We start from the raw sequence: 912,561 nt of genomic DNA on the forward strand, positions 1-912,561 counted from the left end.
TGGCGGATGCGATCGCGGATCTCGGGACGGCCGTAGCCGTCGCCGTCGATCCTCCGGAGCGTCTCGACGACGCCCCACGCGGCCACCGCGGCGAGGACGAGGATGAGGAGAATGGTCATGGCAGAAAATCTACGCATTGCGATATCACGCCACCAGTGGCAGGATTGACACACATCGGCACATTCCTGCCACGCTCTCGAAGGGCCCAGACACATGCTCCAGACCGTCGCCTGCATCGCGCTCCCCCAGCTCGCGCCGTTCGAGTTCGGCGTCATCTGCGAGGTCTTCGGCATCGACCGCACCGAGCAGGGCGGGCCCACCTTCGACTTCCACGTCGTGGCCGCCGAGCCGGGCACGCTGCCCACGAAGCTCGGGTTCGACCTCGTCGTGAAGGAGGACCTCTCGTTCGCCGAGACGGCCGACCTCGTCGCCGTGCCGGCCACGATCGTCGACTCCCCGACCCACCCCGAGGTGCTCCGCGTCATCCGCGAGGCGGTCGACCGGGGCGCCTGGGTGCTCTCGGTGTGCAGCGGCGCATTCACGCTCGGCCAGGCCGGCGTGCTCGACGGCCGCCGCTGCACCACCCACTGGATGTACACCGAGGCGCTCCAGCGCCGGTTCCCCCGCTCCGAGGTCGACCCCGACGTGCTGTTCGTGCAGGACGAGCGGGTCGTGACCGGCGCGGGCACGGCCGCGGGCATCGACGCCGCGCTGCACATCGTGCGCACCGAGCTCGGCGCCGAGGCCGCCAACGTCGTCGCCCGCCGCATGGTGGTGCCGCCGCAGCGCGACGGCGGCCAGTCGCAGTTCGTGCAGCGCCCCGTGCCCGAGGTGCGCGCGGACTCCCTCGCCGAGGTCACCGACTGGATGCTCGAGCACCTCGACGAGGACCTGACCGTGGACGCGCTCGCCCGGCGCGCCCTCATGTCGCCGCGCACGTTCGCCCGGCGCTTCCGCGCCGCGACCGGCACCACACCCACCGCCTGGCTGAACCGCCAGCGGCTGCTGCGCGCGCAGCAGCTGCTCGAGACCACCGACCTCTCGCTCGAGGAGATCGCGCGCGACACCGGGTTCGGCGCCGCGGCCGTCATGCGCCACCACTTCGTGAAGGTGCTGCAGACCACGCCGACCGCCTACCGGCGCACGTTCAGCCAGCGCGTCGCGTCGTGAGCGCGGCGGGCGGATACCTCAGGCGTAGCCCGCGCCCACCGACGCGACGAACACCAGCCCGTCGCCCGTCACCGTCAGCGGACCCTCGTCGGGCGTGACGTAGACGCTCGCACCGCGGGCGAGGGTCGCGCGCCCGTGCGCGCCGGCGACCGCGGCGTCGCCGCTCACGCAGAGCGCGATCGCGGGCCCCTCCAGCGGGATCGGCGTGCCCGGGGCATCCGCCGCCTCCACACGGTGCAGCACGAAGTCGGGCACGTCGGGACGGAACGTGTCGACGCCCGGGCCCGTGCGCTCCGGGTGGAGGTAGGGCACGGGCAGCGGCGAGAAGTCGAGCACGTCGACGAGCTCGCCGACGTCGATGTGCTTCGGCGTGAGCCCGCCGCGCAGCACGTTGTCGCTCTCGGCCATCAGCTCGATGCCGAGCCCCCGCAGGTAGGCGTGCATGTTGCCCGCCGGCAGGTACAGCGCCTCGCCGCGCCGGAGCGTGACGCGGTTCAGCAGCAGCGAGATGACGATGCCGGGGTCGCCCGGGTAGTGCGCGGCGAGGTCGACGACGGTGGCGTACGCGGGCGCGAAGCGCGAGCGCTGGTCCGCGGCGAGCGCCGGCGCGAGCGCGACCACCCGCTCGACCACCCAGGACGCCTCCCCGGTGTCTCCCCCTCGCCCGTCGCGCAGCAGCCACTCCACCGTCTCGCGCAGCCCGTCGTCCTCCGACAGGCGCGCACGCAGCAGCGCGAGCGCCCCCGGCGCCGCGTCGCGGCTCGCGGCATCGGCCGCGGCCAGCTCGTCGACGAGCTCGAGGCTCTCCTCGAGCGGACGGAAGCCGCAGAGCGCGTCGAACGTCTCGCTCAGCGCCACGATCAGCTCCGGCTTGTGGAACGCGTCCCGGTAGTTGCGGTCGAACGCGTCGACGTCGACGCCCTCGGCCTCCTCGCGCGCGAACCCCAGCCGCGCCCGCTCGAGGTCGGGGTGCGCCTGCAGCGACAGCGGCGCGTCGGCGGCCAGCACCTTGAGCAGGAACGGCAGGCGGGCCCCCAGCCGGGCGATGTCCGGCCCGAGCGCCCGCTCGGGGGCTGCGGCGATGAAGGCGCGCAGGTCCCCTGGGGCCCCCGCCTCCCCCGCCAGCACGCGCGCGGGCGAACCGGCGTGCGCACCGAGCCAGAGCTCGGCCTCGGGGCCGCCCGAGGCCTCGGTGCCGAGCAGTTCGGCGATCGCGGTGTGGGAACCCCACGCGTAGTCGCGGGGGGTGTTGCCGATCGCCACAAACATGGACGCCCTCTCGCTCGCTTCGACTGCATCAACCTACCAATCGTCTTGGGCCCCCCGAGGGCCCGACCTAGGCTTTCGGGCGTCGACGCGCCGGTTCGACGCGTGCGTGGATCCGGCACCGCGCCGCCCCGACCACCACGCACTGGAGCGACCATGACCTTCGAGCCCCTGGCCAGCGACTTCTACGCCTACGAGAGCCTCCTCTCCGAGCGCGAGCGCGAGGCGCTCGCGGAGCTCCGTGCCTGGCTCGAGGCCGACGTGCGCCCGGTCATCGACGACTACTGGGAGCGCGCCGAGTTCCCGATGCAGCTGGTGGAGCCGCTCGCCGGCACCGGCGCCATGTCGTTCGCCTGGGACGAGACGGCGCCGTTCGAGAACTCCGCGGTCTTCCGCGGGTTCGTCGCGCTCGAACTCGCCCGCGTCGACGCCTCGATCAGCACCTTCGTCGGCGTGCAGAGCGGGCTCGCGACCGGATCGCTCGCCGTGGCGGGCTCCCCGGAGCAGCGGCGGGAGTGGATCCCGAAGCTCGCCTCGGGCGAGCTGATCGGCGCGTTCGGGCTGACCGAACCGCTGTCGGGCTCGGACTCCGCCCGGGGGCTGCGCACGACCGCGCGCCGCGAGGGCGACGAGTGGGTGCTGAACGGCGAGAAGCGCTGGATCGGCAACGCCACCTTCTCGGACATCACCATCATCTGGGCCAAGGACGTCGCCGACGGGCAGGTCAAGGGCTTCATCGTGCCGACCGACACCCCCGGCTACAGCGCGTCGAAGATCGAGGGCAAGATCAGCCTCCGCGCCGTGCAGAACGCCGACATCGTGCTCGAGGACGTCCGCGTCCCCGAGCGGCTGCGCCTGCAGCGCGCCGACTCGTTCCGGGCCACCGCATCGGTGCTGCGGCTCACCCGCGCCGAGGTCGCCTGGAGCGCCGTCGGCGTGGCCATCGGCGCCTACGAGGCCGCGCTGGCGTACGCGAAGACCCGCGACCAGTTCGGCAAGCCGATCGCCTCGCACCAGCTCGTGCAGGACCTGCTCGTGAAGTGCCTGGGCAACATCACCGCGTCGCTCGGCATGGTCGTGCGCGTGTCCGAGATGCTGGACCGCGGCGAGCAGCGCGACGAGCACTCGGCGCTCGCGAAGTCGTATGCCACCGCCCGCATGCGCGAGACCGTGGCCTGGGCGCGCGAGGCGATGGGCGGCAACGGGATCGTGCTCGAGCACGGCGCCGCCCGCTTCTTCGCCGACGCGGAGGCTCTGTACTCCTACGAGGGCACCCGCGAGATGAACACACTCATCGTCGGACGCGCCATCACCGGCAGCGCCGCGTTCGTCTGACCGGGACGCCGCCCCCGCGGGCGGTACCCTTGAGCACATGACCGACGCGCGCGCCCGCATCTCCGCGCGCGCAGGCTCACCGCCGTGGCTGGGCGCTGCGATCCGCTGGTACGCCGCGTTCGCGTTCTTCACCGCGTTCGCGGGGCAGTTCTGGCGCAACCTGCTCGGCTGGTGGGGCTTCGGCATCGTCGCGGGCGCCGTGATCGCCGGCGCGGTGGTGCTGCTCGCCATGGTGCGGCCGACCTGGAACTGGCGGAACGTGTCGAAGTCGGCCGTGGGCTTCGTGGGGCTCGCCGCGCTGTCGGTCGCATGGTCCGCCTACCCGTGGACCACCGTGCTGATGGTCGCGATCCTCGCCGGCACCGCGGTCGCCGGCGTCGCCCTGGGGCTCTGCCTCACCTGGGCCGAGTTCCTGCGCGCGCTCGCGTCCGCGCTGGCCTGGATCCTCGCGCTGTCGCTGGTCTTCGAACTGTGGGTCGCGGTCGTCGTGGGCGAGCCGCTGCTGCCGAACTTCGTCGACTACGGGGGCGCCGACGTGCCCGCCGCGTTCTACTGGTCTCGCGACCTGCTGTTCGCGGGCGGCCCCATCGAGGGCATCGTCGCCAACCGGAACCTGCTCGGCATGATCGCGCTGCTCGGGCTCGTCGTCTTCACCATCCAGGCGCGCACCATGGGCTACCGCCGCGACCGCGCGATCGGATGGATCGTCGTGGCCGTGCTCACGCTCGCGCTGACGCGCTCGGCGACGGTGCTGCTCGCGGCCGTGGTCGTCGCCGTGGTGCTCGGCTTCGCGCTCTGGGCCCGGCGCCGCACGTCGCGGGGGCGGCTGCCCGTCTACCTCGCCGCGATGGGATCTCTGGCCGCCGCCGTCCTGACGGTCGTGCTGGCGTGGACCCCGCTGCTCGGCCTCCTCGGGCGCAGCGAGGATGCGACCGGGCGACTCGACATCTGGGCGTCGGTGCTGGGGCTCATCGCCGAGCGGCCAGTCCTCGGCTGGGGCTGGACCGGGTACTGGGCCCCGTGGACCGAGCCCTACGCGGGGCTCGCGGTGCGCAACGGCGTGGAGTACCTGCAGGCGCACGACGCCTGGCTCGACGTCTGGATGCAGCTCGGCGTCGTCGGCCTCGCCGTGTTCGCCGTGCTCGTGCTCGGCACGCTGACCCGGTCCTGGTTCGTCGCCGTCGACCGCCCCGAGGTCGACTTCGGAGCGGGAACCGGGTACCGCGCGAGCGCGTTCATGCCCCTGCTGCTCATGGCGGCGCTCATCGCGCAGTCCATCGGCGAGAGCCGCATCCTGATCGAGGGCGGCTGGATGCTGCTGGTCGCGCTCGCCTTCCTGACCAAGCGGCGCCGGTTCGCCGGCGAGCCGATGCCGTAGCCGATGGCCGACCCGATCGCGCCGGCACTGCGACGCTTCCTCGGCTCGGCCCGGTTCGCCCAGGCGCTCACGCTCGCGATCCTGGGCGTGGGGTTCGCCACGCACGCCCTGCGCAGCCTCATCGGCTGGCCCGGGCTCATCGCCGTCGTCGTCGCGCTCGTGGCGCTCGCGGGCGTCTCGCTCGTCGCACGCTGGCAGGCGGTCGACTGGTACGGCGTGCTCCCGCTCTCGCTGCTCGTGTTCGTCGGCTGGGCCGCGGCATCCGTGCTCTGGAGCGAGTACCCCGCGACCACCGTCGTGCGGGTCGGCTACCTCATCGCGTTCGGGCTGCTCGGCCTCTACGTCGCGCTCGCGCGCGACACGATCCAGGTCGTGCGCGCGGCCGGCGACGTGCTGCGCGTGCTGCTCGGGGCCTCGCTCGCGCTCGAGGTGCTGTCGGGAGTCCTGATCGACCTCCCGATCCCCTTCCTCGGCATCGACGGGAACCTCGTCGCGGGCGGCCCGGTGCAGGGCCTCTTCGGCACCCGCAACCTCCTCGGGTTCGTGGCGCTCGTCGCCGCGCTCACCTTCGTGGTCGAGTGGCGCACCCGGTCGGTCAGGCGCCCGACCGCGATCGCCTCGATGGTGCTCGCGGGGGCGATGGTGCTGCTCTCGGGCTCGCCGACCACGTTCGTCTCGCTCACGGTGCTGCTCGTCGCCACGGTGGCGCTGTACGGGCTGCGCCGGGCCGACCCGCGGGCCAGGTGGCGCTGGCAGATCGGGCTGGTCACGGGCGGGATCGTCGCACTCGCGGCCGGATTCGCGGCACGCGTGCGCATCATCGAGCTGCTCGACGCACGCGGCGAGTTCGACGTGCGGCTGGCGACCTGGCGCGAGATGAGCCGCTACCTCGACATGAACCCGATGCAGGGATGGGGCTGGGCCGGCATCTGGCCGACCTCCCCGCCGTACAGCTGGATCGCGCTCGCCACGGGCAGGCCGCACGCGAGCGGCCTGAGCGCGTACGTGGACGTGTACTTCCAGCTCGGGGTGATCGGCACGGTGCTCTTCGCGGGCATGCTGGGCCTCGCGCTCGTGCGCGCGTGGCTGCTCGCATCCGCCCGCCGTGCCGTCGTCTACGTCTGGCCCGCGCTCGTGCTGGTCGTGATCGCCGTGACCTCGTTCGCCGAGAGCTACGCGCTTGTCGAGGGGGGCTGGATGCTCATCGTGATCTGCGCAGTCAAGGCCGCGCGCGACATGAGCTGGCGCGACGCCTGGAAGCCCGAGCTCGCGCCCGCGCTCTGACGGACGCGGGTCAGGCGACCGACTCGGCCGCGCCCGCGGCGCGCGCGAGGATGCCCTCGATCACGTCGAGCGTGTCCTCCCAGCCCTCGACGGCGATGCAGGAGACGCCCAGTCGCTTCACCGGGTAGTCGTTGCCGTCCTCGTCGAGGCGGTCGCCGACGAAGAGCATCTCGCCCAGCCCGATGCCCGAGACCTCGACCAGCCTGCGCATGCCGAACGCCTTGTCGATGCCGCGCCGCGTGATGTCCACCGAGGTCGAGCCGCCGCTGCGCACCTCGAGGTCGGGCAGCTCCAGCTGCACCGCGTCGCGCAGGGTGTTCTTCTTCTCGTTCGTCGGGTCCCACTCGGCCTTGGCGTGGACCGGAGCTGCCTGCCCGAGCGCCGAGAACGTCACCTGCGAGCCGCGGTCCTCGAGGATCGGCCCCCAGGTCTCGGCCTCCCAGTAGCCGAGCGCGCGTGCGGCGGCCTCGACCGCCGCGAGCGCGCGCCCTCGCTCGTCGTCGGTGAGCTCCTCGGCGTACTGGCGCTGCCACTCGCCGAGCTCGTGCCGGTAGTACTGCGTGCCGCACGTCGGCATGAGGTGCAGCCGCTCGAGCGTGGCGGCGTCCGCCTGCGGCAGCCGCTCGATGACCTGCGCGGTGAACTGCGCGATCTGGCCGCCCGAGATGATGCAGACCTCGGCGACGCCGAGCAGGTCGACCAGCAGGTCCGCCATGCGCGGGTCCATGGGCGACTTCGAGGGCGCGAGGGTGTCGTCGAGGTCGAATGCGACCAGCCGGGGAGTCGTGTGCATGTGGCTCCGATTCGGTCGAGCGCCGCAGGGGCGGCGCGGGCGTGGGGTCCGTCCGACGCACGATCTCGTGCGCCCGATCGAGCGTCGTCGCGCGGGTCGCATGATTCTATCGGATGCCGCTGAATCGGCGCCGTGCCCCGGGGGCCGCTCCCCTGTCGACGTCTCAGCCGACCGGCTGCACCAGGTCGCGCAGGATGTCCTGCGCCCCCAGGCCGAACCGCCCGTACCGTCCCGTGCGCCACTCCCGCACCACAGGCGCGACACGGCGCCACCGGGCCGCGGGCAACGCGGAGCGCACCCGCTCGTGCGCGAGCTTGTCGGCTGCTTCGGCGACCCGCTCGGGGGCGATGCCGGGCACCTCGGGCAGCCGCCCGGCGAGCGCCTCGGCACGGGCGAGCAGACGGGCGTTCCTCGCGTCGCGGGGCTCGCGCAGTCGCCGCATCCGCCCCGCCCAGCCGAGGGACTCGGCACCGATCTGGTTGCCGCCGTGCTGGCGGTAGTCGATCAGCGGCTCCTCGAGCACGTCGACCTCCCCCACGGCCGCGGCGATCGTCGCGAGCCACTCGTCGTGCACCCACGACGACGGGAACGGGCGTGCGAGCTCGAGCAGCTCGCGGCGGAGCAGCATGGTCGCGCCGGTCAGCACGTTGCGGCGCAGCTGCACGACCCAGGTGTCGCCGTCGTGGATGCGTGCGCGATCGGCCGCACCCAGGTAGATCGTGTCGAGCAGCAGCTCGCCGGTGGGCTCCCCCGCACCGTCGACCAGGCGCGCGTCGCTCGCGAGCAGCAGCAGGCCCGGCCTCTTGTCGAACTCGGCGACCATGCGGGCGAGCTTCTCCGGGTGCCACACGTCGTCCTGGTCGCTCAGCGCGATGAGGTCGCCGGTCGTCGCGGCGAGCGCCTGCTCGAAGTTCGCGGTGACGCCGAGCGGCGGGTCGTTGCGGAGGATGCGGACCTCGTGCTCGAGGCCGCGCGCGACCTCCGCCACGATCGCGATCGTGCGATCGCGCGAGTCGTCGTCGGACACCACCCAGTCGACCTGGCCGACGGCCTGCCGGGCGATCGAGTCGAGCTGTTCGGCGACGTGCGCCGCGCCGTCGCGCGTGCAGAGGGCGACGGAGACGCTGGGCACAGGCGGAGTCTAGCAACCGGCCGCCTGTGGGCGAGCGGGCCGGGGTTCGGCGGCCATGTGCCAAGATCGGTGCTGACGACACGGCGACAGGCCGGCGACGATGCCCGACTTCGCCCGCCCCGCCCCGCCCCAGGAAGCATCCGCGTGACCCCGACAGACCTCCCCATCAACCAGAAGCAGTCGGAGCTCTACCGGCGGCTGGCCGCGGGCGACCACGCCGACGGGCCTCGCGGCACCATCGCGTTCTGCGTGTCGACGGACGACCTCGACGAGGGCAAGGGGGACGTCTACGTCGCGCTCGGGCTCGCGAAGTACCTCCAGCGCCTGGGCTGGGGGGTACGGCTCTGGCCGGCGAGCAGCTGGTGCGACCCGATGCCGCGGGTCGACGTCGCGATCGCCATGGTCGAGTCGTTCGTCCCCGGCCTGGTCGACGAGCACACCAGCGTCGTGGCCTGGGTCAGGAACTGGACCGAGCGCTGGATGGAGCTTCCGTACCTCGACGTGTTCGACGGGGTGTGGGCGTCGTCGACGGCATCCGCCGAGGCGCTGCGCGCCCGCACCGGCGGCGACGTGCCGGTGGTGCCGATCGCGGTCGACCTCGAGCTGTTCGCACCCGCGGACGAGGCCCCGGAGACGCGATTCGCGGCAATGACCACGGTGAACTTCTGGGGCGCCGACCGCGAGATCATGGACGCGATCGACGGGCTGCCCGAGACGCGCTCGGTCATGTGGTTCGGGGCGAACGGCGAGCACCTGCGACTCCCGCAGCACGCGGAGCACGGCGGCATCCTTGACTTCTTCGCGTTGCCCTCGGCGTATGCCGCTTCCTCGGTCGTGCTGGACGACGTCATCCCGCCGGCGAAGCGGTACGGCAACCACAACAGCCGCCTGTTCGAGTCGATCGCCGCCGGCGCGCTGCCGGTGACGAACGCGAGGGACGGCCTGGACGAGCTCGGCCTCGACGAGGTGCCGGTCTACTCCGACTCGGCGACGCTGGACGCGGCGCTGGGCGCCGCCGCCGGACCCGAGGGCACGGAGCTCGCCGCGAAGCTGGGAGCGGTCGTGCGCGAGCGCCACTCGTACGAGCGACGGGCCGAGGCGCTCGACCCGCTGCTGATCGGCCTGCGGGACGCCGCCGCGCGCGGCACCGGCCGACCCTCGGCGCTGCTCGCGTGGGCCGCGGGCCTCCAGGCCAACCTGATGCGTGCCGAGTCCGAGCGCGACGCCTTCCTGGCCGATGCCCGGGCGGTCGGCACCGAGCGCAACGCGCTCCAGGCCGAGCTCGGCGCCGTCCGGGGCGAGTCCGCGCTGCTGCGCGCACGGCTCGAGGCGGTCACCTCCGCCCGCTCCTACCCGTACTACCGGGCCGCGCAGCGCGCCTACGGCCTCCTGCTGCGCGTCGGCCGACGTCTCCTGGGGCGCTGACGAGGCGCCGCCGGCACCGTCAGGGAACCGTCTTCGTGCGGCACCCGAGCAGGGTGTTCGAGCCGGGGTCGACCTTGTCGATCGCGTAGACGCAGATGCGGTGGTCGCCCGGCGTCAGCCCGGTCAGCACGGTCTGGAAGCCGTGGAAGTCGCCCATCCCCGGGTAGACCTCCGACAGCCCCGTCTTCTCGAGGCCCGCCTCGATCGATGCGGCACCGCTTCCGTCGACGTACAGGTGCACCCGGATCGGGTCCACGGTGTCGGGGTCCAGCGCCCAGCCGCGCACCATCAGCTCGCCGCTCTCACCGGTCGGGGCCATCTCGTCGATCACGCCCTTGGGCGAGCCCGTCGGCATCTCCACGTCCACGCAGCCGAACTTGCGGTTCCGCCCCTCGCCCACGTCGATCCCGTAGGCGCAGACGCGGTGCACGCCCGGCGCGTACCCCTCCAGCGTCGCGCTGAAGCCGTGCGCCGTGCCGTACCCGGACGGCAGGAGCGAGCCGTCGACCTCCTCGTCCGCGAGGACCGACGCCGCCCCCTTCCCGTCCACGTAGAGGTGGACGCGGATCGGATCGACCGTGTCGGGATCGACGGTCCAGCCTTCCACCTCGATGACGCCGATGCCCGGCGCGCCGCTGGAGGTGATCTCGCCGACGGGCGACCCGGACGGCATGAGAACGTCCCGGCAGGCGAACTTGCGGGTGGAGCCCGGGCCGACGTCGATCGCGTAGAAGCAGACCCGGTGCGTGCCCGGCCCGAGGTCCTCGATCCGTCCGGAGAACGCGTGGTCGTCGCCGTAGCCCGGCTTGGCGTCGTCGAATCCGGGCTTCGTCTCGTTCGCGAGCAGGGACGCGCGGCCCTTGCCGTCGACGTAGACGTGCACCCGGATCGGGTCCGGCGTGTCGGGATCGATGGCCCAGCCCCGGAACTCGATGGCACCCGGGACGCCCGTGATCTCGTCGACGTAGCCGCCCGGCGACCCGGTCTTCACCGTGAGCGTGCGGCAGCCGAGGCGCACGTTCTTGCCCACCCCCACGTCGATGGCCCACACGCAGACGCGATGGTCCCCGGGGTCGAGGTCCCCGACGACCACGGAGAACCCCCTCGAGCGGGTCGAGCCGGGCTCCTCGTCGTCGGCCGCGACGCTCGCACGCCCCTTCCCGTCCACGTAGACGTGCACCCGGATCGGGTCGGGGGTGTCGATGTCGGTCGCCCACCCGGCGACCCTGATGGCGTGGTAGCCGGTGCGGGCGGTCGTGAGCTCGCCGCGCGGCGAGCCGCCGCCCGTCGGCGAGCCGAACCAGTCGGAGAAGATGCGCCAGAAGTTCCGGTTGCCGTAGCTGGAGCACGAGTCGCCGGCGCCGTAGAGGTTCGCCAGCGCGGCGCGGTTCGGCGTGTACGGGGTGTAGAGGTACAGCCCGGCCGTCGCCTGGTTGCGGATGTAGACCGACTTCGTGCCGCACGCGGTGTTCGGGTGGTAGAGGATCGCGTTGTCGCGGCCGGCGACGTACGCGCGGCCCGACGGCGCGGCCGCGTAACGCTTGAACTGCAGCGCGGCCGCGTACACCTGGTTGAAGAAGCCGTAGTACGTGCTGTCGCAGTCGGCGGTGTCCGGGCAGCCGTACCCGGTCGCGCTGCGATACTGCCGCGAGCTCGGGGCCGTCGCCGTGACCAGGCTCTGCTCCTTCTCGAGCAGGACGATGAGCGCCTTGGGACTCACGCCGCAGACGCGACCCACCCGGACGATGATCTGCGCGGCGGTCTCCGAGCTCTTCCCGAGGTACTGGTCGCAGCGCCCCGCCTCGGCAGCGCGCGTGGGGGTCGCGGTGCGGTAGTCCTTGAGGCACGCGGGCCCGGTCGTGGCGCGGCAGGTGGGGACCCGTGCCTCGAGGAACCGCTGCACGGCGGCCGCGTCCATCGAGTAGGCGTCGTAGAAGACCGCGTCGCTCACGATGTACCCGGCGTCGAAGTCGGATGCATCGGCGGCATCCGCCCGCGTCGCGCCGAGAACCGCCGCGGACGCGACCAGCGCCAGCGACAGCACCGCGACGAGCGCGATCCTCGCGCGCGTGAGCGCAACCCGAAGGGCCGGACGCCTGTACTGCACTCGGCCCCCCTCCGAATCCGTTCCGGTCGTCATGCTAGTTGCCGGTCCCCGCGTCCCGTCGCAGGAGCGGACGGTCGGCGTGGCGCGCTCGCGTGCGCGGCGGGCCCGAGGCGACCGGAGCAGCGGCCCGCCCGATCTATACTGTTGACGCCCGACCGGAGGATTGACACAGACAGATGAGCGCGCAGGAACGCTACGCACGCCTCGCGCGCGAACCCATGGTGGAGGTCGCCGGCAACGCGAACCCGGTCCGTTCGCTCCGCGAGATCCTGCATCGTCGCGACCTGCTGGGCCTGCTGGTCCGACGCGACCTGAAGGCCAGGTACAAGGACAGCGCGCTCGGCGTGGTGTGGACGCTGGTGCGCCCGCTGACCCAGCTCCTCATCTACTACATCGTCATCGGCAAGTTCCTCGGCGCCGAGCGGGGCATCCCCGAGTTCGCGATCTACGTCTTCACCGGCCTCACCGCGTACGGCCTGCTGAGCGAGATCGTCTCGGGCGGGACGTCCTCGATCGTGGCGAACTCCGGCCTGGTCAAGAAGGTCTACCTGCCGCGCGAGATCTTCCCGCTGGCGAGCGTGGGCTCGGCCCTGTTCAACTTCGGCATCCAGCTCGTGATCCTGATCGCGGCGACGCTCGTGCTGCAGAGCCCGCCGATCACGCCGGACCTGGTCTACTTCCTGCCCTCGCTGCTGGTGCTGGTCAGCCTCGGCACCGCGCTCGGCCTGCTGCTCGCCGCCACGAACGTCTACCTGCGCGACCTCCAGTACCTCGTCGAGGTGGTGCTCATGGTGCTGCTCTGGGCCTCGCCGATCGTCTACTCGTGGGGCATGGCGCGCGACGCGCTCGGCGAGGGGCTCGCGCTCGACATCTACACCAACAACCCCGTCACGCTCGCGGTGCTGGGCTTCCAGAAGGCCTTCTGGACCGCCGGCGACGGGGTCGTGCCGTACCCCGACGGGCTGATGCTGCGCCTGCTCATCGCCTCGGCGATCGGCATCGTGCTCATCGTCGTCTTCCAGCGGGTGTTCGCGCGCCTGCAGGGCAACTTCGCGCAGGAGCTCTGATCCGACGGTGACGAACCCCGACCTGACGCCGACCCGCGACCGCCCCACGATCGTGCACGTCTCCGACGTGAGCAAGCGATTCGTGATCCGCAAGGACAACTCCCTCAAGGAGCGCCTCGTCACCTTCGGGCGCGCCGGCCGTCGCCACCGGGAGGAGTTCTGGGCCCTGCGCGACGTCTCGATCGACCTCCGCGCCGGCACCACCATCGGCCTCATCGGCCACAACGGCTCGGGCAAGTCGACGCTGCTCAAGGTGATCGGCGGCATCATCGACCCCACCTCCGGCCAGGTCGCCCGGCGCGGTCGCATCGCAGCGCTGCTCGAGCTCGGCGCGGGCTTCCACCCCGACCTCACGGGGCGCGAGAACGTCTTCCTCAACGCCGCCATCCTCGGGCTCAGCCAGGAGGAGACGACCGAGCGGTTCGACGACATCCTGCGGTTCTCCGGCATCGGCGACTTCATCGACACCCAGGTGAAGTTCTACTCGTCGGGCATGTACGTGCGGCTCGCGTTCGCGGTCGCCGTGCACACCGACCCCGACCTGCTGCTGGTCGACGAGGTGCTCGCGGTCGGCGACGAGGCGTTCCAGCGCAAGTGCCTCGACAAGATCCGCCAGTTCCAGACCGAGGGGCGCACGATCGTCCTGGTCACCCACAACCTCAACCAGGTGACCGAGCTCTGCGACCGCGCCGTGCTGCTCGACCACGGCCGCGTCGTCCACGACGGTGCGACCACGACGGCGGTCGAGCGCTTCCGCGACCTCCTCGAGGAGGCGCGCGTCGCCGAGGAGGCCGAGTCCGACGCCGAGCCGGTGCCGACCGGCAGCGTCGTCGAGACCGTGGTGCACGCCGTCGGCCGGGAGCCGGGCGACCCCGTCGCGCCGGGCGACGACCTGCGGATCGCGGTCACCATGGAGCATCCGACCGGCCTCGACGACTGGGTCTGCGCGATCCAGGTGGCGACCCCCCTCGGGCCGGCGATCTGGGGCACGACCTCGGAGCGCCTCTCGGACGACCTCGGGACGCTGCGCGGCGAGCGCACGGTCGAGTTCATCGTCAAGGACAGCCCGTTCGCGGGCGGGCGCTACTTCATCCACGCCTCGCTCATGACGACCGCGGGCGTGCACCTGTTCGACGTGGCGCAGGCCGCGTCGTTCACCGTGCCGTACGACGAGCGGCTCACCGGCGTCGTCCACGCGGAGACGGAGTTCTCGGGCGATGTCGAGCGCTGACGCCGCCGCCCCCGTGGTCGCGGTCGTCACGGTCGCGTACCACTCGGAGGATGCGCTCGAGGGGTTCTTCCGCACGCTCCCCGGCGCGCTCGACGGTGTGCCGGCGGAGGTCGTCGTCGTCGACAACGCCTCGGCCGACCGCGACCGCTCCGCGGAGCGCGCACGTCGTGCCGGCGCGACCTTCGTCGGCCTGGACGAGAACCTCGGGTACGGCGCAGGGGCCGATGCGGGCGTCGCGGCGCTCCGCTCGCGCCCGGACTACCTCGTGGTCGTCAACCCCGACGTGGAGTTCACCGACGGCGCCATCCGCTCCCTGCTGGACGCGGCCGACTCCGTGCTCGAGGGCGCGGCCTTCGGCCCCCGCATCGTCGACGAGCACGGCGCCGTCTACCCCTCCGCGCGTCGCTTCCCGCGCGTGGGCACCGGGGTCGGACACGCCCTGCTCGGACGCATCGCCCCGGGCAACCCGTGGACGCGGGCGTACCGCGCCGAGGACGACCACGGCGCAGCGCGTCGCGAGACCGACTGGCTCTCGGGAGCCTGCCTGCTGCTGCGCCGCTCGGCCTACGACGAGGTCGGCGGGTTCGACCACGACTACTTCATGTACTTCGAGGACGTCGACCTGGGGCAGCGGCTCGCGGATGCGGGCTGGCACAGCATCTACGTGCCGGACGCCACCGTCATGCACTTCGGCGCCCGATCGACCTCCCTCGTGGCGGGCAGGATGGACCGCGCCCACCACGACAGCGCCTACCGGTACCTCTCGCGCGTCTACCCGCGCTGGTACCACGCGCCGCTCCGGCTCGCGCTGCGCGCCGGGCTCGGCGCGCGATCGCTCGCGCGGAGCCGCCAGGACGGGAACGGCTGAGTCGGCGGTCGCTCTCCGCACGGGACACTCGGCGATCGTCCAGTCGCCCATCGACTAGGATTTCCGGGGCGCGATCGCGCCCTTCAACGTTCCCCCACATGATCTCGGAGACCCGGTGCTGAACACACTCAAGCGGATCGCCAAGGACCTGCTCGCCATCACGTGGATCCGGCGCACCTACGAGGTCGTCAACCGCGTCGTGCTCGAGACCTTCGGCGCGTCGCGCGTGCTCGTCTGGCTGTACTACGTGATCAGCTTCGTGACCTTCAACCGCGAGCAGGCCGCGGTGCTCCGCGGGCGGCGCGACTACTACCGCAACAAGCACCGCGACCGGCCCACGCACGTCGAGCTCCGCCGCAACGTCCACCGCATCGAGAAGGGCCTCACGATGCGGCCCCGCCGGCCCGTCTTCGCGCGGGACTACATCACCGAGACGATCGAGTTCTACGAGGACGCGGTGCGCCAGGTCCAGACCTCGCCCGGCACCATGGAGCCGAGCGAGATGGAGTGGGCGCACGACGTGCTCACCGAGTACTTCCGCGTGGTCGACCACGCCGACGAGACGGTCGCCGCCGCGCTCGCGCGCTTCGAGCGGGCCGGCCACGACGCCGAGTTCACGGGCAAGGTCCCGTACCCGAAGAAGACGCTCTCGGAGGTCGGCTACGACCAGCTGCACGAGCTCGCGATGCAGCGCCGCAGCGTGCGCTGGTTCGACCAGCGCCCGGTGCCGCGCGAGCTCATGGACAAGGCGCTGCTCCTCGCCCGGCAGGCGCCGACCGCGTGCAACCGCCTCCCCTACGAGTTCCGCGTCTTCGACGAGCCCGAGATGGTGCGCACCGTCGCCAACATCCCGTTCGGCACGGCGGGCTACGCCGACAACATCCCGTCGATCGTCGTGGTCATCGGCAAGTTGGAGAGCTACTTCAGCCCGCGCGACCGCCACGCGATCTACGTCGACAGCTCGCTGGCCGCCATGTCGTTCCTGCTCGCCCTCGAGACGCTCGGCCTCAGCTCGAGCATCATCAACTGGCCGGACTTCGAGCCGCTCGAGCGCAAGATGCAGAAGACGCTCGGCCTGAAGACGACCGACCGCGTGGTGATGCTGATCGCCGTGGGCTACTCGCACAGCGAGGGCCTCGTGCCCTTCTCGCAGAAGAAGGAGCTCGACACGTTCCGGCGCTTCAACGAACTCGCGTGATGGCCACCGACGGCTCCCGCAGGCTGCTCCGGAAGGCGCTGCGCTGGCTGCTGACCGTTGCGGTCGTGGCGGTGGTCGGCTACTTCTTCGCCGCCACGCTTGCGCGCAACTGGGACGACGTCCAGGCCGCGCAGATCGGCTTCGACTGGACCTGGGTGGTCGCGACGCTCGTGTTCGCGGCCGCGGTGCTCGTGACCGGCCTGCTCTGGGGCCGCCTCCTGCGACGGCTCGACGGGACCCGGATCACGCGGACCGAGGCCATGGCGGTGCAGTCGCTCTCATGGCTGCTGAAGTACATCCCGGGCCAGGTCGGCTCGGTCGTGAACAAGGTCCTCTGGGCGGGCAAGCGCGGCATCAGCCGGACGGTCGTCATCATCTCGTTCGTGTACGAGAACGTGCTGCTGCAGCTCGCGTCGATCATCCCGTCCGTGCTGATCCTGCTGCTCGCGCTGGGCACCGACCTCTTCGGCGAGAACCCGGCCACGCTGCTGCTCCCGCTGCTCGCGCTCATCCCGCTCGGGCTGGTGATGTGGAAGCCGTTCTTCCACCGCGTCGTGAACGTCGCCGCGCGCCGTGCGCTGAAGTCCGAGGTGCCGGTCGAGTACTTCCTCTCCACGCCGCAGACGCTCGCGAGCCTGGCGGAGTTCCTCCTCCCGCGGCTGCTCAACGCGGTCGGCTTCGTGATCCTCGCCGCGACGGTCACCGAGGTGACCCCCGCCGAGTGGCTGCCGTTCGGCGCCGCCTACGTGCTCGCCGGCGCGATCGGCATCCTCGCGTTCTTCGTGCCGAGCGGTCTCGGCGTGCGCGAGGCCATCATCGTCCTGATCCTCAGCCAGTACACGACCACCGCGCAGGCGATCGTCATCTCACTGCTCGCCCGCCTGCTCAGCACGATCGGCGATGCCGTCGTCGCGCTGGCGTACCTCGCGCTTCGCCGCGCAATCCCGAAGGAGAACCGTCCATGACCCACCACGTGACGATCATCGGCTCCGCACTCTCTGGCAACAAGGGTGCGGCGGCCATGCTCGAGAGCGCCGTCCAGACGCTCGGCGAGCGCCTCGGCGACGTCGACTTCACGCTCCTCAGCATGTACCCGTCCGAGGATGCGGCGCAGAACCCGTACCCCAACCTCGAGGTCGTCCCGGCCGCGCCCCGCCAACTCGGCGTGACCATCAACCTCCTCGCGCTCACCTACCGCCTGCTGCCGCCGTTCCGCCCGCTCATCCGCCGGCGCTCGCGCGCGGTCCGTGCGCTGACGCGCTCCTCCGTGCTGCTCGACCAGGGCGGGATCACCTTCACCGACGGACGCGAGAAGTTCCTCCTCTACAACGTCGCGTCGATCCTGCCGGCGCTGAACACCCGCACGCCGGTCTTCAAGTGCGCGCAGGCGGTCGGCCCGTTCCGCAACCCGGTGAACCGCTGGGCGTCGAAGACCTTCCTGCCGAAGGTGCGCACGCTCGTCACGCGCGGCCGCATCACGCACGAGTTCGCCGAGGGCCTCGGCCTGCAGAACCTCGTCGCCGGTGCCGACTACGCCTTCTCGCTCGAGCTCGACGGCACCGAGCCCGCCGCCGTCGCGGAGCACGTCGACCTCGACTTCTTCGAGCACGGCGAGGTGGTGGGCATCTCCCCCAGCGTGGTGCTGCAGAAGAAGGTCGACGCGAAGGGCGGCGACTACGCGGGTCAGCTCGTCGAGTTCATCGAGTGGGTCCGTTCCACCGGTCGACGCGTCGTGCTCGTGCCGCACAGCGTGCGGACCGGCACCGAGAAGACCCACAACAACGACCTCCCGCTGTGCCGGTCGATCGCCGAGCGCCTCGCGCCGGGCGACGACCTGCTGGTGCTCGAGCGGGAGATGACCTCGCAGCAGCTGCGCTACCTGATCGGGCGCTGCGACCTGTTCGTCGCGAGCCGGTTCCACGCCATGGTCTCCTCGCTCGCCATGCAGGTGCCGACGCTCGTCATCGGCTGGAGCCACAAGTACGCCGAGGTGCTCGAGATGTTCGAGCTCGAGGAGTGGGCGTTCGGCCACGACAAGCTCTCCCCCGCCTACCTGCGGGAGCGGTTCGAGGCGCTGGTGGCGCACGAGGACGAGGTGCGCGAGCGCCTCGCCGTGCACCTGCCCGAGGTCAAGGCCCGTTCCCTGCAGCAGGCCGACCTCATCGCCGACCTCGTGCGCGGCGCCGACTCCCCGTCGGCCGCCTGAGCCGCACTACACTGAACGCCGTCCGGTCCCCCGCCGGCGGCACCGAAACGGAAAGACCAACGTGAAGGTATTCGTCCAGATTCCCTGCCTCAACGAGGAGGAGACCCTCCCGCTCGTCCTCGAGAGCATCCCGAAGCAGATCCCCGGCGTCGACGAGCTCGAGATCCTCATCATCGACGACGGCTCGACCGATCGCACCGTCGAGGTCGCCCGCGAGCACGGCGTGCGCCACTTCGTGCACCACAACCGCAACATGGGCCTCGCGCGTTCGTTCCGCGACGGCATCGACTACGCCCTCACGCACGGGGCGGACATCGTCGTGAACACCGACGGCGACAACCAGTACCCGCAGGCCCGGATCGCCGACCTCGTCGCCCCGATCATCGCGGGCGAGGCCGACATCGTCATCGGCGACCGGCAGACGCACAAGATCTCGCACTTCTCCTGGTTCAAGAAGCAGCTGCAGGCGCTCGGCAGCTGGGTCGTCAACCAGGCGGCCGGAACGCGCCTGCCCGACGCCGCGAGCGGCTTCCGCGCGTACTCGAAGGCGTCCCTCCTGCGCCTGAACGTCGTGACCCAGTTCAGCTACTGCATGGAGACGATCATCCAGGCCGGCAACAAGCGCCTGAAGATCGCGAGCGTCGAGGTCGACACGAACCCGAAGACGCGCGAGTCGCGCCTCTTCTCGTCCATGGGCGAGCACGTCATGAAGTCCGCCCAGGCGATCCTGCGCAGCTACCTCATGTTCCAGCCGTTCGTGTTCTTCGCGTGGATCGCGGCGATCATGTTCGTCGCCGCGATGGTGCCGTTCGTGCGCTACCTGGTGCTGATCACCCTCTTCGCCGAGGACGCCGGCCAGCACATCCAGTCGCTGCTCATCGGCGTCGCACTGCTCATCGGAGCGCTGCTCGCCTTCGCGCTCGGCGTGCTCGCCGACCTCCTGCGCACGAACCGCGTGCTCCTCGAGGAGAACCTCGAGTACACGAAGGTGCTCCGGTACGGCGAGCCCGGCATCCCGCTCGTCGGCGCCCAGCCGTCGCCGCCGCGCTTCGACTCGGCCTGATGACGGCGGCGACCGCCGGGAACCATCGTCGCGAGCGCCGGCTGGCGCTCATCGGTGTCGCGCTGGTCGCCGCCGCATTCGTCTGCGCCTCGGCGTTCGCGGCGTTCTCGCTGCGCTGGAGCGGCACCGCCGACGCCTACGAGCATCTCGACTACACGCTCCAGGTCGCGCGGGGAGGGCTCCCCGCCCCCATCGGCCACGTGTTCGACCCGGCCGTCTGGACGATCACCGAGTCGCGCCTCGAACTCGGACGGCAGTACGCCTCCGCGCATCCGCCGCTCTTCTACCTGCTGTCCGCCGGCCTGGTGGGCGGCCTGCTCGAGGCAGCATCCGACGACCAGATGGCGTGGATCCGCGCGGTGGCGGAGCTGCGACTGCTCAACATCGGGCTCGGGGTCGTCGCGCTCCTCGGCATGGCCTGGGGAGGCTGGACGATCGGGGGCCGGCTCCGCGCCCCCCTCGCGATCGCGATCCCCGCCGTCGGCGCGTTCACCTACGCCTACCTGCGGTTCTCGGGCGAGGTGTACGGGGACATGCTGCTCGTCGTCGCATCGACCTGGACCGTCGCGGTCGCCGCCGCGGTCCTGCTCCGCGGGCCGTCCGCCTGGCGCATCGTCGCGCTCTGCGGGCTCGCGATCGTGGGCGCCGGGAGCAAGGCGACCTTCGTCCTGGTGCTGGCCATCGCCTCGGCGGCGATCCTCGGGGGCGTGCTCCTCCACGGTCGTGGCGGCACCGGCCGACGCGTCCTGCTCGGCCTCGGCGCGGCCGCGCTGCCCTGGGTCGCCGCCGTCGCCGCGTTCGGCTGGTTCTACGTGCGCAACGCCCTCCTGAGCGGCTCCTGGTACCGGTCGGTGGAGTCGGGTCCGCTGCAGGGACGGCTGCCCCGCACGCTCTGGGACAACCTCGCCGACTGGAACTTCTACGGGATCTACCCCGGGGGGCTGTTCGGGAAGTGGGCGGTGACGGTCTTCGAGTGGGCGCCCGCCGCGTCCGCGATCGTCTTCTGGGCCGCGTCGCTCGCGACCCTGCTCGCCTGGGGCCTCCGCATCGCCCGGGGCCGCACGCGCCCCTCCGTGGCGCAGTGGGGGGTCGTCGCCATGCTCGTCGCCCTCATGGCGGGCGCCTACCTGATGCAGCTGAGCCACGCGATCGGCTACGGCACGTACAACACGCGCTACTTCCTCCCGGCGACGTTCGCCTTCGCCGCGCTGATGGTCGGAGGCATCGTGCTCGCACCGCGACTGCGCGCGTTCCTGCTGCCGTCGCTCCAGGTCGTGCTCATCGTCGGGTCGGCCGTCTCGCTCACGGCCTACGCGGCCGGGGCGGAACGGCTCCTGTCTGACCCCGTGGGGGCGATGCGCGACCTGGGGCCGATCTTCGTGCCGTCGACGGCGCTGGTCGTGCTGCTGGTGGCGGCGGTCGCCTTCGCAGCATCCACCGCGATACCGCTCTGGATGCTCCGAGACCGGGTGCTCGCGCCGGATGCCGCCGAGCCCTCGGACGCGGTCAGCGCCCGATAGGCCGGTGCCCGCAGGGCGCGTCGCCCCGCCCGCGATCGGTCGGGACGTGCGTCAGACGCCGATCACGTCGAGCGCCGCGATGCGACGCAGGAACGGCACGAGGTCGACGATCGGGCTCTCCGGGGCGATCCACGACGCATCCGACCCGACCAGGTACGTGATCGGGCCTGCGCCCTGCAGCGCCAGGAAGAGCACGAACGCGACGGCCGCGAGCTTCCAGGCGATCGGCGAGCGCTGCGTCCGGTCGACGATCCGGCCGAACATGGCGAGCGCGGCGCCGACGAGCAGCGGCAGGAACATGAGCTGGTAGCGGGCCTGGATCGCCAGCGGCACGTCGAACCGCACGAAGTGGCCGAGGTTCGTCCAGAACAGCGCCGCCGAGTAGGTCGCGAACGCGACCGCGAGCACGCGCGCGGTGCGGCTGCGGAAGGCACGCGTGGAGGCGAGCACGACGAGGAACGCGCCGATGATCGCGACCCAGCCGATCGTCGCCTGCATGATCGGCGACCCGGACGACGTCTGGATGCCGCGGGCGGTCTCGCCGCCCACGACGAGCGCCGTGCGCACCGACTCGGGCAGCCAGCTCGTGATGAGGTAGCTGAGGCTGTTGCCGAGACGCACCGAGTTCCCGGCGGCGGCCTCCTCGAGGGCCTCGTTGCGCCTCCAGACGCCGAAGGTCCGACAGAGCTCCTCGGTCTGCACGCGCGCGCAGTCCGGGTCGGGCGTGCCGTACGCGAGGACGTTGCCGACGACGCGCTCGAAGAAGAGCACCAGCGCGACGACCGTGCCGGCGAGGATCGCCCAGGTCGCCGGGCGGCGCAGCCACGGCCGCTGATCGGCGCTCCAGCGGGCGCCGAAGCCCTCCGCCCGGCCGCGCACGATCTCGTTGATGACGAGCATGACCCCGATGGCGGCGAAGGCCGGCAGGAACGCGGTCTTCGTGAGCGTGGCCACGCAGCCCAGGGCCACGACGCCGACCAGGGCGGGGATGTCGGCGCGCTCCGAGGTGTACGCGCGCACCGCGAGCGCGAAGCATCCCGCCGCCAGCAGCAGGAGCAGGTTGTCGTAGTTCACCGTGGCGCCGACGAACATCACCACGGGCGGGAGGATGAACACCGCCATCGCGGCGTTGGAGAGCGCCGCGGAGAGGCCGACGCGACGCAGGATCGACCGGTAGATCGGCAGCGCGGCCGCGGAGAGCGCGACGCAGATGAGGCGCAGCACGACGACCTGGCCGAACTCGCCGAGTCCCGCCGCCTGGGCCACGCGCAGCGGGAAGCTCATCAGCCAGTGGAAGAGATACGACGAGAGCCGCTCGACGTCGCCCAGGTGCGTGACGTCGCTCCCGTCGGCGATCCAGGGCGACCACTGGCCCGTGTACAGCTCCGCGACCCGGAAGTGGTAGAACTCGTCGTACAGCAGGAACGGCCGGGCCGCGAGGGCGATGAGCGCCGCACCCGCGACGTACGCGGCGACGACGGCGACGAAGAACCAGCGGGAGGCGATGACGCGCGGGGTCCATACGGCGACCGCGGTCGTCGCGCGGCGGATCACGCTCATGCGTCGTGGAGCAGCCGCTCGAGGAACGCGCCGTAGCCGCTCTTCACGAGCGGTGCGGCGAGCGCCGCGAGCTGCGCGTCGTCGATCCAGCCGGCGCGCCAGGCGATCTCCTCGATGCATCCGATCTTGAAGCCCTGGCGGTCCTCGATCACGCGGACGTACTCGGACGCCTGCATCATCGACTCGAACGTGCCGGTGTCGAGCCACGCGGTGCCCCGGTCGAGCACCTGCACCTTGAGGCTGCCCGCCTCGAGGTAGCGCTCGTTCACGGTCGAGATCTCGAGCTCGCCCCGGGCGCTCGGCTCGATCGTCTTCGCGATCTCCACGACGTCGTTGTCGTAGAAGTAGAGCCCGGGCACCGCGTAGCTGCTCTTCGGCTGCGCGGGCTTCTCCTCGATCGAGACGGCGCGGAACTCGTCGTCGAACTCGACCACGCCGTACGCCGTCGGGTCGCTCACCTGGTAGGCGAAGATGACCGCGCCGTCGACCTCGGTGTGCGCCTGCAGCGCGGTGCCGAGGCCCGAGCCGTGGAAGATGTTGTCGCCGAGCACCAGCGCGACGCTGTCGTCGCCGATGAACTCCTCGCCGATGATGAACGCCTGCGCGAGGCCGTCGGGCGAGGGCTGCACGGCGTACTCGAGGGTGATGCCGAGGTCGCTGCCGTCGCCCAGCAGCGCGCGGAACTGGTCGTTGTACTCGGGCGTAGTGATGATCAGGATCTCCCGGATGCCCGCCATCATCAGCGTCGACAGGGGGTAGTAGATCATCGGCTTGTCGTAGATCGGCATCAGCTGCTTGGAGATGCCCTTGGTGATCGGCCAGAGTCGGGTGCCCGAACCTCCGGCCAGGATGATGCCGCGCATGTGCTCAGGCTCCCTTGTTGAGTGCGTCGTAATAGGCCCGTGCAGCCTCCCAGGTCGGCAGGAGGCCCGATGCGGCGGCCTCGGCGAGGCTCGGCGCGGCCGTGTCCTTGGGCGACAGGAGCGGCTCCCCCGCGGCATCCGGGAACACCAGGCCGACATCGGGGTCGAGCGGGTCGATGCCGTGCTCGCGCTCGGCGTTGAACGTCGAGGTGACCAGGTAGCTCACGGTCGCGTCGTCGGTCAGCGCCACGAAGCAGTGGCCCAGCCCCTCGGCGATGTAGATGGCGCGCCGGTCGACGTCGTCGAGTAGCACCGAGTCCCACTTGCCGAAGGTCGGCGAGCCGACCCGGATGTCGATCACGAAGTCGAGCACCGCGCCGTGCGTGGCCGTGACGTACTTGGCCTGGCTCGGCGGCACGTCGGCGAAGTGGATGCCGCGGACCACGCCGCGCTTCGAGACCGATGTGTTGCCCTGGGCGAGGGAGAGCGGATGCCCCACCGCCTCCGCGAGCCGGTCGAACCGGTACCACTCGAGGAACACCCCCCGGTCGTCGCCGAACTGCTTCGGGGTGATCTCGTAGCTGTCGGGGATCTCGAGTTCGCGGATCTGCACCGATGCATCCTACCAACGCGCGCGGAGCACCCCTCAACGCGGCGCCGGCACCGCGATCTCGCGCACCATCTCCGCGAAACGGGCGGCGACGACCTCTGGCGCGACCGCGCGCGCGTCCGCCGCGGCGGCCGCCGCGACGGGTCCGGGCGGAGGCGAGGCCACGGCCCGCAGCGCCGCGGCGAGGCCCGGCGCGGTCGGCGGGAACGTCCGAACCCAGTCCGGACCGGCCAGCGAGCGCAGCGCCGGCACGTCGGGAAGCAGCACCGGCAGCCCGTAGGTCGCGGCGAGCCAGACGAGGCTCGGGTTCAGGGCGGCCCGATACGGCAGCACCATGGCGTCGGCGGCGCGCATCCAGACCTGCACGTCGTCGTCCTCGACCCGCCCGAGTGACGCGACGACTCCCGGCAGGTCGTCCAGCAGTTCGCGCGTCCGCTCGAGGTCCGCGCCGGGACCGGGGGCACCGGCCACGAGCAGCCGCAGGTCCGGGTCCGACTCCCGGGCCCTCCGGTACGCCTCGGCCAGCAGGTCGAGGCCCTTGTAGGGCCGGATCTGGCCCAGGTGCAGCAGCACGCGCTCGGACTCGCCCAGCCCGAGGCGCTCGCGCACCGTCGCCCGATCGACGTCGTCGGCGAAGCGTCCCAGGTAGCTCGGGTGCGGGACCACCGTCGTCCGCTCGGGCGGCAGGCGGTACCAGCGGGAGGCGAGCGCCGCGGTGTCGGGGTTCATGACCATCACGCGGTCGGCGCGCTCGGCGAGCCCCCGGCAGAGCGCGAGCTCCGGCCCGAGGTGGTGCGGCTCGTGCGGCAGGACGTTGTGCACCGTCCAGACGACCGTGCCGCCCCTCGCCCGGAACGCGTCGGTCGCGTCGAGCACGGAGCGGACCTGCCACGCGGCCAGCGCCAGGTCGGGCGTCGACTGGCTGATCGGCGCGGTCCAGTTCAGGTGCAGCACCGTGCTGCCGGGCGTGCGCTCCTCCCGGAGCGCCTCCGTCAGTCCGGCGACGTCCGCGAGCGGGACGACCTCGGCGCCGTGCTCGGGCAGCCGCGCGTACAGCATCGACTGCCACGGGTTGTCGGCGTACCAGGGATACGCGAGCACCCGCTCCGGCCCGCGCACGCTACGCCGTCCGGCGCGTCAGGCGGGCCCGGACCCGAGCCGCGAGCCGGCGCACCCGGGAGGGGGACGGCGACGGATGCCTCAGTGCCTCGATCTCGGCCCGCAGGCGCACGACCTCGGAGCCGAGCCGGACCACCTCGTCGCTCAGGCGGACCAGCTCGGCCGACGGCTCGTCCTCGGGCGCGGTCGGCGGAGTCGGCGCGGTCTCGGTGGCATGCACCCGCAGATGTTCCCATGCCCGGGGGATCGGGACGGGGCTTTCCACATGCGCGCCGCCGACGGGGTGCCCCGGCGGTTCGGCACCGCACAGGACGGGACCGGTAGAATCGCACGGTCCGCGACAGAACGGTTTTCCCACGCACATGAAGATCCTCGTGACCGGCGGTGCCGGCTTCATCGGCTCCAACTTCGTCCACCACCTCATCGAGCACACCGACCACGACGTCACCGTGCTCGACGTCCTGACCTACGCGGGCAACCGCGCGTCGCTCGACGGCCTGCCCGAGGACCGCTTCCGGTTCGTCCGCGGCGACATCGTCGACGCGCAGCTCGTCGACCGCCTCTTCGCCGACCACGACGCGGTCGTGCACTACGCGGCGGAGAGCCACAACGACAACTCGCTCGAGGACCCGCGCCCGTTCCTCGACACGAACATCATCGGCACGTACACGCTGCTCGAGGCCGCGCGCCGCCACGGCACCCGCTACCACCACATCTCCACCGACGAGGTCTACGGCGACCTCGAACTCGACGACCCCGCGCGGTTCACCGAGCAGACGCCCTACAACCCCTCGAGCCCGTACTCGTCGACGAAGGCCGGCAGCGACCTGCTGGTGCGCGCGTGGGTGCGCTCGTTCGGCGTGCAGGCGACCATCTCGAACTGCTCGAACAACTACGGGCCGTACCAGCACGTCGAGAAGTTCATCCCGCGCCAGATCACCAACGTGCTCCGCGGCGAGCGCCCCAAGCTGTACGGCACGGGCGAGAACGTGCGCGACTGGATCCACGCCGACGACCACTCCTCGGCCGTGCTGGCGATCCTCGAGCGCGGCGAGATCGGCGAGACCTACCTCATCGGCGCCGACGGCGAGCGCAACAACAAGGACGTCGTGGAGCTCATCCTGACCCAGCTGGGCCAGCCGTCCGACGCGTACGACCACGTCAAGGACCGCCCGGGCCACGACATGCGATACGCGATCGATTCGACCAAGCTGCGCACCGAGCTCGGCTGGGCGCCGCGATACTCCGACTTCGAGGCCGGCCTCGCCGCGACCATCGACTGGTACCGCGAGAACGAGGCCTGGTGGGCGCCCCAGAAAGATGCCACTGAGGCCCGCTACACCGCCCAGGGGCAGTGACGTGAGCCGCTACCTCGTCACCGGTGCGACCGGGATGCTGGGGACCGACCTGCAGGCCGCGCTCGAGGGGCGCGAGGTGACCGCACTCGGGCGCGGGGACCTCGACATCACCGATGCGGATGCCGTGGCCGACGCCGTCGCCGGGCACGACGTGGTCGTCAACGCCGCCGCCTACACGAAGGTCGACGACGCGGAGTCCCACGAGGACGCCGCATACGCGGTGAACGCCACCGGGGCCGGGAACCTCGCCGCCGCCGCCGCGCTGCACGGCGCCCGGATCGTGCAGTACTCGACCGACTACGTCTTCGACGGCGCCGCGACGGTGCCCTACGCCGAGGACACCCCGCACGCCCCGATCTCCGCCTACGGGCGCACCAAGGCGGCCGGCGAGCGACTCGTGCTCGAGCGCGCCGGCGACGCGGCGTTCGTCATCCGCACGGCCTGGCTCTACGGCGCGCACGGCCCGAACTTCGCCAGGACCATGCTGAGGCTCGCGGAGTCCAAGGACACCTGGAGCGTCGTCGACGACCAGGTGGGCCAGCCGACCTGGACCGCGGACCTCGCGGCGAAGACGGTCGAGCTGCTCGACTCGGATGCACCGGGCGGCGTCTACCACGGCACCAACGGCGGCCGCACCTCGTGGTTCGGCTTCGCCCGTGCGGTGCTCGAGGAGTCGGGGCTCGACCCCGACCGGATCACCCCCACGGACAGCTCCGCGTTCGTGCGCCCGGCGCCGCGGCCCGCGTTCTCCGTGCTCGGCCACGACGGGTGGGCGCGGGCGGGGCTCGCACCCATGCGCCCGTGGCGGGACGCCCTCGCGGCGGCCGTGCGGTCGGGCGTCCTCTCCGACTGAGCCCGGCGCCTCAGAGCATTCGCGAGTACATCTCGACCTGCATCCGCCGCAGCCATCGCGACTGCAGCGTCTCGATGTCCGACGGCAGGATGCGCGGGTCGCGCGACTTGGACTCGAAGTGGTACAGCCGCGCCCACGGCGTGAACACCACCGACCGACCGGTCCCCCGGACCTTCATGTTCAGGTCGACGTCGTTGTAGTTGCCCGGCAGGGAGAGCGTGAACCCCCCGACCTCGGCGTAGACGTCGCTCGCGATCAGCGCGCAGGCGGCAGTGACGCCGGACACCTCGTGGTCGGTCGCGAGCGTGCCGAGCAGGTCGTCGCGCCCACCGGTCCAGCCGAACGCGGCGTGACCCGCGACGCCGCCGGTGTAGATCTGGCCGGCGTGCTGGATGGTGGAGTCCTCGAAGTAGAGCATCGCGCCGACCATGCCCACGCCGCGCTGCCGGGCGAGCCCGAGCATCGACTCGATCCAGTCGTCGGTCACCACCTCGACGTCGTCGTTCAGCAGGAGCAGGTACTCGCCGCTCGCCGCGGCGGCGCCCCGGTTCATCTTCGCGCTGAAGTTGAACGGCGCGTCCCAGAGCACGATGCGCAGGCGGTCCCCGCAGAGCTCGCGCAGCTCGGCGACGACGTCGTCGGGGGTCTCGCGATCGCAGACGACCACGAACTCCAGGTTGCGATAGGTCGAGCGGTCCACGATCCCGCGGATCGCCTCGACCACGAGCACGCGCTCCGCACCCGCCACGTGCGCCGACCCGCCACGGGTCGGGATGACGATGGAGACCAGCGGGTCGCCCTCGATGCGGTAGCGCAGCCGCCGCGTGAACGGGCGCACATGCTCCATCTCGGCGACGACACCGCAGCGGTCGAGGTGGTCCCGCACGACGCGGTCCTGCGCCTCGGCGCTCGAGGCGAAGTCGACGTCGGCAAGGTCCTCGCGCGCGAGCACCGCGGGGACGAGCGCGATGTCGAGCCCGGCCTCATCGGCCCGGAGCACCAGGTCGAGCACCTGTGCCCGGCGCGCCTCGGGACGGAACCCGCCGAGCCGCTCGAGCACGGACCTGCGGACCACCACGATCGGGCCGAGGTAGTCGTTGCTGCGCAGCCGGATCGGCGAGAAGCGCGGGCGCGTCAGCGGGCTCGAGTCCTTCGCGGCGACCGAGTCGCCGTACGCGACCTCGACCTCCGGGAAGCGGTCGAGGAAGCCCGTCACGCGATCGACCGTCTCCGGTTCCGCCCGGCCGCGTCGCACGAGCATGAGGAACTCGGCGCCGGACGCACGCCACTCTCGGTTCAGCACCTCGACGTCCGCCGGGATCACGCGCACCCCGTCCGCGCGGACGGGCGGGTCGTCCTCGGTGGACACCACGCGCACCGCGTGCGACGGGATGCCGGCCGCGATCACCGAGGCGACCATCTCGTCGACGTCCCCGTCGGCGTGTCCGGCCGCGTCGATCCACGCCTCGGTACGAGCAGCGGACGCGTCGCTCAACTCAGGAACCGCCGCTTCGCGTAGCGCAGCGCGCGCACCGGGAACATCACGGCCCTCCCGACCCGCCAGGTGGTCGACTCCTGCATGGCTGCGACGTTGCGCTCCAGCGCCATGGTCTCGGTCGGCGAGAGCAGCGGGGTGCGCTGCAGCTCGGCGACCTGGGCCTCCAGCCCGGCGATCCGGTCCACGAGCTCGAGACGCTCCTCGGCGGCCCGCTCGTCGGGACTCAACTCGACGCCGGCGGCGTCATCCGCCCAGCTCGGGCCAGCGGTTTCGTTCACGTGGTTCGCACCGATCCTCTCGACGACCGACCTAAACTAGCGTAGTGCCAGAGCCGAAGACGACCCGCGGCAGTCGGCCGACCGGGAGCCGCGCAGCGGTCGCCCCCCGCGTCGTGGCCGTCGTGCCCCTGTTCCGCCCCGACCACCGCGTCGTGGACAACATCGCCGCGCTCGCGGCGCAGGTCGACCGGGTCTACGCGGTGGACGACGGGTCGGGCCAGGCCGCGGACGCGGTCGTCGCCGAGCTCGCCGACGCCGGCATCCGCGTCGCCCGGCTCGAGCGCAACTCCGGCATCGCCGCCGCGCTCAACGCCGGGGTGCGCAGCGCGCTCGACGACGGCGCCGACTTCGTGGTGAACACCGATCAGGACACGCTCCTGCCCGACGGCTACGTCGCCGCCTGCATCGGCACGTTCGACCGCGCGAACGCGGTGACGCGGCTCGGCATCGTCTGCGCCGACGCGGTCAACGGCGCCCCGTCGATCCCGACCTGGCGCTCGCCCGAGGGGCTCGGGCTCGTGCCCGAGGCCATCCAGTCGGGGTTCGTGATCTCGCGCGAGTGCCTCGAGCGGTCGGGCCTGTTCGACGAGCGCCTCGTGATCGACTGCGTCGACACGGAGTTCTGCCTGCGGGTGCGCTCGCACGGATTCCGCATCGCGGTCGCCGACGGCACCGACATCGCGCACGAGCTCGGCGAGATGGTCCCGTACCGGCCGTTCGGCGTCAACCGCCGCAACCGCAACGGCACCTTCGAGTACCAGTACCACTCGCCGTTCCGCCAGTACTACATCACGCGGAACAACATCGACCTGATCTTCCGGTACTTCCGCTCGCACCGTCGGTGGACCCTCGCGGTCGTCAAGCGCCAGACCGGTCCCGGCATCGACGCCGTGCTGAGCGGCCCGCACCGGTTCCGGCACGCGGTCGCGATCGCGGCCGGCGGCCTGCACGGGTTCCTGCGCGTGCGCGGCCCGGTCCCCGCCCGCCTCGGCCGCTTCCTCCGGCGCGCATGAGCACGAGGCTGCAGCTCGTCGTCGATCCCATCGCGGCGGCGACGACCGGACCGCTGGTCCGCTACACGACCGACCTCGCGCGCGCCCTGGTCGCCACCGCTCCGCCGCGGTGCAGCGTGGAGGGCATCGTCTCCGCGGTGTCCGGTCGCGACCTCCGGCACGTGCGGACCACCGTTCCCGGACTGGACGAGCTCACGTCGACCACGCTGCAGCGGCGCGAGCTGGCGGCGGCGTGGCAGCTCGGCATCGGCGGCCCCGGCGGCATGCTGCACTCGCCGAACCTGCTCGCCCCGCTGAAGCGGCACGACCGCACGCTCGACGGCACCCAGGTCGTCGTGACGGTGCACGACGTGTTCGCCTGGACCGACCCCCAGCGCCTCGGCTCGGTGCAGGTGGCCTGGCAGCGGGCCGCGCTGCGACGCGCGAGCAAGCACGCGGATGCCGTCGTGGTGCCCTCGCACGCGCTCGCGGAGCGCCTCGCCGAGTTCGCCGACTTCGGCGACCGGGTGCGCGTGATCGGCGACGCGCCGAGGAGCGGCCTCGCCGTGCCGCCGGATCCCGCCCGGGTCCGCGCCGCGCACGGCCTGCACGAGGGCGCGTACGTCGTCGCGGCCGTCCCGCCCGGCGACGAGTCGGTCGCGCTCCTGCAGGCCGCGCTCGACCTCCCGGAGGCCCGCGGGATCGACCTCGTGGTCGTGGCCCCGGCGACCCCCGCCGCCGACGGCGAGGACGACGCCGCGGCCCCGGCCGCGGTGCGCACGCGGATCGTGGCCGAGCCCGGCCCGGCGGACCTGGCGGCGCTCCTCGCCGGCGCGATCGCGTTCGTCGACCTGCGCGCCGACGCGCAGGACGCGACCGCGGCCATCGAGGCGCTGAGCCTCGGCGTGCCCGTCGTCCACGCGGGCGCCCCGGTGCACCACGAGGCGACCGCCGACGCGAGCGTGCCGGTCGACGTCTCGACCCGGTCCGTCGCCGCGGCCGCCGACGCGATCGCCCGCTTGGGGTCGGATCCGGCCCTCCGCCAGTCGCTCGCCATCGCCGGCACCGATCGGGCCCGCATGTTCACCTGGCAGGACGTCGGCGAGCGCGTCTGGCAGCTGCACGCCGACCTCTAGCCGGCGCCGCGGCGCGGCATCCGTCAGCCCTCGCCCTCCTCGGGCTCGGGCGGGAACACCGCCTCGTCGACGAGCTGACGGATGTACTCGTAGTCGGGGTCCTCGGGCTCGATGCCGCTCGCCGGCACCATCTCGAGGTCGACGATCGGGAGCTCCTGGGTCTTGGTCGCGAGGTCGACGAAGTAGCCGAGCATGCTCTGCGGCACGTCGGTCTTCACGACCTGCGATCCGGCGGCCGCGACGTCCTGGAACTTCGTCAGCACGTTCGCCGGCGTGAACTGGCGGAGCACCGCCTCCTGGATCTGCCGCTGCCGGAGCATTCGGTCGTAGTCGCTCGTGCCGTGGCGGGACCGCGCGTACCAGAGCGCGTGGTTGCCGTCGAGGTGCTGCTCCCCCGCCGGGATCCACTCGAGGACGGTCGTGAACGTCTCGTCGGCGTGGATCGGGATGTCCTGCGGCACGTCGATGGTGACGCCGCCGAGCGCGTCGACGAGGTCGGAGAAGCCCTGCATGTCGATCAGCACGTAGTACTGGATCGGGAGCCCGGTGATGCCCTCCGCGACGTCGCGCATCGCCTCGATGCCGGGTTCGCTCCCCTCGGCGACCGCGTTCGGGTACATCTCCGGGCTCTTCAGCTCGACCTCGGTGTAGATCGAGTTGAGCTGGCAGACGTCGACGTCGCAGCCGTTCGCGCCGTACCCGTCGGGGTAGGCCGCCGCCATCGGCGAGCCCTCCGAGAACGGCGCGTACTGCAGGTCGCGCGGCAGGCCGATCGTGACGGCCTGGCCGGTCTCGGCGTCGACGCTCACGACCGAGATGCTGTCGGGGCGGAGGCCGTCGCGGTCGGGTCCGGCGTCGCCGCCCAGCAGCAGGAAGTTGTACTTGCCGTCGATCGGCGGCTCGGGCGGGCCGGCCACGAACACCGACGACAGGAACCCGCTCGCGCTCGTGGCGACGTACGCCCCGTACGCGGCGGTGCCGGAGAGCCCGACCATGACGGCGAGGCCGAGCACGGCGATCGCCGGGCGCGCGAGCGGCGCGGTCTTCACGAGCCGCACGAGGCGCAGCGTGTCGAGCGTCAGCACCACCCAGACGACCGCGTAGAACGCCAGCACCGCGGCGATCCCCCACAGGGCCAGCGAGTTGCTCGCGAGCGTGTAGACCACGGTCGGCCAGAGCCACCACGCGACGACGGCGACGACGGCGAGCGTCCAGAGCGCGAGCGTCGCGCCGAGCCCGAACCGGCCGAGCCGGCGGTTGCCCGCGAGCACCTGCGCGGAGCCCGGGACGAGCACGTTCAGGCCAACCAGCCACCAGCCGCGGCGCGTCATGAGCGGCCGCGACGACGGGTCCGGGAACCGGATCGGGCTGGCGGTGAGGCTCATCGCGCCTGCTTGAGGCGCTCGTTCTTCTCCTCGACCAGCGCGGCGAGCGCCGTCGCGTACGCGGCGAGTCGCTGCGTCAGCTCGGGGTCGGCGGTCGCGAGGATCTTCGCGGCGATCAGCCCGGCGTTCTTCGCGCCGCCGATGGAGACGGTCGCGACCGGCACGCCGGCCGGCATCTGCACGATCGACAGCAGCGAGTCGAGCCCGTCGAGCGTCGACAGCGGCACGGGGACGCCCACGACCGGGAGCGTGGTCACGCTCGCGAGCATGCCGGGGAGATGGGCGGCGCCGCCGGCGCCGGCGATGATGACGCGGATGCCCCTGTCGTACGCCTCCTTGCCGTAGGCGATCATCTTCTCCGGTGTGCGGTGCGCGGAGACGACCTCGACCTCGTGCGCGATCCCGAGCTCGTCGAGCACCTCGGACGCCGCCTGCATGACGCGCCAGTCGGAGTCGGACCCCATCACGACGCCCACGACGGGCGCGTTCGCTGCTTCTGCCACCCGTCGATCGTACGGGCAGAGCCGCCGAACCGGTGCGCGGCTCGCGTCAGTCGGCGAAGACCGCGGCGGCCGCGCGCGCCTGGTACACGACCTCGTCGAGGTCGTCGCCCGAGACGGTCACGTGCCCGATCTTGCGGCCCGGTCGAGGCGACTTGCCGTAGTTGTGCACCTTGGCGGTCGGGTGCGACGCGAGCATCTCCGGGTACCGGTCGACCATCTCGCCCTCGGCCGGGCCGCCGAGCACGTTGACCATGACCGACCACGGCTCGCGGCACCCGGTCGCGCCGAGCGGGAGGTCGAGCACGGCGCGCAGGTGCTGCTCGAACTGCCCGGTGGTCGCGCCGTCCATGCTCCAGTGCCCGCTGTTGTGCGGGCGCATCGCCAGCTCGTTGACGAGCACCCGGCCGTCGACGGTCTCGAACAGCTCGACCGCGAGCATGCCCGTGACCTCGAGCCCCTCGGCCACGCGCACGGCGATGTCCTCGGCGAGGTCGGCGACCCGGCCCGCCGAGTGCGGCGCCGGCGCGATCACCTCGGAGCAGATGCCGTCGACCTGCACGGTCTCCACGACGGGCCACGCCACGATCTCGCCGCTGGGCCGGCGGGCGACCTGCTGGGCGAGCTCGCGGCGGAAGTCGACGAGCTCCTCCACGAGCAGGGCCCCCGCGTTGCCGTCCTCCGCGAGCGTCGCGAACCACTCCGCGACCTCGGCGGCACGGCGCACGACGCGCACGCCCTTGCCGTCGTACCCGCCGCGGGCGGTCTTCACGACCGCGCTGCCGCCGTGCTCGGCGATGAAGTCGTCCAGCTCGGCGGCGGTCTCGACCCGGCCCCAGTCGGGCACCGGGAGCCCGAGCTCCGAGAGACGCTCGCGCATGACGAGCTTGTCCTGCGCGACCGCGAGCGCGCCGGGACCGGGGTGCACGGCCTCGCCCGCGTCGATGAGCGCGTGCAGCACCTCCTGGGGGACGTGCTCGTGGTCGAAGGTCACGACGTCGACGTCGCGCGCGAACGCCAGCACGGTGTCGCGGTCGCGGTAGTCGCCGACGGCCGTCGCGGCGAGCGCCGCGGACATGCCCTCCGCCTCCGCGAGCACCCGGATCTCCACGCCCAGCTCCACCGCCGCGGGGATCATCATCCGGGCCAGCTGGCCGCCACCGATCACTCCGACCCTCACGTCGCTCCCTCCGGTCCGTCGACAAGCACCCCAGTCTATCCGCGTGCCCACGCCGCCTAGGATGTCGCACATGCCCGCATCCGTCCGCTCCGCGCTCGCGCGCGCGTGGCACGGCGTGATCGCGTACGCGCTCAAGTTCGGCGTGGTGGGCCTGCTGGGGCTCGTCGTGGACGTCGGCGTGTTCAACCTGCTCCGCCTCGGCGTGCTCGGCGACGACGGCTGGGCGCAGTCCGCCCTCGGGGCGAAGACCATCTCCACGAGCATCGCGATCGTCTTCAACTGGCTCGGCAACCGCTACTGGACCTTCCGCAGGCACCGCCGCCGGAACTACCTGCGCGAGTTCGCCGAGTACCTGGCCGTCTCGCTCGGCGGCATGGCGATCGCGCTCATCTGCCTCTGGATCAGCCACCACGTGCTCGGCTACACCAGCCTGCTCGCCGACAACATCGCGTCGAACGTGATCGGCCTGGGGCTCGGCACGCTCTTCCGCTTCGCGCTGTACCGCTGGTGGGTCTTCGGCCACCACCGCTCCGACGGGCTCTCCGAGCTCGCGCGGGTCGAGGAGGCCGAGCGCGCGCTCTTCGAGGAGCCCGGCGCCGATCGCGGCGACGCGGAGCCCGCGCGCGGCCGCTGACGCCGAGTCCCCCGCCGCGCGTCCCGGCCGGCGAGATCGGTGGAGAGGCGCGGAAAGCGGACGCCGAGGTCGACTACGCTGTGCGCGTCGCACCGACTTGCGGCGAGCGCCACCACCGAAGCTTCAGCGGAACCTCGATGGGGTCACATGCGAGTCCGGAGCGAACGCCCACGCACCGCCCGATGGGCACGTGCGCTGCGCGGCGAGGCGGGCCCGACCGTCGTCGCGCTGGCGCTGCTGACGCTCGCCTTCGTCGCCACGGCGTCGTTCGGCGCGATCACCCTCCCCGCAACGGGCTCCCAGGACTCGTACGACCACCTCGACTACGTGCTCCAGGTCGCACGGGGCGGCCTCCCCGAGCCGGTGGGGCACGTGTTCGTCCCGGCCGGCTGGGACGTCGGCGTCGAACGGATCGTCGAACGGCGCCAGTTCGCGTCCGCGCACCCGCCCGGGTACTACTGGGTGTCCGGCCTGCTCGTCGGCGGGCTCCTCGAGGCCGGCGATGCGGACCGGGCGTCGTGGGAGCTCGCGGTCGCGCTGCTGCGCGGGCTGAACGTCGCGCTCGGCGTCGGCGGCCTGCTCTGGCTGGCCCACGCGGGGTGGCACCTCGGCGGGCGACTGCGGGCGTACGCCGCCGTCGCGCTCCCCGCGGGAGGGGCCTTCTCCTACGCCTACCTCCGGTTCGGCGCCGAGGTGTACGGCGACATGCTGCTGACGCTCGCGTCGATCGGTGCGGTCGTGCTCGCGGCGACCGTGCTCGTCCGCGGCCTGACGACGGGACGCCTGGTCGGGATCACGGTGGTCTGCGTGATCGGCATGCTGACGAAGTCCACCTTCGTGCTGCCGCTCGCGCTCGCCTGCGGCGCCGTCCTCATCGCCGGGATGGCGAGGCAGGAGGGCGGCCGGCTCGCGCGCGTCCTCCGCGCGACCGCGCTCCCGCTCCTGCCCGCGATCGCGGCGATCGCCGCCTCCGGGTGGTTCTACGCGAGGAACGTCGCGGCCAGCGGCACGTGGTACCGGTCGACGCCGAAGGAGCCGCTCGACGGCCGCCCGTACCGGACCGCCCTCGACGTCCTGACGGACCCGCAGTTCTACGCGATCGTGCCCTCCCGCCTCGTCGGCACGTGGGCGGACCAGGCACTGCCCGCCGGCGCCGCGTCCGCCGCGCTCTTCGCGGCGCTCGCGGTCGTCACGGCCCGGCTGCTGGCGACGCGGTTCCCGATGCCCGGGACGCCGTCGGCGACCGGGTGGTGGGCCACCGCCGTCATGCTCGTCGCCCTCCTCGCGGGAGGCTACGTGATGCAACTCAGCCACGCGACGGGGTACGGGGCGTACAACGCGCGCTACTTCCTGGTCGCGACGCCGGCGATCGCCGCGATCCTCGTCGTCGGGCTGATCGCGGTGCCGGTGCTGCGCACGGCCGCGATCCCGCTCGTCGCGGCCGCGCTCATCGCCGGGTCGTGCCTGTCGATGGGCGTGCACGCCACGAGCCTCGGCGGCACGGTCGGACCGGAGCTGCTCCTGCTGGTCGCCGCCGGCGCCGTCGCGGCGCTCGCGACCGCACTCCCGCTCGCATGGCTCGAGATCCGCCGCGGAGCGGTGCCGCACTCCACACCCGCGGCATCGCCCGGCGGCACGGGGCCGTAGACTCTACGGGCCCCGCCACCACCCGACGAAGACCCCACCCGTGACCAGTCCTCCCCCCGGCGCGCCCTCCGCGCCGCCGCGACCCGCGCGCGCCGAGAACCCCAACTGGGTCTCGGAGATCGACGGCCTCCGGGGCATCGCGCTCACCCTCGTCGTCGTGTTCCACCTCTTCGGCCAGGGTCGCGTCTCCGGCGGCGTCGACGTCTTCCTCTTCGTCTCCGGCTTCCTGCTCACCGCGTCGCTCGCGCGCGCCGCGGCCCGCGGGGAACGGATCGGGCCGGCCCGTCGGTACGGCCGGATGCTCCTGCGCCTCACGCCCGCGGCCCTGCTGGTCCTCGTCGCCACTGGTGGAATCGTGCTGCTCGTGCTCCCGGAGCACACCTGGATCCAGAACGGCACCGAGCTCGTGGCATCCGCCCTGTTCCTCGAGAACCAGGAGCTGATCCGCTCGCAGCTCGCGTACGGGGCGGCGGGGCCGGGGACCAGCCCGTTCCAGCACTTCTGGTCGCTGTCCATCCAGGGCCAGTACTTCCTCCTCTGGCCCCTCGCCGTCGCGCTCGTCGCGCTCCTCGTGCGCCCGCGGAGCGCCCGCCGCGCGCTTGCGCTCGTGACCGGCGCGCTCGCGCTCGCCTCGCTCGCCTGGGCGGTCTGGCTGAACGGCCGCGACGCGGACGTGGCGTACTTCGACAGCGCCGCCAGGTTCTGGGAGTTCGCGGCGGGCGGCCTCCTCGCGATCGCCTACCGCAGGCGACCCGCGCTCCGCGACGGGCTCCGGGTCGTCCTCGGATGGACCGGCCTCGCGCTCGTGCTCGCGTCCGGAATCCTGATCGACGGCGCAGCGAGCTATCCGGGCCTTCCCGCGCTGGTGCCGATCGGCGGCGCCGCGCTCGTCATCCTGGCGTCGGGCGGCCCGACGCGGCTCGGTGCCGACCGCGTGCTCGAGCTCCGGCCGGTACGATTCGTCGCGCGGATCTCGTATCCGCTCTACCTCTGGCACTGGCCGATCCTCATCGCGTACCTCGCGGTCCGCGAACGCGACGCGGTCGGTCCCGTCGGTGCGGCGGGGGTGCTGCTGCTCGCCGTCCTCCTCGCCGTCGCGACCCAGCGCCTGCTCGTGGAGCCGATCCTCGCCCGGCGCGCGGTGCTCGGCCCGCGCCGGTCGCTCCTGCTCCCGGTCGGCGCGGCGACGGTCGTCGTGCTCACCGCGTCGCTCGGGGTCGGCGCGCAGGCCGCGGAGCGCGACCGGGCGATCGCGGCGGCGGAGGCGTTGGCGTCGGGCCGCGCGGCCTGCCTCGGCGCGGCATCCCTCGACCCCGAGCTCGACCCGTGCGTGAACCCCGACCTCGAGGACGTGCTCGTGCCCGCGATCGCCGGGCTCCCGGCAGACGACGACAACCGGATCGACTGCTGGGCGCGCGACGACACGGCCGAGCTGAAGATCTGCACCGTGGGCGCGGACGAGCCCGGCCGACGGCTGCTCGCGATCGGCGACTCGCACAACAACACCCTCCTCGGCGTCTACGAGCGCATCGCGGAGACGTACGGCTGGTCGATCGACGTCGCCGGGCACTCGGGGTGCTACCTGACGACCGCGCCGCAGCGGAAGGCATCGGAGAAGGCGGCCGAGAACTGCGCCGGATGGGTCGATGCGGCAACGGCGCACATCGCAGCCACGGAGTACGACGCGATCATCGTCACGCAGTCGAGGCGGGCGCGGCTCGACGACGCCGTGCCCGAGGACCAGATCGGCGAGGTCCGGGTCGACGGCATGGTGGAGGCCTGGTCGCACCGGCTCGACCCGGCCACCCCCGTGATCGCGATCGAGGACAACCCGATCTTCGCGCGCCAGGTGATCGCGTGCGTCGAGGAGCACGGCCTCGGTGCCGACCGGGAGTGCGCCCTCCCGCGAGCCGAGGCGCTCCCCGACGCGGGCATTGCCGACGCCGCCGACGACGACCCGAACGCCCACGTGATCGACCTCACCGACTACATGTGCGGCCCCGACACGTGCTCCCCGGTCGTCGGGAACGTGATCCTCACCCGTGACGGGCGCCACCTGACGGCGACGTTCGCGCACACGCTCACGCCCTACCTCGGCCCGCGGCTCCGGGAGATCGTCGAGGGCTGACCGCCGGAGCGGTCGTACGTCAGCGCCCGCCCCAGGCGGCGGCGCCGTCGGGCGCGGCCGACTGCTCGAAGCGGCGGCGCTCGGCGACGAGCGTGTTCGTCTGCTCCTGCAGGTCGTGCAGCACGCGCTGCACGAGGTTCGGGTTCGGCACGTCGACCAGCACGACGGGCTTGTCGTGGCCGGTGTTGATGCGCACGTCGCCCGAACCGAACACCGACTGCAGCCAGTTGCGCCGCACGGTCACGTCGTAGCCGCGCGAGTGCAGGAGCTCCTGCCGGACGGCGACGAAGAGCCCTCCGCGGAGGATGAGCCGGCGGGTCGTGATCGTGTACCGCCGGGTGAGCCACGACAGGTACGGCAGCACCGTGAACACGAGCACCACGAGCGCGCCGAGGCCGACGAGCGCGAACTCCATCCACGTCTCGGGCAGGTTGCCCACGGCGAAGCCGGTCGCCGCGCAGACCGCGAGCAGCACCAGCACCGGCACGGTCAGCACGCGCGCGTGACGCCGCACCCGCGCGACCACGCGCTCGGGCGGGGGCTCCGCGGGAGCCCCGGACTGCATCGGGCCCGTCATCGACATACGCCCATTAATACCGCAGGTGGGTCACGTCGCCGGCCGCGACCGCGCGCTCGCGACCCTCGTCCGCCTCGTCCTGCACGATGAGGCGCCCCGCGTCGTCGAGCGACGCGGCGACGCCGACCAGCTCCTCGCCGCCGGGCAGCTCCACCCGCACCCGCGTGCCGAGCGTGCCGCAGAGCCCGGCGACCTCGTCGGCGAGGCCGCTGGCGCGGGCATCCGCACCCGCGTCGAGGAACGCGCGGTAGAGCGCGGTGAACCGGCCGAGGTAGTCGACCAGCACCGCGTCGGCGTCGACGGGCGCGTGGGTCACGAGCGAGAGCGAGGTCGACGTGAGCGTCGGCAGGTCGTGCTCGTCGAGGGAGACGTTGAGCCCCGAGCCCACGAGCACGGCGTGCTGGTCGGCGAGCAGCTCCGACAGGATGCCGCAGACCTTGTAGCCCGAGATCAGCACGTCGTTCGGCCACTTGAGCCAGACGTCGACGCCCCCGGTGCCGTCGCCGTCGATGACCGCCGGCTCCTCCGGCCCGGCGTCGGCGTCCGCCGCCGGCAGCACCGCGGCGCGCACGGCCCGGGTCATCGCCGCGCCCGCCAGCAGCGGCAGCCAGCCGAGCGCGTCCGGCGGCAGCTCGCCGCCGCCGGGCAGGCGCGGCCGCAGCAGGATCGAGATCGCGAGCGACTTGCCGCTCGGGGCGAGCCAGGTGCGCCCGAGCCGTCCGCGACCGCGGGTCTGGTCGTCGGTCACGACCACCGAGAGATCCGGCCAGTCGGATGCCTCGGAGCGCGCCCGCGCCGCCAGCTCGTCGTTCGTCGAGCCGGCCTCGTCGAGCGCGAGGAACCGCGGCACCGCGGCGCGTGAGAGCGGGAATTCCATGCGACCTCCTGACGCATACGGTAGCGTCCGGACGCGCCCGCGACAGGCGGATGCCACCAGCCGCACGCCCCGCTTTTGTGGGATTCCGTCAACGGTTTCGCCCGGAGGCTGGCCGGTAGAGTGAACCGCGTGACCGACGAGACCCCCGCCGCACCCGATCTCTCCACCACCGAGGGCAAGCTCGCCGACCTGAAGGAGCGCTTCCACGAGGCCGTGACGGCCGCGGGCGAGACCGCCCGGCAGAAGCAGCACGCCAAGGGCAAGATGACGGCGCGCGAGCGCATCGAGGAGCTCCTCGACCCGGGCTCGTTCGTCGAGCTCGACGAGTTCGTGCGCCACCGCACGCACGCCTTCGGCATGGACGCGAAGCGTCCCTACGGCGACGCCGTCGTGACCGGCACCGGCACCGTGCACGGCCGGCAGGTCGCGGTCTACTCGCAGGACTTCACGGTGTTCGGCGGCTCGCTCGGCGAGGTCGCCGGCGAGAAGATCATCAAGGTCATGGAGCTGGCCATCAAGACCGGCGTGCCCATCATCGGCATCCTCGACTCGGGCGGGGCGCGCATCCAGGAGGGCGTGGTCGCACTCGGCAAGTACGGCGAGATCTTCCGCCGCAACACCGCCGCGTCGGGCGTCATCCCCCAGATCTCGATCGTGATGGGCCCGGCCGCGGGCGGCGCGGTCTACTCCCCCGCGCTGACCGACTTCGTCGTGATGGTCGACAAGTCGAGCCACATGTTCGTCACCGGCCCCGACGTCATCAAGACGGTCACGGGCGAGGAGGTCGGCTTCGAGGAGCTCGGCGGCGCGCTCACCCACAACAAGGTCTCGGGCGTCGCCCACTACCTCGCGAGCGACGAGTCCGACGCGCTCGACTACGTGCGCACGCTCCTCGGCTACCTGCCCGACAACAACCAGTCGGAGGCGCCCGTCTACGACAGCGAGGCCGAGCTCGAGACCACCGACGGCGACCGCCGCCTCAACACGCTCATCCCCGACTCGCCCAACCAGCCGTACGACATGCACGACGTCATCGCCGGCATCGTCGACGACGGCGAGTTCCTCGAGGTGCAGCCGCTGTTCGCGCCCAACATCCTGATCGGCTTCGCCCGCATCGAGGGCCGCTCGGTGGGCATCATCGCGAATCAGCCGAGCGCGATGGCCGGCACGCTGAACATCGAGGCGGGCGAGAAGGCCAGCCGCTTCGTGCGCTTCTGCGACGCGTTCTCGATCCCGATCCTCACCCTGGTCGACGTGCCCGGGTACCTTCCCGGCACCGACCAGGAGTGGACCGGCGTCATCCGCCGCGGCGCGAAGCTGCTCTACGCCTACGCCGAGGCGACCGTGCCCCTGGTCACGGTCATCACGCGCAAGGCCTACGGCGGCGCGTACATCGTCATGGGCTCCAAGCAGCTCGGCGCCGACCTGAACTTCGCCTGGCCGACCGCCGAGATCGCCGTCATGGGCGGCCAGGGCGCCGTGAACATCCTCTACCGCGGCGAGATCAAGCGCGCCGAGGAGGCCGGCGAGGACGTCGCCGCGGTGCGCACCAAGCTCGCGAACGAGTACACCTACAACGTGGCCTCGCCGTTCCTCGCGGCGGAGCGCGGCGAGCTCGACGGCGTCATCGAGCCGGCGGCGACCCGCGTCACCGTCACCAAGGCGCTGCGCGCGCTGCGCACGAAGCGCGCGAGCCTGCCGCCCAAGAAGCACGGCAACATCCCGCTGTAGGCCGGAGGACCTCGAACATGGCCCAGATCACCCCGCCGCCGGACCAGGAGTTCGACGCGGCAGACGTGCGCATCACGACGCCCGGCATCCCCGCCGAGGAGGCCGCCGCGGCGGCCGCGGTCGTCGCCGCGGCGATCCGCGCCGAGCAGGCCGAGCGCCACGCGCTCCCCGTCGCGGTGCGCGACCTGTGGTCGCATCCCCGGCGCCGGCTGCGCGAGCCCGTCATCGCCGAGCCCGGCGGATGGCGCGCGTTCCGCGGCTGAATCGGGGGCGGATGCCGGTTCCGGACCGGTCGCGGATCGGTGACGATCGGCGTGTCGGCACCCGGTCCCCCTCGGTGTCCCCCTAAATGCTGACTTTCGGCACCGGGCTTCTGCCCTCAGGATGAATATCGACAGGTGATTCCCATCGAGGAACACCGCCACCCATTCGCCGACCAGGGTATCGAGGCGAATGTCAGGGGGCGAGTCCGGGAGATATTCGGGTTGTCTCCCCGACTCGGATTCGGATAGGGGGTCGGCTGGGGGCCGGCCCCCTTCCTACTGCCCGCGAGTCCTCCCGCCCGCGAGGGCATGGACGGCCCGTGCGGTCACGGCGCCGCGCCGCGACTACGCCCCGGGCGTATCGCCGCCGGGCGTCGCGATGCCGGCCGTGCTCGCGCGCACGGGCGCCTCGCGCGGGATCTCCAGCCAGAACTCGACCTCGTCGTCGTCCTCCTCGTCGCCGGCCTCGCCCGACGCGGCGAGCAGGCCGACCACGGTCACGGCGGTCGGCCCGCCCGCCGCCGCCGTGCGCGCGACGATGCGATCCGCCCTGCTCGACGCGATCGCGTCGGCGAGCTGCGAGAGCACCGACGCGCGCGACTCGTCGGACATCTCGTCGATGCCGCCCTCGTCGAGCAGGGAGACGATCGCGCCGCGCTCCCGCGCCTCGCGGACGCGCTCGCGCACGTCGTCGTCGAGCAGCATCCGGCCGCGGATCTCGTCGCGGATCGCCGCCTCCAGCATCCGGCACTCGCGTCGCTGGGCGTCGCTCAGGTCACCACCGCGCTCGATGATGCGGCGCAGCATCGGCGCGGCGATCCTGCTCGTCTGGGCGATGCGCAGCCGGCCCTCGAACAGGTGCGCGTCCTGGGCCGCCTGCCAGTCCGCGGCCTCGCGCTCGGCGCGGGCGAACGCCCGGGTGTCGCGCGCGGCCTTCGCCAGCGCCGAGGTGAGCATGTGCGTGATCGCGACCCAGACGATGCTCCCGATCACGCCGAGCGTGCCGAGCGCCATCGGCCCGGCCCAGACCACCGTCTGCACCGCGAGGACGACGACCCCCGCCCACGCGGCGACGAGGTGCGCCCGTGCCGCAACGATCGTCATCAGCGTGCCGACGGCCGCGACGTACCAGGTGGCGTACCCGCTCGGTTCCGCGGGGTCGAGCTGGCTCGTCACGAGCAGCGGCAGCGCGACCGCCACCGCGAGGTCGAACACGGCCATCCACAGCGGCATCCGCATGTCCTTGGCCGGCCAGAGGCTCATCGTGGTCGCGAAGGCGTACAGGGCGAGCGCGACGAGCGTGGGCACCGGCGACGCCGGCACGTCGAGCGAGGTGATGCCGAGCACGACGTGGTACGCCGAGAACAGGGCGCCGAGGGCCACCAGCAGCCACCGCGGGACGGCGATCACGACGCCGTCTCCGTCTCGTCGAGCTCGGCGGGCCAGCAGATCAGCACGCGCGTGCCCTCGCCCGGCCAGCTCGCCACGCGAGCGGAGCCGCCCGCGCTGGCCATGCGCTCCTCGATCGACATGCGGATCCCGAGCCGGCCCGACGGCACGAGGCTGCGCTCGAAGCCCACGCCGTCGTCCTCGATCTCGACGACGACGCCGTCGCGGCCGACGCCGCGCACCCGGAGCGACCGGCGGATCGGCCGCTCCTCGTCGCCGTCGCCGTGCTGGATGCTGTTGACCATGCCCTGCACGGCCGCCGAGTAGATCGCCTCGACCGCCTCGACCGGCAGGTGCACGCCGCTCGCGTGCACCTGCCGGATCTGGAAGGGGGTCGCGAAGGTCGACAGCGCCGAGCGCAGGCGCCGCACCAGCACCGTCAGCTCGACGCGCTCGACCGCGCTGGGCACGCCGGGAGCGCCGGCCTCGGCGAGGCGCGCGACCGCGTCGCGCGCCATCCGCGCGGCACGTGCCCGCTCCTGGCCGTCCTCGGCTGCAGCGGCGGTCAGCATGGTCGTCAGCACGCTGTCGTGCACGAGGGCGTCGATGCGCACGCGCTCGACCTCGTTCGCGTGCTGGCGCACGGCGATGTCGTAGCGGCGCAGCGCCGCCTCCTGGGCCGAGTCGACCGAGCCCGAGGCCTGCCTGAGCATCGTGATGATGATGAGCACGACGAGCCCGAGGATGATCGAGTAGGTCGCGTCGAGCGTGGCGATGACCACCCCGGCGTCGCCGCCCGGCGGGCCCTGCCGCACCACGCCGTACGCGATCGGGACCAGCACGGTGTACGCGACCGCGCCCCAGAGCGGCAGCGCGATGCACGCCGCGGTCGTCGCGACGGTGCAGAGGTAGTAGATCCACGGGACCTCGCCGGAGAGCGCGGCGGGATCGGCGACGAGCGCGGGCCAGGCGAGCACGGATGCCGCGTAGGCGATCGCGAACAGCAGGCTCACCCGGTGCATCGCGATCTTGGTGATGCTCGCGATCGCGAGGGAGGCGATGCCGCCGTAGAGCCCGGCCATGAGCACCGTGCCCGCGCCCACGTACAGCGCCGGGTTCTGCGCAAGCGCGATCGGGGCGGTCTGCGCGGCGAACACCAGGCCGAACAGGCCGACCGCCCGTGCGGAAACGGTCTCGATCTGCGCACGGGTGACGGCCGTGCGCTGTCGCGGGCTGAGTCGCGCGAGGGGCGACTCAGCCGCGGCCATCTCCGCCCTCGGGATCGAGACCGGGGAGGATGCCGTCCTCCACCGCGCGACGCAGCAGGTCGACCTTGGTCGGCGCCGGGCGCCCCACCTCGACGTACTTCGCGCGGATGCGGTCGAGGTACTCACGCGCCGTGGAGTGCGCGATGCCGAGCTGCAGCGCCACCATCTTCAGCGGCAGGCCCGAGGCGTACAGGTGCAGCACGTCGCGCTCGCGGCGGCCGAGCTGCGCCTTGGCGAACTCGGAGTCGGCCTCGATCGCGCTCGCCCACTCGAGGTTGTTCAGCACGTCGCCGCGCGCGACGACGGCGATCGACCTGATCACGGTCTCCATGGGCGACGACTTCGGGATGACCCCCGCCGCCCCGGCCGCGAGCGACTCGCGCACGCTCGCGACGCGGTCGGCGATCGAGTGCACGAGCACGGCGGCCCCGGTCGCGCGGATGGCGAGCACGTTGTCGGTCACCGCGGTGCCGTCGCCGAGCGACAGGTCGAGGACGACCACGTCGCACGCCTCGCCGCCGAGCCGGTCGACGAGCTGGGGCACCGTCGCCGCGGTCGCGACCACGTCGTACCCCGCGTCGGCGCAGGCCCCGCGCAGCCCGAGCCGCACCGCCTCGTGGTCGTCGACGATCGCCACGCGCGGCGGTCCCGCCACGTCCGTTCCCGCTTCGCCTGCCTCCACGCCCACCCCTCGTTCGCGTCGCACCTAGGCAACGATACTGCCGAGTCGGGCCACCGCCTCCACGTGATGCGTGTTCGGGAACAGATCGAACGCGCGCAGCTCCTCGAGGCCGTATCCGGCCTCGCGCAGGTACCCCACGTCGCGCGCCAGCGCGACCGGATCGCACGCCACGTAGACGAGCTGTCGGGGCCGCAGCTCGCCGAGCGCGGCGATCACGGCGCGCCCCGCGCCCGAGCGCGGCGGGTCGAGCACGACGGTCGCCTCGGCGAGTGCCTGGCGCTCGGCCCGCGACGCGTCGGCGACCAGCCCCTGCACGAAGCGGTCCACCCGGGCGGTGACCGCGGCAGCCCCCACCCAGTCGGCGAGGTTCGCCGCCGCGTGGTCGGTCGCTCGCTCGTCGGCCTCGACCGTGGTGATGCGCACGGTCTCACCGAACCGGTCGCCGACCGCGGCCGCCAGCAGGCCGACCCCGCCGTACAGGTCGAGGTTCGCCGCCCTCGGGTCGAAGGCCGACCCGTCGATCGCGTCCTGTACCGCACGGGAGAGCGTGCGCGCGGCGTTCACGTGCACCTGCCAGAAGCCGCCCTGCTCGAGCGTGAACGCACGCCCGTCGACGACCTCGACGATCTCGCCGCGGGGCGGCTTCCGGGGCTTGCCCCGGCGATCGCGCTCGGCCACCAGCACCCGGGCGCCGCCCTCGCCCGGTGCGACGACGTCGACGTGCGCGGCCCCGGGGAAGCGCTGGCCCAGCGGCGCCGCGGCGGCCACGGCCGGCGCCGCGAGCGGCAGGTCGGCGACCGGCACGACATCGTGCGAGCGCGCGGCGAACGGGCCGAGGGTGCCGTCGGGAGCGACCTGCAGGCGCACGCGGGTGCGCCAGGCGGAGCCGGCATCGGATGCCCCGGGCGGGGCGTCCTCGCCGAGCGGCACGGCCTCGACGACCGGGTCCGCCTCGAGCCCCGCGAACCGCTCGAACGCCTCGCGCAGCACGTCCGCCTTCAGCTCGCGCTGGCGTGCGAGGCGGATGTGCCCGAACTCGGCGCCGCCAGCGCGCTCGGCCGGGTCGCGCTCGAGCGACGCCGCGCTCCAGACGTGGTCGACGCGGTCGTCGGACGCCTCGAGCACCTCGACCGTCTCGGCGCGCCAGTACCGGTCGTGCCGGTCGTCGATCACGCGGGCGCGCACGCGCTCCCCCGGCAGCGCGTCGGAGGTGAACACCACCCGGCCCTCGTGCCGGGCGACGAAGACGCCGCCGTGCGCGACCGGTCCGACGTCGAGCTCGAGGGTGCGTGCCATCCGTCAAGCGTCTCACGGACGGTGCAGGATGGTGCCATGCGCCTGTACCTCGCCTCGACCTCGCCCGCGCGACTGCAGCTGCTGCGCCAGGCCGGCATCGAGCCGGTCGCGATCCCGCCCGGCGTCGACGAGGAGGCGCTCGTCGCGCGCACCGAGGCCGCGGAGGGCCCGCTGCCGGTCGACCGCATGGTGCAGCTGCTCGCGCGCGCGAAGGCCGAGGCGCTGGTCGGCACGGATGCCGCGGGCCCGGACGGCGCGCCGATCGACGGGCTCATCCTCGGCGGCGACTCGGCGTTCCTGGTCGACGGCGTGATCCACGGCAAGCCGCACCGCCCCGAGGTCGCGTCCGCGCGCTGGCGCGCGCAGCGCGGCGGCACCGGCGACCTGTGGTCCGGGCACTGGCTCATCGACCACCGGGGCGGCGCGGCGCGCGCCGCGGCCGGGCGCCCCGACGTGGCATCCGTCACCTTCGCCGACGTCACCGACGACGAGATCGACGCCTACGTGGCCACCGGCGAGCCGCTCGCCGTCGCGGGCGCGTTCACGGTCGACTCCCTCGGCGGGCCGTTCATCACGCGTGTCGACGGCGACCCGAGCACGGTCGTCGGGCTCTCGCTGTCGACGCTGCGCGAGCTCGTGCGCGAGCTGGGCGTGGAGTGGACCTCGCTCTGGAACCGGGGCTGACGAGCGCGCGCATGCCGCACGCGGCATCCGCTCGGCCCTGAGCCGCGCCCAGCGGCGGTTGTGGCTCGCCGCCCACGCTTCGCCGGGTTTCTTGTGCGCCGTCACCAAAGATGCGGCGGCGCGCGCCAATAGGCTGGGGAATCATGCCGCGCATCACCAAGGTCCTCATCGCCAACCGGGGCGAGATCGCCGTCCGTGTCATCCGTGCCGCCCGCGACTCGGGGATCGCCTCCGTCGCGGTCTACGCCGACCAGGACCGCGACGCGCGGCACGTCAAGCTCGCCGACGAGGCGTACGCCCTCGAGGGCAGCACCAGCGCCGAGACCTACCTCGTGATCGACAAGCTGCTGTCGGTCGCGCGCCGCTCGGGTGCCGACGCGGTGCACCCCGGCTACGGCTTCCTCGCCGAGAACTCCGACTTCGCCCGCGCGGTCATCGCCGCGGGCCTCACCTGGATCGGCCCGTCGCCCGAGGCCATCGAGCAGCTCGGCGACAAGGTGTCGGCCCGGCACATCGCCGAGAGGGTCGGCGCGCCGCTCGCGCCGGGCACCCTGAACCCCGTGGCCGACGCCGCGGAGGTGCTCGACTTCGTCGACCAGCACGGCCTGCCCGTCGCGATCAAGGCCGCGTTCGGCGGCGGCGGCCGCGGCCTCAAGGTCGCGCGCACCCGCGAGGAGGTGCCCGAGCTCTTCGACTCGGCCACCCGCGAGGCCGTCGCGGCGTTCGGCCGCGGCGAGTGCTTCGTCGAGAAGTACCTCGACAAGCCGCGCCACGTCGAGACCCAGTGCCTCGCCGACGCCGAGGGCAACGTGGTCGTCGTCTCGACCCGCGACTGCTCGCTGCAGCGGCGCCACCAGAAGCTCGTCGAGGAGGCGCCCGCGCCCTGGCTCACCGACGAGCAGACGCGGCAGCTCTACGACTCCTCCAAGGCGATCCTGCGCGAGGTCGGCTACCTCGGCGCCGGCACCTGCGAGTTCCTGATCGGCGCCGACGGCACCGTGTCGTTCCTCGAGGTGAACACGCGCCTGCAGGTCGAGCACCCGGTCTCCGAGGAGGTCACCGGGCTCGACCTCGTGCGCGAGCAGTTCCGCATCGCCGAAGGCGGCACGCTCGACTACGAGGACCCGGTGGCGCATGGCCACTCGTTCGAGTTCCGCATCAATGGCGAGGACCCGGGCCGCAACTTCCTGCCGGCCCCGGGCCCGGTGCACCAGCTGCGCTTCCCCGGCGGCCCCGGCGTGCGCATCGACTCGGGCGTGACCACCGGCGACGAGATCTCGGGCGCGTTCGACTCGCTGCTCGCGAAGCTCATCGTGACCGGCTCGTCGCGCGAGCACGCGCTCGAGCGGGCCCGGCGCGCGCTCGACGAGTTCGAGGTCGCCGGCCTGCCGACCGTGCTCCCCTTCCACCGCGACATCGTGCGGAACGAGGCGTTCGCGCCGGCCGACGGCGAGCCGTTCTCGGTGTTCACGCGCTGGATCGAGACCGAGTACGACAACCGCCTCGAGCCCTGGTCGGGCGAGCTGGCCGAGCCCACCGGCCCGGCCGCGCGCGAGGAGGTCGTGGTCGAGGCCGACGGGCGCCGCATCGCCGTGTCGATCCCGAAGCGCTTCGCCGCCACGTCGCTGCAGCCGACGGCCGGTCCCGCACCGCGCCGCCGCAACGCGGGCCACGCGGTCGACACCGGCACCGGCGACGCCGTGAAGGCCCCGATGCAGGCGACCGTCGTGAAGGTCGCGGTCGAGCCGGGACAGGCCGTCGTGAAGGGCGACCTCATCCTGGTGCTCGAGGCCATGAAGATGGAGCAGCCGATCGCCGCGCACAAGGACGGCGTGGTCAGCGTCGTCAATGCCGAGGTCGGCGTGACGGTCTCGAGCGGCCACCTGCTGCTCGCCATCGGCGACGCCTGAGCCCGCCCGGCCGCCCACGCACGGTGAGGCACTTTTCAGGAGCTGCCGAGCGGGCGGCGGCGGCAACATGCGCGGACTCCGCTCGCGCGCACGAGGCGTGCGTGTTCGGGCCAGATTCCGGCGGATTGTTGAGCCGGCCGCCCGGCTGCTCCTGAAAAGCGACGAAGGACCGGACGTCTGCGGGGTGGGCGCGTCAGTGGGCGGATCGGCGCAACCGCGCAGCCGCGAGGGCACCGATGACTCGCTGGACGACGCTGTCCGGGTCGGCGAGCACCTCGCGGGCCGGCACCCGGAGCGTCGGATAGCCGCGAGCGAGCAACTCCCCGTCTCGACGACGATCCTCCTCGAACGCAACGAGCGAACTGTGGAACGCGCGCCCGTCGACCTCGACCACGAGCAGGCGGGCGACGAGGAAGTCGACGCGACCGACCCCGTCGATCCGCACCTGCTGCCGGTACTCGAGCCCGACGTCCCGGAGCATCAGGCCGAAGTGCGACTCCGCACCTGACCCGGCGGCATCGGTCAGCAGCTCCGACAGCTCCCGATGCCATCCGCCGTGTCCGGCGAGCAGGCCCCGAGCATCGTCCAGCCCGACCAGCCGCTCGGCGACGGCCGACTCGAACGTCGCAAGGACGTCTGCCCGCGGCTGACAGGTCGCCACCTGGTCGAGCGCGGAACGGATGTCGGTACGCCACGAACTTGCATCCTCCCCTCGCTCGGCCACCGGGCCCTCGCACCAATGCAGCACCAGCAGCTCCTCGTGCCGGTCGGAGTGGATTCCATCCTCACCCGCGAGTCGCAGCGGCGCATCACTGCGGTCGGTCAGCGGATGCCGCGTGCGCAGCCGAGCCGCGTTGGCCGGGAGCGCGATGTGCACGGCGGCGTCCGACCCGGCCCACATGCCGAGGCTCGCCGCCGCGCTGACGCAACCCAGCCGCCCGCCGACGCGGACGGCGACGACGGCCGCCCGCTCGGCCGACGTGCTCGCGTAGTGGCCCCGGCGGACGCGCCGCAGGACCCCGGCGCGCACGGCCATGGTGAGCAGCCCGGGCGAGTGGCCCGCGTCGAGCAGCTGCCGGCGCGTGGCGATGCCACCGAGTCCGTCCACTGTGCTCACGACCCGCTCCATGCCGACAGGTTCGTGCTGCACCCCACTCCGATCGGCACGGACGTCCCTTGCGCGCGCCACCAGAGCCGACAGGCATCCTGTGGAGGATACATTCCGCGGCATCCGCCCCTCGACCCTGCACTTTTCAGGAGGTCGCCAGCGCCCGGCGCAGCCGATCGCCAACGATCGACCTACTGGACAAGGGATCTGCGCGGGCCCGCTGAGGCACGCAAGGTATCGCCATGGCCCTGCCAGGCGCTCCTGAAAAGCGCCGCTCCATACGGGGAACCGCCCCGCCTGCGGGCGGAGCGCGCGGCTACTGCACGATGTGCAGGGCGCGCGCGGCGTCGGTGAGCGAGCCCGACAGCGAGGGGTAGACGGGGAACGCCTCTGCGACCTCGTCGACCGTGAGGCGGTGCTCGACCGCGATCGTGAGCGGCAGGATGAGCTCGGACGCCTTGGGCGCGACGATGACGCCGCCGATCACGGTGCCCGAGCCCGTGCGCGCGAACAGCTTCACGAAGCCGTCGCGGATGCCCATCATCTTCGCGCGCGGGTTCGACGCGAGCGGCAGCTTGTAGATGAGGCCCTGGGCGATTCCGTCGTCGATCTGCTTCTGGTTCCAGCCGACGGTCGCGATCTCGGGCTGCGTGAAGATGTTCGAGGTGATGTTGCGCTCCTCGGGCGGGTTCACGATGTCGCCCATGGCGTGGAAGATCGCGGTGCGCCCCTGCATCGAGGCCACCGAGGCCAGCGGGGGGAAGGTCGTGCAGTCACCGGCCGCGTAGATGTTCGGGATCGACGTGCGCGCGACGCGGTTGACGCGGATGTGCCCGCTCGTGGTCAGCTGCACGCCGGCCTCGGCCAGGCCGATGTCCTTCGTGTTCGGCACCGAGCCGACCGCCATGAGGCAGTGCGACCCCTCGACGGTGCGCCCGTCGGTCAGCGTGGCGACCACGCCGTCGCCGTCCCGTACGACCGACTCGGCACGCGACTTGTTCAGCACGCGCATGCCGTTGCGCTTGAACACCTTCTCGATGACGGCGGCCGCGTCGGCGTCCTCGCCGGGCAGCACCTGGTCGCGGCTCGAGATGAGCGTGACCTCGGCGCCCAGCGCCCGGTACGCCGAGGCGAACTCGGCGCCGGTCACGCCCGAACCCACGACGATGAGGTGCTTCGGGATGGTCTGCAGCTGGTAGAGCTGGGTCCAGGTGAGGATCCGCTCGCCGTCCGGTACCGCCGACGGCAGCACGCGCGGGCTCGCGCCGACCGAGACGACGATGGTGTCGGCCTCGATGCGGTCGAAGTCGGTGCCCTCGTCGCCGGGAGCGGTCGAGACGGTCACGGCGTCCCGCCCGTCGAGCCGGCCCTCGCCCTGCACGATGCGCACGCCCGCGTCGAGCAGGTTCGCGCGCATGTCCTCCGACTGCTGGCGCGCCAGCCCGAGCAGCCGCTTGTTCACGGCCGACAGGTTGATCGCGACCTCGGGCCGGATCGGCTTGCCCGACTCGCCGCGCGCGTAGAACTGCACGCCGAGGTCGGCGGCCTCCTTGACCGCGTTCGACGCCTCGGCGGTCGCGATGAGCGACTTCGACGGCACGACGTCGGTGAGCACGGCCGAGCCGCCGACGCCCACGCGCTCGACGAGCGTGGTCTCCGCCCCGAGCTGTGCTGCCGCGAGCGCGGCCTCGTACCCGCCGGGCCCGCCGCCCAGCACTGCGATCCGCTGGGTGCGCTCGAACTCGTAGGCCATGCCGACCATTCTGTCGCAGCCGCGGAAAGGCGGGCAAACGAGCGGATGCCCCAGGCGGGCGCTCGGGCGCCACGGCGTCGCCCGCGCGGCATCCGTCGCCCCGCCTGCTCATGCGAGCAGATCGACGACACCCGAACGGGGGTGCTCAGTAGCATGGCACCATGCACGCACCGAATCCGCTCGACGACCCGTCCGCCGATCCGTTCGAGGTGGCCCGCACCGCCGCAGCGGAGCTCGCCGAGCGCACCGGGGTCGACCGGCACGACATCGCACTGACCCTCGGCAGCGGCTGGGGCAAGGCGGCGGACCTCATCGGCGAGACCACGCACACGATCCCGGCGACCGAGATCACGGGCTTCGGCAAGCCGGCCCTCGAGGGTCACGTCGGCACGCTCCGCTCCGTGCTGCTGCCGAGCGGCAAGCGCGCCCTCGTGATCGGCGCGCGCACCCACTACTACGAGGGGCACGGCGTGCGACGCGTGGTGCACTCGGTGCGCACGGCGGCCGCCGCGGGGGCATCCGTCATGATCCTCACGAACGGCGCGGGCGGCATCCGCGAGCACTGGACGCCCGGCACGCCCGTGCTGATCCGCGACCACATCAACCTGACGGCCGACTCGCCGCTCGAGGGCGCCACGTTCGTCGACCTCACCGACCTCTACGCGCAGCGCCTGCGCGACATCGCGCACGCCATCGAGCCCGGGCTCGACGAGGGGGTCTACACGCAGTTCCGCGGGCCGCACTACGAGACCCCGGCCGAGGTGCAGATGGCGAAGACGATCGGTGGCGACATCGTGGGCATGTCCACCGCGCTCGAGGCGATCGCCGCCCGTCAGTCGGGCATGGAGATCCTCGGCATGACGCTCATCACCAACCTCGCGGCGGGCATCCAGGCCACGCCGCTCAGCCACCAGGAGGTGATCGACGCCGGCCGCGAGGCCGAGCCGGTCATCTCGTCGCTCCTGGCCCGCATCGTCGCGGAGCTGTGACCATGGCCGACATCGCAGAGGGACTCATCGCCCGCGCCGAGGCCTGGCTCGACCAGGACCCCGACCCCGAGACCCGCGCCGAGCTCGAGGCGCTGCTCGCCGGCGCGCGCGAGGGCGACGCCGACGCCGAGCGCGAGCTGCACGACCGTTTCGACTCCCGGCTCGACTTCGGCACCGCGGGGCTCCGCGGCGAGATCGCGGCAGGCCCCAACCGCATGAACCGCGTGCTCGTGTCGCAGGCGGCCGCGGGCCTGGCGGCCTTCCTCACCGAGCGCGCCGCCGAGGGCGAGACGCCGTCGGTCGTGATCGGCTTCGACGGCCGGCGCAACTCGCGCGTGTTCGCCGAGGACTCGGCCGCGATCCTCGCCGGCGCCGGCGTGCGCGCGATCCTGCTGCCCCGGCTGCTGCCGACGCCGGTGCTCGCGTTCGCCGTGCGGCACCTCGGCACGAGCGCGGGCGTGATGGTCACCGCCTCGCACAACCCGCCGAACGACAACGGATACAAGGTCTACCTCGGCGGCGACGACCACGGCTCGCAGATCGTCTCGCCGACCGACCGCGAGATCGCCGACCACATCCTGCAGGTCGCCGCGGGGGCACAGGTGCCGCTGCTGCCACGGGGCGAGTTCGAGACCGCGGACGAGTCGCTCGTCGACGCGTACGTGTCGGCGACCGCGGCCGTCGCGGTGCCGCCGCGCGCGCAGCCGGTCGCGGTGTATACCGCGATGCACGGCGTCGGCTGGGAGGTCGTGCGCCGCGTGCTCGCCGAGGCCGGGTTCGCCGAGCCCGCGGTGGTCGACGAGCAGATCGACCCCGACCCCGCGTTCCCGACCGTGGCCTTCCCGAACCCCGAGGAACCCGGCGCGATGGACCTCGCGCTCGCCAGGGGCCGCGAGGTCGGCGCGGACCTGGTCATCGCGAACGACCCCGACGCCGACCGCCTGGCGGTCGCGATCCCCGACGGCTCCACGGAGGCCGGCTACCGCCTGCTGACCGGCAACGAGATCGGGCAGCTGCTGGGCTGGCGCCAGGCCGAGCTGGCAGCGGCGGATGCCCCGGGCGACCGCGCCGCCGACGGCACGCTGGCCTGCTCGATCGTCTCCTCCCCCGCGCTCGGCGTCATCGCCGAGGCGTACGGGCTCGAGTTCCGCGAGACGCTCACGGGCTTCAAGTGGATCTCCCGCGCGCCCGACCTCGTGTTCGGCTACGAGGAGGCGCTCGGCTACCTCGTGAACCCGGGCACGGTGCGCGACAAGGACGGCATCTCGGCGGCCGTGGCGTTCCTGTCGATCGCCGCCGAGCTCGCGGCGGAGGGGCGCACGGTCGCCGACCGGATCGACGACCTCGCCGAGCGCTTCGGCGGCTTCGCCTCGGGCCAGGTGTCGCTGCGGTTCACCGACCTCTCGCGCATCGGCGAGATCATGTCGCGCCTGCGCGCCGAGCCGCCGTCGCACATCGGCGACGTGCGGGTCGAGCGGATCGACGACTTCACCGACGGCGTCGGCGACCTCCCGCCGAGCGACGTGCTGCGCATCGTCCTCGAGGACGGCTCGCGCGTGATGGTGCGCCCGAGCGGCACCGAGCCCAAGCTGAAGGCGTACCTCGACGCCTCGTCCGAGTCGGGCGACGCCGCCGAGCGCCGTGCGACCGCGGCCGCACGGGTCGCCGCGCTGGACGCCGGCATGCGCGCCCTGATCGGCTGAGGGGCGAGCGGATGCCCCCGGCCAGCCGCCTCCCCGCCGCCCTGGCGGCGGTCGCGCTCGCCCTCGCGAGCGCGGGCTGGGTCGTGCAGGCGTTCGTGCCGTCGCTGCCCGAGGCGCTCGCCGCCACGCTCACCGTGCTGTTCTGGTGGGTCGTGCCGACGCTCACGGTCTGCGCGTTCGTCGCCGCGGTGGCGGCGGGCGGGATGCTCGGCCGCATCCGCGCGCTCGGGGTGGCGGTCGTCGGTTCCGCCGGCTACGCCTGCGCCACCCTCGCGACGCTCGGCTTCACGCAGGGCGTCGCCGCCCTCGACGAGGACCTGCCCGACCCGCCGCTCACCCGCATCATCGTGCCGCTCGTGGTCATCGGGTGGCTGCTGGGCGCACTCGCGATCGGGATGCTGCTCGACGCCGTGGGGCGTGAGCGGATGCCGCGGACCGGCCCCCGGCTCGGCATCGCCGCACTCGTGGGCATCGTGCTCGCGCCGCTCGCCGGGCTCGCGGGCGCGAACCCCGCCTTCTCACTCATCCCTCCCGCCGCGATCCTGCTGGTCGAGACCCTGCGGAACGCCGAGCACCGCGTGCGCCCCGCACCCGGCGCGATCCCGGAGCGCGCCTGGCTCCCCGTGGCGCTGCTCGCCTGGACCGGGCTCGTCGGCGGCGCCGCCGGCATCCTCCTCGCCATGGCGGGCACCATGGTGCCCGGCGGGCTCGACGGCACCGGCGCGCTCGCGGCCGGGCTCGCCGTCGCGGGCATGGCAGCCGTGCCCATCATCGTGGCGGTGCTGATCGTCGGGGTGCGCCGCTCGGCGACCCCGGTGCGCAGCGCCGTGCTCCCGCTCGCCGCGCTCGCGTTCGTCGAGCTGACCCCCGCGGTGCACCTGCTGGTCGCGGGGCCGGTCGCACGCCCGGGGACACCCCTCGACGTGCTGCCCGGTATGGTCGCCCTCGGTCTCGCGACCGGATGCCTCGCCTGGACGCTCGTGCCCGTCGACGGGGTCGCGCGCCTCACGGTCGGCGCCGTCTCGGGCCTCGCGGTCGCCGCCTTCGGCGCGCTCCTCGCACCGGCGCTGCCCTTCGCGACGCCGTTCGCCGCGCTCGCGGTGCTCGCCTGGGCGCGCCGCGCGCGCCGCGCGCAGGGTCAGCCGATGGACGACTCGAGCACCGACGCGATCTCGTCGACGTCGAAGTAGTTCTGCACGACGACGATCTCGGCGTGGCTGCCCGCGACCGCGGCACGCACCCGGTCGACGAGTTCGGGCGAGGTCAGGATCACCTGCGCGTCGCGCGCGGCGACGGCCACGCCGTCCACGTCGCTCGCGGTGACGTCGGCCTCCAGCATGAGCCGGTCGAGGGCACGCTCGGCGTTGGTCTTCAGGATGGCCGAGGTGCCGATGCCGACGCCGCAGACGGTGACGATCCTCACGCCTCCGCGCCCCCGTGCACCGGGCCGTCGGGCGCGCCGAGGAGCGCGCGGATCTCGCCCGGGGCGGAGGCGCGCGCGATCGATGCGACGACGCCCTCGTCGTTGAACACGTTCGCGAGCTCGGCGACGGAGGCGACGTGCGCCTCGGCGTTGCGCACTGCGAGCCCCACCACGACCTGCACCGGGTCGTTGTGCGCGTGTCCGAACGCGACCGGGTGCGCCAGCGTGACGACGCTGATGCCCTCGGCGTGCACCTCGGGCCCGGGTCGTGCGTGCGCGAGCGCGAGACCGGGAGCCACGACGACGTAGGCGCCGAACTCCTCGATCACGTCGATCATGCGGTCGGAGTAGGCCGCGGTCGTCGCGCCGGAGGCCGCGAGCGCCGAGCCCGCTGCGCGGACGGCGGCGCGCCAGTCGTCGGCGTCGACCGCGATGGCGATCGCGCTGTCGGGCAGTGGCGGGAGGGGCATCCGGGTCTTCCTGGTTCGGTCGGGCGCGCGCAACTCAGCCCGCGAAGCCGGTGACGATGCGCTCGGCGAGCGCCTCGCGCTCGTCGAGCGGCAGGAACGCGGCGGCGGCCGCGTTGAGCTGGAACGCCTCGAGGTCGCCGAGCTCGTAGCCGAACGCGTCGGCGAGCAGCGAGAGCTCGCGGGTCAGCGTGGTCGCGCTCATGAGCCGGTTGTCGGTGTTCACCGTGACCTTGAACCCGAGCTGGTAGAGCAGGTCGAACGGGTGGTCGACGAGTTCCTCGCCCCACGCCGCGATCGCACCGGTCTGGAGGTTCGACGACGGGCTGGTCTCCAGGGCGATCTCCCGGTCGCGCACCCACTGCGCGATCCGGCCGAGCGAGACGTAGGTGTTCTCGTCGTCCTGGCGCTCGATCGTGATGTCCTCGGCGAGTCGCACGCCGTGGCCCAGCCGGAGCGCGCGCCCGTCGACGAGCGCGCCGCGGATCGACTCGAGGCCGTCGGCCTCGCCCGCGTGCACCGTGACCGGGAAGAACTGGCCCGCGAGGTAGTCGAAGGCGGTGCGGTGGCGGCCCGCGGGGAATCCGGCCTCGGCGCCGGCGATGTCGAAGCCGATGGCGCCGCGGTCGCGGTGCCGCACGGCGAGCTCCGCGATCTCGAGGGCGCGGTCGGCGTGGCGCATGGCCGTGACGAGCTGGCCGATGCTGATCTCGGCGCCGCCGCGCGCGACCTCGTCGATGCCCTCCTCGATGCCCTCCTGGACGGCCTCGACCGCGTCGTCGAGGCTGAGGCCCCGAGCGAGGTGCTGCTCGGGCGCCCAGCGGATCTCGCCGTGCACGACGCCGTCGGCGGCGAGGTCCTGCACGAACTCGCGCGCGACCCTGGTGAGCCCCTCGCGCGTCTGCATGACCGCGGTCGTGACGTCGAACGTCTTCAGGTACTCGACCAGCGAGCCCGAGTTCGCCTGCGCGGCGAACCACTCGCCGAGCTCGCCGGCGTCGGTGGTCGGCAGGTCGAGCTCGATGTCGTCGGCGAGCTCGATGATGGTCTGGGGGCGGAGACCGCCGTCCAGGTGGTCGTGCAGCGAGACCTTCGGGAGCGTCCGGATGTCGACGCCGCCGCCTTCGAGGCGGTACTCCGGCGATGTCGTGTTCACGGTCCCAATGTACCGGCGGGTACCGCGGGAAGTCTCGGCAATCTCGCAGCGGGCGCGTCCGCCCGGGCGCGTCGGCTCAGGCCGTGATGCGCTCGAGCACGAGCGGGCCGCCGTCGTCCACGGGCTCGCCGGGGTCCCCGATGCGCCACGCGCCCTCGACCGCGTCGAGCGCACGGGCGAACCGCGCCGGCTCGTCGGCGGACAGCGTGAACAGCGGCTGACCCGCGCGCACGGCGTCGCCGGGCTTCGCGTGCAGCTCGATGCCGGCGGCGTGCTGCACGGGGTCCTCCTTGCGGGCACGGCCCGCGCCGAGGCGCCACGCCGCGATGCCGAACGGCAGCGCCTGCTGCTCGACGAGCACGCCGTCGCGGTCGGCCGTGACGACGTGCTGCTCGCGCGCCTCGGGGAGCGCGGCGTCGGGGTCGCCGCCCTGCGCGCGGATCACCCGTCGCCAGGTGTCCATCGCACGGCCGTCGTCGAGCGCCGCCTCGACGTCGGCGTCGTCCCGGCCCGCCAGCGCGAGCATCTCGCGGGCGAGCGCGACCGTGAGCTCGCGCACGTCGGCGGGGCCGCCGCCGGCCAGCACCTCGACCGACTCGCGCACCTCGTTGGCGTTGCCGATGGTGCGACCGAGCGGCACGTGCATGTTCGTCAGCAGCGCGGAGGTCGCGACCCCCGCATCCGCCCCCAGCTCGACCATGGTCTGCGCGAGCTCCCGCGCACGCTCGGTCTCGCGCATGAAGGCGCCCGAGCCGTACTTCACGTCGAGCACGAGCGCCCCCGTGCCCTCGGCGATCTTCTTCGACATGATCGACGACGCGATCAGCGGGATCGCCTCGACCGTGCCCGTGATGTCGCGCAGTGCGTAGAGCTTGCGGTCCGCCGGCGCGAGTCCGGAGCCGGCCGCGCAGATGACGCCGCCCTCGTCGCGCAGCTGCGCCATGATCTCGTCGTTCGACAGCGTCGCCCGCCAGCCGGGGATCGACTCGAGCTTGTCGAGCGTGCCGCCCGTGTGGCCGAGCCCGCGGCCGGAGAGCTGCGGCACCGCCACCCCGAAGGTCGCGACGAGCGGCATGAGCGGCAGCGTGATCTTGTCCCCGACGCCGCCGGTGGAGTGCTTGTCGGTGGTGGGCTTGCCGAGCCCGGAGAAGTCCATGCGCTCCCCCGAGGCGATCATCGCCATCGTGAGGTCGCGGATCTCGGTGCGCGACATGCCGTTGAGGAAGATCGCCATGGTCATGGCCGACATCTGCTCGTCGGCGACGTAGCCGCGCGTGTACGCGTCGACGAGCCAGGCGACCTGGTCGCCCGACAGCTCGCCGCCGTCGCGCTTGGTGCGGATGAGATCGACGGCGTCGAACGCCTCGACGGATGCCACGGTGGTGCTCCTTCGTGTGGTGCGGGCGTCGTGCGACGCCGGTGTGTCGGTTGCGGGGGCTACGCCTCGCCGCCCGAGCGGTACTCGTCGAGCTGCCTGGGGCCGAACGCGTCGGGCAGCACCTCGTCGATCGTGCGGATGCCGGAGACGGTGTCGAGGAGCATCCCCTCGACCGAGTGCTCGTAGAGCAGCTGCCGGCATCGGCCGCACGGCATGAGCACGTCGCCGTTGCCGTCGACGCAGGCGAACGCGGTGAGGCGGCCGCCGCCGGTCATGACGAGCTCCGAGACGAGCGAGCACTCGGCGCAGAGCGTCACGCCGTAGGAGGCGTTCTCGATGTTGCATCCGCTCACGACGCGGCCGTCCTCGGCGATCGCGGCCGCGCCCACCGGGAACCGCGAGTACGGCACGTAGGCCTTCGCCATGGCGGCGGATGCGGCCTGCCGGAGCGCCGCCCAGTCGACGGCAGAGGCATCGGGGAGCGTCATGGCGTCACTGTTTCTCGTACGGGATGCCGGAGGCGGCGGGCGGGCGCGAGCGGCCGACCAGGCCGGCGACCGCGAAGATCGTGACGAGGTACGGCAGCATCAGCATGAACTGGCTGGGCACGGGCGAGCCGATCACGCCGAGGATGCCCTGCAGGTTCGACGCGAACCCGAACAGCAGCGCCGCGAGGGTCGCCCGGATCGGGTCCCACTTTCCGAAGATGACCGCGGCGAGGGCGATGAAGCCCGCACCCGCCGTCATCTCGCGGTTGAACGCGGGCACCGAGACCAGGGTGAAGAAGCTGCCGCCGATGCCGGCGATCGCGCCCGCGAGCAGCATGTTCCAGTACCGGGTCGCTGCGACCTTGATGCCCACCGTGTCGGCCGCCTGCGGGTGCTCGCCGACCGCGCGGAGGCGCAGGCCCCACTTGGTGCGGAACATGCCCCACCAGACCAGGAACACGGCGATGTACATGATGTACACGACCAGCGTCTGGCGGAAGAGGATCGGACCGATCAGCGGGATCTCGCCGAGGATCGGGATCGGCAGCGTCTGGAACCGGGTCGGCGAGTTGAGCAGCGCGGAGTTCGGCACCAGCACCTGCGAGAACATGAAGCTCGTCACGCCGATGACCAGCACGTTGAGCACCACGCCGACGATGACCTGGTTGACGTAGTACGTGATGGCGAAGACGCTCAGCACGAGCGCGACGAGCATGCCCGCGACCATGGCGGCGATGAGCCCCGCGATCGGCACGCCCGTGATCGAGCCCACGACGGCGGCGGAGAACGCGCCCGCGAGCAGCTGGCCCTCGATGGCGATGTTGACGACGCCGACGCGCTCGCCGATCACGCCGCCGAGTGCGCCGAAGATGATCGGGACGGCGAGCCCGAGGGATCCGGCGAGCAGGCCGACCATCGGGACCGTGCCGCCCGCGGCGGCCCAGGCGAGGAATCCGACGAGCACCGCGACCGTGTAGACGATGACGAGCCAGAGCGGGGTCTTCCGTCGCTGCCGGGACATCCACGCGCTGGCACCGGTCGCGAGCGCCATGATCACGATGGTGACCCACGCGGTGGCCGATGAGGGCACGACGAGGTCGGGCAGTGAGAAGAAGTCGGAGCCGACGGCGAGGCGGAACGTGGTGTCGCCCTCGTGCGGGGTGAGCGCGTAGAGGATCGCGAGCAGCACCGTGAAGATGCCGAACGTGATCGGCACCTTCCAGCTGACGACGGTGACGCGGTGCTGCTCGTCGGGCGTCGCCGCGGCGGGTGCGGGTGCGGTGGCGGTCACTGGTCCACCCCCTTCGTCGTCGAACCGGTATCGGCGGCTGCCGCGGCGGCGCGCTTGGCCTTGCGCTCCCTGCGGGTCGGCTGACCCGGCTGCGGCAGGCGGAAGATCGCACGCACGAGCGGCGGCGCGGCGATGAAGAGCACGATGAGCGACTGCACCACGAGCACGATCTCGATCGGCACGCCCTCGGAGGCCTGCATGGCGAATCCGCCGGCCTTGAACGCGCCGAAGAGGATGCCGGCGGCGAGGATGCCGAGCGGCGTGGAGCGGCCGAGCAGCGCGACGGTGATCGCGTCGAAGCCGATGCCCGCGTCGATGCCGACGCTGAAGCCGCTCGTGGTGGTGCCGAGCACCTGGTCGACGCCCGCGAGTCCGACGAGGGCTCCGGCGATGGCCATGACCGTGATGTAGACGGCGCCCACGTTGATGCCGGCGACCTTCGCCGCGGCGGGGTTCTCACCGACCGCGCGGAACCGGAAGCCCATGCTCGAGCGGTTCAGCAGCCACCAGACGAACGCGACGGCGGCGAGCGACAGGATGAAGCCGAGGTGGAGGTTGAACCGCGGCCCGAGGATCTCGGGGAAGATCGCGCCGGGGTCCATCGGCGGGGTCTTCGGGTTGTTCGAGCCCGGCGCCTGCAGCAGCCCCTGCGTCGACAGCATGTACGACAGCAGGTAGAACGCGACGTAGTTGAGCATGATCGTGACGATCACCTCGTGCGCGCCCGTCTTGGCCTTCAGCACGCCGACGATGCCGCCCCACACGGCGCCGGCCGCGAGGCCCGCGAGCACCGCGATGATCATCTGGATCGGCCACGGCGAGTCGAGGCTGAAGCCCACCCACCCCGCGGCCGCGGCGGCCATGAGCATCTGCCCCTGCCCGCCGATGTTGAACATGCCCGCGCGGAACGCGAGCCCGACGCCGAGGCCCGCGACGATGAGCGGCGTGGCGAAGTTCAGCGACTCGGTGAGCGGACGGATGCCGGCGGCGAAGCTGTCCGCGCGGAAGTTGTAGACCGCGCCCTGGAAGAGCGCGGTGTACGCGCCCCACACGGCTTCCCAGATCGCCTGGAACGTGTCGGACGGGCGCGAGAAGAAGTACCCCGCGGCCTCCTGCACCTGCTCGTCGGTGAACGCGATCATGATCGAGCCGGCGATGATCGCGAGCAGCACCGAGAGCACGGAGATGAGCGCGTTGCCGGTGACGACGTTGCGCCACGCGCTCTGCCAGCGGTCCATCCCCGCGGGCGCGTGCGGGTCGTCGGCCGACGGCTGCGGGAGTTCGGTCTCCGGGCTCTTGGCCGTGCTCATGCGGCTGCTCCTTCGGGGCGTTCGCCGGCCATCATCAGGCCGAGGACGTCGCGTGGCGTGTCGGCGGGCACGATCCCGACGACCTTGCCGCGGTACATGACGAGGACGCGGTCGGCGAGGGCCTCGATCTCGTCGAGTTCCGTGGAGACGAGCACCACGGGCACGCCCGCGTCACGGGTCTCCACGATGCGCTTGTGGATGAACTCGATCGACCCGACGTCGACGCCGCGGGTCGGCTGGGCGGCCACGAACAGGCGCAGGTCGCGCGAGAGCTCGCGTGCGACGACGACCTTCTGCTGGTTGCCGCCGGAGAGCCGGCCCACCGGGGTCTGGATGCCAGGAGCACGCACGTCGAACTCCTCGAGCTTCTCCTGCGCGAAGTCGTCGCGGAACTTCAGCTGCAGCGTACCCGCCTTCACGAACGGCTCGCCGAAGCTGCGGTCGAGCATGAGGTTCTCGGCGATCGTGAACTCGCCGACGAGCCCGTCGACCTTCCGGTCCTCCGGTACGAACCCGATGCCCGCGTCGAGCGTGTCGCGCACCGAGGCGTCGACCAGCTCCTTGCCGTCGAGCATGATCGAACCGGTCACGTGGTCCTGCAGGCCGAGGATCGCCTCGGCGAGCTCGGTCTGGCCGTTGCCCTGCACGCCCGCCACCGCGAGGATCTCGCCAGCGCAGACGTGGAACGAGACGTCGTCGACGATCACGAGTCCCGACGGGTCGCTGACCGTGAGGTCCTTCACGACGAGCGCCTCGTCGCCGAGGTCCGGCGGGTCCTTCTGCACGGTGAGCTCGACCGCGCGACCGACCATCAGGGAGGCGAGCTCGGCGTTCGAGGCGGTGGGCTCGGCCTCGCCGACGACCTTGCCGAGCCGGATGACGGTGATGCGGTCGGCGACCTCGCGCACCTCGCGCAGCTTGTGGGTGATGAAGACGATCGAGGCGCCGCTCTCCTTGAGCTGGCGCATGATGCCCATGAGCTCGTCGGTCTCCTGGGGGGTGAGCACCGCGGTCGGCTCGTCGAACACGAGCACCCTGGCGTCCCGCGAGAGTGCCTTGATGATCTCGACGCGCTGCTGCACGCCCACCGGGAGGTCCTCGACGAGCGCGTCGGGGTCGACGTGGAAGCCGAACCGGTCGGAGATCTCGCGGACCTTCGCGCGGGCCGCCGGCAGGTCGAGCTGCCCGGCGAAGCCCGTCTCCTCGTGGCCGAGCATCACGTTCTCGGCCACCGTGAACACCGGGATGAGCATGAAGTGCTGGTGCACCATGCCGATGCCGGCCGCCATCGCGTCGCCCGGGCCCTCGAAGTGCTGCACCGCGTCGTCGAGGAGGATCTCGCCCTCGTCGGCGCGGTAGAGCCCGTAGAGCACGTTCATGAGCGTGGACTTGCCGGCGCCGTTCTCGCCCAGGAGGCAGTGGATCTCTCCCGGCTCGACGGTGAGCGAGATGTGATCGTTGGCGACGAGCGAGCCGAAGCGCTTGGTGATGCCTCGGAGTTCGAGCTTCATGTTCCGATCCTATTGACGGGGCCGCCGTCGGCGGCAGGGTCTCGGTGCGATTCCCACGGATGCGCGCACATGCGCTCATGGGTGCTCGGATGCGCAACGGCCTCCGTGGGTGGAGAGACACGACGGGGAGGCCGGCCGCATGGCCGTCCTCCCCGTCGCGGTGACCTCAGGTCAGCTCAGGTACGAGGTGACCTCGATCGAGCCGTCGATGATGCCGGCCTTCAGGTCCTCGATCTCCTGCTTGAGCTCGTCGGACACGGCGTCCTCGAAGTCGTGGAACGGCGCGATGCCGACGCCCTCGTTCTCGAGCGTGCCGATGTAGGTCTCCGGGTCCCACTCGTCCATGCCCGCGGCGAGCACGGCCTCGTAGGTCGAGACCTTCATGCCCTTGAGGATCGACGTGAGCACGTAGGGCTGCGTCGTCGGGTCGGTCTCGTAGAAGTCGGCGTCGACGCCGATCAGGGCGATCTCCTCACCGGAGTCGTCGATCGCGGCGATGGCCGACTGGTAGATCGGGCCACCGACGGGCAGCAGCACGTCGACACCCTGGTCGATGATGTTCTGCGCGACGTTCTTGGCGTCCTGGTTGGCCTCGAAGCCACCGGTGAAGGAACCGGTCGAGCCGTCCCAGCCGACGACCTCGACGTCGGCGCCCTTCTCGTCGTTGTAGTAGTCGACGCCCTGCTTGAAGCCGTCCATGAAGATCGTCACGGTCGGGAACTCCATGCCGCCGAAGGTGCCGACCTTGCCGGCCTCCGAGTAGCCCGCGGCCAGGTAGCCGGCGAGGAACGCCGCCTGGGCGGTGTCGTACAGCAGCGGCTTGACGTTGTCGGCGTCCTTGTTGCCGTCGAAGTCGTTGTCGGCCGCGTCGTCGACCAGGACGAACTCGAGGTCGGGGTTCGCGGTCGCGATGTCGACGGTCGGCGCCGAGAGGGCGAAGCCGACGCTCACGATGGTGTCGCAGCCCTGGGCGACCAGGTTCTCGAGGTTGGGCTCGTAGTCCGTCTCGGCGTTGGACTCGACGTCGATGAAGTCGGCACCGAGCTCGCCGGCGGCCTCCTCGACGCCCTCGTAGGAGAGCTGGTTGAACGACTTGTCGTCGAAGCCGCCCGAGTCGGAGACGATGCAGGGCAGGTAGTCGACGGTCTCGGCGGCCTCGCCGCCGGTCTCCTCTTCGGGAGCGGATGCGCAGCCGGCCAGCAGCACGACGGCGCCGAGCGTCGCCAGGCCGCCGGTCGCGGCCTTCCGGATCGAGATGGTCACTGTGTCCTCCAAGTGCGGGGGTATGCCCCGACTGACGCGGGGCCCGATGCAGTCACGTTACTCAATGTTGCGTTACGGCTCTGTGTCGCGCAGGGGTCGCGCGCGAAAGGTTATGAAGCCGCGACATTGTGCTCAGATGAGCAGCCGGTCATGGGCCGATTACGCCCCCCCGTGCGGGGGTCAGAGCACGTCGCCCGAGCCGCCCATGCGCAGCGCGTCGACCACCGACTTCACCCGCTGCGCGTGCTCGCTCGTGGTGACCAGGAGCGCGTCGGGCGTGTCGACCACCACGATGTCCTGCACGCCGATCAGGCTGATCACGCGCTTCGACCGGCTCACGACGATGCCGCTCGACGCGTCGGCCAGCACGCGGGCGTGCTCGCCGAGGATCGCGAGGTCGCTCGCGCGGCCCGCCGTGTTGAGCTTCGCGAGCGAGGCGAAGTCGCCGACGTCGTCCCAGTCGAAGGTGCCGGGGATGACCGCCAGCCTCCCCGCATCCGCCGCCGGCTCCGCGACCGAGTAGTCGATCGCGATCTTGGTCAGGGTCGGCCAGATGCGGTCGACCGCGGGACCGCGGGTGACCGGGTCGTCCCAGGCCGCGGCGAGCTCGACGAGCCCGTCGTGCAGCTCGGGCTGCGAGCGGTGCAGCTCCTCCAGCAGGCGGTCGGCCCGCGCGATGAACATGCCCGCGTTCCAGAGGTGGTCCCCGCCCTCGACGTAGGCCTTCGCGGTGTCGAGGTCGGGCTTCTCGACGAACTCGGTCACCGCCAGCGCGCCCTCGGCGCCGGGAACGTCGAGCGAGCCGCCGGTGTGGATGTAGCCGAACCCGACCGCGGGTTCGGTTGGTCGGATGCCGATCGTGGTGATGTACCCCGCGTCGGCCGCGGCGATCGCCTGGCGCACGGCGGCGCGGAACCCCTCGCGCTGGCCGATCACGTGGTCGGCCGCGAACGAGCCGATGATCACGCCCGGCTCACGGCGCTCGAGGATCGCGGCGGCGAGGCCGATGGCGGCCGAGGAGTCGCGAGGCTCGCTCTCGAGCACGATGTTCTCGTCGGTGAGCGCGGGCAGCTGCGCCTCGACCGCGGCACGGTGGGCGCGGCCGGTCACGACCATGATCCGCTGGTCGCCCGCGATCGGCGCGAGCCGTTCCCAGGTGTCGCGCAGCAGCGTCTGGCCGGAGCCCGTCAGGTCGTGCAGGAACTTGGGGGCGTCGGCCCGTGAGAGCGGCCACAGGCGGGAGCCGATGCCGCCGGCGGGGATCACGCTGTAGAAGCGCTCGTGCGCAGTGGTCTCCGTCATGCGGGTCAGGCTACCCGGTCGCCGTGTCGCGTTCATGACGAGTTCCACGGTCCGCCATCTCGGGTCCGTAGCGTCGCCGACGTGAGAGTCGCGGTGGTCAGCGAGAGCTTCCTTCCCACGGTCAACGGCGTGACGACGAGCGTCTGCCGGGTGCTCGAGTCGCTGCGGGACCGAGGTGACGAGGCGGTGGTGATCGCCCCCACCGACGGCGACGGCTCCTACGCGGGGTTCCCGGTCGTCGGAGTGCCCGCCGTCGCCTACCGGAAGTTCCCGGTCGGCCTTCCCGGGCCGAGCGTGCAGCGCACGCTCGAGGCGTTCGGGCCCGACATCGTGCACGCCGCCTCCCCCTTCCTGCTCGGCGCCGAGGGCATCGCCGCCGCGCGGCGCCTGGGCGTGCCGACCGTGGCCGTGTACCAGACGGATGTCGCCGGCTACGCGCTCCGCCACCGCTGGGGTCGCGGTGCCGCGCGCCTCGCGCGCGCCTGGGTGCGCCGCATGCACGAGCAGGCGGACCTGACGCTCGCCCCCTCGAGCGCCGCGCTCGCCGAGCTGACCGACCTCGGGGTCCCGCGCCTCGCCCGCTGGGGCCGCGGCGTCGACCTCGTCGGGTTCCACCCCAACCTCCGCTCCGACGAGCGGACCCGCGCGCTGCGCAGGGCGCTCACTCCCGACGGCCGGGTGCTGGTCGGCTACGTCGGCCGGCTCGCGCCCGAGAAGCGCGTCGAGCGGCTGCGCGCCCTCCGGGGCATGCGCGGCATCCGCGTGGTCGTCGTCGGCGACGGGCCCGCGGCGGCGGACGTCCGCCGCGCGCTGCGCGGCGTGCCCACGACGTTCCTCGGCCAACTCACGGGCGACGACCTGCGCACGGCCTACGCCGCGCTCGACGTGTTCGTGCACACGGGCACGGAGGAGACCTTCGGGCAGACCATCCAGGAGGCGCAGGCGAGCGGATGCCCCGTGGTCGCGCCCCGCGCCGGCGGCCCGATCGACCTCGTCGAGCACGGCCGCACGGGCCTGCTCTACGCGCCCGAGGACGACGACGCCCTCGCAGCTGCGGTCGCCGGCCTCGTCGCCGACCCCGCGCGCCGTGCGCGCATCGGCGAGGCCGGGCGTCGCGCGGTGCGCGAGCGCTCGTGGGAGAAGGTCTGCGGGCAGCTCTTCGACCACTACGGCGAGGTCCTGGCCCGCCGCGCGGCGGCGCTGCCCTCTGCACAGGGTTAGGGTCACCTAACCGGCATCGGCCTCCCCGGCGGGACTAGACTCGGCGCTGAGCGCTGGAGTCGCTCGTCGCCCGTGTTCCGGGCATCCAACACAGCCAGGGAGGGTCGTTTCATGTCGGATTCCACGACAGGAACCCTGACAGCACCCGAGCAGCCGGCGAAGCGTCCCCGGCCCGGCGGAACGCTGTACCGGGGGAACGAGGGCATGTGGTCGTGGGTGCTGCATCGCATCACCGGCGTCGCGATCTTCTTCTTCCTGCTCGTGCACATCCTCGACACCGCGCTCGTGCGCGTGAGCCCCGAGGCGTACAACGTGGTGATCGGCGCCTACCAGACCCCGATCATGGGGCTGGGCGAGGTCGCGCTCGTCGGAGCGATCGTCTTCCACGCCTACAACGGCCTGCGCATCATCCTCGTCGACTTCTGGGCCTGGGCGACCCGCCACCAGCGGCTGCTGTTCTACATCGTCATCGCACTCTGGGTGATCACGATGCTCGGGTTCACCCCGCGGCACCTGATCAACGTCTTCAGCCACTAGGAGGGGCACGACCATGACCACGATCGAAGCCCCCCGCTCCCCCAGCCGGCCCGCACGACGAGGCGTCAACCTCGAGAAGTGGGGCTGGATCTACATGCGCCTGTCGGGGTTCCTCCTCGTCGTGCTGATCTTCGGCCACCTCTTCGTCAACCTGCTGGTCGGCGAGGGCGTCAAGGCCATCGACTTCGGCTTCGTCGCCGGCAAGTGGGCCAGCCCGTTCTGGCAGTGGTGGGACTGCCTGCTGCTGTGGCTCGCGCTCATCCACGGTGCGAACGGCATGCGCACGCTCGTCAACGACTACACGAACCCCGGGAAGGTGCAGACGACGCTGAAGGTCGCCCTCGGCGCGGCCGTCATCGTGCTGCTCACGCTCGGCACCCTCGTGATCTTCACCTTCGACCCGTGCCCGGCCGGTTCGCCCGCCGAGCTGCTCCCCTCGTTCTGCCCCGCGGCCTAGGAGACCTGTGAACCCCGCGAACGCCACCGCCGACTCGACCGTGGTCGACGGCGTCCACTACCACCAGTACGACATCGTGATCGTCGGCGCCGGCGGCGCGGGCATGCGCGCGGCCATCGAGGCCGGGCCGAACGCGAAGACCGCGGTGATCTCCAAGCTCTACCCGACGCGCTCGCACACGGGCGCCGCGCAGGGCGGCATGGCCGCCGCCCTCGCGAACGTCGAGGAGGACAGCTGGGAGTGGCACACCTTCGACACCGTCAAGGGCGGCGACTACCTCGTCGACCAGGACGCGGCGGAGATCCTCGCGAAGGAGGCCATCGACGCGGTCATCGACCTCGAGAACATGGGCCTGCCCTTCAACCGCACGGCCGAGGGCAAGATCGACCAGCGCCGCTTCGGCGGCCACACCCGCGACCACGGCAAGGCGCCCGTGCGCCGAGCCTGCTACGCCGCGGACCGCACCGGCCACATGATCCTGCAGACGCTGTACCAGAACTGCGTCAAGCACGGCATCGAGTTCTACAACGAGTACTACGCGCTCGACGTCGTCATGACCGAGGTCGACGGCGTGGAGCAGCCCTCGGGCGTCGTGGCCTACGACCTGGCCTCGGGCGAACTGCACGTCTTCCAGGCCAAGGCGATCATCTTCGCCACGGGCGGCTTCGGCAAGATCTACAAGACCACCTCGAACGCGCACACGCTGACCGGCGACGGCGTCGGCATCATCTGGCGCAAGGGCCTGCCGCTCGAGGACATGGAGTTCTTCCAGTTCCACCCGACCGGCCTCGCCGGGCTCGGCATCCTCCTCACCGAGGGCGCCCGCGGCGAGGGCGCGATCCTGCGCAACGCCTCGGGCGAGCGCTTCATGGAGCGCTACGCGCCGACCATCAAGGACCTCGCGCCGCGCGACATCGTCGCCCGCTGCATGGTGCAGGAGGTCGCCGAGGGACGCGGCGCGGGCCCGCACAAGGATTACGTGCTGCTCGACTGCACGCACCTCGGCGCCGAGGTGCTCGAGACGAAGCTGCCCGACATCACCGAGTTCGCGCGCACCTACCTGGGCGTCGACCCGGTCTACGAGCCGGTGCCCGTGATGCCGACCGCGCACTACGCGATGGGCGGCATCCCCACCAACGTCAGCGCCGAGGTGCTGCGCGACAACGAGACCGTGGTACCTGGCCTCTACGCCGCCGGCGAGTGCGCGTGCGTCTCGGTGCACGGCTCGAACCGCCTCGGCACCAACTCGCTGCTCGACATCAACGTCTTCGGCAAGCGCGCCGGCCGCAACGCGGTCGAGTACGTCAAGACCGCCGAGTTCACGCCCCTGCCCGACGACCCGGCGGGCGCCGTGCGCGGCATGCTCGACCAGCTCCGCGCGTCGACCGGCACCGAGCGGATCGCCGCGATCCGCAAGGAGCTGCAGGACGAGATGGACCGCTCGGCGCAGGTGTTCCGCACCGACGAGTCCCTCGAGCACGTCACGGACGTGATCGCCGACCTGCGCGAGCGCTACACGAAGATCGCCGTGCACGACAAGGGCACGCGCTTCAACACCGACCTGCTGGAGGCCGTCGAGCTCGGCTTCCTGCTCGACCTCGCCGAGGTCGTCGTCTACTCCGCACGCAACCGCAAGGAGAGCCGCGGCGGCCACATGCGCGACGACTTCCCCGATCGCGACGACGAGAACTACATGCAGCACACGATGGCCTACCTCACGGGCGACCCGCACTCCTCGAAGGCGGACGACCACATCTCGCTCGACTGGAAGCCCGTGACCATCACCCGGTACCAGCCGATGGAGAGGAAGTACTGATCGTGTCGACCGCCACCACGGACGCGCCCGAGGCGACCGAGACCGCCGTTCCGTCCTTCACCGTTACCTTCATCATCCGCCGGTTCGACCCGGACGCCGACAGCGAGCCCCGCTGGCAGGACTTCGACGTCGAGATGTTCCCGACCGACCGCGTGCTCGACGCGCTGCACAAGATCAAGTGGGAGCAGGACGGCTCGCTGACCTTCCGCCGTTCGTGCGCCCACGGCATCTGCGGCTCGGACGCGATGCGCATCAACGGCCGCAACCGCCTCGCCTGCAAGACCCTGATCAAGGACCTCGACATCTCGAAGCCGATCTACGTCGAGGCGATCAAGGGCCTGCCGCTCGAGAAGGACCTCGTCGTCGACATGGAGCCGTTCTTCGCCTCGTTCCGCGAGGTGCAGCCGTTCCTGCAGGCGAGCACGGCGCCCGAGGCGGGCAAGGAGCGCATCCAGGACGTCGTCGCCCGCGAGCGCTTCGACGACACGACCAAGTGCATCCTCTGCGCCGCCTGCACCACCTCGTGCCCGGTGTTCTGGACCGACGGGCAGTACTTCGGCCCCGCCGCGATCGTGAACGCGCACCGCTTCATCTTCGACTCGCGCGACGACCAGGCCCAGGTGCGCCTCGACATCCTGAACGACAAGGAGGGCGTCTGGCGCTGCCGGACCACCTTCAACTGCTCCGACGCCTGCCCGCGCGGCATCGAGGTCACGAAGGCGATCTCCGAGGTGAAGCAGGCGATCATGCGGGGCAAGCCCTAACCGCTCGGACGCGACCGACAGGGGGCCCGGTACGTGAGCGAGCGCGCGAACCGCGACGGATCACGAGGTTCCGGCGACCCCCGCGATGAGCTCGAGGAGGGCGTCGGCGAGACCCGCGGGCGCCTCGAGGCGGTGACGGTCGCCCTGCGCGACCGATTCGAGGAGCCCGTCAGCGCCGTCACCACGCTGACCCGGCGCACCATGGAGATCTTCCCGGTGCGGGTCTGGCGCAACTTCCTCTGGCGCAACGGCTTCCTCATGTCCGCGGGCATGAGCTACATGGCCCTGTTCGCGGTGTTCGCCGCGGTCTTCGTCGCCTTCTCGGTCGCCGGCCTCTGGCTCACCTCGAACCCCGAGCTGTTCGCCGCGCTGGTCGAGCTCATCAACGCCTACGTGCCCGGGCTCATCGAGTCGGACGACGTCACCGGCGTGATCGACGCCGACGAACTCGCCGGCCTCGCGTCGAGCAGCATCAACCTCTTCACCATCGCGGGCATCATCGCCATCGGCGGCCTGCTCTGGACCGCGGTGAGCTGGATCACCTACTCGCGCATCGCGGTGCGGTCGATGTTCGGGCTCTCGCGCGACTCCCGCGCGTACCTGCTGCTCAAGGCGCGCGACTTCGTGATGGCGATCCTGTTCGGCGCGGTGCTCGTGCTCACGGCGGGCCTCAGCGTCGCGACGACCTCGGCATTCGAGTGGGTGCGCAGCGCGCTCGGACTGGAGCTCGCGTCGAACTGGACCAGCCTCGTCGTCCGGCTCGGCGGTATCGCAGCGGTGCTCGTCCTGAACACCGCGGTGCTCGCCACGATGTTCCGCTTCCTCTCGGGCGCGGCCGTGCCGTGGCGCCGACTGTGGCCGGGCTCCATCCTCGGCGCGATCGCCCTCGGCATCATCCAGTCGCTCGGGAGCACCGTGCTCGGCGCGGCCTCGCGCAACCCGCTGCTCGCGACCTTCACGGTGTTCATCGCGCTGCTGCTGTGGTTCAACCTCACCAGCATCATCACGCTCGTGGCCGCATCGTGGATCTCGGTCTCCGCCGCCGACCGCAACGAGACGCTCCGCCGGGTCACGCCGGAGCAGCTCGAACGTGAGCGCCGCGAGCGCGAGCGGAACGCACGCCTGCTCGCCGCCCGCGTCCAGGTGCGCGAGGCCGAGCAGGCCGTGGCGGATGCCAGCTTCTTCCGCCGTCCGCGCGCCCGGCGCCGGCTCGCGAACGCCGAACAGCGCCTGGTGGACCTGCAGGCCCGCTTCGACGCGGAGGATGTCGCCCGCCTCCCATAGAATTCTCGGCATGCCCACGAAGCCCGTCCGCGTCGCCAGCGTCAACGTCAACGGCATCCGGGCCGCGTTCCGCCGGGGCATGGGCGATTGGCTGGCCGCGCGCGACGTCGACATCCTGGCCCTCCAGGAGGTGCGCGCCTCGACCGACGACCTGACCGGCCTGCTGGGCGAGGAGTGGGACGTACTGCACGACCCCGCGACCGCGAAGGGCCGCGCGGGCGTCGCGCTCGCGAGCCGCCGGCCAGCCCGCATCCACCGCGTCGCCCTCGGCCCCGACGAGTTCGACTCGGCCGGCCGCTGGCTGGAGGCCGACTACGACTTCGACGGCTCCTCGATCACGGTCGTCAGCACCTACGTGCACTCGGGCGAGGCCGACACCCCGAAGCAGGTCGAGAAGTACCGGTTCCTCGACGCCATGGAGGAGCGGCTCCCCCGCCTCGCCGCGCACGCCGAGCACGCCGTCGTCGTGGGCGACCTCAACGTCGGCCACCGCACGCTCGACATCCGCAACTGGAAGGGCAACCGGAAGAAGGCCGGGTTCCTCCCCGAGGAGCGCGCCTACTTCGACCGGTTCGTCGGCTCCGAGGAGGACGCCGACTACAACGCCGGCGCCGGGCTCGGCTGGGTCGACGTCGGCCGCCGCCACCACGGCGAGGTCGAGGGGCCGTACTCCTGGTGGTCGTGGCGCGGGAAGGCGTTCGACAACGACTCGGGGTGGCGCATCGACTACCACCTCGCGACCGGCCCGCTCGCGGCATCCGTCGTCGACTACTCGGTGGACCGCGCCGCAGCCTACGACGAGCGATGGTCCGACCACGCTCCCGTCGTCGTCGACTACGCCATCTGAACCCCAAGGACCCCACCATGACCTCCACCACCCCCGTGCTCTTCTCCGGGATGCAGCCCTCGGGCGACTCGCTGCACCTCGGCAACTACCTCGGCGCCCTCGTGAACTGGGTCGCGCTGCAGGAGCGCTACGACGCCTACTACTGCGTCGTCGACCTGCACGCGATCACCGTGGCGCAGGACCCGGCCGCGCTCCGCGAGAGCGCGCGCCGCACCGCCGCCCAGTACATCGCCGCCGGAATCGACCCCGAGCGGTCCACGCTGTTCGTGCAGTCGCACGTGCCGGCCCACGCCGAGCTGGCCTGGGTGCTCTCCACGATCACGGGCTTCGGCGAGGCGAGCCGCATGACCCAGTTCAAGGACAAGTCCGCGAAGCAGGGCACGGATGCCACGACGGTGGGCCTGTTCACCTACCCGGTGCTCATGGCCGCCGACATCCTGCTCTACGACACCGCGCTCGTGCCGGTGGGCGACGACCAGCGCCAGCACCTCGAGCTCACGCGCGACCTGGCCGGCCGCTTCAACAGCCGGTTCGGCGAGACGTTCCGGGTGCCCGAGGCGTACATCCCCGAGGTCACCGCGCGCATCTACGACCTGCAGGACCCGACGTCGAAGATGTCGAAGTCGGCCGCATCGGATGCGGGCCTCGTGAACCTGCTCGACGAGCCGAAGCGCACGGCGAAGAAGATCCGCTCGGCCGTGACCGACACCGAGCGCGAGATCCGCTTCGACCGCGCCGCGAAGCCCGGCATCTCGAACCTGCTCGACATCCACTCGGCCGTGAGCGGGAAGTCGATCGCAGACCTCGAGGCCGAGTACGCCGGTCGCGGATACGGCGACCTCAAGGTCGAGCTGGCCGAGCTCGTCGTCGAGCGGGTCGAGCCCATCCGCGCGCGCACGCTCGAGCTCATGGCCGACCCGGCCGAGCTCGACCGGCTGCTCGCGGTCGGGGCCGACAAGGCCGACGCCGTGGCGCGCGAGACCCTCGCGAAGGTGTACGACGCCGTCGGTTTCATCCGCCGCCGATGAGCCCCGCCGACCCGGTGGTGCTGCGCACCGAGCGACTGGTGCTCGACCAGCCCACCGCGGACGACGTCGACGACATCGCGCGGTACTGCACCGACCCGGTGTTCGAGCACACGGTGACCACGCCGTGGCCGTACGAGCGCCGGCACGCGGTGGGATTCGTCGAGGAGTTCGTGCCGAACGGGTGGGCGGGTCGCACCGAGCGCACGTGGGCGATCCGCTGGCACGGCCGGCCGCAGCTGCTGGGCGTGGTCGGCCTGCGCACGGCACGCACGAGCGTGGGCTACTGGCTCGGTCGCGAGCACCGCGGGCTCGGGGTCATGTCCGAGGCCGTGCGGCGCGTGGTCGACTACGCGTTCGACCCGGGCGGGCTCGACGCCGACCACGTGGCGTGGGAGGCGGTGGCGGGCAACGTCGCCTCCGCGCGCGTCGCGCGCGCGGCCGGCTTCGCGTTCGACCGCGGGGACCGGAGGCCGGTGCGACTGCGCGACGGACGGCCGTTCCCCGCGTGGCACGCAGTCGCCCGCCGCGGCGGCACGGCGGGCCCGGCCCGCGACTGGCCCGCGGAGGTCGGCGCCCCGTGACGACCGGCGCGATCGGGGTCGAGGTCGTGCTCTTCGACCTCGACGACACCCTGCTCGACCACCGCGGCGCGGTGGAGGCGGGCATCCTCGCCCACGCGCGCTCGCAGCGCTACGACCTGCTCGACGAGGCGGGCGCACAGCACCTCTGGCGCGACCTCGAGGAGGAGCACTACCACCGCTACCTCGCGGGCGAGACCGACTTCCACGGCCAGCGGCGCGACCGGGCGCGCGCGTTCGCGGCCGCGCACGGCCACGCGCTCGACGACGCCCAGGCGGGCGATTGGTTCGCCGCCTACTCCGCGCGCTATCGGGCGGCCTGGGCCCTCCACGCCGACGCCCTCCCGACGCTCGATGCCCTCGCCGACGCGGTGCACGGCATCCGCTTCGGCATCATCACGAACGGCGAGCTCGACCAGCAGGCCGTGAAGCTCGACGCGGTCGGCCTCACCCGGCGCATGGAGCACCTCGTCGCATCGAGCGAGGTCGGCGCGACCAAGCCCGACCCCGCGATCTTCGTCGAGGCGTGCGCGCGCTTCGGGGTGGCGCCGGAGCGCGCCGTGTACGTCGGCGACCGGCTGCGCACCGACGCCATCGGCGCGGCTCGTGCGGGCCTCGACGGCATCTGGATCGACCGGCTCGGCACCGAGCCCGATCCGGCGGATGCCGCCGAGGCGACCGCCCTCGGGGTGCGGCGCATCGGCGGGCTCGACGCGCTGACCGGCCTCGTCGCCGGCGTCTGAGGCGGCCCGTCCGAGGGCGGGCGCCACGGGTGCGCGCAGCGGGAATACCCCGTGCGCGCGAACGTTGATCTACACTCGAGAACTAGAAACGTGCTCCGGGGTCGGTGAAAGTCCGAGCCGGCGGTGACAGTCCGCGAACCGAGCGCTCGATCTCCATTGGGTCGGGCGCGAGGCCGAACCGGTGGAATTCCGGTACCGACGGTGAAAGTCCGGATGGGAGGCAGCACGTGCCGCAGGCGTCCGCGCCGGCGGCCTGATCGGCGTTGCCGAGCCCCGGAGTCCGCGAGGACGAGAACCGGGAACCATGGGCAGCACCAGCGCCGCGCACCCCGCACCGGCGGGAGCCGCATCGACGCGCGCCGCCGAGACGGCCGCGATGCGCCGTGCGCTCGAGCTCGCCGCACGGGGTCCCCGACGCGGCATCAACCCGCGCGTCGGCTGCGTGCTCCTCTCCCCCGGCGGCGAGGTCATCGCCGAGGGCTGGCACCGCGGTGCCGGCACCCCGCACGCCGAGGTCGACGCCCTCGCGCGGCTCGAGCCCGGCGCCGCACGCGGCGCCACCGCGATCGTGACCCTCGAGCCGTGCAACCACACCGGGCGCACCGGGCCGTGCTCCGAGGCGCTCATCGCCGCGGGGGTCGCGCGCGTGGTCTACGCCGTCGATGATCCCGGCGTGCACTCGGCGGGCGGGGGGCGTCGGCTCGCCGACGCCGGCGTCGACGTCGAGCAGGGCCTGCTCGCGGACGAGGCCGAGGCGCTCATCGGCGATTGGCTGTTCGCCGAGCGGCACGGGCGGCCGTTCGTCACGGTCAAGTGGGCGTCGACCCTCGACGGCCGCATCGCGGCCGCCGACGGCACGAGCCGCTGGATCACGGGGCCCGAGGCCCGCGCCGACGTGCACGTGCGCCGCGCCGCCGCCGACGCGATCGCGGTCGGCACCGGCACGGTGCTCGCCGACGACCCCGCGCTGACCGCCCGCGACGCCGACGGCGGGCTGCGCGCCGACCAGCCGGTCCCGGTCGTGTTCGGGCGCCGGGAGCTCCCCGACGACGCGGCGGTGCTGCACGGCCCGCACCCCGCGCTCCGCCACGACGGCACGGACCTCGTCGGCGACCTGCGCGAACTGCAGCGCAGCGGCATCCGCTCGCTCTTCGTCGAGGGCGGCCCGACGCTCGCCACCGCGTTCCTCGCCGCCGGGCTCGCCGACGAGGTGGTCGTCTACCTCGCACCCGCCCTGCTCGGCGGGCCGCGCCTCGCCGTCGGCGACCTCGGCATCGGCACCATCGCCGAGGCGCTCCGCCTCGAGACCACCCACGTCGCACGACTCGGCGACGACCTGCTGGTCGTCGCCCGCCCCGCATCCGCACGGCCCGGCGCCGCGGACGCACCGAACGGAAGGACCTGACATGTTCACGGGCATCATCGAGGAGATCGGCCGCGTCACGCGCATCGAGCGCACCGCCGATGCGGCCAGGCTCACCGTGCAGGGGCCGCTCGCGGTCTCCGACGCGCGCCACGGCGACTCGATCTCGGTGAACGGCGTGTGCCTCACCGTCGTCGACCGCGACGACGAGTCGTTCACGGCCGACGTGATGGCGCAGACGCTCGCGATGTCGACGCTCGCCGACGTGCGCGAGGGCGACCGTGTCGACCTCGAACGGGCGGCGAAGGTGGGCGACCGCATCGGCGGCCACATCGTGCAGGGGCACATCGACGGCACCGCCGAGGTCGTCGAGGTGCGGCCCGGCGAGGCATGGCGCGTGCTGCGGTTCGCGATCGACCCGGCGCACGCGCGGCTCGTGGTCGACAAGGGCTCGGTCGCGCTCGACGGCGTCTCGCTCACCGTCAGCGCGGTCGGCGACGACTGGTTCGAGGTCTCGCTCATCCCCGAGACCCTCACGGCGACCACGCTCGGCGACCGGGTCGTGGGCGATCGCGTGAACCTCGAGACCGACATCCTCGCCAGGCAGGTCGAGCGGATGCTCCGCCTCGGCGGCCACGACGACCTGCCGTCCTCGCTCGCCGCGCCCGCCGCGCCCGCGCCGATGGGAGGCCTCGCATGAGCCTCGCCGAGATGCCCGAGGTGCTGGCCGCGCTGCGCGACGGCAAGCCTGTGCTCGTCGCCGACGACGAGGGCCGCGAGAACGAGGGCGATGCGATCATCTCGGCCGCGCTCGCGAGCCGCGAGTGGATCGCCTGGATGGTGCGCCACACGAGCGGCTACCTCTGCGCGCCGCTGCCGAACGACCTCGCCGACCGGCTCGAGCTCCCGCTCATGACGCTCGAGAGCCAGGACCCGCGGCGCACGGCCTACACGATCACGGTCGACGCCGCCGAGGGCGTGACCACCGGCATCAGCGCGTCCGACCGCGCGCACACGCTGCGCGTGCTGGCCGACCCCGACGCCACCCCGGCCTCGCTCATCCGCCCCGGGCACGTCGTGCCGCTGCGCGCCGTGGACGGCGGCGTGCGACAGCGCCCGGGCCACACCGAGGCCGCGGTCGACCTCATGCGCCTCGCGGGCCTCGCGCCGGTCGCGGCGATCGGCGAGATCGTCGCCGACGACGGCGAGATGATGCGCCTGCCTGGCCTCATCGAGCTCGGCGAGCGGGAGGGGCTGCCGGTCACGACGATCGCGGCGCTGCTGAGGTACCTGCGCGACGCGCCGGCCACGAACGGCGAGGTGCCGGTCGTCGGGCCGGCGATCGGATCGCAGCCGGCCCGGGCGCCCGAGAGCGGCCGCGTGGAGTTCGAGGTCGAGACGACCGTGCCGACCGAGCACGGCCCGTTCCGCATGCGCGCCTACCGCGACCGCACGACCGGCGCCGATCACCTGGCGATCACCGCCGGCGACCCCTCGTCGCCCGGTGCGCTCGTGCGCGTGCACTCCGAGTGCCTGACCGGCGAGGCGTTCGGCTCGCTGAAGTGCGAGTGCGGCCCGCAGCTCGACGCCGCGCTCGCGGCGGTGCAGGAGCACGGCGGGGTCGTCGTCTACCTGCGCGGCCACGAGGGCCGCGGCATCGGCCTGGTCAACAAGCTGCGCGCCTACCGCCTGCAGGAGGACGGCCTCGACACGCTGGACGCGAACCTCGCGCTCGGCCTGCCCGCCGATGCGCGCGACTACGGCGCGGCCACCGCGATCCTGCGCGACCTCGGCCTCGACGCCGTGCGGCTGCTCACGAACAACCCCGAGAAGGTGCGCCAGCTCGAGGCACAGGGCATCACGGTGCTCGAGCGCGTGCCGCTGCTGGTGGGCGTCGGCGCACTCAACGAGGCGTACCTCGAGACCAAGCGCGACCGCATGGGTCACGCGATCGACACCGTCGACCTCACCGAGCCGGCGGCGCACCACCTCCTGGAAGGACGCGCATCATGAGCGGAGCAGGCTCCCCCACCCTCGACGTCGACGGCACCGGCCTGTCGGTCGTGATCGTCGCCGGAAGCTGGCACGACGATATCACCGACGGGCTCATCGCCGGCGCGGTGCGCACGCTCGAGGCATCCGGGGCCGACCACTCGCTCGTGCGGGTGCCCGGCAGCTTCGAGCTGCCCGTGGTCGCCAAGGCCGCCCTCGAGGCCGGGGCCGACGCGGTGGTGGCGCTGGGCGTCATCATCCGCGGCGGCACCCCGCACTTCGAGTACGTCTCGTCGGCCGCGACCGACGGCCTCACCCGGGTCGCGATCGACACCGGCAAGCCGGTCGGGTTCGGGGTGCTCACCCTCGACGACGAGCAGCAGGGACTCGACCGAGCCGGGCTCCCCGGCTCGAAGGAGGACAAGGGCGCGGAGGCCGCCGAGGCGGCAGTCGCCACGGTGCGCGCGCTGCGCGCGGTCGGACGCTGAGGCAGGGCGAGCGGATGCCCCGGGGCATCCGCTCGCCCTGATCAGTCGAGGAACAGCGCGCGCAGCCGCTTCGTGGTGAACACGACGCCGACCACGATCATCACGGCGTAGTAGAGCACGTGCCAGAGCAGCCCCCAGTGCACCGCTCCGGTCGTGAGCCCGCGCACGAGTTCGACGCCGTGCCAGAGCGGCATCGCCTGGATGATCCACTGCACCGCCTGCGGGTAGACCGTGATCGGGAAGAACGTGGCCGACAGCAGGAACATCGGCAGCAGCACGAAGTTGATCCAGTCCATCTGCTGGAACGTCTTCATGTAGCTCGTGATCGCCATGCCGAGGCTCGCGAAGCCGAACGCGATGAGCAGCACCGCGGGCAGCGCGAGCAGCGCCCACCACGACAGGTTCAGCCCGAGCGCCTGCATGACGACGAGGAACCCCGAGGCGTAGAACGCACCGCGGAGCAGGGCGAGCGAGATCTCGCCGAGCGCCACGTCGAGCGGGCCCAGGGACGTCGCGAGCATGCCCTCGTAGAGCTTCGCGAAGTTCATCTTGAAGAAGACGTTCCAGGTCGAGTCGTAGATCGCGCCGTTCATGGCGGCGACCGCGAGCAGCGCCGGGGCGATGAACGCCGCGTACGAGACGTCGCCGCCCGCGGTCGCGACCTCGCCGACGAGGGCGCCGAGGCCGATGCCCATCGACAGCAGGTAGAAGATCGGCTCGAAGAAGCCCGAGACGACGATCATCCAGTTCGAGCTGCGGGTGGCCCGCCAGCCGCGCGCCATGACGGCGCGGGAGTTGCCGGCGTAGAGCGAGGCGACGCCGCGCCCGCCGGTCGGGGCGGTGGGGTCGGTGGTCGTGGCGGGTGCGGTCATCGTCCGAGCCTCCGTGCGGCGATGCGCCGCGATGCGATCCAGCCGAACGCCGCCATCGCGACGAGCACGGCCACGTGCACGACCGTGAGCCACAGCGGCTCGGGGTAGCCGTAGGCGAAGACGCGGCTGAGCTCGGTGGCGTGCCAGAGCGGCGAGACCCAGCCGATCGGCTGCAGGAACCAGGGCAGCTGGCTGAGCGGGAAGAACGTGCCCGAGAACAGCGTCATCGGCAGCACGAGGAAGCGCATGACGAGCGCGATCTGCCCCGTGTCCTGCTCGAGCGTCGACACGTACGCCATGAGCAGGTGGCCGAACGCGAGCCCGCCGAGCGTTGCCGCGAGCACGGCGAGGTACCCCAGCGGCGACGGCACCGCGCCGAACAGCAGCATGAACAGGTAGTACACGGCGCTCGTGGCGAGGATGCGCGCGGTCACCGAGATGACGATGCCGTCGACGATCTGGCCGGGCCGGATCGGCGCCGCGTGCATGCCCGTGAACGTGGGGTTCCACTTGTAGCCGAGCATGATCGGGTACGAGAACTCCTCGGTCGCGACCGTGATGGCGGCCGACGCCAGCAGCGCGGGCGCGACGAACACGAGGTAGGGCACACCCTCGGCGCCCGGCTGCGAGGCGACCGGGGCGTCGATCAGCGACGCGAGCCCGGCCCCGAGCCCGTACAGGTAGATGATCGGGCTGCCGATGCCCGTGGCGAGCATGGTCTGCAGGTAGGACCGCATGACCCGGAACCGGTGCTCGGCGACGTACCAGGCGCCGAGGCGACGCGGACGCGCGCCCGCGGCGAGCGCGCGTGCGGTCTCGGGACGGGTGGCCTCGGGGGCATCCGTCGCCTGCTGCCGGGGTGACTCGGCGCTCATTCGATGAGGCTCCTGCCCGTGAGGCGGAGGAACACGTCCTCGAGCGAGGAGCGGCGCACGAGGCTCGTGATCGGGTGCAGGCCCGCCTCGGTGATGCGCACGAGCTCGGCCTCGCCGTTCGCGCTGTAGACGAGGATGCGGTCGGGCAGCACCTCGATGCGCTCGCCCACCCCCTCGAGCCGCTTCGCGACCTCGGCGTTGCGGTCGGCGCCGAAACGCAGTTCGAGCACCTCGCGCGACGAGTGGGCGCGGATGAGCTCGGCGGGGGTGCCCTCGGCCATGATGCGGCCGTGGTCGACCACGATGAGGCGGTCGCAGAGCTGCTCGGCCTCGTCCATGTAGTGCGTCGTGAGCACGAGCGTCGTGCCCTGCTCCTTCAGGCGGAAGAGGCGATCCCAGAGGATGTGGCGCGCCTGCGGGTCGAGGCCCGTCGTCGGCTCGTCGAGCAGCAGGATGCGCGGGTCGTTGATGAGCGCCCGGGCGATCGTGAGTCGCCGCTTCATGCCGCCGGAGAGTGCATCGACCTTGGCCTTCGACTTCTCCTCGAGCTGGGCGAACGCGAGCAGCTCGTCCGCGCGCTCGGCGATCTGCCGTCGCGGCAGGCCGAAGTAGCGGCCGTACACGAGCAGGTTCTCGCGCACCCGGAGCTCGGTGTCGAGGTTGTCGGCCTGGGGCACCACGCCGAGCTGCGAGCGGATGTCGGGACCGTACGCGTTCGGGTCGAGCCCGAGGATCTCGAGGTCACCGCTCGTGCGGGTGGAGACGGCGCCGACCATGCGCATGGTGGTCGACTTGCCGGCGCCGTTCGGGCCGAGCAGGCCGAACGACTCCCCCGGCGAGACCTCGAACGAGATGCCGTCGACGGCGGCGACCTCGTCGTACTGCTTGCGGAGGTCGCGGGCGGTGATCACTGGTGCGGGCACGGGAGAACTGTAGTCGAGGGCGGCGACATCGGATGCCCCGCCGGCAGCCCTGCGTACGATGACGGGGTGACCCAGACCAGCCCCGCCGTCGTCCTGTCCGACGAGGTGCGCGAGGCCGTGGCATCCGGTGCCCCGGTGCTCGCCCTCGAGACCACGATCCTGACCCACGGCCTGCCGCGGCCGCGGAACCTCGAGGTGGGCATCGCGGCCGAGGAGCAGCTGCGCGCCGCGGGCGTCGTGCCGGCGACGATCGGCGTGGTCGACGGGGTCGCGCACGTCGGCATCGACCGCGCGACCATGGCGCGCCTGTGCGACGACGACGCGGTCGTGAAGCTCAGCGTGCGCGACCTGCCCATCGCCGCGGCGCGCGGGCTGAGCGGCGGCACGACCGTGGCGGCGACCGCGTGGCTCGCGCATTCGGCGGGCATCCGGGTCATGTCGACCGGCGGGCTCGGCGGCGTGCACCGCGGGGCGAGCGAGACCTTCGACGAGTCGGCCGACCTGCCGACGCTCGCCCGCACGCCGATCACGCTCGTGAGCGCGGGCGTGAAGTCGATCCTCGACGTGGCGGCGACGCTCGAGCGGCTCGAGACGCTGAACATCCCGGTCGTGGGGTACCGCACGACCGCGTACCCGGGGTTCTACGTCGCCGACTCGGGGTTCGCGCTCGAGCACCGGGTCGAGACGCCCGAGGAGGTCGCCGCCGTGGCCGCGGCGCGCGACGCCCTCGGGCTCGATGCCGCGGTGCTCGTCGCGAACCCCGTGGCGGAGGCCGACCAGCTCGACCCGGAGCTGCACGACCGCGTGCTCGCCGAGGCGCTGGCGGCGGCGGATGCGGCGGGCATCACGGGCCACGACACCACGCCGTTCCTGCTCGACTTCGTGCAGCGCGCGACGGGCGGGGCGAGCCTCGAGGCGAACCTCGCCGTGTACCGCGGCAACGTCTCGCTGGGCGGGGAGATCGCGCGTGCCGTCGCCGGCTGACCCCGGCGCGCCCGGCGTGCTGGTCGTCGCGGGCGACCTCGTCGAGGACGTCGTGGTCTGGCTCGCCGAGCCGACCCGGCACGCGACCGACACGGCCGCGCGCATCGTGCGCTCGCGCGGCGGCAGCGCGGCCAACGTCGCCGCGTTCGCCGCGGGTGCGGGCGCCGCGGCGCGCTTCGTCGGCTGCGTCGGGGCGGATGCCGCGGGCGACGGGCTCGCCCGCGGCCTCGCGTCCGCCGGCGTCGACGTGCGCCTCCAGCGCGCGGGCACGACCGGCACCGTCGTGCTGCTCGTCGACCCCGACGGCGAGCGCACCATGTACCCCGACCGCGGCGCGGCGGCCGAGCTGCACCGGCCCGTCGACCCGTCGTGGCTCGACGGGGCGGGCTGGCTGCACGTGCCCGCCTACGGGCTCGAGCGCGAGCCCGCGCGCTCGGCGGTCGTCGGGCTCGCGGATGCGGCCCGCGAGGCGGGCGCCGGCGTCTCGCTCGACGCCTCGTCGACCGGGCTGATCGACACGCTGGGCCTGGAGCGCTTCCGTGCGCTCGCCGCGCGGCTGGCACCCGACATCGCGTTCGCGAACGCGGACGAGGCGGCGCTGCTCGGCATCGGCTCGGCGAGCACCGGCGACCACGGCACCGCTCCGCTCGCCCCGCTCACCGTCGTCAAGCGCGGCCCCGACCCGGCCGAGGTGCTGCGCCCGGGCAGGCCCGCCCTGCACGTGCCCGCCGCGCCGGTCGCCGACGTGCGCGACGCGACCGGCGCGGGCGACGCGTTCGCCGCCGGGTTCCTGGTCGCCGCCATGTCGGGCGCCGACCCCCGGGCCGCCTGCGTCGCGGGGCACGCGCTCGCGGCATCCGTGCTCGGCAGCCCAGGGGCATCCGTCGCCTCGGCGTGAGCCTCCCAGCGGCCTCGCGGCAACCGTCCCCTAGAAAGGTAGTCATGGCCTCCACCACCGATGCCCCCGCCCGCCGCACCCGATCGACGGCGTCCGGCCGCGGGCGCGGGCGCGGACGCGACGCCGCAGGCCCGCGCGCCACGTTCGGCCAGCTGCTGCCGTACCTGTTCGAGCACCGCGGCATCCTGAGCTTCATCCTCGTGCTGAGCGTGCTCGGCGCGCTCACCACGCTCGCGCAGCCGCTGCTCGTCGGCCAGGTCATCACGGTCGTCGAGGAGGGCGTGCCGGTCGGCCCGCTCGTCTGGGTGCTCGTCGCGCTCGTCGTCGTGAGCGCGCTGCTCAGCGGCTACCAGCACTACCTGCTGCAGCGCACGGGCGAGGGCGTCGTGCGCTCGAGCCGCATGCACCTCGCGCGGAAGATCCTGCGCCTGCCGATCTCGGAGTTCGACACGCGCCGCACCGGCGACCTGGTCTCGCGCGTCGGCAGCGACACGACGCTGCTGCGGGCAGTGCTCACGCAGGGGCTGGTCGAGGCGGTCGGCGGCGCCGTCACGTTCCTCGGCGCACTCATCGCGATGATCGTGCTCGACGCCGTGCTGCTCGGGCTCACGGTGATCGTCATCGGCATCGCGATCGCGACCGTCTCGCTGCTCTCACTGCGCGTGCGGGACGCCTCGCGTCGCGCGCAGGACAAGATCGGCGACGTCGCCGCGGCGGTCGAGCGGGCGATCGGCGCGGTGCGCACCATCCGTGCGGCGGGCGCCACAGAGCGCGAGACCGCGGCGATCGAGGCCGAGACCGACGGCGCCTACCGCGAGGGCGTGAAGGTCGCGAAGATCTCCGCGCTCATCGTGCCGATCGCGGGCATCGCGATGCAGCTGTCGCTGCTGGTCGTGATCGGCGTCGGCGGCATCCGGGTCGCGTCGGGTGCGACCAGCGTCGCGAACCTCGTGATGTTCATCATCTTCCTGTTCATGCTGATCCTGCCGCTCGGGCAGGCCTTCGGCGCGGTCACCTCGGTCAACCAGGCGCTGGGCGCGCTCGGACGCATCCGCGAGGTGCTCGACCTGCCCGACGAGGACGCGCACGACCGCGACGGCGGCCCTGCGGTGGCGGTCGCGGGCCCGGCGAACGCGGGTGCGGCGCCCGAGGCGCCGGCCATCGCGTTCGACGAGGTGCGGTTCGCGTACGCCTCGCGCGCGGTCGACGGCGGGGCGGATGCCGGCGAGGGCGACACCGCGGTCGAGGGCACGACGTCCGGCCCGGCCGGCGTCTCCGCGGGTTCCGGCGAGGCGCGCGACGTGCTGCGCGGGGTTTCGTTCGAGGTGCCGCGCGGGCAGCGCGTCGCGCTCGTCGGCCCCTCGGGCGCGGGCAAGTCGACGACGTTCGCGCTGATCGAGCGCTTCTACGACCCCACCGCGGGCGTCGTGCGCATGGGCGGGCTCGACCTGCGCACGATCGACCGCGCCGACCTGCGCGCCCAGATCGGCTACGTCGAGCAGGACGCGCCCGTGCTCGCGGGGTCGATCCGCGACAACCTCACGCTGGGCAGCCCCGACGCGACCGACGACGAGTGCGTCGCCGTGCTGCGCGCGGTGAACCTCGGCGCGGTGCTCGATCGCGACCCCGCGGGCCTCGCGGCGCCCGTCGGCGAGGACGGCATCATGCTCTCGGGCGGCGAGCGCCAGCGACTGGCGATCGCGCGGGCGCTGCTCGCGGCGCCGCCCGTGCTCCTGCTCGACGAGTCGACCTCGTCGCTCGACGGCGTGAACGAGCGCATGATGCGCGAGGCGATCGACGCGGTGGCCGAGGGGCGCACGCTCATCGTGATCGCGCACCGGCTCTCGACGGTCGTCGACTCCGACCGCATCGTCGTGCTCGACGACGGCGAGGTCGTCGGCGAGGGCACGCACTCCGAGCTCGTCGAGTCGACGCCGCTGTACCGGGAGCTCGCGAAGCACCAGCTGCTCGTCTGAGGCGTTCGCCCGGGGCATCCGCCGGTCGCGCCATCGGCCGCGTGCACCTGCACACGGCTGTAACGCGCAGCACGTACCCTCGTCTCATGGACTTCACCGTTCCCCAGCAGCGCAGCGTCGTCACCGAGCTGCCCGGGCCGCGTTCGCGCGAGCTCCTCGAGCGCCGCAGGCGCAGCGTCTCCCGCGGCGCGGGCACCCTCGCCGACATCTTCATGGACCACGGATCGGGCGCGATCCTGGTCGACGTCGACGGCAACCGACTGATCGACCTCGGCTGCGGCATCGGCGTGACCACCATCGGGCACGCGCACCCCGACGTCGCCGCGGCCGCCTCCGCGCAGGCGTCGAAGCTCACCCACACGCTGTTCACGGTGACTCCGTACGAGAACTACGTGCTGGTCGCCGAGAAGCTCGCCGAGCTCACGCCGGGCGACTTCGAGAAGCACTCGATCCTCGTGAACTCCGGCGCCGAGGCCGTCGAGAACGCCGTGAAGATCGCCCGCCGCTACACCGGGCGCCGGGCGATCGCGTCCCTCGCGCACGCCTTCCACGGGCGCACCAACCTCACCATGGCGATGACCTACCGCCCGTGGCCCGAGCGCGCGGGCATGGGCCCGTTCCCCGGCGAGGTGTACTCGGTGCCGTCGAGCTACCCGTTCAAGGACGGCCTCAGCGGGCCGGATGCCGCGGCGCGCACCATCGACTACATCAACACGCACATCGGCCCGACCGAGCTGGCCGCGCTCTTCGTCGAGCCGATCCAGGGCGACGGCGGCATCGTCATCCCGGCCGAGGGCTACCTCGAGGCGCTCGCCGCCTACTGCGCCGAGCACGGCATCGTGCTCGTCTCCGACGAGATCCAGGCCGGCATCGCGCGCAGCGGCGCGTGGTACTCGATCGAGCACTTCGGCGTGGTGCCCGACCTGGTCACGACCGCCAAGGGCATCGCGGGCGGCTTCCCGCTCGCTGCCGTCACCGGTCGCGCCGAGATCATGGACGCGGTGCAGCCCGGCGGCATCGGCGGCACCTTCGGCGGCAACCCGGTGTCGACCGCGGCGGCCCTCGCGACGCTCGAGGTCATCGAACGCGACGGGCTGATCGCCGAGGCGCAGCGGGTCGAGCGCGCGTTCGCCGCGCGCATCGGCGACTGGGCGTCGCGGTACAGCGTGGTCGGCGAGGTGCGCGGCAAGGGCGCGATGTGGGGCGTCGAGCTCGTCGTGCCGGGCACGCGCGAGCCGAACGCGGCGGCGCTCACCTCGGTGCTGCGCCACGCCACCTCGAACGGCGTCATCCCGCTCGACGCGGGCTCGTGGGACAGCGTGCTGCGGTTCCTGCCGAGCGTCGTCATCTCGGAGGAGCTCGTCGACGACGCGGCATCCGTCATCGAGCAGGAGCTCGCCCGCCTCTCCGCCTGACCCGCACGGACAGCCGACGAGCCCGTGCCCACGGAGGGCACGGGCTCGATCGCGAGATGCGGGACTACGACTGCTTGAGGTGGTAACGCAGGCTCGCCAGCTCGGAGTTGAGCGCGGCGGGCACGCGGTCGCCGAACTGCGCGTAGTACTCCTCGGTGAGGTCGCACTCGGCCAGCCACGAGTCACGGTCGACCTCGAACAGGTGCTCGAGCACGCCCTCGTCGAGGTCGAGCCCGTCGACGTTCAGCGCGCCCTCGGCCGGGATGCGCCCGATCGGCGTGTCCTCGGAGCCGGCGTCGCCCTCGATGCGGCCGACGATCCACTCGAGCACGCGGGCGTTCTCGCCGAACCCGGGCCAGAGGAACCCGCCGTCGGCATCCTTGCGGAACCAGTTCACCTGGAAGATCTTCGGCGCCTTGTCGCCCAGGATGCGGCCCATCTTCACCCAGTGGCCCCAGTAGTCGGCCATGTTGTAGCCGCAGAACGGCAGCATCGCGAAGGGGTCGCGGCGGAGCTCGCCGACCGTGCCCTCGGCCGCAGCCGTCTTCTCCGACGAGATCGTCGAGCCCATGAACACGCCGTGCTTCCACGACCGGGCCTCGGCCACGAGGGGCACGTTCGTCGCGCGGCGCCCGCCGAAGAGGATCGCATCGACGGGCACGCCGTCGTGCGCCTCCCAGTCGTCCGCGATCGACGGGCACTGCGCGGCGCCCACCGTGAAGCGCGAGTTCGGGTGCGCGGCCGGACGGCCGGAGTCGGGCGTCCAGTCGTTGCCCTGCCAGTCGATGAGGTGGTCGGGCGCCTCGTCGGTCAGGCCCTCCCACCAGACGTCGCCGTCGTCGCGGAGCGCGACGTTCGTGAAGATCGTGTTGCCCCACAGTGTCTGCACCGCGGTCGGGTTCGTGGTCTCGCCCGTGCCCGGCGCGACGCCGAAGAAGCCCGCCTCGGGGTTGATGGCGTAGAGCCGGCCGTCGGGGCCGGGGCGCATCCAGGCGATGTCGTCGCCGACGGTCTCGACCTTCCAGCCGGGGATGGTCGGGCGGAGCATGGCGAGGTTGGTCTTGCCGCAGGCCGACGGGAACGCGGCCGCCACGTGGTACACCCGGCCCTCGGGCGAGGTGATCTTGATGAGCAGCATGTGCTCGGCGAGCCAGTCGTCGTCGCGGGCCATGACGCTCGCGATGCGCAGCGCGAAGCACTTCTTCGCCAGCAGCGCGTTGCCGCCGTACCCCGAGCCGAACGACCAGATCTCACGGGTGTCGGGGAACTGCACGATGTACTTCTCGGGGTTGCTCGGCCAGTCGGCGTCGGCCCGGCGGAAGCCCTGGGCGTCGACCAGCGGGTAGCCGACCGAGTGGACCGTGCGCACCCACGGCGTGCCCTGCTCGATCATCTCGAAGACGCGCTCGCCCATGCGGGTCATGATGCCCATGGACAGCACCACGTAGGGCGAGTCGGTGATCTCCACGCCGAGCTGCGAGATCGGGCCGCCGAGCGGTCCCATCGAGAACGGCACGACGTACATCGTGCGGCCGCGCATCGACCCCTCGAAGACCTCGCTGAGCTCCGCGCGCATGCCGGCCGGGTCGCGCCAGTTGTTCGTCGGCCCCGCGTCCTCCTCGAGCTCGGAGCAGATGAAGGTGCGGTCCTCGACCCGGGCGACGTCGCCGGGGTCGGTGCGCGCGAGGTAGCTGTTGGGGCGCCACTCCGGGTTCAGGCGGATGAGCTTGCCCTCGTGCACGAGCTGTTTGGTGAGGCGGTCCGCCTCCTGCAGCGACCCATCGCACCAGACGATCTCCTCGGGCTGGGTGAGTCGCGCGATCTCCGCCACCCACTCGCGGAGCGCGGGGTCGGTGGTGCCGGTGCGGTGCGAGCGGCCGGCCGCCTCGTTCTCGAGGGAGAGTTCCATGGTCATCGCCGTTCCTCCGATGCTCTGGCGGGTCGTTGCGGTCGTGATTCCAGAATGCGCGAAGATTCCCGCGACGAGTCCGCACCGCATGCGGAAAGAATCACGATTCTTTCCGTATGGTTAACCCATGCAGGCAGCCACCGACCTCACCACCCTCGGCCAGCGCATCCGCCACTTCCGCGGCGAGCGGGGCCTCACCCTCGACCAGCTCGGCGAGCAGGTCGGCATCGCGGGCAGCCAGCTCTCGCTCATCGAGAACGGCAAGCGCGAGCCCAAGCTGTCCGTGCTGCACGCCCTCTCGGCCGCGCTCGGCGTCGACCTCGCCGAGCTGCTCTCCCCCGAGCCGCCCAACCCGCGCGCGGCGCTCGAGATCGAGCTCGCCCGGGCGCAGGCGAGCCCCCTCTACGCGATGCTCGGGCTGCCGGCGGTGCGACCCGGCAAGGGCATCAGCGACGAGGCGCTCGAGTCGATCGTCGGCCTGCACCGCGAACTCCAGCGACGCGCGAGCGAGGCGATCGCGACCCCCGAGGAGGCGCGCCGGGCGAACACCGAGCTGCGCACCCGCATGCGCGAGCGCGACAACTACCTGCCCGACATCGAGGAGCTCGCCGAGCAGCGCGTCGCGGCCTCGGGCCACCGCCAGGGCGCGCTGACCCACCGCGAGGTGAGCGTGATGGCCGAGCAGCTCGGCTTCCGGCTGATCTACGTCGACGACCTGCCGGATGCCACGCGGTCGATCACCGACCTGGCCAACGGGCGCATCTACCTGCCGCCCGCCTCGATCCCCGGCGGCCACGGCCTGCGCTCGATGGCGCTGCAGGCGATGGCGCACCGCCTCCTGGGCCACGAGCGTCCGGGCAGCTACGCCGAGTTCCTCTGGCAGCGCCTGGAGATCAACTACTTCGCCGCGTGCTGCCTGATGCCGCGCGAGGCGTCGGTGAAGTTCCTCACCGAGGCCAAGCGCGAGAAGCGGCTGGCGGTCGAGGACTTCCGCGACGCCTTCGGCGTGACGCACGAGGCGGCGGCGCTGCGCCTGACGAACCTCGGCACGTCGCACCTGGACATGACCCTGCACTTCCTGCGCGTGAACGGCGACGGCGCACTGCAGAAGGGGTACGAGAACGACGGCATCCCGCTGCCCGCCGACGTGACCGGATCGATCGAGGGCCAGTGGGTGTGCAAGAAGTGGAGCGCGCGCAACGCGTTCGACCGCACCAACCGCACCACGGAGAACTACCAGTACACCGACACCCCTGCGGGCACGTACTGGTGCGCGACGCAGACGGGCCGAACGGATGCCGCGGAGTTCTCGATCACGATCGGCGTGCCGTTCCAGGACGCGAAGTGGTTCCGCGGGCGCGAGACGACGGTGCGCGTCGAGTCGCGCTGCCCCGACGTCACGTGCTGCCGGCGCGCACCCGAGGAGCTGTCCGACCGCTGGGACGGCAGGGCCTGGCCGAGCGCGCGGCTGCACGCGCACGTGCTCTCACCGCTGCCCTCGGGGCGATTCCCGGGCGTCGACGACGCCGAGGTCTATGCGTTCCTGGAGGCGCACGCCGAACAGTAGGCGAGACAGGGTATCGCGACCCGTTGCATTAGTGTGTGTCACACAGTATCGTGTGTGGCATGACACCGGATGACGCCACCGCATCGCACCTGCAGGAGCTGCGCCGTGGCACGACCGTGCTCGCGTGCCTGCTGCGGCTGCGCACGCCCGAGTACGGGTACGCACTGCTGGAGTCGCTCGCCGGGCTCGACCTGGCGGTCGACGCGAACACGCTCTACCCCCTGCTCCGGCGGCTCGAGAAGCAGGGCCTGCTCACCAGCGAGTGGAACACCGACGAGGCCCGCCCGCGCAAGTTCTACCGCACCAGTCCCGCCGGCGAGCGCCTCGCCGTCGCGCTCACCGACGACTGGCGACGCATCGACACCGCACTCGCACGACTGACCGAAGGAGACGTACCATGACCACGCTCACCGACCGCTACGTCCAGGCGACGGCGCGGTACCTGCCCGAGCGTCAGCGACCCGAGCTCGCGCGCGAGCTGCGCGAGCGCATCGGCGACCGGCGCGACGCCATGGTCGAGGCGGGGCACGACCCCGACGACGCCGAGCGCGCGACGCTCGTCGAGCTGGGCGACCCGGCCGCGCTCGCGGCGGGCTACGCGGACCGGCCCATGCACCTGATCGGCCCGCGCACCTACCTCGCCTGGCTGCGCGTGCTGAAGCTCGTGCTCCTCATCGCGGTGCCCATCGTCACGGCGATCAGCCTGCTCGCGCAGCTGCTCTCGGGCGCCACCGCGGGCGAGGTCGCCGCGTCCACGTTCGGCGCCGCGCTGAACACGGCGCTGCAGGTCCTGTTCTGGGTGACCCTCGTGTTCGCCGTGATCGACCGGTCGCCGGCCGCCTCGAAGGCGCGCGCCTGGACGCCCGCCCAGTTGCCGGCCGTGCACGACGAGTACAAGGCGAAGCGACTGCCCGACCTCGTCTTCTCGCTGATCGCCCTCACGGTGTTCGCGGTGCTCATCGTCTGGCAGCAGACGGGCATCCCCGTGAACGGCGAGCCGATCCCGTTCCTCGACCCGTCGCTGTGGTCGTTCTGGATCCCGTGGTTCCTGGTGCTCATCGCACTCGAGATGGCGTTCGCCGGCGCCGTGTACGCGTGGGGCTGGAACTGGTGGCTCGCGCTCGTGAACGTGCCGCTGAACATCGCCTTCGCGGTGCCCGCGCTGTGGCTGCTCACGAACGGCATGCTGGTCAACCCCGACTTCCTCGACGCGATCGGCTGGCCGTGGGGCGACGCGGGCGACGTGATCACGACGATCGTCGTCGTGCTGTTCGTGTTCGGCGCGGTCGTCGACATCATCGACGGCGCCGTGAAGGCGTACCGGGCCGGGAAGGCACGGGGCCTCGCCTGACGGGCGCGACCCGAGCGAGACGGATGCCCCGAGGCGCGCGCCGGCCCCGGGGCATCCGCTCGCCTACTTCGGCTGCATGCGGATCGCGCCGTCGAGGCGGATCACCTCGCCGTTGAGCAGCGGGTTCGCCACCACGTGCATGGCGAGCGCCGCGTACTCGGCGGGCGTGCCCAGGCGCGAGGGGTGCGGGATCTGCGCCGCGAGCGAGGCCTGCACGTCGTCGGGCATGCCGGCCATCATCGGCGTCTGCATGATGCCCGGGGCGATGGTGACCACGCGGATGAGCAGCTTCGACAGGTCGCGCGCGAGCGGCAGCGTCATCGCGGCCACGCCGCCCTTCGACGCCGAGTAGGCGGCCTGGCCGATCTGGCCGTCGAACGCGGCGACCGACGCCGTGCTCACGATCACTCCACGCTCCGCGGTCTCGGGCACACCCGGCAGGGGCTGGGCGGTCACGGGCTCGCCGGCGGCCATGGCGGCGGCGGCCAGGCGCGTGACGTTGAACGTGCCGATCAGGTTCACCCGGATGGTGCGCTCGAAGTCGGCGAGCGCGAGCGGCCCGTCGCGGCCGACCGTGCGACCGGCGGTCGCGATGCCGGCGCAGTTGACCGCGACCCGCAGCGGACCGAGCGCCGTCGCCTGCTCGATCGCCGCCGCGACCTGCGCCTCGTCGGCGACGTCGGCCGGGGCGAACCGGGCGCGCTCCCCCAGCTCGGCCGCGGCCTGCTCGCCGCGGCCGCCGGGCAGGTCGACGATGACGACGGATGCCCCGGCGTCGATGAGCGCCTCGGCCGTGGCGCGGCCCAGGCCCGACGCCCCTCCGGTGACGATGGCGGATGCCCCGCTCAGCTCCATGCGCTGTCCTCTCGTGGTTCGTGGGTGCACCGGCGCGGTCGCGTCGGCGTCTGCCGCGGCTCCGATGCCGCGGCGGTACTGGTTCGGTGCCGATCGTACCGTTCAGACGCGCTCGACGACGTACGCGTTCGCCATGCCGCCGCCCTCGCACATGGTCTGCAGGCCGAGCGTCGCATCGCGCCGTTCGAGTTCGCAGACCATGGTCGCGAGCAACCGCGTGCCCGACGACCCGAGCGCGTGGCCGAGCGCGATCGCGCCGCCGTTGGGGTTGAGCTTCGCCGGGTCGGCGCCGGTGTCGGCGAGCCAGGCGAGCGGCACCGACGCGAACGCCTCGTTCACCTCGTAGACGTCGATGTCGTCGTGGGTCAGCCCCGCGCGCTCGAGCACGCGCGCGGTCGCCGGGATCACGCCGGTCAGCATGAGCAGCGGATCGCTGCCGGTCACGCTGAAGGCGCGGAATCGGGCCCGTGGCGTCAGCCCGAGCGCGGCGGCGCGCTCGGCGCTCATGATCAGGGCGGCGGATGCCCCGTCGGTCAGCGGCGACGAGTTGCCGGCCGTGACCCGCCAGTCGAGTTCCGGGAAGCGCTCGGCGAGTGCGTCGGTGCGGAACGCGGGCTGCAGCCCGGCGAGGCCCTCGGCCGTGGTGCCGGGCCGGACGGTCTCGTCGACGAGCGCGTCGACGCCCCGCACGGGCACGATCTCGTGGTCGAAGTCGCCGCGCCCCGCGGCATCCGCCGCCTTGCCATGGCTCTCGGCCGCGAACGCGTCGAGCTCGTCGCGGCCGAACCCCCACTGCTGGGCGATGAGGTCGGCCGAGACGCCCTGGCCCACGAGCCCCTCGGGATAGCGGGCGTGCATGCGGGTGCCGAACGGGTCCTTCCCCGTGCTCGACGAGCCGAGCGGCACGCGGCTCATCGACTCGACGCCGCACGCGATCACGATGTCGGCGGCACCGGCGATCACGGCCTGCGCGGCGAACGTGGCGGCCTGCTGGCTCGACCCGCACTGGCGGTCGACCGTGGTGCCGGGCACGTGCTCGGGGAACCCGGCCGCGAGCAGCGCGTTGCGGGTGATGTTGTACGACTGCTCGCCGACCTGGCTCACGCACCCGCCGATCACGTCGTCGACGAGCGCCGGGTCGAGGTCGTTGCGGGCGACCAGGTGGTCGAGCACGCCCGCGAGCAGGTCGACCGGATGCACCCCCGCGAGCTGTCCGCCCGGCTTGCCCCGCCCGCTGGCGGTGCGGATCACGTCGACGATCACGGCCTCTGCGCCCATGCTCCCACCCTACGCGCGCGGCTCGCGTTGCTTTCCGAGACCCGTCAATAGACTGCGCTTCCCGCGCCCGGAGTGCAGTCTTTCGACGGGTCTGGGAAGCGTCAGGCGGGGAGCATCGTGTACTTGGTCGCGAGGTACTCGTGGATGCCCTCGAAGCCGCCCTCGCGGCCGATCCCTGAGGCCTTCACCCCGCCGAACGGCGCGGCCGCGTTCGAGATGACGCCCGCGTTCAGGCCCATCATGCCGGTGTCCAGCCGGTCGATCATGCGGTGCCCGCGCGCGAGGTCGGTCGTGTAGACGTACGAGACGAGCCCGAACTCGGTGTCGTTCGCGAGCCGCACCGCCTCGTCCTCGTCGGCGAAGGTCGTGATCGAGAGCACCGGCCCGAAGATCTCGTTGCGGAGGATCTCGCTGCCCGCGACCACGCCCGACACGACCGTCGGCTGGAAGTACGTGCCCGGGCCCTCGATGCGGCTGCCGCCGGTGGTGACGGATGCCCCGCGCCCGACCGCGTCCTGCACGAGCGCCTCGGCCTTGCCGACCGCGTCCTCGTCGATCAGCGGGCCGATCTGCACGCCCTCCTCGGTGCCGCGGCCGACGCGCATGGCCGCCACCCGCTCGGTCACCCGGCGCGCGAACTCCTCGGCGACCGCCTCGTGCACGATGAACCGGTTCGCCGCCGTGCAGGCCTGGCCGATGTTGCGGAACTTCGCGAGCATCGCACCGTCGACGGCCGCATCGAGGTCGGCGTCCTCGAACACCACGAACGGGGCGTTGCCGCCGAGCTCCATCGACACGCGCAGCACGCCGTCGGCGGCCTGCGCGATGAGCTTCCGGCCGACCTCGGTCGAGCCCGTGAACGACAGCTTCCGCAGCCGCCGGTCGGCGAGGATGGGCTCGGTCACCGCCGACGAGCTCGACGACGTGATGACGTTCACCACGCCCGCGGGCAGCCCCGCCTCCTCGAGGATCGCGGTGAACGCGAGCGTCGTGAGCGGCGTGAGCTGCGCGGGCTTCACGACCACGGTGCAGCCGGCCGCGAGCGCCGGCGCGATCTTGCGCGTGGCCATCGCGAGGGGGAAGTTCCACGGCGTGATGAAGTACGACGGGCCGACCGGGCGCTGCGAGACGATCATGCGGCCGGTGCCCTCGGGGTTCAGCCCGTAGCGGCCGTGGATGCGCACGGCCTCCTCGGAGAACCAGCGCAGGAACTCACCGCCGTAGGTCACCTCGCCGCGCGACTCGGCCAGCGTCTTGCCCATCTCGAGGGTCATGAGCAGCGCCAGGTCGTCGGCGCGCCGGGTGACGAGCTCCCACGCACGTCGCAGGAGCTCGCCGCGGACGCGCGGCGCCGTGGCGGCCCACGAGTCCTGCGCGGCGACCGCGGCGTCGAGGGCACGCACGGCGTCGGCCGGCGAGGCATCCGCGATCGACCGGATCACCTCGCCCGTGGACGGATCGTGCACGTCGAGCGTGCGACCGCCCTCGGCGCTCACCCACTCCCCCGCGATGAACAGCTTCTCCGGTGCGGCGTCGAGCAGCGCGCGCTCGTCCATGTCGTGACCTCCCCGTCGGACTGACGCGACCAGCGTAGTCCGCGGGGCTCGGGCGCCGGCCGGGCTCAGGCCTCGACGTCGACGAACTCCACGTCGTAGACCGCGACGCGCTGCGGCACGCCCGCGAACACCTCGGCGCGCGCCTCCGACGCCAGGTACTCCTGCTCCAGCGCGAGGAACGCGTCACGGTCGCCCTCGGTGCTCACCGCCCAGACGAACTGGCTGCGCTCGGGCAGGCCGTAGGCGAAGTCGATGCGGAATCCGGCCGGGGGGCGGACCTTGGGCATACTGGCGTGCCACCACGCGACGAAGGCGTCGTACTCGCCCTCGACGAGGGTGTAGCGGCGGAGCTGGACGGTGCGGGTCATGCGTCCATTCTGGCCGGTCGCGCGGGCGAGCCGGCACGGTCAGCCGTCCGAGGCCTCGGATGCCTCCTCGCCGGCGATCTCGGCCCCGGCATGCCCCATCTCGGCGATCGCGGCCTCGCTCGTCTCGGCGGCCACGCCCGCCACCAGCCCCGTCAGCACTCTCGCGTGCTGGCCGTGCTCGAGCGCGTCGAGCGTGCTCGCGCGCACGCAGTAGTCGGTCGCGATGCCGACCACGTCGACCTCGGTCACGCCGTGCCGGGTGAGCAGCTCGGGGAACGGCGTGCCCTCGTCGTCCGTGCCCTCGAAGATCGAGTAGGCGGGCACGCCCTGCCCCTTGCGGATGTGCACGTCGACGCGCGACGTGTCGAGGTCGGGGTGGTACTCCGCGCCGGTCGTGCCCGAGACGCAGTGCACGGGCCACGTGTCGACGAAGTCGGGATCGGCCTCGCCCGCGAAGTGCCCGCCGTTGTCGTTGTCGCCGTCGTGCCAGTCGCGCGACGCGACGACCAGGTCGTAGTCGTCGCCGTGCTCGGCGAGGAAGCGGGTGATGCCGGATGCCACGGCCGCACCGCCGTCCACCCCGAGTGCGCCGCCCTCGGTGAAGTCGTTCTGCACGTCGATGATCAGTAGCGCTCGCGTCATGTCGAACCTCCTGGTTCGATCATCCCACCGTCGCGCGCCGGCGGGCCCGGTCAGCCGCAGACGTCGCGCAGGACGCGCTCGAGCACGCGCACGTGGGTCGCCGCCGACGGCAGGTCGAGCCACTCCGCGTCGGCGTGCGCGCCGCCGCCCGCGGGCCCGTACAGCGCGACGTCGATGCCCGCGTCGGCGAACAGCGCGGCCTCGGTCCACCACGGGTCGCCGCGCCGGTCGGGCAGGGCCCCGAGCTCGGCGACGGCGGCGCGGTCGACCGCGGCCACGACCGCCGAGCCGTCTGGCGCCTCGAACGCGGGGCGCGAGACGAGCTCGGTGAGCTGGAACGAGACGTCGGACCCGGCCGCGCGCGCCAGCGTCGCCTCGAGCGCGGCGCGCACGACCGCGGGCGTCTCGCCGGGCAGCGTGCGCCGCTCGATGGTGGCGCGGCAGTGCGGGGCGACGGTCGCCGCGTCGACCCCGCCCTCGAGGGTGGCCACCCGCAGCGTCGAGGTGCCGAGCAGCGGATGCCCCTGCTCCGGCGCGCACGGCGCGGGATCGGCGTCGAGCGCGGCGACAAGCCGCAGCATCCCGGCGATCGCGTCGACGCCCTGCTCGGGCTGCGAGCCGTGCGCGGCGCGCCCGTGCACCTCGAGCGCGAACCACGCGAACCCGCGGTGCGCGACGCCGAGCTCGAGCCCGGTCGGCTCGAGCACCAGCGCGCCGTCGATCTCCGCCGTGTCGAGCGACGCGAGCACGGCCTCGGTGCCGATCGAGCCGAACTCCTCGTCGGCGGCGAACGCGAGCACGACGTCGCCCGCGAGCTCGTCGCCCGCCGTGGCGCGTTCGGCGGCGAGCACGCCCGCGGCGAGCGCGCCCTTCATGTCGTACGCGCCGCGACCCCAGAGCTGGTCGCCGTCGACGCGGGGCGCGAACGGCCCGTCGGCGTACGTGCGCACGCCGACCGTGTCGAGGTGGCCGCTCAGCAGGAGCGTGCGCCCGCCGCCGGTGCCTCGCCGCCGTGCGACGAGGCTCGGACGCGCCCCCGGGCCGATCAGGGTCGTCGAGAACCCGGATGCGTCGAGCCTGCGCCGGAGCGCGTGCGCGAGCGCGACCTCGCCGGCACCGCTCGGGTCGAGGTCGGGGTTGACCGAGTCGAGCGCGACCAGCTCGCGTGCCAGCGCGACGAGCTCGGCGTCGTGGCCGGGCGGCCGCGCCGGTGGTGCGGACGCCGTGTCGGGCCCGGCGGTGCCGCCCGGGGCATCCGTCATCGCCTCGTCCACGCGCCGCGTCACCCGTTCGAGAGGTTGTCGCCGCAGCGGAAGAAGGCGGTCGTGAGCGTGTCGATGGCCTCGCGCGACGAGGGTGGGATGGCACCGGGGGCGTCGCCGAGCGCGTAGATCGCGAACGTGAGCGGCGTGCCGTCCTGCGCGTGGATGATGCCTGAGAGGGTGTAGCCGGTCTCGATCCAGCCGGTCTTCGCCCAGACCTGTCCGCGCGCGATCGCGTTGTCGCCGAAGAAGCGGTCGCCGTACGCCAGCGACCCCTGCACCCCGGCCACCGGAAGCCCGTCGCGGATGACGCCGAGGCCCTGCTCGCGCGCCTCGATCTTGCGGAACAGCTCGGTGAGGTACGACGGGGGCACCGCGTTGTCGTCGCTGAGGCCGGACCCGTCGGTCACGGTGATGCCATCGGTGTCGATGCCGTACGCCCCGAGGCCCTCGCGCACCGCGGCGTCGATCGACGCGAAGTCGTTGCCCGTGTCAGTGCGGATCGCGACGTGCCGGGCGAGCATCTCGGCGACCGTGTTGTCGGAGACGATGAGCGACTTCTGCACGAGCTGCGCGACGGTCGGCGACGAGACGCTGCCGAGGGTCTGCGCGTCGGCCGGGGCGGTGCCGCGCTCGATCACCGAGATGCCGCCGAGCGCGCCGGCGAACGCGTCGCCCGCACGGCCGACCGGGTCGGGGCTGCGCCAGGACGTCTCGGCGAAGGGGCTGTCGCGGTCGCCGTCGACCTGCAGCGCGGTGATCTGCGACATGTAGCCCTGCTCGCGCTCGAGCGGGTTCCAGGTCGGGTGCCACTCCTCGCCGCCGAAGAACGACGCGTCGAGGACCAGCTTGGTCAGCGGCGGGTTCGCCGGGTCGGCGTCCCACGCGGCGCGCACCTGCGCGGCCAGGTCGTCGAGGTGCGCGGCGCCCGGGTAGACCGTCTGCGAACCGGTGGGGGTGCGCGAGAGGGTGAGGTCGCCGCCGCCGACGAGCACGACCGAGCCCGGCTCGCTGCCGCGCACGACCGTGGTGGTCGCCCGGTAGTCGGGCCCGAGCACGTCGAGCGCGGCCGCGGCGGTGAGCACCTTCATGACGCTCGCCGTGCGGGAGGCGGTCTGTCCGCCGCGATCGTAGAGCACCTCGCCGGTGCTCGCGTTGCGCACGTGCGCCTGCATCGCGCCGAGCCGTGCGTCGGTCGCCGCGGCACCGACCATGCAGGTGCGGATCCTGGCGGTGGTCGCCTCCGCGGTGGGCGCCGGGCGACCGGGGTCGACGGTGGGCGTGGGCGTCGGGGTCGCGGTGGGCGTCGGGGTCGGCGCCGGGCTCCCGCCCGCGACCGCGGATCCCGCGGCGACCGCGCCCCAGCCGGCGAGGGCGAACGCCACGACGCCCGCGGTCACCCAGAGCGCGAGGCGCGTGCGCCTCGCTCGCGTGCCGCCCGGGGCATCCGTCGTCGTGGTCTCGCCCGTGACGGGGTCGGCCCCGTCCGTCGTGCTGCCCGGGGCATCCGTCGACCGCTCCTCGCCGCCCGCGGCGTGCGGGCTCGGCTCGGCCGCGCCGTCTGCGGCGTCGGGGGTCTCGGGGTCGGTCGACACCCCGGCATTGTACGCAGCCGCACCCGGGAGGCGCGTGGACGCGGCCGACGCCTACTCGCCCGGGTAGCGCAGCCCGATCAGCTCGCGCACCCGGTCGAGGGTGCCCATGATCGCGACGGTCTCGTCGATCGGCAGGACGTCGCCGCCGAGCTCGCCCGACGCGACCAGGCGCTCGGCCGCCTCGGCCTGGAAGTGCATGCCCCGGCCGTTCAGCTCCTGCGAGAACTCCTCGAGGACGGTACCGGCCGAGTCGATGAGCCGGAACGACGTGTTCGCGAACCAGACCCCGTCGATCTCGATGCGCGCCTCGGTGCCGACCACCACGGCGGTGTTCGGGCCGGCCGTGTCGCTCGCGGAGACGCTGGTCGCGATCCGCCCGCCCGGGTACCCGAAGACCGTGGCGACCTGCGCGTCGGCACCCGTGGGCTTGAATGTCGCCGTCGCCTGGATCGTCTCCGGCTCGCCGAACAGTTCCCACGCGAACGAGACCGGGTAGACGCCCAGGTCCAGCAGCGCGCCGCCGCCGAGCTCGAGCGAGTTCAGGCGGTGCGACGGGTCGTCGGGCAGCCGCTGCATGTGGTCGGCCATGAGCGTGCGCACCTCGCCCAGCGCTCCCTGCGCGATGAGCTCGCGGATGCGCACCATGTGCGGCAGGTAGCGGGTCCACATCGCCTCCATGGCGAGCAGGCCGCGCGCCTTCGCGAGGCTCGCGATCGCCGTCGCCTCGCGCGCGTTCAGCGCGAACGGCTTCTCGACGATCACGTGCTTGCCCGACTCGAGCATCAGCAGCGCGTTCTCGACGTGCACCGGGTGCGGCGTCGCGACGTAGACGATGTCGACGTCGGGATCGGAGGCGAGCGCCTCGTACCCGACATGCGCGGTCGGGATGCCGAACTCGGCGGCGAACGCCTCGGCGGAATCGAGCCGGCGAGAGGCGACGGCCGTCACGTCGAAGCCGTTGGCCACCAGGTCGGACGTCATGAGGCGGGCGATGCCGCCGGTGGCGAGGATGCCCCATCGCAGTCGTTCGGTCATTCGTCGAGCGTATCGCTGCCGGGGGCGAGCGGCGCAGGTGGCAGGGTGGATGCGTGCCATCCGAGTTCTCCGCCACCGTGACCGACTTCTGGGGCGTGCCGCCTGCTGCGACAGGCGCGACCGACGCCTACCGCGTGATCGTCGACCCCGAGCTGCGCACCGACCTGCTGCTGACGCTGCTCGACGTCGTCGACGGGCCGCTGGTCGCGACCCTCTCGCCGGCGACCGCCGAGCGGCTCCGGGTCGCGGACGGCGAGTCCGTCGGGCGTGCGGAGCTCCGCTCGCGGCTCGACGACGCCGGCCTCGAGCTCAACGGCGCCGATCTCGTCTCCTACCTCACTCTGGAGGCGCGGCGCTCGGTCGCCGCACCGCCCCCGGCGCCCGGCACCCGGGCGTTGACGGCAGCGGATGTCTCCGAGTTCGCGCGTTTCTCGGCCGACGCCCCCGAGGACGACCTCGACGAGGCGTACGTCGAGCTCGACCACTGGGTCGCCCTCGGCACGTTCGTCGACGGTCGCCTCGTCGCGGCGGCGAGCATGTACCCGTGGCGCGACTCGACGGTCGCCGACATCGGCGTCATCACGCTGCCCGAGCACCGCGGCCGCGGCCTCGGACGGCGGCTCGTGCAGGCCATCGCCGCCGAGGCGCTCGCCCGCGGCCACGAGCCGCAGTACCGCCACCAGGCCGGCAATGCCGCCTCCGCCGCGCTCGCGCGCTCGGCCGGGTTCGCGCGCTTCGCCGAGTGGGACGTCGTCACGGCGTGACGGCGTCCCACTCGGGCCGGGGAGCGAGGCGTGCGGGGCCCGATCGACCCCGCACACCCCTGTCCATCAGCGCCAGGTGTCGTTCAGGTCGAGCGTCCCCGAGGACGGCACCGTCGCGACGCGGTTGGCACCGCTCTCCCACGTGACGTTGCCCGCCTCGTCCTTCCGGATGTACTTGTACTCGAAGGTCGTGCCCGGAGGCAGCTCGATCGTCGCGGTCCACGTGGGGTACGCGGCCGCGGACAGCGCCACCGCAGCGGACGGCGACCACTGTCCGAGTTCGTCGATGTTCCCCACGACGAAGATGTTCTGCCCCCACACGGTCGTCGCCTGGACGCCGAAGCCCACCGCGACCGCGGAGGCCGGCTCGTCCGGCTCGTCCGGCTCGCACGGATCCTCGGCGCTCACCCCGGCCGTCGAGACGGCGACGTGGCTGCCGCTCAGCGTGTAGTCATTGGTCGAGTTGTTGTCCCACGTGCCGGAGCCGTCGTTGAACGCGGCGGTGATCGACGCTCCGTCAGCGGAGATCTCGCGTTCGACCCAGCCGTCGCACGCCGTCGTCATCGGCTCCCCCGGCACCGACGTCCAGGATCCGGAGCCGATGCGGTAGTGGATGTTGTACGCCGACCAGCCCTTCTCGGTCGAGTAGTAGACGGTCGTCGTGTCGCCGGTCGGCTCCGGGTCGGGGTCCGGGGTCGTGCCGGCGAGCCTCCCGACGTGCAGCGCGAGCGCACCGTAGGCGGGCACGCTCGCCGTGAAGGTGCCCTGGGCGGAGACCGTCACCGTCGTCGAGCAGTCGTCCGACGCGATCACGTCGCAGTACGACCCTGCCGGGAGCGACGTCTGGTAGGTCCGGGTGATCGCACCCGCCGTGTTGTTCAGGGTGACGAAGCCCGCGTCCCCGCGACCGTACGCGATGTGGTTGTTCCCGTCGTCCCACCAGTTCGTGACCGCGGTGCCCTCGACCGCGTTGTGGAAGCCGACCATGCCCTCCACCTCGGTCTCGCGGTGGGTGCAGGTCCACGCGGACGATGCGCAGGAGGCATCCGGCACGCTCGTGTCGGACGCGCCTGGCGCGCCGGCCTCTTTGTCGGACCACGTGTAGCCGCTGTACACCGTCGGCGAACCGTACGGCCAGGAGAGCAGGAACGTGTTCGCCAGCAGGTACTTGGCGCCCCACTTGTAGTTCATGGTCTCGCCGTTGCGCTCCGTGTCGTGGTTGTCGACGAACACGCCGGCGCTGCTCGACGGCAGCTTGCCGTCGCCGATGAGCCGCAGGTCCGTGATCTGGCCGTCGAAGCGCGACTTCAGCTCACGCGCGTAGAAGAACTCGTGCGAGTCGCCGCTGCCGAGGTACTCGGACGGCTGGACCGGCTCGCCCGACGCCCCGATCACCTCGTGCACCCAGAAGATGTCCGGATCGGTCAGCTTCGACTTGATGGCCTCGAGGTCCGCCGCCGGGATGTGCTTGGCCGCATCGATCCGGAACCCGCTGACACCGAGCGAGATCAGGTCGTTCAGGTAGTCGGCGAGCGTGGTGCGCACGTAGTCGGACCCCGTGCGCAGGTCCTGCAGCGACAGCAGCCGGCAGTTCTGCACCTGGTAGCGGTCACCGTAGTTCGAGATGTTGCTCCGGCAGTCGTTGAAGTCCCACGAGCTGTAGATCCCCGGGAACGAGTCCACGCCGAACTGGGAGCCGGCCACGCCCGTGCCGGACCCGACGTCCGCACCGGTCGTGTGGTTCAGGACCGCGTCCGCGATGACGCCGACACCGGCGCTGCGGCACGTCGCCACCATCGACGCGAACTCCGCCCGGGTGCCGAGCTTCGACTCGATCCGGTAGCTCACCGGCTGGTAGGAGGTCCACCACTCGGATCCCCGGATGTGCTCCTGCGGCGGCGACACCTGGACGTAGCCGTATCCGGCCGGCCCGAGCGAGTCCGTGCACTCCGAGGCGACCGAGTCCCAGGTCCACTGGAACAGGTTCGCGATGACGTTGCCGCGACCGTTGTCGGAGGCGACGACGGTCGACGGCTGGGGCGTCGAGGCCGTCGCGGGGGCGGTCCCGATGGAGGCCCCGGCGAGCAGGAGGCCGGAGACCGCGATCGCGGTCATGACCTGGGGTAGGCGTCGCCGTTTCGGCGAGGCGAGGCGTGCACCGAACATGAGATCTCCCATTCGTCGTTCGTCGTTGAACCACTTCGGTACCCGGACGCTGGTGTCCGGGACCATTGGCCCGACGGTAGCGTCGAGGCGCGCGTTAATGCAAGCGTTTGCATTAACTCGGGGATGAGCACCGTGTCAGACAAGACCGACCGCAGGGATATGCAGATGCAGGAGCGCATGCGCTTCCACTCCGTGAGCGGAAGCCCGACTGCGCACCGACCGGACGACGATGCCCCCGCCCGGACGGACCGGACGGGGGCAGTGGAGCCGCCTGTGGGAATCGAACCCACGACCTATTCATTACGAGTGAATCGCTCTGCCGACTGAGCTAAGGCGGCGTGCGAACCGGCGCGGAACGCGACGGGCACGAGAGACCATGTTAGCGGGTTTCTGCGAGTACTTCGTACACGCGCCGGAACGCCTCCTGCATCCTGGTCTCGAGCGGCTTCGCCGGGCCGAGCTGCTCGGCCCAGCTGCGCCACGCGTAGGTGATCACGCCGACCGTCGTCATGGCCACGAGCATCGTGCGATCGTCGCGTGCAGCGGGGTCGGCCGCGAGTCCGGGATCGGTGACCTCGAGGCGCCGTGCCACGAGCCCGCGGAGGCGGTCCTCGAACGCCATGAGGCCGGCGAACTGGCTCTCCATGAGCTGCGGATGCTCCTGCATGACCTCGCGACGGAGCGTGACCACCTCGAGGTCGTCGGCCTGCTCCTCCACCACCGCGGCGAAGAGCTCGCCGAGGTCGTCGGCCATCCGCCCGGTCGGTCCGGCGTCCGCGAAGAGCTCGGCCGCCGCCTCGGGGAACGACGGCACGTCGCCGGTGAGCGCGGCTGTCTTCGACGGGAAGTAGTTGAAGAAGGTGCGCGGGGAGACGTCGGCTGCCCGGGTGATCTCCTCGACCGTGACGTGGTCGAACCCGCGCTCGCGCGTCAGGCGCAGCGCCGCGAGCTGGATCGCATGGCGGGTGGCCCGCCGCTTCCGCTCGCGGAGACCCGGTTCGATGGTGTCGCGCCCCATCTGGTCAGTATTGCACCTGCTGCAACATTGCAGCGGCGCCGCGCGTCCGCGTCGTCGGCCGGCGGGTCAGCACATCGGGTCGCCGTCGGGCACGATCCCGTCGACGAGGTACCCCTCGACCGCCGCGACGACGCACGGGTCGCGCGACGGATAGGCCGCGTGCCCCTCGCCCTCGTAGGTCACGAGCACCCCGGTTTCGAGCTGCTCGGCGAGCGTCACCGCCCACTCGTAGGGCGTCGCAGGGTCGTTCGTCGTGCCGACGACGAGGATCGGCGGGGCGCCCGCGGCGGTCACGATCTCGTCGGACTCGACCGGCGGCGCCGGCCAGCCGGCGCACGACAGGTCGCCGTACCCGAAGTAGGTGCCGAGCACGGGTGCGGCGGCTTCGAGCTCCGCGACCCGCTCGCGCATGCCGGCCACGTCGTCGGGGTCGCCGGCGTGGTCGACGCAGTTGATGGCGTGGAACGCCTCGCTCGAGTTGTCGAGGTAGTTCCCGTCCTCGTCGCGGCCGTTGTAGGCATCGGCCGAGATGAACGCCGCCTCCGCGCTGCCGAACATCACCTGCTCGAACAGGATGTCGAGGAACGGCCAGGACGCCTCGTCGTAGAGCGGGTAGAGGATCGCCGTGACGAGGGTGTTCGCGCCCAGCATCCGGCCGTCGGCTGCGCGCAACGGGCTGGCCTCGACCGAGTCCAGCAGTGCCCGCACGGTGGCCGCCGCGTCGTCGACGCTGCCGCGGAACGGGCATTCGTCGCCCGCGAGGCACGAGGCGAGGTAGGACCGCAGGGCCCGCTCGAACCCGATCGCCTGCGTCTTCGAGATCTCGAAGTCCGGCGTGCTCGGGTCGAGCACCGCGTCGAGCACCATGCGACCGATGCGCTCGGGGTACAGGCCCGCGTAGGTCACGCCGAGCGTCGACCCGTACGAATAGCCGAGGTAGTGGAGCTCCTCGTCGCCGAGCAGTGCGCGCAGCAGGTCGAGGTCGCGCGCGGCCGAGCCCGTGCCGATGTTGGCGAGCAGCTCGCCGCTGCGTTCGGCGCACGCCGCGGAGTAGTCCTCCTGCTCCGCCCGGGCCTCGGCGAGCCACGCGTCGGTGCCCCGCTCGCTCCGGGCGATGCTGTAGAGGTAGGCGTCCTTGGCCTCGGCGTCGGCGAAGCAGTCGACCGCGGTCGACTGCCCGACCCCGCGCGGGTCGAAGCCCACGACGTCGTACGCGGCCTGCACCGCGTCGCCGACGGCGTAGTCGAGGGAGTCCGCGATGAAGTCCACGCCCGACGCGCCCGGCCCGCCCGGGTTGACGAGCAGCGAGCCGACCTTCTCCCCCGTGGCCGCGTGGCGCACGAGCGCGAGCTCGACGCTCCCCGCTCCCGGCGCGTCCCAGTCGAGCGGCGCCTCGGCCGTCGCGCACCACATGCCGTCGCCGCACCGGCGCCACTCGAGCTCCTGGGCGTAGAACTCGCCCAGGTCGCTCGCCATGGTCGAGGGCACGGGCTCGGGGATGCTCCGCTGCACCCCGAACGGCCACGAGACGCACCCGCTGAGCAGCAGGGCGACGGATGCCGCGAGCGCGGCCGCGACCGTCGCGCGACGCGCCCTCATCGGGCCGACCCCGCGCGACCGCGCACCGCCGACACGAGCATCGACTCGAGCGCGAGCACGGGAGCCACGTTGCCGTCGATGCGCTCGCGGGCCTCGGCGATCGCGTCGAGGGTCGCGAGCGTCTGCGCCGGCGTCGCGGCGCGTGCGGCCGCGTCGAGCTCGGGGCGCAGCTCGACGTTGACCAGGTCGACCTCGGCGCCGACCTGCAGCAGCAGGACGTCGCGGTACAGCGACGACAGGTCGACGAGGATGCGGTCGATGCCGTCGCGCAGGCTCCGCGTGGCGCGGCGCTTCTGGTCGTCCTCGAGGGCCTTGATCTGCGAGCGCAGCGCGGCCGGGACCGCCTGGCCCGGCGCGACGCCCAGCGAGCGCAGGGCGTGCTCGCGCTCCTCGGCGTCGCGCTCGGCCGTGATCGCCTTCGCGTCGTCGCCCGCGATCTCGAGCATGCGCGCCGCGCCCAGCACGGCGTCACGGGTGGAGCGCACGCCGAGCGCGGCCCGCAGCGTCTCCTCACGGCGGGCGCGCGCGTCCTCGCTCGTGGCGAGCCGCAGCGCCATGCCGATGTGGCTCTGCGCCTCGCGCGCGCACCGCTCGGCGAGCGCCTGGTCGACCCCGTCGCGCCGCACGAGCAGCTCGGCGACGTCGGCCACGCTCGGCACCCGCAGGCGCACGGTGCGCACGCGCGAGCGGATGGTCGGGAGCAGGTCGGCCTCGCTCGGCGCGCAGAGGATCCACACCGTGCGCGGCGGGGGCTCCTCGAGCTCCTTCAGGAGCACGTTCGACGACCGCTCGCTCATGCGGTCGGCGTCCTCGATCACGATCACGCGGTACGGCGCGACCGACGGCGAGTAGTGCGACCGCTCGACCACGGTGCGCAGCGTGTCGATGGAGATGATCACGCCCTGGGTGGAGACCACGTGCAGGTCGGGGTGCGAACCCGCCTCGACCTGGGCGATCGTCGTCGGCTCGCCGTCGGCGTCGCCCGAGAGCAGCGCGGTCGCGAAGGCGAGCGCAAGGTTCGAGCGACCGGAGCCGGGCGGCCCGGTGATGAGCCAGGCGTGCGTCATGCCGTCGTCGCCCGCCGGGGCGGCGCCCGCCGCCGCGCGGAAGACGTCGATCGCCGCATCCTGCCCGGTCAGCTCGGTCCACACGCTCACGCCGGACACGCTACCCGTCGCCGCCGACGAGCCGTTCGCCCACGGCCTCACGGATCGCGGTCGCGAGCTCGTCCACCGGCAGGGTCGCATCGAGCACCAGGAACCGCTCGGGCTCGGCCGCGGCCAGCTCGAGGTACGCGGCCCGCACGCGGGCGTGGAAGGACGCACCCTCGGCCTCGAGGCGGTCGTACCGGGTGCGGGCGCCGTCGAGGCGGGCGCGCGCGGCGGCCTCGTCGAGGTCGAGGAGGATCGTGAGGTCGGGCAGCAGGTCGTCGGTCGCCCACAGCGACAGTCGCCGCACCTCGTCGGCGTCGAGCACGCGACCGGCGCCCTGGTAGGCGACCGAGGAGTCGAGGTAGCGGTCCTGTAGCACGACCGCGCCGCGCTCGAGCGCGGGCCGCACGAGCGTCGCGACGTGGTGCGCCCGATCGGCCGCGTACAGCAGCGCCTCGGCGCGCGGCGCGATGTCGCCGCGGTGGTGCAGCACGAGCTCGCGGATCTCGAGCCCGACGTCGGTGCCGCCCGGCTCGCGCGTGCGCACGACCTCGCGGCCCGACGCGCGCAGCCACTCGGCGAGCAGTTCGGCCTGGGTCGACTTGCCCGAGCCGTCACCGCCCTCGAGCGTGACGAACAGGCCGCGCGCGGCCCGGGTCACGACGTGGTCTTCTTGGGCGCGGCCTTCTTCGCCGGCGCCTTCTTCTTCGCCGGGGCCTTCTTCGCGGTGCTCGCGCGCGTGGTGCGCGGCTTCGCCGGGCCCTTGTCGCGCTTGATCTGGAGGAGCTCGGCGGCCCGCTCGAACGTGATCTCCTCCACGGTGTCGCCGCGCGGGATCGTCGCGTTGGTCGTCCCGTCGGTGACGTACGGCCCGAAGCGGCCGTCCTTCACCTTGATCGGCTTGCCGCTGACGGGGTCCGCCTCGAACTCCTTGAGCGAGCTCGACGCACGGCGCGCACCGTACTTCGGCTGCGCGTAGAGCTCGAGCGCACCGGGGAGGTCGATGTCGAAGATCGCGTCCTCGCTCGGCAGCGAGCGCGTGTCGGTGCCCTTCTTGAGGTACGGGCCGTAGCGGCCGTTCTGCGCGGTGATCGCATCGCCCGACTCCGGGTCCTCGCCCACCGTGCGGGGCAGGTCGAGCAGGCGCAGCGCGGTGTCGAGGTCGATCGTCGCGAGGTCCATCGACTTGAACAGCGACGCCGTGCGCGGCTTCGGGGCGGCGGCCTTCTTCGCAGGCTTCTTCTTCGGCGCGTCGGTCACCTCGCCCGTCTTCGGGTCGACGGATGCCTCGGGCTCCAGCTCGGGCTCCAGCTCGGTGACGTACGGGCCGAAGCGGCCGTCCTTCGCCACGACCTGCTTGCCGTTCTCCGGGTTCAGGCCGAGCACGAGGTCGCCCTGCACCGGCGCATCGACGAGCTCGCGCGCCTTCGCCTCGGTGAGCTCGTCAGGCGCGAGCTCGGCCGGGATGTTCACGCGCCGCGGCGTCGCATCCGGCCCGCCCTCGGTGTCGGGCGTCTCGAGGTACGGCCCGTAGCGACCGATGCGCAGCGTGATGTCGTCGGCGATCGGGATCGAGTTGATGCGGCGCGCGTCGATGTCGCCCAGGTTGTCGATGATCTGGCGCAGCCCGAGGTAGTCGTCGGTGCCGAAGTAGAAGCCCTTCAGCCAGTCGACGCGGTCGGCGTCGCCGCCCGCGATGCGGTCGAGGTCCTCCTCCATCTCGGCGGTGAAGTCGTACTGCACGAGGTCGGTGAAGTGCTCCTCGAGCAGCCGCACGACCGAGAAGGCGATCCAGTTCGGCACGAGCGCCTGCCCGCGCGGGGTGACGTAGCCGCGGTCGACGATCGTGGAGATGATCGACGCGAACGTCGACGGGCGGCCGATGCCGAGCTCCTCGAGCCGCTTCACGAGGCTCGCCTCGGTGTAGCGCGGCGGCGGGCTCGTCTCGTGGTCCTTCGACTCGAGGTTCGCCAGCGCGATGACCTGGCCCTCCTCGAGCGGGGGCAGCTTGGCGTTCTTGCCGCCCTCGTCGGCGTTCCGCTCCTCGTCCTTGCCCTCCTCGTAGGCGGCGAGGAACCCGCGGAACGTGATCACCGTGCCGCTCGCGCTGAACTCGGCGGTGGAGTTCGCGATGCCGGGGCGGGGCGACGCCGGCTCCGGGGCATCCGCCGCCACCGCCGTGTCGGCCGCCGTGGGGCCGACCGCGATCGTGAGCGTCGCGGTCTTGCCCTTCGCGTCGGCCATCTGCGAGGCGACCGTGCGCTTCCAGATGAGGTCGTACAGCTTGAAGTCGTTGCCGCGCAGGGTCGACTGGAGCGACGACGGCGTGCGGAACGTGTCGCCCGACGGGCGGATCGCCTCGTGCGCCTCCTGCGCGTTCTTGCTCTTCCCCTTGTACACGCGCGGCGACGACGGGATGGAGTCGGCGCCGTAGAGCGCGACGGCCTGCGCCCGCGCCGCATCCGTCGCCTGCTTCGAGAGCGACGGCGAGTCGGTGCGCATATAGGTGATGTAGCCGTTCTCGTAGAGCGACTGGGCGACCGACATGGTCTGGCGGGCCGAGAACCGCAGCTTGCGCGCGGCCTCCTGCTGCAGCGTCGATGTCGTGAACGGCGCCGCGGGCTTGCGCGAGTACGGCTTCGACTCGACCTTGGCGACGGTCGACGGCACGGTGTCGGCGCGCAGGGCCGAGGCGAGGGCACGGGCGGATGCCTCGTCGAGGACCACGGCGTCGTTCTTCAGCCGGCCGGCGTCGTCGAAGTCGCGCCCGGTCGCGACGCGAGCGCCGTCCAGGCGCACGAGGCGCGCCTCGAACGCGGTCGCGTCGGCGGCATCCGACTCGGCGAAGGTCGCGGTGAGGTCCCAGTACGACGCCGCCACGAACGCGAGGCGCTCGCGCTCGCGCTCGACGACCAGGCGCGTCGCCGCCGACTGCACGCGGCCGGCGGAGAGGCCGGGGCCGACCTTGCGCCAGAGCACGGGCGAGACCTCGTAGCCGTAGAGGCGGTCGAGGATGCGGCGCGTCTCCTGCGCGTCGACGAGCGCGGTGTCGAGTTCGCGGGTGTGGTCCTTCGCGGCGAGGATCGCGTCCTTGGTGATCTCGTGGAAGACCATGCGGCGCACCGGCACCTTGGGCTTCAGCTCCTGCAGGAGGTGCCACGCGATGGCCTCGCCCTCGCGGTCCTCATCAGTGGCGAGCAGGAGTTCGTCGGCGCCCTTCAGCGCGCGCTTGAGCTCGGCGACCGTCTTCTTCTTGGAGTCGGAGACGACGTAGTAGGGCTCGAAGCCGTTCTCCACGTCCACGGAGAACTTGCCCATCGAGCCCTTCTTGAGCTCCGGGGGGAGGTTCTTCGGCTCGACGAGGTCGCGGATGTGACCGACCGAGGACAGCACCTCGTAGCCCTCGCCCAGATAGTTGGCGATGGACTTCATCTTGGTCGGCGACTCGACGATGACCAGCTTCTTGCCCGGCACCGGACTCCTTTCGCGGGAGCACCCCTCCCGTTCATCGCACACCATACACAGTCACACCGAGAGCGACCCCTTGCGGACGCCTGCGAGCGGAGGACAATGACGATATGGACACGTCAACCGCAGGCACGTACACGGCGAAGCTGACCGACGGGCCGCTGGAGGGCAAGACCATCACGGTCGCGTTCCTCGATTCCGGCGATCCGAACCCCCGGCTGGAGATCCCGGCCGAGTCGGGCGGCAAGCACTACGTCTACTCGCGCGGCTCCGGCGTCGAGTTCGACACCGAGCATGCGGGCAGGCCGTCGTCGGTCTCGTACCGCTTCATCGAGACCGTCTTCGACTGACCCGAGGCGCCTCACGGCTCGAGCCCCGCTCCAGGGGGCCCGGCCCGGGCCCGTGCGGCCTGCGCGAGCCCGGCGACGACCACGCGCGCCCGCACCTCGGCGACGAGGCCGTCGATCGCGCACGCCTCGAGCGTGCCGCCGTTGCGCGCCGCGGCGTCGGCGGCGCGCTCGCACGGCTCGCCGGGCACCGCACCCGACACGGCGTCGGCCGCCGCGAGCGCCGCCGCGTCCGCGGCGTTGGCCGCGAGCTGCCCGCCGAGCAGCATCGCCGACGCGGCGAGCACCGGCGCGGTGAGCGCGACGGTCGCCGCGACCACGCCCAGCGCGAGCACCGAACCCGCCCCGCGCTCGGCTGAGATCCCGCCGGCCCTCGCGCCCACGTCACCACCCGCCCTCGAGCGCGCACGCGCGCGCCGCGGCATCGAGCGGCAGGAGCGCCATCGGCGCGGGCTCCCGCACGCGCACGCAGACGAATCCGCCGTCGTGCTCGACGACGACGTGCGCCCCGGGCGCGACCCGGGCGACGATGTCGCGCGCCCGGTCGTCCGCCTCGCCGCGGCCGAGGGCCCTCGCCGCGTCGGCCGCCGAGTCGGCCAGCGCCGCGTGGCGGGCGAGCAGCCCGACCCCGCCGAGGCAGATCGCGAGCACGAGCGCGACCGCGGGGAGCGCGGCGGCCAGCTCCGCCGTCACGCTCCCCCGGTCGCCTCGCACGCCGGGCTCAGCCCAACGTGAGCGCGTTGCGCACGAGGTCGGTGAGGATCTCGCGCACCTCGTCGCCGCGCAGGATGACGACGAGCAGGCCCGCGAAGCCCACGGCCGCCATCGTCGCCACCGCGTACTCCGCGGTGGCGGCACCGCGATCGCCCGCGAGTCGCCGCAGGAGCCGTGCGGCGCGGCTCCTCCGCTCGGGGCGTCGGGCACCCGCGTCGGGCGCACCTCCGTGGTCGTGTTCGGGCATCCGTTCTCCTCTCTCTTCATCGGGCTCGCGCCCGGTCCGGTGGCACGAGCAGATCGGGGTGCGGCCCTCATGCGAGGTCCGCAACGGTCGTCGCGACGACCGACACGAGCATCGGCAGCACGCCGAGCAGCACGAACGCCGGGAGCGTGCACGCCGCGAGCGGCAGCATCAGGCGCACCGCGAGCGCGGCGGACCCGGCGCGCCCGGCTGCTCGCGCGGCCAGACGCTGCGACGAGGCCTCCGCGCGCAGCAGCTCGCCGACCGGCACGCCCGCGCGGCGGCTCAGCGCGACGACCTCGTCGGCTGCTGCATCCGCCCGCGCCGCGGGCAGGCACGCGTCGAGCGCCTCGACCACGGCGGCGCGCGCTCGCGGGACGCTCGCGCCACCGGCGAGCGCGACGGCGAGCAGGTCGAGGGCGAGGCCCGGCGCGGGCTCGGGACGGGCCGCGCGGGCGACGAGCGCGCGGCTCCACACGAGTCCCGCACCCAGCAGCGCGACGCCCGCCACGGCGGAGCCGAGCCCGAGCGGCGAGCCCAGGAGCGCCCCGACCGTGTCGAAGCCGAGCGCGGCGCCGAAGGCGAGTCCGACCGGCGGCAGCAGCGCGACGAGCCGGGCCGTCGCACGCGGGCCCGCGAGCACGGCGTCGAGCTCCCGCTGCAGCTCGGCCACGTCGCGGAGGGCACCAGCGGTGTCGCGGAGCATCTGCGCGAGCGGGCTCCCGGACCGCTCGGCGACCGACCAGCCCGCGGCGAGCGCCTGCCAGCCGAGTCGTGCCGGCGCGGGCAGCGCTCCCGCGGCACCCACGACGGCGCCCGCCACGTCGCCGCCGGTGCGCGCCGCATCGGCGGCGTGCTCCGCCACGCCACCGGCCGTGCTCGCGAGATGCGCCCAGGCGGCGGCGGGCGCCACGCCCGCCGCGAGCAGCACGGCGAGGCGGTGCGCGCCGGTCGCCACCGCGTCGACCTCGGTGCCGGGCGCGGGGCCGCGGCGCCGCAGCGCGATCATGCGCCCGCCTCCGCCTCGGACGGCAGCACGACCAGACGGCCGCCGTCCAGCCGGAGGCGGCCGGTCCCGCTGATCCGGCGCCCGGTGCCGTCCCGCTCGACGTGGACCACGAGGTCGAACGCACTCGCCGCCTGGCGCGCGACCGCGTCCGGGGTCATTCCGGCGGCCGCGCCGAGGGCCTCGAGGCGCGCCGGCACCTCGTCCAGCGCGTTCGCGTGCAGGGTGCCCGCGCCGCCGTCGTGACCGGTGTTCAGCGCCGACAGCAGCTCGCGCAGTTCCGCGCCACGGCACTCGCCCACGACGATGCGGTCGGGCCGCATGCGCAGCGCCTCGCGCAGCAGCGCGTCGAGCCCGAGCCCGCCCGCGCCCTCCAGGTTGGCCTGACGCGCCTGCAGCGCGACGACGTGCGGGTGGCGCACGCGGAGCTCGGCGACGTCCTCGATGAGCACGATGCGCTCGGCCGCCGGCGCCTCGGCCAGCAGCGCTCCCAGGAGCGTCGTCTTGCCCGCCCCCGCCGCGCCCGTCACGAGCAGGTTCTCCCGTGCGGCGACCGCCGCCCGCAGTCGCTGCGCGACCCGCTCGTCGCACAGCCCGCCCCGCACGAGGTCGGCCAGGCTCGGCGCGCCCTGCCGCGGCACGCGCACCGAGATGAGCGTGCCGGCCGTGGCGACCGGCGGCAGCACCGCGTGGACGCGGATGCCGCCGCCGATGCGCGCATCGACCGCGGGCGTCGCCTCGTCGACGTGACGACCGCCGCGCGCGATGAGCGCGACCGCGAGCGCGCGGACCATGCGCTCGTCGGCCTCCCACGACGGCTCCCGCTCCGCGCCCCGGCCCCGGTCCACCCAGAGCCCGCGCTCGCCGTTCACGAAGAGGTCGGTGGCGCCCTCGGCGTGCGGCGCGAGCGGGCCCAGCGCCCCGAGGTCGATCGGCTCGGCCGGCTGCGCCGCCCGGGCGGCATCCGCTGCATCGACCGCCTCGCCGCGCCGTGTCGAACCTGTCGTGCCCGCGCGGTTCGCAGCGCCGGGCGTGCCGGGACGCACCAGCAGCGCCCCGCTCGCGTCGGGCGCGGGCGCGGGCGCGGGCGCGTCGGGCGACGACCACGAGGGCCGTGCGATGTACGGGATTGACCGGGGAACCGCCATGCCGACGACGGTAGGAAGCTCCGGCACCGTTCCGGGCCGATCCTCTGCCTGCTCGGCCGAGCCGACCTGCCGGAAGCCCTGTGGAGGAATGCACGGGTGTCGATCGCAGCCCTGCGATCGACCCCGTTAAAAAGGAGGGGGCGGCACCCATTGGGGGGAACAGGTGCCGCCTCGGCGATGTGCGATTGGGGGGAATCACAACATCGCAGGCCATGAAACTCGTTCAGGCACGCCCCAGTTTAGGGGGTACGGATCCATGCGCAAGTACCTTTTGTCCTCATTTGTGGGGACGCGCAGAAATCTCTGGGCAGAGGCACAGATGGGGTACACGATCCGGGGGTGAGTGGGGGACATGACGCCGGATTCCACGGCGGTGCAGCGTGCGGGATAGGGTCGTACCGGGCAGGCGAAACCCACCGATGATCCCCGTTCGCGAAGGAGCGACCGAAACGACATGAACGTCCAGATCGATCACAGTCTCGAGGAGATCCGCCGATTCCGGCCGAGTCCCGAGTTCGCCGCCCAAGCGGTCGCCGGCCCCGAGCTGGCCGAGGCCGCATCCGCCGACCGCCTCGCCTTCTGGGCCGACCAGGCGCGGTCGCTGCTCACCTGGAGCACGCCCTTCACCCGCACGCTCGACTGGTCGAACCCGCCGTTCGCCAAGTGGTTCGACGACGGGGAGCTCAACGTCGCGGCCAACTGCCTCGACCGCCACGTCGAGGCGGGCAACGGCGACCGCGTCGCCCTGTACTTCGAGGGCGAGCCCGGCGACAGCCGCGCCATCACCTACGCCGAGCTCACCGCGGAGGTGAAGCGCGCCGCAAACGTGCTGATCGGCCTGGGCGTGAAGCCCGGTGACCGCGTCGCCGTCTACCTGCCGCTCATCCCCGAGGCCGTGATCGCGATGCTCGCGATCGCACGTGTCGGCGCCATCCACTCGGTCGTGTTCGGCGGCTTCAGCGCGGACAGCCTCGCCTCGCGAATCGACGACGCCGAGGCATCCGTCGTCATCACCGCCGACGGCGGGTACCGCAAGGGCAAGGTCTTCCCGCTGAAGCCCACCGTCGACGAGGCCGTCGCGAAGTCGGCCGGGTCGGTCGGGCACGTGCTCGTCGTGCGCCGCGGCGAGAACGAGGTCGACTGGGTCGAGGGCCGCGACCACTGGTGGCACGAGCTCGCGGCGGAGGCCTCCGACGAGCACGAGGCGCCCGCGTTCAACGCCGAGCACCCCCTGTTCATCCTCTACACCTCGGGCACGACCGGGAAGCCGAAGGGCATCCTGCACACCTCGGGCGGCTACCTCACCCAGGCGGCGTTCACGCACAGGAACGTGTTCGACCTGCACCCCGAGCGCGACGTCTACTGGTGCACCGCCGACGTCGGCTGGATCACCGGCCACTCGTACGTCGTCTACGGGCCGCTCGCCAACGGCGCGACCCAGGTCATCTACGAGGGCACGCCGGACACGCCGCATCCGGGTCGCTGGTGGGAGATCATCGAGAAGTACGGCGTCACGATCTTCTACACGGCGCCGACCGCGATCCGGTCGTTCATGAAGGCCGGCCGGCAGATCCCGCAGTCGTTCAACCTGCGCACGCTGCGGGTGCTCGGCTCCGTGGGCGAGCCGATCAACCCCGAGGCGTGGATCTGGTACCGGCACGTCATCGGCGGCGGCTCGATCCCGGTCGTCGACACCTGGTGGCAGACCGAGACGGGCGCGATCATGATCTCGGCGCTGCCCGGCATCACCGACCTCAAGCCCGGCAGCGCGCAGGTTCCCGTGCCGGGCATCTCGATCGACGTGCTGACCGACGAGGGCGACCCCGTCGACGGCACCTCGGGCGGGCTACTCACCGTCACCGAGCCGTGGCCGAGCATGCTCCGGGGCATCTGGGGCGACCCCGAGCGGTTCCAGGAGACCTACTGGGCGAAGTTCGGCGACCGGTACTTCGCCGGCGACGGCGCGCGCCGCGATGAGGACGGAGACATCTGGTTGCTCGGCCGGGTCGACGACGTCATGAACGTCTCGGGCCACCGCCTCTCGACCGCCGAGATCGAGTCGTCGCTCGTCGCGCATCCGCTCACCGCGGAGGCGGCGGTCGTCGGCGCGTCCGACGAGACAACCGGCCAGGCGGTCGTCGCGTTCGTGATCCTCAAGGACCGGCAGGTCTCGGCGGCGAGCGACACCGAGGCGACGAGCCAGGAGCTCCGCGCGCACGTCGCCAAGGAGATCGGTGCGATCGCCAGGCCCCGTCAGGTGTTCATCGTGAACGAGCTGCCGAAGACGCGCTCGGGCAAGATCATGCGGCGACTGCTGCGCGATCTCGCCGAGGGCCGCGAGGTCGGCGACACCACGACGCTCGCCGACACGTCGATCATGGAGATCATCAGCGCGCAGGTGCGCTGATCACGGTGCGGGGCGGATGCCGCGAGCCGGCGTCCGCCCTCCCCCACCGGGTGCGGGCGGCGTGCCGCTACGCGAACTCGACGACGAGCTCGACCTCGACCGGCGAGTCGAGCGGCAGCACGGGCACGCCGACGGCCGAGCGCGCGTGACGGCCGGCATCGCCGAAGACCTCGCCGAGCAGCTCGGACGCGCCGTTGATCACGCCGGGCTGCCCGGTGAACGACGGGTCGGATGCCACGAAGCCGGTGACCTTCACGACGCGCGTGACCCGGTCGAGCGACCCGATGACCGACTCGGCGGCGGCGAGCGCGTTGAGGATGCAGGTGCGGGCGTAGCCCTTCGCGGCATCCGCATCGACCTGCCCCTCGCCCGTGCCGACCTTGCCGGTCTCGGGGAGCGCGCCGTCGACGAACGGGAGCTGGCCCGAGGTGAAGGCCAGATTGCCGCTCACGACGGCGGGCACGTACGCGGCGACGGGCGCGGCGACGGCGGGGAGCTCGAGCCCGAGCTCGGCGAGCCGGGCGGCGACCGTGCCGGTCACTGCTCGCCCTCGAACTGCTTCGCGGCCTCGGCCGCCGCGGCGGCGCCGGCCGACGCGGCCTGCGAGTCACCGCCCCCGACGGGTCGCTTCAGGTAGGCCACGAGCCCGCCCTCCGGACCGCTGACGACCTGCACGAGCTCCCAGCCGTCACGCCCCCAGTTGTTCAGGATCGCCGCCGTGTTGTGGATCAGCAGCGGCGTGGTGACGTACTCCCAGGCGGGCATGTGGCTCCTTCGTCGGGTGGTCTGCCGGAGGTGTGTGGCGGTGGAGCGGTTTGCCAGCCTGCGGCGATAGGCTCCACTATATGTCTGCCCAAAACCGTACCCTGCGCGGTGCCGCCGAAGGCGTGCTCGGCCTCATCGGCCTGAGCGCGCTCGCCGGCGTGCTCGTCACCGCCACGGTCACCCCTGCACTTGCCGTGACCGGTATGGCGGCGAACAGCTCCATCAGCATGTTCGAGAACCTCCCCGGATACCTCGAGATCGACGACCTGTCGCAGAAGTCCACCATCTACGCCAAGTACGGCGCGGACTGGCGACCCATCGCCTCGTTCTTCGACCAGAACCGCGAGGAGGTGGCCTGGGACGACATCAGCCAGTACGTCAAGGACGCCGCGATCTCCGGTGAGGACCCGCGCTTCTACGAGCACGGCGGCGTCGACCTGCAGGGCACGATCCGCGGTGCCGTGAGCACGTACGTGCTGAACCGCGACGTGCAGGGCGGCTCGTCCATCACCCAGCAGTACATCAAGAACGTGCTCATCCAGCAGGGCATCGCCGAGGCGACGACCGCGGAGGAGGAGCAGGCCGCATACCTCGAGGCGACCGCGACGACCCCGGAGCGCAAGCTCAAGGAGATCCGGTACGCGATCACCCTCGAGAAGCAGTTCACGAAGGACGAGGTCCTGCTCGGGTACCTCAACATCGCGCACTTCGGCGGGCGCGTGTACGGCATCGAGTCGGCAGCGAAGTACTACTTCGACAAGTCCGCGAGCGAGCTCTCGCTCGCCCAGGCGGCGAGCCTCATCGCGATCGTGAACAACCCCGAGAAGTTCCGGCTCGACTACCCGGACAGCGAGACCAACGGCGCCGAGACGGTGAACGCCGACGGCGAGTCGGTCCCGTACGCGGCGAACATGGACCGCCGCAACTACATCCTCGGCGAGATGCTGGAGTACCAGAAGATCACGCAGGAGGAGTACGACGAGGCCATCGCGACGCCCGTCGAGCCGACGATCACGGAGCCGAGCACCGGCTGCCAGTCGGCCGGCGACCTCGGGTACTTCTGCGACTACGTGACCTGGGAGGTCCGCAACAAGCTCGACGACCCGGAGACCGAGGACGTCAACGAGGGCCTGCAGCTGCTCCAGAAGGGCGGCCTCAACATCTACACCACGATCGACACCAGCCTCCAGAAGGCGGCCGTGGCGACGATGAAGGCGAACGTGCCCTCGGTGGATGCCCGGTTCGACGTCGGCTCGACGGCGGTGAGCGTGCAGCCCGGTACCGGCGACATCCTCGCGATGACGCAGAACAAGACGTTCTCGAACGACCCGGACGTGCTCGCCAAGGGTGCCCAGTACTCGGCGGTGAACTACAACACCGACTACGCGTACGGCGGCTCGAGCGGGTTCCAGCCCGGATCGACGTACAAGGTGTTCACGCTCGCGGAGTGGCTCAACGAGGGTCACTCGCTGCTCGAGTCGTTCAACGGCCAGCGGCGCGAGTTCACCCACTTCACCAACACCTGCGACGGCGACTTCGTGGGCTCGTTCGACCCGAAGAACGACGACGGCCGCGTCGCCACGAACTCGGTGGACGCCACCAAGTGGTCGGTCAACACGAGCTTCGTCGCGATGGCGCAGCAGCTCGACCTGTGCGGCATCAAGGAGACGGCCCAGGCGTTCGGCATCCACCGCGCCGACGGCAACCCGCTGCAGATGAACCCCTCCGACGTGCTCGGCACGCAGGAGATCGCGCCGGTCACGATGGCCGCGGCATACGCGGGCATCGCCAACAACGGCCTGACCTGCGAGCCCAACGCCATCAAGAAGATCCGCGACGCGGAGGGCGAGGCCATCTACTCGCCCGAACCGGTCTGCACGCAGTCGGTGACCACCGACGTGGCAGCGGCGATGCAGTATGCGATGCAGCAGACCTTCGCCGGCGGCGGCACCGCGGTCGCATCGAACACGTACTCGGGCGTGGCGCACATCGGCAAGACCGGTACGACCGACGACTCCAAGGACACCTGGATGAACGGCGCGAGCACCAAGGTCGCCACCGCCGTGTGGGTCGGCCACGTGACCGCGCCCGCCGGGCGCCAGGTCGCGCTGCGCAACATCTACTGGGACTCCGGCCCCGCCGCGACGGCACGTCACCGCATGTGGAAGGACATCATGACGGTCGCTGACGCGAAGTACGGCGGCGAGGCGTTCCCCGAGGCGAACGCCGAGTTCTTCAAGCAGGTGCTGATCGACATCCCCGACGTCGTGGGCCTCACCCCCGAGGCGGCGCAGACGGCACTCGAGGAGGCCGGCTTCGTCTACGAGGAGGGCAAGGAGGAGGACTCGAGCCAGCCTGAGGGCCGGGTCTCGAGCATCAGCCCCGAGGGCCAGGCGGGCCGCGGCACCGTGATCATCGTGAACGTCTCCAACGGCAAGGTCAGCGCCGTGCCCGACGTGGTGGGCATGACCGAGCAGGCCGCACGCGACCAGCTCTCCGGCTACAACGTTCGCGTGCGCGAGGAGGACGTGCTCGATCCGACGAAGGACGGCGTCGTGATCTCGCAGGATCCCGGAGGCGGGCAGGAGGCCCGCCAGGGCTCGCGCGTGACGATCGTCATCGGCCGCTTCGTCGTGGACATCGGCGGCGGCGGCGACGGCGGCGACGGCGGTACCGGGAACGGCACCAACGGCGGCGGCGGCGGGTGACCCGACTCGGACGGAGCGGAGTCGCCGCCGCACTGACCGCGGTCGGTGCGGTGGGACTCGGTGCGTTCGCGTACGGTGCGCTCGTCGAGCGCACCCGGTGGACGCTGCGTGAGGTCACCGTGCCGGTGCTCCCGTCGGGTGCGGACCCGATCCGCGTGCTGCACATCTCCGACCTGCACATGGCGCCCTGGCAGCGCCACAAGCAGGAGTGGGTGCGCAGCCTCGCCGCGCTGCAGCCCGACCTCGTGGTCGACACGGGCGACAATCTCGGCCACGCGCGGGGCCTGGAGGGCGTCCGTCGCGCCCTGGAGCCCTTCGCCGGCGTGCCCGGCGTCTTCGTCAACGGGTCGAACGACTACTTCGGACCGACGCTGAAGAATCCGTTCGGCTACTTCGCGGGCCCCTCGAAGGTCGGCGGGTCGGGCGCGTCGCGCCTCGACATCGAAGCGCTGCACGCCTTCTTCGCCGAGCTGGGCTGGGTCGACCTCGACAACGCCGCGGCCGCGATGGAACTCCGTGGCACGAACCTGGAGTTCTTCGGGGTGGACGACGCCCACAAGGGATTCGACCGGCTGGACCTCATCACGACGGCCATCGACGAGTTGCGCGAGGGCGACCCGTGGGGCGACGACTCGTGGTCCGGCGACGGCGCCGAGGACCGGCCGACGGTGACCATCGGCGTCACCCACGCTCCCTACCGGCGCGTGCTCGGCTCCTTCGTCAACCACGGCGCGCAACTCATCCTCGCGGGACACACGCACGGCGGCCAGGTGCGCGTCCCCGGCTACGGGGCACTCGTCACCAACTGCGACATCCCGCGCTCGCAGGCACGCGGGCTGAGCCTCTGGGGCCACGGACTCCACACCGCCTACCTCAACGTGTCCGCGGGCCTGGGCACGGCGATCACCGCGCCGGTGCGGTTCGCCTGCCCGCCCGAGGCGACGCTGCTCACCCTCGTGGCGGCGCCGTAGGGCCGGGACCGTCCGTGGTCGGGAGCACTCGGATTATCGGCTATCCTTGTTGAGGCCTTACGGCCACCGGGGTGTGGCGCAGCTTGGTAGCGCGCTTCGTTCGGGACGAAGAGGTCGCAGGTTCAAATCCTGTCACCCCGACCATCGAGACCCCCTCCTCGGAGGGGGTCTCGTCGTCTCTCCGGGCCGCGAGCGATGACTGCGCAGCCTGCAGCGGACCACTTCGCGGCACCCGGAGTTGCGCCTAGGCTGTGCGCGTGGGGTGGTTCCGCAGGCGGCCGTGGCTCACGGTCCTGCTGACCGTGGCCTACGTGGCGCTGCTCGCACTCACGCTCGGCTACCCCTACCCGATCGAGGGTGAGCGCGGCACCAGGTTCGTGCTCGTGCTCGACGCGATGGGGAGCATCGGCATCGCATCCCGGTACACGTACATCCTCATCGAGTTCACGTCGAACATGCTGCTGTTCCTGCCGATGGGGATGCTCGGCTGGTGGCTGTCGGGACGGGTGCTCCGCCCTGCATGGGCGCGCGTCGCCGTCACGCTGGTACTGGGGATCGCCGTCAGCGCGACCGCGGAGTTCCTTCAGGGGAGGTACCTCCCGGAGCGCACCTCCGACCTGCGCGACATCGTCTCGAACGGTATCGGCGTGCTGGTGGGCTGCGCGGTGGCGTTCGCGATGGACCGCGCCGAGGCGCGTCGCGCGCGCGCGGAGGCAGATCGCTCCTGAGCGGAGCCGGGGCTCAGCCGCCGGATTTCACCAGATCGGCGAAGTCGGCGACCTCGTCCTCGGCCCACGCCTCCTGCATCTCCGGGATGCGCGACTGGTCGACCAGCACGATGGACTGGCCGTCGGCCGAGACGCCGATGCCGGACGTCGGCATGGTGAAGAAGTTGATGTCGTCCTTGCGGATCGAGGTCATCTCGAGGGCCAGCCCGCCCACGTAGCCGGCGTTCAGCCCCTCGCTGACCGTCACGAACGGCGAGACGGCGCTGACGATGTCGACCACGCGTCCCGGGTTGAGCGCCGTGTCGGCACTGAGCGCCGAGTCCATCACCGAGCTGATGAACAGCTGCTGGTTGCGCACGCGCTGGTAGTCGCCGTCCGCATAGGCCTTCCGCTCGCGCGCGTAGGCCATCGCCAGCTCGCCATCGAGGTGCTGCACGCCCTGTGGGTAGAAGTGGTCGATGTGGGTGCTCTGGAACGCGATCGGGTTGTTGATGTCGACCCCGCCGAGCGCGTCGGTCAGGCCCTTGAAGCTCTCGGCGTCGACGATCGCGACCTGGTCGATGCGCGTGTCGATCAGCCCCTCGATCACCTGCACGGTCAGGGGCACCCCGCCCCACGACAGCGCGGCGTTGATCTTGGCGGTGCCGTGGCCGGGGATCTCGACCCAGCTGTCGCGGAGGATCGACATCACGGTGACGTGCTCGCGGTCGCCCGAGATGTTCACGACCATGATCGTGTCGGAGCGCTGGCCCCCGGGGAGGTCTGAGATGTCATCGCCGACGGCGTCGCGCGTGTCCGAGCCGAGCAGGAGGATGTTCACCGCGTTCGCGGCGTCGCCCTCCTCGATGATCGGCGGACGGAGCGTCTCCTCGGGGAACGTGTCCTCCTCGGCGAGCTTGGCCGTCTCCTCGTCCCAGGTGCGCGCGATGGTACCGATGAAGATCGCGACGACGGCCACGCCGATCGCGATCACGCCCAGGATCGCTCCGAGCGTGATGAGCGTGACGCGCAGTCCCGTGCGCTTGCGCGCGGGAACCTCCGCCTCGTCGAGATTCAGTGACACGAGCGCAATCGTAGCCCCAGACGCCGCGTCGCGGCCGAGTATCCACCGAGTCGTTATCCCCCTGTTCGGGGGTGGTGGCGCGCGGCGCTCAGTACGCGCCGCGGGAGCCCGCGACGGCCCGGACGGTCCGCATCAGCACGATGACGTCGCCCGTGAGCGACCAGTTCTCGACGTAGTAGAGATCGAGGCGCAGGCTGTCCGACCAGGAGAGATCGGAGCGGCCGCTGACCTGCCAGAGCCCGGTGATGCCGGGACGCACGAGCAGCCGTCGTTCTGCCGCGCGTCCGTATCGCTCGACCTCTCGCGGGAGCGGCGGCCGGGGCCCCACCAGCGACATCTCGCCGCGCAGCACGTTGACGAGCTGGGGCAGTTCGTCCAAGCTGTAACGCCGCAGCACGGCACCGATGCGCGTCACGCGCGGGTCGGCGCGCAGCTTGAACAGCACGTCGTTGCCGTCCGACTTGTCGAGGAGGCCCGGCAGCTGCCCCTCGGCGTCGTCGACCATCGAGCGGAACTTCAGCATGCGGAACGTCGAGCCGTTCAGGCCGACCCGCTCCTGCGAGAAGAACGCCGGGCCGGGGCTGTCGCGGCGCACCACCAGCGCGATGACCAGGAAGACGGGGCCGAGCAGCAGCAGGGCGAGCGAGGACACGACGATGTCGAAGACGCGCTTCGTGACGTACTTGCGACCGATGAACCGCGGATAGTCCACGTGGATCAGCGGGAGGCCGGCGACCGGCGTCGCATGGATGCGCGGGCCGGCCACGTCGACGAGCGCCGGGGCCATGACGAGGCCGACCTGCCGCTCCTCGAGATCCCAGCCCAGCTCGCGCAGCTGGTCGGGGTGGACCAGGTCGGAGCCGGCGTAGATCACGGTGTCGGCGTCGGACTCGTCGAGCGCCTCGAGCACCTGCGGGAATCCGCCGAGCACCGGGATGCCCTCGACGAGATCGTGCTCGACCGAGCCGTGGTCGGTGACGGCGCCGACGATGCGGAACCCGCCCGTCGGGGCGCGGCCCATCTGCTCGGCGACGTGCAGCGCCTTGGCGCGCTCGCCCACGAGGAGGACGCGTCGGCTGTATCGTCCGGTCGCGCGACGACGCACGAGCCACTGCCGCCAGCACCAGCGGCTCGCGAGCAGGAGCAGGAGTCCGCCCGGCAGGGCGATCAGGACGTAGCCGCGTCCGATCTGCGACTGGGCGAGGAACGCGACGATCGCCAGGACGCCGAACACGCGGATCGTCGCGTCGACCAGGCGACGATACTCGGTGGAGCCGGCGCCGATGATGGTGTGGTCGCGCGTCGCGAAGAGGTCGAGCGCCACCATCCAGACCGAGACGAGCACGAGCGAGACCAGCGTGTAGCTGATCGACTGCTCGGCGATCCGCTGGCCTGCGGCGTTCTCGCCGAAGCGGAGGAACTGGGAGCCGAAGACCGCGACGACGATCACGACCAGGTCGGTCGCGAAGAGGCGCGCGGCGTAGTCGCGCTGCCAGCGCTCGAGACGGCTCGCCGCCCGGAGTCGCTGGTTGGTCGTCGTCACCCGGCCGGCTCCCTCCCGCTCGCGGCCCGTTCCCGCGCGCGCGACGTCGGGTCAGGACGTCCGGGACCGAGGTCGGGCTCGGCCGCCGGCGTGCGCGGGTGCTGCAATCGTTGCACGCGATGACGCCGCGCACACGAAATTGCCCCCTGTTCTGGGGACATGGTAACCCGGATCGTTACCGGGCGCGCGAGTCGCCCTAGGGCCGACCCATGCCGTGGTAGGTGAAGCCGGCGGCACGCCACGCCTCGGGCGAGAGCACGTTGCGCCCGTCGATCACGGTGGGCGTCGTGACCAGGGCCGCGGCCGCTGCGGGATCGAGGTCCCGGTACTCGCGCCACTCGGTCACCAGCACGACGAGGTCCGCGTCGCGCAGCGCGTCATCGGCCTGCTCGGCGTACTCGAGCTGCGGATGCCTGGCCCGCGCGTTCTCGATGCCCTGCGGGTCGGTCGCGACGACTCGCGCGCCGAGGCCCTTCAGCTGCACCGCCACGTCGAGTGCCGGGGAGTCGCGGACGTCGTCGGAGTCGGGCTTGAAGGTCACGCCGAGCACCGCGATCTTCGAGGTGTGGATCTGGCCGTCGAGGGCCTCGACCGCGAGGTCGACGACCCGCTGGCGGCGGCGGAGGTTGATCGCGTCGACCTCCTTCAGGAAGGCCACGGACTCACCACGACCGAGCTCCTCGGCGCGGGCGCTGAACGCGCGGATGTCCTTCGGGAGGCACCCGCCGCCGAACCCGACGCCGGCGTTGAGGAACCGGCGGCCGATCCGGGCGTCGTGGCCGATCGCATCGGCGAGCGCGGTGACGTCGGCGCCTGTGGACTCCGCGATCTCGGCCATCGCGTTGATGAAGCTGATCTTCGTCGCGAGGAACGCGTTCGCGGACACTTTCACGAGCTCGGCGGTCGCGAAGTCGGTCGTGATGCGGGGCGTGCCCGCCTCGAGCGCCTGCGCGTACACCTCGTCGAGGACATCTGCCGCGCGCTGGTCGGCGACGCCGTAGACCAGACGGTCGGGGCGGATCGTGTCCTCCACGGCGAAGCCCTCGCGCAGGAACTCGGGGTTCCAGGCCAGCGTGGCCTCGCTGCCCGCCGCGACGCGCTCCGCGAGCCGGGCAGCGGTCCCGACCGGGACCGTGCTCTTGCCCACCACCAGGCTGCCCGGCTTCAGGTGCGGGATGAGCCCGTCGACCGCGGCGTCGACGTAGGTCAGGTCGGCGGCGTAGCCGCCCTGGGCCTGCGGCGTGCCGACGGCGATGAAGTGGACGTCGGCGTCGGCGGCATCGGCCGAGTCGGTGCTGAAGCGGAGCCGGCCGCTCGCGGTCGCCGAGGTCAGGATCTCGGGGAGGCCCGGCTCGTAGAAGGGCGGAGCGCCCGCTGCAAGCCGTGCGATCTTCGACTCGTCGACGTCGATGCCGATCACGTCGTGTCCGAGCTCCGCCATCGCGGACGCGTGCACCGCGCCCAGGTAGCCGCAGCCGATCACCGAGATTCTCATGTTCCTCCTTCAGAGCGGCTTCAATTCTCCCCTACGCGGACCCGTCGTGCACACGCGCACCGACGCGGGACCGTCGAGCCCCGACCTCCCGCGGCCCGGCGCTCGCCGATCAGGCCCCGGCGCCGGCTGCCGGAAGCCCGTCGAGATTGCGCTCCGCGTCCGCCACGAGGCGGGGCGCGGCGGCTCGGACGCGCTCACGGACCGCGGCCCCCGACTCGATCGCGTCGAGCGCGGCGTGCACCCGATCGCCGAACCCCGGGCCCGGCGCGATGCACAGGCCGGGAGTACCGGTGCGCTCCATGAGTCCCTCGACCTTGCCCTGCGTGGAGACGGTGACCGCCGGCACTCCGTGCATGATCGACATGATGGCCAGGTGCATCCGACCGGTCACCGTCAGGCGCGCCCGCCGCGCGAGCCCCCGGATCTCCGCGGGCGAGACGAGACGGTCGATGAGCAGGACTCCGGACGGCGGGCGGTCGCCGCCGAGCACCCCGGCGTCCACGCGCGCGGCGAGCTCGCGGCACACCGCGATGTCGTCACCACCCGGTCGGGACACGTGCGGGAGGATCAGCACGCCCCGGCCGCCGGCGCGCAGCCTGTCGACGACACCCTCGAGGTCGTCCAGCTGGTCGTGATCGCCAGCGACGAGTCCGCTCGCGTTCACGATCGCGAAGTCGTCGCCGACACGCTCGACCACGCGGTCCGCCACGCGCGAGTCCGTCGTTCGTGCGGAGAACACGATGTCGGCCGTCTCGTCCGTCGGGACCCCGGCCTCGGCGAGCCGGGACGCGGAGACCGGATCGCGGGCGAGGAGACGGACCCCGGAACGACTCGCCCGGCGGACCGCCGCGAGCGCTCCGGGGTGGGGCGCGTCGTTCCAGCTGAATCCGAGGATGCGCGAGTCGATCCCCGCCCGGCTCGCCCGCGCGGCGAGGTTGGCCCGTGCGATCGAGGCGCGATGCGCGTATGCGCCGTCCATGATGTCGGCGCCGACCACGGAGAACGACGACGCATCGGCGAGCAGGCGCCCGAGGCGCGCCGCATCGCGCGCGTGGCTGCGGGCGCCGCCGTAGAGCAGCCCCGGGAGCACCTCGACCCGGACGCGCGTCGACAGCTGTGCCGGGACCTCGACGTCGCCGGAAGCCCGGACGACGACCACGACGGGTCCGGTGACGTTCTCGCAGAAGGCCTCGACGAGTGCCTGATCGCCGATGTTGCCCCTGCCGGGCGGGCCGAGGAGCACGGCCAGGCGTCCGGGCCGCCGGCGCCGCAGCGCCCTGCGGATCGCCACCCCGGCGATCGCGTCGAGCACGCGGGGATCACCCGACAGCCGGGAGAGGGCTCGGCGCGCCCGTGCGGTCACGGCAGGCATCAGCGAGTCGGCTCCCCGTTCGTCTCGGATCCGTCGGAGTCCTCCCATGTTCGCATCCCGCCCGGCTCGGAGCGCCTCCGAATGCGATCCCGGCCGCTGACCCATCGGAAGAGCGCCTCGAGCGGGCCCCGTCCGACCCATCTGCGCCACGCGAGCGCGAACGCCATCGACCCGAGGATCGTCAGTGCGAGCAGCGTCCAGGAGTCGTCCTCGGGAACGCCGTCCTCGATCCGGATCGCCTGCGAGATGACGACGACGTGCGCCGTGTAGACGGTGAGCGGCATCGATCCCATCGCCGACAGCGGCGACAGCGCGATGGAGGCGGCGCGCCTCGTGGCATCCGTGCCCCACTGCGTGACGGCCAGGAGCGCGGCCGTGAGCGCCAAGCCGGCGCCGACGTTCGCGAACGTCACCAGGGACGTGCCGACGGCGTCGGCGAGCGTGCCCGAACCCATGTCGAGCAACGCGTTGCCGGGGAGGTACGCCACGACCGCCGCGAGCCCGACGAGACCGGCGATTGCCGTCGTCGAAGGACGCCGCAACCCGTATCGGGCGAACGCCAGCCCGACGAGCATCACGGGGACCCAGACCAGCACGGGGTACGAGCCGCTGAGGAACCAGTCCACGAGCAGGAAGGTACGGCCGCTGCGCGCGTCCCGCACCGGCTCGGTCGCGCTGAGCGCCAGCGCGAGGCCCGGCATGATCACGAGCAGCCCGGCGCCCAGCCCGAGCAGGAGCGGTCGCGGCAGGAACACGAGCGGCAGCAGGAGGAGGAAGGCGATGCCGTACTCGTCGAGGATGACCGAGACCAGGGGCTGCAGTATGTACATGAGCAGCAGCCCGAGCAGGAGCAGCAGGACCGCGCGCACGGTGAGCTGGCGGCGCAGCTCGCCCCGGTCCCCCTGCGAGGTGGGCCGCTCGCCACCGGTGAGCAGGCCGAGGCCGATGCCGGCCGCGAGCGCGAAGAGCAGCCGCGGGCGCTCGTCGGCGACGCTCAGCAGGGTCGCCTCGAGCGTTCCGGCTGAGGCATCGGGCGCGAGGTGCGCCACGAACATGCCGACGAGCGCGAGCCCGCGTGCGGCATCGACGCCGTCGACGCGCCGCGCCGCGGCGAACGGCGTCGCGACGGGGTCGCTGCGGGTCTCGGCGTCGCGCATGTGAGCCATGCTGGCACAGGTCCTCGGCGTCTCCGCGGAGCCTGGGGTCCGGGTGGACACGGTTGCCGCGGTGCCGCGACCCGCGCCACACTGAGCCTGACGGCGCCGAGGACGCGCCACCGGGCCAGTGGGGGTGTTCCGGAGATGAGCGAATCGTCCGATCACGTGTCCGCGCCACGCCACGCGGCGGCGCCCGACGAACCGAGCAAGCCGGCATATGTGCTGGAGATCCGGGTGCACGGCATCGCGAACGCACCGCCCGCGGTCATGCTGGAGTCGGAGCCGGACGAGATCACGCGACGCCTCGGCGACGACCTGGGGTCGTTCTGGAGCCGGAAGGACGACGACAACGACACCGTCGACCCGAAGACCGGCATCGCGTCGACGGAGGCGTACTCATGGGGTCGGCTCGCCCGCACCGGGGGGACGGCGATCGCGGCGATCGGCCGTGTGTTCGTGCACCTCGGGTGGCTCTTCGTGCTGCCGTTCGGACTCACGAACATCGCGTACTGGACCCGTCGCATCCCGCTGCCCGACAGCGCGAACGAGGAGAAGTGGAGCGGTGGCCGGGGTGCGAAGACGCTGCGCCTGTTCGCGCTCACGCTCACCCTGATCTACATGGCCGCCTTCATGTCGGTCGCCGTCGACCTGATCGGCGTGCAGTGCTTCCGCGGCGAACAGGTGTGCGCCGCGCTTCCGGCGATCTTCGACGGTCTCCTCGGGCTCGATCGCGCCGCGCGCGCCGCGCTCTTCAGCCTCGGGCCGATCGCCGCGATGGCGCTGATCTACATCGTCTCTCGCCGGGGCCGCGTCAACTACGAGTCGAACGTCGCCCAGTTCAGCGACACGTTCATGGCGGGCGAGGAGCGCCGCCGACCCCTGCTGGCCACGCACGGCTTCTGGTCGATGGCTCGGGTCACCTCGACCAGCGAGCAACTGCACTTCGCGGCATCCATCGGCCTCGTCCTGATGCTGCTGGGCTGGGACGCCGCGTTCGCCGGGGACCGCACCGCGTGCGGAGCGGATTGCGCGACGTCGCTGTTCGCCTCGGGTCCGGTCTTTCCGGTGGTCGTCGGAGCAGGCCTCCTGATCGTTGCGTTCTCGGCGGTGCTCGTGGTCGCCGCGACGAGCCCGAAGAGCCAGATCCATGCTGCACGCGCCAGGCGGAGCGCGACGGCGATGCTGGTGGTCGCCGCGGTGCTGTACATCGCATACGTCGGCGTGATGATCGGCACCACCTGGGTGCGCGAGCCCGAGGCCGCGGACGGCACGCCGTTCCTCGGCCTGATCGCGGCGCCGAACGCGCTCGCGGTGGCCGCCTTGGGCGTCGCCTACGCCGGGGCGGGCTGGACCCGCGGGGTGCCGAAGGGGATCTCGTTCACCCTGCTGCTCGGCGCGCTGGCACTGCTGCTCGCGAGCGAGCTGGCAGACCCGCTGGGGTACGCCGACACCCGGCTCGCCGGCATCACCCTCGACTGGCTGCTGCTCGGCACGGCGGTCGCCTGCGTCGTGGCGTACTTCCTGGTCGTCTGGGCGCGTCGCCGATGGACCGACACGCGGTTCGTCGCCTGGGCCGGCATGGGACCCGCGGTCGGGATGCTGCTCGCCCTGCTCACCTCGATGGTCATCTCGAGCCTGCTCGTGCTCGGCGTGAACTCGTGGCTCGGTACCTCGACCGACGCGGGCGAGACCGAGTTCATCTGGCGTACGCCGCCCGAGCCCGGCTCCACGCCCCTGGATGCCCCGTCCGCGTACGAGCGGTACAGCGTCGTGATCGCCGCGATCGCGTTGCTGGTGCTCATCCTCGGCGGCGCCTCGGCGATCGGCGCCCTGACCCGGCGCACGCAGTTCACCGTGCCGTCGCTCGGCTCCGAACCCGATCAGGACGGCGGCGAGGCGAACCTGCTCGGCATCGCCGATCCCGCCGCCGACTACGCCGAGCAGGAAGCGCAGGACGTACTCGTCGGGCGGGCACGCCGCATCGTCAGTGCCCGGAACCAGGCCACCATCGTGCATCGCGGCGAGGGACTCCTCGGTGTCATCGCGGTGCTCGCGGCGGTCGGCTTCCTACCGCTGACGTCGAGCCTGGCGTTCCAGACGATCCGCGACCTCGTCCCGGACGAGGCGGAGATCGGCATCCGCGATGCCGCCGTCGCGATCCTCGCGGCCGTCGCGATCGCGGCCGTGGCCGCGGTCGCGGCTCGCGCCGCATCGCACACGGAGCGCCCTCTCGCGCTGCTCTGGGACATCATGTGCTTCTTCCCGCGCGCGGGTCACCCGTTCGCCCCGCCGTGCTACGGCGAGCGCGCGGTGCCCGAACTCACCGGACGCACCTGCCGGTGGCTGCGCCGCGACTACCGCGGACGGACCGGCGTGGTGATCGCGGCGCACTCGATGGGCACCGTGATCGCGGCCGCCTCGGTGCTGGCGCTCTCGAACGAACGGGTGAGTCCGGAGCGCGGCCCGCTGCAGACGCTCCCCCATCCCGAGGCCGGCGACGACGACGCCTGCGCGGCGGACCGGGTCGCGCTGCTGTCGTACGGCACCCAGCTGCGCGCCTACTTCAGTCGGTTCTTCCCCTCGGTGCTCGGGCCGAGGGTGCTCGGCGTTCCCGGCTGCCGCGCCCCGTCGCTCTGGTCGCCCGACCCGTGGGCCGCCCAAGTGCGGCACGAGTGGCCGACGCGGTTCCCGGACTCGCGCACGCACGGGACCGACCCGTTCGCGCAGGACGGCACGGACGAGACGCTCGCGAGGGTACTGGGCTACGACGGAGACCCGGCGACTCCGCCCCGCTGGCGCAGCCTGTGGCGCCGCACCGACTACCTCGGCTTCCCGGCCTATGGCTACAACGCGGAGGGGAACCCGGTCGACCGCGGCGCCACCGAGAGCGCACCGGACCGGTACATCTGGGCCGTCGCGAAGCACAACGACTACCTGCCGACCAAGCAGTACCTCCGCGCGCGCGACGAGCTCGTGTCGGCCCTGCAGGCGGCTGCGACACCGCAGGACGCCACCGCCCCGACCGACCCCGCGGGCGGTCCGGCGGAGGCGGGTGCCTGATACGTCAGGAGCCGTCCAGCACGCCGCCCGACTCCTGGAGGTAGCAGACGCCGCAGAGCGACTCGTACGTGACCTCGGCGCCGTCGATGGCGACCTGGTCGCCGTCGAACACGTAGCGGCCGTCGATTCGCCGGCCGTTGAAGATCGCCTTCCGACCGCACCGGCAGATCGTCTTCAGCTCCTCGAGGCTGTGCGCGACCTCGAGGAGCCGCCTGCTGCCCGGGAACGCGACCGTCTGGAAGTCGGTGCGGATGCCGTAGGCGAGCACGGGCACGTCGTCGAGGAGTGCCACGCGGAGCAGGTCGTCGACCTGGCGGGAACTGAGGAACTGCGCCTCGTCGACGAGCAGGCAGCTCACGTCGTGCCCGTCGCGCGCGACCGACGCGGCGCGGTGATGCTCGAAGAGCGCGAACGCGTCGGCGTCCGGGGCGAACACGAAGTCGACCTCTCGCGTGACGCCGAGCCGGGACACGATGTGCTCGGCCCCCTTGGTGTCGACGGCCGGCTTCGCGAGCAGCACGCGGTGACCGCGCTCCTCGTAGTTGAACGCGGCCTGCAGCAGCGCGGTGCTCTTGCCGGAGTTCATCGCGCCGTATCGGAAGTACAGCTTCGCCATCTACTCGAGGAGTCCGTCCTCCGCCACGCGGCGGGTGAGGTCGCTCTTGCGACTCGCGGGGCGGTCGAGGCGCGCGTACTTCTCCCGCACTCGCCGCAGGTACGTCTTCACGGTCTCATAGCTCACGCCCATCGCGTCGGCGACCTCGGTGGTCGTGCGTCCCGCGACGTAGAGTCGCACGGCGGTGAGCTCCGATCCGCTCAGGGCCGGCGCCGGGATCCGCGGCGTCTCCGAGCCGACCTCGTCCGCCGAGTCCGCCACGCCGAGCCATGGTGCGAACGCCACGGCGCCCCAGCCGACCGCCCCGTCGGGGGCACGGCCGGCGGCGCCGTCCCCGCGGACGCGTGAGAGCACCAGCCGCACCACGTCGAGCACGCGGGTGCCCGGCACCGACTTCGGCACGAATGCCGCCGCCCCCGCGTCGAGCGCGCGGCTGCGCGCCTCCCGGGAGTCGAGCGCGCTGACCACGACGACCGCCGCGCCGGCCGCCCTGCAGGTGCGCACCCTGGACTCGATCGACACCGGTTCGGCGAGCTGGAAGTCCATGACCACGAGGTCGACGGGGAATCTCGGCGAACGGACGAGCTCGAGCCAGGTCGTGGCGCGCACGGCCACCTCGAGGTCGGGCGCGTGCCGCTCCACCCACGAGATGATGCCGTCGAGCACCACCGCGTGGTCGTCGAGCACCGCCACGGTCGCCCGCGGCTCGCTCGGCACCGGTTCCGTCCGGCGGCCGCTCTCAGCCCGCATACGCCAGCTCCAGGTGGATGGACGCGTCGCCGAGTCGCAGTTCGGCCCGGTCGAAACTCACGCGCACGACCCCGAGGAAGTTCTGCGCCTCGGTGCGCAGGCCCGGCCGATTCGCCACTCCGGTCGCGGTCACCGCGACGAGGCACCCCGGCGGGTCGTCGTGGACCCGCAGCTCGAGCGCATCGCTGGTCACCTGGCCGCCCGACAGCCACGCGACCACCGCCGCGACGGTGGCGCGCTGCGCCTCGGGGAGCCGGCTCGCGGCGCCGTGCGGGTCGTCGAGCGTGATGCGCGTCGTGCCGCGCCCGAGCTCCACCCCGACGAGATCGTCGAGCCAGGTGGCATCCGCCCCCTCGACCAGTGCCGAGCGGAGCTGGTGCGCGAGCTCCCGCGCGCGATCCGCCTGCGCCGGCGTGACCTGGCCGGTCCTGGTGACCTCCGCGAGCAACGGCAGCACGTCTCGACCGAGCACCGTGACGCGGCCCTCCTGCACGGTCCGGGCGATGCCGGCGCGGACCTCGCGGTCGCGGGAGAGGACCGCGATCGCGGCGCGGCGGTCGAAGGCGAGCACCTCGTCCACCACTGCGCGCGAGTAGCCGGCCGCGGCTGCGCCGAGCACGAGCACGGGCAGCGCGGCCACCACGACGAACGCCGGCAGGGGTGCGTCGATCGTGGAGTACTGCGCGGACTCGAGGGTGAGGATGCCGAGGATGCCCGCCGAAACCCCGCACGCCGTGAGCAGCGACTGCCACGTGCAGTACGGAGCCAGCGAGACCAGCATGAGCCCGACGACCACCGGCCCGGCGTCGTCGGAGACCAGCTGGTTCGCCCCCGCGGTGCTGGCGCTCTCGGCGATCGCGGCCCCCAGCGCGAGCGCCATGACCACCCAGAGCCGCTCGTTCGACATGGGCGCCAGGCGCGGCGAGGTCCACACGATGACGCTCACCGCCGCCGCGACCGTGAAGCCGATCGCCATCGCCGCCAGCACCGGCCCGACGACCTCGTCGGAGTGGGCGGCGACGGCGACCACCATGCCGACGGCGGCGAGGCCGACGTGTCCGATCGCGAGCCCCCAGGTCGCGACCGAGGCGACCGGGTCGACCGACTGCTGCGTGAGACGCAGCCGCTCCCCGGTCACCGGCCCGCCCCCGGCACGGCGAGCAGCACCGTCGTCCCGACGCCGGGCGTGGACCAGAGCTGCACCTGGCCGCCCACCTGCTCGATGCGCCCGCGCACGGACGCGCGGATGCCCAGCCGGTCCTCGGGCACCCCGGCGGGGTCGAACCCGCTCCCGTCGTCGACGACGGCGACGGTCAGCTCGTCGCCGTCGGTCGCCACGGCGACCTCCGCCTCGCGCGCGCCCGAGTGGTCGGCCACGTTCACCAGGCACTGCGCGATCGCATCGCGAAGGGCCTCGGACGTCTCCGGGCGCAGGCGGTCGAGCGCCTCGGGGGTGCCCGACACCCGGACCTCCAGCCCGTGGCGCTGCGCCACCGAGACCGCCGACTGCAGCGCCGACGGCCCGGGATCGCGCGCCTCCTCGCTCCAGTCGCGGCCCACGATCAGCTCGAGGTCGTGCAGGATCGCCGAGCGCAGTGCGGGGTCGAGCGGTCCGGACCCCCGCCCGCCGAGGGCGAGCAGATGGTTGAGCGCGGTGTCGTGCAGCCGCGCGGTCGCGCGCGCCTCGAACTCGCGCCGGATCGCGATCTCGCGCACGACCCGCTGCGCCCGATGCAGCCCCGCCGCCTGCCGCCGGCCCGAGTGCAGGTTGCGGACGTCGTACACGCGCACGGTCAGCACGAGCGCGAATGCGATCGTCGCCGGCAGGTTCACCACCCACGGCAGCCCCGCCACGGCGATGGCCGTGCCGAGCGCGACCATCCCGACGAGGTACGACAGCACCGCCCACCAGACGGCGATCGACGACCGCGTCCTGGGCGTGCCGGCGAGGATGATGACGAGCCAGGGCACCGCGACCAGGATGGTGCTGGCGAAGCCCGGCAGCGGGAACGCCGTGAGCACGAGGGTCGCCACCACGTACGTCGCGACGCCGCCGACGACGAGGTGCAGCGCGCTCCCCCATGCCGACGGGCGGAGCACGACGAGCGCGAGCGTGGCGGCCGAGGCGCTCAGCACGCCGAACGCGGACCAGGCCTCGGGGCCGCCCGCCATCACGGCCGAGACCAGCGCCATCAGCCAGGCCGGCCCGAGCGCGGCGTATGCACCCCACCGCATGCTCGTCGTCAGCGCCCGCCCGAACACCTCTGCGACCTGATCGCGCGAGGTGCCGGTGGACATGGGCCGCCTTCTCCATGTGGTCGCGCGTCACGCGAGTGCGCCGCGCGGCGTCGGATGGTTCGCCGACGGACGCGGCGACTGCGTCCGCCGATTATCGCAGTTCGGGCGCCACGCGCGCCAATGCCGGCGTCAGCGCGGCGAGCGGCTGCGTGATCGGCTCGATGCGCGGCCCGTCCTCGCGGTGCCGGAGCACGACCCGCACGGCCTCCGGGTCGGAGATCAGTGCGGCGCGGTCGAAGGCCCCGCGCAGCGCCTGCACCATCGGGTCGACGATCCGGGACGACGCGACCGGGTCCGCCGGGGGCGGGGCCTGCACGGTGAGCGTCCACTCCCCCGGTTCGGGCGCGACCACGTGCACGCGCACGGTGCCGCGGCGGGAGAGCCGCGCGAGCGACTCGATGAGCGAGGCGAGGCTGTCGCGCTGCGTCTCGCCGAGCCGGTCGGCCAGCCCGCAGTCGTCGTCGACCACGATGCGCGCCGAGTCGCGGGAGGCGAGCCGGGCGAGGTCGTCGAGCCAGGTCGCATCGGAACGGCAGGCGGATGCCACGCGCAGGCGTGCGGCCAGCCGGCGCGCCTGCCCGACCTGCTCCGCCGTCAGCTCGTCCGACGCCGCCACGCGCGCGAGCAGTGGCATCGCCTCGGCCTCGAGGACGTCGATGCGGTCGGCGCACGCGGAGCCGGCCGGCGCCCCTTCGGGCGCATCCGACACCACCTTCCCGCGGCGGCGACGGCGGCGGCCGAACTCGCTCGCGAGGATCTCACGGTCGCGGTGCATCACGTGCCGCGCGAACGACGCGGAGAACGCGACCGCGGCGGCCGTGGCGACCATCACCGGTGCCGCGGCCACGACCGAGAAGGTGGGCACGGGCGCGACGATCGACACGAATGCGGCGGAGCCCGCAGCGATCGCGGCGGCCGCGGCGGTCGCCGCCGCGCCCACGGAGACCGCGGTGCGCCAGGAGGCGAACGGGGCGAGCAGCACGATGAGCAGCCCGGCCAGGGCGGTGCCGAAGTCGTCGTAGAGCAGCGTGTTGGCACCCACCGTGCTCACGTTCTCGGCGAGCGCCGCGGCGATCGCGAGTGCCACCGCGAGCCCGTACCGGTCGCCGGGAATCGGCGAGCGCCTCCGGTCCGCGGCCGCGCGGATGGCGACCGCCCAGGCAGCGGCGAGGAGCACGAAGGCGAGGCCGGCCGCGGCCGGATTGCGGATCTCGTCGCGGTGGCCGACGGTGACGAGCGCCGCGAATGCCAGGGCCAGCACCCCGCCCGCGCACAGCACTGCGCAGGCGAGTCGCCCGCCGGCCGGATCGGCCGCCGCGGCGCTCGGGGCGCTCCTCGGCCCGAGCGGGCCCACGCCCGCCCCGGCGATACGGGCGCGCGTCCGGCGGGAGAGACGGCCCGGCTCCGTGTCGGCGACCGCCGAGAGTTGGTCGCGGCAGCGCTCGAACAGGCGCGTGACGGCCTGCTCGCCGCGTGTCGAACGGGACGCGGGCGTGGCCGGGCGGCGCAGTGCGACGACGAGCTGCAGCACGCGGAGGGCGAGGAGCATCGCGAACACCGCGATCGTGCCGGAGTTGGGCGCGAAGACGTGACCGCCCACGAGGGCGGCCGCGTTGACGGCCGCGCCCGCAGCCACGTACCCGATCGTCGTCCAGACGATCGACGTCACCGCGCGGCGGGTCGCCCCGAGCGCGAGGAACATCGCCGCAGCGGGGAGCGCCGTGCGGAGGGTGTTCGTGTCGGCCATCCGGTCGTCGAGGGTCATGACGGCCTGCGTCGCCGCGAACACGACGGTGGTGCCGACGACCAGCAGCACGATCCGATGCGCGACGCCGGGCCGGAACGCCACCAGCGCGACGGCCACACCGAGTGCGAGGAACCAGCCGAGGGCCACGAGCGCGACCTGCGACCACTCGCCGGTGCGGAACACGACGGAGAGCGCGGCGATGACGATCATGACGCCGACGCACGCGGCGGACGCGGCGAGGGATGCCGAGCTGACGGCGCGCGCGAACACGGGTTCGGCGGCCGGGACGCGATCGATCATTGGTTCCGGTCGGTCTGCGCGGCGGCTGCCCTGGGGGAGCATCCGATCCGCTTTCGGGTGGGTTCAGAACAGCGTAGGCGGTCCCGCAGCACCACGCACATCGGCTTCCCACAGGGTCGGCGCGCTGGTACTGTGCGCCGGGCCGCCCGTGACCGGACTCTCCTCGCCGTGCGCCAGCCCGTGCGCGCGCAGGAGCGGGCGCACACGCGCGGCCAGCCACCTGCGGTACTCCTTCGGCGGCTCGGCGGCTCGGCCGGGGTACATCGCGCGATACTTCGGCAGCAGGTCGGGGTGCTCGCGCGCGAGCCACTGCAGGTACCACTCCTTGACCCCGGGCTTCAGCCGCAGCGCCGTGTGCACCACGCTCGTCGCGCCCGCCTCGCTCGCCCGGCGGAGTGCCTCGTCGAGGTGGGCCCGGGTGTCCGTGAGGTACGGCAGAATCGGCATCAGGAACACGCCGCAGTCGAGCCCCGCCTCGCGCACGGCCCGCACGGTCGCGAGGCGCGCCGGCGCGGTCGGGGTGCCGTGCTCGACGGACTGCTGCAGCTCGTCGTCGTAGATCGCGATCGACATCGCGATGTCGACGCTCACGTGCCGCGAGGCATCCGCCAGCCTGTCGAGGTCGCGCCGCAGGAGGGTGCCCTTGGTGAGGATGCTGAACGGCGTGCGGCTCGCCGTGAGCTCGTCGATGATGCGCGGCATGAGCGCGTAGCGACCTTCCGCGCGCTGGTACGGGTCGGTGTTGGTGCCCAGGGCGACCGGATGCCGCTGCCAGCTCGCCCGCCCGAGCTCCTTGCGCAGCACGTCGCCGACGTTGACCTTCACCACGATCTGCCGGTCGAAGTCGTCGCCGCCGTCGAGGTCGAGGTACTCGTGCGTCGGCCGGGCGAAGCAGTTGTGGGAGACGACCCCGTTGGCGATGAAGTCGCCGGTGCCGGTCGTGATGTCGATCATGTCGACGGTCTCGCCGAGATCATCGATTCCGACGACCCGCAGGTCGGCGTGCGTCTTGACCGCGTCGCCCACGAGATCGCGGGCAGGTCCGGTACCGAAGCCCTGCAGACGGTTGTTCGTCGTGAGATGCGGGCGCTGCCCCGACTCCGACGGGCGGATGTACTTCCAGCCGCGGTCGGTCAGGAAGCGGTGATCCGCGCTGCCGATCACCTCCGTGCCGTCCGCCAGTCGCACGCGGTGGGCGCGCTTCCTGGTCGACCAGACCGCCGAGACGGTGGTCGACACGTAGCGCCGGTAACTGCCGCGGCGCTCGGTGCCGATGACGCGATCGCCGATGCGGATCGACGAGAGCGTCTTGTGGCGACCATCCGCCATCAGGATGAGCGTGTCAGGGTGCAGGCAGTATGAGCAGGCATGGCTGCAGCCACGGTACGGGTTGATCGTCCAGCCGAAGGGCATGCGACTCGGGCCCGGCACCTTGTTCAGCGCGGACTTCGCGAGCACCTCGTGGAAGGTGATGCCCGCGAACTCCGGGGTCTGCACGCTGCGCACGAACCCGTCGAGGCGGCCGAGGCCGGGCAGCGCGGAGGCATCCTCGACCCCGAGCTCCTGACCGTTCCAGCGCATGCACCCATTCGAACACACGTTCGAACGAAAGCGCCAGAGCGACGCGCGGGCGGCTACGCGGGGAGCTTCAGCGCCTTCGCGGTGCGCGCGAGCGAGGCCTTCGCCTTCTTCGGGTCGTCGGAGAGCCGCGAACCGAAGCTCGGCACCATGACGAGGATCATCGGCTCCCAGGCGTCCCACCGGTCGGGGAAGCACTTCTTCAGCACGTCGAACATGATCGGCGCGGCCGTCGAGGCGCCGGGCGAGGCGCCGAGGAGGCCGGCGATCGTGCCGTCGGCGCCCGTGATGACCTCGGTGCCGAACTGCAGCACGCCGCCCTTCTCGGGGTCGTGCTTCATGACCTGGACGCGCTGGCCGGCGGTGATGAGCTCCCAGTCGCGCGACTTCGCGGTCGGCATGAAGGCCCGCAGCGCGTTCATCTTCTGCTCGCGGTTCGCCAGCAGTTCGCCCACGAGGTACTTCATGAGGTCGAAGTTGCGGAACGCGACCTGCAGCATGGTGCCGAGGTTGTGCCAGCGCACCGAGAACGGCAGGTCGAACCAGGTGGAGCGCTTGAGGAACTTGGGCGTGAACCCGGCGAACGGACCGAACATGACGGATGCCTCGCCGTCGACCACGCGCGTGTCGAGATGCGGCACCGACATCGGCGGGGCGCCGACCGCGGCCTTGCCGTACACCTTGGCGTGGTGCTGGGCGACGATCTTGGGGTTGCGCGTGCGGAGGAACTGCCCGGAGATGGGGAAGCCGCCGTAGCCGCGGATCTCGGGGATGCCGGACTGCTGGAGGATCGGCAGGGCGCCGCCGCCCGCGCCGACGAAGACGAACTTCGCGTTCACGACGTGCGGGTAGTTGCCGACGGTGTGCCGCACCTTGAGGCGCCACGAGCCGTCCTTGCGGCGCCGGATGCCCTGCACCTCGTGGTTGAGGCGCACGGTCGCGCCCTGCGACTCGACGTGGGCGAACAGCAGCTTCGTGAGTTCGCCGAAGTCGACGTCGGTGCCCGACTCGATGCGCGTCGCCGCGACCTTCTGGCGGCGGTTGCGCTTCTTCGCCATGAGCGGCGCCCATTCGGCGATCACGTCGATGTCGTCGGTGAACTCGATTCCCGCGAAGAGCGGCTCGTCCTTGAGCACCTCGTAGCGACGACGGAGGTACTCGACGTTCGCCGCGCCGCGCACGAAGGTCATGTGCGGGGTCGGGTTGATGAACTTCGACGGGTCGGGCAGCGCCCCCGCGCCGACCAGGTGGGCCCAGAGCTGCCGGCTCACCTGGAACTGCTCGTTGATGCTGATCGCCTTGGCGGGGTCGACGGAGCCGTCTGCCTGCTCGGGCATGTAGTTCAGCTCGCAGAGCGCCGCGTGCCCCGTGCCCGCGTTGTTCCACGGGTTGGAGCTCTCCTGCGCGACCTCGCCGAGTCGCTCGAGCACGAGGATCGACCAGTCGGGCTGCAGTTCCCGGATGAGGGTGGCGAGGGTGGCGCTCATGATGCCCCCGCCGATCAGCACGACGTCGACGGTCTCCTCGGATTGCACGACGGACAGTCTAGTGAGCGGCGGCTCACGGCCCGAATCGTGGGGTGGATGATACGCAGGCACGGCGAGCCGCCCGGGCTTCGGTAGCATCGGATGCGACGTTGGATACCATCACTCGCCAATGCAGGGAGGCGCATGCGCATCTCGGAGCTCGCCGCCGCGACCGGCGTCGCCGTCGCGACGCTCAAGTACTACCTGCGCGAGGGCCTGCTGCACGCCGGCGAGGCCCGCGGGGCGACCCAGGCCGACTACGACGCGACGCACGTGCGGCGGGTGCGGCTGATCCGCGCGCTCACGGGCTCCGTCGGGCTCAGCCTGCAGCAGGCGCGGGCGATCCTCGACCTGGTCGACGAGCCGGGCGACGACCTCTACGAGACCCTCGGCAGCGCGGTCTCGGCGCTCCCCCCGCCCACGGCCGAGCCGGACCCGTCCGAGCCGGACCCCCTCCCGCATGCGCGGGCCGCGATGGAACGGCTCGGCTGGCGGGTGCACCCGACGTACGCGGGAATGGCGCAGCTCGATCGGGCGCTGGCCGCCGCGTCCGATGCGGGCCTGCCGATGACCGACGAGCGGTTGGACGCGTACGGGCGCGCGATGCACGACATCGCCGGGTTCGACCTCGAGCGGCTGCCCGGCGACGACCCCGCCGCATCCGTCGAGTACACCGTGCTCGGCACCGCGCTCTACGAGCCCGTGGTGCTCGCGCTGCGCAGGCTCGCGCACCACGAGATCGCGGGGCGGATGCTGCACCCCGACGCCGACTGACGGATCGGTCGCGCGCCGGCGAGGCCGTCAGGCGCCGGCGGGCACCGCCCGGCGGGCCGCGATGAGCTCGGCGATCTGCACCGCGTTCAGCGCCGCGCCCTTGCGCAGGTTGTCGTTCGAGATGAACAGCAGCAGGCCCTTGCCGTCGACCGCGGACTGGTCCTGGCGGATGCGTCCCACGTACGACGGGTCGTTGCCGGCGGCCTCGAGCGGCGTCGGCACGTCGGAGAGTGCGACGCCCGGGGCATCCGCCAGCAGTTCACGCGCACGGTCGGGCGTGATCGGGTTGGCGAACTCGGCCGCGATCGAGAGCGAGTGCCCGGTGAAGACCGGCACGCGCACGCAGGTGCCCGCGACGCGCAGGCCCGGCAGCTCGAGGATCTTGCGGCTCTCGTTGCGGAGCTTCTTCTCCTCGTCGGTCTCCTCGTCGCCGTCGTCGACGATCGAGCCGGCGAGCGGCACGACGTCGAACGCGATCGGCTTCGGGAACTTCACCGGCTCGGGCATCGTGACGGCGGCGCCGTCGTGCACGAGGCCGATGGTGTCCTGCTCGATGGCGGCGCGCGACTGCTCGAGCAGCTCCTCGCCGCCCGCGAGGCCCGCACCCGACACGGCCTGGTAGGTCGAGACGACCATGCGCTCGAGGCCCGCGGCCTCGTGCAGCACCTTCATGACCGGCATCGCGGCCATGGTGGTGCAGTTGGGGTTGGCGATGATGCCCTTGCGCGCCTCGTCGATGGCGTGCGGGTTGACCTCGCTCACGACGAGCGGCACGTCGGGGTCCATGCGCCAGCCGGACGAGTTGTCGACGACCGTGACGCCGGCCTCGGCGAACCGGGGCGCCTGCGCCTTCGAGAGGGTCGCGCCGGCGGAGAAGATGGCGATGTCGAGGCCGGTCGGGTCGGCGGTCGCGGCGTCCTCGACCACGATGTCCTCGCCGCGGAACGGCAGGGTCGTGCCGGCCGAGCGCGCCGAGGCGAAGTAGCGGATGGACGCGACCGGGAAGTCGCGCTCCTCGAGCAGGCGTCGCACGACCGCGCCGACCTGGCCGGTCGCGCCGACGACGCCGATGTGGACTGCGTTGCTGTCACCCATGTCTGGCCTTCCTCCGATGCCCCGGATCGGCATCACGACACCCCAGTCTGCACGACGTTGCTGGGCGCCCCGTACGTATTACGGTCTCCGTGCGCGAGCGTGGCGGGATTCCGTCGATCACCGGCAGTCCGCGACGGATGCCGCGTGCCGGTCGCCTCGCCTAGCGGCCCGTGCCGGCGTAGACGACCGCCTCGATCTCGTTGTCGAGGCCGAACGCGGTGTGCACCGCGCGTGCCGCCTCGTTCACCATGTCGGCGCGCGTGACGACCGAGACGCGGATCTCGCTGGTCGAGATCATCTCGATGTTGATGCCCGAGTCGTAGAGCGCCTCGAAGAGCTTCGCCGAGACGCCCGAGTTCGTGCGCATGCCGGCGCCGACGAGGGCGAGCTTGCCGATCTGGTCGTCGTACTGGAGGCTCTCGAAGCCGAGCTCGGACTGCTCGTTGCGCAGCGCGGTGAGCGCGCCCTGGCCCTCGGGCTTGGGCAGCGTGAACGAGATGTCGGTGCGGCCGGTCGCGGCGGCCGACACGTTCTGCACGATCATGTCCACGTTGGCGTTGGTCTTGGCGACGATGCGGAAGATCTTCGCGGCGGCGCCGGGCACGTCGGGCACGCCGACGACGGTGATCTTGGCCTCGCTCAGGTCGGTGGCGACGCCGGAGATGATGGGCTGTTCCATGGTTTCCCCTTCGGGCAGGCTCGTCGGGTCGTAGACGATGGTGCCCTCGTTGTTGCTGAACGACGACCGCACGTGCAGGGTCACGCCGTGGCGGCGCGCGTACTCGACCGCGCGGATGTGCAGGACCTTGGCGCCGGAGGCCGCGAGCTCGAGCATCTCCTCGCTGGTGATGCGGTCGATCTTGCGCGCGAGCGGCACGACGCGGGGGTCGGAGGTGAAGATGCCGTCGACGTCGGTGTAGATCTCGCAGACGTCGGCGCTCAGCGCTGCGGCGAGCGCGACGGCGGTCGTGTCGGAGCCGCCGCGGCCGAGCGTCGTGATGTCCTTGGTGTCGCGGCTGAAGCCCTGGAAGCCGGCGACGATGACGATCGCGCCGTCGTCGAGGGCCTCGCGCAGGCGCACCGGGGTCACGTCGACGATGCGGGCGGCGCCGTGCGTGGCATCCGTGATCATGCCGGCCTGGCTGCCCGTGAACGACCGAGCGTCGTAGCCCATCGCCTTGATCGCCATGGCGAGCAGCGCCATCGAGATGCGCTCGCCCGCGGTCAGCAGCATGTCGAGCTCGCGCGGCGCCTGGATCGGCGTGACCTCGTTCGCGAGGTCGATCAGCTCGTCGGTCGTGTCGCCCATCGCGGACACGGCCACGACGACGTCGTTGCCGGCCTTGCGCGTCTCGACGATGCGCTTCGCCACGCGCTTGATGCTCTGCGCGTCGGCGACGGACGACCCGCCGTACTTCTGCACGATCAGGCTCACGGTGCTGGTACTCCCGGGTGGATTGCGAGGGCGGGATTCGCCGCGACCATCATACGTGCGGCCCGATGCGCCCCCGGCCATGTGACGCCTGCCCCTGCGCGCTCCCAGACCCGTCGAAAGGCTGCGTTCTCAGCCGCGAGAGCGCAGCCGTTCGACGGGTCTCGTGCCGTGCCGTTGCCGACGGGAGTGTTAGTGACTAACATTTGCGGAATGAGCGAGCGGATGCCCCTGAGGGCGACGAATGCGGGCGGGCGACGCGCCCGCACCCGGCAGCGCCTCATGGACGCCGCGCTCGAGCTGTTCGAGCGCCAGGGCTACGACGCGACGACGGCCGCGCAGATCGCCGCGGCGGCGGGCGTGAGCGAGATGACCTTCTTCCGGCACTTCGCGTCGAAGGAGCGCGCGCTCGTCGACGACCCGTACGACCCGGTCATCGCGCGCCAGGTCGCGGAGGCACCCGGCCATCTCCCCCCGCTCGTGCGCGCCACGACCGGGGTGCGCGTCGCATGGAGCGCGCTGCCCGAGCCCGAGACCGACGAGGTGCGGCGGCGCCTGCGCATCGCGGCGCGGACGCCCAGCCTGCAGGCGGCGATGCGCGGCAACGCCGTCGCCACCGAGGACGCGATCGTCGAGGCGCTCTGCACCCCGGCCGACGGGCCCGGAACGGACCCGGCCGTCGCGAGGATCGCGGCCGCCGCGGTGATGGCGGCGCTGCTCGCGTCGCTGCTGGCCTGGGCCGACGCCGACGAGGGCGGGCTCGGCGAGGCGGTGCTCGGTGCGCTCGACGTGCTCGAGCAGCGACCGGAGGCTCGACGATGAGTGCGGCGATCGAGGCCCGGGCCGTGCACCGCGCCTATCGCGGCGGAGCCGGGGTGCACGGGGTAGACCTCGCCGTGCAGCCGGGCGAGATCCACGCGCTGGTCGGGCTGAACGGCGCGGGCAAGACCACGCTCATGCGGCTGCTGCTCGGGATGCTCCGTCCCGATCGTGGCGAGGTGCGGCTGTTCGGCGAGCCGCTGCCCCGGGCCCCGCGAGACGATTGGGCGCGAGTGGGCCACCTCGTCGAGACGCCCCCGACGTATCCCGAACTCACTGCACGGGCGAACCTCGAGGTCGCAGCGCGCCTGCGGGCCGTGCCGCGGTCGCGCGTGGCGGGCGCGGTCGACGCGGCGATCGCGGAGCTGCGGCTGGAGCCCTACGCCGACGTGGCGGCACGGCGCCTGTCGCTCGGAAACCGCCAGCGCGTGGGCCTCGCGGCCGCGCTGCAGCACGACCCGGACGCCATCGTGCTCGACGAGCCGGGCAACGGACTCGACCCGTCGGGCGTGCTGCTGCTGCGCTCGGCGCTGCGGCGGCGGGCGGATTCCGGGGCGGGCATCCTCGTGTCGAGCCACCACCTCGACGAGGTCGCCCGTGTCGCCGACCGCATCTCGGTCATGAATGCGGGGCGCATCATCGGGCGGATGCAGCCGGGCGGCCGCGATCCGGAGCGGGAGTTCTTCGAGCTGGTGCTCGCCGACGACGTGGAGCGTGCGTCGTGATCGCGGTCGCGATCGGTGTCGAGGTGCGCAAGGCCCTCGCGTCGCGCGTGCTGCGGTGGACGACCCTGCTGCTCGTCGCGGGCGTCGCCCTCATCGTGGGCGGCATGACGCTGGCCGTGCGCGCGGGCGATACGCAGGTGGTCGCGAAGCTCGGCGTCGTCGCCGAGCTCGAGGGCTGGGCGGCCGTGTCGGCGATGGCCGCGCAGGTGACGAGCGCCGGGGCGCTGGTCGCGATGGGCGTCGCGCTCAGCTGGCTGTTCGGCCGCGAGTTCGCCGAGGGCACGGTGGCCGCGCTGTTCGCCCTGCCCGTGTCGCGGGCGGCGGTCGCGGTGGCGAAGCTGGTGGTCTTCCTCTCCTGGGTGGCGGCGACCGCGGTCGTGCTCGGGGTGGCGGTCTGGGTGGTCGGCGCGGTCTCGGGTGCCGGCGCGCTCGACGAGGCATCCGCCGCCGCCCTTGGCCGTCAGCTGCTGCTCGGTCTGCTCACCGGGTGCATCGCCACGCCCGCCGCGTGGGCCGCGACGCTCGGGCGCGGGCTGCTGCCGGGCATCGCGACGACGATCGGCATCGTCGTGGTGAGCCAGGTCATGGCCGTCGCGGGGGTCGGTGCGTGGTTCCCGTTCACGGCGCCCGCGCTGTGGGCGATCGAGCCCGGCACCGTGTCGGCGGGCCAGCTCGCCCTCGTCGCGATCGTTCCCCTCGCCGCGGCCGCGCTCACCGCGCTCGCCTGGCACCGCCTGCAGCTCGACCGCTGAGGTCAGCTGACGACGCGGCGGCCCTCGAAGGCACGGCCGAGCGTGACCTCGTCGGCGTACTCGAGGTCGCCGCCGACCGGCAGGCCCGAGGCGAGCCTCGTGATGCGGATGCCGATCGTCGTCAGCATGCGGCTGAGGTAGGTGGCGGTCGCCTCGCCCTCGAGGTTCGGATCGGTCGCGATGATGACCTCCTGCACGACGCCGTCAGCCAGGCGCTCCATGAGCTGGCGGATGCGCAGCTCCTCGGGGCCGATGCCGTCGATCGGGCTGATCGCGCCGCCGAGCACGTGGTAGCGGCCGCGGAACTCGCGCGTGCGCTCGATGGCGACGACGTCCTTCGCCTCCTCGACCACGCAGATCACGGCCGGGTCGCGGCGCGGGTCGCGGCAGATGGCGCAGGTCGACTGCTCGGCGACGTTGCCGCAGATCTCGCAGAAGCGCACCTTGTCGCGCACCTCGGTCAGGATCTCGGCGAGCCGCGACACGTCGAAGCTCTCGGTCTGCACGATGTGGAACGCGATGCGCTGCGCCGACTTCGGCCCGATGCCCGGCAGGCGGCCGAGCTCGTCGATGAGGTCCTGGACGATGCCCTCGTACACGGTCAGCTCCCCCCGGCGGCGCCGGAGCGCGGGTCGCCCAGCTGCTGCTCCTCGATGAAGGTGGCGCCGAGCACCTCGCGCACGACGGCCTCGCCGTAGCGCTGCGCACCGCCGCGGGTGGCGGGGGCGGATGCCTCGGGGCGGGCGGGCTTCGTGCGCCGGGGCGCGGGAACCGACTTCGCCGCAGGAGCGGACGCCTGCGCGGGAGACGGTTCGGGCGCAGGGGCCGATTCGCGCGCCGGCACGGCGTCCTCGAGCGGGGGTGCCGGCTCCTCGTCGTCGGGGGGCGGGGCGTCGTCGTCGGACGGGATCGACACGACGTCCCAGGAGTCGACCGGGGCCGCGGGCGCCGGTGCGGACGTTCGCTGCGCAGGGGGCGCGGCCTTCGGCGGTGCGGACTTCGGAGGCGCGGACTGCGACGCCTTCGGCGCGGGACGTTCCGCGCGCGTGCTCGTGGCGGTGCGCGCCTCGGCGACTCGGGCCGGAGCAGGCTCGGCGTCGGTCGCCGGAGCGGACTCGGCGGCAGACGCCGCGGGGCGAGGCGCGTCATCGGCGCCGTCGACGCGGGCGATCAGCGCGACCTCGACGCCGAGGCGCTCGTGCACGGCGCGCTTGAGCAGGTCTCCGACACCCTGACCGGGTGCGGACGGCTGCTTGAGCTGCTCGACGTCGGACTGGCTGGGGAAGCCGAGCACGAGCACCCGGCCGTCGCGGAACTCGCGCACCTGCGCCGTGAAGAGCACCATCCACGCGCTGCGGCGCACGGCCTGCACGGCCGAGAGCACCTGCGGCCACTCGTCGCGGATCTGCTGGAGCGTGACCGGTCCGGTCGGCTTCGGCGCGGGCGCGGGAGCAGGCGACTCCTCCGCGGCCGGCGCCTCCGTCGCGGCGGGCCGCGCGGGCACGGGTCGCGGGGCGGCTGCCTCCGGTGCTGACGCGGCCGGTGCGGACGCCGCCGCGACGGGCGTCGCCGGTGCGGTCGTCGCCGGTGCGGGCGCAGCCGCCTCCGGCGCGTCGCCGCCGGAGGCATCCGTCACCCCCACCCGGCGCTCGAGTCGCTCGACGCGGGCGAGCGCTCCCCGCGAACTGTCGTCGCTCGAGGGCACCAGGGTGCGGGCGAGCATGAGCTCCAGGTGCAGGCGCGGCGACGTCGCACCGGTCATCTCGGTGAGCGCGGCGTTGACGATGTCGGCGGTGCGCGAGAGCTCGGCCTGGCCGAACGCCGTGGCCTGGCGGCCCATCTGCGCGATCTCGTCCTCCGGGATGCCGCGCAGCACCGCCGCAGCACCCTCGGGCGTCGACGCGGCGACCACGACCAGGTCGCGCAGGCGCTCGAGCAGGTCCTCCACGAACCGGCGCGGGTCCTGTCCGGTCTGGATGACCCGGTCGACCGCCGCGAACGCCGCCGCCGCGTCGCGCGCCGCGATGGCGTCGACGACCTCGTCGAGGAGCGCGCCGTGCGTGAAGCCGAGCAGCGCGACGGCCCGCTCGTAGTCGACGCGGTCACCCTCGGAGCCGGCGATGAGCTGGTCGAGCAGCGAGAGCGTGTCGCGGGGCGAGCCGCCGCCCGCGCGCACCACGAGCGGCAGGACGCCGGCGTCGACCTGCACCGACTCGCTGTCGGCGAGCTGCTGCACGTACTCGAGCATGGGCCCGGGCGGAACGAGGCGGAACGGGTAGTGGTGCGTGCGCGAGCGGATCGTGCCGAGCACCTTCTCGGGCTCGGTCGTCGCGAAGATGAACTTCACGTGCTCGGGCGGCTCCTCGACGAGCTTCAGCAGGGCGTTGAAGCCCTGCGGCGTCACCATGTGCGCCTCGTCGAGGATGAAGATCTTGAACCGGTCGCGCGCCGGGGCGAACACCGCGCGCTCGCGCAGGTCGCGGGCGTCGTCGACGCCGTTGTGGCTGGCCGCGTCGATCTCGACGACGTCGAGGGAGCCGCCCCCCGAGCGGGACAGCTCGACGCAACTCGGGCAGGTGCCGCAGGGGGTGTCGGTGGGGCCCTCTGCGCAGTTCAGGCAGCGCGCCAGGATGCGCGCCGAGGTGGTCTTGCCGCAGCCGCGCGGGCCCGAGAAGAGGTAGGCGTGGTTCACCCGGTCGGTGCGGAGCGCGGTCATGAGCGGCTCCGTCACCTGGGACTGGCCGATCATCTCGGCGAACGTCTCGGGCCGGTAGCGGCGATAGAGGGCGGTGACCACGCGACCAGACTAGTCGGCGCCCACGACAGCCCGGGCGGGTTCCCGCAGCCCGCACGCCCCGTCCCCAGCCGGGGCCCGCGGTTCGAATCCCGAGCGCCGCTCGCGTATGCTGTGCGGGCGCGGCGCCGCGCCCCCATCGGCGTCGCGGGTACACGAGGAGCACCACCCCATGCCGACCACCACACCCCGCTACGCCGTCATCGGCGCCGGACCCTCGGGCCTCGCCGGCCTGCGCGCGATGCAGCGACGCGGGCTCGACGTCACCGGCTACGAGTCCTCCCCCGACGTCGGCGGGCTCTGGAACATCGACAACCCGCGCAGCACGATGTACGAGTCGGCGCACCTCATCTCGAGCCGCACCACGACCGAGTTCGCCGAGTTCCCCATGGACTCGACGGCCGACTACCCGAGCCACCGCGAGCTGCGCCGCTACTTCGACGACTACGCCGACCACTTCGGCCTGCGCGAGCTGATCCGCTTCGAGACCCGCGTCGACCGCGTCGAGCGCACGCCCGACGGCGGCTGGCTCGTGCACGCGACCGGCCCCGACGGCCCCACCACCGACGAGTACACCGGCGTCGTGATCGCGAACGGCACGCTCGCCCACCCGAACGTGCCGACGTTCGCCGGCGAGTTCACCGGCGAGATCCTGCACACCAGTGCCTACAAGGACGCCGAGCTCTTCGAGGGCAAGCGCGTGCTCATCATCGGCGCGGGCAACTCGGGCTGCGACATCGCGGTCGACGCCGTGCACCGCGCGGCATCCGTCGACATGAGCGTGCGCCGCGGCTACTACTTCGTGCCGCGCTACCTGTTCGGCAAGCCGAGCGACACGCTGAACCAGGGCCGCCCGCTGCCCGCGCGCATCAAGCAGGCCGTCGACACCCCGGTGCTGCGCGCCTTCACGGGCGACCCGACCCGGTACGGCTTCCCGAAGCCCGACTACAAGCTGTACGAGTCGCACCCGATCGTCAACACGATGATCCTGAACCACCTCGGCCAGGGCGACCTCTCGATCCGCGCCGACATCGAGCGGTTCGACGGCGAGCGCGTGCACTTCCGCGACGGCACCCACGGCGACTACGACCTCGTCATGCTCGCGACCGGCTACACGCTCGACTACCCGTTCGTCGACCGGTCCGACCTCAACTGGGAGGGCTTCTCGCCGAAGCTCTACCTCAACATCTTCCCGCCGAGCTTCAACGGGCTCGCGGTGCTCGGCATGATCGAGGCATCCGGCATCGGCTGGCAGGGCCGGGCCGAGCAGGCCGAGCTCGTGGCCGCGTACTTCGCCGCCGACGCACGCGACCCGCTGAAGGCCGCGAAGCTGCGAGCGGATGCCGCGGGGCAGTGGCCCGACCTCACCGGCGGGTACAAGTACCTGGCGCTCGAGCGCATGTCGTACTACGTGAACAAGGACGCGTACCGGCGCGTGGTGCGTCGCTCGCTGGCGGCGTTCGGCGAAGCGCCGGTCACCGGCCCGGATGCGCCGAGTGCGGCGGCCGACTCCGCCGCATCCGACACCGCCCCTGCCACCGCCGGAGCACGCGCATGAACATCGACGAGGTGATGCTGAACTTCACGCCCGGCTCGCTGATCGCGCTGAGCGTGGTGCTCGGCCTCATCATGTTCGGCATCGCGCTCGACACGTCGATCGACGACTTCCGCGCCGTCGCGAAGGCCCCGAAGCCCATGATCGTGGCGCTCATCGCGCAGATCGTGCTGCTGCCGGCGATCACCTTCGGCCTGACGCTGCTGCTGAACGTGCAGGGCTCGATCGCGCTCGGCATGATCCTCGTGGCGTGCTGCCCGCCGGGCAACGTCTCCCAGGTGCTCACGTATCGCTCGGGCGGCAACGTGGCGCTCAGCGTGTCGATGACCGCGGTCGCGAACGTGCTCTACATCTTCCTGCTGCCGCTCAGCCTGTCGTTCTGGGGCAACCTGCACCCGACCGGCAGCGAGCTGCTCGAGGCAGTGAGCCTCAACGGCTGGCAGATGATGCTCGAGATCCTGCTCGTGATCGGCCTGCCGTTCGCGGTCGGCCTCACCATCCGCACGAGGTGGCCGCGGTTCGCCGCGAAGGTGCAGCCGACCATGCGCTGGGTGAGCCTCGCCGGCCTCGTCGGCTTCATCGTGGCCGCGCTGGTGGGCAACTTCTCGTACTTCATCGCGTGGATCGGCGTGGTGCTGCTCGCCGTCACGCTGCACGACGCGATCGCGCTCGCGATCGGCTACGCGAGCGCCCGCGTCGGCGGCCTCGCGGTGCGCGAGCGGAAGGCCATCACCTTCGAGGTCGGCATCCGCAACGCCGGGCTGGGCCTCGGCCTCGTCTTCACGTTCTTCGGCGGACTCGGCGGCATGGCGATCGTCGCCGGCTGGTGGGGCATCTGGGACATCGTCGCCGGCCTCGTCGTCGCGGGTCTCTGGGCGCAGCACACGAAGAAGAAGCAGGCGGATGCCACGGCGGAGGTGGCCGCATGAGCGCCGCGTCCGGCGGCCGCCGGGTCTACGTGACCGGCGGCAGCGGGTTCCTCGGATCGAACGTGGTCGCGGCGCTCGCCGCGCACCCGGGCGTCGAGCTCGTCGTCTCGGGCGACCTGCGCCCCCCGCGCCGCGCGATCGACGGCGTGGTCGCGGTGCACGGCGACGTGACCGAGCCCGGCACGCTCGCCCCCCAGTTCCGCGAGCACCGCATCGACACGGTCGTGCACCTCGCGTCGATCGTGAACCCGGGCGCCGCGACGACCGTCGAGCAGGAGTACGCCGTCGACGTCGAGGGCTCGCGCCACGTGCTCGACGCCTGCGTCGAGGCCGGCGTCGGTCGCCTCGTCGTCTCGTCGAGCGGTGCGGCCTACGGCTACTACGCCGACAACCCGATGCCGCTCGTCGAGACCGACGCGCTGCGCGGCAACGACACCTTCCCCTACTCGCGGCACAAGCGCCTCGTCGAGGAGATGCTCGCCGAGGCGCGCGTCTCGCACCCCGAGCTGGAGCAGGTGATCTTCCGCATCGGCACGATCCTCGGGCCGACCGTGGGCAACCAGATCACCGCGCTCTGGGAGGCCGACCGGCCGCTCGAGATCCGCGGCGCGGCGAGCCCGTTCGTCTTCGCCTGGGTCGACGACGTGGTGGGCGCGATGGTGCACGCGGTCGCCGGCGGCGGCCCCGCCGGTGCGTACAACGTGGCGGGCGACGGCGTCGTGACCGTGCGCGAGATCGCCGCGGCCATGGGCAAGCGCACGAGGCGGCTGCCCGCATGGGTGCTGTCGCTCGGCCTGCGCGTCGGGCACGCGCTCAAGCTCACCGTGCACGGGCCCGAACAGCTCGACTTCCTGCGCTACCGCCCGGTGCTCGCGAACGACCGGCTCACGGGCGAGTTCGGGTACGTGCCGGGCCGCACGAGCCGCGAGGCGCTCGACGCCTACCTCGAGGCGCGGGCCGAGCGCCTCGCAGCGGGCTAGGAGCGCCTCGCCGCGGGCTAGAGTCGGGCCATGCCGAGCATCCGGAACATCGCCGTGGGCCTGCCGGTCCGCGACGGGCACGTGCTCGTGCTCGACGGGAACGACAGCGTGAAGGGGCTCGCGTTCCATCGCGCGATCGGCGGCGGCATCGAGTTCGGCGAGACGGCCGAGGAGGCGCTGCGCCGCGAGTTCGTCGAGGAGCTCGGCGTCGCGCTCGGCCGGGTCGAGCTGCTCGAGGTCGTGGAGAACATCTTCACCTACGAGGGGACGCCGGGCCACGAGATCGCGCACGTGTTCGCGGTCGAGTCGGCGGAGATCGACGCGATCCCACTCGACGCCCGCCTGCACGTGCTCGACCAGGGCAGCCCGATCCGGTGGGTGCCGATCCGCGAGACGCCCGACCCGTTCTTCCCCCACGGCGTCGCAGAGCTGCTGCACGCCAGGCTCTGAGCGCCCGCGCGGCTCAGTCGACGGCGCCGATGCGCGTCAGCGGCCAGACCCGCGCGAACGCGAGCCCGACGACCTGCTCCTCGGGCACGAAGCGCGCACAGTCGGCACCCTCGGGCGCGCCGCGGCACGAGACGACCGAGTCCGACGACGCACTGCGGTGGTCGCCGAGCACCAGGAACTCCCCCTCGGGCACGGCGACCGGCCCGAAGCAGCGCAGCGAACGCTGCTCGGTCGTGCAGTCGAGCGTGCCCGGCTCGAACGCCGGGTCCTCGAAGACGTAGGGCTCGTCGAGGGGCTCGCCGTCGACCGTCACGCGGCCCTCGGCGTCGCAGCACGCGACCTCCTCCCCCGGCAGGCCGATGACGCGCTTGACCAGCGAGTACGGGGCGCCCGGGCCGAGCCCGGTCACCGTGCCGATGACGCGCAGCGCGCCGTCCACGACGTTCGTGACGGGGCCGAGGCTGCCCCACTCGGGTGTCGCCTCGAAGACGATCACGTCGCCGCGGTCGTGCGGGCTCGGCACGATCCGCTCGACGAGGATGCGGTCGCCGGCCTCCAGGGTCTGCTCCATCGACCCGCTCGGCACCGCGTACAGCTTCACCACGAGCGCCTGCACGATCAGCACCAGCACGAGCGCGATCGCGGGGCCCACCCAGAACGGCAGCTGGCTGGTCGACTCGTCGGCGCGCCGACGACGTCGCCTGCGGTCTTGAAGGCTGCGCTCCACGCGGAACACGCTACCGGGTGGGAGCGGTCAGCCAGGGGCATCCGCCCGCCGTGCTCAGCCCGAGACGACCTCGTAGGCCTGGCGTGCGATCTCGAGCTCCTCGTTCGTGGGCACCACGAGCACCTCGACGCGGCTGTCGTCGGCCGAGATGCGCCGCGCGTCGCGCGAGCGCACCGCGTTGCGCTCGGCGTCGAGCACGACCCCGAAGCCCTCGAGGCCGCCGAGCACCGCGGCCCGCGCGCGATCGTCGTTCTCCCCCACCCCTGCGGTGAAGACGATCGCGTCGACGCGCCCGAGCTGCGCCGCATAGGCGCCCACGTACCCCCTGATGCGGTGCGCCCACACGTCGAACGCCACCTGCGACCGCTCGTCGCCCGCGTCGATCGCGGCGTGCAGGTCGCGCATGTCGCCGTGCCCGGAGAGCCCGAGGATGCCGCTGCGCGAGTTCAGCAGCGCGTCGAGCTCGTCGATCGAGTACCCGGCCCGCCGTGACAGGTGCAGCAGCACGGCCGGGTCGATGTCGCCCGATCGGGTGCCCATCACGAGCCCCTCGAGCGGGGTCATGCCCATGCTCGTCTCGACCGAGCGGCCGCCGTCGACCGCGCAGGCCGACGCCCCGTTGCCGAGGTGGAGCACGATCTGCTTGAGGTCGGCCACGGGCCTGCCGAGGAACTCGGCCGCGGCCCGCGAGACGAACCGGTGGGAGGTGCCGTGGAACCCGTACCGGCGCACGCGGTGCTTCTCGGCGACCTCCGCGTCGATCGCGTAGGTGTAGGCGGCGGGCGGGAGGGTCTGGTGGAACGCCGTGTCGAAGATCGCGACGTGCGGCACGTCGGCGAAGGCCTGCTGCGCGGCGACGATGCCGGCGAGGTTCGCGGGGTTGTGCAGCGGCGCGAGCGCCGAGAGCTCGTCGATGTTGATGCGCACGAGGTCGGTGATGACGGTCGGCTCGAAGAATCGCGCGCCGCCCTGCACGACGCGGTGGCCGACCGCGACGGGCGGATGCTCGTCGAGCGACGGGCCGTGCGCGGCGAACGCGTCGAGCATGACCTGGAACCCCGCGGTGTGGTCGGCGATCGCGCGCTCGAGCACGGTGGTGTCCGGGTCGCCGGATGCCGCGTGCACGGAGTGCTTCGCGCGCCCGCCCTCCGCCGCGCCGATGCGCTCGACGAGCCCCGAGGCGAGGGTGCGCGAGTCCTCGACGTCGATCAGCTGGTACTTGAACGACGACGAGCCCGAGTTGACGACGAGGATCGGGGTCACGACGCCACCGGGGCATCCGACTCGGCCGCCTGGATGGCGGTGATGGCCACGGTGTTCACGATGTCCTGCACGAGCGCCCCTCTCGAGAGGTCGTTGACGGGCTTGTTGAGGCCCTGCAGCACGGGGCCGATCGCCACGGCGCCGGCCGAGCGCTGCACCGCCTTGTAGGTGTTGTTGCCGGTGTTGAGGTCGGGGAAGATGAACACCGTCGCGCGGCCGGCCACCTCGGAGTCGGGCAGCTTGCTCGCGGCGACGGCCACGTCGACCGCCGCGTCGTACTGGATCGGGCCCTCGACCAGCAGGTGCGGCATCCGCTCGCGCACGAGCGCGGTCGCGGCGCGCACCTTGTCGACGTCGGCACCGGCTCCCGACGACCCCGTCGAGTACGAGAGCATCGCCACCCGCGGGTCGATGCCGAACTGCGCGGCCGTCTGCGACGACGAGATCGCGATGTCGGCGAGCTGCTCGGCGGTCGGGTCGGGGTTCACGGCGCAGTCGCCGTAGACGAGCACGCGGTCGGCGAGCGCCATGAGGAACACGCTCGAGACGACCGAGACGCCGGGCTTCGTCTTCACGATCTCGAACGACGGCTTGATGGTGTGCGCGGTGGTGTGCGCCGCGCCCGAGACCATGCCGTCGGCGAGGCCCATGTGCACCATCATCGTGCCGAAGTACGACACGTCGGTGACCCGCTCGCGGGCGCGCTCGAGCGTCATGCCCTTGTGCTGGCGGAGCCGGTGGTACTCCTCCGCGAACTTCATGCCCATCACCGCGTCGTGCGAACTCACGACCTCGGCGCCGGCGATGTCGAGGCCGAGGCTCAGCGCTCGCGCGCGCACCTCGATCGACTCGCCGAGGATGGTCAGGCGCGCCACCCCGCGGGCCAGCAGCGTCGCCGCGGCGCGGAGGATGCGGTCGTCGTCGCCCTCCGGCAGCACGATGTGCTTGTCCGCCTGCCGGGCGCGCTCGAGCAGTCCGTACTCGAACATCAGCGGCGTGACGACGTCGGCGTGGCTCACGTCGAGCCGGTCGAGCAGCTCGGTCGTGTCGACGTGACGCTCGAACAGCCGGAGGGCGGTGTCGCGCTTGCGCTGCGACTCGGCCGCCAGCCGGCCGCGCGTGTGGGTGATGCGCACGGCGGTGTCGTAGCTGCCGTGGTCGGTGCGGATGATCGGCAGGTCGGTGTGCAGGCCCTCGACCAGGCGCTCGATCTGCTCGGGCAGCTCGAAGCCGCCGTTCAGCACGACCCCCGAGATCGACGGGAACGTCGCCGACGAGTGGGCGGTCAGCACGCCCAGCAGCACGTCGGCCCGGTCGGCGGGGATCACCACGACCGAGCCCTCGATGAGGCGCGGCAGCACGTTGACCAGCGACATCGCCGCGACCACGACGCCGAGCGCCTCGCGGTTGAGCAGCTGCGGGTCGCCGGCGTACAGGTCGCCGTCGACCGCGGTCATGATCGATCCCATCGTCGGGGCGACGAGGTACTGGTCTTCCGGGATCGCCCACACCGCGGGGTCGGCCCTCTCGCCGACGACCTCGCGCACGGCGGCGATGAGCTCGTCGAGTCGCTCGTCGTCGGCGCGGTTCACGATGATGCCGAGGAGGGTCGCGTGCTCGTCGTGCAGCTCCTCGAGCGCGAGCTCGGTGAGCTGGGCGACCTCGGCGGGCGTGCGGGCGTCGACGTAGCCGAGCCGGTCGCCGTCGTCGGTGTCCTGCGGCACGCGCCCGCCGACCGCCAGCAGCATCGGCGCGCCGAGGTTCGCCGCGATGCGCGCGTTGTAGCTCAGCTCGGTGGGGCTGCCGACGTCGGTGTAGTCCGAGCCGACGATGACCACGGCGTCGCACCGCGCCTCGACGGCCTTGTACCGCCGCACGATCGTGGCGAGCGCCCGCTCGGGGTCGGCGTGCACGTCGTCGTACCGCACGCCGATCGCCTCGTCGTACCCGGTGTCGACCGCCTCGTGGGCGAGGAGCAGCTCGAGCACGTAGTCGCGTTCGTTCGTCGATCTGGCGACCGGCCTGAAGACGCCGACACGACTCACCCGCCGACTCAGGGTGTCGACCGCGCCGAGCGCGATGGTCGACTTCCCCGTGTTTCCCTCAGCCGATCCGATGTAGATGCTGTGCGCCACGGCTTCCAGCCTAGGCATGTTCCGTGCGGGGCGACAGGGTGGCGCCGGTGCGCCGCGAGGGCACCGATCGGATGCCCCGGGGCATCCGTCGCCGTGATCGCGACCGCCCTTGGACATGCGAAGACTCCCCGCGCACCCGCCAGAGCCCGGTTACCCTTGCTGCGTCTCCGCCCTGGGGGAGTTGGCCTGGATGGCGCCACGCGGGGAGCCGAGGACCAGTCTACCCGAGCGCGGGCGTGCTGTTCGCCGCGGGCGGAGGCGGTTGCGCGCGGGGCGGCCCCGTCGTTGACTGGCGGCATGCGCATCGTCATCGCCGGCGGCCACGGCCAGATCGCCCTGCTCCTCGAACGTCGCCTCGCGGACGCCGGGCACGAGCCGGTCGCCCTCATCCGCAACCCGTCGCACGAGTCCGATGTCGTGGCCGCCGGGGCCGAGCCCGTGGTGCTCGACCTCGAGAGCACCGACGTCGACGCGCTCGCCCGAGTGCTCGCGGGCGCCGATGCCGCGGTCTTCGCGGCGGGCGCCGGCCCCGGCAGCACGCCCGAGCGCAAGGGCAGCGTCGACCTCGGGGCATCCGTGCTGCTCGCCGACGCCGCCCACCTCGCCGGCGTGCGCCGCCTCGTGCAGATCTCGGCCATGAGCGCGGACCGCTACGAGGCCGGCTCCGACGACATCTTCCAGATCTACCTGCAGGCCAAGAGCGAGGCGGATGCCCGGCTGCGCGACACCGACCTCGACTGGACCATCGTGCGCCCGGGGCGCCTGACGAACGAGCCGGCGACGGGCGGGGTGACGATCGGCGAGTCGGTCTCGTACGGGGAGATCCCGCGCGACGACGTGGCGGCGGTGATCGCGGAGCTGCTGGGCTCGGGCGCGGGCGTGCACTGGCAGTTCGACCTGGTGTCGGGCGACACCCCGGTCGGCGAGGCGGTCGCCGCGCTGCGATAGCTCGTCGCATCCGCTCGCCCCCGGTGCCGCCGTCCCGCTCGATGCGGGCTCGCGGGCGGGTGTCGGGTACGATGATCTGCGGCCGGGTTCACGCCCGCCTGGAGGATTCGCCTAGTGGCCTATGGCGCACGCTTGGAAAGCGTGTTGGGTGCAAGCCCTCAGGGGTTCGAATCCCCTATCCTCCGCCAATGTGATGAGTCGCGACAGAGGTGACACCTGATTCGCGTGGACGTCGCACTTCTTCCGTCGCCGCGCACGTCGCCATGGGCTGCCCGCATGGACAACTCGCGTTCCCCCGGCGAGGTCGAGGTCGAGCAGAGTCGGCGCCTTCACCGCGAACACGCGGTCGTACACGACCACGGTGCAGGCCGACGGCACGGCCGGCGGCACGTTCGGTGCGTCCATCACCGGAATCGTCGCGAGGGGCTCCGCCACCGTCACCGCCGAATTGTCGTTGTCGTCCGGACCCATCACGGGGAAGACGACCGCCGAGGTGGAGAAGTCGTTCCAGAACTTCGCATGGTCCTGCAGCGTGCTGCAGTAGGCGACGTTCCGGACGTCCTAGTCGGCTGAGCCCACGCGCTCCCCGCGGTGGAAGCGCGACAGGAAGTCGTCCATGCCCAGCCTGCTCGGGCGACGCAGCGTGACGATCGGCTGGCCCCTCGCGATGGTGCCGTAGTCGTCGGTCAAGATCACCGTGGCGATCGTCTCTCCCGCAGCGAGGTGCGTCCCGACGAGCGTGGACACCTGCTGCTGCGCCCCCTCCTGCGTGTGGTCGACGACACTGCCGAGGAACTCGCGAACGTGGTTCGGCCCGGTGACGAACGCCGCGAAGCCGCGCGGCCATCCGCTCTCGCCGCCGCCGAAGATGCTCTCCAACTGCACCCGGGCGGAGAACGGGCCGGGCGGGGGCCGGTCATCGACGCGCCTGCGCGACGGGCGAAGCGACTCGGCGTCGGGCCAGTACTGCGGATTCGTCCCGGTCGAGATCGGCCAACTCCGCACGGGGAGGGGCTTGCCTGTCGCATCCTCGTAGACGTAGAGCAGCTCCGGAGTCGAGAGCCCGTCGACCCCCGGTACGCCCGGCCGTGGGTCGCGGACATGGGCTTCGAACGCGGCACGACCGCGGGCGATGATCTCGCAGCGGTACATCAGCGACGCGTCATAGTCGATCTCGTCCGGGTCGCCGGCGAGTCCGACGGTGTTGCCGGGCGCGTCGAGCTCGAACAGCTTGCGATCGAGCGCGTCCATGAAGTCGTAGGGCATGTGATCGGAGAGGTCTGCCAGCAGCCGCGCGAGCCGCTCCGCGGAGGCCTCGCTGACCTCGCCGCCCAACTCGTGCACGAGCTCCCAGAAGGCGTCGTCGGGGAGCGGCTGACGGCCCTCATCGCGCTGCTCGGCCGTCTCGATCGCGTCGACGGCCCACGACACCCACTCGACGGGGTCGTCGATGGCTGCCGGGAGGACGCGATCGGACACGATCACGGGGCCGAGCGGATCGACGATGTCGAACTGCGTGCGGGCGATCACTCGCACCGACCCGCCGACGCTCACCCCGATGCCGCGCCGGTCGCGCGCGGAGGTGTGGAACAGCACCTTGTCGGTGTAGACGCCGCGGATCGTCGACACGACCCGCGTCGCCCAGCCCTGCGTCAACCGGCCGCCGACGAATCCGTACTGATCGAGATTGTCTCGCCGGCCCCACTCGTCGACGCGGCGCAGCAACTCCTCTGACGTGATCTCTTCTTCGGCCATGTGGCGTGCACTCCCTCGATGCGCTCCGCGCGATCACTCGTTGCGCGATGATCACCGTCCACGCGTAGCCGGAACTCCGAGCATGCTACTGGCGAGCAATCGGCTCCACCGGGAGTGCTCCACAGGCCTCTGGCGCCTTGCCCCGCGACCCTCGCCCGGCAGGCTCCGCTATCCCTCGCCGGCGGCGAACCGCTCCATCAGGGCGTCGAGCTCACGGCGGCCGAAGTCGTAGACCTCGGTGTCGGTGTGGCCGCGATACTTCGTCTCGACGACCATGATGAGCGCCAGGTACAGCGAGTAGAGGCGACGCCTCGTGCGCTGCTCGGCGTCGAGTGCGCCGAGGCCGAAGCCCGCCATGAAGTCGGACGGGTCGCCGAACGCGGGCATGTCGAGCCCGGTCAGGCCCGCCTCCATCAGCGGATCACCGTAGATCGCCCGCTCGTGGTCGAGGATCGCCACGATGCGCCCGTCGCGGATCATCGAGTTCTTGGTCCAGAGGTCGACCTCGACGAGACGGGGCACGGTCACGCCGTCGAGGGTGTCCGCATGGTTGGCGAGCACCGCGCGGAACGCGTCCGGGTGCCGGCCGAGGTCGATGCGGACCCGCTCCCCGTCGACGAGGGTGTCCTCGACCATGGTGGTGAACGCCTCGCGCCACGTTGCCGCTCCTGGGCCGAGGAGTGGCCCGAAGTGCGGGCCGACGATGGAGTTGATCTCCCGGTTCATGGCGCCGAGCTCGCGCGTGGCGATCGCCACCACCTCAGCGCCGAGCCGGCCGTCGGCTGCCGCGAACCCGAAGTTGTCGGCGTCGATGTACTCCATGAAGAACAGGTCAGCGTCGACGACCTCGTGCGTGAGGTCGACGTGGTCGACGCGCGGCACGGGCACCGTCGTGCGGGTCGAAACCAGCCGCATCGCCTCGAGTTCGGCGCGCATCATGCCGACCTCGCGCGTGAGTACGTCGACCCCCGCGGGGGGCGCGATCTTCAGCACCACCCGCTCCCCGTCGCGCAGCGTGATGCGGTACGCGACGTTGAACCACCCCTCGGTGATCTCGTGGGCGAAGTCGTCGTCGGTCGGCAGGCGGTCGGCCCCGTAGGCGCGCGCAATCAGGGTGCGCAGGGTGGCGGCCGTCTGGCGATTCTTTGTGACGCTCTCCATCGAGCGATAGGCTATATCACGGAGGTATAGCCCATGGGCGATCGGTTCGATACGGAGCGCGCGGGCGCGCTGGTCGCCGCCGCGCGCGCGGACCGAGGCATGTCGCAGACGGAGCTCGCACGCGCCGCAGGCATGAGCCAGCCCAACGTCGCCGCCATCGAATCGGGTCGGCGCGTGGTCAGCGCCGAGGTGCTCGAGCGACTGCTCCGCGCGGCCGACTACCGGCCCAGCATCCCGCTCGAGGAGTCGGCTGACGAGATCGTGGCGGCGGGCGAGCGCCACGGTCTTCGCGACATCCGAGTCTTCGGTTCCATTGCACGCGGCAGCGACCACTTCGCCTCCGACATCGATCTGCTCGCCCGCGTGGACGACGAGCGCGGCTACTTCGACATCGCGATGTTCCAGAACGCCGTCGAGGCAATCACCGGCTTCCCGGTCGACGTCGTGGTCGACGATGCGGGCCGCCCCGCGTTCCTCGACGACGCGGAACTCGTGGCGCTGTGAGCGACGAGAGTCGCGAGCGCCGATTCGTACGACGGCCGCGAACCGGGGAGGATGCGTCGACACTCGAGGCCACCCGCGCACGATTCAGCGAGAGCCTCGACGCGATCGAGACGTTCCTGGGCCACGCGGTCGCGGGCGGCCGCGCCGCATTCGAGCGCAACTCCCCCGCGTATGCGTCCGGATCGATGGCGATCATCCGCACCGCGGCGCTCTTCGAGGAGGACGAGTTCCGGCAATTCCTCGGCAACGTGCCGATGGAAGTCGAACGCGGCATCGCGACGACGCGCAACATCGTCTCTCACTCGGGGTATCGAGCGATGAACGACGACGTGTTCTGGGCGACGCTCACGGTGCACCTTCCGCCGTACCTCGCTACGTGGCGGGCTGCCGCCCGGGTGCCACCCACCGCGTGAGGGCCGTTCCTCGCGCTGAGGGCGGAAGAATCAGCACTCACGGCCCTCAGCGGGGAAGCGACCCGGACGCGGGGACCCCGGGGTTGGCATCCGCCTCAGCGCAGGTCGCCGAGTCGCGCCGCGAACCCGGCGCTCTCGCCCGCTCGTCGCTCGTAGGTCACGGCGATGATGAGCAGCACGGCGCCGACCACTGACAGGGTGATCCACCACGGCATGGACTCGATGCCGCGGCCGATCTGCACCAGGAACGCCAGCAGGTTCTCGATCGGCAGCACCACGACGCCGAGCACGAACGGGGCGGCGAGCCGCAGGCTCGCCCCGACGAGGATCGCGGCGAGCGCGAGCACCATGACGAGGATCGCCCGCCAGGTCTGCGGATCGGTGTAGGTCGCCGCGACCGAGGCGCTGAGGGTCACGACGATCCCGGGCGCCAGGAGCGGCCACGAGCCAGCCCGGCCGGCGGGCCACGACGGGAGGGACCGGAGCTCCCCGCCGGAGCCGCCGGCGGCGGCCCGCAACCCGAGGGTGCCCGCAAGCACGAGGAAGCTCCCGAGCGGGAGGGAGAACCACTCGACGCGGAGCTCGCGGGGGCTCCAAGCGACCACGGCCGTCACGAAGGCGACCGCGAACAGGAACCACACCGGGGGCAGGAACCGGCCACCGCGGAGCGCCCGGTCGGCCGCGACCACCATGACGATGAGTAGCGCCAGGAGCAGCGCCCACATGATCCAGATCGCGGACCAGTCCGACTCAATCGTCGGCCAGACCCCGACCGTCGCCGTGAGCACCGCGGGAGCGGCGAGCCAGCGCGTTGTCCGCAGCCGCGAACCGGCCGGCGCGCCGGTGCGGAGCATGCGAGCGGCCGTCGCGGCGGCGGCCGCGGCCACCACACCGAGGCCGAGCGCCCAGGCGACGGCTGGCGTTGCAGGCGCCGCATCGAGCCCGAGGCCCCAGCGGGCTCCCTCGATGGGTGCCGCCGCCGCAGCGACGATGACCACGGTGAGGATGGCGGGGCGCAGCACGTCGAGGCGGCGCATCCGCTCGCCCCGAGTGCGACCGAGCAACGTACCCACGCCCACGAGCGCCAATGCGGCGGCGATCAGGCCGTAGGCGCGCCACGGGTAGGCGGCGCCGCTCCCGGCTACGGCGAGGACGAGCAGGAGCGGCACGATCGCCGCGAGCAGCCCGGCGGCGAACAGCCAGGTCGCCCGTGCGCCCCGCGCCGTGCGCACGACCGCGATGAGCGCCGCGGCGAGCGCCGGAGGGAGCAGGTGCGCCTCCACCGAGCTCACGCCGATGAGCGACCAGAGGCTCCAGAGCGCTCCCGAGAACGCCGCACCCGCGAGCCACCAGCCGTAGCGGCGCCCCATGGAGTGCGCCTGAACCGCGAACCCGACGCCCAGTACAAGCAGCACGACGAGTGAGGTGGGCGCGCCGGCCGCTTCGCGTGCCAGCGCCAGCACGACTGCGATCACCGCGGCGGCCAGGGACGAGCCCTCGATCGCGAGGCGGACCGCAGCGGCATCCCGAGCACCGACGCGCGGCTCGAGGGCGGCCCGGATCGCTGTGGTCGACGGGAGCATGATGGCGACCAGGACCGCGACGACCGGCAGCACGGCGGGCGACCCGCTCGTCTCGAGGAACTGCGCGCCCAGGCACACCGCGACCACCGACGCTGAGGGTACGACGAGGCTCGCAGCGACGGCGCGGAGCGACGTGCCGAGGCCAGCGCGTCGGGTCACGGTGAGCGCGAGGGCCAGCAGGAGGATCACCCCGGTGGACAACGCCGTCCACCCGCTGCGCTCGACCAGCACCAGCGCCACGCCGACGACGAAGGGCACGGCCGTGACGGCCAGAATCGCACCCCACGATCGCGGCGGGACCCGCCGCTGGAACGTGGCGACGATCGCGACGACCCCCGCGGCACTCGTGGTGAGGCTCAGCACCGCGATCTCCGCGACATCCGCACGCCCGAGCCCGGTCGCAAGCACGACCAGCGCGTAGGCGAACCCGATGCCGGTGTGCACGAACCGCGCAGACGCGGGGACGGTTCCGGCGAGGACGGCGATGGCGCCGACAGCCCCGATGCCCGCCCAGACCGTCGTCTCGGGATGCTGCCACGACAGCGCGGCGGCGAGGAGCACCACCAGATGCGCCCCGATCACGACCGGCAGGCGACGCGTGAGACCCGCGGCGCGAACGGGCGTGCGCGTCGCGACGACCGCGAGCGCGACGCCGAGCACCAGGCCGAGCGCGATGCCGGCACCGGGCGGCACAGCGGGGAGCGCCATTGCCAGCAGCAGCGCGAGCACGCCGTACCACTGTCCCAGGGTGCCGAGCCAGGCGGTGCCCATCGGGCGCGGCGCGAGGGCTGCCGACTTCGCGGCCGGCTCCGTACTGCTGGGGGCGGGACCGGGCTCCCCTGCACCCGCCCGGCCGGGACCACGTCCCTCTCTCGTCGCGCGGGTCGTCCAGGCGAATACGCCGAGCCCGAGGGCCAGCGCGGCCATCGCGACGGCGATCGGGGGTTCGACCGGGTCGACGGCGATCGTCCTCGCCCGACCGCCGAGCGAGACGACCGTGATGAGCGCCACGAGGGCGATGGCAGTCGGGGGCGCCGCGGCGGTGCCGACCGCGGCGACGGCCCCGCCGAAGAGGTACGGCGCTCGCACCCGGCGGTGCAGCGGGCGCGCGGCGCCGATCGTTACGAGGGTGGCCACGGCGGCCGACGGCACGAGCGCCCACAGCCACGCGGAGGGGACCCGCTCGGCGAAGACGCCCACGGTCGCCGTGACCGCGGACAGCACTGCGGATCCGCCCGCGACGAAACTCCAGAAGCCGCCTGCCGGCCGGCGGGCCGATGCCACGGCGATCATTGCCACGACGAGGGCCGACGCACTCACGATGAACGCGGGCGCGGTCGGCACGATGCCCGGCACGTACACCGACTGGATCAGCGCGACGACGGCGAAGGCGGCCTGCAGCACGGTGAGCGTCACGATCTCGGCCGTGAGCCTCGTGCCGACGCGGGATCGGAGCCGCACGGTCCATGCGACCAGCGCCGCGGCAGCGGCCGCGGCGGTGAGCGTGCCCGCGATCGCCCCCGCCGGCTCGGGCGACGCGGACCCCAGCAGGCGTGGCACGAATGCGAGCGCGATGAGCGAGCTCCAGAGCCACACGCGCAGTCGCAGCCGGATCGCGAGCAGGGCCATCGGCCAGGCGCCGGCCAACGTCGCGATCGCGATCGCCACCCACGGGTCAAGCGCCGCGGGGAGCAGCGGAATCGATGCGGCGACGGTGAGTGCGGTGAACACCAGGCCGAGCCCGCCGACGGCCTCGGCCGAGAAGCGCAGTTCGCGCCGCACCAGCACGACGGCGGCGCCGAGGAACGCGGCGGCGATCGGGGCAAGGATGGCCGCTCGCACGCCTGAGCCTGCGAGGTCGGGGTTGAAGAACGCGAACACGACGGCGGCGACGGCGACGAGTCCTGCTCCGGCGATGGCGAGCACCGACTGCACGGTCGCGGATGACGCCTGCTCGGGCGTCGCGCTCGGTACGGCGATACTCGGCGCAGATGCGACGGGCGGCACGGATGCCGCGACCGCGTCCAGTGCGATGACTGGCACCCGGTCGAGCACGGCCTGGCGGTCGCCCAACGCCTCGGCCGCGCGCTGCGATGCCTCCCAGAGCTCAGTGCCGAACTCGGCGTAGTCGGCGCCGCACCGCCCGCACCGGTTCGCACGCACCTCACCCTCGCCGCACCGGGGGCAGGTGTGGTTGTCGAGCAGATGGCCGATCGCTCGCGTGCTCCACGCCGGAGCCGGCCGCGTCGGAGTCGCAGCACTCACGCTTCGGCCCCCTCGGCTGCTGCCGATGCGTCCGCTTCGTCCGGCACCCATTCGAGGATGTCGCCGGGCTGGCACTCCAGTACACGGCAGATCGCGTCGAGCGTCGTGAACCGCACCGCCTTCGCGCGCCCGTTCTTCAGGACTGAGACATTCGCCGGGGTGATGTCGATCGCGGTGGCGAACTCGGCGACCGACATCTTCCGCCGAGCGAGTTGGACGTCGAGGTTGATGATGATCGCCACTCAGACCACCTCCGACAGGTCGTGCTCCAGCTGCAGCGCTTTCCTGAGCAGCCCGCGGAGCACCAGGATCAGGAGCCACAACCCGCCGCCGACGACGACCCCGAGCACGAGTAGGAGCGTGATCGAGGGGGTGAGGGTTCCCGTGAAGCTCAACGTGACGAGGGCGACGAGCACCAGGAACGTGGCGAAGGCCACGGCGCCGAGGCTGAGGTCGACCGCGGGGAAGGCGCTCTCGCGGAAGATGGCGTCCTCACTCACGAGCGACAGCAGGCGCCACACGCAGAGCATCACCACCTGAACGCACACGAGAAAGAGGATGCCGACGATGATGCCGGGGATCTCGAGGTACGCGATTTCGGAGTAGCGCACGGCGGACTGCGTGGCGACGGCCGGGACGATGAACACCTGGCAGGCCAGCAGGAGTGCGAGCAGGATGGCCATGAGAGCCTTCAGAACGATGATCGTCGTACGCTGCATGCTTCGACCCTATCGATAAACGGAATGAATCTATCGATAAACAATAGCGGCGGATGTCGCGGGCGGAAGGCGCAGCTACCGAACGCGGAAGCCCCGCTGAGGTGACATTCGCTCGGTGACCACCACCATTCGACCGGGCCACGCGCTCGCCGAGGGAGCACCTCCGACGGGGCGAGCGGCGCCCCGCGCGCGATCTCCTACGATGGGGGCATTCCCGCGACGAGTGCGGGACGTTCCGATCGAGAGACGAGCGAGCGATGAGGCGAGTGGGCATCCGCGATGTCGCCGCGCGCGCCGGAGTGTCGATCAGCACCGTCTCGAACGCACTCAACCGGCCGCAGCTCGTGAGCGAGGCGCTCGTCGACCGGGTCCGGCAGGCGGCCGACCAGCTCGGCTACGTGCCACTGCAGGCCGCCCGCCAGCTGCGCGCCGGCCGCAGCGGGCTGCTCGGCATGACCGTGATCAACATCGCCAACCCGTTCTTCGCCGAGCTCGTCGCGGGCGCCGAGGACGCGGCATCTGCCTCGGGCCTCCGGGTGCTGGTCGGCAACAGCAGCGACGATGCGGCGAAGGAGCGCGACCACCTCGAGCTCTTCGAGCGCGTGCAGGTCGAGGGCGCGCTCGTCAGCCCGTTCGGCGAGACCGGGCCGTGGCTCGAGCGGCTGCGGCGCCGCGGCATCCCGGTCGTGATGGTCGACTCGGTCGACGAGTCCGGGGAGCTGCCGTCGGTGTCCCTCGACGACGTCGCCGGCGGGCGCATGGCCGCCCGGCACCTGCTCGACATCGGCCGTCGGCGCCTCGCGTTCGTGGGCGCACGCGAGGCGGTGCGTCAGGTGCGCGAGCGGCTCCAGGGCGCGCGCGAGGCGGTCGCGACGGTGCCCGGGACGACGCTCGAGCCCATCTGGACCGAGCAGACGACCTCGGAGCGCGGCATCGCCTTCGGCGAGGAGCTCGCGGACCGGGCCCCCGAGGACCGGCCGGACGGCATCGTGACCTCCAACGACCACCTCGCCATCGGCGTGCTGCACGGCCTCGTGTCGCGCGGCGTGCGCGTGCCCGAGGACGTGGCGGTCGTCGGCTACGACGACATCGAGTTCGCGGCGATCGCGACCGTGCCACTGACGTCGGTCCGCCAGCCCTCGCGTGAGATGGGCCGCACGGCAGCGGAACTGCTGCTCGCCCTCATCTCGGGCGAGGGCGACGACGTGCCGAGGCACGTCGTCTACCAGCCCGAGCTCATGGTGCGCGCGTCGACGGTCGCCGGGTCGTCACGGACGACCGTCGGCGGCTAGGCCAGGAAGCCGGCGAGCGCGCGGATCCACTCGTCGAACGCGTCGAGGTGCGCGTCGTGCGAGCCGGTCGACAGATCGACGCGAGCGACGTCACGGCCGCGCGCCGCGAAGCTCGCGCGCTGGTGCTCGGTGAACATGCCGTCGCGCCCGTACACGACCAGGGTGGGCGCCGTCACGCGCTCCCACTCGTCCCATCGGGGCGTGGCGACGGCCGTGATGGCCCGGACCATGACGTCGGCGTCGAAGCGCGGCACGAAGCCGTCGGCGGTCGCCGCGAGGTCGGCGGCCCAGGCGCGCGCGAGCGGTCCTCCGCCGAGTGCCTTCGCCGCCTGCTCCCGGCCTGCGAACGGGACCGGCCACGATCGGAGGAAGTCGCCGAGTGCCTCGTGCTCCTCGGCCGTGCCGCCACCCTCGTTCCCCTCGAGCAGCACCAGGTGTCGAACAAGATCCGGCCGGGCCGCCGCAACCAGCATCGCCGTGTGCGCGCCCATCGACTGCCCGACGAGGTCGACCGGACTGTTGCCCACGGCGTCGATCACCCGGACCACGTCATCGACGAACGCCTCGCGGGAGACGTCGGCGGGCAGCGTCGTGCTGGCGCCGTGCCCGCGCTGGTCGACCAGCACGACCCGTCGCTCAGGGAACGCCCGCGCAGTCGGCAGGAACTCCCGGCCGCTGCCGGCGAGGCCGTGCAGGAGCACGATCGGCGGTCCCGTGCCGTCGAGCACCGCGCAGGCGATCCTCGCGCCGTCGCGGGCACGCACCTCGCGCCGCTTCGGGGTTCGGGCGTGCATGCCTCGAGTATCGCGTGTTCGGGGATGCGGATGCACCGGGCGACACGCCGCGGCTGACGGGCGACACGCCGGGCGGCGTCGGCGATCTCCGCATCCGCGTCCGACCCTTCGCAGACACGCCTGGGCGAAACGTAGGAGATTCGGCGCGACACGCCGGGGCAGGCAGGCGACACGCCGCGCGCGTCCTTCGATTCGCACGCCGCGATGATTGCGGGCTGGGGACGGCAGACGTCGGTGGCTACGATCGACCGGAACCGCCCGAGACCGACGGAGCACCGATGATCGACCCCGACGCTGCCGCACCCGGCGAGATCTACCGCGACCCGTTGTACGACGGGGCCACCGACCCGACCGTCGTGGTCGACAGCGCCGGCACCTGGTGGATGCACTACACGCAGCGGCGCGCGAACCACCCCAACCCGGGCCCGGGCGTCGCGTGGGTGCACGGCAGCCGCATCGGCGTCGCCCGCAGCGACGACGGGCTGCGCTGGGAGTACCGCGGCACGCTCGAGCCGACGAGTGATGGCCTGACGCTGCGCGAGGGCGCCCCGCCCGCGACGGTCGACGCCACGCACTGGGCCCCCGACGTGATCCACGACGGCGCGCGCTGGCGCATGTACCTCACCGAGATCGACGGCGTGCCGACGGAGTGGCCGGGTCACGCGCGCCGCATCGTCGAGTACGTCTCCGACGACCTGGCGCACTGGCGCCGCCGGGGCGCGCTCGAGCTCGACAGCGACCGGGCCATCGACGCCGCGGTCGCGCGCTGCCCCGACGACCTCTGGCGCCTCTGGTACAAGGACGAGGCCGCCGACTCGGTCACCAAGGTGCAGGTCTCGGCCGACCTCGCGACCTGGGAGCCCGGTGGGACCGCGATCGGCGGCCGGCCGCACGAGGGCCCGTACGCCTTCGAGCTCGGCGGCCGGTGGTGGCTGCTCACCGACGAGTGGCGCGGCATGGCCGTGCACCACTCCCCCGACGCCGTCAACTGGCAGCGCCAGGGCGGGCCGGAAGACGTGATCCTCGGCGAGTCCGGTCCCGCGAGCGCGGGCGTGCAGATCGGCCGTCACGGCATGGTCGTGGTGCGCGGCGCCGAGGCGCGGCTGTACTACTTCACGCACCCCTGGTGGGACGGCTCCGAGGTCGCCGATGCGGATGCGGCGCACCAGCGCCGCAGCGCCGTGCACGTGGCGCGGCTGCGCGTGGACCAGGGCCGGCTGGTCTGCGAGCGATAGGTACCCGAGCACCGCTCGAATCGTGACCTCGCCGTTATTGAAACGTCCCACGTATTGACGCCGACCTCTTGCGAAACGTTTTTCCGCGCGCTACATTGCTGGGCAAGCGCTTTCCCGATTTCGCACCAGGGTCGCGCAACACCGCAACCAAACGGACAACGAACGTCTCGGCGGAGAATCGAACGAGGGCGTTCAGGAGAGGACAACGATGTTCAGCACCAAGCGGGCATTCGCCGGAGTCGCACTCGCGACCGGCGCCGCACTGGCCCTCGCCGGCTGCGCCGGCGGATCCGAGTCGTCGGGCGAGCTCGACCCCGACGAGGAGGTCACCCTCGACCTCGCGTTCTGGGGCAACGACGTGCGCGCCGACCTCTACAACCAGGTCATCGACGCGTTCGAGGAGGAGTACCCGAACATCACGGTGAACTCGACCTTCCTCGGCTACCCCGAGTTCTGGGAGAAGCGCCAGACCGAGGCCGCGGGCGGCAACCTGCCCGACGTGATGCAGTTCGACTACTCGTACCTGCGCCAGTACTCCGAGAACGGGCTGCTGCTCGACCTCGACCAGTTCCTCGGCGGCATCATCGCCACCGATCCGCTGCCCGACAACATCCTCTCGATCGGCGTCGTCGGCGGCACCACCTACGGCATCCCGACCTCGACCAACGCGTGGGGCATGTACACCAACCCGACCCTGCTCGACGAGGTCGGCGTGGACGAGTTCGCGGGCGGCAGCTGGGACGACTACAACGACTGGATGGGCGAGGTCGCCGACGCGAGCGGCGGCGAGGTCTTCGGCGGCAGCGACTGGACCGGTCGCATCCAGAACTTTGAGGTGCAGCTGCGCTCGGAGGGCTCGTACCTCTTCAGCGACGACGGCGAGGCCGGCTTCGACGAGGCGCGACTCGCCGAGTTCTGGGAGTCGGGCGCGGGCATCCGCGAGGACGGCTCCGTGATCGCGCAGCAGACCCTCGAGGAGGTGGCCCCGCTCTCGGGCTTCGGCGCCGCGCTCACCGTGAGCGAGCTGACCTGGGACAACTTCGGCGGCGGCTACCTCGCCGAGCTCGGCGAGGCCTACCCCGAGCTGGGCCTGATCGCCCCGCCCGTGACGGTCGAGGGCGCGCAGGACCTGTACCTCAAGCCGTCGATGCTGCACTCGATCGCCGCGAACACCGAGTACCCCGAGGCGTCGGCGACGCTGGTGGACTTCCTGATCAACAGCGAGGCCTCCGGTGAGATCTTCGGCACCAACCGCGGCCTCCCGGCCTCGGAGACCGCGCTCGCGGCCGCCGAGCTCGACCCGCTGAGCCAGCAGATCGCCGACTACGAGGCGTCGATCGCCGACCGCCTCGGCGACGCCCCGCCCGTGCCGATCAACGGGTACGGCACGCTGGAGGAGAAGTTCCGCCAGCTCGGCACCGAGCTGGGCTTCGGCACCATCACCGTGGACGAGGCCGTGAGCCAGTTCTTCGGCGAGATGGACGTCATCCTCGGCTGACGCCCTCCGCCCCGGGGGTGCGGATCCGCACGATCCGCACCCCCGGGGGCACCACCCCTACCAGCAGCATCGGGAGCAATGACGTGACCACCACATCGACGCGAGCGCTCGTCACCGGACGGCGCCTCCCCAAGGGCAGGCTGATGCCGCGCCGCCGCCGCGAGGCACCCGCGCAGCGCCCGGGCCAGCGCCGCCGCCAGATTCGCGAGTCCCTCGCGGGCTACGGGTTCCTGAGCCCCTGGCTGATCGGGTTCTTCGGCCTCACGATCGTCCCGATGATCTACTCGCTGTACCTGTCGTTCACCCGGTACAACATCTTCCAGCCGCCCCGCTGGGTCGGCTTCGACAACTACGTCCGGCTGTTCACGAACGACCCGCAGTTCATGCAGTCGGCGCAGATCACCCTGGTCTACGTGCTCGTCGGCACCCCGGTCATGCTCGCCGCGGCCCTCGCCACGGCGCTGCTGCTCAACTACCGCGACAAGGGCGCCGGGTTCTTCCGTTCCGCCTTCTACGCGCCCTCGCTCATCGCCGCCTCGGTCTCCGTCGCGATCGTCTGGCGCGCGCTCTTCTCCACCGACGGTCCCGTCGACAACACGCTGAGCTTCTTCGGCATCGACCTCGGCGGCTGGGTCGGCAACCCCGACCTCGTGCTCCCGGCCATGATCATCCTGGCCGTGTGGCAGTTCGGCGCCACGATGGTCATCTTCCTGGCGGGCCTCAAGCAGATCCCCAAGGAGCTCTACGAGGCCGCGGAGATGGACGGCGCGAACGCGATCCAGCGCTTCCGCGCGGTGACGATGCCGATGCTCTCGCCGGTCATCTTCTTCAACCTGCTGCTCGGCATCATCGGCGCCTTCCAGGTGTTCGCCTCGGCCTACATCATCTCGAACGGCTCGGGCGGGCCGGCGGGCATGACGAACTTCATCACCCTCTACCTCTACAAGCGCGGGTTCAGCGACGGGCAGATGGGCTACGCGGCCGCGATCGCGTGGGTACTCCTCGTGGTCGTCGCGATCATCGCCTTCATCCTGTTCCGCACCCAGCGCAGCTGGGTCCACTACTCGGGAGACAACCGATGAGCACCTCGAGCTTCGGCGAGCCCGCAGTCCAGGAGCTCGAGCACCAGCTCGACCCGGACACCACCGGCACCCAGCGCCGCGAATCCCAGCCCCGGCGCAAGGTGAAGCGCAAGACCTGGCAGACCATCATCTGGTTCGTCGTGCTCATCGCGCTGACCGCGCTCGTGCTGTACCCGCTGGTCTGGCTGTTCTTCGCCACCTTCAAGCCCAACGCCGAGTTCGGGCAGAACACCGGGCTCATCCCCGAGAACCCGACGGGCGAGAACTACCTCAAGGTGCTCGAGGGCATCGCGGGCGTGCCGATGTGGAAGTTCTACTGGAACTCGCTCGTGCTGGCCACGGCCGCGGTCGTCGGCACCGTGGTCTCCTCGGCCCTCGCCGCGTACGCCTTCGCGCGCATCCAGTTCAAGGGGCTCGCGGTCCTGTTCGCCGCGATGATCGGCACGCTCCTGCTGCCGTTCCACGTCGTGATCATCCCCCAGTACCTGCTCTTCAACAACCTCGGCATGATCGACACGTTCTGGCCGCTGATCCTGCCGAAGTTCCTCGCGACCGAGGCGTTCTTCGTCTTCCTCCTCGTGCAGTTCATGCGGCAGATGCCGCGCGACATGGACGAGGCGGCGCGCATCGACGGCGCCGGGCACGTCCGGATCTTCTGGGCGATCATCGTCCCGCTGATCAAGCCCGCGCTCATCACCTGCGCGATCTTCAGCTTCATCTGGGCATGGAACGACTTCCTCGGGCCGCTGCTGTACCTGACGAGCCCCGAGAACTACCCGCTGCCGATCGCGCTGCGGCTCTACAACGACCAGACCTCGTCGTCGGACTACGGCGCGACGGTCACGGCGTCGTTCGTCGCGCTGATCCCGATCCTGGTGTTCTTCGTCGTCTTCCAGCGCTTCCTGGTCGACGGCGTCGCCACCCAGGGCCTGAAGGGCTGACGCGCGGCGACGCGCGTGGCAGGCTCGACGATGGAGCAGACGATGGACCGGAACCACGAGCGGGCGGCACGCCGCGCCGACGCCGCAGCCCGCCGCGGCGAGCGCGACGGCAGCGGCCCGACCCGCGACGACCACACCGTGGCCCGGTTCCCCGGCGCGACGGCGAAGTTCGCGCTGCTCGGCGAGGTGCTGCTCGTCGGCGTGCTCGTCACCCTGGTCGGCATCCTGATCGTGACCCTGCCGGCCGCGCTCGCGGCGGGCACCCGGCACCTCCGACGGTTCATCCGCGCGGAGGGGTCGTCGCTCGGGCTGTTCTTCGGCGACGTCCGCGGGGCCCTCCCCGGCGGCCTCGCGATCGGCGCCGGTGCCGTGCTGCTCGCGGCCGTGCTCGCCTTCGACATCGTGATCGCGTCATCGGGCCTGCTCCCGGGCGGCGCGCTGATGGCCGTGGTCGGCTGGGTGGGGCTGCTCGCGCTCTCCGTCGCGCTGCTCGCCGCCGCGGGCCTCTGGTCACCGCAGTCGGGCTGGCGGGCCGCGCTCCGGACCCTTCCACGCTCCCTCGCGGACGACATCCCCGGCGCGCTCTACCTCGCGGCGACCGGCGTGTTCGTGGGCGTCGCCACCTGGGCACTGCTGCCGCTCGTCATCCCGGCGCTCGGCTGCGCCGCCCTCGCCGTCGTCGCGATCCCCGAACGACCGCGCCACCGCGTCGGCTGAGCCCTCCGACACCCCCCACCGACCGCTTCGAACGAAGGAGCCTTCGACGTGCTCTACGGCGCCGACTACAACCCCGACCAGTGGCCGGAGGAGGTGTGGGACGACGACGTGCGCCTCATGCAGCAGGCGGGCGTCAACATCGTGAGCCTCGGCATCTTCGCGTGGTCGCGCATCCAGCCGACGGAGGACGCCTGGGACTTCGCCTGGCTCGACCGCGTGATCGACACGCTCCACGCCGGCGGCATCGCGGTCAACCTGGCCACGGCGACCGCGTCGCCGCCCCCGTGGGTGAGCGCCCGGTACCCGGAGACCCTCCCCGCCGACGAGCACGGCGCGACCTACTGGCCGGGCAGCAGGCAGCACTTCGCCCCGTCGTCGCCGACCTACCGGCGACTCGCGGGCGAGCTCGTGCGCCGCATCGCCGAGCGCTACGCCCACCACCCCGCCGTGGTCATGTGGCACGTCGGCAACGAGTTCGGCTGCCACCTGCCGATGGACTTCTCCGACTCGGCCCGCGACGCGTACCGGGGCTGGCTGCGCGAGCGCTACGTCACGGTGGACGCGCTGAACGAGGCCTGGGGCACCAGCTTCTGGTCGCAGCGGTACGCCGACTTCGACGAGATCTTCCCGCCCCGCCTGGCGCCCTACAGCCACAACCCGTCGTCCATGCTCGACTGGCGCCGCTTCACCTCGGACATGCTGCTCGAGTGCTACCTCATGGAGCGCGAGATCCTGCTCGCCGCCGGCGCGACCCAGCCGATCACCACCAACTTCATGGGACCGTTCAAGCCCGCCGACTACGAGTCCTGGGCCCCGCACATGGACGTGATCGCCGACGACTGCTACCCCGACCCCTCGAGCCCCACGCGCGTGCGCGACTCCGCCTTCCAGCGCGACCTCATCCGCTCGATGAAGCCGGGGGTGCCGTGGCTGCTCTGGGAACAGGCGACGGATGCGGTCAACTGGCGCCCGTCCAACCCGGGCAAGCTCCCCGGGCAGCTCATGGCCGAGACGGCGCAGTCCATCGCACGCGGCGCCAACGGCATCATGTTCTTCCAGTGGCGCCAGTCGCGCGCGGGCAGCGAGAAGTTCCACTCGGCGATGCTGCCCCACGCCGGCACCGAGACGGCGACGTGGCGCGCGGTGAACGAGCTGGGCGCGCGGCTCGGCGCCCTGCCCGCGCTGCCCGCTCCCGGCCGCGACGCCCGGGTCGCCCTCGTCTTCGACTGGGAGAGCTGGTGGGCCGTCGAGGAGCGAGACCACCCGACCGGGATCGACTACCTCGCGGTCTGCCGCGAGTGGTACGGCGCCTTCCACTCGCGCGGCATCATGGTCGACATCGTGCCGCCGGAGCGCGTGGACGACGGCTACGACCTCGTCGTCGCTCCCGCGCTGTACCTGCTGCGCGATGCGGGAGCCGACGCGCTGCTGCGCTTCGTCGAGGGCGGCGGCACACTGCTCGCCGGTCCGTTCAGCGACGTGGTCGACTCGAACGACCAGTTCCGCGCCGGCGGGTTCATCACCCGGTTGGGCGGCGCGCTCGGCATCCGCTTCGAGGACTTCGGTGCCCTCGGCGGCGCCTCGACCGGCGGCAGCGGCGTCGGCGCGCTCCTCGGCCACGCGTCCGGCCCCCGCGAGACGGTCCAGTTCGCCCTGGCCGGCGTCGAGGCACGGGGCACGCTCGTGGCCGAGGTCGTCCACCCGACGACCGCCGAGGTCGTCGCGAGCTTCGGCGACGGCCGCGCCGAAGGCCGCCCCGCGCTCACCCGCAACCGCCACGCGTCGGGCGAGGCGTGGTACGTCGCGACGATGCCCGACGCAGCCGGCGTCGACGCGGTGGTCGGCGCGCTGGTCGAGGCGTCCGGCGTCGAGCCCGTGCTGCCGGACCTGCCCGCGGGCGTCGAGGCGGCGCGCCGCGGCGACGTCGTGACCGTCATCAACCACGGCTCCGAACCGGCCGTCGTCGCCCTCAACGGCCACGACCTGGAGTCGGGCGAGCCGATCGTGATGCGCACCCTCGGCCCGCAGGAAGTACTCTTCGCTCGAACCGGCCACACCACGTAAGGACGCCCGATGACCGACGCATCCGCCCGCCTCGACCCGCACGCCGTGGTCGCCGACATCGATCGCCGCATCTTCGGCGGGTTCGTCGAGCACCTCGGGCGCCACATCTACGACGGGATCTTCGAGCCGGGGCATCCCTCCGCCGACGCCGACGGCTTCCGCACCGACGTCGTCGCGCTGGTGCAGGAGCTCGGCGTCTCGACGATCCGCTACCCCGGCGGCAACTTCGTGTCCGGCTACCGGTGGGAGGACGGCATCGGCCCGGTCGACCAGCGCCCGCGCCGCCTCGACCTCGCGTGGCACTCGACCGAGACGAACGAGGTCGGCCTGCACGAGTTCCAGCAGTGGCTCGACCTGGTGGGCAGCGACCTGATGCTCGCGGTCAACCTCGGCACGCGCGGCACGCAGGAGGCGCTCGACGTGCTCGAGTACGCCAACTCCGACGCGACGACCGCGTGGACGGACCGGCGCGCGGCCAACGGGCATCCGGAGCCCTTCGCCGTGAAGATGTGGTGCCTCGGCAACGAGATGGACGGCCCGTGGCAGATCGGGCACAAGAACGCCGACGACTACGGCAAGCTCGCCTCGCAGACCGCCAAGGCGATGCGGATGCTCGACCCCGGCGTCGAGCTCGTCGTGTGCGGGTCCTCGGGGCGCAGCATGCCCACGTTCGGCTCGTGGGAGCGCACGGTGCTCGAGCACTCCTTCGACGACGTCGACTTCATCTCGTGCCACTCGTATTACCAGGAGCTCGGCGGCGACGCGCAGGAGTTCCTCGCCTCGGGCGTCGACATGGCGAAGTTCATCGAGTCGGTCGTCGCGATCGCCGACTCGGTCGCCGCATCGCGCAAGAGCGACAAGCGCATCATGATCTCGTTCGACGAGTGGAACGTCTGGTACCTGCACCGCGAGGACGGCGGACAGAACAACGCCCCCGAGGAGGAGGGCTGGCCGGTCGCGCCGCGCCTGCTCGAGGATCAGTACCACGCCCTCGACGCCGTGGTGTTCGGCGACCTGCTCATCACGCTGCTGCAGCACGCGGACCGGGTGCGCTCGGCGTCGCTCGCGCAGCTCGTCAACGTGATCGCCCCGATCATGACCGAGCCGGGCGGCCCGGCCTGGCGGCAGACCACGTTCTTCCCGTTCTCGATCACGTCGCGCCTGGCCGGCGACCGCGCCGTGCGCGTGCCCGTCGACGCGGGCACGTTCACGAGCGAGAAGCTCGGCGAGGTCGCGACGGTGAACGCGGTCGCCACGCTCGACGACGAGGGCGCCTCGCTGTTCGTCGTGAACCGCTCGACGACGGATGCCACCGAGCTGCGCGTCGATCTCGCACCCCTCACGGCCGGGCTGGGACGCGACCTCGCGCTCGTCGAGTCGCACCTGCTGCACGAGGACGACTGGTACGCGGCGAACACGCTGGAGGAGCCCGAGCGCGTGGGCGTGCGCGCGCTCGAGGGCGCCGTCGTCGACGGGTCGACCCTGGTGCTGCCGCTGCCGGCGGTGAGCTGGGCGGCGGTGCGCCTGGCGTGACGGTGGACGGGGCGCGGTTCCGGCGCGCGACGGACGGCGCGCCGTGCTGAGGAAGTCGGCCACCCCGCCGATGGGGTGGAACAGCTGGGACTCCTACGGGACGACCGTCACCGAGGCCGAGGTGCTCGACAACGCCCGCTTCCTCGCCGAGCACCTGCTGCCCCACGGCTGGGACACGGTCGTGATCGACGCCGACTGGTCGGATCCGTCGCCGCGCAGCCACGGCTACACCGAGCACGCCCTGCTCGCGCTCGACGGCCACGGCAGGCTCCAGCCCGACCCCGTGCGCTTCCCGTCGTCGTCGGGCGGCGCGGGCTTCGCACCGCTCGCCGACGAGCTGCACGCGATGGGCCTGAAGCTCGGCATCCACATCATGCGCGGCATCCCGCGCCGTGCGGTCCTGCTCGACCTCCCGGTCGCCGGCAGCGACGCCACCGCGTCGCAGGTCGCCGACGACGCGAACGTCTGCGAGTGGAACCCGCACTACCTCGGCCTCCGCCGCGGGCACCCGGGCTCGGCCGCGTACGTGCGCTCGCTGATCGCGCAGTACGAGCGCTGGGGTGTCGACTTCATCAAGGCCGACGACCTGCTCTGGCCCTACCAGGCCGATGACATCGAGGCGCTGTCGGCCGCCATCGCCGAGTCGCCCCGCCAAATCGCCCTGTCGCTCTCGCCCGGCCGTCACCTGTCGGCCGCGCACCTCGACCACCTGCGCGCGCACGCCACCATGTGGCGCGTCTGCGACGACGTCTGGGACCGGTGGGCCGATGTCGAGGACAACTTCGCGCGGCTCGCGCGCTGGGCGCCGTTCGCCGGCCCCGAGGGCTGGCCCGACGCCGACATGCTGCCGCTCGGCCGCATCGGCCTGCGCGCCGAGCGGGGCGAGCCCCGGGACGACCTCCTCACGCCCGAGGAGCGGCGCTCGATGCTCACGCTCTGGGCCATGGCGCGCTCGCCGCTCATGGTCGGCGGCGACCTGCCGACCACCGATGCGACGACGATCGCGCTGCTGCAGCACGACGGCGTGCTCGAGCTGCTGCGCTCGAAACGGAGCAGGGAGCTGCTGCGCGAGCGCGAGCTCGTCGCCTGGTCGGCCGAGGGCGCCGACGGCGTCCGCTGGGCGGCCGTGTTCAACCTCGCCGACGAGGCGCGCGCCGAGCCGTTCGACACCCGCACGCTCGGCCTCGGTCCCGCGCCGGCGGGACCGGTCGACGTGTGGACCGGCGAGGCGCTGCCGGTCGAGCCGGTCCACGAGCAGGGCGACGCGGCCCGCTCCGTGGCCCCCGGCTCGTCGGTGCTGCGCCTCGCGCTCGCACCCCACGGCTGCCGCCTCGTGCGCGTCTGAGCGCCGCTGTCCCCATTAATGCGGATAGCGTTCGGGCCCGCCGTGGAGCAGGATCGAACGCATGGGAGACGGAGGCGCCGACACCGCGCGATCGGTGGTCCAGAGTCCGGCCGCCGCGCCCCGGCTCAGCCCGCACGTGCCGCTGGTCGACCGCCCCGTGCGGGTGCAGACGTTGCGACCCAGGTCGGCGGTGATCCGCGGCATCACGACCCCCGTGATCGGCATCGGGCTGCCCGTGGTCGGGGTGCTGCTGTGGACGACGATCCCCGAGGGCGAGTGGGTGCCGGTCGCCGTCGGAGCCGCCGTCGTGGGCGCGCTGCTCGCGACCGTGTGGCTGCTGTTCCGCCGGGTCGCGATCTGGGTCGACTCGACCGGCATCACCGAGCGCGGGTTCTTCGGGGTGCTCCGGCACGCCCAGCGGTGCGACGTCGACCACGTGGTGCGCCTCGACCTCTACGCGGGCCCGACGCCGGACACCAACCCCCAGCTGTTCGTCATCGACCGGGACGGCCGGGCGCTCGTGCGCATGCGCGGCGACTTCTGGGACGCCTCGGCCATGGACGTGGTCGCGCCCATCCTCGAGGTGCCCGAGCACCGGCACCGCGAGCCGCTCACGCTCCAGGACCTGCGCGCGTCGCACCCCGAACTGCTCTACTGGTTCGAGAAGCGCCCGCGCCGGCACTGAGCGCCCCGGCCGCCGCGCCCGCAGACGCTCAGCTCGTCGCGATGCCGAGCACCGGCGCTTCCGCCGTGCTCGACGGCAGTTCGACGAAGCCGAGCCGGTCGTAGAACGCGCGGGCGCCGACGTTGGCGGGGTCCATCGAGAGGTGCACGCCGGGCACCCCGCGGGCGGCGAGCGCCGATCGGAGGGCGTCGATGAGGCTGCGTCCGAGGCCACGGCCCTGGGCCTCCGGCAGCAGGTCGACGTGCAGGTGCGCCGGGTACCCGGCGAGCTCGGGGATGCGCATGCGCTCGGGCCGTCGCCCGTCGGCGACGAGCTGCGCCTCGGTGTACGCGGGCCCGCGGTCCGTGGGCGGACCCGGCTCCGGGTGCCGCTCGCGGAACTCCGGCAGCCACTCGCGTCGCCACCACTCGACGAACGCGTCGGTGTCGGCGACGCCGAGCACGTAGCCGACGACCCGCCCGCCGTCGTCGGCCACGAAGGCGAGGTCCGGCGCGAACGCGAGGTAAGGGCGTGCGTAGACGTCGGGCATGAGCGCGTCGTCGGAGTACGCACCGCGCGCGTCGCCGCCGGCCATGGCGGTGCGCACGCAGATCTCCGACACGGCGTGGTGGTCCGCGGGCCGGTACGGCCGGATCACGAGTCGGTCGCGCTTCGGGGGTTCGGGTGCGGTCACTGCCCCGATCCTACGCAGCAGGACGATACTGGGACGCATGGCGGTATCCGCGTCACCCGAGCGCCCGGCCGCGGTCGGCGCTGCGACCCTGCGCGGTCGCGTCGGTCCCCCGACGCGCGCCGCCGACGTGGTGCTGGAGTCGTGGCTCGACCGCTGGCGACTCGCGGCCGACGGACTGCCGATCGAGACCCGCACGAGCCGCCTGCTGCCGGTGCGCACCGAGGAGGGCGTCGTGGCGATGCTCAAGGTGAGCCGCAGCGACGAGGAGCAGCGCGGCGGCTCGGTGCTCGCGGCATGGGGCGGCGCGGGCGCGGCGCCCGTGCTGCGGGTCGACGGCGACGCGCTGCTCGTGGTGCGCGCGACGGGCGGCCGGAACCTCGTGACGATGGTCGAGGCGGGGCGCGACGAGGCGGCCACCCGGGTGCTCTGCGCCACCGCGGCGCGGCTGCACGCGGCATCCGGAGCCGTTCGCGACGTCGCCGACGACCAGCTGGTGCCGCTCGCGAAGTGGTTCCGCGACCTCTCGCCGCAGTCGGACCTGCTCGGGCCGTTCCATCGGCGGGGTGCCGGCATCGCCGCCGAGCTGCTCGACGAGCAGACCGAGATCGTCGCGCTGCACGGCGACCTGCACCACGGCAACGTGCTCGACTTCGGCGCGTCGGGCTGGCTCGCGATCGATCCCAAGGGACTGGTCGGCGACCGCGCGTTCGACTACTGCAACCTGTTCTGCAACCCCGGCCACCTCATCCCGGTGGCCCGGGGCAGGCTCGAGGCCACGCTGAAGGTCGTGACGGATGCCTCGGGGCTCGCGCCTCGGCGGATGCTGCGCTGGCTCGTGGCGTGGTGCGCCCTGTCGTCGACCTGGTACGCCGTCGACGACGACCCGGTGCACGCGGCGTCGGTGACCGCGATCGGGGAGCTCGCCGCGGACCTGCTGGACCGCGATTCGCGCGGGTGAAATGATACCCCCGGGGTATCTGCTAGACTGACCCCCATGCCCACCAAGACCATCACCGAGTCCGACCTGACCGCGACCATCCGCGACAACGACATCGTGCTGCTCGACTTCTGGGCCGCGTGGTGCGGGCCGTGCCGCGCCTTCGCGCCGGTGTTCGAGCGCGCCTCGGAGGAGCACCCCGACATCGTCTTCGGCAAGATCGACACCGAGGCCGAGCAGGCACTCGCTGCCGGGTTCCGCATCACGTCGATCCCGACGCTCATGGCGTTCCGCGACGGCATCATCGTCTTCGCCCAGCCCGGCGCGCTCGGCGCCCCGCAGCTGGAGCAGGTCATCTCGGGCGTGCGTGCGCTCGACATGGACCAGGTGCGCGCCGAGGTCGAGGCCCAGCGCGCCGCGCGCGAGCAGTCGGCGTGACCAGCCGGCTGGTCCGCGCACTGCGGTCGACCAACTGCAGCGCACGCCCCGTCGACCGTCTCGTCCGTGCGATCGGCGCCGTCTTCGTCGGCGCCGTCGCCGTGAGCATCTGGGACAACCTGTGGTGTGCCATCCCCGCGGCGATCTGCGCGACCCTGCTCGCGATCGGCGCGGTCACCGGATGGTGCCCCGACAACCTGCTGCACGCGGGGCGCGACGTCGAGCCGAACCACCTCGGCTACGAGGAGGCCCGGCAGCCGCTGCTCGAGGGCGAGCGGGAGCGCGTCTCGCGCTGATCGCGCCGAGACGCATCGCGCGGCTCGCTGCGGCGATCAGCCGCGCTTCAGCGCGCCCGTCGACCAGAGCGCCCAGGCGATGAGCACCGGCTGGAAGAACAGCCGGCCGAACCGCTTGCGGTCGGTGTCGAGGCCGAACCCGTCGCGGCGCTCCGTGTACTGGGCGATGTTGCCCGGGAAGATCGCGGCGAAGAACGCGGCGACGATCCAGCCGACGCGGCGGCGCTCCTTCGGCAGCGCGACGAGCGCCGCCCCCAGGCCGATCTCGGCGACCCCCGAGGCGACGACCACCCCGTCGGCGTCCATCGGCACCCATGGCGGCACCTGGGCGCGGAACTCCTCGCGCGCGACGGTGAGGTGCGTCGCGCCGGCGAAGACGAGCGCGCCGCCGAGCAGCACGCGGGCGATGGTGCGGGGAACCGAGGTCGTCGTTGGCATGCGTCCAGTCAACCGCGGGCCGCGGCCGTGAAACCGGGAATTTGCACAGAATGCAGAAATTCGAGCGGATGCCGCGCGCTCACGCCCGCCGCAGCACCTCGGGCTCGCGCGTCGCCCACGCCCGCAGCAGGTCGTCGCGCACCGTGACGCCCGTGCCGGGGCCGTCGGGCACCCGCAGCTGCCCCCGGTGCTCCCCCGTGCCGAGCTCGAAGGGCTCCGTCAGGTCGTCGGCGAAGTAGCGCCGCGACGCCGAGGTGTCGCCCGGCAGCGTGAAGCCCGGCAGTGCGGCGAGCGCCACGTTGGCCGCCCGGCCGACGCCGGTCTCGAGCATGCCGCCGCACCAGACGGACACGTCGACCGCGCGGCACAGGTCGTGCACGCGCACCGCCTCGAGGTACCCGCCGACGCGGCCGGCCTTGATGTTGATCACGCTCGTCGCACCGCGCTCGATCGCGTCGAGCGCGACGTCGGCGTCGAGGATCGACTCGTCGAGGCAGACCGGCGTCTCGATCTCGGCCGCGAGCGCCGCGTGCGTCGCGATGTCCTCCTCGGGGAACGGCTGCTCGATCAGCACGAGCCGGAACGCGTCGAGCTCGGCGAGCAGCGGGATGTCGTGGGCGCGGTAGGCGCTGTTCGCGTCGACCTGGAGCAGGCGGTCGGGCCCGAGCTCCTCGCGCACGGCGTTCACCGGCAGCAGGTCCCAGCCCGGCTTCACCTTGAGCTTGATGCGGCGGTACCCCTCCTCGATGTAGCCCGCGACCTCGTCGAGGAGCTCGTCGATCGAGCCCGCGATGCCCACCGAGACGCCGCAGTCGACCCACTCGCGCTCGGCGCCGAAGTACGTCCCCATCGACATGCCCTCGGCCCGCAGCTGCGCGTCGAGCACCGCCGCCTCGAGCGCGGCCTTGGCCATGCGGTGGCCGGCCACGAACGCGAGCGTCTCGGCGACCGACTCCGCGGTCACCTCGGGCTGCGCGAGCAGGGCGGGCACGAGGTAGGTGCGCAGCACGTGCGCGGCCCCCTCGACGTACTCGGAGCTGTACAGCGGGTCGGCGCCCGCCACGCACTCGCCCCAGCCGTCGCCCACGTCGCTGCGCACGTGCACGAGCAGCACGTCTCGCGCGGCCTGCGTGCCGAACGACGTCTCGAAGGGGCGCACGAGCGGCATGGCCACCCGGTGCAGTACGACCTGTTCGATGCGCATCAGCGGCCTCCCGGGGCGGTGTCGTCGTCCGGGCCGTCCGCCCGGTCGGGGTCGTCATCGGTGAACACGTAGTCGCCCGCGGCGTCGAGCTCCGGGCGCAGGCCCGCGGCGACGGCGGCGGCGAAGGCCAGTCGCGCGGCGTCGCGGTGGTGCGCGGCCTCCTCCGGGGCATCCGCCCGCAGCGCCTCGTAGTCGGGCACCAGCGCGAACCCGGCGGCGCCTCGCCAGAGCGGTTGCGGCGCACGATCCAGCGCCCGGCGGACCCGCGGCGACGTCAGCCGCCAGCGCACCTCGAAGCGGTCGCTGTGGTCGGTGCCGGAGATCGCGTCGCGCAGTTCGCCGTAGAAGTCGGGCAGCACCTCGGCGACCTCGGCGCCGAGTCGCACGAGGTTCATCCTGGCGTTGCGGCGGATGAGCGGATCGAAGGTCCAGCGCATCTCGTCGACGCCGTGCGCGAGGCAGTCCGCCCGCTGCGCCAGCTTCAGCGCCACCCCCGCGCCGCGTCCCCGCGCTCGCGGCAGCACCGCGTTCATGTGCGAGTGCAGGTGCAGCCCGCCGTTCCAGCCGAGGAACCCGTACGTCGCGCCGACGGGGCCGGCGTCGTCGTGCGCGACCAGCACGGTGGCCCCCGCCTGGAGCATCGCGCGCAGGTGCGGCCAGTCGGGGCTGCGGCCCGCACCCCAGGTCGAGGTGAAGACGCCGATCACGTCGTCGAGGTCGGCTGCTGCGGCCGACCGCACGTCGACCCCCGCCGCCGTGCACGCCGCGGCCGCGGCCTCGCGCGCGGCGCGCGGGGCTCCGGGATCGACCGCGTTCGGCATGGCTCGACGCTCGCCGTCAGAGGCCGAGTCGCGCGAGGAAGTCGTTGCGGAACACGCCGCGGGGGTCGTACCGCTCGCGCAGGTCGGCGAAGTCGCGCCAGTGCGGGTACAGCTCCTGCATGCGGGGTGCGGCCTGCGCCACGTCGAACAGCTTGCCCCAGTGCGGGCGCGCGGCGAACGGCGCGAGCGCATCCCCGAGCACGGGCAGCAGGGCCTCGACCGCAGGCTGGTCCTGCTTCCAGGTGAAGTGGATGCCGACCGCGCCGGTGCCCGCCGCGGGCGAGAGCCAGAGGTCGTCGGCGGCCATCGTGCGAATCTCCGTCACGTACACGAGCGGGGCGACGGATGCCGCGAGCCCGCGCACCGCCGCGATGGCATCGGCCGCGTGGCGGCGCGGCACGAGGAACTCCGACTGCAGCTCCTCCCCCTTCGAGGGCGTGAACTCGAGCTTGAAGTGCGGCAGGCGATCGATCCACGGGCCCGGCTCGCCGAGCTGCTCGGTGCAGTGCTCGGGATCGGGTGCACCGAGCGGATCGAGCTTGCGCTCGGCCGCGCGGGCGCCGAGCAGTGCGTCGGGCCACGGCCCCGGGGCATCCGCCCGCCGCTTCACCCACGCCTGGTCGAGCACGTCGGGCTCGCGCCACGAGTGGAACATCGAGACGCTGTAGCCGGCGCCGGTGACCGCGTCGAGGTCGGCGAGCACCGCGTCGAGCGGCAGGCGCTCGTAGACGGTCTGCGCGATGTCGAAGGTCGGCACGATGTCGAGCTCGACGTGGGTCACGATTCCGAGGGCGCCGATGCCGACGACCGCGCCGTCGAAGTCAGGGTTGCCCCGGCGCAGCACCACCGGGTCGCCTGCGGCGGCCACGAGCTCGAGCCCGGCCACCGCGCTGGAGAGCGTGCCGACCCGGTCGCCCGAGCCGTGCGTGCCGGTCGCGATCGCCCCGGCGATCGAGATGTGCGGCAGCGACGCGAGGTTGGCGAGCGCCCAGCCCTCCAGTTGGAGGCGGCTGCCGAGATCGCCGTAGCGGAGCCCGGCGGAGACGCGCACCACGCGCCGGTCGGCGTCGATCGCGACGTCGGCCGGCAGCCCGCCGGTGGCGACGAGCAGGCCGTCGGTGTCGGCGATGCGGTTGAACGAGTGCCGCGTGCCGAGCGCGCGGATGGCCGTGCCCGCGTCGGCCGCGGAGCGCACCACGTCGGCCAGCTCATCGACCGAGGCGGGCGCGACCACCCGTTTGGTCGCGTAGACGAGATTGCCCGCCCAGTTGCGCTGCACGTCCCCCATGTGTCGTTCCTCCCCTGTCAGCCCCGTGCCGCGTGCCGTTGCACGAGGTCCTCCGCGGCGACCCACGGCAGCATCGCGCACTTCACCCGCGCGACGTAGCGCGACGCGCCGCCGAGCGCGGCCGCATCGCCGAAGCGCTCCTCGTCGAGCTCGAGCGTGCCGCGCGAGCGCAGCACCGTGCGGAACTCCTCGATGAAGGCCGTGAGCTCGGCGTCGGTCATGCCCTCCTGCTCCTCCTCGAGCAGCGCGGACAGCATCGACGCGCTCGCCTGCGAGATGGAGCAGCCCTGGCCCTCCCAGCCGACCGCGACCACCCGGCCGTCGCCGTCGCGGCGCAGCGCGAGCGTGACCTCGTCACCGCAGGTCGTGTTGAGCTGGTGGCTCGTCTCCTCGCCGTCGACGAGCCCGACGCCGTGCGGGCGCTTCGAGTGGTCGAGGATGATCTGCTGGTACAGCTGGTCGAGGCCGCTCATGCCGCACTCCCGGCGACGCCGAAGAAGCTGCGGATGCCCGAGACGGCGTCGAGCGCCCGGTCGATCTCGTCGGGGGTGGTGTGCACGCCCGCGCTGATGCGCAGGCTCGCGGTGAGGCCGAGCCGGCGGTGCAGCGGCTGCGCGCAGTGGTGGCCGACGCGCACCGCGATGCCGAGGTCGTCGAGCACCTGGCCGGCGTCGTGGGCGTGCACGCCGTCGACGTCGATGCTCGCGAGCGCGACGCGACCGTCCGCGCCCGGGCCGCCCAGCACCCGGATGCCCGGCATGCCGGCGAGGCCGTCGTGCAGCCGTGCGGCGAGGGCGTGCTCGCTCGCGGCGATGCGGTCGAGGCCGATCCCGTCGACGAACCGCAGCGCCTCGGCGAGGCCGATCGCCTGCGCGATGCGCGGGGTGCCCGGCTCGAACCGGGCGGGCGCGGGGAGGAAGTGCGCCTTCTCGAGCGTCACGGTCGTGATCGCCGAGCCGCCGTAGAGATGCGGCGGCAGGGCGTCGAGCAGTTCTCGACGCCCCCAGAGCACGCCGATGCCATTGGGCCCGTAGACCTTGTGCGCGCTGAAGACGGCCGCGTCGACCCCCAGCTCGGCCGGGCGCAGCTCGAGGTGCGGCGCCGACTGGCAGGCGTCGAGCACGACGAGCGCGCCGACCGCCCGGGCCGGGGCGATGAGCGCGTCGAGCGGCGAGACGCGGCCGGTCGCGTTCGAGACGTGCGCGAACGCGACGATGCGCGTGCGCTGGGTGATGACGTCGGCCGCGGCATCCGCCTCGATCACGCCGTCGTCGTCGACCGGGACGACCTTCAGGATCGCGCCGGTGCGCGCCGCGAGCTCCTGCCACGGGATGAGGTTGGCGTGGTGCTCGAGCTCGGTCACGACGATCTCGTCGCCCTCGACGAGGCCGTGCGACGGGAAGTCGGCGCCCGCCCCGCGACCGGTGCTCGCGTGGCCGATGGCGGTCGCGAGCAGGTTGAGGCCCTCGGTGGCGTTGCCGGTGAACACGATCTCGTGCTCGGTCGCGCCGAGGTGGCCGGCGACCGTGCGGCGGGCCTCCTCGTAGCGCTCGGTGGCATCGGCCGCGAGCGTGTGCGCGCCGCGGTGCACCGCGGAGTTCGCCTCGGCGTAGAAGGCGCGCTCGGCGTCGAGCACGCGCAGCGGCTTCTGCGCGGTCGCGGCGGAGTCGAGGTAGGCGAGCGGATGCCCGTGCACCTCGGTGGCGAGGATCGGGAACTGCGCCCGGATACCGTCGAGTTCTGCCTCGGTCAGCGGCGCGGAAGTCACCCTCCCAGCGTACGCGTCCGCGGCGGCGGGGCGGCGCGCGCGGCCCGCTGCGGTCAGTCGTCGCCCGTCGGGCGGGTGCCGGGCGGATGCCACGCCAGGCGCTCGCGCTCCAGCGGCCGTGCGAACGGGGCCCACAGCATGAGGGCGACACCCGCGCCGACCAGCATCCCCCCGATCGTGTCGGTGAACCAGTGCACGCCGAGGTAGGTGCGGCTGACGAGCATGAGCACGACGTACGCGGTGCCCGCGGCCCACACCCAGACCCGTGGCACGATGACCCCCAGCGTCACCGCGATCGTCGCGGCGTTCGCCACATGCCCCGACGGGAATGAGCCGAAGTCGCTCGTGACGAGCATGTCCTCCGGGCGTGCGCGGCCGAAGAGCTGCTTCAGCAGCTGCACGAGCGCGGCGCTCGCGACGGATGCCGCGAGGAAGTACGCCGCACCCCACGGCCGGCGCAGCAGGAGCAGCGCGACGATCGTGACGACCGGCACGACGAGCACGCCGATGACGCCGCCGCCCAGGCGATCCATGACGGTGGCGAGCCAGATGCCCACGGGGCCCCTGATCTCGAGGATCTCCTCGGCCCACTCCTCGTCGATCTCGACGGGCAGCCCGTCGAACCGCCCCGCGATCAGCAGCCCGAGGCCCGCGGCGAGCAGCACCGCCGCGATGCCGCTGAACAGGGGCACGCGGCGGCCGACCTCGATCGCCTCGGCCTCGCCCGCGGCATCCGTCGCCTTCGTCTCCCCCATCCGGCCACGCTACCCCGCCCGAACTCGAGACCCGTCGAACGGCTGCGATCCCGGGCCCGGAAGCGCAGGTTCCTGACGGGTCTCGGCGACGACGGGCGCGGGTCAGTCGCTGAGCGGCGGCACGGTGCGCGGGCGCACGACGATCCAGAGGGTGAGGATCGCCACGGAGATCGCGACGCCCATGACCGCGGCCATCGGCGTGGAGGACGCGACGCCGAGCAGGCCGATGAGCGGAGAGATGAGGCCCGCGAGCCCGAAGTTCAGCGCGCCGAGGAGCGACGCGGCCGTACCGGCCTCCGAGCCGTGGTGCGCGAGCGCGAGCACCTGCACCGTCGGGAAGGTGAACCCGCACGCGGAGATGAAGAACCAGAGCGGGATGATCGTGCCCCACATGCCGGCGCCGGCCTGGTCGAGCACGACGATCGCGATCGCCATCGCGAGCTGCACGACGGTGGTCACCGCGAGGATCCACTGCGGCCCCACGTCGAGCTTCGACATGAGGCGAGAGGACGTCTGCACGCCGAGGACGACGCCGATCGAGTTCGCGGCGAAGAGCAGCCCGTACTGCTGGGCGTCGAAGCCGTAGACGTCCTGGAAGACGAACGACGACGCCGAGAGGTACGAGAACAGGGCGGTGAAGTTCATGCCGCCGATGAGCGCGACGCCGATGAAGATGCGGTCGGTGAAGAGCGCCTTGTAGCGCTGACCGATGGTGGAGTGCCCGGCCTGGTGGCGCCGGTGCGCGGGCAGCGTCTCGACGAGGAACACGAGCACGGCGACGAGCACGAGCGCCCCGTAGCCCGACAGCACCCAGAAGATGCCCCGCCAGTCGGTGATCAGCAGGAGCTGCGAGCCGATCACCGGGGCGATCACGGGCGCGAGGCCCGAGACCAGTGCGAGCCGCGAGAGCATGCGCACGAGCGGCTTGCCGCCGAAGAGGTCGCGCACCATCGCCATGGCGACGACCGCGCCCGCCGCGGCGCCGAAGCCCATCAGGAGGCGGAACGCGCCGAGCCAGTAGATGTCCGGCGACAGCGCCGCGCCGACGCACGAGAGCACGTGCAGCACCGTCGCGAGGATGAGCGGGAGCCGACGCCCGATCTTGTCGCTCCACGGGCCCACCACCAGCTGACCGAAGCCGAAGCCGATCATGGTGCCCGTCAGCGTGAGCTGCACCGCGGCCGCGGACACGTCGAGGTCGGACTCGAGCGCCGGGAACGCCGGCAGGTAGAGGTCGATGGTGAACGGGCCGAGTGCGGTGAGCGCGCCGAGCACGAAGATGTAGGTCAGGCGCTGACGGCGCGTCAGCGCGTCGCCGGCGTGCGGGGTGCGCGCGTCGCTCGGCAGGATGATCGGGATGGGGCTGGTCGCGGTCACTGCGCTCCTGTTCGGAGGGTCACGAGCGATGCGCGCCGTCGGGCACCGTCTGGGGCGGAAGGAGGGTGGGCGTGCGTCGAGCGCCGCCGGGGTCGAGCCGATCGGGTCCGCTGCGACCTCGAATCGATTCGATCGATGTCGCCAGTCTAGCGGCGCGCGCCCGTGCGCCGAAACCCGTCAGGGCGTGGGCAGCAGCGCGGCCAGGCGCGCCCCGGCCTCCTCGAGCCACGCGAGCGGGCGCGCCATCGCCTCTCCGGGGCTGCCGGCGAGATCGGCGAGCGAGACGGATGCCGCGAAGTCGCCGGCCTCCGCCGCGATGACGCCCGCGACCAGGGCGACCGGCACCCCCGACGCGAGCGCGGTCGCGCGCACCTCCGAGGGCACCTTGCCGGCCTCCGATTGCCCGTCGAACTTCCCCTCGCCGGTCACGACCACGTCTGCCCGGTCGATCGCCGCCGCCAGGCCGATCGCCTCGGCCACCGCGGCCGCACCGCTCACCGCGGTCGCCCCCCACGCGAGCAGACCGTACCCGGTGCCGCCGGCGGCGCCCGCGCCGGGCGTCGCGGGATCGGGCGCCGGACCCGGGGCATCCGCCGCCTCGAACCCCCGGCGCAGCACGGCCGCGAACCGGGCGAGGTGCGCGTCCATGAGCGGCACCTGCGCCTCGTCCGCGCCCTTCTGCGGCCCGAAGACGGCGGCAGCGCCGTCCGCCCCGAGGAGCGGGTTGGTCACGTCGCTCAGGACCACGGCGCCGCCCGGTGGCAGTGGGCGCAGCCCGGTGAGGTCGACGCGGTGGAGGTCGCCGAGGCCGCGGTTGCCGGGCCGCACGGGCCGCCCCGAGGCATCCGTCGCCCGCGCCCCGAGGGCGGTCAGGGCACCGAGCCCGCCGTCGGTCGAGGAGCTGCCGCCGATCGCGAGCAGCAGGCGGTCGACGCCCGCGTCGAGCGCGGCGGCGATGGCCTCGCCGAAGCCGATCGTGTGCGCGTCGAGCGGCTGGAGCGGGTCGAGCAGGGTGATGCCCGACGCGCTCGCGAGCTCGACCACGCCGAGGCGTTCGCCGTCGGCCCCGGTCAGGCGCAGCCAGCTCGTGTCGACCGGGCGTCCGTCGGGGCCGGTCACCCGCACGGGCATCCGCTCGGCGTCGGGGTCGGCCGCGGCGAGCGCGTCGATCGTGCCCTCGCCGCCGTCGGCCATCGGCCGTGCGACCAGCTCGTCGCCGGGTGCGGTGCGCGCCCAGCCCGCGGCGAGCGCCGACGCCGCGTCCGCGGCCGTCGCGGTGCCCTTGAACGAGTCGGGCGCGAGCACGACGCGGCGGCTCACGGACGCGCCTCGGTGAGCCAGCGCACCGCGTTGGCGAGCAGCCTGCGGTGCTCGGGGCTCTCGTACGAGCGCAGATCGTGGCCGAGCGCGTCGTAGACGATGCGGCACCGCCCGACCTCGCGCGCCCACACCAGCGGGTGCTGCTCGTCGTCGTAGGTGTGCTCCACGAGCGGCACGACGTGCTCGCCGAGCACCAGGTCGGTGTACCGCTCGTCGACCAGCTCGAAGTCGTCGATGCCCGCCACGACCGGGTGCGCGTCGCGGTGCACGTGCAGCGAGGCGACACCCATCGGCGGGTGGAACGAGAACTCGCCGTCCCACTCGCCGTCGAGGAGCTCCCGCCACTGCGGCAGGTCGCGCAGCGACGCGGCGGCCGCGTGCATGCCGAGCAGGCCGATGCCGCGCTCGACCGCCTCCGCGAGGTTCGCGCGCTCGGCGGCGAGCACGTCGGGCGCGGGCGTGCGCCGCTCGCGCTCCGGCAGCAGCGTCGCGTCGACGAGCGAGCGCCACGGGTCGCCCGTGTGCACCACGAGCAGGTCGACGCCGTCGAGCCCGGCCGCCAGCCGGGCATCCGTGTCGTGCACGATCTCGACCGTGAAGCCCTCGTCGACCAGCAGGTCGGCCAGCGCCTGCGAGGTGTCGATGAACGGGTGGAACGGATCGTCGTACCGCCCATGCCCGGACAGGATCACCGCGTTCGCCATCTCGACCTCCTCGCGCGTTCGGGTTCGCGCATGCTCGTAATTCTGCACCCCGGACGGCAGGCGGATCTCACGCGGTGGACGAGCGGGGCCCGCCGGCTCCTACGAGCCGGGCCGGCGCTCGGTCACCGGGCTCTCGAGGCTGGCGAGGCGATCGGTGTCCTCGCGCAGCGAGACCGGGGTCACCACGGCCCCGTCGTGCGCAGCGGAGGAGTAGATGGCGGTGACGATCTCGAACGAGCGCGCGGGCGCGGACGCCGTCGAGGGCAGCTCGGCGCCCGACGCGAACGCCGCGTAGGCCTCGCGCAGCAGCGGCAGGTGCCCGCTCGGCTCCTCGGCGTCGGGCAGCGCCCACCCCGCGGCCTCGGCCTCGTCGATGCCGGGAGCCGGCGTGATGCGCCAATGCTCGTGCCCGTGGCCGTACAGGTGGTCGACCGTGATCGTGGCGCGCTCCGTGTCGATGCGGATCGAGCTCACCTCGCGCGGCGACACCGCGCTCGTGATGACCTGCGCCACGGCACCGTTCGCGAAGCCCACGGTCGCGGTCGAGACGTCCTCGGTGTTCGTCTCGCGCGCGAGGCGCCAGAGGTCGCCGCGCACGCTGGTCCAGTCGCCGAGCAGCCACGCGAGCAGGTCGATCTGGTGGATGCCGTGGCCGAGGGTCGGCCCGCCGCCCTCGGTCTCCCACTTGCCGCGCCACGGCACCGCGAAGTACGCCGGGTCGCGGTACCAGAGCGTCTGGCAGGTCGCCACGAGCGGCCGCCCGAGCGCGCCCGAGGCGAGCAGCGACTTCACGTGGGCCGCCGCGGTGCCCGTGCGCTGCTGGAACACGACGACGAGCCGGCGGTCGTTGCGCTCGGACGCCGCGACCATGTCGTCGAGCTCGGTGAGCGAGAGCGCCGCGGGCTTCTCGCAGACCACGTGCACGCCCGCGTCGAGCGCGGCGATCGCCTGTCCGGCGTGCACGCCCGGAGGCGTGCAGACGTGCAGCACGTCGGGGCGCGCCTCGGCGAGCATCGTCGCGAGGTCGTCGTAGACCGCGTCGGCCCCGTGACGCTCGGCGAACGCCTCGGCGGCGTCGCGCACGTGGTCGGTGACGCCCACCAGCCGGGCGCCGATCGCCCGGATCGACTCGGCGTGCGCGTTCGAGATGTTGCCCGTGCCGACGATCGCGGAGCGGAGCGGGGTGGCGGTCATTCGGGGTTCCCTTCGGGGTCGACTCGACGGGTCTCGGGTGCGTCGGCGCCGGCGAGCGGGTCGAGGCGGACGAGCGCGGCGGGCTCGAAGCGGCGCAGCCGGCCGCACATGCCGAACGCGGGTTCGGCGCGCGCCGACGCGACGCGGCCCTCGGCGAGGTGCGCGGACTCCCCCGCGGCGAGCGCGGCGAGCTGCGCGTCGGTCGCGGCGGCGATGCGGGCGACGGATGCCTCCCAGAGCGCGCGCCACGAGGCTGCACGCGGCGCGACCAGCGCCCCGGCTCGGGCGTACAGGCGGCGCAGCGCCTCGGCGTCGAGGTCGCCTGCGGGAGACCGAAGCGCCGCGAACCCGGCGACGGCGAGGTCCCGGCGGCGCATCGCGGCGGCGAGCCGGTCGGCCTCGGGGGCATTCGCCCCGGGAAGAGCCGCGGCGTCGGCATAGCGCTCGGCATCGGCGAGCACCTCGTCGGGGAAGGTCATGACCGCATCGCCCGCTTCAGGCAGCCCGGCGTTCTGCATGACGACCCGCACCGAGAGCCCGCCGCGGTTGATCGCGCGGTGGATCACGCCCGGCGAGAACCAGACCACGTCGCCCGGCGCCAGCGGCGTCTCGCGGAACCCGCTCGCGTCGATCGTCTGCACCGCGCCGGTGCCCGCGACGACGACGTACGCCTCGCTCGAGACCGTGTGCAGGTGCGGCGTGCCACCGGCGAGCCCGTCGGGCGCGACGCCGTCGTACACGTCGAGTGCGCTGACCGAGGTGCCGCCCGGGAAGTCGGGGCGGGGGCCTGGGGCATCCGTCGTCATCGTTCCCCCAGCAGGTCGCCGAGGCGTTCGCCGGCGGCCCACGCGAGCGCTCCGGCGCGGTCGGGGTCGGATGCCCCGTCGGCGACGACGACCCCGTACCGCAGCGTCATCGCCTCGCCGGGCGCGATCTCGTGCTCCTCGCTGAAGAACGGCGCCGGGCAGATGCACGCGAACTCCTCGCTGCGCGCGAACCACTGCGTCGGATGCTGCACGTTGCCCGGGTCGTCGATGAAGACGACCGTCGAGGCCGCGTCGACCTCGTCGTGCGTGCCGGTGAAGCCCATCCACGGCGCGCGCGTACCCCGCAGCTCGTCGCCGCCGGTGACGCCCGGCGCGAGCAGCCGCCCGCCGGTGAACGAGCGCGGGCCGCGCCAGAACAGCCCGCCGTAGCCGGCGTTCTCGCGCCCGCGGGTCGTGGGCGAGCCGATCGGGATCGACCGGTCGGTGCGGTTCGTCATGCGGGTCGCGAAGCCGAGCAGCCAGGCGTCGTCGGCGATCACGGATGCCGCGAGCGTGCGCTCCTCGTCGAAGATCGCCTCCCCCGCCTCGGTCACCCACGTCAGGCGCTCGATCACGCGCGGGCTGCCGCCGGAGGCATCCGCTCGCTCGAAGCCGTCATGGCGCTGCGTGCCGTTGTTGGGCAGCTGCACGTAGCCCTCGCCCCGCACGAACGTGGGGCCGCCCCAGAAGTTCTCGTCGCCGACGACCGGGAGCGACCAGGCGATGCCCTTGTGCCAGACGTGGTCGTGCGGGCGGTAGAGCGAGACGGTGCGGCCGGCGCGCGTGCGGATCGGGCTGAAGTACGGGCGCGGCGACTCGTAGGTCGGGTGCGCGGGCCGGAAGACGTACTCGGCGAGCGTGAGGTCGCCGTCGGCGTCGGTGATCGTGAGGCGGTCGTCGGACTGGTCGATGCGGAGGTCGGGCATCGGGCTCCTCGGTTCGTCGTCGATCCTGCGCCTGGTTCGCGCCGCTCGTTGGGAAAGCGCTATCCAGCGTACACGTCCACGCCCCTGCAATCTACGCGCCCGCCCTCGACCGCGACCCCGACCGCGACCGCGACCGCGTACGCAAACTGCGGGAACGCGCCGCGGATACCCGCACTTCGCGTACTCCGTCGCGCGGCGGGCCTGCCACGGAGTACGCAGAGTGCGGGAACTCCCGGGGAGTTTCCGCACTCTGCGTACTCGGTCGGGCGGGCCGGCGCGAGTGGGTGCACTACAGCTGGAGCGTGGCGGGGCGGATGCGGCCCGCGACGCGCGTCGTCGGCCAGCGCGGGTCGACCGTGAGCGGCTCGATGCCGTCGGGGCCTGCGAGCACGGTGTCCTCGACCTTCGCGCCGGGCGCGGTGGGATTCCAGGCGAACGGCTGGCCGGGCTGCACCACGTCGGCGATGCCGGGCATGGCACGGGGGTCGCGGCCCGCGTAGCCCGCGGCGCCGCCCTGGTGGTGGTTGCGCCACTCGTCGGCGTCGAACCCGTTGGCCCCGTACGCGGCGATGCCTGCGGCGAACGCGTCGCCGAGCGCGGCACCGGGCACGGTCGCGTCGAGGAACGCCGCCTCGACCTCGAGGATGCGCCGCTCGGCGTCGGCCTCGGCCGGATCGGTGGCGCCGAAGCGCAGCCAACGGGTCGCGTTCGCGATGAGACCGTGGCGGCGGCCGCAGACGACGAGCATGCTGCGGTCGCCGATCGGGGCGGCGGTGGGCAGCGGATGCCGGTGGCCCAGCCGCGACCGCCCCGCGACGAGGGCGACCAGGGGGTCGATGCCTCGCGCGGCGAGGCCGGCGGCGAGCGTCGCGGCGACGTCCCGCTCGGACTGCTCGGGGTGAGCGCCTGTCGCGGCATCCGTCAGCACCTCGGCGACCTCGCGGCAGAGCGCGCGGTAGCGGGCGAGCTCGGCGGGCAGGAGCGAGGCGCGGGCGGCGCGCAGCTCGGCGGCGACGTCGGCTTCCGTGAGGAGGCCGGTCGCGGGGGTCGCCGCGGATCCGGCGAGCGGCTCGTGCCACGGCACCCGCGTCAGGGTCGCCGCGGGGTCGTGCGGCAGTTCCTCCGCCAGCATCCGCTCGGCCTCGTTCGCGAAGACGAGCCACTCGTCGCCCTCGCGGCCGACGACGACCGCGGCGATCGGGTCGCCCGCGAGCGAGACGTGCACGCGCGCGCCGTCGAGGTACCACGAGAGCGCGGTGGCCGAGGTGAGCAGCAGCCGGTCGGCCCCGCGCACGTCGAGCAGCTCGAGCACTCGTTGCCGCTTCACGGCACGGTCGGCCGCGACCGGCGCGTCGCCGGCTCCCGCGGGTGCGCCGGCCACATCGGGCGGTCCGGCGGGGGCGACCGCCGGGTCCATCGGGTCCGTCGCAGGGCTCATGCGCGATCCGCTCCGGCGCTCGCGGGCACCGGCCCGGTGCTCGCCCGCACCTCGAGTCGCGGCCGGTAGAGCAGCGTGTGCTCCGAGCGCCCGCCGGCGACGAGCGTCGAGAGTCGCTGCCAGACCTGCGCGCCGAGCTCGCCGCGCGGCACCGACATGCTCGTGAGCGGGGGCGTCGAATAGCGGGCGAACGGGGAGTCGTCGAAGCCCGCGACGGAGAGGTCGCCGGGCACGTCGACGCCGAGCTCGGCGAGCCGGTGCAGCAGGCCGAGCGCGACCAGGTCGTTGAAGCCCAGCACGGCGGTCGCCCCGCGGTCGCGGGCCTCGAGCACGGCATCCGCCGCCGCAGCACCGTCATCGAGGCGCGAGCCGCCGGGGAGGATCTCGACCGACAGGTCGGGGTGCGTCTCGCGCGCGGCGGCGAGACCGCGCTCGCGCTCGCCGTTCGAGACGCTCGATGCGGGACCCGCGAGGTACGCGATGCGGCGGTGCCCGAGCGCGACGAGGTGGTCGACGAGGTCGTGGATGCCGCGCGCGTAGTCGACGCCGACCCACGGCACGCCGGCCGCGTCGAGCGGGCGGTTGACGACGACGACGGGCGCGATGCGCGCGACGAGCTGGCGCAGGCGGGGCTCGGGCATGCGCGGGGCGCAGAGCACGATCGCGTCGCAGCGTCGGCGGGCCTCGAGCGCGACCGCCTCCTCCGACCCGGCGCGCTCGTCGGTGTCGGCGACGAGCACCCGGTAGCCGTCTGCATCGGCGGCGAGCGTGAGGCCCTTCAGGATGCCCTGGAAGAGCGGGTTCTCGAGGTCGGGCACGACCATGGCGACGGTGTGGTTGCGCCCCTGCACCAGGCTGCGCGCCGCGAGGCTCGGCTCGTAGCCCAGTTCGGCGACGGCCGCGTGCACGGCGCTCGCGATCGACGGGTCGACGTTGGGCTTGCCGTTCAGCACGCGCGACACCGAGGCCTGCGAGACGCCCGCCTGGCGGGCCACGTCGACGATCGTGACCGGCCGCTGCCGCTCGACCATCGCACCTCCCAGAAATCGTTTCCCCGATCATAGCCCGCGAGTTGTCCGGAACCCTTGAATCTCCTAGACTCCAACGAGAAAACCTTTTCTCAACCGTGGAGGTTCGATGCGCGTCGTCGTGACGGGATCCGCCGGGCGCCTCGGCCGCAGCGTCGTGCGCGGGCTCACCGGGGCCGGCCACGAGGTCGCGGCCGTCGACCGCGTGCCGACGCCCGAGCCCGCGGCATCCGAGCACCTCGTCGACCTCGCCGACCAGGCGGCTGTCGACGCGCTCTTCGCCGAGCTGCGCCCCGACGCGCTCGTGCATCTCGCCGGCATCGCCGTGCCGTTCAGCGCGCCCGAGCGCGACATCATCGTCACGAACACCACGCTCGGCTACGGCGTGCTCGCCGCCGCGGCGGCCCACGGCGCCACCCGCGTGCTGGCAGCGTCGAGCCCGACGATCCTCGGCTACGGCATCCCGTCGTGGCGCGCGCGGTACGCCCCGCTCGACGAGGCTCACCCGGTCTCCCCGTGGAACGCGTACGCGCTCTCGAAGGTCGTCATCGAGCAGGAGGTCGCGATGTTCGGCCGCGCCGCCGGCGCCGACGGCCCCGTGTTCGGCGCGTTCCGCCCCTGCTACGTCATCTCCCCGGAGGAGTGGCAGGGCGCCCTCACGCAGCAGGGCCACACGGTCGCCGAGCGCCTCGCCGACCCGGCACTGGCCGCGGTCAGCCTCTTCAACTACGTCGACGCGCGCGACGCGGCCGCCTTCGTCGACACCTGGCTGCATGCGGCCCCCGAACTCCCCCAGGGCGAGACGTTCTTCGTCGGCGCGGCCGACGCCATGGCCACCCGCCCGATCGCCGAGCTCTGGCGCGAGTACCTGCCCGCGCTCGGCGAGGCGGGCGACGCGCTCACCGGCGACGCGCCGGTGTTCTCGGTCGCGAAGGCCGAGTCGCTGCTCGGCTGGAGGCCCGAGCGCCGCTGGCGCGACGAGCTCGTCGCCGACGTGCCCGGCACCCCCGAGGCATCCGCCACCCCCACGACCACAGGAGCACCGTGACCTCGCCCCTCGCCTTCGACGGCGTCCTCTTCTTCCCCGTCACCCCGTTCGGCGCAGGCGGCGCGCCCGACCTCGACGTGCTCGGCGAGCACGTCGGCTCGCGCCTCGAGCACGGCCCCGGCGGCGTGTTCCCGGCGTGCGGCACGGGCGAGTTCCACGCCCTCTCGACGGGCGAGGTCGACCAGGTCGTGCGCACTGCGGTCGAGGTCGTCGGCGGTCGCGTCCCGGTGATCGCGGGCGCGGGCGGCGCGCTCGGGCAGGCGATCGAGCAGACGCGCAATGCGGCGGATGCGGGTGCCGACGGCATCCTCCTGCTGCCGCCGTACCTGGTCGGCGGCACGACCGACGGCCTCGTCGCGTGGGTCGAGCAGGTCGCCGCGGCGAGCCCGCTGCCGGTGATCGTCTACCACCGCGCGACGGCCCGCTTCACGCCCGGCGCGATGCGGCGCCTCGCGGCGAACCCGAAGATCGCGGGCTTCAAGGACGGCACGGGCGACATCGGCCTCACCCAGGAGATCGTGCTCGCCGCGGGCGAATCCGGCCGCGAGCTGCACTTCTTCAACGGCCTGCTCACCGCCGAGCTCAGCCAGGGCGCGTTCCGCGGCATCGGCGTGCCGCTCTACTCGTCGGCGGCGTTCGCGATGATCCCCGAGCTCGCCGCGGCGCACTATCGCGCCTACACCGCGGGCGACGAGGCCACCCGACTGCACCTGCTACGCGAGTTCTACGTGCCGCTCGTGAACCTGCGCGACGAGACCCCCGGCTTCGGCGTCTCGCTCATCAAGGCCGGGCTGCGGTTGCAGGGCATGGCGGTCGGCTCGGTGCGCCCGCCGCTCGTCGACCCGACCCCCGAGCAGGAGGCACGCCTCGCCGGCATCCTCGACCGCGGCCGCGAACTCGTGGCGGAGCTGTCCGCGGCATGACGGCCACGATCCGCTCGCTCGCCACGCGGCTGATCCGCGTGCCGCTGTCGCGCCCGTGGGGGCCCGACGTCACGGAGCTGAGCGTCATCGAGACGGTCGTCACCGACTCCGACGGCGCCACCGGGTACGGCTTCTCGTGGACGCCCACGATCGGCGCGGCATCCGTACAGGCGATGCTCGACCACGACATCGCGTCGTTCGCGGTGGGGCGGGCGGCGGATGCCACGGAGTTTTGGCCCGCACTCTGGCGCCACCTGCACGAGGCCGGCGGGGGCGGCGTGACGACCATCGCGATGGCGGGCCTCGACCTCGCGCTGTGGGACCTCGCGGGCCGACGCGCCGACGCGAGCGTCGTCGAACTCGTCGGCCGCACGCAGGAGACCGCCGAGGTGTACGGCAGCGGAGTGAACCTGCACTACCCGCTCGACGAGCTCGTGGCCCAGGCCGAGCGCTGGGTCGCGAGCGGCTACGACGCCGTGAAGGTGAAGGTCGGCAGCCCCGACCCCGCGCGCGACGTCGAGCGGCTGGCCGCGCTGCGCGAGGTGCTCGGACCCGACCGCCGCCTCATGATCGACGCCAACCAGCGCTGGAGCCTCGACGCCGCGACGGCCGCCCTCGAGGCGTTCGCCCCGTTCGCCCCGGCCTGGATCGAGGAGCCGCTGCGCGCCGACGACCTGCCCGGTCACGCCGAGCTGCGCCGCCGCACCGACGTGCCCATCGCGCTCGGCGAGAACGTGCACACCCGCTACCGGTTCGCCGAGTTCCTCGACGCCGGCGTCGTCGACGTCGCCCAGCCGAACATCGTGCGCGTCGGCGGCATCACGCCGTTCCGCGAGATCGCCGCCCTCGCGGACGACTACGGCGTGCCGGTCGCGCCGCACCTGCTGTTCGAGCTCTCCGGCCAGCTCGCGCTCACGCTCCCCCGGCCGACGCTCGTCGAGGACGTGGAGGACGCCACCTTCACCGCCCTCGGCGTGCTCGCAGACCCCGCGCCCGTCAGCGTCGACGGCGCGCGGCTCTCCTTCGACCCCGCACCCGGGCTCGGGCTGCGCTTCGCCTGACGCGCACCCCGCGGCATCCGCCCGCCCCTCGCACCCACCGCCTCGACCGCACCACCGGAGGACCGACATGGACACCACGCCCGAGCAACTGCGACAGGTGACGGATGCCGCCCAGGCGGCCTTCGCCCGCACCGCCGACGCCCCCGCGGCCGACCGGGCCGCGTGGCTGCGCGCGGCCGCCGACGTGCTCGACGCGCACGTCGAGGAGCTCATCGCGATCGCCGACGCGGAGTCGCACCTGGGCGTGCCGCGCCTCACCGGCGAGGTCGCCCGCACCACGGGCCAGCTGCGCATGTTCGCCGCGGTCGTGGAGGAGGGCTCGTACCTCGAGGCGATCATCGACCACGCGAACCCCGGCGCCACGCCGCCGACGCCCGACCTGCGCCGCCTGCTGCGCCCGCTCGGCCCCGTCGCGGTGTTCAGCGCGTCGAACTTCCCGTTCGCGTTCTCGGTGGCGGGCGGCGACACCGCCTCGGCGCTCGCGGTGGGCTGCCCGGTGATCGTGAAGGGGCACTCGGCGCACCCGAGGCTCTCGCGGCGCACCGCGGAGCTGGTCGCCTCGGCGCTGCACGAGGCGGGTGCGCCCGAGGGCGTCTTCGCGCTCGTCGAGGGCCGCGCCGCCGGCGTCGCGCTCGTGCAGGATCCGGCGATCCAGGCCGTCGGCTTCACCGGCTCGCTGCACGGCGGCCGGGCCCTGTTCGACCTCGCGGTCGGCCGGCCCGACCCGATCCCGTTCTACGGCGAGCTCAGCGCGATCAACCCCGTGCTCGTCACGCAGGCGGCGCTCGACGCGCGCGCCGACGAGCTCGCGGCGGGACTCGCCGGCTCGTTCACGCTCGGCGCCGGCCAGTTCTGCACGAAGCCCGGCGTGGTGTTCGTGCCCGAGGGGTCGGACTTCGCGGGCCGCGTCGCCGCGGCCGTGGGCGAGGCCGCCCCCGTGCCCATGCTCACCGACTCGATCGCGGGCGCGTTCGCCGGCGGCCTCGGCGCGCTGGCGGGCCGCGACGAGGTCACGGTCGTCTCGGGCACGCCCGAGCAGGGCGTCGGCACCGGCAGCGCGGTCGTGCTCGAGACCACGGCGGCGGCCGTGCTCGCCGACCCCGAGGGGCTGCTCGCCGAGTGCTTCGGCCCGACGACGCTCGTCGTGCGCTACGGATCGGTCGACGAGGCGCTGACCGCGATCCGCGCCGTCGGCGGGAGCCTCACCGCGACGGTGCACGCCGAGCCCGAGGAGGACGTGTCGGCCGTGGTCGACGTGCTCGCCGGCATCGCCGGGCGCGTGCTGTTCGCCGGCTGGCCCACCGGCGTCGCCGTCAACTGGGCGCAGCAGCACGGCGGCCCGTGGCCGTCGACGACCTCGATCCACACCTCGGTCGGCGCCACGGCGGTGCGCCGCTTCCTACGCCCGGTCGCCTACCAGTCCGCGCCCGCGGCCGCGCTGCCGGCGGCCCTCCGCGACGAGAACCCACTCGACATCCCCCGCCGCGTCGACGGGGTGCTGACGCTCCCGTGAGCGGGCGACGTGCGGCGGCCCCGCCGGCGGAGTAGGCTCCACGCCTCGTGAGCACCGAATGAGCGCGGGCAGCTACCTCGCGACCGCGACGCCGCTCCGGCTGGCGATCGGCGGCGTCGGCGTGGGCGTGCCGATCCTCGCGGTCGAGCAGCTCGGCGACGTGGCCGTGGGCGGCGCGCTCGTGGCCGCGTCGCTCGCCCCGAGCATCCTCGCCGCGCCCCTGGCCGGCGTCGCGCTCGACCGTGCGGCGCATCCGCGCCGGCTCATCGCCGCCGCAGGCCTGGTGGCCGCGGTCGCGTACGCGGCAGCGGCGTTCCTCGGCGACCTGCCGATCTGGCTCGTCGCGGCGGCCCTCGTCGCCGCCGGCACTGTCTCGCCGTTCACGATGGGCGGGCTGTCGAGCTTCGTGACCGATGAGATCCCGCACGAGCGGCGGGCGTTCGCGCTCGACGCGCTCTCGTACAACATCGGCGCGGTCATCGGGCCCGGCACCGTCGCCGCGACCGCCGCGCTCGGCTCGGCGCGCATCGCGATGCTCGTGGTCGCGGGCTCGGCCGCGCTCGGCGCCGCGTTCGCGCTCACCACCCGGCTCCGTGCCCGCAACGCCTCGACCGGGTCGCCCTGGCGCGCCATGCGCGACGGCCTCGCGTGGATCGCCGGACACCGCCCGCTCGCGGTCGTCACCGCGTCGGGCACCCTCAGCCAGGTGGGCGGCGGCGCACTCGCGATCGCCGCGGTCGCCCTCTCGCTCGAGCGCGCGGACGACCCCGACGGCGGCGCCGTGATCGTGTCGGCGTTCGCGGTCGGCGCGCTCGTCGGCTCGCTGTGGATCTCGTGGCGACCCGGCACCCGCTCCCCCGAGTTCTCGATGGGCACCGGCTTCGCCGCGACCGGCGTGCTGATCGTCGTCGCGATCGCCGACCTCGGCGCGTGGTGGACCATCGTCATGATCGGCCTCGCGGGCGTGTTCACGGCGGGCTCGACCGCCGCGATGCTGCGCCTGCGCACGCTGCAGAGCCCGCGCGCGGTGCGCGCCCAGGTGTTCACGGTCGGCGGCGGCCTGCGTGCCGCGGCCGCGGCCGTGGGTGCCGGACTCGCGGGCGCCGCTGCGGTCTCGGTCGGCGCCGGCTGGCTCATCGCCGGGGTGGGCGCGTGCTGGATCGCGTCGGGCGCGCTGCTGCTCGCCTACCCGAGGGGCGCCGAGGCCGTCGAGGGGTGAGCCGGGGCGAGCGGATGCCTCGGGCCGCACCGGCCCGTCGGGGGAACCCGATCACCGCCGCCGGCGATACGCAAGGGCGTTGACCGGGCCCGCCGCGGAGCGGCAGGATGAGGATCCGTGGCGCCGGTGCGGCGCCGGAACGGAGCAGCGAGTGAGCGACGGCACCCCGACCCGGCGGGACGACGAGACCGGCGACGACGCGCGCACGCGCCCAGCGGCCGACGGGGACTCGGGGTCCTCCACCCCGGCCGAGCGGAGCACGCCGGAGTCGAACGCACCGGCCGACGCCGCAGCCGCCGCCGCGCCCGACGGACGCACGAAGCGCGTCCGCCCGGTGCGCGTCTGGGATCTCCTGCTGTCGATCGTGCTCCTGCTGCTGCTTGTCGGCGTCGCGATCACCGGCGCGCTCGTCGGCTCGCTCTTCGCCCTGAACGCCCCGAGCTGCGTCAACGGCTCGTGCGACCTCTTCGACGTCGGCCTGGGCATCGCGATCTGGGGCCCGATCGTCGTCGGCGTGCTCGGCCTCGCCGCGACCGTGATCCTGCTCGCGCTCCGCCGGCGCGCCTTCTGGGTGCCGCTCGTGGGCATCGCGCTGGTCGCGGTCGTCGTGTTCGTGGGCGGCGCGATCTCGTTCGCCGCCGGCTCGTCGTTCTGACGCGCGCGGCCGCCCCGGGGCATCCGCTCGCCCCTCGCCGCTCGCCGCAGTGCCGCCCGCAGGGGCGGTGCTACACGCCCAGGTCGAGGTCGGCGATGCGCACCGGCAGGCCGGTCTCGAGCGAGCGGTTGCCCGCGATGCCGACGCTGACCGCGCGCACGCCGTCGTCGTAGCCCGCGATGCGCCCCAGCGGGGCATCCGTCTGCACCCGGTGGAAGAGGTGCTCGACCAGGTACGCGTCGCCGCCGCCGTGGCCGCCGATGCCCTCGGGGATCGGCACGACCTGCGCGCCCTCCCAGTGCCGCTGCAGCACGAGGCGCTCGGAGTCGGGCCGCACCTCGTCCTCGGGCGAGTAGCCGGGGTGCATGCTCGGGTCGACCACGACCCGGCCGTCCTCGCCGACGAGCACGGCGCCGCGCTCGACGACCTCCAGCTCGGCGCGCCCCTCGGTGCCGTTGACGGTCACGCGGTAGCCCTCCCACGGGCTGTGCGCGTTCAGCGAGTAGCTCATGGTCGCGCCCGAGTCGTAGTCGACCAGCACCGAGAGGTTGTCCTCGATCGTGATGCCCTCGTCGAACACGTCGCGGTCGCGCAGGTAGCCGTCGTGGCCCTCGTTGTCGAGATAGAGCTCCTTCATGCGCGCGTCGAGCGAGAGGTCGAGGGCGAACGGGTCGCCGGTCGTGCCGGTGCCGCGCTCGGGGCGCTCGCCGACGCCGCGGGCGCGGGCGTTCTCCGCGCCGTAGAACCGCAGGCCGCCGCTCGCGAACACGCGCACGGGGGCGGCGCCGATCCACCAGTTGACGAGGTCGAAGTGGTGCGAGGCCTTGTGGATGAGCAGGCCGCCGGAGTTCTGCTTGTACCGGTGCCAGCGGCGGAAGTAGTCGGCGCCGTGCACGGTGTCGAGCGCCCACTCGAAGTGCACGCTCGTGGCCTCGCCGATCGCGCCCTCGGCGATGAGGCGGCGCAGCGACGAGTTGCGCGGGCTGTAGCGGTAGTTGAACGTGGTGATGACCTCGCGGCCGGTCTCGGCGATCGCCTCGCCGATCGCCCGCACGCCCTCGGCGTCGATCGTGAGCGGCTTCTCGACGATCACGTCGGCGCCCGCGCGCAGCACGCGGCTGACGAACTCGGCGTGCGTGAAATCGGGCGTGGTGACGACCACGCGGTCGAGTCGCTCGTCGCGGACCATCGCCTCGATGTCCTCGGCGGCGTAGCGCGCAGGGGCCGGGTGGCCGGATGCCACGACGTCGCGCTCGTACACGTCGAGCCGGCCCGGGTTCACGTCGCACCACGCGACGAGCTCCGCGACGTCGTCGAGCGGCTCGACGCCGAAGTGCGTGCCGCTCAGCGCGTTGACGTACATGCCGGCGCGGGATCCGGTGCCGATGAGTCCGTAGCGTTCGGGGGTTGCCATCTCGTCCTTCGCGTTCGTGTGGGGTCGTGCCTCGGGCGGCAGCGCCCGATTCGAGAAATCGTTTACCGGTGCGTGGCCGAGCGGATGCCGCGAGCCGCAGCACCGCTTGGGAAAACGTTATCTCACTTCCGGCCGCGCCTCCACCGCCCGGCCGCCGCTCGACGGTAGGGTCGAGGCACCGCGGGTCGCCCCGCGGGCGCGAGACGGGAGCCGACGTGAGCCAGACCAGCCGCAGCACGCCCGCCACGCTGCACGACGTGGCCCGCGAGGCCGGGGTCTCGCTCGCCACCGCCTCACGCTCGCTCAACGGCAGCACGCGCAAGGTGAACGAGGCCTACCGGCAGAAGGTGCTCGAGGCCGCGGCCCGGCTCGGCTACACCCCGAACCTCTCGGCCCAGGCCGTCGCCCGCGGCACGACCACGACCGTCGCGCTGCTCGTCGCCGACATCGCCGACCCGTACTTCTCCTCGATCGCCGCGGGCGTCGTCGGCCAGGCCGACAGCGAGCGGCTGATCGTGACCATGGCCGAGACCGACCGCGACTCCGCCCGCGAGCTCGAGCTCGTGCGCGCGATGCGCGGCCAGCGCCCGCGGGTCATGATCCTCGCCTCGTCGCGCCGAGCCGACGACCCGGCCGCCGACGCGCTGCAGGCCGAGCTCACGGCGTACGAGCAGACCGGCGGGCGCGTGGTGTTCATCAGCTCGACCGACCAGGCATTCCGCACGGTCGAGCTCGAGAACCGCGCGGGCGCCCGCGCCCTCGCCACCGAGATGGTCGGCCTCGGCTACCGCCGGTTCGGCGCGCTCATGGGCCCCGAGGGCCTGCGCACGGGCGAGGACCGCATCGCCGGCTTCACCGAGGGCCTCGTCGCCGCCGGGTTCGACCTGCCGGCGGACCGCACGGCGCGCACCCGGTTCACGCGCGACGGCGGCTACGAGGGCATGCGCGAGCTCATCGCGCGCGGGATCGGCGACACCCAGCTCGTGTTCGCGCTGAACGACGTCATGGCGATGGGGGCCATGTCGGCCCTGCGCGACGCCGGCCTCGAGCCCGGCCTCGACGTCGCGGTCGCCGGGTTCGACGACATCCCGACGGTCCGCGACGTCACCCCGACGCTCACGACCGTGCGCCTGCCGCTCGAGGAGGTCGGCGTGCGTGCACTCCGCCTCGCGCTCGCCGAGTCCGACGCCGACTCCGGTTCGCCCGTGCCGACCGAGGTCGTCGTGCGCGAGAGCACCCCGCGCCTCGCCGACGCCGTCTGAGACCCGTCGCCCCGAGGCATCCGCTCACTCGCCCGCGAGGGCCACCGATCGCTCGTGCACGCCCGCACCCACGGTCTCGTCCGGCGCGCCGGGGAGGCGCAGCACGGCCTCGGCGCCCTCGGGCACGGTCGCGACCACGCGCAGCGCGCCGTCGGCCACGTCCCAGCGCACGCGCGCGAGCCCGCGGGGCGTCTCGAGCGACGTCTGGGCCCAGGTGAGCCCGCCGCCCGGCCGCGGCGCGACCAGGATGCGCGCGTAGCCCGGCGCGAGCGGCGCGAGGCCGCCGACGACGCGGTGCATCCAGTCGACCACCGCGCCCAGCGCGTAGTGGTTGAACGAGGTCATCTCGCCCGGGTTGATGGTGCCGTCGGGCAGCATCGAGTCCCAGCGCTCCCAGATCGTGGTCGCGCCCATGGTCACCGGGTACAGCCACGACGGGCACTCGGTCTGCAGCAGCAGGCGGTACGCGGCGTCGAGGTGGCCGGTCGCGGTGAGCGCGTCGGTCACGAAGGGCGTGCCGGCGAACCCGGTCGAGATGCGGTAGCCGCTCTCGTCGACCAGCTCCGCGAGGCGCCGCCCGGCGAACTCGAGGTCGGCCCCGTCGACCATGCCCGTGACGATCGCGAGGGCGTAGACGGCGGATGCATCCGAGTGGATGACCCCCTCGCGCACGTACTCCGCGTGGAAGCCCGCGCGCAGCGTCTCGGCCAGGGCCGCGAACTCCGCCTCGGCGTCGGCGTCGCCCAGCACCCGCGCCGCGTCGACCGCGATCGTCGCCGACTTGTACGCCGCCAGTGTGGCCACGACGTGCCCGTCGGCCTTCGCCTCGTGCGGCGCCTCCGGCGGGGCATCCGGATCGAGCCAGTCGCCGAGCTGCATGCCCTGCCCCCAGACGCCCGACGGGTCGAGCAGCCCGCGCACCCGGCGCAGGTGCGCCGCCATCGCGGGGAACGCCTCGCGCAGCACGCGCTCGTCGCCGTACGCCTCGTACACCGCCCACGGCACCCACGCGGCGGCGTCGCTCCAGACGGCCATCGCCTCAGGCTTCGGGAACTCGGGCGGCACGTCGAAGTACTTGATCACGTCGGGCACGACCAGCGGCACGATGCCGTCGTGGTGGCGCTGCTCGAGGTCGAGGTCGACGAGCCAGTCGCGCAGGAAGTCCTGCACGTCGAACAGGAAGGCCGCGCTCGGCGCGAACGCGGCGATGTCGCCGGTCCACCCGAGGCGCTCGTCGCGCTGCGGGCAGTCGGTCGGCACGTCGAGGAAGTTGCCGCGCATGCCCCAGACCGCGTTCTCGTGCAGGCGGTCGAGCAGCGGGTCCGACGTCTCCATCCGCCCGATGCGGCGCAGGTCGCTGCTGACGACGACCGCGGCGAGCGCACCGTCGCCGATCGCGTCGGCCCCGCCCGGCCAGCCCGTCACCTCGACGTAGCGGAACCCGTGGAAGGTGAGCGTCGGCTCGAACACGTCGTCGCCGCCGCTCAGCAGGTAGCGATCGGTCGCGAGCGCGGAGCGCAGGGGGCGCGTGCCCAGCTCGTCGTGCTCGAGCACCTCGGCGTGGCGCAGCACCACCTCGGCGCCGGCCTCGCCGCGCACGGCGACCCGCACGAAGCCCACGAGGTTCTGCCCGAAGTCGACCAGCACGGCGCCCGACGGCGAGCTCGTCACCGAGACCGGCGCGACCTCCTGCACCCGCCGCACCGGCGGGCCGATGTACGGCTCCAGCTTCGCGAGATCGACGTCGAGCTCGTGCACGCCGACCCAGCCGGCCCCGTCGAACCCGGCAGCCAGCCAGGCGTCGTCGCGCAGGCGCGCGTCGATAGCCTGCCCGTCGTAGAGGTCGTTCGCGAGGGTCGCGCCGGGGCCGGCCGACCACGAGGCATCCGTGCCGATGACCTGCTCGTGCCCGTCGGCGAACCGCACCCGCAGCTCGGCGAACGCGCCGAGCTCGGCACCGTAGACGTCGCGGTTCCCGGCCCAGCCGAGGCGGCCGCGGTACCAGCCGTTGCCCAGCGCGAGGCCGAGCACGTTGGCCCCGTCGGCGACGAGCGCGGTCACGTCGGTCTCGGCGAACCGCACGCGCCACTCGTAGCTCGACCAGCCGGGGGTCAGCAGGTCCTCCGACACCGGCCGGCCGTTCAGCCAGGCCTCGACCACGCCGAGCGCGCTGTAGCGCAGCGTCGCCTGCACGACCTCGCCGTGGCCGGTGTCGAGCGCGACCTCGCGTCGCAGCAGGGGCGCGCCGCCGAACTCGTCGTCGGGCGCGATCATCAGGGCGTTCCACGGATGGGTCATCGGTGTTCCTCCATCCCCGCCATCGGGGAAGTCGTCGGTCACGTGCCCGGGCCGCCGTCGAGCGGGCCCGGGCACGTGTCGGAGCGTACTCGTCAGCGTGCGGCGACGTCGGCCGTGTCGGACCCGGCTGCGGGCGCCTCGGGGGCGGCGTCGGCCACGGATGCCGCGTCGGCGGCCGGCTCCGCCGCCTCGGCCCGCTCCTCCGCGAGGTCGGCACGCGGCATCCGGGCGATCCAGAAGGCGCCCATGGCCAGCGCGACGGCGCTCGTGGCGAAGAGGAACCAGTAGAGCACCTGCGGACCGGCCGCGATGATCGCGGGGGTGACCAGCGCGATGCCGGCGGCGACGACGCGGGTGAACGCGATCATGACGCCCTGGGCGCCCGAGCGGGAGAGCGTCGAGAACAGCTCCTGGGCCCAGACCTTGAACATCGGCTCGCCCGCGATGGCGCCGCCGATCGCGAAGAGCACGCCGTTCAGCACGAGCGTGAACAGGGTGACGCCGAAGATCGCGGGCACGGCCATGGCGGCGAGCACGAAGACCGCGCCGACCGCGAACGCGCGCATGCGCCAGCGGGTGTCGACCAGGCGCATGAGCGTGAGCATGCCCACGAGCGAGACGCCGAACGCGATGAGGCTCAGCGCCGAGGCGGTCGAGACGTCCGAGCCGGCGACGTTCACGTAGAGGTAGGTGCTGAACTGGCCGTTGGTGTTGGCGGCGACGTTCACGAGCGCGTAGAACAGCCCGACCGCGATGAGCGGCACGAGCACCGGAGCCCTGAACAGGCTGCGGATCGCACCGGGGTCGGCCTCCACGGTCGTGCCCTGTGCGGCGGCCACCTCGATGGCCGACGTGCGGCGGTCATGCGCCGCCTGCCACTTCGCCGACTCGGGCAGCGTGGCCCGGAGCACCAGCACGATCACCGCGACCACGGCCAGGAAGCCGTAGAGGATGCGGCCGCCGGTGGTGCCCATGCCGCCGATGAAGATGCCCATGACGATGATGGCGAGGATGCCGGCCATCCAGAGCACGTGCGAGAACGTGATCATCTTGCCGCGCTTCTCGTCGGGCGCGCTCTCGGCGATCATCGCCATCGAGACCGGCAGGTCGGCGCCCGCGCCGAAGCCCAGCAGCGCCAGCGACACGTACAGCACGGCCGGGTCCCATGCCATCGCGCTGAGCGCGGCGCCGATCGCGAACACGATGAGCGTGACCGTGAAGACGCGGCGGCGGCCGAAGCGGTCGCCGAGCCGGCCGCCCGTGAAGGCGCCGATCGCGATCGTGAGCGTGAGCAGGGCCGAGAACTGGCCGATCTGCGCGCCGGTGACCCCGAGGCCGTCCTGGAACAGCACGAGCGCGGTGCCCGTCGCGACGATCGCGCCGGCGTCGATGAACGACGCCATGCCGGCGATCACGGCGATCCACCAGGGGTTGGGCTGCCGTGCTGCTGCGGGGCCGGATGCGGCCCGGTCGGAAATCGAGGTCATGACGTGAACTCCGTTGTCGGTCGGTCCGGCGGCGCCGGCGGGAATGAAACGATTCACGGGCAGTGTAGCAGAATCCCGAGTGATCACTAGGTTTCCGATTCGATCCCCCGGTTGCGCCACCCCGACACCTCCCCTACACTGTGGTAAACGCTTTCCCGCATCGATGCGGCGCACCACTGCCGCCACGAACGCGGGGCCATCACGAGAGACGAAGGACACCCCGTGGCAGAGCAGACGATCGGCATCATCATGAACGGCGCCTCCGGGCGCATGGGCTACCGGCAGCACCTGGTGCGGTCGATCCTCGCGATCCGCGAGCAGGGCGGCGTCGAGCTCTCCGACGGCACCCGGGTGCAGGTCGAGCCGCTGCTCGTCGGACGCAGCGAGGCCAAGCTCGCCGAGCTCGCCGCCCGCCACGGCATCGAGCACTACACGACCGACCTCGACGCCGCGCTCGCCGACGACCGCTGGCAGATCTACGCCGACTTCCTCGTCACCAAGGCGCGCTTCCCCGCGATCAAGAAGGCCATCGCCGCCGGCAAGGCCATCTACACCGAGAAGCCGACCGCCGAGAGCTTCGAGGACGCCCTCGAGCTCGCCCGCCTCGCCACCGAGGCCGGCATCAAGAACGGCGTCGTGCACGACAAGCTCTACCTGCCCGGCCTCCGCAAGCTGAAGCGCCTCATCGACTCGGGCTTCTTCGGCCAGATCCTGAGCGTGCGAGGCGAGTTCGGCTACTGGGTGTTCGAGGGCGATTGGCACCCGGCCCAGCGCCCGAGCTGGAACTACCGGTCCGAGGACGGCGGCGGCATCATCGTCGACATGTTCCCGCACTGGAACTACGTGCTCGAGAACCTCTTCGGCCGCGTCGAGTCGGTCTACGCGAAGGCCGTCACCGAGATCCCGCAGCGCGTCGACGAGCAGGGCGAGCCCTACGCGGCCACCGCCGACGACGCCGCGTACGCGATCTTCGAGCTCGCCGGCGGCGTCACCGCACAGCTCAACTCGAGCTGGACCACCCGCGTGAACCGCGACGAGCTCGTCGAGTTCCAGGTCGACGGCACGCTCGGCTCGGCCGTCGTCGGCCTGTTCGGCTGCAAGATCCAGCCGCGCAACGCCACGCCGAAGCCGGTCTGGAACCCCGACATCCCCGACACCATCGACTACGCGTCGACCTGGCTCGAGACGCCCGAGACCGAGGTGTTCGAGAACGGCTTCAAGGTGCAGTGGGAGGACTTCATCCGCCACGTCGTCGAGGACGCCCCGAACGACTACGACTTCCTCGCCGGCGCGCGCGGCATGCTCCTCGCCGAGACCGGCCTCGCCTCGAGCGCCCAGGGCCGTCGCCTCGAGGTGCCCGAGGTCACCGTCGACGGTGCCCCCGACAGCGCGTCGGGCGCCGAGGCGTCCGAGCTGAGCGGCGCGGGGGCCTGACCGTGACGGCGCTCACCCTCCTCGCCGTCGACGGGTCGACCACGGCGGTCGAGCTGGCGGATGCCCCGGGCTTCACTCCCCCCAGGCAGCCGCTGCGCTCGCGCGTGGCCTACGCGGCCGCGCACGTCGTGCCGAAGCCCTACGCCGACAACACCCCCGGCCAGCCGGCGGAGATCGACTGGGACGCCACCCTCGCGTACCGCCACCACGTCTACTCGTGGGGCCTCGGCGTGGCCGACGCCATGGACACGGCGCAGCGCAACATGGGCCTCGACCCGGCCGCGACACGCGAGCTCATCACCCGCAGCGCCGCGGAGGCGGCCTCGGCGGGCGGCGCGCTCGTCGTGGGCGTGAACACCGACCACCTCGAGGCCGAGCAGGTCTCCCTCGACGAGGTGATCGACGCCTACAAGGAGCAGCTGCACCACGCCGAGGATGCCGGCGCCGGCGCCGTGCTCATGGCCAGCCGCCACCTCGCGCGCGCCGCGCAGTCGGCCGACGACTACCGCCGCGTGTACCGCGAGGTGCTCGCCGCCGCCGGCGCGCCGGTCGTGCTGCACTGGCTCGGCACGGCGTTCGACCCGTCGCTCGAGGGCTACTTCGGGTCGACCGACACGAATGCCGCCTCCGACACGCTCGTCGAGATCATCGAGGCATCCGCCGACAAGGTGTCGGGCGTGAAGATGAGCCTGCTCGACGCCGATGCCGAGATCGCCGTGCGCCGTCGCCTGCCCGAGACCGCGCGGATGTTCACGGGCGACGACTTCAACTACGTCGGGCTCATCGCGGGCGACGACGAGGGGCACTCCGACGCGCTGCTCGGCGCGTTCGCGGCGATCGCCCCGCACGCCTCGGCCGCGATCCGCGCGCTCGACCAGGGCGACCCGGCCGAGTACCGACGCATCCTCCAGCCGACCGAGGCGCTGTCGCGGCAGATCTTCGCCGCGCCGACGTTCTACTACAAGACCGGCGTCGCGTTCCTGTCGTGGCTCAACGGCCACCAGGCCGCGTTCCAGATGGTCGGCGGCCTGCACGCCGCACGGAGCCTGCCGCACCTCTCCGAGATCGTGCGGCTCGCCAACGCGTGCGGCGCCTTCGAGCGGCCCGAGCTCGCTGCCGCACGCTGGCACTCGCTGCTCACGCTGAACGGCGTGTTCGATGCGACGGATGCCCCGGCCGAGGCCGCATCGGAGACCGCGGAGGTACTCGCGTGAGCGCGCATCCCCGCCTCTCGATGAACCAGGGCACGATCAAGCACGCGTCGCTGCCCGAGGCGATCGACGCTGTGCTCGGCGCGGGCTACGCGTCGATCGGCACCTGGCGCGAGCCCGTGCAGGAGCTCGGCCTCGCCGAGTCGGCGGCGCGCCTGGCCGACTCGGGCCTGCGGCTGTCGACGCACTGCCGCAGCGGGTTCTTCGCGATGCCCGAGGGCCCGGCCCGGCGTGCCGCGATCGACGACAACCTGCGCGCGATCGAGGAGACCGCGACGCTCGCAGCCGCCGGCGCCGAGGGGTCGACCGCCGTACTCGTGATCGTCGGCGGCGGGATGCCCGAGGGGTCGCGTGACGTGATCGGCGCGCGCGAGCACGTGCGCGACGCGATCGGCGAGCTCGCCCCTGCTGCGAAGGGCGCGGGCGTCACGCTCGCGATCGAGGCGCTGCACCCGATGTACGCGTCCGACCGGTGCGTCGTGTCGACTCTCGGCCAGGCGCTCGACATCGCGGAGGACTTCGACGCCGACGTGGTCGGCGCGGTCGTCGACACGTTCCACGTCTGGTGGGACCCGGAGCTGCTGCCGCAGATCGCGCGCGCGGGCGCCGCGGGCCGCATCGCCACCTACCAGGTGTGCGACTGGGCCACGCCGCTGCCCGCGGACGTGCTGATGGGCCGCCACTATCCCGGCGACGGCGTGATCGACTTCGCATCGATCACCGCCGCGGTCGAAGCGACCGGCTACGACCGCGACGTCGAGGTGGAGCTCTTCAACGCCGACATCTGGGCCACGCCGTTCGACGAGGTCGCGCGCCGCACCGCCGAGTCGTTCGCCGCCGCGGTCGCCCCCCACCTCGCCGCATCCGTCCCCGCCTGACCGAACGCCCGCGCGACCCGCCACGGAGTACGCAAAGTGCGGAAACGCCCGCGGCGTTTCCCCACTTTTCGTACTCCGTCAGGCGTCGAGGAGGGCGGACTGCACGGCCACGAGGGCGGGGCCGTAGCGGGCGTCCATCCACTCCTGCACGGTGCCGTCGTCGTAGCGCACCTGCACGAACAGGTAGCCGTTCTGCTGCCAGCTCGAGAGCACGCTGTCGTCGCCGAAGCCGGAGAGCTCGTCCTGGATCGCCGTGAGCGTCGCCTCGTCGCCCTCGCCGGCGTTCGCCTCCTCGAGCCGCTCGTCGAACTCGGCGAGCGGTGAGTAGAGCGCGAGCGGCACGACCTCGCCGGTGACCGCGAACGCCTCGCCGTCCCACCGGCCGATGATCGCGTAGCTGCCCCAGGTCACGCCCGACGCCTCCTCGTACGTGCCCTCCGGGAACGTCCATTCCGGCATCGGCATGCCGCCGCACTGGGGCGGATACGACTCGGCCACCGCGCCGATGCAGAACTCCGCGTCGGCGTCGCCCTGCTGCAGCACCGTGCCCTGGCCGACGACGTCGCCCGCGGGCACCGGCGCGGGGATGCCGTCGCCGCCCGCGTCGGCGCCGGGCCCGGATCCGGCCGAGGCGCAGGCGGTGAGGGATGCGGCGAGGAGCAGCGCGACGGCAGCGGCGAGCACACGGGTGGGCATGCCGACATCCTGCCGCCCGCGACGGCGGGCGCGCCAGCCAACGTTCCCGGCTGCTCGGACGTCAGGCCGCGGTGCGCCCCGCCCGCGACCACTCGAGCAGCCGCTCGACCGGCCACGTCGTGACGATGCGCTCCTCGCGCACGCCGGCCGCCTCGGCGCGCGCCGCCCCGAGACCGAGGAACGAGAGGTGCCCCGGCGCGTGCCCGTCGGAGTCGATGCTGAACAGGCAACCGGCCTCGATCGCGAGCGCGATCAGCTCGTCGGGCGGGTCGCGCCGCTCGGGGCGGGAGTTGATCTCGACCGCGACGTCGTGCTCGGCGCACGCGGCGAACACGGCCTCGGCGTCGAACTCCGACGGCGGGCGCACCCGGCCGCCCTCGACCTTCTGGCCGGTGCAGTGCCCGAGCACGTTGGTGAACGGATGCTCGATGGCGGCCAGCATCCGCTCGGTCATGACCGCACGCTCGGAGCGCAGCTTCGAGTGCACGCTGGCGACGACCACGTCGAGGCGCGCCAGCATGGCGGGGGTCTGGTCGAGCGAGCCGTCCTCGAGGATGTCGACCTCGATGCCGGAGAGCACCCGGGCTCCCCCGTCGCGCGACGCGTTCAGCGACTCGAGCACGTCGAGCTGCTCGGCGAGGCGCTCGGCCGACAGCCCATTCGCGACCCGCAGGCTCGGCGAGTGGTCGGTGAGCACGAGGTACTCGAGCCCGACGAGGTCGGCGGCCCGGGCCATCGTGGCGATCGGCGTCGTGCCGTCGGACCACTCGCTGTGCGAGTGCAGGTCGCCGCGCAGGCGGGCGTGCAGCCCCGTGGCATCCGGCACCGCCTGCCCCAGCTTCTCGCGCAGGTCGCGCAGGTACTCGGGCACCCCGCCGGCCAGTGCCTCGGCGATGACGCCAGCGGTGCGGTCACCGACGCCCGCGATGCGCTTCAGCGACCCCTCGGCCGCCCGGGTGCGGAGCTCCTCCTCCGAGACGCCCTCGATCGCCGCCGCCGCGCCGCGGAACGCCTTCGTGCGGTACGGCGAGGCGAGGTCGCGCTCGAGCAGGAACGCGATCTCCTCGAGGGCGGCGAGCGGGTTCACGACGCCCCGGCCGCCACCGCGCGGCGGGCCAGCCGGTCGAAGACGAGATAGAACGCCAGGTACGCGACGAACGAGAACGCGAAGCCGCCCGTGACGATCCACGCGGCCGGGCGGTCCCAGAGCAGGTCGGCGCTCGCGAGCGCGATGGCCAGCAGGATCGCCCCGAGGCTCACGAGCTGCGCCTGGAACACCCACCGGTACGCCGACCAGCGGGCGTCGCGGATCATCCAGACGTTGACCATGCCGGGCAGCGTGAGCACGGCGCCCACGATTCGCGCGGTGAGCGGCGTGAGTTGCCACGCCCACGTGTCGACCAGCAGCTCGGGCACGACGAAGAGCACCGCCCCGGTCACGGTCGCCGCGAGCCCGACGACGACCAGCAGCATCCGCCACCCCTGCGGGATCGCGACGTCGCGCTCCTCGGGGCTCCCCGGGTCCTGCCCGCGCTGCAGCAGGATCGCCGCGAGCACCAGGAACGGCGTCGTGACGTACAGCACGACCCAGGTGATGAACGAGATGTGCCCGAAGTGGAACTTGTCCCAGTGCAGGAAGGTCGCGAGCCCGGCGAGCGTCGCGAACACGAGCACGGCGGGGAACCCGTGGCGCACCCGGTGCCAGCGACCCACGCGCAGCACGAGGATGAAGAACCAGATGCCGCCGATGTAGGCCGAGGCGAGGAACATCGCGCTCGGGGCGGGCACGATCGTCCACGAGAAGGTCACGTCGGTCGAGCCCGGCAGCACGTAGAGCAGCACCGACGCCACGACCAGGAACGGCACGATCACGAGTCCGAGCAGGCGCGTGTAGGGCAGCACGCTGTCCGCGGCGGCATGCTCGGTCCTCGATGTCGTCACGGTGCGGCCTCCTCGGCTGGGGGCGGTGCGGATGCGGCGGGCACGGCCGCTCCCGCGAGGCCCGGCGCTCCGCCGGCGAGCGCCTCGGCGACGGCCTGGTCGACGGGCAGCGCGCGCCCCGCGAGCCGCGCCTGCTCCAGCAGCTCGGCCGCGGGGCTCGACCGGATGCCGTCGATGATGCGGCTGTGGAAGCTGAACGAGGGCTGGTTGTAGAGCCCGGTGCGCTCGCGCAGCACCTCGGCCGCGCCGAGCAGCCGGCCCGCGCGCTCGACGTCGCCCGACATCGCCACGACCGAGAGCACCCCCTCGAGTCCGTAGGCGACGCCCTCGTCGTGGTGCATCTCGGCCGACAGGGCGAGGCTCTGCGCGAACCGTTCGCCGGCCCCGGCCGGATCGCCCACGAGCAGGTCCGCCCAGCCCAGGTGGTGCAGCGCGATCGTCTCGCCCAGCCGGTCGTCCTGGTGGCGGGCGACCATGAGGCTCTCGTCGAACCGCGAGAGCGCGTCCTGCACGCGCTCCTGCAGCAGGGCGACGCGGCCGAGGCTCACGAGCGCCATGGCGACGCCCCACTGGTCGTCCACCTCGCGGAAGCGCTCGAGGCTGGTGGTGAGCGCGGCCTCCGCGCGCACGGGATCGGGCTGAGGGGCGCTCAGCAGCGCGAGCGCGAGCGAGACGAGCGCGAGCGCCTCGCCGCTGGCCTCGTCCACCTGGTGGAAGAGCCGCGCGCTCTCGTCGAGCCCCGCGGCGATGTCGCCCGGGTCGCGCTGCCAGAACCCGATCGCGCACGCGAAGTAGAGGATGATCGCGCGGGTACGCGGGTCGAGGTCCTCCGCGCGGGCGAGCACCTCGTCCATCCACCCGCGCACCTCGCCGAGGTGGCCGCCGACCCACCAGTACACGTAGAGGTCCCACGTGAGCTCGGCGATGTCGCTCCAGCGGCCGCGCTCGATCAGGAACCGCACGGCGGCGCTGATGTTGTCGGCCTCGTCGGTCAGGCGCAGCATCCAGGCGAGCTGGTCCTCGCCCTCGAGCTCGAGCTCGGCCTGGTCGGCCACGCGCAGGTACCACTCGGCGTGCCGCTCGCGCGCCCGCAGGCCCGCCTCGCCCGGCTCGGCGTCCAGCAGCTCCAGCGCGTACTCGCGCACGACGACGAGCATCGCGAACGCGGCGTGGTCGGCGCGCTCGCGCTGCTGCACGAGGCTGCCGTCGACGAGCGCGGCGAGGTCGTCGAGCGGGCTGACACCGGGCACGTCCTCGGCGATCCACTCGGCGGCGTCGAGCGAGAACGGCCCCGCGAACACGCCGAGCCGCGCGAGCAGCGCGCGCTGCGGGTCGGTGAGCAGCTGGGTGCTCCAGTCGATCGTCGAGCGCATGGTGCGCTGCCGCTCGGGCAGGTCGCGCGCACCGCTCGAGAGCACCGCGAGGCTCCGGTCGAGGCGGTCGAGCAGGTCGGCGGGCGCGAGCAGGCGGGCGCGGGCGGCGGCGAGCTCGATCGCGAGCGGCACGCCGTCGAGCGCGATGCAGATCGCCGCGACCGCGCCGACGTTCTGCTCCGTGAGTTCGAAGTCGGGCTTCGAGGCGCGGGCGCGCTCCACGAAGAGCGCGACCGCGCGGGCTCGCCGCCGCCGCCGCGGGGCTCGCATCGGCGGCCGGCACTGCCAGCGGTCCCACCTCGACCCCGTGCTCGCCGGCGATGCGGAGGAGGATGCGGCTGGTCGCGAGCACCGTGGTGGCGGGCGCCGCCCCGAGCAGGCGCGCGAGCACCTCGGCGGCGCCGTCGACCACCTGCTCCAGGTTGTCCAGCACGAGCAGCAGGCGACGGTCGCCCAGTGCGACGCGCACCTGCTCGCCGATCGTGCCGTCGCCCGCGTCGCGCACGCGCAGCGCCGTGGCGAGCGCGGACTCGACGCCCGCGGCATCCGTCGCCGCCGCCAGGTCGACGAAGACGACGCCGTCGGCCGCCACGGGCCCGGGCTCGCGCGCCGCGTCGATCGACAGGCGGGTCTTGCCGATGCCGCCCGGCCCGGTGAGCGTCACCAGGCGCACGTCGTCGCGGGAGAGCAGCTCCCCGATCCGCGCCAGCTCCTCGTCGCGGCCGATGATCGGCGTGCGCGCCGTCGGCAGCGGGGCCACCCGCGGCTCGACGTCTGCCGCGACCTCGGCCGCGGCCGCGTGCACGAACCGTTCGGCGAGCAGGGTCGCGAGGTCGGTGCGCACGAGCTCGCCGAGCTCGTCGGCGTCCTCGAAGTAGACGTAGGAGGTGCGGTCGTCCTCCTTCATGTGCGCGAGCATCTCGGCGAGGCGCGGCTCGCGGGCGCTGCTGCGGCGCACGTACATGAGCTTCGGCAGCTCGGCCGGCGCGAGCCGGTACTCGTCCTCGAGCCCGGAGATCTCCTCGCCGGGGGCGACCCAGCCGTACTGGTCGCCGTAGAGCCCGACGAAGATGTCGCTCTGCCGCAGGTATGCCCGGTACAGGTCGCGGGGCGGATGCGGCCGGGCGCCGAGCTCGAACATCACGGGCGCCAGGTGCAGCTGCTCGATGGCCCGGCGGGCAGCGCGACGCTCGGCCGCGAGCTCCTTCAGGGTGGAGCTCACGAACACGCGCAGGCGCTGGTCGGGAGTACGAATCCCGTCTGGTGCCGGGTTCATGCAACCGAGTCTGTCGGGGCTCGCGGCGGCCTGTCCAGTTCGGAGACGAGCCAATCTCAGGGAATCGGCCCTGTCGGGACGCCGATCGGCAGCGCTACACTCCCCCGCATGACGACCCCGGGCGCCACGCCCGTTCCCGTCCTGCTCGTCGCGGCCGCCCCCGCGACGCGCGACGTCGTGTGCGATGAACTCGCCAGGCGCTACTCAGCCGACTACCGGGTCGAGCCGGTCGCGCCCGACGAGGCCACCGCCCGCATCGCCGACCTCCGGAACGCGGGCGACGACCTCGCCCTCGTGCTCGCCGACGATCCGCAGCACGCCGAGGACGGCGGCACGGTCTTCACGGCGGCGAAGGAGGCGTTCCCCGACGTGCGCAGGGGCCTGCTCATCCCCTGGGGGAGCTGGGCCGACCCCGCGATGGCGGCGCAGGTGCGGCAGCTTCTCGCCGGGGTGCAGATCGACACCTACGTGGTCGTGCCCCGCCACAGTCCCGACGAGCGGTTCCACCGGACCATCGCCGAGTTCCTCGAGGAGTTCGCGCGGGGCGCCGACGCGCGCCACCCCGGGTTCACCGTGATCGGCGACGACGCGCAGCCCCGCACGCACGTGCTGTCGAACCTGCTGCTGCGCGGCGGCGTGCACCACGACCGGCTGGCCCCCGATGCCCCCGATGCCGCGAAGCTGCTCGACGACTCCGGCGTGGCGTACTCGGGCGTGCCGCTCGTGCGCACCGCCGAGGGCCGGGTGCTCGTCGACCCGAGCGACACCGAACTCGCGTCCGCGCACGGCCTCGAGACGACGCTGCCCGACGAGGTCGTCGACCTCGCGATCGTCGGCGCCGGCCCCGCCGGGCTCGCTGCGGCGGTGTACGCGGCCTCCGAGGGTCTCACCACGCTCGTGCTCGAGAGCGAGTCGGTCGGCGGCCAGGCCGCGTCGAGCTCGCTCATCCGCAACTACCTCGGGTTCCCGCGCGGCGTCGCGGGCTCCGACCTCGCCCAGCGCGCCTACCAGCAGGCGTGGATGTTCGGTGCCCGGTTCGCCCACGCCCGCCCGGTGACCGGGCTCGACACCGGCGACCCCGCGCGGTTCCGCCTGACGGTCGACGCGGGCCCCGCCGCCCGGCCCGGGGAGGTGCTCGCGCGCTCGGTGATCCTGGCGACCGGCGTCTCGTACCGGCGCCTCGCCGTGCCGTCGCTGAAGCCGTTCATCGGCGCGACCGTGTTCTACGGCGTCTCCGCCGCCGAGGCCCGCGCCCAGACGGGCCGCGACGTGCTGATCGTCGGCGGCGGCAACTCGGCCGGCCAGGCCGCCCTGCACGTCGCCCGCTACGCCCGATCGGTCACCCTCGTCGTGCGCGGGGTGTCGCTCGCCGACAGCATGTCGCAGTACCTCATCGAGCAGCTCGAGGCGGTCGGCGTGGTGATCCGCACCGAGTCGCGCATCGCCATGGCCCACCCCGACGACGAGGGGCGGCTCGCGGCGATCGACCTCGAGCACACGGCCACCGGTGCGCGCACGACCGTTCCGGCGGGCGCCGTGTTCGTCACGATCGGCGCACGGCCGCGCACCGACTGGGTCGGCGACGCGGTGCTGCGCGACCGCTGGGGATCGATCATCACGGGGCCCGACGTGGTCGCCGAGGGCGGCCGGCGCGTCTGGCCGCACGAACGCCCGCCCGCACCGAACGAGGCCTCGGTGCCCGGCGTCTTCGCCGTCGGCGACGTGCGCCGCGGGTCGATCAAGCGCGTCGCCTCGGCCGTCGGCGAGGGGTCGGTGACGGTGTCGTCGGTGCACCGGCACCTGGGCGAGTTCGACGCGCCCTGAGCGTGCCGCCCGGGTCGGGGCGAACGGATGCCGCGGGCCGGCCCGCACCGCCGCGCGCGATCGACCGCGTCAGCGCGACTGCACGCGATGCAGCTCGGCGTACCTGCCGCCCCGCGCGAGCAGCTCGTCGTGCGCACCGACCTCCACGATGCGCCCGCGCTCGAGCACGACGATCCGGTCGGCCGACCGGATCGTCGACAGCCGGTGCGCCACGACCAGGGTCGTGCGCCCGGTCATGAGCCGCCCGAGCGCGACCTGGATCTTCGCCTCCGACTCCGGGTCGAGCGCGCTCGTCGCCTCGTCGAGCAGCAGCACGCGCGGGTCGCGCACGAGCGCACGGGCGATCGAGAGCCGCTGGCGCTGGCCGCCCGAGAGCCTGGCACCCCGCTCGCCCACGACCGTGTCCCACCCGTCGGGCAGCATCTCGACGATCTCGGCCGCGTTCGCGTCGCGCAGCGCCGCGCGGATCCGCTCGTCGTCGACCTCGCCCAGCCCGTAGGCGACGTTGTCGCGGATCGTGCCCTCGAACAGCACCGACTCCTGCGGCACGACCGACACCGACCGGCGGAACGTGCGCAGGTCGAGCTCCTCCATGTCCGCGCCGTCGAGCAGCACGCGCCCGCCGGTCGGCCGGAGGAAGCCGAGCACCACGTTGAGCAGCGTCGACTTGCCCGACCCCGACGAGCCCACGAAGGCCACGGTCTCCCCGGGCGCGATCGCGAGGTCGACGGCGTCGAGGGCCGGGGCATCCGCATCGGGGTACCGGAACGTGACGTGCTCGAGCTCGAGCGCGCCCGTGACGTCGTCGGCCGGGCGCTTGCCCTCGTTGCGCTCGAGGTCGGGCTCCTGCAGCACCTCGGCGATCGAGCGCACCGACTCGGTGCCGCGCGCGATGATCGGCAGCAGCATGAGCATGTTGGTCGCGGCGCCGGTGAGCAGCGTGAAGTACGACGAGAGCAGCACGACCTCGCCCGCCGAGATGGGCAGCCAGCCGGCGATCGAGATCCAGGCCGCGAGCACGAGGCAGGCCACGCCCAGCAGCTGCAGGCTCACCCACGAGATCGAGCCGAACTTCCCGTTGAGCACGTCGAGGCGGTAGCCCGCGCTGCGCACGCCCTCGGCACCGAGCGCGATTCGGCTCACCGCGGTCTGCTCGAGCCCGTGGGCGCGAGTGATCGGCAGCAGCGTCGCCATCTCGCCGACCCGGGCCGAGAAGCCCTCGACCTCGCGGCGGAACTCCTCGTTGCGCTGGAACGACCGTCGCTTCAGCATCTGGCGCAGCAGCACCGCGAGCGGGATCGTGAGCGCGTACACCGGCAGGAATGCGGGCACCGTGAGGGCCGTCATCGTGACCGCGCCGCCCAGCACCATGATCGCCGAGAGCAGCGGCTGCCCGACCTGCTGCAGCATGACCTCGACGTTCTCGGCGTCGCGCACGACCTTGGTCTGCACGATCGCGGAGTTCGACCGCGAATGGAAGCCGATCGAGAGCGCCTGCAGCCGGGCCGCCAGCGCGTTGCGCAGGTCGGCGCCGATCGAGCGCACCGAGCTCATGAACAGGCGGATGTAGATCACGTGGAAGGGGTAGTTCAGCAGCAGCAGTGCGACCGCGACCCCGGCCCAGACCGCGAGGGTCGACAGGGGGCCGCCGGCGACCACCACGTCGATGATCGCGGCGGTGATCACGGGCAGGAACCAGAGGGGCGTGTCCTTGATCGCGAACGACCCGACGGCGAGCAGCACGCGGCCGCGGTGCAGGTCGAGCAGGCGCAGGATGCTGCGGAGCGGATGCTGCCCGTCGACGGCCGCCCCCACCCCGGAATACGTTTTCTCGGTCATCGTCGGACCATCCTCGCACCTCGCCTGCGGCACCGCACGCGCAATAGTGTGGGCTCGTGACCGAGCCGCACCTCGTCCCGCCCGCCGATGCCGACTCCGTCGCGGCACTCGCCGCGAGGGGACTCCGGTACGCGCTCGTCGACACGTCCGACGCCGTCGCGTTCGCGCACTGGCTGGGTGCCGACGAGCGCGGATTCCACGCCCCGGCGCCCACCCCCGAGCGCACCGAGTCGGCGCGCGAGCGCGTCGGGTACCGCCGCACGACCGGCGTGTACGACGGCGCCGCCGCCGAGCCGGAGAGCCCGGTCGCGACCACCAGCTCCTGGGTCGCGCAGCTCACCGTGCCCGGCGGCCGCACGATGGACGCCTGGGCGGTGAGCTCGGTCACCGTCGCACCCACGCACCGCCGCCGCGGCATCGCCCGCGCGCTGCTCGAGGGCGAGCTGCGCACCGCCGTCGCCGCCGGCGTGCCGGCCGCGATCCTCACGGCGAGCGAGGCGACGATCTACGGCCGGTTCGGGTTCGCTCCCGCCGCCCCCGCAACCACCGTCTCGGTCGCGCGGCGACGGGTCGGCTGGGCCGGGCCGCCGCCCGCGGGCACCGTGCACTTCCGCTCCCCCGCGGCCCTGCGCGACGAGGTCGAGGAGATCGCCGGGCGGGCGCTGCTGCGCACCCCCGGCGAGGTCGACCGCTGGCCGGGCTTCTGGGACCGCATGCTCGGCCTCACCGACCCGACCAGCGAGCGCTCCCGCGGCATCCGCGCCGCGCGGTACGACGACGCCGACGGGCATCCGCGCGGCTTCGTCGCGTACTCGGTGCAGCGCACCGAGCCCGACCACGGCACGGTCGTCGTCGACCAGCTGCTCGCCGAGACCGACGAGGCGTACCGGGCGCTCTGGCGGTTCGTGCTCGAGCACGACTTCGTCGACGAGGTGCGCGCGACGCTGCGCAGCGTCGACGAGCCGCTGCGCTGGATGGTCTCCGACCCGCGCGCGATCACGACGAGCGAGTACGGCGACCACCTCTGGCTGCGCATCCTCGACGCGGCGGCAGTGCTCGAGGCGCGCACCTACTCGGCCCCGTCCCGCCTCGTGCTCCGCATCGACGACCCCCTCGGCTACGCGAGCGGCACGGTCGTGCTCGAGACGGATGCCGCGGGCCGCGCCTTCGTGCACGAGTCGGACGAGCCCGCGGGCATCCGCCTCGGCATCGAGGAGCTCGGCGCGATCGCACTCGGCGCGACCCGCCCGTCGGTGCTCGCGGCGGCCGGCCGCCTGGCGGGCGATGCCCACGCGATCCGCACCGCCGACCGGGTCTTCGCGGCCGACCGCATGCCTCACCTCGGCTTCTGGTTCTGAACGGCCGGCGATCTCGGTGCCAGCCCGCATTGACGATCCCTCATGATCGACTAGCGTGCAGACCGTACGTCATCCGACGTGCGCGGTGCGTTCCCCCTCCTCGTCCAGCACGCGACCCGGTCGCCACATCGCGATACCGATGCAGGAGCAGAAGGGCGACCATCATGCCTCACGCCAGGGCTCATTCGATCATGCCCACGAGCATTCCCCACTCCCGGAGCCACGAGGGCCGCTTCGGCCGGCTCTTCGGCCGCGGGTTCACCTCCTGGACGCCGCCCGGCGCCACCGACGCCGAGCGCGAGCAGGCCATCCACGACTACGTCGCGGCGAGCATGTCGGGCAGCACGCCCGCCGGCGTGCAGCCGCAGGACGACCCGAGCAACAGCGCGATCCCCGCCGGGTACACGTACTTCGGGCAGTTCGTCGACCACGACATCACGTTCGACCCGGTGTCGAGTCTCGGCAAGCACAACGACCCCGAGGGCCTGCAGAACTTCCGCAGCCCGCGGTTCGACCTCGACAGCCTCTACGGCCGCGGGCCGGACGACCAGCCGTACCTGTACGACCACGGCCGCAAGCTGCACGACGGGTTCGCCGGCTACCTCGCGACCGGGCTCGGCGCCAACATGGCGCACCCCGAACCCGACCTGCAGCGCAACGCCGAGGGCGTCGCGATGATCGGCGACCCGCGCAACGACGAGAACGTCATCGTCTCCCAGTTGCAGCTCGGCTTCGCGAAGCTGCACAACGCGATCCTCCACAAGCTCGAGGTCGCCGACGAGATCGTGGGGATGTCGGGCAAGCAGCTGTTCCTCGAGGCGCAGCGCCTCACCGTCTGGGCCTACCAGTACGTCGTGTGGAACGACTTCATCGCCCGGATCACCGAGCCGTCGGTCTTCCAGAAGGCGATCGAGTTCACCGACGAGGACGGCGCGGGGCCGTTCTACGGCGTGGAGTTCGGCCTGAAGGACGTCTACGACTGGTCGGTCACGCCGTACATGCCGGTGGAGTTCTCCGTCGCCGCGTACCGGTTCGGGCACTCGATGATCCGGGCCGAGTACCAGATGAACATCGTGCTCGGGTTCGGCCGCGACCACGCCCGGCCGATCTTCGCCACGCCCGGAGTGCCGCACCCGGAGGGCCCGCCCGACGACCTCGGCGGCTTCAAGCGGCTCCCGGCGAACTGCACCGTGCAGTGGGACTGGTTCTTCGACTTCCCGAGCTCGGTGCCGGGCGTCTTCCCGCAGCGGGCGCTGAAGATCGACCCCGAGCTGTCGGCGTCCGTGATGCACATCCCGGGTTCGGCCGGCGCGACCAAGCCGCTCGCCGAGCTGAACATCCGCCGCGGCTGGCGCATGGAACTGCCGCCGGCGACGGAGGTCGCGCACGCGCTGCACATCGACCCGCGCCCGGTCGGCGACCCCATGGAGGAGTCGCTCTGGATCTCGATCCTGCACGAGGCGAAGGAGCAGCAGGGCGGCGAGCGTCTCGGCGCCGTCGGCTCGACCATCGTCGCGGCCGTGTTCTCCGGACTCCTGCGCGGCGATCCGTTCTCGTACATCAACCGAGACCCGCACTGGACCCCGGCGCACGCCACGGTGGACGGCAATGCCATCTTCGAGCGGGCCTTCCCCGGCGAGCCGGACCGGCCGTGGTCGGTCTCCGACCTGCTGAAGACCGCGGGCATGCCGATCGACGCGGGCAACGACATCGAGTCGCTGATCGGCGCGAGCGCACCGCCGCTCCAGGCGCCGGACTCGCCCGCGTCGCTGATGCAGGAGCACTGAGGCGAGCGCGCTCGACGCGCTCCGCACGACACGCGGATGCCGCGGGGACGATCCTGTTCCCGCGGCATCCGCCGCGCTAGAGTCAGGGCAGTGAGAGGGGGGTCTCATGGGCGAGCTCCGCAGTGTCAACAAGGGGAAGGTCATCTGGCTGGCATCCGCCGGCGCGGTGGGCGGGTTCCTCTTCGGGTTCGACTCGTCGGTGATCAACGGCGCGGTCGAGCCGATCCAGGCGCAGTTCGGCCTGAACGCCACGACCACCGGCATCGCGGTCGCGAGCGCGCTGCTCGGCTGCGCGTTCGGCGCGTGGCTCGGCGGCCGCGTGGCCGACCGGTTCGGCCGCATCCCCTCGATGGTGCTCGCCGCGACGCTGTTCTTCATCTCGGCGCTCGGCTCCGGCATGGCGTTCGGCGTGTGGGACCTGATCGCCTGGCGCCTCATCGGCGGCGTCGGCGTCGGCATGGCCTCGGTCATCGCCCCCGCGTACATCGCCGAGATCTCCCCGGCCGCGGTGCGCGGCAGGCTCGCGTCGCTGCAACAGCTCGCCATCACCACGGGCATCTTCGCCGCGCTGCTCTCCGACGCGGTGTTCGCGGCGTTGGCCGGCGGCGCCGACCAGCCGTTCTGGCTGGGCGCCGAGGCCTGGCGCTGGATGTTCCTCGCCGAGGCCGTGCCGGCCGCGGCGTACGGCCTCATCGCCCTCACGCTGCTCGAGTCGCCGCGCTACCTGGTGCTGCAGAACCGCGAGCACGACGCGGTCGAGGTGCTGCTGAAGATCGGCGGCGAGAAGGCCCCCGAGGACGAGGTGCGCGCGATCCAGGAGGACCTCGAGCGCGACCGCAAGCTCGAGTCGTTCAGCACGCTGAAGGGCCATGCGTTCGGCCTGAAGCCGATCGTCTGGGTCGGCATCGCGCTGAGCGTGTTCCAGCAGTTCGTCGGCATCAACGTGATCTTCTACTACTCGAACACGCTCTGGCAGTCGGTCGGGTTCGACGAGAGCTCCTCGTTCGCCATCTCGGTGTTCACCTCGATCGTGAACATCGCGGTCACGATCGTCGCGATCTCGCTCATCGACAAGGTCGGCAGGCGCCCGCTGCTGCTCACCGGCTCGATCGGCATGACGGTCTCGCTCGGCACCATGGCGATCTGCTTCAGCCAGGCGACGATCGTCGACGGCGCGCCCGTGCTCGAGGGCGCCTTCGGCCCGATCGCCCTCGTCGCGGCGAACCTCTTCGTCATCTTCTTCGGCGTCTCGTGGGGCCCGGCCGTCTGGGTGCTGCTCGGCGAGATCTTCCCGAACTCGATCCGCGGCAAGGCGCTCGGGCTCGCGGCCGCGGCGCAGTGGATCGCGAACTTCCTCATCACGGTCAGCTTCCCGGCGCTGGCGGGGCTCTCGCTCGTGTTCACCTACGGCATGTACGCGGCGTTCGCGGCCCTGTCGTTCCTCTTCGTGCTGCGGTTCATCCCCGAGACGCGCGGGCGCTCGCTCGAGGAGTCGGGCCACCTGGAACGCCCCGTCGCCCGGTCGCGCGCGAAGTAGGGCGAGCGGATGCCGCCGGGCCGCGCCGCGCTCAGCGGCGCAGCTCGATCGCGCTGACGCCCGTGAATCCGAGCCACGCGCGGTCGTCCGACTCGACGACCGTGATGAGCACGTTGTCGCAGTTCGCGCAGCGGGCGACCACCCCCGCCGCCTCCGTGTAGAGCATGGCGCGGGCGAGCTCGGCGATCGTGCCGCAGCCGGCGCACCTGCCGCGCGCGGTGGTGATGTCGAACGCGAAGAACTTCGAGAGCTCGCCCGCGAGGGCGTTGCCGTCGAGATGGGTCATCAGGTGCCTCCGAATCGCTCCGTGCGGATGGCGCGAGGGTCGTGCCCGAGTTCGATCAGCCACGACGCCACGCGCTCGACGAACCCCGTCGAGCCGCACACGTACACGAGCGGCGCGTCGGCGGCGGGCACGACGCTCCGCTCGACCTCGTCGCGCGTGAGCCGCCCGACGTGACCGGTCCATCCGTCCGGCGCACGACGCGTGTACGCGTGGTCCAGGGCGAACGCGTCCGACGCCCGGGCGAGCTCGGCCAGCTCCGCTGCGAAGAACGCGTCCTCGGGCGTGCGCACCGACACCAGCATCCGCATCTGCGTCGGGTCGTGCGCCGCGCCGTGCGCCGACGCGATCGCCACGAGCGGCACGACGCCCGAGCCCCCGGCGATGAGCTGCACCGGTCGGGGGCCGTCGGCGGCCGCATCCGTCAGCCGCTCCCCCGGCTCGACCGGATGCCACACGAAGAAGCGCCCCAGCGGGCCGTGCACCTCGAACTCGTCGCCGGTGCGCACCTCGTCGACGAGGAACGGCGAGACCTCGCCGCCGGGCAGCCGGTCGATCGCGAGCACGACCCGCGTGCCGGGGCCGGACGAGGCGATGGAGTACGACCGGGTCGCGGTGTAGCCGTCGGCCGCGGTGAGCCGCACGTCGAGGTGCTGTCCGGCCGCGTTGCCCGGCCAGGTCGGCACGTCCAGCACGAGCCGGCGTGCGCTCGGCGTCTCGGGCGACGCCTCGACGACCGCGGCGACGTGCCAGCCCGAGCGCGGGACCGCGGCGATCACCAGTAGCGCTCCTCGCGCCACGGGTCGCCGTGGTTGTGGTACCCGTACTGCTCCCAGAATCCGGGCTGGTCGTCCTCCATGAGCACGAGGCCGCGCACCCACTTCGCGCTCTTCCAGAAGTACAGCTTCGGCACGAGCAGTCGCGCCGGCCCGCCGTGCTCGGGGTCGAGCGGCTCGCCGTCGTAGTCGATCGCGATCCACGCCTGGCCGTCGAGCACCTCCTCGAGCGGCAGGTTCGTCGTGTAGCCGCCATAGCTGTGCGCCATGACGTAGCCGGCGTCGGTCTCGACCTCCTCGAAGAGCGCGTCGAGCGGCACCCCTCGCCACGAGGTGCCCAGCTTCGACCAGTGCGTCACGCAGTGGATGTCGGTCTCGACGTCCTCGACGCCCGCGTCGAGCAGCGCCTGCCAGTCCCACCGGTGCTCGACGCCCGACTCGGTGCGGATCGTGAACTCCCACTCGTCGGTGTCGACCTCGGGCGTCGGCCCGGCCGAGAGCACCGGGAAGTCGCGCGCCAGCGTCTGCCCCGGCGGCAGCCGGTCGTCGCGCTCGCGCCCGCGCCCCGTGAAGCCCCTCGTGATGAACGACATCCGCGCTCCTCCCCGCTGTGAGCGACACTAGCCCCGCGCGGGCGCGCTGTCACCGGCCGAGCCGGGTCGCGCCGGTACCGTGGGGGCCATGATCACCGTCGAGGCGCATCTCGCCCGAGTGCTCGCCGCCGTCGAGCCGCTGACCCGCCGCGAGACGCTGCCATTGGCGGATGCCGCGGGGCGCACGCTCGCCGTCGACCTGGTGAGCCACCTCGACGTGCCGCCGTTCGACAACTCGGCGATGGACGGGTACGCGGTGCGGCGCGCCGACCTGCGCGGGGCGAGCCCGGAGGCCCCCGTGACGCTCGACGTCGTGGCCGACCTGCCGGCGGGCGCCGCCGAGGATCCCGCGATCCGACGCGGCCAGGCGGTGCGCATCATGACCGGCGCGCCCGTGCCGTCCGGCGCCGACGCGGTCGTCGCGGTCGAGGCGACCGACGGCGGCGTCGAGCGCGTGCGCATCGAGGTCGAGCCGCTCGCCGGGCGCCACATCCGGCGCGCGGGCGAGGACGCGCGACGGGGCACGGCCGTGCTCACGGCGGGCACCGTGCTCGCCCCGCGCCACCTCGCCGCGGCCGCCGCCGCGGGGCACGCGGTGCTCGACGTGGTCGCACGACCCCGGGTCGCGGTCGCAGCGACGGGCAGCGAGCTGGTCGAGCCGGGCGAGCCGCTCGCGCACGGCAGCATCCCCGACTCGAACTCGACGTTGCTCGCCGCACTCGTCGCCGACGCCGGCGCCGAGGTCGTCGCGGCCGCTCGCCTCCACGACGAGCCCGACGACGTGCGCGCGTGGCTCGATCGGCTCCCCGACTGCGACCTCGTGATCTGCTCGGGCGGCGTGAGCGTGGGCGACCACGACGTCGTGCGGGCGGTGCTCGGCACGACCGGCGAGGTCGTCTTCGAGCAGGTCGCGATGCAGCCCGGCCGGCCGCAGGCGTTCGGCGCCCTCGCGGACGGGACGCCCGTGTTCGGGCTGCCCGGCAATCCGGTCGCCGTGCACGTGTCGTTCGAGATGTTCGCGCGCCCGGCGATCCTGCGCCTGCTCGGGCGGCGCGCCCCGACGCCCGTGCCGCTCGTCGTGGGCGCGGGGTGGCGCTCGCCCGCCGGACGCGTGCAGGTCATGCCGGTCGCGGTCACGACCCAGGTCGCGTCGCTCGTCGCGGTGCCCGCCTACCCGGGCGGATCCGCATCGCACCTCGTCACCGGCCTCGCCGCTGCGGACGGCTTCGCCGTGGTGCCCGCCGACGTCACCGAGGTCGCCGTCGGACAGACCGTGCCGGTCCTCCTCGCCGCACGCTGACGCATCCCCCGAGTCGTCATGAAGTGTCGCCTCGGCCGGCCTCGAAGCGACACTTCATGACGACTCGCGAAAGCGACGGCATGGACGTTCGTGCACCGTAAGACGCACGGGCGCCGCCCCGGGGCATCCGCCCATAGGCTGGAGCGCATGACCCAGATCGCGCTCGGCCTGCCGCGGGTGCGCCGCGACCCGGGGGCGATGCCCTCGCTCGACGGCCGCCCCGAGACCGGCGCGCTCGTCGACCGGTACGGACGCGTGGCGCAGGACCTGCGCATCTCCATCACGTCGGCCTGCTCGCTGCGCTGCACGTACTGCATGCCCGCCGAGGGGCTGCCGGTCATCCCGCGGGACGAGCTGCTGTCGGCCGAGGAGATCGCCCGGCTCGTCGGGCTCGCGGTGCGCGACCTGGGCGTGCGCGAGGTGCGCTTCACCGGCGGCGAGCCGCTCACGCGCCCCGACCTCGTCGAGATCGTCCGGCGCTCCGCCGAGGCCGCGCCCGGCACGCCCCTCGCGCTCACGACCAACGGCATCGGGCTCGATCGCAAGGCGCGGCCGCTCGTCGCGGCGGGGCTCAGCCGCGTGAACGTCTCCCTCGACACGCTCGACCGCGAGCACTTCACCCGCCTCACCCGGCGCGACCGCCTGCCGGCGGTGCTCGCCGGCATCGACGCCGCCCACCGCGCCGGGCTGGGCCCGATCAAGATGAACGCCGTGCTCATGCGCGAGACGCTGCACGACGCCCCCGACCTGCTCGCCTGGGCCCTCGACCACGGCTGCCGGCTGCGCTTCATCGAGCAGATGCCGCTCGACGCCGACGAGGCGTGGCAGCGCGCGAACATGGTCGACGCGCGCGAGCTGCTCGACGTGCTCGGCACGCGCTTCGCGCTCACCCCCGTCGGCCGCGACGACCCCGCCGCGCCGGCCGAGGAGTGGCTGGTCGACGACGGCCCGGCGACCGTCGGCGTGATCGCGTCGGTCACCCGGCCGTTCTGCGGCGCGTGCGACCGCACCCGGCTCACGGCCGAGGGCTCCGTGCGCTCGTGCCTGTTCGGCGACGACGAGACCGACCTGCGCGGGCTGCTGCGCTCGGGCGCCGATGACGCGACGATCGCCCGGTACTGGCGCGGCGCGATGTGGGGCAAGAAGGCGGGGCATGGCATCGACGACCCGTCGTTCGTGCGGCCCGTGCGCACGATGGGGGGCATCGGTGGCTGAGACGTTCGCGAGCGGGTCGGCCGGCCCCGGGGCATCCGTCGCCCTCGGCACCGTGACCGTGCGCTACTTCGCGGCCGCGATCGAGGCGGCCGGCCGCGAGGAGGAGCAGCTCGCGGGTTGCGCCACCGTCGGCGAGCTGCGCGACGCGCTCGTCGAGCGCTACGGCCCCGCGATGGCGCGCGTGGTCGCGAACGGCTCGTTCCTCGTCGACGGCGTCGTGAGCCGCGACCCGGCCACCCCGCTCGCCGGCACGGTGGACGTGCTGCCGCCGTTCGCCGGCGGATAGTTCCGCGCCGCGCGGGCGCATAATCGGAGGGTGACCTCCCCCCGCACCCGCTGGATCGGCCTCGTCGTCATCAGCGTCGCCGTCGCCCTCATCATCGTCGACTCGACCATCGTGAACGTGGCGATCCCTTCGATCGTCGACGAGCTCGCACTCACGTCGACGCAGGTGCAGTGGGTGCAGGAGAGCTACACGCTCGTGTTCGCTGCGCTGCTGCTCGTCTTCGGCACGCTCGCCGACCGGTTCGGCAGGCGACGGATGCTCCTGATCGGCATCACCATCTTCGCGCTGTCGTCGGTCGTGGCGGCGCTCGCGCCGACGGGCGAGGCGCTGATCGCCTCGCGCGTGGTGCAGGGCGTGGGCGGTGCGATGATCCTGCCGACGACGCTGTCGATCATCAACTCGACCTTCCGCGGGCGCGACCGCGGCATCGCCTTCGCTGTCTGGGGCTCGACCATCGGCGGCATGGCGGCCGTCGGCCCGCTGCTCGGCGGGTGGCTGACGACGGACTTCTCCTGGCGCTGGGCGTTCGGCATCAACGTGCCGCTCGGCGTGCTCGTCGTGATCGGCGCACTGCTGTTCGTGCTCGAGTCGCGGGCCGAGCACCCGGTGAAGGTCGACCTCGTCGGGGCGGCGCTGTCCGTCGTGGCATCCGCCAGCCTCGTCTTCGGGCTCATCGAGGGCCGCAGCTACGGCTGGTGGGTCGCCCGGCCCGACCTCGCCTTCGGCGACTGGGCGTGGCCGTTCGCGATCTCGCCGATCCCGATCGCGTTCGCCGTCTCGGCGGCGGGCATCGCGGGGTTCATCGCCTGGGGGCTGCACCGGCAGCGCATCGGGCGCAGCACCATGCTCGACTTCTCGCTGTTCCGCATCCCGTCGTTCCGCAACGGCAACATCGCCGCCCTGCTCGTGTCGCTCGGCGAGTTCGGCATCATCCTCTCGCTGCCGCTCTGGCTGCAGAACGTGCTCGGCTACGACGCGCTGCAGACCGGCTGGGTCATCGTCGCGCTCGCGGCCGGCTCGTTCGTCGCCAGCGGCGCCGCGGGTTCCACGAGCGGCCGCATCGCGCCGGTCTGGGTCGTGCGCGCCGGCATCGGCTCGGAGATCATCGGCCTGCTGCTCATCGCCTGGGTCATCTCGGTCGACACCCCGTGGTGGCAGATCGTGATCGGCCTGTTCGTCTACGGCTTCGGCGTGGGCCTCGCGACGGCGCAGCTCACGGGCGTGATCCTCGTCGACGTGCCCGTCTCGCGCAGCGGGCAGGCCTCGGGCACGCAGTCGACGTCGCGCCAGGTCGGTTCGGCGCTCGGCATCGCGGTGCTCGGCACGGTGCTGTTCAGCTCGCTCGGCACCGAGATGGACTCGCGCCTGGGCGACCTGCCCGATGCCGAGCGGGAGCAGGTCGTCTCGCTCGTGGTCGACAGCGCCGGGTCGGCCATCCCGGCGCTTGACGCGCAGTCGCCCGAGGCGGCGGATGCGGCGCGCGAGGCCTTCAGCGACGCGACCCGCTGGTCGGCGCTGGCGGCTGCCGGGTTCCTCGCGGTCGGCCTCCTCGCCACGCTCTCGCTCGGCTCGGGCCGTGCGGCGCGCGACGACGAGCCCGACACGCTCGAGTCCGCCGACCGCCCGGCCTGAGCCGCGAGCGGGTTGTGCACAGCCCACAGCGGGGTTGTGCACAAGCCACGGGACCGGGGCGGCCGCGAAGCTAGGCTCATCGGCCATGGGCACCGTGTCCGTCGTCATCCCCTCGTTCAACGATGCGCAGATGCTCTCGCAGTGCCTCGCCGATCTCGCCGCGCAGACGCGCGCACCCGACGAGGTGGTCGTCGTCGACAACGGGTCGACCGACGACACCGCCGCGGTCGCCATCGCCGCGGGCGCGCGCGTGGTGCGCGAGCCCCGCAAGGGCGTGCTGCGGGCCACCGCCGCCGGCTTCGACGCGGCGCGCGGCGACGTCATCGGCCGGCTCGACGCAGACTCGCGGCCGGCGCGCGACTGGGTGGCGCGCCTGGAGGCCCGGTTCGACGCCGACGTGACGATGGGCGCCCTCACCGGCACCGGCGTCTTCTACGGCTGCGGGCCCGTGCTGCGCACGCTGGCCGGATTCGTCTACCTCGGCGGCTACTTCTGGTTCATGGGCATGATCATCGGGCGCACCCCGCTGTTCGGCTCCAACTTCGCGATGCGGCGCGAGGTGTGGGCCGCCACGCGCCACCGCATCCACCTCGAGGACCCGCGCGCTCACGACGACCTCGACATCAGCTTCGCGCTCGGCCCCGACGTGGGCGTCGACTACGACCCGGACCTCCATGTCGGGGTGTCGGCCCGGCCGTTCGAGAGCGGAGCGGGCCTCCGCCGCCGCGCCGCCTGGGCGTTCCACGGCATCGCCGTGAACTGGTCGGAGATCGGCTGGTGGACCCGGACGCGCACGTGCCGCGCCGCCCGACGGGACCGTCGCGCCGCCCAGCGCCTCGCTGCCGTGCGGCACCTGCCCTCGGGGTCGGACCAGGGCCTCGCCGCCTGACCGGCCTCAGCGAGGCAGGAAGGCGAGCATCGCCTCGGTGAGCTGGTGCGGCGCCGTCTCGCACGGACTGTGCCCGGTCGCGAGCTCGACGTACGTCGCCCCCATGCTGCGCGCGAACGCCTCGTGTGCGCCGTCCCGCCAGACGTCGTGGGCGCCGACCGCCACGAGCACGGGCAGGCCCGAGGCCCGCAGGTCGAGCGCCGCGTCGGGGATGCGCTGCATCAGCGCGAGGATGTCGCCCACGCTCGACGCCCGGGTCTGCCGGAACCGATCGGCCACGAACCGCGCGCGATCGGCGGGTGCCCGGTTCACGTTGAGCCGCAGCGCCGCGATGAACACCGGGCCGAGCGATCGCGCCGGCACGAACGGGCTCAGCGGCCCGAGCACCTTGAACCCGCGCAGCGCCCGCCCCGCGAGCGGCGGTGCGGACAGCAGCGTGAGGCTGGCGAACAGGTCGGGACGCCGCAACGCGGCATCCGCCGCCACCGTTCCCGCGTACGAGTAGCCGAGCACGTGCGCCGGCGCCGCACCGGTCTCGAGCACGGCGACCAGGTCGTCGACGAAGAGCTGCAGCGAGTAGCGCCGCTCCGGCGGATCGAGGTGTTCCGGGCCCGCCTCCCCCGACTCGTACTGCCCCGCCATGTCGAACGCCTCCACCCGGTAGCCGGCGTCCGCGAGCAGCGGCATCATCAGGAGGAAGTCCTCCTTCGACCCGGTCATGCCGGGCACGAGCACGACGCGCTCCCCTGTGGCGGGGCCGATCGCGATGCGGGCGAGCCTGCCGCTCGGCGCCACGACCGCGTCACGCTCGAACTCCGGCGGCACGTGCGCCCAGTCGATCGGCCCGAGCGCCGCATCACGACGCGCCGCATCGCTCCCGGTGCCCGGGACGAGGTCGTCGGCGATCGCATTCACTTCCCGGAGGGTACCCCCGGCCGGGCAGGCGCCGCCGCGCGCGCCCGCAGCGATGTGGACGGCGACGGCTCCAGGGGCATCCGCCCGCCCGCTCAGAGTGCGGCGAGCGCCTGGCGGATGTGGCGATCGCCGTACATCTCGTAGCCGACGACGCTGATCCACGGGGCGACCGTGAGCACGAGGATCGGCCACGCGATCGAGACGCCCGTCACGGCGAGCAGCACGGCGCCCGGCACCGCGGGCCGGAGCACGAGGGAGGATGATGGAGGCGTGACGAGCAATCCGTTCGAGTCCAGGCCGTGGCTGGCGGCGTACGCCGAGGGCGTGCCGCCCGAGATCGAGTCGCCGACGCAGACGCTGCCGGAGATGCTCGCGGCGAGCGTCGAAGCGCACGGGAAGCGGCCGGCGCTGGAGTTCTTCGGTGCGGTCACCACCTACCGCGAGCTCGGGGAGCAGGTCGCACGCGCCGCCGAGGGACTGCGCCGGCTCGGCGTGACGGCCGGCGACCGCGTCGCCATCGTGCTGCCGAACTGCCCGCAGCACGTCGTCGCGTTCTACGCCGCGCTGCGACTCGGGGCGATCGTGATCGAGCACAACCCGCTCTACACCGCCCGCGAACTGCGGCACCAGTTCGAGGACCACGGCGCGCGCGTCGCGATCGTCTGGGACAAGACCGTCGACACCATCGCCGCGTTCCCGTCCGATCTCCGGATCGAGCACGTCGTCAGCGTCGACCTCACGAAGGCGATGCCGCTGCGCACGCGCCTGGCGCTGCGCCTGCCGATCCCGAAGGCACGGGCGGCGCGCGCCAAGCTGACCGGGCGGCCCCAGGGGCATCCGCTCGCCTGGAAGAAGTTGGTCGACCACCGGCGCGTCTCCCGCCGCGTGCCCGGCCCGAGGATCGACGACACCGCGCTGCTGCAGTACACGAGCGGCACGACCGGCACGCCCAAGGGCGCGATCCTCACCCACTCCGCGCTGCGGGCGAACGCCATGCAGGGCGTCGCCTGGGTGCCCGGGCTCGAGATCGGCGGCGAGACGTTCTACGGCGTGCTGCCGCTGTTCCACGCCTACGGCATGACCCTGTGCCTCACGACCGCGATGAGCATCGGTGCGAAGCTCGTGCTCTTCCCCACCTTCGACGTCGGGCTCGTGACCACAGCCGCCGCGAAGAGCCCGCCGACGTTCCTGCCCGCGGTGCCGCCGATCTACGACCGGCTCGCCGAGGCGGCCTCGCGGGGCGACGTCGACCTGTCGGGCATCCGCTTCGCGATCTCGGGGGCGATGGGCCTGCCCGCCGAGACCATCCGGCGCTGGGAGGAGGTCACCGGGGGGCTCCTGGTCGAGGGCTACGGCATGACCGAGACCTCGCCGCTCGCCATCGGCAACCCGATGGGGCCGACCAGGCGACCGGGCACCGTGGGCGTGCCGTTCCCGAGCACCGACATCCGCATCGTCGACCCCGACGACACGTCCGCCGACCGCCGGCTCGGCGAACCGGGCGAGCTGCTGATCCGCGGGCCTCAGGTGTTCGACGGGTACTGGCGGCGCCCGGTCGAGACCGCCGCCGCGCTGCTGCCCGGCGGTTGGCTGCGCACGGGCGACATCGCGACCGCCGACGCCGACGGGTTCGTCACGATCGTCGACCGCATCAAGGAGCTCATCATCACCGGCGGCTTCAACGTCTCGCCCACGGAGGTGGAGATCGCGCTCGAGGCGCACCCCGACGTCGTCGCGTCGGCCGCCGTCGGGCTGCCGAGCTCCCGCGGCGGCGAGGAGGTCGTCGCCGCCGTCGTGCTGCGCGAGGGCGCGTGGCTCGACGCCGATGCGCTGCGCGACCACTGCCGCGAGCTGCTCGCCGCCTACAAGGTGCCTCGCCGCATCGTCGAACTCGACGACCTGCCGCGCTCGCTGATCGGCAAGGTGCTGCGGGCGCGCGTGCGGGAGCAGCTGCTGGCCGGGTGAGCCCGGCCAGGCTCGCCGCGTACGCTGGCAGCGTGGTCGACGCGGTCTCGCCTCCGTTCATCGGCGCCGACGCGGTGCGCGGGGCGCTCTCGATGCGCGGCGCGATCGACGCGATCGCCCGGGCGCTGCCGCTGGTCGACGCCGACGCGCAGCCGGCCCGCGTCGCGGCGCCCCTCAGCCGCGGCCAGTTCCTGCTCATGCCGAGCGAGCTCGGTGCGGTGGCCGGATGCAAGGTGCTGACCGTCGCCGGCCCCGAACGCGCGCCCGAGGCGACGGAGCGCATCCAGGGCGTCATGCTGCTGTTCGACTCCCGCACGCTCGCGCCGCGGGCGATCGTCGACGGCGCGGCGCTCACGTCGCTGCGCACGCCCGCGGTGTCGGCGGCGATCGCCGACCTCGTGACGCCGTCGGATGCCTCGACGCTGGCCGTGTTCGGGACCGGCCCGCAGGCGCGTGCGCACGTCGAGGCGATGCGCGCGATCCGGCCGATCGATCGGGCCTTCGTCGTCGCCCGCACCCGCGAGCGCGCCGCCACTGCCACGGCCGACTGGGTGTTCGACGACGTCGAGGTATGCCCCGCCGATTCCGGCATCGTCGCCGAGGCCGACCTCATCGTCTGCGCGACCACCGCCGCCGAGCCCGTGCTCGCCTCCCCCGACGTGCCCGCGCACGCCACCGTCGTGGCGATCGGCTCGCATGAACCCCACCGGCGCGAGCTGCCCGCCGATCTCCTCGGCCGCAGCCACGTCGTGGTCGAGGGGCGCCAGGTCGCCGCGACCGAGGCCGGCGACGTGATCCTCGCGATCGCCGACGGCGCGCTCGACGAGGCGCGCCTGCTCACCGCCCGCGACCTCGCGACCGGCGCCGCGACCGTCGACTTCGACCGGCCGCGGGTGGTGAAGACCTGCGGGATGGCCTGGCAGGACGTGGTGGTCGCCGCGGCGGTCGCCGAGCGAGCCGGCGCACCCACGGGAGGCACCTCCGCATGACGCTCACCATCACGACCGAGGACTGGCACACCGCTGGCGAGCCGTTCCGCATCGTCACGTCGGTCGACACCGACGGCGCGACCGTCGCCGAGCGCCGTGCGAACGCGATGACCGGCGAGCCCGACCGGGTGCGGCGCTTCCTCTGCCTCGAGCCGCGCGGCCACGACGACATGTACGGCGGGTTCGTCACGCAGCCCGACGACGAGGGCGCCGACTTCGGCGTGCTGTTCTGGCACAAGGACGGCTTCTCGACCGCGTGCGGCCACGGCACGATGGCGCTCGGGGCGTGGGCCGTGGCCACGGGCCGGGTCGCGGCGCCCGACGACGGCGAGGCGGTCGTCACGATCGACGTGCCGAGCGGTCGCGTGCAGGCGCGCGTGCAGCGGGAGGCGGGACGCACGACCGCCGTGGTGTTCCGCAATGTGCCGTCGCGCGTGCTGCAGCGAGGCATCCGCCTCGACACCTCTCGCGGCACCGTCGACGTCGACCTCGCCTACGGCGGCGCGGTCTACGCGAGCGTGCCGGCCGGCGCGCTGGGCCTCGAAGTGCGGCGAGCGGATGCCCCTGAGCTGATCCGCCTCGGACGCGAGATCAAGTGGTCCCTGAACGACCACCCCGCCGCAGTGCTCGACGACGCGCGCCTCTCGGGCGTGTACGGCACGATCCTGCACGACGACCTCGGCCGCGCCGACGACGGGCCGTGGCAGCGCAACGTGACGATCTTCGCGGACGGCGAGGTCGACCGCTCGCCGTGCGGCTCGGGCACCGCGGCGCGCGTCGCCCTGCTCGCCGACTCCGGCGAACTCGCCGACGGGGAGTGGCTCACGCACGACTCGATCGTCGGCACGCGATTCCGCGCCCGCGTGGCGGAGACCGTCGCCGACGGCGTGATCCCCGAGGTAACGGGCAACGCCCACCCCGTCGGCACCTGCACCTTCACCGAGGCGCAGGGCGACCCGCTGCCGCTCGGATTCAGCCTGCGCTGACGCGCGACGACGGCCGCTCCGGGTCGGTGTCAGAACGCTGCCACGCGCCTCGTTCCCCGGATCCGATTGCCGCCACGTGTCGATCCTGTTACGCGCTTGTGCGAACGACCGTCTGCGGGTCATCGATACGTGAGACTGGTGCTCCACGGCGGGTTTCCGCCCACGGACGAAGTCGGAGGGGACGGATGCATCTCTCGCCCGCGGACACGGAGAAGCTGCTGCTCGCCGTTGCCGGAATGGTGGCACGCGACCGGCGCGAGCGCGGTGTGAAGCTCAACCATCCCGAGGCGGTCGCACTGCTGTCGACGTGGGTCATCGAGCGCGCACGCGAGGGCGCCGACGTCGCCCAGCTGATGAACGACGGTCGCGCCGTGCTCACCCGCGACGACGTCATGGACGGCGTCGCGGACATGCTCGCCGACGTCCAGGTCGAGGCGACGTTCCCCGACGGACGCAAGCTCGTCACCCTCCACCACCCGATCGACTGAGGAGTCGCCATGGCAGCAGGAGCATCCTCCGGACCGGGCGCGATCCGCGTGCGGCCCGGCTCGATCCAGCTCAACGCGGACCGCACCGACGAGGAGCGCCTCGAGCTGGTGATCCTGAACACCGGCGACCGGCCCGTGCAGATCGGCTCGCACATCCACCTGCCCGACGTGAACGCCGCGCTGCAGTTCGACCGCGAGGCGGCCGCGGGCTTCCGGCTGGACGTGCCATCGGGGACGTCGGAGCGGTTCGAGCCCGGGGTGTCGAAGCAGGTGGGCGCCGTTGCCCTCCGCGGGCGCCGGCGCGTGCCGGGCATCCAGGTGCGATCGAACGGGGGCGACTGATGGTGCACATCGACCGGGAGCGCTACGCCGCGATCTACGGCCCGACCACGGGCGACCAGGTACGCCTCGGCGATACCGACCTCTGGATCGAGCTCGAGGACGACCTGACCGTCGGCGGCGAGGAGGCCGTGTTCGGCGGCGGCAAGTCCATTCGCGAGTCGATGGCCCAGAGCACGGCGTCGCGCGCCGATGGGGCGCTCGACACGGTCATCACCAACGCGATCATCCTCGACTGGTGGGGCGTGGTCCGCGCCGATGTCGGCATCCGCGACGGGCGCATCGCCGGCATCGGCCGCGCGGGCAACCCCGACATCGCCGACGGCGTCGACCCCGCCCTCGTCATCGGCCCGTCCACCGACGTCATCTCGGGCGAGGGCAAGATCCTCACGGCCGGCGCGATCGATTCGCACGTCCACCTGCTCTCCCCGTCGCAGGTGCACGAGGCCGTCGCGACCGGCATCACGACGATCGTCGGCGGCGGCACGGGGCCCTCCGAGGGGTCGAAGGCCACGACCGTGACCCCCGGCGCCTGGCACCTCGAGCAGATGCACCGCTCCATGGACCACCTGCCGGTGAACGTGCTGCTCCTCGGCAAGGGCAACACCGTCTCGACGGCCGCGTTCGAGGAACAGGCGCTCGCGGGTGCCGCAGGCTACAAGGTCCACGAGGACTGGGGCTCCACCCCTGCGGCGATCGACGCCAGCCTCACCGCCGCCGAGGAGTGGGGCCTGCAGGTCGCCCTGCACAGCGACTCGCTGAACGAGGCGGGGTTCGTCGAGTCGAGCATCGCCGCGATGGCCGGACGCAGCATCCACGCGTTCCACGTCGAGGGCGCGGGCGGCGGCCACGCCCCCGACATCCTGTCGATCGCCGGGCTCCCCCACGTCATCCCCGGCTCGACCAACCCGACCCTGCCGCACACGGTCAACACGGTCGCCGAGCACCTCGACATGCTCATGGTCTGTCATCACCTCAACCCCGGGGTACCCGAGGACCTCGCGTTCGCGGAGTCGCGCATCCGGGCGACGACCATCGCGGCGGAGGACATCCTGCACGACATGGGTGCGATCTCGATCACCTCCTCCGACGCCCAGGCGATGGGCCGCATCGGCGAGGTGGTCACGCGCACCTGGCAGGTCGCGCACGTCATGAAGCACCGCCGCGGCCCGCTCGGCGGCGGGCTGCCGGCCGACAACGAGCGCGCCCGCAGGTACGTGGCCAAGTACACGGTGAACCCCGCGATCGCGCACGGCATCGACGGTGAGGTCGGCTCGATCGAGGTCGGCAAGCTCGCGGACCTCGCACTGTGGGAGCCGAAGTTCTTCGGGTTCCGCCCGAGCGTCGTGATCAAGGGCGGCGGCCTGGTCTGGGGCGCGCTCGGCGACCCGAACGCGTCGATCCCGACCCCGCAGCCGGTGCTCATGCGCCCCGCGTTCCTCGACGCGATCGGCGGCCCGCTCTCGGTCTCCTTCGTCGCGCCGGCCGCCCTGGACGGCGGCATCGAGGCCCGCCTCGGGCTCACCCGCCGGCTGCTGCCCGTCGGCCCGACCCGCGACGTCGGCAAGGCGGACATGCGCAACAATGACGTCCTGCCCGCCATCGACATCCGGCCCGACACGTTCGACATCTCGATCGACGGCGACCAGGTGGAGCCCGCGCCCGCGGCGACGCTCCCCCTCGCCCAGCTCTACCAGCTGTTCTGATGTCCCCGCTGGCACCATCGACGGCCGCGATGCTCCTGGCCGACGCGCGACTCCCCTCGGGGGGTCACGCCCACTCCGCGGGCGTCGAACCCGCCCTGCTGTCGGGCATGGCGCCGGCAGAGCTGCCCGCGCTGCTCCGCGCACGCGCCGCGACGACCACGCTCGTGGAGGCGGGCACGGCCGTGGCCGCCCGGCACGCGGCGCTCGACGGCGGCGACCTCGACGCCGTCGAGGCGGCATGGGCGGCGCGCACCCCGAGTCGCGCCCTGAGGGACGCGGCCCGGCTGCTCGCGCGAGGGTACCTGCGCGTCGGCGGCGAGCTGCTCCCCGGCGACGCGATCATCGCCGCCTGGCGCGAGCGCCCCACGCCGCCGCCGAGGCCCTGCGTGCTCGGCGTCATCGCTGCGGGCCTCGAGCTGCCGCCGCTCGAGCTCGCCCGGCTCGTCGTCTACGAGGACCTGCAAGCCGCCGCCGCCGCCGTGCTGAAGCTCGAGCCGCGCGACCCGCTCGACCTCGTCTCGATGGTCGCGGGCCTGTGCGCCGAGGCCGACGAGCACCTCATCGCCATCGCCCGGATCACCGATCCGGCCGAGATCCCGGCGCCCAGCGCGCCGCAGTCCGAAGCGTGGGCCGAGGTCCACGCCCGATCCACCAGGAGGCTCTTCCGTGCCTGATCACGCTCACACCCCCCGCGCCCTGCGCCTCGGCGTCGCCGGCCCCGTCGGCGTCGGCAAGTCGTCGCTGATCGCCACCATCTGCCGCGCCCTCGCGCACGAGATCCGCATCGGCGTCATCACCAACGACATCTACACCGACGAGGACGCGCGCTTCCTGCGGTCTGCCGGCGTGCTCGCGCCCGAGCGCATCGTGGCGGTCGAGACCGGCGCCTGCCCGCACACCGCGATCCGCGACGACGTCACCGCGAACCTGCTCGCCGCGGAGGACCTCGAGCGTGCGTTCGAGCCGCTGGACCTCGTGGTCATCGAGTCGGGCGGCGACAACCTCACCGCGACCTTCTCCCCCGCCCTCGTGGACGCGCAGATCTTCGTGCTCGACGTGGCCGGCGGCGGCGACGTTGCCCGCAAGGGCGGCCCGGGCATCGGCCGGGCCGACCTGCTGGTCGTGAACAAGACCGACCTCGCGCCCTACGTCGGCGTCGACGTGCCGCAGATGGTCGCCGACGCGACCGACGCACGCGACGGGCGGCCCGTGCTCGCGCTGTCACGCTCCGACGAGGCATCCGTCGCCGCCCTGCGCGAGTGGGTGCTGTCGATGCTGGCCGCGCACCGGGCGGGCTCGCACGTGCCGCAGGACCCCGGCCCGATGGCACCGCACTTCCACGCGGACGAGGAGGGCAACGGCTACCTCCACACCCACGAGGGCGGCGGCGACGACCACGCGCACGCCACCGAGGCGGACGCGCCCGGCCAGGCGGAGCACGCCCACCCGTGAGCCCCACCGTCGTCGAGGTCGCGCCCCGCGGCGACGGGGCGACGTGCGCCCTGGCGGGCGAGCTCGTGGTGCCGCGCCTGGTGCGGCGACGCGGCCGCTCGGTCGAGGTGGCGCTCGTCGCGGGCCGGGCCATGCTGCTCCCGGGCGACGACGTGCGCTTGGTCATCCGCGTCGGCGCGGGCTGCGAGCTCACGCTCGTCGACATCGGCGGGCTCGTGGTCTACGGACGCGACGGCGAGTCCGGCGCCTGCGGCGAGGAATCCGGCTGGCACGCCCGCGTCGACCTCGCGTCCGGCGCCCGCCTCGCGTGGGAGGGACTGCCGACGGTGATCACGGATGCCGGTGCGCTCGACCGCTCGCTCTCCGTCACCCTCGACCCGGGGGCGTCGTGCGTCATGCGCGAGACGCTCGTGCTCGGGCGCACCGGCGAACGCGGCGGCACACTCAGGATGCGCACCGACGTCTCCGATTCCGACGGACCGATCCTGTGCGAGACGCTCACCGCGAGCGGTGCCCTGCCGGTGCCGGGCATCCTCGGGGCCCATCGCGTCATGGACGGCATCCTCGCCTTCGGCGATCACTCGCCGATCGAGACGGTCGCCGGAGCGACCCGCCTCGAGCTCGAGCGCGGCGGCACCCTCCTGCGGTACCTCGGCGCGGCCGCGCACGAGAGCCCGCTCGCGGGCGTGACGCTCGGTGCGCTCCGTCGCGACCCGGGGGTCGTCGCCGCGAGCTCCGAGGGCACGACCCCACCCGTGCGGAGCCTCGCGTGTGGCGCCTGAGCCCGGCGGCCCGGGCCACGCTCGCCACTGCGGCCGGACTCCCTCTCGTCGGATGGGCCCTGTTCGCGACCCTCGTGCTGCCCGGGGAGACCGGTGCGGAGGCCACCACGTTCGGGTTCGGCCTCGCGATCACCGCGTTCCTCCTCGGCATGCGCCACGCGTTCGACGCCGATCACATCGCGGCGATCGACAACACCAGCCGAAAGCTCGTGGCCGACGGACGGGACCCGTCGGGCGTGGGCCTCTGGTTCGCACTCGGCCACTCGACCGTGGTGCTCGTCGCGGTCGGCCTGGTCACGGCCGGCCTCGGCGCGCTGACCTCGCAGATCGGCGTGGACGATTCGCCGCTGGCGTCGTTCACGGGCGTGTGGGGCCCGACGGTGTCGAGCGTCTTCCTGCTGGCGATGGCGGCCGCGAACATCGTGATCCTCGTGCGCCTGTCCGGCGGCGCCGACGGGTCCGCGCCCGCAGGTCGCGAGCACCCCGCCCCCGCCGGGATCGTCTCGCGGCTGATCGCCCGGACGTCGGCGACGCTCGACGCGCCCTGGAAGATGTTCGTGGTCGGGCTGCTGTTCGGCCTGGGCTTCGACACGGCGTCGACGATCACCCTGCTGCTCCTCGCCGGCGGCGCGGGCGTCGTGATGCCGTGGTACGCCGCACTGGTGCTGCCGGTGCTGTTCACGGCCGGGATGGTGATGTGCGACGGCCTGAACAGCGTGGTGACGGCCGGGATCTACCGCTGGTCGGCGGACGAGCCCGAGCGGCGGCGGCGCTACAACGCCGCGCTCATCTCGATCTCCGTGGCGGTCGCCCTGGCCGTCGGCACCGTCGGGCTCTCCGGCGTGCTCGTCGACGCCGGGGGCGTGCGCTGGACGCCGGTGGTCGCGGTGGCGTCGATCGACCTCGAGTGGTTCGGACCGGTCATCGTCGCCGCGATCGTGCTCGCGTGGCTCACGGCGTGGATCGCCGCGCGCACGAGGGGGCGCATCTCGACCGCGTCGTGATCGACGGGCCGCGGCCGCGGCCGCGGACGACGGGCTCAGGTCGCGGGCGCGCCGAGGTCGCGGATCGGGTCGAGGATCGCCTCCGCCGACCAGGTCGCGGCATCGGCGATGTCGCGGCCCGACATGCCGAGCTCGCGCCGCATCGTGACCCACGTCGCCGAGGAGTCGAGGTGGCACAGCGCCGCGACGATGTCACGGCGCTCCGCGTCGTCGAGTGCCGGCACCTCACGCCGCAGCATGGCGTCGAGGTGGGCCCGCTGCGGAGCCGGTTCCGAGCCGTTCACGCCGCGCATCGCCGTCTCGGCCACCACGTGCGCCAGCTCGGGACGACGGTCGTAGGCCTCGATCGCCTCGCGGATCGCGATCGGGACGTCGAAGATCGACTCCGACTCCTGTCGGCTGAAGATCGTGGCCTCGATCCAGGCCGCCGTCGCGAGCAGCAGGTCGACCCGCGTCGGGTAGTGGCGGAACACGGTTCGCTCGCCGACGCCCGCCCGCAGCGCGATCAGGCGGAAGGAGACGTCGTCGGTGCCCACCTCCTCGATGAGCTCCGCATAGGCGGAGAGGATCGCCTCCTGCGTCGCCGAGGGCTCGGCCGCCACGGCGCTCACGACCCCGCCCGGCTCGGCCTCTGGGCGGCGGGCAGCACGCGGACCATGGCGACGTCGAACGCCCGGTACACCTCGTCGGCGCTCATCTCGAAGCCGGTCCGCATGCGCGCCCAGAACATCGGCGACGCGAAGTATCGCGCGGCGGATGCCGCCCGGAGCGCATCCCTGCGGTTCAGGGTCGGTGCCGTCGTCTCGAGCATCGCGATGATCGCGGCGGTGAACGTCGCGGGCGACTCCTCACCGGTCGGTGACAGCGCCGCGCCCCGGGCCGCGACGAAGGCGAACGCGGGTTCCGCGTCGTAGGCGCGGAACCGTGCCCGCACCGCGTCGCGGAACTCGTCCACGGTGTGGAACTCCGGGATCGGGAAGTACTCCTCCTCGAGCCAGCGGCCGAGCGCCTCGAGCAGGTGGGATCGGGTCGGGAACCGGCGGTAGACGGTGCGCTCGGAGACCTCGGCGAGCTCGGCGAGCTCGAGGTAGGAGACGTCCTCGAAGGTGTTCTGGCGCAGCAGCTTCGCCGCACCGGCGAGGATCACCGAGCGCGTGTCGAGGGACTCGTCCATCACGACGCCCCTCCCACCCGGTCCGGATCGAACACGACCGGCTCGGGCGGCAGGACGTATCGGTCGGACTCGTCGAGCGCCAGAGCCAGTGACGACACGAACTGCACCTCGCCGTTCGGCCCGGGTTCGGCCGACGCGAGCATGTCCGGTCTCTCGAAAGTGTAGCCCGTGACGTGGCACCGGAGCCGCTCCCCCGACGGGTTCCCGTCGGAGTCGAGGATGGGCGTCGGGATGCCGTCGGACCGGCGCCGCAGGTAGAACCGGCCACGCGTCGCGAGCGCCATGATCGGGGTCACGGTCGCGGCGACGCCGATGGCGATGAGCACGGAGAAGGGCTGCAGGTCGGGCCCGAACGCGCCGGCGAAGCACGCGAGCGAGAGCAGCGACGCGAGGCCCACCGAGACCAGGCCGACCGGGTTCCAGTCGTGCAGCATGCCGCGGCGGAACTCGGGGAAGCGCGGCGAGATGCCGAGCAGGTGCTTGTTGATCACGATGTCGGCGGAGATGGTCACGAGCCAGGCCATGACCACGTTGGCGTAGAGGCTGAGGACGACCGACATGAGGTTGAAGACGCCGAGCAGCATGAGCGCCAGCGCGATGACGAGGTTGAAGATCACGAAGACCGTCCGCCCCGGGTAGCGCTTCTTCACCCGCGTGTACACGTTCGACCACGCGAGCGACCCCGAGTACGCGTTGGTCACGTTGATCTTCACCTGCGCGATGACGATGAGGATGAGCGCGAGGATCAGCGCGACCCAGTCGGGCAGGAGCGACTGGTACATGCCGAGCAGCTGCTTCACCGGCTCCACGGCGCGGTCGCCGATCCCCGGGTTCACCTTCGTCACCAGGTACACGGCGAGGAAGAGCCCGATCACCTGCTTGGTGCCGCTGAAGATCACCCAGCCGGGCCCGCTGAAGACGAACGAGGTCCACCACGACTTCGCGTTCGCGGGTCGCCGGGGCGGCATCACCCGGATGTAGTCGATCTGCTCCGCGAGCTGCGGGGTGAGGGCGAAGCAGACGGCGGCTGCCGCGACCACGGCGCTGAAGCTGACGGTGCCGTCGGACGCCCCGGTGAACTCGATGAACTCCGAGACGACGTCGGGCTGGGTGAGCACGATCCAGATGAGCGGCAGCAGCGCCAGTGCGAGCCAGAGCGGCGTGGTCCAGAACTGCAGGCGCTCCAGCGCGCGCATGCCGAAGATCACGATCGGGATCACCACGACGGTGGAGATCAGGTAGCCCACCGGGAGCGGGATCCCCACGGCCGCCTCGAGGCCCTGGGCCATGATCGCGCCCTCGAGCGCGAAGAAGATGCAGGTGAACCCCGCGAACACCACGGTCGTGATGATCGAGCCGTAGTAGCCGAAACCGGAGCCGCGCGCGATCAGGTCGAGGTCGAGGTTGTAGCGGGCCGCGTAGTACGCGACCGGGAAGCCGACGAGGAAGATGATGACGGATGCCAGCAGGATGCCGAGCAGCGCATTCGAGGTGCCGTGGGTCAGGCCGATGCTCGCGCCGATGGAGAAGTCCGCGAGGAACGCGATCGAGCCGAGCGCGGTTCCGCCGACGGATAGGGCGCTCCAGCGCCGGAACGAACGCGGCACGTAACGGAACGCGTAGTCCTCGAGGCTGTCCTCCGCGGCGGCGCGCGCATCGCCCGCACGGCTCTCGGACCTCACTCGCAGTGCATCCACTCCGACCTCCCCGGGAGATCCCGACATCAGGATTGTCCCGAGCGAGTGTTTCGAACGCGTTGCCGTGAGGCTTCGATGTGGACTCAGATCGCCATCGCCTCGCGCACGCTGTCGATGGCCTCGGCACCTCCCTGCCCCGTCATGGTGATGCGCCCCGACTGCAGCACGTAGTAGTCGTTGGTGGAGCGCAGCGCGAATCCGACGTGCTGCTCGACGAGCAGCACCGACATGTCGCCCCGTCGGGTGAGGTCGATGATGACCCGCTCGATGTCGGCGACGATGTTCGGCTGGATGCCCTCGGTCGGCTCGTCGAGCACGAGGATCTTCGGCCTGGTCAGCAGCGTGCGGGCGATCGCCAGCTGCTGGCGCTGGCCGCCCGAGAGGAGGCCGGCCCGTCGCGCGAGCAGTTCCTTCAGCACGGGGAACAGGTCGAACACCTCGTCGATCTCCGACTGCCGCTTCGCCACGAGCTGCAGGTTCTCGAGGGTCGTCATCTGCGGGAAGCACTGCTGGCCCTGGGGCACGTAGCCGAGCCCGCGCTTCACGCGCTTGGACGGCGGCATCTTCGTGACATCCTCACCGTCGATGAGCACCTTGCCGCTCATCACCGGGAGCAGCCCCGTCGCGACGCGCAGCAGGGTCGTCTTGCCTGCGCCGTTGTGCCCCATGATCGATACGGCCTCGCCGTCGGGGATCCGGACCGTCACGTCGTGGAGCACCCTGGTGCGGCCGTAGCCGGCCGTGACTCCGCTGATCTCGAGCATCAGTGCCCACCCATCCCTTCCACGGCGGCGTCGGCCGCCGTCCCGAGGTAGACCGCCTGCACACGGGGGTCGGCCTGTACCTGTTCCACGGTTCCGGCCGTCAGGAGCTTGCCGGTGTGCATGACGGTCACCCACTCGGCGTAGTTGCGGACGAAGTCCATGTCGTGCTCGATGACGATGATCGTGCGCTCGTCGCCGATGCGGCGCAGCAGCTCGCCGGTCTCGTCGCGCTCGTCGGCGTTCATGCCCGCGACGGGCTCGTCGAGGAACATCACCTTCGCGTCCTGCACGAGCAGCATCCCGATCTCGAGCCACTGCTTCTGCCCGTGGGCGAGGATGCCGGCCGGCACGTCCCGCAGCGCGGAGAGCCCGATCGTCTCGAGCGCCTCCTCGACGTAGTCGGGCACGCCGCGCCGCCGGAACGGCAGCCGCCAGGCCGTGCGGTGCACGCCTCCGGCGATGTCGAGGTTCTGCAGCACCGAGAGCTCGTCGAAGACGGTCGCGGTCTGGAACGTGCGTCCGACCCCGGCGCGGATGATCTTGTTCGTCTTCATGGAGACGAGGTCCATGCCGTCGTACATCGCGGTCCCCGTCGACGGGACGAGCCCGGTCAGTGCGTCCACGAGCGTCGTCTTGCCGGCGCCGTTCGGGCCGATGAGGAAGTGCACCTGGCCCTTCAGCATCAGCAGGCTGACGTCGTCGACCGCGGTGAAGCCGTCGAAGCTCACGGTGAGGTGGGACACGGCGACCGAGGTCTCCGCGTCGGGGGCGGCCTGCTCGACCGCCTCGTCGAGGGTGCCGGCCCGGTCGTTCGCGCTCATGCGGAGACCTCCGCCTTCTCGGCCGTCGCGGCCGCCCCGGTCGGTGCCGGCGGTTCCGGCGGTGCGGCGCCGTTGTCCCGCCGTCCCGCGATGAGCCCCTTCGCCCGGGTGTACAGCGAGGCGAGCCCGTTCGGGAGGAACAGCGTGACGACGACGAACAGCAGGCCGAGGATGTAGATCCACCCCTCGGGCCAGCTCGAGGCGAGGCTCGACTGCCCCCAGCCGATCGCCATCGCGCCGAGCACCGGGCCGAAGAGCGAGGCGCGACCGCCGAGCGCGACGCCGGCGATCATGAGGATCGAGGCGGAGGCCCCGATCTCGGCCGGGGTGATGATGCCCACGATCGGGACGAACATCGCCCCGCCGATGCTGGCCATGACCGCGGCGATCACGAAGGCGGTCAGCTTGATGTTCGCGGGGTCGTATCCGAGGAACCGCACGCGCTCCTCCGCGTCGCGGGTCGCGAGCAGCAGCTCGCCGAACCTGCTGCGGTGGAGCTGCCAGACCAGGAGCATGCAGGCGATCAGCAGCCCGGCCGTGATCAGGTAGATCATCACCTTGTTCGCGTCGTCGCTGAGCAGGAACCCGAAGAAGGTGCGGAAGCCGCTGAGGCCGGTGTCGCCGCCGGTCTCGCGGATCGTCGAACTGACGAGCACGGCCGTCGCGACGGCGAGCGCCTGGGTCAGGATCGCGAAGTACGCGCCCTTCACGCGCCGCTTGAAGAGCGCATAGCCCAGGATGCCCGCGACGATGACCGGCAGCAGGATGATCGCCGCCAGGGTGAACAGCTCGCTGCGGAACGGCTCCCAGAATGCCGGGAGCGGTGCGAGGGGGTCGTAGAGGATCATGAACGACGGAATGGCGTCGGGGCCCGCGTTCTCGAGGGTCATGTGCATCGCCATGGCGTAGGCGCCGAGCCCGAAGAAGACGCCCTGGCCCATGACGAGCATGCCGCCGCGGCCCCAGGCGAGCCCGATGCCCACCGCGACGATCGCCCAGGCGCAGTACTTGCCGAGGTTGTTGATCCAGTGCATCGAGAGCAGCGAGGGCGCGACGGCGAGCAGGAGCACCGCGAACACGGCGATGCCGATGAGCGACGCGTACGGCTTGAGTTTCATCAGTGCGGTCATGCCAACCCCCTGGTCCGAACGGTGAAGAGGCCCTGGGGCCGGAACTGCAGGAACACGACGACGAGTGCGAAGGCGAGCACCTGCGCGAGGCTGCCGGTCGTCCAGTCGGCGAACAGCGCCATCGCGACGCCGATCACCCAGGCGGCGATCACCGTGCCCTTGACCTGGCCGATGCCGCCGGCGACCACCACGAGGAAGGCCGGGATGATGTACTGCGTGCCCATCTGCGAGTTGGTGCCGCCGATGAGCGATGCGGCGACGCCCGCGACGCCGGCGAGGCCGGAGCCGACGAAGAACGTGATGCGGTCGACGACGCGGGTGCGGATGCCGATGGTCTCCGCGAGGTCGCGGTTCTGCACGGTGGCACGGATGCGCCGGCCGAACGAGGTGTACTTGAGCCACGCCGCGAGTGCGGCGACGCAGGCCGCGGCCAGCAGGATGGTGAAGAGCTGGCGGTAGGGCCAGGCGTAGCCGAACACGTCGAGCTGCCCCTGGAGCCATTCGGGGTTCTCGACCGGGACGCCCTGGGCAGGGAAGATCTGGAGCGCCGCCTGCTGGAGGATCAGGGCGACGCCGACGGTGACGAGGAGGGTGTCGAGCGGCCTCCGGTACATCCACTGGATGATGCTCACCTCGAGCAGGAGGCCGAGGAGGCCGGCCACCACGAATGCGAGCGGCAGCGCGACCGGGATCGAGATGCTGCTCGACGGGATGATCAGCTGGGTCAGGTAGGCGACGAAGGCGCCGGCCATGATGAACTCGCCGTGCGCCATGTTGATGACGCCCATCTGGCCGAACGTGAGCGTGAGGCCGAGTGCCGCCAGCAGCAGCAGCGCACCGAGTGCGGTGCCGTTCAGCAGCGGCGGTATGAGTGCGTCCACGTGTGGTCGCTCCCTTCCATGCGGATGCGGGGTCTCGAGAGGTGGGGGCGCGGGCCCCGCGCCGTTTCGGCACGGGGCCCGCGTTCCGCGGGGAGGATCAGCCCGCGGCGGCGACGAGCGCGTCGCGGACGTCGGCCGGGAACCACTCGTACTCGTAGAGGTACGGGTCCGGCTCGATGAACTCCTCGGACGCCCAGACGATGTCGAACTGGTTGTCCTCGTTGATCTTGCCGATGTGACCCGGCTTCGAGATGTGGTGGTTCTCGCCGTTCAGCGTCACCACGCCCTCGGGCGCGTCCACCGTGATCTCACCCGACAGCGCGGCCTCGTTCACCGCGTCGACGTCGAACGAACCGGCGGCCTCGACGAGCTCCTTGTAGAGGTACAGCGAGATGTACGCGGCCTCCATCGGGTCGCTGGTCACGCCGCTCGAGCCCGGGTAGGCCTGCCAGGCCTCGATGAACGCCGGGTTGTTCGGCGTCTCGAGCGACTGGAAGTAGTTCCACGAGGCGTAGTTGCCGGTGACCTCGTGGCCCATGGCCGGCGCCTCCTCCTCGGCGATGGACACCGAGATGATCGGCGTCTCGTCGGGCGAGAGGCCCGCGTCGTAGTACGCCTTGATGAAGCCGACGTTCGACGAGCCGTTGATGGTGTTGAACACGAAGTCGGGGTCCGCCTCGACGATCTTCGCCACCTGCGTGGTCCAGTCGTCCTTGTCGAGCGGCACGTACTCCTCGCCGACGATCTCGATGCCGAGCTCGGCCGCGTAGAGCTTGATGATCGCGTTCGCGGTGCGCGGGAACACGTAGTCGGAACCGGCGAGGAACAGGGTCTCCACGCCCTCGGCCGCGAGGAAGTCCATCGCCGGGAGGATCTGCTGGTTCGTGGTCGCACCCGTGTAGTAGATGTTCGGCGACGACTCGAGGCCCTCGTACTGCACCGGGTAGAAGAAGAGCCCGTTGTGCTCCTCGACGACCGGCTTGACGGCCTTGCGCGACGACGAGGTCCAGCCGCCGAAGATCGCGGCGACGCAGTCCTGCGTGAGCAGCTTCTCGGTCTTCTCGGCGAAGGTCGGCCAGTCGGTCGCGCCGTCCTCCTGGATGTACTCGATCTGCTTGCCCAGGATGCCGCCGTCTGCGTTGATCTCGTCGGCCGCCATGTGCAGCACGTTCGAGACCGTCGTCTCCGAGATGGCCATGCCACCGGTGAGCGAGTTGAGGAAGCCGAGCTTGATGGTGTCGCCCGAGGTGTCGACGCAGCTCGCGGACGCGTCGTCGGAGGCGGTGTCGCCGGCGCGAGCGCCGCAGGCGGAGAGGATGAGGGCCGTGCTCGCGGCGAGCGCGCCCGCGGCGAGAAGCGTCTTGACGCGCTTCCTGCTCGTGGTGATCATGCTGTGCTCCGTTTCGGTGTGAAGTGTGCGAATCGCGGAACGGGAGGCACGGCCGCCGGGAGGTGCACGACCGGTCCCGCCCGCGGCGCGGATCCGTCGGATCCGCCATCGCCGGTGGGAGGTGCTCGTGGTGCCCGGGCGGATCGTCGCGGTACCGGCGCGATCCGACCCGGTGGTACTCGTCGGCAGAAGACTGCCGACCGCTGCAGGTGTTCCTAGATTCGGGGGTCGGCATTACATTGACATTGCTTCGATATGTCACTCGTGTTAATGCTCACGGGTGAGCGCCGAGCAGATTCGCCATGATGCCCGGAATAACGGGCGACGTTGCCGATTTTGCGGGCTTCGCCATCCGCCGGGCGGAAGACGAGGGATGCCGCCCGTTACCGCATCGTGACAGTGTTCTGTCATTCCTGCGGGCGACCGAGCCGCCGACGCGATGTCAGCGAACCAGCGACCGGTCAGCCCGCGGCATCCGCCTCGCCGTCGTAGTAGTCCACGGCATCGCCGTCGCGCCAGACGGCGGCCGCGCCGCCACCGACGCTGTAGGCGGTCTTCCCCGAGTCGGGGTAGTGGATCACGTCGGGCACGCCCGTGGTGTCGAGGTCCACGTAGCGCAGCGGATCGGTGTCGGACGTGTTCGTGATGCGGTGCGCGCCCGCGGGCCCCGGTGGGAACACGACGACCTCGCCGGGCCCGACCGGCACGTCGCCGTCGGGCGTGCGCACCGTCGCCTCGCCCGCGAGGATCACGAACGCCTCGGTGATGCCGTCGTGGTAGTGGTACGGGAACGCGCTCGCGCCCGGCGGGAGCTCCATGAACGACACGTGCAGCTGGCTGTCGGCCTTCTCGGTGACGACGTGCTTCGCGTACGCGAACCCGCCCTGGGCCACGCGCCGCGGCGCGAAGTCCTCCTGGCTGCCTCGCCTGACCGAATCGAACATCGCGAACGCCCCCTTCGCCGTGGGCCGTCCAGCCCACGGAGACACGATCCCGCCGATGCGGCGAGCGGTCAAGGGTGCGGGTGCGAGCGCTGCTCCACCCTGCGCTAGAGGTTCACCCACTCGGTGGTGCCGCCCGCGAGGTGCTGGCGCTTCCAGATGGGGATGCGCTCCTTGATGCGGTCGACGAGGGCGGCGCAGGCGGCGAAGGCCTCGGCCCGGTGGGGGGCGGCGACGGATGCCACGAGGGCCACGTCCCCGATCGCCAGCGCGCCGTACCGGTGGGCGGCCGCGACGCGCAGCCCGGTCTCGGCCGCGACCTCGGCGCACGTCTCGCGCAGGAACCGCTCGGCGTCGGGGTGGGCCTGGTACTCGAGCGAGCTCACGGACTCGCCGTGGTCGTGGTCGCGGATGACGCCCTCGAACGTCACGACCGCGCCGTCCTGGCGCGTCGTGACGAACGCCTCGATCGCCGAGCGGTCGAGCGGGTCGGTCGTGACGAGGGCGAGCACGTCAGGCATGCACGCCTCCGTGGTGCGAACCGTGCCCGCCGCCGGCGCGGTGGTCGCCGCCGTCGAGTTGGTCGAGCACGTGCGGCAGGAGGCCCTCGAGCACGTCGAGCCCGTCGGCCACGCCGCCGCGCGACCCGGGCAGGTTCACGATGACGGTGCCGCCCGCGACGCCGGCGAGCGCGCGGCTCAGCGCGGCGGTCGGGGTCTTCGCCCGGCCCGCGGTGCGGATCGCCTCGGCGATGCCGGGCAGCTCGCGGTCGAGCACCGCGGCGGTCGCCTCGGGCGTGCGGTCGCCGGGGTGCACGCCGGTGCCGCCGGTCGTGAGGAGCACGCGCGGACCGCGCGCGACGGCCGCGGCGATCGCGGGGGCGATGTCGGCGTCGGCGACCACGGTCGGCTCGGCCACGTCGAAGCCCATGTCGGCGAGGCGCGAAGCGATCACGGGGCCGGTCTCGTCGGCGTAGACGCCGGACGCCGCCCGCGTCGACGACACGATCACCTCGGCGGTGCGCCGGGCGGTCGGCGTCGACTCAGGGGCATCCGCTCGCCCTGCCGCCTCCGCCGGCTCAGGGGCATCCGCTGCGCTTCCCGACTCAGCCGGCTCACCCGCATCCGCCCGCCAGTGCCCGCGCTTGCCGCCCGTCTTCTCGACGAGGCGGATGCCGCCGAGCACCGCGCCCGGGTCGACGGCCTTGATCATGTCGTGCAGCGTGAGTCCGGCGACCGCGACGGCGGTGAGCGCCTCCATCTCGACGCCGGTCTTGCCCGTGACGGCGACGGTCGCGCGGATCGCGATGGACGTCTCCCCCAGCTCGAAGTCGAGCGAGACCTTCTCGAGCGGCAGGATGTGCGCGAGCGGGATCAGTTCGCTCGTGCGCTTCGCCCCGGCGATGCCCGCGATGCGCGCGGTCGGCAGCACGTCGGCCTTCGGCAGGTCGTCGGCGCGCACGAGCGCGAGCACCTCGGCGGTCGTGTCGAGCCGCCCCTCGGCGACCGCGACCCGGCGCGTGACGGCCTTGCCGCCGACGTCGACCATGCGCGCGCGGCCGTCGTCGTCGAGGTGGGTGAGGCTCATAGCTCCACCGTATCCACGAGGGCGCCGGCGGCGAGTTCGGTGACGTCCTCGGGCACGACGAAGAGCAGGTCGGACGCCGCGAGGGCCGCGACCAGGTGCGATCCGGGGCCGCCGACCGGTGCGACCGTGCCATCGGCGGTCAGGCGTCCGCGCCGGAACTGGCGCTTGCCCGCGACCGAATCGACGGACTCGGCGAGCGGGAGTCGGGCGGTGCGAGCGGGCGGCAGCTTCGCGATCGCCCGGAGCACGGGCGCGACGAACACCTCGAACGAGACCTGCGCGCTCACCGGGTTGCCCGGGAACGCGACGACCGGCACGCGCCGGTACACGCCGACCGCCTGCGGCCCGCCCGGTTGCATCGCGACCGAGCCGACCCACGCGCCCAGCGGCTCGAGCAGTTCGCGCACCACCTCGTACGCGCCCTGCGAGATGCCGCCCGACGTGATGACGAGCTCGGCGCCCGCGTCGACGGCGGCGTCGAGCTCGTCCCGGAACCGCAGCACGTCGTCGCGCACGCGCCCGCGGTGCACGACCGCGGCGCCGGTGGCCGCCACGGCCGCGGCGAGCGCGACGCCGTTCGCGTCGGGCAGCTCGCCGGGGGCGAGGCGCGTGCCGGCGTCGACGAGTTCGGAGCCGGTCGAGACGACCGCGACCCGCACGCGCTCGCGCACCAGCAGGTGGGTGAGGCCGGATGCGGCGGCGGCCGCCAGGTGGCGCGAGGCGAGGCGGACGCCCGGCGGCAGCACGTCGTCGCCCTGCGTGAGGTCGGAACCGGCCTCACGCACGTAGGTGCCGGCGGCGACGGGCGCGTCGATGCGCACCTGCTCGGTGCCGCGATCGGTGTCCTCGACGCGCACGACGGCGTCGGCACCCGCCGGCACGGGCGCGCCGGTCATGATGCGCACGGCGGTGCCGGGTGCGAGCGGGGCGGGCTCGCCGGGTGCAGCGGCGACCTCGCCGGCGACGGGCAGCGCCAGCGGGGCATCCGTCGTGTCGGCCGCCCGCACGGCGTAGCCGTCCATCTGGGCGTTGCGGAACGGAGGCAGCGCGATCGGCGACGCGGTCGGAGAGACGGTCACGCGCCCGAGCGCGTCGGCGAGCGCCACGCGTTCGGCGGGCCTCGCGGACAGTCCGGTCAGCAGGCTGCGCACGTACCCCGCGTGCTCGTCGACCCCGATGCGGCTCATGCCCCCATCCTCCCAACTCCCCGCCGATTCCGAGACCCGTCGATCTCCTGCGTTCCCAGCACTGGGAACGCAGTTTCTTGACGGGTCTCGGCACACACCCGCTCTGGTTGGGGTGAGACCCGTCGAGAAACTGCGGAATGGGAGCCGAGAACGCAGGAAATTGACGGGTCTGGGGACGCGGGAGGGGTCAGTAGCGCGGGAGGGCGGGGTCGACGGTGGCCGACCAGGCGTCGATGCCGCCGTCGAGGTGGCGGATGTCCTCGAAGCCGGCGTGGTCGAGCACGTGCAGCGCGTGCTGGGAGCGCACGCCGAGGTGGCAGATCGCCACGATCCGCGCCTCGCGGTCGAGCTCGTCGACGCGGGTCGCCAGTTCGCCGAGCGGGATGTGGATCGCGCCGTCGAGGCGCGCCACGTCGAGCTCCCACGCCTCGCGCACGTCGATGAGCACGAGCGGATGCCCCCGGGCGAGCTCGTCGGCCAGCTCGCGCGCGGTCAGGGTGTCGTGCGCGACGCGCTCCCGGTGCGAGGTCACCGCCGGCTCGACGCGCTCGGGTGCGGGACCTTCCGGCACCTCCTCCGCGCGCCGGTAGACGATCTCGCGCGTGCGCCCCGACAGCGCGTCGAACGCCGCGACCCGTCCGAGCATCGGCTCGCCGATGCCGGTGACGAGCTTCAGCACCTCGCCGGCCATGAGTCCGCCGATGACGGTGCACACGCTCGGCAGGATGCCGTCGATGTCGCAGCTCAGCACCGCGTCGGGCGCGGGGGCATCGGGGAACAGGTCGCGGTAGGCGACCCCGCGCGCCTCCCACGAGACGCCGGCCTGCCCGGAGAACTTCGCCGACGAGCCCCAGACGAGCGGGATGCCCCGGCGGGCCGCCGCGTCGTCGGCGACGTAGCGGGTGCGGATGTCGTCGGTGCCGTCGACCACCACGTCCGCGTCCTCGAGCAGCGCGTCGGCGTTCGCCTCGGTGAAACGGGCGGCGTGCGGGTGCAGGAGCGTCTCGGGGCTGAGCGCCTCTGCGGCGTCCGCCGCCGACTCGACCTTCGCGCGCCCCACGTCGCCGGGCCCGTGCATGACCTGCCGGTGCAGGTTCGTCTCGTCGACCACGTCGTCGTCGACGATCGTCACGCGTCCGACGCCCGCGGCGACGAGCACCGGCACGACCGCGCTGCCGAGCCCGCCCGCGCCGAGCACGACGACGTGTGCCGCGGCGAGCGCCTCCTGCCCCGCGGGGCCGACCCCGGGCAGGATGCGCTGGCGCTGGTAGCGCGGGGAGGCCGGGTCGACGGGAGGCATGCTCCGATTCTCGCAAGCCCCCGCCAGCCGTGCGGCGGGACGGCGGCGATCGGGCCCTGGCACCGCATACACGGGTAGAATCTGACACACGCACCGTATCCACGGAACGAGGAGCACGAGTCATGCAGGAGTTCCGCATCGCCGAGGCCGCCGCGCTGCTCGGCGTGAGCGACGACACCGTGCGCCGCTGGGCCGACCAGGGCCGCGTGCCCGTGCACCGCGCCGCCAACGGCATGCAGGTCATCGCGGGCGCCGACCTCGTGCCGCTGCTCGGCGAGTCGGGCCCGGGCTCGGCCCTCGCCGAGGCGTTCCCGTTCGCGGGCGCGTCGTCGCGCAACCGCTTCGTGGGGCTCGTGACGGCCGTGACCAAGGACGGCGTGATGGCTCAGGTCGACCTGCAGGCGGGCCCGTTCCGCGTGGTGTCGCTCATGACCCGCGAGGCGGCCGACGAACTCGGCCTCGCACCCGGCATGCTCGCCGCGGCGAGCGCCAAGGCCACGACCGTCGTCGTCGAGGTGCCGAGCACGGAGCGCCCGTGACGCGTCGACCCCGTCGGGGCGCGGCTGCCGCAGCGGCATCCGTCGCCCTCCTCACGGTGGGTGCACTGGGCGGATGCTCCGGAAGCGGCGCCCTCACCCCCGGCGACCTGCCGGCCGCCACCATCACGGTCTTCGCCGCGGCCTCGCTCACCGAGAGCTTCGAAGCGCTCGCCGCGGAGTTCGAGGCGGCGCACCCCGGCGTCGAGGTCGCGCTCTCGTTCGGCGGCAGCGCGACGCTCGCGAGCCAGATCCTCGAGGGGGCGCCCGCCGACGTGTTCGCCTCGGCCGACGAGGCGACCATGCGGCGGGTGGTGGACGGCGGCGCGACGGCGGCCGATCCGCAGATCTTCGCGACCAATGCGCTCACCCTCGCGGTGCCCGCGGGCAACCCGGGCGGCGTGACCGGGCTCGCCGACCTCGCCGACCCCGGCCTCGCGATCGCGCTCTGCGCCCCGGAGGTGCCGTGCGGCGCGACGGCGGTGAGCGTGCTCGACGCGGCCGGCGTCACCGCGGCCCCCGACACCCTCGAACAGGACGTGAAGGCCGTGCTCACCCGACTCGTGCTCGGCGAGGCCGACGCCGGGCTGGTCTACCGCACCGACGTGATCGCGGCGGGCGACGCGGTCGAGCAGATCGAGGCCGAGGGCACGGATGCGGCGGTCAACGCCTACCCGATCGCCCCCGTCGGCGCAGCTGAGACCGCCACGGCGCGCGAGTTCATCGCGTTCGTGCGATCCGACGCGGGGCAGGGGGTGCTCGCCGATGCCGGCTTCGGAGCGCCCTGACCGCACCGCACCGCACGCACCCCGCCGCCGCGCGGGCGCCCGCCGCGGCCGGATGCCCGCGCCGCTCGTCGTCGTCGCCGTCGTCGCCCTCGCCGTGCTCGTGCTGCCCCTCGTCGCGCTCGTCGTGCGCGCCCCGTGGGCCGAGCTGCCTGCGCTCGTCACGAGCGCACCGGTGCTCGAGGCGCTGCGCCTGTCGCTCGTCACGGCGTCGATCGCGACCGCCGTGTGCCTCGCCCTCGGCGTCCCGCTGGCGATGCTGCTCGCCCACAGTGCCGACGCGCCCGCGCCGGTGCGCCGGCTGCTGCGCGCCGCGGTCACCGTGCCGCTGCTCCTCCCCCCGGTCGTCGGCGGCATCGCCCTGCTGCTCCTGCTCGGCCGCCGCGGCCTCGTCGGCGGCTGGCTCGCCGAGACGTGGGGCGTCACGATCCCCTTCACGACCGGCGCCGTCGTCATCGCCCAGGTGTTCGTCTCGATGCCGTTCCTGGTGTTCGCCGTCGAGGGTGCACTGAGCGGCGCCGACCGCCGGGTCGAGCAGGCGGCCGCGACACTCGGGGCGTCACGCTGGCAGGTGTTCCGCCACATGACGCTCCCCCTCGTCGCGCCGGGCATCGCCGCGGGCGCCGTGCTCTGCTTCACGCGCGCCCTCGGCGAGTTCGGCGCGACCATCACGTTCGCCGGCTCCCTGCCCGGCGTCACGCGCACGCTCCCGGTCGCGAGCTACCTCGCGCTGCAGTCCGACCCCGACGAGGCCATCGCGATCGCGCTCGTGCTGCTGGCGGTCGCGGTGGCGGTGCTGCTGCTCCTGCGCGACCGCTGGGTTCCGGGGGTGCGGGCGTGAACGGCGACGGATGCCTCGCCGGCACGTTCACCGCCCGCCGCGGCGACCTCGACGTGACCATCGACCTCGACGTGGCGCCGGGCCGCACGCTCGCGCTGTTCGGCCCGAACGGCGCGGGCAAGTCGACCGTGCTGGCCGCGATCGCCGGGCTCGTGCCGCTCGAGCGGGGCCGGCTGCGCCTCGGCGATCGGGTGCTGGCGGATGCGGCGACGGGGCGCTCGCTCGCCCCCGAGGCGCGACACGTCGGCGTCGTGTTCCAGGACTACCTGCTCTTCGCGCACCTCACCGTGCGCGACAACGTGGCGTTCGCGGCGCGCATGGCGGGCGCCTCGCGCCGCGCGTCGCGCGAGGCTGCCGACCGCTGGCTCGAGCGGGTGGGGGCGGGCGGCCTCGCCGCGAGGCATCCGCTCGCCCTCTCCGGCGGCCAGCAGCAGCGCGTCGCCGTGGCCCGCGCGCTCGCCGCGGAACCGGACGCCCTGCTGCTCGACGAGCCGCTGTCGGCGCTCGACGTCGAGGTGCGCGCCGACCTGCGCCGCGAGCTCGCCGACCACGTGCGCGGCTTCGCCGGGCCGACCGTGCTCGTCACGCACTCCCTCGCCGACGCCGCGCTCGCCGACGAGGTCGTCGTGCTCGAGGCCGGCGCGGTGACCCAGCGCGGCACGCTCGACGACCTGCGCCGGGCACCCGCCACGCCCTACGTCGAGCGGCTCGTGCACGCTGCAGCCTGAGCCGAACGCCGCTGCACGCTCCGCCTCGCCGCACGCGCGTACGATCGGGAATGCGCGTGCCGCCGTCGCGTTGCACCAAGAGTTCGCGTCACACCGAGGGGGCACATGGCCGAGACCGCATCCGTGGGCTTCCGATCCGAGCGCGGACCCATCCTCATCGCGCTCATGCTGTCGACCGGGCTCATCGCGATCGACGCGACGATCCTCGCCACCGCGGTCCCTTCGGTCGTCGCCGACCTGGGCGGATTCGCGCAGTTCCCGTGGCTGTTCTCGATCTACCTGCTCGCGCAGGCCGTCTCGACGCCGGTGTACGCGAAGCTCGCCGACACCATCGGGCGGAAGCCGCTCATGCTGTTCGGCGTCGGGCTGTTCCTCGTCGGCTCGGTGCTGTGCGGGTTCGCCTGGGACATGGGCTCGCTCATCGTCTTCCGCGCGATCCAGGGACTCGGGGCCGGCGCGGTCATGCCGATCTCGGTCACGATCGCGGGCGACATCTACACCGTGCGCGAGCGCGCGAAGGCGCAGGGCTACCTCGCGAGCGTCTGGGCCATGTCGTCGGTCGTCGGACCGACGCTCGGCGGCGTGTTCTCGGAGTACCTGTCGTGGCGGTGGATCTTCTTCGTGAACATCCCGCTGTGCCTGATCGCCGCGTGGATGCTGTTCCGGAACTACCACGAGCGGCTCGAGCCGCGCCGGCACCGGATCGACGTCGCGGGGGCATCGACGCTGACGGTGGGGCTCACGCTCGTCATCCTCGGCCTGCTCGAGGGCGGGCAGGCGTGGGCGTGGCTGTCGTGGCAGAGCGCGGTCGCGTTCATCGGCGGTGGGCTGCTGCTCATCGTGTTCGGGTTCATCGAACGTCGCGCCGCAGAGCCCGTGCTGCCGATCTGGATCTTCCAGCGGCGGCTGATCCTCACGACCTCCCTGATCGCCCTCGGCATCGGGGCGGCCCTGATCGGCCTGACGGCGTACGTGCCGACGTTCCTCGAGACCTCGGCCGGGGTGACGCCGCTCGTGTCCGGTCTCGCGGTGGCGGCGCTCACCCTGGGCTGGCCGATCGCCGCCTCGCAGTCGGGACGCCTGTACCTGCGCATCGGCTTCCGCTCGACCGCGTTCATCGGGCTCTCGATCACGGTCGCGGGCAGCGCGATGCTCTACCTGTTCGCCGCCTGGCCGAGCGCCGTGCTGTCGGCGACCGCGTGCTTCGTCGTGGGCCTCGGCATGGGGCTCGTCGCGACCCCCACCCTCATCGCGGCCCAGTCGTCGGTGCCGTGGAACGAGCGCGGGGTCGTCACGGGCACGAACATGTTCACCCGCTCGATCGGCAGCGCCATCGGCGCCGCCGTCTTCGGCGCCGTCGGCAACGGCATCATCGCCCGCTCGGGGCTCGGCAGCGAGTCGCCCGAGGCGATCCAGCAGGCGGCATCCGCGGTGTTCCTGGCGGTCATGGTCGCGGCCGTGCTCTCGCTGCTGGTCGCCATCGCCATGCCGCAGGCGCGCGTCGACGACGTGGAGCTGCCGGCGCAGCAGCCCGCGCCGACCGAGTGACCGCCTCCTGACACGCCGGAGGGCGGGCGCCCGCGCGCCCGCCCTCCGTTCCGTTCGCTCAGACCAGCGCGGACTCCTTCGCGACGGCGAAGCCCTCGGTCCAGCCGATGCGCTCCTGCACGGCGAGCGTGAGCTGCAGGAAGCCGAGCGACTCGAGCTCGCGCGCTCGCGAGAGGGCACCGGCGTCGACGACGGCGAGCCCGCCCGCCTCGACGACCGAGGCGAGCGACTGCTTCGCGTCGGCGTCGTCACCCGCGACCAGCACGGTGGTCGGCACGCCGCCGACCGTCTTCGACACGAGCGTCGCGGCGAAGTTCGTGTTGAACGCCTTGAGCACGCGGGAGTCGGGCAGCGCCGTGGCGATCTCGGCGGCGGCCGAGGAGTCGGCCGGCACGACGAGCGAGTCGAACGTGGTGAAGTCGAGCGGGTTGGTGATGTCGACGACCACCTTGCCCGCGAGCGCCGTGCCGTGGGCGGCGATGATGCCGGCCACCTCGGGGTACGGCACGGCCAGCACCACGATGTCGCCGTCGATGGATGCCGCGTCGCGGCCGAGGTACTGCACGTCGGCGCCGCCGTCGGCGACGATGCCGCCGATCGCCGTGCCCATGTTGCCGTTGCCGAAGATGCTGACCGTGGTCATTCGGGTCTCCCGTTCGTTTTGGTTGTAGGAACAACTGAATAGTACGCACACATTGGTTGATGCGTCAACTTTTCGATAGGATGGACCCGTGGACACGCAGACGACGCCCGAGATGACGGGACCCGAGGAGGCCGCCTGGGTGCGGCTCATCGCCCTGGCCGAGCTGCTCCCCGGCGTGCTCGACGCGCAACTGCTGCGCGATGCGCAGATCACGCACTTCGAGTACACGGTGCTGATGAGCCTGGAGTCGTCACCCGACCGCACGTCGCGCATGACCCGGCTCGCCTCGCGCACGAACGCGACGCTCCCGCGCCTCTCGCACGTGGCGAAGCGACTCGAGCAGCGCGGCCTCATCGAGCGGTTCCCCTGCCCGGAGGACCGCCGTGCGACGAACGCGCGACTGACCGACGAGGGCCTCGCGCTCCTCGACGATGCGGCACCCGGGCACGTCGACACCGTGCGCCACTACGTGCTCGACGCGCTCGACCCCGACGACCTCGACCGCCTGTACGACATCGCGGGCGTGCTGCTCGAGCGGCTCGACCCCGAGGGGCGCATGACCGCGACCGCGTGCCACCCCGCGAAGGCGGCACCGCTCGCCTCCTGAGCGACCGCACCCAGGCGCCCAGACGCCGCGGTGCTAGCCGAGCACGTGCAGGCCGAGCAGCAGCCCGACCGCGCCGCCGGCGAGCACGCAGATGCCGCCCGCCGCGAGGAGCGCCGACGTGCGACGCCGCTGCGCCTCCGCCGCCGACTCCGGCCGCGACGCCCGGGCCAGCCGTCGCTGCTCCCGACGGGAGAGGATCATGCCGCGGATGATGTCGCGCATCGTCGCGGACACGTCGTGTGCCGTCGGTCGCGCGGCGGGGTCGTCCTCGGTCATCGCGGAGAGGATCGTGCGCCACTGCGGCGGCACGTCGTCGGGGATGCGCGGCCGGCGGCTCAGCCGGGCGACCGCCGCCTCGATCGGCGTGCCCGAGTACTCGCGCTCGCCCGTGAGCGCCTCCAGGAGCACGAGGCCGAGCGAGTAGATGTCGCTCGCCACGCCGACGTCTCCGCCGCGCGCCTGCTCCGGCGAAATCTAGCTCGCGGTGCCGAGGATGGATCCGGAGTCGGTCATGCGCGAGGCGTGGGTGAACTGCGCGACCCCGAAGTCGGCGAGCTTCGCCACGACGTCGGCGACGGACCGCTGCGACACCCGGCCGGCGGCGAGGCGCCGCGCGAGCGAGCTGCCGACGACGAGCTCCATGACCACGTAGCGACGTGGGAGTCCGCGATGCTCCAGCACGCCGGCGTCGTACACCTCGACCAGCCCGGGATGCTTGAACGATCCGAGCAGCTGGATCTCCCGCTCCCGCCGCACGGGATCGCCGCCGGGCTCGCCGTCGTCGCGGAAGACCTTCACGGCGACGTCGCGGCCGAGCTGCGTGTCGCGAGCCCGATAGACGTCGGCCATGCCGCCCGAGCCGATGTGCTCGATGAAGCGGTACCGCTGCGCGTCCACTCGCGGCGCGACGGGCTCCTGCGGGAGCGACGAATCGATCACGCGCTCCTCCTGATTCGGTCGAGGATCGACCGACGGGGATCCGCGGATCGTTCAGGCGAGCCTAGCCGACAGGTGTCGCAATGAGAATCCCTCCGCATTGCGACCCGGTAACGGCCAGCCCCAGCGTGCCGGCGACTCGATCGCGCCCCGCGACGGGGTCCGTCGTGATCGCGTGCGCTCAGCGCGCGTCGTAGGTGAGGCAGTCCGCCGCGTCGGCTCCGGCGCCGATGCGCACGGCCGGCGCGGTGCACTCGAGCGACGAGTTGTGCACGCAGTCGGCGCGCTGGCACGCGCCCACGTGCGTGACGACCTTGTCGAGCCCGCCCTTGGTCGAGAGCGGGATGAAGGTGGCGCACTGGGCGTCGCCGTTCGAGCCCGCGATGGTCACCGCGGCGGCGTGGCAGTGCGAGTGGTCGTTGTAGGAACAGCCCTCGACCGAGCACTCGGTGACGGCGGGAAGATCGGCGAGCATGGTCATGGCGGCCTCCGGATGTCGCGGGCTGGTGAGCGTCCTGAGGCCGATGCTAGACCCGTCATCGCCCGATCGCCAGACCTTCGGGACGCGTGTTTCGGCCGGTCAGAGCCACTTTTCAGGTAAGGCTTACCTCACCTCGGGGCATCCGCTCGCCTGGCTCAGACGATGGCGGATGCCTCGTCGCGGCGCTCGCGCGCCGCCAGCTTCCGCCCGCCGCCCGAGATGATCCGCGCGCGCACCGCACCCGAGATCGAGTCGACGGCGATCGTGACCAGGATGATGACCACCAGCGTGATGCCGATCTGCTCCCACTCGCGCCGGTTGAACAGCTGCGAGAGCAGCGACCCGATGCCGCCCGCGCCGATGACGCCGAGCACGGCGCTCGCGCGGATGTTGATCTCGAACCGGTACAGCCAGAACGCCACGATCTCGGGCAGCGCCTGCGGCAGGATCGCCCAGCGCATGCGCTGCACGGGGCGGGCGCCGGCGGCGAGCGCCGCCTCGACCGGACCCGGGTCGATCGACTCGATCGCCTCGGCCGTGAGCTTGCCCAGGGTGCCGATCGAGCCGATGCCGAGCGCGAGCGCGCCGGTGAGCGGGCCGAGGCCGAAGATCGGCATGATCAGCACGATCGCCAGGATGATCTCGGGCAGCGCGCGCACCGCGTTGAGGAACTGCCGGGTGACGAACACGACGCCCGCAGGCGAGACCGTGCGCGCGGCGAGGAAGCCGAGCGGCAGCGACAGCACCGCGCCGATCAGCGTGCCGATCCACGCCATCTGGATCGACTCGAGCATGCGCTGGGTCGCGAGCACCCAGTACTCGCTCCACGGCACCTCGAGCGGGTTGTGGGTGAGCCCCTCCCCCATCAGCACGACGTAGTTGCCGATCGACGCGGGCAGGTCGGCGAGGCGGATCCAGTTCGCGTCGACCAGCCAGACCGCCAGGATCACGACGGCGAGGCTGACCAGCAGGCCGATCGTGTGCGGCCACTTGCTGGGCGGGGTGGGGCGCTTCATGGTCGTCGTGGGGCGCGTTGCGGCGGTCATGCGATGCGCCTCCGGATCGCCTGCGACGCGAGGTCGACCGCGAGCACCACCACGAACGTCGCGATGAAGATGGCCGACACGTTCTCCCACGCGAATCGGCCGAGCTGCACGAGCAGCACGTTGCCGATGCCGCCCGCCCCGGCGAGGCCGATCACGATCGACGCGCGGATGTTCAACTCGAAGACGTACAGGCTGTAGCTGAGGAAGTTCGGCAGCACCTGCGGGTACACCGACCAGCGCGCACGCTGGAGCCCGTTCGCGCCCGAGGCATCCGCCGCCTCGATCGGACCGGGGTCGACCGCGTCGATCGACTCCGAGGTGAGCTTGGCGATGATGCCGATGTTGAACATGACGAGCGCGAGGATGCCGGCGAGCGACCCGACCCCGACGAACGCGACCATCAGGAACGCCCAGCCGATGTCGGGGATCGAGCGGATCACCGACAGCACCCACTTCACGGCCTGGTGCGCGACCGGGTTCGCGAGCGTCACCTTCGACGCCATCATCGCCGCGATCAGGCCGAGCAGGCAGCCGATGAGGCTTGCGAGCACGGCGATCGAGAGCGTCTCGAGCCACGCGTTGCCGACCTGGAAGATGAAGCCCCAGTTCGGCGCGAAGAACTCCTGGATCACGAACCAGCCGCGCGTCGCGTCGGTGAAGAACGGCACGAGCGTGAACTCGATGCCGAGCGCCGACCAGACCGTGACCGCGGCGGCGGCGATGATGCCGGCCCAGAGCGCCCACGACGGTGCCGGCTTGCGGGGGCGGGCGGATGCCTCGGGCCCGCGCGTCGGAGCGGCCGTCGACGTCATGGCACCTGACCCTCGCCGGCCGTCGACACGGGGGGCGCCTCGTCGCCGGGCAGCACGTCCGCGGCGGTGAGCGAACGGCCGTAGATCTGCTCGAACACCGCGTCGTCGGCCTGGTCGGCGGTGCCGTCGAAGACGACCTTGCCCGCGCGCATGCCGATGATGCGCTGGCCGTACGTGCGGGCGAGGTCGAGGAAGTGCAGGTTCACGACCGTGGTGATGCCGAGCTCGCGGTTGATGCGCTGCAGGTCGCGCATCACCTGGTTCGCCGTGGGCGGGTCGAGCGACGCGACCGGCTCGTCGGCGAGGATCACCTGCGGCTGCTGCGCGAGCACGCGGGCGATCGCGACGCGCTGCTGCTGGCCGCCCGAGAGCTGCGAGGCCCGCACGTACGCCTTGTCGACGATGCCGACGCGCTCGAGCGCCTCGAACGCGAGCTCGGTGTCCGACGCCTTCCACGCGCCCACGAGCGAGCGCAGTGTCGAGGTCGCGTGCAGCCGCCCGAGGAGCACGTTGTTCATCACGCTCGTGCGCGTGACGAGGTTGAACGACTGGAAGATCATGCCGACCTCGGCGCGCAGCTTGCGCAGCGCCCGCTTGCTCGCGCCGCTCACCGTGCGGTCGCCGACCTCGAGCGTGCCGCTCGTCACCGGCACCAGTCCGTTGATCGTGCGGACGAGCGTCGACTTGCCCGCGCCCGAGAGGCCCACCACCACGACGAACTGGCCGTCGGGGATCTCGAGGTCGATCGAGTCGAGCCCGAGCGTGCCGGTGGGGTACCGAACGGAGACGTCGCTGAATCGGATCACGTGTTCATCCTGCCGTGCGTACGGTGATGGCCACGCCGCTCGCGTGCGGCGTGGCCATCACCAGTGGTGCTGACTACTGGTCGCCGAAGTTCTCGTAGACCGCGCGCGCCGCGTCGAGCGCGTCGAGGTCGGCCGGAACCAGGCCGTCGATCTCGTACACGGCGTAGAGCGCCGCGGCGCCCTCCTCGGTCTCCGACACCGCGATGAACGCGTCGGTGATCTTCTCCTGCCACTCCTCCGAGAGCGAGCCCGAGATGGCGACGCCGTCGTTCGGGATGAGGGTCGAGTACGCGAACACCGTCACGACCTCACCCACGTCGTTGGCCTCCTCGGCGACCGAGCCGCGAGCGTCGTTGAAGCTCGTGCCGATCGTCGCGTCGCCGTCGTAGACCGCGCGGACGGCGTTCGGGTGGCCGCCGGCGAAGAAGGCGCCGGAGAGGTCGAACGGGTCGAGGCCGAGCTCGCCGAGCTGGGTGGCCGGGTAGTAGTAGCCCGAGGCCGAGCCCTCGTCGACGAACGCGATGGTCTCGTCCTGCTCGACGAGCGCGAGCGCGTCCTCGCCGAGCGGGCCCTCGCTCGTGGCATCCGTGCCGTTGCAGTAGGTGAAGTCGAAGCCGTCGTCGTCGGTGACGGTGACGACGTCGTCGAGGCAGAAGCGGTCGGGGTCGTTCGTGAACCACTGGGTCACGTAGGTCGAACCGCCGAAGCGCACCGACTGGAGCACGGGCACGGCGCCCGCCTCGTCCTGGGCCTGGACCATGCCGATCGGGCCGAACATGCCGATCTGGGCCTGGTCGGCCTGCATCGCGACGATGAGGCCGGCGTAGTTGTCGGTGACCTCGACCTCGACCGGGATGTCGAGCTCGGCCGACAGCAGCTCGGCGAGCGCCTCGCCGTCGGTCACGACCTGGTCGACGTCGCTCGAGGGCACGAGGCCGAGCACGAGGCTCTCCGGAGCCTCCGGCGTGGCGTCGTCGGCCGAGTCGGAGTCGCCCGTGGCGCATCCGGTGGCGGCGAGGGCGATGCCGGCGGCGATCGCTGCGGTGGTGATGAACCTGCGGTGTCTCATGTGCCTCTTCCTCAGTGCTGCGTCGTGTCGAACGAGTTCGAGCGGCCGGGCAGTGCGGACCCGGTCGCCCCCGTGACGCTACCGGTGAGACCGGTTCCGATCGGCCGGATTCACCGAGCCGTAGCGTGATGTTTACATCCGGTCAGACGAGGAATCCTCGTGTATGAGGCGTCCGGCGCGCACCGGGCCTCACGACCCAGCCCAGGCGACGATCTCCGGCACGAGTCCGCCCAGGTCGCCCGCGACCCAGTCGGCCGGACCGCGGCGCCGACCGAACCGGTCCACGAGTCCCGTGCGGCAGCCGCGCGCGTGCGCGGGCTCGAGGTCGTTGCGCCAGATGTCGCCGATCGAGGCGATGCGATCGGCCGCGAGCCCCTCGGCGAGCAGCTCGTCGACGATCGTGCCCATGCCGTCGGGCTTGCGCGCATCGCCGATCACCGCGTCGAACGCGTCGGCCACGCCCATGCGGGCGAGGAGCCCGTCGAGGCCCGCCGCGGGCGCGTTCGTGACGAGCACGACCCTGCCGCCCGCGGCGTGCACCGCGGCCGCGGCGGCGTGCACGCCGGCCGCCGCGTGCAGGGGCACAACCCCCGAGGTCACCCCGGCACGGCTCTCGAGGTAGGCGCGGCTCATGCGCGCGCGGTCGAGGCCGGCCGCGCGGCCGAGTGCCTGCACGAGCTGGTACCCGTCCTCGACGGCGTGCGCATCGTCGACGCCCGCCTCCAGGAAGCGGCTCACGCGGTCGAACGCGTCCGGCGCGGCCGCGGCCGCGGCGACCTCGCGTGCGTAGGCGAGGACCGGCTCGTCGCCGAGCGCGACCGTCCCGTCGAAGTCGAGCAGCAGGGTGGGCGCGGAGCGGGAGGCCGACGGGCTGGTCATGGTCGGCCAGCGTAGCGGTCGGCCGCGACGCGCGCGCCGGCGATCGGGCGCGGGCGCCCCGGCGGGGCATCCGCTCATCGGCTCGCCGCCAGCGAGCCCCGCTACAATCGCCGCTGGCGCACCCGCGCGCACCCGGCTCGCCTCGAGCGCCCCACCGAGAGGACCCCCGTACGCATGACCGCCCTGCGCTGGCTCGTCGACCTCATCCGCGGCGCCCTGATCGGCACCGTCGAGATCATCCCGGGCGTCTCGGGCGGCACCGTCGCGCTGATCACGGGCGTGTACGAGACGATCATCACGTCGGCCGGCAACCTCGTGCGCGGCGTGCTCCTCGCGCTCGGCGGCATCGTCCGCGCCGACCTGCGTCCGCGGGCCCGGGAGCACCTGCGCCTCGTGCGCTGGGGCGTGCTGATCCCGATCGGCATCGGCATGCTCGGCGCGATCGTGCTGGCCTCTGCCCTGCTCGCGCCGACCATCGAGGAGTACCCGGTCGAGACGCGGGCCGTGTTCGCGGGCCTCATCGTGGCGTCGCTCGTCGTGCCGGCCCGCATGGTGGGCCGCTGGGGCGTCCGCGAGGTGCTGCTCGCGCTCGTCGCCGCGATCGCCGCGTTCCTGCTCACCGGGCTGCCCGCCGTCGACGACGCCGACCCGTCGCTCTGGCTCGTCGCCGTCTCGGCCGCCTTCGCGGTCTGCGCGCTCGTGCTGCCGGGCGTCTCCGGGTCGTTCGTGCTCGTCGTCATCGGCATCTACGCCCCGACGCTCGACGCCGTGAACGACCGCGACCTGGTCTACCTCGGCACGTTCGTGCTCGGCGCGATCGTCGGGCTGGCGGCCTTCGTGTCGACGCTGCAGTGGCTGCTCGCACACCACCACGCCGCCACCCTCGCCGTCATGACGGGGCTCATGGCCGGATCGCTGCGCGCGCTCTGGCCCTGGCAGTCCGAGTCGGGCGCGCTCGAGGCGCCCACCGGCGACGTGCTGCCGATCGTGCTGCTCTTCCTCGCGGGCGTGGCCGCGGTGTCGGCGATGGTGATCGCCGAGACGCTCATCGTCCGCCGACGCGAGGCCGCAGCGGCGCAGGACGAGGTCTCCGCCGAGCGCTGAGCCGCTCCCTGCTGTCACTTCTCAGGAGCCCGGGCGCGCCTGCGCAACGATCCGCACCCCGACGGCGCGAGCCCGGCACGATCCGGCGCGTTCCGGCCCGGATCGGCAGAATCCGGCGCGGCCCGGCCCGCCATTCCTGAAAAGCGCCACCCGCACGTGACCTACGCTCTGAGCAGGAGGCCGCAATGACCGATCGCCCGTTCCACTCGTCGCACGCCGAGACCCTCGCGGTGAGCCTCGGCCGGCCGCCCCGCGAGCCGGACGCCCCGTTCAACGAGCCCGTGCACCTGGCGTCGACGTTCGTCGCGGGCGGCGAGCGCGAGTACGGCCGCTACGGCAACCCGTCGTGGGCCGCGTTCGAGACCGTGCTCGGCGCGCTCGAGGGCGGCACCTGCGTGTCGTTCGCCTCGGGCATCGCGGCGATCTCGGCCGTGCTCGACCTCGTGCCGCACGGGGGCACGGTCATCGCCCCGCGCCACTCGTACACCGGCACGATCGCCCAGCTGCGCGACCGCGAGGCGGCCGGGCGCCTGCGGGCGCTCCTCGTCGACGTGACCGACACGGCCGCCGTCGCCGAGGCGTGCGGCGACGCGGACCTGCTCTGGTTCGAGTCGCCCACGAACCCCGCGCTCGAGGTCGCCGACATCCCCGCGCTCGTCGCCGCGGCACGCGCGCACGGCACCATGGTCGCGATCGACAACACGTTCGCCACCCCGCTCCTCCAGCAGCCGCTGGCGCTCGGCGCCGACCTCGCCGTGCACTCCGCGACGAAGTATCTCGCCGGCCACAGCGACGTGCTCATGGGCGCGGTCGTCGCGGCGGATGCCTCGGTGGCCGAGCAGATCTCCGGCCGGCGCGCGCTCAGCGGTGCCGTCCCCGCGCCGCTCGAGAGCTACCTCGCGCTGCGGGGCCTGCGCACGCTGCCGGTGCGGCTCGAACGCGCGCAGGCGAACGCGCGCGAGCTGGCGCGGCGCCTCGACGGGCACCCCGCGCTCGAGGAGGTGCGCTACCCCGGGTTCGGGGCGATCGTGTCGCTCGTGGTGCGCGGCGGCGCGGAGGGTGCGGACGCGTTCATCGATCGCGTGCAGCTGTGGATCCACGCGACGAGCCTCGGCGGCGTCGAGTCCACGCTCGAGCGACGCCGCCGCTGGCCGAGCGAGGCGCCGACGATCCCCGAGGGGCTCGTGCGGCTCTCGGTCGGGCTCGAGCACGTCGACGACCTGGCCGACGACCTGCTGGCCGCGCTGGGCTGAGCGGGCGGATGCCCCATGCCGGCGCGCGAACCGGCCGCCCCGCCGACCCGGTCAGCGCAGCTTCGCAAGCACCCAGTCCATCGCCTCGGGCACCGCGTCGAGCACCGACACGTGCCCGTCGTCGGGTCGCACGCGCAGTTCCGCTCCCGGGATGACCGACGCGAGGTACGCCCCGTGCGCCGGCGGCACGACCCGGTCGAGCGCGCCCTGCACCACGAGCACGGGCACGGAGATCGCCGCCGGGTCGAACCCCCACGGCGCGGCGAAGGCGACGTCGTCGTCGATGAGGCCATCGGGCCCGAACGCGTCCGAGCGGCCGACATCGGCGCCGAGCGAGGCCCACCCGCCCTCGAGCGCGGCGTAGTCGGCCGCGACGAACTGGGTCGGGTCGAACTCGTCGGTCTCGGCGAATGCGGCACGCGCGGCACGCCCGCGCATCGCCGCGCGCAGGCCGTCGGGCGAGGCCATGCCATCGAACCAGTCGTACGCGTCGGTGCGCGGGGCGATGCCCGCGAGGGTCACGGCCGCGCGCACGAGCCCGGGTCGCAGCGCGGCGCCCGCGAGCGCGTGCGGCCCGCCGCCGGACGCGCCCATCGATGCCAGCCCGGTCACGCCGAACGCCTCGGCGACGGCGGCGAGGTCGTCGGCGGCCGACGCCACGTCGCGGCCGGGCCGCGCGGTCGACCCGCCGTAGCTGGGGCGCCCGTACGAGATCACCCGGATGCCGCGCGCCGCCGCCGCGGCGAGCACGGGCTCGAGCGGCGCACCGGTCTGCGGGGACCCGTGGTGCCAGGCGAGCACCGGTGCGCCGGGGGCATCCGCCCCGCTGTCGTGGGCGCGGAGCACGCCGCCGTCGGGGAGGCGCACATCGGTGCTGGTGACCATGCGGCGAGGGTAGCCCGCACCACCGCCATCGGCACCGGGCTCAGGGCGCATGGCCCTCGAACACCAGCACCGGCACGCGCAGCACCGGCCCGACGCGCACCGAGGTCACGCGATCGGCGACGAACCCGGCCGCGGCGAGCGCCGCGGCGGTGTCGCGGTCGAGGTGGCATCCGTCGTCGAACCGCACCGTGAACGGAGTCGCCGCGCGCTGCACGGCGCGGTGGAGCGTGCGCGGCGGCGACACCACGTGATCGGCGAACACGACCCGCCCGCCGGGCACGAGCACGCGCCGCACCTCGGCGAGCGCGGCCGCCAGGTCGGTGACCGAGCAGAGCATGTAGGTGCCGACGACGGCGTCGACGGATGCGTCCGCGAGCGGGATCGACTCGCACACCGCGTCGAGCGGCGCACGGTCGCGGTGGCTCCACTCCCGCGCACGCGTGGTGAGTTCGGCGCGCCGCTCGGCGTCGGGCTCGAGACCCAGCCACCGCACCGACGGATCGAACGCGCCGAAGTTCTCGCCCTCCCCCGCGCCGACCTCGAGCACCGTGCCGCGCACCCGCCCGATCGCCTCGCGCACGAGGTCGTCGAGCGCGTCCTCCTCGATCAGGGGCGCGCGTTCGCGGGTCGCGGTCGCCATGCCCTCATGCGACCACGCGGCCCCGGCCCGGTCAAGTGCGAGGCGAGCGGATGGCTCAGACCCGGGCGCGCTCGCCCGCCTCCCGACCGCCCGCCGATGCGAGCCACTCGTCGAAGCCCAGCCGCGTCAGGTCGGCGCCCTCGCGGGGCAGCGCCTCGCCGGCGCGCATCGCGGCGAACTGGCGCCCCGGCAGCTTCACCGAGAGCACCGGGCCGCGCGCGCCGTGCGCCCTCGCGTAGGCCCGGGTCATCTCGTCGAGCCGCTCCTCGCGCGGGCCGGCGAGGTCGCGCACGTGCCCGGACGGCGCGCCGGCGGCGAGCTCGGCCAGTCGCCGCCCGACCTCGCTCGCCGCCACGGGCTGCGTGCGCGCGACGGGCGCGAGGTGCAGCGGGCCGATCGACAGCGCGTCGAACATCTGCCCGGCGAACTCGTGCGCCTGCGTCGCACGCAGGATCGTCCACGGCACGTCGCCCGCCTCGACCGCGCGCTCCTGGGCGAGCTTGCCCGCGTAGTAGCCGTACGGCGCACGGTCGACGCCGACGATCGAGAGCAGCACGTGGTGGCCCACGCCCGCCTCGCGCTCGGCCGCGAGCATGGTGCGCGTCGACGTGGTGAAGAACTCGGTCGAGCCCTTCGCCGACAGCGTGCTGACGTTCGCCGCGTCGACCAGCGCGTCGACGCCCTCGAGCGCCGAGACGAGCCCCTCGCCCGTGCGCACGTCCACGCCGTTCGACCGCGACAGCACCACGGCCTCGTCGCCGCGCGCGCGGATCGCCGCGACGACCTCCGATCCGATCGTGCCGGTTCCGCCGGCGACTGCGATGCGCATCATGCCCTCCTCGGGTCGGTGCGGGCGGCGTCATCCCGCCCGTCACCATGTCCGACGACGCAGCCGCCTCGAACGTGAGGCGCCGCCGCCCGCCCCTCCCGAGAACATGCAGATCTGACGCATCCGCCGCGAATGCATGCACTCGTACGGCGTGTCGCGCGGCGTTGCATGTTTTCACGAGGTGGCGGGGCGGACGCGGGTGGCGAGCAGCGGGCGGCGGGGCGGGCCTCACGTTCGGGGGCGCCGCGTCGTCGAACGGTGCAGGGGCGCTCGCGCGTCGGCGCGCGCGGTGGGACAGTGGAGGCGAGGGAATGGCGATGGAGACCGAACCGGGCGAGCGGGGCGAGCAGGGCACGGCGGATGCTGCCGAAGGCGACGCCGGTGCGAAGACCGACGAGGCGGATGCCGCGAGGCTCGACGCCGCCGCGATCGACGCCGAGCGCACGGGGCTGATGCGGCTGGCGTACCGCATGCTCGGCACGGTCGCCGACGCCGAGGACGCCGTGCAGGAGACGTACGCGCGCTGGTACCGACTCGACGAGGCCGACCGCGATGCGATCGAGAATCCGGCAGCGTGGCTGACCCGCGCCGCGAGCCGCGTCTGCCTCGACCTGCTCGGCTCCGCCCGCGCGCGCCGCGAGCGCTACGTGGGCGAGTGGCTGCCCGAGCCTGTGCCGGGCGACTCCGTCCTGGCCGCCGCCCCCGCGCCCGACCCGCTCGACCGCGTCACCCTCGACGACTCCGTGAGCACGGCGCTGCTCGTCGTGCTCGAGTCGCTCACCCCCGCCGAGCGCGTCGCGTTCGTGCTGCACGACGTGTTCGCCATGCCGTTCGCCGAGATCGGCGAGATCGTGGGCCGCTCACCCGAGGCGTGCCGCCAGCTCGCGTCGTCGGCCCGCCGGCACGTGCGCGAGCGCCGCGACGGCACCGCGACGCGGGAGCACCACGATCGCGTGGTGCAGGCGTTCCTCGCCGCGGCGGGCACGGGCGACCTCGCCACGCTGACGGCGGTGCTCGACCCCGACGTGGTGCTGCGGGCGGACGGCGGCGGCGTGGCATCCGCTGCCCGACGGCCCGTGGTCGGTGCGGACCGGGTGGCGCGCTACCTGCTCGGACTGCAGGAGAAGCGCGCCCACGAGGGCCTCGAGTTCGACCTGCGCGAGGGCCCCGATGGCCTCGCGGTGCGCATCACGGTCGGCGGCGCGGTCGACAGCGTGATCGTGCTGGGCGTCGCCGGCGAGCGCATCACCGACCTCTGGATCATGCGCAACCCCGCCAAGCTCGGGCTCTGGCAGCACTGAGCGGATGCCCCCGGCGCACGTGCGCCCCGAGGCATCCGCTCGGCCGTGCAGCCGGGTTCAGGGCACGCGCACGACGACGGCCCCGCGCTTGCGGCCGGTGTCGACGTAGCGGTGCGCCTCGACGATGTCGTCGAGCTCGTAGGTGCGGTCGACGACGGGGCGGATCGCGCCGGAGGCGGTGAGCGCGAGCAGCTCGCCAAGTTGCTCGCCGGTCACGACCGGGCCCGACATCGTGACGACCCCGCCGCTGCGTCGCGCGTCGCGCTTCAGGCGCAGCATGCCGACGAGGTCGGTGACGACGAGCAGCAGCGCGCCGCCGGGGGCCAGCGAGTCCGCGACGCGCGTGTAGGGCGCGTTGCCGACGCACTCGACGATCACGTCCCACGTCTCGTCGCCCGCCGCGAAGTCCTCGGTCTCGTAGTCGATGACCCGGGTCGCACCGAGCGAGCGCACGAGCCCGGCGTTGCGACCGCTCGTCACGCCCGTGACGACCGCGCCCCGCTGGGCGGCGAGCTGCACGGCCATGGTGCCCACGGCGCCGGATGCCCCGTTCACGAGCACGCGCGTGCCCTCCCCGATCTCGGCGCGACCGAAGAACGAGACCGCGGTCGTGCCGCCGAACACGACCGCGACGGCCTCCTCGAACGACAGCCCCTCGGGCTTCTTCGCCACCGTGCCGCCCTCGCGCACCGTCACGTACTCGGCGTGGCCGCCGAAGCGCGAGCCGCGCAGGAGCACGACGTCGTCGCCGGGTGCGAACGTCGTGACCTCGGCGCCGACGGCCTCGACCGTGCCGGCCGCCTCCATGCCGAGCACCCGGTGCCGCGGCCGGAACACGCCGATGCTCGACGCGACCAGCGGCCAGAGGCCGCGCGGGACGTCGCGGCTGCGGATGCGGTGGTCGGCGACGCTGACCGTCGAGGCGTGCACGCGCACGAGCAGCTCGTCGGCCGCCGGCGCGGGCTTCGGCAGGCGCGTGACGTGCACGACCTCGGGCGCGCCGTACCGGCGGTACTCGGCGGCGCGCATGGTCTCGGTGCTCGTTGCCGGCGCGCGCGTTCCTGCGGTCCGGCGTGTGGTGGTGGTCATGTCGGGCTCCCCTCGGGCTCAACCTTACGATGTACGACTTACGCTGTAAGATAGCGAGTCGCGACGAGGTCGTCAACCCCTCGCCGTACGCTGTATGGGACGAAGGAGGTCGCGATGACGTCGACGGCCGGGCAGCGCGAGACCAGGCGGGCGCCGCTCACGCGCGACCGCGTGCTGCGCGACGCGCTCGAGCTCGCCGACGAGTCGGGTCTCGAGGCCGTCACCATGCGGCGCCTGGCCGAGCGCCTCGGGGTCGAGCCGATGTCGCTCTACTACCACGTGCCCAACAAGGACGCCGTGCTCGACGGGCTCGTCGCCCTGGTCTTCGACGAGGTCGAGGCCGAGACCGGCGGCTACGCGGTGCCCGAGCACGACGACGAGTGGAAGGCGTCGCTGCGCGCGCGCATCCTCGCGGCGCGCGAGGTCATGCTGCGGCATCCGTGGGCCCCCGTGATCATGCAGACCCGCACCTTCCCCGGAGGCATCACCGCGGGCCACGCCGACGCCGTGGTCGGCACGCTGCGCTCGGGCGGGTTCTCGTACGACCTCATCCACCACGCCATGCACGCGCTCGGCAGCCGCATGTTCGGCTTCAGCCAGGAACTCGTGACCGACGACAGCCAGCCGGACGCGGCCGCGGCGGAGGCGCTCGCCGCACGAACTCCGCACCTCGTCGCGATGCTGGCCGAGGTCGCGCACGACGACCCCGACTCGACGATCGGCTGGTGCGACGACGCCACCGAGTTCGGCTTCGCGCTCGACCTCCTGCTCGACGGGCTCGAGCAGCTCGCCCGCCGGGGCGCCTGAGGAAATCTCGGATCGGGTGCATCCGATCGCACGGCCCGGCCGGAACCCTGGGTGACGCACGCCCGGCGACGCCGCCGGCCGCGTGCGCCACGCGAGCGACCGGGTGCCGGCACCCGGTGCAGACCCCCAGGGGAACGGGGCGAGCGGGCCGCGGCGACGTGCGGGACACGAGCCGCGGCCCGACTCGTTGCGCGGCCGAATCGAGCGAGCGGATGCCCCGGGCGCGCGAGGCGCGTCAGATCTTGATCGGGAACGTGGTGAGGATCACGATGCCGACGACCGCGACGACGAGCGCCATGCCGAGCAGACCCCATGCGGCCTTCGACGAGATGTCGCGCTGGGCCATGGCACTCAGGAACAGGACGAGGGCGAAGAGCACCGTCAGCAGCGAGTAGTCGTCGCCGCGCTGGTTGTTGTCGAGCGCCTCCTGGAACTTCTGGTCGGCGAGCGCGCCGAGCTCGGCGGCCTCCTCGGTGCCGGGCGGCACGTACGAGTCCAGCCCGAACGGGCCGGCCTCCTCGCGACCACCGGCGTTCCAGTCCTCGAACGCCACTGCGAAGTGCGGGGTGAACCGCTCCTCGACGTAGTCGGCGAGCGCGTCGTCCCCGTTCGCGATCGCCTCGACGTAGGTCGCCCAGATCACGAGGTCGAACATGCGCGAGTCGCGCGCCTCGCCCTCGAAGTTCGTCGCCTGGATGCGGGCCGACGACGCCTGGCTGAACGCGATCGACATCTCGCCGCCCCACTTGGACGCCTCGAAGCCGCACCAGGCCGTGAGCACCGCGGTGACCGACAGCACGAAGACCGCGATGATGTCGATCAGCGTCCGCTGCTTCTTGCCGCGCTTCTTCCCCCCGCCCTTGGACTTCGACGGCTTCGACGCAGCGGCGGTCGAGGTCTCGCTCGTCGCTTCCGGGGACTGCGGTTCGGCCATGACTCCTCAGTTCGCGAGCGGTCGGGTGCCGCCCTTGTGGGAATCATGGCCGAGACGCGGAGGGGGTGCAAGCACCCGTGCGAGGGGTTCGCCGACTGATCAGCGCTCGGCGGGCGCGAGCCCGCTGCGGCGGGGCAGGAAGACCCGCGTGAGGCCGTCCGACGGCACGGTGAAGCTCGCGGCCGTGCCGCCCTTCCGCTCGTACGTCACGCGGCGACCCGCACCGATGGCGCGCACCTTCGTGATCGGGAAGGCGTCGCCGTACGGGTTCACCACGATGTCGCCGGGGCGCAGCTCGCGTCCGGTGATGTAGGTCGTGGTGTCCATGCCCCCATGATGCGACGCACCACCGACACTCCACCGCGCGGGCGGCCCGCCCGCGGCCGCCGGGTCACATCGCCGGCGTGCCGTCCGACAGCGTCGACTGCACCATCCCGAACACGTTGCCGTCGGGGTCGAGCAGGTACCCCAGCCGACCGAGCCCCGGCATGTCCTCCGCGGGCAGCGCGACGCTCCCGCCGAGCTCGACGCCCGTCGCCATGAGCGCGTCGATCTCGTCGACGGCGACGACCAGGTTGCATCCCTTCACCGACGAGCCCGTCATCGGCGCCGGCCCCTCGCGCCGCAGCAGCCCGCCGTTGATGCCGTGGCCGGCCGCCCCCTCGCTCGGCCGCACCGACCCGTCGCCGGTGTCGATGCTCCAGTACTCGAGGTCGCCGTACTGCGAGAACGTCCACCCGAGCAGTCGCGAGTAGAAGTCGATGAGTTCCTGCGGCTCGGTGCCGTGGATCTCGAAGTGCACCACCAGGTTCGACATGATTCCCCCTCCGCCCCCAGCAGGCTACGCCGGTCGGATGCCGCGCGGCAGGCGCGGTTCCCCTCGCGGGCCGTTCGCGAGATGCTCGATCCATGAGCACGCCGGCCGAACCGACCGCGGCCCGCCTCGCGGGCCTCGTGCCCGGCCTCGCGCTCGCCCTCGTGATCGCCGCCGTCGCGACACTCATCGGCTCCATGCTGCCGCTCGTCGGCAGCGCGCTGCCCGCCATCGCGATCGGGCTGGCCGTGGCGCTCGTGCGCCGTCCATCGGACCGCCTGCGTCCCGGCATCCGCTTCGCCGGCAGCCGCGTGCTGCAGTTCGCGGTCGTGCTGCTCGGCACGCAGCTCTCGCTCGCGCAGATCGTCGACGTCGGCCTCGAGTCGCTGCCGATCATGCTCGTCACGCTCGCGGCGTGCCTCGTCGCGGCATGGCTCGTCGGGCGCGCGCTCGGCGTCGTCGGCGACCTGCGCACGCTGATCGGCGTGGGCACCGGCATCTGCGGGGCATCCGCCATCGCCGCCGTCGCACCCGTGATCGGCGCCGCGAGCGCGGACATCGCCTACGCGGTCTCGACGATCTTCCTGTTCAACATGCTGGCCGTCGCCGTCTTCCCGCTGATCGGCCACGCGCTCGGCCTCGACCAGGAGGCGTTCGCGCTGTTCGCCGGCACCGCGGTGAACGACACGTCGTCGGTGGTCGCGACGGCCGCCGCGTACGGCGCGGTCGCCCTGCAGGGCGCGGTCGTGGTGAAGCTCGTGCGCACGCTCATGATCATTCCGATCACGGTCGGGCTGGCCGTGCACGTGCGGCGCCGGGCCGCGGCCGAGGCGGGCGCGGGGCATCCGCCGCTCACCGTGCGTCGCGCGATCGGGCTGGTGCCGTGGTTCCTGGTGGGCTTCCTGGTGATGGCCGCGATCGCGTCGCTGGGGGTGATCCCGGATGCGGCTGAGGCCGCGCTCGGACATGCCGCGACGTTCCTCATCACGACCGCGATGGCGGCGATCGGGCTCTCCACCGACGTGCGCGCGCTGCGCGCGACGGGCCCCAAGCCGCTCGTGCTGGGCGGCATCCTCTCGGCCGTGGTCGCGGTGACGAGCCTCGTGGTGCTCGCCGCGACCGGGTGGATCTGACCCGCGCTACGCGCCCAGGCGCGCCCACCTGGTCATCGCGAAGACCGCCCACTGCACCCGCGCGTGCAGCACCGCGCCGTAGCAGAGCCAGCAGATGCTTCCGACGACCGGGGCGGCGGCCTGCAGCATGAGCGCGCGGTGCCGGGTCGTGCGCGTGAGGTAGGGGCAGAGCGCCGCGTGCGCGAGCGCGCCGAGGGTGACGGATGCCGCCGCGAGCGCGATCGCCAGCGAGACCGTGACGTCGACCATGCGAAGCCTCCCCTCGTTCCCGGTTGCGTTGCGCCCAGCATCCGCCCGCCGTGTTTCACCGAGGTGACGATCGCTCACCACTCGCGTGAATCCCGGCTGCGACGATGCCGAGTGCGCCGACGGAGCCCGGCGCTACGATCGCCGCATGGGGGCATTCACCGGACTCGACCCGGACGCGCCGGCGTTCTTCGCCGAACTCGCGGCGAACAACAGCAAGGCGTGGTGGGCCGAGCACAAGGCCAGGTACGACGAGCGCGTGCGGGGTCCGTTCGCGGCGCTCGGCGAGGAGCTCGCGGTCGAGTTCGGGCCGGTGAAGATCTTCCGCCCGTACCGCGACGTGCGGTTCAGCGCCGACAAGTCGCCGTACAAGGTGCAGATCGGCCTCGTGTCGCGTGCGCCCGTCGCGCACTACCTGCAGCTCAGCGCCGACGGGCTGCTCGTCGGGGGCGGCAGCTTCGAGGTGCCGCCGAAGGCGCTCGCGCGATTCCGCGAGATCGTGGACGACGCGAAGCTCGCGGGCGACCTCGAGGCGACCCTCGAGGAGACGGCGGCCGACGGGTTCGCGCTCATGCGCGACGACGCCCTGCGCACCGCGCCGCGCGGCTACTCCGTCGACCACCCGCGCATCGAGCTGCTGCGGCTGAAGCACCTCGCGATCGGCCGGTCCGAGCCGCCGGCCGACTGGATGTGGACCCCCGACGCGCTCGATATCGTGCGCGACCAGTGGCGCACGGTCTCGATCTGGTGCGAGTGGCTGCGCGACAACCTCGGCGCCGAGATCGCGGCCGGCGGCGGCCGCGGGCGCTGAGCGGCTGTTCGTCACCAGCCGGCGGGCCGGCACGGCTTGACAGGAGCGGCTCCGATCGCTGCAATATATTGCATGCTGCTGAACACCGCGCCGGCCGAGCGCCCCAGTTCGCTGCGCGACTACGCCTACCGCCAGCTGCGCGACGCCATCGTCAGCGGCGCGCTCGAACCCGGCGCGCGGCTGCGTGACCCCGAGCTCGAGGAGTGGCTCGGCGTCAGCCGCACGCCGATCCGCGAGGCGATCGCGCGGCTCGAGCTCGCCGGACTCGTGCAGACCCGCAGGGCCAAGGCCACCATCGTCGCCCCGCTCGACGTGCGCACCGCGCTCGCGGCGCAGCGCATCGCCGCCGCACTGCACGAGCTCGCCGTGCGCGAGGCCGTGCCCCAGCTCACCGACGCCGACCTCGACGAGATGCGCGACGCGAACGCCCGGTTCGCCGCGGCGCTCCGCGACGACGACGTCGACGCCGCCGTGCGCGCCGACGACGACTTCCACGACGTCGCGGTGCGCGCGGGCGCGAACCCGCTGCTGCCCGCGATGCTCGAGCAGGTCGCCCCGCTGCTGAGACGCCTCGAACGCGCGCGGTTCGCGTCGCTCGCGGGCCGCGGTTCGGTCGCCGACCACGACCGCATCATCGCGCTCTGCGCGGCGGGCGACGCCGTGGCCGCCGGCATCGCGGCCCGCGAGAACTGGGAGACATTGGGGCGGATGCTCCAGCCAGACGACCCGGCCCCCGACGACGCCGACCCGGTCGACGCGCCCACCCCGCGCGCGACGCCGACGCACGCCTGACCGCCCCACGACCACCCAGCGCATCGCCTCGCCCGAGGCATCCGCCCCACCCCCGGCCGCCCCGCGGCCACCGACAAGGAGCACCATGGCACTCGCCGACTTCCCCCGACACCGACTGACGTTCGGGCCGAGCCCGATCCACCCGGTCGACCGGCTCAGCGCCCACCTCGGTGGGGCTCGCATCTGGATGAAGCGCGAGGACGTCTCGAGCGGCCTCGCCTACGGCGGCAACAAGGTGCGCAAGCTCGAGTACCTCGTGCCCGACGCGCTCGCGCAGGGCGCTGACACGCTCGTCTCGATCGGGGGCGTGCAGTCGAACCACACCCGCCAGGTCGCCGCCGTCGCCGCGCACCTCGGCATGCAGGCCGTGCTCGTGCAGGAGCACTGGGTCGACTGGCCCGACTCGGTGAACGACCGCGTCGGCAACATCATGCTGTCGCGGCTCATGGGCGCCGACGTGCGCCTCTCCCCCGCCGGCTTCGGCATCGGCTTCAAGGACTCGTGGCGCCAGGCCATCGCCGACGTCGAGGCGGCCGGCGGCACGCCGTACGCGATCCCCGCGGGGGCATCCGATCACCGCCTCGGCGGCCTCGGCTTCGCCAACTGGGCGCACGAGGTGGCCGCGCAGGAGCAGGAGCTCGGCGTCTTCTTCGACACGATCGTCGTGTGCTCGGTGACCGGGTCGACGCACGCAGGCATGATCGCCGGGTTCGCCGACCTCGAGCACAACTTCGGTGGGCCGCGCCGGCGCGTGCTCGGCATCGACGCGTCGGCGAAGCTCGACGAGACCCGCGACCAGGTCGGGCGCATCGCGCGCAACACGGCCGAGCTGATCGGCGTCGGCCGCGACCTGCGCGACGACGAGGTCACCGTGCTCGAGGGCTGGGCGGGCGACTTCTACGGCATCCCGGTCGAGTCGACGGATGCCGCGATGCACCTGGTCGGCTCGCTCGAGGGCGTCATTCTCGACCCCGTCTACGAGGGCAAGTCGATGGCGGGCCTCATCGACCTGGTGCGCGACGGCGACATCCCGGCGGGGTCCAACGTGCTCTATGCGCACCTCGGCGGGCAGCCGGCGCTGAACGCGTACAGCGGCCGCTACCACTGAGCCGGCGCAGACGGGAGCGCCCCGGCGGACCAGGTCCACCGGGGCGCTGTCGTGGTGGCGCTTCGGCTTAGAAGTCGAAGTCGCCGATGTTGTCCGCGTCGAACACGTACGGGTCGCCGAGCAGCACGCTGGCGTCCGCACCGACCTCGTACGAGCCGAGCGTGCCGGCGTCGAAGGTGTCGCCCTCGGCACCGGTGATCTCACCGGAGATCAGCGCGGCGGTCGCGTACGCGGCCAGGTAGCCCAGGTCGGCCGGGTTCCACAGCGCGAACGCGGTGACCGTGCCGTCCTCGACGTACTCGCGCATCTGGTTCGGCGTGCCCAGGCCGGTCAGCGCGACCTCGCCCTTGTACTCCGAGGTCTGCAGGTACCGGGCCGCGGCCGCGATGCCGACCGTGGTCGGCGACACGATGCCCTTCAGCTCCGGGTAGGTCTGCAGCAGCGCCGCGGTCTTGTCGAACGAGGTCTGGTCGTCGTCATCGCCGTACGCGATCTCGACGAGCTCCACGTTCGGGTGGTTCGCGGCCAGCTCGGCCTCCATCATCTCGATCCACGCGTTCTGGTTCGTCGCGTTCGCCGACGCCGACAGCACCGCGATCTGGCCCTCGTCACCGATCTGCTCGGTGATCAGGTCGACCTGCACCTGGGCGATGCCCTCGGCGGTCGCCTGGTTGATGAACAGGTCACGGCACTCCGGGTTCGTGTCCGAGTCGAACGTCACGACCTTGACGCCGACGCTGCGCGCCTCGTCCAACGCGTCGCAGATCGCCTCCGGGTCGTTCGCCGACACGATCAGGCCACCCACACCCTGCTGCGCAGCAGTCTGGATGTACTGCACCTGCGACGTCGGCGACGCCTCCGACGGGCCGACCTCCTCGAACGTCCCACCGATCTCGGACACCGCCTCCTCGGCACCACCGGTCGAGGTGTCGAAGTACGGATTGCCCAGGTTCTTCGGCAGCATCGTGATCGACACGTCCGCCGACGAATCGCCGCCATCCGACGACCCGCCATCCGACGAGCCGTCCGACGCGCAGCCGGTGAACACCAGCGCAGTCGTCGCGGCGATCGCCGCGAGCCCCACGCCGAAGCGCTTCCTCTTCAGAGTGAACATCATTGTTTCCTTCCTTGGTGCGTTACTTTCCGGTCGGTGATGACAGGGGGCCGTCAGCCATCGGATGCCTCAGCCCGGCCCTTCTTCCTTCCGATCGCCGCGACGCGCTTGGTGCGCAGCCAGGCGAGGAAGCTTGCGGACACCACGGATGCCACGAGGAGCACGCCCGTGATGACGTTGATGATGTCGCTGGTGACGCCCGCGAGCCGCAGGGCGCTCGACAGCGTGCCGATGAGCAGCACGCCGGCGATGACACCCGGCAGCGCTCCACGACCGCCGAAGATCGAGACCCCGCCGAGGAGCACGGCGGCGATGATCTGCAGCTCGAGGCCGGTGGCGTTGTCGCCGCGGGCGTTGTTGTACAGCAGCGTGAAGTACACGCCGGCGTAGCCCGAGACCGCGCCGCTCATGACGAACAGCCAGAACTTCGTGAGCCCGACGTTGATGCCCGAGAACGCCGCCGCCTCCTTGTTCAGGCCGATCGCGTAGAGCGAGCGCCCGAACGGCGTGAAGTGCAGCAGCACCCCGAAGATGATCGCGAGCACCAGGAACGGCACGATGATCAGCGGCATCGGCGTGCCGGGGATGTTCATGCGCGTCAGGTCGGTCCAGAACTCCGGGAAGTCGCTGATCGCGGTCGTGCCGAGCAGGCCCACGGCGATGCCGCGGAACAGCGCGAGCGTGCCGATCGTGACGGCGAGCGACGGGAGGCCGACGAACGTGACGAGCGCCCCGTTGATGGACCCGGCGACCGTGCCGACGAGGATCGCGACGACCGCCGCGAACGGCAGCGGCCAGCCGGCCTGCACGCCGAGGCCTGTGATCACGCTCGACAGGCCCACGATGCTCGCCACCGAGAGGTCGATCTCCTCGGTGATGATGATGAGCGTCATCGGCAGGGCGATCAGCAGGATCGGCGCGATCTCGCGGATCAGGAACGTCAGCGTCAGCGGGCTGTCGAAGTTCGGCACCGCGAAGGTGGCGACGATGACGACCAGGAAGAGCAGGCCGATGATGGCCGACTCGCGCGTGACGAGCAGGCGGCGCCAGAGCGGGTGGGCGTAGGCCGAATAGGTGCGTCGGCCGTGTTCGGTGTCGATGGCGGACGTCATGGCTTCTCCTCCCGCTGTTCGATGAGTCGTCGATGCTGGCGCACCGCGAGCACGCGGTCGAGCACGATCGCGCCGATGATGAGCACGCCGACCACGGCGCGCTGCCAGAAGTCCTGGATGCCGACGATCGGCAGTGCGCGGTTGATGGTCAGCAGCAGGTAGGCGCCGATCGCGGCGCCCCAGACGGAACCGACGCCGCCTGAGATCGCGACGCCGCCGATGACGGCCGCACCGATGGCCTGCAGCTCGAGGCCGAGGCCGGCGCTGGAACTCACCGTGCCGTAGCGGGCCGCATAGAGCACGCCCGCCACGCCGGCCAGCGCACCGCTCACGACGAACGCGCCGATCACGCGGCGGTTCACCCGCAGGCCGTACAGGTGCGCGGCCGCGGGGTCGGAGCCGATGGCGTACAGCTCGCGCCCGCTGCGCAGGTTGCGCAGGTACCAGGCGGCGACGACCAGCACGACGACCGCGAAGATCGTCAGCAGCGGGATGCTGAGGAACTCGCCCGTGCCCAGGTCGCGGAAGCCGGCCGGGAGGTCGGAGGCGTTGATGCGGTCGCTGCCGGTCCACGCGACGTTGATGCCGCGGTAGATGTACAGCGTGCCGAGCGTGATCACGAGCGCGGGCACCTTCGCGAAGGCGACGAGTGCACCGTTGATCAGGCCGAGCAGCGCACCGAGGCCGATGCCGGCGACGAACACGAGCACCGGCGGGATGCCCGGGATGTCGATGAACAGCCTGCCGGTGAGGTAGGCCGTGAGGCCCAGCACCGAGCCGACCGACAGGTCGACGTTGCGCGTGATGATCACGATCGCCTGGCCCACGGCCACGACCATGAGCAGCGAGGGCGTGAGCAGCAGGTCGCGGAACCCGTCGCTCGAGAACAGGAAGTTCGGGTTGCTCACCGTGGCGACCACGATGACGGCGATCAGCGCGATCGCGATGCCCGTCTCGCGGGCCTTCAGCACGTGGCCGATGCTGCGCAGGACCGGGTTGCCGGCGGCAGGCTTGGTGTCGACGGCGGTCATGCTGCCGCTCCTTCCGCGGTCGCGGCGAACATGACGGCCTCCGGCGTGGCATCCGCTCGATCGAATTCGCCCGTGAGGCGGCCCTCGCGCATGACGAGCACGCGGTCGGCCATGCCGAGCACCTCGGGCAGTTCGGACGAGATCATGATGATCGCGAGTCCGTCCTGCGCGAGCTTCGAGATGAGGCGGTGCACCTCGGCCTTGGTACCGACATCGATGCCGCGGGTCGGCTCGTCGACGATGAGCACCTTCGGCTCGGTCGAGAGCCACTTGCCGAGCACGACCTTCTGCTGGTTGCCGCCCGAGAGGGTGCCGGCCTCGGCGTCGAGCGCGGCGGTCTTCACCTCGAGCCGGCTCGCCCAGATCTCGGCGGACGCGTTCTCGAGCCCGCCCCAGATGAGGCCCCACTTCGCGAGGCGCTTGCGGATCGCGAGCGTGACGTTGCGCGTCACGCTCTGGTCGAGCACGAGGCCCTGCTTGCGGCGGTCCTCGGGCACGAGCGCGATGCCCTGCGCCATCGACGCGGTCGGGCGGCCCTTGCGCAACGGCTGGCCGTTGACCTGCACGCTGCCCGACTCGTAGTGGTCGACACCGAAGATCGCGCGCACGACCTCGCTGCGGCCGGCGCCGACGAGGCCCGCGAGTCCGACGATCTCGCCCGACTTCACGGTGAACGAGATGTCGTGGAACACGCCGGTGCTCGTGAGCCCGTCGACCACGAGCACGTCCTCGCCGATCTCGGCGGGCAGCTTCGGGAACATCTCGGTGACGTCGCGGCCGACCATGAGGCGCACGAGCTCGTCGATCGACGTGTCGCTGATCGGCATGGTGTCGATGTACTTGCCGTCGCGCATCACGGTGACGGTGTCGCACAGGTCGAAGACCTCGTCGAAGCGGTGCGAGATGAACAGCAGCGCGCGGCCCTCGTCGCGGAGGCTCCGCGCGACGGCGAACAGCCGCTCGACCTCGACGCCCGAGAGCGCCGCGGTCGGCTCGTCCATGATGAGCACGCGCGCGTCGAGCGAGATGGCCTTCGCGATCTCGATGATCTGCTGGTCGGCGATCGACAGGCCCTCGGTGAGGCGGTCGGGGTCGAGGCGCACGCCCAGCCGCTCGAAGATCTCGACGGCCTCGGTGCGCATGGCCTTGCGGTCGATGCGGCCGAAGCGGTTGGTGGGCTGGCGGCCCATGAAGATGTTCTCGGTGACCGACAGGTCGGGGAACAGCGTCGGCTCCTGGTAGATGACGGCGATGCCGGCGGCCTTCGACTGGGCGGTGTTCGAGAAGTCGACCTCCTCGCCGCGGAGGCGGAAGTCGCCCGAGTCGCGCCGGTAGAGGCCGGCGACGATCTTCACGAGCGTCGACTTGCCGGCGCCGTTCTCGCCGATCAGTGCGTGGATGGATCCCTGCTCGAGCGTGAGGCTGCCGGAGCTCAGTGCGACGACTGCTCCGAAGGACTTCACGACTCGCGAGAGCTCCAGCGCCGGGGGTGCGGCACTGGCTGAGGTGCTCGTCTGCACCATTGCTCCTCCTCGTCGAGGTGGTTGCTGTTGTACGGGTTGAAATGCTCCTGAATCGATTCAGGTCAAGTTCAGGGCTACTCTATGGACGGCGGGTGCCGAGGTCAAGTCACCTCCTCCCCCGAGAACCACGCAGCTCATCGACGACGAGGAACCGCAATGGCAGCCACGAGCATCAGGGACGTTGCTCAACACGCCGGGGTGTCGGTCGGCACGGTCTCGAACGTGCTCAACCGCCCCGGCGAGGTCTCCGCGGAGTCGATCGCGCGCGTGAACGCCGCGATCGAGGAACTCGGGTACGTGCGCAACGACGCCGCCCGCAAGCTGCGCGCCGGCACCAGCACGACCGTCGGCTTCGTCGTGCTCGACGGCCAGAACCCGTTCTTCAACGACGTCGTGCGCGGCGCGGAGGACGAGGCGTCGAAGCACAACATCGCGATCCTCTACGGCAACACCGACGAGGACATCGCCCGCGAGCGGCTCTACCTCGACCTGTTCGAGGAGCAGCAGGTGCGCGGGGTGCTCATCTCGCCGTACGACGACGTGCACACCCGGCTCGAGCGGTTGCGGCAGCGGGGCATCCCCGCGGTGCTGGTGGATCGTTTCAGCGGCGACGGGCGCTTCAGCTCGGTCTCCGTCGACAGCGTCTCCGGCGGCCGCATGGCCGTCGAGCACCTCATCGAGACCGGTCGCCGCCGCATCGCGTTCGTCGGCGGGCCGTTCGACATCCACCAGGTGAGCGACCGCCTGGCGGGGGCCCGTGCGGCCGCCGAGAACTCCGTGACGCCAGTCGACCTCGAGGTCGTCGCGACGACCGCGCTGACCGTCGCCGAGGGCGTCGCGGCCGGCAAGCGCATCATCGAGCGCCCGCGGGCGCAGCGCCCCGATGCGCTCTTCGCCGCCAACGACCTGGTCGCCCTCGGCCTGCTGCAGGCGTTCGTCGTGGAGGGCCGCGTGCTGGTGCCCGAGGAGATCGCGATCATCGGGTTCGACGACATCTCGTTCGCCGGCGCCGCCGCCGTGCCGCTGTCGTCGATCCGCCAGCCCAGCGGCATGCTCGGCCGCACCGCGCTGCGCACCCTGCTCGAGGAGGCGAACGACCCCGAGTCCATCCCCCGGCAGACGGTGTTCCAGCCCGAGCTCGTGGTGCGCCGCTCGACCGATCCGGCGAAGCGACGCTGACGCACCGGGCCCGCGCAGTGCGCGCGACCGCCCCCGGCATCCACCCCCCGTGCGCGACGCCGACACCTGGCGCATGTGCTCATCTCCCTCGACGCTTCACATGGTGCTCGCGGGGCCGACGCTACTCCTCGTGTACCGGACGGTCCATGCGTTGTCGGCCGTCGTGAGCGGATCGTTGCCGTCCCGTTGCAGGGCCGAGCGGATGCCGCGAGGGGGCGTCAGCCCCGCAGCAGCGCGCGCAGCGCCTGGATCGTGTCCGCCTCGTCGGCCGCCTTGTCGTCGCGGTAGCGCTTGACGCGTGCGAACCGCAGCGCGACCCCGCCCGGGTACCGGCTCGAGCGCTGCACCCCGTCGATCGCGATCTCGACCACCATGACCGGCTCGACGAACACGGTGCGCGCCGTGCGCCGCACCTCGATCTCGGGGAACCGCGCGGTCTGCCAGCGCAGCAGCTCGTCGGTCAGCCCCTTGAACGTCTTGCCGACCATGACGAAGCCGCCCGGTTCACCGAACTCGCCCTCGGGGTCGCGGGCACCGAGGTGCAGGTTCGACAGCCACCCCTCGCGCCTGCCCGACCCCCACTCGCAGCCGAGCACGACGAGGTCGTAGGTGTGCACGGGCTTCACCTTGATCCAGCTCGACCCGCGGCGGCCGGCCGCGTACAGCGAGTCGATGGCCTTCACGACGACGCCCTCGTGGCCGGCCTCGAGCGCCTCGGCGGCGACACGTTCGGCGGCGGCCGGGTCGGCGGTCACCTCGCCGGGCATGCGGTGCGGGCCCGTGATGCGTTCGAGCTCGGCCAGCCGCGCCGACAGCGGCTCGTCGAGCAGGTCGCGCCCGTCGACGTGCAGCACGTCGAAGAACCACGGATGCAGCGTCGCCTCCCGCGCCGCCTCGGCCCCGAAACGCGCCATCGTCTCCTGGAACGGGCGCGGGCGCCCGTCGTCGGCCAGCGCGAGCGTCTCGCCGTCGAGGATCACGTCGCGCACCGACATCCGCCGCACCACCTCGACGACCTCGGGCACGCGGTGCGTGATCTCGGCGAGCGTGCGCGTGAACACCCGCACGTCGTCGCCCGCGCGGTGCACCTGGATGCGCGCACCGTCCATCTTGAACTCGACCGACGCCTCACCGACCGACTCGATCGCGAGCGAAGCGGATGCCGCGGTGGCGGCGAGCATGGGCTGCACGGCGCGCCCCACGCGCAGGCCGACCGCCGCGACCGCGCCGGGCTCGCCGGCGAGCGCGAGACGCGCGGTCTCGCCGAGGTCGCCCGAGAGCATCGCGGCGCGGCGCACGGTCTCGCCGGGCAGGTCGGCGGCCCGCGCGATCCCGTCGGTCACGACGCCCGCGAGGGCGCCCGTGCGCACCTCGCCGAGGAGCGCACGACCGAGGAACTCCTGCTCGGCGCCGGTGGCGTGGGCGAGCAGGTCACCGAGCTCGGTCGCGCGGACGGCGGCGGAGCCCTCGCCGGCGACGGTGGCGAGCCGGTCGAGCCGGGCATCGACGTCGGCGATCGTGAGCGTCGGCTCGGTGGCCGGCGCCACGTGCTGCGCACTGAAGCCCCGCCAGCCCACGCCGAGCCGCCCCTGTCGCGGCGCGCCGAGCAGCAGGCCGATCGCGGGCGCGATCTCGCCGGCGTCCAGCTCCCCGAGCATCGCGGCGAGCGCGTCGACCTTGGCCAGCCGCGACCGCGTCGCGGCGACCGCCGCGGCCGTGGTGACGAGCGTCTCGAGCAGCACGCGGCCATCCTCCCACCGCCCGCCGACCCCGCTGGAAGAACGGCACTTTTCAGGAGCGCCGGGCGGGCGGTGCACGGATGCGGTGCAGGGAGCAGCCGATCCGGCCGGAATCGCGCGCCGAAGCGATCGGCGCGCAACACTCCACCGGCCGTCGTTCCGGACCTCCTGAAAAGTGCCCGCCCCAGCACGGGCGCAGGGTCGGCGAATATCCTCGTCGGGTGAGCACGACCGCCATCGCCCCGACGCGCACCGCCGCCCCGGTGCGGCTCGATGCGGTCGACTGGCGCGAGCGCGAGCGCGCCCACGCGGAGCGGGCCGACGCGCTCACGGCCGAGCGCCGGGCCAGGGTCGCGGCGGGCGAGTCGCATCCGATCGACGACTTCCTGTTCACGTACTACTCGTACTCGCCGCGCGTGCTGCGGCGGTGGCATCCGGGCCCCGGCGTCGAGCTCGCGGATGCCGCGGACACGCCCCGCGCCGAGTGGCGCTGGTACGCACCGGGCGCCACGCCCGGCTCGCTCGTGGTCGACCACGAGGCGCTCGCGACCGAGAAGGCAGGCCTGCTCGGCACGGTCGAGCGGATGCTGCGCCTCACCGCCGCCCGCCCGGCATCGTTCGGCTGCTTCGGCCTGCACGAGTGGGCGATGGTCTACCGGCAGGCCGAGCACCGGCACGACGTGCCGCTGCGGCTCGGGCAGCGCGGCACCGACGAGGTCGTCGAGGCCAACGACCTGCGCTGCACGCACATCGACGCGTTCCGGTTCTTCACCGACGAGGCCGTGCCCCGAAACCGCTTCGCGCCGACCCGCGAGACGCAAGCCCTGCTCGAGCAGCCCGGCTGCCTGCACGCGAACATGGACGTCTACAAGTGGGCCGTGAAGCTCGGGCCGCTGGTGCCGGGCGAGCTGCTGCTCGACGCGTTCGACCTGGCCCGCGACATCCGCTGGCTCGACATGGCCGCGTCGCCGTACGACGTGCGCCCATGGGGCGCCGAGCCCGTCGCGATCGAGACGCCCGAGGGCAAGGCCGAGTACGTCAGGCGCCAGCGCGGGTTCGCCGAGCGGGCGAACGCGCTGCGCCATCGCATCCTGGACGCGGCCTTCCCCGCCCCGGCCGCGGACCCGGCGGCGTGATCCGTTCCCTGCTCGCGGGCGCGGGCGACCTGCTGCACGGGTTCGGATTCTGGGGCAGGCGTCCGGGCATGATGGCGCTCGGCCTCGTGCCGGCCGCGATCGTCGCGCTGGTCGTGCTCGCGGCGCTCGTCGCACTCGGTGCGACCGTCGGCGACCTCGTCACCTGGATGACCCCGTTCGCCGACGCCTGGGACGCCGGCTGGGCGATCGCCCTGCGGGTCGCGGTCGGCGCGGCGCTCTTCGGCGCGACCATCCTGCTCGCGGCCGTGACGTTCACCGCCGTGACCCTCACGGTCGGCGACCCGTTCTACGAGCGCATCTGGCGCGCGGTCGAGACCGAGGAGGGCGGCGAGGTGCCCGACGAGGGGCCCGGCTTCTGGAGCGCCGCCGCGTCCGGCGGGGTGCTCGTGGCGATCGGCGCCCTGAACGCGGGCCTCGTGCTGCTGGTCGGGTTCATCCCGGTCGTGGGGTCGGTGACGGCGGCGGTGCTGGGCGTCGTGCTCTCGGGGCGGCTCCTCGCACGCGAGCTCACGGGGCGGGCATTCGACGCCCGGGGCATCCCGGGTGACGAACGGCGACGGATGCTCCGGGGCCACCGCGCCCGCATGCTCGGGTTCGGCGTGGCCACGCAGCTGCTCTTCATGCTGCCCGGCGGCGCCGTGCTCACGATGCCGGCCGCGGTGGCCGGGTCGACGCTGCTCGCCCGGCGGGTGCTCGACGCCGACGAGGCATCCGCCCGCCCCTCGCCCTGACGCACGTCGTCGCTACGCTGGCGCGCATGGAACTCCAGTTCAGCGGCGCGCTCTGGTACTGGCGCGGGCCCGCGCCGTTCCACTTCGTCACCGTGCCGCCGGAGGAGGCGGAGGCGATCCACGAGGTCGCACCGTCGGTCACGTACGGGTGGGGCATGATCCCGGTCGCGGTGCGCGTCGGCGGCAGCGAGTGGACGACATCGCTCTGGCCGAAGGACGGCGGTTATGTCGTGCCGATCAAGAAGTGGGTGCAGGAGGCCGAGGGGCTCGACATCGACGACACCGTCGCGGTGCGGCTGCGCATCGACGTCTGAGCGCCGCGCACCGCCCGGGCGGCCGGGAGGGGTGGCCGAACGGCCGAGGCGACTCCGACCGATCGGCCGATGTGCGCCCCCGCTCCCGCGGCGGAGGATCGCCGCATGGACACCTCGACCTCCGCCCCAGTGCCCGCCCCTCGCCCCGAGACCGGCCGGGCGCCCCGACGCCGCACGCCCGGTTGGCTGGTTCCGACCGGGCTGCTCCTCCTCAGCGCGGTGCCGATCATCGCGGGCGCCATGCGCGTCACCGAGCTCTCCTCGGGCGCGGACGTCACGGCCGAGAACGCGCGCTTCTTCGACTCCCCGGTGCCGGTCGTCACGCACATCGTCACCGTCACCGTCTACAGCCTCCTCGGCGCCTTCCAGTTCGTGCCGTCGCTGCGCCGCCGCGCCTGGCACCGCCGCGCCGGCCGCGTGGTCGCGCCCGCGGGCGTCATCGCGGCGCTCTCCGGGCTCTGGATGGCGGTGTTCTACGACCTGCCCGACATGGACGGCGTCGCGCTGATGGTGATGCGCCTCGTGGTCGGAACGGCGATGGCCGGTGGCATCGTGACCGCCGTGCTGGCGATCCTCCGCGGCGACGTCGCGAGGCACCGGGCGTGGATGATCCGCGCCTATGCGCTCGGGCTGGGCGCCGGCACCCAGGTCTTCACGAGCGCACCGGCGGCGCTCGTGTTCGGCCCGCCCGACGAGTTCTGGCGCGCGGTGCAGATGGGCGCGGGCTGGGCGATCAACCTCGCCGTCGCCGAGTGGGTGATCCGCCGCGGCGGCCCCCGCAGGGCACCGCGCCGGGCCGGACGCGCGACGCCGGCCGGCGGCATCCGCCGCGGCGAGCCCGTCGATACCATGAGCGCATGAGCGGGCCCCTCCGAGTCATCTGGGACGCCCCGCCCGCGCGCCCGGCACCGCCGCGCCGCGTCTGGCGCGACTGGGCCCTGCTCGGCGCGGTGGTCGTCGCGGCCGTCGTCGAGGCGTTCCTCCGCACCGAGCTCGAGTGGCGCCTCGCGGGCGCGGTGATCCTCGTCGCACTCGCCCCCACGCTGCTCTGGCGGCGCACGCACCCGCTCGCGATGCTCCTCATCGGCCAGGTCGTGGCGGCCGTGTTCACTGTGGCGACTGGAGCGTCGACCCAGCTGTTCACGGTCGCGTACTTCCTCGTGCTGGTCTACTCGCTGCCGCGCTGGGGCTCGGGCCGCGCGATCGTCGCGGGCGTCGCCGCGCTCATCGGCTCGACCCTGCTGAGCGTCGCGACGGGCGCGATGTCGGCGACCGACCTCGTCGGCGGGCTCGCAGTCATCACGGCGGTCGTGTCGGCGGGCCTCGCGGTGCGCGCGGTCACCGGGGCCCGCGCGCGCGAGCTCGACCGCGCCCGCATCCTCGAGCGCGAGCGCCTCGCCCGCGAGCTGCACGACACCATCGCGCACCGCATGTCGGCGATCGCCGTGCAGGCGCAGGCGGGCATCGCGGTCGCCGGCGCCGAGGACTCCCCCGCGGTCGCGACCCTCCACGTCATCGAGGACGAGGCGTCCCGCACCCTCGCCGAGATGCGCGGCATCGTCGGGGCACTGCGTCGGGCGGATGCCCCGGGCGATCCGGCTCCGCAGATCACCGCCTCGCTCGGCGACGACCTCCGTGCGCTCGCGCGCGCCGGCGCCCGAGTCGGCGAGCCCTCCGCCGCCTCGACCGCACCCGCCACCCCCGAGATCCTGGTCCACCTCGACGGCGACGTCGACGCGCTCCCCGCCGAGCTCGCCGCGGCGACCCACCGCATCGCGCAGGAGTCGGTCACGAACGCGGTGCGCCACGCGCGGCACGCCACCCGCATCGACGTGCACGTGACCGTCACGGATGCCGCGGTCGTGATCGCCGTGCACGACGACGGCGAGCACGTGGCATCCGCCCGACCCGGCTTCGGCATCACCGGCATGCGGGAGCGTGCGCTCCTCTCGGGCGGCACCTGCGAGGCGGGGCCGGCACCGGGCGGCGGCTGGCTCGTCTCCGCGGACCTGCCTCGCGACGGGGGCGGTTCGTGACCGACATCCGCGTGCTCGTCGCCGACGACCAGGAACTCGTGCGCACCGGGCTGCGCACGATCCTCGACGCGCAGCCCGGCATCACCGTGGTCGCCGAGGCGGCCGACGGCGGCGCGGCCGTCGCCGAGGCGCGGCGGGTGCGGCCGGACGTCTGCCTGGTCGACATCCGCATGCCCGTGCTCGACGGCATCGGCGTCACCCGCGCGCTCGCGGGCCCGGGCGTCGACGACCCGATCCCGGTGGTGGCGATCACGACCTTCGACCTCGACGAGCTCGTGTACGACGCGCTGCGCGCGGGCGCCCGTGGATTCCTGCTGAAGGACGCCGGGGCGGCGCTGCTCGCCGAGGCGGTGCGCGCCGCGGCGCGGGGCGACGCGCTCATCGCGCCGAACGTGACGGTACGCCTGCTCGAGGCCTTCGCCGCGCCCGCGCGCACGGCGCCCTCGCCCGCCGAACCGCTCACGGAGCGTGAGCGCGACGTGCTCGCCGCCGTCGCGCGCGGCCGCAGCAACGCCGAGATCGGCACCGAGCTGCACCTCTCGCTCAGCACCGTGAAGACGCACCTCGCGAGCCTGATGTCCAAGCTCGGCGCCCGCAACCGCGTCGAGCTCGTGATCTGGGCCTACGAGTCGGGCACGGTCGGCCGCTGAGCGTCGGCGCGGTCAGCCTTCGATCGATCGCTCCCCGCGGTCCTTCGTCGCCCACGCGCGCAGCAGGAAGAACACGATCACCGCGACCACGGCGACGATCGCGAACTTCACGAGGAACCAGAGCACGCTGAACACGACCTCCACCAGCACCCAGGCGATGACGATGGCGGCGATGACGCCGAGGACGGTCCAGACGGTACGACTCATCCCTCGACCCTAACCCGGCAGGGCGAGCACGGATGCCGCGGGGCGGGTGCCGCGCTAGCATCGGCGCAAGGGCCGGGCCGACGCGCCCGGCGACCCGAGCCGGGGGTGCGCATGACGTCGACGCAGACCGCGACCGCGGTGCTCGAGCGTGCAGTCGCGACGACCGACCCGGCGGCGCGGAACCGCCTGATCACGCTCTGCTACCGCGAGATCGCATTCGCCCTCGCTGACGTGATCGGCCGCAAGAACCTCAACTGGTTCGCGTTCGGCGCCTGGGCGAGCGGCACCGCGGGCGCGGTGATCCGCGGCGAGGGCACCTCGCTCGGGCTCGGCTCCGAGGGCGTCGCGGCGGGCAACCTCGCGATCATCCGCGATGTGGCGCCGCCGCTGCTGCGCTGGCTGATCGAGGTCGAGCGCACCGGCGAGGCCACGCCCGAGGCGATGGGGCGTGCGCTCGTCGACCCGGTGTTCGACGGCCGGCCGGGGCTCGCCGCGGCGGTGCGGTGCTACCAGCGGGCGGCCATGCTCGCGCGCGAGGCCGACGCCCACGGGGCATCCGACGACCGCCGCGCCGAGCTCGAGCGCGAGATCGCCGAGCGGGTGCTGCTCGGCAACGCGCTCCTCGGCGCGCACGAGCAGGAGCTCGTCGACCGCTTCATCGACGAGGCGATGCCGCTCGGCGGCCTGTTCGGGCTGGTCACGACCCGCTTCGTGCACCTCGAGACCCCCGACGGCCCGATCGACGTGACCGAGGACGTCGCTCCCCCGCCGTACCTGGCCGGCGCGCAGTTCCCGATCAGCCTGACGGCGCTCACGTACCCCGAACTGGTGCTGCTGTTCCTCCGGTTCCACCAGTCGCCGGGCGAGGACACGACCCACTCGGATGCCCCGATCTGGGAGGACTACGACGAGCGCATGGGGTTCATCCTCACGTTCTTCCGCGCGCACCAGTGCGACCCGCGCTACTTCGAGGTGCCGTCGCGCTTCCTCCCCGAGGGGGCGCCCGAGCACCACTGAGCCGCCGCGGCGCCGGCTGACCGTCAGCTGGGCTGCGGGTACAGGGCGAACGAGAGGATGCCGGTGCGGCTGCCGTCGATCGGCACCGGGCCGAATCCGGGCGGGTCGTCGCGGGTGATGCGAATGTGGGTGCCGCCGCCCGTCTCGTCCCCGTTGAGCCAGCGGACCGGTTCCAGCGCATCGGGATCGAGTTCGGCACAATCGAGCACCCACCCCGCGGCACCGTCTGCATCGCGGAAGGCGTGGACCACCACCCCGTAGCCGACCGCCAGGAAGCGGCCCCCATCCGCCACGAGCAGGCAGTGGCCGTCTGGCCGGTTCCCCTCCCCCTGGGGGTCGAAGTCTCGCTCGATGCGGAACCTCCACCCATCGAGGACGACCTCGGTGTGCGGTCGCGCGTCGTCGACGTGGACTGCTGCGCGCTCGTGCGGTGGACGCGCGACCAGGATCGGAGCGACGGCACCGAGCTGTCGGTAGGCGCGAGCGAGGTCGTCGAGTTCCACCTCGCCGGCGGAGTCAATGCCGAACGGCGCCATGCCGATCGATGACGCCGCAGCGGCAGCGCGAAAGAGCTGGGCGGCCGAGTCGCGCCGCATCTCGGGCACGAACCGCACCCCGAATCGCCTGCCGTACGCTGCCGCCCGATCGGCGACGTCACCCACGTAGACGTCCGGCGAGGCGAACGACAGCGCCGGCGCAGCAGCCGCCCAGATGCCGAGCACACGCGGCACGGGCCCACCGCTGGGGAAGTCCCCGGGATCCGTTCCGCCGGCCATCGGCGTCGCGTCCTCCCCTCCGTCGAGCCACGCGTTGACGTACATCGGAAGGTCCCACTCGCGCCGACCCGCCTCGATCACCGAGTTCACGTACCTGGCGTAGTGCCACGCCATGAACGCCTCGCCTGCGCGGGCCTGATCCGAATCGACGTTGGACCACGTGTCCACCTCGAACCGCTCGGGCGGGCGCTGCTCCCACGCCGACCGGGCGAGCGCGGAGTGATCGCGCGCCGACCCGAGGAGCCCGACCTCGTTCTCCACCTGCACCATGACGACGGTCCCGTGATCGCCGTCGACGTCGCGCAGGTGCCTCATCAGGCCCGCGAAGGCCCGCGCATCGGCAGACATGTTCGACTCAGCGAACGCCGACAGCGCCATGAGCGTTGTTCCTTCGGAGTCGCGAGCGAGCGGGAATCGTTCCGGATCGGACTTCACCCACGCCGGCGAGTAGCTCGAGACGCCGTTCTTCCAGCTGCCGAACCACAGCAGCACAAGGCGCTGTCCGCCCGCTCGCGCGCGCCGAAGCAGGTGATCCACGAGCTGCGTGGAGAACTGTCCCTCCGCCGGCTCCCACTGATCCCACGCCACCGGAGCGAGCACCGTGTTCGCACCGCAGCGCTCCACCGCCTGCCACGCCGCGTCGATCGATGCAGGCGCGGACGTACTGGAGTTGTGCAGCTCGGCCCCGAGAATCAGGAACGGCGCGTCGTCGACCATGAGCCTGCCGTCGAGCAGCGCACTGCGCGGGCCCCGAACGCTCATGCCTCCGCCACCACCGGGGACGGTACGGAACGCGAGCGGATGACCTCGCGGTACCACTCGGCGCTTCGCTTCGGCGTGCGTTCCAACGTCTCCCAGTCGACGTGCACCATGCCGAAGCGCTGGCTGTAGCCGGCGGCCCACTCGAAGTTGTCCATGAGGCTCCAGAGGTAGTACCCGCGGACGTCCGCGCCCTCGTCCCTGGCCCGCGCGATCCACTCGAGGAACCCGGAGACGTATCGGACCCGCTCGTCGTCGTCGATCGTGCCTCCGTCAGCGCGCTCGACCGTGTCCGACATGCCGTTCTCCGTGATGTAGATCGGGACGTCGACGCCGTACTCATCCGTCGCGATGCGGATCGCGTCGTACACGGCACGAGGGTAGAACTCCATGCCGTTGGCCAGGTAGTTGCCACCCGGGTGTCGTTCCGTGGCGGTCCACCACTCGTCACCCGTGTGCTCGGCTCGAGCGATCACCCGCGAGTAGACGTTGAGCCCCAGGAAGTCGACGGGCTGCGCGATCGTCGCGAGGTCGCCATCAGTGATCCTGAACCCCGACCCCTCGCAAGTGAACCGTGCGAGCATGTCCGGGTCGTAGCCGCCCCGGAATAGGGGATCGAAGAAGAACCGGAACCCGTCCTGCTCGCCCCGCAGCGCCGCGGCAGCGTCCTCCGGGCTCTCGGTTGCGGGGTGCCGCTTCCACACGTCGACCACGACGCCGATGTCGCCGGCCGCATTGCTTGCGCGGAACGCCTCGACCGCCCGGCCGTGGCCGACGAGGGCATGGTGCATCGCCTGATGCGCGGCCGCACGGTCGCTCGACCCGGGCGCGAACGCCCCCAGGCCGTATCCCACCCAGAGCGCGATCGGCTCGTTGAGCGTGCTCCACTGGGCGACCCGGTCACCGAGCGCGTCGAACATGACGGCCGCGTAGTCGGCGAACCACTCGATGCTGTCACGGACCGGCCAGCCGCCTCGGTCCTCGAGGACCTGCGGATAGTCCCAATGGAACAGGGTTGCCGACGGCGCGATCCCGGCCGCGAGCAACTCATCGACGAGGCGGTCGTAGAAGGCGATCCCGGCGGGGTTGAGCCGGCCCGCACCCTCCGGGAGGACACGTGGCCAGCTGATCGAGAAGCGGTAGGCATCGACGCCGATGGACTCCATCAGCGCGACGTCATCGCGATAGCGGTGATAGTGGTCGCACGCGACGTCCGCGTGCTGCCCCTGCCAGATCTTCCCCGGCGTATGCGAGAACGTGTCCCAGATCGACGGCCCCTTTCCGTCCGCATCCCAGCCGCCCTCGATCTGGAAGGCGCTCGTAGCGGTACCGAAGACGAAGTCGTTCGGGAATCGAGCGGTACGCATGATCCTGCTTTCTCTCGGGTACGGTTCGGGGCGGGGCACCGGGCCCCGCCCCGAACACGTTGCGTTCGCGAGATTCACTCGCTGACGGCGAATCCCTGGTTCTCGGCGTACTCGACGATGCGGTCCTGCCAGTCGAGGAGCGCGGCTCCGATGTCGCCACCGGAGTCGATCGCACCACCGACCGTGTCCTGGTAGACGCTGGAGATATAGACCTGGAACGGCAGCCACTCCCAGCCGGGAGCAGTCGACTCCGCGGATGCGGCGAAGATCTGTCGTGCGGGCTGGCCTCCGAGGTACGAGATCTCCTCGTCGAGGAACGACGGGTCGTCCCAGGCGGCGTTGGTCGTGGGGAGGAGCCCCTGATCAGCCTTGAGCGACTCGACAGCCACCGGGTCGCTGTTCAGCCACAGCGCGAACGTGGTGGCTGCGTCCTTCTTCTCGCTCTGCTCGAGCACGACGGTGGAGCTTCCACCGAACTGGCTGGATGCGGGTGATCCGGCCTCCCACGAGGGCATCGGGGCGACGCGCCACAGGCCCTCGTTGTCGGGCAGGTTGCCCTGGAGCGCCTGCAGGCCCCACGCACCGACGATCCACGACGCGATCTGCCCGTCGCCCATCTGTCGGAACCACTCGTCCGATCCCATGGTCGAGTGGACCAGCAGGTCGCGCGAATTGAGATCGCCCCAGTAGTCCGCCCAGCGCTGCGATTCCGCACCGCCGAGATCGATAGAGACGGTGGTCTCGTCGACCGACCAGGGGTCAGCCTCGTTCTGCCACAGGCCCATGTATGCGAAGTCGGGCAGGCCCCCGTCGAAGAACGTCATGTAGCTGTCCGAGCCCGACCGGACGGTCTCCGCCGCGGCCGCGTACTCGTCCCAGGTCTCCGGGACCTCCACGCCGGCGTCCGAGAACACATCCTCGCGGTAGTACATGACGCCCGGGCCGAAGTCCTGCGGGACGCCGTACGTTGCACCGGAGACGCGGACGTTCTGGAGCACCCCGGAAAGGAACAGCTCATCGAGGTCGGCGTCCGTGTACTGGGAGACGTCCGCCAGCGCACCGGTCACCGCGAAGCTCGGGACCGAGTCGTACGTGACCTGTGCGACGTCCGGCCCACCGCTGCCGGCGTCGATCGCGTTCTGCATCTTCGTGTACTGCTCTTCGCCGGCGCCGACGTTCTCGAGGTTCACGGTGATCTCGGGATGGGCGTCCTCGAAGAGGTCGATCGTCGTCTGGATGTTGGGGAGCCACGACCAGAAGAGGATCTCGACGGGCTCGTCGCTCGTGGCTTCGTCGACGGATGCGTCCGTGGCCGAGCAACCGGCGAGGACGAGTGCCGAAGCAGCCAGGGCTGCTGCCCCCCCTCGTCTGATGGATGAGTTGCGTCGGGTGTTCATGCGATGCTCCTTTGCGTATCACTGTGCGGTGCGCCGCCTCGGTGCGGCACTGGGGTTGGGATGGTGCGCGTCACTGCTTGATTCCGCCTGCCGCGATTCCCGACTGCCAGTAGCGCTGCAGGAAGACGAATGCGACGCAGAGCGGCAGGATGGCGATCAGGGATCCCGTGATGACGAGCGGATAGAGCGGCTCGGCGACATTCACTCCGCCGGCGTTCGCCAGGCGGTTCCACTGGCTCAGGCCGACCGTGAGCGGGAACTTGTCCTGCTGGTTGAGCACGATGAGCGGGAGGAAGTAGTTGTTCCAGGTCTGGACGAGCTGGAACAGGAGCACGGTCACGAAGCCGGGCGCCAGGAGCCGGAACGAGATGCTCCAGAAGGTGCGGAACTCCCCGGCACCGTCGATGCGCGCCGCCTCGAGGAGCGAGTCCGGAACGGCGTCGGCGGCGTAAATCATCATGAGGAAGAGCCCGAACGGACTCACGAGCGATGGGATGATGACGGCCGCCTCGGTGTTGATGAGGCCCCACTGGCTGAACAGCATGTAGGTCGGAACCGCGAGCGCTGTACCCGGAACGGCTGTAGCGCCGAGCACCGTCACGATGACTGCGCGCTTCCCCGCGAACGCGTACTTCGCCAGTGCGTAGCCGCCGATCGCTGCGATCACCGCCGCGCCGCCGGCCCCCACGACGGCATACAGGACGGTGTTGGCGAACCATCGGACGAAGATTCCGTCCTGGTACGTGACGAGGTCCTGGAGGTTCTGCCACAGGTGCAGGTCCGAGGGCAGCGCGAGTCCGAACGTCGTGAACAGGTCGCCGTTGGACTTCGTGGAGTTGATGACCAGCCACGCGAGCGGAAGAAGGAAGTAGGCCAGCAGCGTCCAGTACGCGATCGTGAGGAGCACCGAACGCCGAGCCGAGCGGCTGCGGCGCCTGACCGTCGGCCGGGCGGCGCCCTCCGGAGCGACTGCGGGCGGAGCCTGCATGGTGGATGTCATCGGGTCTGCCTCCGAGCGCGGGCCGAGACGACTTGGACGAAGACCGCTGCGATGACGGTCACCAGTCCCATGAGGATCGCGATCGCGGCCGCGTAGTTGATCTGCCCGCCGAGGAAGGACAGCGAGTAGGCGTACAGGTTCGGGGTGTAGTTCGTGGTGATCACGCTCGGTCGGAGCGCCTGGAGGATGCTCGGCTCGTTGAACAGCTGGAGGCTGCCGATGATCGAGAAGACGAGGGCCAGCAGCATCGCAGGACGCAGGGCTGGCAACTTGATCGACCACGCGCGTCGCCACTCACCCGCCCCGTCGATCGCCGATGCCTCGTAGATCTCCGTCGGCACGGCTCGGAGCGCGGCGTAGAAGATCAGCATGTTGTAGCCGACCATCGACCACGTCACGATGTTTCCGATCGAGGGCAGCATCAGGGCGTTGCCCAGCAGGTCGGGCGGAGCCGCACCGACGGCACCCCAGATCTGGCCTACCAGTCCGAACTGCCCGCCGAATATGTAGCCCCACATGAGCGCCGCCACGACGGACGGCACAGCGTATGGGAGGAAGAGTCCGAGGCGGACGGTCCTGCTCCCCGCCATTCGTCCGCTGTCGAGCGCCAGGGCGGCCGTCAGGGAGATGGAGAGCATGATCGGCACCTGTACGGCGATGAACAGGAGGACCCGGATGACACCTTCGCCCAGCAGCGGGTCGGTGAGCGCACGGAGGTAGTTCTCGAGCCCGACGAACACCGTTCCGCCGACGATTCGGTTCTGGTAGACGCTGATGGCCAGCGCGTAGAGCAACGGCGCGATCACGCTCACCACGAAGACGGTGATGAACGGAGCGAGCATCAGCCATGCGGTGACCGAGAGCCGACGCCGGACGCGAGCACGCCGCACCGAGCGGGCGTACTGCGGTCGTTGTACGGCGTCGATTGCCATCGCTCACTCCTTCGTAAGTCCTCGGCCTGCAGTGCAGATGTCCGGGCGTTGGTTGCGCAACCAACAAAGTCCATTGTTAGCGCAACCATCCTTCCTGTCAAGCTCTGCGCTCGCGTGAACTCAGATGCGCGGCGCGGCGGTACTCGCCCTCACGACGAGGGTCGGCTCGAGCGGGTCGAACGCCGGGGCAGCCCGACCCTCGATCAGTTCGACGACCGAGGCGATGCAGCGCCGACCGAGTGCCTCGAAGTCCTGATGCACCGTCGTGAGCGGAGGGATGAAGTACTCGGCCTCGGGGGCATCGTCGAACCCGACGAGCGACACGTCCACGGGAACGCGCAGTCCTCGCTCGTGCAGCGCCAGCAGAGCACCCTGGGCCATTGCGTCGCTTGCGGCGTAGACCGCCGTCACACGACCGTCGGACAGGAGACCCGGAGCAAGCGCATGTCCCGTTCCCGCCGTCCAATCCCCGTACGCCACCGGACCGGCGTGCAGGCCGAGCGCGGCGCACTCGTCTCGCCACCCGCGCAGGCGCGCCTCCGCGGCGGCCCAGCCCGCAGGACCGGCCAGGTGCGCGATCGTGCGATGCCCGAGCTGGGCGAGATGACGCACCGCCGCCCGCGAACCGGCGACGGAATCGAGCATGATCGGCTGGAGCACCTCGGACGCGAAGGCGCTGAGCGTGACCACCGGGGTGCCCTCGACATCGAGGATCTCCAGGCTCGTCGCCTCGTGCTGCGGAGCGATCATCACGATGCCGTCGACGCCCTGGGCGTTGAGCCGCCGCAGGCCCGCCAGAATCGCCTCGCGATCGTCTCCCCGCAGGCTGACCACCGTGACCGCATACCCGGCGTCGCCGGCCGCGTCCTCGATCGCCCAGAGCGCGGCCGTCGGGCCATGCCCGAACGCATCCGCGACAAGCACGCCGAGTACGTGCGACTTGCGCGTCACGAGCGCACGTGCCGCGAGATTCGGCCGGTAGCCCGTGTGGGCGACTGCGCGGAGTACCTTCTCCCGGGTGTCCGACTTCACGAACTCGTAGTTGTTGAGCACTCGCGAGACAGTGATCGGTGACACGCCCGCTTCTCGGGCGACATCGCTCATCGTCGGCTGCCGATCCGCCATCGTCTGGATCTCCTCACGATTGGTATCGCAACCAATGGTATGCGGAAGATCCCGCCGAGGCGTCAGTAGTGACCGCGGATCCGTCTCAGGTCGCTTGGGTCGGTGACTCCGACGCCGCCACGCTCAGAACGCGACGACGACGCGCACGACGTTCGGGTCGTGCAGCATCCGATACCCCTCGTCGATCTGGTCGAGGCCGACCTCGGCGCTCACCAGCGCACCCAGGTCGAGGGCGCCCGAGCGCGCCATGCGCGCGATCTCGGGGATGTCGCGGCGGGGGTCGGCCCCGCCCATGTACACGCCCTCGATGCGGCGCTGCGCCTGGATGAGGCCGAACAGCTTCGGCGAGATGCGCGCGGTCGGATCCATCACGCCGACGAGGTACAGGCCGCCGCCGGGGGCGGTCATCGCCAGGCCCTGCTGCGCCGTCTGCTCGATGCCGACGACGTCGAGCACCGCGTCGGCCCCGCCGCCGGTCGCGGCCCGCACGGCCGCCACCGGGTCGGTCGCCGACGAGTCGACGACGTGCGTCGCGCCGAACTCGCGCGCCGCGTCGAGCTTCTCGAGCGCGAGGTCGACCGCGACGATGCGCTGGGCGCCGGCCGCCGCGGCCGCGGCGATCGCGCTGAGTCCCACGGTGCCCGCGCCGATCACGGCGACGGCGTCGCCTGGGCGCACGCGCGCGGCGTTCCGCACCGCGCCGACCCCGGTGAGGACCCCGCACCCGAGCAGCGCCGCCTGTGCGAACGGCAGCTCCCGCGAGACGACCACGAGCTGCCGCTCGTCGACGAGCACCCGCTCGGCGAACCCGCCGATGCCGACCATCTGGTGCACAGGCTCGCCCCCGCAGGTCAGGCGCGGAGGATCGTCGGGCCCGCGCAGCGTCGCGCCCGGATCGCGGCAGAGCGTCGCCCGGCCCGCACGGCACCGGTCGCAGGTGCCGCAGTGCTGCACGAGGCATCCGACGACGTGGTCGCCCACGGCGACCCCCGTGGCCTCAGGACCGACCGCCGCGACGACCCCGGCGGCCTCGTGCCCGAACACGGCGGGCATCGGTATGCCGACGTCGGCATGCGCCATCGTGAGATCCGTGTGGCAGAGTCCCGCTGCCCGCACGTCGACGAGCACCTCGCGCCCGATGGGGTCGTCGAGCTCGATCTCGCCGGGCACGAACCCGCCGCCGACCTCGTGGATCAGGGCGGCGCGAGCGGTGGGCATGCGGGCAGCGTAGCGGGTCCGGGAGCCGAACGGAAGTGAATCATGATTCACACATCGACGAGTACGGCGCAGACCGCTCCGCCGACGGCGGATCCGCTCGCGGCAGCATCCGCTCTACCCCGCCCGCGACCCGGTGCACGCTTGCGGCATGACCGACGACACGACGACTGCACCGCTGCACCCCATCGACGCCGAACTCGCCGCGAGGCTCTTCCACGAGCGCGTGATCGTGCTCGGCGACGGCCTCGACCAGGCGATCGGCAACCGCCTCTGCGCACAGCTGGTCGCACTCTCCGCCGACGACCCGCGCCGCGACATCACCTTCTGGATCAACTCGCCCGGCGGCTCGGTGCCGGCGATGCTCGCGATCCAGGACGTGATGCGCGCGATCCCGAACGACGTGGCGACCATCGCGATGGGCATCGCGGCGAGCGCCGGCCAGTTCCTGCTGTCGGCCGGCAGTCCCGGCAAGCGCGCGGCCCTCCCGCACGCGCGCATCCTGATGCACCAGGGCTCGGCGGGCATCGGCGGCACCGCGACGGACATCGAGCTGCAGGCCGACGACCTGCGGTACACGCGCGACACCGTGCTCGGGCTCATCGCCGCGCACACCGGGCAGCCGCTCGAGCGCATCGAGCACGACTCGCGGCGGGACCTCTGGTTCACGGCCGACGAGGCCCGCGACTACGGCTTCATCGACCGCATCGTGACGGATGCCGCCGAGCTGCACCCCGCCGCGACCGAGCGCGAGCTCGTGGGGATGCACGCATGAGCACGTACACGATCCCGTACGTGGTCGAGCGGCGCGGCAACGCGGAGCGAACCGTCGACGTGTACAGCCGCCTGCTCTCCGAGCGCATCGTCTACCTCGGCACCGAGATCGACGACGGGGTCGCGAACGCGGTGATCGCGCAGCTGCTGCACCTCGAGGCCGACGGCGCCGACCGGCCGGTGCAGCTCTACGTGAACTCGCCCGGCGGCTCGCCGCAGGCAGCGCTCGCGATCTACGACACGATGCGGCACATCCGCCCCGACGTGGCGACGACCTGCGTCGGCCAGGCCGCGGGGCCGGCCGCCGTGCTGCTCGCGGGCGGCGCGTCCGGGCAGCGGGCGATCCTCGAGCACGCGCGCGTCGTGCTGCACCAGCCGTCGACGCAGGGACGCGGCACCATTCCCGACCTCATCATCCACGCCGACGAGGTGCTGCGCGTGCGCGCCGACCTCGAGGAGGTGCTCGCCGCGCACACCGGACGTGCCGTCGAGGTGATCCGCGAGGACACGGATCGCGACCGCATCATGACGGCGCGGCAGGCGGTGGAGTACGGGGTCGCCGACCACGTGGTGGCGGCTCGGCCGCGGGCGGCCCTGCCCGCGTAGGAGGTGGGGTGCCGGCGCCCGGCGGCTCAGGCGGCGAGCAGCACGGGCTGCGCGGGGGCGGATGCGGGTGCGGTGCCGGTCCCGCCCGTGGCATCCGTCGTCGTGGTGAGGTCGATGACGCGGCGCTCGCGCACGAGTCGGGCGCCCACCCCGCGCACCACGTCGGTCAGGTCGAGGCCGAGCGCGCCGGCGACCGCCTCGAGCACCTCCGACGACGGCTCCTTGCGGCCGCGCTCGACCTCGGAGAGGTACTGCGGCGAGACGCCCGCGCGCCGCGCCACCTCGGTGAGGATGCGCTCCTGCGCCAGTCGCTCGCCGCGCAGGAACGCCCCGACCACGTCGCGCCAGAGCGGCGGCGGGCCGGCCTGCTCGTTCGCGCGCGGCATCCGCTCGACCCGCTCGCGCACCGCCGTTCCGGTATCCGGCCGACTCACCGGCATCCGTCGCCCTGCCCTGATCTGCACCACGTCGCCCATGCGACGACGCTAGCCAGCCGACGCCCCGGGCGGGAGTGCGATCCGCTCAGAGCAGAACGCGCTCGCACCCGGGGCCGACCGACGTCAGGATTCGAAGACCTTGATCGACCCGTTCGAGGTGCGCAGGTCGAGCGTGAACTCGCCGTTCGGGTCGGTGGCGATGTCGACGTCGACGCTGCCGTTCGAGGTGTCGGTCTCGACGGCGTAGGGGCCGTCGGGGACGCGGAGTTCGATCGGACCGTTCGAGGTGCGCGCGGTGACGTCCTGCGCGGTGCCGAGCTCGAGCTCGATCGAGCCGTTCGACGTACTGGCGTCGATGCCGTTGCCGTTCAGGTCGCTGCCGATCACCCGGCCGTTCGAGGTCTCGACCTCGACCGTGCCGCTCACGTCGTCGAGCTCGATGCGCCCGTTCGACGTGGTCACGCTGACGTCGGCGACGCCGGTCAGCTCGATGGCGCCGTTCGTGGTGTCGCCCTCGACGTCGAGCCCCTCGGGCACCTCGAGCACGTAGTCGACCATGCAGTTGCGGCCGCACCCGTGGAGCACCAGCGTGCTGCCCGTGACCTCGTGCGTCTCGTCGATGTCGCGATCGATGCCCCAGTAGCGCACGGTGCGCTCGAGGGTGATCTCGGTCGCCCCCCGCACCGCGGTGACGGTGACGCCGCCCGCCGGCCGGTCGATGTCGATGGTCGTCACCTCGTCGGTGACGGTCGCGTCGTCGGAGAACGACTGCGGGGGCCCGAACTGCTCGACGAGGCCGCAGCCGGCCAGCGCGAACGCGGCCGCCCCTGCCACCACGACGGCCGCCAGCATCCGCCTCGTCCGTGTGCTCCCCGTGTGTGCCATGGTGTCCATGATCCCCTCGTCCTCTCGACTCCTGCGGGCCCTTCGTCCCTGTTTCGACGCTAACCAGCGGCGGTGCGGCGCGCCCGGGGGCTGACCCCCGGTTCGTCCTCGGGAGATCCGCCCGCGGGGTGGTGCGATGTCGGCCGGCCGCGGCAGGATGAGCCCGACGCGATCGACGACAGGGGTGTGTGCGATGACGAAGTTCCTGATCTCGTTCCCGAGCGGCGCGATGCAGGTGTCCGCGGACGAGTTGCCGGCGGTCGCGGAAGCCGCCCATGCGGTCGTGCGGGAGGCGAAGGACGCGGGCGTCTGGGTGTTCGGCGGCGGCATCGACGAGCGCATCGCACCGGTGCGGGTGCACGGCGACGGGACCGTGACCGACGAGACCTACCCGGAGACGGCACGGATCGAGGGCGGGTACACCGTGATCGAGGTCCCGTCGCGCGACGAGGCGGTCCACTGGGCCGCGCGGTTCGCGGTGGCATGCCGCTGCGCCCAGGAGCTGCGGGCGTTCGGTGAGGATGCCGAGAGCTGACCGCCCGGATCCGCCGGCATTCGACTGCCGGTCACCCGGGGTCCTTCCCCTCGTCATCGGAACCGCATAGCTTGGGGCGCACGGCCGTCACGAGCGGCGACACCGCAGCACCCCGACGAAGGAGAGCGCATGTCCGTCCACCGCAGGAAGTCCACCGTCGCCGCCGCGATCGGCCTCGCCGTCGCCGGCGCCGTGGCGATCGCACCGGCAGCCGTCGCGGCCCCCGATGCCGCGGGCGACCACGGCCGCGGCGGCCCGCACGCCGAGTCGCTGCGCATCGCGACGTTCAACGCGTCGCTCAACCGGTTCAACGATGGCGACCTCGTCGCCGGGCTCGAGGCGGGCGACGCGCAGGCCGCGGTGATCGCCGAGATCATCCAGCGCGCGAACCCCGACGTCCTGCTGCTGAACGAGTTCGACTACGTCGACGGCGACGTGGCGATCGACCTGTTCCGCAGCGACTACCTCGAGGTCGGGCAGAACGGGGCCGCGCCCGTCGAGTACCCGTACGCGTTCGTCGCGCCGTCGAACACGGGTATCCCGAGCGGGTTCGACCTGAACAACGACGGGTTCGTCGGCGGTGGCGACGACGCATTCGGCTTCGGCTTCTTCCCCGGCCAGTACGGCATGGCGGTGCTCTCGAAGTACCCGATCGCGACCGACGACATCCGCACCTTCCAGTACTTCCTCTGGGCCGACATGCCGGGCGCGCTGCTTCCCGACGACCCGGCGACGGACGCCCCGGCCGACTGGTACTCGGACGAGGAGCTCGCGGTCATGCGCCTGTCGAGCAAGTCGCACTGGGACGTGCCGATCGAGATCGGCAACGAGACGGTGCACGTGCTCGCGTCGCATCCGACGCCCCCGACCTTCGACGGCGCCGAGGACCGCAACGGCCGCCGCAACCACGACGAGATCCGGTTCTGGGCCGACTACGTGACGCCCGGCGCGAACGGCTACGTGTACGACGACGCCGGCATGACCGGCGGCCTGAACCCGAGCGAGCCGTTCGTGATCCTGGGCGACCAGAACGCCGACCCGTTCGACGGCGACTCGACCGACGACGCGATCGACCAGCTGCTCGACAACAACCGCATCGTCGACCCGATGCCGACGTCGGAGGGCGGCGTCGAGGCGGCGCTGCTGCAGGGCGGCGCCAACCTCGCGCACACCGGCGACCCCGCGACCGACACGGCCGACTTCAACGACAACCCGGCCCCGGGCAACCTGCGCGCCGACTACGTGCTGCCCTCGCGCAAGCTCGTCGTCGACGACGCGGGCGTGTTCTGGCCGGTGTCGACCGACCCGCTCTCGGCGCTCACGGGCACGTTCCCGTTCCCGAGCAGCGACCACCGCCTGGTCTGGGTCGACCTGACCGTGCGCGGCTGACGCCTGCGGCGTTTTTCAGGAAGGTCCGGCGGGGCCGGTGCGAATCGTTGCGTACCGGCCCCGCACACGGCTCGATTTGACCAGGCCCGCGGCCGCCGGCGCACATCCGCGCTGCGAGCGAGTCGGCGCTCCTGAAAAGCGCCCGGGGCCCTCAGCTGACGCGCAGGCGCAGCGTGTCGGGCGCCGGGAACGGCAGCTCGATGCGCGAGACCGGGCCGCCGATCGCGCCGCCGAAGTCCTCGGTGACGAGGATGCGGTCGCGGCTCGCCTCGACGATGCGCACGCGCAGCGGCTCCTCGTCGGCACGGTCGAGCAGGTACGGCTCGGCGAGGTAGCGCAGGCCCGCCTCGTCGAGCGCCTCCTCGGCGGCGCCCCAGTCGACGACGTCGGTCATGCGCCGGCCGAGCAGGTCGATCACGACGAACCCGTCGCCCTCGGGCAGCATCCACCCGACCAGCTCGCCGTCGCCCCTGCGGTGCTCGATCCACTCCTCGGTCATGGCACGGATGCTACGACACGGAACCGTCGCACCGCTGGGGTGCGACGGTTCCGATGGGTCTCGGGCTACGCGTCGTCGCGGGGCGCGGGCGTCGCGGGCGGGGCCGACGGGGCGGGAGGCGCCGGCGGGGCCGGCGGCGCGGGCGGCTCGGCGCCGGGCGCGGGCGCCTGGGCCGGGGCATCCGACTTCGCGGGCTGTGCGCAGAGCACGGCGAGCACGATGAGGCCGGCGATCGGCAGCAGGAACCAGAAGACGTGCCCCCACGGGTAGTCGGCGTCGCGCAGGCGGCGCACGGTCACGGCGAGGCTCGGCAGGAGCGCGCCGATCGTCCAGAGCCCGGTGAGGATGCTCCCCATGCTGCCGCCGTAGTCGAAGCGGATCACGCTGAACAGGCCCGTCGCCGCGCTCACGAGCACGTAGAACACCACCCACCACCAGAACTCGGAGCGGCTCGCGCGCCCCTCGAACTCCGCGTACTTGCGGAACACGGTCTGGATGGACTGTCCGAACGTCATCTGCGCGTCTCCTCTGGGTCGATACGGCCAGCCTAGAACCGACGATCGGCGCTGTCCCGGGGGCGAACCCCCGGTTTCGGGGAGGGGCGAGCGGATGCCTCGAGCCGGCACCCGTGCATGCCGGACGCGGCCCGCCGCGGCGCCCTCGCGCTCAGCGGCTCCGCCAGCCGACCGGGGCCTCGGCGGCCTCGCGCGCGAGCGTGGTGAGCAGCTCGTCCACCCGCTGGCGCTCCTCGGCCTCGGGCACCCAGTACACCGCTCCGGCGACGCGGTCGACCAGCTCCGGGAGGTCGTCCTCGGACAGTGCCGAGAGCGCGATGGTCGTCATCTCCTCGGCGTCGACGAGCTGACGGGCGGCGCACAGCACCTGCTCCTCGCTCAGGTTGAAGTCGCGCGCGAGGTCGCGCGTGCGCGCGAGCAGCACCGCCGCATCGAGCATCGACGCCCACTCGGCCTCGGTGATGCCGATCGATCCGTTCAGCCGGTCGAGGCGCTGCACGCGCACCAGGTCGGCCGGGTCGCGGATGCCCTCGGCCTGCAGCGCACGCTGCCAGTCGGCGAAGCGCCGCAGGTCCCACGCCCGCCGCGGGGTGTGCACCGTGACCGAGCGGATCTCGCGGCGCGTGCCCACCAGCCGCAGCTCGGGATCGGCCAGCGCGCGCTGCGCGTACTCGTCGACCAGGCTCGCGCTGCGGATGCGGCGGGCGATGTCGGCGAGCATCCGCTTGCGTTCCTCGTCGTCGGGCGCATCGTAGGCACGCTGGGCGAGGTAGCCGGCGTACGCGTACGACGTCTCGACGTCACTCGAGGCCTCGGCCTCGCGAAGCCACTCCCCGACCGCCCGGTGGACTTCGGGGGTGTCTTCGCTCTGATCGGGATCGGTGGCCGCGAAGAGGGCGTACGCCATCGCGGCGCCGAAGCGCAGGCGCCGCACCGCATCGGCGGCCACGTCCCACCCCTCCGGGTGCTCGGGCATCAGCTCGCGCACGAGCACCGCGAGCGTCACGCGCACGCGATCGCGGCGCTGCTCGGCCTGCTCGCGGTCGAACCCCTCGCGGGCGCGCTCGAGCGCCCACCAGTTGCGGGCGGCGCCCGCATACTCGAAGAGCAGGCGGATGAACAGGCCCGGCGGCTCGGGAATCTCGGCGCCACTCGGGGTGCCGACCCGACGAGTGCTCAGGAGGTCGGCGTCGGTGAACGGCTGCGGCCGGTCACTGAGCACCGCGGCCCGGTTGATCAGTGAACGCAGCTGGCGCAGGTAGAGGTTCGAGTAACCCGAGGTCGAGGTGCCCGCGAACCGCTCGAACAGGCTCGCGTACTCGGCGTTGATGTTCTCGGGGTCGGCCTTTCGCGCCAGCCGCAGGTAGCGGTCGCGGTCGTCGCCCGCCTGCTCGCTCTCGGCGATGGCGAGGTAGCCGACCGTCTGCCAGTTCGCGGCACCGTAGAACCCCGTGATGTCGGGGTAGCGCCCGGCCACGCGGAATGCCGCGAACGCCCCGGTGAGGGCGAGCAGCGACCGGTGGACGTCGGTGCCGCCGCACTCGTCGCAGCGGATCTCGACCTCGTCGACGACGTGGCCGTTGCGTCGCAGCGTCGCGATGACCGCACGCTCCTCGACGAAGGTGACGTGCAGGGTCCACGGGGCGATGTTCACGAAGACCTGCAGCACGGTCGCGACGAACGAGGTGAGACCCGTGCCGGTGCGGTCGGCGATGGCGATGACCTCGTTCACGTCGGACGCCGACGGTGTGCCCACGCGACCGCGCGGATCATCGCGGTTCGCGCGCCGCATCTGGTCGAGCACGTCGACAGACCAGGCGAGGTTCTCGGAGCCCTGGCGGTCGTACACCCGCGCGCTCATGTGCGGGGTGGTCGCCATGCCGTACGCGAGCGACAGCACCGCGCCCGTGAGCAGCACGAGCGCCGTGATCTCGATCAGCCAGAGCAGCGGGCTGCTGTCGAGCAGCACGAGCGGGGCGAGGACGATCGCGAGCGCGGCCACGGCGAGCGCGATGAACCCCGCGAGCTTCCCCGCGCGGCTCTGGCGCCGGGTCACGACCAGGTCGCGGAACGGTGAGCCGAGGACGAGCAGGCGGGCGATGAGCGCGCCGACCACGACGATCCCACCTGCCCAGAGAGCGACCGCGACCACCTTGGAGAGGACGTCCGAGGAGAACTCCTCCCAGCCGTCGAACGAGAAGCCCTCGCGAAGGCTTCCGTCGAGTGCCTGGCCGAGATCCTGCGTGCACGCCGTCAGGGCGAGCACGATCACGCCGACGGCGGCGGCACCGCCGGCGCGCTTCACCGCGCGCATCATGCGCCCGAGCGTACTCGCGTGCCGCGGGACGCGGTTCAGTGGACGCCCCGGACGGCGCCCCGTGCTCCCCCGCGACGACGGCCCGCGGCATCCGCCCACCGCCTGGCGCTAGTGCGCACCTCGTGGCAGCCGGGCGCGATGACCACGGTTCGTGCACCAGCAGCACGACGTGATCACGTCGCTGGTGCGCGAACCGTGGCGATCGCCCCGCACAGCCACGATTCGCGCACCACCGGCGCGCGGGGCGGGGCGGACTCGGGCGCGGACGCGGGCGCGGGCGCGGACGCGGCGACGCACGCGGAGACGACGAACGGGCCGCCCCGCGAGGGAGCGGCCCGTTCGAGAGCGGGGATGCCTGCGACTACGCGGCGCTCGAGACGAGCACCTTCATGCCGCGGCCCTCGCGCAGCGCGCCGATCGCGCCGAGCACGCCGTCGAGGTCGGTCTCGTCGACCCAGCCCGTGGTGTCGTACTTGCCCTCGGCCATCGCCGCGATCACCGCGTCGAAGTCGGCCTGGGTGTAGCCGAGCGCGCCGACGACCTCGGTCTCGCCCATGACGAGCTGGGTCGGGAAGAAGTCCATCGTGCGCTCGTGCAGCGCGACGATGACCATGCGGCCGAGCGGACGCAGGTTGGCGAGCACCGACGAGACGGCCACGCCGACGCCGGCGGCGTCGAAGCCGGCCTGCACGCCGCTGCCGCCGGTCAGCTTGTCCACGGCCGCGCCGAGGTCCTCGTGCACCGGGTCGACCACGGTCGCGCCGAGGGCGGCGATCGCCGCGCGGCGCTCGGGGCTGGGCTCGGAGACGAGCACGTCCTCGACGCCCTGCGCCTTGAGCGCGAACCAGACGCCGATGCCGATCGGGCCGGCGCCCGCGATGAGGGCGGTCTCGCCGGCCTTGACGCCGGAGCGCTCGACGGCGTGCCACGCGACGGCCATGGGCTCGACGAGCGCGCCGAGCTTCAGGTCGACGTTCTCGGGCAGCACGTGCAGCTTCGCGGCGTCGACGGTGGTGTACTCGGCCATGCCGCCGCCGTCGGACATGAGGCCGTGGAAGCCGATGGTGCGGCAAGCGTTCACGGCGCCCTTGGCGCACGCGGCGCAGGTGCCGCAGGAGTAGATGGGCCAGACGGCGACGCGGTCGCCGACGCTGACGCCCTCGACGCCCTCGCCGAGCTCGACGACGGTGCCGGAGAACTCGTGGCCGAGGATCTGCGGGAGGGTCGCGCCGGTGACGGGGTGCGGGTTGTCCATGTCGAGGCCGGCGGCCTCGGGTGCGTAGTAGACGTGCAGGTCGGAGCCGCAGATACCGGCGTACGCGTTCTTGAGCTTCACCTGTCCGGGTCCGGGGGTGGGCTCGGCGACGTCCTCGATCCGGAGATCCTCCTGGGCGTGGAAGACGGCTGCTCGCATGTTGGGGGTCCTTTCGTTCGATGTGCGCCGCGCTGGGCACACCGAGCACACATCGTACGCTACTATCTGACAATTGTCCGATAGAGGCTTCGCGGGCGGCCCGAAGCGGCCGACGGCGGCGCCGAGGCAGGATGGATGCGATGGACCCGAGGCAGGCGCGCACGCAGCGATCGCTGCACTCCTCGGTCGTCGAACTCATCGAGCGGATGCCCCTGGCCGACGTCTCGGTCACCGACGCCGCGCGTGCCGCGGGCGTCAGCCGCGACACGTTCTACCGCCATGCCCCGAGCGTGGCGGACGTGCTCGCGGCCGCGCTCGGCGAGGAGCTCGACGAAGCCGCCACGGAGTTCGCCACGGCGCGCGGCACCGGTCGCGAGCGCTTCGAGACCGCCGAGCGCGCGCTGTTCGCGCACATCGCCCACCGGCGCGGCGTGTACCTGCACGCGATGTCGCCGCGACTCGCCTCACCGGTGCGCGTGATGCTGCTCGAGCGCATCGAGGTCTCGCTGCGGGAGTACCTCGCCGAGCACCCCGAGGTCGCGCCCGAGCCTCAGGGCGCCCTCACGGGCGATGCCCTGTACGACCTCTACGCCGCCTACGGTGCGGCCGGCACCGTCGGCGCGATCGAGCACTGGCTCGTCGGCGGCGCCGAGGGCCACCCCGACGCCGTCGCCCGCGGCGTGCTCGCCGTCACCGCCCCCTGGTGGTGGCGCGGCGCCTGAGCGCTAGACGCCGATCGTGAGCGACGCGTTGTAGCCGTCGGACACGGAGCCGGACATGTTCGCGATCTGGTGGATGCCCCCGTCGTCGCCGAACACGTTGTCCGACGCGAGCGACACCTGCGACGCGTTGCGCACGCTCTGCTCGTAGCCGGACGTCGCGTAGACGACGTCGTTGACCTCCTCGGGCAGCGCGATCTGCGAGGTCTTCACGATCGGGCCCGCGGCGACCGCCGTGGCGACGTCCTCGTAGACCTCGAAGTGGATGTGCGGCCAGCGCCCGGCGTAGCAGGCCGGGTAGATCGACGTGAACCGCACGGTGCCGTTGGAGTCGGTCTCCTGCACCCCGCGCAGGTAGTTCTCGTTCGCCAGGCCCTGGCTGTACAGCGAGTAGTTGCCGTCGCGGTCGCAGTGCCAGAGGTACACGCCCGCGCCCGCCATCGCGGACCCCGTCGACGCGTCGCGCACCGTCAGCTCGATCGTGAGCGGCACGCCCTCGGCGGTCGTCGTCGACGACCCGAAGCTCGAGCGGATGTCGCTGCGCACGATGCCCGAGTCGTCGAGCACGTTCACCCCGTTCGACCCGTCGGCCGGGTACGGTCCGCCGGTCTCGTCGGGCACCTCCACGAGGTCGCCGTCGGCTTCGGCGGACGGCGTCGCCGTCGCGGTCGAGCCCCCGCTCGAGGCATCCGTGCCGCTCGACGCAGTGCTGTCGGATGCCCCGGAGTCGGCCGGCGCACACGCCGCGAGCAGCGTCGACAGGCCGATGCCGCCGAAGATGCCGAGCGCGAGGCGCCGGTCGACCAGCGTGCGGATGTCGTAGACCAGGCCGCGGTGGTCCTCGTCGATGACGTTGCCGTCCTCGTCGATCCAGCGAGGGTCGACCTCCCCCGTCGCATCCGATCGCGTCTCGTTCCCCTGTGCACCCATGTGGTCCTCCCGTGTCATGGCCCCACCCTCGCAAGCCCGCGTGGGCGGGCGCTATGCCGCGCCTATGCGTTCCCGATGGATGCCGACCTGTGGAGAACACGAGCGCGACTCAGCACCGGGGTGCTCCAATGGTGCCGATCCGCACCACCGACCTCGCAACACCGACAGCTCAGGAACTGCCGATGCTCATCGCGTACTGGATCCTCGCGACGCCGCTCGCACTCGTCTACGTGCTCGCCGGCATCAGCCAGCTGGCGATATCGAAGGCCGACCTCGTCGCCGCGGGCGTGGCCGCCGCCGAGGCGCTGCCCGACGTCGTGCTCACGGCGATCGGCATGCTCGAGCTCGCCGGCGCGGTCGGCCTCATCCTGCCGATGCTCACGGGCGTCGCCGTCATCCTCGGCCCGGTCTCGGCCGCGCTGCTCGCGGTCGTGCAGCTCGCCGCCGCGACGCTGCACCTCGTGCGCCTCGAGCCCGAGTTCCTGGTGCTGAACGCGCCGCTGCTGCTGCTCGCCGCCGCGACCGCGACCGTCGGGTTCCTGGGGCTCAGGCGGCGCGCGGAGCCAGTTCCCGCGTCATGAACACGCTGTTCGGGTCGGGCCGGTAGGCCGCGAACGGTCCGCATTCGGCGAACCCGTAGCGGGCGTAGAGGGTGCGGGCGGGCGCGAAGAAGTCCTCGACGCCGGTCTCGAGGCTGAGTCGCCGGTAGCCGCGGCGCTCGGCCTCGGCGATGACGTGCTCCAGCAGCATCCGCCCCAGCCCCCGACCGCGGGCCGCGGCGTCGGTGCGCATCGACTTCAGCTCGCCGTGCGCGGGGTCGAGCTCCTTCAGCGCGACGCAGCCGAGCATCGCGTCGCCCTCGCTGAGCGCCCAGAATGTCATGCCCGGCGACTGCAGGCCCGACACGTCGAGCGCGTGCACGCTCTCGGCGGGCGAGGTCGCGAACATGTCGGCGAGGTGGTCGTCGAGCAGGCGCAGCACGCGAGGGTCGGCGAGGTCGCCGGGGGCGATCGAGAGGGTCACCCGTCAATTCTGCGCCGGTCGGATGCCTCCTGCCGACCACGCAGCCCTCAGCCCGCGACCGCCCGTTCGTGCCACGCCCGCGCCGTCTCGGGCAGCACGTCGGCCCACGGCGTCGGCTCGATGCCGAACCGCGCCGTGGTCTCCGACCCGTCGGACACGAACGGGGCATCGAACTGGTAGGCGACGCCGCGCAGTTCGCGCACGACCGGCACAATGGCACCGAGCGCCGCGAGCTGCCAGCGCGGCACGCGCCGCAGGCGCGGCTCGCCTGCGTCGACGACCGCGCCGAGCTCGCGCAGCAGCTCCCGCATCGAGATCGGCGGGTTCGTCGGCACGATCCACGCCGAGCCCCACGCGCGCTCGTCGTCGGCGACCGCCGCGAGCGTGCGGACGATGTCACCGTCGTACGCCCAGGAGTGCGGCTGGTCGACGTCGGTGAACACGCTCGCCGGGCGCCCGCGCAGGGTGTCGTTCGCGTAGCGCGGCAGCATGCCGTTCGTGGTCGGCTCGGTCGGACCGAGGTAGTCGGAGGCGCGCACCTCGGTGACGCGCACGCGCCCCGTCTCCTGCGCCGCGCGCGCGTCCTCCCACATGCGCGCCCGCAGCGCGCCCTTGTGGTCGTTCGGCCGCAGCGGCGTGTGCCGCGTCATCGGCCCGTCGGGGGCGCCGTACCCGTAGAGGTTGCCGAACGTCACGAGCACGGCGCCGGATGCCTCGGCGGCGGCCAGGATCGCCGCGGCGAGCGGCGGCCACTCCCGCTCCCAGTGCTCGTACGAACCGGGGTTGGCGCAGTTGAAGATGGTCGCGGCGCCCGTCGCCGCCTCGGTGAGTGCGGCCACATCGGTCGCGTCGGCGGCCACGCGGTCAATCGACGGATGCTCGGGGCCGCGACCCGACCGGCTGAGCAGCCGCACGCGGTCACCCGCCTCGGCGAGGTGCAGGGCGAGGCCCGACCCGATGGGGCCGGCGCCGATCACGAGTCGGGTGGTCTGGGGGATGTCACGGTTCTGGTGCTCCACGGCGCCAGCCTCCCAGCCGCATCCGTGGGCCGGCAATCGGGTCAACCCCCGGAGCCGGTTCGGGCGCGCCGCCGCCGCCCGTCGTGCGACTCAGCGGCCGAGGTCGTCGCGCTCCACGATGCGACGCGCGTCCCACGGCTCCGACCAGCCGAGCTCGTCGAACATCGACGCGAGCACGAACGCGGTGAACCCCCAGACGACGTTGCCGCCGACCGTGAAGGCGGGCGCCCGGTAGCTGCCGCCGGCGATGGCGTGCTCGGTGCTCCCCCGGTTCGACGGATGCAGCAGGTCGGCCACCGGCACCCGGAACACGTCGACCGACTCGGCGTGGTCGACCGCGACGACCTCCGACGGGCGGGTCCACCACGCGGGCACGGGCGTCACGACGTGGTTGCTCGCCGGCATCGGGATCGGCGGCAGCGTGCCCAGCGGCGCGACGCCCGACGGGTCGAGCCCGGTCTCCTCGACGGCCTCGCGCACGGCGCAGTCGACAGCTCCGGCATCGGATGCCTCGAGCCGGCCGCCGGGGAACGCGACCTGCCCCGCGTGGCTGCCGAGGGTGGCCGCGCGGCGCAGCAGCAGCACGTCGAGGTCGCGCGCGACGCGCGAGGCGCCGGCCCGCGCGGGCGCGTCGTCGAGCTCCCCGAACAGCACCAGCACCGCGGCCGGGCGCGGCTCCGAGGCATCCGTCGCCCTCGGCGAGACGAGCGGGTTCCACGCGATGCCGCGTTCGCACAGCGCGGCGAGCTCGGCCCGGGCGTCGGCGGTCTGGTGGTGCACCCCTCCATCCTGCCGTGAGTGACGGCACACAGCGTCCGGCAACGGTCGACGACGGCGCGCGCTAGCTCCGGCCGCGGCCCGCGGGAGGCGGCCCGCTGCTCTCGCGCACGACCAGTTCGGGCAGCTCGGAGGAGAACCGCTTCGCGTCCTCTCCCCGCATCGCATGCCGCAGCAGCTCGAACGCCCGCCCGCCGAGGCCGCCGAAGTCCTGCCGCACCGTCGTCAGGGCGGGCGACCACATCGCCGCGAGCGGGTGGTCGTCGAAGCCGACGACGCTGACGTCCTCGGGCACTCGGCGCCCCTCGTCGCTCAGCCCCTTGATCACGCCCATCGCGATCTCGTCGTTGCCGCAGAACACCGCGGTGACCTCCGGATCGCCGGCGATCTCGCGGCCGATGGCCCGGCCGGACTCGGGCGACCAGGTCGCCTCGAACACCTTGGGCGACTGGACGCCGGCACGCTTCAGCGCACGTCGCCAGCCGGTCGTGCGGCCGTCCTCGCGTCGCGACGGGGGGATGCGCACGTGGTGCACCGTGCGATGTCCGAGCTCGAGCAGGTGATCGGTCAGCGCCTCGGCGGCGCGCGTCTCGTCGAGCACCGCCTGCGGCACGTCGCGCACGCGCACGCCCGAGACGGCGACGAGCGGCACGTCGTGCGGGAGGTGGTTCAGGGTCGCGACGCCGGGCGGATCGAACTTCAGCACGACCACGCCGGCCGGGCTCTGGTCGCGCACCAGGTCCACGGCCCGCGACACGACCTCGTCGTCGACGCTCTCGACGACGGTGATGGTGACCGTGTAGCCGTCGGCCCTGGCCTCCTCCTCGATGCCGCGGATCGTCTCCGCGTACCCGTACTGCGAGGTGTTGCCGGCGACGATCGCGATGGTGCGCGACTGGCGCGACACGAGGGCACGGGCCGTGGCGCTCGGCCGGTAGTTGAGCTTCGCGATCGCGTCGAGGACGAGCTGCTCCTTCTCGGGGCGCACGCGGGCCGCGCCCGTGAGCACCCGCGAGACCGTCGGCACGGAGACCCCGGCGAGCCGCGCCACGTCGGCGATCACCGGCGGCTTGGGCGCCCCGTTCGCTGACATCCGGTTCCTCCTGGTGCGGGCATCGGCCGCGTGCCGCTCGCCCGCACCCAATTCTGGCCGCGAACCGCCAGAGCCCGCGACAGGAGGCAGCGCGCCGTCTATTTCACCGCTCCGCTCGTGATGCCCGAGATGATCTTCCGCTGGGCGAACACGAAGACGAGCAGCAGCGGCAGGCTCATCAGGATGATGTAGGCGAAGATCAGGTGCCAGTTCTGCAGGTACAGTCCGGCGCTCGCCACCTGGAACAGGTTCAGCGGCAGGGTGTCGAGCCGGCCGCCCACCACGAACAGCGCGTAGAACACGTCGTTCCAGATGTAGAGGCAGATCAGGATCGTCGCCGTCGCGAGCACGGGCATGAGCAGCGGCAGGATGATCCGCACGAACACCTTCACCGGTCCGGCGCCGTCCACGCGGGCGGCCTCCTCGAGCTCGTGCGGGATGGTGCGCACGAACCCGGTCACGAAGAAGATCACCGTCGACAGGTACATGCCCATGTACACGCCGATCATGCCGACCGGCGTGCCCGCGAGGCCGAGCTGGCGGAGGAGCAGCACGATCGTGACCACCGCGGGCGGGAGCACGATGCCGCTGATCGCGAGCGCGTAGATCACGGCGAGCATCCGGCTGCTCCGGCGTCCGAGGATCCAGGCCGCCATCGAGCCGAGGATCAGCACGCCGAGCACCGACGGCACCATTACCAGCAGGCTGCCGAGGAAGGCGAGCACCATGCGGCCGTCGGTGAACACCTCGGCGAAGTTCTGGAACAGCTGCCACTCGGTCGGCGGAGCCAGGTTCGGGTTCAGCGCCTCGGCCTGGTTCTTGCCCGCCGTGCTGATGACGAGCCAGAACGGCACGCCCAGCAGCAGCACGACCGCGAGGATCGTGGCGATGGGCTGCGCGATGCGCGCGAATGATCGGTGGCGGCGCGGGCCGGCGGGCCGAGCGGACGCCTGGGCCTCCCTGGACTCGGCGGTGGTGATCGCCCTGGTCGCGCTCACAGCACGTCCTCCCTCTTGCGCAGCACCCGGATGACCGGGAATGCCAGGATCGTCACCATCAGGAACAGGACCAGGCTCATCGTGGTCGCCTGGGCGAAGAGCCCCTGCCCGAAGGTGCGGAAGATGAAGATGTTCAGCAGCTCGGTCGTGCCGCCGGGGCCGCCCTCGGTGGTGGCCTGCACGATGTCGAATCCGTTCATCGACCCGAGCAGCGCGGTCGCGACGTTGAACGTGACCGCCGGCGCGAGGAGCGGGAAGCGGATGTGGGTGAACGTCTGCCACCAGCCGGCTCCGTCGAGGCGCGCGGCCTCCAGCACGTCGGCGCTGATCGTCTTGAGCCCCGCGAGGTAGATGAGCATCGACAGGCCCATCCACTTCCAGGCGTGCACGAGGGCCACGACCACGATGGTCCAGGTCGTGTCGCCGAGCCAGGCGATCGTCACGTCGGTGCCGGTGAGGAAGCTCAGGATCTCGTTGAGCGCACCCTCGGGCTTCAGCAGCGCCTGGAAGATGTAGCCGACCGCGAGGGCCGACATGATCACCGGCACGAAGAACGCCACGCGTGCTGCGCGGTTCAGCCGGGTGTCGCGCTCGAGCAGGAGCGCCAGCGCGAGCCCGAAGACGTTCTGGAAGATCGCGACGAGCACGGCGTAGACGAGCGTGACCCGGAGCGACGTGAGCAGCGTGCCGCTCGTGAACAGCGAGACGAAGTTGTCGAAGCCGACGAACCCGATCTCCGACTTGAAGCTCGACCAGTCGGTGAACGCGTAGACGAAGTTGAAGATCGTCGGCACGAAGAAGAAGATCACGAGCACTGCGAGCGCCGGGATCAGGAACCACAGCGGGTGGTCGACGCGGCGGCCGCGCTGCGCGCGCTGCTTCGGCGCGGGCGGGAACACCGCTGCCCGTTCGGACGTCGGATCGTCCTCGGAGACGACGATCGCTCTGGTGGCGGACACTGGTGCCCCTTTCGTGTGCGGTGCGGCCCTGCGCCGGGCGGGGCGGTCCGCCCGGCGCAGGGAGTGTGTCAGAAGCCCTCGGCGCCCTGCGCCTTGGCGAGCTCCGCGAACTGGTCCTGCGTCGACTGCGCGACCTGCTCCGGGGTCTTGGTGCCCTGGATCATGTCGGCGAGGAAGATGTACAGGTCCGGGTTGGCGATCGCGAGGGCCTGCATGGAGCCCACGGATGCCCCGAGCGAGTCGCTCACCTCGAGCAGCGCGCTCGGCACGGTCGACGGGGTCGACACCGCGTCCTGCAGCGAGACCGTGTCCTGCGCCTCGACGAAGTCGGCGTAGCCGTCGCCGAGCCAGAACGACATGAGCTGGCGTGCGGCGGCCTCGCGGGTCTCGTCACCGGTCTTGAAGGCGACCAGCGCGTTGCTCTGGTCGGGGATGAAGGTGCCCACGTTGCCCGACGGCGAGATCGGGAAGAAGCCGATCTTCTCGTCGAGCTCCTCGGTCGTCGCCTTGCTCTGCAGCTGGTTGAAGAACGAGTTCACCTGGATCACCATGGCCGCCTCGCCGGCGAGCAGGGCGTCGCCCTGGTCCTCGAAGGTCGCGGTCTTGATGTCGTCGTTGAACAGGCCCTCCTCGATGAGCGACTGGTACTCCTCGATCGCTCCGAGGATCGTCGGGTCGGTGAACGACTCCTCGTTGGCGTTCACGCGGTCCCAGAGGCCGTCGGCAGCGGCATCCGCCAGCTGCACCTGCACCCACCACTGGGTGGCCCAGCGGTCGCCGGCCATCTCGTAGAACGGCGTGACGCCCTGGTCCTTCAGCTCACGGCCGAGCTCGATGAACGAGTCCCAGTCGGTCGGCAGGTCGGTCACGCCGGCGTCGGCGAGCACCTCCTTGTTGTAGTAGACGCCCTCGACCGCGGGGGTCGTGATGAGCGTCGCGTACCGGGTGCCGTCGAGGATGCCGGTGATGTCCTGGAGGTCGGGCGCCATCGAGTCGATCCAGGGGGCGCCGTCGAGCGACTGCAGGTTCGTCGTCGCGTTCAGCGCGGTCAGCTGCGACGCGGTCGGCTGCCAGAACGCGATGTCCGGCTTGTCGCCGGTCGCGACCTTGGTCTGGATGCCCTGCTCGTACGGGTCCGGGATGGTCACGACGTCGACCGAGGCGCCAGTGAGCTCCTCGAAGCTCGCGACCACCGACTCGGGCACGGTGTTGGAGTTCTGGGCGGCCCAGATGGTCAGCTCGACGCCCGAGAGGTCGGTGTCCTGCGCGGGCCACTCGGCGGGCGTGCTGTCACCCGAGCCGCTGTCGGATGCGGTGGGGTCGCTGCAGCCCGAGAGCAGCAGCGCGGCGGATGCGGCGGCGGCCGCGATGCCGACGAGAGTCTTCTTCATTGAACTTCTCTTTCTGTGTGAGGGTATCCCGTCGCCGGAAGGCGCCGGTGGTGGTGGTGGAAATGGGCAGGATCGTCACTCGGTGCGCGGTACGACCCGGAAGGTCCGTGCCGTCGTGCCTGCTCTGGCCGGCCGGACCGTGAGTCTCCCCTCCTCTCGGTTCCAGTCGGTCGTCCACGGCTCCAGCCCCGCGGGGAAGAGCGTCTCGACGACCAGGTCGCGGTCGCGGTAGTGAGGGAGTTCGAGGTCGATCGGGTCGCCGCCGTCACGGCTCCACACCGAGACGAGTGCGCCGCCGTCGTCCGCGAGCCCGAGGGCGACCGGCGCCTCGGACGCGGGGATGCCCGCGGGCCAGAACGGCGCCGACCTGCGGATCGTGTCGCGCAGCCGCTTGGCCGTGTCGACGGCCTCGCCGACGAGGTCGCGCTGGGCCGGCGACATCCGGTTCAGGTACCCGGAGAGGTAGAAGCGGCCGAGCAGGCCGGTGACGAGGCAGAAGGCGACCTCCTCGTCGTCCATCTCGGGCTGCGGGTACGCCCAGTTCGCGGCCTGCTCGGGGAGCATCGAGACCGGCGCGGCCGAGGCGATCGGCGGGTACAGGCGGTAGTCCTGCTGGTCGGAGGTCGACTGCATCTGCAGGCGGGAGAGCATCGCGAAGTCCATGCGCATGGCACCCGACGAGCAGTTCTCGATGATGAGGTCGGGGTGCCGCTCGTGCATCGCGTCGAGCCACGCGAGATGCGCCCGGTTGTGCAGCAGGAGGCCGTGGCCCGCGCTGTCGGCGTGCAGGTCGGTGCCCGCGCCCGGATTGACGTTGTAGTCGAACTTGAAGAACCCGATCCCGAACTCGGCGACCAGGCGGTCGACCACGGCGTCCAGGTGCGCCACGACCGCGGGGTGCCGCAGGTCGAGGTGGTAGCGCTCGTGCTCCTCGACCCGCTCGCCGGCGCGCTGCAGGAACGCATCCGCGGGCAGCCGGGCGGCGAGCGGGCTGCGCACGCCGACCACCTCGGGCTCGAGCCAGAGGCCGGGCACCATGCCGCGGGAGCGGATGTGCTCGATCACCTCGCCGAGCCCGCCCGGGAAGCGCACCGTCGACGGCTCCCACGCGCCGACGCTCCCCCACCAGGAGCCGCTGTCGTCGTACCAGCCCGCGTCGATGCAGAAGACCTCCGCGCCGACCGCGGCTGCGGCATCGATGAGCGGCAGCAGCCGCTCGGTGGTGGGGTCGCCGTTGAGCGTGTTCATGTAGTCGTTGAAGACCACCGGCATGCGCTCGTTGTCGACGTGCGCGCGTCGCGTGCGCCGGCGGAAGTCGGTCAGCTGCGCGATCGCGGCGGTGAGGTCGGTCGCGAGCGAGATCGTGACGGGCACGGTGGTGAAGCGCTCGCCCGGGGCCAGCCGCTGCAGGAACGCGTGGTCGCGATCGGTCGGCCCCGACAGTGCGAAGACGCCGCCGCTGCGGTTCTCGCCGACCTCCCAGCGCCACCCGCCGTTGTGCTCGACCTGCCAGATCCAGGCGGCCCCGTGCTCGGTCGACTCGACTCCGGCCACGGGGAGCGATCCCCCGGTGGACCAGGTGCCGTACGAGGCGGCGCCGAGGCTCGTGCGTCGGTCGTGGCCGGTCAGGTCCTCGCGGATGCCCGGCAGGCCGGCCTCGCGCAGCGAGCGCAGGGTCCAGCGGCTCTCGCCGAGCCACTCGCCGGTGCCGCTCAGGAGGTCCCACGACTCGAAGCCGGTTCCCGCGTCCTCCTCGCCGGCGGGGGCGTCGCCCATGGCCGAGCTCCAGCTCGCCACCGAGCGGAGGAGCACCGGCGAGTCGCCGACGTTCTCGAGCTCGACGTGCGCCCGCACGCTGCCGACGCCGATCGGCGACTCCAGCACGATCGTCGCCTCGAGCGCGTGCACGTCGTCGCGCTGGGTGATGCGGAGGCGGCGGAGGCCTCCGTCAGACTCCTCGGAGTGGCCGGCGTACCGCATCGAGCGGCCCACCTGCGTGTGGTCGAGCCGGTCGGAGGCCGGCTCGTGGCCTGCACCGACGGTGAGCACCTCGACGAACGGCACCGGCTCGGCGATCGTGACGCTCGCCCCGCCCGCGGCGGCGACGTGGAGGCCGACCGGCCGCGAGTCGTCCCAGGCGAACCCGAGTGCGAACCCGAGCGGGTCGTGGCCCCAGTGCAGCGTCTTCATCGAGCGGCTTCCCCATCATCGCGGAGGTGGTCATCGGTCCGTGCCGAGCGATCGGCACCGCCTCAGTATGATATCGATTTCAGAATGACGCAACCCCAGATCTGAAATCGGTATCAAACACCGTCGTCCGCAGCAGAGTGCTGCATCGATCGTGACGCGACCCGGCGCGCGCGGGCGCGATCAGGAGCGGCTGAAATCGTTACCGGCCTTCGGGTCCGGTCCTCCGGCGGACGCGACTAGCGCGTGCCGTAGCGCGCCCGCACGTCCTCGAGGTTCGTGCAGAAGGACTCGTGGTTCCAGCCGTCGGTCCAGAAGGTCGAGCGCCAGAGGCTGCACTGGTACGGCCACCCGTCGAGTCCCGCCATCACCTCGTACGGCTCGGCCCCGAGATTGCACGTGGTCGCGTCCCAGCCCGAGACGCACCCGGGCGTGGGGTCCTCGAAGAGTTGCTTCAGCAACGACTCCGGCACCTTCGGGGCGACCGTGATCTCGAGCACGAAGCCCTCGTCGGCGTAGTCGCACTGCTGCGCGCTCTCGCAGGAGGTCACCCAGAGGCTGTAGTCGTTGCCGTCGTGCGAGTACGGGCAGTAGTCCGACTCGCACTCGGCGATGACCCAGCCGGTGCAGATCTCGAGCACGCCGCACGGGTGCGGCAGCGTCGGGGTGAGGGTCTGCCAGATCCAGGTCGAGTAGGCCCGTTCGTTGGCGTTCACCACGGAGGCCCACCCGGGGTCACCGCTGGTGAACTGCGTCCACGTGCCGTTGCCGTAGAGCGTGCCGACGGTGCTGAGCAGCCCGTAGTCGGCGACGATCTGCGCCTTCGCCTGCTCGTTCGCCGTCTCGGCGGTGCCCCACCAGGCGCCGATCGCCCCCTCGAGCTCGAGGTAGGTGCCCTCGAACGCGGAGTTCGCATTCTGTCCCTGCGAGGCCCCGAACGACGCGGCGGCGTCGAGCGCGCCGAGCGCGAACTGCAGGCCGGGTTCGCCGAGGTTCGACGCGGCGTCGGCGAAGCCCGCGAGCATCACGAGCAGGTTCGCGAGGATCGACGATGCGTTCGACTGCGTGGTCTCGTACTCGAGGTGCTGTGCCGTCGTGTCGGAGTCCTTCAGCAACGTCACCGTGTCGATCAGCACCGTCAGGTTCGACGACGCGGTGGCCGCGGCCTTCGCCCAGGTCAGCTCGCTCACGATCTGCGTCTGCACCTGGTTCCACGTGGCATCCGGCATGCCATCGGGCTGCGTGACCTTCGGCACGGCCTTGATCCAGTTGTCGAGGTCCGAAGCGGAGGCGTCGTACTTGCTGCGGATGTCGTCGGTCGTAACGTCGATGCCGTGGCTGATGATCTCGTACGCCGTGAGCGCGGCGCCGGTGAAGGTCGGGAACGCGGCCGACGGGGAGGTCCAGCTGCCGGCTCTGGCGTCGAAGCGGTAGGTCTGGATGCCGTTCGGGCCGCGCCCGATGAGGTCGGCGCGGGCCGCGTTCGCCGAGCCGGGCTGGCCGTTCGCGGTCACCCCGTCGACATCGACCGCCTGGATCGTCTCGTAGTAGCGCGGCAGGTCCCAGCCGAGGGTGTCGGTGAAGCCGGGGCCGTCGACGTGCTGCTCGTTCGCCCACCTCTTGCTCGACGCCGTGAAGCCCCACGCGACCATGGTCAGGTTGTCGCGCGCGATGATCTCGTCGCGGCCGTCGCCGTCGATGTCGGCGCCCTGGATGGTCGCGTACCGGTTCGCACCGGCCCACCCGTTGCCGTTGCTGAACGCAGTGAGCTCGGGCAGCTCCGTCCAGGTGCCGGCGTTCTTCCTGCCGGTCGCGTCGGCGAACTCGTACGCGTGCAGGCCGCTGGTGCCGCGGCCGATGATCTCGTGGTCGCCGTCGCCGTCGAGGTCGGCGGTCTGGATGGTCGAGTAGAACTCCTCCTGGTTCCAGTGCCCGGAGTCGGTGAAGGGGCCGGATGCCGCGAGCTCGGTCCAGGTGCCGCCCTCGAGGCCCCACACCTGGATGCCGGCACCGCTGCGGCCGAAGATCTCCGCCTCGCCGTCGCCGTCGAGGTCGGCCGCCTGGATGGTCGAGTAGTACGCGGGGCCGCCCCACCCGCTCGCGTCGGTGAACTCGGGGAACGACGTCACCGACCACCCCGTGCCGTCGAACGAGCTGACGATGACGGCAGCCGCGGCGCGGCCGAAGAGCTCGTCGCGCCCGTCGCCGTCGAGGTCGGCCGCCTGCAGCGTGGCGTAGTACTGCGGCACGTCCCAGCCCGACGAGGTGGCGTACTCGTGCAGCTGCGGGAGGTCCTGCCAGGACGCGTCCTCGAGCGAGTTCGCCGGCGGCACGAGGCGCACGGCCGTCACGCCCTCGTAGTTGCGCGAGTAGATCTCGTCGCGGCCGTCGCCGTCGAGGTCGGCCGTGCCGATCGTCTCGTAGTACTCCTTCTGGTTCCACCCGGCGTCGTCGGACCACTCGATCTCGTTCGACGTGACGATCGGCGTCCACTGCCCGGCCGTCTGGTCGAAGTCCCACGCCTCGATGCCCCGCACCGAGCGCCCGATGAGTTCCGCGTCGCCGTCGCCGTCGAGGTCGCCGGTCTGGATCGTCTCGTAGTTCTCCGACGAGCCCCACTGGCCGTCGCCCCACGACGGCAGGGCGTAGGCGGGCTCGGTGTCGGGGGTGGCGACGGTCGGCGCGGGCGTCGCGCCCAGTGCGTTGCCTCCGCCCGTGCCCGTGCCCGACTGCTGCCCGACCGCCTTGCCCTTCGCCCCGGGGTCGTCGGAGGACCCGCCCGGCGCAGCCGTCGCGGGCGCGGCTGCGGAGACCAGCAGCCCCGCGATGACGACGGTCGAGACTGCGATGCGATGCATGGTTCCCCCTGAGCGCACGGGCCCCCGCCCGCGGTTCACCCAGTGTGGCCGAGTCCGGCGGTGCACGACAAGTGTCGACGGAGCGTCCGGATCCGGGTCACGCGTCGAGCAGGTCGCGGATCCACCGCGGCCCGACCGTGCGCACCTCGTCATCGAGTCGCGCGCGCAGCCCGCGATCGGCCGTCACGACGACGGTGAGGGCAGCGGATGCCACGAGCCCGCCCGCGACCTCGACGATCGCGCCGTCCCCGTCAGCGGGGGCGCGCACCACGTCGATGCCCTCGACGTCGGCGACCGCCTTCGCCTGCCCCTCGACGACCGCGACGATGCGCGCGATGCGCGCGGTTCCGGGCTGCGTCGGCTCAGGGGCATCCGTACCGTGCACCTCGACGACGTCGCCGACGAGCCCCGGCATGCCCGCGAGCAGCCGCGCCGCCGCCCCGGCCCGGTCGCGCCACCACCCGTCGGGCCGCGCGCCCATCACGTTCGCGACGTCGACCACGACGACCGCGTCCGGCGCGACCTCCGCGCTCACCAGGCGGCACCGGCGGCGAGGGCGGCGTCGACCGCGGCCGACGCCGGGCCGATCCACGCCTCGCCGTGGCCGGGCACGAGCGTGCGTGCGTGCGAGTCGCGCAGCAGGTCGAGCGACTCGCGCGCCCACTCCACGTCGTGCTGGTAGATCGAGGGCGGCAGCTGCGGCCCCGGCTCCGGCGAGGTCGGATGCCGCGTGACGAGGGCATCGCCCGCGGCGAGCACCCCCTCGTCGCTGAACTCGTAGGCGACGTGGCCCGACGTGTGCCCCGCGACGCGCAGCACCCGCGGCCGGCCCGGCACCGCGACTCCGACGCCGTTCTCGGGGAGCACCGTCGCGACCGGCACCCCGAGGTCGGCGCGACCGCGCAGCAGCGGCGCGATGCCGAGCGCCCACGACAGCACTCCCGGGCGCAGGGCGTTGGCCACGACGTCGCCCGCCCCGGCCTGCTCGAGCACGTCACGATGGAGGTTCGGCAGCTCCGCGGCATCCGCGTGCACCGGCGTGCCGTACGTCTCGGCCAGCCAGGCCGCGCCGCCCAGGTGGTCGGCGTGCGCGTGCGTGAGGAGCACCGCGTCGACGTCGTCGGGGCGGCACCCGACCGCCGCGAGCGAGGCGACGAGCAGCTTGCGCTGCCCCAGGTACCCGGAGTCGACGAGCGTCACCCCGTCGGGCCCGGCGTAGATCAGCCAGTTCACGTGCTCGGTGTGCGCGAGGTGCACGTGCTCGCCGATGCGATCGACGCGGATGCCCCTCGGCAACAGCCCGTTCGACTCCCCCACCGCGCCCCCTCGCATGTGTGCCGCGGCATCCCTGCCACTGCCCCCGCCTCGACGCTAGTCCCCATTCGTGCACGAATCGCGCCGAGCCTGCAGGTTTCGCTGTTCTGGGGGCGCAGAACGACGAAACGTGCAGGCTCGGCGGCGGGAGGCGGCGGGCGGAGGCCGTCAGTCGGCGGATGCCTCGCGCAACGGGAGCACCTCGCCGCCGGTCTGGCACGTGGGGCAGTACTGCGCCGTCGTGCTCGCGAACGTGAAGTCGCGGATCGTGTCGCCGCACCGGGGGCACGGCTCGCCCGCGCGGCCGTGCACGCGCATGGCGGCGACCTTGGCGGCCTTGAGGGCGGCGATGCGGATGCCCCGGCGGGCCGCGATCGCGTCGCGGATCACCTCGACGGTCGCGGCGAAGAGCCCGTCGCGCTCGGCGTCGGCGAGCGCCGCGGCGTGCACGACCGGCGACACGCGAGCCGCGTGCAGGATCTCGTCGGAGTACGCGTTGCCGATGCCGGCGATCGACTCCTGCTCCTGCAGCACGGCCTTCACCTGCTTGCGGCGGGCGCCGAACGCGCGGTCGAAGTCCTCGCGGGTGAACGCCGGGTCGGCCGGGTCGGGCCCGAGCTTCGCCACGGCGGGCACCTCGCGGGGATCGTCGACCACCCAGCATCCGAGTGAGATCCAGCCGCCGGCGTCGGTCAGTTCGAGGGTCGCGCCGTCGTCGAACGCGAGGGCGGCGAGGGCGGGCGGCGGCGGCTCGGCGGGGCCGGTCGGCCCAGCAGCATCCGTCGCATTGCTCGCACCCGTCGCCTCACCCGCATCCGTCACCTCACCGGCATCCGCCCCGCCCCACCGGGCCCAGCCGTGCCGTCCGAGCGAGACGACCAGGTGCGCCCCGCTCGCGAACGCGAGGTCGAGCAGCTTGCCGTGCCGCGTCACCGCGGCGACCCGGTCGCCGACCAGCGTCTGCAGCGGCCGCGCCCGCGTCTTCTGCACGCGGAACTCGAGCACGTCCGCGTCGGCGAGCGCGCGCCCGGCCAGCCGCGCGCCGACCTCCTCGGCGAGCGCCTGCACCTCCGGCGACTCCGGCATGCCGCCAGCCTCGCACACCCCGCCGACCCCGGCCTCGCCGAATCCCGGCCCGCCCCCTCCCATCCCGCCGCAGGTGCGAATACTGTGGAACTGGACGATGGTGACCACGCATTGCGCACCTGCGAGATCCCGGCCGATTCCACCGACCGGACACGAAGGAGGGGACTCGTGACGGATGCCTCAGCGCCCCAGCGCCACGACTGGGACGTCATCGTGGTCGGCGGCGGTGCCGCCGGCCTCAGCGCCGCGCTCATCCTCGGGCGGGCGCGCCGCCGCACGCTCGTGATCGACGCCGGCACGCCGCGCAACCAGACGGCCGAGCACATGCACGGCGTGCTCGGGCGCGACCAGACCCCGCCCGGCGACCTGCTCGCCGCCGGCCGCGCCGAGCTCACGCGCTACGACGTGTCGGTCGCCTCGGGCAGCGTGACGACCGCCAGCTCGTTCGCCGACGAGGTGCCCGGCTTCGAGGTGCTCCTCGCCTCCGGGCACCGGTACACCGCGCGGCGCCTGCTCGTCGCGACCGGCCTCGTCGACGCGCTCCCCGAGATCCCCGGCCTGCCCGAGCAGTGGGGGCGCGGGGTGTTCATGTGCCCGTACTGCGACGGCTGGGAGCAGCGCGGCCGCCGCGTCGCCGTGCTCGGCACGGTACGGCCCGACCCGTTCCAGGCGCAGCTCATGCGCCAGGTCGCCGACGATGTCGCATTCCTCGCGAACGGCGCCACGGTCTCCGAGCGCGTGCGCACCGAGCTCGACGCGCGCGACATCGCGCTCGAGGAGGCCGTGGTCGAGCGTGTGCTGGCCGACGAGAGCGGGCAGCTCACGGGCATCCGCTTCGCCGACGGCCACGAGCGCGCCGTGGACGTGCTCTTCGTCGCGCCGAGGTCGGTGCCGAGCGATGCGGTGCTGCGACACCTCTCGGCGCGCACCATGCGCGAGCAGGGCGTGAGCTGGACCCTCGTCGACGACCAGGGACAGACCACCGTGCGCGGCCTCTACGCCGCCGGCAACGTGATCGCGTCGAAGGCGTCGGTGCCGTGGTCGATGGCGTCGGGCTCGATGGCGGGCACCGCGATCAACGCCGACCTCGTGGGCGAGGACGTGCGCCGCGCGGTCGCCGGCGCCGAGTGACGCCGGCCTCGGTCGGGGGTCAGACCTCGGTGTGGCCGAGGTCGGGCTGCGCGGCGAATCTCGCGGATGCGTCGGCCATGGCCTCGAACTCGAGCACGACCAGCTCGTTCGAGCCGGCGCGCGTCACCGGTCCCGGCACGACGAGCGTGCGCTGAGGGCCGCGCCGCCAGTAGCGTCCGAGCAGGAATCCGTTGACCCAGACGACGCCCTTGCCCCAACCGGTGGTGTCGAGGTAGAGGTCGGCGGGCGCCTCGAGCGTGAACCCGGCCGTGGCGAATCGTGGTCCGGATACCGACGTCGCACCCGACTCCTCCGTGCGCACCAGTTCGAGCCCCGGCACCCGGTCGAGGTCGAGCGGCCGCACGGTCCACCCGCGTACCGGCTCGCCGTCGACGGCGATCCCGCCGATGAGGCCCTTGTGCTCGCCGATCCGCGTGCCGTAGTTCACGCGCCCCTGGTCCTCGACTACCAGGGTGAGGTCGCCGGACGCCCGCGGCAGCGCGATCGCGCGCTCGTGCGCGTCGCGCGCGAGCACGCCGACGGGTTCGCCGTCGAGCAGTACCCAGGCGCGATCGCGCACCTCGTCGCCGACGACGAGCGTGCCGGGCCGCGAGCCGTCGAGGCGTGCGTCGAACACTGCGAACCCCCGGTCGTGCCCGAGGTCGTCGAAGGTCGGCAGGTCAAGGTGAGCGGATGCCTCGCCCAGCCCGTCGAGCACGTCGAGCAGGCTCGGACCCGGCCGGAGCGCCACGGTCAGCTCCGGGGCATCCGGCCGCCCCTCGGGCACCTCGGCGGGCACCTCGGCGTAGCGTGCGATCACCTCACGGAACGCGAAGTACTTCTCGGTCGGGTATCCGCTCTCGTCGAGCGGGGCGTCGTAGTCGTAGCTCGTCGTGATCGGCGCGTAGCGGCCCTTGTCGTTGGCGCCGTTGGTCAGGCCGAAGTTCGTGCCGCCGTGGAACATGTAGACGTTGACGGACCCGCCGGCGGCGAGCAGCGCGTCGAGCTCGGCGGCCGAGGCGGACGCATCCGTCGTGTGGTGGTGGGAGCCCCAGTCGTCGAACCAACCGCACCAGAACTCCATGCACATCAGCGGCCCGGTGGGCTGGAACTCGCGCAGCGTCGCGAGGCGCTCGGTGGTCCGCGACCCGAACGAGCCGGTCAGGTGCAGGCCCGGCAGGCTGCCGTCCGCGAGCATCTGCGGGGTGGGCTGATCGATGGTGTTGAGGGGCACGGTGATGCCGGACGCGCGGGTGGTCTCGACGAGCGCCCGCAGGTAGTCCTTGTCGGACCCGTACGCGCCGTACTCGTTCTCGATCTGCACGAGGATCACCGGGCCGCCGCGGTCGACCTGGCGCGGCGCGACGATCTCGTAGACGCGACGCAGGTACGACGTCACCGCCGCGAGGTAGTGCGGCTCGCTGCGGCGCACGCCCACCTCGGGGTCGCGGAACAGCCATGCGGGGAGGCCGCCGTTGTCGAACTCGGCGCAGATGTACGGACCGGGGCGCACGATCGCCTGCATGCCCGCGGCCGCGACGAGGTCGAGGAAGCGTCCGAGGTCGAGGCCGCCGTCGGCCACCCACTCGCCGCGGCGCGGCTCGTGGAGGTTCCACGGCACGTAGGTCTCGATGGTATTGAGTCCCATCAGCCGCGCACTGCGGATGCGGTCGGCCCAGAGCTCGGGGTGCACGCGGAAGTAGTGCAGCGCGCCCGCGAGGATGCGGAACGGATGCCCGTCGAGCTCGAAGTCGGTGGGGCCGATGACGAAGCGGCTCATGTTGCTCCAGTGGTGGGGACGGGATGGGCCGGCCGGATGTCCCGGCCGGCCCACGCCCGATCGGTGTGCTGCTACTCGCTGACCGTGAAGCCCTGCGAGTTCCCGTACTCGACGAGCTGCGACTGCCATGCGGCGAGTCCCTCCTCGAGCGGCGCGGTGTTCAGGTAGGACTGGCCCACGGTGTCGCCGAAGATGCTGTTCGCGTAGACCTGGAACGGCAGGTACTGCCACCCCGCGGAGACGTCCTTCGACGCCTGCGTGAGCACCTCGTTGATCTGCTGGCCGCCGAAGTAGTCCGACTCGAAGGCGAGGAACTCGGGGTCCTCCAGCTCGCCGGTGGTCGACGGGAAGCCGCCCGCCTCCAGGAAGATCGCGATGCTCGCCGGGTCGCTGTTCAGCCAGCGCAGGAACGCGGCGGCCAGCGCCGGGTTCTCGCTCTGCTGCGTGACCGACTGGCCGCCGCCGCCGTTCTCGGCCGAGACCGGGCTGCCGTCGTAGGTCGGCATGGGTGCGACGCGCCAGTCACCGGCCGCGTCGGCGACGCTCGACTCGAGCACGCCGGGCATCCAGGCGCCGGTCACGAGGGTCGCGATCGAGCCGTCGGCCAGACCCTGGTACCACTCGTCGGTCCAGCCGGGCGTGTCGGAGAGCAGTCCCTCCTCGACCAGCTGGTCCCACACACCGGTCCACTGCTGGGTGCCCTCGTCGGCCAGGTCGATCGTCACGTCGGTGCCGGAGACCTGGAACGGACGGCCGCCGGCCTGCCAGATCATGCTGGTGGTGAAGCCGGCGTCACCCGTGTCGGAGGTGATGAACTTCGACGGGTCGGCCTCGTTCAGGGCGCGTGCGGCGTCGAGGTACTCGTCCCACGTGGTGGGCACCTCGATGCCGTACTCGTCGAACACGCTCGCGTTGTAGAAGAGCGCCATGGGGCCGGAGTCCTGCGGCAGGCCGACGAGCTTGCCGTCGACGTTCACGGCACCCCAGGTGGAGGCGCTGTACTGGTCCTCGAGCGAGTCGAGGCCGTACTCCGAGAGGTCGAGCAGCGAGTCCGTCAGCGCGAACTGCGGGATGGCGTAGTACTCGATCTGCACGACGTCGGGGGCGCCCGAGCCCGCCTTGATCGCGTTCTGGAGCTTGGTGTACTCCTCGGTGTTCGTCCCCGCGTTGACGAGTTCGACGTCGACGTTGGGGTAGGCCTCCTCGAACGCGGCGACCTGCGCCTCGGCGCTGGGGGTCCAGCTCCAGTACGTGATGCTGCCGCCGGCCTCGAGCGCGGCGTCGAGATCGTCGACGCTGCCGCCCGACGATGTGGCGGAGTCGCCGCCCGTCGAGCACGCGGCGAGCGCGCCGACCGCGAGCAACGCCGTGGCGGCGATGGTGACCCGGCGCCCGAGAGCGCTGCGGAAGATGGTCATGTGAGTTCCCTTCACTTCGTTGTGCCGTCTTGCGGTGTGGTGGTTCCGGGGCCAGGACGCTCCGGTCGGGCGGTCGATCGTGCCGTCGATGCAGTGCCGCCCGGTCACTGCTTGACGCTCCCGGCGCTGAGCCCCGACTGCCAGAACCGCTGGAGGCCGAGGAACGCGACGACGATGGGGATGATCGTGAGGAGGGACCCCGTGATCACCAGGTTGTAGATGGGCTGCGCGCTGACGCCCGTCGCCTGCGCGTTCCACTGGTTGAGGCCCACGGTGAGCGGGTACCAGGTCGGGTCGCTCAGCATGATGAGCGGCAGGAAGTAGTTGTTCCAGGTCGCGACGACCGTGAACAGCAGTACCGTGACGATGCCCGGTGCGAGCAGGCGGATCGAGATCGTGAAGAAGGTGCGGAACTCGCCGGCTCCGTCCATCCGCGCCGCCTCGAGCAGTTCCTTCGGCACCGAGTCGACCGCGTACACCCAGATCAGGTAGAGCCCGAAGGGACTGATGAGCGACGGGATGATGATCGCCCACGGGGTGTTGGTGAGCCCGAGCTGGCTGAACATGAGGAAGGTCGGCACCGCGAGCGCCGTGCCGGGAACGGCGATGGCACCCAGCACGACGGCGAAGATCGCGCGTCGGCCGCTGAAGCGGAACTTCGCGAGCCCGTACCCGGCGAGGGTCGCGAGCAGGGTCGCTCCGCCCGCCCCGACCACGACGTACAGCAGCGTGTTGCCGAACCAGCGCAGGAAGATGCCGTCGTCGTAGGTCAGCGTCTCCCAGATGTTCGAGAACAGGGCGAAGTCGTCGCCGAACCAGAGGCCGAAGGTCGAGAACAGGTCGGCCTGGGTCTTGGTCGCGTTGATGACGAGCCAGGCCAGGGGCACGAGGCTGTACAGCGCGAACACGACCATGAGGAGCGTGAAGGCGATCGACTTGCGGGGGCGCAGCGGCGAGGACTCGCGCCGTTGCGATGCACGGGCGGCGGGGCGCCCGGTCCCGGGGCGCTTCGCGGTGGCGATCGTCATCGGTCCTCCTTCCGCGAGCCGCGGAGTTGCACGACGTAGGCGATCACCGCGGTGATCACGCCCATGACGATGGCGACGGTGGCCGAGTAGTTGTACTGCTGGCCCGCGAACGAGAGGTTGTAGGCGTACATGTTGGGTGTGAAGTAGGTCGTGATGACGTTCGGCGCGAGCGTGCGCAGGATGTTCGGCTCGTTGAACAACTGGAAGCTGCCGATGATCGAGAAGATCGTGGCGATCACGATCGCGCCGCGGAGTGCCGGCAGCTTGATCGCGCGGACGACGCGGAACTGACCCGCGCCGTCGATCGCGGCCGCCTCGTAGAGGTCGGTGGGGATCACGCGGAGCGCCGAGTAGAAGATCAGCATGTTGTAGCCGACGAACTCCCAGGTGACGATGTTGCCGATCGACACGAGGATCCAGGAGCCCGCGAACGGGGTGACGACGTCGCCGCCGAGCGCGTCGTTGACGTTCGCGACGAGACCGAACTTGTCACCGAAGATGAAGCCCCACATGAGCACGGCCACGACGGCCGGCACCGCGTACGGCAGGAAGACCACGATGCGGAAGAAGTTCGACGCGTGCAGTCGTGCGCTGTCGATCGCCAGCGCGGCGACCAGCGCGAGCGCGAGCATGACGGGCACCTGCACGAGCAGGAACAGCACGACCCGGGCGAAGCCCTCCCAGAACTGGCCGTCCTGCAGCAGCTGCACGTAGTTGTCGAACCCGACGAACGCGTTGCCTCCGACGATCTGCTCGCGGAAGAGGCTGAGGAACAGCGAATAGACCACCGGTGCGATGAACACCAGCAGGAAGACGACGAGGAACGGCGCCGTGAAGGCCAGCCCCTTCCATTCGCTGCGATTGCCGCGCAGCGGTCGTCGAGCGGATGCCGCAGGGGTGCGTTCCGTCGGCGGCGGTGTCGTCGTGCGTTCCGACGTCATTGTCATCGGTGTTTCCCATCTCCTCCATGTTTACGTCAACATGGCTGTCGGAACCGTAGCATGTTTACGTCAACATCGGAAACACTACGATGAACACGGGGCCGGAGAAGGAGGCGACGATGTCTGCATCGACTCCAGCCGCCACGCGCAGACGGGGCGTCTCGATGGCCGACGTCGCACGCGAGGCGAACGTGTCGGGCCAGACGGTCTCGCGGGTCGCCAACGGCCGCGAGAACGTCGACCCCGAGACCCGCGCCCGAGTGCTCGCGGCGATGCACCGGCTCGGCTACCGGCCCAACAGCGCGGCCCGCGCGCTCCGCTCCGGCCGCTTCCACAGCATCGGCGTGATCATGTTCACGCTCTCCAGCTTCGGCAACATGCGCACGCTCGACGCCGTCGCCAGCGCCGCGGCCGACGCCGGGTACTCCATCACGCTCATCCCCGTCTCGCACCGCACCGGCGGCGAAGTCTCCGAGGCGGTCGACCGCCTGAGCGAGGAAGCCGTCGACGGCGTGATCATGGTCGTCGAGGCGCACCTGCTCGACGAGCGCGAGATCGATCTGCCCGCCGGGCTGCCGGTCGTGGTGGTCGACTCCAACGCCCGGGACCGATTCCCGGTCGTCGACACCGACCAGGCCCACGGTGCCCGACTCGCGACGCGCCACCTGCTCGACCTCGGGCATCGCACCGTGCACCACGTCGCGGGACCCGAGTCCTCGTTCTCGGCGATGCACCGCCGCGAGGCGTGGGAGCGTGAGCTCCGCATGGCGGGCGCCCCCGTCCCTCCGGTGCACGTCGGCGACTGGACGAGCGAATCGGGTCATGAGATCGGCCGCGCGCTGGCATCCGACCCCGACGTGACCGCGGTGTTCGCGGCAAACGACCAGATGGCCCTCGGAGTGCTCCGAGCGATGCACGAGGCCGGACGAGCAGTTCCCGCCGAGGTCAGCGTCGTCGGCTTCGACGACATGGAGGAGGCGCGAAGCTTCTGGCCGCCGCTGACCACCGTGCGCCAGTTCTTCGGCGAGGTCGGCCGACGCTCGGTCGAGGCCCTCATCCGCGAGGTCGAGGAGGGCGAGCTGCACGGCGTGGAACTCGTGCCCACCGAGCTCGTCGTGCGCGAGAGCACCGCCCCTCCCCCGTCCTGACCACGGCCCGCGCGCCCGGTTGTGCCCGCGCGCCCACGGGAGGATGCTGAGGGCATGAGCGATCACCAGGATTTCCTCGCGTGGGTGCACCACGATCTGGTCGCGGCGGAGCGGGCGTTGTTCAACGGCGACGACGCCCCCCGCAAGGCGATCTGGTCGTCGAACGAACCGGTGAGCGTGCTCGGCGCCTGGCGCAACGGCGTCGGCCGCGCCGAGCTCGTGGGTGCGTTCGACGAGCTCACGATGACCTTCTCGAACTGCACGAGCTACTCGCTCGACCTCATCTCGTCGGACGTCGTCGGCGACATGGCGTTCACCGCCGGCTACGAGCGCATCTCGTGCGACGTCGACGGCAAACCGCGCACGATGACGGTGCGCGCGACCCAGGTCTACCGCCGTGAGGAGGGCGCCTGGCGCGTGGTGCACCGCCACGCCGACCCGATCGGCTGACGCGTCGGGCGCTCGGGTCGCCACGGAGTACGCGAAGTGCGGGAACGCATCGGTGATTCCCGCACTCTGCGTACTCTCTCGCTCAGCGCGTCAGCGTCACCTTGCTCAGCCCGAGCGGGCGGTCGGGGTCGAGCCCGCGCCGCACCGACAGGTCGGCGGCGAGCAGCTGCAGCGGGAGGATCTCGAGCATCGGCACGAGCTCGGGGTGCGCAGCGGATGCGGCGTCGAGCGACCAGGTCGCTCCGGCGACCGTGCCCGGGCCGATCTCCAGCACGCGCGCGCCGCGGGCGAGTGCGGCCTCGGAGAAGTCCCCGACCGACTCGCGGCCACCCGGTGAGGCGGTCAGCGCGACGACCAGGGTCCCGGCGTCGACCTGGCCGAGCGGGCCGTGCGTGGCATCCGCGGCGCTCCAGCCGGACGCGGCGACGCCGCTCGTCTCCATGAGCTTCAGCGCCCCCTCCTTCGCGGTGGCCATCGAGTACCCGCGGCCGACCAGCACGATGCGCTGGACGTCGAGCACGTCCGCGACGATCGAGCCGACGAAGCTCGGCAGTCGATCGAGCAGGGCTCGCGCGGCCCTCGCCGCATCCGCCGTCTCGGCCGCGAGCGCGTCGAGCGATGCACCGGCGACCGCACGCGCGAGGGTGCGCACCGCCAGCAGCTCCGCGGTGTAGCTCTTCGTCGCCGCGACCGAGCGCTCGGGGCCGGCCGCGAGGTCGAGGTGCAGGTCCGCCGCGTCCGCGAGCCCGCTGGCCGCGTCGTTCGTCGCAGCGACGAGCGGCAGACCGGCCTCGCGCAGCGCCGCAGCGGTCGCGATCAGGTCGGGCGACCGCCCCGACTGGGAGAGCGCGAGCTGGACGCCGCGCGGATACGCCTGCGTCGTGCCGAACACGCTGTGCGTGCTGGGCGTGGTGAGCATCGCCGGAATGCCGAGCACGTTCTGCACCAGATACTGCCCGTAGATCGCCGCGTGGTCGCTCGACCCCCGTGCGACGAATGCGAACAGTTCGGGCCGCGCTTCCCGAACGAGTGCGACGGCCCGCTCCCAGGCGTCGCGCTGCGAGGGAATAAGCCCGGCCCAGCGCTCCGGCTGCTCGTCGATCTCGGCGCGCATGAGCGCTCCGCCCAGCGGGGCATCCGTCTCGCCCTCCATCACCGGCCGGGCACCCCCGCTCACGAACTCAGCCCCGTGATCATCGACACCAGCTCGTTGTGCGAGGTCTCGACGACCCGCCGGGTGCCGACCTGCCGGCCGCGCCGCAGCACGGTGACCCGGTCTGCGATGCGGAACACCTGCTCCATGTTGTGGCTCACGACGAGCACCGCCGCGCCGCGCTCCTTGAGCTTCAGGATGAGCTCCTCGACCTTCGCGGTCTCGGCGACGCCGAGCGCGGCGGTCGGCTCGTCCATGAGCACGAGCCTGCTGGCCCAGTGCGTGGCGCGCGCGATGGCGATCGCCTGGCGCTGCCCGCCCGACAGGTCGCCGAGCGGCGACTTCGCCGAGGGGATGCGCACGTCGAGGTCGTCCACCAGCTGCTGCGTCTGCCGGGCCATCTCGGCGCGGTCGAGCAGCCCGAGCGGCGCCTTCCGCAGCTCGCGCCCGAGGAACAGGTTCATGTAGACGGGCTGCAGGTCGACCAGCGCGAGGTCCTGGTAGACGACCTCGACGCCGTTGGCACGCGCGTCGGACGCGTCGCGGAACGCCACCTTCTCGCCACCGAGGCGGATCTCTCCGTCGGTCGGCTGGTGCACGCCCGAGATCATCTTCACGAGCGTGGACTTGCCCGCGCGCCGTTGTCGCCGACGAGGGCGACGACCTCCCCCGCCTCGACCTCCAGGTCGAACCGCTCGATGGCGACGATGGCGCCGAAGTGCTTGCTGATGCCCGAGAGGCTGAGCGGATGCTCCGCGGTCGCCGTCTGCTCGTGTTCGCTCATCGTGCTCGCTCCATTCCGTCGATCGCGTCGGCGACGCCGAGCGGTCGTGATCCGTCGGCCGACCAGATGCCCTCGAGCCTCGGGGCGCCGCTCGCCAGTCCGCTGATGCCCGCGGTCAGCGCCCGGGTGACGAACACCTGCGGGCGGAACCCGAACACCACGGTGTCGCCGGGCTGTGCGGCCCCGGCGGGCACGGCCACGGTCGCGTAGTAGTCGATCGCCTCGGCTGCGGGCATCTCCACCGGGCGAGGGGTGACGGATGCCGCGTCCTCATCGGCCCGGACGATGAGTGCCTCGGTAGCGAGGTCTCCCAGCACCGGGTCGACGTAGAGCCCGCCGCCGAACACGTAGGCCCGGTCGTTCCAGAGGTGCGAGACCTCCGACACGTAGGCGATGGCGGGCTCCTCGACGAGGTCGCGGGCAGCGTGCAGCGGAGTCGTGCCGGTGAGCCCGTGCCCCGGCTCGACCTGGGTCGCGCCGGCCTCGGCGAGGCGCTCGAGCGCAGCGACCGACGTGGTGCCCGGCGCGTTCAGCTCGACGTCTGCGAAGCCGGCCGCCTCGAGCTCGCGCTTCGCGCGGGTGAGCGTGGTGAGGTTCGGCGTCGAGACGACGTCGCCGGTGCCCGCATCGAACAGCGTTGCGGGGAAGCTCGTGACGCCCGCGAACCGCAGGCCGGGGATCGCGTCGACGCGGCGCGCGGCGTCGACGACCTGCTCGGCCGGGAACCCGCCCTCGTGCCCGGTGTAGAACCGGTCGCCCTCGCCGACGATGCGCAGCAGCACGTCCTGCGTGCGACCGGCGGCGACCGACGCGGCGCCGGCCTCCTCTGCCTTCTGCTCGTCGAACACGGTCCAGTACAGGGGCGCGAGCGCGGCGGCCTCGGCGGCGCGGTAGCGCGGGATCTGCACGAGGTGGCCGACGTGCCCGGCGGCGAGCCCGCCCGTCGCGGCGGCGATGGCGCACTCGAGGTCGACACCGACGGCGTGCCTGATGCCGCCGGCGCGGATCGCCCTCGAGGCATCCGGATTGCGGCCGATCTGCTTGGTCATGGCGAATGCGGTGAGGCCCAGCCGGTCGGCCTCGGCGCTGACGGCGGCGGCGTTGCGCTCGACGGCGTCGAGGTCGATCACGTAGGTGTTCGGCGGCAGCGCGCCGGAACGGTGGAAGGCGACGGCGGCGTCGATGAGCTTCGGGTTGCGGCGTCGGAGCAGCGGCAGGAACACGGGTCAGCTCCCCTTCTTGCCGCGGAGCGACAGTGAGACGGCGATGAGGATGATGACGCCGCGCACGATCTCCTGCTGCGCCACGGTGAGACCGGCCAGGAGCAGGCCGTAGTTGATCATGCTCATGAAGAGGCTGCCGACGACCGCGCCGATCATCGACGCCCTGCCGCCGGTGAGGGCGGTGCCGCCGACGATGACCGCGGCGAGCACGCTCATGAGGTCGGTGGTGCCGAGCGTGTAGGTGGCGCCGGCGAGTCGCCCCGCGTAGAGCAGACCGGCGAGGGCGGCGGTCGCACCGCTCAGCATGAACACGGCGATGCGGATGCGGGTGACCTTGATGCCGCTGACGCGCGCCGCCGAGGCGTGGTTGCCGACCGCGAGCACGTGGGCGCCGAACCGGCGCTGGCGCAGCACGTGCCAGCCGATGGCGGCGACGACCACCGACCACCAGATGTAGATCGGGATGCCGAGGAGCGCCCCGCCGCCGAAGGTCCAGACGAAGGTCGGGTCGGTCACGGGCACCGACTGCAGGTTGGTGATCTGCTGGGCGAGGCCGGCGACGAGGCCCATCGTGGCGAGCGTGACGAGGAAGGACGGCAGTCGCACGAGGGTGATGAACAGGCCGTTGACCAGACCGATCGTGGCACCGACGGCGAGCCCGGCGAGTGCCGCGACCCACCACATGCCGGTCGCCTGCAGCGTCACCGCTGCCGACAGGGCCGCGAGTGCGACGGTCGAGCCGATGGAGAGGTCGATCTCGCCGAGGCTCAGCACGAAGACGGTGCCGACGGCCATGATCGTGATGGGCGTCGCCTGCGTGATGATGTTCACCAGCGTCGTGCCGTTGAGGAACGTCGAACCCTGGGTCGCGGCGAAGTAGGCGAACACGACGACGAAGCCGATGTAGACGACGGAGTTCCGCCAGTTCCACGAGCGGGGCACCACCCCCTTCGCGGTGGGGGTCGTGGCGGGTGCGGTGGTCATGCGGGGACTCCTTCGTGGGTGCGGTCCGTGGCGGCGTCGCTCGCGAGCCGCAGCGCGCCGAGCACGGGCGCCGCGCTGCCGAGCGCGCTGATGGTGACGGGGAGCCGGCCGCGACCGAGTCGGTCGAGCCAGCCGAGGATCGCCTCGAGCAGTTCGGGTCGCGAGCCGATGCCGCCTCCGAGCACGACTCGGCCCGGGTCGACGATGGCGTCGACGGCGGCGATCGCGTGCGCGATCCAGCGGGCCTCCTCGTCGAGCGCAGAGACGGCGCGCGGGTCGCCGTCGGCGGCGCGGGCGAAGACCTCGCGGGCCGTTGCGCCCGGCGCGTACCGCGCGGCGAGCGCGTCGCCCGCGACGACCTCCTCGAGCGCGCCGCGCCGGTGCGCGGCCGGGTCGAGCGGGTCGGCGCCGAACGGCAGGTAGCCGATCTCGCCCGCGGCGTTGCCCGCGCCGTGCACGAGCTCGCGGCCGAGCACGAGGCCCATGCCGATGCCGGTGCCGATCGACACGAACGCGAAGTCGTCGTGCTCGCGACCGATGCCGGCGGCGAGTTCGCCGAGCGCGGCGACGTTCACGTCGTTGTCGAGCACCACGGGGCATCCGACCGCGAGCCGGAGTTCGTCGACCAGGCTCACCGAGCTCACGTCACCGAGGTTCGGCGCCTGGTCGAACCCGCCCTGGCCGGCGTCGGGCACGCCCGCGCCGCCGATGCCGATGGCGGCGAGGTGATCGAGTGGCACGGATGCCTCGCGGCACAGGTCGCGCACGAGCTCGGCGAGCTGCGTGACGAGCGCACGCCCGCCCTCGCTCGCGGTGGGGCGCTCGAGTTCCGCGAGCGCGCCGGGCGCGTCCGGCACCGCAATGCCGGCGCGCACCTTGGTGCCGCCGAGGTCGATGCCCACCATGACGCGGTCGGGCGCGCTCATGCGGCGACCTCCAGCAGACGGGCCGGCGTGCGGGCGGTCATCTGCTCGATCGCGTCGTCGGACACGCCGCGGGCCGTCAGCTCCGGCAGGAAGCGGTCGGCGAGGTAGGCGTAGCCGAGCTGCCCGTGGGTGCCGGCGTTCATCCAGACCTCGGCGCCGGTGAGGTCCTGCGCGAGCAGGATGCGGTCGGCGTAGCCGTCGGCGACCAGCTCGGCGACGAGGTCTGCACGCCCGGCGTCGGAACGCGCGAACGCGCGCTTGCCGAACTCGCCGTCGGCGCGGTCGGGCACCGGGCCGAGGAAGAAGTCCCAGACCTCCTTGCCGATCGTGTCGATCGCGATGCGCACGCCGCGATCGATCACGCTGCGTGCGGCATCGACGCTCAACTGCGTGTCGAGATGACCGATGACCACGCGGTCGAGGTCGGCGCCCTCCGACGCGAGCAGGTCGACCTGCTCGTGCGCCATGGTGCCGTGCGTGGTGTGGGTCATGATCGTCAGGCCCGTCTCGCGGTGGGCGCGGGCGACCGCGCGGAGCACGCGGTCCTCGAACGGGGTGATCTCGTCGAGGCTGGTCGCCTGCTCGCCGTAGACCCCGGCGCGGACGCCACTGTCGCCGATGCCCGTCGTCGCGTCGGCCACGAAACGGCGGGTGAGGTCGTCGAGCGACGCCTCGCGCGCCCAGGCCGGTGCGTACGACTCGAGGTAGAGCGCGGTGCCGCTGACGATGTGCAGGCCCGAGCGCTCGGAGATCTCGGCCAGCAGGGCGGCATCCGCCCCGTCCGCATCGCGCCCGACGACACCGTACGGAGAGAGGTCGACGACGGTGCCGAAGCCCCGCTCGGCGAGGCCGGCGAGCGCGCCGACGGCGAGGTCGGCCCGATCGTCAGCGTGGCCACCGGTGAGCCAGGGGCCGGGGGTGAGTGAGAGCAGGTGCTCGTGCGGCATTATTCGCCCGAGCTCCGAGGACGGCACCGGACCGCGCACGGTCATGACTTCGGCCATCCGACTTCCTTTCGTTCGTTCCGGCGGGGTGCCGGGGCGGAGGGGCCGGGCGCCTGGCCGCGGCCCCTCCCGGGTGGATCAGCCGCCGGTGACGCTCGACGGCGGGGCGACGCCGTAGTCGGCCTCCCAGCCCTCGACGAGGTTGTCGGCGGTCACCTTCGTCGGGTCGGATGCCACGAGCGCGGGCGCCTCCTTGCCGAGCAGCCCGTACGCGCCGGCGCGGGCGAGGCCCGCACCGATGTCGAGCGAGCCGTTGCCGACCATGCCGGCGACGTTCGAGCCGGTCATCATCGCGGCGGCGACGGTCGTGTCGAGGTCGTTGGTGACGACCTGGATGTCGTCGCGGCCCGCGGCGCGGATGGCGGCGAGCACGCCCTGCGCGGCCGTGGCCCACGAGACGTAGATGCCCGTCAGGTTCGGGTTCTTGGCGATCATCGCGGCGGCGGCGGCCTGCGTCGCGGTCTCGTCGGCGAAGCCCTGCTCCTCGACGATCTCGATGTCGGGGTACGAGTAGGCGAGCCAGTCCTTGAACGACTCGTCGCGCTGGTTGGTGAACCAGAAGTTCGCGTTGTAGGAGAGGTAGCCGACCTCACCCTCGCCGCCGAGCGCGTCGCCGAGGATCTCGGCGTTCGCCTGGCCGGCCTTCGCGAGGTCCTCGGTGACGATCGAGACGAACTCCTCGCCTGCCGAGTAGCCCTCGGGCGGCGTCGTCATGATGACCAGCTCGGCGCCGGCGTCGAGGATCGGCTGGAACGACTGGGCGGCCGACGTCGGGTCGACGGCGATCGCGACCACGATGTCGGGTTCGAGGGCCATGACCGTCTGCACGTTGTTGGCCTGCGTGCCGGCGTCGAAGTTCGCCTGCGTACTGGCGACGACCTCGATGCCGAGCTCGGCGAACTCAGCACGCGCGCCCTCCTCGACGGCGGCGACGAAGTCACCCGAGGTGTGCCACACGAACGCAGCGGTGTAGTCGCCGTCGGCGACCTCGGCGAGCTCCTCATCGGTGAGCTCGAGCTCGGCGAGCGCGCCGGGAACCTCGCCGTTGGGGCCGGCGAACTCGAGGCTGGGCTCGGACGCCGCGGTGGTGTCCTCCGCCGGGGTGGCGGAGGAGTCCTGCGCGGCGCATCCGGTGAGCAGCAGCGCCGACGCGGCGGCGCCGGCGAGCGTGACCCGGAGGCCGCGCGAAGCGGTGAGTGGTGCGAGTGCCATGGGGTGTGACCTTCCGTGAGGGAACTGACCGTGGTGTGACGACCGACTTGGTGTCGGCGACTCGTCGGGGTGCTGCCTCATTTTGATTTCGTCTCGCAACCAAAGTCAAGGGTTCGAATGTCACAAACTGGTAAATCACGTCGCTCGCCCCCGCTCGAGGCCTCGTTCTGCCATACTTTGGAGTCAAGTTGACCGCAAATGGGGAGACGCATGGTCCACGACACCCGCGAACTGAACCGCACCGCCGTGCTGACGGAACTCCTCCGCATCCGCCCCGCGAGCCGGAAGCAGCTCGCGGAGGCCTCCGGCATCTCCCCCGCGACCGTCACGCGCGCCGTCGAGCAGCTGATCCAGGACGGCCTCGTCGTCGAGGGCTCGGAGCTCGTGACCGTGCAGCGCGGTCGTCGCGCGGTGCTGCTCGACGTCGTCGCCGAGCGCTCGCTCGTCGTGGGCATCGACCTCGGCGCGTCGAGCACGCGTCTCATGCTCGCGGACCTCGTCGGCACGCCCCTCGCCCGCGCAGAGGTCGCGACCCCGGTCGAGACCTCAGGCGCCGCACTCGCGACCTGGCTGGCCGGCGAGGTGCACGCGCTCGCGGGCGACGACTGGTCGCGCGTCGAGGGCATGTACGTGGGACTGCCGGGCGCTGTCGGTCGCGATGGCTCGACCATCTCGAACGCGCCGAACCTCGCTCAGGTCGAGGAGCCGGGCTTCCTCGAGGCGCTGCGCGCGCAGACCGACCGCCCCGTATTCGCCGACAACGACGCGAACCTCGCCCTGCTCGGCGAGCAGCACTTCGGCGCGGCCCGCAACGCCCCCACCGCCGTGATGCTCACCATCGGCACCGGCCTCGGCGCCGGCCTCGCGATCGACGGTCGCATCCTGCGGGGTGCGCACGGCGTCGTCGGCGAGTTCGGCCAGCTCCCGGCCGGTCCGCTCGGCACGCGGCTCGAACTCATGGTGACCGGCCCCGGCATCCTGCGTCTCGCCCGCGAGGCCGGCGTGCAGCTCGACTCCCCGGCCGACCTGTTCGCGACGGATGCCTCGGAGCCGGTGCGCGCACTGCGCGCCCACTTCGACCAGGCCATGCTCATCGTGCTGAGCGCGGCGACCGTCTCGTGCGAGCCCGAGGTCATCGTGCTCGGCGGCGGCATCGCCAAGTCGCTCGCCCGCGACCTCGGCCGATACGCGACCGTGCTCGAGCATCACCTGGGCACCGCGCCGCGGCTCGTGGCATCCGAACTCGGCGACTTCGCCGGCGCCACGGGAGCCGTGGTCGCGGCGCTGCACGAGGTGTACCGCGGCCTCGGTATCGACGACCGCGCGTTCCGCGACCTGCCGGTCGCGGTGCTCAGCTGAGCCCAGGGTCGCGTCCGGAGCGGACCCGTCGTTCCGCATACCCCTCATATTGGGGGCACGGATGTCGCTGAAACGCGCCTGCGACCGCTGCCACGATGGAACGCGTGAGCGACGACTCCGCGACCTCCACCGACCAGCCGGTCCCCGTGCTCGGCATCTCCGCGCTCATCGCGGCGACGCTCGGCTCGATCTTCGCGGCGATCCCGCCGTACCTGCTCTTCCTCGGCTGGATCCTGCTCGCGACCGCCTACGTGCTCGCCTTCATGGCACTCCAGCGCCCCGAGCCGCGCCGCCGCCCCGCGATCCTCGCGATCGTCGTCGCGCTCGCCGGCATGGGGGTCGCGGTCTACGTCGCCGTCGTCGGTGTCACGAGCGGCACGTTCGTCGAGCCGCCGGCGTAGCCGCGCCCGCTCGCCCCACCGCCGCCCACGGAGTACGCAAACCGCGGGAATCCTGCCGGCGTTCCCGCATTCTGCGTACTCGGTGGAGGCAGCGTCCGCCCACGGAGTACGCAGAATGCGGAAACGCGGCGTCGATTTCCGCAGTCTGCGTACTGCGCAGCGTGGGCGGCTCGGCGTAGCATCCGTGTGCGACGCGGCGATCAGCGAGGAGACGTGATGGGCACGATCATGGCGAGCATGTTCACGACGATCGACGGCGTATACCAGGCGCCGGGCACGCCCGACGAGGACCCGTCGGGCGGCTTCGCGCACGGCGGATGGCAGGCGCCCTTCGCCGAGGCCGAGTCGGGCGCCGAGATCCTCGCCGACATCGACCGGCTCGACGCACTGCTGCTCGGCCGCCGCACCTACGACATATTCGCCGGCTACTGGCCCGCCTTCGGCGACGCGAACCCCATCGCCGCGAAGTTCAACGCGGTGCCGAAGTTCGTCGCCTCCCGCACGCTGACCGACCCCGAGTGGACGGGCACCGAGGTGCTGGCGGATGCCGCCCAGCAGGCCGGCGCACTCCGCGACCGCTTCGAGCGGGTGCACGTCATCGGCAGCGGCGACCTGCTCCGCACGCTGCTCGACGCGGGCCTCGTCGACGAGCTGAAGCTCTGGGTGTATCCGGTCGCGCTCGGCTCCGGCAAGCGCCTCTTCGACGGCGCCGCGCCGGCCACCTATTCGCCGACGAGCCCGCCCCGCGCGTACGCGAGCGGCGCCTACTCGGTGACCTACGCCCCCGCCGGCCCCGTCGCCACCGGCGACATGGGCGCCGCGTAGCCCTCCTCCCCGCCGGACCGCGCTCCCGCCACGCGCGCCCGTCGCCGCTGGTGCGCAATCCGTGGCATCCGTCACCATTCACCACCGATTGCGCACCAGCAGCGGCGGGAGCCGATCGCCGCATCCGATACCCGCGCCCTATTTTGACAATACCCCGGGGGTATCTCTAGAATGGACTCATGACCAAGCGCTACATCATCATCGGCGGTGTCGCCGGCGGCATGTCCGCCGCCACTCGCCTGCGCCGGCTCGACGAGCACGCACAGATCACGGTGCTCGAGCGCGGCGGCCACGTATCGTTCGCCAACTGCGGCCTCCCGTACTACCTCGGTGGCGTCATCGAGGAGCGCGGCGACCTGCTGCTGCAGACTCCCGACTCGCTCCGCCACCGCTTCGACCTCGACGTGCGCGTGCGCACCGAGGCCGTCTCGATCGACCGCGACGCGAAGACCGTTCGCGTCCGCGAGCTCGCCTCGGGCGCCGAGTACGACGAGCCGTACGACGCGCTCGTGCTCTCCCCCGGCGCGACGCCGATCCGCCCGCCGATGCCCGGCGGCGAGCGCATGCTCACCCTGCGCGACATCGACGACGTCGACGCGGCCATGGCCCAGCTCGAGGTCGCCCCGCGCACCGCACTCGTGATCGGCGCCGGCTTCATCGGCCTCGAGATGGTCGAGAACCTCCGCCACCGCGGTCTCGAGGTCACGCTCGTCGAGCTCGCCGACCAGGTGCTGCCGCCGCTGGACCGCGAGATGGCCGGCCCCGTCGCCGAGCGCCTCGTGCAGAACGGCGTCGACGTGCGCCTCGGCACCCAGGTCACCGAGCTCGGCGCCGACTTCGCCACGCTCTCCGACGGCACCACGGTGCCGGCCGACTTCGTGCTCGGCTCGATCGGCGTGCGCCCCGACACGTCGCTCGCCACCGCGGCGGGCATCGAGATCGGCGAGCGCGGGGGCATCCGTGTCGATGACCGGCTGCGCACCAGCGACCCCGCCATCTGGGCGATCGGCGACGCGGTCGAGAAGACGGATGCCGTCTCAGGCGACCAGCGACTCATCGCACTCGCCGGGCTGGCAAACCGTCACGGACGCCTCGCGGCTGACGCGATCGCGGGACGCGACGTGCGCGTGCGCGACGCGCTCGGCACCGCCGTCGTCGGCGTGATGGGCCTCACCATCGCCGCGACCGGATGGAACGAGAAGCTGCTGCAGCGCGTGGGCCGCGAGATCCGCGTGATCCACACGCACCCCGCCTCGCACACGGGCTACTACCCCGGCTCGGAGCAGATGGCGCTGAAGCTCATCGTCGACGCGAAGACCGACGAGATCCTCGGCGCGCAGGCCGTGGGCGGCGATGGCGTCGACAAGCGCATCGACGTCATCGCGACCGCGATGGCCGGCAACCTCACCGCGGCCGACCTCGCCGACCTCGAGCTGGCGTACGCGCCGCAGTACTCGTCGGCGAAGGACCCGGTGAACATGCTCGGCTACGTCGACCGGAACGCGCTCGAGGGCCTGACCCCGTCGGTGCAGTGGCACGAGCTCGAGGCCGAACTGGCCGCGGGTGCGACCCTGGTCGACGTGCGCAGCCGCGCCGAGTACGAGGCGGGCGCGATTCCCGGCTCGATCCTGATCCCGCTCGACGAGATCCGCGCGCGTCGCGACCAGCTCCCCGAGGGCAAGCTGATCGTGCACTGCAAGGTCGGCCAGCGCGGCCACACCGCGACCCGCCTGCTCGCCCAGCTGGGGCGCGAGGCCGTGAACCTCGACGGCGGCTACCTCACCTGGCGCGCCGGCACCACCGAGATCGTCCGCGAGCGCGAGCTCGTCGGCTGAGACCCGGATGCCGCGGGGAACCCCTTGCCCCGCGGCATCCGTTCGCCCTGACCACCCCTGAATCCACCCACCGAAACGGAGTATCCCCATGTGCAGTCCCGTCACCTGCCGCAAGTGCGGCAAGACCACCTGGGCCGGCTGCGGCCAGCACGTCGACCAGGTCATGCGCGGCGTCCCCCGCAACCAGCGCTGCGAGGGCCACGAGGCCGAGCCGAACTTCTTCTCGCGCATCTTCTCGCGCTGACGCACCTCGGGCCCGCCCGCCCGACCGAATACGCAAAGTGCGGCTATCCGACTGGGATAGCCGCACTTTGCGTACTCTCGGCGCCCGCACCGGGCCCGCCCGTCTCCTCGGGCGCTGCTGGTGCGAATACCGTGGCGAATCTCACGCGACACCACCACTTGCGCACCAGCAGCACCCGAGCGGCCCCGGCGTTGGTGCGCAAACGGTGGCGGACTCCACGCGTCACCACTGATTGCGCACCAGCGATGTCAGCCGGCTGATTTCCCAGCGGCGCCGGAGCCGTCCTCCTCGGATGCCGAGTCGGCGGTCGCGGCAGACGGCGACTTCAGCTCGGCCGGCTTCCAGGAGTCGATCCCGCGCAGCGGGCGTTCGACGAGCAGGAGCGTCGCGGGCGAGACGGCCACGAGCGCGAGCACGAAGATCAGCAGACCGCCCTGCCAGCCGTCGATGCTCCCGTCGCCCACGAGCGCGAGCACGAAGGTCGTGAGCGCCAGTGACGCGGCCAGCGAACCGAGTAGCAACCACGGCGCCCACCGGCTCAGTCGACGCCAGGCCCGACGCTGCTCGATGAACTCCTTCGAGTATTCGACGAGCTGCTCGAGGTGCCGTACGCGCTGCTCCTCGAACTCGACGCGCTTGGCAGCGAGGGCGGCATCCTCACGACTTGCCCCGTACTTCGCGCGCAGCAACTCCTCCGCGATCTCGCCTCGCCGCGACTCGTCCACAGCGCTCAGCAGCCGCGCGTCGCTCGAGGTCGTCGATGCGATCGTCGCGACGATCTCCTCCTGCTCCGCCACCAGCGCAGTGACATAGCGCTCGAGCAGGTCGATGTCGTTCAGGGCATGGATCTGCAGCTCGACCTCCTCGAGGGGCCTGCGTGCTGCCGCGAGCGCGGCGATCGTGGCGGCAGTCGTAGCCTGGCCGGTCCCCGCTTCCGGCACCTCCCCCGAGCTGCCTTGCGCCGCCGGCGCACTCGGCCCCGACGGGCGCGTTCCGACGGCCCCGTCGCCGCCGCTCGACGCCAGCGTCTTCACGTCGAACGGCAGGTCGCCGCCTGAACTCAGGTTCTGCGCGTCCTTGAGGAATCTGCGCAGGAGCTTCTGCAGCTCAGGTCCACACGTCACCCGTACCCTGTCCTTCGGGAATCGCATCGTCATCCGGGTATCCCTCTTGTTCGCTGTCCTGATCGATCGCGCACGCGCACTTCGGAAACACCCTCACCTGATGTGCGGGCCGGTCGGATCAGGATCACCCCTGAACCGCACTCGCGACCCGGCCGGAGTGCTCCATGAAGGCTTCGAGGTCGGGCTCGTCGTGCGTCGGCTGGAGCACCACGCTGTCGGCGCCCGCGTCGAAGAGCAGCTCGGCGGCCGCGGCGACCTCGTCGTCGTCGCCCGCGACGAACTTCGCCGGGTCTTCGGCGAAGCCCCACCGCTCGGCGTCGGCCGCCATGCGCGCCCGCGCGTCGTCGCCGCCGAACGCCGCGAGCAGGTAGACGATGATGTCGTTGCGGCCACCACGACCGGATGCCTCGCGGCCGGCCTCCACCAGCGCGATCGCGTTCCGCAGCATCGCGGGCGTCGTCCCCTCGTTGATGACGGTGCCGTCGGCGACCTCGCCGGTCAGCCGAAGCGTCTTCGGGCCCTGGCCGGCCGCGTACACCGCCGGCGCGGCGGCGGGCGGCCAGTCGAGCCGCACGCGATCGAGCGAGACGTAGCGCCCGTCGGTCGTGAGCTCGTCGCCGGCGAGCAGCGCCCGCACGGCGGGCACGTACTCGCGCATGAGCGTGAGCGGCGAGGCGACGCGGCTGCCGGTCTGGCCCATCCACGACAGCACGCCGTGCCCGAGCCCGGGGATGAACCGGCCCGGGAACATCCGATCGACCGTCGCGATCTCCATCGCGGTGAGCGCCACGTTCCGCAGCGGCATCGGGGCGATGCCGATGCCCACCCGCATCCGTTCGCTCCACGCCAGCGCGGCGCCGGCCGCGGAGAACGCGGCCTCGCGGAAGCAGTCCTCGAAGAGCCAGAGCTCGTGCACCCCGCTCCGGTCGGCCGCCTCGACGGCGGACCGCATCCGCTCGGGCGGGAAGGCGGGCTGGAAGATCGCACCGATGCGTCGCATGGGCCCAGCCTGCCACCAGCCGCCCACGACCCGCCGTCAGCCCGCTTCGGACTCCCCATTCGAGGTCACGTTCGCGACCTGCTGCAGCAGCCGGTCCACGAATGCCGCCGCCTTCGCTCGTTCGTCGTCGTCGGGCACCCAGAACACCGCCGCGGCGACGCCGTCGACGAGCTCCTGCCGGCCGTGCTCACCGGTGATCGCGAACGAGATCAGGTCGTGCCCCGCGTCATCGAGGAGGTGCCGCACCGCCCGCAGCACCGCACGCTCGTCGAGGTCGGGTGCGCCCACGCTCCGCGCCGCGCGGAGGATCTCCGCGCCGTCCGCGACGCGCCACAGCTCGCCGAGGTCGTCGTGGGCGCCGACGTCGATCGCCGCGATCGCGCGGGCGTCGATCCAGGCGGGGTCTGCGAGCGCCTGTGGGGGGAAGACCGTGCTCACCGCGGAGAACCGCTGGATCTCCCAGGCACTCGCGATGTCCGAGAGCGCGCGTTCACGCAACTCGGGCTCGCTGCCGAGCAGCCTCAGCTCCGGGTCCTGGAAGGCCCAGTCGCGGTAGAACCTGCTGAACCTGGCGTAGGCGACGCACGAGACGACCGCCTCGACCAGTTCGGCGCGCTCCGCCTGGTCATCGGTGCGCAGCGCTTCGTGGCAGTACGTGCACGCGAGCAGGAACCGCACGTCCGGGTTCGTGGTGCCGAGCGCGAGGTCGAACCACTCCCCGAGGCGCTCCTGCAACTCGTCCCCGTGGTGCGGCTGGGCCCACGCGCCGAGCACCCGATCGGAGAGCGCTGCGCGCATCCGCAGCCTGTCGACCTCTTCACCATCGCGAATCCGCCGCAGCACGTCGTCCCGAACCAGGAGCCCGGCGAACGTCGTGAGCACGAGAGCCACGTTGAGGCGTCGGAGCGCGACCTCGTCGTCCTCCTCGTCGTCGGGCGGCCCGCCCGCAACGGTCTGCCACGCGAGCCAGTTGCCCGCCGCGCCGAGATACCAGTCCATGAGCCGCAGCATGAGCAGCGGCGGCTCCATGGCCGCATCGGGCTCCGCTTCGCGGTGGGCCTCGACGCGGTCGGCGAGCGCGAAGTGCCACTGGGAGGGACTGACCACGAGGTCCATCAGGCCCTCGCCCCACAGGTTCGACGCGACCACGATCATCGGCTCGAGTCGCTCCATGAGCTCGGACAGGGCCACATCGTTGGTCGGATCGTCGACGGTGTCGATGAGTTCCTCGTACTCGGCGAGGAGGTTCGACGGGTCGTCGATGAGGGCGGCCTCGATGTACGCGATCCGCTCGTCGTCGGTGGTCTGCATGGCGAGGTTCGCGTAGGCCGCGGACTGCCACCGCTCCACTCCGTAGAACCCCGTGATGTCGGAGTAGCGGGAGGCGATGCCCATGGCGGCGAAGCTCGAGGCCATGATCAGCAGCTTGCGATGGTGGTCCTCGCCGGCGTCGCCGACGTGCAGCTGCAGCTGCGCCTCCTCGACGACGTGGTTGTTGCGCCGCAGCGTGGCGGTGGCGTTCATGCCGTCGAGGATCGTCACCTGCACGAGCCACGGCGCGCTGTTGAGGAAGAGCTGCAGCAGCCACGCCACGAGCGCCGTCATGCCGCTCCCGCTGCGGTCGGCGACCTTGATGACGTCGCCGAGGTCGGTGCGATTGCTCCGCGCCCGGACCTTCGCCTGCGACGACCCCTCGCGATGCGTGCTGCTGATCTGGTCGAGCACCTCGATCGCCCAGGCCTCGTTCGACCCGCCGTTGGGCGCGAGCACCTTCGCGTCGACGACGGGGAAGCTCGCGAACCCGATCGAGAGGATCGCCGACCCCACCAGCCCGACCGCGACGGCGAGCACGGCGAAGCCGCCGAAGTCCACGTCCGGCGCGAACTCGGGGAACCAGTCGTCGACGTTGAACGCACCCGACGCGACGAAGGCGGCGATGAGGATGATGAGGAAGCCGACCGAGCGGGTGATCGCGGGCCGCCCGCTCGGCGTGCGGTAGTCGCGGTAGAGCGGCAGGTACACCAGAATCCGCGCGAGCACGGTCAGCACCGCGGCGACGACCAGCGCCTGCCCGGCCCAGTCGATGAGCAGCGCGACGATCGACTGCACGCTCGGCCCCGAGGCCGATTCCGCGATCCGTTGCATGATCCGCCCCTAGGGGAATGATCCTCCTCGGGCCGCCGGGCGTGCAAGTGCGGGCGGGGTCAGGCGTCGTCCGCGACGCGCGGGTCGGCGACGATCGCCGCGAGCAGCCGGGCCACGAACTCCCGCCGGTCGTCGGCCCGCTTGGCCAGCCCGACCTCGACCGGCGGCAGGTCCGACACCTCGACGGCCACCACGTCGTTGCGCTGGTACTGCAGCGGGACGATCGCCGACGTGAGGGCCATCCCCCGGCCGGCCGCCACGAACGAGTACATCTCCTCGATCGTGCGGTTGGGCGGCCCGACGATCTCGCCGAGCGGCGCGTCGGCCGGCCGCGGCAGGCCGAGCCAGAAGGCTCGGAACCCGGGTGGCCCGGTCTCGAACCCGGGGTCGAGGATGGGCTCGCCGCCGAGTTCGCGAAGCGTGATCGACGACCGCCCGGCGAGCCGGTGCGACGCGGGCAGCAGCGCGACCGTCGCGAACGTGCCGAGGGCCGTGAGGTCGTACCCCTGCAGTCGCGCGCCCGATGGGTACTGCAGCAGCGCCAGGTCGGCCACGCCGCGCTCGAGCGCATCCTGCTCCAGGCCCCACTCGAGTTGCAGCGCCACCGTGTTCAGGGTGTCGGATGCCCCCGCGGGCGCGAGCGCAGCGTCCACGAAGCGCCGGGGCGTGCCCGGCGAGAACCCGATGACCACCGACTGGGTGCGCGCCCCGTCGGCGGCACGCCGCACGCGCGACGCGGCGCGCTCGACCGCGGCGAGGATCTCGACGGCATCCGCCAACAGCGTCGCCCCCGCGGGCGTGAGCTGCACCCCGGCACCCGGCACCTTCTTGTTCCGCTCCAGCAGCGTGCGACCCAGTTCCCGCTCCAGCGAGGCGATGCTCTGACTCAGGGCCGGCTGCGACATCTCGAGCTCGTCGGCGGCGAGCGTGAAGCTGCGCGCGTGCGCGACCGCGACGAAGCGCTGCAGCTGCTTCAGGTCCATCGGCTCCCCGTGTGTTTCCGGGCGGTGAATTCTCGGGCGGAGTGTTACGGCGCCGAGCGCGTTCAGGCCCGGAACCGTGCGGTTATTCAATCATCGAATGACCTCAAAGGCAGCATCAATTGGCAGCGCCGCCGAGCGCCGACCTACAGTCAACCCACTCGTCCCCTGCACACAGCCCCGCACCCGAGGAGTCCCCCCTGATGCTCAGCTCCACGCGCACCCGCCGCCTGCTCGGCGGACTGACCGCCGCCGGTCTCGCCGTCGCCCTCACCGCCTGCTCGTCGGCCGACGCCGACACGAGCGACTCCGGCGCCGAGGAGACGACCTCGATCAGCTTCCAGCTCGACTGGGTCAAGAACAACCAGTTCGCCGGCTTCTTCGAGGCCGACGACGCCGGCTACTACGCCGACGAGAACCTCGAGGTGGAGTTCCTCGACGGCGGCGACGTCGGCTCGACGGCCGCCGTCATCGCCGGCGGCGCCGCGGAGATCGGGATCGTCTCGAACATGGCTCGCCTGGTCGACGCGATCGGCACGGGTGCGGACCTCGTGGTCGTCGGCGCCCTGTACCAGACCTCCCCCGCGGGCCTCATGACGCTCCCCGACCTCGAGATCACCGGCATCGACGACCTCACGGGCCTGCGCATCGGCACCGACGAGGCCGGATCGGCCGACATCGACACGCTCTTCACCGTCAACGGCCTCGAGCCCGACTGGGAGACCGTGCGCGTGGGCTGGGACGCCGCCCCGCTCTTCGAGGACCAGATCGACGCGTACTACGCCTACATCACCAGCCAGCCGGTGACCTACGAGCTCGAGGGCACCGACGTGAACACGATCACGTTCGCCGACCTCGGCTACGACGACTACGCCGGCCTCATCGTCACCACCCGCGAGTTCCTCGACGAGCACCGCGACGCGGTCGTCGGCTTCATGTCGGCCTCGGTGCTCGGCTGGGACGACGCGATCGCCGACCCGGAGGCCGCGATCGACCTCACCCTGAGCGAGTACGGGGCCGACCTCGGCCTCGACGCCGCAGCGGAGCTCGCCGCCCTGGAGGCGATGATCCCACTCACCCAGAACGAGGTGACGGATGCCGCGGGGCTGTTCGCCCTCGACACCGACCGCATCTCGGGCCCGGTGTACGACACGCTCACCGCGTCGGGCCGCACCGACCTGCCCGACGTCGCGGAGACGTTCGACACCTCGGTCCTCGACGCAGACTGATCGGACGACCCCGTCGGGGAGGGTGACGCGAGTCCCCTCCCCGACGGCAATCCTGGAGCACCACCATGAGCACCGCAGGCATCCACCTGGACGACATCCACAAGACCTACGGGTCGGGCCCCGGCGCCGTCCACGCACTCGACGGCTTCACCCTCCACATCGACGAGGGCGAGTTCGTCGCCGTGCTCGGGCCCTCGGGATGCGGCAAGTCGACCGCCCTGCGCATCGGGGCCGGGCTCGAGCAGGCCGACGCCGGCGAGGCCTCGATCGGCGGCACCACGCCCGCGGAGCTCGGCGCGACCGGCGGCCTCGCCGTCGCCTTCCAGGACAACGCGCTCCTCCCCTGGCTGTCCGTGCGGAAGAACGTCGAACTGCCGTTCTCCCTGGTCGGTCGCTCCGTCGATCGCGACCACGTCGACGACCTGCTGCGGCTCGTCGGCCTCGACGGCTTCGCGAACCACCGACCCGCGCAGCTCTCCGGCGGCATGCGCCAGCGGGTCTCGATCGCCCGTTCGCTCGTGCTCTCGCCCCACGTATTGCTGCTCGACGAGCCGTTCGGCGCGCTCGACGCCGTCACGCGCCACCGCCTCAACGTCGAGCTCGCCCGCATCCTCGACGCCCAGCGCTCGACCACGCTGCTCGTGACCCACTCGGTCGAGGAGGCGCTCTTCCTCGCCGACCGCGTCATCGTCATGTCGGGTCGCCCGGGTCGCGTGAAGCGCGAGGTCGCCGTGCCGTTCGGTCGCCACCGCACGAAGGCGGTCATGGCCGATCCCGCATTCCTCGCCCTCGCCGCGGAGCTCACCGAGGCGCTCGACGACGCCGAGGTCGCCGGCGGCACCGCCGCATGAGCGCCGCTCGCCGCTCCCGGCTGCGGGAGCTCCTGCTGGGTGCCGCGGGCGTCGCGGTGCTCCTGTTCGCGTGGGAGGTGCTCGGCCGCCTGGGACTGCTCGGCCGCTCCATCCCTCCGCTCTCCGAGGTGCTCGCCGCGATCGGCGAGCACGGCGACATCCTCGCCCGCGCGGCCTCGGCCACCGGCACGCGCGCACTCGTCGGCGGCCTGATCGGGTTCGGCATCGGCCTGCTCCTGGCGGCGATCACCGCGTGGATCCCCGGCTCGGCGTCGACGGTCGTGCGCACCGCGGTGCTGATCAACGCCATCCCCGTGGTCGCCCTCGGCCCGGTGCTGATGAGCCTCGACGCGCGCCCGTTCATCCCCGAGATCTTCGCCGCGCTGTCCGTGCTGTTCAGCACCGTCATCACCGCCGGCGACGGGTTCCGCTCGGCGTCGCGCTCCAGCCGCGACCTGTTCGACGTCTACCGCACGCGGCGCTGGGCGCGGTTCTGGCGACTGGATGCCCCGACGGGCCTGCCGCTCGTCGCCGACGCGTTCCGCCTCGCGGTGCCCGCGGCGCTCCTCGGCGCCATCCTCGGCGAGTGGTTCGGCGCCGACCGCGGCCTCGGGGTGCTCATGGTCTCGTCGATGCGCAACCTCCAGTACGGCCTGCTCTGGGCCGCCGCCCTCGTCGCCGTGCTGATCTCGGCCACCGTGTACGCGATCGGCGGCCTGCTCGAACGAGCGGCGGTCGCCCGGTTCAGCAGGCCCGGCCAGGCGGCATCCGCCCTCGCCCCCATCGGCCGCGTGCGCGGGCTGGTGCTCGCCGTCGCGGTGCCCGCCGCGCTCGTGCTCGCCTGGCAGCTGTGGATCGTGGTCGACGAGGTGCCGCTCATCGTCGCGCCGCCCCCGGCCGACGTCGCCGTGGCGCTCGCCGCCGACATCGGCGCCTACCTCGCCGCGGCCGGCCTCACCGTGCTCTCCGCGATCGGCGGCCTGCTCGCGGGCGCGCTCGTAGGGCTGGGCCTCGCCGTGCTCGCGACCCTCGCCCCGTGGCTCGGCGCGATGCTCGCCCCACTCGCGCTGCTGATCCCGACCGTCCCGATCGTGGTCTTCATCCCGATCGTGGGCAGCGTGCTCGGCTACGGCGTCGAGACCGTGTTCGCCTCCACCGTGCTCATGGCCTTCTTCCCGGTGTACGTGCTCGCGCTCAGCGGTCTTAACGCCCGGCCGCCGGGCAGCGACGACCTGTTCCGTGTCTACGGCGCGGGCACGCTGGTGCGCCTGCGCCGGCTCGCGCTGCCTGCATCGGTGCCGTCGCTCATGATCGCGCTGCGCCTGTCGTCGGCGATGGCGATCCTCATCGCGATCAGCGCCGAGTGGCTGATGGGCCAGGGCGGCCTCGGCCGGGTCTTCAGCGAGCGCCGCGTGGTGCTCGACACGGCCGGCTCGTGGGCGGCCGTGGTCGTCGCGATCGTGCTGTCGGTGGCCGCGTACGCGGCCGCGTCGCGGCTGGAGCGATCGGTGGCCGAGCGGTGGCGCTCGTGACCGGGGCGCGCGACCTGCGGGCGCTGCCGAAGGTGCACGTGCACGTGCACCTCGACGGGTCGTACCCGCGCGATGCCGTCGCCGCGCTCGCGCGACGGGCGGGCGTGCCGTTCCAGGTGCCGGAGTCGTTCGACACGGTCTGGGAGTTCTTCGACGCATACGGCACCGTGCCCGACCTCGTCGCCGACCTCGACGACCTCGCCGAGCTCTGCCGCGCGCTGGTTCGCGCCGAGGCGGGCGCCGGCGTGCGCTACCTCGAGCCCGCGATCGAGCCACAGCTGTACGCACCCCGCCTCGGCGACCTCGAGACCGTCACCCGCACGATGCTCGACGCCCTGCGGTCGGAGGCGGATGCCCGTGGCATCCGCGTCGGCGCCAACCTCACCGTGAACACGGACCAGGACGAGGAGCTCGCGGATGCCCTCACCGACGTCGCCGTGCGCCACGCGTCCGACGGGGTGACGGCGTTCGGCACCGCCGGGTTCGAGGAACCCGCAGGGCTGCACCGGTTCGCGCGCCACGCCCGCCGCGCCACGGACGCGGGCCTCCAGGTCGTGGCGCACGCCGGCCAGACCGGCGGGCCCGACAGCGTGCGCGAGGCGCTCGACGTGCTGGGCGCGACCCGCATCTCGCACGGCGTGCTCGCCGTCGGCGACCCCGACCTCGTCGCCCGGCTCGCCGAGGAGCGCATCGTGCTCGACGTCTGCCCGGTCTCGAACGTCGCCCTCGGCGTCGCGGCGTCGCTCGAGGAGCATCCGGCCGTCGCCCTCGTCGAGGCGGGCGTGCCGATCACGCTGAACGCCGACGACGCCCTCTGGTTCGGCCGCGGCGTCGTCGACCAGTACGCCATCGCGCGCGAGCGCTGGGGCTTCGACGACGCGCGCCTCGCCGAGATCGCCGGCAACGGCACCCTCGTCGGCGGCATGAACGACGAGACCCGCACCCTCTACGAGCGCTCGCTCCAGGCCTGGTTCACGGCGGCTCCGGGCTGATCGGGGCTGGTCGCCCCGCAGCATCCGTACCCGCCCACCAGCGGACCGACCCCAGGAGCATCGTGAAGCACATCGTCCTCGGCGCCTTCGAGATCAACGGCGTCAACCTGACCAGCCAGGGCCTCTGGGCCCACCCGGAACACCAGTCGTTCCGGTACACCGACATCGACTACTGGATCGAGGTCGCGCACCTCCTCGATCGCGGCGGCTTCGACTTCCTCTTCTTCGCCGACTCGTACGGCTACCCGTCGATCGACGGCGAGACGCCCGACGTGGCCTTCGAGCAGGGCACCGAGATTCCGAAGAACGACCCGATGCTGCTCGTGCCCGCGCTCGCGACGGCGACCGAGCGGCTGTCGTTCGCCGTGACGAGCTCGACGACCTACGAGGAGCCGTACGCGAACGCCCGCCGGTTCGCGACGCTCGACCACGTCACCCGCGGCCGCATCGCCTGGAACGTGGTCACCACGACCGCCACCGTGGTGAAGGACCTCTTCGGCCGCGACCGGCTGGTGCCGCACGACGAGCGCTACGCGATGGCCGAGGAGTACCTCCAGCTCTCCTACGCCCTGTTCGAGGGGTCGTGGGAGGACGGCTCGGTGCTGCGCGACAAAGCTGCCCGGCGGTATGCGGATGCCTCGAAGGTGCACCCCGTGCATCACGACGGGCGTTATTTCCGGTCGTCGGGCTACTTCAACTCGGAGCCGTCGCCGCAGCGCACGCCGGTCGTGTTCCAGGCGGGCGCGTCGAAGGCGGGCATGGAGTTCGCCGCCCGCAACGCGGAGGTCGTCTTCCTGCAGGGCCGCGACGCGTCGAGCCTGCGCGAGCAGGTCGCGACCATCCGCCGCCTCGCCGTGGAGGCGGGGCGCGATGCCCGTGACATCCGCACCGTCGTGGGTCTCTCCGCCGTGGTGGGGCAGGACCGGGCGGATGCCTCGGCCAGGCTGGACGACTACCTCTCCTACGTCGACCGCGACGCGATGCGCGTGTACTTCGCGCAGATGACCGGCATCGACCTGGCCGCCCTCGAGCCCGACACCGAGGTGTCGTCGCTGTCGACGGAGCAGAGCCGCACGCAGGTGGCGCGCTACAACGGCCGCTCGGCGGCGGAGGCCTTCGAGGACTTCGCCCGGCGCGGCATGCGCGAGTTCATCCTGCTCGGCACGGGCGACGACATCGCCCAGCAGATGGTCGACCTCGTGGAGGAGACCGACGTGGACGGGTTCAACTTCACGCCGTTCGTGAGCCCGGGGTCGTATCGTGAGTTCGTGGACGAGGTGGTCCCGGCGCTGCGCGCCCGCGATGCGCTCGCACCGGCCGCCCCGCCGATGCCGTTCCGCGAGCGGCTGTTCGGGTCGCCGCGCCTGCCCGCGACGCATCCCGCAGCCGCCGCACGCCACACCACCGAAGGAGACCGCTGATGGCCCCCGCCTTCCCGACCACCTACGCCGCCGACGAGGACCGCTACGACGGCGCACGCTACCGCCGCACCGGGCGCAGCGGCCTCCTGCTGCCCGAGATCTCGCTCGGCCTGTGGCAGAACTTCGGCAACACGCGCCCGTTCGAGCTGCAGCGCGACATCGTGCGCACCGCGTTCGACGCAGGCGTCACGCACTTCGACCTCGCGAACAACTACGGCCCGCCGTACGGCTCCGCCGAGGAGAACTTCGGGCGCATCCTCGCCACCGACCTCCGCCCCTACCGCGACGAGCTCGTCATCTCGACGAAGGCCGGCTACGACATGTGGCCGGGCCCCTACGGCGACCACGGCTCGCGCAAGTACCTGCTCGCCTCGCTCGACCAGTCGCTGGCGCGCATGGGCGTCGACTACGTCGACATCTTCTACTCGCACCGCGCCGACCCCGACACCCCGCTCGAGGAGACGATGGGCGCGCTCCACACGGCGGTGCAGTCCGGCAGGGCGCTCTACGCGGGCATCTCGTCGTACTCCCCCGAGCGCACGCGCGAGGCCGCCCGCATCCTGGGCGAGCTCGGCACGCCGCTGCTCATCCACCAGCCGTCGTACTCGATGGTGAACCGCTGGGTCGAGGGCGGCCTCCTCGACACCCTCGACGACCTGGGCGTCGGATGCATCGCCTTCTCGCCCCTCGCCCAGGGGCTGCTCACCGAGCGGTACCTCGAGGGCGTGCCCGAGGGGTCGCGCGCGTCGGCCCCGGGCTCGATGTCCTCGACACCGCTCGACGACGAGACCCGCACCCGTCTCCGCGCCCTGCGCGACATCGCCGCCGACCGCGGCCAGAGCCTCGCCCAGCTCGCGCTGAGCTGGGTGCTGCGCGACCGGCGGGTCACGTCGGCGCTGATCGGCGCGTCGAGCGTCGAGCAACTCCGCACCAACCTCGCCGCGCTCGAGGCCCCGCCCCTCACCGAGTCGGAGCTCGCCGCGATCGACGAGCACGCGGTCGATATGGGCATCAACCTCTGGGCCGGCTCCAGCGCGATCGGCGCATGAGCGGGGAGGATTCGGGAGGGGCGGTCTCGCTTGCGGACCTGCCGGTCTACGAGGACGACCCGGCGGAGCTCCGCAGGACGTTCTCGTACTTCCCCTCGGGCGTGGTCGCCATGATCGCCGAGGTCGAAGGCGTGATGCACGGGCTCGTGGCATCCGCCTTCACCGTCGGCGTCTCGATCGACCCGCCGCTCGTCTCGTGCGCCGTGCAGCGCACGTCGTCGACCTGGCCCGTGCTACGCGGCGCCCGTCGCATCGGCGTCTCGGTGCTGGCGCAGCACCAGGGCGACCTCGCACGGCGCATCGCCGGCCGCGACCGCGCCGAGCGCTTCACCGGCGTGCCGCTGCGCCACACCGGCTCGTCGGCGCGGTTCATCGCAGGGGCGCCGGTCTGGTTCGAGTGTGCGCTGCACGACGAGCTGCCCGCGGGCGACCACACGCTGGCGCTCCTGCGCGTGCACGGCCTCGGCGCCGACCCCGAGTCCCGCCCGCTGGTGTTCCACGGGTCCACCTTCCGCGGGCTCCAGCTCGACGACGCGGAGCTGCGCGGGACGGCCCGCCACGAAACCTAGCCCACGATCTCCTGCTCGTTGGCGTCGGCGAAGTCGTACGCCTCGACCTCGAACGGATTCCCCCGGTAGTCGAACCCGGCCTCCGCATAGCCGATGCCGTATGCACAGGCGAACGCCGCCTCCGTCTTGAGTCTGCGGTACTGCACGACGTGGACGAGTTCGTGCGCCATGAGCTTGCGGGCGATGTCCTCGACGACCTCCCACGGATCGCGCACGTAGACGACGTTGTTCAGGGTCACGCCCGCGATGGTCGCTCCCGCGAACGTCATGCCGTCCACCGGCGTGCCCTTCTGGTACCAGTTCGAACTGAGGCTCGCGTCGTCGATGTACCAGACCCCCGCGAACGAGGTGCCGCCGAAGATCGGGGCCATGTCCCGGACGAACTCGCTCGGCAGCAGGCGCGCGGTCCTGCCGAAGTTCGCGAGCACGTTGCCGGCCTTGGCGAGCCGGTAGATGACCAGCCCTCCGAGGCATCCGCCGAGCTTCACGATGTACTCCCAGGCCGACTCGCCGAGCTCGCCCAGCCACTCGATCGTCGACGCGATCACCTCGAGCGACTCCTCGTACGCCTGCACCGCCCAGTCGGCGACGGTCATCGTCGCCGCGACGGCGGCGTCCCAGGCCGCGTCGATGGCGTCGGTGAACGCCTCCCACGCGGCCTCCGCGGCACCCTCGATCGCGTCCCACGCCGATGAGGCGATGCCCTCGGCGGCATCCGCGATGTCGTCGACGAGCTCGCCGATCTCGTTCCAGGCGTCCTCGACGGCACCCGCCGTCGACTCCCATGCCGACTCGATGGCGTCACCGGCATCCTCGACCCAGCGCTCCGCCTGGTCCCACGCGTCGCCGAGCTGCTCCTCGAGCGCGTCGATCGCGTCCTCCGCGAGGTCGCCGATCGCGTCGATGACGTCGCCCAGTTCGTCGCCGACGTCGTCGAGGAAGTCGCCGATGTCGTCGACCACATCGCCCGCCGCGTCGACGAGGTCCTCACCGAGGTCGACCGCGTCATCGACGAGATCGCCGGCGGCCTCGACGAAATCGCCGAGCGGCCCCCACCCCACGATCAGCCCCGGGCGTTGATGTCCGCGAGGAGGATCTGGAACGCCTCGTCGGGGCTGAACCCGGCCTCCTCGAGCGCGGCGCGCTTCTTCGCCATGAGGTTCGCGCGCTTCTTGAGCACATCGGAGACCTGGTCGGAGTCGTCGATGACCTTCATGCCGTCGGCGGCGAACTGCAGCTTGTCCTTGAAGCGGTCGAGCACGCCGGCGCGGCCGCTCTCGCGGGCGGCGTCGTCGGCGAGCTTCGCGACGGTGATCTCGACCGCGCTCTGCGCGGCGGCCTTCGACGCCTGCTCGACCGCCATCTTCAGGTCGGCCGGGCTCGGACCGGACAGGCCGAGCTGACTCCGGACGGCGCCCTCGACGCGCTTCCGGATGCGCTCCTCGACCGCCGGCACCTCGAGCGGGCGGGAGAACACGGTCGAGCCGGGGTTCCTCGGGTCGGTGTTTCCAGGCATCGTCTGCTCCTTGTCGTGAACTTCGTCGTTTCGGGCACCAGGAGCGTGCTCGGGATGCGGCACACGATAGCCCCGCACGCCCGCGCGCCGCAGTCGGCAGATGTGCCGACTTGACGAATCCTCATTTCGGACGGTAGAGTCCGCACTCGCGTGCGCATCGCCGCCGCCAGGTGGAACCGACGTCACCACGTCAGATTCGGTGGCTCCTCGTCCTCGTCAGCTGCGCGATCCACCACGTCCGCATCGTCGCCGACGCCCTCATCGTCCATCTGCGTGGCGAACAGCCAGTCCGAGATCGAGTCGTCCTCCAGCCCGGCCGCCGCGTAGTACTCCGGACCCGCGGCCATCGCCGCGATTGCCATCGCCGCGTGCAGGTTCGTCATCGCGTCCGGGTCGACCGCCGCGTTCGAACGCCACAGCGCAGGAGAGTCCCATTCACCGAGCGCCGAACCGCGCCCTCCGAACGCCCACGCCACCTCCTCCGCATGTTCGGCAGCGACGACAGGGTCGTCAGCCTGCGAGGACCGCACGACCGACCCGAGGATCGCCCGCGTCCGTTCGTCGCGCTCGAGGATCGACGACCGGATCATCGTGTCCACGAACGCGAGCCGGTCGGGAGTCAGGTCCTCGAACGCCTCGGAGAGCGCGACGAAGAAGTCGTCCTCGGACTCGATCGGTCGTGCGGGCTGCTGCGCACGAGCGCGCTCGACGAGCGGTTCGAGCACTGCGCCGAACTCCAGGGTCATCCCCTCGGGTTCGTACAGCCCGTCGAGGATTCCGAGTTGCGTGCCGAGCAGCACCCACATGGACCACTCCGCGGCGAGCATCAGTGACCGCGGGGTCGCCGGTCCGTGGCCGGACTCCATTGCAGCGCGCGGCATGTCGGCGAGCACGGCCGGGTCCGGCGCGGAGTCCGCCCCGCTCCAGCTGAAGAACGATGCGCGGAGGGTGTCGTGCAACGACCGCGGGTCCATCACCGTGCCGTTCCACTCTCGACGAAGCGCCAGGGCGTCTCGTACCTGCCGGGCGCGGGCTTGCAGACGTTGGAGTGGGAACGGCGACGCGCCCACCGTGGCGGAGGGTCGGTCGAGTACTGATCGGTGTACACGACATGGTCGGGGTCCGCCCAGAGCACGTCGGGGCGGAGCGCCCGAAGGCCCGGATGGCTCCGGGCCGCGGCTTCGGTCTCGTGCCGCAGGTCGTCGAGGCGCACGGTGTCCCGATTGAGGTCGTGGAACGCCGGCGACATCTTGAGCAACGGATTCACCGCGAGCCAGATGCTCGTCGCGCGGGCGAGACCGAGGAGCCCCTTCGGTCCGAACCCGGACGTCGCCGGTGAGAAGAGCACGACCCGCGCGTCCAGCACGGCGTCGTCTCCTGCGCCCACGGCCACGTGCTGCATCCGTCGTTCCCGCAGCGCGAGCTGCACCGCGCTGCGCACGACGACCCCGCCGAGCGAATGGCCGACCAGGACCAGCTCGCGATAGCTCGACGCGATGCCCGGGAGCGGACCCGCCAGCATGGCAGCGCGCACGAACGCGAGCACCTCGTCGGCGACGCTCCCCACCTCGCGACGGAGCGAGTCGTACCCGATGAAGACCGCGTCGGACTCGGACCACCACGCACCGGCCCCGGACCCGTCGTCGAACCGACGCCAGGTCCCGACCGGCTTCCCGTTGAACCCGTGCACGAACACCACGAGTCGCGAGTTCGAGCCCGCCGGATCGACCAGCGCGAAGTACTGCGGGCGATCCGGAATCGGCAGCAGCACACGCCCATCCCCCATGGAGCCATCCTCGGGCGCGCGGTCCGATGACGGATGCCCCCAATTCACGTCACACGGCCCCCGGAGTGCCGCCCACCCCCGACGGCGGGCTCGCTCGGGCAGTCCACTCTCGCCCCCGAGCGAAGCGAGTTGGCGCCCTGCTGGCGCGCAAACCGAGGCCACCGATGCTCAGAACCACTATTCGCGCACCGGCAGTAGCGCGAACCATTCGGCGCTGGTGCGCACATGGTGGCCATGAGCGCTCGTGACCACTGAATGCGCACCAGCGGCGTATGAGCTGGGCGTGAGAGTACGGAAAGTGCCGGTATCCGCGGTCGATACCGGCACTTTGCGTACTCGGTAGTCGACGGCGGCCACCCCAACGCGCGACGGAGTACGCGAAGTGCGGAAACCCGCGCAGGGTTTCCGCACTTTGCGTACTCGGTGGGGGCGACAGGGGGCGAGCGGATGCCGCGGGGCGACGTCCGCGCGACGGAGTACGCGAAGTGCGGGTATCCGTCAGGGATACCCGCACTTTGCGTACTCGGTGGGTGGGAGAGGCGCGCGGGCGCTACGCCGCCGCGGCGAGCGGCGCGGCGGGCGCGGGCGACACCACGAGCGCGTCGTCGCGGGCGTCGACGCGCACGGCGCCGTCGCCGTCGGACACGGAGCCCGCGACGAACAGGTCGGCGATGCGGTCGTCGACCTCGCGCTGGATGAGGCGGCGCAGCGGACGGGCGCCGTATTCCGGCTCGTACCCGTGCGCAGCGAGCCACGACACCGCAGCATCCGTCACCTCGAACCCGACCCCGCGCGCGCCGAGCCGCGCACGCGTCGCCTCGAGCATTAGACCCACGATCGCCGCGATCTCGTCAGACGACAGCTTCTGGAACAGCACGATCTCATCGATGCGGTTCAGGAACTCGGGGCGCATGGCCTCGCGCAGCTTCGACATCACGCGGGCGCTCACATCAGAGGACGACGCGAACCCAGAGGCATCCGTCGACGCCACGAAGCCCAGCGCGCCCGAGCGCGAGGCGAGGAACTCCGACCCGAGGTTCGAGGTCATGATGACCACGGTGTTGCGGAAGTCCACGACGCGGCCCTGGCCGTCGGTGAGGCGGCCGTCGTCGAGCACCTGCAGCAGCAGGTTGAACACGTCGGGGTGCGCCTTCTCGATCTCGTCGAACAGCACGATCGAGTAGGGGTTGCGGCGCACGCGCTCGGTGAGCTGGCCGGCCTCGTCGTAGCCGACGTAGCCGGGAGGGGCGCCGACCAGGCGCGACACGGTGTGGCGCTCGCCGAACTCCGACATGTCGAAGCGCACGATGGCGCCCTCGTCGTCGAACAGCGAGGCCGCGAGGGCGCGCGCCAGCTCGGTCTTGCCGACGCCGGTCGGTCCGAGGAAGAGGAACGAGCCGACGGGCCGGCCCGCGTCGCCCATGCCGGTGCGGTTGCGGCGCACCGAGCGGGCCACGGCGGCGACCGCGTCGTCCTGCCCGATCACGCGGGAGTGCAGCTCGGCCTCGAGGCCGGCGAGGCGCTCGCGCTCGCCCTCGGTGAGGCGACTGATCGGGATGCCCGTGGCGCGCGACACGACCGCCGCGATCTCGGGCTCGTCGATGACGGCGTCGCCAGAGGCACGGCGAGCGGATGCCTCCCCCGACGTCACCTCGTCGAGCCGGCCCTGCACGCGGCCGATCTCGTCGCGAATCCGCGAGGCGGCCTCGTAGTCCTCGGCCTGCACGGCGTGGTTCTTGTCGGCCTCGAGCTCGCCGAGCCGCGAGACCAGCGCCGATACGTCGACCTTCGCGCCGAGGCGCAGCCGCAGCCGCGCGCCGGCCTGGTCGATCAGGTCGATGGCCTTGTCGGGCAGCACACGATCGGTGAGGTAGCGGTGGCCGAGTTCGACGGCTGCGCGCAGCGCGGCATCCGTGTACTCGACGCCGTGGTGCTCCTCGTACGCGGGCTTCAGCCCCTGGAGAATGAGGATCGCGTCCTCCACAGACGGCTCGCCGACGCGCACCGGCTGGAACCGCCGCTCGAGCGCGTGGTCCTTCTCGATGGTGCGGTACTCGCTGAGCGTGGTGGCGCCGATGAGGTGCAGGTCGCCGCGCGCGAGGCGGGGCTTCAGGATGTTGCCCGCATCCATGCCGCTGCCGTCACCGGGGCCGCCGGCGCCGACGACGGTGTGCACCTCGTCGATGAAGACGATGAGCTCGCCCTTCTGCGACGCGATCTCCTCCATGAGCTTCGTGAGCCGCTCCTCGAAGTCGCCGCGGTAGCGCGTGCCGGCGACCATGGCGGGCAGGTCGACGGCGACGACGCGCTTGCCGAGCAGCTGCTCGGGCACGTCGCCCGCGACGATCGCCTGGGCGAGCCCCTCGACGATCGCGGTCTTGCCGACGCCCGCCTCGCCGATCAGCACGGGGTTGTTCTTCGTGCGGCGGCTGAGGATCTCGACGGTCTGCTCGATCTCGTTCGCTCGCCCGATGACCGGGTCGAGCCCGCCGTCGAGCGCGAGCGCCGTCAGGTCGGTGCCGAACCTGTCGAGGGTGGGGGTGGCGGATGCCTCTGAGCTGCCGCCCTCCGCAGTCGGCTGCCCGTCGGGCGCGACCGTCTCGCGCACGCCCTGGGTGAGCGCCTCGGCCGTGACACCGGCGCGCGCGAGCACCTGGCCCGCGGGGGCATCCGTGTTGATGACGAGCGCGAAGAAGAGGTGCTCGGGCTCGATGTAGGTCGATCCGTTGGAGCGCGCCACCTGGTAGGCGTGGAACAGCGCCCGCTGCGCGGACTGGGTGATGTTGGCCGCGTCGACGTCGGCGGTGACGGATGCCGCGGGCAGCCGCGCCTCGGTCGCCCTGACGATGGTCTCGGGGTCGACGCCGACGCGCCCGATCGCCTGCGCGACGGTCTCATCGTCGACGATGACGCGCAGCACGTGCAGCGCGTCGAGCTCGGTCTGCCCGCGCCCGAGCGCGAAGCGTCCGGCGCGCTGCAGAATGCCCTGCGTGCGCGCGGTCAGGAAGCGGCTGAGGTCGATCGACCGTGCCTGCCGCGCCTGCTCGCCCGCGAGGTACCGGGCGAGGAACTCATCGAACGAGTTGCCGCCGGTCTCGGGGTTGAAGTCGTTGGGCACCTGGGGTCCTCCTGTGCAAACTTGAGTGTGGTGTACTCAAGTTCAACGCAGCGTCGGGACAGGTATTCCTTGCTCGAGTCAACCCTGTCGAGGGCGCCCAGTGGTGGCAGACGGACCTTAGGCCAGCGGCAGCTCATGGGCCGGCGCAAGCAACTCAACGCGCCACCGGCCCTCACCGGACCTCTTGCGCGCCCGGACCTGACCAACTTTCCCGTAGGCCTCTCTGACGTTCTGTGCGACCTCCGCCAGCGCGGCCCGCGTGCGCTTCGTCTCCTTCGACGGGACAGGAGACTTGGTCTTCGCCGTAGCAAACGCCCGATCCGACCGCGCGACTATGCGCGCTACGTCCTCTTCATTCGGCCTTGGATTCACTCCAAGCCGGAAGGGGGCTACTACTGACGTCACAGATTCGGTGAGCAGGTCGTCCCAAGTGGCTTCATGGTGCGCGTTGGGTGACCCATGGTGAGGCACTTTGAACAAGGACGCCTTCCCGTTCGGCTGGTGGGAGTCAGCAACGGCTTGCCAGCCAGACCCGACGGGCCCAATCGTCAGGTCGGCGCCAAGAAGAACTCGAATGTCACCAACCTCTAGCCAAAGAGCCACCGAGTATTCGTTGGGATCACCTGCCGATAGCCGCTTCCGTTCCTGCACGGAGCCCGCTCCTGCGGCAACGTTTGCCCTTGCCTTTGCGACCGCTATGTCGGAGGGCGAGAGAGCTACCACGTCGACGTCGGCGGCGCCCGCGGAGCTACGCCGTTGCCAGACGGTTCGTTGCTGAACAGCCTCAAGCCAGGGCGCTCGACCGTCGGGAAAGCGCCCTCTGGACGCGACCTCTTCCATCACTCCTCTGATCTCGTCGCGAACGGATGAACCAACCTGAGCCTCAATGTCCTCGTCAGTCTTCACTGCAGCAAAGAACTCTCTCCCCGTGAATGCGGCGGACGACAAGTACTGAGCTTCGGCAGCTTCGGCGTAGAGCCGCCCAATTCCTGCGATGTGATCGTCATGGGCGTGGGTCCCCACGACCAGCTTCACCTGCGTAGCGACATCGACCTCAATGGATTCGAGATAGTCAAGGACAGGATGACGTTGTGTTCTTTGCTCTATGCAGGAGTCAACCGTGATCCACTCCCCGGCACCAACGTGGACTAGGACCGCCTCGCCCTTCCCTGGCCCGAAGAGAGAAACCTCAATCTCGTCCGGTTCGGGACCCGTTCCCCCCAGAGCTGCCATTAATCGATGAGCCCCTCAAGAGACGCAGCCAACGCATCTGCCCGCTCTTGCTGGCTTCGAACCTCCGCCTCAGTCCACCTCCCCAGACGCCGAAGGCGAACGGAACTGGTTCGGCTGGGCAAGCCACGCGCTCTACCTACTGTCCGGACCGTCACGTAAAGCACGTCTCCCGGGACGACCTCGTCACCAATCTGTGACTGCAGGAAATCAGCCATTACAGGTTCGATGTCCTGGTCGTCGGACCGGAGTTCCACAGTCACGACATCATCCTCTGTATCAACAACGATCGCCGTCCAGGACTGCAGTCCAGCTACTCGATACTCGGTTGGCCGGACGGTGATCCCGCGAGGCGACTCCGAGAGAACAGCTCTGTAGGCTTTCGCAAGTTGGGTATCTGCCGTGATGTCTGTTGCAGCACTACTGGGTGGTTGTGAGCCCACACGAGAGTCGCCAGCGTGCCGAGTATTGGCACCGCGCTCGACCACCTGCTTCAGTCGGCGCTCGATCAATGTCGACTCGTCATGGCTGGGGATCGTTGAGTATTGCGTCGTCTGTTCCACTGCCGTTGAGCTCATTGCTTCTCCTGGAATTGAAGGACGGTGGTCAAGACGTCGCCGGCCCTACCGAGAGATGCGGCCCATTCACCAGTAAGCACCCTCATGGCGATGTGACGCTTGTCCAAAGTTGGCTCTACGTCTGGATCCCTTGGCCCATTGCCAGCCAGAGCCTCCTCGCGGCTCGCAGGATGGGAAGGGACCAAGGTCAAATCAAAGTGGTCATTGACAGCGACGAAAACTGCCTGCTCAACCTTGAACGAAGGCTCTATCTGAAGTTGAACTCGGCCCCCGTATCCGTCAGTTCGAACACCCCATAGCGTGGCGCTTCGCGTCCCCGGCAAATGAAGAAGGTCGGCCCAATCGTCTTTGGGAACTATGCGGTCCCCGATTCGGTGAAGCGCGGACGCCGACTCGACGCTGGCATGAAAGTAGCGATTGATACCCAATGCGCCGACTGGAGCCTGATCCAACACTCGCAGCACACCCAGCATCACATCGCGAAGACGCGGAAACTCTTCAACTGATGCAGTCGTCACTTGGAATGTGTCTGGTGTTACATGGACCTCGAGCCAGTCCATCGAGAACGACGCGATGTCTCGCGCAATGAGCTCTACAGCAGCGTCGCCCACTTCGATGTCCCCGACCAGCTCTGCAGCTTTGAACCACGCAGGCGAGACGATCGAGGGCGCAAAGACACCGCGCACCACAAGGCTGAGACCCTCTAGCGCAATCCTATTCTCGACCACTGGAGCCCCTCGTCTACGCACCACCCGGTGAGGAGGTGTCTCCCCACAATAGGATAGAAGCGCGCGCCACGACTCAAGTTACTCGACTACATCCCGGCGCTGACCCCACAGGTTGTTGCAGCGCACAGCAGATCAGTTGTGCTCGCAGCGTCTCACCTTGGCTGGCGACCAGCGGCGGCCCTGCCCCACGCGACGGCGAGATAGGGCAGGCCGCGCGCTCTAACTTGTCGGCCTCAGACAGCGGACACTCGATCACGTCCGCAGTTCGAGCAACTCCGGACTCTACGATATATCGTTGACATATCGTCGAGACCCACCAGGGCCCCGCACAACGGGAGGTCGATCATGAGCGGTTCATTCACGGGCGAAGGGTTCCCCGGAGCATCCGGTAGCTGGGGCCGAGGAGGCCAAGGCCCGAATCTCTGGGAGGCCATGGAGCAGCTGCGCGGCATGTTCGAGCAGAAGGTCGGCCCGCGCATGGGCAAGGGCGACGTGCGCACTGCGGTGCTCGCGCTGCTCGCCGAGCAGCCGATGCACGGGTACCAGATCATCAGCGAGATCGCCGAGCGCAGCGGCGGCACCTGGAAGCCGAGCGCCGGATCGGTGTACCCCACGCTGCAGCTGCTCGCCGACGAGGGGCTCATCAGCGCCGAGGAGTCGGGCGGGCGCAAGACGTACTCGCTCACCGAGGCGGGGAAGGTCGAGGCGGAGGCATCCGCTGACCGAACCCCGCCGTGGAAGACGTCGAGCGGGCGCGACTTCGGCGCCGGCGGCAAGCTGCCGAAGGCCGGCATCGAGCTGGCGCAGGCGGCGGCGCAGGTCGGACGCACGGGCACGCCCGAGCAGGTGGACCAGGCGGTCGAGGTGCTCGAGGAGGCGCGGCGGAAGTTGTACGGGATACTCGCCGAGGGGTAAGACACCCTGCTCGAACGAGAAGTGGCGAGGCTACTCGCTTCATAGTCGCAGACTCGTTGCAGTAGTCGATGGGAAGCAGGCTGGCACTGCAAATGGGCGCGGAGTGGCTATTGGGCACTTCTCACGTGGCACTGCGCGACTATGGACAAATGGAGAGAGACGGCGAGGACCAATCGCTCGCGGGTCTGCTCGACGTGGACGCGGTGCGGGCGACCATCGATGATGTGGTGGCGGCGATGTTCGCGATACCGGAGGGCGAACAGCGATTCCCACGGGGGTGGTGGCCGAGCGCCTGCTGCGAGCCAGCCGCGACGGCGATCGCAGGTGTGTTGAGTGACCGAGGGCTCGGCGAGTGGATGCTCGTGTCGGGCAAGCGACCCGGCGAATCGAACGGTCACATGTGGGTCGAGCTCCGGGAAGCCTCGGGCGTCGCGATCTACGCCATCGACGTCACGTTGGATCAGATGAGTGAGTTCGATTCGCCGTTCGTCGGTGAGGGGCCGTCACCGGCCGCGCAGGTCTTCACGGAGCAGCGAGGGGTGTGGCGCCTCTACGAGTGGCCGTACATCGGGGATGAAGGCGGTCCATTCCTTGAGAACCTGCGGCAGGTGCGAGAAATACTGCGGGACAAGTGAACGACTCGCTCATGGCGAGTCGTTCCGAGCGGGTCGCATCTCTCTTGTGTCCTCGACGGGAGACGCCGCACCTCTTCGACACAGTCATTGCACTCGCGGAGGCGCAGGCGACCGATCGAAACGACCGGAGCCCCTGACCGGATCGGGCGATGCTCGTTGTTTCGTCGGACCCGCTCGGCGAGCAAGCACCCGTAGCTTCAGAGCGCCAATTGGAGTGCGGCGATCCCGGTACCTACGATCGTGGCAAGCCCGACTACAGCTGCGCCAACGATACGTGCGCGGGTCCAGGACCCTGGCGCCGTGTCCGCTGGTGCGGTCGTTGCGGTGCCGCTGTCGGCAGCCTGAGCGATGTTGACTCGATTCCCGTGTCCGTTAATGACGAAGTTCACGGCGTTAGCTGCTTGAACAGCTGATGGAAGCATCTGTCCTTGCGGAGTCGACGAGCGCAACTCTGCGATGAGTTCTGCGAGTCGAGTCCGAATCTGGTCGAGAACGCCTACGACCGAAATCGAGCTGACCGTCCAATACAGCGCGGTGATCTGTCCTCTAGCGCCGCCCGTTCCATTCATGTAGCGCACGACGAGTGCGGCACCAGGCGGTGTCAGCTGAACCGCCCGATCCCCCTTGGGATGCTCGATCATCGCCCGGAGTTCACGGACTCCCATTGTCAGTGGAACCAGCTCATCGAGCTCTCCGTCGACGAAGTCCGGCAGATCCATCGTCGAGATCGTCTGGTGCTTGATGACGCCGCCAGAAACTACCCGATCGATTTGGATCGGCGCATTGACCTTGCGGTAGTGCGGAAGCTCGTCGCCGTTCCGATATCCGCGAAGCTCAGCGGCTGCCCAGTCACGCAACTCCGCGGACCCCGCGTTTCCGCCTAGCAGGATCAGCTTACGAAGCAGCGCCTCAAGCGGCTTCTCCGCGAGAAGATCCCGCTCAATCTGTGCCATGAGGTTGGTTGGCCGTCTACCCACGCTCAAAGTATCGCCGCGAGCGCCGACACGACGAGAACGCGCCGCAGAGGCTCTCAGTAGATTCCCGCTCCACTAGACCGCTCGCGAGACGAGTCGAAAGTCTCGATTGCGCCCTCGACGAGCACCCCAGTTAGCGGTCCAGGCCCTCCGACACGTTCACCACGACGACCTTGTTCGCGCTCGGTTCGCGCTGGCCGATGGTCAGTGCCGCCTCGGCGTCAGCGAGCTCGAAGCGGTGGCTGATGCAGCTGTCGACGTCGACGCGGCCGTCGGCGATGAGGCCGAGCGCCGCCGGGTACGTGTTCGCGTAGCGGAACTGGCCCATGAGGGTGAGCTCGCGGCCCTGCACCAGACCGACCGGGAGGCGGTACTCGTCGGCGCCCATGCCGATGAGCACCACGCGGGCCGCGGGCGCGGCGGCGCGCAGGCCGGCGGCGAACGCGTCGGGGTGGCCCGAGCACTCGAGCACGACGTCGAACTCCTCGCCATCCGCGGGCGCTGCGAAGCGGAGGCGGCGGGCGAGTTGCATCCGCCGCTCGTTCACATCGGTGACCACCACCTGCTCGGCGCCCTGCGCCCGCGCGACCTGGGCGGCGAAGAGCCCGACCGGGCCCGCGCCGATCACGAGCACCCGCGCCCCGACGCCAATGCCCGCCTTGCGGGCGGCGGCGACGCCCACCGACACCGGCTCGGCCATGGCCGCGCGCTCGGCGCGCATGCCGGCGGGCGCCGGGTGCGCGAACGCCGCCGGCACGACCACGTAGTCGGCGAGGCTGCCGTCGATCGGCGGCGTCGCATGGAAGCGCACCGCCGGGCAGAGGTTGTAGCGGCCGGCGCGGCACTGGGCGCAGGTGCCATCGGGGATGCCCGGTTCGATGGCCACGACCCGGCCGACCAACCCCGGGTCGACGTCGGCACCGACCTCGACCACCGAGCCCGCCGACTCGTGGCCCAGCACCATGGGCGCGTCGACCACGTAGCGGTCGATACGCCCGTGACGGTAGTAGTGCACGTCGGACCCGCAGACACCGGTCGCCTCGACCTTGACGAGCACCTCCCCCGCCGCCGGGACAGGAATGGGACGTTCTTCGATACGGAGGTCTTGGACTCCGTGGAGCACGGCGGCTCGTTGCATCCGATTCATTTCAAGCTCCTCTGGTTCTCAGGACTTCAGGCCGCCGGCGGTGAGGCCGGAGACCACGTGGCGCTGGGCGAAGAAGAACACCAGCAGGACGGGGATGACCGAGAGCGTCGTCGCGGCCATCTGCACACCCCACAGCGGGCCGGCGAACGCGTCTTCGTAGCGGGTGAGCGCGACGGGCACCGTCAGCATCTCGGGCGAGCGCACGTAGATGAGCGGCTCGAGGAACTGGTTCCAGCTGTACCAGCACGCCAGCACCGTGACCGACGCGAGCGACGGGCGCGCGAGCGGGAAGTAGATCTGCAGCATGGTGCGCAGGCGGGTCGCGCCGTCGATCGTCGCGGCCTCCTCGAACTCGGCCGGCAGCGTCAGGAAGGCCTGGCGCATGACGAACGTCGCGATGGGGGCCGTGGTGAGCACCGCCGTGAAGATCACCAGCGGGTAGTGCGTGTCGATCCAGCCGAGCGTCGACGCCATCTGGAACAGCGGGATGATCGTCGCCTCGGGCGGGATGAACATCGCGCTGAGCAGCACCAGGAAGATGACCCCGGCGGCGACCGGCCGCACCCGTGCGAGGGCGTAGCCGGCGGGCACCGACAGCAGGATCGTCAGCACGGCGACGAGCGCCATGATGTACACCGAGTTCAGGAACTGCTGCGCGAACGGCTGCAGCTCGAAGACCTGCTGGTAGTTCTCCCACTTGAAGTTCTCGGGAATGATCGTCGGCGGGTAGCGGAGGATCTCGTTCGGCGACTTGAACGAGGCGCTCACCATCCAGAGGATCGGCCCGAGCGAGACGAGCGCGACCGCCGACAGCAGCAGATAGCTGAGCCCGCGGCTCGCGAGGGTGCGAGGGTTAGTCCGCCTCATGGAACACCACCCGCTTCCTGACCTGCCAGATGGCGGTCGTGAGGAGGAGGATCAGCGCGAACAGCAGCACCGAGAGCGCGCTCGCGTAGCCGACGTCGTTCAACTTGAACGCCTGCTTGTAGATCTCGAACGAGAGCACCGAGCTCTGCACGCCCGGCCCGCCCTCGGTGAGGATGAGCACCACCTCGAACACCTTGAACGAGCCGACGATCATCAGCATGAAGACCATGAGGATGGCGGGCGAGATCTGCGGGACGACCACGCTGCGCACCACTCGCATGCGACCCGCGCCATCGATGCGCGCCGCCTCGATCAGTTCCTGCGGCACCGCCTGCAGTGCGCCCAGGAAGATCATGACGTTGATGCCGACGTTCTTCGTCAGCTGGATGAACGCGAACACCGACAGGGTCAGCCAGCCGCCGCGCAGCCACGGCAGCGGGTCGAGGCCGAGGAACGCGAGCACCGCGTCGAGCAGGCCCTCGGGCTGCACGATGAAGCTCCAGACGAGGCTCCACGCAACCATCGTGACGAGCGCCGGAATGAAGATGATCGAGCGGTAGATGTTGATGCCGCGCAGCGCTTGGTTGAGCATCAGCGCGAGCAGCAAGGCGACGATGGTGCCGGCGATGCTGAGCACGCACACGAAGAAGAAGGTGTTCGGCAGCACCGTCGCCATGTTCGGGTCGCTCAGGATGCGGGTGTAGTTGGCCAGTCCCACGAACTCCTGCGTGCCCGCGAGCACGTTGACATGGTTCAGGCTCAGCCACACCACCCAGACGAGCGCGACCACGCCGATGGCGAGGAAGCCGACCATCTGGGGAGCCAGGAGCGCGTAGCCGAACAGGTTGCGCCCCTGGTCGCGGCCGCGCGCGGGGCGCCGGGCCGCCTGCCGGGCGGGCGGCCGTGCCCGCGGGTGCTCACCCGCGGGCACGACCTCGGTCGTGCGAAGTGCCATCGTCAGAGCAGCGGATCGATGGCCGCGCACACGTTGCCGAGCGCCTCGCCCAGGTCGGCGTCGGGCACGTACACGAACTCGTCGAGCGACGAGTTGAGCGCGTCCGCCACGGCCGCATTGTTCTCTGCGACGGGGAAGATGCGACCCGAGCTGAGCGTCGCGTCGATGATCGGCTGCACGAGCTCGGGCGTGAGGATGGTCGAGCTGCCGACCAGCACATCGGTGGTCAGCAGGCTCTCCCGCGCGGGCGGGAAGAACTGCGCGAGGCGCGCGGCGTTCTCGGCGTTGGTGAGGAACGCCAGGAAGTCGAGCGCGGCCTCATGGTTGTCGCCGGCCGCGAGCGCGGCGATGGCGGCCTGGCCCAGGGCCTGGGTGTCACCGGCGGGCCCGCTCGGCATCGGCACGATGCCCCACTCGTAGGTCGCGTCCTGCAGCAGCGCGTTGCTGCTGAGGAAGGACGAGGTCGCACCGGCCTGGCCGCCCCAGAAGTCGACCTGCTGCCCGGGCACGGGCGACGAGCCGTCGTCGAAGACCATGCCGTTGAACAGCTCGAACGCGTCCTGCATCTCCGGACTGTCGGCCGTGCACGCGGTCGCGTCGTCGTTCCACGGGGAGCCGCCGTAGGCGTAGAACAGCGGCACCAGACGGGTCCAGTTCTTGAAGTCGAAGTCGTTCACCACGTAGCCGGGCACGCCGGTCGCGTCGGTGAGCTCCTTCGAGATCTCGCGGAACGACTCCCACGTCCAGTCGCCCTCGGCGATGAGGTCGGCCGGCGACTTCACGCCGGCGTCGGCGTACAGGTCGGCGTTGTAGTACATGACGAGCGCGCCGGTCGAGAACGGGACGCCGTACTGCGCGTCGCCGTCGCGCCAGCGCTCCTGCAGCGCGGGCACCAGGTCGTCGTAGTCGTAGCCCTCGGTCGACTCGAGCACGGGGGCCGCGTCGAGCAGTGCACCCGCGGCGATGTACTCGGCGCTCGACTCGACCGGCAGCCAGGTCAGGTCAGGGGCATCCCCCGCCGTGATGCCCGTCGTGAGCACAGTGTCGAGCTGGTCGAGCGTGAGGCTCTCGAACTCGATGCTCGTGACCTCGGGGTGGTCGGCCATGTAGTCGTCGGCGATCTCGTCGAACAGGGCGAGGTGGTCGGGGTTCGAACTCCACATCGTCATGCGCAACTCGATGTCGTCGCTCGCCCCCTCTCCCGCATCGCTGGTGCTACATCCGGCCAGACTCACTGCGAGCGCGGTGGCCCCGACCGCAGCAATGAAACGGAACTGCATGCTGTCAACTCCTCGTGTTGCCGTGGGATGCCCCTTCGCATCCTCATCGGTGCGAGTATGGTATAACGATTTACTGATGGAACGCAAAGCGGAATCTTCCGGAGTGCGTGGCAATGGGCCATTGAGGACGGGGTTGTCCTCCCATCTGGTACAACGATTTAATGAGGAAGGTATGCAGAAGACACTCTCCTACGATCACCAGCTCGAGCGGTTCAACCCGCTCGACCGGGTGATCACGTTCGACGACTTCGACCGGGGGTTCAACGGGTGGATGGATCTCACTCCGAACTTCGTCTACGACAACTACGAGTCGTTCAACAGTGCCGTCGACCTGACCAGCTGGGCTCCGTCGATGCTCAGCTCCGCGCCGATGCGCTTCGCCGCGTCGCACGGGTCGATGGAAGGCACGTACTCGCTCAAGCTGACGACCGGCGCCGTTGCCGCACCGCACACGCAGCCGCCGGCCGACGGCAGCATGGGCATCGCGCTCAAGCGGCTCTCGCGCTTCGGCGACCCGTCGAAGATCCAGATTGAGGCCTGGTACTCGTACACCCCCGCGCAGGACCGCATCGGCCTCGGCGAGGAGGACATCCGGGCGTTCGGCTTCTACTTCGACGTGCAGGACGGCGAGCACCGGTACATGCCCGGCGTGCGGTACGTGAACTCGCTCGGCGGCAAGCTCGTCAAGAAGTGGCAGTACTGGAAGGTCGCCGACGGGGTCACCCACGCCGACTGGAACTTCGGTGTCGAAGACGGATGGTGCGCACCCGGCATCGACAACCTCTGGTACGGGCGCCGCCACGAGGACGGCTCGTCCGACGGCTACCAGTGGGTGCCCGGCGGCGAGCAGGACCTGCTCTACAACGAGAGCCCCGACAAGATCAACTGGCTGTACTTCCGCCTGCTCGTCGACGTGCAGAAGCGCGAGTACATCGAGCTCCAGAGCATGGACACGGTCTTCGACCTCCGGGGCATCCAGCCCACACTCGCGGAGCGCTACCGGTCGATCGACAACCTCATCAACCCCATCTTCTACGTCGAGACCGACACCGACCGCCCGGTCCACTTCTTCCTCGACTCGGTCGTCTACTCGACCGAGTGAGCCCAGCGAGCGAAACCGAAGGAACAGCAGTGCACACCACGAACACGTCCGTCCTCACGCGTCGCGTGTGGATCCGATCCGACTACGCGACCCTCCCCTACGAAGCGGGGTGGGCCACGGAGGCGGTCTTCTTCACCCAGGTCGAGGGCGAGCACCCCGACCTGACCATCACGACCGACATCTCGCCCGACGGCATCAACTGGATCGCCCGTGGCGAGCCCCGCACGCTCGGCAGCGACCAGTCGATCGCCGAGAGCAGTCTCACCACGTTCGGCAACTGGGTGCGGCTGCGCGTCGAGGGGGCGAGCGAGGATCAACCGGCCCGGATTCTCGTGCACGTCAACCTCAAGGGCTGACGCGGCACCGGTAGATTCGGGACTCAATCGCCAGACAGGAAGCAGACCAGGTGGCACAGAAGAGCACTCCGCGCTTGTCGGAGGTGGCGAAACTCGCCGACGTCTCCCCTGGGCTCGTGTCGCGGGTGCTGAACGGCGACCCGAACCTGAAGATCCGGCAGGAGACGCGGGAGCGCGTGCTGTCGGCGATCGAGATGCTGCAGTACACGCCGCACGCGTCCGCCCGGGCGCTGCGGAGCTCGCTGACCGGCCTGCTCGGCTTCGCACTCCACCACGTCAACGACCCGATCTACGCACAGATGGTCGAGACCGCCCAAGTGGCGGCGGCAGCGCACGACTACTCGATCGTGCTGCTGAACTCGGACGAGCTCGCGGGACGCCCCGAGGCGTTCCGCGAGCTCGTGCGCGGGCATCGCGTCGACGGGCTGTTGATCCAGAGCGGATTCTCGTCAGACAGCCGGGCACTCGGGGAGATGGCCCGGTCAGTGCCCTCGCTCGTCTTCAACGCGAACGCCACCCCGGGCATCCGCACCCTGCGCCTCGACGACGCGACCGCGGCGGCCGTCGCCACCCGCCACCTCATGGACCTCGGGCACACCGACATCGCCTTCGTGGGCGCAGAGGGTGCCTCGTCGGATCGCCGGCACCGGGGGCACGTCGACGCCCTCGCCGAACGCGGACTTGCGTCGCATCCGATGATCTCGGGCGGATGGGACGCGGAGAGCGCGCGCGAGGCGACGCACCGGTACTACGCCAACGGCGGGCGGGCGACCGGATTGGTCGTCGTGACGACCACGAGCGCGCTCGGCGTGCACGCGGGCGTCATCTCGTCGGGGCTCACGATTCCCGACGATGTCTCGATGGTGAGCATCCACGACACATGGTTCGCCCCGCACCTGAACCCCGCGCTGACCGTGGTCGCGATGCCGCTGGCGCAGGTCGGCCGGCTCGCGGTCGAGATCCTGCTCGAGCAGATCGACGGGCAGCGCGACGGCGAGACGATCCTCGACGAGCCGCAGCCGTTCATCGTGGAGCGGGCGTCGACGGCGGGGCCGCGGGTTCGGGCCGGCTGAGATTCGGCCGGGAGCCGAGCAAGGGCCCGGCGTACTCGCTGACCGAGCGCGTGTCCCGCGCGCTCTGAGAGTCCGCGACGCAGCGCCGTCGGTGTCAGCTCTGGAGCCAGGCCCAGGCGGCACCCTGGTCGTCGAAGTACGCCGCCTCCTGCGCGTAGAACGGGGCGGCGAGGTGGGCGAGGTGCTCCTCCATTTCTTGTGGCCGACGATGGCCATGCGCGCGATCTCCTCGTGAAACTCACGACCGAAGTGCAGATCGGCACCCCACGCGCCGATCCTTTCCCACCGGAAGTCGGTGAGGTCAAGCATCAGCTTCACCGTGCCGTGCTCCTCGACCGTGGCCTCGACCGCTGGCGTCAGGACGTCGTAGTCGGCCTTCGTCACGTCGCCGGAAACGACGAACCCGAGGGTGTCGCCGGTACTGCGGTCGGACTGCGTGATCGTCATCGGATGCTCCTTCGCTCACGTTCGCTGCCCAGCCTTGCGTACGCGGAAGGCACCGTCTACGGGAGACAGCAGCCGGAAGCCCCCGTTTGTGATGTCAGACGAGCGGGCGGATGCGGGCGTGAACCCACGCCGCTACACCGTCGAGGTCGACCGCGCCCGCCGCGACCTCGCGAAGGAACCGGTCTGCCTCGGCCACGTCATCGACCACGAGGTCGACGTCGTTGAGTTCGAGGACCGCCACCGTCACGTACCATGCCAGGCGCTTGTTCGCGTCGGCCAGCGGCTGATAGCGCATCACCGCGAGCAGGAGCGCCGCGGCCTTCTCCTCGAGCGTCGGATGCACCTCCTCGCCGAACACCGGCATCGGCGCGGCGAGCGCCGACAGCATGAGGTTCCGTCCGCGCGCACCGTCCTTGAAGTGGAACCCTTCGTCGTCGAGCAGCGCCTCGACGTCTTCGGGGTCGAGGTACTCGACCTCCCGGCTCGAGGTCACCGCGCGAGGCGGTCGAGCAGGTCGGCGTCGCGGGTGCGGATGCGATCGAATGCCGCACGCGTGCGCGCGGACTTGTCGGCACGGGCTGCGAAGTCGTCGAGCGCGATCTGCACGACCTCGGTCTTCGAACGCCCGAACTTGGTCGCCAGTGCCTCGAGCAGCTCGTCGTGAGCCTCATCGAGTCGCAGGGTCATCGCCACGGCGTGCTCCTTCCGTCGGGCACCATGCTACCGCGTGGTATCAAGATGATACCAGCACAGCCCATCGATGAGGTCGTCTCGGTCGAAAAGAATCACACGCTCTCGAGGGTGTCACGCCAGACGAGCACGCCATGTTCGAGGAACTCGGCGGGGACGTCGTTGCGCGCCGGCACCATTTCATACGGCCCGGTCCGCAGCGGGCGAGCCCGCTCGAGGCGCCTAGATGCCGAGCTGGTCCACTCGGGCACCGGCACTCCATCTTGGTTCAGGCGATACTCGACGAGCGCGGCGATGGCAGCGTCCCAGGTCTTCGCGCCGGTCAGCTCAGGCTCGGTCACTGCGAGGACGCCGCGGAGCAGACCGCGCTCGCCGACGAGGTTGTCGTTCATCTGAATGAACAACCGCAACGCAGACTGGAGATCGTCGACTGCGAGCGCCCGCCGAATCTCGGCTGCGATCGTCGCGACATCGTCGCGAATGGTAGGTGCCGCGAAGAGTCGATGCCCGGAAGCCGCGAGAAGGCGACTGGCCGTAGACGTGCGCGGATCCTCGCGCGCGCCCTCGATGACGGCGACTCGACTCTGTGAGAGACCAGCACGCTCGGCGAGCTCACGTTGCGAGAAGCCGCGGGCTCGTCGAGCTGACCGCACCAGGGCCGCAATGTCAGTCGCGCTCCTCCAAGTTGCCTCTTGATTCGGCATACCGGATTATAATGCGAGCAGTTGCAGCATTCCCCGACAGTGAGACGCGCGGCTCCCTCGACACATCGCCCCGCGACAGGCAGGATGCCCGGTGTGACCAACACGCGCAGGCGATACCGGCGGATCCTGCGGTTCGCCGCGCGCGTCATCGTGCAGACGTGGTGGTTCGAGCTCGTGCTGCCGCGGTTCGGGCTCGCGAAGGCAGCGGCGAACGGGCGGGCTGCCCGCCTGACCGGCGTCGCCCGGCGCTTCCACGACCTGGCGGTCGACCTCGGCGGCCTCATGATCAAGGTCGGCCAGTACATGTCGTCGCGCCTCGACGTGCTGCCCCCAGAGATCACCCGTGAGCTCGCCGGCCTGCAAGACGAGGTGCCGCCCGTGCCGTTCGACGACCTGCGCGCCCTCGCCGAACACGAGCTGCGGATGCCACTCGAGCGCGCCTACACGTCATTCGACGCGGATCCGCTGGCAGCGGCATCCCTCGGCCAGGCCCACCGCGCCCGCCTCTCCCCCATGGACGCCGCCGACACGGGACTCGACGACGCCGTCGTCAAGGTTCAGCGCCCCGGCATCGAGACGATCGTCGATGTCGACCTCGCGGCCCTGCGCCGCATCGCCGGGTGGCTCAGCCGCGTGCGGTTCGTCGCGCGCCGCGTCAACGCGCCCGCGCTCGTCGAGGAGTTCGCCGCCACCAGCCTCGAGGAGATCGACTACCTGCACGAGGCGCAGAACGCGGTGCGCTTCGCCGAGGCCTTCGCCGACGACCCGCGCGTCGCCGCCCCCGAGGTCGTCTGGGAGCGCACCACCCGCCGCGTGCTCACCCTCGCCGACGTCACCGCCATCAAGATCAACGACCGCGACGCGCTCATCGCCGCCGGCATCGACCCGAAGGCCGTCGCCCACGAGTTCGCCGCGGTCATGTTCGACCAGCTCTTCCGCGACGGCTACTTCCACGCTGACCCGCACCCCGGCAACATCTTCGTCACCCCGGTGAAGGGCAGGGCGGATGCCTCTGAGCCGGTGCCCGCGGCCGGTGCCGGCGGCTCAGGGGCATCCGCTCAGTCGTCTGCCGGGGCTGCTGCCGGGCCGGCGTGGCAGCTCACCTTCATCGACTTCGGGATGATGGGCGAGGTGCCCGACGGGCTGCGGCGCGGGCTGCAGGAGCTGCTCATCGCGGTGGCGGCGCGCGACGGGAAGCGGATGGTGCGCAGCATCCAGGACGTCGGCGTGCTGCTGCCGTCGGCCGAGACCGCCGAGCTCGAGCGGGCCATGACTGAGCTATTCGCGCGCTTCGGCGGCATGGGCTTCGCCGAGCTGCAGCAGGTCGACGAGCGCGAGCTGCGCCGCTTCGCCATCGAGTTCGGCGAAGTCGTGCGCGGGCTGCCGTTCCAGCTGCCCGACAACTTCCTGCTGATCATCCGCGCGATGTCGCTGACGTCGGGCATGTGCAGCTCGCTGGATCCTGAGTTCAACATCTGGGACGCGGTGGAGCCGTATGCGGCGAAGCTGCTGGCCGATGAGCGCGGGAACCTGATTCAGGCGTTCGGCAAGGAGGCGTGGTCGCAGGTGACGACCGCCGCACGGCTGCCGGGGCGGGTGGATGCGCTCGTGACGCGGTTCGAGGAGGGGCGGGTCGCGGTGGCGACGCCCGCACTGGAGCGGCGCGTTGCTCGGCTCGAGCGTCTCGGCCGGCGGCTCGTGTCGGCGGTCGTGTTCGTCGGGCTGTTCGTGGGTGGGCTGCTGCTGCGGGGCGAAGCGCCGGTGTGGGGGTGGGTGCTCGTCGGGGTGTCCGCGCTGCCGCTGCTGCACGCGGTGCTCGGCGGGGTGCTGGGGCGGCGGGGGCGGGAGTAGGGAGCCTTGTCGGATGGTGCCACTTCTGGCACCATTGGGCTGTGGGCTCGGTGGAGAAAATCGAACAGAAGGCACGTCGTTCACCGAAGTCCCTGAGCTTCGCAGAAGCCTGCCAGCTCGCCGAGTTCTACTTCGGGGAACCCCGGAAGGGCTCCGGAAGCCACGTCGCGATCTACAAGATGCCCTGGCAGGGCGATCCTCGCATCAACCTCCAGAGGGGCGACGGTGGCAAGGCGAAGGAGTACCAGGTCAAGCAGTTGATCAAGGCGATCGACAAGAAGAAGGGAGAGGAATTCTGATGAACGAGACGATGGATCGACCTTCGGTCGAGCACTACCGATACTCCGTCGAATGGAGCGCGTCAGATGGCGAGTTCGTCGCCACCATTGCGGAGTTCCCATCTCTCTCGTGGTTGGCCGGGACTCAACTCGACGCCCTCCGCGGCCTCGAAGAGCTTGTTCGATCGGTCGTCGAAGACCTCGTGGAGTCGGGTGAAGAGGTGCCGGAGCCACTCGCCGATCGCACGTACTCCGGGCGAGTCAACCTACGGGTCGACCCAGCCCTCCACCGGCGGCTCGCAACTGAGGCGCTGCGGCAAGGCACGAGCCTGAACGCCTACGCGGCCCGCCTCTTGGAGCGCTGAGGGCGCGTGTCTGGACAGAGCGAAGAGTTTGTGCTGGTGGAGACCGAGGAAGTCATCTACCACGGTGAGCCGCTCACCGACGACCACGTGGCAGCGATTGTCGATCGTGTGCGCCGAGGAGCCCAAGGCAGCGCAGATCGAACGAGACCAGAGGACGCGAGTCCACTGCAATGACGGCGAGCAGCCCACGCCGTGAGGACGTGGCGACGATCCGCGAGTTGTTCAACCAGCGCGGTGGGGCAAGCCTGAAACTTCCGGAAGGTTGGTTCGGCCGACCTTTCGACAACTGGCATCAGCTGTCGGATGTCGAGCTCGACGGCCCGGTACTCGTCATCACAGTTGACGACTCACAGATCCTTCGGATCCGTACCGCAGGTCGAGTAACAGTCGAGGGCCGAACCCTGAGAGTGCCCGTCACTGACGGAACTTGGAGTTGGGTCCCGTACGGTCACAGCGGGGAGGCTCCGCGGATCGCTGCGATCGGCGCAGGGACGGTGGAGTTTCACGCCCCGTGGGGTGAGCCTCGGCTCTGAGCCTGACGCATCGCTACATGCCATTCCGTGCGGCCGGGCGGCCTCGAGCCCTGCGGGTTGACGCCGCCCCGCGGCATCCGCCCGCCCCTCTGCCTGCCGGGCCGAGACCCGTCAGAAGGCTGCGCTTCGCACGCTGAGAACGCAGTTTCTTGACGGGTCTCGCGTCCGCCCGCCTCGCCCCGGCCACGCTCGCAGACCAGACCCGTCGAAGGGCTGCGCTTCCAGCGCTGGGAACGCAGGAAATTGACGGGTCTGGGCACCGCGGGCGGGTCGGGCCACGAACGAGAGTCAGGCGACCGGGGCCTGCGACTGCGGCGCCGGCGGCAGCCACGCGCTGAAGACCGTTCGACCTGGCGAGGACGTCGCGGTGAGGCGTCCGCCGTGCACGTCGGTCACGATGTGATGCGCGATGTTCAGGCCGAGACCGGTGCCCTGGCCGGGGGGCTTCGTGGTGACGAAGGCGTCGAAGATCGTGCCCAGCAGCTCGGCGGGAATGCCCGGCCCGTCGTCCTCGACGTCGACGCGCACCCCGGCACCATCGGGCACGGCCCGGAGGGTGACCGTGCCGCCGTCGTGCACGGCGTCGACCGCGTTGTCGAGCAGGTTGGTCCAGACCTGGTTGAGCTGGCCACCGAACGCGTGGATGGTCGGCACCTCGCCGTAGTCGCGGACGACCTGCACGTCGCTCGGGGTCTTGTGGGCGAGGATTGTGACGGTGTCGTCGAGGCCCGTGCGCACGTCGACATCCTGCTGCGGCGCCTGGTCGAGGAAGCTGTAGCGGCGCAGCGACGCGGTCAGCTCCGCCATGCGCCCCACACTGCTCGAGATGAACCCGAGCGAGTTCCGGATGCGGGCGCGAACGTGCAACCACTCGACCGCCAGCGCGGGGTCGGCCCCGATCGCCAGCACTCGCTCCAGACGTGCGGCATCCATGCCGACCGCCCGGAGGTCGTCCGCGACGTACCACCCGTCATCGAACCCGTGAGCGTCGAGCACCGTCTCGAGGGCGGCTGTGTCCACGCCCGACACTCTCGGCGCAGCGAGTGCGTCGCGCACGGCCTCGACGAGTGCGTCACCGCGCGCATCCCGCACCAGCCGCGGTACGAGGGCGTCGGCCTCCTCCAGCGCCTGCCCGAGCTGGCGACTCGTGGCGAGGGCCGCCGCCGCGGGATTGTTGAGCTCGTGCCCGAGGCCGGCGCTCAGCCGCCCGAGCATCGCGAGCCGCTCCTGCTGGCGCATCGCCAGCTCCTGCCGCAGGTAGTCCTGCTCGAGCCGGCGCAGCCTGGTCTGCTCGAGCGCCGTGCGCAGCCGGACGCGGAGCAGCGCGGGCTCGAACGGCTTCGTGAGGCAGTCGATCGCGCCCATGGCGATGGCCCGGGCGACGTCGTCGGTGGCCTCGGTCGCCGAGACGACGAGCACCGGGATCTCGCGGAGCTCGGTATCCGCGCGCATCGTCTCGAGCACCTCGAAGCCGTCGACCTCGGGCATCACGAGGTCGAGCAGCACCATGTCGACGGGCTCGCGCCGGAGCACGTCGAGGGCTTCCCGGCCGTCGGATGCCTCGATCACCCGGTGCCCCTCGTGCGCGACGCCGCGCGCGAGCGTCACCCGCGGGATCATCGTGTCGTCCACGACGAGCACCGTCGCCACCACCGTGCCGGCGGCGGAGGCGGGAGCGTCACCAGTCATCGAGCCCCTCCATCGCTTCGGCAGCGGCACGCACCGCCGCATCGAGCCCGTCGATTCGGGACGCGAGCTCGGATGCGGGTGGCTCGTCGCTCCTCGCGAGGCCCTCGAGCTCCGCCGCGAGGCGGGAGACGTCGGCGGCCCCGAGGTTCGCGGCCGTCGACTTGAGGCTGTGCGCGTGGCGCGCCAACGCCACGGCGTCGTCGGGAAGTGCTTCGTGCATGCCCATGAGCAATCCGGATGCCTCCTCCGGAAACGCGGCGAGCAGTGAACGCACTAACTCCCGATCGCCCGTCAGGTCCTCGAGGGAGCGCAACGCGCCCAGGTCGATGGTCGCGACCGACGCGGAGGGCGTCTCGGTCGTCCCCGCGGGCGCGTCCCGATCTGCAGCGCGCTCCGCTCCCGCATCCGTCGCTGCCGCAGGCCCCGACCCGGCAACGTGCCGGTGCGCAGTGCGCAGCGCTGCGAGCAGGTCGTCGGGTCGCACGGGCTTGGCGACGTGGTCGTCCATACCCGCGGCGAGGCTGGCTCGACGGTCCTCGTCCGTCGCGTTCGCCGTGACCGCGACGATCCAGGGCCGACGACCAGCCCCGCCACGCCCCGGCTCAGCGGCCCCGCCCTCCGCCGCGCGAATCCGCCGGGTCGCCTCGAACCCGTCGAGGCGCGGCATCTGCACGTCCATCAGCACGACGTCGGGACGACCGGCGGCCACGCCCTCGACCGCTGCCACGCCGTCGCCGACCATGGTCGGCGCGTAACCGAGTCGTTCGAGCAGCCGCTGCATGAGCCGCTGGTTGGTCGGGTTGTCCTCCGCGACGAGGATCCGCAGCGGATACCGCTGCGCGAATCCGGGATCGAGGGACCCCGTGATGTGCCGGTCGGTCTCGTTGCGGTCCGCGCGGATCGAGTCGGATGCCGGCCCCGAGTCGGCGGCGTCGGCCTGGCCGGAGTCGTCCGCGCCGGCCAGCGCGGTCACCGGAGTCGAGAACGCGAACGACGAGCCGACGTCGGGCGCGCTGTCGACGACGATCCGCCCGCCGAGCAGCCCGACGATCCGCTGGCTGATCGCGAGCCCGAGCCCGGTGCCGCCGAACTCCCGGCTCGTCGACGAATCGACCTGCGTGAAGGAGTCGAACAGGTGTTGCTGCGCGGCCTCGGGGATGCCGATGCCTGTGTCGCGCACCTCGAACCGCACCCGCGGAGCATCCGCTGCCCCTCGCTCGGGCACCCTCGTGCCGATCGTGGGCTCGGGCGCCGGCAGACCGGTCGAGGACACGAGCAGGCGCACCTCGCCCGACTCGGTGAACTTCACCGCGTTCGTGAGGAGGTTGACGAGCACCTGGTTGAGGCGGTGAGCGTCGCTCGTGATCGTCGCCGGCACCGTGTCGTCGATGTCGTGCACGAGGTCGAGCCGTTTCTGCGATGCCAGCGGCGCGACGATGCCGAGCGCGGACTCGACGATCTGCCGCACGTCCACCGTCGCCGGCCGGATCTCCAGTCGCCCGGCCTCGATCTTCGAGAAGTCCAGCACGTCGTTGATCGTCGCGAGCAGCGCTTCCGCACTGGCGCGCACCGAGGACACGTACTCGTCCTGCTCCCGATCGAGGTCGGTGGTCGCGAGCAGGCTGCTCATGCCGATGACGGCGTTCATGGGCGTACGCAGCTCGTGGCTCATGTTCGCCAGGAACTCGCTCTTGGCCTGCGTCGCATCCTCCGCCTTCTGCTTGGCCTCGCGCTCCGACTCGACCAGCCGCGCGACCTGGTTCGCATAGCGCACCATGACCAGCCAGGCGACGAACGTGACACCGATGATGTCCATGAAGAAGAACGCCGCGATCCAGCCGTCGCCGAGGCCCGCGTCGACGAGACGCCCTTCGAGCAGCGCCGCCACCAACGCCAGCACCGCGTAGGCGACGAACCACGCGACCGCCCGCCGGATCCCGTAGGCGAGGAGCGCGCCCACCGGGGCGATGAGCGACCAGATCATCACCGCGCCGGAGGCCTGGAACCCGCCGACGTGCAGCATGAGCAACCACGGGATCACGAGGCTGAGCAGCAGCTGGAGGTCGAGCGCGCGCGTCCAACCCAGCCGGACGAAGGCCCAGAGGTTCAACGCGGCGAGCAGGGTGTACCCCCACGGCCAGACGGCCGCGAGCGGCACTCCGGCGAGCACGTACATGAGGCCCCAGATGCCGCCCGCGACGGCCATCGGCACGATGGCGACCCGGTCGGCCCGGAGACCGGACAACGTCGAGACGCCCGCGTCCGGCGCGCCGGCGGGCGTCTCGGTGGGTCCCTCGGCCGAGAGGCTCATGATGTGCGCTCAGACTACTGCGCGACCCGCTTGTTCACGACCCAGTGCGAGGCTTCGCGATCGGACGCCTTGTGGGCGGGCGGCACTAGAAGGGAAATGAGTGAGCCGCTCTTCCTACTGTTGGACAGTCGGAGCTATTATTGGGTGGATCGAATATTTGGAGGCAATTGTGAGCGCAGGAACCTTGATCCGCGCCGCTCGGCGAAGCCGTGGGCTCACGCAGCAGGCGCTCGGCAAGCGCGCCCGGCTGTCGCAGTCGCACCTCTCCCTCATCGAGCGCGGGCATCAGAACCCGTCGTTCGTCGCCGTCGACCGCGCGCTTCGCGCGGCCGGCCACCGGCTCGTGTCGGTACCCAGCGTCCGCGACGACGCTGCGGCGATCGCCGCCGACATCCGTTCCGCAGTCGCGGACCGCAATGAGAGCGCCGCACTTCGCCGATTCATCCAGCTGAACGACAACCTGACCGCAGAGCATGGGGTCGCGCGTTTCGCCCTTACGATCTCACCGCCCGAACCGACGGGCAGCCGCCAGTGGGATGCTGCCCTCGCCGCCCTCGTCGCGCACCACCTCGTCGCCGAGCAACTGCCGGTGCCCGACTGGGCAGAGCACGACGCGCGAGTGCTTCGACGTGCGTGGGCACTGGGCGAAGGACCGTACACGCTGACGCCGAGCCTCGATCGGGTACCGCCCGAGTTCGCGCGGCGGCGGGTCCTGGTCGACGCCGACACTCTCATCAGCGCATGACTCGTTTCGACCGTCGCGGCTTGGTGTTCGGGCTCAGTGAACTCGTCGCCCGGCTCCGTGATGGCGGGGAGCGGCGGGGCATCTGCATCGTCGGCGGCGCCGCGCTCGCGCTGCGCTACTTCGAGCGCGAGGCGACCGTCGACATCGATGCGCAGTTCATCGGCTCGCACGACGAGATGCTCGCGGCCAGCCGGGAAGTCGCCGATGCGAACGGGTGGCCGCACGACTGGCTCAACGACCAGGCCGCGGGCTTCATCCCGCACTACGGCCGGCGCACGACCGAGTGGGAGACGCTCTACGACGACGGCACGGTCGTCATCCAGGTCGCTTCCCCGGAGGCCATGCTCGCCATGAAGCTCCGGGCGAATCGGCCGGGCCGCGACGACGCGGACCTTGCGAAGCTCATGGCACTCCGTGGCATCCGCTCAGTCGGCGCCGCCGAGGAACTCTACGAGGACTTCTACTCCGGTGAGCCACTGCCCGATCGTGCGGTGCGCATGGTGACGAGGATCCTCGAGGTCGGACTACCACCGGCGCCGAAGCCGCCGCCGAGGCCGGAGATCGGCTGAGTCAGCGAGCCCCCTGGCTGGCAGCTAGGCGAGCGGCGAAGCCGCCGGCGACACCACGGAGTCGACGATCGCCTCGATCGCGAACTCGGAGGCGCGGGCGAGGTCGACCGCGTCGGGGTCGAGCAGCCACTGCACCTGGAGGCCGTCCATGACCGCGAGAATCGACGCCGCCGCGAGTTCGATGGAGTCGGACTCGGCCACGCCACGCTCGGCGCAGACCTCGCGGAACGCCTCGGCGACCTGGCCGCGCAGCACCGCGTAGCGCTTGAGGAAGTACTCGCGGCCCGGGTGGTCGTCAGTCACCGACTCGGCCGAGAGCACGACGAAGGCCTGCACGATGCCGGCGCGGTGCGCGTTGATCATCGCGGTGCGCACGAGGTGGCGGAAGAGCTCGATGCCGCCCGGGATGTGCTGCTCCTCGAGGCCCTCGACGTCGGTCGCGTCGCGGTGGTCGAGCACCTCGAGCAGCAGGGCGTCCTTCGAGCCGAAGTGGTGGAGGATGCCGGCGTGGGTCATGCCCACCTGGTCGGCGATCTCCTGCAGCGTGCCGCCGGCGAAGCCCTTGTTGCCGAAGATCTCGATCGCGGCGTCGAGGATGTCGCGACGGCGCGCGAGCGTCGCGGGGCGCGAGCGCGGCTGACGGCGCTGACCGCTCACAGTCTCAGTCATGCAGCACCTCCTCAACAGCGAACACCTGCGTTGGAGAGTCTACGCAGGCACCATCCCGCAGAATGATCTCCGCGGCATTGCAAAACTTACTGACTTGATTGTAAGTTAACTCAGCAATCACCACGACGCCGACGTCGACCCTTCGGGGAGGCCCGGCGCCCTGCCACCACCACGAAGGAGAAGCAATGAGGCTCAGTTCCACCCTCGGCACCCTCGGCGCCATCGGCGCGGTCGCCGCTCTGGCGCTCACCGGCTGCGCCGCGGGCGACACCGACAGCAGCGCCCCGGCAGCGAGCGGCGCGGCCCTCACCATCGCCAAGCCCGACGGCACCATCAGCACGGAGTCGCACAACCCGTTCCTCGGCGACTCGTCGGCCTCGAAGTACGGCTACGCCAAGGTCGTCTTCGAGCCCCTCGCGCTCGTGAACCCCACCGGCGACCTCGGCACCACCCCCTGGCTCGCCGAGTCGGTCGAGTGGAACGACGACTACACGGCCCTCACGGTCGTGCCCCGCGCAGGCGTGAAGTGGAGCGACGGCACCGACTTCACCGGCGACGACATCGTCTTCACGTTCGACATGTACCTGAACGGCACCCTCACCGACACCTCGGGCCTGAACTACGAGGGGGCGACCGTCGACGGCGACGCGATCACCCTCACGTTCGCCGACTCGAAGTACGTCGCGCAGTCGCGCGTGCTGCACACCCCGATCGTGCCCAAGCACATCTGGGAGAACATCGCCGACCCGAACACCGACCCCCTCACCGACGAGGGCGTCGCGGTCGGCACCGGCCCGTACGTGCTCGACAACTGGTCGACCGAGTCGGTCACCCTGACCGCGAACCCCGACTACTGGGGCGGCGACCTGGCTGTGCCCGCGCTCAACTACGTCTCCTACGGCGACAACGCGGCCCTCACCACCGCGCTCGTCTCGGGCGAGGCCGACTGGGCGCAGGCGTTCATTCCGCAGATCGAGGACAGCTACCTGTCGGCCGACGAGGACAACCACTTCCTCGCCTCCCCCACCGCGGGTGCCGGCACGCTGTTCCTGAACCTGCAGACCGAGCCGTTCGACGACCCGGCCCTGCGCAAGGCGCTCGCCTACACGATCGACCGCCAGGCCTACGTCGACATCGCCCGTGAGGGTGCGAGCACGCCGATCTGGAGCGTCACCGGCCTCAGCGGCCTGCTCGAGTCCGAGATCCTGCCCGAGTACGCCGGCGAGGAGTACTCGGTCGACGTCGACACGGCCCGCGGCATCCTCGAGGACGCCGGCTACAGCTGGGACGACGAGCGGCTGATCGACCCCGACGGCGACGCCGTGTCGTTCTCCATCTCGGTTCCGGCCGGCTGGAGCGACTGGAACACCGAGCAGGCGCTCATCGCCGAGGAGCTCGACGCCGCCCTCGGCATCGAGGTCAACGTCGACCAGCCCGACTGGGGCGGCTGGGACGCCGCTCGCCAGGAGGGCACCTTCCAGGCGATCATCCACTGGCTCGAGGACACGGGCAACGCCTACGGCCTGTACACCTCGACGATGGACCCGAAGTGGATCGTCGACGACCGTGCGCAGTTCAACTTCGGCCGCTTCGACGACCCGGCGGTCACCGAGGCGCTGAACACCTACGCGAACGCCTCGTCCGACGAGGACCGCCAGGCGGCGCTCGAGGTCATGCAGACCGCGTTCGTCGAGAACGTGCCGGCCATCCCCCTCGGCTCGCACCCGCTGCTCGGCGAGTACAACACCCGCAACTACGTCGGCTGGCCGGAGGAGGGCAACCTGTACGCCTCGGCCGACCCGACGCAGCCGGGCATCGTGCAGATCCTGACGGAGCTCCAGCCCGCGGGCTGATCCCCCTGGAGGGCGGGGCGGATGCCACCTGCATCCGCCCCGCCCACCTGTCAGGCATCACGAAAGGAACCCGATTTCGATGACCGACACCCTGCTGTCCGTGCGCGACTTCTCGGTCGTGTACGACGTCGACCCGCCCGTCCAGGCGGTGCGCGACGTCAGCCTCGACTTGAAGCGCGGTGAGATCCTCGGTCTCGCCGGTGAGAGCGGATGCGGCAAGACGACGCTCGCCTACGGGGTGCAGCGCCTGCTCAAGGCACCCGCCGTCATCACGAACGGCCGGGTCGTCTTCCACGACGCCTCGGGCGAGGACATCGACGTCAACGCCCTCGACGCCGACGAGATGCGCCGGTTCCGCTGGGACAAGGTCTCGATGGTCTTCCAGGGCGCGATGAACTCGCTCAACCCGGTCGCGACCATCGGCGCGCAGCTCGACGACGTGTTCGAGGTGCACCGCCCGGGCATGTCGAAGGGCGAGCGCCGCGCGGCCGTCGTCGAGCTGCTCGAGATCGTCAAGGTCGGCGCGCAGCGCTACCGCTCCTACCCGCACGAGCTCTCGGGCGGCATGCGCCAGCGCGTCATGATCGCCATGGCGCTCGCCCTGCGCCCGCAGCTCATGGTCATGGACGAGCCGACCACCGCACTCGACGTGCTCGTGCAGCGCGAGATCCTCAAGCAGATCTCGGCGCTCCGCCACGAGTTCGGCTTCTCGGTCGTGTTCATCACGCACGACCTCCCCCTGCTGCTCGAGATCAGCGACCGCATCGCCATCATGCGCGACGGCCGCATCGTCGAGCTCGCCACCGCCGAGCGCATCTGGAACGACCCCCAGGACGCCTACACGAAGACCCTGCTCGAGTCGTTCCCACGGCTCACCGGGGAGAAGGGGATGGTGCTGCGATGACCACCCTCGAGTTCGATTCCGTCACCAAGGTCTACTCGGTGCGCGGCGCCGGCCACATCACCGCCCTCGACGAGGTCAGCTTCACGCTCGAGTCGGGCCAGACGATCGGCCTGGTCGGCCAGTCCGGCAGCGGCAAGTCCACGATCGCGAAGATCCTCACCCAGCTCGAGACCCCCACGAGCGGCGAGGTGCGCCTCGACGGCGCCGCCATCCCGCGGCGCGGCAAGGGCCTGCGCGCCTACCGCCAGCAGCTGCGCATGGTCTTCCAGGACCCGTTCGCCTCGCTCAACCCGTACCACTCGATCCGGTACCACATCCAGCGCCCGCTGCGGCTCGACACGGTCGTGCCGAAGGCGCAGGAGGATGCCGAGGTGCGCCGCCTCCTCGACCGTGTGCGCCTCGACGCCGACAGCGTGATCGACCGCCGCCCGCACGAGCTCTCCGGCGGCCAGCGGCAGCGCGTCGCCATCGCCCGCGCGCTCGCCTCGCGCCCGAAGCTCCTCGTCGCCGACGAGCCCGTGTCGATGCTCGACGTCTCGATCCGCCTCGGCGTGCTCAACCTGCTCGCCGACCTGCAGCGCGAGGAGGGCCTCGGCGTGCTCTACATCACGCACGACCTGGCCACGGCCCGCCACTTCAGCGACGAGATCCTCGTGCTGAACCAGGGGCGCGTGGTCGAGCGCGGCCCCGCCGACGACGTCATCCTCCGCCCGCAGGACCCGTACACCCAGGCCCTGCGCGCGGCCTCCCCCGACCCCGACCACTTCTTCGCGACGACCGGCCACCACGGAGGTGCAGCATGACCGCGGTCCAGCCCCCGCATCCGACCGATGCAGAGAACCGAGCGGATGCCCCTGCCGGCACGCCCGACGCCGTCGAGGCCGGCACCACCAGCCACCGCGTGACGAAGGGCCGGTCGCGCGTGCCCTGGCGCTTCCTCGGCGGCCGCGCCGTGTTCTACGCCTTCACCCTGTGGGCCGCGATCACGATCAACTTCTTCCTGCCCCGCATGATGAAGGGCGACGCGGTCACTCAGTACCTCTCGCGCAACCGCAACGTGAGCCCCGAGGCGGCCGACGCGCTGCGATCGCTGCTCGGCCTCGACACCGACAAGAGCCTCTGGCAGCAGTACCTCGACTACTGGGGCCTGCTGCTGCGCGGCGACCTCGGCGTCTCGCTGCTGCACGGCCTGCGCCCGGTGACCGAGGTCATCAGCCAGTCGCTGCCGTGGACCATCGGCCTGGTCGGCTTCGCCACGATCATCTCGTTCGCGATCGGCACCATCGGCGGCGCGATCGTCGGCTGGCGGCGCGGCAGCCGCCTCGACGCGCTCGTGCCGATCACCACGTTCCTCAGCACGATCCCCTACTTCTGGCTCGGGCTGCTCGCGATCGCCGTGTTCTCGGTGAACCTCGGCTGGTTCCCGATCGGCAAGGCGTACGGCGTCGGCATGAGCCCCGAGTGGAGTCCCGAGTTCATCGGCCAGGTGATCCACCACGGCACCCTGCCCGCGGTGACGATCATCATCGCCTCGCTCGGCGGCTGGATGCTCGGCATGCGCAACATGATGCTCACCGTGCTCGACGAGGACTACGTCATGGTCGCCGAGGCGAAGGGCATGCCGAGCAACCGGGTGCTCTGGCGGTACGCCGCCCGCAATGCCGTGCTCCCCCAGATCCAGAGCTTCGCGCTGTCGATCGGCTTCATCGTCGGCGGCACGATCGTGATGGAGATGGTCTTCAGCTACCCGGGCGTCGGGAAGCTGCTGCTGGATGCCACCAATGCGAAGGACTACGCGCTCATGCAGGGCGTCTTCCTGGTGATCACCCTGTCGGTGCTGCTCGCGAACCTGCTCGCCGACGTCGCCTACGCATTCCTCGACCCGCGCACCCGCCAGACGGAGGGCTGATCCATGGACACCATCGTGAACGAGCGAGCCAGGAAGCGCCCGGCGGGCGTGCCGGCGACGGCGACGATCCGCACCAGCGAGGCATCCGCCCCCACTCCGGAACGGCCAGGCTTCGGCGCGAAGCTCGGCTCGGCCTTCGCCATGTTCCGCAACGGCAAGTCGATCGCGGGCCTGTCGATCCTCGGGTTCTTCGTGCTCGTGGCGATCTTCGCCGACGTGCTCGCGCCCTACTCGCCGACCGCGCTCGACAACACCGCGCGCTTCCAGCCGCCGTCGGCCGAGCACTGGCTCGGCACCACCCACATCGGCGAGGACGTGCTGAGCCAGGTCATCCACGGCACCCGCGGCGTGATCGTCGTCGGCTTCCTCGCCGCGATCATCGCGACGCTCATCGCGATCGTCGTCGGCGTGGTCTCGGGGTACGTGCGCGGCTGGCGCAGCGAGAGCCTGTCGGCGCTGACGAACGTGTTCCTCGTGATTCCCGGCCTGCCGCTCATCATCATCGTCGCCTCGATGTTCGAGGACCCGCCGCTCGTGGTCATCGCCGGCGTGCTCGGCCTCATCGGCTGGGCGTGGGGCGCGCGCGTGCTGCGCGCGCAGACGATGTCGCTGCGCAACCGCGACTTCATCCAGGCCGCGCGCGCCAACGGCGAGCCGCTGCGCCGCATCATCACGATCGAGATGCTGCCGAACCTCATGGCGCTCATCGCCGCGAGCTTCGTCGGCACCGTGACCGCCGCGATCCTCGCGCTCACGACGCTGTCGTACATCGGCGTGATCCCGGTGACGACCTACAACTGGGGCACGATCCTCAACTGGGCGAGCGCGCAGGGCGCGTTCCGCCAGAACCAGTGGTGGTGGTACCTGCCCCCGGGCCTCTGCATCGCCGCCATCGGCGTCGCCCTGTCGCTCATCAACTTCGGCATCGACGAGTACGTGAACCCCCGGCTGCGGTCGGCGGGCGAGCGCGCCCGCGCGATGAAGAAGAAGGGCATGAGCGTGAACGACACCGTGACCGCGGTGCGGTCGGTGCCCACCACCGAGCCCGCGGCGGCCGACGCGTCCACCACCACGGCGGCCGCCGCGCCCCAGACCACCCAGACCACCTCCTCCAAGACCGGAGCCACCACGTGACCACGGCCGACATCGCCACCCCCGTCTACCTCGACCCGAGGCATCCGGTCGCCGACCGCATCGCCGACCTGCTCTCACGCATGACCGTGGAGGAGAAGGTCGGGCAGATGCTGCAGCTCGACGCCCGCGACGACGTCGAGGAGCAGGTGCTGCGCCAGCACGTCGGGTCGATCCTGCACGCCTCGCCCGAGCGCATCGCCCTCGCGCACGAGCTCGTCGCGCAGACGCGCCTGCGCATCCCGCTGCTCGTCGGCGAGGACTGCATCCACGGCCACTCGTTCTTCGAGGGCGCGACGATCTACCCGACGCAGCTCGGCATGGCCGCCTCGTGGGACGCCGACCTGCTCGAGCGCGTCGCGCGCGCCACGGCCGAGGAGGTCGCCCCGACCGGAGTGCACTGGACGTTCTCGCCCGTGCTCTGCATCGCCCGCGACCTGCGCTGGGGCCGCGTGAACGAGACCTTCGGCGAGGACCCGTTCCTCATCGGCGAGCTCGCCTCGGCCATGGTGCGCGGCTACCAGGGCGACGGGCCGGGCGACGAGTCCGCGATCCTCGCGACCGCGAAGCACTTCGCCGGGTACTCCGAGACGCAGGGCGGGCGGGATGCCTCCGAGGCCGACCTCTCCCCCCGCAAGCTCCGCTCCTGGTTCCTGCCGCCGTTCGAGCGCGTGGCGAAGGAGGGCTGCCGCACCTTCATGCTCGGCTACCAGACCACCGACGGCGTGCCGATCACGATCAACGACTGGCTGCTGAACGACGTGCTGCGCGGAGAGTGGGGCTACACCGGCACCCTCATCACCGACTGGGACAACGTCGGCCGCATGGTCTGGGAGCAGCGCGTGCAGCCCGACCACATGCACGCCGCCGCGGCCGCCGTGAAGGCCGGCAACGACATGATCATGACCACCCCCGGGTTCTTCCGCGGGGCGCTCGAGGCGATCGAGCGGGGCATGCTCGCCGAGTCGGACCTCGACCGGGCGGTCTCGCGCATCCTGCTGCTGAAGTTCGAGTTCGGCCTGTTCGAGGACCCGCGCCGGCCGGATGCGGAGCGCATCGCCGAGTCGGTCGGGAGTGCCGCGCACGCGTCGCTCAACCTCGAGGCCGCACGCCGGTCGCTCGTGCTGCTGCGCAACGACGGGCTGCTGCCGCTCCTCGACGGTCGGGCGGCGGATGCCTCTGGGCGCGCGCTCCCCGAGGGCACGCCGCGCCGGGTCGCCGTCATCGGCCCGCTCGCCGACGACGCGCAGACGCAGCTCGGCGACTGGGCGGGCAACTCCGGCCAGGCCGACTGGCTGCCCGAGGGGCATCCGCGTGCCATGATCACGACCGTGGTCGACGGACTGCGCGACACGGTGCCCGCCGACTGGGCCGTGGAGCACGCCGAGGGCGCCCGCATCCTCACCCTCGAGGAGGACCCCGCCGGCGCGTTCTTCCCCGACGGCCAGCCGCGACCGCAGATCGTCGTGCCCTGCGAGCCGGATGCCGCGCTCATCGCGGAGGCCGCGGCCGCCGCGTCCCGCGCCGACGTCGCCGTCGTGGTCGTGGGCGACCGCATCGAGCTCGTCGGCGAGGGCCGCTCGACCGCGACGCTCGAGCTCGTGGGCGACCAGGTCGCGCTGCTCGACGCGGTCGCCGCGACCGGCACGCCGTTCGTGGTCGTGCTGCTCGCGTCGAAGCCGCTCGTGCTGCCGCCGTCGGCCGACCGCGCGTCGGCGCTCCTCTGGGCCGCCAACCCGGGCATGCAGGGCGGGCGCGCGATCGCGGAGGTGCTGCTCGGGCTCGTCGAGCCGAGCGGGCGCCTGCCCATCTCGTTCGCCGAGCACGCCGGGCAGCAGCCGACGTACTACAACCAGATCCGCGGCCAGCACGGCAACCGCTACGCCGACCTGACGCAGCGCCCCGCGCACGCGTTCGGCGAAGGGCTCACGTACACCACGGTCTCGTACGACGAGCTGCGCGTGCGCGACGCCGAGCTGGGGCCCGACGGGGTGGTGCGGGCGACCGTTCGCGTGACCAACACGGGCGCCCGGCCGGCGCGCGAGGTCGTGCAGGCGTACGTGCGCGACGAGGTCACCTCGGTGAGCTGGGCCGACCGCGAGCTGAAGGCGTTCCGCCTCGTCGACCTCGAGCCGGGCGAGTCGCGGGTCGTGTCGATCGAGGTGCCCGTCGCCGCCTGCACGCTGGTCGACGCGCGCGGCAACCGCATCGTCGAGCCCGGCGCCTTCGAGCTCCTCGTGGGCCCGTCCTCCCGCGACGAGGTGCTGCTGGCCGCCCCGTTCACCGTCGTGGCCTCGTAGCTCGCGCGCCCCGAGGCATCCGCCCGCCCTGGGTGCCCGAGACCCGTCAATAACCTGCGCCTCACGCACTGAGAGCGCAGGTTCTTGACGGGTCTCGCACCGCGCGGGCCCGCTCGAAGTCCAGACCCGTCAAAAGGCTGCGCCTCACGCGCTGGGAGCGCAGGAATTTGACGGGTCTCGGCGGCGCTGCGGGTCAGGAGACGAACGACAGGCCGAAGAGGATCAGCCACCAGAGGCCGAGGCCCGCGATGAGAGCGACGGCCATCTGCTGGGTCTTGCCCCAGACGAGCCAGGTCGCCGCGGCGGCGATGAGCGCGGGCAGGGTCTCGGTGAGCGAGATCTCGCCGCGCGGGGCGACGAGCGCCGGGGCGGCGATCGCCGCGAGCACGGCCGGGGCGACGTGCGGCAGGTAGCGCTCGAGCAGGGCCGGGGGCTTCGCCTCCTTGCCGACGAGGAACGCCGCGCGCATCGCGTACGTGCCGAGGCCGACGACGACGAGGGTGAGGAAGTCGGTCATGCTGCCTGCATCCGTTCAGTCATGGCTCCCGCGATCATGCCCACGATCGCCGCAGCGATGAGGCCGAGCCCGAGCGGCAGCGGTGCGGCGATGATCGCGACGATGCCCGCCGTCGCCGCCGAGACGTAGGCCGGCCGGCCCTTGAGCGTCGGGAGCAGCAGGAGGAGGAAGGTGAGCGGCGCCGCGAGCTCGAGCGGCAGCGATTCGGGCAGCACCGCGCCGAGCAGCACGCCGGCTCCGGTGAGGATCATCCACCCGGCCCAGGTCGCGAATGACATCGCGAAGTAGTAGCGCAGGCGCGCCGTCGAATCCTCGGCCTTGCCCTCGTAGCGCGCGATCGCGAGCGCGTACATCGGGTCGGCGAGGAAGTACGCGCCGCCCGCACGTGTGCCGCGGCTCCAGTCGCGCCAGTACGGCGCCAGCGACGCGCTGTAGAGCAGGTGCCGCGAGTTCACGACGAGGGCGGTGAGCACCACGATGACCGGCGCCGCGCCCTCCGACAGCAGCTGCACCGACACGAGTTGCGAGGCGCCGGCGACGATGAGCGGCGACGACGTCCACGCCACGAACGGGTCGACGTTCAGTGACGCGAGCGTCGCCCCGAGCGCGAGTCCGAACGGGATGTACGCGATCACCACGGTCAGCGCGTCGCGCACCCCGTCGCTCACGGGGCGCACGCGAGGCAGGTCGGTCACGGTCGGCCTCCCCCTGATCGCGCTCTCGGAGCGACATCCTCCCACCCCGGGCGCGCCCCGCGCGAGTGCCAATCCGCGCTACGCGGTTCGTCGGCGCGCCGCACCGAGTACGTAGAGTGCGTGAACGCGCCTCGCGATTCCGCAGTTCGCGTACTCCGTCATCGCGGGCGGCGGTCGTGCCGCTCTCCGAGTGCGCAATGTGCGTGAATGCGCCTCGCGATTCCGCACTCTGCGTACTCGGTGGAGAGACAGAGTGCGGATGCCTCAGAGCATCCGCCGCAGGAAGCGGTCGCGATCGACGAACTGGTGCTTCAGCACGAAGCCGACGTGCAGCGCGATCGCGACGAGCAGCAGCACCTGCGACGCGACGTGCACGCCGACGAGCAGGTCGTCCTCGATGAGGTCGAGCGGCGCCTCCCACTCCGCGCGGTCGGCGACCTCGAAGTCCTCGCCCGACAGCAGCACGAGCGCGAGCCCGCTCGACGGCATGACGATGAGCAGCAGGTAGAGCGCGCGCTCGGTCCACGACGCGAAGCGGCGGCCCGCGGCCGAGAGCGTCTCGGGCCACGGCGGCAGCGTGACGATGCGCCGCCACATGTACCGGATGAGCGTGAGCGCCAGGATGCTGCATCCGATCGCGACATGCACCGGCAGCAGCAGGTCCTCGTCGCCGTCGTACGCCTCCTCGATCCACGGCTCGAGCAGCCCCTCGGCGCCGGCCATCGCGTACCCCACCGCGTACTGCGCGACGAGCGCGAGCACGGTCAGCCAGTGCAGCACGCGCGCGACGACCCCGTGCCGGGGCGCACGTGCGGGGCGCGCGTCGCTGGCCATGCCCCATCCCACCACGTCCACGCCGACCGAATACGCAAAGTGCGTGAATGCGCGCTGGGTTTCCCCAGTTTGCGTACTCGGTGCGGGCGGGCGCGGGCGGCGGGCGGCGGGCAGCGAGGGGGCGGATGCCGCGAGGCATCCGCCCGCCCTCAGCCCTTCAGGCCGGTCTGGGCGAGGCCCTCGACGAACTGCTTCTGCGCGAAGACGAACACAATCAGCACGGGCAGCGCGGTGAGGGTCGCCGCGGCGAGCTGGATGTTCCACATCTCGCCGCCGTAGGCGTCGGTGTAGCGGGTGAGCGCCTGCGGCAGCGTGAACAGCTCGGGCGTCTGCAGGTAGACCGTCGGCTCGAGGTAGAGGTTCCACACGTTCAGGAACGTGAAGATCGCGACCGCGGCGAGCGCCGAGCGGCTGAGCGGCAGCGCGATGCTCCAGTAGATGCGCCAGCGCCCGAGCCCGTCGATGCGTCCGGCCTCCTCGAGCTCGACCGGCAGGGTGATGAAGTACTGCCGCATGATGAAGGTCGCGAGCACGCTCGGCGCGCCGAACGTCGTGACCAGGATCAGCGGCCAGTGGGTGTCGATCATGCCCCACGAGTTGAACAGCTGGAACAGCGGCACGATCGTGACCTCGCTCGGGATGAGCAGGCCCGTCAGCACCACCACGAACAGCAGGTCCTGCCCGGGGAAGCGAATGCGGGCGAACGCGTACCCCGCCATCGAGGAGAAGAGCATGGTGCCGAGCGTCACCAGCACGGCGATGTACATCGAGTTCCAGTACTGCAGCGCGAACGGCTGCTCGGTGAACGCGCCGACGTACCCCTCGAGCGTCGGGTTCGAGGGCCAGAGCTCCGGCGGGAACGCGAAGATCTCGCTGATCGGCTTCAGCGACGAGGTGAACATCCACCAGGTCGGGAAGACGAACGGCACGGCGAGCAGGCTCAGGGCGCCGTAGAAGAGCACCTTGCGCCACGGGCTGCCGACCGGGCGTCGACGACCGACCGTGCGGCCGGCACGGGCGTCGGCGGATGCCTCGGGCGGAACGGTCACGGCCACGGTGTCATCCGCGCCGGCGTCATTGCGTGCGCCCGTCGGGGCGGTGCGCAGTCGGGACTCAGTTCTCATAGAAGACCCACCTCTTGCGCAGCTGCCACTGCGCGATGGTCAGCACCAGCACGATGCCGAAGAGCAGGATGGCCAGCGTCGACCCGTACCCGAAGTGGTGGAAGTCGAACGCCTGCTGCACCAGGTAGTAGACGAGCACGGTCGTGGAGATGCCCGGCCCGCCCTGCGTGAGCACGGCGATCTGGGCGAAGACCTGCAGCGAGCCCACGATCGTGATGATCGAGGTGAGCAGGATGGTCGGCGAGATGAGGGGCACGGTGATGCGCCAGAAGAGCTGGCGATCGGATGCCCCGTCCATGCGCGCGGCCTCTTGCACCTCCTGCGGCACGCCCTGGAGGGCGGCGAGGAAGAGCACCATGTTGAGGCCGACGTTCTTGAAGACCTGCACGACGATGACCGACGCCATGGCGGTCGGGCCCTCGCGCAGCCAGTTCGGGCCGTCGATGCCGACGAGCTGGAGGATGCCGTTGATGCCGCCGTTGTCCTGCAGCAGGAACGACCACACGATGGTCCACGCCACGAGCGAGACGACGACCGGCGAGAAGAACACGGTGCGGAAGAACGTCATGCCGCGCACCTTGCGGTTGAGCAGCACCGCCAGCAGCAGGGCGAGCGCCAGGTTGAAGACGACCAGGCCGATCGAGAAGACCGCGGTGGCCTGCATGACGGGGGCGAGCTTGGGGTCGGTGACGAGCTTCTCGAAGTTCTCGAGCCCGACCCAGCGGAACGTGCCGGCGAGCACGTTCCACTCGTGGAACGAGTACCAGACGATGAGGCCGAGCGGCAGCAGCACGAACAGCGTGATGCCCAGCACCTGCGGGGCGACGAACAGGTAGCCCGTGAGCTGGTCGCGCCGCGCGTACGACGGCACGAACCGTCGTCTCGGCGGGGTGGGGGCGGCCCCGGGCCGGGCGTGAGCCCGACCCGGAGTCACCGTGGTGGCGTCGGCCATCGAAGGGGGTTCCTTCCTCAGCCCAGCAGGGGGTCGATCGCGGTGCAGGTCGCGGCGAGCGTACCCGGAATGTCCGCGTCCTCCACCCAGAGGGCGTCGAGCGAGCTGCGGACCTCCTGGCCGATCTCGGCCGAGTCGGTGTGGCTCGGACGCGTCACGCCGATCTCGATGCCCGGGATCACGACGTTCTCGATCTGCTCGGGGGTGAGCGTCGGGTTCGTCGCGGCGAGCGTCTCGACGTTCAGCTGCGAGTTGCGGGGCGGCGGGAAGAACTGCGCGAGCTGCGCCGAGTTCTCGGGGCTCGTGAAGAACGAGAGGAACTCGGCGGCGGCCTGTGCGTGCGCGCCTGACGACATCACGCCGATGCCGGCCTGGCCGACCATGGAGTACTCGCCGACGGGGCCCTCGGGCAGCGACAGCAGGTCGAACTCGAACGAGCCGTCGAGCAGCGACGCCCGCGAGATCTGCGTCACGGTGAACGCCGACTCGCCCGCGAAGAAGTCCGCGGTGGTACCGGGCCCGGGCATCGACATCGCGTCGAACGCGGCGTCGTGCAGGAACTCGAACGCCTCGACCATCTCGGGCGAGTCGAACGTGCAGGTCGCGCCGTCGGCGCTCCAGGGCGCGGCGCCCCAGCCCATCCACACCGACGCCAGGTTGTCCCACGTCGTGTAGTCGAAGTCGCGGATGACGAAGCCGGCCTTGCCGGTCTCGGCGTTGACCGTCGAACCGGCGGCGGACACGCCCTCCCAGTTCCAGTCGCCGGCCGCCTGCATCTCCGCGGCGGACGGCAGCCCGGCCTCGGCGAGCAGGCTGTCGTTGGCGAACATCACGAACGGCGACGTCGAGAACGGGTACGCGACGAGCGCGCCCGAGTCGTCGTGCCAGAGTGCCGTGGCGGACTCGCTGAGGTCGTCGAACCCGTAGTCGGGGTCGGCCTCGAGCGTCTCGTCGAGCGGCAGCAGCGCGCCCGAGTCGACGAAGTCGGGGGCCGCGTTCTCGAGGATCCACGCCAGGTCGGGGGCCTGACCGCCCGCGATCTGGGTCGTGACGGTCGAGGTGTAGTCCTCGAACGGCAGCGGGTCGAAGGTGATGTCGGTCACCTCCGGGTGGTCCTCCATGTACGCGGCCGCGATGGAGTCGAACAGGCCCAGGTGGTCCTCGTTCGAGGTCCACACGGTCATCCGAAGCTCGAACTCCTCGTCTTCGGTCGCCGCGCCGCCTCCGGAGCATGCGGACAGTGCGAGTGCGGCCGTCGCGCCGAGCGCGAGAGCCGACAGCGCCGTTGCTGATCTCATGGTGTGTCTCTCCTAGTAACCGGTGACGTCGGCCGGCCAGTGCAGCTCGACGCCTCGTCGTGTGAGCAGGTCCTGGAACTCCGCGAGGAGTGCCGGGTTGGTGCGGATCGTGCGGGGGCGGGACGCGCGATCGAGGCAGAAGGCCGCCAGGCGGCCCGCCGACTCGCCGATGTTCCACTCGACCGGGTGGAGCCTGAGGGCCCCGTTGGTGATGTGGGTGGTACCGACGTTCTTGCTCGCGGGCAGGAGGTTCTCCAGCCGGCGAGGGATCAGGGCTCCGAGGGGGATCTCGAAGGGACGCGACGGCAGGTCGATGTAGTTGTCGCCGCCGCTCGAAGGGTGCAGGTCGATGCGGTACATGCCGACGCCGACCGAGTCGTCGAAGGTGGCGGGGGCGTCGGTGCCGGATGCCGCGATGGACAGGTCGAGCTCGGTGACCGTGGTCTCGGCGAGGATGCGCCGCGACTCGCGGATGTACGGGGCCATCGCGAGCCCGTCGGGCCCCTGCGCGAGGTCGGGTCGCAGGCGCAGCCCCGGGAACCCGGTGCCGCCGTCGGCCCGGGGCGCCTCGGTCTGCAGCCAGTACAGCATCGAGAGCGACTGCTGCCGGGCGTCGTGCTCGCGGGCGGCTCGCACGTCGTCGGGCACGTCGATGATGGTGCCGTCGACGTGGTCGATCATCGGCCAGTTCACGAGCACGACGTCGCTCTCGTAGGCGCCGGGCGCGAAGTTGTGGCGGGCGATGATGCGGCGGAAGGTCCAGAGCTCGCGGTCGCCCGCGTCCTCGCGCTGGTCGGCGACGAGGTCGCCCGCGGGCTCGGCGTTCGGGGTGAACGTACGGGTCACGGTCTCGAGCGTGCGCGGGTCGGGGCCGGTCAGCGAGATCATCGGCGCGCCCCAGTAGTCGGGCTGCGCGGTGCGCCACCGGTCGTACTGCTCAGGACGGTCGATGGTGTGGTCGCCGTCGACATGGTCGACGATGAAGCACCAGCTGAACGCCTGCTGGTTGTCGGGCTGCGCGACCTCCGGGGCGCTGGGCTCCCCCGTGTCGGCGCGCGACTCGAACCCGGTGACGTACTCGGCTCCGGTGAGCGGCAGCAGGTCGCCGAGCTCGGTCGCGTCGATCACGTAGGCGGCGGTCACGGTCGTCTCGTGCCCGTCGTCGAGGCCGCGCAGGGTCACGGCCTCGACGACGTCGCCGTCCACGTGGGCGGCGACCGGCACGGCCGGCTGGAGGATGCGCAGCCGTCCGGTGGCCCGGAAGGGCGCGAGCATCGACTCGAGCACGGCGACGCCGACCAGGGGTTCGGCGCAGACGCGGCCCACGAGGCCGGCGCCGGGGTTCAGGTGCGGGTCGGCCATCGCGGCATCCGTCAGCGGGTAGTGCCGGCGGTAGTAGTCGCGGATGCCGTCGCGAGCGGCCCGGTAGCGGGCCGTCGCCCCGAAGGACTCGATCCAGGTGTGCTCGTCCATGGGGACGCCCTGGCTCGTGAGCTGGCCGCCCAGCCAGCGGTACTCCTCCGTGAGGACGACCGTGCGGCCGTCCTCGAGCGCGCCGATCGCTGCGGCGACCCCGCCCAGGCCTCCGCCGACGACCAGTACGTCGGCGTGGAGTTCGGTTGCGGGTCGGGCGGTCATGCGGCGTCCTCCGGGGCGACGAGGGTGGCGCCTGCCATCACGGGGCAGGCGAGGGTCTGGCGCAGGTCGACCTCAGGCACGTCGTCGTGCGGGTCGAGCATGCGGGCGAGCAGGGTGGTGGCGGCGCTGGCCAGCGCGGAACGCGGCGGGCTGAGGCGCGTGAAGTCGTTGGCGTCGCCGTTCGGGCGGGCCGCGTCGCCGAGCACGATCATCGAGAGGGCGTCGGGCACTGCGACACCGGATGCCTCGGCCATGGCGCGCAGGCGCCGGGCGGTCTCGTGCGTCTCGACGACGAGCACGGTGCATCCGCTCGCCCGCACCTGCTGCCACGCGGCGCGCAGGGCCTCGTCGTCGGCGCCGTCGGCGGGGATCGCGAGGAGGTCGGCCGCGGCCTCCGCGCCGCCGCGCCGTTCGAGCTCGCCGACGACCCCGTCGCGACGATCGACGACCGACTCACCGGTGCTGTCGACGTGCACGTAGGCGAACCGGCGGTGTCCGAGCTCCCACGCGGTGCCCACGAGCTCGGCGGCGCCGCTGGTGTAGTCGATGGCGACGTAGGGCACGCCGTCGACGTCGCGACGACCGACCGCGACGAACGGGAAGCCGTCGGCGACGAGGCGTGCGAGCTCATCGGGGTCCATCTCGACGCCGAGCAGGAGGCATCCGTCGGCCAGCCGCAGGCGGTTGTTCTCATGCAGCAGGCGGCGCGTGCCATCGACGACCGGGGCGCTCGTGAACAGCAGCAGGTCGCAGCCGAGCTCCTCGGCCGTGCCCTCGATGCCACTGAGGAGCGGGGCGTAGAAGTCCTGGCTCGCGGTGGGGAACGCGGGCTCGTAGGTGAAGACGCCGAAGATCTTGTTGCCGAGGCCGGCGAGGCGGCGGGCGGCGGGGTCGGCCACGTAGCCGGTCTCCTTGAGCACCTGGAGCACGCGGTCGCGGGTCTCCTCGGGGATGCGCGAGGCGGCGTCGGCCTTCTCGTTCAGCACGAGGGAGACGGTGGCCTGGCTCACGCCGGCGAGCTCGGCGATGCGGCGCTGCGTGATGCGCCGCGGCGAGGTCTGGGAAGTCGTCATCGAGATCCTTCGGGGTCTTGATCTGCGGTGCTAATCCGCATTAGCGTTGACCGTACCGGATGCTAATACGGATTAGCAACCCCGAGTTCAGGATTCCCCGGAAGTCGCCGCCCGCCGCCGGAGGATTCCTCGGGGCATCCGCTCGAGTCGGCCCCAGGGGTCGCCGCTGCCGGATCCGGGTCGCGTATCGAAGGAGCTATGCATGTCTGCACGCCGGCGCTTCCGCGCCGCCATCACCGCCGCGATCGCCGCCCTGGTGGTCGCCCCGCTCGCCGCCACGGCACCCGCCAACGCCGTCGAGCCCTTCCCCGAGTTCGTCTACCAGGGGGTCATCACCGACAAGTCGGAGATGCTCTACAACCCGACGAACGAGTTCATCTTCCCGAGCGTGTTCCACGCGGCCGAGTACCTCGACGATCCGCTGGGCGAGTGGTACCTCTACCTCGCGCCGCACGACCGCCCGGCGGGCATCATGCTGATGTACGCCGACAGCCTCGACGGGCCGTGGACCGAGTACGGGGCGAACCCGATCATCGCGAGCGACTGGGCGCCGTACTACGACGTCTCGCACGTCTCCTCCCCCGACGCGATCTGGAACGAGGAGGCCGGCGAGGTCTACCTCTACTTCCACGGGGAGAACTCGATCACCCGCTACGCCACGAGCACCGACGGCGTGAGCTTCGACTACGGCGGCACCGCCGTGACGAACGCCATGGGCGGATCGACGGAGACGAGCTACGCGCGCGTGTTCGAGCACCCCGACGAGGCATCCGAGTACGCCTACGCCATGTTCTACATGGCGAACTTCTCCGACAACCACCGGCGCCTGAAGGTCGCCGAGTCGGTCGACGGCGAGACCTGGGTCGTGCGCGACGGCACCCTCGTCGACCCGGAGTCGGGTGACAGCGGCAACGTGTCGGGCGGCAACCTCTACGAGTACGAGGGCCAGCTGTACGTGATCTACCACAACTCCGCGGGCAGGGCCATGGCGCGCACCATCGACGAGACGCTCACCGACGTGGGCCCGTCGCAGCTGCTGCACCAGTCGAGCGGCGTCGGCGAGGACGTCGGCCGCACGGCCGCACCCGAGATCGTGACCGACGGTGAGTTCAGCTACCTCTTCTACGAGTCGGGCGACCGCCTCGGGGCGACCATCGCGTGGGCGAAGGCAGGCCCCGGCGTCGAGGGTCCCGGTGGCCCGGACCCCGTCGCGTGGCCGGTCGACCCCGACAACCCGGTGTTCGCGCAGTGCGCGGCCGAGGGCTCCGATGAGTTCGACGGCACCGAGCTGTCGGATGTCTGGGACCGCGTCGTGCGCGAGGAGACCGCCCGTCACGTCGTCGCCGACGGCGTGCTGTCGATCCCGGCGTATCCGAGCGGCGTCTCGGGCGCCTCGCTCCCCCAGCAGGAGCTGCCCGAGGGCCCGTGGCAGGTCACCACGAAGGTGACGATCGACGTGGCCGAGCGCTTCCAGCAGGCGGGACTGCTGCTGTACGCATCCGACACCGCCTACGGCAAGTTCGACCTCGGCCGGGCGACCCCGGGCAAGACGCTCGAGGTGGTGCAGTACCTGAACGGCAGCAACCGGCAGGACACCGCGGCGCCCGCCGTGCCCGAGGCCGACACCGTGTGGCTGCGCATGACGAGCGACGGCGTGAAGTTCCAGTCGAGCGTGTCGTACGACGGCGCATCGTTCAGCGACTACGGCCGGCCGTTCCTGCTGTCGGAGACCGGATTCACGCACATCGGCCCGTACGCCTTCCGCGGCGCCACGGGTGCCGAGGAGATCGACGGCGAGTTCGACTGGTTCCGCTGGTCGCCCACGCCCGAGGAGTACGAGGCGTGCCTCGCCGACGTGCTGCCCGACGACGACGAGACGGATGCCCCCGGGAAGGCGTCGCTGACGTCGACCAGCGGTTGGGAGCACGGCCTCGACGACGGCAACTTCGAGGTGCGCATGGACCTGTGGTGGGGCACCAACGCCACCCGGTTCCGGCTGTACCAGGACGACGCGCTGATCGCGTCGGTGCCGCTCGAGCCCGCGTCGCCGCAGGCGCAGCACGCCGTGGTGCCGATCGAGGGGCTGCCGAACGGCACCTACGAGTTCCGCGGCGAGCTCGCGAACTCGCAGGGCACCACGGCGACCAAGGCGATCCGGGTCAAGGTGACGGATGCCTCGCCGGGCGAGCCCGTGCTCTCGCACGACGACTACGACGGCACGTTCACGCTCTCGGCCGACCTCTGGTGGGGCACCAACGCCGACGCGTGGCGCCTGCTGCAGGACGGCGTCGAGGTGGCTGCCGGTTCGCTCGAGGCCGCCACGCCCGCGGCGCAGCACGTCGAGGTACCGTTCACGGGACTCGAGGGCGTGCACGAGTTCGTGATCGAGTTCTCCAACGGCGCGGGCACGACCGCGTCGGAGCCGCTCACGGTCGGGTAGGCGCCGGGCCGCGGTGCGTGCGCCTCGTGCGCACCGCGGTCCGCGACCCGGCCGGGCACCGAGTACGCAGAGTGCGGGAACGCGCAGGGCGTTTCCGCAGTCTGCGTACTCGGTCCAGCGGATGCTCCGCGGCAGCGCCCGACTACAGCGCGAGGTGCAGGCGAAGCGCGTCGTCGACGGCGCCCATCTGCTCGGCGCCGAGCCACCCGACCACGCTCGTCACGCGCGAGACGGCGACGGTGCGCACCTGCTCGGCCTGCGCTTTCGAGTCGCGCGGCAGGCCCGACTCGCGCGCGGTGACCAGCACCTGGAACTCGTGCACCCGCCCCGTGTTCGACGTCAGCGGCACCACGGTGATGACGCCGCGCTCACTGCGCGACGCGGCAGCGTTCGCGGTGTTGTTGCCGACGACGATCGCCGGACGCGTCTTGGCCGCCTCGGACCCGACGGTCGGGTCGAGATCGACGAGCACGATGTGTCCGCGCCGCAGCAGCGGCCGTGCAGCGCTCACGCGACCGACGACCCGTCGGCGGACGTGCCGTCGGCGGCCGTGGCGTCCCATCCGTCGTCGTCCCACTCGCCGAACGCCTCGGCGTACGCATCGGCGAGGCGGCTCTCGCGGAGCATCCGCACCGCGTCCTGCACCGCGGCCGACCGGCTGGGGTAGGCGCCCGACAGCGTCTCGCCGTCGAGGAAGGCGATGTCGGCGTCACTCAGGCTGAGGCTGACCTTCGCGTAGGACATGACTGGATGCTACTCCGGTAGCAACCACGATGCTACCGACAACCAGCGGTGTGGATGCCTCCTGCGGCCCACCGTGACGCGCTAACGTGAGGGCATGGAGCCCATCCAGGTACTGCGCGGAGTCGTCGTCCTCATCCACCTCATCGGCTTCGCCACGCTGTTCGGCGCGTGGGTCGTCGAGGCATTCGGCAAGCGGGGTGTCACCAGCCTCATGAACTGGGGGCTCCTGATCGCCGCGGTCGCCGGCATCGCCCTGGCCGCGCCGTGGGGCATCACCTGGGACCTCAACTACGTGAAGCTCGGCGTGAAGCTGGTGATCCTCGTGGTCATCGGCGCGCTGATCGGCATCGGGGCCGCCCGCCAGCGCAAGAGCGGCTCGGTGCCGCCGGCGCTGTTCTGGTCGATCGGCGTGCTGACGCTCGCGAACGCGGGCATCGCGGTGCTCTGGCGCTGAGCGAGCGGATGCCCGGCAGCCGCGCGGCGGGACTCGCATGACCGGCGAGGTCCGCAACATCCACGACGCGCTCGCCTCATTCACCGAGCACTGGCAGCCGCGCCGGCTCGTCAGCATCAACGACTACGACGTCAAGGTCGTGAAGGTGCAGGGCGAGTTCACCTGGCACTCGCACCCAGAGACGGACGAGCTGTTCCTCGTGATCTCGGGGGAACTGGTCATCCAGCTGCGCGCCGGCGACGTGACGCTCGGGCCGGGCGACGTGTACGTGGTGCCGCGCGGCGTCGAGCACTGCCCGAGGGCCGACGGCGAGGTCGCCGCGATCCTGATCGAGCCGCAGGGCACCGTCAACACGGGCGACACCCCGAGCGCGCGCACCGCGCAGCTGCGCGAGCTCGACTGAGCCGCTTCTCCCTCCCCGAGTCGTCACGACGACCCTCCCCGAGTCGTCATGAAATGCCGGAATCGGAGCCGCCGAAGCGACATTTCATGACGACTCGCGAGGGGCCGTCGGCACGCGCGGGCAGTCAGGCGACGTCGAGCACGAGCGCGGCCGGGAACCGCGCGAGCACGAGGCGGAAGGGCCAGCGCGCCGACTCCGAGGCATCCGCCCCCTCGACGACCCGCGGGGCGCGCAGCTCGATTTCGCGCCCGTTCCGGCGCAGCGTCGCGCCGCCGGCGGCGAGCACGTTGCGCGCCCAGTTCGTGCGGGCGCCCCACGGCAGCCCGATCATCACGATCGAGCGGTCGCGCGTCGGCACGACCGCGATCGGCGTCGCGTACTCGGTGCCGCTGCGGCGCCCGCGGTGGCGGATCAGCGCCCAGAGCGGCACGAAGTGCCTGCCGGCGAGCGCGCTCGCGACCGGCGCGGTCGCGTTCACCAGCCCGCGCGGCGGGCCGGCCGGGCCTGAGGGCCGTTCCCCGGCCCGAGGGCGAGAGCTTCGGCCCTCAGACGAAGAAGCGGCACTCAGGCGAGGGTCGGCCGGCGGCAGGGGCTGCCGGGCGGTTCGAGTGGGGTCGGTGGCTCGGTCCATGCACATGAGACGGATGACACGGGACCGATGTGACAGCCTGCGCAAGACTCCCGCTCGCGTCAGGCCCGACGCCGGTCGGGCGCGTCCGTCGACGCGACTGCCTCCCGCAGCGCAACGGCGTAGCTCGCAAGCACCTCGATCCGCTCGATCCCCCAGTACCCACGACGCCATCGCAGCGGCATGAATGAGGCCGTGCGCTCGCCGCGAGGGGTCTCGACGACCACGTCGACCGACGGCGTCGAGCCGAAGCGGTTGGAGATCTCGCCGACGCGAACGTCACGGACCTGCGCGTTCGACGCACGCGCGACCGGGTGGATTCCCCAGCCGAGCCGCAGCTCGGCCCCGGTCGAGTCGGCGACGACCAGTCCTTGAGACGGCGATAGCGGCAACAGGCGTCGGTACCAGGGACGGGGGTCGAGCTGGACGACCAGGTCGATGACCTTCGCGTCGACGAACACCGGCATGACGAAGCATCCCGGCGATCGACGCTCCGCGAGCCGCACACGGTTCAGGCTCTGAAGTTCGAGGAAGCTGACGGACCCACCGAAGGCGAAGACGATGAACCCGCCAACGCCGAGTGAGACTCCGGCCGCCAGTCCGACCTGCTCCTCGAATGCCGCCCCGAGCCCCCACAGGGCCGCGACGATCCCGAGCATCGTCGCCGCGATCGTCAGCGACCACCAGAGTGGCCCGGGCCCGCGCCGCGCATGCTCGCGCAGCTCCTCAGGCGACATCGCGGGCAAGACGGAGTCCATCCCGACACGGTAGCGGCGCCGGGCGGCGCGACGAACGCCCTGTGCACGGCGACCGCCTCGAGGCATCCGCCGAGGGATGTCGGATGAAGCGCGCTCAACGACTTTCGAACGAGCGCACCCAGCGCACGATCCGCCCCACCGTCTCATCGGTGATCTCGGCACCGTCGACTTGCACCTGACCTCGTGGCAACAGCTCTGCCCGCTCGGCGACCGCGCGTGGTTCGATCAGCCCCGCCTCGATGAGCGCGGAAACGAACTCATGGTCCTTCGGTCGGGCTGCCACCAGCTTGGCGACGCACAGGTCGACCGGGTCGAGACACAACCCCGTGGAACCGGGCGCACCCGGAGGTCGGACCGGGACGAGCCGGTCACGCCAGCCCGCCGGCAGCACGGCCGTGTTGCGTCCGACCCCCTGTATGTAGAAACCGTGCGCATCGTGGAACGGCGACCACTCGCCTGCCCGACCGTCGAGGATCGTGGCGATCGTCTCAGCGGCGTCGTCGGCAAGCGGGGCGATGTCCACCTCGATCGAGCGGGTTGCCGCCTCGGGCAGCACCGACTCGTCGAACGAGCCGAGGATCGACTGGCTCCCGATGACGAGGACGGTGTCCTGCTGGATGATCTCCGTCGCCGCGACGATCGCCTCGACGAGCTCGGCGCGATTCATGCGACACTCGCACGCTGGATGGCGGCGAGCCGCTCCGCCTCTGTGAGCACGCCCATGAACGGCGAGAGCTGACGCAGGTCGATCGCGTGCTGGTCTTCGCCGAGCATCGTCTCGACGAGTCGCCCGAGCGGCGCCTCGGCGAGCTCGAGCCACTCGTCGAGCAGACGACTGGCTCCTCCGTGCACGCGTTCGCGCATGCGACCGACCTGTCGGGGGACGTTCGCCATCACTGCGTCCCGATCGTCGAGCAGGCGCTTCGCGACCGCTCGGTGCAGCTCGTACGCCACACGATCCTCGCGGCGCGGGAACGGCGCGCGAACACTCGGATGCACCCGCCGCTCCCGTGGCCGAGCGTCGATCGTCGCCGTGTCGCCGAGGGCCGCGAGCACGCGGTCGAGTGTGCCGACGCCGATCGTGCCCTCACGCTCGCTGCGCTTGTACATCGTGACCGCACCAGGGGTGACCTCGAGCCTGCGCGCGAGTTCGCGCACCCCGACGCCGTGGCGCGCCAAGCTGCGTTCGATCAGGTCGGTCATGGGCCACCTCCATGTATAGTCATAACTATACAGCGTGCAGCGCCCTGTGGCGAGCGGGCGGCGCCTGCGCAGCATCCGCCCCCTTGCGTCACACTCGCGACCCGTGGATCGTCGAACTGTCATGACCGAGTTCGCCGAGCTGTGGAGCGCGCATCGCAGGGTGGTGCGCGACGTCGCGTACCGCGTGCTGGGGTCGGTCGCCGACGCCGAGGACGTCACGCAGGAGACGTACGTGCGCCTGCTCGCGCGCCTCGACGATCCCGACGCCGCACCGCTCGACGAGCCGCGCGCCTGGCTCGTGACCGTCGCGTCGCGCCTCGCGATCGACCGGCTGCGCGCGCACGAGCACTCGCGCCGCGCCTACGTCGGCCCGTGGCTGCCCGAGCCGGTCGTCACAGACGAGCGCACCATGCCGGAGGACCGCGTGACCCTCGACGACTCGGTGCGCATGGCACTGCTCGTCGTGCTCGAGCAGCTCTCCCCCGCCGAGCGCACCGCATTCCTGCTGCACGACGTGTTCGACCTCGGGTTCGACCGCATCGCCGACGTGCTCGGGGTGAGCCCGGCGGCCGCCCGCCAGTCGGCCTCGCGGGCGCGCAAGCGGATCGCCGCGGAGGGCGAGGCGCGCTTCCCGGTCGACCCCGCCACCGCGCAGCGGCTGACGGAGCGGTTCGCCGCAGCGGCATCCGACGGCGACCTCGACGGGCTGGTCGAGCTGCTCGCCGCCGACGCGACCGGCCACTTCGACTCGGGCGGGTTCTTCCAGGATGCCCCAGAAGGCGTCGTCTCCGGCGCGCCGGAGGTGGCCCGTCGATTCCTTGCCGGCGTCGGCGGGCTCGGTCTGGCATTCGAGGTCGCCGAGGTGAACGCGGAGCCCGGCGTCGTCGTGCGCCGTCACGGTCGCGCGGTCACCGTGATCGCGCTCGACTTCGGCGGCGACCGCATCACCGCGATCCACGGCATCGGCAACCCCGGGAAGCTCGCGCACGTGCGCTGATCGCGGGCATCCGCTCGCCTATGCCCAGCCGAGCTCGCGCAGCCGGGGGTCGTCGAGGCCGAAGTAGTGGCCGATCTCGTGCACGAGCGTGATGCGCACCCGCGCCCGCAGCGCGTCGAGGTCGTCGCTGTGCTCGGCGAGGTTGTTGCGGTAGAGCGTGATGCGGTCGGGCAGCTCGTCGAACACCTCGCCGATCAGGCGCTCGAAGTCGTCGTCGGAGATCGCGACCATACGTCCATTCTGCGCCCGTCGGGGGCGGTGGGCGGGCTGCAAGTTGCTCGCGCCACGACCGTCCGGACCATGGCCGACGTCATCCGCTCAGTAGGGCGCCGAGAGACCACCGAACATCGGGAAGTGCTTCACGTTGCGCGTCAGGAGGCGCGCACCGAGCACGGTCGTCGTCGCCGCGATCGCGAGGTCGGCAGCGTCGATGCCCCGGTTGCCGGGGAGCCAACGACGGCCGAGCTCGCCGGCCACCTCGGCGACGCGTTCATCGAGCGGGTGCCACGCGAGGGCACCGAACAACGCACGCGTCGCCGACTCCTCGGCGCCGCGCATGCCCGCGAGGATCTCGAGACGGGTGACTTCGCTGGCGTGCAGCGGCCCTGTCGCCCGGGCGGCGCGCAGCACCTCGACCGCCTCGGGACGTCCGCGGAGCACGTCGATGAGCACCGAAGTGTCGACGAGCGTCGTCATCGGTCGGATGCCTCGCGCAGGCGACGCCCGGAACGCAGCTCGTCGACGTAGGCCTCGCCGTCGATGTCGTGCTCGATCCACCCTCCGAACGCGAGATCGATCGCCCGGAGGTCCGCAGATTCGTCGCGCTCCGCCCCGTACACCTGGGCGACCGCGTCTCGGATGAGCGCGGAGATCGAGCGCCCGGTACGGCTCGCGGCCTCGTCGAGGAGTCGCCGATCCTCCTCGGTCAGCGAAATCTGGGTACGCAGCATGATGTAAGGCTACATCATGTCTGTCGCGCACCGGACTCCGGCGCATGTCGCTCGATTGCGCTGGCATGTCCACAGCTTGCCGAGCGGCGACCTCGCAACCGGCGGGGCTGCCATGCTGGCCCGAGAGCCGACCGACGGAGGTCTGATGCACGACACCCTCGACCGCACGCCCGACGCGTCGCTCAGCACGCTCCCCGGTGCGGCCGTGCTCCGCCGCACGCACCGCCTGCTGTACACCGCGATCGGCACCGCCATCGCCTACAGCGTGCTGAGCTCCGGATCGAAGGAATACCGTGCCGACCCCGCCGGGGCCCTCGACGGGAACACGCAGGGCACGGATGCCGCGTACACCGGCGTCACCCTCTCGCTCCAGCCGAGCGGCATCGCCTACCTCGCGATCGCGGTCATCGTGCTGTTCGCGATCGGCCGCGTACTGCGCCGGGCAACCGACGAGGCATCCGCGATCCGCATTCTCGACCGCGCCGCACTCGTGATGATCGGCGTCGTCATCGCGTGGACGATCGTCGCCCACATCTCGTTCTGGTCGATCCCGCTCGAGGGGATCGACCCGAACCTGCCGGCCCTGCCCGGCGTCGTCTTCGGCAACGTGCGAGTCGACGTCTCGTAGGCGCGACGCGCGACGCCGACGAGTCCTGCGGCGCCGTTTCGACACGGCGTCCGAGGATCAACCGCGCGCGATCCGCACCGTGGACGCGAGCGCCTCGGCGGTTGCGCGGTCGGGCTGGGCACCGACGCCGCCCGCACCGCGGGTCGACGCCGTGCCGCATGCGACGGCGAGGGCCACGGGAGTCGTCGAGCCGGAGAGATGAGCCGCGATGAACCCGGCGGCCAGGCTGTCGCCCGCACCGACGGTGTCGACGAGGGAACCCGGTGCGACCGGCGTCTCCGCGCGCACCGTCTCGATGCGGCCGGCACGGCGGGTGTGCACCAGCGCGCCCTCGGCGCCGAGCTTGCAGACCAGGCGCGAGCCCTCCGGCATCCGCTCGAGGGCCGATGCGGCCGCATCCGTCAGGCTGGACTCACCGGTGACGCCCCGGAGCTCCTGCTCGTTGGCGAAGAAGATGTCGACGTGCCCCAGCAGTGCGAGGATGCCGCAGTCCCACTGCTCGGTCGGGTCGAAGTTGCCGTCGAGCGACGTGCTCATTCCGCGCGCACGCGCGGCGGCGAAGAGGTCGACCGCATCCGCCCAGAGGTCGCGCTGCAGGAAGTAGCTGCCGACGTGCAGGTGCCGCGCTCCGTCGAGCTCGACGTCGGCGGCGCGGGTGCGGCCGATCGTCCCCATCGACGTCAGGATGGCGCGGTCGCCGTCGGATCGCGACAGATGGGTGGATGCCCCGGTGGGGACGCCGTGCTCCACGCGCACCTGCTGCGTCCCGACGCCGCGGGTCGCGAGTTCCTGCGCGACGAACGCTCCGAACTCGTCGTCGCCGCGCACGCTCGCCATGGCCGTGCGCACGCCGAGCGCTGCCGCACCGCACGCGGTGATCGCCGACGAGCTGCCGAGCACGAGGTCGGTGGAGTGCACGAGCTGCTCGTGCTGGCCGAAGCGGATGTCGCCGTCGAGCCGGATGATCAGGTCGACGCACAACTCGCCGACGACGATCAGGTCGTCGGCACCGCCGATTCCGGGCACTGCCATTGCGTCCACACACCTCCCAGCGATGTTCCGGTTCGCCTCGCCCAGTCGCGCACGACGGCCTCGGCCGCGGAACGGGCACGATCCATCCTCTCGTGCGGACGAGCGGAACCCTGGATGGTGACGACGATCCACGGGTCGACGACGTCGGCCCCGCTTGCGACGGATGCCGTGCACGTCGCGGACTGGGCGATGACGTCGCCGCGTCCGCCGCCGATCGCGTCGGCGACGGCGTCGGCGATCGACCGAAGCAGCGCGAGCGCCTGCGGATGGGGAGGCGCGAGGACGGTGACGACGGGCATCAGCTCGTCGCGAGCACCGAGCGGTTGAGGAACGGCGGCGTGTCGGGGTCGCGATCGGCCGCGCGCGCCATCTCGAGCGCCAGCCGGTGGGCGAGCACGAGGTTCGCCTGCGCATCCAGCTCGTTCGAGTAGACCGTGGCGCCGGTCGAGCGCACGTCGGCCGCGACTGCGGGAGGGACGTCGCCGAGGAACCAGACGAGCGAGCCGGGCCCTGCGCACGAGATCGGTCCGTGCTGGTACTCCCACACGGGGTACGCCTCGGTCCATGCGCCGGCCGACTCGCGCAGCTTGAGTGCCGCCTCGTGGGCGAGGCCGACGCTCCAGCGGTGACCGAGGAACACCACCTGCCGGACGCTCGCCGGGTCGGCCGGAAGCGGAAGGTCGAGCGCGGCGCGCGCGTCGTCGACGAGCCCCGCGGGCACCGCGTCGATCGACGCGCGCAGCACCGTCAGCACGGTCGTGGCGAACCGCGTCTGCACGATTGAGGTCTCGTCGGCGAATCCGAGGTGGACGATCCGGTCGCACAGCTCACCGAGCGGGGTGTCGACGTCGCCCAGGATCGCGGTGATCCGGTGCGTCGAGCCGTAGCGCTCGACGATGTCGACGACGTCGGCCGTGGTACCCGACCGGGAGATCACGACGATGTGCTCGTCGTCGTCGACCCAGGTCAGCTCGCTCGGGATCGCCGCACGGGTGCGGCCCAGGCCGGCGTCGTTGCGCAGGTAGGCGTAGGCGTCGCCGATGTAGTACGACGTGCCGCAGCCCACGAGGAGCACGGGCTCGCCTGGCGCCGGGAGCAGTCCCAGCTGGTCGACCGGAAGCTCCGCCGCACGCGTCCACATCTCGGGCTGGCTGGTGAGCTCCTGCTCGGTCACGACACCCTTCGCAGTCGAACGGTCGTTCATCGATGATCCTCCATACGTTCGCTCCCGGCCGCTCGGGCGCCCGGTGAATCACCCAGATTCAATCACAAATGAGCAGACTTTGAAAGTTCTTGACTATTTGCAGATCATTAGTGATACTCGGTCACACACCGAGAGGCGCAGAGCAGCACCCTTCCCTGCGCCACACGAAACCCGAAGGGATTGCAGCGTGACTATCAGCAACAAGCGTGTGATCGGCGGAGCAGCACTGCTCGCCGCAAGCACGGTCGCCCTCACCGGCTGTGCCGGTTTCGGCGGCGGATCGAGCAGCGACGAGAGCGCCGGCGACGGCATGAGCGGTAGCATCACGTTCACGACCTGGGCGAGCGAGAGCGAAGAGACCGCGTTCGGCGAGCTGATCGACCAGTTCGAGGCCGAGCACGAGGGAGCCACCGTCAACCTGAACGTCGTTCCCTACGACCAGATGTTCTCGAACATCGACGCGCAGCTCTCCTCGGGGGATGCGCCCGACGTGTTCCGCGTCGACTACGGCAACCTGGGCGTCTACTCGAGCCAGGACCAGCTGCTCGACGTCTCGTCGTACTTCTCCGACGACGAGATCGACGACTTCGTGCCCGCCATGTGGGAGGCCGTGTCGTACGACGGCGTCCCCTACGGCGTGCCGCACCAGACCGACGTGTCCGCCCTGCTCGTGAACCTCGACATGCTCGAGTCGGCCGGCTTCGACACGTCGACCCTTCCGACCACCCAGGACGACGCCTGGACCTGGGACGAGTTCGCGGCGGTCGCCGGCGACCTGCGCGAGGCGCTGCCGTCGGACAAGTACCCGTTCGTCTACAACTGGCAGCTCGGTGGCGCACCGCGCTGGTTCAGCTGGCTGTTCCAGGCCGACGGACGCTTCCTCGAGAGCGACGGCACGACCCCGGCGATCGACTCGCCGGCCGGCGAGCAGGCGCTCGACTTCACGAAGAGCTTCTTCGAGAACGACTGGGTGCCGCCGACCAGCTCCACCAAGGCCACCACCTACGCCGACTCGCTGTTCGCCGAGGAGACCACAGCGATGGCCTTCATCGGATCGTTCCTGGTGCCCGACATGGACTACTTCAACGAGTTCGAGTGGACCAGCGTGCCCATGCCGCGCGACGTCCGTGGCGCGACCGAACTGGGCGGCAACGCGCTCGTCGCGACGAAGGACACCGCGAACCCCGACCTCGCGGCGGCGTTCCTGAAGTACATGGTCTCGGCCGACGCGATGAACGCGTTCTGCGCGGCGACCAACGAGCTCCCGACGCGCACCGACCTCTCCGGTGACGCGATCGAGTTCGCGGTGCGGCCCGACGTCATGCCCGTCTTCGTCGAGCAGGCCACGACCATCGAGCCGCAGGACGTGCAGCAGGTGACCTCCCCCGCGATGGCGGCGATCAACACCGCCCTGCAGGACCAGCTCGAGGCCGCGTTCCTCGGCGGCCAGTCCACCGCCGACACGCTCGCGAACCTCTCCGCGGCGATCGAGGAGGCGGCGCAGTAATGACTGCCACATCCGCTCGGGGCACGGTGAGCGCCTCGGCGCCGGCCGTGCCCCGGGCGGGCCGCCGCGCCGCACGGTTCCGCGAGGCCCTCGTCGGCTGGGGGTTCATCACCCCCAACCTGATCCTGATGTCGCTGTTCCTGTTCGCGCCGATCCTCTGGGCGATCCAGCTGTCGTTCCAGGAGACGCGCGGGTTCGGCGACCCGGACTGGGTCGGCTTCGACAACTACGTCAAGATGGCGGGCGACCCCGTCTTCTGGCGGAGCCTCGCCAACACGATGGTCTTCACCATCGTCACGGTCCCCATCGATATGGCGGCGGGCCTCGGCCTGGCGGTGCTGCTCAACTCGGCGCTCCCGGCCCGCGGCGTCTTCCGCACCATGATCGTGCTGCCGATGGTCATCTCGGGCGTCGCGACGGGCATGATCGCGGTCACGATGTTCTACCAGACCAACGGAATCATCAACAAGGTCCTCCAGGCCATCGGGCTCGACCCCATCGCCTGGCAGTCCGAGGGCGCCCCGGCGATGATCTCCGTGATGATCGTCGCGGTCTGGCTGCGCGTCGGCTTCAACATGGTCATCTACCTGGCCGGCCTGCAGGGCATCTCCCCCGAGCTGTACGAGGCGGCCCGCATCGACGGAGCGACCCGCTGGCAGCAGTTCCGCGCGATCACCGTGCCGCTGGTCGGCCCCAGCACGTTCTTCCTGCTCATCATGAACGTCATCGCCTCGTTCCAGGTGTTCGACCTGATCTTCGTGATGACGGGCGGCGGACCCGGCGATGCGACCTCCGTGCTCGTCACCTACGCGTACCGGAACGGCTTCCAGATCCGCGAACAGGGGTACGGCGCGGCGATCGGCGTCGTGATCCTCATCATCACCCTCATCTTCACCTTCATCCAGTGGAAGACGAGCCGCACCCGAGACCTCGTGGAATAGGAGGCACCAATGGCTGAAACCACGAACCTGATCCAGATGTCGGAGGCGCAGCAGCTCGGGCAGCGCTCGGCCCGTCGGCTCCGCCGTCGCCGCGCGCTCGCCAGCGCGGACCGGAAGGGCATCGTCGCCCGCACCATCATCGCCGTGATCGTCTGCATCATCGTGATGTTCCCGCTGTACTGGATGCTGGTGGTCGCGTTCTCCCCGCGGGGCGAGGTCTTCGAGCCCGGGGTCACGCTGTGGCCGTCGACCTTCACGCTCGAGAACTTCGAGGCGGTCTTCCGGCGCTATCCGGTGGTCGAGTGGTTCGGCAACTCGCTCGTCATCGGCACGTTCATCACCGCCTTCACGGTCGTGGTCAACCTGCTGGCCGGGTACGCGTTCGCGCGACTGCCGTTCCGTGGACGCAACACGATCTTCATGCTCGCCCTGGCGACGATGATGATCCCGGTCCAGGCGATCATGGTCGCCCAGTTCAAGCTGGTCGCGGGCCTCGGCATCTACGGCACCTACTGGGGCGTCATCCTCCCGGGAGCCGCCGCGGCGTTCGGGATCTTCCTCGCCCGCCAGTTCTTCCTCTCGATTCCGGACGAGCTCGTCGAGGCGGCCCGCATCGACGGGGCGGGACAGCTGCGGATCTTCCTGCAGGTCGTGCTCCCGCTGTGCAAGCCGCTCATCGCCGTGCTCACCCTGCTCACGCTGATGGGGAGCTGGAACGACTTCGCCTGGCCCCTCATCGCACTGAAGGACCCCGACCTGTTCACCCTGCCGATCGGACTGCTCTACCTGAAGGGCCAGACCACCCCCGACTACAACGCGATCATGGCGCTCGCCCTGATCTCGGTGATCCCGATGGTGCTGCTGTTCCTGTTCTTCCAGCGGTACTTCGTGCAGGGCTTCGCGAGGAGCGGCATCCGATGACCCTCACCTACGTCTGCACCCTCGACCTCCCGACCGAGTGGTTCGACGCACTCGCGCGCCGGGTCCCCGGGCTCGACCTGCACCGCTTCGGGTCCGGCACCGAGCCCTCGGCGGAGGTGCTGGAGCGCACCGACCTGCTGCACACGAGCTCGTGGCTGCCCGACGCCGCGCAGGTCCCGAACCTGCGGGCGATCCAGCTCGACACGTCGGGCGTGGACCACGTCCGCGGCACCGCGCTGTGGGACACCGAGATCCCGATCGCCACACTGGGCGGCATCGCCCCGGTCCCGATGGCCGAGTACGCGATGATGTCGATGCTGGAGCTCGCGCACCGGATGCCCCTGATCGAACGGCTCCGGGCGACGCGGACCTGGCCGGGCGACGCGGAGCGTCTCGCGACGCTCACCCCCCGCTCACTGGTCGGCGCGACCGTGGGGATCATCGGCTACGGACGCATCGGGCGCGAGATCTCCCGCCTCGCCGGCGCATTCGGCATGCGGGTGCTGGGGCTCAAGCGCACGGCCGCCCGCAGCGACGGCACGGCGAAGTTCGACACCGGACGCAGCAGCGCCGACGCGGACACGACCGAGATCTTCCCGATGGAGCGCCTGCACGAGGTGCTCGCGCAGAGCGACGTGCTCGTCGTGGTGGTGCCGCTGACGGAACTCACGCGCGGCATGATCGGCGATGCCGAGCTCGCGCTGCTTCCCCCGGGCGCCTTCGTCGTGAACATCGCCAGAGGTGGCATCGTGGACGAGGACGCGCTCCTCGGCCGGCTCCGCAGCGGAGAGATCGGTGGTGCCGCGCTCGACGTGTTCGACGACGAGCCGCTCCCACCGGATTCCCCGTGGTGGTCCGAGCCGGGGGTGCTCGTCACCCCGCACGTGGCGGGCCTCGCACCTGAATACCAATCGCAGACGCTCGACCTCGTCGTCGAGAATCTCAACCGGCTCGCCGACGGGCGGCCCCTGCTGAATGAGGTGGATCGTGTCTCCGGCTACTGAACCGCTGCTCGGCCCGAAGCGCCAGCGTGAACTGCTCAACCACATCCGGACCTACGGCACCGGGTCGGTCAACGAGATGGCTCGCCTCCTCGGCGTCAGCACCTCGACCGTCCGACGCGACCTGAACGAGCTGCAGGACCGCGGGCTCATCGAGCGCGTCCACGGCGGGGCCGCCCCGCTGACCGAGGACGTCGAGCCGATCCGTCCCCTCCGCGAGATCGCGTTCGCCGACGAGAAGCGCCGCATCGGCGCTGCCGCCGCGGCGCACATCCGCGACCACTCGACGATCCTCATCCTCGGCGGCACGACGACCGAGGCGATGCTGCCGTCGCTGGGCACCGTGCAGGGGCTGACGGTGCTGACGAACAGCCTTCCGGTCGTGAACCGGATCTCGCAGTACAGCGAGGTGTCGATCATCGTGCTCGGCGGCCTACTGCGCCGGCAGGAGATGAGCCTGCTCGGGCATCTCACGATCGCCGGGCTCGACGAGTTCGGCATCGACCAGGTCTTCTCCGGCGCCTTCGGCATCGATCCCGACATCGGCGTGACGGGCACCAACCTGAGCGAGACGCAGACCGACCGCTCGCTCGCCTCCTCGGCGCGGGAGCTGATCATGCTCGCCGACCACAGCAAGCTCGCCCAGCGCGGCCCGGCCCGGCTCGTCCCCACCTCCGCGATCAGCACGCTGATCACGGACGACGCGGCGGACCCGGAGCTGCTCGAGCGCTTCCGCGGTGCGGGGGTGAACGTCGAGACATGCTGACCACCGCTGCCCGGCTGGTCGAGCCGGGGGCGGGCGCGAGCCTGCCCGCAATCGCCGCATTCAACGTCATCACGCTCGAGTACGCCGAGGGAATCGTGCTCGGCGCCGAGCGCGCGGGCCTGCCCGTCCTCCTCTCGGTGAGCCACAACGCGGTGCGCTTCCACGGCGCACTCGCGCCGCTCGCCGCGGGATGCCTGGCGATCGCCGAGGGCGCCGGCGTTCCGGTCGGACTGCACCTGGACCACTGCGAGGACGCCGACCTGGTCGAGGAGGCGGCCGCGCTCGGCTTCGGCTCCGCGATGTTCGACGCATCCACGCTCCCGTACGCGACAAACGTCGCGAAGACGGCCGCGGTCGCGGCACGCGGACACGAGCTCGGGATCTGGATCGAGGCCGAGCTCGGCGAGATCGGCGGCAAGGACGGCGCGCATGCGCCCGGCGTGCGCACCGACCCCGCGGATGCCGCGGCATTCGTCGCCGCCACGGGTGTCGACGCCCTCGCGGTCGCCGTCGGCACGTCGCACGCCATGACGACGCGGACCGCGCACCCCGACGACGCGCTCATCCGCCGTCTCGCGGATGCCGTCCCGGTGCCCCTCGTCCTCCACGGCTCGTCCGGCGTCCCCGACGACGGGCTGCGGGACGCGGTCGCGGCGGGAATCCGCAAGGTCAACGTCGGCACCCAGCTCTCCGCCGAATACACGCGTGCCCTCGTCGACGGGCTCGGGCCGGGACCGGACCCGCGTCGCGCTCTTACGAGCGCCCGCGAGGCCATCGCCGGCTCCGTCGAACGCATCGCGCGCACCATCTCGGCGCCCGCGCTCTCCACCTGCTGACACTCGAAAGGACCACCATGGCCACCACCGTGACGGGGCCCGCCGCACACGACGGCGACCCCACACCCGCGCAGCTCTTCGAGGCCGGTGACATCGTCGGTCTGCTGCGGGCGTGCCACGAGCGCAGGCTCGAGCGCGAGGGCATCCCCATGATCCTCGGCCTCGCCGACGAGCGCGGGACGATCCCCGCGTCGACGCAGACCGCGCAGCTCGATGAGGCGGCGACACTCCTCGACGTGTCCGAGCGGTACCACGAGGCACTCGTGCCGTGGGCCCGGGACGACGACGAGGGCGCCGTGATCACCGTCATGCAGGCCCTCGCCTACACGCACTTCGCCCCGGGCGCCCTCCTCATCGCCGACACCGCCGGCCAGAAAGACGACTGACATGACCCGCCCTTCCTTCACCGCCCAGCGCGAGCAGCTGCGGCGCGGCAACTTCATCCGAGTGGTCAACTACCACTCCACCCCCCGTGCGGCCCGCGACGAACTGGCCACGGAGCTCGCCGGCTTCGCCCGCGACTACGCGCCGGTCACCCTCGACGACCTCGACGCGCTCTTCGAGACCGGCACCTGGCGCAAGGACAAGCCGGGCCTCATCCCGGTGTTCTACGAGGGCTACCGGAACTCGGCGACGGTCGCCGCGCCGTTGTGCGACGAACTCGGCCTGACCGGCTGGTTCCCGATCGCGACCTCCTTCGTCGATTGCGACCCCGAATACCAGGAGGCGTTCGCGCGCGCGCACTGGATCTCCCTGGTCGAGGAGGACACGCAGGGCGGTCGCATCGCGATGGACTGGGACGAGGTGCACGACCTGTCACGTCGTCACGTCGTGTTCCCGCACACCGCGCACCACGAGGGGTTCGACACGGTGCTCTCGGACGCCGACATCGAGCGCGAGGTCGTCGACTCGAAGCGTGCCCTCGAGGCCGTCACCGGGCAACCGGCTCCCGCGTTCGTCTGGCTGCACGGGTCGTCGTACGGGCAGAGCCCGCGCCACGACGCGGCGGTGAAGGATGCCGGCTACCGCTACCAGTTCGCCAACACGATGATCCACCGGGTGAACTGACCTCACTCCAGCGACGCGGCGACATGGCGGATCCCGCCCGTCGCCGCGTCGCGCCACGTGAGCTCGAGCGTTCCGCCGCCGCGGGTCGAGCGTGCAGCGCGTGCTGTACCCGCCTCCACGTCGTCGGCGGCGACACCCGCGGCGACGAGTGCGGCGAGCGCGTCGTCGTCGAGTCCCGGACCCTCCGAGGCATCCGCCCATGACCGCTCGGGGTACCCCGCAGCCTCGGAGCGGAAGTGCCGCAGCTCGCCGGAGCTCGTCTCGGTCGTGACCCGGAGGACACCGTGCTCGTGCGCCAGCGCGAACGTGCGCACCGAGTCCGCCGCGTCCGTGGGACGGCGCAGGAACCCGTGCTCGGGCGACCAGTACCAGCTCTGCAGGATCCCCTGGGCGGTGAGCGCGAGCACCTCGAGGTGGTCGGGGCCGAGCACGGACTGCACGATCTGCGCGCGCGTGTAGCGATCACCGGCGGCGAAGTGCAGACCGTCGCTCCACTGCCCGGGCCCGACATCGCCGTCGGCCGGCGGATCCGTCGGGAGGTCGGCGTTGCACCAGAAGACCCACAGCCCGTCGTGCGCGTCGCAGGCGAGGAGCTCGAGGTTGCCGCGGGCGCCGTAGACCCCCTGCGCGAGGCTCACCGGCCCGAGCGTGCGGAGGTGCGAGGGACCGACATGAAGGGGCGTGAGTGAGTTCATGTGCTCATTCTTGCTCATTTCTGCTCGGGTGTGACAGAATCGTGGCAGCAGTTGCGAAGGAGAACCAATGAAGATCGCCCGCGCCGTCGTCGACGGCAGCCCCCGAATCGTCGTCGTGAGCGACGCTGCGACCCGTATCGCGCCGACGGACCACCCGGATGACGCGCTGGTCGCCATCGAGTCCGCACGCAGCGGCGCCGCGGAGTCCTGGGAGCAGGTCGACCTCGACGCACTGCACCTCGCCGCCCCCGTCTCGGGCGCCGGGAAGATCATCGCCGTCGGCCTGAACTACGCCGACCACACCAGCGAGACGGGGTTCACCCAGCCCGAGCGCCCGCTGACGTTCGCGAAGTACGCGACCTCCATCTCGGGGCCGAGCGACGACATCGTCGTCCCGGGCCACGTCACCCGGCAGGTCGACCTCGAGGTCGAGCTGGCGCTCCTGATCGGGCGCCGTTGCGGCGGCACGACGCCCGCGACGCTCGACGACGTGGCCGCGTACACGGTGGCGAACGACGTCTCCGCGCGAGACGTGCAGTTCGGCGACACCCAGTGGACGCGAGGCAAGTCGTTCGACACGTTCACCCCGCTCGGCCCGTGGCTCGTGACCGCCGACGAGTTCGGCCACCCCGCCGGCCACCGCGTCTACGGCACGGTCAACGGCGAGATCCTCCAGGACGACGACACCTCCGAGATGATCTTCGACGTGCCGACGCTGCTCGCGTTCGTCAGCGACGGCGTGACGCTCGAGCCCGGCGACCTGATCCTCACCGGCACGCCCGCCGGCGCAGGCGCATTCCGCAACCCCGCCCGGTACCTCGCCGCGGGCGACGAGGTCGTGTGCGGCATCGACGGCATCGGCGAGCTGCGCAACCGCGTCGTCGTACGCTGACGGAGGAGAGAACATGACCAGCGACACCCGCACCCTCGTCCTCATCGGCGCGGGATCCGCCGTCTTCACCCGGGGACTGCTCGCCGACCTCATCGGCGCCGACGACCTGGGCTCCTGGGAGATCCGGCTCGTCGACGTCGACGCCGAGGCGCTCGCCGTCGCCGCCGACCTCGCGGAGGCCATGGTCGCGGCCCGCGGCGCGGGCGACACCATCCGCGTCATCCGCTCGACCGACCGCCGTGCGGTCCTCCCGGGCGCCGACTTCATCGTGACCTGCGTCGGCGTCGGCGGCAGGCCCGCCTGGCAGCTCGACCACGAGATCGTGCAGCGCCACGGCATCTTCCAGCCCGTCGGCGACTCGATCATGCCCGGAGGCATCTCGCGCCTGCTGCGCACCACCCCCGTGCTCGTCGAGATCGCCCGGGACATCGCGGAGCTCGCGCCGGACGCGTTCTTCTTCAACTACTCAAACCCGATGACCGCGAACGTGCAGGCCATCCACCAGGAGACCGGTCTCGACGTCGTCGGCCTCTGCCACGGGATGCACCACATCCAGCGGGAGCTCGCGCAGCTGATCGACGCCCCGTTCGAGCGCACCTCCACGCTCTACGCCGGCATCAACCACCTGACGTTCATCTACGACTTCCGGCTCGACGGGGCGGATGCCTGGCCGCTGATCCGCCAGCGGGTGCAGCGCGAACTCGCCGCGGCGCCCGACCCGGCCGACATCGGCAACATCTTCTACGACACCCCCACGGCGTGGCACAACCCGTTCGCGTGGGAGCTGTTCGAGCGCTACGGCGCCTTCGCTGCCGCGGGCGACCGGCACGTGGTCGAGTTCTTCCCCGAACGCTTCGGCAACGGCGAGTACTACGGCAAGCAGCTCGGCATCGACGCGTTCTCGCTGCCGGAGATCCTCGAGTGGGGCGAGAACCGCTACCAGGCGATGCGTCGCCAGGCGCTCGGCGAGGAGCCGCTGGACGAGTCGGTCTTCGCGCGCAGCGGCGGCGAGCAGGAGCAGCTGATCGCGATCATCCGCTCGATCACCTTCGACTCGCGCGAGATGTTCAGCTGCAACGTCGTCAACGAGGGCCTCGTGCCGGGGCTCCCGGCATGGTCGGCCGTCGAGATCCCGGGCGTGGCCACCGCACGCGGCATCCGCCCGATCTCGGTGCCCGACCTCGGCAAGCCGCTCACGTCGATCCTGGCGCGCCGGCTCACCTCGGTGGACCTCGCCGTCGAGGCCGCGCTCACGGGCGATCGCGGACTCGTGATCGAGGCGATGATCGCCGACGGCGCGATCTTCGACGCGGACGCGGCCGCAGCGCTCACCGACGACCTCCTCGCCGCCCAGGCGCAGTACCTGCCGAGGTTCGCATGAGCGCCGTGAACCTCGGATCGACCGGCCTCGAGGACCGGCCCTGGGGCGAGGGGCTCCGCTCGCAGGTGTGGTTCGGCGACCCCGGCAAGACCGGCTTCATGCACCGCTCGTGGCTGCGCAGCGAGGGCCTGCCGGACGACACGTTCGACGGGCGACCGGTGATCGGCATCGCGAACTCCTGGTCGGAGCTGACGAGCTGCAACGTGCACCTGCGCACGCTCGCCGAGCACGTGAAGCGGGGCATCTGGCAGGCCGGCGGTGTGCCGTTCGAGTTCCCGACCAGCTCGGCGGGCGAGCCCCTGGTGCGCCCGACCGCGATGCTCATGCGCAACCTGATGGCGATGGACCTCGAGGAGACGCTGCGCATGAACCCGCTCGACGGGGTCGTGCTGCTTGCCGGATGCGACAAGACGACGCCCGCCTACCTCATGGGCGCGGCGTCGGTGGACCTGCCGACCCTGCTCATCACGGGCGGGCCGATGCTCAACGGCAAGTACCGCGGGACCGACATCGGCTCGGGGACTTCGGTGTGGCGCTTCACCGAGGCGTACCGTGCCGGGCAGATCGGGGCCGAGGAGGTGCGCGAGGCCGAGGGCTGCATGGCCCGCAGCCAGGGCCACTGCATGACCATGGGCACGGCGTCCACCATGGCGTGCGTGTCGGAGTACATGGGCATGCAGCTGCCCGGAACGGCGGCGCTCGGCGCGAACGACTCCCGTCGCGCGACGGCCGCGCACCTGGCGGGCCGCCGCATCGTCGAGATGGTCGCCGAGGACCTCCGCCCGTCGCGGATCCTCACCCGCGAGGCGTTCGAGAACGGCGTGCGCGCCAATGCGGCGCTGGGCGGCTCGACGAACGCGGTCATCCACCTGCTGGCGCTCGCGCGCCGCGTCGGAGTGGACCTGCAGCTCGAGGACTTCGACACGCTGGTCCGCGACGTCCCGGTGCTCGCCGACCTCATGCCGAGCGGGCGGTTCCTCATGGAGGAGTTCCAGGACGCCGGCGGCACCGCCGGCCTCGCGGAGACGCTCGGCGACCTGCTGCACCGCGACACCCTCACCGTCACCGGGCAGACCCTCGGCGAGAACTACGCCGGGGCCGACGTCTGGAACCGCGAGGTCATCCGGCCGCTGGACAACCCCGTGAAGCCGGTCGGCTCCGGCATCGCGGTCGTGCGCGGCAACCTCGCCCCGCGCGGTGCGGTGGTCAAGCAGTCCGCCGCGAGCCCCGAGCTCATGACCCACACCGGCCGCGCCCTCGTCTGGGACTCGCTGCAGGCCTACCTCGCCGACGCCGACGACCCCGACCTCGACGTCACGCCCGATGACGTGCTCATCGTGCGCAACGTGGGGCCGAAGGGCTACCCCGGCATGCCCGAGGTCGGCAACATGCCGCTGCCGCGCAAGATCCTCGAGGCGGGGGTGATGGACATGGTCCGGATCTCGGATGCGCGCATGAGCGGCACCTCCTACGGCACCGTCGTCCTGCATGTCGCGCCGGAGGCCGCCGCCGGGGGCCCGCTCGCGCTCGTGCGCACCGGCGACACGGTCACCCTCGACGTCCCCGCGCGGTCGCTGTCGATGGACGTCTCCGACGACGAGCTCCAACGACGCCGGCAGGAGTGGGAGGCGCCCGTCGTCGCCGGCTCGGAGCGCGGCTGGACCCGCCTCTACGTCGAGCACGTCGTGCAGGCCGACGAGGGCTGCGACCTCGACTTCCTCCAGGGCCGGAGCGGTGCCGCCGTCGGTCCGCAGGCGTTCTGACATGTCCGGAGCAGCCGTGCTCGTCGTCGGCGCCACGGGCATCCTCGCGCCGCTGGCGGCGACGCTCGCGCGCGACGGCGGCGAGGTCGTCGGAGTCTCGCGCGGGGGCGGTCGCGACACGATCGCGGTCGATGCCCGCGAGACGAAGGCACTGGAGGCGGCGCTGCGGGGGCTCGAATGGGACGAGGCAGTGGTCTACGGCCCCGCCGTCGCGCGCGACTCCCTGAAGTGGATCCGGCGTTCGACGCCGGGGCGCTGCGTGCTCGTGCGGACCACTGCGAGCGCCGACCCCGCGCGCGGCCCGCTCGCCGTGCCGCCGGACACGCTGCAACTCGGATGGACCGCCGAGGCGCACCCGCGGTGGCACACGCCCGAGGAGGTCTCGGCGGCGGCACTCGAGGTGCTGCGCGACGGCAGGTCCCGCACGCTCGGAACCGTGCGCCCGTGGAGCGACCGCCCATGATCGTCACGCTCGCCGTCTCCCCCAGCCTCGACGTCACGTACGAGGTCGACCGATTGCACCCGGGCGAGATCACCCGCCCCGTGCGCGTCACCCGCGTCGCCGGGGGGAAGGCGCTGAACGTCGCGCGGGTCGCCCGATCGCTCGGCGCCGACGTCGCGGCAGTGGGGGCCCTCGGCGGACACACCGGCGCGTGGATCGCCGACCTCCTCGCGACAGACGGGGTCGAGACGCGCATCGTCCCGCTCCGGCACGAGACCCGCACGTGTTCGGCGATCGTCGAGACCGACGGCGGCGCGTCGAGCACCGACCTGTACGAGCGCGCCACCCCGCTGGACGCCGACGAGTGGGAGGCATTCCGCGCGACGGCGCTCGAAGCCGCCGCCTCCGCCTCCGGCGACGTGTGGGTCGCGTTCTCCGGATCCGTACCCGCGGCGGTCGACCCGGCCGAGGTGGCAGCACTCCTCGCCGCGCTCCGTGCGCGCGGCGCCCGCATCGCGGTGGACAGTTCCGGAGCCGCGCTGCGCGCGCTGATCCAGTCCGCCGACCTGGTCAAGGTGAACCGTGCCGAGGTCGAGGAACTGCTCGAGCAGCGATTCGCGGATGCCTCCGAGGCCGCCCACGCCCTCGGCTCGCGCTGGTCCGTGGACGTCGTCGTGACCGACGGAGTGCGCGGCGGAAGTGCGCTGCTCGCCGGCACGCGCGTGGACCTGCCGCCGCCGGGCGCTCTCGGACGATTCTCCGCGGGCAGCGGAGACGCGTTCCTCGGCGGCTTCCTCGCCGCGATCGATCGCGGAGCGGACCCGGCCCAGGCTCTCGCCTTCGCCGCCGACGCCGCGGAGCGGAACGCGCTCGTGCCGGGACAGGGCGTGCTCGCCGAGCGCTCACCGCGGTAGGGGTGCACTGGCACCACACTCCGCGCACCACCCGGACGCGCAGCCCCGGTCCTTCCCCGCGCCCCCGCCCGGGCGTACGGTGAACGTGAACGAGGAGGTTCACGTGAGTGCCACTCGAGCAACCACGGCCCGACCGGCAGGCGAGCACGACTCCCGCGCGGTCGACGAGCAGGAGTCGCGTGCGGTCGCCGAGGCGGCCCGCGAGCAGGAGTGGCGGAAGCCGAGCTTCGCCAAGGGCCTGTACCTGGGTAGCTTCGACCTGTCGCTGATCCATCCGCACCCGCGGCCGCCGTCGGAGCAGGCCGAGCGCGGCGAGGCGTTCCTCGTCGAGCTGGAGACGTTCCTCGGCGGCGTCGACGTCGACGAGATCGAGCGCGACGCGCTGATCCCCGACGAGGTCGTGCGCGGCCTCGCGGCGATCGGCGCGTTCGGCATGAAGATCCCGGTCGAGTACGGCGGGCTCGGGCTCGGGCAGGCGGCCTACAACCGAGCGCTCACCATGATCGGCTCGGTCAACGCGAGCCTCGGCGCGCTGCTGTCGGCGCACCAGTCGATCGGCGTGCCCGAGCCGCTGAAGCTCGCCGGCACCGACGAGCAGCGACGGCGTTGGCTGCCGCGCTGCGCGGCGGGCGCGATCAGCGCGTTCCTGCTGACCGAGCCGGAGGTCGGCTCCGACCCCGCTCGGCTGCGCGCCACCGCCGTGCCGAGCGACGACGGCTCGGAGTACGTGCTCGACGGCGTGAAGCTCTGGACCACCAACGGCGTGGTCGCCGAGCTCCTCGTCGTGATGGCGCGGGTGCCGAAGTCGGAGGGACACCGCGGCGGCATCAGCGCCTTCGTCGTCGAGGCGGATGCCCCGGGCATCACCGTGCGCCGGCGCAACGCGTTCATGGGCCTGCGCGGCATCGAGAACGGGCTCACGTCGCTGCAGGGCGTGCGCGTGCCGGCCGACCACCTCATCGGCCGCGAGGGCGACGGGCTGAAGATCGCCCTGACCACGCTGAACGCGGGTCGCCTCGCGATCCCGGCGATCTGCGCGGGAGCGGCGAAGTGGAGCGTGAAGATCGCCCGCGAGTGGTCGGCCGAGCGCGTGCAGTGGGGCCGCCCGGTCGGCGAGCACGCGGCGGTCGCGCACAAGCTGTCGTTCCTCGCCGCGACCGCGTTCGCGCTCGAGGCGGTGGTCGACCTCTCGGGCGTGCTGGCCGACGAGGATCGCAAGGACATCCGCATCGAGGCGGCCCTCGCGAAGCTCTGGGCGTCGGAGATGGGCTGGAGGATCGCCGACGAGCTCGTGCAGATCCGCGGCGGGCGCGGCTTCGAGACCGCCGACTCGCTGCGGGCCCGCGGCGAGCGCGCGGTGCCCGCCGAGCAGCTGCTCCGAGACCTGCGGATCAACCGCATCTTCGAGGGCTCGACCGAGATCATGCACCTGCTGATCGCGCGCGAGGCGGTCGACGCCCACCTGCGTGCGGCGGGCGACATGATCGACCCGCACCTCGACCTGACGAAGCGCCTGAAGGCCGCAGCATCCGCCAGCGGCTTCTATGCGAAGTGGCTGCCGCAGCTCGTCACCGGCCCCGGCGACCTGCCCACCTCGTACGACGAGTTCGGAGCGCTCGCCCCACACCTGCGCTACGTCGAGCGCACGAGCCGCAAGCTCGCGCGCGCCACGTTCTACGGCATGGCGCGCTGGCAGGGCGGGCTCGAGCGCAAGCAGGGCTTCCTCGCCCGCGTGGTGGACATCGGGGCGGAGCTCTTCGCCGCGTCGGCCGCGTGCGTGCGCGCCGCGATGATCGCCGAGGAGCTCCCCGAGCGAGGCAGGTCGGCCTTCCAGCTCGCCGACACGTTCGCCCGGCAGTCGCGGCACCGCACCGAGCGCCTGCTCGACGAGCTCTGGCAGAACACGGATGCCTCCGACGAGCGCCTCGCGAAACACCTCCTCGCGGGCGACTACGCCTGGCTCGAGGAGGGCATCCTCGACCCGAGCGAGGGCACGGGCCCGTGGCTCACCGAGGAGATCCCGGCGGGCGCGACGGAGGACCTGCACCGGCGCATCGCGACCGACTGACCGGGTCGCCGAGACCCGTCGAAAGACTGCGGAACGCGGGCGGGAAGCGCAGCCTTTCGACGGGTCTCGCACGCCCACCGCACGACGTCACTCCTCGCGGAGCGCCTCCGCGATCGTGGCGCCGAGCACTTCGGCCCCGCGCGCCGAGGGGTGCACGCCGTCGAAGCTCATGCCGTCGCGGAACGCGCCGTCCGAGGTGCGCAGGCCGGCGGATGCGTCGACGAACCGCCAGCCGCGGTCGACGGCGAGCTCCTCGAGCGCGAGGTTGTAGGCCTCGGCTTCGCCGGGCGCGAGCTCCAGCGGCGGGATCGAGACCACCAGCACATCCGAGATCCCGACGGTGTCGACGATCGCCCCGAGGTTCGCCGCCGACGTCGCGAACGGAACGCCGAGGGCCACGTCGTTGGTGCCGGCGAGCACCACCAGCGCATCGGCGTCGACCGGCAGCACCGATGCAGCCATCCGCTCCGTCGTCGCGCCCCACTCGGCCCACCCGCCGGCGAGCGCGAACCCGTCGTCGACGACGTAGGTCGCCCACGACTCCGAGCCCAGATCGCCCGCCGCGAAGTCCGCGCTGTTCGCGTCGGTGATCGAGTCGCCGACCGCGGCGAACGAGGGTGCGTCGGCGATCGGGGCGATCGCGGTCGGCGCGTCGGTGGCCCCGGGCCCGGCTGCCGCGCACCCGACCATGGCGGCCGCGACCACGCCGGCGCCGATCGCCGCGACGGCGCTCGCGAGCCCCCGTGCCGTTCCGCGTCCGGGCATGCCGCCGCCTACGACCGCGCGACGCCGAACGCGCGCCGCAGCTCGCGCTCGAGCAGCGCGGGAACGTCGATCTCGCCGGGGTGGAGCGCGTCGTAGACCTGCATGCCCTCCCAGGCGGCGATGATCACCGCGGCGGCGGCCTCGGGAGTCGTGCCGTCGTCGACCGCGACGCCCGCCGCGCGCTGCGCGCGGATCGTCGTGGCGAGGATGTCGCGGAGCTGGTGCTGGCGTTCCTGCAGGTAGGGCCGCGCCGGGTGGTCGGGCTCACCCGCCTCGGCGGAGAGCGTCGAGAGCAGCCGCACGAGCCCGGGGGCGTCGCGGTTGCGACGCGCGGTGTCCACGAACCCCTCGACGAGCCGTGCCGCGGGCAGCCCCTCGGGGAACTCGGTCGCGCCGGGCAGCTCCTCGGTCAGGTGCATCCGGTCGTACCAGTCGAGCACCGCGAGCAGCAGCGCGGTCTTGTCGCCGAAGTGGTGCACGAGCGTGGAGTGGTCGACGCCGGCCTCGCGGGCGATGCCGCGCAGGGTCGTGCCGTGGAAGCCGCGCTGCGCGAAGCTCTCGGCGGCGCGCGCCACGATCGTGTCCTTGGTCGCGCGGCCCTTGGCGTAGCCCACGGCGACGGCGTCGGTGTCGGATGCCACGGCAGGAGCGTACCGCGCCGGTCTCGAGCCCACCTCCAGCGCGCCCTCAGATTTCCACCATATGGTGGAAATTGGCTATCATCGTGGCGCGCAGTTCGAGGGCCGAGCGTCATCGACACGACGCCACCACCACCCCCGCCGTGGGATCCCGAGCACACGGCACCCGAGGAACCACGCATGTTCGACACGCATCGCAGCAAGATCGCGCAGATGACCCTGGCCGAGAAGGCCTCGCTCATGTCGGGCGCGAACTTCTGGAACACGAAGCCGCTCGACCGCCTCGGCATCCCGTCGATCATGCTCACCGACGGCCCGCACGGCCTGCGCAAGCAAGGCGGCGCCGCCGACCACCTGGGCCTGAACGCCAGCATCCCGGCCACGTGCTTCCCGCCCGCGGCCACGCTCGCCCACAGCTGGGACGTCGACCTGCTCGCGCGCGTCGGCGAGACGCTGGGCTCCGAGGCATCCGCCGAAGCCGTCAGCGTGCTGCTCGGCCCGGGCCTCAACATCAAGCGCAACCCGTTGGCCGGTCGCAACTTCGAGTACTTCTCCGAGGACCCGCTGCTCGCGGGCACGCTCGCCGCCGCGTACATCCGCGGCCTCCAGTCGACCGGCGTCGCCGCGTCGGCCAAGCACTTCGCAGTCAACAGTCAGGAGACGCACCGCATGTCGATCGACGAGGTCGTCGACGAGCGCGCGCTCCACGAGATCTACCTCGAGGGCTTCCGCATCGCCGTCACCGAGGGCGGCGCCTGGACCGTGATGAGCTCGTACAACCGGGTCAACGGCACCTATGCGAACGAGAACCACCCGCTGCTCGTCGACGCGCTGCGCGACCGCTGGGGCTTCGACGGCCTCGTCGTCACCGACTGGGGCGGCAGCAACGACCGCGTCGCCGGGCTCATCGCGGGCAATGCCCTCGAGATGCCCTCGACCGACGGCGTGACCGACGCCGAGATCGTCCGCGCCGTCGAGGCCGGCACGCTCGACGAGTCGGTGCTCGACGCGCGCGTCGCCGAGCTGCTGACGCTCATCGAGCGCACCAAGCGAGCAGAGCCCGGCGCGCCCGCCGATCTCGCTCGCCACCACGAGCTCGCGACCGATGCCGCCCGGCGCTCGCTCGTGCTGCTCGCCAACCGCGACCAGACGCTCCCCCTCTCCCCCGCGGCCGGCCGCGTCGCGGTCATCGGCGACTTCGCCGAGACGCCGCGCTACCAGGGCGCGGGCAGCTCGCTCGTGAACCCGACCCGGGTCGACGCGCCGCTCGACGCACTGCGCGACACCGACCTCGACGTGATCGGCTTCGAGCCCGGGTTCTCGCGTCGCGACGGGGCATCCGCCCGCCGTCGCCGCCGCGCCGTCGCGCTCGCCCGCCGCGCCGACGTGGTGCTGCTCTTCCTCGGGCTCGACGAGTCGGCCGAGGCCGAGGCCGTCGACCGCAGCCACATGCGCCTCGCGCAGAACCAGCTCGACCTCGTCGACGAGGTGCTCGCCCTCGGCACGCAGGTCGTCGTCGTGCTCGCCGGCGGTGCGCCGGTCGAGCTGCCGTTCGCAGACGACGTGCACGCGATCCTCCACTCCTCGCTCGCGGGCCAGGGCGGCGGCCGCGCGATCGCCGACGTGCTGACCGGCGCCGTGAACCCCGGCGGCAAGCTCGCCGAGACCTACCCGCTCGCCTACGAGGACGTGCCGTCGTCGGGCACCTTCGGCCGCACCGAGGCAACCTCGGAGCACCGGGAGAGCATCTACGTCGGCTACCGCTACTTCGACAAGGTCGGCGCGCCCGTGCGCTACCCGTTCGGCCACGGCCTGAGCTACACCGAGTTCGCCTACGCCGACCTCGTCGTGGGCGACGGGCACGCGGAACTCGCCGTCGCGAACCTCGGCGATCGCGCGGGCAGCGAGATCGTGCAGCTCTACCTCGAGGCGCCGGATGCCGCCGAGGGCGCGTTCCGAGCGCCGCGCCAGCTCGTGGGCTTCGCGCGCGTCGACCTCGAGCCGGGCGAGCACGCCACCGTGCGCATCGGGTTCGCCGAGCACGCCTTCGACGCGTGGGACGTCGAGACGCACGACTGGCGGCGCGTGCCCGGACGGCACACGCTGCTCGCCGGCGCGTCCTCCCGCGACATCCGCCTGCGCGCCCCCATCGACGTCGACGGCGAGCCGTGGGCCCTGCCCTGCGCCGAGACGCTGCCGAACTACGCGACCGGCGACCTCGCCGCGGTCGACGACGCCGAGTACGAGCGACTGCTCGGGCGCCCGCTGCCCGACGCGCACTGGCCGGTCGGCCGGCCCCTCACCCGCGACGACATCGTCGCGCAGACCGCGGGGCGCGGCGGGTTCGCCGGGTTCCTGCACGGGCTCATCGTGGCGACCAGTCGCACGCTCATGCGCCTCGGCCGGCCGCACGCGGCGAACAACGTGCGCTTCGCGCTCGACCTGCCGTTCCGCTCGATCGCCCGCATGTCGAACGGCACGTTCGACGACGCGATGCTCGCCGGCCTGCTGCAGATGGTCAACGGCCGCTTCTGGCACGGCTCGGGCGCACTCCTCGGCGCCTGGTTGCGCCACCTCCGACGTCGGCGGGCGCGCTAGCGCCCGTCACGCACGTGCGCCGCCCACCGGCGGACGCACCCCCGAGCGAGCGCAGGCGCTCGCGACACCCCGCAAGGAACAAGGAAATGTCACCCCGCAAGGAACGCAAGCAGGAAGCGGTCGCCCGCGTCGCGGCCGAGAAGGCAGCGAAGCGCGAGCGCCGCGCCGAGCTGAAGGCGATGTCGCCCGAGGCACGGAAGGCGGCCAAGGCCGCCGACCGCACCGCGGCACGCGACGCGAAGAAGTCCGCGAAGGCCGCGCGCAAGCTCGAACGGAAGAGCATGACCCGCGCCGAGCGCCGTGACGCCCGCAAGCGCGAGCGCGTCTACCGCAAGGTCAGCCACCGCCCCCGCCGCATCGTCGGCTGGAGCGTCGTCGCGGTCGCGATCATCGGCATCGGCGCGCTGGTCGCGCCGATCGTCGGCAACATCTCGCGCCTGCTCAGCATCGAGGTCGACTCGACCACCGCCGAGGGGATCGCCGCACGCGAGTACGGCACGGAGCTCGCGGGCGAGATCTCCGACGAGGGCATCGTGCTGCTCGAGAACGACGGGGTGCTGCCGCTGGCCGAAAAGACGGTCAACGTCTTCAGCTTCGCCTCGTTCAACCTCCGCTATGGCGGCGGCGGCTCGGGCGGCGCCGACCAGTCGAGCGCCGTCACGCTCTACGACGCGCTCGAGCAGCAGGGCATCTCCTACAACCCCGAGCTCCAGGCCGCGATGGTCGAGGCCGGCGCCTCGTCCGAGACCGGTTCGAGCAACGGGCTCATCCAGATCCTCAGCATGCTGGGCGGCGGCGGCGCCGAGGAGCCCGCCCCCGACTACCTCACCGACGACGTGATGTCGCAGGCGGCGGAGTTCTCCGACACCGCGATGGTCGTGCTGGGCAACGACGGCGTCGAGGCATCCGACTTCACCGTCGACCAGCTCCGCCTGACCGACGAGCAGCGCGAGCTCCTCGACGTGGTCACCGGCACCTTCGACGACGTCGTCGTCGTGGTCAACTCGGGCAACCAGATGGAGCTCGGCTTCCTCGAGGAGTACCCCGAGATCACCGGCGCGCTCTGGATCGGCACCCCCGGCCCGCAGGGCGCGGTCTCGCTCGCGAAGATCCTCGACGGCGAGGTGAACCCGTCGGGTCACCTCACCGACACCTACGCCTACGACGTCTCGAGCGCCCCCGGCGTCGAGAACTTCGGCGACTACCCGTACGACAACGTCGACCGCGCCCTCATCGAGTACGAGGAGGGCATCTACCTCGGCTACCGCTACTACGAGACCCGGTACGCCGGCGACGAGGCGGGCTACGCCGAGGCCGTGCAGTACCCGTTCGGCCACGGCCTGAGCTACACCGACTTCGAGTGGGCGGTGGCCGCGCAGCCCGTCGTCGACGACCAGGTGGGCGTCGAGGTCACCGTGACCAACACGGGCGACGTCGCCGGCAAGGACGTCGTGCAGGTCTACTTCTCGGCCCCGTACACCGAGGGCGGCATCGAGAAGTCGGCCATCGAGCTCGCGGCCTACGGCAAGACGTCGCTGCTCGAGCCCGGCGAGTCGGAGACCCTCTCGCTCGCCTTCGACGTGCGCGACATGTCGTCGTGGAGCACCGAGCTCGGCGCCTACGTGCTCGAGGCCGGCACCTACGAGATCTTCGTGTCGACGAACGTGCACGCGCCCGTCGCGAGCTTCGAGACCGAGATCGCCGACGAGGTCGTCTACGAGACGGATGCCACCACCGGCACCGAGCTCGAGAACCGCTTCGAGGACGCCTCCGGCGACCTCACCTACCTCTCGCGCGACGACTGGGAGGGCACCTGGCCCGATGCGTCGGACGTCGCCACCGAGGCATCCGATGAGCTCGTCGAGGCCATGTTCCCCGAGTTCGAGGCGGTGGACGGCGACGTGCCGACCACCGGTGCGGACAACGGGCTCGTGCTCGCCGACCTCGTCGGCCTCGAGTACGACGACCCGCAGTGGGACGCCTTCCTCGACCAGATGACGCTGGAGGAGCAGACCGAGATCTTCGCCAAGGGCGCGTACATGACCGAGGGCATCGAGCGCCTCGGCATCCCCGCTGCCGTGCTGCTGGACGGCCCCGCCGGCATCAGCTACTTCTTCGGCGACATCACCGCGGCCGCGTTCCCGACCGAGGTGGTCATCGCCTCGACCTGGAACGACGAGCTCGCCTACGCCATGGGCGAGGCCGTCGGCACCGAGGCGAACGCCTACGGCGTGCAGGGCTGGTACGCACCCGGCATGAACCTGCACCGCACCCCGCTCGGCGGCCGCAACTTCGAGTACTTCTCGGAGGACCCGCTGGTCTCGGGCAAGATGGGCGCCGCGATGGTCGCGGGCGCGGAGAGCCGCGGCGTGATCACGTTCATGAAGCACTTCGCGCTCAACGAGCAGGAGGTCAACGCCCGCTCCGGCGTGCACGTGTGGGCCGACGAGCAGGCGATCCGCGAGCTGTACCTGCGCCCGTTCGAGATCACCGTCACCGAGGGCGGCGCGAGCGGCGCGATGAGCTCGTTCATCCACATCGGCCCGACCTGGTCGGGCGGCAACGAGGCGCTGCTGCAGGAGGTGCTCCGCGGCGAGTGGGGCTTCGACGGCATCGTCTCGACCGACGCCGTGCTGGGCGCCTTCATGGACCCGGCCCAGGCCGTGCGCTACGGCAACGACCTGATGCTCGCGGTCATGCCGACGAGCGTCGCGTCGACCATCGAGGCCGAGCTCGAGGCCGACCCGGTCGGCGTCGGTGAGGCGCTGCGCGAGCGCGTGCACACGGTGCTCTACGCGCTGACGCAGACCGACCTCTTCGAGTAGGTCTCGCGCGCGAGTTGCGGGCCCCGGGGCGATGCCTCGGGGCCCGCACCCGTCTCCGAGGTCTCGAGACCCGTCAAAACCCTGCGCTCTGAGCCCCGAAAGCGCACCCTATTGACGGGTCTTCCGCGTTGCGTCGCGATGAGGTCTCGAGACCCGTCAAAATCCTGCGCTCTCAGGCCCGGAAGCGCAGCTTTTTGACGGGTCTCGTGCGGGGTGGGCCAAGGCGAGGGCGGGCAGATGCCGCGGGCTACGCGGGGCGCACGGGCTGGCGCAGCACGGTGCGCAGCTTCTCGGGCGCGGCGCGGCGCGGGTCGCTCAGGTAGACCTCGTGGTGCGGACCGTTGAAGGTGACCCCGTGCGCGGGCATCCACTCGTCGTGGAGTCGGGCGAGCGTGGGCGCCTCGTCGGCGAACGGCCCGAGGTGGAGGACCTGCGCGGACGACCCCTCCTCGATGGTCTGCAGGCGCAGCCGGTCGAGCGCCGGCGAGTCGCGCTTCGCGCGGGCCGCGGCGACGGCCCGGTCGATCGCGTCATGGTCGATCCAGTCGGGCTGGTGGATGAGCAGCGTCCACTTCCAGGCATCCCGATCGCCCCTCGTGAAGGCCGTCGGGTCGTCGGCCCACCAGAGCCCCTCGAGCGGGGCGACCACGAAGTCGCGCCCGAGCTCGCGCTTGCTCGCGAACTTCGCCGCGTAGGCGACCGGGTACAGCGTCTCGACCGCCTCGAGGTACACGGGGCTCACCCCGGGCGACCCCTGCCCGTCGATCGCGAGGTACTGCAGCGGCGGCACGTCGACCAGCGCCCAGTCCTTCGCCGTCGGCGCGTACAGCTCGCGGTGCGCGCGCTTGACGTCGTACTTCTCGCCCGCCTCGCCGCTCACCGCGCCCGCTCGCGGTCCTAGGCCTGTGCGTCCGTCAGGTGCGGCGCCCCGTGGTTCACGACCTTCACGACGAGGTTGTGCTTGGCCAGCGCGCGGATCGTGCGCGTCACCTCGTCGGACTGCCGACCGAGCGCCCGCTCATTCGCGACGACCAGCACGTCACCGGGCCGCAGCGTGTCGAACAGCCGCCCGAGCCGCTGTTCCCAGTTCTCCTCGGTCTCGGGCGCGGGGTAGCGGAAGTCGAGGATGTCGACGCCGAACCGCGCGAGGTCCATGCGCTGGTCGTACACGGGCGGCATGTCGTCGCGCGCGACCACGAGCCCCACGAGCCGCGATCCGTCGGGCCGCGCCTTCCACCAGAACTGGTTGCGCTGCAGCTCCTCGAAGCACTCCGGGCAGCCGATGGCGTGGTGGCCCGGCACGTGCGCGCTCTCGGGGGCATCCGCCGCGTCTGGGGCAGCATCGGATGCCGCATCCATCGCCGGTTCCGTCAGCTCACCCATGCGCACCTCCACGTCGCCTTCCATTCTCCCCGAAACCGCCGACCTCCGGGGTGGGCGCACACTCGCGCAGACCCCCGCACGCTACGGCGCGACCTCCGCCGACGCCTTCTGGGCCATCGGGGTGCCGTCCGACACGGCCCGAAGCGTGACGACGACCACGTACGTGCCACCCTCGCGAAGCCGGGGCACCCAGACCATGGCGGGGCCTCCATCGTCGGCGGTGTCCGCGACCATCCGGTACGCGATGCGCTCCGCGGCCCACTCGTCGGGGACGTCGGTACCGTTCAGCGACCAGGTCAGTTCCACGGGGACGCCCTTCAGCCCCTTGAGTCGCACGTCCACGCTGAACGTCCACCCCTGCAGGTCCAGTCCGTCGGACCCCTCCTCGGTCGCCACCGATGCGAGGGTGGCCGCAAGACGCGCCGCCAGTTGGGTCCGGGTGAGGGGTGTGCCTTCGGGGCCGTTGAAGCCGCCGGGCGACGCGTAGGCGGCCTGCGCGGCGGAGAGCCCGTAGGGCGCGAGCACGGGATCGTCCAGGATCTCGCCGATCTCGATCGTCGAACCACCAGGGCCGACTCGGGGTGTCGATGTCGCGCCCGAGCGGTCGTCGGTCGCAGGTTCGGTCGGACCGGGGTTCGTCTGCGTCCACCCAGGCCCCTGCACCGATTGCCGCGGGTCCACCGAGCAGCCGGGGCGATCGCCGCACGTGGGCTCGGGATCGTCGGTGGGCTCGGGATCGTCGGTGGGCTCGGGGTCCTCGGCGTCCACGTCGAGCGGGGCGTTCTCCTCGGCGGGAGGCGCGGTCTGCTCCGGCCCGACGAACTCGAAGGTGGTCGCGGACTCCGCATCCTCACCCGTGGCCACGACGCGCACCACGACGCGCACGATGCCGTCACCGACCGACTCCGACCCGATCAGCGTGGCGACCCCCGGCGCAGCGGAGGCCGACGCATCGGACTGCAGTGGATCCTCCGAGCCGTCGTACTTTTCCACGAACTCTCGGAGCGTCGCCCAGTCGATGCGCTCGACCGACCGGATCTCGGCGAGGTCCTGCAGGTCCTCCGGCGGCTGGAACCGCTCGAGGATGCTCCCCCACAGCGCGAGCATCGCAAGGAGCGCCCCCGCGATCGCGCCGCCGCTGATGATCAGCACCTTCATGCGGCGGTACCAGGGTTCGGGTGTGTTCGACGGCTCAGCGCCCGGAGAGACGTCGTCGCGCTCCAGCGCGGTCGGGCTCGCGGGCTCGTTCTCCTGGTTCACGGCAATCCCCTGTCCGGTGTCCGGCATGCGGTGGATCGGGTTCGATGCTGCCACCGGCGGCGCGCCCGCGCCTCAGGGCCGATGCGGGTTCACCTCAGCGCTAGCCCGGGCAACGGGCCGCCGGGTCCGGAACCGGTAACCCCGCAGAAACAGTTCCCGAGTAATCTTCACGTTCACAGTCGTGAGGACTGGGCAACACCTGCACTGCACACCCGACGCGAGTGAGGTCACCAATGAAGTTGCTCCACATCATCGCCAGTCCCCGCATCGAGAAGTCGAACACGCTGCGCGTATCCGCGGCGTTCCTCGACGAGCTCGACGCCACCGTGCCCGACCTCGAGGTCGAGACGCTCGACCTCTTCGCCGAGTCGCTGCCCGGGCTCGCGGGCGCGAACATCGACGCGAAGTACTCGCTCATGGCCGGCGCCCCGGTCGACCCGACGCACGCCGACTCGTGGGAGCGCATCGAGCACACCATCGAGCGCTTCCTCGCGGCCGACGCGTACCTCATCTCGACGCCGCTCTGGAACCTCGGCACGCCCTACGCGCTGAAGTACTACATCGACTGCATCGTGCAGCCCGGCTACCTGTTCCGCTACAACGAGCAGGGCTACCCCGTGCCGCTGGTGCACGACCGGAAGATGGTCGTCGTCACCTCCTCGGGCAGCGACTACTCGCCCGGCAGCCCGCTGCAGGCGCTCAACTTCCAGGAACCGTACCTGCGCGCCATCTTCGGCTTCGTCGGCATCACCGACATCACGTTCGTGCACGGCCACGCGATGGACGCGTCGCCGACGCACCGGGCCGACGGCATCGCCAGCGCGATCGACGAGGCTCGCGTCGTGGCGAGCTCGGAGGCGTGGCGGGACGGCGACGTCGAGGTGGCGTAGCGGCGTCAGGATCGACGGGTCGGCAGCACGGGCGAGCGGATGCCCCCGGGCCGGTCACCAGCCCAGTTCGCGCCCGTCGCGGGTGAGGGTGCCGGGGTCGACGCTGCCGGGCAGGAGCGCGGGCCAGAGCACGCTCTCGGCGCCCACCGCGGGCGGCCGGGCGCCCATCTGCTCCATGTCGGGCGAGGTCGCGGTGAGTCCGGGGTCGACGCCGTACACCTCGATGCCCTCGGGGGCGAGCTCCGTCGCGGCCTTGCGCACGAGCGCGTGCACGGCCGCCTTCGACACCGCGTAGCCCGCCGCGCCGGGGCTCGACGTGATGCCGAACCGCGGGTCGGAGTGGGAGCCGGCCCCACTGCCGACGACGATCACCTGGGCGTCCTTGGCGCGCCGCAGGGCAGGCAGGAACGCCTGCAGGGTGCGCCAGGTGCCGAGCACGTTGACCTCGAACGAGTCGAGCACGTCCTCGAGGTCGGCCGTCGACGCGGTCTGGTCCCACGGCGCGAACCGCGCGGCGTTCGCGACGAGCAGGTCGAGCGCGCGTCCGTCGAACGTGCGGGCGACCTCCTCGAGCTCACCCGCGTCGTGCAGGTCGCCGCGCATGATCGTGACACCCTCCACGTCGGCGAGCACCTCACTCGCCCTGGCCGGATCGCGCACCACCGCCGTCACGGTCCAGCCGGCCCTCACCAGCCTGCGCACCGCCGCGGCGCCGATGCCGCGTCCTCCTCCGGTCACGACCGCGGTCCGGATGTTCTCGTCGCCCTCGGGCATCCGCTCGCCCCTTCTCGGCGCGCGCCGCGCCGCTCATCGTCCGTCGGGTCGCGCGCTCAGGTGCGCAGCACCAGCGCCTCGCGCACGCCGAACACGCCCAGGATCCACGGCTCGTCGGTCGCGAACACGGTGTCCTCGATCGGCACGATCGCGGGGTCGTGCACCACGTGGGTCTCGCCGTCGTGCTCGAGCACGGCCGAGCCCGCCGCGACCACGTTGCGCACCCACTGCGCGCCCGACCCGTACGGCAGGGCGACGACGAATCCGCCCGCGGTCGGCTTCGCCCCGATCGGCGTCGAGTACTCCGTGCCGGTCGACCGCCCGACGTGGTGGATGACCGACGTCTCCTCGCCCTTCTTCCCGGCCGTCTTCAGCGTCTCGGGGTTCACGGTCTCGTTGAGGAATCGCCGCATCGGCTCGAGGATCCGCGGGTCCTGCGTGCGGAACCCCCGCACCAGCGTCGCGACGAACGCGGCGATCGCGACGAGCGCGACACCGAACAGCACCAGCAGCACGCGCCAGAAGACCTTCATCGCCCGGTCCCCCGTCGCATCCGCACCGTCGTCTCGCCCATGCCGATCCCCCGATCATCCCGGTCGCGTCAGTCCTTGACGCACCCCAGCGTAGGGGCGGATGCCGCGCGGCGACAGGCCCCGGAACGGGGGCGACCCCGGCGGTGCGGCTCCCGGCCTCAGGAGGCGTTCGACGCGACCCCCAGGCGCGCGGCGAGCCACTCCTCCGCCCGGCGGCGGAACGCCTTCGCCATCTCGCTCGACCACGCGATCGTCTCGAAGCCGTGCGGTGCGCCCGGCACGACGTCCGTCGTGACCTCGACGCCCGCCGCCCGCAGCGCCTCGGCGTAGGCGACGTCCTCGTCGTGGAACAGGTCGATGTCGCCGACCCCGACCCAGGCCGGCGGAAGTCCGGCGAGGTCTGCCCGGCGCGCGGGAACGGCGTAGGCGGGCACCTCGGCCGCGCCCGGCGCCGCCCCCAAGTACGAACGCCAGCCGACGAGGTTGTCGCGGTTCGACCAGGCGAAGTGGCGCCGGGCGTCGTGCGCCCTCGTGGCGGCCGTGCGGTCGTCGAGCATCGGGCAGTACAGCAGCTGCGCGGCCGGCTGCGTGCCGCCGAGGTCGGCGAGGCGCTGCGCGAGCGCCGCCGCGAGCCCGCCGCCCGCGCTCTGCCCGCCGACGGCGACCAGTTCCGGATCGAGTCCCCGCCCGGCGGCCTCGCGCTGCACCCACTCCCATGCGGCGACGCAGTCGTCGAGGGGTGCGGGGAACGGATGCGCCGGGGCGAGCCGGTACTGCACCGACACGACCGTGATGCCGAGGCGTGCCGCCAGCCCCGCGCACGCGCGGTCGTCCATCTCGGCGGCGCCGATCACGTAGCCGCCGCCGTGGATCCAGACCAGCGCCGCGCCGGACGCACCGGGCGGCGTGAAGACGCGCACGCCCGTGGCGGGCACGTCGAAGTCGACGACCTCGAGCGTCATTCCCTCGGCGAGGCGCGGCGGCGGCATGAGGCGCATCGCCCGGTTCGCAAGCCGACGCTGCCACGCACGACGCACCGCGATCGGCGGCGCCACCCGATAGGGCCTGCGAAGATCGGGATCGAGGTCCTCCGCGCGCATGCGCGTCGTCGCCGCAGGGGTGCCGGTGTCGCCCATCGATGCGTCCCTCCCGGTCGCACCCTCGCGACCGCCGTGCCGGAATGGTACGGATCGTATCCGATTCGTACACTTCGCGCGGAGCGCGTCCTCAGGCGCGCCGGGCGCGCAGCACGACGTCGGAGACGTGGTGGGACGACTCGTCCGCGGCATCCGCTCGCTGCCGGGTCTCGTCGACCTCGATCGCCCAGCCGTCGCCGAGCGCGGCAGCGAAGTCGGCGGGCTGCAGGTAGTCGTCGGGGTCGAAGCCGTGCTCGAGCGCGGTCGCGCGGTGCTCGGCGCCGTGGCCGACCACGAGCAGCGTGCCGCCGGGCGCGACCGCGTCGAGCATCGCGCCGATCGCCGTCGACGCCGTGTCCCGTCGCAGGGCGAGGTAGTGCCCCGCGACCAAGTCGAACGTGCGGCCCGGCAGCGGGTTGCCGGCGATGTCCGCCGCGACCCACTCGACGGATGCCCCTGCCTCGCCCGCAGCCCGCCGCGCGCGCTCGACCGCGACCGGTGACAGGTCGAGCCCCGTCACCGTCCACCCCCGCTGCGCGAGCCAGATCGCGTCGCCGCCCTCGCCGCTGCCCACGTCGAGCGCAGTGCCGGGCGCGTGCCCGTCGAGCTCGGCGACGAGCTGCGCGTTCGGCCGGCCGCTCCAGCGCTGCTCCGAGTCGGCGTAGCTGGCGTCCCAGTCGGCGGCCTCGTCGCCCGAGTGCCGGTGCGGTCCGTCGCCGTGGTCGTGGCCGTGGTGCTCGTGCGCGCTCATGCGACCAGCCAACGTGGCGCCGCGGCGCGCGTCAAGCCGGCGGCGTGGTCACCCCTCGCGCTCCGGCCCGCGGGCGACGAGAATCGCACCATGCCCACTCCCGTGACCTCCGACTTCGACGCCGACGTGGCCGTGATCGGCCTCGGCGCCGTCGGGTCGAGCGCCGCCTGGCAGCTCACCGTGCGCGGCCTCGACGTGCTCGGCTTCGAGCTGCACGAGCCCGGCCACGCACTCGGCGGGTCGACCGGGCGCACCCGCCTGTTCCGCGTCGCGTGCCTCGAGCATCCCGGCCTCGCCCCGATCGCGCGCCGGGCCCGCGCGCTGTGGCGCGAGCTCGAGGCATCCGCCGGCACGCCGCTGTTCATGCAGACGGGCGGCATCATGATCGGGCCTCCCGACTCGCACCTCATCACCGGCACGCTCCGCACCGCGGCCGCGCACGACCTGCCCGTCGAGCGGCTCGACGCCGAGGAGGTCGCGCGCCGGTTCCCCGGCCACGCGCGGATGGACCCGGGCGACGTCGGCGTCTTCGACCCCGAAGCGGGCATCCTGCGCCCCGAGGCGGCGATCGTCGCCGCCGCCGACGCTGCCCGGGCGATGGGCGCGCGCCTGCGCACGAGCACGCGCGTGACCGCGATCACGCCCGACGCCGACGGAGTGACCATCGAGACGGATGCCGCGAGCTACCGCGTGCGCCACGTCGCCGTCACCGCCGGGCCGTGGATCCCGCGGTTCGTGCCCGGCGCGCCGGTCGTGCCGCACCGCGTGGTGATGACGTGGTTCCGGGCGAAGCCGGGTCGCTCGGCCGCCCTCGACGTGCTGCCCGTGTTCATCCGCAGCGTGCCGGGGCGCGACACCTGGGTGTGGGGGCACGGGGCGATGCCCGAGTCCGCGCCGGGCGCGAGTGACGGCTTCGACGCGAAGGTCGGCCCCGAGTTCGACGGCCCGTTCCACGCCGACGACCCCGACGCGATCGACCGGGTCGTGCACCCCGGCGAGACCGACGAGATCCACGACCTCGTCGCCGCCACGTTCCCCGACCTCGACCCCGAACCGAGCGACGTGACGACCTGCATCATGGCGCACACACCGGACAACCAGTTCCTCGTCGGCCCGACCGCGCACCCGCGGGTGACGGTGGGCGGCGGATGCTCCGGGCACTCGTTCAAGCACGCCGCCGCGCTCGGCGAACTCGTGGCGCAGGCCGTCGCCGGCGAGGCATCCGCCCTCGACACCGGGTTCCTCGACCCGCGCCGGTTCGGCTGACGCGACCGGGCGCATCTGCGCCCACCCCTCGGAGGCACTGGCGGTCGTGTGCGCCGCGGCGCTATCGTGTGGCCGTCGGGCCGCCCGCCCGAGGCGGCCGGCGAGTCGACCGGGATCGGATCCCGGCGCGACCGGGGGAGGTATCATGGCCGCAGCAGCACTGCCGTCGAGCGGCGAGGCGCCGGAGGCGAAGACCTGCGACGCGCGCGGGATGGCGGAGATCCACCGCATGTTCAAGCGCGGGTTCGGCGAGGGGCCGGAGCTCGTGCGCGGCGTGCAGGGCGGCGACACGGCGCACGCCGAGGCCGTCGCGAGCCAGCTCGAGCTCATGTCGGTCGGCCTGCACGCGCACCACGAGGGCGAGGACGCGAAGCTCTGGTCGACGCTCGAGGCGCGGGCACCCAGCTGCGCCCTGCACGTCGAGCGGATGAAGGCGCAGCACGCGGAGATGCTCGTGCAGCTGCGGGCGCTCGACGCCGCGCTGCCCGCCTGGCGCACGACCGCCGGCGACCCGGCCGACGTGCTCGCCGCGCTCGACGGCATCAACGCCGCCCTCGACGTGCACCTGCCCGACGAGGAGACCAACATCGTGCCGGTGATCGAGACCACGCACACCCAGAAGGAACTGGAGTGGTACTCCGAGCACGGCCGCAAGGCCACGCCGAAGGGTCGCATGTGGGACCAGCTCGGCGCGATCATCGAGGCGCAGCCCGACGGCGACGACTGGCTGCGGCGGAACCTCCCCGGGCCGCTCCGCGTGATGTGGCGGGCCGTGGGCCGGAAGCGCTACGAGCGCACGCGCGCCGAGCTCGTCGGCGGCTGACTGCGGGGCATCCGTCGTCCGCCTACCGCCCCGGGTCGGGGGGCACGTCGGCCTCGACCAGACGACGGAAGTCCCGGACGCGGAGTCGCGGTGCACCAGCCTCGCGCAGGATCGCCCCGGTCACCGGGTGCCGGGTCTCGACTCCGACTCCCCCCGCGAGCGTGGTCGAGTAGCCGTACCGAGCCTCCGCCCCGACCGCGAACTGGAACTGGATCGACATCACCTGGCTCACGACGAGGCCGATCACGCTGACCAGCCCGGAGACCACGGTCGCTGCGGACGTCCCCTCGACCGGCCCCTCGGCGTCGGCGATCACCGAGACCCCGAACACCGCGACCGAGCACAGCATCACGATGGCGAGCGGCTTCGTCCTGCGGAGTCTCCGGTAGGCGGTCGGCGCAACGGGAAGCCGTTCGTTGCCGTCGGCGCCGTCGTGGTCCACGCGGGGAGCGTACCGGGGACGCGACGCCGATCCGCGCCGTGCGCAACGACTGTGGAATCGAGCCGCTACACGGCGACGGTGATGACCGCCTTGCCCGAGACCCGGCCGCCGACCAGGTCGTCCATCGCGCGACGCACGTCGGCGATCGGGTACGCCTCGGAGACCTGCGGGCGCACCTGGCCCGCGACGATCATCGTGGCGAGCCGCTCGATGCTCTCCTTCCGCTCGGCCGACATGAAGCCGAGGATGCGCTGCGTCGTGAACGCGTTGCGCAGCGGTGCGCTGAGCTGGCGCTGGAACCCGCCCATGAACCAGCCGCCGTCCTCGCCGCCGACCATCACGAGCGTGCCCTCGGGGGCGAGGATGCGCCGCAGCCGGCGGATCGGCGCGCGGCCGTTGATGTCGATGATGAGGTCGAAGCGCTCGTCGAGCGTGGTCACGTCGGTGGTGCGGTAGTCGACCGTGTGCGCCGCGCCGAGCGACCGCAGGAACTCGGCCTTGCCGGCGCTCGCGACGCCCGTCACCTCGGCACCGGATGCCACGGCGATCTGCACCGCGTAGTTGCCGACGCCGCCCGAGGCGCCCGTGACGAGCACCTTCTGCCCCGGCCGCACGCGGCCCTCGTCGACCACGGCCTGCAGCGCGGTCATGCCGGACACGGGCACCGCCGCGGCGGCCTCCGGGCTGAGCGACTCCGGACGCTTCACGAGCTTCGCGGTCGGCGCGACCGCGTACTCGGCGAAGCTGCCGGTGGCGACGCCGAACACCTCGTCGCCGATCGCGAGGTCGGTGACGCCCTCGCCGAGCGCGACCACGGTGCCGGCCACGTCGAGCCCGGGCACCGGGAGCTTCGGCCCGCGGAAGCCGAACATGAAGCGCACGAGGTACGGCTTGCCCGACATCAGGTGCCAGGTGCCGCGGTCGAGGCCGGCGGCCCGCACGCGGAGCAGCACCTCGCCCTCGCCGGGCTGCGGCACTGCGATGCGCCCCTGCTCGAGCATCTCGCTGCCGCCGTAGCGGTGCTGGAGCACCGCGTCCATCTCGGCGGGCACGGCGGGCACCGGCGCGGAGGCCTGCTCGGCGCCGGCCTGGTTCTGGGGAGTGGTCTGGGTCTGCATGGTCGTTTCCTTCATCTCGGGTCCGGAGGACGTTCACGAGGTTCGTACTTAGTACGGGAACCTGTGGGCGAGCGTACTCGTACTTTGTACGAAAGACAAGGGGTCGGATGCACCGAGTTCTCGACGTGGCTCCCAACCGCCCGTAGACGCCCGCATCCGCCCACAGACGCAGTTCGGGCCGGGATGCAGTCCGCATCCCGGCCCGAAGCCGATCCCGCGCGCCGTGGCGGCGCCGTCGCCTACACGTCGCCGAAGTACCAGGCGATGTCGCCGTAGATGTACCCGGTGCCCCAGGGGCCGTCGCCCGCGCCCTCGGTCGGGATCTCGATGATCACGACGCCGCTGACCGTCTCGCCGGTCGACACGGCGTCCATCTCCATGAGCAGACCGTCGTAGAGCACATAGGAGTCGAACCACTCGAGGCCGTCCGGCGCGATGAACGTGAAGACCAGCTCGGCCGGCGGCGCCTCGCCCGAGCCCACGTAGGTCGCGGTGACCGGCAGGCTCGCGAACTGCCGACCCGGTGCGGGCTCGGTGTTGAAGTCGCTCGCGGCGAGCACGTCGGCGGTGACATCGACGGTGGGCGCGCCCACGGCAACCTCCCACGCAGGGCCGTCCTCGTCGTTCACCACGACCGTGCTGCCGAACGGCAGCGGGTTGCCGGCGGCACCCGGCTCGGTCGAGACCGCGGGCGCCTCCTCCTCGACCTCATCGTCGGCGAAGCCCTCGACCACCTCGCCGTTGACGGTCACCTCGAGCGAGTCGTCGACGGCCGCCACGAACGCGGCCGCGTACACGACGCCCATGACGATCGAGAGCACCAGCGCGAGGCCGGAGAGGATCGTGCCCGTGATCGCCGCGCCGCGCTTCTTGTTCTTCAGCACGAGCGCGATGATGCCGAGCACGAGGCCGACGAACCCGATGAACCCACCGAAGAACCCGACGATCGGCAGCAGCGCGAGCACGAGCCCGACGATGCCGAGCACGAGGGCCGTGACCCCGAGCGGATTGCCGCCCGGGGAGGCGTGGGTCGGCGCGGGCGGCTGGACGTCTGCGGGAGCCGGCGCGGCCGACTGGGGAGTGTTCGACATGCGCGACATCCTCCCAGAGCGGAGTCTTGCGTCCGGGCTTTCTCACCCCCAGTTCGGGGGACGTGCGCGCCTGCGGCGGGCGCCCGGCCCGGTCCCGGTCCATCGGGCGATGCGGTAGGGTGTCGTACAAAGTACGAAGCCGCTGCGGGCACACGCGACCCGCGCCGGCGAGGAGGAGATCGCATGACCGAGACGACCGCGGCGCAGCATCCGCCCGCCCCTGCCACCGGAGCCGGCGGCACGGCGAGCACGGATGCCCCCGCCAGGCGGTCGCGCGGCTCGCTCTCGCGTGACGTCGTGCTCGACGGCGCGGTCGAGCTCGCCGACCGCATCGGCGTCGACGCGCTCACGATCCGCCGCCTCGCCGACCACCTGGGCGTGAAGCCCATGACGATCTACCACTACGTCTCGAACAAGGACGACATCATCGACGGCATGGTCGGCCGAGTCTTCGACGAGATCACGAGGCCGCCGCTGGACCTGCCGTGGAAGCAGGCGATCCGCATGCGATCCGAGTCGGCCCGGCACGTGCTGCGCCGCCACCCGTGGGCGCCGCCGCTCATGGAGTCGCGCACGAACCCCGACGCGAGCATCCTCGGCCACCACGAGGCCGTGCTCGCCGTGTGGTTCCAGGCCGGGTTCCCGATCGAGCTCATCGCCCACGCCGCCGCGGTGCTCGACGCGTTCCTCTACGGGTTCGCCATGCAGGAGGCGGCGCTGCCGTTCGGCGAGCGCGAGGGCGACCTGTCGGAGATCGCCGAGGAGCTGGTCACGCCGCTGTCGCCCGACGAGTACCCGCACATGGTGCGCTTCGCGACCGAGTACGTGATGCAGCCCGACTACGACTTCGGCCGCTCGTTCGACTACGGCCTCGACCTGATCCTCGACGGCCTGGAGGCCGCGCTCGCGCGCTGACCCACCGGCGCGTGCGTCCGCGCCCATGCGGTGTCGAAATGTCGGATGCCTCGAGCCGACGCCGGGCGTGTCGCCGTCGCCGTACGGCGTGTCGCCCGCCGCATCCGACACTTCGTCACCCGCTGCGCGCGAAGCGAAGGAGACCTCGGTCGTGTCGCCGCCGCAACGCGGCGTGTTGCGCGATTCGTCCTTCAGTTCGCACGCACGACCAGGTCGGCCGCGTCGCGCCGCGCGATGACGGCCCGCGCGTTCGGCTCGTCGACGTCGCGCACCCAGGCCGCGGCCGCATCCGGCGACTTGCCGAACTCGACGTGGCGCGCGACCAGGCGCGCGCGCCGCACGTCGTCGGGCGCGTCGACGAACCACGTCTCGGCCAGCACGGCCGGCACGAGCGACCACGGCTCGTCGCCCATCAGCAGGTAGTTGCCCTCGGTCACCACGAGCTCGACGCCCGGCTCGATGGCGACGGCGCCGGCGATCGGCTGCTCGAGCGTGCGCTCGAAGTTCGGCGCGTAGACGGTGTGCCGCGACTCGCGCACCCGGCGCAGCACCGCCAGGTACCCCCACCCGTCGAACGTGTCGATCGCGCCCTTGCGGTCGAGCCGGCCGAGTCGCGCGAGCTCGACGTCGGCGAGGTGGAACCCGTCCATCGGCAGCAGGGCGGTGCGGATGCCCCGGGCCGCGACGCCCGCCGCCACCGCGGCCGCGAGCGTGGACTTGCCCGCACCGGGTGCCCCGGCGATGCCCAGGATCGCGCGCGCTCCCCCGCCGGCCGGGCCGACCTCGGCGAGCGCAACCGCGCGCTCCACGAGTGCGTCGAGCTCCATCGCCTCAGCCTACGGTCGCCCGGCCCCGGCCGCGCCCGCGCCCGTCGCGCGGGGCCGACCCTGCTCGCCGACGCGGAGTTCCCGCACGACACGCCGCCACGCGGCATCCGCTCCCGGCGTGTCACCCACGATCTCCGCAGACACGTGCGCCCAGCACCGCGAACCCACCCCGCATCCGTCCAATCCGCCCGCCCCGCCGCTCCGAACTCCTCGCTGACGGCCGTTCCGATGCCGTCACGGGCCCGCCCGACGCGAGAGCGCGCGGCGCCCGACGACCAGCAGGACGAAGGAGTACCCGATGAGGAACGCAACACGAGCCGCACTCGCCGCCACGGCCGGCATCGCGCTGGCGATCGGCGGTGCGACCGCGGCGAACGCCGCCCACGACACGAACCCGTCGCCGAAGGTGGCGAGCTACAGCTACACCCTGAACGCGATCCAGCCGGCATCCGTGCCCGAGTCCGCCGCGAGCGGCACCACCCGCGTGAAGGCACTGCCGAACGGCAAGCTGCAGGTCACCGTCGAGGCGTGGGGCCTGTCGCCGAACCTGCCGCACGCGATGCACCTGCACGGCGTGCCCGGCGCGGCGACCGACATGGGCTGCCCCGGACCCGGCGCGGCCGGCGCCGACGGCGTCGTCTCGGTGGTCGACGGCATCCCGTTCTACGGCGGCATCCTGACCTCGCTCACGTCGACCGGCGACACCAGCCCGGCCAGCGCGCTCGCGCTCGACCGCTTCGCCACCGCCGACGCGAACGGCTACCTGTACTACCAGCGCACGTTCACCGACGTGCCGGGGTACACCGACGCCGGCACCGTGCAGGTCGTCGTGCACGGCATCGACTTCGACAGCAACGGCGCCTACGCCTTCAACGCGGACGACCCGTTCGCGAGCATGGCCTCGTCGCTGAGCGGCGCGATCCCGCTCGAGGCGACGGTTCCGGTGCTCTGCGGCGGCATCGCCAACTGACCGGGGGAACACGAGGGAAACACCAGGGGGAACGGGGCGGATGCCCCGGGGCCACGCGGCCCCGGGGCATCCGTCGTCTCAGCCGCAGTGTCAGCCGCGCCTCACCAGCGAGCGCGCGTCGGCCGCGGTCGCGCCCACCCATCGCCCGGCCCGCGACAGCGGCCCCGCGCCGTTCGAGCCGCCGTCACCGGGGCTCGGCGGCTCGACATCGCCGGGCGCACCGCGCGGACCCACCAGCACCCGCGCGACCTCCTCGAGCACCGGGTCCTCGGGCGCGCGCCCGGTCGTGTCGCCGGTGTGCCACGTCATCGTGAGCCCGTCGGCACCGTGCTCCAGCACCGAGAGGTTGTTGTCGAACCACGGCCCCTTCGTGGTGCGCCACTCGAACGGCGGATCGGGCACCTTCACCGAGCGGGCCGCCGCCGCGCCGAACGGCTTCGCGACGCCGTACGACATGACCACCGAGAACCAGCGCATCACGATCGGCAGCGGGTTGCGCACGGGCGAGCAGACCGCCTGCACGATGCGGCTGCCGCGGTCGCGCTCGACCTCGGCGACGTACGAGTAGTGCACGTCTCCCGAGAGCACCGTCACGGTCTCCGGGGCATCCCCCCGCTCGCCGTCGGCGACCTCGGTCGCGGCACGTGCCAGCTCCTGGAAGCTCTGCTGCCATGCACCCCAGTGCTCGAGGTCGACCGTCTGGCGCAGCTGCTCGCCGACCCATGCCGCGGCACCGCCCCACGCCCCCTGGGAGATCGCCTCGTCCCACGCCTCGACGTGGTGCAGCCCGATCGGCAGCAGCCAGGGCAACGAGGTCGCGACGAGCAGCTGGCGGAACCCGCCCTGCAGCTGCGCGTCGACCCATTCCCACTCGCCGTGGCCGACGAGCGCCCGCGCATCGGGGTCGAGATCGCGCGCCGCACGCGAGTCGACCACGACGAGCCGCAGGTCGCCGAAGTCGCGCACGAAGCTGAACCGGTAGGTCGACGGCTCGCGATCGACGCGGTCGGCGAAGTCGTCGAGCACGTCGCTCAGGTCGAGCTCGTGATCGCCGTCATGGGCGGCGATGCGCCGCCAGAGCTCGTCCTCCGCCCGCTCGGCGGGCGACAGGTTGCCGAGGTGCTGGTACACCCAGTACGACGCGAGGCCCGCGACGATGCGGCCGTGCCACCACGACGTCTGCTCCATCTTCCGCTTCCAGGAGAGCGAGGCATTCCAGTCGTCGCGCACGTCGTGGTCGTCGAAGATCATCGCGCTCGGCACCGTCGAGAGCAGCCACCGGTTCGCGTCGTCCGACCAGGCGAGCCGGTACAGGTGCGCGTACTCCTCGAAGTCCGTCAGCTCCTTGCCGGGCGGCTCGCTGAGCGAGCGCCGCTCGGCGATGAACTCCTGCATCGGCTTCGTGGTGACATCCGCGTACACCTGGTCGCCGAGCAGCAGGATCAGGTCGGGTCGCAGCCCGTCGTCCTCGACCATGGCGAGCGAGAACGCGCGCATCGCGTCGACGCCGTGCCGGCGGTTGCCGTACGCGTCGTGGCTCACGCTCGTGCGGCACGACCCCCACGCCATGCGTAGGCCGGCGTCGGGCGCGCGCGTCGCGATCACCGATGCGGGGGTGTCGGATGCCTCGGGCCACGCCCGCGCGCCGTCGACGAGCACCTCGTACTCGCGCCTGGAGCCGGGCTCGAGCCCGTCCACCTCGACGAGCGCGTAGTGGTGACCGTGCACCGCCCACGTCCTCGCGTGCCACTCGCGCCCGTCGGCGCCGACGGTGACCGTGGCATCCGCCGCCGTCTCGACCCAGACCGCGGCCGAGGTCTCGTCGGTGTAGCGCAGCATCGGTCCGAGGACGATCGGGGAATCCGCCATGCCGACGATTCTCGCCGCGCCGCCCGATTCCGTCACGGGGTTGCGCCGGGCGCCGACACCGCCTAGCCGCGCTCGGCCCGCATCTGCTCGCGCAGCGCCGCCGTGGCATCCGCGTCGACCGCCACGCCCTCGGGGTCCTCGTGCGGGTCGCCCGTGACGACCACGCCGTACAGGTCTGCCGCCCCGCCGATCGTGACGTACTCGTCGCGCACGTCGATCCGCACCTTCTCGGGGTCGCGCTCGAGCGGGTCGCCCCAGCCTCCAGCCCCGTTGGTGATGTACCGCAGCACCGACTGCCTGGCGCTCACGTTCGCGTTCGCGAACGGGTAGACGTACTCGCCCTGTCGCGACGGCGCGTTCGTCTCGGGGTCGAGCACCCCGGCCCACGCGGTGCCCGAGCGGAACGAGTCGGGCCCGGTCGCGGGCACGTTCGGCGCGCCGGCGTCGTCGGGCGGGTAGATCCAGACGCCGCCGTTGCGGCCGTGGCCGCCGCCGTGCACGCCGAAGCCGGTGATCGACTTGTGGCGGAGCTCGATGATCGAGTGCGCCGCGTCGGTCAGCCAGAGCGTGTCGCGCAGCATGGCGTTGCCGCCGCGGTGCACACCCGGACCGGCGGTGTCGGGCACGGGTTCGTGCCGCAGCATCACGACCGGGCTGTCCTTCTCGACGGCCTCGACCGACGGTGCGACGCCGTTGGCGAGGTACGACATGCACTGGGTGTCGGCGTCGCCGTGACGGTTCGCGCCGTACGGCCCGATCTCGCCGCCGCACTGCATCGCCGAGACCCACGGCCGGCCGTCGGGCCAGGCGCCGAAGGCGGTGTGCAGGTTGGTGCCGGCGCGGTCGCCCGCGATCGCGCGCTCGCCCATCGCCTGCTCGAGCGCCATGAGCGCGGTCGCGAGGATGACCTGGCTCTGCTCGAAGTAGAGGAACACCGCGCCGTCGGGCGGGAGGGCCGAGACCACGGTGCCCTCGGGCAGCACGATGTCTATGTTGCGGAACAGCCCGGAGTTGAACCGGCCGCGCGGGTCGAAGTTGTACTTCAACGCCACGCCGATCGCGGTCTTCACCTCCCAGACGGTCGCGTTGATCGAGGTGCGCGCCTGCCGGTGCGTGCCGGAGAAGTCCACCTCGATGCGGTCGCCGCGCTTGCGGATCGCGACGCGCACCGGATACGACTCGGTGTCGTCGATGCCGTCGCAGTCGACGCCGTGCTCGGCCTCCCAGTCGCCGTCGGGCAGTTCGGCGATGCCGAGGGCCATGCGCTCGGCCGCCGCATCCGTCGCATACCGCATCGCGCCGTGGAAGGCCGCGAGCCCGTAGCGGTCGATCGACTCGCGCACCAGCTGCTCGCCGAGCTCGAGGCTCGAGCAGACGGTCTGCATGTCGGGCAGCAGCACCTCGGCCATGCGCACGTTGTCGAAGATCACGTTCCACGACTCGGGCACGTTGACGCCCTCGCTCACGAGCAGGCGCGGCGAGAGCACGAGCCCGTTCTCGAACACGTTCTGCTTGGTCGCGCTGAACCCGCCGGGCACCGTGCCGCCCATGTCGAGCTGGTGGGCGTTGAGCGTGACGAACGCCGCGATCGCGCCGTCGACGAAGACGGGCCGGGTGAAGACGAGGTCGTTGTTGTGGTTCCCCGTGCGGTACGGGTCGTTGGCGATGAGCACGTCGCCGGGGCGCAGCCGCTCGGCGCCGTACTCGTTCACCATGTTCGGCACGGCGTCGATGGTCGTGCCGGCCATGAGCACGATGCCGTTGCTCGCCGCCGGCACCGGGTAACCGAGCTCGGCCGGGCCCGCGACCGTGCAGGCGAGGTCGTAGAAGTCGCGCAGCACGGGCGAGAACGCACCCGTCAGCAGGCGCGCGCTCATGTGCTCGACGAGGTAGTCGAACCGATTGCCGAGCACCGTCGCGGTGTACCTGTCGCAGCCGTAGGCGTCGCGGAACGCCGCCTCGTCGAGGTCCCGTATCAGCTGCCGCGGCCGGGTCTCCGGCGTCGTGATGGTCATGCCCTGCTCCCCGTCGTGATGATGATCTCCCCGCAGGTGCCGACCACCGCGGTCTGTCCGAACGAGACGAACGTCGTGCTGAGCTCCTCGCGGATCACCGCGGGGCCGGTGACCTGCGCGCCGATGCCGAGGTTGCCGCGCGAGAACCACTCCGCCTGCACCGGTTCGTCGGTGAGGTACGAGAGCGTGATCGTGCCCTCGGGCGTCGCCGTGAACGGCTCGACCGGCTCGGCCGGCACGTACTCGACCTTCTCGGCCGGCACGACGAGCTCGACCCGGTAGGTCACGCCCTCCACCGGGAACGCGTCGAAGCGGTTGCCGTTGCGGGCCTCGTACGCGTCGTGGAACCCGGCGACGATGGCACCCATCGACTCGGCCGTGATGGGCCCGTCGGGGATCGGCACGAACGGCGTCTCCCAGCTCTGCCCGACCAGGCGCCCGTCGAAGCTGCGCCGCGCGGTCACGCCCTCGGCCGCGGCGCCGAGCCGCTCGCGGAGCCTCGCCTCCATGCGGTCGTACACGGCGGCGACCTCGTCGACGGTGTGCTCGCCGAAGACCACGTAGGCGCTCTCCGACTCGGAGTACACCTGGTCGGCCGAGAGCAGCCCCAGGGCCGAGAAGAGCCCCGGATGCGGCGGGACGACGACCTCCTTGAGCGGCAGCAGGTCCATGGCCGCGGGCAGCAGCATGCCGCCGGCGGCGCCGTACGACATGAGGGCGAAGTCGCGGATGTCGACGCCGTGGCGCACCGCCACGTTGAGGATCTCCTCGGCCATGTGCGCGACGGCGAGGCGGTACGCGGTGCGCACGCGGTCGACGAGCGGCACCGGGGTGTCGAGCCGCTCGAAGGCGCGGGTCGCCGCCTCGACGTCGAGCGCGAACTCGCCGCCGGCGAACCCGTCGGCGTCCAGGATGCCGATCAGCAGCGCCGCATCCGTCACCGTCGGCTGCGTGCCGCCGCGGCCGTAGCAGGCGGGCCCGGGCTCGGCGCCGGCACTGCCCGGCCCGACGAGGATGCCCCCGGAGCTCGAGACCGTGACGAGGCTGCCGCCGCCCGCGCCCACGCTCGACACCTCGGTCGAGAGCGCGTTGATGATGAGGTCGTGCTCGATCTCGAAGGTGTTCTGCACGAACGGCCTGCCGTCGACGATGATCGACACGTCGGTCGAGGTGCCGCCGACGTCGGCACAGAGCAGGTCGCGGCGCCCGATCGCCTGGCCGAGGTGGTTGCTCGAGACGGTGCCGGCGGCCGGGCCCGCGAAGAGGATGCGGAACGGGCGCTCGAGCGCCTCGTCCCAGGGCAGGAGGTTCGCCGCGCAGTCGGCGAAGTTGAGCTGACCGGCGAACCCGAGCCCGCCGAGGCCGCGGTCGAGGGTCGTCGCGTAGTCCCCGAAGAGCAGCTTCATGATCACGTCGACCACGGTCGTGGAGGCCCGCTCGTACTCCTTCGCGAGCGGCGACGTCGCCGACGAGATCGAGACGTGCACGTCGTCGCCGAGCACCTCGTGCACGAGTTCGCGCAGGCGCTCCTCGTGGGCGGGGTTCACGTACGCGTTGATGAGGCAGATCGCCACGCCCTCGACCTCGCACCGGGCGAGGATCTCGAGCTCGTGCCGGGCCTGGGCCTCGTCGAGCTCGAGCAGCGTGCCGCCGTCGGCGGTCATGCGCTCGCGGATGCCCCGACGGAGGTAGCGCGGCACGATCGGCCGCGCGGCGTCGCCGAACGTGCGGCGCCACGACGGGTCGGTCTGCGCGTCGAGCGGCCGGTGCACGGAGCCGCGGTCGAGCACGTCGCGGAACCCGTCCGTGGTGAGCAGCGCGACCTTCGGCAGCCGGCGCTCGAGCACGGCGTTCAGGCCCATGGTGCTGGCGTGGTTGAACACCGCGCTGTCGTCGACGCCGAGTCGCCTCGCGCCCTCGACGACCGAGCCCGCCGGGTCGGTGCGTCCGCTCGGCACCTTGGTGACCTCGACGCGCCCGTCGCGGATCGCGACCACGTCGGTGAACGTGCCGCCGACGTCGACGCCGATCATCGGGCGGCCTCCCCGGTCTGCACGGTCGTGCCGAGGGGCACGAAGCTGCCGAGCGCGGGCGACGGCTCGCGCTCGAGCGAGGCGAGGCAGTCCTGGCACTTGACGGCCTGCCACCAGCCCCCCTCGCTCAGCACGCGGTAGGTGCGGACGTCCGCACCCCCGCACTCGGGACAGGTGCGTCCGAGCGGGACTCGGTCGACGTGGAGGCGCTCGTTCGCCGGGCGGGGGAAGGTGTGCACGGTCGACTTCTCCTTCGAAGGTTCACCGGGGGCGGCCACGTCGCCGACATGGGGGCTCGCGCACCACCCGTCTGCGGGTATTGTACGACAATCAGACACGCATGCAATACGGCAATCGGTGCGGATGCCGCATGGGAGGAGCGCGAGCGATGGAAACTGACGGATCGGACCCGGCCTCGGTGCACGTGGGGAGCACGGCGGTCACGACCTGGGGCGCGCGACGCTTCGAGGGGCGCATCGCGGCGGTCACCGGGGCGGCGCGGGGCATTGGCCGTGCCGTCGCCGAGCGCCTGCTCGCCGAGGGCGCGACCGTCTACGCGCTCGACCGGTCGGCCGAGCGACTCGCGGACGCGTGGGACGACGTCGAGCGGGCGACGCCGCTCGCGGTCGACGTCGGCGACAGCGCGCAGGTGGACGCCGCGTTCGCGCGCATCGCGGACGACCACGGGCGCCTCGACGCGCTCGTCACGGCCGCGGGCATCGCCGACGCGCCGTGGCGCCTCGGCGATCGCGGCGGCGACCCCGACCCGGGCACGATCGACGACGAGGCGTGGGACCTGGTCATCCGGGTGAACCTGACCGGCACGTTCTACAGCGTGCGCGCCGCACTCCCGCTGCTGCGAGCCAACGGCGCGCGCGGCGGCGCGGTGGTCACGCTCTCGAGCGTGGGCGCCCTCGCGCCCTATCCGCTCCAGGCCGCCTACCCCGCATCGAAGGCCGGCGTGCTCGGCATGACCCGCGCCATCGCCGCGCTCGTGGGCCGCGAGAACATCCGCGTCAACGCCGTCGCGCCCGCGGCCACGCGCACCGACATGCTCCCGAAGGACGAGGCGCTGCTCGCCGAGCTCGTGCAGCTCCAGCCCATCCCGCGGGTCGTGCCCCCGTCGGAGATGGCCGCGACGATCGTCTACCTCTGCTCGGACGAGGCGCAGTTCATCACCGGGCAGACCGTCAGCGCCAACGGCGGCATGGTGATGTGACCGCGGCGCCGGCCGGCTCAGGACGCGGCCGCCACCGCCGCCCTGGTCTCCTGCGGGCGCTTCGCGTGCGCCGCGAGGGTGCGCAGCACGCCCTCGAGGTCGCCCGACTCGTAGCCGGCCACGATCGCACTGTGGTCCTCGAGGAGCTTCACCGACGCCTTGGTCGACGCGCGCCGGATGGTACGCAGCTCGAGCGCCGGGAGCCGGAGGCCCTTGTACGTCTCGGTGAGGATCACGCTCTCGGCGAGTCCCACCAGGTACTCGTGGAACGCCGCGTTCGAGCGGATCCAGCCCTCGGGGTCGACGAACTCCTCGCCGTCGACGAACTCGAGCGTGGCCTCCATCAGGCGACGCAGCTCGACGAGCTGCTCGGGCGTGACGTGCCCGACGGTCTGCGCCGCGGCGCCGATCTCGATCGCGAGCTTCGCGGCGTAGTAGTCGTAGATCACCTGGTCGGGCACGGGCTCGACCTCGAAGGTCGCGCCCGAGCGGCGCACGAGGCCCTCGCTGGAGAGCGCGACGAGGGAGAGGAACACGCGCGACGGCTCGAGTTCGAGGGCGGCCGCGATGCGGTCGGCGTCGAGCTCGGTGGATGCGTCGGACACGGAGTTCACGACGTAGTCGCGCACGGCGTGCAGCGCAGCGGCATCCGGCGCCGTCTCCATGCGCCCGAACGAGCCGCGGAAGTAGGCCAGCGGGTTGCCCGGCTGGGAGCTCACGCCCAGCACCCGGGCGAGGAAGACGAGGTGCGTGCCGCCGCGCACCTGGTCCTCGACCACGCACTCGAACTGGGCGATCGAGCCCGCGAGCAGCGGGCAGTCGCCCTGGCCGCGCTCGAACGTCACCGAGCCGAACTTGTCGGGCGACTTCGAGGCGAAGTGCTGCGCGAGCGGCCCGGAGTCCTCCGCCAGCACGTTCACCGCGAACCGGCCCGAGCGCCCGATCGCCTGGGCGGTCGACGAGGCGACGTTGAGGCAGATGAGCAGCATGGGCGGCTCGTCCGACAGCGAGCTCACCGCGCTGGCCGCCGCACCGTAGTCGCGCCCGTCCTCGTGGGTCGTGATGACGGTGACGCCGCTCGCGAACCTCCCCATGACGTCTCGGAACTCCCACTTCGACGGTTCGACCGTGAGTGCTGTCGTGTCCATTGGTTCGCCCCTTCGCGTCCTCGGTCCGCGAGCTGTGCGACTCGCGTACGGCGATGGTAGCAAGTAGTTACAGGTACTACAACTATCTCGTTCGGATATACTATCGTCTGACAATCCGGACGACGACGTCAGCAGGAGGCAACAGGATGCGCATCATCTCGGGCCGATCGGGAGCCCCGTCGGGGCAGGCCGCGAACACGTTCACCGGGGAGGTGTGGGCGGACGGCGTGGTCACCGACCGCCCCGACGTGAAGATCAACAACGTCATCTTCACCCCGTGCGCCCGAACGTACTGGCACTCCCACGAGGGCGGGCAGATCCTGCAGGTCTTCCGCGGCCGCGGGCTCGTCACCGGCGGCGACGGCGAGACGCGCGTCATCACCGAGGGCGACACCGTCTGGATCGAGCCCGGCGAGCGCCACTGGCACGGCGGCACCGTCGAGTCCCTCATGGGCCACACCGCGATCTCGCTCGGCACCACGACCTGGCTCGAGGAAGTCTCCGAGGCCGACTACGCGGCGGCGCAGGGCTGACCCGATGACCGACACGATGCCCGCCCGGTCCCTGCCCGCCACTCCGGCCTTCGAGCTGCCCGACGCCGCGCGCGACGAGCTCGTCGCCGTCGTCGGCCGCGAGCACGCCCTCCTCACCGAGGAAGAACGCGACACCTACCGCGACCCGTACTGGTTCCACGACGACCGCTCCTACGACTCCTCGGCCGTGGTCTTCCCGGCGAACGTCGAGGAGCTCCAGGCGGTCGTGCGCATCGCCGGCGAGTACGAGATCCCCGTCTGGACCTCGTCGCAGGGCCGCAACAACGGCTACGGCGGTCCGTCGGCCCGCGTCGCCGGCTCGCTGCTCATCAGCCTGCGGCGCATGAACCGCATCCTGCACATCGACACCGAGCTCGCGTACGCCGTGGTCGAGCCCGGCGTGCGCTGGCTCGACCTGCATGCGGCGCTGCACGAGCTGGGCGACGACCTGCTGCTGTCGGTGCCCGACATCGGGTGGGGCTCGATCATCGGCAACTCGCTCGACAACGGCATGACGTACCTGCCGCTCGGCTCCGACTTCGCCGCCCCGTGCGGCCTCGAGGTCGTGCTCGCCGACGGGTCGCTGCTGCGCACCGGCATGGGCGCGATCCCCGACAACCCGTCGTGGCACGTCTACAAGCGCGGACTCGGCCCGACCCTCGACCCGCTGTTCATGCAGTCGAACTACGGCATCGTGACCCGCATGGGCGTCTGGCTCATGCGCCGGCCGCGCGTCTACACCCCGCTGTACCTCTCCATCCCGCGCGAGGACCAGCTCGGCCAGGCCATGGACCTCATCCGCGAGCTCCGGCTCGAGGGCGTCATCCGGGGCGTGCCCAACGTGCAGAACCTCGTCACCATGGGTGCGCAGTTCCCCGAGCACCTCGGCATGTTCCCGGGAGCGGATGCCACCTGGTCGGAGGAGCGGCTCGACGAGCTGGCGGATGCCACGGGCATCGGCCGCTGGGGCATGCGCACCGCGCTCTGGGGCGACGGCCCCGTCGTCGACCACCACCTCGAGCGCCTCCGCGAGGCGTGGTCCGCGATCGAGGGCGGACGCGTCGACGTGCTCGGCCGGTTCACGCCCGAGAACTGGTCGGAGATGGACACGTTCATGCAGAAGATCTCCGCGGGCGTGCCCACCATGGAGATGATGGAGCAGATGCCCGACTGGGTCGGCCACGTCGGCTTCTCCCCCATCGTGCCGCTCACCGGCAGCGAGGTCGTCAAGGTCGTCGAGCGCATCAAGGCGCGCGTCATCGAGCGCACCGGGGTGAACTTCGTGTGCGCGATCTTCCCGACCAACGACCGCAGCGCGATGATCGTGAGCGCCATGAGCTTCGACCGGCGCGACGAGGCGCACGTGCGGGCGACGTTCGACACGGTGCGCGAGCTGATCGCCGAGATCGGCGAGCTCGGCTACGGCGAGTACCGCGCGCACCTCGACGTGATGGACCTCGCCGCCGAGCAGTACTCGTTCGGCGACCACGCCTACCGGCGGTTCACGGAGTCGATCAAGGACGCCGTCGACCCGAAGGGCATCCTCGCCCCGGGCCGGCACGGGGTCTGGCCGGCGAAGTACCGCCCGGAGCGCTGAGCAAAACGAGGGGGGCCCAGCATCGCCGGGCCCCCCTCGTTCGTCGTTCCGGCGGCCCGCGCCGCCGCTCAGTAGTCGAACGCGATGATGCCGCACACGTCGTCGAGCGACCCGGAGCGATCGCGCGCGAGGTCGAGCTCGTCGAGCGCGTAGGTCCGCGTGAGGATCGGGTCGGGGTCGAGCAGCCCGCGCTCGAGCATGCCGGTGTAGCGCTGCAGGTCGCTGCGCATGTGCACCTGGCCGTTCTGCGAGCTCAGGATGCGGCGGCTCTGCAGCGCGGTCTCGACCTGGGGCAGCCCGAGCTCGGCGGTGCCCACCTCGAACCCGGTGAGCACGGTGCGCCCGCCCCGGCGTGCCGCGCGCACGGCGATGCGCTGCGCGGCCGTCGGGCCGGCCGCCTCGAGCACGACGTCGGCGCCCCGGCCGCCGGTGAGGTCGCGCACGGCCTCGACCGCGTCCGTGTCGTCCGGGTCGACGAGGTGGTCGGCGCCGAGCGAGGCGGCGATCGCGCGTCGGCCCGCGTGCGGCTCGACCACGACGATCGTGCCCGCGCCGGCGAGCCTGGCCGCCTGCAGCATCCAGAGCCCCACGTGCCCGGCGCCGACGATGGCGACCGACTCGCCCGGCGCGACCTCGGCGACGTTCGCCACCGAGCCGACACCGGTCGTGATGCCGCAGCCGAGCATCGAGAGCACCTCGCTCGACAGGTCGGACTCGATCGGGAACACCTGGTTGCCCGAGGCCGACATGTACTCGGCGTACCCGCCGACGCAGCCGGCGCACGAGATCGCCGCGCCGTCGTCGCCGCGCGCGACGTCGGGGTAGACGCCCCCGAGGTCGAACAGCTCGCCGCACTGCCACGGCTCGCCGATCGCGCAGTAGTAGCACCGTCCGCACTCGGGCGTGCCCGGCACGACGACCCGCTGCCCCACCGTGACGCCCCGCACCTCGGAGCCGACCTCGACGACCTCGCCGATCGAGGCGTGGCCGAGGATCGTCGGCGGGACCTTGAAGAGCTTGCCGCTCCAGTTCTTCACGTCGGTCGAGCAGAATGGGCTCGCGTGCGTGCGCACGAGCACCCGGGCCGGGTCGAGCGGCAGCATCTCGACCTGCTCGATCGAGAACGGCTCGCCGATCTCGCGGAGCACGCCCGCGCGGCCGCGCACGACCGGGGCGGCCGTGCCGCGCGGGCTCACGCCGACTCCACCGGGTAGCGCTCGAAGCCCTCGCGCACCTGCTGCTGCCGGGCCTCGACGAGGTGCCACCAGTCGGGATGGGTCACCGCGTACAGGTCGTCGTTCCGGATCGCCCGGGTCACGATGCGGCCGGCGTCGATCGGATCGATCCAGCGCAGGTCCCGCGCGGGTCCCTCCGAGATGTCGACGTCGGCGAGCGCGCCCGCGAGCGACGCGGGGCGGTTGCGCAGGCTCGACTTGATGTTCGTGCGCACGGTGCCCGGCGCGAGCAGCGTGAGGTGCACGTCCGAGCCCTCCTCGGCCAGCTCGAGGGCGAGCGCCTCGGTGAGCGCGGCGACGCCGTACTTGGTCACGGCGTAGGCGCCCGCACCGGCCATCGGCGCGAACGAGGCCATCGACCCCGTGTTCACGATGTGCCCGCCGTCGGGGTTCGCCTGGAGCAGCGGCAGGAACGTCGACACCCCGTGGATCACGCCCCAGAGGTTCACGTCGAGGATGAAGCGCCAGTCGGCGAGCGTCATGTCGGCCATGCGGGCGAGCGGCCCGACGCCGGCGTTGTTGACGACGATGCCCACCGAGCCGTGGCGTGCGACGACCTCGTCGGCGAGCGCCTGCACGCTCGCCGGATCGGTCACGTCGACGTGGATGCCCTCCGCGCCGATCTCGGCGGCGGTCTGCTCCAGCGCCTCGCGCTCGATGTCGGCGATCACCACCCTCGCGCCCTCGGCGATGAGCTGCTCGGCGATGCCGCGCCCGATCCCCGAGCCGCCTCCCGTGACCACGGCCACCCTGCCCTCGATCTGCGTCATGCGGCCTCCTCCTGGTTCAGTTGCCGAAGCCGAAGCGGCCGTCGGGGTCGTACTCGGCGCGGACCTCGCGGAGTCGCTCGGCCGTCTCCGCGGGCCAGAGCCGCGCGAAGTCGCCGGGGGTCGGATGCCCCGCCCAGTTGTAGTTCACCTCGGCGTGCGCGTAGTGCGCCACGTCGTCGAAGAGCGCCGGCCCGGCGACGGGCAGCGCCTCGTCGTTCAGCCCGGGGACGACCGCGGCGACCACGAGCAGCGAGAACGCCGCCTGCCGGCCGCCGATCGAGTTCGGCGCCTCGGGCTCGCGTGCGATCGCGCCGCCGAAGAAGCGGGTCTCGACGTTGGCGAACGGCGCCGGGACCCCGGCTCCCGCGTGGCGGAGGATCGTCGAGACGTAGTCCTGGTCGACCGGGTCGAGGAAGTCGCCGCGCTCCCAGATCGGCAGCGGTCCGAACGGCTCGGCGTGGATCGTGCCCACCTCCTGCGCCGGCAGCAGCCCGACGCCGTCGAGGTGCACGGGTGCGACCTCGCGCATCGGCGCGATGAGCTCCGCGCCGCGCGCGGCGAGCGACGCCGAGTCCCCCTCGAGGTCCACGTGGGCGAACCGCACGTGCGCGAGGGTGCGCCCCGCGAGCGGCTCGGGCACGCCCTCCGGCGGCATCCGCAGGATGCCGATCGAGGTGTTGGCGCTCTCGGGCAGCGTCGCGGTCCAGTCGAGCCACGCGCGATGCACGGCCTCGATGTGCTCCTCGGCGAAGAAGAGCCCGCCGCCGTAGACCTCCGTCAGCTGCACGGCCTCGACGGTCACCTCGGTCACGACGCCGAACCCGACCTTCCCGCCCTTCAGCGCCCGGAAGAGGTCGGCGTGCTCGTTCGCGGAAGCCACGACGGTCGAGCCGTCCGCGAGCACCACCCGGAACGAGCGCGCGCGGTCGGCCGCCCAGCCGAGCGTGCGGCTGAGGGGCCCGACGCCGCCGCCGAGCATCAGCCCGACCGCGCCGACGCTGGGCGACGAGCCGGTGACGGCGGCGAGGCCGTGCTCGGCCAGGCGCGGCAGGATGTCCATCCACCGCGCACCCGCGCCGATGGTGAACGTGCCGGCCTCCGGGTCGACCTCGATGGCGTCCAGCCGGTGCGTGCGGATCAGCAGCCCGGAGTCGACCGTGCGGTACGAACCGTGGCCGGTGGCCTGGATGACGACCTCCAGCCCGTGCTCGCCGGCGAACCGCACGGCCGCCTGCACGTCGGCCTCGCTCGTCGCGCCGACGACGAGGTCGGGCGCCATCGGGGAGAGCGAGTTGAACCCGTCGATCTCCTCCTGGTAGCCGGCGTCGCCGCGCGCGAGCACCGGCCCGGCGACCTCCGACCGCAGCGCCGTGAGCGCCGCTCCCGATGCCTCGACGACCGTGGTCGTGTCCGATCCCATGTCTGCTCCTCGTTGAGTCGTGTGCTCGATCGTGCTGTCAGGCGACGGCGCCGCTGCCGTCGCCGTCGCGCCGTCCGGCCGGCCAGATGCCGTGCCGTCCCGGCGCGAGGATGCCGTTGGGGTCGACGGCGTCCTTGATCCGCTCGCAGAACCTCCGGTAGGCGAAGTCCCCGAACGAGTACTGCTCGGCGGCGAGGTCCATGAAGTCCAGGTGCGCGCGGTACTCGCCGTACCCGAGGGCCCCGGCGGCGCGCACCATCGACTTCACGGTCGAGAACGCGGTCGCGCTCTGCTGCTCGTCGCTCGTGTCGAAGGCGAGGCCGCTGACGAGCAGCGCGCTGCGCTCGCTCGCGACGCAGATGCCCATGACGAAGTTGACGCCCGCCTCGCGCACGACGATCTCCTCGAGCAGGTCGACGACCTCGCGCACGTCCCTGCCGACGAGCGGGACGGCCGGCGAGAACCCGACGTGGCCGATGTGGTCGGGCAGCGCCTCGAGCATGTCGAGGTTCGGGATGCCCGCCTGCACCTTGTCGACGAAGTCGACGATCTCGTGCCACTCGTCGCGGCCGAACGTGCGGTGGTGGTCCACCCTGGCGCCCTCGATCGCGGACCACGCCTCGGTGATCTTCTCCACGTGCCGCGCGACGACCACCGGGTCGCCCCAGACCGCGGTGCGCATGCCCCAGCGCCCGACGCCGGAGACGTCGGCGAGCTCCTGCAGCGCGTCCTCGCTCAGCGTGGCATCCGCCCCCTGCAGCTTGCCGAGCAGCTCGGGGAAGTGCGACGACAGGGTGATGGTGTTCTGCATCACCGGCACGCCGCGGATCACGCCGTCGAGCCGCAGCTCGCGGAGGATGTCGATCGCCTGCTCGAGCTGGGTGTCCTTCGGCACCGTGAGGAACAGCGGGGCGTAGGCCTCGGGCTTGCGCATCAGCCAGTAGCCCATGCGCGTGACGATGCCGAAGTTCGACTGCACGAACAGCGGGTCGAGCACCGGGCCGAGCCCGCGCTTGTAGACGTGCCACGACTTCGCGTCGGGGATCGCGCCCATGCCGGTGCGCAGCAGCGAGCCGTCGGCGAGCACGACCTCCATGCCCGTCGGCGCCTGGAAGTCGGTGCCGAGCGGCAGGTAGGTGACGCCGCTGTCGAGGGTGTTGCCGATGACCGAGCCCCAGCCGAGGTCGGGCACCGAGACGAGCAGGTCGTCGTGCCCGGCGTCCTGCAGCGCCTGGTGCAGGTCCATCCAGGTGACGCCCGGCTCGACCACCGCGTAGGCGAGCTCGGGATCGATCTCGATCACGCGGTTCATGCGGCGGAGGCTCACGAGCACGGAGCCGGCGACGCGGGGCGACGGCCCGCCGTACCCGTTGTTGCGCCCCTGCGACGACGGCCAGAGCGGTACGCCGAGCTCGTTCGCGATGCGCACGACCGCCTGCACCTCCTCGGTCGACGTGGGGTAGACCACGGCCGACGAGTCGTAGGTGCGGTCGCCGTGGAACCAGTAGGGGTCCCGGTAGGCGTCCCTGCCCTCCTCGTCGACGACGACGGCGTCGTCGCCGAGCACCTCGCGGAACCGGCGCTCGGCCTCCGCGGTCAGGACGTACGGCTGGTCACGCGCGCTCATCGCGGCCTCCACTCTCCTCCTGCAGGATCGGCGCGGCCTCGAGCAGCCCGTGGATGCCCAAGGTCGACGCGATCTCCATGACCTCGATCAGCTCCTCGGCGGTGGCGCCGTACCCGACCGCGTTCTGCAGGTGCAGGCGCAGGCCGGACGTGTACAGGTGCGTCGCCGCCGTGTCGAACGCGATGTAGATGAACTCCTTCACCTTCGGCTCGAGGGTGCCGGTCTTCCACGGCACCGACGAGAACTCGGTGTAGGCGTCGAAGAACTCGGGTGCGAGCTCGAGGATCTCGTCCCAGAACGAGTGCCAGTACCCGCGGTTGGCGGTGAACTCGGCCTTGAGCCGCTCCTGGTACTCGGTGAGCTCGGATGCCCCGCTGCGCACCCCCGCCTCCTCGAGCACCTCGACGAGGATCGGCACACCGATGTTCATCGCGTGGATGCCGAGCGTCGCGCAGCACTCGAGCACCTCCATCAGCTCCTGCGGGGTCGCACCGGCGTCGAGCGCGCGACGGATGTGCCCGCGCACGGGCGGCAGGTACAGGTGCGTCGAGTTCGCCGCGACCGCGAGGCGGATGAAGTGCCGCACCTTCTCGGGCAGCGCGCCGCGGCGATCGGGCACGGCCGCGAGGTCCGCGTACTTGTCGAGGAACTCCGGGTCGAGGTCGAGCACCGCCTGGAGCTTGCCGTCCCACTCCCCGACCGTCTGCTCGACGTGCTCGCGGATCTCGGCGCTGCGCTCGCTGCCGCTCATGCCGTGGCTCCCTCGGCCGGCGTCGCGAGGTGCTCGCGCAGCCAGCGCGCCACCTCGGTGTGGTCGGCTCCCGCCCCCAGTTCGGCATCGGCGGCCTCCCAGTGGGCGACGGCCGCGTCGGTGAGCGTGTGCGGCACGCCGAGGCGTTCGGCCAGGCCGGTGGCGATGCGCATGTCCTTGAGCATGAGCGCGAGCCCGAAGCCGGAGTCGTAGGTCTCGCCCACGATGAAATTCGGCCACTTGTGCTGCGTCGAGCCGCTGCGACCGCTCGAGCCGTTGATGGCGTCGAGCATCACCTCGGGGTCGAGGCCGAACGCGATGCCGGTGAGCATCGCCTCGCTGCTCGCCCACAGGTGCGTGGCCGACATCAGGTTGTTGATCGCCTTCAGCGCGTGGCCGGCACCGACCGCACCGACGTGGGTCGGGCGCCCGAGCACCTCGAGCACCGGCAACGCCGCCTGGACGTCGGCCTCCGCGCCGCCCACCATGATCGTGAGGGTGCCGGCGCGCGCGCCGCCCACGCCGCCCGACACCGGCGCGTCGATGAAGCGCGCACCCGACTGCTCCACGACGCCCGCGAGCTCGCGGCTGCGCAGCGGCTCCGACGAGCTCATGTCGATGACGAGCGCACCGGGCTGCACGGACGGCAGGATCCCGGCGGCCGCGGCCTCCACGATGTCGGAGTTGGGGAGCATCAGGATGACGGCATCCGCCCGCTCCACCGCCTGCGCCGCGTCGGCGACGGCCGTGCCGCCCGCCTCGACCAGCCGCTCGCGCGCCTCGGCGGAGATGTCCGACCCGACGACCTCGAGCCCGGACTCGACCAGCCGACGGGCCATGGGGGTGCCCATGTTGCCGAGGCCGATGAAGGCGACGACGTTCGCAGCGCTCACAGCTCGCCCGCCGCCTTCATCTCCTCGAGCTTCGCCTCGGCGATCCGGAACGACTCCAGCGAGGCCGGGACGCCGACGTAGATCGCGACCTGCATCAGCACCTCCTGGATCTCCTCGACCGAGACGCCGTTGCGGATCGCGCCGCGCACGTGCACCCCGAGTTCGTGCCCGCGGTTCAGGGCCGAGAGCATGGCGATGTTCAGCAGGCTGCGCGTGCGCCGGTCGATGCCGTCCCGGGTCCACACGGCGCCCCAGCAGTACTCGGTCACGAGTTCCTGGATGGGGCGGGAGAACTCGGTCACCTGGCCGAGCGAGCGCTCGACGTGGGCGGGGCCGAGCACGTCGCGCCGGACGTTCATGCCCGACTCGTAGGTGTCCCTGCGGGTGGCGTCGTTCTGGTCGATGGTGGTCATGCTGTCCTCGTCTCGGAGTCGGAGTCGGCGTCGGCGTCGTCGGGGTCGTGCGCATCGTGGAGCCGGATGCGGCCGGAGACGTCGCCGATCGCATCGACGACGGTGTTGCTGATGGCGTCGGCGTAGCCGAGCGAGTTCGCCAGCCCGAAGCTGGCGAGCGGACCGGACGCGTTGAGCGAGGTGACGCCCAGCTCGTGCAGGTGGTCCACGTAGAGCACGACGTCCTTGGTCATGAGGGCGTTCGTGAGGCCGCCCTTGAGGTAGTCGCCGTGGATGATCTTCGGGAAGCGGTTCAGGGTGGCGAAGTTCACCCCGGAGCTCGTGTTCAGCACCTCGAGCACCGTGTCGAGGTCGAGCCCCGCCTTCTTCGCCGCGACCATGACCTCGGCGGTGGCCGAGAGGCTGATGGCGTTGAGGAAGTTGTTCAGGAGCTTCATGCTGTGCCCCGCGCCGGAGGCGCCCATGTGGTGCACCCCGGTCGCGAAGTGCGCGAGCAGGGGCCGCACGCGGTCGAGCGCCTCGGGGTCGCCGCCCACCATGAGGGTGAGGCCGCCCTTATCGGCCGCCGCCGCGCCGCCGGAGATGCCGGCGTCGAGGTAGGCGACGCCGCGCGCGGCGAGCTCCCCGCTGATCGTCGTGGTCGAGCTCGGCGCGGCCGTGCTCAGGTCGACGACGACCATCCCGGGCCGAAGCCCCTCCAGGAATCCGGGGTCCTGCAGCACGACGCGCTCGACGACCCGGCTGTCGGGCAGCGACAGGAACACCACGTCGCTCGAGGCGAGCACGGCCACCGACGAGTCGGCCGGGGTCGCGCCCGCCTCCTCGACGGCCTCGCGCCGCATGTCGAAGCCGAGCACCGCGACGCCGCCGTCGACCAGCCTGCGGGTCATGCGCCCGCCCATGTTGCCGAGCCCGATGAATCCGGTCCGGTCCGTCATGACGCTCCTCCTCGGTGGGACTGCCCGATGGTCGCCGCGATGCCCGCGAGCGGGCCCTCCTCGACCATGCGGAAGCGGTTGAGGGTGTCGGGGTCGTGCCCCGGCACCAGGTGGCTGACGCCGTCGCCGAGCATCGCTCGGATGCGATCGAAGCCCGCGTACATCGCCGGCAGGTCGGCGACGAACGCGAACGGCAGGTCGTCCTCGTACTCCTCGTAGTAGTGCACGGCGTCGGAGGCGAGCAGCACGTCGCCCTCGGCGGTGTGCACGAGCACCGCGGACTGGCCGGGCGTGTGCCCGCCGATCTCGATGACGGTGACCCCGGGCGCGACCTCGAACGTGTCCGAGAACGTGCGCACGCGACCCTGGTCGTGGGCGCGCTGCAGCTCGGCGAGTTCGGCGTCCTCGGTCGACCAGGCGAACTGCGCGCGGTGGCCGAGCCCGTTGATCCAGAAGTCGTACTCGCGCCGGGCGATCACGACGGTCGCGTTCGGGAAGAGGCCGAGGTTGCCGATGTGGTCGTAGTGCGCGTGCGTGACGACGATGGTGTGCTCGCCCTGCGGGTCGATGCCGAGGGCGGCATACACCGACGGGATGTCCTTCACCCAGGTGCGCGAGCGGTTCGCTCCGCCCTCCGGCGAGAACCCGGTGTCCACCAGGATGGTGCGCTCGTGATTGCGGATCACCCAGACGTAGTAGTCCATGCCGATCGGGGCGTCCGGCCGGCCGGTCACGTGGTGGTTCAGGAACACCTCCGAGCGGTGTCCCTGCCGCGTGCCGTACCGGACGATCACGACCTCGTAGTCGTCAGCCATGGATCAGGCCTCCTGCGCCACCGGCGGCCACTCGTGACGGCGCTCGAGCATGAGGTCGCGAAGGGAGCGGGGCGGATGCCCCGTGAAGCGCTCGACCACGTCGGTGACGTGCGCGAGGTGGCCGGCGCGGATCATCCGGCCGAAGGTGACCATGCCGTCGCTGCTCCACGGCACGGGCGACTTCGAGAAGTCGCCCGTCGCGTCGCGCGGCACGCCGAGGGAGTCCCACATCGCGTACATCTCGTCGTCGGTCAGGTCGACGATCGTGATGGTCGCCCCGCTCAGCTCGGCGATCATCTCCCCCACCTCGCGGTAGGTCAGCAGGTCCGGACCGGTCACGTCGTACCCGGTGTTCTCCTCGCCCTCGCCCATGAGCACGTGCGCGGCGACCTCGGCGACGTCGTCGCGCGAGACGAAGGCCACCTGGCCGGAGCCGGTGTTGCCGATGCTCTGGCCCGAGGTGATCGCGATCGCGGCCTGGTTCTCGGCCATCGCATCGGCGTACTGGTTATTGCGGAGCATGTTCCAGGTCATGCCGCTGTCGAGGATGAGCCGCTCGGTGAACTTGTGGTCCGAGACCTCGACCGAGTCGACCTCGGGCTTCTCGGTGCCGATGAAGGAGGTGTAGACGATGTGCCCGACCCCCGCGGCCGTCGCCGCCTCGATCGCGTTCCGGTGCTGGCGCTGGCGGTTCGGGCCGACCTCCATGGTCGAGACCATGAACAGGTGGTCGCCTCCGCGGAAGGCCGCCTCGAGGCTCGCGCGATCCTCGAAGTCCGCGATGCGGGCGTCGACACCCCGCGCGCGCCACCGCTCGGCGACCTCGGGGTCGCGGGTGGTCACGATGACCTGGTCGGCGGGCACGTGCTCGAGCAGGCGCTCCGCGACCGCGGATCCGACGTACCCACTTGCACCGGTGACAATGAACACTGCTGCTTCTCCTTTGAAACGGCTGTCCGGTCGCACCCGCGGGTGCCGACCGAACCGAACGGTCATATGAGACTATCGTATGACAATCTTCCGTGGGGCTACTTTCCGAACACGTCGAATATCCCGCGGTCGACCGGCTCCGTGTCCCAGAGCCCGGCCCCTCCGCCGTACCGGTTCGTGTTCTGCACGTGCGCCCCGCCGTCGACCGAGAGCACGGATCCGGTGACGTAGGAGCTGTCCTCGCTCAGCAGGAACGCGACCGCCGCGGCGACCTCGTCGGGCTCGCCCGCGCGACGGAGCGGGGAGGTGCCCGCACGCTTCACCATGTCGTCGATGCCCTTCTGGCCGAAGATCGGCGTGGGCACGATGCCCGGGGCGACGGCGTTCACGCGCACGCCGATCGGGCCGGCGTAGACGGCGGCCCCGTGCACCAGGCCGATCACGCCGTGCTTCGAGGTCGTGTACGCGAGCAGGTCCGCGGCGCCGCGGAGGCTCGCGATCGACGCGGTCACCACGATCGAGCCCGTCGTGCCACTCGCGGCGAAGTGCCGCAGCGCGGCGCGGGTGCCGAGGAACGGGCCGCGGAGGTTGACCGCCATGACGGCGTCCCACTCGTTCGCATCGGCGTCCGTGAGCTGCACGGCCGGCGTGCCCGCGATGCCAGCGTTGAGGTGGTGCAGGTCCGCCGAGCCGAACGCCTCGAGCGCCGCGGTCATGTACGCGTCGACGCCCTCCTCGGTCGAGACGTCGGCACCCACCCCGATGGCCTCGCCGTCCAGCGCGTCCGCGGCCGCACGCGCGCGGTCCTCGTCGAGGTCGACCACGACGAGCCTCGCGCCCGCCGCCGACAACCTGGCGACCACCGCCGACCCGATCCCGCCAGTGCCACCGGTGACGATCGCCACCTTCCCCGAAAGTCCCGCATAGGTCATCGCCGACTCCTCCTTTGGAGCATCAAGATTGTCTGACAGTATTATATATAGACGATCCATCGCGAATCGCACGGGTTCGCGCCACGCCGGTCACGCTTCCCGACCCCGGGGCGCAGGTCCGGTTGTATGATCGACTGTTAATCCAGCAGCTAGGGGAACGCATGTCGGAGCCGAACACACTGTCGGTCGGATGGTCCACGCCGCCCGTCGATCGAGTGGCCGCGCCACTCCGCGAGCAGGTCATCACGGCCCTCCGCACCGCGATCCTCGACTTCCAGCTCCGGCCCGGGCAGCGGCTCGTCGAGCGTGAGCTGATCGAGCAGCTCGGCGTCTCGCGCACCACCGTCCGCGAGGCGCTGCGCGAGCTCACCAGCGAGGGCCTGGTCACCGTGGTGCCGCAGCGCGGCGCGGTCGTCAGCGCCCCGTCGCTCGCCGAGGCGGAGGACCTCTACGAGATCCGCGCGGTGCTGGAGTCCATCCTGGTCGAGCGCTTCGTCGAGCGCGCGACCGACGAGCAGCTCGAGCGGCTCGAGGAGTCCGTCGAGCACTTCGCCACGGCATCGGCCGGCAGCCTGGAGCCCCGCGTCATCCTCGACGCGAAGGACCGCCTGTACGAGGTGCTCATCGAGGGCGCGGCGAGCCCGGCGCTCCAGAACATCATCGAGGGCATCCAGGCCCGGGTCCGCATCCTGCGCGCCACCTCCATGGGCGAGCCGGGCCGCGCCGAGGAGGCCGCGGCGGAGCTGCGCCTCGTCGTCGACGCGGCCAAGCGCCGCGAGTCGGCCGAGGCCGCGCGCCTGTGCGCGACCCACGTGCGCAACGCGTCGAAGACCGCGCTGTCGCAGCTCCGCCTCGCCGAGGCCGCCAACCAGCAGCGCTAGCGCACCGCGGACACGCCGCCGCGACCCGCACGCATGGTGGGCTCGCGGCACGATGCCGCCCTCCGCTGTCCACCTCCACTTGAATCCGTGTCCACCGTGGCTTGACCGGTCGAGCCGACCATAATATCGTCGGACAAACACCCGGCGAGGTCGGGTGTGCACCAGTGGTCTCAACGAAGAGGTTCTCCATGACTGGCACGGCAATCCGCACACGACGCACGCCCCTGACGATCGCGGGCCTCGCGTCGCTCACCCTCCTCGCCGCCCTCACGGGCTGCGCCGGGGAGTCGACGTCGGCGACCCCGGCCGAACCCGGCGACCCGACCGCGCCCGAGCTCGCGGAGGTGCAGCTCACGGGCATCAAGGGCCCGGGCACCATCCCGCTCCAGATGGCCGCCGACGACACGGCCGCCGCGTACGGCCTCGCGGTCGAGCCGTACTTCGTCGACAACAGCGGCATCGCGGTCACCGCGGTCATCTCCGGCGACGCCGCGGCCGCCAACACGAGCTACTTCGGCGTCATCGACGCCATCAACCAGGGGCTGCCCCTCGTCGTCATCGCCGAGGGCTGGGCGTCCACGCCCGCCACCGGCACGCTCGAGGCGCTCGAGTCGTCGGGCATCACCGGCCTCGAGGACCTCGCCGGCAAGACGGTGAACGTGATCTCCCTCAACAGCAGCCACGCGATCAAGCTGCGCGACTCCATGCTCCAGGCGGGCCTCGACCCCGAGGCCGTCGACTGGGTCGAGCTCCCCTACGGCGAGGTCGCCGCCGCGATGGAGCAGGGCACCATCGACGCCTCGAGCGCGGTCGGCCCGACGCTCGCCGCCGTCCGCGGGCTCGGCAGCGTGACGGTGTTCGACTACGGCGCCGGCGAGTACGAGGGCATGGCCGAGTCGGGCTGGGTCGCATCGCAGGAGTTCGTCGACGAGAACCCCAACACCGTCGCGGCCATCCAGTGCGCGATCTTCGAGGCGCAGGGCGCGCTCGTCGACGACCGCGCGCTCTTCGAGGAGCAGTTCAGCGCCTTCCTCGGCGCACCCGCCGAGGTCGCCGCGAACGAGATCATGCTCGAGTACCAGACGACGAACCGGATCGACGCGATCCAGAAGAACGCCGACGTCTACTTCGCCAGCGAGCGGCTGACCGAGGAGTTCGACTTCGCGCCGCACGTCCTGCCGGTGCCGGACGACTGCTGATCGGATCGACACCCGGGGTCGCCGGTCACGCGACCGGCGACCCCGACCACCTCGAACGGGACTGGACATGACGCACCCCCGACCGGCGACGGCGCCGGCGACCTCCTCGACCGGCACTCCTGGCCCGGTCACCCGCCGCCCCGCCTCGCGGGCGAACCGCCGCAGGCTGGTGGCCGTCGCGCGAGGCGTCGCGGGCGTGCTCGCGCTGATCCTCGTGCTCGAGCTCGTCTCGAGGTCGGGGCTCGTCGACAGCCGCTTCCTGCCCCCGTTCACCGCCGTGCTGGGCGAGGCGGTGCTGCTCTGGACCGACCCGCAGTTCCGCACCGACGTCGGCGCGACCCTGCTGACCTACGTGCTCGGCATGCTCATCGCCTCGGCGATCGCCATCCCGCTCGGCACGCTCTTCGGACTCTCGAACGGGGTGTACCGCGCAGCCCGGGCGCTCATCGAGCTCATCCGCCCGATCCCCCCGGTCGCGCTCGTGCCGCTCGTGCTCCTGGTGCTCGGCGCCGGGCTCGAGATGAAGCTCGTGATCGTCGTCTTCGCCGCCGTGTGGCCGATCATGTTCAACACCCTGTACGGCGTGCACGACGTCGACCCGTACGCCAAGGACATGGCCCGGAGCTTCGGGGTCGGGCGCTTCGGCATCGTGCGGCGCATCATCATCCCCTCCGCGACGCCGTTCGTCGTGACCGGCATCCGCATCGCCTCCTCCATCGCGCTGATCGTCGTCATCACCGTCGAGCTCATCGCGGGCGGCGCCCAGGGCATCGGCGCGTTCATCTCGCGCGAGCGCGCGTACGGCGACGCCGACTCCTACCTGGCCGTGCTCGCCGCGACGATCACCGCGGGCATCCTCGGCCTCGCGATCAACATGGTGATCGGCTGGGCCGAACGGCGCTTCTTCGGATGGGACGCCACGACCCGAGGGGAGTCGGCATGACCGGCACGTCGCAGCGCTCGCTGCTCACCCACGGCATCCCCGTCGCCCGGCGACCCCGCCGCGACCGGCGGTTCCTGCTCTCGCTCGCGTACTTCGTCGTGCCGCTCGCGGTCGTCGTCGCGCTCTGGCAGGCCGCGACGGTGCTCTTCCCCTCGCCGTTCTTCCCCCCGCCGCTCGCGATCGGCGCGAACCTCTGGCTGCTGCTCTTCGGCGGCGCCGGGCTCGTCTCGCCGCTGTTCACCGACGACTTCCTGACGACGGTGGGGCGGATGCTGCTGGGCTTCGCGATCGGCTCGGTCTGGGGCGTCGTCGTGGGAACCGGGATGGGCCTCAGCCGCGCGACCCGCGAGACCGTGACCCCCATCGTCGAGTTCCTCCGCTCGATCCCGGCGACGGCCACGCTCCCCCTCTTCATCATCCTGCTCGGTGGCGGCGACGACATGCGCGTCGCGTTCATCGCCTACGGCGTCTCCTGGTTCGTGCTGATCAACACCGCCAACGGCGTCGGCTCGATCCATCCCACGATGCTCGACCTCGGGAAGGTGTTCCGCGTCTCGCCGGCCCGGCGGCTGTTCACGATCATCCTGCCCGCCGCGATGCCCAAGATCTTCGCCGGCGTCCGCATCGCGAGCACCGCGGCGCTGCTGCTCGCGATCGTGTCGGAGTTCATGCTCGCGACGAACGGCATCGGCTTCCAGCTCATCCAGGCGCAGGGGCGGTTCCAGCTCCTCGACATGTGGTCCTGGATGCTCGCGCTCGCCATCCTCGGCCTGCTCATCAACACGCTGCTCGACGTCGTCGAACGACGCGCGCTGGCGTGGCACCGCCTGTCCCGATCCAGGACCTGACCCCCGGAGCATCATGACGAACACCCAGCCAGTCACCACCGCGGCGCCCGGCGTGCCCGGCGCGACGGTCGTCGTCGACCACGTCTCGCACGTCTACGGCAGCGGCGACACCGCGCACCACGCGATCGCGGACCTCTCCTTCTCGGTCATGCCCCGGGAGTTCGTCTCGATCGTCGGCCCCTCGGGCGCGGGCAAGACGACCCTGCTGCGCACGCTCGCCGGCCTGCTCACCCCCACCGAGGGCGCGGTCTGGGTCGAGGGGAAGCGCATCGCCGGCGTGCCGCCGGGCATGGCGATGGTGTTCCAGGACTACAGCCGCTCGCTGCTGCCGTGGCTGACGGTGGAGCGCAACGTGGCGTTCCCCCTGGGCGGCTCGGACGTGCCCAAGGCGGAGCGCCAGCGCATCGTCGACGAGGCGCTCGACGCCGTCGGCCTCGCGGGGCGCGGCCGACGCTACCCGTGGCAGCTCTCCGGCGGCATGCAGCAGCGCGTGGCGATCGCGCGGGCGCTCGCCTCGCGACCGCGTCTGCTCCTGATGGACGAGCCGTTCGCGAGCGTGGACGCGCAGACGCGCGAGGGTCTCGAGGACCTCGTGCTGCGCATCCGCGACCACTACGACATGACCATCCTCTTCGTCACGCACGACATCGACGAGAGCGTCTACCTCGCCGACCGCGTGCTCGTGCTGTCGCGTCCCCCGGCGACGCTCGCCGAGGACATCGCCGTCGACCTCGGGCCGAGCCGCGACCAGATCACGACCCGCGAGGACCCGGAGTTCATCCACCTCCGCGGGCACGTGGCGCGCCTGATCCACGGCGACGACCGGGCGCGCTGACCGGCATGCGCGCCACGGCGGCCCTGCTCGAGGACTACCTGCGCCCGTTCGCGCTCGAGACCGTCGACCTCGCCGACCCCGCCCCCGGTCAGCTGGTCGTGCGCACGACCGCCGCGCCGTTCTGCTCGACCGACTGGATGGGCTGGCGCGCGATGCGCCGCAAGGTGCCGCCCGTGATCCTCGGGCACACCGCGATCGGCGAGGTCGTGGCCACCGGCGACGCCGTCACCCACGTCGGCCCCGGCGACCGCGTCCTCGTGGCGGCCACGCCGCGCTGCGGCACATGCTTCTACTGCGCCGAGGGGCGGCCCGACCAGTGCACGCTGCTCATGGAGGAGCCCGACCCGGTCGTCGGGGCCACCCGGGACGGGCGCGAGGTGCGCGCCGCCGGACGGGTCGGCGGGTACGCCTCGCACCTGCTGGTCGACGGCGTCCAGGTGCATCCGCTCCCCCCGGCACTGCCCGACACGACGGCCGCGCTCCTCGGCTGCGGCATCTCGACGATGCTCGGCGCGGTCTTCACGATCGCCGAGGTGCGTGCCGGTCAGTCGGTGGCGATCGTGGGCCTCGGGCACCTCGGCCAGTGGGCCGCCCAGGCGGCGCGCCTCGCGGGTGCGGGCGCGGTGATCGGCATCGACGCGCACCCCGCCCGCCGCGAGCTCGCGACGGCGTCGGGCGCGACGCACCTCGTCGACCCCGCGCGCGTCGACCCGGTCGACGAGGTGCGACGGCTCACCGCGGGCCGCGGCGCCGACGTGGTGATCGAGGCCGCCGGACCCGCGCTCGCCGCGCGTCAGGCGGTGCTCATGTGCCGGCGCGCGGGCACCGTGGTGCTCTCGGGCGTCGACCACGCCGCGACGGAGCTGACGCTCCCGCAGCTCGCGCTGACCGTGCACGGCAAGCGCATCCTCGGCTGCCAGAACGGGCAGGTCGACCCGGTCGCCGACTTCCCCCGGTGGATCGGCATGCTCGAGCGCGGCGAGCTCGACCCGGGCCCGGTCGTGAGCGGCACCTACGCGCTCGGCGAGATCGACGTGGTCATGCGCCGGTCGATGGCCCTCGAGGACGTCACCGGTGTCTTCACCGAGTTCTGAGGCGGCTCAGCCGCCCGGCGGGTCACCCGCGCGGCGGCTCCCCCACCCGGGTGCGCGCGGCGAGTGCGTCCGCGATGGCCGCCAGGGTCTCGACCGTCGCCGCGAGCCGCTCCGCGTCTTCCGGCGTCACCGGGTCGAGCTCCTCGGCCCAGACGTCGCGGTACTTCTCGAGGTTCTCGATCGCGGCGGGGGTGGCGAACACCCGCACCTCGCGCCCGTCGGCCGCCGCCGACTCCTTGCGCAGCAGGCCCTTGTCGACCAGCGCCGCGACGCGGGTGCTCGTGTTGCTCTTGTGCTGGCCGAAGGCGCGCGCGATCTCGGTGACCGTCGTGCCGGGGATCTCCATGACGATGCGCATGATGTCGGACTCCGAGCGCGTGACGTGCACGAGTCCCTCGCGCGGCACGGTGACCTCGGCCTGCAGGTGGCGGAAGACCTCGATGATGCGTTCGCCCAGTTCTCCCAGCAGTTCGGGTCGCGCGGGCGTGTCGGGCATGGGTCGAGTGTATCCGCGCATGGGGCTCCGAATCCTTGTGCGGGGGGCGTGTCCACGGTATTGTTATACTAGTTATAATCACTGCGGTCCGGACGCGCTCCGGCATCGCGAAGACGCGAACGGAGGCACTGGAATGTCGATGGTGACGGAACAGGAAGCAGTCGACTCCCCCGCTCCCGAGGAGCTCGTCGGCCGCGCCCGCGCGATGCGCGGCCGGCTGCGGGAACTGCAGGCGGAGCACGCGGAACTGGGCACGTACTCGCCCGAGATCCACGAGGCGTTCACCGCGGCGGGGCTGTACGACCTCCTCCGGCCGAAGCGCTACGGCGGCTTCGAGGCCGGCCTGGAGACGTTCTTCCGCGTCGCCATCGAGATCTCGCGCGGCGACCCCGGCGTCGGCTGGTCCTGGGAGCTCGGCGCGAGCCACGCCTACCAGTTCGCGTCGCACTTCCCGCAGCAGTCGCAGGACGAGGTCTTCGGCGCGGCGCACCCCTTCGTCGCCCCGTCGCGCGCGTTCCCGCAGCGGGCGCGCGTCGAGCGGGTCGACGGCGGCTACCGCCTCACGGGCCGGTGGGACTACAACTCGGGGTGCACCTACAGCACGCACTTCATGCCCGTCGCGGGCATCGAGCAGCCCGACGGCAGCACGGTGCTGCACATGTTCATCCTGCCGCGCAGCGACTACACGATCATCGACGACTGGGGCTACGGACGCACGATCGGCCTGCACGCCTCGAGCTCGAACTCGATCGAGGTCGAGGACGCGTTCGTGCCCGAGTACAACGTGGTGCCGTTCAACTTCAAGGACATCGAGTGGGGCTCCGAGGGCACCCCGGGCTTCCAGCTGCACGGCAACCCGCTGTACCTCGGGCGCACCTCGTCCATCTTCATCGCCGGACTCACGCAGACGCAGGTGGGCGCCGCGCTGGCCTGCATGGACGAGTACGAGCAGCTGATGGCGCGCGGCTCCAGCTTCCCGCCGCGCGTGCCGCGGGCGGAGTCGCCCGAGTACCAGCTCTGGTACGGCAAGGTCACCTCGCTCGCGGAGGCGTCGCAGACGCTGCTGCTCGCCGCGGTGCGCGAGTTCGAGCGGCTCAACGAGGACTGGGTGAACGGCGGGCCCGAGTTCACGACCGCCGACGACGTGCGCATCCGCGGCCAGATCGTGCAGGCGGCGCGCCTGGCGCAGGAGGCCATCGAGGTCGCGTTCACCACGGCCGGCACGACCTCCGCCGGGCTCGCCGGCACCAAGCTGGGCAAGTACTACTCGGATGCCGCGATGTACCGCACCCACATCGGCGCGCAGCACGACGTGCTCCTGGCCTCGCTCGGCCGGGTGCTGCTCGGCCAGCCGCTGACCATGTGACCGCCGGCACGACGAACGGGGGCGGCGCTCGGATTCCGAGCGCCGCCCCCGTTCGTGTGAGACGAGCGAGACCTCAGCCGATGCGGGCGATCCAGTCGAGGATCGGCACGATCGCCGCATCCGAGTTGGCCTCGAGCATCATCGCGTGCCCGTTGCCCGGCACGCCCGCCTCGCCGAGGTTCATGAACTCCGCGTCGCTGCCCGCGCCGTGCAGGTACTCCACGACCTGCGGCGCCCACGACGTGAACGGCGACGTGTCGCCGACGACGACCACGACCGGGATGCCCTCGAGCCCGGGCAGCCGGTGCGCGCCGGGCGCGGCCTCCAGCTCGGCGGGCGAGGCGACGGGCGGGTCGTAGGCCAGCGGTGCGGCCGCGAGGCCCCAGTCGAGGCGCACGCCCGGGGCGAACTCGAAGAAGGGCGGACCCATCGGCTCGATCGCGACGATCGCCCGCACGAGGTCGTGCCGGGCGTCGGCGGCCAGCCAGCCCGTGGGCCCGCCGGCGGAGTGGGTCACGAGGATCGCCGGGCCGATGCGGTCGAGCAGGCGTGCGACGCGGTCCTGGTCGAGCCGCTGCGACTCGGCGAGGTCGGCGGGCAGGAAGCCCATCGACGCGATGAGCTGGTCGAGCATGGGATCGCCGATGCCGCCGCCCCACGGCGCCTGGTCGTGCCCCGGGATCGGGGTGTCGAACAGCCCCATGGCCATCTCGTAGCTGAACTGCGGGCCGGGCGCGCCGGCCACCTCGGGATGCGCCCACGACCTGCCGTGCGCGGGGCGGTCGACCCGGTACACGAGGTAGCCGTCGTCGACGAAGCGGTCCGACCAGCCGGGCCGGCCGTCGGGCGTGCCCGTCCAGTCCGTCAGCTGCCCCCCGCCGCCGTGCACGAGCACCAGCGGGTACGGGCGCGTGATCTCCGCCGGCGCCTCCCACTCCACGTACATGGGCGCGCGCTGCACCGTGCCCGTCTCGCCCTCGATGCGCTCGCCGGCGATCCAGAAGTGCCCGCGGCGCACCGTGCGCAGCGGGTAGTGCGCGAACTGCTCGGGGAGCGCCGCCGCGGTGGCGGTCACGGCGGTCATGCCTCGGCGAGGGCGTCGAGCGCGACCATCTTGAAGGCCGCGTCCCGCAGCTGCGGGTTGCGGTGTCCGGCCGCCTGGGCCATGTCGCGGAAGATGAGCTCGAAGCGCTGGCCCTTCTTCGACGCCGACGCTCCGATCGTGCGGTAGAGGTCCTGCTCCACCACCTCCCAGGCCTGCAGCATGACCTCGCGGCCGATGCCGCCGAGGAGGTTGTCGAGGGCCGGGCTGAACGGCGCGACGCCGGCGACGTTGTCGCGCGCCGCCTCCTCCCAGCGCTCCAGCGCGTGGTAGACCGCCGCCTCGCTGGTGGCGAGCTTGACGATCGCGCCGCCGTAGTAGCGCTGGAAGTCGGGGTCCTCCGAGCGCAGGCAGAACGGCGGGATCGTGATCTTGCGGCTCATCTGCGACGCGTACTCGTCGAGCGCGCCGTACGCGCCGCCGATGCACAGCACGCCGAGGGCGAGCGCGAACGAGCTGCCGTGGCGCGCCGAGTACATGGCGTTGCCGTAGGCGGCCGACCCGGGGCTGTCGCCGTCGAAGGCGAAGTCCATGAGGTTGGCGTCCTCGACCATGAACCGGCCGGGGAGGAAGGACTTCTCGAAGCGGATGCTGTTGGAGCCCGACGAGTTGAGGCCGAGCATGTCGCCCCAGTCGTCGAGGATCTCGTAGGTGCCCGCCGGCGCCAGGTAGAGGCCGAGGCGGGGCGAGCCGTCCTCGTTGCGGCCGGGGAGGATGCACTGGCCGAGGAAGTAGGTCGAGTAGGGGATGCCCGAGCAGTAGTTGACGACGCCGTCGATCTCGTAGCCGCCGTCGACGGGAGTGGCCTTCACGGTCGGCGCGTACATCGACGCGGCACGGAAGTCGCCGCCGTTGTAGACCTCCTCGTGGATCTCGGCGGGGAACCAGTTGGCGAGCATGAGCGCGTGGTTGGCCGAGAGGCAGAAGCTCCAGCCGATGCCCATGTCGGCCCGCGCGATCTCCTGCACCACCTTGAAGAACGTGGTCGGGCTCACCTCGAGGCCGCCGTGCGCCCGCGGGATGTACATGCGGTAGAAGCCCGCCTCCTCGAACCGGCGGTGGAGCGCCTCGGGGATGTGCGTGACGCGCTGCCCCTCGGCGGAGGCGTCCCTGATCTCGTCGCGCAGCTCGCGGGCGGTCTGCACCAGGCGGGCCTCGAGCCCGAGGGCGTCGTCGACGTCCGAGATCCTGAGGGTGGCGGTATCGGTCATCGATCTCCCTTTCTCCATTGAAGGTCCAGACCCGGACATCCATCTGTCCGCATGTCTGTCTATCATACAATCCATGGACCGTTGTGTACACCGATCATTCACAGTGCACACGCGAAGGCGGGCCGACCGGGCCACGACGGCCACGGGTCGACCCGCCTCGGTTCGGTGCTCAGATGACGGCGGTGCCGCGATCGACGTACAGGTTGACGGCCGAGACGCCCCGGTTGCGGAGCAGGAACTGGGTCGCGTCGACGACGTCCGCCATGGTCGCGAGCGCCCCGCCCGGCGTGTGCTGCTCGTACTGCTCGAGGACACCCTCTGGCTTGCCTGCCCAGAACGGGCTGTCGCCGATGATGCCCGGGTGCAGGGCGTTGATGCGGATCGGCGCGAGTTCGAGCGCGAGCGTGTTGATGAGGCCCGTGACGCCGCCGTTGATCGAGGAGACGGTCGTCGAGCCGGGGTACGGGAGGTCCTTGGCGCGGCCGCCGAACAGCACGATGCCGGTGTCGACCGAGGGCTCCAGGCGGTCGAGCAGGGCCGAGATCGTGGCGGAGTAGCCCACCAGCTTCAGCGTCACGAGGCGGATCGCGCGATCGATCGAGTAGTCGCGGATGCTGTTGGCGTCGCGCTCGATCGCCGCGAGCACGAGTCCGTGGACGGTGCCCACGCCTGCCAGCTGGCCCGCGATCGTGTGCGGCTCGGAGATGTCGAGCGCGATGCCGCTGGCCCCCTCGCCGAGCTCGGCGGCGATCGCCTTCGTGCGCTCCTCGTCGCGCCCCGTGATCACGACGCGCTCGCCGCGGGCGATGCAGTCCTTCGCGATCTCGAGCCCGATGCCGCTCGTCCCGCCGACGACGATGGTGGTCCTGTCGCTCACTTGCACTCCTTCATGCCGTCTCCGCGTCGCGGAGGATTCCCTGCTCGCGCGTGGCCGGACACCCCGCGCGCACGCCGTTCACCACACCGTGACCGGCGGTCACGATGGGCCGTCGGAGGAAACCGGAGCCAAGTAATACTGGACAACCATGTTCAGCGGTGCTTAACCTGAGTCAAGTCGACCGACCCCAGGAAGTCAAGCGCACCGAAGCGCACCCGGCCGACGGACAGCGTGCACCACATCGAGGAGGATGAGCGTCACCATGACAGACACCCCGGCACCCCAGACCGGTCAGCCCATCGTGTTCCGGAACGGGATCGTCCTGACCATGGACGATTCGCACACGATCATTCCCAAGGGCGACGTGCTCGTGGTCGACGGGAAGATCGCCGAGGTCGGCACCGGCCTCGCCGTTCCCGACGGCACCCACGAGATCGACGCGAGCGGCGGCATCATCATGCCGGGCATGATCGACACCCACCGCCACATGTGGCAGACCGCGATGCGCGGCTACGGCGCGGACTGGACGCTCACCCAGTACTTCGTCTGGTACTACCTCGAGCACGGCATGAAGTTCCGCCCGCAGGACATCGCGGCCGGCAACCTCGTCTCCGCGCTCGACGCGATCGAGTCCGGCGTCACCACGAGCGTCGACTGGTCGCACGGCCTGCGCACGATCGACCACGGCGAGGCGGCCTACGAGGCCCTGGCGGCCTCCCCGGGCCGCTACGTGCTCGGCTACGGCAACCTGGCCGGCGCCCCGTGGGAGTGGACCCAGGACCCGGCCATCCGCAGCCTCATCGAGCGCGCGCGCGACGACTCGCGCCTGTTCGGCGCCCAGCTCGCGTTCGACGTGCCGGGCGAGGAGAGCTTCCCCGAGCGCCCCGCCTTCGAGGCGGCCCGCGACCTCGGCCTCGCCGTCACGACGCACGCCGGCGTCTGGGGCGCGACGAACGACAACGGCATCCGCGTGATGTACGAGAACGGCGTCATGCAGCCCGGCAACATCTACGTGCACGCCGCGACCCTCAGCGACGACTCGTACCAGATGATCGCGGCGACCGGCGGCACGGTCTCGCTCTCCACCGAGAGCGAGCAGACCTGCGGTCAGGGCTACCCGCCGGCGCACGCCCTGCGCAAGCACGGCATCGGCGCCTCGCTGTCGGTCGACACGAGCGTCTGGTTCAGCGCCGACATGTTCTCCGCCATGCGGACGACCATCGGCGCCGACCGCGCGCTCGAGCACTACATCGCCCACCAGTCCGAGGACACCGTCACGCACGCGACCATCCGCGTGGAGGACGTCGTCGACTGGGCCACCCGCGGCGGCGCGAAGGCGCTCGGCAAGGACGACCAGGTCGGCAGCCTCGAGGCGGGCAAGCTCGGCGACGTCATCCTGATCAAGAACGACGACTCCCCCACCATGACGCCGATCGTGAACCCCTACGGCCACGTCGTCTACCAGGTGGGCCGTGGCGACGTGCACACGGTCGTCGTCGGCGGCGAGATCGTCAAGTCCGAGGGCAAGCTCACGGCCGGCGACCTGCCGTCGGTCAAGGCCAAGCTCGAGGACACCGTCTCGTACCTGCAGGGCGAGCTCGGCGAGGAGACCTGGAACGCCGGCATGAACCCGGAGATCCCCGAGGTCGAGATCCTGAGCAACCCGTACCAGTACCGCAAGGCGGCGGCGCACGCGCACTGATCCCGCCCGCGACCGACGAGGCCCTCCCCGGTGATCCGGGGAGGGCCTCTCGTCGTGCGGCGACGGCTCAGACGAGGATCGACAGGGGGTTCTCGATCCGCCGGACGAACGCCTGCAGCCACTCCGCGCCGACCGCGCCGTCGACGACGCGGTGGTCGGCCGACAGCGTCACGGTCATCACGGTGCCCACCGCGAGCTCGCCGTCCTCGACGACGGGCACCTGGCGGGCCGCGCCCACGGCGAGGATGCCGGCGTGGGGCGGGTTGATGATCGCCGAGAACGCGCTCACGCCGTACATGCCGAGGTTCGACACGCTGAACGACCCGCCCTCGAGCTCGTGCTGCTTGAGCCGGCCCGCACGCGCGCGCTCGGCGAGGTCCGCGACGGTGGCGTGCACCTCGCTCAGCGACATCCGGTCGACCCCGCGGAGCACGGGCGTGACGAGTCCGCCATCGATCGCCACCGCGACCGCGACGTCGACCGAGCGATGCCGGTGGATGACCGTCTCGCCCCAGGTGGCGTTCGCGTCGGGCACGTCGACCAGCGCGCCGGCCACGGCCTTCAGCACGAAGTCGTTGACCGAGACCCGCACCGGCGAGGCCTCGTTGACCTGGCGGCGCAGCTCGAGCAGGCGATCGACCCGGCAGTCGGCCTCGACGTAGAAGTGCGGCACGGTCGACTTGCTCTCGGCGAGGCGGCGCGCGATCGCCCGCCGCATGCCGGTGAGCGGCACCTCCTCGACCGACGCGTCGTCGGCCGCGGGCGCGGGGGTCGCGGCGGCCGGCGCTGCTGCGGGTGCCGTCGGCGCCGCTGCGGGTGCCGCAGGAGCCGATGCGGCCTCCCTGCGCTCCGCCACGAGTGCGTCGACGTCGCGGCGCACCACGCGGCCGCCGGGGCCGGATCCGTCCACGCCCGTCAGGTCGAGGTCCCACTCGCGCACGAGGCGGCGCACGATCGGGCTGAGGAAGCGCCGGGGCGCGTCCGCGTCGTGGCCGTTCGAGGCGGCGGGCGCGCTCGGCGCGGCACGTGCCGGCGCAGGTGCCGGCGCAGGCGCCGACGCGTCGGCCGTCTCCGCCGGAGCCGCCTCGTCGGGCCCGGGCTCGTCGGGCGCCGCGGACTCCCCCGGCGCGCCGATCACCGCGATCGGGTCGCCGATGGCGACCGGATCGCCCGCATCGACGAGCACCTCCAGGACGGTCCCGGCGACCTCGGCGGCGTACTCGACGACCGCCTTGTCGGTCTCGACCTCCGCGATGGGCGTGCCGACCGCGACCTCCTGGCCTGGCTCGACGAGCCAGGTCTGGATCGCCGCCTCGGTGACCCCGGTGAGCACCTCGGGCATGCGCACGGTGGTGGCCATCAGGCTGCCCCCATTCCCTCGCGCAGCCGTTCGATGCCGGCGACGACCTCCTCGGTGCGGGCGTGCGCGGCGCGCTCGAGCACCTTCGAGATGCTCGGGCTCGCCTCGCGACCCGTCACCCGCTGCACGGGCTGGTCGAGCCAGTCGAACAGGCGGCGCTGGATCTCGTCGGCGAGCCAGCCGCCGTACGAGGTGCCCGCAGCACCCTGTTCGACGATGAGCACGGCGTTGGTCTTCTTCACCGACTCGGTGATCGTCTCCCAGTCGACCGAGGCCCGGTCGAGCCAGCGCAGGTCGATCACGTCGGCGTCGAGCCCGGTCTGCTCGACGGCCTCCAGGCTGTGGCCGACCATCGAGAGGTAGCTGATCACCGTGGCATCCGACCCCTCGCGCCGCAGCGCGGCCCGGCCGAACGGCAGCTGGTAGTCGAGGTCGCCCTCGGGCACCTCCTCGACCTTGCCGTACAGGTCGATGTGCTCGAGCACCAGCACCGGGTCCTCGAGCGCGAGCGCCGCGTTCATGAGGCCGATGTAGTCGGCCGCCGTCGACGGTGCGACGATGCGCCAGCCGGGGCTCGTGGCGAAGATGCCGGCCGGGTCCATCAGGTGCTGCGAGCCGTAGCCCGAGCCGATGGCGACCTTGGTGCGCAGCACCAGCGGCACCGGGTTGACGCCGCCGAACATGTGCCGTGCCTTGCCGATCTGGTTGAACACCTGGTCGGCGGCGACCCACATGAAGTCGGGGTACATGAACTCGACCACGGGTCGGAACCGGCCGTCGAGCGCCATGCCGCCGCCGAGTCCGACGAACGCGTTCTCGCTGATCGGCGTGCCGAGCACGCGGCCCTCGAACTGCTTCGCGAGCCCCTTGGTGGCGCCGTTCGTGCCGCCGCCGAGGCGGTGGATGTCCTCGCCGAGCACGACGATGCGCTCGTCCTCCTCCATGCGGCGGCCCATGACGGATGCCACGGCGTCGACGAACTTCATCGAGGCCACCGGCCCATCCGCGGCGACCGGGTCGAGCGTGCGGGCGTCGGCCAGCTCGCTCGCGTCGCCGCGCACCCCGACGTCGACGAACTCGGTGTCGGGCCACAGCTCGGGGCGGATGCGGCGCTTGCCGTCGGTCTCGGGATCGGGCTCGAGCAGCTGGGCGGCCGCGATGCGCATGGCCTCCTGCGCCTGCTCGCGCACCGACGCCACGCCCGCCTCGTCGATGAGCCCCAGCTTCGTCATCTCGGTCGCCACGCGCGTGAGCGGGTCGCGCTCGCGCCAGGCGGCCTCCTCGGCCTTCGTCCGGTAGCCGAACGCGCTGCCGGGGTACGGGCCGTTCTGGTGGAAGTAGCGGTAGACCTCCGCCTCCACGACGGCCGGGCCGTTGCCCGAGCGCATGTACTCGGCCGCCTCGCCCATGGCGAGGTGCACCGCGAGCGGGTCCATGCCGTCGACGCGCCAGGACGGGATCGCGAAGCCGAGGCCGCGCGCCGACAGCCGCGTCTCCGCGGTCGACTCGTCGACGCCCGTCGACACCGCGTAGCCGTTGTTCTCGATGAAGAAGGCGAAGGGCAGTTTCCACGCCGCCGCGAGGTTCATCGACTCGAGCACCGAGCCGATGTTCACCGCGCCGTCGCCGAAGTAGCTCACGGTGAGGTCGGTGGTGCCCGCGTGCCGCTGCGCCCAGGCGTTACCCGCGCCGAGCGGCACGCCGCCGCCCACGATCGCGTTGGTGCCGAGCGCACCGGCCTCGAACCACTGCAGGTGCATCGAGCCGCCGCGGCCGCGGCAGTAGCCCTGCGCGAGCCCGAGGATCTCGGCGAGCGTGCGCTGGAGCACCTCCTGCACGGGTTCGGTGACGATGCCGGCCAGGTCGTGCCGTCCGCCGGCCACGTGGGTCAGCGCCTTCGCGAGGAACTGGTGGTGACCGCGGTGCGACCCGTTGATCGCGTCGGAGGAGCGCATCCCGATGATCGACCCGACGGCGCCGCCCTCCTGGCCGACGCTCGAGTGCGCCGGCCCGTGCACGAGCTGCTCGCCTGCGAGCTCGAGCACCGTCTCCTCGAACGCGCGGATCAGGTGCAGCTGCGCGAGCATGCCCGAGAGCAGCTCGGGGTCGGCGGCCTTCCAGTCGGCCGCGGTCGATGTCAGCTCCACCCATGGCGCCGCCGGGTCCAGGCGCTTGTGTCTGGGCATGTTCCCTCTTCTCCATTGATCAGGGCGCAGCGCGACCAGCGCGGCGTGGGTCTCAGCGTAGCAAGATTGAATCCAATCGCAACAGAATTCCCCGTCGATGCTCGACAATCCCGCGCGACACGGCCATACTTGGATCCAATCAAGGAGGATTCATGCCACTTCCCGGTCTCCGCGGAAGCGACCACATCGGCATCACGGTACCCGACCTCGACCAGGCCGACGACTTCTTCGTGCGCGTCCTCGGCGCGGAGCGCTTCTACGACCTCGGCCCCTTCGCGTTCGAGGAGGGCGACTGGATGGCCGAGCACCTCGCGGTGCACCCGCGCACCGTCATGCGGCGCCTGCGCTTCTACCGGCTCGGCCACGGCGTGAACTTCGAGGTCTTCGAGTACGAGAGCGCCGACGAGTACCGGCCCGCCCCGCGCAACAGCGACGTCGGCGGGCACCACGTGGCCCTCTACGTCGACGACCTCGACGCGGCGGTCGCCTACCTCCGCGCCGAGGGCGTCCGCGTGCTCGGCGAGCCGACCACGAGCCGCAACGCCAGCGAGGGTCAGCGCTGGGTGTACTTCCTCAGCCCGTGGGGCATGCAGTTCGAGCTCGTCAGCTTCCCCGACGGCAAGGCGTACGAGCGCGGGCTCGACCGCCTGCTCTGGCACCCCGCGCGGCCGGCCGAATGAGCGCCGAGGACGCCGCGGAGGTCGCCGACGCCGCCCGCACGACCCGCGGGGGCGACGCGGGGGCCCGCGTCGCCGACCGCCTCCGCCACGAGATCCTCGCCGGCGAGCACGCGCCGGGCACCCGCATCCGCCAGGAGGACGTGGCCGAGCGGTTCGGCGCGAGCCGCGTGCCCGTGCGCGAGGCGCTGCGGATCCTGGAGAACGAGGGCCTGGTCACACTCGTCGCCAACACCGGAGCGTGGGTCGCCACGCTGACGCTCGCGGAGTGCGAGGAGGTCTACCAGATGCGCGAGCGACTGGAGCCCCTGCTGCTCTCCTACTCCGCGCCGCACCTCTCCCCCGACGACCTGGCCGACCTCGCGGAGCTGGCCGAGCGGATGGCCGCGACCGACGACCTGGACCTGTTCCTCGGCCTCGATCGCAAGTTCCACCTCGCCAGCTACCGCGGCGCCCGCACGAGCCAGCTGGGCGAGCTCGTGACGAAGCTCTGGAACACGACGCAGCCGTACCGGCGCGCGTACACCCACTCGATCGACGCCGACGCGCGGCGCATCATGCACGACGAGCACCACCTGCTCGTCTCCGCCCTCCGCGACGACGACCTCGAGGAGGCGCAGCGCGTGCTGGCGAGCCACATCCGCCGCACGAGGCGCCAGCTCTCGCGGCATCCCGAACTCTTCACCGACCTCGGCGCACCGCGCTGACCCCGATCCCGACACGGAAGGCACCCATGCCCATCGCGACCATCAACCCCGCCACCGGCGAGACCGAGGCGACCTACGACGCGCACGACGACGCCGAGGTCGACGCGCGCATCGGCGAGGCGGCCGACGCGTTCCGCGCCCTCGCGAACACGGACTTCACGGCCCGGGGCGAGTGGATGCACCGTGCCGCCGACCTCCTCGACGCGGAGGTCGACGAGCTCGCGCTCGTGCTCACGACCGAGATGGGCAAGCCGCTCGCCCAGGCGGCCGCCGAGGTGCGGAAGTCGGCGAACGCGATGCGGTACTACGCCGACCACGCGGAGGACATGCTCGCGGGGCGTGCGCTCGACGACCCCTCGGTCGTCGGCGCCGGTGCCGCGTACACGCGATACGAGCCGCTCGGCGTGGTGCTCGCGGTCATGCCGTGGAACTACCCGATCTGGCAGGTCATCCGCTTCGCCGCCCCCGCGCTGATGGCGGGCAACACGGTGCTGCTGAAGCACGCGTCGAACGTGCCCCAGTCTGCGCTCTACCTCGGGTCGCTCTTCTCGCGCGCCGGGTTCCCGGTCGGGGCGCTGCACACCCTGCTCATCCCGGCCGCGCGCGTCGAGGCCGTGCTCCGGGACCGGCGGGTGGTCGCGGCGACGCTCACCGGCTCGGAGCCCGCGGGGCGCTCGCTCGCCGCGATCGCCGGCTCCGAGGTCAAGCACGTCGTGCTCGAGCTGGGCGGCTCGGACCCGTTCATCGTGATGCCGAGCGCCGACCTCGACGAGGCCGTCCGCACGGCCGTCACGTCGCGCACCTCGAACAACGGCCAGGCCTGCATCAACGCGAAGCGGTTCATCGTGCACGAGGACGTGCACGACGCGTTCGTGGAGCGGTTCACCGCGGCGATGGCCGCACTCCGCGTCGGCGACCCGCTCGACGAGTCGACCGACATCGGGCCGCTCGCGACCGCCTCCGGGCGCGACGAGCTCGCCGGGCTCGTCGACGACGCGGTCGCGCTCGGCGCGGTCGCCGCGACCGGCGGCACCGCGGGCGACGGCCCCGGCTGGTTCTACCCGCCGACGGTGCTCACGGGCGTGGACACGGGCATGCGCCTCTACCGCGAGGAGGCGTTCGGCCCGGTCGCCACGGTGTTCACCGCGCGCGACGCCGACGACGCGCTGCGCATCGCGAACGACACGACGTTCGGGCTGAGTTCCGCGGTCTGGACCCGCGACGAGGCGGAGCAGGAGCGGTTCATCCGCGGCCTCGACGCGGGCGCCGTGTTCGTCAACGGCATGTCGATCTCGTACCCGGAGCTGCCTTTCGGCGGCGTCAAGGACTCGGGCATCGGCCGCGAGCTCTCCGCCGAGGGCATCCGCGAGTTCGTCAACCTGAAGTCCGTCTGGCGCGGACGCTAGAGGAGCAGCCATGGAGTACACGCGACTGGGCGGCAGCGGGCTCGAGATCGCCCCGATCGCCGTCGGCAGCATGAGCTTCGGCGACCCGGAACGGGGCGACCACTCGTGGACCCTCGGAGAGGAGCGCAGCCGCGAGATCATCCGGGCGGCGCTCGAGCTGGGCCTCAACTTCTTCGACACCGCGAACGTCTACTCCGACGGCACGGGCGAGGAGTTCCTCGGTCGCGCGCTCCGCGACTTCGGGCGGCGCGACGAGCTCGTGATCGCGACGAAGGTGTTCGGCGCGATGGGCACCGGCCCGAACCGCCGCGGGCTCTCGCGCAAGGCGATCATGCAGGAGGTCGACGCGAGCCTCGCGCGCCTCGGCGTCGACTACATCGACCTGCTCCAGATCCACCGGTACGATCCCGCGGTGCCGCTCGACGAGCTGCTCGTCGCCCTCGACGACCTGGTCCGCGCCGGGAAGGTGCTCTACCTCGGCGCCTCGTCGATGCACGCGTGGCGGTTCGTGACGGCACGCGAGCGCCAGCGCGAGCTCGGGCTGGCGCCGTTCGTGTCGATGCAGAACCAGTACAGCCTGATCTCCCGCGAGGACGAGCGCGAGCTGCTGCCGTACTGCGCGCACGTCGGCGTCGGCGCGATCCCGTGGAGCCCGCTCGGGCGCGGGCGGCTGACCCGGCCGTGGGGCACCGAGACGCACCGTGCGGGCCGCGACCGGGTGGCCCTCGACAACTACCGCCAGGCGGTGGAGTCGGACCACGCGGTGGTCGACGCGGTCGAGGCGGTCGCCGCCGAGCGCGGGGTCCCGATGGCGCACGTGGCGATCGCCTGGCTCCGTCGTCAGCCGGCGCTCAGCGCACCGATCATCGGCGCCACGTCGGAGGCGCACCTCGCCGACGCGGTCGCGGCGCTGGAACTCGAGCTGACCGACGACGAGGCCGCACGCCTCGAGGCGCCGTACCGCCCGCGCATGCCCGAGCTGTACTGACCGGAACCGGCGCTCAACCGGCGATGACCGGCGTGGGCTCCGCGCGGCTGCGTGCCGCCTCGAGCGTCTCGGCCATGGCCGACAGCGGGCGGATGCGGCCCAGCATCGCCTCGGCGTCGACGACGCCGTGCTCGAGCATCGGCAGGAACCGCCGCATGTCGCGCCGCATGTCGAGGCGCCCGCTCTGCGAGCTGCGCACGTCGCGCCCGCGCAGCGCGAGGTCGAACAGCGGGAACTCGACCGTCGTGTCGCGCGTCACGTAGCTCGTGAGCGTGACGACGCCGCCGAGCCGGGTGGCCGCGAACGCGGTGCGGACGGAGTCGACCGACCCGCCCGCGTCGAGGCCGTGGTCGGCGCCGCGTCCGCCCGTGGCATCCCGCACCGCCTCCTCGACGTCGCAGGCGGCCGGGTCGAGCACGTGCGTGGCGCCGAGCCGTGCGGCGAGCGCCCGCCGATGCGCGAGGCGCTCGACGGCGACGATGACCTCCGCACCCGCCGCACGCGCGGCCTGGATCATCCAGAGGCCCACCTGCCCGCAGCCGACGACGAGCACGGATGCACCGGGGCGGACCTCCGCGACGTTGACGACCGCGCCCATGCCGGAGATCACCCCGCAGCCGAACATCGCCAGCCACGGGTCGGGGAGCCCGCTGTCGACGGGGAAGACCTGGATGTCGCGGATGACGGTGCGCTCGGCGTAGGTGGCGGAGGCACCCGGCGCGCGCACCGCGCGCCCGTCGCCGAGCGTGCCGATCACGGGCGGGGGCACGAAGAGCTGCGCGCACTGGTCGACCCGGCCCGCCCGGCACCAGAAGCAGCGCCCGCACTCCGGCGTCGCCGTGATGAGCACGCGCCGGCCGACCCGGTGCCGCGCACCGGCGCCGCGCTCGACGACGGTGCCGACCGCCGAGTGGCCGAGCACCACCGGGTACGCGTCGCCGGGCAGGCCGGTGTCGCCCCGCAGGGCGATCCAGTCGCTGTAGCAGAAGGCGGTCGCGTCGATCTCGACCACGACCTCCCCCGGCCCGGGGTCACGCAGCTCCAGCTCCTCGACGCGGAACTCGCGCTCCCCCGCGTGCGCCACCGCTGCCTGCACCGTCGTCGGCATGCGACCGTCTCCCTCCGCCCGTCAGGGCTCGTTCGTCGTCGGCTGCGGCACCGCGCCGGCGTCGCCGCTCGCGCGCGGTCGCGCCCGCCCGCGCACGGCGCCGAGCCCGGCGAGCGCCACGGCGGCCACGGCCAGGACCGCGCCGACGACGGCCCCGGCGGTGAGCCCGACGCGGTCGACCGGCACGACCAGGTCGAGCGCGATGGAGCCCATCGCCTGCCCGGCCGCGATGCAGAGCATCAGGCTCAGCACGCCGATGATGCGCACCGCGACGGCCGACACGACGCCGATCACCGCGCCGATCGCCCCGCCGAGGGGCGCCCACGGCGGCAGCGCCGCGAGGTCGATCGGCTGCGTGGCCAGCGCGACGAGCAGCGCGGAGCCCACGAAGAACCCCGAGACCGCGAAGTTGATCACCGACATGACCGCGGGCTCGCCCGTGACGACCACGATCCAGCCGTTCGCGGCCTGCTGGATCGCGATGATCGCGCCGGCGACGACCACGACCGGCACCGCGAGCGCGCTCGCGCCCTCGAACCGGCCGATCGAGCCGACGATGACCGCGAGCACGGCCACGGCGATGCCCGCGGAGCGCAGCGCGCCCATCGGCCTGCGCCCGCCCGGGCCGATGCCGAACGAGTCGGCCGCGACCGAGCCGGCGAGCTGCCCGAGGGTGACCGCCACGCCGACGGCGACCACGCCCATCGCGGGCGTCACGGTGATTATCGCGAGCACCGCGACGAATCCCATCAGGCCGCCGAGGAACCACCACCAGCGGACCTGCGCGCGCCGGGCGCGGATCGTCCGCGCGGCGCGGGGGAACGCCCCGGTCGCGAGCGCGACGAGCAGGGCGAGCGCGAGCGCGCTGCCGTGGTTCACCGCGGTCGCCACGACCGGCGAGTCGACGGCCACGCTCGCGTGCCCGTTGATCGACGTCTGCAGGGAGACGCCCACGCCGGCGGCCAGCGCCGCTGCGGTCGCCGCCGCGGCGCCGTTGTTCACGGCACGGCGCCGAGCATGGTGCCGAGCAGTCCGCGGTCCGGGGCGAGCTCTCCGCGCTCGATCCGGTGCGCGAGCTCGACCACCACGGCGTTCACCGGAGTCGCCACGCCCGCCGCCGCGCCGCGCGCGACGACGTGCCCGTTGAGGTCGTCGACCTCGGAGTGGCGGCCCTTCGTCCAGTCCTGGAGCACGGTCGTCGTCGCCCCGGGCACCACGAAGCCGGCGAACAGCTTGTCGGTCATCGTGTCGACGATCCGGTCGCGGTCGGCGATCTCCGATTCGGTCAGCCCGAAGATGGGCAGCGCCCGGTGGCCGATCGCGAGGCCGACCGCGAGCGCCTCGTTCCCGGCCGCGACCATCACCTCGCGGAAGCCGGGGACGCGCAGCGCGTCCGCCATGGGCAGCCCCAGGATCGCGCTCGTGACGAGCAGGGTGGCGTTGCTGACGAGCTTCATCCACTTCGCCGACAGGATGTCGTCGACCTCGGCGACCGTGCCCGAGTGCCGCAGCAGGCCCGCGACCTCGGCCACGCGCTCCGCGGGCCCGCCGGGCAGCGCGCCGACGGCGAACCACGACGCGTCCACGCCGGTGTGCCGGTGCACGATGCCCGGCTCGTCCATCGTGGCGGAGCACTCGATGACCGTGCCCACGGTGCGCGCCGGGCCCACCACGTCCTCCACGACTCCGGCCGTCATGCCGTTCTGCACCCCGACCAGGAGGCCGTCGTCGGCCAGGTGCGGTGCGATGAGCTGCGCGGCCCAGCGCGAGTCGTAGGCCTTCATGAGCATCAGCACGACGTCGAACGGCTGGCGGAGTTCGGCGACCTCGCAGAGGTGCAGGGTCCTCGGCCGCACGTGCAGCTCGCCCTGCGGGGAGCGGATCCGCAGCCCGTCGGCGCGCATCGCCTCGACATGGGCGGGCCACTGCTCGATCAGCACGACATCGAGACCGGCCTCCGTCAGGTCGGCGCCCACGGATGCCCCGTTCGCGCCTGCCCCCAGCACGGCGATCCGCGCATCGGCCATGGCGGCTCCCTCCCTCGTCGGATTGTCATACACCCTACAGCAGCGATGTACATTCCTGCGCTCTCGTCCCCGAAACGGGCCGGAATCCGCATCCGCATGTACACTTGCGCTACACACTCAACGAGGAGCGCACACGACATGATCCTCCACATCGCATCCTTCCGCTGGAACGACACCGTCACCGACGACGACGTCACCGGCCTGACCACGGCGCTCGAGGAGATGGCCGCGGGCATCCCCGAGATCCGCTCGTACGCGGCCGGCCCGAACCTCCATCTCCGCCCCGGCGGGGCGGACTACGGCGTCGCCGCGATCGTCGACGACGCGGCGGGGCTCGACGCCTACCTCGACCACCCGGCGCACCTCGCGGTCTACGAGGCGTTCCTCGGCCGCATGATCGGCGAGCGCTCGGCGGTGCAGCTGCCGATCGACGAGGGCGCATTCCGATGACCGCGATGCGCGCGGCTGTGCTGCACGACGTGGGCGACCTGCGCATCGACGAGCGCGAGGCGCCCGAGCCCGGCCCGGGCGAGGTGCTCATCCGCGTGACGCTGTGCGGCGTCTGCGGCAGCGACGCCACCGAGTACGGACGCCACCTGGTGCTCGCGCAGCCGCCCGTGGCCCTCGGCCACGAGTTCACGGGCGTGGTCGAGGCGGTCGGCGACGGCGTCTCGTCGATCCCCGTCGGTGCGACCGTCGTCTGCGGTGCGGGCATCTCGTGCGGCACCTGCAAGCCGTGCGGCACCGGGCGCACGAACCTCTGCCGGTCGTACACGACCATCGGGTTCCACCACGACGGCGGCCTCGCCGGCTACGTGGTCGCACCCGAGGGCATCGTGCTCGATGCATCCGACACGGGCCTGACCGACGACACGCTGGCCCTCGCGCAGCCCATGGCGATCGCGGTGCACGCGGTGCGCCGCAGCGGGCTGGGCAAGGGACAGGACGCGGTCATCGTGGGCGTCGGCGGCATCGGCGCCTTCATCACGGTCGCCGCCGCCGCGACCGGGGCGCGGGTGCTCGCGGTCGACCTCAACGACGACCGGCTCGCGCTCGCCGAGCGCCTCGGCGCGACGGCCGGCCTGCGGTCGGGCACCAGCACGATCAGCGAGCGACTCGACGAGCTCGGCATGGACGCCGACGTCTTCTTCGAGGTCAGCGGCTCGGCGCCGGGCCTCGCCTCGGTGCTCGAGGCCGCGCGCCCCGGCGCCACGATCGTGCCGGTGGGCATCCAGCGCGGCGAGCCGGCACTGCCCCTCGGCAACTGGACGCTCAACGAGTACACGATCGTCGGCACGGTCGCGCACGTCTACGCGGACGACTTCCCCGAGGCGCTGCGGCTGCTCGGCACCCGCCCCGACTGGTCCGACATCGCCGGCGAGGTGCTCCCGCTCGACGCGCTCGCCGAGCACGCGCTGCAGCCGCTCCTCGAGGGCCGCTCCGAGCAGATCAAGTCGCTCATCGACCCCTGGGCCACCGAGGCGCGCGCAGCGGTGCACGGGCGGAAGTAGTTCGCGCTCCTCCCGCGGGCCGTCGGCTCGCGGGAGGGCTCGGCCCGCGTCGCGAGCGGCTCAGTCCTCGATGTCGTCCATCGCGCGCAGCACGTCGACGGCCGAGGCGGGCATGCCCGCCGGGACCTGCTCGCCGCGGGGCGCGTCCGGGAGGCCCTGGTTGTGCGCCCGCCGCCCGAAGACGAACCACACGCCGCGGGCCACCGACTTCCCGTGGTTCGTGTAGAGGTGCGGCCGCACCGAGTCGAACTGCAGGGAGTCGCCCGGGTGGAGCACGTAGGTGTCGAAGTCGAGGTTGAGGGTGAGCTCGCCCTCGATCAGGTACGCGTACTCGAGCCCCGCGTGCCGCATGAGCTTGCCCTCGATCGAGCTGGACGCGCCGGGCTCGTAGGTCACGAGCAGGGCATCGGCCGGCCCGCCCTTCCCCGCGGCGAGACGCTCCCAGCGCACGCCGTTCTCCATCTCGATCACGGGGTTGTCCGCCGCCCGCTGCACGTCGGGCAGCTCGGGACCGGCGTGGCCGAAGACCGCGTCCTGCGGCGAGCCGCCGGCCTGGATGCCGAGCAGCTCGTCGAGCGAGACGCCGAGGTAGCTCGCGAGCGCGAGCAGCGTCGACACCGACGGCTGTGTCTTGCCGATCTCGACCTGCGAGATGAGGCTCGCCGAGACGCCGAGCGCCTCCGCGACGCTCCGCAGGCTGAATCCGCGCTCCATCCGCGCCGCGCGGAGTCGCGGGCCCAGGGCATCCGGCATGTCGTGCTCCCCACCTCGTGTCGGCGACCGCTGCTCGCCGTGGCCGTGTCGTCATTGTATGGCGCACGGCACGGGTCGCTGTCAAGCATGAGCAGATGATTCGTGGCGCGTGTCGCACGATTCGGCGTGATTTCGCGGCGGAATTCCGCCAACACTCGACCCGGTGGCATCCGAGTGTTAAGTTAGACTGCACGCGACAAGCGACTCTTGACAGCACACGGAGGACTCGATGAAGAGCACCGGCACCACCGGCACGAACGGCGTCGACTGGGAGGAGCGGGTCGACTTCGATCGCCTCCGGGATGCCCGGCTGGCGCGACTCCGCGCCGAGCTGGAGGCGTCGTCGCTCGGCGCGGTGCTCGCGTTCGACTTCTCCAACATCCGCTACATGAGCGCCACCCACATCGGCACGTGGGCCATGGACAAGCTCATCCGCTTCGCGCTGCTCACCCGCAACACCGACCCGATCGTGTGGGACTTCGGCTCGGCGGCCAAGCACCACGCGCTCTACAACCCCTGGCTCGACGTCACGAGCACCGAGATGGACGCCGACCCGAACGCACCGCACGAGGGCGCCAAGCGCCCCCGGCTCGAGTCCGGCGCGCGCGCCGGCATCTCGACCCTGCGCGGGGCGTTCCCGCCCGACGCCGAGATCGCCGAGGGCGTCGCGAAGAAGATCAAGCGCGAGCTCGAGAAGTTCGGCCTCGCGAACCAGCCCCTCGGCGTCGACGTGATCGAGCTCCCGATCCTCTTCGCGCTGCAGAAGGAGGGCATCGAGGTCGTCGACGGCCAGCAGGTCTTCATGGAGGCGCGCCGCATCAAGACCCCCGACGAGATCCGGCTGCTCACCCAGGCCGCGTCGATGGTCGACGCTGCGTACGAGGACCTCTACCGCTTCCTCCGCCCGGGCGTCCGCGAGAACGAGGCCGTCGGGGTCGTCGCGAAGACCCTCTACGACCTCGGATCGGAGTACGTCGAGGGCGTGAACGCCATCTCCGGCGAGCGCTGCTCCCCGCATCCGCATGTCTTCTCCGACCGCCTGATCCGCCCGGGCGACCCGGCGTTCTTCGACATCCTGCACAGCTGGAACGGCTACCGCACCTGCTACTACCGCACCTTCGCGGTGGGCTCGGCGAGTTCGGCGCAGCGCGACGCGTACACCCGGGCGCGCGAGTACATGGACCGGGCCATCGCACTGGTGCGGCCGGGTGCCACGACCGCCGACATCGTGAAGGTGTGGCCGACGGCGCAGGAGTTCGGGTTCCCCGACGAGGAGGCCGCCTTCGCCCTGCAGTACGGCCACGGGGTCGGCCTGTCGATCTGGGAGAAGCCGATCTTCTCCCGCCTCACCTCGCTCGACCACCCCGAGGTGCTGCAGGAGGGCATGGTCTTCGCGCTCGAGACCTACTGGCCGTCGGCCGACGGCTGGGGCGCCGCCCGCATCGAGGAGGAGGTCGTCGTGACGGCGACCGGATGCGAGGTCATCACGAAGTTCCCGGCCGAGGAGCTCATCGTGGCCGGCCGCAGCTACTACACGGTGGACGGGCCGCTGAACCTCAAGCGCGACTCGCAGTCGCACCTGAACACCACGTGGGGACGCGGCGAAGCGTGAGCACCCTCGGATTCCTCGGCCTCGGCTCGATGGGGCGCGGCATGGCCGCGCGCCTGGTCGGCGCCGGGCACGACGTCGTGGTCTGGAACCGCTCGACGGGCCCGGTCGACGAGCTCGTCGCGGCCGGCGCCCGCGCCGCGACGACGCCCGCGGAGGCGCTCGCCGCCGACGTGTCGTTCTCGATGCTCGCCAACGACGCCGCCGCGGAGGCGGTGCTGACCGACGAGGCGATTCCCGCCGCATCCGGTCGCCTGCACGTGATGATGGCCTCGATCAGCCCCACGCTCGCGGAGCGGCTGTCGGGCGCGTTCGAGTCCGCCGGGGCCGGCTACGTCGGCGCACCGGTGCTCGGCCGCCCCGAGGTCGCCGCGCGCGGCGAGCTGAACATCCTCGCGGCCGGGCCCGCCGGGCACGTCGAGACCGCACTCCCCTACCTGGAGGTGCTGGGCAGGCGGGTCTGGCGACTCGGCGACCGGCCCGAGGTGGCGAACGCGGTGAAGGCCGCCGTGAACTACAACATCATCCACGCGATGCAGGCCATCGGCGAGTCGGTCGCCATGACCGAGCGCCTCGGCGTCGACCCGAAGCTGTTCACCGAGCTGCTGTCGAGCACGCTGTTCGGCGGCGTCGTCTACACCGGCTACGGCAGCCTGATCGCCGAGCAGGCGTACTCACCGCCCGGCTTCCACATCTCGCTCGGGCGCAAGGACCTCGCGCTCGCCGAGGAGATCGCGGCCGCGGGCGGCGTCTCCCCCGCGACGATGCCGGCGCTGATCCATGTCTTCGAGACCGCACTCGCCGACCCTGAGCTGAAGGACGCCGACTGGAGCGCCATCGCCGAGGTGAGCCGGCGCGACCTGGGGTGAGCGCGGGCGCGCCGGGCGGCGATGCGAGCCGGGCCGGCGCGCCCGGGTCCTCCCCGGCCGCACCCGGCGTGGCCCCTGCAGCGCACCCCTACGCGCCGACGGTGCTCGCGTTCGCGGCCGCGGGGCTCGTCGCGTTCGCCGAGCTCTACGGCGTGCAGGCGCTGCTGCCCGCGATCAGCGCGGAGTTCGCGCTGACCCCGTCCACCTCGGCGCTCGTGCTCTCGGCCGGCGCGCTCGGGCTCGCGGTCGCCGTCGTGCCCTGGTCGATCGCCGCCCGGCACGTGCGCCGCGGCCTCCTGCTCCGCATCGCCGTGATCGCGACGATCGCACTCGGCCCCTTCGTCGCCGTCACCGACGGGTTCGCCTCCCTGCTGGCGGTGCGCCTGGCCCAGGGCGCGGTGCTCGCGGGCATCCCGGCCCTCGCCCTGACGCACCTCGGCGACGTCGTCGACCGGCGGCGGACCGCCGCCGCGGCGGGGTGGTACATCGCGGGCACGGCGCTGGGGGGCCTCAGCGGGCGGTTCGTCGCGGGGTTCGCGGCGACGGCCGCCGACTGGCGTCTCGCGCTCGTCGCCGTGTCGCTGCTCTCGGCGGGGGCCGCCCTGGTCTTCCTCCTGCTCGCCCCGCGGGCCGCCGAGCACCCGGCCGCCCCCGGCTCGACCAGGCGCGCGCTCGCGAATCCGCTGGTGTGGGCGATCTGCCTGCTGGCGTTCACCCAGATGGGCGTGTTCGTGGCCGCCTACAACTACACCGGGTTCCGCCTGCTGGGCCCCGGCCTCGGCCTGCCGGAGGCGGTCGTCACCGCCATCTTCGGCATCTACCTCGTCGGTTCCGCCACGGCCGCGCGGGCCGGCGCCCTGGTCGCGCGCCTCGGACGGCCGACCACCCTCACGGCGGCCGTGCTGACGCAGCTCGCCGGGCTCGCGCTCACCATCCCCGACTGGCTGCCGTCGATCATCGCCGGGCTCGTGGTGCTCACTGCGGGCTTCTTCGCGCTGCACGCGGTCGCCGCGGGCTGGGCGGCCTCGCTCGGTCGCGGCAGCGCACTGCCGTCCGCCCTCTACACGATCGGGTACTACGCCGGCGCGGCGCTCATAGGCTGGCTGCTCGGACTCGCCTTCGACCAGCACGGCTGGTCGGCGGTCGTCGCCTGGGCGGCCGTGATCAGCATCGCCGGGCTTGCCGGGCTGATCGCGACGCTACGCTCGTCAGTGCCCGCGACGGGCGTACCCGAGGAGAGGCCCGCATGATCGCCGCCCGCTACCGCCGCTACGGCGGCCCCGAGGTCATCGAGCTCGCCGCCGTCGCCGAACCCGAGCCGGGCCCCGGCGAGTTCCTCGTCGAGCTGCGCACGGCCGGCCTGAACCCGGCCGACGTGAAGGTGCGGCGCGGGGGCACGCCGATCGCGCCGCTGCCGTCGGGGATCGGCCGCGAGTTCGCGGGCGTCGTCGTCGGCGCGGGCGAGGGGGCCGAGGGCTTCGCGATCGGCGACGAGGTGATCGGCACCGGCGAGTGGGTCATCGGCGAGCGCGTCGCCGCCGGCGGCCACCTGCTCGCGGCGAAGCCCGCCGGTCTGGCGTTCTCGAGCGCCGCCGTGATCCCCGTCGCGCTGCAGACCGGCGCCGTGGCGACGGCCTGGCTCGACCCGGGCCCGGAGGACACCGTGCTGGTGAGCGCCGCGGCCGGCGGCGTTGGGTACACGGCGTGCCAGCTCGCGGTGCGCCGCGGCGCACGCGTGATCGGCACCGCCGGCGAGCGCAACCACGACCTGCTCCGGGAGATCGGCGTGGAGCCGATCGCCTACGGCCCCGGGCTGGCCGACCGCCTCCGCGGGGCGGCCCCCGACGGCATCACGGGCGTGCTCGACCAGCGCGGCCCCGAGACCATCGAGGCCGCGCTCGAGCTCGGCGTGCCGCGCACCCGCATCAACACCGTCTCGGGCTACGCCGAGCGGTACGGCGTCGCGCACGTCGGCCGGAAGGGCATGGACCGCGCGCTCGTCGAGCGCCTCGCCGCGGAGCTGGCCAGCGGCGAGCTCCGGGTGCGCATCGACGCGGAGTTCCCGCTGCACGACATCGTCGAGGCGTACCGGCGGCTGGAGACCGGGCACCCGGCGGGCAAGGTCGTGCTGACGGTGCCCTGAGCGCCCGTGATGGGGCCGACGCGCCGCCGGCCCCATCGCACCGGGCACGTCAGGTGCGCGCCATCTCCTTCTCGGGCGTGGCCTGCGCGTCCGTCGGCCCGTCGCTCGGCGGGTCCGTCTTGTTGCTCTTCGAGAACGGCAGGGCCCGTCGCACGGCGCCCGCGCGCCGCGCCGTGCGCTCCCAGCGGGAGAGCCCGACCGCGGCCAGCAGCGCCACGCCGTTGAACAGGTCGCTGACCCAGTTCTGCGCGCCGAGCAGCTGCAAGCCCTTGATGCCGACCGCGAGCACGTAGACCGAGATCACCGTGCCCCAGACGTTGAACCGGCCGCCCTTGAACTGCGTCGACCCGAGGAAGACCGCGGTGAGCGCGGGCAGCAGCAGGCCGGGGCCGACCGTGGGGTCGCCCGCGTTGATGCGCGAGGCGAGCAGCACGCCGGCGAACCCCGCGATGACACCGCCCGACATGAGGGCGATGATGCGCAGGCGGTCGACGTTGACGCCCGACAGCCGTGCGCCGTCGGGGTTGTAGCCGGCGGCGTACATGCGACGGCCCGCGGGGGTGCGCTCGAGGAGGTACCAGACGACCAGGGAGATCACGAGCATGATGAACACCGGGTTGGTGATCTTGAAGTTCGGGTTCTCGACCGACAGCGAGAGGCCGCCGGTGGCGAACTGGCGGAAGCCGTCCTGGAGGCCGATGATCTGCCGGTTCTCCGAGAGGAACGAGAGCCCCGCGAGCAGGACCGAGCTCATGCCGAGCGTCGCGATGAACGAGTCGATCTTGACGCGCGTGATGAGCAGGCCCGACACCAGGCCGATGAGCGCGCCGGCGAGGATCGTGATCGGCACCGCGAGTCCCCATGGCACGTTGAGTTGCACCTGGAGCACCGCGACGAGGATGACGGCGAATCCGACCTCCGCGCCGATCGCGAGGTTGAACGCGCCGGTGACGAGCGGGATGAGCACCGCCACGGCGGCGAGCACCGTGATCGACTGCGCGTCGAGCAGCACGAGCCAGGTGCCGGGGGTCAGGAACGTCCGCGGGGTGAGGATCGCGAAGATCGCGAAGAGCACCACGAAGATGTAGATCGCGCTGATGTTCTGGAACGACAGCGCCCGCCGCCACTTGCCGGGCTGCGCGGTGGGCGTGCTGCCGGTCTCGACCGTGGTGATCGCTTCGGTCTTCTTCACTTCGTTACCTCGACTCCGAGTCCGTACCCCTGCTTGACCAATTCCGTCTCGTTCAGCCGCTCACCCTCGAGGGTGGCGACCACCTTCCCGTCCCGGAGGACGAGCACGCGGTTGCACAGCCGGACGAGTTCCTTCGCCTCCGACGAGCACACGAGCACCCCGGCACCGCCGGCGGCGGCCATGTCCACGGCGTCGTAGATCGCGCGCTTGGCGCCGATGTCGACGCCCTGCGTGGGCTCCTCGAGCAGCAGCAGCGCCGGATCGTTCCGCAGCCACTTCGCGAAGACGATCTTCTGCTGGTTCCCGCCGCTGAACTGGGCGAAGGTCTGTTCCGGCCGGGGCGGCTTGACGTCGTAGCGTTCGACGAGTTCGGCCGCGTGCCGGCGCTCCCTGCTGATGCTGATCGCCCCGAGCTTCGTCGTGAGCGAGCCGAGCTCGGGGAGCGTCACGTTCTCGCGGGCGTTCATCGGCCGCACGGATCCCAGGTGGGCGCGGTCGCCGGGCACGAACGCGATGCCCCGGCGGATGCTCTCGGCCTCGCTGCGGTTGCGATACGGCTTGCCCTGCAGCTCGTAGGTCTCGGCGGTCGCGTCGATCGACCCGAACAGCATCGCGGGCAGGGCCTCGCGTCCCGAGCCGAGCACGCCGGCGACGCCGACGACCTCCCCGCCGTGGATCGTGAGGTCGATCCCCTCGAGAGCCTCGCCCGCGAGTTGCTCGACCCGCAGCACGACCTCCTGCAGGTCGCCGCGGAAGGGCTCGCCGGTCTCGGCCTCGCCGATCGGCACGCCGGTCACGTACGAGACGAGCCGGTCGTGGTCGAGCGTGGCCCGGTCCTCGTCGGCCACGCACTTGCCGTCGCGCAGGATCACCACGCGGTCGGCGAGGTCGAGCACCTCGTCGAGGCGGTGGGAGATGAAGATGATGCCGGCGCCCTCGGCCGCGAGCGTGCGCACCGCGTCGAAGAGCACCTGCACCTCGCTCGCGTGCAGCGCCTCGGTCGGCTCGTCGAGGATGAGCACGTTCCGCGAGTGCTTCCACCCGTCGAGCGCGCGGGCGATGCCGATGATCGCGCGCTGCGCCGGCGCGAGCCGCGCGATCGGCACGTTCAGGTCGAACGGCTCCCCGAAGCGCCGGATGAGCCGCTCCGCGTGCTCCTGCTCGCGCGCCCGGTTGTACGGGGCCAACGCCTCGCGGCCGTGGTAGCGGGTGATGCCGAGGTTCTCGATGCCCGTGAGCTCCTTGGCGAGCCCGAGGTCCTGGTGGATGATGTGGAGCTCGGTCTCCTCGCCGTCCGTCGAGGCGAGCTCCACCGTGCCGCCGTCGTCCTGGTAGACCCCGGCGAGGATCTTGACGAGGGTCGACTTGCCCGACCCGTTGTGCCCCACGACCGCCACGATCTCGCCGCTGTGCACGTCGAGGGAGACGTCGTCGAGCGCCCGGTTGCCCGGGAAGTCCTTGGTCATGCCCTCGATCCGCAGCAGCGGTTCGGCCTCGGATGCCGCGCCCTGCGCAGGCGACTCGCTCATGCTCTCGTCCTCAGGTTTCGGGGTGGGGGCACTCGCGGGTGTGCGCGCGCTCCGTTGCGTCTGGGTGCGGCATCGCCGCGTGCCGGGGGACCCGGCGGGTGGCGGTCCCGCCCGTGCCGGTGGCACCGGCACGGGCGGGACCGCGCGTCGCTCCTACTTGCCCCAGAGGGCGAGGAAGTCGTCCTCGAAGCCGGGGTAGGCCACGAAGCCCTCGACGTAGTCGCCGGCGTTCTCCTGGGTGAGCACCAGCGACACCGAGCGGTTCACGGCGTCCCAGTCCGCGTACTCGCTGAACACGCCCTGCTGCTTGCGGAAGCCCTCGTCGAGCAGCATCCACATGAACATGTTGAGGTCGACCGCGAAGCCGGCGGACTGCTGGCCGTCGACGAGCTGCTGCACGTTCGGCGGCAGCGACGACTGGCCGAAGCCGTAGGCGTTCTCGATGCCGGCGAGGCTCGCCTTGTCGGCGAGGCCGACCTGGAACTGGTCACCCGGGGTGATGAAGTAGTCGGTCTCCGGGTGCGACTGCAGGTCGCTGACGATCTTGTCGGCCGGGCTCGGGTCGGCGATCGAGATGTCGACGACGCGGAGGTTGCAGTCGGGGCACAGCTCCGCGAGGTACTCCTCGGTCGACTCGAGCTGGATGGCCGAGAAGCCGAGCTCGGGGATGTTGTAGAACACGAACTCGTCGCCCGTGCCGCAGGTGAAGTTGATCGCGCCGGCCGCGAGCACCTTGCCGTTCACCTGCGAGCCGTTCAGGCCGCCGAGCGAGTCGTTGGTGCCGAACTCCTCGGCGTTCGGCTGCGACGCGTAGACGACCGCGACGCCGTCGTCGAGCAGCGTGGCCAGCTGGTCCTGGAAGAACGTGGCGTCGATCGCGACCGAGATCACGATGTCGGGCTGCAGCTCGATGACCGAGTTCAGCGCCGAGTTGATGCTCTGCGCGTCGGTGCCGGTGCTCACGTTGACGAGCTCGACGCCCGCGGTCGCTGCGGCCTGCTCCATGTACGCGTACATTATGCCCGCCACGGCCGTGTCGTTGTTGAGGAACGCGACCGTGGTGTCCGACGTCACCGCCTCGGGGAGCGGCTCGGTCTCCAGCAGGCCGGTCGACGGCTGCTGGAACGAGGTGACGTACGCGTTCGCCTCGTCGAAGTTGATGCCGTCCGCGGGACCGCTCGCGCAGCTCCCGTCGGCTGCCATGTAGGTGAGCTCGACCTCGCTCCCCTCGGAGTCGCTGGCTCCGGCGTCGCCGCTGCTCGCGCAGCCAGCGAGTGCCACGACGGAGAACACCGCGGCCACCCCCAGTGCGCTCTGAATGCCTCGATGCATGTGATTGCCCACTTCCTTGAGTGACTTCGTTGTCGCATCGCCCGTCATTATTGTCGGACAATGAGGCAATCATACACATAAGGTTGCAGAAGGTATACCCATTTTCCACGCGTTCGCGGGGGTCGCGAAAGCGCCCGCCGGCGGGGCATCCGCGGCGGGGAGATCGGCGTGACGGCGGCGATCGGCGGGCGCGGCGGATCGGCGTGGCGGCGGCGGCCGACGGCGGGGACGACGAGCGGGCGGCGGGGACGAGGCGCGCGCCGCGCGGGCCGCTCAGGCCCCGAAGTACCGCCCCGGCCGGTGGTTGAGCGCGAGCACCAGGTTCAGCAGCGCCGCGCCGAGCAGCGAGTACGCGAGGCCCAGCGGGCTGATCGTCGCGATCGCGGCGAGCACGGTGACCAGGTCGAACGCCATCTGCACGTAGCCGGCGCGCCAGCCGAGGCGCTCCTGCGCGAGCAGCGCGACGACGTTGTAGCCGCCGAGGCTCGCGCCGTGCCGGAACAGCACGAGCAGGCCGATGCCCGCGAGCAGGTTGCCGGCGATCGCGCCGTAGAGCGGGTCGACCTGGAAGCCGGGCATGGCGAGCGGATGCAGCGACGACAGCAGCGACACCGCCACGATCGCGATCGCGGTCTTGACCGTGAACCGCCAGCCCTTCCGCAGCGCGGCCAGCACGAAGAAGGGCGTGTTCACGGCGAGGAAGACGATGCCGAACGGGATGCCCGTGGCGTAGCCGATCAGCAGGGAGAGGCCGGCCGTGCCGCCGGTGACCATCTGCGCACTGTTCAGGAGGAACAGGCCGAGGGATGCCACGAAGACGCCGGTCGCGATGCCGGTGACGTCGTCGAGCACCGAGTGGCGCACGGATGCCCCTTCGGGCGCGCCGACCGGCGCGGGCGCGGCGGCGGGGCGGGCGTCGGCTACGGGGCGCGCATCGGTCGTCATGATCACCGATCATCGGTTCGCAGTGCCGTGCATCGCAACTCAGTGGCATCCGACTGCGACAGATGCCCTCGTTTGCGCTAGAAATGCGGCAGAATGCGCAGCATGGACGAGATCGACCCGCTCGACGCCCGCATCCTCCTCGCGCTCGACGACGAACCCGACGCGACGATCCTCACCCTCTCGCGCCGCCTCGGCATCGCCCGCAACACCGCGCACGCCCGCCTGCGCCGCCTCGCCGACCGCGGCGTGCTCGGCGACACGAGCCGCCGCATCGACCCCGCCGCGCTCGGCCTGAAGCTCACCGCGTTCATCTCGCTCGAGGCCAGGCAGGCGGATGCCCCCGCCACCGAGTCCGCCCTCGTGCAGATCCCCGAGGTGGTCGAGGTGCACTCCACCACCGGGGACGCCGACTACCTGCTGAAGGTCGTCGCGCGCGACACCTCCGACCTGCGTCGCATCACGGCCGACATCCTCGCCATCGACGGCGTCGAGCGCTCGGGCACCGTCATCTCGCTCGACGAGGTGATGGGCCCGCGCGTCTCCGCCCTGCTGGAGCGCGTCGCCGCCGGCTAGCCCGCGCGGCGGGTCAGCCGCAGGATCGGGAACTCGCGGTCGGTCTTCCGCGCCGTGCGCGCGAACGCCGGGAGCGCCTCGACGATGCGCGCCCACTCGGCGTCGCGCTCGGCGCCCGCGAGCTGCTCGACGTCGACCGGCACGTGCTCGCCGTTTGTCTCGACGGCGACCCGGCCGGGATTCGCGGCGATGTTGCGGTACCACTGCGGATGCCGCCTGGAGCCCGAGGCGGATGCCAAGACGATCCAGCCCCCGTCCGCCGGGAACCACCCGACCGGCGTACGCCGTTCCTCGCCGGTCTTGCGCCCGATCGTGACGACGACGATCGCCTTCGTCAGCATCGCGCGCCCGTCGGCGGCCGCGAGACGCCGCACCATCCAGTCGGCGGCGCCCCGCGCGAACCTCCCCGGGTGCCGCGGCTCGGGCCCGCGCGTGCCCTCCGGAATCGGCGCGAGTGCCATGCGATCGCCCTCCCCCGGCGCGCACCGCGCCGCCACGGCCCACGCTACTCCGGCGTCGGCGCGCACGCGGATGCGGAGTCGCGCGACGACACGCCGGTGCGAGGACTGTCCGCCCGGCGTGTCATCGCGCGACTCCGCAACCCGCTCCATGGAGGGGCGCGCCGGGCCGGTGGCATCCGACCCGCTCCGCCGGCACCTGGTCGCACACCCCGCGACGAGATGTCGGGCGGCGGATTCGGGCCAGGGCGTGTCGTCGGCTCGGCGCGGCGTGTCGCCCACGACATCCGACACTTCGCCACGGCCGGGGCACGGCGCAGCGGGCCAGTGGGCGCACGGACCCCATGCGCGCGCGGCGGGCGTAGAGTTCGATCGAGGTCCTGATGCGGGCGACGACGACGCGAGTGACGACATGGGCCGCCGTGGGCGGCGTGTGCGGGCTCGCGTGGGCGGCGTCGTTCCGCGCGTACATGGCCGAGATCAGCGGCGCGATCTCGGCGGTGCACTGGGTGGGCACGTTCTTGGCGCTCCTGCTGCCGGGCGCGATCATCGGGGTGGCGCTCGGTGCGTCGGCCGTGGCCGACCCGGTGCGTCATCGCCGGGCGCTGCACTGGGCGGCATCCGCTCCCCTGCTCTTCGCCGCGTTCCCGCTCGCGCTGCCCGGCGCGCTCGTCGACTTCCTCACCCAGGGTCTCGGCGGCGGCGCGCTCGGCGTCGCGCTCGCGGCCATCGCGGGCGGCTACGCGATCGGCGGGCGCCGGACGTGGGCGCGCTGGACGTGCGGGCTGCTCGCCGTGCTCCTGCTCGCGGGCATCGCGGCGAGCGTGCCGAGCATCGCGGGCGCCGCGCTCGCGTTCACGACGCCGCGCGGCATGTGGGTGGTCGTGCTCGCCCTGTCGCTGCTGCTCGTGCTCTACGTCGCCGCGGCGATCCCGTTCCGGCGGCTGAACGCGCCGTACCGGGCGGGGCAGGCGGCGGATGCCTCGTCAGCGACCGCCTCCTGACGGCCGCCGCGACCTAGCGGTAGGCGCGCTCGTACGCCGGCGGCGTGTAGTCGAGGTCGACGCCCAGCTCGCGCGCGGCGCGCAGCGGGAAGTTCGGGTCGCGCAGCACCTCGCGCCCGACGAGCACCACGTCGGCGGCGCCCGACGCGACGACCTCGGCGGCCTGGTGGGCGTCGTCGATCAGGCCGACGGCCGCGGTCGGCACGCCCGTCGCGGCACGGAGCCCCGACGCGAACGGCACCTGGTAGCCCGGTCCGAGCGGGATGCGCGCGTGCACGTTGCCGCCCGACGACACGTCGACGAGATCGATGCCGCGGTCGGCGACCCAGCGCGCGACCTGCTCCATCTCCTCAGGGCTCCATCCGCCCTCGGCCCAGTCGGTCGCCGAGAAGCGCACGAGCAGCGGCACCGACTCGCCGACCTCGGCCCGCACCGCGTCGACGACCTCGAGCACGATGCGCGCCCGCCCCTCGAGCGCGCCGCCGTAGGCGTCGGTGCGCCGGTTGCTGAGCGGCGACAGGAACTCGTGCAGCAGGTACCCGTGCGCGGCGTGGATCTCGAGCAGGTCGAACCCGGCGTCCACGGCACGGCGGGCGGATGCCGCGAAGGCCGCGACCACCTCGGCGATGCCGTCGAGGGTGAGCGCCGTGGGCACCGCGTACCCGTCGAAGGCCACCGCACTCGGTGCGACGGTCTCCCAGCCGCCCTCGTCAACAGGCACCGATCCGCGCTCGGCCGCCCACGGCCGATAGGTCGACGCCTTGCGCCCGGCGTGCGCGAGCTGGATGCCCGCGAGCGCGCCCTGGCCGTGCATGAAGTCGACGATCTGCCGCAGCGCGTCGCGCTGGTCGTCGTTCCAGATCCCGAGGTCCTCGGGGCTGATGCGCCCCTCGGGCACGACCGCGGTCGCCTCGACGATGACCGCACCGGCCCCGCCGCGGGCGAGTGCGCCGAGGTGCACGTGGTGCCACTCGGTCGGCATGCCGTCACGGGCATCCGCGTGGTACTGGCACATGGGCGGCACCCAGATGCGGTTGCGGGCCGTGACGCCGCGGAGGGTGATCGGGTCGAAGAGCGAGGCAGGCAGTGGGACTCCCGGGTCGAGGCGTGGGGCGACGGTCACGTGCCCCGGGCGATCATCGCACGACGGCGATGGTCACCCGCAAGGCCCAACGCGACGACCGACGCGGGTGTTCCCCACGATCAGGCACTGCTCGGAGCGCGCGGATGCCCCGAGGTGCACGACCCGGCGTACGGCTCAGAGGCAGCTCGAAGCCAGGGCCGCGCCGCTGTCGTAGCCCATCAGTCGCACACCGCGTCGGGGGTCGCCGTCTGGTAGATCGTGCCGCCCGGCGTCGGGGCGTACGCATAGAAGATGACGAACTCGCCTTCCACGGGGTGGTCGACCACGTCGTAGAACGCGCTGCCACCCGGCGGGATGACGGTGCCCGGCTCGTTCGTGACCAAACCCGTGCGCGTATACAGGGAGAAGCCCTGCACCTCGATGGGGTCGTCGCACGGGTTGGCCACTTCCGCCCGGACGGTTGCGTACAGGTCGCCGTCCTCGTCCCGATGACACGCCTCCAGACGCATCCACCCCTGGCAGTCCGGGTCGGGTGGGGGCTCGTCGGACGGCACGCTCGCGGCCGCCTGCGGCGCGGTCGCCGCGACCGCGATCACGGGCACCGACCATGCCGCCGCGCGCAGTGCGCCGCGCCGTGACGTACCGGGCGTCGTCGCGTCGCTGTCGTCGGGAAGTGGTGCACGTTCGTCGGTCATGGCCGCCCCTGATCGGTCCGTCGCTCCTGAGGGTGGTGCACACGCATCGGCGCGTTCCGACCGAGAGTAGCGGATTGCACGGGCCGCTTGCCAGAGGGGGCGCGGGGGATGCGTCGCCTCGACGCACCGCACTGACTAGGGGCACACCCCGACCGGCACGGAGGCGGACACCGGCTCTCCGATGGTCGGCACGACCGACACCGTGAACGCCGTCGCGCCGGGGTGGTCGGACAGGGGGTAGGTGTCCCAGACCGACACCTCGCCTCCCGCGACCGGCGTGCGGTACAGCGCGGGACCGTCGATCACCGTGCCCTTCTGATCGGTCACGGTGATGCTGTAGACGAGCACCTCCGTGCATGTGGTGCTCACGGTGTACCTGAGCGTGTACACGGCCACACCGGCGCACGCCTGCACGAACCGGATCGTCGCCGCGCACGGGGCCTCGCCCACGGGCTCGCTCGCCGCCGCCTGCGGCACCGTCGCCGCGACCGCGATCGCGGGCACCGACCAGGCGGCGCCGCGGAGCACCCTGCGCCGGGTGGCACCCTGCGGTGCACGTGCCTCGGAATCGGGAAGTCCTGCTCGCTCGTCGGTCATCGCCATCCCCATCGCAGCCGTCTCGAAGCGGGAGGTGTGCACCCCCACCCGGAACTCCGGATGCCAACGGACGACCGACTCCCTCTACGGGCCTGTGGAGAACTCGACGCGAAGCGCACCTTATTAGAGTGTTTATACTACGAACATGACGGATGCCCCCGCAGCCGAACGCCGCCCGCAGCGCACCGCCCGCCGCCGCGACGAACTGCTCGAGACCGCCCTACGCCTGTTCAACGCGCACGGCACCGCCGCCGTGTCGGCGAACCGCATCGCGGCCGCGACCGGCATCAGCCCGGGCAACCTCTACTACTGGTTCCCGAACAAGCAGGCGATCATCCGTGCGCTGTTCGCGGAGTGGGCGACGGCGTCGACCGCACCTGAGGCGCTGCCGACGGATGCCCCGGACGCACTGCGCGCGTTCGTCGACGCGCTCGCGGGCCAGCCGCTCGTCACCTCGCGCTTCGCGTTCTTCTCGCGCGAGCTCACCGGCCTCCTCGCCGCCGACCCCGAGCTCGCCGCCGCGTACCGGGCCAACTTCACCGCCAAGGTCGACGCGATCACGGGGCTCGTCGCGCTGCTGGTCGACGCCGGCCTGCTGCATCCGCTGGCCCCCGGCACCGACCCCCGCGAGGTCGTCGTCGCCGCCTGGATCGCCAGCGAGGCGACGCCCGCGTTCCTCGAGGTCGTCGACCCCGAGGCATCCGCCCACACCGCCCCCGCGGTCTCGACCGCGCTCGTCCGTGCGCTCCTCACCGAGGAGGGCGCACAGGCCCTGCACCCGCCCGCCGACTGACACCGGCACCACCTCGGAGAGGACGCACCATGGCACCGTCCCGACGCACGAAGCAGCACGAGCCCGGCGAGCCGGCAGACAGCCGACCCACGCGCCGCACCGCGCTCACCGCCCTCGGCCTCGGAGCGGGCGGCCTCGTGCTCGCGGGCGCGGGCGTCGTCGGCGTGCGCGGTGCCCTCAACGGAGTCTGGACCAGCGGCCAGGGCGACCCGTACGAGCTCTGGTCGGCGTGGCCGACGCTCACCGGACTCGACGCGATCGTCGCCGCCGGCGTCCTCGCCGCCAATCCGCACAACACGCAGGGCTGGCGGTTCCACGTCGACGGGGCCGACGCCGACGGCGCCGTCATCGAGGTGCGCGACGACGCGAGCAGGCGGATGCCCGTGACCGACCCGTTCTCGCGCGAGCACCGCGCGGGCCTGGGCTGCGCCGTCGAGAACGTGGTGACGGCGGCCCGCGGGCAGGGCGTCGGTGCCGAGGTCGAGCTGCTGCCGGAGGCATCCGACCCAGAGTTCATCGCGCGCATCTCGCTCGCCGCCAGTGCTGCGCCGGGCACGCTCGACCGCGCCCGAGCCGGGGCCATCGCCGAGCGCCACACGAATCGCGGCCCGTTCGCCCCCGGCCCCGTCGACCCGGCCGACCTCGCCGCACTGGAGGCCCTCGGCGACGACCGTGCCCGGCTCGTGCTCGTGACGGATGCCGCGAACCGCACCGCCCTCGGCGACCTCTACGTGCGCGCGACCGAGGGCATCGTCGCCGACGACGAGCAGTCGGTCGAGGCGTTCGCCTGGTTCCGCAACGATCGCGCCGACGTCGACCGCTACCGCGACGGACTCACGCTCGACGCGCAGGGCCTCGACGCCTTCACGCTCGCGATGGCGAAGCTGCTGCCCGCGACCTCGCGCACGAAGGGCGACGCGTTCTGGGTCTCGTCGACGCGGGACACCCACACGGCGACGGCCGCCGCCTACGGCGTGATCGTCGTCCACGACGCGCTCGACCCCGCCGCGCAGGTCGCCGGCGGCCGGCTCCTCCAGCGCCTGCACCTCGAGGCGACCCGGCTCGGCCTCGCGTTCCACCACATGAACCAGGTCACCGAGCGCATCGACCGCGCCCGCGCGACCGGCGCCGTCGACGCCTACTCCGACGAGTGGGCCGCCCTCATCGGCGCGCCGGCCGCGCAGGGCCTGGTCGCGTTCCGCCTCGGCCACCCCGAGCGCGCCCCGCGCCCGAGCCCACGCCGAGCCCTCGCCGACGTGGTGACCACCTGACCCCACCCGAGACCCGTCAGGAAGCTGCGCTTCCGCGCTGCAGAGCGCAGTTTCTTGACGGGCCTCAGGGCACGAGCGGGCCTCCAGATGTTCCGGGGTTCTTCTCGGGCGTTGACGATCCGCACAACTCAACGGACTCGATGGTCCGTACAACTGTGCGCGTCCCCGAAGTTTCGCGGCCCGGCATGGCATCCACCGCTAGCTTTCGTCGTGAATTCCGCTGATCCCAAAGGAGGGACTGTATGCGACGCACAACGGTGTGTGCCGTGATCGGGGCTCTGACACTCGGCCTGCTCACCGCGACCCCAGCCAATGCCGAGGGGTCGTTCTACGATCCGCCATCCGAGCTCACCGGGTCGCCCGGCGAACTCGTCCGCTCCGAGCCGATGCGGCTCGGCGTCTCCGTCGACCACGACGGCGACGTCAGCCCGCTGCCCGGAACCGCCACGCGCATCATGTACCAGTCGACGGATGCCCTGGGCGAACCCGTCGCGGTCTCGGGCGTGTACATCGAGCCGTCGAAGTCCTGGCAGGGCGGCGGCGACCGGCCGCTGGTCTCGTTCGCCGAGGGCACGCAAGGCCAGGGCGACCCGTGCGCACCGTCGCGCACGCTCGAGCAGCTCCTCGTCGTGGAGGACGGCTCGATCTCCATCGGCTACGAGATCCCGAGCATCTACGCGTTCCTCGACAGGGGCATCGCGGTCGTCGTGACCGACTACATCGGGCTCGGCACGACCGACCGCGTGCACTCGTACGTGGTGCGCCTCGACTCGGGCCACGCGGTGCTCGACGCGGCGCGCGTCGCCAGCACGGTGCCCGGCGCGAGCGTGACGGCCGACTCGCCGGTCGGGCTCTACGGGTACTCGCAGGGCGGTGGCGCCGTGGCATCCGCCGCCGAGCTCGCCCCGACGTACGCGCCCGAGCTCGAGCTGAAGGGCGCCTACGCGGGCGCACCCCCGGCAGACCTCGCCGAGGTCATGCAGACCGCCGACCGGACCGCGCTCACGGGGGTCATCGGCTTCGCGCTCAACGGCATCTCGCAGTACGACCCCGCGCTGGTCGCCGCGCTCGAGCCCGAGCTCAACGCGAATGGTCGGGCCACGCTCGACGCGCTGTCGGAGCGGTGCATCGGCGACGCGCTGCTCGGCACGGGCACGGCGTTCGGCTCGACCTCGTCGTGGACCACGAGCGGGAGCTCGCTGTACCAGGTCGCCCAGCGGACGCCGGCGGCGCTCGCGGCGATCGACGCGCAGCGCATCGGCACGCTCGAGCCCGAGATCCCGGTGATGGTGCTGACCGGTACGAAGGACGACATCGTCGGCCACGACCAGGCGAAGCAGCTCGCGAAGGACTGGTGCGCGAAGGGCGCGGCGGTCCGCTACGTCTCGGTCGTGCAGCCCGCGTCGTCGCACGGCACCGGCCTGAACCACCTCACGCCGCTCATCACCCGAGCAGCGCAGGGCCAGTCCTGGCTCGTCGACCGGCTCGAGGGCCGGGCGGCGTACGGCAACTGCGCCTTCCTCCCCGTGCTGCCGTAGCACGACGGATGCCCCGGGCGGCACGTTCCGCTCGGGGCATCCGGCCCCCACGACCCCGGTGCGGGGCAGCGGGCGGGAAGGCCGTTGGTCCCTGCCCGGGCGCCGTCGCGGTCGTAGCGTGGTCGCCGACGGACCAGTCGAGTCGCGGGAGGCGATCGCCATGTCGTTCGGGGAGTCGATCCAGACGGTGTTCCGCAAGTACGCCGAGTTCCGCGGGCGTGCGACGCGGCCGGAGTACTGGTGGTGGGTGCTGTTCCTCGTGCTCGTGTCGGCGGGGCTGAACGTCTTGAACGTGATCCGGCTCGACGACGGGGTGCTGCTCGGCTCGATCCTCGGCGGGATCTGGGGGCTGGCCGTGCTGCTGCCGAACCTCGCGGTCACGGTGCGGCGCCTGCGCGACGCGGGCTACGGGTGGGGGAACCTGTTCTGGCTGCTGCTGCCGGTCGCCGGCTTCATCGTGCTGATCGTGATGACGGCGCAGCCGACGAAGGCCCCGGTGACCGCGCCGCCCGCGGGCGGCGCTGCTCCCGGCACGCCGCCGCCCGCACCCGCGACCTGAGGACTCGCCGCTCAGACCCGCGCGAAGACCGCGGCGAGCGCCTGGCCGCCGCCGATGCACATGGTCTCGAGCGCGAGGTCGCCGTCGAGGTCGGGCAGCTCGTGCGCGAGGGTCGCGAGCATGCGCAGCCCGGTCGCGCCAATCGGGTGCCCGATCGAGATGCCGCTGCCGCGCGGGTTCAGCCGCGGGTCCTCGGCGTCGAGGCCCCAGTCGGCGAGGCACGCGAGCACCTGCACCGCGAACGCCTCGTTGAGCTCGATCACGTCGAGGTCGGCGAAGCCGAGGCCCGCGCGTTCGAGCGCGCGGTTCGCGGCGGGCACCGGCGCGACGCCGAAGCGCAGCGGGTCGTTGCCCGCGGCGGCCCACGACACGAGGCGCAGCACCGGGGTCAGTCCCAGCGACTCCGCCCGCTCCGGGGTCGTCACGATGCAGGCGGCGGCCGCGTCGTTCTGGCCGCTGGCGTTGCCGGCGGTCACGGTGGCGTCCGGGTCGTTCCGCCCGAGGATCGCCCGCAACCCGCCGAGCGCCTCGAGCGTCGTGTCGGCCCGCGGGTGCTCGTCGCGGTCGACGACCGTCGCGCCGCGCCGCCCGGGCACCGTGACCGGCACGGTCTCGGCGTCGAAGGCGCCCGACTCCCAGGCCGCGACGGCACGCTGGTGCGAGCGCAGCGCGAGCGCGTCCTGCGCGGCACGCGAGATGCCGTACTCGCGCCGCAGCAGCTCGGCCGACCCGACGTTGCCCTCGGGCGTGGGGAATCGCGAGCCGCCGACCGTCTCGCGGCCGCGGCCGAGCGCGTCGTGCAGCATGAGCCCGCCAGCGGGCAGCCCGCGCCGCCCCTCCTCGGTATAGAGGGGTGCGTTCGACATCGACTCGGCGCCGAGGGCGACCACCACGTCGGATGCCCCGGTCTGCACCTCCATCGCCGCGTTGACCACGGCCTGCAGGCCCGATCCGCAGCGGCGGTCGAGCTGGTAGCCGCCCGTGGTCACGGGGAAGCCCGCGTCGAGCGCGGCGACCCGGCCGAACGCCGGCGACTCCATGGTCGGGTACCCCTGCGAGCCGATCACGCCGTCGACCGCGGCGGGGTCGATGCCGGTGCGCTCGAGCAGCGCCTCGAGCACCGTCACCGCCAGGGTGCGCGCGTGCACGGGCGCGAGCGCCCCGCCGAAGCGCCCGACGGGCGTGCGCAGGGGCGCGCAGATGACCGCGGTGCGCAGCTCGGTCACGCCGCCACCCCCTCGGCGACGGTGAACGGCGCCTCCGTGGCATCCGTCACCTGCTCCAGGGTCACGTCGGGCGCGAGCTCGATGAGCACCAGCCCGGAATCGGTCACGTCGAACACCGCGAGGTCGGTGATGATGCGGTCGACGCAGCCCCGGCCCGTGAGCGGCAGCGTGCACTGCGGCACGATCTTCGACGAGCCGTTCTTCGCCACGTGCTCCATCACGACGAGCACGTGCTCGGCGCCGTTGACGAGGTCCATCGCCCCGCCCATGCCCTTGACCATCTTGCCGGGCACGGCCCAGTTGGCGATGTCGCCGCCCTCGGACACCTGCATCGCCCCGAGCACGGCGTGCGTGACCCGCCCGCCGCGGATCATGCCGAAGCTCGACGCCGAATCGAAGTACGCCGCCCCCGGCACGACCGTCACGGTCTCCTTGCCGGCGTTGATGAGCTTCGGGTCCTCCTCGCCCTCCCACGGGTAGGGGCCGACGCCGAGGATGCCGTTCTCCGAGTGCAGCACGACCTCGACGCCCTCGGGCAGGTGGTTCGGAATGAGCGTCGGCAGTCCGATGCCCAGGTTCACGTACGAGCCGTCCTCGAGCTCGCGGGCCGCGCGCGCGGCCATCTCGTCGCGGGTCAGCGGCATCAGACGTCTCCTCGGGTGCGCACGGTGACCTTCTCGATCGGCAGGTCGGCCGACTGCTCGGGCGTGAGCTCGACGACGCGGTCGACGTAGATGCCGGGCAGGTGGATGTCGTCGGGGTCGAGCACGCCCGGCTCGACGAGCTCGTCGACCTCGGCGATCGTGACCTTGCCGGCCATGCCCGCGAGCGGGTTGAAGTTGCGGGTGGCCTTCTCGAACCGGAGGTTGCCGTGCCGATCTCCGACGGCGGCACGGACCAGCCCGTAGTCGGTGCGGATCGCCTGCTCGAGCACGTACTCGCGGCTCGCGCCGAACGTGTCGAACGGGCGCAGCTCCTTCGGGTCGCTCGCGAGGGCCACCTGGCCGTCGGGCGCGTAGCGCAGCGGCATCCCGCCGTCGGAGACCGCGGTGCCCGCACCGGTCGCGGTGTAGAACGCGGGGATGCCGACGCCGCCGGCACGCAGCCGCTCGGCGAGCGTGCCCTGCGGGGTGAGCTCGACCTCGACCTCGCCCGACAGGTACTGCCTGCCGAACTCCTTGTTCTCGCCGATGTAGCTGGCGATGATGCGGCGGATGCGGCCGTCGGCGAGCAGCAGCCCGAGGCCCCAGCCGTCGACGCCGCAGTTGTTCGACACGATCTCGAGCTCGTCGACCTCGCGGGCGAGCAGCGCGCGGATCAGCACGATCGGCACGCCCGAGAGCCCGAACCCGCCGACGGCGAGCGACGATCCCGACGGGATGTCGGCGACGGCCTCGTCGGCCGACGCGTACGTCTTGTCCATGTGTTCCTCCGGTCGGGTCAGTGCGGGTCGGTCGAGCCGGGCTCGGGGTCCGATGCACGGTCGGATGCCTCGTCGGCGGCGACCTCCGCGAACACCTCGCGTGCGATCGCGAGGCCGCCGTTCACGGGCGGCAGCCCGGCGTAGAGCGCGGTGTGCAGCAGCACCTCCGAGATCTCGTCGGGGCTGAGGCCGTTCCGCAGCGCGGCGCGCACGTGCATGCGCAGCTCGGCCTCGTGGCCGCTCGTGACGAGGCTCGCGAGCGTGGCGATCGAGCGCTCGCGGCGGCTCAGGCCGGGGCGCGACCAGATCTCGCCCCACGCGTAGCGCGTGATGAAGTCCTGGAACGCGGCCGTCTCGGGGGTCGTGCCGGCGATCGCGCGATCGACGTGCGCGTCGCCGAGCACCCCACGGCGGGTCTGCATGCCGCGGGCATGGGCGGCGGATGCCTCGGCGCCGGCCTCCGTGCGCAGGATGTGGCCGAGCAGCAGGTCGGCCGCCGCATCCGGCGCCTCGAGCACCGCGAGGTGGGAGACGTCGTCGAGCTCCACGTGCACGGCGTCGGGCATCGCGTCGGCCATCTCCTGCATCGAGGCCGGCGTGGTCACGGCGTCGTGCTGGCCGCTCACGAGCAGCGCGGGCACGTCGATCGCGGGCAGGTCGGCCGTGCGGTCGAACCCGGCCAGCGCCTCGGCGCAGCGCGCGTACGAGTCGTCGTCGATCTCCACCAGTGCGTGCAGCGCGCGCGAGCCGGCCCCGTCGTCGGCGCCCAGGAACCCGGGCGCGAACCAGCGCTCGGCGCTGCCGGTCACGAGCGACGCGGTGCCGCTCGCGCGCACCGACGCGGCCCGGTCGGCCCAGCCGTCGGGCGTGCCGATGCGCGCGCCGCTGCACGAGTCGAACAGGCTGCGCACCCGGTCGGGATGGGCGGCGGCCAGCTCGAGCGCGACCGTGCCGCCGAGCGAGACGCCACCGACGTGGAACGCGCCGCCGCCGGCCTCGTCGACGATCGCGAGCACCGCCTCGGCGAGCTCGGCGATCGTGAAGGGCTCGGTCGCGACGGGGCTCGCGCCGTGGCCGGGCAGGTCGACGCGCAGGATGCGCAGGCGCGCCCCCGCGGCGTCGGCGCGCAGGCGGGCGACGACGCCGTCCCACAGCGCGGTCGTGGTGCCGAGCGACGGCAGCAGCACCAGCAGCGGCTGGGTGCCGGCGGCGACGGTGCCGGGCGCGAACGATCCGCGCAGCACGGGCACGCTCATGCGTCTCCTCCTGGGTTCGATGCGTCACGGACGGCGGCGAACCGGGCGACGGCCCGGTCGACGATGCGGTCGGATGCCGCGAGCACGACGTCGTCCGCCGCCCCGACGCCGCTCGCGGCGAGCAGGTCCGCGGCACGCTCGGGGTCGAACGTCATGCCGCCGCCGAGCCGCGCCGATGCGGCCGACGCCGACTCGGCGAGCGCGAGCAGCCGGCGGAACGCGCCCCAGCCGGCGTGCCACTCCCCCGCGGGCCGCTCGTCGGCGGCGGACGCGGCGGCGGTCGCGGTCGCGACGAGCCCGGGGGCCTCGACCGCGGCGGCGGTGAGCGCCACCGCGTCGACGGGGTTGCGCTTGTGCGGCATGGCCGATGAGCCGCCGCCGCCCGCGAGCACGACCTCGCCGAGCTCGGGGCGGGAGAGCAGGGTGGCGTCGCGTCCGATGCGCCCGAGCGCCGCGACCACGGTCGAGGCCGCGTGCGCGACCGCGAGCACCGCGCTGCGCTCGGTGTGCCAGGAGCGGCCGGGATCGGCGAGCCCGAGACGCGCGGCGAGCGCCGCGCGCACCTCGTCGGCGGCGCCGGGGCGCCCGGCCGCGGCATCCGCCTTCACGCCCGTGCCGACCGCGCCGCCGAACTGCACCGGGAACTCCAGCGCGTCGATCGCGGCCACGGCGGAGGACACGCCGTCGAGCCAGTCGGCGGCGAGCACGCCGAGCGTCGACGGGGCGGCCGGCCGGGCGAGCGTGCGGGCCACCCGCGGGTCGCGGCGACCCGTCACGGCGAGCGCCGCGAGCGCCGAGCCCGACGCCAGCAGCCGGTCGCGCGCGTCGGCGAGCGCGCGCGAGGCGACGAGCATGAGCGCCGAGTCGACGACGTCCTGGCTCGTCGCGCCGAGGTGCAGGTGGGCGGAGGACTCGCCGGCGTCCTCGAGCTGCGCGCTCAGCAGCGGCACGAGCGCGACCACCACGACCCCGTCGCGGGCCACGCCCTCGACGAGCGATGCGCGATCGAGCGCGCCGGCGTCGAGCACCGCGGCCGCGGCGTCGTGCGGCTCGCCGAGCACGTCGCCCCAGGCGCCGAGCAGCGCCGCCTCGACGTCGACCATCGCGCGCAGCACCTCGTCGTCGCCGGTCGCCGACGCGCCGGCGCCGGCGGGGTCCAGCAGACCCCACGAGGCTGCGGTCATATCTCCGTACCGTAGTCGAGGAACACGGTCTCGCCCTCGCCCTGCAGCACGATGTCGAAGCGGTACGAGCGCTCGGCGTCGGGCACCGCGATCAGCGTGTCGCGACGGCCCTCGTCGATGCGGCCGAGCAGCGGGTCGCTCGCGTTCGCCTCGGCCTCGTCGCCGAAGTACGCGCGCGTGAAGAGGTGCTGCAGGATGCCGCGGCCGAACACCGCGACGAGCAGGTACGGGGCCGAGCCCTCGCGCATGGCACCGGGCTTGATGGTCGTGAACGAGTAGTTCCCGGCGCGGTCGGCGGCCGAGCGGCCGAAGCCGGCGAACCCGTGCTGGTCGCGGTCGAACGAGCCCAGCTCGGTGGACGGCCTGCCGGTAGCATCCGCCCCCCAGATCTCCACGAACGCGTCGGGCACGCCCTCGCCGGCGCCGTCGAGCACCCGGCCGTGCAGTCGCACGGCGTCGGGCTGCCAGGGCGCGCGCACGTCGGGGCCGCCCGCGTAGGGCAGGGCGTAGCCGAAGAACGGACCGACCGTCTGCGACGGGGTCTGCAGGTACTCGTGCTCGGACTGCTCAGGCATGATCGGCGTCCTCCGGTTCCATCCAGGTCGACTTCGGTCCGGTGAGCACCACGTCCCACCGGTAGCCGAGCGCCCACTCGGGCTCGCTCACGTCGTGGTCGTAGCCGGCGACCAGGCGGTCGCGCGCGGCCGGGTCGACGATCGACTGGTAGATCGGGTCGAGGCCGAACAGCGGGTCGCCGGGGAAGTACATCTGGGTGATGAGCCGCTGGGTGAAGGCGCTGCCGAAGAACGAGAAGTGGATGTGCGCCGGACGCCACGCGTTGCGGTGGTTCTTCCACGGGTACGGACCGGGCTTGATCGTGGTCAGCCGGTACGAGCCGTCGTCGCCGGTGATGATGCGGCCGACGCCGGTGAAGTTGGGGTCGAGCGGCGCGGGGTGCTGGTCGCGCTTGTGCACGTAGCGGCCCGCGGCGTTGGCCTGCCAGATCTCGACGAGCTGGTTGCGCACCGGCCGGCCGTCGCCGTCGAGGATGCGGCCGGTCACGATGATGCGCTCGCCCTGCGGCTCGCCCGAGTGCTGGATGGTCATGTCGGCTTCCTCGGGCGCCACGTCGGTGTGGCCGAATGCCGGGGAGACCAGCTCGATCTCCTCGGGGTCGGCACGCACGAGCTCGTGGGTGGGGTGCCGGAGGGTCGTCGACCGGTAGGGGCGGAAGTCGCGACGCGGATGCGACGGGAGCGCGCCGCCCGCGGCGGCCTCGCGCTCGGCCGCAGTGCGCTCGGCGATCTCGTCGTCGATCTCGCCCTGGGTGAGATCTGGTTGGTTCGCGACGGGGTGCATGCTCACGGATCGCCTCTCGCGTCGTCGGGAATGGGACGTGTCCACGATGCACCCGCCGTGCTCGCCGTGGGGATCGGTTTCCACTCAGTGGAAGCCGAATCGAACCGTTTCAGGTTCCCGGCGCGCGGTACCCGAGCGCGGCCGAGATGCCTCGGGCCGCGATGCGCACGCCGAGGCCGAACTGCGGCTCGCCGAGTCGCTCGACGTGGGCGATGATCGACACCGCCGCGACCACCTCCCCCGTGGCGTCGCGCACGGGGGCCGCGACCGAGAACGCGCCGCGCGTGAGCGCCTGCACGCTCGTCGCGATGCCCGTCTGCCGCACCTCGGCGAGCCGCCGCCGAAGCTCGCCTTCGTCGGTGATCGTGTTCTGCTGGAACCTCCGCAGGCCCGCCGCGACCACGTCGTCGTACACGTCGGCCGGAGCGTGCGCGAGCAGCGCCAGCCCGACGCCGGTGGCGTGCAGCGGCAGTATCGTGCCGATGTCGGACACCATGGCCACGGCCTTCTCGCCCGAGCGGCGCTCGAGGTAGACCACGCCGAGCCCGTCGCGCACCGCCAGGTGCACATGCTCGCCGGTCGCGTCGAGCAGGTCCTCGAGGTAGGGCATCGCGGCGTTCCGCAGCCGGCGCGCGGTGGGCTCGCGCACGCCGAGCCGCCACATGCGCATGCCCACCCGGTAGCGCCCGTCGTCGCCGCGCACCAGGCCGCCCCACTCGGTCCACTCGCCGACGAGACGGTGGGCGGTCGACAGCGGCAGTGCCGCGCGCGCGGCGATCTCGCTGAGCGTCAGCTCCTCGGCGCCGGCGAACGCGTCGGCGATGGCGAAGAGCTTCTCGGCCACCGAGCGGTCGTCCCTGCCGCCTCCCGACATGCGCTCACTCTATCGAGCGGCCGCGGCCGCCCCTCGACGTGGTGGGCCGGGCTACCGTGGGACGGTGCGACGAAGCGGCGAAGGGGCCGAGATGACGGAGTTCCTGTGGGGCGTGGCGACAGCCGGCCACCAGAACGAGGGCGGCAACACCGAGAGCGACACCTGGTTCCTCGAGCACGTGACGCCCACGGTCTTCAGCGAGCCCTCGGGCCCGGCGTGCAACAGCTGGGAGCTGTGGGAGACCGACCTCGACCTCGCCCGCGGCATGGGCCTGAACGCCTTCCGGTTCTCGGTCGAGTGGGCGCGCATCGAGCCGCGGGAGGGCGAGTTCTCCGACGAGGCGCTCGCGCACTACGAGGCGGTGGTCGACGGATGCCTCGCGCGCGGACTCGCCCCGGTCGTCACCTTCAACCACTTCACCTCGCCGCACTGGTTCGCGTGCCGCGGCGCGTGGCTCGACGAGGAGGCGCCGGCGCTGTTCGCCCGGTTCGCCGACGCCGTGATGCGGCGCTTCGGCGACCGGATCGCCGTCGCGGTCACGTTCAACGAGCCCGACCTGCCCCAGATGCTCACCTGGGCGGGCCTGCCCGACTTCGTCGCCGACCTCGAGCGCGCGACCCTCGACGCCGCGGGCGCTGCGGCCGGCGTGCCCCGGTACCGCGCGTCGAACGTGATGCTGCGCGAGGACTTTCCCGCGATGCGCGCCGGCATGACGGCCGCCCACCTCGCTGCGCGCGACGCGATCAAGGCGCACCGGCCCGAACTCCCCGTGGGCCTGTCGCTCGCGATCGTCGACGACGTGGCCGCCCCCGGGGGCAAGGCACTGCGCGACCGCAAGCGCGCCGCGGTCTACGACCACTGGCTCGAACTCGCCCGGGGCGACGACTTCATCGGGGTGCAGAACTACGAGCGCATCGTCTACGGGCCCGACGGCCAGCTGCCGCCGCCCGAGGGCAGCACGGTGAACCAGATGGGAACGGCGGTCGAGCCCGACTCGCTCGGCGGGGCGATCGAGTACGCCCACCGGGTCAGCGGCAGGCCGGTGTTCGTCACCGAGCACGGCATCGCCACCGACGACGACGGCGTGCGACAGGCGTTCCTTCCGCCGGCGATCGCGAGCATGGACCGCGTCATCGGCGCGGGTGTGCCCGTCATGGGCTACTGCACGTGGACGCTGCTCGACAACTTCGAGTGGATCTTCGGCTACTCCAAGCAGCTCGGCCTGCACGAGGTGGACCGGGAGACGTTCGCGCGCACGGCGAAGCCCAGCGCCGGCGTGTACGCCGCGATCGTGCGCGCACACCGGGGCGCGTAGGCCCGGCACCGCCCGCTGCACGGGGCCGCCCGCTTCCCCTCGCAGTCCCGCCCGCTCAGGGCAGGACGACGATCTTCCCCGGGGCGTGCGACGTCTCGAGCGCCGCGAAGGCATCGGCCACCTCGTCGAGCGGGAACGTGGCCGCGACCGGCAGCACGAACCGGCCCTCGGCGAGCCCCTCGGCGAGGCGGGCGAGGTTGTCGGGTGTACGCGCGGCGCGCTCGACGATGCCGACGCCGAGTTCGGCGAGCGCCCCGTACGCCGCGATCGCCGTCATCCGTTCCACGGGCACGCCCAGGGCCACGCCAGCATCGAGCGCGCCGCGGCCGTGGCAGTCGATGACCGCGGTCGCACCGCCCGCGGCGGCCACCCGGCCGGCGAGGCCGTCGCCGTACGCGACCGGCTCGACGCCGAGCGATCGCAGCAGGTCGTGGTTGCGCGGCGCGGCGGTGCCGACGACCCGGGCTCCCGCGTCCACCGCGAGCTGGCACACGAGCAGCCCGACCGCGCCGCTCGCACCCCCGACCAGCACGGTGTCGCCGGCACCGACCGGCACCGTCGCGAGGCATGACACCGCCGTGAGGCCGGCCGTGCGCAGCCCGCCCGCGACCGCGACCGGAAGCGCGTCGGGCCGACGCACCAGGGCGGATGCCTCGGCGAGCACGCGCTCCGCGATCGCGCCGGGCGCGCCGCCGAGCACCTCGTCACCCACGGCGACCGGAGCGCCGTCCGGGTAGTCGGCGCCGTCGCCGACGGCCTCCACGGTGCCGGCGAACTCCCCGCCGATCCGACGCGGGAACGGGGCATCCGATGTCAGGAACCCCGTGCGCACCTTGGCGTCGTACGGGTTCACGCCCGCGGCGCGCACCCGCACCGCGACCTGCCCGGGCCCCGGGTCGACGTCCGCGATCTCCTCGACCCGCAGCACCCCCGGACCGCCCACCTCGTCGTACCCCGCCGCTCGACTCACGCGCGCTCCCTCCGCCGGCTTCCGAGCCTACGGCCCCTCCCCGGAACGAAAGCAGAAGGCGATTTGGTTTTAGGGCCCACTCCGGCGACACTTGTCCGGTTCCATTTCTGCGGCACTCCCCCACGCACGCCGCCGAACCCCGAAAGGCCGACCTCAATGGCGACAGATCTGCCCTCCGACTCCGCACCCGCGCAGGACGCGGCTCCGACGAAGCGCACCAAGCGGCGCGGCCTCGGCAAGCGCATCCTGAAGGCCACCGGCCTCGTGCTCGCGCTCCCCGCGCTGCTGCTCGTCGCCGGCCTCGGCTACCTCGCCTTCGAACTGCTCACCAACCGCCCCGACGACTCCCCCGAGCACGAGGCGCTGAAGGAGGAGTACCTCACCAACCGCCTGAGCACGGCGGCGGCGACCTCCGGCGAGTCCCCCAACGTGATCCTCGTGCACTACGACGACCTCGGCTACGGCGACCTCGGCTTCATGGGCGACACCCCCATCGAGACGCCGAACCTCGACGCGCTCGCCGAGGACGGCGTGGTCATGACCAACTACCACTCGCCCTCCGCCGTCTGCACGCCCTCGCGCGCCGCGCTGCTCACCGGCCGCCTCGCGCCCCGCGCCGCCGTGCCCGACGTGCTCTTCCCCAACGAGGGCGTCAGCAGCCTGATCAACGTCGTGTCGGGCACCTTCGGCCTGACCCAGGCCGAGATCACCATCCCCGACGTGCTCCAGGCCTCGGGCTACGAGACCGGCATGATCGGCAAGTGGCACATCGGCGACACCGAGGGCTCGCTCCCGAACGACTTCGGGTTCGACTCCTTCCTCGGCTCGCGGTACTCGAACGACATGGTGCCGTTCCAGATCTACGAGAACGACGAGGTCCTCCTCGAGACCGTCGACCAGACGGAGCTCGACGCGCTCTACACCGACCGCGCGGTGGAGTTCGTCGCCGACGCCGCCGAGACCGAGGACCCGTTCTTCCTCTACTTCGCGCACAACTTCCCGCACGAGCCGCTCTTCGCGGCCGACGAGAACCTCGGCCGCTCCGACGCCGGCCTCTACGGCGACATCGTCGAGGGGCTCGACGACGGCATCGGCCGCATCGTCGACGAGCTCGAGGCCACCGGCCAGCTCGACAACACGATCATCATGGTCACGAGCGACAACGGCCCGTGGTTCCAGGGCGACGCCGGCGACCACCGCGGCCGCAAGGGCATGATCTCCGAGGGCGGCACCCGCGTGCCCTTCCTCGTGCACTGGCCCGACGGCCTCGAGGGCGGGCGGACCGTCGACACCATGGCGATGGGCACCGACGTGCTGCCGACGCTGCTCGACTGGCTCGACATCCCCGCGCCGACCGACCGCGTGCTCGACGGAACGAGCATGGCCTCGGTCCTCGAGGGAACCGGCGACACCGTCAGCGAGTATTACTACTCGTACGCGAGCAAGAGCCTGCTCGCGGTCAGCGACGGCCGCTTCAAGTACTACGCGGAGCAGCCCTACCTCTACACGATCAGCGGCACGTCCTTCGCCAGCCCGTTCACGCAGGGACCGTGGCTGTTCGACCTCGAGGCCGACCCCAGCGAGGCGTACGACGTGAGCGCGAAGTACCCCGACGTCGCGGCGGAGCTCGCGGCCGAGCTCGAGCGCCGCAACGCCGAGACCGAGGAGAACCCGCGCGGCTGGCTCACGACGAGCAACGCCGCGGGCTGACCCCCGGCGCCGACCGACCTCAGCTCCCGCGGCCGACCCAGCCGACGACCACGTCGCCGATCATCGCGCGATAGTGGTCGCGGCGGTCGGCCGCGAGCAGGTCGCGGTCGAACAGGTAGCCGAACGTGTACTGGTTCGCCACCTGGAAGAAGCAGTACGAGCTGATCACGAGGTGCACGTCGAGCGCGTCGACGTCGTCGCGCAGCGTGCCGTCGGCGCGGCCGCGCTCGAGCACGCCGTCGAGCAGGCCGAGCGCGGGCTGGTTCAGCTCGCGCAGCGACTCGAGCCGGCGGATGAAGTTGCCGCGGTGGATGTTCTCGATCGACACCAGGCGGATGAAGTCGCTGTGCGCGAGGTGGTGGTCGTAGGTGATCTCGGCGAGCCGGCGCAGCGCCTCGACCGGCTCCAGGTCGCCGACGTGCAGGGCCTGCTCGGCCTCGCGGATGCTCCGGTAGGCGCGCTCGAGCACGGCCATGTAGAGCTGCTCCTTGCCGCCGAAGTAGTAGTAGATCATGCGCTTCGTCGTGCGGGTGCGCTCGGCGATCTCGTCGACGCGCGTGCCCGAGAACCCCGACTCGGCGAAGGACTCGGTGGCGACCGTGAGGAGGTCCTCGCGCGTGCGCTCGGGATCGCGCTGGCGGACCACGGGTTGTTCGCTCACGTTCCCACCCTAGTTCTCGGGGCCCATGCCGCCCGGCAGCGACAGGGCAGGGCCGACCGGATGCGACCTGCTCATGATCCGCTGAGCACCCGCCTCGGGTTGCCGACCAGCATCCGCTCGATCGTCGCGTCGTCGACGCCCGCGTCGCGCAGCCGGGGCAGGATGCCGGTGAAGACGTGCTCCATGTGCCAGTCGGGCGCGTGCTCGGCGCGCCACGACGGCGGGGTCACGCGGCTGAAGAACGCCGCGTCGTGCGAGAGGACGATGCGTTCCGCGTAGCCGAGCTCGAGCAGTGCGAGCAGCATGCGCACGCGGTCGTCGTCGGAGCCGACGTGCGCCATGCCGAAGCGGTCGAACCCGAGGTACGAGCCCGCGTCGGCCAGCTCGCGCAGGTAGTCGAGGTCGGTCGAGTCGCCGCTGTGTCCGATCACGACCCGGTCGAGGGGCACGCCCAGCTCGCGCAGCATCCGCTGCTGTTCGCGTCCGCCGCCCGACTGGGCGTGCGAGTGCGTGGTGATCGGCACCCCGGTGCGCAGGTGCGCCGCGGCCGCCGCCGCCCACACGCGCCGCACGTCGGGCGTGAACCCCTCCACGTCGGAGACGACCTTGATCATCCCGGCGCGGATGCCCGTGCCCGCGATGCCCCGCTCGATGTCGCCGACGAACAGCTCCGCGAGCGGGTCCGGCCCCTCGACGAGGCGGCCCGGCCCGTGCATGCGGATCGCGTGCGGCAGCACGTCGGCGGTGTAGTACCCCGTGGCGACGACGATCTCGACGGGCACGCGCTCGGCCACGCGCCGCACGTGTGCGACGTCGCGGCCGAGCCCGGGCACCGTGAGGTCGACGACGGTCCGCACGCCGAGCGCGTGGAGGCGCTCGAGTCCGGTCACGGCCCGCTCGACCGCCTGCGCCTCGTCCCACTCCGGGTGGGGCAGGTTCAGGTCGAGCTCCTGGTGGCCCACGAACAGGTGCTCGTGGATCAGGGTCGTGCCCAGCCGCTCCGCCTGCACCTCGCCGGTGCAGGTCGGAACCGTGCGGACCATCGTCGTATCGTCAGTCGGTGCGGTGTCCGATCACTCCGAGGTGGCGCGGATCGCCTCGAAGACCGCGAGCGACTCGCCCTCGAAGGTCTCGAGGAAGAACTCGACCGCGGGGCCCTGGAAGGCCTCGACGTCCACGTCCTCGATGACCTCCCAGTCATCGCCGTTGCGCCACTCGTCGAGCACGACCTCCTCGTCCTCGGCGACGCAGGCGGTGACCTCGGTGACCGCGGTCTCCACCGCGGCGGTGAGCGCGTCCTGCTGCTCGCTGCTCAGCTCGTCCCAGATCGGGCTCATCACGACGAGGTTCGTGTTGAGCTGGTGCTCGGACAGGCTGACGTAGTCCTGCACCTCCTGGAAGTTCTGGGCGACGATGTTGGTGATCGGGTTCTCCTGCCCGTCGACCGTGCCCTGCTGCAGCGCGAGGTAGAGCTCCTCGTACGCGACCTCGGTCGCGTCCGCGCCGAGCGCCTGCGCGTTCAGCAGGTACTGCGGCGAGCCCGGGAAGCGCATGCGCACGCCCTCGAGGTCCGCGGGGGTGCGGATCGGCACGTTCGCGGTGAAGAGCCGCGCGCCGGCCGACCAGGCGCCGAGCGTCTGCACGCCCGAGGCCTCCTTGAAGCCCTCGACGAGCACGGCCGAGTCGTCGCTGGCCATGAACGCCGCGAGGTGCTCCGGGCCGTCGAACACGTACGCCGCGTCGAGCACGCTGATCGGCTCGTAGACGGCACCGAGCGCCGAGGCGCCCTGGATGTCCATGTCGATGTCGCCGGATGCGACGGACGCGATGCGGTCCGCGTCGCCGCCCAGCTGGCTGGCCGGGAAGATCTCGATCGTGAGGCCCACGTCGGCGGCCTCGACCTCGTCGGCGATCACCTGCGCGCCGCAGCGGTGCTGGGGCTGGTCCTCGGTGTAGCTGTGGGCCAGCGTGAGCTCGATCGTCTCCTGCTCGCTCGACTCGTCGCCGGTGTCGGTTCCTCCATCGGAACCGCTCGAGCAAGCCGCCAGCAGGAACAGTGCCGGCGCCGCTGCCAGAGCGATCCACGTCGTTCGCTTGGTGCGTCGTGCAATCACGGTTGCATTCCTCTCATCGGTGCCATGGTGGTGTGGTCCCGCTCGCCTCGACGGCGACCAGGTCTGTGAGATCCGCGAGCATGGCCTCGCGGTCCGCAGGTTCTCCGGTGAAGATCTCGAAGGCGTCGGCCGCCTGGTGCATCGCCATGCCGAGACCCGACATGACGCGGCACCCGCGGTCGCGCGCGGCGACGAGCAGTTCGGTCTCGACGGGCCGGTAGACCACGTCGGCGACGAAGGCGCGGCCGGGCACGAGCCCGACGTCGAACGCCGCGCCCGGGTGGGCGGCCATGCCGAACGGGGTGGCGTTGACCACGCCGTCGGCGTCGGCGAGCGCTCCCGCCAGCTCGTCGGTGCCGATGGAGCGCACGCGCCCGGTCGACACCTCGGCGACGGATGCCGCGAGGGCGGCCGCCCGTCCGGGGGCCGCGTCCGCGATCACGAGCTCGCCCACCTCGCGCGCGGCCAGCGCGCTGGCGACCGCCGCGCCCGCGCCTCCGGCACCGACCAGCACGACCAGGTCGCGCGGCGCATCGCCGAGCGTCTCGTCGAAGGCGGCGCCGAACCCCGTGACATCCGTGTTGTGCCCGATCATGCGGTCGCCGTCGAAGACGACCGTGTTCACGGCGCCGACGGTGCGCGCCGCGGGCGCGAGCTCGTCGAGCAGCGGCAGCACCGTCTGCTTGACGGGGTGGGTGACGTTCAGGCCGTCGAACCCGAGCCGGCGCGCGTCGGCGAGCAGGCGGCCGACGTACTCCTCGGTGCTCTCGCCGGGCGCGAGGTCGATCGTGCGGTACACGTAGTGCATGCCGTGGCGCGCGCCCTCGAGCTCGTGCATCGGCGGCGTGAGCGACGGGGTCACGCCCTCGCCGATGAGGCCGATCAGCACGGCCCGGCGCAGCGGCACCTCGGGTACGGCGTCGATGGCGGTCACAGGCCCAGCACCCCCGGCAGCCACATCACCCAGTCGGGCACGAGGATCAGCAGCACCATGATCACGAGCGACGGGATGAGGAACGGCAGCGCGCCTCGGAACACCTCGCCCACGCGTGTCCTCGACACGGACGCGGTCACGAAGAGCACCGTGCCGACCGGCGGCGTGAGCAGGCCCACCATGAGCGAGACGATCATGAGCACGCCGGCCGCGATCGGGTCGAGGCCGTAGTCGCGCACGATCGGCAGCAGGATCGGCACGACGAGCACGAGGATCGCGGTCGCGTCGATCACGGTGCCGAGGATCAGCATGAGGATCGCGATCAGCAGCAGGAAGACCGTGGGGTTGTCGGTGATGCCGAGGAAGAACTCGGCGAGCAGCTGCGGCAGGCGCTCCTTGGCGAGGATGTAGCCGAGCAGCGACGCGGAGGCGACGATCAGCATGATGCCCGCGGTGGTCAGCACCGCGTCCTTCACGGCCTCGAAGAAGCCGCGCCAGCTGAGCGAGCGCTGCAGGATGCCGACGATGATGATGTAGACCACGCCCACCGCGGCCGCCTCGGTCGGGGTGAACACGCCGCCGAGGATGCCGCCGAGGATGATGATCGGCGAGGCCAGGGGCAGCAGTACGCCCTTGAGCGACGCGACGAACTCGGCCCGGTCGAACTCGCCGCGCGTGATCTTCGGGTTGCGGCGCACGAGCACCCAGACGACGACGCAGAGGCCGATCGCCATGAGCAGGGCGGGTATGACGGATGCCGCGAAGAGGGCGCCCGTCGAGACCGCCGCGAGTCCCGCGAAGATGACCGCCGGGATGCTCGGCGGCATGATCGGCGCGATGAGCGAGGACGCGCCCGACAGGCCGACCGCGAAGCGGCGGTCGTACCCGTTGCGGAGCATCGCGGGGATCTGCACCTTGCCGAGCGCGGCCGCGTCGGCCACTGCCGACCCGCTCATCCACGAGAAGCCGACGCTCACGCCGACGGCGACGTAGCCGAGGTTGCCGCGGAGGCGGGCGAGCAGGGCGAGCGCGAACCGGAAGAGCTTGTCGGCGATGCCGGCGTGGTTCGCGAGCGCACCCAGGAAGACGAACAGCGGCACCGCCAGCAGGGGGAAGCTGGCCGCGGCGTTGGTGACCTGGCGGAGGGCGAAGCCCGTCGACTGGCCCTCGATGGCCAGGTAGACGAGGGCGGGGCCGAGGAAGGCGAACGCGACGGGCACGCGCAGCACGAGCAGCAGCGCGATCGCCAGACCGAGGAGTGCGAGCGTCATGCGGTCGCCTCCTGCTCGTCGGACTCGGTCGTCGTGATGACCGGGCCGTTGACCGCGACGTCGATCGCGGCGATGGTCGCGCGGATCGCGGTGCTCGCCGCGCCGATCAGCACGGGGATGTAGACGTACGACATCGGCAGCCGCAGCACGGGCGACTTGATGATGCTCTGGGTCTCGACGAGCGCCCACGCCTCGAGGGTGAGCCCCACGCCGGTCGCGGCGACTACCAGCATCGCGAACACCTGCACGACGCGCACGAGCACCTGGTTGCGCGCGACGTCGACGACCTCGAGCGCGATGTGGCCGCGGCTCGTGACGAGCAGGCCGGCCGCCGAGAAGGTGAGCCAGACGAGCGAGAACCGCGCGAGCTCGCCGGTCCAGGGGAAGCCCTCGATCGGCAGGTACCGCTGCAGGGCCTGCAGGAAGACGAAGGCGAGGATCGCGAGGAGCGCGATCGACCCGATCGCGAGCTCCGCGATGAAGACGATCCTGGAGATGCGCCGCAGCACGGGCACGCGCCCCTGCGGTCGTTCTGGTTCGGTCACACACGCCCTTGTCTGTTCCGACGCCCCAGGCGACGATGCGCTGGGCCGTAGTTATACGTACCGGTTATTACATTAGGTCGGATCCGGTCACGACCTCCACCCCGAAAGGTCTCGATCAGGTCTCGGAATTCACCTCGGCACGATATGTACGAACTGGTACATTACACACATGCGCACATCGATCGCCACCGTCTGCCTGTCGGGCGGGCTGGTCGAGAAGCTCCATGCCTGCAGCGACGCCGGCTTCGACGGAGTGGAGATCATGGACGCCGACCTCATCGGCGCCATGGAGTCCCCCGAGGAGATCCGGGCACTCTGCGCGAGGCTCGGGCTCTCGATCGACCTGTTCCAGCCGTTCCGCGACCTCGAGGGCGTCGCCGACGACGTCTTCGCCGACAACCTCCGCCGCGCCGAGGCGAAGTTCGCCGTGATGGAACGGCTCGGCGCCGACACCATCCTCGTCTGCAGCAACGCGGGCACCGCCACGATCGACGACGACGACGTCGCCGCCGCGCAGCTGGGCGCCCTGGCCGACGCGGCCGCGAAGCGCGGCATCCGCATCGCCTACGAGGCGCTCGCCTGGGGCCGGTTCGTCGACGACTACCGGCACGCCTGGCGCATCGTGCAGCTGGCAGACCGGCCGAACCTCGGCGTGTGCCTCGACAGCTTCCACATCCTCTCCCGCGGGCACGACCCCGCGGCGATCGAGGAGATCGACGGCGACAAGATCTTCTTCCTCCAGCTCGCCGACGCGCCCGCGCTCGACATGGACGTGCTCTCCTGGAGCCGCCACCACCGCCTCTTCCCCGGCGAGGGCGACTTCGCGCTGACCGACTTCCTCGCGCACGTGCTGCGCGCCGGGTACACCGGCCCGCTCTCGCTCGAGGTGTTCAACGACACCTTCCGCCAGACCGACGTCGTGCGCACCGCCGGGCACGCCCGCCGGTCGCTCACCTGGCTGGCCGACCGCACCGCCGCCGCCAACGGCTGGACCGACGACCTGCTCGGCGAGCCGCAGGTGGCACGCGGCATCGACTTCATCGAGATCGCGGGCGCGGACCTCACGGCCGTGGACGAGACGCTCGAGCGGCTCGGCTTCGCGTTCGGCGGCCGGCACCGCAGCAAGCGGGTGCGCCTCTGGACCGCGGGCGAGGCGCGCATCATCCTCGACGAGCAGGTGCGCGACGAGACCCCGCGGCTCACCGGCATCGGGCTGATGGTCGACGACGCGGACGCCGCGGTGGACCGCGCGGTCGCCCTCGGCGCGCCCGCGGCGTTCCGGCGCACCTATGCCGGCGAGCAGGAACTGCGGGGCGTCGCCTCACCCGACGGCACGGTCGTGTACTGGAGCGACCGCCCCGCCGACACCTCGTGGATCACCGAGTTCGAGGGCGGCTCGCCCGGCTCGGGCGCGTGCGAGAGCGGCGTGGTCGACCACGCCAACGTCGGCTACCGCTGGCAGGACTTCGACGAGGCCGTGCTCTTCGCGTCGAGCGTGCTCTCGCTCACCACGCAGTCGTCGGCCGACGTACCGGGCCCGCAGGGCCTCGTGCTGAGCCAGGTCATGCGCACCGAGGACGGCGTGGTGCGCCTGCCGATGAACCTCGCGCCGCCGACCGCGCCCGTGCCCGACCGGCACGTGGCCGTGCGCTGCGACGACGTGGTCGCCGCCGCGCGCGCGGCCCGCGCCGCGGGGCTCGACTTCCTGCGCATCCCCGAGAACTACTACGACGACCTCGCCGCGCAGTTCGACCTCGACCCCGACCTGCTCGCCGAGTTGCGCGAGCTCGACCTGCTCTACGACCGCGACGGGTCGGGCGGCGAGTTCATCCACTTCTACACGCCGACCATCGGCGGCGTGTTCTTCGAGCTCGTCGAGCGTCGCGGCGGCTACGACGGCTACGGCGCCGCGAGCGCCCCCGTGCGCCTCGCGATGCAGCGCCGCGCGAGCGCCTCCGCCTGACGTCGAAGACCGTCACTTTTCAGGAGCCCCAGCCGGCCCGACGGCGGATTCCGCCGTTGCGGGCCCGGATCCGGCCTGTCCGGGCCGAGATCCGGGCCACCGCGCAGCATCCGTGCGCGGCGTCGCACGCAACTCCTGAAAAGCGACCCGAACGTCAGGGGCGGACGATCGCCACGTCGTTCGGGGCGAGCACGAGGCCCTCGGCGGCGGAGCCGGTGAGCAGGTCGGTCCCGCTGAGCAGCACGCGGGCGACGGATGCCCCGTGGTTGATCACGAACGTCACGTCGCCGCGCCGCACGGTCTCGACCTCGTCGCCGGTCGCGGCGGGCTCGGGCGCCTCGACGCCGGCGTCCGACGCGAGGGCCTCGGCGAGTGCGCGCAGCGACTCGGGGTCGGGCAGGGTCGCCACGTACCACGCCGCGCCCTCCCCCGTCGCCCGCCGCGTGATCGCGGGCGATCCGGCGAGCGCGCCGTCGGTGAACGTCGCGCGCACCTCGGCGTCGGTGACGCGCACGACCTCGGCCCAGGTCGAGCCCGTGGCATCCGCCCCGAGCACCTCGCCCGACAGCCCGACCGTCGGCACCGCTCCCCCGCCGGTCGCCTCGAGGTCCGGCCCCGCGGGCGGCGCGAACTCCTCGATCCAGACGCCGAGCGCGTCACGCAGCGGCTGCCCGAGGTAGCCGCCGAGCCGCACGTGCAGGTGCTCGTCGGTGATCGCCGTGCCGAAACCCGCGACGAGCGTGCCGCCGCCGGCCGCGTACGCGGCGAGCCCGTCCACCTGGGCGTCGGTCGCCACGAAGTGCGCGGGCGCGACCACGAGCCGGTAGCCCGACAGGTCGGCGTCGGCGCGCACGAAGTCGACCGTGTGGCCGAGCGACGTGAATGCCCGGTGCCAGGCGAAGAGGACGTGACGGTACGACACCGTGGTCGGCGAGGCGGGCTGCTCGATCGCCCACCAGCTGTCCCAGTCGAGGGCGATCGCCACCGCCGCAGGCACCCGACCGCCCTCGACTCCCCGTTCGGGGCCGGACAGATCGCGCAGTTCGCCTCCGAGCTGCGCGATCTCGCGCCACACCCGGGTGTCGGTGCCGCCGTGCGGCACCATGCCCGAGTGGAACTTCTCCGAGCCGGCGGCCGACTGCCGCCACTGGAAGAACAGGATGCCGTCGGCACCGCGCCCCACGCACTGGTACGACCAGGCGCGCATCTGCCCGGGCGCCTTGGGCGCGTTGCGCGGCCGCCAGTTCACGGCGCTCGGCGCCTGCTCCATGAGGATCCACGGCTTCCCGCCGCCGAGCGAGCGCATGAGGTCGCGCTCCATCGCGCCGTACGCCGGCGAGACCGGGTCGACCGGGTCGGGGTAGGCGTCGTCCGAGACGATATCGACGAGCGGCGCCCACTTCCAGTAGTCGACCGGCTTGAAGAACCCCATGAAGTTCGTCGTGATGGGCAGCTCCGACGCCGCCCGGATCACCTCGACCTCGGCCGAGTAGCACGCCATGAGCTCGTCGCTCGAGAACCGGTCGAAGTCGAGCAGCTGCGTCGGGTTGCGGAAGCTCGGCGCCGCCGACGGCGGTGACACCTCGTCGAACGCGTCGTACCGCTGCGACCAGAACGCGGTGCCCCACGCCCGGTTCAGCTCCTCGACCGTGCCGTACCTCGCCTCGAGCCAGGCCCGGAAGGCGTCGGCCGACGCCTCGCAGTAGCAGCGGCTCACGTGGCATCCGTACTCGTTGTTGACGTGCCAGAGCTCGAGTGCCGGATGCCCCGCGTAGCGCTGGACCAGCTGCTCGACGAGGCGCTTCGCGTACGACCGGTACACCGGCGAGCTCGGGCAGTACTGCTGCCGGCTGCCGACCGCGAGTCGCACGCCCTGCTCGGTGACGGGCAGGGTCTCCGGATGCAGCTTCGCCAGCCACGGCGGTGGCGATGCGGTGGCCGTGGCGAGGTCGACCCGCACGCCGCCCGCGTGCAGTGTGTCGAGCACGTCGTCGAGCCAGCCGAAGTCGTACTCCCCCGGTCGGGGCTCGAGCCGCGCCCAGGAGAACACGCCCACGGTCGCGAGGCTGATGCCGCCGCGCTGCATGAGCGCCACGTCCTCGTTCCAGACCTCGCGCGGCCACTGCTCGGGGTTGTAGTCCCCGCCGTACCAGATGGTCACGATGCTCCTTCCGTGGGGCGCTCGCGCGCCGCATCCGTCGACCTGTTCATCCCTTCACCCCGCCGGTGGCGAGGCCCGACTGCCAGTACCGCTGCAGGAACAGGAACGCGATCACGAGCGGCAGGATCGACACGAACGACCCCGTGATCACCGTCGAGAACAGCGCCTGCGAGCCGCCGCCAGCTGACGCGGCCGATTGCAGCTGCGCGAGGCCCACGGTCAGCGGATACAGCTCCGAGGTGTTCAGCATGATCAGCGGCAGGAAGTAATTGTTCCAGGTCGCCACGAGGGAGAAGAGGAACACCGTCACGAGCCCCGGGCCGAGGAGCCGGAGGCCCACCTGCCAGAAGATGCGGAACTCCCCGGCACCGTCGACGCGGGCCGCCTCGATCATGCTGTCCGGGATCGCGTCGGCCGCGTACACCCGCATGAGGTACACGCCGAACGGGCTCACGAGCGACGGGACGATGATCGCCCACGGGGTGTCGGTGAGGCCGGCGCGCGAGAACAGCAGGTACGTCGGCAGGGCCAGCGCGGTCAGCGGGATCATGATCGCGCCGAGCGTGATGCTGAACAGCGCCGCGCTGCCCGGGAAGCGGTACTTCGCGAACGCGTAGCCCGCCATCGCCGAGAGCAGCGTCGCACCGACGGCGGCGGTGCCCGCGTAGAACACCGTGTTGAGGATCCAGCGCCCGAAGAGGCCGCCGCGGATGGTGAACAGGGTCTGCAGGTTCTCCCAGAGCGACAGCTCGGGGGCGAACCAGAGGCCGAACGTCGAGAAGAGCGCCGAGTTGTCCTTGGTCGACGACACGACCAGCCACCAGATCGGCAGGATGAAGTACAGCACGAGGAGCCAGAGCATGATCGTGATCAGCCAGTTCCTGCGGCGCTCCGGGGCGAACCGGCGGTGCGTCGCGGCGGACTTGCGTGAGCGCGGCGGGGCGCCTTCGGCGCCGACCGTGACGGCGGCGCGGGTCTCCATGTCGGTCATGCTCCGCTCCTCTCCTTGCGCTCGCGTCGTTGCTCGTTCAGCTGCACCACGTACGACGTGATCGCGATGACGATGCCGAGCAGGAACGCGATCGCCGCGGCGTAGTTCAGCTCCTGGTTGATGAAGGCGAGGTTGTACGCGTAGTAGTTCGGCGTGAACGAGTTCGTGATCGCGTCGGGCGCGATCGCGTTCAGCAGGCTCGGCTCGTTGAACAGCTGGAACGTGCCGATGATCGAGAAGATCACCGTCAGCAGGATCGCCGGGCGGATGGCCGGGATCTTCACGCTCCACGCGGTGCGGATCTGCCCCGCCCCGTCGATCTCGGCCGCCTCGTAGAGCTCGGACGGGATCGACCGCAGGGCCGCGTACATGATGATCATGTTGTAGCCGATGAACTCCCAGCTGACGATGTTCATCATCGAGCCGAGGATGTTCTCCGGCGACAGGAAGTCGGGCGTGCCGAACCCGACGGAGCGGGCGATCTGCGCGATCGGCCCGAAGTCGGGCCCGTACAGGTAGCCCCACATGAGCGTCGCCACCACGGCCGGTACCGCGTACGGCATGAAGACGAGCAGGCGAACGCTCCTGGATCCGCGTGCACGGCCGCTGTCGAGCGCGAGGGCGAGGAACAGCGACAACCCGAGCATGATCGGCACCTGGATGACGAGGAACAACGCCATCCGGCCGAGGCCGGCGAGGAAGTCGGGGTCCTGCACGGCGCGCGCGTAGTTCGCGAACCACGCGAACGTCTCGCCGCCGATGAGCTTGCTCTCGAACAGGCTGAGGTACCCCGCGTAGACGAGCGGGATCACGAGCATCGTCGTGAAGATGACGAAGAACGGGAGGATGAACAGGTACGCGGCGCGGTTCAGCTTGCGCTGGTTCGCGCTCGTACGGCGCTTCTTCCTCGGGGCGGCGGCGGAGGGGCGCTCGTCATCGAGCGCCGGTGCGGTGGACACGACGGCTCCTTACTCTCTGGGCGGTGCGGGGGCGGGTGCGCCCGTCGACATCGACGGGCGCACCCGTGGCGGACGGGGTGCCGGCCGGAGGCATCCGACCGGCACCCCGCGGCCTCACTCGACGGTGAAGCCCTGCGCCTCGGCGTAGTCGACGAGCTCGGCCTGCCACTCGTCGAGGGCGGCGGCGATGTCGCCCTTCTCGGCGATCACCGTTCCGATCGTCTCGCCGTAGGTGGAGTAGACGAAGTCCATGAACGGCAGCCACTCGAAGTCGGTGTCGACCGTCTCCGAGATCTCGGCGAACAGCGCGTTGACCTCCTGGCCGCCGTAGAACTCGAGCTGCTGGCCCGAGAACTCCGGGTCCTCCAGCACCGACAGTTGCGGCGGGTACAGGAACTGCTCCGTCGCGAGCCGGAAGGCCGACTCCTCGTCGTGGTTGATGAACTTCGCCAGCTCGTAGGCCGCGATCGGGTTCTCGCTGGTCGCGAGCACCGCGTCGGACGAACCGCCCCAGTTGCCCGAGACCTGCTCACCCGCCGACCACTGCGGCAGCGGCGCGGCGCGCCACAGGCCCGAGGTCGACTCGGCCGTGCCCTGGAGGAAGATCGGCCCCCAGGCGGCGGTGAGCCAGCCGGCGTACTTGCCGCTCGCGAGGCCCTGGTACCACTCGTCCTGGAAGTCGACGTCGACCGAGATCAGGTCGTCCTGGATCAGGCCGGTCCAGTAGTCGGCGACCTGCTTCGCCTCCGGTCCGTTCACGTTGATCGAGACCGTCTCGGCGCCGTCGTAGCCGAAGGGCTTCGCGCCCGCCTGCCACATGAAGCCGATCATCTGCCCGGCCTGGGTCGCGCCGAGGTTCGAGATGTACGAGCCCGTCTCATCCTTGACCGACTGGGCCGCAGCGGCGTAGTCGTCCCAGGTCGCGGGCGCCTCGTCGATGCCCGCCTCGGCGAGGATGTCCTCGCGGTAGAGGTTGCCCATCGGGCCGACGTCCTGCGGGATCGCCCAGGTCTCGTCGCCGGGCGAGACCTGGTTCCAGGCCCACTCGACGTAGTCGCCCGAGATCTCGTCCGAGCCGTACGGCACGAGGTCGAGCAGCGCCTCGGTCAGCACGAACGAGGAGATGTACTGGTACTCCACCTGTGCGACGTCCGGCGCGCCCTGACCCGCCTCGAGGGCGCTGCGGAGCTTCTGGTAGTGCTCCGCACCCTGGCCGACGTTCTCGACCTTGACGCTGATCGCCGGGTAGGCCTCCTCGAAGAGGTCGACCTCGTTCTGGATGTCGGGCACCCACGTCCAGAACGTGAGCTCGGTGGGGGTGTTGAGCGCCTCTTCGCGCTGCTCGTCGGTGATCATGTCACTGCTCGAGCCGGAGTCGCCTCCGTCACCCGACGAGCACGCCGTGAGGAGGAGTGCTGCCGCAGCCGCGACGGATCCCAGCTTCAGTGCTGTTCGTGATGCGTTCCTCATGTCCTCTTCCCTGATTTCTCTGGTGTTCCCTTGGTGTTCCCGCCGGTCCGGCGGGTTCACCCGTCGAGCAGGGTCAGCGTCGACCATGCCTCGAGGGTGAGTTCGGTGCCCGCGACGTGCGCGGTGCCGGTGACGGCATCCACGACGTCGCGGGAGAGCGTGATGGTGGTCTCGTCCCAGCTCCAGTTGAACGAGAACCAGGCGCGGCGACCGTCGGGCAGCGTGCCCGACGAGACCGTGACGGGCAGGGCACGCTCCGCGGCGAGCCCGTCGGCGATGGGCGCGGGCACGGCCCAGCGCACCAGGTCGGCCGCGAGCGCGGGTGACGGCACGGTGCCGACGACCGTGATGCGACCGGCGCCGTGCGGGTGGGTCGTGACGGCGGGGAAGTCGCCGAAGCGCGGGTGCGCGTACTGCGCGACCGCCTCGGCCCCGTCGGAGATGAGCCCGTCGGCCCACAGCCGCCCCGCGGCATCCGCTGCGGTCTCGAGGCCACCGGCACCCGTGACCGGCACGTCGGCCTGCAGGTTCGAGAACTCCTCGTAGTGCACGCCGGCCGCCTCGGCCAGCCGGGCGGGCGCGACCTCGACGCGGGCGCGCGCCTCCTCGTCGCCGTAGCCGGTGCGGATGCCGACGACGAGGTGACCGCCGGCCGCGGCGTAGTCGCGCAGCAGGTCGAGGTCGGCATCGGATGCCACGTAGAACGCGGGCGCGATGAGCACCGGGTACCTGGCGGCGAGGTCCGCCGCGCCGAGCGCGTGGGCCTGGCCCGCGTGCAGGATGCGCGACTGGGCGCCGGCCTCGAGCACGCCGCGGTGGAACGCTTCGACCGTGCGGGTGTACGACATGCGGTCGGGCTCGCCGTCGGGCAGGGCGAGGTTCGGGAAGAACTCGAGGGCGAAGTTGCTGTCGTTCGACCAGAGGATCGCCACGTCGGCATCGGGCTCGTAGCCGTCGAGCGCGTCGCCGATGGCACCGAGGTCGTGGCCGACGCCCGCGAGCTCCTCGTAGACGCGGCCCGGCTGCAGGCTGTGCGGGATGACCCCGCCCCAGTACGTCTCGGTGCCGTAGGGCAGCGTGTGCCAGTGCCAGTACTCGATCATCGCCGCGCCGCGCGCGATGAACGCGAAGGCGGCCTGGCGGAGCTGGCCGGGGTACGGGGGGAGGTTGAACGCCGAGCCGCCGATCGCCTGGGCGTCGGTCTCCGTCACGAAGAAGCGCGACTGGTTCGACGAGAAGAGGCGGTCTGCCTGGCGGAGCATCGACGCGACGCCCGAGGTGGTCCAGTGCGTGACCGGCTCGAGGTCCTTCGTGAGGTCGAGGTGGTCCTGCATCGCGTAGTACGGGTTGCCGGCGGTGATGTCGAGGTTCGCGACGAGGTCCTCGTCGTCGAGCGCGGGCCGGTTGTAGGCGATGCAGGTGGTGACGAACTGCTCCGGGCTCGCGTACTCGCGCACGATGTCGGCCTGCCAGGCGATGAACTCGGTCGTGAGGTCGGCCTGGTACCGGCGCCAGGCGAGGTCGTACTGCGGCAGTGAGTTGCCGTCGGGGGTCCACAGGTCCGACCAGTCGGAGAGCCGGTGCGACCAGTAGGTGAGGCCCCACTCCCGGTTCAGCGTCTCGACGTCGCCGTACTGCGCCTTCAGGCGGCGGACGAAGCGCGCGAAGCTGCCGCGGTTGTGGAACAGCTCCATGCCGGGCTCGTTGTCGACCTGGTAGCCGATGACCGCCGGGTGGTCGGCGTAGCGGGCGACGACCGCGCGGATCACGCGCTCGGCGTGGAACCGGAACGCCGGGTGCGAGTAGTCGACCTCCTGCCGCGCGCCCCACGGCACCCGCTCGCCCGTGCGCCGCTCGGCGGCGATCTCCGGGTACGCGGTCTGCAGCCACGGCGGCACCGCGTAGGTCGGCGTGCCGAGGATGACCGTGATGCCGCGCTCGTGCGCCCCGTCGAGCACCGGCTGCAGCCAGTCGAGGTCGAACTCGCCGTCGCGCGGCTCCCAGGTCGACCACACCGACTCCCCCACGCGGATGACGGTGAAGCCGGCCTCGCGCATGAGGTCGAGGTCCTGCGCGGTGCGCTCCTCGCGGTGGTACTCGGCGTAGTAGGCGGCGCCGAAGAGGATGCCGGTGGGGTGGTGGGCGTGCTGGTGCGAGGTCATGCGCTGCAGAACTCCATCGTGGTGCGGTGCGGCGTCGTCGTCGACGTCCTGCCCGGGAAGCTACACGCGTTTGTTACCGGTAACAACCCCCTCGTTATCAAGTTGTTACCGGTAACACGTTTCACCCGGGCGTCGCATGGCCCGACGCGCCGGGGCAGAGAGCGCGACCACGCGCAGCATCCGCGGGCCGGACGCGTTCAGCGCGGCGCGGGCGCCGTCGACCGACGCACGATCAGGTCGGGCACGTTCGGCGGCTCGGTGTACGCGCCGGGCCCGTCGATGAGTTGCAGCAGGCGGCCGAACGCGATGTGCCCCTGGAGGTCGAAGTCCTGCCGCACGGTCGTGAGCGGCGGCCGGAAGAACCGCGCCTCGGGGATGTCGTCGAACCCCACGACGCTCACGTCCTCGGGCACCCGTCGCCCGTGCTCCTCGAGCGCGAGCATCGCGCCGAGCGCCATCTGGTCGTTCGCCACGAGCAGCGCCGTGGCATCGGTGTGCACCGCGGCCCGGTGCGCCGCCGCGTAGCCCGAGGCGGGCGACCAGTCGCCCTCCGCCTCGCCGAGCGATGCGATGCCGTGGTGCTCGAGCGCGAAGTGGTACGCCGCCGCGCGGTTGCGCGCCGAGGACCACCCCGACGGACCGGCGATGTAGAAGAACCGGCGATGCCCCAGCGCCACGAGGTGGTCGACGGTGAGCTTCATGCCGTGCCCGTGCACGGTCTGCGGGTCGTTCGAGCGCAGGTCGTCGTCGTCCTCGTCCTCCGGCACGATGAACGCCGGCATCCGGAACTCGGTCGCCGCGAACGCGGCCGCCATCTCGTCGGTCGTCGACATCGCGATCACGCCGGCGAGATCCTGCCGGTTCACGAGTTCGAGCGCCTCGTCGATCGCGGCGCGGTCGCGGAAGTCGAGCGAGATGAAGTCGAGCACGTAGCCCGCATCGTGCGCGCCGCTCGACGCACCCTGCGCGGTCTTGCTCGGGCCGACCTGGACGATGTCGTGCACGAGCGCGGCCACGCGGTTCGACTTCCGCGTCGCGAGCGAGCGCGCGGTCATGTTCATGCGGTAGTCGAGCGCCTTGAGCGCCTGCTCGACCCGCTCGCGCGTCGCCGGCCGGATGCCCTCGTAGCCCTTGAGGTACCGGCTCACGGTCTGGTGCGAGACCCCGGCGAGGCGCGCGACGTCGTAGATCGTCGCGCGCTTCCCGCCCGCGGGCGCGGCGGCGGCGGGCGCCGCGACGGCGTCGGGCGCGGCACGCTCCGTGTCCATCGGGTCACCTCCCCGCGCGGCATCCGCCCGCGTTCACCCCCCGACTGTAGACCCATGGCACTCCGTCGCCGACGCATTCTCCATCCGGCATGCACACCCGCGCACCTTCTCGAGTCGTCATGAAGTGTCGCTTCGAGGCGCGAGATTCCGACACTTCATGACGACTCGCGGGCGGGTGAGCGGGCGAGCGGATGTCTCCCCGGCGACCCGCGCGTCAACGACGCCGCAGCTCCACCACCGGGATCACCCTGCTCGTGCGGGCCTGGTACGTGGCGAATCCGTCACTGGCGGCGGTGAATCGCTCCCACGCGGCATCCCGCTCGGCACCCTCCAGCTCGACTGCGCGCACGGCTACCTCGCCCTCCCCGGGCACCTCGACGATCGTCTCGGGGTGGGCGGCGAGGTTGTGGTACCAGCCGGGGTGGTCGGGCGCCCCGCCCTTCGACGCGGCGATCAGCCAGCCGACGTCGCTGCGCACGGCGAACAGCGGCGCGACCCGCTCGACCCCCGACCTCGCGCCCACGTGGTGCACCAGCACGAGGTTCCGCCCGAACCCCGCGGTGCTCACGAACCCGCCGTTCGCCCGGAACTCATCGATGATCCGCTGGTTGAAGTCGTTCACGGATGCCTCCTGTCGCGCGTTCCCCCAGTCCAGCGCCTCCCGGGCCTCCCGTATTCCGCGCGGGCTCGCACCACCGACCGCTCCGTGCCGCTCGTAGGACTCATCGCGCGACACGCCGCGCGCAGCCCTCCCACGGCGCCGAATCTCCTCCGTTTCGCACGCGCCGACCGCGCCGACCCGAGCCGAACGTAGGACTCGATGGCCGACACGCCGTGCTCCCGTCCGCCCCTGGCGCGAATCGCCTACGTTTCGCACAACGCGCGTGGCCGAGCGGACGCCGGGCGCGTGTCGGATGCCGGTGCGACACTGGCCGCATGGCGATCGAGGTGCGCCCGGCGTCGGAGTTCGCCGACGTCGCGACCATGGTCGGGCCCAAGCGGCCCGACGCCAACGTGTGCTGGTGCCTCAGCTACCGCATCCCGTCGCGAGAGCACCGCGAGCTCGGCGGTCGCGGGCGCGGCGAGCGCGTCCGCGAGCTCTGCGCGGAGGACCCGCCGCCGGGCGTGCTCGCGTACGACGGCGACGAGGTGGTCGGGTGGGCCGCGGTGCATCCGCGTGCCGACACGCAGTTCGCCCGCAACCGGAAGATCCCGCACGTCGACGACCTCGACGTCTGGTCGGTGTGGTGCATCCGCATCCGTCCCGGCCACCGCGGGCAGGGCGTGTCGCACCCGCTGCTCGCGGGCGCCGTCGAGTTCGCGCGCTCCTACGGCGCGCCCGCGATCGAGGGCTACCCGCTCGACAACCGCGGCGCGAAGATCGAGCAGACCATGGCGTACGTCGGCACGCGGGCCCTGTTCGAGCGAGCCGGGTTCACGAAGGCGGCCGACACGACGTCGGTGCTGAACGGCTTCCCGCGCATCCTCATGCGCCTCGACCTGCGCTGAACCCGGACGCGCCGCGATACCGCGCCCGCGCCTCGGTGCCGCCCGCGCTTCGGTGCCGCCCCGCATCCGGCGACCGCCCGCGCGGGGCTAGAGTGTGGACACCCGCATTCCGTCGCGCCCAGAACCGGCGCGGCGGCCGACCTGGAGGCCCCGTGACGGACCAGCTGCCTCGGCGACCGGCGCGCATCTCCGACGTCGCGCGCCTCGCCGGCGTCTCCCTCGGCACCGTCTCGCACGCCCTGAACCACCCGAGCCGCGTGCGGCCGGCCACGCTCGAACGGGTCAACGACGCGATCCGCGAGCTCGGCTTCGTGCGCAACGCCAACGCGAGCACACTCGCGACCGGGCGCAGCACCAACATCGGCATGGTCGCGATCGCGTTCGGCAACTCGATGTTCGTCGATATCGCGCGCGGCGCGCAGCGGGTCGCGCGCAACGCGGGGTACAACCTCCTCCTCGCCGGCAGCGAGGACAGCTACGACACCCAGGGGCAGTTCGTGCAGTTCTTCGACGAGGCGCGCGTCGCAGGGCTCCTGCTCGCACCCATGGAGGACTCCTCCGAGCACGTGGACCGCATGGCCTCGCACGGCCGCCCGGTCGTGCTGATGAACTACGACGGCCCCGAGGACGCCTGCAGGGTCGTGGTCGACAACGAGCAGGTCGGCTACCTCGCCGCGCGCCACCTGATCGAGCGCGGATGCCGCCGGATCACGGTCTTCGGCGGCGGCGACCAGTTCCAGCCGGTGCAGCTGCGGAGGCGCGGCATCGCTCGTGCGATCGAGGAGGCGGGTGGCGCCGTCGAGGTCGACGCGGTCACCACCGACGGCCTCACCCCCGCCGCCGGCGAGGCGGCGGTCGCGCCCATCGCCGCGGCCGCGCCGGACGGGCGGCCCGACGGCCTGCTCTGCCTGACCGATGCGATCGCCGTCGGCGCGATCCGTGGGCTGCAGGCCGCGGGAGTCGACGTCCCCGGCGACATGCTCGTCATGGGCTGCGACCACAACACCCAGTCGTGGGACGGCGACGTCACGCTCACCACGGTCGCCATGCGCGGGCTCGAGATCGGCGAGACGGCCATGGGGCTGCTGCTCGAGGAGCTCACGACGCCGGCGTCGGAGCACGCCCACCGCAGGGTCGTCGTCGAGCCGCGCCTCGAGGTCAGGTCGTCGACGACGCGCTGACCGGCGGCGTCGGCCCGCCGGCGGCATCCCACGCGACCTCACCGGGCCCGGCGAACTCCCGGCCGGCCGCGCGCACCGTCACCCCCGCGGGCACCTCGACCCGGAGGCGGACACGGTCGGCGTGCACGAACAGGTCGCCGGCCGGCGTCGGCACGATCGCCGCGGCCCACGCCAGTTCGCCGAGCTCGGGCTCGACCAGCACGGTGCGCCAGCCGTCGTCGAGCGGCCGGATGCCGAGCACCGCCTCGGGCAGCAGCGCGGCGGGCCCGGACGCCCAGGCGTGCGCGAGGCTCCGACCGAACGGCCGCCCGTACATCGCCGCGTGCGACCCGTCGTCGTCGACGCCGAACTCCTCCCAGAACGTCGCCGCCCCGGCGTCGAGCATGCCGCCCCAGCGGGCGCGGATCCGCGCGACCGATACGGCGCGTCCGCCGAGCCGGGCGAGCGCGAGCAACGCGAACGCCTGCATGAACGGCGTCCCGGTCGCGGTCGCCGTGATCGCGTCGGCGCGTCCGTCGGCGCCGGCCGCCGCGGCACCGGCCCCCGCGGCATCCGCCTCGAGCCCCGCGAGCACCGCGAGGAAGTTCGGGTACCCGGCCAGCGCCGCATCGTCGCCGGAGGGGACCGCCCCGGCATCGTCCAGGTAGGTGCGCCAGGCACCCCGGTCGGCGTCCCAGGCCCGATCGACGAGGGTCGAGCGGATGCCCCGGGCTCGCGCGGCCCACCCCTCCGCCTCGGGCGCGCCGGCCAGTTCGAGCACCTCGGCCCCGTCGCGCACCGCCCAGTACCAGAGCACCTGCAGCGCGGTGGGGTCGCGCCCGTCCTCGAAGGCCACGCCCCAGTCGATGAAGACCGCGCGCTCGCCGGCCGGCCCGAACGCGTCCTCCCCCGCCTCCGGGCGCAGCACGCCCTCGGCGTCGGCGAACGCGTCCATCGTCTCGAGGAACCGCCGCACGTGCGCGGCCTCGCGCCTCGCGAACGCCCGGTCGCCGAACTGTCGCACGTACGAGCGCACCGCGATCAGCCACCAGAGCGAGTAGTCGGCGATGCCGTTGACGAACCCGTGCCGCGGGCGGCCGAGCGCGACGAGGCTGTCGCGGGCGATCCCGGCGTCGCCGAACGCGAAGGCGTTGGCGAGGATGCCCAGCGCGTGGTCGCCGATCCACGGCATGCGGTCGCGCTTGATGCCGTCGATCATGAGCGACTGCATGCAGGTCGCGAGCGTGCGCGCGCTCGTGGCCCAGATGCGGGTGAGCGCGTCGTCGCTGCACGCGTAGGCGCCGCTGCGGGGCATTCGTCGCCGTCTGCCCTCGACCCGGATGCCGCGGAGTTCGCCGGGCTCACCGGCCGACGCCTCGCCGGGCTCGACGTGCAGGTATCGCATGGCGACCTCGTGCGAGGTGGTCCAGACGCCCGGCGCGGCCTCGACGACCTCGATGCGGGTCTCGGAGTCGTGCCCGCCTGAGCTCGTGGCGAGCGCCTCGGCCGCGGTCTCGCCGACGCCGAGGCGCGGGCGGGCGGGGCTCTCGACGTAGGGGCGGCCGAGAGCCGGCGCGACTTCCCAGTCGGCGGGGCCGAGACGCCGCACGGGCACCTCGACGAGCGGCTCGCCCGCATCGTGCGGGGCGGTGGCGGCGGTGCCGGGGCGGGGCTCGGCGGGCACGAGGCCGTCGGGCGTGCGGAGGAGCCACGCGGAGGCACCGCCGAGCTCGGCCAGGGCCGGCGGCACGCCCTCGGCCGCATGCACGGCGACCTCGATGCGGGCGGCCCCGACCGGGGGCGACACGTGGAACTCCCCCGCGCCGCCGCGGGCCTCGACGCGCACCCCGTCGACCTCGACGGTGGCGGAGCCGGAGGCGGTGAGCCGGAGCTCGGTCTCGTCGGCGTCCAGGTCGCGAACGAAGGTCGTCACCGGGTCCGTCGCGCCGAAGTTCATCGCGTAGTGCACGAACCGGTTGGCCGCGAACCCCTCGCGCACGAGCCGGTGGAGCACGCCGAGCTCGTACTGGTCGGGCGCGTACCACCAGGTCGTGGCGCCGTCGGCGGCGCGCTCCCAGGAGGCATCCGCCACCGCGTCGCCGCCGTCACGGGCCGCATCGCCGGATCCGCCGAGAGGACCGCCGGAGGCATCCGTCGCCTGTTCCCCCGCCACCGCCGCGAGGTGGCGGCGCAGGCCATCCGGGGTGTCTCCGGGCATCTTCGCTCCGATCCGAACAAGGGGGTTGACCGTCCGTCCTCACGACCCTACTGTGTGAAGCGTTTCATTGAACCGCTTCATGCTCATCGGGTACGCGAGCACCGCTGCGGTGGGTGAGACGACGACCACGAACGGTCGGACCCCGTCGAGGGGCTCTCAATGAGGAGGGGAAGTACGCAATGACGCATACGCACACGACGGGCCGGCGGCCCGCCTCACGACGGCGGGGGGCGGTGACGGCACTCGCCGCATCCGCGCTCGCCGCACCCATGCTCTTCGCCGCCACCGCCGCACCGGCGGCCGCCGAGGAGGTCGACTGCTCGACCGTCCCGTGGATGGACACGTCGGCGAGCGCCGAGGAGCGGGCCCACGCCCTGCTCGACGCCAGCGAGCAGCACCAGATCTACCGCTGGCTGGTGGAGCAGCCTGCCAACGACCCGACCCGCACCGAGTGGCGGCCAGGGTTCAACGGCGAGGACGACATCGTCTACCCCGAGCAGGTGCCCTGCACCCCGCTCGTCATCTACGCGAACGGCCCCGAGGGCCTTCACCGCACCTCGGGCACCACCGCGTGGCCGGCACCGCTCGCCGTCGCCGCGACCTGGAACCTCGAGCTCGGCGAGGCGAAGGCGGTCGCCACGGCGGCGGAGTCCTTCGACAAGCAGCACGCCGTCATCCTGGGGCCCGGGATCGCGTCGGGACGCAACCCGCTCTCGGGCCGGACCCCGGAGTACTTCGGCGAGGACCCGATTCTGTCGGGCCTCATGGGCGCCGCCAACGTGCGTGGCCTCGAGGATGGGAATCCGGACAAGCCGGTGCTCGCGAACCTGAAGCACTACACGGCGAACGAGCAGGAGTTCGCGCGGCAGTCGAGCTCGTCGAACATGGACGAGCGCACGTTCAAGCAGATCTACGATCTCCCCTACGAGATCGCGGTCCGCAGGTCCGATCCCGGCAGCCTCATGTGCGCCTACAACCAGGTCAACGGCGTCTTCGCCTGCGAGAACGAGATGCTCACCACGAGCCTGCGCGAGGACTACCCGTTCGAGGGCTACGTCATGAGCGACTTCGGCGCGGTCCACTCGACGGCCGAGTCGCTCAACGCGGGCCTCGACCAGGAGCTCAACCGCCCGCGGTGGTTCAGCCCGGCGCGGCTCGACGCCGCACTCGCGAATGGTGAGATCACGCAGGAGCGGATCGAGGAGGCGGCATTCCGCGTCGTGCGGTCCTACATCGACGTCGGTCTCTTCGATCACCTGATCCCCGACGAGGAAGCCGGTGACGTCTCCACCGCGGAGCACAAGGCACTCGCCCGCGAGATCGCGGAGCAGAGCACCGTGCTGCTGAAGAACGACGGCGCGCTCCCGCTCGCCGAGGGCGACCTCACGGTCGCGGTGATCGGCCAGAACGCGTCGACCACGCCGACCGACGGCGTGAGCTCGGAGACGTCGTGCGCGGCGTTCATTCCGTTCGGAGGAGGCGGTCCGGTGCTCGATTGCACCGAGATGGTCGATCCGCTCACGGCGATCACCGAGCGCGTCGAGGCTGCGGGCGGGACCGTCGTCTACGACAACGGCGCCGACCCGGCGCAGGCGGCCGACGTCGCCGCAGGGGCCGACGTCGCGATCGTCTTCGGCTACCTCCTCATGGGCGAGTTCGGCGACGCCGAGGACCTCAACCTCGACGGCAACGGTGACGAGCTGATCGCGGCGGTCGCCGCCTCGGCGCCGTCCACGGTCGCCGTGCTCGGCGCGGGTACCGCGGTCGAGATGCCGTGGCTCGACGACGTCGACGCGGTGTTCCAGGCCTGGTTCTCGGGCGAGCAGGGCGGTCCCGCGCTGGCGAGCCTCCTGTACGGAGACGTGAACCCGTCGGGCAAGCTGCCGATGACGTTCCCGGCTTCCTTCGAGGACACGCCGGTCGGACAGGACGCAGCTCGCTACCCCGGCATCGAGGACAGCGAGGGCGTGTACCAGGTCGAGTACAGCGAGGGCCTGAAGGTCGGCTACCGCTGGTACGAGTCGGAGGGCATCGACCCGCTGTTCGCGTTCGGACACGGGCTCAGCTACACCGAGTTCTCGTACGAGAACGTGAAGGTGACTCCGCAGTCGACCACGGGCGACAAGGAGATCCGCGTGCGGTTCAAGCTCACCAACACCGGTGACGTCGCGGGCACCGAGGTGGCGCAGGTCTACCTCGAGCTGCCGGACGCCACGGGCGAGCCCTCGAAGCGCCTCGTCGGCTGGGAGCGCGTCACGCTCGAGCCCGGCCAGCACCGCAACGTGCAGGTCACCCTGTCGGCGGAGGACCTCGCCGACATGCACCTGCTCGAGTACTGGGACACCGCAGCCGGTGACTGGTCGACCGCCCCCGGCACCTACGTGGTGACCGTCGGAGGCTCGGTCGAGGCCGACGCTGCGGCATCCTTCACCATCAAGTAGGTCCCTGAGGCGACGGGGGCGGGGCCGTTCGGCTCCGCCCCCGTTCGTCGTCTCCGGCCGGCCGATTCCGAGACCCGTCAAAAGGCTGCGCTTCTCGAGCCCAGAGCGCAGTTTCTCGACGGGTCTCGGAGCTGGCCGGCGGGCTACGCGGGCACGCCGAGGCGGTCGAGCGCGTCCTGCACGATCGTGAGGCCGCCGAGGCCGGGCATCGAGCTGATCGAGTCGTCGACCTTGCGCGCGGCCCGCCGCCCCTCGGGCCCCGCCATGAGCTGGCCCATGACGTGCCGCACCTCGTCCTCCCGCATGATGCTCGACCCGACCGGCGCCCAGAACCGCTGCAGCGCGAACCGCGTCACCTGCTGCGCGCGCCGGCTGGCGGCGAGCCGTTGCCTGGCCTGCGACGTGTAGAACGCCACGTGCCGCGCCTCCTGCTTCGCGATGCGCTTCAGCAGTTCGGCGAGCACCGGATGCCGCTCGAGCTCCGCCATGCGCTGGTACGCGGTGATCGCCGACCACTCGTTCGCCGCGCCCCACGACATGTGCACCGCCACGAAGTCGGCGCCGACGAGTGCGCCGGCGACGGACTGCTTGATCGGGTCGATCCGGTCCTTCCAGCCGAGCTTCACGCGCTTGGCCCGCAGCTCGTCGTAGTCGACCGTGACGCCGTGCCGCGCGAGCACCGCGGCGAGCGCCTCGCCGTGCCAGAACTCCTCGCGGTTCCACATCGTCATGAACGCGCTCACGTCAGCCTCGCGGTGCGACGGCGTCGTCAGCAGGTCCCGCGTGTAGCAGACCGTGTGGTACTCGACGTCGGTCATGTACCGCAGCGTGCGCAGCGACTCGGGCGGCAGCGGATCCCGCTCGAAGGCATCGAGGTCGAGGTCGTCCCACTCGACCCGCACCGACGTCGCGGTGTAGCGATCGATGTCGAAGGCCACCGGATGCCTCCCCTCGGCGCCCGCCCCGGCGCTGCCGCGCCCTGTCCTCACCCTAGGTCGCGTGCGTCGCGTCCGCACCGGTCGTCGCCGCACCCAGCCGTGTCGCGACGACCCGGGCCGTGGCCTCAAGCCCCGGCACCGCCCCGACCTGGGCGACCACGGCCGCGGCCGCCTCCCGGCCGCCGTCCCCGCCGAACGCGAGCCCGAGCAGCGCGTCGCGCTCGGTCTCAGGCACGCCCCCCGCCCCCAGCGGCAACGGCCACCGCCGCAGCTCCCGCGCCGCGAGCCGCGCCGCCCGCCGGTCGCCGCTCCCGCCGCGTCCGGCTCCGTCGTCGTCGACGCCTGCGAGCCGCCGCGCGACCTCCTCGCGCAGGAACGCGTCGTGCCGGGCGGTGATCCGCCCGATGCGCTCGACCGCCTCGGCGAGCGCCGCGGCACCCCCGGGCCCTGCGCCACCCTCGCCGGCCGCGTCCATGCGCGCCGCCTCCACCACCCGCGCCGCGATCGCGCCGAGCACGAGGTCGTCGACGAGCAGCGCCGCGAGGTGCGCGCCCACGATCGCCCGCCCCTGCACGAACCCCGCGAGGGCGCGCCGCACCGGGCCGGGCCCGCGCGACGCGGTCGCCCCGACCTCCGCGGGCTCCGCGGCACCGGGCAGCTCAGGGGCATCCGTCGCCCCCTCATTCAGCGACGGCACGTGTGCCGCCGCGATCGCCGCATAGGCATCCGCGACCCAGTACCGCTCGTACGCCCAGGTCACGAGGAACGCGGTGACCCGGGCGTCCTTGTGCGTCGCCGTGACCAGCATGTTCCGCAGCACGTCCATGGTCGCGCCCTCGAGCCGGCCGAGCACGCCGACGCCCTCAGCGACGGCGGGCGCGAGCGGGCTCGTCGCGAAGGCCTCGAGGTCGAGCTCGCCCCGAAGGCTCCCCTGCGCCGACCGCGCGAACTCCCGCACGTCGAACCCCACGCCGGCCTCCCCTCGTCGCGTCCAGCGCGCGCTATCCCGCCGAGAGGAACTCCACGGCCGCGCGTCGGAAGTCGCGCGACCCGGGCGCGTTGAAGTGGTGGCGCCCGGGCAGCTCGACGAACGTGCCGGCGGGCGTGAGCTCGGCGAGCCGGCGCGAGCGCTCGAGGATCGCGTCCTCGCTGCCGGTCGCGAACAGGATCGGCTGCTGCGGCGGGTCGTCCGGGTCGGGGTCGGCCTGCCCGTGCCGCATCCCCTCAGCGAGCGCCACCAGTGCACGCAGGTCGTTGCCGGGCACGCGCTCGGCGAGCGTCACGTAGTTGTGGGTGACCTTGTCGTCCACCGGCGTGCCCGACTCGGCGTACGCCCGGGCCTGCTCGATCTGCAGCCGGGCGAGCGGCCGCCCGTCGGGGATGCCGCCGAGCACCGCGCGCTCGACCCGCTCCGGATGCGCGACCGCGAACTGCCAGCCGACGCGCGCACCGAGCGAGTAGCCCACGTACCGCACCGAGTCGAGCAGGTACGTGTCGAGCACCGTGTCGAGGTCCTCGACGAGCCGGTCCATGTCGTAGGCCCGGTACTCGTACGGCTTGTCGCTCGCCCCGTGCCCGCGCTGGTCGACGCCCAGCACGCGGAACCCCGCGCGGGTGAGGTCGCGCACCCAGCCCGTGCTGACCCAGTTGTCCCGGCAGCTCGAGGCGAATCCGTGCACGCAGAGCACGACCGGTCCGTCCTCCGGACCCCACAGGTAGGTGGCGAGCCGCCGGCCGTTGACGCTCATGACGAACTGCGGGTCGGGCATCTCGGTCATGCCGGGGAACGCTGCGCTCATGCCTGCCATCATGCCGCGTCCCGGCGGCACGGTCGGTGCACGCACTGTTGACGGGTCCATCACCGAGCCGCGAGGGTGGGGCACACCGAGAACTTGGGGGTTGCTCATGAATTCACGTCGTTCCGCGCTGCTCGCGCTCCTCGCCGCCGGCGCGCTCGCGCTCTCCGCGTGCGCGTCGTCGACCTCCGTCGACGGCGCATCCGACGAGGCGGCGAGCGAGTCGTCGAGCGAGGACACCGGCACCGAGGACAGCGGCGAGGACGCCGGCGGCGACTCCTCCGGCGGCGCGGGCTCGGCGACCGTCACCGTCGACGGCGAGACCTGGGAGTACGGCAGCTACCTCTGCGTCACCGGGTACGCGAACACCGGCAGCGACGTCTACTCGTTCAGCTCGACGGCGTTCACCACGGTCGACGGCGAGGGCGTGCAGCTGCTCGTCGACGTGCGCGACGACAGCGGTCAGGACCGCGTGTCGGGCGACGGGGTGGTCTACGAGATCACGGTCTTCGACACCGATTCGCCTGAAAACCCCTCGGTCGACGTCAGCGCCACGGGCACCGAGGGCGTGACGATCACCGAGACCACGGTGCAGGCGGACGGCACCTTCACCGACCTCGGCGGCGAGTCCCACAGCATCCAGGTCGACGCCACCTGCAACGGCTAGCGCCCGCCATCCGGAGTGAGCCGGGGGCATCCCACAGCCCCCGAATCCTCCGCGCGCCCAGCGCCTAGCATGGACGCCGTGGAGCACTCCGGATGATCGAACGCACCGATCCGACCGAGGTGCAGGGCGAGCGCGTCGACGTCGACACGCCGCTCGGCGCCTTCCCCGCGATGGCCGACGGCGACGTCGTGCGCATCCGCAACATCCGCTACGCGCGGGCCGCGCGGTTCGCGAAGCCCGACCCGGTCGCCCCCGACCCGGCGGAGTCGGCCGACCTGCAGCAGGTGCGCCTCGCCTTCCCGCAGGCCGAGGGCCCGCGCGCCTCGCTCGTCGGCTTCCCGATGCGCGGCTGCACGTTCGACGAGGACGCCCTGCGGCTCTCGATCACGCGTCCGAGGCAGGTGGCGGATGCCCCCCTGCCGGTGCTCGTCTGGCTGCACGGCGGCTCGTACGCGTGGGGCGCCGGCGACATCACCGGGCACGACGCGGGCCCGATGGTGCGCGAGCAGGGCGTGATCGTGGTCACCGTGACGAGTCGCATCGGGCTGCTCGGCTTCGTCGCCGACGAGTCGCGCCCGGCGAACCTCGGGCTGCTCGACGTGATCGCGGCGCTGCGCTGGGTGCGCCGCCACATCGCCGCGTTCGGCGGCGACCCCGACCGGGTCACGGTGTTCGGGCAGTCGTCGGGCGCCGACACCCTGGCGCACGTGCTCGCCGCCGACGGCACCGAGGGCCTCGTGACGCGCGCGATCCTCCAGAGCGCGCCGCTGGGCATCCGCGGCGGCCGGGAGCAGATGCACGAGCGGATGCTCCGTGCTGCGGGCCCCCTCGACGCGGACACCCCCGTGGCCGATCTGCTGGCCGCACAGGAGCGCGCGAAGGAGGCGGCCGCCGGTGACGGGCTCCGCTCGGCGATGGCCTTCGCCCCGCAGTACGGCCGCGCGCCGCTGCCCGCGGAGGACGAGCTCGAGGATCGCTGGCGCGAGCGCGCCGCCGGCCTCGACGTGCTCGTCACCTGGACCACCGAGGAGTCGGCATTCTTCTTCGAGGCCGACCCGAAGCTGACGGCGCTCGCCGAGCGCCCGGTCGTGGGACAGATGCTCCGCGACCTCGTGATCCGCTTCCTCAATCGCGCGGTGTACTCCCGCGACGGCCGCCGCCTCGCCCGGCTGCTCGGGCGGGCCGGGGCGCGCGCCCAGGTCGCGGAGCTCTCGCTGCGCCCCGACGACAGTCCGGTCGGCGCGGCGCACGCGATCGAGGTGCCGCTGCTGTTCCCCGGCGGCCCGTGGACCGACGCCCCGCTGCTGCGCCCGGAGGGCGGTCGCACCGCCGCCGAGGCCGGCGCACCCCTGCGCGCCGCGTGGGCCGAGTTCGCCCGCGAGGGACGCATCGACGCCGCGCAGATCGCGGCCGGGCCCGGGTGGTCGGGCGAGGTCCGGGTGGGCGAGGCGTAGTGACGCCGGGCCGCGCGGAACGCTCCGTCCTCCCGGGCGCGCTCAGGTACCCCGGAGGTACCCCCCGAATTGGAGCCACTTCCCCGCAATGCCCACGCGGCAGAATGGTCTGATGCCGCTCTTCGGAAACCGCTCTCGCAGCGCGCTGCCGCCCCTGGCGGAGCTCGTCGAGCAGGAGCGGGAGTGGATCGACGCGCACCTCGACCTGGTCGAGGGAACGGGCACGGATGTCGCCGACGCCGATCAGGTCCGCGGACTCTACGAGCACTGGGCCGGCCGCTGGAAGCGCATCAACCCCCCGGAGCGGAGCGACCCGCGCACGCGCATCAACGCCCTCGGCGTGGCGCTCGGCGAGCACCTCGTCCGTTGCACCTCGCTCGAGTGGCGCATCACGACCGACGAGTACCGCCCGGAGCTGGTCGTCATCAACCCGCGTTCGCGGACCATGCTCTCGCCGGTGCAGCTGGTCGAGCAGAACTGGCTCGCCGAGAAACCGGGCACCTTCATCACCGAGGTGGTCGAGGTCGAGCGCGCCCGCAACCCGGCGAAGGGCAGGCGCGGGCGCCCCTGACCCCCGTTCGCCCGCCTCTCTATGGCGCCCGACCGCGCCGTCAGCCGTTCGTAAGGAATCGGCATTGATCCCATCGCCCGCTCGGAGTTGACTGGGGTCGTCGAAGGGGGTCGATGATGACCGCGGTCGAGGCGGAGGTGCCGGCGAATCCGCTGGCGTCCCCCGTCTCGCGCATCCTCATCGCGGTCGTGCGCGTCGGCGTCGCCCTCATGTGGATCCAGAACGTGGCGTGGAAGCGCCCGCCCGACTTCGGTCGCGCGGCCGACAACGGGCTCTATTTCTGGGCGGGACAGGCGGTCGAGTACCCGGTGCTGCCCCCGTACTCCTGGTTCGTCGAGACGCTCTTCCTCCCGAACATCGAGTTCGTCGGCTGGATCATCCTGCTCGTCGAGGGCGGCCTCGGCGCGTTCCTGCTGATCGGCCTCGCCACGAGGCTCTGGGCCGTCGTCGGCATGGCCCAGACCGTGGCGATCGCGTTGTCGGTGCTGAACGCGCCGCACGAGTGGCACTGGGCGTACTACCTGATGTTCCTCGCGCACCTCGCGCTGTTCGCGGTCGCCGCCGGTCGCTGCTACGGCGTCGACGGCGTGCTGCGCCCGATCTGGCTGCGCTCGGACACCCGGTTCGCGCGCACGATGCGGAGCCTGTCATGACCGACGCCGAGTTCGCCCGCACCCAGCTGCCGCGACTGGACCGCGCGGCCGCGGTGCTCGGCGCCGGGAGCGTGCTGGTGGCGCTGTACGCCTTCGGGTCGGGCCTGCCGACCGAGGCGTACTTCGTGCACGTCGGGTTGTGGGGCGCGGTCGCGCTCGTGGTGTTCGGCGTGCTGGGCGTGCTCGGCGGCGAATTCCACCGGCCCGCACTGACCTGGGTCGCGGGCGGCGGGCTCGCGCTCGCCGCGCTCGTGCAGCTCGCCACGCTGCACCTGGCCCCGGGGCTGCTCGGCCACGACGCCTCCGCGATGGCCGCGCTCGGCGGATTCGGCGTCGGCCTGCTGGCCGTCGCGCTCGCGCGCCGCTCCCTCGCCGACCCCGAGCCCGCGGGCCCCCGCACCTGAACGACCCACCACCACCGGAACCGACGACCGAGAGGGCATACCGATGGACCTGCACGACCGGCTCGACCCCGTGCTCGCGACCGCGCGCGAGCACGCCACCGACGTCGACCAGCGCGGCCGATTCCCCGACGAGGCCGTGCAGGCACTGCGCGACTCCGGGCTGATGGGCCTCACCCTGCCCCCCGAGGTCGGCGGCCTCGGCGGCGGACCGCAGGAGCTCGTCGACGTGCTCGGCGAGATCGCCGGCGCGTGCGGCTCGACGGCGATGATCACCCTCATGCACTTCGCGGCGGTGGCGCCGTTGTCGCAGGCGCCACCGACCGGCATGCCCGACCTGCTCGCGGACCTCGCGTCCGGTCGCACGCTGGGCACGCTCGCATTCTCGGAGAAGGGATCGCGCTCGCACTTCTGGTCGCCGGTCTCGCAGCCCGAGGAGGTCGACGGGCGCCTGCACGTGGTCGCGAACAAGAGCTGGGTCACCTCGGCCGGGTACGCCGACGTCTACGTGAGCTCGGCGAAGACCCCCGACGGCACGGGCGTCGACCTGTACGCGCTCGCCGCGGGCACCCCCGGGGTGAGCATCGACCAGCCGTGGTCGGGCATGGGCTTCCGCGGCAACGCGTCGAGCCCGATGACCTACGACGTCGATCTCGACGACTCGATCCGGCTGGGCGACGTCGGCGCGGGCACCGACCTCATGCTGGGCGTCGTGCTGCCCTGGTTCAACCTCGGCAACGCCGCGGTGTCGCTCGGGCTGAGCCGCGCCGCGGTCGACGCGGCGATCCGGCACACCACGGGGGCGCGCCTGCAGCACCTCGACCAGACGCTCTCGGCACTGCCGACGATCCGGGCGCAGCTCGCGCGCATGTCGATCGAGCTCGCCGCGGCATCCGCCTACCTCGACCGGGCCGCGGGCAAGGTCGCCTCGCCCGAGGAGGACACCCCGCTCTTCGTGCTCGGCAGCAAGGCGGCCTCGAACGACGCCGCGCTGCGGATCACCGACACCGCGATGCGGGTGTGCGGCGGGGCGGCGTTCTCGCAGCACCTGTCGATCGACCGGTACTTCCGCGACGCACGCGCCGGGCACGTCATGGCGCCCACCGCCGACGCGCTCTACGAGTTCTACGGCCGAGCCATCACCGGGCGCCCGCTCTTCGACCCGCCCGCGGATGCGGAGCCGGCGAAGCCCGCCGACGGGGAGGCCGCGGCATGACGGCCGAAGCGGATGCCCCGGGGCCGGCGCCGCTCGTCATCGGCTCGGTCGCGTACACCCCGAACGTCGTGACGATCTGGGAGGGCCTGCGCGACTACTTCGCATCGACCACCACCCCGATCGACTTCGTGCTCTACTCCAACTACGGGCGTCTCGTCGACAGCCTCGTCGCGGGCCACGTCGACATCGCGTGGAACACCAACCTGGCATACGTGCGCACGGTCGCCCAGACCGGCGGTGCGTGCCGCGCGCTCGCGTCGCGCGACACGGACCTGGTCTTCCGCACCGTGTTCGTCTCGCGCGCGGGTGCGGGCCTCGACGGCATCGGCGCGGTGCGGGGCCGCCGGCTCGCGCTCGGTTCCCGCGACTCGGCGCAGGCCGCGATCCTCCCCGTGCACTTCCTGCGCGAGGCGGGCATCGACGACGGCGAGGTCGAGTACCTGCGCATCGACAGCGACGTGGGCAAGCACGGCGACACCGGGCGCAGCGAGCTCGACGCCCTGCGGGCGGTGCTCGACGACCGTGCGGATGCCGCGGCCATCGGCGTCAACACCTGGGAGTCGATCGCGCGCGGCGACATCATGGCCGGCGCGCTCGAGGCCTTCTGGACCTCGCCCGAGTACAGCCACTGCACGTTCACCGCGATGCCGGCACTCACCGACGATCGCGCCGAGGCGTGGGTCGCGAACCTGATGGCCATGGACTGGGAGGACCCGGCGCACCGCGAGATCCTCGAACTCGAGGGGCTGCGCGCCTGGGTGCCGCCGGACCTCGACGGCTACGCCGGCCTGTTCGCGGCGGTGGAGGAACAGGGGATCCCCGCCCGATGGTGAACCACGCGCTCATCCTCGACCTCGTCGAACGGCTGGCCGGCACGCCGGTCGGCCAGCCGGTCGAGCTCGACGTCGCGGCGGGCACGTCGGACGCCGACGAGGTCGCGGCGAACACCGACCTCGTCGCGGCCTGGTGTCGCGCGAGCGGGAACGAGCTGATGGAGGTCCGGCCCGCATCGGTGGTGGTGCGGCACGGCCGGCGACGCGACCCGCTGGCGTCGCTCGACCCCGAGCTCCTGCCCGGCACGCGCCTCTGGATGTACACGAACTTCGACTGCAACCTGCACTGCGACTACTGCTGCGTGGCGTCGTCGCCGCAGACGGAGCGGCGCGCGCTCGGCGCCGACCGCGTCGACCGGCTCGCTGCCGAGGCGGTGGACGCGGGCGTGCGCGAACTCATCCTGACCGGCGGCGAGCCATTCCTGCTGCCCGACATCGACGTGCTCGTCGCGTCCTGCAGCGAACGACTGCCGACGACGCTCCTGACCAACGGCATGCTCTTCCGCGGCGAGCGCCTCGAGCGCCTGCGCCGGATGGATCGCGACCGGCTCACGCTGCAGATCAGCCTCGATTCGGCGACCCCGGAACCGCACGACGCCCACCGCGGGCCGCGCGCGTGGGAGCGGGCCGTGGCGGGCATCCGGCTCGCCCTCGACGAGGGCTTCGACGTCAAGGTCGCGGCGACGCTGCCCGCCGAGCAGGCCCACGAGATCGACGGGTTCGTCGAGTTCCTCGGCGACCTCGGGATCCGGCCCGAGCATCGCGTGATCCGCGCGATCGCGCACCAGGGCGTCGCGGAGGAGGGCATCGAGTTCACGGCCGCGTCCCTCGTGCCCGAGGTCACGGTCACGGCCGACGGGGTGTGGTGGCACCCGGTGGCGGCGATCGACGACTCGCTCTTCGTGCGGCGCGAGATCTTCCCGCTGGCCGACGCGATCGCCGACGTGCGCGAGCGCTTCACGCGCTACCGCGAGGCCGCGGACCAGGCGGCCGAGTGGTTCCCGTGCTCGTGACCGCGGCGGCAGCGCCGGCCCGCGCCGCCGGTCGCACCGCGTCATGAACGCGGCCGTCCGGCCGCTCCCGCGCTAGCATCGCTGTCGGCCCCGAGCCGCACGAGAGGACTGCCCGCATGACCGAGATCCAGACCACCACCGCTGGCAGCCTGCCCCGCACGCAGGCCCTCATCGAGGCGAACGCGGCCCGCTCGTTCGCCGAGGACGGCTTCACGCTCGAGTCGACGCCCGAGTTCGAGCAGCTCGTCGGCGAGGCCGTCGCCGACGTCGTCTCGCGCCAGCGCGAGGCCGGCATCACCCTGGTCGGCGACGGCGAGTTCGGCAAGGCCATGTCGAACGCCGTCGACTACGGCGCGTGGTGGTCGTACTCGTTCCAGCGCGCCGCTGGCCTGTCGCTCACCGAGGTCAACGCCTTCAACGAGCCGGCAGTGCGCTCGGAGCCCGGCGAGATCCGCCTCACGTCGTTCCTCGACCGGCGCGACCGGCAGCTCTTCCCGAACGTGTACGCCGAGGCGGTGGAGGTCGGCGCGGTGGCGACGGCGTTCCCGACCACGACCGGCCCGATCTCCTACCGCGGGCAGGAGGCGGTGGCCTCCGACATCCGCCACCTGAAGTCGACCCTGGGCGAGGGCGAGCAGGGCTTCCTCACCGCGATCGCGCCCGGCTCGGCCGCGCGCGTGCGCAACGACTACTACCCCACCGACGAGGAGCACATCTTCGCGTGGGCCGACGCGCTGCGCGAGGAGTACCGCGCGATCGTCGACGCGGGCCTCATCGTGCAGCTCGACGACCCGTCGCTCGCGGAGAACTTCGACCAGATCAACCCCGAGCCCTCGATCGAGGACTACCTGGCGTTCACGAGGATCCGCGTCGACGCGATCAACCACGCGATCGAGGGCCTGCCGAAGGAGCAGGTGCGCCTGCACCTGTGCTGGGGCTCGTGGCACGGGCCGCACACCACCGACATCGAGCTGCGGGAGATCCTGCCCGTGGTGCTCGGGGCGAACGTCGGCTCCATCTCGTTCGAGGCGGCCAACGTGCGCCACGAGCACGAGTTCGCCGTGTGGGGCGAGGTCGACGTGCCCGACGACCTGGTGCTCGTGCCGGGCGTCGTGGGGCACGCGACCAATGTCGTCGAGCACCCCGACCTGGTGGCGCAGCGCATCGGCCGGTTCGCCGACATCGTCGGCCCCGACCGGGTGATCGCCTCGACCGACTGCGGCCTCGGCGGCCGCGTGCACGCCGACATCGCGTGGGCGAAGCTCGCGTCGCTCGGCGAGGGCGCCCGTCGCGCGTCCGCGCGCGTCTGAGCTCGCGACCGTTGCAGCTCGCCACGCACCGCGCGTAGGTTGAGGAGCGCTCGGCTTCGAGGAATCCCCTGCACGTGACCGATTGGGGGCGGGTACGTGTCTGCAGCCCTCTTCGCGCTCGGCCGCTGGGCGTACCGCGCCCGCAGGCTGGTCGTCGTGGGCTGGGCGCTCGTGCTCGCCGCGCTGCTCGGCATCGCCTGGCTCGTCGGCGTCGGCACCGACAACACCTACGCGTTCCCCGGCACGCAGTCGCAGGACGCGCTCGACTCGCTCTCGCGCACGTTCCCGCAGTTCTCGGGCACCTCGGCGCAGCTCGTCGCGGTCGCGCCCGACGGCGGCAGCGTCACCGACCCCGCCTTCCAGCAGGCCGTCGAGGACGCGATCACCGCGATCGAGGCCATCCCGCAGGTCTCGGGCGCAACCGACCCGTACGGCGGCACCAGCACCGCGAACATCGCGACCGACGACTCCGCGGTGCTCGTGCCGATCCAGCTCTCGGTCGTCGCGACGGCGGTCGAGCCGTCGACCTCCGACGCCCTCCAGGCCGAGGGCACGACGCTGCAGCAGGCGCTGCCCGACGGATCGCAGGTCGCGGTCGGCGGCGCCCTGTACTCCCAGGTCGACCCGGGCATCGGCATCAGCGAGCTGACGAGCCTGCTCATCGCGCTGGTCGTGCTGCTGCTCACGTTCGGCTCGCTGGTCGCGGCCGGCATGCCGCTGGTCACCGCCATCACCGGGGTCGGCGTCGCGGTGGCGATCGTGCTCACGGGCACCCAGTGGGTCACCGTCACCTCGACCGCGCCGCTGCTCGCGGTCATGCTCGGGCTCGCGGTCGGCGTCGACTACGCGCTCTTCATCGTGAGCCGCCACCAGGACCAGCTGAAGCACGGAATGCCGCCCGAGGAGTCCGCCCCGCGCGCGGTCGCGACCGCGGGCTCGGCGGTCGCGTTCGCGGCCACGACGGTCATCATCGCCCTGCTCGGCCTCTCGGTCGCGCAGATCCCGTTCCTCACCGTCACGGGCGTCTCCGCGGGCCTCGCGGTGGCCTCGGCGGCGGCGGTCGCGCTCACCCTCACCCCCGCGCTGCTCGGCTTCGCCGGCTGGCGGGTGGTGCGGCGCCGCGACCGCCCCGGGGCAGCGGACGACGCGACCGGCGATGACGAGAGCGAAGCGGATGCCCCGGAGCAGGCCTCCCAAGACGACGAACCCCCGCCCGAGGCATCCGCCCCCCGCCCCGGCGGCTTCTTCGGCCACTGGGTGCGCGCCGTCACGAAGTGGCCGCCCGTGACGATCGTGCTGGTGACCGGGCTGCTCGCCCTCGCCGCGTTCCCCGCGCTCGGGCTGCGGCTCGCGCTGCCCGACTCCGGGTCGCTGCCCGAGGGCTCCCCCGGCCGCGTGACCTACGACCTCATCGCCGAGCACTTCGGCGCGGGCGCGAACGGGCCGCTCATCCTCACCGGCTCGGTCATCCAGTCGACCGACCCGGTCACGCTGGTGGACGACATCGCCGCCGAGGTGGCGGACGTGGCCGGCGTGGCATCCGTGCCCCTCGCCACCCCGAACGAGACCGGCGACACCGCGGTGATCCAGGTGATCCCGACCGGCGCGCCCGACTCGGCCGAGACCGAGCAGCTCGTGCAGCGGCTGCGCGGCCTGCACGACCACTTCGTCGAGCAGTACGCCGTCTCGCTCGCGGTCACGGGGTACACCGCGCTCGGCATCGACATCTCCGAGCGGCTCGGGGCCTCGATGCTGCCGTTCGGGCTGCTGGTCGTGGGACTCTCGCTCGTGCTGCTCGCGATGGTGTTCCGCTCGGTCGTGGTGCCCGTGACCGCCGCGCTCGGCTACGCGCTGTCGATCGGCGCCGCGTTCGGCCTGACGAGCCTCGTGTTCGTCGACGGCTTCCTCGCCGGGCCCCTGAACGTCGAGTCGGTCGGCTCGGTGACGAGCTTCATGCCGATCATCGTGATGGGCGTGCTGTTCGGCCTCGCGATGGACTACGAGGTGTTCCTCGTCAGCCGCATGCGCGAGGACTGGGTGCACCACCACGACCCCAGGCCCGCCGTCGAGCGCGGCTTCCATGCGTCGGCGCGCGTGGTCACGGCCGCGGCGATCATCATGACGAGCGTGTTCGGCGGGTTCATCCTGAACGGCGAGGCGTCGATGCAGCCGATCGCGTTCGGGCTCGCGGTGGGCGTCGCGATCGACGCCTTCATCGTGCGGATGACGCTGATCCCGGCCGTGCTCATGGCCTTCGGCCGGCACGCCTGGTGGCTGCCGGCGTGGCTCGACCGGGTGCTGCCCGCGTTCGACGTCGAGGGCGAGGGGCTCACGAAGGAGGACGCACTGGCCTCGTGGCCCGAGCCCGGCGACCGGCTGGCGATCGCGGCCGAGTGGTGCCGGCACGAGCGGATGCCTCTGGAGGCCGATGCGCTCGACATCCGCGTGCCCGCGGGCGACGTGCTCGTCGTCTCGGGCGGCACGCGAGCCTCCCGTACCGACCTGCTGCTGGCGCTCACCGGTCGGCTGGCGGTGACGGACGGGCGCTGCAAGGTGGCCGGGCTCGTGCTGCCGACGCGGGCCGCGTCGGTGCGCGGCCGCTCGGCAGTCGCCGACCTCGGCGGCGACGACCCGGTCGCCGCCCTGCTCGCCGCCCTCGACGGCGACCCCGGCCTCGTCGCGCTCGACCGCGCCGACGGGGTCGCCGACCCTGCCACGCGGGTCGAGCTCCGCGGCATCCTGGACGACGCGCGGCGCAGCGCCGCGGCACGCACGGGGCATCCGCTCACCCTCGTCGTCGCCGGCACCGCAGCGGCCGACGTCGCCGACCTGCTGCCCGCTGGAGCGGCCCGGGTCGCGCTCGAGCTGGCGGACGCGCCGCAGCTCGCCGAGTCGTGGGGGCGCTCGTGAGGCCGCCGTTCGACGCGACGCGGGGGGTCGAACGGCCCGCCTGGGTGACCGTCGTCGGCCTCCTGCTGCTGCCCGTGCTCGTCGCGGTGCTGCTCGCGTGGGCGCTCTCCGCGCCGGCGCAGCACCTCGACCGCATCACCGCGGCGATCGTGAACGACGACCAGCCGGTGACGATCAACGGGCAGACCGTGCCCCTCGGGCGCGAGTTCGCCGCGAATCTCATCGGCGGCGACGCGGGCCTGGGCGCACCCGACGATCCGGGGCCGGATGCCACGGCGACCCCCGCCCCCGCCGAGCCGAACTTCACGTGGGTGCTCACGAACGACGCCGATGCCCGCACCGGTCTCGAGGCGGGTACGTACGCGGCGGTCGTGACGATCCCGCCGTCGTTCTCGGCGAACGCCACCTCGATCTCGGGGCCGGCGGCCGACGCCGTGCCGGCGAGCCTCGACGTGACCACGACGCCCGCGACCGCCTACCTCGACCCCGCGCTCACCGCCGTGCTCGTGCAGCAGGCCGTCGCGACCCTGAACCAGCAGCTCACCGAGCGCTACCTGTCGAACGTGTACGACGGGTTCAACCAGATCAACGCCTCGATCGGGCAGGCAGCCGACGGTGCGGCGCAGCTGGCCGACGGCGCCGCGAGCCTGGCCTCGGGCACCGGCGAGCTCGCGGCCGGCGCCGAACAGCTCGCGGCCGGTCTCGACACGCTCGACGCGGGCGCCGAGTCGCTGGCCGCCGGGCTCGCGCAACTCGACGCGTCGGTGCAGCCGCTGCCGGGCGAGACGGCACAGCTCGCCGCCGGCTCCGCCCAGGTCGCGGCGGCGATCGACGCCGGCTCGGCCGCGCTCTCCGGCGCGACGGCCGAGTTCGCCACCGTCGTGGACGACCTCTGCGCGCTGCCCGGCCCGGGCGGGCTGTGCGACCGGGCCACCGCGGCGCTCGCGCGACTGCAGTCGGCGAACAGCGATGTCGCCGCGCTCGCGGCGGGCGCCGACCAGGTCGCGGCGGGCAACCAGCAGCTCGCGAACGGCATCCCCGGGCTCGTGGCCGGCGTCGACCAGTCGGCCGCGGGTGCGAACGAGGTCGCGGCGGGGGCAGGCGAGTCCGCGGCCGGCGGCGCCTCGGTCGCGGAGGGCGCCGAGTCCGCGGCATCCGGAGCCGCCGAGCTCGACAGCGGCGCGGCGCAGCTCGCCGACGGGCTCGCCGAGGCGGTCGACCAGATCCCGACCTACACCGACGACGACATCACGACGCTCTCCGCGGTGGTCGCGCAGCCGGTCACCGCCGAGCTCGACCTGCCCGCCGCGGGCTCCCAGTCGGTGCCGCTGTTCGCGGTCGTCGCGCTGTGGATCGGCGGCCTCGTGATCGCGCTCGCGGCCCGGGCGGTGCCGGCCGCGCGGCTGCTCGGGTCGGCGTCGTCGTTCCGGCTGATGCTCGCCGGCGCCTGGCCCGCGGCCGCGCTCGGCGCGGGTCAGGGGCTCGTGGTCGCGCTGGCGACAGCGGGCTTCCTCTCGGCCGGCCCGGCCTACTGGGTCGGCTTCGGCGCGGCGTGCGTCGGCATCGGCGCGGTCTTCGCGGTCGTGAACCACGGCCTCGCGGCCGCCTTCGACGGCGTGGGTCGCACGCTCGCGGCGCTGGTGGCCGTCGTCGCGCTCGTCGTCGGCACTTCGTCGACCGTGCCCGACGCGCTCGAGTCACTCGCCGCGTTCCTGCCGACCGGCCCGGCGAACGTGCTGCTGCTCGCCGCGATCGACGTCGGCTCCGGCTGGGGTGCGCTGGTCGCCCTGGGCGTGTGGTCGCTCGTCGGGCTCGGGCTCGCCTACGCCGGCGTCTCGCGGCGGCGCAGCGGCGACGCCGCGCTGGAGGCGGCGCGGGCCGGCTGAGCCGCGCCCGACTATGCGCCGAGCTGGGCGTCCATCGCGCCCGTGTCGACCACTTCCCAGATGTCGGTGAGGCGGTCGCCGTCGAAGCGGAAGAACATCGCGTGCGGCACCGACACCCGGTTGCCCGTGGCCGCGTGCCCGTTCCACTCGCCGAGGTGCGTGCCGGTGAGCGTCAGGTGCACCGCGATCTCGTCGCCGGCGTCGACGATGCGGTGCACGTCGAACCGCAGGTCGGGGAACCCGATGCGCCAGCGCGCGAGCAGAGCGTCGGTGCGCGGCACGTCGAGCTCCATCGTGCGGCCGCCGACGTGCACCCGGTAGTCGCCCAGCCAGTCGGCGGTGGGCCCGAAGTCCCCACGGTTCCAGCCGTCGTCGAACAGGGAACGGACCACGTCTTCGCGCTGCATCCCCCGATGCTACCCAGCAGCGGATGCGGGCAGCCGGGCCTGTCCTCAGCCCACGAAGTGCTCAGCCCTCGAAGTCCTCCGGGTCGACCGTGTCGAGGAACTTCCGGAACTCGTCGAGCTTCTCCTCGTCGCGCGCGAGGTCGACCATGTCGGCCGGCACGCCGGCCTCGTCGAGCACCTCCTCGGCGACGAGGATCCGCGCGTCGGCGCGCACCGCGAGGGCGATCGCGTCCGACGGCCGCGAGTCGAGCACCTGCGTGCCCGAGGGCGTCGTGAGCGTGAGCTCGGCGTAGAACGTGCCGGAGTCGAGCCGGGTCACCTCGACGCGCTCAAGCGACGCGTCGAGCGCCCCGAACAGCGTGGTGATCAGGTCGTGCGAGAGCGGCCGCGGCGCCCTGGCGCCCTCGACCGCGATCACGATCGATGTGGCCTCCTGCGAGCCGATCCAGATCGGCAGCACGCGCCCCTCCCCCGCCTCGCCCTCGAGCGGCTCGAGCAGCACGATGTGCTGGCCCGACGCGTCGAGCGCGACGCCGAGCACCCGGACCCGGATCATGGCACCTCCCGGATTGCGGCGGGCGTGACCCCTCCATCGTCCCACGTTCGGCGCTTGACGTCCCGGCCCCGGGCGACGCAGACTCGCCCCATGCCGGAGCTGGTGGTCGTGAGCGAATCGGATGCCTCCGGCGACCGCGACGGCACGGGCGACGCCGGCCCCCGCATCCTCGCCCGCCTCGGGGCATCCGATCGCCGACGGCTCGACACCGCCACCGCCGCGCAGCGCACGCGATTCCTCACCGGGCGCCGTGCCGCGCTGGCCGCGGTCTCCCGGCTCACGGTCATGCCCGCCGACGCGTTCACGATCGACGCGGTCTGCCCGCGCTGCGGCGGGACGCACGGTCGCCCCGCGATCAGCGGGCCCGGCCGGCCCGTGCACGTCTCGATCGCCCACGCCGGCGGCCGTGCCTTCGCGGCGGCCGCCCGCTCCCCGGTCGGCATAGACGCGGAGCCGCTCGATGCACCGGCGGAGCGACTCGACGTCGCTCGCGCGATCACCGGCGGCGGCCGCGGCGACCCGCTCGCACGCTGGACCCGCGTCGAGGCGGTGCGGAAGGCCGACGGCCGCGCGCTCCCGGTCGATCCGGCCGAGGTCCACCTGGCCCTGCACCGCGCCCGCATCGACAGCACCGACACGCGCTATCGCGTCCACTCGCTGCGCCGGGACGGCTGCGTGGTCGCCACGGCGCTCGCGCTGCCGTGATCGCGGCGGCCCCGCGGCATCCGCGACTGCACCTGTCGGCGGCAGGTGCGAGACTCGACGCATGACCGCCCAGATCGGCACCCCCGGCGGCACGCCCGAACGGCCGGCGCTGTTCTTCTCGGGGCCGGAGGAGTTCCGCGCCTGGCTCGAGGCGCACCACGAGACCGAGACCGAGCTCTGGATGGGGCTGTACAAGACGCACGTCCCCGACCGCGGCCTGACGTGGGAGGAGGCCGTGCCCGAGGCGCTGTGCTTCGGCTGGATCGACTCGGTCGGCCAGCGCATCGACGAGGACGCCCGGCGCCAGCGCTGGACCCCGCGCAAGCGCACGAGCGTCTGGTCGGCCGTCAACATCGCGCTCGTCGAGCGGCTGACGGCGGAGGGGCGGATGCGACCTGCCGGCACCGCCGCGTTCGAGGGCCGACGCGCCGACCAGGCCACCGGGTACTCGTCGGAGACCCGGCTCACGGAACTGCCGCCCGAGTACGCCGAGCGCCTCGCCGCATCCGCTCCCGCCACCGCCTTCTGGAACGAGGCGACGCCCTCGTACCGCAAGACCGTGACGAACTGGATCCTCACCGCGAAGCAGCAGTCGACCCGCGACCGGCGGCTCCAGCAGCTCATCGACGACAGCGCGGCGGGACGCATCGTGCCGTTCCAGCGCTACGGCGACCAGCCGAGATGGGTCGAACGCGCTGCTGCGGCGGCGCGGGCGGAGTCGTAGAGTGACCCCATGGGGGAAGACACGCTGAACGGTGTGGCCCGTCCGCACCTGAACGACTTCGGACAGAACTCCGGCTGGGCGGTCACCGTCACGGCCGGCGACGGCAAGGTGCACGACATCGTCGTGGTGCACGCCAAGGACATCGGCGACGACGGTGAGGAGGCGGCCATCCGACATCGCCTCTCGGGCAGCTACGACCTGTCGGATGCGGAGCTGACGCGCACGTCCGAGGTCACCGACGACGGCTTCCGCGCCGGCCTCATCCGCATCTCGGGCCTGCGCGCGACCTGACCCTGCGCGCGACCTGACGCGGTACCGTGGGCCGGGTGATCACCGACGCGGCCCACGAGTTCCTCGCCGAACGCCACCTCGCCACCCTGTCGACGCTCGGCCGCGACGGACGCATCCACGCGGTGCCCGTCGGCATCACCTACCTCGACGGCATCGTGCGCGTGATCGGCAGCCGCGGCTCGCAGAAATTCGTGAACGCCGAGCGCAGCGGCCGCGCGACCGTCGCGTCGGTCGACGGCGGGCGCTGGATCGGCTTCGAGGGGCCCACGCGCATCCTCACCGACCCCGAGTCGGTCGCCCTCGCCGTCGAGCTCTACGCCGCCCGGTACCGGGAGCCGCGTCCCAACCCCGAGCGCGTCGTGCTCGAGCTGACGGTGGAGCGCGTGCTCGGCTCGGCCGGCATGCGCGCGGACTGAACCGGCCGTTCCTGCGCCCGGACCTCGACCTGCACGACGGCGACGAGCTAGCCGAACAGCGCCTGAGCCGGCTGCACGTCAGGCGGCGCTGAGCCGCTCCAGGCCGAGGAAGTCGAGCTCCACGCCGTGACCGGGGCGCTCCGGAGCGACCACGAGACCGTCCCGAACGGCCATCGGCTCGGCGATGTAGTCGTCGAGTCCGAATCCGTGCGCCTCCATGTACGTGCGGCTCGGGGTCGCGGCGAGCGCGTGCACGGTCAGGTCGTGCACGCCGTGGGACGTGAGGCGCAGGTTGTGCGCCTCGGCGAGGGCGGCGACCTTCCGGAAGGTGGTGAAGCCCCCGATGTTGCTGACGTCTGGCTCGGGCAGGGTCAGCGCCCCCGCGTCGATGGCACCGGCGAAGTCGTAGATGGTGTGCAGGTTCTCACCCGCAGCGATGGGATGCCCGCCGTGCGCCACGATTCGGGCGTTGCCGACGAGGTCGTCGGGAATCGTCGGTTCCTCGATCCATGCGAGGTCGAACGGCGCGAACGCTCGAGCGGCCCGGAGCGCCTCGTCGACGGACCACTTCATGTTGGCGTCCACCATGAGCGGGAAGCCGTCGCCCAGGTGCTCGCGCATCGCACCGACCCGGGTCACATCTTCTCGGAGATCGGCGCGTCCGACCTTCATCTTGATCGCGCGGAACCCGTCGGCGACGAAGCCGTCCGCCTGTTCGAGCAGGGCCTCGAGCGGGAGCTCCAGGTCGATGCCCCCGGCGTACACCGGAACGACCGGATCGTAGCCTCCGAAGAGCCGCCAGAGCGGAAGGCCCGCGCGGACTCCGGCGAGATCCCACAGCGCGATGTCCACCGCCGACATCGCCGACGTCTGATGCCCGCCCCGACCGGCGTAGTGCAGGCGCCACCACATGTCCTGCCAGCGCTGCTCGATGCGCGCGGGGTCCGCACCGACGAGGCATCCGGCCAGATCCCGCTCGACCATCGTCGCGACTGCCGCACCACCGTGGTTGACGGTGTAGGTGTAGCCGAGGCCGACGGCCCCGTCGGAGTCCTCGACCCGCACGGTGACGAGCTCGAAGTCCATCATGACGCCATGCGTGCTGTCGGTCAGATGGCGCTTGAGCGGCACCCGATAGAGGTCGGTGGCAACGCGCTCGATGGTGGTCATGCCGGTCGTCTGCTTTCTCGTGGGGAGTTCGGTGCTCGTCATGACGCGGCTCCGAGCGGCGCGCCGCCGCCGTCGAGAGCCGCGGTCTCGGGGCTGATCGCCCGCTCGTACAACTGCTTCATGCGCTCGTCGACGCGGAAGCCGCGGAGGTGCCCCCACGGCCCGGTGACGTCGTGGCACAGCCCCCAGCGCAGGCCGTCCAGCGGCGCGCTCGTCGGCTCGTCACCACGGAACGGCCCGGCGGCGACCGGCGGGTCGGGAACGTATGAGCGGATCTCGAAGTTCACGCCGTCCTCGGCGAACTGGATGGTGTTCCGCTCCGGACCGTCTGTCGTGAGCAGGGCGGCGACGCCGCCGTCGTGCAGCCAGAGGCAGGTCTCGTGCCCGCTGTTGGTGATCGGGTTCAGCGGCGACTTCTCGTACGGCCCTTCCACCCGGTCCGCGATCGCGACGCCCCACCTGGTGGAGCGACCGCCCGAGGTGTACCGCTCCCCCATCTGCTCTCCCTTGTAGTAGAGGAAGAAGCGCCCGTCGAACGGGAGCAGCAGTGGGTCGTGCACCTTGAGACTGTCGAACGAGCCCTGCGAACGCACGGCGAGCCGGTTGTCGTCATCACCGACCCACTCGCCGTCGGCAGCCGGGACGATGAGCGGCGCATCCGACTTGACCCATGGACCGCTGGGGTCGTCCGCGCTCGCCATCGCGATCGACTCGAGACTGCGGAGGCGGTACGGCGAGCGCACCACCTGGTAGACGAGGTGGTACCGGCCGTCGTGCACGAGGATCTCGGGCGTGAAGACGCTCCGGTCGTCGTACGCCCCGTCGTCGCCGACACCGACCGCGCGGTCGCGCTCGACCCAGTGCAGCCCGTCGTCGCTCGTGGCGTGCCACACCTCCGACCAGTCCCACGGGAAGACCTTCGCGCGAGGGTCGTCGGTGCCGAACCCGACGGCGTCGCCCACCGACTTCGTGTACCAGACGTGAAACACCCCGTCGATGCGCAGCACACTGGTCGGATCGCGCCGGTGCACGCCCTCCTCGGGCTCCAGGCCGGTCAGGGCGTAGCCGGCGAAGTTCGCGAACCACTCGGGCGAGCGCGGGTACGCAGCAGCCCGACGAGTGGCGGCGCTCTCGCGCGAGGGGCCGGGTGTCATCGAGCTGGTCCTTCCGTGCATCATCGCAGTCGGCCGGAACTTCTGTAGAGAACCGGTTTACCAAAGTGTAGACAGCAGGATGCCGCGCACGCAAGCCGACCCGGATCGACCGGGCGCGGGTTCGGTGTCAGGCGTCTGCGGACGCACGCGCGCGCGCGACGGACGCCCGCTCCACGATGTGATAGCCGCCGTCGATGCGCCGACCCACCGGCTTCCGGGTCTCGATCTGCTCGACCAGGGCGTCCACGGCGGCGGCGCCGAGCGCGTCGAGCGGCATCGCCACGGTGGTCAGCGGCGGATCGAGATAATCGGCGACCGCCAGGTCGTCGTAGCCGATCACGGAGAGGTCGCCGGGCACCGATCGCCCCCGGTCGCGCGCGGCTTTCAACGCTCCGACGGCCTGGCCGAAGTTCGAGACGTAGACCGCCGTCAGTTCGGGCCGGTGCTCGAGCAGCCGCAGCGTGGCCTCGTATCCGCCCCGCTCCGTGAACTCGCCCGACTCGGTGGCCGACGCGTCGAGCCCGAAGTCGCTCATCTGCCGTGCGAACCCCGCGGTGTGCGCTCGCGCCGGCGCAAGCTCGATCGGACCGCTGGTATGCCCGATGCGACGATGGCCCCGGTCGCGGAGGAACTGCACGGCGAGCGCCGTGGCACCTTCCAGATCGAGGCCGATGTTGCGCGCGGATCCGTCCACCTCGCGGTTGACGAAGACGTGGGCGATGGAGTCGGGCTCCTGCTGCAGGCGCTCGACGAGCGGGTCACCTGGCCGCGCGGACGCCACCAGGAGCCCGTCGACGCGACCGGATGTCACGAGGTCGGCGTACTCGTCCGCGCCCGCCGGATCCGACGGCGTGTCCTCCGCGAAGAGCATGACGTAGCCGTGCTCGCGCGCCCGTCGGAACGCCCCGCGCGTGATCGCCGCGTACACGCTGTTCCGCAGGTCGGGGATGATCAGCGCGAACGCACCGGTGCGCGAGACCGAGAGCGCCCGGGCGCCCGCGTGCGGTCGGTAGCCCAGCTCCGCGGCCACGCCGAGCACGCGCTCGCGTGTCTCCGGACGGATGCGGAGGGTGTCGTCGCCGTTGATGATGCGCGACACGACGGACTTGGTCACCCCGCTGCGCTCGGCGACGTCGATCAGGCGCGCCCGGCCCCGCAGCCCCGTGGCTGCCGTCGTGCCCCCGCCACCGTCGCTCTCGAGTCCCATGTCGCACTCACCCGTCCGATTCGTCCGTCCGGCACTCCACGCGCCACGCACCATGCGTCGTTCGTGCCTACCACAACGCGCGGATCCTGCACCGCCGGCCGCGCGGCCAGTCTATGGCAAACCGGTTCACCACTGCGGTCACGGGCGACCGGCGCCGCTCAGCCCTCGCGCCAGTCGCGCAACGCCGTGAGCGGCACGCGTGCCGGCGGCTCGACCGTCGTGGAGAGCACCTCGCGCGTGCCGTGCGCGGCCGCCCGGTGCAGCGCCTCCATCACCTCGAGGACATGCAGCCCCATCGCACCGCTCGCCCGGTCGTGTCCGGCGACGAAGTCGAGCAGGCCGATCCCCCGGCCCGCGTCGACGTATCCCGCCGATGGCGGCAGCACGGTCCACGTCTCGTCGCCGGTTCGACGCATCGAGACCTCTCCCCCGTGCGTGTTCGGGTCCGGCACGACCAGGGCGCCGTTCGTCCCGTAGACCTCGAGGGGCCGTGCAGAACTCGCCACTGCGTCGAAGCTCATCGTCACGCTCGAGATCGCCCCGTCCGCGTGCTCGAGCACGCCCACGACGTGGGTGTCGACGTCGACCGGCACGGTGTCTCCCGCGCGCGGTCCGGTGGCGATCGTCCGCTCGGCGTGGGCGCGCGAGGCGGCCCCCGACACGGCGACCACCGGGCCGAGGAGCTGCACGAGGCTCGTGAGGTAGTACGGTCCCATGTCGAGCAGCGGCCCGCCGCCCTCGCGGTAGTAGAAGTCGGGGGCGGGGTGCCAGTGTTCATGCCCCGGCGACACCCAGGTCGCGGTCGCCCCGACGGGGCGACCGATCCGACCGTCGTCGACCGCCGCGCGTGCGGTCTGCACCCCTGTGCCGAGCACGGTGTCGGGCGCGCAGCCGAGTCGGACGCCCGCGGCCTGTGCCGCTTCGACGACCCGCTCGGCGTCGGCGAAGGTGGCCGCGAGCGGCTTCTCGCCGAACACGTCCGTGCCGTGGGAGATGGCAGCGAGCGCCACCTCGGCGTGCGCGGCGGGAACGGTCAGGTTCAGCACGGTTCCGATGCTCGGGTCGGCGACGAGGGCTGCGGTCGACATCGGCCGGCACCCGTCGATCGCCGAAGCTGCGGAGCGGGCGCGCGACTCGTCGAGGTCTGCGACCGCCGCGATGCGCAGCGCCGGATGGCCGGCGAGCGTCTCGAGGTAGGCGCCTGAGATGACGCCCAGTCCGACGATTCCTACCTGGTGCGGGCCGCCCACAGCATTCCCCTCTCGATGATTGTGCGCACGCTGACGTCCGCGAGGATGTCCGGGCTGTGCCCGGGCGTCGCGACGAAGATCCGTCCCGATCCCCAGCGGCGGGTCCACACCGCCGGGGACGTGAGCGGACGATGCCACGGGTGATGCGGACGGGTCGGATGCGTCGTGGTGGCGAGCACGTCGATGAGGTCGTCGTGCAGCACCCAGTACTGCTCCGTGTGCAGCGTGAAGTCCTCGATGCCTCGCGTGATCTCGTGCTCGCGACCGAGATCCGTCATCTCGATCCGATGGTCGAGGTAGTTGTCCGTCTCGTCACCGCGCGTCTCATCCGGATGCTTCGACGGATGCGTGGCGAACTGGCCGCCGACCAACTGGAGGTAGTCCGCACTCGCCCGATACGAGTCCGCGATTCCGCCGTGCCATCCGGCGAGGCCGGTTCCGGCCTCCACTGCGGTTCGCAGCCCGCGAAGGGCATCATCGCCGATCTCCGACATCGTCACGGACTGCACGATGAGATCGACGTCGACCATCCGCTCTGCGTCGGCGTAGACCTCGGGATCCTCCTCGATCGTCACGTCGAACCCCTCGTCTCTCAGGAACGGCAGGAACAGTCCGGTCGCAGCGGCGGGACGATGGCCCTGCCATCCGCCGCGGACCACGAGGGCGTTCCGGGTCATGCATCTCTCCTCTGCTCGGTGCGCCGGCGCACCGTCCTCATCACCGCGTCGTTCGCCGCGCTCTGCTCGACGGCCGCGAGCACGCGCTGCAGGTCGGCAGCCTCCCCGAACGTCGGGGCGCCTGCATCCGTCGCGCCCACGGTCGCCCAGACGAAGTCGACGACCTGGTGGACGAACAGGTGCTCGTAGCCCAGCCCGTGGCCGGCCGGCCACCACGCCCCCGCGTAGGGGTGCTCGGACTCGGTGGCCTGAATCCGGCGGAAGCCCTGCCGGCCGGCCGCGTCGGCGGCATCGTAGTATTCGAGTTCGTTCATCCGCTCGAAGTCGAACGCGATCGAACCGGCCGAGCCGTTGATCTCGATGCGGTTCGCGTTGCGCCGCCCGGTCGCCATGCGGGTCGCCTCGAACACGCCGAGGGCGCCTCCCTCGAATCGGGCGGTGAACGCCACCGCGTCGTCCACGGTCACGGGCAGCCGAGCGCCGCGCGCGCCGGTGCCGCCCAGGCCGTTCGCGCGAGCCATCGGCGGCCGGTCGGGCACGAACGTGCGGACCGTCGCCGAGACCTCGGCGATCCGGTCGCCGGTCAGCCACTGCGCCGTGTCGATCGAGTGGGCGCCGATGTCGCCGAGCGCACCCGAGCCGGCGCGATCCCGGTCGAGTCGCCAGGTGTGCGGCGCGTCCGGATCGCTCAGCCAGTCCTGCAGGTACTGCGCGCGCACGTGGCGGATCGCCCCGATCCACCCGTCGGTGATCATGCTCCGTGCCAGGGCCAGCGCGGGCGTGCGGCGGTAGCTGAAGCCGCACATCGCCACGCCGGTCGCGGCTGCCGCCGCGTCGGCCATCCGATCGGCGTCCTCGACCGAGTTCGCGAGGGGCTTCTCGCAGAGCACGTGCTTGCCTGCGGCGAGCGCCGCCAGCGCGATCTCGGCGTGGGTGTCGCCCGGCGTGCAGACGTCGACCACGTCGATGTCCTCCCGCTCGACGACCTCGCGCCAGTCGTCGGAGTACTCGGGCCATCCGAGCGCCGAGGCGTCCGCCGCGCCGTCCCGCCGGCGGCCGACGAGCACGGCCGGCTCCACCCGACGCGGGAGACGGAAGAACCGCGGCGCGGTCCGCCATGCCTGGGTGTGCATGCGCCCCATGAACCCGCCGCCGATGACGGCGACCCGCAGGCGTTCGTTCGAGGTCATCGTCGGTCCGTTCGACTCGAGTCCACTCATCATGTCGCGCCCGGCCCGGAGCCGCTCACGCGGGGTCCTTCTCGACCCACATGTCGGGCCAGTACCGGTAGATGCTGTGCCCGTGCTCGCGCGATCGTTCATCCGCCTCGGCCTTGAACGCCAGGCTCCGTGCCTTCGCGGTCTCCTGGTCGTCGACCAGCAGCACGTAGGCGTTCTCCGCCACGCCGGCTCCAGTGGCATCCGTCAGTCGAAGCTCGACCCCGAAGGTCCCCTCGGCGTCGCCGGGGACGTCCCAGCGCACCGGGCAGACTTCGATCGAGCTGTCCTCCTCCACCTCGACCGCGGACGTTCCGGAGGCGACGACCGCGCCGCCGGCGCCGCTGACGCTCCAGTCGAGCGTCAGCGTCCCGAGGGCGCGTTGGTAGTCGTTCACCACCCACGCCGAGCCCTCGAACGTCGTGCCGGGCGCCCACCGCCGCCGATCGAAGGCGAGGCTCGGCAGGAGAGGCTGGTAGGTGCGTCGCAGCCAGTCGAACGAGGCCTTCCTCCTGCCGTAGTAGTCGATGACGCCCCACTTGATGTCGGGCACGTGGGTCATGAAGTGACAGAGCGAGACGCCGCTCATCCTCGGCTTCCGCCGACGGTACGTCTCGAGCGCGAACTGGATGACGGTGCCCTGCGCGACCTGCGTCGCCTCGACGAACTCGTCCAGGCTCCCGTCGCGGAAGTCGCCGAACACCTCGAGGTTGATCGCCTTGAGGATGTCGATGTCGGCGAAGTGATACGCCCAACTCGGCCCCATCGGCCAGAGCTCGTCCTCGGGGATGAACCGGCGGAGGCTCTCGACGTCGGGTGCGGATGCAGCGGTCAGTTCCGGGATGATCGCGCACTCGAGCGCCGGGTAGTACTCCTCCATGTACTCGGCGCCGCCCTGGTAGTAGTGCTCGTTGGCGTGCATGCTCTCGTTGGGCTTGAAGCCGAGCCGCTGCCCGGCCTCGGAGCTCAGCGGCGAAGCGAGCCCGTACGGCACATCCGTGCGATCGGCCACCGCGGCGCCGATCGCCTGCATCAGTGCGAGGTTCCCGCTGCGTTCGTGGGCTCCCGAGAAGAACACCTCCTCGCCTCCCATCCAGAAGATCTGCGACGGGTGGTTGCGACGCGCGTCCACGACGGCGACGCACTCGTCCACCACGGCTGCGACGAACTCCGGGTCGTCCGGGTACGCCTGCGTGGCGAGGCTGAAGTTGGTCCAGACGGTGATGCCGGCTTCGTCGCACAGCCGGTAGAACTCGGGGGCCTCGGGCGGATGCCACCCGAAGATGCGCAGGTTGTTGATGTTCGCCTCGCGCACGAGCGCCACCCGGTCCTCGTACTTCTGCGGCGAGTTGCGGCCGTACAGGAACGAGGGCTGGCCGCCCCAGCACGCGGAGCGGAGGAAGTGGCGTCGCCCGTTGATGACGAACGTCCACGGGTGTTCGACCTGGTCCGCGGTGAAGCCCGGGTTGTGCTGCATCTCGATCTCGCGCAGCCCGATCCGCTCCGTTCGCGCATCGAGGAGTTCGTTCGCGTCGCGCACCTCGACCACGAGGTCGTACAGGTGCTGCTCACCCATGTCCCACGGCCACCAGAGTCGGGCATCCTCGACGTCGATGTGCACGGTCGCGGAGGTGCGCCCGGGTGGCGCGACGACCACGTCCTCGGTGCCGATCGTGTCGACGTCGACGTTCCATCCGCGCAGGAGCGTCGACAGCGCGACCTCCCGTTCGGAGTCGCCGTGGTTGACGAGCTCGGCGGTCATGCGCACGGATGCGCGGTCGTCGCCGTGCACGCTGACATCGGTTCGGATCGAGTCGACCCGCACCGGCCCGGTCGCCTCGAGGCGCACCGGACGCCAGATGCCGAACGGCACCAGGCCCGAGAAGTAGTCGCCGGAGAAATTGACCTTCCTGCCGCCGCAATTGCGGTAGTTCTTCGGCGGGGGGTCGAGCTTGACCATGAGCATGTTCGCACCGTCGCGCCAGTCCTCCCAGCTCACGACGTCGGTCACGTCGAACTCGAACGACGAGAACATCCCCTCGTGTCGACCGAGGAAGGTGCCGTTCAGCCAGACGTCGCAGCTGTAGTCCACGCCGTCGAAGACCAGCCGGATGACGCGACCGCGCATCGACGGGTCCACCGCGAAGCGCCTGCTGTACCACCACTCGTACTCGGCCGCCCACTTGGCCCGGTGCATGCCGCGACCGACGTACGGATCGTCGATCTCGTTGGCGCGGTGCAGGTCGGTGTACACGTCACCGGGAACGGACGCGAAGTTCCAGCTGAAGTGCGTGCCCTGGTATTCGGCGGGGAGCAGGTGCAACCCCTCCTCGGTGCCGCGACCCGGGCGCATTCGCTCCATCTGCCATCGGTGGCCGCTCAGGTCCTGCTCGATACGTCCCACTGCTGCTCCTTCGCCGCGCATGCTGGCCGAGTGCGTCCGAATCTGCGGACTCGCGACCAAGGATACCGGTTTTTCACTGCACAGTGCGCAGTCGGACCGTGGTGGTCGCGGACGCGGGCGAGTTCTGGCTCTCCCGTTGCCTCAAGCCGAGAACCGGTTTACCATCGCGGCGAGCTCAGTCGTCGATCGGAAGGTCGACGGCGAGATCGCACCGCTGGCCCCGGCGGAGCACCAGAGGAGGATCCGCATGACCGCACAGCCCCCGAACGTGCTCCTGATCGTCACCGACGACCAGGGGTACGGTGACTTCGGATGCACCGGGAACCCGTGGCTGCGCACGCCGGCGCTCGACGCGCTCGCCGCCGATTCGGTACGGCTCGATGCCTTCCACACCGATCCGATGTGCGCACCCAGCCGGGCCGCGCTGCTGAGCGGGTGCCACTCCGCACGCGCCGGAGTGTGGAGCACGCTGTCGGGACGCTACTTCCTCAACCGCGACCTGCCGACGATCGCAGACCGCTTCCGCGCGTCGGGCTACCGCACCGGCATGTTCGGCAAGTGGCACCTGGGCGACGGGAAGCACTATTTGCCCCAGGATCGGGGTTTCGACGAGGCCCTGTACCACGGAGGCGGAGTCATCGGCGAGATGCCCGATCACTGGGACAACGACTACTTCGACGCGGTGTTCCACCGCAACGGGCGGCCGGAGCGGTTCGCGGACACGTACTGCACGGACGTCTGGTTCGGCGAGGCGACCGACTTCATCGAGCGATCCGTCGACGCCGACGTCCCGTTCTTCTGCTATCTCCCGGTCAACGCACCGCACGTGCCGCTCGACGTGCATCCGCGCTACGCGGAGCCGTACCTCCGTCAGGGCGTGCCCGACGACCGGGCGCGCTTCTTCGGCATGATCGCCAACATCGACGAGAACGTCGGACGCCTCCGGGCTCGTCTCGCCGAGCTGGGGATCTCCGACGACACGATCATCGTCTACCTCGGCGACAATGGCACGGACGGCGGCGCCGAGGTCGACGCCGAAGGCGCGCTCACCGACGGTTGGAATGCGGGACAACGCGGCAAGAAGTGCTGGCCGACGGATGGCGGGCACCGCAACCTGTGTCTGCTGCACTGGCCCCGCGGCGGATGGAGCGGCGGGCGGGACGTCACCACGCTGACCGCCCACTACGACCTCCTCCCGACGCTCGCTGCTCGCTGCGGGCTGGCGCACCCCGACGGCGCCGCACCCACTGACGGACGCGACCTCTCCGGCATCCTCACCGGCGCCGCCGACGACGCGCTCGACGGGCGTGCGCTCGTCGTGCACAACCAGCAGCGCGACAACCCGACGAAGTACAAGGACTTCGCGGTGCTCACTCGCGACTGGCGACTCGTGCAGACCACCGAGTGGGGCCCGGGGAGACGGGAGCTCCACGCCGCCCGCGACACGGGCCAGGTGCACGACCTCGCGGCGGAGCATCCGTCGGTCGTGACCGAGCTGATGCGCGTCTACGACCGGTGGTGGGACGACCTGGGCGACGCGTTCGAGCAGGTCTGGCCGTTCTACGCCGCGGACGACGGCGAGGAGCTCACCCTGACGGCGCACGCGTGGCACGGCACGACCGAGCGGCCGGGCATCTACGACCAGAACCACTGCCGGACGGGCGAGGTCGCGAACGGCTACTGGCTGGTCGACGTGCGCGATCCGGGGCGATACCGGCTGGAGCTGCGGCGCTGGCCGCGGGAGGTCGACCGACCGATCACCGCCGGGCTGCCCGCACGGGTCGGCGTCCCGCACGTCGCGGACCGGCCGGAGGGCGTCGCCCTCACGATCCGAACGGCGCGAATCTCCGTGACTCCGGACTCCGCGAACACCGGCCTCCCGCGACTCGATGTCGAGACGTCGGTCGACGCGTCCGCGACCGCCGTGACCCACGAGTGGGACCTGCCGGCGGGCCGCTACCGGGTGCAGACCTGGCTCACCGACGACGCCGGCGTGGAGCGCGGTGCGTACTACGCGTACCTGACGCACACGGGAGTCCGGGCGGCGCAGGAGCGGTGAGCGGATGCGGGCGGGCCACCGCCGCCCGCATCCGCCACGGCGTCGGAATCAGCCGTAGTTGAGGTAGACCGTGCGGCGCTGGAGGTAGCTCTCGATGCCGAAGACCCCGTCCTCGCCTGCCAGCCCGCTTCGCTTGTGGCCCGAGTGGTAACCCTGGATGTATCCGGTGATCGGCTGGTTCACGAACACCGTGCCCACCTCCATGTGGTTGATCGCATGGAAGATGGTGCTGGCGTCGCGGGTGAAGATGTACGCCGAGAGCGCGTCCTCGCGGTCGTTGCAGATCTCCAGTGCTTCCGCGTAGTCGGCGACCGTCACGATCGGGAGGATCGGCCCGAAGATCTCGGTCGTGGCGAGCGGCATGTCGCGCGTGACGCCGCTGACCACGGTCGGCAGGTACCAGTGGCCGCGCGCGAAGCGCGGGTCGGACGGACGGGCTCCGCCCACCTCGACCGTGGCACCCATCTCGACGCTGCTGCGGAGCATGCCGTCGATGCGCTCGACGCTCGCCCCGGTCGAGCTCGGGCCCATGCCGGTTCCGTCGGCCGGGTCGGCGAGTTGGATCTCGCGCACGCGCTCGGCAACGCGGGCGGTGAATTCCTCGGCGATCGCCTCGTGCACCAGCACCAGCTCGTTGCAGATGCAGACCTGTCCGGCGTTGACGAAACGCGAGGTCACGGCCGCCTCGACCGCCGTGTCGAGGTCTGCGTCCTCCAAGACGATGAACGACGCCTTGCCGCCGAGCTCGAGCACGAGGCCGGGCACGTTGTCGGCGACCGAACGATAGATCGCCTGGCCGGCTCGCGTGCTGCCGGTCAGCGAGACCAGTCGCGTGAGCGGATTCGTGACCAGGGCCGAGCTCGCCTCGATGCCGGAGCCGGTGACGACGTTCAGCACACCCTCCGGAAGGCCGATCTCGGCGGCGAGGCGGCAGAACTCGGACGCGGTGACCGGAGTCGCCTCGTGCGGCTTCAGCACCATGGTGTTGCCGGTCACGAGCGCCGGGCCCACCTTCCGGCCGATCAGGGCGAGCGGGTAGTTGTACGCGCACATTCCGACGGTCGCACCGTACGGCACGCTCTGGATCCAGAGCTGCTCGCCGGGGTTCTCCGACGGGAAGATCTTGCCCTCGATGCGCCTCGCCGCCTCCGCGGCGTAGCTGAGGTACGTGACGGTGTCCGTCACCTCGGCGTCCGCCTCGCCGGCGGGCTTCCCCTGCTCCCGTACCAGCAGGTTCACGAAGTACGCGCGCCGCTCCTCGACCGCCTGGGCGAGGCGCCCCACCCACCGGCCCCGCTCGATCGCAGGCAGGTCCGCCCAGGCGCGCTGGGCGGCGTGGGCGCTCTCGATCGCGCGGGCCGCATCGTCGGCGTCGAAGTCGGGCACGGTCGCCCAGATCTCGCCGGTGGCCGGATCGTCCACCTCGACCACCGCGCCGGATGCGGCGTCGACGGGCACGCCGTCGATGAAGCACGGATAATGCTGAATCGCAGCCATTCGGTTGCCTGATCCCTTCCTCACGGCCGCGCGGAGTTCCGCGCGGCGCCGGTGTCGTCCACGTCGAGTGCGCTCATCGACCCTCGAACCGTGGTGGACGCTTCTCCAAGAATGCCGCGAGTCCCTCAGCGGCATCCGCGCTCGCGACGAGGTGCGCCCCCTCGCCCGCCTCGATCTCGAGCGCTCGTTCGAGATCGACATCGACCCCGCGCTGCAGCGCCCGCTTCGTCGCGGAGAGGGCGAGCGGAGCCGCGACCGAGATGCGACGCGCGAGCAGCGCGGCACGCTCCTCGAAGTCGATCGGGTCGTGGAGCTGCGTCACGAGTCCCCATTCGAGCGCGTCCTCGGGGGTGAACGGTTCCCCGGTGAGGAGCAGCTCGGCAGCCCGGGCGCGACCCACGATGCGCGGCAGTCGCTGGGTCCCTCCGTTGCCGGGCATGAGGCCGAGCGCGATCTCGGGGAGCCCGAGGGTGTACTGCGCGCGCGAGGCGATCCGGATGTCGCAGGCGAGCGCGAGCTCTAATCCCCCGCCCAGCGCGTGGCCGGCGATTTCGGCCACGAAGATCAGCCCGGACGTCTCGATCCGGGCGCAGGTCCGCCTCGCCGCATCCGCCAGTGCCGACCGCGCTTCGACCGAGCCGGCGGCGTAGTCGCGCAGGTCGGCTCCCGCCGAGAAGAACTTCGGGCTGGCACTGCGGAGCCGGACGACTCGGACCCGGGGGTCGGCCTCGAGCAGGTCGATGGCGTGGACGAGCTCGGCATGGCACGCGATCGTGTACGCGTTGGCCGGCGGGCGGTCGAGCGTGATGGTCGCGATCGCGCCCTCCCGTTCCACGTCGGTCCACTCGCGGCCGACGGCCCGGGTCGCTGCGTCGTGCACGATCGCCTACTTGCCCGCGCCGGCGGTGACGCCCGCGACGATTCGCCGCTGGAAGATCAGGAACAGCACGAGCAGCGGGAGCGAACCCAGCACCGCCGCAGGGAAGAGCTGGTCGGGAAGCACGTTCTGGTTGCCGACGAAGCGGTAGACCGAGATCGTGACGGTCTGCTTCGCCGGGTCGGTCAGCAGGAGCAACGGGTAGGTGAGGTCGTTCCAGACGAACAGCATCACGAACAGCGACAGGGTCGCCGTCGCGGGGCCGAGCAGCGGACGGACGATCCGCCAGAACACCTGCCAGTCGTTGCACCGATCGAGGCGGGCCGACTCCAGCAGCTCCCTCGGGATGGTGCTCATGAAGCCGATGTAGAAGAAGATCGCGAGCGGCAGGTTGAGCGCCGCATACGCGAGGATGATGCCCGGGTACGTGTTCAGCAGGCCGAGATCGCGGAAGATCACGTAGATCGGCGTGATCACCACGAAGTTCGGCGTCGCCATGCCGAGTGCGACGACCATGATCATGATCCGGGTCCACCAGCCGGCCCGCATGACGATGGGGAAGGCGGCCATCGAGCCCAGGAGCGCGGTGAGCGCCGCGACCGCCACCGTGATGATCACCGAGTTCAGGATCGCCTGCGCGTAGTTCATCGCCGGGAGCGCTCGAGCGTAGTTCTCCCACGCGGGGTCGAGCGGGAGGCCCAGCGGCGCCTGCGCGATGTCGGTGGGGGTGCGCAGCGACATGGTGAGCATGTAGAGCACCGGCAGGAGCATGATCGCCACGACGACGAGCACCCCTCCGTTGGCGAGGACTCGCCCGACCCGGTTCCGTCGACGGTTCATACGGCGTCCTCACGCTTCCTCAGGTACCAGTTCTGCAGCATCGCGATCACGACGATGACGACGAGCATCACGGCCGAGAGCGCCGACGCGAAGCCGAAGTCGAAGTTGCGGAACAGCTGGTAGATGATCTCGAGGCTCAGGGTCTGGGTGGCGCCGTCCGGGCCGCCTCGGGTCATGATGAACGGCAGCTCGAACGTCTTGAGCGTGCCGATGGTGGACAGGATGATGTTGATCGTGAACGAGCGCGACAGCAGCGGCAGCTCCATGAAGCGGAACCGCTGCCACGATGACGCCCCGTCGATGCGGGCGGCCTCGTCGATCTCGGGCGAGATCGCCGCATATCCGGCGAGGAAGATGGCCGTCGTGTAGCCCGTGAACATCCACACGTGGGCGATGGCGATCGCGTACAGCGCGATGTCCGGGTTGCCCAGCCACCCCTGCGCCAGGAAGTCGAGTCCGACCGATCTCAGCAGGGCGTTCAGCCCGCCGGAGAAGGGCGAGTAGATGAACTGCCAGACGTAGCCGACCACCACGAACGACATCATCGCCGGCGTGAAGAGGGCGGCTCGGCTGAAGTTGCGGATCGCCGGCAGGCGGTAGAGCAGGGCGGCCATCACAAGGCCCGCGAGGGTCTGCACGACCACCACGACGAACGTGAAGCGAATCGTGATCCAGAGCGCCTCGAGGTAGTCGGTGCGCGTGAAGATCCGCTCGTAGTTCTCGCCGCCGATGAAGGTCGCGTCCCCCACGCCCGTGAAGTCGGTGAGGCTCATCTGGACCGTTCGCACGATCGGGTAGATGAAGAAGACGAGGAGGAAGATCACCGCCGGTGCGGCGAACGCGATTGCTGAGCGTCTGGACATCTGTGTCATCTCTGCCGGCGGAGTCCGCCCGCGTCGTGGGTCGCGCGCCGTGCCCGGCCCGCCGGGTCCGCCCCGGCCGGGCCGTGCACGTCGCGTTCCGGTTGGGTCAGTTGGCGTCGGCCACCGACGTGTCCCACCGCTCGAGCAGTTCCCCGCTCGACGAGGGCTCCAGCAGGTAGGCCGTCAGGCTGTCCCAGATCTCCTGCTCCAGCGGCTTCGGCCACTCGAGGGTCGCGAACGGGTAGGCGATGATCGCACCATCGGCGCGAGCCGAGTCGTACGCGGCGGTGAGCTCCGGCGTTCCGCTCGCTGCGTCCTCGAACGGCGAGTAGGCCGACTCGGCGTCCAGCAGCACCTGCAGGTTCTCCGGGTCCGCGAAGAAGTCGACGAACGCGCGCGCTGCCTCCTGGTGCGCACTCGCCTCGGCGATCGACCAGCCGAAGCCGAAGAGGTCGAGTGCGACGCCCGGCGCGGATGCTCCCGGAATCGGAGTGAACTCGTAGTTGAGCCCGTCGACCTGGTCGAACGCCGCGATGTTCCACGCACCCTGGGGCATCATCGCGAAGTTGCCCGCCTGGAACTCGGTGAGCGCGGTGCTCCACGGGTCGAGACCCGCCTGCGCCGAGGCGTCGAAGCACTGCGCGTCGGAGAGTTCCCCGATGAGGTCGACGGTGTCGTTGAAGGAACTGTTCTCGACGAAGGTCGCCGCGCCTGAGCCGAGGTCGCCGGCAGCATCACTCGACGACTCCAGTCCGTTCGCGATGACGGTCAGCGCTGCGGAGAACCCACCGGTGAAGATCATCGGGTTGATGCCGGCGTCCGACAGCGCGACGCACGCGTCCTTCAGCTCGTCGATGGTCTGCGGTGCGGCCTCCACGCCGGCCTCTGCGAGGAGGTCGGTGTTGACGAAGTTGCCCATGCCGATCACCTCGAGCGGCATGATGTAGGCCGCATCACCGGTGGTGAGGATGCCCTGGAGCGGGTCGGGGATGCGCTCGTACCACTCGGAGTCGGTACCCAGGTCGACGAGCAGCCCCTGGCTGCTCCACTGGTCGACGAGTGCCATGTCGGTCATCATGACGTCCGGCGGGTTGCCGCCCTGCAGCCGCGGCGGGAGTACGACATCGGTGTCGCCACGGCCGATGTAGGTGAGCTCGACCGCGACGTCGGGGTTCTCCGCCTCGAACTTCTCGATCAGTTCGGGAAGGCCGGCGGGCTCGACGTCGTTCCCCTTCCACGCGCTCACCTCGATCGTCACAGGGCCGGAGCCGCCGTCGGAGGTTCCGTCGCTGCTCGTGCAGCCGGCGGTGACCAACGCGGTCGCCGCCGCCATGACGACGAGCGAGGTTCGTGTGATGGACATTGGGTTTCCCTCTACTTCCTTGTACGCGGGATGGTGGTCGCGCCGGTGACGCGTTGCGACACCACCATACCTGAACAACCGGTTTTCCACTAGCCACAGTGAATCACACGATGCGGCAGGGAGTGACAACGCGCGGCGCGGATGCGCGCCATCTCGGCGAGTCCCCATCTGCCGGTTGAAGCAGGAGCACGAGCAGGTCACGCGGGGGCGGCACAACGCGAAGGGAGCGTCAGCGAGCCGACGGCGAGAACACCCTGTTGTCGTTCTTCGAGGAATCCGGGACGATCTGCAACACGTCCCAGTGCTCGACGACCTTCCCCTCGGGCGGCGCAGCAACGACGTGCGCTCCGCCTGAGCCGGCACCCCACCTCGACCGCCACGCGACACCCGCGTTCATCGCGTCCTCGTACGACGCCTTCATCCACTCGTCGGGCCGGAGTTCACGCAGGTACCTGGGAAGCTTGCGACGGAACGGCGGGCCGGTCGCCGGCGCCCGCTGCAGAACGAGAAGAGCCGGGAAACTCGAACGACACGACCTCGTCGATCTCGACCTCGCTCAACTCGACTTGGATGCGGCCGTCGACGCGGACCCAAGCAAGGTCCACGCGGGCGCGCACCGCGCGCACCCGTGCGGGGTCGACGGCACAACGCAAGGAGAGCACGACGGCCGATCGCGGCACGACGACGTCGTGGTATTCGAGATGCTGAGGCGAGCGCCTGACTGCACCCGCGAAGTTCAGGGCGTGCACGTTCAGGCGCGCGCCGGCACCGACGGGATCCGCCTGGACTGTCGCCGTGAGCTCGAGGGTCGGCCCGGCCTGGGTGCGCAGCAGCGGCTCCGGAGCGAGTCGCTCGAGCACGACGTCGAAGAGGCGACGGTATACGTGGTACCCGTGCCGGTGATAGCTCGTGGCGACGGGGAACGCCACCGCTGCGACTCGGTCGCGATGCACGGCCAGCGGCAGCCCCGTTCGCGTGGCGACCGGTGACTGCGCATGACTGGTGTAGTGATCGGGAGCGCGTTGGAACGCCGGCTCACCGAGGGTGGCGATCACCTCGGCATTCCAAGCTCCGTGCCATCGTGCAGCACCGTCGTACAGCGCGAACTCGAATCCGGTCGTGCGCTCGCCCTCGTCCCCCTCGAACATCACGTACGCGGGCTCGTAGGGGCTCGGTTCCGCGCGCTCGAGACCGAGGTCCACGAGCCACGGGTAGCGCGACGCATCCTCGTCGGGGAACATGCTGTGCAGTACGCGCCCGCCACCGTCGAGATAGCGCGAGACGGCTGCGATCGTGGCATCGGAGAGCGTCGCGCCCTCGGCGACCACGAGCAGTGGGTAACGTTCGAACGGGACGGTGCCGGCCTCGATCACATCGAACTGTACGTGGGCCTCGGTGAGGAGCTTCGCAGCACCGAGCGCCGATGTCGGGAGGCGCTCGCCCCCATGGCTCTCGGCGCGCGCAAGGTCCGAGAGCGAGAGACCCTCGACGAGTACGGCCGCCTCGGCGACACCGACCGCGCCGGCGAGGACATCGTCGATGTCTGCGAGCGCGCCGAAGGCCGCGCCGATGGTGTCGTACACGGCCGGGTCGAGCCGCCCGGAAGGCCCGGGCTGGTCACCGATCGCGACCTCCGCCCCGAGGGCAGCGATGGCCGCTGTCTCCAGCCGCAACTGCGCCTCGGACTTGAGCCCGCCGAAGTCGGCCCACGCCCGATGGAATCGCCCTGTCTGCCCGCAGTGCGGCAGGCCGACGCCGCGCACGAGTCGTGCGGACAGCGGAAAGTACCCGTAGCCCCAGCCACCCGTTGGAAGCGCCTCGATCTCGACGTTCTCGAGCCAGGTCGCCCGGCGGCCCAGGCCGAGACGAGTCTGGTTGTTCTGCTCGACGCCGCATCCGGGCTGGATCGACTCGATGTGCCGTCTGGATGTCTCCAACCAGCGCGTCAGGAGCATCTCAGCACGGTCGCGCTGCGTCTCGATGTCGAGCGGGTCGCGGCCCTCCGCCCGCAGCGCCTCGAGGCATCGCGCGCAGAAGCACTCCCCATCGAGGTTGGTCATCGGCATGTCGTACCAGATGCCGTCGGGCCGATACCGTTCGAGGATCTCCGTCGTGTGGTCGAGCATGAGCTGCACGAAGTCGTCGTTCGCCAAGCACAGCGCGGTCCAGGCAGGGGTCTCGTCGAAGCCGGGAAGGTACGTCCGCCGCTCCCTGGTGAAGCACAGCCACTCGGGACGGTGCTCGGCGAGGAAGTTGTCCCAGGTGGTGCAGTAGTAGGCGTACACCGCGATGCCAACCGAACGGCACGCTGCCACCTGCTCGCCGAGGAGGTCGCGGGAGCCGAGGCCCGGATGCACCGGGCCGTGCTGCGACGGGTAGTAGAAGTACCCGTGCATGTCCTTGGCGAACACCACGATCGAGTCAACCCCCGCGTCGGTCAGTCGCCGCGCGAACTCCTCCGGCTCGAACCCTGCTCCGACCTCTCCCACATGCGGCGTGTTGTGGAAGTCGAGGTGGATCTTGCGGCGTGGACGCGGCGACTGGACGACGAGGTCGGGATGAACCCAGACCCCGAGCTCGCGGGCGAGGCGCACGGACGGATGAACGTCGGGGGTCGATGTCACAACGGCGACGTTAGCCGCCGCAACTCCGTTGCACAATCGATTGATCTATGTGACTTGTCGCCAAATGATCTGATGAGTCAAACCCCGCCCGCGTCGAGGATGCCCGGCGGGCGCCCGTCACGACCGCCGTGCGTCCGGTCAGGTCGAACAGGTTCATCGCCCGATCCCTGTGTCCTGCACGTCGACGAGGATCTTCATCGCGCCTCCGGCTTCGAGCGCGGCGAATGCCTTCGGTGTCTCGGAGAGCGGTACGACGTCTGTGATCAACGCGCCGATGGGGATCTCACCCCCGGTGAGCAACTCGATCGCCCGGTCGAAGTCGCTGCGTTGGTAGACCCGGGCGCCGACGATCGTGAGCTCGCGCCAGAACACCCGCTGCAGGTTGATCGGCCGTGGCTCGGGGTGGATCGCGACGACGACGATGCGCCCTCGCACGCGGGCGAAGTCGACCGCACCGAACACGGCGGCTGCAGCACCCGAGACTTCGAACACCACGTCGGCCCCCGCGCCCCCAGTCCACTCCTCGACCCATCCCACCGCGTCGGCGCGCGGGTCGAGGGTCTCGAAACCGAGCGCTTCGACGGCCGCGCGGCGGTGGTCGTCGAGCTCGATGACGACAACCTCGGCGCCGAAGGCGCGCGCGACCGAGGCGATGAGCACGCCGATCGGGCCGCCGCCGATGACGACGGCGCGTTCGCCCGGCTCGAGCTCAGCGCGGCGCACGTCGTGCACGGCCACCGCGGTCGGCTCGACGAGGGCGGCATCGCGCAGGCTCAGGCGCTCGGGAAGCGGCACCAGCAGGTCGGCGGCGACGTTCCACCGCGACTGCAGTGCACCGGGCGAGTCGATGCCCACGAAGTCGAGGTTCTGGCAGATGTGCTCGTTTCCGGCACGACAGGCGGGGCACGTCCCGTCCCAGGCGAGCGGCATGACGGTCACGTGATCTCCGGCACTCCACCCGTCGACTCCGGGGCCGACCTCGGCGATCGTGCCGCTCATCTCGTGCCCGATCACGGCCGGCATGGTCACCCGGGCGTCCATGTGCCCGTGCAGGATGTGCAGGTCGGTGCCGCAGATGCCGTTGAACGCGACCGCGATCTGCACCTCGCCCTCAGCGGGCGGGCGCGCCACGACCTGCGCGATCTCGATCCGGCCGTCTCCGGCGTATCGCGCGGCGACCTTCCTCGTGAGCGTCGCGTTGCTCTCGCTCATTTGATCCACCTCGTCTCTCGTATTCGGCAGGTGCGGCTCGCTGATCTTCATCGGCCCCGCAGAGTCGAGACTCCGCCGTCGACCAGGGCCGTGCCTGTCGGAGGTCCGGCGTCCGGAACTCGCGCCGGGTGCTCAGACGGTAGCTCGTGGAGCCGCTCCGACGGCCCACGTCCACCGGTCAGCGATGGAAGGTGTTCTCGCCGTGTCTGAGCACGAGGATCACGGACCCGATCCCGCCGAGTCGTGGCGACGCCGAGAGCGCCCTCTGCCCTCACGGGTCGACCATCGTGGAGCCGAGGCCGACGCCCTCGGTGTCCTGGGACTCGTACGCCGCTTCGACGACCGCCATGGTGCGCAGCACGTCGTCGACCGAGGTCGGCAGCGTCGGCACCGAGCCCTCGACGAAGCGCTGCACGGCACCCATGGAGCCGATGAACGCGTCCGGGAACCACGACCCCTCGAACGGAACCGGACGCCATCCGGCCTCCCGGTCCTCCAGGAGCGCGAGCTCGAGCGAATCAGGCCCGCCATCCGGGTAGTCGAGCAGCAGGCCCATCTGGGCACGGATCGCACCGGCCGTGCCCTCCCACTTGATGAAGCTCTCCTCATGCGCGGAGCCGAACGCGTGGTCGTGGTTCGTGCTGATCGTGACCCGGACCGGTCGGTCCCGGTACCGCATCACGATGAGCGAGCGAGTGTTCGCGATCTCGGGCTTGTCCGGGTGCGGCAACGTGACCGCACTCACCGAGTCCGGATCGCCGAGGAACGACCGGATGAGATCGACGTAGTGCACCGAGTGCATGTTGATCTCGAGCCGCTCCAGCCCGAAGACGTTCGGGAACAAGTGCCAGGGCGTGTCCACCGAGACCCGGATCTCGAGGTCGACGAGGTCCCCGATGACGCCGTCGGCGATGAGCCGGCGCGCCTCGGCGACGTACGGCGCGAAGCGCAGCTGCGTGTTCACGGCCGCGATGAGCCGCTTGCGGTGGCAGAGGTCGCGCAGCGCCTCGCCCTCGGCGAGCGTCTGGCCGAGTGGCTTCTGGATGAGCACGGGCGCACCGTCGGGGAGCTGCTCGAGCGTCTCGAGGTACTGCTCGGGCATGAGTGCGATGTCGTAGACGGCGTCAGCCGGCGCGGCGGCCACAGCCTCTGCCACGGTTCCGAACACGTGCGCGATGCCGTACTCGTCGGCGAGCGCCTGCGCCCGTGCCACCGTACGGTTCACGATGCCCCAGACGGGGTACCCCGCCTTGCGGTAGGCGGGCAGGTGGGCGTCCTTGACGATGCCGCCGGCGCCGAGGATGACGATGGGTCGCGGATGCTCCGGCAGCCGGAGGGTGTACGCCTCGGCGGGGTGCCGTTCGGGTCGGCCGGTCACGTCGGCGGTCATCCCTTCACCGCTCCCACGGTCTGCCCGCGGATCAGGAACCGCTGCGCACCGAGGAAGACGGCCAGCAGGGGGACCATCGAGATCACGGTCGCGAGCGCGAGCTGCGGCATGTACAGCTTCACATCGAGCCCGGCCGCGACTGTCGCGTTGAAGAGCGGGCTCGCACCGATCAGCTCCTGGATGCCGATCGAGATGGTCTTGTTGTCCTGGTTCGAGGTGAGCAGGGCCAACGGGAGGAAGAAGTTGGTCCAGTTCGCCACGAACGAGAAGAACGCGATGAGCGCCGTGACCTGCTTGCTGATCGGCAGGGCGACCTGCAGGAACGTCTGGATCTCGCCGAGCCCGTCGATACGAGCGGCCTCGACCAGCTCCGGAGGCATCGTGGTCATGAAGTGGATGTAGCTGAGGTAGACGCCGAACGGGAAGAATCCCATGATCACGGCGACCGGCCAGAGCTGACCGACGGCCCCGATCGCGTTGACCTCCAGGAACAACGGGATGACGAGGACGGTGTTCGGCATGACCATCGCGAGGAGCGTGGCGAACAGCCAGAGGCGGCGGAATCGGAACCGCAGGCGTGCGAGCGCGTATCCCGCCGGCAGCGCTGCGACGAGGGCCAGCACGCCGCCCACGATCGCCACGATGAGCGAGTTCAGCATCCAGCGGAGGAAGAGCCCGCCGCCGCCGGGCCCGAAGCCCATCAACTGGCCCCAGCTGTAGATCGCGTTCTGTATCGACATGCCGCCGAGGCCGAGGAAGCCGTCCCCGCCGGCCTCGATGCCCTCCTGGCTGCGGAAGGCCAGCGCGACGAATCCCAGAATCGGCAGGATGAATCCCGCGGCGAGCACGAGCATGACCGATACGCGCGCGACGCGCCCTGCGCTCCACCGGCGCGAACCGACGATGCGGTGGGTCTCGGTGGCGCTCATCGTGCACGCTCCTTCGCTTCTCCGAACAGTCCGCTGCGGAAGACGATCACCATTCCGATCGCGAGCGTGATCACCAAGAGGATGATCGACATCGCGGCCGCGGCCGGGAAGTTCCGGTTGGTGAAGGCGAACGCGTAGCCCAGCTGCGTCGGCGCCCATTCGCTGTCGATCGACCCGGCCGAGATCTGCCGCATGAGGTACGGCTCCAGGAAGAGCTGGAAGCCGTAGGCGAGGTTCATCAGCGCGGTATAGCCGATCCAGGGGCGGATGAGCGGCAGCTTCACGCGCCATGCGAGTTGCCAGGCGTTGGCCCCATCGAGCGCGGCGGCCTCGTAGATCTCGTCCGGAATGCCGTTGAGGCCACCGTTGACGATCACGATCCAGGTGCCGAGCCCCTGGAAGAAGAGCATCGCGGTGAGAATCAGCGGCAGGTTCTGCGTGGTGACGACCTCTTTCAGGTTCGTCATGCCGAGGTCGAGCCAGAGGAATGCGATGGGCGACTGCGCGGGGTTCAGCAGGTAGACCCACAGCACGAAGTTCGCGATGCCCGCAAGTGCGCCGGGAATGTAGTAGACGAAGCGCATCGCACCGCCGAAGCGGCCGGGGCTCGCATGGATGAGCAGCGCCATGCCGACCACGCCGAAGATCATGATCGGCAACCAGATGATCATGACCGTGAAGATGTTCACGAACGTGGCGAAGAACCGGTAGTCGGTCACGACGGTGATGAAGGAGTCGAATCCGCCGAACCCGGTCTCCGGATTCACGAGGGTCGGCGCCTTCTGCATGCTGATCCAGAAGGCGTAGCCGATCGGGATCGCAGCCGCGACCAGGAACAGCAGGATGTACGGGGCGAGTAGTACGTACGCGCCGCGTGTCTCGGCTCGATGCGGGGCCTTGCGTTTCGCCGCGTCGCGGCGCGACCCTGGCGCCGGCTGCTGGGTCGTCCGTTCGTCCTTGACGGTCGCCGTGGTCATGTCGTCATCCTCTTCGATGCGTCGAATCACTGTCCGGTGGTGCCCGCGGGGGCGCCGGCGTCCTACGCCGACGCCCCCGCGCGGTCGTGCTACTGCACCGTATAGCCGACCGACTGCGCCTGGTTCACGAGTTCCTCGCCGAACGCGTCGATCGCGTCCTGCATCGACCCGCCGGAGATGAGCGTGGGACTCACGGTCTCCGTCCAGACCGAACCGGTGTCGTACAGCATGTACGAGTAGGGCTCGACCGCCCCGGCGGCTGCCTTGAACGCCGACTGCACTCCCGGGATGTCGGCGAAGTAGCCCTCCGCCTCGAGGTTCTCGAGCCAGGCGTCCTGGATCGGACCGTACCCGGGAAGGCCGGTCGAGAGCTCGACCTGCCACCGCGGATCGGTGTTCACGAACGTGGCGAACGTCAGCGCGTTCTCGAGCTGCGTGCCGGTGATGTGCGAAGAGACGCCCCAGAGGCCGCCGCCCTCGTTGCCGGCGGACGGCGACGACTCGCCCTCCCAGGTGAGCGGCGCGACAGCGCTCATCTCACCCGCCGGGATCTTCCACGTGTCGCGGAACAGGTAGTTGCCCCACCACACGGCGCCGGGGCTCATCACGAGGTTCACGCCCGCCGCAGCCGCGTCACCGTCGAAGATGCCCTGGGTCGAGAGCGCCCCGCCGTCGTACATCGTCGCGAGCAGCTCGGTCGCCCGCTCGCAGGCGGGGTCGGAGAGGTCGATGTGCGCCTCCGACTCCGACACGCGGTCGTTGGTCGGGCAGCCCGCCGCCTGCAGGTAGCGGTTGATGCCGTAGGCGTCGCCGAGGAAGCCGCTGATCTTGTCGGGGTGCTCCGCAGTGATCTCCACCGCGAGGTCGCCGTACTCCTCCCAGGTCGTGGGCACGGTGTACCCGTTCTCGTCGAAGAAGGCCTTGTTGTACCAGAACACGTCCGGCGCGGCGTCGTTGCGCAGGCATCGGATGCGGCCGTCGAAGTCGCAGAACGACAGGACCGCAGGGTCGTAGCCCTCGATGACTTCGGGCAGCAGGTCGGTGAGGTCGGCGGCGTAGTCGCTGCTCGAGCTCGTCGCCCAGGCGATGTCGTCGTTCGACGGGAAGAAGATCGCGTCCGGCCAACCGGAACCCGCGGCGTCGAAGTTCGCGAACGCCTGCTTGACCGTCGTGCCGCCGACGGTGCCGTCGATCTGCACGACGTCGATCTCGATGTCGGGATAGGCCTCCTGGAATGCCTCGGCCGCTGGCACGCGGGGCGGGTCGACCCAGACGGTGATCTTGCCGCCCGAATCGGTCTGCTCCGGAGCGGCGGACTCGCCCGCACTGCACCCGGTGAAGATGACTGCACTCGCAATGGCGAGGGCCGCGGCCGGCGCGGCCGCGGACGGGAACCTCGTGGTCTTCATTGACACTCCTCTGGTGGTTCGGCGCTGACATCACGCCGTCGTGCTGTTCAGGTGACACTCGCAGTCTCGGAGTGCCGTGCTCAAACGTTAGCCTAGATCTCGACGGGAAAGCAAACGTTTGAGCAACTTGTCCACAGAGAGCTTTCGGATGCGGTGGCGCGACGCCTCGCCACGTCGATCTCGCACCTGTCGAGGGCGTCAGCCCAGCCCGAGGCGCGCCGGCGAGAGCCGATAGAACGAGGCCGCGGTGCGGCCGAGCACCTGCTCGCGCTCATGCGGTGCGAACCGCTCGAAGATCGGGCGCAGCCCGTTCCAGACCCTCGTGTAGCCACCGGCCAGGATCGAGATGGGCCAGTCCCCGCCGTACATGAGCCGGTCGAAGCCGAACACCTCGACCGCGCGGTCCACGAACGGCTCGACCAGCTCGGTCGTCCATGCGGCCGGGTCGCCGGTCGCGGAGTACAGCCCGCTGATCTTCGCATGCACGTTCGGGTGCTCGGCCGCGGCGGCGATGAGGCTCCACCACGGCTCACGATCGGCCAGGCCGATCGGCGGCTTGGAGAGGTGGTCGATGACGAGACGCAGGTCGGGATGACGCTCGGCGATGACCGGCACGTGCTCGAGGTGACGCGGCAGTACCGACACGACGTCGAATGCGAGACCGTAGCCCTCGAGCACGGAGAGCCCCTCATCGACATCGGGCCTGAGCAGCCAATCCGGATCCGCCTGGTTGTGGATCAGGGTGCGCACGCCGACCATGAGCGAGTCACCTGCCCAGGCCTCGATGGTCGCCGCGCACTCCTCCGGACGGTCGATCGGCGCATACCCGACGATGCCCGCGACTTCGGGATGCATCGACGCCGACTCGATCATGAGCGCGGTATCGTCCGGGTCGTCGGCCGACTGCACCTGCACCGTGAAGTCGACGCCCGCGTCGCGCAGTTCGTGACGGAGCTCGTCGAAGTAGATCGGGCGATCGATCTCGGCGAGGTCGGGCCCGAGCCACTCGTACGCGGCTCGCTTCGGATCCCAGATGTGCTGGTGGGTGTCGATCACTGGATGACTCATGGCGCTCCTCACAGGACCCGGTGGCGGTCCCAGACCGACCGGAGGGACTCCCCCGCCAGCAGCTCCTCGAGCACCGTCGCCTCGCGGGCGGCTCGCTCGCGCGCGAGGCCGAGGACCTCGTCCTCGTGGTCTCGCGGAACGGCGACGACGCCGTCGTCGTCTGCGATCACCAGGTCGCCCGATGCGATGCGCACACCTCCCACTGCGACTTCCGTGTCGGTCGAGACGATCCGCATCCGGGCACGGTAGTCCATCGGGCGCCGCGACCGACCGAACGCGGGGAAGCCGAGCGCGGCGATCCGATCGGTGTCCCGCAGGTTGCCGTCGGTCAGCACGCCGACCGCACCGTGCCCGAGGGCCGCGGCGCTGAACAACTCTCCCCAGAACGCCGAGTCGTTGCTCGCGGCGGTGGCGATCACGACGAACTCGCCCGGACCGATCCCGTCGATGAACTCGATCGCATCGCGGTACGGGTCGTCGGGATCATCCTCCAGTGCCGGGGCGAAGCGCACGGTGCGCGCTCGTCCGAGCGCACGGGTTCCCGGCACGAGCGGCGCGAGCCGGTGCTGCAGAACCTGCTCGCGCAGTCCTGCGGCATCGCACGAGTCGCTCACGATCGGAGTGGTCAGGCGTTCGTCGCCCTGTTGGACGACGAAGCCGCGCTCAGCGGATGACATGGCCACCGCCCGCCTGGAACGCGAACCGGCGTTCGATCTCCTCTGTGAGCTGCACGCCGAGCCCCGGCGCACTCGGGGCGCCGATGGTGCCGTCGACGAAGTCGGTCGGCTCGATGAGGAGGGCATCGCGAAGCGGATTCGGCAGCGTGCAGTACTCGAACAGCTCGACCGTCGGCTCGGCGAGCGCGGCGTGGAGGTTCGCGGCGAAGGTCACGCCGCTGCCCCAGACATGCGGCACGCAGTCGACGCCGGCGCCGTGCGCGAGCCGGGCGACCCGCGAGAATGCTCGGAAGCCGCCGACGAAGGTCGCGTCCGGCTGGGCGAGGTCGACCCCGCCGGCGCCGATCAGCTCGGCGAACTCGCGCACCGTGCCGTTGGACTCCACGCCTGAGACGGGAACGTCGACCGCGGCGCGCACCCGTGCGAATCCGGCGACGTCGTCCGCCTGCATCGGCTCCTCGTACCAGAGCGCGCCGAGCTCGGCAGCTCGCGTTCCGACGCGGATCGCGTCCTCGGCGGACCATGGGGTGGAGGCGCACGCCTGCACCGCGTCGATGACGAACCTCGTGCCGTCAGGCAGTGTGGCGGTCACGTGATCGAGCAGCCGCAGCGTCGTGTCCGGGTCGGACATCGCCCGGAACTTCACGATCTCGAACCCGGCGGCCACCTGCGTCGCTGCCCAGTCGGCGACCTGCTCGAACGTGGTGCCGAGACCGCCGCTCGCGTAGGCCCGGATGCGATCGCGCGCGGCCCCGCCGAGCAGTTCGTGGACGGGCACCCCCGCTCGCTTCGCCACCGCGTCGCATGCGGCGATCTCGATGGCGCCGGCCACGCCGGAAGCGATGCCGCCGCGCGACCAGAACGCCGTGTACGCGCGCAGGTGATCGGCGACCTCGAGCGGCGATTCGAACGCGGCGCCCACGATGTACGGTCGGAAGGCGTCGACGAGCCCGGGCACCGCCGTGGCGGCCATGATGCCGGCGCCCGCCTCACCCACGCCGCGCGTGCCGTCGGAGAGCACGACCTCGACGAGCGCGGCATCCCATGAGCGGATGGTGCCGCCCACCCACGTGAGCTCCTCTCCCTGTGGGTAGCGGTGCGACAGGAGGACGGCGCGCACCTCCGTCACGGTGAGCGACGTGGCGGGTCCGGCGCGGCCGTCCCGTCTCGTCCCTTCCTGAGTGGTGCCTGCGGGGGGCGACGTCGTCATCGCTGATCTCCTGTTCTCCGGTTGACGAGGTAGAGGTGGGTGAGCACCATCACGGTCTGGCCGCGCTGGTTCACGACGGTCACGAGTTCGTGCACGTAGCCGAACTGCTCGGGCTTCTTCGGGTGCTCGGATTTCTCGGTGATCTCGGCGGTCACCCGGATGGTGTCGCCGATGAACACCGGGTTGATGAAGCGGATGCGGTCGTAGCCGTAGCTCATCGACTGCGGGTTGATGTCGCCGGCGGTCATCCCGACGGCGACCGCCAGCGTGAGCGTGCCGTGAGCGATCCGCTGGCCCGCGGGCTGCGTCGCCATCCACTCGGCATCCATGTGATGGGGGAAGAAGTCGCCGGTCTGCCCGGCGTGGAGCACGATGTCGGCCTCGGTGATCGTGCGGCCGACGGTCTCCCGTCGCTCGCCGACCTCGATGTCCTCCCACCAACGGTCGATGGTCTGCATGTCAGCCCTCCAGGTGGCGTGCCGTGGCTTCGTCGAGGCGGTCGATGGCATCGTCGATGTCGACCCGTCCCGCGAGCACGTCGGTGATCATGGACCCGACCTCGTTCTGCAGCTCCGGGTACTCCGGATGCCGCGGGCGCACGTATGCGGTCTCGAGCGTGGTCCGGGTGTTGCGGAAGAAGTCCAGGCTCAGCGCGTTCGTACGGTCCGAGTCCCATGCGACCGCGTTGCCCGGCTGGCCCCCACCGTCGAAGTAGACGCCCTCCTGCACCTCGGCGGAGTCGAGCCAGAACGCGTGGTCGATCGCGGCCTGCGGATGGCGGGAACGCGCCGAGACCGCGATGCCCGCGCCGCCGAGCAGTGAGCCGCGCACGCCGAGCGGTCCCGCCGGAATGTCGACGTACGCGATCGGATGCTCCCGGAACCCCTCGCGCGAGTAGTTCGTGTACCCGAACAGCAGCGGGCTGTACGCGTACTGCTCCCCCGTCGCGAGCCGGTCGGCGACATCGATCGGATTCAGTGTCAGGTTGTCCTCCGGCACGAGCGACGCGAGCCGGCGCATCAGTTCGAGCGCCTCGCGAGCCGCGTCGCGGGGCAGGAAGATCCCGGGCTCGCGGAGCGCGTCGGCGCCGAAGCTCGCGGCGACGGTGAGCAGGCTCGAGTATGCGTCGACCGGCTTCGCCGGCCACAGCACGCGCCCCTCCTCGGCGAGCGCGAACACCTCGTCCCACGTTCGCGGTGGCGCGTCGATCAGGTCCGGGCGCCACGCCGCGACCTGGGCGGCCGCATCGGTCGCGAGCCCCCATTGGCGGCCCTGGTGCTGGTACGACGCGTGCGACGGCCCGATCGTCTGAGCGGCGAGCGTCGCGAGCTCGTCGTCGTGGCCTGCACCGTCGAGCGGCAGCAGCAGGCCGCGCTCGGCGGCGAACGGGATGTGCGGATGGTCGATCACGAGCAGGTCGACGCCGTCGACGAGCTCGTCGAGGCCCTGGTCGCCGAATGCGAGCAGCGACCGGTACTCCCAGACGACCTCGACCTCGGGTGCCACCTCGCGGTAGGCCTCCGCCGCCGCGACGACGCTGCCGTACCCCCGCTCGTGCTCCCAGGTCATGCCCCGCAGCGTGGTCGTCATGCGTCCACCCGCTGCCGGGGGAACTCCGTGCGGATCGCCTCGTCGTCCTCGCCCAGGCGTGGCGCGGCCTTCGCGCTCGACAGCACGCGGCCGTCGACCCGGATCGGCCCGCGCGTGGTCGCGATCCGCACCCCGTCGCGCTCGACCTCCTGCGTCATGCGAATCGCTGCGAATCCGTCGGACTCCATCAACTCGTCCAGCGTGAGCACGGGCGCGCACCAGACGTCGGCGGTGTCGAGGATGTCGAGCCAGTGCTGGGTCGTGTCGGTCGCGAAGCGCTCCGCGAGCATCTCCTCGATCTCCACCTGACGGTCCCACGCCTCCTGCGGGTCGGACATCAGCTCGAGCTCCCGGATGCCGAGCAGGCGGCCGAGCGTGGGGATCGCGTTCATCGCGAGGGCCAGGTAGCCGTCGGTGGTCGGGTAGGTACCGTAGGGCGCGGCCAGGAAAGCATGCGCCGAGTGCGACCCGCCGCGGCGGACCGTGATCGTCTCGTCGTTCAACCGCGTGCTCAGCAGTTCGAACTGCAGGTCGAGCATGGCCTCGAGGAGGCTCGACTCCACCAGCCCGCCTTCGCCGGTGCGGAAGCGGCGCACGAGCAGCGCGGTGACGCCCTGCGCGATGTGGCAACTCAGGAGGTGGTCGGCGATCGACACCCCGACCGGCACCGGGCCGTCCTCGCGCGACCCGCTCAGCCACGGCAGCCCGGAGATCGACTGCGCGAGCAGGTCCTGCCCGGGGCGATCCTTCCACGGCCCCTCCGAGCCGTAGCCGGTCGCGCTCGCGTAGACGATCGACGGGTTGATCGTCTTGACCGACTCGTAGTCGAGGCCGATGCGCTCCATGACGCCGGGGCGGAAGTTCTGGATGATGACATCCGCCCTGGCCACCAGCTCCTTGACGTAGGCGAGGTCATCGGCCGACTTCAGGTCGGCGGTGATCGACTCCTTGTTCCGGTTCATCGCGTGGAACGAGACGGTGTCGCCGTCGATCCGGCGACCCGCGAACGCGAGCGTCCGTCCGATGTCGCCGACGCCGGGGCGCTCGACCTTGATCACCCTCGCTCCGAGATCGGCGAGGCGCATGGCCGCCACCGGGCCGGCGAGGAACTGGCTGAAGTCAAGGACGAGCACGCCCTCGAGTGGGAGCGGTGGAGCGGGGGACATGGGTGCCTTCATTTCACGCGCGGCATCGCGCCCTCTCGGGCGGGGTGCCTATCGAACTTCATTGATCAATCGTTTGTTCATGAGATTACACGACGCACGCGGACATCGGCAAGCTCATCCCTGATCCGCGGCGACTCAGCACATGGGGAGCCCGCTCGATACGTGTCCGGTGGTTGCGGCGCCCCGTCGCCGGCGACTGCGCGCTCGGAGCGAGACGGCTCCCCGAGCTGCTACCGAGCGGGACCCGCGGTCGACTCCCGCACGATCAGCTCGGGCGCGGGATCGGTGACCACGAGGTCGGTCGCCACCCCCGTGGTGATCCGCTCGAACATCGCCGTCATCGCACTCTCGCCCAGGCGGCGGAGCGGCATCCGTACGGTGGTCAGCGGCGGCCAGGTGTTCTCGGCCGTCCATGCGTCGTGCATCGCGACGATCGAGAGGTCCTCGGGCACGCGCAGCCCGTGGCGACGTGCCTCGAGAAGCGCGCCGATCGCGGCGTTGACATTCGCGACCACGACCGCCGTCGGGGGCTCGTCATGATCGAGGACGACCAGAAGTGCCTCGCCGCCCGCGCGCGGCTGGTAGCCGAGCGTGGTCATCAGCTCGGCCTGCGGCTCGATCCCAGCCGACCGCATCTCGTCGACGAAGCCCTCGCGTCTGCGGCGGGCCGTATCCGAGTCGGCGAGGCCACCGAGGTATCCGATCCTGCGGTGGCCGAGTTCGATCAGATGCCGCACTGCCACGCGGATGCCTTCAGCGTCCTCGAGGAGTACCGAGCCGGGATGGTCGAGATGATCGGAGTTGACGAGGATGACCGGAAGCCGACCGTCGAAGAGTTCCCCGAAGTCCGTGACCTTGCTCGCGTCGCCGAGTTGCACGATCGCTCCGTCCACCCGACCCTCGCCGATCAGGCGCGGGATCGCGTCGGGCTCAGTCGTGAGGTTCTCGGCCCGCGCCAGAAGCACGCCGTACCCGCGGCGATTCCCCTCTTCCTCGACACCCGTCATGAACTCGGTGAACATCGCGTTCGTGAGGTCCGGAACGACGACGGCGATGACGTTCGTGCGTGCGAACTTCAGCGCGCGCGCGGCGAAATTCGGCCGGTAGTCCAACTCCTTCGCGGCGTCGAAGATGCGCGCACGGGTCTGCTCGCTCACGCGCGCGTCGGGCGCATTCGTCAGGACCCTGGACACCGCGGAGACGGAGACCCCTGCCTTCGATGCGACGTCACTGAGAGTGGCCATGGGCTCAGTGTACGGAGTTCACTGCGCGAACCCGGTGAATGCGTGGCGCGTCTGCGCAAACGACTGCGCAGCGCTCCTGACGGACGAACACGTTTGTACACCTCGTATCGGCGCGGAACGCCGTTGCATCTCCGCGGAAGCGGTCAACTCTGGTGGAAGACCCGCGCCAGCAGGGCGATGTTGCGGTCGTCCAGGTGCGCGAAGTCGTCGAGGGGTGTCCGGAGGAAGTCCGCGACCGGAGGGAATCCCGCGTCGTACGTCTCCGGCGCCGCGTAGCAGTACAGACCGATGCCTTCCTCTTCGGCGTAGGCGACGACGTCCTCCCCCTGCAGGCTGTTCCGCTGGAAGAAGCTGTCGCTGAACGTCGTCAGGAGCTCCGTCTGCTCGCCGATCTGGCTGCGCACCTCATCGATGGCGCGCTTGTCGCCCGCTTCGTTCTGGAGCCAATCGACCTCCCTCAGCAGTGGTTGGCGGACGATCTCGGGGTGATCCAGGATCGAGCACGACAGCCAGATCTTGCACGAGGGCTTGACGGCGCGAGTGGTCGCCTTCACGGCCTGCCAGCAACGGTCGATCGCGCGGCGGTTGAACGTCAGCTGCATCTCCTCGGTGACGGCAGCGGCACCGGGGAACGGCTCGCCCATCAGTTCCCGGTACATCTCCTGCTCGCAGGCCAACCACCGCTGCTCGCTCGTGCCGGCGCCATCGACCCCGAGTCCGGTGGTCGGACTCCAGAACCAGTCGATCATGTAGCCGTCCATGTCCGTCAGCTCGATCGCCTCCCGGATGGATTCGCACAGGAAGTCGATGTAGGCCCGCGTGTAGGGGATGTGGGGCGCCGACGGTGTTCCGTAGCTGAGTTCGGGATGGGTCGTCGCCCACCTGGTGTTCGACCCGAAGCAGAAGTACCCGAAGACCTCCAGGCCCTCCGCACGACCGATTCTCACCATCTCGGTCAGATAGTCGGACTCCAGGCCCGGCTGCTCGGGAACCCGGCCGTTCTTGTACCAGGCGTATCCGTTGGAGGACACGGCGAACGTCTGGATGACGTTCACCCCGAGATCCTTGTGCCACTGCACCTGATCCGCCGGGTTCAGGCTCGCCCAGGCGCCTGGCGGAGCGAACTCGTTGGTGCTGTGGCTCGTGAACTCGGTTCTGCAGACCCAGTTGACGTCGAGACAGAACGCCTTGATCGACTCCAATGTGCCCTCCTCTGGTTGATGGGGGGAAGTAGACGGTGCGGGAGATGCTCGCGGCGGGTCAGCGGAAGACGCCACCGAGCGCGATTCCCTTCGTGATGAATCGGTTGAAGATGAGGTAGATGATGATCACCGGGATCGTCGCAATGCTGAGTCCGGCGAACAGGGGGCCGAGTTGCGCGGTGAACTGCCCCTGGAAGCCGAGTACACCGACCGAAACGGTCTGCGAGGTCGACTCCTGCAGGAGGACGATTCCGAGCTGCGCTTCAGCCCACACGAACACCAGGGCCAGCATCCCGACCGCCGTCAGCGCGCCTTTCGACAACGGGAGCACGATCTGGAGGTACGCGGAGAACTCCCCGAGACCGTCGACTGTCGCCGACTCGATGAGCTCCTGGGGAAAGTCCGCGTAGTAGGAGGTCAACACGAGCACCGTCGTCGGGAGGGTCAGCACTCCGTAGGTGACGCCGAGCACCGCCGGTTGACTCAGCAGGGAGAGCGCGTTGAACACCTGGAAGTACGGGATGATGATCAGGACGAACGGCACCACGCTCGCCGTCAGGAAGATCGCGAGGAAGAGTGCTCGCATCCTCGCTCCGAGCTTGGTCGCGAAGTACGCCGCCGTGGAGCCGACCGTCAATGTCACGACGATCGCCACTCCGCCGGCGATCGCGGTGTTCGTGAAGTAGTCGATCATGCCGGCGCCACCACCCGGGCCGTTCCACGCGATGACGTAGTTCTCGGGGTGATATTGCCCCCCGATGCCGAGCGGGTAGGCGAACAGGTCGGTGTTGCTCCGCAGCGAGTAGATCGCGATCAGGATGAACGGCACGATTGCCAGAATCGTCCAGCCGATCAGCAAGAGGTGGCCCATTCCGAGCCCGAGCACGCGCTTGATCATGTTCAGAACTCCTCCTGCTTGGAGCGGCTCAACCGCATCGCGAACATGCCGACCGCGATGAGGATGATGCCGCCCATGATGGCGACGGCACTCGCCATGCCGAAGTTCAACTGCTGGAACGCCTCCCGATAGACCAGCACCGGCAGCACGCTCGTTGCGAACCCCGGGCCACCCTGCGTCATGGCCCAGATCACCGTGAAGCCGTTGAACTGCCAGATCATCTCGAGCACCATCGTGACGACGAAGACCGGTCGGATCATCGGAAGCGTCATCCCGAAGAATCGCCGAACCGTGCCCGCACCGTCGACGCGGGCCGCCTCGTAGATCGAGACGGGAACCTGCTCCATGGCCCCGAGCAGGAGGAGGAATGCGAAGCCCACGCTCGCCCAGATCGTGACGAATACCGTCGGGTACAGGGCCGTGTCGGCCCCTGCGAGCCACGCGTGGTCGCTGCCGAGTCCGAGCGCACCGAGAATCACGTTCACCACGCCGATGTTGGGCTGGAACGCCGTCGCCCAGAACACACCGGCCGCGGCGATCGGTGCGATACCAGGGAGAAACCACACCACTCGGTAGAACGCGGCCCCGCGCACGCGCGCACTCACGGCTGCCGCGAGCAACGTCGCGACCGCCATGATGCCGGCCGTGCTCAGCACGGCGTAGACCACCGTCAGCCAGAGCGCGGGAAGGAACTCCGACCCGGTGAAGGCATCGATGTAGTTCTCGAGCCCGATGAACTCGATCGGGCCCAGGCCGCGCCAATCGGAGAAGCTGATTCGGATGCCCTGCACAGCCGGCGCCCAGAGGAACGCCGCGATCAGCAGGACGGCGGGAAGGATCGTCACGGCCATGATGATCCTTCGCCCGCGGACGATTCCGATCCGCCGCCGTCCCCCCTTCCGCATCTCGGGCGGCAGCACCACGGCCACCGTGTCCATCTCGTTCGTGCGCGTCGCTTCAGTCGTATCGCTCATTGCTCTCCGCCTCGCCGGCGGGGGCCACCCGGTAGCGGTGGCCCCCACCACGATTCGTTCGGTGCCTACTCGGCGCGCATCTCCGTCAGCATGTCCTCGACGGTCTGGCCGACGCCGGCCGGCGTCTCGTTCCCGTTCAGCATCTCCTGGATTCGCGGGTCGACCAGCTGCTGCCCGAGACCGCCAGGAACCACCGAGGTCCACCCCGGCTGGCCGCCGAACTCAGCGACATCCGCGAGCATCTCCTGCACCTGCGGGATCATGACCGAGTACGACTCGGCGGGCACGTCGTTGATCGACGGAAGCGCACCCTTCTCGATGAGCGTCTCCTGCGCTTCGACGGACATGACCACCTCGAGGAACTTCTTCGCGAGGTCGGGGTTCTTCGCACGGGCCGGGATCGCGAACGCGTCCCCGTTGTAGAGCGTGAGCTGGGTCATCGCGCCCGGGTCCACGGGAGGCAGCATCGCCCAACCGAACTCGTCCGTCATGCCCTCGTCGATGAACGGCTGCGCCGCGTACTGGCCGTTGAGCATCATGCCGGCCGCTCCCTGGACGAACAGCGACTGCGCGGTCGCAACGTCCTGCCCGAGGTAGCCGTCCTGGAACAGGTCCGCCTCACCCATCGCCTTGATCTGCTCGATCGCGCGCAGGAACGGCTCATCGGTGTAGGAGATCGTCTGCTCGACGCCTTCCTGCCAGCTCGTGAGGTAGTTCTCGAGCTCCTCCGGCGTCGACGATGTCGGCAGGTAGGCATCGATCATCCAGCTCGACTGGTAGTTGTCGGCGGGCCCGATCGCGAGGCCCTGCTTGCCGCCCTCCTTCAGGGCGGTCACGGTCGCCTCGAGCTCGTCGAGCGATTCGAACCGATGGTTCTCGGGTTCGGGAATCCCGAGTTCTGCGAAGAGATCCTTGTTGTAGTACACGACGTTGTAGATCGTCGAGTCGTACGACACCACGTACGGGGTCCCTGCCGTCTTCAGCGCTGCCGCGAGCGACTCGCCGTACCGCGCATCCAGATCCGCCGCCTCCCACACATCGTCGAGCGGAACCAACTCGCCGGCGGCGGTGAGCTCGCTGAACACCTGCGTGTTCGTCGGGACGACTGCGACGTCGGGCGCGCTGCTCGAGGTCAGCACCTGGAGGTTCGACCCCGTCTTCGCGGTCTGCGAGACCGCCTGGGTCTCCACGGTGACGTCGGGATACTGCTCCTCGAAGACGCTCAGGAACCCGGCGACGTTGGCTTCGGCTCCTGCCTGCACCTGCAGCACGAGCGTGTCGCTCTCAGCTGCGGGGTCGTCGGATGCAGTGGAGCATCCGGCCAGCAGTAGGCCCGAGACGGCGACCGTCGCCGCCGCCCAGAGGCCTCGCGATCGGGGTCGTGCCCGAGTGGTCAGTGCCGTGACGGGCGTGTTGTTGTCAATCATTGCCTCTCCATCGATTCAATCCAGACAGGACGTCGGTGCGCGCCTGCACGCACCAGCCGCTCGCTTCCTCGTCGAGGACGCGGCGACGCATGGGTGCGTTCGCCCCCGGAAGTGGGACGAACGCGCTGCGATTCCCACGTCGCATCGAAGGAGCCTCGGGCGCTCGCGGCTGCGATGCGCATCGCTTCATCGGCGGCGTCGATGAAGGCGAGGTGAGCAAGAGCCCCGCTGACATTCGACATGCGTTGGTCCTCCGTTGGACGTTCGGGTTGTACAAACGTTACGGGCAAGCAGTTCCATTGCGCAAGCGTTTGATCAAAGAACTTTCGAGCGCGGTGCCTCGCTTAGGCACCTCTTGAACTCGTAACGTTTCGCTAAAATCTCGAACCAGACCCGCCTCGCGGGGCGGTCGTCCCGCCTACTGCATCGAGAGGAAACGCCCATGACCGCAGCAGAACTCGCCATCGGAGTGCTCGGTGCCGGCGGAAACACTCGGGAACGACACCTCCCGAACCTCCAGTCCATCCCCGGCGTCAGTGTCGTCGCCGTGCACAACCGAACCGATGCCTCCGCTCGACGGGTGGCAGAGGAGTTCGGTATCCCCGACGTACGCGCGGACTGGAGGGAGATCGTCGAGGACCCACGGATCGACGCCATCGTCATCGGCACCTGGCCCGACACGCACGCACTGTTCTCGATCGCGGCGCTCCGCGGCGGCAAGCACGTCCTCTGCGAGGCTCGGATGGCCGCGAACCTCGCGGAGTCCCGCGCCATGCTCGAGACCTCGCGCGAGCATCCGCAGCTCGTCGCTCAGCTCTTACCCGCGCCGACCACTCTCCACCTCGACGCCACGATCGCCCGCATGATGTCCACGGGCTACATCGGCGAACTGCTCGCCATCGACATCGCGGAGCGTTCGGGGTTCGTCGACCCGACGCTTCCACGGGGGTGGCGCCAGTCGACCGAGTTCAGCGGCGTCAACGTCATGAGCCTCGGGATCCACTACGAGCAGGTGCTCAGGTGGACCGGAGCCGCCGCTCGCGTCATGGCGATGGGCCGCACCGTCGTCGACACGCGACCCGGACCCGATGGCGAGCCCATCCCCGTCGACGTGCCAGACCACGTCGAGGTCAGCGCCGAACTGGAGGGCGGCGCCACGCTCCGAGTGTCACTGTCGCAGGTGACGGGCGGTGCGCCGGCCAACGCGATCCACCTGTTCGGCAGCGAGGGAACGCTCCGCGTCGTCGATGGGCAGCTCGAAGGGATGCGGCGCGGCGAGCGTTCGTACGCGCCCATCTCCCCCGACCCGACCGCGGGCGCGAGCGACGGATGGCGCGTCGAGGAGGAATTCGTCGGCGCGATCCGCGGCGCCGAACCGGTGACGCGCACGTCCTTCGAAGACGGCGAACGCTACATGCGCTTCACCGAGGCGGTCTGGCGCAGTATCCGCGATGGCCGCGGGGTGTCGCTGTCCGAACTCTGAACGATCTCGTCGGCCGCCCTCGGGCGAGCCGCTGACGGTGGGTCACTCGGTGCCCGTGCCCGTTGGTCCTGCCGGACCTGCGAGCCTCCGGCTCCGTATCGCCCTGGGCGACGCTCCGAGGTGGCGTCGGCACGCCTTGTTGAACGCCTGCAGGTCGTGGAACCCGACCGACGCCGCGATCGAGGGGATCGACTGTGTCGTGTGCTCGAGGAGGTGGCGTGCCGTTGCCAGACGCCGCGACCGCACGTATGCCGCGGTCGTCATCCCCGATTCCGCCAGGAACAGCCGATCGAGATGCGTGGGCGAGTACCTCGCCACCTCGGCGAGACGCGCGACGGTGAGCGAGCCCCAGAGGTGGTCGTCGATGTACCGGGCGAGGCCCATGACCGCGGGGTGACCGTCGGGCTCGGGCCGTTCGCGCGGAAGGGTCGCGGCGGCCCAGAGCACGCTCCACACTTCGGCGGACTGCCGGGCCGGGCTGCCTGAGACGGCGACTCGCTTCAGCCGCTCCATGATCGACGCCGCGTCGTGGCCGAGGTCGCGCACCACGGGTACATGAAGCGTCGGCTCGCCCGTCATCTCCAGGTGCGCGTAGAGGTGCGACGAGCGCCCCAGCAGACGGAACTCCATGAGCGCACCCGGCGGCACGACGGAGAGTCGACCGGGCCGGATGCGGTGCACGGAGCCGTCCACGAGCAGGGTCGCCTCATAGGTGTAGAGGTGCACCGAGTAGAGGCTCGGCAGTCGCCAGCTCTCGACGACGCGGTCGGTGCCGTGCAGGCCCATTCCGATCGCCCGAACGATCGGCGGCCGGTCGAGGCTCAGGGGTACGAGACGGGCGGTGGGCGACATGGGGGAATCGAACCACTAGTGGCGAACGGCGACCACGACGCGCCGCCTCCGCCGACCTACCGTGGGGCCATGAGCACACGAGTACCGCGCAACGACACCACCGACGGGAACGAGCGGATGCGGAGGGGCAACCACGGCAACCTGAGTCCCGAGCAGGTCGACCGCTATGACACAGAGGGCTATCTCGTCATCCCCGACTTGCTCGACGAAGCCGACATGGCTCCCGTACGCGCGGCGATGACGGAGAAGGTCGACCGGATCGCTCACGACCTCATCGACGCGGGACTCATCGACGATCCGCTCGACGATGAGCCCTTCGCAACGCGCCTGGCGCGACTGTTCGACGGACTGGATTCCGACCACTTCCTCACGTTCGGCCGAAGCTGGCGTGACCGGATCCCGGGGTACTTCACGCTCATGAGCAACCCGAAGATCCTCGACGCCCTCGAGAGCCTCATCGGTCCCGAGATCTTCGCCAACCCTGTCTACAACGTCCGGCCGAAGGTCCCGCGCGTGGCGGCGGGAACCGTCCCCTGGCACCAGGACAAGTCGTACTGGCCCGACGCGAACTCCAACCCCGTCGTCACGGTGTGGATCTCGTTCGTCGACGCGACGCTCGAGAACGGGTGCCTCCACGTCTTGCCGCGCACCCAGAGGGAGAAGGTGCATGCCTTTCACCGGGAGACGTACAGCGGCACCGGCTTCACCGAACTCGACATCGAGGCGATCGGGCTCGTCCGCGACAAGTCGATTGCGCTGCCGGTGAAGGCGGGCACGGCGATCCTCTTCAACGACCGACTCGTCCACAGTTCGACGCGGAACGATTCGGACCACGTCAGGTGGAGCGTCGACCTCCGCTACCAGCCCACGAACCAGGACCCGATGACCGCGCACGGCGCGGGCTTCCTCGCGCGCTCTCGCTCGCGCCCCGGACGCGTCGCGGAGCTCTCGGACTGGCTGGCGGAGCGGCCGGAGCGGATCCCGGATCACACGGCTGAGCCTGACTGACACTCGACCGGCGTCACCCGAACCGTACCGCCCGCCGCCGATCGGCACACGTCCGTCCACCTGCGCTCACCCATCTAGTTGTGGAGCAGGTCGTCACGGCGCCGTGTCGGCGCCGGGTGGCGCAGGGTGATGCGAATCCCGAATCCGTGCGACGTGTCGGCGTCCGGAGGCAAGCTCACGCGGAGTGCCTCGTGGGCGCGCTCGAACTGGAGCGGGCGGAGGGAACCGAGTTGCTGGACGCCGGCGATGTCTCCCTCGAACAGCTTCGAGTGGCTGCCCAGGGCCCGCACGTCGATCTCGTGTACGTCGCCCTGCGCCGCGAGTACGTAGAGGTACTCGACGTCCCCGAAGGAGCGCCGCGTGAACCGGAGATCCCCGGGGACGAGCACGAAGGGTGTGTCGTCCACGAACGATCCGTCACGCGACGAGGTCGGTCCCTCACCGTAGACCAACCACGGCTCCGTACCGAACACTCCCTCACCGTTCAGCGCGAGCCAGTCGCCGACCTGTTCCAGCAGGCGGACCTCCTCGGGCGGGAGCGTTCCGTCGGGCTTCGGCCCCACGTTCAGCAGCAGGCAGCCGTTCTTCGCGACGACGTCGATGAGGTCGCTGATGATCTCGCGGGACTCCTTGTAGTCGTGCGCGTCGATCCAGCCCCACGAGTTTCGAGACACGGACGTGTCGTTCTGCCATGGCAGCGGCCGGATCCCGCTCGATGCACCGCGCTCGACGTCGAACACGGCCGTGCCCTCGCGGAACGCGTCGTTCTTGTACTGCAGGACGACGCCGTGCCCCCACTCGACCGAGCGGTTGTAGTAGTACGCGGCGAGCGTGCGCAGGTACGGTTCGAACGCGGGGCGTTCGATCCACCAGTCGAACCAGAGCACCTGCGGCCGGTACCGGTCGATGATGTGCACCGTGCGGATGAGCCAGTCACGGAGGAATGCCTCACTCGGATCGATCTCCTCGCGCTCTGCGGCGCCATACAGGTCCGACCACTCGGGGTCTGCGACATCGGAGGGGAACGACCTGCCGCCGTTGAAGTAGAACCAGTTCTCGGCACGGTGTGACGAGGCCCCAACGGTCATCCACTGGTCGCGGGCCTCGGAGAGGAGTTCGCCGAGGGGATCCCGGCGGGGCCCGACCAGCGGCGCCTTCCACCTCGTCCGTGGCTCGTCGTACATGCAGAATCCGTCATGATGCTCGGCGACCGGCACGATGAACCGCGCACCCGAACGCCGAATTGCCGTGACCATCGCCGACGCGTCGAAGTTCTCGAATGTGAGCTGCGGAAGGAAGTCCTTGTAACCGACCTCCCTGTGGTCGCCCCAGGTTTCCCGGTGATGAGCGAATTCCACCGAACCTTCCTTGTACATCCGGCGCGCGTACCACTCCGAGCCGTAGGCGGGGACCGAGTACGCACCCCAGTGCACGAAGACACCGAACTTCGCCTCGCGGAACCACCTCGGGGTCTCGTATGCGGAGAGCGACTCCCAGGTCGCATCGAACGGCCCGCTCGCGATCACCGCCTCGATCGCGGCGAGCTCGTCGGCGTCGCAGTCGGCCTCGACACGAGGCGGCACCCAGGTCAGATCCTTCGTCATGTTCGCCCTTCGTCGGGTCCGGTGAGATCAGAGCGAAACGATACGTTAATTGAGCGTACCCGCGCAACTGCCGAGTTGCCGCTGCCCTTCGATGAACACCCGGCAATATGAGGACTGGTGTCCGTGCAGTGGGCTAGAATCGTTGCGCAACGTTTCGTTTTCGGGAGGGCGATATTCTGTGATGAGATCATCTCTCGGTAGGCCACGACGCGCCGGCGAACAGATGCGGGAATCGAAGCGACGACGGGAGCGGGCGTGAGCGGGTCTCCGACGTACGTCGACATCCAGGAACTCACCGGGCTGTCGCTCTCGACGATCTCGAAGTACTTCAACGGCGGGAATGTCCGCGAGCGCAATCGGATCACGATCGAGGACGCTGTGGCCCGCCTCGGATACCAGGTGAACCAGCACGCTCGGAGCCTTCGCGCTGGCCGTTCGTCGACCGTAGGCGTACTCCTGCCGGACTTCGGCCAGTCATCGGCGTTCCATCTGTCGATCATCGGCGGCACCGAGGAGATCCTGCGCAGCCGCGGCATCGGCCTCATCGTGAGCACGGCCGGCGCACGACCGTCCGGAGTTGACTTCCTGCGCGCGCGAATGGTCGACGGCATCATCGCGGTACCCGACCCCCGCGACGAAGCCGAGCTCAAGGCGGCCGTTGCGCGCGACATCCCAGTCGTGCTCATCGACCGCCTCATCGACGACGTCGATACCGATGCCGTTGTGCTCGACAACCGGCATGCGGTCCGCATCGCCGTCGACGCACTGGTCGAGCAGGGACACGAGCGCATCGCGCTGATCTGCGGAACCGACGAGATATGGGCACTCCGCGAGCGGGCGGCGGGATTCGACGAGGCACTTCGCGCTCACGGCATCACGCCACGCCCTCGATTGATTCGGCGCGGACCACTCACCGCCGAGTTCGGAGATCTCGCCGTCCAGTCACTCATGGGTGGCGACGAAGAGATTCCGCCGACCGCGATCGTCTGCGCGAACGACGCGCTGACCCGAGGCGCAATGGGAGCCGTCGTACGACTCGGCATCCACGTGCCGGACACACTGTCCGTCATCGGCTTCGATGCCGAGGAGATCGCCGACGTCACAACTCCACCACTGCACTACGTTCACCAGCCGACCAGGCAGATCGCGGAGGAAGCCGCGCAGCTCATGATCCGTACGCTCAACGACGAAAGCGCGCGGTCAGCGCGCACCGTCGTCCTGAGGGCTCGGCTCGTCGCCGGCCGTTCGATAGCAGCACCATCGGGTACCGAGCCGCACGCCTGAGCGCGCTCACTCGGCGCCGCGTCCAGCTCGGCAGGCCTTCCCTGCGCCCGTCGGCATCACCTACGTCGACGGCATCGTGCGCGTGATCGGCAGCCGCGGCTCGCAGAAGTTCCTGAACGCCGAGCGCAGCGGGCGGGCGACCGTCGCGTCGGTCGACGGCGGGCGCTGAGTCGGCTCGAGGGGCCGGGGCGCATTCCGACCCGCGCCGCGCACGGTCCGCGCCCAGTACCTCCGAACCGGTCATCGGTCAAGCCGGTGGCGAACGGCGACTCGACGTCACAGGGTGGGAGCACCGACCACGACCAGGGAGGCCGCGATGACGGATGCCACCGGAGCCGACGACACCGCTCCTGACGAGACGCCGGGCGAGCCGGACACCGAGGCGGTCCCCGATGAGGAACTCGAGGAGCCGAGCACCGAGACCGAGCCCGGCGAGGAGCCGCGTTCGGCGCAGCCGGACGACGCGGAGTCGGACGAGGCGGAGCCGGACCACCGCGCGATCGGGCTCGGGGTCGACGGACCGGAACCGCCGGCCCCCTGACGGGGTCCGGCCGCCGGGGCGGGTGCCGTCCCGCCGCTCAGCGCCGCGGCGTCCAGCCCGGCGGGAGCGGCCCGTCGACGTCGGCGCGTTCGAGGTCGGCCTGCGCGGACCATCCCTGCGCGGCATCCGTGCCGTCGAACCCGCCGCGGGCGACGCGGAAGCCCACGTCCTCGTGGTGCATGCGCGGCGCGCCACCGCGCCGGGTCGAGGCGCGCACGCTCCAGGCGTCGTCGGCGAACCCGCCGCCGCGGAACACCCGGTAGTCGTCGTAGCGGGCGGGGTCGAGCAGGTCCCAGCACCACTCCCAGACGTTGCCGAGCGTGTCGAACAGGCCGTTGAGGTTGGGCAGCTTGCCGCCGATGTCCTGCGGCGCGGTCACGCCGTCGGCGCTCGTCCACGCGATCTCGGCGAGCGGGCCGTACTGCGGCTGGTTCGAGCCGGCGCGGCACGCGAACTCCCACTCGGCCTCGGTCGGCAGCCGGTAGCCGTCGGCGTCGACGTGCCAGGTGACCTCCTCACCGTCGAACGCGTACGCGGGGTCGAGGCCCTCCCACTCGGATGCCGCGTTGCAGAAGCGGATCGCGCGCAGCCAGCTGACATCCGTCGCCGGCCGCCGCGGGTGGTGCGCGGTCTCCCCCAGCAGCTCGGCGAGCTGCTCCTGCGTGACCGGGAACACCCCGATCTCGAACGGCTCGAGCTCGACGCTCCACCGCACCTTGCGCCGGGCGTCGTGCAGCCGCACGGTGCCGCCGTCGATGCGGGCGAGCTCGATGTCGGTCACCGCGTCAGTCTCGCACGGCGGCAGCCCGGCAGGCTCGGGGCTCAGCGCGCGGCCGCGACCACCCAGGCCACGACCCGCTCGAGCAGCGCGGCGTCGGTCGGCTCGCGGAGCAGCCGGCGGTAGGCGCCGAGCGACGGGACGTCGGGGTCGTCGCGCAGCAGGTGGGTGAGGTCGGCGGGGCGCCGGGTCTCGACCGGCCCCGGCGCCGCCGCGGCGATGCGCTCGAGGTCGTCGGGGTCGACCTGCAGGTCCTTGCCGCCGGTGATCGCCAGGATGGGCGCCGCGACCTGTGCCAGGTCGCGGGCCGGGTCGGACGCGAGCAGCTCGCGGTGCCACTTCGCGTTGACCCGCTGCCCCTGGATGCGGATCACGTCGTCGGTGCTCGCGAGCAGCCGGTCGAGGGTGCGCCGCTGCTGCCGGACCACGTCGATGCGCAGCACCCGCACGACGAACCTGGCGAACGGCGGCAGCGCGTCGGCCACCCGCTGCGCCTGCCACGCGAGCATCTCCTCGCCGGTCACGCCCGGTGCCGCGAGCAGCACGACGCCCGCGAGCGCCGCGTCGGCGGCGGCGACCTGCGTCGCGATGATGCCGCCCTCGCTGTGGCCGATGAGCACGACCGGCAGGCCGGGCACGGCCGCGCGCAGCTCGGCGAGCGCCGCCGTGGCGTCCGCGACGTTGTCGCTCAGCCCGGCCGAGAGGTAGTCGCCGCCGGATGCACCCACACCGCGCTTGTCGTAGCGCAACGAGGCGACGCCCGAGTCGGCGAGCGCTGCCGCGAGGTCGCGCGTCACACCCAGCCGCATCCGCCTGTGGTCGCTGTTGCGATCGACCTGCCCCGACCCGGGGATCAGGAGGGCGGCGGCGACGGGCTCGCCCTCGGGGCGCGCCAGCGTGCCGACGAGTGGGACCCCGTCGGATGCCTCGAAGCGGCGCTCGGCCTCGGTGCCGGTCGTGCGGACGTGCGATGCGGTCATGCGGATCCCTTCCGCTCTCCATTATTCTCATTCATGAGAACAATGCAAGCCGGGCTCACTCACGCTCCTCGTCGGGGATGAGCACCGTGGAGAGGACTCGTCGCCGCCGGCCCGGGGCGGGGGCATTGCGCGACCATCGCTTGGCGAGGCCGCCGAGCTCGCCGACGAACTCGTCGAGTTCCTCGTCGGTCATCCAGAACGCCCGGTGGCGGAAGCCGACGCCGTCGACCGCGAGGTCGGCGCCGTCCCTGGCGAGGTAGGCGTCGAAGTCCGCGAGCAGGCCCGCGACGAAGGCGGCGAAGGCGGCGCGGTGCGCCTCCGGGCCGAGGCCCGCGAGGTCGGCTCCCCCGACGTGGGCGGCGCCGTCATGCAGCTCGTAGGTGCGCTCGGTCGCCCCGCGGGCGGCCCGCTCGCCCACCACGTCGAGCACCCCGGCGTCCGCGAGCGTCGACACGTGCCGGTACAGCGTCGCGGTCGCGACGTCGGGCAGCTCGGCGGCGAGCTCTGCCGTCGTCATGCGGCGCCCGCCGAGCAGCGTGCGGATGACGCGCAGGCGCACCGGATGGAGGATCAGGTCGGCGGTGCCGTTCGCTCGGGCCATGACCCGATGATCTCACCGCCGGCGCACCCTGGGGGGGGAGCACGCCCTGCTCAGAGCCGGTCGAGGAGGCGCAGCCCCGGCTCGGCGCGCTCGGCCCACCAGGCGATGCGGGCGTGGGCGGGATCCTCGTCCGAGCCGCGGTCGGTCTCGTAGTCGACGAGGACCGCCGCCATCATCGCGAACACGGCCGTCATGCACAGGTCGATGTGATCGTCCCACCACGACATCGACCCATCGGACCCCAGTGAGGCCGCAAGCATGGCGCGGTAGTCGGCGATGGCTTCGTCGGGTGACATGACCGCGGAGGGCTGCGACATCAAGAGCAGGTAGGCCAGGTCGATGCCCGGCGGCGCCACGGTCGGGCGAGCCCAGTCGACGAACGTGGTGCGGCGCCCATCGAATGCGACGTTCGCCGGCCTGACGTCCGCGTGCACGAGGGTCCGCGGCGCACCGGCCAGCGCATGGACGACCGGGGACGGATCCACCACCAGCGATCGCAGGTCCCGGGCCAGCCCCGACCCCACGGGGCCCGCGAGGTCGGACCAGCCCTCGTCGATCAGGTCGATGATGAAGTGTCCCGGGACCGCCTGCCGCAGTGCCGGCAGCCGCGCCGGTCCCAGATGCCCCAGCACCTGCTCCAGATCGCACAGCACCCCTGCGGATCGACCCAGCACCGGATGCTCCCAATAGGCCGCGTGCATCGCCGCGAGCGCGCGCAGCACTCCCGCGACCCACTCCGCGGTGATCGGCTCGTCCTCGGCGAGGAACTCCGCGGAGCGATCGTGCATGAGCAGCGAGGAGCTCCGTTGAGTCCTGGCAGCGGCCACGATCGCGTGATCGACCCCCGACGGCAGCATGTCCAGCAGGCCGGTCTCCCACACGGCCACCTCGCGATCGACCGAGTCGCCGGTCGCGATCGACACCCAGTCCCGCGCGCGGTCGACCGTCTTGAGGAACAGGCTCGGCGCGGCTTCCCCGTCGATCAGCACTCCCTCGAACCGGGCCTCGGTCGACGAGTGCCCCTTCGTGGCTACCGGGACGCGACCGACGGAGCTCACCGGGCGCGCGAGCGCGTCCGACACGGTCGCGGGGTCGAGCATCTCCTCCACCGTCGAGCACACCCGATGCATGCCATCACCCTCGACTCGGACCCGCATCGACGACGCCCGCGCACTCGTCGCGGGATCCCATCAGTGGGACCATCGCCCAGTCGGCCGTACCGGCGTCATCGAGTTCGCCCGCCCACACCAGCTCCACCGGGTGCTCCGGGTCGGAGAACTCGCTTCGCGTCCGCCGCAGGTCGGCCACCGTCGCATCGGCGGGGTCGTTGTCGGGTCCGATCCAGCCGTCCCACCTGGCGGCGCGGCGCTTCGCCGGGGCGCTGTCGCCGCCGACCCAGATCGGCACGCGCGGTTGCTGCACCGGCACCGCAGCTAGGGTGACACCGTCGACGGTGAAGTGCTCGCCGTGATGGTCGACCCGCTCGCCGCTCCAGAGCCGGACGATCACGTCGAGCGCCTCATCGAGTTGCGCCGCCCGCACCCAGCGATCACCGCTCTGGCCGAACATCTCGAAGCTGCGCGCCACGTCGCCGATGCCGACGCCGAGGGTCATCCGCCCGTCGGAGAGCACGTCGAGGCTCGCAACGATCGACGCCACGACGTACGGCTGGAACGCCGGGAGCGGTGCGATGCACGTGCCGATCCGCATGCGCGATGTCGCCGATGCGACGGCGGCGGGCACCACCCACGGGTCGTAGGTCTTCGGCGGGGCGTCGCCGGAGACGAACCCTCCCCAAGTGAAGTAGCCGTCCCAGCCTGCCTGTTCCGCTCGCTGGGCCAGGCGCGCCGCCTCGCGCGGGTCCCCGAACGGACCCCAGTGCGGAACGGCGAGCGCGAACCTGGTCACGCGGCCACCCTAGCCCGCGGGCGGAAGCGGCGTTGCGGTGGTGCACACCGCGCACGCGAAGGGGCGGATGCCGGCCGCATCCGCCCCCTCTCTGTGCGCGCCCGGGCCGCCCGGGTCGTCTGGTGGAGGACTAGAAGTCCCAGTCCTCGTCTTCGGTGTTCACCGCCTTGCCGATGACGTACGACGAGCCCGACCCCGAGAAGAAGTCGTGGTTCTCGTCGGCGTTGGGCGAGAGCGCCGACAGGATCGCCGGGTTCACGTCCGTCGTCTCCTTCGGGAACATCGCCTCGTAGCCGAGGTTCATCAGCGCCTTGTTGGCGTTGTAGTGCAGGAACTTCTTCACGTCCTCGGTCAGGCCGACGCCGTCGTAGAGGTCCTGCGTGTACTGCACCTCGTTGTCGTAGAGCTCGTAGAGCAGCGAGAACGTGTAGTCCTTGATCTCGTCGCGCTTGGCCTGGTCGACCCGCTCGAGCCCCTTCTGGAACTTGTAGCCGATGTAGTACCCGTGCACGGCCTCGTCGCGGATGATGAGGCGGATCAGGTCGGCCGTGTTGGTGAGCTTCGCGCGGCTCGACCAGTACATCGGCAGGTAGAAGCCCGAGTAGAAGAGGAAGCTCTCGAGCAGCGTCGAGGCGACCTTGCGCTTCAGGGGCTCGTCGCCGCGGTAGTACTCCATGACGATCTCGGCCTTGCGCTGCAGGTTCGGGTTCTCGACCGACCAGCGGAAGGCGTCGTCGATCTCCTCCGTGGAGCAGAGCGTGGAGAAGATGGAGGAGTAGCTCTTGGCGTGCACCGACTCCATGAAGGCGATGTTCGTGTACACCGCCTCCTCGTGCGGGGTGAGCGAGTCGGGGATGAGTGAGACGGCGCCCACGGTGCCCTGGATGGTGTCGAGCAGGGTGAGACCCGTGAACACGCGCATCGTGAGCTCCTGCTCCCCCGCGTTCAGCGTGGCCCACGACTGCACGTCGTTCGACAGCGGCACCTTCTCGGGCAGCCAGAAGTTGTTCACGAGGCGGTTCCACACCTCGAGGTCCTTGTCGTCCTGGATGCGGTTCCAGTTGATCGCGTTGACCTGACTGACGAGCTTCACGCCGCCCTGGTGCGCCGGGTCGTGCGCCGCCGAGTTGACCTTGTCGGTGAGTGTCATGATTCGTTCTCTCCTGCTCTCCTGGCTGCATCGTCGATGCAATGCCGGCACGTCTCCGAGAAGACGCCCTTGTTCGTGTGCCAACGGGTGTGCGCGCTTCGCACACTCGACGGCATGGGCTTGCCCCGCCTCGCGGCGGACATCTTCGCTCGCGTCTCGTCGCTCGCGGCCTTGCCGAAGTTCGGGTTCAGCTCGCCTACACGCATCTCGGAGAGCCGCTGCTTGGACTCCTCCGACATCCGACGGCCGAAGCTCGGGTGATCAGCGCCGAACTTCCCGAAGTTCGGATTGCGCTCACCGGTGTTGGTGCCTTTCCGTTCCTCCGACCACTTCTGACGCTGTTCGGCGGTGTGTCGCTTGCCGTAGTGGGGGTTGCGCGGCCCGGGAAGGCTCACGCCCTTCCGACCCTTCTGACGGACGCTCGCTGCTGCTCGCTGTTCTGCCGTCCACTTCACACCGCCGGACCCCGCACCACCGTCGGCGAGATTCATCAACCGATCACCAGCCGTACGGAAGTACGTGATCCAGGACTCCTCAGCGAGGCCGAGGTCCTCTCGACTTCGCGTGACGTGCTCGAGCACCACAACCTCGTACTCCGCCGCATCCGTCTTTCGCATCCAGTCGTACAACGGGAGGCGGCGTCCACGCTTCGCGGCATTGACGTGTTCGGCGATCCGCCGCTCGACAGGTTTGGTCGTCAACCCGACGTAGCGGAACTCACCGGTCGCCCGCATGCGGAAGCCGTACACGACTCCCACCGCGGGACTCCCGGGCCCGTACTCGGGCCTCCACTCCGTCGTCGCGATCATGGTCTCAGAGCATGCAGGAGACGCAACCGTCCACGCCCGTGCCCTCGAGCGCCAGCTGCCGCAGGCGGATGTAGTAGATGGTCTTGATGCCCTTGCGCCACGCGTAGATCTGGGCCCGGTTGATGTCGCGGGTCGTCGCGGTGTCCTTGAAGAACAGCGTGAGCGACAGGCCCTGGTCGACGTGCTGCGTCGCCGCGGCGTACGTGTCGATGACCTTCTCGTAGCCGATCTCGTACGCGTCCTCGTAGTACTCGAGGTTCTCGTTCGTCATGAACGGCGCCGGGTAGTACACGCGCCCGAGCTTGCCCTCCTTGCGGATCTCGATCTTCGACGCGATCGGGTGGATCGACGACGTCGAGTTGTTGATGTACGAGATCGACCCGGTGGGGGGCACGGCCTGCAGGTTCTGGTTGTAGATGCCGAACTCGCGAACGGATGCCTCGAGCTCGCGCCAGTCCTCCTGGGTGGGGATGTGCACGTCGGCGTCGGCGAAGAGCTGCGCCACCTTCTCGGTCTGCGGCGCCCACGGGGCATCCGTGTACTTGCGGAAGAACTCGCCGGAGGCGTACTTCGAGTCGGCGAAGCCGTCGAAGGTCTCACCGCGCTCCTTCGCGATGAGGTTCGACGTGTTCAGCGCGTGGAACAGCACCGTGTAGAAGTAGATGTTCGTGAAGTCGAGGCCTTCCTCCGAGCCGTAGTGGATGTGCTCGCGGGCGAGGTAGCCGTGCAGGTTCATCTGGCCGAGGCCGATGGCGTGCGACTTGTCGTTGCCGTCCTCCACCGAGCGCACCGACGAGATGTGCGACATGTTCGACACGGCGGTGAGGCCGCGGATCGCCGTCTCGACGGTCTTGCCGAAGTTCGGCGAGTCCATGGTGAGCGCGATGTTTAGCGACCCGAGGTTGCAGGAGATGTCCTTGCCGATCTGGGCGTACGACAGGTCCTCGTTGTAGGTCGTCGGCGTGTTGACCTGGAGGATCTCCGAGCACAGGTTCGACATGTTGATACGGCCCTTGATCGGGTTCGCCTTGTTCACCGTGTCCTCGAACACGATGTACGGGTAGCCCGACTCGAACTGGATCTCGGCGAGGGTCTGGAAGAACTGGCGCGCGTTGATCTTCGTCTTCTTGATGCGCGGGTCGTTCACCATCGCGCGGTAGTGCTCGGAGATGGGCACGTCGCCGAACGGCTTCTTGTACACGCGCTCGACGTCGTACGGCGAGAAGAGGTACATGTCCTCGTTGTTCTTCGCCAGCTCGAACGTGATGTCGGGGATGACCACGCCGAGCGAGAGCGTCTTGATGCGGATCTTCTCGTCGGCGTTCTCGCGCTTGGTGTCGAGGAACCGCATGATGTCGGGGTGGTGGGCGCTGAGGTAGACGGCGCCGGCGCCCTGGCGGGCCCCGAGCTGGTTCGCGTAGGAGAATGAGTCCTCCAGCAGCTTCATCACCGGGATGATGCCCGACGACTGGTTCTCGATCTGCTTGATCGGCGCGCCGGCCTCGCGGATGTTGCTGAGCGACAGCGCGACGCCGCCGCCGCGCTTCGACAGCTGCAGGGCGGAGTTGATGCCGCGCGAGATCGACTCCATGTTGTCCTCGATGCGGAGGAGGAAGCAGGAGACGAGCTCGCCGCGCTGGGCCTTGCCCGTGTTGAGGAACGTCGGGGTGGCCGGCTGGAAGCGGCCGGCGATGATCTCCTCGACGAGGTGGGTCGCGAGGTCCTCGTCGCCCTGCGCGAGGCCGAGCGCGGTCATGACGACGCGGTCCTCGAAGCGCTCGAGGTAGCGCTTGCCGTCGAAGGTCTTCAGCGTGTAGCTCGTGTAGTACTTGAACGCGCCGAGGAAGGTGTCGAAGCGGAACTTCTTCGAGTACGCCAGGGCGTTCAGGCGCTCGATGAACTCGAACGAGTACTGCTCGAGCACGGCGCCCTCGTAGTACTCCTTCTCGACCAGGTAGTCGAGCCGCTCCTTGAGGGAGTGGAAGAAGACCGTGTTCTGGTTGACGTGCTGGAGGAAGTACTCCCGTGCGGCCTCGCGGTCCTTGTCGAACTGGATCTCCCCGTTGGGGCCGTACAGGTTCAGCATCGCGTTCAGCGAGTGGTAGTCCATGCCACTCGACGTGCGCGGCGCGTCGATCACTGCGGTTGCAGCTGCATTGTCCAAAATGCGTCCAATCCCTCATTGACGGCGCTGACGTCGTCTGGCGTTCCGAAGAGTTCGAGCTTGTACAGGAAGGGCACGTGGCACTTCTCGGCGATGATGTCGCCGGCGATGCAATAGCCCGACCCGAAGTTGGTGTTGCCCGCGGCGATGACGCCGCGGATGAGCGAGCGGTTGTGCGGGTCGTTCAGGAACCTGATGACCTGCTTGGGTACGGCGCCGGCTCCGTTGCCGCCGCCGTAGGTGGGGAGCACGAGCACGTAGGGCTCGTCGGCGACGAGCGGCTCGTCCGAGGGGTACAGCGGGATGCGCGCGGCCTCGCGGCCGAGCTTCTCGATGAACCGATGCGTGTTGCCCGAGACGCTGGAGAAGTAGACGAGGTCCGTCATGTCCGCCTCCGGTCGTGTCTGGTCTGCTGGGTCGTGTCGTGGTGGTGCATCATGAGCCGCCGGGCGATCCCGGGCGGGAGGAGGATGCGGCACCGACGAGGTCGGAGCCCGTCCGGCTCCCGACCCGTGGGACCTGCCTACGCGAGCCGGGAGGCGAGTTCGGCGATCTTGTCGGGGCGGAACCCGGACCAGTGGTCCTCGTCGGCGATCACGACCGGAGCCTGCAGGTAGCCGAGCTCCTTGACCTGGGCGAGCGCCTGCTCGTCGGTCGAGAGATCGAGCACGTCGTACTCGATGCCCTTGCTGTCGAGCGCGCGATAGGTCGCGTTGCACTGGACGCACGAAGGCTTGGTGTAGACCGTCACCGACATCTGATGTTCCCCTCTGATTTCCGGGCCCCGGAGGGGGCTCCGGCCCCTGGTACCTCAACTGCCCGACCGATACTACATCTAGTGTTCGCCCCGGGGAACGACCACAAGATGATGTAGTTACACGCGTGTAGTTTTCCACCAGTCTTTCCACCGGTTGTGCACAGGCACGGATGCCCGCGAGCGGCGGATTTCCGCGCTTTCCCGCCGGTTATCCACACCTGTGCACGCCCGCGAAAAAACTTGCTGTGGAGTGCCCTTCGGCGTGTCGCGCATCCGTCCTCCGACGGTCGCTCGACCACTACATGTTGTGCTGCGGCAGCAATGCTGCCACTACCCACCGACACCCGGATGCCACGGGCCGGCGGGGTCGCCGCGGGAGCCCTACTTGGCCTTCGCCGCCGCCTTCGCCGCGCGCTTCGTCTCCCGCACCTTGGCGAGCGACTCGGGCGAGGTGATGTCGGCGACCGAGCGGAACGACCCCTCCTCGCCGTACGCGCCGGCGGCATCGCGCCAGCCCGCCGCCTCGAGCCCGCACTGCTTGCCCAGCAGCGCGAGGAAGATGCGCGCCTTCTGGTCGCCGAACCCGGGCAGCGCCTTCAGGCGCTTCAGCACCTCGGCGCCCGACGGGTCGCCCTGCGTCCAGATCGCGGCCGCGTCGCCGCCCCAGTCGTCGCGCACGGCCGTGGCGAGCGCCTGCACGCGCCCGGCCATCGAGCCGGGGAAGCGGTGCACCGCGGGCGGCTGCTTGAACGCCGCCACGAAGGCGTCGGGGTCGACCGCGGCGATCTCCGCTGCATCCGTCGTGCCCAGCCGGTCGCTGATCTTGGCGGGCCCCGCGAACGCCGTCTCCATCGCGACCTGCTGGTCGAGCAGCATGCCCACCAGGAGCGCGAAGGGGTCGTTCGTGAGCAGTTCGTCCGCGGCGTCGTCACCGGTGATGTGCAGTGCCATGCCTCCATCCTCCCATCCGCCTTGCGGCGCCCCGCCGCTGCGGCCAGTCTGCGTAGTCGCGGCCAGCCATAAGAGGCTGGCCGGAGCCACGCAGACTGGCCAGCGGCATCAAGCGTCAGCGACGCGGTACTCCGTGAGCATCGAGCAACTCGGCGAGCCGCCGTGGAGAGCGGGCGACTCGCCAGTCCCAGCGCACGAATCCGCGGACACCGGGATGCCGCCGCAACTCGTCCTCTCGTCGCTTCTCGGCAACGACCACCTCGGCGGGCGTCCGCCCACGCAAGTACTCCTCCCTCATGTACTTCTGTGCGCCATCGAACTCGCCGACTATCCCTCGCGATCGCCAGAAGTAGTCCACGTCGGCGTGGCCGTGCTGCCGTTCGAAGCGCACCTGGAGTTCGGGCACCTCGAATCCGAGTTCGTGCATCGACGCCCGAGACCACGACTCGCCCGGGCTCCCGCTGCGCGAGTCCGCGAATCCGATCGCCCGGGTCGCCGCACGCCGACCGCGACGGATCCCCGCGCGGGAGAGCTCGGCCAGGAGGACCTGCGCGGTCAGCTCCGCCTCCCCGTTCCCATCGGCGTCGGGGATCGTGCGTCCCATCGCTGCGTCGAGCACGCACACCGCCGTCGCGAAGGGCTCGGTCGACGCGATGTCGACCGCGGTACGAGGCAGCGACGTGACCGTGATGCCCTCGATCTCGACAGTCGCTGGTCGTGCGCCTCCGCGATGGGTGCGGATGCCCGGCGTCGAGCTCCCACCGCCGGCAGCACCATCCCAGAGCTCCACCGCGTCGGGCATGCGTCCGATGATCGGGAGCCCGTGCACCGCTGCGGCCGATAGGTGGCTGACCGGACGGTCATGGCGCGTCTGCGCCGTAGCGGTCGCCCGTATGAGTTCGACGTGGCGCTCCTCTGGGCTCGCGGCCGCCCACGCCGCACGCGGTGCGAACGCACCACGTCGCACGCGGATGAGGCTCCCTTCCCGGACGGCCTGCCGAACCTGACGGTGGGTGGCTCCCGCACCCAGGAGTTGGGCGGTGCTGAGACGTTCCGGGTCTCCGAGACGCGCGCGTGCGCCGATCATGCCGTCGTCCATGGTTCGAGCTTCGACGAGCGGACGTGCGCGGCCACCGACGGCGACCGGTGCGTATCTGCAGCACGTATTCCGCGCGCTGTGGAGACCGGTGACCGTTCCTCGGCCAACTCGGCCCGCCGAGATCACGGCGGCCCGCGCTGCAGCCCGGGCCCATGCGATCCGGCCGGGCCGGTGCGATCGGCACGTGCCGGCGGCAGGGGTCAGGCGCGGGGCGGGGGCGCGGTGCTCGCGCGCACGATGAGGGAGGGCGCGCGGGGGGCGGGGTCGTCCACGGAGGCGGGCTGCGAAGCGGATGCCCCGGGGCCGGCGAGCAGCTCGGCGACGAGCGACATGGTGTCGCGGCCGAGCGCGTCGAAGTCCTGGCGGAGCGTCGTCAGCGGCGGCGCGAAGTGGGCAGCCTCGGGCTCGTCGTCGAAGCCGACGACGCTGAGGTCGTCGGGCACCCGCCGGCCCGCGTCGCGCAGCGCGTGCAGCAGCCCGAGCGCCATCTGGTCGTTGCCGACGAACACGGCCGTCGCCGTCGCATCCGCCGCCAACTCGACACCGGCGGCGTACCCCGAGTCCGGCAGCCACTCCCCCTCGATCGGCGGGGCGACCCTCAGCCCGTGCGACGCCATCGCCTCGCGCCAGCCGCGCACGCGCTCGGTCGCGTCCATCCAGCGGTGCGGCCCGGCGACGTGGCGGATCTCCCGGTGGCCCAGCCCGACGAGGTGCTCGACCGCGGCACGCGCCCCCGCCGCCTGGTCGATCGCGACGCGGCGCACGCCCGAGACGGGCTCGGATGCCACCGCGACGACCGGCACGCGCACGTCGACGGACCCGACGACCTCGACCGCCTCGCGCTCGCCCGAGATGAGCACGATCGCCTCGACCCGCTGCGCCACGAGCCGCCGCACGGCCTCGCGGAGCGCCGACCGCTGCAGCGAGCGCATGCTCACCTGGCTGACGGTGTACCCGGCCGCGTAGGCCGCCTGGTTGAACTCGAGCGCCGCGCTCGACGGGCCGTAGTCGGGCCGCCCGGCGAGGATCAGCCCGAGCGAGCGCGAGCGCCGGCTCGCCATCGCGCGGGCCGCGGGCGACGGCGTGTAGTGCAGGTCGGCGATCGCCTGCTGCACGCGTGCGCGCGTCGCCTCCGCGACATCCGCCCGGCCGTTCAGCACCCTCGAGACGGTCTGGTGCGACACGCCCGCGAGCCGGGCGACGTCGAACATGGTGGGCACGGATGCCTCGCCGGCAGCGGTGCCCGCCGACCCACTCGCATCCGTCGCCATCGCGCCCCGCTCCCGCGCCTAGAGCCCCTGCGCGAGCCGGAAGTACGCCTGGTTCCAGCGCACCTCCTGCTCGAAGCCGCGCTGCGTGGTCTCCTCGTCGATGACGAGCAGCTCGAGGCCGGCCATGGTCGCGAAGTCGCGGAACACGTCCACGCCCACCGCGGTCGACATGACGGTGTGGTGCGCGGCGCCGGCCGTGAGCCAGGCCGCGGCGCTCGTGGCGAAGTCGGGCGCGGGCTTCCAGACGGCGCGGCCGACCGGCAGCTTGGGCAGCGGTGACGGCAGGTCGACGTTCTCGACCACGTTCGCCGTGAGGCGGAAGCGGTCGCGCATGTCGCTCATCGCGACCACGACGGCGGGGCCGGGGTCGGCGGTGAAGACCAGGCGCACCGGGTCGTCCTTGCCGCCGATGCCGAGCGGGTGGATCTCGAGCGTGGGCTTCGCGGTCGTGAGCGACGGCGACACCTCGAGCATGTGCGCGCCGAGGATGAGCTCGCTGCCGGGCGTGAGGTCGTAGGTGTAGTCCTCCATGAGCGAGGCGCCGCCGGGCAGGCCCGCACCCATCACGTTCGCGACGCGCACGAGGATCGCGGTCTTCCAGTCGCCCTCGGCGCCGAACCCGTAGCCCTCGGCCATGAGGCGCTGCACCGCGAGGCCCGGGAGCTGCTTCAGCGCGCCGAGGTCCTCGAACGAGGTCGTGAACGCGCCGAAGCCGCCCTCCTCGAGGAACGACCGGAGCCCGAGCTCGATGGCCGCGCCGTCGCGCAGCGACTGGTGGCGCTCGCCGCCCGCCCGCAGCTCGGGCACGACGTCGTAGAGGTCCTCGTACTCGGCGACGAGCTGGTCGACCTCGGCGTCGGAGGCCGCCGCGACCGCGTCCGCCAGCTCGTTCACGCCCCAGGTGTTCACCTGCACGCCGAGCCGCAGCTCGGCCTCGGTCTTGTCGCCCTCGGTGACGGCGACGTAGCGCATGTTGTCGCCGAACCGGGCGAGCTTCAGCGAACGGGATGCCGCGAGGCCGGCCGCCGCACGCTGCCAGGTGGTGAACCGCTGCTGCACCCGCGGGTCGCTCACGTGGCCGGCGATGGTCGTGCGCGGCACGCCGAGGCGGGTCTGGATGTAGCCGAACTCGCGGTCGCCGTGCGCGGCCTGGTTGAGGTTCATGAAGTCGAAGTCGATGTCGCCCCACGGCAGCTCGACGTTCGCCTGCGTGTGCAGGTGCGCGAGCGGCTTCTGCAGCGCGTCGAGCCCGGCGATCCACATCTTCGCGGGGCTGAACGTGTGCATCCAGGCGACGACGCCGATGACGTTCGGTGCGGCGTTCGCCTCGAGCACCACGCGCTTGATCGCGTCGGAGTCGGTGAGCACCGGCATCCAGACGACGTGCACGGGCACGTCTGCGGCGGCGTTCAGCGTCGCGGCGACCTTGCGCGACTGCTCGGCGACCTGCTGCAGCGTCTCCGGGCCGTAGAGGTGCTGGCTGCCGGTGAGGAACCAGACCTCGTACGCGTCGAGCGAGGTGGTGAGCGGGGTGCGGGTCATGATGTCTCCTTGCGGATGGTGCGGGTCGAGAGGTACGGGGCGGATGCGACGTGGCGGACGGACGCCGCGGAGCACCCGCCCCGGGTCAGAGCGCCTTCACCGCGGCGGCCTCGGCGGCGAGGCCGGCCCGGTAGCGGTCGAGGTAGGCGGTGAAGCCGGCGACGTCGGCGGCGTCGGGGTCGACGGTCTCGATGTCGGCGCCGGCGAAGACGCGCTGGTCGAGCCAGGTGGCGAGGTCGGGGTCGGATGCCCCGGGGCCGGATGCCTCGGCCAGGTAGCGCGCGAGCACGGCGATGCCCCACGCGCCGCCCTCCGACGCGGTCTCGCCGACCGCGACCGGCGCGTCGAGCGCGCCCGCGAGGAACCGCTGGGCGACGCCCGCGGTGCGGAAGATGCCGCCGTGGGCGAACATCCGGTCGATGGCCACGCCCTCGCCCGCGAGCACGCGCATGCCGAGCGCGAGGGTGCCGTACACGCCGTAGAGCTGGGCGCGCATGAGGTTCGCGAGCGTGAACCGGCTGTCGGGGGTGCGCACGACCAGCGGCCGCCCCTCCTCGAGTCCGGCGATCGGCTCACCCGCGAGGTGGTTGTAGGCGAGGAGGCCGCCCGCGTCGGGCTCGCCCGCGAGCGCCTCGCGGAAGAGCGTCGCGAACGCGGCATCCGTGCCGACCGGCGCACCGGCGGCCTCGGCGAACCGCTCGAACACGCCGACCCACGCGGCCAGCTCGCTCGCGCCGTTGTTGCAGTGCACCATCGCGACCGGGTCGCCCGCGGGCGTGGTCACGAGGTCGAGCTCGTGGTGCGCGCTCGCGAGCGGGCCCTCGAGCACGACCATGGCGAAGATGCTGGTGCCCGCGCTGACGTTGCCCGTGCGGGGCGCGACCGAGTTGGTCGCGACCATGCCGGTGCCGGCGTCGCCCTCGGGCGGGCAGAGCGGGATGCCGGGCTGCAGCGCACCGGTCGGGTCGAGCAGCGCCGCGCCCTCGGGGGTGAGCGAGCCTGCCGGCGCGCCCGCGGGCAGCACCTCGGGCAGCAGCCCGGCCACGGAGAGCCCTGGCGCGCGGCCTGAGACGAGCTCGTCGTACGACGCGACGAGCGCCGCATCGTACGTGCCTGTCGCGGAGTCGATCGGGAACATGCCCGAGGCGTCGCCCACGCCCAGCACGTCGCGCCCGGTGAGGCGGCGGTGCACGTATCCGGCGAGCGTCGTGATCGACGCCAGCCGCGGCACGTGCGGCTCGTCGTCGAGCACCGCCTGGTGCAGGTGCGCGATCGACCAGCGAAGCGGGATGTTCAGGCCGAAGCGCTCGCTGAGCTCGGCGGCCGCGGGGCCGGTCGAGGTGTTCCGCCAGGTGCGGAACGGCACGAGCAGCTCGCCGTCGGCGTCGAACGCGAGGTAGCCGTGCATCATCGCCGAGACGCCGATGGCGCCGAACGAGGTGGGCGCGACGCCGTGACGACGCCGCGCGTCGGCGACGAGGTCCGCGTACGCGGCCTGCAGGCCCGCCCAGACGTCCTCGAGCGAGTAGGTCCAGGTGCGGTCGACGAAGGAGTTCTCCCATTCGTGGCTGCCGACGGCGAGCACCTCGGTCGGGTCCTCCCCGACCAGGCACGCCTTGATGCGGGTCGAGCCGAACTCGATGCCGAGCGCGGTGCGCCCCTCGGTGATCTGCGTCGCGCTCATCGCCGGGCGTCCCCTCCCTGGCCGTACACGTTCTGGTAGCGCGCGTACAGCGCGTCGATCCGCTCCTGCGGAATGGGGATGAGCGGGCCCGCCTCGCGCGCGTAGTGCACGCTGCGCGCGGCATCCTCGACCATCACGGCTGCCTTCACGGCGTCCTTCGCGTTCACGCCGATGGTGAACGGGCCGTGGTTCTGCATCAGCACGGCGCGCGAGCGGTGCCCGGTGAGGGTCTCGACGATGCCGCGGCCGATCGAGTCGTCGCCGATGATCGCGAACGGCCCGATCGGGATCGGCCCGCCGAACTCGTCGGCCATGCCGGTGATCACGCACGGGATCTCCTCGCCGCGCGCCGCCCAGGCGACGGCGAACGTGGAGTGCGTGTGCACGACGCCGCCGACCTCGGGCATGTGGCGGTACACGTAGGCGTGCGCGGCGGTGTCGCTCGACGGGTTGCGCTCGGAACCCGGGGTGCCTTGGATGACGTTGCCGTCGAGGTCGCAGAGGATCATGTTCTCGGGCGCGAGGTCGTCGTACGAGACGCCCGAGGGCTTGATCACGAACAGGTCGGCGCCGGGCACGCGGCCGGACACGTTGCCGCCGGTCCAGACCACGAGGCCGTAGCGGGTGAGCTCGCCGTGCAGGCGGGCGACGTCGGCGCGCACCTGCTCGATCGCTGCGGTGACGTCTGCATCGAACTCAGGGGTGGTCACGTGTCTCCTTCGACCGGCGTTAGCGCTAACGGAAACAACGTTAGCGCTCACGGAGGGTGCGTGCAACCGGTGCGAAGCCGCCGGGAACAGCGAACGGGGCGGATGCCGCAGCATCCGCCCCGTTCGTCGCACCCCCGCGTGCTCAGCTGCCCGAACGCCGCTTGTTGTAGACGTCGAAGGCGACGGCGAGCAGCAGCACGAGGCCCTTCACGGCCTGCTGCCACTCGATGCCGATGCCCATGATCGACATGCCGTTGTTGAGGACACCGATGATCAGACCACCGATGATCGCGCCGCCGATGGTGCCGACGCCGCCCTGCACCGCCGCGCCGCCGATGAAGGCCGCGGAGATCGCCTCGAGCTCGAACCCGTCACCGGCCTTCGGGCCCGCGAGGTTCAGGCGGGCGGTGAAGATGAGGCCGGCGAGCGCGGCGAGCACGCCCATGTTGACGAAGAGCAGGAAGTCGACCCGGCGGGTCTTGATGCCCGACAGCTCGGCCGCGTGGCGGTTGCCGCCGATCGCGTAGATGTGACGGCCGAACACCGTGCGGTTCATCACGATGCCGTACACCAGCACGAGCACGGCGAGGATGATCAGGGTGATCGGGATGCCCTTGTACGACGCGAGCGAGTAGGCGAAGAACGAGATTCCGACGGCGACCAGCACCAGCTTGGTGATGAACCACGCGATCGGCTCGACCTCCTGGCCGTACTTGATGCGGCCGCTGCGGCTGCGCACCTGCTGCACGACGATCGCGATGATCGCGATGACGCCGACGCCGAGGGTCAGCGGGTCGATCTCGAACTCGCCGAACACGTCGTTGACGAAGCCGTTGCCGAGGGCGCGGTACTCGGTCGGGAACGAGCCGATGTTCGCGTTGCCGAGCACGACCAGCGCCAGGCCTCGGAAGATGAGCATGCCCGCCAGCGTCACGATGAACGCCGGGATGCCGACGAACGCGATCCAGAAGCCCTGCCAGGCGCCGACCAGCGCGCCGATGCCGAGCGAGAGCAGCACGGAGAGCCACCACGGCAACCCCATCTGCACCGCGAAGACACCCGAGCAGGCGCCGACGAAGGCCGCGACCGAGCCGACCGACAGGTCGATGTGACCGGCGACGATGACCATGACCATGCCGATGGCGAGTACGAGGATGTACCCGTTCTGGACGACCAGGTTGGAGATGTTCTGCGGACGGAGCAGGATTCCGTCGGTCAGGAACGAGAACAGCACCACGACCGCGACGAGCGCGATGAAGATGCCGTTCTTGCCGAGGTCGGCGAGCACGTGGCTCAGCCGCTCGGTGAACTTGTTGTCCACCGGGTTCACGTTCGAGCCGGCGGCGTGGGTTTCCTCGGTGACGGGTGGGTTCGGATTCGACATGCGTGAGTCTCCTGGGGTGATTCGCCAGCGGCGGCGCTAGCGGGGCTTTTCCATGGTCATGAGCTTGAGCATCGACTCGGGCGTGGCCTCCTCGACCGGCATCTCACCGGTGATGCGGCCCTCCGAGAGCGCGTACAACCGGTCGCAGATGCCGAGCAGTTCGGGCAGCTCGGAGGAGATGACGATGATGCCCTTCCCCTCCCCCGCGAGCCGGTTGATGATCGAGTAGATCTCGTACTTGGCGCCGACGTCGATGCCGCGGGTGGGCTCATCGAGGATGAGCACGTCCGGGTTCGCGTAGATCCACTTCGACAGCACGACCTTCTGCTGGTTGCCGCCCGAGAGCTTGCCGGTCTTCACGAGCACGCTCGGCGCCTTGATGTTCATGGAGCGCCGGTACTCGTTGGCGACCGCGTACTCCTCGTTGTCGTGCACGAGCCCGAACTTCTCGAGCTTCTTCAGCGACGCCATCGAGATGTTGCGCTTGATGTCCTCGATGAGGTTCAGGCCGTAGGTCTTGCGATCCTCGGTCGCGTACGCGATGCCGTTCTCGATCGACTCGGCGACCGTGCGCGTCTTGATCTGCTCGCCGCGCAGGTAGACCCTGCCGCTGATGTTCGAGCCGTAGCTGCGACCGAACAGGCTCATCGCGAACTCGGTGCGCCCGGCGCCCATCAGGCCCGCGATGCCGACGATCTCGCCCGCCCGCACGTTCAGGTTCACGTTGTCGACCACGACGCGGCTGGAGTCCTGCGGGTGGTGGGCGGTCCAGTCCTCGACCCGCAGCAGCTCCTCGCCGATGTTCGGCGTGTGGTCGGGGTACCGGTGCTCGAGGTCGCGGCCGACCATGTCGTTGATGATGCGGTCCTCGGTGACATCCGCCTTGGCGATCGTCTCGATCGTCTTGCCGTCGCGGATGACGGTGACCGAGTCCGCCACCTTCTTGATCTCGTTCAGCTTGTGGCTGATGATGATCGACGTGATGCCCTGGCCCTTCAGGTGCAGGATCAGGTCGAGCAGGTGGTCCGAGTCCTCGTCGTTGAGCGCTGCGGTGGGCTCGTCGAGGATGAGCAGCTTCACCTGCTTCGACAGGGCCTTCGCGATCTCGACGAGCTGCTGCTTGCCGACGCCGATGTCCATGATCCGCGTGCGGGGGTTCTCCTTGAGGCCCACGCGCGCGAGCAGCTTCGCGGCCTCGAAGTCGGTCTTGTTCCAGTCGATCAGGCCGCCGGGGCCCTTCAGCTCGTTGTTGAGGAAGATGTTCTCGGCGATCGACATGTAGGGGCTCAGCGCGAGCTCCTGGTGGATGATCACGATGCCCTTGGACTCCGAGTCCGTGAGGTCCTTGAACTCGACGACCTCGTTCTCGAAGACGATGTCGCCGTCGTAGGTGCCGTGCGGGTACACCCCCGACAGCACCTTCATGAGGGTCGACTTCCCCGCGCCGTTCTCGCCGCAGATCGCGTGCACCTCGCCGCGTTCGACGCCGAGCGTCACGTTCGCGAGGGCCTTCACGCCGGGGAACGTCTTGGTGATGCTGCGCATCTCGAGAATGTTGGTGGTCATCCTTGCTCCTGCTCCATTGCCGGTGCACCTCCCGGGGCGGACGCCGCGCGCCGGGGCCTGATGCGAGGATATTCCCGCTCAGGCCCCGACACGCGGCAACCCGTCAACCGAGTCGGTGCCTCACCGGTGAATCAGCCGTTGATCTCTTCCTCGGTCCAGTAGCCGCTGTCGACCAGGACCTCGGTGATGTTGTCCTGCACGACGATCTGCGACTCGAGCAGGTACGACGGCACGACCTTGACGCCGTTGTCGTAGTCCGAGGTGTTGTTGACCTCGGGCTCCTCGCCGTTCAGCAGGGCGGTCGCCATGTCCACGGCCACGGCCGCGAGGTTGCGGGTGTCCTTGAAGATGGTCGAGTACTGCTCGCCGCTGTTGATCGCCTTCACCGAGTCGAGCTCGGCGTCCTGGCCCGAGATGACCGGCCACTCGTCGCCGACCGAGTAGCCGGCGTCGGTCAGTGCCGAGATGATGCCGCGCGACAGGCCGTCGTAGGGCGAGAGCACCGCGTCGACCTGCGAGCCGTCGGAGTAGTTCGCCACGAGGATGTCCTCCATGCGGCTCTGCGCGACCTCGCCGTCCCAGCGGAGCGTCGCCGCCTGCTGGAAGTCGGTCTGGCCGGACTTCACGACGAGGGTGCCCTCGTCGATGTACGGCTGCAGGGTGTCGATCGCGCCGTTCCAGAAGAACGTGGCGTTGTTGTCGTCGGGCGAACCGGCGAACAGCTCGATGTTGAACGGACCCTCGGGCGCGTCGCCGGCCTCGTTGCCCTCGAGGTCGGTCAGGCCGAGGCCCGCCAGGATCGACGTCGCCTGCTGCACGCCGACGATGTAGTTGTCGAACGAGGCGTAGTAGTCGACGTTCTCCGAGTCGCGGATGAGGCGGTCGTAGGCGATGACGGGGATGTCGGCGTCGGCCGCGTCCTGCAGCACCTGCGAGAGCGTGGTGCCGTCGATCGACGCGATGATCAGCGCCTCGGCGCCCTTGGTGATCATGTTCTCGATCTGCGAGACCTGGGTGGGGATGTCGTCCTCTGCGTACTGCAGGTCGACCTCGAAGCCCTGCTCCTCCAGCTGCTCCTTGACGGCGTCGCCGTCCTGGATCCAGCGCTCGGAGCTCTTGGTCGGCATCGCGACGCCGATGAGGCCGCCGTCGCCGCCCGAGCTGTCTCCGCCGTCGCCGCCCGAGCAGGCGGCGAGCGCCAGCATGGAGCCCGCGGCGAGCGTGGCGAGCAGCACCTTCTTCGTCTTCTTCACGGTCTTTCCTTTCACTGTGTCAGTCATGGACGTCCTTGTCTTGGTGACAGTGGAGCGGCGTCGTCCTGGGGTCCGCTCCCGACGGCATCAGGTCGATGCCGCACGATTCTGGGGTGGTGGCGCGCCGCCGGCGGGACGCCGGGCGTCGACGGCCTGGCCGTACACGTTCTGGTAGCGCTCGTAGAGCGCATCGATGTCGCGCTGCGAGATCGCGATCGGCTCGCCCGCCTCCCGCGCGAGGTGCGCGGTGCGGGCGACGTCCTCGAGCATCACGGCGGCCTTGACCGCGTCCTTGGCCGAGGCGCCGATGGTGAACGGGCCGTGGTTCTGCATCAGCACGGCGCGCGAGCGGTGCCCGCGCAGGGTCTCGACGATGCCGCGGCCGATCGAGTCGTCGCCGATGATCGCGAACGGCCCGACCGGGATGGGCCCGCCGAACTCGTCGGCCATCGCCGTCGTCACGCACGGGATCTCCTCGCCGCGCGCCGCCCACGCCACGGCGTAGGGCGAGTGCGTGTGCACGACGCCGCCGACCTCGGGCATGTGCCGGTACACGTAGGCGTGCGCAGCCGTGTCGCTCGACGGGTTGCGCTCCATCCCGGGCGTGCCCGGGATGACGTTGCCGTCGAGGTCGCAGAGGATCATGTTCTCGGGCGCGAGGTCGTCGTACGAGACGCCCGAGGGCTTGATGACGAACAGGTCCGCGCCGGGCACCCGGCCCGAGACGTTGCCGCCGGTCCACACCACGAGGCCGTAGCGGGTGAGCTCGCCGTGCAAGCGGGCGACGTCGGCGCGCACCCTGGCGATGGCCACCTCGATCGTGGGCCCGTAGCCGTTCACGCGCGATCACCCGACCCGAGCTCCACGGCCCGGAGCGCTGCGCGCTCGGTGGGGGCTGCCATCACGGGTGACTCCTTCGTCTGCGGAACGGGACGCACTGCGCGGTGCCTGCGTCGGAAATGTGACCGTTCATGTGACCGTTCACATCGCGGGACTCAGAATAGCCAGAGACGTCCGGGCCGTGTCAACTTCCGAATAGTCACGGAATGGTAACGGCGGATTTCCCTCAGAACGAGGGCGGCCCGACCGAGCCCCGCACGATGAGCTCGGGCTCGATCGTGCTCGGCCGGTCCTCGTCGTCGCCACCGGGACGCGCGTCCGCATGGCCGGCCGCGCCCAGCAGCAGGTCGACGCAGCGCCTGCCGATCTCGGCGAAGTCCTGTCGCACGGTCGTGAGCGGCGGCCAGAAGTGCGCCGCCTCGGGGATGTCGTCGAAGCCGATGATCGAGACGTCGCCCGGCACGTCGAGGCCCTCGGCCCGCACGGCGTGCATGAGCCCGAGCGCCATCTGGTCGTTCGAGGAGAAGATCGCCGTGAAGTCGCGCACCGAGAGCAGCTCGCGCCCGGCGTGGTACCCGAACTCGGCCGTCCAGTCGCCCAGGATCGGCGCGGTGGTCGGCACGTCCTGCGCCCCCATCTCGTCGAGGAACCCGCGCATGCGGGCCTCCGCCTCGATCCAGTCCTGCGGGCCGGCGAGGTGGTAGATGCTGCGGTGGCCCCGCTCGATGAGGTGCCGCGTGGCCATGCGGGCCCCGGCGATCTGGTCGACCGAGAGCCCGTGCTCCGGATCTCGCTCGGTCGACTGGAGCGTGACGTACGGCACGTCGATCGAGAGCTCCTGGAGGGTGTCGAACACGCGCTCCTGCGGGGCGATGACCACGAGCCCCTCGATGCCCTGTGCGGCCAGGTGGGCGAGGCCGTCGGGGATCGACCGCGGGTCGGACGAGTCGATGTTCGCCGTGCTCACCCAGTAGCCCGAGCGACGCGCCGCCGACTCGATCGCGGCGATGCTCGAGGCCGGCCCGTACTGCGTGCTCGACGCCGACAGGATGCCGAACGTGCGCGATCGGCTGGTGACGAGGGCGCGCGCGGCGCGGTTCGGCCGGTACTGCAGCTGCTCCATGACCTGCAGCACGCGGTCGCGGGTCTCCGGGCGCAGGCTCGGGTGGTCGTTGAGCACGCGCGAGACGGTCTGGTGGGAGACGCCCGCGAGGCGCGCCACATCGCGGATGCTCGGCGCCCGCCCCCTCGGGGCGTCCGCTCTGGTCTCCGGCACTGCGTCCTCGCTCGCGTCTGGCATGTGCACGGTCACACACGCCGAGACACCATTATGCACGCGCCGCGCGGCGATGTGACCGTCACATTTGTGACAGTCACATGAACGACCGGTGCCGCGATGCGGCCATCGCGGCCGCCATCACGGCCGCCGTCCCGGCCCGCCGGAGGCGGCCTACATCTCCTCGTGCGTGTCCGGGTCGCCGTCCCACAGGCGCCCGCGCTCGAGCCCCGAGATCGCCTCGACCTCGTCGGGCGCGAGCGTGAACCCGAACACGTCGAGGTTCTCGCGCTGCCTCGTGGCATCCGCCGACTTCGGGATCGGGATCGACCCGAGCTGCACGTGCCAGCGCAGCACGACCTGGGTGGGCGTGCGCCCGTGCCCGTCCGCGATCTCGGTGATCACCGGCTCCGCCAGCAGCTCGGTACGCCGGGCGAGCGGGCTCCAGCTCTCGGTCGCGATGCCGTGCTCGGCGTGGAAGGCGCGCTGGTCGCCCTGCGGGAAGTACGGATGCAGCTCGACCTGGTTGACCGCCGGCACGACGCCGGTCTCGTCGATGAGCCGCTCCAGATGGGCGATCGTGAAGTTCGAGACGCCGATCGAGCGCACCATGCCGTGCTCGCGCGCCTTGATCATCGCCCGCCACGCGTCGACGTACCGGTCGACGCTCGGGTTCGGCCAGTGGATCAGGTGCAGGTCGACCCAGTCGAGCCCGAGTCGATCGAGCGAACCGGAGATGCTCGCGAGCGTCTCGTCGAAGCCGTGGTCGCGTCCGGGCACCTTGGTCGTGACGCTCACGTCGCTGCGATCGACGCCCGACCTGCGGAGGGCCTCCCCGACCGCCTCCTCGTTGCCGTAATTCACGGCCGAGTCGAGCAGCCGGTAGCCCGACTCGAGTGCGCCGACCATCGCCGCGACGCCCGCGCCGTCGTTCAGCTGGTAGGTGCCGAGGCCGAGCTGCGGGAGGGAGTTGCCGTCGTTCAGCGAACGCAGGGGGGCGGTCATGACTCCATCCTCCCCGAGTCGTCGCGAAACGTCGCCTCCCGCGCGGTGATGGCGACAGTTCGTGACGACTCGCCGGCTGAAGGTCGCCTCAGCGCGAGCCCTCCGGGTCCGGCGCGTCCTCGCCGTCGATGTCGATGTCCACGTCGTCGTCGTAGTCGTAGTCGAGTTCCTCGAAGTCGTCGTCGACCGAGTCCTCCTCGTCGTCGTCGCCCCAGTCGTCGTCCTCGTCGGCCTCGTCGTACTCGTCCTCCTCGTCGAGGTCGTCCGAGTCGTCGTCGAGGTCGTCCGAGTCGTCGTCCGCCGCATCCGCCTCGTCGTCGTCGAACTCGAGGTCGTCCGCGTCCTCCTCCTCGACCCACCACTCGGTGAAGGCGGTCGCGCGCCCGTCGGGCGCCAGGTCGATCACCCACAGGTTGCGGTAGGCGGTCGAGCCCAGGTACACCGTGCGGCCCTGGATGATCGCGCGCGTGTCGCCCACCAGCAGCGGCTCCCAGGCGAACGTCGTCTCGTCGGGGCCGTCGGCGTTCTCCAGCCACCACGACACGATCTCGTCGTGCCCGCGGTACGGCTCCGTGCCCGGCGTGCTGGTGTACTCCGCGTGCTCGGTGAAGAGCGCGCGGATGTCGCCCGCGTCGTTCGACAGCCACGCGCGACGGTACCGCTCGACCCACCGGGTGACCGCGTCTTGCCTCATGTGACCGTCTTACCGCACCGGCCCGCGACCCGCCAGAGGCCGGCGCCTGCGGCATGGTCGAGCGGATGCCCCCGGGCCGCGCCCGCCCTACAGCCGGTCGAGCGCCTCGACGACGTCGGCCACGAGGTCCGAGGTCTCCTCGACGCCGACCGACAGCCGCACGATCGACTCGGGCACCTCGGCGGGCGTGCCCTTGACCGACGCGTGGGTCATCTCCGACGGGTAGTTGACGAGCGATTCGACGCCGCCGAGCGACTCGGCGAGCTGGAACAGCGACGTGGTCTCGGCGAACTTCCGGGCCGCCTCGGCGCCGCCCGCGAAGTCGAGCGTGAGCATGCCGCCGAAGCCCGACATCTGCGACGCGGCGAGCGCGTGGCCCGGGTGCGACGCCAGGCCCGGGTAGAGCACGCGGGTGAGCGCAGGGTGATCGAACACGGTCTCGGCGATCTGCTGGGCGGACCCCGAGTGCTGCCGCATCCGCAGGGCCAGGGTCTTGATGCCGCGGCTGGTGAGGAACGCGTCGAACGGGGCCGACACGGCGCCGGCGGCGAACTGGATGAATCGCACCTGCTCCTCGAGCTCGTCGTCGCTCGTGACGAGCGCGCCGCCGACGACGTCGGAGTGCCCGCCGAGGTACTTGGTCGTCGAGTGCACGACGACGTCGGCGCCGAGCGCGAGCGGCTGCTGCAGCGCGGGCGAGGCGAACGTGTTGTCGACCACGACCAGCGCCCCGGCCTCGTGGCCGAGCGCGACGAGCGCGGCCACGTCGGAGATCTTCATGAGCGGGTTCGACGGCGTCTCGACCCAGAGCACCTTGGTGGCCGGCTCGATCGCGGCGCGCACCGCGTCGAGGTCGCTCGTGTCGACGGTCGAGTGGCGGATGCCCCAGGCGCCGTGGATGCGGTTGATGAGGCGGTGCGTGCCGCCGTAGACGTCGTTGCCGATGACGACGTGGTCGCCGGGCGCGAGCACCGCGCGCAGCAGGGCGTCCTCGGCGGCGAGGCCCGAGGCGAAGCTCAGGCCGTGCGTGCCGCCCTCGAGCGCGGCGAGCTGGGTCTCGAGCGCCGTGCGCGTGGGGTTGCCGCCGCGCGAGTACTCGTAGCCGCCGCGCAGGCCGCCGATGCCGTCCTGCACGTAGGTCGAGGTGAGGTGCACCGGCGGGATCACCGCGCCGGTGGTGGGGTCGAACGCCTGGCCGGCGTGCACCGCACGCGTGGCGAATCCGTGGTGCTGGTCGATCGAGGTCATGGGAGTGGTTCCTTGCAGGTTCGTGAGATTCAGGCGCTGAGGTAGGTCAGCAGGTCGGAGCGGGTGATGACGCCGAGCACGCGCCCGCCGTCGGTCACGAGCATCGCGGGCGCGTCGCCGAAGGCGTGGCGCGCGGTCGCGACCGGTTCGTTCACGCCGATGAGCGGCAGCGGCGGGCCGATCACGCTCGACACCTCGTCGGTGAGCTTCGCGCGGCCTGAGAAGACGAGCTCGAGCAGCTCGTCGTCGTGGATCGCGCCGGCGACCTCGCCGAGCACGACGGGCGGCTCGGCGGTGAGCACGAGCAGCTGCGAGACGCCGGTCTCGCTCATGCGGTCGATCGCCTCGCGGATCGTGTCGTCGGGCGCCGAGTACACGAGCCCGGGCGTGCGCCCCGACTTCGACGCGAGCAGGTTGCCGACGGTGTGACCGGCGGGCGCGTTCGAGAACCCGTACGCGCGCAGCCACTTGTCGTTGAAGATCTTGCCCAGGTACCCGCGGCCGCCGTCGGGCAGCAGCACGACGAACACCGAGTCGGCGGGAGCGGATGCAGCGGCCTTGAGTGCCGCGACGACGGCCATGCCGCTCGACCCGCCGACGAGGATCCCCTCCTCGCGCGCGAGGCGGCGCGTCATGTCGAACGACTCGGCGTCGGTGACCTCGATGACCTCGTGCGGCACGCTCGGGTCGTACGCGTCGGGCCAGAAGTCCTCGCCCACGCCCTCGACGAGGTACGGCCTGCCCGTGCCGCCGGAGTACACCGAGCCCTCGGGGTCGGCGCCGATGATGCGCACGGTGTCGTTCGAGACCTCGCGCAGGTAGCGGCCGGTGCCGGTGATCGTGCCGCCGGTGCCCACGCCCGCGACGAAGTGCGTGATCCTCCCGTCGGTGTCGCGCCAGATCTCGGGGCCCGTGGTCTCGTAGTGCGAGCGCGGCCCGTTCGGGTTGGCGTACTGGTTCGGCTTGAACGCGCCGGGGATCTCACGGGCGAGCCGGTCGCTCACCGAGTAGTACGACTCGGGGCTGTCGGGCGCGACCGCGGTCGGCGTCACGACGACCTCGGCGCCGTAGGCGGTGAGCACGTTGCGCTTGTCCTCGCCGACCTTGTCGGGGCAGACGAAGATGCACCGGTACCCGCGCTGCAGCGCGACCAGCGCGAGCCCGACGCCGGTGTTGCCCGAGGTGGGCTCGACGATCGTGCCGCCCGGTGCGAGCTTGCCCTCGGCCTCGGCCGCATCGATGATGCGGGTCGCGATGCGGTCCTTCGACGAACCACCGGGGTTGAAGTACTCCAGCTTCACGAGCACCGTCGCGGCGATGCCGTCGGTGACGTGCTGGAGCTTCACCAGCGGGGTGTCGCCGACGAGCTCGACGATGTTCTCTGCGTACTTCATTCGTTGTCCTTCACGTCTGCTCGCCGGGCGCTGCGGAGGCGCGGGCCGGATGCGGCGAGCGATCGGTCATGCCGGGAGACCGGGGGGATGAGCGACGTCAGCGACAACACAGCGAAGGGATCACGGCTCCGACTCTAGTGGCACGCGTCGCCGTGTGTCATCCGCTCGCCCCTTCGCCCTGTGAAATGGCTGCGGATGCCGCTGCCGGGAAGAAATCCGGACGCCCCATGCGTTCGAATGGAGCAACCCGACATTCCGAGAGAGGCACACCCGTGAGTGCGACCCCGCCCGGCAGGAAGCCGACCGTCAAGCAGCAGCGCGCCGAGCAGCGAGCGAGGAAGCTCGAGGCCTACAAGCGCGAGCAGGCCCGCCAGAAGCGCAACCGTCGCATCGGCATCGGCGCCGCGATCGTCGGCGCGCTGGCCGTCGTCGGCGTCATCGTCACGTCGGTGGTGCTCATCCCGCAGCCGGCGAACTACACGGCCGGCGGCTCGGGCGCGGACGTCGAGGGCGTGCAGACCTTCGAGAACACCTCGCTGCACGTCGACGGCACGGTCGACTACCCGCAGAACCCGCCCGCAGGCGGCGAGCACAACCCGGCCTGGCTGAACTGCGGCGTGTACTCCGAGCAGGTGCCGAGCGAGAACGCCGTGCACTCGATGGAGCACGGCGCGGTGTGGGTCACCTACGACCCCTCGCTGCCCGACGACGAGCTCTCGGCGCTGCGGGCGCAGCTGCCGTCGACGTACGTCATCCTGTCGCCGTTCGAGGGGCTCCCCTCCCCCATCGTCCTGAGCGGCTGGAACACCCAGCTGCAGGTCGAGTCGGCCGACGACGAGCGCATCGCCGAGTACCTCGAGGAGTACTGGCGCAGCGACCTCGTGCCCGAGCCGGGTGCGCTGTGCACCGGCGGCATCGACGGCCCCGGTCGCGAGTCCTGAGCTCCTGATGACGGATGCCTCTGACGCGACGCCCGACGAGTCGGCGGCGCCCGAGCACCGCGGGCCCATCGGCCGCGTCGGCGCGATCGTCGTGGGCGCCCTGATCGTGGTCACGCTGGTCGCGGTGTCGTTCGCGTTCGGGCGCATCTCCACGCTCGGGCAGGCCGATCCCACGACCGTCAGCGCGGAGGCCGGCTTCGCGCGCGACATGCAGGTGCACCACCTGCAGGGCGTCGACCTCGCGCTGATCATCCGCGAGACGAGCGACGATCCCGACATCGACCGCCTCGCCTACGACATGGCCACCGTGCAGGCGCAGCAGGCCGGCCAGATGTACGGCTGGCTCGAGGAGTGGGAGCTGCCGCAGGCCGGCAGCGAACCGCAGATGACCTGGATGACCCGCCCCGCGCTCGCGGGCGCCGAGGGCGAGCACGCCGATCACGACGCGTCGACGCACGCCCCGGGCGACCCGATGCCGGGACTCGCGACGTTCGACCAGGTCGAGGCGCTGCGCGCCGCCGAGGGCGTCGAGGCCGAGCGCATCTTCTTCACGCTCATGATCCGCCACCACGAGGGCGCGCTCGAGATGTCCGAGGCGCTGCTGGCGCGCTCGACGCACCCGATCGTCACGAGCCTCGCGCGGGCGATCCTCGAGAGCCAGGCGGGCGAGATCGCGCTCATGACCGACCTGCTCGACGAGCGCGGCGGCCCGGTCGAGGTCTGACCGGGCCGCCGCGTACGGCGGGGCGCGACGACGCCCCCGCCGCTAGCGCTTGGTGCCGTCGAACAGCCCCCGGAAGGTGAAGCCCGCCAGCAGCGCCCCGACGATCGGGAAGACGATGAACGCCCACAGCATGGCGAGCGCGTCGCCGCCGCCGTAGATCGCGGTTGCGATCGAGCGTGCGGGGTTCACCGACGTGTTGTCGATCGGGATCGTCGCGAGGTGGATGAGCGCGACCGTGAGGCCGATCACGAGCCCCGCAAATGCCGGATTGCCCCGGCTCGGGTGCGTCACGCCGATCACGACCGCGACGAGCAGCGCCGTGAAGACGATCTCGACGACGATCGCGCCGCCGATGCCGAAGCCGCCCGGCGAGAGCGCGTCCCAGCCGTTGCTCGCGAACCCGCCGTCGCGGGCCGCCTCGAACCAGCCCGCCTGCGACGACCCGATGAGCGCGATGATGCTCGTCGCCGCCGCGCCGCCGAGGATCTGCGCGGCGATGTACCCGGCCGTTCCGCGCCACGGGAAGCGACCCGCCGCCGCGAGGCCGAGCGTCACGGCTGGGTTGAAGTGCCCGCCCGAGATCGGCCCGAACGCGTACGCGCCGGCGACGATCGCGAGGCCCACGGCGAGCGCGACGCCGACGAAGCCGACGCCGAGCGAGCTGCCGTTGTCGCCGACGCCGAAGTCCGACGCGAAGAGCGCGGCGCTGATGAGGCCCAGCACGAGCACGAACGTGCCGAAGAACTCGGCGGCGAGCGTCGCGAACGTCGAGGGCCCCGCGGGCGCCTCGGTCGGCGTGTGCTCGAGCGGCGTGGCCGCGACCGGCTTCTCGGGTCGTGGATCTGACATCGGAAATCCCCCAATCTCCCGTCGCGCCGTCATGCGCGACTGGGAGCACGCTACCCCGCGAGCCGCTCAGTCCGCGACCGGCACGCCCTCCGCCTGCTGCGCGTAGAGCCTGGCGTAGACCCCGCCGGCGGCGAGCAGCTCGGCGTGCGTGCCCTGCTCCACGATGCGCCCGCCGACCACGACGAAGACGACGTCAGCGCCGACGATGGTCGACAGCCGGTGCGCGATCGCAATGGTTGTGCGGCCGCGCGCGGCGTCGTCGAGGGCGTCCTGCACGACCCGCTCGGAGATCGTGTCGAGCGCGCTCGTGGCCTCGTCGAGCACGAGCACCTCGGGGTCCTTCAGCAGCACGCGCGCGATCGCGATGCGCTGCTTCTCGCCGCCGGACAGGCGGTACCCGCGCTCGCCCACGAGCGTGTCGTAGCCGTCGGGGAAGGACGTGATCGTCTCGTGGATGTTCGCGGCGCGCGCGGCACGCTCGAGCTCCGCATCCGTGGCATCCGGCTTCGCATAGCGCAGGTTGTCCGCGATCGACGCGTGGAAGAGGTACGTCTCCTGGCTCACGATGCCGACGTGCGAGAGCAGCGAGTCGCCGCGCAGGTCGCGCACGTCCTCCCCCGCGAAGCGCACGGTGCCGCTCGTCGCGTCGAAGAGCCGGGGCACGAGGTACGACACGGTCGTCTTGCCCGCACCCGACGGCCCGACGAAGGCCGCGAACTGCCCCGGCTCGATGCGGAATCTCATGTCCTCGATGGTCGGGCGCGCATCGCCGGCCGAGTCGGGATAGCTGAACGAGACGTCCTCGAACTCGACCCGTCCGAGCGCGGGCCCGCCGGGGACGTCGATCGCCTCGGGGGCATCCGTGATCGCGGGCCGCAGGTCGAGGTACTCGAAGATGCGCGCGAACAGCGCGGTGGACGTCTGCACGTCGAGCGCGACCCGCATGATGCCGAGCATCGGGAACAGCAGGCGCGCCTGCACGGTCGTGAACGCGACGATCGTGCCGGCCGTGATGTCCGCGCTGCCGCCCGTGATGAGCCAGCCCGACACGAGGTAGACGATCGCCGGGATCGACGACAGGAAGATGTTCACGAGCGCGAAGAACCACTGCCCCGACATCACCTGGCGCACCTGCAGCCGGATCTGGTTGCGGTTCTCGGCGGAGTAGCGCGCCGTCTCGGCGGCCTGCCGGGTGAACGACTTCGAGAGCAGGATGCCCGAGACCGACAGGGTCTCCTGGGTGATGGCCGTCATCTCGGACAGCGACTCCTGCGTCTTCGCGGCGATCTTCGCGCGCACCCGGCCGACGCGGCGCTGCGCGAGCGCCATGAACGGCATCAGCACGAGGGCGATGAGCGTGAGCTCCCAGCTGAGCAGCAGCATGGCCACGAACGCGGCGATGACCGTGACGGTGTTGCCGAGCACGCTCGAGACGGTGTTGGTGAGCACGGATGCCACGCCGCCGACGTCGTTCTGCAGGCGCGACTGGATCACCCCCGTCTTCGTCCTGGTGAAGAAGGCGAGCTCCATCGACTGCAGGCGCTCGAACAGGCGCACGCGCAGGTCGCCCATGACCTTGTTGCCGATGTTCGCGGTGAGCCAGGTCTGCCAGACCCCGAGCATCGCGGAGGCGATGAAGATGGCGATCATGAGGCCGACGATCTCGGCGAGCACGGGCAGGTCCGGCCCGCCGCCGCCCTCGGGGAAGAGGCCGTCGTCGAAGGCGCGTTCGGTGAGCAGCGGCGGCACGACCGTGAGGGCCGCGCCGACGAACACGAGCGCGACGACGACCGCGAGGCCGCTGCGGTACGGGCGGAAGAGCTCCGCGATGCGCCGGCCGAGGTGCGGGATCTTCGGCGCCTCGGCGTTGGCGGCGCGCTGGGCGTCCTCGTCGGCGGCCGAGATGCGCGTGCGCGCCTTGCCCATGCGGCCGACCTGTCCCCCAGAGCCGCCGCCGGGCGGACCGCTCTGGCCGTGAAGTGTCATGCAGCCCACCCTAGGCGATACATGCACATATGCATACAATTTGCGCCGGGCACGGCGCGGGCCCGCCGCGTTCGATCGCGACGGGCCCGGACCTTCCCCGGCGGCCTACGGCGCCGGCGGAAGCAGGCTCTCGATGAGCTCGCACGTGGCCTGCAGCTTCGCGCGGCCCTGCAGGTCGGGGAACACGTTCGCGAGGCCCGCCCGCGGCGTCGCCTCACCCGACGAGTGCCCGCCCTGGTCGAAGTCGAGATCCAGGATGGCGTACTGGGTCAGCTGACCCCAGTTGCAGTCCGGCGGCCCGCCGTGCCCCTCCGCGTGCGCCGGCGCCGCGAACCCCACGGCGAGCAGCCCTGCGGCCGCAGCACCGATGATCACTCTCTTGAACATCCGTCCAACCCCCTTGTCGTTCGGTCACTTACGCTCCCGACACAACCAGTGGGCGGATGCCGCGTCAACCCCACGCCCGCGCAGCGCACCCGGCCCCGGACATGGAGGGAGCCCGGCCGTCGCCACGCTGCGTCGGCCGGGCCCCTGTTTCCCCCGGTGCCGGCCCCCTGTTGCCGGCGAGTCCCTACTGAGGTCCTGCACTCGACGCTAGTGCGAAGTCGAGGTTGCGTCAACGCCGGATCGACGTCTGTTTTTTATGTCCTGAACAGTACATTTTCCGATGCATCGAGCGGGCCGACTCCACGCAGGCACGGGCTGAGCCCGGCCGCGGGTTCCCCTGCCGCGACCGGGCCGTCCCGCCCCGAGGGGGGCCTCGCCTCGTGTCCGGAATCAGCCCTTCGTCGATCCGGCCAGGAGCCCGCGCACGAAGTACCGTTGCAGGCTGAAGAACACGATCAGCGGCACGATCAACGACACGAACGCGGCAGCGGTCAGGCGTTGCCAGTCCTGCCCGCGACTGCCGGTGAGCTCGGCCAATCGTTGGGTCAGTGGCGCGACGTCCTGCGTCCCGCCGGAGAAGATCAACGCCACGAGCAGGTCGTTCCAGACCCAGAGGAACTGGAAGATGGCGAACGACGCGATCGCCGGCATCGCCAGCGGCAGCACGATCCGGAAGAAGATCTGGCCGTGGGATGCACCGTCCACGCGTGCGGCCTCGATGACGTCGCTCGGGATCTCCGCGATGAAGTTGTGCAGCAGGAAGATCGCGAGCGGCAGCGCGAAGATCGTATGCGCGATCCAGACGGGCAAGTAGTTCTGCTCGGGGATGATCGGGATCACGTCGTGCAGCCACGCCTGCATCGGTCGCAGGTAGGTCGAGAAGAACTGCAGCAGCGGCACGAGGGCCATCTGCAGCGGCACGATCTGCAGCGCGAACACCAGGATGAACAGCACGTGCACGCCGCGGAACTTGATCCAGGCGAACGCGTACGCCGCCATCGACGCGAACACGAGCGGGAAGATCGTGGCCGGGATCGCGATGGCGATCGAGTTCACGAAGTACGCACCCAGCTGCGGCGACGACACCGACGGCGACAGCAGCACGTCGCGGTAGTTGTCGAGCGTGAAGCCGGGGTTCTGGAAGATGGTCCACCAGCCGGTGGTGCGGATGAGCTCCGCCGGCCGGAACGACGACAGGAAGAGCCCGAAGGTCGGGATCGTCCAGAGCACCGCGATGATGAGCGCCGCGATGGTCGCGGTGCGCGAGGTGAGGCGCTTCTTCACGCGCGCGGGCTTGGTCTCCTCGCGCTCGAGGCCGCGCTCCAGCTCCTCCTCCGTGCCGCGGTCGGGGGGCAGGACTGACGAGGTTCCCGTGGTGCTCATCGGATCTCCCTCTGCTGTCGCAGGATTCTGATGTTGTAGATGATGATCGGCAGCACCATCACGAAGAGGATGAGCGCGAGCGCCGAGCCGCGACCCACCTCGCTCGCGCGGAAGGCCTGCGTGTACATCTCGTTCGCGACGACGGAGGTGTTGAAGTTACCGGCGGTCATCGTGCGCACGATGTCGAACACCTTCAGGGTCGCGATCGAGATGGTCGTGAGCACGACCACGATCGACCCGCGGATGCCGGGGACGGTGACGTTCCTGAAGCGCTGCCACGCGTTCGTGCCGTCGAGTTGCGCGGCCTCGAGCTGTTCGGTCGGGATGCCCTTGATCGCCGCGCTCAGCACGACCATCGCGAATCCGGTCTGGATCCAGATCATCACCACGATCAGCAGGATGGTGTTGATCGGGTCGGTCTGCAGCCACTGGACGGGTTCGCCGCCGAACGCCACCACGAGCGCGTTCAGGATGCCGATCTGCTCGCGGTCGCCCGAGCGGTATTCGTAGACGAACCGCCAGATGATGCCCGCGCCGACGAACGAGATGGCCATGGGCATGAACACGAGGGCCTTGAAGTACTTCTCGCCGCGCGACCGATCGATGAAGACCGCGTAGGCGAGGCCGACGACGGTGGCGAAGGTGGGTACGAGGAGCACCCAGATCACGGTGTTGATCAGCGTGCGGATGGCGGCGGGCTGCGTGAACATCCAGACGAAGTTGTCCATCGACCACGCGCCGGAGTTGTCCTGGAACGCCAGGAACGTCGTGCGGATCGCCGGCCAGACCAGGCCGATCGCGACCATGATGAGCGCCGGGAGCAGGAATCCCGCGAGCTGCCAGTAGTCCCGGCCCTTCTTCGGGGCCTTGTCGATGAAGAAGATGATGAGGCCGACGATCGCCGCGAACACGACGAGCCCCATCACCACCTGCAGGATCTTGCCGATGAGGTCGTCGGTCGTCACCGTGTCTCCCGTTTCGTCATTGAAGTGGGGTGTGCGGAAGGGGCGGGCCGTGACCCGCCCCTTCCGATCATGCCGCGAACGCGGCGGGGCGCGCTAGCTGCTCGGCCAGCTCGCCTCGATCGCGTCGACCACCGACTGGGTGTCGTCGCCGGTCACCCAGTCGACGATGCCGCTCCAGAAGGAGTCGGCGCCGACGGCACCGGGCATCAGGTCGGATCCGTCGAACCGGAAGGTGGTCTCCGGGTTCTGGAGGATCTCGATCGACTGCACGAGCAGCTCGCTCGACGCGTTCTCGGGGTCGACCCCCAGGTTCGCGCTGATGACGCCGCCCAGGCTCACGCGGTTGTTCGCCCAGGTGTCGCTCGAGAGGAACGTACGCACGACCTCGACCTCCTCGGCGTCGGTGAACGCGACCACGATCTCGCCACCGCCCGTGACGGCCAGCGGGTCGCCGGCGTTCTCCGGCGGGAGCATGAAGCCGAACACGTCGCCGTCGGAGGCGACGACCGCCGCGTCACCGCCCTCGGGGTTCCAGAAGGTCTCGTAGAACGAGGCCTGGTGGTGCAGCGAGCACTCGCCGTCGAGGATCGGGAGCCCGGCGGTGCCGAATGCCTCGGTGACCAGCGTCGACACGTCGCCGATGCCGCCGTTCACCATGTCCTCGTTCTTGAGGTACTCGCCGACCTCGTCGAACGCCTCGACGATGCCGGGGTCGTTGAACGGGATCTCGTGCGTGACCCACTGGTCGTAGTAGTCGGCACCCTGCAGGCGCAGGACGTAGTCCTCGACCCAGTCGGTGCCGGGCCAGCCGGTCGCGACGCCCGACTCGAGGCCGACGCACCACGGCTTGTGGTCGCCGGCGGCCGCGATCTCGTCGGACAGGTCCCTGAGCTCCGACAGCGTGGTCGGGATCTCCCAGCCGTTCTCCTCGAACTCGCTCGGCGAGTACCAGACGTAGCCCTTGACGTTCGACATGAGCGGCGCACCGTAGAAGGTGTCGTCGACCGTGCCGTAGGCCTTCCAGTCCTCGGTCCACCACTCGTCGGCGTTCGCCTCGACCGACTCGGAGGCCGGGATGAGCCAGCCGCCGTCGGCGAGTCGCTGGACCAGTCCGGGCTGCGGCACGAACCCGATGTCGGGCGCGTTGCCGCCCTCGGCGAGCACCGCGATCTGCGCCTCGAACTCCTGCGAGCCCTGGTAGTCGATCTCGATGCCGGTGCAGTTCACGAAGTCGGTCCACGACTCGACGAGGCGGTCGGCCTCGATGTCGACGATCGTGGCGCCGATGGTGACGCTGGCCCCGTCGTAGGTTCCGTACTCCTCGTACTCCGAGCAGTCCGTGTCACCGGCCTCCTCGCTCGCGATGTCCCCCGTACAGGCGGTGAGCGCGAAGCCGACCGTGGCCACCGCGGCGAGCGGCAGGAGCAGTCGGCGCTTCCGTATGGTGCTCATCTCTCATCTCCTCGTTGAGTTGGAGTTCCTGGGAACCGCTCTCACGAAACCGGTTCCAGCCCTACGCTAGGCAGGCGATAGCGCGGGGCACAAGGGTCGTACATCACGAAACGGTCACACCCACCCTCGCGGATTGGAACCGGTTCCGCCCGAACGGACCGGGCGCTACACTCGGGCCTGCATCTTCCGACGGAGGGAGGCGATGGTGCCGTCGATCGCGGATGTTGCGCGTCTCTCCGGGGTCTCGAAGGCCACGGCCTCGCGTGCGCTGAGCGGCCGCGGGTCCGTCTCGCCGGCCACGCGCGACCGCGTCGTGGCCGCCGCGGCGGAGATCGGGTACATCGCCTCGCCCAACGCCGCGAGCCTCGTCACGGGCCGGACGAAGTCGATCGGCGTGATCATCCGGTTCGTCAACCGCTGGTACTTCGGGCAGGTGCTCGAGGGGCTCGAACGCGCACTGCTCGAACGCGGCTACGACCTCGTGCTGTACAACCTCGCCGTCGCGCCCGACGCGCGCGAGCGCATCTTCGGCTACTACCTGCAGCGCCGTCGCGTCGATGCGATCATCGGCGTCGACGTCGACCTGAGCCCGGAGGAGTCTGACCGCCTCTCCCGCACGGGCAGGCCGGTCGTCGCCATCGGCGGCACCATGCTCCCGGCCGCCGTCCGGCTCGCCGTCGACCATCGTGCGACGGCCCGGCTCGCCACCCAGCACCTGCTGCACCTCGGGCACCGGGAGATCGTGCTGCTCGGCGGCGAGGAGGCCGAGCAGGACCGCGAGGGCGTCCAGGGCAGCCGGGTCCAGGGCTTCCGCGACGCGATGTCCGCCGCGGGCATCGACGACGCCCCGTACCTGCCGACCGAGTACTCGATGTCGGCGGGCTTCTCGGCCGCGCTGCAGCTGCTGGGCGACCCGTCCCATCGGCCGACGGCGGTGTTCGCCGCGTGCGACGAGATCGCCTTCGGCACCTACATCGCCGCGCGCCGGCTGGGGCTCAGCATCCCCGCCGACCTCTCCATCATCGGCATCGACGGTCACGACAACGCCGAGATGTTCGGCCTCACGACCATCGCGCAGGACCCGGTGGCGCAGGGCGAGCAGGCGGTGCGCCTGGCCATGTCGCTGCTCGGCGAGGGCGACGCCGAGCCCGCGCCGCACGACATCGACCTGCCGGTGCGACTCGTCGTGCGCTCGAGCACCTCGGCGCCCACGCGCTGACGCGACGGCCGGGCGGATGCGGCGGGACGCGCCGCGGCCTCAGCGCGCGAACGGCGCCCCGACGTCCGCGAAGGTCGCCTGCTCGGCGACGACCCGTGCCGCCCAGCGCTCGAGGTCGCGCACCACGAGGTGCTCGCCCGCCCCGTCGTGGACGCGCTCGATGTGCTCGGTTGCGATCGGCCGCGGGTCGGGCCCCGCACGTACCGCGTCGAGCACGCGGGTGAACGCCGCGGTGGCTCCGAGCGGCACGAGCAGTTCGTCGCCGGCGGTGATGTGCGACACGAGGTTCTCCAGCAACGAGACGCGCGGATGCCGGGTCGTGGCCGGGAACGGTTCGCCGTCGCGCACGACCTGCACGATGTCGAGCGTGTACCAGAGGACGATGCGCCCGAGCTCGCCCTCGACCGTCACGCACGGCTCGCTCCTGCGCGATGCCGTGAGCGCGAGCGCACCCGCGACCGTCCGACCATCGCGCAGCCGGATCACGAGCGAGGACGTGTCGTCGGCCTGGATCGCGTTCGCGCGCAGGAGGTCGAGCTCGACGTCGACGACGTCGTGCGCGGACCTCGCCCCCGCCACCGCGAGCGCAGTCGCGACCGCGTGCGCGAGCGGATTCGTCACCGCGCCGTCGACCACCGGCACGCCGTCGAGCTCGCGCCTGCCGGCCCACGCGCTGCGCGTCCAGTAGTCCACGGCCCGCACCCAGGTCCCGAGCGCCCCGTACGCGCGCACCTCCCCCACGACACCCCCGGCGACGAGCTCCCTCACGGCGTCGATCGCGGTCGACCCGAGGCTCTGGAAGCCGACCTGGACCGCGCGCCCGGCAGCGCGAGCCGCGGCGTCGAGCTCCTCGAGCTCGAGGCTCGAGGGCGCCGGCGGCTTCTCGAGCAGCACGTGCGCGCCACCTTCGAGCGCGGCACGGGCCAGCGGCACGTGCGTGTGGATCGGGGTGCTCAGCACCACGAGGTCGAGATCGGCGTCGGCGATCATCGCCGCGGCGTCGGCGAAGACCGCGGCCTCCCCGACGGCGATCTCCGGCGCCCGGTGGTCGGCGACCGCGATCAGCCGGACTCGACCCGCGCGCTCGAGCCGCAGCGCCTCGGCGACGTGGGTCGCACCGTGGCCGTGGATCCCGGCGACGCCGACGCGCAGCGGATCACCCGACGCGCCGCCCCGCGGCATCCGCTCACCCATCGGCGGCGAGCCGGCCGGCGAGGCCCGCGAGCTCCGCCGGGTCCGTGATGACGCGGTCGATCAGCAGCGCGTCCAGCCCGAGCTCGACCGTGCCGCCCTCCGGCACGTGCAGCACCTCGTCCCAGGCCAGTGCCGGGCCGATGCCGACGTACTCGGCGACGCGCGCGAACCACGGCAGTGGTCTTCCGCCCGGCTGGTGCAGCAGCACCGTCGCCTTGCGCTCGGGATCCACGACGGCGAACCACGGCGAGCGCGAGCCGTGCGCGGCCTCCTCGCCGACGCCGTCGGCCGTGACGACGATGGCCTTCCACTCGGGGAAGCGCCAGAAGATGCCGCCGTAGCCGGCGCCCTCGCGCCCGTTGGTCGCGGGCGACCCGAAGTCGAGCGCGCCGAAGTTCGCCTTGAGCACGGAGCGCCAGCGCAGCACCCAGGCGTCGCCCTCGCCGACCCGCAGCGGCGCGCCGGTGAGGGTGCGCACCTCGCTGAGCTGTGCGACGTTGCGCTCGTCGATCCAGGTGAGGCGCTCGGTGAGCTCCTCGCCGTCCACGCGCAACTCGTCGCGGCGCTGCCGGCCCTGGTTCTCGAGCATCACCGAGCCGACGTCCTCGATGTATGTCCGACCGCCCCAGTACGAGGTGCCGTTGATGTCCGGGAGCGCGACGCCGATGCCGAAGTGGTGCAGGTGGTCGGTCGGATGGCTGTCGGTGACGCGCACGCCGCCGAGCGTCTCCACCGGGTGCAGGTAGGGCCTGGGCGACAACACGGAGTCGATCGACTGCCCCTCCTCGTACCGCGCGACGACGCCGTCGCCGATCCGCAGCAGCGGGCGGCCGGGGCTCAGCCAGCCGGTCGCCTCGGGCGCCGGGCCGGTACTGCCGCGCACCTCGAGGATGGGACGGTAGGAGAGCGGATGCGTCGCCGCAGCGCCCGCGATCGCGCCCTTGAGCCGCTGCCAGGCCTGCTCGCCGATCTCGACGCGGGGCACCGACATGGTCGTGAGCGAGGGCGCGGAGAACCGCGACAGCGGAATGTCGTCGATGCCGGCGACCGAGATCTCGACCGGCACCTCGACGCCGACCTCGCGCAGGCGGGCGAGCAGGCCCAGTGCGACGAGGTCGTTGAACGCGATCGCCCCGGTCGCGCCCGAGGCGAGCACCGCGTCGGCGGCACGATAGCCGTCCTCCACCTGCGAGCCCGCGGGCACGTCGACGACCTCGAACCCGGCGTGCCGGGCGACGAGCTCGGCGAGTCCGCGGCGACGCAGCACGTCGGCGTACGACTGCGGAGGTCCGGAGAGGTAGGCGATGCGCGTGTGGCCGAGCGAGATGAGGTGCTCCCCCAGCGCACGGATGCCGCTCTCGTAGTCGACCGAGAGCTCGGCCGCCGGGTCGCCCGAGACCGGGCGGTTGACCACGACGACCGGGCCGACACGACTGACGAGGCCCTCGAGCCGCTCGTCGGACATGCGCGGGGCGACGAGCACGATCGCGTCGCAGCGCGAGCGCGCCTCGAGCACGACCTCCTCCTCGTCGCCGACCCGCTCGGCGGTGTCGGCGACGAGCACGCGGTAGCCGTCGGCGTACGCCGCCCGGCTCAACCCCTTGAGCACGCCCTGGAACATCGGGTTCTCGAGGTCGGGCACGACCAGGGCGATCGTGTTGCTGCGGCCGCGCACCAGGTTGCGCGCCGCCGGACTCGGCGAGTAGTTCAGCTTCTCGACGGCGTCGCGCACCTTGGCGGCGATCGCCGGGTCCACGGTCTGGTTGCGGTTGAGCACCCGCGAGACCGAGGCCTGGGAGACGCCCGCGAAGGCGGCCACCTGGGCGATGGTGACCGGTCGGGGCGAGGTGTTCGTCACGGGTCCTCCGCGTAGATCGTGGTTTCCAAAGTAGTGCCGCCGAACCCGGCGGGGCCGCCCTCGGCGGCGATCCCGACCAGAGCGGCTGCCGCGAACGGACAACGCGGCAGCCGCTCCGAGACGACCCGGGGGCCGTCGTCAGGGGGAGGTCATCACATCGCGTCGTCGAGCGCGCGCTGCAGCTCCTCGATGAAGGCGGCAGCCGCCTCCTCCGGGGTGAGCTCGCCGAACAGCACCTTCTGCGTGTTCTGGTCGATGATGTCCTCGATCGCGCCGCCGCCCGGGGGCGTGGCGGGCGGGGCGTCGCCGACCTCGGGCCCGAGGGCATCGAGGAACTCGACGACGGACTTGTTCACCTCGTCGAGCTGCGGCGTGACGTACGCGCGCATGGCCTCGTTCGCGGGCACGCCGCGCTCGGTGAGCAGCAGGTCCGCGGCGTCCTCGCTGTTCGCGAGGAAGTCGAGGAAGAGCGCGACCTCGGCCGGGTGCTCCGTCTTCGACGAGGCCGACCAGAACATCGACGGCTTGTAGTAGGGCGAGCCGTCGGACGAACCGGGCACGCGCAGCGCCACGAGGTTCTGGCCGCTCGCGTCACGCAGCGCCTGCACCTGGTTCGACCACCAGGGGCCGAACGCCGACTCGTTGGTCGCGGTGAAGGACTCGGCGAGACCGCCGGCCTCGCGCTCGATGGTCGCCGACGGGTCGGGAAGGGCGCCCGCGTCGGTCGAGTCGAGCAGGAACTGCCACCACGAGGCGAGGTCCTCCTCGGTCGCGGCGATGCCGCCGTCGGCCGAGTAGAGGTCGCTGCCCTGCTGGCGCAGCCAGTTCTTCAGGCCGCCGTCCTCGAAGCCCCACGACTGCGAGCCGACGACCTCGCCGCCGCTCGCGTCGCTGACGGCCTGCGCGGTCTCGATGAACTCGTCCCACGTCCACGTGGTGTCGTCGGGAAGCTCGACGCCGTACTCGTCGAGCAGGTCGAGGTTGGCCATGTACGTGTAGGAGTTGATGCCGACCGGGATGCCGTACTGCGTGCCCTCGAGAGCGCCCGTGCCGAGCACCGCTGCGGGGAAGTCGGCCGTGTCGAGTGCCTCGAGCGAGCCGAGGTCGAGCAGCACGCCGTTCGCGGCGTAGGTGGAGAGCTGCTTCTCGTCCATCTGGATGATGTCGGGGATGTCGCCCGCGGCGACCGATGTCGACAGCTTGTCCCAGTAGCCCGACCAGTCGGTGTACTGCGGCTCGACCGTGATGTTCGGGTTCTGCTCCTCGAACACCTCGATCAGCTGCTCGGTGATCTCGTGGCGGGTGTCGTTGCCCCACCAGGTGAAGGTGAGGGTGACCGGCTCGTCGGAGAGCTCGTCTCCCCCGGTGGAACCGCCGGCGCAGGCGGTGAGGGCGAGCGTCGCTGCTGCCCCCAGGGCCGCCGCGGCAACGGTGGTGCGGCGTGTGATGCCTCGCATGTGATGCGTCCTTTCGGTGTGTGCGGATGGTGCGGTGCGGGTGGTACGCCGGGCGGGTCCAGGCGCCCGGCCGTCGCGACCGGCGTGGCCGGTCACTTGATCCCCGTCGTCGCGATGCCCTTGATCAGGAATCGCTGGCCGAAGAGGAAGATCAGGAAGATGGGCAGCAGCGCGACGACGCTCATGGCGAACATCTCGCCGAAGTTGGTCGCGCTGTCGGCGTCGACGAACGCGCGGAGCGCGAGCGGCACCGTGTACAGGTCGGGCTTCGTCAGGTAGATGAGCTGGCTGAAGAAGTCGTTCCAGGTCCAGATGAAGGTGAAGATCGCGGCGGTCGCGAGCGCCGGCACCATGAGCGGCATGATGACCTGCAGGTAGATGCGGAAGTGCCCGGCGCCGTCGATGCGCGCGGCCTCGTCGAGCTCGCGCGGGATGCCGCGGATGAACTGCACCATCAGGAAGATGAAGAACGCGTCGGTCGCGAGCAGCTTCGGCACGATCAGCGGCAGGAACGTGTTGACCCAGCCGACCTGGGAGAACATCACGTACTGCGGCACGATGATCACGTGGATCGGCAGCATGATCGACACGAGCATGATCGCGAACCACAGGCGCTTGGCGGTGAACTCGAGCCTGGCGAACGCGTACGCCGCCAGCGAGCACGAGACCAGGTTGCCGACGATGCATCCGAGCACCACCAGCCCCGAGTTCAGCAGGTACACGTTGAACGGGTACGACAGCGCGTTCCAGCCGTCGACGTAGTTCGACACCTCGAAGCTGTCGAGGATGATGCCGGGCTCGCGGAAGATCACCTCGGTCGGCCGGAGCGAGCTCACGACCATCCAGATCACCGGGTAGAGCATGAGCACGGCCGCGGCGATGAGCACCGCGTGGCGCAGCAGGCTGAGCAACGGCTTCCGGAACACCCGGCGACGGCGCCGGGCCTCCCGCACGTCGTCGACGGGCATCGCCGTCACGACCGACTCGGTCAGGGGTTCGGGATCGGTCACTGTGTCAGTCCTGGTCATCGTAGAAGACCCAATACTTCGAGGCCCAGAAGTTGAGCGCGGTGAATGCGGCGATGATGACCAGCAGGAGCCAGGCCATCGCGGACGCGTACCCCATGTCGAGGTTCGCGAAGCCGCGGTCGTAGAGGTAGAGCGTGTAGAAGAGCGTCGAGTCGATCGGGCCGCCCGTGCCGCCCGAGACGATGTACGCCTGGGTGAACGACTGGAACGCGCCGATGATCTGGAGGATCAGGTTGAAGAAGATGATCGGCGTGAGCATCGGCATCGTGATGCGCCAGAACTGCTGCCACCTCCCCGCGCCGTCGACCGACGCGGCCTCGTAGTACATCACCGGGATCTGCCTGAGGCCGGCGAGGAAGATGACCATCGGCGAGCCGAAGGTCCAGACGTTCAGGATCATGAGCGTGCCGAGTGCGGTGTCGGGGCTCGAGATCCAGCCCTGGCCCTCGATGCCGAAGAAGGCGAGCACCTGGTTCACCAGGCCGTCGACGCCGAAGATCTGCCGCCAGAGCATCGCGATGGCGACGCTCGCGCCGAGCAGCGACGGCAGGTAGAAGGCCGAGCGGTAGAACGACAGCCCTCGAAGGCCGCGGTCGAGCACCACCGCGAGCAGCAGCGCGAGCGCGAGCTGCAGCGGCACCGAGATGAACACGTACTGGAACGTGACCTCGATCGACTTGTGCAGCCGGCCGTCCTCGAGCATCCGCACGATGTTGTCGATGCCGTTGAACCGCGGCGGGCTCAGCAGGTTGTACCGCGTGAACGAGAGCACCAGCGAGGCGGCCATCGGGCCGATGGTGATGAGGAAGAGCCCGAGGAACCACGGCAGCAGGAACAGGAACGCGGCACGGTTCTGCTTCCGCCCCCGCGATGCGGCGGGTGACGCGCCATCGCCGGTGCGCTTCATGCTCCGGAGTTCGCCGAGGGCGCTCATGCGCGCACTCCTCGGCGGTGGCCCCGGGGCCGGCTCGAGCCGGACGGCCGTGCCGTCCGGGGTGGTGCTGGTGCCAACATCGGCCTCCGATCATCGTCGTTGATCATCGGTGAGAAAGCGCTATCTCACTTGAGGCACATTTCTAACAGCCGCGGAGGACTCGCGCAAGCGCTTTCCCAGAATTCATGCGGGGTCGTGACCCGTTCGTGACCGAGAAATGGCTTTCTGAGAAGCACCCGAGGAAGCGCTCTCCGACGCGTGTCGACGATCTGGCGGACGAGACGGGCGATGGAGCGCGTGAGCCGGGAGACGCGACGAGGGCGCCGCCCCCGGACGAATCCGGAAGCGACGCCCTCGGCGTCGTAGCGAGCCCCCGAGCGGGGGCGCGTACTACTTGAGCGTGACGGTGGCGCCGGCGGCCTCGAGGGCCTCCTTCGCCTTGTCAGCGGCGTCCTTGGCGGCAGCCTCGAGGACGGCCTTGGGGGCACCGTCGACGACGGCCTTGGCCTCGCCGAGGCCGAGCGAGGTGAGCTCGCGGACGACCTTGATGACCTGGATCTTCTTGTCGCCGGCAGCCTCGAGGATGACGTCGAACTCGGTCTTCTCCTCCTCGGCGGCGGCGTCGCCGCCGCCCGCGGCCGGAGCACCGGCAGCGGCAACCGCGACGGGGGCGGCCGCGGTGACCTCGAAGGTCTCCTCGAACGCCTTGACGAACTCCGAGAGCTCGATGAGGGTCAGGCCCTTGAACTGCTCGAGCAGCTCCTCAGTGGACAGCTTTGCCATTTCTAATCTCCTTTGTTGGTGTACTCACCGCATGCGAGGCTCGCGCCTACGCTGCGGACTCCTGCTTCTGACGCAGCGCGTCGACCGTGCGAACGGCCTGCGACAGCGGTGCGTTGAACAGATATGCGGCTCCGAACAGCGAGGCCTTGAAGGCGCCGGCGAGCTTGCCGAGCAGCACTTCGCGGGACTCGAGGTCGGCGAGCTTGCCTACCTCTTCGGCAGTCAGGGGCTTGCCATCGAAATAGCCGCCCTTGACCACGAGGAGGGGGTTCGCCTTGGCGAAGTCACGCAGCGACTTCGCGACGGCGACGGGGTCGCCGTGCACGAACGCGATCGCCGACGGACCCTGGAGGTCGTCGTCGAACGCGGTGATCCCGGCCTTGTTGGCCGCGATCTTGGTCAGCGTGTTCTTCACCACGGCGTAGCTCGCGTCCTCACGGATGGAGTTGCGCAGCTCCTTGAGCTGGGCAACCGTGAGGCCGCGGTATTCAGTCAGCAGAACGGCGGTCGAACCCTCGAACTTCTCCGTGAGTTCGGCAACCGAGGCTTCCTTGTTCGCCATGGCCACTCCTTATGTCTTCTTCGCACCCCACGGACTGTGTGATGCGGCTTCGGACCGGCGATGAAATGAGAAAAGCTCCGGCGCAAGCGCACGGAGCTGGAGATTCGGGAAGCTTCCCGGAAGTCTGTTTCGTGACACCTGCGTGGGCCCGTGCTCTCGCACTGCTTCGATCGACTCGCGTTTCCGCGCGCCGACGACCGACGGTCTTTGGCTCAGAACAGCGTAACGGATGCCTCGGGCTGCGCCAAATCGACGGCAGGCGCAGCCCCGCGGCATCCGCTCAGATCTCGTTCAGCCGCTCGAGCAGCTCCGCGAACTTCTCCACGTCGCCCGCAGGCCACATGGCGAGTCGCTCGCGGAGGCGACCCTGCGTGCTGGAGCGCACGTCGTGCACGCGGGCGATGCCCGTGGGCGTCGCCTCGAGCAGCCGCGCCCGGGCGTCGTGCTCGTCGACGCGGCGCTCGACCAGCCCGAGTTCGACGAGGATGCGCACCTGGCGACTGACGACGGACTTGTCGGTCATGAGCTGGTCGGCGAGCGCGCCGGCGTGCGCCGGCCCGCCGCGCACGAGCAGGCCGAGCAGCTTGTACCCGACCGGCTGGAGGTCGGGATGCACGCTCGCGGCCTGCTCCTTCCAGACCAGCCGCACCCGGTTGAAGAGCACGCCGAGCTGCTGCTCCACCGCACCGATGGCGGGATCGTCCTCGATGCGGCGCTCGGTGGTCATGCCGTGCATCCTATGCAGTCGGCGTGCGGCCCGCGCGGCCGTCGTGCCCGGCGTCCCGGGGATCCTCGGCCACCACGCCGAGCTCGGCGTCGGCGAGCTCCACGGCCGCCTCCTCGGCTTCCTCGGCCAGGCGCTGCGCGGCGGTGACGGTCTGCAGCGGTTTGTTCGGCAGGAAGCAGATCGCGATGAGGCTGACGATCGCGAGCGGCACGGCGATGAGGAACACCTCGGCCACACCGAGCCCGTAGGCCGACTCGACGACCGTGCGCACCGGGCCGGGAAGCTCGGCGAGGTCGGGGATGCCGCCGTCGGCGAGCGCCTGCGCGCCGGCCAGCTGCTCGGGCGCGAGCCCGGTGAGGCCCTCGCGCACGAGGTCGGCGACGCGCGTGCCGAGCACGGCGCCCATGACCGCCACGCCCGCCGTGCCGCCGAGGCTGCGGAAGAACGCGACGCCCGAGCTCGCGGCGCCGAGCTGCGCCGCCGGGGTGTCGTTCTGCACGACCAGCACCAGGTTCTGCATGACCATGCCGAGGCCCGCGCCGAGCACGAACATGAACAGCGCGACGAACCCGTAGGGCGTGTCGTAGTGCAGCGTGCTCATGAGCAGCAGGCCGGCGATCGCGAGCACCGAGCCGGTGACCAGGTACCGCTTCCACCTGCCGTACCGGCTGATCAGCTGCCCTGCCGCGATCGACGAGCCCATCTGCCCCACGATCAGCGGGATGGTGAGCAGGCCCGACTCGGTCGGCGTCGCCCCGCGCGCGAGCTGCATGTACTGGGCGAGGAAGATCGTGGTGCCGAACATCGCGACGCCCACCGACAGGCTCGCGACGACCGAGAGCGCGTAGGTGCGGTTCCGGAACAGCGAGAGCGGCACGATCGGCTCCTCGACCACGAGCTCGACGACGACCGCGGCCACGAGCGCGAGCACGGCGCCGCCGATCATCACGAACGACTCGATCGAGTTCCACTCGAACCAGCTGCCGCCGAGGGTCACCCAGATGAGCAGCAGGCTGACGCCGGTCGCGATCAGCACCGCGCCGAAGTAGTCGACCTTGATCGCTCGCTTGGGCCGGTCGGGCAGGTGCAGCGTGGCCTGGATGAGCGCGATCGCGGCGATCGCGAACGGCAGGGCGATGAAGAAGTTGGCCCGCCAGCCGATGCCGTCGGTGACGAGACCGCCGATGAGCGGGCCGCCGATGGTGGCGACCGCCATCACGGATCCGATGAGCCCCATCCACCGGCCGCGTTCGCGCGGCGAGATGATGTCGGCGATCACGATCTGCACGAGCGCCAGGAGGCCGCCGGCCCCGAGCCCCTGGATGACGCGGAAGCCGATGAGCATCGAGGCGTCCTGGGCGAAGCCGCCGAGCACCGAGCCGAGCACGAACAGGCCGAGCGCGAGCTGCACCAGCATCTTGCGGTTCACCAGGTCGGCGAACTTGCCCCAGATGGGCGTCGTGACGGTGGTCGCGAGCAGCGCCGCGGTCACCACCCAGGTGTAGCTCGACTGGTCGCCGCCGAGGTCGGAGATGATCCGCGGCAGCGAGGTCGAGACGACCGTGCCCGAGAGGATCGCGACGAACATGCCGAGGATGAGCCCCGAGATGGCGTTGAGCGTCGCGCGTCGCGACATGGGCGCGGGCGCGGCGTCGGAGACGACCGGCGTGGATGCGGTTGCGGTCACGGGACCCCCTCGATAGTTGATGACGGTCAACCATAAGCACATAGTTGATCGCTGTCAACTGAATACCGCGACGCGGGCAGTCCCCTACGGCAGGCCCGCGACGTGCCCCCGCACGATCCGCTCCGCCGCCTCGGCGACCGCCGGGTCGCCCTCGGCCCCGAGCATGCCGTCGATCGCGAGCGACGCGACGCCGTGGCTCAGCGCCCAGTGCTGCAGCACGACCGTGTCGATGTCGGCGTCGGGCCCGAGCCCGCCCTCGTCGCGCACGAGCTCGACGAGTTCGCGGAGCGAGCCGAGCGCCTCCTCGCGCAGCGCCTCGAACTGCGCGTCGCCGCGGAGCGCCGCGGGCGTGCGGAAGACCGCGTCGAAGTGGGCCGGATGCGCCAGGGCGAAGCGCACGAACGCCAGCGCGTCGACGACCAGCCGCTCCCGGCCGACGGCGCCCGGGGTCTCCTGCGCCTCGCAGACGTCCTCGTAGAGGAGCCGCAGCCCCTCCCCCGCGAGCGCGCGGAGCATGCCCTCGCGCGAGCCGAAGAAGTGCGCGGGCGCCGCGTGCGAGAGCCCCGCGTCGCGCGCGACCTCGCGCAGGCCGACGTTCGCGAGCCCGCGCTCGCGCGCCAGCGTCTCGAGCGAGGCGAGCAGCGCCTCGCGGCCGGCGACCGCCGTGGGTTCCATGCGTCCCAGCCTACTTGACAACGTCAACCAAGCGCGCTTATCGTGCACTTGACATTGTCACGTGACATTGTCAAGTACACGATCAGAGGGAGACGGAACCATGGCGGACGTGACCACCGAACAGGTCTGGGAGGAACTGGCGAAGCGACCCTTCATCGTGGTCGGCACGGTGACCGGGCAGGGCGAGGCGCGCACGGCGGGGGTGCTCCCGCACGTCGCCGACGGCGTGGTGTGGTTCACCACGTACGCGCGCATGTGGAAGGCACGGCACATCGCGGCCAATCCGCACGTGTCGGTGACCGCACCCGCGCACCGGCGGGTCTGGTTCGCACCCTGGGTGCGCATCCCCGACGCCACGATCACCTTCCGCGGCACCGCGGAGGTGGTGCCGGCCGAACGGATGCCCCGCGAGGCGCTGGACGCCCTCACCCACGGGCTCGACCTCGCCGAGGACGGCCCCGACGGCCCGCTCGTCGGCATCGCGATCCGCCCGCGGGGCGACTTCGTGACCTATGGCATCGGGGTGCCGGTGATGGCGATGACCGACCCGGCCCGCGCGGCCGGGCGGGCGCCGACGGGTGCGCCCGCCGGCGATCCGGAGCTCACGCGGCGCGCAGTCGCACGGTGAACACCGTGCGCCCGGGCTCGGACTCGACGCCGATCGACCCGCCGTGCGCGACCACGACGGCGCGCGCGATCGCGAGCCCGAGCCCGGTGCTGCCGGTCGCGCGCGAGCGCGAGGCGTCACCGCGCGCGAAGCGCTCGAACAGGGTGCGCTGCAGGTCGGGCGCGATGCCGGGCCCGTCGTCCGCGACCGTCACGACCGCGTCGCCGCCGTCGTGCGCGAGCGCGACCGACACGGTCGTGCCGGCGGGCGTGTGCACCCGCGCGTTCGCGAGCAGGTTGGCGAGCACCTGGTGCAGGCGCGACAGGTCGCCCGCGACGAGCACGGGCTCCTCGGGCACGTCGAGCTCCCAGCGATGGTCGGGGCCTGCGACGTGGGCATCGCCGACGACGTCGACCACGAGGGCCGACAGGTCGACATCGTCGCTGCGCAGTTCCCGCCCCTCGTCGAGGCGCGCGAGCAGCAGCAGGTCGTCGACGAGCGCCGACATGCGCAGGGACTCCGACTCGATGCGGTCGAGCGCGTGCGCGGCGTCGGGCGGCACCTCCTCGGTGGAGCGGCGGGTGAGCTCGGCGTAGCCGCGGATCGACGCGATCGGCGTGCGGAGCTCATGGCTCGCGTCGCCCACGAAGCGGCGCACCTTCGCCTCGCTCTCGGCGCGCGCGGTGAGCGCCTGGCCGACGTGGTCGAGCATGCGGTTGAAGGACGCGCCCACGCGGCCCACCTCGGTGCGCTCGTCGGTGTCGGAGTCCGGCACGCGGTCGGCGAGCTCGACCTCGCCGCGCTCGAGCGGCAGCGTCGAGACGCGCTCGGCGGTCGCGGCGACCCGCTGCAACGGCACGAGCGCACGGCGCACGAGGAGGCTGCCGATGAGCGCCGCCAGCGCGAGCCCCGCGGCGGCCACGAGCGTGATCACGACCGCCAGCTGCGCCGTGGTCGCCTCGACGATCGCGAGCGGCAGCGCGATGACGAACCGGTCCCCACCCGGGGTCCCGACGACCATCGCGCGGTACGCGCCGAGGTCGCCGCCGAGGTTCACGGAGTGCGGCGCGAAGTCCGCGGGCACCTCCGAGAGCGCGGCGAGCTGGTCGTCGTCGAGCTGCCCGATCCCGCCGTCCTCCTCGAGCACGGCGGCCTGGCGCACCTCGCCGCCGACCACGATCCCGGCGATCGTGCCCACCGACTGCCCGCGCGCGGCGAGCACGCGGCCGTCGTCGCCGTCGTCGCCGTCCCCGTCCTCCTCGAACCCGGGCGGCGGCTCGATGATCGCGACCCTGCCGCGCTCCGTCGCCGACGCGAGCTGGCTGTCGACACGGTCGACGAGGTTCGAGTGCACGACGACGACGCTCACCGTGCCGACGATCGCGCTCACGGCCGCGAGCAGCGAGACGAGCGCGACGATCAGGCGTCGCTCGAGGGTCCAGTGCGCGCGCGTGCGCGGGGCATCCGTCACGTGGCGGCCTTGATCATGTAGCCGGCGCCGCGCACCGTGTGGATCATCGGCTCGCGCCCCGCGTCGATTTTCTTGCGCAGGTAGGAGATGTAGAGCTCGACCACGCTGGCCTTGCCGCCGAAGTCGTACGACCAGACGCGGTCGAGGATCTGCGCCTTCGAGAGCACCCGCCGTGGGTTGCGCATGAGGTAGCGGAGCAGCTCGAACTCGGTCGCCGTGAGCTCGATCGGCTCGCCGGCGCGCTCGACCTCGTAGGAGTCCTCGTCGAGCGTGAGGTCGCCGACGGCGAGCACGGGGTCGGTCGCAGCGGTCGAGCGCACGAAGCGTCGGATCAGCCCACGCAGCCGCGCGACGACCTCCTCGAGGCTGAACGGCTTGGTGACGTAGTCGTCGCCGCCCGCGGTGAGGCCCGCGAGCCGGTCGTCGAGCGAGTCCTTCGCGGTGAGGAAGAGCACCGGCGTCTCGTCGCCCTCGGTGCGCAGGCGCTGCAGCACCTCGAGCCCGTCGATGTCGGGAAGCATCACGTCGAGCACGATCGCGTCGGGGCGGAACTCGCGCGCCACGCGCATGGCGGCGTGGCCGTCGCCCGCGGTGCGCACGTCCCACCCCTCGTAGCGCAGGGCCATCTTCAGCAGGTCGGCCAGCTGCGCCTCGTCGTCGACGACGAGCACCCGCACGGGACTGCCGTCGGGCTTGGCGATGGCGGGGCTGCGGTGTTCGGCGTGCGGCTGCTCGCGGCTCAGTGAAGAGGGCATGACACCAGTATCCGCATCTTCCTATGCCCCGCCTATGACCCGGCTGTGGCTCTCGTGAGGCATCCATAGCGTTCCCATAGCCCGGCCCGGGTGCCGCCATAGCGCCGCCGCCTAGCGTCGCCGATGCCCGGCGGGGTACCCCTGTCCCGTCGGGCCCACCATCCACGAAGGAGAACGATGTTCCTCACCTACCTGCGCCGCGAGCTCGCGGGGCGACGCAGACAGACCCTCATCGTGGCGATCGGCATGGCCCTGGCCATCGCCCTCGTCATGATCGTCAACGCACTCTCGGGGGGCGTGCGCGACGCACAGGCATCCGTGCTCGAGTCGGTCTACGGCGTCGGCACCGACATCACCGTCACGCAGGCGCCCACCGGCCCGGGCGAGGGCGGCGACGGGGGCGGCCGCTTCGAGTTCGGCGCCGAGGACGGCGAGACCGACGACGCCGAGGGCTCGACCACGGTCTCCGACTCGCGCCTGTCGGCGGGCATGGGCACGTCCACCTTCGACGCCTCCGCGCTCGACACCGCGCTCTCGACCGAGGGGGTGGCGGATGCCGCTGCGGCACTGTCGCTCACGAACACGACCTTCTCGGGCGAGCTGCCCGACTTCTCGCAGATGCAGGGCGGCGGGGGCGCGCCCGGCGAGGAGGGCGCCCAGGAGCCGCCGACCGGCGGCGCGGACGGCGCCGGCGGCAGCGCCTTCGACGTCGACTCGTTCACGGTGCTCGGCATCGACCCCGCGGCATCCGCGCTCGGGCCGCTGTCGTCGGCCGCCGTCACCGACGGGCGCGGGCTCGAGGCGGCGGATGCGGGTGCCGACGTGGCACTCCTCGACTCGGCCTACGCCACGACCGCCGAGCTCGTCGTGGGCGACACCATCGACGTCGGCGGCTCGACCATGGAGATCGTCGGCCTCGTGACCGCCGACACCGCGGACGCCTCGACCGGCGCGAACGTCTACCTGCCGCTCGACACCGCGCAGGCGCTCGCCGGTCTCGAGGGCCAGGTCTCCACCGTCTACGTGCAGGCCGCGTCGTCGACCGACATCGCCGCCGTGCAGGCGAGCCTCGAGGAGGCGCTGCCCGACGCGACGGTCAACACCCAGGAGGACCTCGCGTCCTCGGTCTCCGGCTCGCTCGCCTCGGCGTCGACCCTCGTCTCGTCGCTCGGCCTGTGGCTCTCGGTCGCCGTGCTCGCGGCGGCGTTCCTCATCGCCGTGCTCTTCACGGTGTCGGGCGTGACCCGGCGCACCCGCGAGTTCGGCACGCTCAAGGCGATCGGCTGGTCGAACCGCCGCGTGGTCGGCCAGGTCGCGGGCGAGTCGCTCGTGCAGGGCCTCATCGGCGGCGCGCTCGGCATCGTCATCGGCCTCGTCGGCATCGGCATCATCACGTTCGTCCAGCCCACGCTGTCGGGCTCGGCAGGCTCGGTCCAGGCGTTCGGCGGCGACGGCGGAGGCATGGCCGCCGCGGCGGGCGACGGCGGCGACCGCATGGGCCTCACCGGGGGCGGCGGGCCGTTCGGCGCCGCCGCGACCACGACGACCTCCGACATCGTGCTCACCGCGCCGGTGACCGTCTCGGTCGTGCTCGTCGCGGTCGGCCTCGCCGTGCTCGGCGGCCTCGTCGCCGGCGCGATCGGCGGCTGGCGCGCCTCCCGGCTGCGCCCGGCCGAGGCACTCCGGAGCGTCGCATGAGCGCCGCGGCCACGACCTCGATCACCCTCCCCACCACGGCCGAACCGGCTGCCCCGGCAACCCCGAAGGGAACCGCCATGTACACGCTCGACAAGGTCGGCAAGACCTACACGCAGTCCTCCCGCACGGTGACGGCACTGAAGGACGTCTCGCTCACCATCCCGTCCGGCCAGATGGTCGCGATCCAGGGCCCGACCGGCGGCGGCAAGTCGACGCTGCTGCAGATGCTCGGCGCCCTCGACCGCCCGACCTCGGGCGACGTGCGGCTGGGCGACGACCTGCTGTCGAAGCTGCCCGACCGGCGGCTCGCGAAGCTCCGCGCGAAGGAGATCGGGTTCGTCTTCCAGGGCTTCAACCTCATCCCGACGCTCACCGCGCAGGAGAACGTCGAGACGGCGCTCGAGCCGCACGGCGTGCCGGCCGAGGAGCGCCGCCGGCGGGCATCCGAGGCCCTCGCCCAGGTCGGCCTCGCCGAGCGCGCCGGGCACGTGCCGAGCGAGCTCTCGGGCGGGCAGCAGCAGCGCGTCGCGATCGCGCGGGCGCTGGTGAAGGAGCCCGACGTGCTGCTGGCCGACGAGCCCACGGGCAACCTCGACGAGCAGACCCGCGACGAGATCATGGAGCTCCTCGAGGGGCTCTGGCGCGACCGCGGGCTCACGCTCGTGATCGTGACCCACGACTCCGCGGTCGCCAAGCGCGCCGAACGGCGGCTGCGGATCGCGGGCGGATCGGTGCAGGAGATCTGACCCGCGACACACCGAAGAGACGGCGCGGATGCCACGGGAGATCCACCCCGCGGCATCCGCGCCGTCGTGCGTCGCCGATCAGAGCACGTCGTGCCGTGACGCCCAGGCCGCCGCGGCGGCGCGCGACGGCACGCCGAGCTTGGTGCGGATGTTCGCGAGGTGCCGGTGCACGGTGTGCGGGCTGAGCACGAGGGCCTGGGCGATCTGCTGGTCGGTGTCGCCGCGGGCGACCAGCCTGAGCACCTCGATCTCGCGTGGGCTCAGGTCGGCCACGGGCGGTTCGGTGACGGATGCCCCGGGGTCGGCCGCCGTGCGCGGCCCGGGGTCGACGCCCAGGAAGCGCAGCACCTCGTCCGTCACCGCACGCTGGTCGCCGCGCCACGGGAAGTGGTCGAGCCCGTGCAGCTCCACGAAGCGGGCGCCCGGGATGCGCGAGGCGACGTCGGCGCCGAGCGCGAACGGGATGGCGCGGTCCTCACGTCGATGCAGCACGAGCGTCGGGGCGCGCACCCGCCCGAGGTGGCCGGTGGAGTCGAACGCGTACAGCTCGGCCATCGACGCGGCGGCGGACTCGCGCGACGCCGACCGCCGCTGGTAGGCGACGAACTCGTCGCGCTCCTCGGCCGTCGCCTCCGGCAGGAACAGGTCGGCGAGCACCCGCGACCCGAAGCCCCAGTGGGTGCCGATCACGTCGAGCAGGCCCTTCCGCGCGTGCGGCGGCGCGATCTCGCTCCCGTTCGCGAACGTGCCGTACATGACGAGCGCGTCGACCCGGTCGGGATGCTCGGCCGCGAACCGCGACGACACCGCGCCGCCCGAGGACACCCCGAACATGCTCACGCGCACCTCGTCGCCCACCGCGACGGCGATGACGCCCTCGAGCAGCGCCAGCTCCTCGTCGAGGTCCGCCGGCGGCGGATCGTCGTGGCCCGACGCCCCTCCGCCCGGACGGTCGTAGCGGATCACCGTGAAGTGCTCGGCGAGCGCCGCGACGAGCCGCCGGAACGCCGGGCCCTCCCAGTCGAGCCCGAGGTGGCTGCACCACCACCCGCCGAGCACGAGCGGCGGGCCGGAGCCGACCGACGTCCAGGCGACCTCGCGGCCGCCGACGTCGGCGTAGCGGATCAGCTGATCCCCGGGCTCCACGGCCCCCAGTGTAGGGGCCCGGCGTCAGGCGGCCTCGGCGAGCGCGCGCAGGCCGTGGTCGCCGACCGCGCGCACGACGGGTGCCATGCGGTCGCGGTAGTGCAGCGCCATCGCCCGAGCTCCCGACAGCTCGTCCTCGCCACGGTCGCCGAGCAGCGCCGTCACGTGCTCGCCCGGCAGGAGCACGAGCGGCTCGCCCGCGGCATCCGTGCCGACGACGCGGAGCACCCCGGCGTCGACCTGGCGGCCGATCCAGCCGGTCGCCGCGTCGGGCCCGATGCCGGCCTCGTCGGCGAAGGCGTCGACCGTGACCGGGCCGAGCTCGAAAAGCGTGCGGTACCAGCCGCAGCGCATGCCGCGGGCCATCGAGGCGGCGACCCGGACGTCGGCGTCAGCGGTCGTGGTGGTGGTGGTGATCATCGTGCTCAGCTCCCCCGTGCCGTCCCGCCCGGATCTCGTGCGGTGACGATGCCTCGATTCCACTCCGATCGCGTCGCGCCCTCATCGCGCGATCCGGCCATTCCGCATGGCCGGTTCGGGCCATAGTCTGGGCGCATGGGCTCGGGGGCGGAGCATCCGTCGACCCGTCGGCGCACCGCAGTGCTCGCCGTCGGCCTCACCGCCGCGCTCGCGATCGGCGCGATCGGCGCGGTCGGCGCGGGGGCCTGGACGGCGGCGGCGGACCGCGCACGCACGTCCGTCGTGCCGCTCGCCGCGGCGAGCACCCCCGAGGCCGAGCTCCGCCCGACCCCGACCGCGACCTCCGCGCCCGCGAGCATCGGCCCGCCGCCCGACCCCGAGGGCACCGACGACATCGCCGTGCTCGACACCGAGGGCCTCAGCGCCGCCGTGACCGCGCAGCTCGAGTACGCGCACGCCCACTGGCGCGAGCGCGACAGCGAGCGATTCGGCTACATCCCGAACAACGACTGCGTGAACTTCACGAGCCAGACGCTGTTCGCCAGGGGCTGGGAGCAGGATTCGGCGTGGTGGCACGACCCGGGCGGCAACGCCTACACGTCGAGCTCGCCGTGGATCAGCTCGACGAACCTCATGTGGTACCTCGAGGCACGGCCCGAGAAGGCCACGGCGCTCACCGACGACCAGCGACACCTCGTGCAGCCCGGCGACGTCGTGCAGTTCGACTGGGACAACTCCGGCGACCGCGACCATACGGGCGTCGTCACGGCGGTCGAGCCGCGCGACGACGGCACGGTGCTGATCGAGTACGCCGGCCACACCGACCACACGTGGGACCGCTCGGTCGACTGGGCGCTCACGGTGCTGCACCCCGGCGCCGACGTGTACTACTGGAGCATCGCCGACTGAGTCCGGCGCGCGTCGGGCCCGGCGGCGACGGATGCCCCGGGTAGCCTCGAAGCGTGACCGACACGCTGCCCGCGGCATCCGCCGTCTCGACCGAGCCCGGCCGGCCGCGCCACCCGCACGAGTCGCGCATCGTCGCCGACTCGAAGGACCGCGTGGCCTGGCTGCGGGCCCGCTCGCAGGGCATCACGGCGACGGATGCCGCCCGGCTGGCGTCGCACACTGCCGTGCGCCAGCTCGCGTGGGAGAAGCTGCACGGCACGTCGGGGTTCACCGGCGGGCGCGCGATCGACCACGGCCGCATCCGCGAGCCCGTCATCGCACGCTGGATGCAGCAGCACCACGGCATCGCGGGCAGCTCGCTGCTGTTCCACGCCGCGGGCGACCGACGCCACCTCGCGACGCCGGACGGCCTGCGGGTGACCGACGACGGCGTGCTGGAGCTCGCCGAGATCAAGACGACCGGCAAGGCGTGGCGCGGCATCCCCCGCCACTACCTCCGGCAGGTGTGGTGGCAGCAGTACGTGCTGGGCGCCGAGCGCACGCTCGTGGTGTGGGAGCAGCACGAGGACTTCGTGCCGCTGGGCGAGCCGAAGTGCCGCTGGGTCGACCGCGACGAGGACCAGATCGCGATCCTCGTCGACCGCGCCGACGACCTGCTCGCCATGCTCCGCTCCGGCCGCACCGCCTGACGCCGCCGTGCCGACGCTGCTGCTGCACGGGCTCGGGTCCGACCGCCGCACGCCGCTCGAGCTGTTCGCGCCGGTCGTGCAGGACGTGTCGGGCGCCGACGAGCGGATCGTCGCCCCCGACGTGCGCGCCCACGGGGCATCCGAGCTGATCGGCGCCGCCGACCGCTTCACGCTCGACGCGCTCGCCGCCGAGGTCGCCGCAGAGGCCCGCGACGAAGCCGAGCCGGCCGAGTCCGCACCCTTCACGATCATCGGCATCTCGATGGGCGCCGCGCTCGCGGTGCGGATCGCGCTCGCCGGCCTGCTGCCGGTCGAGCGGCTCGTGCTCGTGCGGCCCTCGTTCACCGACCGGCCGCTGCCCGACAACCTGATGGCGTTCCCCGTGATCGCCGAGCTGCTGCGCCGGTACGGCCCGTACCAGGGCATGCGCTTCTTCCGCCGCACGGGTGCGTTCCAGAAGGTCGACACGGTCTCGCACGCCGGCGGCGTGGGGCTGCTGCACCAGTTCCGGGTGCACGAGGCGACCGCCCGGGCGATCCGGCTCACCGAGATCCCGCGCAACCGCGCCTTCCGCGTCGACGCCGAGCTCGGTGCGCTCACGGCGGCCGGCGTCGAATCGCTCGTCATCGCGGCCCCGCGCGACCCGGTGCATCCGCTCGCCGTCGCCGAACGCTGGGCGGGCGCTCTCGGGGTGCCGCTCGAGCGCGTGCCCGCGCGCGACGACGGCCAGGCCGCGCACACCGACGCGGTGCGCGCCGCGGTGGCGAGCTTCCTCCGGGGCTGAGCATCCATCACGACTCATGGGCGAAACACCACGGGCGACCGACCGTAACGCGAGCCCGTTAGGTTGCCTCGTGCACACCGCACGAACTGCACGGAGGAACGCCGATGAGGGCACTGGTGATCGACGCGACCGGAGATCCCGAACAGCTGGACATCGGCGAGGTGCCCGATCCGGTGCGCGTCTCCGACGAGGTGCTCGTCCGCGTCGCCGCGGCGGGCGTCAACCCGATCGACGCGAAGACGCGCGCGGGCCGAGGGGTCTCGGGCGCCATCGACGCGTGGCCCGCCGTGCTCGGGTTCGACTTCGCCGGGGTCGTCGAGGCGACGCCGACGGCGATGCATCCGCTGCAGCCGGGCACCCGCGTGTACGGCATGACCCGCGTGCCACGCACGACCGGCAGCTATGCCGAGCTCGCGGCCGTGTCGTCGCTGAGCGTGGCGGCCGCACCCGCGTCGCTCTCGCTCACCGAGGCGGCGGCCGTGCCGGTCGCGGCGCTCACCGCGTGGTCGGCCGTCGTCGAGACCGCGAAGGCGCACGACGGGCAGCGCATGCTCATCCACGCGGCCGCGGGCGGCGTGGGGCACTTCGCCGTGCAGTTCGCCGCCTACTTCGGCGTGCGCGTGACCGCGACCTGCTCGGCCGAGAACGCCGAGTTCGTGCGATCCCTCGGCGCGCACCGCGTCATCGACTACCGCAGCGAGCGCTTCGAGCAGGTCGCCGGCCAGCAGGACGCCGTGATCGACCTCATCGGCAACGTCGTCGACGACGTGGGTACGCGCTCGCTCGACGTGGTGCGGCCCGGCGGGCTGGTCGTGAACGTGCCGACCAAGAGCTGGCCGACGCTCGAGGAGGACGCGGCGGCCCGCGGCGTGCTCGCCACCGGGCTCTCGGTCGCGCCCGACGCCCGCACCCTCGCCGTGATCACGCGGCTCATCGACGACGGGTCGGTGAAGGTGCACGTCGACCGCGTGCTCGACCTCGCCGACGGGGCCGAGGCGCACCGCCTGGTCGAGGCGGGGCACGTGCGCGGCAAGCTCGTGCTGAAGGTCGCCGACCTCGACTGAAACGGCCGCACCCGGGCGGCGCGCAGGTATCGTCGCCCACATGACGCAGCCGACGATCGTCTGGTTCCGCGACGACCTCCGGCTCGCCGACCACCCGGCCCTGCGGGAGGCGACCGCGGCCGACGGCCCGGTCATCGCACTGTTCGTGCTCGACGAGGAGTCTCCCGGCATCCGCCCGCTCGGCGGCGCCGCCCGCTGGTGGCTGCACCACAGCCTCGCGTCGCTCGCCGACGACCTCCGCGCGCACCGCGTGCCGCTCGTGCTGCGTCGCGGCGCCGCATCCGACGTCGTACCCGCCCTCGCCGACGAGGTCGACGCCGCCGGGGTGGTCTGGAACCGGCGCTACGGCCGCCCCGAGCGCGAGGTCGACACGGCGGTGAAGCGGATGCTGCGCGAGGCCGGCCGCCGCGCGGAGAGCTTCGCCGCCTCGCTGCTCTTCGAACCGTGGACGATCCGCACCGGGCAGGACGAGCCGTTCTCGGTCTACACGCCGTTCTGGAAGGCGTGCCGGCGCGCGCCCGAGCCGCGCGCGCCGTTCCCGGCCCCGCGTGGGCTCTCGGGTCCCCGCGCGCACCCCGACTCCGAGGAGCTCGACGAGTGGGAGCTGCTGCCGACCGCGCCCGACTGGGCGGGCGGCCTGCGGTCCGCGTGGACGCCCGGCGAGGCATCCGCCCGCCGTCGCCTCCGGGCCTTCCTCGCCGACGACGTCGACGACTACGCCGAGGCCCGCGACCGCCTCGACGCCGACGGCACCTCGCGCCTGTCGCCGCGCCTGCGCTGGGGCGAGCTGAGTCCATTCCAGATCTGGCATGCGGCCTCCGAGGCCCGCCGCGACCGGCCGTCCGCGGCGCACGGCGTCGACGTCTTCCTCTCGGAGCTCGGCTGGCGGGAGTTCGCCTGGCACGTGCTCTTCCACGCCCCAGACCTCGCGACCGAGAACTGGCGCCGCCGCTTCGACGCCTTCCCGTGGCCCGATCTCGACGCCGACGCGCTCGACGCCTGGCAGCACGGGCGCACCGGCATCCCGGTCGTCGACGCCGGCATGCACGAGCTCTGGCAGACCGGCGTCATGCACAACCGGGTGCGCATGGTCGTGGCGTCGTTCCTGACGAAGAACCTGCTGATCCACTGGCGGCACGGCGAGGAGTGGTTCTGGGACACGCTGGTCGATGCGGATGCCGCGGCCAACCCGTTCAACTGGCAGTGGGTCGCGGGCTCGGGCGCCGACGCCGCCCCGTACTTCCGGGTGTTCAATCCCGAGCTGCAGGCGACGAAGTTCGACCCCGACGGGGCGTACGTCTCGCGCTGGGCGCCGGAGGCCGGAGCGTTCGGGTATCCCGAGCCGATCGTCGACCTGAAGGAGACGCGCGCCGCGGCGCTCGCCGCCTTCGAACGGGTCAAGCGCTCGGGCTGACGCGGTCGCCGCCGAGCACCCGCTCGAGCACGAGGTCGTGCTCGAGCCGCTCCCCCACGCGGAACCGCTTGGTGCCGACGCGTGCGAACCCGTGCTTGCCGTAGAACCGGATCGCCCGGGCGTTCTCCTCGTTCACCCCGAGCCAGGCGGTCGCCGCGCCGGTCGCCTCCGCGGCGGCGATGGTCGCCCCCATGAGCGGTGCCGCCACGCCCGCGCCGTGGACGGTACGTCGCGTGTAGAACTTGCTGAGCTCGATCGTCGGCCGAGCGGTCACGGCAGCGAGCACGTCGGCGTCGGCGGGCTCGCCCGTCACGAGCATCGCGTACCCCACGGGCACCCGCCGCGGCGCGAGCGCATCGCCCGCGGGTTCCGGCGCGACGTCCTCGGCGATCAGGAGGATCCGCGCCGGGTCGGCGAGGTGCTCCTCGAACCGCGCGACCGTGAAGTGCTCCGCGATGAACGCCGCGATCGACGCGGGCGTCGTGTGCGGCGGGCAGGCCAGCGGGAACGTCTCGGCGGCGAGCTCGGCGAGGCTCGCGGCATCCGCCCGCCCCGCCCGTCGGATCTCGATCGTCACCCGCACACCCTACCCACGCCGGAGCGACGCTTGACCGACCGCGGGCGACGCGAGTAGCTTCGGCCACGAACCCGGAACGATGGGAGGTGGCTCCAGATGCGTTCGATCACGCCTGGCACCTCGATTTCCGGGGCCCACCTGCTGACGCGCTTCAGAAACTCGTAGGCGCCGAAGGGGACAGCTGCGCCTATCGCCAGGCGCGCTGCCCTCGGTCGTCCCTGCGAATCCGGTCGCTGCGAATCCGCCGACATCGCATCGGCGTCCTCGGCGCGCTCGCGCGCCGCCGCTCCTCGGGGAGTCCGCATCCAGCCGGCATCCGCCGGACCCGCGACCACCCGAGGAGAAGAACCCATGCACGCACTCGATGCCACTCGCCAGGACGTCGGCGCACGTCGGCGGCGGCCCCCGCTCGTCTCGCGAACCGGCCGTCTCTGGCGCCGACTCGCCCGATCGATCCGCCTCGGGCTGATCGGGCTCGGGTCATCGACGAGACCCGCGATCCCGCGCGAGCGCGCCCGCCGGCTCCACGCGAACGAGGCCGCGCGCGCTGCGCGCGAGGGCCACTGGGAGTCGCTGGCGCGCCACGCGCCGCTTCGCTGATCCCGCTCGGCGCCCCGGCACCCGGCCGATGGCCCGTGCCGGGGCGTCGCGCGGCAAAATGTGATCGCTCATCTCAGGCCCGAGATGGCGGGTCACGCCTGCTTCGCTCACTGCACATCAGGGCCGGAACCATGCGGCCCGTTACCAAGTTGTTATCGCTCACAACTTGTGCGAGCCCCAATTGTGAGGGCTAACATTTCGGCATGCACCGGCGCATCCGGTGCCTGACGCACCAAGATCCGGCGACGACGCCGGAACCCGACAAGGAGGTTTGGGACATGAGGAAGAGCGTTCTCACCGGACTCGCGCTGATGGGCGCGATGGCACTCGGTATCACCGGCTGCTCGAGCAGCTCGGGCGGAGACGGCAGCGCGGACGGTGACGGCACCGTCACGGTCGGCTTCGCGCAGACCGGCTCGGAGTCGGGCTGGCGCTCGGCGAACACGGAGTCGATGAAGGCGGCGTTCTCGACCGAGAACGGCTACGACCTGGTCTTCAACGCGGCGGACAACGACCCCGCCGCGCAGATCGCCGCGGTCCGCGACTTCATCAACCAGGGCGTGGACGCGATCGTGATCGCGCCGATCGTCGAGGACGGCTGGGACGACGTGCTGCAGGAGGCATCCGACGCCGGCATCCCGGTAATCCTCGAGGACCGCACGGTCAGCGCGTCCGACGACCTGTACTACTCGTGGGTCGGCCTCGACTTCGAGCGCGAGGGCACCTACGCCGGCGAGTGGGCCGTCGAGCAGTTCGACGGCACCCCGACCAAGATGGTCGTGCTGGAGGGCACGACGGGATCGGCGCCGGCCAACGACCGCGCGACCGGGTTCGACGACGCTATCGCGGGCAGCACCATCGAGAAGATCGACTCGCAGACGGGCGAGTTCACCCGTGACGGCGGCAAGACGGTCATGGAGGGCTTCCTGCAGAAGTACGGCGTCGACGGCATCGACCTGCTCTACGCCCACAACGACGACATGGCGCTCGGTGCGATCGAGGCCATCGAGGCGGCAGGCGGCGTCCCCGGCGAGGACATCCAGATCATCTCGATCGATGCGGTCAAGGACGGCCTGCAGGCCCTGATCGACGGCAAGATCAACTACGTGGTGGAGTGCAACCCGCTGCTCGGGGAGCTCGCCGCCGACCTGGTGACGCAGGCGCTCGCCGGCGACACCGCGGAGAAGGCCATCTACGTCGATGACGAGACGTTCACGGCAGAGGAGGCCGCGGCGGTCATCGACCAGCGCGCCTACTGATCCACGCCGTACCGGAACATCGGGAACGTCGACGCACGTCCGCCGGGGAGCGATCCCCGGCGGACGTGCCGACCATATGAAAGGCAGTACCCGCCATGTATGCGGACATCGAAGTCCCCGCAGTCGTCGAGATGCGCGATATCACCATCCGGTTCCCCGGGGTGCTCGCGCTGGACGCCGTCGACCTCACCCTTCGCGCGGGCGAGATCCACTCGCTCATGGGCGAGAACGGAGCCGGCAAGTCCACCATCATCAAGGCCCTCACGGGCGTCTACGCCATCGACGACGGCACGATCTCGGTCGCCGGCACCCGTCGGGAGTTCCGCAGCGCCGCCGACGCGCAGGCCGCGGGCATCTCGACCGTGTACCAGGAGGTCAACCTGTGCACGAACCTGTCGGTCGGCGAGAACGTCATGCTCGGCCATGAGCCGCGCACCGCTCGCGGCATCGACTGGAAGGCCGCGCACGCCGAGGCGGCACGGCACCTGGGCAGCCTCGGGCTCGACGTCGACACGCGGTCGACGCTCGCCTCGCACTCCATCGCGGTCCAGCAGCTGGTGGCGATCGGCCGCGCGATGGTCCTCGACGCCAAGGTGCTCGTGCTCGACGAGCCGACGTCCAGCCTCGATCGCGACGAGGTGGCGCAGCTCTTCGGGGTCATGCGCGACCTGCGCGACCAGGGCGTGGCGATCCTGTTCGTCTCGCACTTCCTCGACCAGGTCTACGAGATCTCCGACCGCATGACCGTGCTGCGCAACGGCCGGCTCGTCGGCGAGTACCTCGCCGACGAGCTCCCCCGGGCCGAGCTCGTCGCGAAGATGATCGGGCGCGAGCTCGAGGACCTGACCGCCATCGCCTCGTCGGCCGACCGGGAGATCGACCGCTCCGGGGAGCCGGTGCTTCGGGCTCGCGGGGTCGGCCGCCGCGGCGTGCTCGAACCGGCCGACATCGACGTGTTCGACGGCGAGGTCGTCGGCCTCGCCGGACTGCTCGGCTCCGGCCGTACCGAGCTCGTGCGGCTGCTCTACGGGGCCGACCGTGCCGACTCCGGCACGATCGAGGTCGACGGGACGCAGACCAGGATGACGAACCCGCGGCACGCGATCGACCATCGGATCGCGTTCTCGTCGGAGAACCGCCGGCTCGAGGGCATCATCGCCGACCTGACCGTGGCCGAGAACATCGTGCTGGGCATCCAGGCCAAGCGCGGCGCGATGCGCAAGCTCGGCCGCGCCGAGCAGGACGCCGTCGTGCAGGAGTACATCGCCGCTCTCGGCGTGCGCCCGGCCGACCCGGCGATGCTCGCCGGGAACCTGTCGGGGGGCAACCAGCAGAAGGTGCTGCTCGGCCGGTGGCTCGCCACCGCTCCCGAGCTCATCATCCTCGACGAGCCGACGCGCGGCATCGATGTCGGCGCGAAGGCCGACATCCAGAAGAAGGTCGCCGAGCTCTCCGCCGAGGGACTGTCGGTCATCTTCATCTCCTCGGAGCTCGAGGAGGTGCTGCGCATCGCGCAACGCGTGTTCGTGATGCGAGATCGACGGCAGATCGGCGAGTTGACATCCCGCGAGACCGACACGGATGGTCTGATCGACTACATCGCCAACGCCGGGGAGAGTGCAGCATGAAGCGCCTCGTGAAGCACCGGCTGTTCTGGCCGGCAGTGGCCCTCGTGGCACTCATCGTGGTCAACACGATCGCCCGCCCGCAGTTCATCGGCATCACCGTGCGCGACGGCCAGCTCTACGGCGCGCTGATCGACATCCTGCGCAACAGCGCTCCGCTCATGCTCGTCGCCCTCGGCATGACGATCGTGATCGCCACGCGGGGCATCGACCTGTCGGTCGGCGCCATCATGGCGGTCTCGGGCGCGGTCGCGCTCACCATCATCGACGGCTCGCCGGACCCCGAGCACCTCGGCACGGTGCTCGTCGCCGTCGTCACCGCGATCGCCGTCTCACTGGTGCTCGGCGCGTGGAACGGCCTGCTCGTGTCGGTGATCGGCATCCAGCCGATCATCGCCACGCTCGTGCTCATGCTCGCGGGCCGCGGCGTCGCGCTGCTCATCACGGACGGCTTCATCACGACCGTGAACAGCGCACCGTACGCGTACATCGCGACGGGCTACCTCTTCTTCCTGCCGTTCGCGCTGCTCATCTCGATCGCGGCGATCACGCTGCTCGCCGTCTTCGAGCGCAGGACCGCGCTCGGCGTGCTCACCGAGGCCGTCGGAATCAATCCGGAGGCCAGCCGGCTCGCCGGCGTGCGGTCGCGCGGCATCGTCTTCGGCGCCTACGCGGTCAGCGGTGTCCTCGCCGGCGTCGCAGGGATCATCTACAGCTCGAACATCCGCGCGGCCGACGCCAACGCCGCGGGCCTGTTCATCGAGCTGTACGCCATCCTCGCGGTCGTGCTCGGCGGCACGTCCCTGATGGGGGGCAAGTTCACCATCGCCGGCACCGTGATCGGCGTGCTCACGATCCAGACCCTGGAGTCGACCATCCTGTTCCTCGGCGTGCCGTCGGCGCAGAGCCCCGTGTTCTTCGCGGTCGTCGTGATCGTGGTCGTGCTGGTGCAGTCGCCGAGCCTGCACCGGTGGGCCAGGAACGCGTTGCGATCGGCCCGCGAACGACGAACCGCCGACGACGACGCGAAGGCGGTGGTGGGCTCATGAGCCTCGACATCGACACCCCCACGAGCCGACGCCGGTCGATCGGCAGCCGCTACTCGACGTTCATGAGCCGGCGGGCATCGCTGATGCCGACGCTCGCGGCGATCCTGATCCTCGTCGTGCTGCTCATCGCCGCCCAGGGGCAGTTCGGCAACTTCCTCAGCCCGCGCAACCTGTCGGCGCTGCTGCTCGACAACGCGTACCTGGTCGTCCTGGCCGTCGGGCTGACGTTCGTCATCCTCACCGGCGGGATCGACCTCTCCGTGGGGTCGGTCATGGCCTTCACGGGCATCCTCGCCGCCAGCCTGCTCTCGCAGGGGCTGCCGACGTGGATCGTGATCCCGGTCGCACTGGCCGCGGGCGGCGTCATCGGCTGGCTGATCGGCGTGCTCGTGCACGTCTTCGACGTGCAGCCGTTCATCGCCTCGCTCGCGGGGCTCTTCCTCGCCCGCGGGCTCGCCTACGTGGTCAGCCTCGCGTCCATCCGGGTCGAGGACGAGCCGCTGCTCTGGCTCCAGCGCACGCGCTGGACGATCGGGGACTGGTACATCACGCCGACGGGCGTCATCGCGCTGGCGACGGTGCTGATCGCGTTCTTCGTGCTGCACTGGACCCGGTTCGGACGCACCGTGTACGCGATCGGCGGCGGCGAGCAGTCGGCGCGGCTGATGGGCCTGAAGGTCGCCCGTACGAAGGTGATGGTCTACGTCATCAGCGGCGTCTGCGGCGGACTGGCCGGCGTGCTGCTGACCGCCTACTCCGGCGCCGGCTATCCGCGCAACGGCATCGGCACCGAGCTGGACGCGATCGCCGCCGTGGTCATCGGCGGCACGCTGCTGACCGGTGGCACCGGTTACGTCCTGGGCTCGCTCGTCGGCGTGCTGGTCTACGGCACGATCAAGAAGGTGATCTCGTTCATGGGCGCAGAGCAGTCCTGGACCCAGATCATCATCGGCGCACTCCTGCTGCTGGTCATCATCGTCCAGCGGATCATCGTCGCCCGCTCTGCGGCACGACGACGATGAACGCGGTGCGGGACCGCGGGTCACTCCCGGTCCCGCATCGCTCCACCGGGATAATGACGTGATGGACTCCGCCCCCCTGCTGGAACTCACGGGCGGCACCGTGCGCTTCGGGGCGGATGCCGCCATCGACGGCGTGTCGTTCCGGCTGTTCCCCGGCGAGGTGCACTCGCTGATGGGTGAGAACGGCGCGGGCAAGTCCACCCTCATCAAGGCGATCACCGGCGTGCTCCCGCTCGACGAGGGCGAACTGCGCCTGGCCGGCGAGCCGGCGCGATTCGCCTCGCCGCACGAGGCGCAGGCAGCGGGGATCTCCACGGTCTACCAGGAGGTGGACCTGCTGCCGAACCTCTCGGTGGCGGAGAACATCTGGCTCGGGCGCGAACCGCGGCGCGGAGGCCGCATCGACTGGGCGCGGATGCGACGCGACGCCCACGCCGTGCTCGCGGACCTGAACCTCGAGATCGATCCCGCCTCGATCCTCGGCACGCACTCGCTCGCCGTGCAGCAGCTCGTCGCGATCGCGAGGGCGATCTCGGTGGACGTGCGGGTGCTCGTGCTCGACGAGCCCACGTCGAGCCTGGACCTCGACGAGGTCGCCGAGCTGTTCCGGGTCATCCGCGACCTCAAGGAGCGCGGCGTCGCGATCCTGTTCGTGTCGCACTTCCTCGACCAGGTCTACGAGATCTGCGACCGTCTGACCGTGCTCCGCGACGGGGCGTTCGTCGGCGAGTACCTCACCCGGGAGCTGCTGCGCATCGACCTGGTCCAGACCATGCTCGGGCGCAGCACCGAGTCGTTGCGCTCGGCGCCGCGTGCCGAGGCCGGCGACGCGCCCCGGCCTGCCGTGCTCGAGGCCCGCGGCGTGACCGCCGCTCCAGGCATCCGCGATGCCGACGTCGACCTGCTCGAAGGCGACGTGCTGGGCGTCGCGGGGCTGCTCGGCTCGGGCAGGACCGAGCTCGCACGAGCGATGACCGGCATCGACCGGCTCGACTCGGGCGTGATCCGCATCACGGGGCAGCCGACCGCGCCCGGCAACCCGCATCGCGCGATCACGATGGGTGTCGTGTACTCGTCCGAGAACCGTCGGGCCGAGGGGATCATCAGCGAACTCACCGTCCGCGAGAACATCATGCTCGCGCTCCAGGCCGATCGCGGGATGCTCCGGAGGATCACCCCCGCACGCCAGCGCGAACTCGCCGCGAGCTGGATCGAGGCCCTCGACATCCGCCCGCCCGACATGGACCGCCCCGCTGGCACGCTGTCGGGCGGCAACCAGCAGAAGGTGCTGCTCGCACGCCTGCTCGCGCTCTCCCCGAACGTCCTCGTGCTCGACGAGCCCACGCGCGGCATCGACGTCGGCGCCAAGGTGGAGATCCAGAACCTCGTCGGCGAACTCGCCGAGAACGGGCTGTCGGTCATGTTCATCTCGGCGGAGCTCGAGGAGGTGCTGAACGTCGGCAACCGCGTCGCGATCCTCCGGGAGGGCCGCATCGTCGACACCCTGCCCTCGTCGCAGCTGACCGTCGACTCGCTCCTCGCGATGGTCGCCCAGCCCTCGGAATCAGAGGGGTGAGGCGTCCGCGATGACCGACGAGAACCCCTCCCCGCGCGCCGCGAACATCTTCGACGTCGCGCGCCTCGCCGGCGTCTCCCACCAGACCGTGTCGCGAGTGATCAACGACCTCCCCAACGTGCGACCCGCGACGCGGGCACGGGTGGAGAAGGCCATCGCCCAGCTCCGCTACAGCCCCTCGCCCGCCGCGCGAGCACTGGTCACCCGCCGCACCCGCACGATCGGCCTCGTCACGCCGGGCATCTCCGACTTCGGGCCGACGTCGATCGCGCTCAACTTCAACTTCGCCGCCCGTGCGGCCCGGTACCACGTCGAGTCGGTGAGCGTGCCGCCCGACGACCCGAAGGGCACACGGGGCATGGTCGAGAGCCTGCTGCGCCAGCGGGTCGACGCGATCGTGCTCGTGGTCGTCGACCAGGAGGTGCTCGAGTCGGTGCGCGGGCTCGAGGTCGGCATCCCCGTGGTGGCGGCGGCGTCGGCACCGCGTCCGAGCCCGTTGATCGTCTCGATGGACCAGTACCGCGGTGCACGCGCCGCGGTGCGGCACCTCGCGGAGCTCGGCCACACGCGGATCGTGCACGCCGCGGGCCCCGGCACCGCGCCCGACGCCAGCGAGCGGGTCCGCGGCTGGCGAGATGAGCTGACCGAGCATCGCCTCGATCCGTCCGAACTCCACCGGGGCGACTGGTCTCCGGCGAGCGGGTACCGGATCGGCATGGAGCTCGACATCGAGCGCGGCGCGGCGGTGTTCGCCGGCAACGACCAGATGGCGATCGGCCTGCTGTCCGCGCTGCGCGAGCGCGGGCTCTCGGTTCCCGGCGACGTCAGCGTCGTCGGCTTCGACGACATCCCCGAGGCCGGGTACCTGTACCCGCCGCTGACGACGGTGCGGCAGGACTTCGCCGCGCTCGGCGAGTTGATGATGCAGAAGGTGCTCGTGGCGGTCGAACAGCCCGACACGGTCACCGAGGACACGCCGTTGCCCACGCACCTGATCGTGCGGGGCTCGACGGGCGCCGCCGCGGGCTGATCGGTCTCCCACGGAGCGATGCGATGGCTCCGGCCAGTGCCGCGCACCGCTACGCTCGCCTGATGGCGACCGACGTTGCGACCCTGCCCGAGCTCACCCGGCCCGTGCCGCTCACGCTCCCGAACGGGCGGCTGAACCCGGCCGCCGTGGGCTGGGCCCGCCAGCCACTGGTCGACACCTCGGGCATCGGCGCCGGCCGCGGCCGGAACAAGCGGTGGGAGTACTGGAACGTCGCGACGCCGACGCACATCCTCGCGCTCACCGTGTCGTCGATCGACTACGCCGCCGTGCACGAGGTCTGGGTGCTCGAGCGCGCGACCGGACGCACCTGGGGCAGGGCGACCACGAGCATCCCCTCACGCGGAGCGGAGCTGCCGCCGAGCCTCGGCGACGGCCCGGCTCGCGCGCGGGCGAAGGGCCTCGCGATCGACATCGACGAGGTCGCGGCCGGCACCCGCCTGCGCGCGCGCATCGACGGCGCGTCGTTCGACGTCGTCGCCGCGCTCCCCGAGGGGCACGAGCGCCTGGCCGTCGTGGTGCCGTGGAGCAGCACCCGCTTCCAGTACACGGTGAAGGACGTCGCCCGGCCGGCGACGGGCACCGTCACGCTCGACGGCGAGACCGTGGCGCTCCCGGCCGGCGAGTCCTGGGCGGTCCTCGACCACGGCCGCGGCCGCTGGCCCTACGACGTGCGCTGGAACTGGGGTGCGGGGTCGGGCGTCTCGGACGGCCGCGTCGTCGGCATCCAGGTCGGCGGGCGGTGGACCGAGGGCACCGGCTCGACCGAGAACTCGGTGCTGGTCGACGGCCACCTGCACAAGATCCACGACGAGCTCGACTGGCGCTACGACCTCGATCGGTGGAGCTCGCCCTGGCGCGTCACCGGCGGCGGGCTCGACGCGACCCTCACCCCGTTCCACGACAAGGTCACGCGCACGAACCTCGGCGTCGTCGCATCCGCCACCGACCAGTGCTTCGGGCACTGGTCCGGCACGTTCCGCACCGCGGACGGCGAGGTCATCGCCTTCGACGGGATCCTCGGCTGGGCCGAGGAGGTGCACAACCGCTGGTGACGGATGCCTCGCGGCAGCCGCCGCTCCGGGAGGCTCAGTCCACGATGCCGACCGCGGCCGAGCACCGCGCGACCTCGTCGTCGCCGAGGCTCAGGTCGGCGGCCTTCGCCGAGTCGGCGATCGACTCCGGGCGACGGGCGCCGGGGATCGGCACCACCACGGGGCTGAGGGCGAGCTCCCAGGCGAGCACGACCTGCTGCGGGCTGACACCGTGATCGTCGCCGATCTCGCGGAAGACGCCGAACCGGTCGCCGACGCCCCGGCCCCCGCCGCCGGTGCCGCCGAGCGGGCTCCACGGCAGGAACGCGATGCCCTGCGCCTCGCAGTAGCGCAGCTCGCCGTAGCTGCCCGGGTACTTGGGCGAGAACTGGTTCTGCACGGCCGCGAGGTTGCCCTCGCCGAGCACCTGCTGCGCGATCTCGATCTCCTCGACGCTCGCGTTCGAGATGCCGATGGCGCGGATCAGGCCCTCCTGCTGCAGGCGGAGGAGGTTGGCCATGACGTCGCCGTAGACCATCCAGCGGTCGGGCCGGTGGTACTGGTAGAAGTCGATGACCTCGACGTCGAGCGCCTCCATCGACCGCTGCACGGCGGCCCGCAGGTACTCGTACGAGCCGTCGCGACCCCAGGTCTCCCCCTCGCCGCGCGTGATGCCGCCCTTGGTGCCGACGAGCACGCCCGACGTATCGCCGTCCCACCAGCGCAGCGCATCGCGCACGATCCGCTCGTTGTGCCCCATCTCGTTCCACGCGGGCGCGTAGACGTCCGCGGTGTCGATGAAGGTCACGCCGGCGTCGAGCGCGGCGTGCACCGTGGCGATCGCCTGGTCGCGTGAGGGGTAGCGCTTGTCCTCGTTCATCGACGAGGGCATCGCCCCCAGTCCGATCGACGAGACGGTGAAAGGTCCGATGCGTCGTTGCTGCATTCCCCCAGCCTGCCACCGAGCGGGCCGCGACTCACGCGTCCGCGAGGATTCCCTCGATCTGCGCCACCGCCGCGGCCACGCCGTCCTCGGCGCGGATGCGCCGCCCCATCGCGTCCGCCCGCTCGCGGATGCCCGCGTCGGTCGTGACCTCGCGGAGCGCCGCCGCGAGTCGCTCGCCCGTGAGCTGCTTCTGCGGCACCGGCGTGCTGCCGACGCCCGCCTCGGCGACGAGACAGCCCCAGAAGAACTGGTCGACGATGAACGGGCAGACCACGGTCGGCCGCCCGGCCCGCAGGCCCGCCGCGGTCGTGCCGGCGCCGCCGTGGTGCACGACCGCGGCCACCCTGGGGAAGATCCAGTCGTGCGGGGCCTCGTCGATGCGCAGCACGGTGTCGGGCAGTCCCCCGGCGTCCATGCCGCCCCACCCCGTCGCGATGACGCCGCGCAGGCCGGCGGTCTCGAGCGCCTCGACGACCGCACGGGTGAGCCGCTCGGGGTTCCGCCCGGCCATGCTCCCGAAGCCGACGTACACGGGCGAGTCCCCCGCCTCGAGGAACTCGACCAGCTCGGGCGACGGCGTCCACTCCCCCGGTGCGTCGAGGAACCAGTAGCCGGTGAGGCTCGCCCACTCGGGCCAGTCCGCGGGCCTGGGCAGCAGCTGCTCGCTGATGCCGTGCACGACCGGAACGGGCCGGCCGTCGTGCGTGGTCGCTGCGAGCGCCGCGCCCTTCCGCTTCGGCAGGCCGAGCGTCTCGGTGCGGAAGCGGTTGACCATCGTGTCGTAGTTGGCGTAGCCGAGCGCCGTGAGCCGGTACGTGAGCCGGTTGTACCAGGCGCCGAGCCTCCACGCCGGCAGCCCGACGATCGGGAAGTCGCGGGTCGCCACGGTCGCGGGCACGACGACGCCGAGCACGGGGGTCGCGCCGAGCTTCTCGGCGACGTGCGGTGCGGCGAGCGCCTTGGGGTGGTACACCATCACCTCGGGCTGCACGGCCTGCGCGGCCGCCCACACGTCGTGCATGAGGCGCTCGTTGATCGGGCCGGCCGCCTTCGCGAGCTTGACGTTGGTCTTCAGCATGCCGAAGAGCCCGGTGCTCTCCTCGATCGCGTCGCGCCCCGCGTCGGTGTCGAGCAGCTGCAGGATCTCGTCGCTCAGCGCGACGAACGGCACGCCGTGCTCGGCCGCGAACGGGCCGAACCGCTCGCAGGTCGCGAGCGTCACGTCGTGCCCGGCCCCCTGCAGCCCCTTCGCCAGCGCCAGGTACGGCTGCACGTCGCCGCGTGAGCCGACCGTCGTCACGAGCACCCTGCTCATCGCCCTGCTCCCTCCCGGGTCGCGCGGAACTCGTCCATCAGCCCCGGCAGCCGCTCCATCATGAATTCGTAGAAGTCCCGCGTGCGCGCGAGCCGCGCCGCTCGCGGCGACTCGTCGTCGCCGATCAGGTCGAGCCCCGCCTGCACCACCTCGAGGAAGTCGCGCATCTTCGCGGTCGGGTCGACCGCGAGCGCGAACGCGTCCTCGTTGATCTCGTAGGCGTGCCCGCGGCCCGTGGTCGGCACGCGTCGCACGAGTCCCGACTGCTGCAGCACGCGCATGCCGGTCGAGACCGACGCCTTCGAGAGGCCGGTCGCGGCGCCGAGCTCCGCACTCGTCTGCTGCGGCGGGTCGCAGATCATCAGCCAGCCGAGCAGCGTGCCGAACGACGGGGTCGTGCCCATCTGTGCGAGCACGAGGCCCACCTCCTCGGCGTACGCGCGCGCCTGGTCGTCGTCCACGCGCACCTCCGAGGCATCCGATCATTCAGAACATTCTGAACATACCAGATTCTTGCGCGACCCGGACTCAGTGCCGGGGCAGCTGCCGCCGGGCGCGCGGCATGTCCGCCGCGACCGACTCCGCCGAGCTCGGATGCTCCGCCATCATGGCCGCCGACCAGCGGTGGTACCGCGCGACGAGCGGCACCGAGGTCAGCCCGTGCAGCAGGATGCTGAGCGCCACCGTGACCAGCACGGTCGTGAGCACGACCTCCTGCTCGGGCACGCCCTTCGACGCCGCGATGAGCACGAAGACGAGGGAGGCGAGCCCGCGTGGCCCGAACCAGCCGATGAAGGCGATGGTGGGCGCACGGATGCCCCCGCCGGCGAGCGCGATGGCCACCGGGATCATGCGCACCACCGTGAGGCTCAGCACCGCGTACAGCACCACCTGCCACGTGATGAGCGGCAGCGCGAGCACGAGGGCGAGCGCGCCGAACGCGAGCCAGGTGACCGCCGCGGCCAGCTCGCCGACCTCCTCGGTCAACAGCGTCACGACCGAGCGCATCGGGCCGGCGACGCGGCCGAAGACGATGCCGCCGACGAAGGCCGCGATGAACCCGCTGCCGCCGAGTTCGTCGGCCACGGCGAACGCGAGCAGCGCCGCCGCGAGCGGCAGCACCTGCCGCCACGCCCGCGTGATCCAGTTGCGCTCGTCGGCGAACCGGATCAGCGCACCCCCGAGCAGGCCCGCGAGCACCCCCGCGAACAGGCCCCAGCCGATCTGCGCCGCCATGCTGCCGGCGATCGCGCCCGCGACCCCGGTCTCGATCTCGGCGTTCGCGATCGACAGCGCGACCAGGAAGACCGGCACCGAGAGGCCGTCGTTCAGTCCGCTCTCGACGTCGAGGGCCTGGCGCACGCGCGGCGGCACCGAGTCGTCCGTCACGACCTTCTGCCCCAGCGCGGCATCCGTCGGCGCCAGCATGACCGCGAGCAGCGCCACCGACGCGAGCGCCATGCCCGGGAATACGATGAGGCCCACGCCGAACCCGAGGAGCATGGTGAGCGGCAGGCCGATCAGCAGCAGGCGCGTCGGCCAGGAGAGCTGGTGGCGGAGCGCCCGCAGGTCGAGCCGGGTGGCGTCGCTGAACAGCAGCAGCACGAGCGCGATCTCGGCGACCCGCTCGGCGACGTCGATGTCGAGCTGGATGTCGGAGAGCGGGCTGACGAGCCCGACCACGAGCCCGGTGGCGGCGAGGAACAGCGCCGCGGTGACGCCGCGCCGGTCGAGCACGCGCGACAGGGCGCTCCAGGCCATGACGGCGACCAGCACGACGATCACTGCGATCATCTGGACCCCCGCCCGCTCGTCGGTGCCGTCGGGCTCAGGATAGCGGTGCGGCGAGCGCCCGCAGGCGCGGCACGAGCTGCTCGGCCGTCGGCACCACCTGCACGCAGACGTGGTCTGCGCCGGCGTCGAGATGGGCACGGATGCCTCCGGCGACCGTCTCCGCGGAACCGTGCACGACGATCCGGTCGACCAGGTCGTCGCTCCCGCCGTCGGCGAGGTCGTCCTCGCCGAACCCCGCGCGCCGCATCGTGTTCGCGTAGTTCGCCAGCTGCAGGTAGCGGTGCAGGAACTCCCGCGCGGCGGCCCGCGCCTGCTCGACGTCCTCGTCGAGCACCACGGTCTGCTCGGGCGCGATCAGCACGCCGGGGCCGAGCGCGGCCCGCATCTCGGCGGTCTGCGACGGCACGGTCAGGTACGGGTGCGTCCCCGCGCTCCGCTCGGCCGCGATGGCGAGCATCTTCGGCCCGAGCGCCGAGACAAGGCGGTCCTCGGCCGGCACGCCGCGCGCGTCGAGCACGTCGAGGTAGCGCTGCATGGCCTCGAGCGGCTTCTCGCGGTGCGGGGTCGCCTCGCGGTGCCCCGACCCGATGCCGACGAGCAGCCGACCCGGGTGGCGGTCGGCGATGCGGTGGTAGGCGTCGGCGAGCTCGTCCGCGTCGGCCTTCCAGATGTTGACCACCCCGGTCGCGACCTGCAGCGACTCGGTCGCGTCGAGGATCTCCTCGGCCCTGCGCAGGTCCGCGCGAGGCGACCCGCCCTGCCAGAGCGCGCCGTACCCGAGGTGCTCGATCTCGGCGGCTTCGGCGTGCCCGACCGCGGTCACCCCCGCCCAGACCCCGATCGGTCCCAGCCGGCTGCTCCAGTTCATCTGCTGCATGCGATGCATTCCATCAGACGCAGGCGTCACGCGCGTCTCGCCCGCCCGGACGACGCCGGACGGGCGGGACGTGGGCCGCGCGGTGTTCGGACTACTCCTCCGCCGACCGCCACTCGATGTAGCGAGCCACGAGCGCGAACATCTGCACGCCCGCCCACGACACGATCGCCGAGGCGGCGATCGCGAGCGCGGCGAACAGCCCGGCGAGCACGCCCGCGAGCACGTCGTCGGCGACGATAATCGCCTGGATGAACCCGATCACCGCCGCGATGAGGCCGATGACGAGGATGACCGCCGCGATCACCCCGTAGATTCCGCCGACGGTGCCCGCCCGGCGATTCAGCGTTTCCTTGTCCATGCTCGTTCCCTTCGCGACGACACGAGCGACCCTGCTCGTACCGATCGACAGCTCGGCTCCCGCCAAGCTGAAACTGAACTGTGAATCGTGCAATTCGCAGGATACTCACAGGTGAGGTCGCCTCGCACAGATACGCGGCGCGTCGGGAATCGGCGTCGCACGGGCATCCGCTCGCTCTAGGCTTGGCGCACGGCGACAGCTTCGGGAGGGCGGGCAGGTGGAGGTCGACGACAAGGCCGACTGGGTCAATCCGAGCGCGAACGACCGGCTCCGCGACCAGTTCCGGTCGATCGCCGGGGCGCTCTCGAACACGGTTGCCCTCCGCGGGCTCGCGTGCGTCGTCGCCGGCCTGGTCGTGTTGCTGCTCCCCGAGCTGACGACCACGGTCGCGACGACCATCGCCATCGCGCTGCTCGGCGTCAGCGGCCTCGCCGACCTGGTGTATGCGATCTTCGGCGCCCGATGGTTCGCGCGGCGCGTCAATCGCTGGCTCGCCGCGCCGCGCGGACTCGCGGCGCTGGGGCTCACCACGCTGATGATCCTGATCGCCGTCGCGGGCGGGGGCGAGATCACGTTGCCGCTGATCATCGTGATCCTCGGCGTCTACGTCGGCATCCGCGGGCTGGTGGCCATGATCGGGGCGCTGGTGAAGCGACGCGAGCGCAATCCGCTGCCTCGGCTCGCGGGCGGCGCGATCGCGGTCGTCGGCGGCGTGCTCGCCTTCATGGTGCCCGCGTCGCTCACGACGACCGTCATCATCACCGCGGCCGCGCTCTCGCTCGTCGTCGGCTTCGTGCTCATCTCGTGGAGCCTGCGCCGAGCGGCGCGCGGGGAGGGGCTGGATCCGTCGACGGCGACCATCCCCGACATCCTCTGGGACTGGATCGAGGGGTCGGACATCGGCCGCAAGACCCGAGCGGAACAGGCGTCCGGCCTCTACTTCGAGCGCCCGCAGCGACTCACGAAGCTCGGCACATGGTGGGTCATGCTCGTGCTGTCGGTCGCGATCGCGACGTTTGCGGTGCTGCAGGACTCGACGGCCGTTGTCATCGGCGCCATGCTCGTCGCACCGCTGATGACGCCGATCCTCGGGCTCGCGGGCGCCCTGGTGAACGGCTGGTCCCGCCGCGCGCTGCAATCCGCGACGCTGGTGACCTCCGGCGCGATCGTCTCGATCGTGCTCGCGTACGGCATCGCCGCATGGGCTCCCGTGGCGGTCTCGTTCTCGACGAACTCGCAGATCGTCTCGCGCGTCTCGCCCAACACGGTCGACATGATGATCGCGATCGCGGCGGGCGCCGCGGGAGCGTTCGCGACGGTCAACTCGCGAGTGGCCGCGGGCATCGCGGGCGTGGCGATCGCGGTCGCGCTCGTGCCGCCGCTCGCCGTCGTCGGCGTGAGCCTCAACGGCGGTCGATTCGACGACGCCGGCGGTGCGACGCTGCTGTTCCTCACCAACTTCGTCGCGATCGTGCTGGCGGCTGCGGCGGTCTTCGTGATCACGGGCTTCGCGCGTCCGTTCGCGCTGCGCAACAGGCCGGGCCAGATCCTCCAGACCGTCGCACCGTTCGTGATCCTCGCCGGCATCATCATGCTGCCGCTGATGCTCACGTCCGAGGGCCTGTTGCAGACGCAGACCCGAGAGCGCGACGTGCAGTCCACCGTCGAGGGGTGGCTCGGCGACGACAGCGGCTACGCGGTGACGGACGTCTCGGTCACGGGCTCGACCGTGCAGGTCACGATCACCGGCTCCGGCGACACCCCGGACGCCCAGGACCTGACCGACTCACTGCAGGACGACTTCGCGAACCCGGTGGGCCTCGAGCTCACCGTGGTGCCGGTCGAGATCACCGTCGTCCCGGCCCCGGGCGGCTGACCGGCACTGTCGCAGGAAGCCCTACCGGTCCGACCCCGAGCGCTGCGGGTTGACCTGCTTGATCCAGCCGATCAGGTCGACGCTCGAGCGCGTCTGCAGCCACACCCGGCCCGGGCCCGTGAAGTCGGTGACCAGGCCCTCGCCGCCGAGCAGGGTCGACTTCCAGCTGCCGGCCTTGCGCACCGAGTACTGCACCGTCTCGTCGAACGCGACGACGTGCCCGGTGTCGAGCGTCAGCGTCTCGCCCGCGGCGAGCTCGGTCGGGACGATCGCGCCGTAGGAGGCCATCAGCAGGTCGCCGGCGCCCGAGCAGCGCAGCAGGATGAGCCCCTCGCCGCTGAAGAAGGTCTTCCCGCCGCCCCACTTCGAGTCGACGTCGATGTCGGGGTCCGAGGCGCTCCACGACCCCGACTGCACCATGAGCGCGGTCTCGCCGTCGAGCGTCACCTTCGCCATGTCGCCGGGCAGCGTCGCGGTCACGCCGACCTGGCCGCCGGTGCCGGAGCGGAAGTCGTTGACGAAGAAGCTCTCGCCGCCGAACGTGCGCTTGAGTCCCGCCATGAACCCGCCGCGGGTCGACGTCTCGATCTCGATGTCGCCGCGGGTCATGGCCATCGCGCCCGCCTCGACGCGCACCGACCCTCCCGCCGGGAGCGTGACCACGCCCATCGCGAATGCCGGCCCTGCAGTGATCTCGACGTCCATCGTCTCCCCATCGATCGCGTGCGAACGGCGCGATGCGCGCCGCGGCCCACGCTAGCGATTCCCGGGTACGATCGGGCGGCATGTCCACATCGCGCGCGCGTCGGCGACTCGCCGCACTGGCGATCGGCGTCGGCGGCTGGCTGCTCGCCCTCGCCTTCGTCCGCGTGAGCCTCGGCTGGTCGGACAGCCGCCCCTACGAGGGCACCGTGACCGAGACCCGGTACCTCCTGTTCGCGGGCATCGCGGTCGCCATCGCGCTCGGCTCGACCATCGCGGCGATCATCGTCTGGCGGAGCCGGCGCCCCTGATCCCGCGAACGCGAGCGGGCCCGCCTCCCTCGCGGAAGACGGGCCCGTCGCTGCGCTCGGCCGGAGCGCGTCACCAGGTCACAGGAACCTCGCGTACGCCCCCACCGTCAGGAACGTCGGGAACTCCGGCTCGAGCGCGACGGTGCGGAACACCTGGATCGCGTCGTCGAACCGGTCGCCCTCGAACCGCGGCAGGCCGCGCACCGCGTCGCCCATGGCGCCGACGATGAACGTCTGGTCGATGCGGGTGCCCTCGGCCGTGACGGTGTTGTCGTGCAGCCACTGCCAGATCTGCGAGCGCGAGATCTCGGCCGTCGCCGCGTCCTCCATCAGGTTGTCGATCGCCGCGGCGCCGGTGCCCCGCAGCCACGACTCGATGTAGCGGATGCCGATCGAGATGTTGTCGCGCACGCCCTGCTCGGTGACCTCGCCGCCGGCCGACGGGATGTCGAGCAGGTCGGCCGCCGTCACCTCGACGTCGTCGCGCCGGCGGTCGACCTGGTTGGGCCGGTCGCCGAGCACCGCGTCGAACTCCGCGCGCGCCGTCGGGATCAGGTCGGGGTGCGCCACCCACGTGCCGTCGAACCCGTCGGTCGCCTCGCGCCGCTTGTCCGCGCTCACCGCGGCGAGCGCCGCCTCGGTGACCTCGGGGTCGCGCCGGTTCGGGATGAACGCGCTCATGCCGCCGATCGCGTGCGCGCCCCGCTTGTGGCAGGTCTGCACGAGCAGCTCGGTGTACGCCCGCATGAACGGCACCGTCATGGTGATCGTCTTGCGGTCGGGCGTGACCCAGCGGCGGCCGCGCGAGCGGAACGTCTTCACGATCGAGAAGATGTAGTCCCAGCGGCCGGCGTTCAGCCCCGCGCAGTGGTCGCGCAGCTCGAACAGGATCTCGTCCATCTCGAACGCGGCCTGGATCGTCTCGATCAGCACGGTCGCGCGGATCGTGCCGTGCTCGATGCCGACGTACTCCTCCGCGAAGGTGAAGATGTCGTTCCAGAGCTTCGCCTCGCGGTGCGACTCGAGCTTCGGCAGGTAGAAGTACGGTCCGCGGCCGGCGGCGATGAGCGCCTTCGCGTTGTGGAAGAAGTAGAGCCCGAAGTCGACCAGCGAGCCGGACGCGTTCATGTCGCGCCCCGACCGGTCGTGGAAGCGCATGTGCTTCTCGACCAGGTGCCAGCCGCGCGGCCGCATCACGATCGTCGGGGTCTCCGACGCGGTGACCGCGTAGTGCTTGCCCTCGGGCGAGGTGTAGGTGAGCTCGCCGTGCAGGAAGTCGTACAGCGAGCGCTGCCCGCCGATCACGTTCTCCCAGGTGGGGCTGGTCGCGTCCTCCTGGTCGGCGAGCCAGACCTTCGCGCCCGAGTTCAGCGCGTTGATCGCCATCTTGCGGTCGGTCGGCCCGGTGATCTCCACCCGGCGGTCCTCCAGGCCCGGCCCGGGACCGGCCACCCGCCACGACGCGTCGTCGCGGATGAACGCGGTCTCGGGCAGGAACTTCGGGTCGCGCCCGTTGGCCACGTCGACCCGTCCCTGCAGGCGCGCGGCGAGCAGGTCGTGCCGCGTGCCGGCGAACCGGTCGTGCAGCTCGGCGAGGAACTGCAGCGCCTCGGGCGTGAGGATCTCCGCGTCCTCCGGGAAGACCTCGGCCGTGACCTCCATGCGGGGCTGGATGATCTGGAAGCTCGAGCCCGTCGCCGGGCGGGGGTCGGGGGTGCCGGATGCCTCTGGGTTGACCGATGCCTGCGTGGCATCCGTGCGCTCCAGGGTCGACGTGGGCGTGGTGTTCATGGTCTCTTCTCCTCGAGTGATGACCGGCGCCTAGTGGCTGCCGGTGAACTGCGCTTCCTCGGTCGATCCGACGAGGGCCAGGGTGGCGCTGGAGGGGTTCAGCGCGGTCGCGATGCGGTCGAAGTAGCCGGTACCGACCTCGCGCTGGTGACGCGTGGCCGTGTAGCCGTCCGCCTCCGAGGCGAATTCCGCCTCCTGGAGCTCGACGTAGGCGCTCATGTGCCGCTCGCCGTAGTCCTTGGCGAGCGTGAACATGGAGTGGTTGAGGGCGTGGAAGCCCGCGAGGGTGATGAACTGGAACGCGTACCCCATCGACGCGAGCTCGCGCTGGAACTTCGCGATCTGGTCGTCGTCGAGGTGGCTCTTCCAGTTGAAGCTCGGCGAGCAGTTGTAGCTGAGGCGCTTGCCCGGGAACTTGGCGTGCACGGCCTCGGCGAACCGGCGGGCCAGGTCGAGGTCGGGCTCGGCCGACTCGACCCAGAGCATGTCCGCGTACTCGGCGTAGGCGAGGCCGCGGGCGATGACCGGCTCGATGCCGTTCTGCACCTCGTAGAAGCCCTCGGCGGTGCGCTCACCGCTGACGAACGGCTTGTCCCGCTCGTCGTGGTCGCTCGTGAGCAGCGTCGCGGCGAGCGCGTCGGTGCGGGCGATGATGATCGACGGCACGCCGGAGACGTCGGCCGCGAGGCGCGCAGCGTTCAGGGTGCGGATGTGCTGCGAGGTGGGGATGAGCACCTTGCCGCCCATGTGGCCGCACTTCTTCTCGCTGGCGAGCTGGTCCTCCCAGTGCACGCCGGCCGCGCCGGCCTCGATCATGCCCTGCATGAGCTCGTAGGCGTTCAGCGGGCCGCCGAAGCCGGCCTCGGCGTCGGCGACGATCGGGGCCATCCAGTCGCGACCGTCGTCCTCGATCTGGCCGGCGCGCAGCAGCGCGTTGTTGATGCGGCGCACGACGGCCGGCACCGAGTTCGCCGGGTACAGCGACTGGTCGGGGTAGGTCTGGCCCGACAGGTTGGCGTCGGCCGCGACCTGCCAGCCCGAGAGGTAGATGGCCTTGAGGCCGGCGCGCACCTGCTGCACCGCCTGGTTGCCGGTCAGGGCGCCGAGCGCGGCCGACCACTCCGGGTCGTCCATGCGCTCGAACGCGCTGCCGGTGTTCTTCTGGATGTTCTCCCACAGCTTCTCCGCACCGCGCTTGGCGAGGGTGCGCTCCTCGCGGACCGGGCCGCGCAGCGAGATGACGTCCTCGGCCGTGTAGTCGCGGCGGATGCCCTCCCAGCGGGGGTCGGCGTCCCACTCGAGGCGGAGCTCGTCGGCGGTCTGGGTCTGGTCGCCGGGACGTGCGGGCTGCGGTGCGGTGGTCATGGTCTCCTCCATCGGTGACTGCGGTCCGGGCGGGGTGCCGGCTGCCGCGAAGTTCGGTTGGTGACATCAACGATGCGGGCCGGCACAACCTCCGGATCGAGAATCTCCGACAGAAATCCGGCCGTTCTTCCGCGGCGCGGAAGATCTCCGTTTCGCATCGTTCGGAGCCGCCCCGGCGCCCCGATGCACTCTGTCCGCCGTCGCCGTTCGCGCGTTCCACCGCTGCATCCGTCGTGGTTTGCCGAATTCACAGACGATGTCGTCGGCACTATCGCCTCTGGGCTACCGAAATCGCAGAGTTGTGTAACACCTCGGTAAAGCTCTTCCGGACGGTTCGTCCGGCCGGCATCCCGGGTGGGATGATGTGTCGCATTCGCCTCATCGGCGATTGCCCGGCCGCCGGGCGTGACATTGAATACCCGGTACACCCCAGCGAGGGTGGCGGTATGCAAGGAGGAATCCCCACGTGACAGTGGCAGACACGTCGGAGCAGGCCGCGCCTGCGCCCCGGCCGGACGAGAGCGGCACGGATGCCACGGGCACGGTCGTCCTCGACCGCGTGACGAAGCTCTACGGCCAGAACAAGGCCGTCGACGACCTGAGCCTCCGCGTCGAGGCGGGCGAGTTCATCTCGCTGCTCGGACCGTCGGGCTGCGGCAAGACCACGACCCTCCGCATGATCGCCGGGTTCGAGCAGCCGGATGCCGGTGACATCCGCATCTCCGGTGCATCCGTGCTCGGCGTGCCGCCCTACAAGCGCCACGTGAACACCGTGTTCCAGGCGTACGCGCTGTTCCCGCACATGTCGGTCGCCGAGAACATCGCCTACGGGATGCACCAGACGAAGACCCCGAAGTCGGAGATCCGCGAGCGGGTCGTCGAGTCCCTCGACATGGTGCAGATGCGCCGGTTCGCCGACCGCAAGCCGACCCAGCTCTCGGGCGGCCAGCAGCAGCGCATCGCGCTCGCGCGCGCGCTCGTCAACCGCCCGAGCGTGCTGCTGCTCGACGAGCCGCTCGGCGCCCTCGACCGGCAGCTCCGCGAGGAGATGCAGCTCGAGCTGAAGATCCTCCAGTCGAAGCTCGGCATCAGCTTCGTGTTCGTCACGCACGACCAGGGCGAGGCGCTCTCGATGAGCGACCGCATCGCGATCATGCGCGACGGCCGCATCGAGCAGCTCGCCGACGCCGACACCGTCTACGGCGCGCCCGCCTCGGCCTACGTCGCGGCGTTCGTCGGCCAGCAGAACTTCTTCCCCGGCACGGCCACGGCCGACGCCGACGCGGTCGACACCCCGCACGGCGTGATCCGCAGCACCCGCTCGTTCGACACCGTCACCGGCGGCGCGGCCGCGCAGGCGGCCGTGCGGCCCGAGTTCGTCTCGATCTCCGCCGAGGCCCCGGCCTCGCCCGGTGTCAACGCGGTCGAGGGCCGGCTCATCGGCGTCTCCCACCTGGGCGAGACCATGCAGTACCTCGTGCAGCTCGGCGACGATCTCAGCATCATCGCCCGCCGCCCGAGCCCGGAGGCGCCGCGCCTGGCGACCGGCAGCACGGTCTGGTGCAGCTGGACGCCCGACAGCGTGCACCTGTTCCCCCTCGACGAGGCCGCGCACGCCGGCGGCCACGTGGAGCTCCCGACCACCTGACCCGCACCACAGCAGCACCACCCAGCACCACCGCACCACCCATCCCCCTGCAGCCGAAGAACACCAGGAGTGCCCCATGGCCGACAACGAATCCCTGAAGATCCTCGCCCCCGCGAGCCAGGTGCCCACGATCGCCCGCAACCTGAACCGCCGCCGCTTCCTCAGCTTCGCCGCTGCGGCCGGTGGCGCCGGCGTCCTCGCCGCGTGCACCCCGGGCGGCGCCGAGTCGTCCGCCCCGCAGGCGACGGGCGGCGAGCTCGAGGACTCGCTCTCCATCTACACCTGGGGCGACTACGACGACCCGGGCGTGATCGAGACCTTCACGACCGAGAACGGGCCGACCATCACGCTCGACTCGTACAACTCGAACGAGGAGCTCGTCTCGAAGCTCATCGCCGCCAACGGCACCTCGGGCTACGACATCATCGTCCCGACCGGCCCGTTCATCCCGCAGATGATCGAGAACGGCCTGTTCACCCCGCTGAACCTCGACCTCATCCCGAACATCGAGCACGTCGACCCCGAGTTCCTCGGCCTCGCCTGGGACCCCGAGAACGAGTACTCCATCTGCAAGGCGTGGGGCACCACCGGCTACGTGTACGACACGACGGTCATCGACCGCGAGCTCACCACGTGGGCGGACTTCCTCGACGCCGCGCAGAACGAGGCCAGCGGCAGCGTCTCGATGCTCGACGACCCGATCGCGATCGCCGGCGCGTACCTCTGGTCGAAGGGCGAGTCGCAGTCCACGACCGACGAGACGCTCCTCGCCGAGGCCGAGGACTACATGGTCAACAACATCGCGCCGCACATCTCGACCTTCGAGTCGTACCCGGGCGGCACGATCATCCCGACGAACGCCGCCGCCCTCGTGCAGACCTGGAACGGCGACGCGCGCCTCGGCATCCTCGAGTCGTCGACTCCGGAGAACTGGAAGTGGGTCCTCCCCGCCCCGACCACCGAGATCTGGATGGACAACTGGGCGATCGCGGCCGGCGCCCCGCACCCCGAGGCGGCGCACGCGTTCATCAACTACGTGCTCACCCCGGAGAACTCGCTGCTCGAGCTCGACTACATCGGCTACAACACCGGTGGCGCGGACATCGAGGCGGCAGCCGAGGAGTACGGCGTCGAACTGCCGGAGCTCATCTTCTTCACGTCCGACCAGCTCGCGACGATGCAGGAGACCACCATCAACGAGGCCCAGCAGACCATCGTCGACATCTGGAACAAGACGAAGGTCGCCGCTGGTGCGTAGTCCGAAGTTCGCGCTGGCCACGCCCGCATGGGCGTGGCTGGTCGCGTTCTTCATCATCCCGGTCGGGATGGTGATCTACTTCAGCTTCGGCTACAAGCCGGGCATCTTCGGCACGCACGCCACCGACGTGCTGTCGTTCGACCGGTACGTCGAGGCGTTCTCGCCGGTGTTCTTCGCCACGTTCATGAACACCCTCTGGGTGGGCGTGCTCGGCACCCTGCTCTGCCTGGTGATCGGCGCGCCGGTCGCCTACTGGATGGCCGTCAAGGCGCCGCCGAACCGCCGCGGGCTGCTGCTCGCGCTGGTCATGGTGCCGTTCTGGACGAACTTCCTGGTCCGCACCATCGGCTGGCAGATCCTGCTGGCCCCGCAGGGCCTCCTCGGCGGGCTCGACCTGCTGTACACCCGCGGCGGCGTGCTGCTCGGCGTGGTGTACAACTACCTGCCGCTGATGATCCTGCCGCTGTTCGTCGCGTTCGACCGCGTGGGCGACCCCATGCGAGAGGCCGCGAAGGACCTCGGCGCCGGCCGCATCCGCACCTTCCTGAGCGTCACGGTGCCGCTGGCCCGCCCCGGCATCATCGCCGGTGTGCTGCTGGTGTTCATCCCCCTCATGGGCGACTACATCACCGCGACCGTGCTCGGCGGCGCGCAGGGCAACATGGTCGGCCAGCTCGTGGCCAGCCAGTTCCAGACCGCGCAGAACTGGGCGCTCGGCTCGGCGATGGCCGTGCTGCTGATCCTCGTCATCATGGCGACGGTCGCGGTCGGCGGGCTCATCGTCTGGCTCGTGACGATGCCCTCGCGCATGCGCCGGCGACTCGTCATCGGCGACGCGGAGGCGAACGCGACGAGCACCCGCAGCATCCCGGCATCGGCCGCGACGGAGGCACAGTCATGACCGCCCTGAACGAACGACCCGCGGTCGGCACGGCGGATGCCCCCGGTGCATCCGCTCCCGAGATCCGGCCGGCGCGCAAGTCGGCGTCCGACATCGCGCTCACCGTCTGGAGCGTGCTGGTCTTCGGCTTCCTGTTCGTGCCGATCATCGTCATCATCATCTATTCGTTCAACACGGGCCGCCTGCTGGTCGCGTGGGACGGCTTCGGCATCGACGCGTTCCTCACGATCTTCCAGAAGCCCGCGATCCAGAACGCGGTGATGGTCTCGATCCAGTCGGGCATCATCGCGGCGTTCATCGCCACGACGCTCGGCACGCTCGCCGGCATCGCGATGGCGAGCCGACCGGGCAAGTGGGTCGGCTGGTTCCTCGTGCTGCTGCTGCTGGTGTCGGTCACCCCCGAGATCGTCGACGCCGTGGCGCTGCTGCCGTGGCTCGTGACCCTGGGCCAGGACTTCGGCCTGACGCTGTTCAACAACGGCATCGCGCGCCTGGTCGTCGGTCACACGCTGTTCGCGACGGCGGTCGTGTCGTACATCGTTCGCGCCCGCCTCGCGGGCCTGGACGCGCAGCTACAGGAGGCATCCGCCGACCTGTACGCGACGCCGATCAAGACGTTCTTCAAGGTGACGCTGCCGCTCGCGATGCCCGCCGTGCTCGCCGGCTTCCTGCTGTCGTTCACGCTGAGCCTCGACAACACGATCGTCTCGGCGTTCGTGCAGGTCTCGGGCGCGACGCCGTGGCCGGTGTACGTGCTGAGCGCGGTGCGCACGGGCCTGCGGCCCGAGATCGCCGCGGTCTCGACGCTGATGCTGCTGCTGACGCTGATCGCGCTCGCGTTCGTCGCGTTCGTGCTGCGCCGGGCCGGCGACTCGGCGACGCAGATCGCGCGGACGATGACTGGGAATTGAGCACCAACTGAACATGCAGCAGCACGCCGACCTCGTCTTCTCGGGCGGCCCGGTCTTCACGGCCACCACGCAGCGCAACCGGGCGACCGCGGTCGCCGTGACGGGCGGGCGCATCGTCGCCGTCGGCCACGACGAGGTGCGCGAGCTGATCGGGCCGCACACCGAGCAGGTCGACCTGGCCGGGCGGATGCTGGTGCCGGGGTTCCAGGACGCGCACGCGCACCCGGTGTGGGGCGGGCTGGACCTGATGCGCTGCAACCTCGCGCACGTGTTCGGCACGCCGCAGCTGTACCTCGACATGATCGCCGAGTACGCGGCCGCGCGCCCCGACGACGAGTGGGTGCTCGGCGGCGGCTGGACGATGAGCGCGTTCCCGGGCGGCACGCCGCTGGCGGCCGACCTCGACCGCGTGGTGCCCGACCGGCCGGCGTTCCTGCCGAACCGCGACGGCCACGGCGCGTGGGTCAACTCGGTCGCGTTGCGACTGGCGGGCATCGACCGGCACACGCCCGACCCGGCCGACGGGCGCATCGAGCGCGATGCCGACGGCAACCCGTCGGGCACGCTGCACGAGGGCGCGATGTCGCTCGTGAACCGGCTGCTGCCGCGCACGACCGACGACGAGCTGCAGCAGGCGGTGCTGCTGGGCCAGGAGTTCCTGCACTCGTACGGCGTGACGGGGTGGCAGGACGCGATCGTCGGGTCGTACGGCGACGCGGGCGACGCCGGGCCCGCCTACGTGCAGGCCGCCGAGCGCGGGCTGCTCACCGGCCGCGTGGTCGGCGCGATCTGGTGGGACCGCACGCGCGGCCTCGAGCAGATCGACGACCTGGTGGCCAAGCGGGAGGCGTATCGGGGCGGCCGGTTCGCGTCGACCAGCATCAAGCTGATGCAGGACGGCGTGCCGGAGAACTTCACGGCGTCGATGCTCGAGCCGTACTGCGATGGCCACGGGCATCCGTCGGACAATTCGGGCATCTCGTTCATCGCGCCCGAGGTGCTGAACGAGGCGGTGCCCAGGCTCGACGCGCTGGGCTTCCAGGCGCACTTCCACGCGATCGGCGACCGCGCCGTGCGCGAGTGCCTCGACGCCGTGGAGCATGCGATCACCCGCAACGGCCGCAGCGACCATCGTCACCACATCTCGCACATCCAGGTCATCCACCCCGACGACCTGCACCGGTTCCGCGAGCTCGACGTCGTGGCGAACATGCAGATGCTCTGGGCCGCGTACGAGCCGCAGATGGTGGAGCTCACGCTGCCGTTCCTCGGCGACGAGCGCGCGGCCTGGCAGTACCCGTTCGGCGACCTGCTGCGCTCGGGCGCGGTGCTCGCGGCCGGCAGCGACTGGTCGGTGACCTCGCCGAACCCGATGTCGGCCATCCACACGGCGGTGAACCGGAAGTCGGCGCCCGGCCTCGAGGAGGGCGAGTACGACCCCTTCTACATCGGCCAGCGCCTCGACCTCGGCACCGCGCTCACCGCCTACACGGCGGGCTCGGCCTACGTGAACCACCTCGACGACCTGACCGGCACGATCGAGGTCGGCAAGTACGCCGACCTGACGGTGCTCGACCGCGACCCCTTCGCCGCGCCCGACGACGAGATCGGCCTCACCACCGTGGAGCAGACCTTCGTCGAGGGCGAGCGGGTGTACGCCTCAGGTTCCTGAGCCGCTCGGCCTCCTAGGCCGGGCAGATCTCCTCGAACGCGACGGACGCCGCCCCGAACTCCTCGACCGTCGTCGTGAACGCGTCGAGGTCGATCGCGGTCGGATCGTCGGCGGCGGCGGCGAGCACGTCGGCCATGGCGCCGACCTGGGTCGAGAACTCGAGGGCCGCGTCGCGCACCTCGGCGTTGCCGACCTCGTCCTGCGCCGTCTGGGCCAGCGTGTCTGCGAACGCCTCGAGTCGCTCGGCGGCCTGGGTCGGGTCGGCGGATGCCTCCGCGAAGGCGTCCTCGATGCCCATGCCCTCGGCCAGCTCCGCGCCGGCGGTGTTGAGCACGCCGCAGGCCTCCTCGGTGGACTGATCCGCGGAGGCTCCGGAGGCGGTGCCGGTGCACCCGGCGAGCAGCAGTGCGGAGAGGGCGATGGGAGCGAGGAACGCAGAGCGGTGCATGGAGGTTCTTCCGGTCGTGAGCGCGCGCCGATCGGCGCGGAAATGCCAGTCAACCACGGTGCCGTGTGAAACCCGTGCACGTGTGGACGGCACGCGTCATCGCGCCATCGCCCGATCAGAACGGAGCGTCTTCGGGCGGTGGATCGGGCGGCGCAGGCGAACCGCGCCCGCCGTCGGGCGCGCCCGTACCGATGCGGCGCTCGGGCTCGGTCGAGTACTCGCGCCCGGTCGGACTCCGCCAGTGCAGCACCCCGCCCGGCGCCGGCTGCACGCGCCATCCACCCTCGTGTTTCAGGTGGTGGTGTCGTGCGCACAGGTGCGCGAGGTTGTCGTGCCGGGTCTCGCCGCCCGCGGCCCAGTCGACGGTGTGGTCGACCTCGCATCGTGCGGCCGCTCTTGTGCACCCCGGGAACCGGCAGGTGCCGTCGCGCACGCGCAGCCACGCGCGCAGGTCGGGAGGCACGGTGTAGCTCTCCCGGCCGACCGAAAGCACGGTGCCCGCCTCGGGGTGGGTGAGCAGCCGCTTCCACGAGGGCGCCGCTCCGGCGAGCTCGCGCGCCACGTCGACCGGGATCGGCCCGTACCCCTCGAGCTCGGCGGGCTCGTCTCCGTGCCCGAGCAGCGCCATGACCGGCACTGTCACAGTGACGGTCGGGCGGATGCCCCGCCGGCGCGGTCGCGCACTGCCCGACGTGTCGCGAGCGTCGCCCGACTCGCAAGCCGCGACCGACGAACGCCCGATGAGCCCGCGCTCCACGCCATCGCCCACACCCTCACGGCCGGCATCAACGGCGTCACCGGCGGCGGGTCCGACCGAGCCGCACGACGACCCGCCGGTCAGCAGGTCGGCGAACACATCCGCCCGCAGCTGGGCCATCGTGCGCTGCTCGCCCTCGGCCGAGCCCAGCTCCCCCGCGAGGTCGTCGAGCTGCGCGTCGATCGACGCCGCGCGCACAGCAGGCAGGTACGCGCCGAGCCATGCCATGCCGTCGCGCTCGGGCGTGATGCGCACGTGGCGCTCGGCGGCTGCGGCCGCGACGCGGGCCTCGACCGAATCGGGATGCATCTGCTCCCGCATCCGCCGCGCGCGGCGCCGGAACTGCGCCGGGGTCGTCTGCTCGGCCATGGGCAGCACGGCCGCCTCGTACGCGGAATGAGCCTCGGACGGCAGCGACGAAACCTCGTCGGCGATCGTGCGCGCGTGCGTGAAGGTGATGCGCCCGGACTCGGCCGCGGCGAGCGTGGCGTCGGCACCGTCGGCCAGCCGCGACGCATCCGCCAGCCACCGGGACACCGCACCCTCGGCGGATCGGGTGGCGCAGGCGACCTCGGCCGTCACCGACCGGTGCGCGAGTTCGCGCCGCCGCGACGGCGCCTCGACGCGCAGCCCCCTGGCCTCGCGCTCCGCGGCCCGCGACTCCTCCAGCTCGAGCGCCCGCAACCGTGCCCGCTCGAGCACCCGCGCACGCCGTGCGGCGATGCGCTCGAGCTGCCGCGTGAGCGACGCGACCTCGTCGATCTCGAGGTCGAGCAGGTGCTCGGGCCGCACGCCGTGCTCGGCTTCACACCCCTCTGCGTCGGCCCGCACGAGCTCCCACCACGCCTCGACGTCGCGGTCGAACAGCGCCCACTCGGCGTCGATCTCGTCGGGCGCGGGCAGACGCGCAGGCAACTGCTCGAGCAGCACCGCGACACCCGTCGCGGCCTGCTCCCGCATGCCCTCGCCCGCCTCTTCCACGTCTTCATTCGACCAGTACCCACCGACATTCGGGCCGCTTCTGCGCGCCCCGCTCCGGCGCCCCGAACACCCCGCTGCGCTACCGTGTGCCGATGCGCACCACCCACCCCGACGAGGTGCCGACGGATGCCACCCTGGCGCGCCGTCTCGTCGCCGCGCAGTTCCCCGAGTGGGCGCACCTCCCGATCGGCGCCGCACCGTCGCAGGGCACCGACAACGCGATGTACCGCCTCGGCGACGAGCTCGCCGTGCGCCTGCCGCGCATGCCGTGGGCGGCCGCCCCCCTCGAACGCGAGTACCGCTGGCTCCCGCTCATCGCACCGCAACTGCCCGTCGCCGCGCCACTGCCGCTCGCCCTCGGCCGACCCGCCGACGGATACCCCTGGCACTGGACCGTCTGCCGATGGCTCGTCGGCGAGCACCCACCGGTCGATGACGAAGCGGATGCCTCATCGTCGGCGCTCGCAGGCCAGCACGACCTCGCCCGCGACCTCGCCGCCTTCGCTCGCGCGATGCGCGACCTCGACCCCGACGGAGCACCGACCACCGCGTGGCCGCTCCCCCTCGCCGGGGAGGACGACTTCGTCAGCGGGCAGCTCGCGGCCATCGGCGCGACCGAGCTCGACGCGATCTGGAGCGCCGCTCGCAGCGCACGCCCACCGGCGACCCGCACCTGGATTCACGGCGATCTCTCCCCCGGCAACCTCCTCGTCGCCGACGGTCGCCTCACCGGCGTGCTCGACTTCGGAACGATGGGCCTCGGCGACCCGGCGAGCGAGCACCGGGTCGCGTGGAACCTCCTCGGACGCACGACCCGCGAGACCTATCGCGCCGCCGTCGACGCCGATGACGACGAGTGGGCGCGCGCCCGCGGCTGGGCACTGCTGCAGGCCCTCGCGCAGCTCGCGCACGTCGCCGAACGCCATCCCCCGATCGCGGCCGGCGCGCGCCGGGTGCTCGCCGAACTCCTCTCGGAGCACGCCGACTGAGCGGCAGCCGCCAGCCGATCCGGCAGGATTCGCAGAACTTTCCCACTTCTTCTGTTTGCACCCGCTGCACAACCATGTGAACATCGATCCATGGTCATCGCAGATCGCGCCACTCCACCGACCCGCATCGCGGGCCCGCAGGCGCGCCCCGAGACCGACCGCGACGACACCGAGCACGACGACGAGATCGACGCGCTGACGCTCGGCCGCCGCATCCGCGAGGCCCGCACCGCCCGCGGCATGACCCTCGAGCAGCTCGCCCAGGCCGTCGACCGGGCACCCAGCCAGGTCTCGATGATCGAGAACGGGCGCCGCGAGCCGAAGCTCTCGATGCTCCGCACGATCGCACTCGCCCTCGGCACGACCGTCGACGAGCTGCTGCGCGCCGAGCCGCCGAGCCCTCGCGATGCGCTCGAGATCGCCGTCGAGCGCGCGCAGCGCGGCCCCGTCTTCGAGGCCCTCGGCCTGCCCGCGTTCCGCGTGGCCAAGGGCATGAACGACCAGACGCTGCAGACGATCCTCGCGCTGCACAACGAGATCGACCGCCTGCACCGCGAACGCGCCGCGACGCCCGAGGAGGCCCGACGCGCCAACGCCGAGCTCCGGCAGGAGATGCGCGCCCGCGACAACTTCTTCCCCGAGCTCGAGGAGCGCGCGGCCGAGCTGCTGCAGGCGGTGGGCCACGGCGGCGGACCCGTCTCGCACCAGCTCGTCGCCGACATCGCGAGCCACCTCGGCTACTCGCTGCACTACGTCGGCGACCTGCCGAACTCGACCCGCTCGGTGACCGACAAGCGCAACGGCCGCATCTACCTGCCCACCTCGCAGTCGCCGTCGCGCGACTCGCGCTCCCCCATCCTCCAGGCGCTCGCGAGCCACGTGCTCGCCCACGCGGAGCCGAGAAACTACGGCGAGTTTCTGCGCCAGCGCGTGGAGACGAACTACCTCACCGCGGCGATCCTGCTGCCCGAGCAGGCCGCGGTGCGCTTCCTCACCGAGGCGAAGAACCTGCGCCGCATCTCGATGGAGGAGCTCCGCGACCACTTCGCCGTCTCCTACGAGACCGCCGCCCACCGGTTCACGAACCTCGCCACTGCGCGCCTCGATATCCCCGTGCACTTCATGAAGGTGCACGAGTCGGGCACCATCATCAAGGCCTACGAGAACGACTCGGTGCGCTTCCCGTCCGACGCGCTCGGCGCGGTCGAGGGCACGACGGTCTGCCGCAACTGGACCGCCCGCACGGTCTTCGACGCGACCGACCGGTTCAGCCCCTGGTACCAGTACACCGACACGTCGTCGGGCACGTTCTGGTGCACCTCGCGCATCGAGAAGGCCAAGGAGGGCGAGTACTCGGTGTCGGTCGGCGTGCCGTTCGGCCACGTGAAGTGGTTCCGCGGCCGCGAGACCCCGCACCGCTCCGTGAGCCGCTGCCCCGACGAGACCTGCTGCCGCCGCGCGCCCGACGCGCTGGCAGAGCAGTGGGCGGATGCCTCGTGGCCGGCCGCCCGCACCCCGACGAGCCTGCTCGCGGCGCTGCCGACCGGCACGTTCCCCGGCGTCGACCAGACCGAGGTCTACGAGTTCCTCGAGGCGCACGCGCCCCGCGCCTGACGCGTCACTCCCCCAGCCACCGCCACCCGCGCACGTGGTCGACGACCAGCTCGGGCGCGGTCTCGGGAGCATCCGCCCCGAACCGGTAGACGTTGAGCATGAGCTGCATCGGGTAGTCCGGCGACTGCGACGACCGCTTCACGACCTGCCCGTCGAACGAGAACTCCACCCCGCCGGGCGTCCACTCGACGGCGTAGTCGTGCGGCTCGCGCACGTCGGCGGCGAACGGCACCTGGCTGAAGTCGTCGGTGATCGCGGGGTCGGCGAACGGATGCAGCCCGCAGCCGACGAGCGCACCCTCGTCCGCGACGTCCCACCCGAAGATCTCGAACACGCAGATCTCGGCCGACTGCTCGGGCTCCTCCTCGACACCGATCAGCCAGAGCGCGGCGAGCGCGCCCGGCGCCACCCGCGCCGCCGCCCGGATCTCCACCCGCCCGTACCGCGGGGTGTACGTCCACTCGGGCTCCTGCGCCTCGCGCACCACGAGCCCCGAGCGGAACGGATGCTGCCCCGACGTGCTCCCCACGGGCCCCGAGCGCACGCCGGTCTGCAGGTTCGACACCCGCACCTCGCCGTCGAACTCGGGCGACCACGCGGGCTGGTCGGCCTCGACGCGCAGGTGCAGCCGCCCGTCGCGCAGCTCGTAGCGCGCCGCCGTGCGCGCGCGGCTCGACCACTGCGGCAGGTAGCACGGCAACCACTGCGACCGGTCGAGCTCCGCCCCGTCGAACCGCGCGTCGAACTCGAGCGCGAACCGTCCGTCGGGCGTGACCTGCATCAGCGCGACTCGCCGCCCGGCTCCTGCGCGGCGAGCGCCCGGAACCAGCCCTCCGCCGCGTCCGTCGACATCAGGCCGTACTCCAACGCCTTCCGCTGGTAGTGGAACACCCTTCGATACTGCTCCGGAACGTCCATCTCGTCGAGGGTCGCGTCAAGCGACGCGAGCTGCGCACGGTCGCGCTCGATCGCGGCGACCACGTCGTCGAGCACGGCACGGCGCTCGGCCGGCTCGTCGACGAGCCCCAGGAAGTACAGCTTCGACAGCGCGGCGACCTCGATGTCGCTGCCCTCGACGGGCGCGCGCATCCAGGCGTGGAACGCCGCGGCACCGGCATCCGTGATCGAGTACACCTTCTTGTTGCGCCCGCCCTCGACGGTCTCGGCGAAGGTCACGTACTCCTTCGCGGCGAGGGTGCGCAGCGCCGACTGCAGGCTGCCGTAGCTCGCCCGGTAGAAGAGCGAGATGCCGTGCCGGAACTGCTGGTTGAGCGAGTACAGCGTCTGCGGTGCGAGCAGCAGCAGCCCGAGGATCACGTTGCCCATTGACGTCCACCCTGCATGGGCCTACTCTACGGGATATACCTACTAGTGATATACCGAGAGGTGAGACGGATGCTGCTGCAGACGACCACGAACACGGACTTCACCGCGCGACTGAGCAAGGCCGTCGCACAGCACGCACGCGACGACTCCGGCCCGGGCACGCCCCAGGTCGCCGTGCGCGCGGAACGCCTCGGCATCGACGCGCGCGTCGGCGACCCCCGCGGCCGCTTCCACGTCGCGAGCGTCGGCAAGCTCTTCACCGCGACCATCGCGATGCAGCTCGCCGAGCGCGGCGACCTCGACCTCGACGCGCCGCTCACGAGCCTGCTTCCCGCCAACGAGCTCGCCGGCCTCTTCACCGTCCGCGGCACCGACCACGCCGCCGCGGCCACCACGCGCCAGCTGCTCGCCCACACGTCGGGCGTCGCCGACTACTTCGAGGACCGCGTCACCGACGGCCCGCGCCTGAATCGCCTGCTGGTCGACGAACCCGACCGCACCTGGACCCCCGGCGACCTGCTCGCCGTCACGCGCGAGCGCCAGCACCCCGTCGCGCTCCCAGGTGTGAAGTTCCACTACTCCGACACCGGGTACGTGCTGCTCGGCCGCATCCTCGAGGAGCGCACCGGCACCGCCTTCCACGACCTGCTGCACGAGCGCCTCTTCACCCCGCTCGGCATGGACGACACGTTCCTGCCGTACCGCTCGCGCGCGGCGAACGACGGCGACGGGCCGGTCGACGTCGACCCCGGCATCCTCCCCGTGCGCCTCGGCCGCACCGACATCGCGGGCTTCCGCAGCCTGACCATCGACTGGGCCGGCGGCGGGGTCGCGAGCACGCCCGACGACCTGCTCGCGTTCAGCGAGGCGCTGCACGGCGGGCGCCTGCTCTCCCCCGCGAGCCTCGAGGCCATGACCACGATGCAGCACCGGTTCCGCCCGGGCATCCACTACGGCACCGGCATAATGCAGCTGCGCTTCGGCGAGTTCTCGCCGTTCCTGCGCGGGTACCCCCGGCCCGTCGGTCACACCGGCATCCTCGCCACGCACGTCTTCCACGACCCCGTGCACGACGCCCACCTCGTGGTGAACTTCGGCGCCACCACGGCGATGCGGCGGAGCGTGCTCGCGATCATCGCGATCGAGCGGATGCTGCGCGCCGCCGCCTGATCCGAGCCCCAATCGCTGCACCGTCCGGACGGCCTGTGCGGACCCCGCGAAAGGTCGCGACACTCGCGACGCGCGCGATCGGGCGCCGACGCGCGAGGATGGAGGCGTGGGAAGCACCGTATTCGAACGCCGTCCGGCCGAGGCATCCGTCGTCGCGCACAGCCTCGAGAGCTCCGAGCAGCGCGTGTTCTGGCTCGACGACGTCGACCGTCCGGCACGCCCCGAGCTCGTGGGCACGATCGAGGCCGACCTCGCGATCGTCGGCGGCGGCTACACCGGCCTCTGGACCGCGGTCGAGGCCAAGCGCCGCGACCCCGACCTCAAGGTCGTGCTCGTCGAGGCCAAGCGCATCGGCTGGGCCGCGTCGGGCCGCAACGGCGGGTTCTGCGAGGCGAGTCTCACCCACGGCCGCGAGAACGGCCTCTCCCGCTGGCCCGACGAGCTCGCCGAGCTCGACCGGCTGGGCCTGTCGAACCTCGACGCGATCGAGGCATCCGTGTCAGAGCTCGGCATGGACTTCGACTTCGAGCGCACGGGCTCGTTCGACGTGGCCGTCGAGCCGCACCAGGTCGAGTGGCTGCACGAGTCGATGGAGGATGCCGCCGAGCACGGCATCGACGACCTGACCTACCTCGACACCGACGCTATGCGCGCCGAGGTCGACTCCCCCACCTACCTCGCGGGCGTCTGGCACCGCCGCACCTCGGCGATCCTGCACCCCGCGAAGCTCGCGCTGGAGCTCGCGCGCGTCGCCGTCGAGCTGGGCGTGGAGATCTTCGAGGAGTCGCCCGTTCGGAAGCTCGACTCCGACGCGGCATCCGTCACGCTCTCCACCGAGCGCGGCCGGGTGCACGCCCGGCAGGTCGCGCTCGCGACGAACGTGTTCCCGAGCCTCCTCAAGCGCAACCGGCTCATGACCGTGCCGGTCTACGACTACGCGCTCATGACCGAGCCGCTCACCGACGACCAGCTCGCGTCGATCGGCTGGAGCGGCCGCCAGGGCATCGGCGACATGGCCAACCAGTTCCACTACTACCGGCTGAGCCGCGACAACCGCATCCTGTTCGGCGGCTACGACGCGATCTACCACTACGGGCGCCGCGTACGGTCGAGCTACGAGCGTCGCCCCGAGACGTTCGAACTGCTCGCGAGCCACTTCTTCACGACGTTCCCGCAGCTCGAGGGGCTGCGGTTCTCGCACCGCTGGGCGGGCGCGATCGACACGTCGACGCAGTTCTGCGCGTTCTACGGCACCGCGCGCGGCGGGCGCGTCGCCTACGCGGCGGGCTTCACGGGGCTGGGCGTCGCCTCGACCCGGTTCGCCGCCGAGGTCATGCTCGACCGGCTCGCCGGCGTGCAGACCGAGCGCACCGAGCTGCAGATGGTGCGCGAGCGCCCGCTGCCGTTCCCGCCCGAGCCCGCGGCGGCGATCGGCATCAACGCGACGCGCTGGTCGCTCGACCGCGCGGACCACAACGACGGGAGGCGCAACGTGCTGCTCAAGACCCTCGACGCACTCGGACTGGGGTTCGACTCGTGACCGCGCCGCGCCTGGAGCCCGGACTCGTCGTCTTCGCCGCATCCGTCGCCCTCGAGCACGAGCCGGTGCCGGCCGACCAGGTCGTCGCGGGCGAGCCCACGACCGGTCACCTCGTGCTCGACGACCAGGGCCCGGTCACGATCGGCGTCTGGGAGATGTCGGTCGGCGCCATGAGCGACGTCGAGGCCGACGAGGTGTTCGTCGTGCTGGCGGGCGACGCGACCGTCGAGTTCACGGGTGGGCCCGGGCACGACACGGGACTCGACTCGATCGAGCTGCAGGCCGGGTCGGTCGTCCGGCTCGTCGCCGGCATGGAGACCGTCTGGACCGTGCGCGCGCCGCTGCGCAAGGTCTACCTGGCGTGAACGGATGCCCGGCGTGAGCGAGCCCCGCGCCCGCGACCTCGGCGTGCCGTTCGACGGCACCCCGGGCGAGTGGAACGCGATCACCGACGTGCCGGGCGTCCTCGTGGGGTACGAGACGCTGATCGCGGGCGAGCCGCACGAGGCATCCGTCGCCCGCACCGGGGTCACCGCGATCCTGCCGCGCGGGCGCGACGACGCAGGGGTGCCCTGCGCCGCCGGCGTGTACTCGATGAACGGCAACGGCGAGCTCACCGGCCGGAGCTGGATCGAGGAGTCGGGCACGCTCGCGCTGCCGATCGCGCTCACCAACAGCCACGCCGTGGGCGCCGCGCACACCGGCGTCGACCGGTGGGTGCACCGCGAGCACCCCGAGCTCAGCGCCGAGTGGATGCTGCCCGTCGTCGGCGAGACCTGGGACGGCTACCTCAACCAGATCAACGCCGGGCACGTCCGTCCCGAGCACGCGATCGCCGCGATCGACGCGGCGGCGTCGGGGCCGATCGCCGAGGGCAACGTCGGCGGCGGCACGGGCATGAACTGCTACGGCTTCAAGGGCGGCTCGGGCACCGCGTCGCGCGTGGTCGACCACGGCGGCGACCGCTACACGGTCGGCGTGTTCCTGCAGGCGAACTTCGGCACGCGCCACGAGCTGCGGCTCGTCGGCCGTCCGCTCGGGCGGGACTCGGCGGCGGCGAACCCGTACGAGGAGGTCGAGTGGTTCGTGCGCGACGGCGAGCGCGCCAGGGCACGTGCCGGGGCGGGCAGCGTCATCGGGGTGGTGGTGACGGATGCCCCGCTGCTGCCCGGTCAGTGCGCGGCGCTCGCGCGCCGGGTGCCCCTCGGCCTCGCGCGCACCGGCACGAGCGGCAGCCACTTCTCGGGCGACATCTTCCTCGCCTGCTCGACCGCCAACCCGGGCGCGTTCACGTCGTCGATGCCGACCGCCGGCCCCGGGTCCGACGACTACGAGACCTCGCGCTTCGTGCCGTGGGGCCACATCGACCCGCTCTACGAGGCCGTCGTGCAGGCGACCGAGGAGGCCGTCGCGAACGTGCTCGTCGCCGCGCGCGACATGGTCGGCCGCGACGGGCACTTCAGCCCGGCGCTGCCGCACGACGAGGTGCGCCGGGCGTTTCGGGCAGACTGACGTCATGACCGAAGCCGCACCCACCGTCGTCGCCGTCGCCCGTGACTCCGGGCACCACTTCTCCAAGCCCGTGCGCGACGAGATCATGCTCGTGGCGAACCACGGCGTCGAGGGCGACGCGCACGCGGGCGCCACCGTGCGGCACCTGCACGACGTGCGCAAGGACGCCGCCCGGCCGAACCTCCGCCAGGTGCACCTCATGCACGCGGAGCTGTTCGACGAGGTCGCCGCCGACGGGTTCGCCGTCGACCCGGGCATGCTCGGCGAGAACGTCACCACACGCGGCGTCGACCTGCTCGGGCTGCCCGAGGGCACGCGCATCCGCCTCGGCTCCGACGCCGTGGTCGAGCTGACCGGGCTGCGCACCCCGTGCAAGCAGATCAACGGCGTGCAGGACGGGCTCATGAAGCGGCTCATCCGCACCGACGACGACGGCACCGTGCACCGGCTCTCGGGCGTCATGGGCGTGGTCGCCACGGGCGGCGTGGTGCGCGCGGGCGATGCGATCGAGGTCGAGCTGCCGGATGCCCCGCATCGGGCGCTCGGGCCGGTCTAGCGCGCGACCGGATCGACCGCCGCGGCGCCCATGCGGAAGCGCCGGGTGAACGCCGCCAGCGCGGACGCGTCGCCGTCGAGCACACGGATGCCCGGGGCATCCGTCTCGCCCGCGAGCAGTGCGCGCAGGCCCGTCGGGTCGAGGTCGAGCTCCAGGCTCGTCTCGGCGGCGACCGGCGCCTCCGGGCGCAGGGGCTGCGGCAGCGCGTCGTCGCCGATCGGCACGACGTCGAGGTCATCGCCCGCGGTCGTGACGACGACGGTGACCTCGCCGACGCGCAGCACCGTGCGGACCGGCGCCGGCTCCGCGGCATCCGCTCGGAATGCCGCCCGCAGGGCCGAGGCCAGGCCGTCCCGCGTCACCGCCTCGTCGTCGCCCGGGTCGCCGAGCTGCGCCCACCCCCAGCGCTCGAGCGCCGCGACGACGGGGGCGAGCTCCCGGCCGGCATCCGTCAGCTCGTAGACGAGCCCGCAGCGCGCGATCGGCACCCGGCGCACGACCCCGGCCTCCTGCAGCTCCTTCAGTCGGTCGCTCAGGATGTTCGTCGGGATGCGCGGCAGCCCGGCCTTCAGGTCGGTGTACCGGCGCGGGCCGGCGAGCAGGTCGCGCACGACGAGCAGCGCCCAGCGCTCCCCGACGCGTTCGAGCGCGCGGGCCGTCCCGCCGTACTGCCCGAACCCGCGGGCCTGGCGCACCGCCATCGGCGACCCCCGCCCGTCAGGCCGGCGCCTCGACGCCGTGCTCGGCGGCGTACGCGAGCGGGCCGATCTCCACGGCCTCGGGGATCATGTAGAGGAACTCGAGGATGTTGCCGTCGCGGTCCTCGAGGTCGCGGGAGTACATGAAGCCGAGGTCGACCGCGGGGCGCGGCTCGCTGCCGCCCGCGGCGAGCCCGCGCTCGACGATCCGGTCGACCTCGTCGCGCGACTCGCGGCTGAGGGCCGTGAGCACCTGCGCGTGGGTCTTCGGCTCGGTGAGGTGCTTGTCGGTGAAGCCCTGGAAGAACTCCCGGGTCAGCACCATGAAGTAGACGTTCTCGTCGACGACGACGCAGGCGGCGTTCTCGTCGGTGAAGAGCGGGTTCAGCTCGAAGCCGAGCGCGGTGTAGAACTCCTTCGCCCCGTTGAGGTCGGCGGTCGCGAGGTTCACGAAGATGTGCGTCATGTGGTTCCCCCTGTGTGGTCCCCCGTGGTGGGGTCGTCGACGATCGCCGACACGCATAGCTTGCTCTTCGCAAGCACGCTTGTCAATAGCAAGTAACTCCGGGGGCGACGACTCAGCGGCCCGTGCCGGCCTCCCGCGCGAGCAGGGCGAGGTGCAGCGCCGTGAGCGTCTCGCCGTCGTCGAGGTCGGCGCCGAGCAGGTCGGAGATGAGCGCGATGCGCTGGTAGAACACCGAGCGCGAGAGGTGCGAGGCGGATGCCGCGGCCGTGCGGTTGCCCGGATGCGCGAGCGCCGCCCCGAGCACCTGCAGCAGGTCGCCGCCGCGCTGGAGGTCGTACTCGATCAGCGGTGCGAGCATGCGCTCCGAGTGCTCCTGGAGGCGGTGGTCGTCGCGCAGCGCCGTCACGAGGCGCGCGAGCGGCCGGTCGTCGACGCGCTTCACGAGCGGGCCGCGCTGGCGCGGCGGGCGCGAGCGGGAGAGCTCGAGGGCCTCCTGCACGGCGGTGAGCAGGGTCGGCAGGTCGCGGGCCGGCCCGCCGACGTGCACGACGACCCGCTCGGCCTCGGCACCCGAGAGCCGGGCGAGATCGCGGGCGAACCGCGTCGCGACCGGCTCGTCGAACCGCGTGGCTCCGGGCAGCGAGAGCATGGCGATGGTCGTCTCACCGTGCGCCGCGGCGAGCGCGGCGGCGCCCTGCTCGCGGGCCGCGGCGACCACGGCGGGCCCGGCCGCCCCCGCACCGGTCACGGCGAGCCCGACCAGGGTGCGACCCTCGATCGGCAGCCCCGCGGCCTCGACCCGGGCCGCCGCCGCACCGCGTGCGCCGAACCGCCCCTCGAGCAGCTCGTCGACCAGGCGCTGCTGCCCGAGCCTCGTCCACTCGTCGGTCTCGCGGGCGGCGTCACCCAGGCGTCCGAACGCGAGCGCGATCGCGCCCTGCTCGAGCACGTTCGCCCGGCCGGCGGGGTGCGGCGGCCCGGGCAGCGCCACGAGCGACCCCCAGCGGATGCCCCGCGCCTCGACCGGCACGATGAGCCAGTCCTCCGGCGAGCGCGCCGCCTGGCCGAGGGCCGAGCGCTGCTCGGTCGCGCGATGGGCGAGGCGCGAGCGCGGCTCCCACCGGGTGAGCACGTCCTCCTCGTTCTCGCCGCCGAGCTCGAGCGCGACGACCTCGTGCGCGAGGTTCTCCAGCACGACCGTCGAGCGCAGCGCGTGGCCGAGCTGGCGCACGATGTAGTCGGCCGGCGACCCGCGCAGGCTGAGCGCGGTGAACAGCTCGTGCAGCTCGTCGAGCGCGCGCAGCGCGCTGGTCTGCTCGGAGATGATGCGGCTGTGCACGGCCTGCGTCAGGGTGACGAACTTCACCTCGCGGTGCAGCGCGACGAGCGCGAGGCCGTGCGTCGCCGCGGCCTGCACGACCACCGCGGGCACGTAGTGGTAGTGGCTGCCCAGCTCGAGCACGAGGCCCGACAGCCCGGCCTCGACGAGCCCCGCGATGAACGCCGAGAGCCCGACCGGTTCCTCGGGCCACCCCGATCCGGTCGAGAGCAGCAGCTCGCCGCCCTCGAGCATCCGCGCGACACCCGCGGAGTCGGACACGTGCACCCAGCGCACGGGCGCCTCGAGCGCCTGCTCGCCCACCAGCACCTCGGGCATGCCGTCGGCGAAGGCCGGCAGCTGCAGCAGCTCGCCGACCGTCGGCAGCACCCCATGACCGACCGCGAGGCCACCCGGACGTTCTGTGCGGGACTCACGATCTTCCCGACGTTCTGGCATCCTGTTGCACGCTCCAGCTCTGGAAGTATTGGTGCACCAGCTTAGACGGCGCCCGGGCAGATTGTCCGGGCGCTCGTCGTGAACCACGCACCAGGAGCATCCGTGAGCCTCATCCGACACCACATCGACGGCGCCCCGACCGGCGACGCCGAGCGCCGCTCGCCCGTCTACAACCCCGCCACGGGCGAGGTGCAGCACGAGGTCGCGCTCGCGAGCGAGGCCGAGGTCGCGCAGGCGATCGCCGCCGCCCGGGCCGCGCTGCCGGCCTGGCGCGCGACGAGCCTCATCAAGCGCGCCGACGTGTTCTTCCGCCTGCGCCAGCTGCTCAAGGAGCGCACGCCCGAGATCGCCGCGGTCGTCACGAGCGAGCACGGCAAGGTGCTGTCGGATGCCGCGGGCGAGATCAGCCGCGGCATCGAGAACGTGGAGTTCGCGGCCGGCCTCGTGCACCTGCTGAAGGGCGAGCGCAGCGAGCAGGTCGCCGGCGGCGTCGACGTGCACTCGGTGAAGCAGCCCGTGGGTGTCGTCGGCGCGATCACCCCGTTCAACTTCCCGGTCATGGTGCCGCTCTGGATGGTGGCATCCGCCATCGCCTGCGGCAACACGGTCGTGCTGAAGCCGAGCGAGAAGGACCCGAGCGCCTCGGTGCTGCTCGCGACGCTCTTCGAGGAGGCCGGTCTGCCGGCCGGCGTGCTGAACGTCGTGCACGGCGACAAGGTCGCGGTCGACGCGATCCTCGACTCGCCCGACGTCGACGCGGTCAGCTTCGTCGGCTCGACGCCGATCGCGAAGACGATCTACCAGCGGGCATCCGCCAACGGCAAGCGCGTGCAGGCCCTCGGCGGCGCGAAGAACCACATGGTCGTCATGCCCGACGCCGACGTCGAGGCCGCGGCCGACGCGGCCGTCTCGGCGGCGTACGGCTCGGCCGGCGAGCGCTGCATGGCCGTCTCGGTGCTGGTCGCGGTCGGCGACGTCGCCGACGACCTGGTCGCGGGCATCGCCCGGCGCATCGACGACCTCACGATCGGCGACGGCACGGATGCCGCGAGCGAGATGGGCCCCCTCATCACGCGCGAGCACCGCGACCGGGTCGCCTCCTACGTCACCGGCGCAACAACCGAGGGCGCGACCGTCGTCGTCGACGGCACCACGAAGGCCTTCGACGGCGACGGGTTCTTCATCGGGGTGAGCCTGCTCGACCACGTGCAGCCCGGCATGAAGGCGTACGACGACGAGATCTTCGGACCGGTGCTGTCGGTCGTGCGCGTCGACACCTACGACGAGGCGGTCGCGCTCGTGAACGCCAACCGCTACGGCAACGGCGTCGCGATCTTCACGCGCGACGGCGGCACGTCGCGCCAGTTCGAGTTCGACATCGAGGTCGGCATGGTCGGCGTGAACGTGCCGATCCCGGTGCCGATCGGCGCCTACTCGTTCGGCGGCTGGAAGGACTCGCTCTTCGGCGACGCGCACATCTACGGCCCCGAGTCGGTGCACTTCTACACGCGCTCCAAGGTCGTGACCACGCGCTGGCCCGACCACACCCCCTCCCAGGTCGACCTGGGCTTCCCGAGCAACCACTGAGCGAACGAGGGCGGCACTTTTCAGGAGCCTGGCAGGCCGCGTGGCGAGTTGCTGCACGGAGCATCCGGAACCTGCACCATTGCTGCACTCGATCGCCACACCCGCAACATCTCACCACCACCTCAGCCGGCGCTCCTGAAAAGTGACCGCACTCCACGGACGGAGACCGAATGACCGACACGATGAGCCGGGCGGATGCCCCTGAGCTGGCCGACGCCCCCGAGGCGACGTACACGCGGCGCGACGGCTCCACGCACGCGCTGCCCGACCGCGAGGCCGACGCGCGGGTGCGCGCCGACGACCGCGGGCACGTGTTCCACTCCTGGAGCGCGCAGGCGCTGATCGACCCGCTGCCGATCGCGTCGGGCGAGGGGTCGACGTTCCGCGACTACGCGGGCAACGCCTACCTCGACTTCTCGAGCCAGCTCGTGAACCTGAACCTGGGTCACCAGCACCCCGACCTGGTCGAGGCGATCCAGCGCCAGGCCGGCCGCCTCGCGACCATCCAGCCGTCGATGGCGAACGACGTGCGCGGCGAGCTCGCCCGGCGCATCGCCGAGGTCGCGCCGAGCGACCTCGACAAGGTGTTCTTCACCAACGGCGGCGCCGACGCGAACGAGTACGCCGTGCGCATGGCCCGCCAGGTCACGGGCCGGCGCAAGGTGCTGTCGATGTACCGCAGCTACCACGGCGGCACCTCGACCGCGATCTCCCTCACGGGCGACCCGCGCCGGTGGCCGAACGAGCCGAGCGACGGCTCGGTCGCGCACTTCCTCGGGCCCTACCCGTACCGCTCCTCGTTCCACGCCGAGACGCCGGAGCAGGAGACCGAGCGCGCGCTCGCGCACCTCGAGCAGGTGATCACGCTCGAGGGCCCGCAGACGATCGCGGCGATCATCCTCGAGACGATCGTCGGCACCAACGGCGTGCTGGTGCCGCCGCCCGGCTACCTGCAGGGCGTGCGGGAGCTCGCCGACCGCTACGGCATCGTCTACATCGCCGACGAGGTCATGGTCGGCTTCGGCCGCGTCGGCGAGTGGTTCGCGGTGAACCACTTCGGCGTGACGCCCGACCTGATCACCTTCGCGAAGGGCGTGAACTCGGGCTACGCGCCGCTCGGCGGCGTGGTGATCTCGCAGCGCATCGCGTCGCACTTCGACACGGTGCCGTTCCCGGGCGGGCTCACCTACTCGGGGCATCCGCTCGCCTGCGCCCCCGGCGTCGCGACGTTCGAGGTGTTCGAGCGCGATGGCATCCTCGAGCGCGTGCGCGACCTCGGCGAGCGCGTGGTCGCGCCGCGCCTGGCGGAGATCGCCGAGCACCACCCGTCGGTCGGCGAGGTGCGCGGCCTCGGCCTGTTCTGGGCGATCGAGCTCGTGCGCGACCCGGCGACCCGCGAGCCGCTCGTGCCGTTCAACGCGAGCGGGGCGGATGCCGCGCCGATGGCGAAGGTCGTCGCCGCGTGCAAGGAGGGCGGCGTCTGGCCGTTCGTGCACTTCAACCGCCTGCACGTGGCACCGCCGCTCGTGATCACCGAGGACGAGCTGCGGCGCGGCCTCGACGTGATCGACCGCGCGCTCGACCGCGCCGACGCGCTGGTGGCCTGAGCGAGCCCGCGAGGGGCATGCCCCACGCGAAATAGCGGATTCCGGGCCGGCGGCACAAGCCCCCGGCCCGGAATCGACGCGCGCCCCGGGCGTCCCTAAGCTGACCCCGGCTCGTTCGCGGGCCGGGCCCGCAGACGGGCCGCGCATCCGGAGCACCCCCGGCCGGATGCCCCTCGGGCGCCCCAGCCGTACCCCGGCCGAGTGCGCCCTCAACGAAAGGAACCACCGTGATCACCCTGTCCTGGCTCCTGCTCATCGCGCTCGTCGGCGGCGTGCTCGCCCTCATCGACGGCATCTGGCGCGTCCGTGCACGCGGCTCGGCCATCATCGGCATCATCGAGATCGTCGTCGCGGCGCTGTTCGTGCTGTCGCTGTTCATCACGGGCATCCCGTTCGGCTCGCTCGTGCTCGGCATCGCGCTGCTCGTCGTGCTCGTCGTCGCCCTCGTCACGCGGGGCCGCCTCGGCATGACGCTCACCATCATCGCCCTCGCGCTCATCGCGCTCTGGCTCGTGCTCGAGCAGGGCTGGCTGGTCATCCCCGGGCTGAACTAGCAGCCCGCACCCACGAACGACGAAGCGCCGGGCGACATGGTCGCCCGGCGCTTCGTCCGCGTGTGGAGCCCTCGGATCAGGTGTCCTCGGTGCCGTCGCACGGCACGAACTTCGGCGTGCCGGAGCTGACCTGGTGACGCGGCTCCGACGTCGGCGCGCTGCGCAGTGACGTGCCCTGGAGGGTCTGCGGAGCCAGGTTCGCCTCCTCAGGGCAGTTCTCGAAGCTGAGGTCACCGAGACCGATGTGCTGGTTGCCGGAGTTGCCGGTGATGCCGGCCTGATAGTGGATGACGACCTGCGAGACCGGCCCCGAGAGCGGATACGTGATGCGCACGTCGCCCAGGCCGCTGGAGATCGGGTTGTCGCCCTCGCCGATCGGCCGGAACGGGTCACCGGCGGTGCCCGTGCCCTGGACGTTGGCGCCGAGCGTCGGGGTGTAGCCCGCCGGCGTCACGCTGACCGAGTCGTACCACGCGCCGGCAACCCAGTCGATGTCGTGCAGCGTGAAGGACAGCCCCACGACCGGCACGCTGAGGGTGATCGTCAGCTCCACCCAGTCGCCTGCGTCGAGTTGCGAGACCATCTCGATCTCGATGTAGTTCCACGGCGGAACGGTGCTCGTCGCGGCGACCTGCCCGGTACTGCCTGGCGTGCTGTCGCCGCCCTGGCCGCTGGACGCGTAGGAGAGCGACGCCATGACGGTCGACGGGAAGAACGAGATGCTGGACGGCGAGGTGCCCGGCTCCAGTCCGTCGAGGAAGGTCGCCGGAATGCAGGGGTCGTTGGGCGTCGACGCGGCGTACGCGGGCACCGACGCGGCGACGGCGACGGCCGGCACCGACCACGCTGCGGCCTTGACGACGCTGCGGCGGTCCATGCCGCGGCCGCTCTGCGGGATGGGGTCTTCGGTGGCCAAGGTGATGCTCCTCGATCGTGGTGGTGGTGTGCGACTCACCGCCGAACCGCCAGTCCCGAAGCGCACCGGGTCCCCGACGCAGGCGTGTGGAGAGTCCGAGCGCAAGCATATATCCGGATGATTCCGTCCATGTACCCCCCCTATTGGGGGACGTGATCGTCCGCTTCATGCGTTCGCATGGAGCACTCAGAACGCAGGCGATCCCGTCAGCGCCCGCCCCAGCACGAGCTGGTGGATCTCGTCGGTGCCCTCGTAGGTGCGCACCGACTCGAGGTTCGCGAGGTGGCGCATGACCGGGAACTCGTCGGTCACGCCGTCGCCGCCCAGGATCGTGCGGGCCTGCGAGGCGATGCCGATCGCCTCGCGCACGGCGTTCAGCTTGCCGACCGAGACCTGCTCGGGCGTCAGCGCCCCGCGCTCCTTCGCCCGGCCGAGGTGGAGGGCCAGCAGCATCCCCTTCTCGTACTCCACGAGCATGTCGGCGAGCTTCGCCTGGGTGAGCTGCATGGCCCCGATCGGCCGGCCGAACACCTCGCGCGAGCGCGACCGGGCGACCGCCGCGTCGAGGCACGCGCGGGCCGCGCCCATCGCACCCCAGGTGATGCCGTAGCGCGCCTCGCCGAGGCACGTGAACGGGGCCGAGAGCCCGCGTGCGCCCGGCAGCACGGCGTCGGCCGGCAGGCGCACGCCGTCGAGCGCGACGTCGCACTGGATGCTCGTGCGCATCGAGCGCTTGCCCGCGATCGGCGTCGCGGCGAACCCCGCAGCGTCGGTCGGCACCACGAATCCGCGCACGCGACCACCGGCGGCGGCCCCGTCGGCATCGCCGAGCGCCTCCTCGCCCGCAGCGTCGGTGCGCGCCCAGACCACGGCGACGGATGCCTCGCTGGCCAGCCCGATCCAGCGCTTCGCCCCGTCGAGCACCCACTCGCCGCCGTCGAACCGGGCCCTGGTCGTCATCGCCGCCGGGTCGCTGCCGCCCGCGGGCTCGGTGAGCGCGAAGCATCCGATCGCCTCGCCCGTCGCCATGCGCGGCAGCCACGCCTCGCGCTGCGCCTCGCTGCCGTACTTCGCGATCGCGGTCATCGCGAGCGAGCCCTGCACCGACACGAGCGTGCGCCAGCCCGAGTCGACGTACTCGAGCTCGTGGCACGCGAGGCCGTACGCGACGGGACCGGCGCCGGCGCAGCCGTACCCGGAGAGGTGCATGCCGAGAAAGCCCGCGGCCCCGAGTTCGGGCACCAGTTCGCCGCGGAAGTACCCCGCGTCGAAGTCCGCCTCGACGACGGGCGCGAGCCGGGTGCGGGCGAACTCGCGCGCACGGTCGCGCCAACCGCGCTCCTCGTCGGTGAGCAGCGCGTCGAGGTCGAAGACGGCGTCGACGGGATCGGTCATGATGTGGGTCCTTCCGGGTCGGTGGGGCGGTCGAGCCAGGCGGCGTCGGCGTGCTCGCCGAGGCGCGGGGGCGGCAGTCGGTAGTCGGCTCCGCCGCGGTCGAGGCGGATCGGGTTCGCGACCGAACGACTCGGCGGCAGCCCGTCGCCGCCCCCGAGCTCGACGACCGACGGCAGCCCCAGCCGCTCGGCCAGCGCGAACGCCTCGGCGATGTCGTGCACGGGCCCGGCGGGCACGCCCGCGTCGGTGAGCACGTCGGTCCAGTGCGCGGCGGATGCGGCGGCCAGGCGCTCCTCGAGCGCGGCCGTCAGCGCGTCGCGATGCGCGACCCGGTCCGGGTTCGCAGCGAAGCGCGGGTCGTCGGCGAGCCCGGGTGCGCCGATGAGCCGCGCGAGGGTGCGGAACTGGCGATCGGTGCCGACCGCGAGCACGAGCGGCCGGTCGGCGGTGCGGAACAGGGCGTACGGCGCGATGCTCGGGTGGGCGTTGCCGGTGCGCGCGGGAGGCGTGCCGGTCGCGAGCGTGCCCGCGGCCTGGTTGGTGAGCGCAGAGAGCAGCCCGGTCAGCAGGTCGACCTCGACGTGCCGTCCGAGCCCGTCGCCGTCAAGGTCGTCGCGGGCGCGCAGCGCGAGCAGGATGCCCGTGACCGCGTTCATTCCGGCGAGCACGTCGACCAGGGCGACGCCCGCCTTCGCGGGCTCGCCGTCGGCGGGCCCGGTGACGCTCATGAGCCCGCCCATCGCCTGCGCGAGCAGGTCGTACCCGGGCAGCGCGGCGCCGGCCCCGCTGCCGAAGCCCGTGATCGAGCAGGTGACGAGCCGCGGGTTCGCCGCACGCAGCGCGTCGACGCCGAGCCCGAACGACGCCATCGCGCCGGGCCGCAGGTTCTCGACCACGACGTCGGCGGTCGTCGCGAGCTCCCACGCCCGCGCCCGGCCCTGCGGCGTGGCGAGGTCGCACACGACCGAGCGCTTGTTGCGGTTCACGGCGGCGAAGTAGGTGGCGTCGCCGCGCGCGTCGACGGGCGGCGACCACTGCCGGGTGCCGTCACCCTCGGGCGACTCGACCTTCACCACGTCGGCACCGAAGTCCGCGAGCAGCATGGTCGCGTACGGCCCCGCGAGGACGCGCGAGAAGTCGGCGACGCGGATGCCTCGCAGCGGCGCGCGGTCGGTCATGACCGCAGACTATCCGGCGGACCGGAGCCGCCCGCTGTACAGGTTGTACGGTCGGCCGCGAGAATCCGCCAACACGTCGTGCCGGGGCATCCGCTCGCCGACCTAGGCTGTTCGCATGAGCGAGTATGCAGTCGTCAACCCCGCGACCGGCGAGACCGTCGCGACCTACCCCACGATCACGGACGCGGAGCTCGCGGCCGCGATCGACCGCGCCCAGGCCGCCTTCACGGGCTGGTCGCGCGAGACGCCGCTCGCCGACCGCGCAGCCCTCGTGCGCCGCGTCGCCGAGCTGCACACCGAGCGTCGCGACGAGCTCGCCGCGATCATCGTGCGCGAGATGGGCAAGCCCCTCGAGCATGCCCTCGGCGAGGTCGACTTCGCGGCCGAGATCTACGCGTACTACGCCGATCACGCCGAGGAGTTCACGAAGGACGAGCCGATCGACCTGCTCGCCGGCGAGGGCACGGCCGTCGTGCGCCGCAGCCCGCTCGGCGTGCTGCTCGGCATCATGCCGTGGAACTTCCCGTACTACCAGGTGGCCCGGTTCGCCGGCCCGAACCTCGTGGTCGGCAACACCATCATCCTGAAGCACGCCCCGCAGTGCCCGGAGTCGGCCGCCGCGATCGAGCAGATCATGCGCGACGCCGGCTTCCCCGACGGCGCCTACGTCAATGTCTACGCGACCAACGCGCAGGTCGAGACGGTCATCGCCGACCCGCGGGTGCAGGGCGTGTCGCTCACCGGCTCCGAGCGCGCAGGCGCCGCGGTCGCCGAGATCGCCGGCCGCAACCTGAAGAAGGTCGTGCTCGAGCTCGGCGGGTCCGACCCGTTCATCCTGCTCTCGACCGATGACCTCGACGCCACCGTGCAGGCCGCCGCCGATGCGCGCCTCGACAACTCGGGCCAGTCGTGCAACGCCGCCAAGCGGTTCATCGTGCTCGACGAGCACTACGACGCGTTCGTCGAGAAGTTCACCGCGGCCATCACCGCCGTCGAGGCGGTCGACCCCAACGCGCCCGACGCGGCCGTCGGCCCGCTCTCGTCGCAGACCGCGGCCGACCGCCTGCAGGAGCAGCTCGACCGCGCGGTCGCGCAGGGCGCGACCCTCACCGGCGGCACCCGCTCGGGCGCGTTCGTGCAGCCGGGCGTGCTCACCGACGTGCCGGCCGGCGCCGACGCCCGCCACGAGGAGTTCTTCGGGCCGATCGCCCAGGTCTACCGCGCCGCCGACGAGGCGGAGGCCGTGGCGATCGCGAACGACACCCCGTACGGCCTCGGCTCCTACGTCTACTCGACCGACCCCGAGCAGGCCGCCCGCGTGGCGGACCGCATCGAGGCAGGCATGGTCTTCGTGAACCTCGTGCTCGCCGACGGCGCGGAGCTGCCGTTCGGCGGCATCAAGCGCTCGGGCTCGGGCCGCGAGCTCGGCCGCTTCGCCGCCGAGGAGTTCGTCAACAAGAAGCTCATCCGCGTCGGCTGAGCCGCGCGTGAGGTGACGGGCGGGCGGATGCCACGGGCATCCGCCCGCTCAGTCACCCACGAGCTCGCGCATGATCTCGAGCGTGCGCTCCAGGTGCTCGCGCACGCGCTCCCGGGCCGCATCCGCGTCCCCCGCCCGCAGCGCGGCGATGATCTCCCGGTGCTGGCCGTTCACCACCTGGTCGTCCGACGGCGGCTGCATCGCGCCGATGCTGAAGTTCCAGTAGCTGATGTTCGTGCGGCGCGAGAACTCGTCGAGCAGGAAGTTGCCCGACGCGTGCGTGATCTTCGTGTGGAACTCGCGGTTCAGCACGTTGAGGGCGGGCCGGTCGGCACCCGATGACTCCATCTGCTCGGCGAGCCGCTCGAGCTCGACGAGTTCCTCCTCGGTAATGCGCGCCGCGGCGAGCGCGGCCGCCTCGGTCTCGATGATCTCGCGCGCCTCGATGATGCGCAGCACCTCCTGCGGGGTGTGGTCGCGCACCACCCAGCCGCGGTCGCGCACGACCAGGCCGTCCTGGGTGAGGGCGAGCAGCGCCTCCCGCACGGGGCTCCGGCTGACGCCGAGTGCCTCGGCGAGGTCCTCCTCGATCAGCCGCATGTTCGGACGGATCTCGCCCGAGAGGATCGCGTCGCGCAGGCGCTCGTAGACCGACTCCGACGCCACGACCGACGCGCGGCGGCGGTGCGAGCGCGTCGTCAGGTAGTCGGTCATCGGTGTCCTCGCGAGGGTCGGACGACCGCGGGAAGCGGCCGAATCCGGCTCAGCGTACAACGATTCGACGCGGCTGCGACGGAAATCCACGGCGGCCACCTCCGGATGCCGATCTGTACCCAGTTCCGTACTCCTGTAATCAAACAGAAACACATACTTGCTTGTATACAAGCTCGGCTACAAACTAGCATCCAATCACCCGACGCTCCCCGGCGCCGGTTCCGCACGATCACACAGCGAAGGAATCCCCCAGATGCACCTCGAACCGACCACACGCACCCGTCGCGGCACGCGGGCGCTGGCCGCCGCCGCATCCGCCGCGGCGCTCGCGCTCACCGTGACCGCCTGCTCGACCGGCGGCTCCGAGCCCACCTCCGACGAGCCGCTGACCATCGTCGGCTTCCTCCCCCAGACCGGCGCGCAGGCCTCGGCCGTGCAGCCGCTGCTCGCCGGCGTGCAGCTCGCGATCGACGACATCAACGCAGCCGGCGGCGTGTTCGGCCAGGACGTCGTCTACGAGGCGCAGGACTCGACCTCCGACAACGACACGGCGGCCGCGGCGGCCGAGACGGTGCTCAACTCCGACGCGTCGATCGTCATCGGAACCTACGGCTCGGGCATGGCCGCGGCCGTGGCCCCGACCATCACCGAGGCGGGCATCGTGCAGGTCTCGGGCTCGAACACGTCCTCGGCGCTCACCGGCATCAGCCCGCTCTACTTCCGCACCGCTCCGACCGACGCGCTCGAGTCGGCCCGCATCGCCGACCTCGTCGCGGGCGACGGCCACACCACCGTGGGCATCATCTGGCAGAACGACGCCTGGGGCGCCGCCTTCGAGGAGGGCATGGTGTCGAACTTCGAGGCGGCCGGCCTCGAGGTGCTCGCGAACGAGTCGTTCAACACCGAGGAGACCGACTACTCCGCCCAGGTCAACGCGGTCGTCGCCGCCGAGCCCGACGCGGTCGTGTTCCTCTCGTACGCGGTCTACAGCGGCGCGATGGTCGAGCAGCTCGTCGGCACCAACGGCTTCCCGTCGGCGAACGTCTACTTCTCGAGCTCGACGCTCGGCGACTACACCGACTCGGTGAGCGACCTGTCGTTCCTCGAGGGCGTGCAGGCCTTCCAGCCCGGCGCCGACGTCGACACCCAGGCCGAGTACGAGGCGCGCCTGCTCGAGATCGACCCCGAGCTCACGGCGTTCGCCTACTCGGCCTCGACCTACGACGCCACGATCGTCGCCGCCCTCGCCGCACAGGTCGCGGGCTCGACCGATGGCGAGGCGATCGCCGCCGCCATGCCCGAGGTGTCGGGCAGCACCGGTGACGGCGAGACCTGCACCACCTACGCCGACTGCCTCGCGATCCTCGAGGACGGCGGATCGATCGACTACGACGGCCTGACCGGCTCGATCGAGTTCGACGACAACAACGACGTCGGCGCGACGAACTACCTGCACTTCGTCTACGCCGCCGACGGCACGTTCGCGGTCGTGGAGTAGCCCCCACACCACCGCCGGGCGGGGCGAGACCCCCTGTCCCCCGCCCGGCGGTCCCTCCACGTTCCATCCCCGCCGGCGCCACGCGCCGGCCGCTCCAGAGGTCCCACCCCGTGAACGCACCCCCTGCATACGCCACCGCACCACCGCCCGGCACCGCCCCACCGCCCGGCACCGCCCGCTTCCGACCCGCCCTGCTCGTCGCGCTCCTCGCGATGCTCGGCGCCCTGCTGCTCGCCGCACCCTCCCCCGCGGTCGCGGCCGAAGCGGATGCCGCGGGCGACACCGCGACCGCATCCGAGACCGAAGCCGAGCCCGAGTGGGGCGTCATCCCCCGCATCGTCGACGCCGACGGCGAGGGCGTCGAGGGCGCCGTGGTCGAACTCCGGCAGAACGGCCGAGCACTCGACGAGACCGTCACCGACGAACGCGGCATCGGCGCCACGCTCGACGCGGGCGGCGAGGGCGAGTTCGTCGTGGTCGTCGACACGTCCGCCATCGACGCGTCGTTCGACGGCGGCGACCGGTTCGGCTTCACCGTGACCCTCGGCGAGGCCAACACCCTGCCGGTGCAGCGCGTGCTCGCCGACCTCGGCCAGACGGCGAACGACGGCATCCCCACCGAGGGCGGCGGCTCCCGCTCGAGTTCCGCGTCGGGCGTCTCCCTCGGCCAGGTGCTCCAGCAGCTCGTCTCCGGCCTGAACCTCGGCCTGATCCTCGCCGTCGCGACGCTCGGCCTCAGCCTCGTCTTCGGCACCATGGGGCTGACGAACTTCGCGCACGGCGAGACCGTCACGTTCGGGGCGCTGATCGGATTCCTCTGCTCCATCGTGTTCGGCCTGCCGCTCGTCGTCGCAGGGCTGGTCGCGATGGCCGCCGGCGCCGCGTTCGGCTGGGCGCAGGATGCGGCCCTCTGGCGCCCGATGCGCCGGCGGCGCGTCGCGCTCGTGCCGATGATGATCGCGAGCATCGGCCTGGCGATGTTCCTCCGCTTCGGCTACTTCGCGATCTTCGGCAGCAACACCAAGCGCGTCACGACCGAGACCATCCCGGCCGTCACCCTCGGCCCGGTGGTCATGCCCGCGAGCGCATACGTCTCCATGGCGATCGCCCTGGTCGCGATCTCCGTCACCGGCGTCTGGCTGATGCGCTCGCGCATGGGTCGCGCCGCGCGCGCCGTCGCCGCGAATCGCGACCTCGCCGCCGCGACCGGCGTCGACGTCGACCGCACCATCCGGCTCGTCTGGGTGCTCTCGGGCGCCCTCACCGCACTGGCCGGCGTGCTGCTCGCCCTGCTCAACGACGTCTCGTACGACATGGGCTTCAAGGCGCTGCTGCTGATGTTCGCCGCGATGATCCTCGGCGGGCCCGGCACCGCCAAGGGCGCACTCGCCGGTGCACTCCTGGTGGGCGTGCTCACCGAGGTGCTCGTGCTGTGGCTCCCCTCCGACATGAAGTACGTGGGCGCGCTCGCGGTGCTGATCCTCGTGCTCATGGTGCGCCCGAGCGGCATCTTCGGACGCGCGGAAAGGATCGGCTGACATGGACGTGCTCGACTCGCTGCTGGGCGCATTCCAGCAGGCCTTCTCCCCGGTGACGGCGGCGTTCGCCCTCGCCGCGATCGGCCTCAACATCCACTTCGGCTACACCGGCCTGCTGAACTTCGGGCAGGCGGGCTTCGTCGCGATCGGCGCGTATGCGTTCGCGATCGGCGTCGTGGTGCTCGGCCTGCCCTGGTGGGCCGCCCTGCTGCTCGCGGTGGCCGGGGCGATCGGGTTCGCGCTGCTGCTCGGCGCACCGACGCTGCGGTTGCGCGGCGACTACCTCGCGATCGTGACGATCGCCGCCGCCGAGATCGTCCGCTACACGGTGAACTCCTCGCTGTTCGACGACGTGACCGGCGGCGCGCAGGGCATCACGAACAACCCCTCGCAGGACACCGACTACTCGACCGACCTCGACGCGCTGAACCCGCTGCCCGCCGGCCGCATCACGATCGGCGACTGGGTCTTCACGTCGAGCGCGCTCTGGTGGGCGATCGTCACCTGGACCGTCGTGGCGATCGTCTCGGTGATCGTCTGGCGCCTCATGCGCAGCCCCTGGGGGCTCACGCTCCGCGGCGTGCGCGAGGACCAGGAGGCCATGCGCAGCCTCGGCAAGAACGTGAACGCCATCAAGATGCAGGCGCTCATCATCGGCGGGGTGATCGGCGCGATCGCCGGCGTCCTGCTGATCATGCCCGCATCGGTGGCGCCGGCCGACTACAACACCCGCATGACCTTCAACCTGTTCACGATCGTGCTGCTCGGCGGCGCCGCGACCATCCTCGGGCCGATCGTCGGCTCGCTGCTGTTCTGGGTGCTGCTGCAGGTCACCGACCGCGTGATCACGCTGCTCGCCGGCACCGGCGCGCTCGACTGGTTCGCGGATGCGGCGCAGCTGCGCTTCTCGCTCGTGGGCCTCGCGCTCATCCTGCTCGTGCTGTTCCGCCCGCAGGGGCTGCTCGGCGACCGGAAGGAGATGTCCTTTGCCCGCAGTTGACCCCACCGCAAACCCCACCGCCGCGGAGCCGATCCTCACCGCGGACGGCCTCGTGCGCCGCTTCAACGGCCTCGTCGCCGTCGACGTCGACCACCTCGAGGTGCCGCGCGGGCGCATCACGGCCCTCATCGGGCCGAACGGCGCCGGAAAGACGACCACGTTCAACCTGCTGGCCGGATTCGACCGGCCCGACGAGGGACGCTGGTCGTTCGACGGCCGCGACATCCACCACCTTCCCGCCCACCGCATCGCCCGGCTCGGCATGGTGCGCACGTTCCAGCTCACGCGCGTGCTCGGCCGGCTGAGCGTGCTCGACAACATGCTGCTCGGCGCGGGCGACCAGCCCGGCGAGCAGCTGCGCCGGGCGCTGCTGCCGTGGACGTGGCGAGCCGCGCGAGCCGAGGCGACCGAGCGGGCCCATGAGCTGCTCGCCCGCTTCACGCTCGACGCGAAGGCCGGCGACCTCGCGGCCTCGCTCTCGGGCGGGCAGCGGAAGCTCCTCGAGATGGCCCGAGCGCTCATGGCGCGCCCGACGCTGCTCATGCTCGACGAGCCCATGGCGGGCGTGAACCCCGCCCTCACGCAGTCGCTGCTCGATCACGTGCTCGCGCTGCGCGACGAGGGCATCACCGTGCTCTTCGTCGAGCACGACATGCACGTCGTCAAGCACATCGCCGACCACGTGATCGTGATGGCCGACGGCCGCGTCATCGCCGAGGGCGCGCCCCGCGAGGTGCTCACCGACGACCGGGTCGTCGACGCCTACCTCGGCAGCCACCACGACACCGACCTCCGGCAGATCATTGCGGCCCGCGCCGCAGAACGGAGCGCATCGTGAACGCCGCCCGACCCGCAGCCGCACCGACCGAGACCGTCGCCGGTGCGCCGCACGTGCGCGTGACCGACCTGGTCGCCGGGTACCTGCCGAACGTCGACATCCTGCGCGGATGCTCCATCGAGGCCTCCGACGGCGAGCTCGTCGGCATCATCGGGCCCAACGGCGCCGGCAAGTCGACCCTGCTGAAGGGGATCTTCGGGCTCGTGCCCGTGCGCTCGGGCGCGGTCGAGATCGCCGGCACCGACGTCACGGGCGCGAAGGCCGACCGCCTCGTGGCATCCGGTATGGCCTTCGTGCCCCAGACCGACAACGTGTTCACGCCGATGACCGTGCGCGAGAACCTCGAGCTCGGCACGCACCTGTCGCCCAAGCGGTTCGCGGAGCGCTACGACAAGCTCGTGGCGACCCTGCCCGAGCTCGGCGCCATGTCGCGCAAGCGCGCGGGCGGCCTCTCGGGCGGCGAGCGCCAGCTCGTCGCGATGGCACGGGCGCTCATGAGCGAGCCGAGCGTGCTGCTGCTCGACGAGCCGTCGGCGGGCCTGTCGCCGGTGAAGCAGGACGAGACGTTCCTGCGCATCCACGACATCCGCTCGTCGGGCGTCTGCGTGATCATGGTCGAGCAGAACGCCCGGCGCTGCCTGCAGGTGTGCGACCGGGCGTACGTGCTCGAGCAGGGCCGCGACGCGCACACCGGCACCGGCGAGGCGCTGCTGCACGACCCGAAGATCATCGAGCTGTACCTCGGCGACCTCGCCGACCGGGTCGACGGCGCCGACGACCGCGGGGATGCCGCCGGAGCGTAGGCCGACGCTCAGCCGACCCCGGTCGCCCGGACGACCACCGCGACGAGTGCGACGAGCAGCCCCCCACCGAGGCCGACCGCGGCGATCGCGACGACCGACGCGACGGCGACGGTGACCCTGCCCGCGGGCGAGGCGGCGGGGATGCGCGGCGCCTCGGTGGTGGCCGACTGGGAGCCGCCCGCACGCGGCCGGGTGGTGGGCTCGGTCGGCGGGGCGGGCGCTCCCGGGGTCGCCGTCGGCGGCCCGGGGGCCCCCGCCACCGCGTCGGGCGCCGCCGCGCCGCCACCCGGGCTCGGCATCGGCGCGTGCGGCTCGTGCGCGCGGGCCGCCCGCTCCTGGCGCACGATCGAGATCGCCGACGCGGCCAGCCCCGCCAGCGGGGCGGCCACGAGCAGCGCGGTGCCGATCGCTCCGCCCGTCGCCACCACGCCCAGCACGATCGCCGCGACCGCCACGGCCTCCACGAGCCCGCCGACGACGAGCACCCGCGCGAGTCGGATGCGCCGCCGGCCCGACGCAGGCGTCCGCGGATGCGCGGCGGCGCCCGGGCGGGGCGGAGCGACGTCGGGCCGCACGGCGCCCTCGAACGCGAGCTCGACGGCCGCGATGCGCACGTGATCGCCCGGCACCAGCGGCTGCGCGCTCGTGACCGGCCGGTCGTTGACCATGGTGCCGTTGGTCGAGCCGAGGTCGGTCAGCCGCACGGTGTCGCCGGTGCGCTCCACCCGGGCGTGGACGCGACTCACCCCGGCGTCCTCGAGCACCAGCTCGAGATCGCCCTTGCGCCCGATGGTGCTGCGGCCCGGTGGGATCTCGAGCCGTTCACCCGCGCGCCGGCCCTCGACCACGAGGAACGCCGGCGCACGGTGCCCCCCTGGCACGCTGGTCTCCGCTGCCGTCACGAGCCCCCTCTCAGCCGCCGTCGATCTGCGCGCGCCGGGCCTCGACCAGCCGGTCGAGTACCTCGTCGGGAACCGGCTGCTCCGCCGAGAAGCGGATCGTGCCCTTCGAGAGCGAGAAGCCCTCGAGATCGGATGCCACCGCCTCCACCGCCTCCGGACTGAACGGGTAGATGCCGAGATGCCCCTTCGCCGCATGCACGGCGAGCAGCGGCTTCCCCCGATACCGCAGCGCGGGCATGCCGTAGCCGCGCCCCTCCTCGGCCTCGGGGACGAGCGCGCGGGCCCGGTCGAACACGCGCCGCACCGCCTCGCGGTCGGGGCCCTCGAGCGAGTCGACGTACACGGTGACTTCCCCCATGACGGCATCCTGCCACCGGTCGGCGGGGCGCGCACCCCTCACACGGGTCGCAGGTGCCCCATCGGTGCGGGATCCGTGGCCGGGTCGGAATCGTGCGCACGCGACCCGACGCCCGGCGGGACGGCGACACCGCGATCGGGCACCGGCACCTGCGGCGCGGGGACCGGCCGGGTCTGCCGGCGCGGCCGCGATCGCCGCGACGGCCGGCTCGAGCTCCTCGCCGAGCGGCGGGCGCGCCAGGCGCGCATCTGGATGCGGTCGGCGCGGTGCGCGCCGGTGCCGATGTAGAGCGCCAGCATCGTGGCCGCCACGGCGACGTAGAAGCTGTGCAGCACCCAGATCGGCCCGATCGGCAGCGTGAAGATGTAGAGCGAGTAGATCAGGTTGGCGATGTTCAGCAGCACCAGGTTGCCGAGGCTGTAGGAGTGCAGGTCCCTCGTCACGATCGCCTTCCGCAGCATCGGGAAGTGGCTGATCGCGAACATCGCCGTGGCGATTGCACCTGCGAGGACTATGACGTCCATGCTCCGGAGGGTACTCCCCTGCGCGGGGGACCGTATCGGGGGAATCCCCCAAAAGGCGCCTGACCGGGCGCAGGCGTCCGGGAACGACGAAGGGCCCGCCGATCGGCGGGCCCTTCGCGCGAGTCGACGGATCGACTAGATGCTGTTGACGTCCAGCGGGATGCCGGGGCCGAAGGTGGTCGAGACCGAGCCCTTCTGGATGTAGCGGCCCTTGGCGCTCGACGGCTTGAGGCGCACGACCTCCTCGAGGGCGGTCGCGATGTTCTCGTTGAGCTGCTCGGCGGTGAAGCCGGCCTTGCCGACGACGAAGTGCACGTTGGCGTGCTTGTCGACGCGGAACTCGATCTTGCCGCCCTTGATGTCGGACACGGCCTTGGCCGGGTTCGGGGTGACGGTGCCGGTCTTCGGGTTCGGCATGAGGCCGCGCGGGCCGAGCACCTTGCCGAGACGGCCGACCTGGCCCATGAGCTCGGGGGTCGCGACCGCGGCGTCGAAGGCGGTGTAGCCGTCGGCGACCTTCGCGATCAGGTCGGCGCCGCCGACCTCGTCCGCACCGGCGGCGATGGCGGCCTCGGCCGCGTCACCGGTCGCGAACACGATCACGCGGGCGGTCTTGCCCGTGCCGTGCGGGAGGATGACGGTGCCGCGCACCATCTGGTCCGCCTTGCGGGGGTCGACGTTGAGCTTGAGCGCGACCTCGACGGTCGAGTCGAACTTCGCCGAACCGGTCTCCTTCGCGAGCGCGACGGCCTCGGTCGGGGTGTAGTACTTGCCGGCCTCGATCTTCTCGGCCGCGGCCCGGTAGGCCTTGGACTTCTGTGCCATGTTGGTTCTCCTTGAAGAGTGTGTGGTCATCGCGCCTGGCCGGCGCTGCCACGAAAATGTCTGGTGACGAGCGGATGCCGCTTGGCGGAGGCATCCGCTGATCGAGGCTTACTCGACCGTGATGCCCATCGAACGAGCGGTGCCCGCGATGATCTTCGAGGCGGCGTCGATGTCGTTCGCGTTGAGGTCGGCCATCTTCTGCTGGGCGATCTCGCGGACCTGGTCCTGCGAGATCTTGCCGACCTTGGTGGTGTGCGGAACGCCCGAGCCCTTGGCCACGCCCGCGGCCTTCTTGATGAGCTCTGCGGCCGGCGGGGTCTTGAGCACGAACGTGAACGAGCGGTCCTCGTACACGGTGATCTCGACGGGGATCACGTTGCCGCGCTGCGACTCGGTCGCCGCGTTGTACGCCTTGCAGAACTCCATGATGTTCACGCCGTGCTGGCCCAGTGCGGGGCCGATCGGCGGAGCGGGGTTCGCGGCGCCGGCGTTGATCTGAAGCTTGATCAGACCAGTGACCTTCTTCTTCGGTGCCATGGTTTTCTCTCTTTCTGTTCGAACGCCCCCTGGCGGGGCACTCTCCCGCGCGCCCGGCCTGTCCGGGCGGCGGTGGTCTGGATGTCTGTGGTGCTCGAGGAGCGGATGCCCCGAGCGGATGCCCCGGGGCGGATGCCCGCTAGAGCTTGGTGACCTGGTCGAAGCTGAGCTCGACCGGGGTCTCGCGCTCGAACAGGGAGACGAGCACGGTGAGCTTGCCGCTCTCGGGCTTGATCTCGCTGATCGAACCGGGCAGGCCCGCGAACGAGCCATCCTTGATGGTGATCGTCTCGCCGACCTCGAAGTCGACCTCGGCGGGGATCGGACGCGCTGCGGCGGCGCCGCCCGCGGCCTTGCCGGCCTTGACGGGCGCCTCCTTCGGCTCGACGAGGCTCTTCAGCATGCCGAAGGCCTCCTCGAAGCGGAGCGGGGTCGGGTTGTGCGCGTTGCCCACGAAGCCGGTGACGCCCGGGGTGTGGCGGATGACCGACCAGCTCTCCTCGTTGAGCTCCATGCGCACGAGCACGTAGCCGGGGATGCGCACGCGGTTGACCATCTTGCGCTGGCCGTTCTTGATCTCGACCACGTCTTCCATCGGGACCTCGACCTGGTAGACGTAGTCCGCCATGGCCATGGTCTCGCGGCGCTGCTCGATGTTCGCCTTCACGCGGCGCTCGAAGCCTGCGTAGGAGTGGATGACGTACCACTTGCCCGGGAGGAAGCGCAGCTCGCGCCGGAACTCCTCGTAGGGGTCGTGCGCCTCTTCCTCTTCCTCCTCGGTGGCCTCGGCCGCAGCCTCGGCCTCCTCGGCGCTGTCGACGTCGAGTGCGTCGTCGACGACCTTGTCGGCCTCGGGGTCGCTCGCCTCGGCGAGCGAGTCGAGCACGGCGTCGAGGTCGACGTCGTTGCCCTCGTCGTCGACGATGTGCACCGCGCGGTGTTCAGCGGGCTCGACCGACTGCTCGTCGCGCGCCAGCGAGTTGCCCTCCTGGGCCTCGTCGTCCTCGGACGACTGCTCGGCAGCGGTCGCCCAGTCGACGTCCTCGCGCTCAGTCTTTGCCACGTGTTCTCAGTCCTTCGATTTCGGTTCCGGGGGCGGATCGCGCCGCCGCTCGTCAGGCCCGGCCCGGATCTAGACGCCCGGCGTACCGAAGACGTAGATCACGAGCCAGCTGAAGACCTGGTCGAGGCCCCACACGATGCCCATCATGATGAGCACGAAGACCAGCACGACGATGGTGAAGCTCACCAGCTCGCGCCGGGTCGGGGTGACGACCTTCTTCAGTTCTGCGATGACCTGTCGGATGAACAGGGCGATCCGGGCGAACGGGTTGCGCTGAGCCGCGCGATCCTGCTTCGCCTTGGCGACGACATCCTCGCTGGGTTCGTCGGTTACTCTTCGGGCCACCTCGTACACCTTTCATGGGCCGGCATTCACTGCCGACTCGCAGGGCGGACAGGACTCGAACCTGCAACCTGCGGTTTTGGAGACCGCTGCTCTACCAATTGAGCCACCGCCCTTCGACCGCGCACATCGCGGCCGACGGTGTCATGAACGTGCGGCTTCCTCGTGCCCGTCAGTCGTGGGATTCGCCCCGGTTGCGGGCACGGAGAAGCTTGGCTGCGTTCACAACCTCAGACAGTCTAGGTGATGCCGCGCGGCCAGTCCAACCGAGCCATGCTCAGCCCCCGGGCCCGCTCAGCCCCAGGTCTGGCCGGAGCGCGCGGCGATGCGCTTCAGCAGCGCGGGGCGCGCCAGCACCCACGCCGCGACCATCACGACGACCGAGAGCGCGAAGACCACGAGCCCGAGCCAGGTCTCGGTGTCGCGGGCCAGGTACATGTGGTCGAGGTTGCGCAGGATGCCGGTGGCGAGCACCAGCGTGACGTGCACCGCCGTGAAGACCAGGAAGTACAGCATGACCGGGTAGTGCACGGCTCGGGCGAGCCGCTCGGGGAAGGCGCGGTTCAGCCCTGACGCCTGCTGCGGCCAGACCGACGAGAGCCGCAGCCCCGTGACGAACGCGAGCGGCGCGGCGATGAACACGGTCGCGAAGTACGACAGCAGCTGCAGCCCGTTGTACGTCGCCCAGCCGTCGTGCACGGGCCAGTCGAGCGAGGCGTACTGGATGCCGGCCGAGATCGCGTTCGGCACGATGTCCCAGCTCGTGGGCACGATCCGCATCCACGCGCCGGTCGCGAACAGCAGCACGACGTACAGCACGCCGTTCAGCATCCACAGCGCGTCGACCCAGAGGTGCAGCCAGAGGTCGATGCCGATGCGCCGCGGCGCGCCCTTCGTGCGGATGCCCCGGGTGTTGTCGCGCCTCCAGAAGACCTTCGGGCGCTGCTTCGCCCGCAGCACGAGCCCGGTCTTCACGAGCAGCACGAGGAAGAACGCGTTCAGGAAGTGCTGCCAGGCGAGCCAGGCGGGAATGCCGACGGGCGCGCCCTCCGGCAGCGCCGACGTGCCGGGGTAGGCGGCGATGAACTCCTCGATCGCCGGCAGGGTGCGCAGCCAGCGCGCGACGAGCACGACGACGACCAGCGCCGCGAGCGCGACGAGCGACCACAGCAGCACCGCGCGCCATCGGGGGCGGCGGCTGCCCGTGGCATCCGGTGTCGTCTTCTGTTGCATCGAGTGTCCATTCTGGCAACCGCGGCACGCTCCGGCGAACCGTCCGGACGCCGCGCGCGATCGGGACGTGCCGACCTGCCCGCGGCATGCGCTCCTCGGTAGGCTGGTGGGGTGACTGCGCAGCACCGTCTCTCCGCCAGAATCGCCGCCATCGCCGAGTCCGCGACCCTGAAGGTCGACGCGAAGGCGAAGGCCCTCAAGGCCGAGGGCCGGCCCATCATCTCCTACGCCGCGGGCGAACCCGACTTCGCGACGCCCGAGCACATCGTCGAGGCCGCGCTCGAGGCCGTGCGCGACCCGCGCAACCACCGCTACACGCCCGCGGCCGGCCTGCCCGACCTGCGCGAGGCGGTCGCCGCGAAGACGCTGCGCGACTCGGGCCTCGAGGTCGCGCCGAGCCAGGTGGTCGTGACCAACGGCGGCAAGCAGGCCGTGTACCAGGCGTTCCAGGTGCTCGTCGACCCGGGCGACGAGGTGCTCGTGCCGACCCCGTACTGGACCACCTACCCCGAGGCGATCGGCCTCGCCGGCGGCACCCAGGTCGACGTGTTCGCGGGCGCCGACCAGGGCTACCGGGTCACGGTCGACCAGCTCGAGGCCGCGCGCACCCCGCGCACCAAGGTGCTGCTCTTCGTCTCCCCCTCGAACCCGACGGGCGCGGTCTACACGGCCGAGCAGACCCGCGAGATCGGCGAGTGGGCGCTCGAGCACGGCATCTGGGTGATCACCGACGAGATCTACCAGAACCTCACCTACGCCGACATCGACGGCGACCCGGATGCCGCGCCCCCGCGCGCGACCTCGATCGTCGAGGCCGTCCCGGCGCTCGCCGACACCACGATCCTGGTCAACGGCGTCGCCAAGACCTACGCGATGACGGGCTGGCGCCTGGGCTGGATGGTCGGCCCCGCCGACGTCATGAAGGGCGCGGCGAACCTGCAGTCGCACCTGACCTCGAACGTGTCGAACATCTCGCAGCGCGCCGCGATCGCCGCGCTGAACGGCCCGCAGGAGCCGGTCGAGCAGATGCGCCGCGCGTTCGACCGCCGTCGCCGCACGATCGTCGCCGAGCTGTCGAAGATCGACGGGGTGACCGTGCCGGTGCCCGAGGGCGCGTTCTACGTCTACCCCGACGTGACCGGCCTGCTCGGCCGCGAGTGGGCGGGCACCACGCCGACCACGTCGCTCGAGCTCGCCGACCTCATGCTCGAGCGGGCCGAGGTCGCCGCCGTGCCCGGCGAGGCGTTCGGCCCGAGCGGCTACCTCCGGCTCAGCTACGCGCTGGGCGACGACGCCCTGCTCGAGGGCGTGCAGCGCCTGCAGCGCCTGTTCGGGTAGCGGGCCGATGGCGCGCGCGACCCGCCTCGTGCCGGAGCCGCCGAGCAGCGCCGACGTCGTCGGCGACCACTCGCAGTTCCGTCTCGACCTCGAGCGCGTGCGCTTCTCGCCGTACTTCTCGCGCCTGTCGGCCGTGACCCAGGTGATCGGACAGCCGGGCGCGGGTCCGCTCATCCACAACCGGCTGAGCCACTCGATCAAGGTCACCGCCGTGGCGCGCGCGATCGCGGTGACGCTGGTCGACGCGGATGCCCCGACGCACGCGTTCGCCCGCGAGCACGGGTGCGACGCGGTGGCCGTGCAGGCCGCGGCGAGCGCGCACGATCTCGGTCACCCGCCGTTCGGGCACCTCGGCGAGCGCGTGCTCGACCGGCTCGCGCGCGACGCGCTGGGCCTGCCCGACGGGTTCGAGGGCAACGCGCAGACGTACCGGATCCTCGCGACGCTCGACGTGAGCGAGTCCGCGCCGCTCGGCCTGAACCTCACGGCGGCGGTGCGCAGCGCGGTCGCGAAGTACCCGTGGACCGCCCACCTCGATGCCGCGGCGCTCGGCGACGGCCCGCTCCCCCGCGGGCTCACGCGCACGCCGCGCGGGCCGCGCGTCGCGAAGTACTCGGCCTACGGGATCGACGCGGCCGACCTGCAGGCCGCCCGCGAGGGGCATCCGGCCCTGAAGCAGTCGCTCGAGTGCTCGATCATGGACATCGCCGACGACATCGCCTACTCGATCCACGACGTCGACGACTTCCACCGCGCGGGGCTCCTCGGCCAGGGCGCGGTCGCGCGCGAGTTCCGCGGCTGGATCGAGGACGGCGTGGCACTGCGGCGCCTCGACGACGAGGCGCTGCGCGGGCGCGCGGCCCCGGCCGGCAGCGCGCTCGAGGGGCTGCGCCGGAAGCTCCGCCGGGGCGACGACTGGATCGCCGACGACGACGCGTTCCGCGACGCCGTCGGCGTCGTCGCGGACGACCTGGTCGACGGGCTGCTCGCGAGCCCCTTCGACGGCTCGATCGCCGCCGAGCGCGCACTCTCGTCGTTCACGAACCGCTGGATCGGCCACCTGCAGGCGTCGGTCGAGCCCGCCCCGGCCGACGTCGTGCGCGCCGGCCCGGTGACACTGGACCGCCGCGCGTGGCACGAGGTGGAGATCCTGAAGTTCGTGCACCGGCACTTCATCCTCGACCGCTCCGACATCGTGATGTACCAGCGCGGGCTCAGCCGCGTGCTGACCCGCGCGGTCAAGGGGCTCACGGCGTGGATCCACGACGAGGACGACCGCGACCGCGTGCCGCAGCGGCTGCGCGAGCTCGTCGAGATCGCGACCGACGGGTACGCGGCGATCCGCATCGACCGGCCCGAGGGCGTGCCGCTGCCCGAGCCGTCGGCGGTGCGTGCGCTCGGCATCGGCCGCGGGGTGATCGACTACGTCGCCTCGCTCTCCGACGACCAGGCGTTCGCGGTGTCGGAGGCGATCGACGGGCGGCCCGACCGGCTCTGGGACGTCGGTCACAACCTCTGAGGACGCAGCGCGGTCGCCGCCTCCTGCGCGAGGGCCTCGGCGACGGCGTCGAGCAGAGGCGACCCGAGGTTCCACTGCTGCCAGTGCAGCGGCACGTCGACCGGCGGTCCGCCGAGCGGCACCAGGCTGCCGTCGGCGAGCTCGGCGTCCGACTGGAACCCGGGCAGCAGCCCCCAGCCGAGGCCGAGCTTGACGGCGGCGGCGAAGTCGTTCGAGGCGGGCACGAAGTGCCGGGGCGAGCCGGCCGCGTCGATGCCGCGGGCGTGCAGGTACTGCGCCTGGAGGTCGTCGCGTCGGTCGAGGTCGACGCGCGGCGCGCGGGCGAGCGCGCTCCCGTCGGCGTCGACGCTCCAGCGGGCCACGTAGTCGGGCGTCGCCACGGCCCGGTATCGCATGACGCCGAGCGGCCGCACGAGGCATCCGGCCACCGGCTCGGCGCGCGAGGTGACGGCCCCCATGACGGTGCCCGACTCGAGGAGGCCCGCGGTGAAGTCCTGGTCGTCGCGGTGCAGGTCGAAGACGACCCGGTGACGCCGCTCGACGCCGGCGAGCGCGGGCAGGAACCAGGTGGCGAGGGAGTCGGCGTTGACGGCGAGCGGCAGCACGGCGGGGCGGTCGGATGCCCCGGGGTCGCCGCCGAACGCCGCGAGCGCGTCCTGCTCGAGCAGCGCGAGCTGCCGCGCGAGGCGCACCACCACGGCGCCCGCCTCGGTCGCGCGCACGGGCCTGGCGCGCACGACGAGCACCCGCCCGAGCCGCTGCTCGAGCTGCTTGACGCGCTGCGAGACCGCCGACGGGGTCACCCGGAGCTCGGCCGCGGCGGCCTCGAACGTGCCCGCATCGACCACCGCGGCGAGCGTGCGGGCCAGGTCGAGCGGAATCTCCATGAAGCGATGCTAATGGTGCGTCAGAATCCTGAGCTGGATTTCATCGCGCGGGGCGCCTAGCGTCGCATCCGTGGATCTCACCGTGCTCGCGGCAGGCCTCGGCCTCGGCCTGTCGCTCATCATCGCCATCGGCGCGCAGAACGTGTTCGTGCTGCGCCAGGGCATCCGGCGCGAGCACGTGCTCGCGGTCGTGGCGATCTGCACGGCGAGCGACGCGGTGCTCATCGCCGCAGGCGTGGGCGGCATGGGCGCGGCGATCCAGGCCGTGCCGTGGCTCGTCGAGGTGGCGCGCTGGGCGGGCGCGGTGTTCGTCGCCGGCTACGGGGTGCTCGCGGCGCGGCGCGCGATCCGCGGCACCGACGAGGGGCTGGTGGTCGATGCAGCGGGCGACGGCACCCCCGCACCGGCGGTTGGACCCCGGGCATCCGTCACCACCACCGCACCCCGCACCCGCACGGCCCTGCTGCCGGTCGTGCTCACCTGCGTCGCGCTCACCTGGCTCAACCCGCACGTCTACCTCGACACGGTCGTGCTGCTGGGCTCGATCGGCGCCACCTACGGCGACGACCGCTGGACCTTCGCGCTCGGCGCCGCGCTCGGCAGCCTCGCCTGGTTCGCCGCGCTCGGCTACGGCGCGCGCCTGCTCGGCGGCGTGCTCGCGAGCCCGCGCGCCTGGCGCGTGCTCGACGGCGTCATCTGCGTCATCATGCTCGCGATCGCCGTCTCGCTCGTGCTAGCGTGACCGCATCGTGAGCACCAACACCTGTCGCTGCTGTCGCCGCTAGGCGGTCGTCTCCCCGACGACCCCAGGGCGCGAATCTCCGCGCCGCCGACCGCAGCCCGCTCACGCCGCATCCGACGCGCCCGCGTCCGTCCAGCGGCATCCGCTCCGGGGTCTCTCCACCCGATCGGATGCCACGGGGCCGACGCAGCAGGATGCCGGGGCCGCATCGACGGCGCACCCTCTCCCGGCACCCCTGAAAGGACCGTCATCATGACCGGCATCCCCGTACTCGACCTCTCCCTGCTGAACGGCACGCCTGCCCAGCAGGCCGCGTTCCGCGACGACCTGCGCCGCGCGACCCACGAGGTCGGCTTCTTCTCGCTCGTGGGCCACGGCGTGCCCGTCGGGCTCATCGACCGCGCCTACGAGGTCGCGCGTGCGTTCTTCGCGCTGCCCGAGTCGCACAAGCTCGCGATCGAGAACGTCGATTCGCCGCACTTCCGCGGCTATACGCGCATGGGCGGCGAGCGCACGCAGGGCCGCGTCGACATCCGCGAGCAGATCGACATCGGCGCCGAGCGCCCCGCCGTGCCCGCGGGCGACGACGTGCCCGACTACTGGACCCTGCAGGGCCCGAACCTCTGGCCCGGGGCGCTGCCCGAGCTGCGCGAGGTCGCCGAGGAGTGGATCGCGCGCCTCGACGAGGTGGGCACGCGCCTGCTGCGCGCCTGGGCCGAGGCGCTGGGGGCGCCCGCCGACACCTTCGACGCCGCGTTCACGCCGTCGACGCCGTACCTGAAGATCGTGCGCTACCCCGGCGTCGAGGCCGAGCAGCCCGCGCAGGGCGTGGGCGCGCACAAGGACCTCGGCGTGCTCACGCTGCTCTCGGTGGAGGACGGCAAGGCGGGCCTCCAGGTCGAGAAGGACGGCGAGTGGATCGACGTGACCCCGCCGCCCGGCGCGTTCGTGGTGAACATCGGCGAGCTGCTCGAGATCGCGACCGACGGCTACCTCAAGGCCACGCTGCACCGGGTGGTCTCACCCGAGCCCGGCACCGAGCGCATCTCGATCCCGTACTTCCACGGGCCCTCGCTCGACGCGCGCATCCCCTCGATCGCGCTGCCCCCGGCGCTCGCCGCCGAGGCCGCGGGCGCGACCGACGACCCGGCGAACCCGCTGCACGCGGTGTTCGGCGAGAACTGGCTGAAGAGCCGGCTGCGTGCGCACCCGAACGTGGTCGAGGCGCAGCATCCGCACCTGCTCGTGGGGGCCTAGCTGCACCGACCCCGCCCGGGTCGGATGCCGCGGGGCCTCCGGGTGCGCTCAGGGCGCGGCGACCTGCCGCGCCGGGGGCGCACCCGCTCCCGGCTGAACCGGAACCGGCGCGGTGCTGCCCCGGCGGATCTGCCGCAGCTGCTCCTTGGCGCCGTGCTCGACGAGCACCGGCACGTACTCGCGGATCGGGTTGCCCTCCATCCCGTCGTGCACGTGGTGCACCACGTCGGAAACGACCCCGCGGGGCAGTTCGGTGAACCTCTCGGAGAGGCGGTCGACGACCTGTTCGACCTCGGCGTGCTCGTCACGGTTGCGCTCGATGGCTGCCATGGGGGCGATGCTGCCCGGGTCAGGTGTGTATCGGCTGTGAGTCGGCGATGGGTCGCCGATGGGTTGCCGGCACCGGCAGGAGGAGCGGGCATCCCCCGATCGGTGGATGCCGGAAATCCGGCGTCCGGGCGCTACCGGGCGGCATCCGTCGCTGCCACCTTGGAAGCATGAACGAGACGGATGCCGCGATGAGCGGCCGAGACGCGGAGGCGGCGCTCTACGTGCGCGGCCTCACCAAGCACTACGGGTCCGTCGCCGCGGTCGACGACATCACGTTCGAGATCGCACGCGGCGAGACCTTCGCACTGCTCGGGCCGAACGGCGCGGGCAAGTCCACCACCATCGAGATCCTCGAGGGATACCGCAAGCGCTCCGGCGGCGAGGCATCCGTCCTGGGCGTCGACCCGGCCCACGGCAAGCTCGACTGGAAGGCCCGGCTCGGCATCGTGCTGCAGTCGACCGGCGAGCAGGGCGCCTTCACCGTGCGCGAGCAGCTCGCCCACTTCGCCGGGTTCTACCCGAACCCGCGCGACGTCGACGAGGTGATCGCCGCGGTCGGGCTCGAGCACAAGGCCAAGACGCGCATCGCGAAGCTCTCCGGCGGTCAGCGCCGGCGCGTCGACGTGGCGCTCGGCATCGTGGGCCGACCGGAACTGCTGTTCCTCGACGAGCCGACCACGGGCTTCGACCCGCAGGCCCGGCGCGACTTCTGGACGCTCATCCGCGACCTGAAGCGCGAGGGCACGACCATCCTGCTCACCACGCACTACCTCGACGAGGCGGCGCAGCTCAGCGACCGCGCCGGCGTGATCGCCGGCGGCAAGCTGGTCGACATCGGCGCGATCGACGAGATCGGCGGCGCCGAGGCGCGCGTGCCGATCGTGCGCTGGCGCGAGGCCGACGGCACGCCCCGCGAGGAGCGCACCGACCGCCCCGGCACGCTGGTCGCCGCGATCGTCGAGCGCATCGGGCGCGAGCCCGCGGGCCTCGAGATCGTGCGCCCGAGCCTGGAGGACATCTACCTGGAGCTCGTCGGCGAGGCCGCCGAGCTGTCGCACCAGCAGCAGACCGAGGAGGTCGCATCATGAGCATCATGACCACCGGCGCGTCACGCGTCGGCTACGAGACCAAGGGGTACTTCCGCACCCCCGACGCGGTGTTCTTCACCTTCCTGTTCCCCGTGGTGATGCTGGCGATCTTCGCTACCGCGTTCAGCTCCATGGGCGACATCACCCCCGGCCCGGGAATGGAGGGCGTGAGCTTCGCGGAGTACTACCTGCCCGGCCTGCTCGCCGCGGGACTGCTGCTCTCGGGCGTGCAGAACCTCGCGGTCGACATCGCCGGCGAGAAGGGCGACGGCACCCTGAAGCGCCTCGGCGGCACCCCGCTGTCGCCGATCGCGTTCTTCATCGGCAAGATGGGCCAGGTCTTCGTGACCGGCGTGCTGCAGGCGGCACTGCTGCTCGTGGTGGCCGCGGTGTTCTTCGGTGTCGGCCTGCCGACCGAGCCGGAGAAGTGGGTCACCTTCGCGTGGGTGTTCGTGCTCGGCATCGCCACCTCGGCGCTGCTCGGCGTGGCCCTCTCGTCGGTGCCCCGCTCGGCCAAGTCCGCGACCGCGGTCGTCATCCCGATCGTGCTGGTGCTGCAGTTCATCTCGGGCGTGTACCTGCAGTTCTACCAACTGCCCGAGTGGATGCAGAACATCGCCAGCGTCTTCCCGCTGAAGTGGATGGCGCAGGGCATGCGCGCGGTGTTCCTGCCCGAGGACTTCGAGGTGCTCGAGCAGACCGGCACCTGGGACCTCGGCGGCGTCGCGATCGCGCTGCTCATCTGGCTGGTCGTCGGCCTCGTGATCTCGCGGGTGACGTTCCGCTGGATCCGCCGCGACGCGTGACAGGCTGAGCACATGGGCGGCAAGCACTGGTGGGACCTCGCGGCGGCGGCCACGGCCGTCGCCGCGACGGTCTTCGCGCTGGTCGACACCCCGTACGGGGCGACCGACTGGGTGACGTTCGCCGCCATCGCGGGCTTCGTCGTCATCTACGCGGCATGGGCGAGGCGATGGCTCGCCGGCCCGTCGCTGCTGCACCACCTCGGGCCGGTCGCTGCGCTCTCCGCCACGCTCGCGGTCGGCACCTCGGTCGAACCGTCGTTCGCACTCGTGCAGGCGTTCATCTACCCGTTCGCATGGTGGAGCGCGGCGACCATGCGGCTGGCGGTCATCGGCAACGTCTTCCCCGCCGCTGCGGTGGTCATCGGCTACACGGTGCGGCTCGGGCTGCCGGGGCTGCCAACCGGGCTCGGCATCGCGGTCGTGTCGCTCGCGGGTTCGCTCGCGCTGGGCTTCTGGATCGCCCGGATCGCCGCCTACGGCGCCGAACGGGCCCAGCTGCTCGACGAGCTCCAGGCCGCGCAGGGCGAGCTCGCGGCGATGCACCGCGACGCCGGCATGGCGACCGAGCGCGAGCGGCTCGCACGCGAGATCCACGACACGATCGCCCAGTCGCTTACCGGGCTCGTGATGGTGGCGCAGCGCACGCGGGGGCAACTCGCGCGCGGGTCGGCGGAAGGGGTCGCCTCGGCAACGTCCGATGTCGAGCTCATCGAGCAGATGGCCCGCGAGGCGCTCACCGAGGCCCGGTCGCTCGTGGCGTCGATGGCACCCGTGCGGGTCGAGTCGACGCTCGCCGAGGCGCTCGCCCGGCTCGGGCAGCGGTTCGCCCGTGAGACGGGCGTCGCGGTGCAGACGACGGCGGATGCGCCGGGGCTCGACCGCGAACTCGAGGTCGTGCTGCTGCGCTGCGCTCAGGAGGGGCTCGCGAACGTGCGCAAGCACGCGCACGCGTCGCGTGCATCGATCGAGGCCGCGGCGAGCGCGCGGGAGGTCGTACTCACGGTGCTCGACGACGGCGTCGGACCGGGCGCCGAGCCGGGCGCCGACGGCGGCTTCGGCGTCGCGGGCATGCGCGACCGGGTCGCGCTCGTCGGCGGCACGGTCTCGCTGGAGCCGGGTCCGGCGGGCGGCACCGCGCTCACGGTGGTCGTGCCGCTGAGCGCGCCGGTGCCCACTGCCGAGACGGATGCCTCCGCCGCCCGAACCCCGGAGGCGAACCCGTGATCCGCATCATCGTGGCCGACGACCACCCCATCGTGCGGGGCGGCCTGGCCGGCATGCTCGCCGCGTTCGACGACATCGAGGTCGTCGCCGAGGCGCCCGACGGCCTCGAGGCCGTGCGCCTGGCCGCCGAGCACGCGCCCGACCTCGTGCTCATGGACCTGCGGATGCCCGGGCTCGACGGCGCCGCCGCGACCGAGCGCATCCTCGCGGAGGCCGCCGACGCGGGCCGCGCGACGCGGGTGCTCGTGCTCACGACCTACGAGACCGACGACCACATCATCGGCGCGATCGAGGCAGGCGCCTCGGGCTACCTGCTGAAGGCCGCCCCACAGGACGAGATCGTCGCCGGCGTGCGCGCGGTCGCCGCCGGCGAGACCGTGCTGGCCCCGTCGATCGCCGCGAAGCTCGTCGCGCGCGTGCGCACGGGCGCCGCGCCCGCGGCATCCGACTCCCCCGCGCTCTCGCCGCGCGAACTCGAGGTGCTGCGCCTCGTGGCCGACGGCCGCAGCAACCCCGCGATCGCCGCCGAGCTGTTCATCGGCGAGGCCACCGTGAAGACGCACCTGCAGCACGTCTTCGAGAAGCTCGACGTCTCCGACCGCACCCGGGCCGTCACCCGCGCGATGGAGCTCGGGCTGCTCTGACCGCGGGCCCCGGGTCAGTTGCCGCGGCGGTCGATGACGAGCAGCGAGCTGGTCGCCGTGGCGAGGGCGTTGCCGGCGGGGTCGAGCAGCTCGCCCTCGGTGAAGATGACGCGGCGGCCGCCCTTCACGACGCGACCGACGGCGCGGAGCGGCTCGGTGGTCGGCATGATCGGCCGCAGGTAGCTGACCTGCAGGTCGATCGAGGTGTAGCCGACTCCGACGGGGAGCGTGGTGTGCCCGGCGCATCCGACCACCGTGTCGAGCACCGTGCAGGCGAGGCCGCCGTGCACCATGCCGAGCGGGTTGAGGTGCCGCGCGTGCGGGGTCACCTCGAAGTCGACGGTGCCGTCGCCGACCGACACCAGCTGCAGCGCCATGGTCGACGCGATCGGCGGCGGCGGGATGCGCCCCTCGAGCATGCCCGTCAGGAAGTCGAACCCGCTCAGCTCGGGCAGCGAGGCGAGGCCGATCGCGGGGTCGGCCCACTCGAGGGTCGCGGTGTCGGTGGGCCAGGCCTCGTCGGTCATGGCTGCCAACCTACCGGCCCTCAAAGGCGGGCCGGCCGCGGGCTACTGGAACGCGGGCGTCGGCTCCTCGAAGCGAAGCACGCCGGCGGCGGGCACGGGCACGACGGCGGATGCATCCTGCTCGGAGTCGCCCGGGAACGCGAGGCGCACGACGCACTCCGCCGCCCCCGACTCGGCGATGACCACCGGCCGCCACTCCCAGTACTCCTCGGGCTCACCGGCGGCGACGCGCTCCTCCGTGAGCGGCTCGGGCAGGCGGCACCACCAGCGCTCCTCGAGCACCTCGAGGCCATGGGCGTCGAGCGCCATGCGCGCCACGCCGGGGCCGGTCACATCGCCGAGCGCGGTGCCCAGCAGCGTCATCGCCACGACCGGACCCTCCTCGTCGACGCTCGTGCGCCGGGCGACGCCGTCGACGGGTGCGAGATAGCCGACGAGCTCGTCATCGGTGGAACGGTGGTGCGGGTGCCAGTGCTCGGGTATCACCCGAGGCACCATACCCGCCTGCTCACATGAGCGCACATCGATGACGGGCGTGCGCACCGGTGCAACTGGCCGGTCTGCGCCGCTCAGCCCGTGTTCTGCAGGCCCGCCGCGATGCCGTTCACGGCGAGCAGCAGCAGCCGGTGGTGCTCGTCGGTCGGGTCGCGTTGCTCCTCCTGGCGTACGGCACGCAGGGCGCGCAGCTGCAGCAGCGAGAGCGCGTCGACGTACGGGCTGCGCAGGCGCACGGCGCGGCCGAGCACCGGACGCTCCTGCAGCAGCACGTCGTTGCCGCTCGCGCGGAGCACCTGCTCGCGGGTGAGGTCCATCTCGTCGAGCACGAGGGCGGCCAGGTCGTCGCGGTCGCCGAGGGCGAGGTAGCGCTCGGCGAGGCGCCGGTCGGTCTTCGCGAGCGACATCTCGACGTTCGTGATCATCGACCGGAACAGCGGCCAGCGCGCGAATGCGTCGTGCAGCACCGCGTCGTCCTCGATCGCGGCGAGCGCCGAGCCGAGCCCGAACCAGCCGGTGAGGTTGATGCGCGCCTGGGTCCACGAGAACACCCACGGAATGGCCCGCAGGTCTTCCAGCGACTCGACCGAGAGGCCGCGGCGCGCAGGACGCGAGCCGAGCGCGAGCAGCCCGACCTCCTCCATCGGCGTGACCTGCGCGAACCACGGCGCGAAGCCGTCGGCCTTCACCAGGTCGAAGAAGCGCTTCCGCGACACCCGGTCGAGGTCGGCCGCCAGCCCGGTGAACTCGGCCTTGGCCGCGGTGTTCGCGCGCTCGTTGGCGGGGCTCGAGGCAAGCAGCGTGGCCGCGGCCATCTGCTCGACGTGCCGCACCGCGATGACCGGGTCGCCGTAGTGGGCGAAGATGACCTCGCCCTGCTCGGTGATCTTGAAGCGCCCGTCGACCGAGCCCGCGGGCTGGGCGAGCACGGCCTCGTTCGCCGGGCCGCCGCCGCGACCGAGTGCGCCGCCGCGGCCGTGGAAGAGCGTGAGCTCGATCTCGTTGCGCTCGGCCCAGGTGGCGATGCGCGCCTGCGCGTCGTGCAGCGCGAGGGTCGCCGAGACCGGCCCGACGTCCTTCGACGAGTCCGAGTAGCCGAGCATGACCTCGAGCTGCCGGCCGGTCTGCTCGAGCCGGGAGCGCACCTGCGGGATCTCGATCATCGCATCGAGGATGTCGGTCGACGCGTCGAGGTCGGCGAACGTCTCGAACAGCGGGATGGCGTCGATCACCGGCTGCTCGTCGGGCCCGAGCGCCGCCTCGGCGAGTGCGAACACGTTCGCGATGTCGTCGGCCGACTGGGTGAACGAGACGATGTAGCGGCGGGCCGCGTTCACGCCGTAGCGACGCTGCAGCGAGGCGATGGTGCGGTACACCTGCAGCACCTCGGCGGTCATCTCGGCCTGCTCGCCGCCCGAGCGGACGTCGGCCAGCGCGTCGCGGTGCACCTTCGAGTGCTGGCGCACCTCGAGCTCGGCGAGGTGGAAGCCGAAGGTCTCGACCTGCCAGATGAGGTGCTGCAGCTCGCCGTTCGCGCTGCGCGCGGCACCGGCCGCGACCAGCGAGCCCTGGATGGTCCGGAGGTCGGCGAGCAGTTCCTCGGGGCCGCCGTAGGCGAGGTCGGCGTCGCGCAGGCGGGTGCCGGCGATGCGCTCGGCCACGACGAGCAGCGCCTTGCGGTGCGGCTCGTTCGGTGCGCGCGTGCCGATGCGGGTGGCCTGCTCCTCGGCGAGCGACTGCTGGCGCCGGGAGAGCTCGGCGAGCGCCGCGTCGGGCGGGGTGTCGCCCGTGTCGAGCGTGAGCGCCCGGCCGATGCGGGTCGCGGCACGCTCGAGGCCGAGCAGCACGTGCTCGGAGGCGATCGCCGCGGCGGCCTTCGTGGTCGACGCGGTCACGTACGGGTTGCCGTCGCGGTCGCCCGCGATCCAGGTGCCGAGCCGCAGGAACGGGGTGGCCCGGGCCGGCTCCGCACCGGCCTCGGCGCCCAGCAGGGCGTCGTCGAGCAGCCGGTACACGCGCGGCACCGCCTCGAACAGCGTCTGGTCGAACACGTTCATGACCGTGCGCACCTCGTCGAGCGGGGTGGGCCGGGTCGTGCGCAGCGGCGAGGTGCGCCAGAGGATGTCGATCTCCTCGAGCATCCGCCGCTCCGCCTCGGCATACGCGGGGGTGCCCGCGACGGCGAGGTGCAGCTTCGAGAGCTGGTCGGCGACGCGGCGGATGCCCGAGGCCACCGCCCGTCGCCGGGCCTCGGTCGGGTGCGCCGTGAACACGGGGTGGAAGCGCAGCTCGCGCAGGCGCCGGTTCGCCTCGTCGGCGCCGACCTCGTCGGCCAGCAGCGCGAGCGCGCCGGGGATCGAGTCGGCGGGGGCATCCGCCCCGTTCGCCCCGCGCTCGCGCAGCACGCGCACGCGGTGGTGCTCCTCGGCGAGGTTCGCGAGGTGGAAGTACACGGTGAACGCGCGCGCGACCTGCTCGGCGCGCTCCATCTCGAGGCCGTCGACGAACGCCTCGGCCTCCTCGAGCGCGGCGGTGTCGCCGTCGTAGGCGCGGATCACGAGGCCGCGGAGGTGCTCGACGTCGGCCAGCAGGCCCTCGCCGCCGGCCTCGCGCAGCACGCGTCCGAGCAGCTCGCCGAGGAGCCTGACGTCGGCGCGCAGGGGGCGGTCGACCGACTCCGTCGCCTGGGCGCGGCCGGACTGCTGGGCGTCTGTCTCGATGGTGCTCACCCGATCGACGGTACCCGCGTCGTGTGACCGGGACGTTACCGGACCCGACGAATTCGAGCCGGGCTCGTTGTTCGCGGCCCGGTCGCGGCGCTCACAGCTCCGTGCCGACCAACACGGGCTCGGGCTCGAGCAGGATGCCGAACTCGGCCTGCACCCGGCTGCGCACGAACCGCGCGAGCTGCACGACCTCGTCGGCGGTCGCCCCGCCGCAGTTCGTGAGCGCGAGCGTGTGCTTGCTCGACACCGCGGCGTGCGAGCCGGGCAGGGCGAACCCGCGCGGGATGCCGCTGCGCTCGATGAGCCACGCGGCCGACAGCTTCACGAGCACCTCGTCGTCGTCGGTCCCCGCCGCAGCGTCGGGTTCGGCATCGGATGCCCCGGCCTCGGCCTGGTGCGCGAGGAACTGCTCGAGCGGGCTCGCGTCGAGCGCCGTGAGCGGCACGACCTCGGGCGGCGCCTCCGGCTCGACGTACCAGCGCGGGGCGTCGGCCGGCATCGTGCGCGCCACGTGCTCGGAGACGATCGGGTTGGTGAAGAACGAGCCGGCGCTCCACGAGTCGTGGTCGTCGGGGTCGAGCACCATGCCCTTCGAGGAGCGCAGCGCGAGCACCGCGGCGCGCGTGGCCTCGACCGGCACGCGGTCGCCGAGCTGCACGCCGAGCGCCTTCGCGAGCTGCGGGTACGCCACCGGCACGCCGAGCGCACCGCCCAGCACGTCGCGCTCGGGCGAGGTGTCGTGCAACTCGAGCTCCACCGCGAGGACGATGCCGCGCAGCCCCTGCTTCAGCACGGACGTGCGGTAGCCGAGCTCGAGCTCGGCGGCGGTCATGCGGCGCGGGGCGTCCGCGTCCTCCTCGAGGAAGTCGATCGCGACGAGCACGGCCTCGAGCTCCTGCCCGTACGCGCCGATGTTCTGCACGGGCGCGGCGCCGACGCTGCCCGGGATGCCCGACAGCGCCTCGATGCCCGACCAGCCGCGCGACACGGTGTACGCGACCAGGTCGTCCCAGCGCTCCCCCGCCTGCACGCGCAGCCGCACGGTGTGCGGGTCGTCGCCGGCGCGGGTCGCGATGCCCGTGGTCGCGATGCGGATCACGGTGCCGGGCACGCCCTCGTCGCCGACGAGCAGGTTCGACCCGCCGCCGAGCGCGAGCCACGGCCCGCCCGCCTCCCACGTCTCGCGGGCGAGCGCGACGAGCTCGTCCTCGGTGGTCGCGGTGACCATGCGGGCGGCCGGGCCGCCGACGCGCAGGGTGGTCAGCTCGGCGAGGGGCACCGCGTCCGTCACGCCAGCCGCACCTGCACCTGGGCCTTGCCGAGCACGGTCGCCCCGGCGGCGCTCACGGTGAGGTCGATGCGCGCGGTGCCGGCCTCGGCGTCGAGCCGGCCGACCTTCGCGACGATCGACAGCTCGGCGCCGTCGGCGGGGTCGACCACGACCGGGCGCGTGAACCGCACCTGGTAGTCGGCCACGCGGGCGGGGTCGCCCACCCAGTCGACGACCGGCTGCACCGCGATGCCCATGGTGAGCATGCCGTGCGCGAGCACGCCGGGCAGGCCGACCGACGCGGCCACGTCGTCGCGGTAGTGGATCGGGTTGAAGTCGCCGGATGCGCCGGCGTAGCGCACGAGCGAGTCGCGCGAGAGTGCGACGGTGCGCTCGGCGACGACGTCGCCCACGGCGAGCGAAGCGAGGTCTGGCGTTGCGGGGGCAGCGGCGGCGGATGCGGCGGTCATGCGTCGTCCCCCCGCACCACGAGCGTGGAGATCGCCGTGACGACGTGCGCTCCGGAGGCATCCGTCATCGTCGACTCGGCCGTGACCATCGCGTTGCCGCCGAGCGTCTTCACGCTCGTGACGGCCAGGGTCGCGGTCAGTTCGTCGCCCGCGACGACCGCGCGCGAGTAGCTGAAGCGCTGGTCGCCGTGCACGACGCGGCTGAAGTCGATGCCCGCGTCGGGCTCGGCGAGCAGCTGCGCGAGCGTGTGCTCCTGCACGACCACCGGGAACGTCGGCGGGGCGACCACGTCGGCGTGGCCGGCCGCGCGCGCGGCCTCGGGGTCGAAGTGGATCGGACTCGTCGCGAACACGGCGCGCGCGAACTCGCGCACCTTCTCGCGACCGACGAGGTAGGGCTCGGTGGGCGCGAATTCGCGGCCCATCAGCTCGGGGTTCACTGGCACCCCGACAGTCTACGGGCGCACCCGTCGTCGGCCGCGGGTCAGCTGGGGATCAGCGTGTACTTCGTCGAGAGGTACTCGTGGATGCCTTCGAACCCGCCCTCGCGGCCGAGGCCCGACTGCTTCACGCCGCCGAACGGCGCCGCCGCGTTCGAGACCACGCCCGCATTCAGGCCCATCATGCCCGTGTCGAGCCGGTCGATCATGCGGTGCCCGCGCGCGAGGTCCTGCGTGAACACGTACGAGACCAGGCCGTACTCGGTCGCGTTGGCGAGCCGCACGGCCTCGTCCTCGTCGGCGAACGTGGTGATGCCGAGCACCGGCCCGAAGATCTCCTCGGCGAGCAGGCGCGAGCCGGCCGCGACCCCCGAGAGCACCGTGGGTGCGAAGAACGAGCCGGGGCCGTCGGATGCTTCGCCGCCGGCGAGCACCGTCGCCCCGCGCCCGACCGCGTCGGCCACCAGTTCGCCCGTCGTCGCGACCGCCCGGTCGTCGATGAGCGGGCCGATCTGCACGCCCTCCTCGGTGCCGCGCCCGACGCGCATCGCGCGCACGCGCTCGGCGACCCGGGCCGCGAACTCGTCTGCGACCGACTCGTGCACGATGAAGCGGTTCGCGGCCGTGCAGGCCTGGCCGATGTTGCGGAACTTCGCGAGCATCGCGCCGTCGACGGCCGTGTCGAGGTCGGCGTCCTCGAACACGACGAACGGGGCGTTGCCGCCCAGCTCCATCGACACGCGCAGCACGCCGTTCGCCGCCTCGCGCAGCAGCGCCTGCCCGACCGGCGTCGAGCCGGTGAACGAGAGCTTGCGCAGCCGGGGGTCGGCGATGATCGGCGACGACACCGCCGACGAGTGCGAGGTGGTGATGACGTTGACCACGCCGCCGGGCAGCCCGGCCTCCTCGAGCAACGCGACGAAGGCGAGCGTCGTGAGCGGGGTGAGCGCGGCGGGCTTCACGACCACGGTGCAGCCGGCGGCCAGCGCGGGAGCGATCTTGCGGGTCGCCATCGCGAGCGGGAAGTTCCACGGCGTGATCAGGTAGCACGGTCCGACGGGCCGCTGCGAGACCACCATGTGCCCCGTGCCCTCGGGGTTCAGCCCGTAGCGGCCGTGCACCCGCACGGCCTCCTCGCTGAACCAGCGCAGGAACTCGCCGCCGTAGGTCACCTCGCCGCGCGCCTCGGCGAGCGGCTTGCCCATCTCGAGGGTCATCAGCAGCGCGAAGTCGTCGGCGCGCTCCTGGAGCAGGTCGAACGCCCGGCGCAGGATCTCGGCGCGCTGCCGCGGCGCTGTCGCGGCCCAGGACTCCTGTGCGGCGACGGCCGCGTCGAGCGCCCGCGCCCCGTCGTCGACGCCCGCGTCGGCGATGTGCACGAGCACCTCGCCGGTCGAGGGGTCGCGCACGGGAAGGGTCGCGCCGTCGGCCGCGTCGACCCACTCGCCGCCGATCGAGAGCTGCGTCGGGATGCCGGCGAGCAGCGCAGCCTCGCGGGCGGCGGCTGCGGTGGCGTTCGTGGTGCTCATGCGGATACCTCCATCGATGCGGCGAGTCCGTCGGCGACGACTCCGAGGCCCTCGAGGAGCAGTTCGTCCGAGATCGTGAGCGGCGGCAGGAAGCGGATGACGTTGCCGTACGTGCCGCAGGTGAGCACGACGACGCCGTGGGCGATCGCGTGCGCGGCGACGGCCGCCGTCAGGGCGGCATCCGGATCGCCCGTCACCGGGTCGACGAGCTCCATCGCGACCATGGCGCCGCGGCCCCGCACGTCGCCGATGCGCGGGTCGGACGCCTGCAGCTCGGCGAGGCGTCCGAGCAGCAGTTCGCCGAGCGCGCCGGCACGCTCGACCAGTCCGTCCTCCTCGTACGCGTCGATCGCGGCGAGCGCCGCGGCGCAGGCGAGCGGGTTGCCGCCGTACGTGCCGCCGAGGCCGCCCGGGTCGGAGGCGTCCATGATCTCGGCCCGGCCCGTGACCGCCGCGAGCGGCAGGCCGCCCGCGATGCCCTTGGCCGTGACGACCAGGTCGGGCACCACGCCCTCGTGCTCCATGGCGAACATCGCGCCGGTGCGGCCGAAGCCCGTCTGCACCTCGTCGGCGATGAACACGACGTCGTTCGCGCGCGCCCACTCGGCGAGCGCCGGCAGGAAGCCCTCGGCGGGGACGATGAACCCGCCCTCGCCCTGGATCGGCTCGATGATGAGCGCGGCGAGGTTCTCGGCCCCGACCTGCTTCTCGATCTGGAGGATCGCGCGGGCAGCGGCATCCGCACCGCTCAGCCCCCCGTCGCGGTACGGGTACGACAGCGGCGCCCGGTAGACCTCGGGGGCGAACGGGCCGAAGCCGTGCTTGTAGGGGATGTTCTTGGCCGTGAGGCCCATCGTGAGGTTGGTGCGTCCGTGGTAGGCGTGGTCGAACGCGACGACCGCCTGCTTCCGGGTGGCCCGGCGGGCGATCTTCACGGCGTTCTCGACGGCCTCGGCGCCCGAGTTGAACAGGGCGCTGCGCTTGACGTGGTCGCCGGGGGTGAGGCGGTTCAGCGCCTCGGCGACCGACACGTAGCCGTCGTACGGGGCGATGGTGAAGCAGGTGTGGGTGAACGCGTCGAGCTGGCGCGAGACCGCGTCGACGACCCGCGGGTTGCTGTTGCCCACGCTCGTGACCGCGATGCCGGAGCCGAGGTCGATGAGCGAGTTGCCGTCGGCGTCGACGATGACGCCGCCGCCCGCCGCGACGACATGCACGGGGGCCGCGTGGCCGACGCCGCGCGCCACCGCGGCGGACTTGCGGGCGAGCAGTTCCGACGACCGGGGGCCGGGGATCGCGGTGGCGAGCCGCCGCTCCTGCGGCAGCGTGGGGCCGCCCGTCGGGGCGGGCGCCGTGGCGTCGAGCGGTTCGGCGAGCGTCATCTCGGACTCCTCCTGATCGTGCCGGGCAGCGGCTTCGCGAGCGCGCCGGTCGGCGGTCTCGTCCGATCGTAGGTTCCGCGGGCGACCGAATGCCGCGTACACGGCGTACAGTTCACGCGAACGCACTGGCCGGGTTGTACAGTACGGATGCCCCTTCCTCCCGACCGACGGAGCCCCGCGTTGCATCCCACCCTGCGCACCCTGCTCGACCAGCGCGAGCTCGACCTCCGCCTCGTCGGCGACGCGGACCTGCTGCGCGAGGGCGCCCTGGACGCGCCGCTCGACTGGGCGCACGCCTCGGACCTGGCCGACCCGACCCCGTTCCTCGACGGGAGCGGGCTGCTGCTCACGACCGGGCGCCAATTCGAGGGCGCGGAGCCCGGCTTCGCCGACGCCTACGTCGCACGACTCGTCGAACGCGGGGTCGCCGGCCTCGGCTTCGGCACCGAGGTGCTCCGCGAGGGCACGCCCGACTCGCTCGTGGCGGCCTGCCGGTCCCGGCGCCTTCCGCTCGTCGAGGTGCCCTACCGCACCCCCTTCATCGCGATCGCCCGCACGGTCGCGACCGGCATCGCCGAGGAGGCGTACGCGCGGCGCACCTGGGCGCTCGGTGCGCAGCGCGCGCTCGCGCTCGCGGCGCTCCGTCCCGACGGGCTGAGCGCCACGCTCGCCGAGCTCTCACGGCAGCTCGGGCAGTGGGTTGCCCTCGTCGGCGCGGGCGGGCGCGTCGAGCGCGAGTACCCGGCGGGCGACCTCGACGCGGCGGGCATCGAGGTCGTGCGCGACGGGGCGCGCGAACTGCTCCGCCGCGGCCAGCGCGCGAGCGTGACCGTGCAGGTCGGGCCCCAGCGGGTGAGCCTGCACACGCTCGGCATCGGAGGCGCGCTGCGCGGCGTGCTCGCCGTCGGCGGCGCCGACCGGCTCGATCGGGCCGGCCGCGGGGTGATGACGGCCGTGATCGCCATGGCCGGGCTCGCGCTGGAGCAGCATCGCCACCTCGACCGCACGACCGGACTGCTCCGCACCGGACTGCTGCACGCGCTGCTCGCAGGCGACCTCGACCTGCCCGACCGCATCGCCCGGCAGCTGTGGGGCCCGCTCCCCGCGGGGCCCGTGCACGTGGCGGTCGCCTCTGCGCCGGAGTCGGTCGACGCGCTCGTCGAGTGGCTCGAGCTGGAGGTCGACGCCCGCGAGGGCGCGCTGTTCTTCGCCTGCGACGCCGATCGCGTGGTGCTGTGCACGAGCCAGGCCGACCGCGCGCTCGTCGACGAGGTCTCGCGGGGTTTCCGCGTCGCGGTCGGCGTCGCGGGCCCGGTGCCGTGGGGCGACCTCGCCCGCGGGCACGACGAGGCGCGGCGCGCGCACGAGCGGGCGACCGAGTCGCGCGACCCGGTGGTCGTCACCTTCGACGCCGTCGCCCGCCAGGGCGTGCTCGCGTACCTCGCCCGCACCGACGCGCGCGAGGTCGCGCACGCGTCGCTCGACCCGCTCGTCGCCCACGACGCCGCCGAGGGCACGGCGCTCGTCGCCACCCTGCGCACCTGGCTCGAGCGCAACGGCCATTTCGACGCCGCGGCCCGCGCGCTCGGCGTGCACCGGCACACGGTGCGTGCGCGGATCCAGCACGCCGAACGACTGCTCGGTCGCGACCTCTCCACGTTCCACGCGCGCGCCGACCTGTGGGCCGCACTGCTGGCGGCGGGCGCCGTGGAGGGCGCCGGGACACCGGTCGGGACGGGGTCTGGCCGGGCCGAGGCGCCGAGCGTACCCTGAGAGGTGGCGGAGGGGGATGCAACGATGCATGCGGTCATTGGCGAGCGCCTCGTCATCCACGGCAAGCAGGTCGGGCAGGCGGAGCGGCACGGCGAGATCATCGAGGTGCGGGGCCAGGACGGCGATCCGCCGTACCTCGTGCGATTCGACGACGGCCACGAGAGCCTGATCTTCCCGGGCTCCGACTGCGAGGTCGAGCACGCGCACACGGGCTGAGGAGCCCGGCACACCACCGGCATCCGACCGACTAGCCTTGGCCGGGTGTTCCACAGCTACGCGGCGATCGGCGACAGCTTCACCGAGGGCGTCGGCGACGAACTGCCCGACGGCTCGGTGCGCGGCTGGGCCGACTTCGTCGCGCTCGGGCTCGCCGAGCACGCCGCCGCGCAGTCGACGGGCCCGGTGCGCTACGCGAACCTCGCGATCCGCGGCCGCAAGCTCGGCCCGATCCTCGACGAGCAGCTCGAGCCCGCCGTCGCGCTGGCCCCCGAGGTCATCAGCCTGAACGGCGGCGGCAACGACATCCTGCGCCCCAAGATCACGGTGCCCGAGGTCGCCGGCCGCCTGCGCGGGGCGGTCGACCGCATGCGCGAGGCCGGCATCCACGTGCTGCTGCTCTCGGGCGCGAACCCGACCGACCACCTGCCGCTCGGCAACGTCTTCGGCCGTCGCGGCGACGCGCTCGCCGAGGAGGTCTTCGGCTGGGGCGAGCTCGACGGCGTCACCACGGTGAACAACTGGGCGGATGCCGGGCTTCGCGACATCCGCTACTGGTCTGCCGACAGGCTCCACCTCAACGCGCTCGGCCACGCCCGCGTCGCGAGCAACGTGCTCACGGCGATCGGCGTGCCCGTGCCCGGCGAGTGGGGCGTCGAGGAGGTCGCCGCCGCGCCGCCCGCGGGCCGCAGCCGGAACACCGCCGCCTACTACCGCGAGTTCGTGATGCCGTGGATCGGGCGCCGGCTCACCGGGCGCTCCTCCGGCGACGGCCGCACCGCGAAGCGCCCCACCCTCGAGCCGGTGCCGCTGACCACGACCGGCTGAGCGGGCCCCGCGTCACCCCTCGTACTCGTGCACCGGCGCGGCCGCCGGGTCGCCCTCGACCGCGCGGGTCACCTCGGCGACCCGCCGGTCGGTGGTCGACGCGCTGATGTTGCGGATGAAGATGATCAGCCAGCTGAAGATCAGCCCCGCCGCGACCAGCTCGACCGCCGTCAGGTTGTAGTACCCGAACGGGAAGAACATCAGCACGCTCACGAGGATGATTCCGATGAACGCGTAGCCCAGCACGAGGAAGGCGTTCGGGAAGCCGGGCAGGAACCAGCGCAGCCCGATCACGATCACGAGGTAGACGACCGCCATGCCGGTCGCCACGGTGTTGTGCACGCCGAAGAACAGGTCGACCGGGAAGACGCCGACGCACGCGAGGAAGATGCCGAGCAGCACCAGGCCGCCGGTGATGGTGCGGATGCCCCGCTCCGCGTCGAGCCCGCGCTCCTCGGACCACTGCCGCAGCTCGCCGCCGATGTAGCGCGCGAGCGCCGTGACCACGAGGCCGCCGAGGATGAGGGTGATGCCGAACGCGTAGCCCGACGCGTCGCGCGCCGTGCCGAGCGCGGAGAGGTTCTTCTCCCACCAGAGCGGGTCGGAGGCGGTGAGCATGCTGCCGAGGCATCCGCTCACGAGGAAGAACGCCAGAAGGGTCGCGATCGACGACGCGGAGACGCCCGCGGCCACGAGGTAGGTGAAGTACGAGGTCACCGCGGCGATCGCGCCGGCCAGCAGCGCCGCGGTGATGCCGTAGAGCGATGCGCCCCGGAAGGCATCGCCGAGCAGCGCGCCGAGCCCGACGACGAGCAGCAGCACGAGCACCGCGGCGGTAAACGCGAGCGCGAGCGCGTCGACCCAGCGCGCCCAGGTCGGCGTGCGATGGGCATAGGCCGGGTTCAGCGGCAGGCCCTGCACGCCGTAGCCGATGCCGAACGCGATGGCCGCCGAGATCGCGGCCGCGAACGCCGACACCTCCGCGACCGAGCCCCAGCCCGTGATCGGGATCGCCTCGAACCCGCCCACGATGAGCATGCCCAGCGCCGCGGCCACGAAGGCGACGGCCGCGGCGACGATCGCGCTCGCCTCCACGGTCTCGGCGGTCGGCGCACGCCAGTAGTCGAGGATGCGGGGCCTGCGCGTCGCGTCGCTCACACCCGGATGCTATCGGTCCGCTGCGGCGGCCCCGAGCACCTCGTCGACGAACGACTCCGCGCGGCGGAGCGTGTCGGCGATGCGGCGCTCCATCTGCCCGGGCGCGCGCACCTCGTGCGGCGCGAGCGGCGCACCGAGCCGCACGTTGCCCGAGCAGGACAGGTCCGCGCAGATGTACGTGCCGATCGAGTTGCCCTGTCGACCGGCGTCGCCCGCGCGCCGCGCAGAGAACAGCGAGATCTGGTCGGCCGGCTGCATCGTGTGGCACAGGTTGCAGATGGCCGAGTGCCGGCGCGACATCGTTGTCGTCGCCGCGCGCAGCACGATGCCGACCGGGCGGTCGTCGCGCAGCGTCACCAGGTAGGCGCGCTGCCTGGCCGACGGGTCGCGCCAGCCGAGGAACTCGATCGCCGACCACTCGGTGAGCGGGTAGTCGAGGGGCAGCGTGAGCTGCTCAACCTCGTCGTCGACGGCATTCACGAGCGAGTCGCGGATCTCGGCGTCGGTCAGTGGTCGCAACGGTCATCCTCCCCGGGGTCGACCCTTCCCAGTCTGCCTCAGGCGTCGGCGTCCATGGTCCAGACGACGCCGTCCGCGTCGGCCGTCCAGATGATGCGGAGCACCTCCCCCATGCGCATGCCCGCGGGCCGCAGCCGCTCGGGCACGTCCTCGAACGCGAGCACGAGGCTGAGTCCGCCGGCGAGGAACGTGCGCTCCTCGGCGCAGTCGGCGTCGGCGCCGTCGATCGTGTCCGGCTGCAGCATGATCAGGCAGACGCGCCCGTCCCTGTCGCGGAACGCCCAGAAGCCGTAGCCCAGCTCCTCGTCGACCAGCCGCGTCGTCGCCCGCGCGCTCGCGCCGAGGAACGCCTCCATGGGCAGCAGGTCGGCCTCGACCTGCTCGCGCTCGAACACGGCGAGCCCCGTGCCGGGCGGCGGCGTGAGCGTCACGGCGAACCAGGCGCCGACGGCGATCGCGGCCACGCCCGCGATGAGGGCGCGACGGATGCCCCTGCCGCGGCGCGTCCCGGACCCCGGCGGCTCGGTCGGCCGGTCGTCGTCATCGCCCGCCGCTCGGTCGTCCGCGGCATCCGCCGCCATCAGCCCCGCGAGCAGCTCGTCGGCCCCGGGCGCCTCGGTCTCCGCCGCATCCGAATCGGGCGCCCGCCGCTCCGACGCGGTCGTCGCCGCGGTGCTCCCGCGCTCCAGCTCCGCGATGCGCGCCAGCACCTCGGACAGCTCGCCCGCGGCATCCGAGGAGAACCCGTCGGGCGTGCCGTAGACCACGGCCTCGAGCGCACGACGACGCTCACGCAGGGCGCCGAGTTCGTCGTCGAATTCCATTGCTGCTCCGGGTCCGAGCCTACGCGCGTCCACCGCGTGGCGACAGCGGACGCGGCGGCGGCGATCCGCGACATAGAATCGACGGATTCCGCGCGCCCGCGCGACCCGACCCCCCGGAAAGCACGAGGTGCAGTGACGATCGACCCTGATTCGCAGCAGGCGGATGCCCCCGAGCTGGTGCTCGTGACCGACGGCCGGCGCCGCCCGCGCTTCGAGCGCGACGACATCGTGCTGCGCAAGGGCCTCTACGCGCTGCGGAACGGGCATCTCACGCCGCACGAGTCGATGGTCGAGGACCTGCTCGCGATCGGGACGGCGCTCGACGCCGCATCCATTCCCTTCCTGCTGGTGCGGGGCGACGACGACCGCATGATCGTCGCCGTCGACCGTGCGCGCCGGCGTGAGCTCGCCGCGGCGCTCGCGGACGCGTTCTGGGACGAGCCGTTCTACTCGCAGGCGATCGAGCCGCGCAAGGTCGCCGACGTCGAGCCCGTGCTGCTCGCCGACGGGAAGCTCGCCGGGCACCGCAAGGCGTCGGCGATGCGCCTGTACCGCCCGCGCATCGAGCCGGCCGGCCGGCTGCGGTACGGCGCCGAGTCCGCCGTGCAGCTCGAGCTCTGGCGCTTCGGCGACGACCTGATCACCGCGCCGCTCGAGAACGCGCTGATGCGGCGCACGCTGCCGCGCGCCGAGGCGGTGCAGGACACGGTGCACCTGTTCGGCCGCGACTGGCCCACGCTCGAGCATATGTTCTCGCCGCTCGCGAGCGACGTGGACTTCGAGATCGACATGGTCTTCTCCTGGGTCGACGGGTCGAGCGACGAGTTCCAGCGCGAGCGGGCCAAGCGCATGCAGCACTACGTGGTGGGCGCGGGCGACGACTCGGAGGCCCGCTACCGGCAGATCGACGAGCTGAAGTACGCGCTGCGGTCGGTGTACGTGTACGCACCCTGGGTGCGCCACATCTACATCGCCACCGACTCCGGGGCGCCGGGCTGGCTCGCCGACCACCCGCGCGTGACCATCGTGCCGAGCGAGGCGATGTTCCCCGACCCGTCGGTGCTGCCCACGCACAACTCGCACGCGGTCGAGAGCCTCCTGCACCACATCCCGGGCATCAGCGAGCACTTCCTGTATTCCAACGACGACATGTTCTTCGGCCGCCCCCTGCGGCCAGACGTGTTCTTCTCCCCCGGCGGCATCACGAAGTTCGTCGAGGCGACCACGCGCATCGGGCTCGGTGAGTCCGATCCGAGCCGCAGCGGCTTCGAGAACGCCGCGCGCGTGAACCGGCGGCTGCTGCGCGAGCGCTTCGGGCGGGTCACCACGCGGCACCTCGAGCACTGCGCCGCGCCGCTGCGCAGGAGCGTGCTCGCCGAGCTCGAGGCCGAGTTCCCCGAGGACTTCCGCCGCACCGCCGCGAGCCGCTTCCGGTCGGCGACCGACATCTCGGTGACCAACTCGCTGTACCACTACTACGCGCTCATGACCGGCCGTGCGGTCGTGCAGACCGGCGTCACGGTGAAGTACGTCGAGACCACGCTGCGCAAGGCGCTGCCCGCCATGCGCCGGCTGCTGAAGCGCCGCGACCACGACATGTTCTGCCTGAACGACGGCAGCTTCCCCGAGATCTCGGTCGAGCAGCGCACGCGCGCGGTCACCGAGTTCCTCGATCGCTACTTCCCGATCCCCGCGCCGTGGGAGAAGGAGGTCGCCGAGACAGGACGGTGGAGTCCCCCTATCGCTGGAGCCCGGGCGACGCTAACCTGACCGGCATGGACCGACGGACGCTCCGCCGTACCACCGCCGCCCTCGCCCTCGCCGCGAGCGCCCTGCTCCTCCTCGCCGCATGTACTCCCGGCACCAGCGCAATCGAGCACTATGACGGCGCCCCCGAAGAGTACGACTCCGCGTATGGGTCCTCGAGCGCCGAGGGCCTCCAGGTCTTCGTGCTGGAGAACGGGGACAAGCTCGCCATCACGCTCTACGGCAGTTCGAGTTGCCCCTGGATCGGCGAGACCATCGCGGTGACGGCCAAGAAGGACGAGGGCAACGCGGTCGAGATCGAGGTGCGGCCGCTGCCCGACAACACCGCGTGCACCCAGGACTACGTGCCGCACACGACCGTGTTCTGGACACCGAAGACGTACGTCGAGACGAACGGCCTCACGGTCACCGCGCTCGGCCAGTCACTGGTCCTGCAATAGTGCCGCGCCGTGGCACGGTCGCGCCCCCGGCCGTGCCACGGGCGGATGCCCCTGTCGCCGAGGCGCGCACGGCGATACGCTGACGGGCATGGACCGACGGACGCTCCGCCGTACCACCGCCGCGCTCGCCGTCGCCGCGAGCGCCCTGCTCCTCCTCGCCGCGTGCAATCCCGGCACCAGTCCCGTCGAGGACTACGCCGGCGTCCCGGAGGAGTACGACCAGGCCAGCCCGGATCCCGAGTCGACCGGCATGCAGGCATTCTGGCTCGACGAGGGCGGCAAGCTCGCCGTCACGATCTGGGGCAGCTCCGGATGCCCGTGGGTCGGCACCGACATCTCGGTCACGGCCGAGGCGGGTGAGGGCAACGCGGTCGAGATCACCGTGCCCGAGCTGCCCGCCGACATGGCGTGCACCGCGGACTACGCGCCGCACACGACCGTGTTCTGGACGCCGACGTTCGTGACCACGACCGAACCGCTCGAGGTCACGGCGCTCGAGCAGACGGTGACGCTGCCGGTCAAGTAGGGCTGGACGGCCGAATCACACTTCGGGCGGCAAGACGCAGCGCCAGACCACGACGCCGGAGCCCCCGCTCTCGTAGTCGTACGCGAACGAGTAGTCCAGCGTCACCGGTCCGCCTTCCCAGACGATCCACTGGTCGTACATCTCGTTCATCTCGCCGTAGCAGCCCGGCGTGTAATTGCCGAGCGCGGTGACCGTGACCGGGTTCGTGAGGTAACCGGGGGTGGAGAGCCCGCCCGACGAGCCGCTCCCGCTCGAGCCGCCGGACGAGCCGGACCCGCCGCTGCCGGCCGCTGCCTCCGCTGCTGCCGCGGCCGCTTCGGCGTTCGCCTTCGCCTCGGCCTTCGCCTTTTCGACCGCGGCCTCGTGCGACTCCTCGAGCGCGTCGACGGCCGACTGCAGGGACCGGTACGCGAGCACGGTCTGCGGCGCCCCGACCGAGACCGCGAGTCGCTCGGCGCGGTCGGCGGCCCGGTCGGCGAGGTCGTCCTCAGCCATTTCGGCGTCGTCGAGGGCGGTCATCGCATCCTCGTACGCGGTACCCGCGAACGCGACGAGCTCGACGCGCACCGCGTCGCGTGCCATCGCCATCTCTGCGAGGTCGGTGCCCGCCCACGCCGAGTACAGGCTGTTCAGTGCCCCGGCGAGTGCCGTGACGTCGACGTCACGGTCGCGCTCCTCGACGAACCCGACGAGCTCCTCGATGGGCGCGATCTCGCTCGCGGCGGAGGCACGCTCGGCGTCCAGCGCGAGCGCGTACCGCTCCTGCGCGTCTGCGGCCGCCGTCTCGACGGCCACGGCCTGCGCCTCGTCGCCGCGCTCGGCTGCGGCGAACGCGGCCGGCATCCACGCGACGTACGCGGTCACGGCGAGCACCAGGGCACCGCCCCAGACCCAGTCGGCGACGTGACGGCGGCGTCCGGTTCGGTGCATCCCTCAACCCTGTCACGGCGGGGGGATTCGTCTGGTCGGCTGTGGAGGGCGTGCGATCAGTCGGTGCGCCACGCGCCGGAGCCTGGTCCGGCCGCACCGAACACGCCGAGCGCGAGCAGTACCAGGCCGACCTCGGCGAGACCGATGCCGAAGTACACCGCCTGCAGCACGCTGAACGGGATCACCATCATCTGCACGAAGATCCAGATGAGCGCCGTGTACCCGGCGACCGTCGCCGCGAGCGCCGCCCAGCGCACGCGACGCAGCAGCGCGACGAACGCGACCGCGTGCGTGCCGCCGAGCACCAGCGCCAGCACGACTCCCGGGATCGCGTAGGAGCCGAACGGGGAGCCGTCGAGGTACTCGACGGGCGGTACGACAGCCGAGGACGACGACGCGTCGACGCTGCCGAGGATGAGCGCCACTCCACCGGCGGCGGCCGTCACCGCCACGAACGCCTGGAGCACGAGGAGCAGGAACCTGCCGATGCGGTCGCCGGCCACGGTACCGGTGGGTGCGTGGGCCGGGGCGGGTGCGACGTCCATGACCCGATCGTCCGCCCGCGCTGCCTGGCAGCGCGGGACCAAGGGCCCTCGCCTCCAGCTAGGCCAGCACCTCGCTGGGCAGGGTGAGCGGCGGCTCGACGGGCGCGGCCGGAGTCTCGGCGTCGGCGATGACGATGCCGTCGCCCGCGAGGCGCGCGGCGGACTCGTCCGCGTCGATCCAGTCGAGCGCGGGGAACTCGCCGAGCGGCACGACCGAGTGCAGCACCGTCGTCGGGTACACGTGCACGAGGTTGAAGGCCCGCGCGCCGTCGCGGCCCCGGGTGCCGCCGACCGGCACGTTGAGGTCCTGGGTGTAGCAGGTGGCGGATGCCACGGAGACCGGCACGCCCGCGAAGGTCGCCGTCGACGAGTAGTGCAGGTGGCCGGCGATGATCGAGCGCACGTCGCTGCCCTCGATCACCTCGGCGAGCGCGGCCTGGTCGCGCAGCTCGACGCTCACGGCGAGGTCGAGCACGCTCGGCACGGGCGGGTGGTGCATGGCGAGGATCGTGCCGTGCGGGGCATCCGTCGACAGCTCCTCGGCGAGCCAGTCGAGCTGCTCGCCGGAGACCTCGCCGTGGTGGTGGCCCGGGACGGTCGAGTCGAGGGTGATCACGCGCAGGCCGTTGACGTCGTACACGCGGTCGACGGGGCGGTCGCTGCCCACCTCGTCGAACAGTCCGCTGCGGAAGGCGTGGCGCTCGTCGTGGTTGCCCATGACCCAGATCACCCGGGCGCCGACGCGCTCGGCGGCGGGCTCGACGATGCGACGCAGGCGCGCGTAGGCGTCGGGCTCGCCGCGATCGGCGAGGTCGCCGGTGAAGACGATGGCCTCGGGGCGGGCACCGGATGCCTCGAACTCGTCGAACAGCTGACGCAGGTGCCGTTCGCTCGGCACGCGGTCGTAGAGGCTGCCGCCGCCTGAGAGCAGGTGCGTGTCGGAGATGTGGAGCAGGAAGTGATCCGGCCGGGGGTACTCGGCCGTGCGCGTGGTCACGATTGGTCCTTCGGTGAGCGTTGAGCGGTCGCCGTCGGCCGCCGGACAGGGACTCTAGCGCATCACACCGAGCCGAACGCGAGGTGAACGCGGCGTGGAGTCATCGTTCGTCATGGCAGCGGGATGACGCCCACGCCGATGCGGATGTCGCGCTGCGCCTCCGAGGCCGGCACGATCTCCCAGGCGATGCCTGCGTCGGGCGGCCAGCGCACCTCGAACGCCTCGCGATACGTGACGCCCTCGACGCGCTCGGCGAGCGGCACGTCGTCGAGCCGGAGCCAGTCGGTGAGGCCCTCCGCCGCGAACACGTCCTCGCTCGTGCAGCGGATCGCGAACGGCACGGCCTGCTCGGGCGCCGAGCGTGCGAGGCACACCTCGCCGTCGGCGGTGCGGGTGCCGAACCAGCTCCATCCCAGCACGTCGCCGAGCAAGCGGGTCGCCGCGTCGACGCGGCCGAGCTCGCCGTCGGGCGCCTCGAGCCGGTCGGCCGAGGTCGGTGCCCGGTCGAACACGGCGAGGCCGGTCGGCGGTGAGGTGAGCGTGCGCAGCTGCGTGATGCCGAACACGATGAGCACGGCGGATGCCACGGAGATCGCGGCGACCGCGAGCCGGACGCGCGGCCGTGCGCCGGCGCCCCCGCGTCGCCCTCGACCGGCGGGATCCATGCACCCACGCTACGCCCACCGGGCCACGGACCGCAGATCGGCCCGGTGCTCGCGGCGGCCCGCACGACTACCCTCGGACGACATGACCGACGTCCTCCGCCTCGCCGCGTTCACCTCCGATCCCGCGGGCGGCAACCCCGCCGGCGTCGTGCTCGACGCGAGCGGGATGGACGACGCCGCGATGCTCGGGATCGCTGCGGAGGTCGGGTACGCCGAGACCGCGTTCGTCACGTCGGCGCGCGCCGACGGCGGGGGCCGGCGCTGCGGCATCCGCTACTTCTCCCCCGTCGCCGAGGTGCCGTTCTGCGGGCATGCGACGGTGGCCACCGCGGTCGTGCTCGCCGAGCGCGACGGACCCGGGCCGCTCGTGTTCGACACGCCCGTCGGCGAGGTGGCGATCACGACCGCGACCGGGCCCGGCGGCATGGAGGCGTCGTTCACGAGCGTCGATCCCGCGGTCGAGCCGCTGGACGACCCGCTGCTGGCGCACCTGCTCGGCATGCTGGCGCTCGATGCCGCCGACCTCGATCCCGCGCTGCCGCCGCGCATCGCGTTCGCGGGCAACCGGCACCCCGTGCTGGTGGTGGCCGACGTCGAGGCGCTCGACCGGGTCGCGTTCGACCCGGCGGCCATGCGCGCGCTCATGGACGCCGAGGGGTGGGCCGCGACGGTCACGGTCGCCCACCGGCGCGGCCCGGCCGAGTTCGAGGTGCGCAACGTCTTCCCCGTCGGTGCGATCGTCGAGGATCCGGCGACCGGCGCGGCCGCGGCGGCGCTCGGCGCGTACCTGCGGGAGGTCGGGGCGGTCGCACCGCCCGCGGACCTCGTGATCCACCAGGGCCGCCACGTGGGCCGGCCGAGCCTGCTGCGCGTGCACGTGCCCGAGCGAGGCGGCATCACCGTGAGCGGCACCGCGGTGGGGATCCCGGCGGGCTGATCCCGGCGGGCTGATCCCGGCGGGCTGATCCCGGCCTGTGCCGGCGGCGGATCAGGCCCGCTGCAGCTCCAGCCAGTCGGCCAGCGCATCGATCTCCGCGTCCACCGCGGCGGCGAGCGGGGTGTCGAACGGCTCGTCCTCGTGCACGGCGTTGACCGTGAACCGCCCGGTCGCGCGGTCGGCGGTCGCGTCGAGCTTCCCGACCAGCCGGTCGCCGTGCAGGATCGGCAGCGGGAAGTACCCCCAGCGGCGCTTGTCCTTCGGCGTGTACATGCCGAGCGCGAACTCGAAGCCGAACACCGCCTCGGCCCGCTTGCGGTCCTGCACGAGCCGGTCGAACGGCGACAGGATCACGGTGCGGGCGGCGAGCGGATGCTCCTCGAGCGACGCCCGCACCACAGGGTCCAGGCGCCAGCGCCCCCGGACGCCCTCGATCCGCACCTCCTCGCCCTCGTCGCCCACGTCGAGCGGCTCGCCCGGCGACCCGTAGGCGCCGACCCGCATGACCCCGAGCGAGCGCAGACGCCGGCGGTTGCGCTCGGCGAGCGCCTCCTCCTCGGGCAACGCCTCGACGCCGGCCGGGTGGACGCGCTCCGCGAGGTCCCACACGCGGGTGGCACCCCGCCTGCTCGAGACCGCCACCTCCGCGCGCGCGGCGAGGACCTCGAGCATCATCGTGGCGTTGCGGTTCGCGTTCCACCCGGACGACGGCCAGTCGACCACGCTCGTGTCGGGCACCTCGCGCGCGGTGAGCGGCCCCTCGTCGGCGAGCAGCGCGAGCACGTCGCGGCGGAAGTCCTCGTTGTCCTCGAGCCAGTCGCGCGCCTTGGCGCTGCGCGGCGCGCCCCGCATCCGGTCGAGGTACAGCCGGAGGTCCTCCGCCGGCCGGATCATGCCCTCGAGCTCGACCAGCACGCGCTCCACCTCGAGGGCGGTGAGCAGGTCGTCGGGTTCGTAGCCGTCGATGCGGCTCCAGAGCATGAGGTCGGGCGCGGGCGCGATCGCCGCGGTCATGTCGGCCTGCAGCAGCGTGAGATGGCGCACGGTGTCGAGCAGGTCGGTCGGCCGCGGCTCGTCGAGCAGCTGGGCCCGCACGGCGATGCGGCGCGCCTCCTGCCTGCTCAGCGTCTCCGCCATGGATCGAGCTTACGGCCGCCTGCCGACGCGACGCGGCGACGGGCCGAGGCAGGATGCCCCGAGCCGTCGCCACGTCGGCCGCCCGGTCAGGCCACGGGCACCGGCTCCGGGTCGGGCGCGTCGGTCCGGGCGTCCGGGTCGGCGGCCGGGTGCGCGGTCGAGGTGCCCTGTCCCCGGCGGCGGAAGAGCACCGCGGACACCACGGCGCCCACCGCGAAGAACGCCGCGCCCCACCAGTAGGCCGTCGCATACCCGGCGAGCGCCGCATCCACCCCCACCTCGGCGGTGACCGGGGCGTTGGCGGTGAGGAAGTCGGCCGTCGCGGTCGCGGCGAGCGTATTCAGCAAGGCGGTGCCGATGGACCCGCCCACCTGCTGGCTCGTGTTCACCATCGCGGAGGCGACCCCGGCGAACCGCCGGTCCACCCCGAGGGTGGCGGTCTGCATCGATGCGGGCATGATCGTGCCCATCGCGAACCCGATCACCATGAGCGGCGGCAGCACGTGCGCGGCGTACGTGCTCGACGCGTCGAGCAGCGTCAGGCCCGCCATGCCGAACGCACCGAGCGTCATGCCGATCGGCACCAGCACCTTCGGACCGAACCTCGGGACGAAGAGGTTCGTGCCGAGCTGGGCGGCGAGCACGAGCATCGCGATCATCGGCAGGAACGCGAGGCCCGTCTGGATCGGCGAGTAGCCGAGCGTCGCCTGCAGGTAGTAGGTCACGAACAGGAAGATGCCGAACATGCCGGCGCCGGCGATCAGCACCGAGAAGTAGGCGGCGCCGCGGTTGCGGTCGAGCACGATCGGCAGCGGCAGCAGCGGATGCGTCGCGCGACGCTGCCACAACACGAACGCGACGAGCAGCACGACGGATGCCCCGAGCATCCCCCCGGTCAGCGGCGCGTCCCACCCGTCGGTCTCCGCGTGCGAGAACCCGTACACGAGGGCGAACAGCGCAGACGAGACGAGCAGCGTGCCGGGCACGTCGAGCTGCGGGCGCGGGCCGGTACGCGCGACACGCGGGATGAAGGCGAGGGCCCCGAGCAGGGCGAACGCGGCGATCACCACGTTGATGTACAGGTTCCAGCGCCAGTCGAGCCACTCGGTGAGCACGCCGCCGAGCAGCAGCCCGACCGCACCGCCCGCCCCGGCGATCGCGCCGAACACGCCGAACGCACGCGCGCGTTCGCGCGGGATGACGAAGGTGGTCGTGAGCACCGCGAGCGCGGTGGGCGCCAGGAGTGCGCCGAACGCGCCCTGCAGGGCTCGTGCGGCGACGAGCAACTCGAAGGTGTCGGCCGCCCCACCGAGCGCGGAGGCCGCGGCGAATCCGATGAGGCCGACGACGAAGGTGAGCTTGCGGCCCATGAGGTCGGAGAGCCGGCCGCCGAGCAGCAGCAGGCTGCCGAAGGCGAGCGAGTAGGCGGTGATGATCCACTGCCGCTGGCCGTCGGAGAACCCGAGGTCGGCCTGGGCTGACGGGAGCGCGATGTTCACGACGGTCGCGTCGAGCACGACCATGAGCTGGGCGAGTCCGACCACGACGAGCGTGATCCAGCGGCGCCGGTCGGGCGCCTGCGTTGTGGCATTCGAGGTCATGCGGGCCACTCTATACGGTACTAGCAAGTTCCGGATATACTCGGTTCAGGAATTCACCCGCACGACACGTCCCGGGAACATAGGATCGATCGTGACCGGACCCGCGGCGATCGGAAGGAGGCGGCTGCGATGACGCAGACCGACGCCACACCCGATGCCTCCGCCAAGCCGAAGCTCGGCCGGCGGCGCGACCACTCCCGCGACCCCGAGATCCTCGAGGCCGCCCTCGACGTGCTCGCAGAGACCGGCTACGAGGGCATGACCATCGACATGGTCGCCGCGCGGGCGAAGGCGGGGAAGGCCACCCTCTACCGCCGCTGGGCCTCCAAGCCCGATCTCGTGATCGACGCCGTCGCCTGCATGAAGGCCACCGACATCGACTACGCCTCCCCGCCCGACACCGGCACGCTTCGGGGGGATCTCCTGGCGATGGTACGCACGCCGTCGATCAAGGACAGCGAGCGCAAGCTCAAGGTCATGGCGGGCATCGCTTCGATGATCGCTCGCGCGCCCGAGCTCGGCGAGGCCGCCCGCGCCGCCCTGGTCGAACCGCGCGCCGGCGCCAACCGCATCGTCTTCCGTCGCGCGATCGAGCGCGGCGAGATCCCCGCCGACACCGACGTCGAGACGCTCAGCATGCTCGGCCCCGCACTGGCCACCTATCGCGTGCTCATGCTCCAGCAGCCGATGACGCGTGAGTTCATGGTCGAGACCATCGACCGCATCATCCTGCCGGCGGTGGGACTCGCGCCGCCCGAGGCATCCGCGGACTGACCGCGCGGCGCGCTAGCCCTGCCGCAGCCAGTGGTCGGCGACCAGCTCGCCGACGAGCACCTCGGACAGGGCGGCGACCGTGTCGTCCTCGTCGCCCGGGAAGCGCAGGGTGAGCTCGGCGCCGGGCAGGTCGCGGCCGATCGACGCGAACCGCGAGCTGCGCATGGCCATCCACTCGAGGGCCTGCGCGTCCCAGGCCGACCCGGCGAACACGAGCGCCCGGTAGTCCTGCGTCTTCGTGAGGTACACGTCGACGTGCGACCAGTCGCCGGTCTCCGAGGCGAAGGCCGCGCGCCGCGGCACCTCGCGCAGCATGAGCGCCGACTGCTGGGCGCTCGACGCGCGCTCGGCGGGCGCGAGTGCCCACGTGCCCATGGGACCGGCGAGCAGGTCGGCCATGGGCGCCAGCCAGTCGGCGGATGCCTCGAGCAGGTGCGCGCTCGTGTCCGCAGCCGCGCGCAGGGCGGCCGGGTCGAACCGCGCCTCGGGCGCCGTGCCGAGCAGTTCCGCGAGCACCTGGTCGAGCACCGCGAACGTCGCGCGGAAGGTGCGGCACGCGACGCCGGACGCCTCGACGCCCGCGTGCAGCGGCACCACGACGTCGGCCGCACGGGCGAGCTCGGAGTCGGCGCGGTTCGTGACCGCGACGAGGCGTCCGGTGCCGCGGTAGCGCTCGATCGCGCGCAGCACCTCGACGCTGCCTCCCGTGGCGGAGACGGCGACGACGGCGAGGTCGGGCGCGGCCGGCGGCAGCAGCGCGACGCTGGCGAGCTCGACCATCACCTGCGCGTCCACGGCGCGGTAGCGCCGGGCGACCACGTCGGCGGCGTAGCGGCTCGAGCCCATGCCGAGCACGAGCACGCGCGACGCGGCGAGCATCGGGAGGCGGTCGAGGCCGTCCAGCCCCGCGTCCACGGCGTCGGCGAGCGCGCCGAGCGTCTCGGGGATCAGCTCGAGGTCGGATCGAAAGGCGGCGGTGTCCACGGGACCTCCGGGAGTTCGTGCGATGACGGGTATCGATGGGTGATCGCCGCATCCGGCGCGTAGCGCCAGGCCGGCAGGAAACGGTCGGCGTAGTGGAGCTCTGCAGCGAGCTGCTCCGCCTCGAAGCCGGGCAGCAGCGCCTCGTCGAAGAGCTCCGCCCGCCCCAGTGTCTCGCGGTACGCGGACAGCAGTGCGTTGCGGGCACGGTCGGCCCACGCCCACGCGGCGTCGTCGACGCGCCTGGCGTACTTCTGCGCCACCGCGGCGACCAGGTCGAGCGAGACGAGCAGGTGGGCGACGTCGCGCGCCGCCGCATCCGGCCGCCCGCGCTCGTCGGCCGGCAGCGCCGGGTCGCCGTCGAAGTCGATGATCGTGTAGCGGCGTGCGCCGTCGTCGCCGGCGGAGGCGAGCACCTGCCCGACGTGCAGGTCGCCGTGGATCGGGAACTCCCAGCCGGGCTCGGTCGCCCCGAGCGAGCGGATGCCACCTGCGAGCGCCTCGCTCCGGTTGGCGAGCCGCGCCCCGGCGTCGCCGGTCGTCGTGGCGAGTGCCCGGTCGAGCGCAGCCTCCGCCCGTACGCGACGTGCGACGGGGGCATCCGGCGCGGCACTCCTGGCGTCCGAACCCAGCACGTCGTGCAGGCGGGCCGCGTGCACGCCGAGCACGGCGGGCCAGTCGGGCTCCGCGCCGCCGTCCATGCGGGCCTGCACATCCGCGACGGCCCAGGTCCAGCCGTCGGTCGCGCCCACGTGGAAGTCGGTGACGATCGCGAGCGTCGAGGTGCCGAGCTGCGGATGCCGCCACTGCACGCGTCCCCGCAGCCGGTCGACGCCGTCGGTGCCGGCGTCGGCGAGGCGCTCGAGCAGCACGGCCGAGCGGTCGGAGGCCGCCCACTCGCCGACGATCTTCACGATGACGCGATCGCCCACGATGACCGAGGTGTTGGTCTGGTCGACCTCGATGGCCCGCTCCGGGGCATCCGCCTCGATCTCGGGAACGACCAGGCGCGCGAGCGCTCGCCCGACGCCGTCGCCGGCCGCCGGACGCGCCCCGTCGACCCGCACGCGACCACCCTCGCCGACCGTCACGACACGGCCGGCGACGACCGGCGAATCTCCATCGAGCATCGAGTTCATTGAATTGCGATTGTAACTATTACGCAAACTCTCCTCCACTGTGTGCAGAGATCCATTGCGGTTCCTTCAGTCGTGGTGCAACATTCCACACAACCTTTCCCACGCCCCAGGAGGTACCCATGCGCACCACGCGACGCGTCGCGGCCGCAGCAGCCGGATCACTCGCCCTCGCCTTCGCCGTCACCTCGTGTGCCGCCGACGGCGGCTCGGAGGAGCTCGACCCGGACGCCGACATCACCCAGCAGACCCTCACGGTCTCGAACTGGGCCGACTACTACCCCGAGGACCTCGCCGAGCGCTTCGAGGAGGCGACCGGCGTGAAGATCACGATCGTGAACCACACCACGAACGAGGACATCGTGGCGAAGCTCACCGCGAGCTCCGACCCCGGCATCGACGTCGCGTTCATGTCGGGCCAGTACGCGCAGGCGCTCGGCGAGCAGGGCATCCTCGCCGAGCTCGACAAGTCGCTCATCCCGAACGAGTCGAACCTCTACCCCGAGGCGCTCGAGCTCGCGTACGACCCGGGCAACGTCTACTCCGAGCCGTACGCCTGGGGCACGACCGGTCTCTGCTACCGCCCCGACCTCACCGGCTACGACCCGACGTCGTGGAACGACCTGCTGAACCCGCAGGACGACCTCGTCGGCAAGACGACGATGCTCTCGACCGACCGGTGGCTGTCGATGCCGGCCATGAAGGCGCTCGGCTACTCGCTCAACTCGACCGACGACGCCGAGCTCGAGGAGGCCAAGGCGCAGCTGATCGAGACGAAGGGCACGCTGCTCGCCTACGACGACACCACCTTCTACGCCAAGCTCGTCTCGGGCGAGGCCGCGATGGTCGAGGCGTGGGACGGCTGGTGCAACTACGGCATCGCCGAGAACCCCGACATCCAGTTCGTCGTGCCCGAGGAGGGCGCCGACCTCTGGGTCGACACCATGACCGTGCTCGAGAGCTCGGAGAACAAGGAGGCCGCGATGGCCTTCATCAACTACATCCTCGACCCCGAGGTGCAGACCTGGGTCGCGGAGAACATCCTCTACAAGGTGCCGAACCAGGCCGCGATGGACGCGCTCGACCCCGAGCTCGTCGAGGCCTTCCCGACCCTCGGCATCACCGTCGACGAGCTCACGGAGCAGGAGGTGATCGTCGACCTCGGCGACGACACCGTCAAGTACGTCGACCTGAACGCCGAAGTGCTCGCCACGAACTGACCGTGACGAACCAGCTCCACCAGGCAGCCCCCGCCGCACGCGCCTCGCGCGTGCGGGGGGCTCGCCCCGGCGCCGTTCCTGGCGCCGGGCATGCTCTTCCTCATCGTCTTCATGGCGGTGCCGGTCGGGCTCCTCGCCTTCTACACCTTCTTCAAGCGCGGTCGCTTCGGCGGCGTCGTCTTCGAGCCCACGCTCGACAACTGGGCGAAGCTGTTCGAGCCGCTCTACGTCGGCGTCATCGCCCAGTCCATCGGGCTCGCGCTCGTCGTCACGCTGCTCGCGCTGCTCATCGGCTACCCGATGGCGTACGCCATCGCCGGGCTCTCGCCGAAGTGGCGCACGGTCGCCCTGATCGCGGTCGTGCTGCCGTTCTGGACCAACTTCCTCATCCGCACCTACGCGTGGATCCTGCTGCTCAACAACGCCGGCTGGGTGAACCAGTGGCTGCAGGGCCTCGGCATCACCGACGAGCCGATCAGCATGCTCTACACGCCGCAGGCGATCGTGGTCGGCCTGCTCTACATGTACTTGCCGCTCATGGTGCTGCCCCTGTACGCATCGCTGCAGCAGCTCGACCCGTCGCTGCGCGAGGCGGCCACCAACCTCGGCGCGACGCCCTGGCGCGCGTTCCGCACCATCACGCTGCCGCTGTCGGTCCCCGGCGCCCTCACCGGCAGCATCTTCGTCTTCGTGCCCGCGATGTCGAACTTCGTCATCCCCGAGCTCATCGGCGGCGGCAAGACGATCATGATCGGCAACCTCGTGCGCGACCAGTTCTTCGAGGCCCGCGACTGGCCCTTCGGCGCCACGCTCGCGCTGCTGCTCACGTTCCTGCTCGTGCTCGTCATCGTCGCGCAGGCGGCCGTCTCGCGCCGACTCACGGAAGGACCGCGCCGTGGCTGACCGCATCACGACCGAGGCGCCGACGACCGAGGCGATCCGACGGGCCGAGCCGACGGCGCGCCCCAGGCTCGCACGCAAGCCCCGGGGCATCCTCGTGCCCCTCTGGCTCGGCTACGTCTTCCTGTACCTGCCCATCCTCATCGTCGTGGTGATGAGCTTCAACGACTCGTCGAACCTGTTCGTCTGGCGCGGGTTCTCGCTCCGCTGGTACCCCGAGCTGTTCGCCAACGAGGCGCTCATGCAGGGGCTCGTCAACACGCTCATCGTCGCGACGGGCGCGACCGCCATCGCGACCGTGCTCGGCACGCTGCTCGCGTACGGCATCCAGCACTACACCCGCGGCGGCCTGATCCGCGCGTTCGCGATCGCCCCGGCGATCATGCCCGACCTGCTGCTCGGCATCGGCCTGCTGACGTTCTTCTCGCTGATCACGTTCACGGTCGGCCTGCACTCGGTGATCATCGCCCACGGCGTGTTCGCGACCGCGTTCGTCACGGCGATCGTGCTCGCCCGCATGGCGAACCTCGACCCCAGCCTCGAGGAGGCGTCGCGCGACCTCGGCGCGGGCCCGGTGCGCACCTTCGTGCGCATCACGCTGCCCCAGCTCGCCCCGGGCATCGTCGCCGGCGCCCTGCTCGCGTTCACGCTCTCGCTCGACGAGTTCGTGATCGCGTTCTTCACCTCGGCGCCGACCCAGCCGACGCTGCCGATCGTCATCTACTCCATGGTGCGCTTCGGGGTCACGCCCGAGGTGAACGCCCTCGCCAGCATCCTGCTGCTCGTGAGCATCGTCACGGTGATCGCGGCGCAGCGCCTGACCCGACTGACAGGATCCACACGATGAGCCAGGCACCCCTGCTCCGCATCGACGGCGTGCGCGCCGTCTATGGCGACACCGTCGCCCTGCACGACGTCTCCCTCGACATCGCCGACAACGAGTTCTTCGCCCTGCTCGGCCCGTCGGGCTGCGGCAAGACGACCCTGCTGCGCTCGATCGCCGGGTTCGAGACCCCGCAGTCGGGACGCATCGAGCTCGACGGCGACGACCTGATCGGCATGGCACCGCACCGGCGCCCGGTGAACATGATGTTCCAGAGCTACGCGCTCTTCCCGCACCTCAGCGTCGAGAAGAACATCGCGTACGGCCTCGAGTCGGAGGGCCTCGGCCGCGACGAGGTGCGCACGCGCGTCGGCGAGGTCATGGAGGTCGTCGGCCTCGAGGCGCTCGCGAAGCGCCGGCCCGCGCAGCTCTCCGGCGGGCAGCGCCAGCGCGTGGCGCTGGCCCGTGCGATCGTGAAGCGGCCGCGCCTGCTGCTGCTCGACGAGCCGCTCTCGGCGCTCGACCGGCAGGTGCGCGCGTCGATGCAGCTCGAGCTGAAGCGCCTCCAGCACGAGGTCGGCCTCACCTTCGTGGTCGTCACGCACGACCAGGAGGAGGCCATGTCGATGGCCGACCGCATCGCCGTGCTGCGCGACGGGCGCCTCGAGCAGCTCGCCACCCCGCAGGAGCTCTACTCGGCGCCCGCCACCCGCTTCGTCGCGTCGTTCATCGGCAGCGCCAACCTGTTCGACGGCAGCGCCGTCGACGGCGGGGTCGAGGTGCCCGGCGTCGGCGTGGTGCCGGTCGACACGCACGACCTCGCGCACGGCACGGACGCGACCGCGGTCGTGCGCCCCGAGGACGTCGAGCTCGTCACGGATGCCGCCACCGCGACGCTCCGCGGCACGATCGTCGACACGTACTTCCTCGGCGGCGCCTCGACGATCTCGGTCGAGGTCGCCGGGCTCGACGCGCCGGTGCTCGCGACCGTGCACGGCGCGAGCCGGCTCGAGCGCGGCGCCGACGTGGGCATCCGGTTCGCCCGGGCGACGGCGGTCGCGCGCGAGCAGTCCGAGGCATCCGCCGACGCGCCGGCCGCTCAGCCCGAGGTCAGCGCATGACCGGTCGCGAGCCTGGCGTAGGCCACGATGAGCTCGAGCGCGGCGTCGTGGTCGATCGTGGGGTGCTTCGCGTTGATGCGGTAGCCGTAGGCGTCCTCGAGGGCGACCAGGTTGCGCGCGATGGTGAGCGAGGGCTGGGCGAGCGTGAAGACGCCGCGCGCGGCGCCCTGCTCGAGCACGACCTGGTACATGCCGACCTGGCGGTCGTAGAGCGTCGTCAGCAGCGACGCCATGAGCGGGTTGCGCCCGGCCGAGCCGCCGAGCTCGCAGAGCAGGCGCACCTCGGTGTCGTCGGGGCCGCTCGGGAGCCCGGACTTCGCCAGGGCGAGCAGCCGGGTCACGGGGTCGTCGTCGAGCTGCTCGAGCATGCGGACGCGGCCCTCGTAGAAGCGCTCCATGCCGGCCCGGTTGGCCTCGAACATGAGCTCGTCGACGTCGGGGTAGTAGTAGAGCACCGCGCCCGACGTGAGCCCCGCCTCCTCCGCCACGCGGTTCAGTCGCGCACCGTCCGGACCGTGCGCCGCGATCGCCCGCTGGGCCGCCGCGACCAGCTGGCTGCGCCGCTCCTCCTGCCGCTTCGGCCTCGCCATGGGGCTCCCTCCCGCTGGAACAGATTCCCTGCATCGTCCCACAGTTCTTCCGCCTTGTGGCCATGAATCACAAGGTTCTGTGACAACCAAGATCCCTCCATCCGCATTCAACGAACCCACGAACGGAGTCGCCATGACCGACGAACGCCGCACCTTCCTCTTCATGCCCGAGAGCGCCTACGGTCCCACGAACAACTGCATCGGCATCGGCAACGAGCTGCTGAAGCGCGGCCACCGCGTGGTGTTCGCCGCCGAGCGCTCGTGGGAGGGCAAGCTCACCGCCCTGGGCTTCGAGGAGGACCTCGTCGACCTCGCACCCGTCGAGGAGCCGGCCGAGGGCGAGGAGGCCGCCGAGCAGGACGCGGGCCAGTTCTGGAAGGACTACATCAAGGAGGTCTCCCCCGAGTTCCGGAAGACCACCACCGAGCAGCTCGAGACCGTGACCCTGCCCATCTGGGAGGAGCTCGTCACGGGAGCGAAGTTCTGCGAGCCGCAGCTGAAGGACATCATCGCGCGCGTGCAGCCCGACGTGATCATCGAGGACAACGTGCTCACCTTCCCGGCGCTCGTCACCGCGGGCGTGCCGTTCGTGCGCATCGTGTCGTGCAACCCGCTCGAGGTGCCGGGCGAGGGCATCGCGCCGGTCTTCTCGGGCCTCGCGAAGGACGACACCGAGGGCTGGGCCGCGTTCCGCGCCGAGTACGAGCGCACCCACCGCCCGCTCTGGCAGGAGTTCGACGCGTGGGTGCAGGAGCAGGGCGCCCCGCCGTTGCCCGACCTCGAGTTCATCCACTCCGGCGACGAGAACCTCTACGTCTACCCCGAGGAGCTCGACTACACCGACGTGCGCCCGCTCGACGAGCACTGGCACCGCCTCGACTCCTCGGTGCGCGAGACCGAGGCCGCGCCCACCGACCTGCCCGAGTCGTTCACCGACGGCAGCCGCCCGCTCATCTACTTCAGCCTCGGCTCGCTGGGCTCGGCCGACGTCGGGCTCATGCGCCGCGTGATCGCCGCGCTCGCCGACATGCCGGTCAACGTGATCGTCTCCAAGGGCCCGCTGCACGACGAGCTCGAGCTCGCCGACAACATGTGGGGCGCCGAGTTCCTGCCGCAGACCAAGCTGCTGCCGCTCGCCGACCTGGTCATCACGCACGGCGGCAACAACACGACCACCGAGTCGCTGCACTTCGGCAAGCCGATGATCCTGCTGCCGCTGTTCTGGGACCAGTACGACAACGCGCAGCGCGTCGACGAGCAGGGCTACGGCCTCCGCCTCGACCCGTACCGCTTCACCCCGGAGGAGCTCCAGGGCGCGGTGCAGCGACTGCTCGACGACACCGAGCTGCGCGCGCGCATCGTGGCCATCGGCGAGTCCATCCGCTCGCGGGGCGGCGTCGCCGCGGCCGCCGACGTCATCGAGCGCGCCTCGGTACGGGAACACGCGTGAGCACGACGACGACGGATGCCGCGGCCAGCGCACTGCGCGATGCCGCGCCGCGCCCGTACTGGCTCGACCGTGACGACGCCCCCGCGGCCCGCGCCCCGCTCGCGGGCGGTGCGGGGGCCGACCTGGTCGTCATCGGCGCCGGGTTCACGGGCCTGTGGACGGCGTGGCGCGCGCTCGAGCGTGACGCCGCGGCAACCGTCGTCGTCCTCGACGCGGAGTCGGTCGCGTACGGCGCGACCGGCCGCAACGGCGGCTTCGTCGCGAGCTCGCTGACGCACGGACTCACCCACGGCGAGGCGATCTGGCCCGACCAGGTCGGCGCGCTCGCCGAGGAGGGCGACCGCAACCTCGACGAGCTCGTCGACACGATCGAGGCCGCCGGCATCGACTGCGACCTGCGGCGCTCGGGCAAGACCACGATCGCCGTGGAGGAATGGCAGCTCGCCGGGCTGCGCGAGGCGCACGCGCTCGCCGCTCGGTACGGGGTCGACCTCGAGCTGCAGTCGCGCGACGAGGTGCAGGCCGACGTGCACTCGCCGACCTACCTCGGCGGGCTGCGCGACCGCGCCGGCACCGTGCTCGTCGACCCCGCGCGGCTCGCGTGGGGCATGGCGGCCTCGCTGGAGGCGCGCGGCGTGCGCATCTTCGAGTCGTCGCCGGCCACCGGCATCGAGACGCACGGCGCAGGCGTGCGGGTCGCAACGCCGGCCGGCCACGTCGACGCGCGGCACGCGGTCGTCGCGACGGCCGCCTACCCGGGTCCGCTCAAGCGCCTCGGGTCGTACATCATGCCGCTCTACGACCACGTGCTCATGACCGAGCCGCTCACGGCCGCGCAGCGCGCGTCGATCGGCTGGGCAGAGGGCCAGGGCCTCACCGACGCGGGCAATCAGTTCCACTACTACCGGCCGACCGCCGACGGCCGGGTGCTGTTCGGCGGCTGGGACGCGGTGTACTACTCCGGCGGCAAGGTCGACCCGAGCCTCGAGCAGCGCGACTCGTCGCACGAGCTGCTCGCCCGGCACTTCCTCGAGACGTTCCCGCAGCTCGAGGGCGTGCGCTTCACGCACCGCTGGGCCGGGCCGATCGACTCGACCACGCGCTTCACGGCCGCCTACGGCACCGCCCGCGGCGGGCGCGTCGCCTACGCGGTCGGGCACACCGGGCTCGGGGTCGGCGCCTCGCGCTTCTCGGCCGACGTCGCGCTCGACCTGCTGGCCGACGAGCCCACCTCGCGGCTGCGCTACGACATCGTGCGGCGACGTCCGTTCCCGATCCCGCCCGAGCCGTTCCGCAACCCGATCATCCAGTACACCCGTCACTCGATCCTCGCGGCCGACGCGCACGAGGGCCGGCGCAACCTCTGGCTGCGCACGCTCGACCGGTTCGGGCTCGGCTTCAACTCCTGAGCACGGGCTCGCGCCCGTCTCGCAGCACCACCCCGGCCCGCGGCATCCGTCGCCCGGCCTCGAAAGGAACCAGACCATGACCACCGGAACCTTCATCGGCGGCTACCGCCCCGGCTCTGGCGGCGACGCCGTCATCGTGAACCCGGCGACCGAGCAGGAAGTCGCCTCGCTGCGCGAATCGGGCGTCGCCGAGGTCGACGAGGCGGCCGCCGCGGCCCGCGCGGCCCAGCCGGAGTGGGCGGCGAAGACCCCCGGCGAGCGCTCGCTCGCGCTGCTGAAGCTCGCGGATGCGGTCGAGGCCGACGCCGAGCACCTCGCGACGCTCGAGGTCGAGGACTCGGGCAAGCCCTGGACGACCGCGTTCGACGGCGAGCTGCCGTTCAGCGTCGACAACCTGCGCTTCTTCGCCGGCGCCGCGCGGTCGCTCGAGGGCACCGGTGCGGGCACCCTCTCGAACGGCTACACGTCGATCCTGACGCGGCGGCCGGTGGGCGTGGTCGCGGGCATCACGCCGTGGAACTTCCCGCTGATCATGGCGATCTGGAAGGCCGGCCCGGCGCTCGCCGCCGGCAACGCCGTGATCGTGAAGCCGGCTCCCGCCACCCCGCGCACGACCCTGCGGCTCGCCGAGCTCGCGGTCGAGTCGGGCCTGCCGTCGGGGCTGTTCAACGTCGTCACCGGCGACGCCGAGGTCGGCCAGGCGCTCGTCGCGCACCGTGAGGTCGACATGGTCAGCGTCACCGGCTCGACCCAGACCGGCAAGGCCGTGATGCGCGGCGCCGTCGAGGGCGTGAAGCGCGTGCACCTCGAACTCGGCGGCAAGGCGCCCGTGATCGTGTACGCGGACGCCGACCTCGGTGCGATGGCGCACGCCGTCGCCCTCGGCGCCACCTACAACACCGGCCAGGACTGCACGGCGGCGACGCGCGTCTACCTCGAGCGCTCGGTGTTCGACGACGGCGTGGCGGCGCTGCGCGCCGCGCTCTCGGGCGTCGTCGCGGGCGATCCGATGGACGCCGACACCCACATCGGCCCGCTCATCTCGCGCGGCCACCGCGACCGGGTCGACGGGTTCGTCTCGCGGGCCGTCGCCGAGGGCGCTGAGGCGCTCGTCGGCGGGCACGCGATCGACCGCACGGGCTCCTACTACGCGCCGACGCTGCTGGTCGGCGCCGCCCAGTCGTCGGAGATCGTGCAGGGCGAGGTCTTCGGCCCGGTGCTCGTCGCGTTGCCGTTCGACGGTGAGGCCGAGGGCGTGGCGCTGGCGAACGACAGCGCCTACGGGCTCGCCTCGTCGGTGTGGACCTCCGACGTCGGCCGCGCGATGCGGGTGAGCCAGCAGCTCGACGTGGGCGTCACCTGGGTCAACGACCACCTGCCGATCGCGTCCGAGGCGCCGCACGGCGGCGTGAAGGGCTCGGGCTTCGGCAAGGACATGTCGATGGAGCCGCTGCTCGAGTACTCGGTGACGCGGCACCTGATGATCCGCCACGCGGCGCCGCCGGAGACCACGGGCTTCCGGCCCGCCTGAGACCGGGTGGGTCGGGTCAGCCCACCCGCTCGGCGATCCAGGCGACCGCCTCGCGCATGAGCGGCACGGGGTCCTGACCGAAGAACACGTGGTCGGCGCCCGGCACGCGCCGCAGCTCGACGGGCACGCCGGCGTCGGCGAGCGCCTCGGCGAACAGCTCGCTCTGCTCGAACGGCACGAGGGAGTCGGCGTCGCCGTGCACGAGCAGGAACGGCGGTGCATCCGGATGCACCTGCGCGACCGGCGAGCACTGCCGCAGCGCGCCGGCGCCGAGCGGCGAGCCGTCGACGAGGGTGCGGAACGGCTCGCGCGAGTACGTCTCGACATGGCCGGCGGGCACGCGCGCCGGGTCGACCGCGATGCCCTCCAGGGGCATCCGCTCGCCGTCGTGCACGCCGTACCAGTCGACGACGCCGAGCACCGTCGTGTCGCCGTCCGGCACGCCCTCCTCGCCCTCCCACTCGGGCTTCCCGCCGGTGAGGCCGACCAGCGCGGCGAGGTGCCCGCCGGCCGACTCGCCCCACGCGACCATGCGCGTCGCGTCGATGCCGAGGTCGTCGGCGAAGCGGCGCAGGTAGCGGATCGCCGCCTTCGCGTCGTGCAGCTGGGCGGGGAACGGCTCCTCGAGCGAGTGCCGGTACTCGATGGTCGCGACGGCGAACCCCGCGTCAATGATGGTCTGGAACAGCGCCCCGGGCGGCCACACCGACGGGGGCAGGCGGCGGTCGCCCTGCATCCAGCCGCCGCCGTGGATCCAGAGCACGACGGGCGGGCGATCGGATGCCTCGGGCACGTGCACGTCCATGACCAGCGAACGGTAGCCCGGGGTCATCGAGTACGTGAGCCCGTCGAAGCTGCGCGCGCGCTCCGGGCGCACGGGCTGGTCGCCGCCGACGGGAGGCAGGTAGGGCGGTGGGGGCCAGGGGCTCTCGCTCATCGTCGGACTCCTCGCGGTGCTCCGGTGCGTCGCATCCGCACAGCGTAGTCAGGGTTACGGGCGCACCTCGGGGAGAACCCACAGGGGCCCGAGGACGTCGGCGTCACGGGCGTCGACGACATCGCGGAGGCCGCGTACTTCTCGCCGCCCCTCACGACCCTTCGGGTGGACTTCGCCGCCCAGGGCCGCGCGGCGTTCGCCGCGCTGCTCGCGAAGATCGAGGGCCGCACTCCCGAGCACGAATCCGCGTTGCACGTCGGGCTCGTGGTACGCCGTTCGACGGGCGCAGATGGCGAGTGATGAGAGGCGACCCGCGTGCGCATCGACCGCACTCCGGAAGGAAGTAGCGAGGGCGGGACTCGAACCCGCGACACCACGATTATGAGCCGTGTGCTCTAACCACCTGAGCTACCCCGCCGCGTTCCACCCGCGAACGGATGGTCCGAGCCCCGAGTCAGGATTGAACTGACGACCCCTTCCTTACCATGGAAGTGCTCTACCACTGAGCTATCGGGGCGCGCTGCCGGATGTCGGCAACCAGAAGAGGATATCACCTCTCGAGCCGTGCTCCGAACCGGGGTCGTCATGGTGTGACGGATGCCCCTGAGCCCGCCGCCGCGCCCCCATTCGGCGCCGTCGTCGGCCGGCGCCTGGGCCGCGGTGCGACCACCGGTCGCGGCCGTCCGGATGTCGGTGGGTGCCACTTGACTGAAGTCATGAAGGAAGCAGACGAGCCCCGGCGCGAGCGGTACCTGCCGTTCGGCGCGCGCTCCGTCTCGCTGCTCGAGTTCATGCTCGCGCACGCCGTCGCGCGCTCCCGCGACGCGGTCATCGAGCGACCGGTGGCCCTGGCGTTCGAGCCCGGGTGGTCGAGCGGGCGAGCGGATGCCGCTGAGCCGACGCCGCCGCCCGGCCATGCAGCGGTCTCGGTGCAGCCCGAGCTTCCGCTTCCCTCCGCGGCGCTGCCCGTCACCGACGACGCACCCGACGCGCACGCAAATCCCGTCACCGACACCGCACCCGAGGCGCGCACCTCTGCCGGGACCGCCGTAGACGGCGCCGCGACCGACGCCGCGGTCACGGGCAGCCATGACACATGCAACTCGGACGCACACGGCCCGGTCGCATCCGAGTCCGACGCATCCGACTCCAGCACAGCCGATCACCCGGCCGCCGAGCGCTCTCTCGACCGTCTGGTCGCAATCGATGCGGAGATCGCCGCGCTGCACGCGGAGCGCGCGCAGGTGCTCGCTCACCTCGCGGCCGGCGCCGACTCGCGCGCCGTCGTCACCGGCGCGGCGGCGGACCGCTCGCCGCATCCGGAGCAGCGAGTGCGCGAGCTCGAGCGGCGTTCGCTCGTAGCCGAGGTCGCGTGCGCACTCCGCCTGGCTGAACGCTCTGCCGAGCGCCTCATCGACGAGGGTGAGTCACTCTCGCTCGACCTCCCGGCGACGCTCGAATCACTCGGCTCCGGCACCATCTCGTACCGCCACGCGCAACGCCTGATCGACCACGCCCTGAGCCTGCCCACCGAGACCCGGGTGGCGTTCGAGTCGGTAGCGCTCCCCCTCGCGGCCCGGCTCACGCCCGCGCGCTTCGACGCCCGTGCACGTCGCCTGCGTGAACGCATGCACCCCGACTCGGTTACCGATCGCGCACGTCGCGCGGCCGACGACCGCTCGGTCTCGCTCGAGCCCGCGCGCGACGGCATGGCGTGGCTGCACGCGCTGCTCCCCGCCGCGCCCGCGGCCGACGCGTTCGCCCGCGTGCGTGCCGCGGCCGCCGGCCTCGCCCGCGTCGATGGCGAGGAGCGCACCGAGTCGCAGTTGCGCGCGGACGTGTTGAGCGACCTCCTGACCGGCCGGGCCGACGATCCTCAGGTCGGTGCCCCCGGCGCCGCGGAGTCCCACGAGCGCGACCCCGCCGGTACCCCGAGCATGGCGGCCGCCGGGCGGTTCGCACGGACCCGGCCCACCGTGTTCGTGACCGTGCCGGTCATGACGCTGCTGGGCGCGACCGACGAGCCGGGCGAGTTGCACGGGGTCGGCCCGATCGATGCCGACACCGCGCGCGAGCTCGCGGCACGAGCGCCGAGCTTCATCCGCATCCTCACGCACCCCGAGACTGGTGCGCGCCTCTCGATCGGGCGCGACCGCTACGCCGTGCCGTCAGACCTGCGCGCCGCGCTCGTCATGCGAGACGAGACCTGCCGCTTCCCCGGCTGCGGCCGCGCCGCCGAGCAGTGCGAGGTCGACCACGTCGCCGACTGGGCCCACGGCGGACGCACCGACGCGACCAACCTCGCGATGCTCTGCACGAAGCACCACCACCTGAAACACGAGACCGGCTGGAGCTCGGCTCCAGGCCCGGAACCCGGCTCGATCGACTGGCGCTCCCCCTCTGGGCGCCGCTACACGAGCGACCCGCCGGTGCCGGGCCCGTCAGCACCGGGCGCGTCGGCACAGGGCCCGTCGGCACAGGATCCGGCGGCGCAGGGCCCGCCGCTGTCCGACGAACCGCCGTTCTGACCGAGGGCTCGGTCGACCCGTCGCATTCCCAGTACGCTCGCGGGGTGACCGACCACGCCTTCGCGAGGCTCGCCGACGACATCGAGGCGACGCTGCGCACGTGGCATCCGATCGACCCCGACACGGCCGCCCTGCGCGAGCGCTACCTCGCGTTCGTCGTCGACCGCGGCGCCGACGCGGTGCGCCGCGAGGGCGGACGCGAGCACCTCACGGCGAGCGCGTTCGTCTTCTCGCCCGACCTGCGCAACGTGCTGCTGTGCTTCCACCGCAAGGGGCAGTTCTGGGTGCAGGTGGGCGGGCACGTCGAAGCCGCGGACGCCACCGTCGCGGCCGGCGCACTGCGCGAGGCGCGCGAGGAGAGCGGGCTGCACGAGCTGTCGCCGCTCGACCCCGGCCGGCCCGGTGGCCGGTCGAACGGCCACGCCCCCGCCGACCTCCACCGCCACGAGCTCAGCTCGCGGTTCGGCCACTGCACGGCGCACTGGGACGTCGGCTACGCCTTCACCGCGGCGGCGGATGCCACGCCCACCGTCAGCGACGAGAGCGACGACGTGCGCTGGTGGCCAGTCCACGACCTCCCTGCCCAGACGCCGCACGACTTCCCCGAGCGGCTCGCCGGCGTGCTCGCCGAGCTGGCCGCGCGGGCGGCCAGGACCTGACCGCCCGTCGAGCCCGTCGAACCTACTTGACGCTGCCCGCCGTGAGCCCGCTCACGATGTACTTCTGCAGGAACAGGAACAGCGCCACGACCGGCAGCGCCGCCATCACGGCACCGGCCGAGAACGCGCTCCAGTCGGCGTAGCGCGGGTTCGACACGAGCTTCGTGAGTCCGACGGCGAGCGTCTGCTGATCGGTGTCGATGAGCAGCACGCTCGCGACCACGAACTCGTTCACCGAGGTGATGAACGACAGCAGGGCGACCACCGCGAGGATCGGTGCGGCCAGGCGCAGGATCATCGTGAAGAAGATGCGCGCATGCCCGGCACCGTCGATCTTCGCGGCCTCGTCGATCGACGCGGGCACGGTGTTGAAGAAGCCGTACATGAGGTACGTGTTCACGCCGAGCGCGCCGCCGAGGTAGACCATGATCAGGCCGATCCTCGTGTTCAGGCCGATCGCGGGGAACAGGTCGCCGATCCAGCTCATCAGCAGGAAGATCGCGACCACCGCGAGCAGCTGCGGGAACATCTGGATGACCACGATCGTGATCAGGCCGAACCGACGCCCGGTGAACCGCATGCGCGAGAAGGAGTACGCGGCCAGCGCACCCAGGAACACCGTGGCGATCGAGGTGATCCCGGCGATGATCAGCGTGTTGCCGAACCACGTCGCGTACGGCACCTGCGGGTCGGTGAGGATGCGCACGTAGCTGTCGAGCCCGATCTCCGAGAACAGCGCGTTCGAGCCGGTGAGCGTGCCCCGCGGGTTCAGCGATGCCGAGAACACGAACAGCAGCGGCAGCAGGGCGAACGCCGTGATGATGACGCCCACCATGTGGCGCCAGCCGGTCGCGAGGAACCACTTGCCGAAGCGGAAGGGGCGCCGCCCCGGGATGCCCGAGGTGTCGCGCGGGCCTCCGCCGGAGGCATCCGACCCGCCCGTCTGCGCCGTGATCGCCTCGGTCGTCATGCCGGTCTGCGCGCTCATCAGTTCAGCTCCTCGAGTGCCTTGGTGCGCCGGAACGCGATGATCGAGATCACCGCGACCACGATGAAGATGAGGATCGAGTACGCGCTCGCCAATCCGTAGTCACGCGTCTGCCCGGTGAACGCCACCTTGTAGACCATCGTGATGAGGATGTCGGTGTACCCCACCGGGATCGGTGCCCCGGTGTCGCGCGGGCCACCGTTGGTGAGCATGTAGATGATGTTGAAGTTGTTGAAGTTGAACGCGAACGACGCGATCAGCAGCGGCGCGACCGTCACCAGCAGCAGCGGCAGCTTGATGAGCCGGAAGATGCCCCAGGGTCTCGCGCCGTCGACGGTGGCCGCCTCGACCACCTCGTCGGGTATGGACTGCAGCGCGCCCGTGCAGACCAGGAACATGTACGGGAACCCGAGCCACAGGTTCACCAGCAGCACGCTGACCTTCGCCATCACCGGGTCGGTGAGCCAGGGCACGGATGCCCCGCCGAGCAGCACCTGGTTGATGAACCCGAAGCTCTCGTTCATCATGCCCGCCCAGACCAGGGCCGACAGGAACGAGGGCACGGCGTACGGGAGGATCAGCACCGTGCGGTAGAGCTTGCGCCCCCGCATCCGCATGTCGTTGAAGACGATCGCGAGGAACAGCCCGAGGAAGAAGGTGGATGCCACCGAGATGGCCGCGAACGCGAAGGTCCACGTGGTCACGTAGGCCAGCGGGCCCGACAGGCGCGTGTCCGTCAGCGCCTTCAGGTAGTTGTCGAAGCCGACCGTGATCTGCCAGCCCGGCAGCAGCTCGTCGCCCGCATCGGAGGTGAACGCGCCGGTGCCGATGTCGGTGTAGACGACGCCCGTGTCGAGGTTCGTCATCGTGCCGGCGGCCTCGTCGTACTCGAGCGACGAGGTGTACTGGTAGGCGCTGCGCCCGTCGGGGGTGCGCAGGGCGCCCTCGTTCGGGTCGTCGGAGAAGGGCACGGCGAGCTCGGTGATCTCGTCGGTGCGCGCCACGATCTCCTGGAAGCTCAGGGTCGTGTACCCGTCGACGCCGACGGCCACGCCGTTCTCCATCTGGGCACCGGATGCCGGCTCGAGCGGCCGCTCCTCGCCGCCGATGAAGACGCCGCCGTTCGGGCCGGTCACGACGAGCGAGAGCTCGCCCAGGCGGTCGACGACCGCGACCGGGTACGTCGGCGAGTCGGGCACGCGATCGAGGGCCGCGCTCATGAGCGCGCCCACGGCCTGCTCCTTCGAGCCGTTGTGGCCGGTGCCGTAGTTCGTGAAGCCCACGTAGCTCGTGTAGATGAGCACGAAGATCTGGAAGATGACGAGGAAGATGACGCCGGGCGTCAGGTACTTCGCCGGGAGTCGCTTGCGCGAGAAGTAGACCCAGTTGACGAAGATGGCCACCACGGCGACGATCGCGGCGATGAGCCACTCATCGTTCACGACGAGCACGAACAGCGCGTACAGCGCGATCGCATCGACGAGCCCGAGCGAGACGATCTTCACCAGCATCAGCCCGAGGCCGCCGGATGCCGCGTCGGCGATGCCCGCCGCCTGCCGCTGTCGCTTCGTGGGCTTCTTGGGCGGCGCGCCAGACGCGCGCTTCGCGCCGTCGACGCCCTCGTCGGTCGTGGTGGTCATGGTGCCTGGATCTCCCCGGGTTCCGCTGCTGGATCAGGTGCCGAAGGGGGGCGGATGCCTCGTGGCATCCGCCCCCTCATCGGCGGGATGGGAACTAGCCGTCGATGGCCGACTGCACGTCCTCGGCGAGCTTGGTCCACGTCGCCGACGGGTCCTCACCATTGATGATGCTCGCTTCGGCGATGCCCCAGTACTGCCACACCGAACCCATGGCGGGAATGGCCGGCATCGGCACGGCGTCCTGGCCGACCGTCGCGAAGCCCTCGATGATCGGGTCGCTCGAGGCGGTCTCGGCGGCGGCGGTGAGCGCGGGCAGGATGTTGCCGGCCTCGAACAGCGCGAGCTGCACGTCCTCCGAACCGAGGTAGTTCACGAGGAAGTCGTTCGCCGCGACCTTGTTCTCGCTCTCCGAGGAGAGGAAGAAGCCCTTGACGCCCGCGAACGGCTGGGCCGCGTCGGAGGTCGGGCTGGGGATCGGGTCGATCGCCACGTTGATGCCGGCGTCGATCGCGCTGCCGACGTTCCACGGGCCGGTCAGCCAGAAGGCCGAGTCGCCGTCGAGGAACGACTGCTTGGCGATGTCGCCGTCGATGTCGGTGTTGAAGTTGCCGGTGCCGTTCTTGCCCTCGGTCGAGAGCCAGGCGGCGAACTCCTGGCCGCCGTCGTTGCCCAGCTGCAGGTCGTCGGCGTTGTAGCCGTTCTCGTCGCTGCCGAACACCGGAGCGCCGAACGCGGTCTGGAACGGGTACAGGTGGTACGGGTTGCCCTCTGCGCCCTGCTCGACGACGAACGGCTGGTCGAGACCGGCGTCCTCGCCCGCGGCGATCATCTCGTCGAAGCTGCCGACCGCCTCGGGGACGATGTCGGCGTTGCGGAGCACGGCGATGTTCTCGACCGCGTAGGGGAGCATGTAGACGGTGCCGTCGTAGGTGGCGGCGTTGATCGCGACCGGCAGGTAGCCGTCGGCCGAGTCGCCCAGCTCGAGCGGGGCGACGACGCCGTTGGTCGAGAGCTCGCCCAGCCAGTCGTGCGCACCCATGGTGATGTCGGGGCCCTCGCCCGTCGGCACCTGCTGGATGAAGTCGTCCTTGATGGTGTTGTTGTCCTTGCCCACGAGCTCGACCGTGATGCCGGTCTCCTCGGAGTACGCGTCCGCAGCGCCCTGCAGGGCGTCCACACGCTCGGAGTCGACCCAGACGGTGAGCGAGCCGCCCTCGGCGGTCGCGTCGCTGTCATCGGTCTCGGTGTCGCCGCCCGCGCAGCCCGCGAGCACGAGCGTCGCGCCGATGGCGATCGCCCCGCCGGCCAGGAGGCCCTTCTTGTTCACCTTCATCGGTGTCCCTTTCTCAAGGTGTCGTCTCGATCCGGCCTCATCGCCTGGTGGTGCCGGGGCTGTGCCGCCCCGGTCGAGACCACCGTGCCGAAAGACCGTTCTTCCGTTGGAAACGCCCGCGAAATGCAAGCGCTTTCAGTTATAGCCCTCGCTGATCGCCCGTGCAAGTCGTGCATCTGGCTTCGATACGCGTTCGTTACCTCCTACGAAGGACCTCGAATGCAAACGCTTACGTTTTGGAGGAAATGCCGTACAGTGGGCGCCATGATCGTGCACAACGATGCCGCGCGTTCGTCGCGCGCCGACTCCGAGGCATCCGACCCGACCCCCGAGTGGTGGCGCACCGCGGTGATCTACCAGATCTACCCGCGCTCGTTCGCCGACGCGAACGGCGACGGCGTGGGTGATCTCCGCGGCATCACGTCGCGCCTCGGCGCCCTGGCCGAGCTCGGCATCGACGCCATCTGGCTCTCGCCGTTCTTCACCTCGCCCCAGAAGGACGCCGGCTACGACGTGGCCGACTACTGCGATGTCGACCCGATCTTCGGCGACCTCGCCGACTTCGACGCCATGCAGGCGGAGGCGCACCGACTGGGCATCCGGGTCATCGTCGACCTCGTGCCGAACCACTCCTCCGACCAGCATCCGTGGTTCCAGGCCGCCCTCGCCGCACCGGCCGGCAGCCCCGAGCGCGCGCGCTACATGTTCCGCGACGGGAAGGGCGCAGACGGCGCAGAGCCGCCGAACAACTGGCAGTCGGTGTTCGGCGGACCGCAGTGGACCCGCATCACGGAGCCCGACGGCACGCCCGGCCAGTGGTACCTGCACATCTTCGACTCCTCGCAGCCCGACTTCGACTGGACCAACGAGGAGGTGCGCGAGGAGTTCCGGCGCATCCTGCGGTTCTGGCTCGACCGCGGCGTGGACGGGTTCCGCGTCGACGTGGCGCACGGCCTGATCAAGGCCGACGGGCTGCCCGACTACACCCCGCCCGCCGAGGGCGGCAGCATGGGCGGCGGCGGCGACGCCGCCGCGGCGGTGGCGGAGCCCGCGCACGACGACGCGGTCGCCGACCACCACGACCACGCCGGCGGCGCCCCGTACTGGGGGCAGGACGGCGTGCACGAGATCTACCGCGACTGGCGGAAGCTGCTCGACGAGTACCCCGGCGAGCGCATCCTCGCCGCCGAGGCGTGGGTCGACCCGCTCACGCGCATCGCCAAGTGGGTGCGACCCGACGAGATGCACCAGGCGTTCAACTTCGCCTACCTCGAGACCGGCTGGGACGCCGAGGACCTCCGCACCGTGATCGACGCGTCCATCGCGGCCTTCGGCGGCGTCGGCGCCCCGAGCACCTGGGTGCTCTCGAACCACGACGTGGTGCGCCACGCGTCGCGCCACGCGCTCGGCGCCGAGAACCCGCAGGGCCACGGCATCGGGCCGAAGTCGCCCGGCCTGCCCGACCAGGAGGTCGGACTGCGCCGCGCCCGCGCCGCGTCGGCCGTCATGCTCGCGCTGCCGGGCTCCGCCTACGTCTACCAGGGCGAGGAGCTCGGGCTGCCGGAGGTCATCCACCTGCCCGACGACTCCCGCCAGGACCCGACCTGGTTCCGCACCGAGGGCGAGCGCTACGGCCGCGACGGCTGCCGCGTGCCGATCCCGTGGGAGTCGGACGCGCCCTCCTACGGCTTCGGGCCGACGGATGCCTCCTGGCTGCCGCAGCCCGACATGTGGACCGACTACGCGCGGGACCAGCAGTCGGGCGACCCTCGCTCGACCCTCGAGCTGTACCGCTCCGCGCTGTCGCTGCGGCGCTCGCACGAGCTCGGCGCCGGGAGCGTCGAGTGGCTCCCGGCCTCCGGGGGCCCCGTGCTGGCGTTCCGCAACGGCGACGTGACGGTGGTCGCGAACACGGGCGACGCGCCGGTCGCGCTGCCCGCCGGCCAGGTGCTGCTGGCATCGGGCCCGCTCGGCGACGGGACGCTGCCCGTGGACACGACCGTGTGGATGAGCGCGGAGTAGGGAGCACCCACTACGCACGAACGCCCGGTGGCCTGATGGCTGCCGGGCGTTCTCGCGTTCGGGGACGAGTCGCACCTCCGCGGGGTGAGGAGCGCCCTCGACCCGTGTCGGCCCGGGATCAGTCGGTGTTCTCGTAGAGCCAGGCCAGAGGGTCGACCCAGTAGCCCTCGACGCCGCCGATGCGGATCTCGAAGTGCAGGTGCGGACCGGTCGACAGGCCGGTCGAGCCGACGTTGCCGACGATGTCGCCGACCTCGACGGTGTCACCGACCTGGAAGCGCATCGAGTCGTACTGCATGTGCGCGTAGACGCTGGTGACGACCTGGCCGTCGATCACGTGGTCGATCATCATGACGACGCCGAGCGAGCCGCCGCCGTTCTGCGCCACGCTCACGACGCCGTCGGCGATGGCCTGGATCTCGGCGCCGTAGCCGGGGTTGAAGTCGATGCCGTGGTGGTTCGTCGTGCAGCCCGCGCAGCTGCGGTAGCCGTAGTAGCTGCCGATGTGCACGCCCACCGGGAACGGCCACTGGATGGTGCCGTACGGGTTGTTCGTGAACGTGTTGTCGACGCGGATGCCCGACGCGGCCGCGTACTCGGCGATCGTCGCCACCTGGTAGTTCTCGGTGTCGACCGTGAACTCGGTCGAATCGTCGCCACCCGCGTACGCGTGCATGACCTGCGGCTCGAGCCCGTTCTCGTGCAGCACCGCGACCTGCGCGGCCTGCACCTCCTCGGCGCTCAGCAGCGAGTTCGCGGGCAGTGACGTGGCCACCGTGATCATGGCGACGAAGCCCATCGCGACCAGCGAGAGGCCCTTGGCGGCCGCCGCGCGGCGGCGGGCGGCGCGGCGGGCGTCGCGCGAGGGCTTGGCCTTGGGGTGGGTGCGGGCAGCCGGGCGCGCGGTCCCGGCGGAGCGCACGGAGTCGGTGCGGAGCCCCGGGTGATCGGCCGAGCGCATGCGGGCCGTCGACGACGAGGATGCGCGGTCACGACCGGAGGACCGCGTGCTCGCGACCGTGGAGTCGATCGCGAAGCCGGAGCCGGGGGGCGCGGTGCGCGTGTGCGCGGGCTCCGGCTCATCGAATCCGAACAGCGACCCCAGCGCGGAGGGGCCGTGGAGGTCGTCATCGCGGTCGCGGACGTCGGCGTCGTGGAGCTCGGGTTCGTCGTCCGCGGCGGCGAACGCCCCGCCGAACCCGAACGCCGCGTCGAGGTCGGAGGCGGGCGCCGACGTGGCGTCGACGGCGGGCGCTGCATCGAAGGCCGGCTCTGCTTCGAAGGCGGGCTCGGCGTCGATGGCGGGCTCGGCAAGGAATACGGGTTCGGCGTCGAGCGCGGGCGCCGCATCGAACGTGCGGTCCGCATCGAACGCGGGCTCCGCAGCCATCGCATCGTCGCGACGGTCGTCGTCGACGGCCTCGTCCTCGAAGCCGAAGCCGAAGAGGTCGGCCGCGAGATCCTGCCGGTCGGCATCGGCGTCGGCGTCGTGGGTGTCGCGCGCCTCGCCGCGTCGGCGCGGCGACGCGGAGCGCTCGCGCGCGTCGCCCGCTCCCCGGCCCAGCAGGCGCGAGAAGAGCCCCCCGCGCGCCGCGGGTCGCTCGTCGCGCTCGACGGTCTCGGGAGCGTCGAAGACCAGGTCGCCGAACAGGGACGCACCCGGGGCCGCGGCCTCCGGCGCGGCGCCATCGGCGTTCGTGCCGCCGACGGAACCGTGGCCCGCGGAGTTGTGCGCCTCCTCGACGCGGAGGCCGAAGAGGTCCTGCTCCGCGTCGGGCTGCGCGGGAAGGTCGCGACGCTCCGGGGCGGCCTGCCGCTCCGGCGCCTGCGCCCGCGCAGGGGCGGACGTGGCCTCGTCCTCGAGGCGGCGGGAACGCCGGCTGCTCGGGGGCCGGACGTCCTGCGCCTCGGGCTGGAGCCACGACGAGAGGTCGGGTGCGGGCGCCGCGGGTGCGGGCGGTTCGGTCTCGACGGCCTCGACCTCGAACGACTCGAACTCGCTCGCCCGGGGCCGCGCGTCGCGTCGACGCCGGAGCGGCGCTTCGGCCGGCGCGGGCGCGGGTGCGGGCACGTGGAAGTCTGGGATGCGGGGCGCTGCGGGGCGCGCCTCCGGGGCCCGGTACTCGGGCGCGCGCGGCTCCGGCGCGCGGTACGCAGGTGCCTGCGGCTCCGGCGCGCGGTACGCGGGTGCCTGCGGGGCGGCGGGCTGCCACGACGGCGCCTGCTCGACCGGATCGGCGTCGCCGCCGAGGCTCCAGCCCTGGCCGGTGGACCGGATCACGGGGGTGTCGCTACCCGCTGCCGATCGGCTCGGATCGAGCGACGGCGTCCCGTAGTCGTACGCCGCGGCCTCGGCCGCCTCCTCCTGCCGACGCTGCTGCTCGCGGAGTTCCCGGCGCGTCAGCGGTCGCTCGCGCGACGCTGCGTGGGTGGTGCCGGTCTCGGGACCGTCCGGCACGAGGGGGAACTCGGGCACGAGAGCCTTTCGGCGTCGGGTCAGGTCAGTCAGGGGAGGTGCTCATTCTGGCCTGCGCCAAAATAACGGGTTGGTAAAGGGTAACCGGAATCGGTCGCGGTTTCCATGCGTGTGGAGCGATTTCGTCCCCCTTAATGCCGACACACGCCGGATTCCACCGATTCCGTGCGGATCAGGCCTCCCAGTGCTCCGCGATCGCCCGTTCGAGCTGGTCGAACAGCGACGGCGGGGCCGCGATCAGCATGTCCGCTCCCCCGGGCGCGCCGCCGATCCCGCCGATTCGCGCACCGGCCTCCGCGGCCACGAGCCCGCCCGCCGCGTGGTCCCACGGGTTCAGGCCGGTCTCGTAGAACGCGTCGAGCCTCCCGGCGCCGACCGCCGAGAGATCGAGCGCGGCCGACCCGATGCGCCGCACGTCGCGGATGCGCGGGAGCAGCTCGGCGACCAGCCGGCCCTGCCGCTCCTTGCGCTCGCGCACGTAGCCGAACCCGGTCGCCACCAGCGCGCGGTCGAGCTCGACGCCGTCGTTGACGTGCAGCGGGCGGTCGCCGAGCCACGCGCCCTCGCCCGCCGCCGCGGTGTAGAGCTCGCCGGCGACGGGGTTGACCACGGCGCCCGCGAGCACCGTCCAGGTCGACGGATCGACGCCGCCCTCGACCACGGCGACGCTCACCGACCAGGCCGGGATGTCGTAGAGGAAGTTGACGGTGCCGTCGATCGGGTCGACCACCCAGGTGAGACCCGAGCTCCCCGCATCCGCTTCGCCCTCTTCGCCGTAGAACCCGTCGTCGGGCCGGTAGTCGGCGAGGATGCCGCGGATGAGCGACTCGGTGTCGCGATCGACCTGGGTGACGATGTCGATCGGCGACGACTTGGTCTCGGCGACGCTCACGCCGTGGCTGCGGCGGTCGACCGCGAAGCCCCCGGCGCGCTGCGCCACCGTCGCGGCGATCTCGAGCAGTTCCATGTGCGAGGCCATGCACGCAACGCTACGGCCTCACCGGCGGCGCCGGATACGACGAACCCCTCCGCGACGCGAGTCGGGAGGGGTTTCGTGCTGGTCGGAATCTGCTTCCGCACATGGTGGCGAGTGAGGGATTCGAACCCCCGAAGGCTGAGCCGTCTGATTTACAGTCAGATCCCTTTGGCCGCTAGGGTAACTCGCCGTGGCGCCTGGTCTCATGGGCATGCGACCGCGGCCACACAAGCATACTCGGCACTCGGCCGAGCGTGAAATCGAGGGCGGATGCCGCGGGGCCTCCGGATTCGGACGCGCCACGCGGCCTGGTGCGGCGATGCCTCAGTTGTTCCAGCGGGTCGGCTGCCCGCGCAGGCCCGACCGCGCGATCACGCGCTGGATGGTGAGGCCGCGCTCGTCCGGGTCGCCGACGAAGTGGATCTCGCGCAGGCCCTGGTCCTGCGCCGCCGACTCGAAGATGAAGTGGCCGTAGCCGAGGATGCGGCCGATGAACGGCTTGTGCACCGAGATGTCGAGGATTCGCTGAATCGGCATGGTCGCGATGTTGCGGGTGAAGATGCCGTGCACGCGGAACACGCGCATGTTCGTGATGACGAAGCGGTCCATGTGCACCGCCGCCGCGCGCCAGATCGCGTGCACGAGCAGCCCCGCGCTCAGCAGCGAGATCACCCAGTCGATCGGGCGGGGCGTCCAGATCAGCAGGATGAGCACCAGGAGACCGGCGGCCGCCTCGAGCACCGGCCCGATGTACGCCGCCCACTGCTTGCGCACCTCGTCGATGATGATCTCGCCCTCGTCGGCGATGAGGTGGCGCTCGACCCTCGGATCGAGTTCGAACGGCTCCATGTCCTCGTTCGCCCGGGCTCAGGAGACCAGCGACGTGAAGAAGGTTCCCACGGACGCGATCGCGCCCCAGACGGCATCGAAGGCGCCCTGCACCGCCGCTGCGGCGTCCTCAGGCCTGCTCACCATGTAGAACAGGGCGAAGACCACCACCGCGGTGATGAGAATGCGCTTGACCCACTTCACACGTAGTCCTTTCGAGTACAGCGGTGGGCCCAGCCGCCCCCGGTGGGCAGGCCCCGACTGCGTACTGTCTACCCCAACCGTTCCCCGATCGCCAACGCGCCGCGCCCTCCGTGGTCGAATTGCCCGGATCGGTAGGATGGCCGAGGCGCAGCGTGCACGGCGAGGGCCCGCACCTGCGCCGCATCCGTCGCCGGAGGAGGGGGACATGGCAGGGATCGAGGAGGTCGCGAAGCTCGCGGGCGTCTCCACGGCGACCGTGTCGCGCGCCCTCAGCGGACGCGGGCCCGTCTCGGAGGCCACCAAGCTGCGCGTGGTCGCGGCCGCCGCCGAACTCGGCTACGTCGTCTCGTCGAACGCCTCCAGCCTGGCGTCCGGGCGCATGCGCAACATCGGCGTCGTCATCCCCTTCCTCGACCGGTGGTTCTTCTCCTCGGTGCTCGAGGGCGCGCAGCACGCGCTGCTGCGCAACGGATACGACCTGACGCTCTACAACCTCTCGGGCGAGGGCTCCGAGCGCCAGAGCGTGTTCGAGCACTTCCTGCTGCGGCAGCGCGTCGACGCCGTGATCGCCGTCTCGCTCGAGCTGACCGAGGCCGAGGTCGCCCGGCTGCACGCGCTCGACAAGCCGCTCGTCGGCGTCGGCGGCCCGATCCCGGGCGTGCGCACGCTCACGATCGACGACGTGGCCATCTCCCGGCTCGCCACCGAGCACCTGCTCGCGCTCGGCCACACGCGCATCGCGCACATCGGCGGCACGCACGAGTTCGACCTCGACTTCCACCTTCCGACGAATCGGCGCCTCGGCTACGAGGCCGCGCTCGTCGACGCCGGCTACGCGGTCGACCCGTCGCTGTTCGCGCCGGCCGACTTCAGCATCAAGGGCGGGTACCACGCGGCGAAGCAGCTGCTCGGGGTGCCGCGCGACCGGCCGACCGCGATCTTCGCCGCATCCGACGAGATGGCGATCGGGTCGATCCTCGCCGCGCGCGACCTCGGCCTGAGCGTGCCGGGCGACGTGTCGATCGCGGGCATCGACGACCACGACCTCGCCGATTTCTTCGGCCTCACGACCGTCGCGCAGTTCCCGCGGCAGCAGGGTGAGCGCGCGGTCGAGATCCTGCTCGAGCAACTGCAGCCGACGGATGCCCCGCCGGGGCAGGCCGACACCCGACTGCCCTACGAGCTCATCGTGCGAGCGAGCACCGCGCGCCCGAGCCCCAGCGCCTGACCCGGGGCATCCGCTCGCCCTGCCGTTCCTGACAGCCCGCGGCATGCGCGCTGGCTAGACTTGCGGGCATGGCAGATTCGACGTTCGACGTGGTCAGCAAGGTCGACAAGATGGAGGCCGACAACGCGGTCAACCAGGCCCGCAAGGAGATCGACCAGCGGTACGACTTCCGCGGCGTGGGGGCATCCGTCGAGTTCAGCGGCGAGAAGATCCTGCTGAAGGCGAACTCCGAGGAGCGCGTGAAGGCCGTGCTCGACGTCATGCAGTCGAAGTTCGTCAAGCGCGGCATCTCGCTGAAGAGCCTCGACGCGGGCGAGCCGTATGCCTCGGGCAAGGAGTACCGCCTCGAGGTCGGGCTCAAGCAGGGCATCGACCAGGAGCACGCGAAGAAGATCGGCAAGCTCATCCGCGACGAGGCGCCGAAGTCGGTGAAGTCGCAGATCCAGGGCGACGAGCTGCGCGTCTCGTCGAAGAGCCGCGACGACCTGCAGGCGACCATCGCGCTGCTCAAGGGCGCCGACCTCGACGTCGACCTGCAGTTCGTGAACTTCCGGTAGGCGGGGCACTCAGGCCGGCGCGAAGCCGCGCAGCCAGCGCGTGACACGCGCGAACGCATCGCGCCGCACCTCGGGGCGCGACAGGAAGACGTCGTGCAGCGCGCCGTCGATGCGCTCGACGGTGACCGACGGGCCGAGGCGCAGCGCACGCTCGGCCATCTCGTCGACGACCAGCACGCTGTCGCTCGAGCGCATCTCCTCGCTCCAGCGCGCGAGGATCGTCGTGCGCTTCGACAGCAGGGTGAGCACGGGCGCGCCCACGTCGATGCCGGCCGCCACGCGGGCGTGCGCGGCGAGCACGCCCGACAGCCAGGCCGCCGACGCCGGGAAGCCGCGTTGCGGTCTCCAGGCGCGGTCGTACTCCCATTCGCCGCCCTCCTCCACGGCGACGGCGCGGGTGTAGAACCCGAGGTCGACGTTGGGCAGGCCGCCGCGGGGGTCGACCCGCGCGGAGAGGTCGATGAGCGGCGTCACGGCCTCCCGGCCGATGCGGCTCGCCTGGAACTCGAGCCAGGGGCTGTTGAGGATCAGGGCGGATGCCACACCGGGGTGCCGCGCCGCCCAGAGGCTCAGCGTCAGCCCGCCCGTCGAGTGCCCGAGCAGGATGAGCGGGCGCGCTGGCTGCGGCCGGTCGAGCGGGCGGCCCATCGCCGCGAGCGCCGCCGCGATGTCGGCGTCGTATGTGCTCAGGGTGGTCACGAAGCCCGGGGTCTGGCCGTCGCGCAGGCTGCGCCCGTACTTGCGCAGGTCGAGGGCGTAGAACCTGGCACCGGCATCCGCCCAGAACTCGGCGAGCTCGGTCTGGAAGAAGTAGTCGCTCCAGCCGTGCACGTACAGCACGTCGCAGTCGGCCGCGGCGCCGGGCGTCAGCCTGAGGCGGAACCTCGGCCGGTGGCGCACGAGCGTCGCGACGACCTCGCCCTCGTCATCGGTGCCGAGCGGCAGGGTCGCCTGCTCGTAGCGCTCGCCCAGCAGGTCTTCCCGCCAGTCGGGCTCGCTCGCTCTGCTCACCGCGGTGCACCCCCGTTCGCCCCCTCGTTCAGCCTAGGACGGCGGGGCGGGGCGGGCGACCGCAGCTAGACCAGGGCGATCGCGAGCACGCTCGCGGCCATGATCGACGGGCCGAGCGGCACGGCACCGGCGAGCGTGGCGCTGTCGCCGCGCAGCCGGGCGACGGATGACGCGAGGAACCCGAGCACCAGCATGGCGACGAGACCCGCGCCCCACGCCTGCCAGCCGAGGAAGCCGAGCATGAGCCCGGCGAGGATCGGCAGCCCCAGATCACGCCAGGCGACGACGCCCGGGAGCCAGCGGGCGCCGGCAGCCGCGATCGCGCCCAACCCCAGTGCTCCGAGTGCGGCCCAGAGCAGCGCCCACCACGACCCGTCGAGCGCCGCGGCGACGACGAGCATCCCCGCGATCAGCACGCCCGCGCTGAAGACCGTACCGGCGGGGACCCGCCGCTCGGCCGCGTCCATCGCCGCGAGGGCCGTGCCCGTGATCAGGAAGACGAGCGCCGGCAGGAGCGCGGGCGCGAGTCCGATGCCCCAGCAGACGGCGAGGCCGCCGAGGCCGGCCGCGATCGTGACGACGATGCGCGCCCGGAGCGTCCACATCCTGGTGCCGTGGGTCGCGCTCCTGGCGGACCCGGCGATCGGCCACCAGCCCGCGACGGCACCGAACACCGCACCGCCGCCCAGGAGAATCGCCGTCACACGAGTGAGGCTAACCGGGCGGTGCTGGGCATTCCGTGGGCGTGGCGCGCGACCTGTGGATAAGTGCGGTCCGAGGTCACGACGCGCGCCAGCGGCGATGGATGCGCCGTCGCGTCGGCACCGCGGCCGGGTCGATCCGCTGCACGAGCCTCCGCAGCGCCTTTGCCGCCGCGTCGCGCACGTCGTGGTGGATCAGCGGTACGCCCTCGTTGCTCGCGAACAGCACGGCGACCGAACGCGGCACCTCCACGTCGAACGGGGTGCCGACGACCTCCACCGCCTCCGCGGGAGTGAGCCCTGCCCTGCGGTCGGTGAAGTTCAGCACCATGTGCCGGTTCGGCGGCATGCCCTCGGTGTCGGCGAGCAGCTGCAGCTCCTTGCGCATGGCGTTGAGGCTGGGCACGTTGATGTTCGCGATGAAGACGCCGTCGGTCGCGGCCCGGATGAGCGCGAGGCTGTGCGCTCCGACGCCGGGAGTGGTGTCGACGACGACGTACCGGAAGCGCCGGTTCAGTCGGCGGACGATGGCGACGAGGTCGGCCGGGCCCACGTGCTCCGCGTCCTCCGGCGAGGGCGGCGCGGGCAGCACAAAGAAGTCGTCCTCGTGGCGGACGAGCTGGTCGACGAGGTCGTCCTCGCTGCGCGTCTCGAGGGCGCTGACGATGGTGCGCGAGTCGGGCAGGTCGAGCGCGCTCGCGATGTCGCCGAACTGGAGGTCGGCGTCGACGAGTACGACCTGACCCGGCGCCACCTCGGCGAGGCCGACCGCGAGGTTGATCGCCGCGGTGGTCTTGCCCTGTCCGCCCTTCGGCGCGGCCACCACGACGACCTCGCTGGGGACCTTCGGCGTCTCGGGCTCGGCGGGCTGCTCCGGCGCTGTCGGAGCAGCATCCGCCACGGGGTCCGGCCGGGGTTCCGGCTTCGGTTCCGCGGCCCAGCTCGCGGGCGGCGGGGGCGGCGGCGCCATTCGCGGCGGCGCGTCAGGCTCGGCCTTCTCGGGCGCGGGGCGTTCCGGAGCGAGCACCGTCGCCGTCGCCCGCCCTTGCGCTGCGGCAGCAGGTGCGGCCCGCTTCGCCTCCTCGCGCGTCTGGCCCGCGGTCTCCGCCACCCAGACGACCTCCTGGTCGCGCGCGCCGGCATCCGCCTCGGGCGCGGCCGCCACCGGGGCATCCGTGGCCCTGTCGATTCCGCCGAACTCGGCGGGGTCCTGCTCGCCGCCGTAGACGGCGAGCCAGGTCTGGAGCCGGGTGAGCAGGTCGAGGGTCTTGGCGTCGGTCGCGGCCGCCGGGATGACCGCGTGCACTCCCCGGCCGATCCAGGTCTCGGGATCGCCCCGCTCCGTCTCGACGATCACGAGACCGATCCGCGGATGCCGCTCGACGAGCGCGGCCGCCAGGGTGAGCGTCTCGGACTCGCTCAGTTCGGGTCCGAGCAGTGCGACCTTCGGCGCGTCCCCCACGCGATCGACCACGAGCGATGTCCCGATGCCGAGGAATTCCCCGGGGATCGAGCGCAGCTTGCCCTCGAGGAGGCGCCGCATGCGGAGGTCGTAGACGGTGTTCCTGGTGACGAGGACGATCGGCTTCATGCGCGCGTTCCGCCCTCCCGCTCGGTTCCGGCGGCGAGCGCTCGGAGGAGATCTGCGGGCAGGGCGGCGTGGTCAGCACCGCCGGGTGGGATGCGCATGGGGATGCTCGTCCTCGGCTCGGGGGGTCGTTCGGGCCGCAGCATCGCGAAGCCCACCGCGCCCGCAGGGGGACGGACGCGAACGGGTTCACGCTATCGCGTCTCGGGGCGCGGACGAACTCGAGGATGCTTCGTCGGTGGAGACGCGCCTAGCTGAACGCGTCGATGATGCCCACGACCGCCGGGAAGAGCAGCACGATGAAGAGCACGGGGAGGATCGCGAAGACGAGCGGGAAGACCACCTTGATCGGGATCTTCATCGCCGACTCCTCCGCACGCGCACGGCGCTTGACGCGCATCTCGCTCGCCTGCACGCGGAGCACGTCGGCGATGGAGATGCCGTAGCGGTCGGCCTGCTGGATCGCGCGGACGAATCGGCGGAGGTCCTCGCTGTTGGTGCGGGCGAGGAGCGCGGTGTACGCATCCGAACGCGAGCGCCCGATCGTCATGTCCTGGAGGGTGCGGATGAGCTCGTCGTTGAGCGGCCCCGTGCCCCCCTGCGCGGCCTTCGCCATCGCTCCCTCGAAACCGAGGCCGGCCTCCACCGCGATCGTCATCTGGTCGAGGGTGTCGGGCAGCGCCCGCTGGATCTCGGTCTGCCGGTCGTCGGCGCGGCTGTTGAGCATGATCTCGGGCGCGACGAGGAACAGCAGCATCAGCACCACGCCACCGCCGATCATCAGCGGGTTCGGCGCGACGAGCAGCGCCCCGATGCCGATCAGCAGGCCGAGCGCCGTGACGAAGATCTTCAGCAGCACGAAGCCGCCCACGCTCCAGCTGCCGGTACGACCGGCGTAGATGATCTGCCGCTGCACCCACCCGGTGTACCCGTTCGGGAGGGTGTCGGCGACGCGTTCGGAGAACGACCGGGTGTCCTCCTGGCGGCGCACCTGCACCTGCGTCGGCTCGAGCAGCTCGCGCACGGCCGCCTTCTGCGGCAGCGAGGCGAACACGAGGAAGACGAGGAGCGCGGCGCCGATCGTCACGGCACCGATCGCGATGAGCGGGAACAGGTCGTTCATCAGGGCCTCCTCAGAACCGCACTCGCACGACGGCGAGCATCCAGACGATGCCGATGATCATGAGCACCACCGCGAGCACGAGCGCGGCCCAGCCGATCAGCGTGGTGAAGAAGGGCGCGAAGTACGCGGGCTGGAGGATGAGCACGCCGAGGAAGACCGCGATCGGGAGCAGCAGCAGGATGATCGCCGACAGCCGACCCTCGGCGCTGAGCGACTTCACCTTGAGGCGGATCTCGTTGCGCTCGCGGATGGTGCCCGCGACGCCGTAGAGCACCTCCGCGAGGTTGCCACCGGTCGAGCGGTTGATGGCGATCGCCTGCGCCGCCCACTTGAAGTCGTCGGACTGCATGCGCTCGGCGGTGTCCTCGAGTGCGTCGTTGAGGTCGCGGCCGATGCGGGACTGGTTCACGACCCGCGCGAACTCCTCCGACGTGGGGGCATCGCCGTCGCGGGCCACCGAGTCGATGGCCTGGACCAGGCCGTGCCCGGCCCGCAGGTTTCCCGCGAGCAGCTGCATCGTGTCGTCGAGCTGCTCGGCGAACTTCCCCCTGCGCGACGACACCCGGAAGGCGAGGTAGCCGCGTGCGAGCAGCGGGCCGAGTGCCGCGAAGAGCACCCCCAGGATCAGCGACCACCAACTCCCGAAGCCGATCACGACGCCGAGGACCGCGAGCACCGCCGAGATGGAGAAGGCGACGAGCACGAACGCCGACGGTTGCATCCGCACGCCGGCGAGCTCGAGCGCCTCCTCGCCGAACGCGCCGCCGTCGCGGCGGCGCATCGCGCCCTCGATGGTCTTGACCGTGCGGTTCGTGGCCCTGGTGATGCGGGACTCGTACTCGGTCCCGGGAGCGAGGCGGCGCTCGGCGGCGACACGCGGAGGCGGCGGCGCGACCACGAAGACGACGATCGCCAGCAGGGCGAAGAGCGCGGCGAGGACGCCGAGCACGTAGATGGCGATGGACATCAGCGCCTCCCGTAGCCCGGTGCCGGCGGCGCGGCGCTCTGGAACAGCGACGCGGGCACCTCGATCCCGTAGTCGGCGAGGCGGTCGACGAATCGCGGACGGACGCCGGTGGGGATCGCATGCCCGCGGAACCGCCCGTCCTCGTCGATGCCCGCGGAGTAGTCGAAGGCGAACGAGTCCTGCATCGTGACCACGTCGCTCTCCATGCCCTGCACCTCGGTGACGCTGACGACGCGGCGCGTACCGTCGCGGAGGCGCGAGATCTGCACGATGATGTCGATCGCCGAGGCGATCTGCTCGCGGATCGCACGGAGGGGCAGTTCCATCCCCGCCATCAGCACGAGCGTCTCGAGTCGCGCGATCGCGTCGCGCGGCGAGTTCGCGTGGATGGTCGAGATGGATCCCTCGTGGCCGGTGTTCATCGCCTGCAGCATGTCGAGTGCCTCGGCCCCACGCACCTCGCCGATCACGATGCGATCGGGGCGCATGCGGAGCGAGTTGCGGACGAGATCGCGGATCGTGATCTCGCCGCGGCCCTCGATGTTGGCCGGCCTCGATTCGAGCCGCACGACGTGCTCCTGCTGGAGCTGGAGCTCGACGGCGTCCTCGATGGTGATGATGCGCTCGTCGTTCGGGATGTTGGCCGAGAGCACGTTGAGCAGCGTGGTCTTACCAGTGCCGGTACCGCCCGAGACGAGGATGCTGAGTCGCCCTCGGACGGCGGCGTCGAGCAGGTCCGCCATCTCGCGGGTCATCGTGTCGTACGAGATGAGGTTCTCGACGGTGAGCGGAGTGCGCGAGAACTTTCGGATGGTGAGCGACGAGCCGTCGACGGCGAGCGGCGGGATGATCGCGTTCACGCGCGAGCCGTCGTCGAGGCGGGCGTCCACGAGCGGCGACGACTCGTCGATGCGACGACCCACCCGCGACACGATCCGCTCGATGACGCGTCGCAGCTGCGGCTCGCCCGTGAACTTCAGCCGGGACTCGTAGAGGCGGCCGGCACGCTCGATGTAGATCTGGTCGTGGCGGTTGACCATGATCTCGGTGACGGCCTCGTCGTCGAGCATCGACTCGAGCGGGCCGAACCCGAGCACGTCGGCGCCGATCTCGGTGATGAGGCGGTTGCGTTCGACGGTCGAGAGCGCGACCTGCTCCGAGGCGACGATGCGCGTGAGCTCCTCGCGCGCCATCTGGTGCAGCCGCTCCTCGGTGAGGCTCGGATCGTTGAGCCGGCTCCCGATGCGCCGGAACAGCTCCTGGGCGGCGCGCTCCTTGAGCTCCTTCACCGCGTCGCTGACCGGCGCCTGTCGCGTCTCCCCGTGCATCGCCTCCCACGTGGAGGAGTGTTGCTCCTCGTCCGAGGAGCCGGCAGCCACGGGCGGCGCGGGCGGCGGCGCGGCCATCGAGTCGCCCTCGGGTGCAGGAGCGGGAGCGGGTACGCCCTCGTCCGCGAACTCCTGCTCGGGCAGGGCTCGCGTCGCCTCCTCGAGGCTCTGCTCGGGAGCGAGGGGCTGGTCGACAGCCTCCTCGGTGGCGCGATGCGCGCCGCGTGCCTGGTCGAGTCGGTCGCTGAGTCTCATTGCGTCCTCGCCTTCCGGTGGATGCGTCGCCGGCTTGGTGCGGCCGACGGTTCGATGCGCTGCACGAGCTCCCGCAACGCCTTCGCTGCCGGGTCCCGCACGTCGTGGTGGATCACCGGAACGCCCTGGTTGCTGGCGAACACGACTGCGCCGGACCTCGGGACGAGCACGTCGACCTTCGCGCCCATGATCTCCTCCGCGTCCTTCTGCAGGAGGCCGCCCGACTTGTCCATGAAGTTCATGACGACGTGCCGGTTCGACGGGAGGATGTCGAGGTCGAGCAGCAGCTCGAACTCCTTGCGGAGGGCGCGCAGGCTCGGCACGGTCATGTTCGTCACGAACACGCCGTCGGTGGCGTTCTCGAGCGCGGCGAGCGCGTGCTCGCCGAGCCCGGGCGTGGTGTCGACGATCACGTAACGGAACATCGTCGCGAGGTTCCGGAGCATCGCACCCAGCGCCGCGGCGTCGATGTCGTCGGCCAGCTCGGGCGACGGAGGCGCGGGAACCACGAAGAAGTCGTCCTCGTGGTGGGTGAACAGCGCCTTGAGCGCCATCTCGTCGTCCCCGGCGGATGCGACGTCGGCGAGCGAGTAGTGCGGGTCGAGGTTCAGCGCGTGCGCGATGTCGCCGAACTGGACGTCGGCGTCGACGAGCACCACCGAGTTCGGGGCGACCTCGGCGAGCCCCGTGGCGAGGTTGATTGCGGTGGTCGTCTTGCCCTGGCCGCCTTTCGGCGCCACCACGGCGATGACCTCGCTGCGGATGTCGTCGTCGAGCGGGACCGGCAGGATCCATCGATCCTCGGCGTCCTCGGCATCCTCGTCGTCCTCCGGCGAGTCCTCCTCGGCCTCCGGCTCCTCCGGCTCGTCGAGCAGGGCGTCGTCGTCATCGAGTGCGTCGAGCCCGAACGCCCCGAGCCCGGTCGCCTCGGGCCCGGGCGTCTCCTCCTCGGGGGCCTCATCGGGCTCGTCGTCGACCGGCGGGAGCTTGCCGTGCGTGACCAGCCACTCCTCGAGGCGGTTGATCAGGTCGACCGTGGTCTGGTCGGTGGCCTCCGGGCTGAGCACCGCGTGGATCGCCATGCCATCGACCCAGTCCTCGAGGTCCGAACGCTGCTCGCGCACGACGATGAGCCCTATGCCGGGGTGACGCTCCTGGAGCGCCGCGGCGATCGCCTTCGACTCCGTGAAGTTCAGCAGCGGGCCGAGGAGCGCCACTCGCGGCGTGCCCCGGAGCTGCGCGAGCGTCTCGTCGGGGCCGAACGCCAGGTACTCACCCGGCAGCGCCTCGAGTTTCGCCCGCAGCAGACGGCGGAGACGGGTCTCGTACTCCGCGCTACGGCTAATCAGGAGGTAACGAGTCACTCGAAGATGTTGTCCCTCGTGACCTCGCGCGAACCGTCCTCGTCCGCGTCCTCGGGCTCGAGCGTGAGCCAGATGCCGGAGCTGTCGTTGTAGTCCTGCAGCTCAGCCGCCCAGACCAGCTGCTCGATCTGCGACGTGTTCGCGGCGAACGTGATCATCAGCACGTCGGAGGTCGTGACCTCCTCCTCGGCGTTGGTGGTCACGAGCGTTCCGGCCTGCACGCGGGTCACGAGCATCTTGTGGAACGTGAACTTCGACGTCGTGCCTGCCACGTCCTCGTCGGGGGTGGAGGTCTCGGTCGAACCGCTCCCCTCGCTGCTGCCCGCGCGGATGTCCTTGTCGACGGTGATGACGACACCCACGGTCGCGCCGGGCCGCACCGCGCCGCCGACGGCTCGTGCCACCTCGACCGGAAGCGTGACCTCCTGGAACCCCTCGGGCAGTGCCACGTCGCCCTGTGCGGCGAGCTCAGCCGGCGTCGAGAATCGGGCCTCGAGCAACTGCTCGCCGGGGAGGAGCTCGGCGTTCGTGACCAGGCCGGCGAGGTCGTCCAGGCTCGTCACGATATCGGGCTGGATCGCGATCTGCGGGAGCTCGTCGACCTCGATGTAGTCGGAGATCAACTCGCCGGGGGTCCCGGAGGGGATCTCCTCGATCACGACGTAGACCTGGGCGAACTCTGCCCCCTCGGCCGCACGCTGGTCCGCACTCTGCACGTACATCCAGAGGAGGTACCCGCCGATCGCCGCAAGTAGTACGGCGATCACTGCGCCGATGATCCTGATTCTCATGTCACGCTTTCTGCCGACGTCGGGTCGTCGGCGGGTCTTCGTTCCCTACGGGGCCTGCAGTCGATCAGTCGATGAGTCGCACCACGGTGAGTCCGGTGTCCACGCCGTCGCCGAGTTCGAACGCATCCCCCACGCTCACGTAGTTCATGAAGAAGCCCTGAAGGCCGCGGCAGTTGCCGGTGCACGACGGTGCGAGGGGGTCGGTGTAGGTGTTCTGTCCGCTGAACTTGAAGCCGGTCAGCTTGAAGGCCGCGAAGGTCGCGATATGGAACTGCCCGTTCTGGCCGGTTCCCATGATCTCGTCGTACACGGGAATGAGGATGGTCGTGCCGAGCAGCGGGACGATGTCATCCTCGACATCGCAGCCCGAACTCGCGATGCTGTTGCCCGGATCGCTGCCGACCCAGGGGTCGGTCACGTCCACGGTCGCCCAGCACGGTGTCGACGTGTCCAGCCATCCGAATCCGCCAGCGAGGAAGATGTTCTCGCACTCCATGCGGTCGACCGTGTCGTACTGCACGAGGATTCGCGTGGGGTTCTCCACGCCCTCCTGCGGGGGCGAGAGCGCGAACTCGCACTGTCCGATCGCAAGGGGGATCACCGAACCCTGCACCGGAGTGCCCCACTCGGCCGTCGCGTCGGCGTAGACCGTGCTCGAGGGGATGCCGATCATCTGGGCGAGCGGGTGACGCAGCATCGCGCCGTCGTCGGTCAGCGTCTCGGTCGTCACGGTCACGGTGTTCGCCGAGAGGTTGATCACCGGATTCAGCGCCGTCGCGAGCGCGTCGTCGGCGTTCGAGGTGGCGTAGGTCGATGCGACGCCACCGGCAGGGCCGGCACACGTGGTCTCGTCGATCGCGCACTCGGCCGCGACGCTCAGTGCGGCGGCATCCGCGCCGTTCTGGAGCTGTGCCTTCTCGGCGTACAGCGCGCCGACGTCGACGGCGATGGCGCCGGCGCCCATCAGCGGCACGAGCATGAGCCCCACCAGTACCGCGCTCGCGCCTCGCTCGCGCTTCGGGAACGTCCAATTGCCGAACACCATCAGCCTCCGCATCGCATCGCGCCGGTCGCCGACACCGCGATCGGTGCCGGGAAGAGGTTCGTGAGCAGGCTCGCCGTGTAGTCGATCGACACCTGCACCTGGGCACCGGGGTTCGTATCGCACGAGGACGGGGTGATCGTGATCTGCCCGGCGGCGAGCGCCGGGTTGAGCGACGGCGCGGCGCTGATCGCCGCGCTCCGTGCCACGCTGGCGTCGTCCTCGATCGCCATGACCCGTGCGGCCTCCCTGGCCGCGCCGCTGAGCGAGATCTGCACGTTGTAGAGGTGCGAGACCTCGACGATGCCGAGCACGAGCAGGATCAGGACCGGGAAGACGAGCGCGAACTCGACAGCACCGGCACCCCGTTCGCGTCGGTTGCGCAGCATGTTCCCTCTCCCAGAGTCGTCGGGCCGTGTCGTCGGGCCATCTCGGCCCCGCCGAGTCAGTCGCGTGGCGGTACTCGCGCGGTGCCGCTCGCGAGCCGGTCTCGCCAACCGACTTGGAGACCTGCGATGTCGCAGGTCTCCAAGTCGGAATGTCGCAGTTTCGAGTCGGGCGTTCGCCCTCGACTACAGCTCGGCGGCGACGTCGTTGAACAGGCCGTTGAGCGCAGCGGCGAGCACGCCGAGACCGACGATGATGCCGAGCGCCACGATGGCGATGATGAGGCCGTACTCGGCCGCGTTGCCCTTCTCGTCCTCGCGGATCGAGTTGGCGATGGACTGGAGGGTGACGAAGAACTTCAGCATGTTCGGTGCTTCCTATGAGTCGGTCAGTAGGGTCGCCGCCCGTCCCGCGAGCGACGAGATGAACATTACGGGCGCATGGAGTCTTGCGACACACCCCACTAGGGGGGGCAACGCCGGCTAGGGGATCTCGCCTGCGGCGTCGACGAAGAAGTTGTTCAGCGCCACCGCGAGCACGCCGAGGCCGACGATGATGCCGAGGGCCACGATCCCCAGGATGAGGGCGTACTCGGCGGCGTTGCCGCGCTCGCCGTCGCGGATGGACGACGCCAGGGTCTGGAGGGTGGCGAAGAGTCGGAGCATGGGTACCTCGCGGATCGAACGGAGACGGCCGCCGGCCGACGGAGACTCCGTCCACGGTACTGAGCGCGCCCCCGCGAGCGATGCCCCCACATCGGGGGTGCCGGTGGGATGCGCAGTGGTCAGCCGGCGAGGATCGACGGCACGCACAAGGCCAGGACTGCCCCGACCACCATCGCCGGCCCGAACGGGATGTGCCCGCGCAGGGTGACCCGCCGCGCGGCGAGGGCGACCACGGCGAACACCCCGCCGACGAAGATGCCGAGGAAGAGCCCCAGGATCCAGAGCGCCCAGCCGAGGTAGCCCACCACGAGGCCCACCACGAAGGCGAGCTTCACGTCGCCCATGCCCATGCCGTTCGGGGCGATCACCGCGATGATCAGGTAGAACGCGAACATCGCGATGCCCCCGACCAGCGCCCAGAGGAGCGACCACCACGAGGCGGTGGCGACGCCGGCCACGAGCAGGAGCGTGCCGACGATGACCAGCGACGGGCCGAGCATGCGGTTCGGGAGGCGCTGCTCGGCGAGGTCTACGAGCGACATGGCGATGCCGGTCCCGGCGAACGCGAGCGCGGCCGGGAGCAGCCAGGAGACGCCGAGCGACCAGGTGAGCGCGGCGAACGCGGCGGCCGTCGCGAGCGCGGCGACCGGGCGGAACCAGCGCGGCGCCGCGGGCGGCGCGGGCGCGGCAGGCGCGGGCGCGGCGTCACCGGGCTCGGGCCCTGCAGGCTCGGACCCGGCCGACTCGGCGGCATCCGCTCCCCCGGTCAGGTTGCGCGACGCCCACGGGGCGAGCAGCCACCAGCCGAGGGCCGCGCCGGCCAGCGCCGCGACCGCGATCAGGGGGACGACGGACGCGGCGGGCATGACGTGCAGCGTAGCGCCATGGGCGCCGGGCCCGCGCTACGCGGTGAGCTGGCCCAGCGAGATGTCGACCATCTCGTCGCGCGGCACGACCTTGATGCGGGTGCGGCCCTCGGCAGCGCCGAGCGCGAGCTCGTGCTGGTCGAGGCGGTGCCAGCCCGCGAGGTCGGTATAGCGCACGCCGCGCTCGTCGAGCAGGTCGACGACCGACTGCTCGTCGGGCGAGGCGGGCGACCACCAGTTGCCCACGTCGTTGATGAGGTGGCGGATCGTCTCCATGGCATCCGACTTGGTGTGGCCGATGAGGCCGACCGGGCCGCGCTTGATCCAGCCCGTGGCGTAGACGCCGTACATGCGGCCCGACTCGCCGGTCTCGGCGTCGTGGCGCAGCACCTGGCCCTCGTGGTTCGGGATGACGCCGTAGTCGTGGTCGAACGGGATGCCCGGCAGCTCGGAGCCGAAGTAGCCGATGGCGCGGTACACGGCCTGCACCGGCACCTCGCGGATCTCGCCGGTGCCGACCACGCCGCCCTCGCCGTCGGACTTCGTGCGCTCGTAGCGGAACGCGCCGACCCGGCCGGTGCCGTCGTCGACGACCTCGAGCGGCTTGGCGAAGAAGTGCAGGTGCAGGCGGCGCGACGCCTGGCCGGTCTCGCGCTGGCGCCACTGGTTCAGCACCTTGTCGATCACGAAGACCTGCTTGTTGCCGGCGACCGCCGCGCGGGCCGCGTCGTCGTAGTCGAAGTCCTCGTCGTAGACGATCATGTCGACGTCGTTCAGCTCGCCGAGCTCGCGCAGCTCGAGCGGGGTGAACTTCACCGAGGTCGGGCCGCGACGGCCGAAGACGTGCACGTCGGTGACCGGCGAGGACTTGAGGCCCTCGTAGACGTTCGCGGGGATCTCGGTGGGCAGCAGGTCGTCGGCGTGCTTCGCGAGGATGCGCGAGACGTCGAGCGCCACGTTGCCGTTGCCGATCACGGCGACCGACTGCGCCTCGAGCGGCCACTCGCGCGGGTAGTCGGGGTGCCCGTCGTACCAGCTCACGAAGTCGGCCGCGCCGTACGAGCCCTCGAGCTCGATGCCGGGGATGCGCAGCGAGGCATCCTGCACCGCACCGGTCGCGAAGATCACGGCGTTGTAGTGGCGCTTCAGGTCCTCGAGCGTGATGTCCTCGCCGAAGCGCACGTTGCCGAAGATGCGGATGTCACCGCGGTCGAGCACGTCCCGCAGCGCGGTGATGATGCCCTTGATGCGCGGGTGGTCGGGCGCGACGCCGTAGCGCACCAGGCCGTATGGCGCGGGCAGGTGATCGAACAGGTCGATCGAGACGTCGAAGTTCCGCTCCGACTTCAGGAGGATGTCGGCGGCGTAGATGCCGGCGGGGCCTGCTCCGACGATGGCCAGGCGCAACTTGCTGCGAGTCAACTCGTTCTCTCCACGATGGTGTCGGCGAACTTGGTCAGCGCCTTCTTGACGCTGCCCGCCGGCAGCGGCTCGATCGCCTCGACGGCCCAGCGCGCCCAGCGCTGCGCCTCGTCGATCGTCTCCTGCGTGACGGGGTGTTCGCCCAGTTCGGCGATGGTCAGTTCCGCGCGGGCGAGCACCGACGAGTCGGCGTCCAGCGCGTCGGCCGACGCGGGTGCGCCGACCACGTCGAGCTCGATGCGCTCGAGCAGGGAGGCCGCTGCGGCGTCGGTCGCCGCGAGGCGACGCAGCTTCAGCAGCGGCAGGGTCACGACGCCGGCGCGCAGGTCGGTGCCCGGCACCTTGCCCGTGTCGTCGCCGGTCGGGGCGAGGTCGATGACGTCGTCGACGAGCTGGAAGGCGATGCCGATGCGCTCGCCGAAGTCGACGACGGGCTGCTCGAGAGTCGGGTCGGCACCCGAGAACGAGATGCCCGCGCGCGCCGCGGCGGCGATGAGCGCGCCGGTCTTGTCGGCGAGCACCTGGATGTAGTGCTCGATCTCGTCCTCGCCCTCGGCAGGGCCGACGGTCTCGTGCATCTGGCCGAGCACGAGGCGCTCGAACGTGGCGGCCTGCAGCTTCAGCGCGCGGTCGCCGAGCTGGGCCATGAGCTGGCTGGCGCGGGCGAAGAGGAGGTCGCCGGTGAGGATCGCGACCGAGTTGCCCCACACGTTCTGCGCGGTGGGCACGCCGCGGCGCTTGTCGGCCTCGTCCATGACGTCGTCGTGGTAGAGCGAGGCGAGGTGGGTGAGCTCGATGGCCTGCGCGGCGGTGAGCACGTCGTCGGTGGTGCCCTGGCCGAGCCGCGCGATGAGCAGCGTGAGCAGCGGGCGCACGCGCTTGCCGCCGGCCTCGAGGAGGTACCGGCCGGCGACGTCGGCGATCGGGTCGGCGAAGCGCGCCTCGCGCTCGAGACCCGCTTCGACCCGCTCCAGCCCCTCGTCGATCGCGCGAGCCATCGCGCGGTCTTCGCTGGTGCTGAAGATCCGTTCGCTGATCCCGAGACTCGACGCCAGTTTCGAGCCGCGTCGCGGCACCTGCACGCTCGGATTCACCCCCTCAGCCTACCGATCGCCGGGTGCGCGAACCGCCATGCGGGCTGTGAGCGGATGCTACGCAGCCGGAACCCACCCGCGGTGCAGCGCCACCACGCCCTCCGTGAGGTTGCGCCACTGCACGCGCTCGTAGCCCGCCTCGCGCAGCCATCCGGCAAGCACGCGCTGCGTCGGCCAGTTCGCGATCGACTCGTTGAGGTACTCGTAGGCGTCGTCGTTCGAGCTCGTGAGGCGCACCAGCGCGGGCATCACGGTGCGCTGGTAGAGGCCGTACGCCGCACGCATGAGCTTCGCCGGCGGGTGCGAGAACTCGCACACGACGAGGCGGCCGCCGGGGCGCGTGACGCGACGGAACTCTGCCAGCGCCGCCTTGGGGTCGACGATGTTGCGCAGGCCGAACGAGATGGTCACCGCGTCGAACTCCCCGTCGCGGAACGGCAGGTTCGTGGCATCCGCCTCGACGAACGAGAGGTTCGGATGCCGCCACTGCCGGTGCATCCCCACGTCGATCATGCCCGGGGAGAAGTCGGCGGCAACGACGCTCGCACCCGTGCGCGCGATGCTCGCGCTCGAGGTGCCCGTGCCGGCGGCCACGTCGAGGACCTTCTGACCGGGCCGCGGGTCGATCGCCCGGGTCGTCGCGATGCGCCAGAGCGGCGCGTTGCCGAGCGAGAGCAGGTCGTTGGTGAGGTCGTACCGCTCCGCGACCTGGTCGAACATGGCCGACACCTGCTCGGGCCGCTTGGAGAGGTCTGCACGCATCACCTCCCCAGCCTATTGCGGTTCGGATGCCTCGCAGCTTTCGTTCGGGCGAAACTCAGGAACGGCCGGAATGCACGGGACGTGGCATGCGTTCGCATGGAGTGAGGCCGCCGGCCTCGGGGCGCGCCCAGCGGCGCCGCCCTTCCACGATCCCCCTGGTGGAAGGAACACGCATGAAGGCCATCTGGAACGGCGTCGTGCTCGCCGAGTCGGACGACACCGTGATCGTCGACGGCAACCACTACTTCCCGCGCGACTCGATCAACGACGAGTACTTCAGCGAGAGCGCCAACCACACCGTCTGCCACTGGAAGGGCACGGCCGACTACTTCCACGTCAGCGTCGACGGGTCGAACAACCCCGACGCGGCATGGACGTACCCCGAGCCGCTGCCGAAGGCCTCGCACCTCGCCGGGCACGTGGCCTTCTGGCGCGGCGTGCAGGTCGTCCCGAGCTGACGATCACTCGGTGATCGGCGCATGACGGGCGATCGGATGCCCCGAGCGGCACGCACTCGGAGCGCACCCCCAGATCCGCGTCGTAGGCTGGTTCCGTGACGTTCACGGGCCCCATCGCGACGGCGGGTGCGGCGCACCCGACGGCACGCACGCGGCTCCACGTCGAGACACGAGGCGTCGTCGACCCGGGTGCGCTGCTCCCGCTCGCCGACGCGACCTCGCCGCTCGCCTGGCTGCGCGAGGGCGAGGGCATCGTGGGCATCGGCGAGGCACTGCGGCTCGAGTTCCGCGGGCCTTCCCGGTTCGCGGATGCGGCCGACGCATGGCGTTCGATCGCTGACCTCGCGGAGGTCGCCGACGCCGTCGACGTGCCCGGCTCGGGGCTCGTCGCGTTCGCGTCGTTCGCGTTCGCCGACGACTCCGCGTCGCCCAGCGCCCTGGTGGTGCCGGCCATCGTCGCCGGCCGGCGCGGCGGGCGGGCGTGGATCACCCGCATCCGCCCCATCGACGGCGGCGCGGCTTCGCTGCCGCCGCTGCCCCACCCCACCGCCTTCGGCGCGCCCTGGCGCGTGAAGCTGCGCGATGGCGCGCTGCCGCCGTCGGAGTACGAGGCGGCCGTCGCCGAGGCCGTGGGCCGCATCGAGGGCGGCGAGTTCGAGAAGGTCGTGCTCGCGCGGGAGCTGCGGGGGCGGATGCCGCGTGGCGCCGACGTGCGCAGACTGGTGTCGCGACTGTCGACGGAGTACCCCGAGACCTGGACGTTCGCCGTCGACGGACTCGTCGGCGCGAGCCCCGAGACGCTCGTGCGCGTCGACCGCGGCGGCGTGAGCGCGCGCGTGCTCGCGGGCACCGCGTCGCGCGGCGTCGACACGGACGGCGACCACGACGCCGAGCTGCGACTCGCGACCTCGACCAAGGACCGCGACGAGCACGCGTTCGCCGTGCGCAGCGCGATCGAGACGCTGCGGCCGCACACGTCGCGGCTCGAGGCATCCGCCGAGCCCTTCACCGTGCGCCTGCCCAACCTCTGGCACCTCGCGACCGACCTCGACGGCACCCTCGGCGACGGATCGACGTCGCTCGACCTCGTCGCCGCGATGCACCCGACCGCCGCGGTGGCCGGCTCGCCGACGGACGTGGCGACGGCCGCGATCGCCGACCTCGAGCGGTTCGACCGAGGCCGATACGCGGGGCCTGTCGGCTGGATCGGCGCCGACGGCGACGGTGAGTGGGCGATCGCGCTCCGCTGCGCGCAGATCGGCCCGGGCGGCACGGTGCGCGCCCACGCGGGCGCCGGCATCGTGCGCGACTCGGTGCCGGGCGAGGAGCTCGCCGAGTCGACGATCAAGTTCCAGGCGATCGTCGACGCGATCGGCTGACGCGCGCCCCCGCGCGCCGCGACACACTGCGCAACTCACGAGACCGAGCGCACCGAGTACGAACGGCGGAAACCCGCGAGGAGTTTCCGCCGTTTGCGTACTCGGTGGCTGACCGAAGCGACTGAGCGCGGGTCAGAGGGCGCCGAGCACGTACGCGGCGTAGACGGCCTGGCCCTGTGCTGTGGGGTGCAGGAACGTGAACGGGTCGCCCGGGTTCGCCCCGAGCCACGGCTCGGCGTCGCCGACCTGGTGGCCGAAGAACGCGTAGGCGACGCTCGTGAAGGCGACGTTCGCCCCGAGGCCGGCAGCGGCCGTGGCGCCGGCCGCGATCTGCTCGTCGAGCGCGAGCGTCGCGAGGTTCACGGTCTGGGCCGACGGGTTCAACTCGGGTACGAACGGAATCGGGTAGTCGGTGACGACGATCCGAGCTCGCGGAGCACGTTCCGCTATCGCGAGCAGGAGGTCGGTCAGGTCCGAGGCGATCGCGCCGGAACCGAGGACCTGCGACGCCTCCAACAGTGCTGCCGTACATGCGTCGGAGAACGGGTCTGGCGTGCACGCCGCGTAGACCTCGTCGATGCCGAGGTCGTTCGCCCCGACCGTGATCGTCACGAGCGTCGTGCCCTTGTTGACCTGCGAGAGCTGCGTGTCCATCACGTCCTCGATGGTCGCGCCCGAGCAGGCCGCCAGGCGCAGCAGGTTGACCTTGGGATCGGCCTCCTGCGCGTCGAGCAGGTACGGGTAGGCGGCAGTGCTACGGAGGCACCCGTCGAGCGGGAACCCAGCGCCTTGGCCGGCCGCGTACGAGTCGCCGAGGGCGACGAGCTTCTCGACGGGCGGCGGACTCGGCGGAGCCGCCATGGCCGGCGCTGCCGCGCCGAAGAGGAGTGCCGCGGCCGCGAGGACGGCCGTGACGGCGGAGACTGCAGGACGACGAGAGTGCGACAGCAGTGTCATGCCTCGAAAGCTACTCTTCCTCACCTTCATGCGCTCCCCCCGTTCGGGGGCCATTCGGAGGACGGAGTCCGCAGGTCAGCGGGCGCACCGAGTACGCGAAGTGCGGGAACGCGAAGCGGATTTCCGCAGTTTGCGCACTCGGTGGGCGGGCTGAAGGCGGGTTCAGCGGGCGAGGGGGACCTCGATGAGCACCGGGCCGGGGCGCGTCGCGGTGAGGGCGGCGTCGAGCGCGCCGGCGGTGTCGGCGTGCGCGTACTCCCAGCCGTAGGCGCGCGCGAGCGCGGCGAGGTCGACGGCGTGCGGGGTGAACTGCACGCGATCGAACGCGGCCGGGTCCGCGGTGCCGGCGACTTCGAGGGCGTCGAAGATCGATCCGCCGCCGTCGTTGCCGACGATGACCTGGAGACGGGGCATCCGCTCGCCCGAACCGGCGAGGAGCGAGCCGGCGTCGTGCAACAGCGTGACGTCGCCGATGAGCGCCCTCGTGGTGCCGTGGGCGGGCGCATCCGCGGCCTCGTCGGCGACGCCCGGAGGCGGGAACTGGCTCGCGATCGCGACGCCGAGCGCGGTGGCGACGGTGCCGTCGATGCCCGAGAGCCCGCGGTTGGCGTGCACGGTGACACGGCGGCCGGCCACTGCGCGGTCGGCGTCGCGCACGAGGCGCGAGGCACCGAACACCAGCCGGTCGTGCGGCCAGGTCGCGCTCCAGACCGCCTCGACGAGGCTGCGCCGGGTCACGGGCTCGCGCATCGCGTCGACGCTCGCCTGCACGTAGGCGCGGCGCGCATCGAGCTCGGCGAGGTCGAGATCATGGTCGTGCGGGGTGGGCTCGGCCGAGGGCACGTACGACTCGGACGGCGCCGGCTCCAGCATCCGCCTGCTCGTGAAGACCCAGCGGCCGACCCACGCGCGCTCCTCGGCGCCCGGCCGACGCGGCTCGACCCGCACGGCGCGGTGGAAGCGGTCGACGCCGTGCCCGGGGTTGTACCACTCGATGCCCGACGGGGCCACGACGATCGCCTCGACGCCGTCGCGCGCGACCAGCGCGGGCACCTCGCGGCTGAGGGTCGGGTGTCCGAAGACCACCACGCGCTCGATCGCACCCGCGAACACGACATCGCGCAGCAGCTCGCGGTACGCGACCACGAGGTTCGGGCCGAAGTGCGCGCCGCTCACGACCTCGGCGAACAGCGGCCAACCGCCGTCGCGCGCGAACTGCTCCGCCTCGGGGCCGGCGCCCGCACCGGCGACCACGACCGTGCGGGGGCCGTGCGCGATCAGGGCGCCGTGCGGCCCGACGGCGGCCGACGCGTGCGGTGCGACGGCGATCACGGATGCCGCGGAGCCACCGCCGGCCGGGGCTGCGGCGTCCGACGTGCGGGCCCCCGACAGGGGCTCGCGCATGGCGAGGTTCACGTGCACCGGCCCGGGCCCGGGGTCGGGCACGAACGCGCCGTCGGCATCGAGCCCCAGGGACGCGGCGACCGCGTCGCGGGCGATCGCCTGGGCGGCATCCGTCTCGCCCACCAGCCCCTCGGGCGCCGCGACATCGTGCTCGAGCCGCACGGCCCCGGCGAAGATGCCGGGCTGCACGGTGGTCTGGTTCGCGCGCACCCGCTGCAGTTCTTCAGGGCGGTCCGCCGTCACGACGACGAGCGGCACGCCGGAGTGGTGCGCCTCGAGCACGGCCGGGTGCAGGTTCGCGACGGCGGTGCCCGACGTCGTGATCACGGCGGCGGGGCGGCCCGACTCGCGCGCGAGGCCGACGGCGAGGAAGCCGGCGCCGCGCTCGTCGATGCGCACGTGGAGGCGCACGAGGCCGCGCTGCTCGAGCTCGGCCGCGGCGAGCGCCAGCGCCTGCGAACGCGAACCCGGGCTCACGACGAGATCGGTGACGCCGGCGGCGACCAGGCCCTCGAGGAGGGCGTGCGCGACGTCGCTCGCCGGACTCGGCGCGGGCGACGCGTCAGGCATTCGGGCGGCTGCTCGGGGGCGTGTCGCCGTCGTCGTCGCGGCGGCGCTCGGAGTGCTCGGGGTGATCCGGGTGGTCGGTCGGGAGATCGGGCTGGTCGGTGCGATCGTCGAGGTCGGCGAGCTCCTCCTCCAGCCGGCGGATGCGCTCCTCCTGGGCCGCGTCGCGATCGAGCCCGCGCAGGAAGTCGGCGTCGTCGTCGGGGGCGACGGTGCGCTGCGCGCGGCGCGGCGGGCGACCCTTGCGGCCGCGGCCCACCAGGAACCAGAGCACGCCGCCGATGACGGGGACGAGGAGGATCACGAGGATCCACCACACGCGGCCGATGCCGCGGATCCGCGAGCGGTCGAACATCGCGCAGTCGACGATCGCATACACCGTGAAGATGACGACGACGATGCCGAGTCCGAACAGCAGGCGGGCCATGCCACACAGTCTAGGTGTCCGCGCTGCGGGCGGGCTGGGAGCCGCGGTTTCGGTGGAGGGGGTTGCCAGCTCCGGCCCGACATGGTGCGATTCGCCCTGTGCACGGCGCCCAGCGAGCGCGCAGACAGGGCGACCTACACTTGTGGGCGTGCGATCCGTCCCGAACTGGGTGACCTACACGGCCCTGCGTCTCCTGGCGTTCGCCGTTCCGCTCACCGTGCTGCTCATCGCCGGAGTGAACCCGTGGATCTCGTCGCTCGTCGCGGCGCTGTTCGGGCTGAGCGTCTCGGTGATCTTCCTGCGGCGCCCGCGCGACACCATGTCGGAGCAGATCTACGCGGCCCGCCACCGCGAGACGCCGGTCGTGCACGAGGACGACGCCGCCGAGGACGCCGCCGTGGACGCCGCGGAATCCGCCGGCTCCGACGCGTCCGGCCGCCCGGAGGCATCCGCCCCGCAGCGGTCGACGGACGCCGAGCGCTAGCTAGAGCGCGAACGCGAGACCGAGCCCGACTCCGTAGAGGAGTGAGGTCGCGCTCGCGAGCTGCAGCGCGATGATCAGCTCGCGCGAGGTGCGCGCCGTCGACACGATGAGCACCGCGGGCAGCGCCGCGAGCAGGGCGAAGAACACGAGCCATGCCGGCGGGTAGAAGAGCGCGAGGAACGCGACCGCCAGGAACGGCACGAGCAGGAACACCGCGAACAGCACCCGGCCGAACACCTTGCCGACGAGCACCGCGAGCGTGCGCTTGCCGGCCGCGCGGTCGGGGCCGACGTCGCGCAGGTTGTTCGCCATGAGCACCGCGCACGCGATCAGGCCGAGGCCCGCGCCGGTCACCCACGCCTCGAGGTTGACCGTGAGCGCCTGCACGTAGGCCGAGCCGGCCGTCGCCACGACGCCGAAGAAGACGAAGACGAACAACTCGCCGAGCCCGTAGTAGCCGTACGGGTGCTTCCCGCCGGTGTAGAACCACGCGGCGACGATCGCGACCGCGCCGACGGCGAGCAGCCACCACTGCTGCGTGAGCACGACGAGCACGAGGCCGGCGACGGCGGCGACGCCGAAGCTCGCGAGGGCGGCGATGAGCACCTGGCGGGGCTTCGCGAGACCCGATCCGGTGAGGCGCGCCGGCCCGACCCGGTGCGCGTCGGTGCCCCGCACGCCGTCGGAGTAGTCGTTGGCGTAGTTCACGCCGACCTGCAGCGCGAGCGCGACGATCAGCGCGAGCACGGCACGAATCGGATGCCACGGGCCGTCCGCGATCGCGACGATGCCGGCACCCGTGCCGGCCACGACCGGCGAGATCGCGAGCGGCAGGGTGCGCAGCCGCGCGCCGGCGACCCAGTCGCTGAACGTGGCCCGGCGCTGCGGGGGCGCGGGCCGGTTCGTGCTGCCCGACTTCGCGGGGTTGCCGGATCGACCGTAGGTCTTCGGGCGCTTGGACGGCTGGGGGGAATCGGGGGTCGGGCGTGCCACGCGACCATGCTAGTTCGCCGGGGGCGGCGAGCCCGTGGGCGGGCAGGGAGCCTCCGATGCGTCGGCCATGAGCGCGGCGAGCGCGCGCTTCGCGACTGCTGCGGGCTACGCCTCGGCGGCGAGTGCGGCGAGAGCTCGCCGGTCGGGCTTGCCGCTGTCGAGGAGCGGGAGTTCGTCGACCACGATGAGGCGCGCGGGACGGGCTGCGGCGCCGGCGACGGATGCCACATGGGCGGCGAGCCGCTCGAGCGCATCCGTGGCGCGGGCCGGGCCGGTCGCCGGGGCGACGACCGCGGGGGCCGCGCCCCACTCGGCGTGCGGCGCGGCGACGACGACGGCGTGCGCGAAGCCGTCGAGCGCGCGGACGGTGCGCTCGACCTCGCCGAGCGCGACCTTCACGCCGCCGGAGACGATCACGTCGTCGGCGCGACCGCGGATGCGGAGCGTGCCGTCGTCGGCGAGGTCGCCGAGGTCGCCCGTGCGGTACCAGCGCGTGCCATCGGCGTCGGTGGCGAAGGCGGCGTCGGTGCGGGCGGTGTCGACGGGGATGAGCAGCGGTTCGTCGCCCGGGCGGGTGGGGGCCTCCGGGAAGTCCAGGTAGCCCTCCGCGAGGCTCGGGGCGGCGAGCTCGACCTGGCCGTCGACGATGCGGAGGCGCACGCCGGGCAGCGGACGGCCGTCGTAGACGCAGCCGCCCGCGGTCTCGCTGGAGCCGTAGGTGCGGGTCACGCGTGCGCCCATCGCAGCGGCGCGCTCGACGAGGCCGGGCGGGGCGGCCTGGCCGCCGAGCAGCACCCGGTCGAAGCGCGCGAGCGCCTCGCGCACGCCCCGGTCGTGCTCGGCGGCCTCGAGCACGCGCGCCAGTTGCACCGGCACGAGCGAGGTGTACGCGCGGTCGTGGCTGCGGCGGAGCGGGGCGGCGGCGGCCGCGAACGCGACCGGGTCGAAGCGCTCGCCCGGCACGTCGAGGGGTTCGGTGCCCGCGGCGAGCGCGCGCACGATGACCTGCAGCCCGGCGATGTAGTGGCCGGGCAACGCGAGCACCCAGCGTCCGGCCCCGCCGAGCGCCTCGTGCGTCGCGTCCGCGCTCGCGAGCAGCGCCTCGGACGAGAGCGCCACCCGCTTGGGCGCCTCGGTCGACCCGCTGGTCTCGACGACGACGGCGACCCGGTCGTCGACCTCGCCGACGACGTCGCCGGGCGCCAGGAGCCGGCCGCCCGGCATCCGATGCCCCGGTGGCACCGGGAAGACCGCGGCCCCTCCCCCGTGGAGCGCCGCACGCGCGGCCTCGACGAGCCCGTCGACGTCGTCGGCGGCGACCGTGACGAGCGGGCGGGTCATGGTCGAGCCTGCGACGCGCGGGCTCCGCGGCGCGCGCAGCTCAGGGGCATCCGCCTCAGAACTGCCACGGGAACGGCGCCCAGTCGGGATCGCGCTTCTCGAGGAACGAGTCGCGCCCCTCGACCGCCTCGTCGGTGCCGTAGGCGAGGCGCGTGGCCTCGCCCGCGAACACCTGCTGGCCGACCAATCCGTCGTCGACGGCGTTGAACGCGAACTTCAGCATGCGGATCGCCGTGGGCGACTTCGTGAGGATCGTGCGCGCCATCGACACGGCCTCGCGCTCGAGGTCGGCGTGCGGCACGACCCGGTTGACCGAGCCCATCTCGTGGGCGCGCTGAGCCGAGTACTCCTCCGCGAGGAAGAACACCTCGCGCGCGAACTTCTGGCCGATCTGACGGGCGAAGTAGGCCGAGCCGTAGCCGGCGTCGAAGCTGCCGACATCGGCATCGGTCTGCTTGAACCTCCCGTGCTCGGCGGATGCCACGGTCAGGTCGCACACCACGTGCAGCGAGTGCCCGCCGCCGGCCGCCCAGCCCGGCACGACCGCGATGACGACCTTCGGCATGAAGCGGATCAGGCGCTGCACCTCGAGGATGTGGAGCCGGCCGCTCCGGGCCGCGTCGATGCCGGAGGCCTCCTCGCCGTCGGCGTACCGGTAGCCGTCGCGGCCCCGGATGCGCTGGTCGCCGCCGGAGCAGAACGCCCAGCCGCCGTCGCGCGGGCTCGGACCGTTGCCGGTGAGCAGCACGACGCCGACACGCGGGTTCGTGCGGGCATCCTCGAGGGCCGCGTACAGCTCGTCGACCGTGTGCGGACGGAACGCGTTGCGCACCTCGGGGCGGTCGAACGCGACCCGGGCGATGCGGCCGTCGAGCGAGTGGTGGTACGTGATGTCGGTGAAGGCTGCGCCGCCGGTGACGGATGCCGCGGCATCCGCCCATTCACCCGCATCGAAGAGTTCGGAGACCTGCTCGACCATGGCTCCAGCCTAGTTCCGGGCGGCTCGGCGGGCGCGGTGGCAGACTCGGGGCATGAGCGCCGACGTCCTGCCGCCACTGCACGACCTGCTCGACACCGCCCGGGTGGTGGCGCTGCCGCTGGTGACCCGATTCCGCGGCATCACGGTGCGCGAGGCGCTGCTGCTCGAGGGGCCGGAGGGCTGGACCGAGTTCGCGCCGTTCGCGGAGTACGACGACGAGGAGGCATCCGCCTGGCTCGCCGCCGCGATCGACTTCGGGTGGCGGCAGGCGCCGCCGGTGCTCCGCGACCGCATCCCGGTCAACGCCACGGTGCCGGCCGTCGACGCCGACGAGGTGCCGGCCGTGCTCGCGCGGTTCCCGGGGTGCCGCACCGCGAAGGTGAAGGTCGCCGCGGGCGACCAGGTGCTCGCGCAGGACGTCGCGCGGGTGCGCGCGGTGCGCGAGGCGCTCGGGCCCGAGGGGCGCGTGCGGCTGGACGCGAACGGCGGCTGGAACATCGACGAGGCCGAGCACGCGATCCACGCGCTGGCCGAGTTCGACCTCGAGTACGTCGAGCAGCCGTGCCCGAGCGTGGACGAGCTGGCCGAGATCCGGCGGCGGACGAAGTACATGGGTATCCCGATCGCGGCCGACGAGAGCGTGCGGCGTGCCGACGACCCGCTCGCGGTCGCGGAGGCCGGAGCCGCGGACCTGCTCGTCGTGAAGGCGGCGCCGCTCGGTGGCATCCGGCGCGCGCTCGACGTGGTCGGGCGCGCCGGCCTGCCGGTCGTGGTGTCGAGCGCCCTCGACACGAGCGTCGGGCTCGCGATGGGCGCGCACCTCGCGGCATCCGTGCCCCGGCTCGACTACGACTGCGGGCTCGGCACGGCCTCGCTGCTGGCGGCGGATGTCACGGGGCATCCGCTCGCGCCCGAGCAGGGGTCGATCCCGGTGCGGCGGGTCGAGGCGGATGCCGCGCTGCTCGAGCGTCACGCCGCCGAGCCCGACCGCACCGCCTGGTGGATCGCGCGCCTCGAGCGCTGCCACGCGCTGCTCGCCGCCCGCGCGTCCTGACCGCCGGGAGACCCGTCACGTCACGCGTGGGTGGGAGACCCGTCAAGAAGCTGCGTTCACAGGTGCGAGAGTGCAGGTTCTTGACGGGTCTCGCCGGGGTGCACGGGCGTGCGAGGGGGGTCAGGCGCGGGCGCGGTTCCGGGGGCGGAGGCGCGGGGCCGCGAGCAGGGCGAGGCCGGCGAGCAGGGCCGCGGCGAGCAGCGCGGCGAGCGCGAGCTGGGTACCGGTGAGGCCGAGCGAACCCGTCACCGTGAGCGGCGTGACCGCCTCGGCGCCCGACTGCACGCCGATCAGGCGCACGTGGTGCGCGCCCTGCTCGGTCTCGGCGGGCACGGTGACCGCGAACGCGACCGTGCCGGACGCGTCGGCCGTCGCCGCCTGCAGCAGGGTGGGCGTCGACTCGAGCCAGACCTGCACGAGCTCGCCCGGCTCGAAGCCCGAGCCGGCCACCGTCAGCGTCTCGCCCGTGACGACCGCGGCGCCGCCCACGCGGATGTCCGCCCCCTGGACGGCACCGACGGCGTTGCCGCCGCCGTTCCCGGCGGAGGCGCCGGGGCCGATCGGCTGCTGGGCCTCGACGAGCACCGCCGCGGTGCGCGCCGGGATCGTCAGCGTGCCGGTCTTGGCCTTGAACTTCGTCTCGAGCACGACCTCGTCGGCGCCGTCGCGCAGCGCCTTGGCGAGCTTGAACGCGCGGCCCTCGAGCCCCTCGACCTGCTCGGTGATCGGCTCGGGCGAGGCGTTGAAGACGACCAGCGCGCCCTTCGCGGACGGGTCGACGTCGGCACCGACGAGGTCGTCGATGAGCATCACGATGAGGCCCGGCGTGGCATCCGCCCCGCTGTTCGGGAACGAGACCTTCTGCTCGATGAGCTCGGCCGAGCCCAGGCGCAGCAGGTCGACCGACGAGCGCACGCGCAGCAGGTCGAGGGCGGATGCCTCCGCTGCCGCGATGTCGTCTGCGGCGGGCTTCAGCGCCGGGTCGGCGAGCAGCCCCTCCATGACCTCCCAGTGGTCGGCGTTGTCGGCCTCCATGGGCAGGCCCGAGCCGAAGGTCGACTCCTGGCCGGTCCAGTCGATGCGGTTGAACCAGTCGCCCGAGTTGTAGCTGTTGCGGTCGAGCGACTTCGAGCGCAGCAGCTCGGTGCCGGCGTGCCAGAACGACGGGCTCTGCGAGTACGCCACGGTCGCGAGCGACAGGGTGTTCATGCGGATGCGGTCGGCCATCGAGGTCTCCTGCGCGAGCTTCAGCACGCCGAGGTCGAACAGCGTCTCGTTGTCGTGCGCGTCGACGTAGTTGATGACCTCCTCGGGGTGCTCGGCGTAGCCGGCCGGCGACCCGTTGTAGTCGACCTCGGCGCCGGTCTTCAGCACGCCGTCGGAGCCGACGAGCTCGAAGTCGCCGAGGTTGCCGGCGAGGCCGACCTTCACGAGGTCGGTCTGCTGGCCGAGGTCGCGGATGCCGTCGCGCACGGGCAGGCCGTTCGGCTCCCCCGCGAGCCCCGTGCCGAAGCCCTGCTCGTACTTCGAGTCGCCCGCGACCGGGCTGCCGCCGTGCACGCCGTCGCGCAGGCGGTCGTTGAACGTCGCGATGCCCGTGCCGCCGAGCTGGCCCTGCGAGGCCTGCTCGAACCGCGCGTTGTCGGCCACCTCGCCGAAGTTCCAGCCCTCGCCGTAGAGGAACACCGACTCGCCGTCGACGCCGTCCTCGGCGAGCGTGAGCTCGTCGAGCGCCGCGCGCACCGCCAGCATGTTCTCCTTCGAGTGGTGGCCCATGAGGTCGAAGCGGAAGCCGTCGACCTTGTACTCGGTGGTCCAGAGCACGATCGAGTCGACCATGAGCTTCTGGGCGACCTCGTGCTCGGTGGCCACGTTCTGGCAGCAGGTCGAGGTCTCTACCGCGCCCGCCGCGTTCAGGCGGTGGTAGTAGCCGGGCACGAGCCGGTCGAGCACCGACTTCTCGCCCTGCCCCGAGGCCGCCGTGTGGTTGTAGACCTCGTCGAGCACGACCTGCAGGCCGGTGGCGTGCAGCGCGCCGACCATCTCGCGGAACTCCGCCACCCGCGCGCCGCCCTCGGGGTCGACCGCGTAGGAGCCCTCGGGCGCCTGGAAGTGGTACGGGTCGTAGCCCCAGTTGAAGCCGTCGAGGTCGCGGATCGCCTCGATGCACGCCTGCTGCTCGGGCGAGGCCGGTCCGAACGACTCGAGGTCGCAGTCGGGGGTCGCCTGCTGGTCGCGGCGCTCCTCGATGGTCGCGATGTCGAACGTCGGCAGCAGGTGCACCGTGTTGATGCCGGCCGCCGCGAGCTCGCGCAGCTGCGCGGTGCCCGCACTGTTGCGGGTGAAGGCACGGTAGGTGCCGCGCTCGTCCTCGGGCACGGTCTCGTCGGTGATCGAGAAGTCGCGCACGTGCAGCTCGGTGATCGCGCGGTCGACCTGGCGCTCCACGACCGGCGCGGGCGTGGTGGCCCACAGCTCGGGCGCGAGCGCCGGGTCGTCGAGGTCGACGACCACGGTGCGGGCCGAGTTCACGGTGAGCGCGACCGAGTAGGGGTCGGTCACCGAGTTCTGCTCGATCGCCCCGGTGGTCGGCTGGTACACGTCGACGAGCCAGCGGTACTCGCTGCCGACGGCGATGGGGTCACCCGTCGCCGACCACACGCCGGTCGCGTCGTCGAAGGCCGCCTCGACGATCGCCGGGTCACCGGCGCTGCCGGCGTCCCACACCTGGGCCGAGACCTGCTGCGCCGTCGGCGCCCACACCGAGAGGGTCACGTCGTCGCCCGAGACCACGGCACCGAGCGGGGCGGATGCCACGGAGTCGGCGTAGAGGTCGTCGAGCACGCCCGGCAGCTGCACGCCCGTGAAGGCGCTGAGGGCATCGCCGTCGCGCTGGGCGACCTGGAGCTGCTCGGTCACGAGTGACGCGACCGCGTCACGATCGAGCCCGACCGGCCGCAGGGCCAGGTGGCTCGCGAGGTGCGGGAAGGCCGCGGCGAGCTCGTCGCCGATGCCGGCGGGGTCGAGCTCGAGCACGACCGGCTCGCCGCCGCCCGTGACGGCGCCGCCGTCGACCGCGAGCGCGGCGTCGGCCGCGTGCTCGAGGGTCCAGGCCAGGTCGGCCGCGTCCGCGCCGCCGAGCAGCGACGGCGGCCACGCGAGCGTGTCGGCGTCGAGCCAGTAGGCGCGCTCGGCGCCGACGCCCTGCAGCGGCGGGTCCTCGACGACGATCTCGAGCACGTGCGTGGCGAGCGTGTAGCGGAAGACCACGAGCTTGCCGGTCGTGGCGCTGAACTCGATGTTCGGTCCGTTCTGCACGCCCCCGGCGCCGTAGTTCAGGTCCCAGCTGAGGCCGTGCGCGACCTTGACCTGGTAGTTGCCGGTCGGCAGCTGGTCGGTCGAGAACTCGTACACGCCGTCCTTGTCGCCGTCCTGCGCGAACGTCACCATGCAGTCGGGCCGCCAGTCGCCCGGGCAGCCGAGCGCGGCCTGCAGGTCGCCCGGCAGCGTCACGATCGGGCCCTCGGCGGTCGACGAGAACACGTTCGTGCGCGGGTCGAAGTAGAACGTCACCGGCCCGCCCTCGGTCGTGTAGACCACGTTCGGTCCGTTCTGCTCGCCGTTCGCCCCGTAGTTGAGGTCCCAGCCGCCGTTGATGGCGACCTTGTACTGCCAGGTGCCGGCGGGGATCTCGAACGTGCCCTCATAGACGCCGTCGGCGCGCTCGGTCAGCGCGGCGATCTCGCAGCCCGGCTGCCAGTCGCCCGGGCAGCCCATCTCGGAGTTGTGGTCGCCGGGGATGGTGACGAGGTCGATGCCGGTCTCCGGCTCCTCCTCGACGACGAGGGAGACGGCGTTGCCGACCGACGCGTAGGTCGAGGCGGCCGCGCGGTTGCCCGCGGCATCCGTCGACACCGCGCGGTACTCGACGAGCGTGCCGTTCGCGAGCCCGTCGGTGTCGTGGAACACGCGGGGCGTCGTGTCCTCGGCGGTGCCGAGCGCGGTCCACTCGTCGGAGCCGGCGACGCGCCAGGCGAAGCTCGTCTCCTGCCAGACGTCGGCGACGGTCGCCGCGACCGGCGTGCTGCCCGTGACGCCGGCGCCCGCCGACGGCACGTCGACCGAGATCGCCGCGGCCGCCTCTGGTGCGCTGACCTGACGGTCGGCCACCCACACGACCGCCCCGAGGGCGGGCACGGTGACGGATGCCACGCCGGCGGCGTCCGCCGTCACGGCCGCGCCGTCGCCGTAGAGCACCGAGAACTCGCCCGACCCGGTGAGCGTCGGGATCTCGACGGACTGGTCGGTGCCCGCGTTGTTCACGGCGACCAGGTACTCGACCTTGTCGTCGCGGGCGACGCGGCTGAAGGCGTAGACGCCCTGGCCGTCGGCGACGTAGCGCTCGATCTGCGCGCCCTGATCGAGCGCGGGGTGCGCGTCGCGCAGCGCCGCGAGCGCGGCGATGTGCGCGTAGAGCGGGGCATCCGTGTCGTACCGGTCGACGCTGCCGGCGGTCTCGCCGGTCACGAGCGGCTGGTTCGCGTACTCGTCGACCTGCGTCGCGAAGAGCGTCTGGCGCGCGTCCTTGTCGCCGCCCGTGCCCGCGAAGCCCTGCTCGTCGCCGTAGTAGACGACCGGCTGGCCGCGAGTGAGGAACATGAGCTCGTGCGCGAGCTCGTCGCGCTCGAGCGCGGCACCGGTCGACGCGAGGAACGAACCGACGCGGCCCATGTCGTGGTTGCCGAGGAAGGTCGGCAGCGCGGTCGACGAGGTGTCGGGCGTCGTGTACCGGTCGTCTCCCGCGAACAGCGACTGCAGGTTGCCCGCCGAGTTGCCGGCGGCGAAGCTCACGGCCTGCTGCTGGAACGTGAAGTCGAGCACCGAGTTCATGTCGGTGTCGCGGAGGTACGGGGCGAGCTTCGCCGGGTCGGCGTCGTAGACCTCGCCGAACATGAAGAAGTCGGGCTTGCCGGCCGCGTGCGCGTAGTCGAGCACCTCGGTGGTCCAGGTCTCCCAGAACTCGAAGTTCACGTGCTTGGCGGTGTCGATGCGGAAGCCGTCGATGCCGAGGTCGACCCAGTCCTGGTACACCTCGACGAAGCCGTTCACGACGGTCGGGTCCTCGGTCATCAGGTCGTCGAGGCCGACGAAGTCGCCGAACGTGACCGACTCGCCCTCCCACGTCGAGTCGCCGCGGTTGTGGTAGACCGTCGGGTCGTTGAGCCACGCCGGCACCTTGACGTCGGCCTCAGCGGGCGCGATCACCGGGGTGTACGGGAAGCTCGTGGCCGCGTCGAGGTCGGGGAAGTCCGGGCTGCCGGCGATGGCGCTCGGGTCGAACTCGGCGCCCGAGGCATCCGTGTAGGGGCTCGTGGCCTTGTCGATGTAGGAGTACTCGCCCTCCGCGTACGAGATCACGTCGGCCGTGTGGTTCGTGATGATGTCGAAGTAGATCTTGATGCCGCGGGCGTGCGCCTCGTCGATGAGCGCCTCGAGCTCGGCGTTCGTGCCGAGGTGCGGGTCGATCTGCGTGAAGTCGGTGATCCAGTACCCGTGGTAACCGGCGCTCGCGTTCGTACCCTCGCCCTGCACCGGCTTGTTCTTGAAGCTCGGCGTGAACCAGATCGCGGTCGTGCCGAGGCCCTCGATGTAGTCGAGCTGATCACGGATGCCCTGGATGTCGCCGCCGTGGTAGAAGCCCTTGTCGGTCGGGTCGAAGCCGTGGTCGAGGCGGTCGCCCGCGATGCCGGCCGTGTCGTTGCCCGCGTCGCCGTTCGCGAAGCGGTCGGTCATGACGAAGTAGAAGTTCTCGGCGCTGCCCGGCTGGCGCGCGGGAGCGGCGACCAGCGCGGCATCCGTCGCCTCGTCGTAGCCGGCGCGGGTGCTCAGCAGCTCGAGGCCGACGCGCTGCTGGTTGTCGTCGAAGAGGATGCGCACGTCGGTGGCGCCAGCGACGGTGAGCGGGATGTTGTCGCCGCCGCCGTTCAGGCCCCACGACGCGTCCCAGTTGTCGTTCGCCGCGACCTTGTACTCCCAGGTGCCGGCCGGCACCGTGAACTCGGCCGCGTAGACGCCCGGGGTGTCGGTGGCGAGCAGTTCGGTCGCGTCGCACTCGGGCTGCCAGTCGCCCGGGCAGCCGAGCTCGTCCTGCAGCGAGCCGACGACCGCGAAGGTGTCGCCCTCGGCGGAGTTCGCGGCGGCCAGGGGAAGGACGGTGAGCACGGATGCCGCGAGGGCCCCCGTGATGCCAGCGGCGAACCATCTGCGCGCGAGCGCCCGTTGCGTCATCTTCGACTCCCGATTCCTGGCACTGCGACGTGCCGAACGACATTGAGCAGGACGCTAGCGCGGTCGCGCGGGTTAATGCAAGCGCTTCCACTCACTCCGCTCGGCGCTGACACGATTCACCGCGCACGCCCGGGATGATCGCGCTCCCAAGCTGAGGATGACTCGCAAGCGCTTGCGCTCTCGCTCGGCCCGGGCCGCCTGTGAGCAGTCGTCGCGGGCCCTGCGCAGGGCCGCTACGCTGGCTCGCGTCGAGAGGAGCCTCCGTGCGCAATCCGTCCCCGCTGCTGCCCGCGTTCGCCGCGGTCGCGCTGCTGCTCGCCGGATGCTCCGGCGGCGGTGCGGATGCGACGGACGACGACGTCTCGGCCACGGTCGACGGGAGCGGGGCTACCGCGACCGCCGATGCGGGCGACGGCGACGCGGACGCGTCGGGCGACGACACCGGCACCGGCGGCGACTGCCTCGTCGGCGACTGGGTGCTCGCCGTGTCGGACATGCAGGCGTACTACGACGTCGTGGGCTCGGCCAGCGGCATGGAGATGACCCTGGACGGCACCACCGGCCTCAGCCTCACCGCCGACACCTTCGAGTACACGCCCGACATGATGCTCACGCTCGACTTCGAGGGGACCTCCGCGGTGGCGGTCCTCGGCGGCAGCCTGAGCGGCGAGTACACGACCGCCGACGGCGTCATCACCACGACGAGCGAGGTGTTCGACTTCGAGGCCGAAGTGACGGTCGACGGCACCCCGGTCGGCGATTCGTCTATGGCCAACGAGCTGCTCGCGGGGTCACCGGTCAGCGACGCGCCCTACGACTGCTCGGGCGCCACACCCGTGATCATGTTCGACACGGGCGTCGGCGAGCGCGTGCCGGTGACGCTGCAGCCCGCGGGCTGAGGTCTGCCCGGGGCATCCGCTCACCCGGAACCGAACGCGAGACCCGTCAATGGACTGCGTTCAGCGGCGCGAGAGCGCAGCTTTTCGACGGGTCTGGGAATCTACGAGGGTCAGAGGCCCGAGTAGGCGTGCAGGCCCTTGAAGAACAGGTTCACGACGGTGAAGTTGAACAGCACCGCGGAGAAGCCGATGATCGCGAGCCACGCCGAGCGCGAGCCGCGCCAGCCGCGCGTCGCGCGCGCGTGGATGTACCCGGCGTAGACCACCCAGATGATGAAGGTCCACACCTCCTTGGTGTCCCAGCCCCAGTAGCGGCCCCATGCGGCCTCGGCCCAGATCGCGCCCGCCATGAGCGTGAAGGTCCAGAGGATGAACCCGATGATGTTCACCCGGTACGCCAGGCGCTCGAGCTGGTCGGAGTTCGGCAGCGTCGCGAGGAACGACAGCTTCGCGGCCTTCGCGGTCTCCACCGCGGCCTCGCGGCGCGACTGCAGCAGCTGCACGAGCGACAGCGCGAAGCCCAGGGCGAAGAACCCGACGGCGGCCGTCGCGACGAACACGTGGATGATGAGCCACGCCGACTGCAGCGCTGGCGGCAGCGGCACGACGCTCACGTAGAAGTTGACGGATGCCACGCCGAGCGAGACGAGCACCAGGCCCACGATGAACGTGCCGAGGAACCGCAGGTCGAACTTCGAGAACAGCAGCACGCCGAGGTAGACAGTGACGATCACGAGCGTGCCGGTCATGGCGAACTCGTACATGTTGGCCCACGGCACGCGCTCGGCGGCGATGCCGCGCAGCACGGTCGCCGCGAGGTGCAGCGCCCAGCCGATGACGGTCAGCGCCACGGCGGCCCGCAGCGAGGGCGAGCGGCCGTAGTCGACGGATGCCACTGAGCCGGCGGAGTCCCCGGCGCCGGTCGTGGGCGCCTCGCCTGCGCCCGCCCCGCCCGTTCCGGCAGTGCTCGCGCCCCCGGCGAGCGCGCGCTCGCGGCGCTGCGCGGCCGGCACCGCCTCGGCACCGGCGCTCGCGGAACCCGCCGCGGCCGAGCGGCGCGCGAGGTCGAGCGCGTACGCGATGAACGCGAGCGCGTAGACGGCCATGGCCGAGTAGAGGGAGAGCACGGAGTACTGGTCGAGCGTCACGGCAACCACCTTACGTCGGCGAGCCTGCGCGTATGGTGTCGAGGGTGAGGCGCGCAGCATCCGTGGTCGTGGGGGCGCTCGTCGCCCTGCTCATCCTGATCGTGCTCGCGTTCGCGGTGCTCAGGGTCCTGACCGACGTGCCGCTGCTCGCCGCGGGCGAGCCCGCTCCCCCGGGCAGCATCGGCGAGGCCTACGTCGCGCAGCCGGTGCTCGCCTACGCCCACATCGTGCCGGGCGTGCTCTACCTGCTGCTCGCCCCCTTCCAGCTCTCGGCCCGGTTCCGCGACCGGCACCGCCTCGCCCACCGCCGCATGGGGCGCGTGGCACTCGCGCTCGGTGTCGTCAGCGGCGTGTTCGGGCTGGCGTTCGGCGTGCCGTTCGCCTTCGGCGGGCCGTGGGAGTCGCTCGCCGCCGCGGTCTTCGGCGCGTGGTTCCTGGTGGCGCTGCTGCTCGCGTACCGGGCGATCCGGCGCGGCGACGTGCGCACGCACCGGCGCTTCATGATCCGCGCGTTCGCGGTCGGGGTCGGCGTCGGCACGATCCGGATCTGGATCGGGGTCTTCGAGGCGACGGGCGTGCTCACCGGCGAGGCGGCGTTCGCGCCGGCCTTCTGGCTCGGCTTCGGCCTCCACGTGCTGGTGGGCGAGCTGTGGCTGCTCGCGTGGCCGGATCCACCCGTTCGCGCTACGCGCGCGCGGTAGCGCCGAGCGCGCGGGCGTGCCGGTCGGCCAGCTCGGCCACGGCGTCCGCGAGGCCGGGGTCGTCGCCGCGGGCGAGGCCGGCGTACTCGAGGCGCACGGTGCCGGCGGTCGCGTCGCCGTCGGCGCCGCGTGGCTCACCGGCATCCGTCGCCTTGACCCAGACCCGGCGGCGCGGGATGAACAGCGACGTCATGAGACCCGCGAGCGCGAGCAGCGCGAAGACCAGCACCCAGCCCTGGGTCGGGTCGTGGTGGATGTCGAACGACGCGAAGCGCAGCACGCTCTGCGACGTGTCGCCCTCGGCGGTGCCGGCGGGCGAGGCGTCGACGAACTCGACGGAGCCGAGGCCGTTCGGCAGCTCGGCCGTCTCGCCCGGGGCGAGGTCGATCGAGTCGACACCCGTGTCGCCGCCGGTGAGCTGGGTCATGTCGTCGGTGTCGAGCGCGTAGACCGACGTGGGCACGCCGTCGTCGATGCCGAGGTCGCCCGCGTAGACGTTGAGCGTGAGCACCGGGAAGAAGAGGTCGGGGTAGGTCGAGGTGAACGCGCCAGTGGTCAGCACGTCCTGCGTCGGGTAGAAGAAGCCGATCATGCCGAGCTGCTCGTCGAGCCCGTCGGGCACCTTGATCACGCCGAGCGAGGTGAGGTTCGCGTCCTGCGGGAGGAACGGCACCGCATCGGTGAAGACGACCGCGCCGGAGGGGTCGCGCACGGTGATCGTGGGCGCGTAGCCGTTGCCGAGCAGGTAGATGTCGGTGCCGTGGGCGCGCAGCGGCGCGTTCACCTTGACGACGCCCGGCTCGGGCTCGCCCTCGCGCGCCTGCACCGTGACCGACGCCGTGAAGTCGACGGGTTGGCCGAGCGCGTCGACGTTCTCGGTCTCGTACACGGCCTCGAGGTCGTCGAGCGCCAGGCGGTACGGGTCGAGCGTGGTGTCGTCGAAGAAGCGGCCCGGATTGAACGAGTCGTACGAGGCGAGCGTGTTCACGAACGACTGCCCCTCGACCAGCACGCGCTGCCCGGCGAAGCCGTAGCCGCCGCCGACGGCGACCGTCACGAGGATCCCGACGAGCGCCGAGTGGAACACCAGGTTGCCCGTCTCACGCAGGTACCCGCGCTCGGCCGACACGGATGCCACGGCCCCGGCGTCGTACCGCTCGACCCGGTAGCCCGACTGGCGCAGCATCCGCTCGGCCGCGTCGACCGCGTCGGCCGGGGTGCCGGTCGCCTGCCGCTCGGTGAAGCCGACCAGCCGCGACAGGCGCGCCGGGGTCTTCGGCGGGCGGGCGCGCAGCGCGTCGAGGTGGTGCTTGGTGCGCGGGATGACGCAGCCGATGAGCGACGTGAACAGCAGCAGGTAGATCGCCGAGAACCAGACCGACGAGTAGACGTCGAACATCTGGAACGAATCGAGCACCGGCGCGAGGTCGGGGTTGTCGGCGAAGTACTGCGTGACGCCGTTCGGGTCGCTCGAGCGCTGCGGCACGAGCGAGCCCGGCACCGCGGCGATCGCGAGCAGCAGGAGCAGCAGCAGGGCCGTGCGCATGCTCGTGATCTGCCGCCAGGCGAAGCGCAGCCAGCCGGCCGGGCCCAGGCGGGGCTGGGTGACGGATGCCCCGGGGCGGGGCGCGGGCTGGTCGACGTGGTCGCTCGGGCGGGCCACGTCGGGGGCGTCTGCCGTGGCGGGCGCGCCGGTGCGGCCGTCGGCGCCGTCAGATGGGGAGGTCATAGCTCGTGATCACCGCCTGCAGGTCGTACATCCACGCGTTCCACACGCCCGTGACCATGAGGAGCCCGATCACGATGAGCAGCGCCCCTCCGATGATGTTGATGAGCCGGATGTGGCGGCGCAGGAAGGCCAGCGACCCGGTGACCCAGCCGAAGCCGAGCGCGACGAGCAGGAACGGGATGCCGAGGCCGATGCAGTACGCCAGCCCGAGCAGCGCGCCGCGGCCGACCGACGCCGAGTCGGCGCTGAGCGTGAGCACGACCGCGAGGGTCGGGCCGATGCACGGGGTCCAGCCGAGGCCGAACACGATGCCGAGCAGCGGTGCACCGGCGAGCCCGGTCGCGGGCCGCCACGACGGGCGCAGCGTGCGCTGCAGGAACGTGAATTGGCCGATGAACACGAGCCCCATCGCGATGAGCACGACCCCCGCCACGCGGATGATCACGTCGGACCAGACCTTCAGCCACACCCCGAAGGCGCCGGCGACGGCGTTGAAGAGCAGGAACACGAGCGTGAATCCGGCGATGAACAGCAGCACGCCGAGCACCAGCCGCCGCCGGTTGGCGCGCTCGGCCGAGGCATCCGCCGACGCGTCGGCGAAGCCGCCGACGTAGCCCAGGTAGCCCGGCACCAGCGGCAGCACGCACGGCGAGAGGAAGGAGACGAGCCCGGCCGCGACCGCGATCGGGATGGCGACCAGCAGCTGGCCGTTCAGCACGACCTCGCCGATGCCGCCCACGTCAGGCGCCCTCGTCGAGCACGTCGTTCACGATCGTCTGCAGGTTCGAGCGGTTGAGCTGGCCGAGGATGCGCGCGGCCACGCGCCCCTCGGCGTCGAGCACGAGCGTCGTGGGCACTGCGTTGGGCGGCACGTCGCCCGCGAACGCGAGCTGCACCGCGCCGTCGTTCGCGTCGACGATCGACGGGTAGGTGATGCCGTAGTCGGACTCGAAGCTCGCCGCGGTCGGCGCCTGGTCGCGCACGTTCACGCCGAGCACGCTCGCGCCCGCGCCCGCGAACTCCTCGCTCACGGCCTGCAGGTCGGGCGCCTCGGCGCGGCACGGGGCGCAGCCGGCGTACCAGAAGTTGACGATCAGCACCTCGCCCGCGTAGTCGGCGGACGACACCTGCTCGCCCTCGATCGACTCCCCCGCGAACGCGATCGGCTCGCCGCGGTCGGCGGGCGCGATCTCCGAGATGGTGCCGTCGCCGGCGATGTAGTTCTTGCCGCTGCCGTCGCGGTACTGGTCGGCGAGCGGATCGGACCCGCAGCCGGCGAGCACGACGACGGATGCCGCGGCCAGCGCCACGGCGGCGAGACGGCGCATCACACCGCCCCCACGTCGGTCGCGGCGACGGCCAGCGGTGCGGCCGGGTCGCGGTAGCCGACCTCGACGAATCGGCCGTCCCGGCGCTCGAACGTGGTGATGCTCGACAGCGCGCAACGGCGCCGGCGCGGGTCGTGCGAGAGCCGGCGGCCAGTGACGCGCCGGTGCGCCATCCAGATCGGGAGCTGGTGGGAGACGAAGATCACGTCGCCGGACTCGGCCGCATCGGCGGCATCCGCCATGGCCTGCAGCATGCGGTCGGCGATCGAGCCGAACGGCTCGCCCCAGCTCGGCTCCCACGGGTTCACCAGCAGCGGCCAGTTGCGCACGTCGCGCAGGGCCCCGCCGGAGCCGGTCATGCGCTTGCCCTCGAACCGGTTGGTCGGCTCGATCACGCGCTCCTCGAGCACCGGCTCGAGTCCGAACGCCGCCGAGATGGGCTCGGCCGACTGCTGCGTGCGCTGCAGCGGCGAGGAGTAGAGCGCGGCGATGGTGCGCCCGCGGGCGCGGAGGTCGTCGGCGGCGGCCTGCGCCATCTGGCGTCCGAGCGAGGAGAGCCCGTAGCCGGGGAGGCGACCGTACAGCACGCCCTGCGGGTTGAAGACCTCGCCGTGGCGCACGAGATGGATCTGGTCGGCCGGCACGGCATCCAGTCTAGGCAGCGCGAATCCATGAGAATGCCGAGAACGTCGGGGCGACCCGCCCGGGGATCGCGCACAGGTGCGCGCGGGTAGGATGGTCGGCCGTGAGCACACGCACCCTCGTCACGAACCTCGCCGCCCTCGAGGACGGCCCCGTCAGCGTCTCCGGATGGGTCGAGACCGTCCGCGACCAGAAGAAGGTGCAGTTCGTCATCCTGCGCGACGAGTCCGGCGCGGTGCAGCTCGTGAACCCCGCCGTGCGGGAGCTCGCGGAGGACGCCGGGCCCGAGGCATCCGCCCGCCTGGCCATCACCGAGCAGATCTCGGCGCTCGCCCACGGCTCCTTCATCACCGTGACCGGCGACCTGAAGCACGACGAGCGCGTGAAGCTCGGCGGGCTCGAGGTGAAGATCGGCACGCTCGAGGTCGTCACCGAGGCGCTGCCCGAGACGCCGATCGCCGCCGACTCGAGCCTCGACAAGCGCCTCGACTGGCGCTTCCTCGACCTGCGCAACCCGAAGCAGGCCCTCATCTTCAAGGTCCAGACGACGCTGCTGCACGCGTGGCGCACGTACTGGGTGGAGCGCGGGTTCATCGAGATCCAGACCCCGAAGCTCATGGCGTCGGCCTCGGAGTCGCGCGCCGAGCTGTTCGAGATCGAGTACTTCGAGGGCAAGGCGTACCTCGCGCAGAGCCCGCAGTTCTTCAAGCAGATGGCCCAGGTCGCCGGCTTCGGCAAGGTGTTCGAGGTCGGCCCGGCCTTCCGCGCCGACCCGTCGTTCACCTCGCGCCACGCGACCGAGTTCACCTCGGTCGACGCCGAGATGAGCTGGATCGACTCGCACGAGGACGTCATGGCGATGCACGAGGAGCTCCTCGTCGCGGGCTTCACGGCGGTCAAGGAGCGCCACGGCGCCGAGATCGAGGAGCTGTTCGGCGTCGAGGTCACCGTGCCCGCCACGCCGTTCCCGCGCATCCCGCTGGCGCGCGCCAAGGAGATCGTCGCCGAGCGCGGCTACGTCGTGCCCCGCGAGGACGAGGACATGGACCCCGAGGGCGAGCGCCAGATCGCGGCGTACGTGCGCGAGGAGTTCGGCCACGAGTTCGTCTTCCTCACCGACTACGCCTCGAACATCCGGCCGTTCTACCACATGCGCCACGAGGGCGACCCGTCGCTCACGAACAGCTACGACCTGCTCTTCAACGGCGTCGAGATCTCGACCGGCGCGCAGCGCGAGCACCGCGTCGACGTGCTCGTCGCGCAAGCGAAGGAGAAGGGCCTGGAGCCCGAGGAGCTCGAGTTCTACCTCGACTTCTTCCGCTACGGCGCTCCCGCGCACGGTGGATTCGGCATGGGCCTCGCGCGCGTGCTGATGCTCATGCTGCACGAGGCGTCGATCCGCGAGGTCACCTACCTGTTCCGCGGCCCCACGCGCCTGCTGCCGTAGCCGCTAGGCTTCCCGCGGGAGCGAACCTGCGGGGAGGGCGCGCATGGCCGAGGAGCGACCTGGCGACGGAGCGGCCGAGGCGGACGTGCCCGACGGCGCGGCCGGAGCGCGCACGAGCGGCGCCGGCGACGCCGCCACGGCAGCCGACGTGCCCGACGGCACCGGGAGGTCCGACCCGAAGCTGCTGCTGAAGCTCTCGATCCCCGCGATCGTCATCGGCATCGGCTCGGCGCTCGTGCTGGCGGGCCTCGACCTCGTCTCGGAGTGGGTGGACGAGTTCCTCTGGGACGTCGTGCCGGGCTGGGCGGGCGTCTCGGGCGATGCCCCGCTCTGGATCATCGGCGTGCTCACCCTCGCCGGCCTGCTGACCGGACTGATCGTGCGGTTCATGCCGGGCCACGGCGGGGAGGACCCGGCGACCGAGTCGCTCTTCCCCTCACCGATGGCGATGTCCGCCGTTCCGGGAGTCGCCCTCGCCGCGATCATCACGCTGTCGATGGGCGTGAGCCTCGGACCCGAGGGGCCCACCCTCGCCATCAACATCGCCCTCGCCGCGTGGGTCGGCAGGCGGTTCCTCCCGCAGCTGCCCATCGGCCCGCTCACCGTGATCGTCGTCTCCGGTACCGTGGGCGCGCTGTTCGGGTCGCCCGTCGGCGCCGCCCTGCTGGTGACGAGCGTCGCGATCGCGGTGCCGTCGAAGCGGCCGCTGTGGGATCGCATGTTCGCGCCGCTGATGGCCGCGGCCGCGGGCTCGATCACAATGCACTTCCTCGGCGCGTACAGCCTCTCGGCCGGATCGCCCGAGTACGCGGCACCGGCCGCGATCGACTTCCTCTGGGGCGTGCTGGTGCTGCTCGCCGCGATCGCGGCGGGACTCGCACTCGTCTACGGGATGAAGCCGTTGCACCGGGTGTTCCACGCGATGCGGAACCCGATCATCCCGCTCACGATCGGCGGACTGATCCTCGGGCTGCTCGGCGCGATCGGCGGGCCGATCACCCTGTTCAAGGGTCTCGACGAGCTGCAGGAGCTGACGAAGGAGGCCGCCGACTACGACGCCTGGCAACTCGCCGGGATCGTCGGCATCAAGATCGTCGCGCTGCTCATCGCCGCGGCGGCCGGATTCCGCGGCGGCCGGATCTTCCCGACCATCTTCATCGGCGGCGCCATCGGCATCCTCGCCGTGGCGATCGTGCCCGCCATCCCGGTCCCGGTCGCGATGGCCGCGGCCGTGCTCGGCGTCTGCCTCGTGGTCGTGCGCGACGGCTGGCTGTCCCTGTTCATCGCGATCGTGGTCGTCGGCGACATCGCCCTGCTGCCCATGCTGTGCGTGCTGATCCTCCCCGGCTGGCTGCTCGTCGCCCGGCTGCCCGAGATGCGCGTCGAGGAGGAACCCGCCGGCTGAGCGGCATCCGCCCGACCCGCCATCGACACGGCGCAACCGCTCGGGCAGAGTAGCGAGGGTGGAACTCCTCCTCGTCTTCGCCGTCGTGCTGCTCGTCGCGATCCTCATCTCCGGGCTCGCGCACCGCACGGTGCTGTCGACGACGGTGCTGTTCCTCGTGGCGGGGTTCCTGGTCGGCGACGGCATGCTGGGCTTCGTCCACTTCGGCGCGGACGACCCCACGGTCGAGATCATCTCGTCGCTCGCGCTGTTCGTCGTGCTCTTCACCGACGGACAGCAGGTCGGCATCCGCCAGCTGCGCGAGGCCTGGCGCCTGCCCGGCCGGGCGCTGCTGCTCGGGATGCCGCTGACGTTCGTGATCTCGGCCCTGCTCGGCGTCTGGCTGGTCGGCCTCGACTGGACCCAGGCGCTGCTCGTCGCCGCCGTGCTCGCACCCACCGACCCCGTGTTCGCGTCGGCGATCGTGGGCCGCGGCGAGATCCCGTACCGGGTGCGCCACCTGCTCGGCGTGGAGTCGGGCCTCAACGACGGACTCGCCCTGCCGGTCGTGCTCTTCCTCATCGCCGCGGCGGGCGGGCCGGACGCCGAGCCGCTCCAGCTGATCGAGGAGCTCTCCCTCGGCATCGTCGTCGGCATCGTCGTGCCCCTGGTCGTCAGCTGGCTGGTCCGCCGGCGGATGTTCTCGCGCACGCCGCTCTACGCCTCGCTCACCCCGGTCGCGGTGGGCCTGCTCGTGCTCGGCATCTGCGAGCTCACCCACGCGAACCTGTACCTCGCGGCCTTCGCGGCGGGCATCACCATCGCCAGCGCGGCGCCGGAGATGCGCGAGGCGTACCAGGAGTTCGGCGAGCAGTTCTCCGAACTCATCAAGCTGCTCGCCGTGCTGCTGTTCGGCGCGCTCATCTCGCCGATGTTCCTCGCCGAGGTGCCGCTGGGCGGCTACGTGTTCGCGATCCTGCTGCTCGTCGTGGCGCGTCCGGTGGCCGTCGAGGTCTCGCTCCTCGGCAGCGGCATGCCGTGGCAGGAACGGCTCACCGCGGCCTGGTTCGGGCCCAAGGGCTTCGCCTCGGTGCTCTACGGGATCCTCGTGCTGCAGTCCGGCGCGCCCGCGGCGGACGAGATGTTCCACATCATCGTGGTGGCGATCGTCATCTCGATCGTCGCGCACTCGTCGACGGACGTGCCGATCGCGGGATACTTCGCCCGGCGCTATCGCGAGCGGCTCGACACGACCCCCGCGGATCCGCACGATGACGGGGCGGAACCGCCCGGGGATCCGGATTCCGACACCGCGACGCGTTCCTAGACGCGGCGGTGCGAACAGCGCTACGGTCGGGAGTGGGCGGGGGGCCCCACCTCCGCGGCTGACTCGAAAGGTTCGTCCATGGACTTCTGGGCATCGTTCTGGAACATCATCTGGCTGTCGTTCGTGATCTTCATCTGGATCGCGTACCTGATGGTCCTGTTCACCATCCTGGTGGACCTCTTCCGCGACCACGAGCTCAACGGCTGGTGGAAGGCGCTCTGGATCGTCTGCCTCATCTTCGTGCCGCTCATCACGGCGCTGGTGTACCTGATCGCGCGCGGGCCGAACATGGCCAAGCGCCAGGCCGCGCAGGTGCGGGCGGCGCAGGAGGCGCAGGAGAGCTACATCCGGCAGGTCGCGACGCCGACCAGCGCCGCCGACGAGATCGCCAAGGCGAAGGCGCTCCACGAGGCGGGCACCATCTCCGACGCGGAGTTCGCGCTCCTCAAGGAGAAGGCGCTGAAGCCCGAGACGAACAACGTCGCCTGATCGCACGAGCGAACACGGGGGCGGTGCCGGTGTCGGCACCGCCCCCGTCGTCGTTCGCGGGAGCGGCTACGCGTGCTCGAGCAGCGCGGACTTCAGGCGCACGGGGTCGACCCGCCAGTGCGCGTGCTCCTCGCCGTCGATGAGCAGCACCGGGATGAGCTCGGCGTAGCGCTCGCGCATCCGCTCGTCGTCGAGGATCGAGGCCTCCTCGTAGGCGACCCGCGGGCCGTCCGGCAGCGCGGCGAGCTCGTCGCGCACCGCCAGCACCACGTCGCGCGCGTCGTCGCAGAGGTGGCAGCCGGGCTTGCCCAGCAGGGTGATGCGGATGCCCGGGTCGGGCGCGTCGGTGCTCATGGCATCCACTCTAGGTTCCCTGCGGGCACCGGATCCCCTCCGGACAGCACGACGCCGGACAGCACGAAGCCCCGGGCCGTACGGCTCGGGGCTCGGGCACAGCAGCCTGGCGCGACTACTTCTTGTTGCGACGCTGGTGGCGCGTCTTGCGAAGGAGCTTGCGGTGCTTCTTCTTCGCCATGCGCTTGCGGCGCTTCTTGATCACAGAACCCACGGAATACCTCACAGAACGTCTCGGGGTCGGCCGGGCGTGCCTCGGCCTGACGGCGATATGCCTCGGTGTAGTGTAGCCGATTCCGCTGGTCGCGGCGCTCAGGCGGTGTGGGCGACCCCGCCGCGCACCGCGTCGGCGATCGCCGACTCGGGCACGCGGAACGAGCGCCCGAACCGGATCGCGGGCAGCTCCCCCGCATGCACCAGCCGGTATACGGTCATCTTCGACACGCGCATGATCGCGGCGACCTCCGCCACGGTGAGGAACCGCACGTCCGACAGGTCATCCGCCATCGCCGATCGCCTCCGTCAGGGCTTGAGCTTCTGGGTCGCACCCTTGACCGCGGTGCTCGCGCGCTGCGTCGTGGAGCGCACCTGGTGCGCGGTCTCGGCATACGCCTTGCCGAGCTTCTCGGCGAACGCGCGCTGCTCGTGCTTGAGCGTCTGCAACGCGAGCTCGGTGACGCGCTCCGCGTCGTTGCCGGCGAGGAACGGGTAGAGCCAGTCCTCGATGTGCTCGAGCGGCTCTGCGACGAGGTGGTAGTAGCGGTGCTGCCCCTCCTCGCGCACCTGCGCGAGACCGGCCTCCCGCAGCACCTTGAGATGCTTCGAGACCGTCGGCTGGCTGAGGCCGAGCGCAGCGACGATGTCGGAGACGCTCAGCTCCCCGACGCCGTCACCCGCGATCTCGGCCCGTTCGCGCAGCACACCGAGAATCTCTCGCCTGGTCGAATCCGCCACCACGTCGAAGATGTCCGCCATGGGTCAAGGCTAGTCATTCCCGTTCAGGAGTACCATGACTCTCCGGTACGGCCGCGGGGGTGCGGTCGCGACGCGGAACCGCGGAGGGATACGGATGCGGACGGATGTCGGCGAGCGCAGGACGCCGATGGCACGCGCGCGCAGCTTCGCCTCCGGCCTCGCCGAGAGCTCGCCCGCCCGCTTCGCGATCCTCATCTTCACGGGCCTCATCCTCGTGCTCACCGCGGTGCTCGCCCTGCCGATCTCCGCCGCCGACCGCTCGGCGACCCCGCTCGCCGACGCGCTCTTCACGGCGGTGAGCGCGATCTGCGTGACCGGGCTCGTCACGGTCGACATGGCCACGCACTGGTCGACGTTCGGCAACGTGGCGATCCTGATCGGCCTGCAGGTCGGCGGCATCGGCGTGCTCACGCTGGCATCCATCCTCGGCCTCGTCGTCTCACGCCGGCTCGGCCTGCGCCAGAAGCTCATCGCCGCGAGCGACACGAACCCCATGCGCACCCATGCGGGCCCCGTCGCGGAGAGCCAGGCGGTGCGCCTCGGCGAGATCGGCGGCCTGCTCACGACCGTCGCGGTGAGCGTGCTGGCCATCGAGCTCGTCCTGACGATCCTGATCGTGCCGCACCTGCTGATCCTGGGCTGGGAGCCGTGGCCGGCGATCTGGAAGGGCTTCTACTTCGCGGCATCCGCCTTCACCAACACCGGGTTCGTGCCGACCGTCGAGGGCATGGCGCCCTTCGCCGAGGACGTGTGGATGCTCACCGTCATCGGCCTCGGCGTGTTCGTCGGGAGCCTCGGCTTCCCCGTCATCTTCGCCCTCGCCCGCAAGGTGCGCTTCGGCGCCCGTTTCTCGGTGCACGTGAAGCTGACGCTCGTCGCAACCCTCGGGCTGCTCGTGGTCGGCGCGCTGTTCATCGCCACACTGGAATGGAACCACCAGCCGACGCTCGGGTCGCAGGAGCCGTGGTTCCGTCCGATCACCGCGACGTTCCTGTCGATGATGACGAGATCCGGCGGATTCTCGACCGTCGACGTCTCGCAGATGAACGGGTCGACCCTGCTCGGCATGGACATGCTCATGTTCGTCGGCGGCGGCTCGGCGTCGACCGCCGGCGGCATCAAGGTCACGACCCTCGCGGTGCTGTTCCTCGCGGCGTTCGCCGAGGCCCGCGGCGACCAGTCGATGAACGTGTTCGAGCGCCGGATCCCGAACGACGTGCTCCGCCTCGCGGTGAGCGTCGTGCTCTGGGGCGCGACCATCGTCGCGACCGCGGCGATCGCGATCCTGCACATCACGAAGGAACCGCTCGACGTCGTGCTCTTCGACACGATCTCGGCGTTCGCGACCTGCGGGCTCAGCACCGACCTGCCCGGACGATCACCCGATTCGGTGAAGTACATCCTGTCGGCGACGATGTGGGCGGGGCGCGTTGGTACAGTGACGCTGGCTGCGGCCCTCGCCGCGTCCCAGCGCAGGCAGTTGTTCAAGCGGCCGGAAGAGAGGCCCATCGTTGGTTGATCGCATCAGACACGACGCCCCGGTGCTCGTGATCGGCCTCGGCCGGTTCGGCGCCGCCACCGCGGGCCAGCTCGACCGCCTCGGCCGCGAGGTGCTCGCCATCGACGCGAGCGAGTCGCTCGTGCAGAAGTGGTCGGAGCGCGTCACGCACGCCGTCGTCGCCGACGCGAAGTCGATCGATGCGCTCCGCCAGATCGGCGCCCAGGACTTCTCGATCGCGGTCTGCGCGGTCGGATCGTCGGTCGAGGCATCCGTGCTCATCACCGCCAACCTGGTGGACCTGAAGATCCCCCAGATCTGGGCGAAGGCGATCAGCCAGTCGCACGGCAAGATCCTGGAGCGCATCGGCGCGAACCACGTCATCTACCCCGAGGCCGAGGCCGGCGAGCGCACGGCGCACCTGGTCAGCGGCCGGATGCTCGACTTCATCGAGTTCGACGACGACTTCGCGCTGGTGAAGATGTACCCCCCGCGCCCGATCCGCGGCAAGAACCTCACCGAGTCGGGCGTGCGCACCAAGCACAACGTGACGGTCGTCGGCGTGAAGAGCCCGGGCAAGCCCTTCACCTACGCGACCGAGCAGACCGTGGTGTCGAACCACGACCTCATCATCGTCTCGGGCACCGAGGGCGACATCGAGAAGTTCGCCTCGCTCGAGTAGCGGCGCGGCCCGGATCGCCGGGCGACGGCTCAGGCCCCGGCGGCCATCTCCCGGGCGCGCGCGAGCGCCGCGTCGGTGGCGCGGTCGAACACGTCCTGCAGCCCGGATGCCTCGAGCACGGCGATCGCGCGCTCGGTCGTGCCGTTCGGGCTGGTGACGCGGCGGCGCAGCTCGGCGGGCGGGTCGTCGGATGCCGCGAGCAGCTCGCTCGCGCCCCGGAACGTGCCCTCGACCATGAGCGACGCCTGCTCGGCGGTGAAGCCCTTGGCGACGGCCGTCGCAGTGAGCTGCTCGATCAGGTAGAAGACGTACGCGGGCCCTGAGCCCGAGATGGTCGAGAGGGCGTCGAGCTGCGACTCGGGCACCACGAGCACGCGGCCGACGGTCTCGAAGAGCGCGACCGCGACCGCGAGGTCGTCGTCGGTCGAGCGGGTTCCGGCCGAGAGGCCGGTCACGGCGCGGCCGACCACGGCAGGCGTGTTCGGCATCGAGCGGATCACGTGCACGTGCTCGGGGAGGTGCCGCTCGAACGTCCGGATCGTGACGCCGGCGGCGACGCTCACCACGAGCGTGCCGGGCTCGAGCGCATCGGCGATCTCGTCGAGCAGGTCGGGCACCATGGCCGGCTTGACGGCGACGACCACGATGCGCGCGCCGGCGACGGCCGCGCGATTGGCACCAGCATCCGTCTCGGTGGCGAACGCGGTGACCGTCTCGTGCACTTCCAGCTCTGCCGCGCGGGCCGCGCTGCGGTTCGTCGCGCGCACGCCCCCCTCGACCTCGACGCCGGGCTGCAGCAGGCCGGCGAGGACGGCGCGGGCCATCGAGCCGGCCCCCAGGAACGCGATTGTGGGCAGAACGACGGAGGTGGTCACCGCTCCATCCTAGGATTGCCACATGAGCACGTCCGGCGGCACCCGAGCCATCCTCGCGGCCTTCCTCGCGAACCTCGGCATCGCGATCACGAAGTTCATCGCGTGGATCTTCTCCGGCTCGTCGTCGATGCTCGCCGAGGGCGTGCACTCGCTCGCCGACGCCGGCAACCAGCTGCTGCTCATCTGGGGCGGACGGCAGGCCAGGCGCAAGGCCGACCAGGAGCATCCGTTCGGCTACGGCCGCGAGCGGTACGTGTACGCCTTCGTGGTCGCGATCATCCTGTTCTCGGTCGGCGGCGTGTTCTCGATCTACGAGGGCATCGAGAAGCTCGCCGACCCGCACCCGCTCGAGGTGTGGTGGCTGCCGCTGCTCGTGCTCGCGATCGCGATGGTGCTCGAGGGCTTCTCGCTGCGCACCGCCATCGTCGAGTCGAACAAGACGCGTGGCGATCGCTCGTGGTTCCAGTTCGTGCGCCGCGCGAAGGCGCCCGAGCTGCCCGTGGTGCTGCTCGAGGACGTCGCGGCACTGATCGGCCTCGTGCTCGCGTTCATCGGCGTGGGCCTCACCGTGCTGACCGGCAACGGCGTCTGGGACGCCGTCGGCACCCTCGCCATCGGCACGCTGCTGATCGTCGTGGCGATCGTGCTCGGCATCGAGACGAAGAGCCTGCTCGTGGGCGAGGGCGCCAACCCGCGCGACCTCGAGGCGATCGAGGCCGCGGTGCTCGAAGGCGACGAGGTCGAGCGCATCATCCACATGAAGACGCTCTACCTCGGCCCCGAGGAGCTCATGGTCGCCGCGAAGATCGCCTTCCGCGCCGATCAGCGCCTGCTCGAGGTGGCCGCCGCGACGAACGCGATCGAGAAGCGCGTGCGCGAGGCGGTGCCGGTGGCGCGGGTCATCTACTTCGAGCCCGACGTCTGGATCGATCCGGCCGCGCTTCCGGCGACCGACGTGATCGTCATCAAGGGCCTGGACTGAGCGACATGCGCACGGTGCTCGTCGTGCGCCACGACACCGCGATCGGGCTCGGCAACCTCGGCCCGGTGCTCGAGCGACGGGGCTATCGCATCGAGTTCGCGGACGCCCCGACGGGCGCGGTCGCCGGCGTCGACCCGCTCGCGCACGACCTCGTGCTCGTGCTCGGCGGGGACGAGTCGGCGTACGCGCTCGACGCCTACCCGTACCTCGCCGACGAGGTCGCGCTGCTGCAGGCCCGGGTCGCCGCCGAGGCGCCCGTGCTCGGCGTGTGCCTCGGCGCGCAGCTGCTCGCGCAGGCCATGGGCGGCCGCGCCTACCGCGGCCCGGCGAAGGAGGTGGGCTGGCTCGAGGTGCGGCCCACCGCGGCCGGCGCGCACTCCCCCGTGCGCCACGTCGCGGGGGTGCCGGTGGTGCAGTGGCACGGCGACACGTTCGACCTGCCGGAGGGGGTCACGCGGCTCGCGGGCTCGCCGCAGTACCCGAACCAGGCCTTCGGCCGCGGCGACTGGCTGCTCGCGGTGCAGTTCCACCCCGAGGTGACCGAGGAGATCCACGAGGACTGGCTCGCGCTCTGGGGCGACGAGCTTCCCGGGTACGGGCTCAGCGTCACGCAGCTGCGCGCCGAACGTGCCGAGTACGGCGAGCGGATGCAGCGGGCATCCGCCGCCCTGCTCGAGGACTACCTCGACCGGATCGAGGCGCGCGCACGTCCGTCCGCGGCCTGACCCGCGAGGCTCAACGCCCGGGGCGGCGGTCGGGGTCGTCGAAGAAGTCGCGGAGCATTCGACCGGACTCGTCCTCGAGCACGCCCGCGAACACCTCGACGCGGTGGTTGAGGCGCCGGTCGCGCAGCACGTCGTAGAGCGAGCCGGCCGCCCCGGCCTTGTCGTCCCAGGCGCCGAACACGACCGTGGGCACGCGCGCGGCCACGATCGCGCCGGCGCACATCACGCACGGCTCGAGCGTCACGACCAGCGTGCAGCCGGTCAGGTGCCGGTCGCCGGTCGCCGCGGCCGCACGGCGCAGGGCGAGCACCTCGGCGTGGGCGGTGGGGTCGCCGGTCGCCTCGCGCTCGTTGCGCGCGGTCGCGATCACGCTGCCCTCGCCGTCGACCACGATCGCGCCGACGGGCACGTCGCCGGAGGCCGCGGGGGCGGACGCGGCCTCGTCGAGGGCGAGGCGCATCCAGGCCTCGTGGTGCGCATCGTGGGGCATCCGCTCCCCCTTCGTGGTCCCCGGCCGTCCGGTCCGGTTCCGAGCCTATCCGCGCCGTGCGCCGGGGACGCGCCGCGCCCTAGACTGGCGACCATGCGAGTCCACGTCGCCGACCACCCGCTCATCACCCACAAGCTCACGGTGCTCCGCGATCAGGACACGCCGTCGCCCGTGTTCCGCTCGCTGGTCTCGGAGCTGATGACGCTCCTCGCCTACGAGGGCACGCGCAACGTGCGCGTCGAGCCGGTCGACATCGTGACCCCGGTCGCCCCGACGACGGGCGTGCGCATCGCCGAGCCGAGGCCGCTCATCGTGCCGATCCTGCGCGCAGGGCTCGGCATGCTCGAGGGGATGACGACGCTGCTGCCGAGCGCCGAGGTCGGCTTCCTCGGCATGGCCCGCGACGAGGAGACGCTCGAGCCGACGACCTACGCCGAGCGGCTGCCCGACGACCTCACCGACCGGCAGTGCTTCGTGCTCGACCCGATGCTCGCCACCGGCGGATCGCTCATCGCCGCGATCGACTACCTGCTGGCGCGCGGAGCGGAGGACGTGACCGCGGTGTGCATCCTCGCCGCCCCGGAGGGCCTGCGTGCGGTCGAGGAGGCCATGGCCGACCGCGACGTCACGGTCGTGGTGGGCGCGGTCGACGACCACCTGAACGAGCACGGCTTCATCGTGCCCGGCCTGGGCGACGCCGGCGACCGGCTGTACGGCACCGTCTGACCGCCGCGCCCGGGTCGCCGCGGCCCCGCCGGCCGGTCGCACGGTCTGCGCCGGCGGCCGCTTCTGACGAAGGTTCTTCGGCCTCGCGGCGCCTGTGCCGGAAACGATCGCGGAAACTTTTCTGAATCCGCCTCTCGTCGAATCTTCTTCATCCGGGCCGGTCAGCGCGAGCAGTCCGCCGACGATCCGCGTCGGCGGCCGCATCCGCTGCGCAGTCCCACTCCACAGACCCGGCGTCATGAATTGACACACTCCCCCATGCCCGCTTTACTTGCCCGCATGACCGACACCACGCGCACCCCGACCTCCTTCGAGGCGATCGGGCACGCCGGCATGATGATGGCCGGCCGCGCGAGCATGTGTTGTCGAATGTGCCGCTGACCCCAGGGTCCACGTCGAGCACGCAGCGCCGAGATCCCGGCCGACGCCTGCTCCCGGACACGCCCGACCGGCACGTCCGCCTCCGCCCCGCATCCGGGGCCCGCGCAATCCCGACCCGCTCCAGCGCACCGCACCGCGCCGGGTCGCCCCGCATCATCACGAAGGATCGACCGATGTCTCTCGCCCAGCTCTCCACTCCCGCTCCCACCGTCGCCCCCGCCGTCCGCCCGGCGGTCGCCCTCGCCGATCGACGCGAGGCCGCCCAGGCGGCGCCCGCCGCATCGGCCCCGTCCGCACCGCGCATCCGCGCCGTCCCCGAGGGCTCCGAGGCGCGCGGCTTCGTCTTCTACGTGGGCATCGACGAGGCCAAGGCCGAGGCCGACGGCACCAGCCTGCACGAGATCGTCGCCGAGCTGCGCCGCCTGACCGCCCAGCTCGCACCGTCGGCGGAGACGTACGCCGCCGTCGCCCTCGCCCCCGAGGGCGCGGGCGGTCGCGACGTCGACGTCGTGCGCCTCGCACTCCAGGAGCCGACCGCGCTCGCGCAGCAGCACGCCGACGAGGCCGACGCCGACCGCCACCCCGACGGCGTGATCATCGACATCTCCCGCAAGCGCGTGCTGCTCGACGGCGAGCCCGCAGGCCTCACCTACAAGGAGTTCGAGCTGCTGCAGTACCTCGTGCTGCGCGAGGGCCGCACCATCGACCGCCACGAGCTCATCGACGGGCTCTGGGGCGACGCCGACGACGCCCCGAACGAGCGCACGATCGACGTGCACGTGCGGCGCCTGCGCTCCAAGCTCGCCCACTACGAGGACATCGTGCGCACCGTTCGCGGCGCCGGCTACCGGTTCGACCGCCACGCCGACGTCTCGATCCGGCAGGCCTCGACGCCCAGCCCCGACGTGTTCTGATCCCGTTCGTTCACGTGCCGCGTCACCGGGCATGCGAACGGGCGGAACGGGTTCGGGTCCCGTTCCGCCCGCGTGATCGCGAGTCGTCGTCCGGTCAGACCTCGCCCGTGATCTCGTAGACCTCCGCCGTCGGGTGGCCGGCGCGCTCGTGCACGCGCATCACGGCCTCCTTCGACGGACCGGTCGACAGGCACCACACCTTGCCGCTCGCAGAGTCGATCCAGGCGTGCGCGAAGTGCACGCCCTCCGCCGCCTCGATCGCCAGATCGGCGTCGTGCGCCTCCGAAAGCTGCTCCGTCGTCACGCCGACGAATCCCTCGTGTACGTCCATGAACTGTGCCATCGCACGCTCCCTTCCTCCGGCATCCCACGATGTCCGCGTGACTCCCACCATGGCCGCTGCGCAACCACGTGCCATCGGCCATCCGACCGATCATGTGTCGGCGCCCTCCGAGCGGGGTCGGCCGATCCGTACACTGGCCGCATGCCGCCCGAGACGAGTCGCCGCCGATGAGTGGGCCGTCGCGGGTCTGCCCGGTGCTCGTCGGCAGGGCCGACCTCCTCGCGCTCGCCGAGCGGCGCATCGCGGAGTCGCGCGAACGGGGGCACGTGCTCCTGCTCGCGGGCGAGGCGGGCATCGGCAAGACGCGACTGCTCGGCGAGGTTACCGATCGCCTGCCCGAGGGCACCGCGCTGCACGCCGCGGGCGCCTACCCGCGCGACGCCGAGGCGGCGGGCGGACTGCTGCTCGCGCTCGCCGATGCGCTGACGCGCTCCGAGTCGGGCGACGCCCCCGAGCACGGCCGTCGCCTGCGCGAGCTGCTCGCCGGCAGCGCCGATGCCGAGCGGTCGGATGCCGCGCGCCATCGCCGCATCCTCGTCGGCGACCTCGCGGGCACCTGTCTCGACCTCCTCGCCGCGGGTCCGACCGTGCTCGCCATCGAGGACCTGCACTGGGCCGACGACCTCAGCCTCGACGTGCTCGAGCGCGTCGCCGACGGGGTGCCGTCAGGCGGCCTGCTGGTCGCGACCTATCGCAGCGACGAGCTGTACCCGAGGTCGAGCCTGCGTGGGTGGCGGGCCCGCCTGGTCTCGCGGCGCGCGGCCGAGGAGGCGCGACTCGGCCGCCTCGACGCCGGCGGCACGCGAGCGATGATCGAGTCGATCACGGGGCGGACCGCCCCCACCGACACCGTCCGGCGACTGCACGCGCGCGGCGACGGGATCCCGCTGCACGTCGAGGAGCTGCTCGCCGCGACCGACGAGCGCGACGGCGACGCGGCCGTGCCGGACACGGTCGCGGACGCGGTGCTCGTGCGGGCGGAGCGGCTCGGGGCGGTCGCACGAGAGCTGATCGCCGCGGCGGCCGTCATCGGGCGGTCGTTCGACCTCGACCTCCTCGCCGCGGTCGCGTCGCACGACCCCGATGCGGTGGACGAGGGCATGACCGAGCTCGCTGCCGCCCAGCTCGTGGTGCCGGGCGGCGACGGCCGCCGGTTCGACTTCCGGCACGCACTCATCCGAGACGCGATCCACGGGGCGATCCCACCGCTGCACCGGCGTCGCCTGCACGCGGCGGTCGCGCGCGCGGCCCTCGTCGCGGGCTTCGGCGACGCATTCGTCTCCGATCAGTTCGAGCAGGCCGGGCTGGCGGCGGAGGCGCACCGGCACGCGCTCGCCGCCGCGCTCGACGCGGTCCGGGTGTCGGCCCACCGCGAGGCGGTCGACCTGTACCGGCGGGCCGAGCGGACGATGCCCTCGGCCACGCCCGCCCCGCTCCGGGCCGACCTGCGCGCGCGGCTCGCGAACGAGCTCGCCGCGATCGACGACAGCCGGGCGGCGGCCGACAAGTTCCAGGCGGCGATCGCGCTGCACCGCGAGAGTGGCGACGAGGTGGCCGCCGCACGGCTCGTTCCCGCGCTCATGGCGTCGCGGCACCTGCTGGGCGACGACCTGGCCGCCCGGTGCCTGCTCGCCGAGACCGCGCTCGAGCGCCTCGACGGGCGCGACGACGTCCCCGACGCGGTGGTGGCGGGCCTCCTCGCGGCGCTTGCAGCGGCCACCATGCTCAGTCGCCTGCTCGACACCTCGATCGGGTACGCCGAGCGGGCGCGCGCCCTGGTGCCCGCGGGCGAGGCACCCGCGCTGCGCCGCCACATCGACACCACGCTCGCGAGCGACTACCTCTTCGCCGGGCGCTCGGCGGAGGGCTGGTCCATGCTCGAGGGCGCGGTCGCCGAGGCCGCCGGCGCGGGCCAGGAGGCCGAGGCGTCGCGCGGCTACCGGATGGTGGGCTCCAGCGGTTCGGTGCTCGTGGAGTACGACCATGCGACCGAGTGGATCGCGCGTGGCATGGAGTACACCGCGCGGGTCGAGAGCTGGAACGACCACCACTACCTCGCGGCGCACGCCGCGCACGTGCGCTGGGCCACGGGCGACTGGGCGGCGGCGGACGACCTCGCACGGCGCGTGCTCGCGGACGGCCAGGGCGGCATCACGACGCGCATCACCCTCCTGCACGTGCTCGGCTACCTCGAGCTCGGGCGTGCCCGCTTCGACGCCGCACGCGCGCACCTCGAGGAGGCCCGCGAGCTCGGCGAGCGCATGGCCGAACTGCAGCGACTCTCGCCCGCGCTCTGGGGGCTCGCCGAGGTCGCGGCGCACGAGGGTCGTCACGACGACGCGGTCGCCCTCACCGGCGAGGGCCTCGACGCCTCGCTCGCGGTCGAGGACGCCGCCTACCTCTTCCCGCACGTGCTCACCGGCGTGCGCGCCCGGGTCGCGCTGCGGCAGCTGGACGACGCCCGCGCGTTCCTCGACGCCGCCGGTCCGCCGGTGCGCCGCCGTGGCATCCCCGGCACGCTGCCCGTGCTCGACCACGCCGAGGGCGTGCTGCTGCTCGCCGAGGGACGCACGGGACAGGCCCGCGAGGCGCTCGAACGCGCGGCCACGGCGTGGCGCGGCCGCGGCCGGGCCTGGGAGGGCGTGCAGGCCCTCGTCGACCTGGCGGGTGCCTGCGCGCGCACTCGCCGCCCGTCGGAGACGGCCGCCCACGCGGCATCCGCTCTGGAGTGGGCTCGCGAGATCGGGAGTCCGCTGCTCGAGCGGCGTGCGGCCGACGCCGCGACGGATGCTCCGGACGGCGCGATCGGCCCGCTCAGCGCGCGCGAGGTCGACGTCGCCCGGCTCGTCGGCGAGGGCGCGACGAACCGCGAGATCGCGCGTCGGCTGGTCATCTCGCCGAGCACGGTCTCGACGCACGTCGAGCACATCCTCGCCAAGCTGGGCATGGCCCGGCGCACCGAGGTCGCCGCCTGGATCGCTGCGCAGAGCGTCGGTGCAGTCGATGCTCCGGCCGTTGCCCGCCCGCCGGAGCGCGCGTAGGGTGACCGCATGCTGACCGTCGGGACCGTCGTGCTCGGGGTCGACGACCTGCAGCGCGCGATGACGTTCTGGTGCGCCGCGCTCGACTACGTGCCCCGCCACGAGCCGCGGCCGGACTGGGTGATCCTCGATCCACGAGCGGGTACCGACGCGGGCACGTCCATCGCCCTCTCGCAGGACCGCTCGCGCGTGAGCCTGCCGCCCCGCATGCATCTCGACCTCTACGCCGACGACCAGCAGGCGGAGATCGACCGCCTCGTGGGTCTCGGCGCGCGGCACATCGACTGGGACCGCTACCCGCCCGGCGCCGACTGGATCGTGCTCGAGGACACCGAGGGCAACCGCTTCGACGTGATCGACACCAGCGGGGCATGACCGGGTCGGTCGAGGTGCCGCCGGTCGCCGAGACCGCACTCGTCGCCAGGCTGCGTGCGGCCGGGTGCGTGTTCGCCGAGGAGGAGGCCGCGTTGCTGGTCGAGGCGGCGACGGATGCCGGTGAGCTGGAGCAGCTCGTGCGGCGACGCCTCGACGGCGAGCCGCTCGAGCCCCTCCTCGGGTGGGCGGAGTTCCGCGGGCGGCGCATGGCCGTCGGGCCGGGCGTGTTCGTACCGCGGCGGCGGTCGGAGTTCCTTGCCCAGCTCGCAGTCGCAGCGTGCCGCGGAGTCGAGGGGCGCCCGGCCGTGCTCGTCGAGCTGTGCTGCGGGGTCGCGGCGATCGCCGCGGCAGTGGCCGCGGAGCTGCAGGACGCGGGGGTCGCGGTACGCGTGCACGCCGCGGACGTCGACCCGGTCGCGGCCGGCTACGCACGGCGCAACCTCGCCGAGTTCGACGGGTTCGTCGGCGTCGGCGACCTGGACGCCCCGCTGCCGCGCGAGCTGCTCGGGCGCGTCGACTGCCTGGTCGCGAACGCGCCCTACGTGCCGACCGACGAGGTCGCCCATATGCCGCGCGAGGCGCGAGACGCCGAGCCGCTGGTCGCGCTGGACGGCGGGCCGGACGGGCTCGCGCTGCACCGCCGCATCGCCGCCGCGGCGCCGCGCTGGCTGACGCCTGGCGGGGTCGCGGTCATCGAGACGAGCGAGCGCCAGGCGGAGGCATCCGTCGCCCTGCTCGTGGCAGCCGGGCTCGACGCGCATGCGGAGCGCTCCGAGACCCACGGTGCCGTGGCTGCGGTGGGGCGGATGCCCGCGGCCTGACGCCCGGTGCGACCCCGCTCAGCGCGAGCGGTGGTCGACGAAGGCCGCCCGCGGCGCGCGGCGCGGCTTGCCGGGGACCCCGGCTGCGCCCAGCAGGCGCACGACGCGCTGGCGGTGGCCGCGCCACGGCTCGAGCGCCTCGAGCATCTCGTCATCGGTCATGTCGCGGCCGAACATGGCGTGCCCGACGTAGTTCGACAGGTGGTAGTCGCCGACCGACAGCGCGTCGGGGTCGCCGAACGCGCGCTGGGCGATCTCGGCCGCGGTCCACTCGCCGATCCCGGGCACGTGACGCAGGCGCGCGAGGGCGTCGTCGGGTGCCATCGCCGCGGCCTCCTCGAGGCGGTCGGCGTAGCGGGCGGCCACCACGATCGTGCGGGAGCGCGCGGGGTCGACGCCCGCGCGGTGCCACTCCCACGACGGGATGCGCGCCCACTGCTCGGGCGACGGCACGACCCGCATCCGGCGCGGCGTCGGGCCGGGCGCGACCGCGCCGAAGCGGCGCAGCAGGTGCCGCCACGACGCGTGCGCCTGGGCCGAGATGACCCGCTGCTCGAGCACCGCGGGCACGAGCGCCTCGAAGACGCGCCCGGTGCGGGGCATCCGGAGGCCCGGGTTGCGGCGGTGCGCCTCGGTGACGAGCGGGGTGATCGGGTCGAAGCCGGTCGGGTCGTCGGCGCCGCCCGCGAGGTCGGGGGCGGATGCCACGGCCTCGCGCGCTCCCGGACCCCACGCGTCGCAGCGCAGCGCGTCGCCCCGCCGCGTCACCCGCAGGGTCGCGGCGCCGTCCGACATGAGCGTCGTGCGCCACACGGCGCCCGCGTCGTCGACGAGCTGCGTCGGGTCGCCCGGTCGGCGCCGGAGCGGCGACAGCGTCGCCACGACATCGGTCGGATGCCGTGGGATCCAGCTCACCGTCGCATCCGCTCGCACCCCTCCAGTGTGCACCCGACCCCTGCCACTCTCCTCACCGCGCCGGTGTGCCCTCGCGTCTCCGGACGGGCTCGCACCGGCGGACCGATCACCCTCCCCAGATCGACCGGAACGGTTCGATCGCATGTCTCCGAGGTGCGAGGATGTCTCGGACCGTCGGAAGGAGGGCGAGCGTGCCATCCTCCGGGGTGTTCCGGCCCGAACGCGGCGTGATCGCGATGAACCTGGTCGCGAGCCTCGTGATCGTCGGATTCGGAGTGCTGCTGATCTGGCTCGCCGCGGACAGCCGGAGCGCGTGGCTCCTCGCGGTGTCCCTGCCGCTCATCCCGATCGGCGCATGGATCGCCGCTCGCTGCCTGGTCATGCGGATCACGTTCGACGCCACGGGACTCCACATCGTCGGATTCGTGCGCAGTCGCCGCATCCCTCGAACCGCCGTGCTCTTCGTGGAGCAGGGCGACCTGGAGCTGCCGATGATCCAGTGGTCGATGCCGGGTGCCGTCGACCGGTGGAGCATCCTCACCCCGCTGATGCTCAACCCGAGTCCGTTCCTGCCCGCGTCGATGTACAGCCGCAGGCACCGCTTCCTCGCGCAACTCCGACGCTGGGCACCGGACACGGACGCCGGCGACGTCCGGCCCGGAGCATGGTCCCGCATGCTGGACGCGCTCGCCTCGGCGGTCATGGCGATCGCACGTTCGCCGTTGCTCCGCGTCGCGTGCGCGATCGCAGCGATCGCGGTCGCCGTGGGCGCGTACTGGCTGGGCGTGGCGACCATGACGACTGTGCTGCAGACCTCGTACGAACCTCGTCCGCGCGGCTGGTTCGCGCCGCTCGGGCTCTCCGCGCTCGCGGCGGAGGCCTCCTACTGGCTCCTGCCGCTCCGGACACGCCGACCGCGCACGTGGCACATCGCTCTCGCAGCACTGATGTCGCCGCTCGCCGTGCTGACGCTCACGGCGCTCTTCGCCTGACGCGGAGTGCGCGCATCGCGGCGGATCGGTCGCCCGTCGCGCTGCCACGTCTCGGACCGTGCGCCGAAGCCCGGCCTACTCGGCGCGTCGACCGGACGACTCGGCTCGCTCCCGAGCGCGACGACGGGATCCGCTGACCAGCATCGCGAGGGCGGGCAGCACCGAGATCAGGCCGACGAACCAGGCGAAGAGGTCTCCCGAGACGACCCCCATCACGATGAACCCGGCCGCGACGACCACGAAGACCGACCCGGCGACGATGAGCGAGCGCGACGACCAGTCCTCGGGGAACATGTCACCGCGTGCGCGCGGCTCCGGGCGACAGCCGTGCAGGTGTGGAGAATGCGGTCGCGGATCGGGGCGGCACGAGGCCGTCGCGCCGGGCGTCCGTGGCCTCTGCGAGACTGTGGTCGTGACCGACCGCCTCATGCTCCTGGACACCGCGTCGCTGTACTTCCGGGCCTTCTACGGGCTGCCCGACACGCTGCGGGCGCCGGACGGCACGCCCGTGAACGCCGTGCGCGGGCTGCTCGAGTTCATCGCGAAGCTCGTCGGCGACTTCGAGCCGACGCACCTCGTGGCGTGCTGGGACGACGACTGGCGGCCGCAGTGGCGAGTCGAGCTGATCCCGAGCTACAAGGCGCACCGCGTCGCCGAGGTCGTCGAGACCGGCGCCTCGGTCGAGGAGGTGCCCGACCCGCTCGAGGTGCAGGTGCCGGTGATCCGCGAGGTGCTGGCCGCGCTCGGGGTGCCGGTCGTGGGCGCGCCCGACCACGAGGCCGACGACGTGATCGGCAGCCTCGCGACGCAGGCGGAGATGCCCGTCGACGTGGTGACCGGCGACCGCGACCTGTTCCAGCTCGTCGACGACGCGCAGGCCGTGCGGGTCGTCTACACGGCGCGCGGCATGAGCCGGCTCGAGGTGCTCACCGCGGCATCCGTCGTGGAGAAGTACCGCGTGCTGCCCGAGCAGTACGCCGACTTCGCGGCGCTGCGCGGCGACACCTCCGACGGGCTGCCGGGGGTCGCGGGCATCGGCGAGAAGACCGCGGCGAGCCTGCTGGGCGAGTTCGGCGACCTCGACGGGGTTCGAGCGGCGGCGACGGATGCCTCCTCGACGATGTCCGCCCGGTTGCGCGCGAAGCTCGGCGAGGCATCCGACTACCTCGACGTGGCCCCGAGGGTCGTCGAGGTCGTGCGCGACCTGTCGCTCGGGCTCGATCTCGACGACGCGCGGATCACCGCGCCCGACGCCGACGCGACCGAGGCGCTCGGCGAGCGCTGGGGCCTGGGCGCAGCGATGCCCCGTGCAGCCGCCGCGTTGGAAGCGGCCGCACGGGGCTGATCGCGCAGGTGGCTACGCCGCCGCGGTGGCGTCGCCGGCGTAGGCCGAGCGGAGTGCGGCGCCGAGGTCGGCGTCGACGTTCGTCCAGTAGACGAAGAACCGCTCGCGGATGTCGTCGACCGTGATGGCCTGCGCCTGGCCGCTCAGCGTCTCGAGGAACCGCGCCTTGGCGTCGGCGTCGAAGACGTCGCGGTAGAGCGAGCCGGGCTGGCCGAAGTCGTCGTCCTCGGCGTGCAGGGTCGCGGCGGTGCGCACGAGCGCGCCGTCGGACTCCCACGAGCCGGCACGGGCGAGCTCGGGGTCGGCCACGGGGCCACCGAACGAGTTCGGCGCGTAGTTCGGCGCGGTGGCCGGCGGGAAGTGGTGGCGCTGCGCACCGTCACGCGTGTACGAGTTCACCTCGGCGGCGTGCGCCGAGTTCACCGGGATCTGCTGGTAGTTCGTGCCGACGCGGTAGCGCTGCGCGTCGGGGTACGAGAACACGCGGGCCATGAGCATCTTATCGGGGCTGATGTCGATGCCCGGCACGAGGTTGGCCGGCGAGAACGCGGCCTGCTCGATCTCGGCGAAGAAGTTCTCCGGGTTGCGGTTCAGCTCGAGGCGGCCCACCGGGATCAGCGGGTAGTCCTCGTGCGGCCAGATCTTCGTGAGGTCGAACGGGTTGAACCGGTAGTCCTTCGCGTCGTCGTAGGGCATGACCTGCACCTTGACGTCCCACGACGGGAACTCCTCGCGCTCGATCGCCTCGTAGAGGTCGCGGCGGTAGTGGTCGGCGTCGGCACCGGCGATGGCCTCGGCCTCGGCGTTGTCGAGGCGCTCCACGCCCTGGTTGGAGTGGAAGTGGTACTTCACCCAGAAGCGCTCGCCGGCGGCGTTGATCCACTGGTAGGTGTGCGAGCCGTAGCCCTGCAGGTGGCGCCACGACTTCGGCAGGCCGCGGTCGCCCATGAGGTAGGTGACCTGGTGGGCCGACTCGGGCGAGAGGGTCCAGAAGTCCCACTGCATGTCGGCGTCGCGCAGGCCCGAGCCCGGGAGGCGCTTCTGCGAGTGGATGAAGTCGGGGAACTTGATGGCGTCGCGGATGAAGAACACCGGGGTGTTGTTGCCGACGATGTCGTAGTTGCCCTCGGTCGTGTAGAACTTCACCGAGAACCCGCGCACGTCGCGCCAGGTGTCGGGCGAGCCCTGCTCGCCGGCGACGGACGAGAAGCGCAGCAGCGTCTCCGACTCGGCACCCGGCTGGAACACCGCGGCGGTCGTGTACTGCGAGACGTCACCGGTCGCGACGAAGGTGCCGAACGCGCCGCCGCCCTTGGCGTGCACGATTCGCTCCGGGATGCGCTCGCGGTTGAACTGCGCGAGCTTCTCGACCAGGTACCGGTCGTGCAGCGCGGTCGTGCCGTCGTTGCCGACGGTGAGCGAGTGCTCGTCGCTCGGGACCGGCGCGCCGGTCTGGGTGGTGGTCGGCTTCGTGCTCATGGCTCCTCCATTGTTCGGTCGTCCATGTTCCGGCCGCGGCGCGGCCGGACGTCGATGGCTACGGGCGAGGCTCGCCCGCGGCATCCGCGAGGCACTGGGAGCAGGTGCCCCAGAAGGTGACCTCGGCGGACTCGATCTGGTACCCCTCGCTCGACGACGGCGTGAGGCAGGGCGGCGCCCCGATCACGCAGTCGACGTCGGTCACCCGGCCGCAGTCGCGGCAGACGAGGTGGTGGTGGTTGTCGCCGATGCGGCGCTCGTACAGCGCGGCGGAGCCCGCGGGCACGATACGGCGGATCAGCTGCGCCTCGGTCAGGTCGGTGAGGATGTTGTGCACCGACTGGATCGAGGTGGTCGGCACGCGCGTCGCGACGTACGGCAGCAGCCGGTCGGCGTCGACGTGCGGCATGGCGGCGAGTCCGTCGAGCACCGCGACGCGGCCCGCGGTGATCCGCAGTCCCGCCTCGCGCAGTGCGGTGCCGTGCTCGTCCATCATCACGGCAAGTGTAGCCGGTTCTTTTGAATGATTCAAAAGAACGTCGGGTGAACGGATGCCGCGCCGGCGGCGCCCTCCGAGAGCCTAGAGCCTCCCGGCGAGCCGGGTCGCGTTCATGTGGCCGATGGCCTCGATGGTGACCATCGGGTTCACGCCCGAGCTCATCGGGAAGCACGATGCGTCGGCGACGACGAGGTTCTGCACTTCCCAGGTCGCACCGTCCGGGTCGAGCGCCGTGTCGGCCGCGGACCCGCCCATGCGGGCCGAGCCCATGATGTGCAGCGCCGCCATGGTGCACTGGCCCGGGCCGTAGCCCGCAGCGTGCGCGCGCGACGTGAAGTCGCCCACCGACTCGCCCGACGCGCGCTCCCACGTCACACCCGCCTGGTGGCCCGTGAACATCGTCGTGGCGCCGGCGGCCTCGAGCACCTTCGCCGCGCCGTCGATGCCCGCGCGCATGCGCCCGGCGTCGCGGTCGGAGAGCGTGTAGTGCAGCACCGGCTCGCCGTCCTTGCCGACCTTCACCTCGCCCGAGTCCTGGTCGCGGGTGATGACGCCGACGCTCGACATGTGCGACAGGCGCCGCATGCGATCGAGGTGGGTGCCCGCGCCGCGCCACGGGAGGAAGGCGACCGAGATCGCGGGGTTCGCGGCGGCGGTCTCGAAGACCACGCCGTAGCCGGAGCCGTCGATGTCGGAGAACTGGGAGGAGTAGCGGGTCTGCATGCCGCCCTCCCAGGGGCGCACCTCCTCGTCGAACTCCGCCCACACGGCGGTGGCAGGGTGCAGCCGCAGGTGCTTGCCGATGTTGGGGTTCGTCAGGCCCGAGCGGCGCAGCAGCGCGGGCGTCTGCACCGCACCGGCGGCCGCCACGACCGCCTTCGCGCGCACGGTCACGCGGTGCCCCGCGGCCGTGCGGCCCACGACGCCGGTCGCCCTACCGCCCGCCTTCGTGACCTCGCGCACGTCGACTCCTGTGTACAGGCGCGCGCCCGCGCGCTCGGCGTCGACCAACCAGGTCTTGGTGGTCGACTGCTTCGCCCCGATGCGGCAGCCCGAGCCGCAGCGACCGCACTCGATGGCCATGTCGCAGGCGCGCACGTTGCGCTCGAGCGAGCCGACGTGCCAGCCGAGCTCCGTGAGGCCGCGCTCGAGGATCCGGTCGCGTGCCGACGGCACGCTGTACGCGCCGCTCACGCCGATGCGCGCCCAGACCGCGTCGAGGGAGGCGTCGAACTCGGCATCCGCGAACTGGGTCGCGCCGAGCGACGCCCACTCGGCGCGCACGTGGTCGGGGGTGCGGAACGCGGTCGAGTAGTTCACGACCGTGCCGCCGCCGAGGCACTGCGCCGAAAGCAGGCTGAGCTGCCCCTCGGCCGTCGCGCTCGGGCCGGGCGCGTAGAGCGTCGTGAGGCCGGTCAGTTCACCGCCGTCGAAGTCGCGGTCGTCGAAGTAGCCGCCCTTCTCGAGCACGATCACGTCGTAGCCGGCCTGCGCGAGCACGGCCGCGGCCGTGCCCCCGCCGGCGCCCGAGCCCACGACCACCACGTCGCACGAGAGCGCGGTGTCGGTCTCGGGGGTGACCGGGGAGAGCGGCCGCTCCGGGGCATCCGCCAGCACCCCCAGCGGCCCGGGGTAGCCCATCGTCTCCCACAGCGGGGACATGCCGTTCGCGCCCGGCGTCAGGTAGTACGAGAGGGTCGCGGCGGACTTCAGGTTCTGGAAGAGCACGCGCTTGAGCGGGAGCTTCGAGTCGCCCATCGCGATCAGCGCGGCTTCGCGCTGCGCGGGCGTGAGGTCGGCGAACCTCCGCGGGCCGATGCCGAGCAGCACGCCGAACGCCCGGGTGTTCCAGAGCTTGAGGATCTGCCCGAGCTGGTCGATCTCGGCCTGGCGGGGGTTCGAGGCCGCCATGCCCTCGGCCAGCGCGACCGCGCCGAGCGCGCTCGCGGGCGGGATGCCGTTCCCGTCGCCGGGTGCGAAGGTGTCGCAGATGGTCGTCAGGGCCGCACGCTGCGTTGCGCTCAGTTCCACGGATCTCTCCCAGGGTCGCGTCATTGCTGCCGCAAGCATGCCGCGACCGAGCGCCCGAGCGCAAGGAAAAGTTAACGATGAATCACATCAATGTTCATCGCGGGTCACATCGGCGGCGGAGCGTCGCGACTCCAGTTCCAGATTCGTCGAAAAATCTCAGATTGATAACTAGCGCCCGTTATCGTTCCGTTATATATTCGTTGTGCGCCACCTGTTTGCTGTGGCAGGCGGCGCGGAATGTGATTGCAGGACACTCTTGGTGCAAGGGAGAGGGCCGGTCGTCAGCCTCTACGACCGGCCCTCACCCGTCTCCAGTGCCGGGTCCGCGACACCCTCGATTCGTGCCACCCGGACGGGTGAGCGCGCGACCGGCCCGTCGTTGCCTATTCTGGGAGCGTTGAGGGGAGCATCCGTGTCGAAGCGCACGACCGCGGTCGCGGCATGGGAGTCCCTGTTCCGCGCCCAGGTAACCGTGATGCGCCGGCTCCAGGCCGAGTTCCCGTCGGAGATCATCTCGCTCAACGAGTACGACGTGATGTTCAACCTCTCGCGACAGCCCGGCCACCAGCTGCGCCTCAAGGACCTCAACACGCACGTGCTGATCACCCAGCCCAGCGTGAGCAGGCTCGTCGACCGCCTCGTCGCGCGCGGCTACCTCTCCAAGAGCGACGACCCGAACGACGGCCGGGGCACGATCGTCACGCTGACCGAGAGCGGCTTCGACGTCTTCCGACGGGTCGCGCTCGAGCACATGGACGGCATCTCGACGCACATGGGCGACGCGCTCGACGCCGACGAACTCGCGCAGCTCACCGCGCTCTGCGACAAGCTGCGCCGCGGGGTCGCGGGCACCGAGTGACCCGCCGGTCGACGGAGGGGTGAGTGCCCTACCCCCTCACCCCTCCTCGACTCCCCCGGACACGACTCCCGGCAGTCAACCCGAACTTCGCTCGCCGGGGCCGTGGACGCGGACCCATCGGAAGGCAGCGCGTGTCGCGGGGGCACGGGTACTGCCACCGCGACGCTCGGAACCGGGGCCGTTCACGGGAGCACCCATGCTCGGCCGCCTTTCGTCCGGGAGCGGCTGTGTCTGCGGGCTTCGCCCGCCGCCGTCGCTGCTCGGGTCGCACCTGCCCCGTCCGGGGTCGGCGTCGTCAGGATACGACCGAGCGGATGCCCCGGAAAGTCCCCGTACGGGGGCGATCCCGCCCGCGCGGACGGCGTCGCGACGCCCGCTCAGGGCGAGCGCGGAGGCCAGCGGACGTGATCCTCGAACTCCTCGTGGCGCCGGAGGTACGCGGCGATGAACGGGCAGCGCGGCACGATGAGCAGCCCCCGGGCGACGGCGTCGTCGAGCACGAAGCGGGCCAGCCGGCTGCCGATGCCCTGACCCTCGTACTGGTCGAACACCTCCGTGTGCAGGAAGGTGATGCGGTCTCCGCGCTCCTTGAACTCGGAGAAGCCGGCGAGAGCCGTTCCGAGGTAGATCTCGAAACGGCTCTCGTCGTCGTTGCGCGCGTAGGTGAGCTGCTCGCCCGAACCCCCGTCGTCGCTCATAGGGTCACGACTCTACCGGCGTGACCTCCCTGGCGGAAGCGTCCGCCTGCTCGACGGCGATCTTGCGCGGCTTGGCCTTCTCGCTCACCGGGATCTGCACGTTCAGCACGCCGTTGTCGTAGCGGGCCGAGATGCGCTCGGTGTCGATGCCCTGGCCGAGGTTCAGCTGGCGCAGGAACGATGCGGCCTCGCGCTCGCGGGTGATCCACTTGACGCCCTCGCCGGTCGACAGGGTGCGCTCCGCACGGATGGTCAGGAGCTGCCCGTCGACGTCGATGTCGACCGAGCCCGGGTCGATGCCGGGAAGGTCGGCGGTGAGCACGTAGTGGTCGCCGTCGCGGTAGAGGTCCATCGGCATGCGCCGCGGGCCGCGGCGGGTGTCGAAGAATGCGGACGCGACACGGTCGAGGTCGCGGAATGCGTCGTAGGTGGTTGCCATCTCCATACTCCTCTGCGTTGCGATGACTGCTCGTGAAGTTGAGTCACCTTGACTCAACTCCAAGATTAGCACTCACCACCCGAGAGTGCTAAGTCGCCGCGTCCGCCGTGGGCGAACCGGCCGAGAGCCCTGCACACGCCCGGCGGCACGGCTCAGCGCGCGGGCCCGCCGGCGCACGCGGTCGCGGCTGCCGGGCTGCCGCGCGGCGCGGAGCGTGCGGACCTGGCGGGACAGGATCGCGGGCTCCGGGCGTCGATCGGCCCGCGTGACCGCGCGCTTCGCGTGGGACGCCTCGACCGAGACCATGGTCAGCACCGCCACGGCGATGAGCCAGACGAACACGAGCCCGAACGCCACCAGCTCGAACACCGTGAGGTTGAACAGCCCGAACCCGTCGTAGAGCACCATCGCCACCGCCTCGATCGCGACGAGCACGAGCGAGACGGCCACCAGGCGGTTCGAGACGCCGGGCACCGCCAGCTTCAGGGCGACCGCGGGCACCGCGAAGCAGAGCGCGGCCCCGAGGGCGAACGCGTTGTGCAGGTCGGTCGCCGTGTCGATCGGCACGAGGCCCACGCCCGCCAGCGATGCCCCGAGCAGCACGATGCAGGTGCGCACGAAGACCACCCCGCCGCGGCGGGCCCGGAACCGCGGGTCCTCGAGCGAGTGGGTGAGCACGCGGGCGAGCCCCGCCATGCCGGTGCCGGCCACCACGATGCCGGCGTTGAAGCAGAACGCCGCGAGGTCGTCGCTCGTGCCGAGCGTCGAGAAGTTCAGCGTCCACCAGTCGGTGCGGCTCGTCGCGCTCATCGCGGCGAGGCTGCCCGCCGCGAGCACCATCGCGACGAGGTTGAACGTGCGATAGCCGTCGTGGTCGAGGGCGCGGTGGTGCACGTGATAGGTCACGGCGGCGAGGCCGGATGCGAGGGCCGCCCCGGCGATCCAGGCCCCGCCGGGCAGCGGCTCGAACGCCTCACCCGCGAAGTGCACGCAGAGGCCGACGACGATGAACCAGACGGATGCCACGATGGCCGCGCGGCCGCCGCGGGAGGGCGTCGCCAGCCCCGCCCTGCGCATCAGCTCCAGGCCCGCGTCGGAGGCCGATGCGACCAGCAGCGCGACGAAGGCGAGGGCGGCGGCGGTCGCCGCGCAGAGGATGCCGAGGACCGTCTGCATGTGCTGGTCGCCGGCGACGAGGTGATCGACGGCGATGCCGACCATGAGCGCGGTCATCGCCGCGAGCAGCCGGCGCATCGCCGCGGTGACCGCGGGCGACGGGCTCGAGAACCACCCCGCCCGGCGCCCGGACGGGGTCGTCGATCGGGGCGGGGAAAGCTCCCCCGCCTCCTCGTACTGCCGCGGTTCCACCCAGTGCCCCCTGGATCGGTGCGATCAACGCGCGCACCGCGTGCCTGCGGCGACAGCGGTGCGTGCAGGAAGCCTAACCCGACCCCACGTCATATGAATGCGGCGAACACCCGAAACAACGCGGAATCGCGGTGAACATGCAGGTTGCGCGCGGGTGAATCGCTTCACGAAGGCGCGGCGGCCGCGCACGCGGCGGACACCCTGAAGACAACGCACCCCGGAGACCACGAAGGGCCCGCGCGATGCGCGGGCCCTTCGCTACTGTCTCAACACAGTGCGCGCCCGGAGGGACTCGAACCCCCAACCTTCTGATCCGTAGTCAGATGCTCTATCCATTGAGCTACGGGCGCCGGCTGCGTTTCCCGCGAGAAGATCACCGCGGGCAACCCGGAGAGTCTATCCGAGACCGGCCCGTCGCGCCAATCGAGCGCGCGCGCCCGCGCGTGTCATCCGCCCGTCAGCCCTTCACGGCCCCGCCGAGGCCCGCGCTGCGGAGGAACACGCCCTGGAAGACGAGGAACATCGCGATCGGGATGATGGTCGAGATCGCCAGCGCGGCAAGGAAGACGTCGAGCTCGGTCTGCGACTGCACGGCGGGCAGGCGCACCGACAGCGGCTGCACGGCCGGGTTCGGCAGCACCAGCAGCGGCCAGAGGAAGTCCTTCCACGCGGCGATCACCGCGAACACCGAGACGACGCCGAGGATCGGCTTCGACATGGGCAGCACGATGGACCAGAACATGCGGAACGGCCCCGCGCCGTCGGTGCGCGCGGCCTCGAACACCTCGCGCGGGAGGTTGTCGAAGAACCGCTTCACGATGAGGATGTTGAACGCGTTCGCGGCCATCGGCAGCCACACCGCGAGGTAGTTGTTCAGCAGCGAGAAGTCGCGGCCGAACAGCGGCGGGTTCACGATGGTGAGGTAGAGCGGCACGAGCAGCACGACCGCGGGGATGAACAGCGTCGCCAGCACGAGCCCGTTCAGGATCGGCGCGTACTTCGGGCGCAGCACGGAGAGCGCGTAGCCGGCCGTCGTCGCGACGAACAGCTGGAAGAACCACGCGCCCAGCGCGATCACCACGGTGTTGAAGAAGTACTGGTCGATGTGGATGTCGTTCCACGCCGTCGACAGGTTCGCCCAGTCGATGCCGTTCGGCCAGAGCGCCATGGGCTGGGTGAGCGTGTCCTGCGTGGGCGTGACCGCCGACTTCGCGAGCCAGAGGATCGGGCCGAGGCCCGCGATCACGAGGCCGAGGACGAGGAAGGCGTGCACGCCGCCGATGCCGACGCGGACTCCCGGCTTGCGCCGGTCGAAGGCCGAGACGATGCCGCGGTCGCCCGTCTCGTCGAGGCCGCGGGCGGCGCGGCGGCGCCGGAAGGAGAGGTACCTCTTCGTGGCGGGGGTCTGGGTCGTCGTCACGAGGTGCTCCAGCGGTCGGTCAGCTTGAAGTACAGCCAGGAGAAGAGCGCGAGCACCACCGCGAGCATGACCGACAGCGCGGTCGCCTCGCCGTAGTCGCCACCCAGGCTGTTCTGGAAGGCGTACTTGTAGATGAGCAGCAGCACCGTGATGGTGGCGTTGTTCGGCCCGCCGCCGGTGAACAGGTACGGCTCGAGGAAGACCTGCGCGGTCGCGATGACCTGCAGGATGAGCATGATGAAGAGGATTCCCCGCAGCTGCGGGAGGGTGACGTGCCACACCTTCTTCCAGATGCCGGCGCCGTCGACCTCCGCAGCGTCGTAGAGCTCGGGCGGCACGCCGAGCAGCGCCGCGAGGTAGATGATGATCGCCCCGCCGGCGGCGGCCCACGTGGCCTCGATGACGAGGGACGGCATGGCCGTCGCCGCATCCTGCAGCCAGGGCTGGGGCGGAATGCCCACCCAGCCGAGCACGGTGTTGAAGACGCCGTTCTCGCCGCCGGCGTAGAAGAACTTCCAGAGCAGCACGGCGACCACGGGCGGCACGACCACCGGCAGGTAGGCGAGGGCCGAGTAGAAGCCCTTGCCGCGCCGCACCTCGCTCATGAGCACGGCCATGAACAGCGGCAGCGGGAAGCCGAACAGCAGCGCGAGCGCCGCGAAGTACAGGGTGTTCAGCACCGCCTTGCCGAGCAGCGGGTCGTTCAGCACGGCGACGTAGTTGTCGAGCCCGACCCACTCGGGCGGATCGAGCAGGTTGGTCACCTGCAGGCTCATGATCACCGACTGCACGATCGGCGACCAGCTGAAGACGCCGAAGACGAACAGCATCGGCAGTAGGAAGACCAGGGTCGAGAGCCCGCCGCCGCGGATCCAGGAGCGGATGCCCCGCCGGGGCGTGCGCGGGGCACGCGGCGGCGACGCCTCCTCGGGCACGGCCGCCTCGTCGGGCGGCGCCTCGTCGGTCATCGTCATCCCCGTTCTCCTTCCGCTCGGCGTGGCGGGGGTGCGGCGCGCGGGCCAGGGGGTGCCCGCGCGCCGGGTGGTGCGGGCGGATGCCGCGGAGATCAGGGTCCCTCCGCGGCATCCGCCCTCGGGCTCAGCCCTGGTCGAGGATCGCCTGGGCGTCGACGTCGGCCTGCTCGACCAGCGCGTCGATGTCGGCGTTCTCGTCGGTCAGCACGGCCTGCACCAGCGGGTCGAGCAGCGCGTAGATCTCCTGCGTGCTGCCCTTCGGCTCGCCCACGGGGGTCTGCTCGAAGATGTGCTCGGTGAAGGGCGCCATCTGGTCGAGCGGCACGTTCACGTAGGGCGCGATCCAGGTGAGCGACTGCTCGTACGTCTCGCGGTCGAGCACCGGGAGCACCGGGGTGCCCACGGCCTGGCCCGAGTCGGCGAGCGTCTTGGCGTCGAGCACGGCGGCGTCCTCGTCGAGCAGCTTCTGCATGTAGTACCAGTCGATCCACTGCACCGCCGCGGCCTTGGTCGCGTCGTCGACGGTCGGGCTGACCACCGCGATGTCACCGCCGCCGAGCGTGCCGCCGCCGTTCTCCGTCGGGAGCACGGTCAGGCCGTAGTCGTCGGGCGAGAGGCCGAAGTCGCGCACCAGCGCGGTGTAGACGTCGGAACCCGACGAGTACATGCCGATGTTGCCGGCGGCGAACTCCTGGTTGATGCTGCCCCAGTCGAGCAGGTAGTTGTCGCCCAGCGAGTCGTCCTCCCAGCGCAGGTCGTGCAGGAACTGCAGCTGCGCCTTCGTGGCCTCGTTCGCGATGGTCGACGTGTAGGTGCCGTCGCCGTTCTCCTCCTGCGTCGAGCCGCCGCGCGCGACGGTCGCCGCGGTGAGCTGCCAGCCGCCGGTGTTGTTCGTCGACATCTCCATGAAGCCGGCCTTGCCCGTGGCGTCCGAGATGGCCTTCGCCGCCTCGCGCACCTCGTCCCAGGTCGTCGGCGGACTGTCGGGGTCGAGCCCGGCGGCCTCGAACAGTGCGCGGTTGTAGTGCAGGCCCATGGCGTACGCCTGGCGCGGGAACCCGTAGATGTTGCCGTCGGCGTCCTGCACCTCGGCGAGGATGATCGGGTTGAACGCGTCGGTGTACCCGAGCTCCTCGACCTCGGCGGTCACGTCGGTGAGCTGCCCGTTCTCGAGCAGGGTCTTCGAGTCGGTGAAGGGCACCGTGAAGACGTCGGGGAGGCTGCCGCCCGCGAGCTGGGCCGCGAAGGTCGGGCCCTCCCACTCGTACTCGACGCCGATGACGTCGATGTCGGGGTGCTCCTCCTCGAACTGCGCCTCCTGCGACTCGAACGCCTCGTAGGCGGCCGCGTCGGCCCCGGGCGGGAAGGTGGCGACCCGCAGTTCCACGCGGCCGTCGGCGGAGGAGGCGCTGTCGGCGCTGCAGCCCGCGAGCGCGCCCACCACGGCGAGCGCGGCGAAGCCTGCGATCGCGGCCTTGGCTGGTGACTTCATTGTCGGTCCTTTCGGTTGCTGTGTTCTCGGATGTGGGTGAGGGAGGTGCATCACGGCGCGTCGGGCCGCGACCTCGACGACCCCGGCCGCACGCGCAGCCAGGCCGTGGAGTCTGGGGGGAGCCGGTCGCCCGCGAGGGGCGCACTGGCCAGGAGGACCTCGTCGTGCGCCGGCAGTTCGACCGGGGCGTCGGAGAGGTTGGTGACGTTCACGACGTCGTGCCGGGCGAAGGCGAGCACGCCGGGCGCGGGCTCGAGCCAGCGCAGGCGGCCGTCGCCCAGTCCGGGCTCGGCCCGGCGGAGGCGGAGCGCCTCGCGGTAGAGGCGCAGCATCGAGCCCGGGTCGGCCTCCTGCGCCTCGACGGTGCGTGCGGCCCAGTCGGCGGGCTGGGGCAGCCAGGGGCCTTCGGATGCCTCGTCGGGACTGAACCCGAAGGGCGACGCGGTGCCGGCCCAGGGCATCGGCACGCGGCATCCGTCACGCCCCGGGTCGACGCCCTCGGAACGGAAGTGCATCGGGTCCTGCAGCACTTCGCGGGGCAGCTCGGCCTCGGGCAGGCCCAGTTCGTCGCCCTGGTAGACGTAGAGGCTGCCGGGAAGGGCCGCCGTCAGGAGCGCGGCCGCGCGGGCGCGGCGGGTGCCGAGCTCGAGGTCGGTCGGGGTGCCGAAGCGCTTCGTCGCGAATGCGAACGTCGAGTCCTCGCGGCCGTAGCGGGTGACCGGGCGGGTCACGTCGTGGTTCGAGAGCACCCACGTGCTGGGGGCGCCGACGGGCGCGTGCGCGTCGAGCATCAGGTCGATCGAGGTGCGCAACTCCGCCGCATCCCACGCCCTCGACATGAAGTCGAAGTTGAACGCGGTATGCATCTCGTCGGGCCGGAGGTAATCGGCGAAGCGCTTGGCGTCGGGCACCCAGACCTCGCCGACGAGCACGCGGGCGCCGTCGTACGAGTCGGCGATGCGACGCCAGGTGCGGTAGACCTCGTGCACCTCGTCGCGGTCCTCCGTGGGGTGCTGGCCGGGGGCGGGTCGCTCGGGCACCTCGGGCAGGGTCGGGTCCTTGATGAGCAGGCCCGCCGAGTCGATGCGCACGCCCGCGACGCCGCGGTCGAACCAGAAGCGCAGGATGTCCTCGTGCTCGCGCCGCACGTCGGGGTGGTTCCAGTTGAGGTCGGGCTGCTCGGGGGTGAACAGGTGCAGGTACCACTCCCCCGGCGTGCCGTCGGGGTTCGTGGTGCGGGTCCAGGTCTCGCCCTGGAAGTTCGACACCCAGCCGGTGGGCATCTCGTCGCCGTTCGGCCCCTTGCCTGGGTGGAACCAGAAACGCTCGCGCTCGGGGGCGCCCGGGCCGGCGGCGAGCGCCTCGCGGAACCAGGGGTGCTCGCTCGAGACGTGGTTCGGGACGATGTCGACGATGGTGCGGATGCCGAGGCGCAGCGCGTCGGCGATGAGCAGCTCCGCGTCGCGCAGGGCGCCGAAGGCCGGGTGGATGTCGCGGTAGTCGGCCACGTCGTACCCGCCGTCGGCGAGCGGCGAGGGGTACCAGGGGGTGAACCAGATCGCGTCGACGCCGAGCTCGGCGAGGTACGGCAGGTGCGCCCGGACCCCGGCCAGGTCGCCCGTGCCGTCGCCGTTCGCGTCGGCGAAGCTGCGCACGTAGACCTGGTAGATGACGGCGCTGCGCCACCACAGGTCGTCGCCGTGGGGCTGCGGCGCGTCGGGCGCGGTATCGACTGCGGGCATCGTCACGCTGCTGGGCTCCTCGTTCCGGGCGGCGGTGCCGGCCTCGGATTCGAGTGACGCCGGCGTCGTGGCTCACAACGTAGGGATAGCAACAAGGTTGCGCAACTTTGAAACTGTCCGCAAGAAACTTGCGTTGAGTTGCGTCGATTTCTTGCGTTCGCGGATGCCGCGCGGCGGGCCTCCGGTCAGGCCGGAAGGTGCGCGGCCGGCGGCGCGGTCGAGCGGCGGACGACCAGCTCGGGGGCGAAGAAGAGCTCGTCTGCGATCTCGCGGTCGGTCGACATCTGGCGCATGAGCAGCTCGATGATCATGCGCCCCATCGACTCGATCGGCTGGCGCACGGTCGTCAGCGGCGGCTCGGTGCAGTTCATCATCGCGGAGTCGTCGTAGCCGATCACCGAGACGTCCTCGGGCACCCGCAGGCCGGCACGGCGCACGGCCCGGACGGCACCGAGGGCCATCGGATCGCTGGCGCACACGATTCCGGTGACGCCGGCCTGCAGCAGCTTGGTGGCCGCCGTCTGCCCCGACTCGAGCGAGTAGAGGGCGTGCACGACGCGGTCGGGCCCGAGCTCGACCCCGTGCCGCTCGGCCATGCGCTCGGCCGCTTGCAGCTTGCGCCGGCTCGGGATGTGGTCGCGCGGGCCGAGGAGGATGCCGATGCGCTCGTGCCCGAGCTGCACCAGGTGGCCGAATGCCTGCTCCATGGACTCGGCGTCGTCGCACGAGACGGTCGCGAAGCCCATGCCGTCGACCGGGGCGTTCACCAGCACCGTCGGCAGGCGAAGCTCGCGCAGCCGCTCGTAGTGGTCGCGGTTCGCCTCGTCCTGCGCGTAGGCGCCGCCGGCGAAGATCACGCCCGACACCTGCTGGTGCAGCAGGAGCTCGACGTAGTCGGCCTCGCTGATGCCGCCTGCCGTCTGGGTGCAGAGCACGGGCGTGTAGCCGTTCTGCGCGAGCCCGCCGCTCAGCACCTCGGCGAGCGCCGGGAAGATGGGGTTCTGCAGCTCGGGCATGACCAGGCCGACCAGGCGGGCGCGCTCGCCCCGCAGCTTCGTGGGGCGCTCGTAGCCGAGCACGTCGAGGGCCGTGAGCACGGCCTGCCTCGTGGCATCCGACACCCCCGGCTTGTCGTTCAGCACCCGGCTGACGGTCGCCTCGCTGACCCCGACCTTGCGGGCGACATCGGCCAGCCGTCTCGACATGGCGGCCAGTCTATGCGGGTGCGCGTCCGCCGGCGGCCACTGTGCACCGACCGCGCCGATCGACGCGCCGTGCGTGCGCAGACGCCCGGCGCGTCGAGCGCCCGCAGGCGGTACTCAGATGGAGCAGCCCTCGATGATCGGCATGATGACCGGGATGTACGACGCCTCGAGGTGCTCGATGCCGCGACCGTCGGTGACGACCTTCTGGTTCGGGTTGTTGCCGGCGATCACGCCGCCCTGCCCACGCGCACCGCCGGCCATGATCGTGACCGTGGCCGGGTAGCCCTGGCCGAGCCACTCGTCGAGCGTGCACTCCACCACGCCCGACGGGAGCCCGAGCTCGAACGTCAGGAAGTCCTCGACGCTCGCGGTGAACCAGACCTGCGAGTTGGCGCCCGCCTTGGCGTTGCCCTGCTCGGACCTGCTGTCGTTGATGCAGTCGAAGGCGAACGCCGCCGCCCCCGACCCGAGCACCATCGCCGCGCCGAGCCCGATTCCGGCCCCCACGTTGCGCATCGTCCTGGTGAACATCTCCAGCTCCGTTCCGGGCGCACCGTTGCGCCCATGTGAGCGAGTCTCCTCGCCTCGGCCCACGGCGGCAACCGTGCTGTCCGCAACGCCCCGATGTGGCGGTCCGCACGACCGCCGCCGCCGGCCGGCGTGCCCCGCGGCGAAGCCCCCCGACACCTGTCGAAGATCCGTGTTCTCGAATACCCCGGGGGGGACATTAGAGTTCCTCCATGGGCAAGCTCATCTACGGTGCGACGACTCGTGAGATCACGATCGACGACCGCACCCTGGCGCACCTCAAGGTGGCCATCACCAACAAGCTCCGTCGCTCCGAGAGCTTCACCATGTCGTGGGATCACGGCACCGAGAACGGCGGCGGCCGCTCGACGATCTGGATCCACGAGTCGATCCCCCTGCAGTTCGTGTTCGACGGCTCGCGCCGGCCGATCCTGAACCGCGTGTGGCTCGAGCAGCTCATGGTCACCGCGAACAGCACCAACGGGCTGCAGCTCGTGCCCGAGCCGTCCGAGGACGAGCCGTTCGGCGAGTAGCACGCCCTGCTCCCCCAGACATGACGAGGGGCGGCCTTCCCCAGTGGCCACCCCTCGCACCGCCCGCGTACGGGCGCGCCGTGGTCGTCGTCAGACGGTGTTGCGTCCCCCCAGGGACCTGACGAGCCAGACGATCAGGGCGATCACCGCGAGCACGATGCCGACCCAGAGCAGGAACTGCAGCGACTCGACCAGGCCTCCCGTGAGCAGGAGGACGATGGCGATGATGCCGACGATGATGAGCAATATGTTCATGCCTGCGACGCTAGGCGCGGGCATGCTCCCGTCGTAAGGGGATTGACCCCCGTTCGGGGGCAGTGTAGGCGCGCGCTCGCGCGGGGCTCAGGCCTCGGGGACGGGCTCGACGGTCTCGGTGGGGCCGTCGGCCGACGCGTCCGCGATCGCGTCGTCGTCGGGCACGCCCTCCTGGCCCACGAAGGGCCCGGCGTCGGTGTCGCCGGCCAGCGTGCCCGACGAGCCGTCGTAGCGCGAGCGGAGCTCCTCGCGGGCCCAGGCGTAGTGCCCGCCGAGGCACTCGTGGGCGGTGCCGATGAGCGGATGCCCCTGCAGCCACGGGTACCGGTCGGGGTCGGTGAGCACCTCGTCGTCGAGGTTCGCGAGCATCGCCTCGGCGGCCGCGTGGCTGGCGTGCAGCGCCTCGATCGCGGCGTCGAGGTCGTCGAGGCGGAACCGCTCGCGCAGCTCGACGTTCAGCTCGTCGAGCTCGGCCCAGGTGTAGCCGTCGGCCGGGAAGGCCGGCACGCGCCCCGCGGCATCCGTCTCCATCCACCCGACGAACAGCGCGTGCCAGGCGCGCAGGTGCGCGAGCACGTCGGTGACCGTGCGGTCGCGGCCCTCGCCCGGCAGCGGGTGGCGCCGCTGGTACGAGCTCATGGTGTCGACGTGGTGCAGCAGCTCCCACAGGCGGAGTTCGGACTGGGCGAGGAGGTCGTCTCGCGAAGTCGGCTGCATCATGCGCTCATCGTAGGGGTCGGCGGCGACGCCCGGGAGGGGATGGTCCGACCGGGCGGAGAACGTTACGCGCGCGAAATGCGCGCCGGGTCAGGGGCGGACGAGCCTCGCCGCGCCGGCCGCGACCTCGCGGTAGCGCTCGCGCACCGAGGTGACCCCGGCCGCGGCGGCGGATGCCGCGACCGGGGTGGTCCAGTCGGGTCGCTCGCCTGTGAGCGCCCACGCGGCCTGCACGGCGGCGCCGAGGGCCACGTACTCCCCCGGCTCGGGCACGTCGATCGGCACGCCGAAGACCGTGGCGGCGACCTCGCGCACGGCTGGGTTCGCGGCGGCACCGCCGACGAGGAGCACCCGTCGCGCCTCGACGCCCGCGGCGAGGATCGCGTCGAGGCCCTCGGCGAGGCCGCAGAGCATGCCCTCGACGGCCGCGCGCGCGAGGTGCTCGCGCGAGGTGGAGGCGATCGAGAGGCCGTGCACGCTGGCGCGGGCGGTCGGCAGGTCGGGCGTGCGCTCGCCCTCGAACCAGGGCACCAGCACCACGCCGTCGGCGCCGGCCGGCGCGGCGAGCGCGAGCCGGCCGAGCTCGTCGTGGTCGACGCCCAGCAGGGCGGCGGTCGAGTCGAGCACGCGCGCCGCGTTCAGCGTCGCGATGAGCGGCAGGAACGCGCCGCCCGCGTCGGCGAACCCGGCGATGGTGCCCGAGTCGTCGGCGACCGGATGCGACGTGACGGCGAACACCGTGCCGCTGGTGCCGAGCGAGACGACCGCGTCGCCGGCGCGCGCGCCGAGACCGAGGGCGGCGCCCGCGTTGTCGCCGCAACCCGGGCCGACGAGCACGCCGGTCGGCGTGGTGCCCGCGGCATCCGCCGGCCCCAGCACCCGGGGCAGCGTCGCGTCGTGCCCGAGCGCGCGCACGAGCAGGTCGCGGTCGTACTCGCCGGTCGCGGGCGACCAGTACCCGGTGCCCGAGGCATCGGAGCGGTCGGTCGTGAGGGCCTGGAGATCTGGACCGAGCTCGGACTCGTCGGCCGGCCCGTAGCCGCGCAGGCGCCAGGTCAGCCAGTCGTGCGGCAGGGCGACGGCCGCGACCCGGGCCGCGTTCGCGGGCTCGGCGTCGCGCAGCCAGCGCAGCTTGGTCGCGGTGAACGACGCGACGGGCACGAGCCCGGTGCGGCGGGCGTACTCCGCCGCACCGACCTCGGCGATCAGGTCGGCGGCCGCCCCCGCGCTGCGGGTGTCGTTCCAGAGCAGGGCGGGGCGGATGACGCGGCCGTCGTCGTCGAGCACGACCATGCCGTGCTGCTGGCCGCCGATCGAGATCGCCTCGACGTCGTCGAGCCCGCCCGCATCGGCGATCGCCGCCCGCAGCGCGTCCCACCACGCGGCGGGGTCGACCTCGGTGCCGTCGGGATGCGCAGCCCGGCCCGTGCGGACGACCCGACCTGTCGCGGCATCCGTCACCACCACCTTGCAGCTCTGGGTCGACGAGTCGACCCCCGCGACCAGCGTCATCGCGCGCCCCGGCCCGGTCAGCGGGCGCCGAGCAGGTGCTCGGTCGCGAGCTGCTGCAGGCGCACGAAGCCGAAGCCCCTGCCACCGAGGTAGACCGACGGGTCGAAGTCCTCGTAGGCGGAGCGGTCGGCGAGCAGGTCGTCGTAGGACTCGCCGTCGCCGAGGGTGGGCTGCGCGAGCTCGGGCACGCGGGCCGCGGCGAGCGCCTCCTGCACCTCGGGGTCGGCTCGGAATGCCGCCGCGCGCTCCTTCAGCAGCAGGTAGGTGCGCATGTTCGCGGCGGCCGAGTCCCAGACGCCGGACTCGTCCTCGGTGCGGCTCGGCTTGTAGTCGAAGTGGCGCGGGCCGTCGTAGGCGGGGCTGCTGCTGGTTCCGCTGGCGCCGGGCCCGCCGAACTCGAGCAGGTCGACGAGCGCGAAGGCGTTGTGCAGGTCGCCGTGGCCGAAGACGAGGTCCTGGTCGTACTTGATGCCGCGCTGGCCGTTGAGGTCGATGTGGTACAGCTTGCCGTGGTACAGCGCCTGGGCGATGCCGGCGGCGAAGTTGAGCCCGGCCATCTGCTCGTGGCCGACCTCGGGGTTGAGGCCGACGAGCTCGGGGCGCTCGAGCGAGTCGATGAACGCCAGCGCGTGGCCGAGGGTCGGCAGCAGGATGTCGCCGCGGGGCTCGTTCGGCTTCGGCTCGATCGCGAAGCGGATGTCGTAGCCCTTGTCGGTCACGTAGTCGCCCAGCAGGTTCACGGCCTCGCGGTAGCGCTCGAGCGCCTGGCGGATGTCCTTCGCCGAGTCGTACTCGGCACCCTCACGGCCGCCCCACATCACGAAGGTCTTCGCGCCGAGCTCCGCGGCGAGGTCGAGGTTGCGGAGCACCTTGCGCAGCGCGAACCGGCGCACCTGGCGGTCGTTCGAGGTGAACCCGCCGTCCTTGAACACGGGCTGGCTGAAGAGGTTCGTGGTGACCATCGGCACGATGAGGCCGGTGTCGGCGAGTGCGCCCTTCAGGCGGTCGATCTGGGTCTGGCGCTCGGCGTCGGTCGAGCCGAACGCGAACAGGTCGTCGTCGTGGAAGGTGAGGCCGTAGGCCCCGAGCTCGGCGAGCTGCTCGACGGCGTGCACGACATCGAGCGGATGCCGCGTGGGGCCGCCGAACGGATCGGTGCCGTTGTAGCCGATCGTCCAGAGGCCGAAGGAGAACTTGTCGTCGCGGGTGGGCGCGAGGGCCATGGTGGTGCCGCCTTCCAGCGTCATCGGTGAGTTTGTTGGCGTGCACAACATAACCGGGATAGGCTCGCTGCGCAAGGGCGCTGCACCGGCGGCGGCCAGAATGGCGGGATGGCAGTGCGCGGGAACACCCTCGAGTCGGTGCGACGGCACAACCTCGCGACCGTGCTGCGGATCGTGCACCACCGCGGCGCCGTCTCGCGCGCCGAGCTCACGCGCGAGACCGGGCTGAACCGCTCAACCATCGGCGCGCTCGTGACCGAGCTCGTCGAGCTCGGCCTGGTCGACGAGCGGGAGCCCGCCGCGACCGCCCGCGTCGGCCGCCCCTCCCCCACGGTCGTGCCGCGCGAGGACGTCGCCGTGGTCGCCGTGAACCCGGAGATCGACGCGGTCGAGCTCGCCCTGGTCGGCCTCGGCGGTGCGGTGCTCGGTCGCGCGCGGCATCCGATCGCCCTGCCCACGCCCGACGACGTCGTCGCCGTGGTGCGGCTGCAGCTCGACGACTGGGGCCGGGCGTTCGCTGACACGCGGGTCACCGCGATCGGGGCGGCGGTGCCGGGACTCGTGCGGCAGGACGACGGCCTCGTGCGGCACGCGCCGCACCTCGGCTGGCGCGATGCGCCGCTCGCCGCGATGCTCGAGTCGACGACGGGGCTGGCCTCGTCGGCCGCCAACGACGCCCGGCTGGGCGCGCTCGCCGAGCGCGTGTTCGGCGCCGGGCGCGGGGTCGACGACCTGGTCTACGTGAACGGCGGCGCGAGCGGCATCGGCGCCGGCGTGATCGCGGGCGGGCGCCCCCTCGGCGGGGCCGGCGGCTACGCGGGCGAGCTCGGGCACATGCGCGTCGGGGATGCGCCGGCGCGCGACTCGGCCGGACTCGCGGGCACGCTCGAGGCGCTCGTGCGCCGGGACGCGCTGCTCGTGCACCTGGGAGCGGATGCCGCCGGGCCCGACGGGTCGCGGCACACCCCGCTCGCGCGGCTCGAGGCCGCCGTCGCCGCGGGGCCCTCGGCCGGGCTCGCAGGGGAGCTCGAGGCGCAGGCCGACGTGCTCGGCACCGCGCTCGGCAACGCGGTCAACCTGTTCGACCCGAGCCTGGTGCTGCTGGGCGGGTTCCTCGGCGTGCTGCTCGACGGCGCGGGCCCCGTGCTGCACGCGTCGATGCGGCGCGCCGGGCTCGAGGCATCCGTCGACGCCGTTCGCCTCGACCGGCCCGCGCTGGGCGCCGACATCCTCGCGATCGGCGCGGCCGAGATCGCGTTCGCGGCCGTGCTCGGCGACCCGGCGGGGTCGGTGGGCTGAGGCCGGCGCCCCCGACTCCGACCCGTTGTGCCCGTTCGGCCCGTTCGGCCCGTTCGGCCCGTTGTGCCCGTTCGGCCCGTTGAAATCGCATCGGCACGTCGTCTACGGCGTGCCGGCGCGACTTCGACGTGCCGGCACGGCTGGCGGCTGCCGGCGGTCAGCCGCGGAGGCGGGCGCGGGCGCGCCGGCGGGCGTCGGCGCGGCGCGCCTCGGCCGCGAGACTCCGCGGCAGGATGCTGCGCGGCCACCGGGTGAGCGTCACGAGCAGCAGGCCGAACAGCGCGCCGATGCCGGCGGCGACCATGTCCGCGACGGTGTCGGCGAGCCCGAGCTGCGACTGCGTGCCGAGCAGGGTGTCGGTCAGGAACTCGCCGATCTCCCAGGTCGCGGCGAATGCGAGCGGGGTGACGACGGCCGCGGAGAACACCACCCAGCGCGGGGCGGCGGCGTCCATCTGCGTCTCGGCCCGGGCGACCGCGAACAGGCCGAGCCAGACCAGCAGCACGCCCGAGTCGAGGTGCGTGAGCTTGTCCCACCCGGGGAACACCCCGTAGAGGAGGAGGGCGCTGCCGAGCACCGGCGCGGCGGTGAGGAAGACCCCGTAGTGCACCTGCACCGCGGTCGGGAGCGGGAAGTCGGCGAACGCGGCGAGGGCCGCGGGCACCCAGAGCACGGGCAGGAGCAGGGCGATGAGCCCGAGGTGCACGGGCGCACCGGCCCACGCGGCCGCCAGGCCCGAGGCGATCCACGCGAGCTGGAACCAGGCCGCGAGGCGGACGTACGGTGCGGCGACGACGAACCAGCGCGGCGCCGACCGCAGCGACTCGGCCGGTCCGGCGGCATCCGCCGCGGCCTCGAACTCCCCCCGGGGTTCCATGCTCCGAGGGTAGCGCGCGGGTCGGAACGGTGTCCGGGGCGTTCGACCCGCTACTGCACGCCGTAGGCCCGGTGACCGACCGCGAGCGAGACGCCCGAGATGGCCGCGGCCTGCTCGGAGGCGAGGAACACCACGGCGGCGGCGACCTGCTGGGGGGTCGACTCGCCGGCGCGCGCGGGCTGCACCGCGGTCGAGGGCGTGTCGGTGATGAGGCCCGGGTCGACAACGTTGACCGTGACGCCCGTGCCCGCGAGCTCGTCGGCGATCGTCTTCGACGCGACCGACACGACCGCGTTGCGCGCGCTCGAGGTGACCGACGCCGTGAACTGCGCGTTCTGGCCGCTCACCTGCACGATGCGGCCGTGGCCGGCGGCGCGCATGTGCGGCAGCGCGGCATCCGTCGTGCGCAGGTACCCCATGGCCTTGCCGTCGATGGCGTCGAGCACCTGCGCGGCGTCGTGGTCGCGCGCCGGGTCGAGGGTGCCGGCCGGCGGGGCGGCGGTGTTCACGAGCACGTCGAGGCGGCCGTGCTCGCGCACGACGTAGCCGACGGCGGCGTCGACGGATGCCTCGTCGCGGGTGTCCATGGTGACGGCCGTGATGCGGTCCGTGCCGGCGTCCAGGTCGGCGACCGCGCGCTCGAGGCGATCCTCGTCGCGGCCCGCGAGCACGACGACGGCGCCCTCGTCGCGGAGTGCGGCCGCGACGGCCCGCCCCACGTAGCCGCTGCCGCCCGAGACGAGCGCCACGCGCCCTGCGAGTCCGAGGTCCATCCGGGTCAGCCCTTCCGTGGTGCGTGCGGTGCGTGCGGGTCGCGCGAGGCCCCCGCTGCCGCATCGTACGCGCGCCCGGGCGACTGCGTGGCGAACTTGCCGCCGCTCGTGTCGACCAGTGTGCCCGTGATGTAGCCCGCCTCGTCGCTCGCGAGGAAGACGAGGAGGCGCGCGATGTCCTCAGGCTCGCCCCAGCGGCGGATGGAGAGCTGGTCGAGCGCGCGCTCGCGCGCCTCGCCCTCGAGGTCGGCGAAGCCGTTCATCGCGGTCGGGATCATGCCCGGCGCGTAGGCGTTCACGGTGACGTTCCACGGCCCGAGCTCGCTCGCGAGCACCCGCGTGAACGCCACGACCGCGGCCTTCGACGCGGCGTACGCGGCACTCCCGACGCTCGGGATGATCGCGGCGAAGGAGGCGGCGTTGAGGATGCGGCCACCGCCCTGCGCCCGCATGATCGGCGCGACCTCGCGGCACATGCGGAAGGTGCCGCCCGCGTTCACGTCGAGGCAGCGCTGCCAGCCGTCGTCGTCGAGCTCGTCGACGCGGCCCTCGACGTTGATGCCCGCGTTGTTCACGAGCACGTCGATGCGGCCGTGTCGGCGGACGACCTCGGCGACGACCGCCTGCACCTGCGCGGTGTCGGTGATGTCGGCGGCGAGCGAGTCGAACGGGGGCTCGCCGGGCACCTCGGCGAGGTCGACGACGACCACCCGGGCTCCCTCGGCGACGAAGGCCTCGGCGATCACGCGGCCGATGCCGCGGCCGCCGCCGGTGACCACGACGATGCGATCGGTCAGGTCCAGGTGCATGCGGTTCCTCCTCGGACTGCCCGCGGCGGCGCGAGCGACGTGGCCCGAATAATCATACTATTGAGCAATGGATGCAGCGAAGGTGCTCTGGGTGACGGGCGGCGGCAGCGGCATGGGCCGCGCCACGGCGGAACGCGCGGCGGCCGCCGGGTGGACGATCGCGGTCAGCGGTCGCCGCACCGAGGCGCTGCAGGCGACGGCCGCGGCGATCGAGGCGGCGGGCGGTTCGGCGATCGCGCTGCCGCTCGACGTGACGGATGCCTCCGGAGTCCGCGCCGCACACGACGCGGTGCTCGAGCGGTTCGGTCGCATCGACGCCCTCGTGCTCTCGGCGGGGCGGAACATCCCCCGGCGCACCTGGGCAGACCAGTCGATGGCGGAGTTCGAGTCGGTGGTGGCGACGAACCTCACCGGCGTGGCATCCGTCATCGATGCCGCCCTGCCATCGCTCCGCCTCACCCGCGGGCGCGTGGTCTGCATCTCCTCGTACTCGGGATGGATCCACGCGCCGCTCGCCGGCATCGCCTACAGCGCGAGCAAGACCGCCGTCGGCTCGCTCTGCAAGAGCCTCAACGACGAGGAGGCCGAGCACGGCGTGCAGGCCTGCAACCTCTGCCCGGGCGACGTCGCCACCGACTTCCTCGAGCAGCGCCCCGTCGTGCCGGATGCCGACGCGCGCACCCGCATGCTCACGCCCGACGACATCGCGCGCTCGGTGATGTTCGTGCTCGACTCCCCCGCCCACGTGCGCATCGACGAGCTCGTGATCAGCCCGAACGCGGCGGCGGCCGGCGCGCGATGAGCGCGTTCGAGCGGGTGCTCGACGACACGGGCCGCCGCATCGTCGACGGGCGGATGCCCGCGGGCAGCGTGCTCACGGTCGACGCACTCGTCGCCCGTCACAGCGTCTCGCGCAGCATCGTGCGCGAGGCCGTACGGGTGCTGGTGTCGCTCGATCTCGTCGAGGCGCGGCAGCGCGTCGGGCTCCGCGTGCTGCCCGAGGAGGCGTGGAACGTGCTGCACCCGCGCGTGATCCACTGGCGACTCGCCGGCGACGGGGCCGCACGCGCCACGCAGCTCGCGGAGCTGGTCGCGCTGCGGCTCGCGGTGGAGCCGGCGGCGGCCGAGGCGGCAGCGCTGCAGGCGGACGGCCCAGAGGCATCCGCTCTGCTCGACCTGGCCGACCGGCTCCCCCGCGCCGACGGACCGGCCTTCCTCGACGCCGACCAGGCGTTCCACCGTGAGCTGCTGCGCCTGTCGGGCAACCGCATGCTGCAGCGCCTCGGCGCCGTGATCGACGAAGCGCTCGAGGACCGCGCGCGGCACGTCGACCGGCCCGATCCGCACGACCTCGCGCTGCACGCGACGGCGGCCCGGGCGATCGCCGACGGGCGCGGTGCCGACGCGGCGGCGGCACTGCGGGCGATCGTCGAGCGGACGGGCCCGCCGATCGCCTGAGGGCCGAACTCCGAGGCTCTTCCCAGCTTCAACAGTCACTGTTGCAGTCCCTGCACTTCAACCTGCACATGATGAAGGGAAACCCGTGACCCCCACACCCGTCCCCGGCGCCCCGCCGGTGCTCAGCGCCGACGCGCTGACGAAGACCTACGGCACCGGCCAGGCCCGGTTCGACGCACTGAAGGGCGTGAGCCTCGAGGTCCGCCGCGGCGAATCGCTCGCGATCGTCGGCAAGTCCGGCTCGGGCAAGTCGACCCTCATGCACCTGCTCGCCCTGCTCGACCGCCCGACCTCGGGCATCGTCGAGGTCGACGGGGAGGATGCCGCGACGGCGACCACCAAGCGGGTGAACGCCCTGCGCAACGAGCGCTTCGGGTTCATGTTCCAGCAGTTCTTCCTCACCGCCCAGCAGACCGTGCTCGAGAACGTCACCCTGCCGCTGCTCGTAGCCGGGGTGCCGCCGCGCGAGCGCACCCGCCGCGGCATGGCCGTGCTCGAGTCGCTCGGGCTCGCCGACAAGGCGAAGAACAGGGCCAGCGACCTGTCGGGCGGGCAGAAGCAGCGCGTCGTCATCGCACGCGCCCTGGTCAACGACCCCGACGTGATCTTCGCCGACGAGCCCACGGGCAACCTCGACACGGCGACCGGCGCCCAGGTCGAGGACATCCTCTTCGGGCTGCAGCGCGAGCGCGGCATCACCCTCGTCGTCGTCACCCACGACGACGACCTCGCCGCCCGCTGCGATCGGCGCATCATCATCGCCGACGGCCTGATCGTCGAGGGGGGCGAGCGATGAGAGCAGCGGATGTCATCACCAGCGCCACGCGCAACGCGTTCCGCAGCAAGCTGCGGACCACCCTGACCGTGCTGAGCCTCTTCGTCGGCGCATTCACGCTGACCCTCACGACCGCCCTCGGTGCGGGCGTGAACGACTACGTCGAGAAGCAGGTCGCGACGATCAGCACCGGCGACGTCGTGCTCGTCACCCCCGCCGCGTCAACCGACACGACCGAGGGGCCGAACGCCTACGACCCCGACGGTCGCCAGCAGTCGGCGCAGGCGAACCCGCTCGGTGCGGGCACGATGCTGAACGGCGACGACATCGACGCGATCGCCGTGATGGACGGCGTCGAACGGGTCGAACCCGTCCGCCAGGTGAGCGTCGACTGGGTCGCACCCGCGGGCGGATCCGACGACGAGCGGTACGAGCTCGACGTGAACCCGACGTCGTCGATCGGCCGCAGCGACCTCGCCGCGGGCGAGCAGCTCGACCAGGCGTCCGCCGACGCTCAGGTGGTGCTCCCCGAGGAGTACGTCGAGGCGCTGGGCTACGCCGACGCGGAGGCCGCGATCGGCGAGACCGTCGAGCTCGGGTTCACGGATGCCTCGCGCCAGGCGCAGGTCGTGGAGGCCGAGATCGTCGGCGTCGCCAACGCGAGCCTCTTCGCCGCCGGCGCGGGCGCCAACCAGGCGCTCACCGACACCATCGCCGATGCGCAGGCGATTCCCGGCCAGCCGGATGCGTTCGTGATCGCGGTCGCGACGTTCGCGGGCACCGGCGACGAGGGGGCGGTCACCGCGGCCGACGTCGACGACGTCAAGGCGCAGCTCGCCGACGCCGACCTCGCGGGCCAGACGGTCGAGGACCAGCTCGGCGTCGTGCAGACCGTGATCAACGGCATCATCGGGGTGCTCAGCGCATTCAGCGTGATCGCGCTGGTCGCGGCATCCTTCGGCATCGTGAACACCCTCTTGATGAGCGTGCAGGAGCGCACCCGCGAGATCGGCCTCATGAAGGCCATGGGCATGTCGAACGGCACGGTGTTCTCGCTGTTCAGCCTCGAGGCGGTGGTGATCGGCTTCCTCGGCTCGGCGATCGGCGCCGTCGCGGCGATCGGACTCGGCACGGCGATCTCGTCGACCCTCTCGGGCAGCCTGCTGGCCGACCTCCCGGGCCTCATGATCCTGCTGTTCCAGCCGGCGAACGTGATCGCGGTCATCGTCGTGATCATGCTGGTCGCGTTCCTCTCCGGCGTGCTCCCGGCCCGCCGGGCCGCCCGCCAGGACCCGATCGAGTCGCTACGGTACGAGTAGACGAGGAGGGGATCATGTCGACCGTGCCCGGACCGCGCCGACGCGCGAGCGAGGAGACGACGGCCGCCATCGAGCGCGCCGCGATCGACCTCGTCACCGAGCACGGCTACGACCGGGTCACGGTCGACATGATCTGCGATGCCGCCGGCATCAGCCAGCGCACGTTCTTCAACCACTTCAAGACGAAGGATGCGGCCCTGCTGGGCAGCGACGCGCCGATGATCGACGAGCGCGCGGCGCGCGAATTCATCGTCTCCGACGGGCCGCTGCTCGCCGAGGCGACCCGGCTCGTGCGCTTCGGCCCCGACCGACTGCCGGCGGACCCCGCGCTCATCATCCGGCGCCTCACCGCGATCTCGCAGCACCCGATGCTCATCGCGCGGCAGATGGAACGCCTGACCCAGGTCGAGGACGAGCTCCGCCAGATCCTCGAGCTGCGCCTCCGCCAGGACGCGATCCGCGAGGGTGCCGGCGAGGACGAGCTCGAGGCGGTGCCCGAGCAGGCGGAGCTCGTGACCCACCTGCTCGCGGGGCTCATGCGCTACGTCGGCCTCCGCTGGGCGCGCGCCGCCGAGCGGGGGGAGCCCGTCGCGGATCCGTCGTCGCTCGCCGACGAGCTCGCGGCGGTCATCCGCAAGCTCGGGTGAGCGACATGCCTGCGGCCGTGCGCGAGATCGCCTCGCGCACGGCCGCAGACCGGATCAGCCGACCACGATGCGGTCGAGCCAGATGAGGTTGCCGCCGGTGTTCGGATCGAGCTGCACGGTGACGTCGGCCCCGTTCGGTACCGCCACGTCGAACTCCACCTCCGCGTACGAGCCGGAGGCGAGCTTCGGAACGAGCACCGGGGCGCCGACCCGCTCGCCGTCGACGAGCAGGCTGAACGTGGCATCCGAGTTCTCGAAGCCGTCGCGGAGCGAGTTCAGCCGCACCGTGACGCCGTCACCTCGACGCACGTCCTCGAACGTCACGCCGTACGTGCCGGCACCGCCGTCGCCGAAGTTCATGACCATGACCTCGCGGCCGTTCGACGCGGTCGACGCGACCTGCGGCAGACCGCCCAACCCGCAGCAGTCGAGCCAGGTCGACGCCTCGGCGTACTCGGCCTCGTAGACGCCCGCGCCCTCGGAGAAGTCGGGCGCGGTGAACGCCGACCCACCCGCAGGTCCGCGGTTCCAGACGCGAGCGTCGGACAGCTCCGCGCGCACCCGATCGAGGATCTCGGCGTCGGCCTGCAAGCGGCTGTCGCCCCAGTACCCGGCGTTGCACGCGCCCGCCCCGGTGCACGCCCAGTTGCCCTGCGAATCCCAGTCGGTGTTGATGTACGTCACCGAGCGGACGACGTCGCGGTTCTCGCGCACGAAGTCGAACAGCGGCTGGAACCACTCGTCCCAGATCTCGTCGCTCGACACCGGTGTCACCTGCTCGTACGGCGCTGGCGAGCCCGACGCGAAGATGCAGGAGACGGTGCCCTCGCCGAGGTCGTAGCCCTGCGGCGCCGACTCGGCGATCATGACAGGCTTCGCGTGGTCGCGTGCGTAGTCGAGGAACGCGTCCTGCACCGCACGCGGCGCGATGACGGTCGTGTCGGGCGCACCATCCGGGCCGCGATCGCACGACCATGGACGGCCGGGATCCTCCGCCGTCTCGGCCGCGAAGCGCGAGACGCCCATCCAGTCGACGACGTCGTCGCCCGGGTACCAGGCGTCCCAGAATGCGTCGGATGCGCCGTCGCGCACGGCGACGCCCGCCGCGTAGGCGTCGGCACCCACCACCGTCTTCTCCGGGATCGCCGCGGCCCAGGTGGCGGTCTGCCAGACGGTGGCCACCCGGTCGGCGCCCAACTCGTCGATCCGCTCGGCGATCCAACGGAAGGCCGCCGTGTAGGCCTCGGGGTCGTAGTTGTTCCAGTGCCCGTCGAACTCGTACCCGATCTTGAGGAACACCTCGCGCTTCGTGGCATCCGCGTACCGGATCAGTTCGTCGACCCAGCCGCGGTACCGCTCGACGGTCGCCGCGTCGACGTCGGGGTCACCGGCGATCGCGCGCAGGCCGAGGTTCCGGCCGTCGGTGCCGAGGTCCTGCGAGTAGTCGATGAGCTCGAGGCCGATCGTGAGCGCTCCACCGTACTCGGAGAGGACCTCCTCGAAGTCGGTGCGCCCCACGCGGTAGTCGACCGGGCTCCAGAGGCCGTTGAGCGGCGTGATGCCGTTGACGCTCGCGAACAGCGAGACGCCCGACGGCTCGGGGTGGCCGGGGTCGGCGTCGAGCACCGCGGCACGGAAGTCGGCGAGGGTGCCGCCGTCCTGGCCGAGGATGAAGTCGACCGTGCCGCCGGGCGGCAGGTTGACGGCGCCCGCGAGCGGGTCTCGTCCGGGGGCGGCCGGGGCCGCCGCCGCGGGTGTCGCGACCGCGCCGGCCGCGAGGGCGGCCGCCACGGCTGCGGCGGCCAGGGTCTTGAGCCTCATTGCTCCTCCTTCATGGCGGACGTGTCCGCCGTCGTGGGCGGACGACCGGCCGGCCGCCGCCGATCAGGCCCGGGTCATCCGCCTCCCCGAGCCGGTCTCAGGCATCGCGCACCGACGCGCTCGGCAGGCGGGGGTCGTCGGCCGTGACCCGATGCACGTCGCCGGTGAGCCGCAGCCTCGCCGTGCTCTCCCGGTCGAGGCACGACCCGCCCGTCCAGATCGTGACGTCGCCGGGCTCGACCACCCGCACGAGATCGGCGTCGGAGAAGGCGATCCGGGTCGTCGGCACCGCGAAGTCGACGACGGCCGACTCCCCCGGCGCCAGCTCGACCCGCGCGAACGCGACGAGCTGCGCCAGGGGGCGGGTGACCGACGCGAATTCGTCCCGTGCGTACAGCTGGACCACGTCGGCACCCGCCCGCTCGCCCGTGTTCGTCACGCGCACCGCGGCGCGGATCGCACCGGCGGTCGGCACCGCGTCGTCGGCGAGCCGCAGCTCGCGGGAGAACGTCGTGTACGACAGCCCGAACCCGAACGGCAGCACGGGCGTGCTGTCGACGTTGGTGACCTTGTTCGGCGCGCCGAGCGTCGGGTGCAGGTACGAGAACGGCTGCGCACCGGCCGAGCGCGGCATCGTCACGGGCAGCCTCCCGGACGGGTTGACCGCACCCGAGAGCACCCGCGCGATCGCGGTGCCACCCTCCTCGCCGGGGAAGAACGCCTGCACGACCGCGGCGCAGCGCTCGAGCGCCCAGTCGATCACGTATGGCCGACCCGTGAGGAGCACGAGCACCACGGGAGTGCCGGTCGCGAGCACGGCGTCGACCAGCTCCCGCTGGACGCCGGGCAGCCCGAGGTCGTCCCGGTCGCACCCCTCGCCGACCGTGCCGCGGCCGAACAGCCCGGCCTGGTCGCCGACCACGACGACGGCGACGTCCGCTTCCGCGGCGAGCGCCGTCGCGTCGGCGAAGCCCGAGCGATCGTCGTCGTCGACCGCGCAGCCCGGTGCGTACGCGATCGTCGCGCCGTCGAGCGCGCTGCCGGCCGCGGCATCCGTCATCGCCTCGAGCACGGTCGGCGCCGCGATGTGCAGGGGCACCTCGGGGTGGTGCCCGAGCACGTGGTTCGCGAACGAATAGCAGCCGAAGAGCGCCTCGGCGCGGTGCGCGTTCGGACCGACGACCGCGATGCGACGGCCCGGCGCGAGCGGCAGCGTGCCGTCGTTGCCGAGCAGCACGAGCGACTCCTCGGCGAGCCGGGCCGCGATGGCGCGATGGGCGGGCGGATCGAGCTCGATCGCAGGCGGCGCCGGCTCGTCGAACGTGGCGTCGAGCAGTCCGAGTCGCTGCTTCTCGCGCAGCACGCGCAGCACGGCGCGGTCGACGGATGCCTCCGGCACGGCGCCCGACCGCACACGCTCGGCGAGCGGGGCGAGGTAGGCGTCGCCCGTCGGCAGCTCGACGTCGACGCCCGCCTCGAGGGCGCGCGCGGCGGCGATGCCCGGGTCCTCGGCGACCTGGTGCAGCGAGTGGAGGAACGCCACGCCGAAGTAGTCCGCGACGACGGTGCCGTCGAAGCCCCACTCGTCGCGCAGCACGCCGGTCAGCAGGCGGGCGTCGGCCGCAACCGGCACACCGTCGATCTCGGCGTAGGAGTGCATGACCGAGCGCGCGCCGCCGTCGAGCACGGCCATCTCGAACGGCGGGAGCAGCACGTCGGCGACCTCCCGCGGACCCGCGGAGACCGGCGCGAGGTTGCGGCCCGCCCGAGACGCTGAGTAGCCGACGAAGTGCTTGAGGGTCGCCGCGACGCCGTCGGCCTGCAAACCCCGCACGTAGGCGGCGCCCGTCGCGCCGACGAGGAACGGATCCTCCGCGATGCACTCCTCGACGCGTCCCCAGCGCGGATCGCGGATCACGTCGAGCACCGGCGCGAGCCCCTGGTGCACCCCCAGCGCGCGCATGGACGCGCCGATCGCGCGGCCCATCTCCTCCACGAGCGCGGGGTCGAACGCGGCGCCCCACGCGAGCGGTGCCGGGAAGGTCGCCGCCTGCCACGCCGCGAGCCCGGTGAGGCACTCCTCGTGGGCGATCGCCGGGATGCCGAGACGGGTCTCGGTCACGAGGTGCCGCTGGAACCGTCGCAGCCACTCGGCGCGCTCGGCCGGGTCGACCGGCGAGGTGCCGAACGCCCGGGTCAGGTGGCCGAGTCCGTTCGCGGCGAATCGCTCGAGCTGGCCGTCGTGGTCGCCCATCTCGTCCTGCATCGGGGCCACCACGGCCCCGCCGTCCTCCACCCAGAACCCGACGAGCTGCGCGAGCTTCTCGTCGAGGGTCATCTGCGCGAGCAGCGTCTCGGGGGTGCGCCGGGCAGGCACCGGGTCGTCCGCGATCGCGGCGCCGGGCTCAGGGGCATCCGTCACCTGGGTCATGACTTGAGGGCCCCTTCCATGATGCCGCCGACGATCTGGCGGCCGAGCAGCACGAAGATCAGCAGCAACGGCACCGTCGCGAGCACGATGCCCGCCATCTGCACGCCGTAGTCGGTGACGTAGGCCTGCGACTGCAGCTGGCGCAGCGCGACCTGCACGGTGAACGCGCTCGGCGAGTTCAGCACGATGAGCGGCCAGAAGAAGTCGTTCCATGCGGTCATGAAGGCGAAGAGCCCGAGCACGGATGCCGCGGGGCGGATGCTCGGCAGCGCGATGCTCCAGAACACCCGGAGGTTGCGTGCGCCGTCGATCCGCGCCGCATCGATGAGCTCGTCGGGAAGGGAGTTGTCGATCGCCTGGCGCATCCAGAAGACGCCGAACGCGGTGACGAGGCCCGGCACGATGAGCGCGCGCAGGTCGTTCACCCAGCCGAGCTGGTCGATGATCATGAACTGCGGCACCACCGCGAGCTGCAACGGCACGGTCATCGTGCCGACCACGAGCACGAGCAGGAAGTTCCGGCCCGGGAAGTCGAGCTTCGCGAATGCGAACCCGGCCAGCGCCGAGAGCAGCACCTGCCCGATCGCGATGAGGATCGAGACGATGAAGCTGTTCGCGAGGTTCTGCCAGAACGGCACGGCCTCGAAGACCTGGGCCGCGTTCTCGAGGAACTGCGTGCCGGGCACGATGGCGGGTGGGACGCGGTTGACCGCGGAGGAGTCGTTCGATGCGACGACGAACATCCAGTACAGCGGGAACAGCGAGAAGAACGTCGTGATGCCCAGCACGAGGTACGTGAACCAGCCGACGCGGCCGTTGCGGCGGCGGTGACTGCCGACGGGCGTCGCCGGGGCGGGCGCGCGCGGTGGCACGGTGGGCTCCGCGTCGCCGAGACCGGCGGACGGGGCTTCGATGGTGCGTGACATGGCCTACTTCTCCGATGCGATCCGGCTCGAGAGCGCGAGGTTGATGATCGTGAGCACGACGATGATGAGGAACAGCGCCCAGGCGATCGCCGACGCGTAGCCGAACTCGAGGTTGCGGAAGCCCTGCTCGTAGAGGAAGAGGGCGAGTGTCTGGAACTGCCGCGACTGCCCGCCGGTGACACCGGCCTGCCCGCCGAACACGAGCGGTTCGGCGAAGATCTGGAGGCCGCCGATCGTCGAGACGATGACCGTGAAGATGATCGTGGGCCGCACCTGCGGGATCGTGATCGTGAAGAACCGGCGGATCGCGCCGGCACCGTCGATCTCGGCGCTCTCGTACAGCGCGCGCGGGATGGACTGCATCGCGGCGAGGTAGATGAGCGCGTTGTAGCCGGTCCAGCGCCACATGACCATGGTCGAGACGGCGAACTGGCTCGAGAACGTGCCGGCCACCCAGTCGATGCGGTCGCCGCCGAGCGCCTCGATGACGGAGTTGATCATGCCGTAGTCACGCCCGAACAGCTGCGTGAAGATGATGCCGACCGCGAGCACCGACGTGATGTTCGGCACGAGCACCGCCATGCGGAACCCGGTGCGGAACTTCAGCAGCGCCTGGTTCAGCACGGCGGCCAGCACGAGGGCGACCGCGAGCTGCGGCACGGTCGAGAGCACCCAGATGACGACGGTGTTCCACGACGCGTTCCAGAACCGCGGGTCGGCGACGAGCGCGACGTAGTTGTCGAACCCGATGAAGACCTGGTCGCCGATCGGATTCCAGTCGAACAGCGAGATGAACGCCGTATACGCGAGCGGGAAGGCGCCGAAGACCCCGAAGACGAGGAAGAAGGGCGCGATGTACAGGTACGGGGTGAGCGAACGGCGTCCGCCGCGCCGGCGCGTTGCGCGCGCGGTCGCGGTCGCCGCGAGGACTGGGGTGGCCACGATGCCTCCTGGGTGCGTGCGGGGCCGGCGCGACCTGCGCCGCGCCGGCCCCGATGGTGCTACTGGACCTCGAGCGCCACGGCGTCGAGGGTCGACTGCCAGGCCTCGTCGGGCGACTCGTCGCCCGACTCGACCCGGTCGATGCCGAGGCCGAACTCGCGCAGGATCGCACGCTCCTTCGGGCCCTCGTAGACCGGCTCGAGCGCCTCGACGCTCTCGGTGTAGATGAGGCCGACCGGGGCATCCGAGAAGAAGGGACTCGTGAACTCGGTGAGCGCCGGGTCCTCGTACAGCCCGGGGGTCGACGGGAAGTTGCCGAACTCCTTGAACACGTCGAGCTGGTTCTCGGGGCTCAGGATGGTGGCCAGCATGTCGTAGGCGAGCGCGGGGTTCGCCGCCTCCGCCGGGACGGTCATCTGCGAGCCGCCCCAGTTGCCGCCGCCCTCCGGCAGGGTGACCACGTTCCAGAGCCCTGCGGTGTCGGGTGCCTGGCCCTGGATGTAGTTGAGCATCCACGCCGGTGCGAGCTGCACGGCGTAGTCGCCGTTGGCCATGCCGGTGTTCCACTCGGGGCTGAACGCCGCGAGGTTGGCCGAGATGCCGGCGGCGCTCGTGGCGAGGTCCCAGGCCAGCTGCACCTGCGGATTGCTGTCGTAGATCAGCTCGCTGCCATCGGCGCTGTAGAACTTCTCATCGCCCTGGTTGTAGACGGTCTGGAAGAACACGCCCGCGTCATCGAGGAACGGCTCGCCCGTCGTCTCGGTGTACTCCTCACCGACCTCGACGAACTCCTCCCAGCTCGACCAGAGCGCCTCGACGCCATCGGTGTCGCTCGGCAGCCCCGCCGCCTCGAAGAGGTCGGTGCGGTACGCGAGCGCCATGCCGCCGACGTCGGTCGGCAAGCCGATGACGGTGCCGTCGTCGGCGACGCCCTGCGCCCAGCGCCAGTCGAGGAAGTCGCCCTCGATGTCGTCGGCCCCGTACTCGCGCAGGTCGGTGAAGAACTCGGCGCTCGGCTTGAAGACCGAGCTGTACGCCGTCTCGACGAGCGCGACGTCGGGCACCGCGCCGGTGGCGAGGGCGGTCAGGAGCTGCTCGTGGTGGGGGTCGAACTCGCTCGTCTTGATCTCGATCTCATTGCCGGTCTCCTCCGCCCAGGCCTCCATGGACTCCTCGAGCCCGGTGGCGCCGAAGGTCCAGACGCTGATGGTCTGGCCGGTGGGCAGTTCGCCGTCCGCCGCCGGCTCCGACGGCTCCGAACCGCCCGAGCAGCCGGCCAGAAGGCCGATCGTCGCCGCAGCCGCGAGGCCGGTGATGGCGAATCGTCGTGAACGCATGGTCTCTCTCCCTTGAGAAGTGGTGCTGTGTGGTGGGTGCGAAAGTGACCTACGAAATTTCGTGGAGACTTTCTGTACTTCGACGCTAATGTTGTGGGGAGAAACCGAGCAATACGCGGGGAAGGTTCGCAAGCAACCCGCGCGAAAGTTTCTCAGACCGGTCGCACTGGAACGGAGGCGAGATGGGAGTCACCATCGCGGAGATCGCCGAGCTGGCGGAGGTCTCGGTGCCGACGGTCTCGAAGGTGCTGAACGGGCGACCCGGCGTCTCGGCCGAGACCCGCGACCTGGTGGGCGCCCTGCTGCAGGAGCACGGCTACGTGCGACGCGGCGGAGGGCCTCGGCGTGTGGGACTCGTCGACTTCGTGATCACCGACCTGTCGACCACCTGGGCGCACCAACTCCTGATCGGTGCCGAGGCGGAGGCGGCCCGTGCCGGGGTCGGGCTCGTCGTCACCTCGACGCATGACCGACGTGCGGGCAACAAGCACTGGATCCGGCAGCTGGCCGCTCGACGCTCGGACGGGATCGTGCTGGTCGTCTCCGAGCTGCACCCGGGCGCCGAGGAGGAGCTCGCACGGCTGCACACCCCGATCGTGCTGATCGACTCGCAGGGCGGGGCCGACTCCCACGCGCCCATCGTGGCCGCCACGAACTGGTCGGGCGGACTCGCGGCGACCGAGCACCTGCTGCAGCTCGGGCACCGTCGCATCGGCATCATCACGGGCCCGGAGCGGATGGCCGCGTCGCGCGATCGCCTCGACGGCTACCGGGCGGCCCTGGCCCGCGCCGGCGTGCCCTTCGATCCCGATCTCGTGCGCTACGGCGACTACCGCGTCTCCGGCGGACAGGCCGAGGGACAACGGCTCCTCGAGCTCTCCGACCGGCCGACCGCGATCTTCGCCGGTTCGGACCACCAGGCGCACGGCGTCTACCTCGCGGCGGCGCGCGTGGGCCTGGCGATCCCGCGGGACCTCTCCGTCGTGGGCTTCGACGACGTGGACATCTGCGAGTGGATCGCGCCGAGCCTCACGACGGTTCGGCAGCCGCTGGCCGACATGGCCCGCGAGGCGACCCGCCTCGTCCTCGCACTCGGCGAGGAGGATGCCGCGTCGGTGCCGCAGCGCCGGGAGCTCGCCACCTCGCTCGTGATGCGGCGGTCGACGGCGCCCCCGCGCAACGACTGACGAGCGCGCCGGCGTCAGCCGGAGGCGCGGGCGAGCAGGCGGTCGAACGCGCGGTCGCTGAGCACCCGACGGGCGGCGATGAGCGGCTTCGCGAGACGCCCGACCGCGTAGCGGGTGCGGGGCCGCTTGGCGGCGACCGCCTTGGAGACCGCGTCGGAGATCACTGTCGGCGAGGAGCCGCCCGACCCGCCCTCGCCGTAGGTGCGCTCCGAACTGCCGACGACGCTGCGTGCCAGCTCGGCGTACGCCCCATGCCCGCTGCGCTCCATCAGCGGCGCGGACATGATGCCCGACCACTCGGTGTCGATGAGTCCCGGCTGGACGATGACCACGTCGATGCCGAACGGCGCGACCTCGTAGCGCAGCGCGTCCGACCACGCCTCGAGTGCGTGCTTCGTGGCGTGGTAGTACGCACCCAAGGGCGTGTAGATCTCGCCGCCCATCGAGGAGATGTTCACGATGCGGCCGGACGTCTGCGCGCGCATGTGCGGCAGCACGAGCTGGGTGAGACGCGCGACGCCGAAGAAGTTGACGTCGAACTGGTAGCGCACGTCCTCCATCGAGGTGTCCTCGACGGCACCGTAGAGCCCGAAGCCGGCGTTGTTGACGAGGACGTCGATGCGGCCGGTCTCGGCGATGATCCGCTCGACGGCGGCGACGACATCGGCATCGACGCTCACGTCCATGCGCAGGGGGCGCACGCCCTCCCGCTCGAGGTCGCTCATGCGCTCGACGCGCCGGGCGGCCCCGTAGACGATGAAGCCGTCGGCGGCGAGCCGACGTGCGATCTCCCGGCCCATGCCCGACGAGGCGCCGGTGACGAGTGCGGTCCTGACCATGGTGCATCCTCCGAATCGGAAGTAAGTAACTGATTGCTTACATACGCTAGCCCCGCTGCGCTACGATGTCAACAACTACTTACTTACTTAGCCTGCCGGTGGTTCCGGCGGGAACGATCCGGGGGTGCCGATGGCCAGGGACGCAGCCGAGACACGACGGCGGATCCTCGCATCCGCGCTCACGGCGTTCGCCGAGGACGGGTTCGCCGGCGCCCGGGTCGCCGCGATCGCGGATGCCGCGTCGTCGAACCAGCGCATGATCTACGCGTACTTCGACAGCAAGGAGGGACTCTTCGAGGCCGTTGCGAACGACGTCATCGAGCGGATGCACGCCGAGGTGCCGTTCACCCCGGAGGACCTGCCCGCGTACGCACTCGCCCTCTTCGACTACGCGATGTCGCATCCCGAGGTGGTGCGCTTCCAGGCACGGCGCACGCTCGAGGGCCAACCCGCGACCGCACGCGAACTCGAGCTGTACGCCGAGAAGCTCGAAGCCGTCGCGGCTGCCCAGGCTGCCGGTGCCCTCCGCGGCGACGACGAACCGGTCGCGCTCATGGTGCGCACGCTCGGCGCCGTCTCCTCCTGGGTGCAGGCGCCGGCCGGCCTGCGGCCCTCGCTGACCGGCATCGACCTGCGGGAACGTATCCGCGAGGATGTGACGGCGATCGTCGAACCGGCCGTTCGGGTACGAGGAGCAGTCGATTGAACGACCACTCGTCTCCGCCACGGTCGCGCATCATCGCGCCACGTCACGCGCTGGCCCGCATGCTCGGCCGGAGCGGCACCGAACCGCACCGCGCGGCCACGCCGCTCGAGCTCTTCTACGACCTGACCATCGTCGTCGCGTTCAGCCTCGCGAGCGAGGAGTTCGCTCACGCGCTCGCGGAAGATCACGTCCTGGAGGGCGTGGTCGCGTTCGGGTTCGCGATGTTCGCCGTCATCTGGGCCTGGATGTCCCACACCCGGTTCGCCACTGCGTACGACACCGACGACTGGTTCGTGCGCGTCGCCGTGCTCGTGCAGATGGTGGGCGTCGTCGTGCTCGCCCTGGGCATCCCGCCCATGTTCGAGGCCATGTCGCACTGGGACATCGACAACGGGCTCATGGTGCTCGGGTACGTGATCATGCGCGTCCCACTGATCGCGCTCTGGGCGCGCGCGGCGACCCAGGACGCACAGCACCGCTCCACGGCCGCCCGGATCGCGATCGGCATCGCCGCCGCGCAGGTGGGATGGGTGGCCCTGCTGCTGGTCGACCCGCCGACACCGATCTGGTTCGCGCTCGCCGGCGTGCTGTTCGTGTTCGAGCTCGGGCACCCGATCGTCGCGCAGCGGCTGCGCGGCGCGCTCCCGTGGCATCCGCACCATCTCGCCGAACGCTACGGCCTGCTCGCGATCATCGCGTTCGGAGAGGTCGTGCTCGGCACCACGTTCGCGGTCGGCGCCGTGATCGACGAGCAGGGCCTGAGCACCGAAGCGCTCGGGCTCGCGTTCGCCGGCGTTGCGCTGACGTTCGGCATGTGGTGGACCTACTTCAGCTTCCCCACCGCGGAACTGCTCGCCGCGTTCCCCCGGCGAACGACCACCTGGGCGTACCTGCATCTTGTGACCTACGCGAGCATCGCCGCGGTGGGCGCCGGCCTGCACGTCGTCGCCTACGCGATCGAGGATCACGTGGAACTCGCGCCGGTCGCCGTGCTCGCAACCGTCGCCGTGCCGCTCGCGGTCGTGCTCGCGATGGCCTTCGTGCTCTACCGGGTGCTGCTCGGACCCGAGGGGTTCGACCCGTTGCACCTGCTGCTCCGATCGATCAGCGCGATCGTCATCGTCGGCGCACTCGTGATGGCATGGGCGGGCGTACCGCCGGTGCTCTGCCTGCTCGTGCTGATGCTCACGCCGTGGGTCTCGATCGTCACGTACGAGGTGTTCGGCCACCGCCACGTGCAGGAGTCGCTCGACCGGGCGGTCGCCGGGGACTGAGGTCGGCCGACAGCGCGACTCCGCGGCGCACCTTCATGCATCCGATGCATAGCGAGGGTGCCCGCCATGCATTGGACAGCGATGGGGGTGCGTGAAAACCTGACCGCACCCGACAGATCGGAGCAGGTCGATGGCGACCGAATCCCCCACGATCGTTCGCGCGATCGACGAGCGCACACTCCTGGCAGTCGCCGTGGCACTGCTCATCCTCGAGGGCTACGACCTCGCAGCTCTTGGCGTCACGTTGCCCTCGATGCTCGCGGACTCCGCGTTCGGGCTGTCCACCGCGGGAGGCGGCATCGCGGGCGCGGTCACGGCGCTCGGCATGCTGGCGGGCGCCGCCCTGAGCGGCATCCTCTCGCACCGTGTCGGTCCGCGACGACTGCTCGTCGCCGCAGCGATCGTGCTCCCACTGGGCATGCTCGTCTGCGCCGCCGCGCCGGCAGCGGGCGTCTTCATCGCCGCGCGAGCGCTCGTGGGCATCGGAATGGGAATGGTGCCTCCCACGCTGCTCGCACTGGTCACGGACCTCTCGGAGGCCGGGCGGCGCGCGCGCAACGTCGGGATCGCCATGGCCGGCATCGCCGTGGGCGGGCTGTCGGCTCCGCTCCTGGGTGCCGCGCTGCTGCCCGAGACCAGCTTCCGCTGGATCTACGTCATCGGAGCGATCCCGGCGCTGGGCGCCATCCCGTTCGTGGTGCGGCTGCTCCCCGAGAGCCCCGTCCACCTGGTCCGGACGGGCCGCGCCGAGGATGCCGCACGGCTGACCTCGGCAATGGGCATCCCCTACCCGACCCTCGGTGAGGATCTCGGCCCGCGCGGTCTCGGGCTCCGTACGCTGTTCCGACCCGGGCTGGGCATCGTCACCGTCCTCTTCTGGCTGATGGCCGCGTGCGCGCTGCTGCTCGTCTTCGGCGTCACCGCGTGGCTGCCGACGATCATGCAGACCGCCGGATTCGAACTCGGCTCGGCCCTGCTGCTGACCGCGGTCGTCGCCATCGGGGCGGGGGTCGGGATGGTCGTAGGCGGACGGGTGGCGGATGCCGTCGGTCCGAAGCTCGTGACCGTCGTGGCGTTCGCCTCCGGTGCGGCGAGCCTCGTCCTCATCGCGCAGGGTCCGCCGCTGTGGGCACTGCTCCCGCTCATGCTGGTGTGCGGATTCGGCCTGAACGGCACGCAGGCGCTCATCAACGCGTTCGTGCTTGCGAGGTACCCGGCGGACGTGCGTGGAACCGGGCTGAGCTGGACGCTCGCGGTCGGTCGGGCGGGTGCGATCCTCGGGCCCGTCCTCGGGGCGGCGGTGCTGTCGTCGGGACTCGCCGTGCAGTGGAACTTCTACGCGTTCGCCGTCGTCGGCGTCTCGGGCGCGGTGCTTGCGCTCTGCGTGCCGGCGAGCCGTGACTACGCGTCCCGGGCCGCGGACTCGCGATAGGCCGACCACTCGCGCCGCACGAACGCGGCGAACGACGTGGGCTCGCGACCGAGGAGCCAGGTGAGCACGTTCGCGTTCCCGACGAAGTCGGACGCGCTGTAGCGCGCGCTGATGGAGCGCAGGACGCGCAGCTCGTGCGCTGCCGACGCGGGGTCGCGGTCGCCGAGCCATGCCGCCGCGTAGGTGTCGGCGTCGATCCGTCGTGCCCGCACGGGCCGGTCGAGCACGTCGGCGATGATCGCGGCGAGTTCATGGGCCGTCCAGCGACCTGGCGCGACCAGCTCGTACGTCGCCGCGGCGTGCCGCGCCGGGTCGTTCAGCGCCATCACGGCGACGTCCGTGACGTCGTCGAGGTCGACCAGGCTCTGCCGCCGCTCCAGCGCCCAGGAGAGCTCGAAGTCCCCTCCGGCGAACACCGGCCGCAGCTTCAGCGGCAGCATGTAGTTGGAGGGCTGCAGGATCGTGAACTCCAGCCCGGACCCGAGCAGGTGCTCCTCCACGTCGCGCTTGATCTCGTGCTGCACGAGATCGGTGACGATCGAATGCAGCACCGAGCTGAACACGAAGTGCTCCACGCCCTCCGCGCGTGCCGCATCGATGAGGCCGATGCCCATGCGCCGCTCGCCGGGGCTGAGGGTCGCACCTACGTGGTAGATGCGGTCGACCCCTCGGGCCGCACGACGCTGCACCGCCGGATCGGCGAGGTCGCCGACGACGACGTCCTGGACGCCGAGTGCGCGCAGGCCTGCGGCGGATGCCTCTGATTGGACGACGCCGCGCACCGACGCTCCCGACCGCAGGAGCTTCGGCACGAGGAGTCGACCCTGGTTGCCCGCCGCGGCGGTGACGAGGATCACGCGTCGCCCACGACGCGGTCGCCTGCGATCCAGACGCCGCGGATGCCGCGCGTCGCCGCGATGTCGATCGTGGGGTCGGCGTCGAGCAGCACGAGGTCTGCGCGCAGCCCCGGAGCGATGCGGCCGCGGTCGGCGAGACCGAAGTGGTCGGCGGCCGTGGACGTGGCGGCGCGCAGCGCGTCCACGGGGCTGAGGCCCGCGTCCACCAGGAGGGCGAGCTCGTCGTGGAGGCTCGAGCCGTGCTCCGGCGAGGCCGGCGCGGCCGGCGTCTCGTTCGCGTCGGTCCCCGCGATGACGGGGACGCGCGCCGCGTGCAGGGTGCGCACCGACGCGCGTGCGGGATCGTACCTGGGACCGGGCGCGCCCGTCGCGGCCGCACGCTCGACGATCGCCCGCATCATCGTGAGCGTCGGCACGACCACGCGCCCCGACTCGGCCAGTCGCGCCGCCTGCGCAGCATCGATCGCCCGGTCGAGCGGGACGTGCGTGAGCACGTCGACGCCGGCGCGCTCGGCCAGGTCCACCGCGTCGGAGCGCGACGCGTGGGCCACGGTCCGCAGCCCCGCGCGATGCGCGGCGTCGACGAGGGCCTCGACGGTCTCCCGATCGAACCCGGGCAGGTCGACGACGATCTTGAGGTAGTCGGCGCCCTGCGCGATCCGGCGAGCGACGGCGTCCGCGGCATCCGCGACGCCGGCGACATGCGTCTCGGACGCACCGGGCATCGCCGACATGCGACGTGCGTGCGCGCTCGTCGGGGAGGTGAGGGCGAGCATGGCGCTGCGGATGTCGGCGACTCCCGCCCGGCCCCGCATCGACGCCACCAGCTGCGGCGGCGAGCTCATGTCGAGCGCCGTGGTGACGCCCGAGGCGGCGAGCAGCTCCTGCGTCCGCGGACCGGCCAGGTGGACGTGGGCGTCGATGAGGCCCGGGATGAGGAACCCGCCCCCGGCGGCGACCTCCGACCCGGATCCGTGCTGCGCGGCGTCCGCGATGCTCCCGTCGACGATCGCCAGGTCGGCGGGATCGCCGAACCGCTCGCCGTCGAACACGCGGACGCCGCGCAGCAGGGTGGTCATCAGGCGACCGCTGCCTTCGCGACCTCGCGGGCGAACTCGAGCTGGCTGCGCTGGAAGTCGGCTCCCGGCGAGTGGAAGTCGATGCAGTGCCCGGAACCCCTCTGGAGATCGATGTCGACCGACGGCGCGGACGTGAAGCCCGCTCGGTACTGGTCGACCTCGCCCTCGTCGGTCACCCAGAGCGCGTCGAACTCACCCTGTCGGTGGTGCACGGGCACCTCGACCGCGGCGCACATCTCGGCGCGACGCTCGATCCAGCCGCCGGTGATGTCGAGCAGCTCGACCTTCGGCACCAGCGTGTTCGACGGGTGGCTCGCGGCCGGCATGTCCGCGCCGAAGGTACCCGCGGGTCCGAACATGACCTGGTCCTTCATCGGCACCGGAAGGTCGATCATCGGGATCGGGGGCAGCGACTCCCAGGCGCCGCGCGACTCCTGCGGCACACGGACGAGGCAGCCGGACGTGGCCAGGCCGAGCAGCGGCCAGGATGGCTTCGATGCGGCGATCGCGGTGGCGACCGCGCCGCCGATCGAGTGACCGAGCAGCACGACGCCCGGCGCACCGTCGCCGTACTGCTCCCAGATCGAGCCGATCGCCTCGCCGAGGAGCTCGGCGTTCGCGAGGATGATGGAGTCGTCGGTCTCGAGCGGATCGGACCCGACGTAGTTCGGCCGGTCCAGGCCGATGACCGGCACGCCCTCGTCGGCCGCGCGATCGAGCAGCGAGTACCCCGGGATGTCGAAGTACTCGGAGGTGTAGGTGCCGCCGTGCAGGGCGATGACGAGCGGCGCCCCGGCCGCTCGTTCGAGGCCCTCGAGGTTCGAGCGTCCGCTGTAGGCGCGTCCTGCGTGGGTGTGGGTGAACGGAGTGGACATCGTCGTCCTTTCGTGGTGTGGGTGGGGGGTCGGTTCAGGTTCGTGAGGCCGCAACGCGCGTGGAGATCGCATCTCCGACCGCCGCGGCGATCGAGCGGGCTCGCGTCGGGTCGCGGTGGTCGGAGCGCATCGCCAGAATGGCCGCGCCGGTCAGGGTGGGATCGAGGTCGGCGGGGCGCGCGATCACCAGGAAGTGGAAGTGCCGGTGGTTCTCGCCGAAGCTGAGGAAGTAGACGTTCGGTGCGCCGGTGGCCTCCTGGACGGCGGTGGCGATGCGCTGGGACACGACCCCGAACTCCGCGGCGTCGGTCGCACTGAGGCCGCCCCAACCTTCTGCATGACGGCGCAGTCGAAGCACGAACCACCCGGGCACGTCGTACCCCTCGGCGACTTCGCACGCCCATCGCTCGTCGCGGTAGACGATCGCCGACGCATCCGCGTGCTCGAGCTCGCACGGCAGGCAGCCGCTCATGCGCGCACCCCCGCCGGCTCGAGTACCTCGTCGAGGAACGCCTCGACCGAGCGGGCGGGCCGGCCAGTGACGTCCTCCACCGTGTCGGTGACGAACTCCGACTCCCCGGCCCGGAACAGCTCGTACATCTCCGCGAAGTGGTCGGCCTCCCACTCCGGAGTGCCGCGCTCGACGAGCGATGCCCGCACCTGGGCGGGGGTGACCTCCACCACGTCGACCGGTTCGCCACGGCGTTCGGCGACCAGATCGGCGATCTCCGCGTAGGTGACGGCGCGCGGCCCGGTGAGTGAGAGCGTGCGGCCGTCCCAGTCCCGGGCGAGCAGCACGCGCGCCGCGACGGCGCCGACGTCCCGCGCGTCGATGAGGCTGATGCCTGCGGCCCCGAGGGGGTTCATGAGCTTCCCCGTCGCGGCGAGCACCGGGAGCATGAGTCGCCCGACGAGCACCTGGAGGAAGGAGTTCGGCCGCAGGATCACGAAGGGCTGGCCGCTCTCCTGCAGCACCCGCTCCACCTCCCAGTGCTGGCGGCACGCGTGCGGGCCGTCCGGCGTGATCGCCGAACTGGTCCCCGAGACCTTGACGATGCGTGCACCCGTCCGACGCAGTTCCCGGATGACGCGCAGCTGCGTGTCGGCCATGTCGAACGCGTGCGGTGAAAGGAGGAAGACCGTTTCGATCCCGTGCATCGACGCGAGCAACGCTCCCGGGTCGGTCATGTCTCCGGGGACGATCTCGGGGTCGTCGCCGAGGACCTCGCGAGCACGCTGCACATCGCGCGCAAGGACCCTCGGGGGCCGGCCGGCGGCCACGAGTTCGGTGACGACGTGACGGCCGACGTTCCCCGTGGCGCCCAGGATGAGTACAGACATCATTGTCCTTCGCTATTCGCTACGATATATCCTGAATGTTACGCATGCGTCGCGATCAGCACAAGCCTCGGCGTCAGCGTTGCTCGAGCGCGTCGATGTGCGTGCGGATCTTCTCCTCGTTCGCGGCGAGGTGCTCGCGGAGCAGTCGTTCCATCGACTTCGGGTCATCGGCCAGCGCGGCGTCGAGGAGGACCTTGTGGGTCTCGTAGCGCCGAGCGCGCTCCGCCTCAGTGATCGGCGTCGGGTCGAACACCAGGTGGGTGTACCGCTCTGCCGCCATCCAGATGGTGTGCAGGATGCGGTCGTCCCACTCGTTGGCCGCTGGGTGCACGAGGGCCTCGTGGAAGTCGTAGTGCGCCTGCCAGGCGATCTCGGGCTCCGGGTTGCGGGTGCGCTCCAGCAGCGCCTCGAGCCGAGCGACCTCGTCGGGTCCCCGCTTGCCGGCGGATGCCCCTGCGAGCGGGAGCTCCACCACGTAGCGAAGTCGATAGATCGCCGCGAGGTCTGCGCTGCTGAGCGGCGCGACGCTCGCGCTGCGGGCCTGCCGGAGGATGATCAGCCCCTGCGACTCGAGCCGCCGCAGCGCCTCTCGGATCGGGATGTGACTCACTCCGAGCTGGTCTGCGAGATCGCGGATCGAGAAGTTCTCCCCCGGCGCCAGCGCGCCGGTGAGTACGGCCCGCCGCACCTCCGCGGTCACGAGGTCGACCGCGGAGGCATTCGCCCCCGCAACGGAGCGGACCTGCGGTTCGATCGTCATGATTGCCTCCCACGGCGTCACGGCGTCCGCCCGGATCACATCGTGCCACGTCATGTTGCCGCCGCTTGCGATCCTCGCGAAGCCATCGCTAGTGTATAGAATATATTCTCGTCGGAACAGGGAGGTTGCGATGTCGATGATGACGCGAGAGCCCGACGTGCGCCACCTGGCGGCGCTGCAGGACGTCGAGCGCAAGGTGCTCTGGCTCTCGACGGCGATCGTCGATGCGGCGAACGCGCCGGCACGCCGCGACCCGGACGGCCTGAAGGTCGGCGGCCACCAGGCATCGTGCGCCTCGATGACCACGATCATGACCACGCTGTGGTTCACCACGCTGAGCAGCGAAGACCGCGTCTCGGTCAAGCCGCACGCGTCGCCGGTGCTGCACGCGATCAACTACCTGCTCGGTGAGCTCGAGGCCGAGCAGCTCGGCACGCTGCGTGCCTTCAAGGGCCTGCAGAGCTACCCCAGCAGGTCGAAGGACCCCGACACGGTCGACTACTCGACGGGCTCGGTCGGCATCGGCGCCACCGCCCCCGTCTGGGGCGCCATCGCGCGTCGCTACTCGGCGGACACCGCGGGCGCGCCACGCAGCCGCGGCCGCCAGTACAGCCTGGTCGGCGACGCCGAGCTCGACGAGGGCGCCGTATGGGAAGCGGTGCTCGACCCGACCGTGTCGGAGCTCGGCGAACTCGTGTGGATCGTCGACTTCAACCGCCAGTCGCTCGATCGCGTCGTACCGAACATCTCGGCGACCCGCCTGCAGGCGATGTTCCAGGCGGCCGGCTGGCAGGTGCTGACCCTGAAGTACGCCACGTTCCTGGCGGAGCTCTTCGAGACGCCCGGCGGCGAGCACCTCCAGCACCGCATCGACGAGATGTCGAACCCGGAGTACCAGCGTCTCCTGCGATGCTCCGCGACGGAGCTGCGCGAGCGCCTTCCGGGTGCGGGTCCGAACGCGGATGCGATCCGCGCGTTGCTCGACGGACTCGACGACGCCGAGGTCGTGCGCGTGATCCGCGGCCTCGGCGGCCACGACATCCCCAGTCTCGTGGACGCGTTCGAGCGCATCGACGACTCGCGACCCACCGTGATCTTCGCCTACACGATCAAGGGCAACGGCCTGCCCACGGCAGGGCACCCGCAGAACCACTCGGCCCTGCTGAAGCCCGACCAGCTGGCGCAGGTCGCCGCAGAGCTCGGTGAACGCATCGACGACCCCTGGCGCCGATTCGACCCGGACTCCGAGGCCGAGGCGCTCTGCGCGCGGGTCGCGGGCCGCCTGCGGCGCCCGCCCGTCCCGCAGCCGGGCACGCTCTCCATCCCGACCGACTTCGACCGGACGATCACCGGGCACGCCTCGACGCAGCAGGCCCTGGGTCGCCTGCTGCTCGACCTCACGCGGCGCGCACCCCAGGCGGCCTCCCGCGTGGTCACGGTCGCACCCGACGTGGCGTCGAGCACCAACCTGGGCGGCTGGGTCAACAAGGCGGGCGTCTGGTCACCGTCGCAGAAGACCGACTGGTTCGCCGACGACGCCGAGACGATCCTCCACTGGGACGAACGCCCGAGCGGGCAGCACATCGAGCTCGGCATCGCCGAGGTCAACCTGGTGTCGCTGCTCGGCGAACTCGGTGCGACCTGGAGCCGGTGGGGAGAGCCCCTGCTCCCGATCGGCACCCTCTACGACCCGTTCGTGACCCGCGCGCTCGAGCCGTGGTCGTTCGGCGTCTACGGCGGCGGGCAATCGATCCTCGTCGGCACGCCGTCGGGCGTGACCCTGGCCGCCGAGGGCGGCGCGCACCAGTCGATCATCACGCCGTCGGTCGGCATCGAGCAGCCCGGCGTCGTGTCGTTCGAGCCGGCGTTCGTGCAGGACTTCGAATGGTGCATGCTGGACGCGCTCTCGCGGCTCGGGCGGCCCGACGGATCGTCGAGCTACTTCCGGCTCTCGTCGCGCGCGCTCGACCAGGCACTCGCCGCGGTGCCCGCCGACCCCGCCGGGCGGGACCGACGTCGTCGCCAGTCCGTCGCGGGCGGGTACGCCCTGCGGCGCACCGACGCCCCCGCCGTCACGCTCGTCGGCATGGGCGCGGTCGTGCCGGAGGCGCTGGCGGCGGCTGATCGGCTCGCCGAACTGGGCGTCGCCGCCGACGTGGTGTGCATCACGAGCGCCGACCGGATGTACCGTGCGGTCCGGGCCCGCGGCGGGCACGGCGACGGCGACCCGGCGATCGTCGAGCAGGTCTTCCCGGCCGAGCGCGCGACCCCGCTGGTGACGGTGCTCGACGGGCATCCGCACACCCTCGCGTTCCTCGCCGGCATCCGTGGCGTGCGCAGCGTGAACCTCGGCGTGACCGAGTTCGGGCAGACCGGCACGCTCCAGGAGCTGTACCGACTCCACGGCATCGGCGCCGACGCGATCGTCGGTGCCGCCCTCGACCTCGTCGACCCCACCTGACCCCGACCCGCTCGACCCACCCACCCACCCCCGATCTCGAAGGAGAGATACATGCCCGAGAACCAGGCGACCAACTGGCCGGCGAACCCGCCCAAGCTGCACCACACGACGTTCACCACCCTGCGGATGCGGGAGATGGTCGAGTGGTACGGCCTGGTCTGCGGCCTCCGTCCGGTCTTCCAGAGCGACGAGGCCTCGTGGCTCACCAACGACGACGCGAACCACCGCATCGCGCTGCTGTCCCCGCCCGGCCTGAAGCACCCCACGGACAAGGGGCACGAGACCGGCATCCACCACACGGCGTTCGAGTTCGGCACGTTCGACCAGTGGCTGAACAACTACGTGCGCCTCCGCAACCACGACATCCTCCCCTTCCTCACGCTGGACCACGGCATCACGATGTCGGTCTACTACCAGGACCCCGACGGCAACGGCGTCGAGATCCAGGTCGACGGCTTCGGCGACTGGGCCGATTCGAGCGAGTGGATCGCGAACTCGCTCGACTTCGCCGAGAACCCGATCGGCACCTACTTCGACCCCGAGAAGCTCGTGAAGGCGCGTGAGGAGGGATTGTCGTTCCAGGAGATCCACGAGCGGACTCGCGCGGGCGAGTACCTCCCGGCGGTCATTCCCGAGGACATCTTCCTCCCCGAAGTCTGGTGACCACCGCACCGGGTGCCGACCGGCCCGTCGCCATCGTCGGCGGCGGGCCGGTCGGCCTGACCCTCGCGCTCGAACTCGCCCACCATGGGGTGGCGTCGACGCTGATCGAGCCCCGGGTGGCGGTCGAGCACACACGCCCGCGGGCGAAGACGACCTCCGCGCGGTCGATGGAACTCTTCCGCCGACTGGGCGCCGCCGACGAGATCCGCACGCGCGCGTCGATCCCCGTGTCGTGGTCGAAGGAGGTGCGGTTCTGCAACACCGTCGCCGGCCGCGACATCACCTGGATCTCCGACGTGCTCGGGCTCGAGCTCGAGGCATCCGCCCTGACCTCCGAGCCCGGGCAGCAGGTGACCCAGCCCGTCGTGGAGGAGGCGCTCCGTGCTCTGCTGGCGGCGAGCTCGCTGGTCGAGACCCGCTACGGCAGCCGCGTGACCGCGGTCGACCTGGAGGGGGCGCGGCCGATCATCGAGGTCGTCGACTCCGACGGCAGCGCGTCGCGCCTGACCGCGGACTTCGTCGTCGGCGCCGACGGATCCCGCAGCGTGGTGCGCGCCGCGCTCGGGGCACGCTACGAGGGCGCTCCCGGCGGTCGGCCGAACGTGAACATCACGTTCCGGTCGCACCGCCTCGGCGCGCTCGTGCCCGCGAGGACCGCGGTGCACCACTGGGTGATCAATGCGGCGATGCCCGGCATGGTCGGCCCGATGGGGCACGACGACGAGTGGTTCGCGATCGCGACCGGCACCGAGTCCGTCGACGACGACGCCCATGCGGCAGCCATCGTGCGGTCGCTCGTCGGGGCCGATATCGACGTGGAGGTGCTCGCGACCGACCCCTGGCAGGCGCGGCTCCTGCTGGCGGACTCCTACGGCAGCGGCCGCGCCTTCATCGTCGGCGATGCCGCCCACCAGAACCCTCCCTGGGGCGGACACGGGTTCAACACGGGCGTCGGCGACGCCGTGAATCTCGGCTGGAAGCTCGCCGCGGTGCTCGACGGGTGGGCGCCGATGGAACTGCTGGAGAGCTACGAGGCCGAACGGAGGCCGATCGCGCAGCAGACGATCGAGCTGGCCGCGTCGAACATGCAGCACCTGCCGATCGAGCTCGCCTCGCCCGACCTCACCGCCGACGGCGATGCCGGCGAGGCGGCGCGCGCTGCGGCGGACGCCCGGATCCAGGCCACGAAGCGCAACGAGTTCCACGCGTTCGGGCTCGTGCTCGGCTACGGCTACGGTCCGGATGCCGCTGCACAGGCGCCGACCACCCGCGACTACGTCCCCATCCCCGCAGCAGGCAATCGCCTGCCGCACCAACGGAACGACGCGGGGGCGTCGCTCTTCGACCTCCTGGGGCCCGAGCTCACGCTCCTCGGCCCGGACTCGACCCGGTGGGCCGCCGCGGCGACCGCCCGCGGCATTCCGCTCACCATCGTCGATCCGCCGGCAGACGGCTTCTCCGAGATCGCCGACGGCGACCTCGTCCTCGTGCGGCCCGATCAGCACATCGCCTGGAGGGGACCGGCGACCGCCGACCCCGACGACGCGCTCCGTTCCGCCATCCGCGGCTTCGCCGCCCCATCCTGAACCATCCAGAAAGGCCCCCATGCGCATCGCCAACCTCTCCGGCCGCCTCGTCCTCGTCGACGGCACGGTCGCACTCGACGTCCACACCGCGAGCGCCGGTCGATTCGGCCCCTCACCGTCCGACGCCTTCGCGGACTGGGGCGCGTTCTCCCAGTGGGCGCAACAGGTCGACGTGGCGACGCACGCGCAGAGGGCGCCGTTCTCGACCGCCGACCTCGGCGCGCCGTCGCCGCTCCCGCGCCAGGTCGTCGCGGTCGGCCTCAACTACGCCGACCACGCCGCGGAGTCCGGGCTGCCCCTGCCCGACGAGCCCGTCGTCTTCACGAAGTTCGCCTCGTCGGTGGCCGGTCCGGAGGTGAGCGTGCGCCTCCCCGGCGAGACCGTCGACTGGGAAGCGGAGCTCGTCATCGTCGTGGGTCGTGGGGGGCGCGACATCGCGCGCGAGGACGCCCTGTCGAGGATCGCCGGATTGACCGTCGGGCAGGACCTCTCCGAGCGCTCGGTGCAGTGGCAGGCGACGCCGCCGCAGTTCAGCATGGGCAAGTCGTTCGAGAACTTCACCCCGACCGGCCCGGTGATCGCGACCCTCGACGAGTTCGCGGACCCCGACCGGCTCGCGATCTCCGCGACCATCATCGCCGCCGACGGCACCTCCACCCGCGTACAGGACGGTTCGACCGACCAGCTCGTGTTCGGCATCGCCGAGCTCGTGTCGCGCCTGAGCCGCACACTCGAGCTGCTGCCCGGCGACCTGATCTTCACCGGCACGCCGCCCGGCGTCGGTGCGGGCATGGACCCGAAGCGATTCCTGGTGGACGGGGAGACGCTCGTGACCGAGATCGAGGGCATCGGATCGATCGTGCAGCGTTTCCACGCCTGATCGACTCGGAGCCGCGCCGGGCCGGCTCGCTGTACACCGGCCCGCAGGCTACCTCGACTCGTGCTCCGCGAACCCGTGCAGCGCGCCGTCGAGGATGCCGTCGGCGTCCGCGATCGATTCCCCGACCCAGGCGATGTGCTGATCCGGGCGCACCAGCACCAGCTCCGGGCCGGGCTGCTCGAGGTGGGACACCGGGACAGCCCTGCGCGTTGCCGCGCGCAGGAGCGGTGCGACGCGCTCCTCGGGCCCGACCACCGTGAACCGTGGGCCCAGCACGTCGAAGATGGACCGCCCGTCGATCCAGCGATGCGGAAGACGATTCCCCGCGGCGAGCTTCGGGTGGTACTCGGCAGGAGTGGGGGCCTGCTCGCCCGAGGTCGGCCCGTAGCCGTACCCCAGGATGAGTCCCTCACTGAAGAACTCCGGCGCCTTGGCCTCGACGATCCGCGGTGCGAGCCGCGACCTCGCGACCTCGAAATCGTCCCCCTCGCCCATCAGCGCGGGGTCGCCGAGGTCGGGCGAGAGCACGGCCATGTTC

General features: G+C 71.9%; 863 protein-coding genes, 8 tRNA genes, 1 other RNA gene, 3 pseudogenes and 1 riboswitch (2 of these 876 running past the window's edge). Of the genes and pseudogenes, 357 read left to right on the plus strand and 518 right to left on the minus strand.

What is annotated here, in order from left to right:
* Positions 1-119: the 5' portion of a hypothetical protein gene (locus QMG39_RS01605; protein ID WP_281882076.1), read on the minus strand. It extends 31 nt beyond the left edge of the window; 119 of the gene's 150 nt are visible here — the first part of the coding sequence; the start codon lies at positions 117-119; its stop codon lies off the left edge, out of view.
* 94 nt (positions 120-213) lie between these two features.
* Here QMG39_RS01605 and QMG39_RS01610 point away from each other — a divergent pair, with 94 nt between their 5' ends.
* Positions 214-1,170: a GlxA family transcriptional regulator gene (locus QMG39_RS01610; protein ID WP_281882077.1), complete on the plus strand. Its 957-nt coding sequence runs from the start codon at positions 214-216 to the stop codon at positions 1,168-1,170.
* 18 nt (positions 1,171-1,188) lie between these two features.
* Here QMG39_RS01610 and manA read toward each other — a convergent pair whose 3' ends face one another.
* Positions 1,189-2,439 (minus strand): mannose-6-phosphate isomerase, class I, encoded by a 1,251-nt coding sequence (manA, locus tag QMG39_RS01615; RefSeq protein ID WP_281882078.1) that lies wholly within the window; start codon positions 2,437-2,439, stop codon positions 1,189-1,191.
* 153 nt (positions 2,440-2,592) lie between these two features.
* Between manA and QMG39_RS01620 the strand changes: the two genes are divergently transcribed.
* The 3 genes from QMG39_RS01620 to QMG39_RS01630 are packed head-to-tail and all read left to right on the plus strand — an operon-like array spanning position 2,593 to position 6,433.
* Positions 2,593-3,771, plus strand: coding sequence for an acyl-CoA dehydrogenase family protein (locus tag QMG39_RS01620; protein WP_281882079.1), 1,179 nt, complete (start codon positions 2,593-2,595; stop codon positions 3,769-3,771).
* A gap of 37 nt (positions 3,772-3,808) precedes the next feature.
* Positions 3,809-5,149, plus strand: coding sequence for an O-antigen ligase family protein (locus QMG39_RS01625; RefSeq protein WP_281882080.1), 1,341 nt, complete (start codon positions 3,809-3,811; stop codon positions 5,147-5,149).
* A gap of 3 nt (positions 5,150-5,152) precedes the next feature.
* Positions 5,153-6,433, plus strand: coding sequence for an O-antigen ligase family protein (locus QMG39_RS01630; RefSeq protein WP_281882081.1), 1,281 nt, complete (start codon positions 5,153-5,155; stop codon positions 6,431-6,433).
* A gap of 10 nt (positions 6,434-6,443) precedes the next feature.
* Here the strand turns inward: QMG39_RS01630 and QMG39_RS01635 are convergent, their stop codons facing one another.
* Together QMG39_RS01635 and QMG39_RS01640 are read right to left on the minus strand one after the other, a co-directional pair.
* Positions 6,444-7,226, minus strand: coding sequence for an HAD-IIB family hydrolase (locus QMG39_RS01635; RefSeq protein ID WP_281882082.1), 783 nt, complete (start codon positions 7,224-7,226; stop codon positions 6,444-6,446).
* A 163-nt stretch (positions 7,227-7,389) separates the two neighbouring features.
* Positions 7,390-8,358 (minus strand): glycosyltransferase, encoded by a 969-nt coding sequence (locus tag QMG39_RS01640; RefSeq protein ID WP_281882083.1) that lies wholly within the window; start codon positions 8,356-8,358, stop codon positions 7,390-7,392.
* Between the two features lie 144 nt (positions 8,359-8,502).
* Between QMG39_RS01640 and QMG39_RS01645 the strand changes: the two genes are divergently transcribed.
* Complete coding sequence (locus QMG39_RS01645; protein ID WP_281882084.1) at positions 8,503-9,783, plus strand: glycosyltransferase family protein; 1,281 nt, start codon at positions 8,503-8,505, stop codon at positions 9,781-9,783.
* Positions 9,784-9,802: 19 nt separating this feature from the next.
* Here the strand turns inward: QMG39_RS01645 and QMG39_RS01650 are convergent, their stop codons facing one another.
* The gene (locus QMG39_RS01650) at positions 9,803-11,890 is read right to left on the minus strand and encodes a hypothetical protein (protein WP_281882085.1); all 2,088 of its coding nucleotides are present in this window, start codon (positions 11,888-11,890) and stop codon (positions 9,803-9,805) included.
* A gap of 176 nt (positions 11,891-12,066) precedes the next feature.
* On the opposite strand from QMG39_RS01650, the gene QMG39_RS01655 reads away from it, so the two are divergent.
* The 8 genes from QMG39_RS01655 to QMG39_RS01690 all read left to right on the plus strand — a co-directional run bounded on the left by QMG39_RS01655 (position 12,067) and on the right by QMG39_RS01690 (position 21,043).
* Positions 12,067-12,957 (plus strand): ABC transporter permease, encoded by an 891-nt coding sequence (locus QMG39_RS01655; RefSeq protein WP_281882086.1) that lies wholly within the window; start codon positions 12,067-12,069, stop codon positions 12,955-12,957.
* Between the two features lie 7 nt (positions 12,958-12,964).
* The gene (locus QMG39_RS01660; RefSeq protein WP_281882087.1) at positions 12,965-14,188 is read left to right on the plus strand and encodes an ABC transporter ATP-binding protein; all 1,224 of its coding nucleotides are present in this window, start codon (positions 12,965-12,967) and stop codon (positions 14,186-14,188) included.
* A complete protein-coding gene (locus QMG39_RS01665) occupies positions 14,175-15,056 on the plus strand; it encodes a glycosyltransferase (RefSeq protein WP_281882088.1) in 882 nt (293 codons plus the stop codon). Before QMG39_RS01660 ends, QMG39_RS01665 begins: the two co-directional genes overlap by 14 nt.
* 115 nt (positions 15,057-15,171) lie before the next feature.
* Complete coding sequence (locus tag QMG39_RS01670; RefSeq protein WP_281882089.1) at positions 15,172-16,254, plus strand: nitroreductase family protein; 1,083 nt, start codon at positions 15,172-15,174, stop codon at positions 16,252-16,254.
* A complete protein-coding gene (locus tag QMG39_RS01675; RefSeq protein ID WP_281887115.1) occupies positions 16,254-17,219 on the plus strand; it encodes a lysylphosphatidylglycerol synthase domain-containing protein in 966 nt (321 codons plus the stop codon). Before QMG39_RS01670 ends, QMG39_RS01675 begins: the two co-directional genes overlap by 1 nt.
* Positions 17,216-18,460: a polysaccharide pyruvyl transferase family protein gene (locus QMG39_RS01680; RefSeq protein ID WP_281882090.1), complete on the plus strand. Its 1,245-nt coding sequence runs from the start codon at positions 17,216-17,218 to the stop codon at positions 18,458-18,460. Before QMG39_RS01675 ends, QMG39_RS01680 begins: the two co-directional genes overlap by 4 nt.
* A gap of 61 nt (positions 18,461-18,521) precedes the next feature.
* Complete coding sequence (locus QMG39_RS01685; RefSeq protein WP_281882091.1) at positions 18,522-19,523, plus strand: glycosyltransferase family 2 protein; 1,002 nt, start codon at positions 18,522-18,524, stop codon at positions 19,521-19,523.
* Positions 19,523-21,043, plus strand: a complete 1,521-nt coding sequence (locus QMG39_RS01690; protein WP_281882092.1) for a hypothetical protein — start codon at positions 19,523-19,525, stop codon at positions 21,041-21,043. The genes QMG39_RS01685 and QMG39_RS01690 overlap by 1 nt, the downstream gene beginning before the upstream one ends.
* Positions 21,044-21,094: 51 nt before the next feature.
* Here the strand turns inward: QMG39_RS01690 and QMG39_RS01695 are convergent, their stop codons facing one another.
* The 5 genes from QMG39_RS01695 to QMG39_RS01715 are packed head-to-tail and all read right to left on the minus strand — an operon-like array spanning position 21,095 to position 25,415.
* Positions 21,095-22,603, minus strand: a complete 1,509-nt coding sequence (locus tag QMG39_RS01695) for a hypothetical protein (RefSeq protein WP_281882093.1) — start codon at positions 22,601-22,603, stop codon at positions 21,095-21,097.
* Positions 22,600-23,466, minus strand: coding sequence for a glucose-1-phosphate thymidylyltransferase RfbA (rfbA, locus tag QMG39_RS01700; protein WP_281882094.1), 867 nt, complete (start codon positions 23,464-23,466; stop codon positions 22,600-22,602). The genes QMG39_RS01695 and rfbA overlap by 4 nt, the downstream gene beginning before the upstream one ends.
* A 4-nt stretch (positions 23,467-23,470) precedes the next feature.
* On the minus strand, positions 23,471-24,079 hold the full coding sequence (locus QMG39_RS01705; RefSeq protein WP_281882096.1) for a dTDP-4-dehydrorhamnose 3,5-epimerase family protein: 609 nt from the start codon (positions 24,077-24,079) through the stop codon (positions 23,471-23,473).
* A gap of 33 nt (positions 24,080-24,112) precedes the next feature.
* Entirely contained in the window at positions 24,113-25,195 is a 1,083-nt protein-coding gene (locus QMG39_RS01710) for a glycosyltransferase family 4 protein (protein ID WP_281882097.1), read from the minus strand.
* A gap of 1 nt (position 25,196) precedes the next feature.
* Positions 25,197-25,415, minus strand: coding sequence for a hypothetical protein (locus QMG39_RS01715; RefSeq protein ID WP_281882098.1), 219 nt, complete (start codon positions 25,413-25,415; stop codon positions 25,197-25,199).
* Between the two features lie 142 nt (positions 25,416-25,557).
* Here QMG39_RS01715 and rfbB point away from each other — a divergent pair, with 142 nt between their 5' ends.
* On the plus strand, positions 25,558-26,553 hold the full coding sequence (gene rfbB, locus QMG39_RS01720) for a dTDP-glucose 4,6-dehydratase (protein ID WP_281882099.1): 996 nt from the start codon (positions 25,558-25,560) through the stop codon (positions 26,551-26,553).
* A 1-nt stretch (position 26,554) separates the two neighbouring features.
* A complete protein-coding gene (gene rfbD / locus QMG39_RS01725; RefSeq protein ID WP_281882100.1) occupies positions 26,555-27,406 on the plus strand; it encodes a dTDP-4-dehydrorhamnose reductase in 852 nt (283 codons plus the stop codon).
* 10 nt (positions 27,407-27,416) lie between these two features.
* Here rfbD and QMG39_RS01730 read toward each other — a convergent pair whose 3' ends face one another.
* Together QMG39_RS01730 and QMG39_RS01735 are read right to left on the minus strand one after the other, a co-directional pair.
* Entirely contained in the window at positions 27,417-28,901 is a 1,485-nt protein-coding gene (locus QMG39_RS01730) for a glycosyltransferase family 2 protein (protein ID WP_281882101.1), read from the minus strand.
* Positions 28,898-29,182, minus strand: a complete 285-nt coding sequence (locus QMG39_RS01735; RefSeq protein WP_281882102.1) for a hypothetical protein — start codon at positions 29,180-29,182, stop codon at positions 28,898-28,900. Before QMG39_RS01735 ends, QMG39_RS01730 begins: the two co-directional genes overlap by 4 nt.
* A gap of 44 nt (positions 29,183-29,226) precedes the next feature.
* Between QMG39_RS01735 and QMG39_RS01740 the strand changes: the two genes are divergently transcribed.
* Positions 29,227-30,195 carry a glycosyltransferase gene (locus QMG39_RS01740; RefSeq protein WP_281882103.1) on the plus strand — a complete coding sequence of 323 codons (969 nt, stop codon included), beginning with the start codon at positions 29,227-29,229 and terminating at the stop codon, positions 30,193-30,195.
* Entirely contained in the window at positions 30,192-31,310 is a 1,119-nt protein-coding gene (locus QMG39_RS01745) for a glycosyltransferase (protein ID WP_281882104.1), read from the plus strand. Before QMG39_RS01740 ends, QMG39_RS01745 begins: the two co-directional genes overlap by 4 nt.
* Positions 31,311-31,333: 23 nt before the next feature.
* On the opposite strand, the gene QMG39_RS01750 is transcribed toward QMG39_RS01745, so the two are convergent.
* From QMG39_RS01750 to QMG39_RS01760, 3 genes are all read right to left on the minus strand, one after another.
* A complete protein-coding gene (locus QMG39_RS01750) occupies positions 31,334-32,695 on the minus strand; it encodes an LCP family protein (RefSeq protein WP_281882105.1) in 1,362 nt (453 codons plus the stop codon).
* Positions 32,692-33,159 carry a 5-(carboxyamino)imidazole ribonucleotide mutase gene (purE, locus tag QMG39_RS01755; RefSeq protein ID WP_281887117.1) on the minus strand — a complete coding sequence of 156 codons (468 nt, stop codon included), beginning with the start codon at positions 33,157-33,159 and terminating at the stop codon, positions 32,692-32,694. The genes QMG39_RS01750 and purE overlap by 4 nt, the downstream gene beginning before the upstream one ends.
* An 85-nt stretch (positions 33,160-33,244) precedes the next feature.
* The gene (locus QMG39_RS01760; RefSeq protein ID WP_373878343.1) at positions 33,245-34,363 is read right to left on the minus strand and encodes a 5-(carboxyamino)imidazole ribonucleotide synthase; all 1,119 of its coding nucleotides are present in this window, start codon (positions 34,361-34,363) and stop codon (positions 33,245-33,247) included.
* A gap of 82 nt (positions 34,364-34,445) precedes the next feature.
* Here QMG39_RS01760 and QMG39_RS01765 point away from each other — a divergent pair, with 82 nt between their 5' ends.
* The 3 genes from QMG39_RS01765 to QMG39_RS01775 all read left to right on the plus strand — a co-directional run bounded on the left by QMG39_RS01765 (position 34,446) and on the right by QMG39_RS01775 (position 38,784).
* Positions 34,446-35,009 (plus strand): GtrA family protein, encoded by a 564-nt coding sequence (locus tag QMG39_RS01765; protein WP_281882107.1) that lies wholly within the window; start codon positions 34,446-34,448, stop codon positions 35,007-35,009.
* A gap of 147 nt (positions 35,010-35,156) precedes the next feature.
* Positions 35,157-36,656, plus strand: coding sequence for a hypothetical protein (locus QMG39_RS01770; RefSeq protein ID WP_281882108.1), 1,500 nt, complete (start codon positions 35,157-35,159; stop codon positions 36,654-36,656).
* 40 nt (positions 36,657-36,696) lie between these two features.
* Positions 36,697-38,784 (plus strand): acyltransferase family protein, encoded by a 2,088-nt coding sequence (locus tag QMG39_RS01775; protein ID WP_281882109.1) that lies wholly within the window; start codon positions 36,697-36,699, stop codon positions 38,782-38,784.
* A 19-nt stretch (positions 38,785-38,803) separates the two neighbouring features.
* Here QMG39_RS01775 and QMG39_RS01780 read toward each other — a convergent pair whose 3' ends face one another.
* Together QMG39_RS01780 and QMG39_RS01785 are read right to left on the minus strand one after the other, a co-directional pair.
* Positions 38,804-39,367 (minus strand): PH domain-containing protein, encoded by a 564-nt coding sequence (locus QMG39_RS01780; RefSeq protein ID WP_281882110.1) that lies wholly within the window; start codon positions 39,365-39,367, stop codon positions 38,804-38,806.
* A 7-nt stretch (positions 39,368-39,374) separates the two neighbouring features.
* Complete coding sequence (locus QMG39_RS01785; RefSeq protein WP_281882111.1) at positions 39,375-40,238, minus strand: biotin--[acetyl-CoA-carboxylase] ligase; 864 nt, start codon at positions 40,236-40,238, stop codon at positions 39,375-39,377.
* A 120-nt stretch (positions 40,239-40,358) separates the two neighbouring features.
* Here QMG39_RS01785 and QMG39_RS01790 point away from each other — a divergent pair, with 120 nt between their 5' ends.
* The gene (locus tag QMG39_RS01790; RefSeq protein ID WP_373878287.1) at positions 40,359-41,969 is read left to right on the plus strand and encodes an acyl-CoA carboxylase subunit beta; all 1,611 of its coding nucleotides are present in this window, start codon (positions 40,359-40,361) and stop codon (positions 41,967-41,969) included.
* A 17-nt stretch (positions 41,970-41,986) separates the two neighbouring features.
* Positions 41,987-42,232 (plus strand): acyl-CoA carboxylase epsilon subunit, encoded by a 246-nt coding sequence (locus QMG39_RS01795; protein ID WP_281882113.1) that lies wholly within the window; start codon positions 41,987-41,989, stop codon positions 42,230-42,232.
* A gap of 345 nt (positions 42,233-42,577) precedes the next feature.
* On the opposite strand, the gene QMG39_RS01800 is transcribed toward QMG39_RS01795, so the two are convergent.
* The 4 genes from QMG39_RS01800 to QMG39_RS01815 are packed head-to-tail and all read right to left on the minus strand — an operon-like array spanning position 42,578 to position 46,867.
* Entirely contained in the window at positions 42,578-43,642 is a 1,065-nt protein-coding gene (locus QMG39_RS01800; RefSeq protein WP_281882114.1) for a DUF8320 family protein, read from the minus strand.
* Positions 43,639-44,889, minus strand: coding sequence for a sensor histidine kinase (locus tag QMG39_RS01805; RefSeq protein WP_281882115.1), 1,251 nt, complete (start codon positions 44,887-44,889; stop codon positions 43,639-43,641). Before QMG39_RS01805 ends, QMG39_RS01800 begins: the two co-directional genes overlap by 4 nt.
* Positions 44,876-45,571 (minus strand): response regulator transcription factor, encoded by a 696-nt coding sequence (locus QMG39_RS01810; RefSeq protein WP_281882116.1) that lies wholly within the window; start codon positions 45,569-45,571, stop codon positions 44,876-44,878. The genes QMG39_RS01805 and QMG39_RS01810 overlap by 14 nt, the downstream gene beginning before the upstream one ends.
* Positions 45,572-45,595: 24 nt before the next feature.
* The gene (locus QMG39_RS01815; protein WP_281882117.1) at positions 45,596-46,867 is read right to left on the minus strand and encodes a class I SAM-dependent RNA methyltransferase; all 1,272 of its coding nucleotides are present in this window, start codon (positions 46,865-46,867) and stop codon (positions 45,596-45,598) included.
* A gap of 36 nt (positions 46,868-46,903) precedes the next feature.
* On the opposite strand from QMG39_RS01815, the gene QMG39_RS01820 reads away from it, so the two are divergent.
* Positions 46,904-47,551, plus strand: coding sequence for a Maf family protein (locus tag QMG39_RS01820; protein ID WP_281882118.1), 648 nt, complete (start codon positions 46,904-46,906; stop codon positions 47,549-47,551).
* 143 nt (positions 47,552-47,694) lie between these two features.
* Positions 47,695-49,461 carry an acetyl/propionyl/methylcrotonyl-CoA carboxylase subunit alpha gene (locus QMG39_RS01825; RefSeq protein WP_281882119.1) on the plus strand — a complete coding sequence of 589 codons (1,767 nt, stop codon included), beginning with the start codon at positions 47,695-47,697 and terminating at the stop codon, positions 49,459-49,461.
* A gap of 193 nt (positions 49,462-49,654) precedes the next feature.
* On the opposite strand, the gene QMG39_RS01830 is transcribed toward QMG39_RS01825, so the two are convergent.
* Together QMG39_RS01830 and QMG39_RS01835 are read right to left on the minus strand one after the other, a co-directional pair.
* On the minus strand, positions 49,655-50,578 hold the full coding sequence (locus QMG39_RS01830; protein WP_281882120.1) for a type IV toxin-antitoxin system AbiEi family antitoxin domain-containing protein: 924 nt from the start codon (positions 50,576-50,578) through the stop codon (positions 49,655-49,657).
* 307 nt (positions 50,579-50,885) lie between these two features.
* Positions 50,886-52,322: an NAD(P)H-quinone dehydrogenase gene (locus QMG39_RS01835; RefSeq protein WP_281882121.1), complete on the minus strand. Its 1,437-nt coding sequence runs from the start codon at positions 52,320-52,322 to the stop codon at positions 50,886-50,888.
* Between the two features lie 161 nt (positions 52,323-52,483).
* On the opposite strand from QMG39_RS01835, the gene QMG39_RS01840 reads away from it, so the two are divergent.
* The 3 genes from QMG39_RS01840 to QMG39_RS01850 are packed head-to-tail and all read left to right on the plus strand — an operon-like array spanning position 52,484 to position 56,204.
* Positions 52,484-53,311, plus strand: coding sequence for a purine-nucleoside phosphorylase (locus QMG39_RS01840; protein WP_281882122.1), 828 nt, complete (start codon positions 52,484-52,486; stop codon positions 53,309-53,311).
* A 2-nt stretch (positions 53,312-53,313) separates the two neighbouring features.
* Positions 53,314-55,014 carry a phospho-sugar mutase gene (locus QMG39_RS01845; RefSeq protein WP_281882123.1) on the plus strand — a complete coding sequence of 567 codons (1,701 nt, stop codon included), beginning with the start codon at positions 53,314-53,316 and terminating at the stop codon, positions 55,012-55,014.
* A gap of 11 nt (positions 55,015-55,025) precedes the next feature.
* Positions 55,026-56,204: a hypothetical protein gene (locus QMG39_RS01850; protein WP_281882124.1), complete on the plus strand. Its 1,179-nt coding sequence runs from the start codon at positions 55,026-55,028 to the stop codon at positions 56,202-56,204.
* Here QMG39_RS01850 and QMG39_RS01855 read toward each other — a convergent pair.
* From QMG39_RS01855 to QMG39_RS01900, 10 genes are all read right to left on the minus strand, one after another.
* Positions 56,153-56,437: a PTS sugar transporter subunit IIB gene (locus tag QMG39_RS01855; protein WP_281882125.1), complete on the minus strand. Its 285-nt coding sequence runs from the start codon at positions 56,435-56,437 to the stop codon at positions 56,153-56,155. The two genes, QMG39_RS01850 and QMG39_RS01855, sit on opposite strands and share 52 nt — an antisense overlap.
* The gene (locus QMG39_RS01860; protein ID WP_281882126.1) at positions 56,434-56,907 is read right to left on the minus strand and encodes a PTS sugar transporter subunit IIA; all 474 of its coding nucleotides are present in this window, start codon (positions 56,905-56,907) and stop codon (positions 56,434-56,436) included. The genes QMG39_RS01855 and QMG39_RS01860 overlap by 4 nt, the downstream gene beginning before the upstream one ends.
* Positions 56,908-56,941: 34 nt before the next feature.
* Positions 56,942-58,060, minus strand: coding sequence for an adenosine deaminase (locus QMG39_RS01865; protein ID WP_281882127.1), 1,119 nt, complete (start codon positions 58,058-58,060; stop codon positions 56,942-56,944).
* A gap of 76 nt (positions 58,061-58,136) precedes the next feature.
* On the minus strand, positions 58,137-59,438 hold the full coding sequence (locus QMG39_RS01870; protein ID WP_281882128.1) for a thymidine phosphorylase: 1,302 nt from the start codon (positions 59,436-59,438) through the stop codon (positions 58,137-58,139).
* Positions 59,439-59,497: 59 nt separating this feature from the next.
* Positions 59,498-59,926, minus strand: a complete 429-nt coding sequence (locus QMG39_RS01875; RefSeq protein WP_281882130.1) for a cytidine deaminase — start codon at positions 59,924-59,926, stop codon at positions 59,498-59,500.
* Positions 59,927-59,930: 4 nt separating this feature from the next.
* Complete coding sequence (locus QMG39_RS01880; RefSeq protein ID WP_281882131.1) at positions 59,931-61,217, minus strand: ABC transporter permease; 1,287 nt, start codon at positions 61,215-61,217, stop codon at positions 59,931-59,933.
* Positions 61,214-62,527 carry an ABC transporter permease gene (locus QMG39_RS01885; RefSeq protein WP_281882132.1) on the minus strand — a complete coding sequence of 438 codons (1,314 nt, stop codon included), beginning with the start codon at positions 62,525-62,527 and terminating at the stop codon, positions 61,214-61,216. The genes QMG39_RS01880 and QMG39_RS01885 overlap by 4 nt, the downstream gene beginning before the upstream one ends.
* Positions 62,524-64,038, minus strand: a complete 1,515-nt coding sequence (locus QMG39_RS01890; protein ID WP_281882133.1) for an ABC transporter ATP-binding protein — start codon at positions 64,036-64,038, stop codon at positions 62,524-62,526. The genes QMG39_RS01885 and QMG39_RS01890 overlap by 4 nt, the downstream gene beginning before the upstream one ends.
* A 171-nt stretch (positions 64,039-64,209) precedes the next feature.
* Positions 64,210-65,301: a BMP family lipoprotein gene (locus QMG39_RS01895; protein ID WP_373878288.1), complete on the minus strand. Its 1,092-nt coding sequence runs from the start codon at positions 65,299-65,301 to the stop codon at positions 64,210-64,212.
* A gap of 180 nt (positions 65,302-65,481) precedes the next feature.
* Complete coding sequence (locus tag QMG39_RS01900) at positions 65,482-66,603, minus strand: mannose-1-phosphate guanylyltransferase (RefSeq protein WP_281882134.1); 1,122 nt, start codon at positions 66,601-66,603, stop codon at positions 65,482-65,484.
* A gap of 81 nt (positions 66,604-66,684) precedes the next feature.
* Here QMG39_RS01900 and QMG39_RS01905 point away from each other — a divergent pair, with 81 nt between their 5' ends.
* The 14 genes from QMG39_RS01905 (at position 66,685) to ribH (ending at position 79,721) form a co-directional block, all read left to right on the plus strand.
* Complete coding sequence (locus QMG39_RS01905) at positions 66,685-67,824, plus strand: glycosyltransferase family 4 protein (RefSeq protein ID WP_281882135.1); 1,140 nt, start codon at positions 66,685-66,687, stop codon at positions 67,822-67,824.
* Positions 67,825-67,935: 111 nt separating this feature from the next.
* Positions 67,936-68,361: a succinate dehydrogenase, cytochrome b556 subunit gene (gene sdhC / locus QMG39_RS01910; protein WP_281882136.1), complete on the plus strand. Its 426-nt coding sequence runs from the start codon at positions 67,936-67,938 to the stop codon at positions 68,359-68,361.
* Positions 68,362-68,374: 13 nt separating this feature from the next.
* Positions 68,375-68,818 carry a succinate dehydrogenase hydrophobic membrane anchor subunit gene (locus tag QMG39_RS01915; protein ID WP_281882137.1) on the plus strand — a complete coding sequence of 148 codons (444 nt, stop codon included), beginning with the start codon at positions 68,375-68,377 and terminating at the stop codon, positions 68,816-68,818.
* 7 nt (positions 68,819-68,825) lie between these two features.
* Positions 68,826-70,634 (plus strand): succinate dehydrogenase flavoprotein subunit, encoded by a 1,809-nt coding sequence (gene sdhA, locus QMG39_RS01920; RefSeq protein ID WP_281882138.1) that lies wholly within the window; start codon positions 68,826-68,828, stop codon positions 70,632-70,634.
* A 2-nt stretch (positions 70,635-70,636) separates the two neighbouring features.
* Positions 70,637-71,398 (plus strand): succinate dehydrogenase iron-sulfur subunit, encoded by a 762-nt coding sequence (locus tag QMG39_RS01925; protein WP_281882139.1) that lies wholly within the window; start codon positions 70,637-70,639, stop codon positions 71,396-71,398.
* A 33-nt stretch (positions 71,399-71,431) separates the two neighbouring features.
* Positions 71,432-72,682, plus strand: coding sequence for a YihY/virulence factor BrkB family protein (locus tag QMG39_RS01930; protein ID WP_281882140.1), 1,251 nt, complete (start codon positions 71,432-71,434; stop codon positions 72,680-72,682).
* A 10-nt stretch (positions 72,683-72,692) separates the two neighbouring features.
* On the plus strand, positions 72,693-73,529 hold the full coding sequence (locus tag QMG39_RS01935; RefSeq protein ID WP_281882141.1) for an exodeoxyribonuclease III: 837 nt from the start codon (positions 72,693-72,695) through the stop codon (positions 73,527-73,529).
* Between the two features lie 17 nt (positions 73,530-73,546).
* Positions 73,547-74,557, plus strand: coding sequence for a tryptophan--tRNA ligase (trpS, locus tag QMG39_RS01940; RefSeq protein ID WP_281882142.1), 1,011 nt, complete (start codon positions 73,547-73,549; stop codon positions 74,555-74,557).
* On the plus strand, positions 74,554-75,138 hold the full coding sequence (locus QMG39_RS01945; RefSeq protein ID WP_281882143.1) for a GNAT family N-acetyltransferase: 585 nt from the start codon (positions 74,554-74,556) through the stop codon (positions 75,136-75,138). The genes trpS and QMG39_RS01945 overlap by 4 nt, the downstream gene beginning before the upstream one ends.
* Positions 75,135-75,878 (plus strand): HAD family hydrolase, encoded by a 744-nt coding sequence (locus QMG39_RS01950; RefSeq protein WP_281882144.1) that lies wholly within the window; start codon positions 75,135-75,137, stop codon positions 75,876-75,878. Before QMG39_RS01945 ends, QMG39_RS01950 begins: the two co-directional genes overlap by 4 nt.
* Before the next feature lie 86 nt (positions 75,879-75,964).
* Positions 75,965-76,109, plus strand: a riboswitch (FMN riboswitch).
* Positions 76,110-76,182: 73 nt separating this feature from the next.
* On the plus strand, positions 76,183-77,283 hold the full coding sequence (gene ribD, locus QMG39_RS01955) for a bifunctional diaminohydroxyphosphoribosylaminopyrimidine deaminase/5-amino-6-(5-phosphoribosylamino)uracil reductase RibD (RefSeq protein WP_281882145.1): 1,101 nt from the start codon (positions 76,183-76,185) through the stop codon (positions 77,281-77,283).
* A gap of 1 nt (position 77,284) precedes the next feature.
* Positions 77,285-77,941, plus strand: a complete 657-nt coding sequence (locus QMG39_RS01960) for a riboflavin synthase (protein WP_281882146.1) — start codon at positions 77,285-77,287, stop codon at positions 77,939-77,941.
* The gene (gene ribA / locus QMG39_RS01965) at positions 77,938-79,254 is read left to right on the plus strand and encodes a GTP cyclohydrolase II (protein WP_281882147.1); all 1,317 of its coding nucleotides are present in this window, start codon (positions 77,938-77,940) and stop codon (positions 79,252-79,254) included. Before QMG39_RS01960 ends, ribA begins: the two co-directional genes overlap by 4 nt.
* Positions 79,251-79,721: a 6,7-dimethyl-8-ribityllumazine synthase gene (ribH, locus tag QMG39_RS01970; RefSeq protein ID WP_281882148.1), complete on the plus strand. Its 471-nt coding sequence runs from the start codon at positions 79,251-79,253 to the stop codon at positions 79,719-79,721. Before ribA ends, ribH begins: the two co-directional genes overlap by 4 nt.
* Before the next feature lie 41 nt (positions 79,722-79,762).
* On the opposite strand, the gene QMG39_RS01975 is transcribed toward ribH, so the two are convergent.
* The 3 genes from QMG39_RS01975 to QMG39_RS01985 are packed head-to-tail and all read right to left on the minus strand — an operon-like array spanning position 79,763 to position 82,391.
* Positions 79,763-80,593, minus strand: coding sequence for an ABC transporter permease (locus QMG39_RS01975; RefSeq protein ID WP_281882149.1), 831 nt, complete (start codon positions 80,591-80,593; stop codon positions 79,763-79,765).
* The gene (locus QMG39_RS01980; protein WP_281882150.1) at positions 80,590-81,468 is read right to left on the minus strand and encodes an ABC transporter permease; all 879 of its coding nucleotides are present in this window, start codon (positions 81,466-81,468) and stop codon (positions 80,590-80,592) included. The genes QMG39_RS01975 and QMG39_RS01980 overlap by 4 nt, the downstream gene beginning before the upstream one ends.
* Positions 81,465-82,391 carry an ABC transporter ATP-binding protein gene (locus tag QMG39_RS01985; RefSeq protein WP_281882151.1) on the minus strand — a complete coding sequence of 309 codons (927 nt, stop codon included), beginning with the start codon at positions 82,389-82,391 and terminating at the stop codon, positions 81,465-81,467. The genes QMG39_RS01980 and QMG39_RS01985 overlap by 4 nt, the downstream gene beginning before the upstream one ends.
* 66 nt (positions 82,392-82,457) lie before the next feature.
* Here QMG39_RS01985 and QMG39_RS01990 point away from each other — a divergent pair, with 66 nt between their 5' ends.
* From QMG39_RS01990 to QMG39_RS02005, 4 genes are all read left to right on the plus strand, one after another.
* Entirely contained in the window at positions 82,458-83,375 is a 918-nt protein-coding gene (locus tag QMG39_RS01990; protein ID WP_281882152.1) for a pseudouridine-5'-phosphate glycosidase, read from the plus strand.
* Positions 83,359-84,273 carry a carbohydrate kinase family protein gene (locus tag QMG39_RS01995; protein WP_281882153.1) on the plus strand — a complete coding sequence of 305 codons (915 nt, stop codon included), beginning with the start codon at positions 83,359-83,361 and terminating at the stop codon, positions 84,271-84,273. The genes QMG39_RS01990 and QMG39_RS01995 overlap by 17 nt, the downstream gene beginning before the upstream one ends.
* A 44-nt stretch (positions 84,274-84,317) precedes the next feature.
* Positions 84,318-86,249 (plus strand): ABC transporter ATP-binding protein, encoded by a 1,932-nt coding sequence (locus QMG39_RS02000; protein ID WP_281882154.1) that lies wholly within the window; start codon positions 84,318-84,320, stop codon positions 86,247-86,249.
* Between the two features lie 86 nt (positions 86,250-86,335).
* On the plus strand, positions 86,336-87,664 hold the full coding sequence (locus tag QMG39_RS02005) for an aminotransferase class III-fold pyridoxal phosphate-dependent enzyme (protein ID WP_281882155.1): 1,329 nt from the start codon (positions 86,336-86,338) through the stop codon (positions 87,662-87,664).
* Positions 87,665-87,728: 64 nt separating this feature from the next.
* Here QMG39_RS02005 and QMG39_RS02010 read toward each other — a convergent pair whose 3' ends face one another.
* Positions 87,729-89,573, minus strand: coding sequence for a phosphoenolpyruvate carboxykinase (GTP) (locus tag QMG39_RS02010; protein WP_373878344.1), 1,845 nt, complete (start codon positions 89,571-89,573; stop codon positions 87,729-87,731).
* Positions 89,574-89,700: 127 nt separating this feature from the next.
* On the opposite strand from QMG39_RS02010, the gene QMG39_RS02015 reads away from it, so the two are divergent.
* Genes QMG39_RS02015 through QMG39_RS02025 form a run of 3 tightly spaced genes read left to right on the plus strand, consistent with a single transcriptional unit; the run spans position 89,701 to position 92,491 of the window.
* On the plus strand, positions 89,701-91,140 hold the full coding sequence (locus tag QMG39_RS02015) for a helix-turn-helix domain-containing protein (RefSeq protein ID WP_281882157.1): 1,440 nt from the start codon (positions 89,701-89,703) through the stop codon (positions 91,138-91,140).
* Between the two features lie 59 nt (positions 91,141-91,199).
* A complete protein-coding gene (locus QMG39_RS02020; RefSeq protein ID WP_281882158.1) occupies positions 91,200-91,541 on the plus strand; it encodes a PadR family transcriptional regulator in 342 nt (113 codons plus the stop codon).
* Positions 91,538-92,491, plus strand: a complete 954-nt coding sequence (locus QMG39_RS02025) for a permease prefix domain 1-containing protein (RefSeq protein ID WP_281882159.1) — start codon at positions 91,538-91,540, stop codon at positions 92,489-92,491. The genes QMG39_RS02020 and QMG39_RS02025 overlap by 4 nt, the downstream gene beginning before the upstream one ends.
* Before the next feature lie 63 nt (positions 92,492-92,554).
* Here the strand turns inward: QMG39_RS02025 and QMG39_RS02030 are convergent, their stop codons facing one another.
* From QMG39_RS02030 to QMG39_RS02065, 8 genes are all read right to left on the minus strand, one after another.
* Positions 92,555-93,346: an SDR family NAD(P)-dependent oxidoreductase gene (locus QMG39_RS02030; RefSeq protein ID WP_281882160.1), complete on the minus strand. Its 792-nt coding sequence runs from the start codon at positions 93,344-93,346 to the stop codon at positions 92,555-92,557.
* Positions 93,347-93,448: 102 nt separating this feature from the next.
* Positions 93,449-94,624: a thiolase family protein gene (locus QMG39_RS02035; RefSeq protein WP_281882161.1), complete on the minus strand. Its 1,176-nt coding sequence runs from the start codon at positions 94,622-94,624 to the stop codon at positions 93,449-93,451.
* 101 nt (positions 94,625-94,725) lie between these two features.
* Complete coding sequence (locus tag QMG39_RS02040) at positions 94,726-96,180, minus strand: NAD-dependent succinate-semialdehyde dehydrogenase (RefSeq protein WP_281882162.1); 1,455 nt, start codon at positions 96,178-96,180, stop codon at positions 94,726-94,728.
* A gap of 65 nt (positions 96,181-96,245) precedes the next feature.
* Positions 96,246-96,548 carry a hypothetical protein gene (locus QMG39_RS02045; protein ID WP_281882163.1) on the minus strand — a complete coding sequence of 101 codons (303 nt, stop codon included), beginning with the start codon at positions 96,546-96,548 and terminating at the stop codon, positions 96,246-96,248.
* 39 nt (positions 96,549-96,587) lie between these two features.
* Positions 96,588-97,190 (minus strand): isochorismatase family protein, encoded by a 603-nt coding sequence (locus QMG39_RS02050; RefSeq protein ID WP_281882164.1) that lies wholly within the window; start codon positions 97,188-97,190, stop codon positions 96,588-96,590.
* A gap of 50 nt (positions 97,191-97,240) precedes the next feature.
* Entirely contained in the window at positions 97,241-98,476 is a 1,236-nt protein-coding gene (locus QMG39_RS02055) for a M20/M25/M40 family metallo-hydrolase (RefSeq protein ID WP_281882165.1), read from the minus strand.
* Positions 98,473-100,047: a D-alanyl-D-alanine carboxypeptidase/D-alanyl-D-alanine-endopeptidase gene (locus tag QMG39_RS02060; RefSeq protein ID WP_281882166.1), complete on the minus strand. Its 1,575-nt coding sequence runs from the start codon at positions 100,045-100,047 to the stop codon at positions 98,473-98,475. Before QMG39_RS02060 ends, QMG39_RS02055 begins: the two co-directional genes overlap by 4 nt.
* 51 nt (positions 100,048-100,098) lie before the next feature.
* Positions 100,099-101,082, minus strand: a complete 984-nt coding sequence (locus tag QMG39_RS02065; RefSeq protein WP_281882167.1) for a Gfo/Idh/MocA family protein — start codon at positions 101,080-101,082, stop codon at positions 100,099-100,101.
* Between the two features lie 53 nt (positions 101,083-101,135).
* Here QMG39_RS02065 and QMG39_RS02070 point away from each other — a divergent pair, with 53 nt between their 5' ends.
* A complete protein-coding gene (locus QMG39_RS02070) occupies positions 101,136-101,846 on the plus strand; it encodes a GNAT family N-acetyltransferase (RefSeq protein ID WP_281882168.1) in 711 nt (236 codons plus the stop codon).
* Between the two features lie 66 nt (positions 101,847-101,912).
* Here QMG39_RS02070 and QMG39_RS02075 read toward each other — a convergent pair whose 3' ends face one another.
* The 7 genes from QMG39_RS02075 to topA form a co-directional block, all read right to left on the minus strand.
* Complete coding sequence (locus tag QMG39_RS02075) at positions 101,913-103,961, minus strand: carbohydrate-binding module family 20 domain-containing protein (protein WP_281882170.1); 2,049 nt, start codon at positions 103,959-103,961, stop codon at positions 101,913-101,915.
* Between the two features lie 313 nt (positions 103,962-104,274).
* A tRNA-Thr gene (locus QMG39_RS02080) sits at positions 104,275-104,350 on the minus strand.
* 41 nt (positions 104,351-104,391) lie between these two features.
* Entirely contained in the window at positions 104,392-105,030 is a 639-nt protein-coding gene (locus QMG39_RS02085) for a TetR family transcriptional regulator (protein WP_281882171.1), read from the minus strand.
* Between the two features lie 66 nt (positions 105,031-105,096).
* On the minus strand, positions 105,097-106,629 hold the full coding sequence (locus tag QMG39_RS02090; RefSeq protein WP_281882172.1) for an alpha/beta hydrolase: 1,533 nt from the start codon (positions 106,627-106,629) through the stop codon (positions 105,097-105,099).
* Positions 106,626-107,786 (minus strand): DNA polymerase III subunit delta', encoded by a 1,161-nt coding sequence (locus tag QMG39_RS02095; protein WP_281882173.1) that lies wholly within the window; start codon positions 107,784-107,786, stop codon positions 106,626-106,628. The genes QMG39_RS02090 and QMG39_RS02095 overlap by 4 nt, the downstream gene beginning before the upstream one ends.
* A 10-nt stretch (positions 107,787-107,796) precedes the next feature.
* On the minus strand, positions 107,797-108,441 hold the full coding sequence (tmk, locus tag QMG39_RS02100) for a dTMP kinase (RefSeq protein WP_281882174.1): 645 nt from the start codon (positions 108,439-108,441) through the stop codon (positions 107,797-107,799).
* The gene (topA, locus tag QMG39_RS02105; protein WP_444979317.1) at positions 108,438-111,299 is read right to left on the minus strand and encodes a type I DNA topoisomerase; all 2,862 of its coding nucleotides are present in this window, start codon (positions 111,297-111,299) and stop codon (positions 108,438-108,440) included. Before topA ends, tmk begins: the two co-directional genes overlap by 4 nt.
* A gap of 59 nt (positions 111,300-111,358) precedes the next feature.
* Between topA and QMG39_RS02110 the strand changes: the two genes are divergently transcribed.
* On the plus strand, positions 111,359-111,598 hold the full coding sequence (locus tag QMG39_RS02110; protein WP_281882176.1) for a hypothetical protein: 240 nt from the start codon (positions 111,359-111,361) through the stop codon (positions 111,596-111,598).
* Positions 111,599-111,609: 11 nt separating this feature from the next.
* Here the strand turns inward: QMG39_RS02110 and QMG39_RS02115 are convergent, their stop codons facing one another.
* The 5 genes from QMG39_RS02115 to QMG39_RS02135 form a co-directional block, all read right to left on the minus strand.
* A complete protein-coding gene (locus QMG39_RS02115; RefSeq protein WP_281882177.1) occupies positions 111,610-111,978 on the minus strand; it encodes an Rv3654c family TadE-like protein in 369 nt (122 codons plus the stop codon).
* Between the two features lies 1 nt (position 111,979).
* Positions 111,980-112,288, minus strand: a complete 309-nt coding sequence (locus QMG39_RS02120) for a TadE family type IV pilus minor pilin (protein WP_281882178.1) — start codon at positions 112,286-112,288, stop codon at positions 111,980-111,982.
* Positions 112,289-112,316: 28 nt separating this feature from the next.
* Positions 112,317-112,556 (minus strand): DUF4244 domain-containing protein, encoded by a 240-nt coding sequence (locus tag QMG39_RS02125; protein ID WP_281882179.1) that lies wholly within the window; start codon positions 112,554-112,556, stop codon positions 112,317-112,319.
* A gap of 67 nt (positions 112,557-112,623) precedes the next feature.
* On the minus strand, positions 112,624-113,562 hold the full coding sequence (locus QMG39_RS02130; RefSeq protein ID WP_281882180.1) for a type II secretion system F family protein: 939 nt from the start codon (positions 113,560-113,562) through the stop codon (positions 112,624-112,626).
* Positions 113,559-114,707, minus strand: a complete 1,149-nt coding sequence (locus QMG39_RS02135) for a TadA family conjugal transfer-associated ATPase (RefSeq protein WP_281882181.1) — start codon at positions 114,705-114,707, stop codon at positions 113,559-113,561. The genes QMG39_RS02130 and QMG39_RS02135 overlap by 4 nt, the downstream gene beginning before the upstream one ends.
* Positions 114,708-115,161: 454 nt before the next feature.
* Here QMG39_RS02135 and acs point away from each other — a divergent pair, with 454 nt between their 5' ends.
* Positions 115,162-117,114, plus strand: coding sequence for an acetate--CoA ligase (acs, locus tag QMG39_RS02140; protein ID WP_281882182.1), 1,953 nt, complete (start codon positions 115,162-115,164; stop codon positions 117,112-117,114).
* A gap of 67 nt (positions 117,115-117,181) precedes the next feature.
* Here acs and QMG39_RS02145 read toward each other — a convergent pair whose 3' ends face one another.
* Together QMG39_RS02145 and sp36 are read right to left on the minus strand one after the other, a co-directional pair.
* Positions 117,182-117,655 carry a RidA family protein gene (locus QMG39_RS02145; RefSeq protein ID WP_281882183.1) on the minus strand — a complete coding sequence of 158 codons (474 nt, stop codon included), beginning with the start codon at positions 117,653-117,655 and terminating at the stop codon, positions 117,182-117,184.
* Positions 117,652-117,879, minus strand: a complete 228-nt coding sequence (gene sp36 / locus QMG39_RS02150) for a Sp36 family protein (protein WP_281882184.1) — start codon at positions 117,877-117,879, stop codon at positions 117,652-117,654. Before sp36 ends, QMG39_RS02145 begins: the two co-directional genes overlap by 4 nt.
* Before the next feature lie 80 nt (positions 117,880-117,959).
* On the opposite strand from sp36, the gene QMG39_RS02155 reads away from it, so the two are divergent.
* The 4 genes from QMG39_RS02155 to QMG39_RS02170 all read left to right on the plus strand — a co-directional run bounded on the left by QMG39_RS02155 (position 117,960) and on the right by QMG39_RS02170 (position 122,286).
* On the plus strand, positions 117,960-120,587 hold the full coding sequence (locus QMG39_RS02155; RefSeq protein ID WP_281882185.1) for a transglycosylase domain-containing protein: 2,628 nt from the start codon (positions 117,960-117,962) through the stop codon (positions 120,585-120,587).
* Entirely contained in the window at positions 120,584-121,558 is a 975-nt protein-coding gene (locus tag QMG39_RS02160; RefSeq protein ID WP_373878289.1) for a metallophosphoesterase, read from the plus strand. Before QMG39_RS02155 ends, QMG39_RS02160 begins: the two co-directional genes overlap by 4 nt.
* A 67-nt stretch (positions 121,559-121,625) precedes the next feature.
* Positions 121,626-121,702, plus strand: a tRNA-Pro gene (locus QMG39_RS02165).
* Positions 121,703-121,815: 113 nt separating this feature from the next.
* Positions 121,816-122,286, plus strand: coding sequence for a VanZ family protein (locus tag QMG39_RS02170; protein ID WP_281882186.1), 471 nt, complete (start codon positions 121,816-121,818; stop codon positions 122,284-122,286).
* 13 nt (positions 122,287-122,299) lie between these two features.
* Here QMG39_RS02170 and QMG39_RS02175 read toward each other — a convergent pair whose 3' ends face one another.
* The 5 genes from QMG39_RS02175 to QMG39_RS02195 all read right to left on the minus strand — a co-directional run bounded on the left by QMG39_RS02175 (position 122,300) and on the right by QMG39_RS02195 (position 128,916).
* On the minus strand, positions 122,300-123,349 hold the full coding sequence (locus tag QMG39_RS02175; protein WP_281882187.1) for an LCP family protein: 1,050 nt from the start codon (positions 123,347-123,349) through the stop codon (positions 122,300-122,302).
* Between the two features lie 88 nt (positions 123,350-123,437).
* On the minus strand, positions 123,438-124,892 hold the full coding sequence (locus QMG39_RS02180) for a sugar transferase (RefSeq protein WP_281882188.1): 1,455 nt from the start codon (positions 124,890-124,892) through the stop codon (positions 123,438-123,440).
* 196 nt (positions 124,893-125,088) lie between these two features.
* Positions 125,089-126,387 carry a UDP-glucose dehydrogenase family protein gene (locus QMG39_RS02185; RefSeq protein ID WP_281882189.1) on the minus strand — a complete coding sequence of 433 codons (1,299 nt, stop codon included), beginning with the start codon at positions 126,385-126,387 and terminating at the stop codon, positions 125,089-125,091.
* Positions 126,388-126,496: 109 nt separating this feature from the next.
* Positions 126,497-127,759, minus strand: a complete 1,263-nt coding sequence (locus QMG39_RS02190; protein WP_281882190.1) for a polysaccharide pyruvyl transferase family protein — start codon at positions 127,757-127,759, stop codon at positions 126,497-126,499.
* A complete protein-coding gene (locus tag QMG39_RS02195; RefSeq protein WP_281882191.1) occupies positions 127,759-128,916 on the minus strand; it encodes a heparan-alpha-glucosaminide N-acetyltransferase domain-containing protein in 1,158 nt (385 codons plus the stop codon). The genes QMG39_RS02190 and QMG39_RS02195 overlap by 1 nt, the downstream gene beginning before the upstream one ends.
* Before the next feature lie 165 nt (positions 128,917-129,081).
* On the opposite strand from QMG39_RS02195, the gene QMG39_RS02200 reads away from it, so the two are divergent.
* A complete protein-coding gene (locus QMG39_RS02200; RefSeq protein ID WP_281882192.1) occupies positions 129,082-131,976 on the plus strand; it encodes a hypothetical protein in 2,895 nt (964 codons plus the stop codon).
* A gap of 4 nt (positions 131,977-131,980) precedes the next feature.
* Here the strand turns inward: QMG39_RS02200 and QMG39_RS02205 are convergent, their stop codons facing one another.
* From QMG39_RS02205 to QMG39_RS02235, 7 genes are all read right to left on the minus strand, one after another.
* The gene (locus tag QMG39_RS02205) at positions 131,981-132,592 is read right to left on the minus strand and encodes a thymidine kinase (RefSeq protein WP_281882193.1); all 612 of its coding nucleotides are present in this window, start codon (positions 132,590-132,592) and stop codon (positions 131,981-131,983) included.
* Entirely contained in the window at positions 132,593-133,309 is a 717-nt protein-coding gene (locus tag QMG39_RS02210; RefSeq protein WP_281882194.1) for a response regulator transcription factor, read from the minus strand.
* A 22-nt stretch (positions 133,310-133,331) separates the two neighbouring features.
* Complete coding sequence (locus QMG39_RS02215; RefSeq protein ID WP_281882195.1) at positions 133,332-134,480, minus strand: hypothetical protein; 1,149 nt, start codon at positions 134,478-134,480, stop codon at positions 133,332-133,334.
* The gene (locus QMG39_RS02220; protein WP_281882196.1) at positions 134,477-135,640 is read right to left on the minus strand and encodes a sensor histidine kinase; all 1,164 of its coding nucleotides are present in this window, start codon (positions 135,638-135,640) and stop codon (positions 134,477-134,479) included. The genes QMG39_RS02215 and QMG39_RS02220 overlap by 4 nt, the downstream gene beginning before the upstream one ends.
* Before the next feature lie 91 nt (positions 135,641-135,731).
* Complete coding sequence (locus QMG39_RS02225; protein ID WP_281882197.1) at positions 135,732-137,687, minus strand: hypothetical protein; 1,956 nt, start codon at positions 137,685-137,687, stop codon at positions 135,732-135,734.
* 63 nt (positions 137,688-137,750) lie between these two features.
* Positions 137,751-139,268, minus strand: a complete 1,518-nt coding sequence (locus QMG39_RS02230) for an Rv2578c family radical SAM protein (protein ID WP_281882198.1) — start codon at positions 139,266-139,268, stop codon at positions 137,751-137,753.
* A gap of 53 nt (positions 139,269-139,321) precedes the next feature.
* A complete protein-coding gene (locus QMG39_RS02235) occupies positions 139,322-140,800 on the minus strand; it encodes a malate:quinone oxidoreductase (protein WP_281882199.1) in 1,479 nt (492 codons plus the stop codon).
* Between the two features lie 135 nt (positions 140,801-140,935).
* Here QMG39_RS02235 and QMG39_RS02240 point away from each other — a divergent pair, with 135 nt between their 5' ends.
* Entirely contained in the window at positions 140,936-141,565 is a 630-nt protein-coding gene (locus tag QMG39_RS02240) for a MerR family transcriptional regulator (RefSeq protein WP_281882200.1), read from the plus strand.
* 27 nt (positions 141,566-141,592) lie between these two features.
* On the opposite strand, the gene QMG39_RS02245 is transcribed toward QMG39_RS02240, so the two are convergent.
* Positions 141,593-142,660: an aspartate-semialdehyde dehydrogenase gene (locus QMG39_RS02245; protein WP_281882201.1), complete on the minus strand. Its 1,068-nt coding sequence runs from the start codon at positions 142,658-142,660 to the stop codon at positions 141,593-141,595.
* Positions 142,661-142,820: 160 nt separating this feature from the next.
* Positions 142,821-144,095, minus strand: coding sequence for an aspartate kinase (locus QMG39_RS02250; RefSeq protein ID WP_281882202.1), 1,275 nt, complete (start codon positions 144,093-144,095; stop codon positions 142,821-142,823).
* 210 nt (positions 144,096-144,305) lie between these two features.
* Here QMG39_RS02250 and QMG39_RS02255 point away from each other — a divergent pair, with 210 nt between their 5' ends.
* From QMG39_RS02255 to QMG39_RS02265, 3 genes are read left to right on the plus strand one after another with little or no spacing between them, the layout of a single operon-like run.
* A complete protein-coding gene (locus QMG39_RS02255; RefSeq protein WP_281882203.1) occupies positions 144,306-144,914 on the plus strand; it encodes a TetR/AcrR family transcriptional regulator in 609 nt (202 codons plus the stop codon).
* Complete coding sequence (locus tag QMG39_RS02260; RefSeq protein ID WP_281882204.1) at positions 144,911-145,636, plus strand: ABC transporter ATP-binding protein; 726 nt, start codon at positions 144,911-144,913, stop codon at positions 145,634-145,636. Before QMG39_RS02255 ends, QMG39_RS02260 begins: the two co-directional genes overlap by 4 nt.
* Positions 145,633-146,388 (plus strand): ABC transporter permease, encoded by a 756-nt coding sequence (locus QMG39_RS02265; RefSeq protein ID WP_281882205.1) that lies wholly within the window; start codon positions 145,633-145,635, stop codon positions 146,386-146,388. The genes QMG39_RS02260 and QMG39_RS02265 overlap by 4 nt, the downstream gene beginning before the upstream one ends.
* A gap of 2 nt (positions 146,389-146,390) precedes the next feature.
* Here the strand turns inward: QMG39_RS02265 and recR are convergent, their stop codons facing one another.
* On the minus strand, positions 146,391-146,987 hold the full coding sequence (gene recR / locus QMG39_RS02270; protein ID WP_281882206.1) for a recombination mediator RecR: 597 nt from the start codon (positions 146,985-146,987) through the stop codon (positions 146,391-146,393).
* Between the two features lie 2 nt (positions 146,988-146,989).
* Positions 146,990-149,185 (minus strand): DNA polymerase III subunit gamma and tau, encoded by a 2,196-nt coding sequence (locus tag QMG39_RS02275; protein WP_281882208.1) that lies wholly within the window; start codon positions 149,183-149,185, stop codon positions 146,990-146,992.
* Between the two features lie 169 nt (positions 149,186-149,354).
* On the opposite strand from QMG39_RS02275, the gene QMG39_RS02280 reads away from it, so the two are divergent.
* From QMG39_RS02280 to QMG39_RS02295, 4 genes are read left to right on the plus strand one after another with little or no spacing between them, the layout of a single operon-like run.
* A complete protein-coding gene (locus QMG39_RS02280; protein ID WP_281882209.1) occupies positions 149,355-150,740 on the plus strand; it encodes a flavin-containing monooxygenase in 1,386 nt (461 codons plus the stop codon).
* Positions 150,737-151,666: a bile acid:sodium symporter family protein gene (locus QMG39_RS02285; protein WP_281882210.1), complete on the plus strand. Its 930-nt coding sequence runs from the start codon at positions 150,737-150,739 to the stop codon at positions 151,664-151,666. The genes QMG39_RS02280 and QMG39_RS02285 overlap by 4 nt, the downstream gene beginning before the upstream one ends.
* A complete protein-coding gene (locus tag QMG39_RS02290; protein ID WP_281882211.1) occupies positions 151,663-152,646 on the plus strand; it encodes an NAD-dependent epimerase/dehydratase family protein in 984 nt (327 codons plus the stop codon). Before QMG39_RS02285 ends, QMG39_RS02290 begins: the two co-directional genes overlap by 4 nt.
* Before the next feature lie 30 nt (positions 152,647-152,676).
* Positions 152,677-153,096 carry an NUDIX hydrolase gene (locus QMG39_RS02295; RefSeq protein WP_281882212.1) on the plus strand — a complete coding sequence of 140 codons (420 nt, stop codon included), beginning with the start codon at positions 152,677-152,679 and terminating at the stop codon, positions 153,094-153,096.
* Between the two features lie 13 nt (positions 153,097-153,109).
* Here QMG39_RS02295 and lepB read toward each other — a convergent pair whose 3' ends face one another.
* From lepB to ffs, 4 genes are all read right to left on the minus strand, one after another.
* Entirely contained in the window at positions 153,110-153,823 is a 714-nt protein-coding gene (gene lepB, locus QMG39_RS02300) for a signal peptidase I (protein WP_281882213.1), read from the minus strand.
* A gap of 54 nt (positions 153,824-153,877) precedes the next feature.
* A complete protein-coding gene (locus QMG39_RS02305) occupies positions 153,878-155,086 on the minus strand; it encodes an acetate/propionate family kinase (RefSeq protein ID WP_281882214.1) in 1,209 nt (402 codons plus the stop codon).
* Positions 155,083-157,221, minus strand: coding sequence for a phosphate acetyltransferase (pta, locus tag QMG39_RS02310; protein WP_281882215.1), 2,139 nt, complete (start codon positions 157,219-157,221; stop codon positions 155,083-155,085). Before pta ends, QMG39_RS02305 begins: the two co-directional genes overlap by 4 nt.
* A gap of 116 nt (positions 157,222-157,337) precedes the next feature.
* Positions 157,338-157,434, minus strand: an RNA gene (gene ffs / locus QMG39_RS02315) — signal recognition particle sRNA small type.
* An 84-nt stretch (positions 157,435-157,518) separates the two neighbouring features.
* On the opposite strand from ffs, the gene QMG39_RS02320 reads away from it, so the two are divergent.
* The 3 genes from QMG39_RS02320 to QMG39_RS02330 all read left to right on the plus strand — a co-directional run bounded on the left by QMG39_RS02320 (position 157,519) and on the right by QMG39_RS02330 (position 158,713).
* Positions 157,519-158,169 (plus strand): SDR family oxidoreductase, encoded by a 651-nt coding sequence (locus tag QMG39_RS02320; RefSeq protein WP_281882216.1) that lies wholly within the window; start codon positions 157,519-157,521, stop codon positions 158,167-158,169.
* A gap of 100 nt (positions 158,170-158,269) precedes the next feature.
* A tRNA-Ser gene (locus tag QMG39_RS02325) sits at positions 158,270-158,357 on the plus strand.
* A 173-nt stretch (positions 158,358-158,530) separates the two neighbouring features.
* Complete coding sequence (locus QMG39_RS02330; protein ID WP_281882217.1) at positions 158,531-158,713, plus strand: hypothetical protein; 183 nt, start codon at positions 158,531-158,533, stop codon at positions 158,711-158,713.
* Between the two features lie 17 nt (positions 158,714-158,730).
* Here the strand turns inward: QMG39_RS02330 and QMG39_RS02335 are convergent, their stop codons facing one another.
* Positions 158,731-159,924 (minus strand): DUF4240 domain-containing protein, encoded by a 1,194-nt coding sequence (locus tag QMG39_RS02335; RefSeq protein ID WP_281882218.1) that lies wholly within the window; start codon positions 159,922-159,924, stop codon positions 158,731-158,733.
* 168 nt (positions 159,925-160,092) lie between these two features.
* Positions 160,093-161,085, minus strand: coding sequence for a phosphotransferase family protein (locus tag QMG39_RS02340; protein ID WP_281882219.1), 993 nt, complete (start codon positions 161,083-161,085; stop codon positions 160,093-160,095).
* A gap of 33 nt (positions 161,086-161,118) precedes the next feature.
* Between QMG39_RS02340 and QMG39_RS02345 the strand changes: the two genes are divergently transcribed.
* Together QMG39_RS02345 and QMG39_RS02350 are read left to right on the plus strand one after the other, a co-directional pair.
* Entirely contained in the window at positions 161,119-161,589 is a 471-nt protein-coding gene (locus tag QMG39_RS02345; protein WP_281882220.1) for a helix-turn-helix domain-containing protein, read from the plus strand.
* A complete protein-coding gene (locus QMG39_RS02350) occupies positions 161,586-162,002 on the plus strand; it encodes a ribonuclease HepT family protein (RefSeq protein ID WP_281882221.1) in 417 nt (138 codons plus the stop codon). Before QMG39_RS02345 ends, QMG39_RS02350 begins: the two co-directional genes overlap by 4 nt.
* 95 nt (positions 162,003-162,097) lie before the next feature.
* On the opposite strand, the gene QMG39_RS02355 is transcribed toward QMG39_RS02350, so the two are convergent.
* From QMG39_RS02355 to QMG39_RS02365, 3 genes are all read right to left on the minus strand, one after another.
* Complete coding sequence (locus tag QMG39_RS02355; protein ID WP_281882222.1) at positions 162,098-165,748, minus strand: SCO7613 C-terminal domain-containing membrane protein; 3,651 nt, start codon at positions 165,746-165,748, stop codon at positions 162,098-162,100.
* 98 nt (positions 165,749-165,846) lie between these two features.
* Entirely contained in the window at positions 165,847-166,092 is a 246-nt protein-coding gene (locus tag QMG39_RS02360; RefSeq protein ID WP_281882223.1) for a helix-turn-helix domain-containing protein, read from the minus strand.
* A complete protein-coding gene (locus QMG39_RS02365) occupies positions 166,093-166,569 on the minus strand; it encodes a DUF2975 domain-containing protein (RefSeq protein WP_281882224.1) in 477 nt (158 codons plus the stop codon).
* Positions 166,570-166,826: 257 nt separating this feature from the next.
* On the opposite strand from QMG39_RS02365, the gene QMG39_RS02370 reads away from it, so the two are divergent.
* Positions 166,827-167,861: a LacI family DNA-binding transcriptional regulator gene (locus QMG39_RS02370; RefSeq protein WP_281882225.1), complete on the plus strand. Its 1,035-nt coding sequence runs from the start codon at positions 166,827-166,829 to the stop codon at positions 167,859-167,861.
* Here QMG39_RS02370 and QMG39_RS02375 read toward each other — a convergent pair.
* A complete protein-coding gene (locus QMG39_RS02375; RefSeq protein WP_281882226.1) occupies positions 167,858-168,655 on the minus strand; it encodes an alpha/beta fold hydrolase in 798 nt (265 codons plus the stop codon). The two genes, QMG39_RS02370 and QMG39_RS02375, sit on opposite strands and share 4 nt — an antisense overlap.
* Before the next feature lie 278 nt (positions 168,656-168,933).
* Here QMG39_RS02375 and QMG39_RS02380 point away from each other — a divergent pair, with 278 nt between their 5' ends.
* The 9 genes from QMG39_RS02380 to QMG39_RS02420 all read left to right on the plus strand — a co-directional run bounded on the left by QMG39_RS02380 (position 168,934) and on the right by QMG39_RS02420 (position 179,755).
* Positions 168,934-169,890: a glycoside hydrolase family protein gene (locus tag QMG39_RS02380; RefSeq protein ID WP_281882227.1), complete on the plus strand. Its 957-nt coding sequence runs from the start codon at positions 168,934-168,936 to the stop codon at positions 169,888-169,890.
* Between the two features lie 208 nt (positions 169,891-170,098).
* Positions 170,099-171,388: an ABC transporter substrate-binding protein gene (locus QMG39_RS02385; RefSeq protein ID WP_281882228.1), complete on the plus strand. Its 1,290-nt coding sequence runs from the start codon at positions 170,099-170,101 to the stop codon at positions 171,386-171,388.
* 83 nt (positions 171,389-171,471) lie between these two features.
* Positions 171,472-172,470, plus strand: a complete 999-nt coding sequence (locus QMG39_RS02390; RefSeq protein ID WP_281882229.1) for a carbohydrate ABC transporter permease — start codon at positions 171,472-171,474, stop codon at positions 172,468-172,470.
* Positions 172,467-173,411 (plus strand): carbohydrate ABC transporter permease, encoded by a 945-nt coding sequence (locus tag QMG39_RS02395; protein ID WP_281882230.1) that lies wholly within the window; start codon positions 172,467-172,469, stop codon positions 173,409-173,411. Before QMG39_RS02390 ends, QMG39_RS02395 begins: the two co-directional genes overlap by 4 nt.
* A gap of 30 nt (positions 173,412-173,441) precedes the next feature.
* On the plus strand, positions 173,442-174,128 hold the full coding sequence (locus QMG39_RS02400; protein ID WP_281882231.1) for a hypothetical protein: 687 nt from the start codon (positions 173,442-173,444) through the stop codon (positions 174,126-174,128).
* A 48-nt stretch (positions 174,129-174,176) separates the two neighbouring features.
* Entirely contained in the window at positions 174,177-176,192 is a 2,016-nt protein-coding gene (locus tag QMG39_RS02405) for a beta-galactosidase (RefSeq protein ID WP_281882232.1), read from the plus strand.
* A 9-nt stretch (positions 176,193-176,201) separates the two neighbouring features.
* Positions 176,202-177,725, plus strand: coding sequence for an arabinosylfuranosidase ArfA (arfA, locus tag QMG39_RS02410; RefSeq protein ID WP_281882233.1), 1,524 nt, complete (start codon positions 176,202-176,204; stop codon positions 177,723-177,725).
* Positions 177,726-177,768: 43 nt separating this feature from the next.
* Complete coding sequence (locus QMG39_RS02415) at positions 177,769-179,070, plus strand: glycoside hydrolase family 27 protein (RefSeq protein WP_309298769.1); 1,302 nt, start codon at positions 177,769-177,771, stop codon at positions 179,068-179,070.
* Between the two features lie 61 nt (positions 179,071-179,131).
* Positions 179,132-179,755, plus strand: a complete 624-nt coding sequence (locus QMG39_RS02420; RefSeq protein WP_281882234.1) for a hypothetical protein — start codon at positions 179,132-179,134, stop codon at positions 179,753-179,755.
* A 28-nt stretch (positions 179,756-179,783) separates the two neighbouring features.
* Here the strand turns inward: QMG39_RS02420 and QMG39_RS02425 are convergent, their stop codons facing one another.
* Positions 179,784-180,428 carry a GNAT family N-acetyltransferase gene (locus tag QMG39_RS02425; protein WP_281882235.1) on the minus strand — a complete coding sequence of 215 codons (645 nt, stop codon included), beginning with the start codon at positions 180,426-180,428 and terminating at the stop codon, positions 179,784-179,786.
* 37 nt (positions 180,429-180,465) lie between these two features.
* Here QMG39_RS02425 and QMG39_RS02430 point away from each other — a divergent pair, with 37 nt between their 5' ends.
* From QMG39_RS02430 to QMG39_RS02440, 3 genes are read left to right on the plus strand one after another with little or no spacing between them, the layout of a single operon-like run.
* Positions 180,466-181,386, plus strand: coding sequence for an aminoglycoside phosphotransferase family protein (locus QMG39_RS02430; protein ID WP_281882236.1), 921 nt, complete (start codon positions 180,466-180,468; stop codon positions 181,384-181,386).
* A 36-nt stretch (positions 181,387-181,422) separates the two neighbouring features.
* Complete coding sequence (locus tag QMG39_RS02435; protein ID WP_281882237.1) at positions 181,423-181,803, plus strand: thioredoxin family protein; 381 nt, start codon at positions 181,423-181,425, stop codon at positions 181,801-181,803.
* On the plus strand, positions 181,800-182,099 hold the full coding sequence (locus QMG39_RS02440) for a YgaP family membrane protein (protein WP_281882238.1): 300 nt from the start codon (positions 181,800-181,802) through the stop codon (positions 182,097-182,099). Before QMG39_RS02435 ends, QMG39_RS02440 begins: the two co-directional genes overlap by 4 nt.
* Positions 182,100-182,135: 36 nt before the next feature.
* On the opposite strand, the gene QMG39_RS02445 is transcribed toward QMG39_RS02440, so the two are convergent.
* The 15 genes from QMG39_RS02445 to QMG39_RS02515 all read right to left on the minus strand — a co-directional run bounded on the left by QMG39_RS02445 (position 182,136) and on the right by QMG39_RS02515 (position 197,169).
* Positions 182,136-182,537, minus strand: coding sequence for a DoxX family protein (locus tag QMG39_RS02445; protein ID WP_281882239.1), 402 nt, complete (start codon positions 182,535-182,537; stop codon positions 182,136-182,138).
* 79 nt (positions 182,538-182,616) lie between these two features.
* Positions 182,617-183,741, minus strand: a complete 1,125-nt coding sequence (menC, locus tag QMG39_RS02450; protein WP_281882240.1) for an o-succinylbenzoate synthase — start codon at positions 183,739-183,741, stop codon at positions 182,617-182,619.
* Positions 183,741-184,562, minus strand: coding sequence for a hypothetical protein (locus tag QMG39_RS02455; protein ID WP_281882241.1), 822 nt, complete (start codon positions 184,560-184,562; stop codon positions 183,741-183,743). Before QMG39_RS02455 ends, menC begins: the two co-directional genes overlap by 1 nt.
* Before the next feature lie 16 nt (positions 184,563-184,578).
* Complete coding sequence (locus tag QMG39_RS02460; RefSeq protein ID WP_281882242.1) at positions 184,579-185,850, minus strand: FAD-binding protein; 1,272 nt, start codon at positions 185,848-185,850, stop codon at positions 184,579-184,581.
* A gap of 17 nt (positions 185,851-185,867) precedes the next feature.
* Positions 185,868-186,323 carry a Fe-S cluster assembly sulfur transfer protein SufU gene (gene sufU / locus QMG39_RS02465; protein ID WP_281882243.1) on the minus strand — a complete coding sequence of 152 codons (456 nt, stop codon included), beginning with the start codon at positions 186,321-186,323 and terminating at the stop codon, positions 185,868-185,870.
* A complete protein-coding gene (locus tag QMG39_RS02470) occupies positions 186,320-187,618 on the minus strand; it encodes a SufS family cysteine desulfurase (RefSeq protein WP_281882244.1) in 1,299 nt (432 codons plus the stop codon). Before QMG39_RS02470 ends, sufU begins: the two co-directional genes overlap by 4 nt.
* Before the next feature lie 53 nt (positions 187,619-187,671).
* On the minus strand, positions 187,672-188,373 hold the full coding sequence (locus QMG39_RS02475) for a phosphatase PAP2 family protein (RefSeq protein ID WP_281882245.1): 702 nt from the start codon (positions 188,371-188,373) through the stop codon (positions 187,672-187,674).
* Between the two features lie 102 nt (positions 188,374-188,475).
* Positions 188,476-189,750: a multidrug effflux MFS transporter gene (locus tag QMG39_RS02480; protein ID WP_281882246.1), complete on the minus strand. Its 1,275-nt coding sequence runs from the start codon at positions 189,748-189,750 to the stop codon at positions 188,476-188,478.
* 177 nt (positions 189,751-189,927) lie between these two features.
* Positions 189,928-191,070 carry a glycerate kinase gene (locus QMG39_RS02485; protein WP_281882247.1) on the minus strand — a complete coding sequence of 381 codons (1,143 nt, stop codon included), beginning with the start codon at positions 191,068-191,070 and terminating at the stop codon, positions 189,928-189,930.
* A complete protein-coding gene (locus QMG39_RS02490; RefSeq protein WP_281882248.1) occupies positions 191,067-191,774 on the minus strand; it encodes a ThuA domain-containing protein in 708 nt (235 codons plus the stop codon). The genes QMG39_RS02485 and QMG39_RS02490 overlap by 4 nt, the downstream gene beginning before the upstream one ends.
* Before the next feature lie 99 nt (positions 191,775-191,873).
* Positions 191,874-192,968 carry a Gfo/Idh/MocA family protein gene (locus QMG39_RS02495; RefSeq protein WP_281882249.1) on the minus strand — a complete coding sequence of 365 codons (1,095 nt, stop codon included), beginning with the start codon at positions 192,966-192,968 and terminating at the stop codon, positions 191,874-191,876.
* Positions 192,965-193,774 carry a cupin domain-containing protein gene (locus QMG39_RS02500; RefSeq protein ID WP_281882250.1) on the minus strand — a complete coding sequence of 270 codons (810 nt, stop codon included), beginning with the start codon at positions 193,772-193,774 and terminating at the stop codon, positions 192,965-192,967. The genes QMG39_RS02495 and QMG39_RS02500 overlap by 4 nt, the downstream gene beginning before the upstream one ends.
* On the minus strand, positions 193,771-194,700 hold the full coding sequence (locus QMG39_RS02505) for a DUF6807 domain-containing protein (RefSeq protein WP_281882251.1): 930 nt from the start codon (positions 194,698-194,700) through the stop codon (positions 193,771-193,773). Before QMG39_RS02505 ends, QMG39_RS02500 begins: the two co-directional genes overlap by 4 nt.
* 289 nt (positions 194,701-194,989) lie before the next feature.
* Positions 194,990-196,138, minus strand: coding sequence for a M24 family metallopeptidase (locus tag QMG39_RS02510; RefSeq protein ID WP_309298770.1), 1,149 nt, complete (start codon positions 196,136-196,138; stop codon positions 194,990-194,992).
* Positions 196,135-197,169: a LacI family DNA-binding transcriptional regulator gene (locus tag QMG39_RS02515; RefSeq protein WP_281882252.1), complete on the minus strand. Its 1,035-nt coding sequence runs from the start codon at positions 197,167-197,169 to the stop codon at positions 196,135-196,137. Before QMG39_RS02515 ends, QMG39_RS02510 begins: the two co-directional genes overlap by 4 nt.
* 106 nt (positions 197,170-197,275) lie before the next feature.
* Between QMG39_RS02515 and QMG39_RS02520 the strand changes: the two genes are divergently transcribed.
* The 6 genes from QMG39_RS02520 (at position 197,276) to QMG39_RS02545 (ending at position 203,585) form a co-directional block, all read left to right on the plus strand.
* Positions 197,276-198,214, plus strand: a complete 939-nt coding sequence (locus QMG39_RS02520) for an NAD-dependent epimerase/dehydratase family protein (RefSeq protein WP_281882253.1) — start codon at positions 197,276-197,278, stop codon at positions 198,212-198,214.
* Positions 198,211-199,137: a 5-dehydro-4-deoxyglucarate dehydratase gene (locus tag QMG39_RS02525; protein ID WP_281882254.1), complete on the plus strand. Its 927-nt coding sequence runs from the start codon at positions 198,211-198,213 to the stop codon at positions 199,135-199,137. The genes QMG39_RS02520 and QMG39_RS02525 overlap by 4 nt, the downstream gene beginning before the upstream one ends.
* Positions 199,134-200,198 (plus strand): mandelate racemase/muconate lactonizing enzyme family protein, encoded by a 1,065-nt coding sequence (locus QMG39_RS02530; RefSeq protein ID WP_281882255.1) that lies wholly within the window; start codon positions 199,134-199,136, stop codon positions 200,196-200,198. Before QMG39_RS02525 ends, QMG39_RS02530 begins: the two co-directional genes overlap by 4 nt.
* A gap of 67 nt (positions 200,199-200,265) precedes the next feature.
* Positions 200,266-201,711, plus strand: a complete 1,446-nt coding sequence (locus tag QMG39_RS02535; RefSeq protein ID WP_281882256.1) for an aldehyde dehydrogenase (NADP(+)) — start codon at positions 200,266-200,268, stop codon at positions 201,709-201,711.
* A 58-nt stretch (positions 201,712-201,769) separates the two neighbouring features.
* On the plus strand, positions 201,770-202,930 hold the full coding sequence (locus QMG39_RS02540) for an MFS transporter (RefSeq protein WP_281882257.1): 1,161 nt from the start codon (positions 201,770-201,772) through the stop codon (positions 202,928-202,930).
* A gap of 151 nt (positions 202,931-203,081) precedes the next feature.
* The gene (locus tag QMG39_RS02545; protein ID WP_281882259.1) at positions 203,082-203,585 is read left to right on the plus strand and encodes a DUF6264 family protein; all 504 of its coding nucleotides are present in this window, start codon (positions 203,082-203,084) and stop codon (positions 203,583-203,585) included.
* Positions 203,586-203,655: 70 nt separating this feature from the next.
* Here the strand turns inward: QMG39_RS02545 and QMG39_RS02550 are convergent, their stop codons facing one another.
* Entirely contained in the window at positions 203,656-204,999 is a 1,344-nt protein-coding gene (locus QMG39_RS02550) for a Gfo/Idh/MocA family protein (RefSeq protein WP_281882261.1), read from the minus strand.
* A gap of 215 nt (positions 205,000-205,214) precedes the next feature.
* Here QMG39_RS02550 and QMG39_RS02555 point away from each other — a divergent pair, with 215 nt between their 5' ends.
* The gene (locus QMG39_RS02555) at positions 205,215-206,261 is read left to right on the plus strand and encodes a LacI family DNA-binding transcriptional regulator (RefSeq protein WP_281882262.1); all 1,047 of its coding nucleotides are present in this window, start codon (positions 205,215-205,217) and stop codon (positions 206,259-206,261) included.
* Between the two features lie 24 nt (positions 206,262-206,285).
* Here the strand turns inward: QMG39_RS02555 and QMG39_RS02560 are convergent, their stop codons facing one another.
* Together QMG39_RS02560 and QMG39_RS02565 are read right to left on the minus strand one after the other, a co-directional pair.
* Positions 206,286-208,559, minus strand: a complete 2,274-nt coding sequence (locus tag QMG39_RS02560) for a family 78 glycoside hydrolase catalytic domain (protein WP_281882263.1) — start codon at positions 208,557-208,559, stop codon at positions 206,286-206,288.
* 92 nt (positions 208,560-208,651) lie between these two features.
* The gene (locus QMG39_RS02565; RefSeq protein WP_281882264.1) at positions 208,652-210,046 is read right to left on the minus strand and encodes an MFS transporter; all 1,395 of its coding nucleotides are present in this window, start codon (positions 210,044-210,046) and stop codon (positions 208,652-208,654) included.
* 249 nt (positions 210,047-210,295) lie between these two features.
* Between QMG39_RS02565 and QMG39_RS02570 the strand changes: the two genes are divergently transcribed.
* Genes QMG39_RS02570 through QMG39_RS02580 form a run of 3 tightly spaced genes read left to right on the plus strand, consistent with a single transcriptional unit; the run spans position 210,296 to position 213,569 of the window.
* Positions 210,296-211,480 (plus strand): Gfo/Idh/MocA family protein, encoded by a 1,185-nt coding sequence (locus QMG39_RS02570; RefSeq protein ID WP_281887125.1) that lies wholly within the window; start codon positions 210,296-210,298, stop codon positions 211,478-211,480.
* A gap of 2 nt (positions 211,481-211,482) precedes the next feature.
* Positions 211,483-212,694 carry a dihydrodipicolinate synthase family protein gene (locus tag QMG39_RS02575; protein ID WP_281882265.1) on the plus strand — a complete coding sequence of 404 codons (1,212 nt, stop codon included), beginning with the start codon at positions 211,483-211,485 and terminating at the stop codon, positions 212,692-212,694.
* Entirely contained in the window at positions 212,691-213,569 is an 879-nt protein-coding gene (locus QMG39_RS02580; protein ID WP_281882266.1) for a sugar phosphate isomerase/epimerase family protein, read from the plus strand. Before QMG39_RS02575 ends, QMG39_RS02580 begins: the two co-directional genes overlap by 4 nt.
* A 78-nt stretch (positions 213,570-213,647) precedes the next feature.
* On the opposite strand, the gene QMG39_RS02585 is transcribed toward QMG39_RS02580, so the two are convergent.
* The 5 genes and pseudogenes from QMG39_RS02585 to QMG39_RS17170 all read right to left on the minus strand — a co-directional run.
* Positions 213,648-214,265: a hypothetical protein gene (locus tag QMG39_RS02585; RefSeq protein ID WP_281882267.1), complete on the minus strand. Its 618-nt coding sequence runs from the start codon at positions 214,263-214,265 to the stop codon at positions 213,648-213,650.
* A gap of 61 nt (positions 214,266-214,326) precedes the next feature.
* Positions 214,327-215,352: a PHP domain-containing protein gene (locus QMG39_RS02590; RefSeq protein WP_281882268.1), complete on the minus strand. Its 1,026-nt coding sequence runs from the start codon at positions 215,350-215,352 to the stop codon at positions 214,327-214,329.
* Positions 215,349-216,206: a hypothetical protein gene (locus QMG39_RS02595; protein WP_281882269.1), complete on the minus strand. Its 858-nt coding sequence runs from the start codon at positions 216,204-216,206 to the stop codon at positions 215,349-215,351. Before QMG39_RS02595 ends, QMG39_RS02590 begins: the two co-directional genes overlap by 4 nt.
* The gene (locus tag QMG39_RS02600) at positions 216,203-217,801 is read right to left on the minus strand and encodes an ATP-binding protein (protein ID WP_281882271.1); all 1,599 of its coding nucleotides are present in this window, start codon (positions 217,799-217,801) and stop codon (positions 216,203-216,205) included. The genes QMG39_RS02595 and QMG39_RS02600 overlap by 4 nt, the downstream gene beginning before the upstream one ends.
* A 667-nt stretch (positions 217,802-218,468) precedes the next feature.
* Positions 218,469-218,855 (minus strand): annotated as a pseudogene (locus tag QMG39_RS17170) (DUF4062 domain-containing protein); the annotation flags it as partial.
* A 417-nt stretch (positions 218,856-219,272) separates the two neighbouring features.
* On the opposite strand from QMG39_RS17170, the gene QMG39_RS17130 reads away from it, so the two are divergent.
* Entirely contained in the window at positions 219,273-220,679 is a 1,407-nt protein-coding gene (locus QMG39_RS17130; protein ID WP_373878346.1) for an NAD(P)/FAD-dependent oxidoreductase, read from the plus strand.
* Between the two features lie 69 nt (positions 220,680-220,748).
* Here the strand turns inward: QMG39_RS17130 and QMG39_RS02610 are convergent, their stop codons facing one another.
* Positions 220,749-222,518, minus strand: coding sequence for an ABC transporter ATP-binding protein (locus QMG39_RS02610; protein ID WP_281882273.1), 1,770 nt, complete (start codon positions 222,516-222,518; stop codon positions 220,749-220,751).
* A gap of 56 nt (positions 222,519-222,574) precedes the next feature.
* Here QMG39_RS02610 and QMG39_RS02615 point away from each other — a divergent pair, with 56 nt between their 5' ends.
* The 3 genes from QMG39_RS02615 to QMG39_RS02625 all read left to right on the plus strand — a co-directional run bounded on the left by QMG39_RS02615 (position 222,575) and on the right by QMG39_RS02625 (position 227,200).
* Positions 222,575-223,876, plus strand: a complete 1,302-nt coding sequence (locus QMG39_RS02615) for a GNAT family N-acetyltransferase (RefSeq protein ID WP_281882274.1) — start codon at positions 222,575-222,577, stop codon at positions 223,874-223,876.
* 191 nt (positions 223,877-224,067) lie between these two features.
* Complete coding sequence (locus QMG39_RS02620; RefSeq protein ID WP_281882275.1) at positions 224,068-225,663, plus strand: peroxidase family protein; 1,596 nt, start codon at positions 224,068-224,070, stop codon at positions 225,661-225,663.
* A gap of 106 nt (positions 225,664-225,769) precedes the next feature.
* Positions 225,770-227,200 carry a sugar porter family MFS transporter gene (locus QMG39_RS02625; RefSeq protein ID WP_281882276.1) on the plus strand — a complete coding sequence of 477 codons (1,431 nt, stop codon included), beginning with the start codon at positions 225,770-225,772 and terminating at the stop codon, positions 227,198-227,200.
* 31 nt (positions 227,201-227,231) lie between these two features.
* Here the strand turns inward: QMG39_RS02625 and QMG39_RS02630 are convergent, their stop codons facing one another.
* The 3 genes from QMG39_RS02630 to QMG39_RS02640 are packed head-to-tail and all read right to left on the minus strand — an operon-like array spanning position 227,232 to position 228,852.
* Entirely contained in the window at positions 227,232-227,486 is a 255-nt protein-coding gene (locus QMG39_RS02630; protein WP_281882277.1) for a DUF6510 family protein, read from the minus strand.
* A complete protein-coding gene (locus QMG39_RS02635; protein ID WP_309298771.1) occupies positions 227,486-228,262 on the minus strand; it encodes an FAD-binding oxidoreductase in 777 nt (258 codons plus the stop codon). The genes QMG39_RS02630 and QMG39_RS02635 overlap by 1 nt, the downstream gene beginning before the upstream one ends.
* Positions 228,259-228,852 (minus strand): sulfite oxidase-like oxidoreductase, encoded by a 594-nt coding sequence (locus QMG39_RS02640; protein WP_281882278.1) that lies wholly within the window; start codon positions 228,850-228,852, stop codon positions 228,259-228,261. The genes QMG39_RS02635 and QMG39_RS02640 overlap by 4 nt, the downstream gene beginning before the upstream one ends.
* Before the next feature lie 88 nt (positions 228,853-228,940).
* Here QMG39_RS02640 and QMG39_RS02645 point away from each other — a divergent pair, with 88 nt between their 5' ends.
* The 5 genes from QMG39_RS02645 to QMG39_RS02665 all read left to right on the plus strand — a co-directional run bounded on the left by QMG39_RS02645 (position 228,941) and on the right by QMG39_RS02665 (position 234,174).
* A complete protein-coding gene (locus QMG39_RS02645; protein ID WP_281882279.1) occupies positions 228,941-230,152 on the plus strand; it encodes a molybdopterin molybdotransferase MoeA in 1,212 nt (403 codons plus the stop codon).
* A 147-nt stretch (positions 230,153-230,299) separates the two neighbouring features.
* Complete coding sequence (gene moaA / locus QMG39_RS02650) at positions 230,300-231,367, plus strand: GTP 3',8-cyclase MoaA (RefSeq protein ID WP_281882280.1); 1,068 nt, start codon at positions 230,300-230,302, stop codon at positions 231,365-231,367.
* On the plus strand, positions 231,360-231,653 hold the full coding sequence (locus QMG39_RS02655; RefSeq protein ID WP_281882281.1) for a MoaD/ThiS family protein: 294 nt from the start codon (positions 231,360-231,362) through the stop codon (positions 231,651-231,653). Before moaA ends, QMG39_RS02655 begins: the two co-directional genes overlap by 8 nt.
* Before the next feature lie 30 nt (positions 231,654-231,683).
* Positions 231,684-233,285 carry a DHA2 family efflux MFS transporter permease subunit gene (locus tag QMG39_RS02660; protein WP_281882282.1) on the plus strand — a complete coding sequence of 534 codons (1,602 nt, stop codon included), beginning with the start codon at positions 231,684-231,686 and terminating at the stop codon, positions 233,283-233,285.
* A gap of 85 nt (positions 233,286-233,370) precedes the next feature.
* Positions 233,371-234,174: a glycosyltransferase family 2 protein gene (locus QMG39_RS02665; protein ID WP_281882283.1), complete on the plus strand. Its 804-nt coding sequence runs from the start codon at positions 233,371-233,373 to the stop codon at positions 234,172-234,174.
* 6 nt (positions 234,175-234,180) lie between these two features.
* Here the strand turns inward: QMG39_RS02665 and QMG39_RS02670 are convergent, their stop codons facing one another.
* Together QMG39_RS02670 and QMG39_RS02675 are read right to left on the minus strand one after the other, a co-directional pair.
* Positions 234,181-235,089 (minus strand): alpha/beta fold hydrolase, encoded by a 909-nt coding sequence (locus QMG39_RS02670; protein WP_281882284.1) that lies wholly within the window; start codon positions 235,087-235,089, stop codon positions 234,181-234,183.
* Between the two features lie 92 nt (positions 235,090-235,181).
* Positions 235,182-235,340, minus strand: coding sequence for a hypothetical protein (locus QMG39_RS02675; protein ID WP_281882285.1), 159 nt, complete (start codon positions 235,338-235,340; stop codon positions 235,182-235,184).
* Between the two features lie 19 nt (positions 235,341-235,359).
* On the opposite strand from QMG39_RS02675, the gene QMG39_RS02680 reads away from it, so the two are divergent.
* The 10 genes from QMG39_RS02680 (at position 235,360) to QMG39_RS02725 (ending at position 244,800) form a co-directional block, all read left to right on the plus strand.
* Positions 235,360-237,054, plus strand: a complete 1,695-nt coding sequence (locus tag QMG39_RS02680; RefSeq protein ID WP_281882286.1) for a long-chain-fatty-acid--CoA ligase — start codon at positions 235,360-235,362, stop codon at positions 237,052-237,054.
* Between the two features lie 32 nt (positions 237,055-237,086).
* Positions 237,087-238,043 carry an ornithine cyclodeaminase family protein gene (locus QMG39_RS02685; RefSeq protein WP_281882287.1) on the plus strand — a complete coding sequence of 319 codons (957 nt, stop codon included), beginning with the start codon at positions 237,087-237,089 and terminating at the stop codon, positions 238,041-238,043.
* Complete coding sequence (locus tag QMG39_RS02690) at positions 238,040-239,029, plus strand: proline racemase family protein (RefSeq protein WP_281882288.1); 990 nt, start codon at positions 238,040-238,042, stop codon at positions 239,027-239,029. The genes QMG39_RS02685 and QMG39_RS02690 overlap by 4 nt, the downstream gene beginning before the upstream one ends.
* 185 nt (positions 239,030-239,214) lie before the next feature.
* Entirely contained in the window at positions 239,215-239,517 is a 303-nt protein-coding gene (locus QMG39_RS02695; protein WP_281882289.1) for an urease subunit gamma, read from the plus strand.
* A gap of 9 nt (positions 239,518-239,526) precedes the next feature.
* Entirely contained in the window at positions 239,527-239,859 is a 333-nt protein-coding gene (gene ureB / locus QMG39_RS02700) for an urease subunit beta (protein WP_281882290.1), read from the plus strand.
* A complete protein-coding gene (locus QMG39_RS02705; protein WP_281882291.1) occupies positions 239,859-241,562 on the plus strand; it encodes an urease subunit alpha in 1,704 nt (567 codons plus the stop codon). The genes ureB and QMG39_RS02705 overlap by 1 nt, the downstream gene beginning before the upstream one ends.
* Entirely contained in the window at positions 241,562-242,236 is a 675-nt protein-coding gene (locus tag QMG39_RS02710; RefSeq protein ID WP_281882292.1) for an urease accessory protein UreF, read from the plus strand. The genes QMG39_RS02705 and QMG39_RS02710 overlap by 1 nt, the downstream gene beginning before the upstream one ends.
* Positions 242,229-243,014 (plus strand): urease accessory protein UreG, encoded by a 786-nt coding sequence (gene ureG, locus QMG39_RS02715; protein ID WP_281882293.1) that lies wholly within the window; start codon positions 242,229-242,231, stop codon positions 243,012-243,014. Before QMG39_RS02710 ends, ureG begins: the two co-directional genes overlap by 8 nt.
* Positions 243,011-243,796 (plus strand): urease accessory protein UreD, encoded by a 786-nt coding sequence (locus QMG39_RS02720; protein WP_281882294.1) that lies wholly within the window; start codon positions 243,011-243,013, stop codon positions 243,794-243,796. Before ureG ends, QMG39_RS02720 begins: the two co-directional genes overlap by 4 nt.
* Positions 243,784-244,800, plus strand: coding sequence for a HoxN/HupN/NixA family nickel/cobalt transporter (locus QMG39_RS02725; protein WP_281882295.1), 1,017 nt, complete (start codon positions 243,784-243,786; stop codon positions 244,798-244,800). Before QMG39_RS02720 ends, QMG39_RS02725 begins: the two co-directional genes overlap by 13 nt.
* Positions 244,801-244,835: 35 nt before the next feature.
* Here QMG39_RS02725 and QMG39_RS02730 read toward each other — a convergent pair whose 3' ends face one another.
* The 13 genes from QMG39_RS02730 to QMG39_RS02790 all read right to left on the minus strand — a co-directional run bounded on the left by QMG39_RS02730 (position 244,836) and on the right by QMG39_RS02790 (position 257,672).
* Complete coding sequence (locus QMG39_RS02730) at positions 244,836-245,411, minus strand: TetR/AcrR family transcriptional regulator (protein ID WP_281882296.1); 576 nt, start codon at positions 245,409-245,411, stop codon at positions 244,836-244,838.
* Positions 245,408-245,974, minus strand: a complete 567-nt coding sequence (locus QMG39_RS02735; protein WP_281882297.1) for a TetR/AcrR family transcriptional regulator — start codon at positions 245,972-245,974, stop codon at positions 245,408-245,410. Before QMG39_RS02735 ends, QMG39_RS02730 begins: the two co-directional genes overlap by 4 nt.
* Positions 245,974-247,698, minus strand: a complete 1,725-nt coding sequence (locus QMG39_RS02740; protein ID WP_373878290.1) for a purine-cytosine permease family protein — start codon at positions 247,696-247,698, stop codon at positions 245,974-245,976. Before QMG39_RS02740 ends, QMG39_RS02735 begins: the two co-directional genes overlap by 1 nt.
* A 56-nt stretch (positions 247,699-247,754) precedes the next feature.
* Positions 247,755-248,435, minus strand: a complete 681-nt coding sequence (urtE, locus tag QMG39_RS02745; protein WP_281882299.1) for an urea ABC transporter ATP-binding subunit UrtE — start codon at positions 248,433-248,435, stop codon at positions 247,755-247,757.
* Positions 248,435-249,256, minus strand: coding sequence for an urea ABC transporter ATP-binding protein UrtD (gene urtD / locus QMG39_RS02750; protein ID WP_281882300.1), 822 nt, complete (start codon positions 249,254-249,256; stop codon positions 248,435-248,437). Before urtD ends, urtE begins: the two co-directional genes overlap by 1 nt.
* Positions 249,253-250,386 (minus strand): urea ABC transporter permease subunit UrtC, encoded by a 1,134-nt coding sequence (urtC, locus tag QMG39_RS02755; RefSeq protein WP_281882301.1) that lies wholly within the window; start codon positions 250,384-250,386, stop codon positions 249,253-249,255. The genes urtD and urtC overlap by 4 nt, the downstream gene beginning before the upstream one ends.
* Entirely contained in the window at positions 250,383-251,267 is an 885-nt protein-coding gene (gene urtB / locus QMG39_RS02760; RefSeq protein ID WP_281882302.1) for an urea ABC transporter permease subunit UrtB, read from the minus strand. The genes urtC and urtB overlap by 4 nt, the downstream gene beginning before the upstream one ends.
* A gap of 97 nt (positions 251,268-251,364) precedes the next feature.
* Positions 251,365-252,657, minus strand: coding sequence for an urea ABC transporter substrate-binding protein (gene urtA, locus QMG39_RS02765; RefSeq protein ID WP_281882303.1), 1,293 nt, complete (start codon positions 252,655-252,657; stop codon positions 251,365-251,367).
* Between the two features lie 461 nt (positions 252,658-253,118).
* Entirely contained in the window at positions 253,119-253,601 is a 483-nt protein-coding gene (locus QMG39_RS02770; protein ID WP_281882305.1) for a cupin domain-containing protein, read from the minus strand.
* Between the two features lie 104 nt (positions 253,602-253,705).
* On the minus strand, positions 253,706-254,119 hold the full coding sequence (locus tag QMG39_RS02775) for a molybdenum cofactor biosynthesis protein MoaE (RefSeq protein ID WP_281882306.1): 414 nt from the start codon (positions 254,117-254,119) through the stop codon (positions 253,706-253,708).
* Positions 254,112-255,185 carry a bifunctional molybdenum cofactor biosynthesis protein MoaC/MoaB gene (moaCB, locus tag QMG39_RS02780; protein ID WP_281882307.1) on the minus strand — a complete coding sequence of 358 codons (1,074 nt, stop codon included), beginning with the start codon at positions 255,183-255,185 and terminating at the stop codon, positions 254,112-254,114. The genes QMG39_RS02775 and moaCB overlap by 8 nt, the downstream gene beginning before the upstream one ends.
* Positions 255,182-256,372: a molybdopterin molybdotransferase MoeA gene (locus tag QMG39_RS02785; RefSeq protein ID WP_281882308.1), complete on the minus strand. Its 1,191-nt coding sequence runs from the start codon at positions 256,370-256,372 to the stop codon at positions 255,182-255,184. The genes moaCB and QMG39_RS02785 overlap by 4 nt, the downstream gene beginning before the upstream one ends.
* A 187-nt stretch (positions 256,373-256,559) precedes the next feature.
* The gene (locus QMG39_RS02790) at positions 256,560-257,672 is read right to left on the minus strand and encodes a ThiF family adenylyltransferase (protein ID WP_281882309.1); all 1,113 of its coding nucleotides are present in this window, start codon (positions 257,670-257,672) and stop codon (positions 256,560-256,562) included.
* A 122-nt stretch (positions 257,673-257,794) separates the two neighbouring features.
* Between QMG39_RS02790 and QMG39_RS02795 the strand changes: the two genes are divergently transcribed.
* From QMG39_RS02795 to QMG39_RS02815, 5 genes are all read left to right on the plus strand, one after another.
* On the plus strand, positions 257,795-258,211 hold the full coding sequence (locus QMG39_RS02795) for a TOBE domain-containing protein (RefSeq protein WP_281882310.1): 417 nt from the start codon (positions 257,795-257,797) through the stop codon (positions 258,209-258,211).
* Positions 258,208-258,996 carry a molybdate ABC transporter substrate-binding protein gene (gene modA, locus QMG39_RS02800; protein ID WP_281882311.1) on the plus strand — a complete coding sequence of 263 codons (789 nt, stop codon included), beginning with the start codon at positions 258,208-258,210 and terminating at the stop codon, positions 258,994-258,996. Before QMG39_RS02795 ends, modA begins: the two co-directional genes overlap by 4 nt.
* Positions 258,997-259,048: 52 nt before the next feature.
* Positions 259,049-259,834 carry an ABC transporter permease gene (locus QMG39_RS02805; protein WP_281882312.1) on the plus strand — a complete coding sequence of 262 codons (786 nt, stop codon included), beginning with the start codon at positions 259,049-259,051 and terminating at the stop codon, positions 259,832-259,834.
* Positions 259,831-260,562, plus strand: a complete 732-nt coding sequence (locus QMG39_RS02810; RefSeq protein WP_281882313.1) for a sulfate/molybdate ABC transporter ATP-binding protein — start codon at positions 259,831-259,833, stop codon at positions 260,560-260,562. Before QMG39_RS02805 ends, QMG39_RS02810 begins: the two co-directional genes overlap by 4 nt.
* A gap of 105 nt (positions 260,563-260,667) precedes the next feature.
* On the plus strand, positions 260,668-262,110 hold the full coding sequence (locus QMG39_RS02815) for an MDR family MFS transporter (RefSeq protein ID WP_281882314.1): 1,443 nt from the start codon (positions 260,668-260,670) through the stop codon (positions 262,108-262,110).
* Between the two features lie 58 nt (positions 262,111-262,168).
* On the opposite strand, the gene QMG39_RS02820 is transcribed toward QMG39_RS02815, so the two are convergent.
* The gene (locus QMG39_RS02820; protein WP_281882315.1) at positions 262,169-262,753 is read right to left on the minus strand and encodes an NADPH-dependent F420 reductase; all 585 of its coding nucleotides are present in this window, start codon (positions 262,751-262,753) and stop codon (positions 262,169-262,171) included.
* A gap of 88 nt (positions 262,754-262,841) precedes the next feature.
* Here QMG39_RS02820 and QMG39_RS02825 point away from each other — a divergent pair, with 88 nt between their 5' ends.
* The gene (locus QMG39_RS02825) at positions 262,842-263,360 is read left to right on the plus strand and encodes a MarR family winged helix-turn-helix transcriptional regulator (protein WP_309298772.1); all 519 of its coding nucleotides are present in this window, start codon (positions 262,842-262,844) and stop codon (positions 263,358-263,360) included.
* A gap of 33 nt (positions 263,361-263,393) precedes the next feature.
* On the opposite strand, the gene QMG39_RS02830 is transcribed toward QMG39_RS02825, so the two are convergent.
* The 8 genes from QMG39_RS02830 to QMG39_RS02865 all read right to left on the minus strand — a co-directional run bounded on the left by QMG39_RS02830 (position 263,394) and on the right by QMG39_RS02865 (position 269,389).
* A complete protein-coding gene (locus QMG39_RS02830; RefSeq protein WP_281887130.1) occupies positions 263,394-263,834 on the minus strand; it encodes a protein kinase in 441 nt (146 codons plus the stop codon).
* Positions 263,835-264,299, minus strand: a complete 465-nt coding sequence (locus QMG39_RS02835; protein WP_281882317.1) for a protein kinase domain-containing protein — start codon at positions 264,297-264,299, stop codon at positions 263,835-263,837.
* A gap of 178 nt (positions 264,300-264,477) precedes the next feature.
* Positions 264,478-264,777, minus strand: coding sequence for a DUF1540 domain-containing protein (locus QMG39_RS02840; protein ID WP_281882318.1), 300 nt, complete (start codon positions 264,775-264,777; stop codon positions 264,478-264,480).
* Between the two features lie 155 nt (positions 264,778-264,932).
* Complete coding sequence (gene phnE, locus QMG39_RS02845; protein ID WP_281882319.1) at positions 264,933-265,823, minus strand: phosphonate ABC transporter, permease protein PhnE; 891 nt, start codon at positions 265,821-265,823, stop codon at positions 264,933-264,935.
* The gene (gene phnE, locus QMG39_RS02850; protein WP_281882320.1) at positions 265,820-266,635 is read right to left on the minus strand and encodes a phosphonate ABC transporter, permease protein PhnE; all 816 of its coding nucleotides are present in this window, start codon (positions 266,633-266,635) and stop codon (positions 265,820-265,822) included. Before phnE (QMG39_RS02850) ends, phnE (QMG39_RS02845) begins: the two co-directional genes overlap by 4 nt.
* Positions 266,632-267,441, minus strand: a complete 810-nt coding sequence (phnC, locus tag QMG39_RS02855; protein ID WP_281882321.1) for a phosphonate ABC transporter ATP-binding protein — start codon at positions 267,439-267,441, stop codon at positions 266,632-266,634. The genes phnE (QMG39_RS02850) and phnC overlap by 4 nt, the downstream gene beginning before the upstream one ends.
* Before the next feature lie 73 nt (positions 267,442-267,514).
* Positions 267,515-268,510, minus strand: a complete 996-nt coding sequence (phnD, locus tag QMG39_RS02860) for a phosphate/phosphite/phosphonate ABC transporter substrate-binding protein (RefSeq protein ID WP_281882322.1) — start codon at positions 268,508-268,510, stop codon at positions 267,515-267,517.
* Between the two features lie 189 nt (positions 268,511-268,699).
* Positions 268,700-269,389: an HAD family hydrolase gene (locus tag QMG39_RS02865; RefSeq protein ID WP_281882323.1), complete on the minus strand. Its 690-nt coding sequence runs from the start codon at positions 269,387-269,389 to the stop codon at positions 268,700-268,702.
* Between the two features lie 174 nt (positions 269,390-269,563).
* Here QMG39_RS02865 and QMG39_RS02870 point away from each other — a divergent pair, with 174 nt between their 5' ends.
* Together QMG39_RS02870 and QMG39_RS02875 are read left to right on the plus strand one after the other, a co-directional pair.
* The gene (locus QMG39_RS02870; RefSeq protein ID WP_281882324.1) at positions 269,564-270,493 is read left to right on the plus strand and encodes a DUF368 domain-containing protein; all 930 of its coding nucleotides are present in this window, start codon (positions 269,564-269,566) and stop codon (positions 270,491-270,493) included.
* A 185-nt stretch (positions 270,494-270,678) separates the two neighbouring features.
* On the plus strand, positions 270,679-271,746 hold the full coding sequence (locus QMG39_RS02875) for a trans-sulfuration enzyme family protein (RefSeq protein ID WP_281882325.1): 1,068 nt from the start codon (positions 270,679-270,681) through the stop codon (positions 271,744-271,746).
* A 51-nt stretch (positions 271,747-271,797) separates the two neighbouring features.
* On the opposite strand, the gene QMG39_RS02880 is transcribed toward QMG39_RS02875, so the two are convergent.
* The 3 genes from QMG39_RS02880 to QMG39_RS02890 are packed head-to-tail and all read right to left on the minus strand — an operon-like array spanning position 271,798 to position 274,100.
* On the minus strand, positions 271,798-272,631 hold the full coding sequence (locus tag QMG39_RS02880) for an alpha/beta fold hydrolase (RefSeq protein WP_281882326.1): 834 nt from the start codon (positions 272,629-272,631) through the stop codon (positions 271,798-271,800).
* Positions 272,632-272,671: 40 nt separating this feature from the next.
* A complete protein-coding gene (locus QMG39_RS02885) occupies positions 272,672-273,271 on the minus strand; it encodes a class I SAM-dependent methyltransferase (RefSeq protein WP_281882327.1) in 600 nt (199 codons plus the stop codon).
* 55 nt (positions 273,272-273,326) lie between these two features.
* Positions 273,327-274,100 carry an SDR family oxidoreductase gene (locus tag QMG39_RS02890; RefSeq protein ID WP_281882328.1) on the minus strand — a complete coding sequence of 258 codons (774 nt, stop codon included), beginning with the start codon at positions 274,098-274,100 and terminating at the stop codon, positions 273,327-273,329.
* Positions 274,101-274,417: 317 nt separating this feature from the next.
* Between QMG39_RS02890 and sigJ (QMG39_RS02895) the strand changes: the two genes are divergently transcribed.
* Positions 274,418-275,401 (plus strand): RNA polymerase sigma factor SigJ, encoded by a 984-nt coding sequence (sigJ, locus tag QMG39_RS02895; RefSeq protein ID WP_281882329.1) that lies wholly within the window; start codon positions 274,418-274,420, stop codon positions 275,399-275,401.
* Between the two features lie 57 nt (positions 275,402-275,458).
* Here sigJ (QMG39_RS02895) and QMG39_RS02900 read toward each other — a convergent pair whose 3' ends face one another.
* Entirely contained in the window at positions 275,459-276,490 is a 1,032-nt protein-coding gene (locus tag QMG39_RS02900) for an NAD(P)-dependent alcohol dehydrogenase (protein ID WP_281882330.1), read from the minus strand.
* A gap of 114 nt (positions 276,491-276,604) precedes the next feature.
* Between QMG39_RS02900 and QMG39_RS02905 the strand changes: the two genes are divergently transcribed.
* The gene (locus QMG39_RS02905) at positions 276,605-277,297 is read left to right on the plus strand and encodes a TetR/AcrR family transcriptional regulator C-terminal domain-containing protein (RefSeq protein WP_281882331.1); all 693 of its coding nucleotides are present in this window, start codon (positions 276,605-276,607) and stop codon (positions 277,295-277,297) included.
* A gap of 235 nt (positions 277,298-277,532) precedes the next feature.
* Here QMG39_RS02905 and QMG39_RS02910 read toward each other — a convergent pair whose 3' ends face one another.
* From QMG39_RS02910 to QMG39_RS02920, 3 genes are all read right to left on the minus strand, one after another.
* A complete protein-coding gene (locus tag QMG39_RS02910; protein ID WP_281882332.1) occupies positions 277,533-278,231 on the minus strand; it encodes a hypothetical protein in 699 nt (232 codons plus the stop codon).
* Positions 278,232-278,330: 99 nt separating this feature from the next.
* Positions 278,331-278,558: a hypothetical protein gene (locus tag QMG39_RS02915; RefSeq protein WP_281882333.1), complete on the minus strand. Its 228-nt coding sequence runs from the start codon at positions 278,556-278,558 to the stop codon at positions 278,331-278,333.
* A gap of 64 nt (positions 278,559-278,622) precedes the next feature.
* Complete coding sequence (locus tag QMG39_RS02920) at positions 278,623-279,048, minus strand: VOC family protein (RefSeq protein ID WP_281882334.1); 426 nt, start codon at positions 279,046-279,048, stop codon at positions 278,623-278,625.
* Positions 279,049-279,140: 92 nt separating this feature from the next.
* Here QMG39_RS02920 and QMG39_RS02925 point away from each other — a divergent pair, with 92 nt between their 5' ends.
* Positions 279,141-280,178 (plus strand): YeiH family protein, encoded by a 1,038-nt coding sequence (locus QMG39_RS02925; RefSeq protein WP_281882335.1) that lies wholly within the window; start codon positions 279,141-279,143, stop codon positions 280,176-280,178.
* Between the two features lie 6 nt (positions 280,179-280,184).
* Here the strand turns inward: QMG39_RS02925 and QMG39_RS02930 are convergent, their stop codons facing one another.
* Positions 280,185-280,427, minus strand: coding sequence for a hypothetical protein (locus tag QMG39_RS02930; protein WP_281882336.1), 243 nt, complete (start codon positions 280,425-280,427; stop codon positions 280,185-280,187).
* Positions 280,428-280,572: 145 nt separating this feature from the next.
* Between QMG39_RS02930 and QMG39_RS02935 the strand changes: the two genes are divergently transcribed.
* The 3 genes from QMG39_RS02935 (at position 280,573) to QMG39_RS02945 (ending at position 283,135) form a co-directional block, all read left to right on the plus strand.
* A complete protein-coding gene (locus QMG39_RS02935) occupies positions 280,573-281,235 on the plus strand; it encodes a DUF2461 domain-containing protein (protein WP_281882338.1) in 663 nt (220 codons plus the stop codon).
* Positions 281,236-281,307: 72 nt separating this feature from the next.
* Positions 281,308-282,027 carry a GntR family transcriptional regulator gene (locus QMG39_RS02940; RefSeq protein ID WP_281882340.1) on the plus strand — a complete coding sequence of 240 codons (720 nt, stop codon included), beginning with the start codon at positions 281,308-281,310 and terminating at the stop codon, positions 282,025-282,027.
* Positions 282,028-282,112: 85 nt separating this feature from the next.
* A complete protein-coding gene (locus QMG39_RS02945) occupies positions 282,113-283,135 on the plus strand; it encodes a 1-aminocyclopropane-1-carboxylate deaminase (protein ID WP_281882342.1) in 1,023 nt (340 codons plus the stop codon).
* A 67-nt stretch (positions 283,136-283,202) separates the two neighbouring features.
* Here QMG39_RS02945 and rhaS read toward each other — a convergent pair whose 3' ends face one another.
* From rhaS to QMG39_RS02965, 4 genes are read right to left on the minus strand one after another with little or no spacing between them, the layout of a single operon-like run.
* The gene (gene rhaS, locus QMG39_RS02950; protein ID WP_281882343.1) at positions 283,203-284,249 is read right to left on the minus strand and encodes a rhamnose ABC transporter substrate-binding protein; all 1,047 of its coding nucleotides are present in this window, start codon (positions 284,247-284,249) and stop codon (positions 283,203-283,205) included.
* A 53-nt stretch (positions 284,250-284,302) separates the two neighbouring features.
* Positions 284,303-285,361: an ABC transporter permease gene (locus QMG39_RS02955; protein ID WP_281882344.1), complete on the minus strand. Its 1,059-nt coding sequence runs from the start codon at positions 285,359-285,361 to the stop codon at positions 284,303-284,305.
* Complete coding sequence (locus QMG39_RS02960) at positions 285,358-286,392, minus strand: ABC transporter permease (protein ID WP_281882345.1); 1,035 nt, start codon at positions 286,390-286,392, stop codon at positions 285,358-285,360. Before QMG39_RS02960 ends, QMG39_RS02955 begins: the two co-directional genes overlap by 4 nt.
* Positions 286,389-287,915: a sugar ABC transporter ATP-binding protein gene (locus QMG39_RS02965; RefSeq protein WP_281882346.1), complete on the minus strand. Its 1,527-nt coding sequence runs from the start codon at positions 287,913-287,915 to the stop codon at positions 286,389-286,391. Before QMG39_RS02965 ends, QMG39_RS02960 begins: the two co-directional genes overlap by 4 nt.
* Positions 287,916-288,071: 156 nt before the next feature.
* Here QMG39_RS02965 and QMG39_RS02970 point away from each other — a divergent pair, with 156 nt between their 5' ends.
* A complete protein-coding gene (locus QMG39_RS02970) occupies positions 288,072-289,094 on the plus strand; it encodes a LacI family DNA-binding transcriptional regulator (RefSeq protein ID WP_281882347.1) in 1,023 nt (340 codons plus the stop codon).
* Between the two features lie 218 nt (positions 289,095-289,312).
* Here QMG39_RS02970 and QMG39_RS02975 read toward each other — a convergent pair whose 3' ends face one another.
* Entirely contained in the window at positions 289,313-290,836 is a 1,524-nt protein-coding gene (locus QMG39_RS02975; protein WP_281882348.1) for an ATP-dependent DNA ligase, read from the minus strand.
* A 218-nt stretch (positions 290,837-291,054) separates the two neighbouring features.
* On the opposite strand from QMG39_RS02975, the gene QMG39_RS02980 reads away from it, so the two are divergent.
* The 6 genes from QMG39_RS02980 (at position 291,055) to QMG39_RS03005 (ending at position 295,721) form a co-directional block, all read left to right on the plus strand.
* Complete coding sequence (locus tag QMG39_RS02980; RefSeq protein ID WP_281882349.1) at positions 291,055-291,969, plus strand: 3-methyladenine DNA glycosylase; 915 nt, start codon at positions 291,055-291,057, stop codon at positions 291,967-291,969.
* Positions 291,966-292,721 (plus strand): EI24 domain-containing protein, encoded by a 756-nt coding sequence (locus tag QMG39_RS02985; protein WP_281882350.1) that lies wholly within the window; start codon positions 291,966-291,968, stop codon positions 292,719-292,721. Before QMG39_RS02980 ends, QMG39_RS02985 begins: the two co-directional genes overlap by 4 nt.
* A gap of 26 nt (positions 292,722-292,747) precedes the next feature.
* Positions 292,748-293,035: a DUF1905 domain-containing protein gene (locus QMG39_RS02990; RefSeq protein WP_281882351.1), complete on the plus strand. Its 288-nt coding sequence runs from the start codon at positions 292,748-292,750 to the stop codon at positions 293,033-293,035.
* A gap of 105 nt (positions 293,036-293,140) precedes the next feature.
* Complete coding sequence (locus QMG39_RS02995) at positions 293,141-293,896, plus strand: DUF2306 domain-containing protein (RefSeq protein WP_281882352.1); 756 nt, start codon at positions 293,141-293,143, stop codon at positions 293,894-293,896.
* A complete protein-coding gene (locus QMG39_RS03000; protein WP_281882353.1) occupies positions 293,893-295,071 on the plus strand; it encodes a sensor histidine kinase in 1,179 nt (392 codons plus the stop codon). The genes QMG39_RS02995 and QMG39_RS03000 overlap by 4 nt, the downstream gene beginning before the upstream one ends.
* Positions 295,068-295,721 (plus strand): response regulator, encoded by a 654-nt coding sequence (locus tag QMG39_RS03005; protein ID WP_281882354.1) that lies wholly within the window; start codon positions 295,068-295,070, stop codon positions 295,719-295,721. The genes QMG39_RS03000 and QMG39_RS03005 overlap by 4 nt, the downstream gene beginning before the upstream one ends.
* 12 nt (positions 295,722-295,733) lie before the next feature.
* On the opposite strand, the gene QMG39_RS03010 is transcribed toward QMG39_RS03005, so the two are convergent.
* The gene (locus tag QMG39_RS03010; protein WP_281882355.1) at positions 295,734-295,928 is read right to left on the minus strand and encodes a hypothetical protein; all 195 of its coding nucleotides are present in this window, start codon (positions 295,926-295,928) and stop codon (positions 295,734-295,736) included.
* Between the two features lie 111 nt (positions 295,929-296,039).
* On the opposite strand from QMG39_RS03010, the gene QMG39_RS03015 reads away from it, so the two are divergent.
* On the plus strand, positions 296,040-296,945 hold the full coding sequence (locus QMG39_RS03015) for a hypothetical protein (protein WP_281882356.1): 906 nt from the start codon (positions 296,040-296,042) through the stop codon (positions 296,943-296,945).
* A gap of 23 nt (positions 296,946-296,968) precedes the next feature.
* Here QMG39_RS03015 and QMG39_RS03020 read toward each other — a convergent pair whose 3' ends face one another.
* The 7 genes from QMG39_RS03020 to QMG39_RS03050 form a co-directional block, all read right to left on the minus strand.
* Entirely contained in the window at positions 296,969-298,483 is a 1,515-nt protein-coding gene (locus QMG39_RS03020; protein WP_309298786.1) for a DUF5597 domain-containing protein, read from the minus strand.
* Positions 298,480-299,847: a GH1 family beta-glucosidase gene (locus QMG39_RS03025; RefSeq protein ID WP_281882357.1), complete on the minus strand. Its 1,368-nt coding sequence runs from the start codon at positions 299,845-299,847 to the stop codon at positions 298,480-298,482. Before QMG39_RS03025 ends, QMG39_RS03020 begins: the two co-directional genes overlap by 4 nt.
* 74 nt (positions 299,848-299,921) lie before the next feature.
* Entirely contained in the window at positions 299,922-301,244 is a 1,323-nt protein-coding gene (locus QMG39_RS03030; protein WP_281882358.1) for an ABC transporter substrate-binding protein, read from the minus strand.
* Between the two features lie 70 nt (positions 301,245-301,314).
* Positions 301,315-302,244 carry a carbohydrate ABC transporter permease gene (locus QMG39_RS03035; RefSeq protein WP_281882359.1) on the minus strand — a complete coding sequence of 310 codons (930 nt, stop codon included), beginning with the start codon at positions 302,242-302,244 and terminating at the stop codon, positions 301,315-301,317.
* On the minus strand, positions 302,241-303,176 hold the full coding sequence (locus tag QMG39_RS03040) for a carbohydrate ABC transporter permease (RefSeq protein WP_281882360.1): 936 nt from the start codon (positions 303,174-303,176) through the stop codon (positions 302,241-302,243). Before QMG39_RS03040 ends, QMG39_RS03035 begins: the two co-directional genes overlap by 4 nt.
* Before the next feature lie 120 nt (positions 303,177-303,296).
* Positions 303,297-304,301: a LacI family DNA-binding transcriptional regulator gene (locus tag QMG39_RS03045; protein WP_309298773.1), complete on the minus strand. Its 1,005-nt coding sequence runs from the start codon at positions 304,299-304,301 to the stop codon at positions 303,297-303,299.
* Between the two features lie 123 nt (positions 304,302-304,424).
* Positions 304,425-305,519, minus strand: coding sequence for a zinc-binding dehydrogenase (locus QMG39_RS03050; RefSeq protein WP_281882361.1), 1,095 nt, complete (start codon positions 305,517-305,519; stop codon positions 304,425-304,427).
* Between the two features lie 148 nt (positions 305,520-305,667).
* Here QMG39_RS03050 and QMG39_RS03055 point away from each other — a divergent pair, with 148 nt between their 5' ends.
* Positions 305,668-306,291: a ClpP family protease gene (locus QMG39_RS03055; RefSeq protein WP_281882362.1), complete on the plus strand. Its 624-nt coding sequence runs from the start codon at positions 305,668-305,670 to the stop codon at positions 306,289-306,291.
* The gene (locus QMG39_RS03060; RefSeq protein WP_281882363.1) at positions 306,288-306,896 is read left to right on the plus strand and encodes a ClpP family protease; all 609 of its coding nucleotides are present in this window, start codon (positions 306,288-306,290) and stop codon (positions 306,894-306,896) included. The genes QMG39_RS03055 and QMG39_RS03060 overlap by 4 nt, the downstream gene beginning before the upstream one ends.
* A gap of 26 nt (positions 306,897-306,922) precedes the next feature.
* Here the strand turns inward: QMG39_RS03060 and QMG39_RS03065 are convergent, their stop codons facing one another.
* Together QMG39_RS03065 and QMG39_RS03070 are read right to left on the minus strand one after the other, a co-directional pair.
* The gene (locus QMG39_RS03065) at positions 306,923-307,372 is read right to left on the minus strand and encodes a helix-turn-helix domain-containing protein (RefSeq protein ID WP_309298774.1); all 450 of its coding nucleotides are present in this window, start codon (positions 307,370-307,372) and stop codon (positions 306,923-306,925) included.
* Between the two features lie 84 nt (positions 307,373-307,456).
* Positions 307,457-308,227, minus strand: coding sequence for a DUF4097 family beta strand repeat-containing protein (locus QMG39_RS03070; protein ID WP_281882364.1), 771 nt, complete (start codon positions 308,225-308,227; stop codon positions 307,457-307,459).
* 184 nt (positions 308,228-308,411) lie between these two features.
* Here QMG39_RS03070 and QMG39_RS03075 point away from each other — a divergent pair, with 184 nt between their 5' ends.
* Positions 308,412-308,753, plus strand: coding sequence for a YciI family protein (locus QMG39_RS03075; protein ID WP_281882365.1), 342 nt, complete (start codon positions 308,412-308,414; stop codon positions 308,751-308,753).
* A 129-nt stretch (positions 308,754-308,882) separates the two neighbouring features.
* Positions 308,883-310,142, plus strand: coding sequence for an endonuclease/exonuclease/phosphatase family protein (locus QMG39_RS03080; RefSeq protein WP_281882366.1), 1,260 nt, complete (start codon positions 308,883-308,885; stop codon positions 310,140-310,142).
* Positions 310,143-310,293: 151 nt separating this feature from the next.
* Here the strand turns inward: QMG39_RS03080 and QMG39_RS03085 are convergent, their stop codons facing one another.
* From QMG39_RS03085 to QMG39_RS03100, 4 genes are all read right to left on the minus strand, one after another.
* Complete coding sequence (locus QMG39_RS03085) at positions 310,294-310,641, minus strand: hypothetical protein (RefSeq protein WP_281882367.1); 348 nt, start codon at positions 310,639-310,641, stop codon at positions 310,294-310,296.
* Positions 310,642-310,706: 65 nt separating this feature from the next.
* Positions 310,707-311,156, minus strand: a complete 450-nt coding sequence (locus tag QMG39_RS03090; protein WP_281882368.1) for a DUF805 domain-containing protein — start codon at positions 311,154-311,156, stop codon at positions 310,707-310,709.
* 151 nt (positions 311,157-311,307) lie between these two features.
* A complete protein-coding gene (locus tag QMG39_RS03095) occupies positions 311,308-313,473 on the minus strand; it encodes a hypothetical protein (RefSeq protein ID WP_281882369.1) in 2,166 nt (721 codons plus the stop codon).
* 361 nt (positions 313,474-313,834) lie between these two features.
* Entirely contained in the window at positions 313,835-314,887 is a 1,053-nt protein-coding gene (locus QMG39_RS03100; protein ID WP_281882370.1) for a 2,3-butanediol dehydrogenase, read from the minus strand.
* A 140-nt stretch (positions 314,888-315,027) separates the two neighbouring features.
* On the opposite strand from QMG39_RS03100, the gene QMG39_RS03105 reads away from it, so the two are divergent.
* The gene (locus QMG39_RS03105) at positions 315,028-315,609 is read left to right on the plus strand and encodes a TetR/AcrR family transcriptional regulator (protein ID WP_281882373.1); all 582 of its coding nucleotides are present in this window, start codon (positions 315,028-315,030) and stop codon (positions 315,607-315,609) included.
* 3 nt (positions 315,610-315,612) lie between these two features.
* Here the strand turns inward: QMG39_RS03105 and QMG39_RS03110 are convergent, their stop codons facing one another.
* Complete coding sequence (locus QMG39_RS03110) at positions 315,613-316,554, minus strand: intradiol ring-cleavage dioxygenase (RefSeq protein ID WP_281882374.1); 942 nt, start codon at positions 316,552-316,554, stop codon at positions 315,613-315,615.
* Positions 316,555-316,718: 164 nt separating this feature from the next.
* Between QMG39_RS03110 and QMG39_RS03115 the strand changes: the two genes are divergently transcribed.
* Entirely contained in the window at positions 316,719-317,117 is a 399-nt protein-coding gene (locus tag QMG39_RS03115; RefSeq protein WP_281882375.1) for a DoxX family protein, read from the plus strand.
* Here QMG39_RS03115 and QMG39_RS03120 read toward each other — a convergent pair.
* From QMG39_RS03120 to QMG39_RS03175, 12 genes are all read right to left on the minus strand, one after another.
* On the minus strand, positions 317,083-317,559 hold the full coding sequence (locus QMG39_RS03120; protein WP_281882376.1) for a GNAT family N-acetyltransferase: 477 nt from the start codon (positions 317,557-317,559) through the stop codon (positions 317,083-317,085). The two genes, QMG39_RS03115 and QMG39_RS03120, sit on opposite strands and share 35 nt — an antisense overlap.
* A 47-nt stretch (positions 317,560-317,606) precedes the next feature.
* On the minus strand, positions 317,607-318,578 hold the full coding sequence (locus QMG39_RS03125) for an NAD-dependent epimerase/dehydratase family protein (RefSeq protein WP_281882377.1): 972 nt from the start codon (positions 318,576-318,578) through the stop codon (positions 317,607-317,609).
* Between the two features lie 90 nt (positions 318,579-318,668).
* Positions 318,669-319,358, minus strand: coding sequence for an NUDIX hydrolase (locus QMG39_RS03130; RefSeq protein WP_373878291.1), 690 nt, complete (start codon positions 319,356-319,358; stop codon positions 318,669-318,671).
* A 61-nt stretch (positions 319,359-319,419) separates the two neighbouring features.
* Entirely contained in the window at positions 319,420-320,448 is a 1,029-nt protein-coding gene (locus QMG39_RS03135) for a LacI family DNA-binding transcriptional regulator (RefSeq protein WP_281882378.1), read from the minus strand.
* Positions 320,449-320,546: 98 nt separating this feature from the next.
* Positions 320,547-321,446, minus strand: coding sequence for a carbohydrate ABC transporter permease (locus tag QMG39_RS03140; RefSeq protein ID WP_281882379.1), 900 nt, complete (start codon positions 321,444-321,446; stop codon positions 320,547-320,549).
* The gene (locus QMG39_RS03145) at positions 321,443-322,405 is read right to left on the minus strand and encodes a carbohydrate ABC transporter permease (protein ID WP_281882380.1); all 963 of its coding nucleotides are present in this window, start codon (positions 322,403-322,405) and stop codon (positions 321,443-321,445) included. Before QMG39_RS03145 ends, QMG39_RS03140 begins: the two co-directional genes overlap by 4 nt.
* 68 nt (positions 322,406-322,473) lie before the next feature.
* Complete coding sequence (locus QMG39_RS03150; protein WP_281882381.1) at positions 322,474-323,796, minus strand: ABC transporter substrate-binding protein; 1,323 nt, start codon at positions 323,794-323,796, stop codon at positions 322,474-322,476.
* Positions 323,797-323,871: 75 nt separating this feature from the next.
* On the minus strand, positions 323,872-325,986 hold the full coding sequence (locus tag QMG39_RS03155; protein ID WP_281882382.1) for a glycoside hydrolase family 36 protein: 2,115 nt from the start codon (positions 325,984-325,986) through the stop codon (positions 323,872-323,874).
* Between the two features lie 236 nt (positions 325,987-326,222).
* Positions 326,223-328,841, minus strand: coding sequence for an FG-GAP repeat domain-containing protein (locus QMG39_RS03160; protein WP_281882383.1), 2,619 nt, complete (start codon positions 328,839-328,841; stop codon positions 326,223-326,225).
* Positions 328,842-328,938: 97 nt separating this feature from the next.
* Positions 328,939-329,376 carry a hypothetical protein gene (locus tag QMG39_RS03165; RefSeq protein WP_281882384.1) on the minus strand — a complete coding sequence of 146 codons (438 nt, stop codon included), beginning with the start codon at positions 329,374-329,376 and terminating at the stop codon, positions 328,939-328,941.
* Positions 329,373-330,158: an MBL fold metallo-hydrolase gene (locus QMG39_RS03170; protein WP_281882385.1), complete on the minus strand. Its 786-nt coding sequence runs from the start codon at positions 330,156-330,158 to the stop codon at positions 329,373-329,375. Before QMG39_RS03170 ends, QMG39_RS03165 begins: the two co-directional genes overlap by 4 nt.
* Before the next feature lie 165 nt (positions 330,159-330,323).
* Positions 330,324-331,241 carry a DNA-formamidopyrimidine glycosylase family protein gene (locus QMG39_RS03175; RefSeq protein ID WP_281882386.1) on the minus strand — a complete coding sequence of 306 codons (918 nt, stop codon included), beginning with the start codon at positions 331,239-331,241 and terminating at the stop codon, positions 330,324-330,326.
* Positions 331,242-331,409: 168 nt separating this feature from the next.
* Here QMG39_RS03175 and QMG39_RS03180 point away from each other — a divergent pair, with 168 nt between their 5' ends.
* The gene (locus tag QMG39_RS03180; RefSeq protein WP_281882387.1) at positions 331,410-332,372 is read left to right on the plus strand and encodes an NAD(P)/FAD-dependent oxidoreductase; all 963 of its coding nucleotides are present in this window, start codon (positions 331,410-331,412) and stop codon (positions 332,370-332,372) included.
* Between the two features lie 19 nt (positions 332,373-332,391).
* Here QMG39_RS03180 and QMG39_RS03185 read toward each other — a convergent pair whose 3' ends face one another.
* The 4 genes from QMG39_RS03185 to QMG39_RS03200 form a co-directional block, all read right to left on the minus strand.
* Positions 332,392-334,152 (minus strand): glycoside hydrolase family 35 protein, encoded by a 1,761-nt coding sequence (locus tag QMG39_RS03185; RefSeq protein WP_281882388.1) that lies wholly within the window; start codon positions 334,150-334,152, stop codon positions 332,392-332,394.
* A 71-nt stretch (positions 334,153-334,223) separates the two neighbouring features.
* Positions 334,224-335,570, minus strand: a complete 1,347-nt coding sequence (locus QMG39_RS03190; RefSeq protein ID WP_281882389.1) for an ABC transporter substrate-binding protein — start codon at positions 335,568-335,570, stop codon at positions 334,224-334,226.
* A gap of 104 nt (positions 335,571-335,674) precedes the next feature.
* A complete protein-coding gene (locus QMG39_RS03195; RefSeq protein WP_281882390.1) occupies positions 335,675-336,598 on the minus strand; it encodes a carbohydrate ABC transporter permease in 924 nt (307 codons plus the stop codon).
* Positions 336,595-337,539, minus strand: coding sequence for a carbohydrate ABC transporter permease (locus QMG39_RS03200; RefSeq protein ID WP_281887140.1), 945 nt, complete (start codon positions 337,537-337,539; stop codon positions 336,595-336,597). The genes QMG39_RS03195 and QMG39_RS03200 overlap by 4 nt, the downstream gene beginning before the upstream one ends.
* 119 nt (positions 337,540-337,658) lie before the next feature.
* On the opposite strand from QMG39_RS03200, the gene QMG39_RS03205 reads away from it, so the two are divergent.
* Both QMG39_RS03205 and QMG39_RS03210 read left to right on the plus strand, forming a co-directional pair.
* Positions 337,659-338,687, plus strand: coding sequence for a LacI family DNA-binding transcriptional regulator (locus QMG39_RS03205; RefSeq protein WP_281882391.1), 1,029 nt, complete (start codon positions 337,659-337,661; stop codon positions 338,685-338,687).
* A gap of 54 nt (positions 338,688-338,741) precedes the next feature.
* Positions 338,742-339,137 carry a YybH family protein gene (locus QMG39_RS03210; protein WP_281882392.1) on the plus strand — a complete coding sequence of 132 codons (396 nt, stop codon included), beginning with the start codon at positions 338,742-338,744 and terminating at the stop codon, positions 339,135-339,137.
* A gap of 82 nt (positions 339,138-339,219) precedes the next feature.
* On the opposite strand, the gene QMG39_RS03215 is transcribed toward QMG39_RS03210, so the two are convergent.
* The 8 genes from QMG39_RS03215 to QMG39_RS03250 form a co-directional block, all read right to left on the minus strand.
* Complete coding sequence (locus QMG39_RS03215) at positions 339,220-340,314, minus strand: SIS domain-containing protein (protein ID WP_281882394.1); 1,095 nt, start codon at positions 340,312-340,314, stop codon at positions 339,220-339,222.
* Positions 340,311-340,901 carry an ATP-binding cassette domain-containing protein gene (locus QMG39_RS03220; protein ID WP_281887142.1) on the minus strand — a complete coding sequence of 197 codons (591 nt, stop codon included), beginning with the start codon at positions 340,899-340,901 and terminating at the stop codon, positions 340,311-340,313. The genes QMG39_RS03215 and QMG39_RS03220 overlap by 4 nt, the downstream gene beginning before the upstream one ends.
* Before the next feature lie 2 nt (positions 340,902-340,903).
* Positions 340,904-341,074, minus strand: a complete 171-nt coding sequence (locus QMG39_RS03225) for a P-loop NTPase family protein (RefSeq protein WP_281882395.1) — start codon at positions 341,072-341,074, stop codon at positions 340,904-340,906.
* Positions 341,071-342,297 carry an alanine racemase gene (locus QMG39_RS03230; protein WP_281882396.1) on the minus strand — a complete coding sequence of 409 codons (1,227 nt, stop codon included), beginning with the start codon at positions 342,295-342,297 and terminating at the stop codon, positions 341,071-341,073. The genes QMG39_RS03225 and QMG39_RS03230 overlap by 4 nt, the downstream gene beginning before the upstream one ends.
* Positions 342,298-342,300: 3 nt before the next feature.
* A complete protein-coding gene (locus QMG39_RS03235) occupies positions 342,301-343,281 on the minus strand; it encodes an ABC transporter permease (RefSeq protein ID WP_281882397.1) in 981 nt (326 codons plus the stop codon).
* Entirely contained in the window at positions 343,278-344,207 is a 930-nt protein-coding gene (locus QMG39_RS03240) for an ROK family protein (RefSeq protein WP_281882398.1), read from the minus strand. Before QMG39_RS03240 ends, QMG39_RS03235 begins: the two co-directional genes overlap by 4 nt.
* A complete protein-coding gene (locus QMG39_RS03245; protein WP_281882399.1) occupies positions 344,204-345,211 on the minus strand; it encodes a phosphotriesterase family protein in 1,008 nt (335 codons plus the stop codon). The genes QMG39_RS03240 and QMG39_RS03245 overlap by 4 nt, the downstream gene beginning before the upstream one ends.
* 78 nt (positions 345,212-345,289) lie before the next feature.
* Positions 345,290-346,423: a substrate-binding domain-containing protein gene (locus QMG39_RS03250; RefSeq protein ID WP_281882400.1), complete on the minus strand. Its 1,134-nt coding sequence runs from the start codon at positions 346,421-346,423 to the stop codon at positions 345,290-345,292.
* A 210-nt stretch (positions 346,424-346,633) separates the two neighbouring features.
* Here QMG39_RS03250 and QMG39_RS03255 point away from each other — a divergent pair, with 210 nt between their 5' ends.
* The 5 genes from QMG39_RS03255 to QMG39_RS03275 all read left to right on the plus strand — a co-directional run bounded on the left by QMG39_RS03255 (position 346,634) and on the right by QMG39_RS03275 (position 351,087).
* Positions 346,634-347,782: an ROK family transcriptional regulator gene (locus QMG39_RS03255; protein ID WP_281882401.1), complete on the plus strand. Its 1,149-nt coding sequence runs from the start codon at positions 346,634-346,636 to the stop codon at positions 347,780-347,782.
* 104 nt (positions 347,783-347,886) lie between these two features.
* Positions 347,887-348,183: a hypothetical protein gene (locus tag QMG39_RS03260; RefSeq protein WP_281882402.1), complete on the plus strand. Its 297-nt coding sequence runs from the start codon at positions 347,887-347,889 to the stop codon at positions 348,181-348,183.
* 216 nt (positions 348,184-348,399) lie between these two features.
* The gene (locus tag QMG39_RS03265; protein ID WP_281882403.1) at positions 348,400-349,008 is read left to right on the plus strand and encodes a dihydrofolate reductase family protein; all 609 of its coding nucleotides are present in this window, start codon (positions 348,400-348,402) and stop codon (positions 349,006-349,008) included.
* Positions 349,009-349,187: 179 nt separating this feature from the next.
* Positions 349,188-350,843, plus strand: coding sequence for an FAD-dependent oxidoreductase (locus QMG39_RS03270; protein ID WP_281882405.1), 1,656 nt, complete (start codon positions 349,188-349,190; stop codon positions 350,841-350,843).
* Between the two features lie 88 nt (positions 350,844-350,931).
* Complete coding sequence (locus tag QMG39_RS03275; protein WP_281882407.1) at positions 350,932-351,087, plus strand: DUF8730 family Cys-rich protein; 156 nt, start codon at positions 350,932-350,934, stop codon at positions 351,085-351,087.
* Positions 351,088-351,335: 248 nt separating this feature from the next.
* Here QMG39_RS03275 and QMG39_RS03280 read toward each other — a convergent pair whose 3' ends face one another.
* From QMG39_RS03280 to QMG39_RS03295, 4 genes are all read right to left on the minus strand, one after another.
* Positions 351,336-352,244 carry a hypothetical protein gene (locus QMG39_RS03280; RefSeq protein WP_281882408.1) on the minus strand — a complete coding sequence of 303 codons (909 nt, stop codon included), beginning with the start codon at positions 352,242-352,244 and terminating at the stop codon, positions 351,336-351,338.
* Positions 352,245-352,335: 91 nt separating this feature from the next.
* Positions 352,336-353,211, minus strand: a complete 876-nt coding sequence (locus QMG39_RS03285) for an LLM class flavin-dependent oxidoreductase (RefSeq protein ID WP_281882409.1) — start codon at positions 353,209-353,211, stop codon at positions 352,336-352,338.
* A 36-nt stretch (positions 353,212-353,247) separates the two neighbouring features.
* On the minus strand, positions 353,248-355,356 hold the full coding sequence (locus QMG39_RS03290) for a hypothetical protein (protein ID WP_281882410.1): 2,109 nt from the start codon (positions 355,354-355,356) through the stop codon (positions 353,248-353,250).
* A 59-nt stretch (positions 355,357-355,415) separates the two neighbouring features.
* Positions 355,416-356,339, minus strand: coding sequence for a LysR family transcriptional regulator (locus QMG39_RS03295; protein ID WP_281882411.1), 924 nt, complete (start codon positions 356,337-356,339; stop codon positions 355,416-355,418).
* Between the two features lie 200 nt (positions 356,340-356,539).
* On the opposite strand from QMG39_RS03295, the gene QMG39_RS03300 reads away from it, so the two are divergent.
* The 7 genes from QMG39_RS03300 to QMG39_RS03330 all read left to right on the plus strand — a co-directional run bounded on the left by QMG39_RS03300 (position 356,540) and on the right by QMG39_RS03330 (position 363,979).
* Positions 356,540-357,565, plus strand: a complete 1,026-nt coding sequence (locus QMG39_RS03300; RefSeq protein WP_281882412.1) for an ABC transporter substrate-binding protein — start codon at positions 356,540-356,542, stop codon at positions 357,563-357,565.
* A gap of 65 nt (positions 357,566-357,630) precedes the next feature.
* Complete coding sequence (locus QMG39_RS03305) at positions 357,631-358,416, plus strand: ABC transporter ATP-binding protein (RefSeq protein ID WP_281882413.1); 786 nt, start codon at positions 357,631-357,633, stop codon at positions 358,414-358,416.
* Positions 358,413-359,948, plus strand: a complete 1,536-nt coding sequence (locus tag QMG39_RS03310) for an ABC transporter permease (RefSeq protein WP_281882414.1) — start codon at positions 358,413-358,415, stop codon at positions 359,946-359,948. The genes QMG39_RS03305 and QMG39_RS03310 overlap by 4 nt, the downstream gene beginning before the upstream one ends.
* Positions 359,936-360,940, plus strand: coding sequence for an adenosine deaminase (gene add, locus QMG39_RS03315; protein WP_281882416.1), 1,005 nt, complete (start codon positions 359,936-359,938; stop codon positions 360,938-360,940). The genes QMG39_RS03310 and add overlap by 13 nt, the downstream gene beginning before the upstream one ends.
* Positions 360,941-361,002: 62 nt before the next feature.
* Positions 361,003-362,361, plus strand: a complete 1,359-nt coding sequence (locus QMG39_RS03320) for an NtaA/DmoA family FMN-dependent monooxygenase (protein WP_281882417.1) — start codon at positions 361,003-361,005, stop codon at positions 362,359-362,361.
* The gene (mgrA, locus tag QMG39_RS03325) at positions 362,361-363,410 is read left to right on the plus strand and encodes an L-glyceraldehyde 3-phosphate reductase (RefSeq protein WP_281882418.1); all 1,050 of its coding nucleotides are present in this window, start codon (positions 362,361-362,363) and stop codon (positions 363,408-363,410) included. The genes QMG39_RS03320 and mgrA overlap by 1 nt, the downstream gene beginning before the upstream one ends.
* A complete protein-coding gene (locus QMG39_RS03330; RefSeq protein WP_281882419.1) occupies positions 363,407-363,979 on the plus strand; it encodes a flavin reductase family protein in 573 nt (190 codons plus the stop codon). The genes mgrA and QMG39_RS03330 overlap by 4 nt, the downstream gene beginning before the upstream one ends.
* Here the strand turns inward: QMG39_RS03330 and QMG39_RS03335 are convergent.
* The 7 genes from QMG39_RS03335 to QMG39_RS03365 form a co-directional block, all read right to left on the minus strand.
* A complete protein-coding gene (locus tag QMG39_RS03335) occupies positions 363,976-365,040 on the minus strand; it encodes a hypothetical protein (RefSeq protein WP_281882420.1) in 1,065 nt (354 codons plus the stop codon). The genes QMG39_RS03330 and QMG39_RS03335 overlap by 4 nt on opposite strands.
* A gap of 2 nt (positions 365,041-365,042) precedes the next feature.
* Positions 365,043-365,495: a hypothetical protein gene (locus QMG39_RS03340; RefSeq protein WP_281882421.1), complete on the minus strand. Its 453-nt coding sequence runs from the start codon at positions 365,493-365,495 to the stop codon at positions 365,043-365,045.
* A 182-nt stretch (positions 365,496-365,677) separates the two neighbouring features.
* On the minus strand, positions 365,678-366,565 hold the full coding sequence (locus QMG39_RS03345) for a hypothetical protein (protein ID WP_281882422.1): 888 nt from the start codon (positions 366,563-366,565) through the stop codon (positions 365,678-365,680).
* A complete protein-coding gene (locus QMG39_RS03350) occupies positions 366,469-367,281 on the minus strand; it encodes an esterase/lipase family protein (RefSeq protein WP_281882423.1) in 813 nt (270 codons plus the stop codon). The genes QMG39_RS03345 and QMG39_RS03350 overlap by 97 nt, the downstream gene beginning before the upstream one ends.
* 550 nt (positions 367,282-367,831) lie before the next feature.
* Positions 367,832-370,399: an ATP-dependent Clp protease ATP-binding subunit gene (locus QMG39_RS03355; protein ID WP_281882424.1), complete on the minus strand. Its 2,568-nt coding sequence runs from the start codon at positions 370,397-370,399 to the stop codon at positions 367,832-367,834.
* Between the two features lie 117 nt (positions 370,400-370,516).
* The gene (locus tag QMG39_RS03360; RefSeq protein WP_281882425.1) at positions 370,517-371,632 is read right to left on the minus strand and encodes a ComEC/Rec2 family competence protein; all 1,116 of its coding nucleotides are present in this window, start codon (positions 371,630-371,632) and stop codon (positions 370,517-370,519) included.
* Between the two features lie 571 nt (positions 371,633-372,203).
* Positions 372,204-372,935 (minus strand): hypothetical protein, encoded by a 732-nt coding sequence (locus QMG39_RS03365; protein WP_281882427.1) that lies wholly within the window; start codon positions 372,933-372,935, stop codon positions 372,204-372,206.
* 345 nt (positions 372,936-373,280) lie between these two features.
* On the opposite strand from QMG39_RS03365, the gene QMG39_RS03370 reads away from it, so the two are divergent.
* Positions 373,281-373,850 (plus strand): PadR family transcriptional regulator, encoded by a 570-nt coding sequence (locus tag QMG39_RS03370; protein WP_281882428.1) that lies wholly within the window; start codon positions 373,281-373,283, stop codon positions 373,848-373,850.
* A 125-nt stretch (positions 373,851-373,975) separates the two neighbouring features.
* Entirely contained in the window at positions 373,976-374,485 is a 510-nt protein-coding gene (locus tag QMG39_RS03375) for a hypothetical protein (RefSeq protein ID WP_281882429.1), read from the plus strand.
* Between the two features lie 197 nt (positions 374,486-374,682).
* On the opposite strand, the gene QMG39_RS03380 is transcribed toward QMG39_RS03375, so the two are convergent.
* The 5 genes from QMG39_RS03380 to QMG39_RS03400 all read right to left on the minus strand — a co-directional run bounded on the left by QMG39_RS03380 (position 374,683) and on the right by QMG39_RS03400 (position 379,597).
* Positions 374,683-375,438, minus strand: a complete 756-nt coding sequence (locus tag QMG39_RS03380) for an AbiTii domain-containing protein (protein ID WP_281882430.1) — start codon at positions 375,436-375,438, stop codon at positions 374,683-374,685.
* 154 nt (positions 375,439-375,592) lie between these two features.
* Entirely contained in the window at positions 375,593-376,516 is a 924-nt protein-coding gene (locus QMG39_RS03385; RefSeq protein WP_281882431.1) for an alcohol dehydrogenase catalytic domain-containing protein, read from the minus strand.
* Between the two features lie 108 nt (positions 376,517-376,624).
* Positions 376,625-377,473, minus strand: a complete 849-nt coding sequence (locus tag QMG39_RS03390) for a carbohydrate ABC transporter permease (protein WP_281882432.1) — start codon at positions 377,471-377,473, stop codon at positions 376,625-376,627.
* Positions 377,460-378,428 carry a carbohydrate ABC transporter permease gene (locus tag QMG39_RS03395; protein ID WP_281882433.1) on the minus strand — a complete coding sequence of 323 codons (969 nt, stop codon included), beginning with the start codon at positions 378,426-378,428 and terminating at the stop codon, positions 377,460-377,462. Before QMG39_RS03395 ends, QMG39_RS03390 begins: the two co-directional genes overlap by 14 nt.
* Before the next feature lie 2 nt (positions 378,429-378,430).
* Complete coding sequence (locus tag QMG39_RS03400) at positions 378,431-379,597, minus strand: ABC transporter substrate-binding protein (protein WP_281882434.1); 1,167 nt, start codon at positions 379,595-379,597, stop codon at positions 378,431-378,433.
* Positions 379,598-379,880: 283 nt separating this feature from the next.
* Here QMG39_RS03400 and QMG39_RS03405 point away from each other — a divergent pair, with 283 nt between their 5' ends.
* From QMG39_RS03405 to QMG39_RS03415, 3 genes are read left to right on the plus strand one after another with little or no spacing between them, the layout of a single operon-like run.
* Positions 379,881-380,810, plus strand: coding sequence for a DUF6772 family protein (locus QMG39_RS03405; protein ID WP_281882435.1), 930 nt, complete (start codon positions 379,881-379,883; stop codon positions 380,808-380,810).
* Positions 380,811-380,839: 29 nt separating this feature from the next.
* Entirely contained in the window at positions 380,840-381,166 is a 327-nt protein-coding gene (locus QMG39_RS03410) for a DUF6385 domain-containing protein (RefSeq protein WP_281882436.1), read from the plus strand.
* A gap of 50 nt (positions 381,167-381,216) precedes the next feature.
* Positions 381,217-382,239: a LacI family DNA-binding transcriptional regulator gene (locus QMG39_RS03415; RefSeq protein WP_281882438.1), complete on the plus strand. Its 1,023-nt coding sequence runs from the start codon at positions 381,217-381,219 to the stop codon at positions 382,237-382,239.
* 243 nt (positions 382,240-382,482) lie between these two features.
* Here the strand turns inward: QMG39_RS03415 and QMG39_RS17135 are convergent.
* From QMG39_RS17135 to QMG39_RS03430, 4 genes and pseudogenes are all read right to left on the minus strand, one after another.
* Positions 382,483-382,686 (minus strand): annotated as a pseudogene (locus tag QMG39_RS17135) (SpoIIAA family protein); the annotation flags it as partial.
* A 94-nt stretch (positions 382,687-382,780) separates the two neighbouring features.
* Positions 382,781-383,179, minus strand: coding sequence for a type II toxin-antitoxin system death-on-curing family toxin (locus QMG39_RS03420; RefSeq protein ID WP_281882440.1), 399 nt, complete (start codon positions 383,177-383,179; stop codon positions 382,781-382,783).
* Complete coding sequence (locus QMG39_RS03425; protein WP_281887144.1) at positions 383,176-383,373, minus strand: TraY domain-containing protein; 198 nt, start codon at positions 383,371-383,373, stop codon at positions 383,176-383,178. Before QMG39_RS03425 ends, QMG39_RS03420 begins: the two co-directional genes overlap by 4 nt.
* A gap of 98 nt (positions 383,374-383,471) precedes the next feature.
* A complete protein-coding gene (locus QMG39_RS03430; RefSeq protein WP_281882442.1) occupies positions 383,472-384,080 on the minus strand; it encodes a helix-turn-helix domain-containing protein in 609 nt (202 codons plus the stop codon).
* 84 nt (positions 384,081-384,164) lie between these two features.
* Between QMG39_RS03430 and QMG39_RS03435 the strand changes: the two genes are divergently transcribed.
* The 3 genes from QMG39_RS03435 to QMG39_RS03445 are packed head-to-tail and all read left to right on the plus strand — an operon-like array spanning position 384,165 to position 386,574.
* A complete protein-coding gene (locus QMG39_RS03435) occupies positions 384,165-385,931 on the plus strand; it encodes an ABC1 kinase family protein (RefSeq protein WP_281882443.1) in 1,767 nt (588 codons plus the stop codon).
* Positions 385,932-385,972: 41 nt separating this feature from the next.
* A complete protein-coding gene (locus tag QMG39_RS03440) occupies positions 385,973-386,230 on the plus strand; it encodes a toxin HicA (protein ID WP_281882444.1) in 258 nt (85 codons plus the stop codon).
* Entirely contained in the window at positions 386,230-386,574 is a 345-nt protein-coding gene (locus QMG39_RS03445; protein ID WP_281882445.1) for a type II toxin-antitoxin system HicB family antitoxin, read from the plus strand. The genes QMG39_RS03440 and QMG39_RS03445 overlap by 1 nt, the downstream gene beginning before the upstream one ends.
* Before the next feature lie 821 nt (positions 386,575-387,395).
* Here the strand turns inward: QMG39_RS03445 and QMG39_RS03450 are convergent.
* A complete protein-coding gene (locus tag QMG39_RS03450; protein ID WP_281882446.1) occupies positions 387,396-388,796 on the minus strand; it encodes a sensor histidine kinase in 1,401 nt (466 codons plus the stop codon).
* On the minus strand, positions 388,786-391,107 hold the full coding sequence (locus tag QMG39_RS03455) for an ATP-binding protein (protein ID WP_281882447.1): 2,322 nt from the start codon (positions 391,105-391,107) through the stop codon (positions 388,786-388,788). The genes QMG39_RS03450 and QMG39_RS03455 overlap by 11 nt, the downstream gene beginning before the upstream one ends.
* A gap of 169 nt (positions 391,108-391,276) precedes the next feature.
* On the opposite strand from QMG39_RS03455, the gene QMG39_RS03460 reads away from it, so the two are divergent.
* Together QMG39_RS03460 and QMG39_RS03465 are read left to right on the plus strand one after the other, a co-directional pair.
* Positions 391,277-391,852: a helix-turn-helix domain-containing protein gene (locus QMG39_RS03460; RefSeq protein WP_281882448.1), complete on the plus strand. Its 576-nt coding sequence runs from the start codon at positions 391,277-391,279 to the stop codon at positions 391,850-391,852.
* Complete coding sequence (locus QMG39_RS03465) at positions 391,849-392,421, plus strand: DUF6036 family nucleotidyltransferase (protein ID WP_281882449.1); 573 nt, start codon at positions 391,849-391,851, stop codon at positions 392,419-392,421. Before QMG39_RS03460 ends, QMG39_RS03465 begins: the two co-directional genes overlap by 4 nt.
* Positions 392,422-392,445: 24 nt before the next feature.
* Here QMG39_RS03465 and QMG39_RS03470 read toward each other — a convergent pair whose 3' ends face one another.
* A complete protein-coding gene (locus QMG39_RS03470) occupies positions 392,446-393,090 on the minus strand; it encodes a TetR/AcrR family transcriptional regulator (protein ID WP_281882450.1) in 645 nt (214 codons plus the stop codon).
* 185 nt (positions 393,091-393,275) lie between these two features.
* Between QMG39_RS03470 and QMG39_RS03475 the strand changes: the two genes are divergently transcribed.
* The 6 genes from QMG39_RS03475 (at position 393,276) to QMG39_RS03500 (ending at position 401,187) form a co-directional block, all read left to right on the plus strand.
* Positions 393,276-394,943, plus strand: a complete 1,668-nt coding sequence (locus QMG39_RS03475) for an ABC transporter substrate-binding protein (RefSeq protein WP_281882451.1) — start codon at positions 393,276-393,278, stop codon at positions 394,941-394,943.
* A gap of 79 nt (positions 394,944-395,022) precedes the next feature.
* Entirely contained in the window at positions 395,023-395,847 is an 825-nt protein-coding gene (locus QMG39_RS03480) for an ABC transporter ATP-binding protein (protein ID WP_281882452.1), read from the plus strand.
* On the plus strand, positions 395,844-396,650 hold the full coding sequence (locus tag QMG39_RS03485; protein ID WP_281882454.1) for an ABC transporter ATP-binding protein: 807 nt from the start codon (positions 395,844-395,846) through the stop codon (positions 396,648-396,650). Before QMG39_RS03480 ends, QMG39_RS03485 begins: the two co-directional genes overlap by 4 nt.
* Positions 396,647-397,756: an ABC transporter permease gene (locus QMG39_RS03490; protein WP_281882455.1), complete on the plus strand. Its 1,110-nt coding sequence runs from the start codon at positions 396,647-396,649 to the stop codon at positions 397,754-397,756. The genes QMG39_RS03485 and QMG39_RS03490 overlap by 4 nt, the downstream gene beginning before the upstream one ends.
* A 3-nt stretch (positions 397,757-397,759) precedes the next feature.
* A complete protein-coding gene (locus QMG39_RS03495; protein WP_281882456.1) occupies positions 397,760-398,890 on the plus strand; it encodes an ABC transporter permease in 1,131 nt (376 codons plus the stop codon).
* Complete coding sequence (locus tag QMG39_RS03500; RefSeq protein ID WP_281882457.1) at positions 398,887-401,187, plus strand: exo-beta-d-1,3/1,6-glucosidase; 2,301 nt, start codon at positions 398,887-398,889, stop codon at positions 401,185-401,187. Before QMG39_RS03495 ends, QMG39_RS03500 begins: the two co-directional genes overlap by 4 nt.
* 193 nt (positions 401,188-401,380) lie before the next feature.
* On the opposite strand, the gene QMG39_RS03505 is transcribed toward QMG39_RS03500, so the two are convergent.
* The 8 genes from QMG39_RS03505 to QMG39_RS03540 form a co-directional block, all read right to left on the minus strand.
* Positions 401,381-401,704: an AzlD domain-containing protein gene (locus QMG39_RS03505; RefSeq protein WP_281882458.1), complete on the minus strand. Its 324-nt coding sequence runs from the start codon at positions 401,702-401,704 to the stop codon at positions 401,381-401,383.
* Complete coding sequence (locus QMG39_RS03510) at positions 401,701-402,399, minus strand: AzlC family ABC transporter permease (protein ID WP_281882459.1); 699 nt, start codon at positions 402,397-402,399, stop codon at positions 401,701-401,703. Before QMG39_RS03510 ends, QMG39_RS03505 begins: the two co-directional genes overlap by 4 nt.
* A 264-nt stretch (positions 402,400-402,663) precedes the next feature.
* Positions 402,664-403,233: a cytochrome b gene (locus tag QMG39_RS03515; RefSeq protein ID WP_281882460.1), complete on the minus strand. Its 570-nt coding sequence runs from the start codon at positions 403,231-403,233 to the stop codon at positions 402,664-402,666.
* Positions 403,234-403,382: 149 nt separating this feature from the next.
* The gene (locus tag QMG39_RS03520) at positions 403,383-404,288 is read right to left on the minus strand and encodes a carbohydrate ABC transporter permease (RefSeq protein ID WP_281882461.1); all 906 of its coding nucleotides are present in this window, start codon (positions 404,286-404,288) and stop codon (positions 403,383-403,385) included.
* A 58-nt stretch (positions 404,289-404,346) separates the two neighbouring features.
* Complete coding sequence (locus QMG39_RS03525) at positions 404,347-405,309, minus strand: carbohydrate ABC transporter permease (RefSeq protein WP_281882462.1); 963 nt, start codon at positions 405,307-405,309, stop codon at positions 404,347-404,349.
* A 17-nt stretch (positions 405,310-405,326) separates the two neighbouring features.
* A complete protein-coding gene (locus QMG39_RS03530) occupies positions 405,327-406,607 on the minus strand; it encodes an ABC transporter substrate-binding protein (RefSeq protein WP_281882463.1) in 1,281 nt (426 codons plus the stop codon).
* 12 nt (positions 406,608-406,619) lie between these two features.
* Positions 406,620-408,245: an FAD-dependent oxidoreductase gene (locus QMG39_RS03535; protein ID WP_281882464.1), complete on the minus strand. Its 1,626-nt coding sequence runs from the start codon at positions 408,243-408,245 to the stop codon at positions 406,620-406,622.
* A complete protein-coding gene (locus tag QMG39_RS03540; RefSeq protein ID WP_281882465.1) occupies positions 408,242-409,318 on the minus strand; it encodes a LacI family DNA-binding transcriptional regulator in 1,077 nt (358 codons plus the stop codon). Before QMG39_RS03540 ends, QMG39_RS03535 begins: the two co-directional genes overlap by 4 nt.
* Before the next feature lie 202 nt (positions 409,319-409,520).
* Here QMG39_RS03540 and QMG39_RS03545 point away from each other — a divergent pair, with 202 nt between their 5' ends.
* Positions 409,521-411,758 carry a beta-xylosidase family glycoside hydrolase gene (locus tag QMG39_RS03545; RefSeq protein ID WP_281882466.1) on the plus strand — a complete coding sequence of 746 codons (2,238 nt, stop codon included), beginning with the start codon at positions 409,521-409,523 and terminating at the stop codon, positions 411,756-411,758.
* 142 nt (positions 411,759-411,900) lie between these two features.
* Here the strand turns inward: QMG39_RS03545 and QMG39_RS03550 are convergent, their stop codons facing one another.
* Together QMG39_RS03550 and QMG39_RS03555 are read right to left on the minus strand one after the other, a co-directional pair.
* Positions 411,901-412,269: a type II toxin-antitoxin system PemK/MazF family toxin gene (locus QMG39_RS03550; protein WP_281882467.1), complete on the minus strand. Its 369-nt coding sequence runs from the start codon at positions 412,267-412,269 to the stop codon at positions 411,901-411,903.
* Positions 412,266-412,502, minus strand: a complete 237-nt coding sequence (locus QMG39_RS03555; RefSeq protein ID WP_281882468.1) for a ribbon-helix-helix domain-containing protein — start codon at positions 412,500-412,502, stop codon at positions 412,266-412,268. Before QMG39_RS03555 ends, QMG39_RS03550 begins: the two co-directional genes overlap by 4 nt.
* A gap of 94 nt (positions 412,503-412,596) precedes the next feature.
* Here QMG39_RS03555 and QMG39_RS03560 point away from each other — a divergent pair, with 94 nt between their 5' ends.
* Together QMG39_RS03560 and QMG39_RS03565 are read left to right on the plus strand one after the other, a co-directional pair.
* Positions 412,597-412,956 (plus strand): Fe-S protein, encoded by a 360-nt coding sequence (locus QMG39_RS03560; protein WP_373878292.1) that lies wholly within the window; start codon positions 412,597-412,599, stop codon positions 412,954-412,956.
* Positions 412,957-412,993: 37 nt separating this feature from the next.
* Entirely contained in the window at positions 412,994-413,359 is a 366-nt protein-coding gene (locus QMG39_RS03565; RefSeq protein WP_281882469.1) for a cupin domain-containing protein, read from the plus strand.
* Between the two features lie 124 nt (positions 413,360-413,483).
* On the opposite strand, the gene QMG39_RS03570 is transcribed toward QMG39_RS03565, so the two are convergent.
* The 4 genes from QMG39_RS03570 to QMG39_RS03585 all read right to left on the minus strand — a co-directional run bounded on the left by QMG39_RS03570 (position 413,484) and on the right by QMG39_RS03585 (position 415,948).
* The gene (locus QMG39_RS03570; RefSeq protein ID WP_281882470.1) at positions 413,484-413,837 is read right to left on the minus strand and encodes a nitroreductase family deazaflavin-dependent oxidoreductase; all 354 of its coding nucleotides are present in this window, start codon (positions 413,835-413,837) and stop codon (positions 413,484-413,486) included.
* 212 nt (positions 413,838-414,049) lie between these two features.
* The gene (locus tag QMG39_RS03575) at positions 414,050-414,745 is read right to left on the minus strand and encodes a hypothetical protein (protein ID WP_281882471.1); all 696 of its coding nucleotides are present in this window, start codon (positions 414,743-414,745) and stop codon (positions 414,050-414,052) included.
* Positions 414,746-414,839: 94 nt separating this feature from the next.
* Entirely contained in the window at positions 414,840-415,412 is a 573-nt protein-coding gene (locus tag QMG39_RS03580; protein ID WP_281882472.1) for a DUF6036 family nucleotidyltransferase, read from the minus strand.
* Positions 415,409-415,948 carry a hypothetical protein gene (locus QMG39_RS03585; RefSeq protein ID WP_281882474.1) on the minus strand — a complete coding sequence of 180 codons (540 nt, stop codon included), beginning with the start codon at positions 415,946-415,948 and terminating at the stop codon, positions 415,409-415,411. The genes QMG39_RS03580 and QMG39_RS03585 overlap by 4 nt, the downstream gene beginning before the upstream one ends.
* A gap of 103 nt (positions 415,949-416,051) precedes the next feature.
* Here QMG39_RS03585 and sigJ (QMG39_RS03590) point away from each other — a divergent pair, with 103 nt between their 5' ends.
* Complete coding sequence (gene sigJ / locus QMG39_RS03590) at positions 416,052-416,945, plus strand: RNA polymerase sigma factor SigJ (protein ID WP_281882475.1); 894 nt, start codon at positions 416,052-416,054, stop codon at positions 416,943-416,945.
* 18 nt (positions 416,946-416,963) lie between these two features.
* Here the strand turns inward: sigJ (QMG39_RS03590) and QMG39_RS03595 are convergent, their stop codons facing one another.
* The 3 genes from QMG39_RS03595 to QMG39_RS03605 all read right to left on the minus strand — a co-directional run bounded on the left by QMG39_RS03595 (position 416,964) and on the right by QMG39_RS03605 (position 417,895).
* A complete protein-coding gene (locus tag QMG39_RS03595) occupies positions 416,964-417,176 on the minus strand; it encodes a metallopeptidase family protein (RefSeq protein ID WP_281882476.1) in 213 nt (70 codons plus the stop codon).
* Between the two features lie 87 nt (positions 417,177-417,263).
* Complete coding sequence (locus QMG39_RS03600; protein WP_281882477.1) at positions 417,264-417,641, minus strand: PIN domain-containing protein; 378 nt, start codon at positions 417,639-417,641, stop codon at positions 417,264-417,266.
* Positions 417,638-417,895 carry a ribbon-helix-helix protein, CopG family gene (locus QMG39_RS03605; protein WP_281882478.1) on the minus strand — a complete coding sequence of 86 codons (258 nt, stop codon included), beginning with the start codon at positions 417,893-417,895 and terminating at the stop codon, positions 417,638-417,640. Before QMG39_RS03605 ends, QMG39_RS03600 begins: the two co-directional genes overlap by 4 nt.
* A 145-nt stretch (positions 417,896-418,040) precedes the next feature.
* Between QMG39_RS03605 and QMG39_RS03610 the strand changes: the two genes are divergently transcribed.
* Positions 418,041-418,523 (plus strand): hypothetical protein, encoded by a 483-nt coding sequence (locus tag QMG39_RS03610; RefSeq protein ID WP_281882479.1) that lies wholly within the window; start codon positions 418,041-418,043, stop codon positions 418,521-418,523.
* 57 nt (positions 418,524-418,580) lie between these two features.
* Here the strand turns inward: QMG39_RS03610 and QMG39_RS03615 are convergent, their stop codons facing one another.
* The 3 genes from QMG39_RS03615 to QMG39_RS03625 are packed head-to-tail and all read right to left on the minus strand — an operon-like array spanning position 418,581 to position 420,759.
* Positions 418,581-419,555: a carbohydrate kinase family protein gene (locus QMG39_RS03615; protein WP_281882480.1), complete on the minus strand. Its 975-nt coding sequence runs from the start codon at positions 419,553-419,555 to the stop codon at positions 418,581-418,583.
* Positions 419,519-419,854, minus strand: a complete 336-nt coding sequence (locus QMG39_RS03620) for a hypothetical protein (RefSeq protein ID WP_281882481.1) — start codon at positions 419,852-419,854, stop codon at positions 419,519-419,521. Before QMG39_RS03620 ends, QMG39_RS03615 begins: the two co-directional genes overlap by 37 nt.
* On the minus strand, positions 419,854-420,759 hold the full coding sequence (locus tag QMG39_RS03625) for an SIS domain-containing protein (protein WP_281882482.1): 906 nt from the start codon (positions 420,757-420,759) through the stop codon (positions 419,854-419,856). The genes QMG39_RS03620 and QMG39_RS03625 overlap by 1 nt, the downstream gene beginning before the upstream one ends.
* A 187-nt stretch (positions 420,760-420,946) precedes the next feature.
* Between QMG39_RS03625 and QMG39_RS03630 the strand changes: the two genes are divergently transcribed.
* From QMG39_RS03630 to QMG39_RS03665, 8 genes are read left to right on the plus strand one after another with little or no spacing between them, the layout of a single operon-like run.
* Positions 420,947-422,266 (plus strand): ABC transporter substrate-binding protein, encoded by a 1,320-nt coding sequence (locus QMG39_RS03630; RefSeq protein WP_281882483.1) that lies wholly within the window; start codon positions 420,947-420,949, stop codon positions 422,264-422,266.
* The gene (locus QMG39_RS03635) at positions 422,266-423,207 is read left to right on the plus strand and encodes a carbohydrate ABC transporter permease (RefSeq protein ID WP_281882484.1); all 942 of its coding nucleotides are present in this window, start codon (positions 422,266-422,268) and stop codon (positions 423,205-423,207) included. The genes QMG39_RS03630 and QMG39_RS03635 overlap by 1 nt, the downstream gene beginning before the upstream one ends.
* A 9-nt stretch (positions 423,208-423,216) precedes the next feature.
* On the plus strand, positions 423,217-424,128 hold the full coding sequence (locus tag QMG39_RS03640) for a carbohydrate ABC transporter permease (protein ID WP_281882485.1): 912 nt from the start codon (positions 423,217-423,219) through the stop codon (positions 424,126-424,128).
* Positions 424,125-425,132: a D-2-hydroxyacid dehydrogenase gene (locus QMG39_RS03645; RefSeq protein ID WP_281882486.1), complete on the plus strand. Its 1,008-nt coding sequence runs from the start codon at positions 424,125-424,127 to the stop codon at positions 425,130-425,132. The genes QMG39_RS03640 and QMG39_RS03645 overlap by 4 nt, the downstream gene beginning before the upstream one ends.
* Positions 425,116-425,895: a DeoR/GlpR family DNA-binding transcription regulator gene (locus QMG39_RS03650; RefSeq protein ID WP_281882487.1), complete on the plus strand. Its 780-nt coding sequence runs from the start codon at positions 425,116-425,118 to the stop codon at positions 425,893-425,895. The genes QMG39_RS03645 and QMG39_RS03650 overlap by 17 nt, the downstream gene beginning before the upstream one ends.
* On the plus strand, positions 425,889-426,731 hold the full coding sequence (locus QMG39_RS03655) for a class II fructose-bisphosphate aldolase (protein ID WP_281882488.1): 843 nt from the start codon (positions 425,889-425,891) through the stop codon (positions 426,729-426,731). Before QMG39_RS03650 ends, QMG39_RS03655 begins: the two co-directional genes overlap by 7 nt.
* Before the next feature lie 17 nt (positions 426,732-426,748).
* The gene (locus QMG39_RS03660; protein ID WP_281882490.1) at positions 426,749-427,117 is read left to right on the plus strand and encodes a hypothetical protein; all 369 of its coding nucleotides are present in this window, start codon (positions 426,749-426,751) and stop codon (positions 427,115-427,117) included.
* Position 427,118: 1 nt separating this feature from the next.
* Positions 427,119-427,799 carry a polysaccharide deacetylase family protein gene (locus tag QMG39_RS03665; protein WP_281882491.1) on the plus strand — a complete coding sequence of 227 codons (681 nt, stop codon included), beginning with the start codon at positions 427,119-427,121 and terminating at the stop codon, positions 427,797-427,799.
* A gap of 2 nt (positions 427,800-427,801) precedes the next feature.
* On the opposite strand, the gene QMG39_RS03670 is transcribed toward QMG39_RS03665, so the two are convergent.
* Positions 427,802-428,494 (minus strand): hypothetical protein, encoded by a 693-nt coding sequence (locus tag QMG39_RS03670; RefSeq protein WP_281882492.1) that lies wholly within the window; start codon positions 428,492-428,494, stop codon positions 427,802-427,804.
* Positions 428,495-428,561: 67 nt separating this feature from the next.
* Between QMG39_RS03670 and QMG39_RS03675 the strand changes: the two genes are divergently transcribed.
* From QMG39_RS03675 to QMG39_RS03700, 6 genes are all read left to right on the plus strand, one after another.
* Complete coding sequence (locus QMG39_RS03675) at positions 428,562-429,386, plus strand: fumarylacetoacetate hydrolase family protein (protein WP_281882493.1); 825 nt, start codon at positions 428,562-428,564, stop codon at positions 429,384-429,386.
* 13 nt (positions 429,387-429,399) lie between these two features.
* The gene (locus tag QMG39_RS03680; RefSeq protein ID WP_281882494.1) at positions 429,400-430,767 is read left to right on the plus strand and encodes a family 4 glycosyl hydrolase; all 1,368 of its coding nucleotides are present in this window, start codon (positions 429,400-429,402) and stop codon (positions 430,765-430,767) included.
* Positions 430,764-432,530 (plus strand): IlvD/Edd family dehydratase, encoded by a 1,767-nt coding sequence (locus QMG39_RS03685; protein ID WP_281882495.1) that lies wholly within the window; start codon positions 430,764-430,766, stop codon positions 432,528-432,530. The genes QMG39_RS03680 and QMG39_RS03685 overlap by 4 nt, the downstream gene beginning before the upstream one ends.
* 1 nt (position 432,531) lies before the next feature.
* Positions 432,532-432,993 (plus strand): Rossmann-fold NAD(P)-binding domain-containing protein, encoded by a 462-nt coding sequence (locus tag QMG39_RS03690; protein WP_281882496.1) that lies wholly within the window; start codon positions 432,532-432,534, stop codon positions 432,991-432,993.
* Positions 432,975-433,886, plus strand: a complete 912-nt coding sequence (locus QMG39_RS03695) for a 1-phosphofructokinase family hexose kinase (protein ID WP_281882498.1) — start codon at positions 432,975-432,977, stop codon at positions 433,884-433,886. Before QMG39_RS03690 ends, QMG39_RS03695 begins: the two co-directional genes overlap by 19 nt.
* A 103-nt stretch (positions 433,887-433,989) precedes the next feature.
* On the plus strand, positions 433,990-435,954 hold the full coding sequence (locus QMG39_RS03700) for an acyl-CoA dehydrogenase family protein (protein WP_281882499.1): 1,965 nt from the start codon (positions 433,990-433,992) through the stop codon (positions 435,952-435,954).
* Between the two features lie 87 nt (positions 435,955-436,041).
* Here the strand turns inward: QMG39_RS03700 and QMG39_RS03705 are convergent, their stop codons facing one another.
* The gene (locus tag QMG39_RS03705; RefSeq protein WP_281882500.1) at positions 436,042-436,719 is read right to left on the minus strand and encodes an SGNH/GDSL hydrolase family protein; all 678 of its coding nucleotides are present in this window, start codon (positions 436,717-436,719) and stop codon (positions 436,042-436,044) included.
* 8 nt (positions 436,720-436,727) lie between these two features.
* Complete coding sequence (locus tag QMG39_RS03710; protein WP_281882501.1) at positions 436,728-437,360, minus strand: TetR/AcrR family transcriptional regulator; 633 nt, start codon at positions 437,358-437,360, stop codon at positions 436,728-436,730.
* 177 nt (positions 437,361-437,537) lie between these two features.
* On the opposite strand from QMG39_RS03710, the gene QMG39_RS03715 reads away from it, so the two are divergent.
* Positions 437,538-439,955 (plus strand): glycoside hydrolase family 3 C-terminal domain-containing protein, encoded by a 2,418-nt coding sequence (locus QMG39_RS03715; protein ID WP_281882502.1) that lies wholly within the window; start codon positions 437,538-437,540, stop codon positions 439,953-439,955.
* Positions 439,956-440,041: 86 nt separating this feature from the next.
* Entirely contained in the window at positions 440,042-442,780 is a 2,739-nt protein-coding gene (locus QMG39_RS03720; protein ID WP_281882503.1) for a glycoside hydrolase family 3 protein, read from the plus strand.
* A 247-nt stretch (positions 442,781-443,027) separates the two neighbouring features.
* Here the strand turns inward: QMG39_RS03720 and QMG39_RS03725 are convergent, their stop codons facing one another.
* From QMG39_RS03725 to QMG39_RS03735, 3 genes are all read right to left on the minus strand, one after another.
* On the minus strand, positions 443,028-443,660 hold the full coding sequence (locus tag QMG39_RS03725) for a GyrI-like domain-containing protein (protein ID WP_281882504.1): 633 nt from the start codon (positions 443,658-443,660) through the stop codon (positions 443,028-443,030).
* Between the two features lie 17 nt (positions 443,661-443,677).
* Positions 443,678-444,163 (minus strand): recombinase family protein, encoded by a 486-nt coding sequence (locus QMG39_RS03730; protein ID WP_281882505.1) that lies wholly within the window; start codon positions 444,161-444,163, stop codon positions 443,678-443,680.
* Between the two features lie 81 nt (positions 444,164-444,244).
* Complete coding sequence (locus QMG39_RS03735) at positions 444,245-445,423, minus strand: hypothetical protein (protein ID WP_281882506.1); 1,179 nt, start codon at positions 445,421-445,423, stop codon at positions 444,245-444,247.
* A gap of 233 nt (positions 445,424-445,656) precedes the next feature.
* Here QMG39_RS03735 and QMG39_RS03740 point away from each other — a divergent pair, with 233 nt between their 5' ends.
* Complete coding sequence (locus QMG39_RS03740) at positions 445,657-446,313, plus strand: FMN-dependent NADH-azoreductase (protein WP_281882507.1); 657 nt, start codon at positions 445,657-445,659, stop codon at positions 446,311-446,313.
* A 54-nt stretch (positions 446,314-446,367) separates the two neighbouring features.
* On the opposite strand, the gene QMG39_RS03745 is transcribed toward QMG39_RS03740, so the two are convergent.
* The 4 genes from QMG39_RS03745 to QMG39_RS03760 form a co-directional block, all read right to left on the minus strand.
* Positions 446,368-447,087: an SDR family NAD(P)-dependent oxidoreductase gene (locus tag QMG39_RS03745; RefSeq protein WP_281882508.1), complete on the minus strand. Its 720-nt coding sequence runs from the start codon at positions 447,085-447,087 to the stop codon at positions 446,368-446,370.
* A 56-nt stretch (positions 447,088-447,143) separates the two neighbouring features.
* Entirely contained in the window at positions 447,144-447,620 is a 477-nt protein-coding gene (locus QMG39_RS03750; protein ID WP_281882509.1) for a PNPOx family protein, read from the minus strand.
* A gap of 158 nt (positions 447,621-447,778) precedes the next feature.
* On the minus strand, positions 447,779-448,756 hold the full coding sequence (locus tag QMG39_RS03755; RefSeq protein ID WP_281882510.1) for an alpha/beta hydrolase: 978 nt from the start codon (positions 448,754-448,756) through the stop codon (positions 447,779-447,781).
* Positions 448,757-448,847: 91 nt separating this feature from the next.
* Positions 448,848-449,507, minus strand: coding sequence for a class I SAM-dependent methyltransferase (locus QMG39_RS03760; protein WP_281882511.1), 660 nt, complete (start codon positions 449,505-449,507; stop codon positions 448,848-448,850).
* 90 nt (positions 449,508-449,597) lie between these two features.
* Between QMG39_RS03760 and solA the strand changes: the two genes are divergently transcribed.
* Together solA and QMG39_RS03770 are read left to right on the plus strand one after the other, a co-directional pair.
* A complete protein-coding gene (gene solA, locus QMG39_RS03765) occupies positions 449,598-450,773 on the plus strand; it encodes an N-methyl-L-tryptophan oxidase (RefSeq protein WP_281882512.1) in 1,176 nt (391 codons plus the stop codon).
* A 145-nt stretch (positions 450,774-450,918) separates the two neighbouring features.
* The gene (locus QMG39_RS03770) at positions 450,919-451,596 is read left to right on the plus strand and encodes a hemerythrin domain-containing protein (protein ID WP_281882513.1); all 678 of its coding nucleotides are present in this window, start codon (positions 450,919-450,921) and stop codon (positions 451,594-451,596) included.
* Positions 451,597-451,618: 22 nt separating this feature from the next.
* Here the strand turns inward: QMG39_RS03770 and QMG39_RS03775 are convergent, their stop codons facing one another.
* The 3 genes from QMG39_RS03775 to QMG39_RS03785 form a co-directional block, all read right to left on the minus strand.
* Positions 451,619-452,038, minus strand: a complete 420-nt coding sequence (locus tag QMG39_RS03775) for a hypothetical protein (protein ID WP_281882514.1) — start codon at positions 452,036-452,038, stop codon at positions 451,619-451,621.
* A 65-nt stretch (positions 452,039-452,103) separates the two neighbouring features.
* Entirely contained in the window at positions 452,104-453,156 is a 1,053-nt protein-coding gene (locus QMG39_RS03780; RefSeq protein ID WP_281882515.1) for an NAD(P)-dependent alcohol dehydrogenase, read from the minus strand.
* A gap of 239 nt (positions 453,157-453,395) precedes the next feature.
* Positions 453,396-454,247, minus strand: a complete 852-nt coding sequence (locus tag QMG39_RS03785; RefSeq protein ID WP_281882516.1) for a DUF4190 domain-containing protein — start codon at positions 454,245-454,247, stop codon at positions 453,396-453,398.
* Between the two features lie 183 nt (positions 454,248-454,430).
* Here QMG39_RS03785 and QMG39_RS03790 point away from each other — a divergent pair, with 183 nt between their 5' ends.
* Positions 454,431-455,162 carry a TetR/AcrR family transcriptional regulator C-terminal domain-containing protein gene (locus tag QMG39_RS03790; RefSeq protein ID WP_281882517.1) on the plus strand — a complete coding sequence of 244 codons (732 nt, stop codon included), beginning with the start codon at positions 454,431-454,433 and terminating at the stop codon, positions 455,160-455,162.
* Between the two features lie 191 nt (positions 455,163-455,353).
* Here QMG39_RS03790 and QMG39_RS03795 read toward each other — a convergent pair whose 3' ends face one another.
* On the minus strand, positions 455,354-455,989 hold the full coding sequence (locus tag QMG39_RS03795; protein WP_281882518.1) for a nucleoside/nucleotide kinase family protein: 636 nt from the start codon (positions 455,987-455,989) through the stop codon (positions 455,354-455,356).
* Positions 455,990-456,287: 298 nt separating this feature from the next.
* Between QMG39_RS03795 and QMG39_RS03800 the strand changes: the two genes are divergently transcribed.
* A complete protein-coding gene (locus tag QMG39_RS03800; protein WP_281882519.1) occupies positions 456,288-456,959 on the plus strand; it encodes a cupredoxin domain-containing protein in 672 nt (223 codons plus the stop codon).
* Positions 456,960-457,049: 90 nt separating this feature from the next.
* Here the strand turns inward: QMG39_RS03800 and QMG39_RS03805 are convergent, their stop codons facing one another.
* From QMG39_RS03805 to QMG39_RS03820, 4 genes are all read right to left on the minus strand, one after another.
* Complete coding sequence (locus QMG39_RS03805) at positions 457,050-458,828, minus strand: alkaline phosphatase D family protein (RefSeq protein WP_281882520.1); 1,779 nt, start codon at positions 458,826-458,828, stop codon at positions 457,050-457,052.
* Positions 458,829-458,890: 62 nt separating this feature from the next.
* On the minus strand, positions 458,891-460,843 hold the full coding sequence (locus tag QMG39_RS03810; protein WP_281882521.1) for a hydantoinase B/oxoprolinase family protein: 1,953 nt from the start codon (positions 460,841-460,843) through the stop codon (positions 458,891-458,893).
* A complete protein-coding gene (locus tag QMG39_RS03815; RefSeq protein ID WP_281882522.1) occupies positions 460,840-462,876 on the minus strand; it encodes a hydantoinase/oxoprolinase family protein in 2,037 nt (678 codons plus the stop codon). The genes QMG39_RS03810 and QMG39_RS03815 overlap by 4 nt, the downstream gene beginning before the upstream one ends.
* Positions 462,873-463,115 (minus strand): hypothetical protein, encoded by a 243-nt coding sequence (locus QMG39_RS03820; protein WP_281882524.1) that lies wholly within the window; start codon positions 463,113-463,115, stop codon positions 462,873-462,875. The genes QMG39_RS03815 and QMG39_RS03820 overlap by 4 nt, the downstream gene beginning before the upstream one ends.
* A gap of 149 nt (positions 463,116-463,264) precedes the next feature.
* Between QMG39_RS03820 and QMG39_RS03825 the strand changes: the two genes are divergently transcribed.
* The gene (locus tag QMG39_RS03825; RefSeq protein WP_281882525.1) at positions 463,265-464,095 is read left to right on the plus strand and encodes an SDR family NAD(P)-dependent oxidoreductase; all 831 of its coding nucleotides are present in this window, start codon (positions 463,265-463,267) and stop codon (positions 464,093-464,095) included.
* Positions 464,096-464,112: 17 nt separating this feature from the next.
* On the opposite strand, the gene QMG39_RS03830 is transcribed toward QMG39_RS03825, so the two are convergent.
* Positions 464,113-465,243: a flavin reductase gene (locus QMG39_RS03830; RefSeq protein WP_281882526.1), complete on the minus strand. Its 1,131-nt coding sequence runs from the start codon at positions 465,241-465,243 to the stop codon at positions 464,113-464,115.
* A gap of 146 nt (positions 465,244-465,389) precedes the next feature.
* Here QMG39_RS03830 and QMG39_RS03835 point away from each other — a divergent pair, with 146 nt between their 5' ends.
* Both QMG39_RS03835 and QMG39_RS03840 read left to right on the plus strand, forming a co-directional pair.
* Positions 465,390-465,776 carry a cupin domain-containing protein gene (locus QMG39_RS03835; RefSeq protein WP_281882527.1) on the plus strand — a complete coding sequence of 129 codons (387 nt, stop codon included), beginning with the start codon at positions 465,390-465,392 and terminating at the stop codon, positions 465,774-465,776.
* A gap of 4 nt (positions 465,777-465,780) precedes the next feature.
* Positions 465,781-467,373 carry an FAD-binding oxidoreductase gene (locus tag QMG39_RS03840; RefSeq protein ID WP_281882528.1) on the plus strand — a complete coding sequence of 531 codons (1,593 nt, stop codon included), beginning with the start codon at positions 465,781-465,783 and terminating at the stop codon, positions 467,371-467,373.
* A gap of 68 nt (positions 467,374-467,441) precedes the next feature.
* Here QMG39_RS03840 and QMG39_RS03845 read toward each other — a convergent pair whose 3' ends face one another.
* The 11 genes from QMG39_RS03845 to QMG39_RS03895 all read right to left on the minus strand — a co-directional run bounded on the left by QMG39_RS03845 (position 467,442) and on the right by QMG39_RS03895 (position 478,097).
* Positions 467,442-468,569 carry a zinc-binding dehydrogenase gene (locus QMG39_RS03845; protein ID WP_281882529.1) on the minus strand — a complete coding sequence of 376 codons (1,128 nt, stop codon included), beginning with the start codon at positions 468,567-468,569 and terminating at the stop codon, positions 467,442-467,444.
* Positions 468,566-469,378, minus strand: a complete 813-nt coding sequence (locus QMG39_RS03850) for an SDR family NAD(P)-dependent oxidoreductase (protein ID WP_281882530.1) — start codon at positions 469,376-469,378, stop codon at positions 468,566-468,568. The genes QMG39_RS03845 and QMG39_RS03850 overlap by 4 nt, the downstream gene beginning before the upstream one ends.
* A gap of 16 nt (positions 469,379-469,394) precedes the next feature.
* Positions 469,395-470,798 carry an FAD-binding oxidoreductase gene (locus QMG39_RS03855; protein WP_281882531.1) on the minus strand — a complete coding sequence of 468 codons (1,404 nt, stop codon included), beginning with the start codon at positions 470,796-470,798 and terminating at the stop codon, positions 469,395-469,397.
* 37 nt (positions 470,799-470,835) lie between these two features.
* Positions 470,836-472,425, minus strand: coding sequence for an FAD-binding oxidoreductase (locus tag QMG39_RS03860; protein ID WP_281882532.1), 1,590 nt, complete (start codon positions 472,423-472,425; stop codon positions 470,836-470,838).
* Positions 472,412-473,176 carry a carboxymuconolactone decarboxylase family protein gene (locus QMG39_RS03865; protein WP_281882534.1) on the minus strand — a complete coding sequence of 255 codons (765 nt, stop codon included), beginning with the start codon at positions 473,174-473,176 and terminating at the stop codon, positions 472,412-472,414. The genes QMG39_RS03860 and QMG39_RS03865 overlap by 14 nt, the downstream gene beginning before the upstream one ends.
* Entirely contained in the window at positions 473,173-474,069 is an 897-nt protein-coding gene (locus QMG39_RS03870) for an NAD(P)-dependent oxidoreductase (RefSeq protein WP_281882536.1), read from the minus strand. Before QMG39_RS03870 ends, QMG39_RS03865 begins: the two co-directional genes overlap by 4 nt.
* The gene (pcaC, locus tag QMG39_RS03875) at positions 474,066-474,482 is read right to left on the minus strand and encodes a 4-carboxymuconolactone decarboxylase (RefSeq protein ID WP_281882537.1); all 417 of its coding nucleotides are present in this window, start codon (positions 474,480-474,482) and stop codon (positions 474,066-474,068) included. Before pcaC ends, QMG39_RS03870 begins: the two co-directional genes overlap by 4 nt.
* Positions 474,479-475,420: an NAD(P)-dependent oxidoreductase gene (locus QMG39_RS03880; RefSeq protein WP_281882539.1), complete on the minus strand. Its 942-nt coding sequence runs from the start codon at positions 475,418-475,420 to the stop codon at positions 474,479-474,481. The genes pcaC and QMG39_RS03880 overlap by 4 nt, the downstream gene beginning before the upstream one ends.
* A complete protein-coding gene (locus QMG39_RS03885; RefSeq protein ID WP_281882540.1) occupies positions 475,417-476,235 on the minus strand; it encodes an N-acyl homoserine lactonase family protein in 819 nt (272 codons plus the stop codon). Before QMG39_RS03885 ends, QMG39_RS03880 begins: the two co-directional genes overlap by 4 nt.
* Positions 476,236-476,238: 3 nt before the next feature.
* Entirely contained in the window at positions 476,239-477,165 is a 927-nt protein-coding gene (locus QMG39_RS03890; RefSeq protein WP_281882541.1) for an SDR family oxidoreductase, read from the minus strand.
* Positions 477,166-477,263: 98 nt separating this feature from the next.
* Complete coding sequence (locus QMG39_RS03895) at positions 477,264-478,097, minus strand: SDR family NAD(P)-dependent oxidoreductase (protein ID WP_281882543.1); 834 nt, start codon at positions 478,095-478,097, stop codon at positions 477,264-477,266.
* A 161-nt stretch (positions 478,098-478,258) separates the two neighbouring features.
* Between QMG39_RS03895 and QMG39_RS03900 the strand changes: the two genes are divergently transcribed.
* The 6 genes from QMG39_RS03900 (at position 478,259) to QMG39_RS03925 (ending at position 483,897) form a co-directional block, all read left to right on the plus strand.
* Positions 478,259-478,978, plus strand: coding sequence for a GntR family transcriptional regulator (locus tag QMG39_RS03900; RefSeq protein ID WP_281882544.1), 720 nt, complete (start codon positions 478,259-478,261; stop codon positions 478,976-478,978).
* A gap of 188 nt (positions 478,979-479,166) precedes the next feature.
* Positions 479,167-480,177 carry an ABC transporter substrate-binding protein gene (locus QMG39_RS03905; protein WP_281882545.1) on the plus strand — a complete coding sequence of 337 codons (1,011 nt, stop codon included), beginning with the start codon at positions 479,167-479,169 and terminating at the stop codon, positions 480,175-480,177.
* A gap of 67 nt (positions 480,178-480,244) precedes the next feature.
* Positions 480,245-481,120, plus strand: a complete 876-nt coding sequence (locus QMG39_RS03910; protein WP_281882547.1) for an ABC transporter permease — start codon at positions 480,245-480,247, stop codon at positions 481,118-481,120.
* The gene (locus QMG39_RS03915; protein ID WP_281882548.1) at positions 481,117-481,968 is read left to right on the plus strand and encodes an ABC transporter permease; all 852 of its coding nucleotides are present in this window, start codon (positions 481,117-481,119) and stop codon (positions 481,966-481,968) included. The genes QMG39_RS03910 and QMG39_RS03915 overlap by 4 nt, the downstream gene beginning before the upstream one ends.
* Before the next feature lie 13 nt (positions 481,969-481,981).
* A complete protein-coding gene (locus QMG39_RS03920) occupies positions 481,982-482,803 on the plus strand; it encodes an ABC transporter ATP-binding protein (RefSeq protein ID WP_281882549.1) in 822 nt (273 codons plus the stop codon).
* A 5-nt stretch (positions 482,804-482,808) separates the two neighbouring features.
* A complete protein-coding gene (locus QMG39_RS03925; protein WP_281882550.1) occupies positions 482,809-483,897 on the plus strand; it encodes a zinc-binding dehydrogenase in 1,089 nt (362 codons plus the stop codon).
* A 22-nt stretch (positions 483,898-483,919) separates the two neighbouring features.
* Here QMG39_RS03925 and QMG39_RS03930 read toward each other — a convergent pair whose 3' ends face one another.
* Positions 483,920-484,393 carry a MarR family winged helix-turn-helix transcriptional regulator gene (locus QMG39_RS03930; RefSeq protein ID WP_281882551.1) on the minus strand — a complete coding sequence of 158 codons (474 nt, stop codon included), beginning with the start codon at positions 484,391-484,393 and terminating at the stop codon, positions 483,920-483,922.
* Positions 484,394-484,532: 139 nt separating this feature from the next.
* Here QMG39_RS03930 and QMG39_RS03935 point away from each other — a divergent pair, with 139 nt between their 5' ends.
* Positions 484,533-485,759, plus strand: a complete 1,227-nt coding sequence (locus QMG39_RS03935) for an acyl-CoA dehydrogenase family protein (RefSeq protein ID WP_281882553.1) — start codon at positions 484,533-484,535, stop codon at positions 485,757-485,759.
* Between the two features lie 73 nt (positions 485,760-485,832).
* On the opposite strand, the gene QMG39_RS03940 is transcribed toward QMG39_RS03935, so the two are convergent.
* From QMG39_RS03940 to QMG39_RS03950, 3 genes are all read right to left on the minus strand, one after another.
* Positions 485,833-486,834: an alpha/beta fold hydrolase gene (locus tag QMG39_RS03940; RefSeq protein WP_281882555.1), complete on the minus strand. Its 1,002-nt coding sequence runs from the start codon at positions 486,832-486,834 to the stop codon at positions 485,833-485,835.
* Positions 486,835-486,839: 5 nt separating this feature from the next.
* Positions 486,840-488,072 (minus strand): acyl-CoA dehydrogenase family protein, encoded by a 1,233-nt coding sequence (locus QMG39_RS03945; RefSeq protein WP_281882556.1) that lies wholly within the window; start codon positions 488,070-488,072, stop codon positions 486,840-486,842.
* A gap of 169 nt (positions 488,073-488,241) precedes the next feature.
* Entirely contained in the window at positions 488,242-488,949 is a 708-nt protein-coding gene (locus QMG39_RS03950) for an SDR family oxidoreductase (protein WP_281882557.1), read from the minus strand.
* A gap of 262 nt (positions 488,950-489,211) precedes the next feature.
* On the opposite strand from QMG39_RS03950, the gene QMG39_RS03955 reads away from it, so the two are divergent.
* Positions 489,212-490,651 carry an amidohydrolase family protein gene (locus tag QMG39_RS03955; protein ID WP_281882558.1) on the plus strand — a complete coding sequence of 480 codons (1,440 nt, stop codon included), beginning with the start codon at positions 489,212-489,214 and terminating at the stop codon, positions 490,649-490,651.
* Between the two features lie 67 nt (positions 490,652-490,718).
* Here QMG39_RS03955 and QMG39_RS03960 read toward each other — a convergent pair whose 3' ends face one another.
* Both QMG39_RS03960 and QMG39_RS03965 read right to left on the minus strand, forming a co-directional pair.
* On the minus strand, positions 490,719-492,011 hold the full coding sequence (locus tag QMG39_RS03960; protein WP_281882559.1) for a dihydrolipoamide acetyltransferase family protein: 1,293 nt from the start codon (positions 492,009-492,011) through the stop codon (positions 490,719-490,721).
* Positions 492,011-494,197 carry an alpha-ketoacid dehydrogenase subunit alpha/beta gene (locus QMG39_RS03965; protein ID WP_281882560.1) on the minus strand — a complete coding sequence of 729 codons (2,187 nt, stop codon included), beginning with the start codon at positions 494,195-494,197 and terminating at the stop codon, positions 492,011-492,013. The genes QMG39_RS03960 and QMG39_RS03965 overlap by 1 nt, the downstream gene beginning before the upstream one ends.
* A 152-nt stretch (positions 494,198-494,349) precedes the next feature.
* On the opposite strand from QMG39_RS03965, the gene QMG39_RS03970 reads away from it, so the two are divergent.
* The 4 genes from QMG39_RS03970 to QMG39_RS03985 are packed head-to-tail and all read left to right on the plus strand — an operon-like array spanning position 494,350 to position 497,975.
* Positions 494,350-494,877, plus strand: a complete 528-nt coding sequence (locus QMG39_RS03970; RefSeq protein WP_281882561.1) for a VOC family protein — start codon at positions 494,350-494,352, stop codon at positions 494,875-494,877.
* Entirely contained in the window at positions 494,874-495,581 is a 708-nt protein-coding gene (locus QMG39_RS03975; RefSeq protein WP_281882562.1) for a GntR family transcriptional regulator, read from the plus strand. Before QMG39_RS03970 ends, QMG39_RS03975 begins: the two co-directional genes overlap by 4 nt.
* A 26-nt stretch (positions 495,582-495,607) precedes the next feature.
* On the plus strand, positions 495,608-496,987 hold the full coding sequence (locus QMG39_RS03980; RefSeq protein WP_281882563.1) for an NADP-dependent succinic semialdehyde dehydrogenase: 1,380 nt from the start codon (positions 495,608-495,610) through the stop codon (positions 496,985-496,987).
* A gap of 10 nt (positions 496,988-496,997) precedes the next feature.
* On the plus strand, positions 496,998-497,975 hold the full coding sequence (locus QMG39_RS03985) for an aldo/keto reductase (protein ID WP_281882564.1): 978 nt from the start codon (positions 496,998-497,000) through the stop codon (positions 497,973-497,975).
* A gap of 13 nt (positions 497,976-497,988) precedes the next feature.
* Here the strand turns inward: QMG39_RS03985 and QMG39_RS03990 are convergent, their stop codons facing one another.
* From QMG39_RS03990 to QMG39_RS04000, 3 genes are read right to left on the minus strand one after another with little or no spacing between them, the layout of a single operon-like run.
* On the minus strand, positions 497,989-499,083 hold the full coding sequence (locus QMG39_RS03990) for a zinc-binding dehydrogenase (RefSeq protein ID WP_281882565.1): 1,095 nt from the start codon (positions 499,081-499,083) through the stop codon (positions 497,989-497,991).
* A gap of 21 nt (positions 499,084-499,104) precedes the next feature.
* Complete coding sequence (locus tag QMG39_RS03995; protein ID WP_281882566.1) at positions 499,105-500,085, minus strand: DMT family transporter; 981 nt, start codon at positions 500,083-500,085, stop codon at positions 499,105-499,107.
* Entirely contained in the window at positions 500,082-501,110 is a 1,029-nt protein-coding gene (locus QMG39_RS04000) for a ketopantoate reductase family protein (protein WP_281882567.1), read from the minus strand. The genes QMG39_RS03995 and QMG39_RS04000 overlap by 4 nt, the downstream gene beginning before the upstream one ends.
* Before the next feature lie 138 nt (positions 501,111-501,248).
* Here QMG39_RS04000 and QMG39_RS04005 point away from each other — a divergent pair, with 138 nt between their 5' ends.
* Positions 501,249-501,560, plus strand: a complete 312-nt coding sequence (locus QMG39_RS04005) for a Dabb family protein (protein ID WP_281882568.1) — start codon at positions 501,249-501,251, stop codon at positions 501,558-501,560.
* Positions 501,557-502,621: a zinc-dependent alcohol dehydrogenase gene (locus QMG39_RS04010; RefSeq protein WP_281882569.1), complete on the plus strand. Its 1,065-nt coding sequence runs from the start codon at positions 501,557-501,559 to the stop codon at positions 502,619-502,621. Before QMG39_RS04005 ends, QMG39_RS04010 begins: the two co-directional genes overlap by 4 nt.
* Positions 502,622-502,681: 60 nt before the next feature.
* Here QMG39_RS04010 and QMG39_RS04015 read toward each other — a convergent pair whose 3' ends face one another.
* Entirely contained in the window at positions 502,682-503,374 is a 693-nt protein-coding gene (locus QMG39_RS04015) for a helix-turn-helix domain-containing protein (protein ID WP_281882570.1), read from the minus strand.
* A gap of 229 nt (positions 503,375-503,603) precedes the next feature.
* Between QMG39_RS04015 and QMG39_RS04020 the strand changes: the two genes are divergently transcribed.
* From QMG39_RS04020 to QMG39_RS04035, 4 genes are all read left to right on the plus strand, one after another.
* The gene (locus tag QMG39_RS04020) at positions 503,604-504,986 is read left to right on the plus strand and encodes a M24 family metallopeptidase (RefSeq protein WP_281882571.1); all 1,383 of its coding nucleotides are present in this window, start codon (positions 503,604-503,606) and stop codon (positions 504,984-504,986) included.
* A complete protein-coding gene (locus tag QMG39_RS04025; RefSeq protein ID WP_281882572.1) occupies positions 504,983-505,852 on the plus strand; it encodes an NAD(P)-dependent oxidoreductase in 870 nt (289 codons plus the stop codon). The genes QMG39_RS04020 and QMG39_RS04025 overlap by 4 nt, the downstream gene beginning before the upstream one ends.
* Before the next feature lie 68 nt (positions 505,853-505,920).
* Positions 505,921-507,102: an MFS transporter gene (locus QMG39_RS04030; protein ID WP_281882573.1), complete on the plus strand. Its 1,182-nt coding sequence runs from the start codon at positions 505,921-505,923 to the stop codon at positions 507,100-507,102.
* On the plus strand, positions 507,099-507,995 hold the full coding sequence (locus QMG39_RS04035) for an NADP-dependent oxidoreductase (protein ID WP_281882574.1): 897 nt from the start codon (positions 507,099-507,101) through the stop codon (positions 507,993-507,995). The genes QMG39_RS04030 and QMG39_RS04035 overlap by 4 nt, the downstream gene beginning before the upstream one ends.
* 49 nt (positions 507,996-508,044) lie before the next feature.
* Here QMG39_RS04035 and QMG39_RS04040 read toward each other — a convergent pair whose 3' ends face one another.
* The 4 genes from QMG39_RS04040 to QMG39_RS04055 all read right to left on the minus strand — a co-directional run bounded on the left by QMG39_RS04040 (position 508,045) and on the right by QMG39_RS04055 (position 512,993).
* Positions 508,045-509,187, minus strand: coding sequence for an ABC transporter permease (locus QMG39_RS04040; protein ID WP_281882575.1), 1,143 nt, complete (start codon positions 509,185-509,187; stop codon positions 508,045-508,047).
* Positions 509,184-510,716: a sugar ABC transporter ATP-binding protein gene (locus QMG39_RS04045; RefSeq protein WP_281882576.1), complete on the minus strand. Its 1,533-nt coding sequence runs from the start codon at positions 510,714-510,716 to the stop codon at positions 509,184-509,186. The genes QMG39_RS04040 and QMG39_RS04045 overlap by 4 nt, the downstream gene beginning before the upstream one ends.
* 153 nt (positions 510,717-510,869) lie before the next feature.
* Complete coding sequence (locus tag QMG39_RS04050; protein WP_281882577.1) at positions 510,870-512,048, minus strand: substrate-binding domain-containing protein; 1,179 nt, start codon at positions 512,046-512,048, stop codon at positions 510,870-510,872.
* Between the two features lie 273 nt (positions 512,049-512,321).
* Entirely contained in the window at positions 512,322-512,993 is a 672-nt protein-coding gene (locus tag QMG39_RS04055) for a YitT family protein (protein ID WP_281882579.1), read from the minus strand.
* A 102-nt stretch (positions 512,994-513,095) separates the two neighbouring features.
* Here QMG39_RS04055 and QMG39_RS04060 point away from each other — a divergent pair, with 102 nt between their 5' ends.
* Positions 513,096-513,566, plus strand: a complete 471-nt coding sequence (locus QMG39_RS04060; protein WP_281882580.1) for an Lrp/AsnC family transcriptional regulator — start codon at positions 513,096-513,098, stop codon at positions 513,564-513,566.
* Here QMG39_RS04060 and QMG39_RS04065 read toward each other — a convergent pair.
* Entirely contained in the window at positions 513,563-514,027 is a 465-nt protein-coding gene (locus tag QMG39_RS04065; protein WP_281882581.1) for a nitroreductase family deazaflavin-dependent oxidoreductase, read from the minus strand. The two genes, QMG39_RS04060 and QMG39_RS04065, sit on opposite strands and share 4 nt — an antisense overlap.
* A 401-nt stretch (positions 514,028-514,428) precedes the next feature.
* On the opposite strand from QMG39_RS04065, the gene QMG39_RS04070 reads away from it, so the two are divergent.
* Positions 514,429-515,028, plus strand: coding sequence for a hypothetical protein (locus QMG39_RS04070; protein ID WP_281882583.1), 600 nt, complete (start codon positions 514,429-514,431; stop codon positions 515,026-515,028).
* A 13-nt stretch (positions 515,029-515,041) separates the two neighbouring features.
* Here the strand turns inward: QMG39_RS04070 and QMG39_RS04075 are convergent, their stop codons facing one another.
* The 3 genes from QMG39_RS04075 to QMG39_RS04085 form a co-directional block, all read right to left on the minus strand.
* Positions 515,042-516,115 (minus strand): NADH:flavin oxidoreductase/NADH oxidase, encoded by a 1,074-nt coding sequence (locus tag QMG39_RS04075; protein ID WP_281887148.1) that lies wholly within the window; start codon positions 516,113-516,115, stop codon positions 515,042-515,044.
* 215 nt (positions 516,116-516,330) lie between these two features.
* A complete protein-coding gene (locus QMG39_RS04080) occupies positions 516,331-516,807 on the minus strand; it encodes a hypothetical protein (RefSeq protein WP_281882584.1) in 477 nt (158 codons plus the stop codon).
* A gap of 135 nt (positions 516,808-516,942) precedes the next feature.
* Positions 516,943-517,404 (minus strand): hypothetical protein, encoded by a 462-nt coding sequence (locus QMG39_RS04085; RefSeq protein ID WP_281882585.1) that lies wholly within the window; start codon positions 517,402-517,404, stop codon positions 516,943-516,945.
* A gap of 145 nt (positions 517,405-517,549) precedes the next feature.
* Here QMG39_RS04085 and QMG39_RS04090 point away from each other — a divergent pair, with 145 nt between their 5' ends.
* From QMG39_RS04090 to QMG39_RS04105, 4 genes are all read left to right on the plus strand, one after another.
* Positions 517,550-518,197, plus strand: coding sequence for a TetR/AcrR family transcriptional regulator (locus QMG39_RS04090; protein WP_281882586.1), 648 nt, complete (start codon positions 517,550-517,552; stop codon positions 518,195-518,197).
* Between the two features lie 29 nt (positions 518,198-518,226).
* The gene (locus QMG39_RS04095) at positions 518,227-519,468 is read left to right on the plus strand and encodes an Acg family FMN-binding oxidoreductase (RefSeq protein ID WP_281882587.1); all 1,242 of its coding nucleotides are present in this window, start codon (positions 518,227-518,229) and stop codon (positions 519,466-519,468) included.
* Between the two features lie 266 nt (positions 519,469-519,734).
* On the plus strand, positions 519,735-521,006 hold the full coding sequence (locus QMG39_RS04100; RefSeq protein ID WP_281882588.1) for a lipase family protein: 1,272 nt from the start codon (positions 519,735-519,737) through the stop codon (positions 521,004-521,006).
* A 160-nt stretch (positions 521,007-521,166) separates the two neighbouring features.
* Positions 521,167-521,565: a DUF805 domain-containing protein gene (locus tag QMG39_RS04105; RefSeq protein ID WP_281882589.1), complete on the plus strand. Its 399-nt coding sequence runs from the start codon at positions 521,167-521,169 to the stop codon at positions 521,563-521,565.
* A gap of 11 nt (positions 521,566-521,576) precedes the next feature.
* Here QMG39_RS04105 and QMG39_RS04110 read toward each other — a convergent pair whose 3' ends face one another.
* The 8 genes from QMG39_RS04110 to QMG39_RS04145 form a co-directional block, all read right to left on the minus strand.
* The gene (locus QMG39_RS04110) at positions 521,577-522,791 is read right to left on the minus strand and encodes an acetyl-CoA C-acetyltransferase (protein ID WP_281882590.1); all 1,215 of its coding nucleotides are present in this window, start codon (positions 522,789-522,791) and stop codon (positions 521,577-521,579) included.
* The gene (locus QMG39_RS04115) at positions 522,788-523,435 is read right to left on the minus strand and encodes a CoA transferase subunit B (protein WP_281882591.1); all 648 of its coding nucleotides are present in this window, start codon (positions 523,433-523,435) and stop codon (positions 522,788-522,790) included. The genes QMG39_RS04110 and QMG39_RS04115 overlap by 4 nt, the downstream gene beginning before the upstream one ends.
* Positions 523,435-524,214, minus strand: a complete 780-nt coding sequence (locus tag QMG39_RS04120; protein ID WP_281882592.1) for a CoA transferase subunit A — start codon at positions 524,212-524,214, stop codon at positions 523,435-523,437. The genes QMG39_RS04115 and QMG39_RS04120 overlap by 1 nt, the downstream gene beginning before the upstream one ends.
* 17 nt (positions 524,215-524,231) lie before the next feature.
* The gene (pcaDC, locus tag QMG39_RS04125) at positions 524,232-525,470 is read right to left on the minus strand and encodes a bifunctional 3-oxoadipate enol-lactonase/4-carboxymuconolactone decarboxylase PcaDC (protein WP_281882594.1); all 1,239 of its coding nucleotides are present in this window, start codon (positions 525,468-525,470) and stop codon (positions 524,232-524,234) included.
* Entirely contained in the window at positions 525,467-526,654 is a 1,188-nt protein-coding gene (locus QMG39_RS04130; RefSeq protein WP_281882596.1) for a lyase family protein, read from the minus strand. Before QMG39_RS04130 ends, pcaDC begins: the two co-directional genes overlap by 4 nt.
* Positions 526,651-527,229: a protocatechuate 3,4-dioxygenase subunit alpha gene (gene pcaG / locus QMG39_RS04135; protein WP_281882597.1), complete on the minus strand. Its 579-nt coding sequence runs from the start codon at positions 527,227-527,229 to the stop codon at positions 526,651-526,653. Before pcaG ends, QMG39_RS04130 begins: the two co-directional genes overlap by 4 nt.
* Positions 527,222-528,013, minus strand: coding sequence for a protocatechuate 3,4-dioxygenase subunit beta (gene pcaH / locus QMG39_RS04140; protein ID WP_281887150.1), 792 nt, complete (start codon positions 528,011-528,013; stop codon positions 527,222-527,224). Before pcaH ends, pcaG begins: the two co-directional genes overlap by 8 nt.
* 109 nt (positions 528,014-528,122) lie before the next feature.
* Positions 528,123-528,887 carry an IclR family transcriptional regulator gene (locus QMG39_RS04145; protein ID WP_281882598.1) on the minus strand — a complete coding sequence of 255 codons (765 nt, stop codon included), beginning with the start codon at positions 528,885-528,887 and terminating at the stop codon, positions 528,123-528,125.
* 91 nt (positions 528,888-528,978) lie between these two features.
* On the opposite strand from QMG39_RS04145, the gene QMG39_RS04150 reads away from it, so the two are divergent.
* Positions 528,979-530,202 carry a glycoside hydrolase family 1 protein gene (locus tag QMG39_RS04150; protein WP_281882599.1) on the plus strand — a complete coding sequence of 408 codons (1,224 nt, stop codon included), beginning with the start codon at positions 528,979-528,981 and terminating at the stop codon, positions 530,200-530,202.
* A 55-nt stretch (positions 530,203-530,257) separates the two neighbouring features.
* On the opposite strand, the gene QMG39_RS04155 is transcribed toward QMG39_RS04150, so the two are convergent.
* Positions 530,258-531,172 carry an NADP-dependent oxidoreductase gene (locus QMG39_RS04155; RefSeq protein ID WP_281882600.1) on the minus strand — a complete coding sequence of 305 codons (915 nt, stop codon included), beginning with the start codon at positions 531,170-531,172 and terminating at the stop codon, positions 530,258-530,260.
* A gap of 156 nt (positions 531,173-531,328) precedes the next feature.
* Here QMG39_RS04155 and QMG39_RS04160 point away from each other — a divergent pair, with 156 nt between their 5' ends.
* The gene (locus QMG39_RS04160) at positions 531,329-532,882 is read left to right on the plus strand and encodes a sulfatase-like hydrolase/transferase (protein ID WP_281882601.1); all 1,554 of its coding nucleotides are present in this window, start codon (positions 531,329-531,331) and stop codon (positions 532,880-532,882) included.
* 19 nt (positions 532,883-532,901) lie between these two features.
* On the opposite strand, the gene QMG39_RS04165 is transcribed toward QMG39_RS04160, so the two are convergent.
* From QMG39_RS04165 to QMG39_RS04190, 6 genes are all read right to left on the minus strand, one after another.
* Entirely contained in the window at positions 532,902-533,543 is a 642-nt protein-coding gene (locus tag QMG39_RS04165) for a TetR/AcrR family transcriptional regulator (RefSeq protein ID WP_281882602.1), read from the minus strand.
* Positions 533,544-533,614: 71 nt separating this feature from the next.
* Positions 533,615-534,586, minus strand: a complete 972-nt coding sequence (locus tag QMG39_RS04170) for a phosphotriesterase family protein (protein ID WP_281882604.1) — start codon at positions 534,584-534,586, stop codon at positions 533,615-533,617.
* Positions 534,587-534,616: 30 nt separating this feature from the next.
* A complete protein-coding gene (locus QMG39_RS04175) occupies positions 534,617-535,657 on the minus strand; it encodes a DctP family TRAP transporter solute-binding subunit (RefSeq protein ID WP_281882606.1) in 1,041 nt (346 codons plus the stop codon).
* Positions 535,658-535,670: 13 nt separating this feature from the next.
* Entirely contained in the window at positions 535,671-536,591 is a 921-nt protein-coding gene (locus QMG39_RS04180; RefSeq protein WP_281882607.1) for a shikimate dehydrogenase, read from the minus strand.
* Positions 536,588-537,862 carry a TRAP transporter large permease gene (locus tag QMG39_RS04185; protein WP_281882608.1) on the minus strand — a complete coding sequence of 425 codons (1,275 nt, stop codon included), beginning with the start codon at positions 537,860-537,862 and terminating at the stop codon, positions 536,588-536,590. The genes QMG39_RS04180 and QMG39_RS04185 overlap by 4 nt, the downstream gene beginning before the upstream one ends.
* Positions 537,859-538,407, minus strand: a complete 549-nt coding sequence (locus QMG39_RS04190; RefSeq protein ID WP_281882609.1) for a TRAP transporter small permease — start codon at positions 538,405-538,407, stop codon at positions 537,859-537,861. Before QMG39_RS04190 ends, QMG39_RS04185 begins: the two co-directional genes overlap by 4 nt.
* Positions 538,408-538,576: 169 nt before the next feature.
* Between QMG39_RS04190 and QMG39_RS04195 the strand changes: the two genes are divergently transcribed.
* Positions 538,577-540,370, plus strand: coding sequence for a sugar phosphate isomerase/epimerase and 4-hydroxyphenylpyruvate domain-containing protein (locus tag QMG39_RS04195; RefSeq protein ID WP_281882610.1), 1,794 nt, complete (start codon positions 538,577-538,579; stop codon positions 540,368-540,370).
* A 154-nt stretch (positions 540,371-540,524) separates the two neighbouring features.
* Here QMG39_RS04195 and QMG39_RS04200 read toward each other — a convergent pair whose 3' ends face one another.
* The 7 genes from QMG39_RS04200 to QMG39_RS04230 form a co-directional block, all read right to left on the minus strand.
* On the minus strand, positions 540,525-542,531 hold the full coding sequence (locus tag QMG39_RS04200; protein WP_281882611.1) for a beta-galactosidase: 2,007 nt from the start codon (positions 542,529-542,531) through the stop codon (positions 540,525-540,527).
* Between the two features lie 46 nt (positions 542,532-542,577).
* Positions 542,578-543,522 carry a carbohydrate ABC transporter permease gene (locus tag QMG39_RS04205; protein WP_281882612.1) on the minus strand — a complete coding sequence of 315 codons (945 nt, stop codon included), beginning with the start codon at positions 543,520-543,522 and terminating at the stop codon, positions 542,578-542,580.
* On the minus strand, positions 543,519-544,481 hold the full coding sequence (locus tag QMG39_RS04210) for a carbohydrate ABC transporter permease (protein ID WP_281882613.1): 963 nt from the start codon (positions 544,479-544,481) through the stop codon (positions 543,519-543,521). The genes QMG39_RS04205 and QMG39_RS04210 overlap by 4 nt, the downstream gene beginning before the upstream one ends.
* A gap of 114 nt (positions 544,482-544,595) precedes the next feature.
* Positions 544,596-545,837 (minus strand): extracellular solute-binding protein, encoded by a 1,242-nt coding sequence (locus QMG39_RS04215; protein ID WP_281882614.1) that lies wholly within the window; start codon positions 545,835-545,837, stop codon positions 544,596-544,598.
* Positions 545,838-546,007: 170 nt separating this feature from the next.
* A complete protein-coding gene (locus tag QMG39_RS04220) occupies positions 546,008-548,113 on the minus strand; it encodes a beta-galactosidase (RefSeq protein ID WP_281882615.1) in 2,106 nt (701 codons plus the stop codon).
* Positions 548,114-548,310: 197 nt separating this feature from the next.
* Positions 548,311-549,381: a LacI family DNA-binding transcriptional regulator gene (locus QMG39_RS04225; protein WP_281882616.1), complete on the minus strand. Its 1,071-nt coding sequence runs from the start codon at positions 549,379-549,381 to the stop codon at positions 548,311-548,313.
* A gap of 214 nt (positions 549,382-549,595) precedes the next feature.
* A complete protein-coding gene (locus QMG39_RS04230) occupies positions 549,596-550,003 on the minus strand; it encodes a nitroreductase/quinone reductase family protein (protein ID WP_281882617.1) in 408 nt (135 codons plus the stop codon).
* Between the two features lie 314 nt (positions 550,004-550,317).
* Between QMG39_RS04230 and QMG39_RS04235 the strand changes: the two genes are divergently transcribed.
* Entirely contained in the window at positions 550,318-550,890 is a 573-nt protein-coding gene (locus tag QMG39_RS04235) for a GNAT family N-acetyltransferase (RefSeq protein ID WP_281882618.1), read from the plus strand.
* 152 nt (positions 550,891-551,042) lie between these two features.
* On the plus strand, positions 551,043-552,071 hold the full coding sequence (locus QMG39_RS04240; protein ID WP_281882619.1) for a LacI family DNA-binding transcriptional regulator: 1,029 nt from the start codon (positions 551,043-551,045) through the stop codon (positions 552,069-552,071).
* Here QMG39_RS04240 and QMG39_RS04245 read toward each other — a convergent pair.
* The gene (locus tag QMG39_RS04245) at positions 552,049-554,268 is read right to left on the minus strand and encodes an alpha-L-rhamnosidase-related protein (protein ID WP_281882620.1); all 2,220 of its coding nucleotides are present in this window, start codon (positions 554,266-554,268) and stop codon (positions 552,049-552,051) included. The two genes, QMG39_RS04240 and QMG39_RS04245, sit on opposite strands and share 23 nt — an antisense overlap.
* A 233-nt stretch (positions 554,269-554,501) precedes the next feature.
* On the opposite strand from QMG39_RS04245, the gene QMG39_RS04250 reads away from it, so the two are divergent.
* On the plus strand, positions 554,502-556,709 hold the full coding sequence (locus QMG39_RS04250) for a beta-glucosidase (protein WP_281882621.1): 2,208 nt from the start codon (positions 554,502-554,504) through the stop codon (positions 556,707-556,709).
* A 143-nt stretch (positions 556,710-556,852) separates the two neighbouring features.
* On the opposite strand, the gene QMG39_RS04255 is transcribed toward QMG39_RS04250, so the two are convergent.
* Genes QMG39_RS04255 through QMG39_RS04265 form a run of 3 tightly spaced genes read right to left on the minus strand, consistent with a single transcriptional unit; the run spans position 556,853 to position 559,446 of the window.
* Positions 556,853-557,647, minus strand: a complete 795-nt coding sequence (locus QMG39_RS04255; protein WP_281882622.1) for a ferritin-like domain-containing protein — start codon at positions 557,645-557,647, stop codon at positions 556,853-556,855.
* 52 nt (positions 557,648-557,699) lie between these two features.
* Positions 557,700-558,617 (minus strand): hypothetical protein, encoded by a 918-nt coding sequence (locus tag QMG39_RS04260; protein WP_281882623.1) that lies wholly within the window; start codon positions 558,615-558,617, stop codon positions 557,700-557,702.
* Between the two features lie 31 nt (positions 558,618-558,648).
* Complete coding sequence (locus QMG39_RS04265; protein ID WP_281882625.1) at positions 558,649-559,446, minus strand: alpha/beta fold hydrolase; 798 nt, start codon at positions 559,444-559,446, stop codon at positions 558,649-558,651.
* A gap of 106 nt (positions 559,447-559,552) precedes the next feature.
* On the opposite strand from QMG39_RS04265, the gene QMG39_RS04270 reads away from it, so the two are divergent.
* The 11 genes from QMG39_RS04270 to QMG39_RS04320 all read left to right on the plus strand — a co-directional run bounded on the left by QMG39_RS04270 (position 559,553) and on the right by QMG39_RS04320 (position 572,357).
* Entirely contained in the window at positions 559,553-560,110 is a 558-nt protein-coding gene (locus QMG39_RS04270) for a hypothetical protein (RefSeq protein ID WP_281882626.1), read from the plus strand.
* Between the two features lie 92 nt (positions 560,111-560,202).
* Positions 560,203-561,564 (plus strand): carboxylesterase family protein, encoded by a 1,362-nt coding sequence (locus QMG39_RS04275; RefSeq protein WP_281882627.1) that lies wholly within the window; start codon positions 560,203-560,205, stop codon positions 561,562-561,564.
* 112 nt (positions 561,565-561,676) lie between these two features.
* Positions 561,677-562,135 carry a DUF3806 domain-containing protein gene (locus tag QMG39_RS04280; RefSeq protein ID WP_281882628.1) on the plus strand — a complete coding sequence of 153 codons (459 nt, stop codon included), beginning with the start codon at positions 561,677-561,679 and terminating at the stop codon, positions 562,133-562,135.
* A gap of 116 nt (positions 562,136-562,251) precedes the next feature.
* The gene (locus tag QMG39_RS04285) at positions 562,252-562,788 is read left to right on the plus strand and encodes a DoxX family protein (protein WP_281882629.1); all 537 of its coding nucleotides are present in this window, start codon (positions 562,252-562,254) and stop codon (positions 562,786-562,788) included.
* The gene (locus QMG39_RS04290) at positions 562,785-563,192 is read left to right on the plus strand and encodes an Rv1678 family membrane protein (protein ID WP_281882630.1); all 408 of its coding nucleotides are present in this window, start codon (positions 562,785-562,787) and stop codon (positions 563,190-563,192) included. The genes QMG39_RS04285 and QMG39_RS04290 overlap by 4 nt, the downstream gene beginning before the upstream one ends.
* 43 nt (positions 563,193-563,235) lie before the next feature.
* Positions 563,236-564,405, plus strand: a complete 1,170-nt coding sequence (fadE16, locus tag QMG39_RS04295) for an Rv1679 family acyl-CoA dehydrogenase (protein ID WP_281882631.1) — start codon at positions 563,236-563,238, stop codon at positions 564,403-564,405.
* On the plus strand, positions 564,402-565,238 hold the full coding sequence (locus tag QMG39_RS04300) for an Rv1680 family SBP-like protein (protein ID WP_281882632.1): 837 nt from the start codon (positions 564,402-564,404) through the stop codon (positions 565,236-565,238). The genes fadE16 and QMG39_RS04300 overlap by 4 nt, the downstream gene beginning before the upstream one ends.
* Positions 565,232-566,251, plus strand: coding sequence for an Rv1681 family radical SAM protein (locus tag QMG39_RS04305; RefSeq protein WP_281882633.1), 1,020 nt, complete (start codon positions 565,232-565,234; stop codon positions 566,249-566,251). Before QMG39_RS04300 ends, QMG39_RS04305 begins: the two co-directional genes overlap by 7 nt.
* 116 nt (positions 566,252-566,367) lie before the next feature.
* On the plus strand, positions 566,368-567,561 hold the full coding sequence (locus tag QMG39_RS04310) for a cobalamin-independent methionine synthase II family protein (RefSeq protein ID WP_281882634.1): 1,194 nt from the start codon (positions 566,368-566,370) through the stop codon (positions 567,559-567,561).
* A gap of 96 nt (positions 567,562-567,657) precedes the next feature.
* Positions 567,658-570,471 (plus strand): MMPL family transporter, encoded by a 2,814-nt coding sequence (locus QMG39_RS04315; protein WP_281882635.1) that lies wholly within the window; start codon positions 567,658-567,660, stop codon positions 570,469-570,471.
* Positions 570,468-572,357 (plus strand): hypothetical protein, encoded by a 1,890-nt coding sequence (locus tag QMG39_RS04320; protein WP_281882636.1) that lies wholly within the window; start codon positions 570,468-570,470, stop codon positions 572,355-572,357. Before QMG39_RS04315 ends, QMG39_RS04320 begins: the two co-directional genes overlap by 4 nt.
* An 11-nt stretch (positions 572,358-572,368) precedes the next feature.
* On the opposite strand, the gene QMG39_RS04325 is transcribed toward QMG39_RS04320, so the two are convergent.
* Together QMG39_RS04325 and QMG39_RS04330 are read right to left on the minus strand one after the other, a co-directional pair.
* The gene (locus tag QMG39_RS04325) at positions 572,369-572,764 is read right to left on the minus strand and encodes an ester cyclase (protein ID WP_281882637.1); all 396 of its coding nucleotides are present in this window, start codon (positions 572,762-572,764) and stop codon (positions 572,369-572,371) included.
* Between the two features lie 61 nt (positions 572,765-572,825).
* Positions 572,826-573,320 (minus strand): bifunctional nuclease family protein, encoded by a 495-nt coding sequence (locus QMG39_RS04330; RefSeq protein WP_281882638.1) that lies wholly within the window; start codon positions 573,318-573,320, stop codon positions 572,826-572,828.
* Positions 573,321-573,410: 90 nt separating this feature from the next.
* Here QMG39_RS04330 and QMG39_RS04335 point away from each other — a divergent pair, with 90 nt between their 5' ends.
* The 4 genes from QMG39_RS04335 (at position 573,411) to QMG39_RS04350 (ending at position 575,456) form a co-directional block, all read left to right on the plus strand.
* Positions 573,411-574,025, plus strand: coding sequence for a 4'-phosphopantetheinyl transferase family protein (locus QMG39_RS04335; protein ID WP_281882639.1), 615 nt, complete (start codon positions 573,411-573,413; stop codon positions 574,023-574,025).
* A 61-nt stretch (positions 574,026-574,086) separates the two neighbouring features.
* Positions 574,087-574,749, plus strand: coding sequence for a YdeI/OmpD-associated family protein (locus tag QMG39_RS04340; RefSeq protein WP_281882640.1), 663 nt, complete (start codon positions 574,087-574,089; stop codon positions 574,747-574,749).
* Positions 574,750-574,758: 9 nt separating this feature from the next.
* On the plus strand, positions 574,759-575,040 hold the full coding sequence (locus tag QMG39_RS04345; RefSeq protein WP_281882641.1) for a hypothetical protein: 282 nt from the start codon (positions 574,759-574,761) through the stop codon (positions 575,038-575,040).
* A 35-nt stretch (positions 575,041-575,075) separates the two neighbouring features.
* Complete coding sequence (locus QMG39_RS04350; RefSeq protein WP_281882642.1) at positions 575,076-575,456, plus strand: TIGR03618 family F420-dependent PPOX class oxidoreductase; 381 nt, start codon at positions 575,076-575,078, stop codon at positions 575,454-575,456.
* A 78-nt stretch (positions 575,457-575,534) separates the two neighbouring features.
* On the opposite strand, the gene QMG39_RS04355 is transcribed toward QMG39_RS04350, so the two are convergent.
* The 7 genes from QMG39_RS04355 to QMG39_RS04385 form a co-directional block, all read right to left on the minus strand.
* Positions 575,535-576,668 carry a mandelate racemase/muconate lactonizing enzyme family protein gene (locus QMG39_RS04355; protein ID WP_281882643.1) on the minus strand — a complete coding sequence of 378 codons (1,134 nt, stop codon included), beginning with the start codon at positions 576,666-576,668 and terminating at the stop codon, positions 575,535-575,537.
* Complete coding sequence (locus tag QMG39_RS04360; RefSeq protein WP_281882644.1) at positions 576,665-577,780, minus strand: glycoside hydrolase family 117 protein; 1,116 nt, start codon at positions 577,778-577,780, stop codon at positions 576,665-576,667. Before QMG39_RS04360 ends, QMG39_RS04355 begins: the two co-directional genes overlap by 4 nt.
* Before the next feature lie 127 nt (positions 577,781-577,907).
* Entirely contained in the window at positions 577,908-578,987 is a 1,080-nt protein-coding gene (locus QMG39_RS04365) for a LacI family DNA-binding transcriptional regulator (protein ID WP_281882645.1), read from the minus strand.
* Positions 578,988-579,145: 158 nt separating this feature from the next.
* A complete protein-coding gene (locus QMG39_RS04370) occupies positions 579,146-580,237 on the minus strand; it encodes a Gfo/Idh/MocA family protein (RefSeq protein ID WP_281882646.1) in 1,092 nt (363 codons plus the stop codon).
* Positions 580,216-580,914, minus strand: coding sequence for a ThuA domain-containing protein (locus tag QMG39_RS04375; RefSeq protein WP_281882647.1), 699 nt, complete (start codon positions 580,912-580,914; stop codon positions 580,216-580,218). The genes QMG39_RS04370 and QMG39_RS04375 overlap by 22 nt, the downstream gene beginning before the upstream one ends.
* The gene (locus QMG39_RS04380; RefSeq protein WP_281882648.1) at positions 580,911-582,104 is read right to left on the minus strand and encodes a Gfo/Idh/MocA family protein; all 1,194 of its coding nucleotides are present in this window, start codon (positions 582,102-582,104) and stop codon (positions 580,911-580,913) included. Before QMG39_RS04380 ends, QMG39_RS04375 begins: the two co-directional genes overlap by 4 nt.
* 55 nt (positions 582,105-582,159) lie before the next feature.
* Positions 582,160-584,535, minus strand: coding sequence for a glycoside hydrolase family 2 protein (locus tag QMG39_RS04385; protein ID WP_281882649.1), 2,376 nt, complete (start codon positions 584,533-584,535; stop codon positions 582,160-582,162).
* Positions 584,536-584,782: 247 nt separating this feature from the next.
* Between QMG39_RS04385 and QMG39_RS04390 the strand changes: the two genes are divergently transcribed.
* Complete coding sequence (locus QMG39_RS04390; protein WP_281882650.1) at positions 584,783-586,594, plus strand: arylsulfatase; 1,812 nt, start codon at positions 584,783-584,785, stop codon at positions 586,592-586,594.
* A gap of 48 nt (positions 586,595-586,642) precedes the next feature.
* Here QMG39_RS04390 and QMG39_RS04395 read toward each other — a convergent pair whose 3' ends face one another.
* The 23 genes from QMG39_RS04395 to QMG39_RS04505 all read right to left on the minus strand — a co-directional run bounded on the left by QMG39_RS04395 (position 586,643) and on the right by QMG39_RS04505 (position 612,031).
* The gene (locus QMG39_RS04395) at positions 586,643-588,091 is read right to left on the minus strand and encodes an aldehyde dehydrogenase family protein (RefSeq protein ID WP_281882651.1); all 1,449 of its coding nucleotides are present in this window, start codon (positions 588,089-588,091) and stop codon (positions 586,643-586,645) included.
* A 73-nt stretch (positions 588,092-588,164) separates the two neighbouring features.
* The gene (locus tag QMG39_RS04400; RefSeq protein WP_281882652.1) at positions 588,165-588,971 is read right to left on the minus strand and encodes an enoyl-CoA hydratase/isomerase family protein; all 807 of its coding nucleotides are present in this window, start codon (positions 588,969-588,971) and stop codon (positions 588,165-588,167) included.
* Positions 588,972-588,977: 6 nt separating this feature from the next.
* Entirely contained in the window at positions 588,978-589,808 is an 831-nt protein-coding gene (locus QMG39_RS04405) for a carbohydrate ABC transporter permease (protein WP_281882653.1), read from the minus strand.
* On the minus strand, positions 589,805-590,671 hold the full coding sequence (locus QMG39_RS04410) for a carbohydrate ABC transporter permease (RefSeq protein WP_281882654.1): 867 nt from the start codon (positions 590,669-590,671) through the stop codon (positions 589,805-589,807). Before QMG39_RS04410 ends, QMG39_RS04405 begins: the two co-directional genes overlap by 4 nt.
* 106 nt (positions 590,672-590,777) lie before the next feature.
* Positions 590,778-592,034 (minus strand): ABC transporter substrate-binding protein, encoded by a 1,257-nt coding sequence (locus tag QMG39_RS04415; protein WP_281882655.1) that lies wholly within the window; start codon positions 592,032-592,034, stop codon positions 590,778-590,780.
* A gap of 229 nt (positions 592,035-592,263) precedes the next feature.
* Positions 592,264-592,455 (minus strand): hypothetical protein, encoded by a 192-nt coding sequence (locus tag QMG39_RS04420; RefSeq protein WP_281882656.1) that lies wholly within the window; start codon positions 592,453-592,455, stop codon positions 592,264-592,266.
* Between the two features lie 19 nt (positions 592,456-592,474).
* A complete protein-coding gene (locus QMG39_RS04425) occupies positions 592,475-594,658 on the minus strand; it encodes an alpha-amylase family protein (RefSeq protein WP_281882657.1) in 2,184 nt (727 codons plus the stop codon).
* 153 nt (positions 594,659-594,811) lie between these two features.
* The gene (locus QMG39_RS04430) at positions 594,812-595,870 is read right to left on the minus strand and encodes a zinc-dependent alcohol dehydrogenase (RefSeq protein WP_281882658.1); all 1,059 of its coding nucleotides are present in this window, start codon (positions 595,868-595,870) and stop codon (positions 594,812-594,814) included.
* A 271-nt stretch (positions 595,871-596,141) separates the two neighbouring features.
* Positions 596,142-597,260, minus strand: a complete 1,119-nt coding sequence (locus QMG39_RS04435; RefSeq protein ID WP_281882659.1) for a Gfo/Idh/MocA family protein — start codon at positions 597,258-597,260, stop codon at positions 596,142-596,144.
* The gene (locus tag QMG39_RS04440) at positions 597,257-598,189 is read right to left on the minus strand and encodes a carbohydrate ABC transporter permease (protein WP_281882661.1); all 933 of its coding nucleotides are present in this window, start codon (positions 598,187-598,189) and stop codon (positions 597,257-597,259) included. The genes QMG39_RS04435 and QMG39_RS04440 overlap by 4 nt, the downstream gene beginning before the upstream one ends.
* Positions 598,186-599,166: a carbohydrate ABC transporter permease gene (locus QMG39_RS04445; RefSeq protein ID WP_281882662.1), complete on the minus strand. Its 981-nt coding sequence runs from the start codon at positions 599,164-599,166 to the stop codon at positions 598,186-598,188. The genes QMG39_RS04440 and QMG39_RS04445 overlap by 4 nt, the downstream gene beginning before the upstream one ends.
* Before the next feature lie 89 nt (positions 599,167-599,255).
* Positions 599,256-600,575: an ABC transporter substrate-binding protein gene (locus QMG39_RS04450; protein ID WP_281882663.1), complete on the minus strand. Its 1,320-nt coding sequence runs from the start codon at positions 600,573-600,575 to the stop codon at positions 599,256-599,258.
* Between the two features lie 198 nt (positions 600,576-600,773).
* Positions 600,774-601,643 (minus strand): amidohydrolase family protein, encoded by an 870-nt coding sequence (locus QMG39_RS04455; protein WP_281882664.1) that lies wholly within the window; start codon positions 601,641-601,643, stop codon positions 600,774-600,776.
* 8 nt (positions 601,644-601,651) lie between these two features.
* The gene (locus tag QMG39_RS04460) at positions 601,652-602,257 is read right to left on the minus strand and encodes an RraA family protein (RefSeq protein WP_281882665.1); all 606 of its coding nucleotides are present in this window, start codon (positions 602,255-602,257) and stop codon (positions 601,652-601,654) included.
* A 49-nt stretch (positions 602,258-602,306) separates the two neighbouring features.
* Positions 602,307-603,530: a mandelate racemase/muconate lactonizing enzyme family protein gene (locus QMG39_RS04465; RefSeq protein WP_281882666.1), complete on the minus strand. Its 1,224-nt coding sequence runs from the start codon at positions 603,528-603,530 to the stop codon at positions 602,307-602,309.
* A complete protein-coding gene (locus QMG39_RS04470; protein ID WP_281882667.1) occupies positions 603,527-603,988 on the minus strand; it encodes a MaoC family dehydratase in 462 nt (153 codons plus the stop codon). Before QMG39_RS04470 ends, QMG39_RS04465 begins: the two co-directional genes overlap by 4 nt.
* 1 nt (position 603,989) lies before the next feature.
* Positions 603,990-605,120, minus strand: coding sequence for an extracellular solute-binding protein (locus tag QMG39_RS04475; RefSeq protein ID WP_281882668.1), 1,131 nt, complete (start codon positions 605,118-605,120; stop codon positions 603,990-603,992).
* Entirely contained in the window at positions 605,117-606,286 is a 1,170-nt protein-coding gene (locus QMG39_RS04480; protein WP_281882669.1) for a CaiB/BaiF CoA transferase family protein, read from the minus strand. Before QMG39_RS04480 ends, QMG39_RS04475 begins: the two co-directional genes overlap by 4 nt.
* A 230-nt stretch (positions 606,287-606,516) precedes the next feature.
* Positions 606,517-607,530, minus strand: coding sequence for a LacI family DNA-binding transcriptional regulator (locus QMG39_RS04485; protein ID WP_281882670.1), 1,014 nt, complete (start codon positions 607,528-607,530; stop codon positions 606,517-606,519).
* Positions 607,531-607,673: 143 nt separating this feature from the next.
* Positions 607,674-608,732, minus strand: a complete 1,059-nt coding sequence (locus QMG39_RS04490) for an alpha-amylase family protein (protein ID WP_281882671.1) — start codon at positions 608,730-608,732, stop codon at positions 607,674-607,676.
* Between the two features lie 58 nt (positions 608,733-608,790).
* On the minus strand, positions 608,791-609,630 hold the full coding sequence (locus QMG39_RS04495) for a carbohydrate ABC transporter permease (RefSeq protein WP_281882672.1): 840 nt from the start codon (positions 609,628-609,630) through the stop codon (positions 608,791-608,793).
* Between the two features lie 2 nt (positions 609,631-609,632).
* Entirely contained in the window at positions 609,633-610,655 is a 1,023-nt protein-coding gene (locus QMG39_RS04500; RefSeq protein ID WP_281882673.1) for a carbohydrate ABC transporter permease, read from the minus strand.
* Between the two features lie 14 nt (positions 610,656-610,669).
* Positions 610,670-612,031, minus strand: a complete 1,362-nt coding sequence (locus QMG39_RS04505) for an ABC transporter substrate-binding protein (protein WP_281882674.1) — start codon at positions 612,029-612,031, stop codon at positions 610,670-610,672.
* A gap of 442 nt (positions 612,032-612,473) precedes the next feature.
* Between QMG39_RS04505 and QMG39_RS04510 the strand changes: the two genes are divergently transcribed.
* The gene (locus QMG39_RS04510) at positions 612,474-613,514 is read left to right on the plus strand and encodes a Gfo/Idh/MocA family protein (protein WP_281882675.1); all 1,041 of its coding nucleotides are present in this window, start codon (positions 612,474-612,476) and stop codon (positions 613,512-613,514) included.
* 42 nt (positions 613,515-613,556) lie between these two features.
* Here the strand turns inward: QMG39_RS04510 and QMG39_RS04515 are convergent, their stop codons facing one another.
* Complete coding sequence (locus QMG39_RS04515; protein ID WP_281882676.1) at positions 613,557-614,366, minus strand: AraC family transcriptional regulator; 810 nt, start codon at positions 614,364-614,366, stop codon at positions 613,557-613,559.
* A gap of 18 nt (positions 614,367-614,384) precedes the next feature.
* On the opposite strand from QMG39_RS04515, the gene QMG39_RS04520 reads away from it, so the two are divergent.
* Positions 614,385-615,374 carry a phytanoyl-CoA dioxygenase family protein gene (locus QMG39_RS04520; protein WP_281882677.1) on the plus strand — a complete coding sequence of 330 codons (990 nt, stop codon included), beginning with the start codon at positions 614,385-614,387 and terminating at the stop codon, positions 615,372-615,374.
* A gap of 74 nt (positions 615,375-615,448) precedes the next feature.
* On the opposite strand, the gene QMG39_RS04525 is transcribed toward QMG39_RS04520, so the two are convergent.
* Complete coding sequence (locus QMG39_RS04525) at positions 615,449-616,978, minus strand: alpha-L-fucosidase (protein WP_281882678.1); 1,530 nt, start codon at positions 616,976-616,978, stop codon at positions 615,449-615,451.
* A gap of 255 nt (positions 616,979-617,233) precedes the next feature.
* Here QMG39_RS04525 and QMG39_RS04530 point away from each other — a divergent pair, with 255 nt between their 5' ends.
* Both QMG39_RS04530 and QMG39_RS04535 read left to right on the plus strand, forming a co-directional pair.
* The gene (locus QMG39_RS04530) at positions 617,234-618,262 is read left to right on the plus strand and encodes a LacI family DNA-binding transcriptional regulator (protein ID WP_281882679.1); all 1,029 of its coding nucleotides are present in this window, start codon (positions 617,234-617,236) and stop codon (positions 618,260-618,262) included.
* Positions 618,263-618,578: 316 nt separating this feature from the next.
* Positions 618,579-618,803, plus strand: coding sequence for a hypothetical protein (locus QMG39_RS04535; RefSeq protein WP_281882680.1), 225 nt, complete (start codon positions 618,579-618,581; stop codon positions 618,801-618,803).
* A gap of 37 nt (positions 618,804-618,840) precedes the next feature.
* Here the strand turns inward: QMG39_RS04535 and QMG39_RS04540 are convergent, their stop codons facing one another.
* From QMG39_RS04540 to QMG39_RS04660, 25 genes are all read right to left on the minus strand, one after another.
* On the minus strand, positions 618,841-619,584 hold the full coding sequence (locus tag QMG39_RS04540) for a formylglycine-generating enzyme family protein (RefSeq protein WP_281882681.1): 744 nt from the start codon (positions 619,582-619,584) through the stop codon (positions 618,841-618,843).
* 41 nt (positions 619,585-619,625) lie between these two features.
* Positions 619,626-620,561: an alpha/beta hydrolase gene (locus tag QMG39_RS04545; protein WP_281882683.1), complete on the minus strand. Its 936-nt coding sequence runs from the start codon at positions 620,559-620,561 to the stop codon at positions 619,626-619,628.
* A gap of 55 nt (positions 620,562-620,616) precedes the next feature.
* A complete protein-coding gene (locus tag QMG39_RS04550; protein WP_281882684.1) occupies positions 620,617-621,162 on the minus strand; it encodes a helix-turn-helix domain-containing protein in 546 nt (181 codons plus the stop codon).
* A 50-nt stretch (positions 621,163-621,212) separates the two neighbouring features.
* A complete protein-coding gene (locus tag QMG39_RS04555) occupies positions 621,213-622,151 on the minus strand; it encodes a phosphotransferase (protein WP_281882685.1) in 939 nt (312 codons plus the stop codon).
* Between the two features lie 145 nt (positions 622,152-622,296).
* Complete coding sequence (locus tag QMG39_RS04560) at positions 622,297-623,070, minus strand: LLM class flavin-dependent oxidoreductase (protein WP_281882686.1); 774 nt, start codon at positions 623,068-623,070, stop codon at positions 622,297-622,299.
* Between the two features lie 130 nt (positions 623,071-623,200).
* Positions 623,201-624,220: a class 1b ribonucleoside-diphosphate reductase subunit beta gene (gene nrdF, locus QMG39_RS04565; protein WP_281882687.1), complete on the minus strand. Its 1,020-nt coding sequence runs from the start codon at positions 624,218-624,220 to the stop codon at positions 623,201-623,203.
* A complete protein-coding gene (locus tag QMG39_RS04570) occupies positions 624,217-625,029 on the minus strand; it encodes an NUMOD3 domain-containing DNA-binding protein (protein WP_281882688.1) in 813 nt (270 codons plus the stop codon). Before QMG39_RS04570 ends, nrdF begins: the two co-directional genes overlap by 4 nt.
* 4 nt (positions 625,030-625,033) lie before the next feature.
* A complete protein-coding gene (nrdE, locus tag QMG39_RS04575) occupies positions 625,034-627,139 on the minus strand; it encodes a class 1b ribonucleoside-diphosphate reductase subunit alpha (RefSeq protein WP_281882689.1) in 2,106 nt (701 codons plus the stop codon).
* A gap of 26 nt (positions 627,140-627,165) precedes the next feature.
* Complete coding sequence (nrdI, locus tag QMG39_RS04580) at positions 627,166-627,579, minus strand: class Ib ribonucleoside-diphosphate reductase assembly flavoprotein NrdI (protein WP_281882690.1); 414 nt, start codon at positions 627,577-627,579, stop codon at positions 627,166-627,168.
* Between the two features lie 137 nt (positions 627,580-627,716).
* The gene (nrdH, locus tag QMG39_RS04585) at positions 627,717-627,950 is read right to left on the minus strand and encodes a glutaredoxin-like protein NrdH (RefSeq protein ID WP_281882691.1); all 234 of its coding nucleotides are present in this window, start codon (positions 627,948-627,950) and stop codon (positions 627,717-627,719) included.
* Positions 627,951-628,331: 381 nt separating this feature from the next.
* Positions 628,332-628,901 (minus strand): HhH-GPD-type base excision DNA repair protein, encoded by a 570-nt coding sequence (locus QMG39_RS04590; RefSeq protein ID WP_281882692.1) that lies wholly within the window; start codon positions 628,899-628,901, stop codon positions 628,332-628,334.
* Positions 628,902-629,016: 115 nt separating this feature from the next.
* Positions 629,017-630,000 carry a hypothetical protein gene (locus tag QMG39_RS04595; RefSeq protein WP_281882693.1) on the minus strand — a complete coding sequence of 328 codons (984 nt, stop codon included), beginning with the start codon at positions 629,998-630,000 and terminating at the stop codon, positions 629,017-629,019.
* A 200-nt stretch (positions 630,001-630,200) separates the two neighbouring features.
* Positions 630,201-631,271: a LacI family DNA-binding transcriptional regulator gene (locus QMG39_RS04600; RefSeq protein WP_281882694.1), complete on the minus strand. Its 1,071-nt coding sequence runs from the start codon at positions 631,269-631,271 to the stop codon at positions 630,201-630,203.
* A gap of 18 nt (positions 631,272-631,289) precedes the next feature.
* A complete protein-coding gene (gene araA / locus QMG39_RS04605; RefSeq protein WP_281882695.1) occupies positions 631,290-632,813 on the minus strand; it encodes an L-arabinose isomerase in 1,524 nt (507 codons plus the stop codon).
* Between the two features lie 85 nt (positions 632,814-632,898).
* Positions 632,899-634,497, minus strand: coding sequence for a xylulokinase (locus QMG39_RS04610; RefSeq protein WP_281882696.1), 1,599 nt, complete (start codon positions 634,495-634,497; stop codon positions 632,899-632,901).
* Positions 634,494-635,207, minus strand: coding sequence for an L-ribulose-5-phosphate 4-epimerase (locus tag QMG39_RS04615; protein WP_281882697.1), 714 nt, complete (start codon positions 635,205-635,207; stop codon positions 634,494-634,496). The genes QMG39_RS04610 and QMG39_RS04615 overlap by 4 nt, the downstream gene beginning before the upstream one ends.
* Before the next feature lie 142 nt (positions 635,208-635,349).
* Positions 635,350-636,591, minus strand: coding sequence for a multiple monosaccharide ABC transporter permease (gene mmsB / locus QMG39_RS04620; protein WP_281882698.1), 1,242 nt, complete (start codon positions 636,589-636,591; stop codon positions 635,350-635,352).
* 36 nt (positions 636,592-636,627) lie between these two features.
* Positions 636,628-638,157, minus strand: a complete 1,530-nt coding sequence (gene mmsA, locus QMG39_RS04625) for a multiple monosaccharide ABC transporter ATP-binding protein (RefSeq protein WP_281882699.1) — start codon at positions 638,155-638,157, stop codon at positions 636,628-636,630.
* A 131-nt stretch (positions 638,158-638,288) separates the two neighbouring features.
* Entirely contained in the window at positions 638,289-639,362 is a 1,074-nt protein-coding gene (gene chvE / locus QMG39_RS04630; RefSeq protein ID WP_281887152.1) for a multiple monosaccharide ABC transporter substrate-binding protein, read from the minus strand.
* Between the two features lie 135 nt (positions 639,363-639,497).
* Positions 639,498-640,250 (minus strand): L-ribulose-5-phosphate 4-epimerase, encoded by a 753-nt coding sequence (locus tag QMG39_RS04635; protein ID WP_281882700.1) that lies wholly within the window; start codon positions 640,248-640,250, stop codon positions 639,498-639,500.
* Positions 640,251-640,476: 226 nt separating this feature from the next.
* Positions 640,477-641,550, minus strand: coding sequence for a LacI family DNA-binding transcriptional regulator (locus tag QMG39_RS04640; protein WP_281882701.1), 1,074 nt, complete (start codon positions 641,548-641,550; stop codon positions 640,477-640,479).
* A gap of 150 nt (positions 641,551-641,700) precedes the next feature.
* Positions 641,701-642,531 (minus strand): aldo/keto reductase, encoded by an 831-nt coding sequence (locus QMG39_RS04645; RefSeq protein WP_281882702.1) that lies wholly within the window; start codon positions 642,529-642,531, stop codon positions 641,701-641,703.
* Positions 642,532-642,619: 88 nt separating this feature from the next.
* On the minus strand, positions 642,620-643,225 hold the full coding sequence (locus QMG39_RS04650; RefSeq protein ID WP_281882703.1) for a nuclear transport factor 2 family protein: 606 nt from the start codon (positions 643,223-643,225) through the stop codon (positions 642,620-642,622).
* 87 nt (positions 643,226-643,312) lie between these two features.
* A complete protein-coding gene (locus QMG39_RS04655) occupies positions 643,313-644,473 on the minus strand; it encodes a cystathionine gamma-synthase (RefSeq protein ID WP_281882704.1) in 1,161 nt (386 codons plus the stop codon).
* A gap of 29 nt (positions 644,474-644,502) precedes the next feature.
* Positions 644,503-645,867: a cystathionine beta-synthase gene (locus QMG39_RS04660; protein WP_281882705.1), complete on the minus strand. Its 1,365-nt coding sequence runs from the start codon at positions 645,865-645,867 to the stop codon at positions 644,503-644,505.
* A gap of 272 nt (positions 645,868-646,139) precedes the next feature.
* Between QMG39_RS04660 and QMG39_RS04665 the strand changes: the two genes are divergently transcribed.
* Entirely contained in the window at positions 646,140-646,808 is a 669-nt protein-coding gene (locus QMG39_RS04665) for a thioredoxin-like domain-containing protein (protein WP_281882707.1), read from the plus strand.
* A 7-nt stretch (positions 646,809-646,815) separates the two neighbouring features.
* The gene (locus tag QMG39_RS04670; RefSeq protein WP_281882709.1) at positions 646,816-647,532 is read left to right on the plus strand and encodes a DUF305 domain-containing protein; all 717 of its coding nucleotides are present in this window, start codon (positions 646,816-646,818) and stop codon (positions 647,530-647,532) included.
* A 42-nt stretch (positions 647,533-647,574) separates the two neighbouring features.
* Here the strand turns inward: QMG39_RS04670 and QMG39_RS04675 are convergent, their stop codons facing one another.
* The 6 genes from QMG39_RS04675 to QMG39_RS04700 form a co-directional block, all read right to left on the minus strand.
* Entirely contained in the window at positions 647,575-648,381 is an 807-nt protein-coding gene (locus QMG39_RS04675) for an aquaporin (protein WP_281882710.1), read from the minus strand.
* 66 nt (positions 648,382-648,447) lie between these two features.
* The gene (locus tag QMG39_RS04680; RefSeq protein WP_281887153.1) at positions 648,448-650,307 is read right to left on the minus strand and encodes an ABC transporter ATP-binding protein; all 1,860 of its coding nucleotides are present in this window, start codon (positions 650,305-650,307) and stop codon (positions 648,448-648,450) included.
* Positions 650,308-650,472: 165 nt separating this feature from the next.
* Positions 650,473-650,754, minus strand: coding sequence for a hypothetical protein (locus QMG39_RS04685; protein WP_281882711.1), 282 nt, complete (start codon positions 650,752-650,754; stop codon positions 650,473-650,475).
* A 390-nt stretch (positions 650,755-651,144) separates the two neighbouring features.
* Positions 651,145-652,137 (minus strand): carbohydrate ABC transporter permease, encoded by a 993-nt coding sequence (locus QMG39_RS04690; protein WP_281882712.1) that lies wholly within the window; start codon positions 652,135-652,137, stop codon positions 651,145-651,147.
* Positions 652,134-653,102, minus strand: coding sequence for a carbohydrate ABC transporter permease (locus QMG39_RS04695; RefSeq protein WP_281882713.1), 969 nt, complete (start codon positions 653,100-653,102; stop codon positions 652,134-652,136). Before QMG39_RS04695 ends, QMG39_RS04690 begins: the two co-directional genes overlap by 4 nt.
* A gap of 93 nt (positions 653,103-653,195) precedes the next feature.
* Entirely contained in the window at positions 653,196-654,554 is a 1,359-nt protein-coding gene (locus tag QMG39_RS04700; protein ID WP_281882714.1) for an ABC transporter substrate-binding protein, read from the minus strand.
* Between the two features lie 202 nt (positions 654,555-654,756).
* Here QMG39_RS04700 and QMG39_RS04705 point away from each other — a divergent pair, with 202 nt between their 5' ends.
* Entirely contained in the window at positions 654,757-655,773 is a 1,017-nt protein-coding gene (locus QMG39_RS04705) for a LacI family DNA-binding transcriptional regulator (protein WP_281882715.1), read from the plus strand.
* Between the two features lie 39 nt (positions 655,774-655,812).
* Here the strand turns inward: QMG39_RS04705 and QMG39_RS04710 are convergent, their stop codons facing one another.
* The 10 genes from QMG39_RS04710 to QMG39_RS04755 form a co-directional block, all read right to left on the minus strand.
* Positions 655,813-656,955, minus strand: a complete 1,143-nt coding sequence (locus QMG39_RS04710) for a Gfo/Idh/MocA family protein (RefSeq protein ID WP_281882716.1) — start codon at positions 656,953-656,955, stop codon at positions 655,813-655,815.
* 4 nt (positions 656,956-656,959) lie between these two features.
* Positions 656,960-658,825: a DUF6807 family protein gene (locus QMG39_RS04715; protein WP_281882717.1), complete on the minus strand. Its 1,866-nt coding sequence runs from the start codon at positions 658,823-658,825 to the stop codon at positions 656,960-656,962.
* A gap of 152 nt (positions 658,826-658,977) precedes the next feature.
* Complete coding sequence (locus tag QMG39_RS04720; protein WP_281882718.1) at positions 658,978-660,282, minus strand: ABC transporter substrate-binding protein; 1,305 nt, start codon at positions 660,280-660,282, stop codon at positions 658,978-658,980.
* 92 nt (positions 660,283-660,374) lie between these two features.
* Positions 660,375-661,145 (minus strand): carbohydrate ABC transporter permease, encoded by a 771-nt coding sequence (locus QMG39_RS04725; RefSeq protein WP_281887155.1) that lies wholly within the window; start codon positions 661,143-661,145, stop codon positions 660,375-660,377.
* Positions 661,146-661,296: 151 nt separating this feature from the next.
* A complete protein-coding gene (locus QMG39_RS04730) occupies positions 661,297-662,244 on the minus strand; it encodes a carbohydrate ABC transporter permease (RefSeq protein WP_281882719.1) in 948 nt (315 codons plus the stop codon).
* A 390-nt stretch (positions 662,245-662,634) separates the two neighbouring features.
* Complete coding sequence (rplL, locus tag QMG39_RS04735; protein WP_281882721.1) at positions 662,635-663,027, minus strand: 50S ribosomal protein L7/L12; 393 nt, start codon at positions 663,025-663,027, stop codon at positions 662,635-662,637.
* 46 nt (positions 663,028-663,073) lie between these two features.
* Complete coding sequence (rplJ, locus tag QMG39_RS04740) at positions 663,074-663,589, minus strand: 50S ribosomal protein L10 (protein WP_281882723.1); 516 nt, start codon at positions 663,587-663,589, stop codon at positions 663,074-663,076.
* 280 nt (positions 663,590-663,869) lie between these two features.
* On the minus strand, positions 663,870-664,316 hold the full coding sequence (locus tag QMG39_RS04745) for a MarR family winged helix-turn-helix transcriptional regulator (protein ID WP_281882724.1): 447 nt from the start codon (positions 664,314-664,316) through the stop codon (positions 663,870-663,872).
* 10 nt (positions 664,317-664,326) lie between these two features.
* Positions 664,327-666,003: an MDR family MFS transporter gene (locus QMG39_RS04750; protein WP_373878297.1), complete on the minus strand. Its 1,677-nt coding sequence runs from the start codon at positions 666,001-666,003 to the stop codon at positions 664,327-664,329.
* Between the two features lie 84 nt (positions 666,004-666,087).
* On the minus strand, positions 666,088-666,678 hold the full coding sequence (locus QMG39_RS04755; RefSeq protein WP_281882725.1) for a TetR/AcrR family transcriptional regulator: 591 nt from the start codon (positions 666,676-666,678) through the stop codon (positions 666,088-666,090).
* A 109-nt stretch (positions 666,679-666,787) separates the two neighbouring features.
* On the opposite strand from QMG39_RS04755, the gene QMG39_RS04760 reads away from it, so the two are divergent.
* Positions 666,788-667,306 carry a pyridoxamine 5'-phosphate oxidase family protein gene (locus QMG39_RS04760; RefSeq protein WP_281882726.1) on the plus strand — a complete coding sequence of 173 codons (519 nt, stop codon included), beginning with the start codon at positions 666,788-666,790 and terminating at the stop codon, positions 667,304-667,306.
* Here the strand turns inward: QMG39_RS04760 and QMG39_RS04765 are convergent.
* Together QMG39_RS04765 and QMG39_RS04770 are read right to left on the minus strand one after the other, a co-directional pair.
* The gene (locus QMG39_RS04765) at positions 667,281-668,756 is read right to left on the minus strand and encodes a sensor histidine kinase (RefSeq protein ID WP_281882727.1); all 1,476 of its coding nucleotides are present in this window, start codon (positions 668,754-668,756) and stop codon (positions 667,281-667,283) included. The genes QMG39_RS04760 and QMG39_RS04765 overlap by 26 nt on opposite strands.
* Positions 668,753-669,511 carry a response regulator transcription factor gene (locus tag QMG39_RS04770; RefSeq protein ID WP_281882728.1) on the minus strand — a complete coding sequence of 253 codons (759 nt, stop codon included), beginning with the start codon at positions 669,509-669,511 and terminating at the stop codon, positions 668,753-668,755. The genes QMG39_RS04765 and QMG39_RS04770 overlap by 4 nt, the downstream gene beginning before the upstream one ends.
* Before the next feature lie 177 nt (positions 669,512-669,688).
* On the opposite strand from QMG39_RS04770, the gene QMG39_RS04775 reads away from it, so the two are divergent.
* Both QMG39_RS04775 and QMG39_RS04780 read left to right on the plus strand, forming a co-directional pair.
* Positions 669,689-671,209 (plus strand): ABC transporter permease, encoded by a 1,521-nt coding sequence (locus tag QMG39_RS04775; protein WP_281882729.1) that lies wholly within the window; start codon positions 669,689-669,691, stop codon positions 671,207-671,209.
* Between the two features lie 77 nt (positions 671,210-671,286).
* On the plus strand, positions 671,287-671,955 hold the full coding sequence (locus QMG39_RS04780; protein WP_281887159.1) for an ABC transporter ATP-binding protein: 669 nt from the start codon (positions 671,287-671,289) through the stop codon (positions 671,953-671,955).
* A gap of 78 nt (positions 671,956-672,033) precedes the next feature.
* Here the strand turns inward: QMG39_RS04780 and QMG39_RS04785 are convergent, their stop codons facing one another.
* Positions 672,034-673,101: an alpha/beta fold hydrolase gene (locus QMG39_RS04785; protein ID WP_281882730.1), complete on the minus strand. Its 1,068-nt coding sequence runs from the start codon at positions 673,099-673,101 to the stop codon at positions 672,034-672,036.
* Positions 673,102-673,125: 24 nt separating this feature from the next.
* The gene (locus tag QMG39_RS04790; protein WP_281882731.1) at positions 673,126-673,521 is read right to left on the minus strand and encodes a hypothetical protein; all 396 of its coding nucleotides are present in this window, start codon (positions 673,519-673,521) and stop codon (positions 673,126-673,128) included.
* A 135-nt stretch (positions 673,522-673,656) separates the two neighbouring features.
* Here QMG39_RS04790 and QMG39_RS04795 point away from each other — a divergent pair, with 135 nt between their 5' ends.
* From QMG39_RS04795 to QMG39_RS04815, 5 genes are all read left to right on the plus strand, one after another.
* Entirely contained in the window at positions 673,657-674,430 is a 774-nt protein-coding gene (locus tag QMG39_RS04795; protein WP_281882732.1) for an amidase domain-containing protein, read from the plus strand.
* Positions 674,431-674,483: 53 nt separating this feature from the next.
* Positions 674,484-675,119, plus strand: a complete 636-nt coding sequence (locus tag QMG39_RS04800) for a YqaJ viral recombinase family protein (protein WP_373878299.1) — start codon at positions 674,484-674,486, stop codon at positions 675,117-675,119.
* Between the two features lie 7 nt (positions 675,120-675,126).
* A complete protein-coding gene (locus QMG39_RS04805) occupies positions 675,127-675,903 on the plus strand; it encodes an alpha/beta fold hydrolase (RefSeq protein WP_281882733.1) in 777 nt (258 codons plus the stop codon).
* Positions 675,904-676,007: 104 nt separating this feature from the next.
* Complete coding sequence (locus QMG39_RS04810; RefSeq protein ID WP_281882734.1) at positions 676,008-676,967, plus strand: NADP-dependent oxidoreductase; 960 nt, start codon at positions 676,008-676,010, stop codon at positions 676,965-676,967.
* Positions 676,968-677,007: 40 nt separating this feature from the next.
* The gene (locus QMG39_RS04815; RefSeq protein ID WP_281882735.1) at positions 677,008-678,381 is read left to right on the plus strand and encodes a cryptochrome/photolyase family protein; all 1,374 of its coding nucleotides are present in this window, start codon (positions 677,008-677,010) and stop codon (positions 678,379-678,381) included.
* Here QMG39_RS04815 and QMG39_RS04820 read toward each other — a convergent pair.
* Positions 678,365-678,958 (minus strand): GNAT family N-acetyltransferase, encoded by a 594-nt coding sequence (locus QMG39_RS04820; protein ID WP_281882736.1) that lies wholly within the window; start codon positions 678,956-678,958, stop codon positions 678,365-678,367. The genes QMG39_RS04815 and QMG39_RS04820 overlap by 17 nt on opposite strands.
* Positions 678,959-679,309: 351 nt before the next feature.
* Between QMG39_RS04820 and QMG39_RS04825 the strand changes: the two genes are divergently transcribed.
* From QMG39_RS04825 to QMG39_RS04860, 8 genes are all read left to right on the plus strand, one after another.
* Positions 679,310-679,558, plus strand: a complete 249-nt coding sequence (locus QMG39_RS04825) for a hypothetical protein (protein WP_281882737.1) — start codon at positions 679,310-679,312, stop codon at positions 679,556-679,558.
* Between the two features lie 278 nt (positions 679,559-679,836).
* Entirely contained in the window at positions 679,837-680,817 is a 981-nt protein-coding gene (locus QMG39_RS04830; RefSeq protein WP_281882738.1) for an ABC transporter substrate-binding protein, read from the plus strand.
* A 95-nt stretch (positions 680,818-680,912) separates the two neighbouring features.
* On the plus strand, positions 680,913-682,445 hold the full coding sequence (locus tag QMG39_RS04835) for a sugar ABC transporter ATP-binding protein (RefSeq protein WP_281882739.1): 1,533 nt from the start codon (positions 680,913-680,915) through the stop codon (positions 682,443-682,445).
* Complete coding sequence (locus tag QMG39_RS04840) at positions 682,442-683,491, plus strand: ABC transporter permease (RefSeq protein ID WP_281882740.1); 1,050 nt, start codon at positions 682,442-682,444, stop codon at positions 683,489-683,491. Before QMG39_RS04835 ends, QMG39_RS04840 begins: the two co-directional genes overlap by 4 nt.
* Positions 683,488-684,513, plus strand: a complete 1,026-nt coding sequence (locus QMG39_RS04845) for an ABC transporter permease subunit (protein WP_281882741.1) — start codon at positions 683,488-683,490, stop codon at positions 684,511-684,513. The genes QMG39_RS04840 and QMG39_RS04845 overlap by 4 nt, the downstream gene beginning before the upstream one ends.
* Before the next feature lie 61 nt (positions 684,514-684,574).
* Positions 684,575-686,089 carry a sugar ABC transporter ATP-binding protein gene (locus tag QMG39_RS04850; RefSeq protein WP_281882742.1) on the plus strand — a complete coding sequence of 505 codons (1,515 nt, stop codon included), beginning with the start codon at positions 684,575-684,577 and terminating at the stop codon, positions 686,087-686,089.
* A 10-nt stretch (positions 686,090-686,099) separates the two neighbouring features.
* Positions 686,100-687,119: a LacI family DNA-binding transcriptional regulator gene (locus QMG39_RS04855; protein ID WP_281882743.1), complete on the plus strand. Its 1,020-nt coding sequence runs from the start codon at positions 686,100-686,102 to the stop codon at positions 687,117-687,119.
* Positions 687,120-687,181: 62 nt separating this feature from the next.
* Positions 687,182-688,192 carry a DUF2804 domain-containing protein gene (locus tag QMG39_RS04860; RefSeq protein WP_281882744.1) on the plus strand — a complete coding sequence of 337 codons (1,011 nt, stop codon included), beginning with the start codon at positions 687,182-687,184 and terminating at the stop codon, positions 688,190-688,192.
* 34 nt (positions 688,193-688,226) lie between these two features.
* On the opposite strand, the gene QMG39_RS04865 is transcribed toward QMG39_RS04860, so the two are convergent.
* The 6 genes from QMG39_RS04865 to QMG39_RS04890 form a co-directional block, all read right to left on the minus strand.
* Positions 688,227-689,117 (minus strand): aldo/keto reductase, encoded by an 891-nt coding sequence (locus tag QMG39_RS04865; protein ID WP_281882745.1) that lies wholly within the window; start codon positions 689,115-689,117, stop codon positions 688,227-688,229.
* A gap of 31 nt (positions 689,118-689,148) precedes the next feature.
* Positions 689,149-690,432 (minus strand): glycosyltransferase, encoded by a 1,284-nt coding sequence (locus tag QMG39_RS04870; RefSeq protein ID WP_281882746.1) that lies wholly within the window; start codon positions 690,430-690,432, stop codon positions 689,149-689,151.
* Positions 690,429-690,893, minus strand: a complete 465-nt coding sequence (locus QMG39_RS04875; RefSeq protein ID WP_281882747.1) for a GbsR/MarR family transcriptional regulator — start codon at positions 690,891-690,893, stop codon at positions 690,429-690,431. Before QMG39_RS04875 ends, QMG39_RS04870 begins: the two co-directional genes overlap by 4 nt.
* 67 nt (positions 690,894-690,960) lie before the next feature.
* Positions 690,961-692,226, minus strand: a complete 1,266-nt coding sequence (locus QMG39_RS04880) for a cation:proton antiporter (protein ID WP_281882748.1) — start codon at positions 692,224-692,226, stop codon at positions 690,961-690,963.
* A gap of 34 nt (positions 692,227-692,260) precedes the next feature.
* Positions 692,261-693,094, minus strand: a complete 834-nt coding sequence (locus tag QMG39_RS04885; RefSeq protein WP_281882749.1) for an LLM class F420-dependent oxidoreductase — start codon at positions 693,092-693,094, stop codon at positions 692,261-692,263.
* A gap of 100 nt (positions 693,095-693,194) precedes the next feature.
* Positions 693,195-693,461, minus strand: a complete 267-nt coding sequence (locus QMG39_RS04890) for a hypothetical protein (protein WP_281882750.1) — start codon at positions 693,459-693,461, stop codon at positions 693,195-693,197.
* A 217-nt stretch (positions 693,462-693,678) separates the two neighbouring features.
* On the opposite strand from QMG39_RS04890, the gene QMG39_RS04895 reads away from it, so the two are divergent.
* Entirely contained in the window at positions 693,679-695,337 is a 1,659-nt protein-coding gene (locus tag QMG39_RS04895) for a DUF389 domain-containing protein (protein ID WP_281882751.1), read from the plus strand.
* Positions 695,338-695,358: 21 nt separating this feature from the next.
* Here the strand turns inward: QMG39_RS04895 and QMG39_RS04900 are convergent, their stop codons facing one another.
* Positions 695,359-696,042, minus strand: coding sequence for a TIGR00266 family protein (locus QMG39_RS04900; protein WP_281882752.1), 684 nt, complete (start codon positions 696,040-696,042; stop codon positions 695,359-695,361).
* An 80-nt stretch (positions 696,043-696,122) separates the two neighbouring features.
* Between QMG39_RS04900 and QMG39_RS04905 the strand changes: the two genes are divergently transcribed.
* On the plus strand, positions 696,123-696,350 hold the full coding sequence (locus tag QMG39_RS04905) for a hypothetical protein (RefSeq protein WP_281882753.1): 228 nt from the start codon (positions 696,123-696,125) through the stop codon (positions 696,348-696,350).
* Positions 696,351-696,428: 78 nt separating this feature from the next.
* Here QMG39_RS04905 and aceB read toward each other — a convergent pair whose 3' ends face one another.
* Both aceB and aceA read right to left on the minus strand, forming a co-directional pair.
* The gene (gene aceB, locus QMG39_RS04910) at positions 696,429-698,012 is read right to left on the minus strand and encodes a malate synthase A (protein WP_281887162.1); all 1,584 of its coding nucleotides are present in this window, start codon (positions 698,010-698,012) and stop codon (positions 696,429-696,431) included.
* 159 nt (positions 698,013-698,171) lie between these two features.
* On the minus strand, positions 698,172-699,506 hold the full coding sequence (gene aceA, locus QMG39_RS04915) for an isocitrate lyase (RefSeq protein ID WP_281882754.1): 1,335 nt from the start codon (positions 699,504-699,506) through the stop codon (positions 698,172-698,174).
* Positions 699,507-699,972: 466 nt separating this feature from the next.
* On the opposite strand from aceA, the gene QMG39_RS04920 reads away from it, so the two are divergent.
* From QMG39_RS04920 to QMG39_RS04940, 5 genes are all read left to right on the plus strand, one after another.
* The gene (locus tag QMG39_RS04920; protein ID WP_281882755.1) at positions 699,973-701,154 is read left to right on the plus strand and encodes an ABC transporter ATP-binding protein; all 1,182 of its coding nucleotides are present in this window, start codon (positions 699,973-699,975) and stop codon (positions 701,152-701,154) included.
* Between the two features lie 76 nt (positions 701,155-701,230).
* Positions 701,231-702,412 (plus strand): polyamine ABC transporter substrate-binding protein, encoded by a 1,182-nt coding sequence (locus QMG39_RS04925; RefSeq protein WP_281882756.1) that lies wholly within the window; start codon positions 701,231-701,233, stop codon positions 702,410-702,412.
* Entirely contained in the window at positions 702,402-703,313 is a 912-nt protein-coding gene (locus tag QMG39_RS04930) for an ABC transporter permease (protein WP_373878347.1), read from the plus strand. Before QMG39_RS04925 ends, QMG39_RS04930 begins: the two co-directional genes overlap by 11 nt.
* Positions 703,310-704,224 (plus strand): ABC transporter permease, encoded by a 915-nt coding sequence (locus QMG39_RS04935; RefSeq protein ID WP_281882758.1) that lies wholly within the window; start codon positions 703,310-703,312, stop codon positions 704,222-704,224. The genes QMG39_RS04930 and QMG39_RS04935 overlap by 4 nt, the downstream gene beginning before the upstream one ends.
* 13 nt (positions 704,225-704,237) lie before the next feature.
* Positions 704,238-705,896: an amidohydrolase gene (locus tag QMG39_RS04940; protein ID WP_281882759.1), complete on the plus strand. Its 1,659-nt coding sequence runs from the start codon at positions 704,238-704,240 to the stop codon at positions 705,894-705,896.
* A gap of 13 nt (positions 705,897-705,909) precedes the next feature.
* On the opposite strand, the gene QMG39_RS04945 is transcribed toward QMG39_RS04940, so the two are convergent.
* A complete protein-coding gene (locus QMG39_RS04945) occupies positions 705,910-706,344 on the minus strand; it encodes a hypothetical protein (RefSeq protein WP_281882760.1) in 435 nt (144 codons plus the stop codon).
* A gap of 115 nt (positions 706,345-706,459) precedes the next feature.
* A complete protein-coding gene (locus QMG39_RS04950) occupies positions 706,460-708,082 on the minus strand; it encodes an HNH endonuclease signature motif containing protein (RefSeq protein WP_281882761.1) in 1,623 nt (540 codons plus the stop codon).
* A gap of 92 nt (positions 708,083-708,174) precedes the next feature.
* Here QMG39_RS04950 and QMG39_RS04955 point away from each other — a divergent pair, with 92 nt between their 5' ends.
* Both QMG39_RS04955 and QMG39_RS04960 read left to right on the plus strand, forming a co-directional pair.
* Positions 708,175-709,071: an aminoglycoside phosphotransferase family protein gene (locus QMG39_RS04955; protein WP_281882762.1), complete on the plus strand. Its 897-nt coding sequence runs from the start codon at positions 708,175-708,177 to the stop codon at positions 709,069-709,071.
* A gap of 90 nt (positions 709,072-709,161) precedes the next feature.
* Complete coding sequence (locus QMG39_RS04960; protein WP_281882763.1) at positions 709,162-710,685, plus strand: helix-turn-helix domain-containing protein; 1,524 nt, start codon at positions 709,162-709,164, stop codon at positions 710,683-710,685.
* Positions 710,686-710,689: 4 nt separating this feature from the next.
* On the opposite strand, the gene QMG39_RS04965 is transcribed toward QMG39_RS04960, so the two are convergent.
* Both QMG39_RS04965 and QMG39_RS04970 read right to left on the minus strand, forming a co-directional pair.
* Complete coding sequence (locus QMG39_RS04965) at positions 710,690-711,466, minus strand: glycoside hydrolase family 16 protein (RefSeq protein WP_281882764.1); 777 nt, start codon at positions 711,464-711,466, stop codon at positions 710,690-710,692.
* Positions 711,466-712,011, minus strand: a complete 546-nt coding sequence (locus tag QMG39_RS04970) for a PadR family transcriptional regulator (RefSeq protein WP_281882765.1) — start codon at positions 712,009-712,011, stop codon at positions 711,466-711,468. Before QMG39_RS04970 ends, QMG39_RS04965 begins: the two co-directional genes overlap by 1 nt.
* Positions 712,012-712,080: 69 nt before the next feature.
* Between QMG39_RS04970 and QMG39_RS04975 the strand changes: the two genes are divergently transcribed.
* The 5 genes from QMG39_RS04975 (at position 712,081) to QMG39_RS04995 (ending at position 716,789) form a co-directional block, all read left to right on the plus strand.
* Complete coding sequence (locus QMG39_RS04975; RefSeq protein ID WP_281882766.1) at positions 712,081-713,181, plus strand: serine hydrolase domain-containing protein; 1,101 nt, start codon at positions 712,081-712,083, stop codon at positions 713,179-713,181.
* A 106-nt stretch (positions 713,182-713,287) separates the two neighbouring features.
* Positions 713,288-714,721, plus strand: coding sequence for an NAD(P)/FAD-dependent oxidoreductase (locus tag QMG39_RS04980; protein ID WP_281882767.1), 1,434 nt, complete (start codon positions 713,288-713,290; stop codon positions 714,719-714,721).
* Positions 714,718-715,086, plus strand: a complete 369-nt coding sequence (locus QMG39_RS04985) for a cupin domain-containing protein (RefSeq protein ID WP_281882768.1) — start codon at positions 714,718-714,720, stop codon at positions 715,084-715,086. The genes QMG39_RS04980 and QMG39_RS04985 overlap by 4 nt, the downstream gene beginning before the upstream one ends.
* A gap of 13 nt (positions 715,087-715,099) precedes the next feature.
* A complete protein-coding gene (locus QMG39_RS04990) occupies positions 715,100-716,233 on the plus strand; it encodes a DmpA family aminopeptidase (RefSeq protein ID WP_281882769.1) in 1,134 nt (377 codons plus the stop codon).
* Positions 716,234-716,237: 4 nt separating this feature from the next.
* Complete coding sequence (locus QMG39_RS04995; RefSeq protein WP_281882770.1) at positions 716,238-716,789, plus strand: MOSC domain-containing protein; 552 nt, start codon at positions 716,238-716,240, stop codon at positions 716,787-716,789.
* On the opposite strand, the gene QMG39_RS05000 is transcribed toward QMG39_RS04995, so the two are convergent.
* The 3 genes from QMG39_RS05000 to QMG39_RS05010 form a co-directional block, all read right to left on the minus strand.
* Positions 716,786-717,490 (minus strand): winged helix-turn-helix transcriptional regulator, encoded by a 705-nt coding sequence (locus tag QMG39_RS05000; RefSeq protein WP_281882771.1) that lies wholly within the window; start codon positions 717,488-717,490, stop codon positions 716,786-716,788. The two genes, QMG39_RS04995 and QMG39_RS05000, sit on opposite strands and share 4 nt — an antisense overlap.
* A 16-nt stretch (positions 717,491-717,506) precedes the next feature.
* On the minus strand, positions 717,507-717,953 hold the full coding sequence (locus tag QMG39_RS05005; RefSeq protein WP_281882772.1) for a VOC family protein: 447 nt from the start codon (positions 717,951-717,953) through the stop codon (positions 717,507-717,509).
* Between the two features lie 112 nt (positions 717,954-718,065).
* Positions 718,066-719,661 (minus strand): PucR family transcriptional regulator, encoded by a 1,596-nt coding sequence (locus tag QMG39_RS05010; protein WP_281882773.1) that lies wholly within the window; start codon positions 719,659-719,661, stop codon positions 718,066-718,068.
* 171 nt (positions 719,662-719,832) lie between these two features.
* Here QMG39_RS05010 and QMG39_RS05015 point away from each other — a divergent pair, with 171 nt between their 5' ends.
* The 3 genes from QMG39_RS05015 to QMG39_RS05025 all read left to right on the plus strand — a co-directional run bounded on the left by QMG39_RS05015 (position 719,833) and on the right by QMG39_RS05025 (position 723,478).
* Positions 719,833-721,317 (plus strand): CoA-acylating methylmalonate-semialdehyde dehydrogenase, encoded by a 1,485-nt coding sequence (locus QMG39_RS05015; RefSeq protein WP_281882774.1) that lies wholly within the window; start codon positions 719,833-719,835, stop codon positions 721,315-721,317.
* Positions 721,318-721,487: 170 nt separating this feature from the next.
* A complete protein-coding gene (locus QMG39_RS05020; protein WP_281882775.1) occupies positions 721,488-722,924 on the plus strand; it encodes an aspartate aminotransferase family protein in 1,437 nt (478 codons plus the stop codon).
* 227 nt (positions 722,925-723,151) lie between these two features.
* Complete coding sequence (locus QMG39_RS05025; protein ID WP_281882776.1) at positions 723,152-723,478, plus strand: hypothetical protein; 327 nt, start codon at positions 723,152-723,154, stop codon at positions 723,476-723,478.
* A gap of 76 nt (positions 723,479-723,554) precedes the next feature.
* Here QMG39_RS05025 and QMG39_RS05030 read toward each other — a convergent pair whose 3' ends face one another.
* The 3 genes from QMG39_RS05030 to QMG39_RS05040 form a co-directional block, all read right to left on the minus strand.
* On the minus strand, positions 723,555-724,394 hold the full coding sequence (locus tag QMG39_RS05030; protein ID WP_281882777.1) for a hypothetical protein: 840 nt from the start codon (positions 724,392-724,394) through the stop codon (positions 723,555-723,557).
* A 186-nt stretch (positions 724,395-724,580) separates the two neighbouring features.
* Positions 724,581-725,789 (minus strand): acyl-CoA dehydrogenase family protein, encoded by a 1,209-nt coding sequence (locus tag QMG39_RS05035; protein WP_281882778.1) that lies wholly within the window; start codon positions 725,787-725,789, stop codon positions 724,581-724,583.
* The gene (locus QMG39_RS05040) at positions 725,786-726,967 is read right to left on the minus strand and encodes a CaiB/BaiF CoA transferase family protein (protein WP_281882779.1); all 1,182 of its coding nucleotides are present in this window, start codon (positions 726,965-726,967) and stop codon (positions 725,786-725,788) included. Before QMG39_RS05040 ends, QMG39_RS05035 begins: the two co-directional genes overlap by 4 nt.
* A 115-nt stretch (positions 726,968-727,082) precedes the next feature.
* Between QMG39_RS05040 and QMG39_RS05045 the strand changes: the two genes are divergently transcribed.
* Complete coding sequence (locus QMG39_RS05045; protein ID WP_281882780.1) at positions 727,083-728,447, plus strand: NAD-dependent succinate-semialdehyde dehydrogenase; 1,365 nt, start codon at positions 727,083-727,085, stop codon at positions 728,445-728,447.
* A gap of 48 nt (positions 728,448-728,495) precedes the next feature.
* On the opposite strand, the gene QMG39_RS05050 is transcribed toward QMG39_RS05045, so the two are convergent.
* On the minus strand, positions 728,496-729,161 hold the full coding sequence (locus tag QMG39_RS05050; protein ID WP_281882781.1) for a GntR family transcriptional regulator: 666 nt from the start codon (positions 729,159-729,161) through the stop codon (positions 728,496-728,498).
* Between the two features lie 253 nt (positions 729,162-729,414).
* Between QMG39_RS05050 and QMG39_RS05055 the strand changes: the two genes are divergently transcribed.
* The 5 genes from QMG39_RS05055 (at position 729,415) to QMG39_RS05075 (ending at position 734,838) form a co-directional block, all read left to right on the plus strand.
* Positions 729,415-730,659: an ABC transporter substrate-binding protein gene (locus tag QMG39_RS05055; protein ID WP_281882782.1), complete on the plus strand. Its 1,245-nt coding sequence runs from the start codon at positions 729,415-729,417 to the stop codon at positions 730,657-730,659.
* A gap of 110 nt (positions 730,660-730,769) precedes the next feature.
* Entirely contained in the window at positions 730,770-732,197 is a 1,428-nt protein-coding gene (locus QMG39_RS05060) for a branched-chain amino acid ABC transporter permease (protein ID WP_281882783.1), read from the plus strand.
* 1 nt (position 732,198) lies between these two features.
* A complete protein-coding gene (locus QMG39_RS05065) occupies positions 732,199-733,197 on the plus strand; it encodes a branched-chain amino acid ABC transporter permease (protein ID WP_281882784.1) in 999 nt (332 codons plus the stop codon).
* Complete coding sequence (locus QMG39_RS05070; protein ID WP_281882785.1) at positions 733,184-734,035, plus strand: ABC transporter ATP-binding protein; 852 nt, start codon at positions 733,184-733,186, stop codon at positions 734,033-734,035. The genes QMG39_RS05065 and QMG39_RS05070 overlap by 14 nt, the downstream gene beginning before the upstream one ends.
* Entirely contained in the window at positions 734,032-734,838 is an 807-nt protein-coding gene (locus tag QMG39_RS05075) for an ABC transporter ATP-binding protein (RefSeq protein ID WP_281882786.1), read from the plus strand. Before QMG39_RS05070 ends, QMG39_RS05075 begins: the two co-directional genes overlap by 4 nt.
* An 8-nt stretch (positions 734,839-734,846) precedes the next feature.
* Here QMG39_RS05075 and QMG39_RS05080 read toward each other — a convergent pair whose 3' ends face one another.
* The 9 genes from QMG39_RS05080 to QMG39_RS05120 all read right to left on the minus strand — a co-directional run bounded on the left by QMG39_RS05080 (position 734,847) and on the right by QMG39_RS05120 (position 740,622).
* Positions 734,847-735,740: an FHA domain-containing protein gene (locus QMG39_RS05080; protein ID WP_281882787.1), complete on the minus strand. Its 894-nt coding sequence runs from the start codon at positions 735,738-735,740 to the stop codon at positions 734,847-734,849.
* Positions 735,741-735,750: 10 nt separating this feature from the next.
* Positions 735,751-736,098 (minus strand): iron chaperone, encoded by a 348-nt coding sequence (locus tag QMG39_RS05085; RefSeq protein ID WP_281882788.1) that lies wholly within the window; start codon positions 736,096-736,098, stop codon positions 735,751-735,753.
* A gap of 38 nt (positions 736,099-736,136) precedes the next feature.
* Positions 736,137-736,622 (minus strand): hypothetical protein, encoded by a 486-nt coding sequence (locus QMG39_RS05090; RefSeq protein ID WP_281882789.1) that lies wholly within the window; start codon positions 736,620-736,622, stop codon positions 736,137-736,139.
* 135 nt (positions 736,623-736,757) lie between these two features.
* A complete protein-coding gene (rplA, locus tag QMG39_RS05095) occupies positions 736,758-737,447 on the minus strand; it encodes a 50S ribosomal protein L1 (RefSeq protein ID WP_281882790.1) in 690 nt (229 codons plus the stop codon).
* Between the two features lie 108 nt (positions 737,448-737,555).
* Positions 737,556-737,984, minus strand: a complete 429-nt coding sequence (gene rplK, locus QMG39_RS05100) for a 50S ribosomal protein L11 (protein WP_281882791.1) — start codon at positions 737,982-737,984, stop codon at positions 737,556-737,558.
* A 139-nt stretch (positions 737,985-738,123) separates the two neighbouring features.
* Positions 738,124-739,047, minus strand: coding sequence for a transcription termination/antitermination protein NusG (gene nusG / locus QMG39_RS05105; RefSeq protein ID WP_281882792.1), 924 nt, complete (start codon positions 739,045-739,047; stop codon positions 738,124-738,126).
* A 69-nt stretch (positions 739,048-739,116) separates the two neighbouring features.
* On the minus strand, positions 739,117-739,392 hold the full coding sequence (gene secE / locus QMG39_RS05110; RefSeq protein ID WP_281882793.1) for a preprotein translocase subunit SecE: 276 nt from the start codon (positions 739,390-739,392) through the stop codon (positions 739,117-739,119).
* A 40-nt stretch (positions 739,393-739,432) separates the two neighbouring features.
* Positions 739,433-739,505: transfer RNA gene (locus QMG39_RS05115), tRNA-Trp, on the minus strand.
* A 178-nt stretch (positions 739,506-739,683) separates the two neighbouring features.
* Positions 739,684-740,622 (minus strand): cytochrome b/b6 domain-containing protein, encoded by a 939-nt coding sequence (locus tag QMG39_RS05120; protein WP_281882794.1) that lies wholly within the window; start codon positions 740,620-740,622, stop codon positions 739,684-739,686.
* A 111-nt stretch (positions 740,623-740,733) separates the two neighbouring features.
* On the opposite strand from QMG39_RS05120, the gene QMG39_RS05125 reads away from it, so the two are divergent.
* Complete coding sequence (locus QMG39_RS05125; protein WP_281882795.1) at positions 740,734-741,960, plus strand: pyridoxal phosphate-dependent aminotransferase; 1,227 nt, start codon at positions 740,734-740,736, stop codon at positions 741,958-741,960.
* 7 nt (positions 741,961-741,967) lie between these two features.
* Positions 741,968-743,479, plus strand: a complete 1,512-nt coding sequence (dgt, locus tag QMG39_RS05130) for a dGTP triphosphohydrolase (RefSeq protein WP_281882796.1) — start codon at positions 741,968-741,970, stop codon at positions 743,477-743,479.
* Here dgt and QMG39_RS05135 read toward each other — a convergent pair.
* Positions 743,467-744,366 (minus strand): LysR family transcriptional regulator ArgP, encoded by a 900-nt coding sequence (locus tag QMG39_RS05135; RefSeq protein ID WP_281882797.1) that lies wholly within the window; start codon positions 744,364-744,366, stop codon positions 743,467-743,469. The genes dgt and QMG39_RS05135 overlap by 13 nt on opposite strands.
* A gap of 70 nt (positions 744,367-744,436) precedes the next feature.
* Between QMG39_RS05135 and QMG39_RS05140 the strand changes: the two genes are divergently transcribed.
* The gene (locus QMG39_RS05140) at positions 744,437-745,108 is read left to right on the plus strand and encodes a LysE/ArgO family amino acid transporter (RefSeq protein ID WP_281882798.1); all 672 of its coding nucleotides are present in this window, start codon (positions 744,437-744,439) and stop codon (positions 745,106-745,108) included.
* Between the two features lie 252 nt (positions 745,109-745,360).
* Positions 745,361-746,365, plus strand: coding sequence for an isopenicillin N synthase family dioxygenase (locus tag QMG39_RS05145; RefSeq protein ID WP_281882799.1), 1,005 nt, complete (start codon positions 745,361-745,363; stop codon positions 746,363-746,365).
* Positions 746,366-746,413: 48 nt separating this feature from the next.
* Here the strand turns inward: QMG39_RS05145 and QMG39_RS05150 are convergent, their stop codons facing one another.
* On the minus strand, positions 746,414-746,695 hold the full coding sequence (locus QMG39_RS05150; RefSeq protein WP_281882800.1) for a three-helix bundle dimerization domain-containing protein: 282 nt from the start codon (positions 746,693-746,695) through the stop codon (positions 746,414-746,416).
* 167 nt (positions 746,696-746,862) lie between these two features.
* Here QMG39_RS05150 and QMG39_RS05155 point away from each other — a divergent pair, with 167 nt between their 5' ends.
* The 4 genes from QMG39_RS05155 to QMG39_RS05170 are packed head-to-tail and all read left to right on the plus strand — an operon-like array spanning position 746,863 to position 750,457.
* Entirely contained in the window at positions 746,863-747,783 is a 921-nt protein-coding gene (locus tag QMG39_RS05155; RefSeq protein ID WP_281882801.1) for an ABC transporter ATP-binding protein, read from the plus strand.
* Positions 747,780-748,589, plus strand: coding sequence for an ABC transporter permease (locus tag QMG39_RS05160; protein WP_281882802.1), 810 nt, complete (start codon positions 747,780-747,782; stop codon positions 748,587-748,589). Before QMG39_RS05155 ends, QMG39_RS05160 begins: the two co-directional genes overlap by 4 nt.
* A 12-nt stretch (positions 748,590-748,601) precedes the next feature.
* Complete coding sequence (locus tag QMG39_RS05165) at positions 748,602-749,813, plus strand: sensor histidine kinase (RefSeq protein WP_281882803.1); 1,212 nt, start codon at positions 748,602-748,604, stop codon at positions 749,811-749,813.
* On the plus strand, positions 749,810-750,457 hold the full coding sequence (locus QMG39_RS05170) for a response regulator (RefSeq protein ID WP_281882804.1): 648 nt from the start codon (positions 749,810-749,812) through the stop codon (positions 750,455-750,457). Before QMG39_RS05165 ends, QMG39_RS05170 begins: the two co-directional genes overlap by 4 nt.
* A 14-nt stretch (positions 750,458-750,471) precedes the next feature.
* Here QMG39_RS05170 and QMG39_RS05175 read toward each other — a convergent pair whose 3' ends face one another.
* The 8 genes from QMG39_RS05175 to gabT all read right to left on the minus strand — a co-directional run bounded on the left by QMG39_RS05175 (position 750,472) and on the right by gabT (position 759,296).
* Positions 750,472-750,984 (minus strand): PaaI family thioesterase, encoded by a 513-nt coding sequence (locus QMG39_RS05175; protein ID WP_281882805.1) that lies wholly within the window; start codon positions 750,982-750,984, stop codon positions 750,472-750,474.
* Between the two features lie 42 nt (positions 750,985-751,026).
* The gene (locus QMG39_RS05180; protein ID WP_281882806.1) at positions 751,027-751,482 is read right to left on the minus strand and encodes a hypothetical protein; all 456 of its coding nucleotides are present in this window, start codon (positions 751,480-751,482) and stop codon (positions 751,027-751,029) included.
* A 71-nt stretch (positions 751,483-751,553) separates the two neighbouring features.
* Positions 751,554-754,208, minus strand: coding sequence for a phosphoenolpyruvate carboxylase (locus tag QMG39_RS05185; RefSeq protein WP_373878303.1), 2,655 nt, complete (start codon positions 754,206-754,208; stop codon positions 751,554-751,556).
* 91 nt (positions 754,209-754,299) lie between these two features.
* Positions 754,300-755,496 carry a UDP-N-acetylmuramate dehydrogenase gene (locus tag QMG39_RS05190; protein ID WP_281882807.1) on the minus strand — a complete coding sequence of 399 codons (1,197 nt, stop codon included), beginning with the start codon at positions 755,494-755,496 and terminating at the stop codon, positions 754,300-754,302.
* Complete coding sequence (locus QMG39_RS05195) at positions 755,493-755,945, minus strand: MaoC family dehydratase (RefSeq protein ID WP_281882808.1); 453 nt, start codon at positions 755,943-755,945, stop codon at positions 755,493-755,495. The genes QMG39_RS05190 and QMG39_RS05195 overlap by 4 nt, the downstream gene beginning before the upstream one ends.
* Complete coding sequence (locus QMG39_RS05200) at positions 755,942-756,391, minus strand: MaoC family dehydratase N-terminal domain-containing protein (RefSeq protein WP_281882809.1); 450 nt, start codon at positions 756,389-756,391, stop codon at positions 755,942-755,944. Before QMG39_RS05200 ends, QMG39_RS05195 begins: the two co-directional genes overlap by 4 nt.
* 38 nt (positions 756,392-756,429) lie before the next feature.
* Positions 756,430-757,914, minus strand: coding sequence for an NAD-dependent succinate-semialdehyde dehydrogenase (locus QMG39_RS05205; RefSeq protein WP_281882810.1), 1,485 nt, complete (start codon positions 757,912-757,914; stop codon positions 756,430-756,432).
* Entirely contained in the window at positions 757,911-759,296 is a 1,386-nt protein-coding gene (gabT, locus tag QMG39_RS05210) for a 4-aminobutyrate--2-oxoglutarate transaminase (protein WP_281882811.1), read from the minus strand. The genes QMG39_RS05205 and gabT overlap by 4 nt, the downstream gene beginning before the upstream one ends.
* Before the next feature lie 180 nt (positions 759,297-759,476).
* Here gabT and QMG39_RS05215 point away from each other — a divergent pair, with 180 nt between their 5' ends.
* Genes QMG39_RS05215 through QMG39_RS05225 form a run of 3 tightly spaced genes read left to right on the plus strand, consistent with a single transcriptional unit; the run spans position 759,477 to position 762,113 of the window.
* On the plus strand, positions 759,477-761,069 hold the full coding sequence (locus QMG39_RS05215) for a PucR family transcriptional regulator (RefSeq protein WP_281882812.1): 1,593 nt from the start codon (positions 759,477-759,479) through the stop codon (positions 761,067-761,069).
* A gap of 24 nt (positions 761,070-761,093) precedes the next feature.
* A complete protein-coding gene (locus tag QMG39_RS05220; RefSeq protein ID WP_281882813.1) occupies positions 761,094-761,285 on the plus strand; it encodes a DUF1918 domain-containing protein in 192 nt (63 codons plus the stop codon).
* Between the two features lie 45 nt (positions 761,286-761,330).
* Positions 761,331-762,113: an SGNH/GDSL hydrolase family protein gene (locus QMG39_RS05225; RefSeq protein ID WP_281882814.1), complete on the plus strand. Its 783-nt coding sequence runs from the start codon at positions 761,331-761,333 to the stop codon at positions 762,111-762,113.
* 12 nt (positions 762,114-762,125) lie between these two features.
* On the opposite strand, the gene QMG39_RS05230 is transcribed toward QMG39_RS05225, so the two are convergent.
* The 3 genes from QMG39_RS05230 to QMG39_RS05240 are packed head-to-tail and all read right to left on the minus strand — an operon-like array spanning position 762,126 to position 764,614.
* Positions 762,126-763,271 (minus strand): DUF443 domain-containing protein, encoded by a 1,146-nt coding sequence (locus QMG39_RS05230; protein WP_281882815.1) that lies wholly within the window; start codon positions 763,269-763,271, stop codon positions 762,126-762,128.
* 9 nt (positions 763,272-763,280) lie between these two features.
* Positions 763,281-763,790, minus strand: coding sequence for an FBP domain-containing protein (locus tag QMG39_RS05235; protein WP_281882816.1), 510 nt, complete (start codon positions 763,788-763,790; stop codon positions 763,281-763,283).
* Between the two features lie 38 nt (positions 763,791-763,828).
* Complete coding sequence (locus QMG39_RS05240; RefSeq protein ID WP_281882817.1) at positions 763,829-764,614, minus strand: hypothetical protein; 786 nt, start codon at positions 764,612-764,614, stop codon at positions 763,829-763,831.
* Positions 764,615-764,746: 132 nt separating this feature from the next.
* Here QMG39_RS05240 and QMG39_RS05245 point away from each other — a divergent pair, with 132 nt between their 5' ends.
* The 3 genes from QMG39_RS05245 to QMG39_RS05255 all read left to right on the plus strand — a co-directional run bounded on the left by QMG39_RS05245 (position 764,747) and on the right by QMG39_RS05255 (position 767,347).
* A complete protein-coding gene (locus QMG39_RS05245) occupies positions 764,747-766,384 on the plus strand; it encodes a stealth family protein (RefSeq protein ID WP_373878304.1) in 1,638 nt (545 codons plus the stop codon).
* 5 nt (positions 766,385-766,389) lie between these two features.
* A complete protein-coding gene (locus QMG39_RS05250; protein WP_281882818.1) occupies positions 766,390-766,821 on the plus strand; it encodes a hypothetical protein in 432 nt (143 codons plus the stop codon).
* A gap of 88 nt (positions 766,822-766,909) precedes the next feature.
* Positions 766,910-767,347 carry a hypothetical protein gene (locus QMG39_RS05255; RefSeq protein ID WP_281882819.1) on the plus strand — a complete coding sequence of 146 codons (438 nt, stop codon included), beginning with the start codon at positions 766,910-766,912 and terminating at the stop codon, positions 767,345-767,347.
* A gap of 15 nt (positions 767,348-767,362) precedes the next feature.
* Here QMG39_RS05255 and QMG39_RS05260 read toward each other — a convergent pair whose 3' ends face one another.
* The 4 genes from QMG39_RS05260 to QMG39_RS05275 form a co-directional block, all read right to left on the minus strand.
* Positions 767,363-768,277: a hypothetical protein gene (locus tag QMG39_RS05260; RefSeq protein WP_281882820.1), complete on the minus strand. Its 915-nt coding sequence runs from the start codon at positions 768,275-768,277 to the stop codon at positions 767,363-767,365.
* Between the two features lie 56 nt (positions 768,278-768,333).
* Positions 768,334-768,822, minus strand: coding sequence for a hypothetical protein (locus tag QMG39_RS05265; protein WP_281882821.1), 489 nt, complete (start codon positions 768,820-768,822; stop codon positions 768,334-768,336).
* A 58-nt stretch (positions 768,823-768,880) separates the two neighbouring features.
* Positions 768,881-769,819: a phosphodiesterase gene (locus tag QMG39_RS05270; RefSeq protein WP_281882822.1), complete on the minus strand. Its 939-nt coding sequence runs from the start codon at positions 769,817-769,819 to the stop codon at positions 768,881-768,883.
* A 110-nt stretch (positions 769,820-769,929) separates the two neighbouring features.
* Positions 769,930-770,484, minus strand: coding sequence for a hypothetical protein (locus QMG39_RS05275; protein ID WP_281882823.1), 555 nt, complete (start codon positions 770,482-770,484; stop codon positions 769,930-769,932).
* 82 nt (positions 770,485-770,566) lie between these two features.
* Here QMG39_RS05275 and QMG39_RS05280 point away from each other — a divergent pair, with 82 nt between their 5' ends.
* Positions 770,567-771,421 carry a PhzF family phenazine biosynthesis protein gene (locus QMG39_RS05280; RefSeq protein WP_281882824.1) on the plus strand — a complete coding sequence of 285 codons (855 nt, stop codon included), beginning with the start codon at positions 770,567-770,569 and terminating at the stop codon, positions 771,419-771,421.
* A gap of 51 nt (positions 771,422-771,472) precedes the next feature.
* Here QMG39_RS05280 and QMG39_RS05285 read toward each other — a convergent pair whose 3' ends face one another.
* Positions 771,473-772,558 carry a DNA glycosylase AlkZ-like family protein gene (locus QMG39_RS05285; protein WP_281882825.1) on the minus strand — a complete coding sequence of 362 codons (1,086 nt, stop codon included), beginning with the start codon at positions 772,556-772,558 and terminating at the stop codon, positions 771,473-771,475.
* An 86-nt stretch (positions 772,559-772,644) separates the two neighbouring features.
* Complete coding sequence (locus tag QMG39_RS05290; RefSeq protein ID WP_281882826.1) at positions 772,645-774,159, minus strand: MFS transporter; 1,515 nt, start codon at positions 774,157-774,159, stop codon at positions 772,645-772,647.
* 129 nt (positions 774,160-774,288) lie between these two features.
* On the opposite strand from QMG39_RS05290, the gene QMG39_RS05295 reads away from it, so the two are divergent.
* Positions 774,289-774,933 carry a TetR/AcrR family transcriptional regulator gene (locus tag QMG39_RS05295; RefSeq protein WP_281882827.1) on the plus strand — a complete coding sequence of 215 codons (645 nt, stop codon included), beginning with the start codon at positions 774,289-774,291 and terminating at the stop codon, positions 774,931-774,933.
* 12 nt (positions 774,934-774,945) lie between these two features.
* Here the strand turns inward: QMG39_RS05295 and QMG39_RS05300 are convergent, their stop codons facing one another.
* A complete protein-coding gene (locus QMG39_RS05300) occupies positions 774,946-775,917 on the minus strand; it encodes an SIS domain-containing protein (protein WP_281882828.1) in 972 nt (323 codons plus the stop codon).
* Positions 775,881-777,044: a hypothetical protein gene (locus tag QMG39_RS05305; RefSeq protein ID WP_281882829.1), complete on the minus strand. Its 1,164-nt coding sequence runs from the start codon at positions 777,042-777,044 to the stop codon at positions 775,881-775,883. The genes QMG39_RS05300 and QMG39_RS05305 overlap by 37 nt, the downstream gene beginning before the upstream one ends.
* A gap of 128 nt (positions 777,045-777,172) precedes the next feature.
* On the opposite strand from QMG39_RS05305, the gene QMG39_RS05310 reads away from it, so the two are divergent.
* From QMG39_RS05310 to QMG39_RS05325, 4 genes are all read left to right on the plus strand, one after another.
* Positions 777,173-778,270: a polyamine ABC transporter substrate-binding protein gene (locus QMG39_RS05310; protein ID WP_281882830.1), complete on the plus strand. Its 1,098-nt coding sequence runs from the start codon at positions 777,173-777,175 to the stop codon at positions 778,268-778,270.
* A 90-nt stretch (positions 778,271-778,360) separates the two neighbouring features.
* Entirely contained in the window at positions 778,361-779,173 is an 813-nt protein-coding gene (locus tag QMG39_RS05315; protein ID WP_281882831.1) for an ABC transporter permease, read from the plus strand.
* Positions 779,166-780,017, plus strand: coding sequence for an ABC transporter permease (locus QMG39_RS05320; RefSeq protein ID WP_281882832.1), 852 nt, complete (start codon positions 779,166-779,168; stop codon positions 780,015-780,017). The genes QMG39_RS05315 and QMG39_RS05320 overlap by 8 nt, the downstream gene beginning before the upstream one ends.
* Complete coding sequence (locus QMG39_RS05325; RefSeq protein ID WP_281882833.1) at positions 780,014-781,114, plus strand: ABC transporter ATP-binding protein; 1,101 nt, start codon at positions 780,014-780,016, stop codon at positions 781,112-781,114. The genes QMG39_RS05320 and QMG39_RS05325 overlap by 4 nt, the downstream gene beginning before the upstream one ends.
* Here QMG39_RS05325 and QMG39_RS05330 read toward each other — a convergent pair.
* Positions 781,093-781,704 (minus strand): TetR/AcrR family transcriptional regulator, encoded by a 612-nt coding sequence (locus tag QMG39_RS05330; RefSeq protein ID WP_281882834.1) that lies wholly within the window; start codon positions 781,702-781,704, stop codon positions 781,093-781,095. The genes QMG39_RS05325 and QMG39_RS05330 overlap by 22 nt on opposite strands.
* A 133-nt stretch (positions 781,705-781,837) precedes the next feature.
* On the opposite strand from QMG39_RS05330, the gene QMG39_RS05335 reads away from it, so the two are divergent.
* The 3 genes from QMG39_RS05335 (at position 781,838) to QMG39_RS05345 (ending at position 786,094) form a co-directional block, all read left to right on the plus strand.
* Positions 781,838-783,154, plus strand: a complete 1,317-nt coding sequence (locus tag QMG39_RS05335) for a glycosyltransferase (RefSeq protein ID WP_281882835.1) — start codon at positions 781,838-781,840, stop codon at positions 783,152-783,154.
* On the plus strand, positions 783,151-784,563 hold the full coding sequence (locus QMG39_RS05340) for an NAD(P)/FAD-dependent oxidoreductase (protein ID WP_281882836.1): 1,413 nt from the start codon (positions 783,151-783,153) through the stop codon (positions 784,561-784,563). The genes QMG39_RS05335 and QMG39_RS05340 overlap by 4 nt, the downstream gene beginning before the upstream one ends.
* 76 nt (positions 784,564-784,639) lie before the next feature.
* The gene (locus tag QMG39_RS05345) at positions 784,640-786,094 is read left to right on the plus strand and encodes an aminobutyraldehyde dehydrogenase (RefSeq protein WP_281882837.1); all 1,455 of its coding nucleotides are present in this window, start codon (positions 784,640-784,642) and stop codon (positions 786,092-786,094) included.
* Positions 786,095-786,110: 16 nt separating this feature from the next.
* Here the strand turns inward: QMG39_RS05345 and QMG39_RS05350 are convergent, their stop codons facing one another.
* Positions 786,111-787,031, minus strand: coding sequence for an alpha/beta hydrolase (locus QMG39_RS05350; protein WP_281882838.1), 921 nt, complete (start codon positions 787,029-787,031; stop codon positions 786,111-786,113).
* 99 nt (positions 787,032-787,130) lie between these two features.
* On the opposite strand from QMG39_RS05350, the pseudogene QMG39_RS05355 reads away from it, so the two are divergent.
* A pseudogene (locus QMG39_RS05355) lies at positions 787,131-787,331 on the plus strand (substrate-binding domain-containing protein); the annotation flags it as partial.
* 44 nt (positions 787,332-787,375) lie between these two features.
* Here the strand turns inward: QMG39_RS05355 and QMG39_RS05360 are convergent.
* Together QMG39_RS05360 and QMG39_RS05365 are read right to left on the minus strand one after the other, a co-directional pair.
* Positions 787,376-787,449 (minus strand) — tRNA-Met (locus QMG39_RS05360).
* 27 nt (positions 787,450-787,476) lie between these two features.
* Positions 787,477-787,548, minus strand: a tRNA-Thr gene (locus QMG39_RS05365).
* Between the two features lie 199 nt (positions 787,549-787,747).
* Between QMG39_RS05365 and QMG39_RS05370 the strand changes: the two genes are divergently transcribed.
* Both QMG39_RS05370 and QMG39_RS05375 read left to right on the plus strand, forming a co-directional pair.
* Positions 787,748-789,559: an HNH endonuclease signature motif containing protein gene (locus QMG39_RS05370; protein WP_281882839.1), complete on the plus strand. Its 1,812-nt coding sequence runs from the start codon at positions 787,748-787,750 to the stop codon at positions 789,557-789,559.
* Between the two features lie 44 nt (positions 789,560-789,603).
* Positions 789,604-790,218, plus strand: a complete 615-nt coding sequence (locus QMG39_RS05375; protein WP_281882840.1) for an NUDIX hydrolase — start codon at positions 789,604-789,606, stop codon at positions 790,216-790,218.
* A 22-nt stretch (positions 790,219-790,240) separates the two neighbouring features.
* On the opposite strand, the gene QMG39_RS05380 is transcribed toward QMG39_RS05375, so the two are convergent.
* From QMG39_RS05380 to QMG39_RS05390, 3 genes are all read right to left on the minus strand, one after another.
* Positions 790,241-791,188, minus strand: a complete 948-nt coding sequence (locus QMG39_RS05380; protein ID WP_373878348.1) for a sugar ABC transporter permease — start codon at positions 791,186-791,188, stop codon at positions 790,241-790,243.
* Between the two features lie 17 nt (positions 791,189-791,205).
* Positions 791,206-792,846, minus strand: a complete 1,641-nt coding sequence (locus tag QMG39_RS05385) for an ABC transporter permease subunit (protein WP_281882842.1) — start codon at positions 792,844-792,846, stop codon at positions 791,206-791,208.
* Positions 792,847-792,940: 94 nt separating this feature from the next.
* Positions 792,941-794,179: a sugar ABC transporter substrate-binding protein gene (locus QMG39_RS05390; protein ID WP_281882843.1), complete on the minus strand. Its 1,239-nt coding sequence runs from the start codon at positions 794,177-794,179 to the stop codon at positions 792,941-792,943.
* A 264-nt stretch (positions 794,180-794,443) separates the two neighbouring features.
* Here QMG39_RS05390 and QMG39_RS05395 point away from each other — a divergent pair, with 264 nt between their 5' ends.
* Entirely contained in the window at positions 794,444-796,201 is a 1,758-nt protein-coding gene (locus QMG39_RS05395) for a glycoside hydrolase family 13 protein (protein WP_281882844.1), read from the plus strand.
* Between the two features lie 118 nt (positions 796,202-796,319).
* Here QMG39_RS05395 and QMG39_RS05400 read toward each other — a convergent pair whose 3' ends face one another.
* From QMG39_RS05400 to QMG39_RS05420, 5 genes are all read right to left on the minus strand, one after another.
* Positions 796,320-798,677 (minus strand): peptidoglycan DD-metalloendopeptidase family protein, encoded by a 2,358-nt coding sequence (locus QMG39_RS05400; RefSeq protein ID WP_281882845.1) that lies wholly within the window; start codon positions 798,675-798,677, stop codon positions 796,320-796,322.
* Positions 798,678-798,849: 172 nt separating this feature from the next.
* Entirely contained in the window at positions 798,850-799,656 is an 807-nt protein-coding gene (locus tag QMG39_RS05405) for an inositol monophosphatase family protein (protein ID WP_281882846.1), read from the minus strand.
* Between the two features lie 102 nt (positions 799,657-799,758).
* Positions 799,759-799,843, minus strand: a tRNA-Tyr gene (locus tag QMG39_RS05410).
* Positions 799,844-799,977: 134 nt separating this feature from the next.
* The gene (locus tag QMG39_RS05415; protein WP_281882847.1) at positions 799,978-800,502 is read right to left on the minus strand and encodes a PH domain-containing protein; all 525 of its coding nucleotides are present in this window, start codon (positions 800,500-800,502) and stop codon (positions 799,978-799,980) included.
* Between the two features lie 18 nt (positions 800,503-800,520).
* Positions 800,521-800,685: a hypothetical protein gene (locus QMG39_RS05420; protein ID WP_281882849.1), complete on the minus strand. Its 165-nt coding sequence runs from the start codon at positions 800,683-800,685 to the stop codon at positions 800,521-800,523.
* Positions 800,686-800,890: 205 nt separating this feature from the next.
* Here QMG39_RS05420 and QMG39_RS05425 point away from each other — a divergent pair, with 205 nt between their 5' ends.
* Both QMG39_RS05425 and QMG39_RS05430 read left to right on the plus strand, forming a co-directional pair.
* Entirely contained in the window at positions 800,891-801,913 is a 1,023-nt protein-coding gene (locus tag QMG39_RS05425) for a LacI family DNA-binding transcriptional regulator (RefSeq protein ID WP_281882850.1), read from the plus strand.
* A gap of 68 nt (positions 801,914-801,981) precedes the next feature.
* Entirely contained in the window at positions 801,982-802,470 is a 489-nt protein-coding gene (locus tag QMG39_RS05430) for a YajQ family cyclic di-GMP-binding protein (RefSeq protein ID WP_281882851.1), read from the plus strand.
* Positions 802,471-802,479: 9 nt separating this feature from the next.
* Here QMG39_RS05430 and QMG39_RS05435 read toward each other — a convergent pair whose 3' ends face one another.
* The 16 genes from QMG39_RS05435 to QMG39_RS05510 all read right to left on the minus strand — a co-directional run bounded on the left by QMG39_RS05435 (position 802,480) and on the right by QMG39_RS05510 (position 817,836).
* Positions 802,480-803,481: an alpha/beta hydrolase gene (locus QMG39_RS05435; protein ID WP_281882852.1), complete on the minus strand. Its 1,002-nt coding sequence runs from the start codon at positions 803,479-803,481 to the stop codon at positions 802,480-802,482.
* A 65-nt stretch (positions 803,482-803,546) separates the two neighbouring features.
* Positions 803,547-804,185: a hypothetical protein gene (locus QMG39_RS05440; protein ID WP_281882853.1), complete on the minus strand. Its 639-nt coding sequence runs from the start codon at positions 804,183-804,185 to the stop codon at positions 803,547-803,549.
* 76 nt (positions 804,186-804,261) lie between these two features.
* Positions 804,262-805,773: a CpaE/TadZ family protein gene (locus tag QMG39_RS05445; RefSeq protein WP_281882854.1), complete on the minus strand. Its 1,512-nt coding sequence runs from the start codon at positions 805,771-805,773 to the stop codon at positions 804,262-804,264.
* Positions 805,774-806,020: 247 nt separating this feature from the next.
* On the minus strand, positions 806,021-806,893 hold the full coding sequence (locus QMG39_RS05450) for a type II secretion system F family protein (RefSeq protein ID WP_281882855.1): 873 nt from the start codon (positions 806,891-806,893) through the stop codon (positions 806,021-806,023).
* 10 nt (positions 806,894-806,903) lie between these two features.
* Positions 806,904-807,860: a type II secretion system F family protein gene (locus tag QMG39_RS05455; protein ID WP_281882857.1), complete on the minus strand. Its 957-nt coding sequence runs from the start codon at positions 807,858-807,860 to the stop codon at positions 806,904-806,906.
* Complete coding sequence (locus QMG39_RS05460; protein WP_281882859.1) at positions 807,860-809,443, minus strand: TadA family conjugal transfer-associated ATPase; 1,584 nt, start codon at positions 809,441-809,443, stop codon at positions 807,860-807,862. Before QMG39_RS05460 ends, QMG39_RS05455 begins: the two co-directional genes overlap by 1 nt.
* Positions 809,440-810,807: a CpaE/TadZ family protein gene (locus tag QMG39_RS05465; RefSeq protein ID WP_281882861.1), complete on the minus strand. Its 1,368-nt coding sequence runs from the start codon at positions 810,805-810,807 to the stop codon at positions 809,440-809,442. Before QMG39_RS05465 ends, QMG39_RS05460 begins: the two co-directional genes overlap by 4 nt.
* Positions 810,804-811,598 carry a Flp pilus assembly protein CpaB gene (gene cpaB / locus QMG39_RS05470; protein WP_281882864.1) on the minus strand — a complete coding sequence of 265 codons (795 nt, stop codon included), beginning with the start codon at positions 811,596-811,598 and terminating at the stop codon, positions 810,804-810,806. Before cpaB ends, QMG39_RS05465 begins: the two co-directional genes overlap by 4 nt.
* A gap of 64 nt (positions 811,599-811,662) precedes the next feature.
* Positions 811,663-812,643: a pilus assembly protein TadG-related protein gene (locus tag QMG39_RS05475; protein WP_281882866.1), complete on the minus strand. Its 981-nt coding sequence runs from the start codon at positions 812,641-812,643 to the stop codon at positions 811,663-811,665.
* Entirely contained in the window at positions 812,643-813,029 is a 387-nt protein-coding gene (locus QMG39_RS05480; protein ID WP_281882868.1) for a TadE/TadG family type IV pilus assembly protein, read from the minus strand. The genes QMG39_RS05475 and QMG39_RS05480 overlap by 1 nt, the downstream gene beginning before the upstream one ends.
* Positions 813,030-813,212: 183 nt before the next feature.
* Complete coding sequence (locus QMG39_RS05485; protein WP_281882870.1) at positions 813,213-813,392, minus strand: Flp family type IVb pilin; 180 nt, start codon at positions 813,390-813,392, stop codon at positions 813,213-813,215.
* 117 nt (positions 813,393-813,509) lie between these two features.
* Positions 813,510-813,692, minus strand: a complete 183-nt coding sequence (locus QMG39_RS05490) for a Flp family type IVb pilin (protein ID WP_281882872.1) — start codon at positions 813,690-813,692, stop codon at positions 813,510-813,512.
* Positions 813,693-813,811: 119 nt separating this feature from the next.
* Complete coding sequence (locus QMG39_RS05495) at positions 813,812-814,558, minus strand: prepilin peptidase (protein WP_281882874.1); 747 nt, start codon at positions 814,556-814,558, stop codon at positions 813,812-813,814.
* A gap of 36 nt (positions 814,559-814,594) precedes the next feature.
* Entirely contained in the window at positions 814,595-815,980 is a 1,386-nt protein-coding gene (locus tag QMG39_RS05500; RefSeq protein ID WP_281882876.1) for an FAD-dependent oxidoreductase, read from the minus strand.
* Positions 815,977-817,074: a polyprenyl synthetase family protein gene (locus tag QMG39_RS05505; RefSeq protein ID WP_281882878.1), complete on the minus strand. Its 1,098-nt coding sequence runs from the start codon at positions 817,072-817,074 to the stop codon at positions 815,977-815,979. The genes QMG39_RS05500 and QMG39_RS05505 overlap by 4 nt, the downstream gene beginning before the upstream one ends.
* Positions 817,075-817,131: 57 nt before the next feature.
* Positions 817,132-817,836 carry a class I SAM-dependent methyltransferase gene (locus tag QMG39_RS05510; RefSeq protein WP_281887167.1) on the minus strand — a complete coding sequence of 235 codons (705 nt, stop codon included), beginning with the start codon at positions 817,834-817,836 and terminating at the stop codon, positions 817,132-817,134.
* 173 nt (positions 817,837-818,009) lie between these two features.
* On the opposite strand from QMG39_RS05510, the gene QMG39_RS05515 reads away from it, so the two are divergent.
* The gene (locus QMG39_RS05515) at positions 818,010-818,294 is read left to right on the plus strand and encodes a DUF427 domain-containing protein (RefSeq protein ID WP_281882880.1); all 285 of its coding nucleotides are present in this window, start codon (positions 818,010-818,012) and stop codon (positions 818,292-818,294) included.
* Positions 818,295-818,389: 95 nt separating this feature from the next.
* Positions 818,390-819,673 (plus strand): isochorismate synthase, encoded by a 1,284-nt coding sequence (locus QMG39_RS05520; RefSeq protein ID WP_281882882.1) that lies wholly within the window; start codon positions 818,390-818,392, stop codon positions 819,671-819,673.
* Positions 819,674-819,805: 132 nt separating this feature from the next.
* On the opposite strand, the gene QMG39_RS05525 is transcribed toward QMG39_RS05520, so the two are convergent.
* The 3 genes from QMG39_RS05525 to QMG39_RS05535 all read right to left on the minus strand — a co-directional run bounded on the left by QMG39_RS05525 (position 819,806) and on the right by QMG39_RS05535 (position 823,028).
* On the minus strand, positions 819,806-820,630 hold the full coding sequence (locus QMG39_RS05525) for an SGNH/GDSL hydrolase family protein (RefSeq protein WP_281882884.1): 825 nt from the start codon (positions 820,628-820,630) through the stop codon (positions 819,806-819,808).
* Positions 820,631-820,792: 162 nt separating this feature from the next.
* Positions 820,793-822,604 (minus strand): 2-succinyl-5-enolpyruvyl-6-hydroxy-3-cyclohexene-1-carboxylic-acid synthase, encoded by a 1,812-nt coding sequence (menD, locus tag QMG39_RS05530; RefSeq protein ID WP_281882887.1) that lies wholly within the window; start codon positions 822,602-822,604, stop codon positions 820,793-820,795.
* Positions 822,597-823,028, minus strand: coding sequence for a PLD nuclease N-terminal domain-containing protein (locus QMG39_RS05535; protein ID WP_281882889.1), 432 nt, complete (start codon positions 823,026-823,028; stop codon positions 822,597-822,599). Before QMG39_RS05535 ends, menD begins: the two co-directional genes overlap by 8 nt.
* Before the next feature lie 148 nt (positions 823,029-823,176).
* Between QMG39_RS05535 and QMG39_RS05540 the strand changes: the two genes are divergently transcribed.
* Positions 823,177-823,512: a DUF4229 domain-containing protein gene (locus tag QMG39_RS05540; protein WP_281882891.1), complete on the plus strand. Its 336-nt coding sequence runs from the start codon at positions 823,177-823,179 to the stop codon at positions 823,510-823,512.
* Here the strand turns inward: QMG39_RS05540 and QMG39_RS05545 are convergent, their stop codons facing one another.
* The 3 genes from QMG39_RS05545 to QMG39_RS05555 all read right to left on the minus strand — a co-directional run bounded on the left by QMG39_RS05545 (position 823,513) and on the right by QMG39_RS05555 (position 826,825).
* On the minus strand, positions 823,513-824,505 hold the full coding sequence (locus QMG39_RS05545) for a 1,4-dihydroxy-2-naphthoate polyprenyltransferase (protein WP_281882893.1): 993 nt from the start codon (positions 824,503-824,505) through the stop codon (positions 823,513-823,515).
* A 105-nt stretch (positions 824,506-824,610) separates the two neighbouring features.
* The gene (locus QMG39_RS05550) at positions 824,611-825,846 is read right to left on the minus strand and encodes an AMP-binding protein (RefSeq protein ID WP_281882895.1); all 1,236 of its coding nucleotides are present in this window, start codon (positions 825,844-825,846) and stop codon (positions 824,611-824,613) included.
* A gap of 55 nt (positions 825,847-825,901) precedes the next feature.
* Entirely contained in the window at positions 825,902-826,825 is a 924-nt protein-coding gene (locus QMG39_RS05555; RefSeq protein ID WP_281882897.1) for a 1,4-dihydroxy-2-naphthoyl-CoA synthase, read from the minus strand.
* A 52-nt stretch (positions 826,826-826,877) separates the two neighbouring features.
* Here QMG39_RS05555 and QMG39_RS05560 point away from each other — a divergent pair, with 52 nt between their 5' ends.
* A complete protein-coding gene (locus QMG39_RS05560) occupies positions 826,878-827,879 on the plus strand; it encodes an o-succinylbenzoate synthase (RefSeq protein ID WP_281882899.1) in 1,002 nt (333 codons plus the stop codon).
* A 120-nt stretch (positions 827,880-827,999) separates the two neighbouring features.
* Here the strand turns inward: QMG39_RS05560 and pulA are convergent, their stop codons facing one another.
* A complete protein-coding gene (gene pulA, locus QMG39_RS05565) occupies positions 828,000-834,167 on the minus strand; it encodes a pullulanase-type alpha-1,6-glucosidase (RefSeq protein WP_281882901.1) in 6,168 nt (2,055 codons plus the stop codon).
* A gap of 263 nt (positions 834,168-834,430) precedes the next feature.
* Here pulA and QMG39_RS05570 point away from each other — a divergent pair, with 263 nt between their 5' ends.
* Complete coding sequence (locus tag QMG39_RS05570; protein ID WP_281882903.1) at positions 834,431-835,066, plus strand: hypothetical protein; 636 nt, start codon at positions 834,431-834,433, stop codon at positions 835,064-835,066.
* 110 nt (positions 835,067-835,176) lie between these two features.
* Here QMG39_RS05570 and ccsB read toward each other — a convergent pair whose 3' ends face one another.
* Complete coding sequence (ccsB, locus tag QMG39_RS05575) at positions 835,177-836,223, minus strand: c-type cytochrome biogenesis protein CcsB (RefSeq protein WP_373878305.1); 1,047 nt, start codon at positions 836,221-836,223, stop codon at positions 835,177-835,179.
* 35 nt (positions 836,224-836,258) lie between these two features.
* Between ccsB and QMG39_RS05580 the strand changes: the two genes are divergently transcribed.
* Complete coding sequence (locus QMG39_RS05580; RefSeq protein ID WP_281882905.1) at positions 836,259-836,915, plus strand: DUF2306 domain-containing protein; 657 nt, start codon at positions 836,259-836,261, stop codon at positions 836,913-836,915.
* Here the strand turns inward: QMG39_RS05580 and resB are convergent.
* The 4 genes from resB to QMG39_RS05600 are packed head-to-tail and all read right to left on the minus strand — an operon-like array spanning position 836,899 to position 840,616.
* Positions 836,899-838,578 (minus strand): cytochrome c biogenesis protein ResB, encoded by a 1,680-nt coding sequence (gene resB, locus QMG39_RS05585; protein WP_281887171.1) that lies wholly within the window; start codon positions 838,576-838,578, stop codon positions 836,899-836,901. The genes QMG39_RS05580 and resB overlap by 17 nt on opposite strands.
* Positions 838,579-838,627: 49 nt before the next feature.
* On the minus strand, positions 838,628-839,383 hold the full coding sequence (locus tag QMG39_RS05590) for a cytochrome c biogenesis CcdA family protein (protein ID WP_281882907.1): 756 nt from the start codon (positions 839,381-839,383) through the stop codon (positions 838,628-838,630).
* A gap of 1 nt (position 839,384) precedes the next feature.
* On the minus strand, positions 839,385-839,972 hold the full coding sequence (locus QMG39_RS05595) for a TlpA family protein disulfide reductase (protein ID WP_281882909.1): 588 nt from the start codon (positions 839,970-839,972) through the stop codon (positions 839,385-839,387).
* Positions 839,972-840,616, minus strand: coding sequence for a histidine phosphatase family protein (locus QMG39_RS05600; protein WP_281882912.1), 645 nt, complete (start codon positions 840,614-840,616; stop codon positions 839,972-839,974). The genes QMG39_RS05595 and QMG39_RS05600 overlap by 1 nt, the downstream gene beginning before the upstream one ends.
* Before the next feature lie 101 nt (positions 840,617-840,717).
* Between QMG39_RS05600 and aspS the strand changes: the two genes are divergently transcribed.
* From aspS to QMG39_RS05620, 4 genes are all read left to right on the plus strand, one after another.
* The gene (aspS, locus tag QMG39_RS05605) at positions 840,718-842,061 is read left to right on the plus strand and encodes an aspartate--tRNA(Asn) ligase (RefSeq protein ID WP_281882914.1); all 1,344 of its coding nucleotides are present in this window, start codon (positions 840,718-840,720) and stop codon (positions 842,059-842,061) included.
* 43 nt (positions 842,062-842,104) lie between these two features.
* Positions 842,105-843,466, plus strand: coding sequence for an ion channel protein (locus QMG39_RS05610; RefSeq protein WP_281882916.1), 1,362 nt, complete (start codon positions 842,105-842,107; stop codon positions 843,464-843,466).
* Between the two features lie 58 nt (positions 843,467-843,524).
* Positions 843,525-844,772 carry a cation:proton antiporter gene (locus QMG39_RS05615; protein ID WP_281882918.1) on the plus strand — a complete coding sequence of 416 codons (1,248 nt, stop codon included), beginning with the start codon at positions 843,525-843,527 and terminating at the stop codon, positions 844,770-844,772.
* 78 nt (positions 844,773-844,850) lie between these two features.
* Positions 844,851-845,261 (plus strand): SHOCT domain-containing protein, encoded by a 411-nt coding sequence (locus tag QMG39_RS05620; protein WP_281882920.1) that lies wholly within the window; start codon positions 844,851-844,853, stop codon positions 845,259-845,261.
* A gap of 66 nt (positions 845,262-845,327) precedes the next feature.
* On the opposite strand, the gene QMG39_RS05625 is transcribed toward QMG39_RS05620, so the two are convergent.
* The 4 genes from QMG39_RS05625 to QMG39_RS05640 form a co-directional block, all read right to left on the minus strand.
* Positions 845,328-845,615: a glutaredoxin family protein gene (locus tag QMG39_RS05625; protein WP_281882923.1), complete on the minus strand. Its 288-nt coding sequence runs from the start codon at positions 845,613-845,615 to the stop codon at positions 845,328-845,330.
* A gap of 115 nt (positions 845,616-845,730) precedes the next feature.
* Positions 845,731-845,829, minus strand: coding sequence for a 30S ribosomal protein bS22 (locus tag QMG39_RS05630; protein WP_003792170.1), 99 nt, complete (start codon positions 845,827-845,829; stop codon positions 845,731-845,733).
* Positions 845,830-845,927: 98 nt separating this feature from the next.
* Positions 845,928-846,122, minus strand: a complete 195-nt coding sequence (locus QMG39_RS05635) for a helix-turn-helix domain-containing protein (RefSeq protein WP_281882925.1) — start codon at positions 846,120-846,122, stop codon at positions 845,928-845,930.
* A gap of 15 nt (positions 846,123-846,137) precedes the next feature.
* Complete coding sequence (locus QMG39_RS05640) at positions 846,138-846,590, minus strand: ArsR/SmtB family transcription factor (protein ID WP_281882927.1); 453 nt, start codon at positions 846,588-846,590, stop codon at positions 846,138-846,140.
* Positions 846,591-846,717: 127 nt separating this feature from the next.
* Between QMG39_RS05640 and QMG39_RS05645 the strand changes: the two genes are divergently transcribed.
* Entirely contained in the window at positions 846,718-848,109 is a 1,392-nt protein-coding gene (locus QMG39_RS05645) for a TrkH family potassium uptake protein (RefSeq protein ID WP_281882929.1), read from the plus strand.
* On the plus strand, positions 848,102-848,770 hold the full coding sequence (locus tag QMG39_RS05650) for a potassium channel family protein (protein ID WP_281882932.1): 669 nt from the start codon (positions 848,102-848,104) through the stop codon (positions 848,768-848,770). The genes QMG39_RS05645 and QMG39_RS05650 overlap by 8 nt, the downstream gene beginning before the upstream one ends.
* 29 nt (positions 848,771-848,799) lie before the next feature.
* Here QMG39_RS05650 and proC read toward each other — a convergent pair whose 3' ends face one another.
* Positions 848,800-849,645: a pyrroline-5-carboxylate reductase gene (proC, locus tag QMG39_RS05655; RefSeq protein ID WP_281882934.1), complete on the minus strand. Its 846-nt coding sequence runs from the start codon at positions 849,643-849,645 to the stop codon at positions 848,800-848,802.
* A gap of 22 nt (positions 849,646-849,667) precedes the next feature.
* Between proC and QMG39_RS05660 the strand changes: the two genes are divergently transcribed.
* A complete protein-coding gene (locus tag QMG39_RS05660; protein ID WP_281882936.1) occupies positions 849,668-850,627 on the plus strand; it encodes a cation diffusion facilitator family transporter in 960 nt (319 codons plus the stop codon).
* 5 nt (positions 850,628-850,632) lie between these two features.
* A complete protein-coding gene (locus tag QMG39_RS05665) occupies positions 850,633-851,352 on the plus strand; it encodes a glutamine amidotransferase-related protein (protein WP_281882938.1) in 720 nt (239 codons plus the stop codon).
* Between the two features lie 10 nt (positions 851,353-851,362).
* Here QMG39_RS05665 and tadA read toward each other — a convergent pair whose 3' ends face one another.
* Positions 851,363-851,842: a tRNA adenosine(34) deaminase TadA gene (tadA, locus tag QMG39_RS05670; RefSeq protein WP_281882940.1), complete on the minus strand. Its 480-nt coding sequence runs from the start codon at positions 851,840-851,842 to the stop codon at positions 851,363-851,365.
* A gap of 93 nt (positions 851,843-851,935) precedes the next feature.
* On the opposite strand from tadA, the gene upp reads away from it, so the two are divergent.
* Both upp and QMG39_RS05680 read left to right on the plus strand, forming a co-directional pair.
* Positions 851,936-852,568 carry a uracil phosphoribosyltransferase gene (gene upp, locus QMG39_RS05675; protein WP_281882942.1) on the plus strand — a complete coding sequence of 211 codons (633 nt, stop codon included), beginning with the start codon at positions 851,936-851,938 and terminating at the stop codon, positions 852,566-852,568.
* A gap of 554 nt (positions 852,569-853,122) precedes the next feature.
* A complete protein-coding gene (locus QMG39_RS05680) occupies positions 853,123-853,863 on the plus strand; it encodes a winged helix-turn-helix domain-containing protein (RefSeq protein ID WP_281882944.1) in 741 nt (246 codons plus the stop codon).
* Positions 853,864-853,957: 94 nt separating this feature from the next.
* Here the strand turns inward: QMG39_RS05680 and QMG39_RS05685 are convergent, their stop codons facing one another.
* Positions 853,958-854,206 (minus strand): SCO4226 family nickel-binding protein, encoded by a 249-nt coding sequence (locus tag QMG39_RS05685; protein ID WP_281882947.1) that lies wholly within the window; start codon positions 854,204-854,206, stop codon positions 853,958-853,960.
* Between the two features lie 167 nt (positions 854,207-854,373).
* On the opposite strand from QMG39_RS05685, the gene QMG39_RS05690 reads away from it, so the two are divergent.
* Genes QMG39_RS05690 through QMG39_RS05700 form a run of 3 tightly spaced genes read left to right on the plus strand, consistent with a single transcriptional unit; the run spans position 854,374 to position 858,443 of the window.
* Positions 854,374-857,247, plus strand: a complete 2,874-nt coding sequence (locus QMG39_RS05690) for a helix-turn-helix transcriptional regulator (RefSeq protein ID WP_281882949.1) — start codon at positions 854,374-854,376, stop codon at positions 857,245-857,247.
* A gap of 9 nt (positions 857,248-857,256) precedes the next feature.
* The gene (locus tag QMG39_RS05695) at positions 857,257-857,622 is read left to right on the plus strand and encodes a VOC family protein (RefSeq protein ID WP_281882951.1); all 366 of its coding nucleotides are present in this window, start codon (positions 857,257-857,259) and stop codon (positions 857,620-857,622) included.
* Positions 857,619-858,443: a putative protein N(5)-glutamine methyltransferase gene (locus QMG39_RS05700; RefSeq protein WP_281882953.1), complete on the plus strand. Its 825-nt coding sequence runs from the start codon at positions 857,619-857,621 to the stop codon at positions 858,441-858,443. Before QMG39_RS05695 ends, QMG39_RS05700 begins: the two co-directional genes overlap by 4 nt.
* Before the next feature lie 18 nt (positions 858,444-858,461).
* Here QMG39_RS05700 and QMG39_RS05705 read toward each other — a convergent pair whose 3' ends face one another.
* Positions 858,462-859,358, minus strand: coding sequence for a DNA-3-methyladenine glycosylase family protein (locus tag QMG39_RS05705; RefSeq protein WP_281882955.1), 897 nt, complete (start codon positions 859,356-859,358; stop codon positions 858,462-858,464).
* A gap of 191 nt (positions 859,359-859,549) precedes the next feature.
* Between QMG39_RS05705 and QMG39_RS05710 the strand changes: the two genes are divergently transcribed.
* Positions 859,550-860,350, plus strand: coding sequence for a hypothetical protein (locus QMG39_RS05710; RefSeq protein ID WP_281882957.1), 801 nt, complete (start codon positions 859,550-859,552; stop codon positions 860,348-860,350).
* Between the two features lie 75 nt (positions 860,351-860,425).
* Here QMG39_RS05710 and QMG39_RS05715 read toward each other — a convergent pair whose 3' ends face one another.
* Positions 860,426-860,644 carry a hypothetical protein gene (locus QMG39_RS05715; RefSeq protein WP_281882959.1) on the minus strand — a complete coding sequence of 73 codons (219 nt, stop codon included), beginning with the start codon at positions 860,642-860,644 and terminating at the stop codon, positions 860,426-860,428.
* Positions 860,645-860,762: 118 nt separating this feature from the next.
* Between QMG39_RS05715 and QMG39_RS05720 the strand changes: the two genes are divergently transcribed.
* Entirely contained in the window at positions 860,763-861,695 is a 933-nt protein-coding gene (locus QMG39_RS05720) for a 5'-3' exonuclease (protein ID WP_281882960.1), read from the plus strand.
* A 12-nt stretch (positions 861,696-861,707) separates the two neighbouring features.
* On the opposite strand, the gene QMG39_RS05725 is transcribed toward QMG39_RS05720, so the two are convergent.
* From QMG39_RS05725 to QMG39_RS05735, 3 genes are all read right to left on the minus strand, one after another.
* Entirely contained in the window at positions 861,708-863,174 is a 1,467-nt protein-coding gene (locus tag QMG39_RS05725; RefSeq protein WP_281882962.1) for a catalase, read from the minus strand.
* 58 nt (positions 863,175-863,232) lie between these two features.
* Positions 863,233-863,670, minus strand: a complete 438-nt coding sequence (locus QMG39_RS05730; protein WP_373878306.1) for a Fur family transcriptional regulator — start codon at positions 863,668-863,670, stop codon at positions 863,233-863,235.
* 84 nt (positions 863,671-863,754) lie between these two features.
* Positions 863,755-865,704 (minus strand): GMC family oxidoreductase N-terminal domain-containing protein, encoded by a 1,950-nt coding sequence (locus QMG39_RS05735; RefSeq protein WP_281882964.1) that lies wholly within the window; start codon positions 865,702-865,704, stop codon positions 863,755-863,757.
* Positions 865,705-866,179: 475 nt separating this feature from the next.
* Between QMG39_RS05735 and QMG39_RS05740 the strand changes: the two genes are divergently transcribed.
* A complete protein-coding gene (locus QMG39_RS05740) occupies positions 866,180-866,563 on the plus strand; it encodes a MarR family winged helix-turn-helix transcriptional regulator (protein WP_281887175.1) in 384 nt (127 codons plus the stop codon).
* Between the two features lie 377 nt (positions 866,564-866,940).
* Here QMG39_RS05740 and QMG39_RS05745 read toward each other — a convergent pair whose 3' ends face one another.
* The 10 genes from QMG39_RS05745 to QMG39_RS05790 form a co-directional block, all read right to left on the minus strand.
* Complete coding sequence (locus QMG39_RS05745; RefSeq protein WP_281882966.1) at positions 866,941-867,261, minus strand: GNAT family N-acetyltransferase; 321 nt, start codon at positions 867,259-867,261, stop codon at positions 866,941-866,943.
* A gap of 4 nt (positions 867,262-867,265) precedes the next feature.
* Positions 867,266-867,700 carry an Hsp20/alpha crystallin family protein gene (locus QMG39_RS05750; RefSeq protein WP_281882968.1) on the minus strand — a complete coding sequence of 145 codons (435 nt, stop codon included), beginning with the start codon at positions 867,698-867,700 and terminating at the stop codon, positions 867,266-867,268.
* Between the two features lie 72 nt (positions 867,701-867,772).
* Positions 867,773-869,068 carry a hypothetical protein gene (locus QMG39_RS05755; RefSeq protein WP_281882970.1) on the minus strand — a complete coding sequence of 432 codons (1,296 nt, stop codon included), beginning with the start codon at positions 869,066-869,068 and terminating at the stop codon, positions 867,773-867,775.
* Positions 869,069-869,345: 277 nt separating this feature from the next.
* Positions 869,346-869,418 (minus strand) — tRNA-Arg (locus tag QMG39_RS05760).
* Between the two features lie 107 nt (positions 869,419-869,525).
* Complete coding sequence (locus tag QMG39_RS05765; protein WP_281882973.1) at positions 869,526-870,488, minus strand: carbohydrate ABC transporter permease; 963 nt, start codon at positions 870,486-870,488, stop codon at positions 869,526-869,528.
* Positions 870,485-871,462 (minus strand): carbohydrate ABC transporter permease, encoded by a 978-nt coding sequence (locus tag QMG39_RS05770; protein WP_281882975.1) that lies wholly within the window; start codon positions 871,460-871,462, stop codon positions 870,485-870,487. Before QMG39_RS05770 ends, QMG39_RS05765 begins: the two co-directional genes overlap by 4 nt.
* Before the next feature lie 124 nt (positions 871,463-871,586).
* Entirely contained in the window at positions 871,587-872,954 is a 1,368-nt protein-coding gene (locus QMG39_RS05775) for an ABC transporter substrate-binding protein (RefSeq protein WP_281882977.1), read from the minus strand.
* A 50-nt stretch (positions 872,955-873,004) separates the two neighbouring features.
* Positions 873,005-874,696 (minus strand): glycoside hydrolase family 13 protein, encoded by a 1,692-nt coding sequence (locus QMG39_RS05780; protein ID WP_281887177.1) that lies wholly within the window; start codon positions 874,694-874,696, stop codon positions 873,005-873,007.
* A gap of 185 nt (positions 874,697-874,881) precedes the next feature.
* Positions 874,882-875,901, minus strand: coding sequence for a LacI family DNA-binding transcriptional regulator (locus QMG39_RS05785; RefSeq protein WP_281882979.1), 1,020 nt, complete (start codon positions 875,899-875,901; stop codon positions 874,882-874,884).
* Between the two features lie 114 nt (positions 875,902-876,015).
* Complete coding sequence (locus tag QMG39_RS05790; protein ID WP_281882982.1) at positions 876,016-876,432, minus strand: hypothetical protein; 417 nt, start codon at positions 876,430-876,432, stop codon at positions 876,016-876,018.
* 209 nt (positions 876,433-876,641) lie between these two features.
* Between QMG39_RS05790 and QMG39_RS05795 the strand changes: the two genes are divergently transcribed.
* Positions 876,642-876,962, plus strand: coding sequence for a DUF7882 family protein (locus QMG39_RS05795; protein ID WP_281882984.1), 321 nt, complete (start codon positions 876,642-876,644; stop codon positions 876,960-876,962).
* 90 nt (positions 876,963-877,052) lie between these two features.
* Here the strand turns inward: QMG39_RS05795 and QMG39_RS05800 are convergent, their stop codons facing one another.
* The 4 genes from QMG39_RS05800 to xylA form a co-directional block, all read right to left on the minus strand.
* Positions 877,053-877,217 carry a hypothetical protein gene (locus QMG39_RS05800; protein ID WP_281882987.1) on the minus strand — a complete coding sequence of 55 codons (165 nt, stop codon included), beginning with the start codon at positions 877,215-877,217 and terminating at the stop codon, positions 877,053-877,055.
* Positions 877,218-877,304: 87 nt separating this feature from the next.
* On the minus strand, positions 877,305-877,937 hold the full coding sequence (locus QMG39_RS05805) for a ClbS/DfsB family four-helix bundle protein (protein ID WP_281882989.1): 633 nt from the start codon (positions 877,935-877,937) through the stop codon (positions 877,305-877,307).
* 87 nt (positions 877,938-878,024) lie between these two features.
* Positions 878,025-879,446 carry a xylulokinase gene (xylB, locus tag QMG39_RS05810; RefSeq protein ID WP_281882991.1) on the minus strand — a complete coding sequence of 474 codons (1,422 nt, stop codon included), beginning with the start codon at positions 879,444-879,446 and terminating at the stop codon, positions 878,025-878,027.
* A 17-nt stretch (positions 879,447-879,463) separates the two neighbouring features.
* Positions 879,464-880,669, minus strand: coding sequence for a xylose isomerase (gene xylA, locus QMG39_RS05815; RefSeq protein WP_281887179.1), 1,206 nt, complete (start codon positions 880,667-880,669; stop codon positions 879,464-879,466).
* A gap of 108 nt (positions 880,670-880,777) precedes the next feature.
* Between xylA and QMG39_RS05820 the strand changes: the two genes are divergently transcribed.
* Entirely contained in the window at positions 880,778-881,968 is a 1,191-nt protein-coding gene (locus tag QMG39_RS05820; RefSeq protein WP_281882993.1) for an ROK family transcriptional regulator, read from the plus strand.
* Between the two features lie 157 nt (positions 881,969-882,125).
* On the opposite strand, the gene QMG39_RS05825 is transcribed toward QMG39_RS05820, so the two are convergent.
* From QMG39_RS05825 to QMG39_RS05835, 3 genes are read right to left on the minus strand one after another with little or no spacing between them, the layout of a single operon-like run.
* Positions 882,126-882,845, minus strand: a complete 720-nt coding sequence (locus tag QMG39_RS05825; RefSeq protein WP_281882996.1) for a DUF2238 domain-containing protein — start codon at positions 882,843-882,845, stop codon at positions 882,126-882,128.
* Between the two features lie 50 nt (positions 882,846-882,895).
* Positions 882,896-883,618, minus strand: coding sequence for an SDR family NAD(P)-dependent oxidoreductase (locus QMG39_RS05830; protein WP_281882999.1), 723 nt, complete (start codon positions 883,616-883,618; stop codon positions 882,896-882,898).
* 5 nt (positions 883,619-883,623) lie between these two features.
* A complete protein-coding gene (locus tag QMG39_RS05835) occupies positions 883,624-884,427 on the minus strand; it encodes an SDR family NAD(P)-dependent oxidoreductase (protein ID WP_281883001.1) in 804 nt (267 codons plus the stop codon).
* Between the two features lie 67 nt (positions 884,428-884,494).
* On the opposite strand from QMG39_RS05835, the gene QMG39_RS05840 reads away from it, so the two are divergent.
* The 5 genes from QMG39_RS05840 to QMG39_RS05860 all read left to right on the plus strand — a co-directional run bounded on the left by QMG39_RS05840 (position 884,495) and on the right by QMG39_RS05860 (position 888,626).
* Positions 884,495-885,229, plus strand: a complete 735-nt coding sequence (locus QMG39_RS05840; RefSeq protein ID WP_281883002.1) for an SDR family oxidoreductase — start codon at positions 884,495-884,497, stop codon at positions 885,227-885,229.
* Positions 885,226-885,885: a FadR/GntR family transcriptional regulator gene (locus QMG39_RS05845; RefSeq protein WP_281883004.1), complete on the plus strand. Its 660-nt coding sequence runs from the start codon at positions 885,226-885,228 to the stop codon at positions 885,883-885,885. Before QMG39_RS05840 ends, QMG39_RS05845 begins: the two co-directional genes overlap by 4 nt.
* A gap of 85 nt (positions 885,886-885,970) precedes the next feature.
* Entirely contained in the window at positions 885,971-886,681 is a 711-nt protein-coding gene (locus QMG39_RS05850) for an ABC transporter ATP-binding protein (protein WP_281883007.1), read from the plus strand.
* On the plus strand, positions 886,678-887,979 hold the full coding sequence (locus QMG39_RS05855) for an ABC transporter permease (RefSeq protein WP_281883009.1): 1,302 nt from the start codon (positions 886,678-886,680) through the stop codon (positions 887,977-887,979). The genes QMG39_RS05850 and QMG39_RS05855 overlap by 4 nt, the downstream gene beginning before the upstream one ends.
* A 14-nt stretch (positions 887,980-887,993) precedes the next feature.
* Complete coding sequence (locus tag QMG39_RS05860; protein WP_281883011.1) at positions 887,994-888,626, plus strand: TetR/AcrR family transcriptional regulator; 633 nt, start codon at positions 887,994-887,996, stop codon at positions 888,624-888,626.
* A 54-nt stretch (positions 888,627-888,680) separates the two neighbouring features.
* Here the strand turns inward: QMG39_RS05860 and QMG39_RS05865 are convergent, their stop codons facing one another.
* The 5 genes from QMG39_RS05865 to QMG39_RS05885 form a co-directional block, all read right to left on the minus strand.
* On the minus strand, positions 888,681-890,447 hold the full coding sequence (locus QMG39_RS05865) for a glycoside hydrolase family 26 protein (protein WP_281883013.1): 1,767 nt from the start codon (positions 890,445-890,447) through the stop codon (positions 888,681-888,683).
* Positions 890,448-890,544: 97 nt separating this feature from the next.
* A complete protein-coding gene (locus QMG39_RS05870; protein ID WP_373878307.1) occupies positions 890,545-892,878 on the minus strand; it encodes a beta-xylosidase/alpha-l-arabinosidase in 2,334 nt (777 codons plus the stop codon).
* Positions 892,875-893,804 carry a carbohydrate ABC transporter permease gene (locus QMG39_RS05875; protein ID WP_281883014.1) on the minus strand — a complete coding sequence of 310 codons (930 nt, stop codon included), beginning with the start codon at positions 893,802-893,804 and terminating at the stop codon, positions 892,875-892,877. Before QMG39_RS05875 ends, QMG39_RS05870 begins: the two co-directional genes overlap by 4 nt.
* Before the next feature lie 3 nt (positions 893,805-893,807).
* The gene (locus QMG39_RS05880; protein WP_281883016.1) at positions 893,808-894,746 is read right to left on the minus strand and encodes a carbohydrate ABC transporter permease; all 939 of its coding nucleotides are present in this window, start codon (positions 894,744-894,746) and stop codon (positions 893,808-893,810) included.
* A 59-nt stretch (positions 894,747-894,805) separates the two neighbouring features.
* Positions 894,806-896,083: an ABC transporter substrate-binding protein gene (locus QMG39_RS05885; RefSeq protein ID WP_281883018.1), complete on the minus strand. Its 1,278-nt coding sequence runs from the start codon at positions 896,081-896,083 to the stop codon at positions 894,806-894,808.
* Positions 896,084-896,265: 182 nt separating this feature from the next.
* On the opposite strand from QMG39_RS05885, the gene QMG39_RS05890 reads away from it, so the two are divergent.
* Complete coding sequence (locus QMG39_RS05890) at positions 896,266-897,270, plus strand: LacI family DNA-binding transcriptional regulator (RefSeq protein ID WP_281883020.1); 1,005 nt, start codon at positions 896,266-896,268, stop codon at positions 897,268-897,270.
* A gap of 14 nt (positions 897,271-897,284) precedes the next feature.
* Here QMG39_RS05890 and QMG39_RS05895 read toward each other — a convergent pair whose 3' ends face one another.
* Positions 897,285-898,109: an oxidoreductase gene (locus QMG39_RS05895; RefSeq protein ID WP_281883022.1), complete on the minus strand. Its 825-nt coding sequence runs from the start codon at positions 898,107-898,109 to the stop codon at positions 897,285-897,287.
* Positions 898,110-898,239: 130 nt separating this feature from the next.
* Between QMG39_RS05895 and QMG39_RS05900 the strand changes: the two genes are divergently transcribed.
* From QMG39_RS05900 to QMG39_RS05910, 3 genes are all read left to right on the plus strand, one after another.
* The gene (locus tag QMG39_RS05900) at positions 898,240-898,815 is read left to right on the plus strand and encodes a TetR/AcrR family transcriptional regulator (protein ID WP_281883024.1); all 576 of its coding nucleotides are present in this window, start codon (positions 898,240-898,242) and stop codon (positions 898,813-898,815) included.
* Positions 898,812-900,089, plus strand: a complete 1,278-nt coding sequence (locus QMG39_RS05905) for a low temperature requirement protein A (protein ID WP_281883026.1) — start codon at positions 898,812-898,814, stop codon at positions 900,087-900,089. The genes QMG39_RS05900 and QMG39_RS05905 overlap by 4 nt, the downstream gene beginning before the upstream one ends.
* Before the next feature lie 130 nt (positions 900,090-900,219).
* Positions 900,220-901,521 carry an MFS transporter gene (locus QMG39_RS05910; protein ID WP_281883028.1) on the plus strand — a complete coding sequence of 434 codons (1,302 nt, stop codon included), beginning with the start codon at positions 900,220-900,222 and terminating at the stop codon, positions 901,519-901,521.
* Here QMG39_RS05910 and QMG39_RS05915 read toward each other — a convergent pair.
* From QMG39_RS05915 to QMG39_RS05940, 6 genes are all read right to left on the minus strand, one after another.
* Positions 901,491-902,378 (minus strand): NmrA family NAD(P)-binding protein, encoded by an 888-nt coding sequence (locus QMG39_RS05915; RefSeq protein WP_281883030.1) that lies wholly within the window; start codon positions 902,376-902,378, stop codon positions 901,491-901,493. The genes QMG39_RS05910 and QMG39_RS05915 overlap by 31 nt on opposite strands.
* On the minus strand, positions 902,375-903,457 hold the full coding sequence (locus QMG39_RS05920; RefSeq protein WP_281883032.1) for an amidohydrolase family protein: 1,083 nt from the start codon (positions 903,455-903,457) through the stop codon (positions 902,375-902,377). The genes QMG39_RS05915 and QMG39_RS05920 overlap by 4 nt, the downstream gene beginning before the upstream one ends.
* Positions 903,457-904,332 (minus strand): alpha/beta hydrolase, encoded by an 876-nt coding sequence (locus QMG39_RS05925; RefSeq protein ID WP_281883036.1) that lies wholly within the window; start codon positions 904,330-904,332, stop codon positions 903,457-903,459. The genes QMG39_RS05920 and QMG39_RS05925 overlap by 1 nt, the downstream gene beginning before the upstream one ends.
* A gap of 34 nt (positions 904,333-904,366) precedes the next feature.
* Positions 904,367-904,804: an HIT family protein gene (locus tag QMG39_RS05930; protein WP_281883038.1), complete on the minus strand. Its 438-nt coding sequence runs from the start codon at positions 904,802-904,804 to the stop codon at positions 904,367-904,369.
* Complete coding sequence (locus QMG39_RS05935; protein ID WP_281883040.1) at positions 904,801-905,673, minus strand: NmrA family NAD(P)-binding protein; 873 nt, start codon at positions 905,671-905,673, stop codon at positions 904,801-904,803. The genes QMG39_RS05930 and QMG39_RS05935 overlap by 4 nt, the downstream gene beginning before the upstream one ends.
* 73 nt (positions 905,674-905,746) lie before the next feature.
* Positions 905,747-906,433, minus strand: coding sequence for a GntR family transcriptional regulator (locus QMG39_RS05940; protein ID WP_281883042.1), 687 nt, complete (start codon positions 906,431-906,433; stop codon positions 905,747-905,749).
* A 130-nt stretch (positions 906,434-906,563) separates the two neighbouring features.
* Here QMG39_RS05940 and QMG39_RS05945 point away from each other — a divergent pair, with 130 nt between their 5' ends.
* Genes QMG39_RS05945 through QMG39_RS05960 form a run of 4 tightly spaced genes read left to right on the plus strand, consistent with a single transcriptional unit; the run spans position 906,564 to position 912,023 of the window.
* Positions 906,564-908,894, plus strand: a complete 2,331-nt coding sequence (locus QMG39_RS05945) for a thiamine pyrophosphate-binding protein (protein ID WP_281883045.1) — start codon at positions 906,564-906,566, stop codon at positions 908,892-908,894.
* A gap of 51 nt (positions 908,895-908,945) precedes the next feature.
* Complete coding sequence (locus tag QMG39_RS05950) at positions 908,946-909,557, plus strand: VOC family protein (RefSeq protein WP_281883048.1); 612 nt, start codon at positions 908,946-908,948, stop codon at positions 909,555-909,557.
* Positions 909,554-911,143, plus strand: a complete 1,590-nt coding sequence (locus QMG39_RS05955) for an FAD-dependent monooxygenase (protein ID WP_281883050.1) — start codon at positions 909,554-909,556, stop codon at positions 911,141-911,143. The genes QMG39_RS05950 and QMG39_RS05955 overlap by 4 nt, the downstream gene beginning before the upstream one ends.
* A gap of 19 nt (positions 911,144-911,162) precedes the next feature.
* The gene (locus QMG39_RS05960; RefSeq protein WP_281883052.1) at positions 911,163-912,023 is read left to right on the plus strand and encodes a fumarylacetoacetate hydrolase family protein; all 861 of its coding nucleotides are present in this window, start codon (positions 911,163-911,165) and stop codon (positions 912,021-912,023) included.
* 48 nt (positions 912,024-912,071) lie between these two features.
* On the opposite strand, the gene QMG39_RS05965 is transcribed toward QMG39_RS05960, so the two are convergent.
* A protein-coding gene (locus QMG39_RS05965) for an FAD-dependent monooxygenase (protein ID WP_281883054.1) crosses the window boundary here: on the minus strand, positions 912,072-912,561 show its final stretch. It continues 1,073 nt past the right edge of the window; 490 of the gene's 1,563 nt are visible here — the last part of the coding sequence; the start codon falls outside the window, past its right edge — the gene reads right to left on this strand; it ends in the stop codon at positions 912,072-912,074.

It is taken from the genome of Agromyces rhizosphaerae (assembly GCF_027925245.1).
GTDB classification, from domain to species: domain Bacteria; phylum Actinomycetota; class Actinomycetes; order Actinomycetales; family Microbacteriaceae; genus Agromyces; species Agromyces rhizosphaerae.

Coding starts and splice junctions, on each gene's coding strand:
- QMG39_RS01610 (WP_281882077.1), top strand. CDS start 214: ATGCTCCAGACCGTCGCCTGCATCGCGCTCCCCCAGCTCGCGCCGTTC.
- manA (WP_281882078.1), bottom strand. CDS start 2,439: ATGTTTGTGGCGATCGGCAACACCCCCCGCGACTACGCGTGGGGTTCC.
- QMG39_RS01620 (WP_281882079.1), top strand. CDS start 2,593: ATGACCTTCGAGCCCCTGGCCAGCGACTTCTACGCCTACGAGAGCCTC.
- QMG39_RS01625 (WP_281882080.1), top strand. CDS start 3,809: ATGACCGACGCGCGCGCCCGCATCTCCGCGCGCGCAGGCTCACCGCCG.
- QMG39_RS01630 (WP_281882081.1), top strand. CDS start 5,153: ATGGCCGACCCGATCGCGCCGGCACTGCGACGCTTCCTCGGCTCGGCC.
- QMG39_RS01635 (WP_281882082.1), bottom strand. CDS start 7,226: ATGCACACGACTCCCCGGCTGGTCGCATTCGACCTCGACGACACCCTC.
- QMG39_RS01655 (WP_281882086.1), top strand. CDS start 12,067: ATGAGCGCGCAGGAACGCTACGCACGCCTCGCGCGCGAACCCATGGTG.
- QMG39_RS01665 (WP_281882088.1), top strand. CDS start 14,175: ATGTCGAGCGCTGACGCCGCCGCCCCCGTGGTCGCGGTCGTCACGGTC.
- QMG39_RS01675 (WP_281887115.1), top strand. CDS start 16,254: ATGGCCACCGACGGCTCCCGCAGGCTGCTCCGGAAGGCGCTGCGCTGG.
- QMG39_RS01680 (WP_281882090.1), top strand. CDS start 17,216: ATGACCCACCACGTGACGATCATCGGCTCCGCACTCTCTGGCAACAAG.
- QMG39_RS01690 (WP_281882092.1), top strand. CDS start 19,523: ATGACGGCGGCGACCGCCGGGAACCATCGTCGCGAGCGCCGGCTGGCG.
- QMG39_RS01695 (WP_281882093.1), bottom strand. CDS start 22,603: ATGAGCGTGATCCGCCGCGCGACGACCGCGGTCGCCGTATGGACCCCG.
- rfbA (WP_281882094.1), bottom strand. CDS start 23,466: ATGCGCGGCATCATCCTGGCCGGAGGTTCGGGCACCCGACTCTGGCCG.
- rfbB (WP_281882099.1), top strand. CDS start 25,558: ATGAAGATCCTCGTGACCGGCGGTGCCGGCTTCATCGGCTCCAACTTC.
- QMG39_RS01745 (WP_281882104.1), top strand. CDS start 30,192: ATGAGCACGAGGCTGCAGCTCGTCGTCGATCCCATCGCGGCGGCGACG.
- QMG39_RS01750 (WP_281882105.1), bottom strand. CDS start 32,695: ATGAGCCTCACCGCCAGCCCGATCCGGTTCCCGGACCCGTCGTCGCGG.
- purE (WP_281887117.1), bottom strand. CDS start 33,159: ATGGGGTCCGACTCCGACTGGCGCGTCATGCAGGCGGCGTCCGAGGTG.
- QMG39_RS01765 (WP_281882107.1), top strand. CDS start 34,446: ATGCCCGCATCCGTCCGCTCCGCGCTCGCGCGCGCGTGGCACGGCGTG.
- QMG39_RS01770 (WP_281882108.1), top strand. CDS start 35,157: ATGCGAGTCCGGAGCGAACGCCCACGCACCGCCCGATGGGCACGTGCG.
- QMG39_RS01780 (WP_281882110.1), bottom strand. CDS start 39,367: ATGTCGATGACGGGCCCGATGCAGTCCGGGGCTCCCGCGGAGCCCCCG.
- QMG39_RS01785 (WP_281882111.1), bottom strand. CDS start 40,238: ATGGAATTCCCGCTCTCACGCGCCGCGGTGCCGCGGTTCCTCGCGCTC.
- QMG39_RS01795 (WP_281882113.1), top strand. CDS start 41,987: ATGGCCCAGATCACCCCGCCGCCGGACCAGGAGTTCGACGCGGCAGAC.
- QMG39_RS01805 (WP_281882115.1), bottom strand. CDS start 44,889: ATGGCCGCGGCTGAGTCGCCCCTCGCGCGACTCAGCCCGCGACAGCGC.
- QMG39_RS01815 (WP_281882117.1), bottom strand. CDS start 46,867: ATGGCACGCACCCTCGAGCTCGACGTCGGACCGGTCGCGCACGGCGGC.
- QMG39_RS01820 (WP_281882118.1), top strand. CDS start 46,904: ATGCGCCTGTACCTCGCCTCGACCTCGCCCGCGCGACTGCAGCTGCTG.
- QMG39_RS01825 (WP_281882119.1), top strand. CDS start 47,695: ATGCCGCGCATCACCAAGGTCCTCATCGCCAACCGGGGCGAGATCGCC.
- QMG39_RS01835 (WP_281882121.1), bottom strand. CDS start 52,322: ATGGCCTACGAGTTCGAGCGCACCCAGCGGATCGCAGTGCTGGGCGGC.
- QMG39_RS01840 (WP_281882122.1), top strand. CDS start 52,484: ATGCACGCACCGAATCCGCTCGACGACCCGTCCGCCGATCCGTTCGAG.
- QMG39_RS01845 (WP_281882123.1), top strand. CDS start 53,314: ATGGCCGACATCGCAGAGGGACTCATCGCCCGCGCCGAGGCCTGGCTC.
- QMG39_RS01850 (WP_281882124.1), top strand. CDS start 55,026: ATGCCCCCGGCCAGCCGCCTCCCCGCCGCCCTGGCGGCGGTCGCGCTC.
- QMG39_RS01860 (WP_281882126.1), bottom strand. CDS start 56,907: ATGCCCCTCCCGCCACTGCCCGACAGCGCGATCGCCATCGCGGTCGAC.
- QMG39_RS01875 (WP_281882130.1), bottom strand. CDS start 59,926: ATGACGCTCCCCGATGCCTCTGCCGTCGACTGGGCGGCGCTCCGGCAG.
- QMG39_RS01885 (WP_281882132.1), bottom strand. CDS start 62,527: ATGAGCACGGCCAAGAGCCCGGAGACCGAACTCCCGCAGCCGTCGGCC.
- QMG39_RS01890 (WP_281882133.1), bottom strand. CDS start 64,038: ATGAAGCTCGAACTCCGAGGCATCACCAAGCGCTTCGGCTCGCTCGTC.
- QMG39_RS01900 (WP_281882134.1), bottom strand. CDS start 66,603: ATGACGGAGACCACTGCGCACGAGCGCTTCTACAGCGTGATCCCCGCC.
- sdhC (WP_281882136.1), top strand. CDS start 67,936: ATGTCGGATTCCACGACAGGAACCCTGACAGCACCCGAGCAGCCGGCG.
- QMG39_RS01915 (WP_281882137.1), top strand. CDS start 68,375: ATGACCACGATCGAAGCCCCCCGCTCCCCCAGCCGGCCCGCACGACGA.
- QMG39_RS01935 (WP_281882141.1), top strand. CDS start 72,693: ATGCCCACGAAGCCCGTCCGCGTCGCCAGCGTCAACGTCAACGGCATC.
- trpS (WP_281882142.1), top strand. CDS start 73,547: ATGACCTCCACCACCCCCGTGCTCTTCTCCGGGATGCAGCCCTCGGGC.
- QMG39_RS01945 (WP_281882143.1), top strand. CDS start 74,554: ATGAGCCCCGCCGACCCGGTGGTGCTGCGCACCGAGCGACTGGTGCTC.
- ribD (WP_281882145.1), top strand. CDS start 76,183: ATGGGCAGCACCAGCGCCGCGCACCCCGCACCGGCGGGAGCCGCATCG.
- QMG39_RS01960 (WP_281882146.1), top strand. CDS start 77,285: ATGTTCACGGGCATCATCGAGGAGATCGGCCGCGTCACGCGCATCGAG.
- ribA (WP_281882147.1), top strand. CDS start 77,938: ATGAGCCTCGCCGAGATGCCCGAGGTGCTGGCCGCGCTGCGCGACGGC.
- ribH (WP_281882148.1), top strand. CDS start 79,251: ATGAGCGGAGCAGGCTCCCCCACCCTCGACGTCGACGGCACCGGCCTG.
- QMG39_RS01975 (WP_281882149.1), bottom strand. CDS start 80,593: ATGACCGCACCCGCCACGACCACCGACCCCACCGCCCCGACCGGCGGG.
- QMG39_RS01980 (WP_281882150.1), bottom strand. CDS start 81,468: ATGAGCGCCGAGTCACCCCGGCAGCAGGCGACGGATGCCCCCGAGGCC.
- QMG39_RS02000 (WP_281882154.1), top strand. CDS start 84,318: ATGGCCTCCACCACCGATGCCCCCGCCCGCCGCACCCGATCGACGGCG.
- QMG39_RS02005 (WP_281882155.1), top strand. CDS start 86,336: ATGGACTTCACCGTTCCCCAGCAGCGCAGCGTCGTCACCGAGCTGCCC.
- QMG39_RS02010 (WP_373878344.1), bottom strand. CDS start 89,573: ATGGAACTCTCCCTCGAGAACGAGGCGGCCGGCCGCTCGCACCGCACC.
- QMG39_RS02015 (WP_281882157.1), top strand. CDS start 89,701: ATGCAGGCAGCCACCGACCTCACCACCCTCGGCCAGCGCATCCGCCAC.
- QMG39_RS02020 (WP_281882158.1), top strand. CDS start 91,200: ATGACACCGGATGACGCCACCGCATCGCACCTGCAGGAGCTGCGCCGT.
- QMG39_RS02025 (WP_281882159.1), top strand. CDS start 91,538: ATGACCACGCTCACCGACCGCTACGTCCAGGCGACGGCGCGGTACCTG.
- QMG39_RS02030 (WP_281882160.1), bottom strand. CDS start 93,346: ATGGAGCTGAGCGGGGCATCCGCCATCGTCACCGGAGGGGCGTCGGGC.
- QMG39_RS02035 (WP_281882161.1), bottom strand. CDS start 94,624: ATGGGCGCAGAGGCCGTGATCGTCGACGTGATCCGCACCGCCAGCGGG.
- QMG39_RS02040 (WP_281882162.1), bottom strand. CDS start 96,180: ATGGACGAGCGCGCGCTGCTCGACGCCGCACCGGAGAAGCTGTTCATC.
- QMG39_RS02045 (WP_281882163.1), bottom strand. CDS start 96,548: ATGACCCGCACCGTCCAGCTCCGCCGCTACACCCTCGTCGAGGGCGAG.
- QMG39_RS02050 (WP_281882164.1), bottom strand. CDS start 97,190: ATGACGCGAGCGCTACTGATCATCGACGTGCAGAACGACTTCACCGAG.
- QMG39_RS02065 (WP_281882167.1), bottom strand. CDS start 101,082: ATGACCGAACGACTGCGATGGGGCATCCTCGCCACCGGCGGCATCGCC.
- QMG39_RS02075 (WP_281882170.1), bottom strand. CDS start 103,961: ATGACCGCGATCGCGGTCTCCGGCCTCCTGCTCGCCGGGGCCTCCATC.
- QMG39_RS02085 (WP_281882171.1), bottom strand. CDS start 105,030: ATGGGGCGCGACACCATCGAACCGGGTCTCCGCGAGCGGAAGCGGCGG.
- QMG39_RS02090 (WP_281882172.1), bottom strand. CDS start 106,629: ATGAGGGCGCGTCGCGCGACGGTCGCGGCCGCGCTCGCGGCATCCGTC.
- topA (WP_444979317.1), bottom strand. CDS start 111,299: ATGGTGTGCGATGAACGGGAGGGGTGCTCCCGCGAAAGGAGTCCGGTG.
- QMG39_RS02110 (WP_281882176.1), top strand. CDS start 111,359: ATGGACACGTCAACCGCAGGCACGTACACGGCGAAGCTGACCGACGGG.
- QMG39_RS02125 (WP_281882179.1), bottom strand. CDS start 112,556: ATGCCCGAACACGACCACGGAGGTGCGCCCGACGCGGGTGCCCGACGC.
- QMG39_RS02130 (WP_281882180.1), bottom strand. CDS start 113,562: ATGATCGCGCTGCGGCGCCGCGGCCCCGCGCCCGGCACCGAGGTCGAC.
- QMG39_RS02135 (WP_281882181.1), bottom strand. CDS start 114,707: ATGGCGGTTCCCCGGTCAATCCCGTACATCGCACGGCCCTCGTGGTCG.
- acs (WP_281882182.1), top strand. CDS start 115,162: ATGAACGTCCAGATCGATCACAGTCTCGAGGAGATCCGCCGATTCCGG.
- sp36 (WP_281882184.1), bottom strand. CDS start 117,879: ATGCCCGCCTGGGAGTACGTCACCACGCCGCTGCTGATCCACAACACG.
- QMG39_RS02155 (WP_281882185.1), top strand. CDS start 117,960: ATGTCTGCCCAAAACCGTACCCTGCGCGGTGCCGCCGAAGGCGTGCTC.
- QMG39_RS02185 (WP_281882189.1), bottom strand. CDS start 126,387: ATGAGAATCTCGGTGATCGGCTGCGGCTACCTGGGCGCGGTGCACGCG.
- QMG39_RS02190 (WP_281882190.1), bottom strand. CDS start 127,759: ATGCCTGCCGTGACCGCACGGGCGCGCCGAGCCCTCTCCCGGCTGTCG.
- QMG39_RS02195 (WP_281882191.1), bottom strand. CDS start 128,916: ATGCGCGACGCCGAGACCCGCAGCGACCCCGTCGCGACGCCGTTCGCC.
- QMG39_RS02205 (WP_281882193.1), bottom strand. CDS start 132,592: ATGGCGAAGCTGTACTTCCGATACGGCGCGATGAACTCCGGCAAGAGC.
- QMG39_RS02220 (WP_281882196.1), bottom strand. CDS start 135,640: ATGTCCACCGGCACCTCGCGCGATCAGGTCGCAGAGGTGTTCGGGCGG.
- QMG39_RS02225 (WP_281882197.1), bottom strand. CDS start 137,687: ATGATCGATCGCGTCCCGGCCGCCGAACCCGTGTTCGCGCGCGCCGTC.
- QMG39_RS02230 (WP_281882198.1), bottom strand. CDS start 139,268: ATGCGCTGGAACGGTCAGGAGCTCGGGGTCGAGGATGCCTCCGCGCTG.
- QMG39_RS02240 (WP_281882200.1), top strand. CDS start 140,936: ATGCGCATCTCGGAGCTCGCCGCCGCGACCGGCGTCGCCGTCGCGACG.
- QMG39_RS02245 (WP_281882201.1), bottom strand. CDS start 142,660: ATGGGTGACAGCAACGCAGTCCACATCGGCGTCGTCGGCGCGACCGGC.
- QMG39_RS02255 (WP_281882203.1), top strand. CDS start 144,306: ATGAGCGAGCGGATGCCCCTGAGGGCGACGAATGCGGGCGGGCGACGC.
- QMG39_RS02260 (WP_281882204.1), top strand. CDS start 144,911: ATGAGTGCGGCGATCGAGGCCCGGGCCGTGCACCGCGCCTATCGCGGC.
- QMG39_RS02280 (WP_281882209.1), top strand. CDS start 149,355: ATGCCGACCACCACACCCCGCTACGCCGTCATCGGCGCCGGACCCTCG.
- QMG39_RS02285 (WP_281882210.1), top strand. CDS start 150,737: ATGAACATCGACGAGGTGATGCTGAACTTCACGCCCGGCTCGCTGATC.
- QMG39_RS02290 (WP_281882211.1), top strand. CDS start 151,663: ATGAGCGCCGCGTCCGGCGGCCGCCGGGTCTACGTGACCGGCGGCAGC.
- QMG39_RS02295 (WP_281882212.1), top strand. CDS start 152,677: ATGCCGAGCATCCGGAACATCGCCGTGGGCCTGCCGGTCCGCGACGGG.
- QMG39_RS02320 (WP_281882216.1), top strand. CDS start 157,519: ATGCGCATCGTCATCGCCGGCGGCCACGGCCAGATCGCCCTGCTCCTC.
- QMG39_RS02335 (WP_281882218.1), bottom strand. CDS start 159,924: ATGGCCGAAGAAGAGATCACGTCAGAGGAGTTGCTGCGCCGCGTCGAC.
- QMG39_RS02340 (WP_281882219.1), bottom strand. CDS start 161,085: ATGGAGAGCGTCACAAAGAATCGCCAGACGGCCGCCACCCTGCGCACC.
- QMG39_RS02345 (WP_281882220.1), top strand. CDS start 161,119: ATGGGCGATCGGTTCGATACGGAGCGCGCGGGCGCGCTGGTCGCCGCC.
- QMG39_RS02365 (WP_281882224.1), bottom strand. CDS start 166,569: ATGCAGCGTACGACGATCATCGTTCTGAAGGCTCTCATGGCCATCCTG.
- QMG39_RS02370 (WP_281882225.1), top strand. CDS start 166,827: ATGAGGCGAGTGGGCATCCGCGATGTCGCCGCGCGCGCCGGAGTGTCG.
- QMG39_RS02375 (WP_281882226.1), bottom strand. CDS start 168,655: ATGCACGCCCGAACCCCGAAGCGGCGCGAGGTGCGTGCCCGCGACGGC.
- QMG39_RS02380 (WP_281882227.1), top strand. CDS start 168,934: ATGATCGACCCCGACGCTGCCGCACCCGGCGAGATCTACCGCGACCCG.
- QMG39_RS02385 (WP_281882228.1), top strand. CDS start 170,099: ATGTTCAGCACCAAGCGGGCATTCGCCGGAGTCGCACTCGCGACCGGC.
- QMG39_RS02395 (WP_281882230.1), top strand. CDS start 172,467: ATGAGCACCTCGAGCTTCGGCGAGCCCGCAGTCCAGGAGCTCGAGCAC.
- QMG39_RS02400 (WP_281882231.1), top strand. CDS start 173,442: ATGGAGCAGACGATGGACCGGAACCACGAGCGGGCGGCACGCCGCGCC.
- arfA (WP_281882233.1), top strand. CDS start 176,202: ATGACCGACGCATCCGCCCGCCTCGACCCGCACGCCGTGGTCGCCGAC.
- QMG39_RS02420 (WP_281882234.1), top strand. CDS start 179,132: ATGGGAGACGGAGGCGCCGACACCGCGCGATCGGTGGTCCAGAGTCCG.
- QMG39_RS02430 (WP_281882236.1), top strand. CDS start 180,466: ATGGCGGTATCCGCGTCACCCGAGCGCCCGGCCGCGGTCGGCGCTGCG.
- QMG39_RS02435 (WP_281882237.1), top strand. CDS start 181,423: ATGCCCACCAAGACCATCACCGAGTCCGACCTGACCGCGACCATCCGC.
- QMG39_RS02445 (WP_281882239.1), bottom strand. CDS start 182,537: ATGCCAACGACGACCTCGGTTCCCCGCACCATCGCCCGCGTGCTGCTC.
- menC (WP_281882240.1), bottom strand. CDS start 183,741: ATGCGCATCGAACAGGTCGTACTGCACCGGGTGGCCATGCCGCTCGTG.
- QMG39_RS02455 (WP_281882241.1), bottom strand. CDS start 184,562: ATGCCGAACGCGGTCGATCCCGGAGCCCCGCGCGCCGCGCGCGAGGCC.
- QMG39_RS02460 (WP_281882242.1), bottom strand. CDS start 185,850: ATGGGGGACGTGCAGCGCAACTGGGCGGGCAATCTCGTCTACGCGACC.
- sufU (WP_281882243.1), bottom strand. CDS start 186,323: ATGAGCGGCCTCGACCAGCTGTACCAGCAGATCATCCTCGACCACTCG.
- QMG39_RS02475 (WP_281882245.1), bottom strand. CDS start 188,373: ATGGGGGAGACGAAGGCGACGGATGCCGCGGGCGAGGCCGAGGCGATC.
- QMG39_RS02490 (WP_281882248.1), bottom strand. CDS start 191,774: ATGGCGAACGCGGTGATCCTGTCCGGGCATGGGCGGTACGACGATCCG.
- QMG39_RS02495 (WP_281882249.1), bottom strand. CDS start 192,968: ATGACCGCCACCCCGCTCCGCTCCGCGATCGTCGGCACGGGCAACATC.
- QMG39_RS02500 (WP_281882250.1), bottom strand. CDS start 193,774: ATGACGACGGATGCCCCAGGCCCCCGCCCCGACTTCCCGGGCGGCACC.
- QMG39_RS02505 (WP_281882251.1), bottom strand. CDS start 194,700: ATGCCCGACCTCCGCATCGACCAGTCCGACGACCGCCTCACGATCACC.
- QMG39_RS02510 (WP_309298770.1), bottom strand. CDS start 196,138: ATGAGCCCTGCGACGGACCCGATGGACCCGGCGGTCGCCCCCGCCGGA.
- QMG39_RS02515 (WP_281882252.1), bottom strand. CDS start 197,169: ATGGTCGAGCGGCAGCGGCCGGTCACGATCGTCGACGTGGCCCGCCAG.
- QMG39_RS02520 (WP_281882253.1), top strand. CDS start 197,276: ATGCGCGTCGTCGTGACGGGATCCGCCGGGCGCCTCGGCCGCAGCGTC.
- QMG39_RS02530 (WP_281882255.1), top strand. CDS start 199,134: ATGACGGCCACGATCCGCTCGCTCGCCACGCGGCTGATCCGCGTGCCG.
- QMG39_RS02535 (WP_281882256.1), top strand. CDS start 200,266: ATGGACACCACGCCCGAGCAACTGCGACAGGTGACGGATGCCGCCCAG.
- QMG39_RS02540 (WP_281882257.1), top strand. CDS start 201,770: ATGAGCGCGGGCAGCTACCTCGCGACCGCGACGCCGCTCCGGCTGGCG.
- QMG39_RS02550 (WP_281882261.1), bottom strand. CDS start 204,999: ATGGCAACCCCCGAACGCTACGGACTCATCGGCACCGGATCCCGCGCC.
- QMG39_RS02560 (WP_281882263.1), bottom strand. CDS start 208,559: ATGACCCATCCGTGGAACGCCCTGATGATCGCGCCCGACGACGAGTTC.
- QMG39_RS02565 (WP_281882264.1), bottom strand. CDS start 210,046: ATGACCTCGATTTCCGACCGGGCCGCATCCGGCCCCGCAGCAGCACGG.
- QMG39_RS02570 (WP_281887125.1), top strand. CDS start 210,296: ATGAACGGCGCCTCCGGGCGCATGGGCTACCGGCAGCACCTGGTGCGG.
- QMG39_RS02585 (WP_281882267.1), bottom strand. CDS start 214,265: ATGCCCACCCGTGTGCTCGCCGCTGCCGTCGCGCTGCTCCTCGCCGCA.
- QMG39_RS17130 (WP_373878346.1), top strand. CDS start 219,273: ATGGCGGCGCAGGTGCGGCAGCTTCTCGCCGGGGTGCAGATCGACACC.
- QMG39_RS02610 (WP_281882273.1), bottom strand. CDS start 222,518: ATGACCGAGAAAACGTATTCCGGGGTGGGGGCGGCCGTCGACGGGCAG.
- QMG39_RS02620 (WP_281882275.1), top strand. CDS start 224,068: ATGCCCACGAGCATTCCCCACTCCCGGAGCCACGAGGGCCGCTTCGGC.
- QMG39_RS02625 (WP_281882276.1), top strand. CDS start 225,770: ATGGGCGAGCTCCGCAGTGTCAACAAGGGGAAGGTCATCTGGCTGGCA.
- QMG39_RS02630 (WP_281882277.1), bottom strand. CDS start 227,486: ATGACCCATCTCGACGGCAACGCCCTCGCGGGCGAGCTCTCGAAGTTC.
- QMG39_RS02640 (WP_281882278.1), bottom strand. CDS start 228,852: ATGTCGTTCATCACGAGGGGCTTCACGGGGCGCGGGCGCGAGCGCGAC.
- QMG39_RS02645 (WP_281882279.1), top strand. CDS start 228,941: ATGATCACCGTCGAGGCGCATCTCGCCCGAGTGCTCGCCGCCGTCGAG.
- moaA (WP_281882280.1), top strand. CDS start 230,300: ATGACCCAGATCGCGCTCGGCCTGCCGCGGGTGCGCCGCGACCCGGGG.
- QMG39_RS02665 (WP_281882283.1), top strand. CDS start 233,371: ATGGGCACCGTGTCCGTCGTCATCCCCTCGTTCAACGATGCGCAGATG.
- QMG39_RS02690 (WP_281882288.1), top strand. CDS start 238,040: ATGACGCTCACCATCACGACCGAGGACTGGCACACCGCTGGCGAGCCG.
- QMG39_RS02695 (WP_281882289.1), top strand. CDS start 239,215: ATGCATCTCTCGCCCGCGGACACGGAGAAGCTGCTGCTCGCCGTTGCC.
- ureB (WP_281882290.1), top strand. CDS start 239,527: ATGGCAGCAGGAGCATCCTCCGGACCGGGCGCGATCCGCGTGCGGCCC.
- QMG39_RS02705 (WP_281882291.1), top strand. CDS start 239,859: ATGGTGCACATCGACCGGGAGCGCTACGCCGCGATCTACGGCCCGACC.
- QMG39_RS02710 (WP_281882292.1), top strand. CDS start 241,562: ATGTCCCCGCTGGCACCATCGACGGCCGCGATGCTCCTGGCCGACGCG.
- QMG39_RS02735 (WP_281882297.1), bottom strand. CDS start 245,974: ATGGACGAGTCCCTCGACACGCGCTCGGTGATCCTCGCCGGTGCGGCG.
- QMG39_RS02740 (WP_373878290.1), bottom strand. CDS start 247,698: ATGTCGGGATCTCCCGGGGAGGTCGGAGTGGATGCACTGCGAGTGAGG.
- urtE (WP_281882299.1), bottom strand. CDS start 248,435: ATGCTCGAGATCAGCGGAGTCACGGCCGGCTACGGCCGCACCAGGGTG.
- urtD (WP_281882300.1), bottom strand. CDS start 249,256: ATGAGCGCGAACGACCGGGCCGGCACCCTCGACGAGGCGGTCGAGCAG.
- urtC (WP_281882301.1), bottom strand. CDS start 250,386: ATGACCGCACTGATGAAACTCAAGCCGTACGCGTCGCTCATCGGCATC.
- urtA (WP_281882303.1), bottom strand. CDS start 252,657: ATGATCACCACGAGCAGGAAGCGCGTCAAGACGCTTCTCGCCGCGGGC.
- QMG39_RS02770 (WP_281882305.1), bottom strand. CDS start 253,601: ATGTTCGATTCGGTCAGGCGAGGCAGCCAGGAGGACTTCGCGCCGCGG.
- QMG39_RS02775 (WP_281882306.1), bottom strand. CDS start 254,119: ATGCCTGACGTGCTCGCCCTCGTCACGACCGACCCGCTCGACCGCTCG.
- moaCB (WP_281882307.1), bottom strand. CDS start 255,185: ATGAGCCTCACCCACCTCGACGACGACGGCCGCGCGCGCATGGTCGAC.
- QMG39_RS02785 (WP_281882308.1), bottom strand. CDS start 256,372: ATGAGCCGCATCGGGGTCGACGAGCACGCGGGGTACGTGCGCAGCCTG.
- QMG39_RS02790 (WP_281882309.1), bottom strand. CDS start 257,672: ATGCCTCCCGTCGACCCGGCCTCCCCGCGCTACCAGCGCCAGCGCATC.
- QMG39_RS02795 (WP_281882310.1), top strand. CDS start 257,795: ATGCAGGAGTTCCGCATCGCCGAGGCCGCCGCGCTGCTCGGCGTGAGC.
- QMG39_RS02805 (WP_281882312.1), top strand. CDS start 259,049: ATGCCCGCGCCGCTCGTCGTCGTCGCCGTCGTCGCCCTCGCCGTGCTC.
- QMG39_RS02815 (WP_281882314.1), top strand. CDS start 260,668: ATGGCCGAGACCGCATCCGTGGGCTTCCGATCCGAGCGCGGACCCATC.
- QMG39_RS02820 (WP_281882315.1), bottom strand. CDS start 262,753: ATGACCACGGTCAGCATCTTCGGCAACGGCAACATGGGCACGGCGATC.
- QMG39_RS02840 (WP_281882318.1), bottom strand. CDS start 264,777: ATGACCATGCTCGCCGATCTTCCCGCCGTCACCGAGTGCTCGGTCGAG.
- phnE (WP_281882319.1), bottom strand. CDS start 265,823: ATGACCGCCGCAACGCGCCCCACGACGACCATGAAGCGCCCCACCCCG.
- phnE (WP_281882320.1), bottom strand. CDS start 266,635: ATGACGTCGACGGCCGCTCCGACGCGCGGGCCCGAGGCATCCGCCCGC.
- phnD (WP_281882322.1), bottom strand. CDS start 268,510: ATGAGACACCGCAGGTTCATCACCACCGCAGCGATCGCCGCCGGCATC.
- QMG39_RS02865 (WP_281882323.1), bottom strand. CDS start 269,389: ATGACCAGCCCGTCGGCCTCCCGCTCCGCGCCCACCCTGCTGCTCGAC.
- QMG39_RS02870 (WP_281882324.1), top strand. CDS start 269,564: ATGACCGCCCTGCGCTGGCTCGTCGACCTCATCCGCGGCGCCCTGATC.
- QMG39_RS02875 (WP_281882325.1), top strand. CDS start 270,679: ATGACCGATCGCCCGTTCCACTCGTCGCACGCCGAGACCCTCGCGGTG.
- QMG39_RS02880 (WP_281882326.1), bottom strand. CDS start 272,631: ATGGTCACCAGCACCGATGTGCGCCTCCCCGACGGCGGCGTGCTCCGC.
- QMG39_RS02885 (WP_281882327.1), bottom strand. CDS start 273,271: ATGGCGACCGCGACCCGCGAACGCGCGCCCCTGATCGAGGAGGACGCG.
- QMG39_RS02890 (WP_281882328.1), bottom strand. CDS start 274,100: ATGCGCATCGCAGTCGCCGGCGGAACCGGCACGATCGGATCGGAGGTC.
- sigJ (WP_281882329.1), top strand. CDS start 274,418: ATGGAGACCGAACCGGGCGAGCGGGGCGAGCAGGGCACGGCGGATGCT.
- QMG39_RS02900 (WP_281882330.1), bottom strand. CDS start 276,490: ATGACCACCACCACACGCCGGACCGCAGGAACGCGCGCGCCGGCAACG.
- QMG39_RS02905 (WP_281882331.1), top strand. CDS start 276,605: ATGACGTCGACGGCCGGGCAGCGCGAGACCAGGCGGGCGCCGCTCACG.
- QMG39_RS02910 (WP_281882332.1), bottom strand. CDS start 278,231: ATGGCCGAACCGCAGTCCCCGGAAGCGACGAGCGAGACCTCGACCGCC.
- QMG39_RS02915 (WP_281882333.1), bottom strand. CDS start 278,558: ATGGACACCACGACCTACATCACCGGACGCGAGCTGCGCCCCGGCGAC.
- QMG39_RS02920 (WP_281882334.1), bottom strand. CDS start 279,048: ATGTCGAACCTGGTGGTGCACTTCGAGATCCACGGCACCGAGCCGCAG.
- QMG39_RS02925 (WP_281882335.1), top strand. CDS start 279,141: ATGAGCACGCCGGCCGAACCGACCGCGGCCCGCCTCGCGGGCCTCGTG.
- QMG39_RS02930 (WP_281882336.1), bottom strand. CDS start 280,427: ATGGTCGACGTCACGGTCTCGCTGGCGATCGCGCTCGCGGCGGCATCC.
- QMG39_RS02935 (WP_281882338.1), top strand. CDS start 280,573: ATGGGGGCATTCACCGGACTCGACCCGGACGCGCCGGCGTTCTTCGCC.
- QMG39_RS02940 (WP_281882340.1), top strand. CDS start 281,308: ATGCTGCTGAACACCGCGCCGGCCGAGCGCCCCAGTTCGCTGCGCGAC.
- QMG39_RS02945 (WP_281882342.1), top strand. CDS start 282,113: ATGGCACTCGCCGACTTCCCCCGACACCGACTGACGTTCGGGCCGAGC.
- rhaS (WP_281882343.1), bottom strand. CDS start 284,249: ATGTTCACTCTGAAGAGGAAGCGCTTCGGCGTGGGGCTCGCGGCGATC.
- QMG39_RS02955 (WP_281882344.1), bottom strand. CDS start 285,361: ATGACGTCCGCCATCGACACCGAACACGGCCGACGCACCTATTCGGCC.
- QMG39_RS02960 (WP_281882345.1), bottom strand. CDS start 286,392: ATGACCGCCGTCGACACCAAGCCTGCCGCCGGCAACCCGGTCCTGCGC.
- QMG39_RS02965 (WP_281882346.1), bottom strand. CDS start 287,915: ATGGTGCAGACGAGCACCTCAGCCAGTGCCGCACCCCCGGCGCTGGAG.
- QMG39_RS02970 (WP_281882347.1), top strand. CDS start 288,072: ATGGCAGCCACGAGCATCAGGGACGTTGCTCAACACGCCGGGGTGTCG.
- QMG39_RS02990 (WP_281882351.1), top strand. CDS start 292,748: ATGGAACTCCAGTTCAGCGGCGCGCTCTGGTACTGGCGCGGGCCCGCG.
- QMG39_RS02995 (WP_281882352.1), top strand. CDS start 293,141: ATGGACACCTCGACCTCCGCCCCAGTGCCCGCCCCTCGCCCCGAGACC.
- QMG39_RS03000 (WP_281882353.1), top strand. CDS start 293,893: ATGAGCGGGCCCCTCCGAGTCATCTGGGACGCCCCGCCCGCGCGCCCG.
- QMG39_RS03010 (WP_281882355.1), bottom strand. CDS start 295,928: ATGAGTCGTACCGTCTGGACCGTCCTCGGCGTCATCGCCGCCATCGTC.
- QMG39_RS03015 (WP_281882356.1), top strand. CDS start 296,040: ATGACGTCGACGCAGACCGCGACCGCGGTGCTCGAGCGTGCAGTCGCG.
- QMG39_RS03020 (WP_309298786.1), bottom strand. CDS start 298,483: ATGAGCGTTCGGGGCCCGCGCAGTGCGCTGCTCGACGGCAGGCTCATG.
- QMG39_RS03025 (WP_281882357.1), bottom strand. CDS start 299,847: ATGCGTACCGCTCGATTCCCGAACGACTTCGTCTTCGGTACCGCTACG.
- QMG39_RS03030 (WP_281882358.1), bottom strand. CDS start 301,244: ATGAACACCCGACGCAACTCATCCATCAGACGAGGGGGGGCAGCAGCC.
- QMG39_RS03035 (WP_281882359.1), bottom strand. CDS start 302,244: ATGACATCCACCATGCAGGCTCCGCCCGCAGTCGCTCCGGAGGGCGCC.
- QMG39_RS03040 (WP_281882360.1), bottom strand. CDS start 303,176: ATGGCAATCGACGCCGTACAACGACCGCAGTACGCCCGCTCGGTGCGG.
- QMG39_RS03045 (WP_309298773.1), bottom strand. CDS start 304,301: ATGGCGGATCGGCAGCCGACGATGAGCGATGTCGCCCGAGAAGCGGGC.
- QMG39_RS03050 (WP_281882361.1), bottom strand. CDS start 305,519: ATGCCCACCGCTCGCGCCGCCCTGATCCACGAGGTCGGCGGCGGGTTC.
- QMG39_RS03055 (WP_281882362.1), top strand. CDS start 305,668: ATGACCGACGACACGACGACTGCACCGCTGCACCCCATCGACGCCGAA.
- QMG39_RS03060 (WP_281882363.1), top strand. CDS start 306,288: ATGAGCACGTACACGATCCCGTACGTGGTCGAGCGGCGCGGCAACGCG.
- QMG39_RS03065 (WP_309298774.1), bottom strand. CDS start 307,372: ATGGGCGACGTGGTGCAGATCAGGGCAGGGCGACGGATGCCGGTGAGT.
- QMG39_RS03070 (WP_281882364.1), bottom strand. CDS start 308,227: ATGGACACCATGGCACACACGGGGAGCACACGGACGAGGCGGATGCTG.
- QMG39_RS03075 (WP_281882365.1), top strand. CDS start 308,412: ATGACGAAGTTCCTGATCTCGTTCCCGAGCGGCGCGATGCAGGTGTCC.
- QMG39_RS03080 (WP_281882366.1), top strand. CDS start 308,883: ATGTCCGTCCACCGCAGGAAGTCCACCGTCGCCGCCGCGATCGGCCTC.
- QMG39_RS03085 (WP_281882367.1), bottom strand. CDS start 310,641: ATGACCGAGGAGTGGATCGAGCACCGCAGGGGCGACGGCGAGCTGGTC.
- QMG39_RS03090 (WP_281882368.1), bottom strand. CDS start 311,156: ATGACGTTCGGACAGTCCATCCAGACCGTGTTCCGCAAGTACGCGGAG.
- QMG39_RS03095 (WP_281882369.1), bottom strand. CDS start 313,473: ATGATGCGCGCGGTGAAGCGCGCCGGCGGTGCCGCCGCCGTCGGCGTG.
- QMG39_RS03100 (WP_281882370.1), bottom strand. CDS start 314,887: ATGCGAGCAGCCGTCTTCCACGCCCAGGAGGATCTCCGGATCGAGGAC.
- QMG39_RS03105 (WP_281882373.1), top strand. CDS start 315,028: ATGGACCCGAGGCAGGCGCGCACGCAGCGATCGCTGCACTCCTCGGTC.
- QMG39_RS03110 (WP_281882374.1), bottom strand. CDS start 316,554: ATGACACGGGAGGACCACATGGGTGCACAGGGGAACGAGACGCGATCG.
- QMG39_RS03115 (WP_281882375.1), top strand. CDS start 316,719: ATGCTCATCGCGTACTGGATCCTCGCGACGCCGCTCGCACTCGTCTAC.
- QMG39_RS03135 (WP_281882378.1), bottom strand. CDS start 320,448: ATGTCAGCGAACGGGGCGCCCAAGCCGCCGGTGATCGCCGACGTGGCG.
- QMG39_RS03150 (WP_281882381.1), bottom strand. CDS start 323,796: ATGAAGAAGACTCTCGTCGGCATCGCGGCCGCCGCCGCATCCGCCGCG.
- QMG39_RS03155 (WP_281882382.1), bottom strand. CDS start 325,986: ATGAAGACGCTGCACTGGGGCCACGACCCGCTCGGGTTCGCACTCGGG.
- QMG39_RS03160 (WP_281882383.1), bottom strand. CDS start 328,841: ATGCATCGCATCGCAGTCTCGACCGTCGTCATCGCGGGGCTGCTGGTC.
- QMG39_RS03175 (WP_281882386.1), bottom strand. CDS start 331,241: ATGCCGGAGTCGCCGGAGGTGCAGGCGCTCGCCGAGGAGGTCGGCGCG.
- QMG39_RS03185 (WP_281882388.1), bottom strand. CDS start 334,152: ATGAGCCGCTTCGTCATCGGCCCCACCGACTTCGAGCTCGACGGGCAT.
- QMG39_RS03190 (WP_281882389.1), bottom strand. CDS start 335,570: ATGACCATCTTCCGCAGCGCTCTCGGGCGCCGGGTCACCATCGCCGCC.
- QMG39_RS03195 (WP_281882390.1), bottom strand. CDS start 336,598: ATGACGATCGCCACCGCGAAGCGCCCCGGGACCGGGCGCCCCGCCGCC.
- QMG39_RS03200 (WP_281887140.1), bottom strand. CDS start 337,539: ATGACGTCGGAACGCACGACGACACCGCCGCCGACGGAACGCACCCCT.
- QMG39_RS03205 (WP_281882391.1), top strand. CDS start 337,659: ATGTCTGCATCGACTCCAGCCGCCACGCGCAGACGGGGCGTCTCGATG.
- QMG39_RS03210 (WP_281882392.1), top strand. CDS start 338,742: ATGAGCGATCACCAGGATTTCCTCGCGTGGGTGCACCACGATCTGGTC.
- QMG39_RS03220 (WP_281887142.1), bottom strand. CDS start 340,901: ATGATCTCGGGCGTGCACCAGCCGACCGACGGAGAGATCCGCCTCGGT.
- QMG39_RS03225 (WP_281882395.1), bottom strand. CDS start 341,074: ATGAGCGAACACGAGCAGACGGCGACCGCGGAGCATCCGCTCAGCCTC.
- QMG39_RS03235 (WP_281882397.1), bottom strand. CDS start 343,281: ATGACCACCGCACCCGCCACGACCCCCACCGCGAAGGGGGTGGTGCCC.
- QMG39_RS03240 (WP_281882398.1), bottom strand. CDS start 344,207: ATGAGCGCGCCCGACCGCGTCATGGTGGGCATCGACCTCGGCGGCACC.
- QMG39_RS03245 (WP_281882399.1), bottom strand. CDS start 345,211: ATGGCCGAAGTCATGACCGTGCGCGGTCCGGTGCCGTCCTCGGAGCTC.
- QMG39_RS03250 (WP_281882400.1), bottom strand. CDS start 346,423: ATGGCACTCGCACCACTCACCGCTTCGCGCGGCCTCCGGGTCACGCTC.
- QMG39_RS03255 (WP_281882401.1), top strand. CDS start 346,634: ATGGTCCACGACACCCGCGAACTGAACCGCACCGCCGTGCTGACGGAA.
- QMG39_RS03265 (WP_281882403.1), top strand. CDS start 348,400: ATGGGCACGATCATGGCGAGCATGTTCACGACGATCGACGGCGTATAC.
- QMG39_RS03270 (WP_281882405.1), top strand. CDS start 349,188: ATGACCAAGCGCTACATCATCATCGGCGGTGTCGCCGGCGGCATGTCC.
- QMG39_RS03275 (WP_281882407.1), top strand. CDS start 350,932: ATGTGCAGTCCCGTCACCTGCCGCAAGTGCGGCAAGACCACCTGGGCC.
- QMG39_RS03280 (WP_281882408.1), bottom strand. CDS start 352,244: ATGACGATGCGATTCCCGAAGGACAGGGTACGGGTGACGTGTGGACCT.
- QMG39_RS03285 (WP_281882409.1), bottom strand. CDS start 353,211: ATGCGACGCATCGGTGCGATCTTCCAGCCCGCCTTCCCGCCCGAGCGG.
- QMG39_RS03290 (WP_281882410.1), bottom strand. CDS start 355,356: ATGCAACGGATCGCGGAATCGGCCTCGGGGCCGAGCGTGCAGTCGATC.
- QMG39_RS03295 (WP_281882411.1), bottom strand. CDS start 356,339: ATGGACCTGAAGCAGCTGCAGCGCTTCGTCGCGGTCGCGCACGCGCGC.
- QMG39_RS03300 (WP_281882412.1), top strand. CDS start 356,540: ATGCTCAGCTCCACGCGCACCCGCCGCCTGCTCGGCGGACTGACCGCC.
- QMG39_RS03305 (WP_281882413.1), top strand. CDS start 357,631: ATGAGCACCGCAGGCATCCACCTGGACGACATCCACAAGACCTACGGG.
- QMG39_RS03310 (WP_281882414.1), top strand. CDS start 358,413: ATGAGCGCCGCTCGCCGCTCCCGGCTGCGGGAGCTCCTGCTGGGTGCC.
- mgrA (WP_281882418.1), top strand. CDS start 362,361: ATGGCCCCCGCCTTCCCGACCACCTACGCCGCCGACGAGGACCGCTAC.
- QMG39_RS03330 (WP_281882419.1), top strand. CDS start 363,407: ATGAGCGGGGAGGATTCGGGAGGGGCGGTCTCGCTTGCGGACCTGCCG.
- QMG39_RS03340 (WP_281882421.1), bottom strand. CDS start 365,495: ATGCCTGGAAACACCGACCCGAGGAACCCCGGCTCGACCGTGTTCTCC.
- QMG39_RS03350 (WP_281882423.1), bottom strand. CDS start 367,281: ATGGGGGATGGGCGTGTGCTGCTGCCGATTCCGGATCGCCCGCAGTAC.
- QMG39_RS03360 (WP_281882425.1), bottom strand. CDS start 371,632: ATGGCAGCTCTGGGGGGAACGGGTCCCGAACCGGACGAGATTGAGGTT.
- QMG39_RS03370 (WP_281882428.1), top strand. CDS start 373,281: ATGAGCGGTTCATTCACGGGCGAAGGGTTCCCCGGAGCATCCGGTAGC.
- QMG39_RS03380 (WP_281882430.1), bottom strand. CDS start 375,438: ATGGCACAGATTGAGCGGGATCTTCTCGCGGAGAAGCCGCTTGAGGCG.
- QMG39_RS03390 (WP_281882432.1), bottom strand. CDS start 377,473: ATGAGGCGGACTAACCCTCGCACCCTCGCGAGCCGCGGGCTCAGCTAT.
- QMG39_RS03395 (WP_281882433.1), bottom strand. CDS start 378,428: ATGGCACTTCGCACGACCGAGGTCGTGCCCGCGGGTGAGCACCCGCGG.
- QMG39_RS03400 (WP_281882434.1), bottom strand. CDS start 379,597: ATGACGATGTGGAGTTCGAACCCCGACCACCTCGCCCTGTTCGACGAG.
- QMG39_RS03405 (WP_281882435.1), top strand. CDS start 379,881: ATGCAGAAGACACTCTCCTACGATCACCAGCTCGAGCGGTTCAACCCG.
- QMG39_RS03425 (WP_281887144.1), bottom strand. CDS start 383,373: ATGACCCTGCGACTCGATGAGGCTCACGACGAGCTGCTCGAGGCACTG.
- QMG39_RS03430 (WP_281882442.1), bottom strand. CDS start 384,080: ATGCCGAATCAAGAGGCAACTTGGAGGAGCGCGACTGACATTGCGGCC.
- QMG39_RS03435 (WP_281882443.1), top strand. CDS start 384,165: ATGCCCGGTGTGACCAACACGCGCAGGCGATACCGGCGGATCCTGCGG.
- QMG39_RS03445 (WP_281882445.1), top strand. CDS start 386,230: ATGAACGAGACGATGGATCGACCTTCGGTCGAGCACTACCGATACTCC.
- QMG39_RS03450 (WP_281882446.1), bottom strand. CDS start 388,796: ATGACTGGTGACGCTCCCGCCTCCGCCGCCGGCACGGTGGTGGCGACG.
- QMG39_RS03455 (WP_281882447.1), bottom strand. CDS start 391,107: ATGAGCCTCTCGGCCGAGGGACCCACCGAGACGCCCGCCGGCGCGCCG.
- QMG39_RS03465 (WP_281882449.1), top strand. CDS start 391,849: ATGACTCGTTTCGACCGTCGCGGCTTGGTGTTCGGGCTCAGTGAACTC.
- QMG39_RS03470 (WP_281882450.1), bottom strand. CDS start 393,090: ATGACTGAGACTGTGAGCGGTCAGCGCCGTCAGCCGCGCTCGCGCCCC.
- QMG39_RS03475 (WP_281882451.1), top strand. CDS start 393,276: ATGAGGCTCAGTTCCACCCTCGGCACCCTCGGCGCCATCGGCGCGGTC.
- QMG39_RS03480 (WP_281882452.1), top strand. CDS start 395,023: ATGACCGACACCCTGCTGTCCGTGCGCGACTTCTCGGTCGTGTACGAC.
- QMG39_RS03485 (WP_281882454.1), top strand. CDS start 395,844: ATGACCACCCTCGAGTTCGATTCCGTCACCAAGGTCTACTCGGTGCGC.
- QMG39_RS03490 (WP_281882455.1), top strand. CDS start 396,647: ATGACCGCGGTCCAGCCCCCGCATCCGACCGATGCAGAGAACCGAGCG.
- QMG39_RS03495 (WP_281882456.1), top strand. CDS start 397,760: ATGGACACCATCGTGAACGAGCGAGCCAGGAAGCGCCCGGCGGGCGTG.
- QMG39_RS03505 (WP_281882458.1), bottom strand. CDS start 401,704: ATGACCGACTTCCTCACCCTCGTCGTCGTCGGCCTCGGCACGTACGCG.
- QMG39_RS03515 (WP_281882460.1), bottom strand. CDS start 403,233: ATGGCCAGCGACGCGCGCCCCGCACGTGCGCCCCGGCACGGGGTCGTC.
- QMG39_RS03525 (WP_281882462.1), bottom strand. CDS start 405,309: ATGGCCGACGCCACCACGGTGACTCCGGGTCGGGCTCACGCCCGGCCC.
- QMG39_RS03530 (WP_281882463.1), bottom strand. CDS start 406,607: ATGAGATCAGCAACGGCGCTGTCGGCTCTCGCGCTCGGCGCGACGGCC.
- QMG39_RS03535 (WP_281882464.1), bottom strand. CDS start 408,245: ATGACCGCCCGACCCGCAACCGAACTCCACGCCGACGTACTGGTCGTC.
- QMG39_RS03540 (WP_281882465.1), bottom strand. CDS start 409,318: ATGACGACTTCCCAGACCTCGCCGCGGCGCATCACGCAGCGCCGCATC.
- QMG39_RS03545 (WP_281882466.1), top strand. CDS start 409,521: ATGTCTGCACGCCGGCGCTTCCGCGCCGCCATCACCGCCGCGATCGCC.
- QMG39_RS03555 (WP_281882468.1), bottom strand. CDS start 412,502: ATGTCCTACGCGAAGGTCAGCCTCAGCCTGAGTGACGCCGACATCGCC.
- QMG39_RS03560 (WP_373878292.1), top strand. CDS start 412,597: ATGGAGCCCATCCAGGTACTGCGCGGAGTCGTCGTCCTCATCCACCTC.
- QMG39_RS03565 (WP_281882469.1), top strand. CDS start 412,994: ATGACCGGCGAGGTCCGCAACATCCACGACGCGCTCGCCTCATTCACC.
- QMG39_RS03575 (WP_281882471.1), bottom strand. CDS start 414,745: ATGGACTCCGTCTTGCCCGCGATGTCGCCTGAGGAGCTGCGCGAGCAT.
- QMG39_RS03580 (WP_281882472.1), bottom strand. CDS start 415,412: ATGAATCGCGCCGAGCTCGTCGAGGCGATCGTCGCGGCGACGGAGATC.
- QMG39_RS03585 (WP_281882474.1), bottom strand. CDS start 415,948: ATGACCGACCTGATCGAACGCAGCTTGGCGCGCCACGGCGTCGGGGTG.
- QMG39_RS03595 (WP_281882476.1), bottom strand. CDS start 417,176: ATGGTCGCGATCTCCGACGACGACTTCGAGCGCCTGATCGGCGAGGTG.
- QMG39_RS03600 (WP_281882477.1), bottom strand. CDS start 417,641: ATGACGACGCTCGTCGACACTTCGGTGCTCATCGACGTGCTCCGCGGA.
- QMG39_RS03605 (WP_281882478.1), bottom strand. CDS start 417,895: ATGCTGCGTACCCAGATTTCGCTGACCGAGGAGGATCGGCGACTCCTC.
- QMG39_RS03610 (WP_281882479.1), top strand. CDS start 418,041: ATGCACGACACCCTCGACCGCACGCCCGACGCGTCGCTCAGCACGCTC.
- QMG39_RS03615 (WP_281882480.1), bottom strand. CDS start 419,555: ATGGCAGTGCCCGGAATCGGCGGTGCCGACGACCTGATCGTCGTCGGC.
- QMG39_RS03620 (WP_281882481.1), bottom strand. CDS start 419,854: ATGCCCGTCGTCACCGTCCTCGCGCCTCCCCATCCGCAGGCGCTCGCG.
- QMG39_RS03625 (WP_281882482.1), bottom strand. CDS start 420,759: ATGAACGACCGTTCGACTGCGAAGGGTGTCGTGACCGAGCAGGAGCTC.
- QMG39_RS03635 (WP_281882484.1), top strand. CDS start 422,266: ATGACTGCCACATCCGCTCGGGGCACGGTGAGCGCCTCGGCGCCGGCC.
- QMG39_RS03640 (WP_281882485.1), top strand. CDS start 423,217: ATGGCTGAAACCACGAACCTGATCCAGATGTCGGAGGCGCAGCAGCTC.
- QMG39_RS03645 (WP_281882486.1), top strand. CDS start 424,125: ATGACCCTCACCTACGTCTGCACCCTCGACCTCCCGACCGAGTGGTTC.
- QMG39_RS03655 (WP_281882488.1), top strand. CDS start 425,889: ATGCTGACCACCGCTGCCCGGCTGGTCGAGCCGGGGGCGGGCGCGAGC.
- QMG39_RS03660 (WP_281882490.1), top strand. CDS start 426,749: ATGGCCACCACCGTGACGGGGCCCGCCGCACACGACGGCGACCCCACA.
- QMG39_RS03665 (WP_281882491.1), top strand. CDS start 427,119: ATGACCCGCCCTTCCTTCACCGCCCAGCGCGAGCAGCTGCGGCGCGGC.
- QMG39_RS03670 (WP_281882492.1), bottom strand. CDS start 428,494: ATGAACTCACTCACGCCCCTTCATGTCGGTCCCTCGCACCTCCGCACG.
- QMG39_RS03675 (WP_281882493.1), top strand. CDS start 428,562: ATGAAGATCGCCCGCGCCGTCGTCGACGGCAGCCCCCGAATCGTCGTC.
- QMG39_RS03680 (WP_281882494.1), top strand. CDS start 429,400: ATGACCAGCGACACCCGCACCCTCGTCCTCATCGGCGCGGGATCCGCC.
- QMG39_RS03685 (WP_281882495.1), top strand. CDS start 430,764: ATGAGCGCCGTGAACCTCGGATCGACCGGCCTCGAGGACCGGCCCTGG.
- QMG39_RS03690 (WP_281882496.1), top strand. CDS start 432,532: ATGTCCGGAGCAGCCGTGCTCGTCGTCGGCGCCACGGGCATCCTCGCG.
- QMG39_RS03705 (WP_281882500.1), bottom strand. CDS start 436,719: ATGCCCGGACGCGGAACGGCACGGGGGCTCGCGAGCGCCGTCGCGGCG.
- QMG39_RS03715 (WP_281882502.1), top strand. CDS start 437,538: ATGTTCGACACGCATCGCAGCAAGATCGCGCAGATGACCCTGGCCGAG.
- QMG39_RS03720 (WP_281882503.1), top strand. CDS start 440,042: ATGTCACCCCGCAAGGAACGCAAGCAGGAAGCGGTCGCCCGCGTCGCG.
- QMG39_RS03730 (WP_281882505.1), bottom strand. CDS start 444,163: ATGGGTGAGCTGACGGAACCGGCGATGGATGCGGCATCCGATGCTGCC.
- QMG39_RS03740 (WP_281882507.1), top strand. CDS start 445,657: ATGAAGTTGCTCCACATCATCGCCAGTCCCCGCATCGAGAAGTCGAAC.
- QMG39_RS03745 (WP_281882508.1), bottom strand. CDS start 447,087: ATGCCCGAGGGCGACGAGAACATCCGGACCGCGGTCGTGACCGGAGGA.
- QMG39_RS03750 (WP_281882509.1), bottom strand. CDS start 447,620: ATGAAGGTCTTCTGGCGCGTGCTGCTGGTGCTGTTCGGTGTCGCGCTC.
- QMG39_RS03755 (WP_281882510.1), bottom strand. CDS start 448,756: ATGGGCGACACCGGCACCCCTGCGGCGACGACGCGCATGCGCGCGGAG.
- QMG39_RS03760 (WP_281882511.1), bottom strand. CDS start 449,507: ATGAGCGCGCACGAGCACCACGGCCACGACCACGGCGACGGACCGCAC.
- solA (WP_281882512.1), top strand. CDS start 449,598: ATGCCCACTCCCGTGACCTCCGACTTCGACGCCGACGTGGCCGTGATC.
- QMG39_RS03770 (WP_281882513.1), top strand. CDS start 450,919: ATGGCCGCAGCAGCACTGCCGTCGAGCGGCGAGGCGCCGGAGGCGAAG.
- QMG39_RS03780 (WP_281882515.1), bottom strand. CDS start 453,156: ATGCAGACCCAGACCACTCCCCAGAACCAGGCCGGCGCCGAGCAGGCC.
- QMG39_RS03785 (WP_281882516.1), bottom strand. CDS start 454,247: ATGTCGAACACTCCCCAGTCGGCCGCGCCGGCTCCCGCAGACGTCCAG.
- QMG39_RS03790 (WP_281882517.1), top strand. CDS start 454,431: ATGACCGAGACGACCGCGGCGCAGCATCCGCCCGCCCCTGCCACCGGA.
- QMG39_RS03795 (WP_281882518.1), bottom strand. CDS start 455,989: ATGGAGCTCGACGCACTCGTGGAGCGCGCGGTTGCGCTCGCCGAGGTC.
- QMG39_RS03800 (WP_281882519.1), top strand. CDS start 456,288: ATGAGGAACGCAACACGAGCCGCACTCGCCGCCACGGCCGGCATCGCG.
- QMG39_RS03805 (WP_281882520.1), bottom strand. CDS start 458,828: ATGGCGGATTCCCCGATCGTCCTCGGACCGATGCTGCGCTACACCGAC.
- QMG39_RS03810 (WP_281882521.1), bottom strand. CDS start 460,843: ATGACCATCACGACGCCGGAGACCCGGCCGCGGCAGCTGATACGGGAC.
- QMG39_RS03815 (WP_281882522.1), bottom strand. CDS start 462,876: ATGATCGGCGTCGACGTCGGCGGCACGTTCACCGACGTGGTCGCGATC.
- QMG39_RS03825 (WP_281882525.1), top strand. CDS start 463,265: ATGGAAACTGACGGATCGGACCCGGCCTCGGTGCACGTGGGGAGCACG.
- QMG39_RS03830 (WP_281882526.1), bottom strand. CDS start 465,243: ATGGACACGACAGCACTCACGGTCGAACCGTCGAAGTGGGAGTTCCGA.
- QMG39_RS03835 (WP_281882527.1), top strand. CDS start 465,390: ATGCGCATCATCTCGGGCCGATCGGGAGCCCCGTCGGGGCAGGCCGCG.
- QMG39_RS03840 (WP_281882528.1), top strand. CDS start 465,781: ATGACCGACACGATGCCCGCCCGGTCCCTGCCCGCCACTCCGGCCTTC.
- QMG39_RS03850 (WP_281882530.1), bottom strand. CDS start 469,378: ATGACGCAGATCGAGGGCAGGGTGGCCGTGGTCACGGGAGGCGGCTCG.
- QMG39_RS03855 (WP_281882531.1), bottom strand. CDS start 470,798: ATGGGATCGGACACGACCACGGTCGTCGAGGCATCGGGAGCGGCGCTC.
- QMG39_RS03860 (WP_281882532.1), bottom strand. CDS start 472,425: ATGAGCGCGCGTGACCAGCCGTACGTCCTGACCGCGGAGGCCGAGCGC.
- QMG39_RS03865 (WP_281882534.1), bottom strand. CDS start 473,176: ATGAGCGGCAGCGAGCGCAGCGCCGAGATCCGCGAGCACGTCGAGCAG.
- pcaC (WP_281882537.1), bottom strand. CDS start 474,482: ATGACCACCATCGACCAGAACGACGCCACCCGCAGGGACACCTACGAG.
- QMG39_RS03880 (WP_281882539.1), bottom strand. CDS start 475,420: ATGACGGACCGGACCGGATTCATCGGGCTCGGCAACATGGGCGGGCGC.
- QMG39_RS03885 (WP_281882540.1), bottom strand. CDS start 476,235: ATGGCTGACGACTACGAGGTCGTGATCGTCCGGTACGGCACGCGGCAG.
- QMG39_RS03895 (WP_281882543.1), bottom strand. CDS start 478,097: ATGACCTATGCGGGACTTTCGGGGAAGGTGGCGATCGTCACCGGTGGC.
- QMG39_RS03900 (WP_281882544.1), top strand. CDS start 478,259: ATGTCGGAGCCGAACACACTGTCGGTCGGATGGTCCACGCCGCCCGTC.
- QMG39_RS03905 (WP_281882545.1), top strand. CDS start 479,167: ATGACTGGCACGGCAATCCGCACACGACGCACGCCCCTGACGATCGCG.
- QMG39_RS03910 (WP_281882547.1), top strand. CDS start 480,245: ATGACGCACCCCCGACCGGCGACGGCGCCGGCGACCTCCTCGACCGGC.
- QMG39_RS03915 (WP_281882548.1), top strand. CDS start 481,117: ATGACCGGCACGTCGCAGCGCTCGCTGCTCACCCACGGCATCCCCGTC.
- QMG39_RS03920 (WP_281882549.1), top strand. CDS start 481,982: ATGACGAACACCCAGCCAGTCACCACCGCGGCGCCCGGCGTGCCCGGC.
- QMG39_RS03925 (WP_281882550.1), top strand. CDS start 482,809: ATGCGCGCCACGGCGGCCCTGCTCGAGGACTACCTGCGCCCGTTCGCG.
- QMG39_RS03930 (WP_281882551.1), bottom strand. CDS start 484,393: ATGCCCGACACGCCCGCGCGACCCGAACTGCTGGGAGAACTGGGCGAA.
- QMG39_RS03935 (WP_281882553.1), top strand. CDS start 484,533: ATGGTGACGGAACAGGAAGCAGTCGACTCCCCCGCTCCCGAGGAGCTC.
- QMG39_RS03945 (WP_281882556.1), bottom strand. CDS start 488,072: ATGACCGATACCGCCACCCTCAGGATCTCGGACGTCGACGACGCCCTC.
- QMG39_RS03955 (WP_281882558.1), top strand. CDS start 489,212: ATGACAGACACCCCGGCACCCCAGACCGGTCAGCCCATCGTGTTCCGG.
- QMG39_RS03960 (WP_281882559.1), bottom strand. CDS start 492,011: ATGGCCACCACCGTGCGCATGCCCGAGGTGCTCACCGGGGTCACCGAG.
- QMG39_RS03965 (WP_281882560.1), bottom strand. CDS start 494,197: ATGCCCAGACACAAGCGCCTGGACCCGGCGGCGCCATGGGTGGAGCTG.
- QMG39_RS03970 (WP_281882561.1), top strand. CDS start 494,350: ATGCCACTTCCCGGTCTCCGCGGAAGCGACCACATCGGCATCACGGTA.
- QMG39_RS03975 (WP_281882562.1), top strand. CDS start 494,874: ATGAGCGCCGAGGACGCCGCGGAGGTCGCCGACGCCGCCCGCACGACC.
- QMG39_RS03980 (WP_281882563.1), top strand. CDS start 495,608: ATGCCCATCGCGACCATCAACCCCGCCACCGGCGAGACCGAGGCGACC.
- QMG39_RS03985 (WP_281882564.1), top strand. CDS start 496,998: ATGGAGTACACGCGACTGGGCGGCAGCGGGCTCGAGATCGCCCCGATC.
- QMG39_RS03990 (WP_281882565.1), bottom strand. CDS start 499,083: ATGCCGACGACGGTGCAGGCAGCGGTGGCGCACGCGGGGGAGCGCGAG.
- QMG39_RS04000 (WP_281882567.1), bottom strand. CDS start 501,110: ATGGCCGATGCGCGGATCGCCGTGCTGGGGGCAGGCGCGAACGGGGCA.
- QMG39_RS04005 (WP_281882568.1), top strand. CDS start 501,249: ATGATCCTCCACATCGCATCCTTCCGCTGGAACGACACCGTCACCGAC.
- QMG39_RS04010 (WP_281882569.1), top strand. CDS start 501,557: ATGACCGCGATGCGCGCGGCTGTGCTGCACGACGTGGGCGACCTGCGC.
- QMG39_RS04015 (WP_281882570.1), bottom strand. CDS start 503,374: ATGCCGGATGCCCTGGGCCCGCGACTCCGCGCGGCGCGGATGGAGCGC.
- QMG39_RS04020 (WP_281882571.1), top strand. CDS start 503,604: ATGAAGAGCACCGGCACCACCGGCACGAACGGCGTCGACTGGGAGGAG.
- QMG39_RS04035 (WP_281882574.1), top strand. CDS start 507,099: ATGATCGCCGCCCGCTACCGCCGCTACGGCGGCCCCGAGGTCATCGAG.
- QMG39_RS04045 (WP_281882576.1), bottom strand. CDS start 510,716: ATGAGCGAGTCGCCTGCGCAGGGCGCGGCATCCGAGGCCGAACCGCTG.
- QMG39_RS04050 (WP_281882577.1), bottom strand. CDS start 512,048: ATGCATCGAGGCATTCAGAGCGCACTGGGGGTGGCCGCGGTGTTCTCC.
- QMG39_RS04055 (WP_281882579.1), bottom strand. CDS start 512,993: ATGACGACCGATGCGCGCCCCGTAGCCGACGCCCGCCCCGCCGCCGCG.
- QMG39_RS04060 (WP_281882580.1), top strand. CDS start 513,096: ATGGACGAGATCGACCCGCTCGACGCCCGCATCCTCCTCGCGCTCGAC.
- QMG39_RS04065 (WP_281882581.1), bottom strand. CDS start 514,027: ATGGCACTCGCGCCGATTCCGGAGGGCACGCGCGGGCCCGAGCCGCGG.
- QMG39_RS04080 (WP_281882584.1), bottom strand. CDS start 516,807: ATGACCGACGAACGTGCACCACTTCCCGACGACAGCGACGCGACGACG.
- QMG39_RS04085 (WP_281882585.1), bottom strand. CDS start 517,404: ATGACCGACGAGCGAGCAGGACTTCCCGATTCCGAGGCACGTGCACCG.
- QMG39_RS04090 (WP_281882586.1), top strand. CDS start 517,550: ATGACGGATGCCCCCGCAGCCGAACGCCGCCCGCAGCGCACCGCCCGC.
- QMG39_RS04095 (WP_281882587.1), top strand. CDS start 518,227: ATGGCACCGTCCCGACGCACGAAGCAGCACGAGCCCGGCGAGCCGGCA.
- QMG39_RS04105 (WP_281882589.1), top strand. CDS start 521,167: ATGTCGTTCGGGGAGTCGATCCAGACGGTGTTCCGCAAGTACGCCGAG.
- QMG39_RS04115 (WP_281882591.1), bottom strand. CDS start 523,435: ATGCCGCTGACCCGCGACGAGATGGCCGCGCGCGCGGCCCGCGAGCTC.
- QMG39_RS04120 (WP_281882592.1), bottom strand. CDS start 524,214: ATGGACAAGACGTACGCGTCGGCCGACGAGGCCGTCGCCGACATCCCG.
- pcaDC (WP_281882594.1), bottom strand. CDS start 525,470: ATGAGCGTGCCCGTGCTGCGCGGATCGTTCGCGCCCGGCACCGTCGCC.
- QMG39_RS04130 (WP_281882596.1), bottom strand. CDS start 526,654: ATGACCGCAGCCTCGTGGGGTCTGCTGGACCCCGCCGGCGCCGGCGCG.
- pcaG (WP_281882597.1), bottom strand. CDS start 527,229: ATGCCTGAGCAGTCCGAGCACGAGTACCTGCAGACCCCGTCGCAGACG.
- pcaH (WP_281887150.1), bottom strand. CDS start 528,013: ATGCACCCCGTCGCGAACCAACCAGATCTCACCCAGGGCGAGATCGAC.
- QMG39_RS04145 (WP_281882598.1), bottom strand. CDS start 528,887: ATGTCGGGAGGCGGCAGGGACGACCGCTCGGTGGCCGAGAAGCTCTTC.
- QMG39_RS04150 (WP_281882599.1), top strand. CDS start 528,979: ATGACGGAGTTCCTGTGGGGCGTGGCGACAGCCGGCCACCAGAACGAG.
- QMG39_RS04160 (WP_281882601.1), top strand. CDS start 531,329: ATGGCGACAGATCTGCCCTCCGACTCCGCACCCGCGCAGGACGCGGCT.
- QMG39_RS04170 (WP_281882604.1), bottom strand. CDS start 534,586: ATGGTCCGCACGGTTCCGACCTGCACCGGCGAGGTGCAGGCGGAGCGG.
- QMG39_RS04185 (WP_281882608.1), bottom strand. CDS start 537,862: ATGACGCTCGCACTCCTCGGTCTGGCGATCGCGCTGCTGCTCGTGCTG.
- QMG39_RS04195 (WP_281882610.1), top strand. CDS start 538,577: ATGCGCACATCGATCGCCACCGTCTGCCTGTCGGGCGGGCTGGTCGAG.
- QMG39_RS04205 (WP_281882612.1), bottom strand. CDS start 543,522: ATGACCGACATGGAGACCCGCGCCGCCGTCACGGTCGGCGCCGAAGGC.
- QMG39_RS04215 (WP_281882614.1), bottom strand. CDS start 545,837: ATGATCACCGACGAGCAGCGCGAAGAGGCGCTCAACACCCCCACCGAG.
- QMG39_RS04220 (WP_281882615.1), bottom strand. CDS start 548,113: ATGACCTCGCACCAGCACGCCCACCACCCCACCGGCATCCTCTTCGGC.
- QMG39_RS04225 (WP_281882616.1), bottom strand. CDS start 549,381: ATGGACACGGAGCGTGCCGCGCCCGACGCCGTCGCGGCGCCCGCCGCC.
- QMG39_RS04235 (WP_281882618.1), top strand. CDS start 550,318: ATGGCGATCGAGGTGCGCCCGGCGTCGGAGTTCGCCGACGTCGCGACC.
- QMG39_RS04245 (WP_281882620.1), bottom strand. CDS start 554,268: ATGCCCGGAGACACCCCGGATGGCCTGCGCCGCCACCTCGCGGCGGTG.
- QMG39_RS04265 (WP_281882625.1), bottom strand. CDS start 559,446: ATGAGCGCAGCGTTCCCCGGCATGACCGAGATGCCCGACCCGCAGTTC.
- QMG39_RS04270 (WP_281882626.1), top strand. CDS start 559,553: ATGAATTCACGTCGTTCCGCGCTGCTCGCGCTCCTCGCCGCCGGCGCG.
- QMG39_RS04275 (WP_281882627.1), top strand. CDS start 560,203: ATGATCGAACGCACCGATCCGACCGAGGTGCAGGGCGAGCGCGTCGAC.
- QMG39_RS04280 (WP_281882628.1), top strand. CDS start 561,677: ATGCCGCTCTTCGGAAACCGCTCTCGCAGCGCGCTGCCGCCCCTGGCG.
- QMG39_RS04285 (WP_281882629.1), top strand. CDS start 562,252: ATGACCGCGGTCGAGGCGGAGGTGCCGGCGAATCCGCTGGCGTCCCCC.
- QMG39_RS04290 (WP_281882630.1), top strand. CDS start 562,785: ATGACCGACGCCGAGTTCGCCCGCACCCAGCTGCCGCGACTGGACCGC.
- fadE16 (WP_281882631.1), top strand. CDS start 563,236: ATGGACCTGCACGACCGGCTCGACCCCGTGCTCGCGACCGCGCGCGAG.
- QMG39_RS04300 (WP_281882632.1), top strand. CDS start 564,402: ATGACGGCCGAAGCGGATGCCCCGGGGCCGGCGCCGCTCGTCATCGGC.
- QMG39_RS04305 (WP_281882633.1), top strand. CDS start 565,232: ATGGTGAACCACGCGCTCATCCTCGACCTCGTCGAACGGCTGGCCGGC.
- QMG39_RS04310 (WP_281882634.1), top strand. CDS start 566,368: ATGACCGAGATCCAGACCACCACCGCTGGCAGCCTGCCCCGCACGCAG.
- QMG39_RS04325 (WP_281882637.1), bottom strand. CDS start 572,764: ATGCAGCGCGAAGACGTGGTCCGTTCCCTGTTCGACGACGGCTGGAAC.
- QMG39_RS04330 (WP_281882638.1), bottom strand. CDS start 573,320: ATGATCCGGGTCCGGGTGCTCGGCGTCGCGCTCGACGCGTCGGGCCAG.
- QMG39_RS04335 (WP_281882639.1), top strand. CDS start 573,411: ATGCCGGAGCTGGTGGTCGTGAGCGAATCGGATGCCTCCGGCGACCGC.
- QMG39_RS04340 (WP_281882640.1), top strand. CDS start 574,087: ATGACCGCCCAGATCGGCACCCCCGGCGGCACGCCCGAACGGCCGGCG.
- QMG39_RS04345 (WP_281882641.1), top strand. CDS start 574,759: ATGGGGGAAGACACGCTGAACGGTGTGGCCCGTCCGCACCTGAACGAC.
- QMG39_RS04355 (WP_281882643.1), bottom strand. CDS start 576,668: ATGACGAGCACCGAACTCCCCACGAGAAAGCAGACGACCGGCATGACC.
- QMG39_RS04360 (WP_281882644.1), bottom strand. CDS start 577,780: ATGACACCCGGCCCCTCGCGCGAGAGCGCCGCCACTCGTCGGGCTGCT.
- QMG39_RS04365 (WP_281882645.1), bottom strand. CDS start 578,987: ATGGGACTCGAGAGCGACGGTGGCGGGGGCACGACGGCAGCCACGGGG.
- QMG39_RS04375 (WP_281882647.1), bottom strand. CDS start 580,914: ATGACCCGGAACGCCCTCGTGGTCCGCGGCGGATGGCAGGGCCATCGT.
- QMG39_RS04380 (WP_281882648.1), bottom strand. CDS start 582,104: ATGACCTCGAACGAACGCCTGCGGGTCGCCGTCATCGGCGGCGGGTTC.
- QMG39_RS04390 (WP_281882650.1), top strand. CDS start 584,783: ATGACCGCACAGCCCCCGAACGTGCTCCTGATCGTCACCGACGACCAG.
- QMG39_RS04395 (WP_281882651.1), bottom strand. CDS start 588,091: ATGGCTGCGATTCAGCATTATCCGTGCTTCATCGACGGCGTGCCCGTC.
- QMG39_RS04405 (WP_281882653.1), bottom strand. CDS start 589,808: ATGAACCGTCGACGGAACCGGGTCGGGCGAGTCCTCGCCAACGGAGGG.
- QMG39_RS04410 (WP_281882654.1), bottom strand. CDS start 590,671: ATGTCCAGACGCTCAGCAATCGCGTTCGCCGCACCGGCGGTGATCTTC.
- QMG39_RS04415 (WP_281882655.1), bottom strand. CDS start 592,034: ATGTCCATCACACGAACCTCGCTCGTCGTCATGGCGGCGGCGACCGCG.
- QMG39_RS04420 (WP_281882656.1), bottom strand. CDS start 592,455: ATGAAGGCGTCGTACGAGGACGCGATGAACGCGGGTGTCGCGTGGCGG.
- QMG39_RS04430 (WP_281882658.1), bottom strand. CDS start 595,870: ATGAGCGAGAGCAACGCGACGCTCACGAGGAAGGTCGCCGCGCGATAC.
- QMG39_RS04435 (WP_281882659.1), bottom strand. CDS start 597,260: ATGACCGCCGACGTGACCGGCCGACCCGAACGGCACCCCGCCGAGGCG.
- QMG39_RS04440 (WP_281882661.1), bottom strand. CDS start 598,189: ATGAGCGCCACCGAGACCCACCGCATCGTCGGTTCGCGCCGGTGGAGC.
- QMG39_RS04445 (WP_281882662.1), bottom strand. CDS start 599,166: ATGACCACGGCGACCGTCAAGGACGAACGGACGACCCAGCAGCCGGCG.
- QMG39_RS04450 (WP_281882663.1), bottom strand. CDS start 600,575: ATGAAGACCACGAGGTTCCCGTCCGCGGCCGCGCCGGCCGCGGCCCTC.
- QMG39_RS04455 (WP_281882664.1), bottom strand. CDS start 601,643: ATGAGTCATCCAGTGATCGACACCCACCAGCACATCTGGGATCCGAAG.
- QMG39_RS04465 (WP_281882666.1), bottom strand. CDS start 603,530: ATGACGACGTCGCCCCCCGCAGGCACCACTCAGGAAGGGACGAGACGG.
- QMG39_RS04470 (WP_281882667.1), bottom strand. CDS start 603,988: ATGCAGACCATCGACCGTTGGTGGGAGGACATCGAGGTCGGCGAGCGA.
- QMG39_RS04475 (WP_281882668.1), bottom strand. CDS start 605,120: ATGACGACCACGCTGCGGGGCATGACCTGGGAGCACGAGCGGGGGTAC.
- QMG39_RS04480 (WP_281882669.1), bottom strand. CDS start 606,286: ATGTCCCCCGCTCCACCGCTCCCACTCGAGGGCGTGCTCGTCCTTGAC.
- QMG39_RS04485 (WP_281882670.1), bottom strand. CDS start 607,530: ATGGCCACTCTCAGTGACGTCGCATCGAAGGCAGGGGTCTCCGTCTCC.
- QMG39_RS04495 (WP_281882672.1), bottom strand. CDS start 609,630: ATGATCAAGCGCGTGCTCGGGCTCGGAATGGGCCACCTCTTGCTGATC.
- QMG39_RS04505 (WP_281882674.1), bottom strand. CDS start 612,031: ATGATTGACAACAACACGCCCGTCACGGCACTGACCACTCGGGCACGA.
- QMG39_RS04510 (WP_281882675.1), top strand. CDS start 612,474: ATGACCGCAGCAGAACTCGCCATCGGAGTGCTCGGTGCCGGCGGAAAC.
- QMG39_RS04515 (WP_281882676.1), bottom strand. CDS start 614,366: ATGTCGCCCACCGCCCGTCTCGTACCCCTGAGCCTCGACCGGCCGCCG.
- QMG39_RS04525 (WP_281882678.1), bottom strand. CDS start 616,978: ATGACGAAGGATCTGACCTGGGTGCCGCCTCGTGTCGAGGCCGACTGC.
- QMG39_RS04535 (WP_281882680.1), top strand. CDS start 618,579: ATGACGGATGCCACCGGAGCCGACGACACCGCTCCTGACGAGACGCCG.
- QMG39_RS04545 (WP_281882683.1), bottom strand. CDS start 620,561: ATGACCGCATCGCACGTCCGCACGACCGGCACCGAGGCCGAGCGCCGC.
- QMG39_RS04550 (WP_281882684.1), bottom strand. CDS start 621,162: ATGGCCCGAGCGAACGGCACCGCCGACCTGATCCTCCATCCGGTGCGC.
- nrdF (WP_281882687.1), bottom strand. CDS start 624,220: ATGACACTCACCGACAAGGTCAACTCGGCGGCGCACGACCCGGCGCAC.
- QMG39_RS04570 (WP_281882688.1), bottom strand. CDS start 625,029: ATGATCGCGACGACGGAGTGGAGGCCCGAGTACGGGCCCGGGAGTCCC.
- nrdE (WP_281882689.1), bottom strand. CDS start 627,139: ATGGACTACCACTCGCTGAACGCGATGCTGAACCTGTACGGCCCCAAC.
- nrdI (WP_281882690.1), bottom strand. CDS start 627,579: ATGACGGACCTCGTCTACTTCTCCAGCGTCTCGGGCAACACGCATCGG.
- nrdH (WP_281882691.1), bottom strand. CDS start 627,950: ATGTCGGTGACGGTCTACACCAAGCCTTCGTGCGTCCAGTGCAACGCG.
- QMG39_RS04590 (WP_281882692.1), bottom strand. CDS start 628,901: ATGGCACTGCACATCACCGGTGACGACGCCGCGGACGAACTGCTCACG.
- QMG39_RS04595 (WP_281882693.1), bottom strand. CDS start 630,000: ATGGACGACGGCATGATCGGCGCACGCGCGCGTCTCGGAGACCCGGAA.
- QMG39_RS04600 (WP_281882694.1), bottom strand. CDS start 631,271: ATGGCGACGGATGCGAGTGGGTCGGCGGGCACCGCTGCCGGCGAGGCA.
- araA (WP_281882695.1), bottom strand. CDS start 632,813: ATGACCCGCACCCCGCTCACCACCTCGCTCGACGCGTACGAGGTCTGG.
- QMG39_RS04610 (WP_281882696.1), bottom strand. CDS start 634,497: ATGAGCGCGACGCAGATCACCGAGGGGCGCACCGCGCTCGGCATCGAG.
- mmsB (WP_281882698.1), bottom strand. CDS start 636,591: ATGTCGAATCCGAACCCACCCGTCACCGAGGAAACCCACGCCGCCGGC.
- mmsA (WP_281882699.1), bottom strand. CDS start 638,157: ATGACCACCAACATTCTCGAGATGCGCAGCATCACCAAGACGTTCCCC.
- chvE (WP_281887152.1), bottom strand. CDS start 639,362: ATGCTGGCGCTCGCCGCCTGCTCGGGCGGCGACGGCGGAGACAGCTCG.
- QMG39_RS04640 (WP_281882701.1), bottom strand. CDS start 641,550: ATGCCAGACGCGAGCGAGGACGCAGTGCCGGAGACCAGAGCGGACGCC.
- QMG39_RS04645 (WP_281882702.1), bottom strand. CDS start 642,531: ATGACCGCCCCCCTGCGTTCGCTGAACGACGGCAACTCCCTCCCGCAG.
- QMG39_RS04650 (WP_281882703.1), bottom strand. CDS start 643,225: ATGAGGCAAGACGCGGTCACCCGGTGGGTCGAGCGGTACCGTCGCGCG.
- QMG39_RS04655 (WP_281882704.1), bottom strand. CDS start 644,473: ATGACCTCGATCGACCAGCACCACGGATTCGCCACGCGTGCGGTGCAC.
- QMG39_RS04660 (WP_281882705.1), bottom strand. CDS start 645,867: ATGAAGTACGCAGAGAACATCGTCGAGCTCGTCGGCGACACCCCGCTG.
- QMG39_RS04670 (WP_281882709.1), top strand. CDS start 646,816: ATGACGGATGCCTCTGACGCGACGCCCGACGAGTCGGCGGCGCCCGAG.
- QMG39_RS04675 (WP_281882710.1), bottom strand. CDS start 648,381: ATGTCAGATCCACGACCCGAGAAGCCGGTCGCGGCCACGCCGCTCGAG.
- QMG39_RS04680 (WP_281887153.1), bottom strand. CDS start 650,307: ATGGGCAAGGCGCGCACGCGCATCTCGGCCGCCGACGAGGACGCCCAG.
- QMG39_RS04685 (WP_281882711.1), bottom strand. CDS start 650,754: ATGTTCAAGAGAGTGATCATCGGTGCTGCGGCCGCAGGGCTGCTCGCC.
- QMG39_RS04690 (WP_281882712.1), bottom strand. CDS start 652,137: ATGAGCACCACGGGAACCTCGTCAGTCCTGCCCCCCGACCGCGGCACG.
- QMG39_RS04700 (WP_281882714.1), bottom strand. CDS start 654,554: ATGAGCACCATACGGAAGCGCCGACTGCTCCTGCCGCTCGCCGCGGTG.
- QMG39_RS04705 (WP_281882715.1), top strand. CDS start 654,757: ATGGTGCCGTCGATCGCGGATGTTGCGCGTCTCTCCGGGGTCTCGAAG.
- QMG39_RS04710 (WP_281882716.1), bottom strand. CDS start 656,955: ATGCCGCGGGGCGGCGCGTCGGGTGATCCGCTGCGCGTCGGCGTCGCC.
- QMG39_RS04720 (WP_281882718.1), bottom strand. CDS start 660,282: ATGCGAGGCATCACACGCCGCACCACCGTTGCCGCGGCGGCCCTGGGG.
- QMG39_RS04725 (WP_281887155.1), bottom strand. CDS start 661,145: ATGCTCTACCCGGTGATCTGGATGGTCGTGAGCTCGCTCCGGCCGACC.
- QMG39_RS04730 (WP_281882719.1), bottom strand. CDS start 662,244: ATGAGCGCCCTCGGCGAACTCCGGAGCATGAAGCGCACCGGCGATGGC.
- rplL (WP_281882721.1), bottom strand. CDS start 663,027: ATGGCAAAGCTGTCCACTGAGGAGCTGCTCGAGCAGTTCAAGGGCCTG.
- rplJ (WP_281882723.1), bottom strand. CDS start 663,589: ATGGCGAACAAGGAAGCCTCGGTTGCCGAACTCACGGAGAAGTTCGAG.
- QMG39_RS04745 (WP_281882724.1), bottom strand. CDS start 664,316: ATGACCACCGAGCGCCGCATCGAGGACGATCCCGCCATCGGTGCGGTG.
- QMG39_RS04755 (WP_281882725.1), bottom strand. CDS start 666,678: ATGGAACCCACGGCGGTCGCCGGCCGCGAGGCGCTGCTCGCCTCGCTC.
- QMG39_RS04770 (WP_281882728.1), bottom strand. CDS start 669,511: ATGCCCTCTTCACTGAGCCGCGAGCAGCCGCACGCCGAACACCGCAGC.
- QMG39_RS04775 (WP_281882729.1), top strand. CDS start 669,689: ATGTTCCTCACCTACCTGCGCCGCGAGCTCGCGGGGCGACGCAGACAG.
- QMG39_RS04780 (WP_281887159.1), top strand. CDS start 671,287: ATGTACACGCTCGACAAGGTCGGCAAGACCTACACGCAGTCCTCCCGC.
- QMG39_RS04790 (WP_281882731.1), bottom strand. CDS start 673,521: ATGATCACCACCACCACCACGACCGCTGACGCCGACGTCCGGGTCGCC.
- QMG39_RS04795 (WP_281882732.1), top strand. CDS start 673,657: ATGGGCTCGGGGGCGGAGCATCCGTCGACCCGTCGGCGCACCGCAGTG.
- QMG39_RS04810 (WP_281882734.1), top strand. CDS start 676,008: ATGAGGGCACTGGTGATCGACGCGACCGGAGATCCCGAACAGCTGGAC.
- QMG39_RS04815 (WP_281882735.1), top strand. CDS start 677,008: ATGACGCAGCCGACGATCGTCTGGTTCCGCGACGACCTCCGGCTCGCC.
- QMG39_RS04825 (WP_281882737.1), top strand. CDS start 679,310: ATGCACGCACTCGATGCCACTCGCCAGGACGTCGGCGCACGTCGGCGG.
- QMG39_RS04830 (WP_281882738.1), top strand. CDS start 679,837: ATGAGGAAGAGCGTTCTCACCGGACTCGCGCTGATGGGCGCGATGGCA.
- QMG39_RS04835 (WP_281882739.1), top strand. CDS start 680,913: ATGTATGCGGACATCGAAGTCCCCGCAGTCGTCGAGATGCGCGATATC.
- QMG39_RS04840 (WP_281882740.1), top strand. CDS start 682,442: ATGAAGCGCCTCGTGAAGCACCGGCTGTTCTGGCCGGCAGTGGCCCTC.
- QMG39_RS04845 (WP_281882741.1), top strand. CDS start 683,488: ATGAGCCTCGACATCGACACCCCCACGAGCCGACGCCGGTCGATCGGC.
- QMG39_RS04850 (WP_281882742.1), top strand. CDS start 684,575: ATGGACTCCGCCCCCCTGCTGGAACTCACGGGCGGCACCGTGCGCTTC.
- QMG39_RS04855 (WP_281882743.1), top strand. CDS start 686,100: ATGACCGACGAGAACCCCTCCCCGCGCGCCGCGAACATCTTCGACGTC.
- QMG39_RS04860 (WP_281882744.1), top strand. CDS start 687,182: ATGGCGACCGACGTTGCGACCCTGCCCGAGCTCACCCGGCCCGTGCCG.
- QMG39_RS04865 (WP_281882745.1), bottom strand. CDS start 689,117: ATGCAGCAACGACGCATCGGACCTTTCACCGTCTCGTCGATCGGACTG.
- QMG39_RS04870 (WP_281882746.1), bottom strand. CDS start 690,432: ATGAGCAGGGTGCTCGTGACGACGGTCGGCTCACGCGGCGACGTGCAG.
- QMG39_RS04880 (WP_281882748.1), bottom strand. CDS start 692,226: ATGATCGCAGTGATCGTCGTGCTGGTCGCCGTCATGGCCTGGAGCGCC.
- QMG39_RS04885 (WP_281882749.1), bottom strand. CDS start 693,094: ATGAACTGGAGCAGCCGGCTGGGACCGATCGGGGTCTGGGCGGGGGTG.
- QMG39_RS04890 (WP_281882750.1), bottom strand. CDS start 693,461: ATGGACAAGGAAACGCTGAATCGCCGGGCGGGCACCGTCGGCGGAATC.
- QMG39_RS04900 (WP_281882752.1), bottom strand. CDS start 696,042: ATGGACGTCGAGATCACTGCAGGGCCGGCATTCGCGATGGGCGTGGTC.
- QMG39_RS04905 (WP_281882753.1), top strand. CDS start 696,123: ATGTCCACATCGCGCGCGCGTCGGCGACTCGCCGCACTGGCGATCGGC.
- aceB (WP_281887162.1), bottom strand. CDS start 698,012: ATGGAGGTCACGGCCGAGGTCTTCCCGGAGGACGCGGAGATCCTCACG.
- aceA (WP_281882754.1), bottom strand. CDS start 699,506: ATGACCACCGCACCGCAGCCCGCACGTCCCGGCGACCAGACCCAGACC.
- QMG39_RS04925 (WP_281882756.1), top strand. CDS start 701,231: ATGGCCGACAACGAATCCCTGAAGATCCTCGCCCCCGCGAGCCAGGTG.
- QMG39_RS04935 (WP_281882758.1), top strand. CDS start 703,310: ATGACCGCCCTGAACGAACGACCCGCGGTCGGCACGGCGGATGCCCCC.
- QMG39_RS04940 (WP_281882759.1), top strand. CDS start 704,238: ATGCAGCAGCACGCCGACCTCGTCTTCTCGGGCGGCCCGGTCTTCACG.
- QMG39_RS04945 (WP_281882760.1), bottom strand. CDS start 706,344: ATGCACCGCTCTGCGTTCCTCGCTCCCATCGCCCTCTCCGCACTGCTG.
- QMG39_RS04955 (WP_281882762.1), top strand. CDS start 708,175: ATGCGCACCACCCACCCCGACGAGGTGCCGACGGATGCCACCCTGGCG.
- QMG39_RS04960 (WP_281882763.1), top strand. CDS start 709,162: ATGGTCATCGCAGATCGCGCCACTCCACCGACCCGCATCGCGGGCCCG.
- QMG39_RS04965 (WP_281882764.1), bottom strand. CDS start 711,466: ATGCAGGTCACGCCCGACGGACGGTTCGCGCTCGAGTTCGACGCGCGG.
- QMG39_RS04970 (WP_281882765.1), bottom strand. CDS start 712,011: ATGGGCAACGTGATCCTCGGGCTGCTGCTGCTCGCACCGCAGACGCTG.
- QMG39_RS04975 (WP_281882766.1), top strand. CDS start 712,081: ATGCTGCTGCAGACGACCACGAACACGGACTTCACCGCGCGACTGAGC.
- QMG39_RS04995 (WP_281882770.1), top strand. CDS start 716,238: ATGACCGAAGCCGCACCCACCGTCGTCGCCGTCGCCCGTGACTCCGGG.
- QMG39_RS05000 (WP_281882771.1), bottom strand. CDS start 717,490: ATGGCGGTGCGCCAGGCCCGCGGGTTCGGGCAGTACGGCGGGACGGCC.
- QMG39_RS05005 (WP_281882772.1), bottom strand. CDS start 717,953: ATGACGCACATCTTCGTGAACCTCGCGACCGCCGACCTCAACGGGGCG.
- QMG39_RS05020 (WP_281882775.1), top strand. CDS start 721,488: ATGACCGACACGATGAGCCGGGCGGATGCCCCTGAGCTGGCCGACGCC.
- QMG39_RS05035 (WP_281882778.1), bottom strand. CDS start 725,789: ATGACCGATCCCGTCGACGCCGTCTTCGACCTCGACGCGCTGCTCACC.
- QMG39_RS05040 (WP_281882779.1), bottom strand. CDS start 726,967: ATGACCGACCGCGCGCCGCTGCGAGGCATCCGCGTCGCCGACTTCTCG.
- QMG39_RS05045 (WP_281882780.1), top strand. CDS start 727,083: ATGAGCGAGTATGCAGTCGTCAACCCCGCGACCGGCGAGACCGTCGCG.
- QMG39_RS05050 (WP_281882781.1), bottom strand. CDS start 729,161: ATGACCGACTACCTGACGACGCGCTCGCACCGCCGCCGCGCGTCGGTC.
- QMG39_RS05055 (WP_281882782.1), top strand. CDS start 729,415: ATGCACCTCGAACCGACCACACGCACCCGTCGCGGCACGCGGGCGCTG.
- QMG39_RS05065 (WP_281882784.1), top strand. CDS start 732,199: ATGGACGTGCTCGACTCGCTGCTGGGCGCATTCCAGCAGGCCTTCTCC.
- QMG39_RS05085 (WP_281882788.1), bottom strand. CDS start 736,098: ATGGGGGAAGTCACCGTGTACGTCGACTCGCTCGAGGGCCCCGACCGC.
- QMG39_RS05090 (WP_281882789.1), bottom strand. CDS start 736,622: ATGGACGTCATAGTCCTCGCAGGTGCAATCGCCACGGCGATGTTCGCG.
- rplA (WP_281882790.1), bottom strand. CDS start 737,447: ATGGCACAGAAGTCCAAGGCCTACCGGGCCGCGGCCGAGAAGATCGAG.
- rplK (WP_281882791.1), bottom strand. CDS start 737,984: ATGGCACCGAAGAAGAAGGTCACTGGTCTGATCAAGCTTCAGATCAAC.
- QMG39_RS05120 (WP_281882794.1), bottom strand. CDS start 740,622: ATGCAACAGAAGACGACACCGGATGCCACGGGCAGCCGCCGCCCCCGA.
- dgt (WP_281882796.1), top strand. CDS start 741,968: ATGGCGCGCGCGACCCGCCTCGTGCCGGAGCCGCCGAGCAGCGCCGAC.
- QMG39_RS05135 (WP_281882797.1), bottom strand. CDS start 744,366: ATGGAGATTCCGCTCGACCTGGCCCGCACGCTCGCCGCGGTGGTCGAT.
- QMG39_RS05145 (WP_281882799.1), top strand. CDS start 745,361: ATGACCGGCATCCCCGTACTCGACCTCTCCCTGCTGAACGGCACGCCT.
- QMG39_RS05150 (WP_281882800.1), bottom strand. CDS start 746,695: ATGGCAGCCATCGAGCGCAACCGTGACGAGCACGCCGAGGTCGAACAG.
- QMG39_RS05155 (WP_281882801.1), top strand. CDS start 746,863: ATGAACGAGACGGATGCCGCGATGAGCGGCCGAGACGCGGAGGCGGCG.
- QMG39_RS05160 (WP_281882802.1), top strand. CDS start 747,780: ATGAGCATCATGACCACCGGCGCGTCACGCGTCGGCTACGAGACCAAG.
- QMG39_RS05165 (WP_281882803.1), top strand. CDS start 748,602: ATGGGCGGCAAGCACTGGTGGGACCTCGCGGCGGCGGCCACGGCCGTC.
- QMG39_RS05175 (WP_281882805.1), bottom strand. CDS start 750,984: ATGACCGACGAGGCCTGGCCCACCGACACCGCGACCCTCGAGTGGGCC.
- QMG39_RS05180 (WP_281882806.1), bottom strand. CDS start 751,482: ATGGTGCCTCGGGTGATACCCGAGCACTGGCACCCGCACCACCGTTCC.
- QMG39_RS05195 (WP_281882808.1), bottom strand. CDS start 755,945: ATGACCGCCGCATCCGCCGCCGCTGCCCCCGCAACGCCAGACCTCGCT.
- QMG39_RS05205 (WP_281882810.1), bottom strand. CDS start 757,914: ATGAGCACCACGAACGCCACCGCAGCCGCCGCCCGCGAGGCTGCGCTG.
- gabT (WP_281882811.1), bottom strand. CDS start 759,296: ATGACGCTCGCCGAACCGCTCGACGCCACGGCGCCCGCCCCGACGGGC.
- QMG39_RS05220 (WP_281882813.1), top strand. CDS start 761,094: ATGCATGCGGTCATTGGCGAGCGCCTCGTCATCCACGGCAAGCAGGTC.
- QMG39_RS05240 (WP_281882817.1), bottom strand. CDS start 764,614: ATGGAATTCGACGACGAACTCGGCGCCCTGCGTGAGCGTCGTCGTGCG.
- QMG39_RS05250 (WP_281882818.1), top strand. CDS start 766,390: ATGGACCGACGGACGCTCCGCCGTACCACCGCCGCCCTCGCCCTCGCC.
- QMG39_RS05255 (WP_281882819.1), top strand. CDS start 766,910: ATGGACCGACGGACGCTCCGCCGTACCACCGCCGCGCTCGCCGTCGCC.
- QMG39_RS05260 (WP_281882820.1), bottom strand. CDS start 768,277: ATGCACCGAACCGGACGCCGCCGTCACGTCGCCGACTGGGTCTGGGGC.
- QMG39_RS05265 (WP_281882821.1), bottom strand. CDS start 768,822: ATGGACGTCGCACCCGCCCCGGCCCACGCACCCACCGGTACCGTGGCC.
- QMG39_RS05275 (WP_281882823.1), bottom strand. CDS start 770,484: ATGGATCCCGCCGGTCGAGGGCGACGCGGGGGCGCCGGCGCACGGCCG.
- QMG39_RS05280 (WP_281882824.1), top strand. CDS start 770,567: ATGACCGACGTCCTCCGCCTCGCCGCGTTCACCTCCGATCCCGCGGGC.
- QMG39_RS05285 (WP_281882825.1), bottom strand. CDS start 772,558: ATGGCGGAGACGCTGAGCAGGCAGGAGGCGCGCCGCATCGCCGTGCGG.
- QMG39_RS05290 (WP_281882826.1), bottom strand. CDS start 774,159: ATGACCTCGAATGCCACAACGCAGGCGCCCGACCGGCGCCGCTGGATC.
- QMG39_RS05295 (WP_281882827.1), top strand. CDS start 774,289: ATGACGCAGACCGACGCCACACCCGATGCCTCCGCCAAGCCGAAGCTC.
- QMG39_RS05305 (WP_281882829.1), bottom strand. CDS start 777,044: ATGCTCGATGGAGATTCGCCGGTCGTCGCCGGCCGTGTCGTGACGGTC.
- QMG39_RS05310 (WP_281882830.1), top strand. CDS start 777,173: ATGCGCACCACGCGACGCGTCGCGGCCGCAGCAGCCGGATCACTCGCC.
- QMG39_RS05315 (WP_281882831.1), top strand. CDS start 778,361: ATGCTCTTCCTCATCGTCTTCATGGCGGTGCCGGTCGGGCTCCTCGCC.
- QMG39_RS05325 (WP_281882833.1), top strand. CDS start 780,014: ATGAGCCAGGCACCCCTGCTCCGCATCGACGGCGTGCGCGCCGTCTAT.
- QMG39_RS05330 (WP_281882834.1), bottom strand. CDS start 781,704: ATGGCGAGGCCGAAGCGGCAGGAGGAGCGGCGCAGCCAGCTGGTCGCG.
- QMG39_RS05335 (WP_281882835.1), top strand. CDS start 781,838: ATGACCGACGAACGCCGCACCTTCCTCTTCATGCCCGAGAGCGCCTAC.
- QMG39_RS05345 (WP_281882837.1), top strand. CDS start 784,640: ATGACCACCGGAACCTTCATCGGCGGCTACCGCCCCGGCTCTGGCGGC.
- QMG39_RS05350 (WP_281882838.1), bottom strand. CDS start 787,031: ATGAGCGAGAGCCCCTGGCCCCCACCGCCCTACCTGCCTCCCGTCGGC.
- QMG39_RS05370 (WP_281882839.1), top strand. CDS start 787,748: ATGAAGGAAGCAGACGAGCCCCGGCGCGAGCGGTACCTGCCGTTCGGC.
- QMG39_RS05380 (WP_373878348.1), bottom strand. CDS start 791,188: ATGACGACCGAGGCGATCACGGCGCAGACGGGCGGGTCGGATGCCTCC.
- QMG39_RS05385 (WP_281882842.1), bottom strand. CDS start 792,846: ATGACCACCACGACCGACGAGGGCGTCGACGGCGCGAAGCGCGCGTCT.
- QMG39_RS05390 (WP_281882843.1), bottom strand. CDS start 794,179: ATGAAGGTGAACAAGAAGGGCCTCCTGGCCGGCGGGGCGATCGCCATC.
- QMG39_RS05395 (WP_281882844.1), top strand. CDS start 794,444: ATGATCGTGCACAACGATGCCGCGCGTTCGTCGCGCGCCGACTCCGAG.
- QMG39_RS05405 (WP_281882846.1), bottom strand. CDS start 799,656: ATGGCCTCGCACATGGAACTGCTCGAGATCGCCGCGACGGTGGCGCAG.
- QMG39_RS05415 (WP_281882847.1), bottom strand. CDS start 800,502: ATGGAGCCGTTCGAACTCGATCCGAGGGTCGAGCGCCACCTCATCGCC.
- QMG39_RS05425 (WP_281882850.1), top strand. CDS start 800,891: ATGGCAGGGATCGAGGAGGTCGCGAAGCTCGCGGGCGTCTCCACGGCG.
- QMG39_RS05430 (WP_281882851.1), top strand. CDS start 801,982: ATGGCAGATTCGACGTTCGACGTGGTCAGCAAGGTCGACAAGATGGAG.
- QMG39_RS05445 (WP_281882854.1), bottom strand. CDS start 805,773: ATGAAGCCGATCGTCCTCGTCACCAGGAACACCGTCTACGACCTCCGC.
- QMG39_RS05450 (WP_281882855.1), bottom strand. CDS start 806,893: ATGAACGACCTGTTCCCGCTCATCGCGATCGGTGCCGTGACGATCGGC.
- QMG39_RS05455 (WP_281882857.1), bottom strand. CDS start 807,860: ATGTCCATCGCCATCTACGTGCTCGGCGTCCTCGCCGCGCTCTTCGCC.
- QMG39_RS05460 (WP_281882859.1), bottom strand. CDS start 809,443: ATGAGACTCAGCGACCGACTCGACCAGGCACGCGGCGCGCATCGCGCC.
- cpaB (WP_281882864.1), bottom strand. CDS start 811,598: ATGAGAATCAGGATCATCGGCGCAGTGATCGCCGTACTACTTGCGGCG.
- QMG39_RS05475 (WP_281882866.1), bottom strand. CDS start 812,643: ATGGTGTTCGGCAATTGGACGTTCCCGAAGCGCGAGCGAGGCGCGAGC.
- QMG39_RS05480 (WP_281882868.1), bottom strand. CDS start 813,029: ATGCTGCGCAACCGACGCGAACGGGGTGCCGGTGCTGTCGAGTTCGCG.
- QMG39_RS05485 (WP_281882870.1), bottom strand. CDS start 813,392: ATGCTGAAGTTCTTCGTCACCCTCCAGTCCATCGCCAACTCGATCCGC.
- QMG39_RS05490 (WP_281882872.1), bottom strand. CDS start 813,692: ATGCTCCGACTCTTCGCCACCCTCCAGACCCTGGCGTCGTCCATCCGC.
- QMG39_RS05495 (WP_281882874.1), bottom strand. CDS start 814,558: ATGCCCGCCGCGTCCGTCGTCCCCCTGATCGCGGTCGCGGCGCTGGCC.
- QMG39_RS05510 (WP_281887167.1), bottom strand. CDS start 817,836: ATGCGTGCAGACCTCTCCAAGCGGCCCGAGCAGGTGTCGGCCATGTTC.
- QMG39_RS05515 (WP_281882880.1), top strand. CDS start 818,010: ATGAAGGCCATCTGGAACGGCGTCGTGCTCGCCGAGTCGGACGACACC.
- QMG39_RS05525 (WP_281882884.1), bottom strand. CDS start 820,630: ATGACACTGCTGTCGCACTCTCGTCGTCCTGCAGTCTCCGCCGTCACG.
- menD (WP_281882887.1), bottom strand. CDS start 822,604: ATGCCTGACGCGTCGCCCGCGCCGAGTCCGGCGAGCGACGTCGCGCAC.
- QMG39_RS05535 (WP_281882889.1), bottom strand. CDS start 823,028: ATGGCCCGCCTGCTGTTCGGACTCGGCATCGTCGTCGTCATCTTCACG.
- QMG39_RS05550 (WP_281882895.1), bottom strand. CDS start 825,846: ATGACCCGCCCGCTCGTCACGGTCGCCGCCGACGACGTCGACGGGCTC.
- QMG39_RS05555 (WP_281882897.1), bottom strand. CDS start 826,825: ATGGTCGAGCAGGTCTCCGAACTCTTCGATGCGGGTGAATGGGCGGAT.
- QMG39_RS05560 (WP_281882899.1), top strand. CDS start 826,878: ATGAGCGCCGACGTCCTGCCGCCACTGCACGACCTGCTCGACACCGCC.
- pulA (WP_281882901.1), bottom strand. CDS start 834,167: ATGACGCAACGGGCGCTCGCGCGCAGATGGTTCGCCGCTGGCATCACG.
- QMG39_RS05595 (WP_281882909.1), bottom strand. CDS start 839,972: ATGCGCCGTCTCGCCGCCGTGGCGCTGGCCGCGGCATCCGTCGTCGTG.
- QMG39_RS05610 (WP_281882916.1), top strand. CDS start 842,105: ATGGCCGAGGAGCGACCTGGCGACGGAGCGGCCGAGGCGGACGTGCCC.
- QMG39_RS05620 (WP_281882920.1), top strand. CDS start 844,851: ATGGACTTCTGGGCATCGTTCTGGAACATCATCTGGCTGTCGTTCGTG.
- QMG39_RS05625 (WP_281882923.1), bottom strand. CDS start 845,615: ATGAGCACCGACGCGCCCGACCCGGGCATCCGCATCACCCTGCTGGGC.
- QMG39_RS05635 (WP_281882925.1), bottom strand. CDS start 846,122: ATGGCGGATGACCTGTCGGACGTGCGGTTCCTCACCGTGGCGGAGGTC.
- QMG39_RS05640 (WP_281882927.1), bottom strand. CDS start 846,590: ATGGCGGACATCTTCGACGTGGTGGCGGATTCGACCAGGCGAGAGATT.
- QMG39_RS05645 (WP_281882929.1), top strand. CDS start 846,718: ATGGCACGCGCGCGCAGCTTCGCCTCCGGCCTCGCCGAGAGCTCGCCC.
- QMG39_RS05660 (WP_281882936.1), top strand. CDS start 849,668: ATGAGCACGTCCGGCGGCACCCGAGCCATCCTCGCGGCCTTCCTCGCG.
- QMG39_RS05665 (WP_281882938.1), top strand. CDS start 850,633: ATGCGCACGGTGCTCGTCGTGCGCCACGACACCGCGATCGGGCTCGGC.
- tadA (WP_281882940.1), bottom strand. CDS start 851,842: ATGCCCCACGATGCGCACCACGAGGCCTGGATGCGCCTCGCCCTCGAC.
- upp (WP_281882942.1), top strand. CDS start 851,936: ATGCGAGTCCACGTCGCCGACCACCCGCTCATCACCCACAAGCTCACG.
- QMG39_RS05680 (WP_281882944.1), top strand. CDS start 853,123: ATGTCTCTCGCCCAGCTCTCCACTCCCGCTCCCACCGTCGCCCCCGCC.
- QMG39_RS05685 (WP_281882947.1), bottom strand. CDS start 854,206: ATGGCACAGTTCATGGACGTACACGAGGGATTCGTCGGCGTGACGACG.
- QMG39_RS05690 (WP_281882949.1), top strand. CDS start 854,374: ATGAGTGGGCCGTCGCGGGTCTGCCCGGTGCTCGTCGGCAGGGCCGAC.
- QMG39_RS05695 (WP_281882951.1), top strand. CDS start 857,257: ATGCTGACCGTCGGGACCGTCGTGCTCGGGGTCGACGACCTGCAGCGC.
- QMG39_RS05700 (WP_281882953.1), top strand. CDS start 857,619: ATGACCGGGTCGGTCGAGGTGCCGCCGGTCGCCGAGACCGCACTCGTC.
- QMG39_RS05715 (WP_281882959.1), bottom strand. CDS start 860,644: ATGTTCCCCGAGGACTGGTCGTCGCGCTCGCTCATCGTCGCCGGGTCG.
- QMG39_RS05725 (WP_281882962.1), bottom strand. CDS start 863,174: ATGAGCACGAAGCCGACCACCACCCAGACCGGCGCGCCGGTCCCGAGC.
- QMG39_RS05730 (WP_373878306.1), bottom strand. CDS start 863,670: ATGATGGACGAGCACGGCACCGCACTGCGCGAGGCGGGACTGCGGATC.
- QMG39_RS05740 (WP_281887175.1), top strand. CDS start 866,180: ATGCGCCGGCTCCAGGCCGAGTTCCCGTCGGAGATCATCTCGCTCAAC.
- QMG39_RS05745 (WP_281882966.1), bottom strand. CDS start 867,261: ATGAGCGACGACGGGGGTTCGGGCGAGCAGCTCACCTACGCGCGCAAC.
- QMG39_RS05750 (WP_281882968.1), bottom strand. CDS start 867,700: ATGGCAACCACCTACGACGCATTCCGCGACCTCGACCGTGTCGCGTCC.
- QMG39_RS05770 (WP_281882975.1), bottom strand. CDS start 871,462: ATGACGATGACCGACGAGGCGCCGCCCGACGAGGCGGCCGTGCCCGAG.
- QMG39_RS05775 (WP_281882977.1), bottom strand. CDS start 872,954: ATGAAGTCACCAGCCAAGGCCGCGATCGCAGGCTTCGCCGCGCTCGCC.
- QMG39_RS05780 (WP_281887177.1), bottom strand. CDS start 874,696: ATGCCCGCAGTCGATACCGCGCCCGACGCGCCGCAGCCCCACGGCGAC.
- QMG39_RS05785 (WP_281882979.1), bottom strand. CDS start 875,901: ATGTCGAGACGGCTGGCCGATGTCGCCCGCAAGGTCGGGGTCAGCGAG.
- QMG39_RS05790 (WP_281882982.1), bottom strand. CDS start 876,432: ATGTTCACCAGGACGATGCGCAACGTGGGGGCCGGAATCGGGCTCGGC.
- QMG39_RS05795 (WP_281882984.1), top strand. CDS start 876,642: ATGGGCAAGCTCATCTACGGTGCGACGACTCGTGAGATCACGATCGAC.
- QMG39_RS05800 (WP_281882987.1), bottom strand. CDS start 877,217: ATGAACATATTGCTCATCATCGTCGGCATCATCGCCATCGTCCTCCTG.
- QMG39_RS05805 (WP_281882989.1), bottom strand. CDS start 877,937: ATGATGCAGCCGACTTCGCGAGACGACCTCCTCGCCCAGTCCGAACTC.
- xylB (WP_281882991.1), bottom strand. CDS start 879,446: ATGACGCTGGTCGCGGGGGTCGACTCGTCGACCCAGAGCTGCAAGGTG.
- xylA (WP_281887179.1), bottom strand. CDS start 880,669: ATGGCCCTCGCGCCCACCCGCGACGACAAGTTCTCCTTCGGCCTCTGG.
- QMG39_RS05820 (WP_281882993.1), top strand. CDS start 880,778: ATGGCAGTGCGCGGGAACACCCTCGAGTCGGTGCGACGGCACAACCTC.
- QMG39_RS05825 (WP_281882996.1), bottom strand. CDS start 882,845: ATGGAACCCCGGGGGGAGTTCGAGGCCGCGGCGGATGCCGCCGGACCG.
- QMG39_RS05830 (WP_281882999.1), bottom strand. CDS start 883,618: ATGGACCTCGGACTCGCAGGGCGCGTGGCGCTCGTCTCGGGCGGCAGC.
- QMG39_RS05835 (WP_281883001.1), bottom strand. CDS start 884,427: ATGCACCTGGACCTGACCGATCGCATCGTCGTGGTCACCGGCGGCGGC.
- QMG39_RS05840 (WP_281883002.1), top strand. CDS start 884,495: ATGGATGCAGCGAAGGTGCTCTGGGTGACGGGCGGCGGCAGCGGCATG.
- QMG39_RS05845 (WP_281883004.1), top strand. CDS start 885,226: ATGAGCGCGTTCGAGCGGGTGCTCGACGACACGGGCCGCCGCATCGTC.
- QMG39_RS05855 (WP_281883009.1), top strand. CDS start 886,678: ATGAGAGCAGCGGATGTCATCACCAGCGCCACGCGCAACGCGTTCCGC.
- QMG39_RS05860 (WP_281883011.1), top strand. CDS start 887,994: ATGTCGACCGTGCCCGGACCGCGCCGACGCGCGAGCGAGGAGACGACG.
- QMG39_RS05865 (WP_281883013.1), bottom strand. CDS start 890,447: ATGAGGCTCAAGACCCTGGCCGCCGCAGCCGTGGCGGCCGCCCTCGCG.
- QMG39_RS05870 (WP_373878307.1), bottom strand. CDS start 892,878: ATGACCCAGGTGACGGATGCCCCTGAGCCCGGCGCCGCGATCGCGGAC.
- QMG39_RS05875 (WP_281883014.1), bottom strand. CDS start 893,804: ATGTCACGCACCATCGAAGCCCCGTCCGCCGGTCTCGGCGACGCGGAG.
- QMG39_RS05885 (WP_281883018.1), bottom strand. CDS start 896,083: ATGCGTTCACGACGATTCGCCATCACCGGCCTCGCGGCTGCGGCGACG.
- QMG39_RS05890 (WP_281883020.1), top strand. CDS start 896,266: ATGGGAGTCACCATCGCGGAGATCGCCGAGCTGGCGGAGGTCTCGGTG.
- QMG39_RS05895 (WP_281883022.1), bottom strand. CDS start 898,109: ATGGTCAGGACCGCACTCGTCACCGGCGCCTCGTCGGGCATGGGCCGG.
- QMG39_RS05900 (WP_281883024.1), top strand. CDS start 898,240: ATGGCCAGGGACGCAGCCGAGACACGACGGCGGATCCTCGCATCCGCG.
- QMG39_RS05910 (WP_281883028.1), top strand. CDS start 900,220: ATGGCGACCGAATCCCCCACGATCGTTCGCGCGATCGACGAGCGCACA.
- QMG39_RS05920 (WP_281883032.1), bottom strand. CDS start 903,457: ATGACCACCCTGCTGCGCGGCGTCCGCGTGTTCGACGGCGAGCGGTTC.
- QMG39_RS05925 (WP_281883036.1), bottom strand. CDS start 904,332: ATGTCCACTCCGTTCACCCACACCCACGCAGGACGCGCCTACAGCGGA.
- QMG39_RS05930 (WP_281883038.1), bottom strand. CDS start 904,804: ATGAGCGGCTGCCTGCCGTGCGAGCTCGAGCACGCGGATGCGTCGGCG.
- QMG39_RS05935 (WP_281883040.1), bottom strand. CDS start 905,673: ATGTCTGTACTCATCCTGGGCGCCACGGGGAACGTCGGCCGTCACGTC.
- QMG39_RS05940 (WP_281883042.1), bottom strand. CDS start 906,433: ATGACGATCGAACCGCAGGTCCGCTCCGTTGCGGGGGCGAATGCCTCC.
- QMG39_RS05945 (WP_281883045.1), top strand. CDS start 906,564: ATGTCGATGATGACGCGAGAGCCCGACGTGCGCCACCTGGCGGCGCTG.
- QMG39_RS05950 (WP_281883048.1), top strand. CDS start 908,946: ATGCCCGAGAACCAGGCGACCAACTGGCCGGCGAACCCGCCCAAGCTG.
- QMG39_RS05960 (WP_281883052.1), top strand. CDS start 911,163: ATGCGCATCGCCAACCTCTCCGGCCGCCTCGTCCTCGTCGACGGCACG.